This window comes from Liquorilactobacillus satsumensis (assembly GCF_964065465.1).
Taxonomy (GTDB): Bacteria; Bacillota; Bacilli; order Lactobacillales; family Lactobacillaceae; genus Liquorilactobacillus; species Liquorilactobacillus satsumensis.
In genome coordinates this window covers 1,211,102-2,133,847 of the sequence record NZ_OZ061606.1, presented here as the reverse complement: position 1 = coordinate 2,133,847, position 922,746 = coordinate 1,211,102, and the positions used below count along the sequence as shown (strand labels likewise).

The window sequence follows — 922,746 nt, the reverse complement described above, 5'->3', positions numbered from 1 at the left end:
TCAGTTCCTGCGCTTCAACTTCGTTTGGTACTATTAAATCGGTTAGCTGCAGCAGCTTGGCAGATGCTTTTTTGGCTGGTGCAGGATTAAGAATCGTAGCGACACCTGCTTTTTTTGCAATCCTAAAAAATTCTTCAATTCTTTGTAGTGGAACTTCAAACTGAGAAACTGCAAAAGTTGCATGTTGAAACTGCTCACTTGCAGCAACAATGTCTTGTGGTTGCAAGCACTGATTTGCGCCACCATTAATAATAATCGAATTTTGTCCTGAATCTTGCAGTAAAATAAAAGCCTGACCCGTAATTGCAGCCTGGTCCACTTTTACGTTACTGCAATCCACTCCGTTATCTTGTAGTAACTTGAGCATCGTTTCACCATAATTGTCCGCACCCACTCGTCCAATGAATGAAGTTGCTGCTTCGCTACGTGCCGCGGCAACAGCTTGATTAGCCCCCTTGCCTCCACCGGCTGTTTTTAAATCTTTCATCGCCATCGTCTCCCCTGGTTTAGGCAAACGTGCAACCTGTAGGATGATGTCCATATTAATACTTCCTAGGAAAAAAACCGTTTTTTTATTTTTCACCTGATGGGCCCCCTGTGATTACTTTTTCTTTATTATAGCAACATTTTCTATTTGGTAAAAGAAAGTCCAAACACCACCGCATCATTTGCTTTTTGCTGTTGAAATTATTATTCAAAAATTGCTTGCACAGAGGAATTCGGGCAATCAAAAATTAAAAAGAGAGTGTGACATAAGTCGGGAAAATTTGAGTACTAACTCGAAATTACGAACATAGCGAGTACTTTGTTATGAGTAATTTGAAGTTAGACGGAGAATTTTGACTTATGGAACACGTTTATCCAGAATAAAAAGAGAGTGTGACATAAGTCGGGAAAATTTGAGTACTAACTCGAAATTACGAACATAGCGAGTACTTTGCTATGAGTAATTCGAAGTTAGACGGAGAATTTTGACTTATGGAACACGTTTATCCAGAATAAAAAGAGAGTGTGACATAAGTCGGGAAAATTTGAGTACTAACTCGAAATTACGAACATAGCGAGTACTTTGCTATGAGTAATTCGAAGTTAGACGGAGAATTTTGACTTATGGAACACGTTTATCCGAATAAAGAGGGGCTGTGACAAAATTTAACTTTTGTCACAGCCCCTCTTAGCTCGTTTAACTTTGGTGCTTCCTGATAGCCAATCTCAACAAAGATGATACTTACTTCGTGGATTTCAACTAGTCAGGTAATTCACCTGAATGGTAAACTTCTGAAACATCATCTTCATCTTCGAGTCTATCGATTAAACGCTCGAACTGCTCAACTTTATCTTCCGGAATCGGCACATAATTCTGAGGAATCATCGTTAACTCAGCTGTATCAAGTTCATACTTCTTTTGCAACTCATCTCTGACAGTTGCAAAATCCTTAGGATCTGTATAAATCTCAAAAACATCATCGGAAGTCTGGAGATCTTCTCCCCCAGCATTAATAACATCCTCAAACATCTGATCTTCATCAACATCCAGTCCCTCACGTGCGATCGCAATATATCCCTTTCGATCAAACATAAAACTCACAGAACCGGTCTCACCAAGGTTACCGCCGTTGCGTGTAAAATCAGCACGCACAGCAGAAGCAGTTCTGTTCCGGTTGTCAGTTAACGCTTCAACCATCACAGCAACACCACCTGGGCCATATCCTTCATAAGTTATTTCCTCATAGTTGGCACCATCACTGCCGGTAGACTTATCAAGTGCTCGCTTGATATTGTCTTTGGGCATGTTGGCTGCACGGGCTTTATCGATCATCAATCGAAGTTGCGGATTAGCATCGGGATCAGGACCGCCACTCTTTGCCGCCATGTAGATTTCTCGCGATAGTCTCTGAAAAATTTTTCCACGCTTTGCATCTTGGGCATTTTTACGGCCTTGGATGTTATTCCATTTAGAATGTCCTGACATATCTAATACCTCTTTCCGAAATTTTAATCAGACCGACAATTCAGTCACATTAAATATTAGCAAAAAAACGTCATTAAAGCAATAACAGAAAAATCATTTTTGCCGCTGCGCCCAATAAATTCCAAGCACCAGAATTCCCACCAAAGCACCACAGCCATCTAAGGCAACATCTTGAAAAAGCGGCGTTCTTCCTCCTGTCAACATTTGATGAAATTCATCGAATGCTGCGTAGCCAATTGCTGTTAAAGCACTTATAAAAATGCTCAAAGCCAAGGAGTTTAATCTTGGCTTTAAACCTATATATAGAAAAGTGCCTAAAAACAGATAACTAGTGAAGTGGGCGGCCTTTCTGATAAAGAATTCAACAAACTTAAAATAACCAAGTTTTGCAATGCTGACTTGCTCAGTCGCATACGTAAAAGAAAAGCCGTTCAAAAAGTGATTGAAGGGCTTTCCGGCCAAATATTTTTCTAAAAATGGAACAGTTGTCTGCTGCTGATAAGTCATTGCAGAGCTGATGAACAAAACTAACATTATCAAAAATGCCAACAAAAGGAAGGTATCTGCATTAATCTTTAAATATTTCCGCAAAACTACACCTCTTGTTTATTTTGTAGAAGCCCGCTTGATCAAACCATAAGGAAGCTCAACTTCTTTTTCAATAACTTCTTCTTTGTTCATTAACTTGGTTAAGAAACGCATTGAAACAGCACCAATATCATACAGCGGTTGTGTAATTGAAGATAACTTTGGCCGCACAATTTCGGTAATTTTTGAGTTGTTGCTAGTGATAACCTCAAACTTTTGTGGAACTGCCACGCCCGCATCCTGTGCACCATTTACCACACCGGCTGCCAGTTCATCATCACCAACATAAGCAGCTGTTGCTCCTGCAGAAACAATTGCAGGCCACAGAATCTCTCCTGCACGATAGCTGTAGTCGGTTTCAAAGACAAGTTCAGGATCATATTCAATTTTCTTTTTAGCTAACGCATTCTTATAGCCCTTTAACCGGTAATCGCTATTGATGGCCTCATTCATCGGTCCTGAAATGAATGCAACTTTTTGGTTGCCATGGTTAATCAAATCAACAACCGCTTCCTCCACCGCTGCCACATAGTCAATATGCACGCTGCCAAGTTCTTCTTTAGGATCAACGGAACCAGCCAAAATTACAGGTGTTTTACTATGATCTAACTGTGAGCGTAATTCATCGCTGATCTTGTTTCCCATATAAATAATTCCATCGACTTGTTTTGCAAGTAAAGTGTTAAGCACTTGAAGTTCTTTTTGGCTATTGCTATCTGAGTTGGCCAAAATAATGTTGTATTTGTACATAGTCGCGACATCATCAATTCCACGTGCAAGCGACGAAAAATAAATATTCGTAACATCTGGGATGATCACACCTACAGTTGTCGTTTTCTTACTTGCAAGCCCACGCGCCACTGCATTCGGGCGGTAGTCAAGACGTTCAATGACTTCCAAAACCTTCTTACGGGTCGCAGGTTTAACATTGGGATTACCATTGACAACCCGCGAGACGGTTGCCATTGAAACTGCTGCCTCACGTGCAACGTCATAAATTGTGATTGTTTTCTTTTCCATAGTTTTTCCTTCCGTATTTTCATTTAATTTTCACTAACAACCTTTAATTTAGCAAAACATTGCTCTTTTTGCAAGCGTTTCATGCTGTATGGCTGCTCTTTTCATTAACTTTTCAACAAAAATTGAGAGCGTCACCACTGAACAAGCTATGCTATAATTAGTTTATTAAAATTAAGGAAGCGATTAGATGACACATTTTGAAAAAGTTCAACAGTGGCTGGCCGAACATCACTATCAAGTCGGTTATCTCAGTAATTTTAAAAACATTCAATACTTTACCGGCTTTGCAAGTGATCCAATTGAACGAGTACTTGCCTTGTTTATTTTTCCCGATCAAGATCCCTTTATCTTTGCACCCGCGCTCGAAGTCGAAGCAGTCAAAGAAACAGGCTGGCAATATCCTGTTTACGGTTATTTAGACCACGAGGACCCTTTTGCAATTATCAAGGATCAGATTTTGGCAAGAGTAAAAAATCCGACACGTTGGGCGATTGAAAAAGGGAATCTCAACGTGAGCCGTTTTGAAGAATTACAGCAAAAATTCCCAACAGCAACATTTACCGGTGATCTGACACCACTTATTCAGCAAGAACAGCTCTTAAAGACACCTGCTGAAATTGAAAAACTTAAAATTGCCGGCAAATGGGCCGATTATGCTTTTGAAGTTGGGTTCAAAGCACTTAGTACTAAACGAACTGAACAGGATGTTGCAGCTGAGATTGAATATGCATTAAAGAAAAAAGGGATCACACACACCAGCTTCGATACAATTATTCAAAGCGGTGCCAATGCTGCAGATCCACATGGAGTACCCAAAAAAGAATTTATCAAGCCCAACGAACTTGTGTTGTTCGATTTAGGAGTGGTTTTCGATGGCTATATCTCAGATGCCAGCCGCACAGTCGGTTTTGGCAAACAGCTAAGTGAAAAATCACAGGAAATTTATCGAGTTTGCCTTGAAGCCCAGCTCACTGCACAAGCCGCTGTTAAACCTGGAATGCGCGCGGAAGAGCTTGACAAAATTGCACGTGATATTATTACCAAGGCCGGCTATGGTGAATATTTCATTCATCGTCTTGGTCATGGAATGGGTCAAAGTGAGCATGAATTTCCATCCATAATGGAAGGAAACTCAATGGAATTACAGCCAGGGATGTGTTTTTCAATTGAACCTGGCATTTATATTCCTGGTGTCGCAGGTGTACGAATTGAAGATTGCGTTTACGTTACAGAAAATGGCGCAGAAGCCTTTACACACACACCTAAGGAACTGCAACTGTTGCCACTTGCATAAACTAATTGAATATAAAAAAAGCCGGACATTGTCTGGTTTTTTTATGCTTACTTAATTTAATTATAATTAGCTGAATCTGTGTTTTAATATTAATTATTTTTCCCGTGGATAAAAAGTCTCAGTTGGATGCTCTTTTTCAAACTCTGCAGCTTCTTTTGCTTCACCAAAAGCAGAACGCCCATCAATTACGATCTCGTCTTCTTGCTCATCGGCTCCTTCAAAAAAATCCGTAGTCGTCTCTGAAAGATCTTCTTTTTCTTGTTTAAATTGTTTTTTTAGCTCTGCCGTTGCCTCTTTAAGCGACGATAATGCTTGGTCGAAATTTTCGCCTTTCTTTAAATCATTCGCTTTATCAACAACTTTTTGTTTCAAATCCTCAAAGGTGCCTTGCAACCCCTCTTCATCTCCGAAATAGTCGCGTGCATATTGGTAGTACCTAAGAGCAGCTTCACGACTATCATTTGTTGCTTCATTAACTTTCTCGCGAATCTCGTCTTGATGCTTGTCAAAAACTTTCTTTGTGACAAAATAAGCAGCGGCACCGACAGCGACTGCTGCAAAAAGTGACGTTTTCTTAACCATCTTGCAAACCCCCCTGAATTAACTAGTTATTCTTTTTTCTTCTTACGCAAACTATATAGTTTTCTGAGTAATCCGAAAGCCATTGCTGTCTTGCCAGCATTTTGTGTTGAAGTGGTAACTTTCTCAGCTAGACCTCGACTTGCGCTGTTTAGATCCGAAACACTCTCGCTCAGATCGGCTACCGTCTGGAAAAGCGGATCAATTGTTTTGGATTTGTGATTCACATCATCCAATAAAGTGTTCGATTTAGCTAGAATTGCTTCAACTTCTTTCGCAATCCCATCAGCATCGGTCTTAAGTACTTTGACACTTTCGTTGACTTCATTCATTGTTTTCACAACTTTTGCTAAAACTGCACACAGGAAAACAACCAGCAACAAGAACGCCAAAGCAGCGATCAAACCAGCTAACTGTCCAAAAGTTAGTGTTGTCATAGTTACGCCTCCTCGTTTTCGCTTTATTTTAGAATATCATTGACGCTGATAAACTGCAATTAAAAGAAAACCATTATAGTATTTTTATAACTAAAAAATAAAATCAAATTTAATTTTAACTGGAGTCTGTGTGCTTTTTTGCTATTATAGAAGATAGTAAAGGAGATCAAGACCATGCAACCATCTTATTTAATTATCACCGCATCACAAGACATTGCAACTCAAGTTACGCGTCAAACGAATCTTGTGACAACTTACCTCGCCAAAATTAATTGGGAGGATATCTTTGGAAAAATTCTAACAACATTCCTATCGCTTGTATTATTATCTTTGTTTTTCTTTCTCATCAATTGGTTAGGCAAGATCATTATCCGTCGTGGTTTCAAAAAGACTCGCCGTAGTGATCACCTTAGTTCAAACAGACTGAACACAATTTTTACACTTTCATTGAATATTTTTCATTATTGTGTCCTTTTCTTTTACTTCTATGCAATCTTGTCAGCCATTGGCATCCCGGTTGGAACCCTTTTAGCAGGTGCCGGCATTGCAAGTGTTGCCTTAGGTTTAGGTGCCCAAGGATTTGTCACTGATGTGGTGACAGGCTTTTTTATCCTTTTGGAACAGCAATTTGATGTCGGAGATGAGGTTAAAATTGGCAAAATCAGTGGTACTATTCGTGCAATCGGTCTACGGACCACTCAGATCACTGATTATGATGGGACACTGCACTATGTACCTAATCGTAATATTACAATTGTCAGCAACCTCTCACGCAATGATATGCGTGCCTTAGTTGACATCTACTTTGATCCCAGCTCTGATATCCAAAAGATGTCAGCTATTATTAGAGAGGTTAATCATGACCTAGCTCCAAAATTCACTGAGATCACTCAAGGGCCTACTCTGCTGGGCACGATCGAAAGTCCAAATGGGTCCCTGTGTCTGAGAGTTGTTATTTACACAAAAAATGGTGCGCAGTTCAACATTCAGCGGACATTTCTTGCGGCTTATCTTAAAGAACTTAACCAAGCCGGTTTTAAACTCAAGAACTCTCCACTGAATCTCACTACAACACCATAAACTCATTCTAAGCTGCTTTTTTCGTTATTTTACAAACATTTTTTGCCGCTCACTCAGGTAACCAATCATTGCTGACACTCCTTTGATAATCGCACCTTCTTGAGGTGCAAAATGTTCGGAATGCAGTGAGTATGGACTGTCAACCCCTAGCCAAAACATTGTTCCCGGAATTTTAGATAACAAGAAGCCGAAATCTTCACCCGTCATAGCTGGCAATGTCTCGATAAAATCGACATTTGCCGCTTTTTTCATATAATCTATAAAAGCTGCAGTTGTCTGCTGATTGTTCTCTACCGGGTAATACCCTCCTTGATGCAGATCAAGCTTAAGCTCACAGTCAAAGGACTCTGCAACTCCGGCAGCAATTTTTCTTACTCTTTTTTGAATTAGTTCATTATTTCCCTGTGTCAGGGCTCTGATCGTCCCGTCAATCTGAGCTTTCCCAGAGATCACGTTACCAGTTGTTCCAGCTGCAAAATGTCCCAGAGTTACTACACCCGCTTGAATTGGATCAACATTACGGCTAACAATTGTCTGAATCTGATTTACGAACTGTGCTCCGGCGACCACCATATCATTGGCTTGATGAGGAAAGGCTGCATGCCCACTCTTCCCCAAAAATGTCGCATGAATTTCACAAGTTCCAGCAAAAAGTGTCCCTTGTCTGCATCCAATTGCTCCAGTCGGCAATCCTGGATTATCGTGAAATGCATAAATTTCATCTGGCATCCATTCGTCCAAGCTTCCACTTTCATATAGCTGCTTGCCCCCACTGGCATTCTCTTCTGCTGGTTGGAAAATAAAAGTTAAATTAACTTTCGGTTGTTCTTCAGCAAAATAACTCAAAATTCCAAGCGCAACGGTCATATGAATATCATGCCCACAAGCATGCATTCGGCCTGCATGTCTGGATGCATATGAAAGCCCTGTTTGTTCGGTCACCGGAAGACCATCAATGTCAGTGCGGTAGCCAATTGTATAAGTTGGGTTTGCACCGCGAACATGCACTAAAATTGCTGTTTTCCATTTTTTTATTTCAAGATATGTCTGCGGCAGCCGCTCAATAATCTCCAGTAGCTTAGCTTGTGTTTCAAATTCCAGCATGCCAATTTCAGGAATTTGATGCAATGTTCTTCTAATCGCAATCAATTCTTTTTCTGTCAAACTCATCTGTCTCATCCCACTTTACAGCTAATTTTTATTCTCTTTAATCATAACCCATTGCATGCTTAAATTCACTTACAGCTTAAAAAAAGGCGTAGGATCCAAGCGAATTCAGTGCCTGCACACTCCGGCAACAATCTTTGCTTGGATTCTACAACCCATATCAGAAATTAAAACTAAGTTTTCAAAAAACTTTATATTTTACGCAAATCAGCCACTAATTCAGTTTTATCGTCTGCTACATCTGCCACATCTTTAATCTTTTTGGCTGGAATCCCGACAACGACCGTCTTAGGCGCAACATCTTGAGTAACAACTGCGCCTGCACCAACAACGGCACCTGCACCAACACGTACCCCTTCAAGAACAACGGCATTAGCTCCAATTAAAACATTGTCTTCAATAACAACTGGTTTAGCAGAAGGCGGCTCAACTACACCTGCCAGCACAGTGCCTGCACCAATATGACAATTTTTGCCCACAAGTGCACGTCCACCTAAAATAGCGCCCATATCAATCATGGAATTTTCACCGACTTCGGCTCCAATATTAATTACGGCTCCCATCATTACCACCGCATTGTCTCCAATGACTACCTGATCACGAATAATTGCACCTGGTTCAATTCGTGCATTAAATTTCTTTGTATCAAGTAATGGCACTCCAGTATTACGACCATCGTTTTCGACACGATATCCTGTAATTTCCGCGCCTTTGTGCTGAGCAAGAAATGGTTTAAGTTCCTTCCAATCTCCAAACAAAACCCCTGCTTTTTTGCCCACGTAAGCTTCAATTTTCTTTGGAAATTCAAGCTTTTTGAAGTCCCCTTTCACATATACCTTTACCGGGGTCTTCTTCTTTGATTCAGCAATTGTTCGAATAATTTCTTTTGCATCTAACTTAGCCATCTATTTTCCTCCTTTATTTTGAATCTTTTCACTGCAAAATTTAATTTTGCAACTTAAGATCTTCCTTTGCAGTAATAGCGTAATATTTGTCAAAATCATGCGCAACAAAATTAACTGCTTTCATAATTTCTCTGCGCGTGACAATTCCTGTAAACAATCCTTCATCACTGACGACTACCAAGAAAGGCTGATCCACCAAAAGATGGAGAATTTCTTCGATATCATACGGCAGCTTGATCGTAGTAACATCCGTTTGCATCACTTCAGCAACCTTTTTTCTACCCAGTCTGGTTGGGTCAATGCCATTCATCCCTAACATTGTTTCAGTCAGCATTGGCAACGATAATAATCCCTTAAAATGCTGTTTTTTATCCAAAACAGGAATTGTTGCATATTTAACCTTAGTCAACACCAGAAAAGCATGATCCAAATTGTTATCTTCCTGCACATTTGCGACCATTTCGGCAGGAATCAGAAAATGATCCTGTCTGTGTACAAACATCTGCTCGATCGGCTTTATCATCACAATTATGAGCCCCCTTCGATCACTAGCTTTTATTTTAAGATACTTCACCCTAAAAGCCAACTAATATTCTAAAATTAAAACGTTTTCTAATATTTACATATTACCTTTTTATGATAAGCTTATAAGGTATTTGCATAAGAGGAGGTCAACATGGATTATTCATTAACAACGCGGCTCGCGGCTGAATTTTTCGGAACTGCCATCATGGTTATTCTAGGCAACGGTTCTGTAGCAACAGTCGATCTTGAGCGGACAAAAGGTAGTAATAGTGGGTGGATCGTGATTGCAGTCGGTTATGGGTTTGCAGTCATGATTCCAGCATTAATGTTCGGCAGTATTTCAGGTAATCAAATCAACCCTGCGGTAACAGTCGGGCTCGCATTTTCAGGTCTTTTTCCTTGGAAAGAAGTACTTCCATACATATTGGTTCAGCTGGTTGGTGCAATTATTGGACAACTTATTTTATTCGCATGTTTCAAACCGCATTATGATCTTACAACAGACACAAACCGAGTGCTTGGTACATTTGCAACTACAGATGCTACTAAAAGTAAGGTAAACGGCTTTATCAATGAATTTTTCGGCACTTTTGTTCTGATTTTTGGTGCGTTAGGGATCTCAAATGCACCCACATTTGCCAAAGGTAACCAAATGTCTGGCTTTATCGGAATTGGTTTATTAGTGATGGTCATCGTCGCTTCATTTGGCGGACCAACTGGACCTGCACTTAATCCAGCACGCGACTTGGGTCCTCGTTTAGTACATCAATTCTTACCACTTAAACATAAGGGATCTTCGCAATGGGAATATAGTTGGGTCCCAGTAGCAGCACCCTTACTGGGCGGAATTTGTGCTGCAGCTCTTTTTAAAGCTGTTTTCCTATAATAAAACATTAACTAGCTGGTTTGTGCTAGATTCAGTAAAGTGTTTATTCGCATAAACAATAATAAATGGGGCTGTGACAAAAGTTAATTTTTGTCACAGCCCCTCTTTTATTCCGGATAAACGTGTTCCATAAGTCAAAATTCTCCGTCTAGCTTCGAATTACTCATAGCCAAGTACTCACGATGTTCGTAATTTCGAGTTAGCACTCAAATTTTCCCGACTTATGTCACACTCTCAGTCTTCTCTTTAAACAAACTTAGCACATTTTGAACATCAGCTTTTTTCGTTAGCTAGCTGTTTGCTGCTAAGCTGCATCCCGAACTTAATTCAAAGGATCACGATACCATTTTTGATAAAGCGACTCAATAATTGTCAATGTCTGAATTGTCAACTCAGGGGTTACAATTGGACTTGTTAATTTATTTTCCTGTAAGCAATGATTGATGTGCGCGATTTCATAGACAAGATCATTCTCCTGTTCATCTATTACGAAACGTTTTGTTCCTTGCTGGTTTTCTAAAAGCGCAGTTTCAGAAAACCAGTAGTTAGGGATTTTGATTTTACCTTCTGTACCATAGAGAACCAACTTAGTTTCAATTTCAAAATCAGTTGTTAGTAGCACATTGACTAACACATCTCCATTTTTCAAAGCGAGATTGCACCTCGTATCTGCCTCACCGACTTGATTGTATTCAAATCCACTCCAATCACTAAACTGGCGTCCACATAAGTACTGAATAATTCCCAAGAAGTTAGTTCCACCATTAAAAAGTGCTCCTCCACCGGCGGAAAGCTTCTTGATCCAACTTGCTTGTGCTGTAACATCGTATTTATCTTTCACTTCAATAAATCGCAGGTCTCCAATTGCTCCTTTTAAAAGCAAATCGCTAACCTTTTGCATAATTGGTAAGAAAAGTGCACTTTGTGCTTCCATTATAAAGAGCCCCTTCTTAGAGGCTAACTGAAATAACTCGCTGGCACCTACTTTGTGCCGTGTGAATGGTTTTTCCAGTAAAACATTTTTCCCGTTGTTAAGAGCTTCCTTTGCGCTTTCATAATGATCTTCATTTTTTACAGCCAGATAGACCACATCAACTTCTTTATCTTCAAACAATTCCGTGGCGCTTGTATAGAGCTTAGGAACACCAAACTGAGTTACAAGTTTTTTACCTTCTGCTTGATCTTCCGACCCATCTACCACTCCGACAATCCTACTATCAGCACTCAGCTTAAGCGCAGCTAAAAATTTTTGTCCCTGCGGACTAGTGCCTACAATTCCATAACGAATTTTAGTCATCCCGTTCACCCCATCTATTTGGTTTAAGATCCTTCTACACCATTGTATCAGAGAAACGAGAAAATTCGCAGCCCGTTCGTTAACTTCAGCTTCTTTTTTGGGCCTTAATTAATTCCCTGATTTTTTCTCCATCAGCTGCAGTTCCAATTGTCAATCGAAGCCAATCCTTTGCTAAACCGCGCCGCAACTGATAACCATTTTTTAGCAACATATCGGCAAGTCCTGGTGCATCAGGATATTTGAAAAAGATAAAGTTTGCCTGGCTGTGAAAATGTTTAATATTCGCAGCAGTCAAAAATTTTTCCCATGCTTTTCTTTCCCTCTCTGTTTTTTGGACTGAATCGGCCACAAATTTCTGATCATTCAAAGCTGCAAGTGCAGCTGTTTGAGAAAGTGCATTTAAATTATACGGTAATCGAACAGCTTGCATATAGGCAGCTAATTTTGCCGCCATCACAGCGTATCCAACCCGATAGTTAGCTAGCCCGTAAGCTTTCGAAAAAGTCCGCATCAAAACTGCATTAGGATACTTGTCCAAGAACGGAAGAAAGCTGGGAGCTTTAGTATCAGTCACATAGTGAATATAGGCTTCATCAATTACTACCAACACATCAGCGGGAACTTGTGCAACAAAATCTGCAATTGCTGCTGGTTTTTCATAAACACCCGTTGGATTATTAGGATTACACAACCAGATTATTTTTGTTTTGGCAGTAATTTTGGCTAACATGCCAGCAAAACTATGTCCACCGGTTTCTGTGTTACAGGGCACTTCTACCACCTTGCAGCCTTCAATTTCAGCATGAAGTGCATACTCTGAAAAAGTTGGTTTCGTGAGCAGAACTTCGTCACCTTTTTCAAGGAAAATATGTGAAAGCAGCATGATGATTTCATCAAGACCGACCCCAAAAACAAGATTTTCAGGTTGGACATCGAGTTTTGTTGCAATTGCTTGTCTAAGTTGTGCAGCATTTCCATCCGGATAACGATTTCCTTCGCTGAAATTCCAATTCAAAAGTGCGTTTTTAACTTCATTGGAGGTCCCAAACGGATTTTCATTTGCTGAGAGTCGCACCAACTTCTTCAGTCCCAATCGTTTTTTAACCTGTGTCAGCGGTTCTTCAGGAACATAGCTTTCAATCCCTTTAACCTGTTCTTTCATGCTGTCATCTCCCTTGTTAAAGATCTTTAATTTCAGGACGGTCTTTGGTTTTGCTTAAAAGACCTTCTCTTTTTGCCAACTCAGCTTTGATTTCAGAATACGAAACACCTTGTTCAGCCAAAAGTACCATCAAGTGATAGAGCAAATCGGCTGTTTCGTAAATTAATTCTGAGCGTTCAGGGTTCTTGGAAGCCACAATTACCTCAGTCGATTCCTCTCCCACCTTTTTCAGAATCTTATCTAACCCTTTGGTAAACAGGTAATCTGTATAAGAACCCTTTTTAGGGTTGGCTTTCCTCTCTAAAACTGCTTGGTATAATTCGTCAAGATCCTGTTCTGTCGCTTTTGTCATTTTTATTTCCCCTTTCGCAATTCGAGCTCTTCAAAGAAGCAACTTCTTTTTCCTGTATGACACGCCGGTCCTGCTGGTTTAACACGTAACAACAATGTATCCTGATCGCAATCAAGCCACATTCTTTTGACTTCCTGCGTGTTTCCACTGGTCTCACCTTTATGCCAAAGTTCTTGGCGTGACCGCGACCAAAACCAAGTTTGTCCGGTTGCAAGCGTTTTTTGATAACTTTCGCGATTCATCCAGGCTACCATCAAAACATCGCCGGTTTGATCATCAACTACTACACTAGTCAAAAGGCCTTTGCTAAAGTCCGGTGTTTTCATCTAACGTTCACCCCCGCTGTGTGTAAGGTCTGCTTGACTGCAGGAATACTTAATTCCCCATAATGAAAAACCGAGGCGGCTAGGGCAGCATCAACTTTTCCAGCGGTAAAGACGGTGGTAAAATCCGCTAGACTGCCCGCTCCGCCCGAAGCAATGATCGGAACATCAATGCGTTCGTTAAGTTTACGGTATAGGTCAGTATCAAATCCAGATTTGGTGCCATCCTTATCCATACTCGTCACTAACAGTTCACCTGCACCTAAGGCTACAGCCTGCTCTGCCCACTTAAGTGCATCTAAGCCCGTGTTATGTTTCCCGCCGGCTGTGAAAACTTGATACTGCTTAGTCGTTGGATCCATTTTAACGTCAATTGCCACAACAATACACTGTCTCCCAAATTTTTCAGCACCTTGTGTAATCAACTTTGGATTAACAACCGCAGCCGTGTTCAACGAAATCTTGTCCGCACCTGCCTTTAAAAGCTCTTGCATCTGTGCAACCGATGTGATTCCGCCTCCTACTGTAAGCGGCATAAAAACCTGCCGTGAGACTCTTTCAACCACAGCTTTCATTGTCTCACGCTTCTGATTAGTTGCTGTGATATCTAAGAAAACCAGTTCATCTGCTCCCTGACGCTCATATTCAGCGGCAATCACTGCAGGATCACCAACGTCAACTAAATTAACAAAATTGACCCCTTTTTTAACCCGTCCGTCATCCACGTCTAGGCACGGAATAATTCTCTTAGCCAGCATCTTCGTTCACCTCCGCAACTTCTGCAAGCGTCAAGCTGCCTTCAAAAAGTGCCTTACCAACTATCATGTCCTGCAGCCCTGCCTGCTTTAATTCTCTGACATCCGCAACATTTCGAATTCCGCCGGATGCAATTATATTACACTTAGGGAAAGTAGTCTGGAGCGCCTGGAGCAACTTAATATTTGGTCCGCTGAGTGTCCCATCACGTGCCACATCCGTGACAATAAAGTGCTGTGCTCCAGCCACATGCATTTTCTGGATTAAAGTGCTCATCTTCGTCTTCGAATTTTCAAGCCAACCGTTCACTGCAACATAGCCTGCGGTTCCATCAACTCCAATCACAACTTTTTGCGGTCCAAACTGCTGTAACGCTTTCTTAACAAATTGGGGATCAAGTAACGCTGCAGAACCGATAATCACCCGATCTATCCCTAACTCCAAATAATGTGAAAGTCGGTCCAAGTCGCGCACACCACCGCCAATTTCAAGAATTCCATTAAAAGCCGCCCTAATTTTAGCAATGGTTGTCTGATTTTGCGGAACTCCTTTTTTAGCTCCGTCAAGATCCACCAGGTGCAAGCACTTAACCCCTGCGGCTTCCAACTCGCGGGCCTGTGCTGCTGGATCATCATTGATTAAGGTTTGCTTATTAAAATCCCCTTGGTAAAGGCGAACACTTTTGCCCGCTTGCAAATCAATTGCAGGAATGATCATGCCTCAACTACCTCCTCTACAAATGTCCGTAAAAGTTTAATTCCAACCTGTCCGCTTTTTTCAGGATGAAACTGAAAACCATAGACGTTTTTGTTACGTACGATGGCCGGGACCGGTGCGGAATATTCGACCTGAGAAACAAGATATTCATTAGGACACTGTGCGTAAAATGAATGTACAAAATACGTATATTCTTGTGCGACATAGGCAAACACTGAATCTGACTGCCGTAACTCGTGTTGATTCCACCCCATCTGTGGAATTTTAAACCCCTTCTTTGCGGGTAAAGCAATTACCTTACCTGGAATCAGTGCCAGCCCTGCATGCTGCCCGTATTCACTTGAGCTCTCGAACAGCAGTTGCATCCCCAAACAAATTCCCAAAAGTGGAGTTCCTTTTGCAACTGCTTGCTTAATTACGCTATCCAAGCCACGCGCTTGCAAGGTTTGCATTGCTGGTGCAAATGCGCCGACGCCTGGTAAAATTAAGCCGTGACTTGCCAATATTTTTTCTGGATCTGCGGTTAATTCAGTTTTTACGCCTAGAAAATCAAAAGCTTTTTGGACATTATAAGTATTGCCAGCATCATAATCAATTATCGTCAGCATCTAAATCACACCCTTAGTTGAATTGACTCCTTCAATTTCAGAATTAATTGTAACTGCCTGCCTCATCGCGCGCCCAGAAGCCTTGAATAAACTCTCAATCTTATGATGCGTATTTCTGCCATACAGAATTTCTGCATGCAAATTCATTTCAGCACTAAAAGCAAACGCTTGGAAAAAATCTTCCACAATCTCAGTTTCAAAGCTCCCCAAGCGTGGATTAGTCAGTTCGGCATTAAAAATAAGGTAAGAACGCCCGCTCAGGTCAACACAGACTCGGCCTAAAGTTTCATCCATCGGCACAAAAGCAGTCCCAAAGCGTTCGATCTGTTTCTTGTCACCCAGCGCTTTTTTAAAGCATTCACCTAGAACAATTCCCGTGTCTTCTACAGTATGATGTGGATCAACTTCCAAATCACCCTTTGCAACAACTTCCAACCCGAACCGACCGTGCTTAGCAAACAAGGTCAGCATGTGATCAAAAAAACCCACACCTGTCTTAATATTAATTCCAGTCTGCTGGTCTAAATTCAATTGGATCTTGATTTGTGTCTCGGCTGTTTTTCTTGTAATTTCTGCTGTTCTCATCTAATTGCCCCCTATAATCTTAGTTCTTGAAGCGTGATTCAACCGCACGTGCATGTGCCTCTAATCCTTCAGCACGTGCCAACGTGGTAATTGCAGCTAAGTCCTGTGCCAGGGCATCCTGTGAAAATTGAATAAATGAGGTTTTCTTCACAAAATCATAAACTCCTAAAGGTGAAGAAAACTTAGCTGTCCCACCAGTCGGCAATATGTGATTTGGCCCGGCAACGTAATCTCCCAATGGTTCAGAAGCATACTTACCCAAAAAGACTGAACCTGCATTCTGAATTAAACTGAGATACTGCATTGGATCCTTGAGCTGCACCTCCAAATGTTCTGGCGCTACACTGTTCATCAATGCAAACATCTCAGGAATCGAATCCATAACTGCAATAAAACTGCGTTCTGCAATTGAAGCGGCTGCGATCTCTCGTCGTGGAAGCAGCTTAACTTGCTTTTCTACTTCTTGGTCAACTTTTTGAGCAAAATCAAGCTCATCCGTAATCAAAATTGCACGTGCCCGCTTATCGTGTTCAGCTTGAGAAAGTAAATCAGCCGCGATTTGTGCCGGTTGTGCACTATTGTCAGCTAGAATTCCAATCTCAGACGGACCTGCGACCATGTCGATTGCGACTTGGCCAAAGACTTGCTTTTTAGCCGTCGCAACGTAAATATTTCCAGGACCCACAATCTTATTAACTGCTTGAATGCTTTGTGTTCCATATGCTAAGGCCGCAATTGCCTGTGCGCCTCCCACCTGATAAATCGTGTCAACACCTGCAAGCTGTGCCGCGGCTAAAACAGGTGCAGCAATTCCTTCTTTTTGAGGAGGGGTCACCATGACGATCTGAGAAACACCTGCAATCTTGGCTGGTAAAGCACTCATTAAAATTGTAGATGGATAGGCTGCCGTGCCACCCGGAACATAGAGTCCCACACGCTGCAAAGGTGTCACCTTCTGTCCACGCGTAATTCCAGGAACGTCTGTATCAATAAAACCATATTCTAATTCTCTTTTGTGGTAGCTAATGATATTTTTCTTTGCTAGAAGTAAAGCCTGTTTTAACTCAGGTGAGATTTCAGCTAGCGCTTTGACCATTTTTTCTTTTGGAACTGCAAACTCGGCTAGCTTAACGTGATCAAACTTTTCTTCATAAGTTTTAAGTGCTTCATCCCCATTTTCTCGTACCTTAGCTATGATCTCTGCCACGCGTTGCTCAATTTCAAAATCCGTTGTTTGAGCTGTATAATCATTGACAATTTCTTGCATCTTGGTAAAACTTTCCTGATAAATTCTCATTTACTCTCCTCCATTTGCTTTTGGACATTTTTCTTGGTCATAATTGCCTGTTGCAAGCTGTCGGTAAATTCAAAGATTGCGGCTGTATGTTGTTTCAATGACATCCGATTTGCCACTAAGCGAGTTGAAACCTGATCCAAGTAGTCATAAATCACCAGATTATTTTCCCGCAAAGTAGTTCCCGTCTCAGTGATATCAACAATGGCATCTGCTAACCCAATTAAGGGGGCAAGTTCAACCGAACCTTCAATTTTTACAATTTCAACATCCTGACCTAATGATTCAAAATAGCGCTGTGTAATCAAGGGGTATTTCGTGCCGATCACTTTGCGCCCTGGACGGTTAAAATCAAAATCGGCAGTCGAGGCCAGCACGAACTGACACTTACCACTTTGAAGATCCAACAGCTCACATTGCTCATTATTATGCTCAGTTAAGATATCACTTCCCACGATGCCAATATCAACTGTGCCAGTATTCAGATAAGTGGTCACATCCGGCCCCTTTGCAAGAATAAAACAATACTCTCCATCTGCTGAATTAATAATGAGTTTGCGTTGTTTGTTTTTCAGCATAGTACAGTCTATGCCCGCGCATTCCAATAAGCCGATGACTTGTTTTTCAATTCTACCTTTTGTCAAAGCAATTTTAAGTGGCATCGCTAATCTTCCCTTCCTTGTCTATTCGAAATAATTTAACATGTTTAGTGGCTGCTGTTTGCTGTGCACTTTGCAAGTCACGCTCTAAGCAAAGCGTCAAATTTGGATGCTGCTGACAAATCTGGACGACTTCGCTTAACTGTTCAGGTTCAAAAAACAGCAAATCAGCTTTAGGCTTAGGGATGTCGAAATCAGCAACTTTTGTTAATAATTCGAGGTCAATCCCCATTCCAACAGCCGGCTCCGCTTTTTTCTGAAAACTTTCCAGCAAATGGTCATACCTTCCACCACTAAAAAGATAATCTGAAATATCATCACTGAAGCCCTTGAAAGTAATCCCAGTATAGTATGTCTGTGGAGGAGCAGCACTCAAATCCAATGAAACGGGTTGTTCCGGTAATTGCTTCAGCCAGTGTGCGACGCGTTCAAGCTTGTTTATAATCTGTTGTGCCGCTGCTGGAAGTGCGAATTGAGAAACCTGCTGCAAAACTGTCGCTTCATCACCAAAAAGACGTGGCCATTTTTGTAAAAACTGCCCTTGTTTTCCCGTAACAAACGGAGCAATCATCTTTTGGTATTGCGGGATATTTTTTTGATAAAGCTGCTTTTTAATTGCTGCTTTTAAAGCTGCATCTTTTGTCAAACTATCCAATACAGCATCTGCAAAACAGGCATCCCCCAATTCAATCCGAACCCGCCCCTGCAAAAATTTCCGACTCAAACAATTTATTAGGAAAAAACATTCCAGTTCTGCTTTAAGCGAAGTATAACCGACAATTTCAATCCCTGCTTGAGTCATTTGATTATACTTACCGGAAAGCGACTTGGCAATCTTGAAACGCTCACCAACATAGTAGAATTTGCGGGGCAAATCAAAATTATTTGTCGCCAGAAAACGCGCAATGGGGAGTGTCAAATCGGGGCGCAAAACAACTGCCTCATTATTATCGACCAAGTGATACGCCCTTCTTTGCTTTAAATCAAAATCGGCAAAAACTTCCTGATATTCGAGTAGCGGCGTATCAATTCTCATAAAATCATGTTGTTGCAGTAACTGTTCCAGCATTTTTTCGAGCTGGTGTTTTTTATATGCCTGCATTCCAAATTCGTCACGCATTCCAAGTGGTAAACTAACCTTGTGCATCTTCTCAAGCTCCCTTCAAGCCAAATAAAAAAAGTCCTCTTAGCACAATTGCTAAGAGGACGAATTATCGCGGTTCCACCTCACTTCGCTTGTTCCTCACGAAACAAACCTCAAGTTGAAAAATTTCAACAGCGATAACGAACTGTTCGTTTTAGCCTACACAATTCTAGTAAGAATCTTCAGCCTTTTGATTCATAGATGTGGTTCACGGTTAACTTCGATCCCTTTCTCAGCTACAGGGACTCTCTAAACGAGCGGTCAACAGCTACTCTTCTAATCATAATCTTTATTTTTTATTATTTACTTGTTATTTATTAATTTTAAGTTAGAATACTCTTTAATTTACTGCTTGTCAAGTCCCACAAGTGCGTTCTTAAGATGATAGCCCCGTCCTACTTCGGAAACCGCATGTGCGTCGGAACCATAGATTAACGGAATTTCTTGTTCTCGGGCGAGTCGGCAAATCTGGGCACCGGGATAAAACTCATTGCAATCAGGCTTATACAAACCGGCCGTATTTAAATCCAACTGTCTTTCTTGCCTTTTTATACTTGTCAGAATTTGGCGCACAATTCGCAGCGTTTTCTCATCAAAATCTTCAGGAAAGCCAAAATAATCTTGGTATTTTTTGATGAGGCTCATGTGTCCTATTCTTTGCGGCCGATATTTTCCCAAATCAGCTTCAACAGATTCCCTAACTTCAGTAAAGTATCGCCGATAAAGTTCCTGAGGCTGAGACAACCAGGCATCAAAACCTTGTTCAAATTCACTTGCAGCCAGATCTAAGCACCAAAAATCATTATCCTTCCCTCGCATAAAATGGACCGACAGAATATTTTGCTGTGTGCGTGGTCCGTACTCATCCAAAAAAGCCCGAATCTGTTTCTCAAATCCAGGAATGTAGTCTACTTCAAAACCTACTGAAATCTCCAGCACATCTCCATATTTTTGCTGTAAATATTCACCTAATTTGAAATATTCATCTAATTGATTCCAAGCGAGTGAAGCTTCATCAATCCCAGCTGCACTTCCTTGATACACTTGTTTGAAGCCCACGGGTAGTGGAGCGTGTTCTGTAATACAATATTTCTCAAAACCAAGTGCAATTGCTCTTTGAATCATTTCTTCCGTTTTTTCCTGACTCCCATGCGGACAAAGTTCTGTATGTGTATGTCCTTCAATCTTCATTGCTTTCCACCCCATTTTTTGGATTCTCATAGTAATATCTCTCTAAAAATTTGTTAAGATGTCGCTGATAACTTTCTGGATCTTTCCAGAAACTTTCTGCATGGGTTGCATCTTTAACAATCCACAGTTCTTTTGGGGCTGACGTTGCATAATAGTTTTCATATGCCATTTTAACTGGAACGTAAGCATCTTTTTCACCATGAATAAAAAAAATCGGCTTTGTGTTCTTCTTTAATTGTGCCGTTGTAGACACAGAATGTAAATAATACCCTAAGCGGTGATGATTAATTGTACTAACTAGCGGATAGAATGGATAACGTGGTAGATGAAACTGTTGTTTAAGTAGGTAAGTTAATTCTTCATCAATGCTGGAATAACCGCAATCTGCAATTGTACATTTGACCTGTGGAGGCAAGCTTTCACCTGTTAGCATTGCAACAGTTGCGGCCCCCATGCTAACGCCAAACAGCAAAATTTGCGCGTTTACTCCAATCCTAGCGTTTATTTTCTGAATCCACTTTAAATAATCTAAACGATCAAGCCAACCAAAGCTGATGTACTTTCCTGCACTTTCTCCATGACCACGATCATCTGGCAACAATACATTAAAGCCCATCTGAGAAAACATTCTAGCATAGTTTGCCATCGTCTCACCATTTCCCTTGTATCCATGAGAAATGATGACTACCTGCTGCGACTCTGTTGTAGCGGGTAGATAATAAGCTGACATCTGTTCTGTTTCTCCTGGAATTCCAAAGGTCCAATGCTCCTTTGGCCTTTTTTTGAACCAATCAACGCACTCCCAGTACTTTGTTGCATATTTTTGCTTCGCGTCCGATGTCTCAGGCACATAATCGACGCGTGCAAATGCCTTTTTGAAAAGATACTCACTTGCCAATCCAGTCGCGGCAGCTGCAACTGCCAGGGATTCGACGATAATATTTTTATTTTTCATTCTCTGCCTCCGCCAAAATAAAGGATGCTTTCTTTCCCTTATCTAAACAAAGAATAGCACAGAATTCAACTGCCCCCCAAAAATCAAACGTTTTACTTTTCGTTTTAAATGCATTTTCTGTTTGAAACCTAATTGATCAAACTTGTAAAATTTTTAAATGTATTAAAAAAGATTCAGCAAGAAAATGAAAAAACATTTTCTTGCTGAATCAGAAATAAACCTTATCTCTTTAATAGTGCCTAATCTAAATACTAATCACCCAGACGGGCATTTAATTCTTTACTTAGCTCCTCAAAGCCAGGGCGATTTAAAAGTGCAAACATGTTATGCTTGTAAGCTTCAACTCCTGGTTGGTTGAATGGATTAATTCCATTTAAGTAACCTGAAATAGCAACTGCAATCTCAAAGAAGTAGATTGTATATCCTAAAGTATAAGCAGTGCGGTCTGGGATATTAACAATCATATTCGGCACATTTCCATCTGTATGCGCTAAAACTACACCTTGAAATGCCTTAGTATTAACAAAATCCATTGACTTGCCTTCAAGATAGGCTAAACCGTCAAGATTTTCCTCTTCTTTAGGAATTGTAACATCATGATTGGGTTTACCCACCTTAACAACAGTTTCCATCAAGTTACGACGGCCTTCTTGAATATACTGCCCCAATGAGTGCAGATCAGTCGAAAAGTTAGCAGAAGATGGATAAATTCCTTTTTGATCCTTACCTTCAGATTCGCCCATCAATTGCTTCCACCATTCAGAGAAGTACTGTAGTGATGGTTCATAATTCTCCAGAATTTCAGTAGTGTAGCCCTTGCGATACAAAATATTACGCAAAGCTGCATACTGATATGCTTCGTTTTTGGTCAAATCAGCATCTGTGTAATCTGTTCGTGCATCTGCTGCGCCTTTCATCAAAGCATCAACATCTGCACCAGAAGCTGCGATTGGCAATAAACCAACAGGAGATAACACTGAGAAGCGGCCGCCCACATCATCAGGGATGACAAAAGATTCATATCCTTCTGCATCGGCCTCGGTCTTCAATGCTCCACGCGCACGATCTGTAGTTGCATAGATTCTTTCCTTGGCACCCTCTTTGCCATACTTAGCAAGCAGTTTTTCCTTAAAAATCCGAAAAGCAATCGAAGGTTCAGTAGTTGTCCCTGATTTCGAAATTACATTTACAGAAAAGTCACGATCGCCAATCAATTCTAACAGATCAGCTACATAAGAGGAACTAATTGAATTTCCCGCAAAGAAAATCTGAGGTGCATTCCGTTTTTCGGTTGGAAGCAAATTGAAAAAGGTATGATGCAAAAATTCAATTGCTGCACGTGCCCCCAAGTATGATCCGCCAATTCCGATTACAACTAGGACATCAGAATCGGACTGAATCTTCTTTGCAGCTTTCTTAATTCGCGCAAATTCTTCCTTATCATAGTCAACCGGCAAATTCAAGAACCCACGGAAATCATTTCCCGCTCCTGTACCTTTGCGTAATTCTTCATCAACAGCCGTTACAAGCGCTTGCATTTCTCCTAATTCATTTTTCTGAACAAACTTGGTTAGGTTGGAACTGTCAAAAGAAATATGTGCCATCACTTTACTCTCCTTTTTATTCTTTTTATATAACCGCTCTCATTATACAATAAAACTCGCAGTTTGTGCGCTTTTTTCACGATATTTTATGATTTATCCTTAAAAACACTTAAAGATAGCTTATAAAGCCTTATTACTCTGTGCTGCACCTGCAACTTACTGCCAAACAAAAAACCTGTACGCAGCTTAAGGCACGGTTCCTCAGCACTTTCCCAAGTAAAAATCAGAAAATGAGACAAAAAGCGTTTCAGCATTAGCTGTTTGGAAACAAAGGACACAAAAAAGGGACTGCGACAAAAGTTAAATTTTGGCACAGCCCCGCTTTTATTCTGGATAAACGTGTTCCATAAGTCAAAATTCTCCGTCTAACTTCGAATTACTCATAGCAAAGTACTCGCTATGTTCGTAATTTCGAGTTAGTACTCAAATTTTCACGACTTATGTCACACTCTCTCTTTTATTCCGGATAAACGTGTTCCATAAGTCAAAATTCTCCGTCTAACTTCGAATTACTCATAGCAAAGTACTCGCTATGTTCGTAATTTCGAGTTAGCACTCAAATTTTCACGACTTATGTCACACTCTCAAAAAAAGAGTTCGCGACTTTTGTCCCAAACTCTTGATGACTTCTCAACCAAACATGCAAGCTTCTTTAAACATTGATCTCCTAAATATTTGAAAGTAAAATTCCGCCGCCGATAATCAGAAACGAACCAATTGTAATATAGATCATTTCTCGTTTTGTTTTCTGCTCCCCAAGAAATAAGATACTGCCAAAAGTAGAAATAATAATTCCCATCTGGGAAAAGGAATAGCTGATTGCTAGCCCAACTAGCGGAATTGCTAGGAACATAAAAATGTTTCCTGTACCCCATAAAAACCCGGTCGCAATGTTTTTAAAAGATTCCTTCTTAAAAGCATCTTTCCCAAAAGCAAAGAAACTGGCTCCAATCACCATTCCAAATGCTTGTGGTAAGACCATTGCTTTAGTATCGACATTTGCTAAATTTACAACAACCGCATACCCTACATACCCTAAAGTTGAAAGTGCCAATGCCCGAGTTCCTATTTTCCAATCTTCCTGCAAGCCAGCCGTAGCAGTCTGTGCACGTCTATCTCTCAGTGAAGTCAATGTGGCGCCCGCAATCAAGATCACTAAAGCCGTAGTGCCAATTGAAATCTGATGAATCGTTTTCCACTCGTGAAAAACAACGACTCCGGCCAATGCATTAAAAAACAGCTGCAAGCCTGTCGAAAGCGGAACTGTTTTAGATATTCCAATTGCTTTCATTGAATGAAATTGCTGATTTTGTCCCAAACTCCAGAAAAGACCAGAAATGATTCCTACAAAAATAACTTTTAAACTACTGTGTGCAACCACATTGTTCCAAAAAATAATTGTTGTCACCAAACTAAATAATAGTGCGCCCCAAGTCATTCCCAGCGTCTGCTGGTTAGCACTTCCACCCAGCTTTCCACTGACAAGCCCAACACTACCCCATGCGATTGCAGGGATCAAGGCAATTAACATAACTTCAAACCTCATTTCTCATTTTTCTCTCTGCAAGACCGTATTATAACAGTTTGTCTCTGCCTAAGACAAGCTGTGATTAACTAGAATAATTCGATCCTTAACCAACAGTCACAACAATGCTTTTAAAAGCAGAACCCACATGTTCTTTCTTATTTAGGACAAAGTCTTCCGGTGCAGTAAAGATATCGCCCAGTTCAAAAGAACACCCAGTTTTCCTGAATACATCCGTTAGCAGTACTTTAAATTGCTTCAGTGTTAAGGTAGGTGTATTTGCCGTCAGTACTAAACTCCCACCCTTTTTAACAGTTTTGAGTGCCGCAACAATTAATGCAGGGTAATCCTTCGTCAGCGAAAAAGTCCCACGTTTAGAGCGGACGAAAACAGGTGGATCAATAATAACCATGTCATATTTAATATGATGCTTTTGTGCATAATCCAAATAGCTAGTAACATCCAAAGCACGTAGCTCTTGTTTTTCTGGAGTAATTCCATTCAAAGTAAAATTCTCAGCAGCTTGCTTCATTGCTTTAGCAGTCAGATCAACATTAACAGTTTTAAACGCTCCGCCGCGCATCGCGGCTATACTAAGCGCTCCATCATCGCTAAAAAGATTTAAAACAATTTTGGCTGCAGCTCTCCCATCTAAAAGTGCATTCATCAAGACACGTTTGTCTAACGAAGCCTCCAGCATGCCTGCATTTAAAGCGACTTGCAGCCGAAGTCCTTCTTGCAGGATCTCAAGTTTTTCCGGCGCTGTCTGTCCACTGACATGCTGCGTTTTTAATGCATCTTTTTGGACATTGAATTGTAGTTTTTCATAAACTCCGTTAGCATCTGGAACAGCTTCGGCAAATGCGCGATAGAGTTCTGCACGCTGATAATAAATTCCCTTATTGTCAAAGGTAAAAACATAATAACCTGCGTAATAATCAATCGTAATTCCACCTAAGCCATCTCCAGCACCGTTAAAAAAGCGAAAAGCATTTGTTTCGGCTTGATAATAAAATGCCTTTCTCCTGATTTGCGCCATCGTAAACAACTTGCGGAAAAACTCCTGATTAGGTACAGCTTGTTCCTTGGTTGCTAAAATCCAACCATCATTATTACGCTGTTTTGCCAAATAAGCATAAGCAACAAATGACTTTTCGCAGACGAGACGGATAAATTCGCCATCCGCTCCAGCATAGCGCTCAACAAAATCACGGACGTTCAACCGTGGATAGCCGTCACTATATTTACGTGCTGCTTGTTTTGTTATTTCAATTGTCTTCAAATTTTGTATCTCCATTATTCTTATTTTGTAATCATGCTTGAATCAACGCTTCAAAAAGATCCTTTTTAATTGTAACATTACTTCGCTGATTTTTGGTTTTAACCTCATAAACTTCCTAAATCTTTCATAATATCGTCTCTGTAAATTGACGTTAATTTGACAAATGGTTTAGAATAAGTCGTTAGTTCAAATTTTCAGAAGGGACGATCAAATACCGTGTACCTATTAAAACTAAAAAATATTTTGAGTACACGCTGGGGCTTTTTTACTTTTCTGGTTTTACTTTTCTGGTTAAAGACGATTTTGGTTTATCTGATCGACTTTCATCTGGGTGTCACAGGCTTTTATCAATATATGGTGCTTTTGCTTAATCCAATTGCAACAACTTTACTTTTATTTGGTAGTGCTTTGTACATCAAACGCTCAGTCCCAGCCTACACGGTTTTGCTACTAGTCTACATAGCCAATTCCGTCTTGCTCTTATTTAATGTTATCTATTATCGTGAGTTTACTGATTTCATGACAATTAACGTGATCTTTGGCTACTCTTCTGTCTCCGACGGCTTGAGTACCAGTTCTTTTGCACTTCTTAAACCGCAAGATATTATTATCATTGCTGATTTGTTCTTACTGATAATTGGTTTTACCACCAAGCTTATTCGGATCGACAGACATGCCATTCCGACACGTCAAGCAGTTGCATTAACTTCTTTTTCCCTCTTTTTTTTGCTGTTTAATTTAACGCTTGGGGAAATTGATCGTCCACAACTGCTGAGTCGTACTTTTGATCGCAATTATTTGGTCAAATATTTGGGGATTGATGCCTTTACCTTTTATGATGGTATCAAAACTGCTAAAAACAATCAGGTTCGCAGTGAAGCTAACAGTGCTGACTTGAATAAAATTCTAGCTTTTACGCAGAAACACTATGCGGCACCAAATGTTAAAACGTACGGCCTAGCCAAGGGCCGCAATGTAATTGTAATCCATCTGGAAAGCTTCCAGCAATTTCTGATTAATTATCGACTAGATGGCAAAGAGGTTACTCCTTTCTTAAACAGCCTCTACAATAGTAACTCCACTTATAGTTTTGATAATTTCTTCAATCAGGTTGGTCAAGGTAAAACCTCAGATGCGGAAAATATGCTTGAAACCAGCATCTATGGTCTGCAACAAGGTTCACTTTTCTCTGCTCTTGGGACTGACAATACCTTTGAAGGTGCACCTGCAATCCTAAAACAACAGGCCGGTTATTCAAGCGCTGTTTTCCATGGGAATAAGGGTTCATTTTGGAATCGCGATAATGTCTATAAAAATCTTGGTTATCAGTATTTCTTTGATGCCAGTTACTTTAATACCAATGCTAATAATCTGACTGAGTATGGCTTAAAGGATAAATTGCTTTTTCATGATTCTGTTAAGTATTTAGAAAGACTCCAACAGCCTTTCTATGCTAAATTTATTACTGTTTCGAATCATTTTCCATATACTCTCGACAAGCAAAATACCAGCTTTAAAGCGGCAAACACTGGTGACGACTCTGTTGACAATTATTTTGTAACTGCACACTACCTAGATCAGTCAGTCAAAGAATTTTTTGACTATCTGAAAAAAAGCGGGTTATATAATAACTCAATGATTGTAATCTATGGTGATCATTATGGGATTTCAAACTCCCGGAATTTGAAACTTGCTCCATTATTAGGTAAATCTGCTTCAACTTGGAATGACTTCGACAATGTCCAAATGCAACGGGTGCCATTCATGATTCATATTCCTGGGGTCACAAATGCAGGTGTCCAGCATCAATATGGTGGCGAAATTGATGTTCTTCCCACAATTTTGCACTTGTTAGGGATTAACTCTAAGTCTTATATTCAATTTGGCACAGATCTTCTGTCTTCCAGTCACGATCAAGTCGTGGCCTTTCGCAATGAAAACTTCGTGACACCTGACTACACGGTTGTGAGTGGCAATATCTATGACAACAAAACCGGTCAGCAGATTACCCATCCTTCTGCTGCAGTTGCGGCAAAGATAGCGGCAGCAGGTGATCAGGTCAGTCAAGAACTTTCACTTTCTGATGCACTCAACAATAAGAACTTGTTGCGTTTCTATGTTCCAAAGGGATTTACTCCCGTCAATCCTAAAACATACAACTATAAAAATAGTTTTGGCGAAATCACTAAGATCCAGCAAATCTTGGGTAATAAATCAACCAGCCTTTGGACTCAAAATGGGAACAAATCGACCATTACAGATTATACATCTGATGCACCTGAATTAAATACAACTGATTCAAACCAACAAAATGAGGAAAGTGCTTCTTCTTCATTGAAAAGTGCCACAAGCTCTTCGAACAAGGCCTCCCAAAAAAGCAGTAGTAAATAATGAGAATTACTGACTAAAAGTGGTCTAACAAACGCAACACATTTAATTTTAGTTTGGAAAAGAGTGTGACATAAGTCGGGAAAATTTGAGTACTAACTCGAAATTATGAACATAGCGAGTACTTTGCTATGAGTAATTCGAAGTTAGACGGAGAATTTTGACTTATGGAACACGTTTACCCGGATAAAAGAGAGAGTGTGACATAAGTCGGGAAAATTTGAGTGCTAACTCGAAATTACGAACATAGCGAGTACTTTGCTATGAGTAATTCGAAGTTAGACGGAGAATTTTGACTTATGGAACACGTTTACCCGGGGTAAAAGAGAGAGTGTGACATAAGTCGGGAAAATTTGAGTACTAACTCGAAATTATGAACATAGCGAGTACTTTGCTATGAGTAATTCGAAGTTAGACGGAGAATTTTGACTTATGAAACACGTTTACCCGAAATAAAAGAGGGGCTGTGACAAAAGTTAACTTTTGTCACAGCCCCTTCCAAACATCTAGTGCTAAAACATGGATCAAAAAGCCCCCAAAGTCTGTCACATCTACTTTGGAGGCTTTCCTTTTAGCTTTTTATAAGTCATCTAAAAGTTCTAAATTTTACTTGGCGCTTTTGTTATTTTCCCTTTTCATCCGGAAAAATCAGTGTAAAGGTTGAACCTTTATTCGGTTTACTGATCACCTCAACCTTACCACCATGTTGCTCCATCAACTGTTGTACAATTGCAAGTCCTAACCCAGACTCGCCATACTTGGTATTTCTACGTGAAGCGTCTGCCTTGTAGTAACGTTCCCAAATATTTTTTAATTGTTCATCATCCATGCCAATTCCATTATCTGCAATTCTTAAGATGGAACTCTTATATCCACGTTCTGCAGAAATTCTAATGACACCATTTGTAGTAAATTGGACCGCATTTTGAGTGATATTAAACATAATCTGAACAAAGCGATCATAGTCTGCAAAGACTGGCAACTTTGTGGGTCCTGCAACTTCGATTGTATCGCCTGCACTTTGAGCCTTTTTCTTAAGCTGTGCAGCTACGTTATGGATAACATTCATCGCATCAAAAGTTGTACGTCTGAGTTCAATCTGGCCACTCCGAATTTTTTCATAGTCAAGATTCTCATTGACTAATCTGATTAACCGCCGCGTCTCATTACGCATTAGTTCAATGCTTTTTTCCTTGCTCTCCTCAGGAATTGCATCATATGCTAAGCCTTCCAACAAACCGTTGATGGTTGTCAGTGGTGTCCGCATCTCGTGAGCTGCATCGGCCATAAACTGGCGTCTCTTTTGCTCTTGCCTGCTGATCTCCTCATTCGACTGTTTTAATGAACTTGTCATCTGATTGAAGTCATTAGCCAAGTCATCAAGCTCATCTCTTTTATGATCTACAAGTGTAACATCAAAATCGCCATTAGCAACTGCGCGGGTAGCGTTACGTAATTTACTAATCCGTTTAGTAATATAGTGTGCCAATAAATAACTAATCGCAACCCCTAACAGTGCGGAAAATAACAGCACATAAAACAGATTTCGCTGAATCTTAGTAAAACTCTCCTGCAAACTTGAGACTTTGGCACCTACAGAGATCACGGCTACCAACTGACCTGATTGATCAAAACACGGCGCCAGAATATCAGTCATTCTTTGCTGATTTTGGACCTTTGCTTTATCCGGTCCGCGCCAGCCAAGATCACTTTTTCTTCTTATAATCTGCCCAGACTCCAATTTTTTCCAGTCACTGGTCGAAATCGTCGATTGATATCCTTGATCTGGATACATGACCTTATTACGTGTCGTATAAATCGTAAAGTGCACTTGTTGGTTACGCAACAACAGCTCACTTGTCTGCAATTTACCAATATCTAACGTAAAAGTCTGCTTGCCGTTAGCTCCTCGCTCAATTGTCATTGATTGCGTCTTTAAGCTGTATGCATAGCCTTCAAGCTGATTCCATGTGTTTTCATAGATTAATGTTTTGGTTACATGGAAAAAAGAAAAGCCCAGAATTGCCAAAAGAGCTGTGATGACAACAAAAAAGGCGATCATCTGCTGATATATCAGCTTCATCGTGCATTTGCCTCAGAATCATCAAATTTATAGCCAACACCCCATACTGTTTGAATTACCTGAGGGCCAACTTTTTCAATTTTTTGGCGTAACTTTTTAATATGCGCATCAACAGTCCGTTCATCACCATAGAATTCATAGTGCCAAACCAGCTGAAGTAATTGATCACGTGAAAAAACCTGTCGTGGTTTCTGCGACAAAGTCTTCAAGAGATCGAACTCCTTAGGGGTCAAATCCTCAATTGGTTTATTCAATAAATAAGCCTCCCTTGTCTTCGTGTTCAGCTTAAAATGTTCAGTTACAACATCAAAAGAAGATTCGGTTTCTTCCTCTTTTTCAGCGCTGCCTCCCAGACCAGCACGGCGATGCAAAGCTTTGATACGTGCAATCAGCGTAATTGGACTGAAGGGTTTAACAACATAATCATCGGCCCCCATCTCAAGTCCCAGCACTTGATCACTTTCTGAATCGCGGGCCGTCAAAATAATGATCGGCACGGTGGTAGAAATTGACCGAATTTCATTATTTACTTGAATTCCATCCATTCCTGGTAAATTAAGATCAAGTGTAATCATATCCCAAGATTGAGGACTTTCCTTAAACTTCTCAAGTGCCTCAAGACCATCATATGCATAATGGACTTCCCAATTTTCCTTCTTAAAAAACATTGACATCATTTCCGATACAGACTTGTTATCTTCAATCATCAATAACTTCATCAGGTCACACATCCCTTTTCGTAGAACTTTTTATCTTCTCACATAATACCATACATTTAAAATATTATTTTTATTTGAATTTTATGAAAAAAAGAAGTGATCTTTTTCAAAAAACTAGAAAATTTTTTACCACGTAAGTTGCTGAACATTGCTGCGTAACATAACTTACCCACATCTCGTCAAAATTAAACTTTTGCTCTAGCTCCGTGCTGGGCAAGTATCAGAAAGAGGGGCTGTGACAAAATTTAACTTTTGTCACAGCCCCTCTTTTATTCCGAATAAACGTGTTCCATAAGTCAAAATTCTCCGTCTAGCTTCGAATTACTCATAGCCAAGTACTCACGATGTTCGTAATTTCGAGTTAGCACTCAAATTTTACCAACTTATGTCACACTCTCTTTTTTATGGAGATGGCGGGGATCGAACCCGCGTCCAAGCATATCGCCACTTAAATCTCTACATCCATAGTCATACTACTTGGATTTTCATTGTCTGCTGCGCCATATGACAGGGCTAACGCTGACAACTAACCTGATTAATCTCTTCCCTTAGCTTCAGGTGGGAACTAGCAGGCGTAAGTCCACTAAATTTGAGACCCGTGACCAACACATGGACGATGTTAGGCGGATCTACACTCAGCTACTTAGGCAGCTAAAGCGTAAGAATTGTTATTATTTTTTGCAGTTATATTTTAACTGAGCGTCTTTACGTCGCGCAACTACGAGATGCAATTCAAGCTCGACCTATACCTGTCGAATCCAGAACATCCCCATAGCCATATTGTAACATAGAACTTCATTAGACCCAAGTTCTTTGCAAATACTAGTAAACGACTACTGGTTCACCTTGCGAAAGATTATTATAGACACTTTCCATGTGATCACTTGGTGTATTCACACAGCCTCCTGACCCATTTTTCAAATACGCCGTGCTAGACCAATCAGTTCTCCAACTCGCATCATGGAAACCGCACCCGCTATTAGTAAACTGCGCCCAGTAGTTCACCTTAACAGAATAGTTGGAATTCCCAGCCTCGCTTCCCTTGAGCGTTGAAGGTGACTGCTTATACATCACATACCAGAGTCCTGTTGGTGTATCTTCATTTGTACTGTGTTTACCTGTAACTATCTCAGTCGAATAAACTTCTTTGCCATCTTTATAGAACCAGGCATGTTGATCGGAAATAGAAACCTCAGCATAGGTTGTTCCAAGACCATTGTTTGCCGTATTAGAGTAACCCGTTCCATATGTCAAATACCCTACTCCATAAATATCTGAACTAGCATCAATTTGCTTTGTATCCTTGACAAAGGCCGTGGTAATACTCTTAACCGCGTCACTTGCTTTGAGTGCCCAACCGTAAGTGCCTCCTGCAACCGTAACCTGTTTACCAGCATGCGTTTTAAAACTGATGCTTTTCTTCAGTGTCGCTTGTTTCTGGTTAATTTGATCAACTTCTTTCAGGATTCCCGCCTGTTCAATTTGATATTTGCCATTTGAATAGGTTACCTTACTCAAGACATCCTTTGCTGCCAGATTGTAGGTTGTCTGCTGCACCTTGTATGCTACTGACCGCTGAGCAAGACTGTTTAGCTTGGTCTTTTCTTCAGTCACTTTTTTACTCTGTGCAGTTAAGGGCTGTTTGATGGTTCCCGTCAGCTTAATTGAAGCTAATTCCTGCTTTTTGTCAAACTCACGCATAATCGCGTTCACATCGTATTGTTTTCCACTTTTGGGAGCTGAAACACTGATCTTGCCATATTCAAGCGTTGCTGCTGCATCAACTGCCTGCTGGCGCGTTAAATTTTTTTGCGTCAGCAACTCTTTTACCTTTTGCCGCACGACCTTTTGTCTGTAATTACTCATCTTAGAAGGCACAATCTGGTAGCTGACTGTTTTCTTAGAAGGAAACCACGTCCATTGTTTTTGAACAAGTTTTTTAATTTTCGCCGTATCTGCAGCCGTGAAACCAGAGGCTGTCTTTTTACCGTGGAAAAATAATTTGTTGTTCAAATAAACATTATTGCTAACACTGCGTTTTTTTAAATGATTGACTGCGTTGTCTGCACTCATTGCACCAACATTAATCCCGTTGATTTCCACATGCTTGTTGAAATGGGTCATGCGGTAATAGGTATATCCACCGGCGCAAGCTGCCAGAATAAAGACAGCACAGACCATAATAATTATTTTGTGTTTGATTTTAACCACCCCGTCATCTGCATCGAATCTCATCCAGATAAAAAACGTATAACGTATACGATAGCACACTTTCTTTTAAAGGTTAACTAAATTATCCTCTTTCTTCAAGTCAGCATGCTTTTACACTACTAAAAAACCAGCTTAAGGTTATTGAACAAGAGTTCTAATGGTACCCTAGCGCAATTCTTAATTTTTAATAAAATTGCTTCTTTTAACCGTCAATTCCATTTTTCACGGCTAAAGTTTACATCATAAATCACTATAATAACAAAATTACGCACTAGGCTCAAAGATCACTTTTTTTGCCTGAGTGCGTAACTTTACTTTTAAAATCAGTCCCGGAAGATTAGACAGCAATCATTCCAATTCAGCTAAAATTTATTTAATCTCGGTCATTTGACCTATTCAATTAATGCCAAAACCACAAAATTAATTACAAATAACAATGTGCAGACAATCATCATCGGATGAACTTCCTTAAACTTGTTTTTGGCAAGCTTGACTGCCATGTAAAAAATAAAACCGGCCGCAATTCCGTACGAAATGCTGTAACACATTGCCATAAATACCGAAGCAAAAAACGCTGGGACTGCATCTTCAAGATTGCTCCAATCAATGTTCCTAAATGCACCCATCATCATAATTCCAACAACAATCAAGGCTGGTGCAGTTGCAGCATCGGGAATAATTGCAATTACAGGTGCTAACAAACTGCTGACTGCAAACATTGCCGCAGCCGTCAAACTGGTTAACCCCGTCCGCCCGCCAACACTGATTCCAGATGCACTCTCAACAAAGGTCGTTACATTTGAAGTTCCGAAAATTGCAGAAATAACTGAACCAATTGCATCTGAAAAAAGCGAACGATCCATTTTAGATTTGAACCCATGACCATTAAAGAATTCTTTTTCATCTTCTTTTGAAAAAATGCCTGTTCTTTTACCTGTGCCGATGAAAGTTCCAATTGTGTCAAAAATATCAGTTAAACTAAAAGCAAAGATTGTCATAACCCCTAACAAGATTCTGCCAGGTTCATTAAATAAAGAGCCCATTCCTTTAGGTCCAAAAGCCGCACCAACAGTTGTTTTTAATTCTACAAAGGAGGCTCCCAGCGAATTACCACTCGCCATTTCGAGATGAGTTACTCCAAATGGAATTCCAATCAGCGTCGTCAACACAATTCCAATCAAAATTGCGGCCCTGTAATTTCTTACCACCATAAAAATCATCAAGATCAATCCCACAAGTGCAACTAAGGGAGCTGCCTGATTAAAATTAATCAATGCAGGAGTCACACTGCTGTTAGAAACAATCGCAGAAATTCCGCCTTTAAAATGAGTGGTCGCTGCATTATACGCAGTTCCATTAATTGATAAAATCCCACTTTTATCCGTAATGAATTTTAAAAATCCCGCATTTTTAATTCCGATATAAGCCACGAAGATTCCAATTCCGCCTCCGATAGCATGCTGTAATACTTCCGGAATCGATTTAATAATCAATCTTCTAATTTTAGTTACAGTGACAACTACATTAATAATTCCACAAAGAAAAACCAATGCTAATGCCTGCTGCCACGAAAAACCAAGTTGCAAAACCACCGTATAGGCAAAAAAAGTTGCTAAACCTAATCCAGGAGCCTGAACATAAGGAACATTTGCGAATAATGCCATAATCAAAGTGCTCACTACAGATGAAATAATTGTAGCCAAAAAAATTGCCTGTGTTGGCATGCCCGTAGAGCCTAAAATATTTGGTGCTACGAATAAAATATAGGACATGGCAAAAAAAGTCGTTAAACCAGCCAGAACTTCCGTTGTCACGTTAGTCCCATTTTCTTCAAGCTTGAAGAAACGTTTCATGATTAAAAAACTTCCTCTCAAATTCAGAATATCTTCATTATAGCAAAAAAATTCGCTTTTAGGCAGATAAATAATAATACTTTAATTTCAAAGTCATTATTTACGCCAAAAAGCGAATTATACCGCTTGTTAATCCTAAAATAGTTTCCACCGTAAAATTTCATTTACGAATAACAAGAACTGAACATGGTGCATTTTGTGCCATGTAACTTGCTTGCGAACCAATAAAAATTCTTTGACGACTATTTACTGGTTTACTCTTAGATCCACAAATCAGAATATCAGGCTTAAACTCTGGTATAACTTCCCCAATAATCGCTGCTCCGGGTCTCCCTTCTGCAGTTAATTGTACAATTTCAGCGACACCATGTTTCTGCGCTTGTCTAGCATAGACATTTACATCGTTCGCTAAGTTTTGTCTTAATTTATTAATTTTCTCAGGACTGAGTGTCTCGAAAACATTGAGATCTTGTAATTCAAGAACAGACACGATTCCCAAGACGGCTTGATTGCGTTTAGCCATCGTCACCGCAAACTGAAACGCACGGATTGAAGAATCTGAGTCATCTTCATCCACAGCAACTAATATTCTTTTGAACGGTTTTTCGCTGATTTCAAAATCAAGTGCTTTTTCATCAATTGCCATCTTCATTCCTCCTACCAATTTTTAGGACTCCATAAGCGCCCATCTAATTCACCTTTAGCTTGTTCCAACCGCTTTTTTTGCTCTGCAGCACACTCACTCATACACATAAAAAAGGCACGTGTTTCATATCTTTTACTCTGGGTGGCTAACAAATCCAGTTGGTTGATCAGCCAATCATCTTTTTCCCTAATCTTCATCCTCCTCCTTCATCAGCGCCAGCTCTGCCTTAAGCTCGGCAAGTTCTTCAGCACGTTCTTGAAAAAGTTTTACAAGTTCCTTTTGCGGCAAAGTCACTTCCGTGTCGCCTTGTTCTTGGAGCATTTTTCGAAAGCGTTTCACAAACCATTCTTCTTGCTGTGCAAAAGTTGCTGGCTGTTCCAATTCAAGATATTGTAAGTACTTAATCAGCAAACACTGTTTTTGCACAGCACTTAAATAGTAAAATTGGGTGATCTCAAAAAATGGTAACAACTTGAGCTGCAATTGATGCGCAATCGCACTAAAGGGGCTCAACAGCTCTGAAAGTGAAACTCCGACTGACCCTCCCTGACGATAAACGCTTAACGGACGCCCTAAGCTGACCACAAGTCCAAGTTCCTTGCCTGCTAGCCATTCTCCATCGGTTGTCTGTAACACCTTTTCTAGCCAAAAATGCAACAGTGCAGGTGCTTGATGCCAATACAAAGGAAATTGAAAGATAATCCGCGTATAAGAATGGAGCATGCGTCTTTCCTGCACAATTGTGCTAGCATCTTGCATGAGTGCCCAAGAAAGTGGATGCCATTTTACCTCTTGCGCAGACTGCAAAGCTTCTTTGAGAAATTGCTGCGTTCCAGAGGAATTCACTGTGGGATGCGCTACGATGACAATTGTTTTCAACCCAAATCCCCCTTTTTATAGTTGATCCATCTCTTTATTGAGTAATTCGTCAACAAAAACATTGCCCTGATTATCCCGATGTCCTTTGGTCCACTCAAAATATAGCTGTGAAAAGTCCGGCAATACCTGCGCCAATTCCTCCCAAAGTGCTTGATTGGCAACTTGAGTTCCACTTGCAGTTTTCCAGCCCCGCCTTTGCCAAGCAGCCAACCACCCTTTTTGAATAGCGTCAAGTACATACCGTGAATCAAGCGTTGCACAGATTTTAGCATTATTTTTACCTAACTGCTTAACTTTTTTCAAAGCCTGCAACAGCGCCATAACTTCCATCCGATTATTCGTAGCACCATATTCACCACCAGCTGCCGAAAAACGCTGTGTTCCACTAATTATTAGGTAAGCCCAGGCTGCCTTGTCATCGGGCTTTACATGTTGTCCTTTTTGATTACCGTGATTACGCGAACCGCCATCTGTCCACAAATACACCGCAAAATTAGTACCATTATCTTTAACACGCTTTTGTTTTGCACTAGATTTTTGCTGCGTTTTAGCCAAAGTTGGATGCGCCAGCCACTCCTGTGCCCTCTTAAGTTCGTTAAATCCCTTAAAAAGGGGGTTCCTGAAACCATTCACCTCACGCTGACATTCAGCCCATGAATGATAAATTCCTGGTTTTTTGCCTTTAGCGACAACATAATATCGATAAGCGATCACCAATCCCTCCAATTACTTGATGTGTTAATTATAATACATAAAGTAACACGAAACTATTATTCAGATAGTATCTTTCTACAAATAAAGGTAGATTGAAAAAAACATAAACGCAGCACCAAAAATCACTAAAACATGCCAATAAACATGTGTGTATTTTAGACCTTTGATACTATACACCAAAGCTCCCAACGTAAACATTAATCCGCCTAAAACCAACAGCAAAAAGCCCTTGATTCCAAGTGATGTCAGTAACTCCTTAGCCCCTAAGAGGCATAACCACCCCATAAAGACATATGCAGTGGTTTCGATCCATTGCAATTTTTTATGGACCAACAGATGAAAAAGAATTCCTGAGATTGTTAAGAACCAAATTAACAGCAGAATCACCAGCCCGGTCTTTCCTCTAATTCCCAGTAAGCAATATGGAGTGTAGGTCCCTGCAATTAAGATAAAGATACTGCAATGATCAAGCGCTTGAAAAACTTTTTTGGCTCTGGTGAAGTACAGGCAGTGAAAGAGAGTTGACGAAGTAAACAGCATTAACAGTGAGGCCCCATAAATTAAAGAACCGCTAATAACGAGTATGCTGCCACTGTTAAAAGCTTTGATAAGCAAAAAAACAAATGCCACAATACTGAGAAGTAACCCAATTCCATGCGTAATACCGCTCCAAATTTCATTAAGCAAAATTTCTTTTTTATTCATGCTGATCCTCCTATGACATAACCTTACTGTTAATATAACATAGAATGCCATCCTAGGTAACAAGTTTTAATAATTTACAATAACTAAATAGAATTTTAAAAATTAGTTTGTATGTTATACTTGATTTATGTTTCATGTTTACATTATATTTTTTTCCGAGTGAGGTTTAAGTATGAATATGGATAATGAAGAATTTAAAGCATGGCTTAATGATTTCAGTGCCGTCCGGTTGCCTCTTTGGAATGAATTTCCCGATTTTGAGCTCTATATGGATCAACTTGTAAATTTGGGAAATCGTTACCTTGAAAAACTACTTGAAAGCGAAATCACACCTTCAATGATCAATAGCTACGTTAAAAAGGGACTGATGCAGCGGCCTGCCAAAAAGAAGTATGCCCCTGCAAACGTTGCGGAACTAGTTGTAATTAGCCTCTTGAAGTCAATCTATCCTTTAGAAACAATTAAAAGCGGTTTGCAACAAGCACTTAAAACCGACTCAGTTGCGGAATCATATAATTATTTTGCAGAACTTTTTAACCATACTATCAGTTTAGTTGATGAAGACAAAGCCATGCTCAATTTCTCTTATGAGGATAATTTGATGAAGCTTACAGAACAATTTGCAATCCATTCACTGATTTACAAATTGATTGGTCAAAAATTGGTTGAAATTCAGCTTACTTCAAAAAAATAAGCTGAAACTTGCCCCAATCTGCGTCTTAATCGCTTTTTTAGTTTTTTACAATTGGTGCATTAAGTGCCGTTAAACTGCAAATATGCTTGCGGCTTAATTGACATAATCACCAACTTTGAATGCTGAACTAAAAGAGAGTGTGACATAAGTCGGGAAAATTTGAGTACTAACTCGAAATTACTCATAGCAAATACTTTGCTATGAGTAATTCGCAGTTAGACGGAAAATTTTGACTTATGGAACACGTTTATCCGGAATAAAAGAGGGGCTGTGACAAAATTTAACTTTTGTCACAGCCCCTTTAGTTATAGCCAACTATTAATAATTATTAACTGTCTTATTTAACAGAAGGTGTGCCGAACCAATCGATACGTTCCTTAACAACATCTGTAATTGCTTGTGCACCGGGTGCGAGCAATTTACGTGGGTCGTATCCTTTACCTTCTTGATCTTTACCAGCTTCAATGTACTTACGTGTTGCAGCAGCAAATGCCAACTGACATTCAGTATTAACATTAACCTTTGAAACACCCATTGAGATAGCCTTTTGGATCTGTTCCTTAGGAATACCTGAACCACCATGTAATACAAGTGGAGTAGCAATCACGTCTGCAAGTTCTTGCAAACGGTCAAAGTGAAGTCCCTTCCAGTTTGCTGGATATTTGCCATGAATGTTACCAATTCCACATGCCAAGTAATCAACACCTGTAGCAGCGATCTTCTTTGCTTCTTCAACGTCAGCTAATTCACCTTCGCCGATGATCCCGTCTTCTTCGCCACCGATAGAACCAACTTCAGCTTCGACAGAAATGTTCTTAGCATGTGCCAATGAAACAATTTCCTTTGTCTTTTCCAAGTTTTCTTCGAAAGGAAGATCATGACCATCAAACATAACAGATGTGTAACCAACCTTGATACATTCCTTAGCAGCTTCGTAGTTCCCATGATCAAGATGCATCACAACTGGAACTGTGATTCCCATTGCCTTGATTTCTTGTTGAACCAAGTTAAGGCAAAGTTCATAACCGCCCATGTACTTAGCAGCGCCCATTGAAGTTTGCACCAAAATTGGTGTGTTTGTTTCTTGTGCAGCAGCTAAAATAGCACGAGTCCATTCCAAGTTATTGATATTAAATGCCCCAACTGCATAATGACCTTTGCGTGCAGCAGCAAAGATTTCGTTACCGTTTACGATTGACATAAAACAGCCTCCTAAATTATATTACTCTTTTGAGTACGTCTATATTCTAACACAAAACAGAGGCAATTCTTATCTTTATTTGAAAGTTTTTTCACTAGTTCCTTGAAAAGACTTTTATCTTTCCGTCATTAATTCAATTATTTTTTGCGTAATTTAGTGGGATCTACTAAAGGACAGCCAACATCATCACAATTATGGCAGCCTTGTGCCCCGCCATGCTTGAAAAACCGTGTATAAACAACATAACCGACACCTGAAAAAATAATAACTGCAAGTACAATCGTTGCAATCACAATAAATCACTCCCTTCTGTAACTTCTTTAATTTCATAAAGCTCGTTGCTTTTATCCCGCTTGAAGAATAAACCATACGCAAACAATGCTAAGATCAAAACAATCCATGCCACACCTACACCTGTGACTTTATGTTGCACTAATTCCGAAGTTTGGTAAATTAATGTAGCAATTAAATAGGCTAACCCGGTTTGATAAACTAATGCACGCAGTGTCCAACCCAAATCACCGTACTCTTTATGCATTGTGCCAATTGCTGCAAAACAAGGTGCACACAACAAGTTAAATGCTAGAAAAGCATAACCAGCCATCGGTGTGTAAGCCTGCTGCAAGATGTGCGCAAAAGAAGTCGCGCTGCCACCGCCAAAGGTAATCCGTAAAGTTCCGACACAATTCTCCTTAGCTATTAATCCTGCAATGACTGCCACAGTTGCGTGCCAATCACCAAAGCCTAATGGACTAAAGACCGGTGCCAGCGCCGAACCCAGATAACGCAGCATACTTTGATTTTCAGCGACCATCTGCATTCTGAAATTGAAACTGGAGAGGAACCAGATAATTACGCACGAAGCAAAGATAATGGTTCCAGCTTTACGTACAAAGCTTCGGGCGCGGTTTGAAACTTGTTTCATCACGTTGCTGAATTTAGGAAAATGATAAGCTGGCAGCTCCATAACAAAAGGTACTGGTGGACCGGCAAAAAGTGCTGTTTTTTTCAGGAAAATACCTGACCCAATCACCGCCAGCATTCCCAAAAAGTATGCTGAAGGTGCAACCCAACTTTGCTGCGGAAAGAAAGTCCCTGAAATCAGTGCAATTACCGTTAATTTTGCTGAACATGGCATAAAAGTTGTCAACATAATCGTCATTTTACGATCACGATCATTCTCAATCGTTCTTGTCGACATGATTCCTGGAACTCCACAACCAGTAGAAATTAACATTGGGATAAAAGATTTTCCAGAAAGGTTGAACCGATGGAAGATGCGGTCCATCACAAAGGCAATTCTAGCCATGTACCCGCAATCCTCCAGAATTCCTAAGCACAAGAACAGCATCATAATTTGCGGTACAAAACCCAAGACTGAGCCTAAGCCCCCAATAATCCCATCGATGATCAATCCTTTCATCCAAGCAGCAACATGCCATGAATTCAAAAGCGTTGTTGCTGCATCTGGGATCCATTTTCCAAATAAGACATCATTCACCCAATCAGAACCCATTGTTCCAATCGTTTGAATCGAGAGGTAATAGACCAGCCACATCACAAAGATAAAAATTGGAAATGCCAACCAACGATTAGTAACCACCCGGTCGACTTTATCGCTTAGGCTCATGGTAAAATCATCTTTTTCAATTACACACATCCCGGCCACTCTAGCAATATATTCATACCGTGCATTCACAATAATACTATCGCTACTGTCCGCAAAAAGCTTTTCCGCCGTGCTGATAATATTTTCAATATCTTCTCTTCTGGTTGCATCAAGTACAGTGTTTTCCCAGACCTCTTCGTCTCTTTCAAAAAATTTAATTGCGTACCAGCGCAGATCTTCTGGTGAAACAACCCCCGTTAAGTCCTTGGCAATCATCGCCAAGGCACTCTCTAAGCGTTCGTCGTACTCTGGCACTGCATATGGAGTTGTTTGAGGATCAACATTTTCTGCAATTTTGCCCTTTAATTTGGCAATATTTGTATTTTTCAATGCACTAATTCCAATTACCGGAATACCAAGTAAGTAAGCTAACTTGTTAATGTTAATTCTTCTGCCTGAATTTTTAACTACATCAATCATATTGAGTGCCACAATCAGCGGTAATCCTGTTTCCATCAATTGCAAAGTTAAATAAAGATTTCGTTCAAGATTTGTCGCATCGACAACATCAACCACTAGATCAGGCTCTGCTTCAATTAAAAACTTACGTGTAATCAACTCCTCGCTAGTATACGGCGAAAGAGAATATGTACCTGGGAGATCTTGAATAATAACACTATTTTCTCCCCTTAAATAACCACTTTTGCTCTCAACAGTAACCCCAGGCCAATTGCCCACTGTTTGATGTGCGCCTGTCAAGCGATTAAAAAGAGTTGTTTTCCCCCCATTGGGATTTCCAGCTAAGGCAACAACTGTCATTGCTCCACCTCCGTTACCAGTACATAATCTGCTTCCTGCTTACGTAAACTCAACTTATACCCGCGTAATAGCAATTCCAGCGGATCACCTAGCGGAGCTGTTTGATTAATTTTCACCACAGTATTTTTTGTAAGTCCCATATCCAATAGGCGTTTTCTAATTCTTTTATCACCAACTACTTTGGCAACAATTGCTTCAGCACCCACTGCTACTGCAGAAAGTGCCTTATAATCTTGAGTGCCTGCCTCATCCAACTGTCGGACTACAATTAAAGCCGCCACTGAATGATTCAAGGCTAGTCTTTGACCGCGCAAGTAGATTACCATCCCGCTCTCACCTTGAGAAGTTGAAATCACAGTCAGATTAACACCTACTACCATTCCAATTTCATTAAGACGCCTTACAAAACGGGGATTGCCTAAAATATCTGTTACAATATATTTTCCTTTTTGGTTTACTCGTGCTAAGCTTTCCATGTTATTCACTTCCAAATAAATGAGAATATTTTCATTTACTTAAAATTAGCACACTTTTGATGCTTGTTCAATCTTTAATTTGTTAAACAGTTACGAGTTTGTAGTTCCAAGCATTTTTGTGGAAAAATTTTAAAGCTGCAGCAGACCTTAACGCCGCTAGATTTTTTTATACTATTATTCCGAATAAACCACAAAAGGGGCTGTGACAAAAGTTAAATTTTGTCACAGCCCCTCTTTCATTCCGGATAAACGTGTTCCATAAGTCAAAATTCTCCGTCTAACTTCGAATTACTCATAGCAAAGTACTCGCTATGTTCGTAATTTCGAGTTAGTACTCAAATTTTACCGATTTCTGCGCATTTCCTAAATTTATTGTACTGCAAAGATTATCCTACCTTTAGCCTTAAATTATTCCTTTTTGTAAGAAGAAATCGGACCTAATTCAACAATTCGACCTGTGTTTGTGTATACAATCCATTCTGCGACATTAGTGACGTAGTCACCAATCCGCTCAAGATGTGTCCCTACCACTAAGTATTCAGATCCAACAGTTACAAATTCTGGATCGCTTTGCATTTCCTCGACTGCTAATCTTCTAACATCACGTAAATATTCATCACTTTCGGAGTCCAATTTAGCAACCTGGCGTGCATCTTCTTCATTATTATCAACATAAGCTTTGATAATCGCCACCAGCATCTGATGAACATGTTTGCTAAGCCCCACAAGTGTATCCTCAATCTCCTTGTTTCTTCTTTGATCACCAATTCGCATCGCCGCGTGAGCAACACTAACTGCATGATCCCCGATTCTTTCAAGGTCTGAGCTTGCCTTTAAAATTGTAATTAGTACACGTAAATCACTCGCAACTGGTTGTTGTAGTGCAATGACCTGAGCTGTTTTTCTTTCAAGATAAATTTCACTTTCATTGATGCGATTATCATTCTCACCAACTTTGTTTGCAAGTTCTTTATCATGACTCTGAAAAACTTTAGTTGCATTTTCAATTGCTTGTGCAACTTCTCTGCCCATCTGTGCAAAATCTTCATGTAGATCACTAAGTTGTTCCTCTAAAATTTTTCGCATTTCTTTTCTCCTCCCGCTTAACCAAACCGTCCACTGATATAGTCGTCCGTTTCCTGACGCTCTGGATTCAAGAATAAGTTTTTCGTCTTACCTGCTTCAATCAGCTCACCGTTAAGAAAGAATGCGGTTTTATCAGAGATACGAGATGCCTGCTGCAGGTTATGCGTCACAATTACAATTGTATATTTATCACGGATCGTTAACAGCATATCTTCAATCAGTCCACTTGAAACAGGATCTAGGGCACTGGTCGGTTCGTCAAGTAAAACAACATCCGGTTGAACAGCTAAAACACGCGCGATACAAACACGTTGCTGTTGTCCACCTGAAAGTGAAAGCGCACTTTTGCGCAAATCATCTTTGACTTCATCCCAGACAGCTGCTTGTTTCAAACTTTGTTCAACTCGTTCATCAAGAATCTGCTTGTCTTTGACGCCCGCAATCCGCAGCCCATAAGTGACATTTTCATAAATTGAAAACGGAAATGGATTTGGTTGTTGAAAAACCATCCCAACTTTTTTCCGTAAATCAACTGTATCTGTCTTAGGACTATAAATATCCTGCCCATTGATCATAATGCTTCCAGTGATCTTAACTCCAGGGATCAGATCATTCATCCGGTTTAAAGTCCGCAGATAGGTTGACTTCCCGCAACCTGAAGGACCAATTAATGCATTGATCCCTTTATTTGGAAAAGAAAGAGTAATTCCCTTTAGAGCTTCCTTTTCACCATAGTAAAGATGTACATCCTTTGTTGTAATAAAATCGTCCATGCCTGCTCCTCCTAGCCGAAATTCCCGGAAATATAATCATTAGTCGCCGTAACCTTTGGCATTGTGAAAATATGCTTTGTTTTATCATATTCGAGAATATGTCCAAGATGGAAAAATGCTGTAAAGTCACTTATTCTAGAAGCTTGTTGCATATTATGGGTCACAATGATGATTGTATATCGCTTCTTCAGTTCCACAAGCGTCTCTTCAATCTTACTTGTTGAAATCGGATCCAAGGCACTTGCTGGCTCGTCAAGCAATAAAATATCGGGTTTCATTGCAATCGTCCGTGCAATACACAGCCGTTGTTGCTGTCCACCTGAGAGTGACCAAGCACTTTTATCAAGATCATCCTTAACTTCATCCCAAAGCGCAGCATCACGAAGGCTTTGTTCAACAATTTGATTAAGCTTATTTTTATTTTTTAACCCCTGCTCCTTCAAAGCAAAAGTAATATTTTCGCGAATCGACTTTGAGAAAGGATTTGGTCGTTGGAAAACCATTCCAATATGTTTACGCATTTCATAGACATTAATCTTTGAGGTATTAACATCTAAACCGCGATACATAATCTGCCCGTCAACTCTAGCTACATTATCGTTCATTCTATTAAGTGAACGCAAGTATGTTGATTTGCCAGAACCGGAAGCACCAATTAACGATGTGATTTTGTAACGTTCAAACTGCAAGTTTCCATCAAAAAGGGCATGGTTATTACCATAATAAACTTGCAAATTTTTAGTTTCAATCGCAATTTCGTGTTCTTGTGGCTCAAACTTAAGGATACTTTTTTCGTTAAAATCATACTTACCAATACTCATAATTAATCCTCCTACTTAGTAGCCGTCAACTTGCGGTAAAGACTATTTCCAAGGACACGTGCCAACAAGTTGAAAATTAAAACGGCAATTATCAAAACTGCGGAGGAGCCTGCTGAAACAGCAGCTGCATCGGGCATAACTCCTTCAGAGTTAATTTTCCAAATGTGAACTGCAAGTGTTTCTGCAGGGCGTAACAAATTAAGGGGACTAGCTGAATTAAATGGGTTCCAATTCCCAAAGTCAATGTTAGTCGCACTTTGACCAGCCGTATAAATCAGTGCAGCAGCTTCTCCAAAGACACGTCCGGCACCTAAAACCACACCCGTGATAATTCCAGGAAGTGCTTCCGGTAAAATAATTTTAGTAACAGTTCTCCATTTTGAAAGTCCTAAGGCCATCCCAGCCTCGCGTTGTAAATTTGGAACTGCTCGCAAAGACTCTTCAATATTTCTTGTCAGCAACGGTAGGTTGAAGAAAGTCAATGCAACCGCTCCAGAAAGAATTGAAAAGCCCATCTGAAATTGGACCACAAACAGCAAGAAGCCAAACAAACCAACTACAACTGAAGGTAAAGAACTTAAAACCTCAATTGACATTCTCACAACAGCTGTAAAAAAGTTTTTAGGCGCATACTCTGATAAAAAGATTCCAGCTCCTAACGAAATTGGAAATGAGATAATTAGTGTCAGCACTAAAAGATAAATTGAGTTAAATAATTGGACCCCAATTCCACCGCCACTTTCAAACGACTGCGAAGGAGCCGTCAAAAAATGCCACGAAATATGTGGAACACCAGCAATCAAAATTTTACCCAGCAACAATACTAGGATCAAAACCACCAGTGCTGCGATCACGCGAATAATTGTGATAGCAATATTATTTTGTAATTTTGTTCCCATATTAATCCATTCTCCCTTTACGTCCGATAAGGCGAACAACGATATTGAAAATCAGCGACATCAACAAGAGGATCAAGGCTAGTGACCAAAGAGCATTGTTTCCAACTGTCCCCATAACTGTATTGCCAATTCCCATTGTCAATACACTCGTTAAAGTCGATGCTGAAGACAGGAGGCCTTTTGGCATGATAGCAGCATTCCCAATCACCATTTGAACAGCCAAGGCTTCACCGAATGCACGTGCCATTCCAAAAATAATTGCAGTCAAAATTCCTGAAGTTGCCGACCGTAAGAGTACTTTGTAAATCGTCTGCCATCTCGTCGCCCCGAGCGCTAAAGAAGCTTCTTTGTAATAACGTGGTACCGCGCGCAGACTGTCAACTGTCATTGATGTTACTGTGGGAAGAACCATGACAAATAAGACAAATGAACCAGAAAGAATTCCGTAGCCAGAACCACCAAAATGGGTTCTGACAAAAGGCACGATAACTGATAAACCAATAAATCCATAAACAACTGAGGGAATTCCCACCAGAAGTTCAATTACACTTTGCAGAATCTTCTCACCTTTTTTGGAAGAAACTTCTGTCATATACAAAGCTGTCCCGATTGCAAATGGAGTTGCAAAAATTACCGCCAAAATCGTAACTCCGAAGGAACCCGTAATCATTGGCAGTGCCCCTAATTGTGGTTTACCACTTGCGTCTGTGACAGTTGGATTCCAGTTTTTACCAGTCAAAAATTCCCATAAACTTGCTTTATTAACAGTGAAGGTTGCAATCCCTTTTGAAGCTACGAAAATAAAAATAGAGAGGACAATAGCTACGATTAAACCGATACATAAGTAAGTCAAACAGCGCCCCAGAATATCCTGTCTGGTCTCTTTCGAGGTGCTTTGAATTTTACTTTTGATAGGATCTTCCATTTGAAAAACACCTTTCTACCAAAATTTGGGAGTAAACAAGACTCATTTTGATCAGCCTGTTTGCCCCCATAAGTTATAATCTAACAATCAAGTTCATAATTGCTAGCTGAAATTCGTTTGTTGCTGGAGCCTCAAAGGTCCCAAACAAGTTTTTAAAAGTATATTTACAAAAATGAGACACCCTGATTTGAGTAAGGAAAACTTCGCTGAGCTTTTTCACTAAAGGATACCCCACTTAAGCCAATTACTTATCAGTAACTTTACCGTTTGCGTCCTTTTGAACCTTCATATTGCTAATAGAAATGTATCCAAGATCCTTAACCAAACTCTTTTGAACCTTTGATGAAGTCATATAGTTCAAGAAAGCCTTAGTAGTTGTATCTGGTTTGCCTTTTGTATACATATGTTCGTATGACCAGATTTTCCACTTGTTTGTTGTTACATTATCATCTGTTGGTGCAACTCCATCAATTGAAAGTGCTTGAACATCAGATTTAACATATGAAAATGCTAAGTAACTAATTGAACCTGGAGTTTGTGCAATCATCTTTTGAACAGTCCCATTAGAATCCTGCTCCTGAGATTTTGCAGCTGTTTCCCCATTCATAACTGCACCTTCAAAAGTGGCACGTGTACCACTGCCTGAAGGACGGTTGATCAAAACAATTTTTTCATTCTTGCCGCCAACCTGGTTCCAGTTTGTGATCTTACCAGTAAAGATTTCACGTAATTGACTCATTTTGAGGTTCTTTACGCCAGCATCTTTGTTGACAACAGGGGTCATTCCAACAACAGCAACTTGATGATCTACAAGGTTTTCAGCTTTAATTCCACTTTGCTTTTCAGCAAAAATATCAGAGTTACCGATTGTTACGGCACCAGATTGAACTTGGCTCAAACCTGTACCGGAACCACCACCTTGAACGGTGATATTAACTTTAGAATTGTCCGCCTGGAAATTTTCAGCAGCTTTTTCAACTAATGGTTGTAAAGCTGTTGATCCTACGATTGTAATTTTTCCTGAAACTGCCTTGCTTGAAGTGGATGAGGACGATGAAGAACTGGAGTTTGAATTTCCACATCCTACAAGTAAAGCTGTACTTGCAATGATGACTGTAGCAATCTTGGTGAGATTTTTCATTTTTTAACTTCTTCCTTTCCTTGTTACAAGCTGTATTTTATATTGTTAATGTAAAGAATGAATACACCTTTTTGTAACGTTTGTGTAAAGAAAGAAAAAATTCTTATTTTCTTAAGAAAATAAGAATTTAATATCCATATTTGCTTGCCACTTCTTTGAATTTCTTTCATTATTACTTCACAAGTTCAAGCGATATGATTTTCTCTTAAAATTTGCGCGACTACTTTTTGAATCTGGGGTGTCTTATCCCATTCCGTAAAGTGTGTGAAATTTTCAGCTGGCATTTCAAAATGTTCATTAACATAATTTTCGTATTCGATAACACTTCCAGACCGCGGAATGTTCAACTGCAATATTCTAACCTCTTTAATCAATCCGCGTTGTGCTGCTAATTCTGCACGTCCATTTTGGGTGATATTTGAAATTTCAAAGTATTTGGTCCCGTCATTGCGTGTAATTTCCTCAATTAAAGTTAGTGTTTCATGACTCTTCATCTCTTCACCTTCCTTTTAGCCATTATAGAAAACATTCATTCATAGTGTCAATTAACCGCTTAAAGCAGGCAGATACCCTCGCTTTTTCAATTAATTGTCCAAAACTGCTTAGCTCGAAGGCCTGGCTGCATACTTTATGCAAAAGCAAAACCACCGCACGAATGCGGTGGTTGGCATAAGAGAGAAAGAGAATTGATTAGAAGGTAACTTTTGATTACCTTACTTCTAGATAATAGCGCTTTCTGGAAACGCTGTCAAGAATATTGTGGAATTTACTTTTTATTTTTCTTCTTTTCAACTTTCGTCTATACTAGATCTATTGATAAAATGTGAGGTTATTATTATGATTAATTCAAAACAGTTTACGCTTAGCATGTTACTTGGCTTCATTACACTTTTATTAAAGTGCCTTTTTTCACTATTCACTCATTATTCTGACGCAGTGGAGCTGCTAAATACAACTTTTACACTGTTGCAGACCTCATATTGGTTCCTTCCTCCACTGATATTACTGCTGACTTACTTTTTTATTAGCTTGTGTTACTACATCCTTTTTAGAATTGTAAATTTTTTTGTTCAACTCATGCGGTAGTCTTTCAAGTCTCTTGCTGAAGGCTAAGAGTATAGAACTCATTTAACCACAATAAAAAGCAAGGGGCTGTGACAAAAGTTAATTTTTGTCACAGCCCCTTTTTATTTCGGATAAACGTGTTCCATAAGTCAAAATTCTCCGTCTAACTCCGAATTACTCATAGCAAAGTACTCGCTATGTTCGTAATTTCGAGTTAGTACTCAAATTTTCCCGACTTATGTCACACTCTCTTGCTTTTCACTTGCTAAGCTACAACTTAGCCTGTATTTTCGCCCTTATTCGGCTTCGTTAATCCCCAATTCTTTTTGGACAACAGCCGCAATTTTAGTCACATATTCGTGAACCTGTTCCTTTGTTTTAGCCTCTGCCATTACTCGCAGCAGCTCCTCTGTTCCACTAGGTCTAACTAATACACGTCCATCTGTCCCCATCTCATCTTCGACCTTTTGAATAACTGCTTGAACGGCTTCGTTTCCTAATGCGGCCTTTTTATCTTGCACTTTAACATTCACAAGTTCTTGTGGGTAGGTAGTAACCTCTGCAGCCAGTTCTGATAATTTTTTACCTGTTTGTTTAACAACATTCATCAGCTGTAAAGCTGTCAGCATTCCGTCTCCAGTTGTATTGAAATCCAAAAAGACAACATGCCCAGACTGTTCTCCTCCAAGGTTATAACCGTTTTTACGCATTTCCTCAACCACATAACGATCCCCAACCTGCGTTTTAACAGAATTAAGACCATGTGCCTCCATTGCTTTGTACAGCCCAATATTGCTCATTACAGTAGTTACAATCGTATCCTTCTTTAACCGCCCACGTTCACTGAGATATTTTCCACAGATGTACATAATCTTATCGCCATCAATAATATTACCTAACTCATCAACTGCAATACACCGATCACCATCACCATCAAATGCAACCCCTAGTTGTGCCCCTTGCTCAACAACAAAACGTGCTAAAGCTTCCGGATGAGTTGAACCGACATTTTTGTTGATATTTAGGCCATCTGGTTCTGTTGCAATGGTGGTAAAATCAATCCCAAGATCCGCAAAAAGTCTTGAAACTGCACCGCTGGTCGCTCCGTTAGCTCCATCAACTGCAACTTTTAACCCCTCCAAATCATCTGGAAGTGTTTGTTCTAAAAATTGCGTATATTTTAGGATTCCTTCACGATATTCACTGAGTGTTCCTAAACCCTTAGCTGCTGGTCGTGGTAAATCATCCTTTGAGCTTTCTAATAAAGCTTCAATTTCCTCTTCTTTTTCATCAGACAACTTAAAGCCATCGCCACCAAAAAATTTTATTCCATTATCTTCCACCGGATTATGCGATGCTGAGATCATCACTCCGGCATCTGCATCTTGAACCCGCACTAAATAAGCAACACCTGGGGTCGTAATAACCCCCAGCGAAAATACCTCAATTCCAACTGACAACAATCCCGCGATCAAAGCATGCTCCAGCATTTGACCAGAAATTCGGGTATCACGTGCGACCAAGACCCTCGCTGGTTTACCTTGATCTTCTGCATGCTTAGTTAAAACAAAGCCACCGCAGCGTCCCAGCTTAAAAGCCAGTTCTGGGCTAAGACTTTCATTTGCAATTCCTCTAACTCCATCAGTTCCAAAATATTTCATTAGTTTTAATCCTCGTTTCCACAACAAATTTAATTAATCACTTTCACTACTCGAAGTTGAAGTTGACGTTGTAGCCGAACTCGAAGTTGAGGTCGACGATGTCGTCGTTGATGATGTTTCACTGCTGCTACTTTCTACAGAACTAGACGTCGTAGTACTACTCGCACTGCTGGCAGACGTCTCCTCGGTCTCGCTAGTCGATTCTCCAGTCGAAGAAGTTGCAGAGCTTGACGATTGACTGGATGTCACATCAACTTTTACTTTAATACTTTGGGGTTGAATCGCAGAAATTCCACTCACCGGTGCTTGTAAACTAATTGTCTGTGTTTCCGAACTACTGACCCCAGAAACAGGGACCGGCACAGTTATTTTACTAACCTTATCCAGTGCACTTTTAGTTCCACTTAACGTGACCTCTTTAGTACTACTTGAAAAGCGGTAACTTTTTCCGCTAACCCCACTTCCACTCGCTGAAAAATCCAAACTTACTTTTTTGGTTGTTGTCGCACTATATACAGGTATTCGAATTCTTGCAGTTTGTGGCGTAATGACTACGTTCAAAATTTTACCCCTATTGTTCACAGCTTGCAACAGTACAGAACGACTAACGGTTGCTTTGGTATTGTTAGACAAATCTACTTCTGCAAGAACTTCCGCAATATCATTAACATCTTTTCGGGCCCCTGTCACACTGACGACTTGAGGGTCCGCGCTGACACGTCCGATCCCATAATTATCAGCAATTTTATCTTTATCATATTTAAACTGAACTGGGAAAGTCGCAGTTTTTCTCGAACTGATTGTTACCTTAATTGTTTTAGGGTTGATCGTATAATCTAATTCTTTATTCAACCCTGACTGCTTAAGTTTGACTTCGTGTGTTCCCGGTTTTAAATTACTAAGATCCGCATAGATTCTAAAATTGCGTGTATTTGCTGTGGTCGTGACTAACGCACTTGGACCCGTGATTTTAACCTTCACTTTCGATGGATAGCCTGTCACAAAGTACTTATCATTGTTAACATCCAGTTGCAGTGAGACACTCATCGTTTCAGTATTGTTTGAAAGAATCGCAGACTCATCACTGTTACTTGAGTTATTTCTAGTCGTACTCAATTTGTCTGAATTGGCATACCCAAACAAAAACAGCGCCAAGACCAGCGCTACTATCTGATAAAAAAGGCGGCTTTCAATGAATTTATTGAAATTAAACTTCAATGCTTTCGCCCTCCCTTAAATAGTTCGGTAAAGAAACTGCTGACTGCACTCGCATTTTTGTTTGTCGCGGGTGCGATCAATTCCTTTTTCAGAAGCTTCAAATAATCTTCACGTGTCAAATCGCGCAACAACTCATTATTTTCCGTAACTGTGACTCCGCCAGTCTCCTCTGAAACCACAATTGTTAATGCATCTGTCACTTCACTAATTCCAACAGCTGCACGATGCCGTGTTCCCAATGCCTTCGGAATCAAATTACTTTCCGAAAGCGGTAAATAGGCAGCTGCGACTGCTATTTTGTTATTTTTAATAATAACTGCCCCGTCATGCAACGGTGTATTAGGAATAAAAATATTGATTAAAAGAGCGCCCGTAATTTCAGCATCTATCCCAATTCCGGTCTCAATATAGTCTTCAAGTCCGGTTTCCCTTTGAATAGTAATCAAAGCGCCAATTCTTCTTTTTGACATATACTGAATCGCTTGATCAAGTGCTTTGATCATTCGCAGCTCGTCTTCGTTTTGCTTTTTATTGTGCACAAAAAGTGATCCTCTGCCGAGATGCTCCAGACCACGCCTGATTTCAGGCTGAAAAATAATGATGATCGCGATAAATCCCCAATTGATAATCTGGTTCGTAATCCAAGAAACAGTCTGAAGGTCAAAAAACCAACTAACAAACTTGATTAAAACAATAATGATGACGCCCCTAAAAAGCTGAACCGCTTTTGTTCCGCGTAACAACATCATCAGTTTGTAAATCACGTACCACACAACTAAGATGTCTACTAAATTGACTAAGTGTTGCCACGAAAATAGGCTTTCCCAAGCAATGCCCATTCCTTTACCTCCTAATATATTTAAATTAATTATATCACGGATGATTTTAATTTACCGATGTCCTCTATAAAAGATTAAAAACTTCTCAAGCCTTTGATATTTTGTCTATTTCACCCAAAATTTTGTTACAATATATAGTAATAGAAATTGGGTGATATTCATGTCTTCAAAAAATCGGTGGCTTGTTCGAATCTCTTTTGCACTTTTCTTGGGCTATGTTTACTTTACAATCAGCTCTCGTGATGGAATTTATAGTTTCTTGTTTTTGAATACTATCTTGGGATACATTCCGCTCGAATTTGCATTGCAGATCAAACCCCGCCAAAACAATTTTGTTCTGTTCATACTAACCTTTTTGTGGATGCTTTTTTATCCAAATGCACCCTATGTTTTGACTGATCTCTTTCACTTAGCTATGCTCGATCCATATAATAGCGCAACTGGGCTGATGGAGTTCAATTTGCATCTGTGGTTAAATTTCACAAATTTAGTTGCCAGTGCTTTAGCTTGTTCACTCATGGGGCTTTGGAGTTTGGAACATGTTGCAAACTCTTTGCTGGCACACTTCAACATTTGGAACAGGGTTAATAAAAACATTTTAACGATTGCTTTGATTTTAATTTCCTCTGTTGGAATTTATATTGGTCGCTTTTTGCGTCTGCACACCGCTTATTTATTTTTAAATCCCCAGTGGGTTGTCCAGCAACTCTTGGAAATGTGGAATACGCGCATGTTGATCTTTGTAATTTTTATGACGATTATTCAAGTAATTATGTGGGTCACAGTCACAATCACGCGTGCTTCTCTTGATAGTAGCGAAGAAGCGATTAAAAAAGCTGCGCAACCCAAGGAATAATTCCAATCTTTTTGTCATACTCACACAAAACTTGCTAAACATTCAAACTAATACTTCAAGGAGAGTGTGACATAAGTCGGAAAAATTTGAGTGCTAACTCGAAATTACGAACATCGCGAGTACTTTGCGATGAGTAATTCGAAGTTAGACGGAGAATTTTGACTTATGGAACACGTTTATCCGGAATAAAAAAGAGAGTGTGACATAAGTCGGGAAAATTTGAGTACTAACTCGAAATTACGAACATCGCGAGTACTTTGCGATGAGTAATTCGAAGTTAGATGGAGAATTTTGACTTATGGAACACGTTTATCCGGAATAAAAGGGGCTGTGACAGAAGTTAACTTTTGTCACAGCCCCCTTTCTAATAATTGCAGCTAAATGTATGTCATAGGTCAAAATCGCTCGTATTTCTTCAGCGCTTTAATCAGCAACAACACTTGCTCGCAGGTTCAAACTTTCTTCGTGATTAATGTACTGCTGCAAGTTGATCGCAGACTGGTGGGTTACATAACCCTGTTCAACCAGATACTGCAAAGCCAGTCTTTGCGCTGCAATTGATTTGAACCGCAACTTTCTGACCTGTTCTTGGTATTCTTGTTTTCCTAGTGAATCTAGACTCTTTTGTTTTTCAATTACACTGCGATACGTAATAATTAGATGGTAAAGTACTTCCCGGTTTAATTCTTTTTCATTGACTTCAGGATTTTTCAAATAAGCTGACAAAGAACTAATTGCAGCTTTGGCAAGCATTCTTTCTGCGTATCGAAATTCCGTTCCGTAATTTTCATCCCTTTTGATCCCCACCCAAAGGGAGAAAATTCGCCAGAAACGTCTAACAGACTCACTAACTGTGGGGAAAGGCCACTCTTGACGCAGCTTAGCTTTATGTTTAGCATTCCGTAATTGATTTTGTAAAGAACGATTGAACTTGAAATAGACTTTCTCACGAATCTGATTAGTATTATGCAAGCGTTCTAGCTCTGCCAGTTGCCCCTTCAAGGCGACTCTTTGCAATTTAATCTGATCAGCTGTCGCCGCATCACTTGCACTTTGTCCTTGTTCAACAGCTTCGAGCCGTTTAATCATGAATTGATATTCTAAAATTAGATGATAGACGGCTAATTGATTAGCTTGTCTACGCTGTTCTTCCAGACTACGAACAGCACTTTTTAAAATATACAATTTGGCACGTGTATTACTGATCTGCGCCATTTCAGGGGCATCACCGGCTTCATCATCGTCTTCATTAAACGGCTCCAACACCCCACGTGTTTTTAATTCAGTTGGGTCATGTACAATAAATGGCAACACAACGACAGCCACAACCATACTAAGAATAATAACACCCGCAGCAACAAATAATACAAGCGATCTCTCAGGAAATGGATCCCCTGTTGCAGTTTCCGTTGGAATAGTTAAAACTGCGGCCATCGTAATTGCACCTCTGACACCAGAGATTCCAGATAAAAAAGCAATTTTTAATCTTTTTTTAGCAGATATCCGCTGGTAATCACGCGTAAATAACTGATAACAATATGTCCAAACTACCCGAATCAAGAGGAGAATTCCCCACATCACAAAGACGAACAAAATTGCACTTAATGTATCAACATTCTCACTCTCAATAGTTCCACGCATCGCCACAGGCAATTCGACTCCTAGGATAGTGAACATGATCCCATTTAGTAAATAAATTAGAAGATCCCAAGTTCTTTCGCTAACTAAATTAATTTCAGGTTGAATACGGATAAATGAATATCTTTTTGAAGCAAAAATAACGCCCGCCACAACAACCGCAATAACACCTGATGCATGAAAAGTTTCTTCAGTCACGATGTAAATGATAAAGGGAACACAAAGTTGCAAGACAGTGTTGAAAACGACATCGTTAAAACCTTTAGTAATCAACCATTCAATCATGAAAATGACTAGACTAATTAACACGAATCCTAAAACAAGACCAAACATTCCAAAATAAAGCAGGTCGCCCACAGCAGTTGTTAAGGAAAAATATCCTGTGATTGCAACAGCCAACGCATATTTAAAACCAATTAGTCCACTTGCGTCGTTAATTAAACTTTCACCACTTACTAAGTGCAGAATTTTCGGGGGTAATTTAACCTGTTTTGAAATTGAATGCACTGCGACAGGATCAGTTGGGGCCAAAATTGCAGCCAGTGAAACCCCTACCGCAAGTGGCATGTTTGGGATCACTAAATGAATCAAATAGCCTCCAAGCAACATAGTGATAAAAACCAGAATAATTGCATTATTAAAGATTGCACCCTTTAACTTCCATAACTCCTCTTTGGGAAATTTACGGCCGTCATTATAAAGTAAAGGCGCAATAAACAATAATAAAAACCAGCTGGAATCTAAGTCAATTTTCAACTTAAATAACAGTGCACAACAGGTCCCCAGAAAGATCTGAATAAGGCTTACTGGAATAAATTTAAAATAATGATTGATCAAATTAGATAGTAAAACAAGTAAGACTAAGCCAATAACAGTCTCAATAATTGTCATCCAGCAGACACCTCCATGATTAATTATTACAAAAAAAGCTAAAAAAAAAAAGAACTTCGCTTAATCTCAAACCAAGTTCTTTGCCTAAATTACTTTTTTTCACCAATTATACGTACTTCTGTTTCCAACTCGACATCAAACAGGCGTTTAATGACCGCTTGCACATGTTTAATCACTGCCAAGTAATCACTAGCTGTTGCATTTCCACGATTAACAATAAAGCCCGCATGTTTCAAGGAAATTTGCGCACCGCCAACCTGATAACCTTGTAATCCTGCATCATGAATAAGTTTTCCCGTATAATGTCCCACAGGTCGTTTGAAAACACTTCCACAAGAAGGATACTCGAGCGGTTGTTTCGAAGCACGCAAAAAATTGAATTCATCCATTTTAGCACGAATTACTTTTTTTGACCCTGGTTCTAATTTAAAACGTGCCGCCAAAACGATCTCACCGCTTTGCTGAATACGACTGTGGCGATAACCAAAGTCCATCGCCTCATTAGAATATGTCTTAAATTCACCAGTACGTGTTAGAACGTCAACCGACTCTACACACTCGCAAACTTCCCCTCCATACGCGCCCGCATTCATGAAAATCGCACCGCCAACGCTTCCGGGGATTCCAGCTGCAAACTCAAGCCCAGCTAATCCAGCTTGATATGCGGATTCAGTCGTGTCAATCATTGCAGCCCCTGCGGCAGCTGTGAGCTCATTAGCTTCAACTTTAAGTGTTTTCATCTTATTTAAAATCAGAACTAATCCGCGAATGCCGCCATCTCTTACAATCAAATTACTTGCATTTCCAATCACTGTCAGTGGCAGCCCGATTTTATTGGCGGTTAAGACCATTGCTTTTATCTCAGCATAACTTCTCGGAAATGCGACTAGCTCAGCCGGTCCCCCAGTTTTGGTATTAGTATATTTCGCTAACGGTTCATTCACTAATACTTGGCTTTCAGAGAAAAATTCCGCAAAAGTTTCTTGTGCTTGTAACATCATATTCATCCTCGCATTCACTCATTCTGACTTAATTCTAACACTTTCAGCAGTCTTTGTTGGTAGTTTTTTTTAAAGACACCTGTTAAAATGAGTTACAGATAATTCATTAGGAACAAAGACATAAATTTTCGGTTAAGCAGACCCGCCATCCGTTAGTTTATTAACCAATTTACGCTATAGTTAGATATTAAAAAGGAGAATCAATTATGAACTTTGTTTCAATTGACTTTGAAACTGCAAATGCAAAAAGAAATAGCGCCTGTTCACTTGCATTAACAGTTGTTCGCAATGACCAGATTGTTGATGAGCTATACTCATTAATCAATCCCCAAGCCCCTTTTCATTGGCGAAACACGCAAATCCATGGCTTAAGAACGCAAGATGTCGCTGAGGCCCCAACTTTTTCTGAACTGTGGCCCCATATCCTTCCCTTTTTTTCACCTGACAAATTAGTAGTTGCGCATAATGCACGTTTTGATTGCAGTGTTTTAAAACACAGTCTTGCACTTTATAACATCCCACAACCAAATTTTTTAGTACTTGATACCCTAGCAACTAGTCGCTCCTACTTCAAGGGCCTTCAAAATTACAAATTAAATACAATTTGCCAAAATCTTAATATCAAGCTTGAACACCATCATAATGCTTTGGATGATAGTCGGGCTTGTGCCGATATCCTTTTATATCAGCTTTCACATTTTGGTAATAATAATTTGAACTCCTTTATCAAATCGTTTTAACTTTGGAAACCTAAACAGCGACTATTGCAGTATGTCAATGTAACAATAACAAATCAAAAGGACCTAGAGCGAAACATTTACTTTACTCTAGGTCCTTATTTTTATACAAATTCGTATTTCAATAGCTAGGTATCTTCTTTTGTTCACGCCCTTTGCACAGTCAACAAAGCTTGTCATAGTCTCGCTGGCAAATTATTTTGTAGCTACTGAATTTAACGTCTAACGGCATTGAACTCTTTTTAAGATTTAGGATTGTTTAAATGTGCCAACTGACCCTGAAATTCTTCACCATATTTTTCGATATCTGTTAATTTAGGCGCAACTGTATAATCAGCAAACTCACCATGTTCTCCCTGGTCAAGTCCCACCAGTTCTTCTTTTTCATCAACCCGAATTTTAACAAACAGTTTCATGGCGACCACAATGATACATACAACGACCGTTACAAACACGATTGTAAAAAGTGTTCCAACTAACTGGACAAGCAATTGATGCCACCCACCGCCATAGAACAAACCATTTTGTGTTAAAGAAGAGTTTGCAGCTTTAGTTGCAAAAGCCCCAGTTAAGATAGAACCAACTATTCCTGAAACCCCATGGCATCCAAATGCATCGAGTGGATCATCATATTTCAATTTAGGCTTAATGTAAGTTATGAAACAGAAACTAACGAGGGTACTGCAAGCTCCAATCCAGAAAGCCCCTGCAGCGGTCACAAAACCTGCTGCTGGAGTAATTCCAACCAGTCCGCAAATTGTTCCGGTACAAACCCCTTCTAAAGTTGGCTTACCCACAATCAGCATGTCTAAAACCATCCAGATAACTAAAGCCGCAGCAGTTGCAACAGTTGTTGTCAGAAATGCTTGAACCGCGACTTCGTTCATTCCAAGAGCTGAACCGGCATTAAACCCATACCAACCGATCCACAGAATTGTTGTCCCCAACAATACCCAGGGCATATTGTAATGTTCTCTTTTTTTGTTAAAATCAATTCTTTTCCCAAGAAAAACTGAAAGTACAAGTGCAGTGATTCCTGCATTAATATGAACAACTGTCCCTCCAGCAAAATCCAAGACTCCATATGAAGCCAGCATCCCTTTGGCACTCCAGACAATATGTACCATTGGGTAATAAACAAGAATTGACCAAAAAACGATGAACAACAGTAAAAAGTTAAAGCGCATTCTCCCAACAATTGCACCCACAAATAATGCAGGAGTGATAATTGCAAACATCATTTGAAAAATAAGATAGGTTCCTACATTGATTCCAAGTTCCTTAGATTGAAGTGCAGCTAAATCAACACCGCTCAAAAAGAAATGCTTGACTTGCCCTATTATTCCGCCGATATCTCCATTAAAAGACAACTCATAACCAACTGCGGCGTACAAGACAACCGCTATTCCACAAATAAAAAAAACTGAAAGCATTGTATTGACAACATTTTTCTTTGAAACTAAGCCACCATAGAAAAAAGCCAACCCAGGTGTCATAAAGAAAACTAAAACGCTTGAAATAATCAAAAAAGTTGAATTTGCAGCGTTCATAAGATCCCTCCCTATTTAATGTCACAAATTGTAACATTCAAACTCTATACTTGTCTATAGTTTCCTTTACTTTAATTTAAGATCTTAATTATCAACGGAAAAATAGGACTAAAAGTAATAATATCTAACATAACATTTGTATTTACTTTAATTTGTTACTTTTTCTAGCGTATATAAACAAAAAAGAGAGTGTGACATAAGTGAAGTGCCTTACAAAACTTGGCTGCATAATTCAAAGTTAGACGAAGAATTTTGACTTATGGAACACGTTTATCCGTAATATAAACAAAAAAGGACAGAAGCTAATTGCTTCTGTCCTTCTCCTTATTACTTATAATACCGGTGATCGGGGTCGAACCGATACGCCCTCAACGGGCACTGGATTTTGAGTCCAGCGCGTCTGCCAATTCCGCCACACCGGCATAACAAACATTACTAATAAATTTTACTACAGTTAGCGCCTAAAAGCAACTAAAGGCGGTAACCGGATTTGAACCGGTGATGAAGGTTTTGCAGACCTCTGCCTTACCACTTGGCTATACCGCCAGTTAAAAGAACAAATCCCTAACTGGGTTAGCTGGATTCGAACCAGCGCATGAGGGAGTCAAAGTCCCTTGCCTTACCGCTTGGCTATAACCCAATTACAAAGGCGATAGGTGGGAATCGAACCCACGCGTGCCGGAGCCACAATCCGGTGCGTTAACCACTTCGCCACTATCGCCATAAATGGCAGGGGTAGTAGGACTTGAACCCACACTGACGGTTTTGGAGACCGTAGTTCTACCGTTAAACTATACCCCTATAATAAAAATGGAAGGGAGTGGATTCGAACCACCGAACCCGAAGGAGCGGATTTACAGTCCGCCGCGTTTAGCCAGACTTCGCTACCCTTCCATGGTGGCGCGGGACAGAATCGAACTGCCGACACATGGAGCTTCAATCCATTGCTCTACCGACTGAGCTACCGAGCCATCATAAATATTAAAATATAAAACGGTCCTAGACGGATTTGAACCGACGATCTCCTGCGTGACAGGCAGGCGTGTTAGACCCCTACACCATAGGACCGTGATACTATGGAGGATACAGGGCTCGAACCTGTGACCCTCTGCTTGTAAGGCAGACGCTCTCCCAACTGAGCTAATCCTCCAATATATGACCCGTACGGGATTTGAACCCATGTTACCGCCGTGAAAGGGCGGTGTCTTAACCACTTGACCAACGGGTCATCTTGCTACGGAGAGTAAGGGATTCGAACCCTTGAAACAGGTCATTACCCGTTTACATGATTTCCAATCATGCTCCTTCGGCCAACTCGGACAACTCTCCAGCAATGATGCAAAACTCCGGCAGGCGGGCTCGAACCGTCGACAACCTGATTAACAGTCAGGTGCTCTACCAACTGAGCTATGCCGGAATTAGATGCACGGCAACGACCTACCCTCGCAGGGGGCGATCCCCCAACTACTCTTGGCGCTAAGAAGCTTAACTTCTGTGTTCGAAATGGAAACAGGTGTATCCTTCCTGCCATCATCACCGCACTCTTTTGAGAAAAACTTGTTCCCTCAAAACTAGCTAATATTTCTTCTGCTTTGCGTTAACTTCCAAAAACTCCGTTTTTTTCTTTTGGTTAAGTCCTCGACCGATTAGTTTTGGTCCGCTCCATACATCACTGTACTTCCACTTCCAACCTATCTACCTGATCTTCTCTCAGGGGTCTTACTTTCCGAAGAAATGGGAAATCTTATCTCGAGGTGAGTTTCGCACTTAGATGCTTTCAGCGTTTATCTCATCCACACGTAGCTACCCAGCGATGCTCCTGGCGGAACAACTGGTACACCAGCGGTGTGTCCATCCCGGTCCTCTCGTACTAAGGACAGATCCTCTCAAATTTCCTACGCCCGCGACGGATAGGGACCGAACTGTCTCACGACGTTCTGAACCCAGCTCGCGTACCGCTTTAATGGGCGAACAGCCCAACCCTTGGGACCGACTACAGCCCCAGGATGCGATGAGCCGACATCGAGGTGCCAAACCTCCCCGTCGATGTGGACTCTTGGGGGAGATAAGCCTGTTATCCCCAGGGTAGCTTTTATCCGTTGAGCGATGGCCCTTCCATGCGGAACCACCGGATCACTAAGCCCGACTTTCGTCCCTGCTCGACTTGTCTGTCTCGCAGTCAAGCTCCCTTGTGCCTTTACACTCTGCGAATGATTTCCAACCATTCTGAGGGAACCTTTGGGCGCCTCCGTTACCTTTTAGGAGGCGACCGCCCCAGTCAAACTGCCCACCTGACACTGTCTCCCGCCACGCTTAGTGGCGCGGGTTAGAGTGTTCATACAACGAGGGTAGTATCCCACCAATGCCTCTGTCGAAACTAGCGTCCCGACTTCTATGGCTCCTACCTATCCTGTACAAGTTGTACAAACACCCAATATCAAGCTACAGTAAAGCTCCATGGGGTCTTTCCGTCCTGTCGCGGGTAACCCGCATCTTCACGGGTATTATAATTTCACCGAGTCTCTCGTTGAGACAGTGCCCAGATCGTTACGCCTTTCGTGCGGGTCGGAACTTACCCGACAAGGAATTTCGCTACCTTAGGACCGTTATAGTTACGGCCGCCGTTTACTGGGGCTTCAATTCTGAGCTTCGCCGAAGCTAACCCATCCTCTTAACCTTCCAGCACCGGGCAGGCGTCAGCCCCTATACGTCATCTTACGATTTTGCAGAAACCTGTGTTTTTGATAAACAGTCGCCTGGGCCTATTCACTGCGGCTGAGCTTACGCTCAGCACCCCTTCTCCCGAAGTTACGGGGTCATTTTGCCGAGTTCCTTAACGAGAGTTCTCTCGCTCACCTGAGGATTCTCTCCTCGACTACCTGTGTCGGTTTGCGGTACGGGTAGTTATACTCTTACTAGAAGCTTTTCTCGGCAGTGTGACATCAGAATCTTCGCTACTATAATTTCGCTCCCCGTCACAGCTTGTCCTCAGTTACAAGCATTTAACTCGTAACCAAACTTGCTGCTTGGGCACACATTTCCATCAGTGTGCATTCCTAGCCTCCTGCGTCCCTCCATCGTTCAAACAAATATAACTAGTACAGGAATCTCAACCTGTTATCCATCGCCTACGCCTTGCGGCCTCAGCTTAGGTCCCGACTAACCCTGGGAGGACGAGCCTTCCCCAGGAAACCTTAGTCATTCGGTGGACAGGATTCTCACCTGTCTTGCGCTACTCATACCGGCATTCTCACTTCTAAGCGCTCCACCAGTCCTTCCGGTCTGGCTTCTTCGCCCTTAGAACGCTCTCCTACCACGCAACCTCACGGTTGCATCCACAATTTCGGTAATATGTTTAGCCCCGGTACATTTTCGGCGCAGGGTCACTCGACTAGTGAGCTATTACGCACTCTTTAAATGGTGGCTGCTTCTGAGCCAACATCCTAGTTGTCTGTGCAACTCCACATCCTTTTCCACTTAACATATATTTAGGGACCTTAATTGGTGGTCTGGGCTGTTTCCCTTTCGACTACGGATCTTATCACTCGCAGTCTGACTCCCGGATAAAGATCAGTGGCATTCGGAGTTTATCTGAATTCAGTAACCCAAGACGGGCCCCTAGTTCAAACAGTGCTCTACCTCCACGATCCTAATTTCCGAGGCTAGCCCTAAAGCTATTTCGGAGAGAACCAGCTATCTCCAAGTTCGTTTGGAATTTCTCCGCTACCCACACCTCATCTCAGCATTTTTCAACATACATGAGTTCGGTCCTCCAGTGCGTTTTACCGCACCTTCAACCTGGACATGGGTAGGTCACCTGGTTTCGGGTCTATGTCTGCCTACTCAAACGCCCTCTTCAGACTCGCTTTCGCTACGGCTCCACCCTTGACGGCTTAACCTTGCAGACAAACATAACTCGCCGGTTCATTCTACAAAAGGCACGCTATCACCCGTTAACGGGCTCTAACTACTTGTAGGCACATGGTTTCAGGAACTGTTTCACTCCCCTTCCGGGGTGCTTTTCACCTTTCCCTCACGGTACTGGTTCACTATCGGTCACTAGGGAGTATTTAGCCTTGGGAGATGGTCCTCCCGGATTCCGACGGAATTTCACGTGTTCCGCCGTACTCAGGATCCTGAACTGAGAGTGGCCGCTTTTACCTACAGGGCTTTCACCTTCTCTGGCTGACCTTCCCAGGTCATGCGGTTAACGTCCACTTTGGTAACTCAAATGTTCAGTCCTACAACCCCAGAAAGCAAGCTTTCTGGTTTGGGCTGTTCCCCGTTCGCTCGCCGCTACTGAGGGAATCGATTTTTCTTTCTCTTCCTGCAGGTACTTAGATGTTTCAGTTCCCTGCGTGTTCCTCTGACTGATCTATGAATTCGATCAGCAGTAATAGTTGATTAAAACTATTGGGTTGCCCCATTCGGAAATCTCCGGCTCATAGCTTACTTACAGCTCCCCGAAGCATATCGGCGTTAGTCCCGTCCTTCATCGGCTCCTAGTACCAAGGCATCCACCATGCGCCCTTAATAACTTAACCTAACTTTACCTACGGTAAAGCGGCTATGAGTTTTACGTTAAAGAACTAAATCTTGTTTCAAAACTCGTTTAAAACGCGGTGTTCTCGGTTTGTTAATTTAAATCAGAAAAAATATTATCTAGTTTTCAAAGAACAAGTTATAGCAACCATATAGTTGCTAATGGAGCCTAACGGGATCGAACCGTTGACCTCCTGCGTGCAAAGCAGGCGCTCTCCCAGCTGAGCTAAGGCCCCGAAATCATAAAAAGGATGGGCCTAAATGGACTTGAACCATCGACCTCACGCTTATCAGGCGTGCGCTCTAAACCAGCTGAGCTATAGGCCCATAACATCCTTAAATGAGAGTAAACCTCTCAAAACTAAACAAAGTTTCGACGAATGTGCAGTTTCCGTAATTATCCTTAGAAAGGAGGTGATCCAGCCGCAGGTTCTCCTACGGCTACCTTGTTACGACTTCACCCCAATCATCTGTCCCACCTTAGACGGCTGGCTCCTAAAAGGTTACCGCACCGGCTTTGGGTGTTACAAACTCTCATGGTGTGACGGGCGGTGTGTACAAGGCCCGGGAACGTATTCACCGCGGCATGCTGATCCGCGATTACTAGCGATTCCGACTTCATGTAGGCGAGTTGCAGCCTACAATCCGAACTGAGAACGGTTTTAAGAGATTAGCTAAACCTCGCGGTCTTGCGACTCGTTGTACCGTCCATTGTAGCACGTGTGTAGCCCAGGTCATAAGGGGCATGATGATTTGACGTCATCCCCACCTTCCTCCGGTTTGTCACCGGCAGTCTCACTAGAGTGCCCAACTAAATGCTGGCAACTAGTAATAAGGGTTGCGCTCGTTGCGGGACTTAACCCAACATCTCACGACACGAGCTGACGACAACCATGCACCACCTGTCATTTTGTCCCCGAAGGGAACACCTGATCTCTCAGGTTAGCAAAAGATGTCAAGACCTGGTAAGGTTCTTCGCGTTGCTTCGAATTAAACCACATGCTCCACCGCTTGTGCGGGCCCCCGTCAATTCCTTTGAGTTTCAACCTTGCGGTCGTACTCCCCAGGCGGAATGCTTAATGCGTTAGCTGCAGCACTGAAGGGCGGAAACCCTCCAACACTTAGCATTCATCGTTTACAGCGTGGACTACCAGGGTATCTAATCCTGTTTGCTACCCACGCTTTCGAACCTCAGCGTCAGTTACAGACCAGAGAGCCGCTTTCGCCACTGGTGTTCTTCCATATATCTACGCATTTCACCGCTACACATGGAGTTCCACTCTCCTCTTCTGCACTCAAGTCTCCCAGTTTCCAATGCACGACTTCGGTTAAGCCGAAGGCTTTCACATCAGACTTAAAAGACCGCCTGCGTTCCCTTTACGCCCAATAAATCCGGACAACGCTTGCCACCTACGTATTACCGCGGCTGCTGGCACGTAGTTAGCCGTGGCTTTCTGGTTAGATACCGTCACTGCATGAACAGTTACTCTCACACACGTTCTTCTCTAACAACAGAGTTTTACGATCCGAAAACCTTCTTCACTCACGCGGCGTTGCTCCATCAGACTTGCGTCCATTGTGGAAGATTCCCTACTGCTGCCTCCCGTAGGAGTTTGGGCCGTGTCTCAGTCCCAATGTGGCCGATCAACCTCTCAGTTCGGCTACGTATCACTGCCTTGGTAAGCCATTACCTTACCAACTAGCTAATACGCCGCGGGTCCATCCAAAAGTGATAGCCGAAACCATCTTTTAAACAAAAACCAGGCGGTTTTTGTTGTTATGCGGTATTAGCACCTGTTTCCAAGTGTTATCCCCCTCTTTTGGGCAGGTTACCCACGTGTTACTCACCCGTTCGCCACTCAGTTTCTTCGGTGAGTGCAAGCACTCGGTGAAGAAACTGCGTACGACTTGCATGTATTAGGCACGCCGCCAGCGTTCGTCCTGAGCCAGGATCAAACTCTCATTTTAAAAGTTTGTGACTCATTAATTTAATACTAGCGAAATTGACTTCGCAAATGTTTGCTCTTGCACTGCAAGAGCCCTACACATTTGATTTGTCGAAACTTTGTTCAGTTTTCAAAGGTCTACTTAATTGCTTAACGCAACTATTTAATAATAACATCAATTTCCAACACTGTCAACAACTTTTTTTGAATAAATATTCGAAAAGTTTGTATTTATACAGCTTGTAAAAATTGCAATTGCCGCATCAGCTAAGTAGCAAAGTGCTTGCTGCTTAACTCAACGACAATGAATATAATACCAAGTAATTAATACCACGTCAAGCTTTTTATGCAGTTTTTTTTTATGCATATATTCAATGAAACTCATTACTAAATATTCGTCTTTTCTTACTTTTAACTTGAAGATTCACCATTTAATTTCGTAGTTTTTGCAAAACCATAACTGCCGCTTTACCACCTAATCTTAACTACCACAGTCAAAATAGTTTCCATGCTTAATAAATTCCGCGACCCAGCGTTAATTTTATTTGCCGTTTTATAAAAAAGCTGTCTCATTTGCTAACACATACTTTTGAATCATTCGATCCAGAGGTTAGTAGCAATTAGTCCAACCCCTGCTTAACAATTATTCTCAAGAAGTTTTCATTCATATACTATATAGTAGTCCACTTCTGCCTAATTTCAATTCGTAGTTAACCGCCAAAAATACTGAAGATGATCATACCATATAGCAACTGTACAACTTAATAGCATCAGATTATCCTTGTTACTGTTGTAATTGACTCTAACTACCAAAATCCGCCTAGAAGCATGCACTATTGCGTGACTAAGCATTTAAGAGACTACCACCTGTAAAATAAAATGGAATTGCCTATAATATAACCTGAACCATAGAAAGTTGCTAACGAATCATCCTAATTCATAAGATATAGAAGATAAAAATAAAGGAGCTGTGTCAAACTTTACGTTTAAACACAACTCCTCACAAATATTAGAAAGTTATTTTAGCTTATTAAAGATTATTCCAAAGATCATTTCAATTCAGGTGCATCCGTTGTAAATAAATCAGTCGTAGAATGACCACCTTTTTGTTGAATTAAACTGCTCTTGGAGGTCTGCTGTTGTTTCTTCAAGAGCTTAATCCCGTCAGAATACTTATAACTGTACTGCCGCTTATCAACTTTTTTAAATCCTGACGGAGTATAGAAGCGTAGCAAGTCACCCGTCACAATTTTGTCTGACAAGGAAAGCACCTTATTAGTTCTAGCTTGCATCCCATCAACACTCTTCTTTTGCTCAGTTGTTAGATTAGATGCAACCTGTCCATTACTATCATAAACCTTGCTGCCAATTTTAGAATAGGTAGGAGAGACAAAATCCCCATTTCTAAATGCCACTGTTTGATTTCTATTTTCTGAGAGTAAATCATTTCCCAATTGAATGGTATCGGTATTTTTCAACCCCAATAAGTCCATTAAGGTTGGCATAACATCGATCTCTCCGCCATAGGTATGGTTAACCCCGCCCTTTAAGCCATTCGAATGAATCATGAACGGAACCTTTTGGAACATCGCCAAGTCATAGCTTGAAATAGAACTCTTGCCCAACAATTGCGCAATTGCTTTTTTGTGATTATTCGAGATTCCATAGTGATCACCATAAACCACAATCATTGAATTATCATATAATCCAGACTTTTTCAGATAACTAATGAATTCACCAAAAGCCTGATCCAGATAATGCGCAGTCTGTACGTACCCATCAACGGTTGAATCACCGGTAGTCGTTTTCTGAATGCTTTGATTTTCTTTATCCAATTCATACGGATAATGGTTTGTCACCGTAATCAGCTTCGCATAAAACGGCTGCGGTAGTTGTTCAAGATACTGTGTTGCTTGTTTAAGAAAGATTTTATCCTTGAGCCCATAACCGACACTATAATTTGTTTTTTGCTTGTAGTAATCATCATTGAAGAAATATTGATATCCCCAAGACTTGTAAGTATTATTTCTATTCCAAAAACTACCAACGTCCCCGTGAAAAGCAGCCGTTGAATATCCCTTTTGGTCGAGCATAGCGGGAAGTGCTTGGAAGGTATTAGAAGTCCCATAAGAGGTCATCACCGACCCTGACGGTAAACCAAACAACGAATTTTCAAGCATCGTTTCAGCATCAGAAGTTTTCCCCTGGCCTACTTGATTAAAGAAGTTATCAAAAGAAAGTGTATTGCTGTCGCTATAGAACTTGTTTACATTAGGCGTAACCTCTTGCCCATTAACTTTATAATTAATCAAGAATTGCTGAAAACTTTCAAGATGGAAAATAAAGACGTTTTTCCCTTTGGCTTTGCCGTAGTAAGAAACATTAGCAGCGGCACGATTAGTTTTCAGGTAATTTAAAACTTCATTCAAATCGCTACTGCTTGCATTAGCCCTAGTTGAACTTTCTTTATAAGTCTGATAAGCATTGTAACCTGCATAAAAGTTAATTCCCAAGTACTTTACAATATAGTTATTATCAAACGTCCGGGTTAATAATTGTGGTCTATTTTTCTCAGAAGCAGACAAATTAACTCCGAAAAGCACAACTGCTAAAGTAGAAACCAAAACTGCACTTCTAATCCGAATCCTGCGTCTATCAACCTTGATTACCTTAAAGACCAGCAATAAGCCTAAGATTATAACATCCAAAAAAACTAAGAAATCAGTCGGATGAATAATTTCAACAATACTCAAACCAAGATTGTTCGAAACTGAACCCGAAGATTTGATAATACCTAATGAAAGAAAATCAGAGAATTCCCGATAATACAAAATATTAGCAAACAACCACATTGATTCAAGTAGACTAACAATCATCATAATCCAATATGACTTGCGTCCCCTGAAATAAAGTGCAATCCCAAAGAGCAAGATCCCAATTGGTAGAGGATTCAGCATCAATAAAATCTGCTGCACACTACCACTTACTCCTAGGTTAAACTTTGTTTGGTATGTGAGGTAGGTCTTTAGCCAAAAGCAAAAGAGCACCAACACAAAAAAACCGCTTTTTGTATTCAGGACATTCCTAATTTTTTTTAAGACTGACCCCATTTAACTGCCTCCATTTTAAAATCCCTTTTAATAAAACATTATAGCCTTTCCCCAAAAATTTTGAAAACTAAAAAACCCGATCTTCACACTTATTTAATAACTTTAGTCATTTAATAATTCATAGATCTCAATTGCTGCCAGATCAACATTGTCAAACTCAAACCTTTGTTTATCAGGTAATTCTTCAAGAATAAACGTTGCACTTTCTTTATCATACGTTACTACACCACGCTCTTGTCCATTCTTTTCAAAACGCCGCTGCTGCTCTTGAGCTGGGTTGTCCTCAGCGACCATTGCTTCTAACCTTGAAATAATTCCTGCTAATTGTGATTTTTCCATAATTCAATTTTCCTTCTTTACAGTTTTATATCCTCTATTATATTGCGCATTACTCTGATAAAAAAACAATATACACGAAATTTAACTTTTTTGCCATCGTTATTTAGTAAAAACTAAAAAAAGAGAACCCAATCATGACAATCCTGTGCTAAAAATTACTTGAATCTCATGTTTGCTTATAAATAATCCAGATTTAGCTGCGCTTATTTTGGGCCTGGCAGCACCCATTGCTGGATGGAACTCGTTAATTCACAGGTTGTAAAATAAAATTAAAAAGAGAGTGTGACATCAGTCGGTAAAATTTGAGTGCTAATTCGAAATTACGAACAGAGCGAGTACTTTGCTATGAGTAATTCGAAGTTAGACGGAGAATTTTGACTTATGGAACACGTTTATCCGGAATAAAAGAGGGGTTGTGACAAAAGTTAACTTTTGTCACAACCCCCCCTTTATTACCGATAAAAATATATCACATAACTTCAGCTTAATCACAGCAAAATACATCTATGTTTGTAAAATAGACTTTTACCAACTAACGGCGCAGCTCTTTTTTATTTATCAATTTTCTTCATTTTTTGCGGGGGAATTACCAGCGCAATCATCCCTAAAAACATTCCAAAATAATAAGTAATAATCCGCCACAAAATCATTGCAAGAATTAATTTACTTGAATTCGTAATAAAGCTCGAAAAAATGGTTGAAAAGCTGTATTCAGCTCCACCTGAGCCTCCAGGAATTGGAAATAAAGAGATTACCATGACGATTAAAATATGCATAGTAGTAATCATCCAGAAATTTACGCCTGAAACTCCTAATCCTAATAAAATGAAATAAGGAATAATATAATAAAAGAAGAGTTGCACAAGCGTCAAACAACTGATTTTAAAAAGCAACCAGCCATCTCTTTTCAAGCGCAAACTTTCTTCATAGAAATTATCGATTTTTACATCAACTTTTTCTTCCAGTTTTTCATACCGATTTGATTTTGAAAGCCATCTAAGTGGTTTAAAGAAAGCTTTGACAAGCCTTTTAGTGAAACTGTACCAATACATAATCATTAATAATGCCATAATCACGCAAAGATGAACCACAAAGCCCAAAACAAATAGCAATGAAAGCACCTGCATTTTATCTGCCACAAAATGAAAACCGGTTAATAAAGCAAAAATAAAATTGACGACGATCATTGACTGATAAACAACAAATTTCATTAACAACACTGAAGTTGCGCGCCCTGCATCAGCCCCAGACTGAAGCATGGCAAACAACTGTGCTGGTTGCCCGCCAGAAGAAAACGGCGTAATCCCGTTAAAAAGTTGTTCAATGAGGGGAATTCTGAGCGCATCACGCCAGCGCAGTGTCATCGTCTCTTTATGTAACAACGCCTTGACCACTATCGCTTCCAGAAAAAAAGAAAAAAACATACTGCAAAAGGCAACGATTAGCCATCCCCAGTGAAGGTGCTGAATGTCAACTACTAATGCTGAAAATGAAACATTTCTGACGGAAAACAAAAAAATTGCAATTCCCAAAACCAACATCAGTAAGAAAACGAGCTTATTTTTTTTTGTCATATCACACCGTCTCAGTCTGCTCACGGTAAAAATCATACCAAATAGCTGCCAAATTGTCCTCAGAATAATATTTGGCTTCTTCCAGTGATTTTTCATGGAGCTGTTTTAATAATTGCGGCTGGTCTGCCAACTTTTTTAAGCACATTTCGAATTCCGCAACATTTTTGCCAGCCAAATAATGACCTGCAATAATTGCGCGGTACAATTCAAGATCTCTTAAAACAACTGGCACTCCACAACTGAAAGCTTCCAAAACACTCATTGGGAACAGCTCATTAAATGAGGGCAGTAAGAAAACATCAGCTAAATTATAAAAGGCGTTCATCTGTTCACGCTCAACGATGCCAGGAAAAAGCAAATTTGTGGGCGGGTCTGCAACCACTTTTTTCAGTTGTGTATACCCGTCAGTCATCTTCCCAAATGAGAAGCCTCCGACCCACACAAATTGAAATTGCGGTAATCTTCGTGCCAACTCAATAAAATCAGGCACCCCCTTACGTTCTTGTACCTGACCGGTTCCAATGATTGTAAAGCGTCCTTGTGCAATCCCATACTTTTGACGTAACGCTTTCTTTCTTGCAGGAGTCAACTCATGGAATTCAGTTTTGGAAACAAAATTTGGAATATACGTAATATTTTCCCGTGCAATCCCATATCTTTCTAGGTCTTTGATAAAACATGGATTAACAACCACTAAATGGTCCATCCGCTTATAGAAAGTAATTAAATACCAAAAAAAGATCTGTTTAAAAGGTTGCGGAATCTTTAAACTACCCTCCAAAGTCTCCGGCAGGAAATGAACATAGCCAATCTTTCGACCTCTTCCAGGTAGGAAAGTGCTTAAAAAGAATTTAAAATCTATTGTGTGATAATGGCTGATATCAGCAACACCTAACTTATTAATGGAGACCTGTATTTTATCTGCAAAATGCTTTTGCAGCAATTTGATTAATTCAGTATAAGCACTTCCTACACCTTGACCCTTAATCTTTGTTGCAGAAGAAAACATGTGGATCCTCAACATATAAAAACTCCTCTAAAATATCAGCTAATCAGCTGATTTCTCCAGAATGACTAGTTGCTCTTTGCTTATTATAAAGTTCCTGACAAACCTTGTAGAATCCAAGAATCCGTTCCCCAAAGTTATCCGCAGAAACGCTTTCTCGTTTTGCCGCCAACTTGTCGGGTGCAATCTTGACTCCTCTAAGTTTTAAATAATGACAGATAACGGTCACTAACTCAGCTTGATTGCTAAAAGTGCAGCCAAAATCAGTGTCTTCGAGCAGTTCATCAGTATAAGGACTATGAGTAGCGACAACACGTACTCCTGAAGCCAACGCCTCGATGTAGGTCAGTCCTTGTGACTCAGAAACAGAAGTTGAAACAAATAGATCCGCCATCTGATAGTAGGCAGCTACCTGATCATTGTCAATTTCACCAGCAAAAATAACTGCATTTTCTAATCCAAGTTCCTTTGTCTGTTGTCTTAGACTGTCCATCGCAGGTCCATCGCCCACAACCAGCAATTTTGTCTGCGGACTTTTTTGCAGGATCAAAGGCATCACGCTGATTAATTTATCAATATTCTTTTCATAAGCAAGCCGGCTCAATGTTAACAGTAATGGTGCATCCTCTGAGATACCATATTGAGCACGTAAATCATCCTTAGTATGGTATTCAAATTTAGCAACATCGACTCCTGTTGGAATAATCGAGATTGGGCTCTTAATTCCATACCGTTTAAGCGTGTTTAAGACGCGTTCACTCGGAGCTACCACACCATTCATATGATAACAAAAGGTCCGCGACATCTGTTTAACATGATAAGGCTTAAGCAGCTTTCCCTTTGCAACATAATGCAAATAATCTTCATACATCGTATGGTAAGTATGAATACAAGGAATTTTAAGATTCTTTGCAACAAACTTGCCAATCCAGCCCATCGAAAACTCGGTCTGAGTGTGAACAATATCCAATTCGAGTTCTTTGGCAACCTGATATGCTCTAAACAAACCTCTGACTGCTATTCGCCTATCAGTGAAAGAAATAAAAGGTATACTGGTAAAACGATAAATATTTCTTTCATACTGACTTGGCTCAACATTAGGATCTGTCGTCGTAAAAATATAAACATTATGACCACGACTTTCAAGCTGTTCACGCAGTGTTTTAATAGAGGTAGCCACGCCACTAACCTGTGGATAGTACGTATCTGTAAAAATACCGATATTCACGAGCATCCCCCTTAACATTAATTAGTCATTGTTAATTATATTGTTTCAAGCGTTCTATTGCAATGATTCATAGAATGTTACCTCTTAATCATTACAAATCTTAACAAAAATATTAATCTGCTGCCACACTCTCTTCTTCGAAAAAAGGCTCAAGCTCACGTTGGAACTGGAATTTTGCCAATCTGCTGATCCTTTAAAAATACGACAAATTCATCCTAATCTTTTTTTAATTTAGCTTATAACATTAGCTTAGGTTTTTAATGAATCTTCACTAAAAAAAGAGGTTACGCCCAAACTCATGTCTTGGTCGCAACCTCTTAATTATCTTAGAATTTATATTTTATTGTATGCTTATTTGGTGTATTCCTTAACAAGTGCGACCACTTCTTCAGTTGTTTCGCATTCTGTTACAGCTTTTTGAGCCAATTCACTCATTTTAGTTGTGTCAAGCTTCTTCATCAAACTCCGTGTTTTCAGAATAGACGTTGCACTCATAGAGAATTCATCAAGTCCAAGACCGGTTAAAATCGGCACTGCAACTTGATCTCCAGCCATTTCACCGCACATTCCTGTCCATTTGCCTTCAGCATGAGAAGCATCAATGATGTTCTTAATCAAGCGTAGGATTGACGGATTGTAAGGTTGATAGAGGTAAGAAACATGTTCATTACCACGATCAGCTGCCATTGAATATTGGATCAAGTCATTGGTTCCGATACTGAAGAAATCGGAATATTTAGCCAACTTATCCGCAATCATTGCTGCAGCAGGAATTTCCATCATCATCCCAACTTCGATATGATCTGCAACTGGTGTCCCAGCAGCAATTAATTTGGCTCTTTCTTCCTCATAAATTGCTTTTGCAGCCTTAAATTCTTTAACAGTCGCAATCATTGGGAACATAATCGCCAACTGACCATAGTGTGAAGCCCGTAGCAAGGCACGTAATTGCGTTCTGAAAATATCTTGTTTATCAAGACTAATTCGAATCGCACGGTAACCCAAGAATGGATTCATTTCTTCTGGCAATGGCAGATATGGTAATTCTTTGTCCCCACCGATATCCATTGTCCGAACTACAACCTGCCTGCCGCTTAGGCCTTCGACAGCTTGTTTGTAAGCTTTAAATTGGTCTTCTTCACTTGGAAGTTCACTAGAATCCATATACAGAAATTCAGAACGGAAAAGTCCAACAGCTTCTGCCCCGTTGTCATTTGCGCCCTCAACATCTTTAGGAGTTCCAATATTAGCACCTAAAATAAATTGCTTTCCATCTGCCGTAACAGACTTAGCATCTTTTAGTTGCTTCCATTCAGCTTTTTGTTTTGCAAAAGCAGTTGCTTTTTGCTGATATTCTTTAAGTTCGCTAGCTGATGGATCTACAAGTGCAATCCCGGCAGTTCCATCAACAATTACCTCTTGGCCTTCTTTAATACTTGCTGTTGCATTGCCGGAACCAACAATCGCAGGAATTTCAAGTGTGCGTGACATAATTGCAGAATGAGAAGTTCTGCCGCCAATATCAGTAATAAAGCCCTTGACAAATTTGCGATCCAACTGTGCTGTATCTGAAGGAGTTAAATCGTGCGCAATAATCACAACTTCATCATTAATCAAAGCTGGATTAGGCAAAGTAACACCCAACAAATGACTGAGAACCCGCTTTGTAACATCGCGAATATCACCAGCACGTTCCTGCATGTATGCATTGTCTGTCATGCCTTCAAACATGGCAATAAAAGTATCAGTAACATCTTTTAACGCTTTTTCAGCATTTACCTTGTCTTCTTTGATCTTTTTCTCAATGTTTCCAATGAGTTCTGGATCAGACAAAATGGTCAGATGCGCTTCGAAAACCTCAGCTTCTTCAGCTCCAAGATTTGCTGTTGCTTTTTCCTTGATGATCTTTAATTCAGCTTTTGCTTCGTCAACCGCTTTACCTAACCGTTTAATTTCAGCTTCAGGGTCATCAACCGCTGTTTCGGAAAATGATAAGTCGGGTTGTACAAGCATATATGCTTTTGCAGCAGCAATTCCATCACTGGCTGCAATCCCCTTTAACTTTTCCGTCATTATTCAGCAAGTCCTTCCTTTTTCATTGTGTCTGCAATTGCAGCAACTGCGTCAGCTTCATCTGCACCGTCAGCAGCAATTGTAACGTCAGCATTTTGGCCTACGCCTAATGACATCACACCCATAATTGATTTCAAGTTAACTGATTTGCCATTATAAGACAAAGTTACATCTGCGTTAAATTTGCTAGCAGCTTGCACCAAAAGTGTTGCTGGACGAGCATGAATACCTGTTTCTGCGATGATGTGAAATTCTTTCTTTTCCATAGTTGAATCGAGCTCCTTTGCATTCTATAAGTATTTTTAAGGACTGTAACGCATTTGACTAATGAAAATATTTTAAGAACACGTTTTCATTAATAAATAGCGCGACTCTCCCCACCAGAGTAAATGGTAGCATGAATCAAATTCCAAGACAACCCCCTTTCTACTTATATCTAATTAAGTTGTGCCCGCTTAATTTTCATAGTGATAGGTGATTACACCATTTCGTTGAGCAATGCCGACAATTCTTTTACGCTGTTGAAAATTCATCAAAACTGGTTGAAATTTCATAAAATCGGCTGCAGTAACTTCTAATTTATCGAGCTTGCCAGCAACCAAATCTTCTAAAGAACGCTGATATTCTTCTTCCATGCCATTCACCCTCTTTTCCTTGCGCTTAATGATATCCGAATATTAAAAAAAACACAAATATCCGAGCATTAGGCTTGCACTTGTCGCACAAACTGAGTATACTTTCCCGTGAAAGGTCAAAGAAAGTCAAACTATCTTTGATTACTAAAAAAGGAAGGTCGTGAAACGACGATGATATGTCAAAATTGCCATCAAAATCCTGCTACTATTCATCTTTCCACTAGTATTAATGGCAGACAAACATCAATCGATCTTTGTCAAAGCTGTTATCGCGCAATGAAAGAAAGAGCCCAAGGAAATAACTTGCAAGATTCAACCCAAGATCCCTTCGGATTCGGAAGCTTGAACGACATTTTCCGTTCGATGGGTAACGAGGCACCAAATAATCCACAGTACCAAAACAGAGCGGAAAATCAACAGCAATTTGCTGGCAATGGTGGCCGCGGCAATCGTGGTGGCGGAATATTGGCACAATATGGCCTGGACCTCACTGCTGAAGCAAAGAACAATAAAATTGATCCAGTGATCGGCCGTGATAAAGAGATCGCACGTGTCACTGAGATCCTTAATAGACGAACAAAGAATAATCCAGTGCTAATTGGTGAAGCTGGTGTGGGTAAGACAGCTGTTGTTGAAGGACTAGCACAAAAAATTGTAAATGGTGATGTTCCGCAAAAGTTACTCAATAAACGAGTAATCCGCTTAGATGTGGTTTCATTAGTTCAGGGAACCGGTATTCGTGGACAATTCGAGCAGCGAATGCAGCAATTAATGACTGAATTAAAGCAAAATCAGGACATCATTCTCTTTATTGATGAAATTCACGAAATTGTTGGTGCAGGCAATGCGGAAGGCGGGATGGATGCTGGAAACGTTTTGAAGCCCGCCCTAGCACGTGGAGAACTTCAATTAGTCGGGGCTACTACGATGAACGAATACCGTGCAATCGAAAAAGATGCAGCACTTGCACGTAGACTCCAACCTGTTCAGGTCAACGAACCAACTACTGCTGAAACAATCGCGATCTTGAAGGGGATTCAGAAAAAATACGAGGCTTACCATCATGTTCGTTACACTCCTCAAGCAATTAAGGCAGCTGTTGAATTATCCAATCGCTACATTCAAGACCGCTTCTTGCCAGATAAAGCAATTGATTTATTGGATGAATCTGGTTCACGTAAGAATTTGACGATTCAAGCTGTTGATCCTCAAGTTATCGAAGAAAAAATCAAAAAAGCTGAGGAACAAAAAAAGGATGCTTTACAAAAGGAAGACTACGAAAAAGCTGCCTACTATCGCGATCAGGAAAATAAATTCTCTCAATTAAAGAATTCAAAAATTGAAACGGAAGATACTCCTGAAATTACCGAAAAAGACATGGAAAAAATTATCGAAGAAAAAACTAATATCCCTGTTGGTGAATTACAACAAAAAGAACAGCAACAGCTTAAAGATTTAGCTTCTTCACTTGAAAAACATGTGATTGGTCAAAATGAGGCCGTTGACAAGGTGGCACGCGCAATTCGGCGTAATCGCATCGGCTTTAATAAATCAGGGCGTCCAATCGGTTCATTTCTATTCGTTGGTCCGACTGGTGTAGGAAAGACCGAGACCGCACGCCAACTTGCAAAAGAACTTTTTGGCACAGAAGATTCAATGATCCGCTTTGATATGAGTGAATATATGGAAAAACACTCGGTTTCAAAATTAATTGGTTCACCTCCTGGTTATGTTGGCTATGAAGAGGCAGGACAATTAACTGAACAAGTTCGTCGCCATCCTTACAGTCTTGTACTTTTAGACGAAATCGAAAAAGCACATCCAGATGTAATGCACATGTTCCTGCAAATTCTTGATGATGGCCGGTTAACCGATTCCCAAGGAAGGACAGTCAGTTTTAAAGATACTATCATTATCATGACCTCGAATGCTGGTAGCGGTGATTCCGTTGCAAACGTTGGCTTTGGCGCAGCAGCGTCAGGTCAGACACATTCCGTACTTGACACACTTTCAAAATACTTCAAACCTGAATTCTTGAACCGTTTTGATGACATTGTTGAGTTTAATCCATTAAGCAAGAAAGATCTGCTTTCAATTGTTTCATTAATGCTTCATGATGTACGCGCAATGCTTGCACACCAAAATCTGACATTGAGTATTACGGATGCAGCCAAAGAAAAGCTGGTAGACTTAGGTTATGATCCTAAGATGGGAGCACGTCCTTTACGCAGAGTTATCCAGGAACAAATTGAAGATAACATTGCAGATTACTATCTCGAACATCCTGAGATTAAAAATTTCGAAGCACAATTAGATGATGGACAAATTAAAATTACAACAGCTGCAGTAATCAATTCTGCTAATAACAACCTTAAGTAACAGCTTTAAGCTGAAGGTTACTAAGCTGAATAAAAAAGGGCTGTGACAATACTGGAGTAAATTTCAGCGTTGCCGCAGCTCTTTTTTCAAAATCAAGTCTGCTTGAATCTAACTGGCAATATTTTCTCGATGTTTTTTTGTAAATTATTAACAAACTAACTTTTTTCTACGTTTCAAGGAAGATTTTATATTATAATGAAGGTAGCAGAAAAGAAGAGGGGGATTTAATTATGCATTTAATTGACGTCAGTAATAGTTATTCAAGAAGGATTCAACGCGAACTAACCCATTCTGATACCCACTTTATCAAAATTTATACTCTTGGCAATACTCGGGTGGTTTTTAAGAAAAAAGCCAATCATGAAGAAATCGTGCTTTCCAATAAAACACGACGCGTCACAGACGAAGAAATTGATTTCGTCCTCCAAAAATTGACTAATGAAACACGCTCCTCCAGCGAAATTACGCGGACCCAAAATACTGTTGATATCCAGCTTGGTTAGATATTAACTTGTACTGTTGACCAAAAATATTCTAGTTCTAATTCCTAAGGTGGTGTTAGCTTGTCATTTTCGAGTTTTCTAAAAAAAATAATTTTGCGCAGTATCGTTCCTAAACACTCAAAAAGCAATGCTAGACCGCCGCGAACTGTTCCTGCGTATATTACAAAAAAAAAAGCGGCAGCTTCCACCGCTGTCGCTGATAAAGAAACTGTCACAAACAAGGATGCCCAACTGCAACCTCAGCCCAAAAGTGTCAAAGAACGCCAAACTGCATTATTGCTGATTATGTATCGTGATTTGACCGGAAAAGAACTGGCAGCACCAGAAATAGTCAGCGGAAAGCTCGGCGAACAAGTCAATTTCAGATTGAAGGCCTTTGAAAATTATGATCTCGTTGACATTAAAGGCTTTACAAGTTACTTTGCCGCTCCCTACGCACTATTAACACTAACATATCTGAGAAAAGAAGCTGGGTCTATTTGGATTATCAGTCGCGATTTTGATCAACAAACGCTGCTGGGTGAACCGCAGCTACTTCGCGGAAAGATTGGAGATACATTTCAAGTCTATTCGCCTTCATTTCACGGGTATCATCTTATGAGTGTTGCGGGTCAAATCAAGGGTGAGTTTTCCTTGGCCGCGCAGCAGTTGCTTCTTTATTATCGGAAAGACTCATGGCTGAGCGTGATTCCTCAGAAAGTCTTTCTCAAAATCTTAAAGACGCCAGTCTGTTTTGACGCACCAAATGGCAACAAACTTACACTCCAACTCCCAATTAACTCTGTTTGGCGAACCTTTACTAAAGTCAAAACACATCTTGACCAGACTTGGTACTGCCTTGGAGGCGCACTTTGGCTTAGATTTAATGACTTAGAAGTCAAATTCGTTACTGCAGAGTCATCTTTTCTAGGCGATACAAAAACAGTTTCAAAAAAAAGCTATCCCACAGAGCCGCTGAAGCAGCCAGCAAGCATCTCATTTGTACCACAAAAAGCGGTCAGTCTGTTTGACAATCCTAATGGTAGAATTTGTACTTCTGTTGAACACGGAAAACAAGTACTAGCAATTGCCAAAAGCACTGTGGATGGTGTGATATGGTACCAACTCGCAAATTACGGTTGGGTTCAGCAACCTTACCTTGCCTTTAACAAAACTAAGCTTTAAGCGTCTGAGTTAACCGTGTTCCATGGTTGAAGCACTTAATTTCGACTTGTACCCGAAAATAAAGGAGAGTGTGACATAAATCGGGAAAATTTGAGTGCTAACTCGAAATTACGAACCTAGCGAGTCCTTTGCTATGAGTACTTCGAAGTTAGACGGAAAATTTTGACTTATGGAACACATTTATCCGGAATAAAAGAGGGGCTGTGACAAAATTTAACTTTTGTCACAGCCCCCTTTATTTGGGTTAACTTACAATTTAGCTGTTAATTTAACCTGTGGATATTTATCTTTAAACCAACGTTCAGAAAATGCATTTTCAAAAAGGAACAGTGGATTTCCTTGACGATCTTTAACTAATAAATTACGCGATGACGACATCTTTTCATCTAACTGTTCTGGTTCAATCCACCGGGCAATTTTCTTACCCATCGGAGTCATTATAACCTCAGAATGATATTCATTTAACATTCTGAATTGGAAAACCTCAAATTGCAATTGTCCCACAGCTCCTAGAATATACTCCCCGGTACTATAGCTTTGATACAGTTGCACTGCTCCTTCTTGGACAAGTTGTGCAATTCCTTTATGAAATGATTTTTGTTTCATGACATTCTTTGCGGTTACCTTTACAAAAATTTCAGGCGTAAACTGTGGTAATTTTGCAAATTGTATTTTATTTTTACCTGAAAAAATAGTATCACCAATTTGAAAGTTACCCGTATCATACAAACCGATAATATCGCCAGCAACTGCTGTTTCAAGTGTTTCACGTGTTTCCGCCATAAATTGAGTAGAGTTCGACAAGCGTAATTTTTTCAGGTTGCGCGTTAATGTCACATCCATTCCACGCTTAAACTCACCCGAACAAATTCTGACAAAAGCAATCCGATCCCGATGATTAGGATTCATGTTAGCCTGTATTTTAAAAATAAAGCCCGAAAAGTCAGTTGCGACAGGTTCAATTTTTTGCCCGTCAGCTAATGTATGCGCTGCAGGTGCAGGTGCAAATTGCAAGAAAGCATCGAGAAAAGTTTTGACCCCAAAGTTTGTTAATGCTGATCCAAAAAAAACAGGTGTTAGTTTGCCTTGTGCGATCTTAGCTGCATCAAACTGATTGCCGGCATCATGCAGTAAGCGAACTTCGTCTAAAACTTGCTGATAAATACTCTCTTCAGCTAAAGGTTCGGCATCCGAAATCTCACCTTGATCATTAAGTGCAATCAAGCTCTCAGCTTGATCCTCTCGCCGGTAAAGCTCAACGCGGTGATTAAAAAGATCATAGATTCCCTTGAGCCCCTTACCCATTCCAATTGGCCAATTCATAGGATACGCAGCGATCCCTAAAACTTCTTCCAGCTCAGTAACAAGATCAAGTGGTTCACGCCCATCACGATCCAACTTATTAATAAATGTAAAAATTGGAATTCCACGCATTTTACATACTTGGAATAACTTTTTAGTCTGTGGTTCAATTCCCTTAGCAGAATCAATCACCATCACAGCAGCATCGACAGCCATCAACGTCCTGTATGTATCCTCAGAAAAATCCTCATGCCCGGGAGTATCAAGAATATTTACTCGTTTACCAGCATAATCAAACTGCATTACAGAGCTAGTAACAGAAATCCCGCGCTTTTTTTCAATCTCCATCCAGTCAGACTTCGCAAAACTTCCTGATTTCTTTGCTTTGACAGTTCCCGCTTTACGCACGACACCGCCAAATAATAAGAGTTGCTCCGTAATTGTTGTTTTTCCGGCATCTGGATGAGAAATAATCGCAAAGGTCCGTCTTTTGTTGACGGCCTCAGCCAAACTTTCACTTTTCATAATTAACCTCTTTCATCTATTCTAATAAAAAACATTTTTTGCTCTAACTCAAGCTTACCCTTTATTTGCTTGGCTTTTTTCACGCCGGACATGTGCAATAGTCAAAGCAGGTGGCAGTGTAATCCTAAGCGCCATGATTCTAGAATCATCAACCTGCTCTGTAACCAAAACAACATGCTCTGGAGTCTCAAACTCCACCTTGCTGCCGTCTTCAGGAATAAAGCCCAGCTTAGCAATCATATAGCCCGCAATTGTGTCTACCTCATTCATTTCCAAAGCAGTCCCAAACTCATCATTAAAATCATCGAGTGCTAGTTTTCCTTGCACAATAAACTCATTATCAGAAATCTTTTGATAACCGCGATCAGGGTGATCCGATTCATCCTCAATCTCGCCAACAATTTCTTCTAGTAGATCTTCAAGCGTTACTAACCCGACAACTCCGCCATATTCATCAAAGAGAATTGCAATTTGATTCTTGGTTTTTTGCATTTCAAACATTACTTCATCAATTGGCATTGTCTCTGGAATAAAGAGTGCTGGTTGCATAACTCTCCTGATTGTTACATGATCAAAACCATCCTTACGGGCGGTGCGTAAGATATTTTTAATATGCACAATTCCAACAATATTATCTTTGTTTTCATTAAAGACAGGCACACGTGAATAAGGCATTTGTAAGATGGCGTCTATATTGCGATCGTTGTCATTTTGAATATCTACCATAAAGGCATCAGTTCGTGCAACCATCACTTCGCGAGCCATTTTTTCATGCATCGAGATAACCCCTTCGATCATTTCAAAGGCTTCAGGATTCAGCCGACCTTCATTACGTTGTTCCGTTATCAATGCCACAATGGGATTTGCAGGTACTTTACCATCCTCAATGGCACTATTGGCTGTCCTGCTGCGATTTATAACATTAAGCAAAAATTCCATTGGGATAAATAGTACACCACAAAAACTAGCGAAGCGACAAACTCCTCTTAAAAGAGTTCCCGTATTGCTTTTACGAATAGCTTTCTGTAAAGACTCGGCCAAAATTGCACTAATCGTCAAAATAATTACAAAAATTACCACGAGTAAGACTAAATTTTGAACGGAAAAAAGAGTTCCATTAGCCAGAAAAAGTTCAGCAGCACACACAATACTGAACAAGCAGCCAAAAAACTGTGCAAAATTAACCGCTCGTTCATGCTTTTGAAGTGTTTCAAACACAGCACTTTTAGCTTCATGATATGAATGATATGCCAGTAACGCACTTCTAATCACACTAGCACTTCCTAAGGCAACTAGACATAATCCTATAAGTAATATTTCAGCAAGTCCGGGGTCTGAGTTCATCTTTTTATTCTCTCCAATTGTTAAAAACTTGAGATTAGTTCTTGACTATACAATACCAAAATAAACTGAGTAATTCCACTCAACTTACTGTGGGACATGGATAACATCGCCGGCCTTTAAATCACTATCAGAGCTCAATTTATTGATTGCTTTAAGCTTATCGACCGTTGTTGCATATTTTTCTGCTAAAGCTTCCAAAGTATCACCGGATTGAACATTAATTGTTTGAGTATTTTTCAGCAAAGCTTGTTGACTTTCACTGGCTGCCTTTGCACTTGAAGCACTAGCAGACTGCGCTTTAGCACTTGATTCACTAGCTGCTTTCGCAGAAGATGCCTGTGCTTTTGAAGATGCTTGAGCTGCACTTGTTTTAGCTGCCGCGCTTGCATTTTTTTGACTTTGTGCCAACGAATTCTTTTTACTTGAACTGCTTGTTTGTGCTTGTTTTTTACCAAATGTACTTTGCACGCTCTCCCATGTTCGTGCAACCGCAGCTTTATGACTGAGTGCCGCCCACAAGAATATTAAAACTAATACAAGCACTCCGCTAACAATGAACGTTTTTAATTTTCTGCGCTGCTTTTTTTTGGTTTTATGCGCAGTTGGCGCAGCCTTTTTTGTCTCTTCAGTAACTGCCAGATTAACCGGATCAGCCCCCCGATCCTTGTAAAAGGCCTTACGCATCCGTGGTTCATCTTTGCGTGTAAAACCATGCTTAAATTGTTCTACCTTGAACTCCTCATAAACAGTCCCAACATCAAAAGTTTGCCGTTCGTGTTCTTTTTGTGCAAGATATTCATTCTTTTCTGGAAGTGCTAGTGCTTGGTACCAGCTGGAAAAATATTCAAACTGAACCATTACATCTCGTGTAGCTCCAAAATCTTGGGCTTGTCCGAATTGTAACCACAATGTCCGTTCGCAAAAACGTTCGATATTGATCACATTGGTATCCGCAATGACAAACGAAACCCCTCGGTCCTTCAGGTTATCAATTCTTTGCGCGACTTTTTTAAAAAACGACAAATTAATGGCTCCCAAAAGACTGTCAATCAATACCAGTTGCGGCTCTACATAAAGTGCAAGTGAAAGTGCTAAACGCGCTGTTACTCCTAGTGAGTATGTCTTCACTGGTCGATATAACCATTCGCCTAACTCACTAAAATTAATAATCGCATTAATCAAGTGGTTAGCTTTAAACTCATCAAGTTTGGCCGCAAACACTGCCTGTTTAATATTCTCAAGTCCGGTCAGATTAACATCAGAAATAGAATGAATACTGGCTAAGTTTACTTTAGCTTCCATCGTGATAAAACCTGTCGTTTGTTTTTCATGCCCGGCAAGAATATTAATTAACGCAGACTTACCAGATCCATTAGTTCCTAGCAGTCCAATTCCTTCACCTTGGTTGATCGCTAAAGAAATACCTCGCAATTCCCAAAAATTTTTAGTCTCTGCAACCGGAAGCTTAGCCTTGACCAAGTCTTTCTTCTCCGGTAACAATGGTGCACATTTCGTAATATATTTTATTTCCATTTTTTTCATGAATTTCACCTATTATGCTTTGCAATTTACTACCAACAATATTACAAGATAGATTATTTTCAGTCAATTAGCTGACTTACTTCAATTAGCGCGGATAGCTCTACTTAACGAACTCCGCGCATCCGCTTTTTTATCAGCAATTCACTGCCCGTTTTTCTCATTATTTAACAGGTATATATCGTGGAAATACTTCACAATCACCTTTAAGACTGCATAGGTTGGAATACCAAGAATCATTCCCATTAAACCAGCCAGGTTACCTGCAACTAACAGTAGCATAATAATAGTCAGCGGATGAATATCGAGTGATTTACCAATTACATTTGGATACACTAAGTTTCCGTCAACTTGCTGCACAACCGTGCAAACAATAATTACCAAAATAACCATTTTAGTTGAAACGGAAAAAGCCAAAATCAGTGCGGGCAAGACTCCAATATAAGGTCCAAGATAAGGGATGATGTTTGTCGTTCCTGCTAAAACACCCAGCAAAAGCGCATAAGGCATCCCAATTGCCCAATATCCCAAGGAAATGAAAGTCGCAATGAAAGTACATTCAATTACTTGCCCTGCAATATATTTTGAGATTGTATCTCCCATTTTAGTCAAAAGTTCTTCTACTTGTTCAGCCCTTTTGCTAGGCATCATCTTTTGAATGTTGGGAATCAAGCGATGCCCATCTTTCAGCATGTAAAATAACATAAAAGGGACTGTGATGATTGTCACTGTAATGCTGGTAATCATCCCGATTACTGTTCCTAAACTTTTCGTTAACGAACCCAAGAAAACCTCAACTGAACCCATCACATTTTTCTCAAGCTTACTAATATAGCTTTGAACATCTAATTGGCGCATCCATTGATGATCACTGAGATCATTGTAGAAATGGTTAGTCACTTTTTGAACAGCACTGATATAATCAGGCGTTTTAACCACCAATTGTCCAACTTGTGAAATCAACAGCGGAATCATAAAGGTCAGCGCTAAAGTAATAATTCCTAACAACATTAAAAAAACCAAAGACACTGCTAAGGTCCGGTTAATTCTAAAACGACCGAGATGTATTTTCATGAGAAAAGAAACTACCGGTCTGAAAAGATAGTACAGAAAACCAGAAATAATAACCGGGACAAAAAGTGTTGAAATGAATGTCCCTACCGGATTAAAGATAAAGCTGATCTGAGTACAGACCCAAACCAGCGTTGCAACTAGCAAAGCCTCTACCGTAATATACATCAACTTTGAATTTTTTAATTTATCAAACATTCTCAGGTCAGTCCTCACTTATTTCTGATTAAATAATACCACACCTGTAATTGATGTTAAAAAGTAACCAAAATGGTCAGCTACTCGTGAAATGAATAAACACGTCCTCTAGGCGTAAAGCCGGTTTTAAGACAACTGCTCGCTTCCAGCATAAGATAGTATTAGGGGGCCGTACCGAAACAGCCCCCTAATACTTCTACAAACACATCATTTACAAACGTCGTGACAATTCTAAATACCGATTGTACCAAATATCGACATATTCCTTCGAGAAAGGCCCCTTCTTGTGTTCAATCCAATCGACAAGTGTAAGCACATTATGTTTCAGGATTTTGTCCGTTTCCTGGGAGTAATTCCATTTTGCAGCATGCTCCTCATACTCATCGACATCCAACAAGCGTTTTTCACCATTTGGAAAAACCTTAACATCCAGATCATAATCGATATACTTTAGCGCTTCTCTGTCCAAGACCGCTGGTGACGCAAGGTTACAATAATACGAAACTCCATTATCACGGATCATTGTGACAATGTTGAACCAGTAATGCTTATGAAAATAAATCAAAGCCGGTTCTCTGGTAACCCAACGACGCCCATCTGCTTCTGTAACCAAAGTATGGTCATTGCAGCCTATCAGGGCATTTTCGCTTGTCTTTAGTACCATCGTATCTCGCCACGTTCGATGTAAACTGCCATCGTGTTTATAACTTTTGATGGTGATGAAGTCACCTTCCCTTGGTTCTTTTGACTGCCGCATGGAAAAACCTGCCTTCTATAAACACAGGTGTAATTTTACACCGATATCATAACTATTATAGCAAACTTGTGCCAGAAATCCCAAAAATTATTTGGTTTAAGCTTATTTTTTGAAGGTCTGCAAGAGTGCATGGTAAAGATCCGCGTCAAGCACCAAATTAAAGGGTTTATGCAAATTTGCGACATTCGTCTGTAAAATCACAGCATCTTTTCCATTAGCGGACAAGTCGCCAACCGTCTCATAACCATATTCATAGCCATGTACATGATACCCTGATGTGATCCCTAGTTTTTTAAATTCTGGCAGTTGCGCCAAATGATACAACCCCGCACTATAATTATTTCGTGGGGGGAAGGTGGTATATAAAAGCCGCGTCTCAGTTTGCGTTAAAAACTTTCCGTCTAAGAATGAACTAAGCATCTTGTAAAGGTCCGGTGTGCTCATATACAAGTTTCCAGTCCCTAATTCATTAGAATATTGAAAAGCCTGCTCTTTTATCCTCCGCAACTGCTTACCTTTAACTTGTGTATATGCAAGCGCTTTTTGACTTTGAGCCTGTTCTTCATTAAAAAAATAAGTGTTCTTGAGCTTTAATGGTTTACGTATCATTGTGTTAAAGGAGTCTTCATAGCTGTGTTGTGTAATCTTTTGCAAGATTCCGGCCAAAAGCACATAATTAGCGGGCTGGTAGCTTTGATGTCCAATCTGTTTAACGTTAATCTGAATTTTATGACTGACATAATTGACTAACGCGGTCGCTGTTAAGACATTCCGCGGCATGGTCGCTAAATTAGTTCCAGACGTCATGTTTAGCATTTGTCTGAGTGTCACTAAGTTGCCATTTTTGATATTTGGATAATACTTTGCCAAATGATCATTTAAGGAAAGCTTGCCTTTATTAGCTAACAGCATAATCATCATTGCAGTAGCTGATTTTTGCAACGAAGCAATTTGATACGTTGTTTTACTGCCGTTTGGTACCTGATTATCTACATCTGCATATCCATAACCTTGCTGATAAACCACCTTGCCATCCTTAATCAACAACGCTTCACCTGTAAAACCGGATTTTTGCAGACGATGCTCCGTATACTCGCTGATGGCCTTAACTTTTTTCAAGTATTTACGTTCTTTAACACTCAGCTTTTTATGACTTTTTTGTTCAATTTTTTGTCGTGTATGCTGTGTTTCTTGAGATAAGGTGAGGCTTCCAACTAGCAGGCAACCTACCAACAAAAAGAAACACAAGCCTCCCAAAAATTTTTTCTTATTCATAAATAACCTCTTAAACAACAGTCTTCAACACCACCTACCGCAGAGTTAACTTCACAATTGCTTCACTTCTTGCTGTCTGCGGAAACATATCAATTGGCTGGATATACTCGACCTGATAAACCTTAACCAATTCTTTCAAATCACGAGCCAATGTTGCCGGATTGCAAGAAACATAGACAAATTTGCGTGGGCGAACCGTAATAATCGTTTTAAGCAATTCTGAGTCCAATCCAGTTCTAGGAGGATCAACTACCAGCGCATCCGCTACAAAACCCTCTTTTATCCATTGCGGGATAACTTCTTCAGCTTTTCCACATTCATACCGAGTGTTTGTGCGTTTGTTTAACTGTGCATTTGCACGTGCATCCGTAATTGCGGCAGGTGTAATATCCATCCCTCTGACTTCACTTGCATTTTGACCCACAAAAAGACCGATTGTCCCCACTCCACAGTAAGCATCAATCAAGGTTTCTCCTTTTTCTAAGGCAAGTGCCTCTTCTACTTTACGATACATTACTTCAGTCTGAGAAGGATTTAACTGGAAGAAGGCACGTGCAGAAAGCTTGAACTTAACTGTACCCAGTTGATCGACAATAAAGTCTTGTCCTGCAAGCAAATTAGTTTCTGCTCCCCAAATAAGCGCGTCCTGGTTCATATTAATATTCTGCATGACCGAGCTTAACTGTGGAACAGCCTGCTGCAACTCAGCTAACAGCGGTTTTTTATGTGGAAATTTAGGTGAATTTGTAACAAAAACAAGCTGTGCCTGACCCGTTGCAACTGACTCTCTAACCACCAATGTCTTGACAATTCCGGAGTTTTGCTGCTCATTGTAAATGGGAACTTCATACTTTTGTAAGAGACTGCAAACTATCCGCATGATTTTCATTGTCAGTGGACGCTGGGTACTGAAAGTTGGCAGTGCAACTAGCTCATGTGTGCCTCTTTTATATAATCCCGCTACAACTTCTCCACGTTCATTTTGACGCACTTGAAACTGAGCCTTATTTCGATATTCATAAGGGACTTTCATCCCGAGGGTCTGCTTCAAAATAAAATGCCGGTATCCGCGCGGCTTAAACTTTTCAAGTGACTGCATAATAATATCACGTTTAAACTCTAGTTGTTTTTCATAAGCGAGCTGTTCAAGTTCAATCCCGCCGACATCGTAGTCATCCCTTTTTGCAACCCGGTGCGGACTTTTTTCGCGGATCTTATGCACCTTAGCCGTTGCATAATGCGGATTATCACGGACCACTTCAGCAACGATCACTTCTGCCGGTAAAGCATTTGGCACAAACACAACCTTGTGTTTAAAGTAACCAATTCCTTCACCGTTAATTCCTAACCTTTTGATTGTTAAAGGAAAACGCTGCCCACTAGTCAGTGCAACTCCTTTTACGCTCCTGTTTTTCTCGTATTGCATGCAGTAAACTCCTTAGTTTTTGTGATAGTTAATTATAACACTGCAATTCTCTTTTTTTGCCGGCAGTTAGTCATGTATAATAAAAAATGAAAATACTGCTGGAGGTTCGCTTATGCCACAAAAAATAACTATGATTAAAACCCAAAGAAAAAAAGGACGCTATAATATTTATCTTGATGGACATTATAGCTTTTCTGTCAGTGAAAGCGTGCTGATTAAACACCAACTTTACAAGGGACAGGAAATCACTGCACAACTAAAGCAAATTTTAAGTACTGAAGACAGTTTTTCACAGTTTTACGAAAAAGCCCTAAATTACCTTAGCTATCAATTACGGAGCGAAAAAGAGATCTATACTTATTTACGTAAATATGAAGCTGACCCGGAAGTGATTGCTAAAGTGCAGCAAAAACTGCGCTTAGAAGGCTTAGTGGATGATCAGAAATTTGCTGAAAGTTACATTAGAACAATGTTGAAAACCTCTGATAAAGGATTCAAAGTGATTCAACAGCAATTAAGACAAAAAGGGATTCCAGCAGAAACAATTACAGCAGCTGCCAGTGAGTACGATGAAGCAACAGCAACTGCTAATCTCCAAAAGCTCTGTCTCAAACTTGCAAAACAATATCACAATCAATCCAGCAAGCTTCGTTTGCAAAAAATAAAGCAGCGGCTGCTCTCCAAAGGATTTTCATTTGATGAGATTACCACTGCACTTGCAACGCTTGATTTAACAAACGATCTCCAATCTGAGAAAGAAGCGCTCACCTTGCAATTCGAAAAAGCTGCCAAAAAGTATCATTTGTTAACTTCTCAAGAAAAAAAGTTTAAAATCAAACAAACACTCTATCGCAAGGGATTCGCTCTGACGGACATCGAACAACTTTTAGACAAAGAAATTCAGTCATAGTTAAAAGTCCGGTCGGCATTTTAAGGCAAATAAAAAGGTTCGGTTAGAAAAACTGAATTTAATCAGTCTTCAAACCCAACCTAATTTTTAAACTAGTTTACCTGGCAATATGCTGGTACGTTCAAGGGGCTGTGACAAAAGTTAAATTTTGGCACAGTCCCTCTTTTATTCCGGATAAACGTGTTCCATAAGTCAAAATTCTCCGTCTAACTTCGAATTACTCATCGCAAATTACTCGCTATGTTCGTAATTTCGAGTTAGCACTCAAATTTTCCCGACTTATGTCACCCGCTCCCTTTTTAATCTTTATTTTCATGATCCGGACGATATTTTTCAATGTAATGCCGAATTTTACCTGATTTTGGTTCAATTTTATGATACTTTTTTTCTTCTAAAGTTGCATTAAGCACAGCTCCTAGCATAATCGCCCAACCTGCATAGTTCAACCAAAACAACAACACGATAAAAGTTCCAATTGTCCCATAGCTTAAAACAGAACGTGCAAAATAACGCACATAGATCGAAAAACCTTGTGCAAGTAAAACCCAACCTGCCGTTGCCAAAAAAGCTCCTGGAAAAATCAAGTGCAAGTGAATGTGGGCATTTGGTAAAAAATAGTACATTAAACTAATAATAAAGAACAAAGCCACAACCGTTACCGGCCACTTGAATGTTCCAAAAAGACTGATTAAATCCGTTGGAAGATGCAGCAGCGGCGTTAAGTAATCTAAAACCAGCTGTCCAAAACTAAACAATGTAATGATGATCACCATTAAAACTACAAATACGAGCGTTAAAAAAAATGAAGCCAGCCGCACGACAATCGCACTTTGTGAATTTTTGACCCCATAAGCATTATTCATAGCCAGCTTGAGTGCATTAACTCCCCTGCTAGCCGCCCATAAAGCCACAAGTGCGCTGATTGAAATTACGCCCCCATTTCCCTTTTGTAAAAACGAAGTTACTAAAGGGCGCAAGGTATTATAGATTGTCCCAGGAACTGCAGTCTGCAGGTAATTCAAGATTGTTGCTGCATTCAAATTCAAAAGCGGCATCAAGTTTCCCAGTAAAATAATCGTTGGAAAAATTGCCAATAAAGAATAATATGCAATTACAATTGCAGTGTTGTTAAGATTGACGCCTGCACTTCGTTGCAGCATTGCTGAACCTACATCTTTGATCGTAGCAAAGTTAACGCTCCCCTTTTTAATCTCTGCCACCTCCTAATCTGTTCAGCATAAATTATACCATGACACCTTAAATTCTACAGCTAATTACTACTGGATTGCTCACCTGTGGCAGCTGTTGTACTAGTCGTTGGAACCTTCAGAGTGGTCCCGCTAGAAATCGTCCCATCTTCGAGACTATTAAGCTGCATTAATTCTGAAGTAGTTGTTTGATATTTCGTTGCAATTGCCGATAAGGTGTCTCCTGCGTGCACTACATAGTATTGGTACTGGCTCTTTTGCGTGGATGCTTGTTTAGCACTACTACTTGAAGCAGTTGTAACTGTCTTTGCCTTACTTGCTTGCTTATTTTGCGCAGAACTGCTGGTGCTAGCTGAAGTTGCTATTTGTTGCGTTCCATATTTTTTCCGTGCGAGACTTTGTTGTTTTTTATATTCAGACTTTTGATGCTGTGCCGTGTCCCCAAAAGAATTTTGCAGATGCGCACGGACCACATTGCTGCGTAACCCTAGAAAAGCCACTGCAACTACAACAACTGCTAATACCACTCCCCATAACCATTTTAGATTCTTCTTTTGACTTCTTTTACGTGTCATTTTTGTCTCCCCTTATTTTAATTCATAAAATTAAAACTCTTCCCTAGTAATTATCAGATATAACTTAAATAATTTCAATAAAAACTATTAAGTCTTCCCCCAAAAATATTCAAGCGCATGACTCATTTGCACAAAAGGCAAGCACTGGCACTTTCTTCCAAAACAAAACTAAGACAGCATGGATCGCTTCCAACGAATTTGTGTCTTTATTTAAACCTGCAACGCAGATCGCTTCGTGTAATTCAAAGTTAGCCGCAAATCTTTAACTTAATGAAATACATTTAAGCGAAATAAATAACGTGACGAGAGTGTGACATAAGTCGGGAAAATTTGAGTACTAACTCGAAATTACGAACATAGCGGGTACTTTGCGATGAGTAATTCGAAGTTAGGCGGAGAATTTTGACTTATGGAACACGTTTATCCGGAATAAAAGAGGGGCTGTGACAAAATTTAACTTTTGCCACAGCCCCATCTCGTTATTTTTTTAGATTTGCCAATTAACGTGTCCGATTCCAAAAACACAATTGGAATTTAATTAACCTTAAATTAGGCAAACCACATTACTCACTGCTTATTTCAAATTTTTGGACAATTCCTTGATATATGCTCTCAAGTCATCTTTGACTTCTGGATGTTCCAAACCAAATTGAATAGAAGTCTTCAAATAGCCAAATTTATAGCCAACATCAAAGCGCTCACCTTTAAATTCATGTGCAAAAACACGTTGAATTTTATTTAAGCGATCAATTGCATCGGTTAACTGAACCTCATTGCCTGCACCTGGTTTTTGTGTCTCTAACATACCAAAAATCTCAGGTGTCAATAAGTATCTACCGATAATTGCTAAATCGCTAGGTGCCTTATCAACTGCAGGCTTTTCAACAAACTTTTTGACATCATAAAGCCCTGCACTTGTTTCAGAACCTGGATCAATGACACCATATTTGTAAACTTCTTTATGCGGAACCTTCATTACCGCTAAAGTTGAAGCGTGGGTTTGGTCGTAACGATCAATTAACTGCTTAGTCAGCGGAACCTTATCTCTCATCAAGTCATCGCCAAGCATTACAACAAAAGGCTCGTTGCCTACAAAGTCCTTTGCCATCAAGACGGCATCACCAAGTCCTCGAGGATGCGACTGCCGAATGAAGTATAAGTTAATATCGGTTGTCTGTTCAACTAGTTTGAGCAGATCCGTCTTTCCCTTTTCTTTTAAATTCTGTTCCAATTCCGGAACTGAATCGAAATGATCTTCAATTGGGCGCTTGCCTTTACCAGTAACCACCAAGATATCTTCAATACCTGATTTTTTTGCTTCTTCCACAATGTACTGAATCGTTGGTTTATCAATAATTGGCAGCATCTCTTTTGCCAGGGCCTTAGTTGCTGGCAGGAAACGTGTTCCTAAACCTGCGGCCGGAATCACAGCTTTTCTAACTTTCATCATGCGAGCTCCTTTATCTGTTAGCGTTGTCAAAATACATCCCTCATTATAGCACCAGTCTTCTAGATGATAAACAGCTAAAGCTGCATTCTAGCAGCATGGGCATACTTTTGGTGAAAAATTAAAAAAATATCTTAACACCAGTTACATTTTATGAATAAAGTCGGCTTTAATCAAGTAAATATTTTTTATCCTGCTCTGGATCCTGCGATGTCAAAATTTTAGGCCCCGCAGTCGTAATCACGAGAGTATGTTCATACTGGCACGAAAAGCCGCCATCTGCAGTCCTGGCCGTCCAACCATTAGGATCATCCATAACTGCTTTCCAAGTCCCTGTATTAATCATCGGTTCGATTGTAATCGTCATTCCGGGACGCAAACGCAGACCTTTTCCGGCTTGACCATAGTGAGGCACATTAGGGCTTTCATGCATCGTCGGTCCAATTCCATGCCCAATAAACTCGCGAACATCACCATAATCGTTAACTTCTTCGGTGTAATGCTGAATTGCAGCTCCAATATCGCCAATTCGATTGCCCACCTGAGCCTGATCAATGCCCAAATAGAGCGCTTCTTTTGTGACTTTCATTAAGCGGTCAATTTCTGGGGTTACCTTTCCGACTGCATAGCTCCAGCACGAGTCACTCATCGCACCATGATAATTCACAACTGTATCAACTTTAACTAAGTCCCCATCCTTCAAAATCAAGTCTTTGCGGGGAAAACCATGACAAATTTCATCATTCACACTGACACAGGTTGCGTATTTATAACCTTCAAATCCAATTTGTTCCGGAATTGCATCGTGTTCTTTAAAAAACTTACGCGCAAATTTTTCAATTTCCCAACTTGAAATTCCTGGTTTAATAATCTTTCTCAAGCCCAAGTGCATTCCTGCAAGAATTGCCCCTGACCTTTCCATCTCACGAATTTCTCGCGGTGACTTTAATGTAATCATTATCGATAGCTGCCTCCAATTTAATTTACTCTTTTATTATAACCTAAAAATTCGTTATTGGCAGCGACACATTTAGTGTTACACAAACGAGCCTTTAAATGTTGTTTTCAGTATTTACCGATTATCTGCTATAATGAGGCACAGCAGATAGTTGAAAGAAGGTAGTTTACTTAATGACAAAAGCTAAAGTTGTATTTGCTTCGATCACCGGAAATAATGAAGATGTTGCCGATATTGTCTCAGAGGCCCTCGAAAATAAGGGCGTTGAGGTCGATACGGAAGAAATTTCCCAGTGCGATGCTTCTGATTTTGAAGATGTCGATATCTGTATTGTGACTCCTTATACTTACGATGAGGGCGCTCTTCCAGATGAAGGAATGGACTTTTTTGAAGATCTTCAAGAACTTGACCTAACTGGCAAAGTCTTTGGAGTTGCTGGGTCAGGTGACACTTTTTACGGTGAATACTATTGTGTTGCCGTTGATCAATTTGAAGAAGCATTCAAACAGACTGGCGCTACAAAAGGTGCTGCAAGCGTAAAGATCAATCTTGCCCCGGACACTGCTGAGGATCTTGCCAGCTTAGAAAAATTCGTTGACGCCTTAATCGCATCAGCCGCAAAGAAGAAGCAGTAACAGCTGCCTTATTCGTCAAATACTTTCATAGATGGAGTGACTTAAAAATGAGCAGCAAATTGTCAATCATTGTCCCTTGTTACAACGAGGAAGAATCGATTCCACTTTTTTATCCTGAAGTTGAAAAAACAAAAGAGAAAATGCCGGATGTTGAATTTGAATACTGGTTTATCAATGATGGTTCCTCAGATAATACCTTACAGGAATTGCGTAATTTGCACGCACAGGATCCACAACACGTCCATTTCGTCTCCTTTTCACGTAATTTTGGTAAAGAAGCTGGACTTTTTTGCGGGTTACAACGTGCAACTGGCGATTATGTCGTAGTAATGGACGTTGATTTACAAGATCCACCTGAACTTTTACCCAAGATGCATCAACTTTTGAGTGAAGGCGAATACGATTGTATCGGCACACGCCGCGCAGATCGCGCGGGTGAACCCCCGATTCGTTCCTTTTTTGCACATCTCTTTTACAAATTGATCAATCGCATCTCAGACACTACTATCGTGGATGGAGCACGTGATTTTCGGATGATGACTCGGCAGATGATCGACGCAATTCTAGCAGTTAAGGAATACAACCGTTTTTCAAAGGGCGTGTTCAGCTGGGTCGGTTTCAAAACAAAATATCTTGAGTATCCGAATAAAGAACGAACTGCTGGTACGACCAGCTGGAGTTTTTGGAATTTGTTGCAATATTCGATTGATGGCATTGTAGCCTTCTCAGATGTGCCCCTGAATATCGCGGCTTTCACCGGACTTTTTTCCTTTATTGGCGCCGGCATCGCAATTATTTGGATTATCATTCGTGCCATTCTCTTCGGTGACCCCACTAGCGGCTGGCCTTCACTAGTTTGCATCATTTTGTTTGTTAGTGGTATCCAGCTCTTTTGCCTTGGTATCGTAGGCAAATATATTGGAAAAATTTTTCTGGAAGTCAAGCACCGTCCGCTTTACATTGTTAAAGAAGAAAAATAACAACTTCTTAAAATTTGTCCCCTGCCTTCGCAACTTTCAAGGAATTAATGTACAATACTTGAGAGTAGGCAGGAGGCTTTTTTTGTGCAATTTTCTTTTGATAAAAAAAATAATTTTAACCTTTATCTGCAGTATACTGCAGTTTTTTTCGTGGTAGCACTCTTTGTTTATGGTACATATCTGGCTACCGGACATTCATTAATCTGGCGTTTGGATGGGGCACAACAGCATTTGCCGCTCCTAAGCGAATTTCGAAAAACACTTCTTTCCATGCTTAATCATCCGACCACTTCACTTCCGCAATGGTCTTGGAAATTAGGTCTAGGGGGAGATCTTTTTCAAATTAATTCTTATTACATCATTGGTGATCTCTTCAACTATTTAATCCTATTATTTCCGGCCACAAAAGTTGTTCTGGGTTACCAAATTCTGATTGTTTTGCGGCTTTATTGTGCCGGACTTTCATTTTGCTACTTTGCAGCTCACTTTAAATTTCATAACCAAGTCATCATCAGTGGTAGTCTTGTTTATCTTTTTAATGCTTTTTTGCTCTACTCAAATATTGCCCAACCCTTTTTCACACTCCCTTTCATCTTGTTTCCACTATTAATTCTGTGTGTCGAACGTGTCTTACAGGGCTACTCAAACCTACCACTAACTTTGATGTTCAGTTGGATGCTGTTTAACAACTTTTACTTTGCTTATATCTTAGGCATTGGAACCTTTATCTTTTTAATTTTACGTTACTTCTTTTACTATCGCCATCAGGGCATCTTTAAAAAAACAGTTTTAAAGTTGGGCAGCAGTACGCTTTTGGGCCTCCTGTTAACCGCTGTTTTATTACTCCCTGAAATTTATGCCGTCTTTAACTCCACGCGCAGTTCAGGTTCTTTTGCAAATGGTTTAAAATTATACCCACTCTATTATTATCTTGCGCTTCCTTCCCAGTTAATTAACGGTGGTAATCGTGATTTTTACTTCTGGAGTGCACTCGGTTTTGCAAGTCTGAGTTTCTTTGCATTGCTTTATATCATTGCAAAACATCGCAATTATCCAATTTTGAGCACAAGTTTTATCCTAGGGGGAATTATGCTGTTATTTCCTGCCTGTGGTGCTTTTTTTAACGGAATGACCTCGCCTTCCAATCGCTGGACACTGTTACTGGTGCTGCCACTTGCGCTTGCAACCTGTGTGCTGATTAATCATATCAAGCTAATCTCACCTCGAATGCTGCGGGCATTTACATTTTGCCTTCTAGGCTACAGTTTGTTGCTCTTAATCAATTATTTCTTTCAGAATAACGAAAAATTATTTATCCCGGTGATCTTCCTTTTTATTAGCTATGGCCTGATTGTCTTTTATCGAACTTCGAAAAACCGTCACTGGCAATTAATATTTATGCTCCTGCTAATCTCAAATACCGCACTTAATGCCGTTTACTTTGCAGCACCTTACAACGGAGGTTACTCAAACGAGATGCTGCCGCAAAAAGCCTTCGAAAAATGGACCGCTTTACGCTATGCCGGCTTAGATCGTCAATTAAAACCACACAATCAATACCGAGTTTCAACTATTAGTCAAAATTACAGTCTGGGTGCAGGAATTCACATGTACAATACCCAACCTAGCAAGCTTAATTCAATCAGCTCCTATTACTCATTGCAAAATAAAAATATTGGGAACTTTGCAAGCAGTATGCATAATTCTCAATTTGAAGCTAATATTCCGCTTGGGCAAATGGACGACCGTACTATTTTAAACAACTTCTTAGGAGTCCGGTATCTCTTCGTTCAAGCTAACCAGCCTAACGATACTAAAATCCCTGCCGGTTATACTTTAGACAAAGCTGCAACCAGAAATCTTGATGCTAATCAACATTCAACAAACGATCAACAAACACTGCGTTATCGTACCAAGTATGCTTTTCCATTACTTTATTGGCAAAATACCGTCATCAGCGCGCATACCTATCGTCACCTTTCAGCCTCTGAAAAGGAGCGGGCACTTGCTAGCGGTGTTTATCTTGGCAACCACAGCAGTAAAGGATACCAGCATGCAACCTTAGCCAAGAATGTTGTAACTGTTCCTTACACTATTATTTCGAGCCGTGGCAATCTAATCTCTACGCAAAAAATTACCCGTGAAGATCGTGCTGAAACTTACACCATTATCTTGAAAAATCCTGAAAAATACCGCAATAGCGAATTGCATTTAGATTTTGAGAACTTGGACTACACTCCATTTTCACTTAAAAAGCAGTTACAATTGGATGTTTCGCACGAAACAACTTCAAATTCAGGTTTACTCTCACTCAATCAACGGTTGAGCTATTATAGCTATTTGCGTGCACACGTGCTTAAGGGAACACCTGACAAGAGCTATTCTTTGAGTGTTTCTTCCAGTAAAGGAACTGAGAAAATCACACAGCCTAACCAAGATGAACTTTCTTTTTATAAAACTGTCAATTATGGTTTAATGAATCTCGGCTTCTTTTCACAGCTGCCTGCTTCTTTGACAATTTCTCCGTCAAAATTGGGGACATATCGTTTTAAGTTGAAGATCACAGCAACCCAAATCGATAACCAGTATTTTAAAGAAGTTAAGCAACTGCAAAAACAGCGTCTCAAGCAGCTTAAATTCACAGCTAATCATCTAAGCGGGACAATTACGACGAAAACAAAGGGAATTCTAACTTCGTCGATTCCTTACTCAAAAGGCTGGAGTGCGCGTGTCGATGGCCGCACAGTTAAACCCTATCAGACCAATACCGGCTTCTTAGGAATTCCCTTAAAAGCTGGCAGCCATCAAGTCGAGTTTTCCTATCGGACCCCAGGCTTGCGATTAGGTGCAAAAATTAGTCTTTTCGGCTTGTTCTGTTTCCTAGCAGCAATTGGTTGGCAACTTTTAGTCAGACGATGGCAACTTAACAACTGATTAAGGGGAACACTGCCTAGTGTATAAAAATAAAGGGGCTGTGACAAAATTTAACTTTTGTCACGGTCCCTCTTTATTCCGGATAAACGTGTTCCATAAGTCAAAATTCTCCGTCTAACTTCGAATTACTCATAGCAAAGTACTCGCTATGTTCGTAATTTCGAGTTAGTACTCAAATTTTCCCGACTTATGTCACACTCTCCTTTATTTTGTACGTAATCAAGTCCGGGTTACCTTGTAACTCAGACCTTAGTCCACGGAGACTAAACGCTGTTTGTCGGCACTTCTTTCTTAACATGCTCCACCCAGCAATCTCCTGTGACTAAGTCTGCCTTACGCGTAACCAAGTCCGGGTTACCTTGTAACTCAGACCTTAGTCCACGGAGACTAAACGCTGTTTGTCGGCACTTCTTTCTTAATGTGCTCGAACTCTAAGCCTTAAAACCTAACACCTTTTTGCACACTTTTATTCAAATACCATCTGGTTAGTGTAAAGATTATAATAAAAGCCCTTTTGTGTTAACAACTGTTCATGCTTACCTTGTTCAATGACTTGACCATCTTTTAAAACAATAATTTGATCGGCCCCAACAATCGTTTTTAAACGATGTGCAATTACAAAACTTGTTCGTCCAGCAATCACATTATCCATTGCCAGCTTGATTTTTTCTTCTGTAACCATATCAACATTTGAAGTCGCCTCATCAAGAATTAAAAAGGCTGGGTCGGTTAATAATGTGCGTGCAATGCTCAGTAACTGTTTTTGACCAACCGATAAAACAGAATTTTCATCATCGACCTTTGTCTGATAACCATCTGGCAAACTTTCAATATAATCATGAATATGAGCCTGTTTTGCCGCCGCAATCATTTGTTGATCAGTGGCATTTGGCTTTCCAAATTTGATATTGTCGGCTATTGTACCAGTAAATAAAATTGAGTCCTGTAAAACAATCCCAATATTTTGCCGTAAAGAAAATAATGAGAACTCACGTGTATCCTGACCATCAAAGAGAACTTTTCCAGAAGTCACATCATAGAAACGGTTCAATAAGTTCATAACTGTTGTCTTTCCCGAGCCGGTAGGGCCAACCAGCGCAATCATCTTACCCTTTTCAACCTTGATATTGATTCCATGCAAAATTTCTTTGTCAGGATCATATCCGAAATGTACGTCTTGAAGCTCAACGCCTTCCCTAATCTCCTTAAGCTCACTGCCATTTGCATTCCGTTCTTCTTCAGGTTGCTTAAGCACATGTGCCAACCGCTTAGCACCTGTCAATGCAAGCTGAATCATTGAGTACATCGATGTGATCTGTGTAATTGGTTGAAAATATTGTTGTGAATATTGTACAAAAGTAACTATTAAACCGATGCCAACAGCTTTTCCAAGATCGCCACTGACCACCATCCAAGAACCATACGCAATTACAATTGCAAGGTTTAACAATGAGAGACCTTGCATCACTGGAAAGAGTAATCCTGAATATAGTTGTCCTTTGAAAGTTGCATGGCGCACACGTTCATTCAAGACATTAAATTCCGCAACAGACTTTTTTTGAAGTCCATTTGTAATAATAATTTTTTGTCCGTTAATTTGTTCATTGATATAGCCATTGAGGCCACTGATTTCATCTTGTTGCTTATCAATATAGAAACGTGCCTTTCTAATGATAATATAGGCAATCAAGATGACAAACGGCGTGGAAGCCACAGTTGCAAACGCCAATTTAACGTTCAACGAGAACATAATCCACAAGACACCGATATACAAAATTATTTGTGAAATCAATTCGAAAACAGCCTGGTTCATTGCATTGAAAATATTATCCAAATCAGACGTAAAAAGTGACAGGATTTTCCCGTCCTGATGACTATCAAAATACCGCACCGTCATTTTTTGTAGCTTCTTGAAAAGCCCACGTTGCATATTATTCGTTGAATAACCATTAATATAAGAAATCCACAGACTTGAAATCAACATCGTAACTACCGTTAAAATGAAGAAAATCAAAATTAACCAGATCGCATTATGAAAACTTGAAAGTGACGCATGCGGACGTGTGAGTGGATTGCTATACGCAATTAAATAACGGCTTAAAGCTGTAATTGCTTTTCCTAAATAAATCGGTGCTTCAATCTGTGCCCAGGTTGACAGCACTGTTAGTCCGACAACAAACACCAAACCTTTCCAGTATGGCTGTAAATAATGTTTAAAATACCCCAATGAATCTTTTAACCCTTTCATTTGGCATGCTCACCCCTTTTTTGTTTTAGATAATTGCGCCGCATAAATTTCGCGATATATTTGTGAATCTTGGAGCAGTTGACTATGTGTTCCACTCCCAACTAACTTGCCTTGATCTAGAACTAAGATCTGATCAGCTTTGATAACTGAAGAAATTTTTTCGGCAATCATGAACACCGTTGTTTGTGCAAGTTCATGTGCTAAAGCCTCTTGCACCAATTTTTCTGACTTGGCATCCAATGCAGATGTTGAATCATCCAAGATTAGAATATTGGGACGACCCACAACTCCTCGTGCAATTGACAAACGCTGCTTCTGCCCACCTGAATAATTGGAAGAGCGTTCCTCAACATGATGTGCAAATCCTTCAGTGTACTTTTCGACAAATTCAGTTGCCTGGGCTATATGTGCCGCCCAACTAAGCTCTTTTTCGGTTGCATCAGCTTTGCCCTGCTTTAAATTATCAGCAATTGAGCCTGAAAAAAGGATCGCTTTTTGTAAAACAAAGCTGACTGCTTTGCGCAATGATTTTTCATTGACCTTGCGCAAATTCTGCCCCCCAATTTCAACCTCTCCAGCTGAAGGGTCATATAAACGCGCCATTAATTGTGCTAAAGTTGATTTCCCAGAACCTGTCGAACCGACTATTCCTACGAAATTCCCAGCTTTGACCTTAAAACTGACAGCGCGTAATGCAGGTGTTTTGGCTCCAGGATAAGAAAATGTGACTTGCTTGAATTCCACACTTCCAGCCAGATCTTGAACAGGAGCCTTTGGATCAAACTGAACATCGGGTTTCGTTTTTAGGACTTCTTTTATTCTCCTTAAGGAAATCATCCCGCGTGAAGACATCGTCATTGTCATTGCCCCAATAATAATCGCAAGCATTAGTTGCATCAAATAGGAAATATATGAAGCAATCGCTGCTAATTCACCCGGGTGAGCCGTAATGCCTGTTCCGACCAAATAAACTGCCAGTAAAATCATCAAATTGGAAATTAGCATAAAACAAGGAATTAAGAGTGCAAAAAGATAACCAATCGTTAAGTTGAGTCCGCGTAGTTCACCAGCTGCTCCTGCAAACTTTTTAATTTCACTTTGTTCCTGATTAAAAGATTTAATCACTCTGATTCCCTGCATTGATTCTTTTGCAACCGAGTTCAAATTGTCCACCCATTTCTGGAAACGCATGAAAAGGTTACTCATGCGCGAAAAAACCAGACTGGTAAGTCCCAGAACCAAGACAACCATTAAAAGTTCGATCCACCACAAACGTGGAATTGTCAAAATTCCTAAAATAAACGCTCCTAAAAATAAAATTGGTAAACGTAATAATTGTGTTAGAAGCATCATTACCAAGTTCAAAACCTGATTAATATCGTTAATCAGACGTACTACTAGGCTGCCTGCAGAAAAACGCTCAATGTTTCCAAATGAGAAGGTCTGAATCTTCTGATAAGTCTGTGCCCGTAAATCAGTAGCAACTGCCTGTGCAACTTTAGCCGCAAAAAAGGTACTTGCAATCCCCGCTGCAATTCCGATTAGCGCTAAAACAATTAGTTGTATGCCATAAACAAGCACACGTTCTTTTCGATCAGCAATAATTGCATTCATAATATCCTGCAAAAGCCGCGGCTGCCATAACGAACTTGCTGCTAAAATAACGACTGCGACCACCGCGCCGATAATCATGCCAACATTTTGCTTAAAATGCGGTTTTAAAATATCCATCTCTACTCTTCTCCTAAACTTATTTTTCTAAATACTCCCTTTTTCAATTCTCTTAGAATACTCTTAATCTTTCACTAAATTTTTCAAAAAATATAGTTAATTTCAAGCCCCGAAAGATTCAAGTCGCCCTTAAGATACACGCGTGGTCGTGCAGTTTCTGCAACAGTCACACCGCCACCTTTTTCTTCAATTCCACTTAAAACAGGTTCAACTTGCACTATAATATCCCAAGTTTTAGGTACATAAAGTTCAATTCCACTAAGTGACCCATGAATATTAATGACTGCAGAATCACCTTTAATCAGCGTATCATCGAAATAAACTTTCAAACTGGCCATTGAAGCCGTGATCGCTGCTTCTTTAAAATCCTCAGATCTAACATAGCGAATTGTAGACACCATTTTAGCATCAATTTTTACTTGTGCTGAACTCGCTTTACCTGAGGAAGGAGTGGTCAAACGCAAGTGATTAAGATGAATGAAGCGAGCATGAAAAAGAAGTGACAACCCGACTGAAATAAAAACTGCTGCACCTAAAATTGTCCATGGCACTAGCTGTGTAATTCCAAGTTGTTTGGCATAGACAATTAGTAAAAAGGCCACCGAAAACACAATCACCGGGATGTTGAAATGAACCAGTCCTTCAACTAAACCTGCAATAAAGAACACGGTAAAAATAATACTCCAAAATCCAAGACTTCCTCCTAGCCATCCAACTTTGCTTGCAATTAAAAGTAATCCGCACAACAGGAAAAAAACTCCCCAAAACCATCTTTGCCGTTTCATCATACTTACTCCCTTTCTTCAAGTCGCTGCTTGAGTTCTTTATAATATTTCCGCGATACATAAACTTGTTTATATGAATTTTGAAAACACACCAAGTAACTCGAGATTGAATGTGTTAATGAAAAAATTTTCTCCGTATTCAAAATCGTGGATTTAGAAACACGCATAAACATCTGGGGTAAAAGTTCTTCCAATTCATATAAACGATAATGCGTTGTATAACTTTGTTCGGCAGTATGGGCACTGATTTGACGACCATCAGTCTCAAAAAAGAGAATTTCAGTAACACTCAGATAATATTCAGTTGTCGCCGCATAAAGTTTTAACGTTTGCAGCTTGGTCTTTTTTTGCAGTAGCTGATAGATTTCATGAGCTTTATTATCTGACGGAGCATGGATAATAACCTCTGTATCATCAAGGCTGCGATTAATTTCAACTCTGATTTTCATAATTATTCCTTCCGTACTTTTAGTAGAACATAGCTTTGTTTTATAGTAAACCAAAATTGCGCAAGTGGCCGAATTTCGTGCCTATCAGGTACAAGCTAAATTTTATGGTTCCGGTGCAAAAATAATAAAGAAACCTGTTTACCACATTTTGACAGTCATTACTATACTAGTTTGCTACTAATTCGGTTAACGATTGTAATGCCGAAAAACCAAAGATATTAGGCTCTCTTTGGCTTGTTTTATGTAGCTGATGCATGACTTCAATCCCACTTAGGGTTTTTAAAGCCGTTCGTAGCGATTGAAAGTCACTTGATTTTACCAAGACATGTTTAATTAGCCGATGATCTTGTTCAATCAACTTATTACGATATTTAGAGCACTTGTGATTCTCCGTTGGCAATAATCCATCCTTAATCACTTGTTTAATGGCTTTTAACGTTCCGCCATAATAATTTGAATAGTGGCCCGTAATGGTGAACCCAGCGCATAATGGTTGTATGATGAATGGTAATCCCACGGTCACGTAATATTTCAACAATATCACGATAGCTCAATGAAAATCTGAAATAGCAGCCAACGGCTACCAAAATAATGTCTTTTCTGGAAATGCCGCTCTTTAAAATAATTTTTCATCATAACTACCTCGCTTTTTAGGCTAGTTATACTCGAAATAGAGTTGTCTGAAAATTTTTGCACCAGAACCAATTTTATTTCCCTAATTTTTTAAAAGTGTGAAATAATGAACTTTAAGTTTTTTTAAGGAAGATAGTTTCAGATAACCTGCTTTTTTCTTGAATAATCTTGATTTAAAAGTATTTTAAGCCATTAATAAATTTAATTTAAAAGAAAGATTGAAATTAAAACCAACTTTCTTTACAATGGTTGTTGTGCGATTTATTAATTTTTTCACAATTAATTGGAGGTTATTATGGATTCATCACTTGTTATTTCCTGGTGGGCTGCTCTATGCGGTCTAGCAGTCGCTATTATCTTAATTTTAAAGAAACTAAACCCGGTTTACTCACTGCTATTGGGTGCAATTTGCGGTTCCTTGCTGGGGGGCGCCAATCTTGTTCAAACACTCGATATTTTAATTAAAGGTTCTCAAAGTGTTATGGGCACCGTTTTACGTGTCTTGGCTGCTGGAATGCTGGCAGGTGTCATGATGGAATCCGGCGCAGCTGATACCCTTGCCCGCACAATCGTAAATAAGTTGGGGGACCATTTTGCAATTTTGGCACTGGCACTGGCAACCATGGTTATTACAGCAGTCGGTGTTTTCATTCCAGTTGCAGTTCTAATTGTGGCACCAATTGCGCTTGAAGTTGGACAAAGAATGAAAATTTCAAAATTAGCTTTACTTGTTGCCCTTTCAGGCGGTGGTAAAGCCGGTAATATCATTTCGCCCAATCCCAACACGATTGCCGCTGCAAAGGGATTTAATGTTGAACTCAGTCAAGTAATGATCGCTGATTTCATTCCGGCTCTCTTTGCCTTAGCTGTCACAATCTTAATTGCTAATTTGATCAAGCAAAAAGGTAGTCAAGTTCGTGAAGATGATCTTTTAAATCTTACTGCCGCTGGCAAAGATAAGGATTTGCCTTCTTTAGGATCAGCACTAGTCACACCCGTTGTGGCAATTGTTCTTTTATTGCTCAACCCGCTTGGATCAATTTTTCATCTGACCTTTTTAACGAGTTTCAACCTTGACGCGCTTTACGTCCTTCCTTTTGCAGCAGTCGTGGGTGCCCTTGCAATGAAACAGGGACACCAGCTGCGTAATTATGCCAAAGCCGGTGTCAGCAGAATGACTGACGTCGTCTTAATTTTGATAGGCGCAGGTGCAATTGGTGCAACCATCACTTCATCAAATTTACCTGCTGAGATCATTTCATTAATTCAGCTTTCACATATTTCCGGTGTCTTACTTGCTCCGTTATCCGGCCTGCTCATGGCTGCTGCTTCGGCTTCAACTTCAACTGGAGTAATCCTTGCAACCGGATCTTTTTCAAAAGCAATTCTTGGGTTTGGAGTCACTCCATTAGCAGCCGCTGCGATGGTCCACACTGGCGGAATCGTTTTGGATCAGCTTCCACATGGTAACTATTTTCACGTCACAGCCAATGCCATGCATATGGATCTAAAAGAACGTTCACGCGGAATCTTTTATGAATTTTTAGTAGGTGGAACTGCAATGGTGGTGGCCACAGTAATGTATGGTTTCTTACACCTTTAAAATACTTTTAATGGAGGATTAGTAAATGAAATTCGTTATCGCCCCAGATTCTTTCAAAGGAAGCCTAACAGCAAAAGAAGTCGCTGATGCAATTCAAAACGGCATTCAAAAAGTCTTCCCTACCGCTAATTTTGTTAAAGTTCCAATGGCAGATGGTGGTGAAGGAACCGTTCAATCATTAGTGGATGCCAGTCAAGGAACTTTGATCACCAAAAAAGTGACTGGTCCGCTGGGCAAGCAGGTCAATGCAACTTATGGTTTACTAGGAGATGGAAATACCGCCGTAATTGAAATGGCTGAAGCCAGTGGGATTGGATATGTCACCGAACAAACTCGTGACCCGCTCCGTGCGACTACTTTTGGCACGGGAGAACTTATCCTTGATGCACTAGATCATCAAGTTTCGAAAATCATCTTAGGGATCGGCGGCAGTGCTACAAATGATGGTGGTGCCGGAATGGCCCAAGCATTAGGGATTAAATTACTTGATGTCAATGGCCAGCCGCTTCAATTTGGTGGAGGTGCACTCCAAAAACTCCACACAATTGATCTTAGTCAACGTGACCCACGTATTGCGGCAACCAATATTTTGATTGCTTCAGACGTAGTAAACCCACTTGTAGGGCCTCAAGGTGCCTCTGCTGTCTTTGGTCCCCAAAAAGGAGCAACACCAGCCATGGTAGCACAATTAGATCACAATCTGGCACATTATGCTCGCATCGTACAAGAAGCAACCGGTAAAGACCTAGCCGCATTCCCTGGGGCTGGCGCAGCTGGTGGATTAGGTGCTGGCTTGTTAGCATTTACAAACGCCAAGCTAAAAAAGGGAATCGAAATTGTCGTGGACTACACGCATTTAAAGGAAAAAGCAGTTGATGCGGATTTCGTTTTTACTGGTGAAGGTGGTATTGACTTTCAGACACAATATGGTAAAACGCCCTTCGGAGTCGCACTTGCAACTCGAACCGTGGCCCCGAATGCTCCAGTCATTGCCTTAGCAGGTAATGTTGGTGAAAAAGTCGATGTCCTTTATCAAAAAGGAATTTTCACCGCAATTTTTGCAACTGTTTCTGGCGCCAAAAGTCTTTCCGCTGCATTTGCCGATGGGCGCGCAGACATCGCACAGACTGCGGAAAATATTGCACGCTTGATTAAAGCAACTCATTAATAAAAATAAAAACTGACAACATTTTTACTCTCAAAGGTCGTGAAAATGTTGTCAGTTTTTTAGTCTAATAATTAGAACAAAACGGTCTGGTTTGTTAAACTTAATTGTATGAGCCACGTCGAAAGGAGTTCATTATGAAAAGAAGGTTAACAAAAAATCCACTGTATCAATTAGGAATCTTACTACTTGCATTAGAAATTATTACTCTTTCAATTAACTTCTTCTACTCACCTATTAACATCGCAGCTGGAGGATCAACCGGAATTGCGATCTTATTGCATGCCTCCTTTAAAATTCCACCTGCTTTTTCAGTCCTGATTATCAATGCCCTAATGGTTATTCTTGCGGCTGTCTTTCTTGACAGACAAGTGGTCCAAAAAATCGCTTTAGGCAGTTTCTTACTTCCCCTCTTGCTTTACCTCACTCCGAGTTTCAAGATTGTCGCAGATCCTTTATTAGCTGTTATTGCAGGCGGGGCGATTTTTGCAGTTGGAATTGCAATGTTATACAGAATCAGTGCCTCAAGTGGTGGAACTACTGTCGCACCTTTGATTTTAAAAAAATATTTCCACATCAATACGGCAATCTCGTTACTTGCAATTGATTTTGTTGTCACTTTTTTCAATATTTTCGTTTCAGGTCTAAATGCCTTTTTTATGGCTGTTTTTTCACTTGTAATTACTTCTTTAGTGATGCGCTACATTGAGGCCGGCCTTGATCATAAATATCAGATCCAAATTATGAGCCAAACTAAAACTGCAGAACTTCAAGAAATGCTGCTCGCTGCAGATCAGAGTCTGACTGTTTACGATGTGCACGGGGGATACAGTGCTAATCAAAAGGAGCTCCTCTTATTAGTCGTCGATAATCAAAGCTATGGGCCTTTGTTGAGTGCCATCCACGATATTGATCCTGATGCTTTTATTATTACATCCCATGTGGTCAAGGTGCACGGTGGACGTCTTGGCATTTAGTAATTTAGTAATTGGCTTTCACTTAAACAACAAAACCTTCTACTAAATTTTGTTTTAGTTTTGCTGCAATTTTCTGTAATTCTGCGACATGCTTGGTAAATTCTTGCATCGTTGCTAAGACCTCTTCAGCATTAGTCGAAACTTCCTGTGTCCCCGCCGCATTTTCTTCAGTTGCAGCCGAAATATCAGCAAGATTAGCTGAAACCTGCTTTTGAATGTCAATGATTTTTTGGGTTAGCGTTGCAGTCGCTGCAATTCCCGCCAAAAGCTGTTCAATTGTCGTAACCACTTTGTTCGAAGAAGTGATCGCTTGTCCGATTAAATCAGTTTGTACCTCCCCACCTGCGAGCGCTTTGGCCGTACCAGCGACAACCTGTTTTGAACGTGCTTGAATACTTTCAACATTAGTTGCAATCTCTTTGGTCGATGCTTTACTTTGCTCTGCTAACTTTCTGATCTCAGTTGCTACCACAGCAAAGCCGCGCCCTGCATCTCCTGCGCTGGCTGCTTCAATTGAAGCGTTCAATGCTAGTAGATTGGTCTTGGCAGTGATTCGGTTAATTACTCCGATAATCTTATTAATATCTTGAATACTTGCATCCATCTTGTTAATGTCATGCACCTGAGTTTCAAGACTGGCTATTTGTTGCTCCCAATTTTGCTCTACTCGCGTCATTACATTGACATTTTCTTGATTAACATGCGTGGTTAATGCTGACTGGTGCTTCATCGTCGCCATCTTCCCTTCCAGTGCATTTACGACTTGAGAAAGCTGTTGGATCTGTTCTCCGCTGCGCTGCGTTTTCTTAGCCTGTTCACTGGTTGTTTGTGCAACCGCAGTAATTGTCTTGGTAACTTCTTCAGTTGCAGCGTTTGTCTGTTGTGATAATGCTACTAACGCAGCTGTTCTTTGTGAGACATTAGCTCCTTCTTTTTGAATACCTAAGATCAAAGCTCCAATTGTCATAATCATTTTGTTGTAATGAAAAATAACTTGCTGTAATTCGTTACCAGCAGCATCGCTTTTTATCAGGTGTGCAGTCAATTTTCCAACTCTTTTCTTACGTGGAACTTTATGCTCTTCTATTTTTACCAAGTGCCCGTTGCCAGCTTCTGCCAAAAAATGCACAAAGATCGCAGCGGTTATCTTTAACAAGCGCGTTACCGCCGTTGCAATTCCAATCCCGATCAGCAACACGACTAAGGCTGCAATCAAAGACTCACTTATTAAAGACATTATTTCAGGCGTTAATTCGTCCCTTTGTACCTGAGCCAACGTCCACATTTGAGCTCCATTTCCTTTAGTATAATAAATGGTTTCAACTCGTGAACCTCCTTTGGGAAGGACATTTCCCGCATTTGCTTTATTGTGTGCTATTGCCTTAAAGACTGCCATTGAGCTGATATTTTTGCCTACCAGCTTGTGATCAGTTGCTGCTAGCACAATCCCTTTTTTTGAGATCAAGGTTGCAGTGCCAGTGCGTCCAATCTGCATCTGATCCAAGTTCGCCTGAATGTCATTATAGGAAATGTTAAACGATAATACCCCGAGTTTGCCAGTTGCATCTCTGACAGCTTCGGAAACACTGGTTACATATTGTTGGCTAGTCGGATCCTTATAAGGACTACTCCAACTCAAAACCCCCTCTTTTTTCACAGCCTCTTGATACCACGTTTGCTTTGTCGGCGCATAATGCACGTCCAATTTATCGTTATTAGTCACATATTTACCGTCTGCAGTTGTAAAGATGGCATTTTTTATTACCCCGTTCTCATTCTCCGCCGCACGTATTAATGCATAAATTGCATCCAGCTTGAACTCCTCTTTAAATTCCGGTTGTTGCAGCATGCCTACAAGTGCTTTTTGTGCAGTATCATGAATTGACTGTTGTTCAGTATTGATTACCTCAACCGCTGATTTTTTGCTAGCGTTGTTACGTGAAATTAGAATATTCGTCGTATTTAAATATGAACTGAGTAACATTCCTAGAATAGAAATAAAAGCTACTGCAATAATTAACAGTGCAACATAGGTCCCGATGCTTTTCCCGCTAATCTTAAAGCGGACTTTTGAAAAAAAGTTCAGTTTGTGCTTCTTCCTTCTGAATCTTTGCCAACAACTATTCTTGAGCTTTTCTAATTTTACCCACATAAAATTGATTCTCCTTATACCAGCATAGATTTCACACTTCCACTAGCTAATATCGGTTCTTCATTAAGTGCCTTTCACTACTATCATGCCAATTTTATGTAATTTTTATGTAAATATTTCCAAACAAAAAAAGTCGGGTTACGTAACCCAACTTTTTAAGTTAATTATGTTCATTACACTTGCCTAAATTGCGGCAGATTTCATTCTTTTTCAATCATAATTTTTGAATTGACTGCAAGCACAGGATACTCATTTTTCTCAACATACAGTGTCCCCGGTAGCTTCGCCTGCTTTTCGCCTGTAAAACTAATCGCAATATGCCCTAAATTTGCAAGATTAGATTGTACTTCTTGCCCTACAGCGGTAATCCTGTACTTATTAGTATCAATCTTTAAAAACATGTCAGGTTCAATCTTTCCCTGAACAGGTTCAACGTTGATTAAATAACAAGAAGGGCGTAAGGCGTCAGGTGCTTGGTCTCCAAACAAAATCAGCATCTTAATTTCCTTGAATTCGCGTGCTTCCTCCCCAATTTCAACAACATTCGTTTCAAAAATTTTTTTCTCACTCATTAGAATTCACCCCGAGAATAGCTTATTTTCCTGAATATAATCCAAAACTTGCAAGCCATGCAATAAATACACGCGGAACACCATTAATAAAGCGACTATACAGCACAGAAGGCACTCCAACTTCAACTGTTTTAGCATCTGCTTCTGCTAAGCCTAGTCCAACTGGAATAAAATCACAGCCATTTTGGGTATTAATTGCAAATAAAGCCGGAAGAGCGTATTGCGGTGGAATATTTCCCTTGCTAATCTCAACTCCGATCAAAGTTCCGATAACTTGACCAATCACTGCTCCCGGACCCAATAATGGGGACAAAAAAGGCAAAGAGCAGATAAAACCAAGAATCATTAACCCCCAAATATTTCCCGCTAAAGGCTCCATAACACTTGCAAATAGCTTACCAATTCCGGAACCGTTAATAATGCCAATTAATAATGCAACGAAAGCCATGAACGGTATAATCGTATTAATAACCGTCTGCACGGCATCTTTAGCAGCCTGATTGAACGTTGCAACTACTCGTCCAGCTCCAATGCCAATTTTAGTAAGTAGTCCTGGATTTTGTGTCTGTTGTGTCAACGTCTGAGTACTGTCAAATTTTGTACTTTCCTGTTTTATTGGAATACTGTCTCCGTCCTCACTAGTTACAGTCGCTGCATGGTCAACTTCAGCCTCATCAGCTAACATAACTTGTGCAACAGTAACATTAGATACATAGTTACTTTCTGTCATAAATTGCGCTAATGGTCCGCTTTTCCCAGTCGGTAACACGTTAATCGTTGGAATCCCCTTTTTAGGATAAATTCCACAACGTAGCGTACCGCCACAATCGACAATCGCTAGTGCAGTTTCCTCATCTGGAATGGAGGTTTTAAAACCATTGACCGCTTCCATCCCCGTTAATTTAGCGATTTTGTCCACGATCGGTGGTTTGTTACCACCAGTTACATAAATAAATTTGTGTTTCTGTGCTGTTGGTGTGATCGTCAAGGGCCCACCCCAGCCGCCAGCTCCTTTAACAACTTTAATACTCCGATACTTTTTTGCCATTTCAATCACCCCGTCCTTTATTTTACTTAATTAATGTCGACTTGCTTAGAAAGTGTAATTCCCTGTTGCTTGCACACATAAGCCGTCGTAAAATCTGTGATCCAGCCACCAATAAAGTTCATTATTAAGCCAACGAGCAAGTAACGAATGGCTAAATCCATCGTATTCAAGCCCAACTTCTGAATTCCCTGTGCAATTCCTAGCCAAATGAAGTATTCCGAAGGGTTAATGTGTGGGAAAACTCCGTTACTTGTATGACAAAATTGTGCAATTGAAGCATACCAGCTTGGTTTATAATACTCCGGTAAAAAACGTCCCATTGAGTGCGCCATTGGGTTTCCCAGCATAAAAGCTGAAACGAATGGCAAAATCAAGTAACGCGTAATTGGATTCTTAGAAGAAGCCCGCGCTAGCTTGGCCATTTTTTTATCTCCCACAAAGGCAATAATTGCGTTCATTAGAACCAGCAATAACAAAACAACTGGAATGATAGATGACATCCATCCAATAAAAGTTTTTCCACCTGTCTGAAATAGTTTCATAAAACCGGATGCAAAATTCGTTAGATACTCCATAGTCTTCAACTCCTTTAATTTAACTGCCTAACTTCAACAAAACCTTGTTTTTAATTTCATTTAAGCGTGCCAACAGGGGCAACGAAAAGAGGTTAACAGAAGTGTTAAATGCCCCAGCTTCCATTTTTCCAGTTTGAAAATTAATATAATTCCGATAAGCATCTAGTATACATCTGCGTGTTAATCGGTCAAATCCAGCTAGATAATCATAATCCGCAGCAACTTCTTGCAGCTGTTTTTCGTGCAATCGACCAATTTTTTTGAACTTGGCAAAAACAGTAACTCCTTTCATAATACGTGCTTCCTTGATTTTGCCTGTGCCATCAAGTGCCATTAATATCAAACTGCCTGCCCTGAACTTCTTAGGATTACGCCCAATCAAGACTTTTCCTTGTTTACGTAACTCGTGATAATTTCTGGTAAAATTTTTAATTTGGAAAAAGCCGAACAAGCCTTGTAAAATAAATGCACCCGCCAGCAAAAGTCCCATAATAATCAGCATCTAAATCCCCTCCGCAATCTGTGAAAATGGCTGTGTCTGCTTGTAATTCAATAAATTGTTATACAGACCACTATGACGTGAAATTGAAAAAATGAGATCATACACCTCCGAAAGCGTCTTGCTCAAAACCGGTTCTAACTTCTTGGGAATTCCAATCAAAAAAACAAGTCTAACCTTCCTATTTTGATAGAAAGTGTCTTCATTAAAAATACCAATCGTTAATAAAATCCGCTTATGTCCTGAATCATTACGATATGTGGAATCGAAATTCCATTTTCAAAAACATTACTTGCCTGTCTTTCTCTTTGAATCCAAGCTTTGCGGAAACTTGGATTCAACTGTCCAATGGTAATCTCTTGTTGAATCATTCTTTGCGTTTCCTGCAAATACCCTTTGCTTGCATCTAACCTCGTCACACGCAAAATACATTTTTTTTCGAGAATTGCATCTTCAACAAAAGAAATTCTGATCTTGCTGGTTAATTCTTCAGTCCTAAAAACACTATTTAAACGTACAACTGGTACTCGTTGATTCTCATAGCCTACTGGGTAACTCGAAAAAATGATCAGGTATTTCTCGTTTGACCTTTTGAGTTCTTCGATTGTATCGAAAGAATCAACCTCAACATAATCTAGAATTATTTCATTTAACTGTTGAACAATTAATTTTTTAATACTGCGACTCACTGCACCAATGATTGCTGCTTTGAAGACGACCTGCTTTCCACGACCTTCTTCGAGCTCCATTTGATAATAGATTGTTAAATAGTTAACTTCACTTTTGGAAATCCTAAAAAAAGTGTAATTTTCAAAAAATGCCACTGTCGCTAGTGAAAGCTCAAGTGCTACCGGATATTTTTCAATCGCTTCATCACTTAACAAATTCTCAGCTTCTGTTTTAAAGACGACCCGATTCAACATAAAAAGCAAATGATACCTGGTTTGCAGAAAGAAATGCTGGAAATCAAGCTCAACATCGACTTTAGCTTTAATTGTTTCTTCTGCTTTGTGATAAACATCCTCAATTTGGTCTAAGTTTGCTGAAAGTAACTGTGGATCCATTTTTGCGTTGAATTTAATATTGAATGGATAACAGATAAACTGCAATTCGGTTGACGTAAATGGTTTTTGCCGAGATATCTGCTTCAAGTAAGTCCATAAGTCAGCCATTGTATCAGTGGCAAAAAGATTTTGATAGCAAGGAATTTTATCTGTCATCCGATGCCCATGGCTAATCAAGTTCAATACAATCGCTAGATTTCTTTTTACCAGAACTTGTGTTTTTTCACTTGGATCAATTTTTCCAATCAATGCGGTTAATTTTGTTTGCTCTGTCTGAACGCTTGCTTCCGGCAGCGGGTAATAATCACAGACTAAACCTGCCAGTAACAACCCATACACGTAATCCTTTTTCACAACCAATTTAATTCCCTTATTCGTTGCAGACAAGATCTCTGCTCTATATTCCGCTAAACTCGCTTTAAGGTTGCTAAGATCCTTAACTAAAGTTCCTTTGCTAATTGCAAGCTGATCTGCAAGCTCTTCAAGCACAATGTATCCATCTGCTTTGATTAGTTGATAAGTAATATATGCACACCGCTTAACTGGGTCATTCAGGTCCAATGATAATTTCAGAAAAGAGGTCTGTAAGGAAGTTAGTCGCTGGTAATCTTTGACTTTCAGATAATAGCGTCCTTGATTATTCCTGACCTCGGCTATTTCCTGCAAATTGTCATTTAAGCTGGCAATATACTTCAGCATCGTCCGCTTTGACACATGAAATTGTGCAATCAACTCTGAAAAAGATACAGAATCATTAACGATAAAATACTTCAATAACAGATATTCTCTTCCGTTCATCTCATCAATCCCTTAACCTCTTGACTTTCCTCCTGCAACATTAGTCGTTACACCTGTAATATAACTCGCTCTTTTAGACAGATAATAAGCTACCAAATCCGCAACTTCATAAAGATGTCCACTTCTGCCTAAAGGTGTTGTTGTCGTACTGCGGTAGCCTGCTCTTATTTGGGCTACTGTTTTATGGCGAGTATAAGCCAACGCTTCTTCGTATGCCAGTGTCCGTAACCCTGTAGCTTCCATTATTCCAGGCGCAACACCTACTACCCGGACATTGAACTCACCCAACTCTTTAGCCCAAGAACGGGTTAATCCATTAATTGCTCCTTTAGTCGCGGAATAAATGCTCTGACCTTGTGATCCTTCAAGTCCTGCTTCAGAAGATAGATTGACAATCACGCCTTCTTTTTGTTTTACAAGTTGACGTGCAACTGCTTGAGCTACTAAAAAAACACTTTTAACATTTACACTAAACATCTTGTTAAAATCGGCAGTCGTAAATTCAAATTTGCTGTGAGGTTGCTGGGCATCTACTAATAGCCGTGGCAAATTTATTCCTGCATTGTTTACCAAGCCATCAATTCTTCCTTGTGTTGCAATCACTTTAGCTACCAAATCATTAACTTCCTCGGCGTCAGTTACATCTGTTTGTACAAAGAAAAGAGCGTCATCTTTTTTTTCATTATTTTTCAAATCAGCATTGTAGACAATTGCACCTAAACTCAAAAGTTTATCCACAATTGCTGCTCCAATTCCGGAAGAACCCCCTGTAACAATAAATACTTTCTTAGATAATCCTAACCACGTTTCTGTCATCCTAAACACCCTCCATATCATTTATTTACAACTCCAGAATAATGTAATCGTTATCATTTATTAAGTCATCTTTTTTCAGGCTGACTTGAAAAAAGATACTTCAATCGAAATTATGCCGCAACCAGCAAATTTGCACTATTGTTAGTCCTAATTTCTTTAGGCACTAAAATAAACTACTACTGGCATGGTCAAGCTACCATAAACCATTTTTGTATTTGAAAAATTATTTTTGACTTGCAAAATAACTGCGTCCCGTTACTAATAGCTACCAAGAATCATATAATTGCCTTAATTATTGCAAAAATCGGCAAATAAAAAAGAACCAGATCAGGGTCTAAACCCTTGATCCGATTCCCTTAAGATTAGCGTTCTAGTTGCGTGTACCCCAAGTTCCAAGCAGTGAGAACGCCGCTTGCTTATTCTGTTTTCTTGAAAATATACCATTTACTAAAGAAATAGTTTGCAACAATTACAATCACATTATCTAAAACTTTAACGAGAAGTGTGTCCCACTTCAACAAAGAAATTCCAATTCCTGTAATGATCACATCTAGTACTAATGTCAATAAACGAAAGAAGAAAAAAGATGACATTTCACTGAGCAAACTCCGGATATTGCGAAAAGGTGTTGTAAAGACCCAGATCTTATTCGAAATATAGGCGACTAGGACAGAAAAAAACCATGCCACCACGTTTCCCAGCTGATAATTAAGTCCCATAGAAACCCAGCTTTCAAAGATTCCGATGTTAACAACAGTTGTAACTCCGCCCCAGAAAAGATAGGCAATCACAGCTTTATACTTCTCATACAAGTTCATTATTTTAATCATTAGCGCCTCCGTGTTTTCCACACATTTCTGACTCTCTTTCGTTAATTTGTGAATTCTTTCATTCATGCCCCACTTTGACCACACCTGAGTATTTTAATATAAAAAATGCCAAAAAGATAGGCATTCCCGGCTTACAAAGAGACTGCGTGCCCCATAATCAACTAGCTGAACATTGCTCAGTTTTTTTATTTCTAAAAAAGTAAAAGAAGCTACTTTGACTTTACAATAATTATTTTGCTTTGGGTTCATTAAGCTTATTTATTTAAACAAATTTAATGCTTACTTTAAATTCCTATTTTTACTTAAAGCTCGCTTTAAAATGCTCCGCCACCGGAACCGCCGCCAAAACCACCGGAAGACCCACCGCTAAAACCGCCAGTTCCACCAGTCGCAGAGGAGTAATTCCCAACAGCACTCGTAAAGTTAGTATTAAAAGCACTCCCAAAGTTAGTATTTCCTGCAATAATTATCGGGTAATAGATTCCAAATCCAGTTTCCAATTCAGCGGTATTGAAGTTTGTTTTCAAGGCTGCAATCACTTTGTCCGCAAGCCCAAAAGCAACCGCATAAGGTAAAATTTGTTCCCACAGAATCAATTCGCCAACTTCTTTTAAATTAAACCGGCCAATATCTTTAAGCATCTTTTGAAAACATAACAATTGATAATACGCACGCCAACCAGTTTGTGAATAAGGTGGTCGCCGCTTGACATAGAAAAAGCTCAGCACATAAGCTGCTGCCAGTGAGAGCAAAATTCCGCCAATTGCCCATGTTCCCCATGTTAAAAAGCCTGCTAGGACGGCAACAAGTGAAAGTCCAATCATCCAAGCCCACATGTAATTGCGCACTTTAATATTCTCCAAATCCTTAAAACCAAACTCTTCAGCTTGAGAGCTGACTTTTGTTTGCCAAGCAGAAAAAGCTGCTTGTAATTTTTGTCCTGCTAATTGCCCCTTACCGAATTTTTTCAACTTACTTAAAAGAAACTGCTGCCCGTCGCCGACATCATTAAAAAGAAGCTGAAGTAAGTCATAACGGTCTAAAAGAGTTTTATCCAGCAACTCAACTGCATAGTCCTCTTTCTTAGTCTTAATTGGTTTAATTGCAATTTTCTTTGCAGCTGCAAGCTCCAGTAAGTAGGCACTAAATGCAGCCGAATCCGGAGCTTTCTTTTTTAAAATTGTTTGCGCTACTTCTGCAGAAAATAGTGGGACCGCATAGGAATGTACAATTGGTGCCAGTTTAGCACGTAAATTCCCGCGGCGCCTTGCCAACCAAACTAGCCAGCCTACAAACAAGCAAGCATACACTAACAGCACAATATTTCGAACTAAGGCCGTTTGCCGTTTAGTGGCTGCACGCTTTTTATTTGCAGCTTGTGCCAGTTGGGCTTCTTGCTTTTGAATTCTTGTTTTAGCATTTTGATCAACTACATTTGTATTTTGTGACGTCACAGCAGTTGGAAACAGTAAATGGCTTTCAATGTACTGTCCCGCGGGATTTTGTGCAAGTTTTATCAAAACTCTGCCCTTGTCTTTTTGCACGGTTGTTGTCCCAGCAAGATTACCATGTGTCCACGCCTGCAGTTGTTCCACATTAGTTGCGGGTAATTGAATCAAAAGTTGCACGTCATTTAATTCCGTGTCCCACTTTGAACCGACTATCTTCCAGTTCAGCTCTGCCGTGTCACGATAATTAGTAATCACTTGATGCAAGCGATAGCGGTAAATGAAGGTAACTTCCTGATTTTTAACCGTATGGTAAATTTTTAATTTCAATTCATTTTTCGAACTTGTCGCTTGATACGTGTTATTTTCGCCATTTTCAGCTTGCTGTAAAACTTGCTGCTGCGTTCCAGCTTGGATCGCAACCCTTAAATCTGAAACAGCGGCATTGCCCTTAAGTTCTTGATTATAATATACTCCATGAAAACTACCGCTAAAATTGTACGTGACCCGCTGAGTTAACACCGCATCTCCGTTTTTTTGAATATCCACTTGCGCATGATAATGACTGATTTTATAGCTGTCTGCTTGCACTGACAACGCAGGAAAAACAAAAATTCCAATTGCAAATGCAAACATCATTAAAAACCAATTTCTTTTTTGCACAAAAATAACCTCCCCAGACCCTTTTCTTTTACTAATTATCTCAAAAAAAAGATAAAATTAAAACTGTTTACTGGAAAGACTATTCTAATACCTGAATATTTCGAGCCTGGCTGACGCTTAGGCAGTGAAAACTACTTAATTTGTTGCTGATATTCTTGCAACATTTCTGCACATAACTTGTAACTCAACAGAATATTCTTTTGGCGTAAATTAGTAGAAGTCTCACTTTTAACTGCATTGACAAACAGCCGCACCATCTGCTCATAACCTCTTTTTTTAAGCGGAGAATCCCAATCGCCAAAGCCTAAAAGCTCCTCATTTTCTGCATGCAGCAGGCGTAAGGAAGTCAATTCATTTAAAATAGAGATTCCATTTTCGCTAGTCACCTCATAGATTTCTGAAGCAACTTTACTTTGAAAATTCATGGTCAGAATTGCCGTTGTAGCAGCCGTTTCAAGAATTAAAGTTGCAGATTCCAATTTTCCTGCGCGTTGCTTAATTACGGGAATTGTTCGCTTAAGCTCACTATCCAAGAGATAGATCGCAGCATCCAGCACCGGCAAAAAATCATTATAAAATAATTCTTCGACATTTCGGCTCTTCACGGTAATATTTTTTTGCAAAAAAAGGCTTTGTTTAGCTGGAGTTTCCTTTAATCTCTCAACAAGTGGAGCAAATCTGCGATTAAACCCAATCATAAATATTTTAGAATGTGCCAATGCTAATTCTTGAAGCTGCTTGACTTCTGTCGGTTGTTTTCTAAGCGGTCCGTCCACAAAAACATGAATGTCTTTTTCAAGACACCGCCGAGTCAATTCGCAACGCAATGGCGCAGGAACATGAATAAAGCACGCTTCTATGCCAGCAGCAAACAATTCATCCAAGCTGCTGACCATCTTTAAAAGATGATACTTAGACATTAATTCACTGCGGACCTGCGCATTATCACTGGCAAAAATAAATTCAGCAGTATTATACATCTTGACAAATGTCGGCAAGTACGCCTTTTGGACATTGTCCCCCAACCCGATTACTCCGATTTTCATCTGTATCAGTCACCTTTCTGGACACTTTTTTAATCACCATCATATTCTTCTTTTTAGCTTCAGTCTTTTTGAGCGCGCTTAACAAAATCAGTAAACAATCTGAATTCAACTGGATCGTTTTGCCACAGATTCTCGGGATGCCACTGAACTGCAAGGACCTCTTGTCCTTTTGACTCCAATGCTTCGATCACTCCATCAGTTGCAAACGCTGTGGCACTAAGTCCAGGTGCCAGTGTGCGGATTGCCTGATGGTGGCGCGAGTTGACTACCAATTTAGTTCCTAACAATTTGCCTAGATAACTCTGAGGTACCACAGAGACATGATGTGTTGGCAAATGGCCCAGTGCTGCTTGACGATGTTGGACAGCATACCCCGAGTATTGCGTTTTTAAATCCTGATAAAGTGTACCACCCAAAGTAGCATTCAGGATTTGAATGCCACGGCAGATTCCCAAGATCGGCTTATGGGCAGCCAGCATTTCTTTGATTAGCGCACCCTCAAACCAATCTTTGGCAGCCAATGTCATCCCTAACGCTGGAAGTGGTTCTTCATCAAAAAAGAGCGGATCAACGTCGGGGCCCCCAGCTAAAAGTAGTCCATCCAGCAACGTACTCAATTCTTTAGCAGTTTCAGCCGCCACTTCTCGCTTATCTGGAAACGGAAGAATCAGCGGAAGCCCACCAGCGGCAAAAACTGCTTCTTTGATATCATGCGGTGCATACACCGGATAATTTCCAGGTATTTTTGGTTGATTCTCAACGAGTTGATCACTCGGTACCCCAATAACTGCTTTCATAGCTGTTCATCCCTTCTAGAATGAGAAATCCATTTAGTTCATCTTAATAATAATTTCCTAAGATTACAACTTTCAGTCTGAAAATTTTCTTTTGAAATTGTATAAAAAATCACAATCCAATAAATTATTGCTCTTATTTTTTTCCGACCTATTACTTTTATTAGTCTTAAAAAAATCTAAAAGTTTGCAAAGCGCTAAAACAACAGCCTTAAAGCCACAAATATAGTTCTATTTTTAACCTCATATTATAAAGTAGAATGCAACCATTTGTATTCCGATCTTGCTTGGAACTATAATAAGTGTTGAATGGGGGCACGTATAATATGTCTTTTGGTAAAAAGACTGCTTGCACAACAGCTTAAATCTGTTTTGTTGTAGCTTATTAAAGCGTTATTTTTTTATTATCAAAATAACATAATTCTTATTCATAGCAATAACGGTCCTTGTAGCTATCTCAGTCTGCAAGGTGAGCAGTAAGCGCGAAAACGCTATGCTTCAATTTGCAATTATTATCACAGAATAACACTTCAGTATCTTAGATTAATGTTGGTTTCATAAAACGAAAGGATGAATTACCGTGAAAATAACATTAATAACACAGTACCTCGAAGGCCATGGGGGAACTGAAAGGGTGATTTCACATCTTGTAAACGAAGATCTCGAAAATAATTATCAAGTCTTGATTCCCGAAAGTGGCAACCCTGAATGGCTGCAATGGATCACACGTGATTCTGGTTATGAACTCAAAATCTGTCATTCAAAAAATCGCCAGATACAAAGAGACTTTGTCACAACCAATTTACTTGCCAGTAACCCAGACATTGTCCTCGGCCTTGAAGGGAAAGCATGCGAATTAGCGTATGAGCTCAAGCAAAAATATAGTTTGACTTATAAAATAGTCTCGTGGGGACACACGTCAATCTCAGAGTCAAATATTTTTGCACGCAGAGAACTCGCTTTTTCTGAATACCATTTAGCGATCAGCACCGGGATCCAAAAACAACTGCTGGCACTGGGAGTTCCAGCACATAAAATCTTCTTAATCTATAATCCAATCCGAACGGTCAATAAAAAAACTATTCAAACTCCTGCTGCTCAGAAGCCCTTTCATGCAGTCTTTATCGGTAGAATATTGTTAGACGACCAAAAAAATGTTCGCATGCTCCTTGAGACAATGGCTCACTTAGATATCCCATGGAAGCTCGATATTTTTGGAAAAGGTCAAGATCTACCAGCAGCTAAAGCACTCGCAAAACAACTTCAGATTGCACCTCACATTAATTGGCGCGGTTGGGTCCCTAACCCATGGGATTTCATCACTGAAGCTGATTGCCTCTTACTCTGTTCAAAGTACGAAGGGTTCCCGATGGTCATAATTGAGGCTGCCTCATACGGTTTACCAATTATTTCAACCGATTGTCCCACTGGACCGGCTGATATTATCAACAAAGATAACGGGATCTTAACTCCCATGAATGACCAACAGGCCTTTGGTACAGCCTGCAAACAGCTCTATTATCTGCGCGGACGTTATGCCCACAGCACCGTTAAAAAGACGGTCTTAAAATTTGATATTTCGCGTTACATTAAAAGAATTCAACATATTTATACGTTCATCGCCGCTGATAATCAACGGGCTCATGATGTCCCACTTTCTTCGCTCTAGTCGAAAGTTCAGCAAAAACTGCAGTGCTCCGACACAGTTTTTGCTTTTTTATTAACCGTGCACGCTCTTTTCAAAGAAATTTACAATAAAACTATTTCGCTAATATATTCTCAGTAAATTCGTATCTTTAGGCGCACTTCTCTTTTTATGCTAACCTTAAAATAATTAATGAAGTTTGAATAGCTAAATACCTGCAGCTGAATTGCAAGTTCGATTCATACAAAATTCAAGGTTGGAAGCCACTACCATACTCTGGTTTCAACCTTATTCAAGGAGGATCAAGATGGCAAAAGAAGAACCGCTCCTCATCTTAAAAGACGTTAGTAAAATTTATAAAGGTGGCAATGCTGCGATTAGCAACATCAACCTGACTATTAATAAGGGCGACTTTATCTGTCTAATCGGAACTTCAGGATCAGGTAAGACTACTACGATGCGAACTCTGAACCGCATGATTGAGCCGACCAGCGGAGAAATTATTTATAAAGGACAGAATATTCACAAAATCGATCCCGTTAAACTCCGTAAAAAAATTGGTTATGTTATTCAAAATATCGGGTTGATTCCACATATGAACATTTATGAAAACGTTACTATTGTACCTAAACTGCTAAAATGGCCGGAAAATAAAAAGCAAGCTAAAGCACGTGAGCTGATTAAGCTCGTGGAATTACCTGAAAATTTCTTAGAACGTTATCCTGCTGAACTTTCCGGTGGACAGCAGCAGCGAATCGGTGTTATTCGTGCACTAGCAGCTGATCAAGACTTAATCTTAATGGATGAACCTTTTGGTGCCTTAGATCCGATCACACGTGAAGGCCTGCAGGAACTTGTCAAGAGTCTGCAAGAAGATCTAAAAAAAACAATCGTTTTTGTAACTCATGACATGGACGAAGCACTCAAACTTGCCACTAACATTGTTGTCATGGACGAAGGAAAGATTGTCCAAGCAGCTTCTCCACAAGAATTACTGCGTCATCCAGCAAATGAATTTGTCAGAAAACTGATTGGTGAAGAAAGAATGCTGCAAGCACGTGCAGACGTCACTACTGCGGCTCAAATTATGCTGAAAGATCCAGTTTCAATCACCTTAGGCCGCTCGTTAAGGAGTGCCATTCAGCTAATGCGCGAACGTCGCGTTGATACGCTCTTAGTTACAGATGATGAAGACCACTTAAAAGGCTATATCGATCTCGAATCACTCGCTCTTGATTCAAGCAATCGTCGCGCAACTAGTGTATCTGATATTCTAAATACTAAAATTTTTCGAATTACTACAACTACTTTGATTCGTAATAGCGCTGATCGGATTTTAAAACAAGGACTTAAATACGTTCCAGTCGTTGATCAAAATAACAAATTATGTGGAATTGTGACCCGCTCAGCTCTGGTTGACATGGTCTATGACATTATCTGGGGTGAAAAAAATGACACTGCAGCTCCCACGAGTCCTGCATTAAAACAGGGAGGTGCTCAGGATGCTTGATTTTTTGAATGAATACGGCAGTCAGCTTATTTTTAAGACCTGGGAACAATTCTATACCTCGGCACTCGCTCTTTTCTTTGGAATAGCTGTTGCAGTGCCCTTAGGTGTCTTACTTACGCGAGCTCCGCGAACAGCCAAAATAGTCATTGGAATTGCCGGTATGCTTCAGACAGTCCCTTCTCTAGCCTTGCTGGCACTAATGATTCCTCTTTTTGGAATTGGCAAACTACCGGCCATCGTTGCTCTTTTCATTTATTCACTCTTACCGATTCTTAGAAATACTTACATTGGAATGGAAAAAGTTGATCCCCAGCTTAAAGACAGTGTCAAAGGAATGGGGATGACTAATTTGCAGTCAATCAGACATGTCGAAATTCCGATTGCGATGCCAGTTATTATGGCGGGGATTCGTTTGTCAGCAGTTTATGTGATTTCATGGGCAACGTTGGCTTCTTACATTGGTGGCGGCGGTTTAGGTGACTTGATTTTTAATGGCTTGAACCTCTTTCAACCTGATTTGATTATTGGTGGGACCATTCCAGTTGCGATCATGGCAATCGTCGTTGATTTTTCACTCGGTAAATTGGAGAAGACCTTAACTCCAATTAATCAAAGGACCTAAGGAGGGTGAGAAGATGTCCAAATATTTAAAAAAAATCATGTTAGTCTTCTTTCTCGCCATTTGTCCAATGTTGTTAACTAGCTGTGGTCTTCCCGGCGTAAGTGGTTCTGATAAAAATACAATTAAAATTGCTTCTCAAAGTTCCACCGAATCACAGATCATTGCCAATATCGTAGGTCAGTTGATTAATCATGAACTGGGCTATAAAATTTCGTTAGTCAACAATCTGGGTTCTTCAACGGTTGCACATCAAGCAATGCTGCGCCATGATGCCGATATTTCAGCAACCCGCTATACTGGTACCGATTTGACCGGGGTTTTACAGCTTTCAAACATTAAAGATCCTGCTAAAGCCTCAAGGCTTGTAAAACGAGAATTCAAGCAGCGCTACCATCAAACTTGGTTCCCTTCATACGGATTTGCGGATACTTATGCTTTTATGACCACACAAGCCTTTGCGCAAAAACACCAATTAAACAATATTTCTGATCTGCAAAAAATTTCCAGCAGTTTGAATGCCGGTGTCGATACTTCTTGGATGAATCGTAAGGGTGATGGCTATCAGGACTTCACCAAATACTATGGTTTTAGCTTTGGCCGCGTATATCCGATGCAAATCGGGCTAGTCTATGATGCTGTTGAAGCGGGTAAAATGGAAACCGTACTTGGCTACTCCACCGATGGCAGAATTAAAAGCTATCATCTGAAAATTCTGAAAGATGATAAACGTTTCTTTCCACCCTATAATTGCTCAATGGTCGTCAATGACTCTTTACTCAAGAAATATCCTAAACTTGCGCCAGTATTGCACCGTTTAGATGGAAAAATAAATTTAAAGACAATGCAAACCTTAAATTATGAGGTTGATAATAACTTGTTGGAGCCTTCAGTAGTTGCCCAACAATTTCTTGAAAAACACAATTACTTTAAAGGAGATGACAATTAATGACAGGCCTGAGTACATGGGATCAATTTTGGTATTACTTTGCTCATAACGGCTTTTTCGTTTTACAACAGTTCACCCGTCATTTCTTAATTTCAGTTTATGGTGTGCTCTTTGCAGCGATTGTAGGTATTCCTCTTGGTATTTTGATTGCACGCAGAAAAAAACTCAGTGATACTGTGATTGGAATTGCCAATGTAATCCAGACAATTCCATCACTCGCAATGCTCTCAATCATCATGTTAGGTTTAGGACTTGGGGTAAATACCGTCATTGCCACCGTCTTTCTCTACTCCTTACTTCCGATCATCAAAAATACCTATGCCGGCATGCAAGGCGTTGATGCAAATGTCCTTGATTCTGGTAGGGGAATGGGGATGACAAAATTTCAGATTCTTTACTTGATTGAACTTCCACTGTCTTTTTCAGTAATTATGGGTGGCATTCGAAATGCGTTGGTAATTGCAATCGGAATTACAGCAATTGGGGCATTCGTGGGTGCAGGAGGTTTAGGCGATATCATTATCCGCGGAACCAATGCTACAAATGGTGGTGCCATTATTCTTGCTGGTGCGCTACCAACCGCTTTAATGACCATTATTTCAGACTTGCTGCTTGGCTTTATTCAACGCAAACTCAGTCCACAAACAAGTGATTAGACTCTCGGTTAAATTTTCAGTCTATAAAATAAGATTGGAGTATCACAGTGCTTACGGGTTCTCCCCAGCAATGTGTTACTCCAATTTTTTAACTAATCAGTTTACCTTAATCTTGGTTACCGCATTGAACCCGTCACACCGCTATTAAAATACTTTGTGCGGAAATAAGTTCATCAGCCAAATGTTTTATCACCGCTGGATTAATTCCAGACTCATTTGTGCGTGCTTCGTTGAGAAAGGCTAATTCAAAGTTTAAAACTTTAAGCAACTCAGTATTCTCTTGGACTGGGGCTTCAAATTGCTGCTGTAATGCAGTTGCTTCATGTCCTACCAGCTGCTTAAGTGCAATCAGCAGCTGTTGATCTGTCCCAGCTTGTTCCTTTGCAGCAATAAAATTGTTATCTACCGGTGCTAAAATCTGCTGCAGTTGCTGTAAGTTACTGCGCCACTGTTCAGTTCTATTACGATCTGTATATTTCTTATAAAAAGCTATCTTTTTAGCATACTTCTCAATCTTTAATTGCAGTTTGTGTTTTCTTCGTACACTAGTTGTTCTATTCACCTGGTGTTCAAGTCGTGCTAGCTTTGCCTGCAAGCGTGGATAGTCTTTTTCAAAATTCAGCGTCCAGCGCAAAAAAATTCTAACAAGCCATCTTTTGTTCCTAATTAAAAAACGTTTCAAAAATCCTTTTTCGATACGTTCTTTTCCTTGCAGCGCAAGATTGAATTGCTTTAGCTTATTCCATAAAACAAGTCCGTCTTCGTTTAAGCTTCCAGCATCAACTGCCTGTTGTACAGCCGTGTCCCGCTGCCGTTGTAGCTCACCTAACATCTGCTGCCACTGCCGCTGTTCTGGGAATTTTTGCGCATCGTAGCCTAATTGCGTTTTTACCCGCCAGCGTAAACGTTCTTTAGTTGCCCCAGTAGTCTCCAACTCATTGATATACGAAAAGGCGGCGTTCACAATTTCTGTACGGGCTTGAGCAAGTTCCGCCTCAGTGTACGCCTGTGCCTCTTTCTTCAGTAAGAAACGCAGAAAAATAAGGGGGACGAATAAGCTTATTAGGATTACTAAAGCTGCAAGCGTGACTAGATTGTCATACCAAGTGGTGCTTTTGCTTGTTTTTAACATTAATGGCACGGTCAATGCCATTGCTAATGTAACTGTCCCATGAACTCCTCCAAGCGCAAAAATCAAAGAATTTTTAATTCTGGCAGCCTTTTTTTTCGAAAGTGTGCATAATTCAAAAACAAAACGAATAAATGTCATTAACAGGTATAAACCCATACTCAATCCAAGAAAAAGCAGCCACTGCCGTTGTACAAGGTTCCTGCTAAAGATTGGGACAAGACTAACACCCAAAATTACAAAAACAATTCCATTGAGCAGCTCCGTTAATAAACTCCAAAGTTGTTGTAGCAAGTTGTTCATCTGCGCTGCTACCAACAAAGTTCTTTCTTGTTCTTCATGATGGAAAATACCTGCCATGACAACAGCAATCACACCTGATAAGTGCAAGTTTTCAGCAGCTACATAAATCACTAATGGTGTAAAAAGTTGTAGTAAAACATGACTGGTAATATCATCATAACGCCTCTTTAATAACCCCTTTCGCATTTGAATCAACAAAAAGGTCACGCCGATTCCAAAAATTCCGCCGCCGATAGAAACCATTAGAAAATTGCCCACGCTCATCAACGGTGATAAATGACCCGTTAAGACCACCACGCTTGCCAACTGCAGGCCCACTAATCCGGTTGCATCATTAAACATTGACTCTAGTGTCAATCGATGTTCCACTTTCAAGGGCATTTCAAAGCCATTCTTAACAGATCCAAGAGCAGTCGCATCCGTTGGGGTAATAATTGCAGCTAGCGCAAGGGCAGCGCCCCAACTCCAAGCAAGTGTAAGCTTCATTGTTAAGGTCAGTAGTGTCATTACTAATACTGCTAAAACTCCAGCTAAACTCAGAATCGTTCTAAAATTTTTAGAAAAGACCCGTCCATTAGTCTGTTGCCCCTCGCAAAAAAGAAGTGGTGCAACTATGAGTGCCATGAACCATTCTGGGTCTAGTTTCACTTCTAAACCGGAAAAAGCAGGAACCAGTGCAATTAAAACCCCAGCTAAGATTTGCCAGATAGCACGTGGAAAAAAGTTCCAGCGCTGTGCTAGGAAGTTAGCGATAATCACTCCAAAAATCAGTAATAAAATTGTGTAAATAACCTCCATAAATCTTTTCCCCTTTTTCAAATATCCGTGTTATTTATTAATTTATTTTGTAATGTCCCAAATTATCAACGTGATATTGTATATTTTCCCAAATGTGGTATCATTGTACATTGTTTGGGTCATTAGCTCAGTTGGGAGAGCGCCTGCTTCGCATGTAGGAGGTCGCCGGTTCAAGTCCGGCATGATCCATTTAAATTTTCTCCGCAGTGTAACTTTGATTACGTGCGGATTTTTTTGTGCGCTAAAATCAAACTGCATTTTTGCTTACTCCCAGCAGCTTGCGCAAATTTTCAGTTGTCTAAAAGACGCTTTAAACATAGCGCTTCTTTTTAATAATAGCATATCAATTGCAAGTTAATGCTTAATCGGATTTAATTAGAAAGTGAACAGTACCCATTTAAAATTCTTCTCAAGGAGGTTGCATATGCTCTACCAACAATCATACCACTCTCCCCTAGGTGAGCTCACACTTGTCAGCAACGAAACTGCTTTAGTTGGCTTATGGTTTAAAGGACAAAAATATTATCAGGCAACGATTACTGGACAACCAGTTCAGCTTCAAGAAACTTCCGTCTTAAAGCAAGTTACCCGCTGGCTTGATGCGTATTTTTTATCTAAAAATCCAAGTCCAGCTGAAATTCCACTCTTCCCCCAAGTAACTGCTTTTCGAAGGGCTGTTCTTGCTGTCTTACAAGAAGTTCCATATGGTCAGACACGAACTTATGGTCAAATTGCACAAACGTTAGCTACGCGGCTACACCGTCGTTCGCTCTCTGCCCAAGCAGTCGGCGGTGCGGTGGGACACAATCCGATTGCACTTTTAATTCCTTGTCACCGGATTATTGGCAGCACCGGAAAACTTACCGGCTATGCTGCCGGACTCGCCAAAAAAGCCCAGTTGCTGGAGCTTGAATTGGGCATGCCACTCGCTGAAAAGTTAAAATAGCAAGCCTTAAGTCTGGTACTGGTGGTCGTTTGAATTTTGTTTGAAATGTACACGTCTGCTTAAAAAGTGAGGTTATTAAAATGAAAGAAAGCAAAGAGGCATTACGCAAACGTCTTTCACCTGAAGAATTTGCAGTAACCCAAGAAGCAGCAACTGAACAGCCATTCTCCGGTAAATATGATGATTTTTACGAAGAGGGAATTTATGTTGACATCGTCAGCGGTGAACCGCTCTTTAGCTCAAAAGACAAGTATGATGCTGGCTGTGGCTGGCCATCCTTCACAAAACCGCTAGCAGGCAACGCAATTAAAGAAGGTGCCGACTGGTCACTTGGAATGCAGCGCACCGAAGTTCGCAGTCAAGATGCCAATTCTCATTTAGGGCATGTTTTCACGGATGGTCCGCAAGACAAAGGCGGGTTGCGGTATTGCATTAACTCAGCTGCGTTACGTTTCATCCCGGTTTCTCAACTACAAGCAGCGGGTTATGGCACTTTTAAAAAATTATTCACCTAAAAATTACGCAACTAGAGCACAGTATCTTCTACTAACCAGAAATCGCCTGTATTAATCTCCAAAATAAAACCTGGATACGCCGCGTATTTTTAAAAGCAAATAAACAGGACAATAGCAGTCAGCTTAATTTGAGCTTATTAAGCAGTTCAAATTAACGCTTACGCTGCATGCTATTGTCCTGTTTTTTGGTTGCCTGATGGGTAGTTTAGTGCAGCAGTGAAGATTTTTAACTTAACATCTACTTGGTAATGACATGAAGATTATGTGGTGTCACTGCTATGTATTTAGGATGCCGTTGTAAATAAGCAATCAGCAGTTGTGCAACTTCATGCTCATCACTAGCGATAATTTTATTAGCCGCAAACATCGGATAGTCTCCCCCACCGACACCTCGATACTGATTCAAGGTGACTTTCAACCGAGTTTCTTTGTTGACTTTTTTTCCATGGAACACTAAATTTTTAACTCTTTTACCAACCGGTTGGGTTAAATCAAAAGTATAGTCAATGCCACTGTAATAATCATAGTTAAATAACTGCTGTTTGGGCTCCAAGAAATTAGCCGCAATGCCTACACTCCCATCATTGCGAAGTTCAAAAAAAGCAGCACAACGTTCAAGTGCTTGAGTCAACTCTTCACCTGAAACCTCTTCTACTACTAAAGTGTTGGGAAAAATATAGCTATTGAGCACATCACGGATTGTAACTAGGTTATTGAAACCTTGGACTTCATCTGAAAAAAGAGCAGTCGCTGCGATCTTCGTCCCAGTAGCCTCCATTTGGACTTGATTAACAAATTCAAGATAAGGATGGCCAGCTAACCGAGCCTGCAAATGATCCTTAAGCCGCATATTGCCCTCGATCTTCGCAAGCGGCTGATCTAGCCAGTCTTGTGTCGCGTAATACCAAGACCTCAGTGCAGTGGTGGTTTCAGCATCCAAGGCGGCTGTTGCCGTACTTAGCAATTGCGCTTGACTGTGTGCAATCCGTCCGCCCTCATCCAAGTCTAGTGTAATACAGCCCACACGCTCGCCACGATAACCCGGTTGGGTAACTGGAACACCCAGAATATGAGTTGCAAGCTGTCGATGTTGATGTCCTGTCACTAGCGCATCTATTCCGGGAACTTCAGCTAGCAACCGATACCCTTCATTCTCGCCAGTTTGTGGTTCAGTTGCAGCCCCCGTAACTGGATCACATTCTATCCCACCATGATATGCCACTACAACAAGATCGGCTTGTGTCTGTAAAAACGGGACCCATTTTTTAGCAGCTGTAACGGCCGCTTCAAAGTGCCATCCTTTAATATTTTTCGGCTGTTCCCAGTGTGGGATATATTGCGTTGTCAATCCCAAAAAAGCGACACTAACTCCCTTTTTAGTGATTATTTGATAAGGTGCATCAAGAATTTGATTGCCCTCTTTATCCAAATTTGCTCCCAAAATCGGATAATTTCTGTCAGCGAGCACTTTTGTAAGATAGTCTTCCCCGTAGTTAAATTCATGATTTCCTAAAACTCCACAATCCACCTGAAATTTATTCAGCAGCTCGCCAAATTCTTTAAAGTAGGCGTGGTGTTGCATAGTTTGATGCGCAAACGCCGCCATCGGAGAACCTTCCAAAAAATCTCCATTTTCAATATAAAAAGTCACGTCTGCTGCTGCACGTTGCTCTTTGATCACCTGTGCAGCTTTTAGATACCCCCAAGGATGGTAATCATTTCGAGTACTAAAGTTAGTTGGAAAAATAAATCCATGCACATCGCTTGTTGATAAGATTTGAATTTTCATTTACACCAACTTCTTTCTGAGTGTTCCTGAAAGCCAATCAATGGCTGTCACCATAATGATTATTCCTAATAGAATTATTCCCACTCTTGACCATGAACGGGTTTGGATTGCAAATAATAGTGGGGTTCCGATCCCTCCTGCCCCAACCATTCCTAAAATGGAGGCGGAACGAACTGCGATTTCAAACCGATAAAGCGTAAATGACAGAAACTCAGGCATTACTGTCGGCAGTGTCGCTAAACAAAGCACATCAACTCGACCTCCCCCTGCAGCCGTTAAAGCTTCATCCACACCCCGATCCATATTCTCAACAGCCTCGCTAAACAGCTTGCCCAGCATTCCAATCGAATGAATTGACACTGCTAGTACACCAGCAAAGGACCCCGGTCCAACCGCTTTAATAAACATAATAGCGAGTACTAATTCCGGAAAGGTTCGAATAAACACCAACATGAATTTTCCACTGGTTGAACGCCAATGCATTTTATTTTTCAGACGCTCTCTTGCTGCCCAAAATGCAAATGGAACGCTTAAGATCGCAGATACGAAGGTTCCTAAAAAAGCAATCGCCAAAGTCTGCAGAATTAAAGAAAGTAAATCTTCACCCGAACCATCATAAACATATGCCCAGTCTGGATGAAATAAGCCATTAATAATCGAACGTGTCACCTCTCCAGCAGAAGCCTGGATTCCAGAAAAAGAAAGACCTGTAATTGTCCACAGATAGATAAACAAGAGCATTAATGCCCAGAAAAGCCAGCCATATTTTCCCCCAAGAGTTCTCCTTTGACTTTTTCCCATCATAATAACTTCTCCCTTAAAATATTACTCAAACCATCAATAACAACGACAACTAACAAAATAGCGATAATAATAACTGCCGTTTGATCATATCTAAAAGAAGATAAAGATCTTTGCAAAAAGACACCAATTCCCCCAGCGCCTAGGTACCCTAGGACAGTTGAGGCCCGTACATTAATCTCAAATGTGTAGAGAAAATAGCTGACAAAATTGTTCACTACTTGTGGCACTACTGCAAAAGCAATAATTTGTACCCGGTTTGCACCAGCCGCTTGCAAAGCCTCAATCGGACCTGAATCAATTGTTTCAACTGTTTCGTAAAAAAGCTTTGAAATCATTCCAAAGGAAAAAACTGCAAGCGTCCAGACTCCAGCAGTTGGTCCAATCCCAACAATTGCAACAAATAAAGCAGCCAGCAGCAGGTCAGGCAAGGTCCGAACTAAATTAAGGAAAAAGCGAATTCCACCGCGTACCAGCGGACTCTTAACCAAATTACGTGCCGCTAAAAAAGCGAAGGGAACTGCTACTAGTGTTCCAAGTGTAGTTCCTAAAAGTGCCATTTGAATTGTCTCAATAATGGGTTGCACAACAATATTGGTATATTGCCAATCAGGATTGGCCATTCTTCCTAACAAAGCAAAGAATTGTCCCAGGTTACTAAAAAATTCCCCCCAATTGACTTCCGTCATAACTGAAGAAAGAAACAGCAAGAGAATAAAGATAATTGTCCAACCGATCCCTTTGAGATGATACTTTTGCATAAATGTTCGTTCAGGTACCTGATTCATCTCACTTCTCCTCTTCCTGATAAATAGCAGCAAAATCTTGGGTGGCAACTTGATCGATCGGTTTATTATAGACCAGCCTGCCTGCACGCAAACCAATAATCCGGTCGGCATACTTTAATGCTAGCGGAACCGAATGCAAATTTACAATTGTCGTAATTTTAAATTCCTGGTTCAGATTTTTAAGATCATCCATCACAGCGGTGGTTGTCAATGGATCTAATGATGCCACCGGTTCATCCGCAAGAATAATGCGTGGTTGCTGCATAAAAGCACGTGCTACGGCTACACGCTGTTGCTGCCCGCCTGAAAGTTCGTCCGCACGTGCATATATTTTTTCAGCTAAATTAACACGCTGCAAAGCTGCAACCGCTCTTTTTTTATCTGCTGAATTAAAAAGTCCCAGAACACTTTTCCAAGTTGGATAGTAACCCACGCGACCGCTTAGAACATTTCGTTGGACACTAACACGTTTAACAAGATTAAAATTCTGAAAAATCATGCCAATCTCGCGTCTAAGTGCACGTAGCTTTTTTCCTCTTAATGGTGCGAGTGAGACTCCGTTTACGAGCAGCTCTCCGCTGGAAATCTCATGCATTTTGTTAATTGTGCGCAGTAATGTGCTTTTACCTGCTCCTGAAAGACCCACAATCACCACAAACTCTCCGGCTTGAATGTCCAATTCAATATCCTTCAAACCGACAGTTCCATTCTGGTAGATTTTAGAAACCTTTCTAAAAGAAATTACCGGTTGTTCGCTGACCATCAAAAAATTCCACCCTTCTATCAAAAAAGGCCATCAAGAGATGACCCTCATTTCACTCACAATTGAAATTATAATTACTTATTTAATTTTTCCGCGATCTTATCATATTCGCGAATGATATCAAAGTTACTGTCCTTAGAATCGGCGTAACCTTGGTGCGAATAGACGCTTGCAATGATTTCATGACCCTCTTTTGATTTTGCAATATTTTTAAATGCTTGCTTGAGTTTCTTTTGCCATTTTTCACTCAGATCTTTACGAACGGTGATAGTATCATTAGGAATCTTAGCGGTGGTATACAAAGGTACCACTTTATCCATCACATCTGGTGCATCCTTGGTGACAATCTTACGTGCTCCTTGGAAAACAAAAGCAGCATCAGCATTCCCGTTATACACGGCTAAAACCCCTTGGTCATGTCCTTTGACTTGGACCGTTTTGATGTTGTCTTTGTTAATATTAATCCCTTGCTTGTAAAGCGAGACAATTGGGAAAATCCACCCAGCGGTTGAAGTTGTGTCCTGCACTGCAATTTTTTTGCCCTTCAGATCTGATAATTTGGTAATCCCACTGTTTTTACGCACCAAAATCTGTGAACGATAAAAGTTAACCATCTCGCTAGTTGCTTGATCATTGGGTTCTTTTACACCAAAACGTTCGGCTTGTAGTAATACCTTGGATCCATATTGCTTATGTGCAAGCACATAGGCATCTGGCGGTAAAAAGCCGACATCAACTTTTTTAGAACCCATGGCTTCAACAATTGTATTGTAATCAGTTGAAACACTGACCTTAACTGGAATTCCTAGTTCTTTTTTCAATAACCCTTCAAGCGGTTTAGCCTTTGCTTCAATAGTCGTTGCATTTGACGAAGGGACAAATTGAATCTTTAATTCCTTCGGTTCATACGTACTTCCATTTGCGGAAGATTTGCCACAAGCAGCCAGTATAAAAGCACAAAATAACATTGAAATTACAGCAAAGGATCTTCTCCAAAATTTCATTTTGCTACTCCCCCTAAATAATTGCATATTTTATCGTGCAAAATAATGCCCTGATAAAAACCCTATTCATCAGCCAATTGCTAACAGAATACTTCCCCCCGAAAGTTGAAAATCCCAAAAAAAGCTGCCACATTTGACCTGAAATCTTCAAGCAACTCCTTACTTAAAGCAGGTTTTTATCTGAAAAGCAGTCCTAAGACTGCCAGACAAACGATCACTATTTCGCACGACTACCCCAGTATAGTAGGTCAATGTAAGGAATCGCACATTTTTTTGTAAGTCTTATGTAAAATAGTTTTTAACCTTATCCTGCAGCAATTTCCAGCAACTTCACTAAAAAGAGGGATAGTTATAATTTGCTAAAACTTGAGTATGAACGCAAAAATATGAATACCATGTGTCCTTTGCGCTTAATAATTCGAAGTTAATCGCAGAATTTTGATTTATGAATCACCTTTATCCAGCATAACTAAAAAGGCCACGTCAAAATTTAACTTTTGACCCAGCCCTAAACTGATTATCTAACTACAGCTAATTATAAATTTCAAGGAGTACTTAAATTAAGGAAGCTTTTGTCTAATCGACTTTCTCTCAGGCCAATCGGCTTTCGTGTTACATTTTTAACGTGACCGCACTGAGTTCATTTTTAACACTGAAAAAATGCGCCTGCTTAAAAGTGAGCATTTCTGAAGTCAACTGCAGCCGTACAAGCCCTAAACGTGCAGCAGGTTCAAAGTAATATTGGAGTGACTCTAAACAATAAGCTGCCCGATAAACTGAGTAGGTCTTTTGATAGGCACTACTCTTAGGAACACTTACGCTATTTAGTAATTGAAAACTGCTGCTCACATTCTCCCGCTCGTTTTGTGGCTGATCAGCTCTTTCTTTGTAATACGCAGCACGAATGAAACGCCCACTCGGTGTATACGAACTCGAAGGTACCTTTTTACCTGCAAAACTTCCAGTACTTACCTTGGCAACATTTTTAAGTTGTTTCCCAGCACTAAATTCTGGAGTAAAATTCAGATAATCTTTTAATTTAGATAATTGCTTTTGAAAGTCATATGCATTTGTCACTACTCCAAGCGGATTGTCAATGATTTGTAGCGGTTGTGTTGTCGGTTCAATAATTACCACTCTACCGCTACGGTCAGCCACAACATAGTGCAATTCAGGGTAACCATAATTTTCCCGTGCATTTTCCCCACTTAACAAGCGGATCTCAGGCAAGTGGTCTTCAATTTCAGCCACTGAGCGATAGTTAGCTAACAAATAACATGGCAGTTCGAAAGGAGCTAGACAAGTATAGGCATTAGAAGCCTCGGAAAGCAAATGTGTCCCGTGCTTAAATGTCAACTTCTGAACGCTGAGGCCACACTCATTAACTCCGTCAGAAATATCAATCTCCGCGGTCCGTTGCCGCCCTGTTCCAATGATTGCAAACCGATTCACATAGGATGCCCCGTCGAATGACGAATGCCAGCGAAACCCACGTGGCACAAAAACAGGACCGGCAACCAACGCGTGCCAATCCATTGTTCGTGATAACACATGGCTACCATCTATACTGATTTGGAAAATACTCGTACACATCTGCGCTACCTCCTAGTTAAACTGGTTGCTTTTTTTCTAACAATCAGTGTTACTGCTTTGAAAGTTTGCCGTCTATTATCTGATAGACTTGATCTGCCACTGCTTCTAAGCGCAGATCATGGGTAACCACAATAATCGTTTTCTGATTCTCATGTGCCAATTTTTTTAATAGTTTAATGATTTGCAATGTACGTTCCGTATCCAGTGCTGCTGTTGGCTCATCTGCCAGCACATATTCAGGATCGGCAAATAAGGCCCGAGCAAGCGCAACTCGTTGTTGCTGTCCTCCCGACAACTCGCTGGGATATTTGCGCAGTAATTGCTTTAAACCCAAATCATTCAGTAATTTATTAAACCTTGCAGGTGCAAGGTTGTGTCCTTTAACCTTCGTCACCAGCTCGAATTGCTCTTCAACTGTTAAAAAAGGCACCAAATTATAGGATTGCAGCACAAATCCAATTGTCGTTAGTCGTAATTTTGTGCGTTCCTTTGCAGTTAATGTGGCAGTATCCCGACCATTAATCATTACCTTGCCTTTACTGGGAGTTTGAAGTCCCCCCGCAATTGTCAAAAAAGTCGTTTTACCAGAACCTGAAGGTCCCACAACAAGCACTAACTCTCCTTTGCCAACTTCAAAATTCGCTTGTTCCAGCGCGATCGTTTTACCAGTGCCTGTACCATAGAACTTGCTCACCGCACTTAATTTTAATCCCTGCATCCGTGCATCAACCTCCAATCATCTGTATCGGATCAACCTTGATTATTTGCCGAATTGGGATTAGCGCCCCTGCCAAAGACATTACAATGATACCCATGCCCGCAATTCCAATTTCATTCCAGTCTAATTTAATGGGCACTTGTGTCGGTAGTATCAGCGCGGTCACGAACGCTAATCCAAGTGCAACTGCAACCCCCAAGATGGACATTAGCAATGTTTGAACAAGTGTATTCCGAATCAAAAAGCCGGTAGGAATTCCTTGTGCCTTCATCACACCAAAATTTGGCAGCTTTTGAAGCGTTAAAATATATAAAAAAATTGAAATTACAATTAAAATAATCACAAACAAAAAACCAATCATAAAATTAAAGGTTAACTGTTGTGCACTATATCCGGGCAATTGCTCTATAAACTGCGCAATTGAGTATCTTCGACTGTCCTTCAATTTTAACTGCTTATCTCCGGAATGTTGAAAGACCACACCGTTAATACTCCTAGTTTTGGTGACTTCTTTCAGCGTTTCAAATGAGGTGTACATCACTGGAGCAACATTCAACGAAGATGCCGTGATGAAACCGACAATCTTCAAGTGCACTTTGGAATTTGGAATTGTTAAAGAATCTCCCAATTTGAAACCGTCTTGCTTGAATTTAGCAGAAACAACCACAGTTCGAGCAGCACCAAATTTTTTTCCTTCCTGCAAAGGCAGTTTTTTGTAAATAAATTCTTGCCGTTTAATTGCCAATAATTGTGCATTTTCCTTATAATTATGACTTTTAACAAGCGTTGAAAATTGCGCAAGCTGTGCACCTTTTTTGCCAATCTGGCGCAGATCGTGCGCACTAAGATACGATTGCGGCAACCTTCCTTGAGCGTCTTTATCAAGAACAATTTCTGCGGCATTCCACTGCTCAATGGCAGACTTGTTCAGATCAGAAAGTCCAGTAGCCAGGCCAGGCAAAATAAATACTAAGTAGCTCACCAAAAAAATCAAGCTAATAACCAACCCATAACGAACTTTATCATGTTTCATCTCTCTAATGGCCAAGAACATTGAAACCCCTCCACACACTCTGATTTCCGCACAAATGAAAACCAGAATTTTATAGATCTCAAAACTGCAACAAGCTCAGTTTTTTATCACAGATAAAAGAAGCGGTAATTCAGTTTGTTCAGGCTTCTTAAATAGTAATTAACTTTATTTTTTTCAAGCAGATATCGATTTTTTTTCCAATGCGGAAACCATTTTTGGGTCCATTCCCAAATTTGATCTAATAACTGCTTTTTTAATTCTTTATTCTTAATCTTTCGTACCTTGCGGATCAGCACATTCCCAAATAAATTACGACAGAAACGATATTCGAGTTCTTGTGCATACTCAGGATAACAACCTCGTGTATGATAAAAATTCAAAATGTCCTGATAAATCCAAAAAATGTCCGCAACTTTAGTATTTTGAGCATATGAAATTGAGGAAGCTCGCTGGACATAATGGACCTCACAGTTTCGATCAACTGCAATTTCTGTCACATTATTCAAAAATGCAGCAGTCTTAAAGAAAAATGCTTGGTCTTCATACAGCTTACCAACTGGGAAAGTAACTCCAATCTCAGTCAACCAATCTCTGCGATACAGCTTATTCCAGGCAACCACTCGTCCCTTAACCAGATAAGTTGCAATCGAATCGTAGACAACCGCCTGATCCGGTTTGCGCTGAGCACCATTTTCCCAAACAAAGTTGCATTCAACGATTTTTTTTGTCCCCTGAGCGCTCTGCTGATACATGTTTGCCAGCATCTGCGGTTCTACATAATCGTCAGAATCAATGAACAGTAAGTATTGTCCTGTTGCAAACTGCATTCCGTAATTGCGGGCATCAGATAACCCGCCATTTTTCTTTTTATAGTACTTAATTAACTGTGGATACTTTTGTGAGTAGCTTTGACAAATACTGCCAGACGAATCCGTACTTCCGTCATCAACTAGAATAATTTCAAAAGCAGTCATTGTTTGTTTACGTAAACTCTCAATGCAACGCTGTAAATATTCAGCCACATTATAGACTGGAACAACTACACTAATTTTTGTCATCATTATTATCTCTCTTTTTCTTTCGTACCTAGTCTGTTCAATTCGGTATTAGCGCTCAAAAATGGTCAAGACTGGTGAGAAATCAATGCTCGTAAGCGGCGCCAGATTCCCCAACCTGCTCGTAAAAACCAATTAACCTTCATCCCCCATTTTTTTCCTAAACGTTGGTTCACCTTCCGGATAATTTGCGTATGACGCCGACTTCTTTCATCCTGCCATAATGCGCTGTAATGGTGAATACTATACGTATTTGCCGTCAACTTAACTTCTCCCGTCAAAAAATCAAGCGGAGCAAAATAATCAGTCGGATAAATTGTTGCCCCCGCCACGTTTTGCAGTCTATCAGTTTTTTGAAATCCGCGTTGTGCCAGATATTGAGTTGCATAGACCGGAATTGCAACAATATTAAGTTCACCATTATCCTTGATAAAACTAAGTCCCTCATACATATCCCTTAGACCACCAATGATCGGATTGCCTTTTTCGGCGCCAAATCCCAATCCCGGCGCAACTGCGATTCCTTCTTCGTTCGACTCCATCCCAAAAAAAGCCTGCTGGTCTAGCAACTCATCCAGATTTTTAACTAACTCAACATCGGTATCAAGATAAATACCGCCATACTCGTACACTACATCAAAACCGGCATAATCAGAAACAAAGCTCCATTTTTGCTGCTGAGATGCTTGTGCCATATATTTATTTTTATTAACGTCATAGTTTTTTTCGTTCCAACAAATAATTTCATAGTCGGGGCAAAGTCGCTGCCACCCCGCAAGATACTCTTGGTATTGTTCAGGCAATTGCCCGCCACCAAACCAGCAATAATGGATTTTTTTGGGTATCATTTTTTATTCTCCTGTTCTTTGCTCATCAGTTCATGCCAAGCTTGTCGGATGAATTGACCCGTACGTAATTTTTGTGCAATCTTACGCACATTTGCACACAATCTTTGATACTCATCTTGGGAAACAGCCTCCAAGCTCGCATCCAATTCATGCAGATTTGAAATCACAAGTCCAAGGCCGTGCCGGCGCACAAACTCAGCTAAGGCAGCTTCTTTCCAAATAATAACAGGTAACCCTGAGCTAAGATACAAAGAAGCTTTGTGCGGATCATTATACCTTAGATATTCTCCGAACACGCCATCACATTTTTCCAGACTGGAACCATCCCAAATCAAACCAAAATTTTGCGTTAACTTCTGCGGTAGTACTTCAGGTGAATACGAACCACAGTAATGAATATTTTGCTGGTAGCTAGCCTGCTGATTTGGACCGAATAATTCCAAACTATGATTAAGCTGTAATTTATTCAAAAAACTCGCTTTCCCTAAATTACCAGCAAAGCACATACTTCTGTCAAAAGGGCGTCCTTCAAGCAACGGTTGCGGGTTATCATAATCAAAAAGCTGAAGGCTGACCATTGGTTTGACTACTCCATTTTCTTTTAACCATCCCAGCATCTTATCATTATGTACAATTAATCCGTCACTTTGATTAAAAAAATTAATTTCTTTTTGCAAAAATAGCTTATCATTTCTACGCAACCGTAATGCTTCAACGTCATGCAGCAAATAAAATAATTTGCTATTCGCTTGTTTTCTAACCTGCGTCACAATTTTCTTATTTGTACGTTCATTAAAAGCTGGATATTGAAATAAGACAACCTCTAGTGGAAGTGGACGCAAACGGTGTGGAATATCCCATAACGTCTGAATAATACTCATTAATTCTGCCTTACGTCTTCCATTAAAATAGAATTCAATTCCGGTAAAGCCATCATTTTGCAAGAAGCGAACTACATCAACTTTTGCTTTAGGTCCTGCCTCATTTTGACCCTTATCGTACATAGAAATAACATATTTATTCATTAGTTACCTTAACCGTTCCTTTCACAACTGGGACTGCGTCAAAACATATTTTTTGGCCAGCTGCTTATTTTAGTCTACTGTAATGTATTTTAACTCTTTTCAACAATCACTTGGAATGTGGCTATTCACGCGCTGTCACTCAAGCTTGCTTCATTAATGTAGCTCCTATTTTGTAATACTACCATAAAAGCCCCTTTCGATGATAACTGCATTAGGTTAAAGCCCGTTAGCCGCCGTTTTACCCGCATTAATCGTTAGTTTATTTTTATACTGTGGCTTTCTAACCGTACGCCTTGCTTATTTCAAAAAGGAACTAAAAAATTAAATATTTTAGTCGATAATAACAAGTGAAGCTAAAAACAAACACGTATCCTCGGGAGGTAAAGATGGAAACAGACCAAATCATCAAACGCGCTGTTAATACTGCTTTTTCGCGAGAAATGGCAATCGTGATCTTTGACACCAATAAAAAAATTATCTATGCGACACCTTTATTCGCACAGACACTTAAATATTCACTTGCTGAACTCAAAAATCTCTACCATTATGATCTTTGTTTTTCAGATTTTGTAAAAAGTGAAAATTATCAAAAATTTTGGAATCTGCTTTTACAAGGACACAGTTATCAAGATCGAGTTATTCGAAAAGACAAAAACGCACAACAAGTTTTTTTTGAAGCCAATTACTTCCCTGTGCAAGATGAAAAAGGGGCAGTCATTGCTGTTATGAAAGTCTGCTTTGATATTACTGAGAGAACTAAACAGTTAGAAGCTTCACTCAAGGTAGTTCTTGATATTTCAGAAAAAATGAACAAAATTTCAGAAAATGGACAAAAAAACCTTGGTTCTTTGCGCAATAACATTGCACAAATTGAAACTTCTTCAACTGCCAACAAAAAAAGCAGCAAATTTTTATCAAATCGTTCTGAACAAACAAACGACATCGTCAAAACTATTCATGGAATCTCTAAACAGACTAATATGTTGGCTGTTAATGCTTCTATTGAAGCAGCACGTGCAGGTGAACTTGGGCGCGGTTTTGCGATCGTAGCTAAAGAGATTCGGAAGCTTTCAACCCAGGTTCGGGCGGAGGCTTCAGGAATCCAAGATCATATTGGTAATATTACAGAACAAGTTGATGCAATCTTGAATAGCTCGGAAGCGATTCTGCAGGTAACCACTTCTACGCAGACGGCGATGAAAACTAGTGCGGATTCCTACAATACACTTAGAAATACGGCGACACAGCTTCAGGCAGCGATGAATGCTCTCAATGAATTATTTATGGTAAAGAATGATTAGAAGAAGTGCCGACACCCTGCGTTCAGCCGCCGTAGACTAAGTCCAGTATTACAAAGTAACCCGAACTTGGTTACACGTAATGCTGGCTTAGGCACAGGAGGTTGCTGGGTGGAGCACGTTATGACCGAAGTGTCGACAAGCACCGTCAGACTTTGAGCACTAACGCCAAATTACAAAATAGTCGGCCTATGACTATGCACAATTTGCGGTTAGGCGCAAAAGGCTGGTGATTGGAGCACGTTATGACCGAAGTGCGTAAAAAGACGCTAGGTTTTGAGGCTTAGAGTTGAATCACAGTGGTAACTGCACTTGTTACCGATGTGATTCACTCTAAACACAGAAACCTGTCTTTTGAAGCACGTTTATTATAGAAGTGCCGACACCCTGCGTCCAACCGCCGTGGACTAAGTCTGGCATTACAAAGTAACCCGGGTTTGGTTACGCGTAATGCTGGCTTAGGCACAGGAGGTTGCTGGGTGGAGCACGTTATGACCGAAGTGCGTAAAAAGACGCTAGGTTTTGAGGCTTAGAGTTGAATCACAGTGGTAACTGCACTTGTTACCGATGTGATTCACTCTAAACACAGAAACCTGTCTTTTGGAACACGTTTAATAGAAGTGCCGACACCCCGCCGTGGACTAAGTCCAGTATTACAAATACTAAAATAAGCTCAGGAATGCGGCCAAAACTATCTGTTTTTGGCTTAACTTCCCGGGCTTATTTAGTAATTTATTCATTAACCTGCCGTTGAACTGAACTTTTTATTCTAAAGCCCAGCTACTTATTTATCAAAATATCTGCAGAATTTACCTCAGAACTAAAGTATGGTTTCAAATCTGAATTATATGCTTTTTCAAAGAAACCATTTTGACGCAATTTCTTTATATCCTTATTAGTCCAATTCAACAATGAACTATTCCCCTTCTTAACTGCCGGAGCAATAGCCGAACTAGGCCCTAAAGTCTTGATTCCAACTGAATAATCTGGATGATTCTTAACCCAAGCATACAGATAAGAATTATCATCCGCTAAAGCAACCCCACGCTTGTTCTTCAATGCATTGAACTGCTGTGTTTTGGAATCAAACTTCAGAAGGTTAACATCTTTTTGTTTTTCTGTAAAATATGTCTCAGCAGTTGTTCCTTTGCTAACAATCACTGTCTTCCCCTTTAACTGAGCCACATCACTAATCCGTGATTCTTTTGGCGAGACTACCCCGACTGAAACTTTCATATATGGTTCCGCAAAATCAACGACTTTTTTACGGTCACTAGTCACAGTAAAGTTAGCCAAAACAAGATCAACTTTATTGGAGTTCAAAGCATCTACCCGGTTGTTAGCATTCACCTGCGTAAATTTAACCTTAACATTCAAGTCTTTGGCAAGCTGTCGCGCTAAAGTGACGTCATACCCGACGCGTTTGCCATCTTGATTAACCCAACCATAAGGCTTAAGGTCACCAAAAACTGCTACCCGCAAAACACCACGCTTTTTAATGGCACTTACAGAACTCTGATTATTGGAACTGCTGGAACTATTGCCACATCCAGCCAGTAAAAATATCAGCCCCAAAGATGCCACCACTCCTAAAAATAATTTTCTAAAAAAAACTTTTTTTCGCATAAAAATCCTCCCCTTATCCAGTTACTACTATATTTTAATGCGTTGATAACCTTAAAAAAAACAGCAGACATAATTTACCTATTAAAATGTCATACTTTCCAGAAATTCCCGTGCTCTTTGTGTTTTTGCGTGTTGGAAAAATTCTTTTCCAGGGGTTTGTTCCAAAATCCGTCCTTCTTCCAGAAAAAGAATTCGATCTGCAATTTGTGCTGCAAAATTCATTTCATGCGTAACAATAATCATTGTCATGTTGTCACGCTCTGATAGCTCTCGAATAATCTCCAAAATCCCACGAACCATTTCGGGATCTAACGAAGCTGTCACTTCGTCAAATAGCATTAGTTCAGGATGCAAGGCAAGAGCGCGAACAATTGCAACTCTTTGTTTCTGACCGCCCGAAAGCTGCCGCGGATACACCTCAGCATATTTCTCTAATCCTACACGCTGCAACAATTTTAAGGCTTCAGCAGTTGCTTCAGCACGTTGTCGTTTTTGCACTTTTAACGGTCCCAAAAGAATATTATCAAGGACGCTTAGATTGGGGAAAAGATCATAACTTTGAAAGACCATTCCAATTTTTTGCCGTAGCTGCGGCCAATTCTTTTCTTGTGGTGTAATTTGTTTACCACCGAAAAATAAAAAACCCGACTGAAATTGTTCCAATCCATTTAGACAACGAATTAAGGTGCTCTTTCCTGAACCGGAAGGACCTAACAGCGCTACTACCTCACCTTTTTGAATCTCAAAACTAATATCGTATAGTACCTGATGCTGCCCATAATATTTATTCAACTTATCAATCTTCAAAATTTGTTCTGGCATCTCTGTTTCCTCCATAATTAATGCTGTTTTGCAGCTAAACGGCGAGCCCACAAAGAAAGTGGATAATCGACGATAAAATAAAACAAAAAGATGATTCCATATATCCAGAAGATTCCATTTGGATATGTCTGTCGATTTGCCTCAATGATCTGCTGTCCAATATTAATGACATCCATCACACTGATAAGCATTAAAAGCGAAGTGGTCTTAACAACACGTGTTGCAAGATTAATTGTGGCAGGCAGTTCCAAAACAAGTGCTTGCGGTAATAACACATACCTAAACAACTGCCAGCCATTTAGGCCAAGTGCCAGCCCCGATTCTTTTTGGTGCTGCGGTACAGAAATCAAGGCTCCCCGAACGATATCACTGAATTCAGCCGCTACCCATAAGGCAAAAGCCAGTACTGCCATTTGCTCAGCCGGCAAATTAAGATTCAGCTGACGGGGCAAAATATAATAAAATAAGAAAAGCAGCACAACCGTGGGTACTATTCGAAAAAACTCAAGATAAAGCCGTAACAAAATTCTCACTGGCCGATTCTTAGAAGTTCGTAAAATACCCAATCCAGTCCCAAGAATTAGCCCAATAATAAGCGCACAGATTGCAATCCAAACTGTCGTCCAGAGCCCTTCAAGTAACCGGACAAAATTATTTCCGGCAAACAAAATATTAGTTCCCAAATGAACCATACCTCACTTTCCGCTCTAGGATTGTTAAAATAATTGATAACGGAATCAAAATGATTGCATAAGCAAGTACTAGCATGAAAAGATACTCATTACTGCGATAATACAACCCAACCAAATCAAGTGCGGTATTTGTCAATTCTGGAATTGCAATTACTGAAAAAATTGAGGTCTCCTTGATTAAAAAAATAACATTGGCTGCCAGGGCCGGAACACTGAGCGTAAAACCCTGTGGAAAAACAACGTAACGGGCAAGTTGAAACTTATTCAGTCCAATTGCTTTACCTGCATCCAATTGGCTCTGTGAAACCCCGTTGAAACCGCCTGTAAAACCTTCTGCCATATAACTTCCACCCAGAAAAGCCAAACCAATAATTCCACAAACCTGCGCAGGCAATTTAATGCCAATTACAGGAAAGGCATAGTATAAAAAGAATAATTGGATTAATAGCGGAGTATTGCGGAAAAGCTCCACGTATACAGAAGCAACTTTACCTAAAAATGGCACTTTAAAATACTGCAAGAGACTGCAACAAACTCCAACTAGCAAAGCCCCTAATATGCCAACAAAGGAAAGCCAAAGCGTCAGTTCAAAGGCCTTAACAAATTGCGGAATTGCTTGTTGCATAATACTTAAATCCATCTTGTCTTCCTTCCATCTCTATTCTTTTTAAATTAATCACTAACTTATTCAGTTGATCCAAAATCTAATTGATTGTCGGTCGCTAGCTGAAAAAATCTTAAACAGGTTATTTTGAGCAGCATTAGCTTTACCCTTAATTGTTTATTCATTTTTTAATTATAAACAATACCGTTTCTAATTTTATCACCTATATCTCATAATTATGACAGTTCTAAGATTACTTCAGCCTAAGCTCAAAGTCAACTTTTCCAAGCCTAAAATCCTTGTTTGGCGGCGATTGTAAAGGAAATCAATTTATTAAATAAACAACATTTAGTTCGCAGTGTGCTTCCACTTTAATGTTAGTTATCACATAGACCACTGCTTTACAAAAATTTTTTTTTAAAAATGATGCAAAATTTAAACTGAGGCTGCCGTTTTCTTTCTTGCAACTGCCAGAGCGGCTCTAATATCGGCAATAAGGTCCTCGCAATCTTCAATCCCGATTGCACATCTAATTAATTGTGGAGTAATTCCTGCTTGAATTCTTTCTTGCGGCGGTAGCTCTGCATGGCTCATCTCGTACGGAAGTTCTACCAGACTTTCGACCGCCCCTAGACTAACCGCCAGTTTCAATAAGTGTAAGTTATTTACAAAAGTAGTTGCATCCGTGTTGGCATCAAGTACGAAAGAGAAAACTCCTCCGTACCCCCGACATTCACGTGCGGCAATTGCATGATCCTTTGTCCCTGCAATGCCCGGATAATTAAGCTGCACAACTTCTGGGCGCTGCTGTAAAAACTCAATCAAAGCAGCCACATTTTGTTGTTCACGTTCCATCCTCACCCCGAGTGTTTGAATTCCACGTCTTACCAAATTAGCACTTTCTGGTGAGAGCACACCTCCAAGTGCATTCTGTACAAAATAAATTTTTTGTCCCAATGCAGCCGTCTTAGCAACTACTAAACCAGCAATTACATCAGAATGACCGCTCAAGTACTTAGTTGCAGAATGTACTACTAGGTCAGCCCCGAGTTCCAATGGACGTTGCAGATAAGGTGTCAAAAAAGTATTATCAACAATTGTTAACAAGTTATGCCTTTTGGCAATGGTTGCAATCTCCCTAACACTTGTGACTTGCAGCAATGGATTAGTAACAGGCTCAAAATAAATCGCCTTGGTATTGTTTTGAATCGCTGCTTCAACCTTCTCTAAATTCCGCGTATCAACCGTCGTAAATGCAATCCCTTGCAGCTTAAAGTACTGATTAAGCAAACGATACGTACCACCATATAGTTGGTCGCCTATCAAAATATGATCTCCAGGCCTAAAAATTGCAAAGGCAGCATGAATGGCAGCCATTCCAGATGCAAAAGCAAACCCACAAGCTCCATGCTCAAGTTGCGCAATTTGCTTTTCTAAAAATTCACGTGTGGGATTGCCTGAACGTGCATAGTCCCACCTAACATTTTCACCAACTTTAGGATACTGATAAGTAGAAGAATTGTAGACTGGGATATTGACTGCCCCTGTGTTATTATCCTTAATTTCTTTGCCATGCACCAACTGCGTATTAAAACCTGCCATTATAAATTACCCCTTCCCATAAAAAAAAGCATTCCCATCCAAGTTCTTACGAACAAGGACGGAAATGCTTTCCGTGCTACCACCTTAGTTTGAGTAATTCTCACAAATCACTCCTCAAGAAGTACGCCATTACAAATTGTAAATTGATACTTCGACCCTTTAACGGGAGTTCCCGTTACTGTCTCATTGTAAAAACAACTTAACAGTAAAGCTCCATCCAAGACCATCTTCAGCGTTTCACCAGCCCATCGCTTTTCACCAACCAACGACTCTCTGACAGCAGCTCCACACGTACTCATCTTGCAGCTTATTTCATTTATATAGTGTTCACATTATTGTTCATTTACTGATAAATGTCAACCATATTTCACAAAAAAATGTGCTGTTGTTTTTTTCTGCAACTTTCGCTAAAAAATTAAATTTTATTTTTAAAAAAGAAAAGTGTTTTGTTTGACTGTAATTTAGAATTATTCTAAAATGCACAGTGGACGGATAACTAGTTCCTAGCAGTTATTCAATAACCAACATTACAGGAGGTTGTTTTAATGGCTAAAACAAAGGTAGTAATCGTCGGAGCATCACACGGCGGACATCAATCAATTCTTGAATTGTTACAACGTTATACAGATGTCGAGATCACAATGTTTGAGGCAGGAGATTTCGTTTCATTTATGTCCTGTGGGATGCAGTTATATCTTGAAAATAGCGTTACTGATGTAACTGATGTGCGCAACTTTGAACCACAGCAATTCACTAAGCAGGGCGTGCATATTCTAAACAACCATGAAGTAACGAAGATTAACGCAGACGACAAGACTGTCACTGTTAAAGATACACGCACCGCCAAGACAGAAGAAGTCGCATATGATAAATTGATCTTAAGCTCAGGGGTAGTTCCAAAAGAGCTCCCCGTCCCTGGTAAAGATCTCGAAAATGTTTACTTAATGCGCGGTTATGACTGGGCTACCAACATTAAACAAAAATTGGAAGATCCTGCTGTCAAAAACATAACAGTAATCGGTGCTGGATACATCGGAATCGAAGCTGCCGAAGCAAGTCGCAAAGCTGGCAAAAACGTAACTTTGTTAGACGTAATCCCGCGTCCTTTGGGAACCTATCTTGATCCAGAAATGACTTCAATTCTTGAAAAAGAGCTCAAAACTCAAGGTGTCAATGTTGTCATGAATGCCAAGATTACCGCATTTACGGGTACGAATAAAGTCGCAGCGGTCAAAACGGAAAATGGTGAATATCCTAGTGATCTTGTGATTCAGGCCGCGGGTATTAAACCAAACACAGCCTGGTTAAAAGGAACTGTTGCCTTAGATGATCATGGATTCATTAAAACAGATGAATATTTGCGTACTAATTTGTCCGATGTATATGCTCTAGGCGATGCGACACTTGCACATTCTGTGGCAGCCAATGCGCAAATTCCAATTGCATTAGCAACCGTAGCTCGTCGTGAAGCACGCTATCTTGTGCAGCATCTTTTCGATAAAAAGCCAGCACGTCCTTTTAAGGGTGTCGTGGGTTCATCTGCATTGAGTGTTTTTGATTATCATTTTGCAACCGCTGGTTTAAATCAAACTACTGCCAAACGTGTCGGTTTAGATATTAAAACTTCCTTCTATCGTGACAATCTGCGCCCACAATATGTCCCGACAAATAAAGGAAACGTGCCAGTTTTCGTTAAATTAGCTTTTGAGCCCTTGTCTCATCGGATTGTTGGCGGAGCTGTTCTTTCTAAGTACGATATTACTGCACAAGGTAATGTCATCGCTTTAGCAATTCAACAGCACCTTCGTCTTGAAGAGCTTGCAGAAGCAGATTTCTTCTTCCAACCTGGATTTGACCGTCAATGGAGCTTATTAAACCTGGCAGCACAACATGCTTTAGGCGAAAATCCCTTCTAAATCTAAGCAAGGCTTAACTGCCACTAGCAATTACTGAAATAATAAAAGAGCGACTTCATCCGTTTGGAAAAAAGTCGCTCTTTTATTATTAATCAATTCCTGATTTTTTTACCAGACCTTGTCAGCCACTCTTTTAACCAAGTCAATCTTGGCCCATTGCTGTTCTTCAGTTAACACATTGCCTTCTTCCGTCGAAGCAAATCCGCACTGGGTTGAAAGTGCTAGATTCGTAAGCGGAACATATTCAGCTGCTTCTTTGAGTCGTGCAATCAAACTCTGTTCATCTTCAAGCGTTCCATCTTTAGAAGTAACAAGTCCTAAAACAATTCTTTTTTCTTTTCGTCCATTAAAGATCGTCTTAAGCGGGGCAAAATCACCGGAACGTTCATTATCATATTCTAAGAAGAAACCGTCGTAATTCAATTGTGCTAAATACTTAGCAACGACATCATAGCCACCTGCAAACAAGAAGGTCGATTTAAAATTACCGCGACAAATATGTGTGGTGACTGTCAGATCTGCTGGCAGACCGGTCAAAAGCTCATTAATTACAGCAACGGACTCTTGGGCAAGTGTGACGTACTTAGCATATTCTTGGGGTTGATGCTTAGATTCATTCAATTTACTGATCAAAAAAGCCCACGTTGTATCATCAATTTGAAGATAACGCGCACCTAATTCGTAGAAATGCAAAATAGTTTGTCGGTAAGCTGTCGCCAAGTCATGTAAATAAGCGCTGCGTTGTTCGTAGAAATGCGGCCAATTGTCCGAGCGATTGTCTCTAAAAAGCATTGTGGGTGAGGGGATTGTCTGTTTAGGCACTACCCCTGCAGGCACAGCTGCTTGCAGTGTTTTAAACGCATCAAAAAAGGGATGCTTTGGATTATAAGCTACCTTGCCTGCAAGTTCAGCATTATCTGTTCGTGTCTTTGCTCCTTTAAATTGATAACTTTTTTGATAGTCGTATTTTGCGACTCCTTTCAGGCCCCATAGGAAATCTAGATGCCACCAACTCCGACTGAATTCTCCATCTGTTACTGCTTTCAATCCATGTGCAGCTTCTTTTTCAACTAACTTTTTAATCTGTTCCTGCCGAATCGTCAAAAAAGCGTCCTCAGTTAAACTGCCTGTCCTTCTTTTGGCCAAAGCATCCTTAAGCGCAGGTGTGCGCAAAAAACTCCCCACAATATCATAACGAAATGGCCCGACCTTTGTTTCATTCTGTGTTGTCATCGCTGTTCCTCCTAAAATTGTAATCAAAAAATAAAAAACGTCCTCCTTTTGCTTTATTGCAAAAATAAGGACGTTCTTGACGTGTTGCCACCTTAGTTTAAGAACAGTTCACACTGTTCCCCTCTTAGGGTCTTTACCTACCCTTACGCGCTAATGGGCGCACCCATGAACACTTAACTATTCGGTGTTCTCACTTCCAGACCATCTTCAAGCGAGGTTCATTACTTCTTTTCAGCACCCAGAAGTTCTCTTGAATGGAACACTCGTTTTACTCATCTGTTCATTGTTTTTATTAATTTAATTGAGGTTATGCTAAGCCAATTCTTGTAAAAAGTCAACTTAGATTACTTTCTAAAAGAAATGTTGCTATCCTTTTTCTTTTAAATTAATTCCCTTAGCTGCCAAATTATCTAGACATTCTTTTAAATAAGCTGCATTATGCTCAGGGTAGATGGGAGAAGTCAGCGCGACAGCTTGCAACTGGCTGTAAGCTGGGCAACTGGTTCCCCGATATTCTGCAGTAAACCATGTCTGATTTGGATGATAACCGCGGCGCAACATCTCATTTAGTACTATTAAATGGAACTGATATAATTTATAAGGTGAATACTGGAACACATAATTAACAGTTGCATGTGGTCGTCCCCACCCGTTTCCGCGAAGTGCAGCTACTTCTCGATGCTGACCTAAAAGTTGTTGGCGTGGCAAACTTGAAATCAAACTTTGATGCCATAAGCGCATCTATTTCACCTCTTTAAATTGCAGGATTAAGCGCGCTTTTTCAAGATATGCCACATGATACTTGAAAGTTAGCTTTGTCAAAAATGGTCCAAGTTGATCATTTTCAGGAGTCAGCACATTTAGATAGTCAAGGTATTTTTTCTTTTCAGTGCTGTCTGCACATTTTTTAAAATATCCCCAGACATGCTGATACGCAGTTGTGAGAGTTGCTGTTGTCGGTTTTAGCGCCTCTGCTTGTTGCAACAACTCTTGATACTTTTTTTCCTTAGTTTCTGTCCAATCATTATTAGCTGCCATCATTCTGATTTCATTATAGAATTGCTGCGAGCGCGACATGACCCAATACTTATGTTCTGCCCAAGATTCTTGCCAAGCTAACATTGTCTACTCCCCTTTAACTTGAATACTTTATTATAACTTGGATACTTTATTATAACTTGGGGCTGTGACAAAAGTTAAACTTTGTCACAGCCCCTCTTTTATTCCGGATAAACGTGTTCCATAAGTCAAAATTCTCCGTCTAACTTCGAATTACTCATAGCAAAGTACTCACGATGTTCGTAATCTCGAGTTAGCACTCAAAATTTCCCGACTTATGTCACACTCTCAGTCTAAAAGCTATTCAACTTTTTCTAAAGGCAAAACTTGCTGTAATTGTGACAGCGTGGGCTTTTTCTTAAGTAAGTGCCGTAGATGATTCAGACTAACTTTAGAATTCCAAGAAAGAATCCCTTGAATAAGCCCATGTTCATCAAAGTAATAAACAACACTCTTGTTACCCGGTAGTTTTTCCGCATACATCTGCATTTGCGAACTAATATGACCAAGTGCATCCCAAGAAATATCGAAGACCCAGCTGTAAAAAGATGGTGTGTAATCATATGTTACTGCTGCTCCTGCCATTGACTTACCAGCAATCATCCCGGACTTAACCGCATGATTAACATGTGCTGAGCTTTGCCGTCCAAGAATCTTGTCCGGATATGAGATAATATCTCCAGCAGCCCAAATGTCTGGTGCCGAAGTTTTTAACTGTTCATCAACTATAATCCCATCGTGATCAGTCGCCAAACCTGCAGCTTTCCCCAACTTAAAATTAGAGCGGCCACCGATACCAAGAACAAGGCCATCACCTACAAGTGTCTTACCACTTGCTAAATGGAGTTCAACCTTTCCATCTTTCACTTCGTAGTTCTTAGCATATGCTGTTGTCAAAATTTTTATGCCAGCATCAAGGTATTTTTGTTGGTACGCCTCACTTAAATAGCCTGGAAAACGATCTTCATAAATTCGCTTACCGCTGATTACCATTGTGACTTGTGTATCGTTTTGAATAAGCCCAGCTGCAATTTCACTCCCAACATACCCGCTGCCGACAACCAACACTTGTTTGTGTTGCCCGCTGAACGCACGGATCTTGCGATAATCTGCTTTTGAGCGTAAAGCAATTGCCAAATCACTCGCAGGACCTGGAATCTGCAATGCTTGGCTTCCAGTGGCCAGTAGCAATTTATCATAGCTAAAATGTGTCCCATCAGCTGTTGTTACAGTATGTGCTTGGGGATCAATTGCCGTAACTGTGGTATTCAAAAAGATTTCAGTTTTATACTCAGCTGCTGTTTTAAAATCAGTGTCTGTTTCTTTAAAATCTGGATCTACCCATAGCTTTTTGCTGAGTGCTGGTCGTGCATAAGGAGCGTCAGAATCTGCAGAGATGATACCTAAAGTGCCAGTTTGATCCACAGTACGAATTCCTGCTGCAGCTTTGTCAGCTGCCATACCGCCACCAATCAAAAGATACTTAAAATGTTTACTGTCCTGCGCCATGCTAATTCCCTCTTTCTGACAAAGTTTCACTTAAAATATTTAGTTAGCTCTATAATACGGGCATCACACGTTTCATTATAAAATATTCGTAGAAAAATCATTAGCAAATTGCTCATAAACTAGGCTTTATCAACAAAAATCAAGATTTTAAAAAATAAAGTGCGAACTTTTTGACGTAACTCTAAATGGTACCTGGATTTTAAAAAAAATAGATTTGTTGTATTTTTAAGCCTAAAACTAGTTGCAACTATTGATTGTGCATTTTAAAAATAAGTAATACTATATATAGTGGGAATGCAATGATAGAAGTGCCGACAAGCACCGTTAGCCTTTGAGCATTAACAACAAATTACAAAATAGACGGGCTGTCTATGCGTAATTTGCGGTTAGGCGCAGGAGGCTGGTGCTGGGAGCACGTTAAGAAAGAAGTGCCGACACCCTGCGCTCAGCATCCGTAGACTAGGTCTGCATTACAAAGTAACCTGGGTTTGGTTACACGTAATGCTGGCTTAGGCACAGGAGGCTGCGGGGTGGAGCACGTTATGTAGAAGTGCCGACAAGCACCGTTAGCCTTCGAGCACTAACATCAAATTGCAAAATAGACGGGCTGTGTCTATGCGTAATTTGCGGTTAGGCGCAGGAGGCTGGTGCTGGGAGCACGTTATGTAGAAGTGCCGCTACTTAGCCTGAACGGACACATTGAATTAAAAAGTAACTCGTTTCCTTCTTTTCCCAACAAACCAGCTCTTTTATGAAAGGTGTTAATATGACAAACGAAAAATCAGCTCAACCAACACTCCACATTGTATATATCAGTATCGAAGGAAATACACGCGCATTTGTACAGAAAATGCAAAAATATGCACAGGAAATGCATGCGCAGAATGCACGCAACCGTCTAGTGACCCTCGATGAGGTCTCCGAAGCTAGCGCACCCTTAGAGATTCAGGGCCCCTTTGCAGTCTTTGTGCCAACTTATTTAGGCGGTGGGAATGGTATTAATAATGGAAATAATGAAATTTTGACAACGGAGTTATATGATACACTAACAGATTTTGATAACTATAAAAATTGTTACGGTGTTGTTGGCAGCGGTAATCGTAACTTTAATGCCCAATTTGGTTTAACGGCTAAACAGTATGCGGCTCACTTTGGTTTCCCACTCCTTGATTTATTCGAGCTGCGTGGAACTCCTAAAGATGTCCAAAAAGTCTATGCTCATCTAAACACGCGTCAAACTGAATTTGAGCAGGCCCTCAAAACTGATTAAAAACCACTGACCTTCTCCAAGTATTAGCGTTTCAAGGACTATTTAACTTTGAGCATTAATACTATGCACAAATGAATCTTAATAAAGATAAAAAGCTGTAAAATTCAGCCTTTTAATTCTTAAAAAATGTTACACTTAAGGTAATTTGGAATGGAGGAATTGCTATGAAAACAGTTATGATCACTGGTGCAGCTTCTGGAATGGGACTAAGCGCCACCAAACTATTTTTATCGAAAAATTGGAATGTTATGATGGCCGATTTTAATCAAGAAGCAGGCGAAAAAGTTGCCGCACAACTTGCACAAAAATACTCTGCAAATCAGGTTGTCTTTCAAAAAACCAATGTAGCTTCTGCTGCATCTGTTAAAGCACTAAAGGAAGCTACTACAAAGGCTTTTGGCCGCGTTGACAGTCTCGTAAACAATGCCGGAATCTTTACTAAAGGTGCATTGCATGAAGTTGCCGAAGACGCTTGGGATCGTATTATGGCAGTTGATGTCAAATCAATTTTTTTAACAGCTAAATATTTTGTCCCGGACATGATTGCACAAAAGTCGGGTACCATCGTCAACACTGCCTCAATTTCCGGATTGACCGGTGATTACAATATGGCTGCTTATAATGCTGCTAAGGGTGCAGTGGTTAATCTTGTCCGCGCAATGGCGCTGGATTATGGTAAATACAATATTCGTGTAAATAACGTTGCTCCAGGTCCTACGAATACACCGATGTTCCAAGCTAATCCGCCGGAAGTTATCAAACAATTTGAAGCAGCCAGTCCACTTGGGCGGCTAGCAGAACCTGAAGAAATCGCCAAAGTAATCTATTTTCTAGCTTCCGAAGATTCCAATGCAATTACAGGTCAAAACATTCCAGTTTCAACTGGTTTCGAGATCTACAGTGGACAACCCGTCCAAAAATAAGAAATAAGCAATCTAGATTAAAAGTATTCAACGTAAAATTAAGCGGGGCCTGTCAAAAATTAATTTTTGACATAGCCCCGCTTTTATTCCGATAAACGTGTTCCATAAGTCAAAATTCTCCGTCTAACTTCGAATTACTCATAGCAAAGTACTCGCTATGTTCGTAATTTCGAGTTAGCACTCAAATTTTCCCGACTTATGTCACACTCTTCCTATGAATATAAATACTTTAAATCACTAGCAGCGCTCGGATAAACCGGCATCCAATTTGCTAAGGCTGTGGCAGGGAGCTGTTGCGTAATTAATGCCGTCAAATAATTAATTAATTCTTCCGCATTTGCAGCATAGACAACCGCTCCAACTAAGTGATTTGCTTTTTTAGTCACAATCGTAGTTACCTGTGCATCATTATCCCGCAGACGTTGATAAGTATACCAGCTCCCAACTGCTTGCGTATTAATACTGTAATCTGCAGGATGTTTTTGTGCCCAAGCAAGAGAAACTCCCACTTGTGACAATTCTGGACCTGCAAAAACCGTGTGCGCTATGACGGGATAATTGATGGGCGCAGTAGCTCCTAAAATTGTCTCTGCGACATAGTTTCCTTCAAATCCAGAAACTGGTGTTAATTTAGGTAGTGACTTAGAAACTGCATCCCCGATTGCGTAAACATTCGCCTTGGTCGTTTGGAGATGGTCATTCACTTTGACCCCCCGCTGATCACTTTCAATTCCAACATGGGCTAGCTGTAAATCGTCGAGTGCTGCTGGTCGTCCTGTTGCTGCAAAAACATTATCGACTACAATTTGTTCTCCGTGAGTCCCTTTAATGGATAAATGATGTTGTTCTTTAGTAACTTTCGCAACTTCACAATTCCAATGGAAGGTAACCTTTTTAGCTGTTAACGCTGCAATTATTTTTTCGCCATACTCTGCAGGAAAGCCACGTAATATTCGTTTGTTATGCTGAATAAGATGCACCTTCGCGCCGGCTTGAGCAGCGATATTTGCTAATTCCACCGCCACATACCCCGCTCCAATAAAAGCAATCTCGGCTGGCAGATGTTCCAGTGAAAGAAAGTCAGTGCTAGTCTGCAAGTACTCTTTGCCTGGAATCTCAGGAATAAAAGGTTGGGCCCCCGTTGCAATCACAATGTTTCTTGCCTGATAGCTAGTGTGGTCGACTTCAATCGTATTCAGATCAAGGAAATGTGCTGTTCCGTGAAGGTGTGCAATTCCAGCATGAGCCAATCCCTGCTCTGTCCCTGCAGGAATCGAATCTGTGTAACTTTTTTTAAAAGCCATTAGTGCGGACCAATCGATTGCCAGACTTCCCTCTAACCCAGTCTGGGCAAAAAGCTGTGCCTGCCGTTTAGTCTCGACTACACCATACAACATCTTTTTCGGGTCACAGCCGCAATTAGGACAAGTTCCGCCCCAAAGGCCCTTCTCGATCACTAATACACGCTGCTTTTGTGCAAGCTTATAAGCCGCTGCCAAGCCCCCTGGACCGGCACCAATTATAATTGTGTCAAACCTTTTCTTTTCTGACATCTATCTGATCCTTCCTTTCCTCCAGCGTCAAAAACTGCAAGACAGTTGCAGCCGTAATCTCCCAGTAATTACCATGTTCGTCTTGAGTATAAATAACCTTTCCCATAGAAAGCTGCCCGCTGACATCTAAAATAGTTGCCTGTGCAGCAACCGGTTTTGCTGGCGTAGCTTCAATTTTCTGAGCAGCTTGAGTTGTAATTATTTCAGCTAATGTTGCTCCTAAAAGATCTCTTTTTTGAGTATCTGCAAAAAAGCGAGCAACGTACTCAGTTGCAGGATGCAGTTGAACTTCTCGCGGAGTGCCCACCTGTTGAATCTTTCCATGATGAACAACAGCAATTGCATCCCCCATCTTCAAAGCTTCATTCATATCGTGAGTAACAAAGACCACTGTTTTATGCAGTTGAGCCTGTAACCTTAACACCAATTTTTGCAATTGCGTGCGTGAAAGTGGATCCAACGCGCTGAAAGGTTCATCCATTAAAATCAGCGGTGGATCAGCTGCCAGTGCACGCACAATCCCAACTCGCTGAGCCTCACCCCCTGAAAGTTCACGTGGATAACGCTCAGCATATTTAGCAGCCGGCAGATCTACCTGCGCTAACAAGGTTTCTATGCGCTCTTTGATTTTTTTCTTAGGCATTTTTTTCATTTCAGGAATCACTGCAATATTTTGGGCAACTGTCATATTAGGAAATAAGGCAATTTGTTGCAGCACATATCCCATCTGCCAGCGCAGATCTTGTACCCGATACTCTGTGATTTTCTTGCCATTAATGGTAATCTTACCGCCATTGGGTTGAATAAGAGCATTAATCATTTTTAAAATAGTTGTTTTCCCGCTTCCAGAAGGACCGACCAGCACGAAGATCTGATTTGCAGGAACAGCAAGATTCAAATCCTTAATAACTGCCTTGCCGCTAAACTTCTTTTGTACATGGGTGAATTCAATGGCTATTTCCCCCTGTTTTGTCATCTTAATTCCCCCTTTTTAGCAAGTTGTGTTTAACAAGATACGCATGTGCAACTGTAGCAGGGTCCTTTTTTTCAACATTGACCGCATAGTTCATTTTTTGCATCTGAGTAGCTGAAATTTTTCCAGCTAATTTATTTAGACTCTTTACAATCCCAGGATGTTCTTTTGCAAATTTTTGGGTCATTAAAGGTGCTCCCCGATATGAAGGGAAAAGATGTTTGTCATCTTGTAAGACCTTAAGATGGTACTGAACTAGCTCTGAATCGGTCGAAAAAGCATCCACCAGATTAACACGACCGTCGTGAATTGCAGCATAGCGTAACGATGGTTCAAAAGAACGTGTTTTAAAACTCAAATCATAGGCCTTTTTAATCCCGCGGTAACCATCCGGGCGATCTAAAAATTCAAGTGTAAAACCCGCATTTATTTTAGCTTGTATCTTAGTTAAATCAGAGATTTTTGTAAGTTGATTTTCCTTAGCCAGTGTTTCTGGCACGGCAAGCGCGTATGTATTCTCATACTGCATCGGCTTCAAGTATGCCAACTGATCCTGCTGTAAAAGCAGCCGCTTAGCTGTACTGTAAGTCTGTTGTGGTGTTCGCTTTTCGTTTTGTTGTTTTTTAGGTACTTTAACAAGTGTTTCAAGCACCGTTCCTGTGAATTCAGGATAGATATCAATATCTTTAGCTTTTAAAGCATTAAACAAAAAGGTAGTTTTCCCAAAATTCGATTTCAATTGTACCTGAATCTTAGGATTATCTTGCTCAATTAGCTCCTTGTACATATTGATCAAAATATCAGGTTCACTGCCTAATTTACCAGCAATGGTAACTGTTTCTGTACGTTGTGTCATTGCAAACAGTTGATTAGCGCCAAATCCGACAATTAAAAGTGCAGCTAGACCAGCAGTCCACTGCCAACGATGCCGTGCCAGCCAAGCCACCAAGCTGCTAAGTATAATGGCTAAGAGTGCGGCTGAAAGTGCACCAATTAAAATCAAGTTGACATTATTACGGTCAATTCCTAATAAAATAAAGGAGCCTAAACCGCCTGCACCGATCAAAGCTGCCAGTGTCGCTGTGCCGATTATTAACACCAAGGCTGTGCGAATTCCACCAAGAATAGCTGGGGCAGCAAGTGGCAGCTGAACCTTAACTAATTTTTTGCTGCGTGTCATTCCAAAAGCATCTGCGGCTTCAATTAATGAAGGATCAATATTTGTAAGTCCTATGTACGTGTTTTGATAGATTGGCAAAAGTGCATAGATTACTAATGCAATTATTGTAGGCACCGTGCCAATTCCTACTAACGGAATCAATAATCCTAAGAGTGCTAGCGAAGGAATCGTTTGCAAGACCCCAGCAACCTGCAGCAGCACGGAGGCTGTTCTCTGATGATCTGCTGTCCAATAGGCAAGTGGCATTGCAATTATGGCAGCTAACAATAATGCTAACAGCGAGATATTTAGATGCTGAAAAGTCGCATTAAGTAGCTGTGCGTGCCGTTCTACGAGTGTATTTACTAAAGTTGACAAATTTTCTCCACCCTTCTTTATATTTATATGCTATGACACTGTATACTAAATTAAAAGAGATTTGCCCATTTACGACAAAAGTGTAACTGTAACCAAAAACAATGGGGGAAACTAATATGACAGTCAGCGATTTACTAAAAGATCCAAGCGCGCAAACAATTCAAAGTGTGTTGCCGCAAGGAGTAACACTGATGGCTTGCAATCTAGCTGCAGCTAGTGCGAGTTCTTATTGGCTGTTAAAACAACAGGAAAAAAATAATGTGACCTGGGCAACGCTCCGAATTGCACCCCACCTAACTTGGCTGTTGCACGCAGTTCAAATCACCATTTTTTGGCAAAAAGACACTGGTTTGACAAGATTAGCTGAACTACTGAACCACGAATTCTCTGGTAATTTTAGGAACAAATTTTTTAAACTTTCTAAATAAGGGACTGAAGGGCACTTCGGCTAATTTTTGAATTACTTGGGTGCCCTTAGCGCTTGTTAAACCGTTAAACAAATTTTTTGTATCTTCTAAATTTGAGGATTGAATACAAATACTTTGTCCATTTCCTGAGGTATATTCTTTGTTATCTAATGGTTCTTCGTTAATCATCAAAATTCCACCAGTTTTTAATTGTAAGACAGAGTGAGAAATAAGATGATCTTGATAGGTCTCTTTAAAAACACAGGTAGCACCCAAATATTTTTCATAAAAACTGATTGCCTCATTTCCAGCTCCGTTCATTGACAAAAAACTTACCAACTCTGTACTCATAAGTAATGCTCCTTTTTATCAGTAGAACTTATTTTTATCTTCTTCTACTGTATTTATAGGGTACTAGATAAAGGTTTCAAAGTATGATACCTTTATTGCAGAAAGGAATTGTATTATGAACAAATCAGAACGTCTTAATGCTATGCTGATATATCTGAATAATAAGAGCTATTTTAACTTAAGTGATTTAATGGAAAAGTACAATATTTCTAAAAGCACTGCGCTTAGAGATATCCAGTCATTGGAAATGATTGGGATGCCTATCTTTGCTGAGCACGGGAGATACGGAAGATATGGTATTTTGGGGAATCGATTATTATCCCCGATTATCTTTTCCATTGACGAAATGTATGCTATGTATTTCTCAATGCTTACATTAAAAGGATTTCAAGCTACTCCGTTTGATTTGGATTTGCAAAAATTAAATCAAAAATTTGAAGCTTGTATTTCTAAAAAGCATAAATCAAATTTAGCCAGAATGGAAACAGTGCTCAATTTTTTTTCCGCAAAACAAGTGAATGAATGCCCGCTTTTGAAAGATATCTTATATTCTGCAATAAGTAATACTGTAAATGATATTAACTATAAACGTGCAAATATCAATTATTTATACACTGTTCAATTCTTAAAGGTATCTAGTGTCAGCAACGGTTGTAAAATGTTGGAAAATACCGATTAGAAAATGTCGGTTTTCCAACATTTTTTTACGGTAAAATAAACGCATCTCAAATTTGGAGGAACTGAAATGCGTTTAGATGTTGAGCAGTGTGTCCAGCAATATATTATGAACAAAATAAAGCCCAACTTCGCTGAAATTGGTCGGCGATACGGTGTTGATCCACGAACGGTAAAAAGATACTACAATTTAGGGCTTACGCCCCCAGATGAGCAGCCACAACCCTTACGGCGGCCGAGTAAACTTGACGATTATCGAAAAACGATTGAAGAAAAGGTTCTAGAAGGCTGTTCGGCAACGGCAATTTATTACTTTATCAAAGAACGTGGCTATCAAGGAAAGCAAAGTATTCTCAGAGACTATTGTCGAACCATCAGAAAAGCCGCAACGAAAAAAGCCACTATCCGGATTGAAACCTCGCCAGGGATTTCAGCCCAGGTTGATTGGAAAGAAGATTTAACGTTGGTTTCTCGGCATGGAGAGATTGTCAAAGGCAACATCTTCTTATATGTTTTAGGGTACTCGCGAATGAAATACATGCAATTTACCTTCAGTCGCAGCCAAATTACCTTTTTTGATTGCTTAACTAATGCCTTTTGGGCAACCGGGGGTGTGCCGAAAGAAATCTGGTTTGACAACCAAAAGGTTGTCGTCGATCATCATAAAAGTAATTTTGGTAAGCCGGTATTTAATGAAACCTTCGTTGAATACGCTAAGGACGCTGGTTTCAAGCCAATTGCTTGTCGACCGTTTCGGCCACAAACCAAAGGAAAGGTTGAGGCGCTGGCCAGAACTACTCAGCGAATCAAAGTTTACAACCATGAGTTTGAAGAGCCGCTAGACTTAGCCGAGATCGTCCATTTGACGTGTGATCAGCTGAATCATGAGAAGTCTCAGGCGACTCAAATTCCGCCTTATTTATTGCTTGATAAAGAAAAAGAGTATCTCCAGGATTTTGATCACGACTTACTCGATGCCTATGCCAGCCAAACCATCGCAAGGAAAGTTAGCAAGGAATCAATGATTGTCTTTCAAAATCGGAAATACTCCGTCCCCATAAGATATATTGACGAAACCGTACAAATTAAACACGATGACAATACTCTATACATTTATTATAACGGAGAATTAATTCGTTCTCACCCTATTTCACTGAAAAGATTTACTTACCTTCGCGATGACATGGAAGAGATTGTCCGATCAGACCTTTATAAGAATCGTGATGACCGAGTCATTGATGATTACGTCGACCGAAACCTGAAGATGTTTGATGAAATGGAGTGAGAAAATGGCCAATTACCAAGCTTTATACACCAACCTTAGACAATTAAAGTTAGATCGTTTCGCCGAACATTTAGGCTACCTATTGGATCATCAAGATGAAGCACCCAAGTCCTTGAGTGATGCCTTATTCGAATTGACAACGGCTGAGCTTAAATACCGGGAACAAAAAAAGATTAATTTGAGAATTAAACTAGCCCGCTTTCCATATGAAAAAACGTTAGCTGACTTTGACTTTAGTTATCAACCGGGAATTAACCAAGGGATAATTGAGGACTTGGGATCACTAAGATTCACCCAAGAGAATCAAAACGTTTTGTTTATCGGCACCTCCGGTGTCGGTAAAACTCACCTAGCCACCGCCATTGGAATTGAAGGGTGTAAACAAGGAATTTCAACGCAGTTTATTCGATGTAGCGACCTCATCAACAAGCTTCAAACAGCACAAGTTCAAGGCCGGAGCGAAGAAGTGCTACGCCGGTATGCCCGTTTTCAAATTCTAATCATTGATGAGATTGGTTATCTTCCAATTGAGTCAGTGGGCGCTAAGCTGTTTTTTCAGTTAATTGAAAGACGATACGAACGGAAATCAACCATTATCACCACTAATATTCCGCTTTCTAAGTGGGGAAACACCTTTTCAGATAAGATGTTAGCTAACGCCATTTTAGATCGCTTGGTTCATCACGCTAAAGTTATCCGAATCACTGGTCGATCATATCGAATGAAAGATCATTTAATTGAAAAGAAGGATAATTCCGGACCTGATTTATCAGGTTTCAACGCACAAAATAAAGAAAGGAGCAGTGAGACACTGTAAACTTTATCGGTAAAAAACAGCATTTTTTAATCGGCAAAAAACTACATTTTCACATCGGCGTTGACATCTAGTTCTTTTGGACAATGGTATGTAACGGCATATAATCATAAGAGTGAAAAACTTCAAGTATTTAGGTGTGATAAAATCTTTTCGTTGTCTGTCAATGAAAAGATACGTCCTATTAAGACTGAAAAAGCAAAAAAAATTCTTAAGAAGAAATTCAAAAATGATAATGCGACTGATTTTGAGGTAGCAATAACCGATAAGGGAGTTGATATCTTTATCAAAGAAAACTATCCATCAATGACATTGATTTATACTAAAAAAACTCCGATTATTAAAGGTTACTATAACAAGGATGAAGAGAATTTTATTTCAAATTACTTTTTATCTTATGGAAAAGAAATTACAGCAATCAAACCGACTAGATTAAAGAAATTAATTATAAAAAAATTAGCAGATAATCTTTCATACCTCAATCATATATAGCTTCACGAGACACGTTAAGATTAGTTGGAAATTCTTTACCCAAATTCAGTGATCAGCGGGATGAAGTTTTTGAGCTTCCAAATTTTAGAGTGCACAGTCCACCAGCTTAACTTAGAAAGAGCGGTAAGGGTTATTAATGGTGGCAAGGTAAAAAATTTAAACTAGTGATTGAATTAAATAAAAGTACAAGCTATGCCAACTAAAACAAAGTAGAATATTTTGAATGTTGAAGGAAAGAGTACCCAAATTGACTAGCTATAAAGCGACTGTTGACGGTGAAAGAACAGCATTGAAGATTTGGGGAAGATAAATTTAAGGTTTTGTCATGGGTGCAAGCTGATGGCACGTTTTGACTCGATATCGTCAATAACATAGCTATTAGCTGTGTTTTGAGGCTGCGAATTACTAAATCCGTAGTGAATTTTGGATGGTACCACGCTTTTTCGTCCCTGCATTAAGTTGCTGGGGCTTTTTTATTTGGAGTTTTAGAGGTCTCAATTAAGGGGGAGTAAAGTTAAGAACTGCGAATTAACGTTTTGCTTTGTTAAGGATCAAAATAAAAGCTGTCTGGAGAGGACCTTTCATTATTAAAACTATTACTTCACCTGGAATACTCACGTTTAGTTGGGGTGATCAAAATGCCATCTGATTGCTGGCGGTCACAAGAAAATTCCATTTGACCTTAAAAATGAATTTCTTTCATTCAAAATGCTACTGGGGGACCGGAACAACGTTAACCTCTTGCTGCATCAGATTGAACAGTCTGCATTCCAAACTAGACTTGCAGCTTACTTTGGAGCTAACCTTTTTTTGGTCAATTTACAAAACAACAACTGCTGAAACTTATGCCTACTAATCAATGGTTGCAACCTATTCTAGCTGCCGAGTCGCCCCCTGTAAATTGGTTGAAAAATGTTAAAAATCACTATGGTCCTGCTTTTGTGCGCCAGTGTATGACTGTAATTAATGCACAGAAAAAGCGGTCCCTTGAATGATCACAAAGGTTGCTTAAAATATTATATAATTCTTTTGAATCTTAATTAATAAAGCGTAAAATACTATATAGTCTAAACTAATTAGGGAAGTGAAACATTGACATTCTTTGGCATTAACTTCATAGAAAACCAATTACATTTAAGTAATTTCATTAAATATTTTGTAACGGGATTGCTAGTGCTTGCTTTAATAATTGCAATCACTCTTTATCTGCGACATCGGATTCAAGTTAAGTATCGCGACTTGAGTATTATTGTTTTTTTACTGTTGCTTTTTATGCTTGGATTACAATATTCAGATTACACACAGGCCAAAAATCAGCATGCCCAATCTTTCCAGATGGTCACCTTCATTACCCAAATTGCACAGGAAAAACATGTTCGTAAAAAGACAATATTCGTTAATTCAACGCAGCTTAGCGATGGGATCGTAGTTAAGCTCAAAAATGCTTACTACCGGGTAAATCTAAATGCAAATCAAACTGATTATACACTGACCAGAACGCACCTGATTGACAGTCAAATTAATATTAAAAAATAGGAGATCACAATGGACTTATATAACCCAATTATTATCAAGTTGGATGTAAGCTGATTCCTGAGACAACTTTTAAGAGAGGGTATAATAAGTCAATCGTCTCTTAAAAGAAAGGAATTTTTACATGCCAACTCGTTACGACAAAGAATTCAAACAAAACATCATCAACCTATATAAACAAGGCGAATCAGCCGCCCAACTGGCCAGAGAATATGGCATTGGCTATTCAACCGTTCATAAGTGGATCCAGGGCCAAGCCAAAACTCAATCCGGTAAATCGCCAGACGAAATTAAAGCGATGGAAAAGCGGCTGGCTTCCCTGTCTGAGGAGAACGAAATCCTAAAAAAAGCCCTGGGCTTCCTTGCGCAGAAGTAACCAATATTTTTGATTACATTCACCAAGAAAGCCATAACCACCAGGTAACTAAGATGTGCCGAATCCTCGGTGTTTCCAGAGCTCAGTATTATCGTTATCGATCCCCAAAGCCTTCAAAACGCCGGACCGAAGATGAGGACTTAAAACAACGGATTCTGCGGATCTTTGCGGAATTCAAGCAGCGATACGGCGTTATGAAGATCCACCATGAATTGAATCTGGAACTTCAACCACTGCAGCGTCGGTGCAGCCCAAGACGGATTTCCCGGCTCATGAAGGAACTGGATATCCACTCCGTTACCGTCAATAAATGGAAAGCGGCTTCGGCTTCCAAAACCAAGGTTGAACAGCGTCCCAACTTGCTTAAGCAGGATTTCTCGACCACTGGTTTAAATCAAAAATGGACCGCTGATATGACCTATATTCAAACGAAGCGTAATGGCTGGTGTTACTTATCAACCATCATGGATCTGCACTCAAGACGAATTATCGGCTATTCATTCTCAAAAAAGATAGATACTGATTTAGTCTTAAAGACCCTGGAAAGCGCGGTTAAAAATCGAACCATTACTGGGGACCTGATTATCCACACAGACTTAGGATCACAGTACACCAGCGATGATTACAAACAACGGTTAACAGAACTACATATCCGCCACTCTTACAGCCGTAAGGGGTGTCCATACGATAATGCACCAATGGAATCTTTTCATGCTTCCCTCAAAAAGGAGTGTGTTTATCCAGTGCCGGTCTTTAAGAATTATGAAACTGCCGCTGCTGTCCTTTTTGAATATGTGCATGCTTTCTACAATAGGAAGAGAATTCATAGTTCACTGGGCTACCAGACCCCCTTACAAGTTGAAATCGCAACACTTACGAGCCAAATGGCCGCCTGATTTAATGCTTTCCATGGTTCAAATAAGTTATTAATCACGATTAATGATTTATTTGAGCTGTGGAAGGTAAACGCAGTTCTGAATGTCTCTTAAAACCTGTCTCAAATATTGACTTCAATCCAAGTTATCTTTAGGAATTTTGTGCTTAATTTTACAAATCAATCTACTTGGAAAAGGTAATTTAGCCCCTACCACCGCTTTAGATCAAGTTCAAAATTATGTTCTGGGAGGCATTATTGGTGGCGTCATCTATAATAACGAGATTACTACTTTGCAATTTGTAATGGTTTTGCTTATTTGGACATTGCTCGTTTTAATCACGAAGTTTCTAAAAGAACATAATCGTTATCTTAAAAATATTATTGACGGTAAACCGCATGTGCTAATTAGAGATGGTCGCGTTAATGTATCAGAGTGCCTGCGTCGTGGAATTTCCGCAAATGAATTGATGTTTCGTTTGCGTGCACATGGCGTCTATGAACTAAGCAAAGTTAAGAGCGGCATTTTAGAACAAAACGGTCAACTCGTTGTCATCGAGTATGGCGCAGAAAATATTCGCTATCCTTTGATTGTAGACGGACAAGTCAATCCAGATGTCCTTGAACTTTTAAACAAAGACACTCACTGGCTGGAACACGAAATTCATAGACAGGGTTATCAAGAACTCAGTGATGTTTATTTAGGTGAATATAAAGCACAGCAACTCCATTTGGTACCCTATGCCAAAAAATAGTTCAACCTGTCCATAATTAGCATTTCAACTAATTTCTTACCACATTTAGTGCAGCTATTCCCAACCGTTTTTCAAAGCTTTTCATCCGAAATCAAATTCTCATGTTGTTTGATATTCTCCAACCGTTTCTTATTCTTTGCTAGGAGCAGTAAGAAAAGTGCTTCAACCGCAGTCATTGCAGCTACACGCGAAAAATAATACTCAGATTGCAATACTCGTTGGCGCACTGCAGTTGTTAAGTGTAAATCTGCCGCAAGCCCCAATGGTGAATCCGCACGGTTAGTCAGCGCAATCACTTTCAACCCGCCCTGATGAGCAACTTTAACTTGCTTAAGCAGCGCACGCGATTCCCCTGAATTCGAGATCACCAGCAAAACATCATTGGCTTGTAAGTTAAGCGTTTGTGCAATTGCTGTTTGCCAAGACTCTGCGCTAATTGTTAGAATACCCAGCTGGTTAAAACGATAAGCGGCATCGGCTGCAACCGGAAAGGTATTGCCTTCTGCTGCGACCTGTAATATTCGTGCGTTTTCAATTAATTTCAGGATCTTTTCGACATTTTTTGTAGGTATCTTTGTTAAAGTGTTCTTGATCTCAGCGACCTTATTGTCCTTGATACTCGCCAAGGCTGCTTGCAAATCATCGTAATCCACATTTTTGTAATAACTAGTGTCATCACTTACTACCTTAGCTAAATCAATCTTTAATTGATGAAATCCTGATAACGACAAATTCTTGCAAAACCTAGAAACCGATGCTTCACTAACCTGTGCTTGCGTTGCAAGTTCTGAAATAGTGTAATTAACAACTGCTGCAGGATTTTGCAAAATAACCTGCGTAATTTTTTTGTCAGACTGTGTCATCTTATTGACACTACTGTATAAAACATCAACTATGTTTTTATTATCCTCCATGGTTTTTCTCCTTTGTTTTGAGTACGCCAATGATCGTGTCTAACCACATTACAATTATTTTCAATTCACAGCGTGACTCAAAAATTAACCTGCCATCTGTCACTTTACCTTAGCAGATCTTTATTTACCAGTCCTTTCCACTGATTGTGCCTCCTCTTTGACTACTCATCCCACAAAATTCTTATGAGTTGACAAAGAGACCCGTGCGCTGTATCCTTTTCTTGTAAATTAATTTCATTAATTTATTTTTTAAGAAAATAAATTACAAGAAGGTGAGAATTATTACTGCAATTACTGAGAGAGCCTTAGAATTCATCAAGCCCGGAATGACGATTAGCTTAGGCGGAGGCAGCAATGTGCACGACTTGGCCGTTGCTTTGGCGACAAAACCACAACTAAAGCTTACACTTTGCACCCCTTCTGAATTAACTTACCAGGCTTGCTTGAAACTTGGGCTTAAAATGACCACATTGACGCAAATCAAAGACCTCGATTTAGCATTCGATGGCTGTGACAGTCTTGATTACCAGCTGCGTGCGCTTAAAAGCAACGGTGGCATCCACACACTAGAAAAAATTTGTGCCCAAAAAGCACAAGTTTATATTATTTTAACAAAGAGTGAGCGTTTGACACTACAATTAAATCCAGCTATTCCGCTAACCCTTGAAGTCATCAGTCCTGCTGTTTCAACAGTCAGCTCCCTGCTAAGTGCTCCTGGTATTCAAATTCAGCAACGCTTAGCAAGTACGGTTGCCAGCTTTGCTCGTACTCCAAGCGGCAATTGTCTTTTGGATTGCTACGCACAAAACTGGCATGAAATTACCACTTTTGCGCATAAAGCGGCTAGTTTAAATGGTGTTATTGGAACTTCTTTTTTTGAAGATTATGTCACTAATGTTCTAGCACTTGAAGCAGATAATTCCGTCAAAGAAATCAGAAAGGATGAGTTCAAATGAGAAAATATAATTGGGGCATGATTGGTACAGGTTGGATTGCACATGAGATGGCAGATGCTTTGAACACCGTTAATGGCGAAATCTATGCAGTTGCCGATATTAATCAAGAAAAATTGGCAGAATTCGCGTCCTCAAAACATATCCAAAAACAGTATACGGACGCGACAGCGCTGATCAATGATCCTCAGGTGGACATCATTTATATTGCTACGCCCCATACCTATCATTACGAGTACATTAAAAAAGCCTTGAACGCTGGAAAACATGTTTTTTGTGAGAAGGCCATCACTGTAAACGCACGCCAATTTGATGAAGTTCAACAACTTGCTGCGGAAAAAGGACTCATTTTAACAGAGGGTTTTACGCTTTATCACATGCCACTTTTCACCAAAATCAAAAAACTAATTAAAGCTGGAAAGATTGGTGAAACAAAACTCGTCCAAGTCAATTTTGGAAGCCTTAAAGATTATGATCCCAGCAACCGTTTCTTCAACAAAGACCTGGCAGGTGGAGCTTTACTAGATATTGGTGGTTATGCAACTGCTTTTGCCCGTACATTTCTGTCCTCACAACCCAATGTTTCACTGACAACTGTCAAATTTTTCGAAACAGGAGTTGATGAACAGTCCGGAATCATTCTGAAGAATTCGCAAGAACAACTTGTAGTAATGGCCCTTTCAATGCGTGCAAAGCAGCCTAAACGGGGAGTTATCTCAGGTACAAAAGGTTACATCGAAATTGAAAATTATCCGCGTGCAACTGCTGCCAAAATCACATACACCGCAGATGCGCACTCCCAGCACTCCGAAGTCCTAACGGCCGGAAATGCAGATGAAGCCCTCTGCTACGAGGTAGAAGATATGCAACGGTATATCGAAAGCGGTCACGATGATGGTCAGTTGTCCTTATCCCACGACGTAACCCACATTCTGGATAATGTCCGTACACAGTGGGGCATGCGTTATCCTTTTGACTAACAAACAACTACAAATGTATCCTACTTCAAGTCATGGGGCTGTGACAAAAGTTAACTTTTGTCACAGCCACTCTTTTATTCCGCATAAACGTGTTCCATAAGTCAAAATTCTCCGTCTAACTTCGAATTACTCATAGCAAAGCACTCGCTATGTTCGTAATTTCGAGTTAGTACTCAAATTTTCCCGACTTATGTCACACTCTCTTTCTAGTTATTCTGGATAAACGTGTTCCATAAGTCAAAATTCTCCGTCTAACTTCGAATTACTCATCGCAAATTACTCGCTATCTTCGTAATTTCGAGTTAGCACTCAAATTTTCCCGACTTATGTCACACTCTCTAATCTCATCTTTGATCTGCTCTTGTAGCCAAATTAATTAGTTAATAGCAGCTTGGCAAAACAATCCTTTTATTATAATTTAACTAAGATGCTATAATGTTGAAAAGGAGCGGATTTTACAGATGATTACGATTGGACTAACGACATGGAGCGAACATCAAGCACTTATCAAAGAGCAAAATCGCTCTGTAACGCTTAGAGAATACGCGGCTCATTTTCCCGTTGTTGAAGTAGATACATCCTTTTATGGTATCCCGCAAAAAGCGACAATTTTGAGGTGGCAGCAGCAAGTGCCACCTTCTTTTCAATTTATTATTAAAGCAAATCGTCTCCTAACAGGCCATACTGAGACAGCCCCTACTTTAATGCAGTTAAAAGATCACTTCAAACAATTTACCGCAGCTATCGAGCCCCTAGTTGAGACCCACCAATTAAAGAGTGTCCTGTGTCAGTTTCCGCCCTTTTTCACGGCGAACAAAAAAAATGTTGCTTACCTCCGCTTTTTACGGCAACAACTTGAACAATTGCCATTAGCCTTGGAATTCCGCAACCAGAGCTGGTACACAGCCCAGACCCGAAACTCATTAATATCTTTTTGCCAGCAACAAGCTTACACGCTCGTTGCGGCTGATGAACCAACACAAGAAATCGGTTCAGTCCCGTTTATGCCGGAAGTAACCACTCCCTCTCTTTTGATTCTACGCTTACATGGCAGAAATCAAAAAGGCTGGTTTAATCCGGGAAAAGAGTGGCGCAAACAACGAACGCTTTATCGCTATAATTCAGCAGAATTAACCTTCTTTAAACACCATATTGAAGCTTTGGCTGGAAGAGTCACGGAAGTCTGTGTTATCTTCAATAACAATTCTGGTCAAGATGCCGCTCCAAATGCACTTGAACTTAAAAGACAACTCGGCATCGAATTTCAAGGACTTGGTCCGCTTCCACCTGAACAAACTGAACTTTTCTAGACAGCACAAAAGCTTGAAGCTGTCATAATTTTTGCCCGCGGTCACAAAAGAGGCGCTTAAACTAAAAAAAAAGACACACAAAAACAGCCCAGCAAGATAAATTTCTTTCACTAACAAGCTACTTAAACTCTATCTTTTTTGATCTAACCAATCTAACCATCGACTTTTTTGTTTCCGCTAAAATCGACAACTCTATCAATTATCTCACTGGACTGCTGAAGAATAAGGGATTGCCAAACTCTAACCTCTTTTCTAACTGCCTTGCGACAGCTCTTTTTGTTCGACCAATCTGCAAGCAGATCGCCGAACCTTCGATTATAGCGTTTGCTATAACCCCTTACACTCTGTATTATACACATATTTTAAAATAATGCAAGCGCTTACTAAAATTAATTATTTTCTTCACGCTCAACTAGCCACTTCATTTTTCCAACTTGGCAACCTCATTTAAAGTATTTATCCATGCCTTCAGATATGTTATCTTATGAAATAGAGTGTTGAGAGTAGGACAAAAGGAGTTTAGTGGGCGAACATTAACAGCGTAAGTCAGCTTATTTTGGGGTGGAATTGTCTGCCTTACGAGGTTAAGTGCAGCCAACTGCCTTTTAGTCCACGTTTCAGCACTAGCTGTTTGGAAACCAAAAAAGTTCGCGACTTTTGTCCCAAACTCGCCTTTGGAATGTGAAGAAGAAAGGAAGAGAAAGCATGGCTTCAAATAATGAACTAGAAAATCGTTTAGATCAGGGAATTTACGGAACTCCCCAACTAAAACCAGATGAACAACGCCACTATCTCGGTACCTTCCGTGAACGTGTTGCACTAACTCTTGATTTCGAAGAAGTTAAAAATTCTGATTACTTAGAAAGAGTGCGCAAAGAACTTGTGCAACACCCCGAATATCAGCTACTAATCAATGGGGATGTTCCTGCCAGTTCCTTTTCCGCATTAATTCGGATTTCGAGGCAAACTAATACCAAATTCGAAACAGTTGCCAACAGCACCAGTTCCGCTCAAACAGAACTTGCTGCCGTAATTGCCAGCCCAGATACTGCCTTGAATATCGAAGATGTTGATGTTGCACACAAATGAACCTTTAGGCCTCAGCACAAACACCCCCTAAAATTTCAATAGAACAAAATTTTGAGTACCCACCGCTAATTATTCTTTCCTGCCCAAAGGCATGTTCATAATTAGCGGCAGGTACTCAGTTTTGTTATGCTCCTGCAGTTAAATACCAAGAAAAACTCCCAACTACAGCTCTCAAACTTTGATTATTAGTTAAATAAACTGTATCTTCTTCTTTCGCTTAGCCACAAATAAAGTCGCACAGAAAAAGAAAATAACAAATACTGCCAAAATCGCTAAGTTCATTAAAATAAGCTGGGGTTCCTTTAATTTTTGGACACTTGAGATCGTTTCGACAACCCAATACTGTGGCATAAATTTTGCAAGCTGCTGCATAAAAGTTGGCATCACTGACAATGGAATAACCGTGCCAGATAATAACGAAGTCAATGTATATAATAATGTCTGTAACGCGTCTCCAGTTCCTTTTCGATTAACCGCCAGCCCAATCAACAGCGAGACAATAACGGCCATTAAAGCAAAAAGTTCTAAAATCCCGAAAAGCTTTAAATATGAAATTCCTGCATTGATCATAAAAAAATACTTCATTAACATCATCGTTAATCCAGTTTCAAATGTTCCAATGAAAAATGCTGTTACAGCAGTCCCCCAAAGATATTCATTTTGTGTTAGCGGAGTAGTTAATAGACGGTCATAGACATGATTTATACGTTCATCTTGAATTACGTCGCCAGCAAAACTTGTAATGCTATAGAGCATCATCATCATTAAAAAACCAATAATTTGAGTCGTTAACATATTTTTATTGGCTTGACTGTTAGTGTCACGCTGATCTATCGTTATCCGCTTGGTATACAATGTGCGCATATTTCTTTGAAACACCCTGTCTTTAAGGCTCGCGCGTTGCAATCTGACTACATTCGCGATCGCTGTAGCAACTAATGTTTTACTTTGTTTCTCCAGCAATTTTCCCTGCAGACTTCTAATTGAAATATTAGTTGGTCGCAATTTTCGTAGTCCTTCATTACTTCCCTTTTTTAGATAAACAACCGTACTAACATCATTATTTATTAAACCATCAGTGGCAGCTCTGCTTGAAGAATAGCTTTTTAATTTTACATTTCCGCTCAAAAAAAACTCAAGTGCTTTGGTGTAAGTTCCTCGATCGTGATTGACTACCCCAAATGAAACATTGTCCGTATAAGCAGCAGAATCTTGGTAGCTGGAAAAATAAATAAAAATTGAGATAAATGGAATAGCTACCACAAAAAATAGTCTAATAGGATGTTTTTCCCATAACAACATTCTTAATCTGAGTACCCACAGAAAATTTTTCATGCGACGCCCCCTCTTCTACGACTGAATGCTACACATACTATTACCAACAGGCTTGAAAGTAACAGTAGTATTCCAGGAACCCAAGCAATAGTTGTTACTTGTTTAGCGTACACTGCCTCACGCACAGCAATTAGGACCCATCCTGCAGGTGAAAACATTGCCTGATTATGTGACACAGGAAAGTATGCCCCCCCAAAGAAAAGAAAAAGCTGCATTACTATACTCGTAATTGTGGTAACTCCGCGTGCACCCTTAGCCAAAATATCGATTGCAATTCCCAGTAACATAGCAAACATGATTAAGCTCAAAAAAGTCACAAAAATCAAAATCACATTTGAACCCCAATTCACTGCAAAAAATTTGCTGACCACAAACATTAATAAAAGTAATGAACAGGCACGCAGTATAAATGAACCTAAAAAATTACTAATTATAATCTGAAATTTAGGCACAGGCGCAATATACATTCGGGCTAACGTTCTTCTTTGACGCTCCATGGAAAATAAACGAGCACCAATGATCATCGTGATCAAACAGCTCATTGTGATCATTGAAATTGCATAGTACTGAAAAGCACTTGGCTGTTTAACTCCATTATTTTTTTCAACTTTGACCTGTTTGGTGTAGTCTGGAACTTTATCATTTAATTGTGCGGTAGCAGTCCCGCTTTGTGCCAGAGTCGCACTAATAGCATATTCTTTTGCAAACCCTTGGAAATGTGCAGCAAGGATACTGCTCTGCAACACATCTGGGTTATGCGTATAAACAATGATTCGCCCGTTATCAATAATCGCTGCCGCCGTCTTAGAACCACGTTGAACTTTCTTTAATGCGACTTCTTTATTCGAAATTTGTTTAAATGTAATATAACGTGAGCCCGCATTCTGAGCAAAGTTGGCAAAAGCAGCTGCAAGCGGCTGTTGTTTTTCAGGTAGCTGATAGATCACCGTAACCTTTTCAGTCTTTAGCACAGTTTTATTGAAGACATTAGTCAAAACATTTCCTAAAACCATGATCATTGCCAACGGAAAAAGGATTAACCAAATATAAGTTCCAAAAGTGCGCAACTCAACGAGCAACTGCTTTTTTATAATCCCCCAATTCATCACATCACCTACTTTGCATCCCTAAGCTTACGTCCGGTCAACATTAAAAAAACAGTTTCTAAGTTGATTTTATCCTGGTCAACTGCCTTAACAGCAACTTCAGCAGCAATCAGTATTTTCAAAACATCATCTAAAGGATTTTTTTCAGCATTAGCGATAATATGTAATATCTGCCCCTCTAACTGGACCTGTTGGACTCCGTTAAGCGCTCGAAGTTTTTGCAGCTCTACTTTTTCTGGATAAAGAACCTCAATACTGAAATTTTGAGTATTCGTAACTAAGTTGATTAGCTCCGCTTCACTCCCGCATGCAATCAGCTTACCATGATCAATAATCGCGATTTTGTTGCTGATACGTTCGACCTCTTCCATGTAATGGGTTGAATAAATAATTGTGATTCCTTTCTTATTCAGTGTTTCTATAACCCCCAAAATAAAATTGCGTGATTGCGGATCAATTCCGACGGTTGGTTCATCCATAATAATTAGCTCCGGTTCATGCACAAGCGCACAAGCAATGTTCAGTCTGCGTTTCATTCCACCCGAAAAATTCTCCGCCTTCTCCTTTGCATTTTTTTCAAGTGCCACATAACGCAATGCCCGCAAACTTGCCGCTTTTAACATTTTTCCCCTTAAACCGTACAATCCCCCAAAAAAAGCAACGTTTTCGAAAGCTGTTAAGTCCTCATAAATTGCGATCTCTTGCGGAATCATGCCAATCTTACTGCGAATTCGATTACTTTTATGCCGTGCACTTTCCCCAAAAAGTGTGATCGTGCCGCTTGTAATCCCGATTAAGTCCATCATCATGTTGATTGTAGTTGACTTGCCTGCTCCATTCGGACCTAAAAAGCCGATAATATCACCCTTTTCAACTGTCAACGATAAATTATCAACTGCAATTTTACCATCCGGAAATTTTTTAGTTAGTTCCTTAAGCTCAACAATTTTTGTCATCCTTCCTCCTCTTTTCTTTACACAATCCCTAGATCCGCTATCAAAGGCGTACACCAGTGCAATTTGCTAATGAATATTTATGAGTATTCCCACACTCTTAGCCTATTTGGCATAAATTCTGCTGCAATATCTATTGTAGGTTGCCCATTTACTTGCTCCCAAAACTCCTTTAAACTGCACTTAGCAAAATCGCTTTTCCAGCTTTGCAGTCAAAGTGGGTGTTATAAAAGGTTTTACATTTGCGACCTGTAATTGCTGGTCAGAAAAAACTGGGATACCTTGTTGTTGTAAAGATTGTGCGAAAACTCCCATCCCATCTTTTTTCTTTCCATCAAAATTTCCAGTGTATACTTTATCCACACCACATGTCGGACTTCCATCTTTCAAAAAAGCCACTTGAATATCATTTTCAGCTACAATCTTCATCCCTAGCTCCACCCCATGTACAAATTGTGACGTAACATCCCTGCCATTTTCTTCAAGTACTCGCACTTTTTCTACTTGGTTTAAGATATCTGCGGCTGTGCCACCATTTATTTCTGCTGATGCCCTTGGAATACTAAAACCTGCCAGAATTTCAGGACACATTGTAATTGCTTGCCCGTTGAGCAGCAGCCATTTTGCCAGATCATTTTGAGCATTGGTTCCATTATAGCGAACATTAAAACCTGCAAGACAGGCACTTAATAAAATCATTTTTTCTCCTCGTTTGTTTCCCCATTAGTTTATATTCTCTTATTAGCATAATAACGTAAAAAAAAGCTGAATGCGATAGTAATCAAAGCTCTTTAAGACAGTAAAGCCATCAAAGACTACCCACAATTAACATTTAGCATCATTTGGCCTACGCCAACTAAAAAAGATAAAGCAATCAAACTTGCTTACTAACGCTAAATTATGAAGTCATCCGTACTTTGCGCTGACTAATTTGCAGTTCAGTTAGCCGGAGCCTTTTGACTTATGAAACTCGTTATCTGGAATAAATAAAGCGGCCGCGTCAAAATTTAACTTTTGACCCAGCCGCTCGCTAATACTATTTTTCAATCTGAATTAGTCGCCGACAAAACAAACAACTCTTTCTATAAATGTATACGCCCTTTTAAGCTTACTATTTTAAATTTGTTCAGTAATTATATTATCATTATTGCTTAGCGGATTTTTTCCTCATTCAACGTCATTGCATTAAGTGCAACAATAATAGTACTAAGTGACATTACAATCGCACCTACCATTGGATCTAAGACGATTCCCCAATGTGCCAAGATTCCGGCTGCCAGCGGAAGAGCAACAATATTATAACCACTCGCCCACCACAAATTTTGTGTCATTTTCCGGATTGTTAAGCGGGCAATTTGCAGAAGTTTAACAATGTCATTTGGGTTAGATTCAACTAACACAACATCTGCAGAGTCAACCGCGACATCTGTCCCCGAACCAATTGCAACTCCGATGTCAGCCCGTGCCAAGCTGGGAGCATCATTAACACCGTCGCCAACAAACAATACCTTACCTTTTTCTTGATAAAGTTGCACTTGCTTTTCTTTATCTTCAGGTAGTAATTGTGCTTTAAAAGCTCTAATCCCCAGTTGGTTAGCGACCTTTTCGGCTGTAGCCTGATTATCACCTGTTAACATAACAGGCGTCAATCCCTGATCCAAAAGCTGCTGCACCATCTTTTTTGCCTGTGGTTTGATGCGATCCCCTTGAGCAACCATCCCAATCAAATGCTCACCTTGCAATAAGAAACTAATAGTATTTCCAGCTGCTGCTAGTTTTTCTGTAACCGCACGTGGAAATTTAAGCTGTTGTTTTTCTACATATCCTAAAGAAACAATTGCATAGTCAGTACCTGCAATTTTCCCACTCAAACCAACACCTGTCTGCTGCTGAATTGCAGTTGACTTTTCAAAAGTAAGTTTTTTGTCCTTAGCCGCTTTTAATATCCCTGTAGCTAGTGGATGCGTTGACTGGCTTTCTAAACTAGCAAAAAGCTGTAAGATTTGTTTTTCATCATAATCAGCTACCAATGTTTTGATTGCATTAACTTTAAAAATCCCTTCAGTCAGCGTCCCCGTCTTATCCATCAAAACATAGCGTACCCTTTTCACTTGTTCTAAAGCACTGCGATTTCTAATCAGTAAACCATTTGCAGCAGCAATTGATGTACTGCGTGCAGCCACCAGTGGAATTGCCAAGCCTAGTGCGTGTGGACAGGCAATAATAAACACCGTCACCGCAGTTGAAAGTGCAAATGCCAGGCTATCCAGGCTGAGCCAGGCAATAAAGGAAATGATTCCAATACTTAACGCTGCATAAAAGAGATATCCTGCAACCTTATCAGCCATAGTCTCAGTTTGTGACTTGTTTTGCTGTGCAGCTTGAACCAGTTTTACCACCTTGGCGAGATAACCTGTTTCACCAGTCCCTGTAACTCTCAAATTAAAAGTTCCATTACCATTGAGTGTCCCGCCAATTACCTGATCTCCTTGCTTTTTAGCAACCGCACTGGCTTCTCCCGTTACTAACGACTCATTTAAACTGCTTTGACCACTAATGATTATTCCATCAGCCGGAACTTGTTCACCAGCACGAACTTGTAATTCTTGTTCTTTTTTAAGTTCTGTTACCGGCACGTCTACCACTGCGCCAGTCTGCTTAACTAAGTGAGCTGAATTTGGTAGTAACTTCGCCAACTGATCAACTGCCGAGCCAGCATTCATCACCGCATTCATTTCAATCCAGTGTCCTAGCAACATAATGACAATTAAAGTCGCCAGTTCCCAGAAAAAGTCCATTACATGCGGCATCGCACCCAAAATATTATTCGCAATTACTGCATAAACACTGTAAATATAAGCCACTGAAATTCCAAGTGTAATCAAGGTCATCATCGCAGGTTTCTTCTCTGCCAATTCACCCTTAGCACCGTTAAAGAATGGTTTTCCACCATAAAAGAAAAGGATTGTGCCTAACAACGCCACGATCCAATCCGACCCAGCAAATGTAATTTGAAAGGGTAATTTAACCCCCATCATAGGTGACATTATAATGACTGGAATTGTGAGTATCAACGAAACCCAGAATTTTTGTTTTAAATTCCCCATATGCATCATATGCCCACCATGCATCATCTGATCATGATTCATGTGTGCATGATCCATCTGTCCATGATTCATATGTCCGTGATCCATCTGTCCATGATTCATATGTCCGTGATCCATCTGTCCGTGATCCATCTGTCCATGATTCATGTGTTCGTGATTCATCTGTCCATGATCCATGTGTTCATGATCCATGTGTCCATGATCCATCTGTTCATGATTCATCTGTCCATGATCCATGTGTCCATGATCCTTTTGTCCGTGATTCATGTGCAGCTTGCAGTCGTGTTCAGTCTGCAGTGAGCCATGACAACATTCCTTTTCAGATGCTTTTTTGGCAGCATGCGCTTCACACATCATACACTGTTGTCTTTCAGTATCTTCATTTTTTTTATAAGCCATTTTTATTGCTCCCCTTCACAGCAGTGCTCACGTGGTAAACAATTACACGCAATTTCACTTGGTGCTGTTTTTCTTTTTGCTTGCAACATTTGCATAAGATCATCGATGTCATTTTTGCTCAAAGTTAATTCCTTGATATCTGCAAGCAAAGCTTTACCCACCTTCATCGCACACATATCTTGAAAAAGTGCTAGGGAAGTTTGACTCATTGCAAACATCTCCGTTACTAACGGTTGATAGACAAACTGGCGCCCATCTTTACGTGTAGCCAGCATTTTTTTGGCTACCAACCGGCTTAACAAAGTCTTGACAGTGGAGACTGACCACTGCCTTTTTTGCTGCATAATCTCGACTAACTGATGACTTGTTACATTTTTCAATGTCCAAATGACACGCATAACTTCCCACTCGGAACCTGAAATTGCTGATACTTTTCCACTTTCCATTTTATCCTCCATTAAATCTACAGTTGTAGATTATATGCTGTAAATAAAACCATTTATCTGCAACTTTACTCAAGTTAATCTACAGTAACAAATAAATGGTATTTCAAACTATAACCACTTTTAACTTATAAGTTCATTATAGCCTGATCGTCGACAACTGTAAACACAAAAAACTTACTTTTATCTATCTTGTCCGATTTTGCCCCCCGCCTCGCGGAAAGTTTTCTCTTAATATATATTGTCCAATCAATGACACAATTTGCTTATTTTGCGGCAAATCCGAATGGGCTGTATTAGCACCTGTAACGGTTATCTCAGTAAAGCTTTTAATTTCACCTTGGAAAATATACTTTGCAAAATTTACGCTGTTGTAAGGTACCGTTCCATCGCTCGTATAATTTTCAGTCCCCGCAACAGAATACATCGTTAACGATTCGGGTAACCCTTCACGATAATCGTAGAGTTCCTTAAAAATTGCAGTTTTATAACTTGTACTTGTTGAGGTCCCATTGTAAGGAGTTGCGATTGTCATGAATTTATCAACTCTGACTGAAGGTGTTTGTTGTAGATAACGCTCAAAAAATAGCGATAAAATTAGTCCTCCATTGGAATGGCCTAAAGCAGAAAAATGATTAAAATGGTACGTGCTGACAAGTTGTTTGAAGGCCAGATTCAGCCACAACGCTTGCTTGTCGATATTTTCTTTGCCATCTTTGTTATTCTCAAAACTGACAACAATGAACGGCTGATTATCGTTGTGCCGCACCACTCCACTGGTAGTTATTTTTCCATCCGTCTTAACCACGACCTTCAAAACACTATGATGATCAGGTGCTTCTTGTCCTAGTTCCGCAATTAAGCTATCAAATCTATTTTGAGTCGCACTTGAGCCGGGAACCATTATTATAGGTGCCATTTGTGTTTTTCCGGCATTTCGCAACCGTGTAATATTACTACGATTCCATTTATAGGCCGGTATGCAGACCGCCAGCAATAAAATACTAACTAGCAACCAGCGCAGCAGTTTACTTTTCATGTGCTGCACTCCTTTCTCTTAGTTCCTGAATGCGATTATTTAACAAAATAAAGGGAAGGTAAATCAACGTCCCAACCGCAACGTTAAGCACACTAACTAACAAAGCCTGCCATGTTCCTCCTGTACCAAGCCATCCGACCATAAAACCTGGTGCAGTGCTGCTGACAGGATACACAGTCGGTGGCATAAAATTAAATTTGAGTGCAATCCAAGTAATTAAGATGCTTGCCACAGGTGACAGCAAAAAGGGAATGACTAGCAACGGATTATAAAGAACCGGTAACCCAATCAGCAGTGACTGGCTAACATTAAAGATACTTGGGACTAGGCTGGTCTTGGCTGCTAACTGAAAGTTTGGATTGCGTGAACGCCACAGAATCGCTATTAGCAAAGATAATGCCATTCCAGGACCACCAATGTTAGCAAAGCTATCAAAAAGGGTATGAATTGTAATTGGATTAGGCGCCCCCCATGGTGAACCATGTTGGATAGCATACTCTAAATTTTGAACTGTGCTCCCTGAATTACTACCGCTAAAGTCAAATGAACCGATAATCCCCAAAAACCAAAAACCATTATTTAAAATCGCGGCTAAAATTGCAGCCAGTAAAATCCATTCGTAATTGCTAAATGAAAGCTGATAAAGACTTGATACCAAGCCATTAACCCCAGTTCTGCTGAAAAAACTGACGAGATAACTGAAAAGTCCAAAAAATAAGAGCGTTACGGCAATCGGCAAAACATTATAACGTGCCCACACCGTTAATTGCGTATTTAAATTTGGATCACGCTCTTTCATATGTTTCCCCAACCGATTAAAAAACCAACCAGTCACAAGACCAACAATCAGTGCTAAAAAACAGCCGCTATAACTCAGATTGTTTTCTAAGAATTTGCCAACCTGCTGCCGTCCTGTATGTGCTAAAAAGCTGCCATTAAAATTCATGATCATAAAAGCAAAGACAGCCGTCAGACTTGCTGCCAGATTATAGCGCGTTGACGTGCGCGTCGCAAGATTTGCAGCTAAGAAGACAACCGCAATTGCAACTACTCCATTAATACTTAGATCTAAAAGAGTCAAATATTTGGCAACAATTTTAAATCCTGGCAGCCAATGGCTAATATGATAAATACTATTGAGAAAACCATTCTTTTGAAAAATAGCTTGGCTCAAAAAATCCACGTACGTCCCTACTAATACGAATGGAAATAATAACGTAAGGGTTTCTCGGATTACGCGGAGATAGACTTGATGTTCCGCAAAATCATTAATCTTGATTAAATACCTTGTTAAACGTTCTGTCATTGCAAACCTTCCTTAATGTTTGTAGCAATCAAGATTGCTTCGTGCTTGTTTTCTAAAATAAAAAAGGACTCTCATAGCCCATTTTAGCTGTATTACGTTGTAAACGAGCAACTATCAATCCAGTTTTATTTTAACATCTTATTGCACAAAAAGGGGAATTAGATCCAGTATTCGACTATCCTGATTAACCCTTAAAAAACAAGTCCCCAAAATAGTAAAATTTGCACTTTAAAAATAATGAGTGCTCTCTTGGTACAAGTTGACCTGCTCCAGTAACCTACTTTTGCAGTAACTAAATTAACGCATTTCTAGGCAAAATTAAAGAGGCCCGCCAAGACCAAATTCATTGCCTTGGCTGCAGCCTCTTCAAGCTTTTTTCTGCCGGCTATGTTCCATTCACCTAGATCTACTAGACCTTCTTGCAACCAGCCTGGGTAACATGCTTAATTCGTTGCCTCTTTCTCGGATTCTGGATACTTAAAGCAACGCAGCAGCTGGTTATTTCCTCTTTACACTACATACACAACTTATTTATGTTAACCTTTCTATGGATATAATGCTTTAAGGTGCTGCACATCAGTCTCTTGAATTCCATACTCTGACCCTTGTGACTGCATTACAGAAGTTTCTGCGTCATCATGTGAAAGCCCCATTGCATGTCCCAATTCATGTTCCGCAGTATTTACCTTGCGCTGCATTGAATAATTGTCAAGGTAATACATATTTAACTTTGCGGTAGCATGGATCAGCGTTTGACTGCCATTTAGACCACTAAAGAGTGTTTTAGTTTCAGTTACCCCTGCCATGGAGGTATTACTCTGGTTTTCAACAGTTAAAACAATCTCTGCCTTATTTTTATCTGTCGTTGTGACTAACTTGAAGACCTTGTACTTATTCCAATTAGTGATAGCCGCTTGCCAAGCTTCACGGTATTGGGCGGATACATTATTTGGAATCTCCAAGTACACAGTCGCTGTTTTTTTCGACCAGACCGCCTGCGCTGTCTTTTGTGCGCTCTTAGTTGCAGCAGAGGTTGTCGCTGAAGAGGTCTCAGCAGACGACGCTGAACTGCTTTGGGATGTGTCATTCCACCTCGTTGACTCCGAACTCGAATCAGCGGTCGTTGTGCTTTGTGTCGCTGGTTGTTGAGTGGCAGTCTGCACCGAACTTTGCAGCAAAGTTGAAACCTGTTTGATCTTTGCAAAAGTCCACTCCTTACCCAGTGCCACATATTCAGGATTCTTGACCAGCATGACAACGGCAATTCCTAACAGTAACAGTTTTGTGAATCTAAAAAACTTCATCTTTCCACCTCTACTTTTGACCCAGGCTGTGATTAAATTGTACCCGATTTTAACTCTCAAAAAGTAAAAATTGTCTTAAGAATGCGGCTAATTTTAAATATCAATGGGGCTGTGACAAAAGTTAACTTTTGTCACAGCCCCAAGTTTATTCCGGATAAACGTGTTCCATAAGTCAAAATTCTCCGTCTAACTTCGAATTACTCATAGCAAAGTACTCGCTATGTTCGTAATTTCGAGTTAGCACTCAAATTTTCCCGACTTATGTCACACTCTCTCTTCTATACTATTTTTTCCAACCATAATCGGTGAGCTGCATTTCCCTTTTTCTCAAATTAGACACATATGGATTTCCTGCAACATAAAAGCGTAAGGGAGCAAAAGTCGCTGTCCCTCGTTGACTAACACCAATCCTTGGTCCAGCTATTATTTGCTGAGGTTGTCTGCGCTGCCTTAATGTCAGCGACAATGGTCCTGTACCGATAAGCGTCCCATTAAGTTTTTTATCTCTAATCCCCCAGGCTTCCATAAATTTAGCTGGTCCATTAGTCAATTCAAAACCACTTTTAGGCCGGTGCCGCTCCATCAAGTCTCTCCCACAGCAGGGTTCAACCGCACGAATCAAAATTCCTTGTGGCACATCTTTTTCTTGCGCCACAAGATTAAATAAATACAAGCCGCGCAAAGTATAGATATAAATTGTTCCAGGTGGTCCATAAAGTGCCTCATTAAAAGAACTTCTGCGTCCCTTAAAAGCATGTGCCGTTGAATCTTCTTCACCAAGATAAGCCTCTGTTTCAACAATATAACCACCCACGATTCCTTCACTACTCGCATAAGTCAATTTCCGTCCTAGCAGATCTTGTGCAATCACTGCTGTAGAACGCTGACTAAAAAAAGAGATGCTTGTCATCACCGTTTTCACTTCCTTAAATTCCGCTAGTCTGCACCTGATTCTAATAACTTCGTGGGTTATTTTTAAAAATTAGCCTTGGCTCAAAAAATAAGCTTTCAAAAACAAAGCTGTTCCCGCAAAATAATTAAGTAACTAGCACTTAATCATCATATAACTTAATTTTCACAGTTTCATCCTAAAAGAAGTTGCTAGCTATTGAAAGCGCTTCTATTATGTGTATAATACAGAGTGTAAGGGATTATAGCAAACGCTATAATCGAAGGTTCGGCGATCTGCTTGCAGATTGGTCGAACAAAAAGAGCTGTCGCAAGGCAGTTAGAAAAGAGGTTAGAGTTTGGCAATCCCTTATTCTTCAGCAGTCCAGTGAGATAATTGATAGAGTTGTCGATTTTAGCGGAAACAAAAAAGTCGATGGTTAGATTGGTTAGATCAAAAAAGATAGAGTTTAAGTAGCTTGTTAGTGAAAGAAATTTATCTTGCTGGGCTGTTTTTGTGTGCCCTTTTTTAGTTTACCCTTCTTTGGTGACTGCATTTTAGAGTTATCTTAGTCTTTCAAATTCTAATTTCCAAAAAAATTGACTTAACTGAGCGACTTTTACACTATTTTTTATTTTTATTGGATAATAATAAAAGCTAGATAATAATTTTTTAAGTTTAGAGCCTTATCCTTATTAAAATCCCCCTTGAATGAACTAGAATAGAAGAGAGGAATACACAAATGGTATACCAGCGCATTAGAGGGGGATAATTAAATAATGCAACTTACAACAGCACATCTCAGCGAAAGCAAGCGCAAGTGGTTTATTGCTACACTTTTACTGGGAACTTTTACAATGTCAATTAGTCAATCTTCACTGTCAACCGCCTATCCGACCTTTATGAAATATTTCAATCTGCCAGCAAGCACAATCTCATGGCTTACAACCGGCTTTATGCTGATTATGTCAGTGGTTATGCCCTTATCGCCCTGGTTGATGAATAATTTTAGATTCAGGCCGCTCTATCTAACTCTACTTACGCTTTTTGTTGGTGGCACAATCATTATTATTTTGGCCCCCAACTTTCCGATTATGATGTTTGGGAGGTTGTTAGAAGGCGTTAGTGTCGGAATTCTTTTCCCATCTTATCAATCCATTATCTTGGAAATTACAGCTCACACACAACGTGGTGGGATTATGGGAACAGTCGGTTTAGTAATGGGCTCTGCACTTGCCGTTGGCCCCATCATTTCAGGAATTGTCCTTCAATTTCTTGATTGGCAGGCAATTTTCTTTTTATTTCTCATAATACTTGTCGGCGTCTTCATAGTTGCGCTTAAAACCGTGCCTAGCCCACTTAAAAAAAAGAAGACTCCTTTTGATTTTATCTCAGTCTTCATGTCCCTTGGAATAATCGGACTGTTATATTTTATCAACGAGCTCGCTCATATGTCGGCAAACAACTACGTCAATTGGCTAATCCTAGTAGTCTCAGTTATCTTACTTGTGTTGTTTGTAAAAAGACAATTGCAGCTGCCAGAACCTCTATTAAGACTGGATATTTTGAAAATTCCTAATTTTGATCTTGGAGTTGCACTCACCTTTCTCTCTTATATGTCGTTGATTACTGTCACTATTATTATGCCATTATACTATCAGCAAGTTTTAAAAATGTCGCCCCTGTGGTCTGGCCTTGCACTCGTTCCCGCAGCCGCTTTGCTTTCATGGCTAAACCGACGCAGCGGATTATTAGCGGATCGCATCGGCTTCAAACCTGTCATCATGAGCGGCTTTGTACTCTTTATCGTTGGCTGGGGAATGCTTCTCCTCTGGGCCTCATTTGCAAATGTCTGGATGACGATTATCTGTTCAATGTTAATTGAAGCTGGAAATGCTTTTGCAATGATGCCTGCAACTACACTAGGAGCAAATTCCTTGAACGATGACTTGATCCCGCATGGCTCTTCAATCATTGCAACTTTCCGCCAGGTCATGGGTTCAGCTGCAATCGTACTTGCTACCGTAATTTTAGGCACGCGTAATTTCACTGGCGTTTTCTTCACATTTTTAATACTGGAAACCATTGCACTAGTCCTTGTCTTTTTTATCAAAGACACCCAAGCTATTTCTCAGCATGTAAAACTTTAATTCGAAAATAATAGAAGAACTGGGGCTGTGACAAAAGTTAACTTTTGTCACAGCCCCGCTTTTATTCTGGATAAACGTGTTCCATAAGTCAAAATTCTCCGTCTACCTTCGAATTACTCATAGTAAAGTACTCATTATGTTCGTAATTTCGAGTTAGCACTCAAATTTTTCCGACTTATGTCACACTCTCAGTCCCTTTTAGTTTAATACTTAAAAAACAGTAATTAACATCTTTGAAAAAATTATTTTTCTGTGTCTAGCGTATATCACAACGTTAATACTCTATGAGCCCAGCACAAAACCTCTCAGTGCTTAATCCAGCAGCTTAACTGTTCTTCTTGTGATCTGCTGGTAATAATTTACGAATCCCGCCAGCTGGATTGGGATCATCCCCAAGATAACGTGGAATCAAGTGAAAATGACAATGCATCACTGTTTGTCCACCAGCCTCTCCAACATTAACACCGATGTTAAAACCCGCTGGATTGAATTTTTTAGTTAGCATTCTTCTACCAGCATGCAATAATTGTTTCATTGCCAGGATTTCGACATCACTGAGTTCAAAAAAAGTTTCTCGGTGCACCTTTGGAATAAACAGCAAATGCCCCTGACTAACTGGATTAAGATCCCAAAATGCCGCAACCAGTTCATTTTCTAAAATATATTCATTTTGATCTTTCTTACAAAAAATACAATCCTTTTCCTCCAAATTGGATGCTCCTTTCACAAGCCGCAAATAAAAACGCTAATGCACAAAAATAGTTCATTGCCAAGGACCTGCAGTGAACTGTTAAATTCCTTCAAACCTTTTTGTTTCAACTCAATTAAATTACTATCTAACCGACTCAGGTGCATATACCGGATGAGCTTGAGTTAATTTACCAACTTCTGCTTTAACTTTTTCTAAGCATGCAGGTTCTCCAGCACACCCCAGCACCTCTAAGATTAGTTGCGCTACTTTGCGCGCATCGGCTGCATCAAAACCACGGCTTGTAATCGCTGGCGTTCCAATCCGAATACCACTCGTCTTAAATGGACTAAGTGTCTCGAAAGGAATTGCATTTTTATTGACTGTAATATTGACACTATCAAGCAACTTTTCAGCTTGCTTGCCATTGATGCCAAAGCCACGAACGTCAACCAAAAGAAGATGATTCTCTGTTCCACCTGCCACCAATCGAGCCTTATCACTTTGTGAAAAGACCTGTGCCATTGCCTGGGCATTCGTAATCACTTGTTGACAATACACTTTAAAGTCTGGGCTAAGTGCTTCTTTGAGCGCAACCGCCTTCCCAGCAATTACGTGCTCTAGCGGTCCACCCTGAGTTCCCGGGAAAAGCGCACTATTAATTTTTTTAGCCAATTGCTCGTCGTTGGTCAAGACCATCCCACCGCGTGGTCCGCGCAGTGTTTTATGTGTCGTTGTTGTGGTGATATCTGCATAGGGAACAGGGCTCGGATGAAGCCCAGCTGCCACCAGCCCGGCGATATGCGCCATATCAACCATTAATTTTGCACCGACTTCATCGGCAATTTCTCTGAATTTAGCAAAATCGATTTGATGTGAATAGGCACTCGCCCCTGCCACAATTAACTTAGGCTGCTGCTGACGTGCTAATTCAAGAATCGCCTGATAATCAAGTTGCTCGCTTTTTTGATCAACCCCGTAACCAATAAAATGATAAGTTTTACCACTAAAGTTAACCGCTGCACCATGTGTCAAATGACCACCTGCAGCTAAATCCATCCCTAAAACAGTATCACCTGGTTTTATCAAAGCCAGATAAGCAACCTGGTTTGCCTGAGAGCCAGAATGCGGTTGTACATTTGCATATTTGGCACCAAAAAGACGCTTTGCTCTTTCAAGCGCCAGGTTTTCAACAACATCGACAAATTCGCACCCACCATAATAACGTTTACCAGGGTAGCCTTCTGCGTACTTGTTCGTCAAAACACTGCCTTGCGCAGCTAAAACACCCTTCGAAACAATATTTTCAGATGCAATTAATTCTAAATTATTTTGTTGCCGTTCTGCTTCATTTTCAATCGCCGTCCATAGTTCGGGATCATAATCTTTGTAATCCATCTGCTCACCCCTTTTGTCTGCTTTGTTTGAATTGTATCATATGTTAGGTTCGTACCCCATCGACTTTTTAAAAAATTAGACTTTTAACCCTGTTGTTGAACTTTACGATTGTCTTAAAAAATCGATCACTCCAAAACCATCCTGACACTGAAACGTTTGCGCAAGCTTTTTCTTTGCAGCACTTATCAAAATTACTGGAATTCCAGCTGCAAGTGCAGCTTGACAGCCCAACGTGGTATCTTCAAGTGCAAGTGCAGTTTTTTCATTAAACAAGGGTGATTTTAAAGCATTTAGATAAATATCCGGCGCTGGCTTGGGGTGTTTGACAGTTTCAACTGTAACCAATTCAGCAAAATAATCTCTAACGCCGTTACTTTTAAGAATATGTTCTGCCCGTTTTTTGCTGGACATTGTTGCAACTCCCAAATTATAGCCATCAGTTCGTAAAAAAGTGAGTAGTTCCTGCATTCCTTTTTTTAAATGAATCCGTCCAGTATCAATGGCCTCATTCACCAGTTGCTCGCGCTCTTTACGCAATGCTTGAACCGGTGCTTTATTTTGAATAATTTCTGCAATCAGCTGATTATTAGTCTGCGCATCTCGCCCTTTCATCTTTGCCAGCGCGTCTACTTCAACTTGAAAGCCATGTTTTGCCAATACTTCAACCCAAAGCTGTAGATAGATACTTTCAGATTCCACCAGCGTTCCATCCATATCAAATAAAACACAGTCATATTTCTTCACTGCCGTTAACCTCTTTTCAGCATTTAAAAAATCTATATAGTAACAATACCACAGTCAAAGACTGCAATCAGTTAAAATAGACATGGCTGTCAACTCTAGACACTTCAAAACAACAATCCAGTTCAAGTAAGCGAATTTTGAAATGCGGTAATCACCGACAGCTGCTGCAATTCGGTAGCCCAGAAAATAAAGAAAATAAACTGTGTTATTTTTAGTAATTTACAAATTTTTGCCCGCAACGCTTGCATTTTCAAACTTTAAATTCTAATTGCCTGCAGCTTTTGCTTGTATTCCGGCAACTTTTATTTGTCCTCGATTAACCAAGGAATTGACAAAATTAGCAATGCGTCCGTTTCCTTGAGTTGAAAGTAGTTCCTTGGCAACACCTTGGTCAACGATTTCACCATCTTCGACAAAAATTGCTTGATCCGCAATTTGTCGTGCAAATTCAATCTCATGAGTAACTATGACCATCGTAATATCTTGTTCAGCTAGCTTGGCAATTGCATTTAAAACGCCTGCAACCAGTTCAGGATCTAATGCAGAGGTGGGCTCATCAAATAACACGACTTTCGGTTTAGCCACAATCGCACGGGCAATTGAAACTCGTTGCTGCTGCCCGCCTGAAAGTGTAACCGGATATTGTGCAGCAATTTTTTCCAACCCAAAATCCTTTAGCACAGCTAGAGCCGTTTTACGCGCCTCATTTAGCTTCGTTTTTTTATTATAAACTAATGGTGACATTACATTTTCAAGCGCCGTTAAATTTTTAAAAAGATTGAACTGCTGAAAAACCATGGTTGACTTTGTTCTGATTTGTTTAATCTTTGCACGTTCAATGTGTTGTGCATCTATTTGGGCATCATCAATCGCAATGCTCCCATCGCTTGGTAACTGCAATAAATTTAAAGTTCTTAATAACGTTGTTTTTCCTGATCCACTCGGTCCAACAATCGCAGTAACTGACCCTTCTGGGATCTCTAAATTAATGTTGTTTAAGACCTTCTTCTTTCCAAACTGCACTGCGAGGTTCTTCACTTTTATCAATGGCATTTTCAACCCTCCTATAAGGTGCTTCTAAAATATTCTCAACACTGCGCTGCGCCCATGAATAGAGCACAATCAAAAACCAGTAAATTAATCCCACCGCAACATAGACCTCAAAAAAACGTAGCGATGCACTTGCAAGCAGCTTGCCATCAGCAAAAATTTCGGTGACTCCCAGCGTAAATGCCAATGAAGTTTCCTTTAACAATGAAACGAAAGTGTTCCCAGTTGCAGGCAGTGCATTCAATGCAGCTTGTGGCAACACAATGTTGCAAAAGATTTTAGCATAACTGAAGTTTAATGATTCACCTGCTTCAATCTGTCCTTGATCGACAGAAGTAATCCCTGCTCTAAAGATCTCAATCAAATAAGCTGATTCCTTGACCCCTAGACCTGCAATCGCAGCTGCCGTCGCAGGAACTCCTTTAAAAACGGGAAAGATTTCCGGCAATCCGTAATAAATAATAAACAAAAGAACCAGTGTTGGAACTCCTCTAAAAAAGGAAACATACAGTTTTACTAATCCCTGAAACGGTTTGAGTGCGTACAGATAAACAAGGGTCAACGCAGCCCCTAGAACAACTGCCAGCACCATTGCTGCAATTGCCATCAAAATGGTCAGCGGAATATATGGAATCAGTTGCGGAAACAAGTTTAGAAAATAACTCCAATCAAATTTCATTTATTGTCCTCCTGACTTTGAAATTACATTAGTAATTGCATACCCAAAGTATTTAGTGGAAATCTTGTCTAATTGTCCATTGCTTTTTATCTTTTTCAGACCCCGATTAAAAATTTCCTGTGTCTTCTTTCCTTCCTGACTGTTTTTAAATGGAAAAGCCACTAATGCTGAGGCTGCATCCCCCTTAACTACTCTCCAATCAAGGTGCTGGTACTTGGCAATTGCACTAAGCGTGCCGCGAGAATAAAGCAGTCCTTCAACTCTTCCAGTCTTTAAAGCTTGAATAGCTTGGTCCCGGGTTTCAAATACTTTGATATTAATCTTAGGGTCATATTTTTGCAAAGAAGTAATGAAATTATTCCCAGCACCACTTGTAGCAACTGTCTTGCCTTCCAAATCCTTCAATTGTTGATAACTTGCATTCTTTCTAACCGCAATGTTAGTTGTTTCATTATTATACGGTGTTGAAAAAAGATATTTTTCTTTGCGTTGCGCGGTTGCTCCAATATCATTAGCAATCGTATCAACTCTTCCCGCATCAAGCTGTCCGAAAATACCGTCAAAATCGGTGGTTACATATTTAACGGTGTAGCCCTGCGTTTTAGCTGCTGCATTAGCAACCTCAACATCATATCCCGTCAGTTTATTGTTTTGCTTGTATGCATTCGGAAAAATCGTTCCAGCCGTTGCAATCTTAATTGTTTTCGTAGTAGCTGCACTTTGCGCTGCCTGACCTTTAGTTAAGAAAAACCCTCCCCCAATAATCAAAAGTAAAACTACCACACCAATGATCCATAACCCATAATGATGCTTTTTCATTGCTAACTCCTCCTTTTAAGTTGTCCCATCCAATTCACAGATCCAAATCTAAATACTTAATGTCAGCTCTTTCTTTGAAACCCTGATGTACCCAAAATTCCTGTCCTGCTTGATTATCAGCGACCACAAAAAGTCCCAACTTGTTAATCTTTCTGTGTTTCAAACGTGCAGTAATGGTGTGAACCAGTGTTTTAGCAAGTCCTTGACCACGTTGTTTCTTTGCCACCGCGACGTGATACAGATAACCTTTTCTACCATCAGTTGCACCTAAGGCAGTCGCAACAACTTCACCCTGCGCAACTGCAACCAGACACAATGTTGGGTTTGCCGCGATTACACGGGCAATTCCTGCAAAGCTATTATCCAGTGAGCTAAGATGCATTCCAGGGACGCTTTCCCACAGAGCATATGCTTGCTGATAATCTTGCGTTGTCATTTCACGTATTTCTACCATTTTTGCTCGCTGCCACCTTTTTAAAATTAATTTCATGTGCACTAGTGTGTCCCATAATAATTGTCAATGCATCATCAAGTGCTTGTTTGACCATATTTTCAACCGCAATATCTGTAAAGAATCCGATATGCGGGGTTAACAAAACATTAGGTAACTTTTTTAACTCGTTGTAATTAGCCACTGGTGTTTCTTGCGCAAACTTCAAGTTGAAGATCTGGGTTTCACCTTCGACTACATCCAGCGCGCACGCTGCAATTTGTTCATTTTTTAAAGCTCTCAGCAAATCCTCGGTATCAACAACTGGTCCACGTGAATCATTTATAAAATATGCTGAATTTTTCATTAAAGCGAATTGTTCTTCAGAAATTAAATGCTGGTTCTGCGAATTATAATAAACATGCACTGTCACTATGTCTGCTTGCCGTAACAGTTCTTCTTTTGTGGTGTAGCGCAAAATTCCTTCAAGCTCAGCTCGGGGTTGGGCGATATCATTTCCCAAAACGGTTGCTCCTAGAGCATGAAAAATCTTCGCCACGGTTCCGCCAATTCTGCCAACCCCAATAATTCCAATCGTCAATTCTGATAATTCACGCGCTCGCAGGCCGTTAACGCAATAATTATTCTCATTTATCCTGCTTTCAAATTGCGGCAGCTGTCTTACTAATTGCAGTGTTTGAGCTAAAACCAGTTCCGCAACGGCTGTGGGAGAATATGACGGAACATTTGTCACGGTAATTCCATTTTGTTGTGCCCATTCCAAGTTAACCGAATCAATCCCTGCAGAGCGACATGCCAATTGTTTGATCCCCAAAGCACGTAATTGTTCATAAAACTGCACATCTTTACTCAAAACACTGCGTTGTTTGTAAACCACCCCGTCATAGCCCTTTGCCCATGAAACCGTGTCTGCATGCAATTCATCAGGAACACTGTCAACCTGAATTGCATGCTCTTTTGACCACTCATCAATCAAAGGCTGTTCATCATCACGGACATGATACACTAATATCTTAGTCATTTACGGACCTCCTGAATGTGACTCTTGTCAGCAGCTGTGTTGTGTACAAAGACTGTCAATCTTTGTACTGCTAGCTGTAACTTTTCCATACTGACAGCGTAACTAATTCTAAAATAACGCGACCCAGCAGCCTCAAATGCTGAACCTGGAATAACTGCAATTAAAGCTTCATGTGCTAATTTATCTGCATAAACTGCAGCATCTTTTTCAAATGTCGTCGGAATACGTACATAGACATAAAAAGTTCCTTGTGGTGGAACAAACTCTAGGCCGATCTTTTGCAGTTCTTTACAGAGATATTTTCTTTTTTGCAGATAAACTTTCTTCATTTCATTAATAGCAAGATCGCCATGCTGCAAAGCTGCAGTTGCAGCGTCCATGTTAGGTGTTCCCACCGTAGCAACATTAGCTTGGTGAACTTTGGCCAGTTCTTTAATAATCGCTGCACTGCCGCAAAGGTACCCAATTCTCCAACCAGTCATTGCATAAGCTTTAGACACGCTATTTACTAGTAAAACCTGCTCAGGCAGATAGCGTGCCAAGGAAACATGTTGCTGAAAATACGTCAATTCGCTATAAACCTCGTCACTCAAAACCGCTACCTGATATTCACGCAAAACCGCTGCCAAAGCTTCAAGTTCTGCAGCAGTATAAGTAACTCCAGTCGGATTATTAGGATAATTAAGTACCACGAGCTTGGTCCGCTTGCCGTAATGCTCCAAGGATTGTTTTAGGACACTTGGCGTCAGCTTAAAGTGCTCATGCGCTGCATTGAGCGTAATCGGAATACCATTGTTAGCCAATGTCAAAGTACGATATAAGCTAAAAGCCGGTTCCACTAGCAATACAATATCTCCCGGTTCAATAAGTCCATTAATTACTGTGCTAATTGCTTCACTTGCTCCATTAGTCGTAATGATTTGCGTCTGCGGATCATACTGTAACTCAAAATGTTTTAGTAAATAGTCACTAATCGCTTGCAGCAGCTGCGGTGTTCCTTTATTAGGCGCATAATGTGTATGATCGGCTAAAATACTTTTAATCGCAGCCAACTTGACATCCGTAGGCGTTGCAAAATCAGGTTCACCAATTGTTAGATTTATTATTCCTGGAATTTTACTGTATTTCTCACTTAAAGTCCGAATCAAAGAGGGCGTCAATTGCTGCAAACTTCGCTTAAGTAATGGGGTAAGTTTAATTTCTGACATGCTGCTCACCTTGCTTTGTCTCAAAATACTCTAAAAGACTGTGCGCACTCTCAATAAAGTAGTCAATCCCGGCAGCAATCGTACCATCTTTTCCTACGTAACCAGGCTCATGCCAATCTGCTGCTCCAACAGCTCCGTTTGATCCGATAAATGCAAATACTCCCGGAATCTCATTTTCAAAGGTGGCAAAATCTTCTCCTGCCATCGTCAGCTCTGGAACTGCTACCTGTGTTCTTAATCCATGAATCACAGCAGCCGTTAATTCCGGATCATTATGAATGGGATAAGCTCCAACACTCCAATCAATGTCAACAGTCTGTTCAAACGCAGCCGCCACCCTTTTCACAATTTCATAGAACCTTTTTTTAACTAAGGCGGTGCTTTCAGTGGTAAAGGTACGGACCGTTCCTTCAAAAGTCGCTGTTGCCGGTAAAACATTCCATGTTTGCCCAGCTTGAACCTTAGTCACACTGACAACGACTGCATCCAGCGGCCGAATACTGCGGCTAACAATTGTCTGCAGCTGCGTAATAATTGCAGCCTGTGCGACAATTGGATCCTTTCCCTTCTCTGGACGGGCTCCATGTGAACCGGAACCATGAATCGTCACCTCAAATTTATAACACCCTGCCATCAAGGGACCAGCTTGGACTGCAACCTGTCCAACTGGCAAATTAGGATTATTATGAAACCCGACAATTCCTTGTACTCCATCTAAAACATGTTTTTCTAATACCTGATCTCCACCGTGCCCAGCTTCTTCTGCCGGTTGAAATAACAAGCGGACAGTCCCTTTTAAATGCTCTTTTTCTGCATGCAAGAGATACGCTGCACCCAGCAGACTAGAAAAATGAAGATCATGACCACAAGCATGCATAATTCCTTTGTGCTGTGACTTAAAAGGCAGGTCCGTTTGTTCAGCCACTGGTAAAGCATCAAGATCTGCGCGAAGTGCAATAACAGCTCCTGGTTTTCCTCCTTGGATTTCGGCTAACAGCCCCGTCTTCAAAGTCGTGGGAATAATTGAAATTCCCCATTCCGTAAGAATCTGTTTGATTTTTTCGGTAGTTGCAAATTCCTGATTAGAAAGTTCTGGATGTTGATGAAACTGATGTCGCAAGGTTATCATTTCTGCTAGAACTTCATCCTTGGTTTTTGTCATCGGTCTCCTCCTCAAAAGCTTGTGCAATAGCTGACTTTAAATCCGAAATCAGATCTTCACTATCCTCCAACCCAATTGACAAACGCAGCAATTGGTCAGTTAAGTGTCCAGCGGCCTGATATTCCACCGGGACTTCCCGGTGCGTAATCTTATTTGGATTAACAATCAAGGAACGACTATCACCGACATTTGGTAAATATAGAAATAATTTGACTGCATCAACCACCTTTTTGGTTTGTGCGGCGGTCCCTGCAATTTCAAAAGAAAGAATTGTCCCAATTCCCTTTGGAAAATATTTTTTGCGTAATTCAGCTTGCGGCGCATCTTCTAAACCTGTGTAATAGACGTTTTTAACATGTGGCTCTTGCTTTAAGTAGTGTGCGATTTTAAGACTAGTTGCAACTTCTTTATCAAGTCGCTCAGAGATAGTCTCTAATCCAAGCAGCTCCAGGTAAGCTTCAAAAGGTCCTAAAACAGCTCCCATTAAACGCAAATACTTCATTTTGATCCGTTTGATAAAGGCAGCATTCCCGAAAACACCTGCATAACTGTAATCTTCTTTAGCTGCAACCTCTTTTAAAATAAATTCTTTTTCTTGAAACTGCGGAAACTTTCCATTATTCCAATTAAATTTGCCGCCATCAACAATTAAGCCGGAAACCGCATTTCCATGTCCGTTAATTCCTTTTGTAGATGAATATAAGACAATATCTGCTCCATATTTAAGCGGCTGAAATAGATACGGCGTTGGGAAGGTATTGTCAACAATCAACGGAACTCCAGCTTGATGTGCCACAGCTGCTAAACCAGCAACATCTGAAATCTTGGTAGTTGGATTTGAAATGCTTTCTGTATAGATGGCTTTTGTCTCTGGTTTAATGAGGCGCTTAATTGCTGCTAAATCATTGATATCCGCAACAAGATCAAATTCGATCCCGTATTTTGGAAACAACGTTTTAAATTCATCAAGTGCAGCACCATAAAGATCAAAGGGGGCGATAATTCTCCCACCACCTTCTGCAACATTCAAAATACTGTAAGTAATTGCAGCCATCCCTGAACTAACTGCAACTGCCTCGATACCACCATCCAAGATGGCAATTCTTTTTTCCAAAACAGCGACTGTCGGATTGCCAACCCGTGAATATGTGTAAGCATTTGGAACATTTCCACGTGCAATTTTTTCGGCATGTTCAGCATCGCCTAAAGTAAATGCCACATTTTGATAAATTGGAACTTCCGCTGCGTTCTGATGCTCTTCAGGTATATAGCCACCATGAATCCGAGCCGTATTAAATTTATAGTTTGTCATTTAAGCCATCCTCTTCCCTTTTTTCAGTAATTGCTAAGCTTGGAAGTCCCAACTTAGCAGCTATTTTATTAATTTCAGCATATGTCGTATCGTCAATTACAATTCCTGCCGTAAGATTCTTCAAATAATTCTGATTTTCCTTATCACCCGGAACTAATCCAGGGGCAGCTTCATTCTGCTGCAGCGCTCTAATTCGTGCCAACATCGATTCCAAGTTTTTTTCAAGGAGCGTAAGTTCTCCAAATAAGGCAGGATCAAAAACTAGAAAAAAATGACTGATATCGTAATTTCCATTGCCAAGATCAGCTGAAAACGAACCCTGGGCTAACAATGCGGTTAAACATTCTATTACTAAGGCATTCCCGAAGCCCTTATAATTCCCATTTGCTTCATCCTTCCCACCTAGTGGTAAAATACCCCCACTGCGTTTTTCTTGGGATAATTCTGCCAAGATTGCTTGTGGATCTTTTTCAATTTTTCCATGTGCGTCTATTGCCCATTCTCCTGGAACTTTCTTTTTATTCTTGAGCAAAACCTCGATCTTTCCGAGTGAAACAGTTGAAGTCGCTGCATCAAAAACAAACGGTTCCGTTGTTGTTGGAAAAGCAAATGCAAATGGGTTGCTGCCCAAAAAAGGCACCCTTGCATGCGGAGGAACCAGTAGTGGATTAGTATTGGTCGCTGAAATTCCGACTAATCCAGCGTTAGCAGCCATTCTTGCATAATATCCTGCTGCTCCAAAATGAGTAGCGTTTCTGACAACACCAATTGCAATTCCATTTTTATGTGCCTTTTGAATTAATTGCTGCAGCGTAAATACCGCTACTAGTTGTCCCGACGTCCGTTGCGCGTCTATCAGTACACTTGTCTTTGTCTCTTGCAAAATGTGCCAGTGACTCCCAGGGACAACTTTTCCAGCTGCTATTTTTTGTGTATACATTTCCAGCCGTTGTACCCCATGAGAACTAATTCCTCGCAAATCAGCATCAATTAGTGTTGCCGCAATCACGCTGCTTTCGGCCTGCGAGAAACCTTCTCGTTTAAAAATATTTGCGATGAAACTCTGCATATAATTTGCTGCGATCCTCACTGTTATTCACCTCACAATTTTAAAAATTCAGCGTTTTTATTTTCTAACCCAAACAAAAAACGCCCTCATTCATCAGGACGTTAAGTAACGTGGTACCACCTTCTTTTAAATATTTTTCACAAAATATTTCTCATTAAGAAAATCTTTCTTCACCGTGTAACGGCGGTTGCCGACAATATCTAATTATTCGATATTCTTCATGCTCCCAGACCATCTTCACTAAGTCTTACTCGCTCTTTTTCACCAAGCAGAGCTCTCTGTTGGAGTAACAACTTACCTACTCATCTGTTCAATGCACCTTTATTATTAAAATTTCCAAATTGTTTTTTCAGATTTCATGTATTTTTTGACCTATTCCCCAAGCGCTTGGGCTAAATCTGCAATCAAGTCCCGCGGGTCTTCAATTCCCACTGCCAATCTGACCAATTGAGGTGTAATCCCCACTGCCAGTTGCTCTTTGGGAGAAAGTTCAGCATGCGTCATCTTAGCGGGCAACTCAATTAAACTCTCAACTGCGCCGAGGCTAACCGCTAATTTGATCAGTTTTAGTTTCTCGACAAAGCGCTGTGCATCAAGATCCTGACGCAGTTCAAAGGAAAGAACACCGCCGTATCCCTTTGCCTCTGCCGTTGCAATCTCATAATCCCGTGTACCCGGAATCCCGGGATAATAAACATGCGTAACTTGTGCTTGTTTTTGCAAAAAAGAGACCACTTTGGCGGCATTACTAGTATGTTTTTCCATTCTTAACGCTAACGTTTGAATCCCTCTGCGAATCAAATTTGCATTTTCAGGAGATAACACTGCACCAATTCCATTTTGATTAAAATAAATTTGCTGCGCGAGTGTTGCACTTTTTGCCACTGCAATTCCAGCAACTGTGTCTGAATGCCCTCCCAAATACTTTGTAGCTGAATGAATCACGATATCGGCCCCCAAAGCAAGTGGTTGTTGCAGATAAGGTGTTAGAAATGTATTATCCACGATCGTCAACAAATTATGCTTGCGCGCAAGCTGTGCAATCTGTTTGACACTTGTCACTTTTAGTAGCGGATTAGTAAAGGTTTCAAAGTAAATTGCTTTAGTATTTTCTTGTACTGCAGCTTCTACTTGTCGTGGGTCCTGCGTATCAACTGCTGTAAATTCCAGCTGCCAGCGTTTAAAAAATTGATTAATCAGCCTAAAAGTCCCCCCGTAAATCGTATTACCGATTACTAAATGGTCACCCGGTGAAAAAATTGATAGCACTGCGTGAATTGCAGCTAATCCCGAAGAAAAAGCAAACCCTTGAGCGCCGCCTTCAAGAGCAGCAAGCTGATCCTCCAAATAATTTCGCGTTGGATTCCCTGAACGGGCGTAATCCCACCTAATCTTTGCTGCTACTTTTGGAAAGATGTATGTTGATGAATTATAGACAGGTACATTAACAGCACCTGTTTGATTATCATTTTGCGGTATTCCGTGCACTAATTTGGTTTCAAATTCAGTCATGCTTACTTTTCCTCGCTTTCTAAAATAAAAAAAGCCCCTGCGCAGAAAAATCCTGCACAGGGACGATTTTAATCGTGTTACCACCCTTTTTTGTATAGCCGTTGCCAAAAACTATACCTCAAAGACACAAACATGTCCGGAAACTATAACGTGTCCCCACGTATTGCTAGGCTTGCACCTGCAACATTGCTCTGAGTTCATCTTCAGGAAGCCTTCTAGGTCTATCTTTTCACCAATTCAGATAGTCTCTTTAATCCAATTGACTCACTTACTCTTCTCTTCATCACATTATTATTAAATTTCAATTAAACTACTGTAATGAACAATAACTAAATAATTTGCAGATGTCAATACAATTTTTTGAAATTTTGGGATTATAGCTTTTTTACTGCTTTAAAATACCGCTAAAACAGCATTTTTAAAAAACAATAATAAAAAAATAATTTATTTATCTTAAATTATTTGTAGATCTCATCAAACTGCGCTCTAATTCAAACTTAACTTTTTTAATACCTCAATTGCTGAACTATGCCTAATATTTGACTAATATTTTTAATATTCTTTAAAATACAATTAAGGAGGTTATCAAATGAAAAAGGAAGCAGCCGCTTTAACCCAGCTTTCCCCTTCAGAGGTCACACAGCTTTGTGAAACTTCTGGGACACACGGCTTAACATTGTCTACAGTAAAAATGCGCCAGCATAAGTACGGCGCTAACGCATTGGTTGAAGCCAAAAAGCCCAACTTAATCATGCAGATTCTGCATCACCTCAGCGATATCACTTCACTCATTCTATTATTTGCAGTTGCGCTTTCAATATATCTAGCACTTACTACTGCTAGCGACTGGACAAAGGCTAGCGTAATTGGGGGCATTGTCATTTTAAATGTTGGTATTGCCCTCTTTCAGGAACACAGCGCTGAAAGAGCACTTTCTGCTCTCAAATCAATGACTGAACAGACTGTTACCGTTATTCGCTCTGGAAAAAAACAAATTACCCCTGCAAGTAACCTAGTTCCTGGTGATTTACTTAGTCTAAAAGCTGGAGACGTGGTACCAGCTGATTCACGTCTGATCAAGGCCGTTTCACTCTCAGCCGATGAAGCTATTCTAACAGGAGAAAGTTTATCTGTTGTAAAAACGGCAGCTGCCATGCCTCACATTCCAGAAAGTCTTGGAGATTCACAAAATATGCTTTTTTCTGGAACAGCACTTACCCAAGGAAGCTGTACTGCAATCGTCACTGCAATCGGTATGAAAACTGAACTTGGAAAAATTGCAACATTGCTCAATACGACAGAAAAACAGCAAACCCCTTTATCTCGTCGTTTGAATTCTTTAACAAAAAGACTCTCGCTTGTAGCCATCTTAGGGGGCGTCACAACAATTTTAATTTCAACGCTTTTCCACCATGAAACCTTTACTGAAAGCCTAATGGTCGGTGTAAGTCTTGCAATTGCTGCTGTTCCAGAAACGCTTCCTGTAATTGTCACACTTAGCATGGCTTATGGGATCCAAAAGATGGCTAAAAAGAAGGCAATTATTCGTCAAGTCACTGCCGTTGAAACTATTGGTAACGTCAATGTAATTGCTTCTGACAAAACGGGTACATTAACCCAAAATAAAATGACAATCACTAAGTACTGGCCTGGAACCGGGGAACCACGAGTTGTCAGTAATTTAACTAAAGAACAGCTACCCGTTCAAGATACTCGCTTTCTAACTTATTTAGGGCTAGCAACCAATGCAGAACTCACAGCTAAAGGGCTAGCTGATATCGGAGACCCTACTGAACTGGCAATTGTTAGCTTGCTTGCACATTTTGGCATGACGCGTTCAAAAAGTGAAAAAAAATATCCGCGAATTGCCGAAAACCCGTTTGACTCAGACAAAAAGACAATGACAACGTGGCATCGAACCCCTTCTGGTAAGTGGATTGCAATTATTAAGGGCGCTATTGATCGGCTCCCCTTTGCTACCAATGTAGATCACACAGAATTAGACTATTTCCATGATCAATTTGCTGCTGAGGCACTTCGCGTCCTAGCTGCTGGCTTCCAAGTTTTTGAAACTGAACCACTAAAAAAGGATGAGACAGCTTTAACAAATCTTCAACCTTTAGGCTTAATTGGTATTATCGACCCTCCGCGCCCAGAGGTTATTCCTGCAATTACCGCCGCTAAAAAAGGCGGAATTACAACAGTTATGATTACAGGAGATCATCTGGAAACAGCCAAAGCGATTGCACACGAGATTGGAATTTTACAACCTGGACAAGTTGCACTTACAGGAAAACAGTTAAATGACATGAGTGCGTCGGAACTCGCCGCTAAAATTGATACTATTCGCGTGTATGCTCGAACGACTCCTTCAGATAAAATTCGTATTGTAAAAGCTTGGCAGCAAAAAGGGGCAATCGTTGCTATGACAGGTGACGGTGTCAATGATGCACCAGCATTGAAAGCTGCTAATGTTGGAATTGCAATGGGCGTTACTGGCACGGAAGTTTCAAAAAATGCCGCCGACATGATTTTAGCCGACGACAACTTCGCAACAATCATTGCAGCTGTTAAACAGGGACGCACAGTTTACGAAAATATTTTAAAAGCAGTTGAATTTTTGATTTCTGTCAACTTCGCCCAGATTTTCACCATGATTATTGCCATCACATTAGGTTGGGGAGCTCCAATGACCCCAGAGCAATTATTGATTGTCAACGTCTTAGCAGATGGAATCCCTGGCTTCTTTCTCAGCCGTGAAGTCGCGGAACCAGGTATTATGCGGCAGCCCCCACTCACAAGGGCTGCTAGCATCTGGGCACGAGGCTTAGGTAAACGGGTGGTTGTACGGACAATCACCTATATGATCATAATTTTGGGAATTTATGCTCTTGGACGTTTTGGACTAAACAATGATACTCCAGGAGTTGGTATGACAATGTTATTTCTGGTTCTTGCACTTGGTTCAATGCTAGATATCTACCCAATCAAAACTCGTCAAGCTCTTTCAAAACATGCTTATCTCAATAACCCCGCTCTAAATAGCAGCCTTGTGCTCACTTTTTTAAGTATCATTGTCATTGTACTTTTTGAACCTTTAGCAAAAGTTTTTCAGCTCTCCTCGCTGAATCTACTTGAATGGCTAATTGTTATTTTCGTACTTTTCATTCCGACAATCGTAATCGAAGCCGCTAAAAAAATCGAAAAACAGACACGTACTAGGTAGCACTAACTACCTGCTTTTTTCATCTTGTCTTTTATAACTCGCAGTAGCCTTAACACTGGAAAAAAATGGTGCAAAAACATGGTAGCCAAGCCCCAATATTGTCCCGAGTAAAGCTGGCACTACCCAATCCATCCCTAACGCTGCAAAAGGCAAAAAGCTATGTTGCAAGGCTGCAGCAGCTTTACCAAATGCGCTTTGACTCACGACTGGTGGAAATGCAGCTATCATATCTAAGAAAGCCGGCAGAACGGTAAAAGCAACTACGAAGGCATAGACATGCGGATCGCGTTTAAACAACGGTGAACAAACCGACAATAAAATCAAAACCATTGCAAAAGGATAGAGGAACATCAACATTGGTGTCGACCATGCGATAATAGTATCCAAGCCAAAATTTGCGGTGATAAAAGAAGCCAAACACATCAAGCCTAACCAAACACGGTAACTAATTTTAGCAAAATGTTTGTGAAAATCTTGTGCAAAGGCTGCCACTAACCCAACAGCAGTTGCCAGACAGGTAACAGTCAATAACGTTGCTAAAAGTGCATGTCCAAATCCGCCAAGATAATATGTTACTAATTGATTAAATGCAACTCCACCATTATCTGATAATTTGTAAACTGTTAATGAGGTTGCGCCTATCCAGATCAGCACGATATAAATTAGTCCAATTGCACTTGTCGCCAATAGCCCGGCACGCGCAGTTACCTTTGCATTGCTGCTTGGAGTGGTTTTACCCAGTTGCCTGACCGCACTCACAACTGTTACTCCAAAAGCCAAACCGGCCAGTGCATCCATTGTATTGTATCCTTGTAAAAATCCATTAAAAAAAGAATCATGTTGATAGGCAACACTGACTGTTGCACTTGCTGCTTTGCCTAATGGGCTGGAAAAAGCAAGCAAAAAGATTCCAAATAATAGCAATAAAAATAGTGGATTCAAAATCTTACCAATGCTGGCCATAATATTCGATTCGCGATAAGAAATGAAAAAGGCAAATCCAAAGAATAATGCCGTGAAGATCAACAAACCAGCAGATCCCCATGAAGCAGGTAACAGTGGCTGGACTCCGACAGTAAATGGCACAGTCGCGGTCCTAGGAGTTCCAAAAAGAGGACCGATGGTAGCATGGATCAAAACCATAAAGGTTAATGCAAAAACTGAACCCAGCGGTTTACCAATGTCGTAAACCCCTTCTGCTCTAGTCACACTAATCGCTAATACTGACAGCAAGGGCAAAAGGACAGCTGTTAAAAGAAAACCAACTGTTGCCCATCCCCAATGTGAACCTGCCAACTGTCCTAGATGAATTGGAAAAATCAAGTTGCCTGCCCCAAAAAATAGTCCGAATAATAACGAACTAACAACTAAATAATCTTTTTTTGATAATGGTTTATCATTTAAATCACGCATCTTTTGCATATTAACTACACTCCCACTTTTTTTAAGGTTCACTTAGTATTGATACTACTGCTTTTATTTCTAATCTGGGGTTCCATGTACCCACCTCCTTTAAAATAAAAAGCACCCTCTGATTCAAATGAATCAGAGGGTGCTTTTTGCACGGTACCACCTCGTATTTGCAACAATTACCTGCATTTCAAAAACTGTTGCCACTTCACGTACAGTCAAAGACGATACGCTAACACTATAATGGGTGTCACCAATGTACTTTACTAAAATTCAGAACATCGCTCAAAAGGGATTTTCCTAATGCAAAAGTTATGCTTTCTCTCACCAAACAAAGCTCGCTTAATACTTTTTGCATCGTACTCAACTTTTTCACAGCGCTTTTAAATTATATTTTTAATAATTGTAAAAAAAAACTTTTAAGTTGTCAATGCTAATTTATTGCTTAAAATCCAGCATTTATTTTTTAAAATTAGTCATTGCTTTTTTTAGATAACCCGCTATAATTGAGTCATTCGTTAAAAAAGCTGCTTTGCGGCAAAAAATAAAGGGAGGTTAGATAACGATGCCATGTTTACATATTCGAAAAGCCATTAATTTATTAGCAATTTTAATTATTAGCCTAGTCATTATTAGCACGCATGGTGTGTTATCTAATGTCTCGGCTTTTTAGAGAATTCAAATTAGAGCTCACCATGCGTAAATGTTTTTCCTAGCTGGTGAGTTAATGGTTATTTTATTTCTTTAACTAACCCACCTGCTAGTCCATAGCAGGCGGGTATTTTTGTTTTCTTCTGAAAAGTTGAGCGTGCTTCCAAGGGGGAATTTTTTATGAATTGGAAAAAATTTTTATCGGCATCACTAGTAGTCACAGCTAGTGGTCTACTGCTCGCCAGTTGTGGGAGCGCAAAAAGCTCAGCACAAACTGCTAGCAAACAGGTCTTACGTTGGTCGGAGCCATCCGAAATGCAAACTTTAGATCCTTCTAAAGTCGTTGATACTGTAAGTTCCGATATGATCAGCAACAGTAATGAAGGTCTTTATCGTCTTGGGAAAAACAGTAAAGTTCAACCAGGAATTGCTACTAAAGTCAAAGTCTCAGATAACGGTCTTAAATACACCTTCACACTGCGTAAAAATAGTAAGTGGTCTAATGGGGATCCAGTCACTGCCGCAGATTTCGTCTATTCTTGGCGTAGAACCGTGGCTCCTAAAACTGCATCGGAATATGCTTATATTTTCGAAGGCATCAAGAATGCGGCTGCAATCACAGCAGGACAAAAACCCGTCTCAGATCTTGGTGTACAAGCTGTCGGAAAATATCAACTTGTTGTGACCCTAGAGCGTAACATTCCCTACTTCAAGCTGTTGATGGGGTTCACCCCCTTCTTCCCACAGAATCAAAGAGCAGTTGAAAAGTATGGTTCAAAATATGGCACAGCTGCAAAATATATGGTCTACAATGGTCCGTATAAAATGACTGGTTGGTCCGGCTCAAATCTGAAATGGAACTTGGTCAAAAACAATCAGTATTGGGATAAAAAGCATGTTAAACTTACCGACATTTCGTTCCAGGTAACCAAGAGTCCTACAACCTCGTACAATCTTTATCAAGATAACAAATTGGATGAAACATATTTAAATGCTGAACAAGCAAAACAATTAAACACCAATAAAGAATATGTATCCTTAAAGCAAGCACGAACAACATACTTAGAATTTAATCAAACCAAAAAGGAGTTCCAAAACAAAAAAATTCGTGAGGCACTCTCTTATGCTGTTAATCGACAGCAACTGGTCAATAAAGTCCTTGGCAATGGTTCACTTCCTGCTAAAAGCATCGTTTCAAAGGACCTGGCCCTTCACAATGGCAAAGACTTTGCAGACACAGCTGCCACTACAGCTGGTGTCACCTACAATAAGGAAAAGGCACAAAAGTTATGGAAAGAAGGTCTTCAAGAATTAGGCGTTAAATCATTAAGTTTTTCATTACTGGGTGATGATGACGATGTTAGCAAATCCGTTTCTACTTATCTTCAAAGTCAATTAGAAACAAATTTACCTGGCGCCCAAGTTTCCGTGTTGAATCTTCCTAAAAAAACAAGAATCACACGCTCAACTACTGGTCAATTCGATGTTGTAATCTCCGGCTGGGCAGCTGATTTTTCAGATCCAATCAGCTTCTTAGATCTCTTTACTAAAGACAATTCGTATAACTTTGGTAAATGGAGTAATGCACAATATGACAAGTTGGTCACAGCTTCAAAAACTACTGACGTTAATCACGATACTCAACGCTGGAATGATTTGGTCCAAGCCGCTAAATTGCTGAGTACGGAACAAGGAGTTGCACCACTTTATCAAGTTGCACAGGCGCAGATGTTAAAATCCAAGGTTAAAGGTGTGGTTTATAATACGGCTGGAGTTGCTTTTAACTTTAAGAATGCGTATGTAACACAATAAAGAAGTGTGCAAAAAGGCGCTAGGTTTTGAGGCTTAGCGTCGGATCGCAGTGGTAACTGAACTTGTTACCGGTGTGATCTATGCTAAACACAAAAGCCTGCCTTTAATAGAAGTGTCGACAACCAGCGCTTAGCCGCCGTAGACTAAGGCTTAAATTACAAATAAGAGGTGCTGTGACAAAAGTTAACTTTTGTCACAGCACCTCTTTTATTCCGGATAGACGTGTTCCATAAGTCAATCTTTCCCATTTAATCAAACAGTAATAATTGCAAAGCCCGCATGACCAACATGCGCCATGATCACCGGACTAGTTAGTGCACAAAAAATTTTAAGTTCAGGCCGCGCCTGTTCAAGTTGCCTTTTAATGTCAAGAACCGTTGTTTCTTCGTCAACGTACGAAAGACCCACTTGAGAAATACTGCGATCGGCAATAATCTGCTTAACAATCTCATTAATTTTCAAATTAAATCTCTTTTGTCCATGTGATTTTCCGATAACTTTAAACTTGCCTTCTTCCAAGGTCACCAAAAGCTTTAGCTTTATCGCAGATGCAATAAAACCGGTTGCCCGACTAGCACGTCCGTTCTTGACAAGATAATCAAGGTTGTTAATAAAACAGTCAAGTCTAATTTTCTTTGCATATTGATGAATTTCTTTAACAAGCAGATTCACATCAGTTGTCTTTCGTCCAAGTTCGGCTGCTTTAATGACAATCAGGCCTAACGCGCGGTCAGTGAAATTACTGTCCAGGACTGTCACTGCAGCCTTAGTTTGGGCAGCAGCAATTCGGGCCGTTTTCACCGTACCACTCAAAGTTTCAGTTAAATGAATGGATAAAAGCGGTGCTGCTTGTTGTCCCAAACTATCATAGACCTGTAAAAATTGTCCTAGTGCCGGTTGGCTAGTCTGAGGCACATCATCACTAACAGCTAGTGCTTTCGAAAAGGATTGCCGTGAAATGTCTTGACCATCTAACCCTGACTTTCCTGCAAGCGAAACTTGAAGTGGAATGACGGTTATTTGATACTTTTCAACTTCTTGTTCTGATAATTGGGCTGTTGAATCGGTGATAATATGTATCATTTCTATCTCCTCCATAAACAAACGTGACCGCACTTTACTAGTAAATATCATCTTAGCTAGTAATTAGAAATTACCCACCCTTCAGCAAAAACACTCCCGCACCCTAAAAGTCATCATGTGCTTGTACAATCTCACTAGTGATTGTTGCAAAAAAAGTATTGGTTCCGCCCTTAGATAACCTCCGCTCAGCGCTGTTTAAATAATCTTTTTCTCTCCACCAACTTTGCAAAAGCTCAGCTGTAAAAGGTTGCGGCTTTTCATTGTTATGCTGGAGTGTCACCTCAAAAGGAACATCAAGATAATACATACAAACATTCCCCGCAAAAATTCGGCAAACCCGCTGTAGCATCTTTCCATAAACGTCGCGCCGCAAAATCCCCTCTAAAATTGTAATCTGGTAGTGGGACTCGCCAAAATGTATTAGAGTTTCAAGCAGATCAACTGCAGGAGTCCCTAGATGATCATTGGTATGCAAGAAATCACGGCGTAAGACATCCTGTTGTAACAATAAACACTTTTGACTGCCAAAATATGTTTGTAGTTTTTGTGCTAGCGTGGTTTTACCGCTTCCTGAATTTCCACGAATTATAATCAAGTATTTATTCATTAAAACACCTCTATTTGATTTACAATTAAACACAATAAAACAGGATTCCAAACTAAAGATGCACCCGTTTGAAATCCTGCAGTTGATTTAGCTATTTCTTTTTAAGAGTAACTTTTAGAATAACACCGTCACTGCAAGGCTGCTCCCCGGCTTTATGTTGTTGTCCCGGTGCATTATGGAATGCCAAAGGAACTGGACGCGGGGCAGCTGTCTGAGCCGGCTTAGCAGCACTGCTGCTCGCACCAGCGCTAACTTTTTGAGCCTTTTTTGTAACTGTTTTAACAGTCTGAATATTTTTAAGCTGCGCTCCACTGTATTTTCGCGGTTGGCTGAAATTCGTAAAAAGGAGCGAACCTGAAAAAATTACGCACACAGCAACAACACACAAAACAAAAGGCTTCCAAGAAGTTTTGGTGGATAATGCTGTATAGAGAAATATGATTGCTGCCAAAAATACTACAACAGAAATTGAAGCAAATAAGAAAAGCATTTCTACCTCCTGATTTTATCGGTACATTTGTTTAACACTAAATTCAAAATAAATTCGAATTGTGGTGTTATCCTTATCTTGTTTAAAAGTACATATCGACTTTTAAACTATCCTATATTCCTGTGAGGGAGACTCTGTTGTAAAACAATTACAGCAGGGTCTCTTTATACAAAAAGAACTACAGGAATTAAAAAGTCCCCCGACTTTATAGTCACCCCGAATTACCTATCTTCACTTGATTAAGTTCTATCAGTTAATGTTATGCAGCTAAATACCAACTGCACCACACTTTTTCGAATTCAACTACTACGTTAAGTATAACATTATACAGCATACTACAAAATCTATTTCTGTTCACTGTTATTATACCCAAAAATCTTCTAAGATAAAACAAATTTTAATTTAAACTCCACTCAAAAAAACGTGTTATATATTAACCTTTTCACCATTTTTCAAAGCTGTCATACTCCAAAACAATCCGCCACATCCATAGCTCATATTAGCAAAATCATAGACTGTACTCTTGGCATGTAGCAATTTAATAACGTACGCCGGTGCTAAAACATTAAATAACAGTGTCTGTCGCAATTGATAAAATTGAAATCACACCTAACCTCAGCAACACTTTATGTTGCCAAAGATATTGAAAACCAGCCAGCTAAAAAGCAGCAAAATTAGTTTTAGTCTTCGTTAAACACGGTCCACCTATGCTGCGGTGCCCACATGATCTGTTTTTCTCCCTTGAGTCGTGCTTGTTGATAGTACTTTAATTTTTCCGCTAACAGCTCATGTTGTCTGTGACTTTCTGCGAGCTTCGCAGCTGATTTATCAACTTCCGCTTTCATAATCTGATAGCGTTGTTCAACTGTCGCTTCACCTTGTTCGCACAAATCAATATACTTTTTAATGTCTCTTAAGGACATGCCAGTCGTACGTAGCGCCTTGACAATTTCAACATATTCCAAATCTTTGTTTGAAAACAAACGTACATTGTGTTGGTCACGTGTAATTCTCGGAAAGAGTCCTTTTTTAGCGTAAAATCTGACTGTGTGAGGTGATAGCTGTACAATTTCTGCTACTTTTTGAATTGTATACATTGTGCTCCTCCTCTTGACTGAGAGTTACTCTCAGGATTTATAGTAACTATTATTCAATAAGAGGAGGAAATAAACAATGAAAAAGAAAGTATGGTTTGTGACTGGAACTTCAACCGGTCTTGGCAAAGAGCTTGTTAAATACCTTGTACAGCAAAAATGCAATGTCGTTGCGACTGCCAGAAATATTGCTACCATTAAAGAGTATTTGCCAAATTGGCAAGCGCTTGATAATCTGTTGCTACTAACATTGGACATCACAGATCCACATCAAATAAAAAATGCGGTTCAAAAGTCCCTTGAAAAATGGCACACAATTGACGTACTTGTAAACAATGCCGGTTATGCCTATTTCTCACCGGTGGAAGGAGCTGCTGAAAATGAAATTGCCGCAATGTTTAAAGTTAACTTGTGGGGTGTAAAAAAAATGCTGGATGCTATACTACCAATCATGCGCCAACATAAAAGCGGACATATCCTGAATGTTTCCTCACTCGGTGGATTACGAGCCTTTGCGGGTTTTGGCTACTATCATGCCTCTAAATTCGCACTCGAAGGTCTTTCTGAAAGTTTATCTCTAGAAGTTGCCCCTTTAGGAATTCAAGTGACCTTGGTGGAACCTGGCGATTTCAAAACTGATTTTGCAAGCCGTTCGGCAAAAGAAAATCCCAAACCACTTGCTGATTATGCCGCAACTGCTGGACAAAACATTGCAAATCTTAAAAAGTTGTCTGGTAATCAACCTGGAAATCCCGCAAAGGCAGCGAAAATCATTTATGCGTTGACTGAAGAATCCTCCAAAGCCCCTTTGCACTTATTATTAGGTCAAGACGCGTATATTCGTGCACTGGAGAAGCTTCAGGCTATGCAGGACTCTTTCAATGAGAATTATGCACTAACGATTCAAACGGATGATTAAGCAGCAAGTGCGACAACCACTGGGAGCCTTTGAGCACTAACAACAAATTACAAAATAGACGGGCTGTGTCTATGCGTAATTTGTTGTTAGGCGCAGAAGGCTGGTGATTGGAGCACGTTAATAGAAGTACCAATGCAACGCTTTCCTCGACAGCTATGGCGTGCAGTCTTTAAAAATTTAGAGTTCTTCACCTGAACTTAAAACAACAGTTTTCTAATATAATCTACTGGCATTTTTGCACCCGTCCATAAATTAAATGCTGCTGCCCCTTGTTCAAGCATCATCTCCAAGCCATTAAAAACATGCTTGACTCCCGCTGCGTGCGCGACAGTCATCAATTTTGTTACGCGCGGAGCATAGACAGTGTCGTAAACAATCATATCTTTGCGAAACCAAGCTGGATCACTAACTAATGTTTTATCTTCTAGTGGTTTCATCCCTACACCTGTAGCATCACAGTAGATCATTGAAGAAGCAATCTCTTGTTTAAAAGCATTCTGCTCAGTAATCTCAAATAAAACAGCATGACAGTCGGTTTTTTGATTGATAGTGGCAGTCATTCGTTGTGCATTCTTCCAAGTTTGATCATGACGATTGAAAATCGAAATTTCTTTTACACCATCTAAGGCAGCTTGAATTCCAATCGCCGTTCCCGCACCCCCGGCACCTGCCAACGTCATTTTTTCGCCACGAATATCTAGTCCTGCATTGGCCAAGGATTGCATAAAGCCAATTCCGTCCGTTGTATATCCGGTCAATACGCCATGATCATTCACAATTGTATTAACTGCACCGATTAATTCCGCTGCCGGATCTAATTTATCTAACAGCGGAAGCACCTTTTGCTTATTTGGCATCGATACATTTGAGCCGCGCATCTCAAGTGTCCGGATAGCGTCAACTGCGCCGGTAAGTTTTTCATTGTCAATTTCAAAAACTAAGTATGCATAGTTCAAACCTAGTTTTGCAAAGGCACTATTATGCATTGTTGGCGACAGCGAATGCCGAATTGGATCCGCCATTAAACCGATTAAAAGCGTATGTCCATCAAGTCGATCTTTCATTAAAAAAAACTCCTTTTGAATTTATAATTAATATTAAAACAAATATTTTAGTTTGATTTAAGCAATGGTGGACTAGCAAAACCCCATTGCTTTTTGCTTCAGCCTGTTGTTACACTAAATAAAATACAACAGAAAGAGGATGTCCTATAATGCTCAAAAAACTCCAAGTCAAACAAACACTTTTCAAATCCGGTGAAACCAAAATTGCCGTTCCTTTGACAGCACCAACCCCCAAAAAACTGCTTGAAGAAGCAAGGAAAGCTGTTGCTGCAAAGCCAGATGTAATCGAGTGGCGAATCGATTTTTATAAAAATGTATTGGATCAGCAAGAATACCGCAACACACAACAGCAGTTAATCCACATCTTAGGGAAAATCCCCTTGCTAACAACCTTCAGAACGCAACATGAAGGTGGAGTTGCACCGCTCAGCGATGAACAGTATTTTAAACTGATGCAATGGATCAGCTTAAATCAACTGACCGACCTCCTTGACCTAGAGCTTAACCGTGATGCATCACAAACCATTCCAATTATTTCTGCTGCCCATCGTGCCGGCTTGAAAATTATTATCAGCAACCATGAATTTCAGCAAACTCCGTCTGAAGAAGAAATTATCACACGTTTGCAGCAGATGGCCACAATGCATGCAGATATTGCTAAAATTGCGGTTATGCCCAAAAACGCAGCTGATGTACTAACATTGTTAAACGCCACCTATCACGCAGATCAGCAAATTAGTATTCCACTTATCACGATGGCAATGGGGCAATTAGGTAAACTTTCCCGCATTTCGGGTTCACTCTTTGGTTCTGTTCTTTCATTTGCCAGTGTTGGAGAAGCTTCTGCCCCCGGGCAACTAACTGCTGCTACGTTACGCAAAGCACTAGAAATGCTTTCGGCTAAATAGAAGTGCGATCTTTATTTAATATTTGTAGGCAAGCGCCTATTGACTGTCTGACGTAAGAAGCTGGCAACCTTTGAAGTCTCCAGTAAAAGTGCAGTCACAATCACCAAGACCGCCCCAAGCGCACCTACCAAGACATCAAAGTTCATTACTGCATATAAATTAATCTTAGACAACATCCCTGTTACTAGTGGAATTGTAAATGCCGCAACACTGCCAAACATAAAATATAACCCTGTGATAACGCCCTTATGTTTTGGAAACATCTGCAACAACAAGTTCAATGCAACTTGGAGTACTCCACCTGCAGCCGAAAAGCCAAAAATAAACGCCGCAAGCGATGTGACCCACACAACAGATGCATGGATAACTACTAACAATGCCAGTAAAGAAAGCACATTCATTGCAACCAGAATCTTGTTTTTGGAAACGTTGAATTTTAATAACGTGAAGATTACCAAGACCCCAGTAATTGAACCTGTACTGTAAAGCGACAGCAATGCATGTGCAGCTAGACCTGAATAGCCCAGCTCTTTTGTAGCAAAAAGACTGATCCATTGAGTGAACAGAATCATCAATGCCATCGTAGTATAACCATAAATCGACAATGCAATTGTAGCCGCAATACGCCGTGCTTTTGAAACTGGCTGCTGCTCTTCAAGTTCTGCAGGCTGTTCACTATTTTGGGCTGGAAATTTGGTCCCAGCTAATAAAAAGAAATTGAACAACAGTATCACCGCAACAATCATAAATGACCAACCGTACCATAATGCGTGTATATCTAGGAAAACAATGAACAACGGTAGAATAAACTCACCAACGGCAACGAAAGCTTTAATAAAGACACTTGAAGCATCTGAATTACCGCCCATCTCCACAAATGTCGGATAAGTTCCCGAATCTAATGCTGAATTCGCGACCCCTGCCAAAATTGTCAACAAGTATGCAACTTGAATACTATGTGTAAACGGAATTCCAATAAAGAAAATCATGTAGCTTAAAATTCCCAAGGAAATTAATTGTTTACGTCCAAAGCGATCTGAAAGGTAGCCAAACAAAAAATATGAAAGCAAGCGCCCAATGCCAATTCCAGAAACTACATATGAAACGGTCGCAAGTGGTACATTCCAAAATTTTTCTAAAGACTGCATGTTTTGTGTTAAAATAATTAACCCAATTCCGTGAACTAAGTAATTCAAGTATAAGCTTAAAGCTAATCTGCGCTGATTGCTGCGTGTCGTTGCCATCAAATAAATTCCTCCTAAATGTAAAGTACAAAAAAAGCCAACTGGACTAAGAATCCAGTTGGCAATTCTTTACTACATACGTAAAAGAATTAACTTATCCAACTAGACTCAGACGTCTAGCTGGCAACAACCAAAGGTAACGGTTAGCTCCTGTTAGACGCGAACGCGTGGGCGCCCGCATCTCAGCAGGCGCTACCTAAACCAGGCATAACCGTAATAATACGCATTAAGTTGTTGGACAAATTTTGTCATAATTAAATTCCTTTCATTTACTCAATGGCTAAATTAAAACATAATAATAAATGTTCGTCAACCATAATTTTATTTTTTTAAGCTGCAAGCAATTTCCCCAGTTGTTCTAAAGTATAATTCCTGCTAAACCATGACTTGTCACTTTTCTTTTACCTAATTAGTCATACAGTTTGATCGGGTAGCTAACAGTTGGCTTTCAATTTAAATTTTTATTAAATTAAATAGTTCTCATTTTAAAGCAAAAAGCTAGAACAAGAATTTGCTGGCAAGCACGACTGCGACCATCAGGACACAAGAAGATAGAAAAGCTGCTAAGAATGCTTTACCACCCCGCTGAACAATCACTTTAAAATTAACACTCATTCCTAAAGCAGCCATTGCCATTCCGAGTAAAATGTAGGCTAATTGAACTAATCCAGCCAGCATAGCTGCAGAAAACGGCAAAAAAGTGCCTAAGATACTTGTCAAGATAAAGCCTACCATAAACCAAGGAATTGGTAGTTTAGCCTTCTCACCAGTTTGTGCAGAAGTACCTTTAGTTGTTCTTTGATACCAAATACCAACTAAAAGTGCAACCGGAGCCAGCAAGAGAACACGTGAAAGTTTAGTAATAATTGCGGTATCCAAAGCAACTGGACCAGCTGCACTTCCAGCAGCAACTGCATGCGCTATCTCATGCAATGAACCCCCAGTTAACACTCCGAATTGTGTAGGTGTCATATGTATTAATGGTTTTAATCCAATTTCAATTAATGTAAAAACAGTTCCCAAAATACAAACGATTGCAACTGCTAAAACTTCATTTTCCGCTTGTCTTTCTCTTTTTTCTGCTGGCACTTTGATCTGTGGGGAAACACCCATAATTGCAGCAGCACCGCAAATACTTGAACCTGTCGCAGCAAGAATTGCAAGCTCTTTTTCTACCCCGAATTTGCGTGAAACCCAATAAGTCAAGGTAATCATTCCAGCAACAATACAGATAGCTAATAAAATTGACTTAACTCCTGCTTGAGCCAGTTGAATCAGATTTAACTTAAATCCCAACAGAATAATTCCAAGACGTAAAAATTTATTCGAGATAAATCCGGTCCCATCCTGCGCTCCACTCAATAAAACTGGACTAGTGTGCAGTAACATTCCTAACAGCAATGCAAGAACTAACGCACCTACTAGCGATAAATACGGTAGCTGAGCTAAAAAAGAACCAGCGAATGCACAGACGAGTGTCAACCCAAATGAAAGCCAAAACCCGCTTTTTTTAAAGATACTAATTATTGTCATGATACTTCCTCCCTTAAGCAATACTTAAAGTATACCCGCCATCTTGCATAACTTAAAATAATAGTTTATTATTGCATAATAATTTACACTTATATAAAGGAATTGATTAAATGCTTACTCAACCCTACATTACATTTTTATCACTGACACAAACTCTTTCATATACTCAAACGGCGCAACATTTATTCATCACTCAACCCGCAGTTTCTCAGCAAATTCAACGTTTAGAAAGCGAGTTGAAGCTAAAGTTAGTTGAGTATCATCGTCCGCATTTACTGATTACTCCTGCAGGGCTGCAACTGGCTGATTTTCTCCAAAGAACCAATGTTCAAGCTGAGCAACTCTTACAGCAGCTGCAAACACCTAAAAAAGCGCAAAAAATCACCTTTAGTGCCACACTTTCTTTAAGTGAATTCTTGGTTCCTGAAATCATCAAGAAAATGTCAGCACAAGGTGATTTTACCAAAATAAACTGTCGCGTCGGAAATACACAACAATCTCTGGCTGCAATTAAGAAAGGACAAAGTCAATTCGCCCTGATTGAAGGTAATTTTGACAAAAGCGAGTTTGACTACCAGGTTATTCGTTCAGAACCTTTCAGTGCAGTCGTGTCTAAACTCCATCCCTTAGCCAAAAGAAAGTCCTTGTCTTGGTCGGAGTTGCTGCATGTTCCGTTAATTGTCAGAGAAACGGGCTCCGGTTCTCGCGAGATTCTAGCCAGCTTAGCTTACGCAGAAAACATTAGTCTACATGATTTCACTCAAATTATCACGGTCTCTGAGCCTGTCTTGATTCGTCAATTACTGCTGCAAAATGTTGGCGTCAGTTTCTTGTATCATTCTCTAATTGGAAGGCAGCTTGCCCAAGGAGAACTCGTTGAATTACCGCTGGCAAATGGGCGCACGACGCATGATCTTTACTTAGTCTATCCTAAGGGAAGCTATTTTAAGCAAGATTATGAACGTTGGTTAAAATAAGAAGTGCGCAAAAAGTGAAGTGCCGACACTCAGCGTTCAACCGCCGTGGACTAAGCAATGAATTACAAAGTAACTCGGGTTTGGTTACGCGTAATTTAGGCTTAGGCATCGGGGGGTGCTGGGTGGAGCACGTTAAATAAGAAGTGCCGACAACCGCCGGGAGACTTTGAGCACTAACACCAAATTACAAAATAGACGGGCTGTGTCTATGCGTAATTTGAGGTTAGGCGCAAAAGGCTGGTGATTGGAGCACGTTAAATAGAAGTGCCGACAACCGCCGGGAGACTTTGAGCACTAACAACAAATTACAAAATAGACGGGCTGTGTCTATGCGTAATTTGGACTTAAACAGTTTTATGCCAATTTATTGCTCTACCTTTGTTCTGAGCGCCGTACAAATTTCCTGAGTGTACTTCTCAAGAGCCTGCGGAGCATTTGTTTTTTCCTTTGCCACAATATCTACAATTGCGCTCCCGATGATGACACCATCGGCAATCTTTGCCATTTCAGCCGCTTGTTGTGCCGTATGGATTCCAAAACCAATTGCTGTCGGTACATCTGTATATTCCTTAATTTCAGCAACTAAATTGCTTAAGCCGGCAAAGAAGCTGTCGCGTTCTCCTGTGATTCCTACTGAAGAAACTACATAGATAAAACCTGAAGCTGCTTTTGCTATTCTTTGAATTCTTTGTCCAGAAGTCGGCGTTATGAGAGGAATAATGTCCACATCATATTTAGCTGCTAGCGGAACAATTTCATCTCGATTCTCATACGGTAGATCAGGAATCACCAGTCCGGAAACTCCTAATTGCTGACATTTTTTCAAAAAACGTGCATAACCGTACTTAAACACAATATTCAAATAAGTCAAAAAGACAAGCGGTACATCTGTTTCCTTGCGTGCAGCCGCAACAATCTCAAAAACAGTTTGGGTAGTAACTCCAGCTTCAAAGGCCCGCAAATCAGCTTGTTGAATGACAGCCCCATCTGCAACTGGATCCGAAAATGGAATTCCTAATTCAACAATATCTGCCCCGCCTTTAGCTAAAGCTGTGATATTTTTAACTGTCGTCTCAAAATCTGGATCGTCTGCAACAATAAAAGGGATAAATACTTTTTGGTTTTTAAAAATTTGGGCTAAATTACTCATCAATCTGCACTCCTTTATATTTGGCAATACTGGCAACATCTTTATCTCCACGCCCTGAAAGTGTACAAATAATGATTTGGTCCTTTGCCATTGTCGGTGCAATCTTTTGCACGTAGGCCACTGCATGACAGCTTTCAATCGCAGCAACGATGCCTTCTTCTTTTGCAATATAATCAAAAGCAGCAACTGCCTCATCATCTGTAATCCCGACATATTGTGCGCGATTGCATTCTGCCAGCGCCGCATGCTCCGGTCCAACACCTGGATAGTCAAGCCCCGCCGAAATCGAATAGACTGGATTAATTTGTCCATCTTCATTTTGCATAAACATGGATTTCATTCCATGAAAAATCCCAACGGTTCCACGCTCGATGGTTGCAGCCGTCTTGTCAGTCTGAACTCCTTTACCTGCAGCTTCGACTCCAACCAGCTTGACAGTTGGATCCTGAATGTAAGCTGCAAAGCTGCCAATCGCGTTGCTCCCACCGCCAACACATGCCACAACCATGTCAGGTAAACGACCTGCTTGTTCTTGGAGTTGCTTTTTTGATTCTTTTGAGATCACACTTTGAAAATGTTTAACCATTTCTGGGAACGGAGCTGGTCCCACCGCCGAGCCCATTACATAAAAGGTATCTTCACTGCGGCTGGCCCAATCCTGCAAAGCTGCGTTAACCGCATCTTTTAAGACACGCGAACCTGTCGTAACAGCCTTCACTTTGGCTCCCAATAAATTCATCCGGTAGACATTCAGCCGCTGACGTTTTGTATCTTCTTCACCCATGAAGACTTCACATTCCATCCCCATCAGCGTCGCAATTGTTGCAGTGGCAACTCCATGCTGACCCGCACCCGTCTCACAAATCAATCTTTTTTTCCCAAGATGCTTAGCTAGTAATACTTGTCCAATAACATTGTTAATTTTATGCGCACCAGTATGATTTAAATCTTCACGTTTCAGATAGATTTTTGCGCCACCAAGATCTTCTGTCATATTTTTAGCATAATACAGCAATGAGGGTCTATTCGCATAGTTATTCAATAATTCATGCAATTCAGCTTTAAAAGCAGCATCATCTTTGAGTTCATTGAATACCTTGTTAACTTTTTCAAGCTCAGTCATCAATGTTTCAGGTACATATTGTCCACCAAAATTTTTCCCATAACGTCCAGCTTTTACTTTTTGTTCCTGCTCGTTCTTTAATTTCATAATTTTTGCACTTCCCTTACATTTTTTACAAACTGTTGAATCTTTTCAGCATCTTTTTGTCCATGAATTTCAACACCACTTGAAACATCCACTACTGCCGGTTGAACCTGATCGATCGCAACCCGTACGTTCTGTGGTGTTAGGCCTCCCGCCAAGACTAAGGGACGCTCAGTCTGGGGAATCTTCCGCAAGTCCACTAACTTTCCTTTACCGTGACTTGCATCAAGCATCAAATAATCTGCAGTAAAATATGGGTCAAAATGCTGATAATCAAAAACTCTGATTGTTTCAAGTCCTGCACTTGCTAAAATTGCACTTGCGGTCTCAGAATAAGTGCCATGCAATTGTGCCACTGTAATTGCACCTGCATGATAGATTTGTAAAATGTTTGCTACCGGTTCATTCACAAAAACACCAACTCTTTTGATATGCCTGTCGAGCCGTTTGCCCAACGCAAGGGCCTGTACCAGTTTTATTTGATGTCTGCCACTAGCAAACACAAAGCCTGCAAAATCAGGCTGCGCATCGTTGACTGCCTGAATGTCAGCCATATTCATTAATCCGCAGATCTTTACTTTTACCATTTTAAAACTCCTTAAATGCCCGAATCATTTCCCGCTTATTGGTGGCTTTCATCAAGGCTTCACCTACTAGGACACCTTTGAAATCCGCTTGTGCAAGTCGCTTAACATCAGCTGGACCACTGATTCCACTTTCGGCTATTACTGGAATTTTCGCTGGAACCAGTGACCGCATTTTAAAGCTATGTCCAAAATCAACTGCAAAATTCTTTAAGTTTCGGTTATTAATGCCGATGATTTTCGCGCCAGAACGAACCGCTCTGGTAACTTCAGTCTCAGTATAAGCTTCAACAATTGCTTGCATGCCAAGACTTTCAGCTAATTTTCGCAGATTACACAGCTGTTCATCAGTCAAAATTGCAACAATCAGCAAAATGATTGCTGCTCCATTCAATTTAGCCTCGTAAACCATGTATGGATCAATTGTAAAATCTTTGCGCAAGGTCGGAATTGAAGTTGCTGCACTAATTTCATTCAAATAGCGCAATTTTCCCTTAAAATAGTCGGGCTCAGTCAGCACTGAGATTGCGTCTGCCCCCGCTTGCTCGTATGTCCGCGCCACCTGCAGGTAAGGAAAATCGGTTACAATTGTCCCCTTGGAGGGCGAAGCTTTTTTAACCTCCGCAATCACATGGATTCCTGGCCGTTGTAACACCGCTAAAAAATCAGGTTTAGCAGTTGCATTCAATTTAGCAACCTCTTGCTTCAATTTAGGCAGCGAAACTTTTTCTCGCTGTCGTTCCAACCGATTATGCGTTGCCGTCACTAATTCATCGAGAATCATGCAATCACATCCTGTGAGCTTTGATTTTGCCGTGAAAACTCAATTAATTTATTTAATTCAGCTAAAGCTGCACCGCTATCAATTGTTTTAGCCGCAAGTTCAATGCCTGCTTGAATTGAAAGCGCTGGATGTGCTAAATGCAATGCTGCGCCAGTATTTAAAAGCACAACATCTCGTTTAGGTCCTTTTTGCCCCTGTAATACTGCACGGGTAATTTGAGCATTTTCGTTTGGATCGCCTCCCAGCAAATCAGCAGCGCTGCATTGCTTAAGTCCAAACTGCGCAGGGGTTATCGTATATTTCGTTAACTTGTGCTCCTTTAACTCAACTACTGCAGTTTCCGCGGCAGTTGTCAGCTCGTCTAAGCCGTCACGTCCATGAACTACCATAGCAGTCGCAACCCCCATTTTCTTCAATACATTAGCCAACGGTTCGAGCAATTGTTCATCATAGACCCCCAGTAATTGGTAAGCTGGTCGGGCTGGATTGACAAGCGGACCTAGAAGGTTAAATAACGTGCGAAATCCTAACTGCTTTCTTACCGGAGCCACATACTTCATTGACTTGTGGTATTCCTGAGCAAATAAAAATGCCAAGTTATTTGCCTGCAAACTCTGGTAACTCACTGCCGGTTGTTCTTGAATATCCAAGCCTAAAGCTTCAAGCACATCAGCTGCACCGCTTTTAGACGAAGCAGCCCGATTACCATGTTTAACTACTTTTGTTCCTGTCGCCGCAGCTACAAGCGCACTTGTCGTTGAAATATTGAAAGTCCCGGCTTTGTCGCCGCCAGTACCTACGATTTCAAGGACATTTTCTACTTTTGGAAATGCTAGTGCATGTTCGCGCATTGCAGTTGCAGCACCTGCAATCTCGTTAATCGTCGGTTCTTTAAATGCTAATGCAGTTAATAGGCTGGCTGTTTCCGCATCTGAGGTCTTGCCACTCATAATCTCATTTAGGATGCTTTTACTTTCTTCAAAGGTCAGGTCATGGTGGGCAACAATTTTATTAACAGCTTCTTTTATCATTTTGAATCCTCCATTTTTTACGTTAAACCAAAGTTACGCTCATTTAATCAAATCCCGAGCTGCCATCGCTTAACTCCCGTATAATGGATTTGAATACGTCTTTTTAATCTTAACCACAAACAATTTTGCTCCATTACACTTCTTCCCTTCCGCTGCAAATAATTTTACGACAAAAAATCCGCCCTCAACTAGTAACTAGTTAAGGACGGACTGCTCCGTGGTGCCACCTTAGTTCAATTAATTAGACTACTCCAAAAAAAGACTTCTTTTTTACATCTTTTTTGCTAATCAATCACTCTCTATAGAAGACCAACATCTTCCTGACAACTGACGTATGTCTTGACGTTTCCCCATACTATAATTCAGGGGAACCCTCAGTGGTCCATTTAATCATCTGCGTCCGATTGCACTCACAGCAGCGGCAACTCTCTTGGCGTGCACGATGATTTTGATCTCCACTTCAACGGTTTCATGAATGAGTATTAAATTAACAATAGATTAAACCCTACTTTCAAAATTGTCAACTAATTTTTAAATTAAGCCACACAACTTTTTACAAAGAATGGCAGCACAATTGCATCCTTATTCGCGAACTGCAATCAAATTTCTTTGATTGTCCAATACAAATTGTTGAAAATGCTTAAAACACTCGTCTAAAAAACTCAGTGTTGCTTGATCTGTCAATTGACCTTCACTATCGAATTTTTCTTTTGCAAGTCCAAGTAAAAACTCGTATCCAGGGAGTACAAATGCATTGATTCCTGGAGAATTAAGAATCTGTCGCAAATTATCTTGGGCTCTGGAAGTTCCCTGGACCCCAAGTGAAGTTCCCACAATCATAACCGGCTTAGTTGTGAGCGCATTTCCATAACAGGATAACCATTCTAACGTACTCTTGAGGCTGGCTGGAATGGCATGATCATATTCGGGAGTTGCAATAATAAGTCCATCTGCCTGCTTAATATCTGCAGCTAATTGTTTTACAACTTCTGGGACCGTTTCTAAAAGTTGTTCACTAAACAATGGAATTTCTGTGATCTCTTGGACTGTCAGTCGGACATTAATATTTTGATAACGTTCTTTCATGTAGCGCAGCAATAAGCGATTGTAAGAAAAAGGTGCATTATTACCAACTAGGCCAATCAGTTTAATTGTCATGCTTCACAACTCCTTTAGTTAAATTATGTGGATGATTTTTGGTGTCGATTAGCGTATAGACTGCATCGACAAAAGTCAAGACTACAAACCCAATGCCGCACATTATCAAAACGGCCTGCGGACGATCATTACCCAACATTTTGGCAATTGCATTAACAATTGTGGGCGATAAAAATGCACCCAGGTTAATTCCCATCAAAATAACAGATGTTGATAAATTTTCAGAATTCGCAGGCGCAATTTGTGCCATTCGGAAAAAAGCCTGCGGAAAGACCCAACCAAAGAAAAGACCTGCAATGACTACTCCCATCGTTACCGAAACAACTGACGTGGAGTACGCAATAATGAAAAAACCGACAGCGATTCCAATAAACGCTAAGGGCATGACATAATTCCCGATTGCACGACTAAGTCTGCCAAACACGATACTGGAAAACATTGAAGTGGCTCCCATAACTGCCAAAATAACCGAGGCTACTGCCGGTGTTGTAATATTTTGAATAGTTACAAAGCTTGCCAACTTGATTGTAATCATCATAAACATGCCAAACACTAACAATAACAGCAAAGCCAGCAGAAATACTTGCCCATTTACATGTTGCTTTACTGTTTTTTCTCCTGTTCGTTGTGCGTGTTCTTTTGGTATTTTAACAAACATGCCAAACAAAATAAGCGGAATCAAGGCTATTAAGTATCCACTAAAGGCTGCTTTCCAACCAAACAACACTAAAATCCCAAGTAAAAGTCCAAAACCGGCGTTGCCTAAGTTCTGCGCGGTATTTTGATATCCAAGCATATCCGCCAATTCTTGTTTTTGATAAAACAGATACATTAAACTCACCGAAAAAGGATTGAATAACCCAATTCCGCATCCCATTAAGAAGCGAAAAACGACAATTGCTACATAATTCGGAATAAGGATAGGCACTAATCCGCCCACTAAATAAAGGCTTAATCCTAACATAATAGTCCTTTTAACTCCCAATTTTTTAGCAATCACCGTTGAAAACATAATCATCAAGAGCACACCTAAATTGGGTAGAGTTGCTATCATCTCAATTTTTGCAGTAGATTCTTGCGCAAATGTTTTTTCTAATAATGGATTAGCTACCGCAATTGAGGGAGCTGTCATTGCTAATATTGAGATTGAAAGCAGTGACAACTTAAAAAGCCAACTATGTGTTTTCGTTAAAGTTTTCATAAACTGTCCCCCTATTTATAAACGTTTTTAGCTGGCTGGCTTGGCAAAGTCTGCTTGTTTTTAACGTACTTTGCTGCACTTAGACCGGCAATTCGGCCTGATGTCCAAGCAAACCCCGAGGCTAACCCTTCATATGCCGGATAACTGTGACCCTCATAGTAGCCGCCTGCATTCGCACCTCCAGTATAAAGTCCTGGGATTGGCCGCATTTCAGCATCCAGTACGCGCAAGTGTTCATCCACGCGCACTCCACCAATTGTTCCTAGGTGTGCTACTTGAGTTGTAAAAGCGTAGAAAGGGGCCTTTTTAATTGCATAAACTAAGGACTTTTTCGACTTTCCAAACTGTTGATCGACACGCAACTGCACACTGTCGTTATATTTTTTAACAGCTTCATAAAATTGTGCCGTCTCAAAATGAGCATTTTGTGCTAGTTCAGCAAGTGTATTGCCTTTATAAGCCGTCCCATCTTTTACTGCTGCTTCTGCAAGTTCTACAAAATTACCGGTTGTTGTATCCGCGCCAGGTCCAGCCTGTGAGACTTCCAATTTTCCACCATGCTCCGTGAAATCATTTAAAGTTGCAGTATCCACAACAAAATAATATTGGCCTCCAACTGACCAGCCTGCATTTGCCCACTCGACTGTGTCATAAACTACATCCTCATTCGTAAAACGCTCCCCATTCATATTTACCCAAAAAAGTGGAGTTAGTAATAATTGTGTCAATGGATTTTTCGCAAATCCAGCTAAGTGCTGCTTCGAAGTTTTGCGCGTAATTTTCGATTTTGCTAATTGGGCTGCATGAATTAATGCCGTTGCATCAATATTTTTTCCTCCCGCTTTGACCATTGCATCCAAGCCTTCACCCATGTTTGGCACACCAATCGTACGTAAATAGGGCGTCTGCATAACCGTCGCAACTCTTTTTTTGTCTCCTCCAAAACCACCTGTGGCAACAACCACTGCTTGAGCATGAACTTCAAACCGCTCCCCCGCTTCATTCACTGCACTAATTCCTGTAATCTGGCCTTCACTGCTTAACAGTTCCTGCATCGTGATTCCAAACTTGAATTCCACTCCTGCACGCTCTAAAGTCTGTTGAATTTTCTGATATCCTTGCGCTTTATCTTGGTACATGTGATAAGATCCACCCTTGTAATCATCTTCACGATGAGCAAATTGAGTTGTCGCAGCTGTTGGATTCAATTTAATCTTCATGCCCATCTGCTCTAATGTTTCCAAAGCTTCTGCAGCGCTATTTACAATTTTGTGAATCAATGGTCCATTAGCCAAAAAATGATTATAATTCAGCAAACGTTGCACAGCGGTTGCTTTTGAAAGCTGCAAACCAGCCGCTTTTTGTTCTCTAGAATTAATTGCAAAAAAGCCGCTCGAAATACGAGTATTGCCTCCAATTTGCTGCAATTTTTCTAAAACAATTACTTTTAGGCCCGCCTTAGCTGCAGCATATGCAGCTGCCAACCCTGTACCCCCTGAACCAGCGACAACAAGCTCGGTCATTATTACCTTTTTTTCCATAATATTTGCTCCTTTGCTAATTTTATGCTGTCTTTAATTTCTTTTCTTTGACAGTTCTAGTATAATGTTATCTATTGAACAAGCATATGTTCTAAATAACCTATTTTAATTGTCAAATCTATCTTTTTAAGATTGGAGGGTTAATTAAATGTTCCTTACAATCACATCTAAACCGCTTAATAATAGTAAGATAATCCCTTATAAAGCACTTTTAACACACCAAAGTACGATGATGTCTAAAAATAGCTCAAAGTTTCACATTTTTTTATTGAGAGCACTTACAACGTGCTTGCTGAAAATCGATGGTCAAAAATTACTTCTAAAACCAAATGAAGTCATTTTAATCAAAAAAATCAATTCTTTAACGTTACAGTCACTTTCCAAAAAATCTGCGCTGCAAATCCTACTTGAAAGCTATTCCGCATCTTATCCCTTCGACTTTGTCACAATGGGTGGTTCACCACTAATTCACGATATGATGCATAACACCAACCCGACTAAAAGTGTCTATATTGTTTTTCGCCATTTACCCGCTCAAATTATTCGTTCCTACTACAACCTTTTAGCCAACTTGGAGAACCAAAACACGGTCGCGGATCCTACAATTACATTTGAAAAAACCACCTTAATCGGTTTGCTTTTAGCTGAACTAATTCGCAATTATCAAAAAACTGTCTCACTCACAGACTCACAATTTCCAGATCAGAATATCCACCATGCTTCTGCCGAAACACAAGCCGGGATTATTTTTCAATATATCGTCGATCATATTCAAAATATCTCTGTCAAAGAGGCGGCTCACCATTTTGGATATTCGCATAATTACTTTTCACGTCTCTGTAAGAAAGTTTTTAAAGCGAATTTTTCTGAAAAAGTAACCGAAATTAGACTTGAGCTTGCTTGCAGAATGCTCTCATTAACCAGAAAAAGTGTCACTGAAATCAGTACAGAAATTGGATACGCTGATCCTACTAGTTTCTATAAAATTTTTAAAACTGCTACAGGAACCACCCCTAGTTCATTTCGCAATCGTTTCAATGCTGCTCATGCATTTCACAAATAACAACTAAAAAAGAGAGAGTGTGACATAAGTCGGGAGAATTTGAGTACTAACTCGAAATTACGAACATAGCGAGTACTATGCTATGAGTAATTCGAAGTTAGACGGAGAATTTTGACTTATGGAACCCGTTTATCCGGAATAAAAGAGGGGCTGTGACAAAATTTAACTTTTGTCACAGCCCCGTTTCAACATTAGATATTTGGAAACAAAGGGTATAAAAAAGTTCGCGACTTTTGTCCCAAATTCCCACTATTTATTCCGGATAAACATATTTTATTAACTCAACCCGCGTATTTCAACTGCATGCACGGGTTCTTTATTACTTTGCCTAAATCATACGCTGCTTACCAAATTCCCACTGTTGGTCCCACCATATAAACTCCAAAGGCCATCACAAGGAGACAAAGAAACGTTACGATCCACTTATAGCAGCCGTGCATGCGATACTCTTTTGGCAATACTTTAGCCTCCAATGCAAGTAAGAATCCCAGAACAATTGGCAACAAAAGTGCGTTCATAACTTCAACTGCAATTGCAATATTGACTAAATCAAAATTGGCTAACACCAAAATTGCACCAATTACATGCGCCAAAGTATACATAGCATAAAACCCGCTATTTTTACGACTTAAGGGCTCATTTAAACTATGCTTCCAATTTAAAACCTCAGTGATTCCCCAAGTACCAGCTAATGCCACTACCAAAGCAGCCACTAGCGCCCCACCTAAAATACTGGCACCAATCAGCAAATTAGCAGCTGTTCCTCCAATAAAAGGAGTCAATGCACCTGCCAGATCCCCAACCGTATTTAAAGACTTCGGATTTGTTGTATTTCCAACCGTGGCCGCAAAAGCGATCACAAAAATTAACATAATTCCCTGTGTAATAAAAGTTCCAACCAACGTGTCACGCCGTTCCTGTGGGATTGCATTCGTACTTAATTTTTTATCAACTACCGCCCCTTGCTGATAAAAAATCATCCAGGGCATAATAACAGCACCAACATTGGCAGCTACTAAGTATATGTAAGAAGAATGTCTCCATGGAATTGTCACTAATCCTTGTGCCATTTGAGCGATATTCGGTCGAATCATTATCACAGCGATGATAAACGCTAGTTCAGCTAATCCGAGCGCAACCCCGATTCGTTCAACCCGTCGGTAACTTCCGCTAAAAGCAATCCCCACTAACAGGAATGTTGCTAAAGGTACTGTAATCCATTTAGAAATTCCAAAAAGTTCACCGACTCCTGCAACCCCCACAAACTCAGTCAACAAAGCTCCAATCGCAGAAACTGCCAACGTTCCTGCTGAAAGCCACGCCCAACCAGTTCCAAAATTTTCGCGGATTAATTCACCATGTCCTTTGCGGGTCACAATGCCCAAACGAACTGTCATTTCTTGAGCCATATAGAGAATTGGAATTAACAATAATTGGGGCAAGAGCATTGTATACCCCCACTGCGTTCCTGACTGTGCTGCTGTAATCAGGCAACCTGCGTCAGTATCTGCTAACATAACGATCAATCCCGGACCCCAAATTTTCAACCAGCGATATTTGGCGTGTTTTTTCTCTGCTGACGGTAATACCTGTGCGGACTTCTTGATTCCATGAGTGACATTTGACTGCATTTTGACCAACTCCATTAACTGACTTATTTAATTGAATATCTTAGCAGGAATTGGGGCAGGTTTAAAGTTCAATCACAATATATAGTAAATAAAATGATATCGTGTACAACATATGGTTGACGAACGCCGCAAAATAATTAGAATAGAAGTTGAAATCATATTGGAGTGATAACTATGAACGAGATCAAAACAGCGCCCACAGCCCGTCTTAACCGCACACTTTCGACTACACTGGCGGTCATTAAAGCCGATGGTGAACACAGCAAATTTTATGCTTATAAAATCAGTTTGGTTCTCCAGGCCTTAACGCCTGATATTCATTTAAGGGCTCAATTAGAAGCGCAAATTTTCAATGAGATCACTAATTATACACACGAAATCAAAACCAGCAAAATTCGGGAAATTATTGTCACAGCCTTATTAGATACTGGACACTCCGAACTTGCCACAGCTTATAACGACTATCGTCAAAAAGATTTAGAACGCTGGGAAACTGCCACAAATCCGCAAGTCAAATTAGCGCAGCTTTTTGGCAGCAAAGATAAAATTGTGCATGAGAATGCTAACAAGGACAGTGAACTTTTTAGCACACAACGGGATTTGACTGCTGGAATGGTTGGCAAATCATTAGGCTTGAAAATGATGCCCGAAACAGTTGCCAAAGCACATTTACGTGGTGAAATTCATTACCATGATCTGGATTACTCACCCTTGACCGAGATGACAAATTGCTGCCTGATTGACTTTAAAGGGATGCTTAGAGATGGCTTTAAAATTGGCAATGCAAGCGTGGAATCACCCAAATCGATTCAAACTGCCACTGCGCAGATGTCGCAAATTATTGCAAACGTTGCTTCTAGTCAATATGGCGGCTGTTCTTCTGATCGCACTGATGAATTACTTGCACCATATGCGCTGCTTAATTATCGGAAACATTTGCGCGCTGCTGAAAAGTGGTGCCTTCCTGAAAAAAGATTAAGCTATGCTCAAGAAAAAACTAAAAAAGATATCTATGATGCCATGCAGGCCTTAGAATACGAAATTAATACCTTATTTTCTTCAAATGGTCAGACGCCCTTTACTACAGTAGGCTTTGGGCTGGGAACTTCTTGGATTGAGCGTGAAATTCAAAAAGCAATTTTAAAAATCAGAATTAAAGGTCTCGGTCAACAACATCGAACAGCTATTTTTCCTAAACTCGTGTTCACACTCAAACGCGGATTGAATTTAAAGCCGGGTGATCCTAATTATGACGTTAAACAATTAGCCGTGGAATGTGCTACTAAACGGATGTATCCAGATATCCTAATGTACGATAAGATTAAAGAACTCACTGGTAGTTTCAAGGTACCAATGGGCTGCCGCAGCTTTTTGCAGGGCTGGAAAGACGAACATGGTCAGGAAGTTAACTCTGGACGCATGAATCTCGGAGTTGTCACGCTTAACTTACCCCGCATCGCGCTCCAGGCTCAAGGTAACCAACAACTCTTCTGGGAGATTCTCAATGAGCGTTTGGAAGTTGCCAAAAAAGGATTATTGAATAAAATTGCCCGCTGTAAACAGGCCCAGCCGCAAAATGCGCCAATCTTATATGAATATGGTGCATTTGGAAAACGGCTGAAAGAAAACGAGGATGTCGATCAGTTATTCAAACACCGCCGAGCAACTGTTTCCCTAGGTTATATTGGTCTCTATGAAGTCGGGACAGTTTTCTATGGCCCCCGCTGGGAACATAACAAAAAGGCACATGACTTCACCGTTGCGATTGTAAAGTGTTTGCATGATCACTGTGTTACCTGGGAAAAACAATATGACTACCACTTTAGTGTCTACTCAACCCCAGCAGAGTCTTTAACCGACACCTTTTGTGCCTTAGATACCGCAAAATTTGGCAAAATCAAGGACATTACGGCTAAGGAATACTACACAAACAGTTTTCATTATGATGTTCGCAAACATCCAACTCCTTTTGAAAAACTTACTTTTGAAGAAGATTATCCTAAATACGCCTCTGGTGGTTTCATTCATTACTGTGAATATCCTAATCTAAAACAAAACCCTAAAGCTTTGGAAGATGTTTGGGATTGGGCTTATGATCACGTGGGCTACCTCGGAACCAACACTCCGATTGATCATTGCTACCAATGTGGCTTCAGCGGTGATTTCAAACCCACGGCTCGCGGCTTCGAATGTCCAACCTGTGGCAACCGTGATCCGAAAACCTGTGATGTTGTCAAAAGAACCTGTGGTTATCTAGGAAATCCACAACAGCGTCCAATGGTGCATGGCAGACATAAAGAAATTACTGCGCGTGTTAAAAATATGCGGCCTGGTCAAATCAGGGCTGAATCAAAGCATGAATAGCTCCTGATGCTTGAAGCCGCTCTCAAAAAGTTACACAAGTAATGGTCAAATTATTAGAAAAACGCTCCCTAGTAATCACTCCAATGTATGAATCTGCGTTCTACTTCACTAAATATCATAAAAAAGAGGCTATTATACAAGCCTCTTTTATTGATATTATTTTAATTAGTTCACCCTGAATTTTTCAAAAAAGTTACTGTTAAAACATACTGATTCAAACTAAAAATAGCCTACATTAATCAAAAATCAGCTTTGTCTTACTTCTCCAAATTATTTTTTTGCGCAACCAACTGATTGAGTTCAAAAATTGCATTTTTAGCGGCTAACATAAAGACACACCACATTATAAGATAGACACCGCTAAAGATTAATGTGTAACCGCCTAACCACGCTGCATTTAACGGAAACCATCCCGCCAAAATTGCAAGGGGGGTAAATCCAACGTAACTGACACAAAAATGAATAGTGGTCTGCCGTGTAACACTCCAGCGTTCTTTTTCAAAAATTAAACTCGAAACACTAAATACAATTCCCATTCCGGCCCATAGCAAGGCTGAAGCGGCCGTTGCCATCGTATTAGATGAAAAGTAACTCACAAAAGTTGGCGCCGAAGGAACAAAATTATTAGTCCGATAAATAAACGAAAAGATGAGCGCTATCATGAACCCGATAAAAACTCCAGTAGGAATTCCTACCAAGGTGTACTTAATTATTTTTTTCATTTTAACAAAGCCCTCCTAATTTTTTTAGTGTATCTTCTTGAAGTATACGTCTGTCTCCCGTTGATTAAGTTAACTTGATAAATCCCAGTTTTGCTCAACGAAAAATCTTTGATTTGAGCAATACTCACAATTTCCGCGCTTGACACTTGAATGAATAATTCCGCCGGTAATAATTCGATTAGTTCATAAATCCTTTCCTTCAACCGATAAACACCCGTTTCCGTTTCACAAACTATCTTCTTTCCAGCAGTATGCACACTTACAATTTGATAGAACGGAATTGCTTTACGACGACCATTTTGATAACCCACCACGGTTTTGTCGTTCACTAAGCGATCAAGCACCCCAGCCAATGTAATTAATTCATCTGTCTTTTGTTTGGCGTTAATTGCAATAAAGGGAGCTACACATTCTTTTAATAGATTAAACCGTATCAGCATTTTCTTCCCTCCTTTCAAATTTAGCTTAAACAAATTTCTTAATCAGAACTATCTTTCATGCCTAATTGGTCATTTTTCAGTCATAATCGGTTAATGCCACTTCTAAAATTTATTCCAAGTCACATTTTAAGTGCAGATTTAAAAAAAGCATGCGCTTACTTGGATTTATTGATTTTAAAGTGCTTTTCGTTGGTTTATAATAAAAATAATTGGTATGTTAGATTCTGGCTTCAACTACGAAAACAACACACGCACTGAAGCAGATTTCCAAAAAGTAGGATATTCAGTCTTGAATCAGGGGGGTTCTTTTCAATGTTGGAAAAAACAGTGTATCGCCAGTTACTAAGTAAAGCCTTTGATATTCCCATCAAAGTTACTTATTGGGACGGCAAAACAGAGTCATATGGAACTGGTACACCTGAGGTTAAAATTAACCTCAAACAAGAAATTCCTTTAAAAGCCATGACATCACAACCAACACTTGTTCTTGGTGAAGCATACATGAACGGTGTTATTGATGTGATCGGAAACTTACAGGAATTAATCGCGTCTGCTTATCGCCAAGCAGGAAGTTTCTTAACTAATAATCCATTTTTAAAACACTTGCCTAAGATCTCTCATTCAGAAAAAGAGAGTAAACAAGATGTCCAACATCATTATGATATTGGTAATGACTTCTATCAGCTTTGGTTAGGTAAAACAATGACTTATTCTTGCGCCTATTTTGAGCATCCGGATGATTCGCTAGATCAAGCTCAGCTGAATAAGGTCAGACATATTCTAAACAAATTGAAACCTGAACCCGGCAAAAAACTGCTAGACATTGGCAGTGGTTGGGGAACACTTCTCTTTGTAGCTGCAGAGGAATTCGGTTTAGAGGCAACTGGTGTCACCTTAAGTAAGGAACAATATCAGTATACGCAGCAAAAGATTAAAGAAAAAGGGCTTGCTGGTAAAGTTACAGTTTTGTTGACGGACTACCGCGAAATCAAAAAAACTTATGATTATGTAACTTCTGTAGGAATGTTCGAACACGTCGGTCAGGAAAACCTGGCGCTGTATTTCAAAAAAGTGCAGGAAGTGCTTGTACCTAACGGACGTGCCTTGATTCATGGGATCACTGGTCAGCATCAAGGTGCTGGGGTTGATCCCTTCATCAATCAGTACATCTTTCCGGGAGGTTATATCCCAAATGTAGCTGAAAACCTGACACATATTATGAATGCCAACCTGCAACTGGCTGACTTGGAACCGTTACGCAGACATTATCAAAAGACGCTTGAAATCTGGTACACCAACTACACGGCAGTCATTGATCAGGTTCAAGAAAAATATGGCGAACCCTTTGCAAGAATGTGGTCCTTGTATTTGCAAGCCTGTGCTGCTTCTTTTGAGGCTGGCAATATTGATGTCATGCAGTATCTGCTTACTAAAGCACCCAGTGGAACAGGACTGCCATTGACTCGTAAATATATGTATCAACTTGAAGATTAGTCAAGCTGCTAAAGTTGCTTACTAGTATTCCATTGTTTTTAATTCGAAAATCATAAAGAGAGTGTGACATAAGTCGGGAAAATTTGAGTGCTAACTCGAAATTACGAACATAGCGAGTACTTTGCTATGAGTAATTCGAAGTTAGACGGAGAATTTTGACTTATGGAACACGTTTATCCGAATAAAGAGGGGCTGTGACAAAAGTTAACTTTTGTCACAGCCCCTTCGTTTTTTTAACCAGCAGATCAAGGTGTTTCAAACAATATCCTCAGGCTAAATTTGAATTACTTATCTTCCAGCACTTAGTTCTAGTGGTTAAACACTAGTTCTCAGTTCATTTGCTTAATCTGCTCATGCCCTACTCTGACGCAGATGCTCACCTAAAAGTGCGACAACCGTGCGGCTAGTCAACAACATAGCTTCAGTTGTCACGAATTCAAACGGTCCATGAAAGTTTTCACCACCATTAAAGAGATTGGGAGTTGGAATGCCTTTTTCTGTCAGCGCATTTCCATCCGTTCCTCCCCGAAAAGGGTGAACGATTGGCTTCAAGCCGAGTTGCCGATAGGTTTCCAGCACCAACTGTGTGATATAAGGATGTTGCTTAATAACCTCTTTGATATTATAATATTGGTCTTTGATGTCCAATTTAATTCGTGGTTCAGTAAATTCTTGGTTAAGTTGTGTAACAATTTCTCGCAACAGTTTCTTTTTAGCTAAAAACTGCTGGTGCTCAAAATCCCTAATAATAATATTTATTTGTGCTGCCGCAATTGTCGCCTTAACTTCAGTGACTAGCAAAAAGCCTCCTCGTTCTTTGCTCAATTCAGGGACTTCATCTGATGGTAAGTGTGAAAGCAAGCGATTTGCAAGAGTAGCTGCATTTACCAGCAAACCATAACCGTCGCCAGGATGAACTGCTGTTCCTCTAATTGTTATTTTAGCTTGTGCTGCATTAAAGGTTTCATCTTCTAACTGACCCGGAAGACCATTATCCAGCGTATAGGCAAATTTCACATTAAACTTACTAATATCGAACCGCTTCGCTCCTAAACCGATTTCCTCATCTGGTCCAAAAGCTACACTGACAGGCCCATGCTTAATTTCGGGATGCTCCAACAGATATTTGAGTGCAGTCACAATTGCGGCAATTCCCGCCTTGTCATCTACTCCCAACAAAGTAGTCCCATCACTAGTAATTAATCTTTGCCCACGATACTTGCGCAGATTAGGGAATTCACTTACACGCATCATAATCCCCTTTGCCTGATTGAGGACTACATCTTGTCCATCATAATTAGCATGTACCTGCGGTTGAATATTTTCAGCAGCAAAATCGGCAGTATCTAAGTGAGCAATGAAGCCGATCGGGTCAACCGATTCATCCGTATTTCCTTGCAGTGCAGCTACAACGTAACCATCTTGCTCGTCGTAAATGACATTTTCTAGGCCCAAAGCTTTTAAATCGGCTACGATTAATTTAGCTAACCTAACTTGCCCTGTAGTTGTAGGCACACGCTCGCTGTTTTCATCTGATCTAGTATTAATCTGTGCATATTTAATAAAAGTTTGTTCAATAAATTTCAGGTACTTTTTATCATTCATGCTTCAACTTCCTCACCTAATTTGCAAGATACGTCGTTTTCCAATCATAAGGAACTCCCGCCGGATTATAGACCACGTTTTTAACGTTTGAACGCAAGAGCTGTGATTTTGCAACTTGATACAACGGGATCGTTCCTTGTTGGTCCATTAACAATTTTTCGGCCTCAATTAATTTTTCCCACCGTTTTTCAGGTTGATTACCATAAGTATTCTCAGCCTCATTGATCAACTGATCAAAGCTGCTATTCTTCCAGCCGGCTGTGTTATAAGATGAGTCGCTTTCGTAAACATCTAGGAAATTAATTGGGTCAGCAAAAACTGACTGCCAGGTTTTCACAGATGCATCATAGTTGCCCGTACGCTGTTTTGCAATCAACTGCACAAAAGGAATTGTTGACACATCGACTGTCACTCCCGGCAATTTTGCCAAAGCACTTTGCAAGTACTCTACCGCTTGCTTACTGCTATCAGTATCTGCTGTTAAGATTGTAAATTTCAATTCGTGAGTTCCAGTTTCTTGGTAACCTTGTTTTAAAAGTTTTTTAGCTTCCGTTAAATTATAAGCAGTTGCCGCTTTTACGTATGATTCCTCATCAAAAGCTTTTTTAGTTTTGGGATTATTCCCCATTCCTGCGGGGACAAAACCTTTAAGAGCTACAGAACCATCTTGCAATACATTTTGTGTCAATGCTTTCCGATTAGTTGCTAAAGAAATTGCTTTGCGAATCTTAAGATTCTTGAAAGCCGCAACTTTATTTTGATTCAGATCCAAGCGAGTTGTGGCCGTTGGGAGTCTTTTGACAAAATCCTTGTTGTTAGTGTTATTTTTAACCTGTTGTCCACTTAATAAAGTTTCATCAACTTTTTTACCAGAATAAAGTTCATAACTCGTTGTCGTACTTTCCGTGACCAATTCATTGATTTCTTTTAAATGTACATTTCTTCTGTCCCAGTAAGTCTTATTCTTAACGAGTGTCCATTTTTTATTTGTCCCGGTCCATTTCGTTAGTTTATACGGCCCGTTCGAAACTGTATAGCGCGCTTGTGTCCCATACTTAGATCCAAACTTATCAACTGCTGTTTTGTTGACTGGGAAAAAGAGCGGCCATGCCAGTAGTTTTTTGAAGTAACTGACTGGTTTGGTTAGCTGCACTTGTAATTTATACTTGCCAAGTGCCTTTATTCCCAGGCTATCTACCCCTTTTTTACCATTACTGATCTCCGCAGCATTTTTGACTTGATCAAGATAAAAAGCATCTTGTGAGGTGGTCTTAGGATCAACTGTTCGTTGCCAAGAATAAACAAAGTCCTTGGCAGTAACTTCTTCTCCGTTAGACCACTTAACATTCTTCCGTAAATCAAAGGTATATGTTTTTCCGTCATTCGAAATAACAGTTTTCGTAGCCAATGCATTCTGTGGAACTCCATTTTTATCTAAACGGTAAAGCCCTTCTTGTGTATTCAAGAGTGTATTAAAACTTAATGTATCGGTAGCTTTCGCTAAATCGGCAGTCGCTAACATTGAACTTTCTGTCCAGTTCAATGTCTGCTTTGCTGCATATTTTCCGTTCTTACCGCTTTGACTGCTACTTGAATTCCCACAAGCAGTCAGAAAAATGCCTGCTGCTAACGCAACAGTCCCCAATTTAAATAACTTGTTCACTAAAAAACTCCCCTTCTTAAACAAGAATTTAATTCTAATAAAGACAAAAAACCCTCTCAAGCTTAAAAAGCTTAAGAGGGACGAAATAATAGTTATTTTCGTGGTACCACCCAATTTTAACAGTACTTCACAGTTCTATCCTTACAGGTACAAACATACCTAGTTGCTGTAATGGGCGCGCCCATGAACAGTTCATTAAAAACTCGCTGTCCAACCACTCCAAGACCATCTTCACAATGACATCCTATCCCCGTTCTCAGCATCCCCGGTTTTTCTGTAAATAGTCTCTCATCGTTACTCATCTTATCAAAGTTAAAATTCTTATTATGTTGCAGTAATTTTACACTAGAAAGTAAAACATTGTCAACCTAACTGCAAAAACAATTGACCTAACCCTAAGCGCTCAATTTGCATCTACCATGCCGGCAGTGTACTTCCTTTATAGAGCTTCTTAATTGCTTTTTTAGTTGCAGTAGTTTGATACGCTTTAACAATTTTCTTGTAGGTTGTATTTGCTTTATTCTTTTTAAGCACAGAAATCAAGTTGATATACTGACCACCGTTTTTAAGGTGTTCTCTGTACAATGCCTGACTTAAAGGAATATTAGCTGCAGATGCATAATTTCCATTTATGACAGCTGCAGCAACACTTGTTAAAGCCCGCGGTGTTTGTGCAGCATCAACCGTCACAATTTTCAGTTTTAAGCGATTCTTCACAATATTTTTAGCAGTTGCCAAACCAGATGTATTAAGCTTGATAAGTCCTGCACTTTGGAGCAGATTCAAGCTGCGAGTTTCATTGGGTGCATCATTTGGAATTGCAATGCTGTCATTGACTTTTAAAGCGGATAATTTACTAATCTTCTTAGAATAGATCCCCAGCGGTTGAAAATAAGTTCTGCCTAAAGCAACAATCGCTGTCTGATGTTCCTTATTCCAATTATCTTGAAAATTGTAGCTTTGAAAAGCATTCAAATCAATATCATGACTTGCCAAGGCTCGATTAGGCTGATTATAATCAGTAAATGTAGTTATTTTCAATGTTATGTTATCTTTTTGCTTAACGCTTGTAGCAACTTCTTTCCAAATGCTCTCGTCTTGGGTTCCCACTACTCCGATTCGCACAATTTTAGTACTTTGCTGACCACATCCGGTCAAAAAAATAATAAGTCCCAAAAAGACAGTAACCAGACTAAATACTTTTAGCTTGCTCTTCAAAAAAACACTCCCCATCTTGAACTCTAAGTGTCAAATAATCCCACTTTACCGTATTTTTTAGTAGATCTGCTTTTGCATCATCTCCCTAACTGTTAATTTGAGCAAATAAAAAGAGCATGGGTCATTTTGACCTAGCCCCGAAACTTTCCTCTGAAGTAGTTGCAGCCGGATTCCATTCCATGCCTAAACCTAGCTTAGACGTAATCTCCTAACTCAAACACTGCTTTTGTCTTAACTTCTTCGAAACGTTATCGTGTTTCACGCGTACTTTAAGCTTGCACTTGCAGTTACTGCTCAGAGTTCATCTTCAAGAAAATATGAGCCCCATCTTCTCAGCAATAATGGTCTCTGTTCAACTCAATCTTTTCTTTACTCTTCTCTTCATTGCATAAAAATTAAATTCAATTAAATTATTACTGAAAATACTAATTCTTTTAGCAATCAATGTCAATTAAATAAATTAAAAATTCCAAGCTGCTTTTGCGATTTTTTATTTTGGGCCTTTTCTTCTTTCAATCAGCTTAACGGAGTTTTTAACAACTTGCTCATAACGACTGACTGTCAAGGCTGCAAACAAAACATCCACCATATAGTTTACTGCCGCGACGGCATTAACCGCCTCCATATTTAAAGTTTGATCAGTCGTTGGAATCACGAAATATTCATTTGTAAGCTGACTAAGTGCCAAGTCGGCCAGACCGCCAATGCCAATCAAATAGATGTCCATCTTTTTCAAGTAACTAGCCGTTTCAACCATCATTGGATTCCCACCAGTAAAAGAAAGGAGAATTGCTGCGCGTTGCTGTTCCTTTCTAGTTGCTGCAAGATAGTGCTCATTAATATTTGTTTGAACCGCACTTTGAATTCCTAAAGTCCGTAATTTAAATGCAGCTGCAGCCGCACAGCTTTCAGTAATTCCTGTACTATAAACATCAATCATTGTAGTGTTTTTCAAACGCTTGACAACACGCTGCAAAATATGCGGGTTTACTTCAAGACAGCTTCGGGTAAGGATCTTATCATACATTGCCTTAACATTATTCGCCACTTGATCAAACTGTGTATCTTGATTAATGGGACGCTGTTTTGAAGCTTCTAGCAGCTGCTTTTTGGCAGCAGCTTCAATTACTAACTTTTTTTGAACCTCTGTAAAACCCGCAAAACCAATTTTTTGGCACAAGCGCAGAACAGTCGTTTTACTTGTAAAAGTTCTTTTACCAATCTGGGCTGCAGTCATATGCAAAGCCGCTTCTGGGTTTGCTAACAAAAAGCGTGCTACTTTTTGCTCCGCCGTAGTCATTTTCTCTGTTTTCTCAAGTTCATCCAATAACATTACTTGGCCCTCATTTCAAAATACAAATTTTCAAGGAATACTAGGTTCGGTAATCTTCTATCCTAAATAGCCGATTGGCCTTTTAAAACCAAAATGAAAATCATTTTTCAAAATAAGTATGCGACACTTTATCATTGGTAGCAAGCCAAGCTTATTCAATTTCAGCTTGATCTTAATTTGCTGATTGATCTTCTGCAAATAAAGCGCTGCCGTTGCTTTCGATTACATCCCGATACCAGTAAAAACTTTTTTTCTTATAACGCTTCAAAGTACCTGTCCCGTCATTATTACGATCAACATAAATAAAGCCATACCTTTTCTTCATTTCCGCTACCCCATTGCTAACGATGTCCAGCGGTGTCCAGGCAGTATAGCCGCGCAAGTCGACACCATCTTGAATTGCTTCCCAGGCCTGTTGCAGATGTGCTTTATGATACGCAATTCGATAATCATCTTGCACCGTTTTTTGACCAGCGACTTCAATCAGATCATCATTAGCACCAATTCCGTTTTCAACAATAAACAGTGGTTTTTGATAGCGATCGTACAAAGTATTCAATGCAATCCTCAGACCCACAGGATCAATCTGCCAGCCCCAATCAGATTTTTTAAGATAGGGATTGGCGACTGCAGAGATCACATTACCTCTGATTTTTTCAAGGCCTTCTTTATTAGCACTCGCGCAGTAACTCATATAATAACTAAATGAAATAAAATCAACTGTATTTTCTTGTAACAACTGCTGTTCTGCTTTAGTAATTTTAAGATTAATTCCATTGTCCTTAAAATAGCGCTGCATATACGCCGGATACGTTCCGCGAGCTTGGACATCTGTAAAAAAGAAAGTTTTACGATTCTCTTGGATTGCTTCTAACACATCTTCTGGTTTCGGTGTAAGCGGATAATAAGGGCTATATGCTACCATGTTTCCGATCATAAAATTCGAATCAATTTCATGTCCAGCCTTGACAGCCAAGGCACTTGCAACCAATTGATGATGAATCGCCTGATACATTTCAGTCTGATCAATCTGGTCTAGTGAACGATTAATGCCCACGCCATTGAAAGGAGCTTCTAAGGTCACATTAATTTCATTAAAAGTCAACCAGTACTTAACTTTGCCTTGATAGCGTTTAAATAAAAGTTTGACAAAACGCATGTATAAATCAATCAATTTAGGGTTTTTCCAACCACCATAGTGCGTCACTAAGTGCAGTGGGAATTCAAAATGCTCTAGTGTGACCATTACTTCAATTCCTTTGCGCCTCAACGTTTCAATTAAATCATCATAAAATGCAAGCCCTTTTTCATTTGGTGTTTCATCATCGCCGTTAGGAAAAATTCGAGCCCATGAAATTGAAATCCGTAACATCTTTAATTTCATTTCTGCAAACAAAGAAAGATCTTCAGGATACCGGTGATAGAAGTCCACCGCAATTTTCTTCAAATAATCGCCTTGCGGTGGAATCTCCACTTTTCCAAAAACTCCATGTGGCAGTGCATCTGCAGTCGTTAATCCCTTTCCATCTGCAGTAGCCGCACCTTCAACTTGACTAGCCGCCAACGCCCCACCCCAGAAGAAATTCTTTGGAAATTGTTTTTGCAGTCTTTGTTTCATTGCTGTTCCCTCCTAAATATAATTTGTTACTCTTACCTGCAAAATAACACGACTTGCATCCAATGAAAACCCTTTAATCACTTTTAGGACCATTAGTCCAGCAAGTAAGCCATTCTCTAGCGCCTTTTGGTCCGACTACAGCATATTTTGAACCAGCTACGCTAGAGAACAACATTTCAGGCGGTAAAATTTTGCTTTATGGAACACGTTTATCCGGGATAAGTAAAGGAGCTAGACTAAAATTTCACTTTTGGCCCAGCTCCCTCGTGACTATGTTTAACTTTTATTTGCTTTTTCTTTTTCTAATTCCAAAAAAGACCCCCACACTGCCAAGAATACTGGCGCATAATCCCCACAGGATTAATATTTTAGATTGCCTTTCACTTGTCTGCGGCAATTGTTTTTGTTTGTTCAGCAGCTGTCTATTCTGCCGCGTTGCTTGAATTGCACGCTTACCTTGCTCGGATCTAAACATTTTGAAAGCCAGCTTGTCAGTTTTGCGTTGGCTTTGGCTGTGCGGGTTCCAATTAGTGCTGCCGTTTATTTTTGGCGCTGCTTGCGCACTGTTTGTCCCAGATTGTTTACCATAATCAACTGCAGCTTGTGCTCTTACCGTGACATAGACAATTTTTGTAATTACATTACCCTGTGCATCTGTGTAGCTATACTTGATTTTGTATTTACCAGGTTTAGTAGGATCGACATTGCCACTAACAGTCACAGCTTGCAACGAAATCTTTTGTCCCATACTCCCACTAGCTGCGTTAAAATTATCAGCAGGTGTCCACTTAGTCTGTGAACCTGCATTCAATGTCCCATCTTGGGCGTCAATTGCCGCCAAGCTAGGTCTCACTGTCACTATGGCTACCTGATTGACTGTCTTCTTCTGGCTGTCTGTATAACTGTAAGTTACTTTGTAACTGCCAACCTTAGTTGGATCAACACTGCCACTGACACTCACCGCGCTTAATGGCACTGCATTTCCTTTGATATCAGTTGCTTCAATGAAGTTATCAGCTGCTGTCCAAGTTGTCCATGGTCCCGCAATTAATGTGGTATTTTTGACAGTAATTGCAGTCTGAACCTTTTGATACAGATAGTTAATTACCTGATCCTTAGCAGTATAAAGATTACTGGTATTTTTATTTTGCGTCTCACTCCCAATTAAATAGTAACCCGCTATCTGAGCAGCTTTTGCTTGATAACTTTCCCCGATCTTGCCACTGAACTGCTCAGCAACAGCGAGCGGTTTCCCAGCAGTATCCAAATAGTTGACCGTTAATTTTGCACGATTATTCCAGATACTCTCAATTGGATTTACCGCCAGTTCCGTCACATTGACTGTCCCGCCTTGCGCAAAGACTACCAGACCAGTTGTACTTTGAGACCCAAGATACTCAGGACGCATAAAGAAATTTTGTGTAATCGACTTTTCACCATCGTTTGCAAAAGCCTCAATGCTTGTCTCATCAACATAGACTGTCAATGTAATTGTGCCATTGTTCGTCTCAACACTTGCATTCATCTGATCGCGCGGACTCCCCATTTCCGGTTCCCCACTTTTTAAGCGTTGTACGAAAAAGAGTTTTGTTTTCAGATCATAACCGACAGTCATATAATATTGCCCATCAGCGGACATCCGGACTTTGAATCCAACAGTTTTTGGAGGGTTTTTAACATCCCAAGAAAATTTCGCCGCAACTTTATAAGTTTCTCCTGTATATGCAATCTTGTGTTCGCTATTTTTAACCACAGTAGTCATCTCAGTAGGGGAGATTACATTATCTTTCTCATTATTTTCAATTTCAGAGACAACTTTATTTTTCAACAGGTACCCGTCAACTGCGGTGGAACTTTTAACCAATGTCAGTTCTCGTGGAAGTGTCATATTACCATACCAAGGGGTTGTTTTAGCTTCAGTCGTGTATGACCAGTTTGACTCCCATCCCAGCATTACCGTCCGCTCAGCGGCTAAATTTGCAAAAGTTATACCTGCATAAAAATCCTCACCATAATCTAGCGTCTGTGGCTGAGATAACGTGGTCGAACTTTCTGGTGTCCATTTACCATTTGCATCCATTGAACCCACAAAGTATTCCATCCCTGAACCAGTGGCATGCGCACCTTGCTGCACACTGACACTAAAGACCCACTTAATTTCATTAGTTCCGGAAACTTGCATTGGAATCAGTGCCGGGCACTCCCAAGCACCTTTTCCAACATTACTTTGCCTTTGAATACTCGAAGCATATTCCCATTGCAATAAATTCTTTGATTTATAGATAAGTGCTTCTTGCCCTGAGACCACCGTCATTAAAAATTGCTTATGCTGTGCATCATAGACTACATTCGGATCTCGAAAATTAGCAGAATCACCTCCACGCGAGGCTGTAACCGGAATCAATGGCTGTGGATTAGCAGAGTTGCCATCTGCTGAATATTGGACAAAAGTTTTACCGCCGTCTAAGCTATACGCAAGATGTTGTTCTTGAATCTCAGATAAGCCAATCCAAGTTCCCCAGCCACCGTCTTGACCATCATTTATCCGGGTAGCAATTTGATAATCAGCCGTATAAAAAGCCAAGATTGCTCCCTTTCCTAATCCACTGACATTATTTGTATCAACAAAAATACTCCCACTAAAGATATCTTTTTTACCATTGGCGTCTCCCCAGTTAGTAGTCGGAACCCCAACATAACGGACTTCTCCATCTTTTGCTAAATTCCCGGTTGTATTGGTGTACGTGAAGTCTTCCCAAGATTGATTCGTCAATGTTGAAATTGCAACTTTCTCTTGCGTCCAATTAATCAAATCTTTACTGACCGCATGTCCCCAAGACATGTTTCCCCAAACATTGCCTTCAGGATTATATTGATAGTACAAATTATAAAGTCCTGTTTCTTTATCGTAAAATAATCCATTTGGGTCATTCATCCAATTCTTGGCAGGCGAATAATGAAATTGATTTCGATATTCCTCATCATATTGTGGCGCCTCAACCTTTGTCGAATTATTGAGGACCGGATTACTATTTGAAGTTGCAACGGACGTTGTATTCTTTTTCAAGATAGCGCTTTCATTATTTTCGGTAACATCTGTAGTCGTCGCACCTGTTCGCTTTTCATCAGTGGTGCTGCTTGTTTCACTAGTAGTTGTACTGCTCCTACTAATTGATGTCGCATCAGCACTGCTTTCCCCAAAGGCTGCATTTGGCGTACTTGAACTTGTACTAGTGGTACTGCTTACTTGCTCTGCAGTTGAAGTCTGCGACTCGGTGTGATCTACTTGGGACACACTTGTAGCTGTACTCGAGGTATGCGTGGTTTCAGCGCTGCTCTTTTGCTCGGTCATACTGACAGTACTTGAGTCAGCGCTGCTCGAACTTCCAGTGCTACTTGTGTTTGCTGCATTAACGGCTGTTGCGCTAGTTGACTGTCCAGTTGAATTTGCTTGACTACTGCTATCCACTGCCACAACAGTTGAAGTTTCCTGCGCCTTGACGCTATTTTCTTGAGAATCAGTTAAAAGAAATCCACCTCCAATAAAAATAATTGCAAATGCCCATTTTTTCCCTTTTTTATACATTTTATAATGCTCTTTTTGACTGTATTTTGTGCTCATCTAACTATCCCCCAATTTTTTTGCTGCAATTTCCCCACGACGTCCAGCAAAATTTTTGCAACAAAAGGGAGCTAAGACAAACCATCCAACTGTCCTAGCTCCGAATAACCTTACTTGACGTCATAATCCTTGGTGCTTAACCCCGCTTCATGAAGATTATCACGAAAATTTGCAATTAAGCGCTCAACATTTTGTCTGCCCTTATACAAAATATACCCCAATAACAAAATTAAGCAGATACTGATAACTAAGGCTACATAAGCAGCAATTACCAATCCAAGACTCAAAGCTTTGGCATAATAAATAACTACTACAGAGGAGCCAGCAATCAAAAAGAATAGGGTAAGCCATAATTGCAGATTAAACATCATCTTGCGTTGATACTGTACTTCCTTTCGATACGCTGCGGATATTTCTTGAAACGATATTTTCCGTTCTGCTGTCATTAGTTTTACCTCGCTTTTCATCAGTCACCAACCTGCCTCAAAAACGGTAACCTGATCGTGCTGAATATTCTCTAATGTTTACACACTTTATTTGACTAGTAAGAAAGACCAGGATTGAAGAAACCAACCAAAACACCTATAAAGGCAATGATTACCAACAAAATCATCGTTTTCCCGGCTGAAACATTCTTTTTAGCCATCAACCACCAACACATCAGGATGAAACCGGCTGTCAAAAGGCCAGGATAAACAGAGTCTAATTTATCTTGCAGATTCAAGAAAACTTTTCCTGAAGAATTTCTTAACTTAAATGCAGTTGTAACTGAAACCCAAGTTGCAGCAACACTTCCGACCACAGTTCCGCCAATAATAGAAATTGCTTTACGAATTGCTTTGCCTTGAGCACCCACAAGAAACTCAACCGCTTTATCTCCCATTTCATAACCTTTGAAATAGGCAAACCGCATTCCAAAATAGGCCAGCAAGTTCCAAACAATAATGTAGAAAATGGCGCCAACCGGTGAACCACCAGTCGATAACCCTAAGGAAATTCCCAAAATTACTGGAATTAAGGTTCCAACAACCATTGAATCTCCAATTCCGGCTAGAGGACCCATCAAACCAGCACGCAAGCCATTAATTGTTTCACCGTCGACATCTTTGCCATTTGCACGTGCTTCTTCAAGTCCGGCTGTAATCCCAATTACAACAGAGCCAAGTTGCGGTTCGGTGTTAAAAAATGCTGTATAGGTTTTCAGTGCTTCCTTTTGATCTTCCTTATTCGGATATAATTCTTCAACGATCGGCAACATTGAGGTCAGATACCCAAATGTCTGCATATGTTCTTGTGAGAAACATGTCAAATGGCCGTAGAACCAATGATGAAAAGACTTAGTTAATGTTCTTTTAGAAATTCTTTTATTTACCGTTTCTTGCATTTTAAATATCCTCCTCATCATCGTCGTCGTTTGCTCCATCAGTGACCGGAGCCTCACTCCGCTTATTCAATACCAATTCCAGTTCATAGAAGATTAAGGCAAATATCAAGGAAATGACCGCACATGAAACTAAGTTGAGTTTTAGTGAAGCTGCAAGAGTAAAACCAACGAAAAATGGAATAAAATCAGTTGGTTTTTCAACGATTTGTTTAAGCAAAATTGCAATCCCGACACATGGAAGCATTGCACCTACAGTAAACAAAGTCTTCATTGCGATTCCGTCCATCGGTAATGCTGATTTTAATGCAGTTACCGCACTTGCCCCTAATTTACACATAATCAAGGTTGGCAAGAACGAAAAGACCAAATGCGATATCCATGGCAAGCCCCAATCAACAAAATAAAGACTCTTAAAATTACCCTTGTCAATTTGTTTCCAACCATAATGTTGCCATAACAAGTTCATGGTTGCGGTTCCATAAAAAAGTACAGTTCCAACTGTCCCAACCAAAGTCCCCATTGATTTTGCTAAGTTAGCTGCAGTTCCTGAAGTTGCAACTAATCCTTGAGAATGAATTGCAACCATAGCAAGTGGAATTCCGATGTAGGAGACAGCACGCACATCAGCGGAAACAGTTCCCCCTGGTGTAACCAAAGCGATATAAACAAGCTGCATTGCCACCCCACAGGCAATTCCTGTCTTGATATCTCCTAAAACAAGTCCACAAACAAGTCCTCCAACTAAAGGACGTCCTAAAGTATAATTACCAATTGATGAACCGGCCATACCAGGCATGGATGACAAACACGCAAAGATCCCAAGTATAGCAGCTTGAAGCCAACTAATTGTCATATTTATGACCACCTTTTTTTATTTTAAAAGCCAAACTTACCTTTGAAACTATCCCAATATCCAATCGAAACATCTGGCAGCAATTGAAATTTAACCTTGTAACCGGCTTTTTCGATATCTTCAATTGCTTGCGCTTCTTCTTGTGTAATTGACTGATTGTTTCCTAGCTTGGTAGCACCTGGACGATCATTTGCAGGTCCGACAATGATAGTCTTAATATCATCTGGAATAAAGCCCATATCGACTAATATTTTTTTCATATCAATTGGGTTTTTGGTAATAAGAAAATAATTGCGTTTTGATTCTAAGACTTGCTGTGCCTTTTCCTGAAAATGGTCCAAAGTCCAAACAAAAGTTTTTTTATCAGAAGCCCCCTTGTAGGCACTTTTTAGCACCGGATTATTAGCGACCTGATCGTTAACAGCGATCAGCCCATCACATTTTTTCTCAGTTGCCCACCGTGTTACAGTCTGTCCGTGGATCATCCGATCATCAATTCTAACAAAACTTACTGCCATCTTGACTACCCCCTAATCTAAATCTCTTCATCTTCGTCATCATCATCTGAAGCCGTCAATTCCATTCGTTTGAGTGCATTCCTCCCTTCAGTGATCGCAATTTCAGCCAACTTAGCTGCCGGCAGGTCATCCATTTGCAAAACAACATTGATCGCCAACGGTAAGTTCATTCCACCCAGTATCAGCGAGTCAGCTCTGCCACTTTCTGCAAGTAGTTTACAGACCGTAGTTAACGGGCTTCCCCCAATAATGTCGCCTAAAACTACAAAAGTATCATCAGTAGAGAACTTGCTAAGGCTTTCTTTAAAGCGCTTACCAAAATTGGTACTAGACTCACCATCCTTCAAACCAATGGCTAGGACACGCTCACTTTTTTCGCCCACAAACATGGCGAGTGAAGTTTTTAACCCTTCTGCAAATCCTCCATGACTCACAAGTAATAAATATTTCATAGAAAATAATTAACCTCCTTTCCTTAAGAACAGTTTAAGTATAACACCATTTCCAAAATGCGTAAACGCTTACTGTGAAAAAGATAACACATTTGTGTGCTTTTCAACTTTATTATCTAAACCGCTTTTTATTTTTACTTTTTTGAGATAAAAAGCCTTTTATAAAGCTGTTAATTTGTAAAAAATTTCCAAATTTAAAAAAGGCATTATTTTTAAAAGAAATTATGGGACAAAATATTGATAAAAGTAATCGCTTACAATAAGCGTGCTGTTTTGAAATTGTGAAAAAAATAACTATCATGAAATAAAATTAAAATTTAATCTTTAAGTGCTTTTTTTTACCAAATTCCTCCAATCGTGAGTTTTTAAAGCTGTTTCTTTGCCCCCATCCGTGATCTTCAAAAACATGCTTACCATTTTTTACCCACAAAAAGAGCCTATAACAAAACTTGAACAAACTTCTCGTTTTGTCATAGCTCTTTTTTTGAAATACTTCGTCCTTTTTATTAGCTAACTGGCAGTTCTATAATCTCCAACTAGCTTTTTAGAACTGATCAATCAATAACTGCCGAATTTCAACCAAACTTGGCTGCCGTGGGTTAGCAGGTGTGCATTGATCGTTATAAACCAAGTCCACCAACTTATCGAGTGCTTCTTCAAAATGTTCCTTAGTCACTCCATTGGCAGATAACTTAGGCGTAACTCCCACAGCCTTCATCAATTGGTCAATTTTTTGGCAAAGCTGTTCAATCAGCTCAGTATCATCCTTACCCTGCAAGCCGATAAAGCGGGCAATCTGAGCATAATCCTTTTGACCACGGTATACTTCATAACGTGGGAATGGGGTCCGTTTTACCTTACCTGCAACTCCGTTAAACCGAATAACATGTTGCATTGCAATTGAAATTGCCAATCCGTGTGGTAACCCAAATTCTCCACCAGTTTTATGTGCCAATGAATGATTAATTCCTAAGAAGGCGTTCGCAAAAGCCATCCCGGCCAAAGTTGCGGCATAATGCATCTTTTCACGCGCTTTTTCACCTTTCAGAGTTGGATGTTTCGGATCAAACTTGTAAGATTCTTCCAAATTCTCAAATACTAATTTAATTGCCTGCAATGACCATGGACGGGTAAAATCAGAAGCCATCACTGAGACAAAGGATTCAAGCGCATGAGAAAGCGAGTCTAACCCAGACCATGCAACCGTTCTTTTGGGAACCGTCATCACAAACTCAGGATCAACAATTGCTACTTGTGGAGTTAACTCATAATCAGTCAGTGGATACTTGACATGCGTATGATCGTCTGTGATAACAGCATATGGTGTCACTTCGGAACCTGTCCCTGAGGTCGTCGGGATAGTCACAAGTTGTGTCTCGAGTTGATGATGAAATTTAACAATTCTCTTCCGAATATCAATGAATTTTTGTTGCAGACGGGTAAAGAGTTCACTCACTTTTGCATAACTATCAAGGAATCCGGATTCTTGTTCCAATGAGTATTCGTAAATAAAACGAGCAATCTTGGCTGCATCCAATGCAGATCCCCCACCAATTGCAATCACAGTATCTGGCTTGAATTGTGCCATCTGTTTTGCAATTTCAATTGTTTGCCCTAATGTCGGATCAGGTTGAACCGTGCCGTAAATTGATGTTTTTACAGGATCCTCACGTAAAGCGAGTTGATCATAGATCTTCTCTACAAAACCAAATTGAACCATTCCTGGGTCGGCAACAATAAATGCACGGTCAATATTTTCCACTGCATCTTGTAGATAAGAAATTGCATTTTTTTCATAGTAAATCTTCTCTGGCAATCGTACCCACTGTGGACGGTTACGCCGTTTAGCTACTGTTTTAACATTCAACAAATCTTGTGTGGATAAGTTATGTGACAATGAATTCTTCCCCCATGATCCTGTTCCTAATGTCATACTTGGGCGCAATGCATCAGTATAAATGTCACCAATTCCTCCGATTGAATCCGGTTGATTGACAAGAATGCGGGCAGCTTTGGTCTGATCAGCATATTCATCAATAAATGGATCTGACTGTGAACCGATTTGAATAGCTGCATTATGACCAGCGCCTTGATAATCAAGTAAAGCGGCCACAATCTTAATTCCGTCTTGACGATCTTTTGCCTTATAAACAGACAGCAGTGGTGACAACTTTTCAGAAGATAATTTTTCTCCGATATTCTTAGGATTCAATTCAAAAAGCATTACATCTTTATCTGCTGGAAGTTTAAGACCTGCTTTGCTGGCAATCCAAGCAGCCGGTTTCCCCGCAACCGGTCCATTTACTCCGTGACGATCATTAAACACAAAGTCCTCAATTTTACCATAATCACTCTTGGGAACAAGATATGCACCTTTGGATAGCATTTTCTCCATCCAAGCAGCATAGACAGGCTCTTCAACCACTACTGAATTTTCAGTCGCACAAATCATGCCATTATCAAAACGTTTTGACAATAGTAAGTCTTCAACTGCACGATCCAAGTCAGCCGTATGATCTACAAAGACTGCACCATTGCCTGCGCCTACCCCCATCGAAGGGTTCCCGGACTTCAATGCCGCATTTACCATCCCAGGTCCACCAGTTGCTAAAATCGAAGCAATCTTGGGGTTACGAATCAAAGCCGTTGTTTTATCCAAACTTGGCTTTTCTACCCATTGCACAATATCTTTTGGTGCACCTGCTGCTACTGCTGCATCATATAGTATTTTAGCTGCATGTACTGAACAGTTCTGAGCTTGGGGATGGAAAGCAAAAACGATTGCATTCCGCGTCTTAAGCGCTAACAAAGTTTTAAACATTGCTGTTGAAGTTGGGTTTGTAGTTGGCACAATTCCAGCTAGAACCCCTAAAGGAGCAGCAATTTCGACTTTGCCAGCTACTTTATCTTCACCAATAATTCCGACAGTTTTATCGTTTTTAATTAAATTGTATACGTTTTCAGTTGCGAACCGATTTTTAGTATCTTTATCCTCAACCACTCCGCGTTGTGTTTCATCAACTGCCTCATGTGCCAATGTCAGTGCAGCTTCTGAACCTGCCAAAGCCGCTGCTGCAACAATCTTGTCAACAGCTTCCTGACTAAAGGTTGCATATCTTTGCTCTGCCGCAAGCGCTTTTTGAACCAATCCATTGGTATAAGCTTCGGCTTTCTCATATTGCTTTGCTTTTTCCTCAGGTGAAAGAGTCTTCTTCACTGTTTTAGTAATAGTAGTCATGTAAACTTCCTCCCTTTGTATCTGTTTAAAAGTTTGTGAAATAATTAACTTGTGTTTCTATAGGTAATCATATCCTTATTTATTATGAATTGCAACACTTATTTCATTAAATTTAAAAATAATGATCGTAGCGCTTTCTTTGTTGAATAATTAGCATCTATGTTTTGAATTTTGATAATATATAATAATGATATTCCATCTATAATTAATGTGACGTCATTCACATTAATTATAGAAGTGCGACACTCAGCGTTCTGCCGCCGTAGACTAAGTCCGGCATTACAAAGTAACCCGAGTTTGGTTACGCGGAATGCTGGCTTAGGCGCAGGGGGCTGGTGATTGGAGCACGTTATGTAGAAGTGCGTAAAAAGGCGCTAGGTTTTGAGGCTTAGTGTCGGATCACACGGGTAACTGCACTTGTTACCGGTGTGATCCATGCTAAACACAAAAACCTGCCTTTTGGAGCACGTTAAATAGAAGTGCCGACTTCCAGCGTTCAGCCGCCGTGGACTAAAGTCAGAATTATAAAGTAACCTGGGTTTGGTTACGCATAATTCTGGCTTAGGCACAGGAGGTTGCTGGTTGGAGCACGTTAAAGAGATGCCGACACCCTGCGTTCATTAACAGCACTAAATTCAGTTGGTGCTACCGGCTTAAAAGTTGCATCTAAAGCTTGACTGCTCATAAATAAAGGGCTGTGACAAAAGTTAACTTTTGTCACAGCCCCGCTTTTATTCCGGATAAACGTGTTCCATAAGTCAAAATTCTCCGTCTAACTTCGAATTACTCATAGCAAAGTACTCGCTATGTTCGTAATTTCAAGTTAGTACTCAAATTTTCCCGACTTATGTCACACTCTCACTCTATTCATTACAATTAAACACAGCATTCTTGCCCTTTGGCGAAATTTGTAATTTCAAAGAGCTTCAATCCATAGCCTTTTTCTGCTTATGCCAAGAATTCTTTGATTGCATTGAACCCTAATTCGCGGTGACCAGCTTGACAGTGCTGCTCTCCTCCAGTTTCCTTTGTAAAAATTACCGTTTTGACTTTACCTGCATTGATAAGGCCTTCCTCGATTTCAGGCAAGCGTGTACTTGGTACATATTGATCGTCTTCCCCAACTAACAGCAAGACATCTTGATTAATAAACGGTAAAATCGACTTCACATTATATTTTTGAAATTCTTTTAAGAGCGTAAAAGGATCACGGACCCCTGTATTTTCAATTCCCTTATTAATTTTCCAATTTAAATCCAAGTTCACTGACATCATTTTCTGAAATAGTGCATTTAACTTCTCACGTTCATTTTTTTTGAGCATCTGTTCAATTTTAGTCATTGTCTGATAAGGTAATCGTAGCCGCAACGCATCCATAAAACTATAAAAAATATCAAAAGCTGCAATTTTGGTAATTCGTTTATCAAAAGCTGCGGCTCTCATGACTAAGTAGCCCCCTAATGACATTCCAATTACACTAACATTTTTCATCTCAAAATAATTAATTATAGTCGAAATCGGTTTTTCCCAATTATGAATCAACTTGAGTCCGTTTCTAAGCGCCGTTCCTTGGCCAGGGCCATCTAAAACATAAATATTATAATCAATTCCTTTTAGATATTTGGACATTTTGACCATTTCTTCCATATAGGAATCATAACCGGCAAAAAGCAGCAGATCTTTTTTGGCCCCCGGATTAATTAACTTAGTCACTGGAAGATAACTCTGTTCGTATGGCACTTTGAATTGTTCATACTTAAAATCATGATAACCTTTATAAAAAGTCTCACGATACTTGTCATAGATAGTTTTAGATCGTGGATCATCCAATCCCAGATAAAATTCGGCAGCTTGATAATAAGTGGATGCAATCTCCCAGTCACCTTTTTCCTCGCGTTCCTGGGCCTTTTCAAGCCAAGCCTGATACCAGGTTTCAGTATCTTTCAGTTGACCGACAATCTCTGCCACATCGTCTTGAACACTCTGTTCATCTTCATATTCATCATTAATGAAACGATTGATCTGCAAATTAAATTGTTCATTATCACTATAATGTTTAAACATTTAGCTCATCCTCCTTCATCTAACTACATTTAATTTTAATGAAGAAAACAAACGTTACAATAAACAATCTGCAGCAAAGTAAAGGATATGCTACCCTTTAAAGTAAAGTGTCCGTTAAGCTACCTTAAGGAGGAATTCAAATGCCCGAAGATAAACGTATTCTCAAAACCCGTAAAGTGATTATCAGTGCTTTTTTTACCCTACTGCAGAAAAAGGACTTTAGTAAAATCACAATCAAAGAAATTAGCACAGTTGCACTAATTAGTAAGTCAACTTTTTACGATCATTACCTCGATAAATATGACTTAGTTGAAAAAATAGTTGCGAGATACTCAGAAAATTTTACCCGCTTAATTGAGCAGCGCTTTGCATCAATTGCAACACACACTACTCCAAAAATCATGGAGCAAATTATTGCAACTATCAGTCATGATCAAGACAGAATTAATGCACTTTTTAAGGTCCACCTTTCCAATGCAGACTTGGCAGCAAATTATTCTGCAATTTTATATCAGGCAGCGCTGAACTATTTTAAGACCTCACCTAAAAAGTATCGTTTTACTAACGAATTCATGGCACAACTATATGCAGAGTTCGCATTAGCATCTATGCGTTTTTCTCTGCACAGCCCAGATTCATCGCGCGCCCAGCAAGTCGAAATAATTTCCCTATTGCAAAAGCAATTATTACAAGTACTGTAATCAGATGCTATAACCCGGCAATGGCAGTTAGCGTCACTATCGTCGCCTGATAATAATTAGTAGGATCAACTTTTGCGTAAAGATTAAGACTAATATCCTAATTCGCTCTATTAAATCACTTGTTATTTGAATTCTCCTTGCCAAACAAAGTTATATTTTCTTTACCTTTATCAACCCATTCTTAGTAACACGGTATATTCCAGCTACAATACTTTGATGGTAAACTTTCTTAGCCATAATTGAAAATGTGAAATGGTATTCTGGAATAACCACATAACTATATCTTTCAATCAATTTTTTAAAATGCATTGAAGACATATGAAAAGCTTCCCTTACAGCAATTTGATCGGAAAAATAATAATAGCGCCCAACGTAGTATGCATAATTGTCAGAAACGTCACTCTTTATAGGATCCACTAATAATATTTTTTTATGATTATACTGAAAATTTTGCGGTGAAAATTTCTCCAACTGAACTGGAAGAGCTTTTTTATTTATATCTGAAGTGTTATACGCTATCCCATTTGTCTCAGAAAGCATAAGTATAGTCGAAAAAACTATAATAATGAATGTCGACATCTGATATATGCTTTTCATTGGAAATGAACTAAAAGAATATATACTTCTATTTATAATTTGTTGCTCCTGAAAAGAATAATCTAGTACAATTACAAAGGCCATGCTACCAAGAAGAATATTTAAGTTTACAATGCTCGACATATATCGTTCAAAGCCATTCAAAACTGAAGTTTCAGCATATGTCATTGATAATGTATACGTTCCAAATAAGCTTACATAATAAGTGTCAGCAACGGTTGTAAAATGTTGGAAAATACCGATTAGAAAATGTCGGTTTTCCAACATTTTTTTACGGTAAAATAAACGCATCTCAAATTTGGAGGAACTGAAATGCGTTTAGATGTTGAGCAGTGTGTCCAGCAATATATTATGAACAAAATAAAGCCCAACTTCGCTGAAATTGGTCGGCGATACGGTGTTGATCCACGAACGGTAAAAAGATACTACAATTTAGGGCTTACGCCCCCAGATGAGCAGCCACAACCCTTACGGCGGCCGAGTAAACTTGACGATTATCGAAAAACGATTGAAGAAAAGGTTCTAGAAGGCTGTTCGGCAACGGCAATTTATTACTTTATCAAAGAACGTGGCTATCAAGGAAAGTAAAGTATTCTCAGAGACTATTGTCGAACCATCAGAAAAGCCGCAACGAAAAAAGCCACTATCCGGATTGAAACCTCGCCAGGGATTTCAGCCCAGGTTGATTGGAAAGAAGATTTAACGTTGGTTTCTCGGCATGGAGAGATTGTCAAAGGCAACATCTTCTTATATGTTTTAGGGTACTCGCGAATGAAATACATGCAATTTACCTTCAGTCGCAGCCAAATTACCTTTTTTGATTGCTTAACTAATGCCTTTTGGGCAACCGGGGGTGTGCCGAAAGAAATCTGGTTTGACAACCAAAAGGTTGTCGTCGATCATCATAAAAGTAATTTTGGTAAGCCGGTATTTAATGAAACCTTCGTTGAATACGCTAAGGACGCTGGTTTCAAGCCAATTGCTTGTCGACCGTTTCGGCCACAAACCAAAGGAAAGGTTGAGGCGCTGGCCAGAACTACTCAGCGAATCAAAGTTTACAACCATGAGTTTGAAGAGCCGCTAGACTTAGCCGAGATCGTCCATTTGACGTGTGATCAGCTGAATCATGAGAAGTCTCAGGCGACTCAAATTCCGCCTTATTTATTGCTTGATAAAGAAAAAGAGTATCTCCAGGATTTTGATCACGACTTACTCGATGCCTATGCCAGCCAAACCATCGCAAGGAAAGTTAGCAAGGAATCAATGATTGTCTTTCAAAATCGGAAATACTCCGTCCCCATAAGATATATTGACGAAACCGTACAAATTAAACACGATGACAATACTCTATACATTTATTATAACGGAGAATTAATTCGTTCTCACCCTATTTCACTGAAAAGATTTACTTACCTTCGCGATGACATGGAAGAGATTGTCCGATCAGACCTTTATAAGAATCGTGATGACCGAGTCATTGATGATTACGTCGACCGAAACCTGAAGATGTTTGATGAAATGGAGTGAGAAAATGGCCAATTACCAAGCTTTATACACCAACCTTAGACAATTAAAGTTAGATCGTTTCGCCGAACATTTAGGCTACCTATTGGATCATCAAGATGAAGCACCCAAGTCCTTGAGTGATGCCTTATTCGAATTGACAACGGCTGAGCTTAAATACCGGGAACAAAAAAAGATTAATTTGAGAATTAAACTAGCCCGCTTTCCATATGAAAAAACGTTAGCTGACTTTGACTTTAGTTATCAACCGGGAATTAACCAAGGGATAATTGAGGACTTGGGATCACTAAGATTCACCCAAGAGAATCAAAACGTTTTGTTTATCGGCACCTCCGGTGTCGGTAAAACTCACCTAGCCACCGCCATTGGAATTGAAGGGTGTAAACAAGGAATTTCAACGCAGTTTATTCGATGTAGCGACCTCATCAACAAGCTTCAAACAGCACAAGTTCAAGGCCGGAGCGAAGAAGTGCTACGCCGGTATGCCCGTTTTCAAATTCTAATCATTGATGAGATTGGTTATCTTCCAATTGAGTCAGTGGGCGCTAAGCTGTTTTTTCAGTTAATTGAAAGACGATACGAACGGAAATCAACCATTATCACCACTAATATTCCGCTTTCTAAGTGGGGAAACACCTTTTCAGATAAGATGTTAGCTAACGCCATTTTAGATCGCTTGGTTCATCACGCTAAAGTTATCCGAATCACTGGTCGATCATATCGAATGAAAGATCATTTAATTGAAAAGAAGGATAATTCCGGACCTGATTTATCAGGTTTCAACGCACAAAATAAAGAAAGGAGCAGTGAGACACTGTAAACTTTATCGGTAAAAAACAGCATTTTTTAATCGGCAAAAAACTACATTTTCACATCGGCGTTGACACTTCGGCAATTTCTACCATTTCTTCCGCATCCATATTAATAACTTTTTGATAATAATAATCAAATAAGTTATCCAATTTACCAGCATCTAATCTGCTACAGAAATAGCCAAAAATATGGTCTGTGAAGAAGTATGGTTTATCCTTCACCATAACAACATTTTTCATTACCCACTGACAACTAGAGTAACTATTAACATATAATCTTACTTGATACTGTGGTGTACCAATTGCATAATAGCAATTAGTTAATCCCCATTCTACAAGTTCAGAAACAAAGATCATCAAATCCCTTCGCATATCAATGTTAGTCTTACTTTTACTTTGTGGTTTAAAAATTTTTAACGTATGCTCATTAATTAATGAATAAAATGTATTTTGATCACTTATTCTATACTTGAGATTTGTTACTTCTTGTCTGTCAAATACATCATTTTTCAATACGTATATTGCTGTTCGAGGAATGGTATCATCCAACTTAAGCTTATTCATCAAATCTCGTACATAAACAGAATCTGCACTTTTTTTAATCACTAGTTCATTTACCAGTTGATCCTCCAATGATAATTTTTCTAGGGAATTTTCCTGTTCCAATTCATGTGCAATACGTGTTCGTAACGAGTCATAAAAAAGCTTACTTACCATTCCGATTACATTATCTTGCTCATGTATATGAATCCAAAGGTAGCCTTCAAGTTGATTATTAATTTTAATTTCAAACTGCCGATTCCTTGCCGGATCCATATCTTGTGAAATTATTTCTCCGCAAACATTTTCATCACTAGCCTCGGTTACACAGTGATTCGTATCTAGTAGAGCAACCAGATAGTTAGGATTTTCTCGAGCAATATGAACGAATTTTTTAAATATTTCTTTCAACTGCAATATTTTCACCTCAATTTCTTTGCTTCTACAGTATTCTCCACTATTTTATAATACACTGTTTCGGCTAAAGGCTAAGATGTCCTCCATTTTTATTAACGTAAACCCCTAAAGAATAAAGTTCTATTCACTCGATTAAATATTAATATCATTTCCTTCTTTGTTTGTTAGCATGATTGATCTTCTATAAATTTGCAGATATCCTTCTGTTAATTTATTGATGTCAAATACTTCATTATTAGATAATTTTAAATACAGATCTATAAACATTGGAAGATTAACACCAGCAATAATTTTTTGACTACGCTTACGTGATAGAAAAGTCATTACATTTGACGGAGTACCACCAAATAGATCTACTAAAGTTAAAATAGGGCCACTTAAACTGTCCAATAACTTTTGTGCAATACTCGTAAAATTTTCAAAAGACATCCCTGGTTCCAGAGATACATTGTAAACATTATCTGTTTTACCAATTATCATCTCAGCTGAATTCAGAAGTTCGATTCCAAAATTACCGTGCGTAGCAATTACGATATTTATTTCTGCCATAAAATTCCTCACTTTCAAATAATCCTAAGGTGTTTCAAAACCGCATTCGTAGAAATAACACAAGTTCTTTGATCAGCTTCGACTGTACGTGCAGCAGTATGTGATGTTAACAAAAAATTACTAAGCTTTAACAGTGGTTCATTCTGAGCAGGTGGCTCGACTGAAAACACATCAAAACAAGCCGCTTGAATCTCATGATTTTTTAAGGCTACATAAAGTGCCTTCTCATCAACTATTCCTCCACGCGCAGCATTTACAAGAACAGCTGATTTTTTCATTTCTTTTAACTGTTGAGTAGATATCATATTCTTAGTAGTATCCAACAAAGGTAAGTGCAGACTTATATAATCAGCATTTCTATATATATCATTTTTCGAGACCTCCTTTACATGATATTTATTAACAATTTCAATTGGAATTTTGCATACATCGTTAACCAAAACATTCATACCTATACCGTCAGCTTGCCGTGCAAGCTGTTTTCCAATTTCTCCGAAACCCAATATTCCTAAAGTTTTTCCTCTTATTTCTGTACCTGTTAATTTAGTCCAGCTGCTTTTCTTAACACTATTTATTGTTGTATAAAGATTTTTTGACCAACAATATATTAATGCCATCACATGCTCAGCAACAGCGTTGGAATTTGAACCTATAGTTTTACAAACAATTATCTTTTTCCTTTTTGCATAATCCATGTCAATATTATCGGTACCAACACCAAATTTACAAATGACTTTCAAATTTGGACAACTATCTATTATATTCTTGTCAATTTTATCGACACCAACAATAATTGCATCAGAATTTCTAGCTTTGTTTAAAAATGTTTGTGAACTATATTGCAAACCTGTATCATTGTAATCAACTGATAATCCTTTGTCTTCCATCCTTCTAATCTGATCCAATCCATTATTTGCAAATCCTCGTGGAGTAATTAAAACTTTCAACTTGAACACCTCTAAGTTTAATAAATTATTAACGCTATCTCTAATTAGTATTTTTACACTTGAATTACAAAATAGATATGGTTCTAATACACAAAAAAAAGGGATCTTTTTTGTCATTAATGTAAGGGTTTTCTTTAAGGCGAATTAATTTAAGTTTGTCTACAAAATAAACAATTTTTACTATTATGTTTTTATTCTGATCAGCTAATGCAGCTTTTTTTTATGGTAAGATTGAAGAAAAATGAGCTTAAGGATTTAACCTACTATTAAAATAGGGATATACTACAGCGAAACTGAGTTCTTAAAGTTTAGCTGTACTGTCTTAAAATCCTTAGAGATCTTTTGAGGAGGAATTACTATCGCTATTAAAATGATTGCAATTGACATTGATGACACCTTGGTTAATTCAGAAAAGAAGTTGACTCCCGCAGTTAAGCAAGCCATCGCCCAAGCTAAAAAGAGCGGAATTAAGGTTGTGATCTGTACCGGGCGTCCTTTGTCAGGAGTTGTGTCTTTATTACACCAGCTAGGATTGGAAGAACAAGATGATCAATATGTTGTGGGCTTTGGAGGTGCTTTGGTTCAAACTACAAGTGGCAAAGTTCTTTCTGCTGCTCCGCTAAGCTATTCTGATTATGTTGACCTGGAATACTTAGCACGCAAAAAAGGACTGCATTTTCATGCAATCAGCAAAGATCGAATCTATACAGCTGATCGCGATCTGGGCAAATATACTGTTTATGAGTCAAGGCTAGTATCACTTGGAATCTCATACCGAACACCTGCGGAAATGCAGCATATCAAACTGATTAAGGCAATGTTCATTGACGAACCCGCAGTCCTCGATGCTGCCCTCAAAAACTATAGTGACTTTGCACAATTGACCGACCGTGTAACTTTCACCCGGAGCACCCCATTTTATTATGAAGCCAACGCTAAAGGTGTCACCAAAGGAAGTGCCCTCAAGAAACTCTGCACCTTGCTCGATATGACTGCTGCGAACCTAATGGCAATTGGAGACGGGGGAAATGATTTAAGTATGCTAGAATTTGCTGGTTTGGGTGTGGCCATGGGCAATGCCATTCCAGAATTAAAAGAGGTCGCACAAGCGATCACGACAGACTGCGATCACGACGGTGTGGCTGTTGCAATTAAAAAGTATGCCTTGCATGCTTAAACACCACGCACAAGTACGCAAAACAAGCGACAACTCTGCTTACAAAGCAGTGCATTCCAGGGACCCTTTTTAATTATTTAAATTCAGACGACTACACGTGCCCTTGATGTTCACCTTCCAACTTGTGGAGACATGAAAAAGGGGCTGTGACAAAAGTTAAATTTTGTCACAGCCCCGCTTTTATTCCGTATAAACGTGTTCCATAAGTCAAAATTCTCCGTCTAACTTCGAATTACTCCTAGCAAATTACTCGCTATGTTCGTAATTTCGCGTTAGTACTCAAATTTTCCCGACTTATGTCACACTCTCCACTTTTTTGTACGCGGATGTGCATTTTACTATAACTACGCCGTTAATATTTGAAGGGTGTCTGACACTAGTTGCTACACTTTATGTCATAATGCGAAATTATGAATATCACGCGTGCTTTACTAAGTTAGATGGAAAACTTTGACCTCAGAATACATCCGTGTCAGGCCCTATTTCACAGTGGAATGTAGCAAACCTGCGACCGTTTGGCCTTTTCCAAAGAGGCTTTCCCAATCAGCAGTAAAATTCGTCACTGCTTGGTGAATTGCAGGATGATCCAACCCCGCTGCAATGATCTCTGGTCCCAGTGTAACGGCCTGGGCTCCATGTGCCAATGCAGTTACAACTTGGTCTACATTATGAAAACTGGCTGCTAGAATCTTTGTATCAGCATGTTCTTTTTCAATTGCTTGTGCTAACTCAGTGATTACCTGGGCTGCAGCAAGATCCATATTCTGCATCCGATTATAATAAGGGGCAATATAATCCGCTCCAGCAGCAATAGCCAATAATCCTTGAAATTTAGTATAGATCGCAGTCGCAGTTACATTATGCCCCGCGGCCTTTAACTGTTTGATCACCTTCAAGCCAGTCAATGTCGTCGGCACTTTGACATAAGTCTCAGGTCCGACTTGTTCAAAAATAGCGGCCGCATCAGCCAACATAGTCTCGACAGTTTGTCCAACTAGCTGAATATGCAAGGTGGCATCTTCATCCAATAATTTTTTGACCTTTTTCATATGTGCAAAAAAATCAATCTTCCCTTGTTTCTTAACAATTGTTGGATTTGAAGTTACTCCTGTAATTGGTAGCGCTGCAGTGTATTTCTTGATAGCAGCTAAATCAATTGTATCTAATAGAAATTCCATTTTTTTACCCTGCTTTCTTGCATTAAAGATTTTGTTCAGTCCGTGCAATAATATCATCCTGTGTTTCTTTAGAAAGTCCTACAAAAAAGGCTGAATACCCCGCCACGCGTACAATTAAATCGCGATGCTTTTCAGGGTACTTTTGTGCATCAATCAAAGTTGCACGTGAAACAATGTTGTATTGGACATGATATCCATGCAGGCGGTTAAAAAACGCGCGTAGTAAAGCCACCAGTTTCATGCAATTTTCTTCGCTGCGCAGAATTTGAGGAGACATTTTTTGATTTAATAACACTCCTCCTGTAATTTCCTTAGTATGCAGTTTAGCTACGCTCTTAAAGACTGCTGTTGGTCCATTAATATCAAGTGCATGTTCAGGTGAACATCCCTCTGCCAGTGGCGTACGCGCATGCCGTCCGTCTGGAGTTGCAAGCGTACTATGACCTTGACCCACGTTAGCTGAGATTGATGAGGTTCCTGCATAGCGTCCTCCTCCAATTGGCCCACGCCCATAACGTGTATTGTGATATTTAGAAATCTCATCAATATAGGGCTGATATGCTTGAACTAACAATTGGTCAACGCGGTCATCATCGTTTCCATACTTGGGTGCCTCATTAATCAATAATTGACGAATCTGCTCTCCTTTTTCACCTGCAAAATCATTTTGCAAAGCAGTCCAGAGCTGTTTAGGTGTCAATTGATGTTTCTCAAAAACTAACAGTTTAATAGCTGCAAGCGAATCAGCCAAGTTTGCAATTCCAACCTGCAAACCGCTAATAAAATCATAGATTGCACCACCTTCCTTGATAGTCTTCCCACGTCCGAGACAATCAGCGGTCAGTGTCGAACACAAAATGTCTGGATAGCCTTGCTCCAACACCATGTCACATGTATTTTCAATGATTACGCTTTGACGTGTAATTTCACGCAAAGATTTATCCCAAGCAGTCAATAATTGTTCATATGATGTCATCTGAACAAAGTGTCCATAGTCTGGTAATAATTTTTTACCTGATTCAGGATCAATGCCCCCATTCATAACAATCAACAACGTCCTTGGAAAGTTGACAAAACTCATACCAGTGCAACGATACCCCCACTTTCCAGGAACCGCAGTTTCTACACACCCAATTGCACTATAATTATATGCATCTTCCTTTTTTACACCGCGAGCAATAAAAGAAGGAATAATAACTTCATCGTTGTTAAAGGCTGGCATTCCGATTCCTTGTTTGACAACCTCCACGCATTCTCGCATGAATTGGTCACTCAAGCCATGAAAATAGCGCACTGTCAAATTCGGTTGTGGTAAATGTGCTTGCACAATTGCACGTAGAATCAGATATGAGACTTTGTTTGTTGCATCTTTCCCCGCAGCATTTTGCCCACCAATAGTAATGTTTTGATACAAAGGACTTCCTGCCGAAAATTCCGTATGTGCCCAAGAACGAATTTTATTAATTGTGAGAGTCTTCAAACATAAATTTGTAAGCAGCTCTGTTGCTTGCTCTGGTGTAATTTTTTCTGCTTTCAAGTCTTTTTCGTAGTAAGGGTCCAGATATTGATCCATCCGACCATAGGACACGGAATGTCCATTTGATTCAATCTGAAGAATATTATGGATAAACCAAACAGATTGAACAGCCTCTCTAAAATTACGTGCAGGTGCATAAGGAACTCGTTCTAATGCAGCAGCAATCTGTTCTAATTCTTTCTTTCGCATCTTGTTAGTCATCTGATGTGCTTCTTGTCTTGCAAGTTTTACGTAACGTTGCGCAAATTCTTTTACAGCATCAAGCGTGATCAGACTTGCTTCGTAAAAATATGACTTCTTTTGCTGTTCATAATCTGTCAGATCAAGTTTTTCCAGTTCGGTTTGAGCACGTTCTTCATACCACTCTAAACCATGTTGCAATATTGCTTGATAATCAACGGCAATATGCCCATCCCCAGAAGTAATGTTGCCATCTGCTCCAATAATACCCAAGTCATAAAAGACCCGGCTTTTAGAAGGAAAAGCCGCTAATCCTCGATCCTCAAGCGTATTATTTTTCCAAAAAGGAGCAATTTCTCGTAACTCCTTTTTTGTCTGTTCCGTAATATAAAAAACATCACCTGGTCTCTTTTCAAAAGTCTCCAGTTCATCAATTACCCAGTTCATTGAATACTCAGGAAAAACTGGAGCCCAACGATTTGCCCGCGCCTGATTTCCTGCCAAAAAAGTGTCAGGTTCAATATAAATAGTCATATGCTCAAGAATGTGTTTCAAAACATTGGCACGTAAAATATCAAGTTGTTCATGCCGATGTGCCTTGTAGGCTTCAGTTGCAAGGACTGCTCGTTGTGCATCAACATAAGGTTTTGCATCCAAAATAGCGTTACGATATCGCTTCATTTTTGCTGTTAACTTACCAAAATGTTCCTCAGTGTGCGTTCCGGTTTTTGCTTGTAACCCCGTCATCGTTTTCGCCTGCATCCACGTCCTCTTCTTTCATTTGAAATTAAAAATAGTTCCTTACGAAATCATAATAACAATTTCACAATAAAATGCAAGGGTTTTCATTCAAAAATTCTTAAAGCACATCTATCTTTAAATTGATCATTTTAGTTTAAACTTCAGATACTTGAATCTTATGACTACTCAGGCTGTCTTTTGCCAGTTGAGTAATCCCTTTATCCGTCACTACAAGGTCAACTTCATCTAACGAAAATTGCTGCACTAAACTCGCTTTAATAAATTTACTGGCATCTGTTAAAATCACTAGTTGTTGTGCCCTTTGAGCCATTGCTTTAACCGTCTCTGTGCGCATAATGTCATTACCAAAGAAGCCTTGATGAGCGTCAAAACCGTCCGTGCCAGCAAACAACCGTTGAACTCGTAATCCTTGAAGCGTTTGTTTGACAAGCGGACCAACAACTACTTGCGAGTCAGGTTGATAATTTCCGCCCAACATAATGACATGTAAATTGTTATATTGAGAAATATAATTTGCAATAAAGTATGAAATTGTGATAATTGTAACGTTTTTCCCTTGCTTACCCAATTGTTCAGCTAAGAGTGCACACGTTGACCCCGACTCGATCATGATGGTTTCTTGTTCTGATACAAGTTCTGCAGCAGCTTTTGCAATGCGTAGTTTGATCTCATATCGCTGTGCCAATCTATAGCTGAGATCATCACTATTGTTGATAATGGCGTATCCATGTTGCCTTCGTAACAAACCTCTCCTTTCCAATTCACTTAGATCCTTACGCATTGTTACCTTAGAAACGCCTAGTAGCCCTGCGAGTTTACTAACCTCTATTTTTTTTTGCTCATTCACAATTTTTAATAAGTAATCCATTCGCGATTGATTCATAGTTTCCCTCCAAAACAATTTTCTCACTTTGTATTCTACCCTTTTTTCAGCACCAATTCCATTTCCTAAAGAAACCATAATAAGTTGCGTTAGAAATAAAAGGTGCTATAATCAACTAGTGAAAAAATAAACAAAAAGAAATGGGGGAACATTTATCATGGCTAAAACTGTCCAAACACTACATCTTGATCAAAAGAAAGCGCTTCATAAAGGACTAATCTTTAATATCCAAAAATTCAGTTTAAATGATGGTCCAGGAATTAGAACCGTTATTTTTTTCAAAGGTTGTCCCTTACGTTGCAAGTGGTGTTCAAATCCAGAATCACAAGCACGACATCCAGAATCTATGTATGATGAAAGTAAGCAGCAAAATATTACTGTCGGTAAATACTGGACAGTGGATGACCTCATGAAGATCATTTTGCAGGATAAAGCATTTTATGCAGAATCTCACGGTGGTGTAACTCTTTCAGGAGGAGAAGTCCTTTTTCAAGCACCATTTGCGATTGAACTTTCAAAAGCTATTAAGGCTGCACATTTGCACCTTGCCTGTGAAACAACTGGTGATGCACGTCCGCAAATATTTAAAGAGTTTATGCAGTACATCGACTTTATGTATTACGATTGTAAGCAATGGGATCCTACAAAACACCGTGCTGGAACCGGTGGTACAAACAAAGTAATTTTAAATAATTTGGCAACCGCCGTCGCTGCCGGAATAAATGTCCATGTCCGCATCCCTGTTATTCCTGGCTTCAATTACACCTTAAAGGATGCTGCCCAATTTGGCAGATTATTCAATAAGATTGGCGTTAATGCCGTTGAACTTTTACCCTTCCATCAATTTGGATTAAAAAAATATGCAGATCTTCACCGTCAGTATGCACTGAAAAAGCAACCTCAGCTTCAGGCTAGTGACCTAACAGATTATAAGACTGTTTTGGAAGATGCTGGCATCCAAACCACGATTAACAGCTGGTAAAAATGCGAACATCCATGTCCAACTTCTAAGGACTAAACAATAGCTTTACGCGAAAAACCTGATTTAAGTTGAACACAATTTTGTAACCAAAAAGCGTGCCTCGGGCTGACTCATCCCCCGCTGCACGCGCATCGCATTACTCGTTAAAATATAACTAATTAGTGTGTCTTAATTTGTGTGTGTTCTGCTTTTTTGGCTTTGTCAATTGCTTGTTTGACCGCAGCTTTTAACGCACTGCTTGACAAGGAAGCCCCTGAAAGGCTGTCGACTGCATAGGAATTTTCCCTAATCATTGTTCGCGGTAATTCTTGGAGTGCTTTTGCTCCGACATCACCACTTTCACTTTGCTTAAGGATCTCGATTTCTTCGATTTTTCCAGCATCATAAGTGACTCGCACAACTACTTCATTTCCCATTCCGGCGTCACTTTTACCAAGATATTGGTGTGCCCCCACAACATAATGTTCCTCCTGTTGCGTCACATCAGACACGTCTTCCAAGCTTGAAACAGACGAATTTGTCAGTGAAACCTCATCCTCCTTGGTTGCTGGAGTAGACCTACTTATTTCTTTAGGACGTGCGGCATTTTCACCTGCAATCTTGCCAAAGATTAAACACTCTGCCAGATTGTTCCCCCCTTGATACTGATTAGTATTAATGCCACCAAGTTCACCCGCAGCATACAGATGCGGCACAGGTTTCCCCCAGGGATCAAGGACTTCACATCTAGAGTTGTGCCGCGGTCCGCCTTGCGTATTTAACATAGTTTGCGTAAGCGGCAATGCATAGTATGGACCTTCTCCAAAAGGTTGCATTGTTTTAATTTCGCGGTGATTAGCAAAATCATACCCAATTGTTACTAAGTGATCAAAGTCTGCACGTGTCTGTTTCAATTTAGCCGCATCAACTTTTATTAACTTAGCTAACTCTGCCAATGAATCACCCTTAATAATCATTTCATAAAAATTAGCAACTGGCAGCTTTTTCATTTTTTTGAAGATCTCCAGCTGTGATTGATCAAAGATTGCATAAGGATGCGCATTGGCTGCAGGTACTCGCCAAGTCCCATGATCATAAATATGCCCGTGGCGATTAGCCTCTGCCTCATTGAAATAACGCGTGCCATCGTCACCAATTACAAAAATACTTCCGGTAAAAAGCTCCTTCCAAGGGGCTAGTAAAAGCTGACCTCGTTCGCCTTTGGGAACACTAACGCACATTCCATGATAGATTCCTAAGGACTCATAGTTGTGCATGTGCCATAAATCAGCGCCTGCCTCTAAGCCCATTTTGATGCCGTCACCCTTGTTATACATTGAGCCTAATGGTGTTAACCGCGGTGCTCCTAGATAATCCTGAACCATCTGCTGATTATTTTCAAATCCGCCGACAGCCATGACTACTCCATTTTTAGCCTGAATATTTACTAAAACATGGTCACGTTCAATTTGGACGCCTAGAACAGTTTTAGTTTTCTCAGCTTGAATCAGATGTTTGCCTGGTGAACTGAACCAAACTGTAATCCTATCTGCGCGCGCAATAACTTGTTGGCGCAAGTTTTTCCATAATGCACTATCAAGCATCCCATCATGCACCAACAACATGTCATAAGCTTGATTTCCAGGATATTCTGGGAATTCATGAACCATTTCCGACAGATCAAGTTTATTATGATCCCAATCATGAGCAACACTGAAGGGTTCCACCCCTAAATACTTTCTAAAATACGCTCGCATGTTAACCATACCTTCAACATAAGTGTTGACCAGTTCTTCATCCAAAGCAAATTGCGCCGTTAAATTCTGGTAGTAACGCTTTAAAGCATCAAAATCATCGCCAGCGCCTACTAATTGGCCAGCATACCGTGTATTTCCACCTTCATGACCCTCAGGCGCCGAATCGACCAACAAAACATTTGCCCCTGCATCTGCAGCAAAACGGGCCGCAGTCGCTCCCGCTCCACCAAAGCCCAGCACAATCACATCGTAAGTGGCATCCCACCTAATATTTTTGGCAACAGGCATTGTCTTAGCCTCCTCTTTAGTACTGTTAACTAACTGCACGTATTTGACAAAGTTGTGAAAACATTTTTCTAAAAATTCAATCGTCTTTTGTTCCTTGAGATTCTGGTTACTATCAAAAGCGGTTTTACAATTAGGCAGCATAAACTCATTTCCGGGAAGGACATATGCATCAACTCCAGGAGAATCTAGTACATGTCGCAAATCCATCTGCGCACGCACAGTACCTTGTGCCCCATAAGATGCGCCCACAATCATTACCGGTTTTCCTCTCAAAGTATGATAACTAGCTGAAAGCCATTCAAGCACACTTTTTAATGCAGCTGTCATCGAGTGATCATATTCCGGAGTTGCAATAATTAACCCATCCGCAGTTTCAACTTTAGTGATTAATTTTTTGATATCTTGAGGAAAAGCTTGCAGTAAATCCTCATTAAACAACGGCAAATCTCTAATTTCCTGCAATTCAAAATCCGCTTGATCCGCAAAGTGACGTTGCAGATACTTCAATAAGAGTCGGTTATACGAAACACTAGCATTGCTACCAACAATTGTCAGCAATTTCATCAACTATTCCTCCATTCTAAACACACCGCAGCAACCGCTTACATGCTCATAATATCACATATATTGAAATACTCAACTCAAAGACAGGTATTCATTTTATAAAAATTCAGTAATTAAATGCGCGGTAGCTTTCTTTCAATCCGCTTGTCAGCGTAACTTCTCCGTTTTGCTGTATAAAAACACCTTCTAACTCAGGTTGATCCTCAATTAAACGTCTACCGCGTGTAGCACCTTGACAAAATGCTAAGGTAGTCCATAAGTCTCCATCTACCGAATGTGGACTAACAAGGGTTACACTTGAAAGACCATTTGTGACCGGATATCCTGTTTGGGCGTTAAAAATATGATGATATTCTTTCCCGTGTGCTTTTAAAACACGTTCGTATATTCCAGCGGTAACCACCGCTCCCGCATGTACTGTAAGTCTTCCTATTGGGATATTCCTTTTTCTGAGCGGATCTTGAATTCCAATGTGCCAGCGACCTAGATGCGGTCCCTCACCAACCAATAAAAGATTTCCACCCAGATCGATGATCCCCTGTTGAACGCCGCGAAGCCGCCATAAGATCCCAACAGCATCCGCAATATAGCCCTTCGCAATTCCCCCAAGATCAAGCTGCATCTGGGGTTCCAACAAGAAAACGCTCTGGGTCGCATCATCCAACTTGATCTTAGTCGGCGACAAGACATGCAGGAGCTTTTTAATATCCGCCGCTTCAGGAAGCTGGGCGTCATTAAAACCAATTCCCCATAATTTAACAAGTGGTCCAAGCGCAACATTGAACCCCATTTGCAATTGGCTAGCATGCACAGCTAGCTTGATTAATTCATAGGTACTTTTAGAGACCATCACGGCATGTTTCCCGGCCGCATTATTAATCGCGACCACTTCTGAGTACTCACGATTTACTGTCAACTTTTTTTCAAATTTTCTAATCAGCTCATATCCCGCTTCAATATCAGTTTCATTTGCAGGTGCCGCAACACTTAAGTTAATTACAGTCCCCAATCCATAATAGGTATGTGTTAACATCCAAACTCCCCCCAGCTACTCCTAGTCCCTCATTAAAGCCCTTACAATAATTAATATAATCCAGGATTCAAAAATAAGCTCTTAAAATGATCGCCTCTTCTGACACCTTAGCTTTTTAAAAGTCACTCAGGGATCTCCATTGCATACTTAGCTATGCATAATTTAAAGTTAGCTGAAAATTTTGACTTATGGAACACGTTTATCCAGAATAAAAGAGGGGCTGGATCAAAAGTTAATTTTTGACCCAGCCCTATCATTATTTCATGCCTTATTCAGACGTCTAAATTAAAATTATTTTAACTCAAAGTAAATTAGTGAGTCGCATGCATGCTTGATTCCTTAGTTGCGAACTGTTACAGAAACCAATTGATCCCCCTGCGTGACTTCCTGCGTTTTAATTCTTTCGACACTTGCATAATCATTAGTGTTAGTAACAACTATCATGACAGTTGGATCAAACCCAGCCTGCTTAATCCCTTCAAGATCAAAACTCCCTAGTTTTTGATTCTTAGTCACTTTTTGCCCTTGAGTTACTTCTGTTTCGAAGAACTTTCCTTTAAGTTCAACAGTATCAATTCCAATATGCAACAAGACTTCTGCACCATTATCAGATTTAATTCCATAGGCGTGCTTAGTTTCATAGGCAACAGTAATCGTACCAGCGACAGGCGCAAAGATCTCACCGCTTGCAGGCACAATTGCTGCGCCACTTCCCATTAGTTTTGCTGAAAAGACCTTGTCATTAACCTCTGTCAGAGATTCTGCCTTCCCAGTAAGCGGAGCGCCAATTACTTCATCATTTAGTTTTAATTCCTTGGTTGCTAGCGTAGCTGCTTTTTGCTCCACCTTCGTTTGATCAGAAGCACTTGCTACAGGAACCGGATCAACTAAGTGTGCATTTTTCTTTCCGTAAAGATACGTTAAAACAAATGCCACGACAAAACTAAGTAATTCTGCCACGATATACATTGGAATCGACTTCACATCGACCGATAAGAAACCAATAAAACCAGCCGATCCTAAAGAACGTGCCAATACTTGGAAGAAGCCCGCAAAAGCTGAGGCAACTCCCGCTGCGATAATTGCACAAAAGAATGGGAATTTTAGTTTAAGGTTAACCCCGAACATCGCTGGTTCCGTAATCCCCAGTAATGCTGAAGCACTAGCTGAAGAGGCTAACCCCCGCATTTTCTGATTTTTTGACAATCGATAAACAGCCAGACAAGCGGCACCTTGAGCAACATTTGCCATTGAAGCAATTACAAAAATAAAATCTCCACCTGTTTTTCCAATATTCGAAATCAGCTGTGTTTCAATTGCTGGAAAACTTTGATGCAGTCCTGTTAGTACAATTGGCGAATAGAGCAATCCAAAAATACCAGTTCCAACAAAACCGCCAATATTATAAAGCCATACAATTCCATTAGTAATCCCATCACTCACACTACGCATCACGGGTCCAACAAGGATAAAAGTCAACAAACCGGCAATAATAATTGCAAGTAATGGTGTGAAAGTAAAGTCCAATGCACTTGGTAGTTTTTTATGGAAGAATTTTTCTAAATTAGCTAAAAGATAAACAGCTGCCAAAGTCGGAATCACAGAATTTTGGTACCCGATTTGAGCAATATTCAACCCAAAGATATGCCAATATGCCATCTTCCCAGCTGCCATTGTCGCAGCTGCATCACCGGAAGTAATTAGCGATGGTGCACACATAATCATTCCCATTGCCGCACCCAGATACTGATTTCCACCGAAACGTTTGGCAGCAGAAACCCCTACCAAAATTGGCATAAAGGTAAAGGGAGCTCCTGACATCATATTGATAATATCTGCCAAGCCTTTAAATTGCGGATACATCTGAATCACAGATTTTGCACCAAAAAGTCCTTGCGCAGTCAGAATATTATTTAAAGCCATTAATAAACCACCAGCCACTAACGCTGGAATAATCGGCACAAAAATATCAGATAAGAGTTTAATAAAAGCCATTACAGGATTAAAGCGTTTCCCGTTTTCTGCGACCTTCTTCAAATCCTCCGTTGAAACTTCACTTAATCCAGTCAACTTAATTAATTCATCATAAACAAAGTTAACGTCGCCAGGTCCAATAATTACTTGATACTGCCCGTTAGTCTTGAAGGTTCCTTTGACTCCCGGGTTATTATCCAAAGCCGCCTGGTCAATCTTAGTATCATCTTTTAAGACCAACCGTAGACGGGTAGCACAATGGGCTGCAGCAATGATATTATCTTGATCAATTGCTTTAATAATGTCGATTGCTACTTTTTTGTAATCCATAGTTAACAGCTCCTTTTGAAAACGTTTTATATAATTACTGTTTATATCATACCTAATATTTCACACATGTCAATCGTTTATCACATATTTTTATCTCAGCAAAAAATAATTCAACAGTAAAAGATTATTTGATGATATTCGTTTGACACAAAAAAACAGGCAGAGTACAATTATAAAAGAAAAAAAGACAACGTTTTCAATTTAGGGAGTTGTTATTATGGAATGGACACGCAGTAAACGTTATTTGCCGTATAACAAGTGGGACGCCGAGTATCTGCTGAAATTGCAGGCTCAAACTGCCGCTTCGGCATATCGTCCGAGTTATCACATTGCCCCAACTTCTGGCCTTTTAAATGATCCCAACGGTTTTTCATTTTTTAACGGTCAATGGCACCTCTTTTACCAATCTTTTCCTTTTGGACCGGTCCATGGGCTTAAATCATGGGTTCATCTGGTCTCCACTGACTTAGTTCATTGGCAAAATTTGGGAACCGCACTGAAACCGAGTACGCAATTCGATAGTCACGGGGTCTACTCTGGTTCAGCAAGCGTGATTGGTGACAAGTTATTCTTAATGTACACTGGAAACGTGCGCGATTCTGACTGGATTCGCTCACCATATCAAAACGGAGCTTGGCTCAATCAGAATAATCAACTGACCAAATTAGAAAAGCCCTTAATTACCCAGCCTCAACATACAACTGATCATTTCCGGGATCCGCAATTACTCCAAAAGGATGACAAATATTATGCACTGATTGGAGCTCAAGATGCGGCAACTCAGAGTGGTCAGATTGCAGTTTTTTCTTCAACCAATTTACACGATTGGAAAGATCTTGGTTATCTCAACTTCGCGCAAAAAAGTTTAGGCTATATGATTGAATGTCCTAACCTTGTATTTGTTGCACAACAGCCTGTCTTGATCTTTTGTCCGCAAGGTCTGGATCCAGAAATTGCGGCTTACCAAAATATTTATCCTAACATGTATTTGATCGGCAGCAACTGTAATCTTGAAAAAGGTGAATTTACACCCGCAGCGCCGTTATCTCAGCTAGATTATGGTTTTGACGTTTATGCCAGCCAAGCATTTACAGCTCCTGATGGACAAAGTTACTTGATCAGTTGGCTTGGATTGCCTGAAATTGAATATCCAACTGATTCTGAAAACTGGGCACATTGCTTAACACAGGTTAAACAGCTTTCTTTGGAAAATGGGCAACTTTATCAACAACCTGTTCCTGCAATTCGAGCTTTACGCCAACAACCGCAGCCATTAACGGGACGCACGGCTGCGTCTGAAACAATTCTTACCAGTGCACCAGGAAAACACTATGAATTAGAACTCACATTTTCAGCTGATCAAACAGGTACTTTATACCTCTTTAGAGATATACAGAAAAAGCATGGCTTAAAAATTGATTTTTCAAGCGGTGAAAATGCTTCTTTAACAGTTGATCGCAGTCAAGCAGGTCTTGCCTTCGCGCAAAAATATGGTACAACTCGGCGCGTGCCACTTGAAGCGCACCAAAAGCTTGTACTGGATGTTTTTGTAGATTATTCAGTCTGTGAGATTTTTATCAACAATGGTCAAAGGGTCTTGAGCATGCGGGTCTTTCCCACCAAAGATGAGACCGCAATCACTCTGGCAGGACAAGCGCAAATCACCTATAATGGTTCTTGGTGGAACTTAACCAAAACTAACAGCTAAAGGAGACTTGCAAGTGCGTCCAAAACTGAATGATGTTGCTGCAAAAGCAGGTGTTTCAGTGACGACAGTTTCCCGCGTGATCAATAATTACGGGTACTTAAGCCAAGGAACTAAGGATAAGGTCTTTCGTGCAATGAAAGAGCTGAATTACCAGCCCAATTCGCTGGCGCGGTCCTTGCATGGAAAGAAAACTCATTTGATCGGAGTGATTTTTCCTTCAATCGTTAATCCTTTTTTTGCAGAATTAGTAGAACAAATTGAAAATCGCTTATTTAATTCAGGATATAAGATCATCTTATGTAATAGTGCTGATAATCGGGAAAAAGAACGCGACTATTTGCGCATGCTAATTGCTAATCAAGTTGACGGCATTATTGCAGGTGCGCATAACCTTGGAATTGATGAGTATAACCGTGTAGGTTTGCCAATTGTCTCATTCGATCGTTTGTTTTCAGATAAAATTCCCATCGTTAGCAGCGACAACTTTCGGGGAGCAGCTCTCGCCACCAAAGAACTTTATCAAGCAGGCGCACGCCATATTTATTTTCTCGGTGATCCGCATCAAACTGGTAATCCGACAGATTTGCGCCTGCAAGGTTATCAAAAAACCATCGCTAAGCTTCAGTTAACAGCACACGTGCATACCATCAATTTTACAGAATCTCCAACACTTAAATCACTCTCGATCAAAAAATTGTTGGCCAAACGTTATGCCGATGGAATCGTCTGTACGGATGATTTAACTGCCATCTTAGTCTTAAGAGCAGCTCAAGAACTCAAAATCTCTGTTCCACAAGAACTAAAAGTAATCGGCTTTGATGGGACTTCGTTTGTTCAAGAATATAATCCAGAGTTGTCGACGATTGTTCAACCGATTCACGACATTGCATCATTACTGGTCAGCATTTTAGTGCAACGGATTGATCAACCCGATAAACCCCTTGAACAAATGCGCTATGTCCTACCAGTCAAGCTATTGCGTAACCGCTCAACTTTCCCTTTTGAAGAGTAGGTTATCAAAAAATATTTGCCTTCAAGCAATCTTTAACTTTAAATAAAATAATTCCAAAATATGGAGGACTTACAGATGTTACTAGGAAGCGTAGAAGCCGGAGGTACAAAATTTGTTTGTGCTGTAGGCAATGAAGATTTCAAGGTGCAAGAATCAGTCACCTTCCCTACCACTACCCCAGAAGAAACATTGCGTAAAACGCTCGCTTTCTTCAAAAAATTTGCGGATCTAAAGGCTATCGGAGTTTCATCTTTTGGACCAATTGAGATCCGCAAAAGTTCACCCAAATATGGCTACATTACAAATACGCCTAAACCTGGCTGGAAAGATACTGATTTTGTCAATAAACTCCAAGCTTCCTTTCCAGTTCCAATTGCCTGGACTACCGATGTTAACGGCTCGGCATATGGTGAATATATTGCTTATAAAAAAGCAGGACTTCAGCTTTCATCCCTCGCCTACTATACAGTTGGCACAGGAATCGGTGCTGGAATAGTCACTGATGGCAAACTTGTTGGAAGCGAAGGTCACCCAGAGCTTGGACATGTCTATCTAAAGCGGCATTCTGCTGATCTTAATTTTAAGGGAATCTGTCCTTATCATGGTGATTGTCTTGAAGGCTTAGCTTCCGGTCCGACCTTTAAAGCGCGTTTAGGCATTGCTGGTCAAGATGTTCCACTAACTGATCCTACTTGGGATATCATTGCTTATTATGTGGCTCAAGGAGTCATGCAGGCTACCCTCGCTTTACGTCCTAGCAAGATTGTAATCGGCGGTGGCGTCTCCAGTGAAGCCTTCTTAAAAAAGGTGCGGCTCCATTTCAAAAAACTCTTAAACGACTATGTAGCAGTGGGCGATCTTGAGCAATATATTGTAACTCCGAAAGTTCCCCATAACGGTTCTGCAATCATGGGATCCTTGGCGCTAGCATTGGCTGAATATCAGAAAAGTGCTCAGCCTAAAGCTACAAATGCTTAATCAACATCCGTTTTTGTAAACTGAAGTTTGCTTCATTAGACGATCCACTTCAAAGTATTCTAAATTAAAGTCGCTCCAAACCACTATTTGGATATTCCTTTGAAGGATCATAAAAAATTAACTATTTTATCATAATGCAACCTAAAATTGGGCTGTGACAAAATTTAACTTTTGTCACAGCCCCTCTTTTATTCCGTATAAACGTGTTCCATAAATTAAATACCATCATTTTTAACTTTTAAAACCAAGCTTGTTTAGCTAATTCAGCAAAGCTTAAAACTGCATCAATTCTTGCTTTATCTTTGGTTGTCATGACGTAAAATTTACGTTTAATAGGAAACGATGACACATCTAACGGTTTTAAAGAACTACTCTCCGCATTAAAAAAAGTATCTGGCAGAATTGAGATTCCAATTTCTTCAGAAATTCCCTTTTTAATATTGTCATATTGCTGCATTCGAATAAAATTCCCCGTATCAATTTTATTTTGACGCAGCCAATTCATTAAAATCCTCCCAGTATCTGAACCTTTTTCTCGTATAATAAACTTCTCTTTTTTCAAGCTATCTAACGGGATTTCTCTCATTTTTGTTAATGGATTATTTTCATTAGCCACTAAATACAGTCTTTCAATTCCAACCTCATCTACTACAACAAAACGTCCGTCTTCTTTATGCTGCTCAGGCAACGGCACCAAAATAATATCTACTAACCCAGATTCCAACCCTTTAAAAGCATCTTCAGTATTAGTTATTGAAAAAAAGGAGTGGATATTAGGGTACCTGAAACGAAAATCTCGTGCAATCGTTGCCAACATGTAGGTATCGATTGAAGTTGTCCCAATTCGAATTGATTTTTTTAAAACCTCGTTTTTTGGTTTGAGAGCATCAGAGCATTTTTCATATAAATTCAGCATATTTTCGGCATAACTCAATAAAATATACCCTGAGTCAGTCGGAACATACCCGTTATGAGCCTTAGTAACTAGTCTAACTTTAAACTCCTCTTCTAAATTTTGGATGTGTGCCGTAACAGTCGGTTGACTAACATGTAATTTTCTTGCCGTAGTTGAGTAACTTTTATATTTGGCTAACGCCGTAAAAGTTTTAAGCTGTTTGAAATCCATAAAACCACCTCACAGTTATTAATAATTATAATAATAATATTCAATAAAACAATAGCCTTTACACAAATAAAACACTAATCTATGTAGTGTTTTTACAAAGGACAGTCATAATATCAATTGTTACCTGCTATATTAGGTATCACAAAAAATTATAATAAATGGAGGCCTATATGATGCATCGATTCAAAAAGTTATTTCTCTTTTCAACTATGTTCCTACTTTTTTTCACCTTATTAGCCGGATGTAAAAATTCTGCAGCAGACAATTCAAAAACACTATCCGTTGTTTTTATTCCCAACGATTCTGTAAAGGAAGTTGAACCGGCCCGAAAAGCACTTTCCCAAAAAATCAGTAAAGCAACTGGTAAAAAAGTCAAAATTCAAACAACTACCGATTATAATATTGCAATTCAAGCAATTTCTTCTGGTAAAGCACAAATCGCATTGCTAGGAGCAGATGGTTATATTCAAGCACACAAGCAAAACAACAAAGTAGTTCCAATCCTAACGTATTCGGGCAAATCCGGTACTTTAAAAGATGCTTACTATCATAGCTACATCATGGTTAAAAAAAATAAAGAACAGAATTATCTGACTAATGGAAAATATGATTTAAATAAAGTCAAGGGTAAGAGAATGTCTTTTGTTGCGAATACTTCCACATCAGGATTTGCAATTCCAGCAGGAGCTTTAAAAACAAAATTTAATTTGAAAAGTACCGATCAATTATCTCAAAGTGGTCAATTTTTCTCCAAAGTAGTTTTTGGAGGCTCACACCAAGGCTCTGCTCTGAATCTAATGAAAGATGACGTTGATGTAGCTGCTTTCGATGATCACGATTTGACACCGTATGGTTCTTTCTCAAGTACCGATACAAAACCAGGAATTACCTTCACCGTTAAACAAAATGCTCCGGCACCTTTCAACACTGTTCCAAATCAAGTCAGTGTCGCACTTGCTGCATACAAAGTACAGAGTGAACCAATTGTAGTTAATCGTGCTAAGGTTAGCCAAACAGATGTCAAAAAAATTCAAAAAGCACTTACAGCCAATAGTGTTAGCCAAGATACTCATTTTTTTGCACCCTCAAATGCCAAGACTCGTGGACTATTTACAAAAGATGGGAAGACTCGTTTCATTGCAGTGGATGACAGTTGGTACAAGCCAACTCACAAAATTTTAGGTGAATAACAAAATATATTCACTCGTGTTTAAGGAGGTACGACCGTGCTAGTTATTAAAAATCTTACCAAATCCTATTCTGGACAAAAACGTTCCTTGGAGAATGTCTCTTTTGCAGCTAGACCAGGTGAAGTTTCTGTCATTATTGGACCTTCTGGTGCTGGTAAAACAACCATTTTGCGTAGTATCAACCAGTTAATTAGTGATGACGACGGTCAAATCAAATTGGACGATCTCGATATTCGACAACTAAACCGCAAGACATTAAAAAAAGTTCGTCATAAGATTGGAATGATTTTCCAAAACTACAATTTAATTGACCCTTTGACAGCTATTGAAAATGTGTTACATGGCCGACTGGGCGCGAAGTCAACTTTTGCGGGCATGTTTTCGCTTTACACCGCTGCCGAAAAAAAAGAGGCTTTAACATTACTTGAACAAATGGGACTTAAGGACTTTGCTTTTAAACGCTGCAGTGATTTAAGCGGAGGCCAGAAGCAACGTGTCGGAATTGCGCGTGCACTGATGCAGCATCCAAAAATAATTCTCTGTGATGAACCAATTGCATCGCTTGATCCTAAATCAACAACTTTGGTTATGAATATTTTACGCAAGTTAGCAATTGAAAAAAAAATAATCGTGTTGATCAATCTCCATCAAGTAGAGATTGCAAAAGTTTATGCAGATCACATTATTGGCTTAAACAAAGGCAAAGTTGTTTTTGATGATCGGTCTGAAAAATTGAATACCGCAGCTATTAACTTAATCTACAGTTGAATTTCAAGCTAACAAGCCAGTAAGTTAGGATGAAGCAAAATGAAAACAAAAAAGCAATCAATATCTCAATTTTTTAAGAACAAACATCTAAAAAAAGTGACAATTGTTGGGATCCTTGCACTTTTTTACTTGATGGCCGCTTTTTTTCTGGACTATGATCTTTCTTCTTTAAGCACTTTAAGTGATGGCTGGACCTGGTTATTTAAATATTTCATTCCTGACCACCAGTCAACTGCTATACTTGCAACAATTATATCTCAGATTTTTAAAACATTTTTAATAGCTGTTGCAGCAACATCATGTGCCGCATTTCTTGCTTTAATTCTAGCAATTTTAGGAGTAAAGTCTGCAGGTTTGCCTGTAATTTTCGGCATCCTTATTAAAGGATTCGCATCAATCTTAAGAAATATTCCATTGACAGCTTGGGCTTTGATCCTAGTATTTTCCTTTAAACAAAATAATTTTACCGGTTTTTTAACTCTCTTATTTATGGCACTAGGTTTTCTAACTCGTGCATTTATTGAAACGATTGAAGATTATGGCAGTGAGAAGATTACTGCCCTGCAGGTTACCGGTGCAAGTTATCCTCAAATCGTCTTTCAAGCTATGCTTCCTGAACTAACGACTCCTCTTCTAGAATGGGTTCTTTATATGCTCGAAAACAATATTCGGGACGCAGTTTTGGTCGGATTACTAACGGGCTCAGGTGTAGGGTTTTTATTTGATCTTTACTTTAAAAGTCTTCGCTACCACGCTGCAGGTTTAGTTATTCTAGGAATTATTGTCCTCGTAATCACATGGGAACTTTTGTCAATTCAAATAAAGAGGTGGATAGAAAAATAATGTCTAGGAAAAAAGTATCTACTCAAGGGATATCTTCTGATTACACAAGCATGAAGAACATCTCACTTGTAAAAATCAAACTACATGATCGTCAAAGACTTGGTGTTTACTTGCTGGTACTATGTTTAGCGCTCATCACTTTTTTATCAATGCCAACAATAGTACCAGCTAATTTCAAATTTTCTCCCGCTTTCAGCAGCTTTTTTGCTAATTTACAAACTATGTTTCTTCAACCCCACTTAGGAAATGATTCTTTAAAAGCTGTGTTTTACGCACTGCTCCAAAGTATTGCTTTGGCAATTCTGACAACTATTCTTGGGGCACTGATTGCCTTTTTTCTTTCGCTGCTAGCCGCACGCAATTTATCGCCTGTATGGCTTTCGTTAGGCGTCCAGAGTCTGATGGCTTTTATTCGGGCAATTCCTACAATTATCTGGGTACTAATCTACAGTATTTCACTTGGCCTAGGTTCAAATGCTGCTGTGCTGGGACTGTTGTTCCACAGTGTAGCTTACCTTACCAAGGTCTATGCTGATAGCTTTGAAGACATTGCTCCTGAAGTAATTGATTCTTTGAGAGCAATGGGTATTAATCTCGGCACAATTATCATGCAAGTCATCATCCCAACTAGTTATCGTCGGATGCTCAGTTGGACCTTCATCCGTTTCGAGATCAACTTTGGTGATGCCATTGCTGTGGGCGCAGCAGCAGGAGCTGGCGGCATTGGTTACCAACTGTTTATGTCCAGTACCATGTACTTTGATTTCCATGAAGTTGGTTTTTTAGTCTATTTTGTTTTAGCCTTTGCTGTTATCTTAGAATTTTTATCATATCAGCTTAGAACGCGATTCAATAAATAATTATTAAGAAAAGAAGAGTGAATACTATGACAATTGCAGCAGTTGTTTTTGATTGGGCTGGAACCACAGTTGACTATGGCAGCAAGGCTCCAATCGTAGCTTTTTCAAGTGCTTTTAAAACATACGGAATTTCAATTTCTGAAGAACAAATAAGAAAAGATATCGGTCTTAGCAAGCTTGAACATATAAAAAAAATTTTTCAGGATTCAGCTGCTCAAAACGCTTGGAAGAAAGAATTTAATCAGCCGTTTGACCTGAACTTCGCAACAGAGACGGTCTACACAAAATTTAACGACCTAATTTCTGCTCAACTAAAGGCAACTTCCTATCTTAAACCTGGACTCTACAAATTAATGGTGTATTTTAAAGAACATAATATCAAAATGGCTACAACATCCGGCTACTATAAGTCAATGCTTAACCAGATTATCCCGTTAGCCGCCGACCAAGGATACCATCCGGAGATAAATATTACTGCAGAAGATACAGCAGGTATCGGCAGACCAGCTCCTGCAATGCTCCAAATGGCTATTACAAAATTAGGACTCACCTCAGCAGCACAAGTCATTAAAGTCGGTGATACTTTGAACGATATTTTGGAAGGAAAAAATGCTCATTGCATTTCTGTAGGGGTTGTTGAAGGTAGCAATCTAATGGGTTTAAGTGTTACTGAATTTCTCTCACTAACCAACCAAGAACGTGCTAAGCGTAAGCACGACGTCAGAATTCAATTTGAAAAGGCCGGCGCAGATTATGTAATAGACAATCTAGACGATCTCATCGCAATTATTGAAAAACTCAATCACTCAAACCAAGACTAGGAGACTTTTTATGACAGTAAAAGCAGTTGTTTTTGATTGGGCCGGAACTACCATTGATTATGGTAGCAGAGCACCTATTCTTGCATACCAAGAAGTTTTTTCTTACTTTAATATTCCAATCACTGTTTCACTTATTAGAAAGTATATCGGTCGTGAAAAGTATGAACAGACCAAATTAATTTTAGACGATCCTGATGAAAAAAAAATCTGGAAAGAAATATATCCACATCTTTCTGACCAAGACATGCTTGACAAAATTTATACAAAGTTAGAAGAACTCATCCCAAATATCCTAACAGTTACCTCAACGCTGAAGCCTGGTATGTCCCAGTTGATAGCCTATCTGGAAGAAAATGGAATTCGGAGTGCGACAACAAGTGGCTACAGTCAAAAAATGCTTACTACGCTTATTCCGTTAGCTAAAAAACAAGGATTCAATCCTCTATTTAACATTACTGCAGATCAAACATTGCATATTGGAAGACCTTATCCCGATATGTTAAATCTCGCAATAAATAAGCTTCAAATCCATGATCACAGTCAGGTTATAAAAGTTGGAGATACAGTAAATGATATTTTAGAGGCTCGAAATGCTGGCACAATTTCTGTGGCTTTGATTGAAGGTGGGAATTTAAGCGGTCTTACAGAAGATGAGTACTATTCTTTATCTCCTGAAGAACGCCAGAAAGATAAAGATAACATCTTTGCCCAGCTGAAAGAGGCGAATCCAGATTACATTATTAACAATCTCAGTGAACTGAGTGATATTATTGAGAATCTGAATAAACGGACTCTCCTGTTAACACCAGGACCAGCAACTCTCAGTAATACTGTCAAACAGGCCATGACCATTGATCACGGTACCTGGGACAGTGAGTATAAGGACGTAACTCAAAAAATTAGAACTGCACTCTTAAAAATCGGGCATGCCGCGGAAGATAAATATACTAGTATTCTTTTGCAAGGGAGTGGTACTTATGGCGTGGAAGCAACTCTATCGACTGCAATTTCAAGAGGAACAGATACAGTTTTAATTGCCGCAAATGGGGCATATGGCAGACGAATGAGCGAAATTGCAGATTACGCCGGAATTAGTCATTTAGACATTTGTTTCAAAGACACTGAACCTATCGATGAAAAGATAGTACTTGAAATGATCAAAAAGCACTCGGAGATCACACACTTTGCACTCGTTCATAATGAAACTACAACTGGAATTGTAAACCCGCTCTCAAATCTGCTGCCTAAACTGCACTCTTTGGGAATTATTACCATAGTAGATGCTATGTCAAGCTTTGGTGGCATTCCACTCGATCTTAATGAATTAAAGCCTGACTATCTCATTAGTAGTTCAAACAAGTGTGTTCAAGGTGCTCCGGGCTTTGCCTTCATTATCGCTAACAAGAAGGTGCTCGCAAATACAGCTGGAAATTCAGCTTCCTTGTCTCTTGATCTTTATCAACAGTATCTTTGCTTTGAAAACAATGCTGGCAAATGGCGTTTTACTTCACCGACACATGTAGTCTTTGCTTTTTATGAAGCACTCTTAGAACTGCAGGACGAAGGTGGGGTAAAAGCACGCTATCTGCGTTATTCACAGTTAGAGCAACAATTGCGAAATGGTTTAAAAACACTTGGCTTTGAACCTTTAATTGCTGCAAAATACCAGTCGCCAGTTATTACTTCTTTCAAATATCCTTCTTCAAGCTTTAATTTTGATAACTTCTATCTTTACTTAAAAAATCACGGCTTTATTATTTATCCCGGTAAAATTACAGAAGTAGCTAGTTTCAGAATTGGCAACATTGGTGCAGTATATTCGAAAGATATTGCTCGCTTATTGCGCACTATAAAAGACTATCTGCTTAGAAATCAACCCAAAACTAGCAACCAGTAACTATCAATTGGAGTGAACTCTTTATGAATAAACAACTTAAAACTTGGTCCAATGAAGCAGTTCCATTACGTGAAATCACTGAAATTCTCACCCATGCAAACGCTCATCGACCTTTAGTAGTTTGTGATGAATTTTTATTAAGCAGTGAATTTTTTAAAACGTTAATCGCTAAATTAGATTTTAAGATCACGAGTTTTCATGAATACGAACCGAATCCTACTTTCACTGCTGTGATTAAAGGCATTCAGGTCTTTAAGGAAAATCACTGCGACTTCATTATCTCGATTGGTGGTGGCAGCTCAATCGATGTTGGTAAAAGCATTAAGGCAGTTTTAAATGCTCCAACCGCAGAACTTTATTTTGAAGAAAAAATTAACCCAAGTAATATTCCACAACTCGCAATTCCTACAACGGCTGGAACTGGCAGTGAATCAACCCATTTTGCCGTTGTTTATTATCAAAATAAAAAGCAATCTATTTCGCATGAGCAATTGCTTCCAAACTATGTCTTATTTACGCCTGCATTACTGGTTTCCCTGCCTCTTTATCAGCGTAAAGCAGGGATGCTCGATGCACTGTGCCAAGCAATTGAATCCTATTGGTCTTTACAGGCCAACGCTGCAAGCCGAACCTGTTCACGCCAGGCAATTACCATTATCTTAAATAATTATCCTGCTTTTCTCCAAAATACTTCTGCAGGTAATTGCCAATTAATGAAAGCTGCTAATCTCGCTGGTCAAGCGATCAATATTACCACAACAACCGCAGCACATGCGATGAGCTATAAGTTAACTTCAATGTACCAGATTGCACACGGGCACGCAGTTGGCATTTGCCTACCTCATGTTTGGCAATACATGCTTAATCATCTGGAATTGACGCAACCCAGCCTAACCCCGACTGCTGTAAGTGAATCTTTTCAAGAATTGGCTGAATTACTAGAATGTAACACTCCTCAAGAAGCCATTACAACTCTGATTAACCTAATGCATTCTATCCAGATTGAACCACCTACCTTGCATAATAATAATGAACTTAAAATTTTAGCACATTCAGTTAATATTCAGCGTTTAAATAACAATCCATTGCGCTTAGGATATTCAGAACTATTGGAAATATATAAAAGTATCTTGCTGAATAAAATAACGGTATCCTAACAAGCAATTGCTGGTTCAGACAAAATTTTTGACAAACGATTGGAGTTAAAAACATGCCACTTAAGAAAAAAATTTTAATAGCAGTCATTGATGGCTGTGCCACCGCATATTTAAGTCCACAGTCTACCCCACATCTTTTCAAACTAATTCAAGATGGTAGTGGACAACTTCAAACAGCACTGGCAACTGTCCCGACTGTCACAAATGTAAATCATGCAAGAATACTAACTGGCTCTTGGCCGGAAGAAAATGGCATTAATGGCAATACCTTTTACGATAGAGCAACTGCTACTAGTAAATTCATTCAATCTTCAACATATTTAAAAAAAGCAACTCTTTTCAAAGAATATGAAAAATTAGGATTAACCAGTGCGCTGTTGACGGTCAAGGGCAAAGTTATGGAAGTCTTCGGCGATGATGCAACTTGGAAGATTAATGCTGAAACTCCTACTGCCAAAGCACTAGCAGCTATTAACCAAACCCCACCTCCGCACATAAATGATCCGGCAAGTGGTGCTTGGATTTTCAACTCAGCTCTCAAAATGATATCACGGTATTCTCCAGATCTGGTTTATTGCACTACAAATGACTATGTGATGCATCATTTTGCTCCTAATTCTGTTGCAGCCAATGAATACTTACAGGCCATTGATGCTGAAATTGCTAAAATTCACGCATTAGAACCAGATCGGATTATTTTCGTGACTGCCGATCACGGAATGAATGCCAAAAACCATTTAATAAATCTCCAACCTACCTTAGATACAGCGGGCTATCAGGCAACCTGTGTGTTACCGATGGCTGATCGTTATCTCGCAAATCATCCATATCAAGAAGGCGGAATTGCCTATTTATTTTGTCAAAAATCAGCTGAAATAGCAGAGATTGCAAAAACTATCTGCCATATTTCAGGAGTTGAAGCGGTATTAACCAATAAAGAAGCGGCAGACGTCTATCACTTATCTACCCACACAATTGGTGATCTCGTTGTTTTAGGTGATAAATTTACGGTCTTTGGTAATCAACCACAAGCAGAATTATTTGTTAAAGATATCCGGACACATGGTTCTGTATATGAACAAGCGGTTCCTTTATTCACGACTTTAAGGGGACATAAGATCTCATCAACCAGTATGCTTTTTAAACTCGCTCTTCAACAAGTAGCGGTATTCTAAATACTAAGATTCTTGCCTAAAACATATTCTAGGTTTGGATAAGATAAATTATCTCTAGGTTGTTCGAAGCCGATTTTTGAGTGCTGCGGACTGCCTAGCTTTTTGGTTTCTAATCAATATTGCCTATTGCACCTTCTGCAATATAGTTAAAGTACAATTACTTATTTCCAATATAATCAAAAAGATTCAGTGCAAAAGACTGAATTTAATCAGTACTTTGAACTGAATCTAATCTTAAAACGCTATCTTTAATTTTTATAATATTCCCCGTAAATACTCATGAATGTGTTCACGTAAAAAGTCGGTGCGTTTAGGTTCTGACACCTTAGAATTATGCGCGTTATGCTGTGTTAGAAAATAGCCAAAATTAAGCCAGTTAAAGTTATCAGCCTGTATTTTAGGATTTATTTTCTTAGTAATTTCTCCTGTCTGAATTCTCTGGATAAGGATAGTCTCAACAACTTTTTTGAAGTGAACTGCCAATTTATTAGTTGCTTCTTTAACTTCCTCCAACTGCAGTGATTCTTTCAGTCCCACCATGACCAAAGCCTCATGTGTCCGCATAAAAGTCTGGTACTGCTGGGCAACTTGAAACAAGCATTCACTAAGCTCCAATTGCTCTAGCTGTTCATTTTGTAAATTATCAATGTCGTGTACACATTGCGTAATCAGTGCAAGCAGTAGTCCCTTTTTATTCCCGAATAGTCGGAACAGCGAACTTTCATTAACTCCCGCAAGTTGCGCAATTTTGATTGTTGTAGCAGCCTGATAACCGTTCTCAACTACGAGTTCAGTGAAAGCCTGCAATAATTTTAACTTAGTGTCTTGTTTGCCCATCGTACCCTCTCCAGTAATTCAACATTTTTTATTTTGCGCGATTAATTTGATAATAGTTTCCTAAAATCGAATCAGCTTTTTGAATGCTGACAAAGGACTTAGGATCACATAACTTAATCATTTTCTTTAACGAAGACAGCTGACTGTTCTTAGTCATCAGCACTATCAAATCTGTCTCGCTTTGACTATAAATTCCTCTTCCTTTAAAGATAGTAGCGCCATAGCCGAGCTTCCGCAAACTTTCTTCCAAAATAACAGGTTCTTTTGTGAAAATCAAAAGCATCGTACTTTTTTGTTGAATATAAACATAATCCATGGCTAGGCTCGTCACAACCATACTAATAAAACTGTAAATTGCTCCAGAAAAGCCAAAGAAAAGCGCTGCAGTAATCAAAATACACCCATTGATATAATTGTTGATACTCCCAATTTTGAGTTTAAATCTTTTTTGCAAATAAGTCACAATTACATCCGTACCGCCAGTTGAAAAATCACTCCGAAAACACAGACCGATCCCAATTCCGATTATTAATCCTCCAATAACCGAATTAGTCAACGGTTCTTTTAAAATAACCACATTTGGCACCATTTTTAAAAAAACAACATTTGCAGCGACCGCCAAGAGCGAATAGGTCGTATATTCCCGTCCAAAAAGTTTCCACGCAATCACGAATAACGGAATATTTAGTAAAATCACTAAATCACTAATGCTAAGATCAATTGCACCCAACTTTAGAATTGCGTGTAACAACTGTGCAATTCCAGGAATCCCAATTGAATAAGAATTTGCCGGCAGCAAAAATATGTTGATTCCCACAGCAGACAACAGACCATATAAAATAGCTACTGTTATTTTTAAAAGCTTTTTCTTTGCCTTACCCATCTTCCATACCTCAATTTATACACAATGTGTACTCGTAATTGTTAATAAAGCCCAAAAATTATTTTAATATTAAATCTTTCAATTCAGTAGGAGCCTGCGTATAAAACTCATATCCATCTTTTGTAATTCTAACCGTATCTGAATGACGATAACCGCCTTGACCATCAAAGTAGATTCCCGGTTCAACAGAAACAACCATATTCTCTTTTAGTTCGGTCTCATTGCCCAAAGATAAGGTTGGTTCTTCATGATTATTCAAACCAATTCCGTGTCCTGGTCGATGCAAGACACGTTCAGCTACACCATCTGCTTTCAATGAATTCAGCACCGCTTCTTCGATTGCAGCCGCCTTGACACCTGGTCGTAACATTTGCAGCATTACTTTTCTGGCTGCCATCATCTGTTCAAAATGCTCTTTTTCTTGTGCACTAGGTTCTTCAGTAAAGAATGTCCGTTCACATTCTGCTGCGTAACCTGCTAATTTGAAGATTGAAATATCAATATTCGGACCGGCCTTAATCACTGAATCCATAGCAGGAATACTATGTGGCATAAAGCTGTAGTCTGCATTCCATACACAGTTCGTGATTCGATTAGTAATACTGAAATTTTGCTTAATTACAGCGCCCTTTAACTGATATGGCAACATGTAGACTTCCGCAATCGTCGTTCCCGTTTTAGCGATCTGAAGCGTTTTGTTAAGCACATCACTGCATAACTGAGCCGTAACCTTAATCTTTTCAAGCTCATATTCGCTTTTAATTTCACGCGTCTGTTTTACAAAGCTCTTTGCGCTCCACTTGGGCGCGGCCACTTGTTGCGTAATAAAAAGTTGGGCGTTATCTTCAATTCCAACTTGTTTTTCGTTAGCAAGTCTCTTAGCTAGAACTTCAAACCAGTTCTCACCTGCGCGCGCAGTCACATCAAAATATGGTTCAATCTCATATTCAAAATATGGAACTTCAACATGTGCTTCCTCCAACTTAGGCACAATAAACAAAGGCTTTCTATTTTGAAATAAAATAAAAAAGAACGGACGCTGTTCAGGACTATAGTTAATATTAGTCAAATACCAGATATCTTCTGCATCGGTGATTACATACGCATCTAGCGCTGACGCTGCCATTTTTTGCTGCACATTATTAATTCGTCTAAGAATTTCACTCTCTAAAACTGTCATCTAAAAACCTCCACGTTAATAAAATTTGATTTCACTGTGTATCATAAACTATTCTCTAAAAAAAGCAAGTACTTACTTGCATTTTTTTATAAGCACTTGTGAAACTCAAAAAAGTGACTCCATAACTTCCCAACACCCTCAAACAGCTTAATACCTAAATTAAAAAGCACCCTGAAAGACTAGTCAAAATGTAATTTTTGATCAAGTCTTTCAGGATGCCTTTAAAATAGCCAGATTTACCAATTTATTTACGAGCTGTATAAAGCAGACCTACAAGTTATCTTTTCCCCACTCATTCAAGGCTGCCATAATTGGTAACAAACTCTTCGCACTTGCAGTCAGATAATACTCTGTCCGCGGCGGCGTAACCTTTAGTTCTTTACGAATAATCAAATTTTCCGCAACTAGGGTTTTAATTGCTCTTGTCAACATAATGTTGGTAATTCCCTCAACTTCTCGTTTAAGTTGATTAAAACCAAGCCCTTCATGCTGTGAGATTCTCCAGAGAATATTCAATTTCCACTTGCCACCAAAAATATCCATCACACTAGCAACTCCGCAACTCCAATTTGAGGTTGATTGCACCATGACACCACCTTCCTATCAAGTTACAAAAATGTGCGTACTAGTATTTAGAGATCTAATTCATTATAGTGAAAACATCATTGAAAGAAAAGAGGAATCCCATGAACTTTTTAGATTACCTAGACGGTCGAAAAGCAGTCCGTCATTTTGACCAAGCAACTTCTTCCATTAGTGATGCTGAAATCACTGAAATTCTTGCGCATGCGGCTAAAGCTCCTTCCAACAATAATTTTCAACCCTGGCGTGTGATCGTTATCAAAAATAAAAAAATTCAGCAGAAACTGCAAACCCTGGCAGCTGGTCAACAGCAAGTTGCCTCTGCAGCAGCGGTCTTCTTACTTTTAGGTACTCAGGAAGGTTATAATATCGAAAAAATACTGCAATTCAATCTTAAACATCATATACTTAAAGCTTCTCAAGTTGCAGAAAAACGTAAACGTATTGAGCTTTATTTCGCGCTCCATCCTGAGGATCGCCAAGAAGAAGGACTCCGCTTAGATGTCGGTTTATTTGCGATGAACCTAATGCATGTTTTACGTGCTTATGGTTACGATTCAGTTCCAATGCGTGGGGTAGATTTCGACAAAGTAATGCAATTCCTGCAGCTTCCCTCAGAATGGTCCCCAATACTGCTGCTCCCTGCTGGAAAAGCGCTTAAAGAGGGGCATCAGCAATTTAGGAATCCTGTTGCAAGTTTTTCACAGATTATTAACTAATTCCAAACTACGCATTTTAAAATAAGCTTAAAAATGAATATTCTTTTTTTGGCAAATTGTTTGCTTAGGTTATGCTGAGGTTGGATCATCCATCTTTTGATCCAGCCTCTTATTGTTTTATGCTGTCCATGCAGACGCTCTTTTGTTTATCCGCAAAGCAGTCTGATCTTCCAATTACACACAACATTTCATTCATGACCGTAACTTTTTTGAACTACTCGCTAAGAGCTGCAATCTTATCTTTATCTAAGTTTTTCATCTTCATACGGTATGCAACCATCGCTAAGGCTGCAAATAGGGCTGCAATCAGCAATAATACGAAAATATCCGGTACAGCCGTTCCACCAACCGAAATAGCTTCACGCAATCCATGAATTGAATAAGTGATTGGTAAAAATGGATGAATTGTCTCAAAAAAGCCATTTGATAATTGGATCGGGTAGGTTCCACCAGAACCCGCCAACTGAAAGACCATTGCCAACAAGCCTAAGAAAGAACCAAGCGGACCAAAGGCAACCACAAAAAAGGTCATTATGCTGCAAAAGGCAAATGAAGCTGTGATTGCAACCAGCAAACCTGCTCCCAAATGTAATGGTGACAGTCCCAAAAAGACGATCAGTGCAAAGTAAGCACACAAAGCCTGTAAAATCGCAAAGGTCCCCACAACTGACATCTTTCCAAGCCACCATTGGGTCCCGCTTCTCGGATATTTTCGCGGTGTCACTAAATCAAACATCATACTTAATGATAATGTTCCAACGAAAAGGTAGACAGATAACATATAGGGGGTCATCCCAGTTCCGTTATTAGGTGTTCTATCCGTATCTGTGTGCTGAGTGGTGACGGGTTTAGCAACCTGTGCATATGTCAATTTCGAAACATTCAACTGACCAACTTTGTTTCCCGCAGACTGTAGCTTGTTACCAAGCACTTGATTGCCCTGCTGAACTTTAGTCAAGGCAGTGCCGACTTGACCTGATCCAGTTGCTAATTTACCAGCACCAGTGCTGATCTTCTCGGCCCCAGTCCTGAGTTGGGCAGTGCCGCTGAGCAACTTGCCACTATTAGCCGCCAACTTACTCAAACCTCCAGTAACCGTTTGACTGCCAGTTGCCAGCTTAGATACTCCAGTTGTCAGAGTTGGTAATTTAGTGTCTAAGTTCCCTAAACCACTGCTCAATTGGGTTGCACCTGTCGTTAATTGCGAACCACTTGCTGCCAATTGATTCGTTCCAGTTGAAAGTTGCTGACTACCACTTGCAAGGGTTGCAATTCCTGTAGTTAGCTGTGGTACTTGCGTGGCTAGTGTACCTAAGCCGCTTTGCAATTGAGTTGCTCCTTGTACCAAAGTGCTTGCTTGACCATTCAATGTTGATAGTCCGTTCGTCAAACTTTTGGTTCCGATATTCAACTGTGAAATACTCGTCCCAGCATTTGTGAGTGCCGCCGTTAAACCGTTTAAGCCGCCATAGAGCGTATTAGCAGTAGTGCTGTCTGCACTTGTGCCATAACTATTCTGCAATTGTGTAATGCCATTTTTGAGGTTTGTTGCGGCTGTCGCACTTTTTGAGAGTGTCGTCAACTGTGTCTGCAAACTTTGCAAATTTGTAGTTGCTGCACTCAGTGCTGTTTTAACCGTTTCATCTGGAGTTAAAGCCGCTTCAATGGCAGCAGTCTGTTCACTAGTTAATTTCTGTTCTACGGCAACTTGCTCAACTTTGGTGTTGATACTGGTTTCATAATTTGTCATAACTGTTAGCTCACTAGCCAAACTTTTCATTTCTGTCGTTAGTGTATCAACTGTCTCTGTGTTTGATGAACTACTATCAACTGCGGTTTTTAATTGATTCAAACCAGCTTCGAATTTGCTGAGTCCCGTTTTCAGTTGCTGCACTTTATCTTTTGCGGAATTGCTGTTCAAAGCCGTATCAAGTTGATTTAAACCAGCAGCAATTTTTTGACTGCCAGTATACGCTGTACTTGTTCCCGCGGTATAACTTTGCACGCCAGTCTTAAGTTTGGAAGAACCCTGCGCTAGCTGATTGACACCTTTATTTAGCTGACTACCAGCTGCATTTAACTTTTGTGCACCGCTATTCAAAGAAACTGCTCCGGTATTAACCTTACTAACACCACTTGCATACTTACTCATTCCCGTTGCAAGACTATTGGAGCCAGTGGTCAACTTATTCACCCCATTAGCAAGCTTAGGCAATTGATTGCTGACCTGATTTAAGCCGGTCGTCAGCTTGGCACTTCCGGTCTCTAATTGTGAAACCCCGTTAATGTAAGTACTGAGCCCCTTATTTAAAGTTGCAGCGCCACTTGAAAAAGTCAGTGAACTAGCTGCAAGTGTATTCAAATTACTGGTAATTTGTGCATTAGCTTTATTAAGCTGACTGCCACCCTTTGCCAACTGACTATTTCCTGCCCCAGCTTGGCGCATTCCCTTTCCAAGTTCCTTAATATTATTAAACATAATTCTGGAATACAGCTGTGTGACCTGCGCAGAGACTGACTGTGCCAACGCTTTAACGGCGCCTTGAGATAATTTGCTAGCCGTAAAACCTAAGCCTGAAGTTGTCCGATAATGCACCACCATTTTTTGTGGCTTTTTTTTCAATAAGCTAACTGCATTCTTCGAGAACTTCTCTGGAAAAGTTACTACCATGTAGTATTTACCTTTTTTTAATCCTTGATCTGCTTTCTTTTTGGTTTTCACAATTTTAAAATCTAAAGCCTTCGAGGTCTTTAACTTGTCAGTCAATTGTTTACCAATTGCTATCTTTTTTTGATTGTATTGAACTGCTTGATCTTGATTGACAACTGCTACCGGTAATTTGTCCATCTTGCTATATGGATCCCACAGCGAAGACAAAAAGGTCACTGCATAAATTGTTGGAATCAGCATAATCACTGATAAGACTGCCAGTACTAGTTTGTGTTTGCGTAAATAGTTCCACTCTGCTTTTATCATCGTTTTCTCCTCTTTAGAAAATGCACATCGTGTTGATAATTAATTCTGCAGACTTTATAATATGGAAAACTAGGACAGTTTACAATCATCAATTTTGAACAATCTGTTCACTAACTACTAGAGGAGGCTGGTGCATCAATGAACAAAGACATTCGTAACATTCGCACCGAATTTCAGCTCAAACAAGCACTAATTACATTAATTAACAGCAAGGGGTTCAATAATCTGACTGTCTCAGATATTTCGCGGACAGCAGGTATTAACCGGGGCACCTTTTATATTCATTATCTTGATAAATATGATTTGCTAAAAAAGGTCGAGCTTAATATTCTTGCCAATCTGCGCGTCGTCTTAAAAAAAGATTATGCTAACATTTCTTCCACTATTCCACAGCAAAAAGCTCAAGCCGAGCGCCTTTTTTCAACTACTTTTGCCTATCTTGCAAGGGAACGAGCGACTTTTAAGGCGCTAGCATCTGAAAAGGGGGACCCCAGTTTTCTTCAAAATGGACGAATGGCAGTTAAAAATGAATTTCACTCTCGGCTTAAATTAAACAATGGTTATCTGACAAATTTAATTCCAGCAGACTATGCCGAGGCGTTAATCTGTAATAGCTTATTTGATATCTTCATGATCTGGATCAATAAAAAAGACCCCGAGTCACCAACAGAAATTGCCAGAATTATTAATACCAGCCGTTCGCTGGCACCCAATCAACTAGCTAACTTTGATTAACTTCAAAACTGATTCAAATTTTAAATTCAAAAACTCTAGTCCGAGTCTCGCTTAGTCGCGGTTCTCAAACTAGAGTTTTTTACGTACATTTTAATTAAAATATTGGCAAATATCTTTGAAAAATCATTTTAACTATTTCTTAATAATTAATCGTAAAGTTTATTAACTCGCACAAAAAAGCTCTTACATTCCCCCCCTAAAACCAGATGCCTTTCTTGCCTAATCTTCCTTTGTGCTATCATCAATTTATAAAAATACTTAAAAACTATCAGATTTCATTTTAGCGCTGTACATCTGATTTATTAAATACAAATATTACATAATTTATTAATTTGATTTCAAAAAAAGGAGTTTTGTCGTGCTTAAAAATAAGGGGGCCCCTTTTGTTGCATTAATTATTTTGTCTTTCATTATACTAGGTTGTGGAGTTTTATATATGCATGAAAATCCAGCTGTGCCAAAAGTTCATTCACTCTTCGAACAGTGGCATTCAAAATATATCAAAGCAACTGCAAATGGGAATTACGTGAATGGTGCATTGCCCCAAAAGAAAGCAACCGCTTTGTCAGAATCTCAAGGATACGGAATGCTTGTAACAATCCAAGCAGCTCAAAAAGGATGGGCCACTCAGCACGATTTCAATCGACTTGTTACATACTATCTAAACCATCAAATCAATGCACAAAATCATCTAATGGCGTGGAAACAAACTAAAGAAGGAAATTCAATGGTTACAGCTGCCAAAAATAATGTTAGTGCAACCGATGGTGATTTAGATATTGCCTATTCTTTACTTCAGGCTGATTCATTTTTGGGAAGCACTGGTAAAGTTAATTATCAGCAACTTGCACATAAAATACTGAATTCCCTTTTGCGTTATACATATCAACGTGAAACTAATTTGCTGACTGTAGGAGATTGGGCTTTAAATTCACCTCAATATTCCAAGCTCATTCGGACATCAGATTTGATTCCTGCCTACTATCAATATTTTTATCGTAAAACAAAAAATCAGTCCTGGAAATTAATTGCAAAAAAATCTGTAGCTGTTCTGAATACTCTAAGCGCACAGAATAAAACTGGTTTGCTGCCTGATTTTGCGTACAGTCATCTTAACACGGTTTCCAGTGCTACACCCTATTCTTTGGAGGGTGCAAATGATGATAACTATGCTTGGAATGCTACACGCATACCTTGGAGATTAGCTTTGAACAATTCACAAGTCCTTCAGAAAATAAATAAAAAGCTGCTCTCTTTTTTTGCCAAACAATCAACTATTCATGCTGGCTACACGTTGAGCGGCAAGCCATTGGTACCCTATTCTTCAATGGCTTTTACTGCACCGATTGCTGTTGCAGCAATGCAGAACTCAAAACAATTTGCTGCGCTGTCAGCGGCAACTAAAAAATCTGTTTTAAATGATAAACTAACCGGAAATTATTATGCAGACACATTACAGGTTTTGTCTGCCTTTAGTTTGGAAAACATGGGGGAAGATAATGAATAAAGTATTATATTTTGATCTGATAGTCAGTATTCTTTTGCTGATTACCTTTTACTTGGCTAAAAAAAGAATTTTTTTTAAAAAGGTCCTTATCATTACTTATATCCTGCTGACGTTAATTTATTTGGGATGGCGTATTCTCTATACAATTCCGTTTCACGGCATCCTTAATTTGGTTTTTAGTATCTTACTTTTAGCAGCTGAAATCGGCGGCTTCGCTCTCGCATTAATCTTCTATCTGCTTTTTTTGCAAAAAAATACACGCCCCAAGCACAGTCTTGCTAATTTAAAGGGTCAGTATCCTTCAGTTGATATCTATATTGCTACATATAATGAAGATGAGACCATTTTGCGTCGTGCAATCGTAGCAGCGCAAAATTTGTGTTATCCCGAAAAATCAAAGTTGGCAGTCTATGTGCTTGATGACGGAAGCCGAAAAAATATTCAAAAGCTGACTGCAAATCTCGGTGCTCATTATTTGAAAAGAGAAACTCATGAACATGCTAAAGCTGGCAACTTAAATAATGCACTTGCACAAACAACTGGAGATTTGATTGTCACACTAGATGCAGATATGGTCGTCAGAACCAATTTTTTAGAACAAACTATCGGATACTTTGCAGATCCTAAATTTGGTTTTATTCAGTCGCCACAAACTTTCTTCAATCATGATCCCTATCAATTCAATCTTTTTTCTCCTGATAATCTAGGTAATGACCAAGATTTCTTCATGCGCAATATTGAAGAACAAAAAGATCGTTTCAATGCAACAATGTATATTGGGTCCAATGCAGTTTTTAGACGAACCGCTTTGGAAGAGATTGGCGGTTTTTCCACAGGGGTCATCACAGAAGACATGGCAACAGGAATGCTCATTCAGGCCAAAGGATGGCGTTCACGTTTTGTAAACGAAAACCTTGCAAGTGGACTTGCACCTGAAACTTTTGCTGATCTAATTAAACAACGTGACCGTTGGGCAAGGGGCAATATCCAAGTTGCCCGCAAATGGAATCCACTCCGAGTAAAGGGCTTAAAGATAATTCAGAAAATCATTTATTTAGATGGTATCCACTATTGGATATCAAGTATCTACAAAATGATCTACCTACTTGCACCGCTTTTCTTTCTTTTGTTTGGTATTTATAGTCTAAACGCATCGCTTCAAGGAATCTTATTTTTCTGGTTCCCAGCGTTTTTGGCTTCACAACTAACATTCAATACCGTCAGTGGTGGCAAACAAAATGTTTTACTGACAAATATTTATGAAACTGTGATGGCTCCTTACATGTCAGCAGCAGTGCTCAGTGAACTGCTTTTAAAAACCCAAAAAAAATTTGCAGTCACCCGTAAAGGATTCAATTCTAAAAAAACATATTACAATCTTAAATTAGCTGCCCCAATTCTTGTTTTGTTAATTTTGTCACTGGCATCTTTTATAAAATCATTACTGATTTTAGGTTCCTTCATTCCTTTTGCCCAACCACTAAATTCACTTTACATCAATCTCTTTTGGATCAGTTACAATTTGTTTGCACTTCTGATTGCTTCTTTTATTCCTTTCGAACGTCCTCGGCTGCGCAAAGCAGAACGTTTTTTAGCAAATAAACCCGCAAAAATTTCATTCCCGTCAGCTACAAAATTAACCATCCCAGGGTTAATAACTGATTGGAACGAACTCGGCGCAAACTTTGTTATTGATCACCCACTTAATAATCCCGTGAATGCTAGCATTACTTTAAGTGTCGCAGGGCATTCAATCCAGGGCAAAGTTTTACGTTATTTTTCACGTGCTGATAAAAAATTTGACTTAGGAATTGAATTTCAAAAATTATCTAGCAAAAACTACACATACTTAATATTGCAAACTTATGCGCTCTCTTCAAATGTCAACGCCGATGTGAAAATGTAGTTTTTTGCCGATTAAAAAATGCTGTTTTTTACCGATAAAGTTTACAGTGTCTCACTGCTCCTTTCTTTATTTTGTGCGTTGAAACCTGATAAATCAGGTCCGGAATTATCCTTCTTTTCAATTAAATGATCTTTCATTCGATATGATCGACCAGTGATTCGGATAACTTTAGCGTGATGAACCAAGCGATCTAAAATGGCGTTAGCTAACATCTTATCTGAAAAGGTGTTTCCCCACTTAGAAAGCGGAATATTAGTGGTGATAATGGTTGATTTCCGTTCGTATCGTCTTTCAATTAACTGAAAAAACAGCTTAGCGCCCACTGACTCAATTGGAAGATAACCAATCTCATCAATGATTAGAATTTGAAAACGGGCATACCGGCGTAGCACTTCTTCGCTCCGGCCTTGAACTTGTGCTGTTTGAAGCTTGTTGATGAGGTCGCTACATCGAATAAACTGCGTTGAAATTCCTTGTTTACACCCTTCAATTCCAATGGCGGTGGCTAGGTGAGTTTTACCGACACCGGAGGTGCCGATAAACAAAACGTTTTGATTCTCTTGGGTGAATCTTAGTGATCCCAAGTCCTCAATTATCCCTTGGTTAATTCCCGGTTGATAACTAAAGTCAAAGTCAGCTAACGTTTTTTCATATGGAAAGCGGGCTAGTTTAATTCTCAAATTAATCTTTTTTTGTTCCCGGTATTTAAGCTCAGCCGTTGTCAATTCGAATAAGGCATCACTCAAGGACTTGGGTGCTTCATCTTGATGATCCAATAGGTAGCCTAAATGTTCGGCGAAACGATCTAACTTTAATTGTCTAAGGTTGGTGTATAAAGCTTGGTAATTGGCCATTTTCTCACTCCATTTCATCAAACATCTTCAGGTTTCGGTCGACGTAATCATCAATGACTCGGTCATCACGATTCTTATAAAGGTCTGATCGGACAATCTCTTCCATGTCATCGCGAAGGTAAGTAAATCTTTTCAGTGAAATAGGGTGAGAACGAATTAATTCTCCGTTATAATAAATGTATAGAGTATTGTCATCGTGTTTAATTTGTACGGTTTCGTCAATATATCTTATGGGGACGGAGTATTTCCGATTTTGAAAGACAATCATTGATTCCTTGCTAACTTTCCTTGCGATGGTTTGGCTGGCATAGGCATCGAGTAAGTCGTGATCAAAATCCTGGAGATACTCTTTTTCTTTATCAAGCAATAAATAAGGCGGAATTTGAGTCGCCTGAGACTTCTCATGATTCAGCTGATCACACGTCAAATGGACGATCTCGGCTAAGTCTAGCGGCTCTTCAAACTCATGGTTGTAAACTTTGATTCGCTGAGTAGTTCTGGCCAGCGCCTCAACCTTTCCTTTGGTTTGTGGCCGAAACGGTCGACAAGCAATTGGCTTGAAACCAGCGTCCTTAGCGTATTCAACGAAGGTTTCATTAAATACCGGCTTACCAAAATTACTTTTATGATGATCGACGACAACCTTTTGGTTGTCAAACCAGATTTCTTTCGGCACACCCCGGTTGCCCAAAAGGCATTAGTTAAGCAATCAAAAAAGGTAATTTGGCTGCGACTGAAGGTAAATTGCATGTATTTCATTCGCGAGTACCCTAAAACATATAAGAAGATGTTGCCTTTGACAATCTCTCCATGCCGAGAAACCAACGTTAAATCTTCTTTCCAATCAACCTGGGCTGAAATCCCTGGCGAGGTTTCAATCCGGATAGTGGCTTTTTTCGTTGCGGCTTTTCTGATGGTTCGACAATAGTCTCTGAGAATACTTTGCTTTCCTTGATAGCCACGTTCTTTGATAAAGTAATAAATTGCCGTTGCCGAACAGCCTTCTAGAACCTTTTCTTCAATCGTTTTTCGATAATCGTCAAGTTTACTCGGCCGCCGTAAGGGTTGTGGCTGCTCATCTGGGGGCGTAAGCCCTAAATTGTAGTATCTTTTTACCGTTCGTGGATCAACACCGTATCGCCGACCAATTTCAGCGAAGTTGGGCTTTATTTTGTTCATAATATATTGCTGGACACACTGCTCAACATCTAAACGCATTTCAGTTCCTCCAAATTTGAGATGCGTTTATTTTACCGTAAAAAAATGTTGGAAAACCGACATTTTCTAATCGGTATTTTCCAACATTTTACAACCGTTGCTGACATTCAAATGAGTATATAGAGGTAACCCACAAAAATAACGTCTGGAAAATAATTACTGCACTCGCTAAACGCCACTATCTATATATTCGCAAAGTAAATGATGATTAACAATTTAGTTTCATCTTTTCTACTAGTTCTAAAAAACTCTAGTCTGAGCCTCGCTTAATCGCGGTTCTCAAACTAGAGTTTTTAGTATTAATGATCAGCATTCAAGCTGAACAAAGTTGGCAAGTTCTTCTTACTGCCGAGTTAATAATCGTTAAATTCAGCATTACTATGTTTAGCAGTATTTTTTAACTTAGTCTTGTTTTAAATACTCTGCAATTTCGCCTAGAAAGCTTTCTTTTTGCTGCGCAGTCAACCAAGATGTCGTAAAAGAATTCTTGGCAATCTGAACAAGCTCGTCCTTAGTAAAATTATATTTCTGTGCTAAAGCTAAGTAATTGTCAGCAATATATCCATTAAAATATGCCGGATCATCCGAATTAACACTAATTTTAACACCTGCATGCAGCAATTCCTTCATCACTGGAGCTTTCATATCTGGGCAGACAAACCCATTTGAAAGCGGACAAACTGTTAGACCGATTTGTTTAGCTTTTACCATTGCCACCAAATCCGGATCTTCAATAATATTAGTTCCATGGTCCAAGCGTTCAACTTCAATGACCTCTAGCGCTTGTTTAATGTGCGCCACTGAATCAATCTGATCAATATCACAGTGCATCGTTGTGTGGTAGCCTTGTGCAACTGCTTCTTCAAAATGTGTCATAAATTTTAAAGGTGGATTATGATGTTCATCTGAATCTAACCCTACACCTAGAATCTGAGCGCTAAAAGGCCGCGCCGCCAGCAATGTCTGTCGGGCTGACTCTTTAGAAAAATCACGTAAAAAGCACATTACTAAATCGGCTTGAATTTCAGCTTTGGCTTCCGCAATCGCACGCAGCAACCCTTTAATGACCGTCTCAAAACTAATTCCACGACTTGTATGTGCCTGCGGGTCAAAGAAAATCTCAGCGTAGCGGACTCCCTGTGCACTTGCTCTTTGAAGGTACTCCTTAGCTAATTCATAAAAGTCTTCTTCTTTTTGCAAGACGCTCATACCGGAATAATAGACAGCTAAGAAAGAAGCTAGGTCGTTGAATTGATAGCTTGCTTTAATCTGTGCAATGGTTTTTTGCGGTAATTCAACCCCATTTCTTTGTGCCAGCTTAATCTTTAATTCAGGTTCCAAGGTTCCTTCAATATGAACATGCAGTTCTGCTTTGGGCAGCTCTTTGATAAAAGCTAGTGTGCTCTGATCTGACAATGTGATTCCTCCTCGAAAGTGGTTTGAGTAATCCTTCTTTTATTTAACCATATTATTAGTGGCCCCGCTATGTCTTTCAGAATCTTGTCAGCCCTCCATTAAGTTATGCTGCTTAACAGTCTCTAGCAAATTTCCAAGCTGAACTACTTGCTTTTTAATTCTTGTAAATATTTATAAATACTGACTTCCGACATATTAAACAACTTTGATAACTCTGGAATTGCTAGTTTGAATAAAAAGAATCCCTGTTCAAGCAAGTCCGCAACGATCTGCATCTTTACTGATTTGTCCAAGCTAATCTCAGACAAATCCTCATGCTGTGTATATTTATAGATTACTTTCTTAGCAGCTTCTTCTACCGTCGTGTGTAAGCTTTCAACCAACTTATTTTCCTCGGCATTATTTGACTTTTCAGCCACATGTAGCACTTTTTTTACTTGAAACAGACTTTTTTCTAGTGTTTGTTCCAACTCTAAGTACATTGATTTATCTGAATTAATACACAACATTCCACTTAATGCCCCAGTTTCATCCTTAATAAAGAAGCTGGATGAGTATAAGACAGTACCTTCATCTGTTTGGCTGCGGTAATTCGTAATATAATCTTTTTGTTGATAAATTTTTCCGCGCAAAACTTCTAAAAGAAAATCAGTTGCAGGAGAACCAACCTTTCTACCCGAAATTCCATTTCTAATATAGATAACTGAAGATCCGAGGCCTTGCGAAATATCCTGCAATACAATTTCCGTATGCGGTCCCAAAACCGCTGCTAAAAAATCAACCAGTGGTATATACGAGGAGACTAATTTCATTTTTTGCTCAATTCCTCCAAAGATAACATGTTAAACTTCTTTAACTACTGCTCATTTTAAAGCAATGCTTGTTTAAAGTCGGCCAGTAAATCAGCGGTATCTTCAATTCCACAAGACAGCCGTAAGAGCTCGTCTGTGACTCCTTGCTTTCTCCGTTCTTCAGGTGTCAAACAGGCATGTGACATTGTCGCTGGATGTGAAAGAATCGATTCCACACCACCAAGACTAACTGCCAAAATTGGCAAATTTATTTTTTGTGTTAACTTCAATAATGTTGCTTTATCGTATACTTCAAATGAAAGTACAGCGCCACCACTTTTAGCCTGCTGTCGCTGTACATCTGCTAGCGGATGATTTTTCAAACCTGGATAATAAACATGCTTAATTTTAGGATTATTCTGTAAAAATTCAGCAAGTACTTGTGCATTTTGAACTGATTTTTCCATTCTTAACCCCATTGTCTTCATACCACGTAACACTAACCAGGCTTCTTCAATTCCTAAAATTGCTCCAAAGTTCTTTTGCAACAGTCGTAGTTGCGAGGCCAATTCCGGCTGATTAGTTGCCACCAAACCAGCAACCACATCACTATGTCCGTTAATGAATTTAGTAACACTCTCCAACACAAGATCAACTCCTAAAGCTAAGGGTTGTTGCTCTAAAGCTGTCATGAAAGTGTTATCAGCCACTGTTAAAATTTGCTTATTTCTGGTCAAATCAACTATCTTTGCAATATCGCAGACCTTCAATAAAGGATTGGATGGAGTTTCAAGGTAAAGTAGTCGAGTATTCGGTTTGATTGCAGCTTCTACCTTAGCTAGATCAGCCATATCTACAAACGAAGTTTCTATCTGATATTTAGGTAGAATCTCTGATGCAAACTGACAAGTTCCACCATACACTTCAAGTGGCAAAATCACGTGATCTCCTGCATTCAATAACATTAGAACATTTGAAATTGCAGCCATTCCAGAAGAATAGGCAAGCGCATATTTTGAATCTTCAATTGTACAAAAACCCTCTTCTAGAGCTGCAACTGTAGGATTACCGAATCTAGTATAAGAGTATTTCTGAGTCTCTCCATATAATTCATTTTGTTTAAATGTCGAAGTCTGATACTTAGGAACAGACGAAGCTCCTGTATAGGAATCGACAACTGTATAGCCGTGTAATAACTTTGTATTGGTTCTCATTAATTAAGATCTCTTCTTTCAATTTTAGATTTTTATAATTATTTATAATCAAGTATAATTTATTATAAGTCATAAGTAAATCTTTTTTCAACGATCCTTTTTGCTGCTTTTTATTAAAATCTGCTCATTTTAAAACATCACAACTTCGGATAGTTAAACAATCTTAAACCCAAACCCTAACAACCTTAAGTTTGGTGCCCGCAATTCTTTGCTAACAGATATTCTTTTTCAACCCTCTATCTTAAAATTGGTATATGTGATAAATTATTGCACATAGAAAAATATTTCAATAAAGAGGGCAATTAAAACAATGCGTATTGAAAAAGACTCAATTGGTACAGTAGAAATTCCAGATAAAGCATATTTTGGAATCCACTCCAAAAGAGCACAACTGAATTTTCCTATTACTGATGAAAAAGTTCACCCATTACTGTTAAAAAACTTACTTTTAGTTAAAATTGCTTGTGCTCAGGCTAATTACCAAGCACACAATCTGTCTTATAAAAAATACCATGCGATTACAACCGCAGGGGCCCAGATCTATACTACTTTTCCAGACTATCAGGCTGAATTTATCACTCCAGCGATTCAAGGAGGCGCAGGTACTAGCACTAATATGAATGTCAACGAAGTCATTGCTAACCGCGCTTTAGAGTTGTTGGGACATTCCAAAGGAGACTACGCCGCACTCCATCCAAATGATGATGTTAACCGTGGTCAGTCTACGAATGATGTTTATCCAACCGGAGCTCACCTTGCGTTATTGCAACTTAATCAAATGTTAGCCATAGAACTAGAAAAAGTGATTGTAGTCCTCAAACAGCTCTCAGATAAATATCAAAACACACTTAAACTAGGTCGGACTCAACTTGAAGATGCCGTTCCAACTACCTATGGTACAAGCTTCAATGCCTATGCACACCTCTTTACCCGCGCTCTCCAACGTATCAAGCAGGTCCATAATTCTTTGTTAGTACTTCCTTTAGGCGGAACAGCAATTGGAACAGGGATCACGGCTAATCCTGAATATCTTAAAAATGTTGTTCCGCTGCTATCCAAAATTGTAGGGTTGCCACTTAAACAAGCAGACAATTTGAGTGATGCTATTCAAAATACTGACTGTTTTTTGATGGCAGCTGATGCCTTCAAAAACTTGGCAGTTGCGCTTTCAAAAATGTGTAATGACTTACGTCTTTTAGGAAGTGGTCCGCGCGCAGGCTTAGGTGAGTTAGCTTTACCTAAAGTACAGGCAGGTTCTTCCATTATGCCTGGGAAAGTCAACCCTGTAATCCCCGAGGCAATTAACCAAATTGCTTTTCAAGTCTGTGGTTATAATGCCACAATTACAATGTGCAGCGAGGCAGGACAATTGGAGTTAAATGCTTTTGAACCAGTAATGTTCCGCGATCTTTTTAGTGCTGCTGAACTCCTGCAAAAGGGACTTAAAATGCTTAAAGATGGCTGCCTTACACACCTTAAAGTCAATCAAGCACACTGTGCACATCAGATTGAAGAATCAGCAGAAATTGCAACTGTCCTGGCACCAAAAATTGGTTATGTGCAGGCAACTCTGTTGGTCAAAACCGCACTCCAACAAAAGGTGTCAATTAGGAAAGTCTTAAAAGAACACCTTAAACTTTCGGCAACTGAAATTGAGAACTTATTGGCACCAGAGTCCTTGTTAGGCTGTTTGCATACCAATTCCATCAGTCAACCTGCTAAAACCGCACTTTAAAGCCACAAGTAGTCAGCTTGCGTTTCAACTTTAATTTTGCCAAAGTAAATAGAAGGCATGTGGGACAAAAGGCGTTGTAGTACTAGCTGTTTGGAAACAAGGAACACACAAGAAGGGGCTGTGACAAAAGTTAACTTTTGTCACAGCCCCGCTTTTATTCCGGATAAACGTGTTCCATAAGTCAAAATCCTCCGTCTAACTTCGAATTACTCATCGCAAAGTACTCGCTATCTTCGTAATTTCGAGTTAGCATTCAAATTTTCCCGACTTATGTCACACTCTCTTCTGTGTTTTATTTTGCAAGATTGACATTAATCTATTTTAAATGTTCTTTATTTCTCGATATAAGATAACGGTTTAGCTACATTGACCTTAGTTCCATAATACTTATCTTTAATATATTTTTGAATCGATTTTTCATGATACAAGGTTACTAGTTTTTTGTAATTTTCATTATTTTTATTTTTCTTTGCAGTTGCCAAGATGTTAATATTTGCTTTAGTTGATTGATCAACAGCTTCATGATAGATAGAATCGCTGAGCACGTGAAGGTGGCCTTCCAGCGCAACCGTGTTTGAAATCAACACTGCATCAACGGTATGCAGGACACGCGGCCCAGTAGTGTCATCAATTTGTTTAAATTTCAACTTTTTGGGATTGCTGGCGATATCGTTGATTGAACCTAACGCAACATCAAAATTCTTTTTCAGTTTAATCAACCCAGCTTTTTGTAAAAGAACTAGCCCACGTGCTTGCTGCGAAGGATTATCTGCAACCGCGATCGTAGCGCCGTCTGGAATATCTTTGACCTTTTGATATTTTTTAGAATAAATTCCCATTGGCTCCATATAGGTTGTTCCTAAAGCTGCCAACTTGCTGGATTTGCTCTGTTTATTAAATGCAACGTAGTAAGTCCATGATTGAAAAGCATTGACATCAATACTGCCCTCTGCTGTTGCTTTATTTAACTGCACTCCATCGGTGACCTGCTTGACCTTAATTTTTAGCCCGAGTTTCTTGGCTTCAGCACTCTTAGCAATGTGTTGCCAAATGGCATAATCCGAGCCCATTGACCCCACCGTGATAGTAGCCGACTTGGTCTGCTGGCTGTTAACCTGATGCAACCCCAATGCGCCTAAGACAATTACAAGCACTATTCCCAACAACCATAAATAACTTTTTTTCATTTTTTTCTCCTCAATTATCCACTAATGTTCAAAAACTTTTGCCAGCCGATCACCAATTAATTGAAACGTAAATACAAAAATTAAAATAATAATCATGGCTGCAAAAGTGACATCATTTTCAAAACGTGCATAGCCAATTGAAATTGCAACATCACCCAATCCACCTGCGCCAATTGCACCTGCCATCGTTGTTAACCCGATCAAACTAATAATCGTCAAAGTTGAGACTCTGATAATATCTGGCAATCCTTCACGCAGATATACCCGGAAAATAATCTCGGTTGGACTTGACCCCATTGCCTGAGCTGCTTCAATCACACCCTGATCAACGTCTAGCAGTGCATTTTGCACCTGACGTGCATAAAAAGGGAAAATTCCAATTACTAAAGGGACTAAAGAAGCTGTCGTTCCAACCGTCGTTCCAACTAAAAAAAGTGTGAGTGGTGAAATCACGGCTAACAAAATAATAAAGGGAATTGATCTTAACAAATTAGTAACCTTATCAAAAAGTGAATATAGTAATCGATCCTCTAAGATTCCACCTGCTTGTGTAACTACAAGTGCCACGCCCAGAAGAAGTCCAAGAATTGCCGCCACAATTGCCGCAGCAAATGTCATATAAAGTGTCTCCCAGATGGCTTGTACAAATTCTGCTTTCATCTGTAATACATTTGGAATTAGGTTTGCCATTAAAGTTGCACCTGCCCTTCAGCATTATCAAGAATTTTGACAGCAATCCCGGCAGCTTTCAACTTTTCAGTCACCGTGAGAATTACTGACCGTGCTCCAATGAAATCCGCAATCAAATACCCAATGTTCACCCCATCGATTTGGTCAATATTGGCAAACAAAATATTAATATCCAAGTTGAAATCACGCGAAATACTGGAAATAATACTTTCTTGCGCGGTGTTCCCAATAAATTTCAAGTAGATGAGTAGTTTGCGTTCTGAAACGCTGTTTTGCTTTAAAATACGCGTTAATGCTTCCTTGACATTCGTAGCCGTTTCTACAAAGTCCGCAGTTAATTTCTGTTGCGGCCTTGCAAAAATTTTCGTAACGGGACCACGCTCAATAATTTTACCCGCGTCCATCACGGCGACGTTATGACAAATGCTAGAAATAACTTGCATCTCGTGCGTTATCAACACAATCGTGATTCCCAATTTCTGATTGACTTGCCTCAACAATGCCAAAATCGATTTGGTTGTCTTAGGATCTAGCGCAGAAGTGGCTTCATCTGAAATTAGGACTTCCGGATCATTTGCCAACGCACGTGCAATCGCAACACGCTGCTTTTGTCCACCAGACAGTTGCTTAGGGTAGGCGGCAGCATATTCTTTTAAGCCCACCAATTCGAGGAGCTTTAATGCTTTTTGTTGACGTGCTTCTTTCGTTATTTTCAACCCTAGTAACGGATACTCGACATTGCCCAAGACAGTTCTTGACTTCATCAAATTAAAATGCTGAAAAATCATGCCAATCTTCCGCCGGGCTTTCCGCAATCCGGCTGCATCTAATTGACCTAGATCCTGAGTCCCAAAAATAACCTTCCCGGAACTAGGCTTTTGCAATAAGTTTATGACACGTACCAACGTACTTTTGCCCGCCCCAGAGTACCCGATTATTCCATAAATATCGCCTTTAGCAATCGTCAAATCCACATGTTGGACTGCTTGGATGCTCTCGTTGCGCTGCTTGAATTGAACTGAGATGTCTTGTAAAGCAATCATATTCTTGCCCGTCATGCCCAATATCTTCCTTCCTTAAGGATCATCGTTTGCACCTAACTTTATTGATAACGCATCCCGCCATCTACCAGCAATGATTGTCCTGTAATATATGCAGCTTCAGGTGAAACAAACCAAGCTACTACATTTGCAACATCTGTAGGCGTAGCCTCGCGTCCGTTGGCAATCTCAGTTAAGACATTGGCTTGTTGCTGTGCAAGCGAGACATTCTTAAGTTGCGCCGTTCGCTTATCAATCCCATCACGCAAAGGCGTCCTCACAACACCCGGATTGTAAGCGTTGACTGTGATATGATCCTGTGCAAGCTCTTTGGCTGCACTCTGAGTTAAGCCGCGAATTCCAAACTTAGATGCCGAATAAGCACTCTGCAACGCTGAAGCCTCGACTCCAGCCAGTGAAGCTGCATTAACAATACGTCCGCCATGACCTTGCTTGATAAATTGCTGTGCAGCGGCTTGAATTCCCCAATATGTCCCTTTGAGATTGACATCAAGCAGGCGCTCAACCTTCACAGAGTCTGAATCCACAAACTTGTCAATGAATGCAATTCCGGCATTATTGACAAAAACCGCCAATTCACCTAATTCGTGCACTGCTTGTTCCACTAAAGCAAAGACTTCTGAACGCTTGGCAACATCAACATAATACGCTTTAGCGGTGTAACCAGCGGAACTCAATTTTTGCGCTACTTTTTCTGCCGTTTCAAGGTTAATATCTGCAACTGCAAGCGCGTACCCATCATGTGCTAACCGCACGGCGATCGCTTCGCCAATTCCCTGTCCCGCGCCTGTTACGATTGCTAATTTTGTCATTTATCCGACTCCTTCAATTTGTTTGCTTGTCTTTTAGACAACTTTCTATAACGATTAAGCGCTGCTGCACTAGTCACTTATCTTAACTGCTCTAACATGTTATCCGTGCAATCGCGGTTAATCGCTCCTGCAGTAATTAATTTCTAGCACTAGTGGTGCTGCGTTTCTTGTCTTAAATTTGCTGTTTCGCCGAAAATAACAGGCGCAAGTTCTAACAAATATTTTTTATCAACCTCATCAAAAGTTCCATATGCTGGGCTATCCAAATCTAAGACTCCCCAGAACTTTGTATCCTTAAAAACAGGGACAACAATTTCTGATTTTGAAGCCGCATCACATGCAATGTGGCCTGCAAATTCATGTACGTTTGCCACAATTTCAGTTTTTTGAGTCTGAGCAACGGTCCCGCAGACCCCACGTCCCACTTGAATATGCATGCAGGCTGGTTTCCCTTGAAAAGGTCCAAGAATTAATTCGCCTTCTTTAAACCGATAATAGGCCACTCCATTTAAATTGGGCAGACCATGAAAAAGAAGTGCAACCAGATTGCTCATATTGGCAATCAAGTCCGTCTCACCTGCGAGCAGGCTGTGTGCCTGTTGAATAAGCAGGGCATAATTTTTCGCTTTTGCAGTCATCAACTCAACCTTTCTGAAAGAACAAAAAAGCACTTTCGTCCTCTATCTATCATTAGATAAAGGACGAAAGTGCTTTTCCGCGGTACCACCTTAATTCAAGCAACCCTCACGAGTCGCAACTCTTTAGGTACTCAAATAATCAGCAAAATAAAGTACTACTACTTTCATACCCTAACCCTGTAACGGGAGTACCCGTAACTGCCTAACACACGCTCGGCAGTAAGAACCCTAATTAAAGACCATCTTCGGTTAATCGCTGTTACCGTCTTACACCTAACGACGACTCTCTAAAAACAGCATCCTAACTTACTCATCTTCACGTTCATTTATTATTATCGGAATTATAATTCTTCCAACTGCAATTGTCAATCTTTTTTTGGTTGCATGCTTGCAACTTCACGTACACTTTGCAAAAGATTCAGGTCTTTCTTCATTGTGTACCAACGTTCTCCTGCATGCTGCGAAGCAGAAACACCCGCGTTATAATAGCCGTTGCGCTTATAAAAAGAAATTCGTGACGCTAAGCATGTCAAGATTATCTGCTGCCGCTCTTTTTGTCGTGCCACTTCTTCCAAAGCAAGCAGCAACTGACTACCGACATGCCTTTTTTGCCACTGAGGCGCAACCGCAATTGTTAAAATCATCTGATTTCCACCAACTGGCAAGTTCTTGGGAGCACGTTCATACATCCAATCTGCCAGCTCATTTTCCGCGACTGCTGGACCGCAAATAAATCCAATTACCTTTTCACCAGCACGTGCCACCAAAAAGGTATCCGTAAACTGTGCAATTCGCTCCAAATACTGTGTCCGCGTGCCGGCTTCTGCGGCAGAAAAGCCCGCCAGTTCAATTGCCATAACTTGCTCAATTTCTGTAAGTCGGACTGCTGTGATCTCCATCGCGCTTTGATCTTCCTTTCGCCTTGCTTAATTTTTAAAAGGACACCGTTAGCTTGCTAAAGTTCTCACCTTAGTTACGCAACTATGCCCGCAGGTGCTCTACAAAGTTATCAAAGATTTTCTGCATCTTAGAGTCAGTAACAACCTGTATTTCTGGATGCCACTGCACAGCAAGCACTTGATCATTAACCTGACTCTCCAAGCCTTCGATTACACCATCTTGAGCGCGTGCTGTGATTTTTAACCCCGCGGCAACTTGACGCACCGCTTGATGATGGTGGCTATTGACCAGCCAACGAGAACCAAATAAATTGTGCAGTCGCGTCTTGTCTTCAATCTGCACATAATGAGTGGGTTCCGTCGTTGGAGCAGCCTGAAAATGCCTGATCAACGGGTGCGTCGTCTTTTCATACTCACTCTCTAAGTCTTGATACAAAGTCCCACCCAAGGCAACGTTTAAAACCTGCAAACCGCGGCAAATTCCCAATGTTTTTTTACCAGCAGCCAATGCCTTTTTTGCCAAACTCAACTCTAAGCGATCACGCTGAATGTCGCTGAAACCCATTTTCACATGTGGCTCTTCTCCATAAAAAGAAGGCAACACATCTGGTCCGCCAGTAAAGAAAAAACCGTCGCAACTCTCTACATAATAATCCACAAAATCCCGCGCCTGGCTAGGGATCATCACTGGAATTCCGCCAGCTTTAATAATTCCCTTGACATCAGCTTCATTAATGTAATAACGGGCCGTTCCCTTAACGTTTACTACTCCGGCAGGAATACCTACTACAACTTGATTGCTCATAAAAACTCATCCATTCTTTCTAAAAAATCACCGTCTATGCAAAACTAAACCTTAAGCATTAATCAGCACCGCACTTAAAGTCCTCTTGCACCGTTATTTTTACCTGCTAATGCACCGTAAAACTCTAATTTTCATCGTACTTAGTACTATAGCAATCTTCTGTGTGAGATACAAGCTACCCCCGCTTAATTAATAACTTGTATCCCGCTAATAGTTTTAAGGACAGTCGGTTAATGATTGACAGATTGTAAGCAAACAATTATTCTAAAGATATTATCAACAAATCTGGAAGGGGCTTGCGCTAATGAACTGTAAACACGATTTCTTAACTGCTAGTTGTTGTCCATGTTGTGGAATGCATAACATGTTATTTGAATTGCAGTTCGTGAAGCGAAACGCCGTTATTTACTAGAAAAATTTTTTATTTTTCGCCGTAATAAAGCCTTCAGTCACGGACAGACTGAGGGCTTTTTAGTTTACTTGATAATCAGAGGTTCAATCAGAGGGGGAGTATCATGAAAAAAGGGCTATTAATATTAGCGAGTATTGTAATCACGAGTGTCGCACTTTTATCGGCTTGTGGAAAGAGCAATTCAACTAACGGAACGCAACAGGTCTTGAACGTCGCGACAAGTGCCGAAATGGCAACACTTAATACCGTCAAATACAGTGACACCACCAGTTTGGAGGCTTTACAGAACTCATTTGAAGGTCTCTATCGGTTCAATTCAAAAAACAAACCAGTCCTAGCTGGTGCGTCCAGCGTTACTGTCAGCAAGGATCAAAAAACTTATACTTTTAACCTGCGGAAAAATGCCAAATGGTCAAACGGTGACCCTGTCACGGCAGCAGATTATGTCTATGCTTGGCGTAAGATGGTTGATCCTGCCTCAGCCTCACCTAATTCTCAGCGCTTTGAACCGATTAAAAACGGAACCCAAATTGCTGCCGGTAAACTTACACCTGACAAACTCGGAATTCAGGCGCTGGGAAAATATAAACTGCAGATTACTTTGGAATCTCCCATCAGTTATTTTTCTGAGTTAATGACCGGAGCCCCCTTCTATCCGCAAGATGAAAAAGTTGCTAAAAAATACGGCAGTAGTTATGGAACTACGTCAGCTAAAGCAGTCTATAATGGTCCTTTCGTCGTAACTAACTGGACCGGCACCAACTTAAAATGGAACTATGTGCGCAATCAAAACTACTGGGACAAAAAAGCTATCAAATTAAAAAAGGTTAATGTGCAAGTGGTTAAAGATGCTGCAACCGGTGGGAATCTCTATCGCACCAACAAGCTCGATTATGTAATGCTGACGACTGATTACATCAAGCAATATCAGCGTACCTCCGGCTACCATTCGAAGCCGATTCCGTTGATTGGCTATTTGTCATTCAACACGCATCGCAGTGCAACTGCAAACGTGCATTTTCGCAAAGCAATTGCCATGAGCTTTAACAAAAAGACATTGGCCAACAACATTTTGCAGGTTGGCTCACCGTTAAATGGAATTGTTCCCAAGAACTTTGTCTACAACTCTAAAACTGGTGATGATTATCGACAAAATGCTGGAAATCTGCTGAGCTATAATTTAAAAGCCGCACGCGCGCAATGGGCACAAGCCAAGCAGGAACTTGGCAAAGATAAGTTTACAATTCAATTGCTGACTTCCGATACTGCTGATTCTAAACAGATCGGTGAGTACTTACAAAGTCAATTAGAGACAAATTTACCTGGTTTAACCGTTGAAGTTCGTTCAATTCCGCTGAAATCCCGCTTAGCTGCTACTTCAGCTTATAACTTTGACATTGTTTACGGCACATGGCAGCCTGATTATGCAGATCCAGTCAACTTTATCAGTGATGGTGGTCAGTATCATTTAAATGATGACTATCAAAACAGCAACTTCCGCAAGTTGTTAAATCAAGCTGCTACGACCTACGCCACCGATCCAGCCAAACGTTGGAACACCTTGATCCAAGCAGAAAAGCAACTGCTGCAAACAGATGCATTCACTGCTCCGGTCTATCAAGGCGGAATGTCGTATCTCCTGAAGAACAAAGTTAAAGGCTTGCAGATTTCACCTTATGGAACGGTACTGTTTTATAGAAATGTCGAGCTTAAATAACAGTTAGTTGAACTTTTTGCAGCAACTGCCGCACTCTTTATCTGCAACAGCTATAAAGCTGTGTAATTCAAAGCTAACCGAAACTTTTAACTTATGCAGCCTGTTTGTTTAACATAAAAAAGAGAGTGTGACATAAGTCGGGAAAATTTGAGTGCTAACTCGAAATTACGAACATAGCGAGTACTTTGCGATGAGTAATTTGAAGTTAGACGGAGAATTTTGACTTATGGAACACGTTTATCCGAATAAAAGCGGGGCTGTGACAAAAGTTAACTTTTGTCACAGCCCCTTTTTTGATTTACTCGGTTTCCCTGAAACGTGGACCAAAAGGCAATTAGCTACACTTAATCCCGTACGTCAGCTTTTCCATCCCGAAATTATCCGTCTGACGCTGTTAATGCTCGCTAACTAAATACCCTTTGTCTCACTCTCTTTTTTAAGTTTGTCTGTTCCAACAGCTTCAATTTTTTTAACTCAAATGAATGCTTTTAATTTTATATCAGTTTTAAAAATCAGAAATATTTAATTATCAACTGCTTAGTCGCCTGCTGAACTTTTTAACCTGCTACTTTTTATGTTTCCATATAAACAAACCCACAAGACACACAAGCAGCATTCCGATGAGCAGCACAAGGGGCCAAGTCCACACACCCAAGTCTAATTTGGCGGTCATAATATTTTTTGTCGCAGGAATTCGATACAACATTGCTAATAACAGTTGAAGCATCAGATAGATCGTTATAAAAATAAACGGTAATTTGGGACGCTGAATGCTAATCCAGATCAGACCGCCGATAAGCAAACTGCCAGCAACTAGCAGCACCACATGGTCCGCTGGTCTCACAATTAGCGATGTATGTACTAAATTTAACAGCATGACAATTCCAAGTGCCAGCATAATCCCACCATAGATGATCCCATTGAATACAGCTTCGAGCTTTCCGGTAGCTTTTAATGCAGCACTTCCAACACACCACAGAATCATAAACGGAAAAGGAACCATAACAGCTGCTTGCAACAACAAGCGCCCGACATCTAGGCTGCTCCCAGGCAAAACAAGGTCATTTAGGGTAAACATGCCAATCAGTTCAAACAATAAGCCAAATACAAATACAATAAAACCTTTGATATCATTGGGCATTGCTGCTAGCAATTCTTGGGCCTGAGCTTGTGGCGTTTTACCATAATACTCACGCGCGCTGATCCCATTTCTTTGAGCTTGTATTAAATCATTTAAAATCTCAAGTAGACTTGACTCAAGCACCATATCATTTTTTAAGGTACCGTGTCCGCGCATAAAAAGGGTTAAATTCTCATAATAGGCTTTATTTCCCGTTGATAGCTTGGCACGTTGTTGCTTATTGTCAGCAATTATTTTGTCAGCTTTCATTATTTTCCTCCTGAATTAGCCGTTCCACACTTTGAGAGAGAACATGCCATTGATTTGCAAAAGTTTGTTTTGCCACCACTCCAGCTGCAGTCAAAGAATAATATTTTCGGTTAGGACCATCTGGTGACGATTTCATCCGACTATTAAGCAATCCTTTCTTTTCCATTGTCATGAGCAGTGGATAAATCGTGCCTTTGGGGATCTCATCAAATCCATATTTGGAAAGAGCTTCTCCAATTGCGTAACCGTACAGTTCATTTTCAGCAAGCAAAAACAGCATGCAGCCTTGAAGAATTCCTTTTAACATTTGTGTATCGTTATCTTTAGCCACTATCTCACCTCACTAACATGTTTTACAAACTAGATAATACTCGTATTCAGCTAGTTTGTAAAGCATATTAGTTGAATAAGATTTTAGGTTTCTTTCCGCGATCGCTATTTTCAGCGCTAAATTTCTATTAATAAAGATCTTAATACGCAAAAATCCATCAAAGCAGCTTAATAGTCCGCTTTAATGAATTTCATTAATTCTCCCTGTTTGACCACCTTTTTAATCCGACCTCCTCCGAATTTTTAAATTGCTGCTGCCACTTAATCTCTGTGATCGTCCCCTGGTATTTTTTTTAAATGGTAACTGCGTCCAAAAATTACGAATGTAGTATACATATTTATACAGTTTTATCATAAAAAAAGCCTTCATCCTATAATTTATCAATCAATCTAAGGACAAAAGCTTTTTAAATTCCATCTTAAAAATATTTATTTCTCAGCAGAGTATTGATCCCCTTCACTACGCAACTTTCGCCGCTCTAACCGTGCCCACAGCGGCATAATTAAGCCTGCTCCAAACAGCACAAATACTGAAAAAAGATTCATCAGTAATTGTTGGTCGTATGCTGCCGTGGCGAATTTGACATCCTGAGGAATGAAGCTCAGCAGGGCACAGACCAGTGAGAACACAAAGCACCAACTGCCCACAGCTACTGCGACTGTTTTATTTTTAATGAATACAAACGCCGCATCAAATTTATCAGCCTGCAATCTTACCGCAATAAAAGCTAAAAAGACCCAGCAATTTTTAAAAGGAAACACAATTCCGTTCAAATTGAGCAGCCAGTTGAAGATTGAATTGATATCAGGCAAGGTTCCACTCATCAATAACAGGAAAAGACACAACCCGCTAGTTAAAACATAACTATTGATTGGGCGTCCGTTTTTATTGCGTTTACTCATCCAGCGAGGCATGAAGTCTGCCGCAGTATCACCAGCAATTACCCAGCTGGCCGCATCAAGCAGTACAGCTAATTGTGCCATCATATAAATCGCCTGCACAATCGCGAAAATAGCTAATAAAAAGTTCCCCAGCCCTAAACGTTGACCCAGTAATTGAAAAGCATAATATGAACCATTCATTTTAAGGTCGTGTGGCAAGTTGTTGGCGTTGAAGAAAATTGCAAGCGAGAGTGTTCCAAAAACCGTCAAAAAGGCGGTCATAATTGCAACTAACCACATTGCTTTGGGAAAGTCTCCTTTAGGGTTGCGCATGCGAATCAAATAGGGGGCAACAAGCTCCGCCCCACACACTGCAAACATTAAAAGACCGGTTGTAGAGAAATACTGCATACTAAAGTGGGGGATAAAAGAGCCTAGATTAAAAGGTTGCGTCGCAATTTTACCGCCATGCAACAAAGAATAACCAGTCATGACCACAAAAAGAACTGTCATCAAAAACATGGCACCTCCGCCAATTGTCGCCATGACTTCCATCGAATGTTTAAAAAAATTCTGTAACAAAATAAAAATCAGGATAATGATAAAAGTCAACAAGCCAAACGTAAAATTCGACATCTGTTTTCCTAAAGAATTGTCACCTGTTATCATCCATCCAAAGGAAACAACCACTGAATTTGCAACATCCACAATATAAGGCAGGCTAGCTGCCCAATACATCCAAGCTGTCCAGTATCCCAAAGTATCTGTAGTACTATGACGTACCCAAGAAGAAAGCCCACCATCTTCTTGTTCAGTAAAGGTTGCACCTAATTGACTAACGGACATCTCATAGGGAATCACGAACGTCAAGACCATAAATACCCATGTAAAAACAACTGATAAGCCTTGATTTTGCAACGGATAAAGCAGATCATCAAACCCGATAATCGTCACGAAATCCAAAAAAGCAATCACAGGCCAACTTATATAATGGCTCTTAGTAGCTAAAAAATTCATATTGTCTTATTACTCCTCCTGAAAGATTAAAGTTTGTAGGCACACTTAAACTTCAGGTTAGGCGGTTTGGCATGAAATAAGGTCCACAGTGCTTTCATTTGCTAAATTTCTCTTTTCAATTTATGCTAGTGTTTATTGTATAGGTAAAAAGTTGATTTGCAAAGCACCTTAAAAGTAATCCGGAATAAGTAAAGGAGCTAGACTAAAATTTCACTTTTAGCCCAGCTCCTCGCTATTTTATGCTGAACAAGCAAGTTTCATAAGTCAAAAACCCTTGTTTGAGACTACCCTTGAATTACACATTCATTCCAAAGGACGCCCGCTGTTCGCAATTTCGCGTTAATTTCAAACTTGATTAACTGATGACACATTCTCCGCCAAAGCAGGAATAACCTAAGATGCACAATAAAAAAGAGTTTCTGGGGTCAATTCCGCCTACTTAATTCTATCCATTATCTATAAGATTCGTCCTAATTACTATAATAATCATTAAGTGCCAACACATATGAACCCGAACCAAAGCCACCCATCGGGACTGAACCGGCATAATCTTGCGTGTTATAATCCAGCAGTTCCGGGATCAGTTCATAATTGGCCTGAGCCTGACTGGTCATCCAATCAAGCAGCACCTTGGCTTGTGACTTTTGACCCATTTTAGCCAGTGCACCAGCAATCCTTAAGTCAATAAAACCCCATTCTCTTGAATCGTACAAATCTCCATCTTGATCTCGCATATAACCTGGGGTACTCCCTGTTTTAATTCGCAGGTTAGCATTAAAAGCGGTGATCATCCCTTGGGCTAACGTCGAATTTGGTGCTACCATTCCAGTATTGATTGCCTCGACAGTTGATCCATCATTTTGATGAGCACTATCTCCCTTTCTTTCAAGTGATGAAGCAATTATTTGCTTTCCATTCTCTGTAACCACCAAGTTCTTCGTGACTGCTGTCTTGAGACTATCAGCTGCTGCAGTATACTTATGATAGTAATCTGTCAGTCCCAATCCCTTGGCCATTTCAGCTGCGGAATTCAATCCCGCCCATGTGGTAATGTTCGTAAAGGCAAATTGCTGCCGGGCTGGCGCATTCTTTAATACCGTAAAGGGCGTCCAGTGTTCCTCCCAAATTGACGAATCCGGTTGAATTAATCCAGTCTTTTTATCAACTAATTCTGTTAACAAGTCCGCGTCTTGGGCAGTAATCTTACCCCAATTTGTATTTTTGATACCTGCTTGAATAATCGGCTCTTGCTTGTTTTTCTCCTTAGTCAATTCGGCTTTTTTCGCAGCTAGCCACGTTGCTGCATTCGTCTTATTCTGAACTGCGGTGGCCAGCTCAGTCTGAGCCTGCTTGATTTGCTGCTTGGCTGCCTCAATTTGCTGTTTAGCAGTTGCAATAACCTGATTTTGTTTATTTAATTCCTGTGTAAGTTCATTTTTCTTGGCCTGTAACCAAGCCCGTGCCTTTTCTTTGTCTACCTGTGTCTGAGCCTGCTTTAATTTTACTTTAGCAGTCTTAACAATCTCTTTTTTCCGCTCAATCCAGCCCTGTGCCGCTTTGAGCTTGGCTTTTTCACTTGTAATAAGTGCCGTTTGTTTATCTTTTTGCTGAGTATCGGCTGTCTTTTTGGCATCTACTTGATTTTGTGCCTGCTCTAATTTACTTTGAGCATCGTTCACAATTTGCTGTTTGCGATCAATCCACTTTTGCGCACTTAAAACTTGCGGATTATTCAGCAAAAAGCTGTAATCTCCGGTCTTTTTGACATAATCATTCAGGACCCACAAGACCAGTCCCCAGCCATCAAATTCTATATTCGGTCCTTGATCATTGTAGTCTGAGTCCTCTGACCCATCTCCGAAATAACGGCACACCGATAACAAATAATTTGCACTTAACTTTGTATTCAACCCATAGGTCGGCGCAGCTTGATTCGAATTCTCAAGATAGTTCTTCTGGTAATAATTATCACCGCTTGAATCTTTACGCATCGCCGCATTCAAGAAGAAATTCAAAGCTGCTTTTGCCTCTTGATAATGTCCTGAATCAATCAGTGCTTTAATTGAATACGAACCATCACGTACCCAGGCGGTACTCCACTCCCCAGGAATCAAACTCGCCAAGACTTGCCCATTTCCTGTCCCTTTTTCTCTAACCTGAGACATTTTCAAAACAGCAGTTGATTGGCGATAAGTAGCCTGTTCTTGAGCAGTCATCCCGGCTGGCATCTGTTCATGCGCATGCCAATTCTGCCACCAAGTCTCTTCTTGCTTCAGTAAGGCTTCTGGTCCTTGTTGTAAAGCGGTTTGTGCATTGGCATCCACCGTCTGAGCTAGGGCAGCTTCATTGCCGTCTTCTCTTAGTCCAATCACAACACCAAACCATTTGCTTTGCCCAGTCGCTAAGGTCACATCTTTGTTCTCAAAACCTGCAACTAGGTCATCTCCGGTCTGCTGGGCAGTGTTGTTCAAATCCGCATTGTTATCTAAAAATGTCCGCGGTACATTTGTGCCGTTGCCAGCTTGATACGCTTGATTTTGCGCAACCAAATTCTTATAAATCGCAAAGCTGCCGGTTGTATTATTAAACTCTTTAAGATAATTATTTGAAGTATTATAGGAAGTTTCTTCATTTTTTGTGCCGTAATCACTGCCCATATGCATATTTTGCTGCGAGAAGACTCCAAGTTTGCTCGTTGGACCGTTATTTGTAACCTTTAACAGCAGATAGACTAATGATGAGCTGCCATCATCTGTGCCGGAAAAGGGCGTAAAATAATAACTGTCAAAGGAGAAATTACCGCTACTTTGTGCCGCGTGAATAATATTCGTTCCGTTTACGTATTCGGCTTTATTTACAGCAACTTGATCGAGCCAAGTCGGTTTATTGTTATCAGTTTTAAAGCCAAAATAGGCATCATACAGATAATTAGGAGTCGTACTGCCTTCTTTTTCGTGTGAAAAAATATGATGCTGAAATCTAGTCATTTTTCTTTGTGACTGCGAATATATCCCTGCACTGATTCCATTTGAGGTTGTCAGTTGATCCCATGAATTATGCCCGGTATAATCAGCAGCCTTAGCTGTCTTAGATAAACACATAAAAGTTGCTAAAATTGTCATCCCCCAAACAAACAAAAATTTATAATACTTTTTAGTTCTAAGCATTACACATTCCCCCAATAATGTTTACGATTTCAAACCCGTTCCCTTCTTTTGCCCTTCAGTTACTTCACAATTCTAAGTTTAATTTTCCTCCTCATAAGATAAATTTTCATTCAAGCGCTGCTTTTAACTCAAGACTGTATCACTTGAATGCTTAATTATGAAATAACAGATACACTACTATAGATGTAAGCAAATTTGGCGCCAAATATAAAGGAGTGTGAGCTGCAGCGTCTAGTCTCCGTAGACTAAGGTCAGAATTATGCGGTAACCTGGGATTGGTTACAAGTAATTCTAACTTAGTCTTAGGAGGCTGCTGCAGGGAACACGTTCAAAAAAGTGCGAGCTGCAGCGTCTAACATCCGTGAACTAAGGTCGGAATTATGCGGTAACCTGGCTAATTTAATAAGTGTGCTAGTTATCCTGTTCAGTGTATTATTTTAAAGATAGTGTATCGTAAAAAAAGCCTTTTTTTGAATATCTGTATCATCACACTACAAAACTAAAATTAATGAAGGAAGGTAGCTGATGGAAACCATTTCCCCCATAATAAAACGGGGCTGTGACAAAATTTAACTTTTGTCACAGTCCCTCTTTTATTCCGTATAAACGTGTTCCATAACCCAAAATTCTCCGTCTAACCTCGAATTACTCATAGCAAAGTACTCGCTATCTTCGTAATTTCGAGTTAGTACTCAAATTTTCCCGACTTATGTCACACTCTCTTTTAATTTTATTTTATAATCTACACCGTCATATGCTGTCTAATCCCCTGGTTCACGCAACCAAGGCTGCGCGCTGGTTTCATTTTCAGTTAAAATTCGGTGCATTGTCTTTTGCGCTTGGGGTACAAACATTTTGGGTTCAGGATTCACCGGCACAAACTGCAGATCAAGTGTTTCTGTCCCATCTTTGCGCAATACTCCACCAACTTTTCTAACTTCAAAACCAACCCCAATCGTTTCTTGTGCATCGCCCCAAGAATTCTTTTGGGTGATATTGGTCGAGATGCCCAAAACACGTGTGACCTCAACATCCAGATTAGTTTCTTCTTTAAATTCGCGAATTACTGCTTGGGTAGGAGAATCACCATACTCTAAATATCCACCTGGAAACCCCCAACCAACTTCAGAATCCCAACGTTTCTCCAGTAAAATTGCATCATGTGCTTCATTCCACAAAACACCGTAAGCCGAAACAAAGATCATTCCTTCATGACCCACTTTTTCACGCATTCTTGCTATGTAATTTTTATCCATTGTCGTCTTCCTTCTATGTCAAATAACTTTTAACTTCAGTAACGCAGCTCCATGTATTCATTTTAGCTTACTTTAAATGTGCTTTTCAACATCTTCACTTCTTTAAACTTGCTTCTTTGAATTTTCCCCCTTAATCAACTTCCGCTGCATTTACCTGCACCTGCTTTGCTGCCCAAAATGGGGCTCGCACCACCCCAATTACCTTCTTTTCTGGAACAAAACCGTAATAACGACTGTCATTAGAAATATTTCGATTATCGCCTAAGACAAAATAGCTATTTTTAGGAACTGTAAATTCCTTATTTTCAAAAATTTTAACTCCGGCAGCTTCCGGATAGCTCGCCTGGCAGCCCAATTACCCGCTTAACATAGATCGTTTTTGCAGTAGTAGCTTGATTTTTTTCAATTCCCTGTGCATAAAAAGAAATCACTGTATTATGCCTGACTTTTGCTTTATTCAGGCGATAGACAACTTCATCGTTTCTCAATGTAGGACTCATTGAACTTCCAGCGATTACCTGCATCCCAAAGAATTGGTTAATGATCAATGCCATCACCAGTCCAACTAAAATGGGAATCACCCAGTCTCCGATCTGTTTAATCCGCCTCAATTTATTCTCCCTACTCCTTCTTTGCAAACTGCCAACTGCTCTTTCTAGTCTGTTTAGTTTGCTTTTCCAACTCTTTCAAGTATATCTTGCAACTGATAGAATTTCAATTTGCTCAGCATTTCACCAACCTATGCGGATAAAATTCAAAATTATTTATTTAAATAAGCGTAAAGAAACATGCTTTTTTTTAAATAAAATGATCTGTATCCATCAAAAGTAAGGATTAGTTCTAGGATAAGCGTAAAAGGTCTATTTTGGGGGCAGAAAATTGCAGCAAAGAAAAAAAGAATTACAGCGCACACACCAGTTCCTGCACAAGCATGCAGCACTGTGGTGTGGTTTATTAGTAACTTTATTACTCATGGTGGCGGCTGGTATGCTGGTGTGGCACCAATTAAATCCTAAAACCCATTTCAATAATCTAAAAACGGTCGCGCACAATCACACTCAGGTCCATCAGGCCAAAGGGACCTTTAATATCTTGGTAATTGGATCTGATGAACGGAAAAATCAAGTTAGCGGCCATACCGATTCCATGTTGTTAGTCCATGCTGATCTAACTAAAAAGCACTACACCATTATGAGTATTCCACGTGACTCACGCATCTACTTAAATAACTTTGGGTATACAAAATTAACTAGCGTACAAGCTGTCTATCAAGCAAAGTATGGTGCTAAACAAGGTGCTTTTCGGGCTGTCCAAGCAATTTCAAGTTATCTAGATGTTCCTGTGAATTATTATTTAGAAACTAATTATACGGGTTTTCGTTCTATGGTTCACGCAGTTGGGGGAATTACCATGAATGTGCCTTTCAATGTCACTCTCACGCATCCATGGTATGCTGAAGATTATAATAAGTTGATTACTGCTGGAAATCACAAATTAACTGCTAAGATGGTCACCGAAATTGTTCATGAACGCGATTCGGTACCTGGAACAGATTTTGGACGTCAACGCCTTCAAGAAGCTGCCCTGCTTGGGATTGGAAATAAGATCAGCGATCCGCTTAACGCTTTCAAAGTCCCAGCACTCGTCAGTTCAATTTCACAATTTCTTGTTGCCACTAATATGAGTAAAACCGATATGATTAGTATTGGGTTGGCTATGAAAAGTAATTTTAATGCTAAAAAACAAGTCCGTTATTTACAGCTTCAAGGAAAAGACACGGTTCTTTATGATGATGTATTGCAAAATTACAATGATGAAATCGTCCTTGAACGTTCGCAGTTGCACAAAATCATCACACAAGATTTTTAAAGGAATCCCGTCTTTAACATAAAAAGCTGCATGTGCACTTTGGTTTGTACCAAAGATTGCACATGCAGTTTTTTTACTCAAATTCGCCTTAATTACTTTTATGCCAAAGACTTAAATAACAAGACTCCGGCACCCATCACAATACAATATAGCGAAAAAGGCCCCATCGTATTGATTTCTTTGCGGTTGAACCAATGCATCAGAAAGTAAACACTTAAAAATGCAAAAAAGCCTGCGACAACGCCACCCGTCACCGAAAGTCCTAATAGTCCCGCCGGATGATGTTGAATTAGTTTAGGAATCTCTAACACTGCTGCCCCGGCAATCACTGGTGTTGCCAGTAACATTGAAAATCTAGCAGATTCTTCATTTGAAAGCCCCAGCCAAAATCCGGCTGTCATGCTAGAACCCGAGCGTGAAAATCCTGGAATCAATGCAAAAGATTGAAAGATGCCCACGATAACTGCTTGCCACCAGGTCAACTCTTCCAGCTTCTTGGTTCCTTTTTGTCGAAAACGTTCTCCCAAAAATAACAGGACCCCATTCACTATTAAGAAACTCGCTGCAAGTCCAACATTACTAAAGGCTTCGGTAATCCTCTTTTCAAACAATGCACCTAAAATAACCGCCGGAATTGTTCCCACAACGATTAACATCAGTGTCTTTTTTGAATCCCGTGTAAAAAGTGAACGAATAATCTGATACCAGTCTTTTCGAAAATACAATAATAATGCAAGCGTAGTCCCCACATGCATCATTACGACAAACTCCAAGAAGTTATTCTTCAAAAACTCTTCACTAAGATTCCAACCAAATATGTACGGTACGATCACTGAATGTGCGACACTGCTGATTGGAAAAAGTTCTGAAATTCCCTGCACGATCGCTAAAATAATTGTTTGTAAAAAATTCATTGTTTCTTCCCCCTTATGCAGTCTCATTGTAACCTAATGACCGCCACAATCAGGTAATTACTAAGGTTTCTTAAACAGATTTGCATTATTTTATAAATCTTTAAGCTATTATGCAAACATACCCGCCGTTGCCACTTTCCAAGTTATCAAAGTTGATTTTAAATAAGTCTAACAATTCAGAAAAAAAGCCTTATCGTGGTTCTTCAGTATATTTCAGCGTATATTAACTGTGTACAACCATTACGCCATCAGGCGGCTGAAAAGTACTGGTTTTAAAATCAAGCAAGAGAGAGGATTCGGTAATGATGGATACGCGATCACTAATTAAAAAATACCCACAAGTACGTGCTCTAATGAATAAAAATCCGCTTTTTTGGCGTAACCCTGATTACGGACAGCAAGCTGCTTTGCCATTCTCTCAAGCAGATCTTTTTGATGCAGTTGCACGCTGGGAACGCTTTGCTCCTTATCTAGAAAGAACTTTTCCAGAAACAATTGCAACACATGGAATCATTGAGTCACCCTTAATTCGACTTGAGCACCTGCAGGAAAGCTGGACCGAGCTCAATTCCTTGGGACTAAACGGAAAACTTTTTCTCAAGGCTGACAATCAGCTACCGATTTCTGGGTCAATCAAATCTCGTGGTGGAATCTATGAGATTTTAAAATTTGCTGAACAGATTGCTATGGTTGAAGCAGATCTCGTCTATCAGGACAATTATCAAATCTTAGCTTCTGCTAAATATCGCAAACTTTTCGCAAACTACGGCGTAATTGTCACTTCAACTGGAAACCTTGCACTAGGCGTCGGTATCGTAGCAGCTGCTTTTGGCTTCAAAACTACTGTTTATATGTCACATGATGCTCGCCAATGGAAAAAGGACAAATTACGCGCAAATGGAGTCACAGTCAAGGAATTCACAACAGATTTTTCCCACGTCATTACCCAAGCCAGAGCAGATGCCAGCCGTGATCCGCGAATTCACTTCGTCGATGATGAAGGTTCAGCTGACCTTTTCTTAGGATACGCCGTTGCAGCTGTTCATTTGCAAAAGCAGCTCCAGCAACACCATATTAAAGTTGACTCAACTCACCCAGTTGTCGTCTATCTGCCCGCTGGTGTCGGCGGTAGTCCGAGTGGAGTCACCTTTGGTTTAAAAACCATCATTGGGCCCAATATTCATGCGGTCTTTTGTGAACCAACCCACGTTCCTTCTGTCACTTTAGGAATGATGACTAAGCTGAATGATCAAATCTGCGTGCAAGATATTGGTCTGGATGGCTTAACTGCTGCTGACGGTTTAGCCGTTAGCCGACCTTCACGCTTAGCTGGCAACATCATGCGAACCCTGCTTTTCGGCAGCGTCACATTTGCAGAGCCTGATATCTTTCGTTACGTCGCACAGTTGATGGATACGCAGCAAATCGCGGTTGAACCTTCAGCTGCTGCGGGTTTCACCGCAATTCCTACGATTACCAAAAATGTCTCTGCATTCAATACCCCAGATACAACTCATATTGTCTGGGCCACAGGTGGCAATCTGCTTCCTGAAAACGAAAAAATTGCTAATTACATTCAAGGAAAAGCTTTACTATGAAAGTAGTAAACAGCGTTAATTCTCGTGCTGCAATTAAAAAGTAAAAATTTCAAAAATAAAGCTGTAGGCGTCCAAATAAGAAAATATACTAAAAAAGACCGCGCCTTTAGAAATAACACAACGCTCTGTTATTCCCAAATTCACGAATCCTTTTGTTCAATTATTCAGTAATTACTCAAAAAACAATTGTGCCTCTCCTAATTTAATTGACTGCCCTTTTAACTTACCCTGCGCACCTGTAAAATGAAGTGTACTCAAATGATTAGCTGTTCCCGCAACAAATTCAAAAGTTCTTTCTTGGACTGGAACTTCAAAGCCCGCTGAACCTTTGACAACAGAACTTGCCAACAATGTGGCCCATTTTTGTGCAACTTCTTGCGGCCGCGTAACTGTAAAGGTCGCCGCCACCACTTTCAAGTCGCCTGCTGGATGACTTTGGATTAATTTTTGCTCCCTTAACTGTGCAATCCTTGCGGTGTCTGGACTTTGCCAATCAATAAAAAATGGATAAGGCATTCCTTCAATTTGACCATCAATAAAGAAAATTTTCCACCTAATTAATCGCTGCTGCTCATCCAAACGTTCGCCTTGTTCAATAGGACTGACTGGAATTCCAGCAGCTTTTAGCCGGTGCCACGTAGCTTGCAAATCAGTGCTGCGAATCGCAACCGTATTCAACCGTTGTCGCTGCTGCTTGAAGTCTTGCACTGCATCATAAACGGCAGCCGCTTCACTGCGGGTGAAAGAATCAGCCTGCTCTTGGTCAAAAACACTGATCAGTTCAATATAATTAATCCCAAAATACCCTAATGCGTTAGCAGTGCCCCATGCTTGATGCTTCCCTCCGCGCTGAAAGATAATTCCGTGCTTAGCAAAAAGTTGGACTGCTTCGTCCAGCGACTGTACATTAATCATTGAATGATCCCAGTTCAAGTGCTCCATTATTAATGTTTCCCTCCTAAGTCTGTTGTCCGTTGAATCGCCGCTAAAACTGCATTTTGAACTCCAGCTGCAAAGTCACTTGCATCCAATTCATGCTGCGCCGCGATCCCAACCCCACCAGCAGAGTTGTTAATATCTAACAGTTCATAAGGATGTTTGCCACTGATTTCAAGCATCCGGGCCGCTCCTTTGAGATTCTCTAATGCGACTGCATTGGCCTGTTTTCGCGATAATCCGCCTAGAACACCTGCATTGGTCAATGCAATAAAAAAGTTATAAACGTAATTCGGTCCTGCAACTCCATACCCTGTATAAATATCGAGCTGTTCTTCCGGAATGTAATCGACTTTGCCAAAGCTCGTTAAAAATGGTTCGATTATTTTTTGATTTGCGCGTGCAGAGCGGGTGACCCCGCTGTATCCAAAACCTGTTTCTGTCAATGTATTAGGAATAATCCGCGTCAAGGCTAACTGAACCTTAGTTGCCGCTGCAAGTTGCTGTAAAGTGACTCCGGCAATAATTGAAATCACTTGAGCTCTAGGATTTTCTTTGACAATTGTTTTTAAAATTGCATTCCAGTCATCTTGTGGACGAACTCCCAGTAAAATGATTTCTGCTTGCTGCAAAGCTTGGGTTGTCGTCACCGCCGCTGTGATATTGTATTTTTGCTGTAAGTAAGTCACCCGTTGTTCATTTATATCAGTTACAAAAGTTGTTTCAGGTGCAAGTGCCTTGTTCTTTAAGGCAGCACGGATAATCGCTTCAACCATTTGTCCGCCGCCAAAAGCATAGAGTGAAATCGTCATGCATCAGACCTCCCAATTCATTTTAATCTTCTAGATTGTAAAGAACTTCAAAAACATCAACCATAACCTTCTTCTAGTACCCAGCAAAGAATCTTTGGGTGTACCACTTGTTATTACAACCACCTCCTTGAATTTCGCGATATCTGTTTTACTAAAGCACTTTTTTGCTTATGCACCCACTGGCATTCTTTCAAAATAAAAAGCTTCCGGCCTTGACTGCTGAATTGCTAGTCAAGGGACGAAAGCTTTCGTGTTACCACCCTAGAATCATAACCCACTCACATGAATTACCTCAACGACACCTTTGATGCCAGGGATGATAACGGATCCTTCCGTGATCACTGCGTTAACACTAACCAATTCGTTCAGAGTTCATCTTCACAACACCGTTCCTAACTGTCTTTCACCGCACAACAGCTCTCTTTAAAAGAACAAGTCCTGCTACTCTTCTCTGCATAACTCAACTATTAAGATTATCATTGATAATATCACTAAAATTCAGATTTGCAAGCGTCACTTTCTAAAATAATCATTTAGCTTTTGCTGGAAATATCCAGTTAGCAATTATTTTACGTTGCACAAGCAGCACCACACTCACTAAAAATAGCGCTAAAAGCCCACATGCCGGAAATCCCCAACTACCAGCAGCTAAGTCCATTACTGCGCCAACATACAAACTTCCAAGTGGGGTTGTTCCTTGATTCAATAAGACATAAACACTCATAATCCGCCCACGAAGTTCATGCGGAATTCCAACTTGAAATGAAGCATTGGATTGATTTAAGAAAATCATATTACAAAAACCGACTAAGATCATTATCACGCTTGCCAGCCAAAAGCTCCGGACAAACAGCATCAAGGATTGCAAAAGCATTGTTCCAAACGAAACAACTAGGTAGAGGCGGCGATTAAGTCCATACCGCGCTAAATAACTCATAATAAAAGCGGCCGCAAGTGAACCGATTCCAGTCGCAGAAAGCAAGTTGGCATAGGTTTGTGACCCAGCGTGCAGCACTTCTTCAGCATAGATTGGAATGATTACGTTGTTGTTGAAATTCAACGTGCTGATAATCAACATCATAGTCGCAACTAATTTGAGCTCCGAATGCGAAAGGACATAGTGAATTCCTGCCAAAATATCACGTAGCATTTGAGGCCTTTTATGTGTCTGAATAACTGCAGGAATATTCTCGATGCGCGCTAACCCAAAAATAACAGCTAGATAACTCACGGTATTAATAAAAAAACACCACGTGATTCCAAACTGCACCATCAAAATTCCAGCAAGAGCTGGACCGGCAATTTTTGCCAAATTAAAAATCGACGAATTCAGCGAAATTCCATTTAACAAATCTTTTTTGCCCACTAATTCAACTACGAATGACTGCCTCGTTGGTGTGTCAAAGCTTTGTAAAATTCCCATCCCAAATGCAATTGCCAGAATTTGCCAGTACTGTACTACTTTAAAATAGACGATCAAAGTCATTAAAGCTCCTAAAACTAAAAAGCCACACTGAGTTATCAGCAAAAGCGTCCGTTTGGGAAAACGATCAATCAGCGTCCCCGCTATTAAAGTTAATCCAAGCAGCGGTAAAAATTGACAAGCTGCCAGCAAACCCACTAAAAATGCAGATTTGGTCATTTGATAAACCAACCAAGTCTGAGAAGTTCGTTGAATCCAAGTGCCCATAACTGAAATACACTGTCCAGTCCAAAAATAGCGAAAATTTCGCGATCTAAGTGCCGCAAAGGTATTTGCAAAAAAATGAGTCTGCATTATTCACACCCCACTAATTCTGTTCTTTACTTTTACTATCTTAACCCTAACTAGCGCTATGGGGCATTTTAAGAACTTTTTTAAGAGACTTAGCTAAGTTTCACTTTTAAAATGGCTGTGCACCTTTTTTAGCTTTACTTTATCTAACAAGCTTAGTGACTTATTAAGCCTAGTATCGTGATACAATGCCATTTAACGTCAAAAAACAGTCAGACTGAAAATTGCGTTTGCATCTTCAATCTGACTGTCTCTCTAATTCCTAAAATGGACATTTAAACTAGGTAAATTCAGCTAGCAATTAAATCCAAACATCATTTTCCGCGGTCAAAGATCCGGTTGTATCTCCAGTGTTCAATACGCCCTCTGGTTCAATCAACAAAATTTGGGCTTCTTCTTTTGCATATGGCTTATGCTCTTTTCCTTTTGGAATAACGAACATTTCGCCTGCCGCTAAGTTAACGTTGCCATCCCGAAAATCGATTCTAACATTACCTGTGAGAATAATAAAAACTTCATCGGTTGTATCGTGTTTGTGCCACACAAAATCATTTTGAATTTTAACAACTTTAAACTGATAATTGTTCATCTGAGCAATAACTTTAGGTGACCATTGCTCAGAAAATTTGTTTAGCTTTTCGTTAAAATTAAGCGCTTGATAATTCATCTTGTGACCTCCGCAATATTTAGTAATTGTTTTGACATCATCTGTGCCTAAAGACGCTCGCCTACTAGTGCACTTTTTGAATTATACAGGAAACAAGCTCGGTCTACCTAATTTTTACTCTTCCTTAGCTGTTTCAACGTAAGTAACTGCACCACTTCTTCTCAAATAAAGCATTGACACCCAGAGTAATCCCAATGCCGTAATCATAAAGAGCAGCATCATTCCGATTGAAACACCCACCTGACTAGTCCCTAAACCAGACGTTAAGGCTTCTCTAAATCCATATATCGAATATGTCATTGGTAAAAATGGATTGATTGCTTGGAAAAATCCATTCATTCCCTTGGTAATCTCAATTGGAAATGATCCTCCAGAAGCTCCCAACTGAATCACCAGCAGGATCATCGCAGCAAACCGTCCCGGATTTGAACCTGCGACTGATAGGAACATTATCAGATACATTGCCGTTAAAGAAAATACCAACGCATTCAGCACCAGTTGGAGCGGGTGATCCGGTGTCAAGCCAGCAGCCATCATTAAGAGCGTCTCGACTAGTGCGTTTCCAGTTGCAACTAATCCTCCAATTGTAACTTTGCTGAAGAACCAATCCGTCCCAGTCCCACTCGGTGATGCTAGTCTTCTGACTGGATATACCAGGTTGAAGACAAGGGCTCCTACATACAAAGCAACTGACAACATATATGGCGCAAGTGCATAACCATAATTGGGAACCTTGCTGTAATTTTTGTGTACTAAGTTGGAAGGTGCTGCAAACATGTCTGCTGTCTGCGCAGAGGTCTTTACTCCATTTACCTGTCGGGCACCTTGAGCAAGTGCTTTAGCCAATGCTTTATTTCCGGCTGCAAGCTGGGTTGCACCTGTTTGTAACTTCGGTGAATTATTCTTCAACTGGGAAGTTCCACTTGCCAGTTGAGAAACACCGGTAGTCAAAGTGGGAACCTTGCTGTTTAATTGACCCAGACCGGTTGCCAATTGTGTGGCTCCAGTATTCAGGCTTTGGCTGTTATCATTTAATTGTTTTGTCCCACTAGCTAATTGCGCAATTCCAGCAGTTAAAGCCGGGACATTGCTGTTCAATGTTCCTAGACCAGTCGTCAACTGGACCGCTCCTTGATTAAGAGTGCCACTCTTAGCAGCTAATTTGCCAGTCCCATTTGCTAGTTGTGTAATCCCAGAAGTCAGGGCTGGGACATTGTTATTTAGTGTTCCCAGGCCAGTTGCAAGCTGGTTGGTGCCGCTGACTAAAGCTGACGAATTTGCATTGAGCTTTCCTGCACCAGCAGAAAGTTGATTTGCTCCAGCTGTATAGCTATTAATTCCTGCTGCTAATGCTTTAACCGCAGCGGTGGTCTTAGAATTTTGCGATAATTCGTTAACTTTAGCGCTCAACTGGGCTTCAGTCTGCAGCTGGTTGGCATCCAAAGTAGGCGCACTTCCATTCACCCCTGTATACAATTGTGTTGCCGCCGCTGCTGCTTTACTAGTTAATTGCTGAAATTCTGTGGCTTTGTTTGTGAGTGTCAACAGGTTATCCAGTTGGGCTTGTGCACTGTCATTAGTCATTCCTTGACTTGTCGCTAATAAGTTTTTCGAATCAGTCATCAAGCTTGTCAACTTATCCGTAGCACTCGTTAACTGCTGGATTTTGGAAGAACTCAAGTTAGCTTTGACATTGTTAAATGTTGTACTGAATGCACTCAAATTAACACTTTGTTTAAATTCTTGTGCAGCCGTTCCCAATGCCGCAGCTTCTTTAGCATTGCTGTTATCATTGCCTGTTGATAATGCAATGATTTGTTGCATTTTTTCTTTTTCATCCGTATTAGTACTGCTATTAGCAACTTCTCCCGCCAATTTGCTAATTGCTGTCGAATTACTGCCGATCTGCGACAAACTTGTTGCCAACTTATTTGTAAAAGTTGTCTGTGCAGTTTGCGCTTGACTTAATTGACTATCTAACTGCGAGATAGTGGGTGCAATCGCATTTAAACTCTTGCTTAAGGATTGCAGTAATGCCAAATCATCAGATAAAGCGTCCATTTCACTTTGCACTTTGGTAGTTTGTGTTGAAACATTTTTCATCTGTGTTTTCATTTGAGTAAGCTTTTCTTGATTGCTTGTAATTTGGCTAACAATTTTTTGGGTGTTCTGTTCAATGACAGAGTTCAGCACATATAGTCCCGCCGTTGCCTGGGGCAATTGACTGGTTGCTTGAACAAGCTGACTTGCTCCCGCATTCAAAGTCTGTGATTTGCCTGCAAGTTTGTTTAAATTCTGGGTAACGCTGCTTACCCCTGCCGTATATTGGGTCACACCGCCGGTCAAAGTGCTTGATCCGGTTGCAAGCTGCTGCACTCCGCTCGCCAATGTGCCGGTCTTAGCATTCAGAGTTTGCACACCACTATTAGCCTGATTAACTCCACCAGTATACTGATTAATTCCTGCCGTTAAACTCTTTGACCCCGTCGCAAGCTGTTGCACCCCAGTTGCCAGTGTGCCTGTACTATTGTTCAACTGCTGAGTACCTGCATTCACTTGGGCAACTCCTGTCGTATATTGAGCAACTCCTTTTTTCAATGCAGTTGCGCCAGTCGTCAACTTAATTACACCCTGTCCCAAGGGAACAACCCCTGTCTGGAGCTGAATAACACCATCATTTAGCTTTGAAACACCTGCTGTATAAGTATTAATTCCATTGGATAAGGTAGTTGTGCCTTGCTTTAATTTTCCCGCTCCGCTTGCCGCTTTGGAAAATCCACCACCGATTTTTTTTAGCGTTGCAAACATTGCACTTGCGTACGCCTTTGTAACCGATTTCCGTACTTGATTATTAAGCTGCTTCACGCCTTCTTCGCTGATCACTTTTCCAATATAATTCAGCGAATCATTTGTTTCGTACTTCAACTTCATTTTGCGCGGTTCTTTGTCAAGAACAGTCGTTGCATTTTTGGAAAATTGCTTAGGAATTGTAATGACCGTATAGTACTTCTTGTGAGCTAACCCATAAGCTGCTTGCTTTTTCGAAACAAAGTGCCATTCCAAATCATCATTTTTCCGCAGTTGCTTGACCAAATCATGCCCAACTTGCAGTTTCTTTCCTTGATACTTAACTGCTCGATCTTGATTAACAAGTGCCACCGGTAACGAACCTGTATTGCCATAAGGATCCCAGACTGACTTTAAAAAAAAGACAGAATATAAAAAAGGGACAATCATGACAGCAAAAATCGTTGCAACTAAGATTTTGTGCCTACCAATATTTTTAAATTCTTCCTTAATCATGTTCACTGTTCCCACTCCCATACCATTTTGATTACTTCTAATTTCCTTAAAACGATGGAATTAACCAATTAGCTTAAACTCGTTCAATTCCTTCCCAATTATTCTGGCAAGTCGTGCTACAATTTCAGCCACAGGTTTCTCGTAATTTTGCTGATTCCACAAGATTAGCACAGCAAATACTGCACCTGAATAGTAGGAAACCGCATAAGGAGAAGGCTGCTGGCCGCACTTTAAAAAATATTCAAAACAAGCACTCAAATCCTCCGTCTGTGCTTTTAAAACTAATCCTTCAACTCCAGCATTAGTAATTGCTGCTACAACTTGCGGATTCTTTCTAAAATAGTTGAAATACCCCTGCAGCAATTGCGATAAACAAGTTAAGTTATTAGCTGTCATCTCTAACTTGAACTGCCCCGATAACCGTTGAAAGATCACCTTCAAGATGTCCTCTTTGCTTTTATAATTGCGATACAAACTCATCCGTGAGACTTCAGCTCGTTTTGCAATCTGCGTGAGCGAGATACTATCAAATTTTTCAACTTGCATTAATTGAAAAAGAGCAGTCTCAATCTGCTTTTGCGTATCAACACTTCTCTTATTCATAAATTAATCCCCCTTTCTAGGAAAGTTTCAGCTAAAGAATACCCAAAAGGTATTATACTTCGTTTCGTTACAAATGTAACTATTTTTTCAAAACTTAATCTCGTTTATTTTATCCGCGCAACCATATCCGGTTTAAGCTTAGTTGGCTTGCTGTTATCAGGAACTGCTAAAGCGACGCAGCTATCCATAAATGTAATCGTTTTCCTAGCAATTAACTTCCTCCTTATGGTAGTTTAGGAGTGTATATAGTTACTTTGTTGTTGTCTTTAACTTCTTCAATCTTGAAAAGAGGCAAGTTTATGATGTCAATCCTAACTATTTTGCAGCGTCAATTTGATTTGATTGAGACAGAGCTGATTCGTTACCGTAATAATCCCTTTGATGTTGAACGGACACATGATCTGCGAGTTGCAATTCGTACCCTTAGAGGACTCTTCAAATTTCTAAAACGTGAAATTCCACAAGCTGCTTTTGCAGTTGTGGATAAGAATCTTAGTGAAGCTGCTAAAATTTTTGGAACTTTACGTGAATTGGATGTTTTAATTGCCAAATCCAGTGAATTTGCTTACACACATCCAGAAGAACACACCAATTACCGCCATTTCTTTCAGGATTTTCATCACCGGCGCCAGCAGGAAATGGAAAGAATTATGGCACCAAAAGTTCAACAAGAATTGACCGACTACCTTGCGGGTGTGCGAGATCAATTAGGAATTTTGCGTTTTGACAAAAAAACTGATTGGTCTAAGCAGGTCGCTCAGGAACTTAAGCGACGCAAAAACAGTCTGGATAAGGCTTTCAATCAGTTGGATTTCAAAGACTATACCCGCGTTCACCAGATTCGCAAGCGCGCTAAAACTTTGCGCTATTCTGCAACCTACTTTGCCAAACTGGCTCCTCAAAAAGCCGTTAAAGTTCAAAAACAGGCTAAAAAAATCCAAGCAATTTGCGGCGAGATTACTGATGCACATGTTAACTACGATTTCTTACTCCAATTTGCTGAGCAGACTGATAATTCGGCTGATAAAAAACTGTTATTACGAATTGCTCAAGCGCAGCATGAGCTCTATGCTCCAGCTAAGAAGGATAGCTAAAAATGGTAATTAATTATTAAAGGGGGCTGTGACAAAAGTTAAGTTATGTCACAGCCCCGCTTTTATTCCGGATAAACGTGTTACATAAGTCAAAATTCTCCATCTAACTTCGAATTACTCATAGCAAAGATTCTCTACAAATAACTGATGCTAAAACCAGTAACTACAAAGCTAACTGCTCAAAAGCTTATTGAAATTAATCCCCATCTAATAAAAAAACGTTTGTACTCACAGATTCTGGCAGAAAACTGGTCCAGATGCATGATTTATTGCACCAAAAGGCACTAACTCAGTATGCTGAACTCTTGTCTAACTTTTCAGCAGCAGAGCTAGTCGTCATCAGCAAATTTATCAGTGTCTTAATTGCTCAGCTAACTAAGTATGACTGACTAACCTCCAGCGATCCTTTTAAACTCCGAAATTCTCAAATACACTTTTCAAAAGAAGCCCCACGGTTTAAGATGAAAATATCATCTAAACTTCGTGGAGGCTCAGCAATGAAAACTATTTTGGCAATTCATACCGGTGGAACGATCTCAATGTCTCAAAATGAAAACGGCGAGGTGGTCCCCAACGATGAAAATCCGCTTGCTAAAGAACAGGTAATTCTAAAGGGCCAGATAAATCTTATTACAGATAATCTCTTTAACCTTCCTTCTCCGCATATTACTCCGCAAATAATGCTGGCACTTAAGCAGCGTATTCTGCAGGCGATTGAAAAAGGAGTTGATGGGGTTGTCATTACCCATGGAACAGATACTCTAGAAGAGACCGCTTATTTCTTGGATCTGACTTTGCCCAACACAATTCCAGTTGTTTTAACTGGTGCAATGCGTTCCTCAAATGAAATTGGTTCCGATGGCCTGTATAATTTTCAAAATGCAATTTCAGTCGCTGCTACTCCTGAATCTTACGGTAAAGGTGTCTTGGTGGCAATGAACGACGAGATCCATACTGCCCGTTTTGTTACTAAGACACATACTACTAATGTCGATACCTTCCGCACTCCGACTTTTGGACCAATTGGGATTGTCACACAGCATAAAGCTAAGTATTTTCAAGAACTAATTCGCACGGATGTTTGCGAAATTGATCATGTTATTTCAGGAGTCTACTTGTTAAAAGCGTATGCTGGAATGGATGGTGACCTTTTCTCAGCTTTAGACAACAAAAAGACACATGGGATTGTTATTGAAGGACTTGGGGCAGGAAACTTGCCACCGCAAACCATTCCTGCTATTCAACAATTATTGCGGCATCAGATTCCAATTGTGCTCGTGTCACGCTGTTATAACGGAGTTGCACAAAAGATTTATGATTATGCTGGTGGTGGAATTCAACTTGAAAAAATGGGCTTAATTCTCTGTCAGGGATTGAATGGCCAAAAGGCACGGATCAAGCTGCTGGTGGCGCTTAGCAGTCAAAAAAAGGGAACGGATTTACGGCATTTTGTTAGTAATGCGGTTTCGTAAAACGAAAGCAGTGCCATCTTCAGCGATTAGCCGCTAGGGACTAGGTCCAAATTATGCAGTAGTCTGGGTAAACTAAGGAGAGTGTGACATAAGCCGGGAAAATTTTCCCGACTTATGTCACACTCTCTTAGTTTGTTGCGAATAAACATTCCGTTCCAGCCGTCAATCGCGATTGTTTTTTTTATTTTCTACTTCAGTTACCTCACGCCCACTAAAAAAGATTTCTAACTGTTCTTTTTCTTCTTCACTAAGCGTGGAACTTGTTAATGCACGCAATAATTCCGCTTGCAACGAAAGTTTAACTTCCCAAAAACCAGCTATCTTTTTAAAAAACTTACGTTCATAATGAGAAAATACAGGATAGATTTCCAAAAACTGGGAAAAAGTCAGATCTTGTTCTTCTTCGATCTTCGTTACCCAGCCTTTACTTAAAGCCTCTTTAGTTGGCATTCCTAAAGTATTAATAATTTTTTTATCTATTAAAAAAAGATAAGTTTCGGCCTTTGTCAATTCAGAATTACTTTTACTAAAATAACTAAAGGCTTGTTCAACTAGTGGAGGATAAATAATATTCATCTACGCGCCTCTTTTATAATTAATCATTGCAGCTAACAACATTCAAAGCTCTTTAAAATCAAGATCCTTCAATCAAACAGTAACGATTACTATTTAAAGATAACAATGATTTCTTTTCTTGTCAACTGCAGCTCCTTTCAAGCTTAAATTACAAAAGAATTTGAGACTTTTAAACAAACATTGTGTCCTTCTTTGATACTGAAATTAAACTTCAAAATAAGGCATAGGACCCACTCTTTCACTTTAATTAACTAATACACTCCTGAAGAAATTACCAGTTTTCAGCTTCAACTTACTTATTCTGTAGCTTTGAATGCCGCAATCCGTATCCAAAATAGACCACTAAGCCTAATACTAACCATAGGCCCACCGAAATCTTGGTAATATTCGGCAACATAATAATGAAATAAACGCTTAAGCTCCCCGCAATACATGGTAGAACCGGATACAACGGCATTTTAAAGCCCTTATTTTGAATATCGTGCCGCTTACGCAATGGAATAACTCCAAAAGAAATAAACGCAAACGCCAAAAGTGTGCCCGCATTGATTAATGAAGCAAGTTCTGTTAATGGTACCAAACCAGCAAAAAAGGCCTGTACAATCGTTGCGACAAGAATGGCGTTTTTAGGAACAACATGTTTTGTGCTGACAACTCCCATTTTAGCAGGTAATAAACCATCCCGTCCCAGTGCATAGACCAGCCGTGAGCCTCCAAAAAACATTGTAATCAATGATGTAAAAATTCCGATTAATGCCCCAATTGTAATTAGCTTATTCCACGTATTTAGATGAATAACTTGGAGCGCATAAGCTGCAGGATCGTCTACATTTAATTTAGAATAATGTACTATTCCGGTAAGCACAAATGAAAATGCAACATATAATACAACTGACACACCCACAGTACCTAGAATCCCCTTTACGACATTTTTTTCTGGGTTAATTGTTTCTGCAGAATTAGCGGCCAAGGCATCGAACCCGATAAAAGCAAAAAAGACCGTTGCAGCAGCAGTTGAAATTCCACCCAGACCCAAAGGTGATGTCTGGAACTGTTGCGGATAAAATGGCACATAATTGCTTGTTTTGATATAAAAAGCGCCAACGGCAATGAAAATAATAATAATTGCAACTTTGATGACGACCGCCACATTTTCTACTTTTTTAGAAAGGCTGGCACCATGTAAAATAATAAGTGCGACTACTAACACAATTAGCACAGCTGAAAGATTAATCACACCACCTTCTAATGGACCTGCCTGTAAAGCTTTGGGCAAATTCAAGCCAAATGATTCCAAGATATTATTATTGAAATAGGCAGCAAAACCTGTTGCCTCAGCTGATACTGCAAGAAAATATTCCAAAATTAATGACCAACCTAAAATCCAACCGATAATTTCCCCGTACACTACGGAACCGAATGAGTATGCTGAACCAGCCACCGGCATCGCCGATGAAAATTCGGCGTACGCCATCCCAACAATTCCAGAAACAATTGCTGCTAGCAAAAAAGCAATTGCTACTGCTGGACCGGCATGCAGTGCAGCTTCATGCCCCGGTAAAATAAAAATTCCAGTCCCAATCACTGCTCCAATTCCAAGCGCTAAGAGATCGCGTGCACGCAGACTCTTGGTCAGGCGTGCATCGGCCTTCAAGTATGTACTGACTGTTTCTTTTTTAAATACGTTCTTCATGAATCCTCCTAAAAATATTATTAATTTATCCAAAAAAAAAGCGTCTTCCTCTTATTCAAATGCTCGATTTAACAAGCTGAATAATTGATTTCGCTTAAAGGATAGCCGGTTAATTGTAACATAGGATGTCACCTAAAATCATATCAATAATTTGTTGAAATTAGCTGATTAACTTAATCTTTCATTAGATTAGGCTGTGCCTGCAGTTGCTTTAAAATATTTGCTTTAAGCTGCACCCCCAGCCCATTGCCCTCCGGAAGACTCAGCTTCCCATTTTCAAGTTCAAAGCTTTTTGTGAGTGTATCATTAGTATACAACTGTGTCGCAGGCGCAAGATCGCCAGGAAAAGTCAATGGTGCAAGACTCGCAAGTGCTAAATTGGCAGTTCTTCCGAGTCCGCTTTCAAGCATTCCTCCACACCATACGTTAAGCTGATGCTCAAGACAAAACCGAATAAGCGCTAAAGCAGGCGTAAAGCCACCTACACGTGCCAGTTTTAGATTAATTGCCCGACAGCTTTTTAACTGATAGGCAGTTTTAACATCATCAATTGAAAAAATATTTTCATCTAAACAAAGTGGCACGGTGAGTTGGCTCTGTAAACGAGCATGTTCTGTAAAATCATTAACGCCTAAAGGTTGTTCTAACATTGTTAATGTTGTTCCTGTGAAATTCTTAAAAATAACTGCTGCTTGTTCGTAAGTAAAGGCAGAGTTGGCATCCAGCATAAAATGCACTTGCGGAAATTGCTGAAAGATTGGAAGGCAGTTAGCTGCCTCAGTCCTTGTGGTAATTTTAATCTTGATGCGCTGATAACCGGCCGCAACCGCTGTTTTCACGTTTTGGAAAAGTATTTCCCCACTTTTTTGTGCGCCTAGGCTGATTCCGACAGCAAATTGTTTCCGTACCTCTAATCCACTTTTTTGCCCTAAAAGACCAGCCAATGAAGTTTGACGTTGTTTGGCAAATAAATCCCAAACAGCCGTTTCTAAGGCAGCTTTTGCCATCTGATTTCCCTGAAATTTGCTAAACAACATTGTCATTTCTTCTGGCTGCTCAAAGGTCCTTCCTTTTAAGCTGGGAATTAAAAAGCGTTGCAGAAAAAGCCGCGCCCCAGCTTGAAACTCCGGTGTATAGTTAGGTCGTTCAAAAGCTTCAAGTTCCCCATAGCCCCATTGCCCCTCAGCAGCACGTAACGCTACAATCGTAATCTGCCGCTGTGTAACTGTCTCATGTGCAGAACGAAAAGGATACTTAAGTCTCAAAGTATATGGCAATAGCCTAACATCAATTATTTTCATGTGCTTCAATCCTTCCAAGCGCCTGCAAAACTGCTTGAGGCTGCTCAAGATGTACGTTATGTCCAGCTTTGGGGATTACTTCCCTAAAGGCATTTGGAATTTCATGCTGCAGTTTTGCAGTTAAGTACTGGTACTTACTGTCATATTCACCACAAAGCAGCAAAACTGGTACTTTGATTTTGCTTAGCTCTGGCCATAAGTCAGGCATTTGCCCCGTTCCCATGCCTCGCAGACTAGCAGCTAGACAATTTGCGTGCTGCCCCATTCGCTGTTTATGCACAAAAGCCTGCTTAGCAAAAGGTAATTTTTGTTGTGAAGCAAATAACGGCAACTTTTCCCATGCCGCGACAAAGTTCGCTAACGGTTCACGCTGAAGCTTAAGTGCCAGTTGTGCATCATGTTGTTGGCGTAACCGTCGTGCTGCCGGCGCAGTAATTCCAGCTGTTGCACTTTCCAGTACTAAGAATTTCACCAAATGTGGGTAGGTCAATGTAAGTTGCAGTGCTAACCGACCGCCCATTGAGTAACCCCAGACGTTCACTGGCGGTACCAGTTTACGCGTAATCAAAGCCGCCATATCAGCAACCTGCCGTTCAATCGAAAAGCGGCTGGCAGGTGCTGCTGTCAGTGAATGCCCATGTCCCAATAAATCTGGAATAATACAACTTCCTGCCAGTGCAGGTGCAATCTGTTGAAAATCGGCCGCACTTCCCATAAATCCGTGTAACAGGATCCATTGCTCAGCACCCTGCCGTTTTTGTTCCATCGTTTGAAAATAATATTCCTCATCATTAAGCTTGATTTTCATTAATTAACATCCTTAAAATTCCATCTTTAACAGCTTGTTGCAGCTGCTGATGCTGTGCAACATTTTCGGAGCGCTTAGTCACAACCTCAATTATTTCTAAAGAATGGACTGGAGTCGCTAAAACCTGCTGCAAAGCGGTAAATGATTCAATTTTTTGATAAGTTGCATGATACAGTGCGGCTACTTTGGCTATTTCCAGATTTTGAGCAGTTCCAAATAATTCTTCAAAATCGGCTACCTGTGCTTGCGGCAGAAAAGAAAAAATCCCGCCCCCATTGTTATTCACAACAATAATTCGCAATTGTAATTGATAGCGCACCGCCATCATCAAACCATTCATATCATGGAAAAAAGCAAGATCCCCGATCAGCAAAAAATTAGCAGTTTGCTTGTCTTGTACTTGAGCACTCATCCCTAATGCACTTGAGATAATTCCATCAATTCCGTTTGCTCCTCGATTACAAGCAATTTTAATCTTTTCCCTGGCCGTTAAAAAGAAACGTTCAATGTCTCTGATTGGCATTGAATTACTAACAAACAAATTGGCGCGTGCGGGAAGCTGCTGCGCAAGTGCCACCGCAATTGCCGGTTCGCAGAATTTCTGCGTAAAATCATACGCAGTTAAACTTTTAAGTGTCTTATTCTGCACTCCAGTCCATTTATGCAACCAGTCTGCAGGTGTCGTGACTGGTCTTAAAGCTGCAAAAAAATTTGCTTCTTCCACTGGTAAAACATGTGTAGCAGTTTTGGTATGATCATTAACTTCTTGATCAGGATCAAGATAGTAAAGCGGAATCTGTAACTCTTTTAACCAGGCAGCCAGTTGCGCTGACACCAAAGTGCCACCGCTTCTAATGATCACCTCCGGCTTGAGTTTTTCACGCACCTCAGGAATTCCCATAAACAGTTCATAACCTGTGATTACATTTTCACTCGCATTTCCTCGCAGTTGACTTAATGAATCTGCTAAAATCGGCCAGGCCGAAGCACGTGCCCATTTTAGGAGTGCCGCATGCTGAGGAGGTTGCATCTCAGGTCCTGCAATTATCAACCCTCGTTTATTAGCGAAGGTTTGTTGCAGCTGTTTAAGATCGAATGCGGCTAACTTTAAAGCCGCTGTTTCAAATTCAATTTTGGGATAAATAGCCTTAGCCGGACTCAGTTGGGGTAGCAATGGCTTGCGTAATGGCAAATTAAAATGAACCGGGCCACACGGTCGTGTTTTAGCTGCAACGACCATTCGCTGTACATTAAAATTAAGATATTCAAGCTCAGCTGAACTAGCTGAGGCTAATGGCAATTCACAGAAATGTTTCACCTGTTGCCCGTAAAAATGAATTTGATCCAAAGCTTGCGGCGCTCCAATATTGGTCAGTTCTGGAGGACGATCAGTTGTCAAAATTACCAATGGCAGGTGTGCGCTTTTAGCTTCACACACTGCAGGATAAAAATTAGCGGCGGCCGTTCCTGAGGTACAGACCAACAGGACTGGACGCTTAGTCTGCTTAACAATTCCAAGCGCAAAAAAGCCCGCTGAACGTTCATCAACATCTACATATAGGTCAAGTCTTCCTTGGTGTTCTAGTTGTGCCAGCAATAATGCAACTGGCGTGGAGCGCGAACCAGGTGCTAGAACTGCTGTTGTGATTCCCTGGTATCGCAGTGCTTCCAAAATAGTGTTTACTTGTTGGGTAATTGCTTGATTACTACTCATCATTTCCTCCTAAAGCTTGCAATAACGGCTGAAACTTCAAGTGCGTTTCATGAACCTCTTTGTCAGGAGAAGATTCCGCTACAATTCCTGCACCGGCAAATAAGTAAGCCTGATTCTCTTTTAAAACAGCCGCCCGAATTCCAACCACTAGCTCCCCACGGCAATTAAAGTCAAGATAACCAAGCGGTGCGCCGAAAAGCCCCCGTGACCGCTGTTCGACTTTTTCAATTTGCTGCAGCGCAGCCTGCTTAGGAAGTCCACCCAATGCAGGTGTTGGGTGCAGTTGCGCAAGTAATTCAAATAGCTGATAAGGTCCAGTCCCTTTAATTGGAGTATACAAATGCTGAACTTGCTTATTCTTCAGCAACTGTGGGGACGCGGGAATCGTTAACTTTAGCCGTTGCTGTGCTAATAAAGCAGCAATTCTTTTGACCACAAACCGATGTTCCTGCCGATTCTTGTGATCATTGAGCAATAATTGCCCTAAGCGTTGATCTGCTAGCGTATCTTGTCCACGTGCAGTTGTTCCCGCCAGTGCGGCTGTTTGAAATTCATGTTGCTTGAATTTAGCAAACCGCTCCGGAGTTGCACTTACAAATGCAGTCCCTGACTTTTTCAATAATAAGTGGTATGTTTCGGGCTGTGTTTTTAACAAGCGCTGCAAAGTAACATAAGTATCAAGCTGCGTTTGCGCCTCAACGATTAAATAACGTGCCAGCACTACCTTGCTCAAGTGCTGCTGTTTAATCTGAGCAACGACATGGGCAACATTTCTTTTCCAAACTGCAACATCTGTGGCACTTACCTTCAAATGCCCCATAGAAGGAAGCTTACAGTCGCTTAATGCTGCGGCCTGCAGCTCTTTTCTAACAGCAGTTGTAATTGGCTTCAATTCAATTGGGCGAAAACTGCAAGCAACCACATATGCGCCAGCCTTGCCTTGTACAATTAATGTCTGCGGTAAGAAGTAATATCCATTTCTTAGCTTTCCCCAGATCTGGTCAGCAGACTGCTTTGAATTAGTAAACCCGAGTCCGCCAACAATTTCCGGTTGAATTTCTTGTCTTTTTTCACCAGCAGGCACACAAACTAGTCTTGCAGCCAGTTGTTCATACCATTCTTTGAGTTGTAAGAAAAGATTCTGGTCTTTTTCAAAAGTACATTCTGCCAGTGCGCCATATGCAAGTCGAACCTGCTGCGTGTCTGGATTATGGAAAAAGAAGACTGGATCATGGTTTTGTGCACATTTTAATAAAGTCGGCAACGCTAAATGCGGTACTTTAGTCACAGTGTAATAGATTTTCACAATCATTTTTCCTTCACATAGTTAACTTTTTTATAATCGCTTTAAGCTAGTTCGATTTTAGCATAACTTCAATTTTGAAGCAGATGATATGCAAAAGAATGTCAAAATACTGAACCAGTTTTTCTAAGACTTCAGGCATCCACAAAAAACAATATGGCATAAGTCGATAAAACTTAAATACCAACGCAAAATTATGAATAGCACGCGTACTTTACTATGAGTAGAAGTTACCCAGAGAATTTGGCATCTATTCAATATTATCTAGAGAATAAAATAAATTGTTGTTTCCGTTGGTCTCAACATTGATTTTTGTTGAACTGTCAGTTGAATATTTTAACAGCGAGTAGGTCTTATTTTGGCCTTCAAAATAAAATTCAAGGCTGCTTTGATCTTCAATGAGATGCAGTTTTAAATCATGTGGAGAAATCACCCCGCTTGCTTCAACATACGCTTTTTCATAATTACTCTTAGCCGTTGTATCTTTTAAACGTTCACTAGCTCTGGAAACCATATAAGCGCCATTATCTGCGTTATAGTCAATTCTTACCCAAGCGTCAGCCTGCTTTAAATTTATCCTAATATGCTTGTTAACACTTTTTGTAATATCATTGTTGCTAAATTGCAGATAAATATTTTGCCGTGACCACCGCTTTAAATCTAAAAGTTGTGCATAACCCTCATTTTTTTCCACATCATTCACTTTACGGTTGCCACTGACCGTATTGCTAAACAATGCAGTCGGTTCAATTATTTTGTTTGCCACAGTATAATCTCCGCTTGTCCCACTCAAAGTCAGCTGATGAGCACAACTTAAGGAGCCGAGCTTATTACATTCCCCATACTCATCACAGATACAGGCTGCAGAATACCCCCAGTTCCCCAACCATGACACCGAAATAATGCTGTCAGCATCAACTTGCATATAATTGGCCCCATAGTAATCAGAACCATCATCCACGCGTTTGGGCTGCTGCTCAGCAATAAAGATCCCATTTTCTTCCAAGTGTCCTACCATGTAATAAGAACCGGTTGTTTGTCCGTAACGATAGCCATTTGCGCCAAAAAACAAAACCGCTTTTAACTCCTTAGTATCAGGATCATAGATCTGTTTTAAATTCGGACATTCAATCGTTCCCAGATCTTTTCCTAATAATGCAGCTTGATTTAGACTCGTAGCCCCAATGTATTTAAAATCCACTCCGTTATCACTCTCGTACACACCAACTTTATCGCCTTCTGCAAGATACATATTCAATTTACTTGTCTTGCTGTTATAACGCATATATGGATCTCTTGCATCGCTAGTCGTACTTTTTGCGCTCATAATTGGTGTTTTTTTATACGGGGTAAAGCTTTGCCCTTCATCCGTTGAATAAGCTACAAATTGTTGCTGCACTCCATCGATATAACTGGTAAAATATGCAATCAACGCCGAACTAGGCAGATCTTTAAAAAAATGATTTGTATTATGAATGACTGATCCCGTAGCCATGGAGTACCACACTCCATTAAATTTAGGAATCGAGATCCCGACATTCTCATAATGAATGAAGTCTCGAGTTTTAACATGATACCAGACAGTTCCATCACCTGTATGCTTATATTGAGGATTGTACAAATACAATAAGTGATAGTATCCATCTTGACCCTTCCAAATTGTTTGCACATCGTTCATAAAGCCACGCGGTACGTTGTAATGATAGCCTTGTTCAAATTGACTTGCTGTTAAATTATCTGCTTTGACAGCTAAAACTATCGAAAAAAAAGAGACCAAAAAAACAGCTATACTAAGTACTTTTTTCAAAAAATGCATTATTTTCCCCCACGCCAAGTAGCGGTCCAAGTCATCCCTGTACCGCAATATTTTTTTTAAGTTGAAAACTGTTTAGTTATCTTTTACATATTTTTTAGCTTAATGATTGGTGTCCGGATAATTTTCCAATTCTTTACTCATTATCTTGCTAGTCTGTGCCACCAGCTCTGTTAACGGTTTTTGATAATTTTCTTGATTCCACAAAATGAGGACTGAAAAAACCGCTCCAGAATAATAAGAAACATCATAAAGCGAAATTACCTGCTTTTCACCAAATCGCTTTTCAAAAAAATCCCTAAAAAAGGCTGTCTGCATCCTCAAAGCCAGCCCCTCAACTCCTGCATTTGTAATTGCTCTGATAATTTGCGGATTTTCCTGGAAATAAGAAAAGTAAATATCTAGTAATTGCGTAACCTGTGTTAATTTTTGCGCCGCAACATCAAAGAGAAACTTATCATATAAACGAGCCAAAAATTTGTTTAAAATATCCTCCTTGCTAGTATAGTTACGGTAAAAGCTCATTCGTGAAACCTTAGCTTTTTCAGAAATCGTTGTAATTGAAATATTATCAAACTTTTCCGCTTGCATAAGTTGGAACAAGGCTTGTTCTACTTGATGCTGTGTATTGGCACTTTTTTTATTCATTGTCGCTCCACCTGATCTCAGCAATTTTTCTATAAATCCTAAACTAAAATATATTATAATTTAGTTTTGTTACAAATGTAACTGATTTTAACTTTTTTTAATTTGATCGTCAAGTTCACACGAAGCTTCAAACAAAAATAGCGACCCTTCCATCCCGGAATTGGGTCGCGCTTGCTGCTAATCTAAACAAAGTTCTACGTTTTTGAGCTTCCTGAAATAATCTGCAAAAGACGCTTAACCTATCTTTGTTGCAGACTTTTAGTTCCCGCACTTTTTAACTCGCTAGCAGTCTTCATATCGGCTGCATGAACTTTACTTTGGCTGTTCAAATTTCTTCAGATACTGCGAAAGCAATGTCAATCCTTGCACCAAAATGTGTTTTTCACAACAATAGCCTAAACGAGCGTATTGTGGCATTCCAAAAGCACTTCCAGGTACCAAGAGCACACCCGTTGCTTGCAACAAAGAGACACAAAATGGATAATCACCTTCTGGAATATCTAGTCTGATAAATGATGTTGAAACATAATTAGGCAAAACTAAGCTGACACGTGGCTCTGATTTAACCCACTTTTTCAAAATAGCTAAGTTCTCACTAACAATTTTACGATTACGTGCCAAAATATCTTTTTGATGTCGTAATGCAAGAATAGCTAATTCATCTCCCAGTACTCCACTGCTGATTAACGTATAATCTCGATATTTGCGCAAAAGTTCAATTATTTTATCACTTGGTGCAGCAACCCAGCCAATTCTAAGTCCCGGAAGTGAATAAGTTTTTGACAAAGAATTAGTAGCAATCCCTTTTTCATAGATGTCGGCAATCGAGGTAAACTGCTGTTCTGCACGCAAGGGGGCGTAAACTTCGTCAACTAAAACATAGGCCCCTACCTCACGTGCAAGTCCAGCGATCTGCGTCAATTCTCGTTTAGTCAACAGTGTTCCTGTCGGATTATTAGCATTATTCAGACAGATCATTTTGGTAGCCGGCGTAATGGCAGCTGCCAGTTGCTCCATCTCAAGTTTCCAGTTGTGCTCTGCTGTCAGCGTTACAAAATCTACTTTTGCACCAAGAGAACGGGGAATATCATAAAGTTGTTGGTAAGTTGGAAACATGGTCACAACATGATCTCCTGGCTCCAGCAAAGCATACATCACTAATAAATTCGCCCCAGTTGCTCCATTAGTCTGTAAAATATGTTCCGGGTCAACATGCTGATATAACTCACTAACTAATTTTTTGAATGTTGGTGAACCCTCAATCCAACCATAATCCAATTCCTGTTCCGCGATGCTTTGCATAAAAGCTGCTGGACTTTTTCCAGCTAAGGCTGTCAATTCTGAGAATTTCAAGGCTGCAATTGAACTTTGGGCAATATCAAAATCAGCTTTCTTTTCCCAAGTATTCAGCCATTCTTCAACACCGAATTTTGCTATTTCGATTTTCATCTCTCCATTTTTCAAATTCCCAGCTCAGGGTCTAAACACAAACTTGAACGTAATACTGTCAAAATCGTCTTTACTGTTCTTTAACCTTGACGCGTAATAATTGCTTGAGCTCAGTTATAAGGCGTTGATTTTCAGCAGCTTTGCCAATTGTAATTCTAAGATACTGTGGATATCCCCACGCACCACATTCACGCACAATTACTCCTTGTGCCATCAACTGCGCTGCAATTTGTCCAGCAGCAATCTTTCCCGGCAATTTAACAAAAATAAAATTAGCTTGCGATGGCACTGCTTCAACCTCAAGTTGTGCTAATTCATTAACCACTCGCTGTTTTTGCTGCAATATTTTTTCCTTGATTTCACTGGCCTCTGTCTGATCAAGCAATAAGGATGCACGTGCAGCAAAGAGTCCAGGACGGTTAACACAAAATGGTTCAGTAATTGTGTCATATGCTGAAATTACTTTTTGTCGGGCCAAGATATATCCGACCCGCGCGCCTGCAAGCCCATAGTACTTAGAAAAGGTGCGAATGATTACTAATTTTTTCTGCTCAAGTTTGTCCGTCAATTGGGCACGCTGTCCGGCTTGAATAAAGTCTGCATAAGCTTCATCCAAAACTATCCAAACATGATCGCCGACTTCATCGATAAAACGTGTAAGTTCCTGTGGGTCATTGACCACCCCAGTAGGATTATTAGGATTGCACAACCAAATCAGCTTTGTCTTTGGCGTAATGGCAGCTTTAAAAGCTTCAAAATCGGCTGTAAAATCAGACCTGACCGGGACTTCTTTGACACTTGCCCCCATCAGCAACGAGACTTCACGATAGAGCCGATAAGTTGGTGTAGCAATTAAGACTTCATCACCTGCATCTAAAAACAAACGGGAAGTCGTTTCAATCACATTTCCAGCTCCACCCCCCAAAGCAACATTTTGACTTGTGAGTCCATTCTTGGCCGCAATCGTTGCAATCAAATCAACATAGTCATCTTCCGGATACCGGTTAAGATATTGTAAGCTTTCTTGCAGTGCTGCACGTGCGTTAGTGTATGGGCCATAAGGATTCTCGTTTGATCCTAATTTAACCACCGATTCTAAGTGATACTTTTTCAGTACTGCAGCCTCAGTCTCGCCTGCAATATAAGGTTGGCAATCGTCTACTTGTCTGCGAAAATTCAACTCTGACATCCAGTCACCTCGTCTTTTAATTAATAAAAATATTCACTGTTCTTTAAAAGCATAACCTCTCTGGTTCTAGCCAGCTTTGCCTTATCATGCGGCTACTTAAAGACAATAATCTTTTGATTAGTAAACTCATATAATCCTAGATCACTCATTTCTCTTCCATAACCAGAATGCTTGATACCTCCAAACGGTAATTCAGGATGCGCACCTGAAGGTCTGTTAATAAAGACCTGCCCTGTTTCAAGCTGTGAGGCTACTCGATGAGCGCGTACTTCATCTTTTCCATAGACCGCACCTGCTAATCCATAGTGCGAATCATTTGCTAAAGCCACAACTGCTGCATCGTTTTCCGCAATAAAAACTTGTGCCACTGGGCCGAAAAATTCCTGATAATAGGCTGGGTTGGCAGGTGTAATATCCGTCAAAACAACCGGTTTAAAAAAGTTCCCCTGACCAGCGACAATCCCACCTGCCACCAAAACTTTAGCTCCATGTGCAATTGCAATCTCAACTTGTTTTTGCAGCTCAACTGCCGCGTTATGCGAGGAAAGTGGTGCTAATTCAGTTGTTTCATCAAGTGGATCCCCCATTTTTTGAGCACTAAAAGTCTTTTGGATTCCAGCAATAAATGCTGCAGCAACTTCTTTTTCAACAATATAGCGTTTGGCCGAAGTACAAACCTGCCCACTGTTACGCAAACGTGCAGCGGTTGCGTCTGCAATTGCTAATTGCACATCTGCATCATTTAGAATCACAAAAACATCACTGCCCCCTAATTCCATCGTTGATTTAACCAGATTTTTCCCCGCTGCACCTGCAATTGTGCTGCCAACTTCTTCCGAACCCGTCAATGCAACTCCCTGCACCCGTTGATCAGCAATTATTTGAGCTACTTGTGCATGAGATACAAACAGGTTTTTAAATGCTCCTGCTTCCCAACCGGCTGCTTGCACCATTTTTTCTAGCAAGTCCGCACATCCTGCAACAATTCCTGCGTGTTTTAACACTACTGGATTACCAATTAAGTAGTTAGGTGCGAGGACCCGTACAACCTGTGAATATGGGAAATTCCATGGCTCAATACTCATAATAATTCCAAGCGAGTGGTATTCCAAAAGTGCCTTTTTACCTGTTCCGTACGTATATGGCTTCGCATCTAGTAAATCGAGATGTGCTGCATAGTATTCTGCAAGTTGGGCGCATAATTCAACTTCTCCTCGACCTTCAATCAGCCGTTTTCCCATATTCAAGGCAGCCTCATGTGCTAACTCCTCTTTATGCTCCTGCAAAATTTTGGCAAAGCGCTGTAGCTTCTTTGCCCTAGAAGCTACCGAAATTGATTTTTGCTGCTGATAAAATTGTGCGGCTTGTGTTAAAGCCTCTTCCACTGCTGCATCGTCTGCAGTAGTAAACTGTTTCAATGTTTCTCCTGTATACGGATTAGTCACAGTATAGCCCATTAATTTTCACCCACCTCTTTCAAGCTCACAGCAAGACTTTTAGCAAAAATTTCAACCGCTTTGTCAACTTCTTTCTTGCCGATTATCAAAGGGGGAATAAACCTAATGACATTGTGGAAAACGCCGCAGTTCAAGAGAATCAAATGTTGATTTAAAGCCTCTTTGCGAATTGCCGCTACTAATTCAGTAGCTGGTTTTCCAGTCTCATTCCTAAACTCAACTCCGATCATTAGCCCTAGTCCACGGACACTGCTGATCACAGAGTATTTTTCCTGTAATTGGCGCAACTTAGCCGTAAAATAAGCACCAGTTGCTTGTACATGCTGCAAAAATTCCTCATCCATGATGTCCAGCACTGCTGAGCCTGCCGCACAAGCAAGTGGATTGCCGCCAAATGTTCCCCCATGTGCTCCTGGTTCCCAGCGATCCATATACTTTCGCTTACCCAGCACAGCACTTAGCGGTATTCCATTTGCGATTCCTTTGGCGGAGGTTAATACATCCGGCTCAACGCCATAATAGTCTTTTGCAAATAAGTGTCCGGTACGTCCATAACCACTTTGAACTTCGTCAAAAATCAAAAGAATCCCAAAACGGTCACAAATTGCCCGTAATTCAACTAAAAATTTCTGTGGAGCTGGCACATATCCACCTTCACCTTGGACGGGCTCTACCACAATACAGGCAACCTGTGAAGGCGCTAAAACATTATGAAAAAGCTGCTCTAATTGCTCTAGACAGCGAGTGATCTCTTGATCTGGCGTTAAACTCGTATTGTAAATATCTGGGAAATCAACATGATATACGGGCGGTAAAACTCCGGCATAATTTTTACGATATTGTGCATTTGAAGCCGTCATTGAGGCCGTCAGCAAAGTGCGCCCGTGAAAAGAATGGGTAAAAGCAATGATCCCGCTTCGTTGAGTAACACTCAGTGCCAGTTTGACTGCACCTTCGTTAGCCTCAGCCCCACTGTTGGAAAAGTAGACCTTATAGTCCGGACCAACACGCTTGACGAGTTTTTCTGCCAACTCAATATAAGAAGGGTAATAAACAACATTGTGACCACCATGAACCAAGGCATGTAGCTGTTTTTCAACCGCCGCAACTACTATTGGATTATTATGACCACAGTTAACAACTCCAACCCCAGCTGCAAAATCAAGGTACTCTTCACCTTTTTCATCAGTCAAATAGGCTCCGTGACCTGCAACGACTCCAAGTTGTGTCGCACGCTTAGCTACCGGTGGCAACACAGCAAGCGAACGCTCATATAATGACTTCACTGTACTTCACTCCTTGCAGACAGTTACATTACTTTAGATAGAAATGCACGTGTCCGTGTATTATTAGTCTTTTTAAAAATATACTCAGCGGTGCCGCTATCTGCGATCATCCCGTCGTTCATAAATAAAACCTTGTCCGCAATATTTTGGGCAAACGACATCTCATGTGTCACGATAATCATCGTCATACCATCTTTGGCCAGCCCCTCCATCACATCTAAAACATCCCCCACCATTTCTGGATCAAGTGCCGAGGTCGGTTCATCAAAGAGCATGACTTCTGGTCTCATTGCCAAAGCGCGTGCAATTGCGACTCGCTGTTGCTGTCCACCTGATAAGGATTGCGGATAAGCTGCGGCTTTTTCTGATAATCCGACTTGTTTGAGCAGCTCATGGGCATGAGCAACTGCAATTTTAGGTGCTTCTAATTTCAACTTAATTGGAGAGAAGGTGATGTTTTCTAAGACTGTTTTATGTGGAAAAAGATTAAACTGCTGAAAAACCATTCCCATTTTCTGTCTTAATACACGCAACTTCTCCTTGCTTGCACCATTAACGTTTTCACCCTCAAAGAGGACCTTTCCTTCATAATCATCTTCTAGTCGGTTTAAACAACGCAGCAACGTACTTTTTCCGCCGCCAGAAGGACCAATCAAGACAACTTTTTCAGATTTTTTAACATTGAACGAGATATCTTTTAAAACTATATTTTCACCGAACGACTTTTTTAGATTGTCAACTTCAATAATCTTCTCTTCAGCACTCATCTTCTCAGCCTCCTTTAGTTACTCTGCAAGTACTTGCGGCCCATCTTCTTTTCCAAAAGCTGCATTAGCTGTGACAGAATAAAGGTCAAGACAAAGTAGATTAATGCTGCAACTATTAATGGTGGTACAAAATCGTACAATGTTCCACCAACACCTAACGCCTGAGCGGTAACTTCTTGAACACCGATGTAAAATAGCACTGAAGATTCCTTAACTAGTGAGATAAATTCATTCCCAAGTGCTGGTAAAATATTGCGGACAGCTTGCGGTAACACAATTGAAAACATAGTAGTTCTGTCACTCAAACCTAATGAAAGCCCAGCTTCTGTCTGGCCTTTAGGAATCGAAATAATTCCAGAGCGGAAAATTTCAGCAGTATATGCTCCCGAATTAATCCCCAAAGCAATTGATCCTGGAATTACACGATCAAGACCAGATCCGAGAAATTGAATCTGAGGTACCTCTAAAACTTTAGATAGCGTATAATAAATCAGCATAACTTGAATCATTGCTGGTGTTCCCCTAACAATTGCAATATAAACACGTGCAATGTAGGAGAGAACCTTTATTTTAGATAGCCGCATCATTACAAAGATCAATCCCAGCAAAATTCCAATTAAGATCCCAATAATAGAAATAATAATGGTTTGTGCAGTTCCTTCAACAAAAACGGGATAGTACTGTTTTAAAAAATCGAACATTTACTTCACCCTTTACTTGATTTGCCTATTTTCCACTCTTCAACTGTAATTCTTGTGCCTGCTTGAACATCTTGTCTAACTGTCCATTCTTCTCTAACTTGGTTAATTGTTGATTAACACGTTTTAGTAATGCTTTGTCTGATTTACGGACAGCAATATTAATTGACCGCTGATCCTTTGGTGTGGTCAACTTAACTTTGGCGATCGCGTACTTGTCCGGGTAACGTTTAATATAATTATTTGCAATTTCATTTTCGACAACAACCCCACTCAACTTACCTTGCGATAATTCAGTTGTTAAGCTCGTTAGCACACCTTCCGTAACAACATTACTGCCTTTCAACTGCGACTTAGCAATTGATTCCTGAGTTGTAGTCTGCTGTGCGCCGATTTGTTTATCTTTGACATCAGCTACACTATTGAATTTATCTGCATCTTTCTTTTGCACCAACAACACATTTTGAACTGTATAGTATGATTTTGAAAAGGCAACAACTTTCTTACGTTGACTGGTTGAAACCATCCCTGCCATAATCAAGTCAACCTTGTTATTCTTCAGTTCAGAAATCAGTGAGGGGAACTCTGTGTTTTCAATTTTAAGTTTGACTCCTAAATCATCTGCAATTTTTTGTGCAATCATCATGTCATATCCGACAATTTTTTTACTGCCATTTTGCATAATTGGAAATTCAAAAGGTGCATAATCTGCTGATGTCCCAACGACTAATGTCTTCTTGTCCTGAATCTTTTTAACACTATTATCCTGACTTTGACTGCTGCATCCTGCAAGCACCAAGCTAAGTGCTAGTGCTGCTCCAAAAATCCCCAAAGCTTTTTTGAAAGTCTTTTTCATAATTATTCCTCCATTTTTTTGTTAGCCCCGCGCTAGTGGAAAGGTCATGCAGTGCGGACCGCCCCCAGCTTTCAACGTTTCTGTAATATCTAATTCAATTACTTCCATTCCATGTTCGCGCAGTTGTGTATTAACTGTTTGATTTTGTTTAAGCGATAAAACTCGCTTTTCTCCTAGGCTTTCAAGATTACACCCATGTTTGAAAATGGCCTCTTCCGGAACTGGAATGATTTCAATTTCAAGCTTCTTCAGTAATTCCAAGAAAGCGGCTGGCAGCCCTTCACGGTAAGCAACTGCCAAATGATCAGCTACAAGATTAAAACACATGTCGAGATGCAGATACCGTGGATCAGCTGGTACCGGATAAACTCGATATCCAAGTGGTGTCAAAGCAGCCCTGAGTTCTTCAAACCCCCTCTGATTGGTGCGATCAATAATTCCTACCGCAATCTCTTTTTCCGTTAAAAAGGCAAAATCTCCACCTTCAAAATAACCTTCTTTAACTTCAGCAATCTTAGGAATTCCCAATTCCCGCAACTTATCTGCATATGCCTTTCTTTCAGGAAAGCGCAGCTCCTTTTTGAATCTGCCTAAAATGTAACCTTCTTTGACACACCCTCCAAAATCACGTGCAAAAACCGCATTTGTCATCTCCGGTGTGGGCGTCTGCAATTCAACTTCAATTCCCGCTGACTGATAAGCTGACACGATTTGTTCGAATTCAGTAGTTAATTTTTCTTTATTCAACGGTTGACCTGCATATTTTTTAGAAATTTCATTAATTGGAGCTGCCTCATTCAAATACGTCGGTGGACAAAGCAGGACTTTCTTTAATTTTGAAGTGCCATTACGTACAAACATTATTTTTTCTCCTTATTCCTTCCAGACTTTGGTTGTAAAATCACGGATTATTTTTGGTAAAATTTCAAATGAATAGGGCTTATAAACGCGCTCTTTCCAAGTATGTGCTCCCTTGCCAAAAACCCCAATATCAACAGCTGGAATGTTTAGCGCGCGCATCTTGGCATAAGGTAAGGGATAAATCTGCTCAGCCAGTGGAAAGTTCTCAGCCAGTTTACCGATTTCTTCTTCATTTTCATCAATTGCCAAATAGCTGCTATCCGATAAATACGGGAAAAATTGTTTCATTTTAAAGTTCTCGGTTTGCCCATAAGCGGTTAATGTTGCCTGCAGTTTTTGATAAACTGCTGAGTCTTTTGCAACACTATTATGTGGGCAAAAAGGAGGTGCTAAGAACAAAACAACTTTTGCTGTACTATCATTAACTTGCTTATCTAAATAATCAATTAGGGCAAAACCAACTTCACGTTTATCCATATCTGCATGTGCTTCCCAAAAGTCATGCATCAATTGTTCAACTTGAACGCCGGCTTGCCGCAAGGACTGCAAATATTCAGTAAAAGTAAAAACCTTAAGTTGACGTTTGTCTTCAGTTGCCGGGAATGACAGCTTATTCAGATAGGCAGCTTGTTTTTTTATCAACTCTGCAACCAGTTCTGCGCAGTCACTTTGAACGGCTTCTTTTAACTGTTGCAAAATCTGATACACTGGGCGTTGATACGTAAACGTGTTGAAATACAGATGTGTGACTTTAGCTGTTTGAACATTGTAAAAGTCCTTTTGGTCCCGCAATAACAAACACGAGGAGGGCAAGATTTCTTCTCCTGGAATTTCTTCAACAAATTCTGGATTATTGTTAATTAGAGTATTGATCCGACTGGCAACTAAAGTTGAATCAATCCCCGCATAAGTATTTCCCACATGCGTCTCAATTCCTTTAATATAAAAACACGTTAAAGCTTTGCCTGCAGCTCCATAATAGATATATTTCTGCTGATCACCGGCATATTTTGGACTGATAAAATCCGTATTAACGGCAACTTCGTAACTTAAATGCTGCTGTTTTTTTAACTTTTCCAGCTCAGCTAATGCAGCGATCGCACCACTGTGATCATTTTCTTCAACGCAATTGCCCATAAAAAGCAGATTACCGCTCATTTCTTCAGGGTGCTCACTGTAGTACAACAAGTTAACCAGATTAACGGCATCCCCGCTTTTCATATCCAAGGCCCCACGCCCAAAAAGCCAGTCTCCGGAAAGAGCATCTTTTTGAATATCTGAGTCTGCACTGTAATTTTTAAAATACGCGGTCAACTCGTCAGAATTTAGTGCAGCTTGCTTTATTGCACCGAAGTCATCAATTCCAACCGTGTCCAGATGAGAATGATAAATAACTGTTCTAGTGGCATTTTCCTTATTTATGAAAGCAAAAACATTTTTTCGCTGCAACGAATCACCTGGAAGTTTTTGAGTCCAGACCCACTCAGGATGCATTTGAAAAATAGGAAAACTACGTAAAATTTCTTCTACTGTCTCAACAATTGAAACTTCCCCACCAGTCCCATTAACACTCTTGACGCTAACCAGTTTACGTGTAATGGCCTCAATTCTTTGTGCATCTGACATTTTTACCAGTTTCTGATACAAACTCACCACTCCCAACATTAAAAGCAAATTAAAGCTTAATAAGACCATAATTCATTTATACATGTAATGTCAATAAATATAACATTGTATATCTCTGGAAATTTGTTGTTTTCAAAAGCTGGTTACCACTTCTACAGTCACAATAATGTATAAAAACAAAATGTTACTGGTTACATGTTAATAGATATTCTTTATTGGTCATGTAATATTCAGCATTATTTTTTGACATTTATTATCGCAAGTAATTCAGCGGCTTCTGCTCACTTAAGGTATCTTTTTGTTGATATGTTTTGTGACATTAAGTTAGCAGTGCGATACACAGCGTTTAACCGCCGTAGTCTAAGTCCTGAATTACAGCGTTTTTCATCTTGTAGCACAAAAAAGAGCAGTTTGATCAAAAACTAACTTTTGATCAAATTGCTCTTTTTATTTCTGATAAAGTGTTCCATAATTCAAAATTCTCCGTTTAAATCGGATTACTCATCGCAAAATATGTGCTGTATTCGTAATTCGTATTAGTACTCAAATTATATCGCCTTATGTCACACCCATCTTATTTCTTATTGCAGCTACACACGTGCGCTAATTGCTATCCTAAAAATTTATGCAAATGGACGCCTTTTTTTTAAAAATGCATTCTCAATATTTTCAAATTTTAATTTAGGATAATAACCTTGAGCTGCAGGTGATGCTAAAAGAAGCAGTGCTACATCAGGGCCGATTTGAGTATGGACTCGCTCAACTAGATTTTTCCCAATTCCCTGCTTTTGATATTTTTTAGCAACTGCTAAATCTGATAAGTAGCACGCATAACTAAAATCTGTCAACGCACGCGCAATCCCTACTAATTTTCCGGCATCCCAAGCAGTCCAAATAATATCTGCATTATCCAGCATCAACTTCAAGCGCGGTAAATCCTTGATAGGTCTATGAATACCAGCCGCTTCAAAAAGCTGTGCCAAATCAGTTGCTGCTATTTTTTCTTTATTAGTATAAGTAATCATCAACAAGCTACTCCTTTAAGTTTTATTGCTCGTCATCAAAGCGTTCTTTAAGCTTGGCTTCACTGGCTGCTAGCAAGGAACGGGCATCAATTTCATATTTGCTACTAATAATTACTACCTGATCCAAAACATCCGCAAGTTCTTCTTCTAAGTTGCTTCTTAGTGCCGTCACTGAAGCCTTATCTTCACCGGGATGATCACGTCCGATTTCAATTGCTCTAATCGCGCGCGCTAATTCGCCGGTTTCTTCGTTCAAAAAATTGGCATGCACAAACGGTGAATATTCATACCAGCCACGCCGTTCATAAAATCGTTTTAGCCATTGTTGATGTTTTTCAAGTGTCATTTGCTCTTCCCCCTGCCACCAAAATCTCTTAATTTATTGCTATTCTTATTCCAAAAGAGAGTGTGACATAAGTCGGGAAAATTTGAGTGCTAACTCGAAATTATGAACATAGCGAGTACCTTGCTATGAATAATTCGAAGTTAGACGGAGAATTTTGACTTATGGCACACGTTTATCCAGAATAAAAGCGAGGCTGTGCCAAAATTTAACTTTTGTCACAGCCCCTAGCTTATCATTGAAAAAGTGATTAAACAACGCCCTAATTATTGCTAGCCGTGCAACTTTCTCAAGCAGCGCCAATTCCAGTGATGAGAACCTTAGTAACAATCTATAAATATGGTCCTCGCTGGCTGAACTTTTCTTTTATTTCAAGGGACACAAAGCTTAGGACAACACTCCAAAATAGCCATCCTATTATAAACTGATGGAATAAAGCGGTCCTCAAAGCAAGTTTTTTACTTAGCAGAGTTTTCAACGCTATAAGGGATAGCGCACTTTTTAAATGTACCGCAACCGCTTGTTCATCTTTTCCACCAGCAAATCCTTTTTCCATAAAATCACTCTCCATCTAATGACACTCTGTCTTTTTAAAGCTGCATTCGAACTTTTCGGGATTCGACTATTTTTAACCTATTCAACACGCTAAAAAGATCCAGTTCGCAATACCGCAATTAATGCGTACTTTGAACTGAATCTCAATTCAAATCGTTCTATTTTACCTCTGTGAATTAAGGAGTCGGAAAAAGTTGGTGTGCTGTGATCACAATTTCCTTGCGCTAAACTTGCATTTATTTTTGCTCAGCAGCCTGTTCCTTTTTCAACAACTCGCGGTCGTATTGTCTAATGAATGGATACCAGACTACAAAGGCGACCAAGGCACAAATGATTGCCAACACTGCACCTTCCCAACTAGTCGTTGCGATCGCACCGCCTAAACCAACCGGTGTCGGCCAAGGCTGCTGTACAATTATTTTGTGTACGAAATGCGAAGTGACTGCAAAATAACCCACAATTCCTGAAGCAAGTGGCGCACATACGAATGGAATGAAAAGCCTGACATTATACACAATTGGCAATCCAAATATGATTGGCTCATTAATATTAAAAATTGCTGGCACAAGTTCGGCTTTGCCAATTTCTTTTAATTGAACTGATTTAGCTTTTGAGGCCAACCAGATTGCCATCCCGAGTGTTGCCCCAGAACCGCCGATAATAACAAACGCATTCATCGGATCACCCGCAAAGAAATTATTTGCTCCTTTGACATTTGCAGCCATATTTGCGAGAACTATCGGAGTATAAAATGAGCTCATTATTGTGGCTCCGTGAATACCAAACCACCATAAGAAATGAATTAAGAAAATAATTACTAGGAAGCCCCACCAGGTGTCAGCGATGCTGCTTACAAAAGAGAATGGAATATAAAGAATCTTAAAGATATCGGTGCCTCCGATCACAAGCAGTAAGTTGAGTAATGAAACCACCGTTGCGACACAAAAGCCAGGAATCAAAGCACTGAACGAATTGGCAACACCTGCTGGTACCGCATCGGGCATTCTAATTGACCAATTGTGTTTTATAGTAAAGCGATAGATTTGAACCGTAAGCCAACCAACCACTAAGCCGGTAAAGATCCCGACCGCCGCTATTCTTGTTATTCCAGAAACTGAAACTGAATACCCGCCACCAATAATATTGTCCTTGTTTAGTGACTGCACAAACTGCACTGAACCATTTTTCCACACTAATTGTGGTACTGTAATAAACATCGCCATTAAAAACATCAACAAACTATTGAGCGGGTTTAAATTCAGATGTTCCTCATCACGATATATTTTAGTGTAGCTGTAGGTAAACGTTCCTGCAAATATCAGCGCAAGCAGTCCCATTGTTGAGTTATATGCAACTTGAAACAAATTGGCAAAGCGTCCCAGCGTATTTGCATAAAGACTTGCAAAACCAGGAATTTGAAAAGCTTGTGGTAAAACTTGCAGAATTAGGAAAACCGCACCAATAATTGAAAATGCAATTACACTATACCCAGCTTCCATGATTGCCCTAACAAATCTTGATCCCGCAAATTTTCCTACCCAAGAAGTCATTTTTTCTTTAAAAGTATCTGAATTGTTCATCAGAATAACACTCCTTCCAAACTAGCCTTGACGCTGCTCAATTTGACTTAATCTGTGATAAACACTAATCAGTTCTGTCGCAAGATCAATAAAAGTAATCGCGGTCATCAAATGATCTTGTGAATGGACTGTCAATAAAGTCAATTTGGCATGCTCTCCATTAGCCTCTTTCGTTAACATCTTCGTTTGTGTGTTATGCGCTTGAATTAAAGATTCGTTAGCTTCTTTCAATTTAGCTTGCGCCTGTGAAAAATCATTACTCTTTGCAGCATGAACAGCTTCAATCGCTAAAGATTTAGCGTTACCTGCGTTACTAATCAGTCCCATAGCCTGCATTAAAGCTTGTTCATCTTCAACTTTATCATTCATGTTCCTTCTGCCTCCTTTGAAAATTCACTTGATCAGCTTAAGCCCTTGTTGCAGTACGCGATCACCTTTTACCATTCCATAGTCCTGCATATTAATGACATCCACTGGAATGTTTTGCGCAGCAACTTTTTCTTTAAAGGACCCCAGCATATAACGCACTTGCGGACCTAGTAAGATACAATCAATCTTTTCTTGTGCAAGTTTTTCATTAGCTTCAGCCGCTGGAACTGCAAATATTTTGGCATTAACACCTTCATCTTTAGCTGCTGCCTGCATGTTTTTGACCAAAATACTCGTGCTCATCCCTGCTGCACAACACAACATAATTGTTACTTTTTGCTCATCTGTACTCATGACTTTCCCCTCCAATTTTTAGTTATCATTCCAAAATGTAAAAACCGCTAACTGTTTATCAGCATCAATGTAACCGCTTACTAAAATTCAGAATAGCTGTTTTCTTTCTTACGCCTTCATAATACAAGAAACCATTGGTGGTTACTAGATAGTTACTATAAACGGTTACATATTTCAAAAAAAGAAACATTGGCTAATTTTGGAATTTGGTAGCGTTTCATTATATAATCTAACTAGCGATTGCAGTAGAGAGAAAGCGGAGGACAAACTTATGGTTGATTTAAAAAATTTTACACCGACAGAAATTTTAGTTTATAACTATTTAATTTCTCATTCTGATGAAGTCATGCATTTGAGCATCCGCCAATTAGCCGTTACTATTCATGTTTCATCGGCTTCAATTATGAGATGTATTAAGAAAATGAATTATGATAGCTTCTATGAATTTAAATTTAGCCTTAAGCAAAAAAAGCTAGCCCTGCAAGACAAGGAGCTCGCTGGAACTTTTAATACAGAAATTTTTGATTTAGGTACAGAATATTTCGACCGTCCGCTGTTACAACAGTATTCACACGAACTCAATGCCTTTAAAAAGCTTGTCAAAGATACTAATAAGATTCTCTTCTTTGGAATCGGGACTTCCGGCACTTTGGCACAATATGGTGCCCGGCAATTTTCGAATTTCAGGATCAATGCTTTTTATAATGTAGATCCATTTTACCCACTTCCCTATGATCTCGACCGCGATTCGAATCAAATTGCAATTTTACTGTCAGTCAGTGGCGAAACTGCCGAGGTTATTAAGGAAGCAGTCAAGTTAAAAGAACAAAAGTTCCACATTGTGAGCATCACTAACAATAGCTACTGCACTCTGGCCAGATTATCCGACGTTAATTTTTCATATAATGTCAAACCAGAAGTTATCAATGAGACTTTAAACATTACTACTCAAATTCCAGTAATTTTTATTCTAGAATCATTAGCTCGTAATATTGGTAAAAATCCCACCAAAGTAGAAAAATTCCATCAGAGTCGCCCGCATTGAGTCAGTGTACAAAAAAATGTAAACTAAGTTGTTAAAATTTGCATACTACCGTGAAATTACAAATACAGTGTGACCGTTGTTACAAGTAACTCAGAATTTGACAGCACATTTTGACTTAGGGAACACATTTGTCCACAAATAAATAAGGGACAGGGCAAAATTTAGCGTTTAACCCAATCCCTTAACTTGATCTTATGACCCATCACATAATAACTAAAAGAACCCACAATCGCGCTTCTTACTTATGACAGGTCTTGTCCATTACTTTTAATTACCTTTTGATACCAATAAAACGAATCCTTTTTCATCCGCGCAAGACTCCCATTACCTTGATCATCGCGATCAACATAAATAAAGCCATAACGTTTAGACATCTGCCCCGTCCCAGCTGAGACTAAATCAATACAGCCCCATGGTGTGTATCCAATTACTTCGACACCATCTTTTTCAATCGCAGTTTTCATCGCCTGAATGTGCGCTCTCAGATATGCTATCCGATAATCATCGTGAATTTGACCATCAGCTGCAATCTCATCGCGCGCACCCAACCCATTTTCAACAATCATCAGCGGTTTATGGTAATGATCTGCAAGCCAATTTAATGAATAGCGCAAGCCCAAAGGATCGATCGGCCAACCCCAGTCACTGGTTGCTAGATAAGAATTAGCAACTGCCGCTTCTGGTCCGACAAAATGATACTCCGGATTGTCACTTTGAGCCGCAACGGTTAAGGAATTGTAGTAGCTAAACCCCAGATAATCAACTGTCCCTTCTTCCAATACAATACGATCTTCTAACGTAATATCGGTTCGCAGCCCATTTGCTTTGAAAAAGGCTTCCATATGCCGCGGATATTTTCCAAGCGTCTGCACATCGGCAAACCAATACCGGCGCTGCATCGCTTTTAACGCTTGAAAAGCATCCGCTGGTTTGCAAGTTGCAGGATATAACGGTGACACGTTAAGCATACATCCAAGCTTAAAGTCTGGGTTAATTTGCCGCCCAACCTTCACTGCCAGTGCACTAGCAACTAATTCATAGTGCGCCGCTTGATACATTAAAGCTTCACTTTGCGGATCGTCAGCGTCAAGTACCAGTCCTGAGTCCGTTGCCAGTAAAAACTGTTCCTTGTAATTTGTTTGATTGTTGATTTCATTAAAGGTCATCCAGTATTTAACTTGTTTCCGGTAGCGTTTAAAAACAACAGTTGCAAAATGCACGAAGAAGTCAATTAACCGGCGATCACGCCACCCTCCATACTTTCTTATCAAATGATTAGGAATCTCAAAATGTGAAAGCGTGATCACAGGCTCAATGCCATACTTATGACACTCAGCAAACAAATCATCATAAAAGCGTAATCCCGCTTCATTAGGTTCTTGCTCGTCTCCCAACGGAAAAATCCGTGTCCAAGCAATCGAAGTACGAAAACATTTGAATCCCATCTCAGCAAATAACTTAAGATCGGCTTTATAATGATGGTAAAAATCAATTGCTTCATGGTTGGGATAGAATTTATCAGGTTCAACTTCCGCCGTAATTTGTCGCGGAATTCCATTAGCCCCCGCTGTCATCACATCTGCAAGACTGACACCCTTGCCGCCTGCTTGCCAGGCTCCTTCTAACTGATGAGCTGCAACCGCTCCGCCCCAAAGAAAATCTTTAGGTATTGAAAAAGTCATAAAGATCCTTCCCTTCTTTATTAAAATTCACTTTTATTATACCCAAATGTGAATGCGCTATCATTAATTACAATAAAATAGTCACACTCGCTGTATTAAAGTCAAGTGTGACATTTTTGGAACGCAGCCTGCTCACCTGTGAAAAGACACCCATTTTTTAAGATCAGCCAAAAGATGCAGTGCCTTTGTGTTTAACTTGGGGCACTGCATCTTTTGACAAATTTTTACGCTTTTAAATATAGATTGCCTCAGATCTGTTCATTTGAAACGGCATTTTCATGAAAGTACATTGCTCCTCCAAAGATCAGCGTCCAAGCAATTGCGCCAACAGCACCGATAATATCTTCTGGAATAAAGAACAAACTCATGAAAATGATTAGGAAAAATGCAATTGTTAATGGACTGGTGATTTTGTACGCCGGCATTTTGAACCCGTCTGGCAAAAAGTCATTTGATTCACGGTACTTACGATGAGCAAGCATCGCCAAGATATAAACAATAATATACATATCACTTGATGCCCCAGTCACAATTGTAAAGACAGATGTCGTTGCATTAGTCAAACTCATAATTGGTGTAATTAGAACTAATCCTGCGGAAAGTAGAATTGCGGGTGCAGGTACCCCACTCTTAGAAATTCGCGCAAATTTTCGAGCCATAAAGCTTTCCTTAGGCACCTCCGTGGCCAATTGATAGAAATGGCGCCCAGCTGAAAAAATACAACTATTGAGTGCCGATGCTGCTGACGTTAAAACCACGAAATTAATGATCGCCGCAGCCGCTGGAAAGCCGGCTAATTTAAAGACTTGCACAAACGGGCTACTGTCAGCAGATAAAGAGGTCCACGGAATAATTCCCATAATGACAACTAAAGCCCCAATGTAAAACAAAAGAATTCTTACTAAAGTTTCATTAACTGCTTTTTTAATAATCAGATGGGGTGCTTTAGCCTCGCCGATCGTAATACTAACGAATTCGATTCCCTGAAAAGCGAAGAAGACCATTGGAAAAGCAGCGATAAAATTAAAAGTGCCATGTGGAAATAACGTGTAATCATGGAAAATGTTTCCCACAGAAGCGTGTCCCAAAGGAGTTGCAGAATGACTAAACACCATAAAAATTCCTGTCACAATCAAAGCAATAATGGCAATAATTTTAATCATTGCAAACCAGAATTCAGCTTCGCCGAATAAACGGGCTGCAATCAGGTTCACACAAGCCAAAACCCCTAAGAAGACTAACTCAACTATCCATGATGGTATCGCTGGAAACCAGAATTTAACATATGCTGCAACCGCAGTTAGTTCGGCCATACATACAAAGACTAAACCAATCCAATAAGTCCACCCGGTAAAATGACCAACTGCTGCTCCAAGATAACGTGAAATAAATGAAACAAAGGTATGCTGTGAAGGATCCGAGTAAAACATCTCCCCAATTGCTCTCATCATGAAAAAGAAAAACAATCCGAGCACCAAATAAACTAACATAACTGAAGGACCTGTCTTTGAAATTGTGCTGCCTGCTCCTAAAAACAGACCAGTTCCAATCGTTCCACCAATTGCAATCATCTGCACATGGCGGTTGCTTAAAGCACGTTTTGTACCGTCTTGGTTGGTTGTCTCCCGCTCTTTCATAAAAGCCCCTCCTTAAAATGAAAATCTCCAAAGCTGTTATTAATCTTTTTATCATAACTTGGGCTTAGTATACCACCCTTCAAATTCTTATGTTACTTTTTATCACACACAAGCGATAAAATCTAGTATTCAAAAATAAAGCTGCACTTAAGCTTATTTTTTGGTATTTACAATTTGTTTTCGCCTTGAAAAGAATAGTTTGCTCATTGAAAAGCATGATCCTGAATTTAGAAAAGCGCTGCTGCTTGTTTCTGAATTGCTTGAACAACAATCTGAATTGCACGGACTCTTGCCTGCGGTTTGCGCACGGCTAAAAAAATCTGTCGCAAAGTAGCCGGCTGTAAGTTAAGCAGCTTAACATTCGCTGTCTGCGTCACTGCTAACGTCGGCAGCACACCAATCGCCCAATTATGACTAACTGCGGCCTGCAACGTAGTATAACTTTGGCAGATTCCGCTGACATTTGGACTAAAACCTGCTTGCTGGCAAAGGCGCCGCACAGCTTTAGTCAAATATGCAGTATCCGGCTCTAACATCCAAGCCTGTTCTTTTAGTAAATCGATTGAAATACTCTCATTTTTGGCCAAAGGACTGGCTTGATTAACGAGCACTTGAAGTTGATCAGCCCCAAGGTTAATTAATTGGTACTCTGGATCTGTCAAAGCGTTCCCAGTTCCCAACTGAGCAATTAACGCGATATCAAATTGGTGCGCTTGAAGTCCCGGCAGACTTTGATCAGGCTCCATTTCGCTTAAAATAATCTTGATTTGCGGATAAAAATCATTTACCTGTGCGACTGCGGGAAGCACTAGTGCACGCAAAGCGCTTGAAAAAGCAGCAATTCTGACTGTTCCTTGAACCTCTTGGGCAGAATCTTGCAATTCATTGGTTACACTTTCCAACTGATTCAAAATGGGACTGACTTCTTTAACCAACCTCTGTCCTGCCGCTGTTAACTTAACGTTACGTCCTATTTTTTCTAAAAGCACGGTACTTGTTTCTGTTTCAAGTATTTTTAACTGCATTGAAACTGTGGCAGGACTGATCAGCATCGCCTCGGCCACAAGTCGCATTGTCCCCAACTTACTGAGTTGTACCAGCAATTGAAGACGCCAAGTATTTAACATCTGCACCATCCTTTAGTTTTTTTGAACAAACCGTTTATATTTTATTGATTGTTTTTACTTAATACTTTAATCATAATAAACATTAAGCTACAGCAGAGCAATTAACAATTCAAGTATGGGGTGAATTCTATGAAAACTGCCTTTGAAAAACGTACTGATCCTTGGAAAGATGTTGAACAACATGTCGGACGCTACGGTGCACCATTTTTTATTCCTGAAATAATCGATCATGCCAGCGGTAGCTATATTTATACAGAAAGCGGCCGTAAGATCTTAGACTTTACTTCTGGACAAATGAGTTCAACGCTGGGCCATTCGAATCCGGAAGTTGTCCAAACAATTCAACAAGCTAGCGGTCGCCTAGACCATTTATTCAGTGGAATGCTGTCCCGACCTAGTATTAATCTATGTACCAAGATTGCTCACAGTACTGCTGATTTACTCCCTAAGGTTATCCCTTTGACCACCGGCTCAGAGGTTAATGAAGCCGCTCTAAGACTTGCAAAAGCGGTTACCGGAAAATTTGAAGTTGTCTCTTTTAATCGTTCCTGGCATGGAGTTACGGAAGCCAGTGCTGGGGCAACTTATTCTGCAGCGCGCAAGCTCGGAGTTCCCGGCTCTCCCGGTCAGCTATCTATCCCTACACCATACTCTTATCGACCTGACTTTGTTAATGCTGCTGGCAGCTTAGACTGGCAGAAACAATTGGATTATGGTTTTTCAATGGTTGATGCTCAGTCTGTGGGCAGCTTAGCGGCCTGTATTGTTGAACCAATCGTTTCTGGCGGTGGCATCTTAGTTCCGCCTCCAGGATACCTTGCAGCTTTAAAACGCAAATGTCATGAGCGTGGAATGCTGCTAATCTTTGACGAAGCGCAAACCGGCTTTGCTCGGACTGGCGATTGGTATGCCTTCCAACATGAAGAAGTCACTCCTGATATTTTGACGCTTTCTAAAACTTTGGGAGCAGGTCTTCCGCTTGCTGCCTTGGTGACGACGGCTCAACTTGAACAAGCAGCTTACGCTAATGGTTTTATTTTCTATACTTCGCATGTTAACGATCCTTTGGTAGCCGCGGTTGGCTGTACCGTGATGGACATTATTGACCGTGACCAGTTGGCAGCGCAAGCCCTTGAAAAGGGACAGTTTTTACACAAAGGACTCCAGCAGCTGGTAGCGACACACGAAATTGTCGGTGATGCCCGCGGTCGCGGTTTGCTGCAAGGAATTGAGATTATTAAAGATTCTACTACTAAGGAACGGGCTGCAGAATTAGGTAACTCAATCACAACACGCTGTTTTCAGTTAGGGCTGCACATGAATATTGTTTGTCTTCCAGGAATGGGCGGAGTTTTCAGAATTGCGCCTCCATTAACAGTTAGTTACGCAGAGTTAACAGTCGGACTGCAGATTTTAGATCAAGCCATTACAGAAGTTGAAGCACAATTATAGCTTAGGAGCTGAGTCCAATGGAATTCAAAACTTACCTTAAACACAAATGCTCTTTTAAAAAAATCCGCTTGCTTAGAGAAGAAGTTAAAATGATTCGCGCTTACGACCCTGCTGTAACCTCCACTGCGGAAGTTCTTTTGACCTATTCCGGGCTACATGCGGTGTGGCTATACCGTTTATCGCATCATCTATGGTGCCGTCATCATTGCTTAAGTGCACAGCTGGTAACTCAAATTTCACGCTTATTTACAGGGGTTGAGATTCATCCGGGTGCTAAGATCGGCAAACGCCTCTTAATTGATCATGGTACAGGAATTGTAATTGGAGAAACTGCAAAAATTGGTAATGATGTCGTGCTCTACCATGGTGTAACTCTAGGAAGTATTGCCAATCACGGTTCCAGCCGACACCCTAAAATCGGTAATCGTGTGTTCATTGGGGCTGGGGCAACTATTTTAGGCGCAGTTACAATCAATGACGACGTTAAAGTCGGTGCTGCCGCCGTTGTCTTGCATGATGTACCAGCAGGAAAAACAATTGTTGGTAATCCTGGACACATTTGCTAGCACAATTTAAACACAACAATCTAAAAATAGGCAATTAGTAGCACTAAAATGGACTGTGGGCGTCTTCCCTAGGCTTTGCCTTCGAAAGCTAAACACACATTGTGCTGCTTTTTTTGTATCAAAATTATGTCGCGCAATGCTCGTGATGCACATTTGAACAATCAAGCTGTTAAAACTGCCTAAAATAGCTTTTTGAACATAGATGAATAAAATTCACTCTTTAATGAAAAAGTTGAATTTTATTTATTCAAAAAAACAGGATATACTAAAACCAACGTAAAAAGAGAAACAGAAAATAAAGTTTAAGGAGAAAAGTATACATGAATGATATCTTTGCAGATCGTGTTATGCTGGGTTCGGAAGACCGCTTAGCTGAAATGTTTGGCGGCAGTTTAGGTGAGGATGGTATCAAATTCTCTGCGGGGAACCCTAATCCTGACCTTTTCCCAATCACACAAATGAAACGGGCTTTCAACCAAGCAATTGATAAAGCAGGCAACCAAATTTTTGAATATAATACTGTTAATGGTTTTGAAAAATTACGCGAACGTCTAGCACACCGAGCTGGTCAAACAGCAGGTATTAAAGCTGACCGTGAAAATATTTTAATCACCCAAGGCGGTCAACAAGCGCTAGACTTGATCGGCAAGTTATTGTTGAATGCTGGAGATGGAGTTGTTGTTGAAGCACCTACTTATGTTGGCGCCTTGTCAGCCTTTGATCAATATGATCCTTGTTATTACGACGTGGCACTTGAAGAAGACGGTTTAAATCTCGAGCAGCTTGAGCTGGTATTGCAAACGCATCCGAATATCAAATTGTTATATACCGTTCCTGATTTTCATAATCCTACAGGTGTAACACTTTCATTGAGTAAACGCCAAAAATTGGTTGAATTGGCTGAAAAATATGACTTTTTCATTCTTGAAGATACACCTTATCGCGACTTACGTTATAAGGGCGCAAAGCTTCCTGCGCTTAAATCGTTTGATCGCCATGGACATGTTATATTCGTCAGCAGCTTTTCCAAAATTCTAATGCCAGGATTGAGAGTCGGCTGGATCGTGGCAGATCAAGCAACCATTTGCCATCTGCGTAAATTAAAAACCAGCAGCGACTTAGAAACGCCCAGTATTGTTTTAGCAGCACTCAATCAGTACTTGGAAAACAATAATTTAGAGCAACATATCACAGGGATGCTGGCAACTTATCAAAGCCGTTTAGATACGATGCTTACCGTTCTTAGTGAAACAATGCCGGCAGATGTTCATTACACCCAACCAGAAGGCGGCTTCTTCATTTGGCTAACCTTGCCGGAAGTCCTTGATACTCAAAAGTTACTAAGTGAGACCTGTATTCCCACTGACCGGATTAGCTTTGTCCCTGGAAAAGTTTTCTATGCACATAAAAATAAGAAAAACGGAATGCGTTTAAATTTTTCAGGTGTAACCGAAAAACAAATTGAACTTGGAATTCCCAAGCTGGCTAAAAGTATTCAAAATGCAATTACTGCAAGCGAAGTCCAAGCATTTCGTTAAATTTAAAAGAGCGCCTTTATTCCTACTATGAGGGATGAAGTCGTTCTTTTGAATTATAGTAATCAGGTTAATTCGAGGTTACGCTTGAAACCTCCCGGTGATTGTCAGCACTTCTTATTAACGTGTTCCGCTCACCAGTCTTTTGTGCCTCAGTTGCAGGCAGCAAGCGCGGACGCACCCGAAATTCTTCTTTAAAATGATGATTATCCAACCGTGCATTGCCACTCAACACAAGCACTGTCGGCTGTTCGTTAACATTTAGAACTAAGGATTTAGCAATTGCATCTGGATCAACCTGCAATACTTTGGCTGCTTCTCCAACCGTTGCCCCAGTCGCAGGCAAAACAAGATAACGATCTTCCAGTTTATGGTAAATTAGTTCATTTTTTAGATCACTTAAACTCATTTAAAAACCCCCTATTAAGAACCTTGAGCATCAACTCGCTTCAATTTCTTCTGGCGATAAAGCAATAGTAAGTTAAAGCCAAGTGCCCAAGCCAGTGCACCGAGTGCTGGAAAAATTGATGCTTGATTAAATAACAAACTAACAAAAATTGCAAAAAAGAAAATAACTGTGAGCGGATTAGCCCAGCGATATTGCGGCATTTTAAATCCATCAACCTTAAAATCTACTGAATGCCGATACCTATAATGGGCGCTCATTGTTAAAATACAGACCAAAATATAGATATCACTTGAGACAGACGCAATGAACGAAAATGCCGTTCCTAATGAATTAAATGCACTAATAATAGGTGCTAAAACCATGATCAACGCTGAAAAAAGCACACTAGCAACTGGAATTCCATTTTTAGAAACCTGTGTGAAAAAGGACATGCTCTTTGACGATGATTCCTCTGCCAATTGGTATAGATGGCGCCCGGTTGAAAAAATCGCACTGTTCAAGGTTGAACAAGCTGCTACAATCACGACCAAGTTAATCACCTGTGCAGCTGCTGGTAGTCCAGCTAATTTAAAAATTTGAACAAAAGGGCTCTCATTCGGATTAAGGGTCTTCCACGGTGTAATCGCCATGATTACTAACAACGACCCAATATAAAAGAGGAGAATCCGGCTGATAATCTGATTAACCGCATGTGGTAGTACTTTTCGTGGATTTTTGGTCTCGGCAGTTGTAATCCCGACGAATTCCATCCCTTGGAAAGCAAAGAAAACCATTGGAAAAGCGTTAATAAATTGGTGAAAACCATGCGGGAAAAGTTCAAAATGTGCAAAAACGTTTCCCCAAGAAGCTTGGGTACCGGCTGGATTATGATGATTCGTTGTTACTAAAAAAACACCAATTATAATTAAAACCAAAATCGTCAAAATCTTTATCCCAGATAAAAGAATTTCAGATTTTCCAAAAGAGCTGACCATTGCCAAATTAACAGCTGTCAATATTAACAAAAAGACTATTTGAACCATCCAAGAAGAAGTCCCCGGAAACCAATATTTAACATAGGTTGAAAGTGCAGTAAGCTCTGCCATCCCTGCTAAAACGAGCTCTAACCAATAACTCCAAGCTGCAAAATATCCCAACTGCGGGCTGACATATTTTCCGATAAAGGAAACAAAAGTGTGCTGTTGAGGATCAGCATACATCATCTCACCAATCGCACGCATCATCAAAAAGAAAAAAATTCCGATCATTAAATAAACAAATAAAATTGCTGGCCCAGTACGATGAATGGTACTCCCTGCCCCCAAAAACAAGCCGGTTCCAATTGATCCTCCCAAAGCAATCATTTGGACTGCTAAGTTCGAAAGCCCCCGGACAGTGCCATCTTGATTAACTTCAACTTCACTTTTAGCCATGGTTGTCTTCATTCCCATCCTTTTTACTCATAACAAGCAGAACTGCTTATCAGCTTTACTAAAAAATACTCTTAGCGCGGTAACTTACTTTTAAACTTTGTCCTTAGTGTTCGCCTAAATTATTTGAGAGCCCTACAATGAACAGTGCATAAATCCAATTTCGTTTCACTTCAATTGGTTTGAAGTTATTACCGACTCTTAAAACAACCTTTCTAGTCATCTTGATCACTCCTTATATTAAAATCGACCTTTTCCACAAATTTCATTAAAAAAAAAACACCCCGCAGTCATTGCTGACTACGAGGCGTGTTATCGCTTTACCACTCGTTATTCGATAATCAAATCACTTCAATTATCCTCATTAGGTCATGAATGCATTTCAAAACCCTGATGCTGTAACAGGCATCCCTGTCTGACGCTAACTAAATTCACGTCAGATTCCAACAAAAGACCATCTTCATTTGTACTCTCATCGGCTATTCTCATCCAGTTAGCCTTCTCTGTAAATAATTGTGTCAAACTACTCATCTTTTTATACTTTATTAATTTTTGCATGTTTTTAAAAGCTAACAAGCACTTTACTTAGATACATCATATTGTCGCCGCTACCAGTCACAAAATCCATAAAAAAAGCCCTTTATTCACTAAAATTCTAGTAAATAAAGGGACGAATAAATCGCGGTACCACCCTAATTTGCATTGTTAAAAATGCCTCAGCGATACTTACTACGCATAAATATCCGGGAAATTAACGGTTCCTACCGAATAGTTGGCTTTCACCAAATACTTCTATTTCCAAGTTCATCTTCACCGACTCAATTAAGACCTATTTTCAGCTAAATTAGGTTCTCTGTGCTCAATCAATGTCCGTTACTCTTCTTTTCAAAAGATCAATTGATTAAAATTTGATTAATAACTTATCTTGCATTCTAATCTCTCACACAAACTCTGTCAAGCATATTTTTACAATTTCTGACAACTATAAATAACCTGTTTCCTTTATTTGTTAAAGCGGTTCAAATAAGTTGTCGTAGAAAGAACTTGCGCAAAACTCTGTAATGCTGCTAAAAAGGCATACTGAACATCCTTAGCCGCGACCTTATTAGTACCAAAGCTAAGTGCTTTAGTTGCAGTTGCATCCGCCAATAAAATCGGGTTGTAACCTAACTCGCGGCTGGCACGCGTAGTTGAGTCAACACACATCTGTGTCATCATTCCAGTAATTACCACTTGCTCAACCTGCAGCGACTTTAAGGTCTCCTCCAGCTTGGTTTTAACAAATGAATTTGGAAATTGTTTTTCGATGACAATCGCTGAACTATCGACTTCTAAATCCGTATGCAACTGTGCGCCCTTTGTGCCACGTCCAAAGAAATCAGCCGTGGTACCTTCCTTTATATGCTGAATATAAATAATTGGCAATTCAGCAGTCTTAAAAAAAGTTAGCACGCGTTTGATCTGTTGCAATGCTTCTTGCGGTGCCTCCAACTCCATCTTGCCATTTTCAAAATAATCATTTTGCACGTCGATCACTATTAATGCTTGTCTCACAAAATCACCTTTTCTCTTTAAGATTTGCTATAGTTAAGTATACAGAAGAGATCTGTCAGCAATAAACAACTTGCTGAAAGAAAAAACACACTAAAACTTTGATGCTGAAAAAGGAGATTCTATGGACAAGATTGACAGACAGATTTTGACAATTCTCAGTCAAAACAGCAAACTTACCAATAAAGAAATTGGTGCACTCATTCACCTGACAGGGCAAGCTGTAGGTAACAGGATCGCCCATTTACAACAAAACGGGACCATTCAACGCTTTAAGATTGAAATCAAGTACTCTCAAACACAATTTATTAGAGTTTTTATGGATTCAAATAAATACAAAGACTTTGAACACTTTGCTAATGCCTATCAGGAAGTCGCCGCTGTCTATAAAGTCTCTGGTCAAGCCTGCTATCTGCTTGTAAGCCATTTTGCCGGGAATACACTCGCAGAATTTATTGAAGCTCTCTCAAAATGGGCCCGATACAGCGTAGAAACTGTAATTGCTGATAAAACGGTACCTGTCAAAATCGATGACTCTTTCACCAACTAATTCAAAGTGGTGTTACAGTAACTTCGGCTTTGGTCCAAACCCATTATTAATAAAAAACTGATTGCAGCCGTTCATTGAATCTAGATTAGTTCATTTTTAATTGCAACTGCGATTGCCTGTGCCCTGTTTGAGACCTGTAAAAGAGTATAAATCTTAGTCAGATAAGCTTTTACAGTGCGTTCCGTGATAAACAGCTCTTGGCTAATTTCACGATTAGTTTGACCACTGGAAATCATTTGCATTATTCTAACTTGCGTCTCGGTTAAATTTAGTTGCCTTTTTGATTTGTTCTTCTTAATTTCAGCAAGCACTTCATTACTCAAAGCCACATAGTCATCATTTTCAAGAACTTTTTCAATAAATCGCAGAATATTATTTGGAGCTTCATCTTTTAAGATATACCCATTGATCTCCAAGTTTAACATGTTCATCACCGTATAGCGGTCTATTTCGGTAGATAAAATCACAATCTTAGATACCGTCTTGGCGGTCTTAATAAATTCGATCCCGTTCATTTTTGGCATTAAAATATCCAGCAAAATCAAATCTGGTGGGTTTTTCTTAGTATCTTTAACTAATTTTAAGGCCTCAGCACCATTAGCGGCACACGCAACTACCTTCATGTTTTGCTTAGTTTCAATAACATTCACTAATCCATTACGCACAATCGGATGATCGTCAACAACCATAATTTTGTACATTTTATCCCCCCTACTGAGTTAGTGCAACTTCAATCAAAACAATCGTTCCTTCTTCAGGAGTACTCCATATTTTAAGATCACCGCCATGTGCTTTAGCTCTTTCTCTCATCCCGATCAATCCATAATGATCATGTCGTTGCTGATACTTCTCTGGGAAAGGGATTCCGTTATTCATAATTTTTATAACTAGCTTTTTTTCATGCACTATCTGTGCTGTCACAGTCGCCTTACTAATATTTGCATGCTTGATCACATTTACTAGCGCTTCATTGATCATTCGAAGCACATCCGTTAAAAGTTCGCCGGGCAATTCAAGCTCGGCTGCAATATGCACACTAGTATCTAACCCATAGCGCGCTTTTAAAAGTTGAACCTTCTCCACAACTTTATCTCTTAAAATAATTTTGACGTTTTTGGCTTGCATTTGCCTGTACTCTGTAATAGTCTTACGTGAAGTTGTGATTGCTTCTTGGGTCAATTTCTGGGTGTTCTCAAGCCTGCGAATTGCGTCAGCAAAATTTTTATTTTTTAAATAGTTATCAATTGTAGCCAGTTGCAAATTAATTCCGATTAGATCCTGAACCAAAGTATCATGTAAGTCCCTAGCAATCTTTTGTTTAACTGCTTGCGTTGTTAATCTTGTAACTTCCTTATAAGCATCACTTAATTCAGTATTCAAGCGCTGTAATTCAGCATTTTTTTTATGATTATTATAAATTAGCGAATAATAATATTTTGAAACAAAGATAAGCGCTACGATTGCTTGAAACATGAAAAATTCTGTTGCTAAACTTTTAGTCAAGCTCCCTGTACCCAATGTGACAACGCTGTACCCCAATGCAAAAGGCGTTACTATTTTTTTATCATTACCAAAGGTTATCTCTTCAATTACTATGACTGGGATAAACCCAACTAAAAATGAAAATGCCGAGGTCTCGTTTTTTAACATTAACAAGCCCATACTGAAAGTTAAAACAATCTGGAACGTCAGGATAACCTTAATTGCCCAATCCCCCCAAAGTTGTAGCAACTGGCGCGCTTTCAAAACAGTTATCAGGTGCAAAAAAACTATGAAACCTGCCATATAAGTTGCTTCTGCAATTTTAGGATATGAAAGGTATAAAGAAAAAATATAGTTAAAGCAAATCCACAATAAGATTAACCACTTTCCCCTCACAAAAAAATTATCCTTGATTTTCAATCTATTTATTTGCGCTTTCACCGAATCCCTCCTCTGCTAAAAAAGAGGGGATTCTCCCCTCAAATAACTACTCAACATCCACATGCGGCAAGATTTTATTTAACCACTTTGGCAAGTACCAATTTGCCTTACCAAAAAGTGCAATCATTGCAGGCACCAGAACCATACGTACAATGAAGGCATCAAACAAGATTCCAAGGGTCAACACAATTCCAATTGATTTAACGGTGGCATCTCCTGCAAAAACAAAGCCCATGAAAACTGCAGTCATAATCAAAGCAGCTGCAAAAACCGCTTTCCCACTTCCTTTAAGTCCTTCCAAAAGTGCTGTCTTATTATCTTGAGTTTCTTCGTAAACCTCACGAATTCGACTAACAAGAAAGACTTCATAGTCCATCGCAAGTCCGAACAAAATTCCAATAACCAACACTGGTGCAAAATTCAAAATTGCACTTTTTCCAGTCAATCCGATCAAGTCCTGCATGTGCCCATCCTGCACAATAAACACCAGTGTTCCTAATGTTGCCAACAACGATAACACAAATCCGCCGACAGCAACAAGCGGAATCAACAATGACCTAAAGATCAACAGTAATAATCCAAAAGCAAAGATTACAATGATCGCAGCAAATTTTGGTAAGGCGTTCATCAATGCTGTTGACATATCAATGTTAATGGCAGTAGAACCGGTTACTAACAACTTGGGTAACCCAGCTTTTTCTGATTGTGAGCGAATCTTGTTTACCAATTTCTTAGTTGCAACTGCATTTCCGTTTGTTTTAGGTGTTACAGTCATCATGAAGTAATTTCCTGATTTACCATTCCCAGGCATCGGTGGCATTGCTGTAGCAACGTTTTTGTCAACCTTAATTTTATTGAAGGCCGTAACTGCTTTTGCCTGATCTTTAGTATGCACCAATACGACCAAGGTTGCATCGTTTCCTGCACCATAGCCTTCCTTCATTAAGTCATAAGCTCTACGCTCAGTCAATTCTGTACTTTTATTACCATCATTCGGTAAGCCCAAATTAATATGCTTAAATGGAACCGCCGCTACAAGCAAAAGCACAATAGCTGTAAGTCCCAGCAAAATCTTATATTTCTGTACAAATCTTCCCCAACCATAATCTTGCTTAGCTTTAGCAAATAAGCTAAGTACACTATTGGGTTTTTCACCTGTAGCAAAGCTACCAAGTAACACAATGACTGCTGGAATAAATGTCAATGAAGTAAAGAGTGCTGTTACTACAGAAATCGCACCTGCAATCCCCATGATAGACAAGAAGTCAATTCCCAAAACACTCATCGCAAGCAGGGCTACAATAACTGTGACACCCGCAAAAATCACTGATTTACCCGCCGTCGTCATCGCTTTAGACAAAGCTGCTTTTCTAGCTAGTCCTTGCTTGATCTCTTGCTGATACCTAGAAATGATAAATAAGCCATAATCAATGCCAACTGCCAAACCAATCATTCCGCTTAACGATAAATCAGCAGAAACAAACGTAATATAATGTGATAAGATCATTACGCTCATCACACTCATAGCCAGACCAAGAATTGCTGAAATAATTGGCATTCCAGCCATTGCCAGTGAGGCAAAAGTAACTGCCAAAATGATAACCGCTGCAATTAACCCGTAAACTTCAGATCTTTCTCCCGTATCCATTTGATTAACTGTTAAATCGCCAGTTAATTCAGTTTGAATACCTGCTGCTTTAGTAATTTTAGTTGACTTCACTAAATGATCAACCGAGGATTGTTTGATATCCGCTTTTTTTTGTTTGTACACGATGGTTGCATACCCAATTGTGTCTTTTTTGACCATGTTTCTTTGTTGTGCAGGTGTTACCACCATTTTAACATGCTTATCTGCTGCAGCGCTTTTCACAAACTGCTCGATGACCTGTGCTTTTTTTGCGTCAGATAATTTCCCGTCTTTTACTTTAAATACAACCTTCTCAGTCGCCTTGTCGCTCGACACGGAACTAAAATCTTTCTTTACGATATTCAAAGCGGTTTGCGCTTCGGTCCCATGCATCTCTAAACCCGCTTCACTAAAGTCAGCGCCTTTACTGATCGCAATTCCTCCAAGAATAGCTATGACAGCAATTACCAGTAACAATGTTAACTTTGCGTGCTTAAAAATCAAGTCGCTCAATCTCCCCAATGCTTTACCCATTACTCGTTCCTCCATTCAAATTAGTAAACATATGGTCTCACAAATAAAGAAATTACATAATGTACAAAAGGGAAGACTTTCAATTTATTTGACGCTCTAAAAAATATTAAAATTACAGTTATTTTTCATAATCTCGCAAGCTCAAAATAATTCCGACGAATATTTCACAAAAGGCTTCCGCACTCAAGAATTTATTCTTCCTATATTAGTTTGAGTTCATCGAGACCACTAGAAGATGCTAACCGAAAAATTAAACAAATTAAACGTACCGCACATGGATACAAAAACTGGTCACATTTTTACACTCGAATTAGAATTGAATTTACGATTCAAATAAAAAAGAAAACCAATTCGAAAATGAATTGATTTTCTCATAAAAATTTCTCATCAAAAGCGGCTGACAAAGAGTCCTTTTAAATACCTGTCAATTAACAACCATCCAAAATAGAGAGTGTGACATAAGTCGGGAAAATTTGAGTGCTAACTCGAAATTACGAACATAGCGAGTACTTTGCTATGAGTAATTCGAAGTTAGACGAAGAATTTTGACTTATGGAACACGTTTATACGGAATAAAAGAGAGGCTGTGACAAAAGTTAAATTTTGTCACAGCCCCATTCATCTTCACTTTATTTAAGCTTAAAGCTTTTCTTTCTTAACAACGTTCAACTTGTCATCCAAGTCATAAACAACTGGCTGACCAGTTGCCATTTCAACACCCATGATATCTTCGTCTGAGATACCTTCGATGTATTTTGTGAGGGCACGAAGTGAGTTACCATGTGCTGCGATGATAACGTTTTTGCCATCTAATAATTTAGGTGCAATTGGTCTTCCCAGAATGGGTCCTAAAAGAGCTAACAAAACCTATAACACCGCTATTTTTCATTAAATATTAAGTTGACAACTTGGACCAGATTTCGTCAAAATAAAGGTACAAAACGTTATGAAAAGGCACTTTAGCTCACTAAAATTAATTATGTCTTCATTTCAAAAATTTGGAAGGAAAGACTAAATTACACATCAGAGATGAATTGAAAAGTATACCCTATTTGCCCTAAGAACCCTAAATCAGTTTACACAGATTCTTTTGGTATAATTAAAAATTACCATGCATAAGCTTTAGGGGCTTCTCCACCAGGCCCTGGCCAAATCTCATCAAGTCGCTTTAAAACATCTTCAGAAAGGCTTACATCAAGAGCATTCAAACTCTTATCCAATTGTTCAACAGTACGAGGACCAGTAATAGGTGCAGTAACGACTGGATTATGCAACAACCAGGCTAACGCAACCACTGATGGTTCTTCACCAATTTCTTTGCAGAAATCTTGATATTTTTCCAGCTGCTTTCTGTGCTGTTGGATTCTGTTTTCCAAATCAGCTGTGTGACGGCGTCCCTTAGAAAATTCATCGAAATCGCCAGCTAGTAAGCCCATACCGATCGGGCTCCAAACAATCAAACCGACATTATAATACCTGAGTGCCGGAATAACTTCTAATTCCAAAGCACGATTGCTCAAATTATACAAACTTTGTTCGGAAGCTAATCCAAACATATGCCGCTCTTCAGCTTCTTTTTGAGCAGTTGCGATATTCCAGCCGGCAAAATTACTACTGCCGACATAAGTTATCTTGCCTTCACGGATCAATTGCCCCATTGCCTGCCAAACCTCAGCCCAAGGAGTATTAGAATCAATATGATGCATCTGATAAAGATCGATATGATCAGTTTGCAAGCGCTTCAAACTAGCTTCGGCAGCTCTTCTGATATGGTAAGCAGATAATCCACGATCGTTTGGTCCGGTTCCCATTGGCTGATAAACTTTCGTGGCCAAAACGATCTTGTCTCGATTTCCAGTCTTGGCAAGCCAGCGACCGACTATTTCTTCAGACTTTCCATAGCCCTTTTCCATGTCCGGACTTTGTGGTCCGCCATAAACATCGGCTGTGTCAAAAGTATTGATCCCTGCTTCTAAAGCCCGATCCATTATCTTAAAAGCAGTTTTTTCGTCGGTCAGCTCACCAAAATTCATCGTTCCCAATACCAGTCTGCTGACTTTTAGGCCGGTACGTCCAAGATTTTTGTATTGCATAATAACCTCCTATTTTTTTAAAACAACCTATAGCTAAATAATAATCATTTATCAAGATCGAAGAAGCCTTTAGAAAATCCGCCTCGGACCCATCCTTCAGTCCAAGGTGCTGATTGCTTGATAAAAGCTTCCACTTTTGAGAAAAGCCATTGATCGCTTTTTTTAACAAATTCGTCATTGAACACGCCGGACAGAATATAGGCACCATCTTCACCATTCTTATTTCTGATCGTCAAAAGAGCGATAATATAAAAATTTTCTCTAGCATGATCACCATCTGCATCTATATGAATATCATAAGGTGTTATATTATGAAAAGACCATGGCTGTGACTTTATCAACTTACGGCATTGTTCTTTGACAGCATCTTTACCGGTTATTTCTTTGTTTTCTATGATCCACTTGCCGTCTTCTGCAAATAGTCCAGCGATACCATCAGATTATAGCCGTTATCAAGAAACTGTGCATATTTTGATTTGAGATTTGAGATCTTTGATTTTTTGGATATCTTCAAGCCTTGTCAATCTTTTTTGTATATCATCATGAATTTCGACATTTTAAAACTCCAAAGTTAATTACTTACAATTCAACAGAAGGTCGGATCTTCACCTCATTGATCGAAACATAATTTGGAAGACCGATCGCATAAACGACCAGATCAGCAATATCTTCAGCCCTTAATGCATGGTTTGCTTTGTGCCAAGTATCTACTAAATTTTTAGCCGTCTTCGGATCACTAATAGATTTATAAAGCTCTGTTTCGACCATTCCTGGTGCGATCAATGTTGTTCTGATCTTATTTTTAATCTCTTCTTGACGAACACCCTCTAAGATAGCGCGAACAGCAAACTTAGTCCCGCAATATACAGCCAAATTAGGATAAACCTTATATCCAGCTAGAGAATCAGTCGCTAGAATATGACCATACCCCTGTTTATGCATGATTGGCAAAATCGCTGAAATACCATTAAGTACACCCATGACATTTATATTCAGCATTTGTTGCCATTCGTCACGTCTATCCTCGGACAAAGCTGCCATCGGCATGATACCGGCATTATTGAACAAAGCATCAACTTTGCTGAAACGGTCGACCGCCAGCTGAACAAGACTTTTTACTTGCTGATAATCAGTAACATCGGTTTTTTGAAAGGCGATCTGATCAGGATCAAAACGACTAGCCACTTCTTCGAGTTTTTCTTGACGGCGGGCACCAAAAACGACTTTGGCACCGCCTTTAACTAAAAGCTTAACGGTCGAAGCACCGATCCCGCTAGAAGCACCTGTAACAACTATAACTTTATTTTCAACAGTCATAAGCATCCTCTTTTTATTTTTTATTGAATCCTATATCCACTATCAACTGCTATTGATTGACCAGTAACCATAGCCTGCACCCATTAATGTAAAGCCAAGAACAGCTGAACCCACTTCTTCTGGGTAGCCAACTCTGCCGATTGGTTCGATAATGTCTGTGATCGCACCAGATTCCTTCATTCTATCAACCATCGGGGTTGCGATCGTTGCTGGACAAACGGCGTTGGAATGTGTCTAGTAGCTGAGCTTTTGGTCAGACCGTTCACAGCATGCTTAGAAGCATGATAAGCAGACCTTCGGCATACCAATCAAGTCACCAGTTGACGAGCGCACGTTCTATATTCTCACCTTGCTTGAGCATTTCTTTCAACTCGTTTTTCATAGAGGTGAAGACACTTCACAAATCGACATTGATGACCTGATCAAATTCTGACAACTACACATCTGCGGTTTCAACATTGTCAAGCATGATCCTGGTTATTGAAGTCAAAATCTAATTTTCAATAATTATGGTCGTTTTGATCGATCATTTTTTTGACTTGTTTTTCATCTGTCACGTCGCAAACAAAATAAGATGCTTTGTGACCAGATTTTTTTATGTCATCAGTTATTTTTCAAGAAATTCTTCTCAACAGACTCGACAAACATTTTTGTAGTCACCTCACCGCTACCAATGCTTGCACCTGTAACCAAAACGACCTTATCATCAAATTTTATATCCATTTCAAGCTCCTTTTGATTTATAAATAAATCTTCCTAAGCTTCTTTTTTTCTGAACAAAATAAAGACTAGACCCAAAATTATGAAGATGAAAGTACCAATTAATGAATAACGCGTTCCAATTGAATCAATAAACAAACCACAAATGTAAGTACCAACGGTGGTACCTAAATTAGCAGCCGTCAAATACATACCATTTGAAAAGACGATTGCTTCTTTGCCGGCTTGGGTAACGATGTATTGGTTCATGTTGGAATTTATACCAGCAAAAAAGCCAATAAACGTAACCCAAACAAACGATAACAAGTTGAACGATCCGAAAAAGAACAATAACAAATATGAAATCATCAAGGCAAAGGGCAATATCTTAACAGTCGCTCTGTCATTCTTCGCCAAAGCTCTTCCGGCAGCAAAGTTACCAATGATATTGGCGATTCCGTAAATAAGTAGAGAGGTACTAACAGAAAGTGGCGCTAAACCTGTGATTTTTTCCAAAAAATCAGATAAAAAACTGTAAAATCCAAAAATGGAACCGTTCAGGAAAATAACGATAAATAGTGCTTGAATCATTTCTGGCTTTTTCAAAACTCCGACCTGTTGGCCGCTTGAAATAGCATTCTCGACTGGTATAGATGGTACGAAGATTAGGGTAGCAATGAATGAAAAAGCATTAACGACCATAAAGAAGAACATAGCAGCAGAAAAGGAAATCGAATGGGCGATCAGATTGGTTATCGGAACTCCCAGAACCATTCCAGCAGAGACACCTATAAAAATCTTAGAAGAAGCCCGCGCTTCTTGCCCTGGTTCTGCTAACTCTGCTGCAACAGAAAAGGCCATCGAAATATATAAGGCATGGAATATAGCTGGGATAATGCGCGCTGCCAATAGCACACTAAAATTACTAGTCAAAGCAGATATTAAATTAGCAATAACAAAGATTCCTAAGGCCATCAACATGATTGTTTTCCTATTTACCTTTGAAAAAACAAGTGGCATGGTTGGTCCGGAAAAAACAACTACTAATGCAAAACCACTGACCAAAAATCCAGCAGTCGGAACACTGACATTAAAAGCTCTCGCAATCAACGGTATAATACCAACGATTCCCATTTCAGTGTTCAATATTCCAAAAACACCGATCGTTAGTATTGAAACTATTAGGTTATTTCTATTTTTCAAAAGATACTCCATTCAAAATTTAATCGATTTCATTAAGTTAATTCAAAATGCACTTCAGTACCAACTGGATAATTAATCCAGTTAGCTCCATTTTTTTCGATGTGACCCAAATTTACCAGTCCTTGACTATATGGAATAGGCCTAATAAATACAGCTAAATTTCCCCAAGGTGCATACATATCAACATCACCAACTTTTGCATCTGTTCCAGCTGGTGAATCACTTATATCTAATTTTCCAGGCAGCTCTGAAATTTTTTCATTTTTTCCAAAATTATTGAGTTTCAAAGTCATAGGCATAAAAGAAGTAAAATCTTGGGCTGCTTTAGTTCCAACTAATTGGATAATATAATTATCACTACCAATAGTAACTTTCACTTTTTGCTCATTCATTACTCTTCCTCCACTTTTCTATACTACGTTCGAGAATTTTGCATATCAAGCTACATGATTTTGAACAGTTTCAGCAAAATATGAGACAGTGCTCAGTAATAATTAGACTTACCTTACAGGTATCTTCGTTGTTACCACTATCACCATAGACTACAGTGCCAATCACAATAACCGTACCGTACTTTTATTTCTTTAATCAAGACCATCCAGCTTTATCACAGCCAAGCAGGTTTATCGCCATCAGTTCCAGCTTTATCCAAACCAACACTTTCATTTTGATACTTACTTGAGTCTTTGATCAATTTAACGACAAAATCTGCAACACTTTTTCTAGAAACTTCAGTTCCTTTAAACTGTTCATTAGTTCCAGTCGTTTCATAGTTGATCTCCTCTTTGTCAGTCAACCAAGCAGGACGGATCTGTGTCGTGATCACATCTTTTTCCTTATCTATAAGTTCAGCTGATTCACGAAAACCAGGTAGATAATCAGCAATCGCTTTTTCATTCCACTGACCAAACTTGCCAGGAACTTCATGATTGGCCCCTAAAGCACTATAGAAGATAAGGCGCTTGGTGCCAGTTTCCTTCATAGCTTGTAAAATAACCTTCGCCGAATCAGCTAAATCAACACCGCCGATATTTGAATAAACAATATCAATGCCCTTCATTGAAGATTTCAAAAGATCTGAATCTTGAACATTCCCATCTATCAAAGTTACACGATCATTGTTCAAATACGCCTTTAAACGATCAGAATTTCGAAGATATAAAGACAATTTATCATCGGTTTCTTTGAGCAATCGATTGATAACAATGCGAGCAGTGGCTCCATTAGCTCCTAAAATCAATACTTTTTGCATAAATGTATTCCTCCCATTTTTTTATCTCAATCGTTTATTACATCAAACTTGATATCAAATATTTATTGAATTCGTATTTGCAATATTATTCTTTTCAGACCTATTGACAAACCAATGTCTAATCACATTCTTTTTAATTACAAAGAATTACGGCTATTTCATAAATAATCGGTTAATCCCAGCAGACTAAACACCTGCTATCTATTTGTATTTTCAAAGAATACATGTACTAGGTGGTTGAATTAATAAGTATCAACAATTGTTGATTATCTAATCAATTGTTTGACATATCAGTATAAAAAAACAAATCAACATCCTAATAAGACCACTATTTATTTTTCCAAAGGAAATTACCAATATAATAATCTACTTGTGGATTTTCATGTAGTTGACTATGTTGGCCTCCTTTTCCTTTAATCTCAATCTCTTGATAACTCGTATATTTATCACGCAAAAGGTATTTGAGCGACCGAGCTGAAATATTTGTCACATCGCCATCAGAATTTGATCCATTTTCTAAATTACCAAAAATATTAAGAATTTTGACTCCACTAGGATAACCGTTCCTATGATTAAGAAGATACTTATAGTAGCTGTTTATATAACGTGGCTTACCATCTTGAAGAAAATAGTTACGGTTGACTTTATCATCAATGCCAATAATGCCATCAAAATGGCCTGCAAGATTGACTTGTTTATTTAATTTAGGAAGCTTGGTGTTATGTCCGTATTTGACTTGGTAAAACATAGTTGTTATATTTCCCATTGAATGTGATACGGTATTATAGCGACGAATATGATAGCGACGCTGAAGTAAAATAATCAAATTATAAAACCACTTACTGGTCACATGATAGTTATAATAGGTATTGTCCATTTGAAGAACCTGTATTAAAGGATGTCGTGTACCCTTAGGCCAGTTGCCACTTAAGGTCACATGCCCGGCAGAATCTATCCTAGCTGTCAATACCTTTGTGGCTCCTTGATGATTTGAAGCATAAGCTATCATGCCATTGCTTGAACGAGCACCCGCACCATATCCATGCATATAAAGAGTCGGAATACTTTCGGAACGATCGTTGACTTGATTAGTCGGCTGCCCCCAAGCCAAAAATTTGATTAAAAAACAAATCAATATAATAAAAATTGTAACTATTCCAATGAAAGTCCAAGATATATGATGTTTTTTTAAAAAGGTCATTTATTCAACTCATCTCCTCAAGCAGTGGATTAATATCTATCCCCATGCTAAATGCTGCTTTTATCTACTCAAGTGTCGACATGTCAATGACAAAACGATAATGAACATCACTATCTAGTATTCGTTTATAAGCATTTGGTACTTCGTCAATTCCAACCATTTCAATCTTTGGCTTAACATTATTAGCAGCTGCAAAGTCCAACATTTCTTGCGTCATGGCAATGCCTCCAACATTAGATACAGTAATAGTTTCTTGTTTAAGGAACATACCTAGAATGTGAAATTCTTGTTTATCTGTTGATAAGCCAACATAGCAAAATATACCGTTAACCGTTAAAAGTTTGAGGTAATTGTCAATATTTAGCTTCACTGCAGTAGTGTTTAAGATGAAATCAAATTGATTACTTAATCGATCAAAATCTTCGGTTGCTCGTAAAATTTCATAACTGGCTGCTCCAAATTGTTCTGCTTCGTGTTGCTTACTTTCTGAATGCCCCAATACTGTTACATCAGCACCGAGTTTAGATGCAAATTGAACTGCAATATGTCCTAGACCGCCCAGACCAATTATGGCAATCTTGGAGCCATGACCAATACCATAACGTTTGAGCGGATTATAGGTTGTAATTCCTGCACACAATAACGGACTGGCTTCTGCTAAACCTAGATTATCTGGAATACTTAAAACAAACCGATCTTTAACAACAATTGATTGAGAATAGCCCCCTTGTCGCTGACTGCCATCATAATCCTTACCAACAAAGACTGAGACAACTCCCCTTTCGCAAAATTGTTCCTGACCAGATCTACAATATTGACATTCACCACAGGAATCAACAAAGCATCCAACTCCAACCCGATCACCCACTTTAAATTTTGTTACGGATTTCCCTACTGACTTAACAATTCCCGTAATTTCATGTCCAGGAACTAGTGGTTGACGAGTTTGATTAATCATTTCCACTTGCGAGATATCTGAATGACAGATACCACAGTACTTGATGTCAATCTCAACATCATCTGGACGCAATCGTCGCCTTTGAATAACAGTGTGGCGAAAGGTACTAAAATCTGATTCCGTCGCTTCTAAGGCTTTTACCTTTTCCATTTGCTCAAGTCCTCCATTTCTATATAGCTTTTCTAAATTAACTTAATCAACAACTACATAAGACTTAATAGCTTCTCGCTTATCCATTGCTTGATATGCAGCATTGATATCATCAAGTTTAAAGGTCTTGGTAAAAACTTTGCCTGGATGAATTTCTCCCTTAAGCACAGCCTCTAATAATATCTTTTTATCGTAAGTCGTGACTGATGCTGGTCCACCAGCAATTATTGTATTACGAAAGAATACGGGTGTCAGATCCATTTCTGGGTTGTGTGGTACCCCTACGCGACCAACTGTAGCACCTGGTCTTCCTGATTTAATCGCAGTATCCACCGATTGCTCTGTGCCAACACATTCAAGAACCGCATCAGCACCTTCACCATTGGTTAATGCCATAACTTTTTCTACACCAGCATTGCCACGTTCAGCAACAATGTCTGTGGCACCGAAATCGGTAGCTAGTTTTTGTCGATCTTCATGTCGACTCATTGCAATAATTCGCTTAGCACCGCGCATTTTTGCAGATATAATTCCGCATAGGCCAACTGCACCATCACCAACAACCACAACTGTATCACCAGGTTTAACATTCGCAACTCTGGCAGCATGATAACCAGTTGCCATAACATCAGCTAACGTAAGCAAAGACTTTAACATTTCTTCACTATAGTTTTCTGGTTTTCCAGGAATTTTGATTAGTGACCATTCACCGTGTTGATAACGCATATACTGGGCTTGAGAACCAGTACTAAAGTTATCTTCATGGTTTAAGCAACCACCTTCAAATCCAGCTCGACAGGCAGCACAGTGACCACAGCCATGGGTAAATGGTGCAATTACGAAATCACCCGGTATCAGTGTAGTAATAGCCTCACCAACTTGCTCGACAATGCCAATCGCTTCATGTCCTGTATTTTGAGAATGGGGAGCCATTTGATCTTGACCACGATATCCCCATAAATCAGAACCACAAACGCAGGCACGAACAACACGTATGATAACATCATCTGATGCTTGAATTTTAGGCATATCAACGTCTTCAATAACTACTTGGCCGGGCTTCAAAAAAATTGTATCTTTCATTATATATATTCCTCCTTGAATCTTTATTAATTTCAACAACAATGTATCATCATGAGTTCTATTGTTTATTACTGGTTTTTAAACTCAACCAGTTTATTTACTCTAAGCTAAGAATAGTTCAAAGGAAGCATTTCTGTCTAATGCTTATAATGAATGCTATACTATAGAAAATTATTATGGGAGGAATTTCAATGGAACTACGTGTCCTTCGTTATTTTATAACAGTTGTTAATGAACGAAATATTTCTAGGGCTGCAAACAAATTGCATGTTTCTCAACCGACTATTTCCCGCCAAATCAAGGATCTTGAAAATGAATTAGGTGTAATTTTACTTGAACGTGGTAGCCGCTCAATCGAGCTAACACCAGCTGGTAGCTATTTTGCAAATCAAGCACGCCAAATCATTACACTCGCGGATAAGACAATAGTCAACATTCAACAGACTGCGGAAGTCAGTGGTAGTATTATGATTGGTAGCGCCGAAGCCCCTATGATGACGACAATCGCAAAGGCAGTTAAAACCTTGACGACTATTGCACCAAAAGTAACCGCAAATATTTATAGTACTGATGCTGATGATGTTCACCAAAGACTGAACAACGGGATTTTTGATTTTGGTGTCGTCATGGACCAGACTGATAAAGCCGATTATCATTTTCTAAATCTACCTGGAACCACTACTTGGGGTGTGCTCATTAAAAAAGATTCCCCATTAGCGCAACAACCAGCAATCACGGCTGAAGACTTACGTAATCAGACCTTGATTATGCCTCAACAACAAGGAACCCAAAATGTTTTTGCAAATTGGTTGGGCAGTAGCGATATAACCCTTGTGCCTATCTCCACTTACAATTTGCTTTATAACGCGTCAGTTATGGCTTCAATTGGTGTAGGAACCGTTATTTGTTTATCAGGTATTATCAATACTGCCAATACTGATTTAATATTTTTACCCTTAGCACCACGTCTTGAGGCACACGCAAGTTTGATCTGGTCAAAGCTAAATCCACTGTCTGCAGCTGCTAATGCTTTCTTAGAAACACTCACAAAATTATTACCAAATGATAATCAATAATTATTGTTCAAGGGTAATATGATGTAATCAATATGCCTTGTCACAATCTGATACTTAGTCATCAACTCACGCAAAGAGTTGCGCTAATAAAATAGATGAAGTTCAATTTGATTAATTGCAGGAATAACATTGAATGGCCCTAATAGGTCAACCAATTGATCTGGTAGAAAGTTGCACACTTCAATTGCGTGAATTTTATCCATCCGATATAATTCTTCCATAGCGCGCCGGCTACCATAATAATTCCCGTAAGGCATATGAATCAAATACAAATCCAAATAATCGATCTGTTGCTTAATAACTATATTTATTTTGGAGGTCCTAGTAAAAAACGGCACAACTGTCTGTTCAACATAATAAGACAGCCACTAATCGTAGCATTGTACTAATGAGTGTAACAACAAAAGGGGCTGGGTCAAAAGTCCTCTAAAATAAAAGAGATTGTCGAAAATCGTTCTGGGATTTTCGACAATCTCTTCTTTGGTTTTAAAAAACAAGTATAATTGGTGACTCTTGCCACCAATTTCCTGATATTCATCGCTACCAAGGCAATTCCTACTTCCTTTTTTACTTTTTTGAGGCATCTAACCATAAATCTTTTGAAGCCTAAACAAGCCTTCAATCCGCCAAAAACTGATTCGACATCAATTTTACGTTGTCCATAAATGGAACCAGTTTGAGGATTTGAAAACAATGCTCGTTCTTTAGCTTTGAAATATTCCCAAGTTTCATTAATCTTTATTTTACGAAGCTTTCCACCGCTGGTGAAAGCCTGTTGGTCAACTTGAAAAGTATCATTGTATTTATTCGCTATATATTCCTTAAATTCACGTTCAAAACCATACTTATCTTTGCGTTTGCGATAAGCATGAAAACTAAATCTAACTCCTTGTGGGTCGATAAAATAGTCATCTTTAGGATGGTATTTCCAATTCATAACCTTGCGGTCATCACTCTGCCATTTTCGACTATTTTCTTTAAGCATTGTCCCATATGGGATCAGTACCGTGTGTTCCGGCAGCTCATCTTCAAGATACTGGTAGTTTGGTTCTGAACCATATCCTGCATCAGCTACAACGTATCTACCTAAAGTTCCAGCTTGTTTTTGTTGCTGCAAAAAGGGAATTAGCGTTTTGGTATCTCCTGGATTTTGAAAAATACTGAAGGCAGTCACAAACTGTCCACTCGTGGCGATTTGAAGATTATAAGCAGGTTTTAGCTGCCCATTAAGCATCGGATCTTCCTTAACACGCATAAAAGTTGCATCATGATCTGTCTTCGAATAACTATTACGTTTACCGTAAATTCCAAGTTGGTTTTTATGTTCTAGTAACTTTGCTTGACGTAACTTAAGTTTTCGCTTTACTGATTTCAATTTTCGCCGTCTGGCCTTATCAGGATTTGGGGAAATATGGTCTTTTTCAATTTATTTATCCAGATCTTCTAAGCTATTCTCTAAGCGCAGAATAACTTCATCTAACATTTCTAGACTAAGTTCAGTTCCTGCTGGAATTTGGCAATTAAATTTCGCCACTTTTAATTCCTGCAAAAGAGACACAATCGCGGCGCGATTGAGTTTATCAAACCGTACCGTATTTTTACGCCAAACAAAACTATACTTATTGGCATCTGCTAGAATTTTGGTTCCATCAATAAAGGTTACTTCGGTAATCAAATTGTGTTGACGTAAAAACTTAGTTAGCTTCTGAAGACATTGATTTAACAAAACTTCAACCTCAGTTGAAACACGGAAACGACAAATTGTACGGTAAGCCGGCACTTGTTCCTGCGTTAACCAACGAGCTGCGAGATTCTCCTCTGCCAGAGTAGTAATCTGACGACTACTAAAAATTCCTTTGGTATACGCGAATATAATTAATTTTAAAAGAACACGCAAGTCATATTTACGTGGACGTCCAAAAAGGTAGTGATCATTGAGTTCGAGTGACTCAACGATTTTGTTAATCATCCGGGCAGGATGATTTTCTTTTGGCTCCCAAGCAGTTGAAATACTCAGTACGGTCTGATTTATGTTATAATTACTGTGCATTTTGATTATCCTTTCGTAAGGGTATTGTTTTTAAAAGTGTTGGGTGCGACCAATGCTTTTTTATTTTCTATTATATCAGAAGAGCTTCGCCAGAAAAATTACTACTTTTTCTGGCGAAGCTCTTTATTTTGGGACTTTTGACCCAGCCCCTTATTTTATTATATTCGATATGTTGACTTTAAAGTTTTTCTTTCTTAATAACCTGTAACTTGTCATCCAAGTCATAAACAACTGGCTGACCAGTTGCCATTTCAACACCCATGATATCTTCGTCTGAGATACCTTCGATGTATTTTGTGAGAGCACGTAATGAGTTACCATGTGCTGCGATGATAACGTTTTTGCCATCTAACAATTTAGGTGCAATTTGGTCTTCCCAGAATGGGATTACACGTTCCAAAGTAACTTTCAGGTTTTCGCCACCTGGAATTGCACGTGGATCCAAGTCTGCGTAACGGCGATCCTTTGCTGCAGAACCTTCGTCATCAGCACTCAATAATGGAGGCAAAACATCGTAAGAACGACGCCAGATGTGAACCTGTTCGTCACCGTATTTTTCAGCAGCCTTTGCTTTGTTTTTGGCCTGCAATGCACCATAATGACGTTCGTTCAAACGCCAGGTCTTAACTTCAGGAACCCAAAGTTGATCTGATTCTTCCAAAGCATAGTGCAAAGTCTTGATTGCACGTGTCAAAACTGATGTATAAGCTTGGTCAAATTCAAGACCTGCTTCTTTAATCTTACGTCCTGCTTCTTTGGCTTCTTCTACACCTTTTTCACTTAAGTCAACATCTACCCAACCAGTGAAAAGGTTTTTCAAGTTCCATTCACTTTGTCCGTGACGAATAAAAACTAATTTTGTCATAGTTAGCGAAAACCTCTTTCATATTTGATTTGTTTACACATCACATTTTACACTGAAACGCTGAAAATTCATAGTACAACTAGTACCAAATTATGAAAAGCCCTAGTCAAGGCTGTTTCACGCTTGGATAGCCGCACATAAGGCTGCTACAGCCTTTTCGATATTAGCTGGCGGAGTCGCTAAGTTAATTCGAATAAACCCCTTACCCACAGGCCCAAATTCTTCGCCAAAATCGACAGCCAGCCGCGCCTGATGCTTAATAACCCACTCCAGCTTGTCAACAGGCACTACTTGGGACAAATCGACCCAGGCTAGATAAGTTCCTTCAAGCTCATAAACTGTCAGTTGTGGAAATGCGGTTGTCAAAGTTTTTTTGAGATACTCATAATTATGCTTCACGACTGCGAGCATTCCGGCAAGCCATGTTGCACCTGTGCGATAGGCCGCTTCGTCTGCAACTTGACCAAGTAAGCTGCCGCTTGGCGCATGTAACCGTGCAACGCAGTGATCATAACGTTCACGCAACTGCGGGTTAGGAATCACGACATGGCTATTTTGCAGCGCCGCCAGGTTAAACGTTTTAGAAGCAGAATCGAGCATTACTAGATTGTCTCTGTAGTAACCTTCCTTAATAGAAAGTGCTGAAATAAACGGACGCTTGCCGACGATCAAATCATGATGAATCTCATCTGAAACCAGCAAGACTTTTTCCTGACGACAAATTTCTAGCAGCTCTGCTAATTCTGTGCTGCTCCAGACACGCCCCACTGGATTATGCGGTGAACACAGCAATAAAAGCTTGACTTCTTTGGCTTGAAGCTTAGCCTGGATATCCGCCAAATCCATTTCATAGTGCGTCCCATTGCGTTTTAGGTTTGAGATAACAGGAATGCGCTGATTGTCTGTAATCACACTTAAAAAGGGCGCATACACCGGCTGGAGAATCATCACCGCGTCACCCGGTTCTGTTAGACAAGTTACCAAGGTACTGAGAGATTGAACAACCCCAGTCCCGAAACGCAGCCAATCATGTTCTAACTCGGTTCCATAACGTGTTTGCTGCCACTTAAAATAAGCTTCGTAATAACTTTCTGGTGTCAGTGAATAACCGTATGCACCATGCGCAATTCTGTTTTGCAGTGCTTCCGTAACTGCTTCAGGTACTTTAAACTCGGTGTCTGCTACCCACAGCGGCAACAAATCATTTGTCCCGTACTTTTCTTGCATCCCGTCCCACTTCACTGAGGAAGTATGGCGACGTTCAACTGCATACTTTGCCACAAATTCAGTTAGTTCCATTTAAAGATTCTCCTTACTCTGACTTCAATTTTTTCCTGATATCCTTAAGTCGATTTTTACGCGTTTTAATAGGTTTGACCCCTAAGATATCTAATAGGAAGGTGAAGATTGGAATTCCAACAATCAGCCCCCACACCCCGAACAATTCCTCTGAAATAAAGAGCACCACAAAGGTATAGAAAATTGGTAGCTCAGTTTTATTTGACATTAACTTAGGATTCAAGACATAGGCTTCAATCGAATGAATTACAAATAACATTGCGACAATGTAGACTACATAGCGCAAACCGCCTACCGAATAGCCAATAATGGCCATTGGAATTGCCGAAATGATTACACCCGCTACCGGAATAAGACTCATAATAAAAATCAGCAATGATAAGCTGAACAGTTGCGGCATTTGTAAAATTGCCAAACAGATCGTCGTGAGCGTTGTATTCACAATTGCGATCATAAACTGCGTCTCAAGGACAATTCCAAAGGTATTCACGAACTTGTCTGCAAAAAAATAAATATCTTGGAAGAACCATGCATTCGGTCCGCTCAAAAAGCTTTTGGAAAAGCTGTACATTCTACTTTTTTCGATCGTAAAGAAAAAGCTGAGGATCAAAGATAGCACAAAGGTTACACCCATTGTTCCAACACTCGTGACGTATTTCAGTAACAATGTCACGCCATTTTTCATCTGTGCGGCAATGGTTGAGTCGCTAATCATACTACTAACGTATTTCAAAATCGCATTGCCATCAACTGAAGGACGTTGATAAAAGCTGATTAAATAGCGCACCATTGCTTCTGTCTGGGCAAAAAGCTTCGGTAAATAAAAGGTAATGGCTAAGTACAGCATCCCGACGATCAACAGATAGACCACCGTGACAATTACCGGCGCCGGAATCTTAATATGTCTTCTAATAAATGCAGTTAAGCTGACCACTAAAAAGGTAAAGATAAACGTCAATAAAATTAAGTTCATCATCACACGCATTTCATAGAGCACAAAGATGACTACCAATAATACAACTGTCCGCCTAAGTTTAATGTTTGCCAAAAACTTTTCCCATACTCCCAAAAAAAACACTCCCCGTTTCCATTGATACTCTTATTGTAACTGAAAATAACATAAAAAGCCGCTCGACTTCAGTTAAAAGCCAAACTTTATAAAAACTAAATTTTTTATTAAATTCAAAAAAGCTATGCCTACATTGGACTTTTCCTCCAACTTGCCATAGCTGCTCCGCACAAAATTTGTGGTTCCAATCTGAATATCACGACTGCTTTCAAGCTTTTTAGGCAGCGCTGTTTACTTATCATATTCACCTAACAATTCACGTAACAATTGCAGATTTTCTTTAATTTGTTTACCAATATCCGTATCTGCAACCGTTTGACGTTTGATTTCCTGGTTAACCACTCGTTTTGTAGAGATAATGTCACGCCCATTTTTGATTGCATCTTCTCTTGTTGTGAAGGGATGATGGGTAACTAGTTGCAAGCCATAAGAGTTATACAACAACGTATACCCCCCGATTCCAGTCGTTGGTTGATAAGCTTTAGAGTAGCCCCCGTCAATCACAATCATTTTTTTGTTAGCCAAAATCGGTTGCTGTCCTTTTTTGACAGGAGTATGTCCATTAATCACATAACCAGTTTCGGGATCCAATGAAAATTCACTCATGAGTTTGCGGCAAAACCATTCTTCCTTGCGTAGCGCGAAATAAGCATTCTTACGTTCAGTATGTGTCTCAGGTGCAGCCACAAAATAGCGTGCAAAGGTGGTCATCGCATGCTTCCCAAATAACGGCGACAATGGTCCTTGCCACAGATACCAAGTCATATCAGTCGCAAAATCATCTGTAACTTCGGGATGCGCATACGCTGTCCGCAGTTCCTTTTCACAAAAATCCAATAAGGTGCGGCCAGCATATTTTTTACCCTGATAGGCAAAACTTTGAAATTCCCCATCTTTTTCAACCGGGATACATCCGTGAAATAAGAGGTTGCCGTTATAGCATTTATACATGCTGCCCTTATCCATCATAAAATCAAGATGCTTACGTAATTTAGTCGCATGCATGAAAGAATAAAGCAATGAACGCGTAATTTCTAATTCCTCTGCGTTTAATTCATAAGGATTTTTCGGATCAACCGTCCCAAAACAAGTATTTATAAGGGAGTATTTTTTCCCCTCAATCGTAACTTCTTTTTTTACCCAGTCGATTTTGTCAAGTAACGGCAATTTTTGAAGCTCAAGTTCAGGTCTGCGCTGACAAAGCTGCCCTTCAAGCTTAAACTGGATAACTGTCACTGCCTGATGAATTTGTGTAATTTGCTTTTTCTCATCTGGCAAGATAAACGAGGCATCCTCAACCGTCTTCGGTCGAAAAGCCGGAATATCATGGTAATTTTTTTCGGCAAACATTGAAAGGTGTCGCAAATTAATTCCATAAGCATCTTCAATAATAGACAAATTATTGTAACGTGCACAAATCCGCAACAGGTTCATCAAACATAAAGCAGACCCTGAGGCCGCTCCCAGCCAGAGAACATCGTGATTCCCCCATTGAATATCCAGTGAATGATAAGCCATCAGCGTCTCCATAATCTTGTCCGGTAGCGGTCCACGATCGTAAATATCACCAATTACATGCAAATGATCGACTACCAGTCGCTGAATTGTATAGCAAGTTGCAATAATGAACTTATCAGCTTGCTGCAGCTCAACTAAGTTACGTAGGATCTTATTATAATAATTCCGCTTGTCAGGTTCTTGCTGATCGTTATACAGCAATTCTTCAGTAATATAAACGAAGTTAGGATCCATGGCTTTTCTAACCTTGGAACGCGTATACTTTGTCGCCGTGATTTTCAACAATTCAATCAAGCGTGCAATTGTATTGAGGTACCATTGCTCAAGGTCATCTTGATCCTTGGTATTTTCCTTTTGAAAGGTAATCTTGTCTTCTGGATAATAGATCAGCGTGGCAAATTCTTGAATGTTTTTGGGAGTCAATCTACCACCTAAGTTTTCAACAATTTTTTGCTTGATGTTGCCTGATCCATTCCTCAGAATATGATCAAAAGCATTATATTCGCCGTGAAGATCACTGACAAAGTGTTCGGTAGCTTTTGGCAAATTCAAAATTGCCTCTAAGTTTGTGATCTCAGTAATCACATCCTGTTTTGAGGGGAATTTTTCCCGCAATAGCTCTTGTGTATACGACATACTTGAAATCTCCCTTGGCATATATTAACATTAAGTTGTTAGCGGTACCGTCAAAATTGGTACACGTTAAATATACACCATCGAAGGACAAATACCAATATTATTAAGATAAGCATTAGCACTTAATAAAGCTTACTACAGCTTAAAGATCTGCAACATTAATTAATTATACCAATTTTTAATTATTTGCGGTATTTTGATTGTAAAGCGTTTTATTAAGTGCTAATGTATACCTGTTAATTCAAGTGGACATACAAAGGAGGTCTCTTCATGGATAACACAGTGATCGAAAAAACAGAAGCACGCGCAGAGAAAAATACTGAGTGGCGTCTCTCAAATTCAGAAAATGGACATTTTCTCAACGTAGTTTTTGGTAAGGATGTCGAAGAAGCAATGAAACGTCAGCGTAACTTCTCATTCAACCGCTTTGAATCAGAACAACTTAATAATCTGCGGGCTTTAGTGCAAGAATTAGATCACGACTATGAATTAGTCTTAGATGAAAATGCCATCGGATCCGATTACATGCCGCTTGCAGCTGATGATGCTAAACAACTGCTAAAAGTAATTGTGGACTGATTAAGGATAAGTATGTTCAAAAAAGAACTTTATAATCTGGTTAAAGCTAAGTAAAAGTTCTGACAACATGGATCATCTTTAAATAAACTCAAAAGACTGAATCAAGACTCGCATTTTGATTCAGTCTTTTGAGTTTATTTTGTGATTTACAGATTAACGTACTCCCACCAGCACTTCCACAAATTATTTGTAATCAATTCTGAATTACTTAATTCAAGCCCTGCTTGCCGCTGGCGACTGTACTTCCTGCATTCTAATCAAGTTTTAGCAGATATTTGGCAGTTGTCATACTTCTACTTTAACGTGCTGCTATTTTGCAAGCAGCTGCTTGAAGGCTTATAGTAAGCGTTTACTTTGGAAAACTGTTATTATCTATAGTAACCATCAGTTGTGCTTCACTTTCCAGCTAGCTTGCTCTAATAAGGAGTGAAAATCATGAATATTTTAATCTGTACAGAGAACTTAATTATGGATGGTGTTAAACGCGTAGCAACTGTGATCGGGAATGAACTCTCCCGAAAAAATACTGTATATTACTACTCACTTTCTAGTGACCCGTCTTTTTTCTCACTCGCCGCCCCTTTACTGCATGCTGTCCATCCAGTAAACACCGGGAAAAGTTTTCGAGAAGATCGACCTTTGCAGCGTTTTACACAACAAATTACCGACTTACTGACCGTCATCAAAAAATACAAAATCACAGTTGTAATCTTGAACGCTGGGCTTTTTACCAGTTTTGCCCCTGTGCTTAAGCAGCGGCTTCCAACTGTTAAGTTGATCGCATGGTTGCACAACAACTATGAAACCTACTTGGAAAAATATTATCGTCAAATGGCACCTGAATTCATCGCCGGTTTAAATGCAGTTGACACTGTGATCGCTTTAACTGAACATGATTTAAAAAAATTCAAACAACACAATCAGCATACCCTAAAAATTTATAACCCGGTGACTTTAAAAGCACATGGCCATGCAAAACTCGTCAACCCAACCATCGCAGCCGTTTGTCGCTTAGATATTCAGCATAAGGGTTTAGATCTTTTATTAAATTTAGCTGCGCTGTTACCGACACCATGGCAAATCAAGGTTGCCGGCGATGGGCCTGAAAAAGAAGCTCTTCAAACCGCTATTACCAACCAAAAACTCTCACAAAAGATCAAGCTGACAGGTGCCTTAAATGACCTGCAGCTCCGAAAACATTACCAAAGCGCCTCGCTTTTCGTCATGACCTCACGTTGGGAAGGACTGCCGCTTGTCATTGGAGAAGCAATGGATTTTGGCCTTCCAATCGCCAGCATGTGGAATACCGGTGCCCAAGAGTATCTGCAAAATGGACAATATGGTATTTTAAGTGCCGATCATGACGTAGACAGCTTTATGCATGACCTTTCTCCGCTCCTACAAGATCTCAACTTGCGAAAACATTGGAGTAAGCTTGCCTTAACGCGTGCACAAGCCTTTCAACTCCCAACAATCGTTGCTCAATGGGAGGAGCTTTTACACAAAATGACTCCTAGCAAGTCCAGCAGCTTTTAGTCAAACTGTACCGTGGTATTTTGTGCTTTTGAAAAAACAGTTGTAGTCTAATTTAGTTTAACTTGGCTTCGCTGGTTAGCTTTGAAAAAGTTCAGCGTCCCGTTACTACTTTTGTGTATCCACTAAAGGGGCTGTGACAAAAGTTAAATTTTGTCACAGCCCCTCTTTTATTCCGGATAAACGTGTTCCATAAGTCAAAATTCTCCGTCTAACTTCGAATTACTCATAGCAAGGTACTCGCTATCTTCGTAATTTCGAGTTAGTACTCAAATTTTTTCGACTTATGTCACACTCTCCATTTAGTTTGCAATTTCGTCCATTTTCTCCATTTTAGTAAGAGGTCTTTGCTTTTCAGCCGATAGATCAATGAACGTAACATTACTAGCAATTATCCCTGTGTAATTCCCCGCAAGCAACAATGCACCGAATTTATCAACATCTAATCTGCTCTTTTCATCCAAAAATTCTTTTGAGTATCCTTTTATTAAAAACGGACCAACGTTTGTCTCAAGTGTGGTATCAAAGTCAGTTAAATCAGCAGTTCGGTTGACGACAATTAACTCGAAGTTGATTTCAAGACTACAAGTCGCCTGCACTTTAGAGTAAAGACCAACCCCATCATCAAAGCTCAGTAAAAAATGCAGGTTGTTTTGTGAAAGATATTTTTTCAATTTCTTTTTAGCAGCAGGTGTAACCGTCAAAAACATAAATTATTCCTTCTTTTGTAGTTGAATTTAGTAACACAGCACTGTACTATGTATATACATAGTATTTCTATAAATCATGCTTGTCAACTTTTTAGGAGGAGGGTTATTATGCTAATTGCACTAAAAAAATTAACTACTCTGCTTGAACAAGCCCAGCGGACAATCCTAGTTACTGGGGCAGGGATCTCAACTACCTGCGGATATCCAGGACTAGCAGCGATGAATAAAATCGCCCTAACTGATTCTGAGTTTCATGCACCAATTTTAAAGTTATTAACTAATCGATATGCGCAATCCCACCCGCAGGAGTTTTATCGCATGTATCGCAAAACCCATTTTCGGCCGCAAGCTTTGCCAAGTAGCAGCCACTTAGCCCTTGCTCACTTGGAAAAAGCAGGTCTCATAACCGGAATCATCACATTTAATCTGGACTACCTACACACACTGGCAGGTTCAAAAAAAGTTCTCGAATATTGGGGCAGTATTAATGAAAATTTTTGTGTCGCACATCATCATTCTTTTGGGTTAGAATACCTAGTAGAGCATCCTATTCCGCATTGTCCATTTGACGGTTCGCTAATCCTGCCTGTTTTCGTGTTACGTAATATGGTTGCGTTCAAAAAACGTGTAGCGGCAGGCAGAGCCCTCCTCAAAAATGCTGATTTAGTAATTATTTGCGGAACTCAACTTCATCACAATTTTCCTGAGACCGCTGCTAACATTGTAGTCATCAATGATCAGCCTCTCCGGCTGCAGCAAGAACCCGCTTTATTTATTCAAGGAAAGTTAGATTCTGTTTTTGATGCTCTTTTAACCACATTACCCTCAACCTGATGAAAGGAGCCATGTCGATGACTTTAGCAATCGAAAACTGCTTATATTTTGCCAGTAATCGCCTCGCACGAGAAACTGAAAGACTAGCAATTGCAGCTTATAAGCCCACCGGCCTCAGTCCCAGCTATAACTATATCTTAATGACACTAGCTGAAATTGGTCCACTCACATTGCATGAACTTGCTGCTAAAATGGGAATTGCCCCCTCCACGATGTCACGTTTTATTAAAAAAATGGCCGCTGACGGCTTAATCACCAAAAAAAATGGTTGGCGTAAAATTGACCTTGCTCTTTCTGAAAAGGGCAAGCAACTACTGCCGCTCACCTATGCCTGCTTCCAGCAATTAGGAAAAACTGTCACAAGACTTTCCGGGGGACTTGGGCAAAAGGAAAAGACCGTCGCTCAGCTTAACCAACAAGCGGCATTACTTAACAGAAAGAAGGAAAAACAATGACAACGCTCTTCATTAGACAGGCACGCTTACAAGACGTGGATAGCATCACTGCTTTGATTAACTCAGGTAAAAAGCTGCTAGCTGCTGATGGTATTCCACAATGGCAGGGAAACTATCCTGCAAGTGAGACTATCACAACTGATATTAGCAATCAAAGCACGTATCTACTGCTTGCCGCTGGAAAAATCTCAGGAACGGCCACCTTGCTTCAGACTGCTGAACCGAATTATCATAAAATATACGCGGGCAAATGGCAGACTGCACCTACTAATCCAACCGGTAAATATGCCACAATTCACCGGATCACTGTTGCACCTCAATATCGTGGTCAACATCTCAGTGATTTTTTCTTCAGTAATCTGTTTAGTGAAGCATTTCGTCTAGGATTTCGTGAATTGCGCATTGACACCCATGCTGAGAATACAAGAATGCAGCACATTATTGAAAAAGCCGGTTTTACTTACGCGGGAATTGTCTATCTAAATGATGATCCCCACGATCAACGCAGAGTTTACCAAATTTTTCTGGAATAAAAATCCCCTAATTCTTGAAGTCCCGCCAAGCTTAGACAGGTTGTCAAAGTTTAGGCGGGATTTTTTGCTGTATCCTTATTCCTGACAGTTCAAACTGAAAAATAGCTTTAACTGTCAGCCTCATTTCAAACAGCAGCGTGGTTTTATCAACTTATGCTTATTGCTTACAGATTACTACCTTACCCATCATATGGTTGGACTCAACTAATTCATGTGCCCTTTTTAAATTGGCAACATTAAAGGGTGAAAGCTCTTGTGTCACTGTACTTTTAATGATTCCCTGATCTAAAAGTGCAGCCATTTTTTCAAGGATCACATGCTGACTAAGCATGTCAGGTGTTTGATAATATGACTTTGTGTACATCCACTCCCACGCAAATTTCGCACGTTTTTTAGTTAATTTTTTTAGATCAAGTGGTCGTTTATTTTCAGTGATTGCTGCAATTCTGCCGCTGGGTTTAATCAATGCTGCAATTTCAGCCCAATGACCATCAAGATCGCTAAGTCCCAAAATATAATCAACATATTGATAACCTAGATTTCTAACTTCTGTGACTAAATTCTTGCGATGATTAACAGTTTGTTGCGCGCCATGCTGTTTAACCCAACGGATAGTCTCACGCCGAGAAGCACTGGCAATTACTTTTAGGCCTGCCCAATCAGCTAACTGAGTTGCAATGGAACCTACTCCACCAGCCCCATTAATAATCAAAATTGTTTTTGTCCGTTCTTTCGCTGGTCCTTGTGCAATCTCCAACTGTTCAAATAACGCTTCCCACGCTGTTAAAGAAGTAAGTGGAACTGCTGCAGCTTGAGCATCAGTCAACTTCTCAGGTGCATGTCCCACGATACGTTCATCAACCACTTGATACTCACTGTTACTTCCAGGACGTTTAAACGAGCCAGCATAAAAAACACGTTCTCCCGGTTTGAAAAGCGTGACGGCACTACCAATCTCCTTAACAATTCCGACGGCATCCCAGCCAAGTACTTTTGGTTTTTGCAAAACACCATGTCCAGTGCGGCGGACCCCAACATCGACGGGATTAACTGACACTGCGGCAACCTCCACTAATAAATCATGTTCTTGAACCTGTGGCCGCGGTACTTCAAATTCTTGGAGACTGTTTGCTGCAGTTAATGGCAAATGTTCCTTGAAACCGATGACCTTCATTGTCTTCTTCATTCAAATTCCTCCCTGTTAATCTATACAGTTATAGTAGCCCTTCTTAATAATCCTGCAATCGTGAAAAAAATGTTACTAGCAGAGTTTTATTGCTATCACGTTTTTAATTAGAGGTATAATCTATAGTTGAATTACTTTTAGAGGAGAAGATCATAATGAAGAAAAGACAGGTCTATGGTTGCCAGGCAGGTTGTCCTGTGGAGAGTACCTTGCAAATTATTTCTGGCAAGTGGAAAAGTGTGATTCTGTATCACCTCTTCAAGCAAAAGCTTTGCCATTTTGGTGAGTTGCATTCAGCGATCGCAGATTGTTCACGTAGAATGCTTGCCTTACAGTTACGGGAGCTAGAAGATGATGGAATCATCAAGAAAACTATTTTTTCGGAAATACCGCTCAGGACTGATTATACTTTAACGGAATTTGGACAAACTTTACGTCCTGTGGTTGCTTCTTTAGAGCAGTGGGGGATTCAGTATAATCGAAAAAGAAATAGAAGTGCTGACACCCAGTGTTCAACCTTCGTAGACTAAGACCTAAATTACAAAGTAACCCGCTTTTGGTTACGCGTAAGGCAGGCTTAGGCATTAGAGGTTGCTGGGGGAGCACGTTATGAAGAAGTGCGACAAGCGCCGGGAGACTTCGAGCACTAGCGCTAAATTGCAAAATAGTCGGTCTTTGACTATGCGCAATTTTTAGCTAGGCACAGAAGGCTGGTGGTTGGAGCACGTTAATAAGAAGTGCGCAAAAAGGCGGGAGGCCTTGAAGATTAGCGACAGGTAACGAGGGTAACTGCGCTTGTTACCGTTGTTACCTAAGCTAAGCATAAAGGGCTGCCTTTTGGAGCACGTTAATAAAAAGTGCCGACAAACCACCGGGAGGCCTTGAGCACTAGCACTAAATTGCAAAATAGGCGGACTGTGACTATGCGCAATTTTTAGCTAAACGTAAACAGAGCGGGGCTGTGACAGAAGTTAAATTTTGTCACAGTCCCTCTTTTGTTCCGGATAAACGTGTTCCATAAGTCAAAATTCTCCGTTTAACTTCGAATTACTCATAGCAAAGTACTCGCTATGTTCGTAATTTCGAGTTAGTACTCAAATTTTCCCGACTTATGTCGCACTCTCCTCTTTTATTCCGGATAAACATGTTCCATAAGCCAAAATTCTCCGTCTAACTTCGAATTACTCATAGCAAAGTACTCACGATGTTCGTAATTTCGGGTTAGCACTCAAATTTTCCCGCCTTATGTCACACTCTCAAGCTCTTTAATTTTATTTTGCACTCTCTAAATTAACGCTTCTAGCAAGCAAATACTGTCCAGCGCAATCAGTTTTGCCCTTAGTTTTTGAAAAATCTCACCAACTGGCAGCATTTTTTCATTTCTACCTCTAGGCTTCAGGCGATACCAAAATTTTCACCTGATCTTTTTCAGTCGCTAACGCCTTAATTCCCTTTTCTACGACTGCCGCTAATGGAATTTTTTTGGTAACAATTTTGCTAAAAAGTTCACGATGATTATTAAGAATCCCTAGTACTTCAGGATACGAATTGTTGTAGCATAATGTAGTCACGATATCGACTCCTTGCATAATAACATCGTTCGTCATGTCAACTTTAAGCGGTTTGCCAAAGAGCGCAACAATCTGCAGCGTGCCAGTCCGCTTTGTCAGCTTCAATGCATTTTCAAAGGTTGCTTGAACTCCGGCTGCCTCAAACGAAACATCGACCCCATTGGGACATTCTTTCCGAACTTCCTTTGAAACATCAACCTGATTAGGATTCAAAATTCGTTTCAGCCCCAATTCTTTGGCCTTATTCAAACGCACTTCTGAAACATCAATCACAAAAACATGGTTAGCACCTGCCAATTTCGCTAACACCGCCGTCAATAAACCAATTGGGCCGGCACCTTCTACCACAACGTCCTCACCTGCACGCAAGCTGCTTTTCTTGATTGCTTCAAACACTACAGCAGTGGGCTCAGCAAGTGCTCCTAATTCATAAGCTAAACCTTGTGGCATTTTATGGGCAAAAAATTCATCTACGTTAGCATACTCGGCAAACCCGCCATCATCTGAAAAGCCAAGGAAATTGCCGGCACCATCTTTTGCCCTTGCATTATTGCAAAAATTATAAAACCCCTTGCGGCAATTCTCGCATTTTCCACATGCAATCAGTGGCTCCACCGCAACTGCATCGCCTACCTTAAGATCCTTCACTCGATCACCGACCTTAACCACTGTGCCAGCAAATTCATGACCAAGTGTAATCGGTACTGTCTTGCCGGTTAATGGATGCGGAATAGTTGGTAACCCCCATCCCTCTAAATAAGCGTGTAGATCACTGCCACAAATTCCACAATACTTAACCTTAATTTGTACTTGATCATCCTGCGGTTCGGAAAGTGCTACATTCTCAATCCGAACATCTTCTTTTCCGTAAATTCTTGCAGCCTTCACAACAAACATCTCCCTATGTTCAATCTACAATAAATCTATGACACCTAAATGAGTGCGTTTTATGTAATCGTTTACTCGAACTGAGTATAGTTCTCCCCATCTGACTTTTCAAACAATTGAATCAGTTATTTTTCGGTTAGTTTGTGAACGTATTCCTACTAAGCATTAAGCATGCAACAAAAAAACAGAAACCAGCGCAAAAAGCTTTGCTGATTTCTGTTTTTACAGTGTACCTTATTTCGAACACCTTTTTTTATTATTTTTCGTCAAAACCATTGGGATGTGTTTCGTGCCATTTCCAAGCAGTTTCAATGATCTTATGGATATCATCAAATTGCGGTTTCCAGCCTAAGATCTGGCGTGCTTTATCAGAAGCTGCAATCAAAGTATCTGGATCGCCGCCTCGGCGTGGAGCAATCACTGCTGGAATCTCTTTTCCAGTGACCTCACGTGCCGCTTTTAAGATCTCCATATTAGAAAAGCCAGTGGATGACCCTAAGTTAAAGGCTGTACTTTCATGACCTTCGCGCAGATAATTAACAGCTAAAATATGTGCATCTGCGAGATCAAAGGGATGAACATAATCGCGTACATTGGTTCCATCCGGTGTATTGTAGTCATCGCCGAAAATCTGCAATTTCTCACGCTGGCCTGTGGCAACTTGCAAAACAATCGGTAATAAATGTGTCTCAGGGTTATGATCCTCGCCAATACTGCCATCCGGCTTTGCACCAGCAACGTTAAAGTAGCGTAAAGCAACAAATTTAATGCCATTAGCAAGATCTGTCCAATGCATAATTTTTTCCATTGCAAGCTTGCTTTCACCATAAGGATTAATTGGCTTTTGCGGATCAGTTTCTTTAATCGGCATTGTTTCTGGAATACCATAAGTAGCTGCGGTAGAAGAAAAGACAATGCGTTTAACTCCAACTTCACTCATGACTTCCAACAACTTGATCATACCACCAGTATTGTTATCAAAATACTTCAAAGGTTTCTTCATAGATTCGGCTACCAATGAAAATGCCGCAAAATGAATCACAGCGTCAATCGCTGGATTTTCAGCAAAAACCTTCCGCATAAAATCTTGATCGGCAATGTCTCCTTGATAAAACTTTGCATTTTTATTAACAGCTGCGCGGTGACCTGTTACCAAGCTGTCGACTACGACAACCTCTGTTCCTTTTTCAACCAAACGATCAACTGTATGAGAGCCTATGTATCCAGCTCCTCCAAGAACTAAAATTGACATTCTCATTCCTCCTGAGATGTGAACTTGTATTTGAAAAACAATCTCCAAACACCGTTTCATTAGCTTTGTGCTGCAGCATCTGGATTAACAGATTCCAACTATCAAGTTTTTGCACTAAAATCAATAATACAAAAATCTGCTGCATCAACCACCATATTTTAACAGTTATTGCGCTCTTTTTGTCAAATAATTGTTAATTGTAATAGATTATATAGAATTTAAAGCTAATTCAAAGACTCACCGCAGGCTGTTCCCTTATTTTATTGTGTATTTTTTAAAATTGTGCTTAACTAGAATTTAGAAATTAATGAGGGGTATGCGTATGTCAGAGCTAGTATATAAACAGATTATTTCCGATTTGAAACATAAAATCTTCGCTGGGAGTTACCCAGATCTTCGGCTACCAGATGAACGTTCACTCAGCGAAAGCTACAAAGTCAGTCGCAGTTCTGTTAAAAGAGCGCTGAATCGCATGGCTAATGATGGCATGATCTTCAGAAAGCGTGGTGCAGGAACCTTTATTAATCCGCTTTATTTAAAGAATGAATCTGTTTTTAATTATGAAGAAAGCTCCAATTTAGGTGTGACCGATAATTTCAAAATGAACGGCAAACGGCCCAAAACAAAAGTCCTGACCTTTGAAGTGATTAAACCAACAGCTGAATTACGCCGAGATCTCTTTTTACTGCCAGATGACTTTGTCTATCAAATCGTTCGGTTGCGTCTCTTTGAAAAGAAACCCTTCATGATTGAAACCGGCTTTATTCCGATCAAGATTGTTCCAGAATTGACGCGTTCCATTATCAAAAAATCAATCTTCAATTATCTGCAAGAAGTCCATCACCAAGCAGTCACCAAATCGTTCCTTTCAGTTTTTGCAGAACCCTCTACCAAAAAAGATCAGGAACTTTTAAAGCTCGAGCCTAACGAACCCACCGGTGTGATGGAGGGTATCTTTTTCTTAGATGATGGGACTCCATTTGAATTTTCACACATGCGATTCCATTATAAATATTTAAAATTCAATTCCTTCGTCAGTGTGAATTAAATCCGCCACCGAGGCTGCATAAACTTGCCCATTGTATAATAAAAAGGATCCTGTTTTTTTCTTTAAAAATTGGTCCGGTCCAGAAAATAAAAAAGTTGATTTTTAGTAGATAATCCTTATTATTAATAGTGTAGACTATGTCGTTCAATTACAGGTAAACCCAATTAAAGGAGCTTAATATTATGGCTACAAATACAGTAGATTACAATTCACCCGCATACCTTGAAAAGCTTGATGCCTTCTGGCGTGCAGCCAACTATGTTTCTGTTGGTCAATTGTATCTAAAAGACAATCCCCTATTGACTCGTCCTTTAAAATCCAGTGATGTTAAAGTTAAACCAATCGGTCATTGGGGCACAATTGCTGGTCAAAATTTCATCTATGCCCACTTGAATCGTGTTATCAATAAGTACAACTTAAATATGCTGTACGTTGAAGGTCCAGGACACGGTGGTCAAGTAATGGTTTCGAATTCTTATCTTGATGGTAGTTATACTGAAATTTACCCCGAGATTACACAAGATGCCGCAGGAATGAAAAAACTATTTAAGCGTTTTTCTTTCCCAGGTGGGGTGGCTTCCCATGCTGCTCCTGAGACCCCTGGTTCGATTCACGAAGGTGGCGAACTTGGTTATTCTCTTTCGCATGGTGTTGGCGCTATTTTCGACAATCCTGATCTCATTTCAGCGGTCGTTGTTGGCGATGGAGAAGCAGAAACCGGCCCGCTTGCAACTTCTTGGCAATCCAATAAATTTATTAATCCAATTAATGATGGCGCTGCTTTGCCAATTTTAAATCTTAACGGTTTTAAAATTTCTAATCCGACACTCTTGTCACGTCAAAGTGATGCAGAATTGCAGAAATATTTTGAAGGTATGGGCTGGCACCCGCTGTTTGTTGCAGGAGACGACCCGGCAAAGCTGCATCCACAGATGGCTGCAGCCATGGATCAAGCAATTGAGGAAATCAAGGCTATTCAGACCCATGCACGTCAAAATAACGACCCTACGCTACCACAGTGGCCGTTAATCATTTTCCGAGCTCCTAAAGGCTGGACCGGTCCTAAAGAATGGGATCACGAACCCATTGAAAATTCATTCCGCGCTCACCAGATTCCAATTCCAGTGGATCAAAATGACATGCAACACGCTACTGCATTAGTCGCGTGGCTGAAGAGTTACCATCCAGAAGAACTTTTCACTGCAGCGGGTGCTTTAAAACCTGAAATTGCTGCAATCGCCCCGACTGGTGAACAGCGTATGGCTGCAAATCCGCATACTAACCCCGGCAAGCTGATTAAAGATCTAATCCTGCCTGATTATCGTAAATATGCAGTCGATGTAGCTCAACGCGGAAAAGTCTTTGCACAGGATATGACTGTCTTGGGCAAGTACCTTAAAGATGTGATCGAGCTAAACGAGTCGAATAAGAACTTCCGTTTATTCGGACCAGATGAGACAATGTCAAATCGACTTGCACCGATTTTTGAGGCGACAAAACGCCAATGGCTTGAGCAGATCAAAGAACCGAATGATGAATTCCTTGCAAGTGCAGGAAGAGTGATTGATTCTCAGCTTTCTGAACATCAAGATGAAGGCTGGCTTGAAGGCTATGTCTTAACCGGCAGACATGGTATCTTTGCCAGTTACGAAGCTTTCTTGCGCGTGGTTGATTCAATGCTGACACAACATTTCAAGTGGTTGCGTAAAGCAACTGACCAGCCTTGGCGCAGCGACATTCCTTCTTTGAACTTAATTGCTTCTTCAACTGTTTTCCAGCAAGATCATAACGGTTATACTCACCAAGATCCTGGTATTTTGGGACACTTAGCCGACAAAAAACCGGCGTTCATCCGCGAATATTTACCTGCTGATGCTAACACGCTGCTTGCAGTTGCTGACAAAGTGCTTAATGACCGCCAAAAGATCAACTTGATTGTGAGTTCAAAACACCCACGGCAACAATTCTATTCAGCTGCAGAAGCAAAAGAATTAGTTGATAATGGTCTAAAAATCATTGACTGGGCTTCAAGTGACCAACATGAAGAGCCTGATGTTGTCTTAGCGGCCGCAGGAACAGAACCCAACTTAGAGAGCTTAGCCGCAATTCAATTATTACACCAGGCTGCGCCAGAGTTGAAAATCCGCTTTATTAATGTCGTTGATCTGTTGAAACTCCGCAGCCAAAAATATGATCCACGTGGTTTGAGTGATCCAGAATTCGACGCTTTCTTTACTAAAGACAAACCTGTGATCTTTGCTTTTCATGGATATGAAGGTTTGATTCGCGACCTCTTCTTTGACCGCCATAATCATAACCTACACGTTCACGGCTACCGTGAAAATGGTGATATTACTACACCATTTGACATGCGTGTCTTAAATCAAATGGATCGCTTTGACCTTGTTAAGTCAATCATTCTTAGCTTACCTGCTGCCGAGAAATATGGTCAGCTCATCGCAAAAATGGATGCTGTGATTGCTAAACATCACCAATATATTCGCGATGAAGGCACTGATTTGCCTGAAGTTGAAGCATGGAAATGGGAAGGCCTTCACTAACCCTAAAAATTGACCCAGCCAAACTAGTTAGCAACGCACTCGCCTGCTTCTTTCACAAAGTTGGCTGAAGGTGTCAAACTGCGCCAATTCAAAAATATTTGCTGATTACCTTGAAATGCCCATAATTTTCATTTATGATGGGAGAATAAACAAAGAGAAAGACACGTGTTTGAAGTTATTTTTTAAGAGAGGCTGGGGTTGGTGTAAACCGGCTATAAATTATTCAAGCATACTACTTTCAAGTGCAATTTGAGTAGTTTAACAAAACGAAATGGTTGTCGGTGAGAATCGTTATTAATTTAAAGTGTAATCGAGTATGTTGATTAAAAATGGGTGGTACCACGCTACAAGCGCCCCTGAATTTAAAAATTCAGGGACGCTTTTTTATTTCTTTAATTGCTACTTGTCTGATTTCGAAGGGAGAAAGTGAAGTTGAAACAAAAAAGAAAATTAAACCGCGGGCTATCGTCGCGACACATGCAGATGATTGCCCTTGGTGGAACTATTGGTGTCGGACTTTTCATGGGGTCAACTGCCACAATTAAGTGGACAGGCCCATCTGTCCTACTTGCATATGCTCTTGCCGGCCTGATTTTGTATCTGGTAATGCGCGCCCTAGGGGAAATGCTCTATGTTGATCCCAGCACCGCTTCGTTTGCTAAATTTGCTACAGAATATATCCATCCGCTTGCAGGTTATCTGACGGCCTGGAGTAATATTTTTCAGTATCTAGTTGTGGGAATCAGTGAAGTTATCGCAGTCGGTCAATATCTAAATTATTGGTGGCCTGGAATTCCTGGGTGGATTTCCGGAACAGTTATTGTCGTGACCCTCTGTATTGCTAATCTTGTCTCTGTCAGGGCTTATGGAGAACTTGAATCTTGGTTTTCATTGATCAAAGTTGTTACCATTATTTTTATGCTGATCCTTGGGGCCTTAGTAATTCTTTTAGGGATTGGAAATCATGGTCATCCACTAGGTTTTGCAAATCTTTGGTCTCACGGCGGTTTCTTTACTGGTGGTTTTAAGGGATTTGTCTTTTCACTTTCAATTGTGATCGCATCCTATCAAGGGATAGAAGTTATTGGGATCACTGCGGGTGAAGCTCGGGACCCTCAAACTACCATTGTTAAATCTATTAAATCAATTGTTGCACGGATTTTAATCTTCTATATCGGAGCAATTTTTGTGATTGTTACAATTTATCCTTGGAATCAATTAGCGCAAGTTGGTTCGCCCTTTGTTGAAACCTTTGCGCGTGTTGGAATTACAGCCGCTGCCAGCATCATTAATTTTGTCCTGGTAACTGCGGCAATGTCTGGTTGCAATTCTGGAATTTTCAGTTCTAGTCGCATGCTCTACAGTCTCGGACTCAAAAAAGAAATCTCGGATAAATTCGTCAAATTATCACGTCATGGAGTCCCGATTTTGCCGGTTTTGACAATTTCGATTGGTATCTTTTGCGGGATGCTCCTCAACGAGATTCTACCGCTTTTTATTAAAAGTAGCTCTAACATTTTTGTTTTCGTCTATAGTTCCAGCGTTCTTCCCGGAATGGTTCCTTGGTTCGTTATTTTGCTAAGTCAACTGAAGTTCAGAAAGTTGCATCAAGCTGAATTGCAAGACCATCCCTTTAAACTGCCCTTGTATCCTTACAGCAACTATTTTGCCTTACTTGCTTTACTAGTTACATTAGTCTTTATGTTTCTTAATCCTGAAACTCGTATTTCGGTATTGATTGGTTTTGTTTTCTTAATTGTTATGACCCTGATTTACTGGATAACACGAAAAAAACAAACAGTCTAAAGCATCTTGAAAAAGATCTTATAATTTACACTTTGCGATAACAACTTCGCTGCTTACGATCTTTAGTCGCCAATAATCGCAGCGTTGGATAATGTCCAGCGAGAACTTCTCTGCGAAAAAGGTTACCTGCTTGTACACGTGTGCCGATATAGAGTTGCTGCCAGTCCGCTTCACCATATAATTCTGGTAAAGAAAACTGGCTCTCACTAGGTTGCTTTTTCAGTTGTTCTTCAATCCTTGTAAAAATTGCTTTCATTTCTTGCATCTTGTTCCCCTCCTAAAAGTGATTATTTACCAGCTAATTTATTATTTATTTTTAGGATACACCTGCTGTGAAAAAAAGGATTTGCTTTTGCTCTAAGGATTGCTTATCCTAAAAACAACAGAAATTTTACTGGAGGTCCATCATGACAACTCTCTATATTATCCGTCACGGTCAAAGCGAAGCAAACGCTGCTGGAATCTTGCAAGGTAGTCAAATCGACACGCCGTTGACTGCTAAAGGCCGCCAACAGGCTTTGACAGTCCGTCAAAAATTGGCAGCCACTACCGCAATTCACTTTGATCTGGTCTTCGCTAGTCCGCTTTTACGTGCGGCTCAAACAGCTCAACTCATTGCGCCGCATGCAACAACCATCTTCGATTCCCGCTTGCGTGAATTTGACTATGGTGACTGGGATGGGCAACTTGAAGCCGATATCCATCGAAAATACTCAGAATTTTTCGATGATCAATTCAACCTGCTTCCTGGTTCCGAAAAACTTTCGCATGGTGAAGATTTTCAAACTGTAACTGCACGGCTTGACAGCTTCTTCACTGAACTTGCACAAACATATCCACAACAGACACTCCTAGTTGCGAGCCATGGGTTCACTATCAAGTTAATGTTGAATGCTGTCCTAGGCATCAATCATCTGACCAGTCTCAATGAACCTTTAAATGCTGGATTAACTAAGATTAGCCTTTCTCCAACTAGCCGCACGCTTTTGTTCTTCAACCAAACTCTTTAAAAATCGTACAATCAGAGAGTGTGACATAAGTCGGTAAAATTTGAGTACTTCGAGGTTAGACGAAAAATTTTGACTTATGGACCACGTTTATCCGGAATAATTAAAAGAGCTAGACTAAAACTTCACTTTTGGTCCAGCCCTTTTTTATTTTACATTTTAACGATTACTGCTCTCAGCACTCTCTGAATGCCTAAGCCAGCATTACGTGTAACCAAACCCAGGTTACTTTGTAATGCTGGACTTAGTCTACGGAAGCTAAACGCAGGGTGTCGGCACTTCTTTAATTAACAGTTAAGTTATTTGCCCGTTCACAGCGCATTATGCTATCATGCACTTAAGTAACTGTCATAATCCTAGTACGTGGAATTTCACGTGTAAAATTTTATGTAATGACCCTTAATATTGTTTTTTCAGTCTTTTCTATCCCCTCCAGTTGATTTCAAAATTGCCAAGCAACTGTTTTGGAATCCCTCAAAATGATCTTACTTAAACGCCAAATAACATAACTTAAAGTCCAGTGTTCAGTAAAATGCACGTAAGAAGGGAAGTTAATTTGATGCCGTTGTTCCGCAAGAAATCACTCAGACATAGAGGAGTTGAACGTCCTTCAATTTTGTTTGCAACTGCTTTTTCTCTCTTGCTAGCTACTGCTTACTTAGGAGCTCACGCTGATAATTCCGACCTTGTCAGCGACTCAACTACAAGTTCTAACAGCAGCCTTTCAAGTTCTACAAACAGTAGCTCTGCAACAGATATCAGCAGCAGTTCACACTCAAATTCCCAAACAACTAGCACTGCGACTTCAGAAACCAGTAGTTCTGCAACTTCAAAAAATTCTGCCGAACAAGCAAAACAAACAACTAGTACGACTGCTAGTACTGTCAGTTCTAATTCAGCTACTTCGGCCAAAAGTGATGCTGCTAAAACCTCAAGTGCAGATACAACTTATGCTTCAAGTACAAGTTCAAGTGCAAACTCCAGCAGTTCGAATACTAGTAGTACCAAGGAGAAGACAACTAAAGACACAACCAGTTCAGCTACAAACTCGTCATCTATCACGAGCACAAGTTCCAGCACAGTGATCCCTCAAAGTACAGCAGTTGCCAGCAGCCCTCTTTCTTCAGCAAAAACAAGCTCCGAAAATACTGTTAGCCAATCTGTTAAAAAGGTTTCTTCTGCTTCTGCCGTCTCTGCGATCTCGCCTGATACAGCTGCTTCTACAAGCTCTACACATGAAGCTACAACAAATTCAATCCCTGCAACAAGCTTTTGGAATTTGCTGAATAATACAGCCGAACCTGAAAAAAAGCCGTCACAACAACAGACCGAAACCGTCGCCGAAAATTTGGTAACTGTCATTGAAAATAAAGTTGTGACTAAAAATACCCAAGTAGATTATCTTAATCAAATGCGCGCTAAGGGTGTGCTTAAGTCCGATCATTCCTGGACCATCCATGACAGTTCTCAAAAAATCAACGCAGCACTGCAGCAAGCACAGTCTACCATTGAACTTTTTTTCAGATTTACTGTCAACAACAACTGGTTCCATGGGATTACAACCAGAATTATCAAAGAAGAAGCTGTTCCTGAGGAAAATGCTGAAAGCTTGAATAGTAACGAAGAAGAATACGCCCAAAACACATCTGGTTATCAAATTCAAAAGCCTAAGCGGTCTGCCTTAACTATTCCAGGAAAGATTGAAAGTTTTATTACCACGATTAGCGGTCAAGTTCCCGCATACGCCGTTCAAGCTAAAATTGCTAATCAGACTTACCGACTGAATGGCCTTACCGGGCAAAAACAAAGTGGCTGGCAAACAACCCAAGGTGCAACTCAGTATTATAACTCACAAGGGCAACAACTGACTGGATTGCAAAAAATTGGCAATTCCACCTATTACTTTTCACAAGCTGGTTCCTTACAAAGGGGGATGAGAAAGTTGCGTAATGATTGGTATTTCTTCGACAAGAAGAGCGGCATAATGCAAACTGGTTTTCATTCTCTTACCCCTGAGCAGGTTGTCTACCTTGATGAAAATGGAAAGTTGCAGTATGGTCTCAAAAAAATTGGTGGCCACTTGTATCTTTTTGATAAGCACAGTGGCGTTATGCAAACCGGATTTCAGTACCTTAAACTTCAAAGAAAGACTGTCTACTTTAACAAACAGGGACAAATGCAGTTCGGATCACACCAGATTGATGGTCAGTGGTACCTCTTTGATAACACAACGGGAGCCCTAAAAACCGGTCTGCGTTATCTCCCTGATACCCAAAAAGTTGCTTATTTTAATGCAGCGGGACAGATGCAGTATGGGTGTCAGAAGATTAACGGCAAATGGTATTATTTCGACAAGCAAACAGGTGCAATGAAAACCGGTTTTCAATATTCGCCTGCAACAAAATTACTTGTATACTATAACAGAGCTGGTCAAAGAACTCATACATTGCAAAAACAAGCAGGAAAATGGCTGGTAGCGCACTCACAGGCTTAGATACAGCAGGCGCAATCGCAATGCCGACAACCAGTGTCCAACTAACTGCCTTGGACTGAATAATTTTTCTGTAATCAAACAAAGAGAGTATGCCATAAGTCGGTAAAATTTGAGTAATTCGAGGTTAGACGAAAAATTTTGACTTATGGAACACGGTTATCCGAAATAAGTAAAGGAGCTAGACTAAAATTTCACTTTTGGTCCAGCCCCTTATTTTTTAGATTATCCAAACTAAATTTGTTTTCTTTTTTTAAACACTGCTTCAGCATCCAATTAACGATGCATCCACCAATACCTATTTGAATTCGCGGGCGATTTCACGCACACTGACATTTTGCTCCCGTGCTCTAGTAATGACCTCGCGCACATCCCGATCAGTAAATGCTTTAGAATCAACACCTTCATGGTCCAAATCCCGACGTGCTTGCTGTAACTGTTTTTTAGTGATTTTACCAACAGCCGAGGTGACTCCGCTACTTGTTGTCCCCTGACTTCTTGGTAAAAGTGTATTTTCGTCAGTGTCTGAGCTTGAACTGTCAGCTCCTGTGACATGATATCCCAGTGCTGCTAAGACTCGATCGTTACTGCTTTGCAGCTTCTTTGCCTTTTTTCGAATCTCATCATAATAATGCTGATCAATATTACCGTAGCCCAAGATAACCGCTAATTTAGTATTAGAAGCCGTATACTCATAATTAGTCGCTAAAATCTTAGCTCGTTGATAATTTTTTTCAAAAATGTCAAGTTCATGCAGAACTTCCTTTAGCTCAGTTTCGTTAGAGGCCGCCCTTCTCACCAGTGTTTGTGAGCCATTCTCAACTTGAGTGACCTCATGAAACAGCTGCCGTGCACGTGTGTAACTTCCCTTTTTAACCCATTTCAAGCCGGCACGATATTTAACGACCTGGGTCAGGTGTGCATTAGCTGCTTTATCGTTGGGCTTTTTTTTCAAAGCATCACGAAAATGATTCTCTGCTTGCATGTACTTAGAGCTTTCAATTGCTTTTTCACCCGCATTAAAAGCCCCACGATAATACTGCGCAGTTTCAACATGTTTTGTATAACCGTAGCCAATGAAAATGACTGCAATAATCAAAGTAACAATCAGCCATGCTTTCCTGCCCATTTACCGATCCCCCGCTTTCGTGTCTATCAGATGATATTATACCATTTTTTAGTAATTAAAAAGTTAATTTCTCAACTGGAGCAGATAGTTTTTCCATTATATTTGACCCTTCCATCTCCAGTTGGGTACAATTAGCAAAACGAATCTTTAGGAGGACAAGATGAATACAGCGACATTAACCGACCTCATCAATCAATATGGCTATTTTGGAATTGCCGCTTTAATTGCACTTGAAAATATTTTTCCCCCGATTCCTTCAGAAGTAATTCTCACATTTTCAGGTTTTATTACGCTTTCAAGCCGGCTAAGTGTCACCGGAACAATCATTGCTGCAACGATTGGTGCCGTAATCGGTGCACTTGTTCTCTATGCCCTTGGGCGTCTACTCTCTGCCAAACGCCTTGAAAGACTCCTCGCAGGTAGAACCGGTAAATTGCTACATTTAAAACCCAGTGACGTAGCGCGTGCAGCCGCTTTTTTCAAACGTCATGGTGGGCAAGCTGTCTTTTTTGGCCGCTTCATTCCCCTGATTCGCAGCTTAATTTCTCTTCCTGCCGGGATGTCTGGCTATCCTCTTGGAAGGTTTCTGCTCTTTTCAACTTTAGGGACCCTCATCTGGAACACTGTGTTGATTCTAGTTGGCCGCCTTGCAGGACATGCCTGGCCGCATATTGTTACAACAATCGAAGGCTATGGCAAATTACTACTATTAATAGTTTTGCTCGTGGCAGTTCTGGCGTTTTGGTGGTATCACCGCCAGAAACGTAAGAAAGTATAACTCAACGCAGCAAAAGAAAACAATAAGTTATATCGGTAAAATTTGCAGCTTAATTCGCACTTGCAACCAAACTTTGGTCTTGACGATGCGTCATGCGGAATTATTCGCAAAATTTTGACTTATGGAATACGTTTATGCAGAATAACTAGAAAAAGAGTGTGACATAAGTCGGGAAAATTTGAGTACTAACTCGAAATTACGAACATAGCGGGTACTTTGCTATGAGTAATTCGAAGTTAGACGGAGAATTTTGACTTATGGAACACGTTTATCCGGAATAAAAGAGGGACTTTGACAAAATTTAACTTTTGTCAAAGCCCCCAATCTCTTAGTCTTATTTTTTAAGCTCCACATTAAGCGTTTAATTACCCAGTCTTGAGCTATTGGTCGCTACTTGCCTGCTTAAGGCTTTTTGTTTTACTTAGTATAAATATAATCACGCGTTTTAGGCAGATTTTTGCCGCTTGGTCCTTTAGAGATTAAATACTGAATTACGTCAATATTCCCGGCTTCAAAAGAAGCTGCACATGCTTGCAAATACAGATCCCACATGCGAATAAATTTACGATCTTTGCTCTCTGAAATTTTAGCAATGTTTTGCTTAAAATTTCGCTCCCAAATCTCTAGTGTGCGTTGATAATGACGCCGCAAAGTCTCTAAATCAAAGACCTGCATTCCGGCAGCTACAATGTGTTCCAAATTCTCAGTCATTCCTGGAATGTATCCACCTGGGAAAATGTATTGATTGATCCAACCATTATAGGCTCCACCTTGTTGTCTTGTAATGCCATGAATCAGCGCTACTCCATCGTCGCTGAGATAATCAGCTACCGTTTGGAAATAAGTTTCCAGATTATCTTCACCAACATGTTCAAACATTCCGACACTCGTAATGTAGTCAAAAGGTCCGTGCTTTAACTCACGATAATCTTCAAGATATACGTGTGCATGAGCTTCGAGTCCCTCATCCTTAATTCGTTGTTGTACGAATTTGTACTGTTCCTCACTTAAGGTAATTCCTGAGACATCTAATCCATATTCTTTTGCAGCAGTCAGCATCAATGTCCCCCAGCCACAGCCAATGTCTAACAACGTCTTGCCGGGTTGCGGATGGAGTTTTTTAATAATATGATGTACCTTATTCAGCTGAGCTTGCTCAAGCGTGTCGTTTTCACTTTCAAAATAGGCACAAGAATAGGTCATCGTGGGATCAAGCCACAACCGATAAAATTCATTTCCTAAATCATAATGGCTTTGCACATCATCTTTGCTGTGACGCTCTGAATGAGATTGTTTAGGCAAAAAATGTTTTAATTTACTGTTGTAGAAGAAACTGTCATGCGCTTCATACGCTGATTTAACCAGTCTTTGAATTGAGCCTTCAATCTGGATTCTACCATCCATATAAGCTTCCCCCAAAGCAATTGAAGCATTCCGTAAGAGATCTTTTATGGGGACTGCCTCTTTGAATGTAATTGTTACCTCAGGTTCACCCTGTCCGTATTCCTCGCTTGTTCCATCCCAGTAATTAATTCTGACGGGAATATTAAATGATTTACTTAACATCTTCTTGTAAAAAATCTTATCAAGCATTGCAAAACGTCATCTGCCTTTCACTCTCTTAATTAACGAATATTAACATTTTAACACTTTTTAACTTTTGCTGTTTTCTTAAAGCACTTCTCTAAAGTTAACATTATCCGATAATAACCTGTTCTACCGGATACATATAATTAGCTTCCTGCTCCTTTTTAGAAATAAACAACATTAACATATACAACATTCCAACACGCCCAATAAACATCAATACAATAATTACAATCTTTCCCACTACACTAAGTGATCCGGTAATTCCCAAAGACAGTCCCGTTGTTCCAAAAGCCGACGCAACTTCAAAAATCAAGGCTATCAAAGATTGCTTTTCTGTTGCAGCAAGGAGCAACACTGCAAGGCCACACAAAAGCAAGGAAAGATTAACCACAACAACTGCTTTTTGAATATCGTCATGCCCAATCCGCCGCCCAAAAATGTTGACATCCTTTCTTCCCCGAATAAAAGAATATAGATACAATAAAAGAATCCCAATTGTCGTTGTCCGTACTCCGCCGCCAACTGAGCTGGGACTTGCCCCAATGAACATCAGCAGTGAAAAAAGCAACAATGTTACGGGACGAAAATCAGTCAAAGCATCCAACTGCAACCCGGCATTACGTGTCGAGGCACTATAGAATAAAGCCGTCATAACTTTTTCACTCAGTGGTTGGCTTGCAAATTTTCCCTGCAGTTCTGCTAGAAAGATGAGCACCGCACCTAAGACAAAAAAGAGTGCCGCAAAAAAAACTGCGAGTTTAACAAACAGGGAAAACTGAAATCTTCCACTTTTTTTGGTATTAAACCTAAATAAAAACCATTCACGCAATTCTGCTAAAACTGGGAAGCCAATCCCACCCACAATAATCAATACAATGACAAAAAATAAAAACAGGTAATCATGGCGATATGGATGCAGCGAACTACCAGTTATGTCAAACCCGGCATTGGTCACTGCAGTAATAGATGTATAGAAGCCCTCAAAAAGTGCTTCTTTAAAATTTAAAAAATCACTTTTTAGGTAGAAATATCCTGCAAAAATAATTCCAAAAAATAGTTGCAAAGCCATCATTAATCCAAAAACAGAATAGACCAAGCGGACAGTTCCACTTAGCCTAGGCTGATTCATATCTACCTGAATTAACTGTCGTTGGTGCAATGATATCCGCCGTCTGGTGAAGATCATCCCCACCGTTGCCAACATCGTGACACCTAAACCACCGACCTGAAATAAAATTTCCAATAAAACAACGCCATAATTATTATAGACTTCATTAATTGGGACAGTTGTAAGCCCCGTTACACTAACCGTTGAAACCGCCATAAAAAATGTATCCAAAGGGGAAGAAACTCCCGCAGGATTGCGAAAAAAGGGAAGACTTAACAATGCAAAAGTAATGATAATCAACCCAAAATACGCACACACAATTAATTGAATTGGGGTTGTATTTTCACGAACCTTTAGCCAAGCTCGGCTGATACTCTTCATTGCTATAATCTTCCTTTAATCTATTATTTAACTAACTTTAGCTTCGAATAACTGATCACAACTTTTTGTTTCAATTCTTGCGCAGTACTCGATTGACTATACTCTTTGTCAAAATCAATGATTGCAGAGTTTTTGAGCTGTTTTTTAATAATTCCCTTAAAGTGATGCCTGTTAAAGACAAAAGCAACGTGCCTACTCTTTTTGAATGGTTCTCCAAGGATGCTGACCTCGATCACTTGCTTGTCCCTAGCTCCTCTGCTCTTTGGTGCCTCACTCATAAGCTCTCCTCCTTAAAAATACCCCCGATACAACCTTCACTGCAGTCTTGATCCAAAAAGCGCCGACAGACCTCTAATCTCTGCCGGCAGACTACATTAGTATTATACCGCTAATTATCATTTAATACTAATCAAAAAGAAGGCCCATCACCTTTGGCTATCAAACTTGTATCATGCTGATAGCTTTAAGCTCAGTGACAACTAATTCTACAAGTTCAAGCGTTCAACCTATTAACTTAACCACCGCTTGGATTACTTTTAACAGCAGACCTTTTCCAAATAATGATAACGGTTTACTTTTCCGCCTATCTTTGCTAGACTTAAATCGTTATTAATAAGATATTCAAGCTGGGGTGCCTTTTGGCTGAGAATTACCCATCGACCTGATCTGGACAATGCCAGCGGAGGGAGCTTAACATGATTAATAGTACCTTTTTGATCAAACGTAAGCTGCCATCATTCTCATTGAGTATGGTGGCTTTTTTATACCAAACCGACCCTTTTTGTTTATCAAAAAAGGAGAGCTTTAACATGCAAACTATTGGAAAAAAGAATAAATGGTCATTACGCGATGTTATTTTTCTTGCTATCATTGCCATTTTCTTTGGAATTATTTATCAAGTTTGGAGCTACGCGTATTATGCGTTAGCGGCCACACCATTGAAGCCTTATGCAAATGACCTGACCTTGGGAGTTTGGATTATGGCCGGTCCACTAGCAGGCATTTTGCTTAAAAAAATTGGGGCTACTGTAATCGGCGAACTGCTTGCAGCAGCCGTTGAAATGCTTCTTTTTTCAAGCTGGGGTGCCGCAACTTTGATCTCTGGATTTATTCAAGGAATTGGTAATGAGTTAGGTTTTGCTGCCACTGGCTATAAAAATTGGGATAAGACCGGATTGCTCTTTTCAACAATCGGAGCAACAATTGTGACCTTTATCTGGGATTGGTTTCAGAGTGGTTACAGTGCATACCATGTTAGTCTCTTGCTGACACTCCTTGTCATTCGTTTTATCTCAATCGGTTTCTTTGCGGGAGTACTAGTTTACTGGATTAAACAATTAGTTGAAAAAACTGGACTGATGAGCTAAATGACACAATTAACGATCGCTGCTTTGAGTTTTTCATATTCGCAGCAGCAACCTGCACTTTTTAACAATTTAGATTTCAAGCTTGAACCTGGCAGTTTTAATTTGCTTGTTGGGCCTTCTGGAAGCGGTAAATCGACGCTCTTCAAATTAATGGCGGGTCTGTATCCCCAATACGGTGGCTATAAAACAAACGGGGCAGTCTTACTAAACGGCCAAGATGTCAGCACAGTTGTTCCTTTTGCACGTGCACGTAAAATTGCGCTGCTTTTTCAAAACCCAAGTAGGCAATTTGCCATGCGCACTGTGGAGGAACAGCTTGTTTTTGTGTTAGAAAATCTGCAATTTTCACAACAACAGATTACCACACGCATTAATGCGGTCCTAGAGGAATTAGACTTGACTCCCTTCAAAAAAAGAGAGCTGTTGACACTCTCTGGCGGCGAGCAGCAACGTGTGGCACTAGCAGCCGTGCTAGCAATGGACAGTGAAATTATTCTGCTAGATGAACCCTTTGCCAATGTCGATGCTCATGGAAGAGCAACGTTATTACAGGAGCTGCTTAAATTACAACAAAATCAGCATAAAACAATCATGCTTTCTGACCATGAGTTAACCGGGTATGCTGGAATTGCTGAGCATGTATATCAATTAAAAACGCCGACCTCTAGACTTGAAAAATTGCCTTTGAGTATCTTGCAGACGCTACCCACCGAAAAAAAGGTAACTACCGACCCGCAGATTTTTAATCAAGGACAGCTTTCGTGGGAAAAGCTTTCGCTTGCAACCAGAGAACGCTTACTCTTAAAAGATAGTACTTGCAGGCTGCCACAAGGACGGCTGGGCCTTCTTTCTGGTGATAACGGAGTCGGAAAATCTACTTTTTTTGCAGCTCTAGGTCAGCAAAAAAAGTATACTGGTACCATCTATTATCACGGAAAAAATGCTGCACGCGTGCGTAGGCGCAAGTGGGCCAAAACGGTTGCAAATATTTTTCAAAATAGCACCGATCAATTTATTAAGCTGCATGTTAATGAAGAACTTGAACTCTCACGTAAAAACACATTGTGGCCACAATATTGGACCGTTACTAGAATTAATGCTGCACTCACAGCTTTGCAACTTGCTCATTTAAAAGACCACGTCTGCTACCAGCTTTCGGGCGGCCAGCAAAAAAAACTGCAAGTCCTTTCAATGTTAATCATGGGCCAGCCTGTCTTGCTTTTCGACGAACCTTTCGCGGGTCTTGATGCACAATCATTGCACACACTGCTGACTTTAATCAAAGACACAGTCACTACACTTGGACTAAGTGGCTTGATAATTTCACATCAACGTCTTGGAGTGACTGAGTTCATGGATTATGAACTTCATTTTGCGAATCAAACGCTCCAGCTTGCAGGTGACTCTGATGAAAAATAAAAAAAGACTGAATGCTACTATTCTCGCTCTTATTATGCTAGGAATCGGATTACAGCTCACCTTTTCACAGAGTGTAATCTTGAATATCGTCGTCTGCATCTGTGGGCTGAGTTATCTCATATATTGCCGCGTTTCTTTCAGACTTTTAAGCCTTACATTCCTGATTGCATTTCCATTGGCTCTAGGAAGTTGGTGGTCATTTCTCGTGTTTGGCACCGGAGATCGCTGGCACAATGCCTGGATCTATGGAACTCGTGTCTACGCGTACTTAACCTTAGGAACAGCAGTTACCCTCACTGTTTCAGTTAAAGAACTGCTATTAAGCCTCTCACTGCACCTCAAGCTTTCTGCGACATTCGTGTACGGCCTATTAGCCTCCTTTAACCTTTTAGAGCGGATTCGGCTGCAATTCAAACGGATTCAATATTCGGCCCGCATGCGTGGTAAAAATTACTACCCATGGCAACCATCGCTTTACCTGCGTGTAATCATTGTGGCACTTAATTGGTCTGGCGATTTAGCTGAAGCAATGACTTCCCAAGGCTTTTCAGAAGGCTATCCTCGCAGCACTACCTTTACTGACCGCTTGCCACGCTGGCAATGGGGCTTGTGCTTTTTTCTCATCATCAGCTTTTTTGGAGCTGCTTTTATTTTACGTCCATGGTAAAAAAGCAGGTAGCTTAGTAAATTATCACTCAGAGCTTAATAGTTAAAAGTGCGCTGCAGCAGTATAAATAAAGTGAGTGTGACATAAGTCGGGAAAATTTGAGTACTAACTCGAAATTGCGAACATAGCGAGTACTTTGCGATGAGTAATTCGAAGTTAGACGGAGAATTTTGACTTATGGAACACGTTTATCCGGAATAAAATAGGAGCTGTGACAAAAGTTAAATTTTGTCACAGCCCCTATTTATTTATTGTGAATCACCGTGCCCCTAGTCAGGCTTGGAAGATTCTAAGCTTTGGAATTGCAGCTAAACCCTTACTTGCTCATGTAATCTTAAAAAAGATTAGTAAAGAAGTTTTTAATAGCCCGCCCCATAATCACAAAAATATTTGCCTTTTCAATCTTTTGCGTATTTGTCGCAGTCAATTTAAGGCTGGTAGCTCCATTCAGGTACGTTAACGGCTGCTGCTTGACTTGCAAGGAGATTGTCCCGATATTCTTATTCTTAGCTAATGGAGCCTCAAGACCACCATTTTTATATAACTTCTTATTGCCCTTCAAGCTTGCTTGCAGGGAAGCTGTTGAGAGCCCGTTTTTCAACCAAACGGCGGTTGCATTTTTAGTTACAGCTTTAGTTTTTAATTCTTTACCGTGATAAACAGGCAGTTGTTGGGCACCCTTGAAACTTTGATTTGCCTTAATCGTCGTGTAAGTAAAATTGTTGTAGACATATGACATCAGCTTTTGTGTTTGGGTGAAACGTGAAACATCAGTATCGCTTGTATGAGGCGCTCCCAGAACAACTGTGATGATCCGATGTCCATCTTTATTGACCGTCCCTGTAAAATCAGCTCCTGCACTATCAGATGTTCCTGTCTTAAGTCCATCGACTGGCAGTTCGCTGTATGCTTTTGCCAGTCCTTTAAGCATCCAGTTCCAGTTTTCCATCTCAGTCTCACTAGTCCCATTATTGAACTTCATTCTTGCAATACTAGTGGTCTTCAAGACCTCTGGATAGTCAGTTAATAATTTCTGTGAGACTAATGCCATCTCTTTTGCAGATAACTTATTTTCAGCATTAGTGGGTGCGCCAGGATACTTGGCGTTCCCAATTTCATTATTTCCGAGACCTGAAGCCGTATAGATCTCAGCATCGTTAATTCCCCAGCTCTTGAGCAATGTCCGCATCTTATCAACGAAGGCCTTTTGAGAACCAGAAACCGCATTAGCTAATGTCATGACCGCTCCATTTGCAGAATAGATCAGACTAGCTTGATATAACTGGCGAACAGTATATGTATTGCCCTTCTTTAAAGGAACGTTTGATAATGAGGTGTTTTGGCTGACTTGGTAAGAAGCATCATCTACGGAAACTTTTTGATCCCATGAAAGCTTGCCTTCTTTGATAGCCTGCAAGACTAAATAAATAGAAACCAACTTCGTCATTGACGCAACTGGCAGCAACTGACTTTCATTTTTCCCATAAATAATTTGACCAGTTTTAGCGTCGACAGCGATTGCTGCTTTGGCATCAAGCTGCAACTCCTGTGCATTTGTAGTATCCGCACTAACGGTTGTTGCACCAAAGGCCCCTGTCAGTGTAGCTGAAACTGTGGCTGCAGCCACTAAGCTCAAAAGAACTTTCTTTATTTTTTTCAATAACATTTTTTTCTTTCCTTTCAAAATTCCAAGTCTCTTCTAGAATAGCGAAAAAAGACTAGTCTGACAATGACTAATCTGCACTTTTTATCTTTTTAGGCCGCGTTAACTTAACTTCTTGGTTCACAGGCAAATGCATAATGAAACTAGTCATTTTTTTGTTAGATTCCACATAAAGATACCCGTGATGCAGTTCAACTATGCTGAGTGCAATTGCTAATCCTAAGCCACTGCCACCAGTCTCCTTAGAACGGGAACTTTCGACACGATAAAAACGGTCAAAAAGCTGTGAAAGCGCCTTTTTAGGAATCTCCGGGCCATCATTTGCAACTTCCACTACCAGTTCGCTTTCATTGACATGACCAGCCTTAAGAAAAATATGTTTGCCACCTACTCCATACTTAAGCGCATTTGTAACCAAGTTATTAAAAACTCGAACCAATTTTTCTCCATCAGCTTCCATCATAATTTTATCTTCGCTAATTTCCGTTTTAATCTCCATTTTTTTCTTATGTGCTTCAAGTTCAAAGGAGACAGCCAATTGTTCTAACAATTGTTTTAGATCAATCTTTGTTAATGAAAGCGGTGTTGCAGGTTGCCGTACCTTGGTGTATTCAAACAGATCTTCTACTAACAGTTTCATTTGCTTAGCCTTAAGAAAAGCGGTGTGCGTGTATTTAAGCAACTCTTCTTCTGAATGATACTGCTTATCCTCAATCAGCCCTAAATATCCAATGATTGAAGTTAACGGCGTCCTGATATCATGACTGACATTTGTCACAAGTTCATCCTTAGAGCGTTCAATCCGTCGTTCATCTTCCATTGCGCGCAGCGTGCTGTCCACCAGTGCATTGATGCTCGTAATTACTCGTTGCATATTTCCCTGAAGCTGAAAAGGAATCCGATGTCCCAGATGCCCATCTGCAATATAATGCAGCTCATAAATAACATGTTGCAACTGCATCTGCCGATATCTGCGAATTAATCTCCAGTACACAATGAAGATATCCGCAACCAGCATGACACACAAAAATACCCAACCCCAACTCCAAAATTGAATATGATTCGGTCCAAACGCAAGCGACATCTTGATTTGAAAAATTCCATTTGCAAGCGCCGGATTGGACTCAATCATCTGATCCAATAATACATAAATGGATAGATTCAATAATAAGAGTAGAATAACGGTCACAACACCTTCGCCGAACAGCTCACTTTTTTCACGTGCTGTGAGTTTCACTTCATTATCTCCATTTCTAATCTACTTAGTGAGATTCAACTTTATACCCTACGCCCCAGACAGTTTGAATAACCTTCTCCCCATCAGTTGCTTCTTCAATCTTGTCACGCAAATGACTGACATGTACCATCACAGTCTTAGCAGAAACAACTGACTCCTGCTGCCAAACGCGTTCAAAGATATCATCTGCAGAAAACACACGGTTAGGATGACTTGCTAAAAGATAGAGAATCCCAAATTCAAGCGCAGTCAACTGAATGGACTTGCCATCGACTGTCTCGACTTCATGTGAATCTTTCTTAATAATTAGCGGACCAATTTCGAGTATATCAGGAACATCATTCTTAACATCGTGCTGTGCACGGCGTAGCAAAGATTTGACCCGGGCCATCACTTCCAGCGGATTAAATGGTTTAGTTACATAATCATCAGCGCCTTGAATTAACCCTTGAATCTTGTCCATGTCACTTGTCTTAGCCGAAAGCATCAAAACCGGTAATTGTGAATCCTTTCTAATCTCTTTAATCACTTCAATACCATCAACTTGCGGCATCATAATGTCTAAGATCATTAGCGCAATATCTGGGTTAGTGTTAATTTTCGTGAGTGCTTCTTTACCATTGTATGCCTTTTCAACCTCGTATCCTTCATTTTTAATGTAAATACTCAGCAATTCTACAATATCTTTATCGTCATCTACAACCAAAATTTTCATAATAATTGCTCCTTAAAAGTTTCTATTTCCTCCATGCCACGGTTACCAATTTCACGCAGCACCCTGTCGCAGTCTTTCCTGCCACATTTCATATTATTAATTGTAACAAACTACATGCTTATCGTATCTAAAGAATTATTTAAAATCAAGGCGTATCCCTTAATAGCAAAAGGTTTTACCAACTTTTTCATACAAAAATCACAAACAGATAACTTTTGTCTTTTATACCTTAAAATTCACTAACTATGTTATTATCTTTTATGGTAGCAGTTGTCTGAACTTTTCTTGCTCGTTTAGACAAAATTTTTAGGAGGCAGAATAAACAATGAAAAAAACAAATGTTCTTTACCAACATGGGACGCTTGCATTACTAGTCCCTGGCCTGCTTGCAGGAACACTAAAAATGGAAGATTTATTGAAACATGGTGATACAGGAATTGGTACTGGTGAAGGACTTGATGGCGAATTGATTATCTTAGACGGAATTGCATATCAAGTTGATAGTGCCGGAAAAGTAAACTTGGTATCCCCAGAATTCACAATGCCCTTTGCCAACTCTCATTACGCTGACTATCAAAAAGTAACCACAATTGCGAATGCTTCACCTGTAGATTTTGAAAAGGCTGCACTCCAAGGCAGACCTAATTCCAACACCTTCTTTTCTGTCCTTGTAAAAGGAACGTTCAGTTACATGAAGACGCGTGCAGTCGTTAAGTCTGAACGTCCTTTTTCAACTTTAGCCGAAACTGCACAAAAACAAAGCATCTTTGAAGCCAAGGATGTTACTGGTACCTTTTTAAGTTACTATTCACCTGCCCTTTTCAATGGAGCAGCTGTTGCTGGCTACCACAATCATTTCTTAGCTTCAGATCATTCAATCGGCGGACATGTTCTCGATTTTAAGATTGCAGAAGGCACTCTGTTTGTTCAAACCTTCGATACGCTTGAGCAGCACTTGCCGGTCGACAATTCAGAGTTTAGTGCACATGATTTTTCAAAAGATGACATTGCTGGAATAATTTCACAAGTCGAATAAAAAAAGGGCTGTGACAAAAGTTAAATTTTGTCACAGCTCCTCTTTTATTCCGGCTAAACGTGTTCCATAAGTCAAAATTCTCCGTCTAACTTCGAATTACTCATAGCAAAGTACTCGCTATGTTCGTAATTTCGAGTTAGCACTCAAGTTTTGTAAGGCACTTCACTTATGTCACACTCTCTATTTATTTTGCAATCTGCGTATTAATGAGTTTTAGTAGCTGGACGCTGTATCTTTAATTGCAAATTTCCAGCTTAATAATTATGAAATCGCGGTGTACTTGGCGGTGAAGGAACCTTCATTTGTTTATCAATTCGTGAACGCCCTGTTGCGTAATCAAAGGTCACACCTGGCTGAACGTTAAAAATAAAGACATTAAAATTTAAACTGCCATCATCTGAAATGGCCTGCAATTGAACTCCCCGGGCCATTAGTTCATTCCCTCGAAAAATTGCATGCGCGGCAAAAATCACTTTATGCCCTCGCCTAAGTGCATCTCTAATTCGGCTTTCGTAAATTGTTTGGATTTTTTGATTTGAAAAAGCTGTTTGTGTAAATAAATTTTTGGGATTATTCTGATCTCCACTTTCTAAACTGGTATCATATTGCCCATTGCTTGCAATTCCCTTTGAGAGCGAATACGCAATTAAATGACCACGGTTAATAATCGGAGTTTTATTTACATACTTCTGATGCCAACCAGTTGGTTGAACATATTGCCGTTCGCGCAAAAGATCATTTGCAAGATTGCGCGCTTCTAAATATGCCGTATTAACATTTGCAGTTCTATTTAAATTATCTAAATTACTATAATTAACCTGATTAGTGTGCCAATCAGCAAAATTTAAAGTACTGCGATCGTTATTAACATTAATAACCGCACTTTTGCCAGCAACGTAATCCAGATTGACCAAACTGGATTCTGTCGTGTTATTAATTGTATCTTCATTGCTATTTGCGCTCGAAGCAGTCTTTGCTGTTGTCCCCGCGATAGTAAAAGATGCATCTAGTCTTTTTTCAAGCTTTTGCCAATTTTGCGTGAGGCCAAAGACCATCAAGACAATCAGCATACTGATTAGACTTACTTTTCTTTTTCCCCTACCCCTTTTTGCCATTAAACCCCAACACTCACTTTCTTGTAATTCTGCAACTACCTTCTTTTATTTTTAATACTAGCAGTTAAATCACGTTTGATATTATAGACTGTCTGTCTTGTCACACCCGCTTTACGTGCAATTTCGCTGATAGAAATCCTTTCTCCGCGTGCCTTTTTGGCTAACAGCCTTTGAATCAGTTCAAAAACAAGTCTCTTTTGCTGATTGTGTACATTTGCAGCATATTCCACCTGTTTTCCCTTGTAAATTCCGTGTTTTTTGGCAAGTTCGATCCCTGCTTGCCGTTTAGTTTCAAGCATTTTTTGTTCTTGGGCTACAAGATATTCTTGCATTTCTAAAACTAACTTCGTGAAAACCCTCTTTTGCGCTGAACCTTTGGCCTGCTTAAATGCTGGCAGGTCAAGAATATCCAAAGTTGCGCCCTTTTCATAAATACCCTGAATAATTTTAACCAGTTCCCGCGGAGTCTGTCCTAAGTGCTCAAGACTGGCAATCACAAGTTCGTCGCCTTCTTTAATCTCCAACAACAGTTGCTGTAAATACTTTTTTTCAAACTTCCCCACAATTGCTGCTTCTAAGTAAAATTGCTTGGCTCCTATTTTTTTTAATAATTTGTTTTGCTGTATTCCTTTTTCCACAGCAGCATCTGTGCGTAAATACCCGATCCTCACTTTTTATTCCTTTCTTGTTAGATACGTATATTAGACACTTTTTACAAAATAAAAGTAACTTGAACATTGATCGTTTAATAATGTCGCTTATCTTCTACAAGTATTTTACAAAATACACTTTAGTAATTAACTGTTCTGAGCTGAGGAGAAACTTCCGCCTAACTTCGAATTACTCATAGCACACGTGAGCTCGCGTTAACATTCAAATTACCCTTGCACTGTTTCTCTAATAAGTTAGTTTACTATATAACTGCTGAAAATAAATACTTTTTATTCAAAAGAATGCGCTCATCGAATTGTCCTCCCAGTCAAGAAGTTTGGCATACCAACTGTAAATTACAAATCCAATTTAGCCCTAATATATGAACGCCTCGCACTTAAATGCAAAAAGGCTGGCTACCAAACCTGTTTAATTAGCCCATTTCCAGCTAAATCAAACTATAAATTCTATCGCAGCCAGCGCATTCCCTTTGCAGCCAGATTCAAATGCTTCAAGCCTGCTTGATAGTTCACTATTTTGCTGCATCTAAGGTGTGATCAAGCACCACAATCGTTCTACCATAATGATGTCCCAGTTTCAGTTTCTCAAGCACAGTTGGAACCTCAGCCAAGTCAATCTCGTTATAGAGCAATTGGTTTGCAACATTCCATTTATTGGCTAACAACTGCCAAACTTCTCTTCGTTGAACCTGAGGATAATTAACAGAATCAATCCCTACTAGCCGAACTGCACGCAAAATAAATGGTAATACATTCGTCGCTAATGCCACTCCACCTGCATTCCCACAAAGAGTCATTGCCCCTTTGTAGCTAATCTTTGGGAGTAAAGCGGCCGCCACTTCCCCGCCGACAGTCTCCAAGACATAGTCAAACCTTTGACGTTCAAGTAAACCGTGCTTCAAAATTTCAGTAGCCTTAATGACTTGCTGTGCTCCCAAAGATGTTGCAAGTTCAACCTGGTAATCTTTTCGGACAAGTGCATGCAGCTTAGTGAATCCCAAATGTGCTAAAATGCGGGTTGCAACACTGCCGACACCGCCTGTCGCTCCTGTGATTAAAAGATTACTATCCTGTTGCAGACCTGCATGCAAGAGTTCTTTAATTGATAATGCGGCCGTCAAGCCAGCAGTTCCAAAAAGCATGGCTTGTTTTAATGACAAGCCATCAGGCAATTTAAGCAGCCAAGCAGCCGGAAGACGAGCGATTTCCGCAAAGCCCCCGGTATGGTTGACTCCTAGTCCATACCCGGTTGCCAGAACATGATCTCCCGGTTTAAAACTGGAATCAACAGAAGCCAGGACAACACCACTTAGATCAATTCCAGGGATCAGCGGATAATTTTTAATTACCCCACCGTCTTTTTGAAAAGCAAGCATGTCTTTATAGTTCAGTGAAGAATATGCGACTTTAACCAATACTTCTCCGGCTGATAGAGCTTGCAGTTTAACGGTTCTTAAACTACAAGTAACTTGATCTTCTTGCGCATTTAAAACAAGTGCTTTAAATTTGTCCATCTATATGTTCCTTTCGTCTGATTGAAAGCTGTTTTCTCAAAATTGCAAACCAACTGACTTTAGTTTGAAACAAGCAACTTACCTGCATTCTTAAAAAAAGACCAACAAGTTTAATTACATTAAATTTTATTGTCGCAGTACACGGAAATACTTAAAAAATAAGGATTAGATCGCAAACTAAAATTCGACCTAATCCTTAGAAATTGTCCATTGCTGCCATATCACTATTTAGGTGTCACTAATGCATCTAATAACGTAAACAGCAGTTGCTGGTTTTTAACAGGCGGAACTTGCAAAGCAATTTGGGTAGCATCCTGATTTAAGACAGACCCCTGGACAAACGCCGCATCGTTGGCAACGACTCCTTGTAAGGTCTCCTTTGTCGTTTCCAAATGAAATTGCAATCCTAGTGCACGCTTTAAGCAAAAGCCCTGATTTTTCCAGAATTGGCTCGCAAAAAGGCGCTGGCCATTTTTCGGTAAAGTAAATCCTTCACCATGCCAATGTAAAACCTCATATTGTGGTGCAATTTGTAGTCTTTCTTGTCCCAAAGTCGTCGTCTGAATCTTACCCCAGCCGACTTCTTTGGGAGTTGAAACAATTTGTGCATGAAAAGCCTTGGCTAACTGTTGTGCTCCAAGACAGATCCCAAACATTGGTTTATTATCCGCTACTACTGCTTTAATTAAGGCTCTTTCCTGCACAAGCCATTCCTCAGGATCGTTGGCGCTCATCGGCCCACCTAAGACTACCAAAAAATCAACTGCTGCAGCTGGTGGTAACGGTTGCTCTGCAAAAATTCTGATCACTTCAAGTGGATAATTATGCAGTTGCGCCCATTTTGTAATTGCTCCTGGTGCCTCGAAAGCTACGTGCTGTATCACCGTTATTTTCAATTGTTATCACCTAGTTATTAAATTCCTTGACGACCTGCCTTTGATTAACGGCTGTCTTGTTACTATAATTCACCATTCAAAAATTGAGTCTGACCATTGCCAAAGCTCCAGTCATCATCATTGTTTGAAACCAGACTGAACATAACGTCTTCTTTCCGTAAACCGAGTTCTGCATGCAGACGTTCAACTAAGCGGCGATAAAAATTACGCTTATCTTTAGTTGAGCGTGGACGTGAAGTCAGATTAATCACAACCACATCTTTAGTACGTTCGATTCCCAAACCCGTGTCTAAAATCTGCATTTCAAACGGTTCATGCTGTGTCAGAATCTGATAACGGTCTCCTTCTGGGGTATGCAGTGTCTCTCCTTGTACTTCATAAGCAATCTTAAGCAATTGCTTTAAATAAGCTTCATCGTGCCCCTTGAGCACATCAACTCGCATTAATGGCATTTAATTCATCTTCCTTTCTTTGTTCCTTTATATTATATCAGAGTACTATTCAATGTTTTGTAAATATTCCGCTAAAACAGCTGCTTGATTATGTTCAAGGTCTTTGGCACCAAAAAGCAAAATCACATCTTGTTTTTTTGTTTGTTCTTTCACAATTTTTAAAAATTCATTTTTATGTGGATTTTCAGCTATTTCGTTTAAATAACGCTGCTTAAATTCTGCAAACTTCTCTGGTTCATGCCCGTACCACTTGCGTAGTTCATTAGAAGGTGCGATTTCTTTAAACCACAAATCCAGATGAGCATTAACTTTAGAAATTCCGCGGGGCCACAGCCGGTCAACCAAAATACGATAACCGGTTAAATCAACTGGTTTAGTATATATTCGTTCTTTTTTGATTTGCATTTTTTCTTCCTCCAACATCTAAAGCTCAGAAAACTCCTCTTTTAAAATAACGCATCCACCGAATTTTAACCAGCAACTAACTATCATACTCACACCTAAATAAAAAACTTTTCACACTAGTTTCAGCCGACCGCCGAAAATTAGTGTAAAAAGCCTCTTACTCTTATAAGTGAAAATCTATTTTTGCAAATATCCATTAAAGCAGCTGCATCAATACCTTGAATTAATAACCTACTCGCGCTGCTTATAAGATTTATTCAAGCTACTCCTGCATTTGCTTATTTCACTAAAACTACCTAAACAGTCATTCTTATTATTTCCGGCTCATGTATCAAATAATCATTCACATGTGCCAAAAACTTTTGAAAATGGGGCGTCGCATTATGTTCCTCCACAGCCGCTGCATCCTTCCAGTGTTCAATGATTTCATATTCGGCAGTACAATTTAACTTCTTAAAGTGCCCATAAGAAAGATTCCCTGGCTCTTTGGCAGAATTAACTACCAGCTCGTTAATAAAAGCTTCATAGTCAGCTTGTTTAGCTGGGTCCACCTGTAACGCAACATTAATAATCTTCATTTAAAAAATCCTCCATCTATCTAATTAAAGCATTCATAAAAACTAATAAAAAAAGCTTCTTTTCAATTATAGTAGCAATTATCACAAGATGCCATTTTATTTTTAATTTGCAGTTAAAGGATACTATATTACTCTTTTTTCTGCAGGCGATTTTGCATTTTTTCCCATTCTGCCTGCAATAACACATACTGGTTTTCGTCATGAAAACCATCGAGCAGTTTTTCATTTTGAACTAAGCGTGCCTCCAACCTGAATCCTGTCCTTTTGGCAACTGCATTGCTCGGTTGGTTATCAACAGCTGCGCGAATAATTATCCGGTTAAGGTCATACTCTAAAAATCCCAGTTCGCAAATTCCTTGCACAGCAGCTGTAATAATTCCCTTTCCACGAGATGGTTTGCCCAACCAGTAACCAATATCAGCACTCTGATTAGTCTGATTAAACTGGTTAAAACTAATCATTCCTGCAATTGTTTGTCGTTCCCAAATAACCAAATTTAGAGATTTTTCTTTTGCATAATTAAGCTTAACGTGTTTTAAAAAATTCTCTTCGTCTTGTGCATTCTTTAGCGCATCAACCCAAGGCAAAAAGCGCCGCAAGTTTGCACGATCAGCATCCACCAGTGCAAACAATCCCGGTGCATCTTTAATTGGACGCGGTAAAGCCAGCCGCAGATTTTTGCTTACCTCATAGGAAAACATTACTTTCACCTCTCAAAAATATAATTTTATTTTTTTACGAAAATGAATTTCACTAGTCACAATGCCGTATTATCCGCGAAATTTGTCTGAGTGCATCTCCTGCTTCTGGAATAGGAAACAATGGAAATACATGCAGCATCTGCGGATATGTAAAAGTTTTAATTCGTAAATTCTGGGCAGTTGCAAGGCCTTGGAGGCGCAATGCATCCGCATGCAAAATATCATGGGTTCCGGTAAAAACATAAATTGGCGGCAAATTTTCCAAATTACCATAAAGCGGGCTGACAAGCGGATCTGTGGTTGCCAAATTTCCTGCATATTTTCTTCCGCGCAGCTTTAAATCATGAGCACACAGCAGTGGATCATTTGGCTGAAGTGCCTTGATTTCCGGAAAATCGGTATTAATATCTAGCCATGGTGAAATCAGGAATGCGGCTTGTGGTAAAGATAACCCCTGCTTATACAGTTCTTGCATAAACGATAATAGAAAGCCCCCACCAGCTGAGTCGCCCATAAAAATAATTTGTTCTGGTGCAAGTTGGTCCTGCTCAAGTAATATGCGATAGACTCCCAGAATCATTTGGTGAACCTCAAGCGCATTATGTGCTGGTGCTTTAGGGTAGATCGGCATGACGACTCTGGCATTTAGCTCCTTTGCCAACTTATAAAGCATCTCAAAATGGAAAAAAGCTGGTTGTCCCCAATATGCTCCTCCATGAACGTAAAAAATAACTCTGCCGCCTGCATTGCTAAAGCGGGAAAGTTCAAGCACATCGTCCATTCCAGCTAATGGATGAAAACCAAAAAGGGTCTTAATTTTATGCGGAAGTTCATATTTCTGACGGCTGCGCAGGTCTTCTTTATGATACTCACGTTCATTATTAATTTCTGGAAAAGGTTTAGTGGCCCAAAAGACTTTTTCCAGCAGCCAGCTGCGTTGACTCTGCCCTTTCTTTAGTGCTTGATACTTGCTATAAAGTCCTCCAGCTGCTAATGCTGTTACCAAAACCCCTGTTTTTTTTCGTTGCAAAATCCGTCCTTCTTTCAAATAAAGCATATTATATTACACAATTAGTGTCCTCGCCTTTTTAATCTACGTTTTTGCTGTTTTTTAATAAACAGCGCGTGCGCAAATTCCTGTGTGCGTTTGCGCTGACACTTTTTATGCACACTTTTTTGCTGCTCTCGTTGTTTTTGCAAGGCAACTTGAGCTTTTGTCCCGATCCCCTTTTTTGAAGACTTGCGGACCAGCCGTTGCAGTCGTTTGGGATTTATCTTTTTCTGCGGGTGAGTCTCAACCGTACTTTGCTGAAAGAAATCAATTGAATCCCAGCGTTCATTTATTAACTGAGCAAGTCCAGTTATTTTTGGTTCTGTTGGTCCTAAATTTACCTGTCCGATCTCATAAAGACCTGCAGAATATCTTTCAAAGACTGCCTTGTAAAAGGGTGGATCAAAACTGATTGTTAACTGGCTACGTACAACATTATTATTCATAGCAAGTTTCCTCCTTTAGTTTTACTAAAGAAAGTTGGACAACCAAGGAGGCAGGTTACTGATAGCACTGAGCTATGTCCGGACTACCGACCGAACCGTGTTTTTACTTTCAAGTCATGTTAATTGTAACACGTTAAAGAAGTGTCGACAGTCAGCGTTCAACCGCCGTTTACTTGCGTCTTACAGTCACAGACTAAACTTTGAAAATTGATGCTTGACAACCACCAAATAACAATATATACTTGCCGCATTAATTGTTAACTCATCGTTTTATAATTTTATCAGGAGGATTTCATAATGAACTTACGAAAAGCACACACAAACATTAATCGATTTTATTATTACTGGTTTATCGAGTAATGTCCGGGTCACATTTGATGCGGGCATTACGTCCCGCATCGAATGTGACCAGTAATTTTTCGTACGTTGAATTATGCAGGCCACATAGATGCTAACAGCATTGTGTGGCTTTTTCTCAGTCCAAAATTCGGCAGATTTCTGCTGCTGAAATAGAGAAAAGGACTCATGCAGTGCTGACTGCATGAGTCCTTTTGTTTTGGCAACAACTACTTTGACGAATGGAGGAATTGACAATGAATAATCATGATACACGGCTTGACCAGTTAGCAATCAATAATTTAAGAATGCTTAGCGTAGAGATGATCGAGAAAGCTGGCTCTGGGCATCCAGGACTGCCGCTTGGAGCAGCACCAATGATGTGGTGTTTGTGGAGTCGCCATTTACGAATTGATAACAGTAATCCACGCTGGTTCAATCGCGACCGCTTTATTTTATCTGCTGGACATGGTTCTGCTTTACTCTACAGTATGCTGCATCTCAGCGGTTTTGACCTCACCACTGCTGACTTGCAGCACTTTCGCAAATACGGCAGTCGAACACCCGGTCATCCGGAACATGGGATCGTTCCCGGTGTAGAGGCTACAACTGGTCCCTTAGGTCAAGGCTTAGGGATGGCTGTTGGAATGGCACTTGCAGAACGTTACTTAGGTGCCAAATACAACAAGCACGCTAAGTTAGTCGATCATTATACCTACGCGTTAGTTGGAGACGGTGATCTGATGGAAGGAGTTTCTCATGAAGCCGCCAGTTTTGCTGGAAAGCAGGAGCTCAGTAAATTGATCGTTTTGTACGATTCTAATGGTATCTCACTTGATGGTCCTACAAGTCGCTCATTCAAAACTGACGTTTGTGCCCGTTTTGCTAGTTATGGGTGGGATACCCACCTAGTTGAGGACGGAAATGATCTAGATGCCATTGATCATGCTCTCCAAAAAGCGAAGGAAACTGCCACCCCAAGTCTAATTGAAATCCGTACGACGATTGGTTACGGTGCACCGCATGCTGGAACTAACCAAGTGCACGGAACACCTCTTGGGGAAGCGGGCTTAAAAAGCTTACGTCAGCATCTCCACTGGACGGCTGCTCCGTTTGCTGTCTTGCCTGAAGTCGCCCAAATTGCCCGGCAACGCGTGAGTCAACGCGGCCAAAGCGCAGCCCAAGAATGGCATCAGCAAATCTCCAAATTAGGCCAAACTCATCCTGAAGATCTTGAAAATTTCAAAAAACTGATCTGCAACCCAGTCTCTGACTTACGGGTCACCCTAGAACATTATGACAGCGGTGCGGAATCTGGACGTGATACGAGTAGCAAAGCAATCCAAAACCTGGCACAGCAAAATACCAATCTCGTTGGTGGTTCTGCTGACTTAGCTTCGTCTAACCGAACAACGATTGCAAAGAGCCCCTTAATGACGCCTCAGCACCCAACGGGCAGAAATATTGCCTTTGGTGTCCGTGAATTTGCGGAAGGGACAATTTTAAACGGAATGGCTTTACATGGAGGCTTACAAGTTTTCGGTTCGACTTTTCTCGTTTTTTCTGACTACTTGCGTCCTGCAATTAGATTAGCGGCGTTACAGCACCTCCCAGTTACCTACGTCTTCACGCATGATTCCTTGGCAGTCGGTGAAGACGGACCAACCCATCAGCCAATCGAACAGTTAATGAGCTTGCGTCAAATTCCAAACGTTGAAGTTTTTCGTCCTGCCGATCCAAATGAAGTCATGGCAGCTTGGAATCAAGCAGCCAATTCAATGGACCATCCAACTGTTTTAGTCTTATCTAGACAGCAATTAGCTGTATTACCGACGACCGCGAATTCTGCTGAGCAAGGCGTTGATCATGGTGGCTATATCTTGTCCCCGCAACATGGGCTCACTCCAGATGGAATTTTGCTGGCCACTGGTTCAGAAGTTGCGCTGGCTTTACGTGTCCAACATAGCTTGTTACAACTTGGACAGGATGTCAGTGTTGTTTCCATGCCTTCAATGGAGCGCTTTGTCCGCCAAACGCGACAATACCAAGAAATGGTGCTGCCATCTCAGGTCAGGCGGCGCGTTGCACTCGAACTCGGTACGACCCAAGGCTGGGAACGGTTTGTCGGTCTTGATGGCGCAGTCGTCGGACTTGATACTTTTGGTGCCAGCGGATCCATGGAAGAGTTATTGCAGGCAACTGGTTTCACGCTTGAAAGGATCATTCAGATCTACCAAAAAACACACACTGATAGCAATATTCGGTTATCAGTCATTGGATAATTATAAATGGAGATTAGTCATGGAATTTAACGGCAATACTGAACTTTACGGTTTTATCGCACATCCTGCACATCATAGTTTGTCACCGCTAATGCACAACTTAAGCTTTCAAAAAAGAAAGATAAACGCGTGCTATCTAGCATTTGATATTCAGCCACCTAATTTTGCAACAATTGCAGCTAGTTTCCGCGCTTGGGGGCTTAGTGGTGCTAATGTTTCGATGCCCTATAAGCAACAGTTCATCCCTTACTTAGATGAACTAACTCCCCGAGCTCAGCGCATTAATGCTGTCAATACAATCAAAAATACTCAAGGCCGTCTAACTGGCGACAGCACTGATGGAGCAGGTCTTTTTGCAGATTTAAAAGCTCGTGGCTTCAAAACCCATGGCAAAACTGCAATGATTTTAGGTGCTGGTGGTGCAGGCCGTGCAATTATTGCAGCGGCAGCAGACTATAATCTGCAAAAAGTGTTTGTCTGCAAACGGCCGAATCAGACCTTTGCACAGACAGCCGCTTGGCTAGAAACGCTTAAGCACCAAACAGAAACAGACTTTGAATTACTGAATTATCAAGACTCAGAAAAAATCGCAACCTGCCTGCAAGAAAGTGAGTTACTGGTGAATGCAACAAATGTCGGTATGGATCAGCAGCACTTACCGCTTGCAGCAACAATTCTATCCAGTCTTTCGCAGAAACAGTTTGTCTATGACATTATCTATCAGCCATTAGAAACTCCTTTGCTGAAATTAGCGGCTGCTCATGGCTGTCAATGCAGCAATGGTATTGGAATGCTTTTATGGCAAGGCGCACTTGCATTTGAATTCTGGACAGGGCAAACAATGCCTGTCACCTCGGTCAAACAAGCTCTATTAGCAGAAATTAGGAGGAGAACAATATGATTATCGTTTTAAAAGAAAAGGTCACAGAAAATATCGCACGCTTGCAACAACTCTTTGCAGACAGGAAACAGGTTTTTGTTCATAAAAATCGGGTGGCTTTGCTTGCAGTTGAACCGTCAGAGATACCAGCAGACATTCGGGCTGCAGCCAGTGAAATCATTCCAAAGACTCCCGCTGCTGTTCAAGCTAGCCGCCTCTTTCATCCTGAAGATACTGTAATTAAAACTGCACATTCAGTAATCGGAGCTGGGGGTCTCACTCTGATGGCAGGTCCGTGTTCTGTCGAGAGTCGTGCACATATTTTAAAGATGGCCGCTGTTGCGAAAAAAGGCGGGGCAACCGTTCTACGTGGAGGAGCCTTCAAGCCCCGGACCTCGCCCTACTCTTTCCAAGGGTTAGAAGAAGAAGGACTGCAATATCTGCGTGAAGCAGCCGATCAAAATGGCATGGATGTTATCACAGAAGTTATGGATGATGAGCATGTTGAACTGGTCGCCAAGTATACTGATATTTTCCAAATCGGTGCCCGTAACATGCAGAATTTCTCTTTACTGAAAGCCGTCGGAAAGACCCAGATTCCGGTTGCATTGAAACGTGGAATGTCTGCAACCCTTGATGATCTGCTGAATGCTTCTGAGTACATTGCAGCTGGTGGTAATCAGCAAATTATGCTGGTTGAACGAGGAATTCGAACGTTTGCTAATAAATATACACGTAATACTTTTGATGCCGCGGCCATTCCTGTTTTACAACAACTAACTCATTACCCAGTAATTGCTGATCCCAGCCATGCAGTTGGTCACTGGGATCTGGTCACACCATTAGCTGTTACTGGAGTTGCCGCAGGTGCTGCCGGACTACTCGTTGAAATTCACGATGATCCAGAACATGCTTTATCTGACGGTCCGCAAGCACTTAAACCGGGAAAATACCTGACAATGGCACAACATGCCAAAGAAGTTCATCAAGTTCTTGCTGCTTGGAAGTAGGTGGTACCTGTGACACAAACAATTAAAGTTGAGACCCGCTCCCATCCATATACTGTAAAAATTATCTTTCAAGGATTAAGGCACCTAGAAACTCATATTAGTCGGGTCTGGTCAAAGCGCCAAATCGTGATCATCACCGACGAGCATGTTGGTCCATTGTATGCACAACAGGCTTGTGCACACTTGAGCGCTGCCGGTTATCCCACAAAAGTTTTAACCATTCCAGCCGGTGAACAGAGCAAATCATGGTCTCAACTAGAAAAAGTTGTTAACCAATTAGCAGCCTGGCACTTGAGCCGTACAGACGGGATTATCGCTTTGGGCGGTGGAGTTGTCGGTGATCTCGCCGGTTTTGCAGCTTCAATCTACTTGCGTGGAATTGCTGTTATCCAAGTTCCAACTTCGTTACTAGCACAAGTTGACAGTTCGGTAGGCGGAAAAACCGCAATTGATCTGCCTGCTGGTAAAAATTTAGTAGGAACTTTCTATCAACCTGACTTTGTTTTAATCGATCCAGCTGTGTTACAGACTTTACCGCAGCGTTTGTTAGCTGAAGGTTATGGCGAAATTCTAAAATGTGCCATCATGGCTGGCAGCGACTTTTGGAACCTCACAGCACATATTCAAAGTTGCACTGCGCTGTTGCAAGCGGCACCGCAGCTCATCAGTGCAAGTGTTAGTTTCAAGACCGCTGTGGTTACTGCAGATGAAACAGAAACACAACAACGTCAATTGCTTAATCTAGGACATACGGTAGGACATGCAGTCGAGATAGCGGCAGCAGGACGCCTCTTTCATGGAGAAGCAGTTGCAATCGGTTTGTATCAACTTACTCGCTTATTTGAAAAAAAGCAACTTACTCCAAACGGCACTTCTACCTTGCTGGCCCAACGTTTGCAAGCCCTTGGACTGCCTCTTGCTGATCCCGCATTGGAAACACCTGCTTTTTATCAAGCCTTGCAGCATGACAAAAAACTCAAACAGCAGCAACTCACCTTAATCTATCTAAAAAAGATTGGTCATCCTGCTTTTTATGAACTTCCGCTTGCCGAGGCAATGACATGGTTTAAACACGAATTGCCACAACGGTCCCATTAGCAGGTTTGCTAACGAGCAGTCTTTTTCAATCGGAAAATTTTTTCATTAAAAACGTTAATATGTATAGCTTTATCCTCATAGTTTCTTATCTTTTCAGTTTTTTCATAGTTACCGTAATCTTACTATTTTTCAACTCAGCTCTTGACAAATATTTTTTCTGAGTATAAACTGTTGAAACAATGATAAGAAAATAATAATTTTTTAATGCGATGAAAAGATAAGTAGTTATCAAATTTGTGCTCAGAGAATCCATATTTTGATGAAAGTGGATGACAATGTGATGATGAAAATGGTCTTGGAGCAATTCATGTTCGAGCTTTAAGTAAGAACCTGTTGTTTGGTATACATTACCATACCAGAGTATAGCTCACGCTGTACTTTCAGAGTTGTCTAATGTGAATTAGGCAAAAAATAAGGTGGTACCGCGACCAGTCGTCCTTGGAATTTATCAATTCCAGGGATTTTTTTTGCACAAAATTTAAGGAGGAAAGCTATGACAGTCAACAATCAAGTAAAGCTGCCAGCAAGGTACGACATCGTAGGCAGTTATCTGCGCCCTGAAAGTTTAAAGCAAGCTCGTGCTGCTTTACAAGAAAACAAAATCACTCGTGCAGAACTTACTCAAATCGAGAATGAGGAAATTAAACATTTGGTCGATACACAAGTAGCATTAGGCTTGAAAGCAGTCACTGATGGTGAATTTCGCCGTAGTTGGTGGCATTTAGATTTTTTTGATGGCTTGAATGGTGCTCACTTTTTCGAACCAGCGCATGGTTTTATCTTTAACGGTCAAGAAACTCGCAAAGGCGGTATTAGGCTCACCGACAAGCTTTCTTACAATCCAAAACATCCCTTTTTTACTGGTTTTGAATACCTTAGCAAACTAGTTCCTGATGGTGTCCTTGCAAAACAGACTATTCCTAGTCCTTCTGTTCTTTTCCCTAATGAAGATGCAGAAATTTTTGATGAACATTATGCACATGACTTTGAATCCTTTTTGCAAGACGAAATTATTACTTACCAAAAAACAATTCAGCATTTCTATGATCTTGGTTGTCGCTATCTCCAAATTGACGATACTTCGTGGGGAATGTGGGCTAGTTTTTCCAAAGAAACTATTAATCCAGCTTTGAAACCTCTCTGTGAAGCTGCAGTGCGTGCTATTAATGCAATTGCAGACAACAAACCGGATGATTTAATTTTGACAATGCATATTTGCCGAGGAAACTATGCTTCAAATTGGGCTGGTGCTGGTGCTTATAATCCAGTTGCTGATTACCTTGCACAACTGCATATTGACGGTTTTTTTCTTGAATACGATGATGAGCGTTCCGGTGGTTTTGAACCTTTAGAAAAAATTGCTGCTAATAACCGGAATCAGGCAATTGTCCTCGGCTTGGTTACCACCAAGTTACCTGAACTTGAAGAAAAAATATTACTAGAAAAGCGTATCAAATTAGCTAGTGAATATGCTGACTTGGATAATCTATACTTATCCCCTCAATGTGGGTTCGCTTCGACCGAAGAAGGAAACCATTTAAGCACAGAAGACCAATGGAAAAAAATAGAATTGGTCATTAAAACCGCACAGACTGTATGGCAAAAATAGTACTTTTAACACTACTTTAAGAAATGAGGCCTGTTTTATGGAAGCAAACATTGATTCAAAATTGAAAGTCAGTCTAACTACCAAAGATTTATTAATATATGGGATCACTTTTATGATCCCTGTTGCCCCGCTAGCTTTTTATGGTTCATTCTTACAACCTGCTAATGGCATGGTTTCATTAGCCTATTTTATTGGAATGGTCGCAATGCTTTTTACAGGGTTTAGCTATGCAACTATGTCGTCTACATTCCCTTATTCTGGTTCTGTTTATACCTATGTTCAACAAGGAACTAATGCTGGATTAGGTTTTATTGGTGGCTGGGGGATTACCCTCGATTACTTTCTGATTCCGGCAATCACATATCTAATAAGCCAATCTTTTGGGGAGTCATTGCTCCCTTGGGTTCCTGGATGGGTCTGGATTATCGTATTAGTAATATTCAATACTTGGATTAACATTCTTGGATCCAACATTGTTACCAAGATCAGTTGGATTTTATTTGGACTTCAGGCAATCGTCTTAGGTGCTTTTATATTGGGAACACTTCGCTTGTTAATTACTGGGGCTATCCAGCCACACGTAATTTCATGGTATAATCCAACCCATTTCAATATTTCAGGCGTACTTCAAGCAACAGGAATCGTAATTGTAAGTTACCTAGGCTTTGATGCTATCAGCACTCTTTCAGAGGAAGCTGAAAATCCCAGACATTCGGTGGGACGTGCAATTATTTTCTCAATTATCGCTATTGGTCTATTATTTGTAATTGTCACAACACTAGCCGGTTTTGTCGCTCCTGCTTACCAAAATCTTAATCCTGATACTGCCTTTTTGAGAATTCTACAACAAGTTGGAGGCACATGGTTGGTAAAGCTAGCTGATATTACAATTATTCTCTCTTTTGGTTTTGCTAGTGGACAAGAGGGTCAGACTGCAATTTCTCGTATTTTGTACGCAATGGGTCGGGATGGAATTCTCCCTAATTCTCTGGCTAAATTGCATAAAAATTACAAAACACCAACTAATGCCATAGTACTTGTCGGAATCATTTCCTTAATAATCTCATTGACTTTGTCACAGACAACTGTTTCCAATCTAGTAAGCTTTGGTGCATTATTTGGTTTTATCTTGTTAAATTTATCTGTTATCTGGAAATTCTACATTAAAGGGGACCATAGCTCTTTACTTTCATTTATCAAATATGCCATTTCTCCTTTTATTGGTTTTGCAGTAAGTACTTGGATTTTTTTAAGTTTGTCAATTGATGCTAAAATTTTAGGCGCCATTTGGATCTTTTTAGGACTTGGAATATTAATTACCAAAACTCGTTTTTTTAAGACAAAAACACCCAGCCTTGATTTTTCAAACAAAAATTAGTTTTTAGGAGGAATTTTAAATGACAATTACAAACACAAAAATTATAAAAACAGCGAGAGAGGATAACTCCTCTCGCAACTTGAGCAAGGTTGTCTCTGAATTAAAAACGTTTAACTGGATTGATTTAACTCATTCATTTGGTCCTGAAAGTCCCCGATTCCCGGCGTTCGCTAAACCTAACTTCAAAACTATCTTTACCCATGCAGACGGTTTTTTCGTAAAAGAATATACATTTGCAGGCCAAATTGGAACTCATATTGATCCTCCAATTCATTTTGATGCCCACCAAAATAAATATATTGAAGATCTTTCTCTAAAAGACCTTGTTCTTCCGCTAGTAGTAATTGATAAATCACAAGACGTAAAAAACAATCCTGATTCTTCTTTAACGGTTGCTGACATCCAAAAATGGGAACGGAAATACGGAAAAATTCCAGAAAATTCATTTGTTGCACTTAGAACTGATTGGGGAAAAAGGTGGCCTAGTCAAGAAAAATTTGAAAACAAGGACAATGCTGGACAAGACCATTACCCCGCATGGGACTTAGATGCACTTAAATATGTTTACGAGCAACGTGGTATTACTGCCAATGGTCACGAAACATTTGACACTGATACCGCTGTTAAACAAGAAAATGGTTTAGTTGGTGAGTTCTATGTCCTTTCTCACGGACACTATCAAGTAGAACTATTAAACAATTTAGATCTTGTTCCAGCTACCGGAGCATATATTTTCATTTCAGTTCCTAAAGCAGAAAAAGCTCCAGGATTTCCAGTACGAGCTTTTGCGGTAGTACCTGACTAATTAGTCTGTAGCTGTTTTTTCTCCACAGAAAAAACTAGCACAAATATTTAAAGTCTATGAGCATAATTGAAGGTTGCTGACTATTTGAAGCACATCTATCCGCACCTTTTAAACTAGAAGGGGCTGTGACAAAAGTTAAATTTTGTCACAGCCCCTCTTTCATTCCGGATAAACGTGTTCCATAAGTCAAAATTCTCCGTCTAACTTCGAATTACTCATAGCAAAGTACTCGCTATGTTCGTAATTTCGAGTTAGCACTCAAATTTTCCCGACTTATGTCACATTCTCTTGTATATCTAAGTTATTTAACTATTAATTACAGTGTTATTCAAAGTACTAAAAAAATTCTAAACTCAAAGCTCTGCACTTTATGTTTCCTCAATCCATTTTCAGCAAAGTCCAGATTTCCCACTTTTTCACGCTGCTTCCCGGCCTTTTCGGCGGAACTTAAAAATTGGTAATAATAACAAAGCGCCAAATGGAAGCCACAGCATACTGCCATAAACATGCAAAAATGCCTGATCTAGTTGTGTTCTAAGGTGTTGCTTAAGCCGCTTTACCAATTTTGCCAGTTGTGTGTTTATCTGAGTTTCTTTTTGGTGTACTTTTTGTCGAACTGCACGTGAAACAAGTGTCTTAATTTTCACTTTAACTGCTACTGGCAATAGGGCTGCTTGAATTCCCTTTTGCTGCGCAATTTTTGTGAGTTGTTCTTGATATTCTTTTTGAGCTAGAGCCGCTGAAACTGAATTTGCAATTTTGAGCTGGGGTAGTTTAACAGTTTTAGTCGTTTGACTAACGCTGTCACTATTCGGATTAAGTCGTTGTTGGATTTTTGCCTGCACTCTTGTTCTTGCTGCTGCAGAGACCGCCAGCGTTTGTGTCTGTCTGACTGCAAAATGCAGCGTATTATCTTTTGCCAACCGCAGATTACTAGTCAAAATAGAGGTAAAAATTGCGATTGCTAAAATCATCCCAACTTGACGCAAAACATTTGCGACACTTTGTGAAGCGGTCAAAAGTCCACCATGAAAATCTGCAACCGCAAGGATATTTGCCGTTGCCGCAACTAACCCATACCCTATTCCCAAAATAATATCAGCCAGAATTAATTCATTATAATTTGGACTGACATCTAAATTTGCAAGCAAATAATAGCTGACACCAATTAAAATAAACCCTCCGCCAATTAATAGCTTATTATTTACCTTTTTTACTGCTAGTGAAGTTAAAATCACCGAGAACATTACCGCGATTGAATAGGGTGTAATCAATAACGCCGCCTTCAATTCACTCTCACCATAGACACGTGTTAAAAAGGTTGGTATCAAAACTGCCATTCCGCCAAGAAAATAATTACATAGAATTAACGCAATTCCGGCACCATTGAAGTTACGACTCTTAAAAAGGCTCAGCTCAATCATTGGATGCTGCTGACGATACTCTAAAATCATAAAAAGTATGAAAAATATTACAGCTGCAACCAGTAAACCAATTATTGAAAACGACTGCCAGCCCCAATGATTCCCTTCGATCAGTCCCAACGACAACGAAAACAGCATGGCCATGCTCACAAGTGCCCCTAACCAATCAATCGCTGCTTTACTTGTAGCTTCGTTGCGCAGTGGCAGGACAAAGGTAAATAAGACTAAGGTTAACATGACTAACGGCACGTTTATTAAGAAAACCCAGCGCCAGCCAAAATACTGCGAAACAATCCCACCAATAGTAGGTCCCAAAGCCACTGCGAGTCCTTGAACTCCTGCTAATGCAGCCACAACTTTATTGCGTGTGCTTTGATCACTTTTTTCCAAACCAATCACCATGCTCGTAGGAACAATACTAGCTGCACCAATACTTTGGACTGCTCGTGCAACAAGCATAAACGGTAAGTTAGTTGCCAGACCGGATAAAAGAGAGCCCAATCCAAAAACTAATAATCCACTAAAGACAAACTTATTACGGCCAAGCCTTTCAGCCAAACGACCAAATGGAATTATTAAAGTTGCAAAAACAATCGTATAAACATTCAACGTCCATGATAAATTAGTCAGACTTTCATTAAATGCAGTCTGAATTTCGGGCAAGATAATCGTCATAATTGAAACATCCATCATACATAGCAAATTTGCCAGTAATAAAACCGGCAGAAAATACCTTGTTTTATTCATTATATAAAACCCTCCAGAATAAATTCTTTTGGGTTAGCATGCTAAACCATTTTGACACACCTGAGTCACATGTGCGCACATGTGACACCTAGGCTAATTTCTATTATAATAGTCATAGAATCATAAAACTAGACTTAGGCCTAAAGTGCTACAATCACTATCCCTTTGTGACAACAGGAGAAATTAAGAATGAATGGACAAGCACGCTTAGCAGCACAGTCAAGAAAATGGCTATTAGAAGCTTTATTCGAATTATTAAAACAGCGAGACTACTCCGCCATCACCGTCAAGGACATTGCAGAAACCGCCCAGCTCTCACGGCGTACTTTTTATCGTGCTTTCAAAAATAAAGACGAGTTGCTCAAATATTATGGCGAACATGTCATGCAGCGGTACTTAGCCGCACTGCAGCAGCATGAAGACATTAATCTGACTTTTGAACAAGTTCTCAGGGTGTTCTTTAATTTCTGGTGGCAAGAACGTCAACAAATCAAGCTGCTCATCCAACAGAATCTTTTCATTAGTCTGTTGCCGACAATCGTCCCACAGTCTTTTCACTTGTATGAACTCTTTGATGCCCCATGGCATATTCAAGGAACACCGCAAGAAATTAACTATATTATGAGTTTTTCAGTCGCTGGTTTTTGGAATATTTTAAACACTTGGCTGGCAAAAGAGGACCCCGAAGAGCCCGCAGAGATGGTGAAAATACTCTTAAAGGCTATTCATAAATTAAAATCTTAAAACCCATCGATTCGTTTCTGAAAATAAACTTAAGCCGTTTACCTTCTTTTTTTAACTTCAAAACAGGCATTCTCAATGATATCATTACGCGAAAAGTGCTCTTAATTAACATGATGTGAGAAGGAAAATTAATGAAAAAAATAGCTGTTTATTGTGGTGCCTCAACCGGAAATGACCCTGTATATCAAAAAGCTACGCTCAAGCTAGGAAGTTACCTAGCAAATCATGATCTTGAATTAGTATATGGTGGCGGCGGGGTCGGTCTAATGGGATTGCTTGCAAATGAAGTCCTTAATGCTGGCGGTAAAGTTCATGGTGTGATGCCCAAAGAACTTGTCGCTCGTGGAGCAGCCTTTAGCAAGCTCACGGATCTCAAAGTAGTTGAGAACATGGCGCTTAGAAAACAAACCATGTTGTCACTCGCAGATGCTTGTTTGGCCTTACCTGGTGGTCCAGGAACTCTTGAAGAAATTATTGAGGCATTTTCTTGGGCACGTTTGGGAGACAATCCTAATCCTTGTGTTTTTTACAATGTGCAGGGTTATTATGATCCTTTGAAGGCGATGTTTGATGAAATGACGGCTAAAGACTTTTTAACAGTAACGGATCGAAAAAAGCTGCTGTTTTCTGATTCTTTAACTGAGATTTTTGATTTTATGGCTGCTTATGTTCCACCTGAGATCAGAACGTATTCAAAGGCGGGTAGATAGAAGTGCCGACAAGCACCGTTAGACTTTGAGCACTAACATCAAATTGCAAAACTCTGTCCTCCATCGCGCAATTTTTAGCTAGGCGTCAAAAACTGGTGGATGGAACTACAACAGCAAGCCTTAAACATTAACTCCAACCTAAAACTAAGGGGCTGTGACAAAAGTTAACTTTTGTCACAGCCCCTCTTTTATTCCGGATAAACGTGTTCCATAAGTCAAAATTCTCCGTCTAACTTCGAATTACTCATAGCAAAGTACTCACGATGTTCGTAATTTCGAGTTAGTACTCAAATTTTCTCGACTTTGTACTGCCTTAAAAAAGAAATCTAGTTTAAATTACGCTGTATAAATCCGCACCTTAAGCTTAAAGCTTTTCGTATCTAATATACATTAATTAACTAATATAGTCATATTTATTCATAAAAATAGCTTTTTTACGTTTTTTTATTAAAAAAGTATTGAAATCACATTTTGAATCAGTTATAGTAAACAACAACAAATTGAATTTTTATTCAAAAAAAATGAATCTGGAAGGTGAGTAAATGCGTGTTGGTATTTTAGGTGCTACCGGTTATAGCGGGGCCGTCCTTTTTTCGCTATTGAAGCAGCATCCTCAAGTTACAGAAATTGATCTTTACGGTCATGAAGGACAAAGTACAGCCCGACGCTTGCTCGCAGATGAAATCCCAGCATTTTCAAACGCCGCACTTCCAATCGTTCCTTTTGTGCCACAAGATATTATGGCAACAACTGACTGCCTCTTTTGTGCAACTCCGGCAGGGATCACTAAAAATTTGATGGAACCGTTCATTGCACAAAACTTTCCTGTGATCGATTTATCAGGAGATTATCGTTTGAAAGATCCGACACAATATGAAAAATGGTATCACAAAAAAGCTGCCCCATCGCATCTACTGAAAGAAGCTGAGTACGGGCTAAGTGAGTTCCTCACTCATCCAGGTCATTACATTGCCAATCCCGGCTGTTATGCAACTGCAACTTTGCTAGGACTTGCACCACTTGCATTAAAGAAATTAATTGAACCAACTTCAATTATTGTTGATGCAAAATCTGGAATTTCAGGTGCTGGTAAAAAACTAAGCGCTACTAGTCACTATACTTTTATAAATGAAAATGCATGCTTATACAAAATCAACGAGCATCAACATATTCCAGAAATTATGCAGCAGTTGCAGCAATGGAATGCAGCAATTCCAGCCATTCAATTTACGACCACGCTGATTCCGATCACGCGCGGTATCATGGTCACTATTTACGCAAAAGCGGCAGCCGGTTTAACCGCGACACAAATCCAAGCGGCTTATGCACAAGTTTTTGCTCAAAGTCCTTTTGTTCGCCTGCGTAACCATGGCTTTCCAACTATTCAAGATGTCAAAGGTTCGAACTATTGCGATATTGGCTACAATTACAATCCAAAGACCAACACCATCACAGTTGTTGCAACCATCGATAACCTTTTAAAAGGTGCTGCTGGTCAAGCTGTTCAAAATTTCAATAAACTATCCGGTTTCACAGAAACTGCAGGTTTACCAGAATTGCCAAGTTTTCCCTAGAAAGAGATGAGCATATGCAAAAAATAAAGACTTTTACTGAACAAGAATTTTCCTGGCCGCACGACTTTTACAGCGATGGCACTAATTGCGGATTGCGGACTGGACGCCCAGATTTGGGTTGGATCTATTCGAAGACTCCCGCACATGCCGCCGGGGTCTATACAACAAATCGTTTTTGTGCAGCCCCTACCAAACTTACAAAGCAGCTCATCACGCAAAACCAGCTGCTTCAATGTGTCTTAATGAACAGTGTAATCGCAAATTCCTTCACTGGTGCTCAAGGAGTGGCCGCTGTCCAGGCGGAACAACAAGCTGTCGCAACTAAACTTGGAATTGCTCCCGAATTAGTTGGAGTAGCTTCTACAGGATTAATTGGAGCTTACTTGCCGCTCCACAAAATTACTCAAGGAATCACGCAGCTTGAGTTAACCAAGAAAACGACTGTGACACGTGCAGTCTTAACAACTGATACGCACCCCAAAACTTGTTGCGTCACGATAAAGATTGCAGGCCAGCCGTGCACAATTACTGGTTTTGCCAAAGGCTCTGGTATGATTCATCCTAAGATGGCGACCATGCTCGCCTTTATAACAACGGATGCTGCAATTGAAGCTGCAACACTGCAGTCATTACTGAGCGAATTAACGACTTCAACTTTCAACCAGATCACTGTTGATGGTGATACCTCAACAAACGATATGGTAGTCACTTTAGCCAATGGAGCTAGCAAAACTCCTCTCCTTACACCAACATCCCCTGATTTTGCTAACTTTAAAGCCGCTTATCACCATGTCTTAAAAAGCCTGGCCCAGCAAATCGCAGCAGATGGCGAAGGCGCAACTAAATTAGTTGAAGCAAATGTAGCCTCTGCTAAAACTGCTGCCGAAGCGCAAGCGGTAGCAAAAGCAGTGGTAGGTTCAAATCTTGTTAAGGCTGCGCTTTTTGGTGCAGATCCCAACTGGGGCAGAATTATCAGTACTTTAGGGGCAACTTCCGCGTCCTTTTCACCCGACAAGATTGACTTGTCATTAAATGGACATCTTTTAATCCAACAAAGCCAGCCGCTTTCTTTTGACAAAGAACTTGTCAGCCAGAGTCTGCAAAAAGACAAAGTCTACATTAACCTTGAACTGCATGCAGGCCAAGCCAGCGGTCAGGCCTGGGGTTGTGATCTAACCTATGATTACGTTAAAATCAATGCCTCTTACAGCAGCTAAACACTATCTTAAATATTATCTAGAAAGGAGCAGAAAATGGAAAATTTAATTGTGATTAAAATCGGCGGAAATACGCTTTCGCAGTTGCAGCCGAGTTTTTTTCAGCAGCTTCAATGCTGGCGGAAACAAAATAAAAAAATCCTCCTATTGCATGGTGGCGGTACAAAAATCACCGAATTATCGCATCAGTTGAATCTGCCTGTTCGTAAAATCAATGGAATTCGCGTCACAGATGAACAGGTACTTGAGGTTACGCGTCTTGTCCTCTTGGGAAGAACACAGCCACTTTTGCTCCAGCAATTAGCTGTAAATTCATTACCTGCATTAGGTCTAAACGCCGCCGACCAGTTTCTGCTTCGCGGTTCTTTCTTAGATAAGCAACGTTATGGCTTCGTCGGTAAAATCGTTCAAGTTAATTCAAGTTTGCTGGAACATCTCTTAGCAGAACAAATTGGTGTTTTAGCTCCGCTGGCACTTTCAACGGCTGGCCAATGGCTAAATGTCAACGGTGACAGTGCGGCGGCTGCAATTGCCAGCCTACTGGGCGCAAAACAACTCTATCTAATGACTGATGTTCCAGGCGTCCTCAAAGCTGGCCAAGTTTTGCCGACACTGAATCGTAAAACTGCACAGTACTTGCAAGCAGCACATGTCATTACAACGGGAATGCAACCTAAGATTCAAGCCGCCTTTCATGCAGTCGATACTGGTGTAAACCAAGTTCAAATCACCGATCACTTTTATCACTCTGGAACAAAGATCACACAGGAGGGAGTAAACAATGATGAATTCACTTTTTCAAACCTATAAACGTTTTCCTTTTGAAATTGTCAAAGGACAAGAAACCACACTAACTGACAATTCTGGCAAAGAATATCTCGACCTGACAAGCGGAATTGGTGTCTGCAATCTAGGCTACAGTGCAACTGCAGTCAAACAAGCTGTCAGTTCCCAATTAGACAAGATTTGGCATACTTCCAATCTGTATGAAAGTAGCCTGCAAGAAAAGGTTGCCGAATTACTTACAGTTGGAACCAACAAGAAAGTCTTTTTCTGCAACTCAGGCACCGAAGCTAATGAAGCCGCATTAAAATTAGCACGCAAGGCCACCGGTAAAAAAAAGGTGCTCGCTTTTGACCACTCATTTCATGGACGGACATATGGCTCCCTTTCGCTAACCGGCAATGAAACAATTAAAACCGGTTTCGGTCCATTAGTGCCAGATATCGCCTTTGCCACTTATAATGATTTTGCTGCACTAGCTCAAATCACCTCAGATCTAGCTGCTGTAATTTTAGAAGTTATCCAAGGAGAAGGCGGAATTGTTAACGGTAATCCAAAATGGCTGCACGCCATTGCACAAAAATGCCATGACTTGGGTGTATTGCTGATTATCGATGAAGTCCAAAGTGGGATGGGCAGAACCGGTAAGCTTTTCGCCTATCAGCATTATGAGCTTGATCCCGATATCGTTACTGTTGCTAAAGGTCTGGCAAATGGCCTACCGGTGGGTGCCATGATCGGCAAAGAAAACTTAGCATCTGCTTTTGGTCCAGGAAGCCACGGAACAACTTTTGGGGGAAATCCGCTGGCAATGGCCGCAGCTGCAGCTGTTTTGGAAACTTTAGACGCCGCTTTTCTTGAGGCAGTACAACAAAAAGCGAGCTTCTTTTGGTACTATCTTGAAAAAGATCTTGCCCCACTTGCCGAAGTTACTGCTCTTTCTGGTAAAGGACTCATGGTAGGAATTCACCTGAAAAAGGAATTACCCGTCGAAAATGTAATTACCGCTCTGCAACATGCAGGATTATTAACACTTTCTTCCCGTGATAATACGCTTCGCTTATTGCCTCCACTTGTCATCACTGGCTCTGAGTTGCTTAAAAGTCTTGAAATAATCAAGAATGTTTTACAAAATATGACCGTGAGTCAGTAAGGAGAAAAAATATGAATCATTTTTTTGGAAGTTCATTTCTCAAAGAAACCGATTTTTCAGCAGCAGAACTAAATTATCTAATTGATTTTGCAATCCATTTAAAACATTTGAAACAACAAAATATCTCTCATCACTATTTAGCAGGGCGCAATATCGCTCTTTTATTCGAAAAGCCTTCGACAAGGACACGTTCCGCTTTTACAGTTGCAGCCTGTGACCTAGGTGCACATCCTGAATTCTTAGGTAAAGATGACATTCAACTAGGGAGTAAGGAATCTGTCGCTGATACTGCAGCTGTTTTAGGAAGCATGTTCGATGGAATTGAATTTCGCGGTTTCAAACAGCAGACCGTTGAACAACTTGCCGCTAAAAGCGGCGTTCCCGTTTGGAATGGCTTGACAGACACGTGGCACCCTACCCAAATGATCGCCGATTTTATGACACTGAAAGAACATTTTGGACGACTTCAAGGATTAACTTTGACCTATGTCGGTGATGGTCGCAACAATGTTGCCAACAGCCTTTTAGTAACAGGAGCACTTTTGGGAGTGAACGTTCACATCGCTGCTCCCGCGACACTGCAACCCACAGCAGCTGTGCAGGCCTTGGCAAACCAAGCGGCTGCTAAAAGCGGAGCCCAATTACTGCTGAGTACTGATCCAGCTGCTGCCGTTAAAGGTGCAGATGCACTTTATACCGATGTCTGGATCTCAATGGGCGAAAAAGTCGATGTCGCCAAAAGAATTGAACAACTACTCCCATATCAAATAAACAAGCAGCTTCTCCAGCAAACCGGTCAAGAATCAACAATTGTCATGCACTGCCTACCTGCCTTTCATGACGATCAAACGCTTGTCGGTAAAAAACTGGCAGCTCAATTCAAGCTGTCTGCTTTAGAAATTACAGACCAGGTCTTCAGCAGTTCTCAATCCGTGGTTTTCGCAGAAGCAGAAAACCGGATGCACGCTATTAAAGCGATTATGGCCGCAACTCTTGGAAATCTTTTCATTCCGACAAATTTTTTTGAATAATTCCATCCATATAAAAACAGCTTGCATCACTAAAGACTCAAGGAGTCCGAATTTTGCAAGCTGCTTTTATTCTTTTAAATTTTTCACAAAAATTCTCAGACCTTACGTCCGGGATTCAGAATATTATTAGGATCAAACGTATGCTTTACCTTTTTTTGTAATGTCACTAACTGTTGTCCTAATTGTGGCAAAACCCATTCATCTTTCAGGTCACCAATTCCATGTTCGGCAGAAATCGTTCCTCCAATTGACTGAACATAGGCAAAAATTTTCTTAATAGCCGCCTTAACATCTGCAGGAATGGCATTTAACTCACGTGGAATAGCAATATTAGGATGAAAATTTCCGTCTCCTGCATGTCCGCCGAGGAAAGCCTTGACTGGTGTCTGGAATGTCAATTGATCAACAAATTCAGCTAATGCCGGTAATTTTGAGAGCGGAACTGCCACATCTTCAACTATTAAACGACCATACGCTGCCTCTGCTTGATAATAGTCTTGGCGAATTTTGATAATCTTCTGGGCGTAGTCCTTTTCTGTGGTAACCGATACGTGCAGTGCATTGTTTTCATGGAGTATCTTTTTGAGCGCCTCAACCGCACCTTGGGGAGTTACATCAAGTTGAAAAATTAATAACGCTGCTGCGTTCCCTTTTCCTAAATCTGTTTGTTCCAGTCGATCCAAGGCTTCAATGGAAGTACTATTCAGTGCCTCCATCAAAGAAGGTGCCAAGCCGCTTGCAGAAATTTTTTCAACTGCAACACTAAGTTCCTTCATACTGGCAAAAGTAGCTAAACCCGTAGTCGGTGTGCCAAAAGGCAATGGTAAGATCCTGACAGTGGCTTCCACAATAATCCCTAATGTTCCTTCAGAACCCACAAAAAGGTCGGTTAAATCATAACCAACATTGTCTTTGAAGCAGCGGCTCCCCATTTCAACAAGTGAACCGTCTGCAAGTACTACTTTGAGTCCAATGACAGATTGTTTGGTAGTCCCATACTTTAAAGAACTCATGCCGCCTGCGTCAGTAGCGATGTTCCCACCAACTGAACTGATTGGCTTCGATCCCGGATCAGGTGCAAAAAAGTAGCCTTGCTGCCGCACTTGGGCATCGAGTACACCATTCAAGACCCCCGCTTGTACGATTGCATATTGATCTGGAATATTGATCTCAATAATTTCATTCAAACCTGAAAGATCAAGGACAATTCCTTCATTTTGACCTGCTGAACCATTAACAATTGAGGTCCCTGCTCCAAAAGCTGTAACAGCAATTCTTCGTTCATTGGCATAGCGCAAAACCGCCTGCACATCCGCGATGCTTTTTACACGAACTACGGCAGCCGGCGTATTGCCATCAATAATCTCTTGGGTATATTTATTCTGTCCATATTCTTTTCTAATTGTTAACTCAGTTTCAAGTTTTCCATCTGGTAAAACGAGTTTTTCAATCTCAGTTGCCATTTTTTTCGCTTCTTTCTGATGATTAGTTGTGACAGCTAGCGTTTGCCGCCGTAGACTAAGGTTCAAATTACAAAGTAACCCGGGCTTGGTTACACGTAATTTAGCCTTAGACATAGGCGGGGGCTGGCTGGAACACGATTACAATTAGTTGTGACAGTCAGCGTTTGCCGCCGTAAACTAAGGTTCAAATTACAAAGTAACCCGGGCTTGGTTACACGTAATTTAGCCTTAGACATAGGCGGGGGCTGGCTGGAACACGATTACAATTAGTTGTGACAGTCAGCGTTTGCCGCCGTAGACTAAGGTTCAAATTACAAAGGCACAAATTACGAACGCTTCCTGTTGAGGTTACGTTCGTAGCTTAATTTCTTTGAGTGTTATTTGCTACCTACTACTAAAAACACGACTGCCTAAACGATAGTAAACCGGCAATGCTACAAATGCGCCCGCAAACCCTTGGACGATGTTTAAAGGAACTCCCACAATCCCAGTAGCAAAAGTATACATCAAACTATCACTAAGCAGATAACCGCCAACCATTACAACTATGCCGACAAATAAACCAATCCATGCTGAATATTTGGTCGCACGTTCTCCAATTCTTCCAGCTAAATACCCTTCGAGTCCATGAACTACAAGCGAAAAGAGCATATATTGCGGGAAGCCCGAGATTAAGTCTAATAATAGTCCGCTAAGTCCGCCTACAAGCGCACCGGCAGAACGCCCCAATAATAATGCAGCAATGAAAATTCCAGCATCACATAAGTTAATATTACCATGTGTCATGGGTAATGGTATCAAAAAAATTCGCGCAATACCCACATTGACTGCAATTAAAATTGCTAACAAGATTACTCTTTTTAATCCATTTTGTTTCATTTTTGGCCCCCCTAGTCACAAAACACAACTCTCATCTTAGACTAATCATTTTGTAATTTTAACTGTTATTGTAGCATTAATTAACATAATGTAAACTGCTTATTTCTGCTTTTTAGTAAGTAGTTCCCTTATCAGCGGTGCTATTTTCAACCCATATTGCCTTGGCCTTTTTGCATGTACAACTTGTTGTAAAGCATTATAGGTTACTTGAGTCGCAGTGCAAACGGCTTGCGTGAGTGAAGCTCCATTCCAAAGCTGGCCAGTTAGAACAGCTGCAAAGGCATCCCCACTCCCATAAAAATGACCTTTCATCTGAGGTAAAAAGAAATGTTTTACTTCACCATTTTCAAGCCACGCACATCCAATCCGATCATCCGTGCGAATGCCCGTGATGACTGCACGTCCAGTTGGTTTCATTAACAATTGGATTTTTTGCAATAATTGCTTTTGCTGTATCACAGTTGGCTTTTCCAGATACCTTTCTCCAGTTAAAAAACATGCTTCCGTTACATTCGGAGTGCTAAAATCTGCATGTCTGAGTAATTTAATGGTGCGGTGCACTTGATTAGCTGTTAATTCTGGATAAAAAAGCCCTTCATCAGCCAGCACCGGATCGATTATAACTAACTTCAAGGGAACCTTTGTCAAAAACGCATGTAAAATTTTACTAACTTCTTCACTGTCAATATAGCCTAATAAAGCTCCATGCAATGGCACGTGCTGGTCTTGCCAGTGTTTCAAGGTGGCAGCAATCCAAGAAGCGGTTGCAAGCTTTACAGGCACTCCAAAGCCTTCACTTTGTGTTGACATAATTCCAGTTGGGAGGAGCGCAACTGGCACATCTTGTGCAGCTAATATGGGGTATGCGGCAGTCGTTGATAATCCACCAAGCGCGGATAGATCTTCTGCCACCACCAGATACCCCTTCTCAGTTTCTCCCATCTTCTTTAACCCTCCTGTCAAAAAACATATACCCTTCTTCAAGCTTACTTTTATCTTTAAAGTATACATAATTAAAATAAAAATAAAAGTGGAAGTGCAACTGCGACTAGCAAACTTTGAGGACCAACAATTATGTACCATAACCGGATTTTGAAGAACGGTAATTTGAGGTTTACGCAAGGGCTATGACAAACAAAAAGGCTGTGACAAAAGTTAAATTTTGTCGCAGCCCCTCTTTTATTCCGGATAAACGTGTTCCATAAGTCAAAATTCTCCGTCTAACTGCGAATTACTCATAGCAAAGTACTCGCTCTGTTCGTAATTTCGAGTTAGTACTCAAATTTTCCCGACTTATGTCACATTCTCTTTTTTTAAATTCTAATTATTTTTATGAAGAAGATCTTGCAACTTATCACCAAAACTGTCGATCTTCTTAGAAGCAAACACAGTCACACCGATCAAAACGCCCCCCACGATCAATGTACTTGCTACCATAAATTTAAAAATTGCCTTCAAAGCTTCCACAATAATTCCCCCTTTTTCCTTAGTAACCGCAATTTTTTAGTGACCTTTACGTTTGCGCCTTTCGCCTAACTCCTTGCTAATTGCTAGCAAAAGTTGTCCGAGAGAAAGAAGCAAAGACAGTTTCGTCCAAAAACTAATTCGATTACTTGTTCTTTTCACAACTGCGCCTCCATTCTTTCCCCTAAGTTCTATTCTAATTATAGGTGAAAGCGATCTCTAATAGCTAGTAATATGAATTGGAAACACTGCGTATCCTGCTTAATCAGAATTTTTGTTTATTTGTTAACAACGTCCGTACACCAATTGCAAGTCCGCCAACAATTGCTAAGATAAAAAAAAGTTTCTTTCCGTCTTGTTGATCAGTTTGCTTTGGAGCCTGCCGCTGCTGGGTACTAGTTGAAACTACTTGACTACTGGTTCCCGTCGAACTTGCTGCAGCCTTCGCTAGCGTACTGGCACTTGTGACTGCAAATGTCTGCGGCGCTTCTTTTTGCGTGCTTTCAGCTTGGGCAACAACCGCATCTTCCTGCTTGTCAAATACTTTTGCAGCCATCGCAGAACCTAATGTCGCTTTAAAAGTGCTACTACCTGTTGTAGCAGAAACTGTGCTAGTCAACTGACTGCTTTTTGTACTCTCACTCTCCAGCACAGCTGAAGCTTGACTGCTTTGCATCGTTGAGTCGCTGGTTGGGGCAGTCGTAGTCCTGCTATCAGGGATAATTGCAGCCGCGGATGATGCCGCAGCAGCCGGTTGTGGCAATTCAGTGGTATCGAAAATCATTAAAAAATGTACGCTTTTTACTTGTCCTGCAACGCTTGTCTGTAGTTGACCTTCAAGCGGAGCACTGAAATCTTGGACCAAAAAGGAAACCTGCGGCGTGTGTCCCGCTTCCGTCTTCGCTGGTAATTGCAGTTGTTGCCCATTAATAGTCAGGCTTGAAAGCACATCTTCTTTGTTTAAATCTAAGGTCACAATATAACGATCCTGGGTAACAACAATTTTTGCATTCCCCGTGAAAAAGTTGCTTGCATCTGAGTGTTGTTTATTGTCAAAATCTTCAATTTGGTAGCTCACTTGCAGTGCTGTTGTTTGGCTTTCAGCTGCTTTGACAAGTGAACCTCCTGATAAAAATATAACCATTGTCAGCAGCATTACTGCTATTTTCTTGTTCATTTCCCTATCCTTGCTTTAAAGCTCTTTTATTTTTTGTAAAAAACTAACTTTCAAAAGTATATCATTAACTAACCGCTGGCACCCTACTAATTTTCAATTTTTCAAAACACATGCAAATAGGCCGCCCGCTTTTTTCAACCTGCGCTAATATCGCAAAGGTGAAAAAAGCGAACGACCCACTCGAATTTTAAAATTACTGCTTAAAAATTAAATTCTAAATTAAAACAGCTTCCAATCCTGCTGCCAAAATTCCTCCCACAAGCGGTCCGAGAAAAGGTACCCAGGCATACGACCAGTTAGGATCGGTTTTATTTGGTACAGGCAAAACTGTATAGGCAAACCGTGGTGCCCAGTCACGTGCAGGATTAAGCGCAAAACCGGTTGTGCCCCCCAGCGCTTGTCCAACCACTGTAATTAATAATCCCACAATCACAGGTTTTAGCCCCTGCGTAAAATCACCTAGGTTCAATAAGGTGAAGATAAATGCACAAGTTGCGATCACTTCACTCAGAAAATTAAAAGTTGGATTTTTAATTGCAGGAGCGGTTGCAAAAATTCCAACCATATTGCCATCTGCAGCAGTTTTCGTGGCTTTAAAATGCGGGTAATACTGAATAATAACGATTACCGCTCCAATAAAAGCACCTAAAAACTGACCCAGCAGGTATGGAAAAACTTCATTCCAAGGGAAAAAGCCAAAGACTGCAAAGCCAATTGTGACTGCAGGATTTAAGTGCCCTTGCGAACCAAAGTGACCAGCAACGTAAACACCAAAAGTAACTGCCATACCCCAAGCCAGTGAGATAAACATCCAATTCTGTGCATGCGCATATGTCTTCTTCAAGTTAACTCCAGCGCCACAACCAACACCAAAAATTATTAAAACTGCTGTCCCCAGCAATTCTCCCCAAAAACCTTCCATATCGCCATCCTCCTTATTTGATCTTCAAAGGTGCCAACTGCTTTTCAATCTCTGTCAACGGTACATCCGCCTGCAAGAGAGTGGCAGCTGTATACGCCCCTTCAAGCAGCGCCGTATCATAAAGGTGAACCTTTTTATCAGACATTTCGATTGCAAGTTCGAGGTTCATCTTCGCACTACCAAGGTCATAGAATGCCAGTAACTCAGCTGCCTCATTTTGCTCGAAAGCAGTCACAATCTTCGTGGCACTTGTTCCAACTTCTCCTGCGTCAGTACCGCCTGCAAACGTAAGCGCTACGTCCGCGGCAACTTGTTCCAGCAAGCGTGGAATCCCAGCCGCTATTTCTGGTACATGAGAAACAATTACGATTCCGATCTTTTTGGTCATTTTACACCTCCTGCTGCGATAAAGGTCTCAAACAGATACCCGCTCGACATCGCCCCTGGATCAAGATGACCCACCGAACGTTCTCCCAAATATGATGCTCTTCCTTTACGCGCAATCATTTCTTTTGTACTTGCAACTGCCTGCTTAATTTGTTCAGTTCCAAAACTCCCGTCAGTAAGTGCCTTTACAGTTGGGGCCCAGACGTCAACCATTGTCTTGTCGCCTTCTTTGGCCCCGCCGCGTTTCTTAATTCCCTCTAACGCAGCTGCAAACAAGATAGCCGGTTCTTGTGATTCGTCACATTTTTTCGCCATTTCTAAAAAAGCCGTTCCATATAAAGGCCCAGAAGCTCCACCCACTTTGCTAATCAATGCCATTGCAATCGTTCTTAGTGTTTCTTTTAGCGTTGGATCCTTGAGTTTAGCCAAACTGTCTTTAACGCCATCGACGCCGCGTTTCATATTGTTACCATGGTCGCCGTCACCGATCGGAGTATCTAACTCACTTAAGTACGCTTTTTCCTGATCAATTTGAGCATAAAAAAGTTCCATCCATTTTTTCGTTAATTCAACTGTCAGCATTCCTGCTTCCTCCTTTGCCTACTACGTTTACCAAGCAACAGTTGCAACTGGATAATTCAGATATTCAAGCCACTTTTGCTCTGATAATTCAAAAATAGTCAGCGAAATCCCTGCCATATCAATTGACGTCATGTAATTTCCAACCTTGGTAAAGACCGGCGTAATGTTTTTTTCAGCTAATTTATTTAAAACATCATGGCTGAAAATATATTGTTCCATCAAAGGTGTTGCGCCCATCCCATTTATCAAAAGTGCGTACTGATGGGTTGCATCCAAATGCTGAACTTCATCGATTTTAGAAAGCAGTTCAGCCACCAACTCCTTGGAAGGCTTGATCTTTTCACGTCGATATCCAGGTTCACTATGAATTCCAACCCCATATTCAATCTCATCGTCTGCTAACTCAAAACCAGGCTTCCCCACTTCCGGAACAGTTGCCGCAGATAATGCAACCGCAATTGTACTAATATGGGGCAAAGCTTTTTTAGCCAGCGTCTCAAGTTCGTCCAGGCTTGCACCTTGATCTGCTGCAGCTCCTAGCAGCTTATGCATAAGTACAGTGCCAGCAACTCCTCTTTTTCCTTGTGTATATAAGCTGTTTTCAACGGCAATATCATCATCAACAATGATCTCTTTGACCGCAATTCCATCCATTTCGGCCATATCACGTGCCATTTCAAAATTCATAACATCCCCAGAGTAATTCTTGATTACCAGAAAAACTCCTTTACCCTGATTAACCGCTTTAATTGCTGCATAAATCTGATCTGGAGTTGGTGAGGTAAAGACCTGCCCACAAACTGCCGCACTCAACATGCCTTTGCCTACAAAACCTGCATGTGTCGGTTCATGTCCGCTGCCACCGCCACTAACGAGTCCAACTTTTCCCTTCATTGATGCTTGGTCACTGCGAACCACTGCTTCTGTTTCCGGAATCTGCTTCAAATACTCTGGATACGAGCGTACAAGCCCATCGACCATCTCAGGAACAACGTCTTGTGGACTGTTGATAATTTTTTTCATTTCCTTCACTACTCCTTCTAAATAAACTTGAGCCCGTAAAAGTATACGCTTACAAAGAATGCTATCTAAAACATCCTTCCATCTAAATTTTTACCATAAACAGCCCCAATAAAACAGTAAAATGACTCACTATCATGTCAATTTTTTACCTTTAATGCACCTTATATCCAATGTGTAAAGCGCCTGCGCCTAAATTAAAAAGTTCGTATTCAACATTCTGTGCCCCAGCAGCAATAAACATTGCTTTCAACTGCTGCGGCGTTGCAAAACCGATTGCTGTTTTGTGCAAATAGTTATAATCACTGTAATTATTTCCTTTAAGTCTGGCAATCAGTGGAACCAGCTGCAGATACCCCTTCCAACCAAGCGTCACAATTGGATTAGTCGGATGTGATGTCTCTAGACAAGCAATCATCGCCCCAGGTTTCGCAACTCTGACCATTTCACGCAGAACCTGATTAGCATCCGGCACATTGCGTAACCCAAAACCAATTGTTACTACGTCAAAGTAATTATCCGGATAATTTAATTTCATGACGTTTCCCTGTACTAAAGTTACTTGTTTTTCCAACTGTGCCGCTCGTATCTTTTTTTTTGCAATTTTAAGCATTTCAGCACTAAAATCAATGCCGGTCACATGACCTTCTTTATCCGCAGCTTGCGCTAACAACGTAGTCCACGCACCCGTCCCGCAACACAAGTCCAGTGCCTGTGCTCCAGCTTTGATTGCCATCTTTTTCATTGTTTTTTCGCGCCATCTTTTTTGGGTCCCTAAACTGATCCAATCGTTCATCAGATCATACTGGGGCGCTACTCGATCAAACAGTGAATTTACTTGTTTTTCGGGTGTTTTATTTGTCAAAACCAATTGCAAAACCAACCTTTCTGTACGCTCATTGTGCTACTTTCCTGATGATAAGTGACGTTCAACAAAGTCCGCTTGCTTTATTGTACACCGAAGCAAGTCAATACCAAGACAAAGACTGGCAATAGACCTTTACATGCTTGTCTAAGCAGACTAAAATAAACTGAATGTTTTTAATGCTTAGATGCCTTCATGTCTTAATTTACTCAAATAAAAATCAGTCTAAATTATTATTTGAGTAACACAAGTTTTCTAAGAAAAGCGATCTTGAAATTAAAAATAAAAATTAAAAAACAGGTGTAATTTAGTGAACAAAAAAATTTTGTCAGGTTCCTTTTGGCTTTCATTTGGAAGTACTTTTTCCAAAGCATTAGGAGTCATTTATTTAATTCCGTGGTTATCCATGATGGGATCGGAACATAATATTAATGCAGCGCAAGCACTTTTTAACTCTACTTATAATATCTATGCAATTTTTTTATCGCTAGGAATGGCTGGTTTTCCTTCAGCTATTGCACGGCGAGTTGCCATGTACAATGGTAATCAAGAATTTGAAAATAGCAAAAAAATATTCAGGCTTGGACTCATTTTGATGGGTTTTTCAGGCTTTATTTTTGCAATCAGCTTGTACGCCAGTGCCCCTTTCTTTGCAAGAAATAGCCCCGTTGTTTCCCAACAAGCTTCAATTACCGCCATCAGAAGTATGACACCGGCCATCGCTATTTTGCCGTCAATGAGTGTCTTGCGCGGATGGTTTCAGGGCAATCAAGATCTGAAACCTTTTGGAATTTCACAGTTATGGGAACAACTCTTGCGCGTAATTTTCATTTTATCGTCTACTTATATTTTAATTTATAAGTTTCAAGTCGGTTACGTTGTAGCAGTCTATTTTAGTGTTTTCGCTGCGTTTATCGGCGCGCTTGCCAGTTACACATACTTGATTTGGCATTTCCACAAAATGCTGCCTAATTACCGTGAATTACAGAGAAATAGTAAAAAAGCTAATCTGCATAATCTGAAAAAAATTTTATTGCTGATCGCTTATGAGTCAATTCCTTTTGTGGTTGTGGGCGCCGGAATCAATCTTTGCCAAACAATCGATCAGCTTTTCTTCAAACAAATTTTACAAAATTTATTAAATTTTTCCGCCGAGTATACACAAAATATGTATACAGCTTTTTCTGCCAATCCGGCAAAAATCACCGCACTGGTGATCGCATTAGCGACCGCTGTAGCCGAAAGCAGCTTACCTTTACTAGCTGCTAAAAACTCAATAAACGATAAAAAAGGGGTGCAAAAACTTTTATCTGAAAATCTCAATTATTTATTTTTTATTCTTTTACCGATCACAATTGTTCTAAGCACGCTGTCACCAGAAATTAATGGTTTGTTTTACTTTTTCAGTAATCAAGGAGCTGCTTTCCTATTTTTTAATATCTGGCAAAGCGTTTTTATGGCGATTGCAATTAATGGCTTAACACTCCTACAGGCCCTGCATTATAGTAAAAAGGCAATGACATATCTACTAAGCGGTTTATTAGTGAAAATAATTTTGCAATTTCCGTTAGTTTACTGGCTGCAAGGGATGGGAGCAATTATTGCTACTGCAGTTGCTTTTTTGATGATTTGCCTGCTTACTTACCACAAACTTGGAAAACAATTTATTATTCATTTTTCTGCTTTATTTTCAATTTGCTTGTTTAACTTGGCATTCTTCTTCGGAGTCGTTTTTATTAAGTTGGGAAGTATGCATTTTTACATTCCTGACACCAAGTTAACCGCTTTTCTTTATGCTTGTAGCTTTAGCTGTCTTACGCTTCTAGCATACCTATTCTTCTCTAAAAAAATAGGCCTTACGGAAAAGGTTTTTAAGACCAACAAAACTGCGAACTAATTCAGCATTTATTTTTGAAACCAGCTTAAGTAGCCCTTTAAAAGTATTGCTTATCGATGACGGTGCTAAAATTTTCCTAACAGATAATTTAAAAATAAATTACACCCATAAATTCCGTGTTTTAAGTGTTACTGGCTGATTCACTTCTTTTAACATAGACCAACTTAACGCAATTCACCATTTTTACCACTCTTTTAGCATGACTACTAAAAAGGAAGCTTCTAGTATATTTCGCTAGCAGCTTCCTTACTTAACGATCATTCAATATTTTCCCAAATTTAGCTTAAAACCTAAATTGTCTAAACACTAACACCCTTCAAAAACTCTGTACTTCTTATAAAACTGTATTGTAAAAATCGAACCTCATTATTTCGCATTTTATATTTTTTAAATTTTATAGCTTAATCTTGTCAAATAAAGGTGTTGCGTTACTTTTTAAAACTTCATTTAATTCTTCTATATTCTGCTTTCCTTCACTTTGCAACCATTGCTTTCCAGCATTCTCACCGCCTTGTGCGAATGCTTCAATTGCCCCCTTCCAAGTTGCCCTTCCACATAAGACACCGTTAAAATTCGAACCAGCATTAGCCGCAAATTTCAAAGTCTTTTGAAATAATTGTGCACTGACACCCGCACTTAGAAAAATAAATGGGACTTTTCCAGCTGCTACTGCTTGTTTTTTAAAATAGGAAGCAGCGACTTCAGCAGTATAAACAGGAGTATTGGTATCATTATAACCAGCTACAAACTCCATGTTTACCGGAACTTCAACTTTTAGCACATCTACTTGATAACGGCTGTTAGCAAACTCCTTAACCATTTCAATTACTTTATGCGGTTTAATTCGTGCATATTCACTACTCTTAGTATCACTGATATTTGCATCATATGACATCAGTTCTAAGAAAAAGGGTAATCCGGCATTAGCAGTTTCAGCCCCAATTCGTTCAACAAAGGCACGTTTTTTACGATTAATTTTTTCTTCCTCATCCACATCATAGTACAGCATAAATTTAATTGCATCGGCTCCTACCTCCTTCAAACGCAAAGCTGACCACTCAGCTAACAAATCTGGCATCCTACCAGGTGTCGTTGTATCATACCCTGTTTTTTCATAGGCTATAAGCAATCCAGCATTAGCGGCACGCACTTTTGAAGCTGGTAATCCGTATTCTGGATCAAGCAAAATTGCCGAAGCATACGGAGTTAATTCACTTGAAATTAATTTCTTGAATTCAGTAATATCCAGCTTTCTATTTTCTTTGCTTGCTGCATCAGCCAGCATCTTTTTTAAAGAACCTCGTTGGTCGATTGCTACAGCAGCGATTATCCCATCATCATTAACTATTTTCTTTAAACATTCTTTTTTAGTTTCATTCATTTTTATTTTCCCCTCTTCTTATACTGAAAATTTCTTAAACAGTTCCACAATTTCATCGCTATGTTTGCTAGATCTTAGCTTAGCAACAAAATCTTGATGCATTAACAGCTTGGCAGTACTTGATAAATAACGCAGATGTGCCCCATTATCTTGAACAGGAATTAAAAATGAAATAATTAAATCTACTGGTTTTCCATCAAACGTATTCCAACTAACTGGATTTTTTAATTTAAGAATCATCATACTTGAACTTTTAATGGCAGCATCCTGAGCATGCGGAATTGCGATTCCATTTTCCATTCCTGTTGATCCCTCCTCTTCACGTTTAACGTACTTCTGAAATACACTTTCTGTAGAACTACTCAACCCACTCTTAACTGCCTTTTCTGCTAAATAACGCAAAGCTTCTTGCTGGTTTTTGACAGAAACATTGAAAAAAATATTCTCCGGTTTTAAAATCTCGCTTAAATCATTGTCAAACTCCTGATTCTGGTCTTCTTTAGCTGATTGTAAAGTTGATTCAGACCTATTCTCTTCAACTTCACCAGTGATTATTCCCATTCCTCCACCTGCAACAACTCCACCGTGTTTTTTAGCTTGACGGCCGGCAATAATTGCTAGTAAAACCGCCGAAACAGCTGCTCCTATAACAATGTAGATGACCCAGAGAAAAGGATGATTTACCAGCGGCAGTACAATAAAGCCACCATGTGGGGCAGGAACTTGAATTTTTGACATATATGATAAAACCGCCGCAATAGAAGCTCCAACCATGAATGCTGGAATATTCAATAACGGATTCTTAGCAGCAAAGGGAATCGCACCCTCAGTAATATGTGTCGAACCCAATAAAAAGTTGACATATCCTGCACTGCGCTCATCTTTTGAATATGCTTTGGGATTCATTAAAACTGCAAAACCGGTTGCAAGTGGCGGAGCGATACATGCAGCTGAAACACCAGCCATAAAATAATAGTTGCCTTGAGCTAATAAAGCAGTTCCGGTTAAATAAGCAGCCTTGTTAATTGGCCCGCCAAAATCTGAAGCAGCCATACATCCAACAATAATTCCTAAAATTAAAGGATCGGAATTTTGCATACCCTTCAAAAAGTCCATCATTCCAACATTAATTGTCTTCATTGGTGTTGAAATAAACCACATAATTAGTCCCGAAATGAAAACACCTAATACTGGATAAAGAAAAATCGCTTTAAGACCACGAAATTCTTTATCAGGTAGCGGTTTCAAAATTTTTTGCAAAAATATAATCGTATATCCGGCCAAATAACCTCCAACAATTGCTCCAAGGAAACCGGTTCCGTTATTGAAAGCAATCATCCCTGTAGCAAATCCCACAATTAATCCAGAACGTTTACTGATGGCTTCAGCAATATACGCACAAAAGACTGGAACCATTAAATTCATTGTTGTACTTCCAATCGTGTTCAGCATATATGCAAATTGATTATATTGAGATGACTTGGGATCCGCCGAATAGATTCCCCAAAAAAACGATACAGCTATCAAAACACCTCCAGCTACAACTAAGGGCAGCATGTGTGAGACACCATTCATCAACGATGTATATATTTTTGTAACAGCGCTTCCATTTGCCTGCTGTAAATTATTAGCCTTTGATTCTTTTTTAGTTGCTTGAGTGGCTTTATAAATCGGTGTGTCTGAAGACAGTGCGCGCTCAATCAATTTGCTTGGCTCGTGAATTCCGCGTGCAACGGGCACAAGTACCAATTTTTTCCCAGCAAAACGATCCGCATCAACATCAATATCGGCAGCTACTACTACAGCGTCAGCCGCTGCAATATCAGCAGCTGTTAATTGATTTTCAACCCCAGTCTGCCCATGAGTCTCCACCTTAATTGTGAGACCTTTTTCGGCAGCAGCCTGTTCCAATGCTTCTTGTGCCATATAGGTATGAGCAATTCCAGTCGCACAGCCAGTTGCTGCAACAATGTTATACTTTGGCATATTTACTCCTCCGTTCATTTTTTTAATTCGACATAAATTTATGCGTGTTAAATTTTTTTAAAGAGTCATATCCTCAATCTGAATTTCATTCTCCAGTTCTTCTGCTGTAGTAAAATCTGTAATCCATTCTTGTCTTGCTGCATCACTTCCAGCTGCAATTGCCCGCTTTAATGCTGTTATCGTATCAATATGCTTACTTAAATTACCGATAAAAGTGCCTAGCATTGAATCTCCAGCTCCAGCGGTGTTTAAAACTTTTATTTTAGGAGCATTCCCGTAAAACACTTTGTCTCTTGAAACTAGGATTGCACCATCGCCTCCAAGTGAAATCAAAACTAACTGTGCTCCTTGATCAATTAATCTTTGCCCTAGTTTCGCTAATTGTTTAAGGTTTAAAGTTTCTGTGATCTTAAACCAGCTTTTAATCTCATCTACATTCGGTTTAATAATCCAAGGATGATACTTAAGCACATCCATTACCTCTTGGTAACTTGTGTCAATAACAAGTTTAGCGTTTTTAGTAACTGCGATTTCAGCAAATTTAATAAGAATTTTTGGGTCAATTCCTTGCGAAAAGCTGCCAGAAATACAAATCACATCATTTTTTCCCAGTTTAGCTTTTAAATACTGCAACAATTTTTTCTGTTCCCCAAGTTCAACTGCTGGTCCTGGGTTCACTAACTTATATTCCTTATCTCCTTTTTTTACTCGTGTAAAGACATTGATCCTAGTAATACCTCGGCTTTCTACAAAATAATGTGCTATCTGACTGCGTTGGAGCTCATCTTGAATATATTTAACTGTAAATCCGTTTCCCACCCCTACTGCAGTACTCGCCACATTAAGTTCTTTTAAAATAAACGAGACATTGATTCCCTTGCCATTGGCCTGAATATCATATTTTTTTGTACGGTTAACTATATTTGGTTCCATTTTTTCTGTATCAATAAAAAGATCTATCGCTGGATTTAGCGTGATTGTATAAATCAATTTCCATCTCCTCCTCTTTTATTAATTATTTCTTTATACTTCTTAGTTTAAATATCTTTTTTTGAAAATGTTTTCAAGAACAGATTATGGTAGGCTATATTATGAAAAACGTTTACACTTTTTTAAAGGAGGAAATAATGGAAAAAAAATTAAGCAGCGCCGAGCACTATTTGTGGGGGTTGATTCAGAACCATATTGATCAAATTGGTGACATGTCAATTGTTAAATTAAGCGAATATGCCAATGTTTCAACCGCTACAATCGTACGAACTATGAAAAAAAAAGGATATTCAGGATATACTGATTTTCGTCATGAATTATTAAGTAAAGAAAAAAATGGTCCAAAATATAACATTTTAAGACAGGCCGACAGTGTGATCCGCTCCGTTATTATGAAAAACGAAACTGAACTCAACAATACTCTCAAAAATTTAGAAATTGATGTCATTGAAGATGCTATCCATCAAATTCAGAACGCAAAGATGGTCTATATTTTTGCGCGTGGTTTATCCGAATCGATCGGCCATGAATTGCAAATGAAATTGCAGTTAGTTGACAAATATACAGAATTACAAACCGATCCCAACATCATTAAGACAGTCGCTAAAAAAATACCGACAAATTGTGTCGCAATTTTCATTTCGTTAAACGGAAAAACACCGGAACTTGTTGAAGCTGCAAAAACTTTGGAGAAAAAAGAAGTCACCAAAATTGTTTTCACAACCAATTTGAGTTCATCAATTGCGACTCTTGCTGACCTCCTTTTCTGTGGTTTTAAATCAGAAACTACTTACTTTCCTGATTACGAAGTTCGTTCTCGACTACCCCTGCAAATCATGACTCGAATCTTAATGGATTCGTATGTTGTTCGAACAAAAAAATAATTGTTGCTCGCTAATTCAAAGTAAAAAAAGAACATTAGCTTAATTGCTAACATTCTTTTAAATTCTAATACGCAGCGCTTTTTAAAATATTTTTTGCTTGGATTATACAAAAAGGCTAACTTCGTTGCATTAAATTGGCTAATTTAATGCAATTTGATAACTGAGTGTTTTTTCCCCATTAACTCCCAAAATTGTATTTCCTTCCTTTTGGAAAATATCATGTTCGTTACCATATATATCAGGCAACCCTGCAAAGGGTTCGATACATAAAAACGGGGCTTTTTCTTTTTCCAGACTCCATAATGCGACGTAAGGAAAATCTCTCAAAGTAATTTTAATCAAATGTGTGGTTTTAGAACTTGAAAGAATAACATTTTTGATTCCTTGGTTAGCCAAAATTATCAAGCCCTTGTCAAATAAGTGGTGACTCAAGGGAATTGTATTATCCTGGCTTTCGTTTAGGGGTATTACCTCACCATTGCGGAATGGGATTGGGGCAATTCCAAACTTTTTTAACTTTTCCTGTACTGGATCAAAACTGATTCGATAGTCACTATAATTTCCTTCGTTGTTGAAAGGAACATTAAATCCTGGATGTGCTCCTAGTGCAAAAGGGAGCGGCTTGTCTCCAAGATTAAGCACTGTAAAGGTCACCCTTACCACGGCCGCTTTTAGTTCATATGCTACAATCAATTTAAAATCAAAAGGATACAATTCTTCTGTCTTTTCATTATTCTCAAGTTCAAATACAACCTTTTTATGACTTTGGTTTGTAACCATAAATCTTTGATCACGGCCAAAACCATGTTGCGGCATTTCATAAATATCATTATTTAATAAGTATGCATTATTGTAAGAACGACCAATCGCTGGAAAAAGAATTGGTGCATGTCTTTTCCAAAAACCCAACCCATTATCATTCCAAATGTAATCAAAATTTTCTTCTAAACTATAAATACTTTGAATTTCAGCGCCTAATTCACTTATTCCAACTCGATACTTTGTATTTTCTAATTGAATCATGTATTTCTCCTCTTAGAAACTTTAGAAAGGCTTCAGCATTTAGATAACTGGACTGCGAAATCATTAAAAATTAACGACTTCTAACTTAGTTACAGAAATCTTTCCAAAATATTTCGAAAATAATTTCTTGTTTACACAACCAGTTTGTTTCTCCATAGTATTCAGCATCCCTAGGGTCATTGCAGTTTTGAGTGTTTCCTCATCATCTTTTCCTTCTGAAATAGCAATCGCTAACCCAGCAAGTGTTGCATCTCCAGAACCAACTGGATTTTCAACGTGAATCTTGGGAATCTTAACACGATAGAAACTATTATTGTGCTTGGCAATTGCGCCTGCTGCACCTAGTGAAACTACGATCCAAGCAACATCTTGAAAAATTTTATTCGACATGTACTTAATTAATATTTCTGAATTTTCTTTGCCATTAAGCTTAATATTTAAAAGCTCGCTAATCTCTTCTTGATTTGGCTTAATGAGATAAGGTTTGTCTTTATTTAATAAGGTCTGCTTCAAAGATTCTCCTGAACTATCAAGCATTACTTTGATTTTTTTTTGCTTAGCCAGTGAAGACAGCTTAGCGTAAAAGTCACTTTCTATTCCTTGTGGAAGACTTCCGGATATAGTAACCACATCTGCTTCGCTCAAAAGCTCTTTATAATTTTCCAAAAAGCGAAAAACATCTTGTGCCGTAAGAACTGGTCCAGCTTCCAATATCTCTGTTTGTTTTCCGCCATCATGCAAAATAGCAATTGAGTTTCTTGTCTCCTGCTTAATATGAATAAAAGCATGATTAATTTTTTCTTTATCCAACTGCTCTTCAATAAAAGCCCCAAAGTTTCCTCCTAGAGCACCCGTTGCAACTATGCGACGCCCCATCATTTTTATAACTCTAGAAACATTAAGTCCTTTACCACCCGCAGTTTTTCTAACTTCACTAACCCGATTAACTGTATTTTCTTTTAAATCTTCAATTGAATAAGCCATATCAATTGAAGGATTCATAGTAACTGTCAGGATCATAACAAAACCCCACTTTCCATTAGCTGATCAAAAAGTTCTGTTCATTATCTTTGTCAATAACTGGTTAGCACCTAATTTATATCAAGCGCTTTCAATTTAATTAATTTACCGCTAACACCCTGTACTACCCCTGAAGCAAGCTTGTCTTTACGAACAAAATGAGCAGCTTGAAATTTATTTTTCTTCACTATCCAAGGATTGTTACTCTTAAAACTTTTTTCAAGCGGCTGATTGGTTCCTTTTAACACCATCACCACTACTTTAAAGCCAGGGCTTCTAACCATTATTGGACTATAGTGCAAAGTATCACTAAAAATTTCTATCACACTACCTGCAGGTACGAAAAACAGCTGTGCATCTTTTTCTGCATTAAAAGTACCATTTTTTATTTCTGATCTTTTTCCAAAAACCATCACCACGTCCGTCAGCATTATATTGACTTCGCTTCCTTGATGAAACTCCACGGCAGAAAAGGAAGTCGTTCTTCCGACACATTCTCCTACATTCACTGCCATTCCAGCAAAAACATCTCGTTCTATCTGCTGAATGGTCCCCATCTTTTCTAAATCTGAGTTGGAAGGATTATACTCATTTCCTTGTGCAGGAAGTTTTGCTTTCTTTTGAAAATACTGCTTAATCTCTGCAAGGGCATAGCAGGTATAACACATCCCATATCTTTTAAAACTGGCATCTTCAATATTTTGAATTTTATACTGCGGATTTTTAATTTTCAATTCATTAAGTGTTTCCATTTATCTCTAACACCTCTATTTTTCATAATTATTAATAAAATTAGTGGGGACGTGACAATAGGCTAGATCCCGAGTGTTGCAAATATTGGTTGGAGAGACTAAGAGACTGGAACAAAATATGCGTTTTGACCCAGCCTCCTTAATTTTGTCCTGTAGTATGCATACAAACATAGAGCACTAATTTAATTAGTTATTTAACCATGCATTGTTTATAGCTAGGACCAGGATATATTCACAATTTTCAGTTGCTTTTCTAGCATTAATGCCAATTATCAGCTTTATTTTGCCTTAGTAAATAATGAAGTTGCACTCTCCTTGAGTGCTTTATTGAGTGCTTCAATATTATTTTTCCCAACAGTGTTTAACCATTCACGCCCAGCTTCTTCTCCGTCCTTAGCAAAAGGTGTAATTCCACCACGCCATGTTGCACGGCCACATAGAACTCCATTAAAACTTGAACCACTTTTTGCTGCAAATAACAGTGTTTTTTGAAACAGTTCCGCACTTACACCTGCACTCAAAAAGATAAAAGGAACACCATTTGTTAATGCGTTCTGTTCTTTGTAAAAGTCAGCAGCTTCTTGCTGACTATAAACAGGTTCATGTTCGGTGGAAAAACCTTCAACATAAGCCATATTAACCGGAACTTCAACCTTCAAAACATCGACTCTATAACGTGGCTTAGCAAACTCAGCAACCATTTTATTCACTTTGTGTGGTTTTACCTTGGCATATTCTCTGCTATTTGTGTCAACAATCTGAGCGTCATATGACATAAGTTCCAAGAAAAATGGCAGACCAATAGTCTCGCATTCTTCTCCAATACGTTCAACAAAGACTTGTTTCTTTTTATTAATCTCGTTGTTCTCATCTACATCATAATAAAGCATGAACTTAACTGCATCAGCTCCTGCCTCCTTTAATCTTGTTGCTGACCAATCGGGAAGCAAATCAGGCATTCTGCCAGGTTCAGTTGTATCGTACCCAGTTTTTTCATAAGCTACTAATAAACCTGTATTTTGAGCACGTTTTTTTGCAGCCGGCAGACCATATTCAGGATCAAGCAGAATTGCTGAGGCGTACGGCGTCAATTCAGAAGAAATTAGCTTTTTAAACTCCACTATGTCCTCCTCATTTGCTTTTTTGTTTGCCGCCTTTGCTAACATCTTTTTGAGGGAACCACGTTGATCAATCGCCAATGCTGCAATAATACCTTCATCATTTGCAAGTTTTTCTAAAGCTGCCCATTTAATTGTCATTATCCTTATTCCTCCTTTTTCAGATCCTTAGTCATGGTAGTAACCTTCATCCCACAGCTTTAATTCATGATCGAAGAAATGCTTATTATCATGTTGTTCAGGATTATCTTCTTCAATAGCGTTGATTTTTTTTATGAGTTTTTCGTTTTCTTCGCTTTCTTTATATTCAGCTTTAATAAAGGCCGCTACGATATCTTCTGCAAGGTGTTCACCAACAACTGCACCGCCAAATGCAATCACATTTGCATTAAGCTCTTCCTTTGCATAACGTGCAGTTGCTACATCGCCCACCAATGCAGCTCTGATTCCCACATTTTTATCAGCAGCTGTTGAAATACCCACACCTGTTCCACATAAAACAACACCTAAATCTGCTTTACCATCTCGAACTAAGTCGGCTACTTGAAGCCCGTAAAGAGGATAGTGTGTTCTAGTATTATCATAAGTTCCCACATCAATTATTTTGTGTCCCTTTGATTTTAAGAAATCTGAAATCTGCATTTTAACACTAGTTACAATATGGTCGTTTCCAAGTGCAATAATCATTTAAATTCCTCCAATTTTTCAAAATATTCAATTAGCACATTTTTTCGAGCATATCCAATCTGATTTGATGCCGTCCACCAGCATAATTAACATTCAAATATGCAGTAACAATACTTTCAGCTAGTTTAAAGCCAACTATTCCAGCGCCTAAAGCGATTGCCTTTGCTCCATTATGTTGTGTCGTCATATGAGCGGTATTTTCCTCCGTCACATTTGCAGTTACCATTCCATGAATCTTGTTACTTGCCATGGCGGAACCGGTTCCATATTCATCAAACATAATTCCCCTGTCGGCCTTTAAACTCAGGACAGTTTTTGCGAGTGCAACAGACGAATCAACAAAATCGTCTGCCGGTTGTTTAGTAAGATCAATGATTTCGTAACCCTTATTTTCCAAAAATTCCTTGATATGTTCTTTTAAATAGAATCCTGCTTTATCCGTAGCCAATGCAACTTTCATTTTAATCTCTCCTTTAAAATTAACAGCTCACTATTGAAACCGCTTAAACTAAAATTTAACCAAAAGTAGCAATATTAAAATAAACATAAAAACAAACTCAATCTTTTTCATCCGCACACACAATTTAGCACTTAAAAGAACAATAGTCAACAATATATGTTCTATAATGTTCATAACGCGCATTTTTTAGTACACTTTTGTGTCTATTTTGCATATTCCTTTATATTCACAAGCTTAGACTTTTTTATTTTATTTAAAAAAATTTCATTATAATATAATTTATGTTCTCTGGCCTTTAAAGGTTTTGTTAAAATTGTATTTTCACGAAATCTTTGTACCTCGTTTTCCTTATTGTTTTCCAGAATACTTTTAATATTAGAAAACTCTGTGACCAAAGTTTTTTCAGTTGTTATTTGAACAATATTCTTGCTAAATGTATAACTTCCCTCTTCAACAACAAATTTAATTTTCTCAGTATTTTTACTATTTAAAGTTGCATTCAACAAATATGTGCCTTTGCGATTAAGCCGAACTATAAAGCTACAATTATCGACTTTAAAATAAAAATTACCGACATAGTAAAAAAAATACCAATTTATAACCCACGTCAAAATAACTAAAAGAATAGTTATTCCAATTGAGAAAACGTAAATGTTATTGCCCATATTGAAATTCCTTTCTAAAATAAAATCTATTGTACCTATGCAGTAGTATTGAAACTAACATTACATATATACAATAGATTCTAACTTAAATAATTTATTTTCACTTTTTTATTTTTTAAATTCCACCACTTGTGTTACTTTTGCTAGAAGTAGCAGTATTATATAATGCATTAAAACTTAGTTTCTTAGTTCCTTTTTTGGAAATTTCAACCAATGCTTCTCCAAATTCATTAGCTGTCGAAAAATTACTGTAGATTGCTTCAAGTAACGATCCTAAGTTACACCCTGCAACAACAGTAATTTTCTTTTTTCCATATGCTATTGTTGCAGCAACTTTATACGGTGTCCCCCCTACAAGGTCGGCAAAAAACAAACATTCAGAATTGCTATTATTTTTAATAATATCTTCAAAAATTGTTTTTAAATCGCTATCTGACATTCCTTCTTTAAAATCACAAAAATGCCATGTTTTTGGTATCTTTGTTAGCAACTTCAAAGCTCCTTGTACCCCGGAAGCAAACTTTCCATGACCACTTATGATAACTTCTATTTTATTCAATGTTCTTTCACATCCTCAATCTTCTACATCCAACCTATCAACGACATAACAATTGCAAAGGCAAATGTTAAAACAATTAGCCATATAGGGTTAACGTTTTTTTTGAGCAACCAATAAAGTAAAAAAACAAACGCAAAGGGTAAAATGTTTGGAAAAATTTTATCTAATAATTGTTTTTGAAGACTAATAGTCGTATTTCCTGCTCCAATTTTTAACTTAAGTTCCATTTTAACGTAAGAAGCTATCAAGCCCCCAATAACTGTCAAACCTAAAATTGACGCTACATGAGAAATTACTTTTGAATTTTCTTGAATTACGTCTATTGCGCGAGTTCCTAAATTATATCCTAAATGTGCTAACGGCATACGTGACCAAAAAAGAAACAAATACACTAGGAAAAATAGCAGTGGTCCAAAAACGTTCCCGTTTTTTGCAATTGATGCAGAAATCCCACCAACAATTGGCATTATTGTAAACCAGAAAATAGCATCACCAATCCCTGCCATCGGACCAAACAATGCATTTTTGAGTCCTTTAATCGTAGTAGGCTCAACATGATCTTCTTCCATCGTTAACAAAAGCCCCATTAATATTGGATACAGTGGAGGTGAACTATTAATAAACTCCATGTTATCCGCCATTACTCTTTTCAGCCCCTTAGGATCGTTACGATAAATTTTTTCCCAATAAGGTAATTGTGCCCAAGTCCAACCTGGAGCATGCATTCTTTCATAACTAAAAGAAGCTTGCACGAGATTTGAGCGAATCCCCAACATTGATATATCGTGTTTACTGAAAAGACTTTTCCTCTTTCCATCTTTACTTTCAGATGCCATCTTGATCACCACCAGTATTATTTTTTAATTTCTTAAGTTCAGACTCCAACTTATTTGTTTCTCGACTTCTAAAGTATTCAATCATAGCAAGAACTCCACCCACTAAAGCAATTGGAAGAACATTTGAGAATGGTATCATACTTGCTATCACAAAACCAAGCAACAAATACGGAAAATAATTTAACTTCAACATTACTTTAAGTAACATTGCAAAACCAACTGCAGGTAAAATCCCACCCGCAAGTTCAAACCCATGTGTCAACCACTGTGGCATGGAACTTACCAATGTATGCATTGGTCCTTGAGCAGCATAAGCACTTAAAAAAGCTACTATTCCAAACGAAAGAGTCACAATAGATAGTGGAATAAAATTAAGGCGTTTAAAACTCCGCGTGTCCCCTGCAGCTGCATATTTATCAAATCGTGACATAAATAATGAAAATGAAGAATAGAAAAATAAAAGTATATATTGCATCAACATTGCAAATGGCAAGGAAAGTCCGATTGCAGTGGCAGGTGCAGTATTGTTTGTAGCAGCAATTACAACTGTCATAATTCCGCAGATAACTGTATTAGGTGGCTGTGTACCACCTGCAGGAGTTAATCCTGCAAAAGCCAATTCGGTTAATCCACCTGCAATTACTCCTAACTGCAGATCACCTAAAATCAAACCTGTTATTGTACAAACAATAATCGGTCTAAAAATAAAGAACGCCTGTAACCAACAATCCAACCCAACAATCATTGCCCATATAGCTATCAATAAACCTTGAATAAATGTAACATCCATCTTCTGCCCTCCTAAATTAATTCATTATAAATGTTATGAATAAACTATTTTAAAAGCTTTTCTGTTATTGGATATTTTTTTTCACCCGGATAATCCTTTATATATATATCAATGTCTTGGGAGGATAAATATTGTCAGCAACGGTTGTAAAATGTTGGAAAATACCGATTAGAAAATGTCGGTTTTCCAACATTTTTTTACGGTAAAATAAACGCATCTCAAATTTGGAGGAACTGAAATGCGTTTAGATGTTGAGCAGTGTGTCCAGCAATATATTATGAACAAAATAAAGCCCAACTTCGCTGAAATTGGTCGGCGATACGGTGTTGATCCACGAACGGTAAAAAGATACTACAATTTAGGGCTTACGCCCCCAGATGAGCAGCCACAACCCTTACGGCGGCCGAGTAAACTTGACGATTATCGAAAAACGATTGAAGAAAAGGTTCTAGAAGGCTGTTCGGCAACGGCAATTTATTACTTTATCAAAGAACGTGGCTATCAAGGAAAGCAAAGTATTCTCAGAGACTATTGTCGAACCATCAGAAAAGCCGCAACGAAAAAAGCCACTATCCGGATTGAAACCTCGCCAGGGATTTCAGCCCAGGTTGATTGGAAAGAAGATTTAACGTTGGTTTCTCGGCATGGAGAGATTGTCAAAGGCAACATCTTCTTATATGTTTTAGGGTACTCGCGAATGAAATACATGCAATTTACCTTCAGTCGCAGCCAAATTACCTTTTTTGATTGCTTAACTAATGCCTTTTGGGCAACCGGGGTGTGCCGAAAGAAATCTGGTTTGACAACCAAAAGGTTGTCGTCGATCATCATAAAAGTAATTTTGGTAAGCCGGTATTTAATGAAACCTTCGTTGAATACGCTAAGGACGCTGGTTTCAAGCCAATTGCTTGTCGACCGTTTCGGCCACAAACCAAAGGAAAGGTTGAGGCGCTGGCCAGAACTACTCAGCGAATCAAAGTTTACAACCATGAGTTTGAAGAGCCGCTAGACTTAGCCGAGATCGTCCATTTGACGTGTGATCAGCTGAATCATGAGAAGTCTCAGGCGACTCAAATTCCGCCTTATTTATTGCTTGATAAAGAAAAAGAGTATCTCCAGGATTTTGATCACGACTTACTCGATGCCTATGCCAGCCAAACCATCGCAAGGAAAGTTAGCAAGGAATCAATGATTGTCTTTCAAAATCGGAAATACTCCGTCCCCATAAGATATATTGACGAAACCGTACAAATTAAACACGATGACAATACTCTATACATTTATTATAACGGAGAATTAATTCGTTCTCACCCTATTTCACTGAAAAGATTTACTTACCTTCGCGATGACATGGAAGAGATTGTCCGATCAGACCTTTATAAGAATCGTGATGACCGAGTCATTGATGATTACGTCGACCGAAACCTGAAGATGTTTGATGAAATGGAGTGAGAAAATGGCCAATTACCAAGCTTTATACACCAACCTTAGACAATTAAAGTTAGATCGTTTCGCCGAACATTTAGGCTACCTATTGGATCATCAAGATGAAGCACCCAAGTCCTTGAGTGATGCCTTATTCGAATTGACAACGGCTGAGCTTAAATACCGGGAACAAAAAAAGATTAATTTGAGAATTAAACTAGCCCGCTTTCCATATGAAAAAACGTTAGCTGACTTTGACTTTAGTTATCAACCGGGAATTAACCAAGGGATAATTGAGGACTTGGGATCACTAAGATTCACCCAAGAGAATCAAAACGTTTTGTTTATCGGCACCTCCGGTGTCGGTAAAACTCACCTAGCCACCGCCATTGGAATTGAAGGGTGTAAACAAGGAATTTCAACGCAGTTTATTCGATGTAGCGACCTCATCAACAAGCTTCAAACAGCACAAGTTCAAGGCCGGAGCGAAGAAGTGCTACGCCGGTATGCCCGTTTTCAAATTCTAATCATTGATGAGATTGGTTATCTTCCAATTGAGTCAGTGGGCGCTAAGCTGTTTTTTCAGTTAATTGAAAGACGATACGAACGGAAATCAACCATTATCACCACTAATATTCCGCTTTCTAAGTGGGGAAACACCTTTTCAGATAAGATGTTAGCTAACGCCATTTTAGATCGCTTGGTTCATCACGCTAAAGTTATCCGAATCACTGGTCGATCATATCGAATGAAAGATCATTTAATTGAAAAGAAGGATAATTCCGGACCTGATTTATCAGGTTTCAACGCACAAAATAAAGAAAGGAGCAGTGAGACACTGTAAACTTTATCGGTAAAAAACAGCATTTTTTAATCGGCAAAAAACTACATTTTCACATCGGCGTTGACATAAATATAAAAGATCCTCCTTGTCCTGCTCGTTAACATACACTTTTTTCGTGATTTCTTTCTTTCCTTGAGAAAAATGCATATTTCCAACATTAACTTCTTTAATCGGAACTCCCCCTTCAACTAGTTTCCGTGCATCTTGAGGAGTTTTTACAACTATAAATATTTTTTGGCGATCAGCAGCCTTGTTAATAATAGCAATCGTTTTTTCAAGTGAGAAAAAACGAATTTCAGCACCAGATGATTCTGCCGTTGTCGCCATTAATTTTTGTTGCAATGTATCTTTTGAAGCTTGATCATTTGCAACAAGAATTAAGTTTGCCCCCAGAGCTCTTGTCCATGTGACTCCCACCTGGCCATGTACCAGTCGATTATCGATTCTAGTCAATAAAATATTAGCAGCCATTTTATTAATACCTCCTTAATTTCAACATTGCGGACAAAAAAGAACATTAATTTGTTTGTTTATGTTCGATTAAAGTATAGAGTAAGCGCTTTTATATGTCAAGGCCGTTTTAAAATTTTTTATTAATACTGTTTTTTACATTTTTTATCAAAAAATGATATAGTGATACATAAGTAATATTGGCCTTTAATAGTTACATAACTTTTTTATAAAATGTAAATTACTATACTTGATCTAAAATGTTTTTTTAATATTAACGTTCAATAACGAACAACACATTAATTATGCTTTTAATATTATGATTCAAAAGGAGTTGCAGTTAAATGTTAAAAAAAGAAAGACTAATGGGAATACTTAACATTGTTAATTTAAAAGGTGTTGTCACTGTAAATTATTTAGTTGATAAATTAAATGTTTCTAACATGACAATTCGTCGAGATTTAGATGAACTTTCTCAAAGCGGGAAGGTGTTGCGAATTCACGGGGGAGCACAAAGTGTCAATAAAGAACGATCTTTTGAACTTTCACGTACTGAAAAAAGGGAAATACATATTACTGAAAAAATAAAGATCGCCACCAAGGCTGCAACTCTAATTCAAGAAAATGACACACTTTATATCGGTCCAGGAACAACACTTGAGTTGGTAGCAAAATATCTCAATAATGCAAAAAACTTAAGAGTTGTTACTAATAGTTTACCAATATTTCAAATTCTAGAACGTTCAAAAAACGTTGATGTCATATTCATTGGTGGTTCTTATCGGGAACGTTCAAATACTTTCGTAGGCAGTTTAACTAACTCAATGCTTAAGCAGTTAAGGTTCAATAAAACTCTAGTAGGAGTCAATGGAATTCATAATGAGAATCTGATGACAGCTAATCCTGAAGAAGGCCAGGCTCAAAGAATTGCTTTAAATAACGCACAAGAAAAAATTATAGTTGCGGATCATTTTAAATTAAATAAAAATGATTTTTACAATTTTTACAGTCTATATGATATTGACTACTTGATTACTAATAAAGATATAGATAAGAACACAAAAAAATATTATGAACAATTTACAAAAATTATCTTAAGCGATGATTAATTTTTCACCTCTAGACAGATCAAAAACAGTTCAAAAACCTAACCCTCAATAATACTTTATACAGGTTAAACTATTTTATTATCCAAGCTAACTTCTTCAAGCAAAAAGATCTAATCTTATTCATAATAAGAAAAGGAGTACTTTATCAGAAAATAGTAATTTTCTTGATAAAGTACTCCTTTTTGAGCTCAAGCTAACCATAATATTTTTAAAATTAAACTAAAGTTCTTGCTGTGTTGGCCTAATCAAGATCTCATTTACTCCGACTTCTTCGGGTTGATTAATTGCATAATAAATAGCTTCAGCAATATTCTTTGGATCAATTCCAACCGATTTTTCTATTTGATTGATTGCATCTTTTTGTTCCTGATCAGTTATGTGAGTTGATAATTCGGTCAAGATTGAACCTGGTGAAATAATTGTTGTACGAATGTGACTAGCAGGAGATTCTTCCATCCGAAGCCCTTCACTAATTGCTCTAACTGCTGCTTTAGTTGCACAATAAACAGCACTGCCAGGGAAAACAATGTGCCCTGCGATACTTGATAAATTGATAATGTGCCCCTGTTTTTGTTTACGCATATATGGCAATACAGCGTTAATGCCATATAACACACCTTTGATATTTACATCCACCATTAAATTCCACTCATCTACTTTTCGCTTTCGCAATTTTGACAAAGGCATTACACCCGCATTATTTATAAGTACATCGACTTTGCCAAATTTCTCCACAGCAAACCGTGCTAAAGACTCCATTTGGGCAACATTGGTGACGTCCGTTACCTGATAAACAGCTTGACCACCTGACACAGCAATTTTTTCCACTATTTGTTGTAAGCTTTTTCACGGCGTGCAGCTAATACAACATTCGCACCATTAGTGGCTAATTTAATTGCGGTTGCTTTCCCAATTCCGCTTGAAGCTCCTGTTATAATGACTGTTTTATGCGCTATATTCGACATTGTTAATTCCTCCTTTTATAATATAGGACAAGCTTATCAGCTAAAGTATACTTCAACACAAGTAATTAGCCTTTTACCGTTATATAGCCTTAATAGGCTAAAATAAAGTTAATTTTATGACCGCTAAGTTAAAGCAACTTTAAAAAAGGAGAACAAAGATGAATATAGCAGAAATCACTAAACTAAGGAATTTAAAGAAATCTACTTTAAGATATTATGAAAGCGAGGGTATTATTCCCAGCGTACCTAGAGATGAAAGTGGTCACAGAGTCTATACAGAAGAAAGTATTGCATGGATTGATTTTATTATCAGTTTAAAAGAAACTGGAATGCCTTTGAGCAACATTAAACTATATACTAACTTGTACAAAGACGGTGCTAAGACTTTAGCCGCTAGGAAAAGCATGATGGTTCAACATCAAAAAAAAGTAAAAGATAATATCAGTCAAACAATTGCACATTTAGAAAAAATCAATTACAAAATTGCTTTATACGATGTCCAACTAAATAATGTGCGAAAAATGCCATAACCCTTTAAAAAATACGTTCAAAAGAGCGTTTGACATAAGTTGTTAAGCTTTGAATAATTTTGAACTAAAACAGAAAACTTTGACTTATGGAACACGTTTATCCGCAATAAAAAGGAACTGAATCAAAAGTTAACTTTTGACTCAGTTCCTTTTTCATTTAAACACGAATTGCTTATAATCAAGCCCTGGCTAAGTTTACACGCTACACTTAATCCTACAGCAGCTTAGCAATTGAAACCACTTTTCATTATTTACTATAGTTAGGTGCTTCTTTTGTAATTTGAACGTCATGCGGATGTGATTCGCGCAAACCAGCATTAGAGATTTGCACAAACTGTGCATCGTCTTGCAATTCTTTAACATGTCCTGCACCGACGTAACCCATTCCAGCACGCAGACCACCAACCATTTGATAAACCAGATCTGCAATGCTTCCCTTGTAAGCCACACGTCCTTCAATCCCTTCTGGGACCAGCTTGTTAGCTTCGTTCACACTTCCTTGGAAATAGCGGTCAGATGAACCATGTTTGCTGTCCATTGCTCCCAGACTACCCATTCCGCGATAGGTCTTAAAGCGGCGTCCTTGGTAAATCTCAGTCTCGCCTGGTGCTTCATCTGTACCAGCAAGCATACTGCCTAGCATTACCGCGTTACCACCAGCTGCCAGTGCCTTGACGATATCACCAGAGTATTTAATCCCACCATCTGCAATAATTGTTTTTCCATATTCACGTGCGACGCTCGCTGCGTCATAAATTGCAGTTAATTGCGGTACGCCAACTCCAGCAACAATTCTCGTTGTACAAATCGAACCAGGACCAATCCCCACTTTAACAACATCAACCCCGACATCGTAAAGTGCTTTAGTTGCAGCAGCTGTCGCAACATTTCCAGCAATCAGTGTTACCTCTGGGAATTTTTCTCTAATTTCTTTGATCTTGCGAATTACACCGGCAGAATGTCCATGGGCAGTATCAATTACAATTGCATCTGTCCCTGCTTTAAGCAGCGCTTCGGCACGTTCAAAAGTATCGCTTGTTACACCCACAGCAGCTGCAACCAATAACCGGCCATGGATGTCCTTAGCAGCATGTGGAAATTCAACAACCTTTTCGATATCTTTAATCGTAATTAATCCTGAAAGCCGGCCTTCACTATCAACAACTGGCAATTTTTCAATCTTATGTTTTTGTAAGATCGCTTCTGCCTTTTTCAAAGAAGTCCCAACCGGTGCAGTTACAAGATGATCTTTGGTCATAACGGCAGAAATTGCCACAGAATTGTCATTTACAAAACGCAGGTCACGATTTGTAATGATCCCAACAAATTTGCGATTCTGCAATGTTTCTACAATTGGAACCCCGCTGATTCGATACTTACGCATCAGATTTTCTGCTTCCGCTACGCTATTTTCAGGTGCCAAAAAGAATGGATCAATGATTACGCCGCTTTCAGACCGTTTAACTTTTCTAACCTCATCGGCCTGTCTTGCAATCGTCATGTTCTTATGAATCACACCTAAACCACCTTGGCGTGCCATCGCGATCGCTGTTGCAGCTTCAGTGACAGTATCCATACCTGCACTGATAATCGGGATATTTAATCGGATATTCTTCGCAAGTTGTACGCTTAAATCGACATCATTCGGTAAAACGTGACTCTCAGCTGGTATTAATAGAACATCGTCAAACGTGAATCCTTTTTTTGCAAATTTTGTATCCCAATTGGACATTACAAATGCGCTCCTTTAAAATTATTTTTGTTTTTCAAGTTACCCAATTTTGGCTTGAAATGCAAGCATTCTCATCTATTTTTCAGAAAATTATCTTGAGTTGCACCTTTAGAGCTCTCTTTTATAGAATTTAACCGTTTTATTCTGCACTATTCATTTTATGAGATGTTAACTCCAAATTAACTGTTGACTTTACTTATTAATGATGTTTTAATAATTCTAAATTATCAATTTCAGAAGGGATTAATAACTTTGGATAATATACAGGTTTCTCAAACAACTTTATATTATTATGGCTATGCTTACTTTATTTAGACGTCCGTACTAAGATGCGGGCGTTTATCAACGTTCGTGTCTAAAGTATGCAGGGCCTATTTCCCTTGCCAGTTAGACACTCAGTAAAAGTCTAGCTGGTCTTAATACGATTTTTATCCTTTAAGAGCTTAAAACCAGTTGGATTTTAAAAGTCCGACTGGCTTTTTTATTTCCACAAATCAAGGAGGAATCTTAATGGATACAAATATGAAAAAACGCCTTTCTTTGAGCCTCTACCTGAATTACTTTGTTCACGGGATCGGCCTCATTATTTTGGCGCAAAACATGCAGACCCTCGGTCACCTTTGGCAATCGCCGTTGGCCACTGTCTCGTATGTCATTTCTGGAGTCGGCATCGGACGATTGCTGGCATACTTGCTCTTGGGTTCGCTCGCTGATCGTTACGGACGGAAAAGCTTTGTCTTTCTGGGAATGGGCAGCTATTTGCTTTTCTTTGTTGGAATACTGCTTGCCCCTAATATCCAAGTTGCTTATCTCCTAGCTATCCTAGCAGGTGTGGCCAATTCAGCCCTTGATTCCGGCACATACCCTACTTTTGCAGAACTAGGAGATCGAAGCAGCCCCGCCAATGTTTTGCTTAAAGCCTTCATCTCTTTGGGTGAATTTGTTTTACCGCTCTGCGTTGCACTCTTAGAGAATCAAAACTGGTGGTTCGGTTGGTCATTTATTTTGGCAGCACTTGTCTTAAGCTTCAACTTTTTCCTGCTGTTACCGCTTGAATTTCCGCCGATGAATCGCCCTCAAAAAAGTGTGCTGTCTAAGAAAACAGCAAATTCTTTCCGCAAAAAGCTGGCATTTGTTGCACTGACTCTTTACGGTTATACCTCAATGGCTTTAATGATTCTATACACTCAGTGGATTACACTTTATGCCACCCAAGAGCTACAGATGAACAACGTTGCGGCACATTTTTTACTATCGCTATACAGTATTGGCTCTATTACTGGCGTTTTGCTGATCTTTTGGTTACTTCGCAGTGGTTTTTCAGAATTGACACTGTTATTGGGACTAAATTGTGGTTCTTTAGTTGCACTGCTGCTACTTTGTTTTATTCATGTTTCGTGGCTAGCAGAAATTGCTTCTTTACTATTTGGCCTAACCGCAGCAAGTGGCGTCATGCAGATCGGCTTAAATATTTTCTTGCGGCTCGCCCCTGAAAGAAAAGGGTTAACCACCGGTATTTTCTTCACACTCGGAAGCTTAGCCTCTTTCAGCATCCCTGTGATTACAGGATGGCTGTCGCAGCAAGGGGTTGCCGCAGCATTGGAATTCAACTTAATTATCAGTTTATGTGGCCTTTTGCTGGCTTTAAGCATTCGTTTAGCTTTAGGTAAGCCTCATTCATTGACCACCGTTCGTAGCAAAATTTCCTTGCTTGATCGCTTAATTGTACGCTTGCTAGCCCAGCGTTTTAAAGCAGTCGATCAGGTTGCTGCCTTTAAACGTACTCATGAACTTCCCGTGCTGGACAGCAATCGCGAAAATATAGTCCTGGAAAACATCGCGCGCCATTGTCCTGATCAACAATTAGAACCGTATCTTCAAGATATTTACAGTAATATCATGGCCAATTCACGCAAATATCAGGAAAAGAAAAATAAAAAAGAAAATTAATTAACTGGAGGAATTATGATGTACTTTTTAACAGCCGGAGAATCGCATGGTCCACAATTGACTGGAATAATTGAAGGTGTCCCTGCTGGAATGCAGCTTGATATCGCCAAAATTAACGCGGCACTTGCAGCTCGCCAAGGCGGGTACGGCCGCGGAAATCGTCAAAAAATCGAACATGATACTGTTGAAATTACTGGAGGTTTGCGTCATGGCAAAACACTGGGTTCACCGTTAGCACTAACAATTCAAAATAGAGACCATGCTCACTGGTCAAAAATTATGAATCCTACCAGCCCCGAAACAGCGGAAAACACTCTACGCAAGGTTGAACGCCCACGTCCTGGTCATGCAGATCTTGTAGGGGGAATGAAGTACCGACATACCGATCTCAGAAACGTTTTAGAGCGTTCCTCGGCACGTGAGACTGCAATGCGCGTTGCTGTCGGCTCAATTTGTAAACAACTACTTGAACAGTTGGACATTAAACTGGTTGGTTACGTCCAACAGATCGGCAAGCTTGCTGGTGCTAAGAGCTTACCCACTGATGTTTCTCAGATTGAACAACAAATTCATGCAAATGATCTGCGCATCCTTGATATGGCCCAGGTCACCCCAATTCATAAACTAATTGACGACACTAAAAGAGCAGGCGACACTTTGGGCGGAATTATTCGAGTAGTTGCTGAAAATGTTCCCGCCGGTTTAGGCAGCTATATTAGCTGGGACACAAAATTAGATGCTAAGCTTGCTGCAGCTGTGATGGGCGTTAATGCAATGAAAGGGGTCGCAATCGGTGATGGTTTTACTGCTGCTACCAACCTTGGAAGTGATGTCATGGACCCAATTACTTGGGACCAAGAAAGCGGTTGGAGCAGATCCTCAGATCATTTGGGCGGCTTTGAAGGCGGAATGACCAATGGTATGCCGTTAATCATCCAAGCTGCTATGAAACCTATCCCAACACTTTATAAAGCATTAAAGAGTGTTAACCTCAAGACTCGTGAAGTTCAAAAAGCAAACGTTGAACGCTCCGACACAACCGCAATTGTACCCGCTTCGCTTGTAATCGAAAGCGTCGTGGCGATCGAACTTGCCAAAGAAATCACTGCTACTTTTGACGGCAGTAACCTAGCACGCCTCAAAGAACAATTACAGGCTTACCGTCAGGAACTCAAAGAATATTAATATTGATAAGGTGATTGCATGCTCATCCACACACTTGGTCCGGCAGAGACTGATAGTTATGCCGCGGCCCAACACTACTGCCAAACACATCCGAAAGAACACGCGCACGTTTTTTTACATGCGAGTTTCGAAGAAGTTCTTACGCAGTTAACAGCTTATCGCGGGGCATACCTGTTATTGCCAGCAGCTTTCAAATCAAAGATGCTTAAACTTTCGTGGGGGGAATTACACTATGATCTCCTTGACCAATTACAGCTGATCGATTGTTTTATCTATCAGTTAGCCCCACTGGTTATTATCGAAAATCAAACACGCTTAACGGGTATTGCTTATTCTCATGCTGCAACTGCCAAATTGCTCGCAAAAACAGTCACTCCTCAAAAAATCAAGTGTTGTGCCAGCAAATATCTAGCTTACCAACAATTCTTACAAGATGGACAGTATGTTTTAACCAATCAAAAAAACGTAGAATTGCATTCAGATGACCGCATCATTGCACACTTTAAACCAGATATGGTGTGGTGCTTATATCAAATTAAGGAGTAATTGATTATGGAACAAAAAAAACTAACTACCCATCTGCAGCATGGTTTGAACGGTGCTTTAGCTGTTCCAGGAGATAAGAGTATCTCTCACAGAGCACTGATGCTCGGCGCCATTGCTCAAGGAACAACGACTATCAAACATTTTTTAAGTTCTGCTGATTGTCTCAGCACCCTCAGAGCCATGCAAGACCTTGGAATTAAAATAACTCGTGATGGGGACAACGTTAGCGTAGAAGGCAAGGGGTTAACGGGCTTGAAAAAACCGGAACATCCTTTAAACATGGGTAATTCGGGCACAACTACCCGTTTGCTAATGGGACTGCTTGCGGGCCAATCCTTTGAAACTGAACTTTTCGGCGATACTTCTTTGCAAAAAAGACCGATGCGCAGAGTCAGCGAACCACTCGCCGAAATGGGGGCCTCAATTCTCACAACCAGTACTGGTACGCTCCCCGCCAAAGTTATTGGCAAGCCGCTACACGGTGCACAAGTTAAACTTAAAGTTGCCAGTGCACAAGTTAAAAGTGCTTTGATTTTAGCCGCTTTACAGGCTAAGACACCTTCAACAATTATCGAAAAGCTCCCCACGCGCGATCATACAGAAAGGATGCTGCAAGAATTCGGTGCACAAATCGAAACTGCCGCAGATCACCTAACAATTACAGTTCAGCCACAACCACGGCTACTTGGTCAGACAGTTATAGTTCCTGGAGATATCTCATCTGCCGCATTTTTCATAGTTGCAGCTACAATCAGCAAACATTCTGAAATCGTTTTGAAGAATGTTAATATCAATGAAACCCGCACTGGAATACTAAGTGTCTTGCAAAAAATGGGTGGTAATCTTCAACTTGAAAATAAGTCAACTGGAACCGAACCTGCCGCCGATCTTCGTGTCAAGTACGCTATGCTTTCGCCGATCCAGCTTGACGAAAAAGAGATCCCCGCAGTCATCGACGAACTCCCGCTGGTTGCTTTGTTGGCTGCATGTGCGCACGGTCGCAGCATTTTAAGAGGTGCGCAGGAATTACGTGTCAAAGAGACTGATCGCATTGCTACTGTTGCACAGGAACTCCGCAAACTCGGGGTGTTGGTTCAAGAACTTCCTGATGGCTTAATCATTGATGGCCGCCCGGCATGGGACATCAATGATCCAATACTGGATAGTCATGGAGATCATCGCATTGGAATGATGATGGCCATTGCTGCGCTGCGTTCACCAGAAGCACTCGCGTTAAAGAAGCCGGAAGCAATCGCGGTTTCTTATCCAACATTCTTTTCAGACTTGGAATCATTAATTACCTTAGGTGAGGAGGAATCCAAATGACCACTGTTTTCGTAAAAGGACTTGGTTTAATTGGCAGTTCCCTAATCAGGGCAATTCGACTCAGTGCACCAACAACTGTCATCATTGGATGTGATTCCGACAAAAAAGCTTGTGACTACGCAGTGCAGCATCATCTGATTGACCGAATTGGAACAGATTTAACTGCCGCTGAAACTGCTGATTTCATTATCTTAGCTGCACCAGTTACGACCATCGTGCAGGATCTTCAAGAGCTCGCTCACTTGCCCTTGAAGAAAAATGTAATTGTCACAGATGTTGGCAGTACCAAGCAAATTGTCTTACAAGCAGCTGCCGCCTTAACACAGCAGGGGATCACCTTTATCGGCGGTCATCCGATGGCTGGTTCACATAAGTCGGGTGTCACAGCTGGACGCGCTGATCTTTTCGAAAATGCCTTTTATTTCTTGATACCTGCCGTTCCTAACGAGCATGCATGCGCTAGCATTCAAACGTTATTGCGTGCAACCCACGTAAAGTGGCTTACACTTACAGCTGCTAAACACGACAAAATTGTCGGGCAAATCAGTCACTTGCCTCATATTATTGCTGCAGCGCTTGTTAATCAGACACAACAGGCTTTTGCAGACTTTCCGCTGGGAATGCGGTTAGCAGCCGGTGGGTTTAAATCGATCACTCGGATTGCTTCTTCTGATCCACTGATGTGGAGTGCAATTTTAAATTCTAATGCTGCCATTATTATGCAACAGCTTGAGCAATACACTGCACACCTTGAAGCTCTCAAAACAGAGATTGCACAAGCACAGCAACACAAGATCTATGCATTCTTCCAAAACGCGAAAACCAGTCGCGATCAGCTTGGTGCTGACAAAGTTGGTGAGCTTCCTGGATTCTACGATCTATTTATCAATATTCCTGATCAAGTTGGTACGCTCGCGGCAGTTACTCAATTGCTTGCACAAAATAACATTAATATTGTTAATATTCATATCTTAGAAATCCGCGAGGACATTGATGGCGTTTTACAGTTAACATTTATGCGTGCACGTGACCGCTCACTTGCTGAAGATTTGCTGCAACAAAAAGGTTATCTTGTTTTACGGAAGGAGCATTAACATGGAAGCAATTTTAATTGGTTTTATGGGCAGCGGAAAAACTACCATTGGAAAATTAGTAGCGCAACACTTGAATGTCCCCCATGTTGATCTTGATGATCAAATTACTGCGGCCGCTGGAATCCCAATTAAAGATATCTTTGCCAAACACGGTGAAGCTTATTTTCGGCAGCTTGAACATAAGCTGTTGTTACAACAAATGGCTGAACATGGCATTCTGTCAACCGGTGGCGGTACGTCTGCACAACCGGAAAATATGCGTGTTCTCAAACAAACAACTGTCCCCGTAATTTTTCTTGAGGCAACTGCTGCGACAATTCTCAAGCGCGTTTGCAACGATCAAGGACGCCCCTTGGTCAATCAGCTTGATCAAACTGCTTTGATCGCACTCAAACAAAGCCGGCAGCAGGCTTACCAAGCATGCGCCGACTTAACGATTGCAACTGATCAAACAGCACCGGATCAAATTGCACAGCAAATTCTTAATTACCTGCGTCAGGCTGTTGATTAACAATTTACAAACTTTGATAGCGACATTTAAAGATGGTTATCTTTTATTAGCTTTTTAAGCTTAAACTGCTCCTGTGATTGATCTTATTTCCAATCAATACAGGAGCATTTCTTATTAAGTTGCAAAAAGCTTTGGCTAAGAAATTCAGATCAAAATCTCATTCCCATTGTTATAAACCTTGTCTCTGCTGTTTAGATGTCTTTAAAACTGTTATTTTTTCGGTGCTGGATAAACGTGTTCCATAAGTCAAAATTCTCCGTCTAACTTCGAATTACTCATAGCAAAGTACTCGCGATGTTCGTAATTTCGCGTTAGCACTCAAATTTTCCCGACTTATGTCACACTCTCAAAATTATAAAACCAATCATTATGTACAAGATTGCGACACTAACCGCACCTCCAAATGAAGCATTATTGGTATTTTGCATCCCCCCAAAAGCAGTTACCACAAAGTCAATCCCAAAATGACATATTATTGGAAACAGCAGATTTTTTGTTCTAATGAACAGGCTAGCAAATAAAAAACCCATCGCCATTGTCTGACAAACCTGGATCGTTGTTAAAGAAAAATTTTGGGAGTATAAATTAAGAAAATGTTCTAAACCAAATAAGACACTTGAGATTATCGCCGGAAATAAAATACGGGTACTCTGTTTTGTTGAGCGCCAAAACAAGCGTAGTAAGGTAACCAAAATTATGCCGCGAAAAAGATACTCTTCAGTTGTACTTGCAATTAATCCGATTGTAAACGCAGCTAAAAAATTTTTTTCATTCATAACACCAATTATAATTAGCGCTGTTATAAGGGTAAGAACCAGGTTTCGTTGTTCCTTGTTGAGCTTCAAAGAAAAAGGAATCTTTTGTCGTGTTAATTTAGCATTTAAAATAATTAGTAAAATTAAAAATAGACATTTATCAAAAAATAAAAAGAACAAATTATTGGATTCATTGATTCCTTTTAGAATGTTGATTCCAAGAAATTCAAATAGAACTTCAAAAAAGAGCACCCCCAAAAGCCGCTGTGCCATCTTCGTACTATTCATTATGTTTCAGCCTCAAATACAAAATTTTGTAACGCACAATTTAGCACATCCCCCAAAAAATATTCATACTCTACATACTCTATCGTAGGTTCCTCTTCCAATTTACAAAGTTTCCTAACTGCAGATTAAATTATTTCAACATTAACCTTGCAGACCTTATTTAACCTCAAATCCGTAACCTCTAATATGCGCCTTCAACATCTTCAGGTAAAGCTGAGCTGCCCTACTCAGATCCATTTTTCTGTGACGTAAATAACCTAAAGTGATCACGTCATCTACATCTAAAGGAATCGCTACAATTTTTTCATCGTTTAGTTCGCTACTGATAATTCCAGAACTGATCGTGTATCCATTCAAACCGACCATCAGGTTAAAGATTGTCGCCCGATCACTGATTAGAATCTGTTTTCGATGAGGCAGTGTACTTTGAATTTCTTCAGAAAAATAAAATGAGTTCGTATCCCCCTGTTCATACGACAAATAGGGATAGTCCTCTAGATCAGCTAAGGTGACATGCGTCTTTTTGGTCAAGGGATTATCTCGTCCCACAAAGACGTGTGGCTGCACCTCAAACAGCGGTGTAAAGGTTAGATTTTTGTCTGAAATTAGTCGCATCATAACCGTTTTATTAAATGCATTGATGTAAATGACTCCCAGCTCACTTTTTAGCGTTTGAATATCGTCCAACACGTTTTCGGTCTGTGTCTCGCGTAAAGTAAACTGGTAAGCGTCGCCTCCGACTTCCTTTACAAATTCAACAAAGGCGTGCACCACAAAAGCATAGTGCTGTGCGGAAACACTGAAAACCCGTTTTCGGACAATTTCCTGACCAAAATGCTGATCTAATAAGTTAACTTGATCGAGCACCCCACGCGCATAATTCATAAATTCACGGCCAGCGTCCGTCAATGTAATCCCTGACTTACTGCGGTAAAGTAATTGAATCTGATATTCCTTTTCAAGTTCTTTCATGGCCTGCGACAGGGATGGCTGACTAATAAATAGTTGTTTGGCAGCTTCGTTAATTGATCCTGTAGCCGCAATTTTTTCCAAGTACCTTAATTGTTGAATACGCATCACTATAACCTCATCTTTCTTGCCTATTTTTAACTAATAGCATCATTATAGGTAATACCTATAATGATGTAAAGATATTAAGCATTATCTATTTTAACCATTTGTTGTTAAACTAATCTCAATCAAAGATTAACGGAGGCCTTGCTAAATGACACAAACACGATTCCAAATTGTTGGTTCACTTTTACGTCCAACTAACCTACTAGCATATAAAAATGAAATTGAAAAACGTGATAATATTCAATACCCCTTCTATAATGACTTTCCTGGCTATCAGGCGGTCGAGGCAGCAGCTGTGAAGAACGTAATTGAACAGGAAAAGGCTCACGGTCTAGACGTTCTAACTGACGGAGAGTACACAAAATCAATGTGGCATCTAGACTTTATTTGGGGATTTGCCGGAGTTGAACGCTACATTGCTGATCATGGATATACCTTTGAGGACCATGATGGCGGCGACTTTGAAACGCGCAAGGATATTGGTGTTCGTATTACCGCACCGTTATCAGGAAAAAATCATCACTTCCTTGACATCTATCAGGCCCTCAAAGCTGCTGCCGGTGATCAGCAAGTAAAATTAACCGTTTGGGGTGCCGCTCATGCCTTTACCGAATTAGCTTTGATTGATCATTTATATGGTCCAAACGAAGTTTACAAAACCGCAAGTGAGCTTAAACAAGGCTTGATTAATGCCTATAAAGAATTTTTAACAGAATATAAAGCTGTTGGTGGACAAATCATTCAGTTTGACGACTGTCTGTGGGAACTCTTTGCTGATGATAATCAACAAAGCTTCTTCTCCGAGGAAAATAGTAATCTGACTGATCTCGCTGATGACTTTATTAACATCAATAACACGATCGCTGACTTCGGGCATCAACTCGGATTAAAGGTCTGGACACACAATTGCCGCGGAAATTATGAAAGTCGACACGCAGCTAGTGGTAGCTATGCTGCAATTGCGCAAAAATTCTTGCACGATCAGCACTACGATCGCTTCTTCTTAGAATGGGACGATGAACGTGCAGGTGACATTACAGCCTTAAAAGCATTGCAAGACCGTCCAAATGTTGAGGTTGTACTCGGTTTGCTCTCAAGTAAAACCAACACCTTAGACGATGAGGATCGGGTTTATCGCCTGTTAGATCAAGCTAGCGCAATTTTGGGTAAAGATCGTCTTTTCCTCTCACACCAGTGTGGCTTTGCTTCATGTGATTCTGGAAATGAGCTCACTAGTGCCCAAGAATGGGCCAAGATTGATCAAGGTCAAAAAATTGCGGCTAAGTTCTGGGCTTAAATATGCACACTTTGAATCTGAATGGCAGGTTTAAAGCCGGATATTGTACCTAGTGTTTCTTAAAAAGATTTTTAAATTGCTGTTCGTGGAGATCATAAGGGGGCTGTGACAAAAGTTAAATTTTGTCACAGCCCCTCTTTTATTTCGGATAAACGTGTTCCATAAGCCAAAATCCTCCGTCTAACTTCGAATTACTCATAGCAAAGTACTCGCTATGTTCGTGATTTCGAGTTAGCACTCAAATTTTCCCGACTTATGTCACACTCCCAAAATGACCCGTCTGATGCTGTTAATTCTCGCCAACTAAATGCCTTTTGCCCCACGCTCTGCTGCTTAGTCTTTAACTTAAGATTTCTTATAACACCAGCGTATACGGATCCTCTAAGAATGCCACAATCTTCGCCAAAAAATCAGCGGCAGGCGAACCATCAATCACCTGATGATCAAAGGTTAGGCTCAGTGGTAATTTAACAGCTTGTACCAACTTCCCAGTTTCATCCAATTGAAGCTCTTGTAAAAGTGTGCCTACTCCTAAAATTCCTGTTTCTGGAGTATTAATAATCGGAGTAAAGTACTCCACACCGCTTTTGCCTAAATTACTGATTGTAAATGTGCCTCCAGTATAAAGGTCTCCAGCCAGGGTTCCCTGCCGTGTTCCGGTTATCACTCTAGCAAGATTTTCACCTAATTCGGTCAGGGTCATTGTTTGCGCCCTTTTGACTACTGGTACCATCAAGCCGGCACTAACTGCAACTGCCATTCCGATGTTAACATCCTCATTGTGTGTAAACTGTCCGTTTTGATACCACGCATTCATATCTGGCGTGTCTTTCAAAGCCAAAATTGCGGCACGCGTAACCAGCGTAGTCAGACTCAGTTGTCCGCTTGTCAGCGGATGTGCCACTTTTTGCTTCAGTTCTTTCCTAAATGCCATCAAAGAAGTGATATCCGCTTTAGCATGGAGTGTAACTTGGGCTGTAGTCTGCAGACTGCCCATCATTCGTTGTGCAATCACTTTGCGCATCCCTGCTAAACCTTGGCCAACCTCCACCCCAGCCGTTTGTGTTTGCCCAGGTGCTGCAACTGTTGGCTGGCTTGCAACGTAACTTTCAACATCACGCCGCGTTATCCTGCCATTGCCGCCACTGCCTGCAATTTTGCTGTAATCAATTCCTTGCTCTGCAGCAATTTTACGTGCAAGTGGTGTAATGAAAATCCTAGCACCTGCTGCAGGTGATTTTCTTTTCTGTTCAACATTCTCTTCTGCTGGAGAAGTTGGGGCAGATCCAGCAACAGGCGCTGCTGCCGTTGCTTCTTGTGTCGTTTCAGCAGGTTGTTTAGTGTCTGCTGCTTGTTCTCCTTTTTCGCCAAGATAAGCAATTGGCGCCTTGCACTTGGCATCTTCGCCTTCTTGAACAACAATCTTAAGCAAAACACCATCCGCAGGCGCATCGACATCGGCAGTCAGCTTTTCCGAATTAATAGTTGCAACTGTCTCACCTTTTTTCACCTCGTCGCCTTCGTGTTTGAGCCATTCAAAAACCGTTCCCTCGGTCATTGTCAGACCAAGCTTTGGCATGATTATTTCTGTTGCCATGCTTACACCTCCCTACTTCTTCAAGTCATCAATCAGTTCTGCAGCAGTTTCAAGTACCCGCTTAGGATTCGGTAGGTACAACTGCTCCAGGTTGGTTGCAAATGGTACTGGTGTATTAGGTGCACAGACTGTCTTAATCGGGCCATCAAGATAATCAAATGCTTTGTCACCTACCACGGCTGCAATATCCTTTGCAGTATTGTTATGCGGGTTGGCTTCATCAATTACGACTAACCGGCCTGTCTTTTGAACTGATTTGATAATTGTTTCTTGATCCCAAGGTGCAACTGTCACAAGATCAATTACCTCTGCTTCAATTCCTTCTTTTTCGAGTTGTTCAGCCACATCAAGTGCCACATACAGCATCTTCCCAATTGTGACAATTGTCAGATCAGTTCCTTCGCGTTTAACCTTTGCCTTACCAATCTCCACTTTATAATAATCTGCGGGAACTTCATCCTTTAATCCGTATAATGTTTTATCTTCTGAAAAAACGACAAGATTGTCATCTTCAATCGCAGCCAATAATAAGCCCTTCGCATCGTACGGATTGGAAGGGACCACGACTTTGACTCCAGGAATTGCGCCAAATAAACCGTAGTAAGATCCAGAGTGCTGAGCTGCTGCACTTGCACCGGCTCCATGTGTAGTCCGTACAGTCATCGGAATCCGTGCTTTACCACCGAACATATAGCGCATTTTAGAACCTTGTGCCAAGATTGTATCCAAACTGAAGCCAATAAAGTCATTAAACATCAGCTCCGGTACCGGACGTAAGCCAGTTGCAGCTGCACCGACTGCCGCCCCCATATACCCCATCTCAGAAATTGGGGTATCAATGACGCGTGTCCGCCCGTATTTAGGCATCAAACCCTTAGTAACACCGAAAACACCGCCCCAGGCATCTTGATTCTCCGCTTCGAGGTGCTTAACTTTTGCACCTCCGGCAATATCTTCTCCCATTAAGATAACACGTTCATCCTTTGCCATTGCCTGATCAAGTGCCTCATTGATCGCTTTCATAAAAGTTATTCTTCTTGCCATGACATCTTCAGCTCCTTTCTGTTTTTTTAGTCTGCAAAGACATCTTGATACAGTGTTTCTGGTTTGGGAATATCGCTTTCTTCAGCAAATTTAACTGCATGTTTGATATCTGCTGCTGAGTTTTCTTCGATTTCAGTAGCACTTTCTTCAGAAAGGAGCCCCTGTGCAAGTGCATATTCACGAAATTCTTTGATACAATCACGTTTCGCAAATTCACTTTCCTTTCCGGTCGTTGCCTTATACTTTTGTTCATCACCTTCAAAATGACCATAGTTACGGTACGTGCGACATTCAACCAAGGTTGGCCCTTCACCTTTGCGTGCACGTTCAATCGCTTTACCCGCTGCTTCATAGACTGCCATGAGATCTTTACCGTCAACAGTTTCACTTGGAATTCCGTAAGCTGACCCGCGATCGGCAATCTTTTTAGAACCTGAAGAGTACCACTGTGGTGTAGCCTCTCCGAAGGAATTATTCTCATTTACAAATACCACCGGTAGCTTCCAGATAGAAGCCATGTTAATACTCTCATGAAAAGTTCCTTCATTAGCAGCTCCGTCACCAAAGAAACAAACCACAACATCTTTAGTTTTCAAGTATTGATTCCGCAAAGCTGCCCCGATTGCAATTGGGAAACCACCGCCAACCATTCCGTTTGCTCCAAGCATCCCTTTATCAATATCGGCAATATGCATCGAACCGCCCTTACCTTTGCACAATCCGGTTTCTTTGCCATAAATCTCGGCCATCATATGATCCAGGCTGCAATCTTTGGCAATACAGTGACCATGTCCGCGATGTGTACTAGTGATATAGTCATCATCTGTCAAATGTGCACAAACCCCAACCGCAACTGCTTCTTCACCCGCATATAAATGGACAAAACCAGGAATCGATCCAGTTGCAAAGATCTGATGAACCTGATCCTCAAAGTTGCGAATATCGTTCATCTTTTTATAGATCCAAGTAGCACGTTCTTCATTTAACTTTGCCATGATTTTTTCCTCCTTTTTGATCATGTTTCACATTCTGACTGTTAAACTAATTATGAATTGCTCTTCCAACCAAAGCATTTGCCGTTTCTCCGATCGTCTCCGTCAAAGTTGGATGTGCAAAGACAGTCTTGGCTAGTTCATCGACTGTTCCTTCAGCAGCACTCACTGCTAATAAAGTGTGAATCATTTCAGTCGCACCGCTACCAACGACAACCGCTCCTAAAATTTCATGATATTTTTGCTCACTGATAATTTTTACGTATCCTTCTGTCTCAAGGCTTGCAAGCGCTCGTCCATTACCTCCAAACGGGACTGTTTTGACTTTGACCTGATAACCATTTGCTTGTGCTGTCTGCTCATTCATCCCAAAACTTGCAACTTCCGGTTCAGTATAGACACAGCGTGGAATCAATGTTTGCTTCAACACATCCGGCTTTTCACCACAAATCACAGCGGCAGCATGAATGCCTTCTGCACTGGCTGCATGCGCAAGCTGATAACCGCCGCACAAATCTCCAATTGCAAAAACATGCGGGACATTAGTCCGATAATCCTGATCAACTTTGACAAATTTCTGCCGTTCATCAAGTTCAACCCCCAGTTGTGTCGCCAACTCCAGATTTGCTTTTCTCCCTGCTGCCACAAGTAGTTGGTCAAATGGGACTGTGCCATGTTCCAATTTGATTGCTGCAGAAGTAACTGCAGCAATTTTTACCTTAGTCTGCACTACAATCCCCAAGGATTTGAGTTTTTCTTTAATAATGGACCGTGCTTGCGCGTCTTCTGTCAATAAAATATCATCTGCAACTTCCAAAAGTGTGACTGCGACCCCCAGCGGCTGCATCGCAAATGCCAATTCAACTGCAATGACACCTCCACCAATTATCGCCAACTGCTGTGGTAATTCTTCTAGATCAAAAAACGTGTCAGTTGTTAAAAAAGGCACTTCGTTTAGACCCTTGATTGGTGGGACAAAAGGATGTCCCCCCGTTGCCAGAATAAAATCTTTAGCCATAATAGTCTGAGTACCTACTTGTAGCTTGCCCTGTGTTTCAAACTTAGCGGTCCCTTCAAGATAAGTAATCTGATTACTCTTGAAAAGGTGGCGAATACCACCTTGGAGGGTTGCCACCACTTGATTTTTACGCTTAACTAAGCGCGGATAATCAATTTTTCCAAATTCAATTGCAACTCCATTAGCAGCGGCTTCATGTGCTTCTAACAACCAGTGACTGTGCTTTAAGTAACTTTTAGATGGTATACAGCCAACGTTCAGACAAGTTCCTCCAATAAACCTTTTTTCTACTACGGCAACCTTTTTACCTTTTTGTGCTGCCCTAATGGCGGCAACATACCCGCCCGGGCCGGCACCAATTACGACAACATCGTATTTTTCCATATAAGATTCCCCTCCTTTTTTAAATCATTTTTCTCTCATACCTCCTCACTTTATCTTTAGCAAGTAACATGCCAAGGCAATTTAAAAAGACTGCTCAGCGCCCCTGCAAGTTACACGAATAAAAAAGAAAAATGTGATTAAAACGCTTCCTTTTTTATGCTTTGAAGGCTTTTTTAGTCAAAAAAATTCGCCTTTCATGCATAAGAAAAAACTAATTTTTAATGAGCTTTAATTTAGTTTAATTTTGGTTAGGCGAAAAAGTGTAACCTGTTACGTTAACAGGTTACACTTTTTTGCACCTTCTTTTCACAACAGCCTACACTAATCCAAATACTACAGCCCATATTTCTTAATTTTACGATATAAGGTTGTCCGTGAAATTCCTAGGTCTGCTGCTGTTTTACTGATTTGATAATGATTATGCTGTAGTCTGCTTCGAATCTGTTCCACCGCAAGTTCACTTGCAGAATTTTGCGCTGGTTGCCTTTTTATCACACTGCCTGCTTGAACAAGCTCATGCAATTGTTCACTTGTCGGTTCATTAGTGGGATAAAAAAGATACACCCGCTCTAAAAAATTCCTGAACTCGCGAATATTTCCGTACCACGGATACTGGACAGCGACGGTATAGATTTTCTCGCCCCAGTCTATCTGCCAATTTTTTTCTTCACAACAGGCTTTGAGCAACTGTTTCATATCTGATTTCCGCGCTCGCAATGGCGGAATCTGCAATTGACAAACATATATCCGATAAAACAGATCTGCCCTAAAATGTCCTGTCGCGACCAATTTTCGTAAATCACGATTACTTGCCGTAATTAACTGGAAAGAAACCTTTTGCGGTTTTCCATTGAGGGGGGTTACGCTTTGTTCCTCTAAAACCCGGAGCAATGCTGTTTGCATTTTAAACGGCATGCTGTCAACCTCATCCAAAAAAAGCGTCCCCTTATTTGCCTGCAAAATCTTCCCTGGACTTCCTTTAACTGCCGCACCGGTAAAGGCACCCGGAGCATACCCAAAAAGCTCACTTTCTAACAGATTCTCACTGATCGCACCACAGTTGACCGTCACCAGTGGTCCAGCGCTCGCTTGACTGTTATAGTGCAAAGTCTTCGCAATAATTTCCTTGCCGCTGCCAGATTCACCATAAATATGCACTGGGAGATTGCTGTGTGCAACTTGCAAGGTTTTATGCAAAAAATCTTGATAATTTTCATCAAGACTGGGAACTCCCGGATAATAAAAGGTCTGCTGTACTGGTGTCGTTTCATTGAACAACTCAACTTGATAGCCTACAACATGCCCTTCATAACAGATTTTGCTGGTCTTATAAATGGTCGCAGGTTGCAAAAATTTTCTAAAGTCTTCACCTTGCTTTAAAAAGTCAGCATATTTGGTTGGCAGACTGATAATTTTAAAATCAAGGTCACATACCAGCAGCGTGTGGTTCGGATTCGCAAGTAGATAACGAAAAAGATCTTGCTTTCTCTCTAAATTCTTTTGCGTCATCACATTAGCGACTTGCTGTGCAACAATATTCAACAATAATTGGGCATCCTTGACAGAATCATTGCGAAAAGTTGAAATATCCAAAACTCCTAATAGTTGACCATCGGCGGAATTAATTGGAGCCGCGGCACAGCTCCATTGCCGTGAAGTTGCAGCATAATGTTCGTTTAGCTCAACATATTCATTGCTTTTGGTGCGCAATGCAAGCCCAATTGCATTGGTCCCGACATTTCTTTCCGACCAGTTAGTTCCTTCTCTAAAATACATCTCATTTGCTCGGTCGCGGGTGTCATCGCATCCACTGCGCCAGAGAATGTCCCCGGTTGCGTCAGTTAAAATAAAAAGATAGTCTTGCAAAGCAAATCTGTCCTGAAAACTTTTAACTTGCTGCTCGACCGTTTGAATCAATTCTTTTTTTTGCTTCTGTTTAGTCTGCAAAGCTGCAATTGTCAGTATTTTTTGCGGTCGCGTCGAAAAGGGATTGACCGCTTCCTTATAACAAAGCTCCCAAGATTGGGCAATTTTTTGGGGCAGTTTGCTCAAACCAACTTTTTCACCCGCAATAAAATGTTTCCATAATTGTTGTTCTGTCATCAGCCCATCTCCTTATCGTAAGCGGTTCCAATATTTCTAATTAAAGTATACTATATAATTGTATTTGTAATGCAGAAATCGCATGCCGAAGTGCGACACTCCGCGTTCAGCCTCCGTTGACTAAGTCCTGAATTACAAAGTAACCTGGGCTTGGTTACGCGTAATTTAGGCTTAGGCACAGGAGGTTGCGGGGTGGAGCACGTTAATAGAAGTGCGTAAAAAGGCGCTAGGTTTTGAGGCTTAGCGTCGGATCACAATGGTAACTGCACTTGTTACCGGTGTGATCCATGCTAAACACAAAAACCTGCCTTTTGAAGCACGTTATGAAGAAGTGCCGACAACCTGCGTTCAGCCTCCGTTGATTAAGTCCTGAATTACAAAGTAACCTGGCTTGGTTACGCGTAATTTAGGCTTAGGCACAGGAGGTTGCGGGGTGGAGCACGTTAATAGAAGTGCGTAAAAAGGCGCTAGGTTTTGAGGCTTAGCGTCGGATCACAATGGTAACTGCACTTGTTACCGGTGTGATCCATGCTAAACACAAAAACCTGCCTTTTGAAGCACGTTATGAAGAAGTGCCGACAACCTGCGTTCAGCCTCCGTTGATTAAGTCCTGAATTACAAAGTAACCTGGCTTGGTTACGCGTAATTTAGGCTTAGGCACAGGAGGTTGCGGGGTGGAGCACGTTATGGAAGAAGTGCCGACACTCACCGAAAGCCTTTGAGCACTAACAATAAATTACACAATAGACGGGCTGTGTCTATGCGTAATTTGAAGTTAGGCACAGAAGGCTGGTGGGTGGAGCACGTTAATAGAAGTGCGTAAAAAGGCGCTAGGTTTTGAGGCTTAGTGTCGGATCACAATGGTAACTGCACTTGTTACCGGTGTGATCCATGATAAACACAAAAACCTGCCTTTTGAAGCACGTTATGAAAGAAGTGCCGACAACCTGCGTTCAGCCTCCGTTGACTAAGTCCTGAATTACAAAGTAACCTGGGCTTGGTTACGCGTAATTTAGGCTTAGGCACAGGAGGTTGCGGGGTGGAGCACGTTAAATAGAAGTGCGTAAAAAGGCGCTAGGTTTTGAGGCTTAGTGTTGGATCACAGTGGTAACTGCACTTGTTACCGGTGTGATCCATGCTAAACACAAAAACCTGCCTTTTGAAGCACGTTATGAAGAAGTGCCGACAACCTGCGTTCAGCCTTTGAGCAGTAACCGTTAAATTGCAAAAGAGATTGTTCGTGATTGCAGACACCAAAGGGCTGTGACAAAAGTTAAATTTTGTCACAGCCCCTCTTTTATTCCGGATAAACGTGTTCCATAAGTCCTCCGTCTAACTTCGAACTACTCATCGCAAAGTACCCGCTATGTTCGTAATTTCAAGTTAGCACTCAAATTTTCTCGACTTATGGCACACTCTCTTGAAGTTAAGCAGCGCACATTAACAGTAGTTTCAAAACTAAGCTATTTAGCTGTAATGTAGCCTTGGCTTTTTAATAATTCTGCACATAAAATCGCGCCCCCGGCAGCTCCACGTGCCGTATTATGTGATAAACCAACGAATTTCCAATCAAAAATTTTATCTGGGCGCAAACGACCGATTGAAATTCCCATTCCATGCTCAAAGTTAACGTCATAGCGTACCTGTGGTCGATCATCGGCTGTTAAATATTGAATAAATTGTTGCGGTGCACTAGGTAATTGCAACTCTTGGGGCACCCCACGAAAGCTCTCCAGTGCAGAAATCAATTCTTCTTTGGTTACCTTTTGTTTAAAGTTAACAAAAGCTGCCGCGGTATGCCCATACAAGACCGGCACACGTAAACATTGGCTGGTAATCACGGGTGTCGTTGCCGGAATAATCACCCCGTCGGTTGGATCGACTCGACCCCAAATCTTTAAAGGTTCTTTTTCAGATTTCTCTTCTTCACCGCCAATAAAGGGAATCACATTATTTAAAATCTCAGGTGCATCCTCAAAATTTTTGCCTGCTCCAGAAATTGCCTGATAAGTAGTCGCAATTACCTGAGTAGGTTCAAATTGTTGCCACGCCGACAAAGCAGGGGCATAACTTTGAATTGAGCAATTAGGTTTGACTGCAATGAAACCGCGACTTGTCCCTAACCGCTGCCGCTGATATTTAATAACCTCAGTATGCTCCGGATTAATTTCAGGAACAATCATTGGAACATCAGGGGTCCAACGGTGGGCACTATTATTAGACACAACTGGTGTTTCTGTTTTAGCATACTCTTCTTCAATTTTTCGAATCTGATCCTTTGCCATGTTAACCGCTGAAAAAACAAAATCGACTTGTTCTGCAATCAAGTTAACCTGGTTAACATCCAAAACGGACAGCTCTTTTACTTTCGCAGGAATCGGAACTGTCATCTTCCAGCGACCAGCAACTGCCTCTGCGTATGTTTTACCTGCACTGTGCGGGCTGGCCGCCACCAAAACGACCTCAAACCACGGATGATCGGCTAACAATGTTACATATCGTTGACCAACCATCCCGGTGGCCCCCAAAATTCCAACTTTTAATTTTTTACTCATTTTCAGTCCTCGCTCACTTTAAGAATCTGCGAGTAAAGTAGAGAAATTCCACTTTCATCCCTGCCAACTCGTCATTACAATTACATTACAGCATTTTAATCTTTTTTTAAAGTGACTTATTAATTATTTTCTTGTTCCATCATCTTTTGGATCACCGGAACTTGACCTAAAGTCGTCATCTCGTCTTTTGAAAGTACAACTAAATTAGTATTAGACTGGGCTAATTCGACAAAAGCATGAATACTTTGATCTCTAAAGTAGTTCGGATCCACGTTTGCAAGACTTTTACGAATTTTTTCAATTCGATAACTTTCTGCATCTGCCCTCTTCTTAGTTGCTTCTGCCTGAGCCTGTGCGGTCTCAATCAAAGCGCGGTTGCGAGCATCGGTAGTTAACTTAATATTCTGTGCTTCACCTTGTGCCTTAGCAATTGTCGCAATTCGTTCACGATCTGCTGTCAACTGCTTGTCCATTGCTCCTTGGATAGCAGTCGAAGGAGTCAACTCATCAATATTCACGCGATCAACGTTTATTCCATAAACGTTCGTCAAATCGCCGATTGCTGCGGCAAGGTCTGCATTGATCTTTGAAGTTGATCCCAGTGCATCGGTTAAATCAAGCCTTCCGATAATATCACGCAAATGACCACGAACCAATTGTGCCATTGACTCAACAGAATCAGTGTTCTCATATACATACTTCTGAGCATCGGTGACATGATAATTCAGGGTCACACTTGCTTGAATATCAGCATTATCTTTAGTAATGACAGAATACTGTGATAGTTGTAAGGGACGCATTGCTAAGTTGACAGTGCGAATTTTTTGCAGCAACGGCACATAAAACTGCAACCCCGCGTTAACCGTTCGCCGATATTTTCCCAGCGTTTCCACAAGCCCCTGACAATTTTGTTGCACAATTTTGAATCCAAACATTTTTTTGCCTCCTATTTTCAGTGTCCCAGCGGTCTAAGCGTTAAAATGTTCCCGTTAGCCTCCAGCACTATATAGTCTTTCTGCGCATCGAACTCCTGATTACTTTCGATCAGATAACGGTAAAAAATTCCTTTAACCTGCACGAGTCCATTTTCAGAATCAACTTGCGCACCGTGAACAACTTGTCCAATAAATTGCCGATTTTCCAAAGAAATTACGGGTGTTCCCTGCTGTTTTGCAAGTTCACTTTCAATCATTGTCTGGAGCAAACCATTTACACTTTGGTTTTGTTGTGCCGCTCTTTCCTCAAGCCTTTTTTTCAACTTGCGTGGTAAGCGCAACAAAAAGGTCGTCATCTGTTCCATCAGTTTCACCCCTTTAAACACACTCGATCGATATCATAATGATATCATATAAATATCAAGATGCACGTTATTTTTTTCCTGTTAATAATAAAAATCTGCGATACTGCAACGGTGTCTGTAGCCGCAACAACATCGAAACAACTGCCCGCGGCTTTTTATGCGGCAGCTGCATCAGCTCTTCTTTAACCGAACCAGGCTCGATCTTACATTCACCACAATAAAAGAAATTCTTTCCTTCAGCATCGCTTTTCTTCATAAAAAGGTGCAGTTTAACGACTCTTTTACCTTGTTCATCAACTTGCAACAATTGCTGCACTTCATCCGAATAAAGATGCCGCGGACTGCGTGTATACCACCGAATCAATGAAGTATTGATAAACTCATTTTCATAATTCGCACTCCTTTTTTGGGCAGATTCTTCTGCTGTATAGGTTACAAAAAGTGGGCAGGCTGTTTTGCCAACACGATAGCCGTATAACGGAGCACTAACATCCTTTTCCCAGTTTAAAAGGCGACAAACATCTTTGCGTGTATATTTTTGTAATAACGTAAACGGTTGCTCTGACTGATACTTCCGTGCTTTTAACAGACCAGTCTGCAAAACGTCTTTATAAAGGCGTGCAAATAAGCCATGCTGGCGTAAAGAAGCTCGAATTGTGGAATTTAAGTGGTAGCCGGCAGCATTCAAGCTAACAATTGGTTTACCACCATAGTTGTCAGCTTTAAGCCGCTTGCCAGCCTTCACTTTAAAGAAGCTTAGATTCAAGATCTGCAGCACCGACCGCAAAGTTGCTTGGTCACAATAACAATGATGTTCTTTTAACAAGTGCTTAAATTCAGCAAGTGACACGTTTTCGTGTTCAAGCAAAACCTTTAATAAAAGCAACTCATGTTGGCGCATTCCATTCAGCAACTCTTTAGTAACAAAGCTCAGCACCTGATCCTCAAATTTGCTTAAAACTACATCTTCTTTCATCTTTAACAGAAAATGATAGTAATTCGCAAGCAAGTGATTATCTGCAAACACTGCAGCATCTGTTCCCCCAAACTTTTGGAAATCAAGCAATAATGGAATTCTGCCTAGTTTTTCCTTTAGCTGCTGGTAATCTTTGCGCAAAAAAGCGAGTGCATCCAGCTTAACTGCTTGAATTGTCTCGTATATTCGTGCGCGCGCAACTTCAGTAAAATTGATGGTTGAAAGTCCAATAGTCGGCTGCAATTCGAGCTCTTCGCGTGCATTGTCCTTACTCCGTGTTTTATCTCCCGTCAACGCCAGCGGAATTAGATAATTGTTTTTATAATTGCCAATAAAATCGATCACTGTGACAAATTCCTTGCCTGGCGCTTTACGCAACCCGCGTCCGAGCTGTTGAATAAATACAATACTCGATTGTGTACTGCGCATCATCACTACCTGGTTAATGCATGGAATATCAATACCTTCATTAAAAATATCCACGGTTACTAAGTACTCAAGTGCCCCCTGCTCCAAATGGTTGACCGCCGCTTGCCGCTGTGCAATCGTATCTGTTCCACTTAAAGCTGTGGCAGGATGCCCCTTTGCACTCAATAGGCGTGCAACTTCTTTGGCCTCATCTTTGCGACTGCAAAAGATCAATCCATGAACCGCTTGACCGCTGTATCCGTAATAGTCTAGCTGCTGCAACACATAATCAATTCGTTCATTAGAGGCTAAGCGCCGCAAAGGGGTCTGCTCATCAATCACTTTCCCCTGATATTCATAGTCCTGAATTCCGACATAATGAAATGGACACAGCAAATTCTCCTCCAGTGCATCTTGTAAACGATTCTCATACGCAAGATTATAATCAAATAACTCATAGATACTAAAATCATCAGTTCGTTCAGGAGTGGCTGTCATTCCCATACAAAAAAGAGGCTGAAAATATTTTAAAACCCGCCGATAACTTTGAGCCCCTGCGCGATGAGCTTCATCAAGCAGGAGATAGTCAAATTCCGTCCGGCTAAATTGTGCTAAAACTGCTTGTTTAGAGAGCGTTTGAATGGTAGCAAACAGATATTTTGCATTGCTTTCAAAATGATTGCCTGAAAGAATTCCATACTCGTTCTTTTTTCCGCCTAACACCTTATAAAAACTTTGCATTGCTCTTTTTAGAATCTGTTCACGATGCACAATAAACAGCATTCTGCGCGGTCTGAACTGTTGCACGTCAAACGCTCCTAGGTACGTCTTCCCGGTTCCAGTTGCCGAAATAACCAGCCCTTTTTCCCCACCGTCATTTCGTAATTGCTGTAATTCTGCCAAAGCTTCCTGCTGCATTCTATTAGGGATAATTGTTTCTGCTGCCCTTTCAGTCTGCAAAAAGCGCCCAGCTTGCCCAGCGTCAGGCAAGGGTGCTTGATAATTCAATGTATAATCAGCCAGCCATTCCGAAGTCAGCGGTAGTGCTGTCTGCCAGGCTTCACTGATTTTTTGACGAATTTGCTGCGTCAGTTCACCATCTTGATGAGACGTCAAACGCAGATTCCATTCATAATTTGCTAATAAAGCTGTACGCGTCAGATTAGAACTGCCAATTATCAGCGAATCATAGCTGCCCTGATGTTCAAATAAATATCCCTTAACATGGAAGCCTTGTTGTGTTGAAATTCGAACTGTAACATTGGGAATCTTTAACAATTCAGCAAAAACCTCCGGACGATTAAATGAAAGATAAACTGAGGTAAGAATTTTGCCTTTGATTCCACGTTTAGCCAAATCAGCCAGCACTACTTTGAGCGGAACCAACATGTCCGGTGTGATAAAAGCCACGGCAAAGATAAACTGCGAACAAGCTTGCAACTCGGATCTGAGATGATCCCAGACAGTGTCATCCTTTTGATTCAGCAACAGCCGCGGTGAAAACTCCTCTGTTGCATGTTCTGTTTTTCTATCGATAAAGCCACTTACTACAGAGGAAAGCAGCTCAGAAGTAATGTCATTAGTCATTTGTTTTCCCTCTCATTTTAAAATACAATTATGGCGCTGAACGCTTGGTTACTCCATTAGCAATCTTTTGCATCCTAGCTTACTCTATCAAGTTGGCTATTTTCTTTTAGTATAGCATGCTATACTTTGATAAAATAACGGCTTAACGTCGGTAAAAGGAGAGTAAGTCATGCAAGATACACAAAAAATAGCAATTCTTAAAAAACTGATTACGTTTGCTTCTGTCAATGACAATGAAGCAGCAGTCGCCGCCTACATAAAATCACTTTTTGCAGGTCTACCGCATGTTACCTGTGAAACCGTTACCTACGCTCCTCGCAGAGATAACCTTGTGATAACCATTGGAAATACAGGACCACTGCTGGGTTTTAGCGGTCACATGGATGTTGTTGCACCAGGTAAGGAAAGTGACTGGTCAACCCCACCGTTTCAGCCTGTGATCAAAACTGGTCGTCTTTATGGCCGCGGCGCTGCTGATATGAAAAGCGGCTTGGCTGCTCTGGTAGTTGCCTTACTTGAGCTGGCTGAAGACTCAACGCAGCTAAACGGCAGAATCCGGCTATTAGCAACTGTTGGCGAAGAGACTGGCGAATACGGTGCAGCACAGCTTACAGCTGCTGGCTATGCTGATCATTTGGCAGGCCTGTTAATCGCGGAACCGACTGATAACATGCAGGAGATAGTCTACACTGCCCGTGGAGTTATTGATTATCGGGTAACTTCAAATGGCAAGGCTGCCCATAGTGCGCGTCCGGAAGATGGAATTAATGCCATTGACAACCTATTAACCTTTTATCGCTTGGCAAAGCAAAAACTGGCAGCGTTTGATCAAACCGACCCCATTTTAGGAAAAAATACACACAGTATTACTAAGATTACTGGCGGTGAACAAGTTAACAGCGTCCCTTCCTATGCAGAGTTAATGGGCAACATCCGAACAATTCCGCAATATCCCAACCAAGTCTTCTTTGCTGCGTTGGAACAAATCGTTGCAGCCCTCAATCAGCAACCTGGTTATGACCTGACGCTCAGTTATAGTTTTCCAGAAGAAGCTATTCCAGGAGATCCGCATTCTAATCTGGTTCAATTAGCACAGCAAGTCTATCAAAAACATTGGGGTCATCCGGCAAAGATCGCAGGCGAGTTAGGTGCAAATGATGGTGCGGAATTCTTGCAAGCGCGTGGAGACTTTGACAGCATTGTAATCGGTCCAGGAGCTAATGTTTCACACCAAAGCAACGAGTATGTTGTTCTGGAAACTTACCTCAAAGCCTGCGCTTTCTACAAAGATTTTGCCACTACTTTTTTCAGCACTCAGCAGTAATTAATTACAGGCATTTCTTTTGTTTCGTTTTCTCCCCTGCGCTATTGTAGTCTTATAATCAACTATTCTGCAAAAGGGGGCCTTTGGATGTCAACAAAAGAGTTCGATTACGATGTCTTGTACTTAGGCAGCGGTCATGGAACCTTTGACGGTGCCATTCCGCTAGCTGCAACTGGTAAACGGGTTGCGGTTGTTGAAAGCGGCTTAATTGGAGGAACTTGTCCTAATCGTGGATGCAATGCCAAAATCACTTTAGATGCTCCGGTTGCCCTGCAACAAACTGCAACTGCTTTGCAAGGACTCGTCTCCCCACAACTGGAACTCAACTGGAATGCTACGGTTGCTCACAAACACGAGGTTATTAAGGATCTGCCTGGTTTTATCGCTGGTTTGTTAAAAGATGCAGGTGTCACTTTGTTTAAAGGACGCGGACACTTTATCGATCCGCACACGATCGCTGTGGGAACCCAACAGCTTTCTGCGGAAAAAATTGTGATTGCAACCGGTCTGCATCCGCATCGACTAGACATCCCTGGCAGACAGCTTGCTCATGATAGTCGTGAATTTATGAATCTGCAGGAATTGCCACATCGGATCGTAATTATCGGGGCTGGCTATATTAGTCTAGAATTTGCAACCATTGCCAACGCGTTTGGCGCTCAGGTCACGGTCTTGTTGCGCGGAGATAAGGCCTTGCGTAAATTCCATCAGCCTTTCGTGCAAAAGCTTTTGGCACTTTTGGAAAAACGTGGTGTGACTTTTATTAAAAACACAACGGTAACTTCATTTTCGGAGGAATACGGGGTCAAACAGGTGCACTATAATCAAACTGAGACAGTTGCGGCTGATTGGATTCTTGATGCAACTGGTAGAAACCCCAATACTGAGGGATTGGGTTTAACTGAACTTGGTGTTGCTTATGATGAGGCTGGAATTATTGTAAATGATCACTTACAAACCACAGTGCCTAATATCTACGCTAGTGGTGATGTAATCAAGAAAAAGCAGCCGCGTTTGACACCTACCGCAATTTTTGAATCAAAATACCTGCAACAACTCTTTGCCGGAACAACAACTGCTCCAATTGACTACCCTGCAATTCCTTCCGTGGTCTTTTCTTCACCTCGAATCGCACGGCTTGGTCTTTCACCGGTACAAGCGGCACAAGACGCAGCTATTTCGCAGGTGCACCATAATGTTTTGGATAATTGGTATCGCCATGTTGAGCGTGAACAGTATGGTGAGAATATCTTGCTGTTTGATAAAGAACATCATTTGGTTGGTGCAACTGAAATCAGCGAACATGCTGAAGATGTGATTAATGCTCTCTTGCCGGCACTTGAACTCAAATTAGATCCTGCACAGGTTGGCAGGTTGATTCACCTGTTCCCGACGATTTCATCGGCTGCGTGGGAGGGGCTTTAAAGAAGAAGTGCGTAAAAAGGCGGGAGGCCTTGAAGATTAGCGCTAGGTAACGAGGGTAACTGCGCTTGTTACCGTTGTTACCTAAGCTAAGCATAAAGGTCTGCCTTTTGGAGCACGTTAATAGAAGTGCGTAAAAAGGCGCTAGGTTTTGAGGCTTAGCGTCGGATCACAATGGTAACTGCACTTGTTACCGGTGTGATCCATGCTAAACACAAAAACCTGCCTTGGGGAGCACGTTAATAGAAGTGCATAAAAAGGCGCTAGGTTTTGAGGCTTAGCGTCGGATCACAATGGTAACTGCACTTGTTACCGGTGTGATCCATGCTAAACACAAAAACCTGCCTTTGGGAGCACGTTAACAGAAGAAGTGCCGACAACCTGCGTCCAACCGCCGCAGACTAAGTCCTGAATTACAAAGTAACCCGGGTTTGGTTACGCGTAATTTTGGCTTAGGCTCAGGAGGTTGCGGGGTGGAGCACGTTATGAAAGAAGTGCCGACACCCAACTTCCAGCCTTTGAGCAGTAACCGTTAAATTGCAAAATAGACGGGCTGTGTCTATGCGTAATTTGCGGTTAGGCGCAAACAATCCACATCTAAAAAGCGGTTAAAGGGGGCTGTGACAAAAGTTAAATTTTGTCACAGCTCCTCTTTTATTCCGGATAAACGTGTTCCATAAGTCAAAATTCTCCGTCTAACTTCGAATTACTCATAGCAAAGTACTCGCTATGTTCGTAATTTCGAGTTAGTACTCAAATTTTCCCGACTTATGTCACACTCTCGTTTGACCGTTTTTTTGTCACAATAAATTATAAAATTGCAGCAATTTTTAAGCGGATTGAAGGTTTCTTTCTACGTGTGCCGTTTGACATTAAAATAATCATCCCTTATACTAAATATGATTGCAAAGTAACTTGGTTTCCAGGAAAGGCAGGTGGGTTAGTATGTCAGATAATCATATATGTTCTTCAAACGACGATGGTCCCGCGCATTTGCAAAGCTTAACAGCTGGGGAAGATAACCCACTTGCGAGCTTTGCTGTACGCGCATTTTAAGTAATTGAGGTGTTTTATCTCATGGAACAAAAGCGTACAGTTTTTTGTCTAGTAGATCATAAAAACTATGATTTAATAGATGGCGTTTTCCTGGAAGATTTGGATGGTTCTATTAAAGCGTTGATTCGCCGGGACTTTCCAAAGGCAGCAAACCAAGACTTTATTTGTAGTGAGCATCTGGTTCATTATCGTTTGCAGAAAATGGATCAGATGATTGCAAAGGACTACCGGCAAAACCGCCGGATTAATCAAAAACTAACGAGGGTCATGGAAAAAGACGCTTACGAGGTAGTTGATGTCCAGAAGCAATTGGAAAACTCGTTGACATTTGGTCAGAGGGTAGCGGACGCTGTTGCCCAATTCGGGGGTAGTTGGCCCTTTATTATTTCTTTTGTTTCACTAATGATTTTATGGATTTTAATAAATACGTTCCATTGGTTTGGCATAAATTTTGATGCCTTCCCTTTCATTTTACTTAATCTTTTTTTAAGTATGGTAGCTGCGGTTCAAGCTCCATTTATTATGATGAGTCAAAATCGAGCTGCGAAGTATGATCGGATGGAATCACGTAACGATTATCATGTCAATTTAAAGTCTGAAGAAGAGATTCGAGTCTTGCATTCAAAGATTGATCACCTGATTCAGCAAGATCAGCCCAATATTTTACAGATTCAAAAAATTCAAACAGAGATGTTGGGTTCTATTGAGTCGCAAGTTAATGAACTGCGACGTCTCCAAAATTATTTTGAAGAAAACCAAGCTGATAAACAACAAGCTAGCAATCAAAAAAATGATTAGTAATGTTATTTCTAAATAAAGTTGAGCAGTGCGGGCAAAACACATGTTTTGTCTGAGCTGCTCAACTTTATTTTATCCTTGCTTATTTGAATTGTTATCTCGACTCCCACGCGCTTACATCAGGTCCAACCGGCAAGACATTAGAAAAGCCTGCAACTACTTGTGTCCCTTGATAAAAATGCTGTTTAATTGCGAGAAAATCTGTATTTTGTTTAAAAGCTTGCAGGTGATATAATCTCCTAGCGTAATGCCACAAATTCGGCAAAGCAGATAGAGGCTGCTTATTCAATTTATTTTTATAATAATAGACTACATCAAACCGCACTAATTGGACAAACAAAAGAAGATCACTTAAAGTAAGCTGACGCCCTAAAAGATACGGTTGCGCTTCAAGCTGCTTTTCAAAAACAGCCAATTGATCAAAGTATTGATCCACTAAACGTTCATATTCCTCCTGTGTGGCACTTTCTTCGATTTGGCCGCTAACCTGCGCTAAGTTAGTGATAATTTGCTGATTAGTCTGTAAAATCTGTGTCTCTAGCCTAACTGGAAAAAGCTCTGGTGCATCTTTTGGAATAAACTTTTTCCACTGTCTGGATAACTCGCTTAGTAATTGAGCCGAAGAGTGATTAACTACTTTTCCAGTCTTAAGATCTACCAAAGCCGGAACACTTGCACGCCCAGTAAAAGCTGGCTCTGTTTTTTGATAACTTTTTGACAATCGGTTAATCTGCAACAGTGGATCTAATTCACTGTCCTGTTCCCCAAAAAACCAATCATTATCAACCCCTGTATGCCTTAATGCGTACACTGGACTTTTGCCAATCACCTGATCTAAGTGTAATAAGTCCAGTAAAATTGCCACGGGAGTCGCCCATGGACAAAAGGCACCCCAAACTAATGTATAGCGTCCCTTTTCAAGCGGCAATTCACCTGTCGCAAAACTTTTGTCACGTACCTGTTCAGCTGTTTCAAGTTGAGGCTGCCATGCGCATGCATTCTTACTCATCTGATCATCCCTTCCTGTTTTTTTATGATTATTCATGTGACACATCGACACCAGAAAAATACTTTTTCGAAAGCCTTGCTAGCGTGCCGTCTTTTTGTAACTCGCCAAGTGCCTGATTGAATTTCTTTTGTAACTTTTTGCCTTGGCTATTCTTATTAAAGGTCAACGCAATTCTTTCAGGTGCAAAATCACCCTTTAGAATTTTTAGCGGCAACTTCTTTTGTTTAATTAATGCCGCCAAGATCGCCCGTGCATTAGAATAGCCAACTGTTTGCTGATTAATAACGGCATTCAAAGCCCCTTCACGATCATCATAGGTTTTGACATTTGTTGGAAATGACAGCTTTTTTAATTGTTGAATTTGAATCGAGCCTACTGTCGCCGCGATCGTTTTATTCTTCAATTGCTGCAAAGCTGTCAATGAAGATTGCTTGCTGACTACTACTGCTGATTTAAAATAGCCATATGGTTTTGAAAAATAAAATTGCTGCTGGCGTTCCGGCGTAATCGTAATATTACTTGCAACTGCATCTACTTTATTGCTTTGCAGTTGCCCAAACAATCCGTCAAAACTAGTTGTTTTAAATTCAACCTGATAGCCAATTTTCTTAGCCGCTGCCTTGGCAACGTCCACGTCAAAACCTTGTAGTTGATTATCTTTTTTGTAAGAGCCTGGAAAACTGACTCCGGTCGTCACAATTCTGATCGTCTTCTTTTGGCTACCAGCTGCCTTTGAACATCCTGCCAGCACAAAAATTAAAGCCAACAGCAACACTAAATAACTAAGTCCATTTTTTTGCTTCATTCTAGCTCTGCCTCCTTGTGCTGTGTAATTGCAGCTGCCTTTTTTAAAACCGCTGTGATCTTTTCTTCTAGACTTCCCAGTTGTGCCGTAGCGTCCAGCCAGCTAAGCAGCTCAGCTTTAGAAAAGTTAGTTCTTACTTTATCTTCGGCATATAAGACGTCGATGAAACTAAGATGCTGTTCAATTGCTTTCATTGCACTTTGATAAACTAATTGATGTGCGGTTTGTTTTCCCACAGCATTCCCGAGCTGGAACATAATCCGTTCAGCAAATGGCAACCCATTTTGTAATTCAAGGTTCCTGCGCATTTGCTCTGCGTTAACCTGCAGGCCAGAGAGAATCGCGGTAGCATTTACTAACTGTGCATCCAAGTAGTTGGTAATTTCAGGTAAAACTACCCATTCATTCCGCCAGTGAATGGCGTCCCGTTCACCATCAATCAGCATTGACTCCAGCATCAGCCCAACATCTTTAAAGACTGGTTGCGTTAAGCTTGCTAAGCCTTCAAGCAAAGCCGGATTACGTTTTTGCGGCATCGTCGATGAACCAATCTCACCTTTTTTAAATGGTTCCCAGACTTCATTAACTTCAGTTTTCATCAAATTAAATAATTCATGCCCAATTTTGCCTAACGTACCTGAATAGATCCCTAAAACAGCAGCAAATTCTGAGAAACGGTCACGCGCAGGTTGCCAGGAAATCAGCGGAACGTCTAGTCCCAGTTCCTGTAATACTCTGCGTTCAATTTCTGGTCCTTGAGGTCCAAAAGCGGCGTACGTACCCACAGCACCATTGAGATTCCCTACAAATCGCTGATTCGTTGCTAGCGCGTCTAGGCGTTGCTGATCTCGCAGCAGCTCATCTAACCAAATCGCTAATTTAAAGCCGAAGGTGATTGGAATTGCTTGAATCCCATGTGTCCGCCCAATCATCAAAGTGTGGCGGTAACGTTTTGTCTGCTGAGAAAGAACTGTCAGAAGTTGAACACTATGTTTTTGCAGCAATTCATATGCCTGTTTGACCTGTAGCATAGTCCCAGTATCAACAATATCCTGGGTCGTTGCGCCATAATGCACATATTCCCCAGCTGTGGTTCCTGCTAAAACCTGCAAGTGATCAATTAAGGCAATTAATGAATGCCGCTTTTCAGCACTTTGTTTTGCAAGTTCTTCGATCCTAAAATTCTCAATTTTAGCACTTTGCACAATTTTTTTTGCGGCAGTTTGCGGAATCACTCCTAGCTGACCTTCAATCTTTGAAAGAGCAGCCTCAACTTTTAACTGCTGCGTTATTTTATTTTGATCGCTCCAAATTATTCTCATCGCTGCGGTACTAAAGTTATTTTGTAAGAGCTGTGAATCCAAAACATCAGTCAAATTGTCCACTCCCTTCGTGATAATCTTTTACAAATTCAACAATTCGTTTGCACCCTGTAAGCAAAACTGCCGTTGAAGTCACTAAACTTATTCGAAAATACCCTTGCCCGTTTTTGCCAAAGGCACTCCCGGGAACAACCGCCACCTGTTTTTGTTTAAGCAGTTCGGCTGCAAATTGACGCTCATCTTTGATCGTTGCTGGCAGTCTTACCCAGCTAAAAAAAGTTCCAGCTGAATGTGCTACAGCAAAACCATTTTCTTCCAATACTCGCATGACACTTCGCCTTTTTGAATAAAGTGCACGCAGCTTTTGCCGCTGTTTCTTTTGTGAAAGCAATGCAAAGCTCCCAGCATTTTGAACAACATTGAAGGTTCCACCGACAGAATTTTGAATATAGGTTTTCAATAACTTAATAATTGAAGCATTCCCCACTGCAAAGGCACAGCGCCAACCCGCCATGTTAAACGTCTTAGATAGCGTGTAAATCTCAATTCCAGTTTCTTTTGCCCGCCGACTTTGCAAGAAACTAGGTGCCGGTTTTGCAAATGAAAGATCAGCATAGGCAAAGTCATGTACAATGGCGATCTTATGCTGCAACCCAAAAGCTGCGACCCGCTCGAAAAATTCTGATGTAGCACCCGCTCCAGTCGGGTTATGCGGATAATTCAAAAACATTAACTTAGCCTTTTGTGCAATTTCTGGCGGAATCAAACTCAAATCCGGCAGGTAATTATTCTCTGCCAGTAGCGGCATGCGCCATTCTGTGGCTCCGCTCATGGTGATTCCAATATGATATCCGAAAAAAGCCGGATCAGGCGTCAAAATGACATCGCCACTGTTAGCCAAAGCCATCGGTAGCGCCGTCAAGGCTGCTGTGGACCCGCTAAAAACAGTCACTTCATCAGCTGCAAGGGTTACTTGATACTCAGCCGCATAAAATTTTCGGATAGCTGCCTTCAGATTTTCATTACCGCCATAAGGTGGATACCCGTAATTTTGCGGCTGTTCCAGTTCGCTTTTGGCCTTCGCAACAATTTGCGGAAAAGTGGGCTGATCTGGGTTTCCACGCCCCAAATTGATGACTTTCATTCCTTGTTTTTCCAAAGAACGGATTTGTTTTTGCTGAATAGCTAAGTATTTCTGCCCTACTTGTGCAATGCGTTGAGATGCTTTAAATTGCATTTTCACGTGCACCTCCCAACGAATTGATGGCTGCAAAGACTTTTGCCTCGGATAAGTTAGGATAGACGGTCTGAATTCTAAGATTTGTGGGAGCAACCATCTCTGTCGCAATTGCGTGAATCACAGCGGTTTTGGGTTGCAACTTCAGTTCTGCAAGCTGCGTTGGCAAACCAATGCGCTGATAAAACTCCAATAATTCTGCTAACTCAGTGTACTCTGCTTCAATTGCTAACTGTACCAATACTCCAAAGGCCACAATCTCGCCATGCGTTTTAACTGGATGAGCAACAGCTTTTAAGTAACTGTTATGAAAGCTGTGTGCTGCTACACTACGCCCGCGTGCTGCAGCGAACCCATCTACAGAAGCAGCTACCAAAAAAATTGTATCTAACAGCGCTGAAAAAGTCTGTTCATCAAGTTTATCTAAGTCGCTAATCGCCAAAGTCCGTTCTCGTGTAATTTCGATTGCCTTTCTAGCAATCTCTAAAATTGCTCCTTGAGCTGCAGGAACATTCAAACGCCGGCGAATCTCATACCATTTTGCTAAAGTATCTCCAATGCCGGACAATAGATACTGCTTTGGTGCATGCCTTAACAACAGTGGATCTACTAGGACCAAGTTAACCGGTTCTGCATGTCGCTTACGCCCGCACAATTCATGGGCTTTTTCTGTATAAATCATGCTTTTAGTGGTAATTGCAGCACAATTTGAGGGAACAGTGGGAATATTAATTAGCGCTGTCTTGGTCTGAGCGGCGACAATTTTTGCAGTATCTAGCAGTTGCCCTCCACCTAAAGCAATTATCACGTCTTCATCTTTAACAGACTGCGTAATCCGCTGTGCTTCTGCATCAGTACAGCTTCCTGCAAAAAGAAGCACACGTTCCTGCTCATAGAAACCCGCAGGCAGATACTTTCGCGTAGCCTGGATAACCCTTTGATCTGTTAGCACCAATGGTTTTTGATACCCCTTTGCACTTAAAATCTGTCTGAGTTGTCTTAAAATTCCTGCCTCATTCACATATTCTGCCGGACTCAATCGAACTGGATTCCATTTCATCACAATACCTCCTCTTTTCAAGCAAACGCTTTGCTCATCAAATCGTCCTTCAAAATAAGCTTTTAAGTCCGCCCCCTGTTTCTGACCATTGTTTAGCGATCATCATTTTTTACGGATTATTGACTGGTTTGGCAAGGACGGTTTGAAAATAAGAATCATTAAGTTTGAGTGCCTGTTCTTTATTCAAAATTTTTACAAGATATGCAGTTTGATGATCTGGAAACTTGCGCACTGTTGCAACATGTATAAAACCTAACGACTGATAAACCTGCCGCAGCCAAGGATGTTCAAGCGCCGTTCCCAAACTAACTGCTGGAGCATTTAACGTCTCCTTGATGTATTGCTCAATTACCAGCGTAATTATTTGCTTTGCATATCCATGGTGCTGATATTCCGGATTAGTCGCGATCCATCCCAAATGCGGAAGCTTGAACGGCCCGGGGTCATTTCCCCAAGGTAAGCGGACTGAAACCGTTGCAATCAAATTTTGCTGTTCATCTGTTAGCACAAAGGTCGGTGTATTGACAATATGTTGTGCAACGGCTTCAGCCCTAACCTTTGCGGCTCCAAAATGAATTTGTAATGCTTCATCTGCAGCGTAAGCAGCATGCAATAGTGCGGTTAATTGTGCTGCCTGTCCTGTTGCACCGGACAATCTTGTAAATTCCATTAAGCTTTAACTCCTTTATTTTTGTACTTTAATCTCTGCCTCAAAAATTCAGTTTGCTGTTTCACCTCCGGACCTTGTTATAATTTATGCATTCATGCGTACCTATTTTGCTGCTTGTTTTAACCGCAAACAAAAAAGGTTTTCGCTCCTATACAAAAAAATGTACAGGGACGAAAACCTTCGTGGTACCACCCGTTATTTATACAAACATCACTGTTTATACCTTGCCAGCACCTGCTGATGCCTGGGACTGTATCGTGTCCGCACGGGTATGCAGCTTGCACTGGTAACCGTTCAACTCCGAGTTCATCTTCAACTATTTTTTGATTCCGCCCTTTCACTAACGGCGTTCGCTTTAAATCTACTCGATAGCCTACTCTTCTCATCAACGCATAATTATATTAAATTAATTGCTTCATTTGATCATTTTGATAAAAAGTTTCAAACTGAAATAGTCCGCTAGTATTTATCCAGCACACAAACTAGCACGCCAATCAAATACTGTTAATGAGATTTCAATTTGAATTTGATGATAACTATAATCGTGAGTCAGTAACTTGTCAACGTTTTTTTAATTATTTCTTAATAAAATATTCCTTTAAGCTATAGCAACTGATGCATCTGCAATCCACGCGCACTTCGAACATGTTCCACGACAATTAAGGCATTTGCATCCACCTTTTCAACAATCGGAACAACTTTTGCAATTTGAGCCGGTGTACAAACGAGATACAGCAAGGTGCGTTCGCGGCCACTATAGAAACCCTCGCCTTTTAGAACCGTGATGCCCTGTTGCAGTCTCTCAGAAAGCTCCGCCGCAATCGCTGCATGCGCATCTGAGACAATAAAAATTGCTTTTTTTGCCCCTACACGTGCAATAAACTGGTTCAATAACATGTCTGAAAGATAGAGTTCAAAAACCGTGAGTAACATATTTTGGAACCCGATAATAAAAACCATCGGCAAAGCAACACTCAAATCAAGAATCAAAGTTGCAGTTCCCGTTTGAATCCCCAGATAGCGATTGGCAATCTTCGCCAGAATTGTACTACCTGCAATCGTTCCACCACAACGCATAATAATTCCCAAAGCAATTCCCGTCAAAACACCGCTCGCAACCGTTGGAATGATTGTCTGGCTGGTATGGTACACGGCGACTACCGGTAATTTTAAAAAGACCGACAACCAAAAAATTGCCCACAATGATAAAAACGTTGTCCGTTTATCTAAAAAACGATATCCCGCAATCAGTAGCACGCCATTCAAGACAAAGTTCGTCAGATAAGGAGCAATTCCCAGTGTATAGTACGCAATTGTTGTTAACCCGACAACTCCACCTTCTCCTAAACGTGTTGGCAGCAAAAAATAATTAATCGAAACAGCATAGAGCAGTGTGCCTAAAACAATACCGGCAGCTTGTAAGCATAATTTGCGGTTCTTTGGGATCCCTTGTCTCATCTCTTCTTGCTCTCCTTATATCACAGCAGCCTGCTGGCAAAAAAACTGCTGCACTTTTATTTTCTTTAATGCTTATATGAAGGGATGCCCGTGTGCCAGTATCAACCCAATTATCCCAACCAACACACACATTCCAAAGGTTAACCAACGCATTGTGCCTGAAAGCGTGCCACGCAACTTCCGTGCAAACGCGACCTCAATTAATCCAAGTAGGCCAAACGCTGCAAGCACTTTGATAATTGTCAAAAACAAAGCACGCTGCCATGTAAATTCTAATAAAAAAATACCACTGATAATTGCAACCAGATAACAGACACGTGCAATCATTATACAACGCACTGCTCTGGTGGCAGATCCTGTTAAGCCACCAAATGTCACTCCCAGTAAAATCCCCCATGTTATTAAATGTAACCATAACCATATCATTTAAAAGACCTCTTTTTTTAATTAACGTGCTAAAAGATCTGCAACCACAAATTTTTGAAATTATTAAGCAGCTTAACCTTCAATTTCATTCTAACCTTTGCCAAAATAAAGCGCTAGTTATAATTAAACTTGCACCCACTCCTGTGCGTTTCACAACAGTCCTTTTGTAGGCTATTAACTTGTTAAAATCAGCACTTCTCAGATAAAATAAGGCTAACAAAAGGGGGAAAAGCGATCTACAAAGGGGGAGCTCACAATGAAAAGGTTTCAGGTTACACGGCTCATCTTGTTAGTCGTACTTTTGACAGGATTATTGGCCGGCTGTAGTTTTTTCCAAGAAAAACAGGTTACTTATCAACGCTTCGGCAGTGGCATTGATCTGCGTTTAACGTATTACGCTCGCAAAGATCGGGTCACACGTCAAACCACCAACAGTACAATTCTTTATTCCGCACTCGGAGTTACCAACAAAGCAGGGGCTAAACGTATATTGAACCCGCTCGCACAAAAGTATCAGGGAATTAAAGGGCTGCACGAAAAAATCACGTATCACAAGTACTATGCACGTGAAGAATTGAGTATTGATTACACCAAGGTCAATTTACAGAAGATAAAAAGCCTTCCAGGAATGTATTATTCAGGTTCTAAGAATAAACAAATCAGTTTAGAAAAAAGTGAAGCCCTGCTGCAGAAAAATAAATTTGTGAAGGTTGAAAATAAAAACTATAAAAAATTCACTAAAAAGCAGTTGACCCAAAAACCTTTCTCGATTACCGACTTCAACAGTATCAAACTTGCCGGTTCAAGCCTTGAGACTGCAGGAACTACAGTCGCTGCACTGACTAAAGAACTGGGACGTCCTGACAGCTCGCAAAAAACAAAAACAACTGGTGAAGAACGTGCCCGCTATCTGTGGTACCTCTCGCCTCTCAAAAATGCCTATCTTGCGGTTTATACTACTGGTGAGCGCATCACAACTAAGATGCTCAGCCGTGCAATCACTGCAGGCACTCAAATCTCAAGTACCCAATTTGATGCACTACAAACTGGAATTTCTTACGCCGATGTCATCAAGATGTTGGGCGAACCGCGCAGAGCATACGAACTTCGCAGTAGTTCAACCTCCTATTCAGTGCTGACTTATCAAGACAAGGCCACTACAACAAAAAGTTACAATTTCTACTTTAGCAACGGTAAACTGATCTCAAAACGCGAATCATAGTTGACTTCAAACAACATCCTCACCGCAAGTTCTCTTTACTGCCAGTTTGTTTTCGTAACTTTAAATCCGCTTTAACATACTTTTCAGCGTTATTTCCAGTTTTATTCCGTTCATTTCTGATTTTAACCATTCCAAAAGCCAATTTGTGGTAAGCTGTTTTTAATCATATTTTAATAAAGAGGATGTTGCTCATGTCATTTACGTTAGTTGTTGCGATTGCACCGATTATTTTTACACTTGCACTGGGTTATCTGGCAGGACTGCTAAAACAGTTTGATAAAAATGCTAGCCAACTTTTCATTGATCTTGTAATGTCTTACGCGCTCCCACTGAGTCTTTTCGGTGGACTGTTAGCAACTCAACGGGAAGTCATTATTCATGACTTGCCGTTATTTCTTTGGCTAGGCGTCGGGATGTTGCTGGTTTTTGTGATTTTAATTATCCTCTATAACTATTTATGCAGCAATTTAGGGCTAGCAGTCTTACGTGCGCTTTCTGTTGCGTGCCCCTCTGTGCCGTTCATGGGAACTTCTGTATTAGCAATTATTTTTGGAGGCACAGATAGTGTTATTTTGGTTGCAATTTGCGGTCTGTATCTCAATCTAGTTCAAGTTCCACTGAGTGTTTTGTTGTTATCAGTTGCAAAGGCACAAAAAAAGGATACTTTTGGCAGCGCAGCATCTGCTAAACAACGTCTGTTGAGTGCTTTAAAAAAGCCGCTGGTCTGGGCTCCTATCCTCGGTTTTACATTAAATTTAACAGGCTTTCATCTTGCAACTAGGTTTCAGCCGCTCTTTAGTGAGTTAGGTCAAGCTGCTGGGGGCGTGGCGCTCTTTTCCATTGGCATTATGCTTTATACTCAAAAATTTCATCTGACGATTCCTGTCTTGGTTAACGTTTTGCTTAAAAACATTGGTCTACCCTTAGTTGTATGGGGAATCATGCTACTTTTTCATGAGAGCTTTCACTTTCAGCAGATGGTAATTGCCACCCTGGCGATTCCTACAGCTGCAATGCCCAGTATGTTAGGCATTCAAAATCATCTGCATGAAGACGAGATGGCTTCAACACAACTCGTCAGTACACTTTTAGCCGTGATTACAATGAGCGTTTTCCTAGTGTTGTTACGCGTAGGTTAAGCAATAAATGAGCGTTTTAATGGAAAAAGTTGTCCACTTCAGTTACGCTTCAAGTAAACAAGTTGCTTTTCTCGGAAAATGAAAGGGGTTTTAAAAATGACCTTTACAGTTCCTGCTTTACCCTACGAGTACGATGCACTTGAACCGTATATCGATCAAAAGACGATGCAACTGCATCATGACAAACATCATCAGACATATGTGGACAAGCTAAATAAGGCATTAGAAGGACATCCCGAACTTGCTGACTATTCACTGACCGAACTCCTGCAAACCTTGGAAAAGCTGCCAGCTGACATAAAAACAGCAGTCAGAAACAATGGCGGGGGACACGCTAACCATACATTATTTTGGGAAAGTCTAACACCTTCTTTTGACACCGCTCCCACGGGTGCTCTTTTAGCGAAGCTTGAAACTGCTTTTGGCAGTGTCACTGAATTTAAAAAAGAATTTACCGCAGCTGCTGTAGGAGTTTTTGGTTCTGGCTGGGCATGGCTGGTCGCAGATGCAGAAGGTAATTTAAGCATTCTAGGGCTGCCTAATCAGGATTCTCCAATAACTTCCGGGAAAAAACCGCTTCTTGGTTTGGATGTGTGGGAACATGCATATTATTTGAAGTACCAAAATCGACGCCCTGAATATATTGCAGCCTTTTGGCACATTGTTAACTGGGAAAAAGTGGCACAGCGCCTAACGGACCATTAAGCTTAATCTGCAATTAGAACGTGACTAAATAAAAAGGGGTTGTGACAAAAGTAAAATTTTGTCACAGCCCCTCTTTTATTCCGGATAAACGTGTTCCATAAGTCAAAATTCTCCGTCTAACTTCGAATTACTCATAGCAAAGTACTCGCTGTGTTCGTAATTTCGAGTTAGCACTCAAATTTTCCCGACTTATGTCACACACTCTCTTTTTATTACTTTTAGCAGTGCTGCTGCATTAAATACTATCAACTCACATTTCTATTATTTTTTCTCAAAAATTTAGATATCCGTTATGATCTTTAGCTAACAAGGTTACTGACTGACCTTCAGCTTGTAGATTTGCTACTCTTTTTTCACCCCAAATAGACATTGCTACAAGTATTTCTCTCAAAGTTTTGCCTTCATCGGTTAAAGAATATTCAACTTTTGGGGGAACCTGTTTGTAAATTTTACGTGTTATTATTCTATCTTCTTCCAACTCCCGCAATTGTTGGGTCAACATCTTTTGAGTAATATTCGGAATGTAGCGTTTTAACGTACCGGTCCTAATAGGCCCATTGCCTAGATGACATAATATAATTGGTTTCCATTTACCACCAATCACATCTAATGTGGCTTCTACCCCAATATGATAAATTTTTTCCATCATTAACCTTCCTTTGTTACACAATAGGAACTTTTTAGTACCTATAATACTTTTTTGTGTGTACTTGTTTATATAATTGTAAAAAGTATACTATCACATGTAATAAATAAAATCTAATGAAAACTAAAGGAGTTAGCTAGATGACAACACAGACATTTTTATCACAATTTAAATTTAGTAATGGGCTAGAACTAAAAAATCATATAGTAATGTCACCTATGACAACAATGACAAGCTTTTACAATGGGATGGTTACCACCGATGAAATTAAATACTATGCAACTCGAGCAGGAGGACCAGGAATGATATTGACTGGTGTAGCAAATGTGAGTGATGATGGAAGGGGTTTTGAAGGTGAACTATCGGTCGCTCACGATGAGATGATACCGGGATTAACACAATTAGCAAAAGCTATTCATAAAGATGGGACTAAAGGAATTTTACAGATATTTCATGCAGGTCGTAAAGCTAATAGTTCGATTCTCAGGGGCACACAACCAGTTAGTGCTAGTGCAATTGCAGCCAGTTATCCAACAAATTCTGAAGTACCAAGATCTCTCACTGCTGCTGAAATTCAGCAAATTATCTCTGATTTTGGTGCCGCTACTAAACGAGCTATTCAAGCTGGATTCGACGGCGTAGAACTTCATGGAGCTAATACGTATTTATTACAACAATTTTATTCAGAAAACTCTAATCAAAGAACAGATGAATGGGGTGGATCAAGGAAAAAGCGTTTGAAATTTCCACTAGAAGTCATAAATAAGGTAAAAGAAATTGCTAAAAAATATAGCAAGAGACCATTTGTAGTAGGATACAGAATTTCTCCAGAAGAGATTGAGACACCAGGTATTCGATTAGAAGACTCCCTGTTTTTTGTTGACCAAATTAAAGACAGTGTTGACTATATTCACCTCTCAATAGGTAGCTATAAACGGACATCATTGAATAATCCAAACAATAAAAATTCACTAATTTCTCAGTTTGCAAAACATACTCAAGGTGTTTTACCTCTTATTGGAGTTGGATCAGTTGAAACACCTAGAGATGCTGAAGCTGTAATGGCTGAAGGTGCTGATTTAGTCGCTGTTGGTCGTGAACTTATTAGAGAACCACAATTGGGTACAGAAAGTTGCTAAAAATGACTTAGCTAGTATTCGAACAGAAATTAGTCCCCTAGACATGGATGAATTAAATATTCCGCCTGTTATGCAGAGTTATTTGAGAAAAAGTTTTTATTCTGTTATGCATTTTACAGACGATCCAGCGGTTTATAAAGACTATAAAAATACGTTTGCGCCAATGGAAGGATTTGAAAAAAAGCTTTAAGATACAGCACTGTAAAATCGATTTTAGCTGTTACGTGATACAATACAAACTTAGAAAGTTATTTTTTAATGACATAGATCTTTTATTTTGAAAAAATATGAAAGAAAATGTCCAAAATAAAAAAATTTAAATTATACTAGTAGCCCCCAATATCTATAATTAAGATGTTTGAGGGCTACTATTTCAATATTTTTAAAGAGAGATTTGTATGCCATAGAGCCCTACTTCATCCTTAAACTAAGCTTTTAATGAACTCTAGAATTTGTGCAGCTAAGTCAGCCGGCTTCTCTTCTGGAATATAATGTCCAGATTCCTTAATCGTTCTTCCGTTAACTGATTTTCCTAAGGTTTTTAGTTTTTCAAAAAGATCCCGTGATGAACCGAATTCACCATTAATTGTAAGAAGCGGAATGACTATTTTTTTGGTGCATAAAGGTTCATTAATCTTAAAATCATCCAAAACGGCACGATAATACCCAAGCATTCCCCGCATAACTCCTAATTGACGATATTCTTGTACATATTCAGCAATATCTTCTTTTGTAAAAGCAGTGCGCCAATTACGTGCCTTATTAGAAAAGAACCATTCAAGTAAAACCCGTTCTTTACCCTTTAATAACTCTTCAGGTAAATCAGGAATAACATTAAATAGAAAATGCCAACTTCGCCAACTTTCTGCGTCTAGTGGGATTTGTTTTTGTAATGTTACTCCAGGAATATTTGCATCAATCAGCGTAATACCTAAAAGATCGTCTGGAAATAGGTGTGCGTAGGTAAAACCAACCCAACTTCCGACATCATGACCAACATATAAAATTTTTTTTAGCCCTAATTGAATAACTAATTCATGTATTCTGTGCGCGGTTGTTTTCGTATCATATCCTGATCGTGGAACACTTGAATATCCTTGACCAGGCAAGTCGATTGCTAAAACATGATATTGTTTGGCTAAAAGCGGCCAGACTTTACGCCACGCATAAGCACTTTGTGGAAAACCTGCAATCAGAAAAATTGTGGGCGCTGTTTCTTTTCCATCCTCATAAATGTGCCAAGTAATATTATCTTTAGCAGCAATAAAGCGTTCCTGCATTTTTATCCCTCCACTTTTGAAATAACTTAATTTGAAAAAATACGTTGCTAGGACAATAATCTATAGGTCCCACTACTCATCCCTCATTTTACCTTAAATTGTGGGCTTGTTTGCAAGATAAGCTTGGGTCTTCCTTCTTCTTCACATTCTCTTTGTCCTAAATTCACCCGCCCCTGCTTTCAATAGTTTCATTACCATCTTGTATGTAAAAAAAAGCACGTAATTTATTAACTCACTTGCAGGTCTCTAATGGGAGAAAACAATATTTTATTTAAAAAAAAGCCCGAGGGTAAGCGCTTGTCATATATAAATGCATATAGTTCTAAGCTTTTTATGTGTTCTGTTATACTGTAAATGTAAAGGTGGTGATAATGTGCGACTTATATTTAAGATCCTAATAGTAGTAGGTATCATTCTCGCGGCCCCCTTATCAATTGCACTGATCTGGCAGAATTGGGCAGCTGCGGTTGGAACTACTCCTATATCGTTTCACTTTGACTGGTTGACTCAGTACGAACCACTATATCTCTTCTGGAGTGGGGTTATTCTGGCGACATTTTTAGTGTTTCTCTTATTTATCACTCTCTTTTGGCCACGCGCGCGCTCACTGTATCTCCATCAAAAAGCTGATGGGCAGGTCACAGTTAGTAAAAAGGCCATTGAAAACTTTACTCTTTCGGCGCTGCAACAAGAGCCTTTTATCGGAAATCCCAGGGTGTCTGCCAAGTTGTCACAAAATAAAATTAAGCTCAAAATCTCAGGCGACCTGCTAAATTCGATAAATGCAAAACAACATACGGCGGCTTTCTTGAATCAACTTAAGGAGGACTTACGCACCTGTCTTGGCATTTCAAAGCAAAAAGCGATCACGATTCGGCTCGTAAATTTTAATGCTTCTGAGTCTAATATGAAACAGTCTCGCGTTATTTAGGAGGTGATAATGTGACCGAACTCATCAAGGCCTATCGTTGGCCCATCATTGGCGGACTCGTAGGCCTACTCCTTGCGGTTCTTATCATCACCATTGGCTTCCTTAAAACCTTGGTGATTCTAATTTTCGTTGCACTCGGCATCGCAGTTGGTTACTACATTGAGAAAACTGGTGTCTTATCAAAGCTATTCAAGTAACTATTTAAATTAAGGGAGGAAAAAATTATGCAAAATGGAACATCTAATTCAAAAACAATTCCCGACAAAAAGCCAGGCATTAAAGGTGAGTTAACTTTTGAAGATAAGGTTATCCAAAAGATCATTGGGATCGCACTTTCTGAAGTGAAGGGCTTGCTAACCGTAGATGGGGGATTCTTCTCTAATATTGCTGAAAAATTAGTCAATACTAACGATGTTACAGCGGGCATCGATGTCGAAGTTGGTAAAAAACAAGTGGCTGTCGATCTCGACATTGTCGCTGAATATGGCATTGACATTTCAAAAATATACGATCAAATCAAGGACGTCATTGTCCGTGAGGTGAAGCGGATGACCGACTTAGAAGTGATTGAGGTCAATGTGAATGTTGTCGATGTCAAGACAAGGGAACAGCATGAAAAAGACTCAGTTTCTCTGCAAGACCGTGTTAGTGATGCTACCGATAAAACGAAGGAAGCAGTTAGCAAGGGTGCAAAGAAATCGAAGGAAACATTAAATGAAGGCGTGGATAAAGTAACGCCTGACAATGAACCTAGTCGTGTTAACTAAAGGAGAAGATATCTTATGGGATTAATTTGGTCATTAATTGTTGGCGCTATCATTGGCGCTATTGCTGGTGCAATCACTAATCGTGGAGCAGCCATGGGTTGGATTGCAAATATCGTTGCTGGCTTAGTCGGCGCGTGGATTGGTCAAGGACTATTAGGCACTTGGGGGCCATCGTTAGCCGGAATGGCGCTGATCCCATCCATCATTGGGGCAGTTATTTTGGTCCTAATCGTTTCCTTTTTCTTTGGTCGAACCAGTAAGCGATAAGAAATGCTGACCTAGCTGTTTTAAAAAGCCATCTTAAAATTTATAATAATTGCTGCCACTTTCATCAGAAATGCTATAAGTAGTGTGGTGGTGGGCGGTAAGCTTAGCCGCTCAGTGGATGATTTAGATGGTAAGTTACATCGGTGTGTGTCAAAAGTTAACTTTTGACACACACCCTTTTATTCCGTATAAACGTGTTCCATAAGTCAAAATTTTTCGTCTAACTTCACATTACTTATGACAAGGGCTGCACGTTGATCGTAGTTCCACGTTAGTACGCAAATCTTCTGGTTTTAATTTTGTCAACGCTTTAAAAGCAAAAAGCTTTACAAGTCGTAGAGTCTTCTGTGTTGAGCAATCTTTAATCTAGGAAACAATCAACACGCAAATTACATTTCAAAAGCGAAACTTATTTGCTATACTGTTTTAAAATAATAAACGAGGTGTTTACATTGTCCCTAAGTCAACTATTTTTTACTATTTTGAGCTTCATGATTATATGTGCTGTTCTTTTTTTTATACTTTTACTTCAAATGTTTAAAATGCGAAAAAGCTTAAGAAAAAATATGTTAATTTTCAAGCAAGCGTTAAACCAGTTCAAAAATGAACATCGTATCTCTGATTCAAAAAGCATTAACTTTATTACAGCTGCTAACTATCAGCCTGCGAAGTCCCTGCAAAAAATAATCGGCTTAAACATGATTCCAACATTCATTTTATTAGGCACATTCTTTTTGGAAGTCCCTTTTTATATAAGTATAGCGTTGCTTATAATTTTTATTGGAGCCGCATTGTTGCTACCAGTGTATTATTTATATTTAAAAAAACATGACACAGAGTTTTTTCTAAAAAACAAGCTTAGCTCTAGTAATGATGAAAAAAATAAATTAATCCTGCAATTTGATCAAAAAATTGCAGGATTAAACAGAAAGATAACCTTCAATTCATTACAAGCATTTGAACTTTTAAATATTGTTATGATTTGCGGTGCGCTTCTGCAAATTATCAGAGCTCAGTTTACCTTATCCTTTTAGTATCACTGTAAGCATCACAATTCCAGTAGTAACAGCTTCTGAAGCCACACCAGCACCTTTAATGAGATATAGTCCTTCTTGTCCCAATTTTATAGAAAATTTCAGCAATAATAATTGCATACTCATGTTTGATTGCTTGTCCACTCGCAAATGGAGTTGAAAGACACAGCTTAAACACACAAATTAATGATGCAGTTAATCCTTATTTGATATACTAAGTTAAAATAACAAATGGGGTGTGTGATGTCATTAGTTCAACTATTTTTTACTATTTTGGACTTCATGATTATATGTGCTGTTCTTTTTTCATACTTTTATTTCAAATGTTTAAAATGCGAAAAAACTTAAGCAAGAACATCCTGAGCTTTAAACACAAGTCAAACCAGTATAAAAAATTACATAAGAATAGCACCAACAATACGCAAGCTATTTCGACCAACACCTATCACCCTGCGAAATTTTTGCGAAAAATACCGGTCTTAAACACAATTCCAATAATTATTTTTTTAGCTGCAATCACTTTTAAAGCTTCTTTTTACATAGTATTAGTATTGCTGGTACTTTTTAGCATTGTTGCACTGGTGCTACCAATTTATTATTTATATTTAAAAAAACATGCTGCTGACTTTTTCTAAAAAACAGTTTTAAGGCCTGGGATTCCCTGATAGACAGCGGAAGAACTAAATTAATTTTAGCGTTTGATCGGGAAGTTGCATGCTTAAATAAAAAGATCACTTATTACACTAGGCATCTTTGAAGTTTTAAACTTTGCGATGATTTGTGGTACATTAGCGCAACTTATTTTAATGAACAATCCGTCCTCTTTTTTTATTAGCCTCGTTGAAAGCTACTACAGAAAAACTCAATGCTCCTTTTAAAACGCTCAATGACAATGAATCTAAAATTTCACTTTAACTTTTGGTGTATCACGCTTTATGCGCTAGAGACCTTTCTTAATTTCAACGAAAATATTTAATCACTTTATTCAGCTGGTAAGGTTTTCATAAGTTTAAAGAAGAACTTGGTATTACCTGTACTAAAATAGGCATACCAAAAATCTAATGTATCTTTCTTAAATACCTCTAAGCTTTCCATAATTTGCTTCGTCCACATCAAAGCCCCAGCTGAACCTGCAGTTATAAGATTATTGTTGCTCACAGAACATTGGTCTCTATAGTATTTTTCACCTCTATAATTAACTGAAACCATCTCAAGAAATTCCAAACCATTGCTAGTGTGTAACCAATTGTCTAATAGTCCAAAATCTGCCAGTGCCACTGTAGCCCCACAAATAGCTCCTACTATACCTCCTGCAGCGAGTAATGCTTTCGCTTTTTCAATCACAGCTGCATTTTGAAGCTTACTCCACGTATCAGCACCTGGTAACAAAAGTACATTACCATCATTTATTTCAACATCTTCAACTAAACAATCAGGAACAATTTTCATTCCTCCCATAGTTTTAATTGCTTTTTTCGAATAACCGACTGTTTTAATCATAAGTAAGGGGGCATCTTTTTTAAAAAAGCGTCTAGAATTTAACTCTGCGGTCACATATCCTAATTCCCAATCTGCTAGCGTGTCTAATACATAAATATAAATTGTCTTCATAAGTTTCCTCCTGTTATTGGTTCTGTTATTATCATACTAGGTGATTGTTGACAGCATTATGGCAACAAGGGCAAATATTTTTAGAATGGACATTAAATGAAAGTTAATAGACTTGTTAGTATTATTATGACGCTTATTGATAAAGAGCGAATAAGTGCAAAAGGATTAGCGGAGATGTTTGAAGTCTCAAAACGTACAATTTATCGAGATATAGAAGCAATTAACATGGCGGGTATCCCTATACGTTCTACCTCTGGTGTTGGTGGCGGTTTTGAAATTATGGAAGCCTATAAAATTGATAAGAAGGTTTTTTCCGAATCAGATATAACTACTCTTTTAATAGGAATTTCCACTATTCCAAACATAATAAAGAATAAGGATTATGCAAACACACTTGCAAAACTTCAAAGTTTTATCCCTGTGGAAAAGCTAGAAACTACTAATTTACAAACAGAACAAATATCTATCGATTTTAGTCATTGGATTGAAAATAGAAACCTAGAGCCTTATTTAAATATCATAAAAATTGCTCTACAGGAAAATAAATTACTTTCATTTGAATACATTAATCATAAAGGAAACAGGACTAAGCGCCAGGTGGAGCCTTACAGCCTTGTGTTAAAAAGCAGTCAGTGGTATCTCCAAAGCTATTGTTTAAAACGAAAAGACTTTCGCTTATTTAAATTAACTCGTTTATCAAATCTAGAAATGGAAGAAATTAACTTTGTTCCCCAAAAATATAAACAACCTTTTTTAAACACACCAAAAACGCTGTCAAAACTTCAGACAACCACTAAGCTCCGTATTCATGAATCAATTATGGAACGACTTCTTGATTACTGCGCTTGGGATAAATTTTTACCAGCTGGTGACAATTACTATATCGTTAACTTCCCCTTCATAGAAAACGAGTATTACTATGGTATTCTTCTAAGTTTCGGGGAACGTTGTGAATGCTTAGAGCCCTTACATGTTCGTCTAGAATTAAAAAGAAGAATAGGTAGATTAGCAAAGTTGTATAATAATAACATTTAGCAATGAGCTGGATCAGAAACTAAATTTCAACTTGTCCTTCTATTTATTCTGGATAAACGGATTTCATAAATCAAAGCTCTCCATCTGAGATACAATTCAATCTGTCTAACAATCATGGGGCACTTCACGTTGTGGTAGCTTCGTTCTACAGGACTTAGGCTATGAATTTATTTTTTTATTTTTTACTCGTTGCACTTCAATTGCAAATCCGTCATACAAAAAAGCAACCTCATTTCGGCAGAATAACAAAATAAAGTTGTTTAAAAAATAAACATCAAATTATATTATTGCAAACAGTGTATAGTCTGCAAGTATAAAAATTAGCCGTACTAACTATAAGTTCTAACTAACTATGTACTACAGTATCGTTTTACAAAAATTCGCGGTATCTTTCCACAAATCATGGTGTACGCTGTCTCCCGTAACAAATTAATCAATAGCTTTCAATGATTTCTCACTCAAAATTGATGGATTTCCACCAAATAACAGCATTTCAGACCTAATTGCACACATTCTGCTCAAAATTAATCTAATGTTTTCTCAAATCTCTTTTGACTTTTATTATTAACGTATCCCAACTTTTTATAAAATTCATGAGCACCCAAGCGAGATTCTCCTGAATTTAACCTTATACTACTTACTCCACAATTTTTAGCTATTTTTTCAACTTTAAGCATTAACTGTTTACCAATCCCTTTATTTTGAGAGGTAGCATCAACTGCCAAAGCTAAGATGTTAAACATCGGATCAAAGTAAGTTTCTTCATACAGTTCTGCATGTATGTCAGCAACGGTTGTAAAATGTTGGAAAATACCGATTAGAAAATGTCGGTTTTCCAACATTTTTTTACGGTAAAATAAACGCATCTCAAATTTGGAGGAACTGAAATGCGTTTAGATGTTGAGCAGTGTGTCCAGCAATATATTATGAACAAAATAAAGCCCAACTTCGCTGAAATTGGTCGGCGATACGGTGTTGATCCACGAACGGTAAAAAGATACTACAATTTAGGGCTTACGCCCCCAGATGAGCAGCCACAACCCTTACGGCGGCCGAGTAAACTTGACGATTATCGAAAAACGATTGAAGAAAAGGTTCTAGAAGGCTGTTCGGCAACGGCAATTTATTACTTTATCAAAGAACGTGGCTATCAAGGAAAGCAAAGTATTCTCAGAGACTATTGTCGAACCATCAGAAAAGCCGCAACGAAAAAAGCCACTATCCGGATTGAAACCTCGCCAGGGATTTCAGCCCAGGTTGATTGGAAAGAAGATTTAACGTTGGTTTCTCGGCATGGAGAGATTGTCAAAGGCAACATCTTCTTATATGTTTTAGGGTACTCGCGAATGAAATACATGCAATTTACCTTCAGTCGCAGCCAAATTACCTTTTTTGATTGCTTAACTAATGCCTTTTGGGCAACCGGGGGTGTGCCGAAAGAAATCTGGTTTGACAACCAAAAGGTTGTCGTCGATCATCATAAAAGTAATTTTGGTAAGCCGGTATTTAATGAAACCTTCGTTGAATACGCTAAGGACGCTGGTTTCAAGCCAATTGCTTGTCGACCGTTTCGGCCACAAACCAAAGGAAAGGTTGAGGCGCTGGCCAGAACTACTCAGCGAATCAAAGTTTACAACCATGAGTTTGAAGAGCCGCTAGACTTAGCCGAGATCGTCCATTTGACGTGTGATCAGCTGAATCATGAGAAGTCTCAGGCGACTCAAATTCCGCCTTATTTATTGCTTGATAAAGAAAAAGAGTATCTCCAGGATTTTGATCACGACTTACTCGATGCCTATGCCAGCCAAACCATCGCAAGGAAAGTTAGCAAGGAATCAATGATTGTCTTTCAAAATCGGAAATACTCCGTCCCCATAAGATATATTGACGAAACCGTACAAATTAAACACGATGACAATACTCTATACATTTATTATAACGGAGAATTAATTCGTTCTCACCCTATTTCACTGAAAAGATTTACTTACCTTCGCGATGACATGGAAGAGATTGTCCGATCAGACCTTTATAAGAATCGTGATGACCGAGTCATTGATGATTACGTCGACCGAAACCTGAAGATGTTTGATGAAATGGAGTGAGAAAATGGCCAATTACCAAGCTTTATACACCAACCTTAGACAATTAAAGTTAGATCGTTTCGCCGAACATTTAGGCTACCTATTGGATCATCAAGATGAAGCACCCAAGTCCTTGAGTGATGCCTTATTCGAATTGACAACGGCTGAGCTTAAATACCGGGAACAAAAAAAGATTAATTTGAGAATTAAACTAGCCCGCTTTCCATATGAAAAAACGTTAGCTGACTTTGACTTTAGTTATCAACCGGGAATTAACCAAGGGATAATTGAGGACTTGGGATCACTAAGATTCACCCAAGAGAATCAAAACGTTTTGTTTATCGGCACCTCCGGTGTCGGTAAAACTCACCTAGCCACCGCCATTGGAATTGAAGGGTGTAAACAAGGAATTTCAACGCAGTTTATTCGATGTAGCGACCTCATCAACAAGCTTCAAACAGCACAAGTTCAAGGCCGGAGCGAAGAAGTGCTACGCCGGTATGCCCGTTTTCAAATTCTAATCATTGATGAGATTGGTTATCTTCCAATTGAGTCAGTGGGCGCTAAGCTGTTTTTTCAGTTAATTGAAAGACGATACGAACGGAAATCAACCATTATCACCACTAATATTCCGCTTTCTAAGTGGGGAAACACCTTTTCAGATAAGATGTTAGCTAACGCCATTTTAGATCGCTTGGTTCATCACGCTAAAGTTATCCGAATCACTGGTCGATCATATCGAATGAAAGATCATTTAATTGAAAAGAAGGATAATTCCGGACCTGATTTATCAGGTTTCAACGCACAAAATAAAGAAAGGAGCAGTGAGACACTGTAAACTTTATCGGTAAAAAACAGCATTTTTTAATCGGCAAAAAACTACATTTTCACATCGGCGTTGACACATGTACGTAGCCATTAACTTTTTTAGTATTATCATCTTCAAAAACCAACATATAGTGATGTCGACTGTCATTCAATAATCTTTTTAGATTTTTGTTTGTTTTATTAAGAGGATAATCATAACCCAATTGATCTTTATTAAGCCTTTGAATCGCTATTCCATCAATTTCCTTAACATTTCTAATCAAAAAATCACTCCTTATATCTAACTATTGCTTATAGCTTAACCTTGATAAGACTGGTTGTAAATTCGTTTTCCGGTGTAGCTGGATCAAGTCCAAGCGGAGGATGTGCAGGGTTTAATCCTAACGAAAAGCGTAGCCTAAGTGCCCACGTCAAATACTTAACAACTAATGCTGGCTTGCGGTACCTTTATCGTGACCTTAATTGTTGAGCTGATTAAAATTAAAAACAGCGACCTCTTCCAAAACGGAATAAGGTCGCTAACATTGCTTTGTATGAACAAAACACTTCACTGTTTGAATTGTAGATATTGAAACTATTTTAGTAATGTGTTTAAGAAAACATTCCCCATATAGTCGTTGAAAGTGCTCCAATGTATTGGTTATATCTTTTGACAAATAATTAATTTATCTCAACAAATAATTCATCCAATTTTTCCATCTATAAAAGCCATAAATCAGATTATCAATCCAATCATCTTCTGCATGTAAAAATTCCTTGAGGATCTGTTTTCAACTGCAACTTTTTTAACCTAATAAGAGTTGTAGGGGACCAAATCTTCTCGTTTTCTTCTGAACTAATGTCACTTGAATAGCCGCCATAAACTCCATCTAGCTTATTTAATAATGGGTTAACTAATTTGTTTATTTTTTTATCATTATCTACACTACCCCAAATTGCAATAAACCATTTTACATTTCTATGAGACCAAGCATTAAATGAATTTGATTTTTGATTTAACTTACCTCCGATTGACCGAATTTCAATAGACATAATTTCCGAACTATTCAAAAGGTGCACAATGCTTGAAATTATATCTTCTGACAAATTCTGAACTAAACCATTTTTTATATACATTTTGTCTTGTCCGGTGTGAGGAATATGAGGGGCTTTAACCAGCTTTGCATAACTTAACTCCTGCGTTTTTTCTTCTTCAATAGGGCCGAGCAACTTTGACTTATCTAGTATATCTGTTGCTTCACGGGATTTTTGCTCACACCAAAGATTGTGCGCGTTAACACGGCAATATTTATCTGAATTTTTGTTAATCATTAAATTACTTGTCAACTTAACAGTTGAGTTATTAACCCAATCTTGCCATTTTTTGATAAAACAACAAATATCCTTTACTTTATACATAATCTCTTGAGAAACAACGGGCGTTTGTAGTCCCCTGCTATTAGTTGGAATTTTGAATGCCTCAAACAAAAATTCTGTGACAATTCCTATTTGTCCTCCTCCCCGAATTCCCCAAAAAATATCAGAATAATGTTCTTTATCGACCCAAAGAGCGCTACCAGTTCCAGTTATTAACCGGGCTCCAATAATATGATCAATTGTGAGGCCCTGCTTTCTAACCATCAATCCAATCCCACCAAAGATTGAAAGCCCTCCAACACCAGTGTCACCAAAGTCCCCACTTGAAATAGCTAATTGATAAGGACTTAATACCTGTGCCACATCACCCCAGACAGCGCCTGCCTGAATACGTACAGTTCCCTTGTCAGAATCTTCTATAGTAACATGATTATATTGTGAAATATCCAAGATAATTCCACCGTTATTAACAGAAGTCATCATCATCCCATGACCACCGCTTCGAACGGAAAAAGGGATCTTTCTATTTTCAATCTTATTCAGGTATGCCACAAACTTGACTGTCTCTTTGATTTGTAATTCATTTGTTGCAGTAAGAACTAATGCTGGGCTCCCAACTCTAAAGCAATTTGATCTAACTGAATTGTACTTTTTATCTAAAGGAACCACCGCAATTTTCTTTAGTGTATCTGGTAGTAATTGTAATATATTCATTCTTTTATACTCCCCTTTTAAATCAATTGCGTACCTCTATAATTTTTGAAAATTTCTTTCTTAATTTGTACATAAAAGTATATTTTCAATTTGTTGTTTCTTTTTTATTTGAGAATAGAAATAAGATATAAGCAAATAAGGCAAAGAGCGCAAAAATTATGAAAGGAAGTTTTATATTAATTTGATATACAAACGAGCCCAGCAATGGTGATACTATCCCCGCAATTCCTTGTGTCATTGCAACTGCCCCTGCCGCTGAACCTTGATTGTCCTGCGAGACTACCAGAGAAGCCCCTGCGGATAACGAACTCATTCCTAACCCAGCACCTGCTCCAATGACAATATAGCTAATAAGCAGGAGTATAAAGTCCCTTGTCAATACAATTAGTAGCAAGCCTAAAATAATTAGAAGAATCGAGCGAGTCATCATTTGCTTAGCGGTCCAGTTAAAAAATTTAATTTGAGCAATTTGGATAATCATTAATGAAACACCTAAAATGACAAAAAGTAAAGAAGCCGTTTTAGCGCTTTGAACAATTGATTGGCCGATGGCATCGTGCAAATATAGTGAGGTTAGTAATTGTAGTCCCACAACAACAAACATTACTGAACATCCAGCTACTAACCATCCAAACAGTTGAAATGAAAGAAACTTTTTAGAAGTTGTTGACTTAGATGCTGATTCCAAAGTAGCAACATTATTTTTTGTATTTGGCAACAAAAAGATCATGAGAATTCCAAACAATATTAATAAAACAATTGATACGTAAAATGGTAATGCCAGGGTTCCTATTGATGATAAGCAGCCGCCAATAATTGGTCCTATAACCATTGATAGACCAGTAGCAAATCCTAATGAAGACATGTCTTTAGCTCGCTCTTCCGGGCTGGAAATATCCGCCATATATGCATTAGCTGCTGTGGGAGCTGTTGTCATAAAAATACCCAACAGAAATCTTGCACCTATAAGGCAAACCACTAAAGCCGCAACAGTTTTAGAGGTCGCTATTGATAATTTAAAAAGCTCGATATATAAGATAAATAATAATCCCATTCCAATTAGTCCAATTACTATAACTGGTTTTCGCCCAATTTTATCACTTAATCTCCCCCATACTGGAGCAAATAAAAGCATCGCAATTGCTCCTAATGAGATCATTATGCCAATCTGTCCTGGTGCTAAATGTGCTTGCGTTGAAATAGCAGATAAAACCGGCATCGTTATATATATTCCTAAATATGAGATGAGGGTCGCTACAAATAATTTATTTTTCATGAATAAAGGGTTCCTCCCTGTTAAAAAGTAATGAATACACTTTAACATGAAGAAACCCTTATTAGGCTCCAAATGGTTCATAATGTCCCAAACAGTCTAAGAATTTAGCCTAATCTTTTTCCTAAAATCTCGTGGTGTCAAAAAATATTTTGTTTTAAAAGCCGAAGAGAACTTGCTTGAACTTATATAGCCAACTTCATTAGCTATTTGAAAAATTTTCATATCACTTTTTACCAGTAGCTTTGCGGCATAATCCATTTTTTGCGCGGTGCAGTAATCATGGAATGTTTTGCCGTACTTTTCCTTAAATAATGTTTTAAGTTTGGTTTGGCTAACGTTAAACTTTATAGATAGAAAATGTAGGCTAACCTGTTTGTTTAAATTGTTATTTAAGTATTCAGCAATATTTCTAATAATTATATTGTCTGTTGCTGATAACTTCTCTGGTCTTATTGAATCTTTAAGAGCTTGCGATGACTTTAAATACAAAATTAATTCAGCTACTTTTAATTTAAGGAAAAGCAGTGAGTCTTTGATACTTTTAGATTTCAAATCATTAAATAGATTTTCTATAAAACTACTTTTTAAAAAGAAATAGTTTTCAGAGTGATTGAAATCAGTCCACCCTTGAAAGTTTCCAACGAGTTGACTCAGCTCACTATCTAACTCACCTTCCTTAATCAAAATGGTAATTCCTTCAAAGCTACCATCTACAAAGTGATAATTTTCCGAATCTAAAGAACGTTTGTCAACCTTTAATACAAAGGGTGCTAAATATAAATTTCGCTTATCGCCTTCAAAATTTACAGTTCCCTTATAAGCATAGTCAATTCTAATAGACTTAGGTGTTATTCTGAGCGGTGTTTTAAACTGTTCAATATCACTATAATTGTGAAAATACAACTCAATAGTCTTGAATACTTTTATTTTATTGATTTTTAATTGATTGATACTAATAGTATTTTTTTCTGGATACTGGTCTCTTATACTCCATGATAAATTTGACTTTATAATTCTCTCTCCTTAAAAATTAGATTTGCAGCCTAAACTAGATAATCAGTCTTAATCACTTTTGATAATACAATAACTTAGAAAATATGACATCCACTTAATCACAATAAACCTGTATTCGATTCAGACATAAGTTGCCATTATTGACTATTTTCCTAATGTACATCATGTAACTGTTGCTTTAGTTGGATCTTTTTAACTTGGCTATCTAGCGAAGTTCATTAATGCTATCATACCAATCTGACCTTTGGGAAGTTATTGTTTATTAAATCTTTTTGATAGTTTATCTTGGCTGTGTTTAAGTAATATTTCAGGATCAATGTCAAATTTGTCAGTCATTATTAAAACTTGATCTAATACGTCTGCAAGTTCTTCAACTAAGTTATCTTTTAAATCTTTTTACGCTTGCTTAGCTTCTCTAAGGTAGTCACGACAAATTTCAATAGCTCGAATGGCTCTTGATAATTCCCCAACCTCCTCCGTTATAAGAAATTAAGGCTGATAAAAGGCGAATATTGATATCAATTTCTTCGTTTATAAAGATCTACTAACCAACTTTGATGAGTTTTAAAATTCAATTTAGTTGCCTCTGATATTAAAATTAAAAAATATATTATCAATATTATAGAAAAAAATCACAAATATTGCATACAAAAAAGCGGAGAACTAAGTTTTAACTAGTTTCTCTGCCTGTTTACACAATTTTCCTTGCCGATTGTCCTTTTTTTCCTTATCATTTAATTATTGAAATCATACACTTTAGGTGTAGTGGAAGGTAGATTTTGTCATGTGAAAAACAAATTTGTCTTATTAACAAACATGTTAGTCAATATGGGAATTGGTCTCATCATGCCAATTACCACTTTATATATCCATAACACTTTGCATAAAAGTTTAGTTGTTGCCGGCTATGCCCTTCTAGGCTTTTCTGGTGCAATGGCCTTAGGAAATTTAATTGGTGGTCGTTTATTTGATAAATGGAAAACCAAGCCGTTAATGTACCTCGGTGGCATTGACATGGTTCTTTCCTTACTTTTACTAGCTATTTATCCCGAATGGCCCTTATATCCCATCTTGTTGATTCTTTACGGGCTTGGTTTAGGTGTTTTAAACGCATCAATCAATAGTTATCTAGCTTTTTTGCAAAAATTCGATAGTAATATCTTTAATAATGGATATTGGGTTGCAAATATAGGTATGGGAATTGCAACTTTTCTTTCCGGAATCCTTTTCAGTATCAATATTCGAGTTGTTTTTGGTAGTTCAGTGATCTTATTTTTACTGGCTTTGTTTATTATCAAAACTAAGTTTGTATCAATTGACACTTTGCGTAACCCGCTTGAAAAAAATACTAAAAACGCACTTCCTAACAACCGTACCTTTGGCTATATTTTATTACTCAGCTTAACCATGATTGTTGTCTGGGCTTGTTATGAACAATGGAACAGCAATGTTTCTGTTTTAATGACTAATAATGGGATCTCTGTTCAAAAATACAGCGTTCTATTTACAATTAGTACGGTAGAAATTATTGTTTTACAGCCTTTTATCATTCGCTTATTCCCTAACACATTCAAGGCTGATAAGTTACGTGTCATTTTAGGCGTGTTACTTTTTGCTTTTTCATACTTAATAATTATTAATACTGGAAATTATTGGCGCTTTATCGCAGGAATCACGCTTGTTTCTTTAGGCGAGATGCTTGCTTTAACTGCTATTCCAATCTTATTGAATCGTTATGCTAACGATCGTAATCGTGGCACGGTCCAAGCCGTTGGTAGTCTATCTGGTGCAATTGGTCGTGCTCTAGGACCATTATTTGGTGGATACTTGATCACTAGTTTGGACTACAATAAGTCATTTGTTATTTTTTTCTGTGCCCACCTGATAATTGCCTTCATTCTAATTCTTTTACATGAGAGCAAAAACTTAGAACAGAATTTCTAAATTTTAATTTCAATGTAATACCATCAAAGTAAGCTATTTTTCTATTTAGTCAGGCTTCATATCGACTAAAATTTTAGCTTGCTTTTTATCATGTGCTAAAGCTTCAATGCCCTCTGAAACTAATCCATTTAATTTTATTTTTTTAGTAATAACTTGCTTAAACAGCTCACGATGATTATCAATAATATTAATTACACGCTCAAACTTATTCGCATATCCATAAGATGTTAACAAGCTGCCACCCTTTTTAAGTAAAGTTCTAATATCTACAACAGGTGGTTCACCAAATAATGCGATTACTGTCACCTTGCCACCTACTTTTAAGGCTTCAATTGCACCAGCAAGTGTGGGTTGAACTCCAGCACAATCAAATGCAATATCAACACCGCGTCCATTAGTCTTAGCATAAACTAATTCATGAAGCTCTCTGGGGCTTGCTGCATGCAGTGTGTCTAAAATACCTAATTTTTTAGCTAAATCTAAACGTTCTTTAGACATATCATTTATTATGATGTTGTGAACTCCGGCTATTTTTACCATTAAAGCTGTAAATAATCCAATTGGCCCCGCTCCTTGAATTAAAACATCATCACCGGTAGATACGTGACTTTCCAATACTGCCTGTGCAGCAACTGACACAGGTTCAACTAATGCACCTAGATCAAGCGGAAAATCACTTGGTAATCGGTGAGCAAAAATGGCTTTTACATTACACTTTTCAGCTAACCCACCATTAGCAGAAAAGCCTAAAAAACCAGCCGCATTATCAGTTCCAATAGAATGTTCACATAAATTATAATGTCCAGAAAGACATTCTGGACATTTTCCACAAGCAATTATTGGCTCAACCGCAACTCTATCTCCAATTTTTAGCTGAGATACCTGTTTGCCAACCTGAGAAATTGTTCCAGAAAATTCGTGACCTGGAATTAATGGTGCCTTCATATGAGTTAAAGGGTGGGAGACCGTTGCCAAATCCATACCCTCTAAATACTCATGAATATCACTTCCACAAATACCGTTAAATGAAACGTCAACTTGTACTTCATCATCTCCGGGATCAGGAATGTCCCTTTTTTCAACCCGGATATTCTTTGGACCGTATATCACAGCTGCTTTTACTAACGCCATTTTAATACACTTCCTTCATGCTCAATATAGCACAAAGCTGAGCAGAAAACCAAGCAAGCTAGTCTTTATTTAATCTAATCTCGGATACCAATACAACCTTAATCCATTAATTTGACAACAAGAGTTCCTCTGTCAGCTCCTAAGCTAAGGATTCGTGTGCTCAAATAATTTATCTGACAATGTGTTATCAAATTCTCTTACGATTTTAGTGATGTTCCAATAATACTGGCTGCTAATTTATTTAATTCTGAATAAAGAACTTGTTGGTTTTGACAATTTGCTTTTTTAAGTTGTTCTTGCCACCAGCTTGTCACCAGTTGGCTAATCTCATCGCAAGCATTTTGTCCTTTGACAGTTAAAACAATCCAAGTATTCCTACGATCATTTAAATTAATACTCTTTTTAATGTATCCATTATTAGTTAAAATCGTAAATTCTCGACTAACTAAGCCTTTATTAATAGCCAGTTGAGTTGCCACCATTTTAGCAGTTACTTTTTGATGTTCATTTACAAAAAGTAACAGATTAGCATTTGAGGCAGTTAACCCAGGTAAATTTAACCGATGATTCAAAGCTGTCATGGATGCCCTTTGAATAATACCTACGTATCGTCCAAGCTGATTTATTTTTATATTGTTCAAGTAAAAGACCTCTATTTCTAAATGTTATTATAAACAAATTCAGTTGACAAATAAACTAAACAGGTTATGCTAATATTAGTTGATTTGTCAACCATTGGAGGAGAAGAATCTATGAATCGAAAACAACGTTTATTTTTTACGGCCGAAATGTGTTTGGGCATGGGCACTATTATGGGCTTAACGGGTAACCTTATGGCAACCGGATTTACTTCAAACGCACTTACTAGCTTTTGGATTTGGTGGGGACCAACAGTTTTATTTGCATTTATCTATAATGTATGTATCGCTTCTAAAATTACTAATTTTTTGATTACTCATGCTACAAAGTCGATGATTTCTCAAGTTAAAATCGAACGACGAAGTGCCAGAATTCGGAGTTGTTCCATGATTATTGTGATGTGTTTGAGTATGAGCAGTTTTGGGATGCTGATTGGAGGAGGAATTTCTCATATTTCAATGGGTTCATTACTTACAGTTTGGGCTCGCTCATTATTCTTAGCTTATATTATTCGCGGAATTGTTGTTAAACCGCTTGCCGAAAAGGGGTTGCAGTTACTAAAAGTTTAACGCTGCTGTTTGATAAGTGGTTTTTAATTATGCTTAACCACCTAAGGGTTCGGGACAAAAGTCGCGAACTCTCTTTTTGTGTATTGTACGTCAGTAATCGTGATCCTTGTTCAATAAGACCAATAACATAATAATCATGAAAATGATTAGGAAGCTTTTGCACACTACAAAAAAGTATTCGAAGTATAAATAAACCAATTGTATTAGCTAAAAAACCTCGCCAAGTAGTAATGAGCATACTAGTAAATCAATAACTATAAGATCGCGCTAAATTGGCTCTATCTCTCGCGTAACTTCATTTTTCTCTAAAAACTCACGCAGACCTGTCACTTTCTTTAGTAAAGTACCTAGTGAAATGTGGCAATAATCACTTAATTTAATTAAGTTGACAATGTCAGACTAATTTTTTTCGTTTTCCCAACTGGAAATTGTTTGTCTAGTAATAAAAAACATTATTCACTTGTTCTTGAATTAAATTCATTTCTATTCTTGTATTTTTAAGACGATCACCAAATTTTTTAACCAATTATCGAACTTAACATAAGTCTCAAGTATCCAGCAAATCCGGTTCCAAAGCATTTGTTTTTGACCTACCATTTTTTGAGTGTTATCGTCAAAACAAGTCGCAAGGTAACTGGATGACCATTGTCTTTTTTAGTGATACTATACTATCACTATTCATAATCTATGGTATACGTTTCGTTTCTTTAGGCGACATTTAGCCCCTCTTTTATTCCGGATAAACGTGTTCCATAATTCAAAATTCTCCGTCTAACTTTGAATTACTCATAGCAAAGTACTCGCTATATTCGTAATTTCGAGTTAGCACTCAAATTTTACCGACTTATGTCACACTCTCTTTGGTGTAAAAATATTTATTTTTATGAGATTTTTGTAACATGAAACAAAAATGAGGTGCAAAGAAGTAAAGTGAAATATTTTTTTATTTTGAAATTTCTTTCTCATAGGCTTTATAACCCTCAACAAAATTGGCAACCTCTAAAGCTTTGTTTTTTGAAATTAGGTTAACTAAGTTTATTAAATTTTCTGGAAAATGTTTAAATGTATGCTGCTCTTGATAGTCCTTTTTAGCTTGGTTATAGCCTCTGGTATAATCGTCACTTTCGTCTACATCATCATGGTATGAATAGTCATTTGTATCTTTCCAATTTTTATAAGCTTGCTCAGCTTCTTGATAATCGCCATTGTTGTAATGCTTTTTAATATAGTCGTGCAGTTCTTTAATGTTTTTCATTATAACTATTCCCCCAATATTATTTTGCTATTATAGCATAGGTAAATGGTATAGATTGTGCAATTTTGAAAAATTTGCCGTATGTATGTCAGCAACGGTTGTAAAATGTTGGAAAATACCGATTAGAAAATGTCGGTTTTCCAACATTTTTTTACGGTAAAATAAACGCATCTCAAATTTGGAGGAACTGAAATGCGTTTAGATGTTGAGCAGTGTGTCCAGCAATATATTATGAACAAAATAAAGCCCAACTTCGCTGAAATTGGTCGGCGATACGGTGTTGATCCACGAACGGTAAAAAGATACTACAATTTAGGGCTTACGCCCCCAGATGAGCAGCCACAACCCTTACGGCGGCCGAGTAAACTTGACGATTATCGAAAAACGATTGAAGAAAAGGTTCTAGAAGGCTGTTCGGCAACGGCAATTTATTACTTTATCAAAGAACGTGGCTATCAAGGAAAGCAAAGTATTCTCAGAGACTATTGTCGAACCATCAGAAAAGCCGCAACGAAAAAAGCCACTATCCGGATTGAAACCTCGCCAGGGATTTCAGCCCAGGTTGATTGGAAAGAAGATTTAACGTTGGTTTCTCGGCATGGAGAGATTGTCAAAGGCAACATCTTCTTATATGTTTTAGGGTACTCGCGAATGAAATACATGCAATTTACCTTCAGTCGCAGCCAAATTACCTTTTTTGATTGCTTAACTAATGCCTTTTGGGCAACCGGGGTGTGCCGAAAGAAATCTGGTTTGACAACCAAAAGGTTGTCGTCGATCATCATAAAAGTAATTTTGGTAAGCCGGTATTTAATGAAACCTTCGTTGAATACGCTAAGGACGCTGGTTTCAAGCCAATTGCTTGTCGACCGTTTCGGCCACAAACCAAAGGAAAGGTTGAGGCGCTGGCCAGAACTACTCAGCGAATCAAAGTTTACAACCATGAGTTTGAAGAGCCGCTAGACTTAGCCGAGATCGTCCATTTGACGTGTGATCAGCTGAATCATGAGAAGTCTCAGGCGACTCAAATTCCGCCTTATTTATTGCTTGATAAAGAAAAAGAGTATCTCCAGGATTTTGATCACGACTTACTCGATGCCTATGCCAGCCAAACCATCGCAAGGAAAGTTAGCAAGGAATCAATGATTGTCTTTCAAAATCGGAAATACTCCGTCCCCATAAGATATATTGACGAAACCGTACAAATTAAACACGATGACAATACTCTATACATTTATTATAACGGAGAATTAATTCGTTCTCACCCTATTTCACTGAAAAGATTTACTTACCTTCGCGATGACATGGAAGAGATTGTCCGATCAGACCTTTATAAGAATCGTGATGACCGAGTCATTGATGATTACGTCGACCGAAACCTGAAGATGTTTGATGAAATGGAGTGAGAAAATGGCCAATTACCAAGCTTTATACACCAACCTTAGACAATTAAAGTTAGATCGTTTCGCCGAACATTTAGGCTACCTATTGGATCATCAAGATGAAGCACCCAAGTCCTTGAGTGATGCCTTATTCGAATTGACAACGGCTGAGCTTAAATACCGGGAACAAAAAAAGATTAATTTGAGAATTAAACTAGCCCGCTTTCCATATGAAAAAACGTTAGCTGACTTTGACTTTAGTTATCAACCGGGAATTAACCAAGGGATAATTGAGGACTTGGGATCACTAAGATTCACCCAAGAGAATCAAAACGTTTTGTTTATCGGCACCTCCGGTGTCGGTAAAACTCACCTAGCCACCGCCATTGGAATTGAAGGGTGTAAACAAGGAATTTCAACGCAGTTTATTCGATGTAGCGACCTCATCAACAAGCTTCAAACAGCACAAGTTCAAGGCCGGAGCGAAGAAGTGCTACGCCGGTATGCCCGTTTTCAAATTCTAATCATTGATGAGATTGGTTATCTTCCAATTGAGTCAGTGGGCGCTAAGCTGTTTTTTCAGTTAATTGAAAGACGATACGAACGGAAATCAACCATTATCACCACTAATATTCCGCTTTCTAAGTGGGGAAACACCTTTTCAGATAAGATGTTAGCTAACGCCATTTTAGATCGCTTGGTTCATCACGCTAAAGTTATCCGAATCACTGGTCGATCATATCGAATGAAAGATCATTTAATTGAAAAGAAGGATAATTCCGGACCTGATTTATCAGGTTTCAACGCACAAAATAAAGAAAGGAGCAGTGAGACACTGTAAACTTTATCGGTAAAAAACAGCATTTTTTAATCGGCAAAAAACTACATTTTCACATCGGCGTTGACATATGTAAACGGAAGTAAGTTTGTGATTGGGGTCAAGTGTCTATAAGATAGGTTATGCAAACCCGGAATGTTATATATGTATTCTTTAAATTTGCAAAATGCTATAGTTTTGCGTAGGGCTGAAAAGAAGAATATAGATAGATTTAACAATATCAATTTAGCTAATAAGTAAAAGATCACACCTGCCAATACTAGGTGTGATCTTTTACTTATTGATGCATTCCACCGAATGTCAAGCCAATTCCTGCACCTGTACTGCTAGTACGATATTTTTCAGCAACGATTTTTAGATAGATTATCTTAACATCTGAGGATAAAGCCGATTTTATTGCTAAGGGCGTCAAAGCAGCACGTAAGTCATCAGTAATCCTTGGTAAATACCTTTTCTTTTTTAATGCCTGTGCAGCTTCTTGTAAGATTGGAATTTCTTCACTAGTCGGTGACCCAGCTAATGCTTTTTGTACATCAATGAATAGTTCATCCGCTGTAGTTGTTTTCTTTGATTTGTTCTTTTTTGAAAAAATGCCCATACTCTCAACACCACCTTAATTTTTATTTCCAGCTATCATCTAGTGTAACATTTTCCCTGTTCTGCACCATCTATGTTAACTATTAAAAAGTTTTTGGCGCTCATCGTGAAACTACCCTTGCGAAAAAACATTTGCACTTTTTTTAACAGCTAAAAAAGATACATTATTGCTGGTTATCCCTTCCCTTGCTCTGCCTTACTCCAGACGATAAGTTTTCATTTTGATGGTTAAAATAGTTAATAATTAAACTACAATAAGTATTGTTAAAAGCTGATGTTATCTCTTCTGCCGAATCCAAGATAAAGGCGGGACAATTCCTTGAAAAAAGCCACAGTTTCCTTACTAAGCGGTTTTTTAAACGACAGAAAAGATAACTTACTTTTTAAATGTGCTGCCACAGTCTGATCGATTGTTCCTTTGTCTAACTCTTCGCGTGCTTTTACAAAAAGTACTCGTTCCGATTCAGGTATGTTGCTATTTTCGATTAATTTGTTCATCTTTTCCCAGAGTAAATCCTGTTTTTTCATAAAAATTCCCCTTATTACTGTATGGTAAAAACTCTATTATATTAATAGTACCATTACTAAAGCTCTCTTAAGAGCATCCCAAAATATTTCTATGGGGCTGTGACAAAAGTAAAATTTTGTCACAGCCCCTCTTTTATTCCGGATAAACGTGTTCCATAAGTCAAAATTTTCTGTCTAACTTCGAATTACTCATAGCAAAGTACTCGCTATGTTCGTAATTTCGAGTTAGTACTCAAATTTTCCCGACTTATGTCACACTCTCTTACTTTAGGATGTTTGACAAAGAGCCAAAATTTTTTAGGCCTATTCTTAATTAATTAGGTAAACTTATTTTTTTGTAAACAAATAGGCCCTCAGAGAGTTAAGTCTGAGAGTCCATGAGTGTGTGGAGTGATTAAGTCCACTTTATAAGGTGTTTAACCCTTGATATTACTTTATAAGCCTATTTGCATAATACCATGCTCCATTAACACTGTCCAGTACCTGATATACTGGTTAATGGCTACAGTACAAGGCTGATTACCTTTAAATAAACTGTACGCTAAGGGGTGAAACTCTTGGTATTTACTCTAAGCCTAACTACTGAATTAGTAATCAAGCCAGTTATTATTTATCTAGTCTTGAGAACTAACAAAAAGTAGAATTACTAAGCACTGGGATTTAATTATCCTGGTGTTTTTTAGTCCCTTTTTAACTTATAGCAATCTTTAACATTTTTGTTCCAACTATTCAACTTACCCAACATTTTATTTTGTTGCTTCTCTAAATAATCTTTTTTCTGACCACCTGAGCCTATATTTGTAAAATCATAGCCTTTACCAATGTTTTCCACTTCTACTAACTGACTTACTGTAAAGTCAGCAATTCTAGCAATTTTAAAAGAATATGAAGTATTTAATCGACTTAACTCATTTTCTAATGAATACTTTTTTCTCTTAACATAACAAAAAAATTTACTTAAATACATTCTGTAGATAATCACCAAACAGATTAATAATGTGAAAAACACCAAAAAATAACGAAGAGAATATAGCTGCTTTTGTTATCTTGTATCTGAAATGATTATACATTTCAAGATCTAAAAAATCTGATAAAAGTAATCCACAGCAAATTGATGTTTCGAAAACCGTGGCTAGTGGCGTTTCGATTATTGCTATAAAACAATTTTTGAAGAAATTATTTTTAAAATATTTGGAACAATTTTAGCTGAAATCAGCTTAAAAATGGCTGCCGTTGAACCTCCAACCGTACCGTGGTAGAGGTAAGCCGGTATAAAGTTCGAGGTAGCGAATGATTCACCATTAATTTCATAGGCTTTCTGAATGTTACTTACCTCTTTATTATGTATTTTTTTTGAGCGATAGTTCACTAGGATTAAATAAGCTATTGGGAAAAAAATGAGAGCATTTAAGCAAAAGTATGTATTTATCCAACTAATTTCTGGTGGCGCAGTCTGTCCTACACCGCGTTCATTAATTATTAATAATATGATACTTAGATTTAGACCTGAAAGCATATACCCACCAAAAACTCGCCAAAAAAATCAAATTGATTGCGCATATATTTTGACATGGAAATCGCTTTTTCACTATCTGCTTTTTTCTCAAAACCGTTTTTTAAAATATTATATTTTTCCTCCATAAAAATTATTCGTCTGCCTTTCAATGAATATTTTTGATATAAATTGTGATGACATTTTTAATTACAGCAATCTTATTTTGATCTAGCTTGCTTAAATGACCAATAATCTATTGAATTAGCAGAATTTAGGTTAACTAGCACAAAAGGTATGTTAAGTACTTATTTTTTTCTAAAAATTCTAAGGCTATACTGTTAAAATCTTTGGCTTCAAGGTAAGCTGCATGCCCCAAATTCGGATATTCAAAGTATTTTGCATTCGAAATTATCTTCGCTAATTGACGTGCCTCATCAACACCAAGAACTTGATCATTAGCAGCCCCGATAATTAGCGCGGAACAAGTGATCTATTTTGGGCTTTGTACATAATTTTTAATTTTCCCTTCAATTAAGCACTTGATTTTACGGACTATTTCTTGCTTGAACAGTTTTAAATCTATCTTAGCATAAATATGTGTTAAACGGCTAGAATTGTTTGAAAACGATTTCAAAAATCCCAAAACTATTATTACAAACTGCTGGTATTGGCATCTTTCTTTTGTATCATGTTCATGATCCGTGTTAAGTCATGATTGTTTCTGCTTAAGCAATCCAATTCAGTGACTATACCAACATCGCCCTCACAAATATAACTCAGCATTTTTTGTATCTCTGGTCGATCCGTATTTGCTCCGCTTAACTTGTCGGTGAACGGTTATCAATACTCTTTAAACCATTTAACTGCCGATTTAGGTGCTGAGCTTTGGAGCTGCCCGAGCATAACAAATTTTTTCCATTTTTCCACTCGGCCTTAAAATTTTATTCTTTACCGCTGTTTAACTTATTTAAGAAAATTTTTTATTAATTCAGCATTTTCAATGACTAATTTTCTTGTATAAACTTTAGGTTGATCTGAATCTTTAATTATTTTCCAAATAATTGCTGCTGCTTTCATCGGTTTGTCGTACTTTTTGGAAATTGAATCATTTCTGAAAGCACGTACAAAACTATTCCATTGGTATGTTTTTTCCTCATCGTTGTCAAAAGAGATCAATTGAGGATATTTTAAAGCCTTAACTAGGTCGGCTACAGTAGCATTTATATCACTATCTTTTTCAACTTCTCTCATCTTTATTCCCATGACTTTGCGAAAGGCAAAGTGTTCAACCTCAAAATAATTAGCAAAAAATGTTCTTGCTTCTTGATTAAGCGAAAAACCAGAACCAAGTAACTTAGTGTTTAATGTAATTTTATCGGCTGTCAACTTTGAAGCTACTTTCCTTCTCGATTTTCTGATAGGCTTTATTTCTGTGGCCGTTTCACCATTTAAGAAAGCAATAATATATTTAGTTAGTTCCGCTTTAGTACCATATGTTGGTAAGCCATATTTGCTACAAATATTTTGCAGCTCCTCTTTATACCAATAAAAATTAGAAAACGTCTTGCTACTAATATTTCTACTAAATTTTGGACGCACTGTCATATTCATTCCTTCTTTCTTTTAAATATTGGTAAAACAATATCTGATGCCTTTATTTGGACAGTTCTAATGAACATCTATAAGCACAAATATAATACGAAATTAAAAAAGACCATTTGGATTGAAGTCAATATTTGAGACAGGTTTTAAGAGACATTCAGAACTGCGTTTACCTTCCACAGCTCAAATAAATCATTAATCGTGATTAATAACTTATTTGAACCATGGAAAGCATTAAATCAGGCGGCCATTTGGCTCGTAAGTGTTGCGATTTCAACTTGTAAGGGGGTCTGGTAGCCCAGTGAACTATGAATTCTCTTCCTATTGTAGAAAGCATGCACATATTCAAAAAGGACAGCAGCGGCAGTTTCATAATTCTTAAAGACCGGCACTGGATAAACACACTCCTTTTTGAGGGAAGCATGAAAAGATTCCATTGGTGCATTATCGTATGGACACCCCTTACGGCTGTAAGAGTGGCGGATATGTAGTTCTGTTAACCGTTGTTTGTAATCATCGCTGGTGTACTGTGATCCTAAGTCTGTGTGGATAATCAGGTCCCCAGTAATGGTTCGATTTTTAACCGCGCTTTCCAGGGTCTTTAAGACTAAATCAGTATCTATCTTTTTTGAGAATGAATAGCCGATAATTCGTCTTGAGTGCAGATCCATGATGGTTGATAAGTAACACCAGCCATTACGCTTCGTTTGAATATAGGTCATATCAGCGGTCCATTTTTGATTTAAACCAGTGGTCGAGAAATCCTGCTTAAGCAAGTTGGGACGCTGTTCAACCTTGGTTTTGGAAGCCGAAGCCGCTTTCCATTTATTGACGGTAACGGAGTGGATATCCAGTTCCTTCATGAGCCGGGAAATCCGTCTTGGGCTGCACCGACGCTGCAGTGGTTGAAGTTCCAGATTCAATTCATGGTGGATCTTCATAACGCCGTATCGCTGCTTGAATTCCGCAAAGATCCGCAGAATCCGTTGTTTTAAGTCCTCATCTTCGGTCCGGCGTTTTGAAGGCTTTGGGGATCGATAACGATAATACTGAGCTCTGGAAACACCGAGGATTCGGCACATCTTAGTTACCTGGTGGTTATGGCTTTCTTGGTGAATGTAATCAAAAATATTGGTTACTTCTGCGCAAGGAAGCCCAGGGCTTTTTTTAGGATTTCGTTCTCCTCAGACAGGGAAGCCAGCCGCTTTTCCATCGCTTTAATTTCGTCTGGCGATTTACCGGATTGAGTTTTGGCTTGGCCCTGGATCCACTTATGAACGGTTGAATAGCCAATGCCATATTCTCTGGCCAGTTGGGCGGCTGATTCGCCTTGTTTATATAGGTTGATGATGTTTTGTTTGAATTCTTTGTCGTAACGAGTTGGCATGTAAAAATTCCTTTCTTTTAAGAGACGATTGACTTATTATACCCTCTCTTAAAAGTTGTCTCAGGAATCAGCTTACATCCAATTAGAGTACGCTTAAAAGGTCCAAGTCCTCTATTCCGTTATAAACAATTACCACACTTCATAGAATGCAACTTACATTGTATAGATGACAGCTGAAATCATTTAACCAATTACACCCACGATAAAAGCCAAAATACCAATAATCAAGACTAATATTCCTGCACGCTTAAATACATAGCTATACTGGATAAGCAAATCATCTGGATAGATAAAAAATTTCAGAGGATTATCTGGGTACTTAGCAATATACTTTTTCCTAATTGCTTGTCCTTTTGTTACTGATTTCTGTGCAAAAAGAGCATATAAAATAACTACTAGCGCTAGTAGGCTTATCAAAATAAATGTCTGATTTCCTGGTTCTTCAAAAAGATTATGAAGACTGTACCCAAGAAGCACTAAAAAAATAATGATACAAACAATCAATATATTTAGAGACGATACAATAAAATTACTCATATGAATCTTAAGATATGCTTGTTGCTTTTTTATTTGATCCTCAGTTAACTTAGCCCTTTCTTTTATACGAAAAATACGAATCTTTCGATTTATTTTATTAAGTTTAAGTAATGGTATTATACTGAACGCTGCAAAAATAATCGTTATACTCTCAATTAACAAACTAATAAATATCAATTTTTTAACTTTCCTTTCACAAAAAGACTGTAGCGTAATTCTAACCTCTACAGTCTGATGTTGTCACTAACTTAAATTTAAATTTTCTGTGTTTATACTAACCAGTAACTATAGTTTTAAAAACTGCTGCAACTGCAGCTACAACTGTGCTTACAATATCTTCTGGTAATGTTCCTACAACTAGAACTGTAAGAACAACAGCTATGGCAGCAAATGAGGCAATTTTACCAATCTTCTCCAAAGCTTCGGCAAACATCCCCCAACTTGGAAAATCAGGTAAATTAATCTTGATTTCCAATGCAATAGTCAGCGCTTCATCAAGAACACCTTCATTAGTTTTAAATGCCATCCATGCAACTTCAAATGTGTATGAACCATCCGAGCCCGTTGTAGATTTAACAGTAAGTTGTCCATTTTTAATTTCACTGGTGAAATTGAGTGTATTAAATTTATCGATAATAATATCATTAATGCTATTGTTCGAAGCACCTAGTGAATTTAGGAAACTAGTGTACTATGTGCAACTCACTAATTTAATATACCTATACTAAACGATAAAATACCGATGATTATCATTAAACAACTTGTACGTTTACTCATATCCTTATATTGCATAATTAATTCATCTGGATAAATAAATAATTTCAAAGAATTTTCTGGATTCTCATTAAGATACTGTTTCTTAACTTTTTGACTTTCAATCATTATTTTTTGTGTGAAATATGCGTAAATGACTGCTAATAATAATAGCATACCTAATATAAGAAACAGTGGACCCCCATATACTTTTTCAACTATCAGTGCTCGAAAAACATATCCCGACATCACTAGTAAAATAACTATGCTAAAAATCACTATGTTCAATCCAAGTGAGTAGATACTACTCATATGTTTCTTAATATAAACATTCTGTTTTTTTATTTGACTCTGTGTTAATTCTATTTTTGATTTTGTTCTAAAGGCACGAATTTTTTTAGTTATTTTACCAACTTTAAAGCATTGTAATATAACCATTACTATAAAAAAAAGCATGCTAGCTATAAGCACTAGTTGGACATATTCCAAAATTAACCCCCTCTTCCCTCAAAAAAAGACTGCAAGGTAATTCTACCTTTACAGTCAAAATTTGTCACTACAATAAAATCAGACTAATATTTTTCTATGTGAAATCCTTAGCCAATGAAACAAACAATGCAACTACTGCGGTTGCGGCTGCAACGCCAAAATCCGCTGGTGAAGATACGGCAAGAAATACGATAATAACAACGATAATTGCTGCAAAAGCAACAACTTCAGCTACTTCCTTTAGAGTCTCAGCTACTGTTCCCCAACTCGGAAAATCAGGTAAATTAATCTTGATTTCCAATGCAATAGTCAACGCTTCATTAAGCACACCTTCATCAGTTTCAAATGCCGTCCATGCAACTTTAAATGTGTATGAACCATCGGAGCCCGTTGTAGATTTAACAGAAAGTTGTCCATTTTTAATTTCACTAGTGAAACTGAGTGTATTAAATTTATCAATAATAAGATCATTGACTACATTGTTTGAGGCACCCAGTGAATTTAGGAAACCATTCATACTAGCTTCATCAACTTTACCGTTTTTAATGGTAATAACGGTGCTACCATCCGCTTTTTTGAATGAAGTAGTAACTTTACCAGTGCACTTCATCCAACCAATATCAAACATTGTAAATTCGACTTCTTGGTCATATTCACAATTCGGCCACAATGACTTCAAAGCAGCTCTTACTGACACATCTGTAACTTTGTCAAATTTGGATACACCTTTATCTTTCCCAGAAGCAGCATCTTGATCAATATCAATCCCAGTTGAACCTGCTGTATATTCTGTAAACTGATCAAAGCTCCAGTTTGAAGGCATCTTGAAACCTAGGTTACCACTCCAGCCATAAGACATATTAGCGACAAAACTGTACTTAACCCCCAGCTCTTTTGCATGTAAACAAACATTACGCGTTCCATAAACCCCAACTTCGTAACCAGAATCTGCGACTGCAGCAAGAACACTCTTCAAGTACGGTGTAACCGTTCCATCAATATCTCCATCTTGGATGTCAACATCAACCGCAAAGTAAATAGTAGTTCCTTCAGGGAAACCTAACTTACGTGCTGCAGCAGTTGCAATGCCACCATCTATTGTTCCTTGACTGTTTGTAAAATATTTTTCTTCATAACCGCCATCTTCATAAATTGGAAAAATGCTCAGACCAGCTGACGTAATCGCCGTAATTTCATCGGCTGTTAAATTCTTAGGACGTTCATTGCTGCCTGTCCCAACTGTTCCAGTAAGATAGCGACCGACAATTTCAAAACCTGCATTTTTAAATTTGGTTATTGCCGCCGATGTTAATTGTGTGGCTGTATCAAAGGCGGTCGAATCACGATCCGTATTTCCATTACTGGTCAATAATCCTTTAATAACTGTTAAATCTGCTGTGCTAGTGTAGGGTTCTAAGTGCATAAATTCTCTGAAAGCGATAATTGCATCACTAACAGCTGCATTAAACTCACCGTTAAAAGTTCCTGTATAAAAATCATTGACATACAATCCATACTGAATAATTTGAACAATTTCACCAGTTGTTCCTTCAGAAACAGTCGGTGTCCTGGCAATTGTTTCTGCCCCATAGTTTCCATTAGCTGTAGTTGCATCGATCCCCTCAACTCGCTGCAACGCATAAATCAACGCTGTATTGGTTCCCCGTTGATAAACACCATCGCACGGCAGAATCCCTAAATCATTACTATATTTCTGATTCAATGCCTGTTGCATTTCACGAATCCGTGCGTCACCATTCTCTAGCAAGGTAAAAGCACTCATGTCAAATAAGGCAGCCATTAGATTAACCGTTAAAACACCATCAGGATCCAACCCTGCATCACTCTGTAGCGTTTTAATTGCTGCTGCTAGATCTTCATCATAACTTTCCGTAAAACTATTCGGACTAATCCCTTTGCACCAAAAAGCCCCTTTAATCAGTTTAACGATCTTACTTGAAGAATCTTCCTTAATAGTATTAATTACTTTTGCTAGAGCATCTTTAGTTTGATCGCCAAATCCTTCCCCTAGCTCAGTCAGTTTCAGTTCAGACTGCAAAGCTTCACGCAAACTATAGATTGTCGCCCAACCTGTTTGCCCATTTTCTGGAGCTTTTTGAAACCCACTAACATCTCCATATGTTTTGTTTAACCACTGTTGTGTTCCTAACACCATTTGATCCATTCAAAAAACTTCCTTTCATTTAAGAATGAATTCAGTATAAAACCAGTTTTCAAAATCATCAAACATATGTTCGATATTTGTTTGCTTAAAATTAGCTATTTGCTGCACAATTCCACAAATGGTTAGATTAAAGAAAAGAGTCATACATTGAAGAATTTAAAAAGTAAGTTTATAGAACCAAATGGCTCACTAAATGGAAATGGGAAAATTATTATTAGTGTAGCTTCATTGTTAATTGTTTTAATCCAACAACTCTTAGCAGCTTTTCAGATTAAGTTTAGCGGTAATTGGATAGCTATTGTCGCAGTTGTAAATACTGAACGGCAGTAGAAAATAATACAAAAGAAGCTGCTGGGACAGCGAGTGTAAATAGTAATGGTGACGCAATTGTTAAAGGAACGGATAGCAAATAAATAAACTAAGAGAGCTTAATTGCTCTCTTTTACACAGTTATAGCCGGTCTGTTGTTACGTGCTTACCAAAATGTTACTAGAATTATCAAAGAGATAAAAACTAATTGGTAACAAATTACCAGAAAGGCCATTGAACCTCTTTTTTATTTACCCTAATTACAGCACAAAAAGCGACGCAACTGTTGAGTTATGGCCTGCTTCGCTATATCTGAATATTTCAATTAGTACACAGTCAAATTGCTTTTGAAACACGATTAAATATTAAGATTAGCAATGATTTGACTGTAAATTTTCTGGTATTGGTGGTCACGCCAATGCCAGTTTTTTAGTGTCTTACTTTACCATAAAAGTATGTCCTCACGTGGTACGATTAAATCACCACAACATAATCGAAAGTGAGGAAAACATAGTGTCCCTAGATAATAATTCTATCCTAAAACTGGTCAAATTAACAGATACTAATCTACATGTCGTTGATATCTATTCATCAAATAACCGATGTCCCGTCGAAAGCTGAATCACACGATACCTAGATTGTTCATCTTCTGTGAATCCTGAAGAATCCAGTTTTTCTTTTAGAACAGCTACAATATATTGTAGGTGGCTTGCATTAGCAATCTTTACAGTGTTTTTTACATTACTTCCTTCAACAGTCTCAATTAAATCGTGAACTACAAATTTGGGGATTGCCTTCTCTTCATCTGCAGCAAAATATTGATATGCTAAATCAAAAGCAGCAATTAACGACTTCCGTGTTCCAGTACTGGTTCCGCTTAAATCAGTTATGCTTAAAGGAAACTTATTGACGTCAGGAACATACGTCAACATTGGACGTTCTTCATTAATTTGAAATGCAAAATCAGTAAAATATCGATTAAATTTAGCCATCTTACTACTATAAATTTCGGTAGTATCACTTGCAGTATTATCCTTTAAGGAGGCTATTTGTTCCTCAAGGTTATCTTTTTCATCTCTATATTTGTTCAACTGATCCAATAATTGTTTTTGCCTAGAAATATCAGAATTACGACTTGCAAGATTCTTGCTCAACCTATTATATTCATCTAATTTATTACTTGAAACTAAAGTCAATAACACGTCATTATCTTGTGTAATTGCACTACGTTGATGTTGAATAATTTTTTTCTCAGCAAAAATGTTCTGGCGAATAGTCTTTAAATATGACAACTTATTTGAATACAACTGCTGATTGAATTTGACTAAGTCAGCATAACTTTTATCAATGCTTGGAAGCAGTTTTTGAACCTCGGCAAAAAATTTGGCTGTCAGATCATGATCCACGTCATTATGTGCGTCTGACCTAACCTGATTTTGCATAGCTTGGTTACGTTCAAGTTGGTAGTCAAGATCGCTTAGTTCTTTAGTAAGCTCCTGATATTGCACTCTTGCTTTCATCCACTGTTCCCGATGAGCTTCGAATTCCTTGAGACTCACAATATCGTTAAGCGCTTTCTGGATGCGATCTCGCTCATTTGTGAGCGTTGAAATGATTTGAGTAACCTGGTTAACATCTTCTATATTTTGCAAGTGTTTAAATTGCTTTTCTCCTTCATTCAAACTACGTAACTCTTTAGCTAAATCTCCACGTTGCTGATCAATATCTGGATCAGATATATCAAACAAAAAATTATATACTGCTCTAAACGTCGCTGTTCCTGAACGTGGTAGATTATGCAAGAAGGCATCTGTATCGCCTGTCATAGAGATACGCACGAATGATTTAATAAGCTCTCTAAAGGTTGGATTTTTGCCTTCCAAATTAAATATAATTTTTTTTAATTGATGCCGATATGCAACTTGACTAACCCTCTTTCCATCAATTTTATAACGTCCACCCTTATATAACTCAATTTGTAGTTTATGTTTTATGGATGGTTTTTTAAATTTATCAAGTAATATTACACATAAGGTAGTACGATTAGTTTTAATATACTGTTCCAAGTACGTATTTGTACTATTCGTACCTGCATCTACATAGATACCATTGCGATCCTTTGCGCCCATTGCAATATCTATTAACTTTAAAAATGTTGTCTTACCAACCTTATTATGATGTGAGGAAGTTTCAGCATCCACTACAAAGTTTACACCTTCATGAAAATCAACATTTGTTAGGACAACACCATCTTCATTGATCAACTTAAGCTGACTTAGAAACATGCAAGCCACCTCTCTCATCCAGTTGTAATTTATCTATCAAGAACAAAAAATTTAGTGCAAGGCTTAAGAACGTCGGATTGATTTTGTGACTCACTACTTTTTCTACCTGCTTGAGCAAGGCAGCGAAATCAAGTCCGTCTTGTCTTAAAAGTAACCCAGAGACGGTTGCGGCCAAATAAAGCACCGTATTCTGGGGCTGCTTATTCTGATCTAAAAGTAACATCTAATCACCAACCTCATTAGGGTTTAATAAAATTTTGCAAATCAGTATGCCATAGCTAACTAGACCTATCACGAATTGGTCGACAACCTCAATAGAAATACCAAGTTTCCAAAATTCTGAATCATTCAAGATTGAATCGTTCAGTTTTTGTTCAACAATTTTTAACTGTGAATCACCGTTTCCTGGGACAATTTTTCCATCCTTGATCAACAAAACATCTGCAAACAATTTTGCCAACCTCATAATTAATGGTTGACTATCAACCATATCTTGAACTGATTCTTCAATGATATTCATCTGCTCAGAATTTGTGGCTCCCATATAAATTGACTTATATCGAATAACTTTGTTAAAGTCTAACTTATCCTGAAAATCTGCAGGCAATGCCTTAGAATAGTGTAAGCTACCCTTTTCTAGCTTTTGGGTTAGTTTTAAAAGTTTTGTAGCATCACTTGGAGTCAACCGGTCTTGACTCATATCAAAGGTGATAGATGAATTATTAAAATTATTATTTCCCGTTTGTTGTACATTTTCATTTCCCCTAATTGCTTGTTTTTCACCTGCCACTTTTACTCTCCTTATTATTCTGATTTCTAATGCCAGCTTGCTGAACATTTTCATTACCATGTTTTATATTTTGCGTGTTTTCTGAGCCTATACCAAAATAATTATGCATTTTGACCAAATCCTTATGATTAAAAAATCCAACAATTGTCGCTACAATACCTAAAATTGAAGCAACAATACTTAACCACATTTCAATATTATCCATTTTTTTCTTCTTCTCTCTTTACTCTTTATTGTTTACTAAATCAGTATCGACTTTAGACCCAATATTTATCAACATTCTCTACTAACCTGTATAGAAAAAAATTGATGATTTGATGTTATTAGTAACAGTATTATCTCAAAATAATTTGAGGTGTTTGCTAGTAATAAGCAAATTTTCTTTGCATTTATTATACCGTAATTAAGATCGTTTAAAATACTCCATTTTGGATAAATCTAGTAGATATCTATAATATCTAGATTACCATGAAGGTGAATAATGTCCACTAGGGTATACACTAATGGACATTTTTGAACTCCAAGTAATGCTTATTTGCTTAATTTATCATCTATATATCTGATTAAATTTATCTGTTTGATCATATGCGGTAAATTGAATTTTTTCACATCTTCTTTTGCGAATGTACTTACCAAACGTCCTCTTAAATTTTTTATTTCTTCATCTGTTTCAGTAAAGTCAGTTTCTGAACTTTCTATTTCCAATTCTGTAAGTTTCCTTTGCTCATCGTTTCTATATAGCACCATAGAACTAAGATATTGATCAACAGTACCTTGATCTGTAATAGGTTTCTTTTGATTGTTAACGAGTTTACCAATTTTTTCTTTAATGCTGTTCATGAAATAGTAATAATAATAAACTCCATTTATTTGAGACGATTCAGGATAAACTGCAAATCCCCTGCCACCATCTAAAGACATTCCTGTTAAAGGGTCCATTACATCTTGTTGGTTATATTTCAATGAAACAGAAGACAAGTATATTTGGGGATTGGGTAAATCTGCGCTAAAGCTTTCAACTTGTCTATAAGTTTTTGGGGTTTCCTTTTCTTCTATTTCAATGCAAAAATTTGGATCTATATCATAAACAAACTTTTCTGGTTCACCATCATGCCATGACCAATTACAAATGTCATCTAAAATGAAATAAAATCGCTCTCCAGCAGTGAGATCAAGATGAAAGTGCTTTTTCCATAAACCTTCTACAATTGCATAAGTTGGAGCTTTCTGCTTTCCAAAGTCTGAATCCTTATCTCTAAATAATATTTCGCCGTGTCGTATCGAGGGACCATGGTTTGTGTAGTCACTCCGTAGGTAGAAGGGCACACGATCACTATCTTTTATAGTAAGAATGTCGACTTCTTTACCATCGTCTGTTAGTGTGTTTATGTTCACTTCTGGAAATGAAACATTAGCAAAATCAAGAGATTCTAAAAAATCACTGATTTGTTGCTGATTTTTTCGATGTTTATCTGTATTGGCTACTCCAACTACTTTTTTGTTATCATTAACGCCATATATCAAATAACAGTCATTATGATGAGCAGTGTTTGCAAAGCTTAGAATATCTTTCAGCAGTTCACTATTTGTGTTTTCCCATTGTTCTTTAAAATCGTAAGTTTCAGTTTCGTGTTGATCTGATTCCAAGATTTCTGATAGTTCAGATTCGTTCATGGTTTATCTCCTTAAAATTTTTCATGACTGGTGGATTTTTAATTTCTCTGTATAATAAGATTAAGCAAGAAGTTTTAAGGGCGGTGGCTGTCTTTTCCCTTACGAGGTGAGGCCCATGGGAACATGGAATAATCTTCAAGAAGGTTTCACAGCCAATGAGCGTCTTCCAGACACTCTCATTGATGTAGCTGTTTGGCACGTTTTTAATCGCACTACTCAGCTACATCGACAAGAACCACAAATAAAAAAGCCGCCCTGCGTAACTTTGGTCGGTTACAGGGCGACAATGTAGTTTTGTAATCTAGGCCACCGCCTTTAAAGCGGCTTGTATGGGAAGTCCTGTTATCAGCGGGACTTCCTTTTTCTTACTCATATTATAGCATGTCCTTTAAGAACTGGCTAACGTTTCAGTAAAGAGTCCAAAAGATGGTAACCCTTATTCAGATAAAAATAATTGAGTCTATCCTTAGTTGAGGTAGGCTCTTTTTTGTGCAATTAAAAAGACCCTCAGAGAGTTAAGTCTGAGAGTCCATGAGTGTGTGGAGTGATTAAGTCCACAAAGATGGTTCAATCTAAGCACCTTAACACTTTACCTATCTATAGGTTACCACGCTCTAGTTACCAAGTCTAGTATCTGGTGTACTGGTTAATGGCTACAGTACAAGGCTGATTACCTTTAATTAAACTGTATGCTAGGTGGTGTCAATCTTTGCACCTAACACTTTATCTATCTACTGACTTAGTAATCAAGCTAGCTATTATCTATCTAGCCTTGAGAGCTAACAAAGAGTAGATTAAAGCACTGGGATTTAATTATCCTGGTGTTTTTTACTTTTTGAACTAATTTCTTTTGTATAAGCCTCCAACTTAAAACCAACATCATGTATTTCACCATCTAAATCATTAACTTTCATTTCACACTGGAAAAGCATATCAAAGCCCTTTAAAATACCCAAAGAAATTAAAATAGTAAATAGTGGACTAAGAATATCTTTCTTTGCTTCAGAAACCCCAAAATAATAAAATTGCACTAACAGTAAAATAATGATGAACATAACAAATAATATACCTAATCCATACCTTTTAAAACGTTTTTTATATTCTTTCTTTTGCTCTTTTAAATAAGCTTGTCTAGACTTTAAATATTTTTCTTCTCTTTTATCCAAATTATTAGCCTTCTTTATACATTAATATGCATATTTATTAATTTTATTCTTTTCTGTTTACATAATGTTCATAATATAGCTTCGAACTGTACCCTTTTTTATTACTTATATAGTCGTACCCTCCGTGTTCTACATTAGTCCTCATCTGGGTCATTGAGCCAATCGACAACTGCTTTAGCATCTTAAACCTTAGTTACCGGTATATCCTCGGTAGCTTTTTCTGCTTCATTTAAAGCGATTTTTAAAGCGATTTTAAAGGGTAACGCCTCGTTGACCACAATACGTTTGTAAAACATGTTAATTACTGTCGTCGGGTTTAAACCCAGTTTCTTTAAAACTGCCTCGGTATTGTCTGCCAAGTCCTTATCAATCTGAACCTGGACTCATTTCTTTTCCTTAACTGCCATGATTGTCTCGCTTCACTTTCATTTACTACTTAATTTTATACTACTATATTGAGTAGTTAGTAAATTAGTGAAATTCTTCAATTTAAAAATTAACTACATGCTCGATAACATATAAACTTACGTGCAAAGAAGGCAAATAATATAATAAAGCAGTTTCCTATCCAATCTGCAATGGTTGGATAGTGTAAGTATTGTTTCCATTTTAATCATACAGTCCGGATTAAAATGATCAGTCTGTTTTAAGCACATGACGTCACTGACTCTTAGTAGCTTTATCAACTTGAAAAATGGTGCAGTTGCGCTGACCAGCTTGGAAATCATTGAGCAAAGTAGCGTAGACTTTTCAAATATTAAGAATGTTTATTCAGCGATGATTTATAAATAATTCTTAATAAATAAACTAAATCTATAAAAATCGCGAAAATGAAAACTACATAATATAAAAGAAAAATAGCTGCCGTTGAACCTCCGACCGTACCGTGGTAGAGGTAAGCCGGTATAAAGTTCGAGGTAGCGAATGATTCACCATTAATTTCATAGGCTTTCTGAATGTTACTTACCTCTTTATTATGTATTTTTTTTGAGCGATAGTTCACTAGGATTAAATAAGCTATTGGGAAAAAAATGAGAGCATTTAAGCAAAAGTATGTATTTATCCAATTAATTTCTGGTGGCGCAGTCTGTCCTACACCGCGTTCATTAATTATTAATAATGTGATACTTAGATTTAGACCTGAAAGCATATACCCACCAAAAACTCGCCAAAAAAATTTCACCTATACTCCCCCATTATTACTAAGAATCAATTCATTTTGTAGCTTAGGCCAAAAACAATTATATGTCAAATTTGTTTTTATATATGTCTATTAAAATTAAAATTTATTTAAAAACAGTTTTTATAGGAAATGTAGTTTCATCGAACTGAAAGTTTTCTTTGTTTGTATTCAAATATATTCTAAAAATACTTAATTTTCGTTTTATTTTGCTCAACCTATAATTTGAGACATTTTCGCCTCTTAATTTCCTCAATATATTAACGTTTAGACATGTGTGCATACTAAAATAACTAGGACAGGAATTTTTATTATGAAACGATATACCGCCGACTTTAAAGCAAACATTATTAAAATACACCCGAGGAGAAGCACCCAGTTCGTTCTCTTTCAGAAGAATATGCAGTGTCTCTTGCATCAATTCATATCTGGATTAAAATTGCAAATCCTGTTGAACTTGATGATGGAACTGAAGTTACTTCTAAAGAATTTAAAGCATTACAAAATGATATCTAAAGACTTATTCTTTACAGGTAAATCAGCTTCATGAGCTTCAAGGAGAGCATGCAACTTTATTCCTTGCTTGACCAGCGTTTGTTTTAAAAGATCGATATTAGGTGCCCATGCTTCGGTTACTTGAGTTCTGTTATTTGGGTGATGAAAGGCTTTTAACAGCTCACCACCGCCTGTTCCCATGTCTAATAGTTGCATATCTGATTTTAAATAACTTAAAACAAGATTCCGATAATTCCAAGGAAGAACTTCATTTTGCCAGCGACCATCAAGATGTGAAAAATTCCAGCCTGTAATTCCTTGTTCTTCTTCCTGATACCATGAATTTAATTTGTTCATTTTAACTGCCTTTCAATGACGAGCAAGTCGCGATCAAAGTACAGCTTTGTCTGTCAGATTATGCTCAGTACAGGACAGACTTCTCTTAAAACTGTACTGAGCAGTTACCGTATTTAATTGCCATAGGCACACCAGCTTTCTAATTAATTAAAATCTAACATAAGTTTGCCTATATTTAATGCTATTAAGATCATTTTTAATAATATAAACTTAACCAAAATCAATTTGATTGAACATCGCTTCTTGACTGATTTGATCCAAGCCTAAATAAGTTAGCATCACGTCTTCGCTGGAATGATTTAACAAGTGCATGACCTAACTAGATTGCGTGTAAACTCGATAGGCATTTGTTTTGTGCATCGTATGGGTGCCTAGGTAATTAATAGCTAACAAATCACCGACTTTACTCATGATTTTTTAAAACTGTTTTTCTGTGATATGTCGTTCTGGGTGTTGAATGGAGATTATAGCCCCTTTATTAAATTCCCAAATTGATAAGGGAAAAATAAAAATTTCAGGAACAGTGCATAAATTAGTCCATGTAAAGGACTTTTGACGGTTATATTTCTTAAAACATGCTACTTTATAGACAACAAGGAGATGAAGGCATGCATTTTGGAAAACAACTAATACTTATAAGAAAGCAACACGCACTATCTCAGGAAAAGTTAGCCAAACAGCTTTACGTTTCACGGCAAACGATTTCTAGCTGGGAAAATGATAAAACATACCCAGATTTAAAATCTTTACTCATTTTGTCAAAAATGGTTAATAAGTCAGTGGATAATCTAGTTAAAGGTGATATAGACCAAGTTAGGTATCAGATGATGCGGCGAAAGATATGTTGGCTTTATATTACTAATATTCTTTGTCTAGTACTGATTTATTTAGCTTTTATTAGCTTACATTGGCTACCACTATCAATTAGTATAGTGATCATGGTTACGTTCACTATTCTAGGAATCGAAAATACGCTTTATTTAATCAAATTCAGCAATAAAAATAATTTGCATAATGTTCACCAGATATTGAATTATTTGAATGGTAAGCACACTCAGGAAAATAAGATAAGCAAACGAAAATTATGGATTCAATATATTTTGGGTGGCCTTTTGGGAGTACTTATCAGTTTGTTTTTTTTGTTCTTAATCAGCAAATATATTTTAGACATGCATTTTTAAAACGATCACAAAATTTCATAAACGCCTTCCTGATTTCAAAATAATTGTGCCTATAAAATACGAAAATAGCAAGCAATGATTCTTTGCTTGCTATTTTTATGCGTTATTTGGTAATTATAGTCCCTTAAATAACTAAATTTTGAGTTTTTGACGATTTAAAGTCAGTTCTAGCTATACTAGTAAAGGATTGCTAGCCCATTTTTACTGAATTAGTAACATATCGGGTGGTGAATGTTGCGCCAATAATTATAGTAAACCTAAGAAAAAAAACGATTGTGAGCGAATGCCAATAAAACTAAATTTAATTTTGAAACAGGAGCGTCAGAAATTTCATCTTACTCAGGAACAACTTGCCAAAAAATAATTTATCTCTCCTAAAACAATTTCCAATTGGGAAACCGGTAAAACTTTCCCTGATATTGAAAGCTTAATAAAGTTGGCTCAACTCTATCATCTTTCTTTAGATAAATTATTGGTAGAAGGATCTGTTATCGTTAAAGACATTGAGAAAAAAACTAGATTAACTAGTTTAAAAAAGTATATGTGGGGGCCTAACATTCTTAATCTTATTTTGATTGTCATGGCCTCACAACAACAATTTCTAGGCAAACTTTCTTTATTAAGTACAGTTTCACTGTTAATCAGCATTGCATTAAATGGGATAACATTAATTTTCTTTTCCAAAGAAATCCGATATGAAGAAAGTCAGCAAAAAGTGCATAACCCTTTCAACAAACTAACTGCTCGACTTTTGATTTTCACTATTATTTTTGTTGTAGCAATTATCATAAGCTATCTTATCCATTAGGGTGAAAGGACTTTTTGTTAAAATAGAAATCATGAAGTTACTGTTCGAAAAAGGCTATCAAATCAGAATTGCTTCTAATTAGATATCCTTTTTTATGTATATTATATAAGGCGAAGTGTTTGTCAGTTATAGCCCTTGTGGTTTATGAATGATATTATTGATGTTTTGTTTTCGTAAAAATAAAAAATACAAATGAAGCTCCTGTTATTATGAAGATTCCACCAATATACTGTTCTTTTAATAAAAGGAAAATAACTCCTGAAATGATAAATAATGTCGGTATAATAAGTGAATATTTAAGCCCTTTTTCTCCAGATAAATATTTTTGCCAAGCGTATTTTAACCCAAGAGAACTAGAATTATCGAAAGCTCTTAACTTGTTTAATGCAGCTACACTGCACAATACTAAAAGAAATATTGGAAGTATAAATATGCCTAGATGTATTAGATTAAAAAAATCACCAAGTAGTAATGAACAGGCTAATAGATCAATAACTATAAGATTGCGATAAATTGGCTTTATTTTTCTCGTAACTTCTTCCCTTTTCAAAAATTCACGCATGCCTGTATCCTCCTTTAACAAAATATCTAGTGAAACATGGTAATAGTTGCTCAATTTAATTAGGCTAGAAATGTCAGGATAAGTTTTCTCATTTTCCCAACTAGAAATAGTTTGTCTAGTAATAAAGAAATCGTTAGCAACTTGTTCCTGAGTAAGATTCAATTCTGTCCTTGCATTTTTAAGACGCTCGCCAAATTTCATAAATGCCCTCCTAGTTTCAAAATAATTGTGCCTATAAAATACGAAAAAGGCAAGCAGAGAATCATTGCTTGCTCTTGTTAGACGTTATTTGAAGATTATAGACCCTAAATATTTCTTAACTAAAAATAACGATGGCCATTTTAGTGATTAAATAAATAATTGCAATTACCATCATTCAACCAGTACTGCGCATAAATTTCCAGACATTATTTTGTGCCCTGCGTTTTTGGTAATAACTATGCTTTTTTAGTGAATCATCGCCCTTGATCAAACTATCTAAGGTAATGTCGAGTAAATTGCTGATTTGTACTAAACGATCAATATCGGGACAAGAACAGCCGACTTCCCACTTATAAATTGCTTGACGAGAAACATTAAGAGTTTCTGCAAGATAATTCTGTGTCCATTTTCTTTTTCTCGTTCTTCTTTTATCCGTTGTCTTAAAGTCATAAGCGTAACCTTACTACCATATTAAAGCGATAAAAAGATACTCTAGTCATTAGCAAATTAAGAGCAGCCACTTGTTGCGGAAAATGGAATACTAAAGCGTATAAGTTAATTTGACGGAATCAAAAGGATCTCTAATTCAATGTTTTTTTGCTCCAAGTCTTTTTTTAAGACATATATAGATATTAAAGACATGATTGGAAAGAGAGATAAATCAATATTATTTGTGTCATGGATTTTATTACTAACAATCCCTAAAATTATATTTATTTTTTTTGAGGTTAAATCTACTTTTTTAGCGCATTTACTGTTTATGAAATCTCTAATTTCAGTGTTAGTTAAATCTGATAAATACATTGCAGAATTTCTGGCTTGTGCAATAAGATGACTAAAAGACTGACCAGAAGTTCCGGGTTTCAAACAAATAAAATTTAACCGATCATCTTTAATTTCAAAAATATCACATATCTCAATACTGCCGTGGTTGTTTTGTAAATTAATCGAAGGTATAAATTTGGCTTTATCCAGACTTGTTAAGTCAGGATTGGCGGCGCATATTTTTTTGGTATAAGCGTTCTCTGTTGGGCGATGAGACTTATCGTCAAGATCTGTTTTTTTATCTCTAGGGCGAAACTTATCATTTTTATAAATGGTAATGGATTCAACATAAGTAGTAATCTTTTTAGTTAAATCAGTGGGGATGCAATACCATTTTCCAGAATACAGGAAAAAGAAATTTCCTGCTTTTTTATAACTGAAGTACAAGAAGTTAAACAAACTTTTTTCTGAGACTTTATCGTTATTTTCATTGTATTCCACAAGCTTTAACTTAGAAAGAGAATCTAAGAGGGATAGACCATCGTTTTTATTTTTGAGAGTAGAAATGACACGTTGCCAATGTTCAAGATCATTTAGATTATAAAAATTTTTTTTGTTATCAATACGTACATTGCGGATTGTAAATGTAGATTCCAAACCTGTATTATTAGGATATTCCAAAAAACAAATATTTTTTAGGGATTTTATTTTCAACTCTCCATTACTTTCTAAAATGTCTATCAGGTTTTTCAATTTATTGTTTAGTTTTGTGTTACATTTTTTAGTTTCCTTCAATTGAGAAATTTCACTTGTCCACGTTAACGCATCTTTTCCTTTAGAGTCAATAACATTTTTTAAAGCTTTCAAGACAGTCAAAAGGTCATTTTTAATTAATGTGGCACCTTCAAGGTGTAGTGAAGTATTACCGATAATTTTAGTGTTAAGCTGTAATATTTCACCATTACTATTGTGAACTTCTATAAAACTATTACCAGATATCTTATTTACTATAATGAAGTCATTATTTATGGACTGCTTGTATAAAGGAATTGGAGAATTTTTAGGTGAATATACTGTATAATTAAGAGGCGGATTATTCCACGCATGAAATGTGGTTATATTATTTAGTTGATCTTTAGATAATAGTAATTTTGATATATCCATTCCAAATGAAGTATCAATAGTTTCACTCTTAAGAATTAAGTCACCACGATTATATGATAATGCGTAATATTCATTTTCAAACAAAAAAATAATTACTGCTCTAAATTTTTTCTCGGGCATACTTATTTTTTTTTGGAAAATAGGTTAATTTGATCTTCCCAACCCGGATAGGAATTAAGTTCTAAAACAAAAATTAGTCCCTTGAAAGGAAAATTATGTTTTTCAGTTTGAAAAACCTGTAATGAGTTCCTTTTTTGCGAAAAAGATTGCGAATTTTGGGCTTTCATCTGCATATAATTTTCGTCAACAAAATCTCTTAGAGAAGTGATTTTTGTTTTTTTTAGATGAAATAGATTGAGCACTTTTTTTAGCCTCTGTTTTCATATGAATTTTTGCGAGAATAGTAATTTTAGCCATTTTTGCAACTCTTTTTGGACAGTTCTAATGAACATCTATAAGCACAAATATAACACGAAATAAAAAAAACCATTAGAATACACTTAAAAGGTCCAAGTCCTCTACTCCGTTATAAACAATTACCACACTTATAAAATGCAACTCACACTGTATAATATAAACTGGAGATCATTTAACTAATTAAGCCCATGATAAAAGCTAAAATACTGGTAATCAGTAATAATATACCCGCACGCTTAAATACGTATCTGTACTGTATGAGTAACTCATCTGGGTAGATAAAAAATTTCAGAGGGTTATCTGGATACTTGGCAATATACTTTTTCTTAATTGCTTGTCCTCTTGTTACTGACTTTTGCACAAAACTAGCATATAAAATAACTGTTAACATTAATAGGCTTATCAAAAAAAATACCAGGCTTCCTGATTTATCAAAAAGATTCCGAAGACTATACCCAAAAAGTACCAATAAAATAATAGTAACAATAATAGCTGTATTTATGACAAATACAATAAATTTACTCATATGAATTTTAAGGTAGACTTGTTGCTTTTTTATTTGATTCTCAGTTAACTTGGTCCTTTCTTTTATACGAAAAACACGAATTTTTTTATTTGTTTTATTAAGTTTTATCGCCTGCACTATCCCAAGTACTCCAAAAATAAACATTGCTATTTCAGCTAACAGAATAATCAACATAAAAAATTAAATTTCCTCTCTAAAAAAGACTGTAAGTTAATATTAACCCTGACAGTCTAATATTGTAACTAAGACAATTGTACAATTTTACGCTAAATCTGCGACTATTGTTGTAAAAAGAGTTGCTGCAGTTTTACCAATCTTCCCCGAAAATTTTTCGGCAAGATTTTTTTGCACGCCAGCTTTTTTGAGTGTAGTTAGTTTCCGAGTCTAAGTTATGTTCAGGCTATCTGTGCATAGACAACTTTTTCTCTCGAGTCCTCCTTGATACTTTTAAATGTTATTTTGCTTAGTAAAACATAACTAAAGAAGTTCACTACATGGATAAATTCTAAAAATGCATTTTGAACACTACAATTAATTGTGACTTGCTAAAAATCAATTTGTTGGTTGATAGTAAAAGGCTGTTTTCAGATCTACTTGTAAAACATGAACATCCTTCAAAACTGTATTTTTAAAAATCCAAACAGAACTTTTACCCGGGTGCATATTTCGTGTGTATATAAAATATGCTTTCTTATTAACACGTTCATAGAATATCCCGCGTCTTTTGTATAAATTGAAAAAATATGTTCTGGAAAAACCAAAACTGTTATTTTGAGTAGTAAGTACGTAATTTCTACCATGTATTTTAATCTTAAAACTTTTTGAATTAAACATTTGAATAGCGTAAACTTCGTGTGTAGAATAGCGATTTTCATGTGTATAAATAAAAACAGACCACAAACTAAGCAAAATCATTAAACACATTAATTTTGAAACTATTTTTGAGCCCTTGCTTGGATAATTATCAAGATAAGTTGACAATCTGCACAAAATAACAAAAACTGCAATTGCAATCCATGCTGCTGGTGTCTGCAACATTACCTTGTTTGCGAAGAAAAGTATCACAATAAATAGGCCTATGCAGAAATAAATTCTTTTATTCAAGCTAATTTTGAACATCATTTTTACCTCAATCTATATTAAATGATTACTCACTACATATATCGCTATCCTTTGCCTGTTATCTAAAAGTTATTCAAAGTGGATTCCTCTCTTCACGAGAAAAAGTTAATACCGTAATCATCAATTAATGGTATTATTTTATTCCAAAATATTTTGCTTATTCAAGTTTACCACTTTAATATACAACGATATGACAAGTTTGGTAGCCGATTTCATTTCATTAAGTGGCGCAGATATCTCGGAAACAGCCACAATCAGCATTTTGCCCATAATTCCATCTTTCAACGTATTTAGCCAGTGATTCTAACGTTTAAGTTCATTTTTCAACCTGGCTTTATAAGCTTGTGCAAGTGATTTAGGCCACAGTTCGACATGGCAGCCAGGACCGAGAAATAAAATCCAGTTAATTAGCAGCTCTTTGTCACCTTCTGGAGCTACATGTTCGCTAATTTGTGCCCTTGCCTGAAACGGGTCAACATAAGTTAGCTTATATGGTAGCGGATGAAACTTTTTGTACTGCGCAATAGCCCTAGCATCTAATCGCAAAATCAAATTAGGGTTAAGCGCCGTTTTTGAAAATAGTGCAGCTAATGTTGTAGTCTTAACTTGTTCACTGGGCTGCAGCGGAACTGCTGCCTTAATTGCAGCAACAGCTATTATTAAGCGTTGCGGCTGTTTTAGGTCAAGGCAATCCAGATACCATTTTCCATTAGCACGTTCTAAATGTTTTAAGTAAATTTGATACTTTTTCCCGTTAGCTCTAATTTTCAATTGTCGTGTGGATAAGCTGACTGTTAAGAGCTTTTCTAATTGCGGTTGCGGTTGATCAGTAAGTTCCAATAAAGCTGGTTTCAGTGGATTGGTCCCCTCAAAGACTAAAAGATTATCAAGCAGCAACAACTGTTCTTGCTGAACTGGGGAGATCAAGCCTAGCAATTTTTCTACAATATCTTGGCGATTTTTTAGATAGGGTAATTGCTGATTGCGCGAAGCCATAAAAGCAATAAATAAAGCCTTTACCTGATTGTGGGTGAAGCGAATAGTAGGCAACAAAGTGTTGGGCATGACAGCATATCCACCTCCACGACCGACAGTTGCTTCTAATGGTAGCCCCATTGCCTCGATATCAGCTACATCCCGCAAAGCAGTTGCTCGTGAAATATGGAATTCTTGCTGAAGTTCATTAAGTTTGAAAAAGCCACGATTGTTAATATAACGCATCATCAGATTTAAACGTTCATTTTTTTTCATAATATCCCCTTAAAAGGTATCAAATTTCGATACCATTATACCTTATAATGACAGTATTCAAATATTAAAAGGAGGCCATAATTATGGCACACTATACGATTGAGACAAAACCAGCATTCAGCATCCTTGCAATTGGAACACAACTCAAAGCCGGTTTTCAAGACTACGCTGCAATTGAGGCTGCCAAAAATGTATTTTGGCAGGCGGTTAATCAAGATGGTCGGCTCGCAAAGTTGCGTGCGATCGCTAGTGACTCAGACTTATTCATCGTTAATGAAGCAGTTGACGGAAAAATGATGTACTATATTGCTGTTCGCAGCAAGCAAACTTTACCAGAAGCAACTCGGCGAATTGAATTTCCAGCAGGCGAATATGTTGTCGTACCTGGAACTGCTAATTCAGAAAAAGCGCTCGCAGATACCGTAACTAACACCGCATTTACGCAGGTCTTAGGGCAAATCCCTAACTATGCATATGTTGGCGGACCAAATGCTGCAGTGATCAGCAAGACTGCTGCCCAAACAGCAACTGGAGCGATGTTAATTCCAGTAGTTAAAAAGTAATTAAAGTTTTGCGCCCTAAAGCGGCTCTGATTTTGACTATCTGCAATTTACACTTAGCCAACAGAACTGATTTTTAGAGCTAATCCGTGAACTTATTTAACTCTTTGTTAAGTCCCATCTTTTCACAGTCAACCTTCAATTCATCATTTAATATAATTGCTAAAAATGACTAACTTAAGCGGAGCATTTTAAGTACGCCGTAAAAATCTCTGTGCTACAATGGCGGTGGTTAGTAAAAGTCAAACCTAATTGGGAGGTTAAACCATATGACTGTTAAGATTGGTATTAACGGATTTGGACGTATTGGTCGTTTAGCTTTTCGTCGTATTCTTGAGTTATCAGACAAAGCATCCGATATCGAAGTTGTCGCTATTAATGACTTGACAAGCCCTGATATGTTGGCATATATGTTGAAATATGACTCAATTCACGGTACTTTGAATGCCACTGTTTCATCTGATCAAGATGGTATTATCGTTAACGGTAAACACTACACTGTCTACTCAGAACGTAACGCTGCTAATTTGAATTGGGTCGCAAATGATGGGGTTGATTACGTCTTGGAGGCTACTGGGTTCTATACTTCGGCTGAAAAATCACAAGCGCATTTGAATGCTGGTGCTAAGAAAGTATTGATCTCAGCTCCAGCTGGTGCAATTCCTACTGTTGTTTATGGTGTTAATCAAGATATTTTAACTGCAGATGACAAAATTGTTTCCGCTGGTTCATGTACAACACAGTCACTGGGAATGATTGCAAATGTTTTGGAGAAAGAATTTGGTGTTAAAACTGGACTAATGTTAACAGTCCACGCTTACACGGCTTCACAAAGCTTGCAAGATAGTCCCAAATCTGCCAACTTTGCAAAACGTCAAGCAAATCGTGATGCAGCTTCAAATTCGTTGCCACATTCATCTGGTGCTGCAAAAGCAATCGGCTTAGTTGTACCTTCATTGGATGGTAAATTGACTGGCTCAGCTATTCGTGTTCCTGTTAATGATGGTTCAATTACCGAATTAACTGCAGTTTTGAAAAAGGATGTCACAGTTGAAGAAGTTAACGCAGCTATGAAAAAGTACGAATCTGATTCATTTGGCTACAATGGTGATGGCTTGGTGTCTACCGATATTATCAATGACACCCATGGTACAGTCTTCGACCCAACTCAAACAGAAATTATTGCGGGTGAAGGTCAACAATTAATTAAGGTTGCTGCCTGGTATGATAACGAATACGGGTTCACCTCAAATATGATTCGGACACTGCTTTACTTTGCAACACTATAAGACACTGAAAGCTAAATTTTAAAATCAGCAGAAAATAAAACAAGCAAGAGTGTGACATAAGTCGGGAAAATTTGAGTGCTAATTCGAAGTTAGACGGAGAATTTTCCCGACTTATGTCACACTCTCCTTTTTTGGTTAAATCTATGCCCCTCCCTGTCAATTTTATAAAAATTCAACTTGCTAGTTTGACTCATAACGTTATTAAACGCCTTTTCTATTTTTAAGCAGGTACACTTTTCATTTTCCTAGCGGCTAGCTTTGCTTTTTTCCTCACGACGGTCTTTTAAAAACGATAATGTCTTGTAAAAAGCACATTAATTTAATAGCTTATAAATTGCTACATACACAAAACGCGAGACCAAGTCAAAAGTTAACTTTTGAATCGATCTCGCTCTAATTATTATGGGTAAACGTGTTGCTTAAATCAAAATTACTATCTAGGCTGTGAACCCGAGTTTCCAAAGCTTAACTTGGGATTGCAGCACTCAATTACTTAGTAATATCCGCACTGAAATATTTTTTAGACAGTTGCTTTAAGGTCCCATCATTGCGCAATTGCTTAAGCGCTGTATTAGTCTTTTTCCGCAACTTAGTCGATTGTTTATTAAACAATGCTACAATTTTAGCCGGATCTTTTTCATCTGAAACATCCTTGTACTTCAAACCTGCTGTGGAATTGCTCTTTTGATACGCTAAGAAAGCTTCCTTAGAGTTGATCGTTCCGGCAACCCTTCCCTGTTTAATCAGCGAGACTGTCGTTGCAAAATCACCGGAAGGCACAGTTTCTGCCCCATACTTTTTAGCAGTTTGTTCGTTATCTGTTCCGGTCCCCTCTGCAAACTTCTTTCCTTTAATGTCACTTAGCTTATTAATCCCGGTCTCGTCCTTGCGTGTAATCAGGACTGAACGTGAATAAATATAAGGATCCGAGAAAAGATAGCTTTTTGCCCGCGCAGGTGTCTCAGTGATGTTATTTAAAACTACATCATACTTGTTGCTTCCAAGCCCGGCAATTAAACTGTCCCACTTAGTTGGAACAAACTTAGCCTTAACACCCATTTTCTTTGCGAGCGCCTTACCAAGCTCAACTTCAAACCCCGTCAGTTTACCATCTTTTCTGTATGAATAAGGCGAGTAGGTACCCTCCAAACCAATCGTTAAGGTCCCTTTTTGGTTTAGCTCCGACTGAAAATCATTATTGCTCGCTTTTTTAGTAGACGAGCAAGCTGTAACTGCAACTCCCAAAAGTGCAATTCCAGCCACTAACAGTGTCCGTTTAAGCTTAAATTTCATTTTTTATCCATCCCTTTTTTAAATATTTTCAAATGTCATTGCGGAAATAAAATCAACAATTCGTTGTTTCTTCGTGTTAAAGAATTCTGCTTTTGGACCGTCAAATAAAATCTGACCATTTTCAATGAATAAAACTCTGGCAGCCACTTCCCGTGCAAAAGCCATGTTATGTGTCACAATGATCAACGTCTGCTTTTCCTGCGCCAACTGTCGTAAAACTTTCAAGACCTCCAGCTCCAGTTCTGGATCAAGCGCACTCGTTGGTTCATCAAGTAAAATATACTTGGGCTGCATAGCAAGTGCTCTTGCAATTGCCACACGTTGAGCTTGCCCACCGGATAACTGACTGGGATAAGCATCTGCTTTGTCTCCCAACCCAACTTTAACCAGTAGCTCTTGGGCACGTTTTTGAGCTGTATCTTTTGCCTCATGCAGGACTTGAGTTGGACCCTCAATAATATTTTTCAAAACTGTCAGGTGCGGGAAAAGATTATATTCTTGAAAAACCATTTCCGTACGCTTACGAATACTGAGAATTTCTTTATTGGAAAGCCCCTTCCCAAAATCAAAGAGCTCATCATCGAAATGATAGCGACCAGCTTCAGGTCTTTCAAGCAGGTTAAGTGAGCGCAACAATGTTGATTTGCCTGAGCCAGAGGGTCCTAGAACAACTGTCGTCTCATGCTCAGGAAAGACCGTCGAAATTCCATCCAAGACACGATGTTCGCCAAAAGTCTTGCTTAAATTCTCAAGTTTTAGCACTTATTCGTCCTTCTTTCCTAATTAATATTCGAAACATAACGCGACGTAATCTTCTCGAGGTAGCCTTGCAACCAAGAAAGAAGTGTACATGCCACCGCATAAAGTGCTGCTACCAAACAATACATTACTAAGGGCTGAAAGTTTTGCGCCGCAATTTGTTGACTGACTTCAAACATTTCGACAATTGTAATTGAAGCTGCCAGTGAAGTATCTTTCACTAAACTGATAAAGCTATTTGCAAGCGGCGGTAAAGAGACTCGCAGCGCTTGCGGCAAAATAATCCGCCGCAATGCAAGTGTTCTCGTCATTCCAATTGAATAAGCTGCTTCCCATTGTCCTTTAGGAATTGACAAGATTGCTGCACGCATCGTCTCTGAACAATAAGCACCCGTATTAAGAGAAAATGTTAATATTCCAGCCACCAGCGGCGTCAATTTGATTCCATCAGGTGCAATCCCGCTAATTTTAAGATAAGGTAAACCAAAATATACAATGAATAACTGGACTAATAAGGGCGTACTTCGAAAAAGCCAGACATAAAAACGGAAGAAGGCTTTAAGTACCATAAAAAAGATACTCTTTTTGCGTGAAATTCTGACTAAAGCAGTCAATAAAGCAAGTCCTAGACCAAATATAAAGGAAATAATTGCAATTGGAATCGTGTATTGCAGCCCCGCGACGATCAACTGGGGCAGCGCATCCGTAACAATCTTCCACATTCCTGCTTCACAACCTTTCTGACTAAATTTTTTTCTAAGAGAGCCAGTCGGAAAATGCAAAGAACCCGCACTTCTAGTAAATAGAAGTACGGGTTCTTTCTGCATTATCTGGAGATATTCTGAAATAAAACAAAAATGTGCTTTTATGTCCTACTTGAGATGTCCGTGCGAAAGAAACAATACTTCTGTTCATTACACTGACACATACAAGCCATCGCCATAAAAGTCATTCTGCTTTCCTCCAAATAAGTTATCTTCGTCGTTCGTTCAGGCGGTAAAGCTACCAACCCTCAAAGTATGTTACTCATTCTAACGATTTACTTTCAGAATGTCAAACAAAATAAATTCAAAAAATTTAGAAAGGTCTCGCAGGAATATCTAACTTTTTCTTCAGCAAGTACCGCAATCCAAATGCTAAAACAGCTAAGACTGCATAGGCAAAGACCGATAACCCTTGATTTAAGAATGGAACTTGGGCAATTAAGGTATAGATTGCAACCCACAACAGCATGAATGCAAGTGATACCAAGATTACACGCCAAAACGGCATTTTTTTGCCACCACTACGACGCTGACCAGTTACGCGGTAGAAGTAAGCCATCCCAGTACCCGCAAAAGCGGAAGTGACAAGCAGCGTCAAAATTCCATTATTAGTCTGACCGCCTTTAACAGAAAATTGATTTAAAACGGCATACATGGCACAAAAGAGTGTAAAAATCATTAAACCGTTATCAAGGGCAATTTTCCAAAATGCAGGCGGTGTATAAACTTTTTTAGGTCCCGCAATAATCTCCTGTGCACGTTCGGTAACCGTCCCGTAATACTTAGCAGCAATGACGCCTTGGCGTTGCTTTTCCAGCAACTCCGTTGTCATTTCCTGGATCGCTGCTGTTCTTTTTTCAGCCGGGAAATCCCGTTCCTCCAGCACCCGATTAAGTCTGAACATATAATCCTCATTGCGCTTCGTCAAGCCTGCAAATTGATTTTGGACTGCTACTTTTTTTTCAGTTGCTTTTTCTTGCAATGCTTCTGTTTGCTTTTGGGCAACTTCTTCATTGCGCTTTTTATTTTCGTTTTCACTGTTGCCTTGTCCCACTACTGCTCCCACCTTTTTTCATTTTTTCGTTAAACATTAAAGCGAAATTCAATAATATCCCCATCTTGAACAACATACTCTTTGCCTTCCAGCCGTAGTCGACCTGCTTCGCGTACCGCTGCCAAGCTGCCATACTTATCCAAGTCTGTGAAAGAAATCGTCTCAGCACGAATAAAACCACGTTCAAAATCCGAATGAATAATTCCTGCAACTTGAGGAGCCTTCATGCCTTGCTTGAAGGTCCATGCACGTGTTTCTTTGCCGCCAGCTGTGAAGAAGGTGGCTAGTCCCAAAAGCTTGTAAGCAGCTTTAATCAAACGATCCAGCCCAGATTCCTCAACACCCTCAGCTTCTAAGAAATCCAGCTTATCGCCTTCATCAAGTTGGGCAATCTCTTCTTCAGTCTTAGCGCTGACCGCTAATGTCTCTGAGCCTTCCTGCTGTGCATACTGCTGAATTTGTTGCACATATTCGCATTCTTGCGGTTGCGCCATATCATCTTCTGCAATATTGGCCACATAAAGCACTGGTTTTGAGGTTAATAAGAATAACCCTTTCACGATCTTTTGTTCATCTTCATCAAATTCGAGCGAACGGACAGACTTGCCCGCTTCCAACACTGGTTTGATTTTTTTCAAAACATTGAATTCCGCAACTGCTTCTTTATCCTTTGTGCGAGCAACCTTTTCAACCCGCTCATAACGTTTGTTAATACTTTCAAGATCCGCTAGAATCAGCTCTAAATTGATTGTTTCGATATCATCTAAAGGGTCGACCTTGTTGCTGACATGTGTCACATTGGGATCGTCAAAAGCACGGACAACATGCACAATTGCATCTACCTGACGAATATTTTCCAAGAACTTATTCCCCAAGCCTTCACCTTTACTAGCACCTTTGACAATTCCCGCAATATCGGTAAATTCAAAGGTTGTATGCACAAGTTTTTTAGCTGGGATTAATTCGTCAATCCGTGTCAGTCTTTGATCGGGCACTTCGACCATTCCGACATTCGGGTCAATTGTTGCGAACGGATAATTCGCCATTTCTGCACCCGCTTTTGTAATCGCGTTAAACAAAGTTGATTTACCAACATTGGGCAAACCCACAATTCCTGCTGTTAATGACATTTTTTACTTCACTCTTTCCTACTCATGATCTTTTGAATTAGCTTGTTCTAAAATCTTTTTTAACTTTCTGTTGAAATCGCGCCGCGGCATCATCACTAGGTGTCCACATCCGGTACATTTGATTTTGATATCCATCCCGACCCGAATGATCTCCCACCGATTAGTTCCACAAGGATGCTGCTTTTTCATCTCAACGATATCATGCAATTCGTATTCTGTCTGCATCTGTTTCCCTCCGTTCAAATCAGTCGATTGTGATACCTAAAATATCTAAAATCCGGTTAAAATCATTGGTCGTCAAATAATCGATCTCAATTTTACCTTTTCCACTTTTGGAGTTGCCCTTAATCGCAACTTTTGTTCCGAATTTATCACGTAAAGCAGACTCGCTGCGCTGGTAATAAAGGGTCGCAATATCTTTTTTGACCTCTTTTTTCTTTTGGGGAGCTGTTCCATTCATCTTAGTAATCAATTGTTCCAACTGCCGCACCGTCAATTTTTCTGCCAGCGTCTTTTTAGCCAACTGAATCAACTGCCGTTTATCCTTAAGCGCCAACAAAGTTCGTGCTTGTCCCATGGAAAGCTGCTGAGTCTGCAGCATTTTCTTAACTTCTGCCGGTAAGCCTAAAAGGCGCAGATAATTCGCAATATACGGGCGGCTTTTACCCAAGCGTTCTGAGACTTGCGTTTGCGTCAAGCTCAACTTCTCCATTAAGGTATTATATGCTTCAGCTTCTTCAAGCGGAGTCAGATCTTCACGCTGCAGATTTTCCAGCACTGCAATCTCCATCATACTCGGCTCATCAAGCTGCCGCACAATGGCTGGAATTTTTTCCTTGTCTGCCAGCTTAGAGGCCCGAAAACGCCGTTCACCTGCAATAATCTCATAGCCTTTAACGCTTGATTTACGCACAATTATTGGTTGAAAAACTCCCGACTTCTTAATCGAAGCACTCAGTTCCGCAAGTGCTTCTTCATTAAATGATTTACGCGGCTGATATGGGTTAGGCCTAATTTCATTCAAAGCAATTTCTGTAACGACTTCTTCATTTCCTTCTGGCTGTTCAAACTCTTGGAACAGAGCTTCAATGCCGCGGCCTAAGCCCTTGTTATTCTTATTCGCCATGATTAGCCAGTACCTCCTTTGCCAGTGCCCTGTATTCCTTTGCTCCGCGTGAAGCAGGATCATAATCGACAATTGCCATGCCATAGCTTGGTGCCTCGGAAAGGCGAACATTACGTGGAATGATCGTCTGATAAACCTTATTCTTAAAAAACTTCTGTACTTCAGCAACAACCTGTGTGCCCAGATTAGTCCGCACATCCAGCATTGTCATTAAGACACCCTCAAGTGCCAAACTAGGATTGAAGTGCTTTTGTACTAATTTGATTGTGTTCATTAGTTGACTGAGTCCTTCAAGCGCATAATATTCGCTTTGAACCGGAATCAAAATTGAGTCACTCGCACAAAATGCATTAATCGTGAGCAGCCCTAAAGATGGTGGGCAATCAATCAAGATATAGTCGTACTGTTCTTTGATTGGTTTGAGCGCATCCAGCAAACGCGATTCGCGTGCCATCTGCGAGGTCAGCTCGATCTCAGCTCCAGAAAGCTGAATCGTTGCCGGTACCAGATCCAGTCCTTCATGCGTCGTCGCAATAATCGTTTTTTTCAGCGGATATTCATTGACCAGTACATCGTAAACGTCTTTTTCAATCTCATTCTTATGTACACCGACACCACTCGTTGCATTACCCTGTGCATCAGAGTCAATCAACAAAACCTTTTTGCCCAGATCCGCGAGGCAAGCCCCCAGATTAACACTGGTTGTGGTTTTGCCAACGCCGCCTTTTTGATTTGCCAACGCAATTACAGTTCCCATGAAATTCTTTCCCCCCAAACTTGCTTATTCTTTTTCCTGCGGTTGTTCTTCAACTGGGATTTCAATAATAATCCGGTGAAATCCTGGGACATCTTCTTCATGTGTCTTAAGCTTCATTCCATTATCGCTAATCATTTTGACAGATTTCTTAATAGTATTAACTGCAATGCGAGTATCATGCAGCGCACCTTTAGCAATCCGTTTGCTCTTTGCCTTTTTAGGAACAGGCTCCTTTTGTGTCTGCAGTTGCTTAATTAACGCCTCTGTCTCCTTGACTGTCAAACGCCGCGCAATCACTTCTTTGATAACAGCAATCTGCTCGGGTTCATCCAAGCCCAGCACACTGCGCCCATGACGTTCAAGGACTTTGCGCTCTAATAGGGCCTGTTGTACATAATTTGACAGTTTTAGCAAACGCAGCTTATTCGCCACAAAAGACTGACTTTTGCCGATGGCTTGCGCTAGCTCATTTTGCGTAAGCTTATTCAACTGCATCAGCTCCTGGTATGCTTTAGCTTCTTCAATGACTGTCAAGCCCTCACGCTGCAAGTTCTCAACTACTGCCAAAGAAGCTGCTTCATTATCCGAAAGCTGCTTGACAAGTGCAGGAATTTTTTCCCAGCCTAATAGTCCAGCCGCTCGGAAGCGCCGCTCGCCAGCAATAATCTCATAGTGTTCCGGTTCGTATTCCCGAACAATAATCGGTTGCAACAAACCATGTTCCTTGAGTGTTTCAGCTAACTCAGCCAATTTTTCACTATTAAAAACCTGCCGTGGCTGAAACCGATTGGGGACAATCTGGGTCAACAAAATTTCTGTAACTTGTTGTTTGTCCGACTCATTTTTCTTATTTTTATTCCAAAATGAAAATGCCACAATCTCTACCCCCTTGAAGCTGAACTTTTTAGTGGTTTCTTAGCCGGCATTCCCGGCTTGCGCGGATACTTATTCGGTGTTGCTTTAACTTTGTCAAAGATAATCAGATGTCGTTCGTCACCGGTCTCCGGAAGTGTAAGTTCATGATCACTGCGCAGGCTGCCGCCCAACAACTTGACCGCAAATTGTGCCTCAGTAAGTTCGCGCTGCGCCTTTTGGGCTTTAAGTGCAATAAAGCTGCCGCCTTCTTTAACTAATGGTAAACACAGTTCAGCAAGAATATTCAAACGTGCAACCGCCCGTGCTGTGACAATCTCAAAACTTTCACGAAATTGACTTTTAACACTGCCAAATTCTTCCGCACGTGCATGATAAAAAGAAACACCTTCAAGTTCAAGTTCATCTGCTAATTTTTCTAAGAACGCGATTCGCTTATTCAAAGAATCAACAATTGTAATCTGCAACTGTGGAAAAACGATCTTTAAAGGCAACGAAGGGAAACCGGCTCCTGCACCAACATCACAAAGCTGCAATGCTTGTGTCCGCAGCCGTTCATCTACAAAAGCCGGCAGTAGTGAGTCCAAAAAATGCTTCAGGTAAACTTCCTTTTCAGCGGTAATTGCTGTCAGATTAACGTGCTGATTAGCCGCTACCAGCAGCTTGTAGTATTTGGAAAACTGTTGCTGTTGTTTTTCTGTGAGTTCGATCCCCTTTTGGGCCAACACTCGTTTAAATTCTTCTGGTGTCATTTTCGTCCTCTTTTTTCACTTGCTCGATTTTGTGAAACAAAAAATGTTTCACATACTACCTTTAGTTTAAGGTATTTGGATAGCAAATACAAGGGTGCACCAGTTGAGAAAATAACCTAAGAATCATTGAATCTCTTTCCGCTCGACACCTTATTTTTTAAAAGCGCAATTGGCTTTAAAATCAGAATAATTAAGTACAAACACCTTTTTATTTTAATTTCTAAGAAACACTGTGTATTAGGTGCTTCACATTTGTTCGGGCTTAAATAAAGCGCTATCATTTAATTAGTGAAGGAGGTCATTACTATGAACAAAAACTTACGTGTGAGCATTGCATTGTTGATCATCGCGTCCTTTTTATCCATACGCTATGTTGCAGATCTCTCCTACTTGAACGGTTATTTTGATTTTATCACTGTTTTGTTAGCTTTAGTGGTGATGCCGCGGCCTAAGTTTGCGTTGTGGCCAAGAAAAAATTGAGTGCGACACTCAGCGTTCAGCCGCCGTAGACTAAGTCCTGAATTACAAAGTAACCCGGGCTTGGTTACGCGTAATTTAGGCTTAGGAACAGGAGGTTGCTGGGTGGAGCACGTTAAAAAGAAGTGTGCAAAAAGGCGCTAGGTTTTGAGGCTTAGCGTCGGATCACAATGGTAACTGACCTTGTTACCGGTGTGATCCATGCTAAACACAAAAACCTGCCTTTTGGAGCACGTTACCAGAAGTGCCGACATTCGTCGGGAGACTTTGAGCACTAACAACAAATTACAAAATAGACGGGCTGTGTCTATGCGTAATTTGAAGTTAGGCACAGAAGGCTGGTGATTGGAGCACGTTAATAGAAGTGCGTAAAAAGGCGCTAGGTTTTGAGGCTTAGCTTCGGATCACAATGGTAACTGCACTTGTTGCCGGTGTGATCCATGCTAAACACAAAAACCTGCCTTTTGAAGCACGTTATGAAAAAAGTGCCGACAACCTGCGTTCAGCCGCCATGGACTAGTAATAAGTTGCTACATGTATCCCTCAAAAACAACCTTTTAAAATGTTCACGCAATAATTCACAAATTATAAGTCACCTAACCTTAGATTTAGCTCAAAGAACTGCGTAACCTCAGCTCTTTGAACTAAATCTTTTTTGTTTAACCCAGAACCAAATTGTAAAGTTTTCTCAGTCTGAATCAAACTAACTTTCAATCCTTTCTAAATCGCAAAAAATCCCCATAAGCGTCACTCATTAAATGAGGAAACCTACAGGGCCTAAATAGTTTTAACTTACATGATCAATCACAGTTTCAAGTTCAATGGTTAAGCTTGTGCTTCAATTGCTTGGCACAGTGCTTGTAACTGCTGCACATTTTCGTCTTGGGGCAAAAGTTCCTGCAGCTCAGCAAGTAAGGGTCGTGCTTGTGCCGTCTGCCTGTTTTTCAACAGCTCCAGAATCTGGGCTTTAACCTGATTGCCCAAACGTAAAAGTTCCGCATTCACCTGCTGTTGTTCAACTTGCTGTCCTTCATACTCTTTTAGCAGCCGTTCAACTAACTTTTTGGCTGTTTCGTAGCAATCCAGTCCCCAGCGCAGATTCGCAAAATAAAGATCCAGATTGCCTGCATCCCGTTCAGCCAAGGCACGTTCTAGATAAACTCCAAAGCGCACTTCACCTGGTAACAAGCGTGAAGGTTCTCCGGCAAACAACTCTGGCAAGTAGAGCGCTTGCGCGTAATGCAAAATATTTTGCGCGTACGGCCGTAACTGCGGCAGCAATTCACTCAAAAGTGTATCTTCGCGATAAATGTAACTGCGCCGCAAACTTGCAAGTAGCAATTCTTTTCGGGAAGTGTCCTGCCAAACATTTTCAATTTGTGTAATCACTGCGGGTAATTCGTCCTTTTGTGTAGCATATTTTCCTACAAGACTTGCAACCGTCAGCACCCACACATCCTGATTAAGCGGTGCAACCGCAAAATCCGGGTCAATTCCATTAGCGCACAATAACCAGAAGAATTCCTCATACGGCACTTCACAGGTTACTTTTTGCTTCCGCAGATCTTTGAGACGCTGCGTAAATGCTAAAGAACCTTGAGCGGCAAGTGCACGCTGCACCAAAATGTATGGATCCTTGCTTTCAGTTCGGGCTAACAGTTGCGTCAACTTAGTGTCTTCGATATCATCTTGCTGCTTTAATTCAGAAACAGTTTTCCCAAAAATAACTGGCAACTTGCCCGCCGCATTTTGGAGCAGCCCCAGCAGTTGCTGCAAAGCATGTGAATTTTCCTCAAAATAAAGCGCACGCAGTACAAATGGTAACAATTGCTGCTTTACCCCAGCATCTTCAGCCCACGGAATCAGCTCAAGATAGTGTAAGATTCGCTGATAATTCTGATCCTTGAGTGCTTCTGCAAACAATGCTCGCAGCATTCCAACCTCGTTCGTCACTGATACTAAAGTCTTGAAGTAAAATGACTGCTGCATGCTGTATTCTTGCTGGTGGGCTTGTAGCCAAGCATATTTCAGCAAATAATCGTCTAAACAAGTTTGGGCCTTGTTAGGCTGTTTCAACTTTTGGTGTGCTTGAAACAGCATCGCATCCAAAATGCACGCTTCGTACTGTGTAAGTGTGAACTTTGGTAAAAATTCAGCCTGCAACTGCAAAATTTCTGTCCACTTTTCATCCAACAGCGCCGTACTCATAAGATAACCTACCAAGGTAAAAGCATTTCGATAGTCATCATATCGCGGAGTGTCCGTGGCTAAAAAGTTGTTCAACCCAGCGCGTGCTTTTTGTTTGACCATTTTTCGGTCTGTCGCCGTTGACCGTCCAATTCCAGCCACCAATTGCGCCCAAAGATGAAAGTCTTGCGGATCAGTCTTTAAACCTGCTTCTAATAATTGTTCATTACGTGCCACTTTCTTTTTTCCACGTCCGCCAACATACCCATAATGATGTACAAAGGCCTTGGTTTCCTTCAATGGCAAATGCAGTGGTTCCAGCCCTTCATGCACTCGGCTGTGAAAGCTGGTTTGAGGAGTTAATCTGACACAACGCATTTGGGCGTTTTCTTGGAAATGCCTGCCTGCAAGGTCCAGATAATCGCGTTTCAAATATGAAAGTGTTCGATACTTTTGGCGGGCTTGCGAATCATTGAAAAAGGTCACTAATTCGCTGACATCGTCGAACCACTCATCATCATCCAAAAATAGAAACCATTCGCCCCGGGCGGCTTTTAAGCCCGTGTTGCGTGCTGCGGCAAAGTCATTGCACCAGTCAAAATGAATAATTTCATCCGTGTATTCTCGCGCAACTGCAAGTGAACCGTCGCTTTGCGCAGATCCTATCGTATCAACAGCCACCAATTGGCTTGGTACCTGCTGTAACAGCGGTTTGATTGACTCAAGGCACTTGCGGATAGTCTTAAGATTGTTGGACACAAGTAATGAGATTGTCAGCACACAATTTTGTGCGCGGTATCTATCCTGAACTGCCATTTATACTGCTCCTTTTTCATTCATGATTTTAATTAATCGTTGACTTTAATTTGCCGCCAAGCATCCAGCAGCTCTTCTAGCATCTTGATTACCGGTGCGATCAAGTCCTTGTCCTTGTTCACATTAGCACGGACCAATTGCCGCTCCATAAAATCATAGAGTTGTCCTAATTCTTGCGGTAATTTGCTGTCTATTTTTTCATTGAGCGCACTTCTCAATTCACTAATAATATCCTGTGCCTTGACCAACTGTTGATGTGCCTGCAATGCATTTTGGTTCGTCAGGGACAGTTCTGCTCTTTTCAAATTCTTAATCGCCCCTTCATATAACAAGACAATCAATTTATGCGGTGAAGCACTCATTACCTGATTTTTCAAATAACTATTGCTAACTTCTTGATAACCCATCTTTAAATCTCCTTTAAAAATCAACATCGATTAGTGCGGCGCTTTTATCCTGCTGCAGATAAGCGCTCACTGTGCTGGCTGGTCGTTCCATTTTTTGAATTTGCTGCATCACAGCTTTTTTTTGCTGCTGCAACTGGGTAGTCAATTTACCATATGCAGCAACGATTTGTTGTGTAACCTGCTGCACTTTGGTATCATTTTCTGCCACCGAAACACCGGTGTTCAAAGCAATTAGTTCTTTGGCTTGTTGCAAAATTTCTTCTGCCTGCTTAAGACTCTTGCCATCCCATGACTGCAAAAGCAGTAGTAAATTCTGCAGTGTTGTAAACTGGTCTGCTTCTTGTTCCATTAGCTTAGCTTCCTTTCCCTAGCTCACTGGAATTCTAGCTGGAAGATGATGTCGAGCTTGCACTTGTGAAGTAGCTCAGCTGTGACTGTGATTCCATGATTGCTTGATCCAAACGGGTGAACATGTCGACATAATAGGCCTTCTTAGCGGTCAGCATTGTATTGAAATCATCAATCTGACTGTTAAGATCTTTAATGCTTGCATCAAAACCCGCAGTCTTGCTGGCAATCACACCTTTATTAGTAGACGTATCTGTCAGATATTTATTAGCCAAGCTATCAAGTCCAGCTGCATACCCCGTTGCAGAGGTCACCGTACCGGTCACACTCTTGGTAGCATTATAGAAAAAATTCTTAACAGCATCTGGATCAGCTGCAAGTGCAGATTCTAACTTATCTTGATCTAAACCAAGTGTTCCATCCCGATCAACAGAAGAAATCCCGACAGAAGCTGGATTCAAGGTTGTGCCGCTGACGGTTGGAGTGGTAATCAAGCTGCGCAGTGAAGACTGCAGACGCATCAACTCACCATCCCCTACCAATTTACCGGTCACGTTATCTGAGCTGCTGGGATCGCCCACATCCAGATCATCACTGATCAAGCTCATCATGCTGTTATACTGACTGACCAAGTCATTGACTGCTGAGACCGCTTTTGATGTGTTATTCTGTAGTGACAGTGTCACATGGGTATCGCTGACTTGTCCAAGAGTGAATGTCACACCATCAATTGCATCACTAACAGAATTGCTATTGCGTTCAATTTGCAAGCCGTCGAGTTCAAAGAGGGCACTCTTTCCTGTAGTTGTCGTAGCACTTGAACCAAGACCTAACGCATCTGCTGCAGTTCCGCTGACACTGATACTCTTTGCACCCATGTCAGTATTAGTTAGTACCAGTCTGTTGTCCACGATACTGGCTTTGATATGCGAATTAGTCGTCTGCTTGTTAACCTTATCTACAACATTGGTTAGTGTATCTGTGCTCTCAATCGTAAGGTCAAAGGTCTTATTGCTGCCATCATCATTTGTCTGTGCACTGTTTAAGGTTACTGTACCCGTAATTCCCAGCGCCGTTTTTGTACCCTTAGTGTTTTGCGCACCTACAATTTTGGTTGCGCTCGCAAGCTGATCAACCTTTAGATCATAAGTACCCTCTGCAGCTGCCGTTGTCCCGGTGATGCTTGCAATCTGGCTATTAGATGAGGTTGCATTTTTAGTTTTAAAGGTGTCATCTGACTCTAATGCTTGGACCTTAGTTAAAAAATTCGTTAAACGTGTCTTAACGTCACTCCAAGCAGTCTTTTGACTTGTCAATGTCGTAATCTGTGTTTGTGCTTTGGTCTTCCCTGCAGAATCAGCTTCAAGCAGTTGTTCAATATCAGAAGCGGTAATTCCAGAGTATTGCCCTAAAGTTGAGCTCATACCGTCAGTTGTAATACTTGCCATTTCTGTTCACTATCCCTTCCTGTCAATTGCAATCCCCATCTGATCCCAGATCTTACCAATGACATCTAGCATCTTGGAAGAAGGAATCTCTTGGAGCACTTTTTCTGTCCGCATGTCAACCAGTTCCACATAGGTTCGCCCCGTACGCTTGTGAATTTTAAAAGCCAGCTTAGTGTCGCGTCTGAGCAGCCGCGTGTTCATCTTGGAAACTGCCGTTTGTAAATCTTTTTCACTCAATTCAACATTTTCTGCTTTTGTCTGTTTGCTAGTTGCTTTAACTGCTTTATTTTGAGTTGGCTGTTCTTTTCCTTGATCTGCCAGCAAATCTTTTGCTAGACTGGCAAAGTCAAAGTCTCCGATATCTGCCTGTAATTGCGCATCCAGCGGCTGTATCTTCTGAATACTGTCGACTGGTGGAATGTTATTAAGCTCCATTTCAACCCTTCTTCCATTGAATTAAATTATGTATGGTGCAAAAGCCGACTGTCCCCAGTGGGCAATCGACTTTCGCAAAAAATTGATAAATAAGTTATGTGAGTAATTAACCTTGCAATAAGCTCAAAACTGAGTTAGGCATTGAGTTAGCTTGTGCCAGCATTGAAGTGGCAGCCTGAGTCAAGATGTTAGACTTGGTGAAGTTCGTCATTTCTTGTGCCATATCAACGTCACGAATTCGTGAGTTAGCTTCGGAAAGATTCTCTTCTGTGGTCCCCAAGTTGTTTACGGTATGGGTCAAACGATTTTGCGCAGCACCTAATTGGGCACGCTGGTCAGAAACTTTTTTGATGGCAGAATCAATGTTAACCACCGCTTTATCTGCATTAAATTTGCTAATAGATGCTGAATCAGTAGTACTGATAGCTGCTGCATCTTTAGCTAAAGCATTTAGCGAACTCGTATCTCCAACATCACTCCATTTAGAAGCTGTAGAAAGACTAGAAGTATCAATGCCAAGAGCCCCCAAGTTTGTAATATCACCATCTGTTAATGCAGTTGATGAAGTAAAAGTCGAAGATCCTAAAACAGCTGTTAATGCAGCTCCTGCAGAAGTCAAAGCTGATGCAGCTGTTGCATCGATCGAAGCTGTCAATGAAACTGCACTTGTACCAACACCTAAAGCATCTGCCCCCATGTTACCAATTGTGACACTCATAGTTTGGCCTGCATTGGCACCAATTTGGAAGGTGAATGTTGAACTACCAGTTGTAGTACCATTCCCCGTTAAAAGACTCTTTGTATTGAATTGAGTATCTGTACTAATCCGGGTAACTTCTGTCTGTAAAGCAGAAAATTCCTTTTGGATTGCACCACGATCATCATCTGAAAGAGTGCCGTTAGCACTTTGAACAGAAAGGTCACGCATCCGGTTAAGAATGCTGTGAGTTTCGTTCAAAGCACCTTCAGCTGTTTGAATCAAGGAAACCCCGTCTTGAGCGTTACGGGTTGCTTGACCTAAACCACTGATCTGGTTCTTCATTTTTTCTGAAATTGCAAGTCCGGCAGCATCGTCGCCGGCCTTGTTGATCCGTGAACCGGATGATAACTTAGCTAAAGAATCGCTCTTAGCGTTAGTTGCTGTTGTTAAACTGCGCAGAGTGTTCATTGCAGAAACGTTTGTATTAATTCGCATGTTGAATTCCTCCATTTAGATTTCTTATTTTTTACTTCTGGGGGGTTATCCCCTATGTTATCTTTATCGGTCGCGGACTTAGATGTTTAATAGTTTCTTGAAAAAGAATTAAAATAAAAATTGAGTGTGTCAACAGACAATCAGCTTGGGAGGCGGATACGAAATTGCAAACAACGCACATCTGCCCTGCATAAGCAATTTGAGTTCAGCGCAAAATCTTGACTGCGCTCTCTAATTCTAGAAAAATGAAGTCAACAAAGTAGGTCACTGTGGCACCCACATTTTCTAAAAGCAGGGCACCTGAAAGTTAAAGTGTTTAATTGCAATCAAAGTAGAAAAGAGGTACTATATTTTTATGAATATCGAAATAAGCAAAGAAGAAAAAATGGCCGCTTTATTTAATGCACTGAGCGAGCCTAACCGTATCAGGATCATTAAAATCTTGAGAGACAGTTCCCGTGAACTCACCTGCAGTGAGGTTAGTCGTCTGCTGCAAATTGCACCGTCAACAGTTTCTTATCATTTTAAAGCACTGCGGCAAGCTGGACTGACCCAAACCCGGCAGCAGGCCCAGACCAAGTACCTGTCCTTGAATACTGAAACCTTTCGGAATTATCTTCCAGGACTGCTGGATTCATTATGAATCCTTTTTCTTTGTTTTGCTATTTCGATAAATACAGAAATAAAGAGGAGCTTTACGATGAAATTATTTTATGCTGCAGGCGCCAGCTCACTGGCAGCGCACATCTTGCTTGAAGAAAGTGGTCTGCCCTATTCGCTAGAAAAGGTTAATCTTGATACTAAAACTTGGAGCCATGGAGACTATGCGCTCATCAATGCTAAATCCTACGTCCCAGCGCTGCAAACCGAAAACGGTATGCTGCTGACTGAGTGTGCTGTCATACTTGAATATATTGCAAATACAGCAGACACTCAAGGGTTGCTAGCACCTTATGCCAGCTCGGCTTACTGGGACCAGCGGATGTGGTTAAATTATATCGCTACTGAACTACACAAGAATTTCATTTCACCAGTTAGACCCGGAAATTGGTTGCCGAATACTCAAGCTTCACAGCAGCTTGTCTATCAGCGGGTGCTCCCACGCCTTAAGTTTGTTGAGCATGCGCTTGAGCAGCAGAATTATTTAAGCAATCAGCATTTCACTGCTCCAGATGCATACCTATTTGTAATGACCAACTGGTTTAAAAGATTAGGCTATCCCTTTGGTGAGCTTAAAAATCTCCAAGCCTTTGATGCGCATCTGCGTGAACGTCCTGCCATTCAGCGGGTTTTAAAACAAGAAGGCCGGCCGCACTCATTACAAGCAAAATCCTGACCAACTTTAATAAGAGAGTGTGACATAAGTCGGGAAAATTTGAGTGCTAACTCGAAATTACGAACATAGCGAGTACTTTGCTATGAGTAATTCGGAGTTAGCACTCAAATTTTGACTTATGGAACACATTTATCCGGAATAAAAGAGGGGTAATCACGCCGTAATTTATTAATTATTTTGACTTTTAAGTTTATTTCTTGTTTCGAATTGCGGCATCCAATTTTTTTAGATAAACATTCTCAATTTTAGTATAGGAAAGTTCCTGTTCTAAATGTTTGATTTGTTTTTGTTGCCGCTTAATTAGCTGTTGTTCAGTATTTCTCTTGGATGTTTCTTTCTTTTTCTTAACCATCTTGGGTCGTCCTATCTTAGATAAAATTATGGCTTTAATTCCAAATTGTCGCATTAATTTAAGCCAATTATAAACGACTGTGTGGCTGATATCAAAGTGGATGGCTGTTTTTTGAATACTGGTAGCGTGGTTCAAGTAGTAGGTAATAACCGCTAACTTGAAATCATTAGAATAGCGACGACATTTAAACTGTTTAAGTCCGGTGGGGCCAAAAGCTTTATAACGCGACACCCAAATTACTAACAGTGTATCACTCGGCACCTTATACTTCAAACACAGTGTGTGCAATGAATTTTCACCATTTAAATATTCTTTAACGACTTTCAGCTTAAAGCTGTAGGTATAATTACGTGTCAAAAAAGCACCTCCAAAACTTGATTTACATGTCCAAGTTTTGTAAGGCACTTCACTTATGTCACACTCTCTTAGTTGCAATTCGAAAGATTCAGTTAGACATTTAGTAATCAATAACCTCCAAGTATGTATCAATCAGTACTTGGTTTGGAGGGCTTAAATTCAGTTGTAACCATGGTTCTTGGAAGTTTAAGTGCCGCTTTCTTTTTTATGTAAAAGCTCATAGTAACCTTTGAATTCAGCTGTCGCCTGCTCTTTTCCCAATAGATAAACCGGCAGCTCTGCAATTGGTGGCTGCGGTTGCTTGGAAGCTAGAAAAAGGCGATACCGCACATCAACATGAAAATGACTGACCTCATGTTTTACAGGATTGCTAGGAATATAAATCAAGTTAAGATCAAGCAGTTCAGCAGGTGTACTTGCTGTCGCCTGTGCTCTGCGACCGGTTTCTTCGTGAAATTCCCGCAAAGCGCACTCCAGCGTACTTTCACCGCTTTCAACATGTCCCGCGGGTAACAAGATTTGCTGCAGATATGGATGCTTGATGAAAAAACATTTATCATGGTTAAAAACAACTGCGCTGGCAGATAAATGTAGCGCACTTTTGCGGTCCGTTAAGGTTGCACTTGGAACTGCTGTAACTTTTTGTTCAATTTGTGATAATTTTTCTGCATTTAACCAAGGTCTATTTTGTTGTCGCAACCGTAAAATTGCGTCCAAAACTTCTTTTTTGGAATCCACTTCGCATCTCCTCCTTACTTGACTTCCAGTGTTTGGCGGCAGAGCTGATAAACCTTAATCATCTGCTGAGTTTCTTTAACATCATGCACCCGCAGAATTCGCCCACCTTGTTGCAGCATCTCATTTTCAAACAATAAAGTCGACAACAAACGCTCTGCCGGTTCCACCGCGAGTAGCTTACTGATAAAACTCTTACGTGAAACAGCAATCATGATTGGTGTATTCAATTCCGCTAATAAATTAACTGATCTAATTTTCAACAGGTCAAACTCTAATACCTTTGTATTGGAAAAGCCAACGCCGGGATCAATGACAATATTTGCCGCACTGAGCCCGTGGGCTTGCAACTTCTTAATGGAGTTACTGAAATAGTCTTTTAGATCAGTCGAAAAAGTCGGCTTTTGTTCCGCCTGATTGCGTCCGTTGAACATTGTAACTACTGCTGGAGTGTATTCACGTACCAATTCCAACTTCTTTTTTGATTGAAAACCGTCAATGTCATTTATAATCTGCACGCCAGCAGCTAAAGCACGTGCAACTACACTATCAGTATTGGAATCGACCGCCAAGATAATTCCTGGAAAGTTCTTCTTGAGTTCTTTAATGTAGGGAGCAATACGTGCCCATTCTTCTGCCGCGCTGATTTCAGTAAAGTTCGGCTTGGAGGACTTACCGCCAAGTTCAAAAATCGCAGCTCCTGCACTGATTTCCTGCTCTACCCGCTGCAAAACCGTCTTAAGATCCGCGTTAACCCCTCCATCATAAAAGGAATCCGGTGTAATATTCAAAATCGAGTAGATTAAAGGATCCGTGGTTACATCAAATGAAAAATCGCGTCCTTTAAAAAATACCCGGCTGTCCTGCAATATTTTTTCAAGGTCTTCACTTGGCGTACCAAAGACTGTTTTCCAGCATGCAAGCAGTCTTTTCAAGCTCGCAGTTGCCAATTCTGCGGTAACTTTTTTACCTGCCCTCGAAAAACACACATTTTGCTGCTTTAACAAACCCAACAGCTTTGTAATCTCAGCCTGTGAACCGCTAAATTCCACTGTCAACTGGTCAAAAAAGCGACTTTTACATTTGCAGCTGGCTGCTTGAATAATCAATATTACCCCTCCTTATTTTTGGGCACAATTAACTTGCGCACTGCTTTTAACAAGTAAAATGAACCAACTACCAGTATAAGTCCGTCTTCCTCCTTAGCTGCTGCCACCGCTTGGTTAAATGCCTGGCGTGCGGCAGTAAAGGCTGGAGCATGCATTCGACTGATTTTATCAAAAACCTGCTGCAGCTCAACTGCTGCAAGCTTGCGCGTGGGGTGCTCTGGTTCAGTCAGATAAAAGCTGGCGTTTTTGATTTCAAGCAACTTGGCAACACAATGTCCATAATCTTTATCTTTCAAGAAGCCAACAACGATTTTTTTGGGTTTTTCTGGATATAACGTATTCACGGTCGCTGTGAAAGCTTTGATTCCATCAAGATTGTGCGCTGCATCCAAGATAATTAATGGTGCTGTCTTAATTTTCTCGAATCTGCCTGGAATTGAGAGGGATGGCATTGTTTTAGCAATTAGCTGCTCCAACTTAAAGTTACGTTTTTCTTTGGCTAAAAAGACTTGCAGCCACCGCAGGACTGTCGCCAAGTTCTCTTGTTGATAGGTTCCCAGCAAGGAATATTCAAAAGTACATTCCGCATGCGCCGTTTTCAGCTGCATGACGGTTTTGGTTTGCGCTGTTGCAACCACCCGCAGTTCAACTGTGGCAGCCAGATGAACCTGTGCAGCCATGCGCCGAGCTTGTTGTGCTAAGATTGTATAAACTTGCGGCGGCTGTTTAGGTGCAATAATCACTTCTGCATGCGCACGTATAATTTTAGACTTGGTTACTGCAATTTCCGCAATTGTCGTCCCTAAAATTCGCGTGTGATCCAATCCAATTTTAGTAAATATGGAATAAGCAGTCGTTTTGACTGCATTTGTCGCGTCTAGTTCACCACCCAGACCGCACTCCAAGACTACATAGGCAACCCGGTGCTCTGCAAAATAAAGCATTGCCACCACAAAAGTCATCTCGAAAGCAGAAAGCGCAGCCGGATCAAGTTCCATTTTCACCAATACGGCTGTAATCACTTTCACGTAACCCGCAAAACTGGCTGCAGAAATCATGGTGTCATCTATGCGAATACTCTCAGTCACCTCATCAATGAATGGACTGGTAAACAAACCGGTGCGCTCGCCCATCTTTTGCAGTAATGCTGCAATCATGGTACTAGTTGAACCTTTGCCGTTCGTTCCGCAAACATGAATGATCTTAAACTTTTCATCAGGGTGTCCCAATTGGTGCAGCACCCGTTTTAGTAATGCAATCCGATCGCCTTGTCCATAGAGAAAACTAGGCAATTTTTTGGTCGTATCATTCGCCATCCTTTAGATCTCTTCCTAACATTTTTTAATTCAAAACACGCAAGAATTCCGCACGTAATTGATTGTCTGTATCAAAATTACCGGTAAAATAGGTAGTCCGTGTCGTCGAATTACTTTTTTTGACGCCCCGCATCTCAATGCACATGTGCCGGGCATCTACCACCACCGCAACTCCCAGCGGATCTAAAATGTCCGTTAAAGTCTCCGCCACATCACTCGTAATCTTTTCCTGCAGGCTTAACTTGTGGGCTACAAAATCCACCAACCGCGGAATTTTACTCAATCCGATAATCTTCCCATTTCTTGGGATATACGCAACGTGAGCTTGCCCAAAAAAGGGCAACATATGATGTTCACACATTGAATAAAAAGGGATATTTTTGACAAGGACCATTTGGGAGTTGTCTTTTTTAGGAGTCGCAAAAATTTTGTAATCTTGAAATTCACTTTGCTTTTGCGAAGAGAAAATCTCTTGGTACATTTTAGCGACACGTTGGGGAGTCTCCTTAATCCCTGCCCTTTGCGGATCATCTCCGATTGCCTGCAACAACTCCGTGACGGCCTGTTCAATTACTGCCATACTATCCTTTTTTTGAGGTACTTTGGTAACCTTTTGCTGCGGTTCTGCTTGTTCTAAAGCCGCAATGCTCTCTGTGATCTGCTTAAAGTAAGGTTCAGTTTGCGGATAAATATCCAGCAATGGCCGCAATACAAACAAACGTTTGAAAGCTTCTTTGTGCGGAACAATCAAGTCTTGACTGTTAAGCCGTTCAGTTCCCCAAAAAATAATGTCAATATCTAATGTCCGCGGTCCCCAATGAACCTTCCGTACTCGTTGTAGCGCAGCCTCAATCTGATGAATAATTTGTAAAAGTTTTGCAGGCTGATAAGTGGTATAAATTTTAGCAGCCACATTTAAAAACATTCCTTGTTCAACTCCCCCAACTGGAGAAGTTTCATAATAATCAGAAACTTGATCGATTATTATCTGGTGATCATTGCCCAAATATGTGAGGGCCTTTTCGATATTTTCCTGTCGTGCACCCAGATTGCTGCCCAAACTTAAATATATACTTTCCATCTTACTGCTCCATCTCTATTTCAACATTATCTAAAATTCCATCAATTGGAACACCCAGCTTCTTTACGCTAACTTTGACTGTTGCAATTTTTGTACGTTCAATTTTCTTAATTTCTTTGATAATTGTCAAAGCTAACGTTTCGATTAAATCAACTCGACTGTCTTTAACAATTTGTGCAATCGTAGCATAAAAATCAGCATAATTAACAGTCTTTGCCACTTGATCATCAAGAGTTGCTGGATCGATGTTTAATTTCACCTCAAGATTGATCTCAATTTTTTGGCCCAATTTTTTTTCTGCTTGATAAACACCAATGTGACTGTGAAACTTCATGCGGTTGATTCTAATTGTATACATGTTCTTCCCCCTTCTTGATTCATGATCTCGTTACAGCAAAAAGGGCACTTCAGCATAAAAGCAGAAGTGCCCAGGCGGTCGACGTGATAGAGTTATACTCCGTGTGGTTTACCCACTTCCGCCAGTAATACAACTCTCGCTGTCTTTCAAATTAGCATTGTTCAATTTAATTGTCAATATTTTATCTGAAGTGTACAAAGCCCTATAGATTAGCGTCAGGTAACGTGGGTAACTGAACTTGTTATTATTCACATTCAATCGCTGTGGACGATGCACTGAATCACCTAGTCCTTGACATCAAACCGATTCGCATCTTTTTTCAAGACGCCAGCCACGTTCTTCAGATCCGCAACATGATTTGTAAACTCTTCACTTGTTGCAAGTACTTCTTCGGAATTTGCCGAAACTTCTTCAGCACCTGCTGCATTTTCCTCAGTGGAAGCCGAGATATTTTCTATATTTTTCAAAATTTTGCCTTGGACATCCTCAATCTTCTTACTTGCACCGTGAATGACTTGAATCCCTTCCGTAATCTGCTTGGTGCTATCTGTGACTTCACGTGTTGATTCACTTGCACGTGCCAAGATATCCGTTAAGCGTTGACTATCTTTGAGTGAAGCGTTTGTTTGGGTGACCATCTGGGTAGACTGTTTGCGAATCTGCAACACAATTTCTTCAATCTCTTTAGTCGATGACTTGCTCTGATCCGACAATTTACGGATCTCGGTTGCAACAACTGCAAACCCTTTGCCAGCATCCCCCGCTGAAGCTGCTTCAATTGAGGCATTCAACGCCAGCAAGTTAGTTCGCTGTGAGATCTCATTGATCACACTGATAATCTTGGTAATATTTTGAATCTTGTGGTCCATCGTCTGGACTTGTTCGAGCGTGCCTTTCATCTTTTCCAGCTCTTCACTCCAGCCATCACCAACGCTGCCCGCAATTCCTATATTTTCATTATTCAATTCATCCGCTTTTTCAGCCTGTTTGTTTAATTGTTCAATTCGCGTATGCATGTCTGCAATGATCTGTGATAATTCTTGCAATTGACTGACACTTTCACCAGTTTCCTGAGCCTGTGAACTAGTAACCTCCGCAATCCCCGTAATTGTTTGTGCGACTTCTTCCATTGCCTTGGCTGTCTGTTTAGACAAATCCAATAAAGTATCAGAGCCATTGGCGACTTTGTCACTTTCCTTTTGGACTTTTTGAACCAGCACACCAACTGCTGCAATCATATTGTTATACTTGAAAGCTAGACGCTGCGTCTCGTTTCCATGCGCTAAAGGCCAAATGAACTGATTGATCTTTTTAGTAAACCAATTCTTATTCTTCAACTGCTGCGGGTTAATCTTTAATAAGTTGCCCTGCTCAGCTTTTCCAAAGTAGTCAATCAAAGTCCCGATCATCCGCTTAACGCCCTGAGTAACAACGACTGCTACTGCAATCACTATTACTAACACAACTGCAGAAATTATCAGCGAAGAAATTACCAACGATTGTAGCTCGGGAGTCAGTTCATTTGCTTTAAGCTGGGCAACAGCAAAAATTCCATTGTTGACGTCTGCATCTCCATTATCATAGGTAGCTGTCTCAACCGCAGATTTACCCTTCAATAAGATATTGCCCGCTTTTTGCTTATTCTGTTTAATCTGCTTGAATAACTCTGACTGGCTAATATTTGTATTTACTAAGGATTGATTTTTGGCGGCTAATACAACCCCATTACTGCCAACCAGCATTGCATTCCCTGTTTGTCCAATTGCCATTTTTTGCAGTTGCGCTTGGACATCATCATACAACACATTAAAGGCCAAGACTCCGGTTTGCCCCTTCGAATTACTGAACGCTTCAGCAATAAAGACGACATAACTGTTAGTCTTAGAATCGAAAAACGGTTTGGTCCAATAGACGCTCCCCTTGTGTGCGAGAGCTCCTTTATACCAAGCTTGTGTTGTAGGATCTTTAGCGACCAATGAACCTTTATCATTTGTCACAGATTGTCCGTTTGGCATTACAAAAACCGTATCAGCCATAATATCGTTCTCGATTTCTGCTGAAGAGATCGTCTGCTTGATCTCTTCTTTGTTAAAATCATTCTTAAAAGCGGCTTGTTGAACCAGGCCCGTCAATGCTTTTGTAGCGGAGACATTCAACGAATCGCGGCTTTTGAGAACCATTTCAACAGCTGCTTTGCGGCTTTGTGCCGTCCGCTTCAGTAATAATTGTTCTGTACTGTGATAAGAACTAGCCAGCATGATCAAAATTGGAATTAACCCCATTGCGATCAAGCCAGTTATAATCACTTTCGCGATACTTTTATCTTTATTTTTCATAATATGGTAAACAATCCTTTCATCCCGTTATTTCCTTGATAGAAACGTACATTATTATTAAATCGGAACAAACTCTCATTTTTTTAATGGCAGCTGCTTTTTTTCTCTAAAAAAACTAATTCTTATTATTTATTTTTTGTTATCCTTAACCTCTAAAATTATTATTTATAGTTAACCTTAAAGCTAATTTGATGGCATAGCCGTCTGAACCTAAACTGCGCCGAAATAAAAAATTTTGGCGCTGAAATCCACTTAATTCGTAGCATGTAAAAACCTAAGTTATATTCACACTTTGCCTTAGAGCACACGTTTACGTGCCTTGAATAAAGGAATAAGAGTGGAACAAAATATGTTTAGTTGGCAAGCATTAACAGCGTTGACCAAATAATTTTGGGATAGGATTATCTGACGAGGTTAAGTGCAGCTAACTGACTTTTGGGGCACGTTTTAGCACTAGCTGTTTGGAAATAAGGGACAAAAAAAGAGTTCGCGACTTTTGTCCCAAACTCTCCTTCTTACTTTTTATGTGCTTCAATTTTCAGCTAGGGTGTCCGTCCTAGCTCATGTAGTTCAATACCGATGTCTGCATGATCTTGGTGCCCATCGCCAAAGTTGCTTGATAGGCAGTCATTTGATTCTGATATTCCATATACTTTTGGGCAACATCCACATCCTGCTTATTTGAAAGTTCTTCTGTCAGATTTGTTTTTTCAGTTGTGTTACGAGACTGCGCAGCCGTTAAACGATTCTCTAGCGCGCCAACTCGGGAACGCACTGTTACAAAGTTCTCGCTGTAATTATCGATTCCCTGCAAAAGATTTCCTGAAAGCGCGGTTTTATCATTAGAATTCAGGGCAGTAATCAGACTGTTGAAATACGTTCCGAGATTTTGCGGCTGAGTACTCGTGCCAGTTTCGTTCATTAAAGTATTTCCGTTTGCTAAAAGATCAACTGAAACTCCATTCGAGATTTCTCGTGAAAGATTCTGCGATGTTCCATTGTACTTCAAGCCCGTAATGTCACCTGCACTGTTTTTTTGCACCTCGAAAGGAACCGTCGTGGTATTTTCGCCACCAAAAATGTAGCGCCCATCAAAGTTAGTATTCAAAGTATCAACTAGCTCTGAAATACTCTGTTGAATCTCATCTTTATTAGCGGCGACTTCATCAGTTCCCGAAGTTGCCGTGGCAGATGACTGCACTAACGTCCGAATACGCGAAAGCGAGTTGCTGACACTGCTCAGTGCTGAATCTTGGACTTGAGACCAAGAAAGTGCGTCCGAGATAGTAGTTGAGTACATCGAATTTTGTGCAACTGAGTTATTTAAATCCATGATTTTCGAAGCAAGCAACGGGTTATCAGAAGATTTACTGATCTCCTTGAAACTTGATAACTGATCCATTGACTTTTGGACCTTGCTGGAATTGGAACTTAGATTCTGCAAAAAATCGCTGTATGTAATATTATTAGAGATTCTCATCTTTTTCTAAACCCCCGTTCTGTTGATTAAGGTATCCAACATCTCAGAAACAACCGAAAGTAACCGTGCATTAGCTTGAAAACCCTGTTGAAAGCGAATTACATCCGACATTTCTTCGTTTAAAGAAACCCCAGAAGTCGATTCATTTTTATACTCAAGTTGATTAAGCACTGAAAGCTGTGCAGCAGAAGTATTATCAGCTTGCTGCTTGGAAATCCCATTTTTGGTAACCATATTATTGAAAGCCGATGCAAAAGTTTTACCACTGGTTTCTTGCGTAAACTGCATTGTTGTCTGATCGTAGCTTGCAAGCTCAGTCGTCGACACTGGATAACCGAATTTAGTAGTCGCAAGCTTAGAAATTGCCAGTGCGCGACTGCCATCTCCTGTTGCAGCAGTCTGTCCCGCAGAAATTGTGGTGGGATCACTAACCAGCGCCTCATTGACTTTAAAATTCTCAGCATAATTGGCGGAATCATTTCCAATTTCAAAAAAGCCGCTGTTGCTTTGCTTACCATCAGTAAAAACTGTATTGGTGGTCTTAGCAACCGTTTCTGCAAAATCATTCAATTCTTGCAAGCGATCTTGGATCTCATTGGCTGAATTCTGCAATCCACCTAACGTTCCTGTTGAAATCGTCAATGGGCTGTAGGTCGACTGGTCAGCAGTCGTTCCTGCTTTTGTTAATAAAATTGTTCCTGCCGGATAAGCGGTTGTAATCGTAGTCTCGCCGTTAACGGTATTCCCATCTTTGGCAACTGTACTCTGCCCTGTCTGGCTTCCCACGACTACGCTTAACGTTGCCTGAGTGTCCACAGTCAAAATATCCTGCCCATCACTTTGGACAAAAGCGCGTCCGTATTTATCTGTAGTGGTGGTGATATTTGCGAGTCCCGAAAGATCTTTCAATACTGAATCACGCGAATCCAAAAGATCATTCGGTGTTTCACCTTGACTTGTCAGCTTGTAGATTTGTTCGTTCAAGTCCTTCAGTTGCGTGACTTTTTCGTTAAAGTCTAATGCATTTTTGGCAACATCTTGAATTGTATCAGATTTCAATTGATTAATATTCGTTGCCATTCCACGCAGCGTATCTGCAAATGTACTGGCATTTTGAATTACCAGCGTCTTGGCCGTACCCAGTTCCGGATTATTAGCAAGTTGCGTCCAACTGCTAGTCAATGTCGATAATTGAGTCATCAAACCATTATCCGAAGGTTCATTAAACATATCTTCCAACTGTCCGAGCGTATCTGACTTCTGCTTGGAAAACTGATATTGTGAATTGCTGTCGCGAATTTGTCCCCGGACAAAATCATCAACGATTCGCTCTACTCCGCCAGACTGAACTCCCGTCCCAAGAGTCCCAACTCCTGGCAGACTATAAGGCGTGCTCGTCTGCAACAGCACTCTTTGCCGAGAGTAACCATCTGTATTCGTATTGGCAATATTGTGGCTGCTCGTCTGCAGTGCAACCTGATTAGCGGACATTCCGCTCGTCGCAGTGCCCAATGTTCCAAATAGTCCTACCATTCAACAAAATCCTCCCTTACGCTAGACTTCACGATCAATCATTGCTGTTCGCTGTGTATCAAAGACTTCTGCGTTCTTAGAATAAGTTCCCGCAGGATTCTTAAGATTAGCTTTGACGGCTGCCATCAACATCTTTTGATATCCGATCGCCTGTTGTGTTAATAACGTATTTTCTACTTGTTGTACTTTGATTTGACGCAACAGTTGCCGTGTGTCAGCGGAAATTTCCCCTTCATAATTCTGCAGCAGTGGTACAAACTGCTCCTTTTGTGCGACTAATGCTAACAATTCCTCAGCTTGATCTTTAATTAGGAACTGCTTTTCCCGCTTAAGAATACGACTGAACTTTTTCAGTTGCACTTGAAATTCAGTTTCTTGCATCCTCTAATCTTCCTTTTGTTCAGCATTCAAACCCAACATCTGATCGGCAATTTCTGCAGCTGATACTTGGTAAGTGCCATTTTTAATCGCATTTTTTAACTGGTTGACTTTTTCCACGTCAACACCTGTTTCAGCACTTGCTGCTTTCCTAATTTTTTGTGCATTCTCTGATAAGGTCACTTGTTCAGCAGTAGCCGACTTAGCAGCTTTATCGGTCTTCTTGCTGTTCAATTGCTGCCCTTGTTCAATTTGTTGATAATTATTATTTTCTTGATAGCGTTCAATTTTCATCGCGTCCACTCCCTTCAAAAAAGTCTCACATTTTACATATCGGCAGAATTAAAAAAAGTTAAACCGGTAGGAATAACTTTTTTTGACTTTCATTTTAATTTTACAATTTTACGTGGCTAATCCTCAAGGTAATTGACGCGTTGCTTATTTAAGCCGGTGAATTCGTTGACTCGGTGATAGAATATTAGTGATACGAATTCCAAAGTTCTCATTAATCACTACAACTTCACCTGTTGCAATTGGCTTACCATTCAACAGAATCTCCAAGGGCTCATCAGTCAACCGATCAAGTTCAATCACTGAACCCGAATTAAAGGAAAGAATGTCACGAATCGTTTTTTCACTGCGTCCCAAAACCACGCTAAGATTAAGCGGCACGTCCAGCAATAGATCCAGATTGTCACCTTCTGCGGCCTTATTTTCTTCTAATTGTTGAAATTCAGGTTTGCTGACTTCAACCACCCGCTTAGACTGTCCTGTTACGCTCGCTTTTTTAGGTGCCTCGGCTGCGACATCTTTAGGAACCGGTTTCTTTTCCGGTTGCTGAGTCTTTGCTGCAGTATCGTCACGTTCAATCACAGTTGCTTTATCAGAGAGCAATGCATTTGAGATATCTTTGACCATATCTTCAGTAAAGATTTGCATGATTTCACTTTCAATTAGACCTTCAACAGAAAGTGAAAATGAAATGCGATAGATTTCCTCTGCTTTGACAATCCCTTTATACTCGATATTTGAAGCATCTTCCCAGAGCTTCACAGAAGGAGGCAGAATGTCAACTTTCTTGTTGATCATTGTTGCCATCGAAGTTGAAGCAGAACCAATCATCTGGTTCATGGCCTCTGCGACTGCACTTAACTGCAGTTCGCCAAACTCATCTGATGTTGGATTTCCATCTCCACCCATCATCAAATCAGCAATCACTACGGCGTCTTTAACCTCCAGCAAAAACAGATTTGAGCCTGCAAGGCCTTCTTTGAATTCAACAATTGTTGCAACTTTAGGCGCATTAACGCCCGCTAAAACCTCTTCAAACTTCAATTTTGAAACTCGCGGAGTTGTAATGCTGACTCTGCGGTTTAAAATCGAGGAAAGCGTTGTTGCTGCCTGCGACATTGAGATATTACCGACTTCACCGATAATATCCTGCTTGGCTTTTTCATCAATCCCGGTGTCTTGGTGTTCGTCTTTAGCGGACGCGTTTCCAGCCATCAGTGCATCGACCTCTGCTTGTGATAAAGTGTCACTCATTGTCTTGTTCTCCCTCCAACTTATCGATAAGTTCGACCGCTAGTTGTTGATTTTTCTTCCCCAGCTTAACCCTGTAAAAAGGGCTGCCTTCAATATATGAATTCAACGGTTCCGTTATCTTGCGGTCCAATTTGATAACATCGCCCACTTCTAGGTGTAATAGGTTCGCCAATTCGAGCTGCGCATTTCCCAGCAAGACTTCCAACTGCAGCTTAACGTCATTCATCCCTTTTTGCAGCTTCTTTTCTTCACTTGCATCAAATTCGTGACTGGTATCAAACCAGCTGCGAAAACTCAGCTTATCAGTGATCTCATCGAAGAAAACGTACGGGATGCACAGATTAACAAACGTTGCAACTCCGGCAATATTAGCAGTAAAAGTTACCATAATCACCGGCTCATTAGGGGACATATTCTGCAATAATTGCGGATTGCTACTCAGTCCCTCAACTTTTGTCTCCAGCTTGACAATTTCACTCCACACATTTTGAAAGATCTTGCCAAATTCTTGCACAACTTCCTCAAGCACAGCTAGCTCAATGTCGGTGAACTCTTTTTTTTCATCGATCTTATCCAGAGCACCAATATTTTTCTTACCATCAGGTCCACCACACAGCAACTCAACCAGTAACATGCACAATTGTGGATTCATCTCCAACAGCTGCACACCCTTAAGCGGTTCGGAATGAAATTGCCCGATGAGAGTCACCCGCGGTATCGAATGGACGAATTCATCATAACTGACCTGTTCAATCGAAGCGAGCTGAAAGTTAGCATTGGTGCGCAGCAAAGTTGAAAAGGTATTACTGCTCACTTTTGAAAAGTCTTCGAAGATCATGTGCAGCGTATTGACGTATTCCTTCGAAAGCTTCGTTGGCCTTCTGAAATCATAGCTCTTGACCTTTACAGCGTCATTTTCTTCTTCAATTTCTTCTTGGCTGATCTCACCGTTGTCCATTGCTTTCAACAGCGAGTCAATTTCTTGTTGCGTCAATACTTGGTCCACAGAGATCCCTCACTTATCAAAAAATCAATTGTTTCACATCAACAATATTTGCCACATCATCTTTAACAGCCACCATGCCAGCGTAATACTTCCCTTTTGAAGCATCTCCCAATTGAATATCTTCAGGTGTCACATCGACGACCTTGATTACTTCCTCAATTAAAAGCCCTTTGCGTTCTTCTTGATTCTTCATAATCAGGATATTCATATTTTCTGCTGGTGCTTCAATCTCCAACAACTCCGCAAGACCCGTAACAGTTAGGACAGAGCCTCTAAGGTTAATCAGCCCTTTAATCCAATGCGGAGCTAGCGGTACCTTCGTAATTCTGACAGTGTCAATTACTTCTTCTACAGTATCAGCAGCGATTAAATAAAACTGCTGCTTCATTTTAAAGAGAATCATCTGCATCATATCATCTCCTGACTTTTAGGAAAGCGCCTTGTCAAGCGCCTTAATAACGCGTTCCGTATCAAAGGGCTTAACAATAAAGTCAACTGCTCCGGCTTTAATGGCTTCCATCACCATTTCTTGCTGCCCCATCGCACTGCACATCACGACCTTAGCGCCGCCATCAAACGCCTTGATGCCTTTAAGAGCCTCAATTCCGTCTACATCGGGCATTGTAATATCCATCGTTACCAAATCCGGTTTAGTTGCCTGATACTTATCGATAGCTTCTTGCCCGTTTTGCGCCTCATCGGCCACTTCATACCCGTTCTTTTCCAAAATATCCTTTAATTTCATGCGCATAAAAACAGTATCGTCAACAATCAAAACTTTTTTTCCCAATTCAATTATCCCCTCTCAGATTCCTAAAGATTTAACGATCCGGTCAATAACTCCTGTTTCAGGAATTAAAAATAACGATGCATCCAGCCGTTCTTTTGCATACGTAAATTCGTTTCGGATGACCATGATTTGATCGTCATATTGATCCAAAGCTACATAAGCACTGCTGATAACTGCTCCAAAATAATCATCTTGAATCACCGGCAAGGATGACTGTAACTGCACCTCTAATAATTTGCCGATCGCACCCAAGAAAGAATTTGAAATAATATTTGTCAACTCACTGACCGCCGACATTTTCACTGCTTTGTCGCTGCTGGAACTTCCTAGCATGAGCTCTGCTAACTTAGCGACAGCATCATCTGCCACCACGAACAAAACAATTCCACCATATTCGCCAACAATCCCACTGATAACCGCATGAACCTCAACATTATCAGCCAAGATATCTTGGTACAATTCATGATAACTTAAAATCTTGACCGCCGGAACATCCATCTCAATTTTTCTTGCTACAAGCTTAGAAATACTTGTAGCTGCATGTCCGCCCCCAATATTAATGACTTCTTTCAAGGCGTCTAACTGCAGGCTGGTATATTTCATTTTTGACTTTCCTTCTTACCCTGGCAGATTGAGTTTATGTCCAAGATAAGCGCCACCGCACCATTTCCAATGATCGTTGCTCCCTGATACTTCTGCAGCTTCTGCAAGGCAGCATCCAATTTCTTAATTACAATTTCTTGTTGTCCAATCAGTTCGCTAACTAAAACAGCATGATAGCTATGATCGCTTTTAACAATAATTGCAAATTTTTTAGTAGAAGCTGTATCTGGAATTTGCAGCAGGTGTGCAGTCCGAATCACTGGAATCAGTTCTTCTTGGAAACGATAGACCTCTTGATCAGAAGTCTTGATCAAATCTTTTTCATCATTAATCATGACAACGCGCTCAACCACATCCAGCGGAACGGCAAAAACTTCGGCACCAATTTTAACCATTAAGGCCTGAATGATTGACAAGGTCAATGGTAGTTTAATGATGAATTTGGTCCCCACATGCAATTCTGTCTTCATCTCAAGCGAACCGCCTAGTTCTCCAATCTTAGCCATTACTGCATCCAGTCCGACTCCACGGCCTGAAATATTTGTGACCTTTTTAGCAGTCGAAAAGCCCGGATGGAAGATCAAGTGGATCAATTCATCATCGGACATGCCAGTAGTGTCAATGCCTTTACTCTCGGCACTTTCTTTCATAACCTGCGGATCAAGCCCTTTGCCATCATCTTCTAAGGTAATGTTGACTCGATTTCCTTCTTGATATGCAGATAACTTGATTGTTCCTTTGCGCGGTTTGCCCATCTGCTCACGTACGTCAGGCTGTTCAATCCCATGATCAGCAGAGTTGCGCAGCAGGTGAATCAAGGGTTCGCTCAGTTCTGAAACAACTGTTTTATCAAGTTCAGTTTCTTCGCCTTCAATTACTAATTCCATTTCTTTGCCTAGGTCACGTGCCAGATCACGTACCATCCGTGGAAAGCGCGTGAAGACTACACTAACTTGCTGCATTCGAATCTTTAAAACCAGCTCTTGCAATTCAGAAGTCAGCCGTGAAACCTGTTCAAGCGAATCCTTAACTTCTTCTTCGCTATTACGCTTGCTAGCATCATCAAGCTGATTACGGTAAACAACTAATTCAGAAACAAGATTCAAGAAGCGATCGAGCCTAGTCAAATCAACTCTGATTGATTGGTTACGTGCGTTATTATGTGCTGGTTTTTCCCCTTTTTTGCGCGGTTTTTGCACCGGTTTAGGCTGCGCTTTTGCAACTGGCTTAGCAGCAGGCTGAGTTTGCGGTTGCGGTTTCGCCGCTTGTAATTGCGACTTTACAGCAGCTCCGTAATGTTTTTGTTCTGCGAATTCTTCAGCGCAAAATGCTGCCAATTCACTGTTGCCTTCAATATTTTGTTTGACCTCATCCAAGTTGTCCTTGGTTAAAAAGACCAATTTGAAGTCTGTCTCAAAGTCGCCATTTTCAAGCAGATCCACACTCGGTTCAGTGTGAATAACATCGCCTTCTTGTTCCAGCTTTTCCATGATTAAAAAGACACGGGGCCCTTTTAATAACGTTCCTGCATCCAGCCTGATGGCGATACTGTAAGCATGGTATCCTTCGGCGGCAGCTTTTTGAATCACATCCAGATCAGCCTCCTCAAGTTGCTCTTGAACACTTGTGAGCGGGCTTTGTGCTGTGCTTGTCTGGGACGCTGCAGTCGTTTTCTTACCAGTTACACTGCTTTCAACTTTCTCCAGTTCAGCCAGTAAATCTTCAATCTGCTGATTGCTAAGTTCTTTTTCATCGCGTAAATCTTCAATCAGTTGCGACAGACGATCTAAACATTTAAAAATCAATGAGATATAATCGCTATTGACTTTCAATTTGCCTGATTTGAAAAAATCAAACATATTTTCCATTTTATGCGTCAACTTGGTCATTACATCATAACCCATAGTTGCCGCCATTCCTTTTAGCGTATGCGCTGAGCGAAAGATCTCATTAACGAGATCCATGTTGTCCGGTTCGCTTTCTAGCTCCAAGACATTATCATTTAGCTGTTGCAGATGATCATCGCTTTCTTCGAAAAAAAGGTCACGATATACACTATTGTCATCCATTAAGCTCACTCCTTTCCCTTTTACACCTTTTGATAAATAAATGAATCCAGTTTTTTAAGACCTAATTGACTGGCTGCATTAATTGTTTCCGTCGCACCGGTAAAAAGAATTCCCCCCGGAACAAGCGCAGCAACCAATTTGCGGTAAACTTCATCCCGTGCTTGCGCTTTAAAGTAGATTGTAACGTTGCGACAGACGACTGCATGACAACTTTGTTCATACGGATCTTGCAATAGATCCTGACGCTTAAAGGTCACCTTACGTTTAAGCTCATTTTTGGCTTCGAAACTGCCATCTGGTAATCTTGTAAAAAAACGCTGCAGCTCAGTTTTAGAAAGTTCATTCACCTCATATTCGCGATAACGCCCCGCACGTGCCTTGTGTAAGATTGCCTCGTCAATATCCGTTGCGATGATCCGGGCATTGGGGCAATTCATCTTGGCAGCAATCATCGCCAATGTATAAGGCTCTGCACCTGTTGAGCAAGCCGCACTCCAGATCTTAGGCGCCTCAAAGCGTGCAAAGATTTCTGTTTTTAACTGCTGGGCAAATGTCTCAAAAATCTCTTTGTTCCGGTAAAAATTGGTCACATTAATTGTTAAATGCTCAATAAAGGCCGTGCGTTCAAGCGCGTCTTTTTCAAGCAATCTAGCGTACTCTTCCAACGTCTGAACCTGCGCCTTGTGCATTATATTGACAATTCGCCGTTGCATCTGCCGTTCTTTATACGCGGAAAGTTCGATTCCCAACTGTTTTTGTACCCAATTGTTAAAGAAAGTAAAATTTAGTTCCATTTTTTCACCCAACAATTCGCCTTAATTTTCTTCCAATCATTTCCAAAGATAGCACTTCATCCACGACCTCATTTTCAATTGCACTGCGCGGCATTCCAAAAACTACACTTGAAGCTTCATCCTGTGCAATTGTATAACCACCGGCCTGCTTGATGGTTTTCATCCCAGCAGTTCCGTCTTTACCCATGCCTGTCAAAATAATTGCCGTTAATGCTGGCCCATAAGCCGCGGCGGCAGAATTAAAAAGATAATCTACTGCTGGCCGCGTCCCATGCAACTTCGGTCGTTGGTCAAGCTTGATGCAACCGGCCGCAAGTGTCATATGCTGATTTCCTGGGCACAGGTACACTTGCGCTTCTATTTTTTCTCCATCGCGAGCTTCTACAACCGTCACTTGAGTTTCTTGATTCAGCCGTGCAGCAAACGATGCAGTAAACTCCTTAGGCATATGCTGTACGATAAAAAGTGGCATTTTTAACTCATCTGGTAGCATCGCAATTAAACTCAAAAGTGCACCGGGTCCACCAGTAGAAGCTCCAATCACAACTGCTTTGGTTTTTTTCTGCAAATTAGGTAACTGCGACGCTGTCACCACAGCTGCAGGCGTTTTACGCTGGATGTGCGACTGTTCATGATGTGTACTGACTGCTCTAATTCGAGCACAAAAATTATTAATCCATTCTTCTTTGACAGTCATCAAACTGGTTGGTTTTTCAATAAAATCTACTGCCCCAAGCGCTAAAGCTTCTACGACCGTTTTTTGATTAGTTTCTCCTGTCAGCATAATTACGGGAGCAGCAGTCCGCTTTTTTAACTCACCCAAGGTCTCTAACCCACCTAAAACGGGCATCACAACATCTAATAAGATCAAATCAAACTTTGCTTGCGCAACCAACTCCAGCGCTTGCTTGCCATTTCTAGCAGTTGCCGTCAACCTAAAATCTGCTTGAGTTGCTAGAATATCCGTTACGATCTTACGCATAAATATTGAATCATCAACCACCAAGACATCCATCATCTAAGAAACTCCTCATATATATACTATCTGGCTATGAACAAGCCTAACCATCGTCTTGAAATCTTTTAAATCAACGATCATTGTCCTGCCAGTCTTGCCACCGACATGCTCTGCCAGCAATGGAATCTGCAGTGCCTGCAGCATCTCTTTTACAGCTTGAATATTGCGCTGCCCTACATTACCATTTGCAGAAAGCGAGTTGAAGTTAAACATATTAGCTCCCCCCACAATTTTGGCCTTCAAATTGCTGCTTGGAGCACCTTTTTTCAGTTCAGCTACCATCGCAGGTAAGGCTAGGTCTGCAAATTTAGCAGGATTAATTGTTCCCTTTCCCACAAAGGGTTTGCTATCTGGCAACATAATGTGGCTTAACCCTCCGATTCCTACCCGTTCATCATAAATGAAAGTTCCCACGCAAGAACCCAAACCAACTGTGAGCATCTTATCCGGTGAGCTTGCAAGCTTGTAGTCAGCAATACTGACCTTAATTTCTTTTTGTGTCGGTTCCATCGCTGTTTTCGCCTTTTTTAACGGTTGACTTATCCCCATCTGCAGTATTATCCATGTCGTCAACGGTCTGCAACAGCGATTTTTCTTGCCGATTATCAAACAAATACTCAAGATCAAGTGAAACTACCACATTGTCATCCATCTTCAAAAACTTACTCATGTATCCGCGTTTCAAATTTGCTTGTGCCAGCTCATCTTCATAATTTGTCTCAGTTAATGCCGTAATACCCACAATATTTTCAACCAGTAATCCTAGTGACTGTTCTTTCCAATTACACAAGATTACCTTAGTATCATTATCAACGGCAGTTGCCTGTTTAAAAAGTTTGGCCCGCAGATCAATGACAGGAACCATATGCTTTTGGAATTCGTAGGCTCCTAGCACAAAAGCAGGTACTTCCGGTAAAGTAATAAAATTATCTTCTTCAACGACTCTTTTAACGATTTTAACTGGAAGTGCAAAGAGTTGTTCATGACTTTTAAAGATCACATACTGTTCCATGACAGGCGGCTCCTTTCTTGAATTTTTTAAAGCTTGAAACTATCAACTTGGAATTTCAATACATTGGTAATATCTTCAATTTCTTTGACATCTTTTTCAAATTCCTTAATTCTTGCGAAAAATTCTTCAAGATTGGCAGTAACTTCTTCCGTCCCAGCAGAAGTTTCTGAGATAGCAGAAGAAATGTTGCTAACTGACTGGCTGACCATGTCTTTTTCTTCAACGACTCCCTTGACATTTTTTTCAATCTTTTTAATACTGTCGACAAATTTTTCAACAATTTCAGAAACATTCTTGGTAGACGTGATTGCCTTTTTCAGATCTTCAGTCTGACGTTCACCGCTCTCATATGAAGAATTGATGGAAGAAACCATATGCTGCGACTTCTTTTTAACTGCTTCGATAATTTCACGAATATTTTTGGTGGATTCTCCGCTTTGTTCTGCCAAGCTGCGAACCTCTTCAGCCACGATCGCAAATCCGCGTCCTGCTTCTCCTGCACGGGCAGCTTCGATGGAAGCATTTAATGCCAACAAATTAGTCTGCTCTGACAAATCGGTAATTAATTCAACAATATTACCAATATTTTGCACATCTTTATTCATCTTATCCATCTCGTCAACGAGCTGTGCTTGATTGCCGCGCTCTTTTTCCCAGTTGGATGAAACATGCACCATCATTTCGGAGTTAGTCGCATTGGACTTTTGCGATTCTTCAACATAGCCATTCATCAGTTCAATCTCACGATGAATCTTCTCGATATTTTTTGCTAAAACCTGCATATCACTTGCAGTTTGTTCTGCTTCTGCCGCCTGAGAACTAGAAGCTTCTGCGATACTGTTCATCGTATCTCTAACATTTTCAATCGAATCATTAGATTTTCTTGAGGTTTGCGCTAACGCTGCAGTCATCGTGCTCATCCGATCGCTTTCACTCTTGATGCCGACAATAATCGCAATAAAGGCGTTGGCTAATCCCTTGACGCCATCCTTAATTTTAAAAATCACCTTTTGATCTGACTTTTGCGGAGTCAGTTCATCAAGGTGTGATAAATCTCCCGCAACAACCTGTGCGATATTCTTTTGAACCTTCTCAAGTGCACCTTGGTAAGATGCTCCTCGACTCATCCCCAGTGTTTCACAGGCAATTATGTGCAGCACTAACACGATCCCTGCAAAGATCCAAAACTTCTGTGTCGCAACTGCATTGCCGCTCCCATTGATAATAAGCAAGTATGTCCCTAATAAAACTAAAAATGTGATTCCGACTGGTGCAAGAACGTGGACACGTGGTCCTTGGAACACTTTCAAAAATTTTTTGGACATTGTTGATACCCCTTCCGCTATAAGAAACCATTAGATTTTTTAAGAACCCCTTCTTCGAATAGCTGTTTTGTCAAAAATAGCTTTGATAACGCTATATTGAGCTATTCGCTAGTGATCCTCCTTCTTTCATATCGGTAATTATGTAAGAATTTTTAATACGAAAACTACCAGATATAAACATCTTTTGGATCAGCAAAACGCGTAAAGCCACCACGCACTTCATCTCGGACTAGCTTTCCTGCACGCAACTCAAGAACACGTTTGCGCACAGTGTTGACCATTGTACTGTCATGCGTAACCATGATCACCGTCGTTCCCGACTGATTTATTCTAAAAAAAAGTTTCATGATCTCTAATGAAGACTTGGCATCCAAATTCGCCGTCGGTTCATCTGCTAAAACTACTGGCGGCTGATTAACAAGTGCTCTGGCAATTGCAATCTTTTTTTGCTGTCCTAGTGAAAGTTCATTTAAGAAACGATCCTGATAGGCCTCCATCCCAACCTGCTCTAAAACAGCTTGTGCCCGCTCCTTGATTGCAGCTTTCTTTACACCAACTGCTTCCAAACAATAACGAATGTTTTCAAAAACTGAGTAATAGGGAATAAACAAATCGGTTTGCAAGACAATGCCTAATTGACGCCGCAACTTATATAGTGCATGCGCCGGGATCTTTTCTAAGTGCGCATTCCCCATTACAATGGACCCCGCACTCAATTGTTCTTCACGCCAGAGGAGTTTAAGCAGGGTTGATTTACCTGCACCGCTTGGTCCAACAACATAAACAAACTCTCCTTGTGCAACGTCAAAGGAAATCTTTGCTAACGCTGTAATTCCATTCTCAAATTCCTTGCTGACATTCTTGAGCCTAATCATTCGTCACCCATCCTTGTTTATTCAGAAAAGCGGTTGACGGTTCCCAACATGTCATCCGTTGATTGCAATACTTTAGCATTCAGGGCATACGCACGCTGAGTTGTAATCATATCAGCCATTGAGCCTGCAAGTTCGACTGTTGAATTTTCCAAAGCATACTGATTAATCGTCCCGAGATTATCTCCGTTGGTGGTTGCTAACAGCGTTCCCCCGTTTACAACCCGATAACGATTATTACCGGCCGTTTGAAGGTCTTCCATATTTTGCGGTTGATATAATGGAATCTTGCCGACTGTGGTTGCATTGGCACCTTGCTGGATACTAATCGTTCCATCTGCAGCAATCTTAACGTCGCCTTGAGGCCACTGTGCCTGTGGGACAGTAGTTGTAATCGCTAACCGGTCCCCAGCTTGATTGACCAGTTCCCCTGCTGCATTCCGTTGGAAATTACCAGCCCTTGTCAGATAAAACTGTCCGCTTTGATCGTATACTCCAAAATAACCTTGACCTGTAATCGCCAAGTCATACGGCGACGAAGTTTTTTTCAGCGCACCTTGTGCTTGGTTAATTGTTTCCTGGTCAACTTCCAAGCCGCGATCCAACCCAATCTGCCCTGCATTTTGGCTTAACCCAACTTCATTTTGATTTACTTGATTATTCAGTAGTTCTCGAAAACTAGTATCACGACTTTTGTAGCCCACAGTATCGACATTGGCAATGTTATTGGCAATATTATCAAGACTTTTTTGCATTCCGTTTAACCCGGATCTGCTGGTTGTTAAAATTCCCCCAAGATTCATTTCAGCGCACCTCCTAAATTTTCCCCAACTCGTTAACTGCTTTATTAAGCGTTTCATTGTTCGTGCTCAGTGCCTTCTGATTGGCTTCAAACTCGCGCCCTGTCTGAATTAATGAAACCATTTCATCAGCAGTTGCTACATTTGACTGTTCCAAATACCCATTTAAGACTTGTGCTGTTTGGACGTTATGGGGTGTTTGCGTGGTTGTATAATATGTATTTCCCTGACTTTCCAATTGTTGCGGGTTATCAAAAGCCACAATGCCAAAGGCTGGATTTTGTCCTGCCGCCACCGCAGTTCCTGCAGCGCTCAACACCTGATAACCTTCCTGAGTTACGTATTCATTTTGAGCATTCACTTTAAAATTTCCATTACGTGTATAAGCAGTGGTGCCATTTGGCATTTTGACAGTGAAGTACCCATCATTTTGAATTGCAAAATCAGTCGAACGTCCTGTTTGTTTAAATGCACCCTTTTCAGGATTCAATGCAGCTCCATCAAGCTGGTTTCCAAAGGTAAAATCTCCAATTTCTGTGCGCTGATTGACATTTGGACCGCCTTGATAATTCTGAAAACGGACTTGTTTAAGCGTTGATTGAAAAAGCTTTTTAGCCTGATAACCAGTTGTGTTAACGTTAGCGATATTACTGCTGGCATTTTCCTGCCTTTTTAACAAAACATCGATATTTTGTCTGAGTGTGTCCAATCCGCGTATCATTTCAATTCCTCCTTAATGAGTCCTTTGAGCTTGGAAATCACCTTGCCATGAATCTGTGAAACCCGTGCGATCGAAATGTCTAAGATCTGTGCAATCTCTTTTAAAGTTGCCTCGTCTTTGTAATACAGGCTCAAAATCAATTGCTCACGTTCCGGCAAACGCTTGATACTTGCAATCAAGGCTTGTCTGCGTTCATTACGCAGTAATTTTTCTTCTCCGCTAACAATGTGATTGTCAGGCAGAATGTCCGTGAGTGCCATCCCACCGTCTTCATGGGAAAATAGTGTATCTTCCAGTGAAACGCTGGCCAAAAAATGAATGTTTTCATAGACCTCTGATAATTGCCGCGCCGTAATCTTCATTTTGGCACAGAGTTCTTTTTCAGTTGCTTCTCGCTTTAATTCTTGTTCTAATTCCTGCTTTGCATGGTAAAAACGATTAATAGCCGTCATCTTATACCGCGAAATCTTAGCGTGTTTCCTGATCTCGTCGATAATTGCGCCTTTAATCCGAATGCTCGCATAACTTTCAAACGGTACTTTTTTAGTAGCATCGAATTTGCGTAATGCATCCATTAAGCCAATCACACCAATGTTGTAGAGATCACCATACTCGTACTCAGTATTCTTAATAGAAATTCGATTTGCTACTCGCTCTACTAATGGCAAATATTTTAAAACCTCGTCTTCCAGATTCAATTCGTACACAAAAACGCCTCCTTTGCATGCTTTCTCCTAAACGCCCTCTTTACAGACTGACGTTTCCGACTGTTTCGATTGCAAGCTCATTTGGAATTTCATTTAACGAAAGCACTGCCATGTTAGGAAAGTTAAACGAAATTAATTTGCGAAAAGCAAGCCTGATCTTCGGCGATGTTAAGATAACAAATGAAATATTTTTCATCATTAATTCTTGTTGAATTTTATCAACTGCTTCTAAAATACGGTTAACCGCATCCGGTTTGAGCACCGGATACGACCCGGTTGCTGTCTTTTGAATGCTTTGCATGATCAATTCTTCAACCTTAGGATGGATCGTCACAACATTCAAAGAACGATCATCCGCAGCATACTTGGCTGCAATTGTCCGTCGCAATGCCTGTCTGACATACTCTGTCAATTGCTCAGTATCCTTGGTAACTGTTCCATAATCCGCTAAGGTCTCTAGGATCGTCGCCAAGTCATTAATCGGAATTTTTTCCTCAAGTAAGTTTTGCAATACCTTTTCAACTTCACCCAGCCGCAGAATGTCGGGAATCAGTTCATCAATTACGACATTATTTTGTTCCTTAATTCCTTCCAATAACTTTTTAACCTCTTGTCGACCCAAGAGCTCAGGGGCATGCGCAAAGATAATTTCCTTCAAGTGTGTTGCAATCACCGTCAAAGGTTCAATAATTGTAAAGCCTTGCAAATCAGCAGCTTCTTTATCTTTTTCTTCTATCCACATCGCATCAATCTTAAAGGCTGGTTCCTTTGTCGGAATTCCCTTAAATGGGAATTTTTCATCGTTTGGGCTGATAATCATAAATTTATCAGGGTAGATTTCGCCTTTGCCAACCTCATTTCCCCTAATCTTGATTGAATAATCATTAGACTCAAGATAAAGATTGTCTCTAATTCTGACAGGGTGTACAAGGATTCCTAATTCACGCGCAGTTTGCTTGCGAATTGCAATTATTCGGTTCATCAGACTGTTGTCTACAGAACTGTCTACCAACGGAATCAACCCATAGCCGATCTCAATTGCAATCGGCTCAACTTGAAAGGATGAAACAGATTCGTCCTCTTCTTGTTCCTTTTTCTTACGTTGCAAGGCCAGTGTCTGTTCTTCTTTTTTCTGTCTAATATTTACCTTCTGCTCATTTTGTGTCACAAGGGTACTTGCCCCAAACATCAACACCCCGATAATGATGAATGGCAGAAACGGAAAACCAGGAACAACTGCCAAGACCAGCAAGATAACTCCCACAATTCTGAAAAGCTGTGGATAGCGCACAACATCTTTAGCGATATCCAAGCCAAAAGAACTGTTGTTATCAGAGCGTGTCACAATAATCCCGGATGCAATCGACACAAGTAATGAAGGAATTGAACTTACCAGCCCATCACCAATTGAAAGCTTTCCAAATTGCGAAAGCGCATCCGTGATTGCTAAATCACCTTTTAATGAAAAGATAATTGTCCCTGCAATCAAATTCACTAGCGTAATCACAATTCCGGCGATGGCATCACCTTTTACAAATTTACTGGCACCATCCATGGATCCATAAAAATCGGCCTCTCTTTGCAGATCTTTACGGCGTTTACGGGCATCTTGTTCAGTAATCAACCCCGAATTAAGATCTGAGTCAATTGCCATCTGCTTTCCCGGCATTGCATCTAAGGTGAACCGAGCTGACACCTCAGAAACTCGTCCTGCCCCATTGGTAACAACGACCAATTGGACAATCATGATAATGACAAACAAAATAATTCCCACAATGTAGTTGCTTCCCGCTACCACATTGGCAAAAGCCGCAATCACGTTTCCACCATTGCCTTCTGTCAGTATCAACCGCGTCGATGCCATATTGAGTCCCAACTTAAACATTGTTGTCAGCAATAAAAGCGTGGGAAATGTCGTAAACTCTAAAACAGAGTGTGTGAACAAGGTAATCAGCAAAATATTGATTGCGACCGTCAAGTTGATCACGATTAAGACATCCAAGATAACTGCCGGTAAGGGGACAATGATCAGGCCAATGATGCTGACAACCAGAAATGAAACGATCACATCCGCATAATTCAGCTTTCTTTTACTTCTTTTCCTTGCAACCGCCTTGCTCATACGTGCAGTTCCTCCCAATAATTCATCTAAATTTTGTTCTTTTCCTTTTCGTCTAACTGATATACAAGTGCAATGATTTCCGCAACTGATTCATAAAGCTCTGGTGGTACAAATTCACCTGGTTCTACTTGGGCGTAGATTGCATGGGCAACAGGCCGATTTTCGATCAGCGGCACATGTTCCTTGCGTGCTTCAGCCTTCATTCTTTGTGCCAAGTCGTCTTTTCCTTTTGCCAAAAGAACAGGAATTCCTTCTTTTTGAGGATCATACTTGATCGCTAAAGCAAAATGAGTCGGATTGGTGATCAAGACTGTTGCATCTTTAACCTTAGCAATTGCATTTCGAACCATTGCCTGATAACGGGCTTTACGCTGTGATTTAACCTTGGGATCCCCTTCTTGTTGTTTGAATTCTTCCTTAATTTCCTCTTTGGACATTCGCAGATTTTTACGAAAGCTATAGCGCTGATAAAAATAATCTATCAATGCTAAGACAAGTAACAGCAGGGCTACTTTAAAAGTCAAGGCTTGGGCGAAATTCAAAACAAAAAGTAAGACCTTGGGTGTTCCAACGCTACTGAGATTCAACATAATTGGAATATTATCCATAAATTCGCGATAGCAAAAGTAAACAATGATTCCAAACTTAGCTAAGGTCTTCCCCATGTTAAAAACCGAGCGCAAGCCCAGCATTTGTTTGAAACCATTCACAGGATTTAACCTTTTAAAATCAGGTTTTAATGGTTTGGTCGAAAACAAGAATCCTGTCTGCGCAAAATTCGCAAGAAAGGCCACCAGCACGCTCAAGATCATGAAGGGCGCCGCCAGGAAAAAAATCATCAGGACTGCTTGAACAGCAATCTTAGGCAGATCCCGATACTGGACCTTAAAAGCTGCGACTTGTTCCAAAAATTGTGTCAGGTAAGGCAAGTAATGTTCAATCACAAATTCCCATGAGGGCAACAGAACCAGCGAAAAAACAAACAGAGCTGCAGCCGCACTTACTTCTTGGCTTTTAGGAACCTCGCCACGTTTGCGGGCATCCCGTAGCCGCTTAGGTGTGGGACGTTCAGTTTTGCCATCTTTACCTGCCATCTTTTTTCAACCCCATTTATCTAGATGCCTTTACAAAGTCCAAAATATTCGCAATTCCGCCTGCAATATTATTTGCCAAAAAATCAAGCAAATTAGGCAGTACCAGCAAAAAAAGCAAGATTGCAACTGCCGTTTTGATGGAGAGACTTAGCATTAAAATATTAATCTGCGGAATTGAACGTGAAATCACACCCAGCACAATATCAATTATCAAAACTGCAATCACCAATGGTGCAGCTAAACTCAACGCCATCACCACCGTTTTTTCGAATAACTCTACGACTCCTTCGACGGTTGTCCCTTTAAGAACCGCAGTCCCAAGTGGTACGATTTTGAACGACTCCATCAATCCCAAGATCAATTGATGATGCAAGTTCAACATGAAAAAAACAGCAAGTGTTAGCCAGTAGTACAGCTTGCCAAATTGCGAAGCAGCGACCTCCATCGTTGTGTCATAGGCTTGCGCCATTGAAAATCCGACTTGAAAGTCGATCATCTCACCTGCCATCATGACTCCACTGAAAACCAGTTGGCTGAGATAACCCATTGCCAATCCAAAAAGAATCTCTTTAAGTGCAATCACTCCAAAAAGCAGCAGCGAGCTAATCTCTTTAAAATCACCAACTGCCGGATACGCTGCAATTACCAGACTGCCACCCACCACTATCTTGGCTAAATTAGGAAAACCACGCTGCGAAAAAACTGGGCTAATTGCAAGAAAAGATGCTATGCGGCAAAGCAACAAGGCACCCAATTCAACTGCAACCATCTTCTAACACCTCACATTTTCGCAATCATTTTAAAAATTGACTTAGTAAATTCCAGCAAGATGGTCAGCATAAAATTTCCTGCCAGCACCAACGTAATAAAGATTGCAATTAACTTAGGCACAAAGCTGAGGGTCTGTTCCTGAATCTGGGTGGTTGCCTGAAAAATACTAATAATCAATCCCACTACCATTGCAACTCCCACGGCAGGTCCCGCAATGATCATGATCCGAATGAAGGCATCCCGAATAACCTGCAAAACAACTTCAACTGACATGCCTTTTCCCTCAACTTTCTTGTTAGTAAAAACTTTTGATTAGTGACTCAACCAACAGATACCAGCCGTCTACCATTACAAACAATAAAATCTTAAACGGTAAAGAAATCATCACCGGCGATAACATAACCATCCCCATTGACATCAAGATACTGGAAACTACCATGTCAATAATCAGGAACGGGATGAACAATAAGAACCCGATACTGAAGGCCGTCCGCAATTCACTGATGATAAAGGCAGGCGTGATGACCGTCAACGGAATTTTCTTGTAGGACTTGTAATTGTGCTTATCTTTTGAAACATCTAAGAAAAGCTGAATGTCTTTTTTACGTGTTTGCTGATACATAAACTGCTTAAGCCGGTCTTCCGAACGTGTAAATGCCTGTTGTTGGCTAATTTCTTGCTTGCTGTATGGCTGAATTGCATCTTGATATATATCTGTATAAACAGGACGCATTGTAAAGAAAGTTAAGAAAAGCGCCAATCCTAATAAGACTTGATTGGGTGGATTCTGTTGGGTTCCCAAGGCACTTCGAACAAATGAAAGGACCATGATAATGCGCGTAAAAGAAGTCGTCATTACCAACAAAATCGGTGCAACTGACAGCACAGTCAACAACAAAAAAGTATTGATTGTACTATCCGAACCCGAACCGTTGCTCAATAAATTATTGACCGTTGACGTGACATCGTTGGTAGTAACCGCAAAGGCTGCCCCGGGCAAAAAGAACATTTTCCAAAACACAAGATTAATCCCGGCAAATACCAGCGCAATTCTTTTCTTCATGCTCATTTCCTCTTCCTGTCCGCCTGCAATTTAGTCACCATTTCTTTTAGAACCACTGCAAAATCCGTTTTTTTAGTTGGAGACACGGCGATTGAGCGTAAGAAACGGGCTGACTCCTCTGCTGTTAGCTCTTTGATAATCTGATTCTGCTGCTCAGAAAAGCTCATCACATAATACTTATCAATAATCTGTACAATTCCAAGTGCAGAAGTTTTGCTAACTGAGATTTTTTGTAAAATCCGAAAAGTGGCATTCCGTTGATTAGAGTAGCGATTGAGCAATTTAAGTGTGATATTGATCAGATAAATGATTACGACCAAAAAAATGATCGTTTTAAAAACTGAAAAATAAATATCCATTCTTTGATCCTCTTTGCTTACTGAACGACAAGGTCTGTGATATATACCTGCTGTACAATTTTTTCACCATAAGCACGATTAATGGTATCCTTCAACTCATTTTTAAGTCGCGGAATACTATCTGCCGCCCCCAGAATGTCGCTGGCCTTCTTTTGACGCAAGACGTTAATCACACTGTCACGTACAAGTGCAACATTTTTATTCACAGCAGTACTATCATCCTCATTTGCCACCAATAAAGAGATCGTTAATTGCGCATATTGTTGTTCATTTGAATTGCTGCTTGCAAGATTTATCAGAAATTTTTTAACGCCTACAATCTTTTGTTTCTCGGAAACCGTTGCAGCACTTTTAGTTGCTGCTTCAGAAGTGTTGTTGTTAAAGAACTTGGCTGCAACATAGGCACCCCCGACACTCCCGCCAATTGCAAAAATCAATATAATCGGGAGCACCACCAACCAATTGACTCCCCTTTTTTTCATCTCTTCATCTTTTTCTTTTGCCATAATTATCCAACTCTATTCCTTTTCTGCTTGTTCACAGTCCAACCCCCAATTATGCTGATAGATCTTCCTGCGGTATGCGATGATCAATTCAACGACTGCACTTGCGGTTTCCCTGACAATCAATGTTTTTCCATCTGTCAGTGTAATTACAGTATCCGGAGTTGCTTCAATCCGATAGATCAGATCCGGATTTAAAAAGAAACTTCTGCCATCCAGTGCAAGTAGCTTAATCATGTAAACATCTCCCCGGTTACTATCAAAATCAAACCCCAACTGTCAAAACTTTTAAGAGCGTTTCAGGTTGACCAGTTCCTGTAACATCTCATCTGAAGTCGTAATCGTACGTGCATTCGCTTGATAAGCACGATTTGCGATAATCATTTCTGTAAATTCATTTGAAAGATCTACATTTGACATCTCTAATTCCCCAGATTGCAACGCACCGGTCCCAGCATCACCAGGTGCGGAAATAATGGCTGCACCTGAGTTGCCTGAAACTTCATAGTTGTTGCCCCCCACTTTTTGAAGTCCTTCTGGGTTATTGAAAGTTGCTAGCGAAACTTGACCCATTACAAAATTTTGACTGCCATACTTTGCAGTAATCAGCCCATTTTTATCAACTGACATTGAATCATACTTCAAAGTATTCCCACCAACCGTAATTTGACTTGGAATGTTAATTTCTTTCAAGCTTCCCTGTGCTGAAAGAACTGAATTCGTATCCAGACCGTCAGTATATTCTGTCGGGGTTGTAGCTGCCCTACCCATCACAGGCATTCCTGCACTATTTGTTAATGTTCCGTTACTATCGCGCAAAAACGCACCGTCGCGTGTATAATAGTCGCCGCCGTTGCTATTTTGAACAATGAAGTAGCCGCCACCATTGATATAAAAGTCAAGTGCACGTCCGGTTGATTGAGGTGCACCCGCCGTTGTCAGCGTATCAACTGCACCAGTCTGGACTCCGAGACCGATCTGCTTAGCATTCACACCACCGCTCCCATTTCCGGGAGCAGAAGCTGATCCTGTGGTTTGACTGATCAGATCTTCAAAAACAACACGTCCGGATTTGAAGCCCATCGTATTAACATTTGCAATATTATTTGAAACAACATCCATTTTGGTTTGCAGGTTTTTCATTCCACTAACGCCTGAATATAGTGATCTTAACATTGTGATTTCCTCCCTATTGTGTGGCTCTTCTTCAGTCATTCGAAAGAGCCGCGGCTTCCATTAAGGTCCAGCCGCTATTTAATGAACTTTGTACTATCAATATTAGTAACTGTGTTGATCTCTTTGACATCCATCGCAGTAATAATCGTACGCTTGTGTACGTTCGCAATTAATCCCATATTCTTGTATAGCAGCAAAGATTCTCGACTGCCCTTTTCGTTGAGTTCGTTCATCGCCTTAGAAATCTGAGCAAAATCGCTGTCTTGCAGTTCTAAATGACGATCACCTAGCCTTTTTTGAGCATGTTGTGAGAGCTTCACCTGGTCCTTCTTAGCTGCCAAAATTTGCGAAAATTCTTGCTGTTGGAGACTTGTTGTCTTTGAAGGCGTCTGCACAGCAGGAGTCATAACTCCAGTAACTCGAGTTAACATTTAATTTATCCCACTTCCGCTAAGGCGCTCATTTTATATTCACTGCCGTTAACTACCAATGTTGCAAAACCATTGGCAAATCTCACCTTGTCAACTTTTCCCGTTACCGACTGACCGTTATTATTTAACGTCACTTGTTTACCAAACAGCGAATAGGCTTGTTGTTGTTGTAGTGCCATCACTGAAGTTGTCAATTCCTTGCCCATATTATTCAACTGATCAAGGGTCGTAAACTGCGCTAGTTGTGAGACATAATCTGTGCTGCTACTGCCGCCACTGGATGAATCGCTGCTCATCGAAGGATTTTGCATTGACGCTGAAAGAATCTTCAAAAAATCATCCATTGAAACTGATGAGGAATTTTTCGTCGTATCATATGCAGTTGACGTTGCAATTCCTGGAAAAGCATCTGAAATTCCGTAATCCATTTGTTTCCTCCTTAATTAAGCCAAAATGCTGATAATATTTTTGGGCTGTTCCTTTGTATCAGGCTGTGCTGCTACCTCCCCAACCTGCTGTGAAGTTGAATGATAAGATGCAAGCGAGCGTTGCCGCATAAACTTTCGCTGTTGGTTTTGCGTAAAAGATCCCTGACCCATGAGCGTTGAATCCGTCGGCTCAGTCCCAGTGGTCAATGGCGCTTGAGTATTGCCGGTTCCCGCTAAATCCTGCGTCTTCAAAATCTGTTCAAATTTGGGTGTCAGTCCAGCCAACATTTGTTTGGCGTGGACTGTCTCTACTTTGAACTCTAATTGAACCTGCTGCGGTGAGACTTTAAACGCAATTTTAACTTTGCCAAGGTTCTCCGGTTGCAACTGCAAAATGACCTGCTGAGTTCCACTTTGAGCTGCAGTTTTCAATGCCGTCGTTAGTGAAACTGCCTTGGAACCCATTGCTGGTAATTCAGCTGGACCTGCAGACATATTAACTGTCGTTGATTGCCCCCCTTGAACTTGCTGCACTTCAAGGTTTCCTTGGGATGGTTGGGCAATTGCAGCAACTACTGTAATGCTGCTTTCGATTAAAGACTGCTGTTGCCCTAAATTTTGCGCAAAATCAACTCTGGCTGGGTTTATTTTCCCAGATTCAGTTTTGTCAGCAGTTCGTGGTGCATTTTGTGGGGCCGACACTTCACTTTGGACCTGTTGCAAAATATTTTGTGAAACATTTTGTACCTTAGAACTGTCTTTTTCAGCCTGAATCGCTGTCGGTGGGATCGCTTCAGCCTGTTTGGAAATCTGCGTAGCAGCGGCTATCGCAACTTGTTCGACAGGCTTTTGCGGGTTGCTTTTTGGTGGAGTTTCTTTTTCTGGTTCACTCGAAACCGGTAGCTTCATTTCTTGGAGCGTAACTTGTTTGGGGACCGCCAGAACCTTTTTTGAAAGCTCGTCTTCAGCAGCTTTTTCCTGCTTTTTATCACCTTCCTGCTCTTTACTGACTTCCAGCTTTTTACCAACTACCGTCTTTGGGGCCGGCGTCATTACAGAAGTTGGCGCAGTTTGAACTGCCACCGCAGCTTGACTTGCAGTCTGCTCCCCATTAGAATCGTCAAGACTATTCTCAATTAACACCGGAATTGTTTGCCCCGGATTAATTTCTTTTGCGTTTTGCGAATTCTCCAGTTTAGTAGTAGTGGAAGCAGCGTCTGTTTGTTGAGTTGCAAGAATTTTCTGGCCCGCTTGCTTTGGCTGCGGCTCAGAAAAAACAGGTGGGTCGCCTTGCTGCTTGGGTGTTTCATCAGCACTGAGCAAAGCTTGCTTTGTCACCTTTTTGGGTGCAGCTTTAGTTTTTTTCGAGTCAACCGCTGTCCTTTCATCCAACTGACCAGTGTTTTCCTGTTCCTCCTTTGAGCCATCAGTAACCGCTGTTGAGTCATCATCCGCGGATGCTCGAACTTGTTCTGCGGTATCCTCGTTTTTTAAAGCAGTCCCTTTGTCTTTTAATGATTGTGCAAAAGAGCGTTTGTTGGCGGCCAATTTCTGGGTAGATGTTGTAACTGACTCCCGGATAGAAGACGTCGAATCCCCACTTGCGTCAGTGATTCTTTCCATTTTCTTTCACCCCCTTTCAGATAACCCTTAGATAGCTTTCCTGTTTCGATTCGCCATCTCATCAAGCTGAGCTTGTTCTTGTCGTTTAACAAGCAAGCGATATTCCCCTGCTTGTTTTTCTTCCAGCTTTTCTAAAACTTTACGTTCTTGCTGCGCTTTGATCAGCTCTTTTAACTTAATTTCGCTGGCACTTTTAAGTTCCAATTCTGCATTTTTAAGTAGCGTTACTTCCTGATCAATTCCCAACAAGTACCTTCTTTGAACCTGCATTCTGCCAACTGTGTGCTCAGTGACCTCCATTAGATCCTTTTTTTCATCCAATAAGCGTCGAATCCCCACTTCTTTGCCTTGAACTTCCGCACGTAAACGCAAGTATTGCTGCTTTAGCTCCTGCTCACTTTGCTTGCGATATTCTAAGATATTCGCTAATGCAAATTTGAACCTTCTCATTTGTCAACCCCCCATTGGTCTCCTAAGTCCGCTGCACATTTACTGCTGCATTTTCACTGAAAAGCTGGTGCAACTGCTCACGCGTCTGTGCAAAATCAGAATACTCATCAACCCTTTGTTGCAAAAAATCAGTGATTGGATGGTGCAAGGAAACAGCGTAGTCAATCACTGCGTTAGTTCCTGCCTTGTAAGCACCAATCTCAATTAAATCTTTGGCATCGTTGTAAACTGACATACTCTCCCGCAGTTCACTTGCATCGTGTGCATGCTGTTCGCTAACTAGAGATTTCATCAAACGGCTTAAGCTATCGGCAATTGAAATTGCAGGGTAGTGATTATGCGCCGCAATCTTACGTGAAAGTACAATATGACCATCAAGAATCCCTCTCACTGCATCGGCAATTGGTTCGTTCATATCATCACCCTCAACTAAAACCGTATAAAAAGCTGTAATCGAGCCTTTAGCCGACATCCCACTCCGCTCAAGCAATTTCGGCAATTCAGCAAAGACTGAAGGGGTGTATCCTTTGGTGGTCGGCGGTTCTCCGGTTGAAAGTCCAATTTCGCGCTGTGCCATTGCAAAACGTGTGACTGAATCCATCATTAAGACAACTTTTTTACCCTGATCACGGTAGTACTCCGCAATTGCGGTTGCCACATGGGCTCCTTTTAAACGCACAAGTGGCGGCATGTCTGAAGTTGCACAGACCACGACTGCTTTCTTGTAACCTTCCTCACCCAAGTCCTTTTCGATGAATTCTCGAACTTCACGCCCACGTTCACCAATCAAACCAATCACAATCACGTCTGCTTGACAGAACTTCGCAATCATCCCAAGCAGCGTACTCTTGCCCACACCACTTCCAGCAAAAACCCCAATTCGCTGCCCTTCACCAACTGTTAGCAACCCATCTAACGCACGAATTCCAGTACTCATAACATGTTCAATCTTTTTGCGCTGAAACGGATCTGGTGAATCTTGCATGACGGGATAAGCAGACAGCTCTTTAGTCGCCACCATTCCATCAAGCGGCCGTCCTAAGCCATCCAGTGTGTGCCCCAAAAGCTGATCACCCACGCTAACAGTCAGGGCATGTCCCGTGGCTTTAACCAGTGAACCTGGCCCGATCCCTTTCATCTCATCGAGCGGCATTAATAAGACAGTCTGTTTGACAAAACCCACTACCTCAGCTAGTGCAGTCCGTGCCCCCTTTTTAATTTGAACCTCACAGATTTCCCCGATGAAAACATCAAGACCCTCCACCTGGATAGTTAAGCCAACAATTTCACTGACCTTGCCATATGAAGTAAAAAAAGAATGTTTTCTGACCTTTTCAAGGTGCTGCTCCCATGGAATGGTAAAATTCATAGCTACTCCTTTTCTCCAAGACGCACAAGAAACTTATGTAATTCCTCCTGTAAAACAAGCGTTTCAAAGGATTCATTGGATTCCACTGTTACTTCATATGGTGACATTTGCTTGTCATTCAAAATGATGTACCGCAGATTGAGAAATTCTTTCTTTTTTTCCTCCATTTTCGCTGCTAAGAGCTCATGGTACTTCTCATGTGCCCGAATTGTAATAATTTGATCTGGTTTCTCTAATTTGAAAAGAATCGGTTCAAGTAATGAAAGAATTTCTGCCGGTTTTTCATCAAGCCGATGCTGAACAATTGCTTCTGCCATCTCAACTGCAAAAGCCACAATTTCATTTTTCTTGGCGCTGATATACTTTTTGGCAGTCAAAATCGAATTAGCAAGATTTTGCTGCGCTTCTTGTTCAAGTTTGGTCGCTAACAACTCTCCTTGCAGCTTGCCGTCTTGGTATCCCTTCGCATAGCCTTCCTGTTCTCCAGCTTGATAAGCTTTTTCCTTAATTTTTGCGGCTTCTGCTTGTGCAGTCGCGATTACTTTTTGCCGCAGCGTTTCAAAATCCTTTTGCCGCAATTTGTACGCCGGATTGTCAGGTGAAAGTTCATCAACTGCAATTGGTGAACTGTGAACATGACTAACCGCTTTAGTCACCACTATTTTTCGCTTCTCACCTGCTGTAGTCGTCGTTTGTTTCACAAGGCTGTTATTCGATAACTGCATCTTGATCCCCTCTTTCGATATAAATCTCTCCACTTTCATCAAGCTTCCTGATTACACCAACAATGCGTTGTTGTGCCTCTTCAACTGCTGACAAACGGGTTGGTCCCATAAATTCGAGCTCTTCTTTCAGATTATCAACTGCACGGGTTGAAAGATTATCAAAGATAAAGTCTCTAATTGAATCCGTTGTTCCTTTAAGTGCCAAGACAAGATCATCATTTTGAACATCACGCAAGACTTTTTGAACATCCAGTTTTTCAAGTGTCGTGATATCTTCAAACGTGAAGAGGCCTGCCTTAACCTCACTTGAAAGTTCAGGCTGTCTTTTCTCAAGATCTGCCAAGATATTTTTCTCTGTACTGCGACTCGCAGAGTTCAAGATTTTAACCAATGAATGAACTCCGCCAATATTTTCAGAATCATTGTCAACAAAGTTTGAAAATTTATTTTCAATTACTTTTTCGATTTTCTCGATTACTAATGGTGAAACACTTGTAATTGTCCCAATTCTTTCAGCAACCTCGACTTGGAAATCACTTGGAAATTGCGAAAGAATATCGGCCGCTTTTTCCGGCTGAATGTAACACATAATCATCGCAACCGTCTGTGGATGTTCATCCGCAAGTACATTTGCCAGTTGAAGTGTATCTGCCTTGCGTGCAATATTGAACGGCCGTTCACGAAATTGCAGCTGATTCAGCAGTTCAATAATTTCTTTGGCCTTTTTCGGACCAAGCGCCTGACGCAACAAATCTCTAGCATAGTCAATCCCACCATCTAAAACATATTGCTTGGCCTTAGCAGTATTCACAAATTCTTCTAAGACGCTGTCCCTTTGTTCAGGACTAACTGCATCTGTATTGGCAATTTCATAACTAACCTTTTGAATAAAACTATCCGGCAGCAACTTCATGATTTTCGAAGAAGTTTCTGCTCCAAGCGAAATCAATAAAATCGCTGCTTTTTTTACACCGTCGATTGAATTCATTTTGCTCTACCCCTACTTTTTCTCTTTCATCCACGCCTTCAACAAATCGGCAACCATTTCGGGATGCTCCTGTGCAAAATCTTTTGCCTTTTCATTCGCGGTATCAATTTTTTCTTCTTTTTTTGCGGGTTCTTTTTTTGGTGCAGGACTGACCACTGGTTCTTCTGCGACTGGAGTTGTTGGAGCATCCTGTGTAACATCTAAGTCATAGTCCTCGTCGTCATCATCGCGGCGACGCAGCTTCAAAAATGTAAAGATTAATCCCGCCAACAAAATTACTGCCCCGACTGCAGCTAGAATGTATAACCACAAATTGCTTCCCTTTTTCTTAGTAGTTTTCGTCGTCCCACTAGAAGAAGAATTTCGCGCAAAATCAATTCCTTGAATTGTCAAACTATCACCACGGCCTTGATTAAAGCCCACTGCAGTTTGAACTAGGTTGCGAATCTGATCCTGGTTTTCTTGCGATAAGTTCCCATTAATAAGTACTGAACTGGTCATTCGTTTAATTGAACCGGGGGCGCTGATTATTTTAGTAGTTTCAGTATCAAGTTCGTTGTTAACTGTCCGACTTGTCGAACCAGTATTCGAACTGCTGCTGCCAGCAGTAGTGTTTGAGGCATTGTTATTGGTTTCACCCGTTTGAGTCCCTGTATTACCTGTGGTCTGCTCATTTTCGCTTCTAATTTTAGGGTTATTGTAAGTCGTCATTTTACGTTCAATCGAATCAAAGTTGAGATCTAAGTTAACTGAAACTTGAATTTTACTTGATCCATAAAGCGGCTGTAGCAATTTTTTCACCTTATCAGCCAACATTTTTTCATAAGCTTTTTGAATTCCCATATACTTGGTGCTATAGCTATTGGCCTGACTGTCGTCACTGCCCGATCCTGAAAGAACATTACCGTCGCTATCAACTACCTTGACATTTTGCTGACTAAGATTCTCCACTGAGCCTGCTGCTAGCGCGGTAATCCCTTGAACTGCCTGTGTGGAAATTCCACTGCCCTTTAGAGTCAGCACAATTGAAGCCTTGGCCTGTTTACTGCTGCTGCTATCGTCAAAGACACTTTGCTTTGGCATTACCAGCATGACCTTTGCTTTTTGGACCTCATTAAGTGAAGCAATTGCCCGCTCTAGTTCACCAGTGACTGCCCGTTGATACATTACTTTGCGATCTTCATCTGTGGTCATTACACTTGTATTATCAAATAACTCAAACCCGGTGGAACTGTTTGGTAATTTGTTATTCACTGCCAAGTTAATTCGTGTTTGATCGACTTTATCCTGTGCGACCATGACAGTCTTGCCATCATCCGTTAATTTATAAGGCACATTTTCGCTTTTAAGCTCTTTTGTAACAGTTCCTGCGTCAGCATCACTTAATCCTGAAAATAAAACTCCATACTGTACCCTAGTATTCATGTAGACCACTATGCCTATCACGACTAGTAAACTGACTAATGCTAATGACCACGAAACTCTGCTGATCCTGCTTTGCGCCTGCCATTTGTCCTTAACACTTGCAAGCCGGTCTCTCATTTTTTCTAACACTTACCTTTTCCCCCAACCCAATGCCAGCCTAAAACTGCATATTCTTAATGTCGTTATAGGCATCCAGACATTTATTACGCACTTGAACTGCAGTCTGCAAAGAAAGCTGGGCTTCGGTCATTTTAATCATGACATTTCCTAAGCTATTTTCTTTTCCACTGACCATATCTGCTGTACTTTGATTCATTGCGTTCACATTTTGATTCAACCCCGAAACAGCATCGTTCAGGTAAGAACTAAACGATTTTTGCGTACTGCTTGTCTGAGCATCTTGCAAACCGGTAACTTTTTGCAACGTTCCTTGATAATTTTGAATCCCGGAAACATCTGTTAATCCATCCATTTTGTGACCCCCAAATTAGTTTTTAGAAATTTCCAAGGCTTTTTTCAAAATTGTCTTGTTCATTTCAGCCGCTGAAGTATCGGCTTCATACGTCCGCATTGTTTGTATCATATTGACCATTTCGTCCGCCATATTGACATTTGAAGTCTGCACATAACCATTTTGATCAGCATCAGGGTTGGTGGGATCATAACTGGTTTTTTCTGTGTTATCACTCTGAATCCCAGTGACTTTAACACCGTAGCTTTCCTGACCACCAATTGTCGGTGTTTGTGAGTCTGTACTGTTTGCCTGAACATTTTTCAAACTTTCACTAAATTGAACTGTCTTCCGCTTATAAGGACCACCTTCAGCTGTCCTCGTTGTATTTACGTTTGCAATATTAGTTGAAGTTGTATCCAACTTTAATCTTTCCAACGCTAACCCACTCGCATTAATCTCTAATCCGTTGAAAATCCCCATCACGCTTACCCCCTTTTTACTAGTGTTCAAGTACATAATTCATCATTTGATACCGTCCATTAAGCTGCGAAACAAGCGCACTGTAATACAGACCATTTGTGGCCTGATTAACCATTTCAACGTCTAAGTCAACGTTATTACCGTTTTGTTTAACTGCTGTTGAATCAGTTGTCACCTTTGTCGCGTCAGTTGTTGCAGCATTCAAATGTTCTTTATTTGTAGTTGTCATTTTCAAAGCCGTATTGAGCTGATCTGTAAAGGCGATCCTTTTGGCTTTATAGTTTGCGGTATTCACATTTGCAATGTTGCTTGAAATTAAATCTGAACGTTGCGCAGAAACATCCAGCGCATCTTTGAGCATATTATAGGTTTCCACAGCCGTCACCCCATTTAAAATATATATGTATAAAAATTAATTAGATAAAAACGTAAAATTCACTTTAATCTGTTAAATATATCCTGCTTTCAGCATTATACTTGAAATAAATTTCACTTTCAACGTCAAAAGATGCAATAAATCGGTAATTATCAAAAAATGACACAAAATTTACATTTTAAAAAAGCTTGCGATTTTTAGTGTAAAAACTGCGGATCAGCATATTATATTGACTATTTTAAAAAATAAATCCTCATAACTATTAATACTACCATAACTATATTATTATATTACACATAAAAGCGGATGCATTTAACGTGCAACACATTTTCTTTTATTTTTTTCTCTTTTTATCATCAAAAAACGTTTTAAGCTCAAAACTCGGAACATTTAATTAATTTAGAGTAGTTACCGATATAAAGTAATGTGCGGACTTATAAAGCATTGTCCAATTCTTTAGGAGGAATCGAAATGGATCTTATTTTATTTTTGGGTATCCTGCTTGGAATCATTTCTATTACTGTTGGAATGGTCCTCAAGGGAGCCAGTATTGCAGTCTTAATTAATCCCGAAGCGATGCTCGTAATTTTCGTCGGCATCATTGCCGCAGTAATCAACAGCTATCCTGTAAAAGAGTTGAAACGAGTGCCCAAGATTTTACGTGTTTTGGTGAGAAAAGAAAGTTACGATTACGAAGAGGCTATTCAAAAGATCGTTGAAATGTCTAATATTGCACGCCGTGATGGCCTATTGGCACTTGAGGAACATGTCAAAGACTTAGAGAACCCTTTTTTACAAGAAGGACTTGAAATGGTGATTGATGGGATTGATGCTGAGCAAATCCGTGAAATTATGGAAAATGAAATTGACGGGATTGATCAAAGACATCGAAGTGCCGCCGGAATTTTTAAAACTGCCGGCACGACCTCTCCGACACTTGGGGTTCTAGGTGCCGTGATCGGTTTGATTGGTGCTTTAGGTAATTTGAATAACATTACTGCCCTAGGAACATCAATCTCGTCAGCTTTTGTAGCAACGCTTTTTGGCATCTTTTTTGGGTATGTCCTCTTAATTCCTTTCAGCTCGCGCCTGCTTTCAAAATCCGAACAGGAAATTCAGTTGTTCAATCTGGTGCTCGAAGGGGTTCTGTCAATCCAGGCCGGCAATCCTTCCAACACGATTGAAAAAAAGCTTTACAGCCTGATTGATCTCAAACCAGCCAATAAAGAGGCTGACAATCATGGGGAGGAATAACAATGGCCAAAAGGAAACGGACTGAAGACCACACTGACGAAGGCTGGCTGCTGCCTTATTCAGATATGCTAACTTTGCTGCTGGCACTCTTCATCGTTTTATTTGCCATGAGCAAGGTCAACGATAAAAAATTCCAAGAATTCAAATCTGAATTTGGAACGATTCTGTCAGTACGTTCAAGTGCCGGTGGAAAAACCGTCATTTCAACCCAACAAGCAACCGCTCAAAGTACTATTAAGCCCCAAAGTCTGACTTCTGCTCAACAAAGCGCAAAAGAAGCTCAAGCACAACAAAAACTCGAAAATGAACGCCTGCAGCAAGTAAAGAGTCAGTTGCAGTCAAATCTAAAAGCGGCTGGTCTGAGTAATAATGTCAATATTGCGCTTCAAAGCGATGGTCTTCTCATTACGATGGATAGCAGCATTCTTTTTGACTCTGGAAGCGCCGCTTTAAGTTCGCAGGTGGAAAGCAACCTTAATTCTTTGTCTGACCCTTTACGTGCAGTTACAGGAACACCCGTGACGATTGCCGGCTACACAGATAACGTTCCTATCCGAAAAAATTCTACTTATAATTCAAATTGGGAGCTCAGTTCAGCACGAGCCATTGCTGTCATGAACTACTTTGTTGCCAACAATGTTTTCAGACAACAAGATGTCGCTATTCAAGCTTATGCAGAAAATCATCCAAAAGATAATAACTCAACTGCCGCTGGACGAGCCAAAAACCGTCGCGTTGAAATCCTAATTCAGCGTATAGCGACCACCTCCGAAAAATAACAAAGGGGCATAAAGCACTAAAGTTTGAGTGCTATCACAAAAATTACTCAGACCGCGTAATTTGCACTGTATAACTCGAAATTAGCCGGAAAATTTTGACTTATGGAACACGTCTATCCGGAATAAGTAAAGAAGCTAGACTAAAATTTCACTTTTGGCCCAGCCCTCTCTTAAAAACTTTTCACTCTAGGGTACACTTATTGTTTTTCGCAATCACAATAAATGACCCTCTTTTTTTGTCGCAGCTTTAGCTTTTTGCACCTAGTCGTTCTTTAATCTCACTCTCCTAGCGGTGATAATTAGTAGAGTAAAGTAACTTTTTAATTATAAGTCTGCAGCTAATTTTCCCACCAGCCTCCATCTTATTTGACGCTTGCTTACTTATAAAAAGATTCAACATCACTGTTATTCCTCATCAAATAAGCTCTAAATCTAGTACTGGCTTATATCTTCCAAAATAAACATACCATCAGCAGTCGTAACTTTGAGCATTAGCTTCGCATTGCTCAGCGCACGTGGTTCTGCGCTGAGTTGAGTAACTTGAAGTTAGCCGGAAATTTCTGATCTATGCGCTCCATTTATCCAAAGTTAACAACCACGCCGCAGTAAAGGTTAACTTTTGGCCTGAGCTACTCGACTAATTTTAAACAACTAGGTTATGATCTGCTTAAAACAACTTGCATTCCAAAAAAATAGGCGTCACATCATCGTAAAAACTCGACTCTGTGCCACCTAAAAAATAAGCATGCTTTATTTTAAGTAATCTGTTACCTTAACAAACTAACTTTCAAAGACCAAACCTAGACCGCTTTTTACTTAGCATTTTAGTTTTTGACTTTAAATTTATTCGTTTGTTCTTGCAGGTTTTTAGCTGCATTTCTCAAATCAGCAACATGGTTAGTAAACTCATCCATTGTTGCCAACACTTCCTCTGAATTAGCTGAAACTTCTTCTGTTCCAGCTGCATTTTCCTCTGTTGAGGCGGACACGTTCTCGAGGTTGCCGACAATACTGGCTTGTAATTTTTCAATCTTAATACTGGCTTTTTCAACTTTTTGAATTCCAGCAATCATCAAGTCACTCTTGTCAAAAACCTGCTGTAAAGCTGTCACGGTATGGCGCAACAACGCCGCCTGCTTTTCACCGCCAGCTAATGACTCCCCTGTTTGCTGCACCATCTGCGTAGAACTGGTAGTGATTTCTTGAATAAGTTTCTCAATTTCTTTGGTAGAGGCTTTAGTCTGTTCCGAAAGTTTTCTAATCTCGGTTGCAACCACTGCAAATCCCTTGCCGGCTTCACCAGCACTTGCTGCTTCAATTGACGCATTTAGTGCCAACAAATTAGTTTTATGAGAAATACCGTCAATCACATTTAAGATTTTATGTACTCCTTGGACATTCTCATTTAGCATTGCCATGCCTTGATTCAACTCGCCCATCTTGGATAATTCATTCTTCCAATTTGAACGAGCCGCATCTGTCAATTTAATACTTTCTTGATTAAGCTGCTTAGTTTCATCCGATTGCGCCGCCATTTTTCCTGATCCAGCTCGCAGATGCTTAATGATCTGCAACAGATCTTGCAATTGATTGACACTCTTTTCAGTCTCCTGCGCCTGTGAGCCTGTGACTTCCGCAATTCCGGTGATTGTTTGGGCAACTTCTTCAGTGGCTTTATTTGTCTGTTTTCCTAATTCTAATAATGAATCTGATTTGGTGGCCACTAATGCAGCCTCTTTTTTAACTTTGCCGACTGCCTCACTAATTGTCATAATCATCTGGTTATATTGAGCAACAATCTGATTAATTTCATTTCCATTAGGATTAGGTGCGAGCAATTTTGCAGCGACTCCATGAATGCTGAATCTCTTATTATCGCCCTCTACTCGAATTGGAGTTAGTTCGCCTTGACTTGAAAGCTTGAAAGAAGCGCTCATGTGGGTCATTAAAATTCGGATCATTTTTGCAATCAAGAAAATCAAAACAGCACCTAATGCCAGTGTTACAAGAACTACCAGCAGCGTTGTTTCTAAAAGCGAACCCAGCTCTTGATCTAAATCACTTTTTTCAACTTTTGCAAAGGCCCAAGTCTGGCTGTCGGCACCCCCCTTATTAAAATAAACCTTATCGATATCATTGGAGTTTTTCAGTGTAAGTGTTCCAGAATTACTTTTTGCCTTTTTAATTGCTTTAAAGAGTGCGGTTGATGCAATGTCTTTCCCGACTTGATAACCGCCTGAGCGTGTCTCACCATTCGTTGCAACGATCTGTCCAGAACTCGAAACCAAAGAGGCACTGCCGGTACGGCCTACACTCAAAGCCATTGCAGTGTTTTGCACATTAGTATACGAAACGTCAATACACAAGACACCTGATTCTCCTTGATTATTATGGATCGAAAGGGCTGCAGTGGTCACATAGGAACCGCTCGTCACATCTTTATACGGTTCAGTCCAATAGATACTTCCGCTTTCTGCTACAGCTCCTTGATACCAAGGCCGCGTTCGCGGATCAAACCCTGCCGGCAATTTTTGAAATGTCGTGATTTTTCCCTTCGAAGTTGCAAAGGCAATTTGCTTGATGGATGAGTTTCCCTGCTTGACAGTTGCCAAAGTATTTTTGATATCCTCTTCCTTAAAAGTATTTTCAAAAACCGACAGTTGTGCCAATTTTTTTAATTGTTGCTCAGTCGAAGATGAAAGTCCTTGTTTCGATGCCAGTAAGACATTAACTGCACTTTGTTTATTAATGTCATTACGCCCGACAAGTAGCCTTCTAGTACTAAAATAAGAATTCGTGACAATTATCAAAACTGGAATCAGAATCACCGCTACAAGGGTGATCGCCACAGCTTTAACAATACTGCTTTTGCTTTTCATAAAAAAAGTCCTCCTCGACTACGACCAAGATTATATGAATTAAGAAGAAAGTTTAAATTTTTCTTATGTTCTTATAATCATTTTAATCGGCATAACCTAGGAGGATTTAAGCTTTTTGATTAAAGTTGTTGCATTAAGAAGCGCACTCCGAAGCGCAAAGCCTGCGCGCACTGACGTTAAAGAGCAAAATAGTCAGACTGCGACTAGTCATAACTTTGACTTAAGCAATTCACTTGGCTTGTTTAAAGTTCTTTTACAGCCTCTGCAAGCGGTGTAAGTGCATGCCCCAAAACTGTCGGAAGATCGTTTGTTTCTTCTGTCAATTCACCATCTCGAATTAAAGTCTGAATCATGATAATAACATCTGCAGCAGCGCCTAAGCCTTCTGCCTCAAGTGTTTTACGATATTCTGCATCTGAAAGGCTTTCAACCTCAAATTCTTTTTCACTAAATTGTTTAAGTTCACTGGCTAATTCACCAAATGAGCGTGAAGGCCCTGCAAATTCATAAATTTTTTTAGGTGCAACGCTCGTTAAAACCTTGACAGCCGCTTCAGCATATTCACGCTCAAGTGCCCAGCCAACTCTTCCATCTCCTGCGCTGAAACGAAATGGCTTGCCAGCAAGAGCTTCTTTAATCAACCCAGCTTGGTTTTCAAGATACCAATTATTGCGCAAAAATGCATATTTAAGGCCGCTTTCTTCTAAGTAGTGTTCAGTTTTCTGATGATCGGCAGCTAAAGGACTATTTGCGGTCTCAGCATGCGGAAAACTAGTGTAGGCAATAAAGTCAATCTTCGCGGCCGTTGCGGCCTTGACAACATTCAAATGTTGCTTGTCGCGTGGATACTCATTTCCCGGAACAGAAGAAATAAACAAAAGACGCTCAATGCCTGCAAATGCAGTCCGCAAGCCTGCTGCATCCGTATAATCCGCCTGACGGACTTCGATTCCAGCCGGTAAAACCTTTTTGGCTTTTTCCAAGTTCCGTGCAAATGCAACCACTTGATCTTTGCCCACTATCTTTATCAAACCAGTTAGCGCTGTACGCCCAAACTTACCTGTTGCAGCTGTTACCCCATATTTCATTTTCTGAAACCTCCCTAGTTAATAGTCAATTCATGTTATATTTAAAGTAACATTCAAGGTTAAAGAAGTCAAACGTTAACCCTTAGGACTAACTGTGCTAAAAAAAGCACCTTCAAATCTCAGATTAGCAATCCAAGAGCTGTAAGGTACTCAAATTATTATTGCACTCATTTTACCGAACGTGTCCTGCTTTGAATTGTCTCTTCACTATAAAAGCTCAGTACAATCATCATTAAGAGGTACAAGCCTAATGGAATCCACACGTAATTAAGATTAATCATCTGTAAGGTTTGAGTATTCTGTGCCTGGTTGGGCAAATATCCCGAAAGATGGAATAAGCCCCCCGTGATCAATCCGCCAATTCCCAGACCCAGATTGACGCCAAAGTCATCCGTTGCAGCCAGAATACCTTCTGCCTGGATTCCCAATGACATCCCATAGCGAATTGTATCGGCAATCATGATTGAAACAAGGCCCACGATAATTCCATGACCGAGCGAATTAACGAAAATTCCACCGAATAGGACTGGTAAGAGCTTACTATAGACACCTAGCGCCAAGATGATTTGACCACCTAGAGCAATCAGCATCCCCACAAACATTGTTTGTTTTTTATGCCAAAAAGTTGTCAACCGCATAATTAAAAGGACCCCGAACAATGAGGAAAACATAAACGCATTTGCTAATGGTACCAAGTCCTTGGCGTTCAGTGTGTATTTGAAGTAGTAGATGGTTGTCTGATTCTTAATAGCTGTCACTAACCAGAACAAAAAAATTACGATTGAAATCACGATCCAGGGATGATTGCGCTTTAACATTTGCGTTACTTCACGAATTGGTTGATGCGCAATCTCAGGCATCGTAAATCTTTCTCTAATATGAAAAAAAGTGTTTAAAATCAGTATAAATGAAATGATCCCAAACAAAATAATCGTGAATAAAAAGCCCTGCTGCTTGTTACCATGACCGAAAAAGGCAACTAACGGCAAAGTAAACACTCCCACAATAATCTGAACCGAGCTGCCGCAAAATTGCCGAATCACACCCAACAGTGTCAATTCACGTTCGTTTTGTGTCATTGTGGGGAGGACCGACGTAATCGGCGAATTAACAGCTGTATAAAAAAAGCCTAGCCCCAAATAAGTAATGTATGCCCAAATTAACTTCCCTTGTTCCGAAAAAGCAGGTGTCACAAACGTTAAAATTGCAAAAACGACATAGGGCAATGCGAACCACAAGAAGAACGGACGACTCTTACCAAAGCGAGAATGTGTATGATCAATCATAAAGCCAATTAAAATACTTTCAAGCACATCAGCAACTCGCGCCACTATGAACAAGACTGCAACGTCTCCTGCGCTCAACCCATAAACATCTGTGTAAAAATAGAGCAGGTAGGTCGTCATTACCTGAAAAACCAGGTTATCTGCGGCATCGCTCATTCCATAGCTAAGTCGTTCGGTCCACTTCGTTTGCCATTCTTTATTTTCCACCGCAGCAACCTTCTTTATGATTATTTTTGACTTTCTTCGTTCTTTAATTCCTCAATTACAACATGGTTGACCCACATCCAAGCCATATGTCCCAAAGCCTCTGAAACATGCTCTTCGAGAGGTTGTTCTTTGGCAGCAGGTACTGTCCCCATTTTAGGCATTAGTGCAACGTGTGTAGCAGCCCAAACACCTGCGCCAAACAACGTTCCATGCCCGGTTTTAATAATCGGTAAATAGTGTCCGGCTACACTGTAAAACATCCCAAAAGTAGCAGAAAAACCGAAGTGAATTATAAAACTAGCCCATGGCATCTCATGTCCGGAATAGGTATAAGTTGCATGTGTTACTTTGTGCGGAATACCCAATTGCTGCATAAATTTTTGCGGTGGGTTGGTCAGCTCTCTTTCAGGAGTACGCGGAGGTAACAGTACCTCCCACCCTAATTTAACAAAGCCTGAAACAATTCCGGCTACTCCACCGATCACAAGTGCATCTTTGACATTAAAACGTTCTTTTTTCATGACTTTCTCCTTTCCCTGATAACGCAATTAGTCTAGCCTAATTATTCCAAAAGCGCCAGTAAATAGTTTTCATTTTGTAAGTTAATCTTTTTCATTTAAAATCTGCCGAACTCTTTTTTTCAAGATCGGCACTACCTTTTCTTCAAACCATGGATTGCGCTTTAGCCAGCCCCCATTCAAGGGAGAAGGATGAACTAGCGGAAAATACTTAGGCAAATAGTTTTGATAGTTATGCACTACCTCGGTCAAGGCAACCGTTTTTGGCAATTCAAGATACTCATGCTGCGCATAACTGCCAATCAGTAAGCTCAGTTGAATGTTAGGCATCAATTTTAAAAGTTGCGGGTGCCATTTAGCTGCAAAACCTCTGCGCGGGGGCAAATCGCCGTGCTTGCCTTTCCCTGGATAATAAAAATCTGCCGGAAGAATTGCAATGCTTGTACTGTCATAAAATTCTGCAGTTGTAACTCCCATCCACTTACGCAGCCTCACCCCACTTTGATCATTCCAACACCGTTTTGTAGCTTGTGCTTTTTTACCTGGTGCCTGCCCAATCAGCAGAATTTTGGCCGTTGCTGCTGCAGCATAAAGCGGCTCAATTTTCTGTGCAGTATAAACTGCATTTGCAGGATCATTTTTAATAGCATTAAAGATTTGACTTAGCTTTTGCTCTAATATGCTTTGCTCTGTCATCATTGCTCAGCTTCCCTCATTCAACGAATTATCTCTATATTCCTAGCAGCCTCTTAAAATTTTCGCAGACTTGAAAGTAATAAATTTACAAAAGCCGCGCGCTTAACTTTTGTCAATACACCAACATTTTGTGGTTTATGTAACAGGTCCCAACGATCAACAACTGTTTGGCCGCGGGTAAACTCTCCTTTGGTCTCCACCTCAACATGGTATTGCTTTTTTTCAAAATATTCTGGGTGCAGCAGCCATGCAATTGTGCACGGATCGTGCAGCGGGATTCCCTTAAACCCCCACTTTTCTTGTGCATAAAAAGTGCCATAAAAAGCAAGCTGTCCGGCCACACTCCGAGCAACAGCATTCTTAATTTTGCTGATTTCAGCAATTTCTTCTGGATAAATTTGTGCTTGATAAGTAACGTCTAAGCCAGCCATTATCAGTGGAATTCCCGCTTCAAAAACAATTTTGGCTGCTTCAGGATCGACAGCAATATTAAACTCTGTTGTCGGAGTAAAATTGCCATAATCCATTGCTCCTCCCATGCAGACAAGCTGCTTGATTTTTCCTTTTAAATACGGATAAATTTGTAAAAATAGCGCAATATTTGTCATCGGGCCCGTTACCACCAAAGTAACGGGCTCTGGTTGGCGTTCCAGTATCTGTGCCATCAACTCCACCGCCGGCATCTGTTGCGGCGCAAAGTTAGGTTCAGGCAAAATGGCTCCATCCAACCCGGTTTTCCCATGAACTTGCGGAGCAATCATCAATTCTTGCAAAAGCGGTTTTTGATTGCCAGAAGCAACTGGAACATCGCTTTTATGCAACAAGGTCAAAACTCGCATGGCATTATTCAAAGTTTTATCTGGAGTCTGATTTCCTGCTGAAGTCGTAACTGCGAGTAATTCCAGTTCAGGTGCTGCCGCTGCCATTATTAACGCAATTGTATCGTCTTGTCCTGGATCACAATCCATTATTATTTTTTCCAACACTTTTTCCCCCTTAAGCATAACTTGCGAATTTTATTTTAACATATACGGCTAAAAAGAAGTGCTGACAGGTGCTGGGAGGCTGTGAGCTCTAACACCAAATTACAAAATAGCCGGGGTTTGGCTATGCGTAGTTTGTGGTTAGGCGCAACAGACTGGTACCTGAGGCACGTTAAAAGAAGTGCTGACAAGCAGCGTCCAGCCTTCAGAAGCTAAGTATTGAATTACAAAGTAACCGGAGTTTGGTTACGCGTAATTCAAGCTTAGATTTGGAAGGTTGCTGCTAGAAGCACGTTAAAAAGAAGTGCTGACAGTTGCTGGGAGGCTGTGAAATACCCCCAAAAATTAAAGAGAGTGTGACATAAGTCGGGAAAATTTGAGTGCTAACTCGAAATTACGAACATAGCGAGTACTCTGCTATGAGTAATTCGAAGTTAGACGGAGAATTTTGACTTATGGAACACGTTTATTCGGAATAAAAGAGGGACTGCCACAAAACCTTAGTTTTGTCGCAGCCCTACCCATTATTATCTGTATCCATTTTTAAATAATTCCCGTCTTTTCTACCTGGTTTTTAACTTTAGTCAATGCCCGTACTCTTTAAACTAATTCTTCTTTGGTTTCTCTTTTCGTTTCCATAATCACCGGAAGCCACCGTGAGACAACTGCCTCAGGGGCAAAGTGTTTAACACGCTCCAAAGAACGCGCAGAATAGTAGCGACGCAGGAAACGACTAGCCGTCATTCTATCCAACACCCGTACAAAATCTGCAACATCTTGTGGCTTAGTCATAATTCCGTAACGATCTTCCTGCAAGTACTCTGCTGATCCTGTATTAGCCATTGCGACTACGGGCAGTCCAAAGCCCATTGCTTCTCCCATGACAAGCGGCATTCCTTCCCAACGTGAGGTTGAGACAAAAATCGAAGCACTCTCATAGTGATCTTGCAAGGCTTTATCCTTTAGCGCTCCACGATAAATAATTTTATCTGCGACACCAAAACGTGCTACCAATGCCTTAAAAGTCGCCATATCCTCCGGTGTACCACTACCGGCAATTGCAATTTTCCAGTCATCTTTAAGTGATTTCGCAGCTTCCAACAAAAGGTCGATTCCCTTATGCTGAATTGCAATTCGTCCGGTAAAAGCAATTAAATGACTATTCAGATCTGCTCTTTTCTCTGGAATGAGTGTTAGCGGATTATAGATTTTAACCGTGTTTTGATTGAACTCACGGTATCTTTCATAATCAAACGCTGTGAGGACAACTACTGTATCCGCAGCAGCTAGTCCGCGCTCAAACTCTGCAAGCATCCCTGCGTAATACTTAGTTGTATAAGTTTCATAATTGTTGTGCATCCACGCAATTACATTCACATTAGGTGCTTTTTCTTTAATAAAAGGAGCAAAACTTGTCAAGAGCCCTGCCGGTAAAATTACGCAGCCATACTCATTTTCAACAACATAGTCACAAAGGTCGCTGATCTGATCTGCATAGCGTTCATAAGGAGAATCCCCGAAGTAATTTAAAATATCGCTCGAAACCGGCCTTTTAGCAATGATTAAAGGTGCCTCTAATGTGTAATACGGCACTGTTTCGCTCAAAGAATAATATGCCACATCCAGCTGTTTACTCAGCTCATTTCCTAACACCGTGGCCGCGCGTTTGACACCATCCATCACTACATTTTCTAACGCAATTAAGACTTTCATAAGTTTCGCTGGTTTTCATTTGAAAAACAGCTGCCCCCTTTCTTCTTCTCCTACAGATGCTCCACACCTTTCTAGGAAGCATTCCACAAATTAAAATCGGCTCACTCAAACAGCCTACACTTCCTTGAGAAAAAGTTTAGCATAAAAAGCAAGATTTCAGAAACAAAATGCATTGTAATTCATAATTAGAAAATGATTAAATTATTTTTAGCTTAAGTAATTGTGTTAAACTAGGCCATCAGTTTTAGCAATCAAGATTTTTACGTCATCATCAAGAATAAAAAATCAAAATGATCGTATATATATACACTAAACTCATTTGCTTTTTTCTGTTATACTTTTAGAGTACTACCTATTAAGTAGGAGGTCTTTCAAACGGAAAAAGATATTCGTCTCATGGCAGTCCGAAACTTTGCCAAAGAACAACTCGGTGAAGACCGAACTGGCCACGGCTTCGACCACATTGAACGTGTAGTCAATTTAACCAAGAAAATCTTAAAAGACGAAACTGCAGATCGGCTGATTACAATAACTGCAGCTTATTTGCATGATATTTCTGATGACAAACTTTTTGCTGATCCTGCAGCCCAAAACGAACTGCTAAATAAGTTTCTAGCGGACCAAAATTTTTCGTCGTCAGCACGAACACAAATTAACAGTATTATTAATAATCTTTCTTTCAGCAAAACGTTAACCTCCAACCAGTACCCGCTTTCTCCAGCTGGAAAGATCGTCCAAGATGCGGATCGCCTAGATGCCATCGGAGCCATCGGAATTACTAGAGCGATTTATTACGGCGGCAGTCATGCTGAAACCATCTATGATCCGCAGCTTGCTCCTCGGAAAAAACTGACAAAAGCTGAGTACCGTGACTTAACTAATGAAACAATCATTAATCATTTTTATGAAAAATTACTGAATTTAAAAGAGCTGTTAAATACCGCAACCGCTAAAAAAATTGCAGCAGGGCGTCAACAAGTAATGCTGTCATTTCTAGCTGAGTTTAAAGCAGAATGGAATGCAGAAAAATAGAAAAAAAGTAAAGTGTAATTCAAATCTAAAATTGATTGTCAGAATGCCATTTTCGTTTCATGTAAATAGTAAAGATTACTTTTTAAACGCTAAATGCGCTTGACACCGGGGTTTAACTTGATTAATATCCTAAATTGTAATCATTACTACTTTTATCAAAACGGAGGGCGTTATGAAAAAGATCAGTTATTTTCTATCATTTCTTATTTTGGGGTTATTTTTAACAGGGTGCAGTCTTGGTTCCAAAAGCAGCACGCAAAAAAGTGGAATCAAAGTTGTCGCCACCACGGATTTTTACGGCGAAGTTGCTAAAGCTGTTTTAGGCAATCACGGGCAGGTCAGTTCAATTATCAACAGTCCTAACGTTGATCCTCACGACTACGAACCAACCACTAAAGTTGCCAAGCTAGTTGCCAAAAGTGACCTGCTTTTGTATAACGGAATTGGTTATGATGGCTGGGCAAAGAAGTTGAGCGGTTCTAAAAAAATTGCAGTCGGTGAAGATATTATGAAAAAAAAGGATGGCGATAATGAACATCTTTGGTATAATAGCAAGACAATGCCGCGCATTGCAAACTACCTGGCTGACTACTATAGCAAGCTTGACCCAACACATAAAAAAGAATATCAAAAAAATGCACAAAAATACATTTCCAGTTTAACCGAGCTTTCAAAATTAACAGCCCAAATCAAACAAAATAGTAAGCATAAGCTTGTTGATGTGAGCGAACCAGTTTTCGATTATGCTCTGGACGATATGGGTTATCAGGTCAACAACACCCACTTCTCGGATGCCGTTGAAAAAGGAACAGATCCTTCACCTAGTGATATCAAAGGCATGCAAGACGATATCAAGCAACGTAAAATTGCATTTTTCGTAAGAAATACACAAGCAAGTGACAAAACGGTCGACAACTTGGTTAAATTATGCAAACAGTATCAGGTTCCTGTCGTCAATGTGACCGAAACCTTACCGGCACATAAAAATTACTTTAACTGGATGAAAGCACAGTATCAACAAGTTTTAAATATTCAAAAGGATGAGAAATAAACTACATGAAGACAATAATCGAAGTTAAGGATCTGAATCTGAGCGTCCCAGAAAAACAATTATTCAAACAGCTTAGTTTCAGTGTTCCCGCCAACAAACTAACTTGTATGACAGGTGAAAACGGGGTCGGTAAAACCACCCTTGCAAAGTATCTCCTGCGGTCATTTACCAAAGATGACCACCATATTAAATTCGCTGTAAAAAGGACACAGGTTCAATATGTTCCACAACTTCGTAATATTGATGATGAATTTCCGCTGAGCATTCATGATTTTGTAGCCTTGGGGTTGCACCGTTCACATTTTTTGTGGCACAGTCGCAATGAACGTCAGCTTTTAAAAAAAGTATTAGCAGAAACCCAGCTTGCTAATATTCAAAAAGAAGCGCTTGGAGCAGCGTCCGGTGGCGAAAAACAAAGGGCCTTTCTTGCACAGGCCCTTTGTGCTGAACCTAAATTATTAATTCTTGATGAAGCAACAGCTAGTTTAGATAAAGATGCTAAACACAAATTGCTCCAGTTGATCAGCAAACAGGTCGCAGAAAAAGATATCACAGTGCTCTTCATTACGCACGACAATGAGCTGATTGCAAGATATGCAGACTATGAATTAATTCTTTCTGCACAGCAAGGAAAACTAATTGAACGGGAGCGTGCAACTGATGCTGCAATTTGATTTTATGCGTTATGCTTTTTTATCAGGAATTTTCATCTCTTTAATTTGTGGTTTGATGGGAACTTTTGTAGTTGCACGCCAAACCTCTTTCTTTACCCATACACTCTCAGAGATCGGCTTCTCAGGAGCTGCCTTTGGAATCTTTGCCGGTATCAGTCCACTGCTTGGTATGATCATTTTTACAATGGCAAGCGGCTTATTTATCGGCATTTCAGGCGATCGCTTAAGTCGACGTGAAGCTTCGATTAGTCTTTTTTCCGGAATCTTTATCGGTCTTGGAATTCTCTTTCTCTCACTTTCTAATAAACAATCAAATTATGCGACCAACATCCTTTTTGGCAGTATTGTCGGTATTACCCTCAGTAATGTCTACTCATTAATTTTACTCAGCCTGCTGATCATCGCTGTGGTTGCTGTCTTATTTAGACAACTGGCTTACAATTCGTTTGATGTCATTGGCTCACAATACAATCAGCGCAATAATCTGCTAATCTCAATTGCCTTCTTATGTCTGTTAGCCCTGACAATCAGTATTACAGCACAAATTATCGGCTCATTGTTGATCTTTGTCCTATTGACTATCCCAGCTTCTGCGGCAAAATATCTTACCACCTCATTATGGAAAATGATTGGTTTGACCACCGGTTTCTCGTTGCTTGGGATCTGGCTGGGGCTTTACCTTGCGTACACGACGGACTGGCCTGTCAGCTTCTTTATTACTTTAATCGAAGCGGTCATTTACGGTATCGCACTTTCCATTCATTACCTGCAAGGGAAGAATCAAGCTCACACGCGCTCAACGCAGCTGTAATCATTGTAAGAATTCCGTGGGTAATTCATACGCACAACTTACAAAGTAAATACAATGTGGTACTTACAATTCCATCTTGTGTGTGCTAAGCTATTATCGTCTTTAGACAAGGCAAAAACTCCCTTTCAATTGCAGTTTTGGTTGGTAGCCGAAACTAATTATATCGAAAGGGAGTTTTTCACGCTAAAGCTTTTTTCACCCCCACAAGTAAAACTTGTGGTTTATTCGCAGATATTAATAAAAAGGGGCTGTGACAAAAGTTAAATTTTGTCACAGTCCCTCTTTTATTCCAGATAAACGTGTTCTATCAGCCAAAATTTTCCCATCTAACTCCACATTATTCATAGCAATGTATATTCGCTCGTAATTTCAAGTTAGTCCTCAAACTTTAACACCATAGATCACACTTTGTTACTATGCCCCTGCCAAGGAACCTCATTCTACTCATATTTTGCTATTTTTGCAAGGCACGTACACGAATTACTTCAGGGATCGCTAACAATGCAGCTTGCAGATTCTTGAGCTTTTCTGCTGGAATTGCCGCAACATCAATCATTGTATATGCAATCTGATCACGACTGCGGTTAATCATATTATCGATATTGACCTCTTCTTGTGCCAGAATCGTTGTGATCCGGCCAACCATATTAGGTACATTCCGATGAATAAGTGTCAAACGCAGTGCCGATGCAAATTCCATTTCAACTGTCGGAAAGTTCACTGAATTAACAATATTGCCTGTTTCAAGGTACTTACGCAATGTTTGAGCTGCCATTTTGGCACCGCAGACCTCTGCTTCAATCGTCGTCCCCCCAATATGTGGAGTTACAATTACATCATCACGCTTAATAAACTTACTTGAACTGAAATCAGTTACGTATTGTTTTATTTGTCCATTATCCAAAGCAGCTACTACTGCATCTTCATTCACAATTCCCCAACGCGAATAGTTCAACAAAATTGCACCTTTTTTAATTTGTTGTAACTCTTTTGCTGTAATTAAATCCTTGTTTTTTTCCGTATAAGGAATGTGAATCGTAACATAATCACTACTACGTAAAACTTCTGCTAATTCTCCTGCACGCGGAATATCGTTAGACAGACGCCATGCATGCTCAACACTAATATAAGGGTCATAACCGATCACATGCATCCCCATATCCGCAGCCGCACGGGCAACACGTGAACCAACAGCTCCAAGTCCAATCACACCGATCGTCTTGCCCTTTAGCTCTGTGCCTGCAAAATGATTCTTACCCTTTTCCGTTTGTAGACTAACATCCGCACCATTGAGCTTTCTAGCCCAAGTAATCGATGAAAAAATGGGACGTGTCGCAATCACAAGCATCGCAACAATCAATTCTTTAACCGCATTTGCATTTGATCCAGGGGTATTGAAGACTACTGTTCCATTTGAAGAAGCTTCTACTAATGGAATATTATTGACACCTGCACCTGCACGTGCAATTGCTAAAACACTGGTTCCAAAATGAGTTTTATGCATATCTTGACTTCTAATCAGTAGTGCATCTGGTTTATCAGTTTGATTTATTCGGTACATCGCTGGCGGAAAAACAGCCAGTCCCTCTGGGGCAATCATATTATACGTTTTAATATCCATCGTCATTATCTGGTTCTCCTAACTGTCTCTTCAAATGTTTGCATAAATTCAACCAATTTCTCTACGCCTGTGCGGGGAAACGCATTGTAGAGACTCGCGCGCATGCCGCCAACTAAACGATGGCCCTTAAGATTAACTAACCCGTTGGATTGAGCTTGGGCAATAAAACGTTGGTCGAGTTCCTGATTTCCAGTAATAAATGGAACATTCGTGGTCGAGCGCCATTGTTTTTTAACAGGTGATTTAAAGAGTTGCGATGCATCCAGATAATCATATAGTAATTGCGCTTTTGCTTCATTTCGTTGCTGCATCTGCGCTACACCACCTTGTTGCACTAACCACTTAAACACTAAGCCGGCAACGTAAATTGCAAACACTGGAGGTGTGTTTAGTGCAGAATGTTTTGCTGCCTGTTTTGCATAACTCAACATTGCTGGCAGTTGTGGGGCATCTTTAAAGAAGGAGTGCTTAACCACTACCACCGTCAGACCTGCTGGACCAATATTCTTTTGCGCGCCCGCATAAATCATGCCAAAGTCAGTGATATTATATTCCTGACCTAAAATATTCGACGAAAGATCCCCCACTAAGGGTACTTTACCTGTGTACGGCAATTCTTTGTACATCGTGCCTTCAATCGTGTTATTCAACGTTAGATGTAAATAATCATAATTTTCTGTGAGTTCAACTGCTTGCGGCAGTTCAGTATAATTCGAAGCTTCGCCTGAAGCAACCACTTCAGCCTTGATCCCTGTAACAAGTTTGGCCTCTTCTTCAGCCCTTTGAGACCAGTGCCCTGTGTCCACAAAGCCAATTCGCCGCGTGCGATTTGCTAAATTAAGAGGCGCCATTGCAAATTGCAGTGTTGCACCCCCTTGCAGAAAAAGCACGTCGTAATCTTCAGGAATGCTCATCAATTTTCTTAAATCAGCTTCTGCCTCTGCTTCCATCTCTGTGTAAAGTGAGGAGCGATGACTGATCTCCATTACGCTCATGCCGCTGTTTTTATAAGAAATCAATTCACTTTGAACCTGGCGCAAAACCTCAGCTGGTAAAACAGCTGGTCCGGCCGCAAAGTTATACACTTGTGTCACGCTACCCACTTCTTTCTTCAGAATTTTTTAATGGAGCAAAGGTGCTTGTAAAAAGTAAGCACACCACGTTGATGCGTGCTCCCGCCACTTTACCCAATGTTCCGAATGTAGCGCAATCCCATGGTGATGTCAAGACTCTATCAGAAAAACACCATTTCTGTTAAAAATTATTTTAGTGTTTTTTACCACGTCAACTATTCCCTCAAAAGGGGTTTTAGCTGGTATTTTTATTAAAAAATAATGAAGTTTATAAATTTAATATTACTGTAATATTATGCTCGGAAATTCGTGTATTTTTCAAACTGTTTTTAAGATAAAACCACAATTAAAGCAGGATTTTCATTAAATTTGGATTCCTTAAAGTATTTGTAACACTAATGTAATATTCTTAAGGAATTCAAAGCACTTACATTCCTTTTTCTTGCCCTGATAATCCCTTATATGTCAACGTTTTAAATTCTCTGAAGGAACACAAAAATAAACTCAAAAAAATTTTTTTTTGAAAAAACGCCTTTATTAAAGGCTTCACATAACTTATGTTACAGATAGTCCCAAATTGTAATTTAATTTGTACCCTCTTGCAACATTGATAGCCTACAATCAAAGCATTGGTAAGAAAATAATAATTTAAAAAGTAGGAGTGACTTAATTTGAAACGTACAGCAAAAACATTATTGGTAGGCACTGTTGGTGCGGCGGGTTTATTCTTAGCTTCTACAACAACTGCGAATGCTTCAACCACTGTTAAAGTTAATAAGAATGATACTGTTTGGGCACTTTCACAAAAATATGGTGTTTCAATTCAAGCAATCGAAACTTTGAACCATGTTAATCAGAATTCACATTTAATCCTTCAAAATCAATCATTGCAAATTCCTGACAAAGCTGCTAAGAATACTGCTAACACAAGTAAGACAACAGCAACTTCTTCAGTTTCTGTCAAGGCCGGAGATAGCTTATGGGCAATTGCTAAAGAATACAATATTTCTGTTGATACTCTCCGTTCGCTTAACGGAATCGCTACAGATGAAACATTGATCCAACCAGGTCAAACTCTTAAGGTTACAGGAACACCTAAGACAACGACGACAACAAGCAATACAACGACCCAAGCTGCTAACACAAACAGTACTGCAGCAACGCAAAGTTCAACTACAACTGCTTCAAAAGTAACTGTTTCAACTAACCATGTTACATACACAGTTAAATCGGGCGATACACTTTACACAATCGCTCAAGCTTATGGTGTAACTGTTGCTTCACTTAGAGCTGCTAATACTTTAGGAAGCACACTTGTTTTGGGACAGACATTAACAATTAATGATCCAACCAAGACACCTGCAACAACAAGTTCAGCTGCTTCAAGTTCTTCAACAGCTTCAAGCACTGCTACTACAGCCGCTTCATCTTCAAGCACAACTGCAGCAACAAGTTCAACTATAGCAGCATCTAGCAGCACTCCTGCAAGTTCAGCTGCTTCAAGTACTTCGACAGTTGCTTCATCATCAAGTACTGCAAGTACAACAACAGGTACCAGTTCTACAAATAACACAACATCCAGCTCTGCTGTAAGTAGTTCTTCACAAGCTACGCAATCAAGTACTGCAGCTACTTCATCAAGTTCTGCAGCTACTTCATCAAGTACTTCGACTACAACAAGTTCAGTTTCAGCTTCTTCAATTGTTAGTTATGCAGAACAGTTAGCAACCATGGGCATTCCTTACGTATCAGGTGGTACAAGTCTTAGCGGTTTTGACTGCTCCGGGTTCACACAGTATGTTTATGCTCACTTTGGAATCTCAATTCCACGTACTTCTGAAGCACAATCTGCAATTGGAACTTACGAATCAGTTAGTGCTGCACAACCTGGTGACTTATTATTCTGGGGTGGCCGCGGTTCTGCATGGCATGTTGGAATCTACGTTGGTGGCACTAGTTATGTTGCCGCTCCAACAACTGGTGAAACAGTTAGCCTTAAGAGCTTCCAGTACTTCCAACCATCATTTGCAGTTCACGTAAACTAGAGTTAGTTAAAAAGCATCCTGCATGGATGCTTTTTTTGTAGGCTTTATATTCAGCATACTTAATAAACCAGCTGCTTGGCATTCTAGGCACGTAGACCCATCAAGCTAAGAAAAGACCCGTTCTCCTTAAAAACTCGCTTAGAAGTGCAATTAAAGCGTTAATAACTAAGTTTAAAGGGGCTGTGACAAAAGTTAACTTTTGTCACAGCCCCGCTTTTATTCTGGATAAACGTGTTCCATAAGTCAAAATTCTCCGTCTAACTTCGAATTACTCATAGCAAAATACTCACGATGTTCGTAATCTCGAGTTAGCACTCAAATTTTCCCGACTTATGTCACACTCTCTTTTTTGATATATCGAAGCACTTAGACTGCAAACTCAGGTAAAAAACTTCGGCCCCTCCCATAACTTCTAGCCGCAACAATATTCTAGTTTTGAAAATCTTTGAGAATTGTACGCGTCACTTTGCTTTTTACTATAAATTAAAAATAACGACTTTTTCCAACTGGAAGCAAGTCGTTATCGTTTGATTGTCTTGAGAAATTATTTTTTCATGCTTAGTAGCGCACAATAAAGGAACCTTCATTATTATCAGTAGCTGCTTTATCCCCATCAGTAGCGGAATTTCCAAAATGACCCTGTGCAATATCTTTATAGAAAGCAACATATGTCGCCGTCTGATAGGGTGTTAACCAGATAAAGCCGATCCCAAAGGTTAGAACTGCCAAAATATCCCAGCCAATAAAACTCAATTTCAATAAGAAAAAGTCCATTTTGTGTCCATCCATTAACTGACGGCTTTTAGTAATATAGTCTAAATAACTAAGATCGTCAGTGTCCTTTTGGCTCTCAGCTAGATCCTTGTAAATCAAGTAAGTTTGTGAATAAGAAAAAGCTTTAATTATTCCTGGAATAATAAATAGCAATGTCCATAAAAAGGTAAAGAGTGAAATTAGTAGATACAATACCAAAACACTTATAAAATGACGTTTAGTGAAGACACTGAAAACTCCTCTGAGAACTTTAAAATCACTTTTTTTGGTGCGCAGCCAATCAAGGAAGGTGAAGTTAATTCCAACTAAAATCATTGTTGCTAAAAAGCCGGAGAAATAACTTCCGAAAGGATTTCCCCCATTACTAAAAGTCGACTCGTTACTCGTTCCTGAATAATCCAACGCTGCCCCATTCTTAGTCAGAAACCATACAAGTCCAAGACTGCCAATTGCAACTGCAAAACTTGCAAGAATTTGAAAAATAACTGGTATCAACGTTAACTTGATAGCTTGTCCCCAATGACCTCGAAAAGTGGCTTTAACCTCGTCCTTAAGTTCTTTTCTTGTCTTCATTTCTTTCTTCCCTTCCTTTTCTTTACGCATATTATACTAAAAAATTTCACCTCTTCACACAAATATGATTTTTTGTGTGAATTTTCATTTATGTACACTTCCTTAATGTATATAAAAAAAGGGCTGGGTCAAAAGTGAAATTTTAGTCTAGCTCCTTTATTTATTCCGGATAAACGTGTTCCATAATTTTACCGACTTATGTCACACTCTTGTATATAGAAAAAGAGTTGAGTCAAAAACTGTGTTTTGACTCAACTCTCTTAGTTTGCACGGCAACGACCTACCCTCGCAGGGGGCGATCCCCCAACTACTCTTGGCGCTAAGAAGCTTAACTTCTGTGTTCGAAATGGAAACAGGTGTATCCTTCCTGCCATCATCACCGCACTCTTTTGAGAAAAACTTGTTCCCTCAAAACTAGCTAATATTTCTTCTGCTTTGCGTTAACTTCCAAAAACTCCGTTTTTTCTTTTGGTTAAGTCCTCGACCGATTAGTTTTGGTCCGCTCCATACATCACTGTACTTCCACTTCCAACCTATCTACCTGATCTTCTCTCAGGGGTCTTACTTTCCGAAGAAATGGGAAATCTTATCTCGAGGTGAGTTTCGCACTTAGATGCTTTCAGCGTTTATCTCATCCACACGTAGCTACCCAGCGATGCTCCTGGCGGAACAACTGGTACACCAGCGGTGTGTCCATCCCGGTCCTCTCGTACTAAGGACAGATCCTCTCAAATTTCCTACGCCCGCGACGGATAGGGACCGAACTGTCTCACGACGTTCTGAACCCAGCTCGCGTACCGCTTTAATGGGCGAACAGCCCAACCCTTGGGACCGACTACAGCCCCAGGATGCGATGAGCCGACATCGAGGTGCCAAACCTCCCCGTCGATGTGGACTCTTGGGGGAGATAAGCCTGTTATCCCCAGGGTAGCTTTTATCCGTTGAGCGATGGCCCTTCCATGCGGAACCACCGGATCACTAAGCCCGACTTTCGTCCCTGCTCGACTTGTCTGTCTCGCAGTCAAGCTCCCTTGTGCCTTTACACTCTGCGAATGATTTCCAACCATTCTGAGGGAACCTTTGGGCGCCTCCGTTACCTTTTAGGAGGCGACCGCCCCAGTCAAACTGCCCACCTGACACTGTCTCCCGCCACGCTTAGTGGCGCGGGTTAGAGTGTTCATACAACGAGGGTAGTATCCCACCAATGCCTCTGTCGAAACTAGCGTCCCGACTTCTATGGCTCCTACCTATCCTGTACAAGTTGTACAAACACCCAATATCAAGCTACAGTAAAGCTCCATGGGGTCTTTCCGTCCTGTCGCGGGTAACCCGCATCTTCACGGGTATTATAATTTCACCGAGTCTCTCGTTGAGACAGTGCCCAGATCGTTACGCCTTTCGTGCGGGTCGGAACTTACCCGACAAGGAATTTCGCTACCTTAGGACCGTTATAGTTACGGCCGCCGTTTACTGGGGCTTCAATTCTGAGCTTCGCCGAAGCTAACCCATCCTCTTAACCTTCCAGCACCGGGCAGGCGTCAGCCCCTATACGTCATCTTACGATTTTGCAGAAACCTGTGTTTTTGATAAACAGTCGCCTGGGCCTATTCACTGCGGCTGAGCTTACGCTCAGCACCCCTTCTCCCGAAGTTACGGGGTCATTTTGCCGAGTTCCTTAACGAGAGTTCTCTCGCTCACCTGAGGATACTCTCCTCGACTACCTGTGTCGGTTTGCGGTACGGGTAGTTATACTCTTACTAGAAGCTTTTCTCGGCAGTGTGACATCAGAATCTTCGCTACTATAATTTCGCTCCCCGTCACAGCTTGTCCTCAGTTACAAGCATTTAACTCGTAACCAAACTTGCTGCTTGGGCACACATTTCCATCAGTGTGCATTCCTAGCCTCCTGCGTCCCTCCATCGTTCAAACAAATATAACTAGTACAGGAATCTCAACCTGTTATCCATCGCCTACGCCTTGCGGCCTCAGCTTAGGTCCCGACTAACCCTGGGAGGACGAGCCTTCCCCAGGAAACCTTAGTCATTCGGTGGACAGGATTCTCACCTATCTTGCGCTACTCATACCGGCATTCTCACTTCTAAGCGCTCCACCAGTCCTTCCGGTCTGGCTTCTTCGCCCTTAGAACGCTCTCCTACCACGCAACCTCACGGTTGCATCCACAATTTCGGTAATATGTTTAGCCCCGGTACATTTTCGGCGCAGGGTCACTCGACTAGTGAGCTATTACGCACTCTTTAAATGGTGGCTGCTTCTGAGCCAACATCCTAGTTGTCTGTGCAACTCCACATCCTTTTCCACTTAACATATATTTAGGGACCTTAATTGGTGGTCTGGGCTGTTTCCCTTTCGACTACGGATCTTATCACTCGCAGTCTGACTCCCGGATAAAGATCAGTGGCATTCGGAGTTTATCTGAATTCAGTAACCCAAGACGGGCCCCTAGTTCAAACAGTGCTCTACCTCCACGATCCTAATTTCCGAGGCTAGCCCTAAAGCTATTTCGGAGAGAACCAGCTATCTCCAAGTTCGTTTGGAATTTCTCCGCTACCCACACCTCATCTCAGCATTTTTCAACATACATGAGTTCGGTCCTCCAGTGCGTTTTACCGCACCTTCAACCTGGACATGGGTAGGTCACCTGGTTTCGGGTCTATGTCTGCCTACTCAAACGCCCTCTTCAGACTCGCTTTCGCTACGGCTCCACCCTTGACGGCTTAACCTTGCAGACAAACATAACTCGCCGGTTCATTCTACAAAAGGCACGCTATCACCCATTAACGGGCTCTAACTACTTGTAGGCACATGGTTTCAGGAACTGTTTCACTCCCCTTCCGGGGTGCTTTTCACCTTTCCCTCACGGTACTGGTTCACTATCGGTCACTAGGGAGTATTTAGCCTTGGGAGATGGTCCTCCCGGATTCCGACGGAATTTCACGTGTTCCGCCGTACTCAGGATCCTGAACTGAGAGTGGCCGCTTTTACCTACAGGGCTTTCACCTTCTCTGGCTGACCTTCCCAGGTCATACGGTTAACGTCCACTTTGGTAACTCAAATGTTCAGTCCTACAACCCCAGAAAGCAAGCTTTCTGGTTTGGGCTGTTCCCCGTTCGCTCGCCGCTACTGAGGGAATCGATTTTTCTTTCTCTTCCTGCAGGTACTTAGATGTTTCAGTTCCCTGCGTGTTCCTCTGACTGATCTATGAATTCGATCAGCAGTAATAGTTGATTAAAACTATTGGGTTGCCCCATTCGGAAATCTCCGGCTCATAGCTTACTTACAGCTCCCCGGAGCATATCGGCGTTAGTCCCGTCCTTCATCGGCTCCTAGTACCAAGGCATCCACCATGCGCCCTTAATAACTTAACCTAACTTTACCTGCGGTAAAGCGGCTATGAGTTTTACGTTAAAGAACTAAATCTTGTTTCAAAACTCGTTTAAAACGCGGTGTTCTCGGTTTGTTAATTTAAATCAGAAAAAATATTATCTAGTTTTCAAAGAACAAGTTTGAGAGTAAACCTCTCAAAACTAAACAAAGTTTCGACGAATGTGCAGTTTCCGTAATTATCCTTAGAAAGGAGGTGATCCAGCCGCAGGTTCTCCTACGGCTACCTTGTTACGACTTCACCCCAATCATCTGTCCCACCTTAGACGGCTGGCTCCTAAAAGGTTACCGCACCGGCTTTGGGTGTTACAAACTCTCATGGTGTGACGGGCGGTGTGTACAAGGCCCGGGAACGTATTCACCGCGGCATGCTGATCCGCGATTACTAGCGATTCCGACTTCATGTAGGCGAGTTGCAGCCTACAATCCGAACTGAGAACGGTTTTAAGAGATTAGCTAAACCTCGCGGTCTTGCGACTCGTTGTACCGTCCATTGTAGCACGTGTGTAGCCCAGGTCATAAGGGGCATGATGATTTGACGTCATCCCCACCTTCCTCCGGTTTGTCACCGGCAGTCTCACTAGAGTGCCCAACTAAATGCTGGCAACTAGTAATAAGGGTTGCGCTCGTTGCGGGACTTAACCCAACATCTCACGACACGAGCTGACGACAACCATGCACCACCTGTCATTTTGTCCCCGAAGGGAACGCCTGATCTCTCAGGTTAGCAAAAGATGTCAAGACCTGGTAAGGTTCTTCGCGTTGCTTCGAATTAAACCACATGCTCCACCGCTTGTGCGGGCCCCCGTCAATTCCTTTGAGTTTCAACCTTGCGGTCGTACTCCCCAGGCGGAATGCTTAATGCGTTAGCTGCAGCACTGAAGGGCGGAAACCCTCCAACACTTAGCATTCATCGTTTACAGCGTGGACTACCAGGGTATCTAATCCTGTTTGCTACCCACGCTTTCGAACCTCAGCGTCAGTTACAGACCAGAGAGCCGCTTTCGCCACTGGTGTTCTTCCATATATCTACGCATTTCACCGCTACACATGGAGTTCCACTCTCCTCTTCTGCACTCAAGTCTCCCAGTTTCCAATGCACGACTTCGGTTAAGCCGAAGGCTTTCACATCAGACTTAAAAGACCGCCTGCGTTCCCTTTACGCCCAATAAATCCGGACAACGCTTGCCACCTACGTATTACCGCGGCTGCTGGCACGTAGTTAGCCGTGGCTTTCTGGTTAGATACCGTCACTGCATGAACAGTTACTCTCACACACGTTCTTCTCTAACAACAGAGTTTTACGATCCGAAAACCTTCTTCACTCACGCGGCGTTGCTCCATCAGACTTGCGTCCATTGTGGAAGATTCCCTACTGCTGCCTCCCGTAGGAGTTTGGGCCGTGTCTCAGTCCCAATGTGGCCGATCAACCTCTCAGTTCGGCTACGTATCACTGCCTTGGTAAGCCATTACCTTACCAACTAGCTAATACGCCGCGGGTCCATCCAAAAGTGATAGCCGAAACCATCTTTTAAACAAAAACCAGGCGGTTTTTGTTGTTATGCGGTATTAGCACCTGTTTCCAAGTGTTATCCCCCTCTTTTGGGCAGGTTACCCACGTGTTACTCACCCGTTCGCCACTCAGTTTCTTCGGTGAGTGCAAGCACTCGGTGAAGAAACTGCGTACGACTTGCATGTATTAGGCACGCCGCCAGCGTTCGTCCTGAGCCAGGATCAAACTCTCATTTTAAAAGTTTGTGACTCATTAATTTAATACTAGCGAAATTGACTTCGCAAATGTTTGCTCTTGCACTGCAAGAGCCCTACACATTTGATTTGTCGAAACTTTGTTCAGTTTTCAAAGGTCTACTTAATTGCTTAACGCAACTTTTATAATATATCATTTTAAAAGCTACATGTCAACAAAAACTTTCAAAAAATAAAATTCGAAGTGAAAAGCACTTCTCCAAAAACTCCTAAATGCCTTTGCTACTCAAACAAGCAACGAAGATAACTATACACTCCTCTAAAAATGAAGTCAAGGGAAATTTCTAAAAAATAAATTACCGCAGCATAATTCTTAACAAGCACTAAAAGATGCCACAGTAATGAGTATCCGATTCCACGCTAAAAGCTAAGGGGACTGGGTCAAAATCCAACTTTGACCCAACCCCTTAACCTTTAATCTATAAACCACGTATGGCATACTTCAGCCACTTTCTTTGCTTAAACCTTAACGCTTTTTGCTGAAGCGTCCCTTTAATCCTCGTTTTATAACCTGAAAAAAAGTCAACGAGTGTACCATGTGCTCTGAACTAACATACTTGTTAATCGCTCGTAGGACTTCTTTAGGATCTTTGGAAGCAAATGTATACATCCCATTTTTCTTAGTTTTTATCCCATATCTTGGAATCCAGCGACCTTTAAACATAACAGAGGCTGCAACATAATCAATCTCTTCCCACGGAATTTGAATATACTTACGCACATCACGCTTATCAAAGAATTCAAACCCCTTATTTCCAATCATTATTTTCCCATAATTAGCAATTCCCATGAAAGAAGTTCCATCCTTCACTAAATCAACTTTTGAATTTATCGATTGTACCATTGTTCTCCCCCCTATCGCGGCAAATTCTATCACTAACTATATTTTACCAAAAAAAGATATCGATGCTACTTTATTAAAAGTAATCGCTTAAGAGCCTAATTTAAACAGCTTGGATTCTTAAAATAAAACTACGGGATTAAGACAAATTCTAATTGCCCTAGCCCCGTAGTAAACCTGAATTTTTAAATTACAAAATACCAATTACATGGCCTAATACACCAACCACGAAAATTCCTAAAATGATAACAATTGGTGAAACTTTTTTCTTTAATAACCACATGCATAAGAAGGTCAGTAACAATGCTGCCAATCCTGGAATTAATGAATTAAGGTTATCCTGCAGCGTCGTTACTTTGTTGGCCGTCAAGGATAAACCATCTTTTTGCTGAAGCAAGGCTTCTTTGATCCCAGCAGCTCCACTTGGCAACTTGTCCCACTCAATATAGGCACCTTTTGAGAGTTTAACCGAGGAAACTGTTGGTGTAAATTTAATCGTTACCCAACGTTCGATTAACGACCCTAACACGAACATCCCCATGATAGAAGCGAGACTCGTTACATATTGTAACAATCCACCAGAAAGATCATCGGTGATCTTGGAACCAGCACGATAGCCAAACTCCTGTGTGTACCACATGAATCCCCAACGAATTAAGTTCCATGCGATAAAGAAAATGATTGGTCCTAAAACATTTCCAGACATCGCTAATGATGCTCCTAGGGCTCCTAAAATTGGTCGTACGGTAAACCAGAACACTGGATCACCAACACCAGCCAGTGGCCCCATCATCCCAACTTTAACACCTTGAACTGCGGTATCATCAATTGGCGCTCCGTTTGCACGTTCCTCTTCCAATGCTAACGTAACCCCTAGTACGGGAGATGCTAGATATGGATGGGTATTGAAAAACTCCATATGGCGTTTCAAAGCCGCTGAACGGGCTTCTTTTGTCTTATATAATTTTTTAATTGCTGGAATTAAAGCGTAACACCAGCCGCCGTTTTGCATACGTTCATAGTTCCAAGAACCTTGAAGGAAAGTAGAACGCCAAGCAACGGCTAAACGATCTCTTTTAGTTAAATGAATCTTTTCTTCTGCCATCTGATTATTCCTCCTTCATCCTTAATAGTCGTTTAGAACATCATCGAGCGGGTCACCGGTATTGCTGTTGCCGCCGTTGCCACCGTTGTTGCTTCCACCTTTTTTAAGCTCAAGGTAAATGAGACCAAATGAAATTCCTAAAGCACCTAAAGCAATCAAAGTAAGGTCAGTTACCGCTGCAATTACAAAACCAATTGCGAAGAACGGCCAAACTTCACGGCTAGCCATCATGTTGATAACCATTGCATACCCAACGGCAACAACCATGCCACCACCGATGGTCATGCCTTCTGTCAACCAAGCAGGCATTGACTCCAAAACTCCTCTTACGACTCCACTCGGAATAAAGAGTAACGCTGCAGCAGGAATTGTAATTCGCAGACCCTGCATACAAATCGCAATAACTTGCCAAATTTCAATTTTTCTGAAGCTTCCTTCTTCTGCAGCCTTATCCATAATATGCACAATCGGCACAGCTAACGTACGTGCAATCATCGTTAAGAACAAACCAGCAACGGCCAAAGGAATCGCAACAGCAATCGCAGTTCCTACGCCTTTTACACCTTGTCCACCTTGAACTAAAATAATAGCTGATGCGACTGAAGCTAAGGCAGCATCGGGAGCCACAGCAGCCCCGATATTCGCCCAGCCTAAGGCAATAAATTGCAACTGTCCACCTAAAATAACACACGGAATCAAGTTACCAGTTACAAGCCCAATTAAAGTACATGCTACTAAAGGTTGATGGAACTGAAATTCATCTAGGATACCTTCCATCCCCGCAAAAAACGCGACGATGACTACTAAAATCATCGATATAATAGACATGATAATCCTCCTTTTTTATATCAGAATAAAATTTTTATTTATTGTTTTACAGCAGCCAACTCGGCCTTTGCTTTTCTTATAAGTTCGTCAATGTTCCCACCAGAATCATTTGGAACCTTCCGCACATCAATCTTAATTCCATGCTTTTTGAGTTTTTCAAAGGCTTCGACATCAGCTTCATTCATTGAAAGGACTTTATTAACAACTACTTTGCCAACCGAATGTGCCATCGATCCAAGGTTAACATCTTTAATCTCAACCCCTGCTTCTACTACACGCAAAACATCTTCTGGATTTTCAAATAATAGCAATGCTTTTGTCTTGCCAAAACGTGGATCCTTAGTAACTTCGATTAATTTTTTGATTGGAATAACATTTGCCTTTACACCAGGAGGAGCTGCCTGCACAATCAAATTCTTACGCAGTTCATCTTTAGAAACAGCATCCGAAACCACAATAATTCGATTAGGCTGGGTCGATTTTGTCCACGAGGTTGCAACTTGTCCATGCAACAGACGCGAATCTACTCTGACAAGCGCAAACTTGATCTTTCCGTCACCAACTACTGTACCCGGAGGCAAAGTTCCTTTCGGTTGCCCATCTCGTTTTGGAGCAGCAGCACTTGCTGTTTTAGGCTGCAAAGATTCAGGTTTAACCTTGACTCCATCTTTTGCGGTTGCAATAATATGCGCAGCAATTTTTTGTGCCGAGTTCATCGACAAACGCGAAGCATATGCTTCAATGACCATTGGCAAATTCATGCCAGCAACAATTGCCCACTTGTCTTTGTGAGCTTCAAGCAATCCATTGGCCTGATTGAAGGGTGTTCCGCCCCACAGGTCAATTAAGAACAATACCTCATCTTGGTCGTCAAATGATGCAATTGCTTTTTCCATCTTTGCTTTGACATCATCAGGGCCTTCATTTGGCATTAAGGTAACTGCCTTAACATTTTCCTGTTCACCAAAGATCATTGATCCTGATTGGAAAATGCCTTCAGCAAAACCACCGTGGCTTGCTAAGATAATTCCTACCATGTTTAATACCTCCTAAAAATTATTTCCCATAGTTGCTTGGGAGTTATAAAGCACTACATACCGTTTTGCCAAAGCGTCTGGCTCAGGTAGCAAATCGCTATCTGCGTCCCCCACCACCTTTCAAGTTGAAGCACCCGTCAAACTAGCTTCTTGTCCTTCAGGAATTTCCAGAGATTTTTTGAATTATCACCTGAAACCTTACGCACATCTAATTGGACTCCATGTGCATATAACCAAGAAAATGCTGCAAGATCATCTTGTCCAACCGCAATCGTATCAGTTACCATCACTTTGGTGCTATCAAAGCTCATCGCTCCAATATTCACCTGCTCAATTCGGATTCCCCCAGCAATTAAACGTTGTGCATCCCTAGGGTTTTCGACTAACAACAATGCGCGAAAGGAAAGGATTCGCGGATCATGGTAAAGCTCAACCATTTTCGCGACGGGTAATACATTAACCCTAATTCCCGGAGGAGCAGCTTGGACAAGCAGCGTTTTACGAATGCGGTTACAAGCAACCGTATCAGAAACCACTAAGATGCGATCAACTTTCGTTACCTTTGCCCAATTCGTAGCAACCTGACCATGCAACAAGCGACTATCAATTCTTAATAAACGTACGTCTATTGTCAATTAGATCACCAAAATTTCCTTGAAGATTAGTTCCAAAGCATTTAAAGTAGTGAGAATGTCAACAGTCGCCAATCTTTTAATAGCACTGTTGCAACCAGCACACCTCACTTTAGGATAAGCAAGTAGCGTGCCAACTTCTGTGTATCGCTTTCAAACACTATTAAATCAAGCTTTAGAAAAAATTAAGAAGCGATACACTTAACTAAAAGTAAGTGTATCGCTTCTGTATCATCAGCCCTTGATGATCTGTATTAAGCAGCACGCATCTCCAGTGCATAGAATTCTAAAACACAGTTTGCCGTTAGACCGCACCCCAACTCTAGTCTGCAATCTTTTGCTGCTCTGTTTTAAACAGCTCCAGAATATAGTAAATTTCATCTTCCGGTAATGTAATATTTAACTTTTTTTGCACAAGTTTATTTGCTTCTTCAAGCAAAGGATATAATTTCTCGCGTTTCATCTGTGATAACAGTTCTGGTCTGACCTTCATTGAAGAACGGGTTAAGAAACGCTCCAGTGCACCACCCAAATGCAAGATTAGGTTAATCCGAAAAGCGTTTGACATTATATTGTTGGTTTTGTCATTAATAAAATCACAGTACTTCCACAAAACTTGAATTATTTTTCCCGGATTTAAGAAAGTAAAATACTCAGCAAGGTACTTCTGTCCGGTTTCTTCCGTCAACGCCTTTGAATGCTTCAAGAAGGTATTATTGGTTTCTTGTCCTTCATCTAGCTGTTCAATCAGGTTCACAAAGTTTTCCGCCCCACCTTGGAATAAAGTTTTTAATGAAACAAAAGGGGCCGCTACTTTAGGCTTAACAACCCCTGTTGTAGCTACAATCAGATATTTCTCCTGAATTTTTTTAATTTGTTCATCCATTTTGACTAAAGAAATCGGAATCACGGTAATATCGTTAATTAAATTATCTAACAGGATTTTATCAAGCAGTTCCTTAATCTTACGCGCAGTTCCTTCACCTGTTGCACAAATCGCCACAATTGCTTTCTTTTGTTTAGTAGCTGATTTTGTAATAAGCGTTTGCTTTTCTTTCAGCTTTTCACCAGAATGTGAATAACCGACAAATTCGCGTAAATCCCGGTAAACAGTTGCCAGATTACTATCAATCAAGGTCGTTTTGCGTGCCGCCTCCAAGACCATTGCAGTCGTGACCATATCAATCGTTTTAACCTTAACACCAGTTTTTTCAGTGAGTTTTGCGCTGAAAGTACTCAAAGAACCCATATCAACCAGCAGCAATACCCCATTGCCACGATCAATCTTCTTTACCCTAGTAGCGATTCCATCAAGTGCAACTTTAGGATTCATCTCGAGTGGCATGTCGTAGTAAGTAATATTATCAACTGAAAGTAACTGCGAAACTACCTGTGCCATTGAAGAAGCCGTGCTGTTACCATGCGCCGCCACCACAATCCCCACTCTGCCGTTTTTGGGATCAGAATGTACTGAAACCAACAGAATCGCCATATAATAGCTTTCTGAATCAGGAATTGGAAAACGATAATGAGCAGCAATCATTTCTTTAACTCTCTTGGCAAGTGCTAATTCAGTTGGAAAATCATGTGCCATTGAAACCAAGTCTGTCGAGATTTTTCTTGATGGTTTGCCTGATTGAACTCTTTTTATAAATGAACTAATATGCAGACTCATTGCATAGATAAAGTTGTCCCGCACTAGAAAGCCTTCTTGCTCCTGTAGAAAATGGCGAATTTTTTTGGTTAGATCAATCACTTCGCGATCCACTATTTCATTCAACCGGTTCTCAGTCTTGCCCAGCTTACCTCTTTGATAGAACGACTTCATATGCAAATTAATGTCTGTCATTATGAAATTGTTAATTGAAGTCTGGTCCAAACCCTCATCCTTCAACAGGGCTGCTTTGTCGCCAATAATGTCATACAGGTTGTATGGTAATTCATAACTGTCAACTTCTGGTAGTCCACGTTTAGCATCCGGTTTGATAATCATTGTCGTTTCTAGTAGCCTGGTCAGCTTTCCTAGTTCATGCCGGTCGCTGGCTAAATGTGACAATCCATCCTTAATGTTTGGCGGCAACTGCTCAAAACTCAAAGTGATTTCGTCTTCATTTTGCATACTGTTCAAAAAACCCTGGGCACAAACCAGTTGAATGTTAGACTTCAGCTGACCCACATTGCCATAAGTCACACTCCCTAAAAGCGCTTGCACAACATCTTCATTTAATTTAATATTTTTATGAATTCGGTTTGCTTCAAGTGTCAGTAATCTTTCTAAGAGCTGTAGCTTCTCCCGCACCGTCCGTTGTTCAAAAGGCGGCAATTGGATAACAATCGGAATTCGACGAACAAAAGTCTGCAGCAATGAACTTTCTGGATTTTCAGTTGTTGCACAGATTAAACGCACATCCCCATGATGCATTTTGGCAGTTTCTCCTAAGCGGCTATACATCCCATGATCCATAAAATAGAAAATCATTTCCTGCCCTTCAGGCGGCAAGCGATGAACTTCATCAAGAAAAAGCATGCCTCCTTCAGCTTGCTGAATCAGGCCTTCATGATCTTCGTTAGCCCCTGTAAATGCACCTTTGACATAGCCGAATAAATGCGAAAGCAGCAACTGCGGATTATGCGCATAATCAGCACAGTTGAACGTGATTAATTCTTTTTTAGTAATAATGTTCTTATGTGCCGCAAAACGGTGCATTGTATTAGCGAAAAATGTCTTCCCTGAACCTGTTGGTCCAATAATTAAAGTGTTCAGTCCATGCGGCGGATACAAAAGTGCCGCCTTTGCCTGTTCGACTTGATTCTTAAGGCTGTCATGGCTTCCCACTAGATTCTCAAAAGCATTTTCCGTATGCGGCACTGTTAATTTTTGCGCTTTTTCACCTAGACTTGTGTGTGCCGCAAAGCCAATTTTTGTGTCTTCAATTTTCTGCTTTTCAAACGGGTCAAGCAAAACACGCGGTTCGTCCCCCAACCAGTAACGGACTGGCCGACCTGCTCGTTTGCTAACAATACCCGCACGTACAAGCTGATTAAGTTCTTTACTAACATTTGAGCGATAGATATTGAGGGCGCTTGCAATTTCATTTGTCGTAAGCGCTGTCGATTGTTGCACTGCCTTACACTCAGTTAAATATGCAATTATCTTTTCACGGCGTGTCATCTTGAAACGCTCCTTTTTATTTTGTGTATCATTAGTGTATCACTCACAATAATATGTTTCAATTTTTTCTACTTTTTGGGAACACCTAAAAAATATCCAGTCAATGACCAACTGCCACGCAGCGACCGCAAGCTGCAAATGTTGCCCAGCTAGGTTAAGCGTTCACATTTATCCGCAATAAATAAACATAGCAAAGGAAAGTCGGACAAAAGGCGTTTAGTTGGGTGCACGTTTCAGCACTAGCTGTTTGGAAACCAGAAAAGAGAGTGTGCCGTAAGGCGGTAAAATTTGAGTACTAATAAGAAATTGGGAGTGTGACATAAGTCGGGAAAATTTGAGTGCTAACTCGAAATTACGAACATAGCGAGTATTTTGCTATGAGTAATTCGAAGTTAGATGGAGAATTTTGACTTATGGAACACGTTTATACGGAATAAAAGAGGGGCTGTGACAAAATTTAACTTTTGTCACAGCCCCAATTCGAGGTTAGACGAAAAATTTTGACTTATGGAACCATTTATCCGGAATAAGTAAAGGAGCTAGACTAAAATTTCACTTTCAGCCCAGCCCCTCTACTATTTTATTCCAGATAAACGTGTTTCAAATGCCTGCCGCTTTGCACTTAAGGCTTTACTCATTCTTCAAGACTCAGACGCATCACATTATTTTGAGACATAGGCATTCTTAAAGTTGTAATTAACTCCTGCAGAGTTATAGATGACACCCTTGACCTTGGATTTAACCAATGTTGCCTGTGACTGTTGATACAGTGGTGCAACTCCTTGATCTTGCAAGAGGAGTTTTGAAGCAGCACTCATATCTTTCCAACGTTTGCTGGTCGAACCTGCATCTGCTGCTTTGGAAGCCGCAATTAATTTGTCATACTGCGCATTTTTCCATTTTCCGTTATTGTATGAATTATCAGAAGTGAAAAGGTCCAAGAAACTGATTGGATCGGAAAAATCAGCGCCCCAGCCAGAGAGTACAACTTCAAAATCTCCATTTTCAGACTTGCTCAATCGTGTTTTGAAAGGAACATTTGAAACAGAAACTTGCGCATTAGGTAATGTTTCTTCAAGCTGGCTTTGAATGTATTCAGAAACATTCTTCGCAGCATCCGTATCATCTGCAAGCAGCGTAAAACTTAACTTGTTGACGCCCAGTTCTTTAAGTCCTTCTTGCCACAGCTTTTTCGCTTCTGTCTTATTGGCTGTAATTCCAGCAGAAGTGGCAGCGGCCTTAGTGAAATCTTCTCCATTGTAAGAAGCTAACCCTTTAGAAACAATTCCCGGAGCCGCAAATGAACCATCTGCCAGAATCTTTTTAACCAACTGTGTGCGATTAATTGCAAGTGAAATTGCCTGTCTTATTTTCTTATTCTGAAAATTCTTTTGGGTCTGATTAAATTCTAGATAATTGATTCGCGCTTCGCTCCGTGGTGTGAATTCCTTTGAACTTGACAGTTGCTTAGCCTGTTCAGACCCCAAGAGTGTTTCATCCAATTTCCCACTTTGATACAAATTGTAGCTAGTCGTAGTACTCTTATTAACTTGAAAATTCAGCTGTGACAGTTTGACATTTTTCTTATCCCAATAATCATTATTTTTCTTTAAAGTCCAGCTCAAGTTTGAGCCTGTCCATTTTGTCATCGTAAATGGTCCACTATACACCATATATTTTGAAGCTGTGCCATACTTGCTGCCATATTTTTCAACCGCTCCTTGATTTTGCGGGAAGAAAGAAGGAAAGCCCATCAGCAACTTGAAGTATGGGATCTTCTTATCAAGTGTGACCACTAATTTGTAATCACCTTCAGCCTTAATCCCTAAACTAGAAGCTGGCTTTTTCCCAGCAGTAATGTCATCTGCGTTTTGAATCCCACTAAATAAGTATGCATATTGTGAGCCAGTTGCAGGCTTGACTGTCCGTTGCCAAGAATAAACAAAATCCTTCGCAGTCAACTTGTCACCATTACTCCACTTGGCATTTTTGCGGAGCGTAAAGGTATATGTCATTCCGCCATTTGAAACTTTTGTAGCTTTAGCAATTCCAGGCTCGATTTTACTATCCTTCCCTAACCGATAAAGACCTTCCCCAGTGTTATTCAGCATATCAAAGCTGATAGTATCAGTTGCAGTTGAAGGATCCATTGTCGGCAACTCAGAGTTTTCGTTCCAATTAATAACTTGCTTAGCTGCCAAAGTACCACTTGTTCCGGTTGAACTCTTGCCACATGCTACCAATGCCAACGAACAAAAAGCGACCGCAAGCCCGATCCCTATTTTTTTCTTAAACTTCAATAAAAAGCATCCCCTTTTTTCACAACAAAAATCAAAAATAATATCGAGATTAATTTTAAATTAGAAAAAAATTAAAAGCAACCGTTTTCTTTATTTGTTGTGAAAGCAAAGAAAATTTCAAAAAAGACTTACTTTAACTTAGTTAAACATTAAATTAATTAATAATTGTACGTTTTTCAAATTTCGATACAAGTAATCTACCCCTAACTATCTTGTTTATTTCAACTGCAAAAATAGTTTTTGAAAACAAAAATGGCGCCTGCCTTCCGTCGCAGACGCCTCACCGTATAATAGAATCTTAAGCTTAGCATGTTGTTTCAGATTTGTCAATATTATCCAAGGGAACGTGAGTTTGTTTTTCTTGCATTTTAACAAGAGCGCGCTATCATAGAGTTGTAGGAAATAAAAGAAAGGAAGTCTTTGAATATGGCTAATGAATTATCAAACCGGTTCAACAATTGGATGAAACCAGATGACTTTTTCAACAATCTTGGGCGTTCACTTTTTGACTCAGACAGTTTCTTTAATCGTGACCTGAAGACCGACGTCAAGGAAACTGATAAGGAATTTGTAGTTAAGGTTGATATTCCAGGTGTTACTAAGAAAGACATCTCCCTCGCTTATACTGATGGAAAGCTTACTGTAAGTGCAAAACGGGATTCCTTTAAAGACGAAAGTGATAAGGAAGGAAACGTGATCACTAGTGAGCGCAGTTATGGTCGTTTCACACGTCAATATAGCCTGCCAAACGTTGATCAAACTGGAATTACAGCTAAGTATACTGCTGGTGTATTGGAAGTTACTTTGCCTAAATTAAAGAATGTCTCTTCGTCCAAAAATCAAATTGAAATCGAATAAAAAGCGCACATTCGTGTGAACGCTTTTGAATAAAATAGGTGGCTACCCCAAAACATAAATTTAGGGTAGCCACCTATTTTGCAATTTGTTGTTAGTACTCAAAGCCTCCCAGGGAGACTGTCGGCACTTCTTTTTTAACGTGCTCCCACCAGCTCTCCCCCAAGACCTAAGCTCAAATTACGTGTAACCGAGTTCGGGTTACTTTGTAATTTAAGACTTAGGTTCTGGGGGTTAAACGCTGATGGTCGGCACTTCTTTCTTAACGTGCTCCAATCCCCAGCCTTTTGCGTCTAACCTCAAATTGCGCATAGTCACAAACCGCCTATTTTGCAATTTGTTGTTAGTACTCAAAGCCTCCCAGGGACTGTCGGCACTTCTATTTAAAAAAATCAAGTGCAAGCTGCTTATAAGTCTCTATTGTGGCGTTGAAACTTGATAACGTCGTATGTTCATCAACCTGATGCGCACTTTGCCAATTATCCGGTCCTAAAACAATGACCGCCATCGCTTGATTGCTACGGACAAACACGCTTGCATCAGTTGCGCCGTTAATGGTACTCAAGCACGCCGCCCCTGCCGCATAGTTTCTCTGTGCAAGCTGCAGTGCATGCTTGACAAACGGATTCTCCGGCGAAGTTTCCACTGGATAAAAATTATGAAGCAAGCGAAACTCCAACTGTGTATCACCTTTTTTGTTCAACTCGTCAACTTTATTTTTAATTAAAGCAAGTACTTTTGCATTACTGAACTCTGCAGTTGGGCGCACATTTCCAAAAAGAGAGGCATAATCAGGAATAATATTTACCTGTTCCCCGCCCTTGATCAGCGTCACACTATGTTTAACGCTGCCTAAAAAGGGGTCAACTGGTGTCTTATCAAATAAATGTGCTTCTGCATTAATGTATTCTACGAGTCCGTTAATCGCATTGTGTCCAGCTTCTGGAGTGGAACTATGTGCAGCTTTGCCATAACATTTAATCTCATAGTTCAAACTGCCAGAATGGGCATAAACTACTTGTCCGCCGGTAGGTTCTCCCACAACCATTGCTGTAATGTCCTTGGTGATTCCTTGCTCATCAAGTCGATATGCGCCAGGTGTTCCGTATTCCTCACCAGCCGTGGCAACGAATTTGACAGTTCCGCGCGGCTGTTTGCCCTCAGCCACCAATTCAATCAACGTAATGACTTCAGCTGCGAGCCCACTCTTCATATCAGCAGCGCCTCGTCCAAAAAGCTGATCACCACTGATTTGTGCTTCAAAAGGAGGATGTTCCCATTTTTGTGCATTTGAAACCGCAACAGTATCTTGATGCCCAGTAAAACATAACACCCGTTCATCCTTGCCTTGTCCAATCTGCGCCACAAGATTTGCACGGCCGTCACCAAACTGGTCCAGCTGGCTTTCAATGCCATACGCAGCCAATAAGTCTGCAAGGTACTGTGCAACTGCTACCTCATTACCGTTAACCGAATTAATGGTAATCAACTTTTTCAAAATATCTAAGCGTTCTTCTTTATTCATAATTTCATCTTCCCTGCATTTAAAGAAAGTTGGCGCCCATGCACACTAAAATTTATTTTTTCCGATGATTCAAGATTCGTGCTAGGAAATCGCCTGTCACTTGGACAAGCAACACAAAGATCAAAACTAACAAAGTTGCAACCATTGTGGTATCAGTAGCGAAGCGATTATAGCCATACGCAATCGCCATATTACCTAGGCCACCGGCGCCGATTGCACCCGCCATTGCAGTCAGCCCGATTAAACTGATCAAAGTCACAGTTGTTACTCGAACTAATTCTGACCGAGATTCCTTCAGATACACTTCAAAAATAATATCTGTATAGGTAGCTCCTAGTGACTGTGCTGCTTCAACGATCCCACGATCGACACTTTCCAAGGCAACCTGAACCTGACGAGCATAGAACGGAAAAACTCCCAGAGAAAGCGGCACAAGTGCTGCAGTTGTCCCAATCTGTGTTCCTACGATCTTCTGCGTGACAGGTGCAATGAAAGCCAGCAGAATAATGAATGGAATCGCCCTAAAAAACGAAACAATTTTGTCAAAAAAGTTAAAAGCTGTCCGATTGCTAAGAATCCCATTCGAGTCGGTTAAGACTAAGCCGATTCCAAAAATCAAGCCTAGAATTCCACCAAAGAGTGCGGACCAAAAAGTCATATAGATTGTTTCGCCAATTGCTGGCAACCAACCGCCATCACCAGTCCATCCCTGATAAACTACATTAGGAAAATACTTTGCAAAGAACTCAATCATTTGAAAGCTCCTCCTCTCCAATCTGATGCACGACGATTCCCTTTTCTTTAAGGAACGCTATTGCAGCTTGACGATCTTTTTCAATTCCTTTGATAATCACGAATAACGTGCCGACGGGTGTAGCTCCTAAAACTTCAATATTACTGTAGATAATGTTAGCTTCAACATTGAAATCTCGATACAACTTAATCGTGATCGGCTCACTAATTGTGGCACCCGTAAAAATCAGTTGCATAATTTTTTCATTTTCCTGCAATTTAGCTAGATGATAGGTTTTAAGTGTTGCAATTGCTTCTAGCGACCCGCCAACAAATTCCTTAGTCAACTGTTGTTTAGGCTGCGTGAAAATCTCATGCAATGTTCCTTTTTCAATAATCTGTCCTTGCTCCATGACTGCTACACGATTAGCAACTCGCTTGACCGCATCCATCTCATGAGTGATCAAGATGATTGTCACTCCTAATCTCGCATTTAGATTTTTTAAGAGATCAAGAATCTGAATCGTGTTCTTGGGATCCAGTGCGGATGTTGCTTCATCGGAAATCAAAATCTCAGGATCATTAGCTAGGGCACGTGCAATTGCCACACGCTGCTGTTCGCCCCCTGATAATTGGGCCGGATACGACTTGGCCCGCTCACTTAGACCTACTAGTTCAAGCAGCTTCAAGGCTTTTTCAGTGATTTCTTTTTCTTTTAAATTACTGTGTTTTAAGGCAAATTCAACATTTTCCACCGCAGTTTGTTCATTCAGCAGATTAAAGCGCTGAAAGATCATCCCGATTTTCCGTCGTTTTTCCCTTAATTTTTTACTATCAATCACAGTTTCCTTGCCATTTAAATTCTCATAGAAAACATCACCATTAACCTTGACTCTCCCTGCACTTGGCTTTTGTAAAAGGTTAACTACGCGTACGAGCGTTGATTTCCCTGCGCCTGAATAGCCAACAACTCCATAAATATCACCTTTTTCAACGTGCAATGAGACGTCTTTAACAGCTTCAATTTTGCGTTTTTTTTGTTGAAACGTAACATCGATGTTATCCAATTCAATAATGTTTTCTGCCATTTCACACCTCACGACTTTTTAAAGTAAAATACCTAGACACTGCTAATGCGGTTTGTGAACATACTTAATGTTTCTACTTAAGTTTAATATCCCAAGCCGGTAATTCAGATGTCCCATAAGCTTTTTGAATTGCTTTCTTAGTTGCTGCTGTTTGATAGGCTTTAACTACTTCTTTGTAGGCCTTCTTATCTTTGTTCTTCTTGTTAGCAGCAATAATGTTAATCCATTGTTCAGAATCCTTGTTGACCGGTTCAACGTAGATTGCAGATTTATAATTAATTCCAGCCGTTTGCGCATAATTTCCATTAATCACAGCTGCAGAGACATCTGATAACGAACGTGCTGTCTGACTAGCATCAAGTTCTTTGATTTGTAAATTTTTGGGATTCTTTTCAATTGATTTGACAGTCGCCAATTTAGTATTAGGTTTCAAGGTAATCAAGCCCGCATTTTTCAAAACAAACAATGCACGTGATTCGTTAGTTGCGTCATTTGGAACTGCAATTGTATCTCCATTTGCTAACTGATTAATATTCTTGATCTTTTTAGAATAAACACGGATTGGGGTAATAATTGTCTTGCCAATTGACACAATGTTTGTTTTGTTTGCTTTGTTCCAAGCATCTAAAAATGCGTAATGTTGAAATGCGTTCAGATCAACGTTGCCACTGGTTAAAGCTTTATTAGGCTGTGAATAGTCGGTAAATTTTTTGAATTTCAAAGTAATGTTGTACTTATCTTTTGCAGTTTTAGCAACTGTCTTCCAGATTGCGTCATCTTGCTTTGAGCCTGACATAATCCCAACTGTCACCGTCTGCCCCTGACTAGATTTGCCGCCCCCAAAACTAAAATACCCAGCGATAATAACCACTACAATAACAACTAACCAAATAATAAGATTGCGTTTTTTCTTCATGATAACTTCTCCTTTATAATAGCTGACTCCCATTTTTTTACTACTGCTTGTCTGACCTGTTTGTTCTTTTTCTTCTTCTCCTCCTCCAAAAACATTAAACACCATGTTGAATTGCCTACTCTGAGCACAAAAAAAGCACCCATCCCAAAGGACGAATGCGATTCGTGTTACCACCTTAATTTGCAGCACTTTCACAAGGACTGCCTCAACAGGTCACAAAAAAATTGTAAACCCTGCCGCAGTAACGTGCGCAAATCGTCGCCGGCTAAAAAATCACCGGTGCCATTCAGAGCCCATCTTCAGAACACCTGCTTCGCTCCCTCGCACCCACCGGAAGTTCTCTGAGAAGTAGAAATTCGTCTCTGCTCTTCAACATGTTTATCGTTAATTAAAAGTCTATGGCAATCATTGTAATCTAAATAGAATGTTTGTCAAGTAATTTTTATGAACCAGCTTTGTTTTAATGCTTGCTTGTTTGCCACCAAAGCCACTTTTTCTTATTTTTTGCGCCATGCGAAAAAATTGAACAGAACTCACTTCACATCAAAGGGGGCTGTGACAAAAGTTAAATTTTGTCACAGCCCCTCTTTTATTCCGGATAAACGTGTTCCATAAGTCAAAATTTTCCGTCTAACTTCGAATTACTCATAGCAAGGTACTCGCTATGTTCGTAATTTCGAGTTAGTACTCAAATTTTCCCGACTTATGTCACACTCTTTTTCTAGTTATTCTGCATAAACGTGTTCCATAAGTCAAAATTCTCCGTCTAACTTCGAATTACTCATAGCAAGGTACTCGCTATGTTCGTAATTTCGAGTTAGTACTCAAATTTTCCCGACTTATGTCACACTCTCTATCAATTTCACCTGAGCTTGTTAGCTTACAATGTGGGAGGTGTGGTTTGTAGATTTTTAACCTTGCATGTATAGTTAACTGTGCCATCTGGCAAATTTGAGTTTAAATCAAGCCACCCGTTCAGCTATACTTTGCATTTTGAAAATTCAGGTGCTTTTTTATAAATTTTCTAACAAAGGAAGTGCATTATGTTTTTATTTGCTTTAGCAACCGTCATTGGAATTTTTCTTCCGCTCCAAACAGCGATCAACTCACGTTTGCGTAGTGTAGTGCGGTCATCTTTTGCTGCCTCAGCGATCTCCTTTACAACTGGGACTCTTTGTCTGGCTGTCGTGGTTACTTTAAGTCAAGGGTCACTAATCCCGGCACCTGCCTTATTTAGTTCTCAACCTGTTTGGTTGTGGGTCGGCGGCCTTTTAGGTGTAATTTTTCTAACTGGTAACATTTTACTTTTCCCACATTTAGGCGGCGTCCAAACTGTAATCATGCCGATTCTGGGACAAATTATTGCTAGCCTCACAATTGACAACTTCGGTTTGTTCTATTCACAACATCATCCGTTGACACTGACCCGGATCTTGGGAGCCTTAATCGTTGTCTTAGGTGTATTCTTTGCCATTGCCCTACCTGAAATACTGCATAAAAATAAATTAAGTAGTCTTCACCACGAAAATCAGATCTGGCTGTGGCGTTTTTTTGGGATCTTAACCGGTGCACTCAGCGCAACACAAACAGCTATCAATGGGCACTTAGGATCTGTCTTACACTCAGCGCTCAATGCTGCTTTTATTTCATTTTTCGTCGGTTCTCTTTGCCTTTGGTGCATCGTGTTGGGCAGTAGCAGCAAAAAGACGCTGCCGCGCTTGTTCAACGTTCGTTTTCCTTGGTGGGCTTGGTCTGGTGGCTTATTGGGTGCCGCGTTTGTAGCTGGAAATTCATACTTGGTGCCTTTGCTTGGAACCGGAGTAGTTACCCTGATCGTTTTACTAGGAATGATTATTGGAAGCCTAGTAGTTGATCATTTTGGTCTGTTTGAATCACCACGCAGGCCGCTTGAATTTACACAGATCTTCGGAATCGTTATTATGATCATTGGAGTTAGCTTAATCAAGCTGCTTCAGTAATTCTTAGAAGGGGAGTTTAAATATGAAAATCGGTTTTATCGGAACTGGAGTTATGGGAGCCGCAATTGCCGGCCATTTTCTTGCTGCTGGACACTCACTAACTGTTTTCAATCGTACAAAAAGCAAGACTGATAGTCTAGTGGCGCAGGGAGCAACTTGGGCTCCCACCCCCAAAGATGTCGCACAAAAAAGTGAAATTGTTTTTACAATGGTCGGGTTTCCTCAAGATGTAGCGGAAGTTTATTTTGGTGACAATGGTATTTTCAAAGGGTTGGCTCCCGCTGGAATTACTGTCGATATGACAACTAGTCGACCGCGACTTGCGGCTAAAATTGCTGAATATGCGTCTGCTCACAAATTCCATGCACTGGATGCCCCCGTTTCAGGCGGCGATGTCGGCGCACAAAATGCTCAACTGACTATCATGGTAGGCGGGGAAGAAAGTATTTATCAAAAGGTGGCCCCCTTGTTTGATTTAGTCGCCAAAAAAACAAATTATTTTGGCACCGCTGGTAAAGGACAGCATGCTAAAATGGTCAACCAGATTATGATTGCCGGGACTATGACGGGACTGACCGAAATGCTTCTCTATGCGCGCCAAGCCGGTCTCGATGAACAAAAAGTACTGGCAACACTGTCCGCTGGTGGTGCAGATAACTGGAGTATGGAGAATTATGTGCCGCGAATCTTGAAAGATGACTTTACACCTGGTTTCTTTGCCCGTCACTTTCTTAAAGATTTACGGATTGCATTAGAAGAAGCTGACAGCATGGGACTTGATTTAAGAGCAACTGCAACCGCCAAACGTTTATATGAAGTTATGGTAGATGTTAAACATCTGGGAAATCAGGGAACTCAAGGACTAATTAATATTTATAAGTAAATCTTTAGTAGCTTTTTCTAGGCGACTTTTTGTCGATCTTTAATCGATAAGATGTCGCCTAGTTTTATTTGAACTCCTGTTATCGTCGCTTCATTTTTGTGCATGTGTCTTTTTAAAAAAACAGCAGCACAAATTAAATTGTGCACAATATTAAACTGAAAATTTAAGTTTTTTATTTCCTGATTTTTATATATTTATAGAAGCTTTTTAAATTTTAACAGTTTGAATTTCTCTTTTGGGATTGACATTTTGCTCACTATTAAGCAAAATAGTAATATGGTTTTTATGTACATTGCAGTACAGTGCAGTATTCAAAAAATTGCCAAATTAAAAAGCCGCCACAAAATATTAAATTTGCCGCAGCTTTTGATAATTATTTTAAATCTTAATACTAATGGTAAAGATCAAAGCGTCCTTTGGCAAAGACTTCCTTAAAACCACCAGTTTCAAATAATGATTTATCCATGATCGCTTTCTTGAGGAATGAAGCCGGGAAACCTTTGACCGCAGAATGTCCTACCGTGCCAAAGGCATGCGTATTGCCGATTGAGGCAACTGTGCCCAGTGACTTGAAAGTAAAGTCAGCCATTTCACCACCGCCATTTATCTTTGTTAAAATATTCTTAGCAGCATATTCGCCCATTTTAAGTGCAATCTGAGCAGTAGTTGGATATGGACGATTGTTCTCTTTGTTCATTACCGCAGAAACGTCACCCAAAATGGAGACATTTGAGTATTCTGGATCTGTTAGATCCGCAGCAACCATTACACGCCCACGTCTTTGTGAAAAACCAGAAGCATCCATTACGCGACTGCCGCTAACGCCGGTTGTCCAGATAATCGTATTGGCCGCTAATTCTTTAGTGGCACCAGTTTCTTTATCATCTTGATAAACTACAACACCGGGTTTGATTTCCTTGATTGGTTTACCTGTCAGGAATTTAACTCCCCAGTTTTTAAGACTAGTAATCCCGTAATCTGCAAGTTTCTCATCAAACATTGGCAAGAGACGTGTGACTGCTTCTACACAGAAAATTTCAATTTTTTCTTTAGCGACACCTGCAAATTGAGCAAAATCTGCACGTTTGTCAGAAAGTGCCCCCAGCAATTCAACTCCAGTGAACCCTGCACCACAAACAATAATTTTAAGGTCCTCAGCCTTTTTCGTCTGGGCATAGTCTTTCATCTGGGCAATAATATGCTGATAAACTTTCTCAGCAGTTGGCACATCAACCATTTCAAGCGCATTTTCTTCTACGCCTGGAATTCCAAATGATTCTGAACGAAAACCAAGTGAAACAATCAGGTAATCGTAAGATAACTTGTTACCATCTTCAAGTAAAACTTGTTGTTGTTCGCGATCGATCTTCGTAACAGTTGCTTGTACAAAAGTTGTAACCTTTTCTTTAATCACATCTCTAATTGGATATGTAATCTTTTCCTTAGGTTGTGTGCCAGCAGCGACTTCATGCAAATCTGTTGCTTCATAGTGATAATCATTACGATCAATCAACGTAATATGATAATCGCCGTGACCTGCTTGCAAATAGTGTAACGCTCTTAAACCAGCATATCCTGCACCTAAAATAACAATCTCCTTCAATTCTTACATCTCCTCAAAATATTTTTAAATTAACTAAACGGCATATACATTAAAAATGTCACTGCCTGGCTTGCCGCTCCAACCGCAAGAATCTTAACCGCGCAAATAAAAGTTTCCTTCTTAACCTGTTTTTCCAAAAAGAGCTTATTTTGCTTGATGATCAAAGGAAGAACCAGTAAAGAAAATAGGATTGTCCAAGGGGCAATTCCAACCCCCACTGCACAGACGAGAGCGATCACTGCCACCACATTCATTATAACAAATAATCTTACAGAACGCCCCTTTCCGAGATAGTGTACTAGGGTATAACGTTCATTTTTTTCATCTTCTTCCAGATCACAAATATTGTTTGCCAGCATCAGATTTGAAATCCAGAGTGTATTAGGCAGCGAAATTAGTAAAACTCCGCCTAACGACATTAAATTCCACGTAAAAACTTGATAAGTATTAACATACACACAGATTAATGTAATCAAAAAGCCCATTGTCGGACCAGAAAAAACCTCTCCTAACGGTAAACTTGATAACGGATGCCGTCCAGATGAATAAAAGATCCCCACTAAATAACAAATTACACCCATTACTAGTAAAGGCCACCCTGTATAATACACTAAGACTAACCCCATGACAGCAGACACTGCAATCATTGCGCTCAACAACCAAAAAATACCTTTCACGGATAAATTCTCGCGTCCAATAATATTAGTTTTTCGCTTATAATCGTGTCCTGCTTTAGCATGGTGGTAATCATTATAATTATCAAGAATATCAACTGCCATATTGAAAATAAACATCGCAATAAAAAAGACAATGAGCGCAAGCAGATTCAATGTATGGTAATTGTACCAACTGTAACAAGCACCAAGAATAAAGGGGAGCACACTGGCGGTCTTGGCCTTTATTTCAACCAGCTCTAAGAAAACTGGAATTGTCAATTTAAGCACCTCGTTTCTTTATTTATAGCTAAACAGGAATTTATGGTTTAATATAGTGTAGAACATATTATGCTCAATGGTTACCAGAAAGGAATTTAGTATGCTAGAGATATGGAAACATTATCCAACGATCGTCCCCAAACTTCAAGCAGTAACTCATTTAATTGACGCCCGCCTGCATAGCGATAATGACAATCTACAAGCTTTATTAGCCGCATGCGCTAGCGACCAAGGAAAAATGCTACGTCCAGGCTTATTCTTTCTATTTGCCGGCTTAGGGGACATCCAGCACCAAGATGAAGCTCATCTTATCAAAGTAGCAGCGACGCTTGAATTATTACATAAAGCAACTTTAATTCACGATGACATTATTGATGATTCCCCCTTGCGACACGGTGAAATCACAATCCAGTCAAAATATGGCAAAGATGTTGCCGTCTATGCTGGCGACCTGCTTTTTACCGTCTTTTTTGAGCTCTTGATTGAAACTATGAACGGTTCCACTCTAATGCAGCGTAACGCCGCAGCAATGAAAAAACTACTGCTAGGTGAACTTGGACAAATGAATACACGTTACTCGCGCACCCAAACAATCACAGACTACCTGAAGAATATTAATGGCAAAACTGCAGAACTTTTCAGCCTAGCTTGCCTTGAAGGTGCCCACTTTGGAAAGGCCGCTCCAAAAGTACAACAACTAGCGGCACAAATCGGTGAAAATATCGGAATTGCTTTTCAAATTTTTGATGACATTCTTGATTACACCTCAACGGCAGGTACTCTCAAAAAACCGGTCCTTGAAGATCTCGCAGAAGGCGTCTATACTTCACCGCTGCTTTTTGCTTACGCCGAACATCCTGATAGTTTTGAACCACTACTCCAAAAAGAAGAAAAGATTACGACTTCTGAGGTCAAACAGGTTGGACAACTCGTGCGTAAATACGGCGGTACTAAATCAGCCGTGAAATTAGCACGTACTTATACTGAAAGAGCCAGCGCTTTAATTGCTGAACTTCCTGTTTCACCCGCCCGCACACAAATCGAAAAAATCACCTCCGCTTTGCTTAAACGTAAATTTTAGAGAGTGTAAATTAGAAGCTGAACTGCGCAGCATAATTATTTCTGCTAAAAAGTTACGGCTTTTTTAATGCAATACTCCGTGGTCAACTGCTAACAGTTTTTGATAATGCTGATTTGTACGTGCCAGTTCTTGCGGGGTACCGCTCATTTCCAAACAACCGTCCTCGATAAAGACAACTTTATCCATTAGTGAAAGGCCCTGTAAGTGGTGCGTAATCCAAATAATCGTCTTCCCTTTTAACTGTTTCATAAACGTCTCAATTAAACCTTGTTCTGTCACAGGATCAAGACTGACTGTCGGCTCATCTAAAATAATTAGAGGTACATCTTGTAACAATATTCTAGCAAGCGCAAGCCGATGCCGCTCACCTCCAGAAAAGCGCAACCCAGCCTCATCCACAATTGTTTCGAGTCCTTGTGGCAGCTGAGCAACTAATTTTTTTAGTCCCACTCGTTCAAGCACTGTCCACATCTCTGCTTCCGTAGCATCTTCGTCTCCCATCCGCAAATTATTACTGATTGTGGTATTGAACAGATAAGGCGCTTGATGAAGCACACCCACATACCGGCAAATTTTGTCGCCAAAATCTGCTGTCGCAACTCCATTTAAAGTTACACGCCCGTTAGTAGGTCTCAGATCTCCCCGCAAAAGCCTTGCCAATGTACTTTTCCCTGAACCGCTGCGGCCAAGAATCGCGATATGTTCACCATTTTGAATGGTCAGATCAAGCTCATTTAGTACCAGATTTTGCGAATCTTCGTAATGAAAAGCCACATGGGTGATTTTAAGCTGAAAAGGTGCACTTAAAGCTGGCACCGCAGGCTTTTCGACAAGCTTTTCAGTTGGTAAGGAATTCAAGCGCACCAATGAGTCTTGATAAACATTCGTCTCCTGTGCAGCAGCTCCTAAAGGCGCAAAGGCATCAATTAACGGAAAGACTGATAATACAAAAGCAGCAATCCAATTAGCAGCTCCGCCATGATTGCCCGGAAAGGCTGCACTGGTCCAACAAACCAAAACCACCGTTAAAACCCCAAATAACAATTGCACCAAAAAGTCGCGTTTATGATCATTATTCCTGATTGCTTGCTTAACTTGCTGCAACTCATTTTGTGCAGGTGCATGCAATTGATTATATGCTGATCCTCTTTGACTAAAGATCCAATCTGAAACTCCTAGCACATTATCAGTTAATTCAGCATAGAGTTTGTTGCGTAAAAATTTTTGTCTTTCTTGTCTGGCACCATTAGCAACAACAGCTGTCAGTGGAAAAACAAAAACCAAAATTCCCAACAATAAAAGCATGACTAACGCGAACCAAACAGAAAAATAGCCTAATCCTAGAATAATAAAGAAGTACAGGCTCCATGCAATTACAGTCGGAAAAACAGTTTGGAGATACAAATTTTGCAGATGCGCAATGTCTTCTGAAAGTAAGCCTAAGATATCCCCTGTTTGGTACTTGCTTTTGAAGAACACAGCATCCTTTTCGATTACTTGATAGAGCTTTAGTCTTAATTCAGAGGTCAACTTTAAGACCCAATTATGGCTTGTCAACCGCTCCAAGTAGCGAAAAACAGGCCTACCAATACCAAAAGCCCGTGTCAGTACAATTGGGACGTAAACCAACAAAATATTTTCAGGATGCGATGCCGACCGACTGATTAGATAACCAGAATTAAACATCAGCGCTCCACCGCAAAAAAAGGTAAAAAAGCCAAGAACTAAAGCCAAAACTAATGATTTGCGATATTTACCCAAAAAAGGCCTAACCCATGTATCTTCTTTGAAAAGTTTAAATATCTTCATCTCAAATCCTCCTCAAAGAACGACTCAAACGTACAAACGCACCATTTTTTCGTTGCAAATCAGCTAAAGTTCCCATCTCAGCTACTTTGCCATCTTCCATTACAATTATTTGGTCCATTTGCTGCATCCAGTGCAATCGATGCGTTGCAAAAAAGACAAGGTGATCCTCCATCAACGGCAACATTCTTTCCTTCAGTTCAATCTCTGTTTCAATATCCAAGTGGGCTGTGGGTTCATCAAATAACAGTACTTTGCGTGTCTGATCAAGGAAAATACGTGCCAATGCTATTCGCTGGCTTTGACCACCGCTCAGTTCTCTAGCACCTTCGCCAATAACAGTCTCTAACCCTTCAGGCAATTGTGCAACCAGTTGTGAAAGTCCAACAACCTTAAGTGCCTGTCCAATTTGTGTTGGGGTTGCTTCAGGATTGTAAAATGCGATATTTTCCCGCAGCGTTGCTTTAAAAATGTAAGGATTCTGCGGTAAATAAAGCAACTGCTTTTGCCACTCCCGTTGAGCAAAGGAATTTGTCTGATGTCCTCCAAAAGAAACCTGTCCCTTTTGCGGTTGCAAAAAGCCACTCAGCACATTAATCAATGTTGATTTTCCGGAACCACTCAACCCGATAATGCCAACTTTTTGATAGCCAACTGTGTCTAGCGAAATTGCTGCCAAAGCCGGCTGCCCCTTTTCATAAGCAAAATTTGCTTCTTTGAGTTCCAAGCGGCTGGTCGGTTGCCACTGCTCAATACTGATTTGCTTAATTTGCGGCTCTGTAATTGTCAGAATTTTTTGGAGTGCACTCAAAGCATTTTTCCCGTCCAAAGTGGCATGATAGTCCCCAGAAAAGTCCCGGATTGGCAAAAAATATTCCGGACTGAGAATTAGTACGGTCAAAGCTGGAAAAAGTGAAATTTGACCATTTAAAAGTCTGAGTCCCAACAAAACTGCAACGACCGCAATTGAAAGTGTCGTAAAAAAATCCAAAGCAAAGGTCGATAAAATTGCAATTTTAAGTGTATTAATGGTTGCTTTGCGAAAACGTTCACTAGTTTTAAAAATACTGCGCGCATAGCGTTTGCTAAGCCCAAAAAATTTCAAAGTATCAATCCCACGCAAAGAGTCTACAAAATGATTAGCAAGCATCTGATATGTTTTGTACTGCCGATCAGCTTTGGCTTGTGCTGCATATCCTAGCACAACCATAAAAACAATAATCAAGGGGAAAATTGCTAACAAAAAAGCACCTGATTTCCAGTCAAAATACCAAACTGCAAGCAGAATCAACCATGGAACAACCATTAGACCGATTACCTTTGCCAAAATCAAGTGGAAATAGTTTTCTACCTGATCCATGCCTTCAAGTGCCATAGTAGTCACATTGCCTGTCCCGTTGGTTTGAACGATCTGTGGACCGACGCGAAAAATTTTGCCTAATAATCTTTTACGCAACCATGCAGCCTGTTTAGCAGCAAAAGCATCGAGTAATTTATCCCGGCCGTAAACCATGAAGTGGCGTAAGCCGAAACACAGCAAAAACAGGATGATCCATCCTGTCTGTGTGCCCAACTTCCCGCCATTCCATAATCCAACAATCGTTTTTGCTAAAAAATACGCCTGTCCAACAATTGCAAGCCCTTGTACAAAAGCCAGGCCTGTCAAAATTCCAAGTATTTTTTTGATCCCGGGCAAAGAAAGTAATTGCTTATCAATCAATACTTGTTCTCCAGTGCTGAAGTGTGTTTGATCCGCTTCCTAAAGATGTAATATGTCCAAGCGATATATGCAAGTACAAACGGTAAAAATGAAAGCGCGATGTAAGTCATAATCTTAAGTGTATATGGACTTGAGGAAGCAGTTGTAATCAATAGATCGTATTTAGCACTTACAGAACTGATCATTACCCGGGGAAAGAGACCAGTAAATAAAAGTGCCACTAATGCAATGAAAGTCCCACCGCTAGCAAGAAATGCGCCTAGCTCGTGACCTTTGAATACCGCAATATTAGCACATAATGTCAAAACAACAATTAGTAATACAAAAATTACTGAAGTCGTTAGGTGCCGTGCAAAAAAGTCTGTTTTGAAGTAAAGCAATGCTGCAAATGCCAGCAAGCCAACATAAAAAATTCCATATAAAAACTTCGCATAATTCTTAGCTCTTTGCCGCACGGGTCCAGTTGTTTTTAAAGCAATGTAGTTCAGTCCATGCAGGTAACTCATTAGGGTTAAGGCAACTCCTCCAACCAAAGAGAAAAGATTAAAGTAATCGCCAAACCTAGCCCGCATATCCCCACTAGCATCTATGGGCATCCCTTGAATCAAACTGATGAACATGATTCCAAAAAAGAAAGGTACCAGCAGACTGCCAAGCGAAAGTGCCCAGTTCCACAATTGTTTCTGCCCTTCAGGCACCTTGCTTCTAAATTCAAAAGAGACCCCCCGTATAATCAGGCCAGCCAATATAATGAATAAAATGAGATAGTATCCACTAAAAAGAGTTGAGTACCAGAATGGATAGGAGGCAAACATCGCACCTCCTGCAGTGATCAACCAGACTTCGTTTCCATCCCATACTGGCCCAATCGTCGCAACTAACTGATCCTTTTCTTTTTCATTGTGTGCAAGAGTCTGGATAGACATTCCAACTCCAAAGTCAAAACCCTCCAGAAAGAAAAAACCTGAAAAAAGTACTCCGATTAAAACAAACCATAGAACTTGCAAAGTACTCATTATTCAAACGCCCCCTTATCAAAAGGATCAACCTGCTGATCCTTTTTTTCCTGTTCACTGAGTGATTCATCGTGATCAGGTCCCTTACGCATTTCTCGTACGATTAACGAAACCATTGTAATCGCAAGTCCCGTAAAGAGCAGGAAGTAAATAATGTTTGACGTCAGCAAAGAGGCAACTGAAACATTCGGCGAAACACTCTGTTTAATTGTGAATAAGCCATAGACTGTCCATGGATAGCGGCCTAACTCTGTTACCAACCAACCCGCAGTATTCGCCAAAAAAGGGGCAAACGTACACAATCCTAGCACCCACAACATCCAGCGTTGTTTATACAATAGTTGTTTCTTCTTTCGTGCAAGGATTAGTCCTAGCAAGGAGACTAACAACATCAAGGTGCCAAAACCAGCCATGATTCTAAAGCTCCAAAAAACAGCATTGACCGGCGGATAATAATTACGTGCACCATACTTCTTCACTAACTGTTTGTTAACGCTATTTAAGCCTTGGACGGCACCAGATGGCTTGTCGTATGCCAGAATACTCAGTACATAAGGAAGATCAACTCCCCAGATACGTTTGTGCTGATTTTCATTAGCCCAAGCGATCAATGTCCACGCTGCTGGATCACCAGTATCCTTATAAAGACCTTCAGTAGCTGCAAATTTCATCGGCTGTTCACGGACAAGTGCCTTCATCTGCAGATCACCAGCTGTCAAAACTGCGATAGAACCGAAGAGTGTCACCACCAATCCGATTTTCAATGACTTTTTGTAAAAGGCTGGACTCTCAACTTTTTTCTTCAACAATCTAAAAGCCGCCAAGCCGGCGACAACTGCTCCGCCCGTGACAATTGCTCCGGCAATCACATGGCTAAATTCATACCATAGTTGCGGATTCGTCAACAAGGCTTTAAAATCTGTCATCACAGCATGCCCATTTTTAATGGAATATCCCACTGGATGCTGCATAAAACTATTAGCCGCTAAAATCCACAATGCCGAAATCATTGATGCAAATGTCACTAGCCAAATGAAAACAGCATGCAATTTTGGATTAACCATGTCCCAAGTAAAGATCCACAGACCTAAGAAAGTTGATTCCATAAAAAAAGCTAATAAAGCTTCCAAAGCAAGCGGGGCACCAAAAATATCCCCCACAAACCTTGAGTAATCCGACCAGTTCATCCCAAATTGGAATTCTTGAATAATACCAGTTACAACTCCGACTGCAAAGCTCAGCAAAAAGATATTTCCCCAAAACTTGGTCATTTTGAGGTATTCTTTTTTCTTAGTCACAATGTATGCTGTCTCCATAATTGCAACGACGAGTGCCAATCCGATGGAGAATGGGACAAAGAAAAAGTGGTAAATCGTTGTCATTGCAAATTGAAAGCGAGCTAATGAAACGATACTCATGTAAAACTCCCCCTTAGTTATTTAAAGTTACTTTTCAACTCGCATTCAAGCAAGAAAATTTAAAACGTATTCAATTCAAATATACTACTATAGCGCTTAAAATCAATTAACCCGACTGCAAAACATTGTAGAAAACCTAATTTCTAGTCTTTTTTTTACCTGATTTTAATAAAAATCATCCCAGAACATTACTGAGTAACAGCACATCTTTGTTAGCGCTAACAAAAAATAAAAATAGCTGTTCTTTCGCCATGCAACCATGCACTGTCAGGCAGAAAAAATCGGCTATTTAGAACTTATTTATAAAAATCCAACACGTTGCTTATTTAAATTTCGGGACTGTTATTTCCAATTCTTGTGCAATTTCTTTTATCTCAGCAGCACTTTTTTCGTCAAGTAAAACTCCTTGTTGAAGATTTTCATGGTAGTTTTTGTATTCACGATCCCCTGGAATCATAATTTGCGTTCCAGGAGTATGCTCTAGTCCGCGAATGCGGGTAAACATTGCAGTCGCATTCGTGGCAAACGTTTCTAAATCACCAAAAACAGCTGGATCAAGTGTCAAGAAAAACTGGCTAAAATCGTGTTCACCCGTGTTGGTATCAGCCGAGATTGAACCTTGAGCAAGAATTCCAGTCAGAAGTTCAATTATCAGTGAGTTGCCAAAACCTTTGTAATTGGAATTCTTTTCAGAGTTGCCTCCAAGCGTCAGCACGCCGCCACCTGTTTGATGTTCCGTAAAGGCTACTTTGGCTAAAATATCTTCGGCAGCTTGTGCATCATGAATCACATTACGTTCACCATCAATCGCCCAATCCCCCGGAAGTGGTTTATTATTTTTGGCAAGTACCTGAATTTTACCGCCAGAAACTACTGAAGTTGCCCCATCAAAGACAAAAGGATGTGGACTTGCAGGGAAAGTAAAAGCAAAAGCATTTGACCCTAAAAATGCTTGGGTTGCATTAGTGGGGGCTACTAACGGACGTGTATTAGTGGTTGCAATCCCAATCAGGCCCTCTGCAACAGCCATCCGTGAATAATATCCTGCAGTTCCAAAATGATTAGAATTCCGAATAACTGCCATTGAAAGACCAACCTGTTTTGTCTTTTTAATTAAGTTTTTCATTGCAAACGCCGACGCAATTTGACCCATATTCTTGTTAGCATCGACGAGCAAACTAGTCGGTGTCTCCTTGAGCACCTTAACCTTATTTTGTGGTTGAATTGTTCCTTCTTTGATCATCCTGATATACCAGGCTAAACGTTGAATACCATGGGAAGCAATCCCTCTTAAATCAGCATCAACTAGTGTATCTGCCAATAAGGCACTGTCCTCATTGGAAAATGAATACGCGGTAAAAACTCCTTCTAAAAATTCTCTTTCTTCTGCTGAACTAATTCTCATCTTAGTTCTCCTTTCTATCAATTACTCCTTCAATTGTTAAGTTGACTTGCTCGTGAAGGGTTGCACGTACTATAAGCCCCGCTTTCCTGCCTTGTCAATCTCTTATTTCTTAGGTCTAAAAAAACGAGAGTGTGACATAAGTCGGGAAAATTTGAGTACTAACTCGAAATTACGAACATCGCGAGTACTTTGCGATGAGTAATTCGAAGTTAGACGGAGAATTTTGACTTATGGAACACGTTTATCCGGAATCAAAAAGGGACTGTGCCAAAAGTTAACTTTTGTCACAGCCCCGTTTCGAAGCATGTTCTTAAATAAATAATTTCTAATTTAGAAGTTCTGAATCAATACCATAATAACTGGCAAAACAATTGCAAAAAGGACGGTGGACGTTGTAACGACGTTAGTTGCATATTCAACATCGCCGTGACCTTCATTAGCTAAAATTGGCAAAACTGCTAAGCCTGGTGCCGAAGCCTGCACAATCAAAGTTTGAGCTTCTAAGCTGGGAATGTTGAAACCGCGGTGCATCCCCACAAGAATCAGCATTGCAATCAAAGCTGGTGCGATCACAAAGCGACCAATCAGTGCAAAAATTGTATCTTTGTCGAAGCGAATCGAGGATAGCCCTGCATTGCAAAGTACAATCCCGATGTAAATCAAGGAAAGTGGTGTAACCAAACTGCCTACATAGGTCAAAGCATTAATCAAAAAAGCCAACCAACTGACCTGCATTACATGGAAAGGCAGGAATAAGAAGACCAGTGCTACTAAGAAACCAACTAATGGTGGCGGCAAAAGTTTCTTCCAATTAAAGGTACTCTTACCACTTTGAGCCCCAGTCTTAGTGGGATCATCCCATGACATCAGGAATGCTCCGAGTGTCCAAGTTGAAACTGTATTAACAACATAATACATCAGAAAATATGCCATGGCCTTATCACCAAACAAAGCCAAGTTTAACGGCAGTCCAATAAAGATGGTATTTGCGTTCACAAACATATTGATGAATGTGCCCCGGCGTCCAGGACGAACTTTCAGCAATTTGACAAGGATGAAAGCCACAATATAGCCTAAGCAGACTCCGCCAAAACCAAACACTAACCCAGAAGACAGTCCTAATAGTTTGCTCAATGTAAGCCGCTTTAAAACACTCGTGAAAATCGATGCTGGTAAAGCAACCTTCATCAGCAATTTAGAAATAGTTCCACCAAAGTTGTCATCAAACCAACCTTGTTTACGCAAAATATAGCCTAAAGCGATAATCAAAACAATTGTTAAAATACTCTGAACCGAAGTAAATAATGCTGCCATGCTGTTATTCGCCCCTCTTTACAACTTTTACATCATCCGCCAGCGGGCTATATTCTGGTTCCCACTTAACTGCGTCGATTGCTTTTTTAACATCTTTAATTTCTGTTCGATTAAGTTTCTCAGCCACAGCTTCTTTAGCAGTCGCGAATGCAACTGTCTGGCTAAATTCACTCAACTTAGAAACTGGTGGTAAGACTGCTGCACCTGGTTGTGCAGGATCTACAATTCCACCTAAACTGTGAGCAGCTGCTGAAATCATTCCATCTGTCAGCAACCGCGCAGTCGCTGCAATTGTACCTAACCCTAATCCAGGGTAAACTAAGGCATTATTAGCCTGCCCAATCTCGTAGGAAACACCTTTATATTCAACTGGTTCTGCTGGAATCCCAGTAGCTACCAGTGCTTGACCATCTGTCCACCGAATCAAATCTTCAGCCTTAGCCTCTGCTAATTTCGTAGGATTTGACAATGGGAAAATAATTGGACGTGCAGTTGCAGAAGCCATTTCTTTTACAATGCTTTCAGTAAAGGTTCCTGGAACTGTGGATGTTCCTACTAAAATTGTAGGATGAACAGCCTTAACTGCAGCTTCAAGGCTGGTTAACTCATCAGCATTAGCAAACTCACTGCGTTTACGTGCGAAAGGCTTTTGTTCTGGTGTCAGGTCGTCCATGTCATCGAATAAAAGACCTTGTTTGTCGACAAGATAGAAGTGTTTTTTAGCTTCTTCTGGTGACATCCCCTGCTGCACAAATTCCTCACAAATGCGGCTTGCAATTCCAGCGCCGGCAGTTCCAGCACCAAAACTCATATAAACCTGATCAGCAATTTTTTCATGCGAGATGTTCAATGCACCTAAGATTCCGGCAAGCACAATAATCCCAGTTCCTTGGATATCATCATTAAAGACCGTAACTTTTTCCTTATAACGGTTCAAAATAGTAGCAGCATTACTGCGTCCGAAGTCTTCAAAATGCAGATAAAGATCTGGGAATAATTTTTCGGCAGTGTCAACAAATTGATCTACAAAATGATGATATTGTTCGCCATAAATGCGTTCATGACGCACACCAAGATAAAGATCATCTTTTAATAATTCTTGATTGTTTGTCCCTGCATCTAAAACAACCGGCAATACTTGGCTGGGGTCAATTCCAGCGGCTGCGGTATAAACCATTAATTTACCGACAGCAATATCCACGCCTTGCGTTCCCCAATCGCCAATTCCTAAAATGCCTTCTCCGTCTGTCACAACGATCAAACGAATATCGCGACCATCAGCACTTTGTTTTAGGGCCTCTTCAATATGTTCAGGTTCATCGATTGACAAATAGGTGGCATTTTGTGGATTAGTGAATAATGCACTGTAATTTTCAATTGTATCTGCAATCGTAGGATCATAAACAATCGGCATAAATTCATAAACATGCTGTGAAAACAGTTTGTAAAAAAGCACGTGATTCTCATTGAAAATTTCCATTAAGAAAATGCGTTTTTCTAAAGCTGTTGCTTTACGTTGGTACTGTGCGTAAGCTTGTTTAGCCTGTTGCTCCAATGTTTGTACAGCAGGTGGCAAAATCCCGTTCAGACCATACTGATCTCTTTCTGCATGCGTGAAAGCAGTCCCCTTATTCAAGAATGGGTTATGCAATAATTGTTCCGGTGTATATTCCATCATTATCTCTCCTCCTAGTTTATGTTTACTCCGCTACTTTATGCCAAGAGGGATTTTATAGTCAAACCGGTAAATTGTAATAAACAAAACTTATAAATAGTGCTTAGGCCTTGATAAAATGGTAATTTTAGATTTCAATATTTTAAAGTTAGCAAATAAAAGGACTTAAAATTCAGCAAATATCCCTATTTATATGCTTATAAATGCTGTTTTTCTCAAAAATAACTAACAATCTCGTGGTTTTGAGTGTAGCATCTCTAAAAAAAATTATTGTAGGTTTATAGCAGCCACTTATTCTGGTAAAACAACCTCTTCATCAAAGAAAATGTTAGGGTCATTCAGACTATAATACTTTTCGCATGCTTATGACTTGTTTCTAATCTCCTCGTTAATTAACCTAGCTATAAAATTTTTTAATTTCAACGTGACATTCAATTACCAATTCTGCAATCTTTAAGTTGTCATTTTAACTCCCTTATGCCCTTGCCTTCTCCAAGTCCACTTAATTCTCATATATGGTATTTTTACACCCCAGAAAATTTTGAAAATCTGCTAGTTATCGTAGTCTTTTTAACCTTAGAAGGCGTTCTTGTAATTGATCCTTTGCTCTTTGACTTTTAACAATCAGTACTACACTGTGTTTTTGGCGCTTTTCTTGCACCAACTGCTCTGTTTGGTGCTCATCATAGGAATATACAAAACGCAAAAAATCCCAATACTCGCGGTTGAAATGTTCGCTAAACTGACTTGGCATCTCTGTTCTACTCTTTTTATCATAGTGAAATTTTAAAGACCGTTTAATAACCCGCCATAAAGCAGTCAGGCGCCCCACTTTCAACCAAATAATAAAATCTGCTTCCGCCAGCCGCAAGGGGAGCGTGTCATAATAGTTACCCTCAATAATCCAATTTTTTTGTTGCATAAAGCGTCGTTGCTGCTCACTAAACCAGCCCTTAGCAGCTGCAGAATAATCAGTGCTATGCCATAGGCTATCGAGATGCAAAAGCGGATAGTTCATCTTTTGGTTTATCTTTTTAGCAAGTGTCGACTTCCCACTGCCACAATTACCAATAATAATAATGTGCATCTTGCTCACCTCTTACTTAAATCATGTCCAGTATAACTTTCAGCAGATATAATTCATTTTTAATGTAAATAAAAAGAGCAGATTTCTCCGCTCAAAAAACAAATTTTTCGTTTTTACACCTGCAGCATAACCTACCCAAATTAAATGCTTGAACTATACTGACTGATGCATCTAACATATTTTATTCTACCGTAACACTCTTTGCCAAATTACGTGGCTTATCTACATCGTAACCGCGCTGCAGACTTGTATAGTATGCCAACAACTGGCACGGTACAATCGCAAGTAGCGGTGTCAACAATGGATGAACATCCGGCAATACAATCTGATCGCCTTCTTCTGCTAAAGCACGGCTTACGATATAAATGACGTTTGCTCCACGGGCCAGAACTTCCTGTGCGTTGCTCCGTGTATGTTTAGCAGTCTTCGCATCTGTGATGATTGCCACAACTGGCGTATCTTTTTCAATCAAAGCAATCGTCCCGTGTTTTAACTCACCTGAAGCGAATCCTTCTGTTTGAACATACGAAACTTCCTTAAGCTTAAGTGCCGCTTCTTGTGCGATATCATAATCAATTGCACGTCCAATATAAAATGCATTGCGCGTCGTTGCCAAAGCAGCAGTCGCAATTTTCTCAATCTGTGCCTTTTCATCAACCAGTTCCTGCATGCCGTTAGCAACTTTTGTCAGTTCCTGCGCAACTTCAAAATTAGCAGCGGTTGTCAGACCCTTTTGTGCACCCATTGCTTTTGCCAACAAAGCTTCCAATGCAATTTGTCCGGTATAAGCTTTAGTTGAAGCAACTGCAATTTCTGGTCCTGCATATAATAGCAAGGTATGTGTAGCTTCACGCGAAAGCGTCGAGTTCTCAACGTTAGTGATTGTTAAACTCTGATAGCCCCATTGATTAACTAATGAAAGTACTTGGCGACTATCGGCGGTCTCACCACTTTGAGTCAAGAAAATAAAGAACGGTTTTTGAGAAAGTAACGGTGGATTATAGGCAAATTCTGAAGCAACATGCACCTCAGTAGGAATTTTGGTCAATCCTTCAAAAATTTCCCGACCCACAAGTCCAGCATGGTAACTTGTACCAGCAGCAACAATATACAAGCGATCTGCATTATTCAATTTCGTAAGTAATTCCGGAGCAATTTTAATGCTTCCATCTTCTGCCACATAATGTTTAATTAATGAACGCATGACACCTGGCTGCTCATCAATTTCTTTCAACATATAGTAAGGATAAGCTCCTTTATCAGCTTCTGAAGCATCTGTGCTGACGTGGAATGGTTTGCGTTCCATCACTTTGCCTTGTGGATCTTCAATCGTCACACTGTTTGGCTTAACGACTACAATTTCGCCGTCCACCAGTTCAATAAAGTCATGTGTCTGGTCAAGCATTGCCAGTGCATCACTGCAGACAACATTAAAGCCTTGCCCTACACCAATCAATAAGGGGCTCTTATTCTTCGCAACGTAAAGTGTATCTGGTTCATTATGATCAACCAGTAAGAAAGAATACGAAGAACTTTCATCAATTAAACTCAACACCTTTTTAAAGGCTGCCTTAGTTTCCAATCCTTGTTGCGCAAATTTAGCAATCAGCTGTACAACAACTTCCGTATCAGTGTCACTTTTGAAGGTCACATCTTGTAAGTATTCTTCCTTCAATTGTGCAAAGTTGCCGATCACACCATTATGTACTAAGTAATAGCGGCCGTCAGCAGATACATGCGGATGTGCATTCGCCTTGCTAGGTGCTCCATGAGTTGCCCAACGTGTATGTCCAATTCCAGTTGAACCATGAACGTCGCCTGAAACCTCTTTGCGTAATTCTGAGATCCGACCCTTTTCCTTAACAAGATACTCCTTGCCATCTTGGTCATTTACGTAGATTCCAGCAGAATCATAACCACGATATTCGAGGCGTTCCAACCCCTTTAGGAGAATCTCAACGGCATTTTGTTTGCCCGTAACACCAACTATACCACACATAAAGATAACCAGCCTTCCGCATTTATTATTAATTTATTGTTTGTTTTTATTTAATTGGTCTATATCAAAAATAAAAATTAATACCTTAACCAACAACAAATATACGCCACCACAAAGGACATGTCAATTGAATATCCTATAAATGGTATACATATTATAAAAAACTTGGAATTGAAATAAAAATACTAGTCCACTGGTTAAAATTTAGGTCTAATTAAGCGCTAAACTACTCAATAGAAAAGCAACTTGTGCTCTCGTTTTAAGGCTGCGATTCGTTGTCTGGTGCAACCGTCCGAGCACCCTTAGTCATTCGTAATAACAGGATGCCACAGAAAAAGCCTAAAATCATGAACGGTAAAAAATCTAATCCAACTGCATATAAAGGAATATGAGCTGACGCCCAGATGTCAATTGTGTGCAGGAACTGCAATTTTAAAAAAGGAGCTGGCAAGTTATGAATTAAGTCTAAAATTGCAGGAATCAACGTCAACAAAATTGTTGCTTTATAAATCAGCTTTTCTTTTCCAATGTAGGGCTGCAAAAGGCCTAAGATAATCAATGCAATTGCCAAGGGATAAAGGAAGCTTAAAATAGGCGAAGAATACAGAATAATCTGTGTTAGCCCAAAATTCGAAATCATAAATGATCCAAGTGTCGCACCGCTCAAGAAGAAGTGATAACCAAGCTTAGGAAAACGATGACCCCAATCCTGCGACAAAGAGGTAATCAGCCCAATTGCAGTCGTTAAGCAAGCTAACAATGTAAGAGCTGCTAACAAAGCAGCACCTGCCATACCGGTATAGTGCTTCATAATCTCAGAAAACGCAGTCCCACCTTCGCTGCTCAGCTTGGTATATGATAAACTAGCGGCACCTAAAGCAATCAAAAAAATGTAAATGATTGCCTCAAATCCCATCGTGATCACACCTACCTTAGCTACCGCACGCGCACGTGCCTTGCTCTCTTTTACACCGAACAACTTAAGCGCTGAAATGATCGTAACCCCGAAACCTAAACCTGCCAGTGCATCCATCGTATTATATCCTTGCAAAAATCCATTAATTAATTCAGGTGCCTTATTTGTTGTCCCTAAAGCTATCCCTTGCAAATCTCCCTTAATTAAAAAAGCAATCAAGAAAATAAATGCAAGCAGCACTACAAACAATGGATTCAGTAATTTACCAACATACTTGGTAATCTGACTTTGTTTGTAGGCCAATAAAAAAACAGCTCCAAAAAACAAGAACGAAAAAATTAACAAACCCATTTTCTCCCATGATTGGGGTAAGAAAGGTTGAACGCCTAGCGAAAATGTTACAGTGGCAGTTCGTGGAGCTGCAATCAAGAGCCCTAGAGAAAGATGTGTTAAAATCAGAAAAAATAATGAAAAAAACTTGCCTGCTGGCAGCGCTAGATCATACATACTATTACTTTTAGTTAAACTGATTGCTAACAGCGAAAGCAGCGGCATTAAAATTGCTGAAAGCAAAAACCCAATTGCGGCAAAAAACCACGCCTTACCTGCTAATTGCCCTAGATGAATTGGAAATATCAAGTTGCCTGCTCCGAAAAAAAGTCCAAACAACAATGATGCCAAAATCAGATACTGCTTTTTTGATAATTCTTTGTTACCCATAAAACCCCTCCTCTAAATTAACGCAGCGCTGAAAAATAAAAAAACGTCCTTTACTTGAAAAATTCAAGTAAAGGACGTTTTGAAACGCGTTACCACCTTAATTTCAGCTATCTTTGCATAGCTGACGCTCATAAAGTACGGCTATCTCGTTGATAACGATACTTCATTGCTATAATGGGCGCATTCCCAGCAGTCACTTCATTTTCTGTCGCAACTGCAGCTTATGGATTACCTTCACACTCAATGATTTCACCGCTTCCCACTTAACACGGCTCCCTGTAAAAAATCAGCTAAATGTTACTCTTCCAATCATCGCTTTGTATTTAGTGGTTATTAAACCAAAATAACAGCTATTTGTCAACTCCACTTTGTCTTAGTTGCCAATTCCTATGCATTTTGCTTGGTTGCTGCAGCTTCTTTATACGATGCAGCAATCGCCTGTAACAACTCTTCATCTTTTAAACCGGTCGTCTCACGAATTACTTCTTCCAACGATTCTTCTTTGAGCATCTGTTGCAATTTTTGACTCTCTTCATCCTGCGGTTCATTAAATGTATAAATTTTACCTACAGTTTCTAAGAGTGCTGCGTACCCCAATCCACGTTCTTTAGCCTCACGAATTGGTCGAATAAAACGTTCGTCATAACCTAACTTACGAATTGGAGTTCTGCCAACACGCGCAATTTCGTCAGAAAGATATTTATTTTCAAACCGTCCAATAATTTTTTCTTGATAAGCTTCATGCTCTTTGCGATCAAAATCCCATTTAGCGATTAAAAGATCCCCAGTTTCTTTCAAAACCCGTTTCAATTGGCGCAAGACATCTGGGTCAGCAATTGCATCTCCAATGTTGTCATATCCTTTGTGCTTTCCAGTATAAGCAACAGTTGCATGTCCCGTATTAACTGAAAAGAGCTTTCTTTCGATGAATGGTTCCAAGTCTGGTGCATAATGAACCCTTTTCAACTTCAATTCAGGCGCAGCCATCTGACTTTCATCAACAACCCATTCTTTAAAAGGTTCAACTGAGACAAAAAGTGGGTCTTCATGTTTTTGCAGCGGTACAATCCGATCAACTGCAGCATTGGGGAAGCCGATAACTTGATCAGCAAACTCTTGATCTGCAGGTTCAAGATGAGCATAAACCTCTTTTTTCAACGCTTGACTGCCGCCAATCATGTTCTCACAGGCGATCACATCAACTTTCTTTTCATTATGATGCTGCTTGCGGGATTGAATTCCTGCAGCAATCAGCGGCGCAATGAACTTCAAAATTTTCGGTCCAATTGCGGTTGTTACAATATCAGCATCTTCCAATGCCGCAACAACCTTGTCAGGATCCTTGCCGTTATTAATTCCACTGACATGTGCGACCTGAATCTTTTTTTGCGACTCATCTGCCAGTTGAATCGTGTATCCGTGTCTTGCGTTCAAAGCGTCAATAATCGTTTCATTAACATCTACAAATTTGATTTCAAATCCATTCTCAGCTAAAGTTTCCCCAATAAATCCACGACCGATATTACCTGCTCCAAAATGTACAGCTTTCATTATTTACCAACCTCTTTCAATAAATTAATGATCTCATCCTTGGACTGTGCGTCTGCTAACTTAACCACGTTATTGACATCACTGCAAAACAGTGCAATTTGCGACAAAATATTTAAATGCTCACCATTAAGTCCGGCAATTCCAAAAACAACCGTCACAATATTTTCAGTACCTGCTTCTTCGGAAAAGTCAACTCCCATTGGAACCTGCACAATCGAGATTCCGGTTTTCTTGATGAACTTTTTACCTGCTTCTGTACCATGTGGGATCGCAATAAAGTTTCCCATATACGTTGAAACATCATTGTTACGTGCAAGCATCGAGTCAATATATGCATCTTCAACATACCCATTTTCAACCAGTAGCTTTCCGGCTAATCTAATTGCTTCTTCCTTAGTTGCTACATGTTGACCGAGCAGAATCATATCTTTTTGCAGTTCCATTACACATCATCTCTTTCTCTTAAAATCAATTTGATCCATAAACTGAGTTGCTATTAAGTCTTTAATCTGTTCTTCAGTACCTTCTTCAAAAACGTGAGTATTGTTACTGTTCATTACAATTGCACTACTGATTAGACCCATCAAAATATTTTGAAAATCGCTCATTGGGGCGGGTCCAACCATCAGCATCACCCGGACAACCTCTAGTGGTGTCTGGTCCATTGCCAGCATTTCAAGTGGTCGCGCTAATTGGTAAACCGAGAAGAAAGGGCGTTTAACACTTTCATCTGTAGTATGCACCAGTGCAATTCCTGTATCTGGGATTCCAACAGGAGCAAGTTCAGCGCGTGCAATCATCTCATGCCTGACTTTGACCCGATCAGTAATGATCTGAGTTGGAATTTTTTCCAGAATCAATTCCAAAACTGTTTCTAACTCTGGTGCAGCAGCAACCTGCGTAACTTTAATTCGACTCAATAATTCCTTGCTTGCTTTCAATCTAGCGAACATCTCATCTAAGCGCTGCTGTCCTTGTGCAAAACCTGTATTTTGCTTTTGAACGTTCAATTGGTGTTGCCGGCCTACCGTATATTTTGAAATCAGTGCCTTAATTCGTTCAAGTTCATCATCTAGTAACAACGGGCTGACAATGTAATATTTCCAGTCAAAACCAGGAAGATCAAGTGTTGAAAGAATCAAATCATATTCAGCAGGATCAAGCTCATTTAACTGTGAAACTTTTGCAATCCGAATCGCTGCAATCGCCGGAATTTCCTTGTGGAGTCTTCCCTTTAGGATACTTGCTGTTCCGATTCCGTTTGGACAAACAATCAGCGCCCGCAACTGTCGTCTGGTCTGACCACTAGAATAACTATTGGCAAAATACAATAAGATCAGTTGTGCCTCTGTTTCCGAAAACGAATACTTAGAAAAAATTTCGTGTAACCCTTTCTTGACCGCGTTGTACAACTCCGGATACTGCTGCCCGACACTATTCAAAATCTCAATACGCGCGTTGGGAAGCCGTGCCGAATCACTATGCAACAAAAGGGTCATATGCCTAACCAACCGTGAAAATAAATCTTGATCCAATCCGAAGTTCCAGTGAATCTCAGCTGAAATCAGCTGAATGAGTTGTTTGACATTGTAGGAAACTTGCAAGTCGTAGTTATCAGCCCATCCACTGACACCCAGATGATAGTCTAACCCTTGCAGTTGAACTGCGATGAAATCAACTTCGCCGGTTGTAATTTTTTCCTTGATCTGTGCGCTGAATTTTGTGAATATCTCCAGTGCACGTTGTCGATACTGAAAAATTTTTTCCTGATCTACAGCGGCATATTTCTTGATAACCACCTTCTTCATTCTGATAAGCGAGATTGCGATCATTAAAACCAACTGGACTTCTTGCATGTCAGATCTTGCCCGCGAAGCAATCTGTGCCTCCTCTAATGCCACCACACAACGTTGCAGCACATCTTTGGGGAGCAGCCTTAAGAAAAAGCTTTGTGTTTGCTTATGATTATTGGCGTCTAAATATTCGAAGAATTCATATTCGTTAATCTCATTTGTTAGTGTTCCGCATAAAATTAGTCTTCTTTGAGCTTCTTCACCAACGACCTGAATACCCACTGCCTTTTTAGCATCTAATTTAATTTGATAACTGGCTAATGCCTTAGAGACTCTTTTCAGATCGCGTTGAATCGTTCCTTCACTGACACCGAGAGAAACCGCTAAGGAAAAGATTTTAACCGGTTCGTGATTGAGTAGCAGCAAACAGACAATCGCTGCCTGTCGTTGCTTAGTCGTTAAAGCTGTATCTCCCTTTTGCGTATTCAACTCAGCAGCAAGCTTTGTTTTAGCAGCCGCCGTTCCTTCCAAAAAATACAAGGCTGCATTATTTTCAATCTTCAAACCATGCTCACTCAGATAAAGCTTTAACTCTGAAAATTCACGATAAACCGTGCGGCGGCTGATCTTCAATGCATCTTCAAGTGTATTCATCTGAATGCCATCTGGATTATTCCACAGCTCACGTAAGATCTTTTTTTGACGGTCCGATAACAAGATCAACTAAATCATCCTCTTTACGCTAAACGTTCTACAATATAACTGTATTCATCAGCTTCAAGCAGATTTTTAACAGTTACTACCTGGACCTCAGTATAACGTAATTTCAGATTTTTCTCCGCTTCAGGGGTCACAATTACTAAATGTTGTTTGCTATCTTCAAGTTCATTGATCCCAAGATTTTTGACTGGTACTTGCTTACCGACTTTCTTCAGCCGATCTTTGAACAAAGATGCTGCCATTGTTGCGGATCCTTCTCGTTGATCATGATGGATAAAGTCGACTTCCGTAACCGCTGCATAATCAATTTCAGCTAACCGTTGATTTTTAGTTGGTTTTTCTTCATTCTTTTTTTGAATTTGTTTTTCCGGATTAAGTTGTGTTAATGCTTTAAGATTCAAAACAACTTGATCGTACTTTGGACTGCTCAAGAAATTATCCACAGCAATATGCATTGCGTTTGGTGTCTTTTGCAACGCACGATCCGCCAATTCTTCCTGAGTAATTACCAGCAAGCCATCTTCGTCTTTCAGGCGGCTAATAGCGGTGTTCGTAACTGGGATATCTGTGATACCTGCTTTTTTAACTTTGTCTCGCAGTAAAGATGCACCCATTGCAGAAGAACCCATGCCGGCATCACAGGCAAAAATAATTCTTTTGACATCTGCATATTCCTGTACTGCTTTTTCAGCACTTTGACCTGCTACTGGAGCAGCACCTTTAGATTCAGCTTTCATTTGGCTCATTTGTGCTTGCTTTTCAGCTAATTCATCTTCAGCTTTGCCGTCAGACTTATCGGCTTTCAAAATAAGCGCAGCAACGATAAATGAAACAATTGCGGCAACCAAAACTCCAGCTAAGATCTTAAGATAGTTGCCTTTTGGTGTCATTAAAAGGATTGCAATGATTGATCCTGGAGAAGCTGCTGCTTTAACACCTGTGTCCAACAGGGAGAAGGTAAATGTCCCACTAACACCACCAGCAATTGCAGCAAAAATCAAAGCTGGTTTCATCAAGACATACGGGAAATAAATTTCATGAATTCCACCAAAGAATTCAATCAAGGCAGCACCTGGTGCAGAAGCCTTAGCAGCGCCTTTACCAAAGAGCATAAATGCCAACAAGATTCCCAGTCCAGGACCAGGGTTTGATTCAAGCAAGAAGAGCACTGATTTGCCTGACTGTGCAGCCTGTTGAATTCCTAGCGGAACTAGAATCCCATTTCCAATGGCATTATTTAAGAATAAGACCTTAGCCGGTTCAATCAGGATATTAGCCAAAGGCAACATGTGAACTGAAATAATCCAATCAACGCCCTTGCTCATTATCGTACTGCCAGCTGTTACCAATGGGTTAATTACAAAAACACCAAAGATTGCTAAAATCATTCCTAGGATTCCACTTGAGAAGTTGTTGTAAATCATCTCAAAACCAGACTTGATTTTATCTTGGAACATCTGATCAAACTTTTTGATGCACCAGCCACCCAGCGGGCCCATGATCATTGCGCCTAAGAACATTGGTACCTTAGCACCCACAATTACACCCATTACGGCAATTGCACCTACCACTGCTCCACGTTCTTCATAGACCATTCGACCACCGACATAGGCAATTAAAAGGGGAATCATATAATTAAGCATCGGGGTGATCAAAGTTGCAATTTGTTTATTCGGGAACCACCCAGCTGCCATAAAAATAGCTGTAACCAAGCCCCAAGCAATAATTGCGGCAATATTCGGCATGATCATTCCACTTAGGCTCGTTCCTAACTTCTGAATCTGAGTTTTAAGTGTTTTCTTCTTAGAGACTTTTGCTTCCATTGGAGTACCTCCTTTTTTTCTACACTCTTATTATAAAATCTAAATGTAAGCATTTACAATACACACTAACTGACACTGCGGCACACCTGTAAGTGACAAAGTTAATGAAACAATTCACAATTTTGAGAGCCATTATCGGCTAAAAGGTACAGATTCTTGCGTCTCCACTGTAACGCGCTTTGCGGGATAAGTTAAGTAGAAGTGCGACACCCTGCGCTTACCATCCGTAGACTAAGTTCGGCATTACAAAGTAACCCTTGGGCTTTGAAATTTTTACTTTCTTAAATCAAAAAATGAGCAGCATCAAAGCACCCAAAAGTCGCTTCAATGCTGCTCAGAAAAAGCCAGCTTTGTTTGGTTTGCAGGATTTAACTCAATTTAAGGCGGCCTGCAACCAGTCTAACTTGTTCCACATGAAACATTTTAATACTTTATTATCCTAAGCCTTTACAGTACCTTTCTTAGCAGGATTTTCCTTTTTTTCTACCTTTTCACTCATGACCATCTTGTCATTATAGCCCCAGAACCAAGTTACTAAAAAGCTGACGACAATCGCGGCCACGCTTGAAAGTAAGAAGGCGTAAAAACTGGTCAGTTGTGTTAGATTCTTAGGATCAAAGAAGGACGAAAATCCAATCAAAGAACCCGTAAATCCAAACATGTTACCATGCATTAAACCTGTAATAAAACCGGAAGCTGCTGAACCGATCAACCCAGAAATGAAAACTTTTCGATACCGTAAATTAACACCATAAATTGCGGGCTCTGTTACCCCACAGAAAGCTGAAATTGCTGCAGCAAAACCCAAGCCCTTCAGGTCTTCCTTTCTAGACTTAATTGCCACAGCCAAAACAGCTGCACCTTGGGAAACCATGGTACCCGAAATAATTGCGTTCAGTGCACTTTCGCCGCTCCCAGAAATTTGTTGTGCCACCAAAGGAACTACACCCCAATGAAGTCCAAAAATTACTAAAATTTGATAGAAACCACCGATTACCAGTCCGCCAAGCCAGCCAGAAGAATGAACTAACCAGTTAATAAAATCAGCAATCCCATTAGCTGCGCCTTGAATGATTGGTCCCGTGATAACAAGTGTTAATGCACTGACAACAAGGACTGTGATTAATGGTGTAAAAATCATCTGAAGATAACTAGGCAAATTTTTCTTAAGCCAACCACCAATCTCTTTGGCAAACCAAGCTGCCAAAATCATTGGAAAAATTGAATATGTGTAGTTTAAAAATTGAAAATCAAAGCCCCCGATGGAAAACATTGTTTTGAATTTAGTTCCCCATGTAATAATTTGCGGATAAGTTAAAACCCCTCCAATCACCGCCGTAATTACAGGGTCCCCTTTCATGTAGCGCGCAGCGGAAAAACCGACTAAAATCGGCAGAAAGAAAAATGCTGAATCAGCCATGGCGCTGATTGTTAAATAAAGAGTGCTTTTTACGTCAAGCAACGCCCCTAACTGCGGTAACGTTAATAATGCCAATATTCCTTTAATAATTCCGGCTGCCGCAATTACACCAATTACCGGAGTCATGGAACCTGTAATAACGCCAATCAACCTATTAATCCAACTCAACGGTCCTTGCTCCGCTTGCTGGCTTGTAGCAGCCTCACCTGTCGAATCTTTTCCGCCGTCAAGCTTAGCTGCAAAGGCTGGCCCAAGTTCCTGCACAACTGCATCATAAACATTCTCCACCTCGTTTCCAATCACAACTTGGTATTGTCCCGAAGCTTTAATAACATCAATGACACCTGCAGTCGCTTTTAGATCTTGGTCTTTAGCAGCGCTTTCATCTTTTAGGTAAAAACGCAACCGTGTAATACAATGGATTAAGTTATCAATATTTTGCGGCCCACCAACATCGCTAATAATTGTTTTAGCCAGCCCTGTATAATCTTTCTTTGCCATAAGCTTACCCTTCTTTCTTTAATCTGATCGTTCCTACAACCTCACCTGCCGTACCGCTGTGTCCTTCATCAACCTCAAAATCGGCAACTGTGTCAGCTGAATTAGTAACCACAACGATAATAGTTGTTTTAAACCCCGCTTGGTTAATTTGTGCAAGGTCCATTTTGGCAACTGCTTGCCCTGCTCTAACTTTTTGTCCACGTGCCACATTCATCTCAAACGGCTTACCTTTTAATTCGACAGTGTCAATTCCTAGATGTACCAAAACCTCCAGTCCATTTGCGGTTTCAATTCCAAATGCGTGTTTCGTTTCAGCAACCATTGTGATTTTGCCTGCAACTGGTGCAATAATCTCGCCTTCAGTTGGCTCAAGTCCGAATCCTTCACCCATACTTCCGCCTGAAAAAACAGCATCAGCAACTTCCGTTAACGCAACAACTTCTCCAGTTGCAGGTGAAAGGACCTGCGTCGTGACTGCTTTTTTCTTTCCAAATCCAAACATTAAAACCCCTCCTATAAATCCAGTTCAAATTAAATCGCTTTCATTAATAATTCACGTTTATCATAAAACTTGTATATACAGATGTCAACAATTAGCAACCTCGACAATTTTACAATTAAGCTTTGACTATCTAATAACCTGCAGATACGAAAAACAAGCAAATTATTGCCAAAAAATACAGCAGAAAACAGCCTATAAACGTGGTGGCAAATCATTACTTGCCTGTATATACAGCTATGTTATAATATCTTCAAGAAAACGATTTCTAAAGGACGTGTTAGCCATGAGTCTCATTAATAAGCAAAATATGATTGCCCAAGATATTGCAATTAAAATTAAGCACAAGATATACGCTCCACAAACTTTTTTACCTAGTGAACATAAACTTTGCGAATTATATGGTACTTCGCGGGAAACAATTCGAAAATCACTAGAACAACTTAATGAATTGGGCTTGATTCAAAAAATCAAGGGTAGAGGTTCTTTAGTATTAAATCTTCAGCGTTTTACTTTCCCAATTTCAGGAATTACCAGCTTCAAAGAACTGAACCAAGCTCTTGGGATGCATGCAAAAACTGTTGTCTTGCAGCTTGAAAAAACAATGGTGCCCACGTCATTGGCTGTTGGCTTGTCCAACGAACAGCCTGCTTTTTTTCTTGAAAGATTACGTCTAATCGATGGTGAACCAGATGTACTTGATCGCGATTATCTCCTTTCACCACCAGTTGAAAAGCTACCCTACCAGGCCGCCGAAGACTCTATCTATGCCTACCTTGAAGAAGAATTAGGCTTTAAAATCTCCTATGCTACCAAAGAGATCACCGTTGAAAGTGCACCTGCAGCTGTAAGAGAAAAACTGAATTTGAGCGGTGAGGGCTTAGTGGTACTCGTTAGGAGCCTCACCTATTTGGCTGACACCTCTCTTTTTCAAATCACCGCCTCTTACCATCGGCCTGATAAATTCAAATTCACTGATTTTGCCCGTAGAAAAAGAATTTTAACTCACACTAAAGAAAGGAAGCCGCAATTATGAGCATCACAGCACAAGAACAAAATTTAGGTCGCAAAGTGATCTATCAAATCTATCCGAAGTCTTTTTATGATAGCAATGGCGATGGCATTGGCGATCTGCAGGGAATTATTGCCAAAATTCCTTATCTCAAAAAGTTGAATATTGATATGATCTGGTTCAATCCATTCTTTGTCTCCCCTCAAAATGATAATGGTTATGATATTGCGGACTACTATCAAGTTGACCCTCTTTTCGGAACAATGGCAGATTTTGAAGAATTGGCACAAAAGCTGAGTGCACTTAACATTTCAATTATGCTTGATATGGTTTTCAATCACTGCTCCACTTCTCATCCGTGGTTCCAAAAGGCGCTGGCGGGCGATCCAAAATATCGTGCCTACTTTTACATCAGACCACCTAAACAAGACGGTACCGCTCCTACAAATTGGCAATCTAAATTTGGCGGATCTGCATGGGGAAAATTTGGAACAAGTTCCGACTATTACCTGCATCTTTACGACCCTACTCAGGCAGATCTAGATTGGCATAACCCGGATGTGCGCCAAGAGGCTGCTAAGATTGTTAATTTTTGGCGCAAGAAAGGAGTTAAAGGTTTCCGTTTTGACGTAATCAACGTCACCGGCAAGCAGACTATCTTGCGCGACTCCACCGATCCTTTGCAGGAAAAAAAGCTCTATACCGACACACCTGTTGTCCATACTTATTTAAAAGAACTTAACCAGGCAAGCTTTGGCCAAGACCCTGAGATTGTTACGGTTGGAGAAATGTCTTCCACAACTGTCGCCAATTCAATTGCATACACTCAGCCCCAGAACCATGAATTGTCGATGGTTTTTACCTTTCATCACTTAAAAGTCGATTATCAAAATGGCAATAAATGGCAAACTGTTCCATTTGATTTTATGAAATTAAAAAAGTTACTCTTTGAATGGCAGCATGAGCTTGACTTGCATGGCGGCTGGAACGCACTTTTTTGGAACAACCATGATCAACCGCGGGCGCTAAATCGGTTCGGTGATGTCCATAAATATCGTGAAAAATCAGCTGAGATGCTGGCGTTAGCACTTCATCTGCTGCGTGGAACCCCTTTTATTTATCAAGGAGAAGAACTCGGGATGACCGACCCAACATACTCGAAGATTTCCTCTTATCATGACATTGAGACCCGCAACGCTTATCATGAGCTTTTGCAAGCAGGTTATCCTGCGCAAAAAGCTTTCAAAGCTGTCTCATTAAAATCACGCGATAACAGCCGTACTCCAATGCAGTGGACTGCCGCTAAATACGCGGGATTTTCACAAGTTAAGCCCTGGTTGCTTCCTTCAAATCAAGCAACCATAAATGTCGCCCACGAATTGGCAGACGGAGAAATTTTTGCGTTTTACCAAAAGTTAATCAAACTGCGTAAGACAGAAGATATCATTGCCGGTGGGCACTTTGAAGCCCTCTTTGCCACTCATCCCCAAGTTTTTGCTTATCGGCGTTTCTTAGAGGAAGAACAACTAATTGTGCTCGCTAATTTTTATGGAAAAGAAACCGTTGTTAAGCTACCTCCAGCGTTACGCGGTACGTTCAAGCTGCTACTTGCAAATTATCCAATACCAAGTTATTCAGCAGTTCCTGCGCAGATTAAACTGCGCCCATATGAGGCTCTTGCTTTCAAGCTCATTTTGTAGCCAAACATTATATTTTCATCCTATCTCGATTACTCTTATAATTAGACCTGTATCAGAAAGGAGTAGTTTGAATGTCATATAAAGCAATCAATCCTTACAATGGGGAACTAATCCGTGAGTTTGCTGCAACCTCTGATCAGGAAGTTGAAGCTGCTTTAAAAAATGCGGAACTTTTCTACCAAACGGCTAAAAAGGAACCTATCTCCAAAAGAGCCGCGTTACTTGCACGTCTTGCAACTGAATTTACAGACCATCTTGAAAAATATGCACGTTACCTTACCACAAATATGGGAAAACGAATTGATGAGGCACGCAGCGAAGTTAAAAAAAATGCGGCCTTTGCAAATTATTATGTTCATGCTGGTGAGAAGGCCTTAAAAAATCAGACCTATTCAAACGCTGCTGGAAAAACCGCACAACTTGAGTTTAGCTCAATTGGTGCCATTCTTTCTGTTGAACCTTGGAACTTCCCGTATACTCAAATCATGCGTGTCTTTGCCCCTAACTTCATTCTTGGTAATCCAGTTTTGCTCAAACACGCCAGCATTGTGCCGGAATGTGCGCAGGCTTTCGAAGATGCTTGCCATGCAGCCGGATTGCCTGCCGGAGCTTTTAAAAACCTCTTCGTCGACTATGATCAGGTCAATAAAATTATTGCAGACCCACGTGTTCAAGGGGTTGCCCTGACAGGTTCTGAAAAAGCCGGAGCAACACTTGCCGCTGAGGCGGGTAAAAACCTTAAAAAATCAACTATGGAGCTGGGCGGTACGGATGTCTGCATTGTCTTAAATGATGCCGAGCTTGAGACTGCAATTGCCGGGGCAGTTTCTGCACGGCTTAATAATGCAGGCCAAGTCTGCACTGCCGCCAAACGTTATCTTGTTCAAAGTAAAATTTACGATAAGTTTCTCGCAGGTATCATTGCAGAGTTTAAGCAAAAAAAATTAGGCGATCCTTTGGATGAGCAGACAACACTTGCTCCCCTTTCTTCAAAAAAGGCACAACAGAATCTGCAAAAGCAAGTTGCAAATGTCCTTGCAGGCGGCTCTAAAGTCCTCTGGGGAGATCCAAGACCCGTCGAAGGTCCAGGAGCGTTCTTCAATCCTTTGATCATCACTGGCATGACTTTTGATAATCCAATGTATGACACTGAACTTTTTGGTCCAGTTGCCCAAATCTACAAAGTCGACACTGAAGCAGAGATGCTTAAGATTGCCAACCACTCAAATTATGGGCTGGGTGGCGCAATCTATTCACAAGATGCTCAACATGCACAACAGCTTGCCTCACAAGTTGAGACTGGGCAAATTGCAATTAATCAACCACTTTCGTCACATCCGGAATTTCCGTTTGGAGGCGTTAAAAAGTCCGGTTATGGTCGTGAGTTGAGTGATCTGGGGATTCGTGAATTCGCCAACATTAAAACTATCTTAAAATAATGAGTAAAAATTAAATTTTTTTGCTGAAAAATCATAAAAGGCCCTTGACTATCCTAAATATTCGCGTTAGCATACTGATAACAAATTAAATTCAAATGAGTTGCGTCGAGTAGGACAGTACTTTATGCTTGTGGAAAAGAGACTTACCGCTGCTGGGAAGGTAAGCGAACAAACGTAAAAGAAAATCACCTATGAGCTGCAAAGCGAAATCCGAAAGAGATTAGCCTTTGCTGGGTACTCCCATTATTGAGTACACAAATTCTTTAAGAGTTTGTAAGAGGCATGCTTTTTATTTTAAAAAAGAATGCAAATAAAAGGTGGTACAGCGTCCTTAACGCCCTTTGCTTAGTTCAAACTATGCAAAGGGCGTTTTTTATTTGAATTTATTAATAGAAAGGAAGTGAGGAATCATGCACGATGATGAAAGTGGTATTCAAAGAGACGATGATGGTAATATTCAGATTTCGAAGCTGAAGTACAATTGCGGCGGTTCCTCACTAGTGTGGGCAAACATTTAGGAACCGCTCTCAAAAAATGGAGGGGTTAATTATGAACCAAACACAAACTAAAGCAGCTACATCTTTGACAACTAAGCAAGCAAAATTTGCACAAGAACTTTTTACAGCTTATTCAACACGCACTCCGCTCAATATGGCAGACTGGGAAGGCACAGTTCAAGACGAAGCAACCGCCTATCTCGTCCAAGAGCGGCTAACTCAACTCAAAGAAGAAAAAGTTGCGGCTTATAAAGTCTCACTGACAAGCGCAGAGACACAAAAAATGTTTGCTTCGACTTCACCGCTTTATGGCGCACAGGTTGCAAGTCGGCTACGCCAATCACCAACAGAAGTTAGTCTTTCAGAATTAATGGAACCCTTAGTTGAAGTCGAACTTGAGTTTAGAGCCGTTCAGGAACTCAAGAGTACAGATTCGCTGACTGAGTTGATGGAAAAAACAACTGTTGCAGCAGGTCTTGAAGTTCCTGATTCCCGTTTTAAGGACTGGTTCCCGACCCTCTCAAAATATCTGGTAATGTCTGATGCTGCAGTCGGCGGACTCGTCCTTTATGGAACAGAAAAACCAACTACAGATGTCTTTAAGACCCCAGAAGAGCTAGCACAAGTGCATTGTGAGTTGCGCTGCAATGATCGTAAACTTAAAGAAGGCGTTTCTGCTGAAGTACTAGATAATCCTTTGAACTCACTTCATTGGCTTGTTACTAAGTTAGAGCAACAAGGACACCCGCTCACAGTCGGGCAACTTGTTTCGACTGGAACGTTTGTGTTGCCGCCTAAATTAACGGCTGGTAGGTGGAGTGCTAAATTTGATCACGGTTTAGGAAATGTTGATGTCACGGTGACAAAATAAAAAATGTGACAACTTTCGGGAGCTCTCGAGCACTAAGGTTAAATTGCTTGATAGTCGGACTGTGACTAGCTGCAATTTAGCGTTAGGCGCAGTGGGCTGATAGTTGGAGCATGTTAAAATAGAAATGCGACAACTTTCGAGAGCCCTCGAGCACTAAGGTTAAATTGCTTGATAGTCGGACTGTGACTAGCTGCAATTTAGCGTTAGGCGCAGTGGGCTGATAGTTGGAGCATGTTAAAATAGAAATGTGACAACTTTCGGGAGCCCTCGAGCACTAAGGTTAAATTGCTTGATAGTTGGGCTATGACTAGCTGCATTAAATAAGGGGCTGTGACAAAAGTTAACTTTTGTCACAGCCCTACCTTTTATTCCGGATAAACGTGTTCCATAAACTCATTTTTATAAAGGTTTTTAATAATTAATGGAAAAATGCAAAGTAACCGATAACGACCACCCCTAAAACAATTCGGTACCAGCCGAAAGCTTTAAAGTCATTTTTCTTCACGTAGTTCAACAAGAAACGGATTGAAAGATATGCGATCACAAATGAAACCAGCACACCAACTGCCAAGACAACGCCTTGTAACCCTGCTAAAGAGCCGCCATGGTTGAAGTACTTATAAAGCTTTAAGAGTGAAGCTCCAAACATTGTCGGAATCGCCAAGAAAAATGAAAACTCTGTCGCAACAAATCTGGAAGTCCCAATCATAATTCCACCTAAGATTGTAGACCCTGAACGCGAGGTTCCAGGAATTAGCGCCAGAACTTGGAAAAGTCCAATTGCAATTGCTGTCTTATATGTAAGTGTATCTAAATTATCATATTTAGGAGCAATATTTTTATTACGATTTTCAATCACGATGAAGAGAACCCCATAAATGATCAAAGCCATCGAAACAACAAACCAGTTCATCAGATGCTCATCCATCCAGTCGTTCAGGGGAAAACCAACAATGACCGAAGGAATAATCGCAATAATCACTTTTTTCCATAACGTCCATGTTTTCTTGCGTTCAATTACAGACTTGCGCGGAGACAATGGATTTAATTTGTGGAAATAGATCACAACAACAGCCATGATTGCTCCTAATTGAATAACCACATTGAACATGTCAACAAACTGTTTGGACTGTTGCAACTTAATGAATTCGTCAACAAGTACCAGATGCCCGGTTGAACTAATCGGCAGGAATTCAGTCACACCTTCGACGATTCCCAAGATAATCGCTTTAATAATGTCAAGCATAAAAATTTTCTCCTTCATCAACAATTAATGTTTTACTGTTTCATAATACTGCATTTGTGAACAATAGACAATTTGCGTCATGATCTTTAAGGGGAATATTAATAAACAGGAACAAAAATGGAGTTTTTTCAACACAAAGCTTAGGGGCTGTGACAAAATTTAACTTTTGTCACAGCCCCTCTTTTATTCCGGATAAACGTGTTCCATAAGTCAAAATTCTCCGTCTAACTTCGAATTACTCATAGCAAAGTACTCGCTATATTCGTAATTTCGAGTTAGTACTCAAATTTTCCCGACTTATGTCACACTCTCATTAATATTCAGAACTTTTTAGTAACAGCGACATTGTAAATAGTCCTAACGCTTATCCACTAATTATTACTTACCTTTTATATAATTCTGTCCATCGGCTGCTGGGGCAACTGCCTTACCCAAGAAAAAGACTAGTACGATTACAGTAATCGCATAAGGAGCAATCTGGAACCAAACTGAATTCACGTGCGAAAGTACTGGAATATAGCCCCCAATAATCGGCAGACTTTGAGCTAGCCCAAAGAAGATTGCCGCACCGGTTGCACCTAATGGATTCCATTTTCCAAAAATCATCGCGGCCAATGACATAAAGCCTTGACCAGAGATTGTGCTTGCAGAAAAGTTCAGTGTAATTGATTGTGCCATTACAGCTCCACCAATCCCGCCTAAGAAGCCTGACAGCAGAACTCCTAAATAACGATAGGTCCCGACATTAATTCCGAGTGTATCCGCTGCAGTCGGATTTTCACCAACTGAGCGCAATCTTAACCCTATGTTTGTCCGATAAAGGAAATACCAGCTGGCAATCCCCACAAGAACTGCTAAAAAAGCCACTAATGATGTCCGGGTGAAAAGGACTTTTCCTATAAAAGGAATCTGCGACAGCACTGGAAAAGTAAAGGTTCCCATGCTTTGATCAAGCACTGGCGTCTGGCCCTTTCCACTGTAAAAAATACGGGTTAAAAAGACGCAAAGTGCGGGTGCCATTAAGTTCAAAACAGTCCCACTAATAATATGATCCGCTCTAAAGTTAATAGTTGCGACCGCATGCAAAATCGAAAAGAGCAGTCCGAAAACAGCACCTACCAACAGTGAAATCCAGGGAGTTGCACTTCCAAGTACATTTGCAAATGCAAGATTGAAAACTGTACTGCTAAAAGCACCTACAATCATCATTCCTTCTAACCCAACGTTCACTACTCCACTGCGTTCAGAAAAGGTTCCACCAAGCGCTGTAAAAATCAAGGGTGCTGCGTATATTAAAGTTGTCGAAAAAACCGTCATTAAAATTGTTGTTAAACTCATTTATCCGCACCCTCTTTCTTAGCCTGTTGTTTCCTGGTAAGCCAACTCTTTTTTAAAAAGCGCTCAAAAACATACTTAATTGCAACAAAGAAGATGATTGCAGCAATCACGATTTCAACAATTTCACTAGGAGTATTTGAGTAAACGGAAATGCTCAAACCGCCAATTTGCAATGCTGAAAAAAGCAGCGCTGCAAAAACAATTCCAATTGGATTTTCAGCCGCCAACAATGCAACCGCCATTCCATTAAACCCGACGTTAGGCAGGTTATTAGAAACTGAGATATTCTGGAAATTGCCCAAACCGTCAATTGCGCCACCTAAGCCGGCAAGCACACCTGAAAGCAGCATCGCAATCACGATTGTTCTTTTGACATTCACACCAGCATATTTTGAGGCCGCTTCGTTAATTCCGACAGCTTTGATCTCAAAACCAGAACGTGTCTTGTTAAAGTAGATCCAGACAAGTCCCACAATTACTAATGCAATGAAAAAGCCCCAATTAAAAGTTGAATTGTGTGTCAATTCCTGCAAAAAATGCGTATTCAAACTTGCTTTACGTGCAATATTCGGGGAAGAATCGCTCCCCTTGGCAGCTAGCCAATTTTTAACTGCAAAGTTGACAAAATACAGTGCAATATAGTTCAACATAATCGTCGTAATAACTTCGCTTGTCCCAAAATATGCCCGCAAGACTCCGGCAATCAACGACCAGATTCCTCCAGCCAATGCGCCACAAAGCAAAGCTCCTATAATCAAAATAATTCCTGGTAGCTGTGAAAAATGAAGTGCAAAAGCAATTGTACCGAACCAACCCATTAGATATTGCCCTGGCCCACCAATATTAAAGAAACCTGCCTTGCTAGCAACTGCAAAACCCAGCCCTGTCAGAATCAACGGAATCATGTTTCGGAGTGTCTCACCAATGGAATAAATATCTCCTAGTGAGCCAACCAACAAGTTTTGATAATTCTGTAGTGGATCGTAACCAAACACCAACATCGCAATCGCGCCGACTATAAAACCCGCGATAATCGAGATCAATGCCGTGGATAATCCTTTAAATGATTTATTAAACACGCCTCATTACCTCTCTATCTGTTTTGCGAAACTGGTGTCTTACCAGCCATCATTAATCCTAATTCTTCGCTAGATGTGTGCTGCGGATCAATCTCTCCGACAATCTGTCCTTCATGCATAACGACAATTCGATCAGACAATTTCAAGATTTCATCTAGTTCAAAACTGACCAATAACACAGCCCGCCCGGCATTACGCTGCTCAATGATCTTTTCATGAATATATTCAATCGCACCAATATCGACTCCACGTGTTGGGTTCGCTGCAATCAACAATGCAGGATTTTTAGCGATTTCACGTGCGACAATTACTTTTTGCTGATTCCCACCCGAAAGATCGCCTACAAATTCGGTTTCACTCTGAGAACGAATATCAAAATCCTTAATCAGCTGCTTGCCAGTCTGATTAATCAGCTTATAATTCAAAAAACCGTGTTTACTAGCCGGTGCATGATAATAGTCTTTGAGTGCCAGGTTTTCCGCAATTGTCAATGGTAAGATCAAGCCAACATTTTGGCGATCTTCTGGAATACAGCCCACGCCTTCTTCTGAAATTTTTCTTGCTGAGGCATTTTGCAGTTGTTTGCCGTTAACCTTGATACTGCCTTTTTTTACCCTGCGCAGACCAGTCAGAGCTTCAATTAATTCACTTTGACCATTACCATCTACACCTGCAACCCCCACAATTTCACCTTCATGGACTGTCAAATCCACACCTGCAACTTTAAGCTGTTTGTGCGCTTCAACGTTAAGTCCCTTAACTTCAAGAACTGGTTTTTCCTGAGCCATTTTTTGTTTATCAAGCGCAAAGTTAAGCTTTCGCCCAACCATCATTTCTGCAAGTGCCTCTTCCTTGGTCGCGCTAACCTCAACAGTCGCAATGACTTTCCCCATTCGAATAACCACGCAACGATCAGCAACCTCTTTGATCTCCTTTAGCTTATGGGTAATAAAAATTACTGCTTTTCCTTCAGCCGCTAAAGCCCGCAGAATTTTGATTAACTGATCGATCTCTTGCGGCGTTAACGCGGCAGTTGGTTCATCGAAAATAAAAACATTTGCCTGACGGTAAAGGGCCTTCATGATCTCAACACGCTGCTGCATTCCGACTGTAATATCGCGTACTTTAGCCTTTAAATCGATATCAAGCTGATATTTTTGCGCCAATGCTTGAATAGTGGCGGCAGCCTTTTGATAGTTGATAAAAGACCCTTTAGTCGGTTCATCACCTAAAATAATATTCTCAAGGACTGAAAATGCAGGAATCAGCATAAAATGCTGATGAACCATGCCAATCCCCAATTTTTTCGCATCTCGCGGATTGCTCATGACCGCTTTTTTCCCATTAATCAAGATTTCCCCAGCCGTCGGGGTCAATAATCCTGAAAGCATCCCCATTAATGTCGATTTTCCAGCTCCATTTTCTCCTAATAGGGCAAGGATCTCACCCTTCTTCAGCTGCAACGAGATATCGTCGTTGGCCTTGTAGTCCCCAAACTTTTTGGTGATATGCTTTATTTCAACAACGTAGTCTTCCATGCGGTCCTCCTTTTGTCAATAGTTAAGCAACATGCAGTAAAATGGTGAAGTATTGGTCGTAATCTCCAACGCTTCACCATTTGTAACTGCGCAACAATCATAATACCTAATATTCTTTATTTAGCTGCGACCTTAATTGTCCCATCTTTAATCTTTTGCTGATAACTCTGAACAACTTTCCAAGCACTCGCAGACATATTATCGTTCACAATCCCAACACCGTTATCTTCAAGGTCATATGTGACTACCTTGCCGCCAGGGAATTTGTTCTTCATTGCCTGATTTGAAAGATCTTTAACAGCTGTGCCAACCTTCTTAACAGCAGATGCTAAGGTAACATTGCCACCTTTATAAGCACCATCAGCCTTTTGGTCTTGGTCAACACCAATTACCCAAACCTTCTTGCCATTCTTGGCAGAGTTTTTAGCAGCCGTAAAGACTCCTGCACCAGTTCCACCTGCTGCATGGAAAATAACATCTTCATTATTATTGAACATTGCAGTTGCTAAAGACTGACCTACGTCAGCTTTAGTAAATGAACCAGCGTATTTCACATCAACCTGAATGTTAGGGTTAACGGCTTTGACACCTTGTTTAAAACCGGCTTCGAAGGTCTTAATAACATCACTTTGAATCCCACCAACAAAACCAACTTTATTTGTTTTAGTTGTCTCAGCTGCCGCAACACCAGCTAAAAATGATGATTGCTCCGTCTTGAAGGTTACAGAAGCAACATTCTTGTGTCCGGTCACGACTGAATCAATAATTGCAAAATTAGTGTTTGGGTTTGCTTTTGCGGCTGAACTGATCGCATTATCTAATTTGTAGCCAATTCCGAAAATAGTAGCGTATTTAGCCTTTATCAACTTGTTGATGTTTGGCAGAAAATCAGAGTCATCGCTCGACTGTGCATAATTATAACCGTTAAGACCCTTTTGTAAATTGTGGCTTTTACCCCAGCTTTGTAGGCCTTCCCATGCAGATTGATTGAAAGACTTGTCATCGATTCCACCACCATCTGTCACTAAAGCAGCTGAGTGTTTTGTTCCTTTATTAGTTGCCGCGTTATTGCCACAACCAACAAGGATAGTCCCGACCATCATTGTTGCTGCCAAAAATGCCATTACTTTTTTCTTCACTGAAATACAGCCCCCAAATTCTTAATTAAACTTTAACTATGAAAAAGTATACAGTAGTCATACTCTAAAATCAATATGTTTTGCAAATTATTTTTTTAATCGTTCGCCTTTTTAAAAAGATAGGTTCCTAAAAAAGTAAATATCCTAAAGTTAGCCATGTTTTGACGAACACTAACATATTCGGTATAATCTAAATAATTATTGCTATTACTTCTATAATTAAGGAGTTACTTGACTATGACAGAAAAAGTGTACTTTAACCACGATGGCGGCGTTGACGATTTAATTTCTCTTTTCCTCTTGCTTCAAATGGAAGATGTCGAACTTGTTGGTGTCGGAGCAGTCGACGCAGACAGTTACGTCGGTCCAGCAGCTGAAGCCAGCCGAAAAATTATTGATCGGTTTGGTCACGCGCAAAAACTGGCGGTCGCAATTTCCGATTCACGTGCAGTTCATTCTTTCCCTAAAGAATGGCGTTTGGCTGCGTATTCAGAAAATGCACTCCCAATTTTGAATGAAGCAGGTACCATCATGACTCCGATAAGCCCAGAGCCTGCCCATCTTGACTTGCTCCATAAACTGCAGCAGACAACTACCCCACTTTCCTTGGTTTTCACAGGACCTTTAACCGATCTGGCACGTGCCTTGCAAATTGATCCTACAATTGAAAAGAAGATTAAGCGGCTTGTGTGGATGGGCGGGACCTTCCTTGAGCGCGGAAACGTCGCCGAACCTGATTCCGATGGAACACAAGAATGGAATGCTTTTTGGGACCCGGCAGCAGTAAAAACCGTTTTTGACACTCAAATTCCATTAGAACTGGTCAGCCTTGAAAGCACCAATAATGTCCCGCTCACACAAGAAATCCGCCAACATTGGGCAGCCCAGCGGCGCTTCACCGGACTAGATTTCATTGGAAACAGTTACGCACTTGTCCCTGAATTAAGATTGTTTGAAACAAATTCAACCTATTATTTATGGGACGTGCTGACAACCTGTTACTTCTTTGCTGCTGATATTGTAAAGACCAAAGAAATTACGTGTGCTGTTAATACTTCCAGTCCCAGCGATGGCAGAACTTACCTAGACCCTAACGGACGGCCTGCTAAATTAATCTATGACGTTTCTCACGAAAAGTTTTTTGCACTAATTGACCGCTTAGCGCGTAAAGTCGATTAAAGAATCGCTATAATGCCTTGAGTTTCATATTTTGGAGTACACCTCTTTTTAAACACTGCTACTTTAGGTATAATGAGAAAAGAACATTCCAAACCCGAGCATTTTACCTTCTTGCATCTTCACAAAAATGACACTGGGTAAGACAAATGCGGTCACGGAACCTTTTTCTTGAACTTGAGCTTATCCAAAGGTGGCAGTCATGACAAAAGCAAACGAGCATGAATTACCAAGCAATTTTGAATTAGAAAAAAGTGTACAGCTTTTCAAAGCTTTCGGGGATCAGACACGCTACAAGATTCTTTTCCTGCTGGCTGACAAATCGCTGTCAGTTAATGAAATTGCCGAAGAAATCGGCATTTCACAATCTGCAACTTCGCATCAGCTCAAACTGTTGCGGCAAACTGAACTGGTCCGCGGTATCCGTGCTGGTCAAAAAATAAATTATCAGCTGTCTGATCAACATATTATCACGATCTTTGAACAGGTCAGAGAACATGTCAGAGAAAGAGATCCTTATCATCGCAGTTAACAAAAAATCTCCACGATTAAAGCTTTCGCTTTAATTTTGGAGATTTTTTATTGTTTAAGAACAATTAGTATCTTAATTGAGTACCTGTTATAATAACAATAAAATACGCTAATAAGCTTTTAGTACCTTATCTTTAAAGGAGATTATTTCTATGACACAAAAACGTCGGCGCGGCGAAGAACTTGAACAGGCAATCTACCAAGCAGCCTTGGAGCTTTTAAAAACCAAGGGTGTCGCCAATTTGTCCTTCTCAGAGGTAGCAGCTTTAGCTCAAACCAGCAAATCAGTAATCTACCGCAGATGGGATTCTCCATTTTCCTTAGCCATTTCAGCTATTCAAGCTAAGATCATCGCAGAAAACAGCGGGCGCACCGACGAATTAATTCTAACAGGAAAATCATTACGCGCAGATTTATTACAATTATTGCAGCGTTTTATTGTCAGTATGCAGACTTTTAAAGATTCTAACATTGTTGAGTTATTAGGTGCTGCAAACCAGAAACAAAATAGCACTGTAAAAAAACTGATCAATGAAGGAAATGCAATTGATGTTAAAGCAATTGACCATGTCTTGGAACGCGCGAAAAAACGTGGTGAGGTAACTACCGTAGCATTTCCAGTTGAGGTTAAATTGTTGCCGTTTAATTGGCTACGCTACCATTTATTTATAAACGAACATTTTACAGCACGCCAGCTCACGATCCTGATTGATAATATTTTACTGCCAGTTTATCAAGCCGTTGTTTAAAAAAATAAATTATCTCAGTTTGATTGCTACTGTGCTAAATCTCATGCAGCAGTTTAGAAACTGACCTACAAAAGACGTAAAATCTGCGCTAGAACTCGTTTAACTTCTGAATTAACACCAGCATACAAAGATTAACACCGTTTTAACACCAACTTTTGTATTATAGCTATGGTTAAAATTAACGCTGTACAAAAGAGGTGTTGGACATGGTAATTAAATATTACTATCACAACGATTCAAAGCTTTATACTCAAGCAGAAATCGTTTCATTACTTAAAGATGACTTTGTAAAAGAAAAAGCTGGCTGTATCCAAAGTGTTTCCGGTGATTTTTTTCTTTCAGATATTACTTTTTATTATTGCTTTGACCGTCAACATAAATTTCAAGTTGATTATGCTTTTTCTGATGCTGTCCCACTTAGTACACGAATATTTTGGGAAAAATTAATGCACACATTGACAGCTTAAAAGAAAGTGCGCGACTTTTGTCCCAAACCCTTATACCATACTTTTTGCATAATTACGTTTAAACTCAGGAAAAAAAACGAGAAAACCTGCCTAGAGCTTTCAAGTTTGATTAAGCTAAGTGGCTATTGCCAAGTTTCACTAGATATTTTATTAAAAGCTGCTGAAATTTCAGTGACGATCAACATTTAACTCTAAAAAAGTGTGATCCCTCTGCATTTGCTTTGAGCAATTTCCAGTTAATCTTTAAAAGTTGCCAACTTATGTCACACTTTTTTTAATACTGATGCCGAAAACAAGTTACCACGTGATCATTGATTAACCCTGCTGCCTGTAAAAAAGAATAGGTAATCACCGGTCCGGCAAATTGAAAACCATCACGTTTCATTTGCTGACTAATCTTTTTAGCCAAACCATTAGTACTAGGAACTTCAGTGTGGGTTTGATATTGATGCACAATTGGCTGATAATCAACAAATTGCCACATGTAATCATTAAAGCATGTTCCAGCAGCAGCTAGTTTAACAACAACTTGTGCATTATTAATGATTGCCAGCAATTTACGCTGATTGCGGATAATAGCTTTATTAACCATTAATTGTGGTAACTTGGCTTGAAAATTTTGAACTTGTTTAACATCAAAATCAGCAAAAGCAGTTTTAAATGCTGCACGTTTATTTAAAACAGTTTGCCAACTAAGACCCGCTTGCATGATCTCAAGCGACAGGAGTTCAAATAACTTGCGCTCATCATGACAGGGCATCCCCCACTCTTGATCATGATATTCCTTTAGAAGTTCATTACCTGTATTGGCCCAAGAACAACGTTCCATTAATAAATAACCTCCCTAAAAAATCATTAGCTTGATGATTTTCTTTATATCTCATAATGTCCATTGTAGCTCAACAAGGACCACTTTTTTAAATTTTAGACTACTTTCCACAAAAAACAGCTAATACAAAAATACTCAGAAACAAAAAGGGGGGTGCATTAAGCATAAACAGCACTAGACACCACATTCCATCTTGAAAAAAGACCAGCGTAATCCAATTACACCTCAAATTTTAGCTTAATACCGCTAGGATCCGTCAAAGCTACACTCGTAGAATCAATTGTTTTAAAGGCCGTATTATTTTCCTCCAAATGGGCACCCAGCCGCTCAAGTTCTGCTAGATTCTCTACGGTAAAACTAACATAGTCCAAACCCACATCCCCTGCGTCCATTGCAGGCAAGTTACGCCCATTCCAAATATTAGCCCCCACGTGATGGTGATAATCGCCAGTGGCAAAAAACTTCGCCTGCCGCCCAAAATTATTTTTAAGCGACATCCCAAGGATCGTTGTATAAAAAAATTCTGTTTTGTCCAAATCTGCAACTTTAAGATGTACATGACCAAGCTGGGTTGCATTCGGAAAACCTACCCATTTCTGATCAGCGGCTGCAATAACTCCAGTAGCATCCAGCTCACCGGTGGTTCCTCGAATTTCTCCATCAGGAAGAATATCCCATTCACTACGCGGTTTATCACGATAAACTTCAATGCCATTTCCTTCAGGATCAGTTAAATAAAGTGCCTCGCTATATCCATGATCACTTGCACCAATCAAAGGAGCTTTGTGCTGCAAATAAAACAATAAAGCATTGCCTAAAGCTTTACGCTGCGGCAAAAGAAATGCAACATGATATAATCCTGTTTTTCGACTGACCGTTAAAGATGCGTTGATCTGTTTTAAAATCAACAATGGTTGCGAATTCCCCGGTACCCCCAAGAAGCTTTGTGTTACGCCACGTGTCAATAACCTTAATCCGATTACTTGCTGATAAAAGTCGGTTACTTTGGCAAGATTTGAGACTTTCAAGACCACGGTTCTAGGGTGAGTAGCAGCTGATAGTTGAAAATCCGGAATAATAACTGTCATTTTTTTCTCCTATTTTCTGATAATAGATTTGATATTAGCTATTATATATACTTACTATAGATAAGCGAAGTCTTTAGGCTTGGCTACTCCAATTCACACAGCGGTTAAAAGTTTCCCCCGGAAAATGCCACTCTATTTGCAAGTTTTTTGTTAGCATAAAAGTGCGGATGTTTCGAAGAAGACTGGCTTAACCAAACTTAATAATTGAATAAACCACCCTCAACTTAGTATAATTAACTTATTTAAAGTGTGTAAATTCAAAAGACAGGAGCGTTACCCTATGAAAGCCGCAATTATCCAGCAATACGGTACTGCAGATCAATTAGAAGTGGTTGCTAATATTCCAACTCCCACCATTCAAGCAGATGAGGTACTCGTCGAAAATTATGCCATCAGCATTAATCCAATTGACTATAAGGCGCGTCAAGGTTTAATGCAGCATCTGTTTAAATGGCAATTTCCAGTTATCTTAGGCTGGGATCTGGCAGGAAAAGTAGTTGCCATTGGCAGCGCCGTTACGAATTTCAAAGTGGGGGATGCAGTTTTTGCACGTCCCGATATCGACCCCCGTGGTAAAAATGGTAGTTATGCTGAATATACAGCAGTCAAAGCCGATAAATTAGCTTTGAAGCCCCAAAATATTAGCTATGCAGCTGCATCCGCCGTCCCTTTAGCTGGTCAAACAGCATTGCAAATGTTGCGCAAACTTGAAATCAAATCCGGTCAAAAAGTCTTAATTCAAGCAGGGGCCGGCGGGGTCGGCATGTACGCTATTCAATTAGCCAAACAAGCTGGGGCCCACGTTGTCACGACCGCCAGCCAAGCTAACCATGACTTCGTTATCAGTCTAGGTGCTGATCAAGTGATTGACTATCACAAAAATAACATCCAAGATGTTTTAACTGACTTTGATGCTGTTTTAGACACCGTCGGCGATGTAGCTGGTGGAATTTCAATTTTAAAAAAGGGCGGACGCTTTTTAACGATTGCCGCCTCACTTTCAAAAGAGCAGCAGCATAGTCCTGGTAAAGTTGTTATGAGCGGCTGGGTAGCCCCAAATAGTCAAGACTTAACAACGTTGGCAAACTATATCGCCAACCGAAAAATTAAAATTGTGCTAGATTCAACATTCCCATTCACAACTGCAGGCATGCGCGCGGCACACGTACGCAGCGAAACTCATCACGCACGCGGAAAAATTGTGGTTCAAATAAAAAACTAAAATCAGCAAAAACGGCATTAAGGATACTGATACACAATTAGGATGGTACGGTGCTCCAATTTGCTAATCCGGCTTAACAGCTTCACTCTTCGATAAATTTATTTCTAATTTTAAATCTGCTTTATACTAAAAAAACTGAGAGTGCGACATAAGTCGGGAAAATTTGAGTGCTAACTCGAAATTGCGAACATCGTGAGTCCTTTGCTATGAGTAATTCGAAGTTAGACGGAGAATTTTGACTTATGGAACACGTTTATCCAGAATAAAAGAGGGGCTGTGACAAAAGTTAAATTTTGTCACAGCCCCTGTTCACTTTGATTCATCTATGATGGCGTAGCAAAAATGGTCACTATTTTAAACTTCCGCTACTTTTGCCTACAGTTGGTCTCAATCAGTAATTTTACTGAATTTTTTGTAAATTATTAATTCCTTGCTCAATCTTGGCAATCGCCGCATCAACATCTTGCTGGGTCGGATTAGCAGCTTTAATGACCCCGTTACCGCGATAAACGGCATTTCTCAAATTATCAAGTGATTGTTCAGTATATATGCCATTAGTATAAAGGTATTCATTAGCTACTTTTAATTTAGCCTCCAAAGCTGACTTATCCGTTTGATTGGTCGTTGGTGCCACAGATTGTTGCGGCAGCATAATAGTTTTACCAGCGAATTTAAGCGAATTCCCAGTGTAAATTAAATTCTCATTCGGAATATGATTGAGCGCCGCCAATTGAGCTACACTAATGCTTGTGCCTTTGGTCTTGAGTGCTGTCGAAATTCCCCATAAGGTATCACCTGCACGGATCGTATACATTTGTTGTGTGTTGGTAATTTGATTTGCAATTTGTTGCGGTGAATTAGCAGTCCAATTTGTGTCAGCATTAACCACCCCCGAGAAAGCAAGAAGTGTCCCCGACACAAGTCCAGCGCTTACGGCCGCTTTTAATTTAGTAAATCGGATAGTTGTTTGTTTTTTATACTTTATTTTTTCCCTCATCAAGATTGACCCCCATCTATGCATTTCAGCTTTCTACTTCCTTGTAGCCTTGATTTGATTGCGGTAAGCTTCATCTCAGAGTAAGACCACCCCGACTGTAATCTCTTTCATTACCAGTAGTGTAACGCGCCACAATTATAAGTCAAACCATAAGCAATCAATAATAAAAAACTAATCATAAATTAAGGATGGGTTTTGAAATAAAGAATAAATATCCTAAAAAAATAAATTTTTTGTCCAAATTAAATTAGATATGTCACGACTGTCTTTAATCTGTGTTTTAATTTATTTTGCTGCTTTTATATAAATTGGCAGCAAGATCTCATCGACTAAAGAATCAATTTTACTTTGAGCCAATCTCCCAGAAATCAAGATTTGATTCACAACCAGTAATGCAGGTAAGGTTAGTTGATCGACCGTAACACTGCTACGAACGTGTTCATGCCGCTTCCTAGCATTTTCAATAATTTTTTTAACTTGAAGGGTAATAAAATTGTCTTCATTAATCGCCTTAACCAGTCCATTAAGGTAATTACCGTCTGCGGAAAACGTTGATAGCGCTTCTGGTAACAACTGTTTCCACGTTTCTTGGGGAACAGTTTCTAAAACAGGTGTCAAAAAGCCTAGCAGTTGCTTTAAATCTCCCTCCAGACTGCCTGTATTAGGAGTTGCCAACGTTAGCTTGGGCGCATGCTGTTGAATAGCTGCAAAAACTAATTCCACCTTATTCTCCCAGCGTCGGTAAATCGTATTTTTATTAGTCTGTGCCTGCTTTGCAACCGCACTGATCGTCAGTTTTTGATACCCCTGCTGCTGCAATTCTACCCAAACTGCAGCGAGAATTGCATTTTCTAGGGTTTTCCCCCTTCTGCGCTCTCCCATTCAACATTCCTCCACCTCAAAGCTGTTCTTTTAGCTTTTAATTGTTTTCTATTCAGCTTAACTTTTTTAAACTCAGCTGTAAAATGGTTCAGTTTCTTTATTGCTGAAATTTGCGCTATTTTCGTTACCTGCAGCTAAAATTTAGCTTCTATGTGGGTGTTTCCATAAAAAGATGGTCCCATAAATCCCGACAAATCCGATTGCACAAATAATTATTTTACTTGCGGCTAAATTCAAATCAGCATGTGCCAAGTAAAAACCCGGGATAGCCCACGGGATATACTGACCAATCTGTTGTGGGGCAAACATTACATCGATAATCAAACTAATAAAAGCTAAAGACATCGGCAATAATGCACTTCTAAAGAGTGATGCCAGCAATGGCCATAAAAAAGCTAGCAAAACATCATAGATAAATGCCACTTCAGTCTTTGCCAATGCTGCTATCAGTAAACTGCCACGCGGTGCCACACCAAATATAAGATATCCGCTTATCAAAATTAGTAGCAACGAAACAGCCACAATCATTAACTCTGTTATTTCAATGGCGATTAATTTTCCTAAAACGATATTTGCCCGTGAAACTGGCAGTGCTAGCAGATCTTTAAATGTGCCATCTGTATATTCCCTAGCAAACACCCAACTAGCTAAAATTCCAAACCCAACTGATCCGACTACGACTAATAAAAACAGCAACGAATTATTAATGTAATTTTCCCAATCAGTTCCCCTGCGCACCAATACCAAAAACAACAAGCCCATGATAATCATCTCAACCAAATGACTTTTAATAATTTTTTTAAGCTCTAACCAGATAATCACTTTTAAGCTAACAAGCTGTTGAAATCTCATTTTTTACCTGCCTTTCTTAACACTGACAAAAAGTACTCTTCCATATTTTCAACTTCTTCATGCCATTCAGTCGGAAGAATTCCATTACTTATTAAAAGCTGTTGCTTAGCTGCTAAATCTTCAAGCGCTGTTAAGCGCAGTTGATAAACCGTCTCACCTGCGCTCCAATCAATATGCTTTTGTGCATAGATGTTTTTAGCTTTAGTTGCTTCTTCTACTGAAGAAAATGTAATCAATAATCGGTGGTGTGCATTTTTCAGATACTCTGCCCTACTCTCCTGTCGCAGCAGCTGTCCGTGGTGCAGTATACCAATCGCAGTAAACATTTTTTCCATCTCATTCAAAATATGGCTTGAAATTAGAATTGTGACACCCTCATCTTTTGCTAAGTGGATCAGCAATTGTCTGACATGCGTTAGACCTTCCGGATCAAGCCCGTTAGTTGGCTCATCTAGCAACAAAATTTTTGGTCGATGAATCAAAGCCTTTATTAACCCGATTTTCTGGTTATTTCCAAGCGACAACTCTTTGACTAAGCGATTTTTATAAGGAGTTAGTGCTAGTTGATCCATTAAATCCTTAATTCGTTGTGCACGTACTGAACTTGGAATTAACCGCAATCTTGCGTATAAGTCTAGGTTCTCTGCAACAGTTAAGTTGGGATAACTATGTGGTGTTTCAATCAAATAACCCACGTTGTTCCAAAATAATGGTGACACTTGCCTGACTTCCTGACCTAAAATCAAGGCATGCCCCTCACTGGGCTCAATCATATTAAGCAGCATGCGCATCATTGTAGTCTTTCCTGCCCCATTAAGTCCGATAAAGCCGTATATTTCACCTGGTTTAACTGCTAAGTTCACATTCTTGAGCGCTTGAAAACCTTTATAATTCTTTGAAATCGAGTGAGTTAAAATCGAATACATCGGCATTCTCCTTATATTTAATTTAAGGTACTATAGTACCCAATTGCAATTAAGAATTATGCACTAACTTTATTTTCTTGTCAATAGTCCAGTATCAATATTCTATATTTTTAGAGCGTAATTCCCCGTTTTATGAACTATGGAATTGAGCTATCCATTTAAAAATAAATAGCGCGAGAATGTGACATAAGTCGGGAAAATTTGAGTGCTAATTCGAAGTTAGACGGAGAATTTTGACTTATGGAACCCGTTTATCCGGAATAAAAGAGGGTCTGAGTCAAAAGTTGAATTTTGACTCAGACCTATCTCTTTGTTTTGTTTTATAATCTCGAACTTGCGGCCCCCACGTACCCTAAATAATTACTTAGCCAATTTTTTTTGTATTTTTTCCATATAATTTTTAATGTTATTTACTTCATCATCCGTCAAATTATTAAACATTTTAATAATCTGCTTATCTGCGGCTTGATTAATTGCATCTAATACCTGTTTGCCATGCTCCGTAAGATAAAGAAAAATTTTTCGGTGATCATTTAAAGATTTTTGTTTTGTTATTAATTTTTCTTTTTGAAACTTTCGTAAAATCCGACTCAGATAACTTCTATCGATATTCAGCTCTGTAGCAAGATCGTTTGCATAGCACGCTCTATTTTTTGCTGCGATTTCAAATAGTATCCGGCTCTCGGTCAACGTATACTTTGTGTTTGTAAGTCTGCTATTCAGTAATCCAAGGATTTTAGAGTAGAATCGATTAAACTGTCTAATCTCCTTAATAACTTGTTTGTCCATAATTTCTCCTTTAGTTGACTAAGTCCAATATAAATGCTAGGATAATTTTACGTCAATTAAGTGGACTTAGTCAACTTTATTTCAATCCGCTTGCAGGAAGGATTATTAATTATGCTAAAAATTCGAGAAATAACACACGCCGATAATGCAGACGTGAAAAAAATCATTCAAGATTCTCTAAAAACGCTGGGACTGGCAATTAAAGGAACCGCATATTTCGACCCCCAGTTAGGGCAGTTGTATGAGTTCTACCGCGACTTGGAAAATGCGCAATATTGGGTAGTAGAGTTAGCTGGCAAAATTGTAGGCGGAATTGGCATTGCACCCTTCAATCAGGAACTTGGAATTTGTGAGTTGCAAAAATTATATTTAGTTCCGGCTGTGCAGGGGCTTGGGATTTCCAAAAAATTAATGGAGACCGCGCTAACTTTTGCCCGCTCTCGCTATACCAGCTGCTATCTAGAGACTACACATAACTTAAAAGCTGCTTGTAATTTATATGAAAAATTCGGGTTTAAATTATTGACTGCTCCAATTGCAGGTTCAGCTCATTGCGCGATGGACGCGTGGTATTTAAAATCACTGAGGTCACCATCCGATTCGAACTTTTAACAATTTATACACACTCTCTCGCAAACAGAGCATAAAGATGGTTGACATTTGCAAATAATCAATTATAATTCACTCTAAATTACAAATAAATGTTAAAACGATGAAAAGATAAGTAGTAAGGCAGCCTTTTCTCCAGAGAATTCACCCTTGCTGAAAGTGAATGTTGAGGACCTTACGAAAATGGTCTTGGAGTATCTGACATTAAGTACATGTACGAGATGCCAGTGGTAACACCCATTACAGTGTTTGAGTCTGACAGCAGCAATGTTGTTGGACTTGCAGAGTTATTCGGTGTGAATCGAATATAAATTTAAGGTGGCAGCACGTATCTCAAGACGTCCTTGGAAGTTTTTCCAAGAACGCCTTTTTTATTTTACAAAATAAATTAAAAGGGGCATTTAGATGACACATACCTTTGTAACCGATAAACTTGAAAAACAATTAATTAGTTATCGTCACTGGTTTCATGAATATCCTGAACTGGCAACGCAGGAGTTTAAAACTACCAAAAAGATTAAAGAAATTTTGCAAAGCTGGAACATCAGACTCTTACCAACAGCTCTGCCCACTGGGGTCTTTGCTGAAATCGGCACTGGTTCAGGACCCATTGTCGCTTTACGTGCAGATCTGGATGGCTTACCCCTTCAAGAAGCAACGGGCCTTACTTTTTCATCGAAGCACCCTCATGTAATGCATGCTTGTGGACATGATACCCACATTGCGGCTTTGTTGGGAGGAGCGTTTTTACTGAAACAACAGGAATCAAAACTTCCAGGAAGAGTCCGCTTAATTTTTCAACCTGCCGAAGAAGACAAAGAAGGTGCTTTACAAGTAATCGCTGATGGACAAATCAACGGCGTCAGTTCCATTATCGGTTTTCACAATAATCCCAACTATTCAACTACAGAGTTTGGCATTAGAGCAGGAGTCGTGAGTGGCGCAATTGACAAATTTAAGGTCCTTTTACATGGTGTAGGTACACATGCTTCTGCCCCCCAAAACGGGAGCGATCCCATCGTTGCTTTGGGCGCGCAAATTAATGCTTTGCAAACTATCAGCAGCCGTAATACAGATCCCTTTGCAGCCGTCGTCTTAAGTATTACACACGTCGCTGCTGGTAATACTTGGAATATTTTACCAGCAGAAAGCTTTTTCGAAGGCACTGTACGGACCGCTGATCCCGTAGTCCGTACTCAAGTAAAGAAACGTTTTTTTGAAATTGTTAAGTATACGGCCAAGGCATACGGCGTTACGGCGGAAATTGATTGGTATGCAGGCGATCCTTCAGTTAATAACGATCCGCACCTTGTATCAGTTCTAGCAAAAGCGTTAAACAACAGCGCCACGATCTATCCACAGGAAAAAAGACTTGGAAGCGACGATTTTGCATGCTACCAAGCTAAAATACCAGGAGTTTATATTAATATTGGCAATAACGAAAAAATTAGTGCACATAACTCACAGTTCTTAGCAGATGATAAAATTGTGCTGCAAGGAGCCATTTTTTTCGAAAAAGCAGCGCTTAGTGTTTTGGCAGACTCACAGCAAAGCTAACTTAGCTAAGCTAAAGATTACCAAACACCATTTGCTTAAATCTCATGGTATCCGCATCGGCTTTGCCAAAATAACGCAACCAGAAAATTTATGGCGTTTTATGGTTGCGTTATTTTAGTGTAGTTCAAAATTAAAAAGAGAGTGTGACATACGTCGGGAAAATTTGAGTGCTAATTCGAGGTTAGACGGAGAATTTTGACTTATGGAACACGTTTATCCGGAATAAAAGAGGGGCTGTGACAAAAGTTAAATTTTGTCACAGCCCCTCTTTTATTCCGGATAAACGTGTTCCATAAGTCAAAATTTCGCGACCGACTTCGAATTGCTCAACGCAAAGAACGCATGCTATTCGTAATTATGCATTAGTTTTCAAACTTTGGCCGTTCGTTAGTCTAATTTTCGCTTTTGGCTAAAAAATTGCTGTAACAGATAGTGCTGCACCTTCCCACTAGCTGTCCGTGGCAGCTGAGCAAGTCGAATAAAATACCGCGGCACTTTGTAATGGGCCAGTTTTTGTCTCCCATAACTGCGCAGCTGCTCTTGTTTAATTTGCGTGTCAGCTACGTAAAAAGCACATGGTACTGCTCCCCAGCGTTGATCGGCTACTCCAATGACTGCAATCTCCTGAATCGCTGGAAACTGGGCATAAACAGCTTCAATCTCATTTGGATAAATGTTCTCCCCACCTGAAATAAACATCTCATCAATTCGACCCTTTATAAATAAAAAACCGGCTGCATCCAAGACCCCAAGGTCGCCTGTACGAAACCAGCCATCGCGCGTCAGCTTCTTTTTAAAATCGTCTGGAGCGTTTAGATATCCTTTAACAACATTAGGCGCTTTGACTTGAACTTCTCCAGTACCCTTTCCAGTAATCCGAAGTTGCACGGGAAATAAGGGCTTGCCGACCGACCCAATTTTATCAGGTGCATCTGCAAAATTTAAAGCAACAATTTGCGAACAGGTTTCTGTCATTCCGTATGATTGGACTACCGGCAGCTTCCGTTCTTGACAAAGCGCTAAGGTCGCGTGTGAAATTGGAGCTCCACCAAGTAAAAAGCCGCGAAAATCCTGCTGATATCCTTCAACTGGAAAGACTGCCAGCAGCTGTACCAACATTTGCGGCACAACTGACATTAAAGTCACCGGTGCAGTACACAATAGTTTAGTGATTTGCACAGGTTCAAAATGCCGTACAAGCAGCACTCCCATCCCATAAATCAGACTGCGCATCACAATTGACAGCCCGCTAATATGAAAAAGCGGAACGGCGCACAGCCAAAGATCATGTGCTTGCAATCCTAAGTTAAAAGCAGAACCGACCGCCGAATAAAAATGATTGCGATAACTTTGCATCACACCATGTGGTGCTCCCGTTGTACCCGAAGTATACATAATTGATGCTGTAGCTTCTTCCGCAAACTCTTTAACTAAAGTTGGCGTCACCGGACTTAGCTTTGCAAGCTGCTGTAAGGAGCTGACTGTCCACCTTGACTGCAATTCAGCAATCCCGCTGATGCGCGGCGACAGTTTTGGATCAACTAAAATAACATGGATATCTGCAGTCGCAAGCTGACTCTTAAGTTCCTGCAAACTTAACCGAAAGTTCAGCAAAACCGGTTCAATCCCCAACTGCTGCAATGCCAGAAGCGCAAAATAGCTTTCCGCAGTGTTTGCCGCAATCAGAGCTATTCTACGTTCGTTTTGAAACCCCGCCGTAGTTAAACAACCAGCAAATTTTACTACTGCCGTTCTGAGCTGCTTGAAGGTCCAGCTCTTCCCTTCAAAAAGCAGTGCAATTTTTTGCGGTTCTAGCTGAGCCTGTTTTGTTAACCAATTTTCCACCTTTACCGCTCCTTATGCCCTTATGGAAATTTAGGAAATTTATCAAAATCCGGCTGCCGTTTTTCATTAAAGGCATCGCGGCCTTCTTTTCCTTCGTCTGTAGTATAAAAAAGCATTGTGGCATCGCCGCCAAGCTGCTGTAGCCCAGCGATGCCATCTGTATCAGCATTCATCGCTGCTTTAAGGAAACGCAATGCGGTTGGCGACTTGGTCAATAACTCATCGCACCATTTTAATGTTTCAGCCTCAACCTGAGCTAAAGGAACTACCTTATTGATCCAATTCATTGCAAGTGCTTCTTGAGCAGTATACCAGTGATTCATAAACCACACTTCTTTAGCCCGTTTATGTCCAATCACACGTGCCAAGTATGCGGACCCATAACCCGCATCAAAACTTCCGACTTTGGGACCAGTTTGACCAAATTTAGCATTATCAGCTGCAATTGTCAGATCACAAACCAACTGTAATACATTGCCGCCACCAACTGACCAGCCTTTAACTAATGCAATCACAGGTTTCGGAATAACCCTGATCAACCGCTGCAGATCAAGTACATTCAGCCGTGCAATTTTATCAGGACCAACATAGCCCCCATTACCACGGACTCCCTGATCGCCGCCGGAACTAAAGGCTTCATCCCCAGCACCGGTTAAAATAATCACTCCGATTGAACTGTCATCCCGACAATTTGTAAATGCTTCGAGTAATTCAGTAATTGTTACAGGTGTAAATGCGTTTCGCCTTTTAGGCCGATTAATTGTCAATTTAGCAATCTTGCCACTACGTTCAAAAATAATTTCTTGATATTCCTTAACTTTTTGCCATTTCCTTGTTGCCATCTATTTCATGTCCTTTCTGTTAAAATGGAACTAAACGTTACTAACTGAGGAGATGTGTCTGTGAATTTACTTGAAACTTTAGACATTGAAACTGAATCTGTTTCTGCTGCACAAGCTGTTATTACAGTAACTGTCAGAGAAAAGTTAAAACAACCTTATGGGCTTGTCCATGGCGGCATTAATGCCATTTTAGCGGAAACCGCCGCAAGCCTAGCTGCCAACGCAGGAGCCCCTGCCGGCCAAATCGCAGTGGGAGTCAGCCTCAATACAAACCACCTGTTGCCCGTTTCCACAGGAAGCTTACGGGCAGTTGCGTCCCCACTTCATCTTGGGAAAAAGACCCAAGTCTGGCAAGTCAAGATCACTCAATTACCCAGTAACCAAGTTACAAGCTTTAGTATAGTCACGCTGATTCTTCAACAAATACCTGAATAAACCGCACACCTGCATTACTTTTAACCGGGTTAAAAGCTAAAACTTAATTGCACCTCTTCTTTGTCAGATAAGTGTGTGACATAAATCAAAATTCTCTGTCTACCTTTGAATTACTCGGTACAAAAGACTGCGATGTTCATAACTTCGCGTCAATACTCGAATTTTACCGGCTTATGGCACACCCATAATTTTAGCACATGAAAAGACCGAAAGCCTGAATAGAGCTCTGGTGCTCTTAAGCTTTCGGTCTTATTTAATAAAAATTTTCTGAGCCTCTTTTAACCCTTAACTTCTTTCAACTTAGCTGTCTGTGACATCTGTTCAATGCTTTTGCGTACAATCGTCATTATATCTGCTTCAAGCTCGCCTGTTTCCGGATTCATCCCTTGCGAGACCCACAAACTAATTGTACCAATAACTCCATTTGTAATAAATGCATAGAAATATTCGAACTGTTCATCTGTCATCCACTTAATCTGGCTAATTATATAAGGTCGTGCTGTCTCACGACAACTTGCAAAAATTTTTTCCAGGAAATCACCGCCATATCTTCTATCCAAAGAAGCCTTTACCACTTCCGCATCTTCTTTTTTTAGAACTTCAAAAATGGCGGGAAGAATCGTATGTTCCCCTTCATTAAATCGATATTTAATGAAAGCTAGGGTTTCTTTAAAGAGCTGCTCACGCTGTTGCTGCAATAAATCAAAAGGATTACGATAATAACGATAAAATGTCCCCCGATTTATCTGTGCTGTCCGGCAAATGTCAGTCACAGTGATCGCTTCGATATCTTTTATGCGCAAAAGTTTAAAAAAACTGTCACGGATCATCTTTTTAGTATAACGGCTGCGTTGGTTGTCCTTCGTTCCGGTCAAAAAATCACCCCAATGATCTTAAGCAGATTTATAATAATAAAGCAGCACTCCCAAATTTGCGTTTCCTCTCCTCTGTTTTTTTATTCGTGAATTTCAAGCGGTAAGCCATCAGGATCAAAGAAAAAGGTCATCTTTTCACCTGTAAAAGTGTCTTTTCTAATCGGTTCTGTCTCAATGCCCAATTTTTTTAACTCCATGGCAGTTTGAACAACATCTTCGACTTTAAAAGCAAGGTGACGCAACCCCGTCGCCTCTCCAACGGGAAAAGTCAGTCGCTGAGGCGCAGCTGGCTTAATGAAAATTTCCAAGTGGATGCTCCCCTTTGCAAGATCTAATTTGATGTCTCCTTTATCCGCACGCTGATGCTGTGCCATGACTTCAAACCCTAACTTGTCCACATAAAAAGCGCGTGTCCGCTCAAGTTCGTGTCCTATCAAAGCAATATGGTGAATCAATCCTAGTCTCACATCAATTAACCTACCATTTCATTATTTTTTCGTTTGAACCTCAATGTAGCTTCGCCCTTCAGCAACAATTCCGACTACTTTTCTTTTCTGGTCTTCATCAAGGTAGCCCATCATGATTTTGCCTAAAACCTTCTCCGGATCTTCAATCACCACATCTGTGAAGACTGCATTCACAAATTTTTTACAAATTTCAACTTTCTGTCGTTGCTGTTCAGCTTGTTCAGCTGCTTTTGCAAGCGTTAAGCCTTCATCCAAAAGCAGCTTGATGGCCCGAACTTTATAGAACATTTCAAATTTATACTTGCGTGCCGAACTCTTTCCATCTGTGACTGATTCGATATACTTTTTTTCTTCCCAATACCGCAGTTGTCTAGCCGAAACGCCTGTTAAGTTACTGAGATCACCGATTCCAATTATCAAATCTGCTTTTAACGAAAATTTATCCCCTAACATCTGCTCCATCCTTTTTGGACTATTTTTATAACTAAATTTTAACTTTCTTGGATTCCTTGTCAACTTATTTTACAATATCATCTGTCTTTATATTGTCATCTTATATTTTAACAAAAAAAAACTATAAAATCTGTGTTTTCTATCACAAGATAATTTTATCTGCTTTGAATTATAACTAATTACGTCGGCCCTGACCTTTAAATTTCTGTGCTGATGCCCCTTTAGGTTATTAAAATGAAAATGGTTTCTAAATAAATAAAGTGCTACCATTATATGTAAATTGAGCAGCATAAAACTCGGAAAGGAGCTGACAAAGTGTTCTCACTCTTCATTCTTTTATTGCAACGCCTTGGGATTATCTTAGTACTGGCTTTTTTACTCGTAAATGTTTCTTTTTTCCGTAAATTAATCGCACAGAAAAGCTTAAAAGCAGGCATTGCACTAATTGCAATCTTCACAATCTTCACCATTATCTCCAATCTAACGGGTGTTGAAATCACACGTAACAATTCACTTGTGCAGGCTCCCTTTTTAACTGGCCTGCCGCAATCTGACTCGATCGCCAATACCCGTACTTTGGTAATTACTGTTGCCGGAATTATTGGCGGTCCGCTAGTCGGAAGTGTCGTTGGTTTTCTAGGAGGATTGCACCGTGTTATTCAAGGGAACTTTTCTGATTACTTTTACATTGTCAGTTCAACCTTAGTTGGTCTTGTGAGTGGACTCTTGGCTAAAAAATTAAAACATAATACTTCTTATCCGAGTCCGGGAATGAGTGCTGCACTTGGCTTGCTTGCTGAGTCATTGCAAATGATATTTATCGGTATTTTCAGCGGCCTTGCGCTTGTTAAGCTGATTATCATCCCGATGATTCTGTTAAACAGTATTGGAGTCTCAGTTTTCATCTCCATCTTAAATGCGTATCTTTCAAATGAACAACAGCTTAAGGCTGTGCAGACACATGATGTCTTGAATCTGACCAATCGAACACTGCCATACTTTCGCCAAGGGCTAAATATTAACTCGGCACAACAGGCATGCCGCATTATCAGACAGTATACTAATTTTGATGCGGTTGGGATCACTGATCGCGTAAATGTTCTGGCACATGTTGGGGCGGGGGAAGATCATCATCTTGCTGGTCAAGCGGTTTTGACAGATCTTTCAAAACATGTCATTGCAAGCGGCACAGCCCGTTTTGCATATCATCAAGCTGAAATCGGTTGCCCGCATGCCGGCTGCCCGCTTGCCTCAGCGATTGTTTTGCCATTAATCGTTAATGATAAGACAATCGGTGCTTTGAAGATGTACTTTACAAAAGCAGAACGTCTAACTAGCGTCGAAGAGAACCTTGCGCAAGGACTTGCCTCAATCTTTTCTAGTCAGCTCGCATTAGGAATGGCGGAAGAACAATCCAAATTAGCGAGTGATGCGGAAATTAAGTCACTTCAAGCACAGATTAATCCTCATTTTTTCTTTAATGCGATCAATACGGTCAGCGCGCTTATGAGAACAAATGTGGATCAAGCACGGACTGCCCTTCTTCAACTCAGTACCTTCTTTCGTTCCAGTCTACAGGGAGTGACGGAAACACAGATTCCATTAAAACAAGAAAAAGAGCATGTTAATTCTTATATGTCATTGGAACAGACCCGTTTTCCAGACAAATACACTGTGATTTACGCAATTGACGCTGCTCCCGAAGTCCAAGTCCCGCCTTTTTGCTTGCAGGTCCTCGTTGAAAATTCTGTACGGCATGCATTTCCTAACCGGCGCAAAGGCAACATCATCAAGATCACTGTTAAACAACACCCCACAGCGTTAAATATTATTGTGGCTGACAATGGGATTGGCATAAAAAAAGAATTGCTTGCTCGTCTAGGACAAGAAACAATTACTTCTTCTACGGGCACCGGCACCGCCTTGGCAAATTTAAATCGCCGTTTAATTGGTTTGTATGGTAACGAAAGCCATCTGCAAATTAAGAGTTCTGCAGCGGGCACTACAATAAAAATAGTAATTCCTAATTTATAAATATGATATTTCATGGTTGAATTTTAAATTAGGCATCCGGTTAGCTGCACTAAACATCAAAAGTGTGCCATAAGTCAATTAAATTTGAATATCAATGGAGAATTAAAAGCCAACGGGGCTGTGACAAAAGTTAAATTTTGCCACAGCCCCTCTTTTATTCCGGATAAATGTGTTCCATAAGTCAAAATTCTCCGTCTAACTTCGAATTACTCATAGCAAAGTACTCACGATGTTCGTAATTTCGAGTTAGCACTCAAATTTTCCCGACTTATGTCGCACTCTCGTTTTGTTCCATTTTGTTTTGTAGTAGCTGCGTTTCCGTGTTCCATTAAATAATCTTCGAAATTTAAGTTGAACCCAAAGGATAACAGTGTTACCCTTTGGAGAGGAGGAAGATCCATGAATCAAAATAATACACGGACAAAAATTATTGCTCTTACCATTCAAAAAATTCAGCAGGGTCAACTGCAGCAGCTTTCACTGCGTAACCTTTCACAACAATTGAACCTCACCACTGGTGCCTTTTATAAACACTTTAAAAACAAAGACGACTTGTTCTATGTCGTCTCTGAAAAACTCTCGCACCGTCTTTATGCTGAAATTTCTCCGGCAGTAGTTGCCTCCTTGCCACAAGATCCTGTCAAGGCACTTCTTATCCTCGGAGATCAGTTATTGGACTATTTCATTAACGAACCCCAAGTTATCGACTTTCTATTCTTCAATCCAAGCGTGCGCACTAGCTATCCAGCCGCTAGTCCTACAAGTGACAAGTTTCAATTTCTAAAGTTAACAAAAACTGTTGTAGCTGCGGTAACTCGTACAGAACATACTACTGTTCCAGAACACGTGCTATTTATTCAAATCTGGTCATTCATTCAAGGTTATGGCATCTTGTTAAAAAATAAGATTGTAACCAAAGATTATCATTTACTCGAACAAACTCTAAATAAGCTATTAAAAGGAGGCTCCTATGAATAAAGTACTCATTGTTTACTGCCATCCCTACAATCAAAGCTTTAACCATGCTGTTTTAACAGCTGTTAAAAGTAATTTAGAAAAACAAAATTGTGCGTATGCGGTGATTGATCTCTACCGTGATAATTTCAAACCTTTTTATGATGCCGAGGAACTCCGCCTTTTCCATTCAGGTAAAACACATGATCCGTTAGTCACTAAGTACCTCACCCAACTAAAGAATGCTTCTGGGATCATCTTCATTACTCCAATTTGGTGGAACAGCATTCCTGGAATGTTAAAAGGATTCATTGATAAAGTCATGAAAGAAGGCGAGGGACTCTCGCACATCGTTACCAGAACTGGGATCCGCGGCTGCTTGACTAATTTAAAGCATGCCTATGTACTGACAACCTCAACCTCACCAACCTTCTATTTCAAATGCTTTATGGGCAATGGCATTCAGAAAATCTTTATCAACAAAACTTTAAAACAAATCGGTGTCAAACATGGAACATGGCTTAATTGTGGTGGAATCACCAACTCCACCCTAGCCAAACGGCAACGTTATTTGCAGCGCATTGAATCTCTACCATTTAAATTCTAAACCGAGTGTGTTCTTTGTTTTTTTGCTTTTAAATCTTTCTAACCAATCTTTCGTTGATTGGTCTCGGTTCCTAACGTCCAAACAACTACCCCGGCAAACAATGCAATTGCACTGATAGTCCAAAAAATCATCTCGACGGATGTGACCTGCAGCATCCATGCAACAACAAGGGGCATTGCAACCGTAAATAACTTAGCAATCCCATTGGAGATTCCTGCACCCCGGAAGCGAAAAGCCGTCGTGAACAATTCTGCAACGTAAACAGCCACCACACTAGCCATCAAAACATAAAAACAAGTTGTCAACAAGAACCCTACGATAACTACGCCACTTGTACTTGCCTGTTGCGCATACAGCATTCCAAAAACTGCTGTCAGTAAAAAGGCGGGTACAATTGTTTTTTTACGGCCGATTCGATCAACCAAATATGCTCCAAGTGCGCAGCCGACAGGTGCCCCAAGCATCATTAACGTTGACAGTCCCAACGAACTTGAAATGTTAATTCCACGCTTAACCAACAATGTTGGTGTCCATGAGGTAAATGTATACTGACAAATGTTAACCGCCGAAACTGCAACAATCGCGACGAACAGACTAATTCCCAAAGAGTGTTGCACCGGTGTCGCTTTTTTTGATTGCATTGCTGTTCGGCTGCCATTAACTTCCAGTTGTTTAATGACCGTTTCTGCCTGTTCATTTTTCCCATGTACCATTAACCATCGCGGAGATTCAGGAATATCGCGCCGTAAATACCATAAAATTGCTGCAGCAATTCCAATCCCTGCAAACATGACCCGCCAACCAAAACGTGGAATAATTAAGGTACAAAGAAGCAAGGTCAACGGTGCCCCACAGTTTGCAATTAACGAAACACCTGCACACCACTTACCACGATTATGAATTGGTGCAAATTCATTAACCATTGAATATCCAGTCACAATTTCTGATCCCAGACCAATACTTGCGCACAAACGGCAAATAATCAAAACCCACATATTAGGTGCAAATGCAGCTAGGAAGGTAAATCCGCCAAATAATAAAAGGTTAACCTGATAGGCAACACGGCGCCCTTTAAGATCTCCGATAAAACCTGCAATTAAAGAGCCAATAAATAATCCTAAAAATCCACCTGAAAGAAAATACGAATTCTGTGCTAGTGTTGACCAGCCGCTTTTAAAAACTGAGCTAACCACTGCACTGGCCATGTAGACATCAGCAGCATCTAAAAACATCCCACCTGCCACTAGTGCAAAGATCTTATAAAATAATGGCGATTCATGTGTCCGATCAATTCTCTTTTGTAATTCTGCAACATTTTGCATTTCCATAAAAGTACCTCTCAGTTATAGTTTGGGATATTTGCTTCATAAGCCGCAATTTGATCTTCGTATCCCATTGTGATCGCAATATCGTCCAATCCCTTAATGAACTTATTTTTCCACAATGGATCAATGTCAAAATCAAAACTGAAGTGTTGATAACGTACCTGTTGTTGCGGCAAATCAACGGTAATCTTAGCGTCTGTCGGAATTTGTGCTAAAATACGACGCTGTTCTTCTGGAAGAATAATTGCCAATACTCCATTTTTAGTACTATTCATGTAAAAAATATCGCTATAGCCACCGGCAATAATTACTTTAAATCCGAAATCTTTCAAAGCCCAGACCGCATGCTCACGTGAAGAGCCGCATCCAAAATTATCACCGGTCACTAAAATTTGTGCCCCTTGGCGTTCTGGTTGGTTCAAAATAAATTCTGGATTAGGCGTCCGATCTGCTAAATAACGCCAATCATAGAACAAGTTTTTGCCGTAACCTACTTTTAGAATGTTCTTTAAAAATTGCTTAGGAATAATTTGATCAGTATCAATATTTTCCTTCATTAGCGGAATTGTCGTACTAGTAATCGTCGTAATTGGTTCCATTAGACTTCTTCCTTTCTGATATCAACAAAATGTCCATTAATTGCAGCGTACGCAACCATTGCGGGGCTTGCCAAATGTGTCCGTGATCCTGCGCCTTGGCGTCCTTCAAAATTCCGATTAGAAGTCGAAGCGCAGTGCAACCCTGCTGGCACTTGGTCCGGGTTCATACCTAAACAAGCAGAACAACCGGGTTCGCGCCACTCACAACCAGCATTCTTAAAGATCTGATCAATCCCCATTTTTTCAGCGGCTTCTTTTACGGCCCGTGACCCGGGAACAACTAAAGCGGTGACCCCGGCTGCAATGTGGTGGCCCTTCAAAACATTTGCGGCAATTTTTAAGTCTGATAAGCGCCCATTAGTACAAGACCCAAAGAATGCATATTGAATCGGAATATCCAAAACAGGTTGTCCAGGACGCAAGCCAACATAATCAAAAGCTTTTTGATCGTCAGCGTTCTTGATTTCTGGCAATTTTTCATCAACAGGCACTGACATCCCAGGATTTGTTCCCCAAGAAACAAACGGAGCAAGTTTGTGTACATCGAAATCAATGACCTTGTCAAATGCCTCAGGACTATCAGTATAGTATTGTTTCCAGTCTGCAATCGCCCGCTTCATATTTTTAGGTGCGTATTTACGGCCAGCAACATAGTCAAAAGTCGTTTGATCCGGTTTAACATTGCACATTTTTGCCCCTCCTTCAATTCCCATATTACAGAGGGTCATTCTCTCTTCCATGCTCATGTTCTCAATCGTATCTCCATATAACTCAACGGCATAACCGGTACCAAAGGCCACTCCTTCACGTGCAATGATTCCCATAATGATATCCTTGGCATAGACACCATGTGGTAATCGTCCATGCACATGAATTCCCATCGTCTTGGGTTTGGTTTGCCAAATTGTCTGCGTGGCAAGTACATGTTCAACTTCACTAGTTCCAATTCCAAAAGCAATTGAACCAAAGGCTCCATGGGTAGCAGTATGTGAATCACCGCATACCACTACCATCCCTGGCTGTGTCAGTCCAAGTTGTGGTCCAATCACATGAATAATTCCCTGATCTGCGTGTCCCATTCCAGCTAATCGAATTCCGAATTCTTTGGCGTTTCGCGCTAGTGTTTCGATTTGTTTGCGTGAAATTGCATCTTTCACGTTAAAAATATCAGTCGTAGGAACATTATGATCCATCGTTGCAAATGTTTTGTCAGTTCTTCTTACCTGACGACCATTTTCACGTAATCCTTCGAAGGCCTGCGGAGAGGTGACTTCATGCACTAGGTGAAGATCAACATAAATTAGTTGCGGGCCTCCTGGTTCACCAGAAATTACGTGTCTATCCCAAAGTTTGTCAAACATTGTCTGTTTCATTTGCTGTTCCTACTTTCTTTGATTGTAGTGATAATCGCATCAGTAACTTCTGTGGTGCTGGCGTTGCCGCCAAGATCAGGTGTGACAATTTGTTTACTAATGACAGCGTTGATAGCTGTCGTAATTTGTGCCGCAAGGTCCGCACGGTCAAACGAATTAGCAAGCATCATTGCAACAGATCTAATCATTGAAATCGGATCCGCAATTCCTTTACCAGCAATATCCGGTGCAGACCCATGAATCGGTTCATAGAGCGCAGGGCCGCTGCTGCCCAAGCTCATTGAAGGAATAGTTCCAAGCGAACCTGTAATCTCGGCCGCTTCATCACTGAGAATATCGCCAAATAAATTCTCGGTCAAAATAACGTCAAATTGCTGTGGTGCAGAGATTATTTTCATCGAGGCAGCATCAACATAACAAGCATCATAAGCTACATCAGGATACGTAAGGGCAATTTCGGCAACAATTCTGCGCCAAAATTTACTAGTTGCTAGAACATTGGCCTTATCTACCAACGTGACATGCTTTTTTCGTTTGCGTGCGAGTTCAAAAGCACTGCGTGTAATTCGTTGAACTTCTTCTTTGGTATATCGCATTGTATCAAGCGCATAATTTTCATCCAGTTGGCGTGGAGTGCCAAAGTAAATTCCACTAGTAAGTTCACGCACAATCACAAAATTAACCGGTTTTCCATTTTTTAAAGGTGAATATTGCTGCATTGCTTCTTCAATCACAGTTGGACGAATATTTGCGAACAGATTTAACTTTTTGCGAATTTCTAGTAACCCCGCCTCTGGTCGTTTAACAGCGTGGTCCCACTTAGGCCCACCAATGGCCGCCAGTAGTACTGCGTCGCTTTGCTGACAAGCACTGAGTGTCTCTTGCGGTAGCGGTTCACCCGTCTGATCAATTGCAGCTCCACCGAAGGGAACTTCATGTAGTTCGTAATCAAAGCGCCCATTTTCTCCAACCACTTCTAGGACCTTAAGCCCGGCTGCCATAATCTCCGGCCCAATATAATCCCCTGCTAAAGCCGTGATTTGTACCTTTTTCTTCCCCTGCATTATGAAACCACCTTTTCAAATTTTTCCATTATTTCACGCAAATCAGCTTCTGAGACAATCGCAGTATGATCTGCTTTATTCTTGAAGATTGGAAAGATCTGCTGCATGCCTTCACGTTCAACGCTGTATCCCATCTGTCTAAGCTTCGTCATCACCGCATGTGATCCTGAAAGCTTACCTAAAGGCAACGTGGTTTTGGCAGCTCCGACTGACTCAGGGGTTAAAATCTCATATGTCTGTGGACTTTTTAACATCCCATCCTGATGGATTCCAGATTCATGTGCGAAAGCATTCGCTCCGACAACCGCTTTGTTATGTGGCACAGGCATTTTTGTATAACGACTAATCAGCTCGCTGATCGCTTTTGTTTTTTTCAAATCAATCCGATCTACTGCATCGTAATAATCCTTTCTTACGTATAAACCTGCAGCAACCTCTTCAAGTGCCGCGTTGCCTGCCCGTTCGCCAATTCCATTAACGGTGCCTTCAATCCGAGTTGCTCCATTTTTAATTGCAGCCATACTGTTTGCAACCGCCATGCCTAAGTCATCGTGGCAATGTACAGAAAAGGTCACCTCAGCAAATGACGGGATCTTTTTTTGCATATACTGGAACAGTTCTGCAAATTCTGCAGGATTTGTATATCCCACAGTATCAGGAATATTAATGACTGAAGCCCCTGCATCAATTGCTGTTTGAATTGCTTTACATAAGTAATCATACTCAGTCCGCGTGGCATCCTCGGGTGAAAATTCCACAATTTCAAAGAATTGATGCGCATATGAAACAGAATCTTTGATTGCTTTAAGGACCTGTTCCTTGGACATATGCAATTTAGATTCACGATGGACCGGACTAGTAGCAATGAAAACATGGATCTGTTTATGTGCAGCTTTTGCTGTCGCTGCAACACAAGCATCAATATCTCCTTTACGTGCTCGTGCAAGTCCGGTGACGCAAGTCTTTTTCACTGCTTGTGCAACCGCACTGACCGCCTCAAAATCACCTTTAGAAGCAATCGGAAACCCGGCTTCAATACAATCAACTCCCCATGCTTCAAGCTGTTTTGCCAATTCTACCTTCTGCTCAATACTGAAGTTAACTCCAATCGTTTGTTCACCGTCACGCAATGTTGTATCAAAAAATTGAATTTGTTTCGTCATCACAAACCACCCTTTCGAATTTTTGTCCTTTGATTACTGATTTTCCAACAAAAAAAGCACCCCATCAGAAATGGGGTGCCGGCCAAGCCCCATTTCATAACGCAAATAGGACTCGACATAAATTGTCAGAGTCCTGCGTTATAGTAATAGGGCTTGAAGTTGTGAGGCTACAGGTAAAATCGCATCTTTAACGTTAATTTCGATCATTGCTTTTTTCATGTCTGTAGCCTCCTTCGAATTTGATATTATCAATGTATCATCACTTGTGAAGAAAATCAATAGCAATTTTTAATTTTTATCACTTAATTCTAATTTTTATTTTCATTGCTTGCTAAACTGATAAATTTCAAAACTTTTATTTACCATCTGACTAATTTAAACTAGCTAACGACCGTTTTTCAACCACTTGGTTAGTAAAATAGATGCCCTTGCTTATTTTTGGTCATCAAAAAACAGCCCAGCAAGATAAAGTTCCGGTTTTAATCCGTTTGCTTTTTTCTTTCGTCTAGCTAACTCTGCCTTTAACAATCTTGAATTTCTTCAATATCATCATCGACTTGATTAACTATCTCACTGGACTGCTGTTAAATAAGGGATTTTCAAACTCTAACCTCTTTTCTAACTGTCTTGCGACAGCTCTTTTTATCCAGTCAACATGCAAGCATGCCACTGAACCTTCGATTATAGCGTTTGCTATAATCCCTTACACTTCGTATTATAGCGTAATTCAGTTTTAATGCAAGCGTTTACACTTGGGCATAAAAGAATCTGAACCAAAACTCATTTTTGGATTCAGTTCTGTAGTTTGATAACATCCTAGTCTACTGCTTAGTTCACCACAATCGGGTCCTATGCCACAACTTCTAGTGGTAGGCCTGAATAAAAAGACTAATTGCTAAGATAAGTGCTCCTACTCCTACACATAACTTTGATGGTTTTTCAGGAATCAGTCGCACAATCTTAGGTCCAAGATAACCACCCAAGAAAAGCCCTGCCCCCAAGGGAATCACCAATAACCAGTAGATATGCGACTCAAAAGCATAGATGAGCGTTGCGACTAAATTCGAAAGTCCCAAAGAAACATTCTTCAGTGCATTGTAGACCGTAAACTTAGTGGTACTTCCAATTGAAAAAATTGCCAGCATAATTACTCCTCCAGCTGCACCAAAATAACCGGCATAAGCGCCTACCAAAAAAATTGCAGTATAATAAATTGTCTTTTTCAAACCACTCTCAAAGCGGGAAGCAGACTTTTTAAGCGCCTGTCTTTGCGTAAAAATGGGTCGGATTGGGAGTAACAGTAGCAAACCTGCAAATAAAATAAAAAAAGGTACGATGTGGGTAAAGGATGCTGCTGGTTGAACTAGCAACAAGATAGATCCGAAAATGCTGCCAAAAATCGTGAGTGGCAGAATTTTTAGCAATTCTCCCCGATGATCCTTCAATTCCCTTTGAGAAGAAATACTAGATCCAAAACCGGTTAAAACCAATGCAGCAGTATTGGTAACATCCGCAAAGACCGGTGGAACTCCCACTGCGAGTAAAGTCGGATATGATACTAACGATGCCAAACCTGTAACTGTACTCAAAATTCCAGCTACAATACCAGCAGGGAAAAGCAGAAACCATGAACTTAAACTTTCCATCAACTTATTTCTCAACTTTCTAAAAATTAAAGAGTAGACTGACAAATTCCGCCTAGTATACTAGATTCACTTACTTATTATAAACAATTGCATATAATTTAACACAAATAATTATTCAACCCAGAGCTGCAAAATTATTAAACAATATCATCTTGCCCATTTGGACTAGCTCGTGGTTAGTTTTTAAATGTTAAAGCCCACCAAAAATCTCATTTTTTTGCACTTGACATCGTCAGGTTGCGGGTGTAAGCTTCTGTCAAACATTAGATTTGGATAAGAAAATTATAAAAACTTGAAAAGCACAGAAGAGAAGTGTCTTTTACATTTTCCGTTCAGAGAGTTGCTGGGAGCTGAAAAGCAATCCGGAAAAATAATTGACAATCAGCTCCGAGCCATGCAGCTAAAATCAAGAGTAAGTTGCACTGCATACACACATTATCGTGTATTTGTTTCATATGAAACAATTGAGGTAGTCTGCTTAAGATTACAAATAAAGGTGGTACCACGCAAAAGCGTCCTTTAGCCGTTCTAACTGAACAGCTAAAGGACGCTTTTTTGCAATCTTGCCTAGCGGGTTATGAGTTTTCGCATTCAAATTCTAGGAGGTGTTACAACTTACGCAGAATACTTTCTGTAAAACTAATTTAAATTTCACATTGCGGGATACACGTAGCTAGTTCGAAAATCAAAAAGGAGCGTTTTTGAAATGACAAAAGAAAGTAAAAAGCAAAATGTAGCGGACCTCGATTGGTCTAATTTAGGATTCTCATACCGGGATTTGCCCTACAGCTACCATGAAGACTTTAAAGATGGTAACTGGCAAAATGGTGGACTAACCACTGCTTCCACCTTAACTTTATCAGAAGCTGCCGAAGATCTTCACTATGGGCAAGAAGTTTTTGAAGGTATGAAGGCATATCGCCGTAAAGATGGCGGAATCAACCTTTTTCGCCCCGACATGAACGCTAAGCGATTTGTAAACTCTGCTAAAAGATTACTCATGGAACCCTATCCTGAGGAAAAGTTTGTTGCAGCTGTTAAAGCTGTCGTCAAAGCTAATCAAGAATTTGTCCCACCCTATGGAACAGGCGGTGCACTTTACATTCGACCTTTTATGATCGGAACCCAACCGCTTGTCGGTGTTGCACCTTCGGAAGAATATCAGTTCCATATCTATGCCACTCCAGTTGGCGCTTATGTTAAAGGATTAGTTCCAATGCCATATGTAGTTAGCAAATATGACCGTGCCGCTTACGCTGGAACTGGTCAAGCCAAAACTGCCGGAAACTACGCCGGGAGTTTGTTTCCTTCAATCTTGGCAAAGAAGGCCGGATTTGCAGATTGTCTTTACTTAGATCCACGCGAACATAAATATATTGATGAATTTGGCGGTGCGAACTTCTATGGCATCACCAAAGATGGCCAATTCTTAACCCCTAAATCAAATTCAATCTTGCCGTCTATCACTAAAAAATCCATCTTGGAAATTGCTAAGGAATTAGGTCTGCATCCTGAAGAGACTCAACTTAAAGTTAGTGAATTAGCTAAATTTTCAGAAGCTGGGGCGATGGGAACTGCAGCTGTCATTTCTCCGGTTGGTTCCCTTACCTATCAAGATAAGAAGCATGTCTTTTATAGCGAAACTGAACCCGGCCCTGTAACCAAAAAACTTTATGACGCTTTAGTCGGGATCCAGTTGGGAGATCGCCCTGCACCCCAAGGTTGGGTACAAGAAGTGGTGGCAGCTAAGGTCCGCTAGTTAGTCTGAACATGCCTCTTGCTGGCAGGTTTCAAGTTTTAAACTAACTTACAAAATAAAATTGAGGTAGAGTGTGGCACACGTCGGTAAATATTGAATGTTATCTTGAAATTACAAACATCGTGCGTATTTTAAGGTGAGTAATTCGGAGTTGACCGGAAAATTTTGACTTATGAAACACCTCATCCATCAGCATGAATAGTAAGAGTTTGGGACAAAAGTCGCGAACTCTTTTGTTGTGTCCTTTGTTTCCAAGCAGCTAGTGCTGAAACAGCCTTTTCCTTAAGAAATTTCACTAGTTTAGCGCTATGATAGTCATAATAGAAAGTCAATTCAAAAAAGATTTCTCATATAAGGAGCAATTTAACATGAATCTATTTAACCCGACACTTGCACTCCGTTCACTTCCCACGATTCTCAGCGGGTTGCCATTATCCCTAACTCTTTTGGTTGCTTGTTTTATTACTTCAAATGTCGTCGGGATTCTTATAATGCTACTGCGCATAAACCCGCACCGTGCGCTCAGCCTCTTAGCACGCTTTTATATCTCTTTTTTTAGGGGTGTCCCAACATTGGTAGTTTTGTTTTTAACTTATTTTGGGGCAAATCTGGATGCCATTTCAGCCACGATTCTCTCAATCACTCTAGTTTCAAGTGCTTTTATTGCCGAATATTACCGCTCAGCCCTCCTTGGAATCAATCAAACCCAATATGATGCCGCTCGCGCACTTGGATTTTCAAGCCTTCAAACAATGCAGTATGTAATTCTTCCGCAGGCCTTTCGCATTGTCCTGCCTTCCTTGGGAAATGTCCTCTTAGACATGTTCAAAGGAACCTCACTTGCTGCAATGATTACCGTGTCAGAAATGTTCATGAAAGCCAAAATAGTTGCGGGGGCCAGTCAAGACTACATGACAATTTATATCGTAATTGCAGTCATCTACTGGTTAGTCTGCTGCGTCCTCAGCTTGCTTGAACAGTGGACAGAACATCGTTTTCAATATTAAAGGGTTAACTTCTAATTAGGACAGCCTTGTTATTTGTGGAATCGCTTTCTGAAGGCTATGATAGAAGCAAGAGTGATCTTTCAATCCAAGGGGGAACTACAAATGTCACGTAAAAAATGGTTGATTTCTTTAGGACTAGCAGTTATCTGTATTCTGGGCTTCATTATTTTTGGCACCAAAAGTCTCAGTCATAAAAACACACTGACAGTCGCAACTTCAGGAACACTTTATCCAACTTCGTATCATGATTCAAACACAAAAAAATTAACTGGCTATGATATTGAAGTTATCCGAGCAGTTGCTAAGAAACTCCATAAAAAAATAGTATTCAAAGAGTATAATGTTGACGGGATGTTAACTGCGGTGAAGTCTGGTAAAACAGAAGTTGCAATCAATGATTTTGCAATCTCTCCTGCCCGTAAAAAGAGCTACTTGATGTCGACATCCATTAAACACTCATTTAACAGCCTCGTAGTTCGTGCAAGCGATAATTCAGGTATTCACAGTTGGGCTGACCTCAAGGGGAAACGCTCCGCAGGCGAATCTGGAACAAACTATCAACGCCTAGCTGAACAATTAGGTGCAAAAGCTGTCAACTACGATAATGTGACTAACGATGTCTATCTGCGTGATGTAAAAAATGGTAAGACCGATTTCATTATGAATGACTATTACCTCCAGAAATTAGCACTCAAGGCGGTTCCTAACAGCGGACTTAAGATTATTCCTAACATGTACTTTACTACTAATGAAGATGGCACAGGTGAAGGAATTGTCATTAACAAAAATAACAAGCAACTTCAAAAACAGATTAATACTGCACTTGCCGCCTTGAAAAAAGATGGGACTCTTTCAAAATTCGCCAAAAAATATTATGGTGCTGACGTGACGCAAAAACCTACTGTGCATATTTCTAAAAATTTTACACTTAAAAATAGTTATGTTGGCCAGTAGCAACATTCAGTAAAATCTGCTTTCACGACTGCTTAATTACCGTTTTTCAAGGAAAAGAGAGTGTGACATAAGTCGGTAAAATTTGGGTAGTTCGAGGTTAGCCGAAAAATTTTGACTTATGGAACACGTCTATCCAGAATAAGTAAAGGAGCTAGACTAAAATTTCACTTTTGGCCCAGCCCCCTTATTTTTTGTGGATAAGCATGTCCGATACTCAAAATTTCCTGATCAACTCAAAATTATTCATAGCATTCATGTTAGTCCTCCAATCTTAAAACCTTCTATCATACTCTCTTATCTTAGGAAGGCGCGCTAAATATTTGAAAGCAAAGTCCACTTATTCCAAGAATAACGTGTATGTGCAGCCGCAATAATACTGATTTCCAATTGCTTCGCTTCATTAATATAACCAACAAAATTCAGTTTAGTCTGCTAAATTTTAGAATATTTAGTTACAAAAAAACGCTCTCTTTAATTATTTTTACTGCGCAACAATTAAAAAGAGCATTTTATTAACACGACAATGTCATTTATTGATACATATAATTTAGACTTAGAAATTGTTTTTACCAGATAACCGAAACAATATTTTTTAAAATTTTCGGCTATGGATTATAGTGACCCTTATGGTAAAATTAGAGGCGAACGTATAATTAAGATTAACATTGGGTTAATGGTATGGTAATTCCGATGCAAAAACAGTGCCCGTATTATTTGAGTTACTGTGTGAATTTGCCTGTTCGGTCCGAACACCATTAGTTGCAACTTTTGCAATATTAGTAGTCTGAACAGCGTCAACAATGAGCCCGCTCGAAAGCGCCGATAAAGCTATCAATCCAATTAACTTTTTCTTCAATTTATACTCATCTCCCTTTTTAACTAATAGTAACATATAATTTTAAAAAAAATAAGGTGGAATTAAAATGATAGACGGAAATGTTATAAAGACCCAGCGCAAAAAGCTTCATATCTCCCAAAAAGATCTTGCCGATAATATCACTACACAAGGGACCATCAGTGCGTTGGAGCGCAATTCCACTACTCCTAGTAGTGAGATTCTCGCCAAAATTCTCGATCGACTTTCTTTGTCGTTAGACGATGTTTTAGTGGCAAATACCAAGATTCAAAATCAACGTTTCTTAAATACTGCTGATAAGCAATTCATGAATTATCAATTTGAAGACACATTAGCAACACTTAAAAAAATTAAAAAGACAACTGTTCCTGAACAACAAGCACATTTTAACTTTTTAAAAACTACAGCTGCGATGTGGATTAAAAAAGATTACGATGATGCCGTTTTTGGCTACAATCAAATCTTGCAGGAATCAACAGATAAAGCCAATATCTATACGATCCTTGCTATTTGTGAGCTAGGTGTTACCTATGAAATGAAAAAGGAGCTCGATAAAAGTTCCTTCTACTTCAAACAACTTCCCGCCCTACTGACAAAAATCAACACCGATAAGAATGTTTTTTGGTATCTCATGCTGTTAGATAATCTCAGTAAATATTACTCAAACACGGAAAACTATAGTTCCTGCTTAGAAAGTTTGACCACCGCCATTAAATTCGCCAGAAAGCATAATACCCCTATGTTTATGGACTCCTTCTATTTCCTCTATGCTACCACGCTGCGTGATCAGCATGATAGTTGGACACAAGAAGCTCTCGCGTACATGATCAAAGCGTGGTCCTTTGCAGACTTTCTCGGTGACAAGCTTGTCCTTCAAAAAGCCCAGGAACATTTGGAACAACAAAATATTCTTTAAAGTGTTCCCGTTTGCTGTATGGCAGCCTAACAATTAATCAGATACTTTTGCGAATTTTATATAAGAAAAATGTTTTTTTAAGACCAAATATCAATTATAATTGTAGTTCAATTTAAGTAAAAGGGGTTGAATCCCCCTGTTCTTCATGTTATATTAATTGAGAACCAGGAACTATTATTCTTAATTGGATTAATAATAGTCTCTTATTCGCACAACACTTCTGTGGCCTCATCTCTTAATTGAGTGAGGCTTATTTTTTTGCATTTTAGTATCACCTGAGACCTATTTTTCAGCACATGCTTATTTAATCAATTATTTTCTCAAAAAAGTGTGTCTTCTCCACAAAAATAACTCCCGGTGAATTTAGTGCGGCGTTAATCATAATCTAAAATAGCACACCCACTAACGCTCTAATCTGATTGTCAGAGCTACAGGTTGGAAACGAATGTCCTGTTAAATACATCATTATCCCAGCAAAAATATACTGTGGTAACCCTCTAAACAATTCCTGATACTCCAAGGCTTTACGCACACCCACTAATTGATACCAATCAACTGTGAGGAAAGAACCCGCGAACTATCGGGAATTGTGATGAGAGATACCATAGATAATTAGTACATTATAACTAAGATGGTATACCTAGTTCATAAAATTCTTTGTTTTTTCACATCAACTCTCAAATATAACATTAACTTTTTAGCACTTTAAAAATTAACATTATGTCAGCTACTGTACCCGTAAGTTTTTCAACTATCTGCTTCTAATTTTTCCCTGCCATCTGTGATCTTTTCAGCCTAAATAAAAAAGACTTGCTACTAGTACCGTAGTTAAACGCTCACTAGGCCCAAATCTAATTTTACTTATTTTGCAAAATTTCCCGCGAAATATTGAGAGTGAAAAAAGGCATTTAGTTGGCTTTTGGTTCATGTCTCAGCACTAGCTGTTTGGAAAGCAAAAAAGAGTTCGCGACTTTTGTCCCAAACTCAAAATTACACTATGCTTTTTTCTTTTTTAAATACTGCCATATCTCCTTAAAACTAAGATGATGCTCTTGTCCGCTTCGCTGCAGTAACGCTTCTCTTGCTCTTTCAACTGCCTTAGTTAAATAGCGAAAGACAGAGTCAGCGGCAAAAAATAAAATTATTAACAACAGAATTGAAATCGGAGAAATTGCCGTGAGCGAAAACAGATTGTTAAACAATAGTGCAGCTACAACAGTGCACACAAAACTCGCTGCAATCACACCTACTCTGAACTTGTTCAAGGGTTGACTAATTTTGAACAATACCATAAACCCAACTGCGATCAAGAGCATTGTTGCTGCGGTTGATACATCGGCTTTGTGTAAATCGAGGATTATTCCGCAAATAACGAGCGCGCCTACTACTAACAAATCCGTTATTCCACCCGGAATCGAACGACTAAGAATATTTATAATGAAGTTGCCCCTGATACGTTTTCGATTATCTTCCAATGCTAGTAAAAATGAAGGCAATCCGATTGTAAAAGCACTAATCAACGTTATTTGCGTTGGCTGCAAGGGGTAAGAGACGGTTAAAAGCATCGCCAAGACTGCCATCAACAACGAAAAAATATTTTTCACTAGGAATAAACCGGCAGAACGTTCAATATTATTGACTACCCGTCTTCCCTCAAAAACTACTTCTGGCATCTTTGAAAAGTCTGAATCTAGCAGCACCACTTGAGAAGCCTGCATTGCAGCACTATTTCCGGAGGCCATCGCAATACTGCAGTCAGCTTCCTTCATCGCAAGAATGTCATTTACCCCATCACCCGTCATTGCAACCGTACTCCCCTGTTTTTTCAGCAGCTGAATAAACTGTTTCTTTTGTTCAGGTCTGACACGTCCAAAAATTGTATAATTTTTAACGGCAGCAGGATATTGCTCCGGGGTTAACCTTGAGGCATCAATATATCTATCTGCAGCTGCAATTCCGGCCTCTGTTGCAACATGCGAAACTGTGAGCGGATTATCTCCAGAAATTACTTTGAGGGCAACGCCTTGTTTTTCAAAATATGCAAATGTTTTGCGAGCTTCCTTACGCACCGGATTAGCAATCAAAATGTAACCTAAAGGTCTTACTTCTGCTGTTAAGACAGGCTTAAGTAGCTCCTTGGGATACTCTCCAAAAACAAGAACACGATAGCCCTTTTGCGTATAATTAATAAATTCTGGCTGATAACTGTCAAATTTGGCACGTAAAACCATTTCAGGCGCTCCCAATACATAAGTTTGGTCAGCAAAACTAACACCGCTAAACTTTTGTACTGAGGAGAAAGGAACTTTACTTTGAGCTTGCCGGCCGCTTGTTTTAGTAAAATAATGCTTAATTGCCTTCATTGTTGCGTTGTCACCTGGCATGGCAGCTGCAAAATCTCCAATCAACGTTTCTATGGGAACAACCTGTCCTTTTTCTTGGTAACCAGCGGCTGGAATTACTTTCTGGACTGCCATTTCATTTTCAGTAATCGTGCCCGTTTTGTCTAAGCATAGGACATTAACCCTTGCTAAGGTCTCAACGCTCTTCATGTCGTGCAGCATCACCTGCCTCCGCGCTAACCGAGTTGCACTCAGAGCTAGCGCAATGGTTGTCAGCAGATACAAGCCTTCTGGAATCATCCCAATTAATGCAGCTTCCATTGAAATAACACTATTTTCTAAAGATTCATGATTAAGAAGTATATTTTGGAAAAACAAAATAAGTCCTACAGGAATAATAATAATTCCGACCCATTTGATTAACTTATTCAAGGACTTAATCATCTTGGACTGTTCATCATGTCCCATGGCCTTTGCCTTTAACGTTAACTTCGAAATATAGGCGTCGTTACCTACCTTATCTAACCGCGCATAGCATTTTCCTGCAACGATAAAACTGCCGGAAAGTAAATCATCGTTTTCTTTCTTGGTAATCTCATCAGACTCTCCGGTTAACAAGGATTCGTTGACCTGAACCTGTCCTTTTACCACCACCGCATCCGCAGGAATCTGATCATCCGTCTTAAGAATTACAATATCGTCAAGAACCAATTCCTCAAACGGTGTCGTTTTCTCTTCTCCGTTTCTAATGGTTGTCACTGTAGCCGCGTTCATCACACTCAGATTATTCAAAACTTTCTTAGCATGGATTTCTTGTACAATTCCGATCACCGTATTGGCAATCACTACCGGAAGAAAAGTCAAGTTCTTGAATGAATCGACTACTACTAAAAGAACTGCTAAAACCAAAAAAATCAGGTTAAAGTAAGTAAAGGTGTTATCTATAATAATCTGTCGGTTCGTTTTAAAGTCACTATCAACAGTCTGATTAACTGCCCCTTCAGCAAAACGCGACTCCACCATGGCGTGACTTAATCCTGTTTGATAATCAGGGTGATAGCGTGCTGTTTTAACTGTCTGTTCGTTTTGCTGTCTTTTACTCTTATCCATCCATCTTACCCCTCAAAAGTGCCTGCTCCTTTATTAAAGTGCATGCAGATTTTTTCTGATTCCCGCTTGCCAGCTTCCAACCCTTTTCGGTAGAAACCCAAAGGTCAACATGTATCCATCTAAAAGCTGATTAACTAACTTATTTTAATATTATTATATTATCTAAACCTCAGGAACAGTTTCACTCTATGTTAAGAATTATTTACGTTTTTTTTAACTATATTATAAAGATTTGCTGCTTATTTGCCTTTTAACCCCATATTTTTTGCCTGCCTAACAGCGACACCCAAGAATCACTGCACAGCAAAAAACCTTTTTGTGCAAATAAGTTTAGCTCAGGACCTGCTCAATTTACGCAAAAAAGTTTCTAAACACCGCGATTGCTATCATACTTATGAGAATTCATAGATTATGCTGCCACATCGATTATCCTAAAACTACAGCCTGATATGGTCTTAAGTTGATTGTATCGGCTGTTTTGTCGAGCGTGGTTTGATTGTTTATGAGTACCCTTCCTGCTGAAATTGTAACGTGTTGTTCATTTGGAGACAGATTAACTAACACTAAAATTGCCCGCTGCTGCCAGACTCTTTGATAGCCAAGGACATCGGCTGGAATATCTTTCAGTTCTTCCAATGAACCCTCAATAAAAATGGCATGATACTGCGGATCCTGCCGAACTTTAGCCAATTGGCGATAATAATTCAACGTTGAGGTCGGATCGACTTCTTCTGCCGCCACATTAATGCCTTGGATATCGGTGCCCATTTTCAGCCATGGCTGTGTTTGTGAAAATCCCCCATATTGGCTGCTATCCCACTGCATTGGTGTCCGTGCATTATCCCGTGAACGTTCATTAACTAACGCCAAGGCTGTTTTTGTATCCTGGCCGGCTGCAAGTGCAACTTGATAGTTATTGAGTGATGAAACGTCATTAAACTCTTTAATGCTCTGACGCTCAAAATTCTTCATTCCAATTTCTTGCCCTTGATAAATAAATGGAACTCCTGGCAAAAAATAATACATTGTCGCCAGTGCTTTAGCTGCTGTGGGCGTCTGGTAGCGTTTATCCTTGATCAATTTTGACAGTACCCGCGGTTGATCATGGTTCTCGAGCACATTGGCTGTCCAGCCAGCGACCGCTTGAATGGCAGCATGATATTCAAAAATAATCTGCTTTAAATCAGTTACTGACCAATTTGCATGTCCGCGATCCCACTCATCAACATCAGCAACATCGATGTTAATGTAACTAAAATCAAAAATCATTGAAAAGTAGCCTGCTGGACCGATAAATTTTGCCAAATCCTTTTTAGGAACACCATAAGCTTCACCGATCGTGACAGCGTGATATTTGTCAAATGTTTCTTTTTTCAATTCATCCAAAAATAGCTCTAATCCTGGGCGATTCTGACCTTTTTTAGTGACCGTAACTAGCCCGTCCGCTCCATCTGCGGGCAAACTAGCCCAGTCAAGATCCTTTTTCAAATGCGTAATTGCATCAATTCTGAATCCTGCAATTCCTTTATCCAGCCACCAGTTTATCATCTGATAAATTTTTTGCCGCAATTGTGGATTTTCCCAGTTAAGATCCGGTTGCTGCGGAGCAAAAGTATGAAAGTAAAAGGTCCCTGGTTCATGCGGGACTTCCGTCCACGTTGAACCTCCAAAAATGCTGCGCCAATTATTGGGAGCTTTCCCATTAGCTGTAGTTTTGAAAATATAGTAATTTCTGTACGGACTATCTGGTGTAGCAAGCGCTTGTTTGAACCATGCATGTTGATCTGAAGTGTGATTAATTACCAAATCCATAATTAGCTTGATTTTCATTTTTTGAGCCTTTTCAAGCAATTCATCAAAATCGGCCATTGTTCCAAATTGTGGATCAATTGCCTCGTAATCCGAGATATCGTAACCCATATCAACCATCGGTGATTGATAGACTGGCGAAATCCAAAGCATCGTCACCCCCAATGATTTAAAATAAGCTAAATGTTGAATAACGCCCCTTAAATCACCTATTCCGTCGTTATTAGTATCCTGAAAAGAACGCGGATAGACTTGATAGACTAATTCGTTTTTCCACCAACGGGTATTTTTCATTTGGGACTCCTCCTATTTTTGTATTAAATTAAAGAAAAATTACCAGCAAGCATTTGGATCCTCAGTTCATGGGCCCATTAAATTGATTAGAGCTAAGTAAAAAGATGGCTTGCCACACGCTAATACAACTCTATGGTACATCTGAATCACCTTTATTATTCGGCAAACACCTTAAAAAACGCGGGATTTGTGTAAATCTTGGTAAACACACGCTCAGCTCGTAAACTAAAGTGTGCTATTGGTAATCTTACTGAAGCAAGTATTCCACAATTAAGACCCAAAAATAAAATTACTCTTACTAAATGAGACTCATTCGCATTATAATGGATTTAAATATAAGGAGGCCTTCTTGCATAATCAACTTGGAATTTCATTAAAAAAAAGACGTAACCAGCTGAATTTTTCACAAAAAGAAACTGCTAAAGGGATCTGTGCTCAGTCAATGTTGTCGGCAATAGAAAACGGCAAGTATCTGCCAAGTGCAAAATTATTAATCAACTTGTGCCAGCGCCTATCAATCAGCTTGACAGAAATCAGTTTGCTAAAAGATTTTGAGATTAGCACTCAGCAAAATTTCAATCAGAAATTGACTGAATTATGCAACAAGCACGACTATGCAGCTTTGAAAAATTTCTTGCTCGCTACTGAAACAATTGCTCATGTACAAACAGCTGAACAGACCCAAGCATATTATTATTATTTGGGGGTGGCTAAGCTTCACCTCGACGCCAATCTAAGTGAAGCAGCACAAAATTTAAGACTCGCGATTAGCGCTGAGGAAAGTCGAACTGCTTCACCCTTAAAACGTTTAAGTCTTATTTCTCTAGGCCTTATCAAAGTTAAACAAGGGCATCTTCAAGCTGCTTTCAACCTTTTGAAAAAGGCCACAAGTTCAATCAAAGATGCTAATTACGTCGAAAATTTAAATATTGTTTTTTATCTGGCGGCATTAATTAATTACGAGGCTGATCACATAAATAGTGCGCTTAAGTGGTTGGAAGATGCGATTACTTATATCACCGCTCATAACTCACATTATATGCTGGCTAACTGTTATCAGCTACGCGCGCAAATCGCTAAAGAAAGTGGTCAGGCTGACCAACAATTAGAAGCACACCGCCGCAGTCTTTTTCTAAAAGATCTTTTTGGCGAAAAAACAAATGAGGAGCTTTAAATATCAGTATTCTGATTATCTCTTATTTCTGAAATTTAGTATATTAAGACCATCAAATCGAGGAGGTCTTGATTATGCAATATAAATTATTTTCTAACATTGTTTCAGTTAATGCAGAGCTTGAAAGGGTTAAAGAAGTTCTAGTCCATCCCCAATACTTACTTGAATGGGTTCCAGAAATTACCACAGTAAACCAAGAGGGTGCTAAGTTCATTATCAAGCGCGCAGAAGCTGCACTTAATCAGCATGAAACAATCACACTAAGCACAGCCGGCAACCATATTAGATACCAAAGTACAGGTGGCAAATTAGCATATCAAATTGTTTTTACAATAACTGAAACAGCTGCTGGTGTTAGTGTTTTGCAAGAAGAGCTTTACATCCCGGAAAAAACAAATCTCCAACTCCCCTTAAAATTACTGGCACCAATTGCGAAACATACTTTTAATGTTAATTTGAATAACTTGGCTTCACTTATTGAAAAACTCCCCCGTTTGGAGAACTAAGTGTTAACCTGCATATACCTAATAAAAATCTAAATCTTGTATTTACTTTATAAAAAAGGGCTGTGACAAAAGTTAAATTTTGTCACAGTCCCTCTTTTATTCCGGATAAACGTGTTCCATAAGTCAAAATTCTCCGTCTAACTCGAATTTTCCCGACCTATGTCACACTCTCTTTAAGTTTTTGAAAAATTTTGACGATAAAACTAGAAAATACTCTGATAAATAACTGCAGCTACAATCGCACCTGCTGTAGGTGCAACAATCGGAACCCAGCTATAACTGAATTGCGAACTGCCTTTGAATTCAAAAGGCCATAAAGCATGCAGCAACCTGGGCCCAATATCACGTGCGGGGTTCAAAGCTGGACCAGTTGGGCCTCCAAATGAAACCACCAAGCACATTACCAAAAAGCCTAATCCAATAAAATCAGCCCGAGAATCAACCTTATCAGCTGTGATGCTTAAAGCACCCATTACTAATAAGAAAGTCCCAATAAACTCGTTAATAAAACCATTCAGCCAACTATTAGCTGCATCAATTGTCGAGAAGGTTCCTAGAATAGCCTCTGGATTAGTTGTTTCGGCATAATAAGGTCGATATGCCAGCACAATTAATAATTGACCAAAGATGGCCCCTAATAACTGCGCTACAACATATGGCACGACTTCCTTCCAAGGAAAGCCGCCTGTCACAGCAAGTGCAATCGTCATTGCCGGGTTAATTTGTGCTCCTGAAACAGTTGCAAACATCAGTGCAGGAATCATTACTCCAATTCCATAACCAAAGCCGATCAACACCCAGCCACCGTGAAACCCTTTAGTTCCTTTTAACTCAACATTAGCAACTGACCCATTGCCTAATGCAACCATCACGGCTGTTCCAATAAATTCTGCAATACAACGAACTAATAAAGAATAATGCATGTCAACTCTACCCCACTAATACTTTCTTCTTTTCTGTAGCTGAGAGTGTTTTGTTCATCCGCCCGCTCTCAAAGTTTTGTAAATCAACAGTTACATACTCGTAACCCAACTGCTGTAATTTTTGAGCAATTTGTGCTTTTTCTGCAATAAGTGCTGCTAAATCAGTTGCAGGTACTTCAATGCGTGCAATTTGCTCATGCACACGAACTCTGACAGTTGCAAAGCCTTGCGCTCTTAAATATCCTTCGGCTGCGATTACACGTTGGACTTTTGTACTTGTCAATTCCGTGTAATATGGGAAACGAGAAGAAACAGAGCAAGACGCAACCTTGTTCCAGTTCTCAAGTCCTAACTCGTGTGCAAGTTCACGGACTTCCTTCTTATACATTCCAGCTACTTGCAAAACAGAAACCGCACCTTCTTCATCGCGCGCACGCAACCCTGGACGAAAATCTGCATTGTCATCCATAATCATCCCGTCTAATGCGGCAGTTGCTGAAAACTGCGCAGCAACTTTATTTAGTGACTGGTAAAAAATCTTCTTCATGTAATACCATGATTCTGGTGTATTATGCTTAACATGTTCTTCTGCTAAGTAGTCAAGTTGTATTCCTTGAACTTGTGCTCCGAGCTCATTTGCCAATTTAACAGCTTTTTGATACTCTTCATCTGCAAAAAGTTCCGAGTTGGCAACAACTGCTAGCACATTCTGTGTGCCCAAAGTATTGAGTGCTTCCTTTAAGACAACGGTTGAATCAATTCCACCTGAAAAACCTACTACAACTCGGTCGTAACCTGCAATTACACTTTGTAACTTGTTTTCTTTTTCTGTTAATGTCTTCATTTTGATTTCCTTCCTCAATTAACTTTTTCTTGAAGCTCTGCTAAAATTTGCTGTTCTACCTCAAACACTGGTCTGTGCCACTTAGCTGCCAGCCTTAAAAGCTCATCATGCTCCAGCGAAAATTTGCTGATTCCTTGGTAGCTCAGTTGTTTAATTTTGATTTCTCCCAAAGACGTCTTAGCTGTTTTTAACTGGCGTTGCATAATTTCGCGCTGGAGCAGTTGGGACCGCACACCGATCGCAGAAGTTTGTGCAAATAAATACTCAAGTAACTGTTGCTTTTGCTGTGGCGCAAGCAACACACATAATTTGTATGCCGGACGTCCCTTTTTCATCATGATTGGCACGCTCCACGCATCTTTAGCGCCAAGTTCCATTAAGCCCTGGATAGCATCGCCGAGTTGTTCACCGGTAATATCATCCAAATTAGTTTCCAGCAACATTACCTGGTCTTGAGTTTGTGCAACTTCCTGAGCGCTCAGTTTAGAATTGAACAGACTTGCACGTAAAGCATTTAAACTGCCAGTTGCGCGCTTGCCAAAGCCATAACCAGTTTTTTCTAAAACTCCCGGTGTTGTTGTAACATTAAAAGACTGTGCCAGGCATTTAACAATTGCCATTCCTGTAGGTGTCACTAGTTCCGTATGTACGTCGAAACGTTGTTGCACCGGGATATTCGTTCCTAAACGCATCTGCATTACGGCTGGAACTGGTACAGGAACAACGCCATGAGCAATCTTGATTGTCCCTGTCCCGTCTGCCAAGTTATTTACCACAATCTGATCAATCCCTAACAGCTCGACAGCAATTGCCGCCCCTACAAGATCTACAATTGAATCCAAGGCACCTACTTCATGAAAGTGAACTTCATTTAAGTCTTTGTGATGCACCTGACTTTCTGCCAGTGCAATCTCTTTGAACATCATCAATGCCCGTTGCTTAACCTTTTCTTTCAAGGTACTTTTTTGCAACAATGTTTGAATCATCTGAAAATTTCTGCCATGATGATGTCCGTGCTCAGTAACGCCGTTATCCTTGTGCTGGTGGTCAGCCAGTACAACATCAAAATCGACCCCTGAAATGCTTGAGCGTTCAGTCTGCTTAACCGTTAAATGGAATCCTGAAACATGTAATTTGGCTAGTTCATTCTCCAAATCAGTCTGAGACAATCCTAAGGAAAAGAGTGCTCCTAAAAACATATCTCCGCTAATTCCTGAAAAAGCATCTAAAACTAATGTCTTCATTCGTCCTTTCCCCCCTGTGCTAAATGATTGATCATGCTGGCATTGTAGGCCGCGCCAAACCCATTGTCGATATTGACTACGCTGATTCCGGCTGCACAACTATTCAACATTGAAAGCAAAGGAGTCAGACCGTTCAGGTGGCTGCCATAACCCACACTAGTAGGCACCGCAATTACGGGAACATCAACCAAACCGCCCACTACGCTAGTCAAGGCACCTTCCATTCCTGCAATCACAATCACAACATTTGCCCGCCGAATCAGGTCCAACTTGGAGAAAAGCCGTTGAATCCCTGCGACTCCAACATCATAAATTCGTGTAACCCGGTTACCGAAAAATTCAGCGGTCACGGCAGCCTCCTCAGCAACATTGATGTCCGACGTTCCAGCCGTCACGACTGCAATTTCACCGTTTTGCTCAATTTGGGCTGCTGGCAGTCGCAGCGTTTGTGCAATCTGATCATATTGCAGTTGTGGTTCCTGCGCTAAAACAGCAGCAGCCTTTTTCGCGGTTACCCTAGTAGCCAGGATTGGTTGTTTTTGCTGTTTCATTGCCTGTACAATCCCGACAATTTGGGCAGCTGTCTTGCCTGCTCCATAGATAACTTCTGGATACCCCGTGCGCGCGGTCCGCTCAGTATCAATTTTGGCATATTCTAATTCGGTAAATCCTGTATTCTTGAGCTTTACCAATGCCTCTTCAGGAGAGACCTTTTGTTGGGCAACTTGTTGCAAGAACTGCAACATCTCACTTTGTTCCATCAATTAATCCTTTACAATGACGCCCAGGCCATCTGGAATAACAGTAACTTTTGCTGCCTGTCCTTCGCGTTCATATGCCTTTTCCAGAGCTTCATCAAGTGTTTTAGCCAATTCCATGTGCATTTTAGTAATCAAAGCCGGATCAACAAGGTCAGAGACAAAGATTACATGATGGTTAACCAAAATCCGCGCTAAAATTTGAGACGTCCACTGGTCTGGAACAGTTTCCAAGCGGGGGGTATTAATAGCTGCATCCAAGAATTCTTGGGGATCCGCTACATCGGCAATATTATGATAAAAACCTTCTCCACCATGACCATCACGACAACCGGCAACCATAATAATCGTGCCATTTTGTTTATTTGTTGCTTCTGCAGCTGTCATCCCCTTAACCGCTTGGTAAATGTTCTGATCCAAGGGATATCCGCCATTGGTAGAGATCGTAATTTCGCTTTTAACCGCTTTGACTCCGGCTAAATCAGCTACGAAATCCGTTCCTTTTTTATGTGCTGCTTCGAGATCTCCTGCAAAGGAACCAATAATCTTCTTATCTTCGTCTAACACAACATTCAAAATGAATCGTAGACCAGCTTTTTTAGCTGCATAGACCATGTCATGATGAATTAGATTGTGTTGCAAGTTTCCTGTACGTGAATGCTTGTCATCAATAAATTCACCTGAATGATTTGCCATGATTGTCTTATAAGACGCGATTCCTGGTAAAACAGATTTACGTCCACCAGAAAAGCCCGCAAAAAAGTGCGATTCAATGAATCCTTCTGAGATTAAGAGGTCCGCTTCAGCTGCAACTTTATTAATAATCAAGTCACCGCCTGAAGGTAATTTACCGATTTTAACCATGTCCTCATCATTTTGAGACATATGCATCACAATTTCTTCGTTTGCCACAATTTGTTCACCATATTTAGCAACCAACTCCGCATGCGTCGATGGTCGATGGAAACCAGTAGCAACTAAAATTCTAATCCGTGCCTCGGGTGCTGCGGTACGCAAACGACGCAGCAGAATTGGTGTAATAATATGTGACGGTACTGGTCGTGTGTGGTCAGAACTAATAATGACAATGTTTTTCTTTCCTGCCGCCAGGCTCTCTAATGAGGGACTCCCAATCGGATTATCCAGGGAACGTTCAACTAATTCATTTTCTGAAAATGCGGCTTTATAGGTCGCTGCTTTTGAGACCAAAGTCCCTGCCAGTTTTTCTTGTGGAATCTTAGCAGTAATAACTCCTCGATCGTATGGAAGATTTATTTCTACCATCTTAAATATTCATCCTCTTTCTTTTTTGCTTACATTGAAAAATGATATACTGTTGAAAAATCCTTTCATTGACAATCAGTACTATTAAAGTTAGTCAGCCAAGAATGATATCATTAAACATTGACAAATGTTAATACAAGGATATGCTATTTATGACTAAGATATTATAAAAGAAAAAGAGTAGAAGAGAGGAAAATAGTTGCCTAACAAAGATATTGATTACCTAGTTCATTTTTTAAAAAGCAAACACATCCCAACAATCACCAAAAAATGTCACACCTACCTAACATTTCATGGTTTAAAAGCAGCGAGTGTTTTCATCCTCAAAGAAGGAATTATTAAAACCTCGGTTATCTTACAAGACGGGCGTGAATTCAACATCTCATACATCAATCAGCCCGATGTAATTTCACTGCTGCATGACGAGGCTCTTCAGTACGACGAGCAACCGTTCAATGTGCGGATTGAATCTGAAACCGCCGCATTTTATCAGATCAATCGCGTTAAATTTTGGCAGTATGTTAACTCGAATCCAGAATTACAAAACTACGTTAAACAATACTATCGTCACCGTTTATCTGAAAATTTCTCCCGCTTACAACGCCTAACAATGAATGGAAAGCTTGGAGCACTTGCAAACTTTTTGCGCGATATGTCATTGAAGTTCGGTAAACCCTTACCTGATAGCTCACAAATTCTAATCGATTTTTATGTTACTAATGAAGACATTGCAGGTTTTTGCGGCATTGCCAACCATACAAGTGTCAGCCGCATGATGCGGAGATTAAAAGACGAAGGAATTATTGAATTCGGCAACAGTTCCGATAACAAACGCAGGATTATTATCACCAATGCACAAAAATTGGATGATTATATTGCTTACTAGCCCTGTATTTGCACTTCTAAACGTTTTTCAACCTAACCATTAGCAGTTGTAGCGCATACGCAAAAAACAGGTGCTGACAAAAAAGGAAAAACTTCCACTTTTATCAGCACCTGTTTTGAGTACCGCTAGTTATAAATTAAGCTATGTATATTTTTATCAGTTCGACTTACTCGAAAACACAGTTAAAAATGTGAAAATGTGATTGTCATCTCAACTGCATTAATTCGAACCGCTGCACCCAGCGGAGTGGTAATCATGGGAATCGTGTGGCAACTGTCATACGCAGCAATCACTGGCACAGGTTCATTAATAACTTCTCGCAAAATATCAAACGGCTGTCGCTGTGTTCCTTGGTCGTCAAACAAAGCATGTTTTCCGAGCAGCACACCTTTGATCCGCTCAAAAATTCCCGCATTTTTCAACATCGCAAAATTTTTTTCAACAGTTGCGGCATCTTTTTCTGCGTCTTCAATCAATAGGATTGTATCGGTCTTCAATTGCGGAAAATAGGGTGAAGCCAAAATCCCGTAAATTGTGTTCAAGTTTCCGCCTAACAGCGTACCCGTTAAACAGGGGGTATTGTACTCCCAAGTGTTCACCCTTTTTGCCTTCTGATGTTCGAAGCTTTCCCAGTTCGCACGTTCATCCGTCCAAAACTGTGGAGCCTTGATTGTGACAGCTCCCCCTTTGGGAGTATTCATAACCTGAACAAAGTAGTTCCAAGTCTGTTCAACATCCGGCGGCCATTCGCCAAATGAAGCGACCAGTGCCGGACCATATAGCACACGACAACTTGGTGCCTTAGTCTTAATCGCCAATAAGATCGCAGTGGCGTCAGAATACCCCACGAAAGTTTTTGGATGTTCTTCCAAATACTCATAATCAATGTATGGCAGAAGTGAATTGCTATTAGTCCCTCCGATTGTTGCCATAATAACATCCAGTTCATCATTATGGATTAACTGATTGAGTTCAGCTGCTCGTTGTGCAATAGAACCCGAACGGTAAAAATCACCCTTTCCGGTTAAACTCCCTGCCACAAGACTGACTCCCTTAGCTGTTAAAAACCTTTTAGCCCGTTGGAACCTAAGCGGCGCTAATTTGGTAATTGGAGTAGATGGTGAATAAAAACCGATTTTCAAAAAAATTCTCCTTTTTTAAGCTGCATTTAAAAGTGCTAAGATGTGCCCATTCAAAAGCCCCAAAGAAAGATTACTATCTTTGACATTTGAAAAGAGCACAATAAAGTTCTTCTTATCATGGGAAAAGCCATTCGAAATACTGAATCCAGAAAGATACCCGCGATTAATAATTAATCCAGGATCATTGTAAAATCCCATTCCATATTTAGAACTACTTCCTGGGGTCCACATTGTCTGCAAATCTTCTTTTGAAATCAGCTTTCCGCTAGTAAGTGCTTGGTCAAATCGATACATGTCGCCTGGATCCATGTAAATGTCGCCGACCCCATAAAGCTGAGAAAATGCTGGCAATCTTTCTGTTTGTGTATCAGTCAAGTAATGTTGCTTCAAATATCCGTTGGCTGCATCTGAGCGTTTGAAAAAGTTCTCATCGGCAAAACCAGTATGCTGCAGACCGCTGGGCCGAAAAATGTGCCGTTGCAGGTACTCTCTCAAAGACTGCCCTGAAAGCTTTTCAACCAAATTAGCAAGCACTACGTAGTTATCATCCATGTAGTGCCACTGCCCTGGTTGTGTATTAATCCCATTATTGCTGATTTCTTGCAGCAGTTCTGCTGGTGTCTTTTCAGCAAAAGTTTCAGCACGCCCTCTCAACCCCGAGGTATGTGTTAACAGATTGCGTAGCTTAATTTTTTGACCATTTGGAAAATTTGCATAATACTTACCAATCGGATCATCAAGATTAAGCTTTCCTTGTTCTTTAAGCTGGAGAATAGACGTCGCCACTAACGCTTTCTCCGTTGAACCGATTAAAAATACTGAACTAGGTGTATTACTGCGTTTTTGGGCTGCATTCGCATACCCATAACCTTTTTCCAAGACAATCTGATTATTTTTGACGATTAAAACACTTCCAATGAAACCATTTTTGGTAAAATAGTTGTCTAAGGCCGCGCTTTTAACAATTGTTGGTTCGGTTTTCACCATGGGAGTCTTTTTAGAGGACTCCTGCTGCGCTGCAGAACTTGCCTGAGCTGCAGCCCTTTGCCTTTCTATTCGCTGCCGCGTCGCAGTTTGCTGTTGCTTAACTGTTCTCCAAATTAACCCTCCGGCGACAAGTATTACTATAAATAATAGTGCTACTAAAGACAGTCCCTTTTTTTGCTTGAACTTAAAAAAATTCATCATCATATTCCCTTTAATTTATTAGAATTGTGTCAAAACTCAGGTCTTAATTTAACTTGAAACCAGCACGTCGGGAATTCTCCCCAAAAGAACCCAATTTTTCCGCCAACCTCCGCAACATGTCGTGTTCCGTGAACATGTTTACCACGTTTGGTTAACTTTAGACTTGCAGTTTCACTTTCGAGTATAGGAGAAAACTGACATACAGGCAACAAGAGATTGTTTAATTTACAATAATTTGTGAAAATTTACGCTTGTTACTAAACGCTTATCCGCTCCTCGTCTCAGCTGCTTAACAGCTTATACTAAAAAAGGCCGTGGTAAAAAACTTTTGCCGCAGCCTTCTTAATCTCAACACACAGCTATTCTTGAATCTTTTATCCCGCGCTGCCTGGTTCTTCGATCCTCACTAATCGTTTAATCTGCCTGATTGCTGTCGGGAACCACAGTAATAGGGTGCATAATCCGCCGCCCCACGCTAATGGTTCAGCCAGGCAGATTCCCAGATAACCCCAATAATTGACAAAAAGCAAGGCAGCGATCATGCGCATGATTAATTCGACGACACCCGCAATCATGGGCAGCAAATTATAGTTAAGTCCCTGCAGTGTAAACCGTAAAATAAAAAGTACTGATAACAAAAGATACCATGGCGTTACGACTCTAAAGTACAAACGATTCAGCTGCAACAAGCCCGCTGATGGTCTCGGAACAAACAGGTATGTCAACAAATCACTGAAACCAATAATCGTAACTGCTAAAAATAAGCCAATTCCTAATGATATCCAGCTTGTTTGCTTAATACCTATTAAAATCCGCTTATACTGCAAACTGCCATAGTTTTGAGCGATATATGTCCCTAAGGCTGCTCCCAGAGCAGACAGCGGCAACATTGCAACCTGGTCTACCTTTGCAGCAACGGAAGAAGAAGCAATTGCGGTCGTGCCCAATCCATTCAGTGCACGTTGTACAAGTAAAGCACCAATTGCGATGATTGAAAACTGCATCCCCATTGGAATCCCAACAGTTAACTGCGCTGCTAGTTCCTTAAATTTAAGCTTAGTTGGCATTTTAAAGCGAAACATCATCTCATTTTTCAACATGTGAATTCCACACAATACTGCAGCTGCAAATTGCGAGATTACAGTTGCTAACGCCGAACCCATTGTTCCCATTCCAAACGCTAAGATAAAGACAAAGTTCAAGACAATGTTAATCACCACTGCAATCGCTAGGAAAACTAACGGTGTCCGACTATTTCCTACCGCACGCAGCATATTAGCGCACAGATTAAAGGCCATTGAAATTGGAATGCCTGCAAAAATCATTAAAATGTAGTCGCGGGCATCATTAAAAATTGCCAGCGGAGTCCCCAAAAGCAGCAGTACCTGCTTGACATAAACCAGACTTAAAACCATTAATATCATGGCGATGACTCCACAGATCAGACAACTAATACTAAACTGGCGTTTGACATCTTTAAAAGCGCGTGCACCAAACAGCCGCGCAATGATCAGCCCCATTCCAGTTGTAATTCCTTGTGAAAAGCCCAAAACAAAGCCTACTAGACTGCTTGTGCTGCCAATTGCCGCAACTGATTGCGCCCCTAATAGTTGCCCTACAATCATCAAATCAGCCAGATTATAAAGTTGTTGCAAAAGCCCACTCAGTAAAATCGGCCATGCAAAATTGAGAATAACTTTCCAAGGCGTTCCTTTCGTTAAAATATGACCACCTCATACTCTAGTTGCCGCAGCTCAAAATAACAGTTGTACGCTGTCAAACTAATATCCTACTAGTTGAATTTAGCAGTATGTGCCTGCAATAAACGGTCCAGATCTTTAAAGTTTGCCCGCAACTCAAAGTCGTGAACTGGTGCTTTTTTAAGATCATCAATTTGAGTGGTAATTCTTCCCAAATCTGTTTCATCAGTATACTGGATCCATTTGACATTTTCCAGCCAGTCGTAATAAGCATGCTTTCCTTTGCCATAACTATTGCCAAATAAAAGACATGGGGTTTGCGTCAGCACCGAAAAAACCATTGCATGAAAACGATCAGAAACAATAACTTCTTGACTAGCAATTTTTTCAAGAATTTCTTCAAAAAGTCGTTCCCGTGTGACTGGTGTTATTTTAGCTGGATTTTCTAAAACTGTATCGGTCCGCTCTACCGGTCCTTCCTTTGCCAACACGTCCTTTAACGTCGTAATAAAGGATTCAGTCAGCACTTTTTCACCATCATGGCGGAGCACAAAGAGCGCTCCTTGCCGTTTGAGCTTAAGAATTCGTGGTTCAAGAAAAAGGACCATGTCAGGGGTGAAGCGGACATGATTGTCAAATGCCTTTTGCATTCGGCGAAAACTCTGCGCATCACGGGCAAATAACACTAGGTTAGGATTACTTGCATAAGCTGCTTGACTAAGTTTTAACTCTTTTTCTCCGTAGTCATTTTTTTCAAAATGAATTGACTGGGGAAAAGAAATTGTCAGATTATGTGTAAATGTCTTAAAGACTTCCCGACGACCTTCCTCAATGTCAGTGTACAAACTGCCCAGATTGCCGCCACCAGTGTAACCCACAATATCACGGGCGTTAATAATTTCTTTAACCGCTTTAATTCCAGCGTGGGTGTCGTAGTCCATGATTTCAATAAATTGATACTGCGGAAATTCAAGTTCAAAATATTTTCTAATCGCTAACGAAACGGCTTGGTCCCCCATATTTGTGTAGCTCGGTGTCCCAAACAGAAACATTTTAGGACGATCATTTTGCGGTAATTCACTCACTGGTGCACTCGTTTTAACAAAAAAATCTGCCATCATCAACACTCCTTAGGGTTATTTAATCGGTGCGTGCTTTGCAGCTTGAATCTTGGCTGGCTTTATTAAGAACAGCGTTAGAAAAATACTGAAAACATTGGTCAATGAAAAGATCATAAAGGTCAGCGCTGAACCGAACATTGCAATTAACGTAGGATAGATCAAGCTAATCACAAAATTTGTCAACCACGTAGTTGCTGTGGCGAACGCCATGAAACGTGCCTTAACGGGCAACGGAAAGATTTCCGACATCATCAGCCAAGTTGCCGGACTGACAATTCCTTGGTGACTTGCCAAAAATAAAGTTAAAAAGATTAGTACAGCAACATTCAACCATGCTGTTGGTAGCAAATGCAACTGTAAAATCAAAGACAGTATCCCTAGAAAAACAACATTCCCAAAAATTCCAACTAATAAGATATTCCGATGATTATGTGTTGCAATTAAGCGTGTGCCTACGATACTTGCTAAAAAAGAAACACTCCCAATCAAGATGTTTCCATAAAGCGAAGAACCTCTTGATAAGCCAACATCTTCCAAAACAACCGTCCCGTAATACATCACGGTATTTACCCCGGAGATTTGTTGAATCAGCGCGATGCTGATCCCAGCGATAAAAACAAACAGCAACGGTTTATTGCGCAGAATTCGTCGCAAAGGGACATTTTTTTTAACCTTGTTCTCCTGTAATCCCTTTTGAACTACCGCCACATTTTCTTGCATTAAATCCGATGAGAAACCCAGTTTTTCGAAACTAGTCTTTGCACCCGTTTCTTTACCGTGCAGCAGCTGCCATTTAGGACTGTCTGGAATTTGATATGAGCCCACCCACATTAGAATCGCAGGCAATGCTGCCATTAACATCATGACACGCCAAATCGCATGCCAGTCGCCCCAGATATTTCCTAGAAACGCATTTACAGTGAATGCCACTAGCTGTCCAAGAACAATTGCAATTGCGTTTCGATTAACGTTCCGATCAATTTTTTCAGGGGTTGAGATTTCGGAAAGATACATGGGCGATAATCCTGAAACAGCCCCGACTGCTATCCCAAGGACAAAACGCCCGCAAATCAGGATCCCAATCCCAGGTGCCCACGCACAAACGATTGTCGCAGCAGTAAATAAGATGGCAATCCAGCGCAATAAAGCTCTGCGCCCGATTCGATCCGCTATTCGTCCGCTACTAATTGCTCCTAGGACACCCCCAAGAACCAACGCACTGGACACAATCCCTTGAGTCCCAGCATTCAAATTCAATTGGTCTTTAAGACTCATAAATGCCAAAGCCCCATTAATAACACCGGTATCATATCCAAATAAAAATCCGCCTAAAGCAATTATATAAGTAAAGAGTTTCATCATTAGGCGGCTGTTATGTGTATTTTTATTCATATTTTTCATACAGCTCCATTACTCTGATTTTAAAAAAAAGCATACTGCTTGTCACAGAAATTGCTTTTTTCACCTCTTCTAATCTGCTCAATCCTGTTAAAATACTAGCTTAATTATTCAAAATCTCAGCGTTGACATTTTTATCAGCTTTTTTAAGCAGTCTACGACTTTTATGTTACTCCTCAAAAAATTATTAGACCAACATAAGCACTTGTTACCGTGCAGCAGCATTTTAAATCTTCACGTTGGAATATATGGTGATCTGGTACATTTCTCACTATGAGAATGCAAGCAAAAAAGCTAGGAAACTGTGTCAAAATGTACATCTATCTTGACCAATTTTCTAGCTTTAAGTAACTTCAAATTTTTTGCTGTATTTTTCTTACCGAGCAGTAAATCAATGCTTATTTTTTAACTTCTGCAATCAGCTTCGCCAACGCCTGTTGTTGAAACTGCGCCTGTGCTTGGGCGGCAACCTTTTTAGTCAACGCTTGTTGCTGTGCTTGCGACATTGTTGGATTTTTCGTTAAAGCCGCTGTGAGTGCCAGCTTGACCTGTGCTGTAACAAACGTTTTACCGGCTTCTTTCATCTTGCTTTGGTTCTGCTTAACAAGTTGTGCCAGCTTCTTGGCTTGCGTTGTACTTAGTACAAGCCACGCGTTATTAATCCTAAAGGTCTTATAATGTCGCACCAGCTGATGCCCATTTCCTGAGATTCCAAACCAGAAACTATAAAAACTATTCTTGTATTCCCAACGCGTTGTCTTTGTGACCACTTCCGCTGTGCCGGAAACTTTAACTACTTTGCTATGAGTATTGCGCGGATCCGGATTAGTCGTCGTAACCTTCTTTTGTGCCGCACTGGTTTTATAAATATAGACTTTTTCTTTACCGGATGTACCGACTTGTTGATAAAGCAACATCTTAAGCTGTGACGACGAGGCTGCAGAATATAGTTTGCTTGTTTTTACTGTAGAAACCTGATGCATCCCAAAATGCTCACGGTCGTTCTTAACCATGAAAAACATTGACACGAGAATCACCGCGACGCAAATAAAGCTCAGGATTGTGCGTAACCCCACTTTATCAATCGTTATCATGACCGTAAAAAGCAAAATTGCTGCTATCAATAAACAAATAATAATCATGCTTGTTCACCTCCGACATTCTCCGTGCTTTTTTGCATCATTTCACCAGGAGTCCGTCCACTAACAAAGAAGGCGACAATTAAACCGACCAAACTAAAACCAATTGCTACCCAAAAGGCGGCATGATACCCACCGAGTGTCGCTTGAAAAGCTGCATTCTTATATGCCAAAGGATCGGAGTGCAACATGGCCTTACCAGGCATATCATTTTTAGTAACATTTGTTAAAATGCTGACCAAGACTGCCGTTCCAACCGATGCCGCTACCTGTCGAATTGTATTATTAACGGCCGTTCCATTACTCATCATCTTAAGCGGCAAGGAGTTCATCCCTGAAGTCGTCACGGTCATCATCGACATTGCAATTCCAGCCATTCTAAGAGCATACAACGTAACTAGATAAACAAATGGTGTCTCTCTAGTAATGAACGCAAACGGAATCGTTCCAGCAGTTAATAAAAATAAACCGGTAATTGCGATTCGTCTTGCTCCAATCCTGTCAAAAACACGTCCTGCAATCGGGCTGATTACACCCATCATTAAAGCCCCTGGTAAAAGAGTGAGACCTGAATGAAATGCACTTTCTCCGCGAACAGTCTGCAAATAAAGCGGCAGCACCATCTCAACACCGATCATTGCCATCATTAGCACCGAACTTAAAAGTGCTGCTACTGAAAATTCTGGATTTTTAAGAACCCGCAGGTCCAAAAATGGTTTTTCTAAACGCAACTGTCGGATACCGAACAGGACAACAAAAATTACACCCGCAATAATTGAGAGGATTACAATGCTGCTACCCCAACCTTTTTCACCAACTTCAGAAAAACCGTATAACAGGCTTCCAAAACCGATTGTCGAAAGTAACGCTGAAAGCCAATCAAGTTTAACCTTTTGCGTGGGTAAGACGTCCTTCATTAACCAAAAGCCCGCAATTACCACCAAAGCAGCAAACGGAATCAACATCCCGAATAGAGTCCGCCAATGGTAATTGTCAATTACCCAACCTGAAAGTGTGGGTCCAATTGCAGGTGCAACCCCAATTACAAGGCCTGCCATTCCCATAGCAGCTCCGCGTTTATTTGCCGGAAAAATCGTTAACATCATTGTCTGTAGCAACGGCATGGTAACCCCTACCCCAAGTGCCTGAATTAAACGACCCGTCAATAAGACAGAAAAACTAGGTGCGATGTAGCACGTGATTGTTCCCAGTAAAAAGACGACCATTGCGCCTTCATATAATGCCTTAGAGTTCACACGTACTGTCAGCCAGGCACTGATCGGGATCATTACGCCACTTACCATCATAAATCCCGATGTGAGCCACTGGACAGTTGAGGTATTAATATCAAAACTTTTCATCAAAGTTGGAAATGCTGTTGTTAAAATTGTCTGATTTAAAACGGTACAAAATGAACCTATTAGTAAAAGTGCGACCAATAGCGTTCTGTTGTACGCTTTACCATTCTCATCAATTGCTTTTCCCAAGTTGTCTTCTCTCCCTAACATTCTAAAATAAGTATGTGAACTAATAGTTCAACGTGACAAATAATATACTCATCTTTTTTAATTGTCAAATAATTTGACAAAGATGTTATAAAGGTTACAATTAACGTTATGATAATTGACAAAGGAGAACGTTCAATGGGAGACAAAAACAATGCTGCGTATGTTACCCGTTTCAAGGATATAATAAAAAACGAACATTTCCTCTTCGGAATTGGTGATATTTCAAAAGCCACTGGTGTTTCGCAAAGAAAGTTGCGTTACTGGGAAGAACGCGGCTATATTCACCCTGAAAATAGCTCTGACGAAGGTCAGCACCGAAAATATAGTCACTTTATGTTTCTCAAAATCGCAATGATTCAGTCCTTTTTAAAAGAAGGTTACACACTAAGTGCTGCAGTTCAAAAAACAAATGAACATCACAAACTTGGAAAAGCGGTTTTCGGTTTCGTCAAAGAAAGACTGCAGAATTTTACTTTTGTTCCTGGCGGCTATGAAATCGACTTAGGTGAAGTTAATGATACCCAAGGAAAACATATCTACGCATTAATTCGCAGTAATAAGAAAACAGAACTATTTTTAAAGTAAACGCGACGCTATTTAAACAAAGTTCAAGTGCCATTCACACTGCTTAGTAATTTAGTAAGTAGCAGCTGTTCCAATTTCATTTCCAAATTTCAAATTAATTAGCAAGTAGACTATAATTACAGTGAAAAATATTTTTTTATTGAAAACTGGAGGAAGCTGTATGAATGTCCTGCTCGTTGATGACGAACCGCTGGCACGTGATGAACTTGCTTATCTGCTGCAACAAAATATTACCGTAAATACAGTTTTTAAAGCTGAAGGCGTTAAAGAGGCCTTGGCACTTCTTTTTGCGCACCACATTGATCTCGTGTTCCTCGATATTTCTTTAAATGAAGAAAACGGTTTTACACTTGCAAAAGAACTGCATCAATTAAACACACCGCCACTAGTAATCTTTGCGACTGCCTACGACAAATATGCCGTTCAGGCTTTTGATATTAATGCTATCGACTATGTCTTAAAACCTTTCGATCAGGAACGCATCAATCAAGCACTCCAAAAAGCAAAGCTGGCGCTCTCGACTCGGTTACCCCAGGGCCCTCCGTCCTCACCTGCACCGCAAAAAGATAACCAATTTATTACACTGACAAATGACGAGCGGACAGTTGTTATCAAAACCCGTGAAATCCTAGCAGCAACCGTTGAAAATGGCGAATTGACAATTTTTACATTGGATGGCAAAAAATACGTTTCACATGAAACATTAGTTTGGCTCCGTTCACATCTTGCTGCTCAACATTTTATTCAAGTGCATCGCAGTGCAATCGTGAACATTGACAATATCCGTGAACTGCAGCCCTGGTTCAACCACACCTTCATCTTAATCATGACTAATAATCAAAGAATTCCGGTTGGTCGTTCCTATCTTAAAGTTCTCAAGACACGACTTAATATGTAATTTGATTTTTGACCCGCTGATTTTAAACATTCACCCCCCGTTTTTTGCAATTAACCGCAAAAGACGGCTTTTTTCATTTTGATTGTACTATTCTTAATTCATCAAGAACAAAGTCTAAGAAAGAAGGTCAACAAAATGAACAAAACACACGTGGAACAAAAGAAAGGTGCAGCCGCAGCTCCTTTGCTCGTTCAGATGGGCATTTACACCACTATCCTGTTTGTCTCAAACTTAATTTCCGGCTTGTTTCCCAAATCTTTTCCGGTTCCAGCGCCTGTAATTGGGATGATTTTATTGTACGTACTCTTATCAGCTCACCTGCTTAAACTTGAATGGGTAGACTCGCTAGGAGCCTTCTTAATCAGTATTATCGGCTTTCTCTTTGTTCCCTCTGGAATTTCCTTAACCGCGAGCCTTGATGTAATGCGTACAGCAGGCCTCCAATTAATTTTAGTTATTATTTTCTCAACCATTATTCTATTGGTTGTAACCGCATACACAACACGTACCTTTATCTGGTTAAGGAAAGCACATCTTGAAAAACACAAATTCGTCCACCAACCGCTTGCAATTAAACATCACATCCACGTGAAAGGAGAGGAGTAGCATGTCATTATTAACAACTCCATTTTTTGGCATCTGCCTATCCCTACTGGTCTATCTTTGCGGTCAGTGGCTCTTCAAAAAATCGCATGGTCTTTTTATCTTCCAACCGCTGTTCGTAGCAATGGTTTTAGGAATCACACTACTCGTTTTACTAGCAAAATTCTTTCAGCAAAACGTCACTCAATTTTACACACAGGCGTATAAACCCGGCGGTGATCTCATTTTTTGGTTCTTAAATCCTGCCACCATTGCCTTCGCTATTCCACTATATAAAAGAAACGATGTTATTAAAAAATACTGGAAAGAGATTTTAGCCGGCCTCCTGGTAGGCACCACGCTCTCATTATTTGCAATCGTCTTGATCTCCAAGCTGCTGGGTCTCAGCCAAACTGGAATTGCTTCAATGTTACCTCAAGCTGCCACCACTGCAATCGCCTTACCAATTTCAAGTGCAATTGGGGGGAATTCAGCAATCACCGCAATGGCCTGCATTCTAAACGCAGTTATTATCTATGCCTTAGGTGACTGGTTAGTTCGGTTCTTCCATTTAAACTCTGATCCAATCGGAACTGGTCTAGGGTTGGGAACTTCCGGTCATACCATCGGTTCTGCCTTTGCGCTAAAACTCGGTTCTGTCCAGGGCTCAATGGCTGCAATTGCGGTGGTTGTAATCGGTGTTGTTGTGGATGCAGTCGTTCCTCTAGTATCACGTCTTTTGTTTTAAAAAAGTAAATTGCACCTCTTGCTGTTCAACCACATCCACTAAAAAAGAGTCAAAAACTATGGGGCTGTGACAAAAGTTAACTTTTGTTACAGCCCCTCTTTTATTCCGAATAAATGTGTTCCATAAGTCAAAATTCTCCGTCTAACTTCGAATTACTCATCGCAAAGTACTCGCTATGTTCGTAATTTCGAGTTAGCACTCAAATTTTTTCGACTTATGTCACACTCTCATAGTTTTATTTTATAAGTATCCGAATTACCATGGAACAAATCCCCAAACCAGTCTTCAAACCTGGTTAATCATCTTCAACGCCAATTCTTTTGCCAATGCTTTTAATTAAGGCCACATCTTTTTTGTATTCTTCAGGCGTCATATCAACTGCCGCGAAACAAGATGTTAATTTATCTTTGATCTCATATTTCTTGCTTTTTGCCTTATGTGTTAAACAGATATACACACGTCGGGCATCTTCTTCCCCATGTTTCCGTTCAATCCAGCCATCTTTTTCCATTCTCTTTAACAAGGGTGTCAAGGTCCCGTTATCCAAGTTCAGCCGCGCTCCAATTTGTTTGATCATCATGGGTTCTTCATTCTCCCATAGGGTCAACAACGTAATATACTGCGGATAAGTTAGTTTGTATTCCTTTAATGCCATCGCATAAAATTTGTTATATATTTTTTGTGAAGTATAAATCGCAAAACACAGCTCATCTTCTAATTTATCAGGCCGATGTTCTAATCCCATGATACACTCCTACTTTCCTAAAATTTTCTTTGTTTATTTTCTGCATCAACCACAACATACCGCTGTGGCTCTTTACCTCTTGAATACGTAACAATTTTTTCATTATGTGCCAACTTAGTGTGCACTATTTTTCTTTCAAAAGCCGGCATCGCATCCAATGCAATTTTTTTATGCTCAACAATGGCTTCAAGCGCTACATTTTCGGCAAGCCGTTCGAGTGTCTGCCGCCGTCTTTTTCTGTAGTTGCCAACGTCTAAAACAACACTCACTCGCGCTGCACCTTTTTTTTCTAAATAATTCTGCACTAAAACCTGTAAAGCATTTAGCGTGCGGCCGCGTTTACCGATCAACCGACCTTCTTGCGTAGTAATTAACACATATTTCGCTTCTTTGTTAGTATAATCGACTTGGACCGTTACTGCTACTCCCATTTTCTCTATGATATCAATTAAATAATATTGTGCTGCAATCACTGCATCCCGCACCTGCTGTTTTTTAGCCTGTTTTAGCATAACTTGAGGTGGATCTTGTTTAAGCTGTGGGGTTTCTTTTGACAGCTTGACTCGGTCTTTAGCCGGTTTCTTTTTTTGTTCAAGCAATTGTGGGTTCACTGTCAAGTCTACGATCGCAAGTTTACGTCCAATTCCTAAAAAGCCTCGTTTATGTTTTTGAATCACCGCTATTTGGACATTTTCTCGCGATACTCCAAGGGTTTCAAGGCCTGTGGCAATTGCTGCAGCAATCGTTTTATCACTGAACCTTGTCATTTTCATTCCCCCTTTGAATTTGCCCAAAAAATGTTTCCTTTGTATTATAGCATTTAATTTATATTCAGAGTATAGTGATTATCCCTTATTCAAGCCATTTTGCCGGTTTTTGAAAGCATTTGCGAAAAAAGCTCAGCAACGCTATTTTGAACATTGCACCGCTGAAATTAACAATTCTCAGTTCAGTGTAGTAAAATGAATCTGAGAATCATAAACTACTTGAAGCGAGGTTTTTGGATGAACAGTTTAATTGATACTTACACCTTGAATAACGGCGTAAAAATCCCTGTTGTTGGTTTTGGAACATGGCAAACGCCCGCTGGTGCAGTTGCAAAAGTAGCTGTTAAATCAGCTCTTTCATCTGGCTACCGTCATATTGATACCGCCGAAATGTACGGCAATGAGCAAAGTGTTGGTGCAGCAGTCAAGGAAAGCGGCATTTCCCGCCACTCACTCTTTATTACAAGTAAACTTAATAATGGTGCACACGACTATCAGGCTGCAACCGCTGCAATTGAGCAATCACTCAAAGATCTCCAATTATCAACACTTGATCTTTTCCTGATTCATTGGCCGAATCCTAAACCTTTCCGCACGGATAATTGGGAGAAACGTTTACAGGAAACTTGGCGTGCGCTTGAAGATGCTTATCGTGCTGGAAAAATAAGGGCAATCGGTGTCTCAAATTTTCGTAAGCGACATTTTGAAATTCTAAAAGAGACTCAAACAGTCGTTCCAATGGTTAATCAGATTAGAATTTGCCCGGGTGATTTGGACACAGAAACAATCTCATATTGTCAACAAAACCAAATCCTGCTTGAAGCTTATAGTCCATTAGGCACTGGTGAAATATTCTCAGATAAGACCCTCCAAGCACTCGCAAAAAAGAACAAGCGGACTGTTGCTCAAATCTGTCTGCGATGGTCTTTGCAGCATCATTTTCTTCCGCTTCCGAAATCAATTCATGAAGAACGCATTGAGGAAAATACTAAGCTGTTTGATTTTACCCTCTCAGAACAGGATATGACTACCATTGATCAACTTGATGGGATTGTTGGCTACGCGGCTGATCCGGATACGGTCAATTTTTAGGCTACAATTTAAATCTGGGTCCACGACAAAGGCTTTGCACATTAACACCGAGTTATAACACAGCCGTGCTTTGACTATCGCTAACTCGGACTGATGTTCAAAGCCTTTCGACTATTGTGTCCCCTTTATTTTTACTGATGTTACCTTAGTCCAGTCTTATAAGCTACATCAATTTTTTTTTAGAGTATCATCCTGTTTTACTTTGAACTACAATACTAATTATATCAGCACAGGAAGAGAGGCTTCAGTATGACTGAAACAATTAATCAGAAACTCATTAAAGATGACTTGTACCAAGCAGTCAATGGTACTTGGCTCAAAACTGCTCAGATTCCAGCAGACAAATCCTCAACAGGCGGTTTTGCGGACCTTGCAGAAAATATTGAAAAGCTTTTAATGAAAGACTTTGATCGCTTAGCACAAAACCCGCAAGAAATCACGGATCCCTATCTCCTAGAATTCATCAAATTCTATCGCCTTGCTCATGATTTCGCTAAAAGAGATGCAGTTGGTTTTAAAGCTGCACGCCACTACCTTGAAACAGTTGCGCAAATAAAAGATCTGACTGATTGGGAACAAAAACTGGCTGCGCTAACCTTAAGCGGCTATCCTAGCCCTATTCCTTTATATGTCGAACCTGATATGAAAAATACTTCGCGGTATGCACTTACAGCCGGTGTTCCTAACTTGATTTTGCCGGATAAAACATACTATACGGACGATAACCCTGCAGCACAAGCATTATTGCAAGTTTATACCAAGATGTTAGAAAAACTCTTCAAACTTGCTGGATATTCTGCGGAGTTTACTCAAAAAACAATCGCCCAAACACTTGCATTTGATAAGACCCTTGTCCCACATGTCAAAGACAGCACCGAATTAGCTGATTATGTAAAATCTTACAATAAATACAGCTTTGCTGATTTCGTTAAATCAAGTGATCATTTTGATATTCAGCATTTTGTGACTGAACTTCTCGATGCACAACCTGATCAGGTGATCGTGACTCAGCCAAAATACTATGCCGCTTTGAATTCTTTGGTAACTCCCGAAACGTTTGCTAACATGCGTGGTTGGATGCTTGCAAAGTCACTGCTGGCTGTCAGCCCTTACCTCTCAGATCAAGCTCGGATCATCTCGGGTGAATATTCACGTGCAATCTCAGGCAGCAAAGAACCCATGAATCCCCAAAAGAGTGCCTACTACTTAGCAATCAACCAATTTGATCAAATTGTGGGTCTTTACTACGCACACAAATACTTCGGCGAACAAGCCAAAAATGATGTTACTCAGATGGTGCACAAGATGGTCACCGTTTATAAAAAGCGACTGCAACAAAATAAATGGTTAAGCCAACCGACACGAGAAAAAGCAGTTGTCAAACTTGAAAAGCTTGGAATCCAAGTTGGCTATCCTGATAAGCTTGAAGAAATTTATAAAAAATTCAAAGTAACATCAGATTCACTCTTCAACAATAGTGTGAACTTTGACAAAATCTACCTCAAAGATCATTACAGCCGTTGGAACAAGGAAGTTGATCGAGAAAAATGGGAAATGAGTGCTGATACGGTCAACGCCTACTATAACCCTTCCTATAATATTATCGTTTTTCCGGCAGCAATTTTGCAGGCTCCTTTCTACAGCCTAAAGCAGTCTTCAAGTGAAAATTACGGCGGAATTGGGGCCGTAATTGCTCACGAAATCTCACATGCTTTTGATAACAATGGGGCCCACTTTGATGAATTGGGAAATCTCAATAATTGGTGGACAAAAGAAGATCGCGCTCACTTTGAAAAACTCGCTCAAAAAATGATTGCAGAATTCGATGGACTTCAAACTGCTGCGGGCAAGGTAAACGGCAAATTAGTAGTCTCAGAAAACATTGCCGATGCCGGTGGCCTAAGTTGTGCACTGGAAGCCGCAAAAGGTGAAAAGAATGTTTCTCTTAAAGCATTCTTTATTAATTGGGCACGTGTCTGGTGTCTTAAATCCTCGCTGGAACGCCAAAAATTATTGTTAAATATTGACGTGCATGCCCCCCATGAATTACGTGCCAATCTTCAGCCGCAAAACTTAACTGATTTTTACACCACCTTTAATATTCAGCAAGGTGATAAAATGTATCTCCCGCCTGACAAACGTGTTAATATCTGGTAAAACAAAAAGAGAGTGTGACATAAGTCGGGAAAATTTGAGTGCTAACTCGAAATTACGAACATAGCAAGTACTTTGCTATGAGTAATTCGAAGTTAGACGGAGAATTTTGACTTATGGAACACGTTTATCCGAATAAAAGAGAGAGTGTGACATAAGTCGGGAAAATTTGAGTGCTAACTCGAAATTACGAACATAGCGAGTACTTTGCTATGAGTAATTCGAAGTTAGACGGAGAATTTTGACTTATGGAACACGTTTATCCGGAATAAAAAGAGAGTGTGACATAAGTCGGGAAAATTTGAGTACTAACTCGAAATTACGAACATAGCGGGTACTTTGCGATGAGTAATTCGAAGTTAGACGGAGAATTTTGACTTATGGAACACGTTTATCCGGAATAAAAGAGGGGCTGTGACAAAATTTAACTTTTGTCACAGCCCCCTTTTTGATTGCAAATCTGTGTTAAAAAACAAGCTGAGCACCTTAATCTAATATTTTAAAGTCAAAAAAAGGAGCTGATCTTAATCAACTCCGCGATTCCAACGACATAATCTACTTATTGCCACCAGACTTAATTCCTCAACTAGGAATATTTTCTATTTTCTTTTACCCTTATAGGCCCTGCGCTTCGCTTTTTCAAGAGCTTTCTTGCGCGAACGTTGCGCCTGTTCTTTTTCTTCACGTTCCTTATTTATTTTAAAAGGATTGTTCAGTAAAAGCGTTTGAAGAACTGAAAAGGCATTTCCAACGACCCAGTACAGCGACAATGCTGATGGTAAAGAAATCGCTGTAAACAGAATGAAAATCGGCATCCCATAGGTCATTGCTGCCGTCATGCCATTTTGTTCCGGCTGCGACATGACACTCAACTTAGAGGTAGCGAAAGTAAAGATAGCAGCTAAAATTGGTAAAACAAAGAGAGCATCGCGTTCACCAAGCTGCATCCATAAGAACGAACCCGTCTTCAGCGCTTGCGACCGTAAAATCGCTTGATACAGCGCAATCAAAATTGGCATCTGTACAACCAACGGTAGGCACCCAGCAACAGGATTTACACCCGCCTGTGCATAGAGCTTCTGTTGTTCTTCACGCAATTTAGCCTGTGTTTCTGCATCTTTGGTTGAATACTTCTTTTGTAAAGCCTTCAACTTAGGCTGCAATTCAGCCGTTTTGCGCATACTCTTTGTTTGGTAGAACATCAATGGTAATAAAATAACGCGGATGATGATCGTAAAAATAATGATCCCCCAGCCGTAGCTATTCCCAAATAGTCTACTCAAAAATTGAATCGCTTGAATGAAGTTCCAAATAATGTAATGATCCCAGATTCCAGAACTGTTCTCTGTGACAGTTGAAGTACTGCAACCGGATAAGATAAATACTAGTCCCATCACACTGAGCAGCGTGAGGATTCTTTTCCCTTTTTTCACTGCATTTCCCTCACTTTAAAAAGCCGAATTTATAACATGTGAGCTAACCGCAAAACATGCATTAAATTTTTTTTAGTCTCGGCCATAGACGCACCCGAAATTGCAGGACGAGCGATTACAATGAAATCAACTTCCTGCCGCAATTTGGGCTTGAGTTCTGTCAGGCTTTGCCGAATTCGACGTTTAACCCAATTACGCGCCACAGCATTTCCTATTTTTTTTCCTACTGATATTCCCACTCGAAAATGAAGCTGATCAGATTTTCTTAACACGTAAACAACAAATTGTCGATTTGCATACGACTTGCCTTGGGTGAAGACCTTCTGAAATTCAGCTTCTTTTTTGACACGGTATGATTTTCGCATAATACATCTCCCAGTGTCCTGCAAAACTCCTGTATTAAAAAGAAAAGACCACTGACGGTCAGTGGCCTATGCAGACAATACTTTTCTACCTTTTTGACGTCTACGTGCTAAAACAGCGCGACCGTTGCTGGTACTCATACGTTTACGGAAACCGTGCACTCTTTGGCGATGACGTTTCTTAGGTTGATATGTTCTCTTCATTAGATTCTACACCTCCTTGATCGAGTAATAGGACTCGACAATCATAACTAACATTTTATTAAAATAAAGATCTCTTGTCAAGTTGAGTTTTACTCAGTTATGTTATCACAAAAAAAACTGTATTAAAAGCTGTTTTCAAAAATCAGGCCGCAAAAACCACCGAAAACTTATCCACAGATATAATTAGAAATCGCTTTCTCCTGTGGATTTCTCAAACTACACTTTTCCCTGTGCACAAAACGTTCGACAGAACTTTACACAGATTCACACCCTGTCAACAACTTATACACAGCTCTACATTCAACTGTGCATAAGTCTTTGGAATCCTTTTATATTAGGCTTAACAGTTGACATGGTGCTTGTGGAAAAACTACGCAGAATTTCATAGTTTTTAGTTCTTCACATCCTGTGCAAAAACGATTAACAGTCCTGTGCAAACTGTTTTTATGTTTTACACGTACCTGTGGAAAACTTTTTTTAAAAATGCTAGAATATGTAAAGCGACATTTTATAGAAAGGAGGTCTCTTTGTGCCTGATCTTGAAACTTTATGGCAATATATCTGCGATGAATTTAAAAATAAGCTTTCAACTATTAGCTACAACACTTGGCTTAAAGCCGTAAAACCCGTTGCTTTTTCTGGGAATACATTGGTAATTGAGGTTCCGACCGCATTACATAAAGACTACTGGAAAGCAAACTTAAGCAATCAGGCTGCGACGATGATTGAAACCTCGATTGGTCAAAAAATCACTATTATTGCAAAATTACCGGAAGAGCCTAATCCGTTGCAAAAGCCGCGTTATGCCACTTCTCAACCTACAGGTCAAAACGCGGTTGATTCACGGCCAACATTTATGCGGGAAACAAAGTTAAATGACAAATATACCTTTGAAACATTTGTGATTGGTAAAGGCAACCAAATGGCACATGCGGCAGCTTTAGTTGTGGCGGAAGAACCTGGTGCACTCTATAACCCGTTGTTCTTCTTCGGTGGCGTTGGTCTTGGTAAAACGCATTTGATGCATGCCATTGGTCATCAAATGTTAACAAATCGGCCTGATGCAAAGGTCAAATATGTAACCAGCGAAGCTTTTGCAAATGATTTTATCAACTCGATTCAGACAAAAAGACAAGAAGAATTCCGTAAAGAATACCGGAGTGTCGACCTTTTGTTAGTCGATGATATTCAATTTTTTGCCGATAAGGAAGGTACGCAAGAAGAATTTTTCCACACTTTTAACGCGCTTTATGATGACAAAAAACAAATTGTACTTTCATCTGATCGTTTGCCTAATGAAATTCCTAAGCTTCAAAAACGGCTTGTTTCACGTTTCAAATGGGGGTTATCAGTTGATATTACTCCCCCTGATTTAGAAACACGGATTGCGATCTTACGCAATAAAGCTAATGCTGATCATTCAGCAATCCCTGACGATACGCTAAGCTACATTGCGGGCCAAATCGACTCTAACATTCGTGAACTGGAAGGTGCTTTAGTGCGGGTTCAAGCCTATTCATCCATGACCCATATGCCCATTACAACCAGTCTGGCAGCGGATGCTTTGAAAAATTTGAAATTAAATGGCAAGTCCAACGAAATTTCAATTTCAGTAATCCAAGACAAAGTTGCAAAGTATTATCATATTTCAATCAGTGATCTTAAAGGGAAAAAGCGGGTTAAAAGCATTGTGCTTCCACGCCAAGTTGCAATGTACCTTGCACGTGAACTGACTGACGCATCTTTACCAAAAATCGGACATGAATTCGGCGGTAAAGACCATACAACTGTAATTCACGCGCATGAAAAAATTTCAGCAGAACTTGACAATAATAGTGAGCTACAACGTGAAGTCGGTGACTTGAAAGGAAAGTTGAAAAAATAAAGCCTGTGGAAAGCTGTGCGTAAAAAGCGTAGTTATACACAGGATATCCACATGTGGATATTTATTATTTTTGGGTTTATTTTTAGTTTTCCACAGTATCAACAGGACCTACTACTATTACTTTACTTAATTATTCTTAATTATATATACCAGGAGGCAACTTATGAAATTTACGGTGAACCGGACAGCATTCCTAAAAAGTTTATCAGATGTTCAAAGGGCGATTTCGACTAAAACAACTATTCCAATTTTGACAGGATTAAAACTCAAGTTAGAAGCACGCGGCTTAACCTTAACTGGTAGTGATGCCGACATTTCAATCGAAACTTTTATTGCAGCAGATGATGATAATGCAGAATTACAAATCGAACAACCAGGACAAATTGTCTTAGCTGCACGTATTTTTAGTGAAATTGTTAAAAAACTTCCAGAAAAAACGATGACTTTTGAAGTTACAGAAAATTACCAAACAGAAATCACTTCTGGTTCAGCTTCTTTCACGATTAAGGGATTAGATGCTGATAATTATCCACGGCTTCCTGAAATTGATGCGGAAGAAAAATTAGAATTCAAAGGTGATCTGTTAAAACAATTGATTGGGCAAACAGTAATTGCAGTTTCTACACAAGAAAGTCGCCCGATCTTAACTGGAATCCATCTGGTAATTAAAGAAGGTGAATTATTAGCGGTCGCTACAGATAGTCATCGCCTGAGTCAAAGAAAAATTGCTCTGCCAGCTGCACAAAATGCAAATTATGACATCATCATTCCTGGCAGATCTTTAAACGAGTTAGCCAAAATGATTCCAGAAGAGGCTGACAAGATCAGTCTACGCATTTCAGAAAATCAGGTCTTATTTGATTTAGGTAAAACAACTTTTTATTCACGACTTTTGGAAGGCAATTATCCTGATACGGAACGCTTGATCCCTAAAACTGCAGAGACTTCAATCGAATTTAACGCTGCGGACTTTTTAGCTGCGATCGAGCGTGCCTCTTTGCTGTCGCATGAAGGACAAAATAATGTTGTTAAATTAGTGCTGGAAACAGCAGTTCAAAAAGCTACGATTTATGGGAATTCACCGGAAGTCGGCAATGTGGAAGAAGAACTGCATTTTCAGAATTTAACAGGAAATGATATCGAAATATCCTTTAATCCGGATTATATGAAAGATGCATTACGTTCATTTGGCCAAACCACTGTAACGGTGGCATTTACGCTGCCACTGCGTCCATTTACATTGGTTCCAAGTGAAGACCACGAACATTTCGTGCAGTTAATCACACCTGTACGGACATTCTAGTGTTTTATTTCTTAAAAAATTAAGCATTAGCTTAACGGAAAAATGTTGGGTAAAAACTGCTAGTAAAGTATATTTATGTACAGACTACAAAATAAACCAAAGGGACTGAGTAAAAATTTAAGTTTTGCTCTGTTTCCTTTGGTTTATTTTGCTTAAACAGCCTAGAAAGCCTGCTAAGCTGAGTAGAGTTATCAAGGGATGTCTTTTGATACTCAAAATGTTTTGTTTTTAGAATTCGTTCAAAGCAGCTTGTACAAATTAACTCGCATTAAACCTTGTATTGTTCAAAATGAGCGTTTTTGCCTAGTAGATAGTCTAATTCCATTAAGGGATATTAAAAACGCTTATATAAGCTCTGAGGGCTATCTACGATTGTCATTTGAATTTAAAAAGGGTATAATTAAAGTATAATTAAGAAAGTGGGCGGTGCCTGTTGAGTAAAGAAATTTTGCTAAAAACACCATATATAACTCTCGGACAGTTGCTGAAAATTGCAGATGTAATCTCTTCTGGGGGACAAGCAAAATGGTTTTTGCAAGAAAACAAGGTTCTAGTTAATGAGCAACTTGACGAACGACGCGGTCGCAAGCTCTATTCTGGTGACAAAGTTGAGATTCCCACAGTGGGAACCTTTGTAATGCGCGCACAAAAGGCAAGGTAAATGTATTTAGAAGATCTAGAACTTAAGCAGTTTCGCAATTATACAGCGACAAAATTAAAATTTTCACCGCAGATCAACATCTTGATTGGTGAAAATGCACAAGGTAAGACTAATTTACTAGAAGCAATTTATGTCTTAGCAACGACGCGGAGTCATCGGACAGGTAACGAACGCGAATTAGTCAAATTTAAAGAAGACACAGCTGCTTTACGTGGAACATTAGTAAAGCAACCCGGAAAAATTCATTTGGAATTGATCCTTAGCCGCAAAGGTAAAAAAGCCAAGCTTAATTTTTTGGAACAGGCCAAGTTATCGCAATATATCGGACAAATGAACGTTATTTTATTTGCTCCGGAAGATCTTGCACTTGTTAAGGGCGCCCCTGCTGTCAGAAGACGTTTTATTGATATGGAATTCGGGCAGATTGATGCACGTTATCTTTATAATTTGACGCAGTATCGTACAGTTTTGAAGCAGCGTAATCAATATTTAAAACAATTGCAACTGCATCAAACTAAGGATCTTGTTTTGCTAGGGGTCTTTTCTGATCAACTGGCAGCTTTTGGGGCTGAGATTATCGCTAAAAGAATTACTTTCTTAAAAGAGTTGGAGAAATATGCCCAGCAATTGCAGGACCAAATTACGCAAACTAAAGAACAATTACGCTTTGAATATGAAACTAGTGTAGCGCAGACAACAGCAAAAAGTGTAGAGAGTTTGTATACAGCATTAAAGCAATTGTATGAAAATAATCGTGAAAAAGAAATCATGCAGGGAACAACGCTCTATGGTCCGCATCGTGATGATGTGCGTTTTTTAATAAATCAAAAAAATGTACATGTTTATGGTTCCCAAGGACAGCAGCGTACAACCGCACTGGCGCTTAAGTTGGCTGAAATTGATTTGATGAAGAAAGAAACGGGCGAGTATCCAATCCTACTGCTCGATGATGTTCTTTCTGAGTTGGATGGGAAACGGCAGACGCATTTATTGCGGACCATTCAAGATCGGGTGCAGACGTTCTTGACGACTCCCAGTATTAGTGAGATAACGCGTAAATTAATTAGAGATCCAAAGGTATTTAGAATCGCACAAGGAGAAGTTTTTGCGGATCACAGTGAAACAACTGCAGCAGCTAAACAATCAGGAGGGAAACAGGTTGACAGATAAAGAAATGCAGGAAGCTAAAGAAGCACGTGCTAAAGAATATGATGCCAGTCAGATTCAAGTCCTTGAAGGCCTCGAAGCCGTTAGAAAAAGGCCTGGGATGTATATTGGATCAACAAGCTCTCAGGGACTACACCATCTTGTATGGGAAATCATTGATAATGGGATTGATGAGGCACTTGCAGGCTTTGCTGATGAAATTAATGTGGTTGTTGAAAAAGACAACAGCATTACTGTCAAAGATAATGGTCGCGGTATTCCGGTCGGAATTCAGCCTAAAACTGGCAGACCCGCACTTGAGACTGTCTTTACAATCCTGCATGCCGGTGGCAAATTTGGCGGTGGCGGCTACAAAGTCTCTGGTGGACTTCATGGTGTTGGGGCCTCTGTTGTTAATGCTCTTTCTACAAGCTTAAGTGTCCAGGTTAAACATAATGGCAAGCTCTACGCAATGGATTTTAAGCGTGGCAAAGTTGAGCATGAGATGCATATCAGCGGTAATTGTGGTGAACATGAACATGGCACGCGCGTACATTTTGTTCCAGATCCTGACATTTTTACTGAAACAACAGTTTATGATATTAAAATTTTGACTACGCGAATTCGCGAACTTGCCTTTTTAAATAAAGGTTTGAAAATTACGATTAAGGATGAGCGTCCAGCGGAACCAACTTATAAAGAATTTCATTATGTTGGTGGCATTAGGCATTACGTGGAATTTTTGAATAAAGGCAAAGAAGTCCTTTTTGATGAACCTATTTATCTTGAGGGAGAGCAAAAAGGAATTATTGTTGAAGTGGCCTTGCAATATACGAATGATTTTCATTCCAACCTGCTGACCTTTACGAACAATATTCACACTTATGAAGGCGGGACCCATGAAGCTGGTTTTAAAACAGCTTTGACGCGTGTCATCAATGATTATGCGCATAAGAGCAACATGATAAAGGAAAATGAAGATAATTTGTCTGGAGAAGATGTACGCGAAGGGATGACTGCAGTTGTAAGTATTAAACATCCTAATCCACAGTTCGAGGGTCAGACAAAAACTAAATTAGGAAATTCGGATGCAAGAACAGTTACTGATCGCTTATTTGCGGAACATTTTAATAAATTTATGCTTGAGAACCCGACGGTGGCGCGTAAAATTGTTGAAAAAGGGATGCTGGCTTCTAAAGCACGAGTCGCTGCTAAGCGTGCGCGTGAAGTTACGCGTAAGAAAAACGGTTTAGAGATTAGTAATCTTCCAGGAAAATTAGCAGATAATACCAGCAAAGATCCGGCAATTTCGGAATTATTTATTGTCGAAGGAGATTCTGCTGGTGGTTCAGCTAAGCAAGGAAGATCAAGATTAACACAGGCAATTTTGCCAATTCGTGGGAAAATCCTGAATGTTGAAAAAGCGTCTCTTGATCGTGTGCTGGCCAATGAGGAAATTCGCTCCCTGTTCACGGCACTTGGAACGGGATTCGGGCAGGAATTTGATGTGACTAAGGCAAATTATCATAAATTGATCATAATGACAGATGCCGATGTTGATGGCGCCCATATTAGGACACTGTTGCTAACACTGTTCTATCGCTTTATGCGTCCAATGATTGACGCAGGGTATGTTTATATTGCACAACCGCCCTTGTACCAGGTAAGGCAAGGTAAAATGATTAAGTATATTGATACTGAAAGTGAGTTAGAGCAGACATTAGGTCAACTGCCACCAAGTCCTAAGCCAGTTGTTCAACGTTATAAAGGGTTAGGTGAGATGGATGCTGAGCAGTTGTGGGAAACGACAATGAATCCTGAAAATCGTCGCTTGTTGCAAGTGGAACTTTCTGATGCTGAAGAAGCAAATAATGTTTTTGAGATGTTAATGGGCGATAAGGTTGAGCCACGGCGCGAATTTATCGAAGAAAATGCAACTTACGTTGAGAACTTGGACGTTTAAGCTATTTCCCGGGAAATAATACATGATTGCAAGAATTTAGGAGGCAGAGACATTGGTAGAGCTACCGAATCGAGTTAAGCAGACTGATTTGTCGGGAGTAATGCGCACATCTTTTATGGAGTACGCGATGAGCGTAATTGTGGCGCGTGCACTTCCAGATGTTCGTGATGGATTAAAACCAGTTCATCGGCGTATTTTATACGGTATGAATGAATTAGGCGTCACTCCTGACAAGCCGTATAAAAAATCAGCAAGAATTGTGGGAGACGTTATGGGGAAATATCACCCCCATGGTGACTCAGCAATTTATGAGTCAATGGTCCGGATGGCACAGAATTTCAGTTATCGGTACATGCTGGTTGATGGTCATGGAAACTTTGGCTCAGTTGATGGTGATGGAGCTGCTGCGATGCGTTACACGGAAGCGAGAATGAGTAAAATTGCAACCGAGATGCTTCGTGATATTAATAAAGATACGATTGACTTTAAAGAAAATTACGATGGTTCAGAAAGAGAGCCAGTTGTCTTGCCTTCGCGGTTTCCCAATCTCCTTGTCAATGGAGCAACTGGAATAGCTGTCGGAATGACTACTAATATCCCGCCGCACAACTTGGCAGAAGTGATTTCAGGATTGCATATTTTGATGGATAATCCGGATGCCACGACAGCCGATTTGATGGAGGCGATTAAAGGTCCAGATTTCCCAACTGGCGGAATTGTGCTCGGCAAGTCTGGAATTCGCAAAGCTTATGAAACCGGCAGAGGGACCGTGACAATTAGGGCTAAAGTGGAAATCGAACAACAAGCAAATGGCCGAGAACAAATTATTATTCATGAACTCCCTTATATGGTGAATAAGGCTAAATTGATAGAAAGAATTGCCGAGCTTGCCCGTGAGAAAAAAATCGAAGGAATTACTGATATTCGAGATGAATCTGATCGTGAAGGAATGCGAGTTTCAATCGATGTCAGACGCGATATGAGCGCTTCAGTTATTTTAAATAATTTATACAAATTAACTTTAATGCAAACAACCTTTGGGTTCAATATGCTTGCAATTGTAAAGGGAACCCCCAAAATTTTGAGTCTTAAAGACATTTTGACATATTATTTGGAGCACCAAGAAAGCGTGATTCGCCGCAGAACAGAATTTGAATTAAAAAAGGCACAGGCACGAGCTCACATCTTAGAAGGTTTGCGGATCGCGCTTGACCATATTGATGCAATTATTAATATTATTCGTAGTTCTAAAAGTGGCGAGATTGCAAAGAAACGCTTAATTGAGGGCTACCAACTGTCCGATCGACAAGCCCAAGCAATTTTGGATATGCGCCTTGTTCGTTTAACTGGTTTGGAACGTGAAAAAATTGAAGACGAGTACCAAAAATTGGTTGCAGCAATTGCTGATTATCGCGATATTTTGGCACATTCTGAGCGGATTGACAAGATTATTTATGAAGAATTGCTGGAAATCCAAGAAAAATATGGAGACGAACGTAGAACTGAATTAATGGTTGGTGAAGTTCTTAGTATTGAGGATGAAGATCTGATTGAGGAAGAAGAAGTTGCTGTGACACTTACGCATAATGGGTATATTAAGCGTCTGCCGACAAGCGATTTTAAAACTCAAAGACGTGGAGGCCGTGGTATTCAAGGAATGGGCGTTCATGCCGATGACTTTATTGAACACTTAGTGACAACTTCGACGCATGATGAACTGCTGTTTTTCACTAATATGGGGAAAGTATACCGCATGAAGGGGTATGAAATTCCGGAATATGGTCGGACCGCTAAAGGAATTCCAGTGATCAACTTGCTGGGGATTGCTTCTGGTGAAAAAATCCAAGCAGTCATCAATATTTCGCGGGAAATGAAGGAACAGGAGTACTATCTCTTCTTCACTACTAAAAAGGGAATTACTAAGAGAACGGCTGTTGCAGAATTTGCCAATATTCGTAGCAATGGACTCAAGGCGGTTTCGCTCAAAGATAATGATGAATTAATCAATGTGCTCATTACGGATGGCACGCAAAATATTATTATAGGGACTCATCTCGGTTATGCTGTGAGTTTCAAGGAAACAGACGTCCGTTCAATGGGAAGGGCTGCTACGGGTGTGCGTGGAATCAGGTTGCGTCCAGCTGACTATGTCATTGGCGTAGATGTGCTTTACCCAGACAGTCATGTGTTTGTAGTTAGTGAAAATGGTTACGGCAAACAAACACCTGCAAAAGATTATCCAATTAAGGGCCGTGGTGGCAAGGGAATCAAGACCTCAAACGTTACGACTAAGAATGGACCGCTGACAGGGTTAACTACAGTCAAGGGTGACGAAGATATTATGCTGATTACAAATAAGGGTGTAATGATTCGTTTCAATATTCAGACAGTCTCAGTTACGGGGCGTGCAACTTTAGGTGTTCATTTGATTAGAGTTGATGATGAAGCACTAGTTTCAACAATGGCTAAGGTTGTGCCGGATGAAACAAGCAGTGAGGAAACAGACGAAGAACAAACAGAAGAATAATTTTCGGCTAATTTGAGCAAAATCACGTAATTAAAAGCAGAGGGCTTTTCGGGATTGCCTTGCATTACAGTGCCATAAATGATATAATTCTTCTTCGTTAGTATCTAACTCGAAATAGATTTAGATTACTTTCCTTGCTCTTAACAAGGTTAAGAGCCAATAGTCCATAAGGAGGTGTAAACAGTCATGACTTACGAAGTTACTTATATTATCAGCCCAGCAATTGATGAAGCCGCAAAAAATTCTTTGGTAGAACGCTTTGATGGTATTTTGAAAGACAACGGTGCTGAAGTCGTAGATTCAAAAGACTGGTCTAAACGTCGTTTTGCATACGAAATCGGTGGTTTTACAGAAGGTACTTACCATATTGTAAATATTAAAGCTGATGACGCAAAAGCAATCGATGAATTTGACCGTCTTGCTAAAATTAATGATGGAATTTTACGTCATATGATCGTTAAGCGCGAAGCTTAATCACATGAAGGAGGAACTGAACATTGATCAATAGAGCTATTCTTGTAGGTCGATTAACACGTGATCCCGATTTGCGTTATACCTCCAGTGGTGTTGCAGTTGCGACATTTACTGTCGCTGTCAACCGTCAGTTTACCAATCAGCAAGGTGAACGTGAAGCTGATTTTATCAATTGTGTAATTTGGCGCAAGTCTGCAGAAAATTTTGCAAACTTCACGCATAAAGGTTCACTAGTTGGAGTGGATGGGCGTATCCAGACACGTTCTTATGAAAACCAACAGGGCAATAGGGTCTATGTGACAGAAGTCATTGTTGACAATTTTTCGTTGCTTGAGTCACGTTCGCAATCTGAGCGTTATCAACAACAACATGGCAATGACACGCAAGGTTCAGATTCTTCTCGGAATCCAGCAACTAATAATTCAGAAAACAATCCGTTTGGAAATTCAGTGAATAAAAATTCTACTGAAAACAATGCACCTAAATCTGGTAATAATAATAACGATCCATTCGCGGATAATGGAAAACAGATTGATATCTCTGATGACGATCTGCCATTCTAGATTTTTAGGTAACAGAAGGAGGGAACATCAACATGGCACAACAGCGTAGAGGTGGTCGTCGTCGTCGTAAAGTAGACTTTATTGCGGCTAACCACATTGAATATATCGATTATAAAGATACAGATCTGTTGAAACGCTTTATCTCTGAACGAGGAAAGGTTTTACCTCGTCGAGTAACAGGAACAAGCGCTAAGAATCAGCGTCGTTTGACAATTGCAGTTAAACGTGCACGCATTATGGGACTTCTTCCATTTGTTACAGAAGAGTAGTCTTAAAAAAAAGACCATCACGGTCTTTTTTTTTGTGCATTTTCAGTTAAATGTAACGTTTATGCATTTATCTTACAACACTCTATATACTATATATAGTATTGAATTTAGCGATCTAATACTACATATATTGCTGCAAGTCAAGACTACTATTTAAGTTTTAAGCGCATATAATCAAAAGAGAAGGAAGCGTCAGCTTGTCGCGTAATTTTGAAAACTAAGTTTTTATTAGGTAACGTGATTACTGATAAGCGATGTTAATTCGGATAATGCAAGATAGTATTAAGGAGATGTCTGGATGTTTGATCGTTATGTGGATGTTTTGACAAATTTGCCAAAATATTCAAAAAATGTTTTTAGAAAGAATTATTTTAGTTGGTTGTTTAACCAGTGCCGTGGTTGGGGGAGATTCAGTTATGGTTTGCTGATCTTTAACTTTGTTCTTCAGGTAATTTCATTAGTACAATCATTTAATGCGGCACCATTGCAATCAGGACTGTCCTTTATTGGTGGGAATCTTTCAGTTGCTTGTGTGATTGGAATTTCAAACCGCTCAGGAATACAGGGATGGGCTGGAGCATTCAGCGCAATTTGTATTGCATCCGTAGGTTTTATGGCTGGAAATTTCGCGACTGCATGGGAACAGATCGGATATTTACTTTTTCTGGATTTCTTTTGCATCTTAGATCCTAAGTGGAATGATAATATTCAAGCAGAAAAATTTGAAAATTTACGTGAATGGCTTTATTACATAATTTTCTTTGTGCTTGCTTGGGGAGTTATTTATTACATTTTTAGTTTAACAAGTGATCCACGTGTTTTTCTTGATAGTTTGAATCTTGCGATGGCAATTACAGGCTCGTTGCTTGAACTTAATCGTAAACGAGAACAGTATTTTGTTTGGACAATCAGTTCAGTCTTTACCATTGCATTATGGATTCAGACCATGTTGCAAGGTGATGGTAATTTTGCATTGATTTTCAGCTATAGCGTGTTTTTCTTGAATGATATGTATGCATTTTTCAGCACTCGCGGATGGTTTAGAACCAGTCACCAGATTTAAAATTGTCATGATGTCTTGGCTGTAAAATGATTTCAAAACAAAAAAGATGGTAATAACGAAGTGCCTTTCAAACTCTGGTTTTATTAGCTAGGGTTTGGGGGGTATTTTTGTGTCTAACCTCAAATTGCGCATAATCATAACCCGCCTATTTTGCAATTTGGTGTTAGTGCTCGAAGGCTTGCTGAGCTGGCTGGCACTTTTTTTAACGTGCTCCACCCTGCAACCACCTGTGCCTAAGCCTAAATTACGCGTAACCAAACCCAGGTGACTTTGTAATTCAGGACTTAGCTCACGGCGGCTGAACGCTGGGTGTCGCACTTTTGCAAAAATACGATTTTAGCGATCAGTCTTATCAAATGTGTATCAATGAATTGTTTGTGTTAAAATAGTATGCAAACAAGATTTCACTAAAGTACATATGAAAAATTTTGGTTATAGGTGGGGGCACCTTTTTCTGAAGGAGAAGATCCTGAGAGCGATCTTTGCAAGAATGTGAGGAGAAAGACAGTGAAACAGTTATTTTCGAAAGATTTATGGCATTTACCAGCCTTTATGAAGAATAGTAAAATCAGGTTGATCGCTTTTTTCTTGCTGGCAATGTCACTAGTGTGCGCTGTTATGGCTTTTTTAGTTAATCCGATTCTTGGATTAATTATTCTCGTAATGGTGGTGCTAACAGTTGTAGTCGCTTCCTTTACACTTAAGGCGATTACAGAAGATACTAACGAGTATATTTCGGATTTATCGTATCGGATCAAACGCGGCGAACAAGAGGCGTTGATCAAGATGCCGATTGGAATTCTTTTTCTGAATGAGCGTAATGAAGTCGAATGGGTAAATCCATATTTGCAGCAGTATTTTGGTAATAATGAGGTCTTAGGGAAACCTCTTGCTGAAATTGATGCGGAACTGGCCAAGCTTGTTGCAGAAAATCGAGAGAATAAAAAGCCGATTGAGGTTTCATGGGGACAATATAAATTACAATTGCTGATTCAAAAGGATATTCATGCTATTTACTTAATGGACATTACCCATTATGCCGAAATTCAACAACATGATTTAGATACAAACGTTGTAATTGGTCAAGTCTTTTTAGATAACTATGATGAAATCACGCAGTCGTTAAACGATAAGGCTGTTTCCAATTTGAGTAATTATGTGACGAACGAGCTTTCAAATTGGGCTAAAAAATATCAAATGTACCTTAAGCGAATTGATGATGATCATTTCTTTATTTTGGCATATTCAAGTGTTTTAAAACGCCTGGAAGATAATAAATTTAAGATCTTGGATCGAATTCGTGAACGAACTTCTAAACAGAATTTGCCATTAACATTAAGTATCGGAATTTCCTATGGTGATGATGATCTTGCCCTGCTAGCCAAGATTGCACAAAGTAACTTAGATCTGGCATTGGGGCGTGGAGGCGATCAGGTCGTCGTTAAGACCCCTGATGGTGAAGCACGCTTTTATGGCGGAAAGACTAACCCAATGGAAAAACGGACACGGGTTCGTGCCCGAATGATCTCACAGGCCTTACAGGAGTTGATGAATCAAACTGATCAGATTTTTGTGATGGGTCATAAACAACCTGATATGGATTCTGTGGGCGCATGCCTTGGGATTCGCAGAATTGCTGCAATGAATCAAAAAAAATGCTGGATTGTTTTGGATCAGGAAAAGCTGCATTCAGATGTTGCTCGTTTAATGGATGAGTTAGGGCAATATCCTGAAATAAAAGGGACGGTTTTAACTCCGGAAGAAGCCGAAGAAAAGGCAACTGAACAAAGTCTGCTGATTATGGTTGATCATTCAAAACCGTCAATTTCAGCCAGTGAAGAGCTTTACCAGCAGCTTTCAAATCGTGTAATGGTAATTGATCATCATCGTCGGGGTGAAGAATTCCCTGAAAATCCAATTTTAGTGTATATTGAACCATATGCATCTTCAACTTGTGAATTAATTACTGAGATGTTTGAGTATCAATCACGTGAGAGCGAACCGATTAATAAAATCGAAGCAACTGCAATGTTAACAGGGATTATTATTGACACTAAATCATTTACACTACGGACAGGGACGCGTACGTTTGATGCTGCTAGTTATTTGCGCTCTGTCGGGGCTGACTCTGTGCTGGTGCAGCATTTCATGAAGGAAAATGTAAATAACTTCTTGCAGCGCAATCATTTAATTGATCGTGTTGAATTTGTCGGCAATCGCGTCGCACTTTGTGTGGGTGAAAAAGACAAAGTCTACGATCCAGTGACTGCTGCTCAGGCAGCTGATTCACTGTTGAATGTCAGTGGAGTGGATGCTTCGTTTGTTGTTACCAGAAGAGCCGATGGTAGAATTGGAATCTCGGCTAGAAGTAACGGCGAAGCAAATGTTCAGGTTGTAATGGAGCAATTAGGCGGCGGTGGACATTTATCAAATGCTGCAACCCAACTTTCGGAGGTAACGATTGAGGAAGCACGCGCACAACTTTTAGATGTAATCCAACAGCATGAAGAATAGTAATATTGAGGAGGCAGTAATAAAATGAAAGTTATTTTTTTACAAGATGTAAGAGGCAAGGGCAGACGTGGTGAAGTTAAAGAAATTGCAGATGGCTATGCTAACTTTTTAATAAAGGCTAATAAGGCTAAGGCAGCAACTGCACAGGCTATCAGTCAGCTCAAGGGCCAGCAACTGGCAGAAAAGAAGAAGGATGCTGAAGAATTGGCAGCTGCTAAGGAGCTGAAAGAAAAGCTAGAATCTGGCAAAATGGTCGTTGAGATCAAAGCAAAAGCAGGTGCGGATAGCAGGTTATTTGGGTCTATTACCAGCAAGCAGGTGGCCCAAGCTTTCGAAAAACAATATGGCTTAAAAATTGATAAAAGAAAGATGGAACTCACAGTTCCGATCAAGTCGTTAGGCTATACTAATATTCCTGTTAAATTGCATAATCAAGTGACTGCAAAAATTAGAGTTCATGTTGCTGAAAAATAAATTTGCCGAAATTGGCAAGCTGTTTCAAGTTAGCTGAAAGGTGAAGTAATTATGAGTAATGATGTTTTGACTGATCGTTTGCCACCGCAAAACATTGAAGCTGAACAGGCTGTCCTTGGGGCCATTTTTTTACGTTCAGATGCTTTAGTGGAAGCAATGGTCTACTTGCAGCCGGATGATTTTTACCGCCGTGCACACCAAATTATTTTTCAGGCCATGATCGAATTGAATAATCAAGATGAAATTATCGATGTTGTGACTGTCAATAATTACTTAAAGGCTAACCAACAAGTAGATGATGTTGGCGGGGTTGGCTACATCGCTGAGTTGGCTGCAGCAGTTCCAACGGCCGCTAACGTGGTTTACTATGCCAAAATTGTTGAAGAAAAAGCACTTATGCGCCGTCTGATTGCGACAGCCACCAATATTGTTACACAGACGTATACTCAAGATGACGATGTAACCACACTTTTAGATGACGCTGAACGTCAGATTATGGACGTCTCAGAGCGGCGAAATCGGAGCGGCTTTAAACCGATTAAGGATGTTTTGAATAGTGCCATTGAAGATATTGATAGGTTGTATCAGCAAAATGAGGATATTACCGGGCTTGCAACCGGATATCATGAGCTGGATAAAATGACAGCTGGCTTGCAACCGGATAACTTAATTATTCTAGCTGCACGGCCGGCTGTTGGGAAAACAGCCTTTGCCTTGAATATCGCACAAAATGTGGGTACCAAAACTGACAAAACAGTGGCAATCTTTTCACTTGAGATGAGTGCCGAGTCGTTAGTTAATAGAATGCTCTGTGCTGAAGGAAGCATAAATGCTAATCATCTGCGCACAGGGCAGCTGAATGATGAGGAATGGAAGAACTTAATTGTTGCTATGGGTTCACTTTCTCAAGCAGCGGTCTTCATTGATGATACACCAGGAATAAAGATGGCTGAAATTCGCGCAAAATGTCGTCGTTTAGCTAAAGAGCAAGGAAACCTTGGCCTAGTCGTGGTGGATTATTTGCAGTTGATTGAAGGTTCTAATAAGGAAAGCCGCCAACAGGAAGTTTCCGAAATCTCGCGACAGCTCAAAAAACTTGCAAAAGAACTGTCCGTCCCGATTATTGCACTTTCACAGCTTTCACGTGGAGTTGAGCAAAGACAAGACAAGCGACCTGTGCTCTCTGATATTCGTGAATCCGGTTCAATTGAACAGGATGCTGATATTGTAGCTTTTCTTTATCGTGACGATTATTATGAACGCTCCGAGGGTGATCAGGATGATGAGAATACCCAGCAAGATGATGAGACACAGGATGTCGGAGAAGTCGAAGTAATTATTGAAAAGAACCGTTCTGGACCACGTGGAACCGTAAAGTTATTATTTGTTAAATCATATAATAAGTTTTCTTCAGTCGCCTATGTTCCAGAAAGTCAAAAAAAATAGTAATAAGGTTTAGATTCGATGCAAAAGCTGACCAATTTCAGTTTTAACAGCGAATCTTTTTGTTTGTAGGCTAAGCCTGTCTTGCGTATAACCAAGCTTAGGTTATTTTGTAATTCAGCTCCAATTCTCCAAACCAAGCACTTTTTACACAGTTCTTGAAGTTGTTCACCTTAATAAAAAGAAATCCCTTTTTAAAAAATTAAAGTTCGTTATTTTTTTGATAAAATATTATTTTCATGATAAATATTCGGGATTTACTTGAAAGATGGGTGGGCGACTGATACAATTATCGAGGTTAGTGAAATTACAATTTTTATCCAAATTTTTTTTATGAGGTGAGTGTTCATGTCATCAGTAGTAGTAGTTGGGAGTCAATGGGGCGACGAAGGAAAGGGAAAAATAACAGATTTTCTTAGTCGAAATGCCGAAGTAATTGCACGTTATCAAGGCGGTGATAATGCTGGGCATACAATCGTGTTTAACGGAGAAACTTTCAAGTTGCGTTTGATACCTTCGGGGATTTTTTACCAAGACAAAGTTAGCGTAATCGGTAACGGTGTCGTCTTGAATCCTAAGTCGCTGGTGGAAGAATTAAAGTACTTAAACGGTCGTGGAGTTTCGACTGATAACTTGCGCGTTTCAGATCGTGCACATGTGATTTTGCCGTATCATATCTTGTTAGATGGCTTGCAGGAAAAGTCTAAAAAGGATCAGAAAATCGGGACGACTAACAAAGGAATCGGACCGGCTTACATGGATAAGGCAGCGCGTGTCGGAATCAGAGTTGCAGATTTGCTTGATAAAGAGATTTTTGAGGAGAAGCTGCGCCGCAATCTTGAGGAAAAAAATCGTGAATTCACACGTTTTTATGAACATGAACCACTTAAATTCGAGGATATTTTTGAAGCCTATTACGAATATGGCCAGCAATTTAAAGACTATGTAACTGATACCTCTGTTGTACTTAATGATGCTCTTGATAGTGGTAAACGTGTTCTATTCGAAGGTGCTCAGGGAGTAATGCTTGATATTGATCAGGGGACTTATCCATTTGTAACATCGTCTAATCCAGTTGCAGGCGGGGTCACCATCGGTAGCGGGGTTGGACCTTCAAAGATTGATAAAGTTGTTGGAGTTTGCAAAGCTTACACTTCACGTGTTGGTGACGGACCTTTCCCAACAGAATTAAAGGATGAAACAGGGTCATTTATTCGTGAGGCAGGACATGAGTACGGAACAGTTACTAAGCGACCACGGCGGATCGGATGGTTCGATAGTGTCGTAATGCGGCATGCAAAACGGGTGTCGGGCCTAACAAATCTTAGTTTAAATTGCGTTGATGTCTTAACCGGATTGGATGAAGTTAAAATTTGTACAGCTTATGAGCTTGACGGCGAATTGATTTATCATTATCCTGCAAGTTTAAAGCAGCTTAGCAAGTGTAAACCAGTGTATGAGACATTTCCAGGGTGGACAGAAGACATTACACATTGTAAACGGCTTGAAGATTTACCGTTGAATGTCCGTAACTATATTCACCGAATCCAAGAATTAGTGGGCGTTAAGATTTCGACTTTTTCTGTTGGACCGGATCGTGAACAAACAAATGTGTTAGATAATATTTGGGCGCGCATTTAATCTTTTTTAAATTTAGTTGAGCACTAAAATAACAGCTTGTAGGGGAGTGTGACATAAGTCGGGAAAATTTGAGTGCTAACTCGAAATTACGAACATAGCGAGTATTTTGCTATGAGTAATTCGAAGTTAGATGGAGAATTTTGACTTATGGAACACGTTTATACGGAATAAAAGAGGGGCTGTGACAAAATTTAACTTTTGTCACAGCCCCTTATTTACTATTATGGATAAATGTGTTCCAGCTCAGCTTTTTCCTGTAGCTAAATCTAAATTACGTGAACCGGTTTTTAAACAGACAATGCTCAAAATTTAAAATATAATAAATTTAAATAAAAAACAAAAACATAATTGCTGAGGAGCGTCTTCGCGAACACACGCATGAACATAGTGCGTTTGAATCTAAGTTGTAAAAATACGCTTGGATAACTGTGGTTAAGCGGAATATGCTCGAAAAGGCGCGTTAAGACGCCGTAACAGGCTGCAGAATAAATTATACAAAGTTGATCTTGGCACTTTTTAGACAGACTGCAGATCGCAAAATGTGACCAGATATCGAGATTAAATGACAGCAGTTTTTAGAAAGATGGGCTAAAAAAATTTACAGTCAGAAACTTTAAGTATAAAAGGATTCGTGCATTTGCAAAAAAAAAGAGGGGGTTAATCCTCGTTTTTTTATTAAGAACGGTATAGAATAGGATAGTACATTAATAGGAACGGGTGCTGTAAACAAGAATGAAAAGGGAAGTGTTGACGATGGCCGATTCAAACGAGACCGAGATAGCAGTTAAGGCGGTCATGAAGCAAAGATCATGTTCGTACGAGGAGGCAATCGCCTTCTTAATCGAAATTGTTAAGAAGCAGGAAATTCATTAATTTTCTTAATGAAGCCTGCTTTTTTAATTTAACCAACGTGGCTGCAGTTCAAGCTGCTGATTGAAGCTTTTGGCTTGCTGTAGCTGCTGTTTGCGTAATGCTTGTCTGACAGAATAAGCTTGGCAAACACTTATTTCCTCAGGTGTTTGTGGCACAAGCGGTGGTAATTTAATCTCCTTTTTTAGAACAACAAAGGTTAGAAAAGCTGTTGCACCTAAAAAACGTTGCCCGGTTGTTAAATGTTCACCAATGATTTTTGCAAAGACTTCAAGGGAACGTTTGCCGCTGCCGCTAACAAAAGATTCAATACAAAATGAATCATTGAGTTTGAAAGGTGCGATAAACTTAAATTGATCTACGGCCGCTGTCACTGTTTGCGTCTTACAAAAACGTGAAGCAGAGATTGAAGCCGTGCCATCTAACATTTCAAGCAATTTTCCGCCGTAAACGGTCTCATGCTCATTAAGATCATTCGTGATTACTCGATGGCTAGTAACTGCAAGGGTTTGTGCACAATTCATATTGTTTAAGAGGGCGCTTGTTCAGCGCTCCTCGTGAGGCCTCCTTTTAATTGTGGACTACCTATATCATAATATTTTTATTTAGTTTTGGCGACTTATAAATAATATAAGACCATGTTTCACGTGGAACAAGGCTAAACAAACTATCAGCGGATACCGGATTTTTTTATGGTAAGATAAGTGAGGGAAATTTAAGCAGAGTAAGAACATTTGTGGAAGAAGAGCGTTTATGATTTTTAAGATGAAAAACCTGACTTTTTGGTATATAGTGGGATAAAACCTTTGATTGAGGGAAAATATATGCACATAAAAATATTGGTGACAAGCGACATTCATGGTCACGTCTTTCCAACCCTTTATTGTACAAAACATGATCAAAAGAGTCTCGGACTTGCTAAGGCTGCTTCTTTGATTAAGCGCATTCACAAGCAGGCGACTAAAGATACAATCGTGATCACGATTGAAAATGGTGATCTTCTCCAGGGTTCTCCCTTAACATCCTACTTGGAAAAATGCGAAAAAAGCGTTGCACCGCTGATTGAAGCAGTTAATTTATTGCATTATGACGCGGGTGTCTTGGGGAATCATGAATTCGACTATGGCCGTTTTTCCTTAGAAAAGGCATTACAGGTGAGAAAGTATCCGTTGTTATGTGCCAATATTCTTGATGAAGAGGGGCAACCATATTTTGGCAGAGCCTATACGATTGTAGAGAAAAAGGGGGTTAAAATTGCTATTTTAGGATTAACGACTCAATTTGTTCCACATTGGGAACCGGCTCAAAATATTACTGGTTTACACTTTGAATCAGCAGTTGCAACAGCTAAAAAATATGTACCATTTTTGCAAAAGCAAGCGGATTTAGTACTAGTTTCCTATCATGGAGGATACGGTGAATTAGTGACAGAAGTTGCAGGGGAACCAATAGATGGAGCTGACGAGGCATTTGCGTTAAGCAAAATTCCAGGAGTAGCTGCTCTGATTACTGGGCATCAGCACCGTAGAATTGCGACACATGTTAATGGAGTACCAACGATTCAACCCGGGCAAAATGGTGAGTACGTAGGTATGATTGAGTTAGAAGTAGCGTGCAAATCCAAAACGATTCAGCAAAGTCACGCTACACTGCTGCCGGTTGCACATGAGCAGCCTGATAAGGAGATCAGTGCTCTTTTAGAGTGTTTCGAACAAAGGACACAAAAATGGTTAGTGCAGCCGCTCGCTCGATTGGGAGCTGGTTTTCAGCTTAAGAATCCGGCACAGGCACGGTTAGAGGGGCATCCTTTTGTAGACTTGCTTAATCAAGTTCAGTTAGAGGCTACTGGGGCTGAGATTTCAGCAGTTGCACTTTACAGTGATGCAGTTACAGGATTTTCAGAGCAGGTCACCATTAGAGATGTGAAACGCAATTATCCCTTTGAAAATAAATTAGCCGTTTTACAGATTACGGGAGCACAGTTACGAGCTGCCTTAGAACAAAATGCAGCTTATTGGGATATTCAAGCAGGAAAAATTGGAGTGCGCCAAGGAGCGTATGGGCCACTAATTCCGCATTATAATTACGATCTTTATGCTGGAATTGACTACGTGATTGATGTTGCGCAGCCTGTCGGGGAGCGGTTAATAAAATTAAAGTATCAGGGAAAGCCGGTTCAAGCAACACAACAATTTCGACTGGTAGTCAGCCAATATCGCGCCTTGGGAGGTGCATTTCGGATGTATACTCCCAAACAGATAGTGTTTGTGTGCACACGCTCCATGCCGGAAATGATTACAGACTATCTGCAAAAGAATGAAGGATTGTTGACTCCTAGAAAAATAAAGCATAATATTTATCAAGTCATCATGACTGGTAGGTAGGGGACTGATGCTCTGCTAGTCAGCAGAACTAGCTAGCAGGTGCAGTACCACCTTTAAACTGAGTCAGTTAGCGCGAAAAGAACTGACTGAATAGTGATTAACTTTAAAAAGGTTCTGTTTCACGTGAAACAGAACCTTTTTTTACAGCTATAAATTTATTAAAGGAGTATCAACTGGACAAAACTGAAGATACACTTGATGAAAAATAGATTATAAAAAAATAGAGGACTAAGTCAAAACGAATGTTTTGCTTAATCCTCTGAATTACTGCTCAGGTAGGATTCGAACCTACGACCTCTTGATTAACAGTCAATTATTCTACCACTGAACTACTGAGCAATTACACTACAATGTTTTTCAAGACAAATATAGTTATATCATATATAATCATCCTTGTAAACATTTTTTTGTGAAAAATGCAAAAATTCAATGGTGGAAAAATGAGCATAAATCAAAGGTAACTTAGGTGGTTATTTAAAGCTAAAAAATATAAATATTTATATTAATCAAATTCTTCGTATTCATTTGGATCTTGGTCGTCAACTCTGCCATCTGCGCGATTCAAGGTATTAATCTGTGCAATTTCAGCTGCTGTTAAAGTGAAGTCAAAAAGAGCGAGATTTTCTCTTTGATGGATAAGCTTGCTTGATTTTGGAAGTGGAACAATGCCACGTTGTGTATGCCAGCGTAAAATAATTTGACCAACACCTTTGTGATACTTTTGGGCCAATTCTTTAAGTAGGGGCTCTTGGAGTGCTGCACTTCCTCGTCCAAGTGGACTCCATGCTTCTGTGAGAATTCCACGTTTCTTATCCTCAGCCAGCCTTTCTTCTTGAACCCAGTACGGATGAACCTCGATCTGGTTTACAGCTGGGGTTACACCTGTTTCTGAAATTAATTTATCAAGGTGTGCAGGCTCAAAATTAGAAACGCCAATTGAGCGGCACAGTCCAAGCTTTTGGGCCGTAATTAGTGCTTTCCAAGCTTCAACATACAGACCACGTTTAGGAAGGGGCCAATGAATTAAATAAAGATCAAAATAGGAAAGCCCCATGCGACAAAGAGACTCTTGCAGCATCATGAGCGCATCATCGTAATGGTGGTACTTACCGGGGAGTTTGCTAGTTACAAAGAATTCAGCACGCGGAATCCCAGATCTTCTGATAGCTTCACCAACAATGCCTTCACTATCATAATTGGTAGATGTATCTAGCAGACGGTAGCCATCTTGAATTGCAGCAAGAACTTGATCAATACCAGCACCGCCACGAATTTGATAGGTACCTAGCCCAACAGTTGGAATATAATGACCGTCATTCAGAGTTTTAACAGGAACGTTCATTAAATCAATCCTCCTCAAAATAATTAGTTACAGGCTCACCTTATTACTTTGGTTAATAAATGTGAAGTGAATTGCTTATTTGGTCAATGTACTAAGGGTAGTAGACCACTAATGCATGTTTTTTCTAGAGCTCATTTTAGCTCAGTGATAGGCAAAGAGCTATAATAAAAATAGGAGGAAAGCCGTAAGCGGTGCTGATTATCCGGTGTTCCAACGACATAAAAGTTAATGGGGTTACAGGTAGGCAGATTTAGGCAACGAAGATTGGGTCATCTAATTGTCATTACAAAATAAAATGAAAAGGGACGGTGAGGATGATGGAAATGATTAATGATCGGCGCGTACTGGCTATTTTTAGAAAAATTAAACTGGAGTATGCCAAACAAGCCGAACTCGTTGCTGGAGGCGCTGAGGTGTTGGGGCAAACACTGTACAGTGAACTTTTTTTTAAGAAAGCAACGCAGCAATATATTTTGCGAACAACGGTAAAGAAGGACTGGTTGTACTTGGATAAGGAACTGATCCTTGCGACTGCCAAGCAACGTGCAGAAATTTTTAACGGGAGGATTAAAGCACTCACTCCGCTAGTCTTGGTAGAAGATTCGCAGGCAGCGGTTAAAGTAATAATGGATTCCAGAGTCTTGAGCAGTGGACTTGTGGTGCTCAAACTACAGCAGGCAAATGAGAGCGTGGTATTATCGCCAACTAACTTGATGCTTTTTCTCAAATATATTAAACATCCAGTTACACTAACGGAGGTGTGAAGATTAAAAGATTAGCTGACTTGGTTAGCCGAAATAAGTGAGACTTTAAGATAATTTGATTGGAGCAGAAGTACGATGAGATGGTTTTCAAAACTTTATGAGCGCTCGTTCTACTGTTTTATAGTAATTTATGTTTTGGAGTTTTTCTTAGCATGTGTTATATACTTTTACTTGCCTGATGTGATTCCGCTGCACATTGGGTTAAATTCTGTGGATCTTTGGGGAAAGGGGAAGTTTGCAATTTTTTTCTTGCCCGTATTATTAATAGGTGTTAGCTATATCAGTAAATCAAACTATGTAGATAGAAAATATCTGCCAGGTACATCCACCACTCTTTTTATTAAAATATTTTTATTTGCGGTGCAATTATTGTGCATGTTGGGTTCAATTAACTATTTCTATATTTTATTGATGTTGATTTTTAAGGGGAGTGCTTTTTTTAACTAAAAAAAACTGCTACTCGATTGAGTAACAGCCACTGCCCCGCGCAAGTTCTTTTTTGGCTAACTTTTTTGATTATTACTGACATTCTATACAATGCAAATTTTTTTAAATACAAAAAAACCAATAATCACGGCATTTTGATACCTAATGATTACTGGTTTAGTAAACCTCTGATGGGTGGCCAGGGGATCGAACCCTGGACCCACGGATTAAGAGTCCGTTGCTCTGCCAGCTGAGCTAGCCACCCAAATAACTCATCAACAAGAAATATATTACCATGACTAATACTATTATGCAATAGAAAATTTAAAAAGTATTTTTGGCTGGCAGGAATCGGCGTCAACGCGATCCGTGGGTTGTAGCTGAAATTACAGTTCTGAAAGTGAAATACAGTAACGGGACACAAATCGCGGTTGAGATTGAATTAATCACAGTAGCCGGCAGACTTAGGAAAGATGCGACAATCGCTGTTTTAAAAGATGTTCCAACCATCAGGGCTTCAATAATTGCGGTACAGTATGAGGTCAAAATTTTAGTCGCACCGGCTGTAATTCCTAGTAAAATAATATTTCTTTTGGTGTCTTGATAACCAAATGCTTTAAAAACAGCGTTAAGCACAATTCCAACGATAATGACCTCTAAAATTGTCAACCAAGAGGTTAAAGCGTAGCCATTAAGAATATCAAAGCCCCCAAGACCAATTGCTCCAGCTAAAACCCCATTGCGCAATCCGAGAAAAAGGACAGCTAAAGCGGCGAGTGTATTTCCAAAATGAATAAATGGTCTGCCAACGAGGGCTGGAATCGGAATTCGTAAAATAAAAATTCCAAGATAAATGATAGCTGCAAAGAGACCGGTTAAAACAATCATTTTGAGTGAATTTTGTTCTTTTCGCATAATGTTCTCCCTCCTTTAAGTAAGTTGTTTTAATAATACAGACAATTGTTGAGAATAATCAAGACCAAAGCGCGAATCACGGTTTTTTTCTGTCTGTGCGTTTTCAATGCAAGCGCTAACGAAGTCCATTGCACTGGTTGCAGCTGTTTTAAGCTTTTTTTTCTTAAGCAGCGTCGCCAAAAGAATACTTGCAAAAAGATCCCCGGTGCCAAAATAACTGCCAGGGAGTTTTTTGCGTTGGAGTTCCCATATTTCCCGGGAAATAGCGTCAGAGCCAAAAACTCCGATTTGACCATTGTTTAATTGGACACCCGTAAGCAAAATTGCTGAGGCAGTGAATTTTTGCTTAAGCGCACCCACGATGCTATGTGCCTGCGCATTGGAAATAGTTCCTGAGGTGCATGTTTGACCTAGCAAAAGCTGGGCTTCAGTTACATTTGGCGTCAAAAGAGATGCATGTGCAGCTAGTTTGCGCATTTTTGTAACGTAAGCGGCGGTGAAGCCACGGTAGAGCCGACCGTGATCGCCCATCACGGGATCAATTAGCCACAGGCTTTTCGCTGTACCAATGCGGAGACGTTCTTTTAGCAAAACATCTACAGCTTTGTTTCCCAAGTATCCTAAATAGATGGCAGAAAAAGAAAGGGGTAATGTTTCCCAATGGGCAATGATTTTAGTCATTTCTGAACTAAGATCAAGGTAAGTATTTGCGCCTAAGCCGCCTGTATGTGTTGAAAGCAGTGCAGTGGGAAGGATGGTCGGCCTGAACCCCAGTGCACCCAGAAGCGGAAGCGCGACGGTCATTGAGACTTGACCGGCGCAGGAGAGATCCTGAGAAATCAAGATAGATGCTGTCATGGCCTAAACTCCTTTATATAATTTTAATGTGAACATATTATAGCACGAACCACGAGTGGCATGAGTGGTTATAAAACCTGGTTTGGCAACCAGAATGGGATAGGTTATAATAGAAGAGGTTTACTGTGTTGATTTTTTCAATAAGAGACTGATAGATCTTAAAAATCCAGGAAACACTAATAATTCTAAAGCTAACAGATATGCGTCAGTGTGTGCTTTAGGAAAGGAGTTTCATAATGAAGAAGATTTTAGTAGTTGATGATGAAAAACCAATTTCGGATATTGTTAAATTCAATTTAACTAAAGAAGGCTTTGACGTTTACACGGCCTATGATGGTCAAGAAGCTTTGGATCAAGTTGAAGAGGTTGTGCCGGACCTGATCCTGCTTGATATTATGCTGCCTAAGATTGATGGCTTGGAAGTTGCCCGTGAAGTGCGTAAAAAGTATGATATGCCGATTATCATGGTGACAGCTAAGGATGCGGAAATTGACAAAGTTCTTGGACTGGAATTAGGTGCCGATGACTATGTAACAAAGCCGTTTTCAAACCGTGAGTTGGTGGCCCGTGTCAAAGCAAATTTACGGCGACAAACGAGCGCAGCAGCGGCAGTTCAATCAGAGGAGGAAAAAAATAGTGAAATCACAATTGGTGATCTTACAATCCATCCTGAAGCGTATATGGTATCTAAGCGCGACGAAAAGATTGAGTTGACACACCGTGAGTTTGAATTGCTGTACTATTTGGCAAAACATATCGGGCAGGTAATGACACGTGAACATCTTTTGCAAACTGTCTGGGGTTATGATTACTTTGGTGATGTGCGGACGGTGGATGTGACGGTGCGTCGCCTGCGTGAAAAAGTCGAAGATAATCCTAGCCGTCCGATTTGGCTGATTACACGACGCGGTGTGGGTTACTATCTGCGTAATCCAGAAGCAGAATAGAAATTTAGAAAGTCTTAGTTCTTTTTGGAGTAATAATGAATAAAAAACTGCATTTTTTTCAATCAATTCATTTTAAGATTGCACTTGTGTTTGCTTTGTTATTGTTAATAACATTTCAAATCGTAGGGGCCTATTTTGTGCAACAATTAAAAAAAGATAACGTCAAGACTTTCAAACAGCAGGTGGAACTCTCAAGTTATATTGATAATTCATTAATTGACAATCTTGCGCGTAGCAACACCAAGAAGGCAAATTCAAATATTCGTGATATTTTGGAAGATATTGACAGCTCGAATGTGACTGAAGTCCAAGTGGTTGATACCAAAGGGACAATTCGCGGAGATAGTGATGTTAACAACCAAGGAATTGTCGGGCAAAAAACAACTAACAGTGATATCAAACAGGTCTTGTACAATGAGCGCTCATATGCCAAGTCAACGTATGACCGTTCAGATAACAAGCCCTATTATGTTTCTATTACACCGCTTTTTAGTGCCAGTGGAAATACCAATACGCTAGTGGGTGCAGTTTATTTGCGTGCTAGCTTGGAATCGGTCTATGACTCGATTCATAAGGTTACGGTGATTTTTGTCACGGCGGCTTTGATTGCAACTGTCTTTGGACTAATGCTGGCAATCTTAATCTCAAGAGCAATTACTCGTCCAATTGATGATATGAAAAAACAAACTAGTCGAATTGCTCAAGGTGACTATTCTGGTCAAGTTAAAGTCTACGGGACAGATGAATTGGGACAATTAGCACAGGCGGTTAACAACCTTTCAGTCCGAGTCGAAGAAGCCCAAGAATCCTCAGAGGCTGAACAAAGACGTTTGGATAGTGTTCTTTCACATATGTCAGACGGCGTGATTGCGACTGATCGCCGTGGAAACGTAATTATTATGAATGAAACAGCTTCTGAAGATTTGAATATTGATCCGGATGTCGCAGATGGACAATCTGTACTGGATATTCTTAACATTCGTGGAAGATATACACTGCGAGATTTGCTTGAAAATCAGGATGAAATCGTGATTGATCTTTCTGATGATGAGCATGAACAGATTTTAAATGCTTATTTTTCATTAATTCAAAGAGAATCTGGTTTCATCAGTGGGTTGGTATGTGTGCTGCATGATGTAACTGAACAGCAGCGGATAGATCGTGAACGGCGTGAATTTGTGTCGAATGTCTCACATGAATTGCGGACACCTTTGACAAGTATGCGCAGTTATATTGAAGCGCTCAGTGATGGCGCATGGAAAGATGCTAAAGTGGCACCGCATTTTATCAAAGTGACACAAGATGAGACTGAACGGATGATCAGAATGATTAATGATCTCTTAAGTTTGTCACGCATGGATTCTGGGACGTCTAAGCTTGAACTTGAGCTGGTTAACTTGAACGAACTTTACAACTATATTCTTGATCGTTTTGATATGATGCTGAAAACAGATGATGACGATGCGCGTAATGCCAAGCACTATACTATTAAACGTGATTTTACCCGGCGTGAACTCTGGGTGGAGATTGACACAGACAAGTTTATGCAGGTCGTGGATAATATCATGAATAACGCGATTAAATATTCTCCAGATGGCGGGGTTATAACCTGCCGCTTACTTGAGACACACAATCACGTAATCCTAAGTATCTCTGATCAAGGTCTGGGAATTCCTAAAAAAGATGTTGCACATATTTTTGACCGTTTCTTCCGAGTAGATAAGGCACGTTCGCGAGCTCAGGGCGGAACAGGTCTAGGCTTAGCCATTTCTAAAGAGGTTATTGAGATGCACGGTGGTAAGATCTGGGTTGATAGTGTCGAAGGAAAGGGCTCAACGTTCTATATTTCGTTACCTTACGAAGAATATGAGGGGGATTTGTGGGATGAAAATTAGAAATTTTCTGTTACATTCTGGCTTGATTATCACAATTCTAATCAGTGTTCTTCTTTCGGCATTAATTTGGATTAATCCTGCGGTTTTTCAACGTGACTCTAAAACAACGACCAGTACCGGAGAAAGTTCAGAAAATGTTAATAAAAAGAAGCTCAGTGATGTATTTTTACCGCTGCAGACAACTTTAAATCAAAATGGACAGAGTTATGTTTTATTTAGCGATAAGAATGATGTTACAGGGGATCTTTCGAAGCAATTAGGCAAATTGAGTCTAAAAGACGGCTCCCTTAAGACCTACAAGACTGATACTGAATATCAAGAGTTTTTACAGCAAAATGATTCGGTGCTCTTAAGTTACACCAGTTCGATTACAACGGCATTGTTTAATCAGGTTTTTTCACAAAAGCTTAAGGGGCTGCAGGAATACAAATTCAATCGGATTTTGATCCCACTTCAAGGAGGGGCAGTTTACCTTGTCAGTGATCAGAATCGCCAAGCTTATAAGCTGACGGTTAAGAAAGATTCCTATACCAAGATTAAGCAGATTTTAAATACGAATGGGGTTCAAAAGCTGAGCATCAGTTACTTTTCACTTGAAAGTGATAATCTGACAACCTTCTACACCAGTTCTTTTAGCCTGCCGCGGTATAGCTATTTAGTGAATAAATCCAACATCAGTCCATTCCTTAGTCAATTGCTGAACTCAAATGGACAATCATCGATTACTACCAAAGTTCAAAAGAATAAAACAATCTACTCTGATGGAACAGATAATCGCATGGAGGTCAATGATCAGACAGGAGAAGTTGTCTATGAGAATTATGCTGATGTCAATTACAATGGGAACGAGAAGGTGCGTGAGCAACAACTCGGATTCTATGATCTTTTGAAGCAGAGTTTTACACAACTCAATGCCCTAGGAGTGCAGTTAGATGATGTGCGTTACGCTGAATATAGTGAAAGTGACAACACAGTTACCTATCGCAGCTACATTGCAGGTTTTCCAATTATTAATGAAGACAGTTACGCCACATATAAGATTCAACCGTTAAATTCAGGTGGAAAGAAGTATGTGTTCTCGTTGAACGGTTTGCAAGTCCCAGTTCCATCTGGCGGTGCTAAAGAGACTTTACCTGCAACCGAAACTGTCTATCAAGAACTTGAGAATGCCGGTTATTCCAGCAATCAAATCAAGAGTATCAAAGTAGCTTATCAATGGGAGCAAAACACGTCTTCCAAACTGGTAGTAGACCTTGTTCCGACGTATTTTGTTAATTATAATGGCCATTGGCAAAGTTATACAGAATTGTTAAAGAAGACTGCTAGCGGAAATTAAGAAAGAGTGGTGTAAGTATGAACTTTAAAAGGATCGAATTAATTTTTTTCCTCGCGTTTATCGCGCTTGATATCTTTTTATTTGTTTCATATATGCAAAAAGATGACATTGTTGTTTCAACAACGAATTCAACAACTGAAGATTCCACGACCTCTGTGCTCAAAAGCATCCGCAATGATCAGATTTCATATGGCAGTCTTTCAGATAAAAAGAGTGAAGGCTTTTATATTTCCAGTCCGCAAAAGGACACGCTCAAAGAAAAGACATCAACTTTGCAAGGACAGTCATGGTCCTACGATGATCATAAATTAACCGCTGCTTTTGAAAATAGTATAAAATTAAAAGATGATAGCAAACCGCAAGAAACGCTGAACGCTGTTGTTAAAGATAGTACTAAGATAATTGCAGGGCAGCAATATGTGTATGACCGTGGTTTGTCAACCAAAAACATGGTTGTTTATACGCAGGTTGTAAAGGGGTATCCAGTCTACACGGCCGATGGTCAAATTAGATTTACAACAAGAAACGGCTATGTTACAGGATATACGCAAGGTTTGCTCGAAAACGTTGAGACCTTGCATGAGAAGCGACCGATTATTAGTCAAAAACGGGCGTTGATCTGGTTATATCAATATAATAAATTAGTAAGTAACAGTAGTGTTCAATGGGTCCGTTTGGGATATACACGCTTGCTTTCTGTGAATAACAGCCATGTTTACATTCCAACGTGGATGATTGCTGTTAAGAGCAATTCAACCGGCAATATTCAATATCGGCGCATAAATGCCTTTACTGGAGCTACCATGGATGATTAAAACAGATATTTATGAATTTTAGGTGATAGAAGGGTGAGCAATGGAGAGTTCTGAAAAACAGACAGATACGATGAAAGTCAGTGTTCTCGCAAGTAGTAGCAGCGGGAATGTTACATACATTGAGACGCCCGAACGTAAGGTGTTGGTTGATGCAGGATTGAGCGGAAAAAAAATCGCAGGGTTGATGAGTTCAATTGGTCGCGATCTTAGTGATGTGGACAGTCTTTTAGTTACACATGAACACAGCGATCATTGCAAGGGAGTTGGCGTGCTGGCACGCAAATACCACTTGGATGTGTACGCTAATGAAGGTACTTGGAATGCAATGGCACATAAAATTGGTAAGATTCCATTAGCCCAAAAGCATCTCTTTGAAATGGGGAAAACAAAGTCGTTTGGCGATCTTGATATTGAAAGCTTTGGCGTATCGCATGATGCTGCTGAGCCGCAATTTTATGAGCTTCATCATCACGGGCATTCCTTTGTGATCTTAACCGATACAGGCTATGTTTCTAGTAGATTAGAAGGGATCATTAAAGGTGCTAATGGTTATCTGATTGAATGCAATCATGATACTGAAATGTTGCGGATGGGGGCGTATCCGTGGTCACTAAAACAGCGAATTCTTAGTGATCAAGGGCATCTCTCAAACGATGATGGGGCGGCAACGTTAATTGATGTTTTGGGTAATCAGACAAAGAAAATCTATCTTGGTCACCTTAGTCAAGACAATAATATGAAGGAACTTGCGCATGTGACCGTTTCTTCAACACTGGAACAGCATGATCTAGGCGTTGGGCATGATTTTGCGGTTTTAGATACAGATCCTGCACGGGCAACTCCGCTAGCTGTAATTTAAGGAGCAGTGAAGAGCGAAGTTCAAAAAAAAAGACTTTTTTAACAAATGTAGGATTTAATTCATGCTTTTTTCAAATATTGTCGTTAGAATGTAACCATGGAAGAGCTATGAAAAAATCTCTGGGAGGGGGGTCAGCGTTATTTTTTGAATAGCGCATAACTCATGGATAATAACGAAGGAAATAACGAAGGACAAAAAACTTTTGAAGGGGAATTTAAAGAGCCTAATTCTCCAAAAAATAATGACAATCAACACCCTAAAATGGGTAAAATTTTTGTAGTAGCACTCGTTGGGGGCCTACTAGGAGGCGGAATTGCCTTTGGCGGCTATGGCGTGTACCAGCATTATCAAGAAAATGCGGTGAGCACCGCAAATTCACGCGGGACAACGAGTGTTAGTAATATAAAAGTAAACGTAAGTACACAATCTACCAAAGCATTCAATAAGATTCAAAATGCGGTGGTTTCAGTTGAAGCGTACTCTTCAAGTAGTTCTTCTAACTCACTGAGTGGTCTTTTTGGCTCAGGTTCAGATTCAAGTAGCTCGTCTTCTGAAAGCGAAGGCTCAGGTGTGATTTATAAAAAGGATGGTAATACGGCCTTTGTAGTTACAAATAATCATGTTATTTCAGGAGCAAATAAGGTCGAAGTCCTCTTGAACAGTGGGAAGAAATTGACTGCTAAAGTTGTTGGACATGATTCTGTAACTGATTTAGCAGTTTTGAAAATTAATGCAGCAAATGTTACACAGGTAGCATCATTTGGTAACTCAAATAATATTCAAGTTGGGCAGACAGCCCTTGCAATTGGTTCACCGCTAGGATCAACTTATGCAACCTCATTGACGCAAGGAATTATTTCAGCTAAAAAACGGACAATTGAAACAACCGATAGCTCAGGTGCAAGTACGGGACAGACTACCGTTATTCAGACTGATGCTGCCATTAATCCTGGTAATTCAGGCGGCCCGTTGATCAATCTTGATGGTCAAGTGATCGGGATTAACTCGATGAAGCTTGCATCTACCAGTTCAAGTTCGACTAGTTCGTCATCGTCGACAAGTGTTGAAGGGATGGGCTTTGCAATCCCAAGTAATGAAGTGGTAAACATCATCAATCAGCTTGTTAAAAATGGCAAAATTAAGCGTCCTGCGCTTGGAATTTCGTTAGTTGATTTAAGCTATGTTTCTACAAGTGACAGAAAATCAGTGCTGAAGTTACCAACTAGTGTTGATAATGGCGTTGTAGTCCTTAAGGTTTCGTCGAATTCACCAGCTAAACAGGCGGGGTTGCAGAAATATGATGTGATCACGTCCCTAGGTGGTAAGACGGTCAAAGGGCTCTCATCACTGCGCGAGGCGCTTTATGAGCATAAGGTCGGTGATACTGTGGAAATCAAGTATTACCATGATGGTGAACTTAAGACAGCAAGTATTAAACTGTCATTGGAAGCAGATGATGCAAATACGACCACCTCATCGAATTCTGGAAACTAGAATTTTAAGCATAATTTATAATTTGGTTACAGAGGTATTTGTCCGTGAATTGCGGTTGTCAAATACCTCTTTTTATGTGCACAATAATTATAAGGCACAGTTTTGAAGAGCTTTGTGGATAAAAAAGTGAATAGCAATCTTGGTGGGTGTTGAAAAGAGGGAGTGTTGTTGATAAATGGCTTTTTCCATCTTCTCAAAGTTATCCACAGATTGTGTTTTTGCCTGTGACTAACTTTATTTTGCACTTGAAATCTAGCGTATAAATGCTGTTGCATCAACGTTCTTTACCTAAAATTAAGGAGTGTAAAGACTGTGTAAAACTGTGGATAACTGATTAACTATTGACAAATTTGCAATTAATAAATGTTGTGACGAAAATATGTTCGCGCCAAGATATAGAGATGCTAGCTGTGGATAAGTGGATAACTTTGTGGATAACTTGTGAAAAGGCGGGTAGTTATGAACAGTAAAATTATTGTTGTTGGTAAACTTAAGGAGAAATACTTAAAACAGGGAATTGCAGAATACGCAAAACGCTTAAGCAAATTTTGTAATTTTGAAATTGTAGAAGTTCCCGATGAAAAGGCACCTGAGAAGTTGAGTACAGCACAAATGCAACAGGTTAAACAAATCGAAGGCGAACGCATTCTGGCTAAGATTAAGGAAAGAGAATACGTTTTTGCACTGGCAATTAAAGGTAAAGAGCTCAGCTCAGAAGAATTTGCAGCGGAATTTGAAAAATTAACAACTTATGGTCATAGTGCACTCACATTTGTCATTGGTGGCTCATTGGGATTGAGTCCCGCTGTATTAAAAAGAGCTGATGCGCAGTTGTCATTCGGACGATTCACCTTACCGCATCAATTAATGCGGTTGGTGTTGACGGAGCAGATCTATCGCGCTTTTATGATTAATGCCGGGAGTCCGTATCACAAATGATGCCTAGCATTGTTGTTTATCTATATTTGCTTCCAACAGTCCATTAATTCGAATATTAAAAAAGGGGGCTGTGACAAAATTTAACTTTTGTCACAGCCCCCTCTTTTATTCCGGATAAACGTGTTCCATAAGTCAAAATTCTCCGTCTAACTTCGAATTACTCATAGCCAAGTACTCACGATGTTCGTAATTTCGAGTTAGCACTCAAATTTTCCCAACTTATGTCACACTCTCTTTTTGAGGTTACTGAAACGAGCAAGCTGCGAGGGTTTTGAACCCTAACTGAGCGAGGTACTGGTTTTAATTAAGAATTTAAAAGCTGACTTTACTGCTATTTTGTAACTTTGGCTGGTTCGCTGACAAAACGATCAACTTTGGTGTGATTACCAGCAAAGAAGTTAACAATATTTTGGCATGAAATTCGTTGCAGTTCAGTAATTGAATTAACTGAGTAAAAAGCAGCATGCGGGGTCACGCTGACGTTTGTGCGCTTTAAGAGCGGATGTTTTTTCAACACAGGGTTTTCGACGGCTAAAACGTCAAGACCAGCACCTTTGATCCATTTTTTTTCAAGCGCAGTCAACAAGGCTTGCTCGTCAACACTTTCACCACGGGCCACATTGATAAAAAGCGGGTGTTTTCCTTGCCCCATTTGTTTAAACGCCGTGGTATTAAAAAAGTGCCGGTTGGCTGCAGTTAAACGCATGTGATTAGTGATGATATCTGCTGCAGCGTAAATTTGTGATGCCGTTACTAGCGGAATCTCAAGTTTTTCCGCCACTGCAGGAGGCAAAAAAGGATCATATGCAATTACTTTCATCCCGAATGCTTTAGCAAGATAGGCAACTTTTTGCCCAATTTTACCTAAACCGCAGATTCCTAAAGTCTGTTCAGCTAGGCGTTTTTGTGGTGGCAAGGCATTATATTTCCATAAATGTTCAACTGTCAGTAAATGATCGTAAGCTTTCAACTGCTTGGTCAAGCTCAATAATAATGAAAAGGTAAACTCGGCTACATCTGTACTGCAGTAATCAGAGATTGCGCAGACGCTAACTTGATGGGCGGCAGTGGCTTTGAGATCAATATTATTGAAGCCCATTGCATTTATTGAAATCAATTTTAGGTTAGGAGCGTTAGCCAGCAAGGTTTCATCTACAGGAATAAAGGCTGTTAGCAGTGCATCTGCATCCAACATTTCAGTGTAAAAGGCAGTTAATTTTTCAGGATTATATACCATAGTTTTTACGATCCAGTCAGGATGAGTCTGCGTTAGGAGTTTAAGTTCATAAGTATGATCTTCCATCATAGCTGCTGCGTAATCAGCAATCATAATTTTCATGTGGGCTACCTTCTTACTATACTTATTTTTTGCGATTTGAGGCTATCCCAGCAGGAAAAGCACAAATCAGATACTTGATGTTAGAAAATATATCATCTAAAGTACTTTTTAACCAGTTAGACACTTGAGAATCACTTGAGATTATAAAGTTCAAAAAATAATGATGAATATTATCTCGTTAAAAAAGAATATCTATTAACATGTAACCCATAACATTTAGATTTTATGCATTAAAGGGTTCACTAAAAGTCTGAGGAACTTTTTAAAACAACTTTTTTTTGCATATATACATTGTTATATTCATTGCACAACTGATTAATTCACTTGAATTTATAACAAGAACACACAGTGAGGTTCCAAGGTAACTTTTCCATAAGCCACTTTCATAGCGCTTACACGGCGATGTTTGCTATACTTACCGTAGACATGTTGAAGTATTCAGACTAGGAGGAGTGTTTACGATGGCAATTAAAACAACGATTTCCGAGTTAGCTGCATTACCGATACCTGAGACTGCTGCGCAAGTGATTACGCTGAACCTGAACCTGAGTAAACTAGCTTATGATGAAGCTGAACAGTTACGGGTCAAGAATCTTCTTAAAGAGATTAGGCGCAAGTTAGGGACCGAAGCGGATTCTTTTGTCACTGAGGTAAATGACTTGGTGAGACAGCAATTACCATATGCTGGGATCACCGTGGTTTTTGAAAGCAGTGCGGCCGCAGTTTATTATGTTGACCGTACTAGCATTGAGGAGTCGACGGTGCACGTTGGAGAGACAATCGACTTTTTAATGTTGTTAAGCGAAGCACCTAATAGCGATTATACTTTGATTGAATTGAATCGTGACAGCAGTCAGCTGTTTCGCTTGCAAAATAAGAAGGTGCAAGTATTAAAAATTCCAGATTATCCTACGAGCTTGCAGGATGCACTTGGAAGCGAGCTTAGTAAGAGTGAATTGAACTTTCATGCAAGAGGTGGAGAAGCCTTTTATCATGGACATAGCGAGATCAGTCAGGAAAAGCAGATTGATCAAGAACGCTATTATCGTTATCTGATTGAGTTTTTGGGTAAAGCGTCTTCCTTAAGCAAAAGCACGTTCATTCTGATGGGATTGCCACAAAACATCAACCTATTTGAAAAACTGAATGAGAATTTAACAATTGCAGCTGTCCGGGTCGAGCAGTCAGTTCAGAAACTTTCAACGGCCGAAATTGCGGAGCGTGTAAATGACAGAATTGATAATGATAATAAAAAGACCTCGGTAGCAGCAGTCACCAAGGACTTCAAGGATAACTTGTATACGGATCTTGGTAATATTCAAAACATGCTGAATGCACATGATATTCGTTATCTTTTTGTTGCACCAGAGGCTGAAATTGCTAAGAAAGGACCCGAGCTTTATCCGCAGATTAACCGGTTACTTAAACAAGCGCTAATTCAGCAGACTGCAATTTCTGTGGTGACGCAACAGCCGCAGATGCCGTTGGTCAGTGCAGCCGCATATGCAAAATAACGGCATAAAGTGACTGATTTAAGATAGAATAGTGGAACTGTACTAAAAGCCAAGGAAAAAGCTGATTAAGCAAATTCCTTGGCTTTTAATTTATATTTTCCGGTGATTTAGCAAAACGACAGTTCCTCCTAGTAAAAATAAAGAGGCTGCAATCGCGACTAACATGCCCGGCAGGAGCTGAGATAAGGGCTTTGTGCCCTGAAGAATTGCTAAATTATCTCCAATCAAAGAAAGTGGGTTATAGTTGTGGAGTTGTTTAACTAGATTGATTAGATAAAGGATTACGGTAATAAAGAGGGGAATCAGCAAACCGCCATAGTTATTTTGGCCTAAAGTTGAACCAAATAGAATTAATGCCAATAAGAAGATACCAAAGAGCAGCAGTGGGAGGAATCCTGCTAAAACAGCAGCGGGAGTTATTTTAGCAGGAAAATAATAGGCAGTATATCCCCAAGTTACAAACAAACTGAGGCTGAGTGCAACGGTCCATTGTAACAGCAGACTAAAATATTTGCTCAGGACAATTGTCCAACGTGGGAGTCCTTTAGTTACAAGATTAACTAAAGTATTTTTACTCAGTTCCTGACTCATTGTTCCGGCAAAAAGGATGGCAGTGACCAAGATTCCAAGCTGAGTTATCCCTTTATAAAATTGTTTCCAAGAATCAAACGCAGTTGGTTGCGGGAGCTGTAAATTGAGCGTATCATTCAAGCTTAACTTGATAATCGTCGGTGTAAGTTTTGCTACGAGTGGACTCATCAATGCTAAGATTAAAAAAAATGTTATCAGAGTCAAAAAACGATAAGTGCGCCAAGTTTCGACAAGTTCTTTTTCAAACATGATTGTCAGAATGCGCATTACCAGTCACCTCCAAAAATATTTGTTCAAGTGTGGGGCGCTTGTGTTGCAGAGCTATCGGGGTTACTGATGCTGTCAGCGTTTGTAATACTTGGTGTGCAGCATTAGTGTAGCTTCCCTGATAGTCAACCATTACGGTATTTTTAACTGCATAGGCAGGAAAATGAGCGAGGACCTGCATACAGCGCTTCGCGGTTGGTGTATCTGGAAAAGTTAACATGATTCGTGATCGACCATATTGGTTGCGCAGATCACTTAAGGGAGCACATTTTTGCATGCGTCCTGCATGAAGGATGCCCACGTAGTCACAAATCCTTTCTACGTCGCTAAGAATATGGGTTGAGAAAAGGACAGTTACTTTGCCGCGCAGAGTTGCCAAAAGTTCTAGAAACTCGTTGCGTCCTAGGGGATCGAGTGCACTGGTCGGTTCATCGCAGATTAAGAGCTGGGGTTCGTTTAGTAAAGCTTGTGCTATCCCGAGACGCTGCTTCATACCACGTGAAAAACCATGAATTCGCTGTTTCTTGGTTTTTAGACCAACGAGATTCAACATTTCTGCAATTCGCTGTTCGCGGTTAGCAACATGTGTAAGCCGTGCGCACATTGTCAGATACTCTGTAGCAGTCATGTAGTCATAAAAAGCCGGGACGTCTGGTAAGTACCCTGTGATTGAATTCGTCCGATTTCCACCAAAGGTAACTTCTTGACCCGCGAGGAGGATCGAGCCATGCTCACTTTTCTCCAAACCTAGTAGTAGACGCATGGTGGTTGTTTTGCCAGCCCCATTTTCACCTACGAAACCAAAGATTGAACCAGTTGGAATACTAAAGCTCAAATCTTGCAGGACATGGTGTGTGCCAAAAGATTTTTGCACATGTGCGAGTGTTACAAGAGCAGTCATTAGTTTTCACCTCTGCCAAATACAAAATAAGTAAGGGGACCAACGATTTGAATAAACAGAATTACAACAATCCAGAAAACTCGATTTCCAAAGCGATAATGTGAATGGCGTAAAGCATGAATAAGTGCTGCGAGCATCAAGCCGACCTCTAACAAAACAAGCGGGATGAATAAAGGTAAGTTAGTCATTAAAAGCTGCCAGTGATTATTCATAATTTTTTTGCTCCTTTAATTGTTGGCAAAGTGCAATCATCCGTGGGTCATCTTTGTAAGGTGCAAAGACGGTTCCTTGAAGTACGAAATTTTTTAGACTGGATTGAACCTGCGCTGGATCGCGTGGGAGCTGTGAACCGATGTCTAAGTGTTCCAACCAATCATCAATCAGATCAAAGTAGCGATCCCCATGCAATTTAACTGGAAATTTAGTTGCGGTGAAGATAGACACAAATTCAGTCAGAACTTCGAATAGCGCGGTTGTTTCGCGCTGCTGAGCAAATCCGGCTGCAGCGGACAGCTGTAAATTCATCATAGCTACGGGATGAAGTGTCTCGAAGTGAAAGCTGTGGGTGATATCTTGTGCATGCTGATAGGTTTGTGCAAAACGTTTCGGCTCGTTAAGCAGTACTTGCAGATAGTTGCAAAATTGACCTACCATGATTGTTAAATATTGAAAGAGTGAGCTTTGATAGATTGCTTGAGCAGCTTCTAGGTTGTTTTGGCGTTGAAAAGCTGCTGCAATCAGGTTCTCTACGGGAAGACAGGCTGGGGTACGTCTACCTAATAAAGCGAAGACTTCTTCATTATTTCCTAACATCAGCTGCGCATAACCCGCAAAGTCGTTAGCTTGCTTGATTAGTGTCAGCTCCTTAGCATTTTTAAACACATGAATAAAAAGGTCCTTTGCTTCGGAAACATAATGCTGCAACTTTTCCGGTTCATCTTTTCCGGGAAGTAAATCGTAGTGATTAAGTAGCAGCAATCCCATTTGTTGGATAAAAGGGTAACAGGCATAGTAACGCCGAACAAAGCTGTGAATTTTGCGCAGCACTTCCTCAGCTGTTTCGGTTTCAAAGGAAGTTTTGAGTGCGGCATAAATTGTTTGAATTTCTTTCGCGGATAACTGTGGTTGATAATTCAACAAGTCGTCAATGCGCAAATCGAAATATGCGGCTAGTGCAGGAAGTAATGTGATGTCTGGGTAGGTTTGTCCAGTCTCCCATTTAGAAACAGCCGCTTTGGAGACACCGATAAAATCAGCTAATTGTTGTTGTGTAATTCCTTTTTGCTTACGTTGAGCTGTTAGAACTGGTCCAATATAAAGTTGCATGTTACAGGGCTCCTTTCTGTATATTAATAATTTTACGGCCTAAAAAGAGGAAAGTATATGGAGCCTTAGGCAACTAATCGAACTAAAAGTCAACTATTAGGAAACTGTGTTTGCAGGAGTGATGACAGGGCTTATCTTTAATACATAAAGAATGGAATAGCGGATCAAAGTCGTGGGCAAGCGGATTTGCAATCAATAAAAGAAAGTGCGCTAACAGGCGGTTAGTTGACGCACGTTTCAGCACTCGCTGTTTGGAAATTAAGGGCACTAAAATAACAAGAATAGGGCATTGGTTCGGGGACGAAAAAGCTTGTTTCCGAACCAATACCCGCTATTCTTTAGCATAAATTGTTTATTTAATAATATTTTTATTGACAAGACGTAGAAAAAAGGGGCTGTGACAAAAGTTAAATTTTGTCACAGCCCCTATTTTATTCCGGATAAACGTGTTCCATAAGTCAAAATTCTCCGTCTAACTTCGAATTACTCATAGCAAGGTACTCGCTATGTTCGTAATTTCGAGTTAGTACTCAAATTTTCCCGACTTATGTCACACTTTCTTTTAAGTTACCGGTACACCCCGTAGCCTGTAAAACCAAGTGCTAGAGTTTAAAGCTCGCTGTCTACTAGCTTTGTACTTAAAGCAAAATTGCGTCGAATTAGAAATGAAACCACTAATGCAAGTAAATCAATAACGATGAAAGCGATGAGAGTCAAGGTGTAGTTATGGAACAGTTGATGGGTGAGGGAAAGGAGCACGGGACCAACAATTCCAGCTGCAGCCCAAGCAGTTAGAACGTAACCATGGACGGCACCGAGTTCCTTAGTTCCAAAGACATCACCAAGATAAGCTGGGATGACAGAAAAACCAGCACCATAGCAAGACAGCAACAAGCAAAGTGCGCTTACAAAAATAATTTGTGATTGGAAGGAAAGTAACAGTGTCAGCATGGCCACATTGATTATAAAAATGGCGCTGAAAGTTGCAGGCCTGCCAATGTAATCGGAAAGGGTGGCCCAGACTAGGCGGCCAAAGCCATTAAAGAGCCCGATAATACCGACCATGACTGCAGCTGTTTGAACTGACATTCCAGTCATACTTTGTGCCATGGGGGAAGCTGCCGAAACTAAGCCGATTCCGCATGTAATGTTAATAAAGAACATTATCCAGAGAAAGACAAATGACTTTGTTTTCAAGGCCTGATTGGCGGTTAATTCAGGTCCAGTGGTCAAACGCGTACCGCTTTTGAGCTTGTGTCCGGCAGGATTTGCGATTGTAGTTCGTGGACGAACGATAAATTGTGCGGCGACTAACATCACAATGAAATCCGCTGCACCCAGCAAATAAAATGTTTGTTCAAGTCCGACTGTGACCATGAGCTGTTGTGCAATCGGGCCGGTTAACAGAGCTGCAAAACCAAACCCCATGATTGCCAACCCAGTTGATAAGCCACGTTTGTCAGGGAACCATTTAATAATAGTTGAAACAGGTGTGACATAACCTGAACCCAGACCTAGACCACCGATTACACCATAAGCAATGTAGAGCAGCCACAAAGATTTTTGATGAATAGCGAGCCCGGTCATAATAGTTCCAGTACCATAAAGGAAACTAGCAAGGGTACCGGTTAAACGCGGACCAAACTTTTCGACAGCTCGTCCCATAAAGGCCGCTGACAGTCCTAAGAAAAAAATGGCAATACTAAAAGCAAATGCGACTGACGACTCTGCCCATCCGGTTTGTTTTGCAATTGGATTAGTGAAAACACTCCAAGCATAAACTGAACCAATCATTAAATGGAATATGATGCCTGCAGCTGCTACTAGATAACGATTTGTTTTCAAATTTTCTTCCCCCGTTTATTAGCAAATTGGCAATTCAGTTTGAACAATCACGTACAAGTTGTACACAACTAATTTATATTGTTAGCATATTTAGATTGTAGCATACGATAAAACATTAAAAAAGAGTTTTTTTATTGTTAAAAACGAACTTTATCTCAAAATTAGCTCTGCTTGTTAGCTAGAATTTAAAAAGTTGTCAGAACTAAAAAACTAATGTAGGAGTAAAAGAAGTTAAAATTCTTTGAAGGGGGAGGAATGTGAACTGAATAGGAGCGTTTCACGTGGAACGTTAAATTGTTGAGGTGTGACAAAGGGGATTAAGTGAATTGCGCAAAGATGACTTTTTGATGAATCGAATGTAACAACTTCTTGAACATTCTGGGCAGTCACGTTATTGAAGAGTCTTTTGTGCTAAGATGAAGATGCTGCTTGAAGTTTTGAGCAAGAATTAACGAAATCGGGGTTGTTCATGGTGAAGGGAAGTTTAAAGGGCTCAATCAAGAGCTATCTAGGCGAACTTGGTCCACAGATAAAAAATAATTGGTTGACTGCGGGACTATTGTATGTTGTTGTCACAGTAACGATGTGTGTGTTAGTGCTATTTGATGGCATTTTGTTGAAGTTTGGTTTATCCACTTTAGCATCGGCAGTTACACTTTTACTTTATGGTGCAAACTATGGTTCATTGTTAATCGGGGTTGCTGCATTTATTTTAGGCTTATTTTTCTTAGTAGTATTAGAAATTTTCAGTTTTTATATCGCAGTTGCAATTCAATTTAGCATCCAAGATGTTAATCGCGGAGTGCAGACCAGAGTAAGCTTTCAAGATACATGGCGCAGAATTAAACAGATGAATAAGAACCAACTTTTACGCTTGTTCTGTTATAATTCGCTGTTTATTTTCTTATGGTTGTTGCCAGTGCTGATTTTGAAGTCTTTATTTGGTGGAATTCAAATTGTAGCTTATCTGTTACAACTCGTGGCTTTTGGAGTGCTTGTATGGAAGAGACTGGAATATTCGCAAAGTCTCTTTTTATACCGAGAAAAGCAACCGCAATTTCTGGGACAGTCGCAAAGGCATGCATTAACAGCTAGTCGCCGTTTTATGAAGAAGGCTAAATTGCGTTTGTTAGGGCAATTATTGTTAGCTGCGCTTCCTTTGGTAGTGTGGATTGCAATCTGGGGAGTTGTAATGTACTTTGGCTTTTATATCTGGGAACCAATTATGATCTATGGCGGCCCGTTGCTCAGTGTCCTAGGGGTATGTTTCTATCTGCCGCTTTTCCAACTGATTTTAGCAAGGTTTTATGAACAAAACAAAAATGCGCAGTTGCTTGAAACTGCTTTTCATAAAACTTTCAAGCCTGTCGAGCAGTTGACTGGTGAAGCATACCGTAAAAATGTAAATTAGCAAACGCATCGGTTGTGGTGGGCGCCTTACGCTGAGCCACGAAACAACTTACATGTTATAAACCAAAAAGAGTTCGGGACCAAAAAGTCGCGCACTCTTTTTTTGCGTCCTTGTTTCCAAACAACTAGTGCTGAAACGTGTACCAAAAGACAGTTGGTTACACTTACCCCCGTAAGTCAGACAAGCCAATCGCGGAATTATTATGCGCCTTATGCTGTTAATTTTCGCCAACTAAACGCCTGTTATCGCACTTTCTTTTTTTGTGTTAGCACATTTTCTGATTTTGGGAAGCTTTTTTTAAAATTACTCAAAGCCGTCGCATTTTAACGGCAACGTGACTTGTATCTTAAAGTTTTATAGTCTAAAATAATAACTTAGGGATACCATAAAAACAAGGGGCCATATTATGAGAACAGCTATAGATAATTACCTTAAAGCAATTTTTGAATGCAGCTTGTCAACTAAAAGGACTACCAATAAGCAGGTGGCTTGTTATTTAAAAATTGCACCAGCATCGGTCAATGGAATAGTTAAAAAAATGGAGCAGCATGGTTTGGCATATCAGAGACCGTATGGCCCGATTATGCTGAGTACTAAGGGGATGCAGCGGGCGTTAGTGCTGATGCAACGCTATCGGCTTTGCGAGGCGTGGTTAGTGCATGACTTTGAGCTGCCATTAACAACGATTCCGCACCAAGCATGGGAAATTGCAGATTTTGATGATGCGCAGCTGGTCCAACAGTTGAATCAGTATCTGGATTATCCAAAGGCGAGTCCTTTTGGTGGGGCTATCCAAAATGTCGATCAGATAGTTAATGATGGAAGTCAGCCGTTAATTAATTTTGAAGCAGGACAAACGGTCAGACTTTGCAGCTACCTTGAATCCGAAAATACTATTAACTATTTTCAAAATATAGGATTAAGTCTCCAACAGACGTTAACGGTTGGTGAGTATAATCCGCAAAAACAAACGATCGCAGTAACTGATCGGAATGCAAGAACGCTGAAAATTAGTGAAAAAATTGGAGAGTACATCTATGTCTCTCTTGTAAAAAATACAATTGTTGTTGATTAGATGTGAAAGGAGGTGGCAAAATGACAACCGCGGAAAAAGAACTTATTTGCACACGGATCGACGATGTTAAAGTTGTTGTTGGTGAGAAGGCAACCTTATCGCCAGCAACTTTTGTTAATATTTTAAATGCGTTAAAACAGGATATCAGTACTATTTAAACGCAGCAAAGTGGATAAATTAATATTAAGATGTACGCAGTCGTGCAAAGAAACATTAATTTATCGATTTTGAAATTTTCGTTAAGCTTGTTAAGTACAGCAGCGTAAAGTTAAGGGGTTGTGACAAAAGTTAAATTTTGTCACAACCCCTTTTTTATTCCGAATAAACGTGTTCCATAAGTCAAAATTTTCCGTCTAACTTCGAATTACTCATAGCAAAGTACTCACGATGTTCGTAATTTCGAGTTAGTACTCAAATTTTCCCGACTTATGTCACACACTCTTTTTTGTATTAATGTGTTCCCATCAAGCAGTTTTCTATGGCTAAACCTGCATTGATGCTTGAACCGAGTGTCAGCACTTCTTGATAATGTACTTTTCTCAGTAACTTAACGTACAACTAAAACCGAAGTGGGGGAATACTTTGCCATATAGGCAGCTTGGCTTCCAAAATGACGTCGAATTCCCTTCTTTGATTCCGAACCAATGATTAGCAAGTCTGGATCGACTTGGGGAATAATTTCTTTTACGATTGTTTCACCAGCATCACCTTCACCAACAATGGTCCGGACGTTTGTGACTCCGGCAGCTAAGGCCCTTTGGCGATAATCAAGAATATGTTCTTCAAGATCTTCACGTTTACCATGAATATAATCTTTGTCCATTGCTTGATAAACGCTTAGTTCATCACTTTCTAAGACTGAAGTAATGATGAGTTCGGCCCCTTCGTCTTTAGCACGTTTAATGGCATAATCAAAGGCCAGCAACGCGTCAGCAGAGTCATCCACGCCAACTAAAAATTTCTGTATTTTTCCTTTGTTCATTTTTGCTCTCCTCTAAAAAATTAACTTTTAAGCTTCTGCTTCTAAATGGACTTTTCTAAGACGCTGATCACCACGATATAGGTCAACGACTGTCCAGATAAGAAGGATTAAGATGCAGACAATTAAGACATACGCGATGTTATCGGCAAGTGCAATTTGGGCCTTAGTTGCATTATCACCGAAGAAACCTTCAATTGAGCCAGGGAGGCCCTTCATGTTCAAATAGGTTAGCCCAATTACGGAAATCCAACCTAATACTTTAACCCAAAGAGTGTTCTTAAAACGGGCGCTCATTTCAACATCGCTATTGGTGAGCATTAATAACGGCAGCATTGAAAAAGGTAGCGCAAATGCTAAGAAGACTTGGGAGTTATTCATTAACGTATTAATTGCTTCATGTTGTTTGATGGCACTTTCGTTGCTGGTTAAAGAAACACAAATTAAAACAGGAATTACAGAAATTAGGCGGGTTACTAGGCGGCGTGCCCACAGCGGCATTTTCATATGTACAAAGCCTTCCATAATGACCTGACCAGTTAGTGTTCCAGTAATGGTCGAGTTTTGACCGGATGCCAACAACGCAACCGCAAATAAGATCGATAGGATACCTGACTTGGCGACAGTAATTAGGAGGCCGTTACTCAGAGCCGAAGTATCTGATAATGCTTGGAATAATCCGAAGAATGAAGGATCTTTAACTGCGCCTGATTTAAAGACTGCCACACCCATGATTAACAGTAAGGAGTTAACTACAAAGGCCAATGTCAATTGAATGTTTGAGTCCCAAGTTGAAAATCTAACTGTGCGTGCCACGTCTTCTTCATCATTATGATCAATTTTTCTCGTTTGAGAAATAGCTGAATGCAGGTAGAGATTATGCGGCATTACGGTTGCGCCGATAATCCCCAAGGCTCCATTAATAGGCGTCATTCCACCGACGGTTGGAGAACTGGCAAAAGTTTCACCTGTAGGAATGAAACCTTTAAACATTGCAGCCCAATTAGGGTTGGAGAGTGCCACTTGGTAGACAAAAACTACTAAAATCACCAAGATTAAGCAGACTACAATGGCTTCGATTTTTCGAAAACCGATTTTAGTTAATAAAAGTAATAATAAAACATCAAAAACTGTTAAGAACACAGAAATCACAAGAGGAATGTGAAATAAAAGATAAAGTGCGATCGCAGCTCCGATTACCTCTGCAATATCGGTCGCCATAATGGCTAATTCAGTTAAAATCCAGAGGATAATTCCTAAGGCTTTGCCGGTTCTTGCACGAATCGCCTGTGCTAAATCCATCTGACTTACAATGCCCAGTTTAGCAGCCATATATTGTAATAACATGGCAATTAAACTTGACATTAAAATGACAGAAATTAAAAGAAATTGAAAGTTTTGACCACCAGTAATTGAAGTTGACCAGTTACCAGGATCCATATAGCCCACAGCTACTAGGGCACCTGGGCCGGAGTACATAAATAAAGTCTTTAGGAAACCTTTTCCTTTTGGAACCTCTACTGTGCCGTTAATCTCTTCTAGTGAAGGACCATTAGCGTATTCTATTAAATGATGTTTGCGCGGACTATCCGCCTTTTTACCCATAGGTAATACCACCTTTCTTAATTTGGACCATTCACATTGTACAACAGTTTCAGCTTATTTCAAATAAAAATTAGGGATGCTTAAAAAAACAAAAAGGGTAAGTGAACTAAAAAGATCGTTTATTTGAAACGTGGGAGCTCTTCCATATAATTTAAAATAATCGCTTTTAAAGAATCAGGTTGAGCGAAAAATGCTAAGCTGTCTAGTTGTCTGGTTATTGCCGTTATAGAGCTTCTCATCGAAACCCGGACGCGTTAGAATAATAGTTGAATTAGAATTGATCTAAATGGACAGTGGCAAAAGCTCAATTGTTTTGAAGAAAGAGACTTTTACCTGAACTAATAGTTGAATAATCAACATTTAGGGTAATGAACTGTTCTGAATAATCGGTAGTTTACTTTATCAAGGATAATTGGAGCGATTTTTATGGAAAAATTATTTAAAATCAAACACGTGGCTAGGTTACTGAATATGTCTTCAGATTCGATCCGATTTTACGAGAAAAAAAGGATTGTGACTCCTTTACGAGACACACAGAATGCTTATCGGGGTTTTCGGCAAGAAGATATCTGGAGACTGTATGATTGTAAAATTCTGCAATCAATGGGTTTTTCAATCGCTGAAGTTACAACGATTATGAACAACGTCTGTCGAACAGATTATAATGACATGCTTGAACATAAAGAGACTGAACTAGAGCACCAAATTAGGGTTTATCAGGAAATGTTACAGGAGATCAGGCGAGTTCAAGCGGTTGCTCCAGCGATAGCACAGTCTCAAAATGTCTGTTATATTCAAGACAGTCCGCATCTTTATGCTCTGTGTTACACAAGAAATGGGGAGCTTGATTCCAAGTCGATTGAAAATAAATTCTTTAAAACTGCACTACAGCACTACTCGGCTTTTTTACCAATTGCAATTATTCCCTTCAAGCGTGCATGTTGTGAAAGATCTCTTTGGGAAAACAGCTATGGTTTTTGCATAGATGCTAAAATAGCGGATGAGTATGGGATTGCTACGCAACAACAAGTAATAGAATATCTGCCTAGACGCAGCGTTTACGTACTCGTAGAAGCAAAGCCGGGGCTTAATGTACAGACTTTGAAGTTTGCCTACACTTGGATGGCTGAGCATAATTTGAAGCTCACTGGGGATATAATTGGCAGAATGCTCCGGTTTGATTATGGGCGCTCAGGTGCGACCCGCATCTATGAAGTTTGGCTGCCAATCGATTAGCTGAGTAGCCGCTGAAAACTTGCTGCACCTAAGCCAAGATTCAGAATACAGTGAAATCCTCGTCAATTAAATAGTGCTGAGGATTCTTTTTAAAAAAGTATTGACCTTAGAATAGTTCTATACTTCACAATATGATAAAAGATGTTGTTGCTATAATTGCTCATAGATTAACAATATCTTTTACGCACAGCAGATTGATGAAGTAGCAAGTGCGACTCAACTGCACAGCACGTTTAGTGCAACGTTTATTTAGTATTACGGAGTTATAGGAGACTACTGTATTTTTTTGTTATAGGAACTGTTTATTAAAACAGGACGGGTTTTTTTAACCGAGTAAATGAAACCTCTTTCACATAAAAGGTTTTATGTAGTCAAAGCCCGTGCAGAGTTTAGTTAAGCAGGTCTTAGAGACTGATTAAAGAAAAGGAGCGAAGAAGCTAATGAGATATGAAAACTTAGTAAAGCCAGGCAGAATCGGGACTATGCGGCTGAGAAATCGCATGATTATGCCACCCATGGAGACTTGGATGGCTACCAGAGACGGAATGGTAACCGATAAAGTTGTTAATTATTATGGTCGCAGGGCTGAAGGTGGAGTGGCTTTGGTTACTACCGAAATGATCAATACCACCCCAGGAACAATGGCATTTCCGGGAGAACTGACCTTGGCTGAAGATTCTTATATGCCGGGGATGAGCAGACTCGCGCGGACGATTCATGCGGGAGGTGCACGTGCATCTTTGCAATTGTGTCATGCGGGAGTCTTTGCTCACAACATCACTTCTGATTTGCCGGCATTTACACCTTCAGGGATTGGCACGTTTCAATTACCTGGAGCTAAGTTGAAAGTGATGACTAAAGCAGAAATTGCACAAGTAGTTGAGGATTATGGGCTGGCCGCTGCACGTGCAAAAACGTGCGGTTTTGATGCAGTTGAGATTCATGGGGCACATGGGTATTTGGTGAATGAATTTTTGTCAGGCTACTACAACAAGCGTACTGATGAATATGGCGGAAGTTTGGAGAATCGGGCGCGGTTTGCACTTGAAATTATTGCCTCGATTCAGAAACACTGTGGCCGCAAGTTTCCAATTATTTTCAGACTGCCCGGAGAGGAATATCTTGCGACTGGGATTACACTAGAGGTTGCTAAGCAATACAGCCAGCTCTTTGAAAAAGCAGGAGTAGCAGCAGTTCATGTAACGATCGGGACTTTGGAATCCAAATATGATGATTACATGGATGTGATGCGAGATAAGAAGAAACCGGAAGGCAACTTTCTTTCCAAAGGAGTCAGTTCATCTGTTTGGATTCCACCGTGCTACAGCCCCAGAGGAAGCGCATTGCCAATGGCTGCTGCAATCAAAAAAGTGGTTAAGATTCCAGTCATTGCTGTAAATAGTATTAGTCCTGAAATGGGAGAAAAGACACTTGCAGCCGGGAATGCAGACTTTGTTGCTTTAGGACGACAAAGTATCGCAGATCCTGATTATCCTAAAAAGGTAATGGAAGGCAGAGGAGAAGATATCCGACGTTGTTTGAGATGCAATGAATGTCAAGGTTCGGGGATGGAATGGCAGAGTATTCAATGTTCTGTAAACCCTGAGGTCAGTATGGAATATTCCAACTTTGCGGATGTCAAACCAGCAGAAACAAAACGTCGGATTGCAGTGATCGGGTCTGGGCCTGCCGGAATGGAGGCTGCACTCACAGCCAGCAAGCGTGGACATGAGGTAGTTTTATTCGAAAAATCTAATCGATTGGGTGGATTACTGCATTTTGTCGGCAAACCGGATTTTAAAGCAGATTATAGAGCGTACACCCAGTACATGATTCATATGGTTGAAAAATCAAGAATTGACGTGCGGTTAAACACGGAATTTAACATGGAAATGCTCCAAGATCAGCATTTTGACAAGTATATTGTGGCAACAGGTTCCGAACATTTTGTACCTAATATTCCAGGCGCACACGAGAGCCATATTCTTAATCCAATGGATGTACTAGATGATGAATATCCGCAAGACGCGCATAGCTTTGTAGTTGCCGGCGCAGGTTTGGTTGGCTGTGAAGTTTCAATGTATTTGGCTGAAAAGGGTTACCAAGTCACGATGACTGATATCTTGCCTGAAGCCGGCATGGCTGTAATGTACTATGCAAGGTGGGCACTTGATGCCAAAATGAAAGAAGACGGAATTAAGATTGAACTGAGAAATAAGATTCTTTCAATGGACGATGACAAAATTACTTGTTTGGCTGATAAAAATCGAAAACCGTATGCGGCGCTCTCTGAAAAATTACCACCTGATCCGACTGCTGATTTTGATGGTAAGCAGGTTGAATATAAAGCCGATGCAGTTATCTGTGCATTAGGAATGCGTTCCAATGATCCGTTGTCGGAGCAATTGATCAATGCTGGGGTAGCGGTCGAAGTAATTGGAGATGCGGTTAAACCAAGGAAGATCATGAATGCTGTGCAAGAAGGTTTTCAAGCAGGAAGACGGGCCTAGTCAAATTTGATGCTTTCCAATTTGACTGCTAGCATTATACATTTCTTAGAAATTTAAGCTATAAAAAGAACCGCTGCTTTGTGGACATGAAAACATGACGCAAAGTAGCGGTTTTTTTAATGTTTTTAAATAAGATACTGACACAGTTGAATGTCTTCGTTACTTATCAAGCTGAACAGCTTGCTTTCTTAATTCCCACTTACGAAGCAACGGAAGCAGGAGACCAACGCCGAACAGGATAAAGACAGTAATAAAGTTTAATAGCAATTGGTGATCGAAAGCCTTGGTTCCAAACGCGGCTTCTTGTGGAATAAAGCCAAGCGTGGCACACACAAAGGTAAAGATGAGACACCAACCACCAACCAAAAGAGCGCTGGTACGATTTTTGATAAAGATATAATCTGAGTGAAATTCTTTTTGACGCCAACGAATAGCAACAAAGGAGAAAAAGACCCAACATGTTTTATACGGTGAGACGATCCCATTGATATTCAATAACCAGTTATAAATCGTATTAATATTAGGCAAGGTCCCAGTCAGAAGCAACAAAAAGAGACTTAGTCCGGTAGTCATCAGGTAAGAATTAATCGGGCGTCCCTGTTTATTTTTCTTAGTCAACCAATGTGGCATGAACTTATCCGCCACATCACCGGCAAAGACGCGACTGGATGCATCCAACAAGACGGCCAACTGTGCCATCATGAAGATTGCCTGGACAACGGCAAAGAGATACATCAATATTTTACCTAAGCCCAGTTCTTGCCCAAGTAAAGAGAATGCGTAATAAGGACCATTCATTTTGAAATCATGTGGAATGTGGTTGGCGTTAAAGAAGACTGCAAGTGAAAGTGTGCCAAAGATTGTCAGAAAAGCTGTCATAATAGCCAACAGCCACATTGCCTTAGGAAATTCATGCTTAGGATCACGCATCTGTACAATATATGGCGCAGCTAATTCTGCTCCAGACATGGCAAAGATTAACAATCCAGTAGTTGAAAAATATTTTAAACTAAAATGCGGTAAAAAGGCATGGAGATTAAATGGCTGGGTCGCAATCTGTGTCCCATGAGTCAGTGCATAGCCTGCTAATAGCACAAACAAACAGGACATAATAAACATTGCACCGCCACCAATTAGAGACAAAATCTCTAACGAATTTTTGATTAGATTCTCCAGTAAAATGAAGAGCAAAATAATAATGAAAGTCAGCAAGCCAAATTCAAAAGTCGACATGCGCTGCCCCAGTGTATTATTGCCAAGAATGATCCAACTAAAGGAGACAATCACAGAGTTTGAAACATCAACAATATAAGGGACACTTTGAATCCAATACATCCACGAAGTCCAGTAACCCAGCGTGTCATTACTGCTGCGTCTGACCCATGAAGCAAGGCCACCGCTTTGGTTGTTGAAAGTCAGACTTAATTGACTGACGATTAGTTCATAAGGAATAACATAGGCAAATAATAGAAAGATCCAAGAAATTACGACTGAAAGGCCCTGATTTTGAAAGGGATAGAAAATATTTTCAAAGCTGATGATTGTTACAAAATCTAGTAAAGCAATCACGCCCCAGCTCATGTAATGCTTTTGTGGTTCCAAGGTGTTGTTAGACATAATTAACTCCTCAAAAATAGTTTTATTGTGTTGCTTTTTCAATAAAACTATTTTTGTTTGGCGGCTTATGGGTAGTTGTTTCGAGTGCTAAGTTCACTTGGTGCCATCCTCACGCGTATTATAATTAGACAATGTCAATACAGTAATTGATTGTAAAACAAAAGCGCAAAATAATACAGTGAATTTTGAAAACTGTTTGAAAGGATTAGGTGTTGCAGGGGTAAGTGTCCAGATGGTTAAGCCACTTGCGCTGAAGCTAATTAAATTTTACGTTCATTGTAACTTTAAGTACTACCCGAAAACGTACCTGGTGCCTATAAAAAGTGCCCTTGAAGTGACAGCATGGCCAATTTGTGAAGTCTGGATAATAGGAAAAGTGGCACCGGCTGGCAAGGATGTAAGCAGCAGTTCAGCGACAGGAATTTGAGGGACGGTCTGTTCATATTTTGTAAAAGTTCCTAGCATAATGCCTGCAAGACTATTGAAATGGGGCAATTGACTAAGCTGACTGAATTGAGAAAGCAAGAGAGCTTGCTGTCCGCTGTAGCTTTCAATAAAAAGCAGCTTGTTTTTGAGTTCAGGAAAGAAGGGGGTACCAGCAAGCTTTAAAAAGCAGCGCAAGTTACCGCCGCAGATTTCAGCATTTAGCTGGGATCCGCGTAAAAAAGAATAATCGAATTGAAAAAGATTGGCTTTATTTTTGAAAAAAGTTTCATAAAAGAGCTGCTGTTGTTTTCCAGTGGCCTCTTGGACAAGTGTTTTTATTTGAAAAAGGCAAACTGGAAGCTGTGTGCGTGTCTGTAAGGCATTTAAGATGGTACTTAAGTCGCTGTATCCGCAAAATAATTTAGGATTTTGCCGAATAAGTGCATAGTCTAAAAACGGTAGGATTGTATTTGCAAGATTTCCACCTGAGAGATCGAAAATGGCTTTCACTGAATGATCTGCAAAATACTGATTCATCAGGCGGGCTTTGGCAACCGCGAGATTAGGAGAAGATGAAAAAAGCAGCGGACTGGTTTTGACCTGAAGCTGCCAGCTGTTCAGTAAGGCGGTTAAGTTTGCTACGAGTGGTTTTTCAGTTGCGGCTAGCGGATCAGAGTTTGCAACCAGTGCGACAGTATCGCCAGCGATTAATGTTGAGTTCATCTAAAATTCCTCCTTAAAGAATCAGCTTAGCATATTTAATCTGTAAAAAGAGTGTAGCGTCAAAAACAAGCGGTAGCAAACATTTACATATCTGATACGGAAACTTTACGAAGGATTGACTCTAATAACCAGCAATTAAGGTATACTAACTCTCCTAGGCAAGTTTAACAAACCTTTTCAGGCCAAAAAAGGTTCAGATATTTATGAAGTATTTATTAGAGCTTAAAACAATGCTTGAGTGGCTGGGTTTACAGTTTATATCCCGCTTTCCACAGCAGCAGTTAAAGCAAAAGAATGTCAGCATTCCACAAAGCACATTCTGAGGACCCGGCTGCGGGGGACTTCAGTGCCTAAGTCATTTTCACAACAGGGTTTTGTGGGTTTCAATCAATATTATGCTGGAGCTACAGACGCCTTTGATAGCAGGCTGAGTAAAAAAGGCGGCTAAATCGATTTTAACGAAATTGCAAGCGCAAGCTAAGCAGATGTTTTCTGATAACTAGAGCAGTTATCATGATCAGAAAGAAAAAGGACTTTGTTGGAAAGAGGCGTTTTTATGACTACTACTGTTAAGTTTTTAAACGGTTTACGCACTATTGGCGGCAATATTGTTGAAATCTGTACAGAAAATGCACGAGTTATTACGGATTTCGGATTAGTTGCGAATACCAGCATTGCTGACCCAGATGAAATGCTTGCTAAGCATATTTTACCGGATATACCAGAGCTGTTTGGCAAGAAGGCGCACAGAAAGTACCAAGCTGAAGCAATCTTTATCACGCATCTTCACCTAGATCATACTGCTGCATTGGCGTATTTGCGCAGCGATATTCCGGTGTATGTTTCACGTCAGACTTATCATCTTTATCGCAGTTTGGCAGCCCAAGGGATGGCACTTGCATTGAACATTAATTTTCAAGTTTTTGATTATGAAGAGCCAGTCCGGGTGGGTGATCTGACGGTGACTGGTTATCAGAGTGATCATGATGTTTATGGGGCCGCCGCGCTTTTGATCAGTGATGGTCGACATTTTTTCGGTAATTCTGGAGATGTGCGGCTCAACGGACCGCATCGCAGTCATGTCGATCACTGGATGCATATTTTCCGTCAGTTGAAATTGGATTTGTTTATGCTTGAAGGAACAAGCTTCACTACGAATCCCGTAGAACAAGGGGTAACAAACACTGGTGAGCAGTGCTGTTTGGAGAAGTTTAAAACGGCATTGCGAAACTCTTCGGAATTAATCGTGATTAGTCCATATTTGCGCAACGTTGAACGCCTTTTTGAACTCAATCAGGCGGCGTTAGTGATGCAACGACCAATTGTCTGGGAGGCTGCGTACGCCGAAGTATTACGCGATTTTTATTCAGATATTCCAATTTATGTATTGGCAGATAAGAAAGGGGGCGGAAGAATAGCGGAAGGACTAATTCCAGTTACACCAACAGTAGTAAATCATAATAAACGTTATTTTTGTGTGCAAAACAGTTTTGAAAGATTACAATTTCTAGCACGTTTTTCAAATTTTACATACCTGCATTGTAATAGCGATCCTTTGGGAAGCTATGATCCGCATTATCACACACTGACTGCTTTTTTGACACACCACCAGGCTGCACTGCTTGATATTGGAGTTTCGGGCCATGCAACTCAACAGGAAATCTGCAAAATTGCTCAGGTGGTGCATGCTAAACAAACCGCTATGTGGCATTCTTTTCACCCCGAGCGGGCAGTCGAAGCACTTAAGCAGACTGAACTTAATCCGCTTTTGCCAGAGTACAGTAAGGAATATCGGTTCGAATAAGCACGATTGGTTTTATTTTTGAACATCTGTTTTTGTTTCACGTGGAACTTGTCAAGTTGAGAGGCTTTTTTAAGTGGTGATTCTTTTCCGGGTACCTAAAACCAGCAAAACAGCTGCTAGAACTATTAAAAGCAAAAGCAAAGAAAAAGAGTATTGTGCACCTAGAGCTGTTCGCGCAGCATAACTTGCTGGAAAATTTGCATTTTGTGAAAGCTGCATAATTGCTGAAACCAGTGCGGTTCCGACCGCACCGGCAAATTGCTGTAAGGTGTTAAAGAGTGCATTTCCATCTGGTTTTTGTGCGGCTGGAATCGCAGTCAGTCCGTTAGTCATGGTGTTGCCCATTACCAAGCTAAGACCACACATAAATAATAAGTAAAAAAATCCGATCAGTAAATTGCTTAAGGAACGAGCAAATAAAACGAAGAGTAAAAGTGCAAGTAATTCCACAACGATACCAGCCAAAATTGGTTGACGGGCCCCGAATTTATCAAACAAACTGCCGCTCAGTGGAGCGAAAAGCGCTCCAAGAGCTGCCCCGGGTAAAACAATTAAACCTGCCAAAAGTGCCGTTTGATGGTTAACCAGCTGAATATAGTTGGGCAGTATGAAAGAAATTCCCAAAACAGCCAATTGCAGCAAGAAAAACGCGATGAGGTGTTGCGTGAATTTGCGATTATTTAAAATGCGCAGACTCAGCAAAGGATGTGCAACGCGTAATGAGTGTCGGCCGGATAGCAAAAGTCCGACACTTCCAATTACCAACGGAATAATAAAGGAAAGTGGCGCTTTTGTCAGTTTGGAAAGATTGCCACAGGCACTTATTAAACCGATAAATGTAAGCGCAATAAAAAATAAACCGGTTTTATCCAACGGGGAAGGTTTTAAAGGTGTACCCTGACGAATTGCCCAAGCTCCGAGTAAAAGTGCCATAATGACCAGTGGGAGGATAAAGACAAAGATATTTCTCCAGCCTAAGGTATTAACGACTAACCCGCCAAATGTTGGTCCTAAAGCCGGCGCGATCGCAGTAATCAGCATGCCAATGCCCATCAGCAAGCCGATTTTTTCAACAGGTGCCTGTTCCAAAATAATGTTGAACATTAGTGGCAAAGCAATTCCAGTCCCAATTCCCTGACAGATACGACCTAGAACAAGCAGTAAAAAATTAGGGGCATAGATATCGATTAGTAGTCCAAGAATAAAGAGACTTGCGGCTGTGATAAAAAGATGTTTTGAAGGGAAATTGTTTTTGAAAAAAGCTGAAAGTGGCATCACAATCGCAGCAACTAATAAATAGCCGGTGGTCATCCATTGAACCATTGCGGTACTGACATGGAAGGTACTCATTAGTACAGGGAACGTAACATTAGTTGCAGTTTCGATCACGACCCCGCTAAATGACATCAGACCAGTTGCAATAATGGCAAAAATTAATTTCGAATCAAGCTTTCTAATCACAGAATCTCCCTTTCTTGAACTGTTAGGCTTCAAACAATCTATCTTAAGTTGTATCATAAACTATAATATTATTCTAGCGGTTAAAAGAACTTGGCGTTTGTTAGAAGACGGCCAATTTTAAAGGAGCACGCAAATGGAGAGATCATTAGGAATAAGTATTAAGAAAGCTTCAAATGCAATTGCAAGAAATGCTGATAGTTTTGCACACAGCTTGGGCTTGACTGGTGTTCAGATTGGAATTATTGATTACATTTTTCAAAACGAAAAGGAAAGAGCAATTTTTCAAAAAGACATCGAAAAAGAATTTAATATCCGACGTTCTACTGCCACAAGTGCTTTGAAGTTGATGGAGGCTAGGGAATTACTGGTCCGTGTCCCGCTACTGAAAGATGCACGCATGAAGCAGATTCTTTTAACGCACAATTCAAAAATATTAGAGGGAAAAATTCATTGTTTCTTTCAAGCTACTGAAGAAGAAATGGAGTCAGCGCTGGGAAGCGCAGAGGCTAAGCTATTGCAGCAACAGTTGTTAACACTTACAAAAAGTTTAGTGCACTAGGTTTTTAAGTGGCACATAGTTTCAAAGAGTTATTAAAGATAATGAAAAGTAGCAGCTTTGTTAGACCTGCAGTACATTAATACAGGTTTTTAACTTATAATTGAAGGTAGTTCAAAACGTGGGGGAGACTGAGAAATGCCGAGAACAAAAGTATTTGTTTGGCAAATGGTCAGTGTTATTTTTGCTGCTATTTGTGTATTTGTTTTATATAATGCGATTTTATTACCGGGGAAATATCAAAATGCGAAGTTGTACCTGCTCGATCCACTTACCAATCTGGCACTAATGTTAGTTGCAATTCTAACCTTGCTGGTATGTTATCACGGGTTACGGAAACTAACGATCAGGAGAATTTTGCTAACGAGCATACTTATACTGGCATTTTTATGGCAATTATATTTGATTATCAGTTTCAAGGGTAGTCAAGGAATTGACGATTTTGATGTCAGGCTGCAGGCGGCTGCACTGGCAGGCGGGGCACGAACTTGGCCGACCTATTTTTCTTTTGCACCAAATAATGTGGGCGTAACTTTGTTGTATGCATTAGTGTATCGCTTTTCGCTGCTTTGTGGCTGGGGATATAGTACAGTTGTTCTCAATGCTTTCACTTTTATTCTATTAGATATTGGAATTTTATGCAGTTGGTTAATCGTGCGGCGGCATGCAAATCCGCGCGTTAGTTCACTTTTCTTATTATTGACATTTTTCTTTGTGCCTTTATATACGACTTGTCTGGTGACTTATACTGATCCGATTGCTTTATCCTTTTTGATGATGGGGTTTGCAGCATTTGATTTTTTTATGTCAGGACAAACGCATTGGATCAGAGGATTAGCATTGGTACTGTCTGTGATGATGTTCGCAGCCGCCGTGTACTGTAAGACAAATGCGATTATTGCGCTGATTGCATTGGGAATTTTTATTATTTTTAATAAATATCCAGTTAAGCAGACAGTGATCCTGTTACTGACAATGCTGGTACTATTATGTGGGGCGGTGCAGCTAAAAACTGCTGGTGAACATGGAACAAATTTTAAAATTGAACGGGCACATAATTTTCCTTTTGTCTACTGGATTAGTGCAGGGCTGAATCCTAAATTCAATGGGACAATTGGAGATGCTTGGGCGGATACGGCGAGATTTAAAACATATGAGGGTAGAAAAGAACACGCACAGGAGTTAATCAAAACCCGCTTGCAGAAAATGGGGCCATCAGGGCTGTTCCAATTATATGGAAGAAAAATCAATGTTCAGTGGTCGTTAGGAACGGTGGGAACAGAGAATCGTGGGTATGGGATCACTAACGACACTAAGGATGCTTACGCTTACATTTTTGGGGAACAACGCATGCCGCTGTTCGCATTTGAACAAGTAGTGTATATTACTCTGTGGTTCTTTGCATTCTGCGTGGGAATTGACAGTTTCAAAAAGGCGCGACACGGAAAATTTTCAATTCACTATCTTTTACTGCTTTATATTGTCGGAATCTTCTTTTTTCATACGCTGATGTGGGAAGTCGCTGTCCGTTATTCCTTCATTACAATGCTGCCTTTACTTATTTTGGCAAGTCAAGGAATAGAAGTCCTTGCCCAAAGTAACCTTTTAAGGAAAGCAGGCAGATTTAAATATCCGACGGTGGTATTAACCTTGGTTGGTATTTTTCTGAGCGGAAGCTGTGTGTATAATTATTCGTTAACACAAAAAAGAGTTTCAGAGCAACGACCAATTGTAAGTCAGCAATTCTTTAGACTGACTTGGTTACAACTTAAACCAGGCCAAAGTGTCAGTGAGCGAGTTGTGGCTGCGCGCTCCTTCAATACACTCCAAACTAATTTTTTACCAACTGTCCAATCAGGCTTAGTGGTGAGTCTTAAGGGAAATGGCAGTTTAAAAGTTTTCCAAAATTCTAAAAATGAGAGTGTTCCGGTCACAGGTTTAAAGGGAAAATATCGCTTAACCTTAAAAAACAGTACTAACCAACCGCTTAATATTCAATACCTGCGGTCAAGGAAATTAGATATTCTTCAGCCGCCGATTGACGGTTATCAAAATCGTTTTTTGCTGTTTAGTTTGATTAGACAGCAAAGCAAGTTACTTTACCCAGTTCCGCTTTATTTGCTGATTTATGTGGGTGCTATTCTAATTCTAGGGATGGATATTTGGTATTTGCGCGACAGAGGATTTGCAAGACATTAGCCTAGTTTTTTGGTTGAGGCGAATGCAAGCAGATCAGGGCTAAAAGAAGGTGGTATTTATAAAGCAGCGAAAAAATAACGAAGCAAAGATTGCAGCGAAGTTGCAGCAAAATGGCTGGGATAAAGCCGCTTTGCAGGTTTATGACAAGGCATATGCTAAGCGAATAGCTAAGGGTAAACCGATGGAAGCATGGACGGAAACAAGTAGATTAATTGGCTCTGAACTCTACACGAAGATGTTTAAAGCTGCTAGGTTGTCTCCCCAACAGAAGCTCACTTTGGTATTGCAACAACTGCAGGCTCAAGTCGACCGCAATGGATTTTTACAAGTAGGGACTATATATAGCTTAGATCCCCAGATGGCGCCACACGCAGCTTTTTTGCAGTACTTCAGAAAACTTGTGCAACAAGTTTTCCGGAAACGGAGTCTTAGAGAATATGCCAATGGCGCTGATGTACTTGCAGAGCTTGCTCAAAAATTACATCTTTTCAGAAGCTATCTTGATAGGAATAATATTAGGTTTGTCCGAACCAACTTTGTGGGCCAGAATGATTTTGAAAAATTATTGCAGTATGCCCAATACTATCAATTTAAGCTAGATTATGGTACAGATGCTAACTATCACAATCGCCATTTAAAAAGTTCTGCTTTTCTTTACCCACAGAACATGAAGATTCAGGTTACAAAAAGTAGTAGAATGTCTGAGTTTATTGTTGCCTTAAGGACTGGTCAGTTTGTGACAGAATGGCAAGTGTATAAATATACTGCTGCTGGTCAGATTGATTCGAACCCGGGACACTATGCTGCGCATCAAGCTGAGGCAATTGCAAATACTGAGTCATTCAATTATGGAATTCCTAAGGGGAGAAGCTTTAATCCACTTCTTTGCATAAACCATAGTCATCAATTATTAGATGTTAGACATCCAGCTGACCCCAAATTGCGGCGAGTGTTAACGACGGCTGGACAAGATAATTATTGGTTGGCGGAGAAAGATTATTATGTTAAAAATGCCCAAGGAGAATATGTAGGTCAGTATGCAGATCTAGTTAAAAAAGGTCAGGAAGATGTTGTGGCTTGGAGACAAGTACCAGACGCTAAAAAAGCGCAAGTTTACACAGATTTTCTTAAATATTGTCGGCAGCGTTGGCCTTTGCGTAATCCAGGATTTGCTAAATATTTTCGAAGTAAAATGAGAAAATGATTGGAATGAGCTAATGTTTGCAGTATTACCCGGGAAATATTTTGAATTTTTCGGGGGAGACTATGTGCTAAAATGGGTCTAATTACTTGCTAAGACTTGCTTTTTAGAGGGATTTTAAATTTTAGTTAGCAAACTGTTGACAAAAGTAAAAATTGTAATTATGATAATTCTATGAAAAACATTTTTATTTTCACAGAACTGCGAGGAGAAGAGTAGCTGACTTCAGAGGTGGAAGAGAATCCGGATGGTGTGAAAGGATACCTTGATAGTCAGTGAAGATGAGCTCTGATTAGTTGCATTCAGGTCAACGCTTGGATGTCGGGGGATGACCGTTATAACATCGGGTATTTAGAGAGATACTTTCAGAGATATTATCCGTGAGGGTAGTATAAATTTGGGTGGTAACACGAGATTAAATTCGTCCCTTGCTTGGCAATTATGCTGAGCGAGGGACTTTTTTTGTAGCGAAAAGGGGTTATTCGCGCGCGTTACTTCTCAAAAACTTGGCTTCTTTCAAGGTTCGCACGCAACATTTAATTTATTACTAGGACAAAATTTTAGGAGGATATACATGACAACAACTATTATCGGGTTTCCCAGAATTGGACAACAACGTGAATTAAAATTTGCAACTGAAAAATATTGGCGGAAGCAACTTACTCAAAATGAACTACTGCAGGTGGCAGCACAGCTCAGAAAAAATCATTGGAAGGTTCAGCAAGAAGCGGGACTTGATTTGATTCCTGTGGGTGACTTTTCTTTTTTTGATAACCTTCTAGATACTGCGAATTTGCTGAACATTGTACCCAAGCGCTACAAACGGCTGGGGCTTTCGCCTCTTGCTGAATATTTTGCCCAGGCGCGTGGATATCAGCAAGGGGAGGTAGCTGTAAAAGCACTGCCGATGAAGAAGTGGTTTAACACCAACTATCATTACATCGTTCCTGAATTTACAACAGATACCGACATAAAGCTAGTCGGTGACAAGCTGTTTGCGGAACTTGATGAAGCCTTGAAACAAGGAATTAATGCTAAAGCTGTTGTGATTGGACCATATACGTTGCTAAAGCTTAGCCGTTTTCTTGAGGATACAACTGCTAAGAATTTTGTACCGGCACTGAGCGCTGCTTATGCTGAGATTATTGCGCGCTTAGATCAAAAGAAAATTGACTGGCTCCAAATTGATGAACCAGCACTTTGTTTGGATGTAACAGCTACCGAAAAAGAATTGTTTAAAGAACTTTATACTGGAATCCTTACCCCGAAACATACTACCAAAGTATTATTGCAAACCTATTTTGGTGATTTACGTGATGTTTATCAAGAGGCTCTAACTTTACCCTTTGATGGAATTGGACTCGATTTTCTGGAAGGAAGCTATAATGCTGAGTTAGTTGAAAAAAATGGTTTTCCGGCTACTAAAACTTTGTTCGCAGGTGTGGTCAATGGCAAGAATGTCTGGCGAAATCACTATGTAACCACGCTTAAACTGCTCAAAGAGCTGACGCAGACAATCGCTGCACCAATTGTAATTAATAGTTCAACTTCGCTCTTGCATGTTCCATATAGTGCGGCCACTGAAGAGCAATTGCCCGCAGATGTAAGGCAGCATCTGGCTTTTGCTACAGAGAAGTTAGTTGAACTGAAAGAGTTGGATGCACTTAAGCATGATAAAATTGGAAATCAGCAATTTTTGGAGAAAAACGATGCGTTATTTGCTAACGTGAAACATCCATACAATGCAGCTGTGCATGCTCAAAGTGATCATTTGCAACCAAACGATTATGAGCGCACTCCTGAACGCAAAGAACGGCAGCAGCTGCAAAAAGAAGAATTTAAATTACCACTGTTACCGACTACAACTATCGGATCATTTCCGCAAACAAGAGATGTGCGTCAAAATCGTGCTAAGTTCCGCAAAGGTGAGATCACGCGTGCACAGTATGATAAATTTAATGAAGAAAAAATTGCGAGAATTGTTAAAATTCAAGAAGAAATTGGCCTTGATGTACTGGTTCATGGTGAGTATGAAAGAAATGATATGGTTGAGTACTTCGGTGAGAAACTAGACGGGTTTATTTTCACAAAAAACGGCTGGGTCCAATCTTATGGTACGCGTGGAGTTAAACCGCCAATTATTTGGGGGGATATCAGCCGAACTGCCCCAATTACGGTTGCTGCTTCAGTCTTTGCTAAGAATCTGACTGCTAAGCCAGTTAAAGGGATGCTGACTGGACCAGTTACGATTTTTAACTGGTCATTTCCACGAGAAGACATTGCTCCAAAAGAAACAGTAACCCAAATTGCACTAGCTCTTCAAGGAGAAGTGTTAGACTTAGAGTCAAATGGAATCAAAATTATTCAAATTGATGAGCCGGCTCTTCGTGAAAATTTGCCTTTACGTAAGTCAAATTGGAATCAGGAATATTTGGACTGGGCGGTTCCAGCCTTTAGACTTGTTCACAGCAAGGTTGCGCCTACTACGCAGATTCATACACATATGTGCTATAGTGAATTCGGTGATATTATCGATGCAATTGATCAGCTGGATGCAGATGTGATTTCGTTTGAGGCCTCACGTGCTGATTTTACGTTGATCGACCAACTTGCGGCTGCAGACTTCCAGACAGAGGTAGGTCCCGGCGTGTATGACATCCATTCACCTCGGATTCCGGCAGAAGAAGAGGTTGAAGCCTTGATTGAGCAAATCATCAAGAAACTGCCGCTTGATAGGATCTGGATAAATCCGGATTGCGGATTAAAAACGCGCTCGGAAGAAGAATCATTTGCAAGTTTGAGAAATATTGTTGAAGCCACGCGGAAGGTTAGGAGCAGTGTTAATGAAACTAACGGAGCTTTTTAACAGTAAAACAGTATTTTCACTTGAAGTTTTTCCGCCTAGAAATGAGCTTTCGTCTCAGCGTATCATTCCGACACTTGAGGGTCTGCAAGAAATTGCACCGGATTTTATTTCTGTGACACTTGGAGCTGGCGGAACCGGTCATGACCAAGGAACTTTTGAGATTGCTGATTTTATTCAGAATACATTAAACATTCCTGCGGTTGTGCATGTTCCGTGTTTATATCTTTCACAAGAGCAGGTACTTACATTACTTGATCAGCTAAAAGAAATTAATGTAACTAATATTTTGGCACTGCGGGGGGATTTCATTCCTGGCAGGAAACCGGTCGGTGATTTTTCACATGCAAATGAACTGATAGAGTTTGTAAAAAAGGAACGTCCACTTTTTAGCATTGCGAGTGCGTGCTATCCCGATAAGCACCGGGAAGCGGTCAGTTTTGTTGAAGATATTGCTTGTTTGAGGAAAAAAATTGATGCTGGTAGCGATCATCTCATTACACAGCTGTTTTTCAATAACGAAAGTTTTTATACGTTTAAAGAAAAGGCTGAAATTGCGGGAATAAACGTGCCGATTGAAGCAGGGATTATGCCCTGTACTAACAAAAAGCAAATTGAGCGAATTGCGAAAGTTTCGGGGGTTCCAATTCCGCATAAATACAGCCAGATGCTAGACAAGTACCAAAACAATAAGGAAGCTTTGGAAGACGCGGGGGTAGCCTATGCGGTCGAGCAGATTATTGATTTAGTAGCACATGGAGTTGACGGCATCCATCTTTATACAATGAATCATGCAACAGTTGCACAAAAGATTTGGCGTGAGACAAGGTCTATCTTTAAAGCAACAAGTAAAAATTCTTAAAAAAACAAAATTTTATGGAAGTGCTGAAGGTCCCTTGGACTGGTGGCACTTTTTTAACGTGCTTCAAAAGGCAGCCCTTTATGCTTAGCTGAGGTAACACCGGTAACAAGCCCAATTACCTGTGTTACCTATCGCTAATCTTCAAGGCCTCCCGCCTTTTTGCGCACTTCTATCATAACGTGCTCCACCCCGCAACCACCTGCACCTAAGCCTAAATTACGCGTAACCAAGTTCAGGTTACTTTGTAATTCAGGACTTAGTCAACGGCGGCTGAACGCCGGGTGTCGACACTTCTAATCCAAAGCTTAGTCGGCAGAAGCTGGACACTGGTTCTTGGTGCTCGAAATTTTTCCGAGCCATGTGCGATAAAAGTTAATGGCACTTTTTCTCCAGGTGTTTTGGGCGCATAAGTTTTCATCAAAATAGTTATAAGGAATCTGAGTGGTTGGGTCAAGGCGGAGATCACGCTGGTATTCCTTTGCTAAAGTTTCAGTCGAATATTCAAGGTGACCGGTGACGTATAATGAAGCGGTGATGGGATCATGAATCACAACGGCGCCTAATTCATTATTTCCAGCTATTACGCGGGCTCGTTTGTTAACATTTTGGGATGGAATAGTGAAATAGCGTGAATGTGGCATTGTAATTCCGTTAACAGTATAAACTCCGTTGAGCTTATGTTTGAGTTGCAGTCCCGTAAAAAGATGCTCAATATTCCCAGCTGCATACGCTCCCCAGCAGACAAAGAGACTGGTTTTAACATGAGTATGCCGCCATGTTAGGATTTCTTTTAACTCTTCCCAGTAGTCAATTACCTGAAATGGTAGCTGGTCAATTGCGGCTCCGGTGACGATCAGAGCATCATAGTGATTGTGTTGAATTTGTGCGAATGTTACGTATTTCTCAAATAAATTTTTTTCTGGATGTCGAAATTGGTGAGTTTCTGGAACGCAAAAAGTTACGGTACTATTTTGTGGAATCTGTGCAAGTAGTTGAGTAAATTGTTTTTCAGTGGCTTGGCGTGTAGGCATTAGGTTCAAGATGAGAATTTTTAAAGAACCAGGGACCACCGGGACATCATTTTTAGTTAGACCAGACAAAATACTGACACAAGACATATTGAAACCTCCTTAAGGTTAATACAAGTACAAAAAACCCCGCAATCCTATCAAAGGATTGCGGGGCGAAAAGTCGCGGTACCACCCGTTTACTAGTCATTAACAATGACTACTCTTTACGTGTACGGCATTTAAAATGCGATACACTGCTGCGTTAACGGGCGCACCCGAATTATACTTGCTTTATAGATTAAAGTTCGTACAATTTTCACTCAGGGACCATTTTCACATATGGATGATAACTGGTTCGCACCATGCCCAGTTCTCTGAATATCATCGCAAATATATTACTCATCCCATCAACGTAATATTATTATAAGTAGATTATGACTTTTTAACCAAAACGTCAAGTCTGTACTCAATTTTTTTAAAAATAAGTCGTGAAGATTAATAAAAAAAGGTATTGACAGTTGGCATGAACGAATGTTAGGATACTTGCAATAAGATATGTGATTTTGATGAGAAGAGTAGGCTTAATTTTAATCTGATAGAGAGTACGAGTTGGTGAAAACGTACGGTTAAATGAGGCTGAAGATGAGCTCGGAGTCATAATCGGCGGTGCAAGCCAATGATTCGTAAGGATACGATATAATCCCAAGCATTATCTGTGCTATGAGATCAGTTATTCTGGAACTGATGAAGATGGGTGGTACCACGTTGAAAACGTCCCTGCAAATATTTTTGCAGGGACGTTTTTGTGTATCTTATAAAAAATTGTCGCACAGCGTATATTCTAAAGGAGGAATTTTCATGAGTGAAAAAAATTTGAGTTTTGAAACTTTACAGGTCCACGCAGGACAGACAGTCGATGAAACAGGTGCTAGGGCAGTTCCAATTTATCAAACAACTTCGTACGTCTTTAAGGATGCTAAGCAGGCAGCTGATCGCTTTGCGCTGCGTGACCCCGGTAATATTTATAATCGGCTTACAAATCCAACGACAGCGGTAGTTGATGAACGCGTGGCGGCACTTGAGGCAGGAACCAGTGGAGTTACGCTAGCAAGTGGGGCTGCTGCTGTTACAGCCGCAATTACCAATATTGCTGGACAAGGTGATGAGGTAATTGCAGCCAGTACACTTTATGGTGGCACCTATAATTTGCTGAATGTGACATTGCCTAAGTTAGGTATTACTACGCATTTTGTTGATCCTGATGCGCCGGAAAATTATGAAAAATATATCAATGAGCACACAAAAGCAATCTATTTGGAAACGATTGGGAACCCTGATATCAATTTACTCGACATTGATGCAATCGCAGCAACAGCGCATAAATACGGAATTTTAGTGCTCGTTGATAATACCTTTGCTTCACCTTATCTTTACCGGCCGTTGGAACACGGTGCCGATATTGTAATCGAATCCGCGACAAAATTCATTGGGGGGCATGGAACCTCAATGGGTGGGGTGATCGTTGAGAATGGGAAATTTGATTATCATGCAAGTACGCGCTATCCGGAATTTACGACGCCGAATGCTCAGTACAATGGATTGGTTTTTGCTGATTTACAAGGCGGTGCTTTTACCACAAAAGTCCGTGCTGAAATTTTGCGTGACACTGGGGCGGCAATCAGCCCATTTAATTCATTTCTGCTGCTGCAAGGACTGGAAACACTATCTTTACGAATTGAACGACATGTTTCAAATACAAGAAAAATTATTGCTTTTCTAAATGATCACCCTAAAGTGGCTTGGATCAAATATCCAGAACTTGAGTCCAGCAAGTATCATACATTAGCAGTGCGCGATTTTCCTAACGGTGTAGGCTCGATTTTCACTTTAGGATTAACTGGGGGAGAACAGGCCGGCAAGGATTTAATTGAGAACCTGAAGCTTTTCTCACTGTTGGCCAATGTGGGAGATGCCAAATCCTTAATCATTCATCCGGCTTCAACGACACATGCGCAATTGAATGCAGAAGAATTAAAGGAAACAGGAATTACACCTGATTTAATTAGAATTTCGGTTGGGATTGAAAATGTGAATGATTTAATTGCGGATTTAAAACAAGCTTTAGATAAGCTTTAATTTAGATAAAAAATTACTTTGTTTGCAAACCATACGCTAGCGCAGGCTTTTCTGTTTTGAAAAATAGAGTAATCAAAGGGAGTGGGAAGTCGTTGTTTAAAAGTTCGCGCTTTAAATTAAGTGTTACGCTTTTGGTGGTTTTACTAATTGCGGTACTTGCATTTTTCACTTTGCATGGTCAAAAGAGCAGTTCAAATAATCAAAAAACAATTTTGCTAGGCAGTTCTCCAGGGCCTTACAGTGAGCTTTTTCTCAAGGGAATTAAACCAATTCTTGAAAAAGAAGGCTATCATGTGACAAATAAATCCTTCAATAATTTGTTGAACGCAGATGTTGCACTTAGCGAGGGTCAAGTGGATTTGAGTGTTGATCAGCATACGGCCTACATGAAGAATTTTAATACTGAAAAGAAGGCAAATTTGGTTGCACTGACGCCAATTCCAACCGTACCTACTGGTATTTATCCAGCGCAAAAAATAACATTAAAAAATGTTGCTTTCGGTGACCGGATTGCAATTCCAAATGATCCTGCCAATACTGCACGTGCGTATAATTTGCTGGTCAAAGCTGGCTGGATTACCTTGAAGAAAGGGACAGATCTGATTAAGGCAACCAAGAAAGATATCGCTACTAATAAGTACAATTTAAAAATTACTGAAATGGACTCTGCTACCATTCCACGGTCTAAGCAAGATTTTGAATATGTTGTTTTACCTGGTTCGGTTGCTTATAGTGCAAAAATCTCTACCAAAAAAATATTACTAGCAGAGACTTTACGTTCTGAGTATCGTTTAGTAGCTGTAACCACTAAGAAAAATGCAAAGACTGCTTGGGCAAAGGCAGTAAAAAAAGCCTATCAATCAACGGAATTTAAGAATTATGTCAAGCAGCATAATAACGATAATTATTGGGTGTTGCCTAATAATTAACGTGGCAGCAGGCGAAAGTTTAAAAGTGGTATGGTAAAAGATAATAAAATAAAGCAGGACTGTGATAAAGTTGGAGAATCTTCCAATCTTTGTGGCAGTCTTGCTTTTTAGTTGAAGCCGATTTTAAAAATAATGGGAGGCGCGTACGGTCGGTGCAAGACAATACGAATAAGGAAAAGAATTATTTCACACTGGCTGCCATTTTTATTGCAGTTGAAGGATCATGTGTCTCCAGTTCATAAATAATGTTGCCCTTTTGCCACCGCACGAGTTGCTCCCGACTTCCGTAACTTAAGCCGACATTGAAGCGGATTTCACCATAAGATTGTGGTGCAGGCAAAAGATAGCTCTCAAGTTCTGCAACTGTTTGTTTGGCTAACTGTGTAGGATCCTCATTTTTTACGGCAGCAGCATGCACACTCAGTGACCAGTTGCCTTCGTTCCAAGATAAGTACCGTTGTCCCGCTCCTGAATCAAGATATCCTTTAATATTATGTCCCAAATCGACTGTTGGTAAGCCCTGAGAATCACTTGCAGTTCGGTGGGTAACTTGTTGGGCAGCCTCGGTGGCAGACGAATAGGTTTTCTTTGTAAATTCAGCATAAGGAATTTCCTGTGCGACGCTAGAATCATTAAAATCTTTGGCACGTGTCCCAACACTATAGCTAACGGTATAATTAGCAGCATTTCCATGATAACGCGCATTGAGTTTATCGCTACCACTAGTGAGACCATCATTTTGTGGTAACAAAACAGTGCCCAGATGTGTAATGAGCTCATGATTCAGTTGAGCAAGGCGGGATGCTTGTTGCTCGGATTGAGAAGATGCAGCTGCAGAGCTAGTAGTGGACTCTTCTTGGCTAGCACTTGCTTTTTGGCTGTTTGTTTGGGTACTTTTGGCAGCTGACTGTACTTTCTTTTCGGTTCGGGTTGCTGATTGTTTTTCAGTTCCTGGTTTCTTTTGCGAGCTGCACCCCACGAGCAGCAAGCATAGTGGAATCAAAAATAGTTTATTTTTGTTTAACATCTTTTGTAACCTCCCCTTTGTCATAAGAATACTATATCTTTGAGGTGGGATACAGCGCAGTGTTTATCTCCTTAAAAATAATATCGAAGAAATATAGGGACACGAAAATTTTAATAGGTTGAATTTGCTCACAATTTCACTTATTATAAGGTAAAAGCCAAGCTAAAGGAGGCATTTTTATGAATACAAACGACGATAGTAAGGACTACAATACCACAGATATTAAGCTGATCAGCACTGAAGTTTTGATAATTGGTGCAGGTAATGCTGGATTAATGGCCGCTGCTGCTGCTGAAAAAGGGGTAAAGACGCTCGTAATTGAAAAAGAACACACTATTAATCTTTTACGGCTTAGCTTAGGTGGGGTTGATACTAATGCTCAGAAACGAGCAGGCATAAAAATAAACAAGTTTGAATTAGTGGAATATCTAGCTGCTTTTGCACAGCATAATGTTGATGAAGGCTTAATTTATCATTGGGTAAACAACAGCGCTGAAGCAGTCAATTGGGTGGAAGATAATGTGTTACAGCCGCATGGGGCACATCTTCGCGCTGAGCCAGATATTGGAGAAAAGAATCCGATTTATAAAGCATTTCCAACACAAAACGACGTAACAAAGGATGATAACACTTTTGCTTCTTATGGAAAATGGTTCCAAGAAAAAGTCGAAGAAATGGGTGTTGAACTGCTCTTTGACACTTCATTAGTAAAGTTGGAAGTAGACAATGGAACTGTCACGGGGATTGTTGCTAAGAATCTTATCGATGATAAATACTTTAAAATTAGGGCAACTAAAGGCGTGATTCTGTGTACAGGAGGTTACTCAGCGAATAAGGAGTTATTATCAAAATGGAATCCATTAGCCTTAAAAAAGAATGTCTATAATGACAGTCCACGTAATGATGGGGCTGGAATTATGGCTGCAATGAATGTGGGAGCAATTAAAGATGAAGCGCCTGCAGGATGTACTTTTGATAGGGGATTAGTACCAATTGGGACTCGAACTGAAGATATGTACGTTCAAACCGAAACTTATCAAGACTGGTTGTGGTTGGCAAGTCATCCATTACTGAAAGTCAATGTTCGTGGTGAACGGTTTGCAAATGAATCAACCCCATATGAGTTTATTGTGAATGCAGCAAGTAAACAAAAAGGGTACTTGTATGCGATGATCTGGGACAGTAATTTTGGGAAATACGCAGCTCAATTTCATACTTTAGGATGTGCACGAATTGGTTTTCCTGGATATATGGCAAATGTTGAGAAATTGAAAGCAGATACGGAACAGTATGTCGACAAAGGACTGATCGTTAAAGCAAAAACGCTTGAAGAGCTTGCTGAAAAACTTCATTTACCGGTTGAAAACTTATTAAAGACAGTAGCTCGAGTTAATGAGTTATCCGCACAAGGTGTTGATCAAGACTTTGGGAAAGAGGCATACAGGCTGACTCCGGTTGCTCAAGCACCATACTATGGCTGTATGTTAGGCGGACGCTTACTATGTACCTTTGATGGGTTGCGCGTCAATAAAAAGATGGAAGTTCTGGATGAGGATTATGCGCCAATCAATCATCTATACGCAGCTGGAAATGACAGTGGCGGCTTTTTCTTTGGGAGTTACCCAGATCGTGTTCCGGGTACAGCGGCTAGTCATGCACAAACTTTTGGGCGACTAGCTGGTAAACAAGCAGCTCAAAATTAATGAGTGGAGATCTTATGGATTTCAAAATAAAAACTAGGCCGCTAATATGCGATGGCCTAGTTTTTATTTTGAAATTTGCTGAATCATCACTTAAAAGACCTCACGGTGTGCCGGTTTTGATTTTAGAACATCAAAATTATAAGTTGCAAGTTCCTTTAGGCCATCACCGCTGGCATCAAAATAAGCCGTCAAACTTTGTGCAATCATTAGGTTAAGTTTCTTTTGCGGATCAAATTGTACGATAACAATAGGGGTTTTGTTTTCAAAGGCAGCCCCAATTTCAAAAATAGTGCCAGAGTCGCTCTCATTTTCTCCGCCTTCCAGTTTATAATCGATAATTGCCACAAGCAGATCAGCACGGTGAACTTGACGCATGTCTGAAGCAAAAACGTATTGCTGCCAAGCACGGCTGCCGAATTCTTCTTCTTCAAATTGATGTTCTTGAGGTAAAAAGATATTTCCGCTATCAATGGTTTTGTTTTGCTGCAATGCTTTTTTAACTGCTTGAATTCGCTGATTTTGGGGTTCGCTGAAAAATGGTGCTGCAAGATAAACTTTATTCACTTATATGACCTCACTTTTACTTTTCCTACAAGATACAGTGGTTGCATTTAATTTTAATACATTCACTTGTGTAAAAGCAATCCTTTATTTTTATTTAGAGACCGAGTATGATGGTAATTGGTACTTGTTGAGTCGATGGACTGAGTGACTGTTACTGGCAGGTATACTAAATGTAACAGAGTATTTATGCGTTTAATCTTCAAGGCTTTTTGTTTCCGTCACAGGGTTTTTGAAGATCAAAGCTAACGGCACTATGAATAGAAGAATTAGAAAGGGTGTAACGATCATTTTGATTACATTATCTGGGATTATTGGATCCGGCAAGTCCAGTTTAACAGGCATTTTGGCTAAGGAATTGGGAACCAAAGCCTTTTTCGAACCAGTGGAGGATAACCCGGTGTTACCGCTATTTTACAAGGGAAACGAGATCGCTGCTCAAAAAAGAGCTGCTGGGGATGAAGAAGCTACTAATCCATATGCTTATTTATTGCAGACATTTTTTCTAAACAGGCGTTTTAAAATGATTAAAGAGGCAATGCAAGGTGACAATAACATTCTGGATCGGTCAATTTATGAAGATGAACTGTTCATGAAGATGAATACAGAGATGGGTAATGCGACTGATGTCGAATATCAGATATATAAAAGTTTGTTGAATAATATGATGGAAGAGCTGCCTTATGCTGCCAAGAAGAAAGCACCTGATTTAATGATCACTATCAGAGTCTCTTACGAAACAATGATCAAGCAGATTACAAAACGCGGTCGCAAATATGAACTTATTGAAAATGATCCTTCACTTGTCGGATATTACAAGAAGCTGTTACAATATTACGATGATTGGATGCATAATTACAACGTCTCACCGTTGTTGATTCTTGATGGAGATCAGTACGACTTTGTAGGGAATCTAGGTGATAGAATCAAGGTTCTTGAGTTGATTGAGGATAAATTGCAAGAACTTAAGAAAGTTTCTAGTTCACAGATAGAAACGCTTAAAAAAAAGCATCAGATTTTGCTCAAATAAAATGTTTTAAAAAATAGCGGAGTTGTGACAAACTGAGTTTTGTTATGGCTCTTTTCTTTTACCTAAGGATATATTTACAAGCATAAAGAGAAAACAGTATACTTGTGTAAACAAACTAAGTTTTGGACCCAGCTAAAGAAGGCTTTGAGAGGGAGTGGCAGCTATTAATAACTCTGCAAAGAAAAAGTTTCAAAAAAAACTTGGGAAAACATTATTGGTGACAGCGATCTATTTTGTGGTTTTTCAAGTTGTCGCATTAATCGCCTCTGTTTTTTTGTTAATTGGTAATAATTCGGCAGTCAAAAATATGTTGCCAAGTGCAATTGAGCAAAGTGGAGTACCTTACTTTTGGGCGATCGGTGTCGGCTTATTAGTTATTGTAGCTGTGTCGCCACCTCGTTTGCGCAGGCAATATTGGATAGCGGGAAAAGAACAGATTTCATGGAAAAAGTTTTTCAGTCTAACGGCGATCCTGATGACGCTGCAGATTGTGGCAGGTATTTATGGTGCGCTATTTGAAAAATTGGTCAACTTGATTGGCTTTAGCGCCACGCAACAGTTGGAGGCCGCGACACATTCCAGTCAAAGCTTTTCAATGTTGTTATATGCAGCTTTGTTAGGACCTTTGACAGAAGAAATTGTTTTTCGTGGATATTTACTGCGAAGTTTAGCAAAATATGGAAATGAGATGGCAATTATCATCTCAGCGTATATGTTTGGGTTATATCATGCTAATTTTGTGCAAACCCCCTTTGCATTTATGGTTGGACTCGTCTTTGGCTATGTTGCACTGAACTATGGGATTAAATGGTCGATTGGTTTGCATATCTTTAATAACTTTGTCTTGGGAGACTTTTTGACGTTCGTGTTGCGTCGGCTAGCACCTGCTCGAGCAGATCAGCTTAGTGGGATCATTATTCTAGGTGGCGGCATAATTGGTGCTTACATATTAGCCCGTAACTGGAGCAAACTACGCATGTGGTGGGCCGCTAATCGAGAGGGACGCCATTATTTGCGGACAGCTTTTGGCAGCAAGTATCTGCTGATAATAACGCTTATTGTGGTAGGGTTGGCATGTTTGGGACTGACAAGAGTTTAAACACCAGGACGTGCACTATTACGTAAATTGCTTGAAGTTTTGCAGCAGCAGCGCTATGATAGCACTATAGAAAGCAGTTCTAACGTTAAAGGCGGGTGGATGAAATGGCTCATAAATATGCACATATTTTGGTAGCAGTTGATGGTTCTGACGGGGCTGAGGTTGCCCTGAATAAGGCAATTGAATCTGTGAAACATAGTCAAGGAGCTACGCTGGATATTTTGAGAGTTCTAGATTTAAACTCTTTGGAATATGGTGGTGCAGGAATAGCGCTTGATGGAGAACGGATCTATAAAATTGAGCAGGCCAATGAAGATTACATGCTGAAGCTCAAGGAGCGCTTACTTAAGGATAATGAAATCGAGCATGATGCTCTGCGTGTCCATCTTCGTTTTGGAAATCCCAAAATTGTTATTCTTGATTTCCAGAAAGAATATCAAAATGATTTAATTATCGTCGGATCAACAGGTAAGAATTTCATTGAACGACTGGTGGTTGGTTCAGTAGCATCTTATATAATTAGAAATGCAAACTGCGATGTATTAATGGCACGGACAGCAGTTAACAAAAGCAAATAAGATTGAAGCCAGCTCTAAAAATACATTGAATATTAAAGACTATATTAAAAAAGTATCCCGCAGCTCAAGTACAAGCCTGCAGGATACTTTTTTATTTTACTGCACTAATACGGAAACTAATCATAAACGTAATCTTGGAATAATATAGTTTTTATTGTTCACACATAATCACAACAAATTGATGAGGATGTTGTGAAACACTTTGAAACTGTGGCGATTGAACGTGGAGAAGTACCTAGTTACATTGTTTCAAATTTTTCTTTAATAGTTGCTGCAGACTTTGCAAGTTTTGCTTCCTCTTCAGGAGGCAATGGGATCGTGACAACTTCTTCAACACCGTTTTTACCGATGATTCCAGGTTGGCCCACATAGGAATCGTATTTAGCATTGTAAGTCGAGCATGGGCACATTAAGTGTGCATCATCAAAAACTGCCCGGCTGAGTTTAACTGCACAAGTAGCGATTGCAAAGCTAGTGTAGCCTTTGCCAGAGTGAACTGCCCACCCACCAGAACGTGCTTGCGCTTCTAATTTGTCAAGGTCTAATTGTTTTTTTGCTGCCAAAGGTTTTACAGCCAGACCATTTACCTTGACTGTCGACCAAGCCACAAACTGGGATTCACCATGTTCGCCATAAACAAAGCCGGTTACGTTTTTAGGATCAACAGCGAAATTTTCTGCAACCACACGTTGCATTCTTGCTGTATCAAGGAAGGTGCCAGTTCCAAGAACTTGTGAACCAGGTAATCCAATTTCTTTTTGCAGATATTGAGAAATTGCATCGCAAGGATTCATTGTATCTATCAGGACGCCATGGAAGCCACTTTTCTTGATCTTGGGTGCAATGTCTTTGACTATTTCCCGGGTATATTCGAATTCTGCCCAGCGATTACCGCTTGCGTGATCAAGTGCATGGATATTTCCTGCTGTCACAAATAGAATATCGGTATCAGCCAGTTCGCTGTAGTCTTGAATCTTAATCTTGGGCCGTGTCTCCAAACGTGCGGTTGCATCTTGGAGATCCAACTGTTCAGCGCGAGCTTTCTTTTCATTTTTATCAATCAAAATTAGTTCATCCGCATCACCCTTAGTAACTAGAGCAAAGGCGATTGTTGCACCAACATGACCAACACCGATAATTGCGTACTTTCTTCCCATTACATCTATTTCCTTTCCGTTCCATCAAGTAATTAAATTAGTTATTGTTCAGCTTAAACGATCTCCAAGTGTAATTGGTTATCTTTGATTAACCCAACCTTTTTCATCATGCTGTATGCTACCAATGAAATAACTGCTGGCAAGAACATTCCCGTAAATACATAGACTGCAAAGGATTCCCAGCCTTGACCCATGTAAGCAATTGGCGCAATAAATGAATTGAGGCCTAAACCTGCAAGCTTATATGTTGAACGGAAACCAAACATGATAGTTGCGATTGGGGCACAGACAACTGCCGAGAGGATTGATGGGACTAAAAGATACGGGTTAATTAACAGATTAGGGAACTGAACCTTGGGTGTCATCACTCCCTGCGCGATGTTTGCACCTGCGTTATTTTGTCTGAACGACATTGCAGTGAAGGCTACAAACTGCGAAGTTGTACCAATCAAAGCAGCAGCTGATGAAATTGGATCGAGTGTTAAAGCGATCGCAAGAGCAGCAGAGGAAGCGGGTGTCATTAAGAAAAGTGCCCAGATGGCAGAGATACAAATTGAGCCGACCAGCGGATTAACCTGCATCGTTTGTGCGATAAATGCACTGACATTTAATAAAAACGGTGTAGTTACGGCTGCTAATCCTAAACCTGCAATTCCACCGGTTAAGGTAGCCGCGAAAGGAACAAGCATCATATCAAGTGGTGTTTTACCTGTAAGATATTTACCGACAAGTGCAGCCACTAAGCCTGCTAAAACAGCACTGACAGGTTGACCGGTTGCAAATGTTGCACTTCCGGCAGCCTGCATCAAACTGGACCCAGTTGCGGTAGTGCCGTTAACAGCGCCAGTGGTAAAATGAACTGCATTTGCCCCGACAGTTGATGAAATCATGGCACTGAACATTACAAGTGAGTTTGTTCCAAGCTGTGAAGCAATTGCGACCCCTAATGCAGGGGCAAGCAAGTCATTTGCAATCACACCCACTTGATAAAGTGCATTCCAGTGAACAAAGGAAGCGATTGTCTGCAATAATAATCCAATTCCTAAAGTAACTAAGATTGCGTTGGCAACTGCGGCACTGATGCGGTATGCATATTCTTTTACAGTTGGGGCGGTCGTGTTTGTATTCTCCATTTTAATAACAGCTCCTCTTTCTCTTGAAAATCGCGACTATACTTTTTCGATCCAGCCTGTTGGCGCTTTGCGATCGCCAAACTGAATACCGGTCAATTCATCGTAAAGTTTATGTGTTACAGGCCCAACTTCAGTTTCACTATAGAAGACATGGAAGTGATCACCATATTTGAAGCCGCCAATTGGTGAGATTACGGCTGCTGTTCCGCAGGCACCGGCTTCAGCGAAATGATCCAATTGATCAATGTAGATATCCCCTTGCTCGGTTTCCATGCCAAAACGTTTCTCAGCCAGATACAAAAGTGAATATTTTGTAACACTTGGTAAGATTGAAGGAGATTTTGGTGTGACAAACTTACCATCTTTAGTGATTCCAAAGAAGTTTGCGGAACCGACTTCTTCAATCTTTTTGTGTTCGATAGGATCAAGGTAGATACAGTCTGAGAAACCTGCATCATGTGCAAGTTGTCCAGGGAAGAGACTAGCAGCATAGTTACCACCGACTTTGCTTGCCCCAGTCCCTTTATGTGCGGCGCGATCATATTCTGAAGCAACGAAATTCGTAGGGGTTAAACCACCCTTGAAGTAGCTGCCAACCGGCATGGCGAAGATTGAAAAAATGTATTCTTGTGCTGGATGAACACCGATATTACCGCCAACACCGATTAGATATGGACGAAGATAAAGAGTTGCTCCAGTCCCATATGGAGGAACATAATCTTCATTAGCTTTAACAACTTGTTTAAGGGCACTGATAAACATGTCAACTGGGACCTGAGGCATCATGAGACGTTCGCAACTTTTTTGCAGTCTCTTAGCATTTTGGTCAGGACGGAAAAGGTTGATACTGCCATCCTTGCATCGATAAGCTTTCAGTCCTTCAAAGACTTCTTGTCCATAGTGAAGGCTGGTTGAGCCCTCGCTGATGGTGACATTTGCATCTTCTGTTAGGCCTGCATCGCGCCATTCGCCGTCACGCCAATATGCACGGTATCTGTATGGAAGGTTCATGTAGTTGAAGCCAAGATTGTTCCAATCTAATTCTTGTGGGTTCTTTGCTTTAGGATCTGATGTAAGTGTCATAGTGATTCCTCCTTAAAGTTGAATTGCGAGGCGACTGCGAAATTAAAAAGAAATTAAAAAGGTACCCACCGCATGATATTCTGGCGGTGGGTACCTAAAAAAAATCCATCGCCTAAGTTCTCCTTAGCGCGATGGTTTTAATGTCTTTACACTCTAATCAGCCAAGACATTGGGAAACACATCGCGCGTGTTAATAATGACTAGGCTCACTAGGTATTGGATTGTTGTATTAGAATTATTACAGCTATTCATAGTGGTCATTGTGCATGACATGTTACCCAACTCCTCTCAGTTTTTTTAAAGTTACCTCGTAATTGATATTTTTTATTATAACTGCTCACATTAAAAATGCAAGCATTTTTTTAATAATAATGTAATTATATTATCTGTTGTACTAACTGTAGTTAATAAAATAGCGTTTTGAAGCCACAAAGAACTTGTTAGGGACCGTTGAATTATTAGAAGGAAATTTGTTGGCAGCCGATGATTGACTTTTTTTTGAATAGAAAGTATATTATAGACAATCATTCTTATCTTAATTGATGAAGTAGTCAAAGTGCTTTATCCACGTATTACGCGTGGAGTGGCGCTTTTTTTATTGTCTAAAAGGGAGGTTTTGAAGGCGTGAAAACAGCCACAGAATTTGATACAATTGCCGCAATCTCTACTCCCCCGGGTGAAGGAGCAATTTCAATTGTTCGTCTAAGCGGGGAAGAAGCAGTTCAATGCGCACAGAAAATCTTTGCTGGTCAGAATTTACAACTTGTTTCAAGTCACACAATCAATTATGGACATATTGTCGATCCTGAATCAAGGCAAGAAGTCGATGAAGTAATGGTTTCGGTGATGCGCGCTCCCAAGACGTTCACGCGTGAAGATGTTGTTGAAATTAATTGTCATGGAGGAATAGTTGCGACTAACCGCATTTTGCAGTTGGTATTAAGTAATGGCGCACGGCTTGCCGAACCAGGGGAATTTACAAAACGGGCTTTCTTGCATGGCAGAATCGATCTTTCACAAGCTGAAGCTGTCATGGATCTCATTAGGGCCAAGACTGACCGTTCAATGAAGGTGGCCTTAAACCAGCTTGATGGGAACTTGTCACATCTGATCAAGAATTTACGACAGGACATTTTAGGAGTTTTGGCGCAGGTTGAAGTTAATATTGATTATCCAGAATATGACGACGTTGAAGAAATGACAACCCGATTATTGAAAGAAAAGGCGTTGGAAGTCAGACAAAGAATTAAACAATTGCTGTCAACTGCTAAACAGGGTAAGGTTTTGCGCGAAGGGCTGGCAACGGCAATTGTTGGCCGCCCAAATGTGGGCAAATCAAGCTTACTGAACCACCTTTTGCATGAAGATAAGGCAATTGTAACAGATGTTGCGGGCACGACCCGTGATGTAATCGAAGAATATGTTAACGTCCGCGGAGTGCCACTTAAACTGGTTGACACGGCCGGAATTCGCGAAACTGTTGACAAAGTTGAAAAAATTGGGGTCGCGCGTTCAAAGCATGCGATTGAACAAGCGGACTTAGTAATGTTAGTTTTAAATGGCAGTGAACCGTTAACAAATGAAGATCGGCAGTTATTGAAACTGACGGCTACCAAAAAAAGAATTGTTCTTTTGAATAAGATGGATTTAACTCGTGGAATTGAGGTTGCGCAGCTTAAGGAGCTGTTGCAACCTGATGAAGAAATACTGACAACCTCAGTTTTGAAGAACCAAGGACTTGAGCAATTGGAAGCCAGGATTGCGGAGCTTTTTTTCGGCGGAATTGAAAATAGTCAAACGACTGTGATGGTTACAAATGCTCGGCATATTGCGCTTTTAAACCAAGCTGAAAAAGCATTAACTTCAGTTTTACAAGGAATTAGTGCGAAGATGCCAGTGGATTTAATTCAGATTGATATGACCAACTGCTGGGATCTTTTAGGAGAAATTACCGGTGATAGTTATCAAGATGAACTTTTAAATCAATTGTTTAGCCAATTTTGTTTAGGAAAGTAATAATAGGAGATTGAGATGGAAGTAAAGCAATATATTAGTAAAAATTATGATGTGATTGTCGTGGGAGCTGGTCATGCGGGGTGTGAAGCTGCATTGGCAGCTGCCCGGATGGGTAATGAAACACTTTTAATGACAATCAATCTCGAAATGGTAGCTTTTATGCCCTGCAATCCGTCAATTGGCGGCCCAGCTAAGGGGATCGTTGTGCGTGAAGTCGATGCCTTGGGTGGTGAGATGGGACGTAATATTGATAAGACCTACGTCCAGATGCGGATGCTGAATACCGGCAAAGGCCCAGCCGTCCGCGCTTTGCGGGCGCAGGCTGACAAGCGACTTTATTCAATTGAGATGAAGCATACACTTGAAAAACAACCGCATCTAACGCTACGTCAAGGGATTGTGGACGACTTAATAGTTGAAAATAACACAATTAAGGGCGTGATTACTAATACTGGGGCACGTTATGGTGCCAAAACAGTGGTGTTAACGACTGGGACTGCGGCGCGCGGTAAGATTATCATCGGAGAATTAATGTATTCTTCGGGTCCGAACAATACGCAACCTGCAAAGAAGCTTTCTGGTAACTTGGAAAGGCTTGGATTTGAGCTGCGGCGGTTTAAAACGGGGACACCACCGCGTGTTGATGGTAATACGATTGACTATGAGGCTACGCAGGAGCAACCAGGTGATGCACGACCTAATCATTTTAGCTTCGAGTCTGCTGACGCTGACTATCTCAGTGTGAAGGAGCAGCTTTCCTGCTGGTTAACATATACAAATGAAACTACGCATAAATTAATCAGAGAAAACTTGGATCGGGCACCGATGTTTTCCGGTGTAATTGAAGGTGTTGGGCCACGGTACTGTCCTTCAATTGAAGATAAAATCGTCCGGTTTGCAGATAAGCCGCGCCATCAGCTCTTCATTGAACCGGAAGGACGAGAAACTGACGAATTCTATTTGCAAGGCCTATCAACTTCAATGCCTGAAGAAATTCAGCAAAAGATGGTGCATTCTATTCAGGGTCTTGAACATGCTCAAATGATGCGACCAGGGTATGCAATCGAATATGATATTGTTTCGCCGTATCAATTACGACCAACACTGGAGACGAAGTTGATTGCGGGTTTATTTACTGCTGGACAGACAAATGGGACTTCAGGATACGAAGAAGCTGCCGGTCAAGGGATGCTGGCAGGGATCAATGCGGGACTTAAGGCTTTGGGTAAAGACCAAGTGACACTGAAAAGAAGTGATGCTTACATCGGGGTTATGGTTGACGATCTTGTGACAAAAGGAACTAATGAGCCTTATCGCTTATTGACATCGCGTGCTGAATACCGCTTAATTTTGCGGCACGATAATGCTGATTTACGCTTAACAGCACTCGGACATGAACTTGGTTTAATTTCAGAAGAAAGATTTGCCGCTTTTAAGTGCAAAAAGGAAGCAATTCAAGCTGAAATGCAGCGTTTGAGCGAAATTAGAATTAAGCCAACTGAACAGGTCAATGCTTTTTTGGCAGAAAAGGGAGCTGCTGCGCTGAAAGATGGTGTGCTTGCCAGCGAATTTTTAAAACGACCAGAAGTTAGTTATGCTGATGTGCTAAAATTTATTCCCGAACCCGACCAAGCTCTTAAACCGCGCGAGATAGAGCAGGTTGAGATTCAATTCAAATATGATGGATATATTAAAAAAGCATATAAAAAAGTAGAAAAGCTTAAAAAAATGGAAGCTAAAAAGATCCCAACGCGGATTGACTACGCTGCAATTGAGGGTTTGGCTACAGAGGCCCGGCAAAAATTGGAAAAAATTCAACCGGCAACGCTAGCACAGGCAAGCCGTATTAGTGGTGTGAATCCGGCTGATCTTTCTATTCTTGCAATTTATATTGAACAGGGCAAGATTGCTAAGGTCTAAGAAAAAAGAAAGCAACGTCTTGTCAGACTGCTGCTTGGTAAAGGCCGCGGTTGCGAATTAGAGGCTTTCTTTAATGTCGGAAAGCAATTAAGTGTGTTTGTAGTTTATAAAAGCAGTTAAAGTAATCAAAAAGATTGGTAGAGTAATTGGTAATAGAACGTAGTGCAGACATTTGAAGTCCAAAAGATGGATTTCAAGCTGTCCATGCTGCGGGTTACCGGTGCCCTGCCAATTTTTATTTGAATAAAATTTGGGACAAAAGGCGCGAACACTTGGCTTGATGTCCTTATTTCCAAACAGCCTCGCTTTTATTCCGGATAAACGTGTTCCATAAGTCAAAATTCTCCGTCTAACTTCGAATTACTCATAGCAAAGTACTCGCGATGTTCGTAATTTCGAGTTAGCACTCAAATTTTCCCGACTTATGTCACACTCTCTTAACCTGTAAAGTCAGCCAAGTCAACCCCGGAATGATCCGCCTGCTGCTGTTAATTATCAGCAACTAAACGCTTTTTATTCCACTTTTTTGCGCATATTCATAATCCGTCTGTTTTGTAATTCAGCGTTAGTACGTAAAAACTAGCGGCTGCACAGCGGGTTGCACTTATTTTTCATCATCCTCAGTTGCCTCTTTTTCTGCCTCGCGTCGCTGTTTGCGCTTAAATAATACGAATGCCAGCAACGTTGATTCTAGATTAAGATAAATAAAATCAAACAGCACCAAACTAATAATCCAGAAAAGATTTTGTGCCATAAAGGCCCAGATAGTTAAGAACAGTAATGGTAATAAGAAGATGCTGCAAACAATGAGAAAAGGTGAAGCATGAATCCATAATTTTGTTTTTGTGATCATATGGGAGCCTCCAAGTAAGGTATGCATGTTTAAAGCATAGCGGAGACACATGGAGAAATAAAGGGTTTAGCGGAATTTTAAAATTGCAGCAATAAAAAATGATGTTAAAAACGCGGTCAGCCCAGGATGATCATTAGTTCACAATCAAGTTTTTAAAGATGAAATTTTGGCAGAGAGATTTTTTTTACCTGACGAAAGTTACTGACACAAGTTGTTCTATGATGGTTAAGACCGAATTGTAGGTTGAAAGAAAGGAGTTATGTTCGGATCTTAACTTGTCAGACAAAGTGAAAGCTTAAAGGATGGTTTTTTTAATATGTTGAGCTGAAAGTAATTAAAAAAAATGACAAGTTAAAAAAGTAACAATGTTTAATTTTTGATGGAAAGGCGTTAAAATTATATTGTAAGCGTTTTATAAAGCTATATCATTAGTAAGAGAGGCGAATTTATGGCATATTGAGTGTTGGGAAGGCATTTGTTTAGAGACGAAGAGCTAATTTAATGAGGAGGCCCATGAAATGTCCAAAAAAATTATCGATTTTGAACAGTTGAAAAAAAATGGTGATGAATTCAAAACAGTTAAACTCCTATCAGAAGAAGGAAAGATCCTTGAGAAGGGTTGGCAACCTGATTTAAGCGATGACGAATTGTTTACATTGTTTAAGCAGATGGTTTGGTCGCGTATTCTTGATGGACGTTCTACCAAATTAAACCGTCAGGGGCGGCTAGGGTTTTATGCACCAACAGCGGGTGAAGAGGCAAGTCAGATTGCTTCCAATTTTGTGATGGACAAACAGGACTTTATTTTACCTGCTTATCGTGATGTTCCGCAGCTTGTTTTGCATGGCCTGCCACTGTATCAGGCTTTCTTATGGTCTCGTGGACATGTTGATGGTAATAAGTATCCAGCAGACTTCCCAGCATTGCCGCCGCAAATTATTATTGGAGCACAGTTCGTGCAGGCTGCTGGAGTTGCACTTGGGTTTAAGCTCAAGGGGCAAAAAAATGTGGCATACACCTACACGGGTGATGGTGGAACTTCCCAAGGGGATTTCTATGAAGGAATTAACTTTGCGGGCGCATTCGAGGCACCAGCAATCTTTATTGTACAAAACAATGGATACGCTATCTCAGTGCCACGCAGCAAGCAGACAGCCGCCAAAACTTTGGCACAAAAAGCAGTAGCTGCTGGTATTCCTGGTATTCAAGTCGATGGTATGGATGCCTTGGCGGTCTATGAGGTTACAAAAGAGGCACGTGACTATGCACTCGCAGGAAATGGTCCTGTTCTGATTGAAACATTGACGTATCGCTATGGACCGCATACTTTGTCAGGCGATGATCCAAAACGTTACCGGACAAAGGAGATCGATGATGCATGGCTCAAAAAAGATCCTTTGGTGCGGATGCGGCATTACTTGGCGGATAAGGGAATCTGGACACAGGAAAAAGAAGACCAGTACGCTGAGGAAGTTCAAGAACAGATAAAAGAAGCAATTGATAAAGTTGAAAATATGCCAAAACAAAAAATCAGTGAGTATCTGAAAAACACATTCGCAGCTACACCGGCAGGCATACAACAAGAGATTGAGCGTTTTGAAGCGAAGGAGGCCAAATAGTCATGACGAAAAAGACAATGATCAAAGCCATCACAGATGCAATGGATGAAGAACTTGCCCGTGATGAAAAAGTGTTGGTTTTTGGTGAAGATGTAGGTAAAAATGGCGGTGTTTTCCGTGCGACAGAAGGGCTTCAGGAAAAACATGGGACGGATCGTGTTTTTGATACACCATTAGCAGAATCCGGGATCATTGGGTTGTCGACTGGTCTTGCGCTTCAGGGATTTCGCCCTGTGCCGGAGATTCAATTCTTTGGTTTTGTGTTTGAAACAATGGACCAAATCGCAGGACAGATGGCTCGAATCAGATTCAGATTGGGAAGTACGCGTAAAATGCCAATTACAATTCGGGCACCTTTTGGCGGAGGTGTGCATACCCCAGAATTACATGCAGACAGTCTAGAAGGTTTGATGGCACAGATCCCGGGATTACGGGTCGTAATCCCCAGCAACCCGTACGATGCAAAGGGGTTGTTGATCTCAGCGATTCGTGCGGATGACCCCGTCGTTTTCTTAGAGCACATGAAGCTTTATCGTTCGATTAAAGCCGATGTGCCTGATGAGGCCTACACGGTTCCTTTAGATAAGGCGAATGTCGTTAAAGAGGGTCAAGACATTACGTTGATTTCTTATGGCGCAATGCTGCAAGAAAGCCTCAAGGCCAGTGAAGAATTGGCAAAACAAAATATTGCTGCAGAAGTTGTAGATTTACGAACAGTTTCGCCACTTGATGAAGAGACAATTATGAATTCAGTTAAGAAAACCGGGCGCGTGGTAATCGTGCAAGAGGCACAGAAACAAGCGGGTGTCGGAGCACAAGTTGCAGCGCTGATTGCTGAAGACGGAATTCTTTATTTAAAGGCACCAATCGGACGGGTTACTGCTCCGAATACCCCTTATCCATTTAGTGAAGCCGAAAGTGACTGGCTGCCTAATCAGGGGGATATTGTAGCAAAAGCAAATGAAATCTTGGAATATTAGGAGGCACACAGCATGGGTAAGTATCAATTCAAATTACCAGACATTGGTGAAGGGATTTCTGAAGGTACAGTTGCGCAGTGGTATGTCAAACCAGGTGATGAATTAAAAGAAGACGACGATCTGCTGGAGATTGAAAACGATAAATCAGTTGAAGAGATTCCATCTCCTGTAGCTGGAAAAGTTAAACAGATCCTTGTTAATGAAGGTGAAACCGCTGAAGTAGGTCAAGTTTTAGTTGAATTTGAAGTTGCAGGTGCTGGAAATGCTGAAGAATCAGCAGTACCTGCTGCAACCGAAAAGACAGAAGAAACGCCAAAAGAGCGGGAAAAAGCACCAGTTGAATCAGAAGAAAATGTGCAAGATCCAGCACATCCAGCAGCATTAGCAGATCAAAAAAGAGCAGTTCAAAAGGATGAAACAACAAAGACAAGCGTTCCAGCCACGCCTGATCGCAGTTTACCAGTGTTAGCGATGCCTGCGGTGCGTGTTTATGCGCGTGAACAAGGTGTAGACTTAGCACAAGTTAAAGGAACTGGTAGTCACGGCCATGTCACAAAAGCTGACGTTGAAGCCTTTATTAAGGGAGGCGGACAAGCTGCACAGGCGGAACAGACAGAGGAAAAAGCCGGGGAGCAGACGCAGACACAACCAGCTACTGCAACAGCTCAATGGCCTGAAACCAGCGAAAAGATGTCGGGAATTCGTAAAGCGACTGCCAAAGCAATGGTTCGCAGCAAGAGTGAGATTCCACATGTGACGGTCTTTGATGATGTGATCGTTGACAAATTATGGGATCATCGCAAAAAATACAAGACCCTTGCAGCTGAGCGGGAAATCAAATTGACTTTCCTGGCATATGTAGTCAAAGCTTTAGCCTGTGTAATGCGTGAGTTCCCAGTCTTAAATTCCAAAGTGGATATGGAGCAACACGAAATTGTTTACCGCAACTATATTAATGTGGGGGTAGCGACAGATACCGAGCGCGGTTTATTTGTTCCTAATATTAAACATGCTGATCAAAAGAGCCTTTTTGCGATTGCACGCTTGATTAGTGAGAATACACAAAAGGCAAAAGACGGCAAGTTAAGCGGGGCAGACATGCAGCATACAGGAATGTCCATTACTAACATTGGTTCAATTGGCGGCGGTTTCTTTACTCCGGTAATCAACTGGCCAGAAGTTGCGATTTTGGGGTTAGGTCGAATCACTCAAGAAGCAGTTGTTGAAGATGGTCAGGTTAAGAGTGCACGTGTTTTGAAGCTTTCGTTATCATTCGACCATCGTGTAATTGATGGAGCAACAGCACAAAGGGCACTTAACCGCTTGAATGAACTTTTGAGTGATCCAGAACTCTTACTAATGGAAGGATGAGCATAATATGGTAGTTGGAGATTTTGCAATTGACTTAGACACAGTTGTTATTGGAGCAGGGCCTGGTGGATATGTCGCTGCCATCAGAGCGGCAGAAAAGGGACAAAAAGTTACGGTGATTGAAAGGGAGTTCATCGGTGGTGTTTGTTTAAACGTGGGCTGCATTCCTTCGAAAGCCTTGATTGAAGTTGCGCATCGCTATCGGCGCGCAAAAGAGTCTGCTGACATGGGTCTGAGAATCACAGGAGCTAAGCTTGACTTTAAACAGACTCAAAAGTGGAAAAAAGAAAATGTTGTGGATAAGCTAACTGGCGGGGTGGCTGGGCTCTTCAAGAAACATCATATTGATGTTATTTGGGGCAGTGCTTTCTTAAAGGACGATCATAGTTTGCGGGTGATCAATGAAGATCATGCTCAAACGTATACTTTTAATAATCTAATTATTGCAACTGGTAGTCATCCGATTGAAATCCCTAACTTTAAGTTCAAGGGACGTGTTTTGGATTCAACCGGTGCACTGGCACTGGAAGAGATTCCTAAAGAATTGGTAGTGGTCGGTGGGGGCTACATTGGCTGTGAGCTTGCCTCGGCGTATGCAAATTTAGGAGCACACGTCTCAATTCTCGAAGGTGCGGATCGGATTCTTGCAAACTACGAACCTGATTTAGTTTCCGTAATCGAAAATCATTTTAGCGGCCAAAAAGTTGACATTTATACAAAAGCAATGGCTAAAAAAGCGGAACAAACTGCAGATGGAACCACGATTACCTTTGAAGCTGATGGTAAACAAAAACAACTCAAGGCGGATTATTGTATTGTTTGTGTCGGTCGTCGTGCTAATACTGCTGAGATGGGACTAGAGCATTTGGGGATAAAAATTGACAAACGCGGACTGATTGACGTAGATGCTCAAGGACGGACTGCAGTTTCAAATATTTTTGCGATTGGCGATGTAGTTGCCGGACCTGCCCTTGCCCATAAGGCTAGTTATGAAGGCAAAATTGCAGCAGAAGCAATTTCTGGTTCAAAAGCTGTGATCGATTATCGTGCGATGCCAGCTGTTTGTTACACAGATAGTGAAATTGCTACGACTGGATTGACTGTGAGTGAAGCCAAGGAACAGGGGTTAACTGTTAAGAAAGCCCAATTTCCATTTGCAGCAAATGGGCGTGCGATCTCGTTGAGCAGCACTAACGGTTTTGTGCGACTTGTCTTTGAAAAAGGAAGTCATATCTTAGTGGGAGCGCAGATTGTGGGTCCCAATGCCAGTGATTTGATTACAGAGCTAACTTTGGCTATTGAAACAGGTTCTACAATTGAAGATATTTCTTTGACAATTCACCCGCATCCAAGTGTCAGTGAAGCAGTCATGGATGCTGCCGATCTTGCATTAGGTTTACCCGTCAATATTTAAGCTGAAAGGAAGTGTGATCATTGCAATATGTGGCAATGCGTACATTTGATATCAGAAGAAATTTAGCAACCGAGCAGTATTTAATGAATAATGATGAATTACAGTTACCCTTAATGCTGTTTTATATCGAAAAGTCATGTGTGATTGTTGGGCGCAATCAAAATACGATCGAAGAAATTGATCAGAAGTACTGCCGTGAACACAGCGTTACAGTAACCCGACGCTTGTCAGGTGGTGGCGCCATGTATCAAGATCTAGGGAACCTGTGCTTTAGTTTTATTGTGGACGCAAATCAAAATAAATTTGGCGACTTTAAAACGATGGTTGCGCCAATTGTAAATGCTTTGCATGAGATCGGTGTTAAAGGAGCAGAGGTAACCGGGCGCAATGATATCGTGGTTGATGGTAAGAAATTCTCAGGCAATGCAATGTATACTCGGGGAGGGAAAACATTCTCACATGGGACATTAATGCTAGATGTTGACACAGACGAGGTTACTAGAGCACTCAATGTACCTTTAGACAAAATCAAATCCAAGGGAATTAAATCCGTCAAGAGTCGGGTTACTAATCTGAGACCATATTTGGCACCAGAATATAAAAATATCACGACTGAGCAGTTTCGTGATCTGCTGATCATGAGGGTTTTGGGTGTTAAAAGTATGGAAGAAGCACGGCAGCATGAATATCAACTGACTGCTGCAGATGAAGAAAAGATCGATCAGATTGAGGAAAAATACTACAGTAACTGGGACTGGGTTTATGGGCATTCACCTAACTTTACGGTCAAGCGGCGCCAACATTTCACAAGTGGCACGATTGATGCACGAATTTTGGTTGAAAAAGGAAAGATTGAGAATATTAAATTCTACGGCGACTTTTTTGGAACCGACAACGTTCAAAAATTAGAAAAAGTGCTTAAGGGCTGTACCTTTGATGAGCCTCAGATCGCTGCGGCTTTGCACGATGTTGACTTGAATAAGTATTTTCAGGGAATTCCACGAAAAGAAGTTCTGCGGTTGCTGGCTGATTAAGTTAAATAAGTGAGACTGTTGGCAGGGCACATTAAAAATGTATTTTCAAGCAACGTCAATTATCGATAATTTTTGAGTGAACACCTTTTTTAATAAATACAACAAAGCGGCAAAGTACTGGCAATGGAATGTAGCGCAAATGCTCAAGGTCAAAAAGTGATCATTGAGTTTCGATTATTCTAGGCTTCTTAATAAAGTGGGCTTTCAAGAATAATTTTGCTACTGAAGTCCTGAACTTTGGCCGCTTTGTGAGTTTTAAGCAAGAAGTACAGCAGTTAAATCTTTATAGACTAAAAGGATTGAATGGCACAGTTAAGCGGGATGGATGAACTATTGTGCAATTTGAGGTAAATGTGAGTTTGGTAGCGTAGCAATAAAAGGGGGCGAATTACTTGAAATGGGTTCCAATTTGGCAACATAATTGCAATGATTTTTCTACACTTCCTTTCCGGATGGAGGAACTGACACAGATTGTCCAAGTGACTACAAATGTTAGCGGAATTGCTTTACGCTTGCACTTAACTAATCTTCACGGCAAAAGTGAACTGGTCTTTCAAAAATTGGAGTTTTCATTTGATGAAACGTTTCATGTGAAACACGAAATAACCTTGCACGGGACTGCAACCATCAAAATTCCAGCTGGCAGCAGGGTGATCACTGATCCGCTTAAAGTGGCCGTGCACACAGGGCAAAGATTGTTTTTTAGGTTGAGTAGCAGTGAACCGCAAAATTATCTAGATTTTGCAAATACTTATGATACCACGCTGACTAACGCTGGAATGATTCGCAAAGCCGACAAGCTCCCCCGCTTGCGAAAATCATTTACGGCCCGTCGTGGCTGGTTTTGCCTTGAGCAAATCGAATTTTGGACGGCAGCCCAACCTAAGACGATTTTATTTACTGGAGATTCGCTGATTGAAATGGGATTAATAACAGACAGCTTAACCGCCTTATTAAATCGCGCCTTTCCAGAGAAAGTAGTGACACTCAACAGCGGAATTTCAGGTAATCGGCTCTTGCATGATGCACCTACTGATGAACTGCTTTATCAAACTTTTGGTCAAGGATTGCTGCACAGGTTGCCAGATCTGCTTGAAATCCAGCCAGAATTAGTGTTTGTTCTAGCTGGCGGAAATGATCTTATTTTGCCGCTGCTCAGTTTACAAGCAGGGAAACAGAAAGTAACCGCACCGGAATTGCTGGCAGGGGTCACGGAGTTGCAGCAATTGGTTTCAAAAAGCAACGGAACATTGCTTTTGGGCGATCTTCTTCCGTTTAGACTAGGACACAGCAATCAGGTAAAGCTGCAGACTGCCGATTACGAGGATGCACAACAAACTCGGCGAGAATTTAATCGTTTATTAACTGCAAAGAACTATGTTTTCCATAATTATTTTGTTGCAGATGCACAAGGACAACTGAGCAGTACTTACGATCTTGGGGATCATATGCATGTCAGTAAAGCAGGCGGCATAAAAATTGCAGCGAAATTATATGAAAAGGTTGTACGCAAGCTTGAATTAGCTTGAAGGATTGTTGCAGATCCTTTTAAGGTATATACTGATTTAGGAGTATTTTCAGTGACGTGATTGATCTAGAAGGGGCAACACAATTTATGGGGAGGAGAAAATCCGGTGATTGATCTGCATGAATTTTTAGATAAACTGAATCCTAATCAAAAAATTAATTATGATAAAATTTTACAGAAAATGATCAAAAATTGGCAGTTGACAACGACTAGACCTAAAATTTTATTGCACAGCTGTTGTGCGCCGTGTAGCACATACACGCTTGAATATTTGACTAAGTATGCGGATGTGACTGTCTATTATGCAAATTCTAATATCCATCCGCGTGCGGAATATCAACGTCGTGAGTATGTACAGCAAAAGTTCATTCGTGATTTCAATGAAAAAACCGGGAACAATGTCCGCTTTTTAGCTGCTCCGTATGCTCCACAGCAGTATTTTGAAGCAGTCAGAGGACTTGAAAAGGAACCTGAAGGAGGAGACCGCTGCCGCGCCTGCTTCGGATATCGCTTGGATCTTGTTGCTGCAAAAGCCGTGGAACTCGATTTTGATTATTTTGGTAGCGCATTGACTATTAGTCCGCATAAGAATTCACAAGTAGTTAATAGTGTAGGGATTGAAGTTCAGAACTTTTATACTACTAAGTATTTGCCCAGTGACTTTAAAAAAAATGGTGGGTATCAGCGTTCTTTGGAGATGTGCCGCGAATACGATGTTTACCGGCAGTGTTATTGTGGATGTCTTTTTGCGGCTAAACAACAGGGAATCGATTTAGCGCAAATCAGACGTGAGGCGCTTGCTTTTATGCAGGATAAGGATGGATCCACTGAGTTCCCTGAAATCAAATTTGTTTATCATGACGAGCGTGAGCAAGTTGAATAGGAGCTGCACTTGCACAGATTTAAGAAATGCACATGTAACTAGAATTATAGGGATGTTAATCTGTAGATTGAGAGTGTGACATAAGTCGGGAAAATTTGAGTGCTAACTCGAAATTACGAACATCGTGAGTACTTTGCTATGAGTAATTCGAAGTTAGACGGAGAATTTTTACTTATTGAACCCGTTTATCCGGAATAAAAGAGGGGCTGTGATAAAAGTTAACTTTTGTCACAGCCCCTCGGTTTTTGTTTTAGGGTGTTGGGCGGCACTTTTCCCATAATGTGCTCAAAGACTTCCGGTGGTTGTCGGCACTTCTATTAACGTGCTCCCCCCACCAGCCTTTTGCGCCTAACCACAAATTACGCATAGTCACAGCCCGACTATTTTGTAATTTGGTGTTAGTGCTCAAAGACTTCCGGTGGTTGTCGGCACTTCTACATAACGTGCTCCACCAGCAACCTCCTGTGTCTAAGCTTAAATTACGCGTAACCAAGATCAGGTTACTTTGTAATTCAAGACTTAGCCTGCGGTGGTTAAACGCTGAGTGTCGGCACTTCTTTTAACAGGCTCCCCCCACCAGCCTTTTGCGCCTAACCACAAATTACGCATAGTCACAGCCCGACTATTTTGTAATTTGGTGTTAGTGCTCAAAGACTTCCGGTGGTTGTCGGCACTTCTACATAACGTGCTCCCCCAGCAACCTCCTGTGCCTAAGCCAGCATTACGTGTAACCAAACCCGGGTTACTTTGTAATGCCGGACTTAGTCTACGGTGGCTGAACGCTGGTTGTCGGCACTTCTATTTTTGCGTAGAAGCTGCATAACGCAAAAATAGAAATTCGGTAAGCAACAATAAGATAACCGTAAAACTAATCGCCAGATGTGAACCTGCCACAAGCGAGCGCGGTAGATCAGCCAAAACAATCATCAAAGTTGTTGAAACAGCAGCAGCGACCTGTCTGAGTGAATTGTTAAGTGCAGAAGCGTGACTCACATAAAGTGGCGGAACATCTTTGAAAGCTTCGGACATCGCCGGAGAAAAGACCAGCGAATTGCCAATCATCCGCACTAAGTAAGCAAAAGTGATTATCCAAACTGGAGTATGTGCATTCATTAGCAAAAAAGGCACAGTTGCGATCAGCATTAACGCAACCCCCACAGTTAGCAATAGTTTAGGTCCGTGCAGATCATAGTAACGGCCTGCCAAAGCAGCAAAGAGAGCATTCAAGATTGCCCCCGGAAGAAGAATCAAACCAGATTGTAAACTACTAAGACCTAGAACATTTTCAGCAAAGATGGGAACAAGTTGTTCGGTCCCAATTAAGACCATAAAGGCAAGCATGCCAATCAAGGTCAATAGGCAAAATGAACGCAACTTGAATAATTGCACACGGAGCATGGGTTTCTTTAAATGCAGCTGACGGCGTGTAAAGATGAACAACAAGAATAATCCCCCTAAGAGGAGAATGATTCCCAGCAAGATGTTCTGTTGCAGAACAGTCAGACTTGCGAGTGCCATACCAGAGCCGAACAGTGAGAGAAAGACTGAAAGTAAATCAATCTTGATCTTCTGCGGTTGTGAGAAATTAGGGAAGGTCAAGCAACTGACTACCAAAATTAATAACATGAACGGCAAAACTAGAATAAACAGATATTGCCATGTGAAAAAATGCAAAATAATTCCGGAGATGGTCGGCCCAATCGCTGGGCCAAAGGCGATTACTAATCCAGACATTCCTAAAACCGTTCCTCGTTTTTCAGGCGGATAGATGGTAATCATAGCTGTCATCTGAAATGACATCAAGATTCCGCCAGCACAAGCCTGCAATAAACGTGCAAGGAGTAAAATACTGAAGCTGGAGGCAAAAGCGCCTAACAAACTACCGATGATGAAAAGGCTGATTGTAGACAAAAAAACTTGTCTATTACTGAATTTTTCGTAGAGATTTGAAGAAAGCGGCATTACAACTCCAACAATTAGAATGTACCCAGTGGTCAACCACTGCACACTAGTTAATGGGATATTTAAAGAATGTTCAATAGCAGTCAAAGCGGTGATCATCATTGTTTGACTCGCAAGTGAGATAAAGGTTGAGAATAAAAGTAGTATCGTCACAACCATCCGTTTTTTTGAACTTAAAGGTGTTGGCATGAGAAGTTCCTTCCTATGTAGTTAAAACTTAAGCGACATTCTAATGTTAATTGGAATATGGTAGAAATTCAAGCAAGAAAAACTTGGTAAAAATTACTAATTGCACAACGGTGGTTTAAAAGCTATACTTGAGCATAAGTTAAGTCAAAATGAATGGGGTGTCTATATTGAAGGCTATTTTAACCACAATTGGTAAGGACCAGGTTGGAATCATCGCTGGGGTTAGTACTTTTTTGTCTGAGAAGAAGATCAATATTTTAGATGTTTCACAGACCATCATGGATGATAATTTTACCATGATGATGATGGTTGAGCTCAAAGATGAAAGTGTTGATTTCACGGCGCTTGCACACGAGCTCGATGATTTAGGCAAGCAGTTGGGAGTCGAGATTAAAATTAGACGTGAGGAAATCTACCACGCCATGCACCAATTATAGGAGGGCCACGAGTTAGATGGAAACAGAAAAGATCAAAGAAACGATTCACATGATCTCCGATGAAAAATTGGATGTCCGGACGATCACGATGGGCATCTCCTTATTAGATTGTATCGACAGCGACAGTGATCGAGCATGCGAACGCATCTACCGGAAGATCATGACAAAGGCAAAGAACCTTGTTAAAGTCGGACAACAACTTGAGGCAGAATATGGAATTCCGATCATTAACAAGCGGATCTCTGTCACACCGATTTCAATTATTGCTGCGGCATCTGCAGATCAAGACTATTTTAAGTATGCACAAACCCTTGACCGCGCGGCTAAAGAACTCGGAGTTAATTTCATTGGGGGATTTTCAGCGCTTGTACAAAAAGGATACCAAAGCGGGGATCTGCGTTTGATTAACTCATTGCCGCAGGTATTGTCTGAAACAGACCTTGTATGTGCTTCCGTAAATGTTGGCTCGACAAGAAGTGGTATCAATATGGACGCAGTTGCACAAATGGGGAAGGTCATCAAAGATGCTGCTGAGCGTTCTTTTATGGCAAATACCAAAATGGTCGTTTTCTGCAATGCCGTTGAGGATAATCCATTTATGGCAGGAGCCTTCCATGGTGTAGGTGAAAGAGATGTCGTCATTAATGTCGGTGTCAGCGGCCCAGGTGTTGTTAAACACGCACTCGAAAAGGTTAAAGGCCAACCGCTGGATGCAGTTGCTGAGACAATCAAAAAAACCGCGTTTAAGGTAACCAGAATGGGACAACTGATTGGAACACTTGCATCAGAACGACTGCATGTTCCCTTTGGAATTGTTGACTTGTCACTGGCACCAACACCAGCTGCGGGGGATTCGGTAGCTCAGATTCTAGAAGAAATTGGGCTAGAGAGTGTGGGGACGCATGGAACAACAGCGGCGCTTGCATTGTTGAACGATGCGGTTAAAAAAGGTGGTATCATGGCCTGTAATCATGTCGGAGGTCTGTCAGGAGCATTTATTCCAGTTTCGGAAGATGCAGGGATGATTGCTGCTGCAACAGCAGGCACCTTAAATATTGAAAAGCTAGAAGCGATGACTGCAGTGTGCTCGGTTGGGCTTGATATGATTGCAATTCCAGGTGATACCCCGGCGGAGACGATCTCTGCAATGATTGCTGATGAAGCGGCCATCGGAATGATCAATAACAAAACGACAGCCGTACGTGTATTGCCAATTAAAGGTAAAAAAGTTGGAGAGATGGCCGAGTTTGGTGGCTTGTTAGGCTATGCCCCAGTAATGGCTGTTAATGCGGCCTCTTCGGCAGCCATGATTGCTCGTGGTGGTTTAATTCCTGCACCCATTCATAGTTTTAAGAACTAGAAAAATCTGGGTTGCAGCAGCTGATTTTTGAGTAGGAATACTGATAATAATTAAAAAATAAAGGAACTAACTTGCGTAAAAAGCCCAAGTTAGTTCCTTTATTTTTTTAAGTGTAAATTCAAGATGTTATTTAATGTAACATTGAACATGTCGCAAAACAGATTAGGGGATAAGCAGAGTCTAAATTCGGTTGTTTTAAAGTTACATTATTTTGAAAAGTCAACCGTTTTAGTCTCTTTAATTGTTAACAGAGAAACTAAGCACGCAATAGCCATGACCGCTAAGTATAGTCCTACAGAGCGGATTCCCCAATTTTCTGCCAGCCAAGTTGCAATGGTCGGGGTAAAAGCTGCACCAACAATTGCTGCAAGATTATAAGCAATTCCTGAACCGGAATAGCGGACTTTTGTAGAGAAGAGTTCAGGTAAGAGGGCACCCACTGGACCAAAGGCGATCCCCATGAGGACAAAGCCGATTACAAGGAAAAGTGTAACACTGCCAAAGTTGCGCTGGCCTTGCAATAAGTACGGGAAAAGAAATGCAAAAACAATTAAAGCAGAAGCTGAAGTCATTAACGTACGTTTACGTCCCCATTTGTCTGCAAATGTCGATGAGACAACGATTAGTAATGCAAAGATGATAATTGAACCCATCAGCATGAAAAGATATTCTTGGTTAGAGAAGCCTAATTTGGTGGTTGCATATGTCAAAGACCAAGTTGCTAAAGTATAAAAGAGGGTGTAAGTCACAGAAACAATCAAGGTTCCTTGAATTAATTGCCGCCAGCTAGTCTTAAAGACAACTTTGAGTGGTGACTTGGTAACTTCATTTTTCTCCTGCGCCAACCGAAACAGTGGTGTTTCCTGCATCCGTTCGCGCACCCAGAAACCGACCAGAACCAAGATTGAAGAAGCTAAGAAGGGTACTCGCCAGCCGAAGCTAAGCATTTGTGCAGGGGTTAAGAAGGTCTCAAGCAGGAAAAACAAACCATTGCTCAAGAAGAATCCAAGCGGTGCACCTAATTCAGGGAAGGCGCCATACAAGGCTCGTTTGCTTGCAGGTGCATTTTCTGTGGCAACTAAAGCTGCACCAGACCATTCCCCGCCCAGCCCAATTCCTTGAACGAAGCGGCAGGCACATAACAAGACGACAGCTGTCAGACCAAGCGTAGCATAGCTTGGCAGCAGCCCAATCAGCACAGTTGAGATTCCCATTAGTAAAAGTGAGACCACAAGAGTACGTTTGCGGCCAATTTTATCTCCAAAATGACCAAAGACAAATGATCCGAGCGGGCGGGCAATAAATGCAACACCGAAAGTCAACAAACTCAGGATGGTTGCGATAGCCGGCGTAACTTCCGGAAAGAAAACTTTTGGGAAATAGGCTGCTGCAGCAGTACCATAGGCGTAAAAATCAAAAAATTCAATTGCTGTCCCGATCATCGATGCGAACATCACAGTTTTCACCGAATCGCGTTTAAAAGCTGATGTATCTTTATGCTTAAAAGTGGTGCTTAAATTATTTGTGTTATCCATGAGACTCCTCCTAAAAGTTAAAAAAATATGCTTGAAAACAACTGAACCTTTTTTACTGTCTAAGCAAGATCACACCTCCAAAGTGAAGCAAAGAAAAAAGCCAGAAGCTGAATGACAGCTTCTGGCTTAACCAACACTGTCCGCAATTGCGGACAACTAAAAATGCAGCCCGCATCAATTAATAATCGCGCTGATAATAATAATTTGAATGTTTGTGTTGGTTAGTAACATTTCGTTCGCCTCTTAGTGTTTTCTAATATGTTTGTAACTATACTGCGTGCAGAACTTCATTGTCAACCGTAAATTAAAAAAATAATCATCAAAACATTAATCTTAATTGAGCGTTTTTTATTTCTTTACATTATATGCGCTTGAAAAAACAGCCCTAAAAAAGGTTATTTAGAATAAATCCAAAAGAATAAAAAAAGTAAAAACGTTTTGTGCGACCTAAAATCTAGGCGTTTTTTATTAAAAAAAGATGTTGACATCATTAAAACGAGAGTGTAGTATGACACACATGAAAGATATTCATGCTTTGATGAAAAGGAAACTTGTCAGCCGTTTTTCCAGATTGCAAATGGAATAACAGCTATCATAGCATTCTATAACATGTCAGTATTATCTGTGATTGGATAATGGTTCGGAGGGATGTTTATGAAGTTAGCGTATGATATAGTTACTTGTCAGAGCTGTGGAAAGAAAGTTGCTTCTGGGAAGTATTGTTCCAGTTGCGGCGCAAGATTTATTTCTAGCTCTGAGAAGGAAGACGTAGAAGTTAGTGTCTGCGTCAACTGCGGAGCACTCACTCCTAGTAAGGAGTACTGTTCAGCTTGTGGGTTTCATGATAAGCGCAAGTATTATTTCTAAAAATAAAATGGTGATAGTCATTAAAAAGAAAGGGGTTAGATCACATGTGTGCAAGTAAGTGGCAATTAGATACAAACTTATTCCAAAATGTTATCGTACTAGTCGTCCTAGTCATTATTATCATGCGCGTGTGTGATTTAATGCCTGGGCTATTTTGAGTTAGTAACCTGGAATTAATCACACCGCGCTAAGAGATTAGAGCGGTGGATTTTTTTAGCATCCATCGTGCAGATGGGTGCTTTTTATTTTGGAAATGAAGGAGTGTGCGCAGCTGATTTTTGATTTTAAAGGAGGTGAGGCCATGGATCAAGGAAGCGAAGGGAGATGGTATCAAGGTGTGAGGCAAATGTTGGGATTTTTGGAGCGAGAATTTTAAGAGGAGGTGAAAATCATGTTGATAAAACGAGAAACTGAAAAAACTGAGACGAAAAGAACACTTGCTAGCGGGGCCGATTTGTTGTTGGAAGCCTTAAAGGCACAAGGGGTTGAGCTCGTATTTGGTTATCCTGGAGGTGCAGTTTTGCCCCTGTATGATGCCATATATCGACAAGCGTTTAATAATATTCTTGTTCGGCACGAGCAGGCGGCAGTTCATGCGGCTGAAGGATATGCAAAAGCCACTGGGAAAACAGGTGTTGTTTTTGTAACTTCCGGTCCTGGAGCTACTAATACCGTGACAGGAATTGCAGATGCAATGCTTGATTCGATTCCATTGGTTGTTTTTACAGGACAAGTTGGGTGTGCAGCGATTGGAACAGATGCTTTTCAGGAAGTTGATATTCTAAGTATTACGGCGGCGATCACAAAGCAAAGTTACCAGGTTCACGATAGCGGCAGTTTGGCAGAGGTTGTAAAAGAAGCATTTGCGGTTGCTAGCAGTGGCAGACCTGGACCGGTCGTAGTTGATTTGCCAAAAGATGTTGCCGCGATGGCCGTGGATGAGCAACAGCGTAGTCAAACCGCTGGTGGATTCACAGCGAAAACACCGGTTTATCCGCAAAGAAAACTAGCAGTTACTAAGATGCAACAATTACGGGATGCACTTTTACGAGCCCAAAAGCCGTTATTGCTTGTTGGTGGCGGAGTGATCGCCGCTGGGGCTGTTCCAGAATTCAGACGTTTCGTGCACCGCTACAAGCTACCGGTAGTTTCAACGTTGTTGAGTTTAGGTGCGTTACCAGTTTCTGATCCGTTTTCGCTGGGAATGGGCGGGATGCATGGAAGTTATCAAGCTAACCTAGCGTTTTCTGAATGTGACTTTCTCTTAAATATTGGTTCACGTTTCGATGATCGTTTAGCAACTAATACTTCACAATTTGCTCCCAAGGCCCAAGTGGCACAGATAGATATTGATGATTCCGAGTTTGGGAAAATGATTTTGCCGGATTTTGCGGTTGCAGCAGATGCGAAAGAGGCACTGAACTGGTTATTAGCTCATCCAGCGAAAACGCAAGTAAGGGATCACCAAGCATGGCTTCAGCAACTGAGCGCATGGCAGCATGAACATCCTCAGCATTACGTTGAAGAAAAAGGCAAAATCAAGCCCCAAGCCGTGATTGCAGAAGTTGGTCGACTAACTGCTGGAGATGCAACAATCGTGACAGATGTTGGACAACATCAGATGTGGACAGCACAGTATTATCCTTTTACCCGCGCGCATCAGTTAATTACGAGCGGCGGTTTGGGAACGATGGGATTTGGACTTCCGGCCGCAATCGGCGCAAAGTTAGCAGTTCCGGAAAAAGAAGTCGTGCTGTTTGTAGGGGATGGCGGCTTACAGATGACAAGCGAGGAACTTGATGTCATTAGGGATTACAGACTAAATATCAAGATTATCTTACTTAATAATCAAACGTTGGGAATGGTCAGACAATGGCAGGATCTGTTCTACAAAAAAAGACGTTCTCAAACTGTTTTCAACGGTCAACCAGACTTCATCAAGCTTGCACACGCGTATGGTCTCAAAGGGCTTAGGCTTGCTTCACAGAATTGGCGCGAAACATTGGCAGATGTTTTCGCAACCCAAGAAAGTGTTCTGGTAGAAGCAAGGATTCCTGCTCTAGAACAGGTTTACCCCATGGTCGCCCCCGGACAGCCTAATCAGAAGATGCTAGGGGTCGATTAAATGCACGAAATAGTTGTTTGCAAAATGAAAAATAGGGTGGGCGTTTTAAATCGCTTCACCGGATTGTTAACACGACGAAACATTAATATTGAGAACGCAGTAATTATTTCAACTTCCAAACACCAAGTAGAAGCTAAAGTCGAGCTGCGGACTGAAAAAGCACAGAACCTGACACACCTAAAACGGGTCCTTGCAAAGCAAATCGACATTTTAAGCGTTAGCTGGTACAGTTGTGAATCAGCTGCAGAAACGACGGCTTTATTGGTTGCTGGAATTGAAAAGAATAATTAACTACATTGTACACACTTTTAAAACGATGTTGAAGTGTTTTTACTACTAAATTAAACAAAAAAATGGAGGCTCTATTATGTCAGTTGAAATGTTATACGAAAAAGATGTTACTACGAATTATTTAAAAGGAAAGAAAGTTGCTTTTATCGGTTATGGTGCGCAAGGACATGCCCAGGCAAACAACCTGCGAGATTCAGGTGTGGATGTCATCGTTGGTGTTCGTCCCGGAAAATCATTCGATAAAGCTAAAAAGGACGGTTTTGAAGTTTATCCAGTTGCAGAAGCTGCTAAGAAGGCTGACTGGGTTCAGATGCTAACTCCTGATGAAGTAATGTCAGATGTTTATAAAAATGAAGTTGCAGCTAATTTGGAAGCTGGCAATGTACTTGGTTTTTCACATGGTTTCAATGTTTACTACAAAGAAATCGTTGCACCGGAAAATGTTGATGTAGTAATGATGGCTCCTAAAGGACCAGGTAACCTGTGCCGGCGTACATACATGGAAGGTTCTGGTGTACCAGCACTTTATGCTACTTATCAAGATGCTTCCGGACACGCAGAAGACCTTGCTAAGGAATTTGCAAAGGCAAATGGGGCAGCACGTGTCGGACTTTTGAAAACGACCTTTAAAGAAGAAACCGATGAAGATTTGTTTGGTGAACAAAATGTCTTAATGGGTGGAATTACTGCTCTGATCGAAACTGGTTTTGAAGTCTTGACTGAAGCAGGTTATTCACCACAATTAGCATTCTTTGAAGTTGATCATGAAATGAAGCTGATCTGTGACCTGATCTACGAAGGTGGTTTTGCGAAGATGTACAATGATTGCTCAAATACATCTGAATATGGTTCTTATACAAGAGGACCGCGTGTCATCAACGCTGAATCAAAAGAAGCAATGAAACGTAATTTGAAGGAAATTCAAGATGGAACCTTCGCCAAAGAATTTATGGATGAATATCGTGGCGGCTTCAAGAAGCTTTACAAGTACCGTAGCGAAATGGAAAAATCTGAACTGCAAAAAGTGGGCGACGAATTACGGACTAAGATGCCATTTGTTGCAAAAGCTGACAAATACAGCGACTAATTTAAAAAGTAAGCAGTAAGAAATAGCGGGAAACTGAGCTCCAACTAAGGTATGACTTGGTGAGCAGCTCTTCCGCTTTTCACTGTACATAATGAAAAAAACTTGAAGGGGTGATTCGGCTAATGGATGTAATGACAGCAAAAGACTTATTAACAAAAGAAGAAATCGAGAAAGCTTATGAGGTGTTGCGTCCGATTATTAAGCGAACGCCTCTCCAACATGACACATATTTGTCCCAAAAATACCATTGCAATGTTTACTTAAAAAGAGAAGATCTGCAAGCCGTGCGTTCTTTCAAGATTCGAGGTGCGTACTATGCAATTTCGCAGACTCCAGCAGCGGTACGTCAGCGCGGCGTGGTGTGTGCAAGTGCAGGTAATCATGCGCAAGGTGTAGCCTGGACTTGCCACAAATTGAAAATTCCGGCGGTGATTTTTATGCCCGTGACAACTCCTCGCCAAAAAGTTGATCAAGTCAAGTTTTTTGGTGGAAGCGCGGTGACGATTAAATTGACAGGTGATACATTCGATGCAGCCGCACAAGCAGCGGCGAATTACTGTGAGGAAAAACAACTGACTTTCATCGCGCCTTTTGATGACAAACATACAATGGCAGGCCAAGGGACGATTGCTTGCGAGATTTTTGAGGATACAGCTGCACATGACGTTACAGTTGATTATTTATTTGCTGCGATCGGCGGCGGCGGTCTAATCAGTGGTCTTGCAGCGTATACCAAAAATGTTAGTTCTGCAACTAAGGTGATCGGAGTTGAGCCAACGGGGGCAGCTTCGATGGCAGCAGCCTTTAAATGTGGGCATCCAGTAACCCTAGAACACATTGATAAGTTTGTAGATGGAGCAGCGGTCAAAACTGCTGGGCAACTGACTTATAATAATGCTAAAAAATATGTGGACCAGCTGGTTAACGTTGCAGAAGGGCATGTTTGTACAACGTTGCTTGAACTTTACAGTAAGGAAGCAATTGTTGCTGAACCAGCGGGTGCGTTGAGTGTGGCGGCGCTTGAAGAACATCAGGCTGAGATTAGTGGTAAAACTGTAGTCTGTGTAATTAGCGGCGGTAATAATGATATTGAAAGAATGCAAGAGATTAAGGAACGTTCTTTAGTCTACGAAGGTTATCAATGCTACTTTATTGTGAATTTCCCGCAGCGTCCTGGAGCATTACGTGAGATGGTCAGCGAGATCCTAGATAAGGACGATGACATTACCAAGTTCGAATATACCAAAAAGGTCAATCGCGGCAAGGGCCCAGTGTTAATTGGGATTCGGTTAGGAAAGAGGCAAAATATTAGGCCACTTCAAGAAAGACTGCGTCAATTTGATCCATATTACATTGACCTGAAGGAAAATCAAATGCTGTATGAAATGATGGTTTAAGCAGGAAAGAAATGTTTCTTAGGGTGAGCGCGCTTAATGAAAGGAGCTCAGCGCATGAATATTTTGTCTTTTGAAAATGTTTCTTTGATAAAAGGTGAGCGCCAGATCTTGAATAAGATTAGCTGGACAATCAAGGAAAAGGAAAATTGGGCGGTTTTAGGATTAAATGGTGCTGGTAAAACAACTTTGTTGAAGATGATACATGGGGATGTGTGGCCAACAGAAGGAACACTTGAAGTTTTAGGTGGGGTTTTTGGGCATACTAACATCCCTGCCCTAAAGCGTAGGATTGGCTGGGTGAGCACTGCACTGCAAGATTGGCTCCACCCAGGGGATTTGGTGGAAGAGATTGTCCTTTCTGGCAAATTTGCAAGTATTGGTTTATATGAGAGCTATGCTCCTGTCGAAATGGAAGAAGCTAAAGCACGTTTGACAAAATTGGGTGGAGCTAAGCTGATTGGCAAACCTTATCGAGTACTATCACAAGGTGAGCGCCAATTAGTTCTAATAGCCAGAGCACTGATGGCTAGACCAGAACTATTGATTTTAGATGAACCGTGTAATGGTTTGGATCTGTTCGCCAGAGAAGCGCTGCTTGCGAAGATTTCCGAAATTGCAGCAGCTCCAACCAGCCCAGCATTGCTACTAGTGTCCCATTACACCGAAGAATTGCTGCCGTGTTTTGATAATGTGTTGCTCTTGAAAAAAGGAAGGATTTACGCCAGCGGTAAACGTCAGGAATTGTTGAATCAGGAAACGTTGACTCATTTTTATGGAGCTCCACTTGAAGTGCGCACAGATGACAAAAAAAGAGTTTTAGTTTATCCGCGATCGGAAGCAAACACAAACTAGGAGGATGTTTGAATGAAAAAAACAGTTGTAACTCAGGGCGCACCGCAGGCATTAGGCCCTTACTCACAAGGACTCAGAGTCAGTGCAGCGGAAACACTGTACTGCTCGGGTCAAGTTGGAATCAATCCTCAAACGGGGGATTTTGCTGGAGAACAAGTTGAGGTACAGGCCAAACAAGCATTGGAAAATATAAAAGCAATTGTGACTGCTGCCGGCTTTGAGGTCGCCGAGATTGTTAAAATGACAGTTTTTATGACTGAAATTACTGACTTCAAAAAGGTGAATGAAGTATATGCCGACTTTTTCAAAGAAGTGACGCAACTGCCGGCACGCTCGGCTGTAGGAGTTCAGGCACTTCCAGCAGATGCAAAGGTCGAAATTGAAGCTTTTGCAGTTCATCAGCATCAATAAAGATTTCAAGCAGGAAACCAGAAAAAAGACACAAGCGGAAATGAGGAGTTATAAAAAATGAGTGATACATTAAATTTTTCAATCAGCGGGGATGAACTTAGGAAAAGAAGCGACACAATTACTGAAGGAACCGATCGGGCCCCTGGAAGAAGTTTGTTATATGCGACTGGCCAGGTCAAAAATCCAGCAGATATGAAGAAACCATTCATTGCGATCGCTAATTCGTATATTGAAATTGTGCCAGGACATGTTCATTTGCGCAAGCTGGCCGAAATTGCTAAAGACGAAATTCGCAAAGCTGGTGGAATTCCTTTTGAATTCAATACAATTGGAGTTGATGACGGCATTGCCATGGGACATATTGGGATGCGCTATTCTTTGCCCAGCCGTGAGATTATCGCTGATGCAGCCGAGACAGTTATCAATGCACACTGGTTTGATGGGGTATTATTCATGCCTAACTGTGACAAGATCACGCCAGGTATGTTGATGGCCGCCGCACGGACAAATGTTCCTGCAGCTTTTGTCTCGGGAGGGCCAATGAAAGCAGGTCTTGATCCTAATGGAAAAGCTGCTACCCTTTCTACTGTGTTTGAGGCTGTCGGAGCTTTTAAAGACGGCAAGATGAGCAAAAATGATTTTCTTGAATTGGAACGCAATGCTTGTCCAGGATGTGGTTCGTGTGCCGGGATGTATACGGCTAATTCGATGAATTCGCTAATGGAGGCTATGGGAATGGCTCTGCCATATAATGGCACTGCACTAGCTGTTTCTGATGAAAGAAAAGAATTGGTCCGACAAGCAGCACGTCAAGTTATGTACAATGTTGAGCACAATGTTAAACCGCGTGACATTATGACCAAAGAAGCATTTGATGATAGCTTTGCGCTTGATATGGCAATGGGTGGTTCAACAAATACCGTTTTACATGGGTTGGCGATCGCACATGAAGCGGGAATTGATTACAGTGAAAGAGAAATTAATGAAATTGCTAAGAGAACTCCACATTTGGCGAAGATTGTGCCTTCATCTTCTTGGACAATGGAGGACGTGCACAATGCAGGTGGGATTCCCGCAATTATGAATGAATTGATCGAAAAGGGTGGAATTCTTCATCCAGATCGTCCGACAATTACCGGAAAGACGATTCGCGAAAATGTTGCCGGAGCACATACACTCAATCCGGAAGTGATCAGAACACTTGATAATCCTTATTCACAACAGGGTGGATTATCAATTCTGTATGGCAATATTGCACGTGATGGTTCTGTCATCAAAGTAGCTGGAGTTGATCCCGATATTAAGAAGTTTGTTGGCAAAGCGATCTGCTTTGATTCACATGATGAGGCTGTAGCCGGAATTGATGATGGAACTGTCAAAGCCGGAGATGTCGTCGTGATTCGCTACGAAGGACCTAAAGGTGGGCCTGGGATGCCTGAGATGCTTAATCCAACCTCTGATATTATTGGACGTGGTCTAGGCAGGACAGTTGCTTTGATCACAGATGGTCGTTTTTCAGGAGCAACACATGGTATTTGTGTAGGTCATGTTTCGCCAGAAGCTGCTGCCGGTGGTGAAATTGCTTTGATTAAAGACGGCGACCAGATCACGATTGATCTTGAGCAACGAACTCTTGATGTTGCGGTCGATAAAGCGGAACTTGAACGTCGGAAAAAAGGGCTTAAACCATTTCAGCCTAAGGTGCGCAGGGGGTACTTAGCACGTTATCAATATTTGGTAACTTCTGCTAACACAGGCGGTATTATGTTAGGTGCAGATGAGCTTTTCGGTACGGCACCTGCCCAAGATGAAGAACAAGAAACAAAGCAGCACACATGCGGTGCTAATTGCAAGTGTCATACGCAGAAAAATTAAGCAGTTTTGTTAAATGAAGGGGAAGAGAAAATGAGTAAAATAGAGAAATTAGGGAAAGTTATTGGGCGCTGGTTTACGCTCCTAGTGGTATTGTGGGCAGCCTTTAATTATGTTCTACCACAGACGAGTTTGTGGCTGGTACCGAATGTTTCATATTTATTAGGAATTATTTTATTTGGAATGGGATTGACGTTAAAATTAGAGGACTTCGAAAGAATTGCGAAAAAGCCGCTTCCAGTTCTTGCGGGAACCGTAGCTCATTATGTGATTATGCCAACACTGGCATGGTTGTTGTGCCTTATTTTTCAGTTAAAAGGAGCAACAGCAGCGGGTGTAATTCTGGTTGGGTCTTGTCCAAGCGGAACTTCTTCCAGTGTAATGGCTTACTTAGCAGGTGGTGATGTTGCTTTGGATGTTTCAATTGAGACACTGTCTACATTACTTGCGCCAGTCGCACTCCCGGGATTACTGTTGTTATTTGCCGGCGAGTATGTTGATATTCCTACGACTTCATTATTTTTGAGTACAGTTAAGATTGTGCTCTTCCCGATTATTTTAGGAGTGATCCTACATTCAGTTTTTGGCAGAAAAATAGAGAAAATTACCCATGTCTTGCCGTTAGTTTCGCAGGTTGCAATTTTGATGATTATCGGTGCGGTGATTGCTGCCAATCATGCTAACTTGTTCACAGCAGCAACGGCACTTGTAATTCCGGTCGTAATGCTGCACAATCTTTCTGGATATGGTCTGGGATACCTTTTTTCCAAGCTGATCCGGTTGCGTGATCCGCAGAGAAAAGCAATTACATTTGAAGTTGGCATGCAGGATTCAAGTTTGGGAGCGACTTTAGCGATTAAGTACTTTGTTCCCGCGGCTGCGATTCCGTCGACAATTTTTAGCATCTGGCATAATATTTCTGGTTCAGTATTGGCTTCATATTGGCGAGATAAGGCTACTGAGCAATCTCAGCCGGTTAAACCTTTGGGAAATATCTATAGCACAGACAAATGAGGTTAGCTTTTGAAGATAGATGATGAGCTGCCATTATCTATAGAAGAAAAATGAATTAATAAGTTTTTAGAATTTAAACGCAGTATAAAGAACAGGGGAAATTAGTGCCTGGAGCGGCTTATTTCAGGCAGTATCAGCTAAAACTAAGAGTTTGGGTCAAGATTCATGTTTTGACCCGGGCGCTTAGTTTTTTTAGGTTATTGACGGTTGTCGGCACTTCTATTAACGTGCTCCACCCCGCAACCTCCTGTGCCTAAGCCTAAATTACGCGTAACCAAGCCCAGGTTACTTTGTAATTTAGGACTTAGTCAACGGAGGCTGAACGCAGGTTGTCGGCACTTCTTCATAACGTGCTCCACCCACCAGCCTCCTGCACCTAACCTCAAATTACGCATAGACACAGCCCGTCTATTTTGTAATTTGTTGTTAATGCTCAAAGGCTAACGGTGGCCGTCGGCACTTCTATCTTAACGTGCTCCAAAAGGCAGCCCTTTATGCTTAGCTTAGGTAACAACGGTAACAAGTTCAGTTACCTCGTTACCTGTCGCTAATCTTCAAGGTCTCCCGCCTTTTTGCGCACTTCTACATAACATAGCTGACAGCTTAAGTTTATTTTGGGGCATAATGGTAGCGCTTAATTGAAATATTTGCGTGCAATCGGTCAAAAGCAGTCACAAATACTTAATTTCGTGGCTGATTATGAGTTTTTTTGCATTTTTTTGATTGCTTTTTAGTGATTAGGGTGTTAATATATTTTTTGGAGGTAGTGTAAGTGCTTGCAGAAGAACGACAACAGATGATATTAGCGATGCTTGAAGAAAAAGGAATTGTAAGACTGCAGGATATTTGTGAATCTGTTGAGTGCTCAGAATCATCGGCACGACGCGATTTACAGGTCTTAGAAGAGAAGGGGCTGCTCTTGCGTTTTCATGGCGGGGCCAAGCTTAAACATTCTCTACAGCAGGAACTTGATATGAGCGGCAAATTTTCCAAAAATACGCAACAAAAAAGTGGAATTGCGAAACTTGCCGCAAGTCTAGTCCAAGATGGTGATGTTATCTATCTTGACGCTGGGACTTCAACACTTGCAATGATCAGTTTTCTGCATGCTGGCAAAAATCTAGTTGTTGTCACTAATGGCGTGATGCACGCATCAGCTCTTGCGGATCAAAATATTCGCACGATTCTGGTTGGTGGAGAGTTAAAGAATACAACCAAGGCGATTATTGGGGTCGAAACTGTAAAAAAACTGCAGCAGTATCGTTTTGACAAAGTCTTTTTGGGAATGAATGGAGTACATCTGCAGTATGGGTATACCACACCCGATCCTGATGAGGCCGCGGTGAAACAAACAGCGATTGCACAAGGTGAGAGGGCTTATGTGCTGGTAGATGAGTCCAAGTTTGACCAGATTTCCTTCGTCAAAGTTGCAGAGATTGCCGACGCGGCGATTATTACGAACAAATTACCACGGCAGGTTCTCGATCAATACAGTAACCAAACAAACATTCAGGAGGTTTCAATATGATTTACACGGTAACAGTCAATCCTTCCATTGATTACATTGTTCAATTGCAAGAACTTACTCTAGGTGAGGTCAATCGAATGGATTATGACACTAAATTACCCGGAGGCAAAGGCATCAACGTTTCACGTATCTTGCGCGAACTTGGTCATGAAAATATTGCACTTGGCTTTTTAGGTGGGTTTACGGGCCGTTTTGTTGAAGAATCACTGAAGGCAAAGAAGCTAAAGACAAGTTTTACCCAAATTGCTGATGATACAAGAATCAACGTTAAGGTTAAGGCTCAAAATGAAACTGAGATTAACGGCAAGGGCCCACAAATCAGTGAGAATGAAGTTCAAGCGTTTGAAAAAGAATTTGACAAGCTTGCCAAAGGAGACGTTGTTATCCTATCAGGAAGTCTTGCTCCAAGTTTGAATGAGAATTTTTACTTTGACCTGATCAAGATCATCCGTGCAAAGGGTGCTGAGTTCGTAATCGATACCACTGGCGAAAGCCTGATGAAAGCGCTCAAGGAACATCCTTTGGTTGTAAAACCTAATCACCACGAGCTGGCTGAGCTTTTCGGTGTTAAGTTCAATGGAATGGACGACATTGTGACTTATGGTAAAAAGTTATTAGACTTGGGAGCACAGCATGTTCTAATCTCGATGGCAGGTGATGGCGGCCTGTTAATCACGCCGAATGAGGTGTACTACAGTGCGGCTCCTAAAGGAACAGTAATTAACTCTGTAGGTGCTGGCGATTCCATGATCGGGGGATTTGTTGGGACATTTGCAGCCACGAAGGATCCGCTTGAAAGTTTCCATTATGGGTTAGCGTGTGGGAGCGCAACGGCCTTCTCAGAAGATTTAGCTGATCGTAAAAAGATTGACGAAATTCTTCCAGAAATCAAGGTAGAAAGTTATAAAAATTAAAAATAATTAAAAAGGGAAGTGTTCTCAGTGGATATTCGTGAATTGTTATTGAAAGATGCAATGATCATGGATCTCAAGGCTTCAACGAAAGAAGAAGCAATTAGTGAGATGGTACATCAGTATTTTGTAACAGGTGTTATCAACGACGAAGATCTTTACAAAAAGGATATCGTTGCGCGTGAAAAACAATCAACTACCGGAATTGGTGATGGCATTGCAATGCCGCATGCTAAAGATAAGGCAGTTCAACGAGCAACAGTCTTGTTTGCTAAAAGTGAAAAGGGTGTTGATTATGATGCCTTAGACGGTAATCCTGTTCATTTATTCTTTATGATTGCTGCTCCAGAAGGTGCTAACAATACTCACTTGCAAGCTTTGGCAACTTTATCCGGTCTTTTAATTGACCCAACTTTAGTTGCTAAGTTGAAACAGGCTCAGACACCAGATGAAGTTCATCAACTTTTTGCAGATGCACAGGCGCAAAAAGAGGAAAAAGATCAGGCTGAAGAAAAGAAAGAACAACAACAAGCAGCAGCGCCTGCTTCATCTGATCGGCCGTATGTAGTTGCCGTTACAGCTTGCCCAACCGGAATTGCACATACTTACATGGCTGAAGAGGCTTTGAAAAAACAAGCTGAAGCAATGGGAGTTGACATTAAGGTTGAAACCAATGGATCTGAAGGGGTCAAGCATTTATTAACTGCTGACGAAATTCAACGTGCGGCTGGTGTTATTATCGCTGCTGATAAGAAAGTCGAAATGACACGTTTTAATGGCAAACACTTAATTAACCGTCCAGTGGTTGATGGAATCAAAAAGCCTGAAGAATTAATCACTAAGGCAGTTAATGCAGATGCACCTGTTTATCATGCAGATGCAGCTGCAGCAGAAGAAGAGGATGATGCAACTGGCTCAATTGGTAGTAAGATCTATAAAGATCTGATGAACGGGATTTCTCATATGCTGCCTTTTGTTGTTGGTGGTGGGATCTTAATGGCACTTTCGTTCGTGATCGAACAATATCTTGGCGGACCAAAGTCAACTGGTTTTATCTTCCTAAACAATGCTGGTAGTTTGGCCTTTGCTTTCATGATTCCAGTGCTAGCTGGATATATTGCTGAATCAATCGGTGATCGTCCCGCATTGATGCCTGGTTTTGTCGGCGGCTTCATGGCAACTGTCTATAGCGGTTCTTTTGGTGGTGCATATACAGCGAATGTGATGACAAATGCTAAAAGTGCAGCAGGTTTCTTAGGCGGAATTGCAGCAGGTTTCATTGCAGGTTATTTGACAATCTTTTTGAAGAAGGTATTCACTAAACTGCCTAAGTCACTTGAAGGTATGAAGCCAATGTTGCTTTACCCAATTTTTGGCTTGCTGTTAGTCGCTTTGATTATGTTCTTTATCGTCAACCCAATCTTTGCAATTATTAATACTTGGGTAACAGCATTCTTGAATCATATGGGAACTGGTAATGCAGTTCTCTTAGGAATTGTACTTGGTGGAATGATGTCAATCGATATGGGCGGTCCTTTCAACAAAGCTGCTTATGTCTTCGCGGTTGCAGCCTTCACTTCAACTAACAATGGTAATTTGATGGCAGCTGTAATGGCTGGTGGAATGATCCCACCATTTGCGACAGCGATTGCCACAGCATTTTGGCCAAAGAAGTTTACAGATGACGAGCGTAAAGCAGGAATTACCAACTGGGTTCTAGGTTTCTCCTTCATTACCGAAGGTGCAATTCCGTTTGCCACAGCTGATCCATTACGAGTTATTGGATCATGTATCGTAGGATCTGCGATTGCTGGTGGATTGACACAGTTCTGGCATGTCAGTGTCCCAGCTCCTCATGGTGGTTTATGGGTAACGCCACTTGCTACAAATGCGTTTGGATACATCTTTGCAGTCGTAATCGGTGCAATTGTTTCCGGAATAATCTTAGGAATGTGGAAACAAGTAAAAGAAGCAAAATAAGTTCAAATAAATAGTCTTAAAAAGATTTGGGGCTGTGACAAAAGTTAACTTTTGTCACAGCCCCTCTTTTATTTCGGATAAACGTGTTCCATAAGTCAAAATTCTCCGTCTAACTTCGAATTACTCATAGCAAAGTACTCGCTATGTTCGCAATTTCGAGTTAGTACTCAAATTTTCCCGACTTATGTCACACTCTTTTTATTTACTGAGCATGCAGCTGACAGTTTAAATTGATGATGTGTTATAGCTAAACTTGAATTATACATAATTTTATTATTTAATCCACGGCAGGTAAGCACTGCCTGTTGGCACCTTTGCTGTCCAGCTTCAAATTAAAAATAATTTTTCCCGGGATTGAGTTCAAGCGGTCGTGGATCAACGCTGGTAGAAAAGACAATTTGTGTTTTCGTTTCACCGAAGCGTTGAATATCATTAATAAAATTATCCAAAGACTTAGTTGACTTAAAGTAACAAGTAATAATTTGCGAGTAGCTTCCCGTTACACAGTCGCAAGAAATTACATTACCAACTGACTTGATATAAGGATAAAAAGCTTCTTTATCTGTTGGCGACAAGCGTAAGCTAACATATGCTTTAATAGGAAAACCAAGGACCTTGTAATCAATTGCGGTCTGATAGTTATTGATAATTCCGCGTTCTTCAAGGTGCGATAAACGGGTTGAAACTGCAGGGGCAGAAATAAAACAAATATCAGCCAATTTTTTTAAGGAAATCCGTGCGTCTTTTTGCAAAGTAGATACTATTTTTAAATCAATCTCATCCATGTGAATCCCTCCAAGCTGCTCTACGTAATATAATATAACATAATACTGTTTTTGACACATTTTTCAACCTGTCAGGGGAAGGAAAGTCCTATTTAATGGAAAGAATCTCCTTAACAGCGGCTTCCATTTCCTGAGGTTCCACAATCTTTTTGGTACGGACAGGTGCCTTAAAAAGACGTGCAATCGTTGGCGGCAAGGGAACCCCAATTCTTTTTTGAAGTGCTTCAACGGCTTCTAAGCCTGGAATGAAAGCATTAGGGTCATGCAAACCAACGAGAACAGCTTGGGCAAACTTGTAAGGACTTGCGGTGGAGACCACCACTGTAAAATGCTGATCCTGTGTAGTCTCCTGGAATACTTTGGCAACACGCGAAGCAACAGCTGTATGTGGATCGAGGGCAACCTGATCACTAGCAAAGAGCCGTGCAATCTCGGCAGCAGTTTTATCTTCACTGGCAAAGTTAGCATAGAAGGAGTCTAAGTGTGTACGCATTTGTGTGGTAATGGTGTAGCTTCCCTTTTCTTCAAGCTCTTTCATAAAAGCGGCTGTTTTGGTAGAGTCGGATCCAGTTAGATAAAAAAGCAGCCGTTCTAAATTGCTCGAGATGAGGATATCCATTGAAGGAGAAGAAGTTACATAAAAAGGACGATTTTTGTCATAAAGTCCAGTATTGAAAAATTTGGTTAAAACATTATTTTTGTTAGAAGCACATAATAGCTTATTAAGCGGTAATCCAAGTTGTTTGGCGTAAAAACCAGCTAAGATGTTACCAAAATTTCCAGTTGGAACGCTGAAGTTTATTTTTTCACCGGGCTGGATCTTGCCAGCGTGCAACAATTGACCATATGCATAAAAGTAATAAACAACTTGAGGGAACAGCCGACCAATATTGATGGAATTGGCAGAAGAGAATTGATAGCCATTTTCTGCTAATTCGTGAGTTAACTGAGAATCGTTAAAAAGTTTTTTGACGTTTGTCTGCGCAGCATCAAAATTACCGTTCACCCCGAAAACAAAGGTGTTTTTTCCTTGCTGCGTTAGCATTTGCTGTTCTTGAATATAACTAACACCATGTTTAGGGTAGAAAACGATAATTTTAGTATGCGGCACATCTGCAAAACCAGCCATTGCTGCTTTACCGGTATCTCCGGACGTAGCCGTCAAAATAACGATTTCCTTGCTCCCAGTGTGTTTAGCTGCAGCCGTGGTCATTAAGTGTGGTAAAAGTTGGAGCGCAATGTCTTTAAAAGCAATTGTAGGGCCATGGAAAAGTTCTAGATAACCCTTTCCGTCATAATAAGAAAGCGGGGCGATTTTTGGAGTGTCAAAATTTTTGCCATAAGCAGCTGTAATGCAAGAGCGCAGTTCACTTTCAGTAAAATCATTAAAAAATAGTTTCAAAATGCGATAGGCTAGTTCCTGGTAGCCCAATTGTGGCAGCTCATCCAAGGAAAAATCAACTTTAGGAAGCGCAGTTGGAACGTACAATCCACCATCGGGACTCAGGCCTTGTAAAATTGCCTGCGATGCAGATACCGCTTCTGTGTCTTTGCCGCGGGTGCTACGATAAAGTATTTTCATATGTGATACTCTCTCCTCCTTGACTATTAGCTAACTCTCACTTACAAGAAGAATACCATAAATCAAAAAAACACAACAGTCCTTAAAAAAAAGTCGCTGAAGTTGCTGAAATTAACACAAAGATTAGAAAGTCATGCCTTTTTTGCAGTTAATGACCGAAAAATTAGAATTCTATGATAGAATGGTTTCAATAAATAAACTGGAGGAGCTTATATGCAGGCCATAAATATCGGGATTTTAGGGTTGGGAACAGTTGGAAGCGGCGTGTTGCGGTTATTAAGAGATCATCAAAAGAAGATTTCAAGTATTACTGGCCGCCAGCTGGTTGTTAAAAAAGTTGTTGTGCATGATATTGAAAAAAAGAGAAACCTAGATCTTTCTGGGATCACTGTCACTGATGATGTAAACGAGTTGATTAATGATCAGGATATTCAGATCGTAGTTGAAGTAATGGGAACTGTAAAGCTTGCAAAAGATTATATCGAGCGTCTTTTGCGAGCAGGAAAGCATATTATTACTGCAAATAAAGATTTGATTGCGACGCATGGTTCTGAATTGGCAGAACTGGCAGGCGAAAATCACTGTGATCTTTTCTACGAAGCGAGTGTTGCAGGCGGAATTCCCATTTTAAGAACAATCGTAAGTTCCTTTGCAGCTGATCGAATCATTGAAGTCAAAGGGATCGTTAATGGAACCACAAATTACATTCTCACACAAATGAATCAAAATAATTTGCCATTCGAGGCGGCGTTGAAATCTGCACAGCAACTAGGGTTTGCAGAAGCGGATCCTACGAATGATGTAGAGGGAATCGATGCAGCATATAAGATGATTATCCTGACACAATTTGCGTTTGGAATGAATGTAACTCTTGATGATATCAAGATTACGGGAATTCGCGGAATCGACCTTAAAGATATCAAGCAGGCGGCTGAATTGGGTTATAAGATTAAGCTGGTCGGGATTGCAAAGCTAATTGATAAACGGATCAGTGTTTCTGTCGGACCGGTACTGATTCCTGCAGATCAGCCGCTAGCTGCAGTCCAAAACGAAAATAATGCAGTTTTAGTTACCGGCGCAGCCGTTGGTGAGACGATGTTTTATGGACCCGGAGCAGGAGAACTGCCGACTGCTAATAGTGTGCTCAGTGATATTATTGCGGTTACTAAAGATATTGTAATGAAGACTACAGGCAGCAGGTTTAATGAATTTTCGCAAGAAGGCCAATCAGCGCGTGAGCAGGACATTTATTATCCGTACTACATTTCATTAAAGGTTAAGGATCGTCCAGGCCAGATGCTAAAAATTACTAAAATAATGTCTGAAGTAAATGCGAGTTTTCATTTGATTATTCAGAGTGAATTGGATGAAGAAAATGCACGTGTAGTAATGACAACGCATCAGATTTCAGAGCTGCAGCTGCGTGCAATTCTTGCGGGAATTGCCGACTTAGAAGAAATCAGTGTGTTAGCAGCCTATAAAATTTTAGAAAACTAATTAAGAGAGTAGGAAGAACGCGGATGGCTTTGAAGATCAAGGTTCCCGCAACGAGTGCAAACCTTGGACCAGGGTTTGATTCACTTGGAATAGCGGTGGATCGTTATTTGACACTTATAGTAGAAGAAAAAACTTCAAAATGGGAACTAGTTCACCACATGGGCAAAATTTATCATGATGAAAGAAATCTGATTGTCCAGACTGCTTTAAAGTTGGTGCCGACACTGCATCCGTACCGAATTAAAGTCCTTTCAGATATTCCACTGGCACGTGGGCTGGGCAGTAGTTCCTCAGCCATTGTAGCAGGGATTGAATTGGCGGATCAGCTGGCGGGACTGCAGTTAACGACAGCAGAAAAGGTACAGTTTGCTGCGCAAATTGAAGGGCACCCTGATAATGTTGCACCAGCAGTCATGGGCGGCTTGGTTATTTCAACTTATATTGCAGAACAGGCGCTCAGCATTAAAGCTGATTTTCCAGATGTAAGCTTAGTAGCCTATGTGCCAGCTGATCCGCTTTTAACCGTTGAAAGCAGGAAAGTGTTGCCACGCAGGCTGCCGTTTAAAAAAGCTGTTGCTGCCAGTAGCGTTGCTAATGCTTTGACAGCAGCGTTGCTGGCAAAGCAACTGGATAAGGTGAAGGTGCTCTTGGAAAGTGATCAGTTTCATGAAACGTATCGGCGAAAATTAGTACCGCAACTCGCACAGGTGCGCGCGCTAGCACATGAATATCAAACGTATGGAACATACTTGAGTGGTGCGGGTCCAACGGTCATGACACTTGTGGCACATCCAGCTGCCGCTGAATTTGCGCAAGCTTTGAAAGCACATTTTGAAACCGGCGAGGTATTGGCGTTGAAATGTATTTCTCAAGGACCTCAGGTTACAACGCTCCGAACACAGAGTAGGCCGGAAGTATAGGTGGATCTTACAAAATAAAATAAGGAGAGTGTGACATAAGTCGGGAAAATTTGAGTGCTAACTCGAAGTTAGACGGAGAATTTTGACTTATGGAACACATTTATCCGGAATAAAAGAGGGGCTGTGACAAAAGTTAACTTTTGTCACAGCCCCTGCTGTATTTTTAAGGACAATGTTAGTTTAAAGCTTGTTGCGAGTGCTTAGATGAGTACGCAAGTATGTAATTGCATCTTCATTTTTAGATAAGTCAAACTTTCGAGCAAATAGAAAGGGTGAGGCAACATAGTCTTGTGCTTCCTTTAAGGTTACATAGCTGGGATTGTGGTTTTCCCAGCGATAAATACGTAAATTGGCTTGATAGATTCCCTGGGCAGGATAGATGTTTTTTGAGAATTTTGAATTATATAACCAAGTTGCAAGAAAGACTTCATCAGCACAATATGTAAATTTTAAGAAGTGCATGATCGGTTCGAACTGTGTCATTAAATATTGTGCAAAATCATTTGAAATGCTGAACCAATTAGCACCGGACTTAAAGGTCATCTTGGATTTTTTGGTACGGTTGATGCCAAGTGCTTTTTGAAGAAAGCACGAACCAAAGTCAAGATATTTCAGGAGGTTCTTTTTCTTTCCAATGAATTGTTGCAGCAGGTGATACTGCTGAAAACGTAAATAGTAGCGGGTTTTATCATGGTCACGCTGATAATCACTGCATTCAACGAATTCTTGACCTGCATTTTTGGCGAAAAAGGCATGCAGGTAATCTTGATCTTTCAAAGGCAGGTCAAGGCCTGACAAGAGATGATAATAACTGTATTGCCGCGGTGTCGCGGCTTTGAGAAGTTTCATTTCCATCATTGCTTGAGAACTAGCTCCCCAAGTAATTTTTTCTCGGGGTTGAAAATAAAGGGTTGCAAAACTGCAGCACGCGGCGAGTTCTTTTTCAACGAAACCAGTGGCTTTAAGATCCAAATGAAGATAGAGATCATTTCTGGGATCATCTAGTACAGACAGCAGAATTTTAAGTTGCGGAATATTCCCGCTTGCCATAATGAGGTAGGCGTGTTTAGAATTAAGCAAACAATCATCTCCAATTTGAAGTTTTACAGGATTAAGCGGGTTGTGTGAGGCTCCTGGTCTAGTTTAGCAAATTAATGCAGATAATGGAATGCTATTTTTAGGCTGTAAATTGCTAAAATCACGCATTCGTATTATAATACGTCATATGTACAATTTTGTTGGAGGGCTTTTTGAGCGCTCAAAAAAAGTAAATCTTTAATTTAGTAATTGTATTTATATGATAGAGGAGAATAAAATGGCTCATGAAGCTAATAAGCTGGGGGGAAAAAGCGTTTATTTATTCAGTAAGAGAGTACTGGATATTATAATCTCATCGCTTGCTCTGTTGCTAATGCTTCCCTTATTCATAGTGATGCTTATTGTCTATCGCTTTGGCAAAAATAAGGGTCCGTTATTCTACAAGCAAGAGCGCGTGGGAAAGAACGGGAAAAAGTTTTACATTTACAAATTTCGTTCCATGATCGTAGGCGCTGATGAAAAGCTTAAGTGTGATAAGCAGCTATATAAACTCTATGTTGAAAACAGCTATAAATTACCAGCGGAGATGGATCCAAGAATTACCAGGTTAGGAAGACTTTTGCGTAAGTCATCAATTGATGAGTTACCGCAGTTTATTAATATTTTCAAAGGTGAGATGACGCTAATCGGACCGCGCCCAATTATTACAGAAGAATTGAAGGAATATGGGGATCAAGTCAAAAAATTTCTTTCAGTGACGCCGGGTGCGATGGGTTACTGGCAAGCTTCTGGGAGAAGTAACATTGAATATCCTGAAAGGTGCAAGTACGAGTTGTATTATGTGGATCACGCCTCATTTTTGTTTGATATTAAAATCTTGTTCAAGAACATCGTCGCGATTTTTAAGGGCGACGGGGCTTATTGAAAAGGTCGGCTGAAAATAAGTATTATACCAAGAAAGTGGGATCCGATTGAAAGCAGAAGTATATGTTGTTAGTCATAAGAAGGTCAAGTTGCCAGATGAAAAGATCTATATTCCGGTGCAAGTAGGTACTAACCCGGAAAATTTTGCAGGATTTGAACGTGACAATACAGGTGACAATATTGCACAAAAAAATGCAAATTACTGTGAACTGACTGCCCAATATTGGGCTTGGAAGAATCGTCGCGCAGACGTTAAGGGTCTGGTGCACTATCGCCGCTACTTTTCGAATGGCAAAAGGCATTTTTTCAGTTCAACGACGCAAAAGCTTAATGATGTGTTGACAGCTGAAAGACTTGAACAGATCCTAAAGAGCTATGATGCGGTTTTGCCGACAAAGAGGAACTATTATATTGAAAGCTCTTGGTCGCATTATAAGCATGCACACCATATCGAGGGCTTGGCGGCTGCTAGAGATGTGATCAGCGAAAAATTTCCGGATTACCTTCCTGTCTTTGACAAGGTTTTGCATCGGAATAAGGTACATATGTTCAATATGCTGATTACACGTGCAGCTATCTTTGACGACTATACTAAGTGGTTGTTAGCAGTTTTGGCTGAGGTGGAAAACCGGGTCGATATTTCAGAGTATTCTGAATATGAAAAACGGATTTATGGTTTTGTCAGTGAAGTGTTGCTGGATGTCTGGTTTGAGAAAAATCAAATCAGTTTCAAAGAAATGCCGGTAATGTTTATTGGCAGGCAGCATTGGTTCCGAAAAATCACTAAGTTTTTGTTGAGAAAATTTGGTTTGAGTGATAAAGCTTAATAAATGAAGCTTCTGTTTGAGACGTCGTGTCTAGAAACAGGGGCTTTTTAGTTGAATGAATTTGTTAATTATGTAATTTTTACTGTAACATTTTTTTTACAGTATCTGCTCTAAATATTCACATTTGAGTAGTAACTTATTAGATGGCAGGTTCTAGGGAGTACGGAAAGGAGAAGTTGCATGAAAGGCATTATTTTAGCTGGCGGGAGCGGTACACGTCTTTATCCAATTACCAGAGGGATTTCTAAGCAGCTGGTTCCGGTCTATGATAAACCAATGATCTATTATCCACTTTCAACCTTAATGTTGGCAGGAATTCGTGATATTTTGTTAATCACGACTGCACGAGATTGTGCCAGTTTTCAGGCACTTTTAGGGGATGGTTCAGATTTTGGGGTTAATTTAACTTATCTGGTACAACCGAAACCAAACGGATTGGCCGAGGCTTTTATTCTGGGTGAAGACTTTATTGGCGCAGACTCAGTGTGTTTAATTTTGGGAGACAATATTTATTACGGCAGCGGTTTGACACAGCTTTTGGTACAAGCGGCAAACAAACATGACGGCGCAACGATTTTTGGGTATCATGTAAATGACCCGGAGCGATTCGGGGTAGTGACTTTTGACGATAAAATGAAGGCACTTTCTATAGAAGAAAAGCCTACTCATCCCAGAAGCAATTACGCTGTTACCGGACTGTATTTTTATGATAACGATGTGATTGAGATCGCCAAGGGATTGCAACCTTCTGCACGTGGCGAATTAGAAATCACGGACATCAACAACACGTACTTGAAAGAAGGCAAACTTGATGTTCAACTGATGGGGAGAGGGTATGCTTGGCTGGACACGGGAACACACGATGCGCTCTTGCAGGCGGCAAGCTTTATCGCAACGATTCAAAAAAGGCAGAACTTAAAGATTGCTTGTCTTGAGGAATTAGCTTTTCGTAAGGGCTATATTTCGCGGGAAAAGCTGGAAAGCTTGGGCCTAGCTATGCGCAAAAATGATTATGGTCAATATCTGTTACGGTTGGCAAAGAAGGGGACGGAATAAAGATGAAAGTCATTGAAACAAAATTGCAAGATGTAAAATTGGTAGAAACAGCAGTTTTTGGAGATCATCGCGGTTTTTTTACTGAAACGTATACTGAAAATAAATTCAAAGAAGCTGGCATTGACTACAACTTCATCCAAGATAATCAGTCGTTGTCTGCTGAACCAGGAGTCTTGCGTGGTATGCATTATCAAAAAGCACCTTATGCTCAGACAAAATTGTTACGTGTGCTGACTGGTGTGATCTATGATGTCTTGGTTGATTTGCGCAAGGGCTCACCGACTTATGCTCAATGGGAGGGCTACTTGCTTAGTCAATTTAATCAGCGTCAACTATTGGTACCTCAGGGATTTGCGCATGGTTTTGTAACCCTGACCCCAAATGTCAATGTTGCTTACAAGGTTGATGGATATTATGCACCGCAAGCAGATGCAGGAATTGCCTTTGATGATCCAGACTTAGGAATTGCTTGGCCAATGCCTAAAGAACGACTGATTCTGTCTGATAAAGATAAAAAGCATCCATACTTACGGGATGTAGATCTGAATTTTAATTATCGGGAGGCTAAGTAGGATGAACATTCTTGTAACCGGTGGTGCCGGATTTATTGGAAGCAATTTCATTCACTATTTTTTAGGCAAGTATCAGGATTGTCGGGTAGTTAATCTGGATCTTTTGACTTACGCGGGAAATATTCACAATCTTTCAGATATCGCGGCCGATCAACGTTATACATTTGTCAAAGGCAATATTAACAATCGTGAACTGGTGACACACTTGGTAGAAGAATATCAACTTGATACAATTGTTAATTTTGCTGCTGAAAGCCACGTTGACCGTTCTATCTTGCATCCAAATGTGTTCGTTGAAACAAATGTACAAGGGACATTGAACTTATTGGATGTTGCCAAGCAAAAAGGATTAAAAAAATTTTTACAAGTTTCAACAGATGAAGTCTACGGGTCCTTAGGCGCAACCGGTTATTTTACAGAAAAGACTGCTTTAGCGCCAAATTCGCCCTATTCTGCAAGTAAAGCTGCGGCTGATCTGCTGGTCAGATCCTACTACGAAACATATGGACTCAACGTAAATATTACACGCTGTTCCAATAATTACGGACCGTTTCAATTTCCAGAAAAACTGATTCCATTAATGATTGCGCACGCGTTAGCGGGAAAGAAATTGCCAATCTATGGAGATGGAAAAAATGTGCGCGATTGGTTATATGTAGCGGATCATTGCAGTGCAATCGATCTTGTACTCCAACAGGGCCGCAGTGGTGAAGTATATAATGTCGGTGGGCATAATGAACATTCAAATAACGAGATCGTACATTTGATTATTGACCAGTTAGGTAAGGATGAAAGCCTAATTGAATATGTGCCTGATCGCTTAGGACATGATAGGCGGTACGCCATTGACCCAACAAAGATCGAAACCGAGTTGGGATGGAAACCAGAATACACCTTTGCTCAGGGAATTAGACAAACAATCGACTGGTATCTAAAAGAACAAGACTGGTGGAAACCGCTCGAAAAAAGGGCGGCATTGCATTAGTGGTGATTGGTAATCGGCGGCATCGCTAAAAGTTGAAATGAGCTGAGTAGATAGAATTCTAAGTGTAAGCTCGAACCTCAGGATGTTACCGATTATTATGAATATTCATTTTTAATGACTTGTTATGTTATAGACTGTCTTCAACTACTGTTTAATTAAGGATCGTGATTTTTAAATCCAGTGTAATCCTTTGAAAAATTAGTGGTTGCAGGGTCTGACTGGTGCTAGGAGGAATTCTTTTGACAAAAGTTGCCATTTTACTATCAACCTATAATGGTGAGAAATACTTAGGCGAACAAATTGATTCAATCAAAAAACAAACTTTTTCTGATTGGAAGCTATTTATTAGAGATGATGGTTCTAATGATGGGACAGTTGCACTCATAAAAAAATATGCAGCTGAAGATGCGAGAATTAGGTTTATTAATGAAGAACAGGTAGAAAATGTGGGGGTAACGCGTTCTTTCTTTAGTTTGTTGGAGAATGCACAGGCGGATTACTATATGTTCTGTGATCAAGATGACTTTTGGCTTCCCCAGAAAATTGCTGCCACGCTTGAAAAAATGGAAGAGATGCATGCACGGACTCCACAAAAGCCGCATCTGGTACACACTAACTATAAGGCTGTGGATCGCAAACTTAACCTATTAGGCGAGCTCAATTATGATGAGCAAAAACATGATCTCGCTACGATTGTCTTCTTTAACAATGTGACTGGATGTACAACAATGATTGATGATAACTTGAAAAAGCTTGCGTGTCAGGCAGACTTGAATAAGGTGATGATTCATGATCAGTGGGTTGCATTAATTGCGTCAGCATTAGGTGAAATGTATTATTTTACTGAACCTTTAATGCTTTATCGGCAGCATGAAAATAATCAGATTGGCGGGGTAGACTTCTTTATTGCTTTAAAAAAGGGAATTTTTTCCAAAAACAAATCTGCTGAAAGCAAGCAAGCCCTTAAGAAGGCAGTTAAAATCAAATTGTATGATAAAAGTTGGAAACGTGACTCCCTAGCTGTTACACAAGTAAACCATTTACGCACACTTTTTTACTCACAGATGGATCCTGCTAACAAAAAAGTAATTGATATCATAGCTGATGGTTTGAATGGTAGGATGGCTGCACGCTGGCGGTTAATCAGAAAAGCACTGCCTAAGAAAGAAAAGTTTTTACGCAGGTCTTTAGCGGATCTTTTATTGCTCTTAGGTTAGTTTACACTTTTCAAAAATGGAGGAATGAAATTTTGATGAAGATAGCAGTTGCAGGAACTGGATATGTGGGGCTCTCATTGGCCACGCTGCTCGCCCAGCACAACGAAGTCCGCGCATTAGATATAATTCCAGAAAAAGTAGCGGCGATTAATGAAAGACGTTCACCAATTGTGGACGAATATATTACCAAGTTTTTCACGGAAAAAAAGTTGAATTTAAAGGCCACACTTTCTCCCACAGAAGCGTTTACACAGGCGGACTATGTGATCGTTGCGACGCCTACGAATTATGATGAGGAAAAGAACCATTTTGATACTTCAAAAGTTGAGCAGGTAATTGATGAGGTTGTGACAATTGCTCCACAAGCAACGATTGTAGTGAAATCAACTGTTCCAGTCGGATTTACTGAGAAGATTAAACAGCAGCAAAAAATTAATCAGATTTTCTTTGCGCCTGAATTTTTACGTGAAGGGAAGGCTTTATATGATAATCTTTATCCTTCGCGTATAATTGTGGGCAGCGACAGTCCACAAGCCGTAAAGTTTGCAGAACTTTTGCAACAAGGAGCGGTTAAAAAGGTGATTCCCACACTGTTTGTAAATAATTCTGAAGCTGAATCTGTCAAACTTTTTTCTAACACGTACCTTGCGATGCGCGTTGCATATTTCAATGAGCTTGATACTTATGCGGAAGTCCATGGCTTGCAAACGCAGCAAATTATTGACGGTGTTAGTCTGGATCCTCGAATCGGTGATTACTATAATAATCCTTCCTTTGGATATGGCGGGTACTGTCTTCCAAAGGATACAAAGCAGTTGTTGGCGAACTTCAAAGATGTTCCTTCCACGATTATTAAGGCGATCGTAGAGGCTAATGATACACGGAAAAAGTATATTGCAGACCATATTGCCAGCTACAAACCGCAGTTGGTGGGTGTCTACCGGCTGACAATGAAGGCAGATTCTGATAATTACCGCCAGTCGTCGATTCAAGATATTATCACAATATTGAGGCAAAAGGGTTTTAAGATTTTAATTTTTGAACCGACTTATAAAGAAGAAAAGTTTGCCGGGTTGCCAGTTACAAGTAATTTGCAGGATTTCAAGGAAAAGTGTGATTTAATTGTAGCAAATCGAATGGAACCTCAGATCAAGGATGTTGCGGCGAAGGTCTATACCAGAGATCTATACTATAAAGACTGAGTTCTTAAAAAAGGAGTGGTTGGATGGGCAAACAGACGGTCAGTATCATCATGCCCACCTATAATAGGCAAAAAACAATTATTGCTTCTCTTAAAAGTATTATGGAGCAGACGTATACGGACTGGGAGTTGTTGATTATTGATGATGGCTCAAAAGATCAGACAGAAGCAGTTGTCCAAAGGTTTATTACGGAGCAGGCAATTGCCCAAAAGGTTAGTTATCATAAACTGCTCCAAAATAGCGGTGCTAACCATGCGAGAAATGTTGGAGTTAAGTTGGCGACTGGCAAGTACCTCGCTTTTCAAGACAGCGATGACAAGTGGCTGCCGGACAAGCTTGCAAAACAGGTGGCGATCCTTGAAGAGGAACCGACTGCAGCGATTTGTTTATGTCAAATGGCGACATATGAAGATGACAAGTTAATTGCCAAGACTCCAGTAGATGAATTTTCAGCGGCGGATGTGACGCTCAGCAATTTGCTCCAGATTAATTTTGCAAGTACTCAAACGATTGTGGGTACAAGCAGCTGCTTTAAAAACAATTTATTTGATGAAAGTCTGCCGCGGTTGCAAGATTGGGATTTAATGTTGCGTCTGATCCAAAAATATCCGATTGTGTATTGCCCAGAAGTCTTAATTGAACAGTTCATTTCGGCAGATAGTATTACCAAAAATGTGTCACAAGGTATTCGTGCTTTTTCGCTGATTCTCGATAAATACAGTGAGCTGTATGCCAAGAATAAGTTTGCAAAGTACAACGTTAAGGTTGTACGCGCAGAGTTCAAATTACAACAGGGAAGATCGCTTTTAAAGCTAGCGGAGTTCTACTATAACCGCCTGCTGCGCAAGTTCTATAAGCTGACTTCTCAGTAGAATACGAATAATCACAAGTAAATTAAGCGAGCATCTTATTTTTCAGTTAAGTTATATGAAAAAGGGGGTGCTCTTTTTTAATTATATTTTACTTTTGCAGTTATACTGGTAAAATGTTACTCAGTGGTGGTATGGGAGTTTTAGGATTCTCTGACTTGCCATGTAAACAGGTTTGTTGACTCAAACCGCTACTTATGCAGTTGCTGTATTTATGAGGTGAATGTTAACCTATGAAGATTAATTTTCTATGCTTTGCACTGTCCGGTACAGGCGGAACTGAGACAGTTTTGATAAAAGTACTTAACTTTCTTTGTCAAAAGAATGAAGTTGTTTTATATTTGCCGAATGAACCGCATGAAAAAGCTTGGATGGCTGCACTTGATCGGCGCGTAGTTGTTAAGACATTGGCACGCAGCGGACGGGTTTCCAAGTTACTGTTTTTTCTAAAAGCACTAACGCAGATACACGACAATGATAAGTGTGTGGTATTAGGTGCAAATACGATAAAGCTGGCTTACTGGCTACGCAGAGCCTTGCGGCGGCATTTTGAGATAATTTCATGGATTCATTTTTCACTGCTTAATCAAAAGATGTTTGATCCGCATAATCTATTGTATGCAGATACTCATTGGGCAATCAGCACAGTAATCAAGAATCAACTGCTTGAATTGGGGGTTGCTCCAGAGAAAATCAAGCTGGTCTATAATCCAATCGAACATCAGCAAGTCATTACACAGGATGTTCAAGCAAAGGATACAAGTTTGAATCTGGTCTATGTGGGGCGGATCATTTTTGAAGGGCAAAAAAATATTCGGGAATTATTGACAGCAGTTGCAGAGTATCAAAAGAATAATAAGGTTCGCTTGGATCTTTATGGTACCGGTGCGGATCTCGCTGCGTGTCAAGCTTATGCAGCGCAGTTGGGAATTAGCGCTGCGTTGAAATGGCATGGTTGGGTCAAAGCTCCCTGGAATAATTTAGCAGTTGTTCCGGCGGCAGTTGTTTTGACTTCGAAGTATGAAGGGCTGCCGATGGTTTTATTGGAAGCGGCGGCTAGGGGGATTCCAGCTGTGACTTCACGTTTTGATGGATATGACGATGTTTTGGTAGAAGGTGTCAACGGTTATAGTTATGAGACTGGTAATCTGACAGAGCTGGTGGCTGCTTTTAAGCAATTGAGCCGCAATCAGCTGGAGCCACAGACAGTTGTTTCCAGCATTAACAAATTTTACAGTGAGAATTATTTTGAAAATTTAGAAAGCATTATTGGTGATGGGAGAAAGATTACAAATGAGTAAACTGATAGTGTCTGTCCAAGACAAGGGACATAATACTGCGGGGAGTAAGGCGAAGGATGACATTGTCTACTTTTTGGGGGAGCAGAATTTTGAATCTGTGATACTGGATATTCCAAAGAAAAAAATGGACCGGATCGGCTATTCCTTGACAACCGTTCCTAGAACTTTCAAGCATTTGGAAGCTGAAATAATTGTGTTGCAGTATCCACTCTACTCAAAGTTCTTAACCAAAAAGATCATTGCTTGTATTAGAAAATACACAAATGCACGCTTATTGTTTGTGATTCACGATGTGGAATCATTGCGCTTTTATTGTGATAATCAGGAGTCTGAAAAAAAAGAGTTAAATTTTTTCAACTTAGCGGATGGCTTAATCGTACATAACCATTACATGCGCGCGTGGCTCAAGGAACATGGCGTGACTACTGCGATGGTTGATCTTGAAATCTTTGATTACGATAATCCGCAACAGTTTCAGCCAGCGGTTCCGTATGTTAAATCAGTTTGTTTTGCGGGTAACCTTTATAAGTCAAAATTTTTGGCTAAGTTAACCGGCAAGACCAAGTTTTATGTCTTTGGGCCAAATCCACTACCAGATTTTGCACGAAACGTCGCATACTGTGGGCAGTATGCTCCAGATGAGCTGACACAGCATTTGGAACAAAACTTCGGCTTGGTATGGGATGGCTCACAGATTGACAGTTGCGATGGGGTGTTCGGGGAGTATATGAAATACAATAATCCGCACAAGACATCGTTATATTTGAGTTCAGGTATTCCAGTAATCGTGTGGCAACAAGCGGCAGTTGCTGAGTTTGTGGTCAAGCATCGAGTCGGACTAGCAGTTAATAGCTTGGCAGAGCTTGATGAGCTGTTAGATCAGGTGTCACCGAAGCAGTATCTAGAAATGAAGAAGAATGCAGTTTTGATTGGTAAAAAAATGCGTGCCGGCGAGTATATTAAACATGCATTTGCGCAACTTGAGGAAAAAGTTGCAAACCGTGAACAACACTCAAAAATGGAGGTTTAGCAGAATGTCAAAATACTTAGTAGTTGGAGCAGGCCTTTTTGGAGCCACTTTTGCGTATGAAGCAGCTAAAAGAGGTCATCAGGTTGACGTGATTGAAAGACGTAATCACATTGCGGGAAATATCTATACAAAAGAAATTGATGGAATTCAAGTTCATCAGTATGGCGCACATATTTTCCATACCTCCAATCAAAAAATTTGGGATTATGTAAATCATTTTGCAACTTTCAATCGCTATACAAACAGCCCAGTTGCAAATTATCATGGTGAAATTTATAATTTACCGTTCAATATGAATACTTTCAATAAACTCTGGGGTGTCGTTACGCCGCAAGAGGCGCAGGCAAAGATTGAGGAGCAGCGGTCGCTTTTAAATGGCAAGCGGCCTGAAAATCTTGAAGAACAGGCAATTTCGCTAGTTGGAACTGATATTTATGAAAAGTTGATTAAGGGTTATACAGAAAAGCAATGGGGTCATTCAACTAAGGATCTGCCGGCTTTTATTATCCGGCGGCTGCCAGTTAGGTTAACCTATGATAACAATTACTTTAATGACAACTATCAAGGAATTCCAATTGGAGGATATACTCAAATTGTTGAAAAGATGTTGGCGAGTGATGCTATTTCCGTGCAAGTCGGAGTAGACTTCTTTGCCGCAAAGGATGATTATCTTAAAAAATATGATCATATTATCTTTACTGGGATGATTGACGAATATTTTGCGTATTCATTAGGTGAACTTGAGTATCGGAGCTTGAAATTCGAATCAGAAGAACTTGATGTTGATAACTATCAAGGTAATGCAGTTGTTAACTATACTGATGCACAGACACCTTATACACGGATTATCGAACATAAGCACTTCGAATTTGGCAAGGGTGACAAAGGCAAGACGATCATCACACGAGAATATCCTAAAAACTGGCATCGTGGGGATGAACCTTATTATCCAGTTAATAACAAAGAGAACAATGCACTTTACAAACAATATAAGGAATTAGCCGATAAGACAGCTGGAAATGTGATTTTTGGCGGCCGCTTAGGTCAGTATCGCTATTATGATATGGACCAAGTTATTAGTGCGGCTTTAAATGTTGTTAAATCTGAATTTGGTGATTAAATGAAAGTTTTTCGTAATTATTTTTATAATGCCGGTTATCAAGTGCTGGCAATGGTGTTACCGCTGATTACTAGTCCATATATTACACGTGTTCTAGGTAAAAGCGGGGTCGGGATCAACTCGTTTACCAATTCTTTGATTCAGTATTTTGTGTTAATTGGAAGTATTGGAATCGGTCTTTATGGTAACCGCGAGGTAGCTTTTGTGCGCGATGATCGGAAGAAGCTTTCGCAAACCTTTTGGGAAGTAGCAATTCTGAAGATCGTGACGGTTGTACTCGCCTATGGCGCCTTTTTACTTTTCTTACTTTTCTATCATAAGTATCGCAGTTACATGTTGCTGCAGTCGGTTTATATTATTGCTGCGGGGGTCGATATCTCATGGCTCTTTATGGGACTTGAAGATTTTAAAAAAACTGTAATTCGGAATACGTTTGTGAAGGTTTTATCGGTCATTCTGATTTTTACTTTTGTTAAGAGTGCAAGCGATACTGGAACGTATATTTTGATTCTGGGCGGTTCAATCTTATTTGGAAACCTAACCTTATGGCCTTATCTGAGAAAGACTTTGGTGGCAATTGACTGGAGCGAATTGAATATCCTCAGGCATCTAAGACCGGCTGTTATTCTTTTTGTGCCACAGATTGCGATTCAAGTGTATCTAGTACTTAATAAGACAATGCTTGGATTGATGATTGGATCGGATTATTCAGGATTCTTTGATCGTTCTGATAACATTGTTAAACTGATTCTTTCCTTGGCAACGGCCACTGGAACTGTAATGCTGCCACATGTTGCCAATGCTTTTTCTAAGGGTGATAACAAGCGTGTCAAATATTACTTAAGCGAGTCCTTTGACTTTGTGTCTTGTCTGACTGTTCCATTAACGTTTGGGTTGGCGGCCTTAGCGATTAAGTTTGCTCCTTGGTTTTACGGGGCTGAGTTTAAGCCTGTTGGCTATGCAATGATGTTAGAGTCTGCGGTAATTCTACTAATTGGTTGGAGCAATGTTATCGGGCAACAGTATATGCTGCCGACTAATCAGATCAAGAGTTACTCAACCTCAGTTATTATGGGAGCAATTGTTAATATGATCGCCAATGTACCGTTGATCTATCTTCTGGGACTACAAGGGGCAGTTTTAGCGACTGTCTTATCTGAGTTAGCAGTTACATTTTATCAGTTATGGAAGATTCGTAATCAGGTCAATTATCGAGAACTGTTTATAAATCTTCCTAAATATCTGATTGCTGGGGTTGTAATGTTTCTAGTTGTATTTAAGATCAATAGTATCCAGAGATTTTCTGTGGGAACAATGTTGTTGCAGGCGGTGATTGGGGCTGTAATCTATACAGTTGCACTTTTGCTGTTGCGTCCGACAATTCTAAAAAAGATTCGTGTGATTCTTAAAGATTTCAGAGCACGTAAATAAGGTGGGAAATATGTCTAATATAATAAAAAGAAAACTGGATGCCCAAGTAAATGGATTATCTGCACTGCAGCAAAGTTCTTTTTCCGAGCAACTATATCTCTTTTCTTTTGTGGTTTATCTTTTAGCTAGTTTTGTTACCAGTACAATGTTTGGTCAGTTGAGTACTCTTGTGGGACCAATTGCATATTACATTATTGAATTTTCTGCTGTACTGGTGATTGCTAAAGTAGCTGTTTTTGATGGTTGGGAAAGAGAGAAACTGATTATTTTTGCCTTAGTTGGAATTATTTTTTGGCAAATCTGTAAAAATTCGGGAGAGCTTTTCTACTTCTACTACTATTTGTTTATTCTTGGCGCAAAGGATGTTCGCTTTGAACGGATCATCAAGACATTTTTAGTAACGATTGGTAGTTTTTTACTGGTAACAATTGCTGCCTCATTACTTGGGGTTATTGATAATTTAACGTACGGTCGTTATATGGAAGCCACAATTAGATATGCGCTTGGGACAATCTACCCAACTGATCTGGCAGCGCGTGCTTTTTATCTGCTGCTGGCCTATGCGATGCTGAGAAGGTTCCATTTCAAACTTGTTGAATATGTTTCTTGTTTAGCAATTACAATTTTTATCTACGCAGTTACAGATACACGGCTTGATTTTTATCTAATGTTGCTAATTCTCCTAATTGCTCTTTTTTATAAATATGTAGTGCGGCTGTTAGAGTACCTTGGAAGTAAATTAACAGCTGTTATCTTAGCACTCTTTGTCTTTATTAATATTTTCTTAGCGTATACTTTTATCCCAAATAATCGTTTCTTTGAAATTGCCAATAAGGTCCTTTCAGGACGTCTGACATACGGGCATCTTGCTTTTCAGAACTATAATATTCCCTTTTTCGGGCAATATGTTTATCAAATGGGAAATGGCGGGGTGCATAAAACACCGTTCCAATACTTCTACATAGATTCCTCTTTTATTCGGGTATTAATGATGGAAGGTTTGTTGACGTTCCTTGCATTAGTTGGTTTGTTATTGTTAATCAATCACCGTTTCTTTAAAGCACATGCTTATTCATTGGTGATTGGAATGACTTTGATGATTCTAAGTTCCGTAATCGATCAGCACTTATTGGAACTCGCTTTCAATGTTGTATTTCTAGGTGCATTGGCCGATCTTAGCTACTGGAAGCAACCATTTGGCTTGAAGACTAAGAGTCAGCTGCAGGCATAGGCGGCTTATAATTATCAGTAAATGGAGCGGCTACGCCAATTCTGAATTTAAAAAAACAATTGTGTTTTATTTTGAAAGCAAGTTTGGGACTGTTGGGGGAACCGCATGTTTTCAGAGAGCTAAAGGGCCGAGCAAAGCGGATGTTTTGACTTGGACCACAACAGTAGACGTTTTGGGGAGTGTCTAAATGTCAGTTGAAGTTAGTATTATTATGCCGACCTATAATTCTGCAGCTTACGTTGAAAAGAGTATAGCTGCAGTTCAGTCTCAAAATACATCTTTTGAGACAGAGCTAATCATCGTCGACGATGGATCTGTTGATCAAACGGTTACGCTGGTTAAAAAAAGGCAAAAACAAAATGCCCACTTATTGTTGTTGCAGCAGAGTAATCAAAAACAAGCAGCAGCACGCAATCATGGCTTGGAACATGCAAGTGGCAAGTACATTATGTTCGTTGACAGTGATGATCTTCTCTTACCAGGTGCAGTCGAAAAATTGCATCAAGCGCTGCAGTTACAAGGAAAAAAGTTTGCAGTTGGGGGGATTATCAAACGCTTTAAAGATCATGATGAAGTTGAAGACAAATCAATTCTAGAAGGGGCTCATGATCAAAAACAGATGCTTGCCTGTTATCTGGCCCAGAATCAGGAAATGGATGTCGGTCTTTGGGGTAAAATGTTTATCCGAGATGTACTAGGTGCGCAGAAATTAGAGAACGGCAACTTTTTTGAAGATAGTTTATTTGTTTTTGACTATCTACTGAAGCTGAAACCTAATGAAATTGCATATGTTCAACAGCCATTATATGTGCTTTTCAAGCACGACAATACAACCACAACAAGTTACGATAGCACAATTGATCAGCGTGCTTTGGATTATCTCAACAAAGTTAAGCTGCGGCTACAGCAGTATGGCACGTTAGATCAGCGAATGTTTGCGGCCTTTGTCAGTCGGACGATCTTACATGTTGTACATCATCATATTAAGTACGATGCGGACTGGAACAGTAAGCAGCAGCGGTCTTTATTGAATTCTAAGTTTTCTGCTGAAATTCGTTGTACTAATCGTTGGCTCAGCCGAAAATACCGGATGGCCCTTTTCTTAGCAAAGTATTTTCCAAAATTCTACATTCGTATGTATCGGGGAGAAAAACTGAGGAGGAACTAACGAGCATGAGAGAGAAGATTTTATTTTTAGTGCCATATCTTTCCGGTCATGGGGGAACAGAGACAGTTTTGACCAAGGTACTGACTTCAGAGAAAATCGCACAGTCCTATGACTGTCAGGCTTTTTTTACTGCTGGTACGGATAATTCCGAATGGTTTAGTGCTTTTTCTGAAAAGATTACGGGCAGTCAACGGTGCGGTAAAATTGCGGCGCTATTGCGAACTTTGCAGGTATTACGCCGTTTTCAAGGAACGAAAATTATCTGTTTGAGTAGCAAACCACTTTATCTTGCATGGTTGGCACGGAGACTCTTTAGCAAAACATATAAAATTTATTCTTGGATTCATTTTTCACTGTTTGATGAAGAAACGGTCAAGCCCAAGCTTTTAAAGTATGCAGATTATCACTTGGCGATCAGTACAGGGATTAAGCAGCAGCTTGAACGTCTCGGAGTTCCGGCAGAGCACATCTTTGTGATCTATAATCCCATCGAACGCCATCAGGAAGTGGTCGAACGTGATCCGCAGCGGTTGCATTTAGGCTATATTGGGCGGATTGAACTGGAAAAACAAAAAAATCTTGCAGGGATGTTGGCAGCCTTAAAACTGTTACAGCAACCTTTTACGATGGATTTCTATGGTGCTGGGGTCGATTTTGAACGCCTGCAAGCCTATTTAAAACAGCACCAAGGCGATTTTAGGGGCACTTTTAACTTGAAGGGCTGGGTTACCAATCCGTGGCAACAGCTCAAGGAAATGGATGCGCTGTTGCTTTCTTCCAATTATGAAGGATTTCCGATGGTTATTTTAGAGGCAATTTCACGTGGAGTACCTAGTATTTCATATGATTGTCCTACTGGTCCAGCAGATATTATCATTGATGGGGTTAACGGGTATTTGACCGCTATGACGCCTGCAGCTTTAGCAGAAAAGATTACCTTACTTGCACAACACAAAGACAATTTCACTCCTGCAACTTTGAAGGACTCACTTGCGAAATTTTATGTGGATAATTATGAGCGTCGCTTCGTTGCGGCTCTCCAAGAAAACGAGTCATAGTAGACGAAAAGTGGCTTTAGAATCAGTTTTAGTGGCAATGAGAGGGTTAAGCTAATGAGTACCAAGATTGAACATAATGAAGCGGTCAAGCGGATTGCACCAATACACACATTGACACAGGAGCAACAAGCGCTAGTAACTCAAATCTTGTATTTTTGTGAACAGTCTGCAAGTACAGCAGAAAAACGGATTTTTATAATTGAGGGCAATGCGGGCACTGGTAAGAGTCTCGTCATGAGCTCTCTTTTTACTCAGATTCAGGAGCGTGCTAAGCATCTCCAAGATTCTCAGCTTTTTGGAACAGAGAACTATTTATTGGTAAATCATCCTGAGATGCTCAAACTCTATAAAAATATGGCGGCGAACACTGCAGTTCTTTTGCAAAAGAATTTTACCCGACCGACGACCTTTATTAATCAAATGCGAAAAAAAGAGCATCTGGCAGATATTACTTTGGTAGATGAAGCACATCTGCTTTTAACCAAAAAGGATCGTTATAATCATTTTGAACAGGACAACCAGCTTGAGGAGATCATCAAAGCTAGTCGAATAGTGATCTTAGTCTTTGATCCTAAGCAAGTCCTAAAAGGGAAGAGTTACTGGACACCAGAAAAGCTTGCACAGTTAACCGGACAAGCTACAGTAAAGACTTTCAAGCTGACTACACAGTTCAGGGTTCAAGCGGCGGCTGATGTTCAAGGATGGCTTGCCGCTTTTGTACAAAGGCGAATTATGGTGATGCCACATAAACAGAGATTTGACTTCCGTATCATGGATGATGCACGCAAGATGTATCAGCTGATCCAAAAACATGAGCGCACGGAAGGTCTCAGCCGCTTGCTTGCCACCTATGATTACCCATACCGTTTAGATGGCAAAGATTATTTTATTACGGCAGGGAATCTAAAAATTCGTTGGGATCGAAGTAAACCAAACACCAAGCTGCCATGGGCAGAAAGAAGAGAAACACTGGCAGAAGTTGGCTCTGTTTACACAATTCAAGGGTTTGATCTCAATTATGCCGGGATAATCCTAGGGCCAAGCGTCCGTTATAATCAGTCCAAAGATTGCATCGCTCTGGATCCAGCACGCTATGAAGATCAGGCTGCTTTTAATGGACTCAAACAGTTGGCAGCTTCTAGTGAACAGTTGCGGCAGTTGAAAGAGCAGCTGATGCTGAATGCCTTGAATGTTTTATTGACCAGGGCACGGAAAGGGCTATATCTGTTTGCAGCGGACGAAAAATTACGCGCACGTTTGTTGGAACTTTCTCATGCCTGAGTAAGTTGCGTATTTTTTGCGATGTGCTATGCTAAGCGAGTAGATTTTACTTTTACATATTGGTTAGCTGAACTTTGGAGGAGAGAATTGGAAACAGGGGAGTTGGGTGAGAAGCATTCAAAGTATTTTATTAGTTGGCCTGTACTGGCGCTAATGAGCTTTGTGACAGTGATTGGCTTTGATGACCTGATTTATAATTTTAAGAATCAGGGAATGGGTGTGATCACTTCTTGGGTCTTGATGCTATTTTTATATGTGATTCCGTATTCTTTAATGGTTGGGCAATTGGGTTCAATCTTTAGCAAAGAAGGCGGTGGGCTTAGTTCTTGGATCAGAGGAACGAATGGCGAATTTCTTGGGTATTTTACGGCTTGGACTTATTGGGCAGCTTCGATTCCGTATGTTGTCGATACCGCTAATTCAGTCGTTGTCGGTCTTGGATGGGCTTTGAATGGAAATAATAAATTTCAGGAGACGATGTCGAACAGCCATTTTGCTTTCTGGACGTTACTTGTCTTTGTGTTTTTTGTGGTAATCCAATCACGCTTTAAGCATTCCTTGGAACTACTGAGTTCGCTTGGTGGAATTGCAATGTTTGGCATGACAGTGCTTTTTGTTATGATGGCGCTCGGTTCTCTTGCTGTAGGTGGAAAGATTGCAACGCAACCATTTAATCTAGGGGCAATTATTCCTAAGTTTGATTTAAAGTATCTGACCACACTGGGACTTTTAATTTATGCAGTTAATGGATGCGAACTGATCGCACCATTTGTGACAAAAATGAAGCACCCACAACGTGAATTTCCTAAATCCATGATTATGCTGGTTGTGATGACAGCTTTTTTAACTATTTTCGGTTCTTTTTCACTGGGAATCTTTTTTAATGCCCATCATTTGCCGTACGATCTTAAAATGAACGGCTCTTATTATGCTTTTCAGGCATTAGGGAGACAGTATCATGTTGGAAATCTTTTCATGTACCTTTTTGCCTGGACTGAAGTAATTTATTTAGCAGCCTTATTAGCAGTTTTATTGGATGCAATGACCCGGATGCTGATCTCAGACACTGGGGAAAAATTTATGCCACGTTTTTTACGGAAAACAAATCATGCCGGTTTGCCAATTAATGGCTATCTTTTAACTTGCCTGTTGTCAGGGTTCATACTTTTTTTAGGTGTTTTCTTACCAAATATGAATGATATTTTTAATTGGCTACTGAACTTGAATGGAATTATTTCTCCAGGAGTGACCTGTTGGATCTTCTATGCTTTTATGCGGGTCCGCAAAAACAGTGCAGTCTATCCAGCAGCATATGTTTTTATTAAAAATGACCGCTTGGCATGGTGGATCGGTCTTTGGGCCTTGACAGTTACAGCGGTTGCGACGGTGTTTGGAATTGCCCCACAGGATGTACCTGCTTTTAGTAAGTTATGGTGGCATGAACTGCTGATTAATTTGATTGCCATTGGTGTTCTAATTGGATTAGGAATGCTGTTGCCTTTAATTACTAAAAGGGAGAAACGTGATGGCGAAGCCTTTTCACGCAGCCAGTGGATTGGCATGACCGTGATTGTACTGACGACCCTTATTGCGATGCTTTATATTGGAGGAAGCCAGTTTTCAGGAAAGGGATTCTTGCTTACCGGAGTTGCGGCAGTTTCATTGAGCTTGCTTTTTAGATGTACGAGAAAGAAGACTAAAAAAAGTAGAAATTAATTTGTTATAAGTGAGGGTGTGCAGTAGTGAAGATGAAGCGTAAATACTTGTTGGGACCATTGATTACACTGGGAATTGTTTATGGGGACATTGGAACATCTCCTCTTTATGTAATGAATGCACTTGTGGGCGATGCAGGTGGATTGAAGAAAGTTACAGCAGACTATGTTTTGGGGAGCCTTTCGTTGATTTTTTGGACCCTAATGCTGATTACAACGGTTAAGTATGTGGGAATTGCTTTACGCGCATCAAATCGTGGTGAAGGTGGTATTTTTGCATTGTATGCATTAGTGCGTCAAAAGGGCGTCTGGTTAATTTTACCAGCTTTGGTAGGTGGGGCAGCTTTGTTGGCTGACGGGACACTTACACCCGCTGTGACGGTCACAAGTGCGATTGAAGGTCTCAAAGGAGTTAAAATTGGGTCCGAAGTGCTGCTATCTGATCAAAGCGAAGTCATTTTGTGGACGTTGGTGATTTTACTGGTCCTATTTTTGATTCAAAAGTTTGGAACAAATTTCATTGGTAAAGCTTTTGGACCAGTCATGGTAATTTGGTTTGGCTTTTTAACAGTTTTTGGTGTTGCAAATCTGATGAATGATTGGAGTGTCTTACGGGCACTGTCACCAACATACGGGATTGCGCTACTTTTTTCCCACGATAATCCGGTGGGAATCTTCATTCTTGGCAGTGTTTTTCTAGCGACAACTGGTGCAGAAGCGCTGTATTCTGATATGGGACATGTGGGTAGACGTAATATTTACTTAACCTGGCCATTTGTTTTTGGCAGTTTGATTTTAAATTACTTTGGGCAAGGTGCCTGGATGCTAAAGCAGATCAGTGGGCATGTGACAGTTAGCAATGTTAATCCCTTTTTTGATATGCTGCCGCAAAGCTACCGTGTTGCTGGAGTAGTGCTTGCAACTTTAGCTGCAATTATTGCTTCTCAGGCATTAATCACCGGTTCTTTTACTTTAGTTGAAGAGGCGATTGGGCTAAAGATTTTGCCGCGTTTTGATGTTATGCATCCCAATCTTTCGCGTGGTCAAATCTATATTCCGATTGTCAATTGGTTACTATGTGTTACCACTACATTAATTGTCTTGTACTTTGGTAGCTCAGAACATATGGAAGCCGCTTATGGACTGGCGATTACACTAACAATGTTAATGACCACAATCCTCTTGACCTTCTATATCAAGGACCGTATCCCACATAGTGTGACGATTATGTTTGCCGCTGGTTTCCTAGCAATCGAAATGGTTTTCTTTATTTCAAGTGTCGTGAAATTTATGCATGGTGGCTTTATTACTGTTATTTTGACCTGCATAATCCTAGCTGTCATGGTCGTTTGGTACTTCGGTAATCGTGTTCGTGCAGATGTGACCGATGAATCAGAAACGGTTTCGCTGCTGGACTATCGTAAGCAGCTGATTAAACTTTCACAAGATGAGAGCATTCCAATGTTTATGAGCAACCTAGTAATGCTGGCAAAGGTTAAGGGCGATTACTCAATCAAGCGGGAGATTCTATATTCAATTCTTGATAAGCAGCCTAAACGGGCGCAAGTCTACTGGTTTGTTTCGGTGAATACCACAGACGAACCATACACGAGTTACTACACTGTAGATATGATGGGCACGCGTAACATTGTCAATTTACAGCTTTTCTTAGGTTTTAAAGTTGATCATACGGTCAATCTTTATCTGCGGCAAGTCGTACAAGAGCTGATGTCTGAAGGAATTATTGATGAACAGCCACAAGAGTATACAACACTTAAGCATCGAATCGTTGGTGATTTTTGCTTTATCCTTATTCAAGAAATGCTGTCACCTAATACCCAGATTGAACCTTGGCGGCATTTCCTAATTTCTGGACGCATTTTTTTGCAAAATCATAGTACGACGCCGATGGAATGGTTTGGTTTGGAATTCAGTGATGTCCGGATTGAGAAAGTGCCACTCTTTCTTAGGAAGCGCAGGATGTCCGTTATTAGACAGAATGCGATTTTGAATCCGAAGCAAGATAAATAAAGATGCTAACCAGTTTAAGAAAATTTGGACTATAGAACAAATAACCAGTAAATAATGATTATTTAAAAAACTTATACTAGTAGAGCATTTAGACTGCTAGTTTGGTTCATAACACTGTGATCGATATTAAGTAGATAAAACTTCCGAGTATCTTCATAAATTGGGGATATTATCTCTGTATTATTGAAAAGGTAGTTTTATATTTTATTAATATTGGAGGCAGTGTTATGAACTTTTTTTATAGGGCTTTTTTAAATGTTAAGGGTAAAAAAGGCCGAACAATTCTTTTGATACTGGTGCTTTCAGCAATTCTACTTTTTGTACTTGCTGGAATAATTATTCAAAATGCGGCAACAACAGCGGTGAATAATGCTAAAAAGAGTTCGGGTGCCACAGTTACATTATCAGCAAATAGGAGCAATGCATTTAAGAAACTCCGGCAGCAAAAAAGTAAAAATCCAACACTGAGTCTTGCTAGTGTGAGTGTTAAAACGGCTAAAAAGATCGGTAATTCTGATTATGTGAAAGCATACAACATCACTAATTCTACAAGTGTAAATGCAAAGTCATTTGACGCTATTAAAACCTCAAGCAGCAGCCAATCAAATCAGATGAGCGGCCCGGGAGGAAAATCAAGCAGCAGCAGTAGCAGCAGTCAGGGCGATATTTCTCTTTCAGGTGTTACTTCCACGAGCCAGGTTAGTTCGTTTACCTCTGGTACAAGTAAAATCAAAAGTGGTCGTGGAATAAATGCTTCAGATGCAGGCACAAACAATGTTGTAATTGAGACAGAATTAGCTAAGCAAAATAGCATTTCAGTCGGAGACACAATCACAGTTAAAGATACAGATAAAAACATTCATAAATTTAAAGTTGTCGGGATTTACAAGTCAAGTTCGACAAGTAGTCAAACAGGCGGCATGGGACAGACGGATCCTTCAAATACAATCTACAGTTCCTATGCATTGGTAAATTCTATTAAAGGGACAACGTCTGCAGAATCAGTTACTTATACAATCAGCAATCCATCAAAAGCTGCAGCATTCATAACTGCTGCCAAGAAGTCAATCAACACTTCAAAACTTTCTTTGACAAAAGATGACAGCACATACCGCTCATTACTTACACCGCTTAATAATGTTAAATCTTTTGCTCAGAAGATTGTGATCCTTGTTAGTGTAGCAGGCACAATTATCTTAACTCTGATCGTAGTTTTAATGATTCGCGAACGACGCTACGAAATTGGTGTGCTGCTTTCATTAGGTGAAAAACGTTGGAAAGTAATTGCGCAGTTTTTTGCTGAAATGGTAATGATTATGGTAGTCTCAATTGCAGTTGCCGGAGCAGGTGGCAAATTTGTGGGTGATGCCGTGGGCAAGCAGTTGGTTAATCAAACGACAACGACTACAAGTACAACAACAAATACCACAACAGGCAACAGTCAAAATGGGCAACCTGGCGGCGGCGGTGCCCAGATGGCAAATAATGGCGGTGGAGGACAACAGCAATCCACTCAGGCATCATCGCAGCAACTTCAGAAACTCTCAACCAGTATCAGTGTTGTTTCGTTAGTACAGCTAGGAGCATTTGGATTAGCAATCATCCTCCTGGCAATTTTAATCGGGTCAATCGGGATATTGAGACTGCAGCCAAAGAAAATCTTGATTTCTTAATCTTGTTTGGAGGAAGTGGAAAAAATGCTAAAAACAAAAAATGTTGCATATTGGTATGATAAAAAAGAGCATAAATTATTTGACAATGTTAATTTAGAATTTAAAGAAGGAAAACTGTACGCGATTATTGGTAGCAGTGGCTCTGGCAAAACAACTTTTCTTTCATTGTTAGGTGGACTAGATAAACCGCGTGCAGGTACAATTGAATTTCAGGGGGTTCCACTATCCAAAATTGGATTAACAAACTATCGTAATCATGATGTTTCAATGGTTTTCCAATCTTACAACCTATTTCCCTATATGTCCGCACTTGAGAATATTTTGACGGCCATGGCGATTACTAAAGCAGAACATGTACATGATAAAGATTATGTGTTTGAGGTGCTTGAAAAGATCGGAATTAACAAAGAAATGGCTAAGAAAAAAGTCGGACGGCTGTCTGGTGGTCAGCAGCAAAGGGTCGCTATTGCGCGAACAATGTGTTGTGATGCTAAATTAGTAGTTGCAGATGAACCAACTGGTAATTTGGATGAACAAAATACCTTTGAGGTGTTGGATTTGTTTAAAGCAGTGGCACATGAGCAAAATAAATGTGTTATCATAGTTACGCATGAATCAATGGTTGCACAACGGTGTGATCAGCAGATTGAATTGAAAAATAATGAATTTTTGATTAAGTAAAATAGCGTTACCTAAATTGAAATAAATTCGAATTAGTTTCAGTTCAGAGTACTGATTAGGTTCAGCTCTGAACTGAATTTTTGTTTTATCCAAGAATACTTAGCCTGCCTCTTTAAGTACTATCAGGGTGTTTTTCCAAATAAATCGGCAATTTTGTGGCGCTGCTGCCGAACATTACACGCCAAACTAAAAGAGGAGCTGTGCCAAAAGTTAAATTTTGGCACAGCCCCTCTTTTATTCCGAATAAATGTGTTCCATAAGTCAAAATCCTCCGTCTAACTTCGAATTACTCATAGCAAAGTACTCGCTATGTTCGTAATTTCGAGTTAGTACTCAAATTTTCCCGACTTATGTCACACTCTCCTCTTTTATTCCGGATAAACGTGTGACATAAGTCAAAATTGTCCATCTAACTTCGAATTACTCATAGCAAAGTACTCGCTATGTTCGTAATTTCGAGTTAGCACTCAAATTTTCCTGACTTATGTCACACTCTCTACTGTGATCGACAAATAGGGATGAACATAAATGAAAATTTTTATATTATTTTGATTAAACAGTTCGTTGTTTCTTGTTTTTTTTACTTTCTTTAATAAGAGCAAGTGCACGTTTGCGGGTTTTAATGTTAGGACTTTTTAACTGGCGATAGGCACTGCTAACGTTAGGTTTAGTTGTCAATTTACACACCACCTACCAACTTGCCTTGCGCACACCTGGGAGCAGTCCCTGATGTGCTAGTTCTCGAAACCTGATACGTGACATTCCAAATTGACGCAGATAGGCATGTGGTCTGCCATCAAGCAAGTCGCGGCGATGGATTCTGGTAGGCGAAGCGTTGCGTGGAAGCTTGCTAAGAGCTTGATAGTCATGATTTTTGCGTAGTTCTTGCCGGCGTTGCGCGTATTTTTGTACCATTGCTTCGATTTTTTGTTCCTTAGCGATTTTTGATTTTTTTGCCATATTTTTTCTCCTTATAGAACTTTTTTGCCGTTGTAATAACCCTGCTGCGAAACATGATGATTGCGGACATACTCTCCAGTGGTCTTATCTAGGTGGATGCTTGGAAGT

Annotated in this window: 806 protein-coding genes, 17 tRNA genes, 6 rRNA genes, 1 other RNA gene, 17 pseudogenes, 2 riboswitches and 15 other annotated features (2 of these 864 only partly in view); of the genes and pseudogenes, 282 read left to right on the top strand and 565 right to left on the bottom strand. The window is 40.1% G+C overall.

All coding sequences use genetic code 11. The features are described from left to right. The 4 genes from rbsK to ccpA form a co-directional block, all read right to left on the bottom strand. Nucleotides 1-583, bottom strand: partial view of a ribokinase gene (rbsK, locus tag AB3Y88_RS09865; RefSeq protein ID WP_056959420.1) — the 5' portion only. It extends 335 nt beyond the left edge of the window; the window shows 583 of its 918 coding nt (coding positions 1-583); its start codon is at nt 581-583; the stop codon falls past the left edge of the window. Nucleotides 584-1,246: 663 nt separating this feature from the next. Then, nucleotides 1,247-1,972: a YebC/PmpR family DNA-binding transcriptional regulator gene (locus AB3Y88_RS09860; protein WP_056959422.1), complete on the bottom strand. Its 726-nt coding sequence runs from the start codon at nt 1,970-1,972 to the stop codon at nt 1,247-1,249. Between the two features lie 93 nt (nt 1,973-2,065). Further along, the gene (locus AB3Y88_RS09855; RefSeq protein WP_054757773.1) at nt 2,066-2,563 is read right to left on the bottom strand and encodes a VanZ family protein; all 498 of its coding nucleotides are present in this window, start codon (nt 2,561-2,563) and stop codon (nt 2,066-2,068) included. Nucleotides 2,564-2,578: 15 nt separating this feature from the next. Further along, nucleotides 2,579-3,580 carry a catabolite control protein A gene (gene ccpA, locus AB3Y88_RS09850; protein WP_056959423.1) on the bottom strand — a complete coding sequence of 334 codons (1,002 nt, stop codon included), beginning with the start codon at nt 3,578-3,580 and terminating at the stop codon, nt 2,579-2,581. A gap of 187 nt (nt 3,581-3,767) precedes the next feature. Here ccpA and AB3Y88_RS09845 point away from each other — a divergent pair, with 187 nt between their 5' ends. After that, a complete protein-coding gene (locus AB3Y88_RS09845) occupies nt 3,768-4,874 on the top strand; it encodes a Xaa-Pro peptidase family protein (RefSeq protein WP_056959427.1) in 1,107 nt (368 codons plus the stop codon). A gap of 93 nt (nt 4,875-4,967) precedes the next feature. Here the strand turns inward: AB3Y88_RS09845 and AB3Y88_RS09840 are convergent, their stop codons facing one another. Next, the gene (locus AB3Y88_RS09840; RefSeq protein ID WP_056959429.1) at nt 4,968-5,456 is read right to left on the bottom strand and encodes a hypothetical protein; all 489 of its coding nucleotides are present in this window, start codon (nt 5,454-5,456) and stop codon (nt 4,968-4,970) included. Between the two features lie 26 nt (nt 5,457-5,482). Continuing rightward, entirely contained in the window at nt 5,483-5,890 is a 408-nt protein-coding gene (locus AB3Y88_RS09835) for a DUF948 domain-containing protein (RefSeq protein WP_054757774.1), read from the bottom strand. Nucleotides 5,891-6,064: 174 nt separating this feature from the next. Here AB3Y88_RS09835 and AB3Y88_RS09830 point away from each other — a divergent pair, with 174 nt between their 5' ends. Then, nucleotides 6,065-6,970, top strand: a complete 906-nt coding sequence (locus AB3Y88_RS09830; RefSeq protein ID WP_228889419.1) for a mechanosensitive ion channel family protein — start codon at nt 6,065-6,067, stop codon at nt 6,968-6,970. A 24-nt stretch (nt 6,971-6,994) separates the two neighbouring features. Here AB3Y88_RS09830 and AB3Y88_RS09825 read toward each other — a convergent pair whose 3' ends face one another. The 3 genes from AB3Y88_RS09825 to cbpB form a co-directional block, all read right to left on the bottom strand. Then, nucleotides 6,995-8,140: an N-acetyldiaminopimelate deacetylase gene (locus tag AB3Y88_RS09825; RefSeq protein WP_228889417.1), complete on the bottom strand. Its 1,146-nt coding sequence runs from the start codon at nt 8,138-8,140 to the stop codon at nt 6,995-6,997. Nucleotides 8,141-8,328: 188 nt separating this feature from the next. After that, entirely contained in the window at nt 8,329-9,042 is a 714-nt protein-coding gene (gene dapD, locus AB3Y88_RS09820) for a 2,3,4,5-tetrahydropyridine-2,6-dicarboxylate N-acetyltransferase (RefSeq protein ID WP_056959433.1), read from the bottom strand. 40 nt (nt 9,043-9,082) lie between these two features. Continuing rightward, entirely contained in the window at nt 9,083-9,568 is a 486-nt protein-coding gene (gene cbpB, locus AB3Y88_RS09815) for a cyclic-di-AMP-binding protein CbpB (RefSeq protein ID WP_054757776.1), read from the bottom strand. Nucleotides 9,569-9,718: 150 nt separating this feature from the next. Here cbpB and AB3Y88_RS09810 point away from each other — a divergent pair, with 150 nt between their 5' ends. After that, on the top strand, nt 9,719-10,453 hold the full coding sequence (locus AB3Y88_RS09810) for an MIP/aquaporin family protein (RefSeq protein WP_056959435.1): 735 nt from the start codon (nt 9,719-9,721) through the stop codon (nt 10,451-10,453). A 322-nt stretch (nt 10,454-10,775) separates the two neighbouring features. On the opposite strand, the gene AB3Y88_RS09805 is transcribed toward AB3Y88_RS09810, so the two are convergent. The 16 genes from AB3Y88_RS09805 to AB3Y88_RS09730 form a co-directional block, all read right to left on the bottom strand. Beyond that, nucleotides 10,776-11,750, bottom strand: a complete 975-nt coding sequence (locus tag AB3Y88_RS09805; RefSeq protein WP_228889415.1) for a Gfo/Idh/MocA family protein — start codon at nt 11,748-11,750, stop codon at nt 10,776-10,778. A gap of 85 nt (nt 11,751-11,835) precedes the next feature. Next, nucleotides 11,836-12,912 carry a histidinol-phosphate transaminase gene (hisC, locus tag AB3Y88_RS09800; RefSeq protein ID WP_228889413.1) on the bottom strand — a complete coding sequence of 359 codons (1,077 nt, stop codon included), beginning with the start codon at nt 12,910-12,912 and terminating at the stop codon, nt 11,836-11,838. Nucleotides 12,913-12,928: 16 nt separating this feature from the next. Then, complete coding sequence (gene hisE, locus AB3Y88_RS09795; RefSeq protein ID WP_054757778.1) at nt 12,929-13,264, bottom strand: phosphoribosyl-ATP diphosphatase; 336 nt, start codon at nt 13,262-13,264, stop codon at nt 12,929-12,931. 2 nt (nt 13,265-13,266) lie between these two features. Next, nucleotides 13,267-13,590 (bottom strand): phosphoribosyl-AMP cyclohydrolase, encoded by a 324-nt coding sequence (gene hisI / locus AB3Y88_RS09790; RefSeq protein ID WP_228889410.1) that lies wholly within the window; start codon nt 13,588-13,590, stop codon nt 13,267-13,269. Beyond that, entirely contained in the window at nt 13,587-14,345 is a 759-nt protein-coding gene (hisF, locus tag AB3Y88_RS09785) for an imidazole glycerol phosphate synthase subunit HisF (protein ID WP_056959441.1), read from the bottom strand. The genes hisI and hisF overlap by 4 nt, the downstream gene beginning before the upstream one ends. Continuing rightward, nucleotides 14,335-15,060 carry a 1-(5-phosphoribosyl)-5-[(5-phosphoribosylamino)methylideneamino]imidazole-4-carboxamide isomerase gene (gene hisA, locus AB3Y88_RS09780; RefSeq protein WP_228889407.1) on the bottom strand — a complete coding sequence of 242 codons (726 nt, stop codon included), beginning with the start codon at nt 15,058-15,060 and terminating at the stop codon, nt 14,335-14,337. The genes hisF and hisA overlap by 11 nt, the downstream gene beginning before the upstream one ends. Next, complete coding sequence (hisH, locus tag AB3Y88_RS09775) at nt 15,057-15,668, bottom strand: imidazole glycerol phosphate synthase subunit HisH (protein WP_056959446.1); 612 nt, start codon at nt 15,666-15,668, stop codon at nt 15,057-15,059. Before hisH ends, hisA begins: the two co-directional genes overlap by 4 nt. Next, complete coding sequence (hisB, locus tag AB3Y88_RS09770; protein WP_056959448.1) at nt 15,669-16,253, bottom strand: imidazoleglycerol-phosphate dehydratase HisB; 585 nt, start codon at nt 16,251-16,253, stop codon at nt 15,669-15,671. A 19-nt stretch (nt 16,254-16,272) separates the two neighbouring features. After that, nucleotides 16,273-17,550, bottom strand: a complete 1,278-nt coding sequence (gene hisD / locus AB3Y88_RS09765; protein ID WP_056959449.1) for a histidinol dehydrogenase — start codon at nt 17,548-17,550, stop codon at nt 16,273-16,275. Beyond that, complete coding sequence (gene hisG, locus AB3Y88_RS09760) at nt 17,547-18,209, bottom strand: ATP phosphoribosyltransferase (protein WP_228889404.1); 663 nt, start codon at nt 18,207-18,209, stop codon at nt 17,547-17,549. Before hisG ends, hisD begins: the two co-directional genes overlap by 4 nt. Further along, a complete protein-coding gene (locus tag AB3Y88_RS09755; protein ID WP_228889401.1) occupies nt 18,199-19,353 on the bottom strand; it encodes an ATP phosphoribosyltransferase regulatory subunit in 1,155 nt (384 codons plus the stop codon). The genes hisG and AB3Y88_RS09755 overlap by 11 nt, the downstream gene beginning before the upstream one ends. Before the next feature lie 52 nt (nt 19,354-19,405). Next, nucleotides 19,406-19,643 (bottom strand) — a binding site (T-box leader). Nucleotides 19,644-19,695: 52 nt separating this feature from the next. Then, nucleotides 19,696-20,541: a histidinol-phosphatase HisJ gene (hisJ, locus tag AB3Y88_RS09750; RefSeq protein WP_228889398.1), complete on the bottom strand. Its 846-nt coding sequence runs from the start codon at nt 20,539-20,541 to the stop codon at nt 19,696-19,698. Further along, nucleotides 20,531-21,496 (bottom strand): alpha/beta hydrolase, encoded by a 966-nt coding sequence (locus tag AB3Y88_RS09745; protein ID WP_228889395.1) that lies wholly within the window; start codon nt 21,494-21,496, stop codon nt 20,531-20,533. Before AB3Y88_RS09745 ends, hisJ begins: the two co-directional genes overlap by 11 nt. Before the next feature lie 251 nt (nt 21,497-21,747). Beyond that, a complete protein-coding gene (locus tag AB3Y88_RS09740; RefSeq protein WP_056959459.1) occupies nt 21,748-23,100 on the bottom strand; it encodes a glucose-6-phosphate isomerase in 1,353 nt (450 codons plus the stop codon). 667 nt (nt 23,101-23,767) lie between these two features. Beyond that, nucleotides 23,768-24,631: a GRP family sugar transporter gene (locus AB3Y88_RS09735; protein ID WP_228889434.1), complete on the bottom strand. Its 864-nt coding sequence runs from the start codon at nt 24,629-24,631 to the stop codon at nt 23,768-23,770. 100 nt (nt 24,632-24,731) lie between these two features. Further along, entirely contained in the window at nt 24,732-25,907 is a 1,176-nt protein-coding gene (locus tag AB3Y88_RS09730; protein WP_054758142.1) for a class I SAM-dependent rRNA methyltransferase, read from the bottom strand. A gap of 216 nt (nt 25,908-26,123) precedes the next feature. Between AB3Y88_RS09730 and AB3Y88_RS09725 the strand changes: the two genes are divergently transcribed. Beyond that, a complete protein-coding gene (locus AB3Y88_RS09725; protein WP_056959466.1) occupies nt 26,124-28,298 on the top strand; it encodes an LTA synthase family protein in 2,175 nt (724 codons plus the stop codon). Between the two features lie 619 nt (nt 28,299-28,917). Here the strand turns inward: AB3Y88_RS09725 and AB3Y88_RS09720 are convergent. The 10 genes from AB3Y88_RS09720 to AB3Y88_RS09675 all read right to left on the bottom strand — a co-directional run bounded on the left by AB3Y88_RS09720 (nt 28,918) and on the right by AB3Y88_RS09675 (nt 38,105). Beyond that, complete coding sequence (locus tag AB3Y88_RS09720) at nt 28,918-30,378, bottom strand: HAMP domain-containing sensor histidine kinase (protein WP_056960925.1); 1,461 nt, start codon at nt 30,376-30,378, stop codon at nt 28,918-28,920. Continuing rightward, entirely contained in the window at nt 30,375-31,097 is a 723-nt protein-coding gene (locus tag AB3Y88_RS09715; RefSeq protein WP_056960924.1) for a response regulator transcription factor, read from the bottom strand. The genes AB3Y88_RS09720 and AB3Y88_RS09715 overlap by 4 nt, the downstream gene beginning before the upstream one ends. 402 nt (nt 31,098-31,499) lie before the next feature. Continuing rightward, nucleotides 31,500-31,868: a transfer-messenger RNA gene (gene ssrA, locus AB3Y88_RS09710) on the bottom strand. Nucleotides 31,869-31,919: 51 nt separating this feature from the next. Further along, nucleotides 31,920-33,308: a L,D-transpeptidase gene (locus AB3Y88_RS09705; protein ID WP_228889388.1), complete on the bottom strand. Its 1,389-nt coding sequence runs from the start codon at nt 33,306-33,308 to the stop codon at nt 31,920-31,922. A gap of 392 nt (nt 33,309-33,700) precedes the next feature. Then, the gene (locus tag AB3Y88_RS09700) at nt 33,701-35,161 is read right to left on the bottom strand and encodes an NCS2 family permease (protein ID WP_056960923.1); all 1,461 of its coding nucleotides are present in this window, start codon (nt 35,159-35,161) and stop codon (nt 33,701-33,703) included. Nucleotides 35,162-35,321: 160 nt separating this feature from the next. Then, nucleotides 35,322-35,807: a universal stress protein gene (locus AB3Y88_RS09695; RefSeq protein WP_054757683.1), complete on the bottom strand. Its 486-nt coding sequence runs from the start codon at nt 35,805-35,807 to the stop codon at nt 35,322-35,324. An 11-nt stretch (nt 35,808-35,818) separates the two neighbouring features. Next, nucleotides 35,819-36,004 (bottom strand): hypothetical protein, encoded by a 186-nt coding sequence (locus tag AB3Y88_RS09690; protein WP_054757682.1) that lies wholly within the window; start codon nt 36,002-36,004, stop codon nt 35,819-35,821. Continuing rightward, nucleotides 35,994-36,686, bottom strand: coding sequence for an NAD(P)H-dependent oxidoreductase (locus AB3Y88_RS09685; RefSeq protein ID WP_228889385.1), 693 nt, complete (start codon nt 36,684-36,686; stop codon nt 35,994-35,996). The genes AB3Y88_RS09690 and AB3Y88_RS09685 overlap by 11 nt, the downstream gene beginning before the upstream one ends. A 15-nt stretch (nt 36,687-36,701) precedes the next feature. After that, nucleotides 36,702-37,397, bottom strand: coding sequence for a ribonuclease H family protein (locus tag AB3Y88_RS09680; RefSeq protein WP_228889432.1), 696 nt, complete (start codon nt 37,395-37,397; stop codon nt 36,702-36,704). Between the two features lie 78 nt (nt 37,398-37,475). After that, complete coding sequence (locus tag AB3Y88_RS09675; RefSeq protein ID WP_228889382.1) at nt 37,476-38,105, bottom strand: hemolysin III family protein; 630 nt, start codon at nt 38,103-38,105, stop codon at nt 37,476-37,478. A gap of 172 nt (nt 38,106-38,277) precedes the next feature. On the opposite strand from AB3Y88_RS09675, the gene AB3Y88_RS09670 reads away from it, so the two are divergent. Continuing rightward, complete coding sequence (locus AB3Y88_RS09670) at nt 38,278-38,799, top strand: DUF1836 domain-containing protein (protein WP_228889379.1); 522 nt, start codon at nt 38,278-38,280, stop codon at nt 38,797-38,799. Nucleotides 38,800-39,136: 337 nt separating this feature from the next. Here AB3Y88_RS09670 and AB3Y88_RS09665 read toward each other — a convergent pair whose 3' ends face one another. The 14 genes from AB3Y88_RS09665 to cdaA all read right to left on the bottom strand — a co-directional run bounded on the left by AB3Y88_RS09665 (nt 39,137) and on the right by cdaA (nt 53,332). Beyond that, nucleotides 39,137-40,000 (bottom strand): class II fructose-bisphosphate aldolase, encoded by an 864-nt coding sequence (locus AB3Y88_RS09665; RefSeq protein ID WP_056960919.1) that lies wholly within the window; start codon nt 39,998-40,000, stop codon nt 39,137-39,139. 137 nt (nt 40,001-40,137) lie between these two features. Then, nucleotides 40,138-40,293, bottom strand: coding sequence for a FeoB-associated Cys-rich membrane protein (locus AB3Y88_RS09660; protein ID WP_156653512.1), 156 nt, complete (start codon nt 40,291-40,293; stop codon nt 40,138-40,140). Next, nucleotides 40,290-42,428 carry a ferrous iron transport protein B gene (feoB, locus tag AB3Y88_RS09655; RefSeq protein WP_228889375.1) on the bottom strand — a complete coding sequence of 713 codons (2,139 nt, stop codon included), beginning with the start codon at nt 42,426-42,428 and terminating at the stop codon, nt 40,290-40,292. Before feoB ends, AB3Y88_RS09660 begins: the two co-directional genes overlap by 4 nt. After that, on the bottom strand, nt 42,425-42,904 hold the full coding sequence (locus AB3Y88_RS09650) for a ferrous iron transport protein A (protein WP_056960917.1): 480 nt from the start codon (nt 42,902-42,904) through the stop codon (nt 42,425-42,427). Before AB3Y88_RS09650 ends, feoB begins: the two co-directional genes overlap by 4 nt. A gap of 408 nt (nt 42,905-43,312) precedes the next feature. Continuing rightward, nucleotides 43,313-43,990 carry a phosphate signaling complex protein PhoU gene (phoU, locus tag AB3Y88_RS09645; RefSeq protein WP_056960916.1) on the bottom strand — a complete coding sequence of 226 codons (678 nt, stop codon included), beginning with the start codon at nt 43,988-43,990 and terminating at the stop codon, nt 43,313-43,315. A gap of 17 nt (nt 43,991-44,007) precedes the next feature. After that, entirely contained in the window at nt 44,008-44,763 is a 756-nt protein-coding gene (gene pstB, locus AB3Y88_RS09640; RefSeq protein ID WP_054757679.1) for a phosphate ABC transporter ATP-binding protein PstB, read from the bottom strand. An 11-nt stretch (nt 44,764-44,774) separates the two neighbouring features. Further along, nucleotides 44,775-45,584: a phosphate ABC transporter ATP-binding protein PstB gene (gene pstB, locus AB3Y88_RS09635; RefSeq protein ID WP_056960915.1), complete on the bottom strand. Its 810-nt coding sequence runs from the start codon at nt 45,582-45,584 to the stop codon at nt 44,775-44,777. A gap of 11 nt (nt 45,585-45,595) precedes the next feature. Then, entirely contained in the window at nt 45,596-46,483 is an 888-nt protein-coding gene (gene pstA / locus AB3Y88_RS09630) for a phosphate ABC transporter permease PstA (RefSeq protein ID WP_056960914.1), read from the bottom strand. A gap of 1 nt (nt 46,484) precedes the next feature. After that, nucleotides 46,485-47,408 carry a phosphate ABC transporter permease subunit PstC gene (gene pstC, locus AB3Y88_RS09625; protein ID WP_056960913.1) on the bottom strand — a complete coding sequence of 308 codons (924 nt, stop codon included), beginning with the start codon at nt 47,406-47,408 and terminating at the stop codon, nt 46,485-46,487. A 244-nt stretch (nt 47,409-47,652) separates the two neighbouring features. Then, on the bottom strand, nt 47,653-48,549 hold the full coding sequence (locus AB3Y88_RS09620) for a phosphate ABC transporter substrate-binding protein (RefSeq protein WP_056960912.1): 897 nt from the start codon (nt 48,547-48,549) through the stop codon (nt 47,653-47,655). A 185-nt stretch (nt 48,550-48,734) separates the two neighbouring features. Further along, complete coding sequence (locus AB3Y88_RS09615) at nt 48,735-49,043, bottom strand: hypothetical protein (RefSeq protein ID WP_054757675.1); 309 nt, start codon at nt 49,041-49,043, stop codon at nt 48,735-48,737. Nucleotides 49,044-49,910: 867 nt separating this feature from the next. Further along, a complete protein-coding gene (gene glmM, locus AB3Y88_RS09610; RefSeq protein ID WP_228889370.1) occupies nt 49,911-51,275 on the bottom strand; it encodes a phosphoglucosamine mutase in 1,365 nt (454 codons plus the stop codon). A gap of 33 nt (nt 51,276-51,308) precedes the next feature. Continuing rightward, complete coding sequence (locus AB3Y88_RS09605; protein ID WP_228889367.1) at nt 51,309-52,493, bottom strand: YbbR-like domain-containing protein; 1,185 nt, start codon at nt 52,491-52,493, stop codon at nt 51,309-51,311. After that, nucleotides 52,490-53,332, bottom strand: a complete 843-nt coding sequence (gene cdaA, locus AB3Y88_RS09600; protein WP_267476133.1) for a diadenylate cyclase CdaA — start codon at nt 53,330-53,332, stop codon at nt 52,490-52,492. Before cdaA ends, AB3Y88_RS09605 begins: the two co-directional genes overlap by 4 nt. A 160-nt stretch (nt 53,333-53,492) precedes the next feature. Between cdaA and AB3Y88_RS09595 the strand changes: the two genes are divergently transcribed. Next, complete coding sequence (locus AB3Y88_RS09595) at nt 53,493-54,188, top strand: DUF1361 domain-containing protein (protein WP_367293431.1); 696 nt, start codon at nt 53,493-53,495, stop codon at nt 54,186-54,188. 423 nt (nt 54,189-54,611) lie between these two features. Here AB3Y88_RS09595 and AB3Y88_RS09590 read toward each other — a convergent pair whose 3' ends face one another. Next, the gene (locus AB3Y88_RS09590) at nt 54,612-56,717 is read right to left on the bottom strand and encodes a sodium:proton antiporter (protein ID WP_056960907.1); all 2,106 of its coding nucleotides are present in this window, start codon (nt 56,715-56,717) and stop codon (nt 54,612-54,614) included. 89 nt (nt 56,718-56,806) lie between these two features. Next, nucleotides 56,807-57,715, bottom strand: coding sequence for a UDP-N-acetylmuramate dehydrogenase (gene murB, locus AB3Y88_RS09585; protein ID WP_056960906.1), 909 nt, complete (start codon nt 57,713-57,715; stop codon nt 56,807-56,809). A gap of 209 nt (nt 57,716-57,924) precedes the next feature. Between murB and AB3Y88_RS09580 the strand changes: the two genes are divergently transcribed. After that, nucleotides 57,925-58,458 carry a 3'-5' exonuclease gene (locus AB3Y88_RS09580; protein ID WP_228889360.1) on the top strand — a complete coding sequence of 178 codons (534 nt, stop codon included), beginning with the start codon at nt 57,925-57,927 and terminating at the stop codon, nt 58,456-58,458. 239 nt (nt 58,459-58,697) lie between these two features. Here the strand turns inward: AB3Y88_RS09580 and AB3Y88_RS09575 are convergent, their stop codons facing one another. From AB3Y88_RS09575 to AB3Y88_RS09450, 26 genes are all read right to left on the bottom strand, one after another. After that, on the bottom strand, nt 58,698-60,005 hold the full coding sequence (locus AB3Y88_RS09575; protein WP_228889357.1) for an ammonium transporter: 1,308 nt from the start codon (nt 60,003-60,005) through the stop codon (nt 58,698-58,700). 337 nt (nt 60,006-60,342) lie between these two features. Continuing rightward, nucleotides 60,343-60,427, bottom strand: a tRNA-Leu gene (locus tag AB3Y88_RS09570). 53 nt (nt 60,428-60,480) lie between these two features. Beyond that, nucleotides 60,481-60,551 (bottom strand) — tRNA-Cys (locus AB3Y88_RS09565). Between the two features lie 22 nt (nt 60,552-60,573). Then, nucleotides 60,574-60,645 (bottom strand) — tRNA-Gln (locus AB3Y88_RS09560). 8 nt (nt 60,646-60,653) lie between these two features. Then, nucleotides 60,654-60,726, bottom strand: a tRNA-His gene (locus AB3Y88_RS09555). Nucleotides 60,727-60,732: 6 nt separating this feature from the next. Beyond that, a tRNA-Trp gene (locus tag AB3Y88_RS09550) sits at nt 60,733-60,806 on the bottom strand. A gap of 10 nt (nt 60,807-60,816) precedes the next feature. Next, nucleotides 60,817-60,899 (bottom strand) — tRNA-Tyr (locus AB3Y88_RS09545). A gap of 1 nt (nt 60,900) precedes the next feature. Next, nucleotides 60,901-60,976: transfer RNA gene (locus AB3Y88_RS09540), tRNA-Phe, on the bottom strand. A gap of 23 nt (nt 60,977-60,999) precedes the next feature. After that, a tRNA-Asp gene (locus AB3Y88_RS09535) sits at nt 61,000-61,073 on the bottom strand. A gap of 9 nt (nt 61,074-61,082) precedes the next feature. Then, a tRNA-Val gene (locus tag AB3Y88_RS09530) sits at nt 61,083-61,155 on the bottom strand. Between the two features lie 6 nt (nt 61,156-61,161). Then, nucleotides 61,162-61,233, bottom strand: a tRNA-Glu gene (locus tag AB3Y88_RS09525). 9 nt (nt 61,234-61,242) lie between these two features. Further along, a tRNA-Ser gene (locus AB3Y88_RS09520) sits at nt 61,243-61,334 on the bottom strand. 15 nt (nt 61,335-61,349) lie between these two features. Continuing rightward, nucleotides 61,350-61,422: transfer RNA gene (locus AB3Y88_RS09515), tRNA-Asn, on the bottom strand. 7 nt (nt 61,423-61,429) lie between these two features. After that, a 5S ribosomal RNA gene (gene rrf / locus AB3Y88_RS09510) occupies nt 61,430-61,546 on the bottom strand. A gap of 85 nt (nt 61,547-61,631) precedes the next feature. Continuing rightward, nucleotides 61,632-64,549: ribosomal RNA gene (locus tag AB3Y88_RS09505) — 23S ribosomal RNA — on the bottom strand. 161 nt (nt 64,550-64,710) lie between these two features. Then, nucleotides 64,711-64,783, bottom strand: a tRNA-Ala gene (locus tag AB3Y88_RS09500). A gap of 16 nt (nt 64,784-64,799) precedes the next feature. Beyond that, a tRNA-Ile gene (locus AB3Y88_RS09495) sits at nt 64,800-64,874 on the bottom strand. Nucleotides 64,875-64,954: 80 nt separating this feature from the next. After that, nucleotides 64,955-66,515: ribosomal RNA gene (locus AB3Y88_RS09490) — 16S ribosomal RNA — on the bottom strand. The 16S, 23S and 5S rRNA genes sit together here with 14 tRNA genes alongside, the layout of an rRNA operon. Nucleotides 66,516-67,542: 1,027 nt before the next feature. Then, entirely contained in the window at nt 67,543-69,603 is a 2,061-nt protein-coding gene (locus AB3Y88_RS09485; protein ID WP_056961161.1) for an LTA synthase family protein, read from the bottom strand. Nucleotides 69,604-69,705: 102 nt separating this feature from the next. Continuing rightward, entirely contained in the window at nt 69,706-69,942 is a 237-nt protein-coding gene (locus AB3Y88_RS09480; protein WP_054758157.1) for a YkuJ family protein, read from the bottom strand. Nucleotides 69,943-70,493: 551 nt separating this feature from the next. After that, entirely contained in the window at nt 70,494-71,516 is a 1,023-nt protein-coding gene (locus AB3Y88_RS09475) for a lysylphosphatidylglycerol synthase transmembrane domain-containing protein (RefSeq protein WP_056961160.1), read from the bottom strand. Nucleotide 71,517: 1 nt separating this feature from the next. Further along, the gene (locus AB3Y88_RS09470; RefSeq protein WP_228888212.1) at nt 71,518-72,540 is read right to left on the bottom strand and encodes a glycosyltransferase family 4 protein; all 1,023 of its coding nucleotides are present in this window, start codon (nt 72,538-72,540) and stop codon (nt 71,518-71,520) included. 28 nt (nt 72,541-72,568) lie between these two features. Next, complete coding sequence (locus AB3Y88_RS09465) at nt 72,569-73,750, bottom strand: glycosyltransferase family 4 protein (RefSeq protein ID WP_054758036.1); 1,182 nt, start codon at nt 73,748-73,750, stop codon at nt 72,569-72,571. Between the two features lie 351 nt (nt 73,751-74,101). After that, nucleotides 74,102-75,823, bottom strand: coding sequence for a phosphoenolpyruvate--protein phosphotransferase (gene ptsP, locus AB3Y88_RS09460; RefSeq protein ID WP_056961158.1), 1,722 nt, complete (start codon nt 75,821-75,823; stop codon nt 74,102-74,104). Continuing rightward, nucleotides 75,823-76,089 (bottom strand): phosphocarrier protein HPr, encoded by a 267-nt coding sequence (locus AB3Y88_RS09455; RefSeq protein ID WP_054758038.1) that lies wholly within the window; start codon nt 76,087-76,089, stop codon nt 75,823-75,825. The genes ptsP and AB3Y88_RS09455 overlap by 1 nt, the downstream gene beginning before the upstream one ends. A 189-nt stretch (nt 76,090-76,278) precedes the next feature. Continuing rightward, complete coding sequence (locus tag AB3Y88_RS09450) at nt 76,279-76,458, bottom strand: hypothetical protein (protein ID WP_054758039.1); 180 nt, start codon at nt 76,456-76,458, stop codon at nt 76,279-76,281. Between the two features lie 171 nt (nt 76,459-76,629). Between AB3Y88_RS09450 and AB3Y88_RS09445 the strand changes: the two genes are divergently transcribed. The 3 genes from AB3Y88_RS09445 to AB3Y88_RS09435 all read left to right on the top strand — a co-directional run bounded on the left by AB3Y88_RS09445 (nt 76,630) and on the right by AB3Y88_RS09435 (nt 80,504). Continuing rightward, a complete protein-coding gene (locus AB3Y88_RS09445; RefSeq protein ID WP_228888219.1) occupies nt 76,630-78,837 on the top strand; it encodes an ATP-dependent Clp protease ATP-binding subunit in 2,208 nt (735 codons plus the stop codon). 230 nt (nt 78,838-79,067) lie between these two features. Beyond that, nucleotides 79,068-79,340 (top strand): DUF1827 family protein, encoded by a 273-nt coding sequence (locus tag AB3Y88_RS09440; protein ID WP_228888221.1) that lies wholly within the window; start codon nt 79,068-79,070, stop codon nt 79,338-79,340. 60 nt (nt 79,341-79,400) lie between these two features. Next, a complete protein-coding gene (locus AB3Y88_RS09435) occupies nt 79,401-80,504 on the top strand; it encodes a MucBP domain-containing protein (protein WP_228888223.1) in 1,104 nt (367 codons plus the stop codon). 249 nt (nt 80,505-80,753) lie between these two features. Here AB3Y88_RS09435 and AB3Y88_RS09430 read toward each other — a convergent pair whose 3' ends face one another. The 7 genes from AB3Y88_RS09430 to rlmD form a co-directional block, all read right to left on the bottom strand. Beyond that, nucleotides 80,754-82,331, bottom strand: coding sequence for a peptide chain release factor 3 (locus tag AB3Y88_RS09430; protein WP_056961155.1), 1,578 nt, complete (start codon nt 82,329-82,331; stop codon nt 80,754-80,756). Nucleotides 82,332-82,385: 54 nt separating this feature from the next. Then, entirely contained in the window at nt 82,386-83,675 is a 1,290-nt protein-coding gene (locus tag AB3Y88_RS09425) for a hemolysin family protein (RefSeq protein WP_056961154.1), read from the bottom strand. Between the two features lie 84 nt (nt 83,676-83,759). After that, entirely contained in the window at nt 83,760-85,217 is a 1,458-nt protein-coding gene (locus AB3Y88_RS09420; RefSeq protein ID WP_228888226.1) for an ATP-binding cassette domain-containing protein, read from the bottom strand. A gap of 141 nt (nt 85,218-85,358) precedes the next feature. Further along, nucleotides 85,359-86,483: an AI-2E family transporter gene (locus tag AB3Y88_RS09415; RefSeq protein ID WP_056961152.1), complete on the bottom strand. Its 1,125-nt coding sequence runs from the start codon at nt 86,481-86,483 to the stop codon at nt 85,359-85,361. Between the two features lie 211 nt (nt 86,484-86,694). After that, complete coding sequence (locus tag AB3Y88_RS09410; RefSeq protein ID WP_056961151.1) at nt 86,695-87,240, bottom strand: DUF402 domain-containing protein; 546 nt, start codon at nt 87,238-87,240, stop codon at nt 86,695-86,697. 102 nt (nt 87,241-87,342) lie between these two features. Next, the gene (locus AB3Y88_RS09405) at nt 87,343-88,515 is read right to left on the bottom strand and encodes a serine hydrolase (RefSeq protein ID WP_228888229.1); all 1,173 of its coding nucleotides are present in this window, start codon (nt 88,513-88,515) and stop codon (nt 87,343-87,345) included. A 34-nt stretch (nt 88,516-88,549) separates the two neighbouring features. Further along, complete coding sequence (rlmD, locus tag AB3Y88_RS09400) at nt 88,550-89,941, bottom strand: 23S rRNA (uracil(1939)-C(5))-methyltransferase RlmD (RefSeq protein WP_228888231.1); 1,392 nt, start codon at nt 89,939-89,941, stop codon at nt 88,550-88,552. A 112-nt stretch (nt 89,942-90,053) separates the two neighbouring features. On the opposite strand from rlmD, the gene recX reads away from it, so the two are divergent. After that, a complete protein-coding gene (recX, locus tag AB3Y88_RS09395) occupies nt 90,054-90,851 on the top strand; it encodes a recombination regulator RecX (RefSeq protein WP_228888233.1) in 798 nt (265 codons plus the stop codon). Nucleotides 90,852-91,150: 299 nt separating this feature from the next. Here the strand turns inward: recX and AB3Y88_RS09390 are convergent, their stop codons facing one another. From AB3Y88_RS09390 to map, 4 genes are all read right to left on the bottom strand, one after another. Continuing rightward, entirely contained in the window at nt 91,151-92,071 is a 921-nt protein-coding gene (locus AB3Y88_RS09390) for a YihY/virulence factor BrkB family protein (protein ID WP_228888236.1), read from the bottom strand. Nucleotides 92,072-92,121: 50 nt separating this feature from the next. Further along, entirely contained in the window at nt 92,122-92,634 is a 513-nt protein-coding gene (locus tag AB3Y88_RS09385) for a LysM peptidoglycan-binding domain-containing protein (RefSeq protein WP_228888238.1), read from the bottom strand. 574 nt (nt 92,635-93,208) lie between these two features. After that, a complete protein-coding gene (gene galU, locus AB3Y88_RS09380; protein WP_056961147.1) occupies nt 93,209-94,081 on the bottom strand; it encodes a UTP--glucose-1-phosphate uridylyltransferase GalU in 873 nt (290 codons plus the stop codon). Nucleotides 94,082-94,250: 169 nt separating this feature from the next. Beyond that, complete coding sequence (gene map, locus AB3Y88_RS09375; protein ID WP_228888241.1) at nt 94,251-95,039, bottom strand: type I methionyl aminopeptidase; 789 nt, start codon at nt 95,037-95,039, stop codon at nt 94,251-94,253. A gap of 173 nt (nt 95,040-95,212) precedes the next feature. On the opposite strand from map, the gene AB3Y88_RS09370 reads away from it, so the two are divergent. The 3 genes from AB3Y88_RS09370 (at nt 95,213) to AB3Y88_RS09360 (ending at nt 99,588) form a co-directional block, all read left to right on the top strand. After that, entirely contained in the window at nt 95,213-95,674 is a 462-nt protein-coding gene (locus AB3Y88_RS09370; RefSeq protein ID WP_054758109.1) for a flavodoxin, read from the top strand. 47 nt (nt 95,675-95,721) lie between these two features. Further along, nucleotides 95,722-96,654, top strand: a complete 933-nt coding sequence (locus AB3Y88_RS09365; RefSeq protein WP_056961145.1) for a glycosyltransferase family 2 protein — start codon at nt 95,722-95,724, stop codon at nt 96,652-96,654. Nucleotides 96,655-96,738: 84 nt separating this feature from the next. Then, the gene (locus AB3Y88_RS09360; RefSeq protein WP_261909502.1) at nt 96,739-99,588 is read left to right on the top strand and encodes a YfhO family protein; all 2,850 of its coding nucleotides are present in this window, start codon (nt 96,739-96,741) and stop codon (nt 99,586-99,588) included. 466 nt (nt 99,589-100,054) lie between these two features. Here AB3Y88_RS09360 and AB3Y88_RS09355 read toward each other — a convergent pair whose 3' ends face one another. From AB3Y88_RS09355 to AB3Y88_RS09335, 5 genes and pseudogenes are all read right to left on the bottom strand, one after another. Continuing rightward, complete coding sequence (locus AB3Y88_RS09355; RefSeq protein ID WP_056961143.1) at nt 100,055-101,836, bottom strand: ABC transporter ATP-binding protein; 1,782 nt, start codon at nt 101,834-101,836, stop codon at nt 100,055-100,057. A gap of 9 nt (nt 101,837-101,845) precedes the next feature. Then, the gene (locus tag AB3Y88_RS09350; RefSeq protein WP_228888246.1) at nt 101,846-103,567 is read right to left on the bottom strand and encodes an ABC transporter ATP-binding protein; all 1,722 of its coding nucleotides are present in this window, start codon (nt 103,565-103,567) and stop codon (nt 101,846-101,848) included. Between the two features lie 83 nt (nt 103,568-103,650). Beyond that, nucleotides 103,651-104,352, bottom strand: coding sequence for a LiaF transmembrane domain-containing protein (locus tag AB3Y88_RS09345; RefSeq protein WP_054756304.1), 702 nt, complete (start codon nt 104,350-104,352; stop codon nt 103,651-103,653). 5 nt (nt 104,353-104,357) lie between these two features. Beyond that, nucleotides 104,358-104,801 (bottom strand): LytTR family DNA-binding domain-containing protein, encoded by a 444-nt coding sequence (locus tag AB3Y88_RS09340; protein WP_056961141.1) that lies wholly within the window; start codon nt 104,799-104,801, stop codon nt 104,358-104,360. A gap of 166 nt (nt 104,802-104,967) precedes the next feature. Continuing rightward, nucleotides 104,968-105,434, bottom strand: a pseudogene (locus AB3Y88_RS09335) (DDE-type integrase/transposase/recombinase). A gap of 295 nt (nt 105,435-105,729) precedes the next feature. Here AB3Y88_RS09335 and AB3Y88_RS09330 point away from each other — a divergent pair. From AB3Y88_RS09330 to AB3Y88_RS09320, 3 genes are all read left to right on the top strand, one after another. Further along, complete coding sequence (locus tag AB3Y88_RS09330; protein ID WP_056961138.1) at nt 105,730-107,037, top strand: GntP family permease; 1,308 nt, start codon at nt 105,730-105,732, stop codon at nt 107,035-107,037. A 25-nt stretch (nt 107,038-107,062) separates the two neighbouring features. After that, complete coding sequence (locus AB3Y88_RS09325; protein ID WP_056961137.1) at nt 107,063-108,205, top strand: glycerate kinase; 1,143 nt, start codon at nt 107,063-107,065, stop codon at nt 108,203-108,205. A 134-nt stretch (nt 108,206-108,339) separates the two neighbouring features. Then, nucleotides 108,340-109,179 carry a YitT family protein gene (locus AB3Y88_RS09320; protein ID WP_056961136.1) on the top strand — a complete coding sequence of 280 codons (840 nt, stop codon included), beginning with the start codon at nt 108,340-108,342 and terminating at the stop codon, nt 109,177-109,179. 22 nt (nt 109,180-109,201) lie between these two features. On the opposite strand, the gene AB3Y88_RS09315 is transcribed toward AB3Y88_RS09320, so the two are convergent. The 11 genes from AB3Y88_RS09315 to AB3Y88_RS09265 form a co-directional block, all read right to left on the bottom strand. Beyond that, entirely contained in the window at nt 109,202-111,331 is a 2,130-nt protein-coding gene (locus AB3Y88_RS09315; protein ID WP_056961135.1) for a methyl-accepting chemotaxis protein, read from the bottom strand. 200 nt (nt 111,332-111,531) lie between these two features. Then, complete coding sequence (locus AB3Y88_RS09310) at nt 111,532-111,909, bottom strand: PTS glucitol/sorbitol transporter subunit IIA (protein ID WP_054756287.1); 378 nt, start codon at nt 111,907-111,909, stop codon at nt 111,532-111,534. A gap of 16 nt (nt 111,910-111,925) precedes the next feature. Further along, nucleotides 111,926-112,951 (bottom strand): PTS glucitol/sorbitol transporter subunit IIB, encoded by a 1,026-nt coding sequence (locus AB3Y88_RS09305; protein WP_056961134.1) that lies wholly within the window; start codon nt 112,949-112,951, stop codon nt 111,926-111,928. Between the two features lie 26 nt (nt 112,952-112,977). After that, a complete protein-coding gene (locus AB3Y88_RS09300; protein ID WP_054756285.1) occupies nt 112,978-113,526 on the bottom strand; it encodes a PTS glucitol/sorbitol transporter subunit IIC in 549 nt (182 codons plus the stop codon). A gap of 19 nt (nt 113,527-113,545) precedes the next feature. Further along, nucleotides 113,546-114,028, bottom strand: coding sequence for a transcriptional regulator GutM (locus AB3Y88_RS09295; RefSeq protein WP_056961133.1), 483 nt, complete (start codon nt 114,026-114,028; stop codon nt 113,546-113,548). Between the two features lie 218 nt (nt 114,029-114,246). Next, nucleotides 114,247-115,887, bottom strand: a complete 1,641-nt coding sequence (locus AB3Y88_RS09290; RefSeq protein ID WP_367293430.1) for a transcription antiterminator — start codon at nt 115,885-115,887, stop codon at nt 114,247-114,249. A 12-nt stretch (nt 115,888-115,899) separates the two neighbouring features. Continuing rightward, complete coding sequence (locus tag AB3Y88_RS09285) at nt 115,900-116,703, bottom strand: SDR family oxidoreductase (RefSeq protein WP_228888255.1); 804 nt, start codon at nt 116,701-116,703, stop codon at nt 115,900-115,902. 416 nt (nt 116,704-117,119) lie between these two features. Next, nucleotides 117,120-117,533, bottom strand: a complete 414-nt coding sequence (locus AB3Y88_RS09280; protein WP_056961130.1) for a GtrA family protein — start codon at nt 117,531-117,533, stop codon at nt 117,120-117,122. A 314-nt stretch (nt 117,534-117,847) separates the two neighbouring features. Next, entirely contained in the window at nt 117,848-119,644 is a 1,797-nt protein-coding gene (locus tag AB3Y88_RS09275; RefSeq protein ID WP_056961129.1) for a DUF2207 domain-containing protein, read from the bottom strand. 131 nt (nt 119,645-119,775) lie between these two features. After that, nucleotides 119,776-120,690 carry a Gfo/Idh/MocA family protein gene (locus AB3Y88_RS09270; RefSeq protein WP_056961128.1) on the bottom strand — a complete coding sequence of 305 codons (915 nt, stop codon included), beginning with the start codon at nt 120,688-120,690 and terminating at the stop codon, nt 119,776-119,778. A gap of 59 nt (nt 120,691-120,749) precedes the next feature. Then, the gene (locus AB3Y88_RS09265) at nt 120,750-121,487 is read right to left on the bottom strand and encodes a gamma-glutamyl-gamma-aminobutyrate hydrolase family protein (RefSeq protein WP_056961127.1); all 738 of its coding nucleotides are present in this window, start codon (nt 121,485-121,487) and stop codon (nt 120,750-120,752) included. A gap of 577 nt (nt 121,488-122,064) precedes the next feature. Between AB3Y88_RS09265 and AB3Y88_RS09260 the strand changes: the two genes are divergently transcribed. The 5 genes from AB3Y88_RS09260 (at nt 122,065) to AB3Y88_RS09240 (ending at nt 126,863) form a co-directional block, all read left to right on the top strand. After that, entirely contained in the window at nt 122,065-123,153 is a 1,089-nt protein-coding gene (locus AB3Y88_RS09260) for a glycosyltransferase (RefSeq protein WP_054756265.1), read from the top strand. 283 nt (nt 123,154-123,436) lie between these two features. Then, nucleotides 123,437-124,639: a betaine/proline/choline family ABC transporter ATP-binding protein gene (locus AB3Y88_RS09255; RefSeq protein ID WP_056961126.1), complete on the top strand. Its 1,203-nt coding sequence runs from the start codon at nt 123,437-123,439 to the stop codon at nt 124,637-124,639. Beyond that, nucleotides 124,632-125,261: an ABC transporter permease gene (locus AB3Y88_RS09250; RefSeq protein ID WP_056961125.1), complete on the top strand. Its 630-nt coding sequence runs from the start codon at nt 124,632-124,634 to the stop codon at nt 125,259-125,261. The genes AB3Y88_RS09255 and AB3Y88_RS09250 overlap by 8 nt, the downstream gene beginning before the upstream one ends. 67 nt (nt 125,262-125,328) lie before the next feature. Beyond that, on the top strand, nt 125,329-126,207 hold the full coding sequence (locus tag AB3Y88_RS09245; protein ID WP_228888287.1) for an osmoprotectant ABC transporter substrate-binding protein: 879 nt from the start codon (nt 125,329-125,331) through the stop codon (nt 126,205-126,207). Next, on the top strand, nt 126,207-126,863 hold the full coding sequence (locus AB3Y88_RS09240; RefSeq protein ID WP_056961123.1) for an ABC transporter permease: 657 nt from the start codon (nt 126,207-126,209) through the stop codon (nt 126,861-126,863). Before AB3Y88_RS09245 ends, AB3Y88_RS09240 begins: the two co-directional genes overlap by 1 nt. 133 nt (nt 126,864-126,996) lie before the next feature. On the opposite strand, the gene AB3Y88_RS09235 is transcribed toward AB3Y88_RS09240, so the two are convergent. Next, nucleotides 126,997-129,093 carry a sodium:proton antiporter gene (locus AB3Y88_RS09235; RefSeq protein ID WP_056961122.1) on the bottom strand — a complete coding sequence of 699 codons (2,097 nt, stop codon included), beginning with the start codon at nt 129,091-129,093 and terminating at the stop codon, nt 126,997-126,999. A gap of 116 nt (nt 129,094-129,209) precedes the next feature. On the opposite strand from AB3Y88_RS09235, the gene AB3Y88_RS09230 reads away from it, so the two are divergent. From AB3Y88_RS09230 to msrB, 3 genes are all read left to right on the top strand, one after another. After that, nucleotides 129,210-129,282 (top strand) — tRNA-Ala (locus tag AB3Y88_RS09230). A gap of 235 nt (nt 129,283-129,517) precedes the next feature. Continuing rightward, entirely contained in the window at nt 129,518-130,039 is a 522-nt protein-coding gene (locus AB3Y88_RS09225) for a methylated-DNA--[protein]-cysteine S-methyltransferase (protein WP_056961121.1), read from the top strand. Between the two features lie 80 nt (nt 130,040-130,119). After that, entirely contained in the window at nt 130,120-130,554 is a 435-nt protein-coding gene (msrB, locus tag AB3Y88_RS09220) for a peptide-methionine (R)-S-oxide reductase MsrB (RefSeq protein ID WP_054756250.1), read from the top strand. A 238-nt stretch (nt 130,555-130,792) separates the two neighbouring features. Here msrB and AB3Y88_RS09215 read toward each other — a convergent pair whose 3' ends face one another. From AB3Y88_RS09215 to AB3Y88_RS09165, 11 genes are all read right to left on the bottom strand, one after another. Next, nucleotides 130,793-132,343, bottom strand: a complete 1,551-nt coding sequence (locus AB3Y88_RS09215; RefSeq protein WP_228888258.1) for a bifunctional UDP-sugar hydrolase/5'-nucleotidase — start codon at nt 132,341-132,343, stop codon at nt 130,793-130,795. Continuing rightward, on the bottom strand, nt 132,344-133,144 hold the full coding sequence (gene phnE / locus AB3Y88_RS09210) for a phosphonate ABC transporter, permease protein PhnE (RefSeq protein WP_228888290.1): 801 nt from the start codon (nt 133,142-133,144) through the stop codon (nt 132,344-132,346). Then, nucleotides 133,144-133,932: a phosphonate ABC transporter, permease protein PhnE gene (gene phnE, locus AB3Y88_RS09205; RefSeq protein ID WP_056961118.1), complete on the bottom strand. Its 789-nt coding sequence runs from the start codon at nt 133,930-133,932 to the stop codon at nt 133,144-133,146. Before phnE (AB3Y88_RS09205) ends, phnE (AB3Y88_RS09210) begins: the two co-directional genes overlap by 1 nt. 1 nt (nt 133,933) lies before the next feature. After that, nucleotides 133,934-134,695 carry a phosphonate ABC transporter ATP-binding protein gene (gene phnC / locus AB3Y88_RS09200; protein ID WP_228888291.1) on the bottom strand — a complete coding sequence of 254 codons (762 nt, stop codon included), beginning with the start codon at nt 134,693-134,695 and terminating at the stop codon, nt 133,934-133,936. 74 nt (nt 134,696-134,769) lie between these two features. Continuing rightward, nucleotides 134,770-135,699, bottom strand: a complete 930-nt coding sequence (locus AB3Y88_RS09195; protein WP_228888259.1) for a phosphate/phosphite/phosphonate ABC transporter substrate-binding protein — start codon at nt 135,697-135,699, stop codon at nt 134,770-134,772. Between the two features lie 612 nt (nt 135,700-136,311). Continuing rightward, nucleotides 136,312-137,292 (bottom strand): choloylglycine hydrolase family protein, encoded by a 981-nt coding sequence (locus AB3Y88_RS09190; RefSeq protein ID WP_228888262.1) that lies wholly within the window; start codon nt 137,290-137,292, stop codon nt 136,312-136,314. Nucleotides 137,293-137,341: 49 nt separating this feature from the next. Next, a complete protein-coding gene (locus AB3Y88_RS09185; protein WP_056961115.1) occupies nt 137,342-138,010 on the bottom strand; it encodes an ABC transporter ATP-binding protein in 669 nt (222 codons plus the stop codon). 7 nt (nt 138,011-138,017) lie between these two features. After that, a complete protein-coding gene (locus tag AB3Y88_RS09180; RefSeq protein WP_367293429.1) occupies nt 138,018-139,064 on the bottom strand; it encodes an ABC transporter permease in 1,047 nt (348 codons plus the stop codon). 86 nt (nt 139,065-139,150) lie between these two features. Beyond that, on the bottom strand, nt 139,151-140,104 hold the full coding sequence (locus tag AB3Y88_RS09175; RefSeq protein WP_228888266.1) for a glycosyltransferase family A protein: 954 nt from the start codon (nt 140,102-140,104) through the stop codon (nt 139,151-139,153). Nucleotides 140,105-140,166: 62 nt separating this feature from the next. Continuing rightward, complete coding sequence (locus AB3Y88_RS09170) at nt 140,167-140,946, bottom strand: glycosyltransferase family 32 protein (protein WP_056961113.1); 780 nt, start codon at nt 140,944-140,946, stop codon at nt 140,167-140,169. Then, entirely contained in the window at nt 140,943-141,971 is a 1,029-nt protein-coding gene (locus AB3Y88_RS09165) for a sugar transferase (protein ID WP_054756246.1), read from the bottom strand. The genes AB3Y88_RS09170 and AB3Y88_RS09165 overlap by 4 nt, the downstream gene beginning before the upstream one ends. Nucleotides 141,972-142,357: 386 nt before the next feature. On the opposite strand from AB3Y88_RS09165, the gene AB3Y88_RS09160 reads away from it, so the two are divergent. Continuing rightward, entirely contained in the window at nt 142,358-143,272 is a 915-nt protein-coding gene (locus AB3Y88_RS09160; RefSeq protein ID WP_054756244.1) for a methyl-accepting chemotaxis protein, read from the top strand. 777 nt (nt 143,273-144,049) lie between these two features. Here AB3Y88_RS09160 and AB3Y88_RS09155 read toward each other — a convergent pair. The 5 genes from AB3Y88_RS09155 to AB3Y88_RS09135 form a co-directional block, all read right to left on the bottom strand. Beyond that, nucleotides 144,050-144,895 (bottom strand): transporter substrate-binding domain-containing protein, encoded by an 846-nt coding sequence (locus AB3Y88_RS09155; RefSeq protein WP_056961112.1) that lies wholly within the window; start codon nt 144,893-144,895, stop codon nt 144,050-144,052. A gap of 81 nt (nt 144,896-144,976) precedes the next feature. Further along, nucleotides 144,977-145,717: an amino acid ABC transporter ATP-binding protein gene (locus AB3Y88_RS09150; RefSeq protein WP_056961111.1), complete on the bottom strand. Its 741-nt coding sequence runs from the start codon at nt 145,715-145,717 to the stop codon at nt 144,977-144,979. A gap of 17 nt (nt 145,718-145,734) precedes the next feature. Then, the gene (locus AB3Y88_RS09145) at nt 145,735-146,409 is read right to left on the bottom strand and encodes an amino acid ABC transporter permease (RefSeq protein WP_228888269.1); all 675 of its coding nucleotides are present in this window, start codon (nt 146,407-146,409) and stop codon (nt 145,735-145,737) included. Further along, nucleotides 146,390-147,049 carry an amino acid ABC transporter permease gene (locus AB3Y88_RS09140; RefSeq protein WP_056961109.1) on the bottom strand — a complete coding sequence of 220 codons (660 nt, stop codon included), beginning with the start codon at nt 147,047-147,049 and terminating at the stop codon, nt 146,390-146,392. Before AB3Y88_RS09140 ends, AB3Y88_RS09145 begins: the two co-directional genes overlap by 20 nt. 399 nt (nt 147,050-147,448) lie before the next feature. Continuing rightward, nucleotides 147,449-148,615 (bottom strand): PLP-dependent aspartate aminotransferase family protein, encoded by a 1,167-nt coding sequence (locus AB3Y88_RS09135; protein WP_056961108.1) that lies wholly within the window; start codon nt 148,613-148,615, stop codon nt 147,449-147,451. A 51-nt stretch (nt 148,616-148,666) separates the two neighbouring features. Further along, nucleotides 148,667-148,931, bottom strand: a binding site (T-box leader). A 229-nt stretch (nt 148,932-149,160) separates the two neighbouring features. Here AB3Y88_RS09135 and AB3Y88_RS09130 point away from each other — a divergent pair. Then, nucleotides 149,161-150,531 carry an FAD-dependent oxidoreductase gene (locus AB3Y88_RS09130; protein ID WP_056961106.1) on the top strand — a complete coding sequence of 457 codons (1,371 nt, stop codon included), beginning with the start codon at nt 149,161-149,163 and terminating at the stop codon, nt 150,529-150,531. A gap of 108 nt (nt 150,532-150,639) precedes the next feature. On the opposite strand, the gene AB3Y88_RS09125 is transcribed toward AB3Y88_RS09130, so the two are convergent. From AB3Y88_RS09125 to AB3Y88_RS09110, 4 genes are all read right to left on the bottom strand, one after another. Next, nucleotides 150,640-151,764, bottom strand: a complete 1,125-nt coding sequence (locus tag AB3Y88_RS09125; RefSeq protein WP_056961105.1) for a vitamin B12 independent methionine synthase — start codon at nt 151,762-151,764, stop codon at nt 150,640-150,642. A gap of 63 nt (nt 151,765-151,827) precedes the next feature. Further along, nucleotides 151,828-152,057: a binding site (T-box leader), on the bottom strand. A 73-nt stretch (nt 152,058-152,130) separates the two neighbouring features. After that, nucleotides 152,131-152,505 carry a TIGR02328 family protein gene (locus AB3Y88_RS09120; protein ID WP_228888271.1) on the bottom strand — a complete coding sequence of 125 codons (375 nt, stop codon included), beginning with the start codon at nt 152,503-152,505 and terminating at the stop codon, nt 152,131-152,133. Further along, nucleotides 152,506-152,886 carry a DUF1722 domain-containing protein gene (locus tag AB3Y88_RS09115; RefSeq protein WP_056961097.1) on the bottom strand — a complete coding sequence of 127 codons (381 nt, stop codon included), beginning with the start codon at nt 152,884-152,886 and terminating at the stop codon, nt 152,506-152,508. Between the two features lie 237 nt (nt 152,887-153,123). Then, nucleotides 153,124-154,332, bottom strand: a complete 1,209-nt coding sequence (locus AB3Y88_RS09110; protein WP_228888274.1) for an NAD(P)/FAD-dependent oxidoreductase — start codon at nt 154,330-154,332, stop codon at nt 153,124-153,126. Between the two features lie 766 nt (nt 154,333-155,098). Between AB3Y88_RS09110 and nrdI the strand changes: the two genes are divergently transcribed. Then, nucleotides 155,099-155,602 (top strand): class Ib ribonucleoside-diphosphate reductase assembly flavoprotein NrdI, encoded by a 504-nt coding sequence (gene nrdI, locus AB3Y88_RS09105; protein WP_054757970.1) that lies wholly within the window; start codon nt 155,099-155,101, stop codon nt 155,600-155,602. A 164-nt stretch (nt 155,603-155,766) separates the two neighbouring features. After that, nucleotides 155,767-156,525: an SDR family NAD(P)-dependent oxidoreductase gene (locus AB3Y88_RS09100; RefSeq protein WP_054757971.1), complete on the top strand. Its 759-nt coding sequence runs from the start codon at nt 155,767-155,769 to the stop codon at nt 156,523-156,525. Between the two features lie 212 nt (nt 156,526-156,737). Here AB3Y88_RS09100 and AB3Y88_RS09095 read toward each other — a convergent pair whose 3' ends face one another. Genes AB3Y88_RS09095 through AB3Y88_RS09085 form a run of 3 tightly spaced genes read right to left on the bottom strand, consistent with a single transcriptional unit; the run spans nt 156,738 to nt 160,588 of the window. Continuing rightward, nucleotides 156,738-158,078, bottom strand: coding sequence for an NAD(P)/FAD-dependent oxidoreductase (locus AB3Y88_RS09095; protein WP_056961372.1), 1,341 nt, complete (start codon nt 158,076-158,078; stop codon nt 156,738-156,740). Beyond that, on the bottom strand, nt 158,056-159,054 hold the full coding sequence (locus AB3Y88_RS09090; RefSeq protein ID WP_228888277.1) for an ABC transporter ATP-binding protein: 999 nt from the start codon (nt 159,052-159,054) through the stop codon (nt 158,056-158,058). The genes AB3Y88_RS09095 and AB3Y88_RS09090 overlap by 23 nt, the downstream gene beginning before the upstream one ends. A gap of 1 nt (nt 159,055) precedes the next feature. Continuing rightward, on the bottom strand, nt 159,056-160,588 hold the full coding sequence (locus AB3Y88_RS09085) for an ABC transporter permease/substrate-binding protein (protein ID WP_228888280.1): 1,533 nt from the start codon (nt 160,586-160,588) through the stop codon (nt 159,056-159,058). Nucleotides 160,589-160,704: 116 nt separating this feature from the next. Between AB3Y88_RS09085 and AB3Y88_RS09080 the strand changes: the two genes are divergently transcribed. After that, nucleotides 160,705-161,016, top strand: a complete 312-nt coding sequence (locus AB3Y88_RS09080; protein ID WP_056961378.1) for a hypothetical protein — start codon at nt 160,705-160,707, stop codon at nt 161,014-161,016. Here the strand turns inward: AB3Y88_RS09080 and AB3Y88_RS09075 are convergent. Beyond that, complete coding sequence (locus AB3Y88_RS09075) at nt 160,957-161,346, bottom strand: VOC family protein (protein ID WP_228888282.1); 390 nt, start codon at nt 161,344-161,346, stop codon at nt 160,957-160,959. The two genes, AB3Y88_RS09080 and AB3Y88_RS09075, sit on opposite strands and share 60 nt — an antisense overlap. Nucleotides 161,347-161,461: 115 nt before the next feature. On the opposite strand from AB3Y88_RS09075, the gene AB3Y88_RS09070 reads away from it, so the two are divergent. The 8 genes from AB3Y88_RS09070 to AB3Y88_RS09035 all read left to right on the top strand — a co-directional run bounded on the left by AB3Y88_RS09070 (nt 161,462) and on the right by AB3Y88_RS09035 (nt 168,150). Beyond that, nucleotides 161,462-162,025, top strand: a complete 564-nt coding sequence (locus AB3Y88_RS09070) for a helix-turn-helix transcriptional regulator (RefSeq protein ID WP_367293428.1) — start codon at nt 161,462-161,464, stop codon at nt 162,023-162,025. A gap of 66 nt (nt 162,026-162,091) precedes the next feature. Continuing rightward, entirely contained in the window at nt 162,092-163,306 is a 1,215-nt protein-coding gene (istA, locus tag AB3Y88_RS09065; protein WP_228890254.1) for an IS21 family transposase, read from the top strand. Then, the gene (istB, locus tag AB3Y88_RS09060; RefSeq protein WP_313819558.1) at nt 163,293-164,123 is read left to right on the top strand and encodes an IS21-like element helper ATPase IstB; all 831 of its coding nucleotides are present in this window, start codon (nt 163,293-163,295) and stop codon (nt 164,121-164,123) included. The genes istA (AB3Y88_RS09065) and istB (AB3Y88_RS09060) overlap by 14 nt, the downstream gene beginning before the upstream one ends. A 60-nt stretch (nt 164,124-164,183) precedes the next feature. Continuing rightward, nucleotides 164,184-164,612, top strand: a complete 429-nt coding sequence (locus AB3Y88_RS09055) for a WYL domain-containing protein (protein WP_367293427.1) — start codon at nt 164,184-164,186, stop codon at nt 164,610-164,612. Between the two features lie 1,092 nt (nt 164,613-165,704). Further along, nucleotides 165,705-166,148, top strand: a complete 444-nt coding sequence (locus AB3Y88_RS09050; RefSeq protein WP_056961382.1) for a DUF3290 domain-containing protein — start codon at nt 165,705-165,707, stop codon at nt 166,146-166,148. A gap of 121 nt (nt 166,149-166,269) precedes the next feature. Further along, nucleotides 166,270-166,521 (top strand): IS3 family transposase, encoded by a 252-nt coding sequence (locus AB3Y88_RS09045; protein WP_002816285.1) that lies wholly within the window; start codon nt 166,270-166,272, stop codon nt 166,519-166,521. A gap of 5 nt (nt 166,522-166,526) precedes the next feature. Continuing rightward, on the top strand, nt 166,527-167,417 hold the full coding sequence (locus tag AB3Y88_RS09040; protein ID WP_367293443.1) for an IS3 family transposase: 891 nt from the start codon (nt 166,527-166,529) through the stop codon (nt 167,415-167,417). A 136-nt stretch (nt 167,418-167,553) separates the two neighbouring features. Continuing rightward, nucleotides 167,554-168,150 (top strand): DUF421 domain-containing protein, encoded by a 597-nt coding sequence (locus AB3Y88_RS09035; protein ID WP_367293442.1) that lies wholly within the window; start codon nt 167,554-167,556, stop codon nt 168,148-168,150. A gap of 71 nt (nt 168,151-168,221) precedes the next feature. Here AB3Y88_RS09035 and AB3Y88_RS09030 read toward each other — a convergent pair whose 3' ends face one another. Further along, nucleotides 168,222-169,064, bottom strand: coding sequence for a MurR/RpiR family transcriptional regulator (locus tag AB3Y88_RS09030; RefSeq protein ID WP_228888626.1), 843 nt, complete (start codon nt 169,062-169,064; stop codon nt 168,222-168,224). 272 nt (nt 169,065-169,336) lie between these two features. Here AB3Y88_RS09030 and AB3Y88_RS09025 point away from each other — a divergent pair, with 272 nt between their 5' ends. The 4 genes from AB3Y88_RS09025 to AB3Y88_RS09010 all read left to right on the top strand — a co-directional run bounded on the left by AB3Y88_RS09025 (nt 169,337) and on the right by AB3Y88_RS09010 (nt 173,396). After that, on the top strand, nt 169,337-170,020 hold the full coding sequence (locus AB3Y88_RS09025) for a ribose-5-phosphate isomerase A (RefSeq protein WP_228888625.1): 684 nt from the start codon (nt 169,337-169,339) through the stop codon (nt 170,018-170,020). Next, nucleotides 170,017-170,997: a Gfo/Idh/MocA family protein gene (locus AB3Y88_RS09020; RefSeq protein WP_056961387.1), complete on the top strand. Its 981-nt coding sequence runs from the start codon at nt 170,017-170,019 to the stop codon at nt 170,995-170,997. The genes AB3Y88_RS09025 and AB3Y88_RS09020 overlap by 4 nt, the downstream gene beginning before the upstream one ends. A 461-nt stretch (nt 170,998-171,458) precedes the next feature. Further along, a complete protein-coding gene (locus tag AB3Y88_RS09015) occupies nt 171,459-172,307 on the top strand; it encodes a DUF72 domain-containing protein (RefSeq protein WP_228888622.1) in 849 nt (282 codons plus the stop codon). 705 nt (nt 172,308-173,012) lie between these two features. Beyond that, nucleotides 173,013-173,396: a YueI family protein gene (locus AB3Y88_RS09010; protein WP_228888620.1), complete on the top strand. Its 384-nt coding sequence runs from the start codon at nt 173,013-173,015 to the stop codon at nt 173,394-173,396. A 189-nt stretch (nt 173,397-173,585) separates the two neighbouring features. Here AB3Y88_RS09010 and AB3Y88_RS09005 read toward each other — a convergent pair whose 3' ends face one another. The 10 genes from AB3Y88_RS09005 to AB3Y88_RS08960 all read right to left on the bottom strand — a co-directional run bounded on the left by AB3Y88_RS09005 (nt 173,586) and on the right by AB3Y88_RS08960 (nt 185,298). Continuing rightward, nucleotides 173,586-174,731: an ABC transporter permease gene (locus tag AB3Y88_RS09005; RefSeq protein WP_367293426.1), complete on the bottom strand. Its 1,146-nt coding sequence runs from the start codon at nt 174,729-174,731 to the stop codon at nt 173,586-173,588. Continuing rightward, complete coding sequence (locus AB3Y88_RS09000) at nt 174,728-175,837, bottom strand: ABC transporter permease (RefSeq protein ID WP_056961395.1); 1,110 nt, start codon at nt 175,835-175,837, stop codon at nt 174,728-174,730. Before AB3Y88_RS09000 ends, AB3Y88_RS09005 begins: the two co-directional genes overlap by 4 nt. Nucleotides 175,838-175,845: 8 nt before the next feature. Further along, nucleotides 175,846-176,793 (bottom strand): ABC transporter ATP-binding protein, encoded by a 948-nt coding sequence (locus tag AB3Y88_RS08995; RefSeq protein WP_228888618.1) that lies wholly within the window; start codon nt 176,791-176,793, stop codon nt 175,846-175,848. 180 nt (nt 176,794-176,973) lie between these two features. Then, complete coding sequence (locus AB3Y88_RS08990) at nt 176,974-177,489, bottom strand: DUF523 domain-containing protein (protein WP_228888615.1); 516 nt, start codon at nt 177,487-177,489, stop codon at nt 176,974-176,976. A 452-nt stretch (nt 177,490-177,941) separates the two neighbouring features. After that, the gene (locus AB3Y88_RS08985) at nt 177,942-180,251 is read right to left on the bottom strand and encodes a heavy metal translocating P-type ATPase (RefSeq protein ID WP_228888635.1); all 2,310 of its coding nucleotides are present in this window, start codon (nt 180,249-180,251) and stop codon (nt 177,942-177,944) included. 47 nt (nt 180,252-180,298) lie between these two features. After that, nucleotides 180,299-180,742, bottom strand: coding sequence for a CopY/TcrY family copper transport repressor (locus tag AB3Y88_RS08980; RefSeq protein ID WP_054758002.1), 444 nt, complete (start codon nt 180,740-180,742; stop codon nt 180,299-180,301). 184 nt (nt 180,743-180,926) lie between these two features. After that, complete coding sequence (locus AB3Y88_RS08975; RefSeq protein WP_056961399.1) at nt 180,927-181,778, bottom strand: alpha/beta hydrolase; 852 nt, start codon at nt 181,776-181,778, stop codon at nt 180,927-180,929. Beyond that, nucleotides 181,768-183,084, bottom strand: coding sequence for a PTS transporter subunit EIIC (locus AB3Y88_RS08970; RefSeq protein ID WP_056961402.1), 1,317 nt, complete (start codon nt 183,082-183,084; stop codon nt 181,768-181,770). Before AB3Y88_RS08970 ends, AB3Y88_RS08975 begins: the two co-directional genes overlap by 11 nt. Before the next feature lie 545 nt (nt 183,085-183,629). After that, the gene (locus tag AB3Y88_RS08965) at nt 183,630-184,388 is read right to left on the bottom strand and encodes a M57 family metalloprotease (protein ID WP_228888612.1); all 759 of its coding nucleotides are present in this window, start codon (nt 184,386-184,388) and stop codon (nt 183,630-183,632) included. Nucleotides 184,389-184,671: 283 nt separating this feature from the next. Continuing rightward, the gene (locus AB3Y88_RS08960) at nt 184,672-185,298 is read right to left on the bottom strand and encodes a DNA-3-methyladenine glycosylase (protein ID WP_056961404.1); all 627 of its coding nucleotides are present in this window, start codon (nt 185,296-185,298) and stop codon (nt 184,672-184,674) included. Between the two features lie 758 nt (nt 185,299-186,056). Here AB3Y88_RS08960 and AB3Y88_RS08955 point away from each other — a divergent pair. After that, on the top strand, nt 186,057-187,427 hold the full coding sequence (locus tag AB3Y88_RS08955) for an MFS transporter (protein ID WP_228888611.1): 1,371 nt from the start codon (nt 186,057-186,059) through the stop codon (nt 187,425-187,427). Between the two features lie 325 nt (nt 187,428-187,752). Here AB3Y88_RS08955 and AB3Y88_RS08950 read toward each other — a convergent pair whose 3' ends face one another. From AB3Y88_RS08950 to AB3Y88_RS08890, 13 genes are all read right to left on the bottom strand, one after another. Next, on the bottom strand, nt 187,753-188,136 hold the full coding sequence (locus AB3Y88_RS08950) for an HIT family protein (protein ID WP_228888608.1): 384 nt from the start codon (nt 188,134-188,136) through the stop codon (nt 187,753-187,755). A 123-nt stretch (nt 188,137-188,259) separates the two neighbouring features. Further along, nucleotides 188,260-189,513 (bottom strand): serine hydroxymethyltransferase, encoded by a 1,254-nt coding sequence (gene glyA, locus AB3Y88_RS08945; protein ID WP_228888605.1) that lies wholly within the window; start codon nt 189,511-189,513, stop codon nt 188,260-188,262. 102 nt (nt 189,514-189,615) lie between these two features. Continuing rightward, on the bottom strand, nt 189,616-190,257 hold the full coding sequence (locus AB3Y88_RS08940; RefSeq protein WP_056961414.1) for an HAD family phosphatase: 642 nt from the start codon (nt 190,255-190,257) through the stop codon (nt 189,616-189,618). A 264-nt stretch (nt 190,258-190,521) separates the two neighbouring features. Beyond that, nucleotides 190,522-191,310, bottom strand: coding sequence for an ATP-binding cassette domain-containing protein (locus AB3Y88_RS08935; RefSeq protein WP_315972248.1), 789 nt, complete (start codon nt 191,308-191,310; stop codon nt 190,522-190,524). Further along, nucleotides 191,243-191,986, bottom strand: coding sequence for an amino acid ABC transporter permease (locus AB3Y88_RS08930; protein WP_056961416.1), 744 nt, complete (start codon nt 191,984-191,986; stop codon nt 191,243-191,245). Before AB3Y88_RS08930 ends, AB3Y88_RS08935 begins: the two co-directional genes overlap by 68 nt. Next, nucleotides 191,987-192,805 (bottom strand): transporter substrate-binding domain-containing protein, encoded by an 819-nt coding sequence (locus AB3Y88_RS08925; protein WP_056961418.1) that lies wholly within the window; start codon nt 192,803-192,805, stop codon nt 191,987-191,989. It abuts the gene before it with no gap. Nucleotides 192,806-192,839: 34 nt separating this feature from the next. Then, on the bottom strand, nt 192,840-193,259 hold the full coding sequence (locus AB3Y88_RS08920) for a GNAT family N-acetyltransferase (RefSeq protein ID WP_054757019.1): 420 nt from the start codon (nt 193,257-193,259) through the stop codon (nt 192,840-192,842). Next, nucleotides 193,243-194,277, bottom strand: a complete 1,035-nt coding sequence (locus AB3Y88_RS08915) for a D-2-hydroxyacid dehydrogenase (RefSeq protein WP_056961421.1) — start codon at nt 194,275-194,277, stop codon at nt 193,243-193,245. Before AB3Y88_RS08915 ends, AB3Y88_RS08920 begins: the two co-directional genes overlap by 17 nt. After that, on the bottom strand, nt 194,274-195,485 hold the full coding sequence (locus AB3Y88_RS08910) for a pyridoxal phosphate-dependent aminotransferase (protein WP_228888598.1): 1,212 nt from the start codon (nt 195,483-195,485) through the stop codon (nt 194,274-194,276). Before AB3Y88_RS08910 ends, AB3Y88_RS08915 begins: the two co-directional genes overlap by 4 nt. Continuing rightward, nucleotides 195,472-196,647: an amidohydrolase gene (locus AB3Y88_RS08905; protein ID WP_261907401.1), complete on the bottom strand. Its 1,176-nt coding sequence runs from the start codon at nt 196,645-196,647 to the stop codon at nt 195,472-195,474. Before AB3Y88_RS08905 ends, AB3Y88_RS08910 begins: the two co-directional genes overlap by 14 nt. After that, a complete protein-coding gene (locus AB3Y88_RS08900) occupies nt 196,628-197,959 on the bottom strand; it encodes an O-acetylhomoserine aminocarboxypropyltransferase/cysteine synthase family protein (protein WP_056961424.1) in 1,332 nt (443 codons plus the stop codon). Before AB3Y88_RS08900 ends, AB3Y88_RS08905 begins: the two co-directional genes overlap by 20 nt. Beyond that, nucleotides 197,946-199,049: an Ldh family oxidoreductase gene (locus tag AB3Y88_RS08895; RefSeq protein WP_228888593.1), complete on the bottom strand. Its 1,104-nt coding sequence runs from the start codon at nt 199,047-199,049 to the stop codon at nt 197,946-197,948. Before AB3Y88_RS08895 ends, AB3Y88_RS08900 begins: the two co-directional genes overlap by 14 nt. Before the next feature lie 70 nt (nt 199,050-199,119). After that, nucleotides 199,120-199,351: a binding site (T-box leader), on the bottom strand. Nucleotides 199,352-199,400: 49 nt separating this feature from the next. After that, on the bottom strand, nt 199,401-200,540 hold the full coding sequence (locus AB3Y88_RS08890) for a PLP-dependent aspartate aminotransferase family protein (protein WP_056961425.1): 1,140 nt from the start codon (nt 200,538-200,540) through the stop codon (nt 199,401-199,403). A 55-nt stretch (nt 200,541-200,595) separates the two neighbouring features. Next, nucleotides 200,596-200,833 (bottom strand) — a binding site (T-box leader). A 296-nt stretch (nt 200,834-201,129) separates the two neighbouring features. Here AB3Y88_RS08890 and AB3Y88_RS08885 point away from each other — a divergent pair. Further along, nucleotides 201,130-203,766, top strand: a complete 2,637-nt coding sequence (locus tag AB3Y88_RS08885) for a cation-translocating P-type ATPase (RefSeq protein ID WP_261907400.1) — start codon at nt 201,130-201,132, stop codon at nt 203,764-203,766. A gap of 6 nt (nt 203,767-203,772) precedes the next feature. On the opposite strand, the gene brnQ (AB3Y88_RS08880) is transcribed toward AB3Y88_RS08885, so the two are convergent. Continuing rightward, nucleotides 203,773-205,188: a branched-chain amino acid transport system II carrier protein gene (gene brnQ, locus AB3Y88_RS08880; RefSeq protein ID WP_082610514.1), complete on the bottom strand. Its 1,416-nt coding sequence runs from the start codon at nt 205,186-205,188 to the stop codon at nt 203,773-203,775. 123 nt (nt 205,189-205,311) lie between these two features. Continuing rightward, nucleotides 205,312-205,561: a binding site (T-box leader), on the bottom strand. A gap of 446 nt (nt 205,562-206,007) precedes the next feature. On the opposite strand from brnQ (AB3Y88_RS08880), the gene AB3Y88_RS08875 reads away from it, so the two are divergent. Further along, complete coding sequence (locus AB3Y88_RS08875; RefSeq protein WP_056961429.1) at nt 206,008-207,639, top strand: peptide ABC transporter substrate-binding protein; 1,632 nt, start codon at nt 206,008-206,010, stop codon at nt 207,637-207,639. Nucleotides 207,640-207,891: 252 nt separating this feature from the next. On the opposite strand, the gene AB3Y88_RS08870 is transcribed toward AB3Y88_RS08875, so the two are convergent. The 4 genes from AB3Y88_RS08870 to AB3Y88_RS08855 form a co-directional block, all read right to left on the bottom strand. Then, nucleotides 207,892-208,722, bottom strand: coding sequence for a DegV family protein (locus tag AB3Y88_RS08870; protein ID WP_054757007.1), 831 nt, complete (start codon nt 208,720-208,722; stop codon nt 207,892-207,894). Nucleotides 208,723-208,825: 103 nt separating this feature from the next. After that, entirely contained in the window at nt 208,826-209,329 is a 504-nt protein-coding gene (locus AB3Y88_RS08865) for a zeta toxin family protein (RefSeq protein ID WP_228888590.1), read from the bottom strand. Between the two features lie 91 nt (nt 209,330-209,420). After that, complete coding sequence (locus tag AB3Y88_RS08860; protein WP_228888589.1) at nt 209,421-209,819, bottom strand: hypothetical protein; 399 nt, start codon at nt 209,817-209,819, stop codon at nt 209,421-209,423. Nucleotides 209,820-210,499: 680 nt separating this feature from the next. Next, nucleotides 210,500-210,916 (bottom strand): MerR family transcriptional regulator, encoded by a 417-nt coding sequence (locus AB3Y88_RS08855; protein WP_054757003.1) that lies wholly within the window; start codon nt 210,914-210,916, stop codon nt 210,500-210,502. A gap of 76 nt (nt 210,917-210,992) precedes the next feature. Here AB3Y88_RS08855 and AB3Y88_RS08850 point away from each other — a divergent pair, with 76 nt between their 5' ends. Then, nucleotides 210,993-211,832, top strand: a complete 840-nt coding sequence (locus AB3Y88_RS08850) for an oxidoreductase (RefSeq protein ID WP_056961434.1) — start codon at nt 210,993-210,995, stop codon at nt 211,830-211,832. Between the two features lie 197 nt (nt 211,833-212,029). Here AB3Y88_RS08850 and AB3Y88_RS08845 read toward each other — a convergent pair whose 3' ends face one another. Next, a complete protein-coding gene (locus tag AB3Y88_RS08845; protein ID WP_056961436.1) occupies nt 212,030-212,896 on the bottom strand; it encodes a shikimate dehydrogenase in 867 nt (288 codons plus the stop codon). 149 nt (nt 212,897-213,045) lie between these two features. Between AB3Y88_RS08845 and aroD the strand changes: the two genes are divergently transcribed. Beyond that, nucleotides 213,046-213,804 (top strand): type I 3-dehydroquinate dehydratase, encoded by a 759-nt coding sequence (aroD, locus tag AB3Y88_RS08840; protein WP_056961438.1) that lies wholly within the window; start codon nt 213,046-213,048, stop codon nt 213,802-213,804. A gap of 11 nt (nt 213,805-213,815) precedes the next feature. Here aroD and AB3Y88_RS08835 read toward each other — a convergent pair whose 3' ends face one another. Next, the gene (locus tag AB3Y88_RS08835; protein WP_228888586.1) at nt 213,816-215,048 is read right to left on the bottom strand and encodes an MFS transporter; all 1,233 of its coding nucleotides are present in this window, start codon (nt 215,046-215,048) and stop codon (nt 213,816-213,818) included. 498 nt (nt 215,049-215,546) lie between these two features. Continuing rightward, the gene (locus AB3Y88_RS08830; RefSeq protein ID WP_056961442.1) at nt 215,547-216,581 is read right to left on the bottom strand and encodes a YeiH family protein; all 1,035 of its coding nucleotides are present in this window, start codon (nt 216,579-216,581) and stop codon (nt 215,547-215,549) included. A gap of 110 nt (nt 216,582-216,691) precedes the next feature. Between AB3Y88_RS08830 and AB3Y88_RS08825 the strand changes: the two genes are divergently transcribed. Beyond that, the gene (locus tag AB3Y88_RS08825) at nt 216,692-217,558 is read left to right on the top strand and encodes a LysR family transcriptional regulator (protein WP_054756995.1); all 867 of its coding nucleotides are present in this window, start codon (nt 216,692-216,694) and stop codon (nt 217,556-217,558) included. Nucleotides 217,559-217,922: 364 nt separating this feature from the next. Here AB3Y88_RS08825 and trpA read toward each other — a convergent pair whose 3' ends face one another. The 8 genes from trpA to AB3Y88_RS08785 all read right to left on the bottom strand — a co-directional run bounded on the left by trpA (nt 217,923) and on the right by AB3Y88_RS08785 (nt 226,214). Then, nucleotides 217,923-218,708: a tryptophan synthase subunit alpha gene (trpA, locus tag AB3Y88_RS08820; protein WP_228888574.1), complete on the bottom strand. Its 786-nt coding sequence runs from the start codon at nt 218,706-218,708 to the stop codon at nt 217,923-217,925. Then, nucleotides 218,701-219,918, bottom strand: coding sequence for a tryptophan synthase subunit beta (gene trpB / locus AB3Y88_RS08815; RefSeq protein ID WP_056961444.1), 1,218 nt, complete (start codon nt 219,916-219,918; stop codon nt 218,701-218,703). The genes trpA and trpB overlap by 8 nt, the downstream gene beginning before the upstream one ends. Next, nucleotides 219,915-220,502, bottom strand: coding sequence for a phosphoribosylanthranilate isomerase (locus AB3Y88_RS08810; protein WP_228888571.1), 588 nt, complete (start codon nt 220,500-220,502; stop codon nt 219,915-219,917). The genes trpB and AB3Y88_RS08810 overlap by 4 nt, the downstream gene beginning before the upstream one ends. Before the next feature lies 1 nt (nt 220,503). Then, the gene (gene trpC, locus AB3Y88_RS08805) at nt 220,504-221,283 is read right to left on the bottom strand and encodes an indole-3-glycerol phosphate synthase TrpC (protein WP_228888568.1); all 780 of its coding nucleotides are present in this window, start codon (nt 221,281-221,283) and stop codon (nt 220,504-220,506) included. Beyond that, complete coding sequence (gene trpD, locus AB3Y88_RS08800; protein WP_056961447.1) at nt 221,280-222,314, bottom strand: anthranilate phosphoribosyltransferase; 1,035 nt, start codon at nt 222,312-222,314, stop codon at nt 221,280-221,282. The genes trpC and trpD overlap by 4 nt, the downstream gene beginning before the upstream one ends. Nucleotides 222,315-222,896: 582 nt before the next feature. Next, the gene (locus AB3Y88_RS08795; RefSeq protein WP_228888567.1) at nt 222,897-223,472 is read right to left on the bottom strand and encodes an NADPH-dependent FMN reductase; all 576 of its coding nucleotides are present in this window, start codon (nt 223,470-223,472) and stop codon (nt 222,897-222,899) included. Beyond that, complete coding sequence (locus AB3Y88_RS08790) at nt 223,462-224,673, bottom strand: MFS transporter (RefSeq protein ID WP_056961450.1); 1,212 nt, start codon at nt 224,671-224,673, stop codon at nt 223,462-223,464. The genes AB3Y88_RS08795 and AB3Y88_RS08790 overlap by 11 nt, the downstream gene beginning before the upstream one ends. A gap of 11 nt (nt 224,674-224,684) precedes the next feature. Then, on the bottom strand, nt 224,685-226,214 hold the full coding sequence (locus AB3Y88_RS08785) for an FAD-dependent oxidoreductase (protein ID WP_228888565.1): 1,530 nt from the start codon (nt 226,212-226,214) through the stop codon (nt 224,685-224,687). 148 nt (nt 226,215-226,362) lie between these two features. Between AB3Y88_RS08785 and AB3Y88_RS08780 the strand changes: the two genes are divergently transcribed. Then, nucleotides 226,363-227,277, top strand: a complete 915-nt coding sequence (locus tag AB3Y88_RS08780; RefSeq protein WP_261909580.1) for an AraC family transcriptional regulator — start codon at nt 226,363-226,365, stop codon at nt 227,275-227,277. Between the two features lie 344 nt (nt 227,278-227,621). Here the strand turns inward: AB3Y88_RS08780 and AB3Y88_RS08775 are convergent, their stop codons facing one another. Beyond that, on the bottom strand, nt 227,622-228,908 hold the full coding sequence (locus AB3Y88_RS08775) for an NRAMP family divalent metal transporter (RefSeq protein ID WP_082610516.1): 1,287 nt from the start codon (nt 228,906-228,908) through the stop codon (nt 227,622-227,624). 174 nt (nt 228,909-229,082) lie between these two features. Between AB3Y88_RS08775 and nrdD the strand changes: the two genes are divergently transcribed. Continuing rightward, nucleotides 229,083-231,272, top strand: a complete 2,190-nt coding sequence (gene nrdD, locus AB3Y88_RS08770) for an anaerobic ribonucleoside-triphosphate reductase (protein WP_228888562.1) — start codon at nt 229,083-229,085, stop codon at nt 231,270-231,272. A gap of 257 nt (nt 231,273-231,529) precedes the next feature. On the opposite strand, the gene AB3Y88_RS08765 is transcribed toward nrdD, so the two are convergent. Further along, complete coding sequence (locus tag AB3Y88_RS08765; protein WP_056961456.1) at nt 231,530-231,994, bottom strand: DUF3021 domain-containing protein; 465 nt, start codon at nt 231,992-231,994, stop codon at nt 231,530-231,532. Then, entirely contained in the window at nt 231,991-232,434 is a 444-nt protein-coding gene (locus AB3Y88_RS08760) for a LytTR family DNA-binding domain-containing protein (RefSeq protein ID WP_228888561.1), read from the bottom strand. Before AB3Y88_RS08760 ends, AB3Y88_RS08765 begins: the two co-directional genes overlap by 4 nt. A gap of 312 nt (nt 232,435-232,746) precedes the next feature. Between AB3Y88_RS08760 and AB3Y88_RS08755 the strand changes: the two genes are divergently transcribed. Then, nucleotides 232,747-233,928, top strand: a complete 1,182-nt coding sequence (locus AB3Y88_RS08755) for a cyclopropane-fatty-acyl-phospholipid synthase family protein (protein WP_228888559.1) — start codon at nt 232,747-232,749, stop codon at nt 233,926-233,928. Between the two features lie 351 nt (nt 233,929-234,279). Here AB3Y88_RS08755 and pepT read toward each other — a convergent pair whose 3' ends face one another. The 13 genes from pepT to AB3Y88_RS08690 form a co-directional block, all read right to left on the bottom strand. Further along, entirely contained in the window at nt 234,280-235,533 is a 1,254-nt protein-coding gene (pepT, locus tag AB3Y88_RS08750) for a peptidase T (RefSeq protein ID WP_228888557.1), read from the bottom strand. 16 nt (nt 235,534-235,549) lie between these two features. Continuing rightward, nucleotides 235,550-237,196, bottom strand: coding sequence for a peptide ABC transporter substrate-binding protein (locus tag AB3Y88_RS08745; protein WP_228888554.1), 1,647 nt, complete (start codon nt 237,194-237,196; stop codon nt 235,550-235,552). A gap of 73 nt (nt 237,197-237,269) precedes the next feature. Then, nucleotides 237,270-237,515: a binding site (T-box leader), on the bottom strand. Between the two features lie 95 nt (nt 237,516-237,610). Next, nucleotides 237,611-238,414, bottom strand: coding sequence for a MetQ/NlpA family ABC transporter substrate-binding protein (locus AB3Y88_RS08740; protein ID WP_228888552.1), 804 nt, complete (start codon nt 238,412-238,414; stop codon nt 237,611-237,613). Nucleotides 238,415-238,904: 490 nt separating this feature from the next. Beyond that, nucleotides 238,905-239,747 (bottom strand): MurR/RpiR family transcriptional regulator, encoded by an 843-nt coding sequence (locus AB3Y88_RS08735; protein WP_228888550.1) that lies wholly within the window; start codon nt 239,745-239,747, stop codon nt 238,905-238,907. A 172-nt stretch (nt 239,748-239,919) separates the two neighbouring features. After that, the gene (locus AB3Y88_RS08730; RefSeq protein ID WP_228888547.1) at nt 239,920-241,365 is read right to left on the bottom strand and encodes a glycoside hydrolase family 1 protein; all 1,446 of its coding nucleotides are present in this window, start codon (nt 241,363-241,365) and stop codon (nt 239,920-239,922) included. 283 nt (nt 241,366-241,648) lie between these two features. Next, on the bottom strand, nt 241,649-244,987 hold the full coding sequence (locus AB3Y88_RS08725) for a GH32 C-terminal domain-containing protein (RefSeq protein ID WP_228888545.1): 3,339 nt from the start codon (nt 244,985-244,987) through the stop codon (nt 241,649-241,651). 110 nt (nt 244,988-245,097) lie between these two features. Then, complete coding sequence (locus AB3Y88_RS08720) at nt 245,098-245,433, bottom strand: DUF202 domain-containing protein (protein WP_367293425.1); 336 nt, start codon at nt 245,431-245,433, stop codon at nt 245,098-245,100. A 95-nt stretch (nt 245,434-245,528) separates the two neighbouring features. Next, nucleotides 245,529-246,392: a PTS system mannose/fructose/sorbose family transporter subunit IID gene (locus tag AB3Y88_RS08715; protein WP_156653537.1), complete on the bottom strand. Its 864-nt coding sequence runs from the start codon at nt 246,390-246,392 to the stop codon at nt 245,529-245,531. Next, the gene (locus AB3Y88_RS08710) at nt 246,373-247,224 is read right to left on the bottom strand and encodes a PTS sugar transporter subunit IIC (protein ID WP_056961469.1); all 852 of its coding nucleotides are present in this window, start codon (nt 247,222-247,224) and stop codon (nt 246,373-246,375) included. Before AB3Y88_RS08710 ends, AB3Y88_RS08715 begins: the two co-directional genes overlap by 20 nt. Nucleotides 247,225-247,247: 23 nt before the next feature. Then, nucleotides 247,248-247,742, bottom strand: coding sequence for a PTS sugar transporter subunit IIB (locus AB3Y88_RS08705; protein WP_056961471.1), 495 nt, complete (start codon nt 247,740-247,742; stop codon nt 247,248-247,250). 17 nt (nt 247,743-247,759) lie between these two features. Continuing rightward, entirely contained in the window at nt 247,760-248,194 is a 435-nt protein-coding gene (locus AB3Y88_RS08700; RefSeq protein ID WP_228888542.1) for a PTS sugar transporter subunit IIA, read from the bottom strand. 544 nt (nt 248,195-248,738) lie between these two features. After that, nucleotides 248,739-251,432 (bottom strand): bifunctional acetaldehyde-CoA/alcohol dehydrogenase, encoded by a 2,694-nt coding sequence (gene adhE, locus AB3Y88_RS08695; protein WP_228888541.1) that lies wholly within the window; start codon nt 251,430-251,432, stop codon nt 248,739-248,741. Nucleotides 251,433-252,380: 948 nt separating this feature from the next. Beyond that, nucleotides 252,381-253,496, bottom strand: coding sequence for an alpha/beta fold hydrolase (locus tag AB3Y88_RS08690; RefSeq protein WP_228888538.1), 1,116 nt, complete (start codon nt 253,494-253,496; stop codon nt 252,381-252,383). A gap of 140 nt (nt 253,497-253,636) precedes the next feature. Between AB3Y88_RS08690 and AB3Y88_RS08685 the strand changes: the two genes are divergently transcribed. Continuing rightward, on the top strand, nt 253,637-254,197 hold the full coding sequence (locus AB3Y88_RS08685; protein ID WP_228888536.1) for a TetR/AcrR family transcriptional regulator: 561 nt from the start codon (nt 253,637-253,639) through the stop codon (nt 254,195-254,197). Nucleotides 254,198-254,347: 150 nt separating this feature from the next. Here AB3Y88_RS08685 and AB3Y88_RS08680 read toward each other — a convergent pair whose 3' ends face one another. After that, a complete protein-coding gene (locus AB3Y88_RS08680; RefSeq protein ID WP_228888533.1) occupies nt 254,348-254,962 on the bottom strand; it encodes a hypothetical protein in 615 nt (204 codons plus the stop codon). A gap of 144 nt (nt 254,963-255,106) precedes the next feature. On the opposite strand from AB3Y88_RS08680, the pseudogene istA (AB3Y88_RS08675) reads away from it, so the two are divergent. Further along, nucleotides 255,107-256,321, top strand: a pseudogene (gene istA, locus AB3Y88_RS08675) (IS21 family transposase). Continuing rightward, entirely contained in the window at nt 256,308-257,138 is an 831-nt protein-coding gene (gene istB, locus AB3Y88_RS08670) for an IS21-like element helper ATPase IstB (RefSeq protein ID WP_313819558.1), read from the top strand. The pseudogene istA (AB3Y88_RS08675) and the gene istB (AB3Y88_RS08670) overlap by 14 nt, the downstream one beginning before the upstream one ends. Before the next feature lie 49 nt (nt 257,139-257,187). Here the strand turns inward: istB (AB3Y88_RS08670) and AB3Y88_RS08665 are convergent, their stop codons facing one another. The 3 genes from AB3Y88_RS08665 to AB3Y88_RS08655 all read right to left on the bottom strand — a co-directional run bounded on the left by AB3Y88_RS08665 (nt 257,188) and on the right by AB3Y88_RS08655 (nt 259,583). Next, a complete protein-coding gene (locus AB3Y88_RS08665; protein WP_367293424.1) occupies nt 257,188-258,087 on the bottom strand; it encodes a hypothetical protein in 900 nt (299 codons plus the stop codon). 132 nt (nt 258,088-258,219) lie between these two features. Next, nucleotides 258,220-258,636 carry a PTS sugar transporter subunit IIA gene (locus tag AB3Y88_RS08660; protein WP_228890014.1) on the bottom strand — a complete coding sequence of 139 codons (417 nt, stop codon included), beginning with the start codon at nt 258,634-258,636 and terminating at the stop codon, nt 258,220-258,222. A gap of 14 nt (nt 258,637-258,650) precedes the next feature. Beyond that, on the bottom strand, nt 258,651-259,583 hold the full coding sequence (locus AB3Y88_RS08655; protein ID WP_367293423.1) for a phosphoglycerate dehydrogenase: 933 nt from the start codon (nt 259,581-259,583) through the stop codon (nt 258,651-258,653). Between the two features lie 370 nt (nt 259,584-259,953). Here AB3Y88_RS08655 and yidA point away from each other — a divergent pair, with 370 nt between their 5' ends. Beyond that, the gene (gene yidA, locus AB3Y88_RS08650) at nt 259,954-260,760 is read left to right on the top strand and encodes a sugar-phosphatase (RefSeq protein ID WP_056961511.1); all 807 of its coding nucleotides are present in this window, start codon (nt 259,954-259,956) and stop codon (nt 260,758-260,760) included. A gap of 479 nt (nt 260,761-261,239) precedes the next feature. On the opposite strand, the gene AB3Y88_RS08645 is transcribed toward yidA, so the two are convergent. From AB3Y88_RS08645 to AB3Y88_RS08635, 3 genes are all read right to left on the bottom strand, one after another. After that, a complete protein-coding gene (locus tag AB3Y88_RS08645) occupies nt 261,240-261,938 on the bottom strand; it encodes a fructose-6-phosphate aldolase (protein WP_056961678.1) in 699 nt (232 codons plus the stop codon). A gap of 22 nt (nt 261,939-261,960) precedes the next feature. Beyond that, nucleotides 261,961-264,417, bottom strand: coding sequence for a glycyl radical protein (locus AB3Y88_RS08640; RefSeq protein ID WP_082610520.1), 2,457 nt, complete (start codon nt 264,415-264,417; stop codon nt 261,961-261,963). A 133-nt stretch (nt 264,418-264,550) separates the two neighbouring features. Next, complete coding sequence (locus tag AB3Y88_RS08635; RefSeq protein WP_228889953.1) at nt 264,551-265,300, bottom strand: DeoR/GlpR family DNA-binding transcription regulator; 750 nt, start codon at nt 265,298-265,300, stop codon at nt 264,551-264,553. 157 nt (nt 265,301-265,457) lie between these two features. Here AB3Y88_RS08635 and AB3Y88_RS08630 point away from each other — a divergent pair, with 157 nt between their 5' ends. Next, nucleotides 265,458-266,282 (top strand): glycyl-radical enzyme activating protein, encoded by an 825-nt coding sequence (locus AB3Y88_RS08630; RefSeq protein WP_054757597.1) that lies wholly within the window; start codon nt 265,458-265,460, stop codon nt 266,280-266,282. A gap of 158 nt (nt 266,283-266,440) precedes the next feature. On the opposite strand, the gene AB3Y88_RS08625 is transcribed toward AB3Y88_RS08630, so the two are convergent. The 3 genes from AB3Y88_RS08625 to AB3Y88_RS08615 form a co-directional block, all read right to left on the bottom strand. Next, nucleotides 266,441-268,870 (bottom strand): NAD(P)H-dependent oxidoreductase, encoded by a 2,430-nt coding sequence (locus AB3Y88_RS08625; RefSeq protein ID WP_228889950.1) that lies wholly within the window; start codon nt 268,868-268,870, stop codon nt 266,441-266,443. Nucleotides 268,871-268,976: 106 nt separating this feature from the next. Then, on the bottom strand, nt 268,977-269,903 hold the full coding sequence (locus AB3Y88_RS08620) for an FAD:protein FMN transferase (RefSeq protein WP_056961517.1): 927 nt from the start codon (nt 269,901-269,903) through the stop codon (nt 268,977-268,979). Between the two features lie 339 nt (nt 269,904-270,242). After that, a complete protein-coding gene (locus AB3Y88_RS08615; RefSeq protein ID WP_056961519.1) occupies nt 270,243-272,207 on the bottom strand; it encodes a sucrose-specific PTS transporter subunit IIBC in 1,965 nt (654 codons plus the stop codon). Between the two features lie 217 nt (nt 272,208-272,424). Here AB3Y88_RS08615 and AB3Y88_RS08610 point away from each other — a divergent pair, with 217 nt between their 5' ends. The 3 genes from AB3Y88_RS08610 (at nt 272,425) to AB3Y88_RS08600 (ending at nt 275,905) form a co-directional block, all read left to right on the top strand. Then, nucleotides 272,425-273,915, top strand: a complete 1,491-nt coding sequence (locus tag AB3Y88_RS08610; RefSeq protein ID WP_056961521.1) for a sucrose-6-phosphate hydrolase — start codon at nt 272,425-272,427, stop codon at nt 273,913-273,915. 13 nt (nt 273,916-273,928) lie between these two features. After that, nucleotides 273,929-274,927 carry a LacI family DNA-binding transcriptional regulator gene (locus tag AB3Y88_RS08605; protein WP_228889948.1) on the top strand — a complete coding sequence of 333 codons (999 nt, stop codon included), beginning with the start codon at nt 273,929-273,931 and terminating at the stop codon, nt 274,925-274,927. A gap of 75 nt (nt 274,928-275,002) precedes the next feature. Then, complete coding sequence (locus AB3Y88_RS08600) at nt 275,003-275,905, top strand: ROK family protein (protein ID WP_228889945.1); 903 nt, start codon at nt 275,003-275,005, stop codon at nt 275,903-275,905. 238 nt (nt 275,906-276,143) lie between these two features. Here AB3Y88_RS08600 and AB3Y88_RS08595 read toward each other — a convergent pair whose 3' ends face one another. Then, complete coding sequence (locus tag AB3Y88_RS08595) at nt 276,144-277,031, bottom strand: LysR family transcriptional regulator (RefSeq protein WP_228889942.1); 888 nt, start codon at nt 277,029-277,031, stop codon at nt 276,144-276,146. 173 nt (nt 277,032-277,204) lie between these two features. On the opposite strand from AB3Y88_RS08595, the gene AB3Y88_RS08590 reads away from it, so the two are divergent. The 9 genes and pseudogenes from AB3Y88_RS08590 to AB3Y88_RS08550 all read left to right on the top strand — a co-directional run bounded on the left by AB3Y88_RS08590 (nt 277,205) and on the right by AB3Y88_RS08550 (nt 285,742). Beyond that, a complete protein-coding gene (locus AB3Y88_RS08590) occupies nt 277,205-278,221 on the top strand; it encodes a phosphate/phosphite/phosphonate ABC transporter substrate-binding protein (RefSeq protein WP_228889940.1) in 1,017 nt (338 codons plus the stop codon). Between the two features lie 36 nt (nt 278,222-278,257). Next, nucleotides 278,258-278,989, top strand: coding sequence for a phosphonate ABC transporter ATP-binding protein (gene phnC, locus AB3Y88_RS08585; protein WP_228889937.1), 732 nt, complete (start codon nt 278,258-278,260; stop codon nt 278,987-278,989). Nucleotides 278,990-279,028: 39 nt separating this feature from the next. Beyond that, entirely contained in the window at nt 279,029-279,832 is an 804-nt protein-coding gene (locus AB3Y88_RS08580) for an ABC transporter permease subunit (protein WP_228889935.1), read from the top strand. Next, on the top strand, nt 279,832-280,692 hold the full coding sequence (locus AB3Y88_RS08575; RefSeq protein ID WP_228889932.1) for an ABC transporter permease: 861 nt from the start codon (nt 279,832-279,834) through the stop codon (nt 280,690-280,692). Before AB3Y88_RS08580 ends, AB3Y88_RS08575 begins: the two co-directional genes overlap by 1 nt. A gap of 26 nt (nt 280,693-280,718) precedes the next feature. Next, nucleotides 280,719-281,513: a phosphonoacetaldehyde hydrolase gene (gene phnX, locus AB3Y88_RS08570; protein ID WP_228889929.1), complete on the top strand. Its 795-nt coding sequence runs from the start codon at nt 280,719-280,721 to the stop codon at nt 281,511-281,513. Between the two features lie 10 nt (nt 281,514-281,523). After that, nucleotides 281,524-282,273: pseudogene (gene phnX, locus AB3Y88_RS08565) on the top strand (phosphonoacetaldehyde hydrolase); the annotation flags it as partial. 18 nt (nt 282,274-282,291) lie between these two features. Next, a complete protein-coding gene (gene phnW / locus AB3Y88_RS08560; RefSeq protein ID WP_324250765.1) occupies nt 282,292-283,410 on the top strand; it encodes a 2-aminoethylphosphonate--pyruvate transaminase in 1,119 nt (372 codons plus the stop codon). 23 nt (nt 283,411-283,433) lie between these two features. Then, nucleotides 283,434-284,567, top strand: coding sequence for a phosphonoacetaldehyde reductase (locus AB3Y88_RS08555; protein WP_228889924.1), 1,134 nt, complete (start codon nt 283,434-283,436; stop codon nt 284,565-284,567). Between the two features lie 53 nt (nt 284,568-284,620). Beyond that, nucleotides 284,621-285,742, top strand: a complete 1,122-nt coding sequence (locus AB3Y88_RS08550; protein WP_228889922.1) for an alkaline phosphatase family protein — start codon at nt 284,621-284,623, stop codon at nt 285,740-285,742. Nucleotides 285,743-285,997: 255 nt separating this feature from the next. On the opposite strand, the gene AB3Y88_RS08545 is transcribed toward AB3Y88_RS08550, so the two are convergent. The 4 genes from AB3Y88_RS08545 to AB3Y88_RS08530 form a co-directional block, all read right to left on the bottom strand. Further along, nucleotides 285,998-286,579: a TetR/AcrR family transcriptional regulator gene (locus AB3Y88_RS08545; RefSeq protein WP_228889919.1), complete on the bottom strand. Its 582-nt coding sequence runs from the start codon at nt 286,577-286,579 to the stop codon at nt 285,998-286,000. A 28-nt stretch (nt 286,580-286,607) separates the two neighbouring features. Further along, a complete protein-coding gene (locus AB3Y88_RS08540; protein WP_054757629.1) occupies nt 286,608-287,462 on the bottom strand; it encodes a YitT family protein in 855 nt (284 codons plus the stop codon). 58 nt (nt 287,463-287,520) lie between these two features. After that, nucleotides 287,521-288,642 carry a Xaa-Pro peptidase family protein gene (locus tag AB3Y88_RS08535; protein WP_228889916.1) on the bottom strand — a complete coding sequence of 374 codons (1,122 nt, stop codon included), beginning with the start codon at nt 288,640-288,642 and terminating at the stop codon, nt 287,521-287,523. A 270-nt stretch (nt 288,643-288,912) separates the two neighbouring features. Further along, the gene (locus tag AB3Y88_RS08530; RefSeq protein ID WP_054757636.1) at nt 288,913-289,227 is read right to left on the bottom strand and encodes a helix-turn-helix domain-containing protein; all 315 of its coding nucleotides are present in this window, start codon (nt 289,225-289,227) and stop codon (nt 288,913-288,915) included. Between the two features lie 101 nt (nt 289,228-289,328). On the opposite strand from AB3Y88_RS08530, the gene AB3Y88_RS08525 reads away from it, so the two are divergent. After that, entirely contained in the window at nt 289,329-289,943 is a 615-nt protein-coding gene (locus AB3Y88_RS08525) for a nitroreductase family protein (RefSeq protein ID WP_056961531.1), read from the top strand. Between the two features lie 214 nt (nt 289,944-290,157). Here the strand turns inward: AB3Y88_RS08525 and AB3Y88_RS08520 are convergent, their stop codons facing one another. Next, complete coding sequence (locus AB3Y88_RS08520; protein ID WP_228889913.1) at nt 290,158-292,920, bottom strand: YhgE/Pip domain-containing protein; 2,763 nt, start codon at nt 292,918-292,920, stop codon at nt 290,158-290,160. 138 nt (nt 292,921-293,058) lie between these two features. On the opposite strand from AB3Y88_RS08520, the gene AB3Y88_RS08515 reads away from it, so the two are divergent. The 3 genes from AB3Y88_RS08515 to AB3Y88_RS08505 all read left to right on the top strand — a co-directional run bounded on the left by AB3Y88_RS08515 (nt 293,059) and on the right by AB3Y88_RS08505 (nt 297,068). Beyond that, nucleotides 293,059-293,655 carry a TetR/AcrR family transcriptional regulator gene (locus AB3Y88_RS08515; protein WP_056961535.1) on the top strand — a complete coding sequence of 199 codons (597 nt, stop codon included), beginning with the start codon at nt 293,059-293,061 and terminating at the stop codon, nt 293,653-293,655. A gap of 436 nt (nt 293,656-294,091) precedes the next feature. Beyond that, on the top strand, nt 294,092-295,162 hold the full coding sequence (locus tag AB3Y88_RS08510; protein WP_261909446.1) for a glycosyl hydrolase family 8: 1,071 nt from the start codon (nt 294,092-294,094) through the stop codon (nt 295,160-295,162). Continuing rightward, entirely contained in the window at nt 295,155-297,068 is a 1,914-nt protein-coding gene (locus AB3Y88_RS08505; protein WP_367293422.1) for a glycosyltransferase family 2 protein, read from the top strand. Before AB3Y88_RS08510 ends, AB3Y88_RS08505 begins: the two co-directional genes overlap by 8 nt. Nucleotides 297,069-297,109: 41 nt before the next feature. Here AB3Y88_RS08505 and istB (AB3Y88_RS08500) read toward each other — a convergent pair whose 3' ends face one another. The 5 genes and pseudogenes from istB (AB3Y88_RS08500) to AB3Y88_RS08480 all read right to left on the bottom strand — a co-directional run bounded on the left by istB (AB3Y88_RS08500) (nt 297,110) and on the right by AB3Y88_RS08480 (nt 302,561). Next, a complete protein-coding gene (istB, locus tag AB3Y88_RS08500) occupies nt 297,110-297,940 on the bottom strand; it encodes an IS21-like element helper ATPase IstB (protein ID WP_313819558.1) in 831 nt (276 codons plus the stop codon). Then, a pseudogene (gene istA / locus AB3Y88_RS08495) lies at nt 297,927-299,140 on the bottom strand (IS21 family transposase). The gene istB (AB3Y88_RS08500) and the pseudogene istA (AB3Y88_RS08495) overlap by 14 nt, the downstream one beginning before the upstream one ends. A 402-nt stretch (nt 299,141-299,542) precedes the next feature. Next, nucleotides 299,543-300,562 (bottom strand): adenosine deaminase, encoded by a 1,020-nt coding sequence (gene add / locus AB3Y88_RS08490; protein ID WP_228888726.1) that lies wholly within the window; start codon nt 300,560-300,562, stop codon nt 299,543-299,545. Between the two features lie 137 nt (nt 300,563-300,699). Continuing rightward, nucleotides 300,700-301,368 carry a transcriptional regulator gene (locus tag AB3Y88_RS08485; protein WP_056961540.1) on the bottom strand — a complete coding sequence of 223 codons (669 nt, stop codon included), beginning with the start codon at nt 301,366-301,368 and terminating at the stop codon, nt 300,700-300,702. Nucleotides 301,369-301,424: 56 nt separating this feature from the next. After that, on the bottom strand, nt 301,425-302,561 hold the full coding sequence (locus tag AB3Y88_RS08480; RefSeq protein ID WP_056961542.1) for a PLP-dependent aspartate aminotransferase family protein: 1,137 nt from the start codon (nt 302,559-302,561) through the stop codon (nt 301,425-301,427). A gap of 310 nt (nt 302,562-302,871) precedes the next feature. On the opposite strand from AB3Y88_RS08480, the gene AB3Y88_RS08475 reads away from it, so the two are divergent. Beyond that, the gene (locus tag AB3Y88_RS08475; protein WP_056961544.1) at nt 302,872-304,296 is read left to right on the top strand and encodes an aspartate ammonia-lyase; all 1,425 of its coding nucleotides are present in this window, start codon (nt 302,872-302,874) and stop codon (nt 304,294-304,296) included. Between the two features lie 332 nt (nt 304,297-304,628). Here the strand turns inward: AB3Y88_RS08475 and AB3Y88_RS08470 are convergent, their stop codons facing one another. The 7 genes from AB3Y88_RS08470 to AB3Y88_RS08440 all read right to left on the bottom strand — a co-directional run bounded on the left by AB3Y88_RS08470 (nt 304,629) and on the right by AB3Y88_RS08440 (nt 310,388). After that, the gene (locus AB3Y88_RS08470; RefSeq protein ID WP_056961546.1) at nt 304,629-305,483 is read right to left on the bottom strand and encodes a MetQ/NlpA family ABC transporter substrate-binding protein; all 855 of its coding nucleotides are present in this window, start codon (nt 305,481-305,483) and stop codon (nt 304,629-304,631) included. 21 nt (nt 305,484-305,504) lie between these two features. Then, entirely contained in the window at nt 305,505-306,173 is a 669-nt protein-coding gene (locus AB3Y88_RS08465) for a methionine ABC transporter permease (RefSeq protein WP_056961548.1), read from the bottom strand. After that, the gene (locus tag AB3Y88_RS08460; protein ID WP_054757635.1) at nt 306,173-307,231 is read right to left on the bottom strand and encodes a methionine ABC transporter ATP-binding protein; all 1,059 of its coding nucleotides are present in this window, start codon (nt 307,229-307,231) and stop codon (nt 306,173-306,175) included. Before AB3Y88_RS08460 ends, AB3Y88_RS08465 begins: the two co-directional genes overlap by 1 nt. A 44-nt stretch (nt 307,232-307,275) precedes the next feature. Continuing rightward, a complete protein-coding gene (locus AB3Y88_RS08455; RefSeq protein WP_228888641.1) occupies nt 307,276-308,046 on the bottom strand; it encodes an acetoin reductase in 771 nt (256 codons plus the stop codon). 149 nt (nt 308,047-308,195) lie between these two features. Beyond that, nucleotides 308,196-308,684, bottom strand: coding sequence for a GAF domain-containing protein (locus tag AB3Y88_RS08450; protein WP_228888644.1), 489 nt, complete (start codon nt 308,682-308,684; stop codon nt 308,196-308,198). A 56-nt stretch (nt 308,685-308,740) separates the two neighbouring features. Continuing rightward, nucleotides 308,741-309,014, bottom strand: a binding site (T-box leader). Between the two features lie 35 nt (nt 309,015-309,049). Continuing rightward, entirely contained in the window at nt 309,050-309,583 is a 534-nt protein-coding gene (locus AB3Y88_RS08445; protein WP_054757617.1) for a GNAT family N-acetyltransferase, read from the bottom strand. An 82-nt stretch (nt 309,584-309,665) separates the two neighbouring features. Continuing rightward, complete coding sequence (locus tag AB3Y88_RS08440; protein ID WP_261907361.1) at nt 309,666-310,388, bottom strand: gamma-glutamyl-gamma-aminobutyrate hydrolase family protein; 723 nt, start codon at nt 310,386-310,388, stop codon at nt 309,666-309,668. Nucleotides 310,389-310,903: 515 nt separating this feature from the next. Between AB3Y88_RS08440 and AB3Y88_RS08435 the strand changes: the two genes are divergently transcribed. After that, the gene (locus AB3Y88_RS08435) at nt 310,904-312,517 is read left to right on the top strand and encodes a peptide ABC transporter substrate-binding protein (protein WP_228888650.1); all 1,614 of its coding nucleotides are present in this window, start codon (nt 310,904-310,906) and stop codon (nt 312,515-312,517) included. A 565-nt stretch (nt 312,518-313,082) separates the two neighbouring features. Here AB3Y88_RS08435 and AB3Y88_RS08430 read toward each other — a convergent pair. The 7 genes from AB3Y88_RS08430 to AB3Y88_RS08400 all read right to left on the bottom strand — a co-directional run bounded on the left by AB3Y88_RS08430 (nt 313,083) and on the right by AB3Y88_RS08400 (nt 321,170). Continuing rightward, nucleotides 313,083-313,907, bottom strand: coding sequence for a hypothetical protein (locus tag AB3Y88_RS08430; protein ID WP_056961554.1), 825 nt, complete (start codon nt 313,905-313,907; stop codon nt 313,083-313,085). After that, nucleotides 313,897-314,238, bottom strand: coding sequence for a PadR family transcriptional regulator (locus tag AB3Y88_RS08425; RefSeq protein WP_054755888.1), 342 nt, complete (start codon nt 314,236-314,238; stop codon nt 313,897-313,899). Before AB3Y88_RS08425 ends, AB3Y88_RS08430 begins: the two co-directional genes overlap by 11 nt. Before the next feature lie 428 nt (nt 314,239-314,666). Beyond that, nucleotides 314,667-316,136, bottom strand: a complete 1,470-nt coding sequence (locus tag AB3Y88_RS08420; RefSeq protein ID WP_056961556.1) for an APC family permease — start codon at nt 316,134-316,136, stop codon at nt 314,667-314,669. A 470-nt stretch (nt 316,137-316,606) separates the two neighbouring features. After that, entirely contained in the window at nt 316,607-319,303 is a 2,697-nt protein-coding gene (locus tag AB3Y88_RS08415) for a family 15 glucoamylase (RefSeq protein WP_228888652.1), read from the bottom strand. A gap of 761 nt (nt 319,304-320,064) precedes the next feature. After that, on the bottom strand, nt 320,065-320,559 hold the full coding sequence (locus tag AB3Y88_RS08410) for an NUDIX domain-containing protein (RefSeq protein ID WP_056961558.1): 495 nt from the start codon (nt 320,557-320,559) through the stop codon (nt 320,065-320,067). Between the two features lie 130 nt (nt 320,560-320,689). Then, on the bottom strand, nt 320,690-320,914 hold the full coding sequence (lepB, locus tag AB3Y88_RS08405) for a signal peptidase I (RefSeq protein ID WP_056961560.1): 225 nt from the start codon (nt 320,912-320,914) through the stop codon (nt 320,690-320,692). Then, on the bottom strand, nt 320,874-321,170 hold the full coding sequence (locus AB3Y88_RS08400; protein ID WP_054755885.1) for a S26 family signal peptidase: 297 nt from the start codon (nt 321,168-321,170) through the stop codon (nt 320,874-320,876). The genes lepB and AB3Y88_RS08400 overlap by 41 nt, the downstream gene beginning before the upstream one ends. A 268-nt stretch (nt 321,171-321,438) precedes the next feature. Here AB3Y88_RS08400 and AB3Y88_RS08395 point away from each other — a divergent pair, with 268 nt between their 5' ends. Next, on the top strand, nt 321,439-322,428 hold the full coding sequence (locus AB3Y88_RS08395) for an LCP family protein (protein WP_054755883.1): 990 nt from the start codon (nt 321,439-321,441) through the stop codon (nt 322,426-322,428). A gap of 98 nt (nt 322,429-322,526) precedes the next feature. On the opposite strand, the gene AB3Y88_RS08390 is transcribed toward AB3Y88_RS08395, so the two are convergent. Beyond that, a complete protein-coding gene (locus AB3Y88_RS08390) occupies nt 322,527-323,342 on the bottom strand; it encodes an undecaprenyl-diphosphate phosphatase (protein WP_056961562.1) in 816 nt (271 codons plus the stop codon). Between the two features lie 305 nt (nt 323,343-323,647). Between AB3Y88_RS08390 and AB3Y88_RS08385 the strand changes: the two genes are divergently transcribed. After that, complete coding sequence (locus AB3Y88_RS08385) at nt 323,648-324,940, top strand: D-serine ammonia-lyase (RefSeq protein ID WP_056961688.1); 1,293 nt, start codon at nt 323,648-323,650, stop codon at nt 324,938-324,940. Nucleotides 324,941-325,111: 171 nt separating this feature from the next. Here AB3Y88_RS08385 and AB3Y88_RS08380 read toward each other — a convergent pair whose 3' ends face one another. From AB3Y88_RS08380 to AB3Y88_RS08355, 6 genes are all read right to left on the bottom strand, one after another. Next, a complete protein-coding gene (locus tag AB3Y88_RS08380; protein WP_056961564.1) occupies nt 325,112-325,882 on the bottom strand; it encodes a VOC family protein in 771 nt (256 codons plus the stop codon). Between the two features lie 2 nt (nt 325,883-325,884). Next, nucleotides 325,885-326,688, bottom strand: coding sequence for a pyrroline-5-carboxylate reductase (locus AB3Y88_RS08375; protein ID WP_056961566.1), 804 nt, complete (start codon nt 326,686-326,688; stop codon nt 325,885-325,887). Between the two features lie 529 nt (nt 326,689-327,217). Continuing rightward, on the bottom strand, nt 327,218-328,465 hold the full coding sequence (locus AB3Y88_RS08370; protein WP_228888655.1) for an MFS transporter: 1,248 nt from the start codon (nt 328,463-328,465) through the stop codon (nt 327,218-327,220). Between the two features lie 298 nt (nt 328,466-328,763). Then, nucleotides 328,764-329,129: a cupin domain-containing protein gene (locus tag AB3Y88_RS08365; protein WP_056961570.1), complete on the bottom strand. Its 366-nt coding sequence runs from the start codon at nt 329,127-329,129 to the stop codon at nt 328,764-328,766. A gap of 114 nt (nt 329,130-329,243) precedes the next feature. Continuing rightward, entirely contained in the window at nt 329,244-332,432 is a 3,189-nt protein-coding gene (locus AB3Y88_RS08360; protein ID WP_261909451.1) for a YhgE/Pip domain-containing protein, read from the bottom strand. Between the two features lie 60 nt (nt 332,433-332,492). Continuing rightward, nucleotides 332,493-333,035: a TetR/AcrR family transcriptional regulator gene (locus tag AB3Y88_RS08355; protein WP_228888657.1), complete on the bottom strand. Its 543-nt coding sequence runs from the start codon at nt 333,033-333,035 to the stop codon at nt 332,493-332,495. Nucleotides 333,036-333,334: 299 nt separating this feature from the next. Between AB3Y88_RS08355 and AB3Y88_RS08350 the strand changes: the two genes are divergently transcribed. Both AB3Y88_RS08350 and AB3Y88_RS08345 read left to right on the top strand, forming a co-directional pair. Then, nucleotides 333,335-334,129, top strand: coding sequence for a CHAD domain-containing protein (locus AB3Y88_RS08350; RefSeq protein WP_261907984.1), 795 nt, complete (start codon nt 333,335-333,337; stop codon nt 334,127-334,129). A 497-nt stretch (nt 334,130-334,626) separates the two neighbouring features. Continuing rightward, nucleotides 334,627-335,601, top strand: coding sequence for an asparaginase (locus AB3Y88_RS08345; protein ID WP_056961571.1), 975 nt, complete (start codon nt 334,627-334,629; stop codon nt 335,599-335,601). Nucleotides 335,602-335,763: 162 nt separating this feature from the next. On the opposite strand, the gene AB3Y88_RS08340 is transcribed toward AB3Y88_RS08345, so the two are convergent. From AB3Y88_RS08340 to AB3Y88_RS08230, 23 genes are all read right to left on the bottom strand, one after another. Next, nucleotides 335,764-336,177 carry a hypothetical protein gene (locus AB3Y88_RS08340; protein ID WP_056961573.1) on the bottom strand — a complete coding sequence of 138 codons (414 nt, stop codon included), beginning with the start codon at nt 336,175-336,177 and terminating at the stop codon, nt 335,764-335,766. 292 nt (nt 336,178-336,469) lie between these two features. Continuing rightward, the gene (locus AB3Y88_RS08335) at nt 336,470-337,870 is read right to left on the bottom strand and encodes an APC family permease (protein WP_228888660.1); all 1,401 of its coding nucleotides are present in this window, start codon (nt 337,868-337,870) and stop codon (nt 336,470-336,472) included. A 173-nt stretch (nt 337,871-338,043) separates the two neighbouring features. After that, entirely contained in the window at nt 338,044-339,171 is a 1,128-nt protein-coding gene (gene menC, locus AB3Y88_RS08330) for an o-succinylbenzoate synthase (RefSeq protein ID WP_228888662.1), read from the bottom strand. Continuing rightward, nucleotides 339,158-339,979, bottom strand: coding sequence for a 2-succinyl-6-hydroxy-2,4-cyclohexadiene-1-carboxylate synthase (gene menH / locus AB3Y88_RS08325; protein ID WP_228888665.1), 822 nt, complete (start codon nt 339,977-339,979; stop codon nt 339,158-339,160). The genes menC and menH overlap by 14 nt, the downstream gene beginning before the upstream one ends. After that, a complete protein-coding gene (menD, locus tag AB3Y88_RS08320) occupies nt 339,963-341,693 on the bottom strand; it encodes a 2-succinyl-5-enolpyruvyl-6-hydroxy-3-cyclohexene-1-carboxylic-acid synthase (protein ID WP_228888668.1) in 1,731 nt (576 codons plus the stop codon). The genes menH and menD overlap by 17 nt, the downstream gene beginning before the upstream one ends. Beyond that, entirely contained in the window at nt 341,686-342,999 is a 1,314-nt protein-coding gene (locus AB3Y88_RS08315) for an isochorismate synthase MenF (RefSeq protein ID WP_228888670.1), read from the bottom strand. Before AB3Y88_RS08315 ends, menD begins: the two co-directional genes overlap by 8 nt. A 247-nt stretch (nt 343,000-343,246) precedes the next feature. Next, complete coding sequence (locus AB3Y88_RS08310; RefSeq protein WP_228888673.1) at nt 343,247-344,812, bottom strand: glycoside hydrolase family 32 protein; 1,566 nt, start codon at nt 344,810-344,812, stop codon at nt 343,247-343,249. Between the two features lie 99 nt (nt 344,813-344,911). Next, a complete protein-coding gene (locus AB3Y88_RS08305) occupies nt 344,912-345,457 on the bottom strand; it encodes a TetR/AcrR family transcriptional regulator (RefSeq protein ID WP_056961586.1) in 546 nt (181 codons plus the stop codon). Nucleotides 345,458-345,769: 312 nt separating this feature from the next. Continuing rightward, nucleotides 345,770-346,900: an aminotransferase gene (locus tag AB3Y88_RS08300; protein WP_228888729.1), complete on the bottom strand. Its 1,131-nt coding sequence runs from the start codon at nt 346,898-346,900 to the stop codon at nt 345,770-345,772. Between the two features lie 76 nt (nt 346,901-346,976). Beyond that, nucleotides 346,977-348,095: a histidinol-phosphate transaminase gene (gene hisC, locus AB3Y88_RS08295; RefSeq protein WP_367293421.1), complete on the bottom strand. Its 1,119-nt coding sequence runs from the start codon at nt 348,093-348,095 to the stop codon at nt 346,977-346,979. A 92-nt stretch (nt 348,096-348,187) separates the two neighbouring features. Then, complete coding sequence (locus tag AB3Y88_RS08290) at nt 348,188-349,552, bottom strand: aldehyde dehydrogenase family protein (protein WP_228888677.1); 1,365 nt, start codon at nt 349,550-349,552, stop codon at nt 348,188-348,190. Further along, nucleotides 349,552-350,838, bottom strand: coding sequence for an aspartate aminotransferase family protein (locus tag AB3Y88_RS08285; RefSeq protein ID WP_056961592.1), 1,287 nt, complete (start codon nt 350,836-350,838; stop codon nt 349,552-349,554). Before AB3Y88_RS08285 ends, AB3Y88_RS08290 begins: the two co-directional genes overlap by 1 nt. A 23-nt stretch (nt 350,839-350,861) precedes the next feature. Continuing rightward, a complete protein-coding gene (locus AB3Y88_RS08280) occupies nt 350,862-351,605 on the bottom strand; it encodes an amino acid ABC transporter ATP-binding protein (protein WP_056961593.1) in 744 nt (247 codons plus the stop codon). Between the two features lie 14 nt (nt 351,606-351,619). After that, a complete protein-coding gene (locus AB3Y88_RS08275; RefSeq protein ID WP_056961596.1) occupies nt 351,620-352,306 on the bottom strand; it encodes an amino acid ABC transporter permease in 687 nt (228 codons plus the stop codon). Nucleotides 352,307-352,331: 25 nt separating this feature from the next. Next, nucleotides 352,332-353,159 (bottom strand): transporter substrate-binding domain-containing protein, encoded by an 828-nt coding sequence (locus AB3Y88_RS08270; RefSeq protein ID WP_056961598.1) that lies wholly within the window; start codon nt 353,157-353,159, stop codon nt 352,332-352,334. 21 nt (nt 353,160-353,180) lie between these two features. Next, a complete protein-coding gene (locus AB3Y88_RS08265) occupies nt 353,181-354,020 on the bottom strand; it encodes a dimethylarginine dimethylaminohydrolase family protein (RefSeq protein WP_228888680.1) in 840 nt (279 codons plus the stop codon). A gap of 12 nt (nt 354,021-354,032) precedes the next feature. Next, nucleotides 354,033-355,685 (bottom strand): M20/M25/M40 family metallo-hydrolase, encoded by a 1,653-nt coding sequence (locus AB3Y88_RS08260; protein ID WP_228888730.1) that lies wholly within the window; start codon nt 355,683-355,685, stop codon nt 354,033-354,035. Nucleotides 355,686-356,269: 584 nt separating this feature from the next. After that, complete coding sequence (locus AB3Y88_RS08255; protein ID WP_056961604.1) at nt 356,270-356,671, bottom strand: GNAT family N-acetyltransferase; 402 nt, start codon at nt 356,669-356,671, stop codon at nt 356,270-356,272. Nucleotides 356,672-356,693: 22 nt separating this feature from the next. Then, nucleotides 356,694-357,017, bottom strand: a complete 324-nt coding sequence (locus AB3Y88_RS08250) for a MazG nucleotide pyrophosphohydrolase domain-containing protein (protein WP_054755848.1) — start codon at nt 357,015-357,017, stop codon at nt 356,694-356,696. A 328-nt stretch (nt 357,018-357,345) separates the two neighbouring features. Further along, nucleotides 357,346-357,570 carry a hypothetical protein gene (locus AB3Y88_RS08245; RefSeq protein ID WP_228888683.1) on the bottom strand — a complete coding sequence of 75 codons (225 nt, stop codon included), beginning with the start codon at nt 357,568-357,570 and terminating at the stop codon, nt 357,346-357,348. 235 nt (nt 357,571-357,805) lie between these two features. Continuing rightward, the gene (celB, locus tag AB3Y88_RS08240; protein WP_056961606.1) at nt 357,806-359,149 is read right to left on the bottom strand and encodes a PTS cellobiose transporter subunit IIC; all 1,344 of its coding nucleotides are present in this window, start codon (nt 359,147-359,149) and stop codon (nt 357,806-357,808) included. A gap of 21 nt (nt 359,150-359,170) precedes the next feature. Beyond that, nucleotides 359,171-359,518: a PTS lactose/cellobiose transporter subunit IIA gene (locus AB3Y88_RS08235; protein ID WP_054755843.1), complete on the bottom strand. Its 348-nt coding sequence runs from the start codon at nt 359,516-359,518 to the stop codon at nt 359,171-359,173. A 24-nt stretch (nt 359,519-359,542) separates the two neighbouring features. Further along, entirely contained in the window at nt 359,543-359,872 is a 330-nt protein-coding gene (locus AB3Y88_RS08230) for a PTS sugar transporter subunit IIB (RefSeq protein ID WP_056961608.1), read from the bottom strand. 271 nt (nt 359,873-360,143) lie between these two features. On the opposite strand from AB3Y88_RS08230, the gene AB3Y88_RS08225 reads away from it, so the two are divergent. Continuing rightward, entirely contained in the window at nt 360,144-360,917 is a 774-nt protein-coding gene (locus AB3Y88_RS08225; RefSeq protein WP_082610523.1) for a MurR/RpiR family transcriptional regulator, read from the top strand. Nucleotides 360,918-361,159: 242 nt separating this feature from the next. Here AB3Y88_RS08225 and AB3Y88_RS08220 read toward each other — a convergent pair whose 3' ends face one another. The 3 genes from AB3Y88_RS08220 to AB3Y88_RS08210 all read right to left on the bottom strand — a co-directional run bounded on the left by AB3Y88_RS08220 (nt 361,160) and on the right by AB3Y88_RS08210 (nt 365,363). Next, nucleotides 361,160-362,599, bottom strand: a complete 1,440-nt coding sequence (locus tag AB3Y88_RS08220) for a 6-phospho-beta-glucosidase (protein ID WP_228888686.1) — start codon at nt 362,597-362,599, stop codon at nt 361,160-361,162. A gap of 248 nt (nt 362,600-362,847) precedes the next feature. Beyond that, nucleotides 362,848-364,236 carry an amino acid permease gene (locus tag AB3Y88_RS08215; protein WP_228888689.1) on the bottom strand — a complete coding sequence of 463 codons (1,389 nt, stop codon included), beginning with the start codon at nt 364,234-364,236 and terminating at the stop codon, nt 362,848-362,850. A gap of 227 nt (nt 364,237-364,463) precedes the next feature. Beyond that, nucleotides 364,464-365,363 (bottom strand): LysR family transcriptional regulator, encoded by a 900-nt coding sequence (locus tag AB3Y88_RS08210; RefSeq protein ID WP_228888691.1) that lies wholly within the window; start codon nt 365,361-365,363, stop codon nt 364,464-364,466. A 129-nt stretch (nt 365,364-365,492) separates the two neighbouring features. Here AB3Y88_RS08210 and AB3Y88_RS08205 point away from each other — a divergent pair, with 129 nt between their 5' ends. The 3 genes from AB3Y88_RS08205 (at nt 365,493) to AB3Y88_RS08195 (ending at nt 368,919) form a co-directional block, all read left to right on the top strand. Further along, nucleotides 365,493-366,815, top strand: a complete 1,323-nt coding sequence (locus AB3Y88_RS08205) for an aspartate aminotransferase family protein (RefSeq protein WP_228888694.1) — start codon at nt 365,493-365,495, stop codon at nt 366,813-366,815. A 17-nt stretch (nt 366,816-366,832) separates the two neighbouring features. Further along, nucleotides 366,833-367,381, top strand: a complete 549-nt coding sequence (cysE, locus tag AB3Y88_RS08200; RefSeq protein WP_228888697.1) for a serine O-acetyltransferase — start codon at nt 366,833-366,835, stop codon at nt 367,379-367,381. 320 nt (nt 367,382-367,701) lie between these two features. Then, nucleotides 367,702-368,919, top strand: a complete 1,218-nt coding sequence (locus tag AB3Y88_RS08195; RefSeq protein ID WP_056961618.1) for a PLP-dependent aminotransferase family protein — start codon at nt 367,702-367,704, stop codon at nt 368,917-368,919. A gap of 67 nt (nt 368,920-368,986) precedes the next feature. On the opposite strand, the gene AB3Y88_RS08190 is transcribed toward AB3Y88_RS08195, so the two are convergent. The 3 genes from AB3Y88_RS08190 to AB3Y88_RS08180 form a co-directional block, all read right to left on the bottom strand. Further along, nucleotides 368,987-369,325, bottom strand: coding sequence for a YbaK/EbsC family protein (locus AB3Y88_RS08190; protein ID WP_228888700.1), 339 nt, complete (start codon nt 369,323-369,325; stop codon nt 368,987-368,989). Between the two features lie 14 nt (nt 369,326-369,339). Continuing rightward, nucleotides 369,340-370,755 (bottom strand): amino acid permease, encoded by a 1,416-nt coding sequence (locus AB3Y88_RS08185; protein ID WP_228888702.1) that lies wholly within the window; start codon nt 370,753-370,755, stop codon nt 369,340-369,342. Between the two features lie 642 nt (nt 370,756-371,397). Continuing rightward, nucleotides 371,398-371,632 (bottom strand) — a binding site (T-box leader). A gap of 104 nt (nt 371,633-371,736) precedes the next feature. Further along, nucleotides 371,737-372,288: a cysteine hydrolase family protein gene (locus tag AB3Y88_RS08180; protein ID WP_228888704.1), complete on the bottom strand. Its 552-nt coding sequence runs from the start codon at nt 372,286-372,288 to the stop codon at nt 371,737-371,739. A 121-nt stretch (nt 372,289-372,409) separates the two neighbouring features. Here AB3Y88_RS08180 and AB3Y88_RS08175 point away from each other — a divergent pair, with 121 nt between their 5' ends. After that, nucleotides 372,410-372,835 carry an Lrp/AsnC family transcriptional regulator gene (locus AB3Y88_RS08175; RefSeq protein ID WP_228888707.1) on the top strand — a complete coding sequence of 142 codons (426 nt, stop codon included), beginning with the start codon at nt 372,410-372,412 and terminating at the stop codon, nt 372,833-372,835. 80 nt (nt 372,836-372,915) lie between these two features. On the opposite strand, the gene AB3Y88_RS08170 is transcribed toward AB3Y88_RS08175, so the two are convergent. Genes AB3Y88_RS08170 through AB3Y88_RS08160 form a run of 3 tightly spaced genes read right to left on the bottom strand, consistent with a single transcriptional unit; the run spans nt 372,916 to nt 376,919 of the window. Then, nucleotides 372,916-373,536 carry a response regulator transcription factor gene (locus tag AB3Y88_RS08170; RefSeq protein ID WP_228888709.1) on the bottom strand — a complete coding sequence of 207 codons (621 nt, stop codon included), beginning with the start codon at nt 373,534-373,536 and terminating at the stop codon, nt 372,916-372,918. Between the two features lie 10 nt (nt 373,537-373,546). Continuing rightward, entirely contained in the window at nt 373,547-374,758 is a 1,212-nt protein-coding gene (locus AB3Y88_RS08165; protein ID WP_228888712.1) for a sensor histidine kinase, read from the bottom strand. A gap of 46 nt (nt 374,759-374,804) precedes the next feature. Then, the gene (locus tag AB3Y88_RS08160; RefSeq protein WP_228888715.1) at nt 374,805-376,919 is read right to left on the bottom strand and encodes an MMPL family transporter; all 2,115 of its coding nucleotides are present in this window, start codon (nt 376,917-376,919) and stop codon (nt 374,805-374,807) included. 159 nt (nt 376,920-377,078) lie between these two features. On the opposite strand from AB3Y88_RS08160, the gene AB3Y88_RS08155 reads away from it, so the two are divergent. Further along, on the top strand, nt 377,079-377,285 hold the full coding sequence (locus AB3Y88_RS08155) for a transposase (protein WP_261907574.1): 207 nt from the start codon (nt 377,079-377,081) through the stop codon (nt 377,283-377,285). Nucleotides 377,286-377,558: 273 nt separating this feature from the next. Here AB3Y88_RS08155 and gpmA read toward each other — a convergent pair. The 11 genes and pseudogenes from gpmA to AB3Y88_RS08100 all read right to left on the bottom strand — a co-directional run. Further along, a pseudogene (gpmA, locus tag AB3Y88_RS08150) lies at nt 377,559-377,747 on the bottom strand (2,3-diphosphoglycerate-dependent phosphoglycerate mutase); the annotation flags it as partial. A 278-nt stretch (nt 377,748-378,025) separates the two neighbouring features. Continuing rightward, entirely contained in the window at nt 378,026-379,012 is a 987-nt protein-coding gene (locus AB3Y88_RS08145) for an aldo/keto reductase (protein WP_261909448.1), read from the bottom strand. A gap of 44 nt (nt 379,013-379,056) precedes the next feature. After that, nucleotides 379,057-379,443 (bottom strand): nuclear transport factor 2 family protein, encoded by a 387-nt coding sequence (locus AB3Y88_RS08140; RefSeq protein ID WP_261909452.1) that lies wholly within the window; start codon nt 379,441-379,443, stop codon nt 379,057-379,059. A 148-nt stretch (nt 379,444-379,591) separates the two neighbouring features. Then, complete coding sequence (locus AB3Y88_RS08135) at nt 379,592-380,329, bottom strand: SDR family oxidoreductase (RefSeq protein ID WP_228888736.1); 738 nt, start codon at nt 380,327-380,329, stop codon at nt 379,592-379,594. Nucleotides 380,330-380,371: 42 nt separating this feature from the next. After that, complete coding sequence (locus AB3Y88_RS08130; RefSeq protein WP_228888719.1) at nt 380,372-380,521, bottom strand: hypothetical protein; 150 nt, start codon at nt 380,519-380,521, stop codon at nt 380,372-380,374. 564 nt (nt 380,522-381,085) lie between these two features. Beyond that, the gene (locus AB3Y88_RS08125) at nt 381,086-382,231 is read right to left on the bottom strand and encodes an MFS transporter (protein WP_228888721.1); all 1,146 of its coding nucleotides are present in this window, start codon (nt 382,229-382,231) and stop codon (nt 381,086-381,088) included. A 32-nt stretch (nt 382,232-382,263) separates the two neighbouring features. After that, complete coding sequence (locus AB3Y88_RS08120; RefSeq protein ID WP_261909449.1) at nt 382,264-382,623, bottom strand: cyclophilin-like fold protein; 360 nt, start codon at nt 382,621-382,623, stop codon at nt 382,264-382,266. 215 nt (nt 382,624-382,838) lie between these two features. Then, nucleotides 382,839-383,483, bottom strand: a complete 645-nt coding sequence (locus AB3Y88_RS08115; RefSeq protein WP_228890197.1) for an NAD(P)H-binding protein — start codon at nt 383,481-383,483, stop codon at nt 382,839-382,841. Nucleotides 383,484-383,811: 328 nt separating this feature from the next. After that, complete coding sequence (locus AB3Y88_RS08110; RefSeq protein WP_228890200.1) at nt 383,812-384,684, bottom strand: alpha/beta hydrolase; 873 nt, start codon at nt 384,682-384,684, stop codon at nt 383,812-383,814. A 64-nt stretch (nt 384,685-384,748) separates the two neighbouring features. Beyond that, nucleotides 384,749-385,792, bottom strand: a complete 1,044-nt coding sequence (locus tag AB3Y88_RS08105) for an NAD(P)-dependent alcohol dehydrogenase (RefSeq protein ID WP_228890202.1) — start codon at nt 385,790-385,792, stop codon at nt 384,749-384,751. Nucleotides 385,793-385,834: 42 nt separating this feature from the next. Beyond that, complete coding sequence (locus AB3Y88_RS08100) at nt 385,835-386,875, bottom strand: zinc-binding dehydrogenase (RefSeq protein ID WP_228890206.1); 1,041 nt, start codon at nt 386,873-386,875, stop codon at nt 385,835-385,837. Nucleotides 386,876-387,066: 191 nt separating this feature from the next. On the opposite strand from AB3Y88_RS08100, the gene AB3Y88_RS08095 reads away from it, so the two are divergent. Further along, entirely contained in the window at nt 387,067-387,951 is an 885-nt protein-coding gene (locus AB3Y88_RS08095; RefSeq protein WP_228890209.1) for a LysR family transcriptional regulator, read from the top strand. Between the two features lie 83 nt (nt 387,952-388,034). Here AB3Y88_RS08095 and AB3Y88_RS08090 read toward each other — a convergent pair whose 3' ends face one another. From AB3Y88_RS08090 to AB3Y88_RS08065, 6 genes and pseudogenes are all read right to left on the bottom strand, one after another. Then, a complete protein-coding gene (locus AB3Y88_RS08090) occupies nt 388,035-388,172 on the bottom strand; it encodes a hypothetical protein (RefSeq protein WP_228890212.1) in 138 nt (45 codons plus the stop codon). 194 nt (nt 388,173-388,366) lie between these two features. Next, a pseudogene (locus tag AB3Y88_RS08085) lies at nt 388,367-390,001 on the bottom strand (IS1182 family transposase). A gap of 178 nt (nt 390,002-390,179) precedes the next feature. Further along, the gene (locus tag AB3Y88_RS08080) at nt 390,180-390,866 is read right to left on the bottom strand and encodes a 2,3-diphosphoglycerate-dependent phosphoglycerate mutase (protein ID WP_228890171.1); all 687 of its coding nucleotides are present in this window, start codon (nt 390,864-390,866) and stop codon (nt 390,180-390,182) included. A 117-nt stretch (nt 390,867-390,983) separates the two neighbouring features. Then, nucleotides 390,984-392,165, bottom strand: a complete 1,182-nt coding sequence (locus AB3Y88_RS08075; RefSeq protein WP_228890173.1) for a MalY/PatB family protein — start codon at nt 392,163-392,165, stop codon at nt 390,984-390,986. A gap of 13 nt (nt 392,166-392,178) precedes the next feature. Further along, nucleotides 392,179-393,234: an AI-2E family transporter gene (locus tag AB3Y88_RS08070; RefSeq protein ID WP_056961636.1), complete on the bottom strand. Its 1,056-nt coding sequence runs from the start codon at nt 393,232-393,234 to the stop codon at nt 392,179-392,181. A gap of 231 nt (nt 393,235-393,465) precedes the next feature. Next, a complete protein-coding gene (locus AB3Y88_RS08065; protein ID WP_056961638.1) occupies nt 393,466-395,388 on the bottom strand; it encodes a fructose-bisphosphatase class III in 1,923 nt (640 codons plus the stop codon). Nucleotides 395,389-395,658: 270 nt separating this feature from the next. Between AB3Y88_RS08065 and AB3Y88_RS08060 the strand changes: the two genes are divergently transcribed. Next, the gene (locus tag AB3Y88_RS08060) at nt 395,659-395,967 is read left to right on the top strand and encodes a hypothetical protein (protein WP_054755807.1); all 309 of its coding nucleotides are present in this window, start codon (nt 395,659-395,661) and stop codon (nt 395,965-395,967) included. 435 nt (nt 395,968-396,402) lie between these two features. Further along, nucleotides 396,403-397,503 carry a glycosyltransferase gene (locus AB3Y88_RS08055; RefSeq protein ID WP_228890176.1) on the top strand — a complete coding sequence of 367 codons (1,101 nt, stop codon included), beginning with the start codon at nt 396,403-396,405 and terminating at the stop codon, nt 397,501-397,503. Between the two features lie 299 nt (nt 397,504-397,802). Here the strand turns inward: AB3Y88_RS08055 and AB3Y88_RS08050 are convergent, their stop codons facing one another. Beyond that, nucleotides 397,803-398,210: an iron-sulfur cluster biosynthesis family protein gene (locus AB3Y88_RS08050; RefSeq protein WP_056961641.1), complete on the bottom strand. Its 408-nt coding sequence runs from the start codon at nt 398,208-398,210 to the stop codon at nt 397,803-397,805. Between the two features lie 108 nt (nt 398,211-398,318). On the opposite strand from AB3Y88_RS08050, the gene AB3Y88_RS08045 reads away from it, so the two are divergent. Genes AB3Y88_RS08045 through AB3Y88_RS08035 form a run of 3 tightly spaced genes read left to right on the top strand, consistent with a single transcriptional unit; the run spans nt 398,319 to nt 400,032 of the window. Beyond that, nucleotides 398,319-399,044 carry a Sir2 family NAD-dependent protein deacetylase gene (locus AB3Y88_RS08045; RefSeq protein ID WP_056961643.1) on the top strand — a complete coding sequence of 242 codons (726 nt, stop codon included), beginning with the start codon at nt 398,319-398,321 and terminating at the stop codon, nt 399,042-399,044. Between the two features lie 17 nt (nt 399,045-399,061). Further along, nucleotides 399,062-399,499 carry a MarR family winged helix-turn-helix transcriptional regulator gene (locus AB3Y88_RS08040; RefSeq protein ID WP_056961645.1) on the top strand — a complete coding sequence of 146 codons (438 nt, stop codon included), beginning with the start codon at nt 399,062-399,064 and terminating at the stop codon, nt 399,497-399,499. Continuing rightward, nucleotides 399,496-400,032: a GNAT family N-acetyltransferase gene (locus tag AB3Y88_RS08035; protein ID WP_228888838.1), complete on the top strand. Its 537-nt coding sequence runs from the start codon at nt 399,496-399,498 to the stop codon at nt 400,030-400,032. Before AB3Y88_RS08040 ends, AB3Y88_RS08035 begins: the two co-directional genes overlap by 4 nt. Before the next feature lie 157 nt (nt 400,033-400,189). Here the strand turns inward: AB3Y88_RS08035 and AB3Y88_RS08030 are convergent, their stop codons facing one another. Further along, nucleotides 400,190-401,206, bottom strand: a complete 1,017-nt coding sequence (locus tag AB3Y88_RS08030; protein ID WP_056961694.1) for a zinc-binding alcohol dehydrogenase family protein — start codon at nt 401,204-401,206, stop codon at nt 400,190-400,192. 167 nt (nt 401,207-401,373) lie between these two features. On the opposite strand from AB3Y88_RS08030, the gene AB3Y88_RS08025 reads away from it, so the two are divergent. After that, nucleotides 401,374-401,748 carry a helix-turn-helix domain-containing protein gene (locus AB3Y88_RS08025; protein WP_228888835.1) on the top strand — a complete coding sequence of 125 codons (375 nt, stop codon included), beginning with the start codon at nt 401,374-401,376 and terminating at the stop codon, nt 401,746-401,748. A gap of 858 nt (nt 401,749-402,606) precedes the next feature. On the opposite strand, the gene AB3Y88_RS08020 is transcribed toward AB3Y88_RS08025, so the two are convergent. Both AB3Y88_RS08020 and galE read right to left on the bottom strand, forming a co-directional pair. Then, entirely contained in the window at nt 402,607-403,677 is a 1,071-nt protein-coding gene (locus tag AB3Y88_RS08020; RefSeq protein WP_228888833.1) for a 2,3-butanediol dehydrogenase, read from the bottom strand. Nucleotides 403,678-403,933: 256 nt separating this feature from the next. Further along, the gene (gene galE / locus AB3Y88_RS08015; protein WP_054757731.1) at nt 403,934-404,929 is read right to left on the bottom strand and encodes a UDP-glucose 4-epimerase GalE; all 996 of its coding nucleotides are present in this window, start codon (nt 404,927-404,929) and stop codon (nt 403,934-403,936) included. A gap of 322 nt (nt 404,930-405,251) precedes the next feature. Between galE and AB3Y88_RS08010 the strand changes: the two genes are divergently transcribed. From AB3Y88_RS08010 to AB3Y88_RS08000, 3 genes are all read left to right on the top strand, one after another. Continuing rightward, the gene (locus AB3Y88_RS08010) at nt 405,252-405,977 is read left to right on the top strand and encodes a GntR family transcriptional regulator (RefSeq protein ID WP_054757730.1); all 726 of its coding nucleotides are present in this window, start codon (nt 405,252-405,254) and stop codon (nt 405,975-405,977) included. A gap of 182 nt (nt 405,978-406,159) precedes the next feature. Continuing rightward, entirely contained in the window at nt 406,160-408,538 is a 2,379-nt protein-coding gene (locus tag AB3Y88_RS08005) for a phosphoketolase (RefSeq protein WP_228888830.1), read from the top strand. A gap of 477 nt (nt 408,539-409,015) precedes the next feature. Continuing rightward, entirely contained in the window at nt 409,016-410,344 is a 1,329-nt protein-coding gene (locus AB3Y88_RS08000; protein WP_228888843.1) for an amino acid permease, read from the top strand. 25 nt (nt 410,345-410,369) lie between these two features. Here AB3Y88_RS08000 and AB3Y88_RS07995 read toward each other — a convergent pair whose 3' ends face one another. Continuing rightward, the gene (locus AB3Y88_RS07995) at nt 410,370-410,609 is read right to left on the bottom strand and encodes a DUF1413 domain-containing protein (protein WP_054757729.1); all 240 of its coding nucleotides are present in this window, start codon (nt 410,607-410,609) and stop codon (nt 410,370-410,372) included. Nucleotides 410,610-410,751: 142 nt separating this feature from the next. Between AB3Y88_RS07995 and AB3Y88_RS07990 the strand changes: the two genes are divergently transcribed. Together AB3Y88_RS07990 and AB3Y88_RS07985 are read left to right on the top strand one after the other, a co-directional pair. Beyond that, a complete protein-coding gene (locus tag AB3Y88_RS07990) occupies nt 410,752-411,354 on the top strand; it encodes a histidine phosphatase family protein (RefSeq protein WP_054757728.1) in 603 nt (200 codons plus the stop codon). 556 nt (nt 411,355-411,910) lie between these two features. Beyond that, the gene (locus AB3Y88_RS07985) at nt 411,911-413,845 is read left to right on the top strand and encodes an N-acetylmuramoyl-L-alanine amidase family protein (protein ID WP_228888827.1); all 1,935 of its coding nucleotides are present in this window, start codon (nt 411,911-411,913) and stop codon (nt 413,843-413,845) included. Between the two features lie 295 nt (nt 413,846-414,140). Here the strand turns inward: AB3Y88_RS07985 and AB3Y88_RS07980 are convergent, their stop codons facing one another. Next, nucleotides 414,141-414,971, bottom strand: coding sequence for a hypothetical protein (locus tag AB3Y88_RS07980; protein WP_056961657.1), 831 nt, complete (start codon nt 414,969-414,971; stop codon nt 414,141-414,143). A 160-nt stretch (nt 414,972-415,131) separates the two neighbouring features. Between AB3Y88_RS07980 and AB3Y88_RS07975 the strand changes: the two genes are divergently transcribed. Beyond that, nucleotides 415,132-415,749 (top strand): DedA family protein, encoded by a 618-nt coding sequence (locus AB3Y88_RS07975; RefSeq protein WP_228888825.1) that lies wholly within the window; start codon nt 415,132-415,134, stop codon nt 415,747-415,749. Nucleotides 415,750-416,166: 417 nt separating this feature from the next. Here the strand turns inward: AB3Y88_RS07975 and AB3Y88_RS07970 are convergent, their stop codons facing one another. The 3 genes from AB3Y88_RS07970 to AB3Y88_RS07960 form a co-directional block, all read right to left on the bottom strand. Next, nucleotides 416,167-417,342: a cyclopropane-fatty-acyl-phospholipid synthase family protein gene (locus AB3Y88_RS07970; protein ID WP_056961660.1), complete on the bottom strand. Its 1,176-nt coding sequence runs from the start codon at nt 417,340-417,342 to the stop codon at nt 416,167-416,169. A 103-nt stretch (nt 417,343-417,445) separates the two neighbouring features. Continuing rightward, nucleotides 417,446-418,828, bottom strand: a complete 1,383-nt coding sequence (locus AB3Y88_RS07965; RefSeq protein ID WP_228888822.1) for a TrkH family potassium uptake protein — start codon at nt 418,826-418,828, stop codon at nt 417,446-417,448. Between the two features lie 23 nt (nt 418,829-418,851). After that, nucleotides 418,852-419,106, bottom strand: a complete 255-nt coding sequence (locus tag AB3Y88_RS07960) for a hypothetical protein (protein WP_054757724.1) — start codon at nt 419,104-419,106, stop codon at nt 418,852-418,854. A 339-nt stretch (nt 419,107-419,445) separates the two neighbouring features. Further along, nucleotides 419,446-419,533: riboswitch (TPP riboswitch) on the top strand. 104 nt (nt 419,534-419,637) lie between these two features. Between AB3Y88_RS07960 and AB3Y88_RS07955 the strand changes: the two genes are divergently transcribed. The 3 genes from AB3Y88_RS07955 (at nt 419,638) to AB3Y88_RS07945 (ending at nt 422,281) form a co-directional block, all read left to right on the top strand. Then, nucleotides 419,638-420,195: an ECF transporter S component gene (locus AB3Y88_RS07955; protein ID WP_056961664.1), complete on the top strand. Its 558-nt coding sequence runs from the start codon at nt 419,638-419,640 to the stop codon at nt 420,193-420,195. Continuing rightward, nucleotides 420,196-421,614, top strand: coding sequence for an ATP-binding cassette domain-containing protein (locus AB3Y88_RS07950; protein WP_228888820.1), 1,419 nt, complete (start codon nt 420,196-420,198; stop codon nt 421,612-421,614). It begins immediately after the preceding gene. A gap of 205 nt (nt 421,615-421,819) precedes the next feature. Beyond that, nucleotides 421,820-422,281 carry a hypothetical protein gene (locus AB3Y88_RS07945; protein WP_324250763.1) on the top strand — a complete coding sequence of 154 codons (462 nt, stop codon included), beginning with the start codon at nt 421,820-421,822 and terminating at the stop codon, nt 422,279-422,281. 334 nt (nt 422,282-422,615) lie between these two features. Here AB3Y88_RS07945 and AB3Y88_RS07940 read toward each other — a convergent pair whose 3' ends face one another. Genes AB3Y88_RS07940 through AB3Y88_RS07930 form a run of 3 tightly spaced genes read right to left on the bottom strand, consistent with a single transcriptional unit; the run spans nt 422,616 to nt 425,896 of the window. Further along, nucleotides 422,616-423,965: a serine hydrolase gene (locus AB3Y88_RS07940; RefSeq protein WP_228888816.1), complete on the bottom strand. Its 1,350-nt coding sequence runs from the start codon at nt 423,963-423,965 to the stop codon at nt 422,616-422,618. 49 nt (nt 423,966-424,014) lie between these two features. After that, entirely contained in the window at nt 424,015-425,181 is a 1,167-nt protein-coding gene (locus AB3Y88_RS07935) for a cell wall metabolism sensor histidine kinase WalK (protein WP_056960400.1), read from the bottom strand. Between the two features lie 25 nt (nt 425,182-425,206). Further along, the gene (locus AB3Y88_RS07930) at nt 425,207-425,896 is read right to left on the bottom strand and encodes a response regulator transcription factor (RefSeq protein ID WP_056960402.1); all 690 of its coding nucleotides are present in this window, start codon (nt 425,894-425,896) and stop codon (nt 425,207-425,209) included. 325 nt (nt 425,897-426,221) lie between these two features. Here AB3Y88_RS07930 and budA point away from each other — a divergent pair, with 325 nt between their 5' ends. Next, a complete protein-coding gene (gene budA, locus AB3Y88_RS07925) occupies nt 426,222-426,932 on the top strand; it encodes an acetolactate decarboxylase (protein WP_056960404.1) in 711 nt (236 codons plus the stop codon). Nucleotides 426,933-427,186: 254 nt separating this feature from the next. Here the strand turns inward: budA and AB3Y88_RS07920 are convergent, their stop codons facing one another. The 10 genes from AB3Y88_RS07920 to AB3Y88_RS07875 all read right to left on the bottom strand — a co-directional run bounded on the left by AB3Y88_RS07920 (nt 427,187) and on the right by AB3Y88_RS07875 (nt 434,761). Then, complete coding sequence (locus AB3Y88_RS07920) at nt 427,187-428,047, bottom strand: DNA/RNA non-specific endonuclease (protein WP_056960406.1); 861 nt, start codon at nt 428,045-428,047, stop codon at nt 427,187-427,189. A gap of 35 nt (nt 428,048-428,082) precedes the next feature. Continuing rightward, nucleotides 428,083-428,718 carry a recombinase family protein gene (locus tag AB3Y88_RS07915; protein WP_228888814.1) on the bottom strand — a complete coding sequence of 212 codons (636 nt, stop codon included), beginning with the start codon at nt 428,716-428,718 and terminating at the stop codon, nt 428,083-428,085. A gap of 512 nt (nt 428,719-429,230) precedes the next feature. Next, nucleotides 429,231-430,232, bottom strand: coding sequence for a YhdH/YhfP family quinone oxidoreductase (locus AB3Y88_RS07910; RefSeq protein WP_228888812.1), 1,002 nt, complete (start codon nt 430,230-430,232; stop codon nt 429,231-429,233). A gap of 224 nt (nt 430,233-430,456) precedes the next feature. Further along, the gene (locus AB3Y88_RS07905; protein WP_228888810.1) at nt 430,457-431,128 is read right to left on the bottom strand and encodes a type 1 glutamine amidotransferase; all 672 of its coding nucleotides are present in this window, start codon (nt 431,126-431,128) and stop codon (nt 430,457-430,459) included. Between the two features lie 62 nt (nt 431,129-431,190). After that, entirely contained in the window at nt 431,191-431,580 is a 390-nt protein-coding gene (locus AB3Y88_RS07900; RefSeq protein WP_054757896.1) for a tautomerase family protein, read from the bottom strand. A 45-nt stretch (nt 431,581-431,625) separates the two neighbouring features. Further along, the gene (locus AB3Y88_RS07895; RefSeq protein WP_261909465.1) at nt 431,626-431,985 is read right to left on the bottom strand and encodes a DUF488 domain-containing protein; all 360 of its coding nucleotides are present in this window, start codon (nt 431,983-431,985) and stop codon (nt 431,626-431,628) included. 296 nt (nt 431,986-432,281) lie between these two features. Next, nucleotides 432,282-432,563 (bottom strand): putative quinol monooxygenase, encoded by a 282-nt coding sequence (locus AB3Y88_RS07890; RefSeq protein ID WP_054757894.1) that lies wholly within the window; start codon nt 432,561-432,563, stop codon nt 432,282-432,284. Nucleotides 432,564-432,691: 128 nt separating this feature from the next. After that, nucleotides 432,692-433,264 (bottom strand): GNAT family N-acetyltransferase, encoded by a 573-nt coding sequence (locus AB3Y88_RS07885; protein ID WP_054757893.1) that lies wholly within the window; start codon nt 433,262-433,264, stop codon nt 432,692-432,694. Nucleotides 433,265-433,316: 52 nt separating this feature from the next. Then, entirely contained in the window at nt 433,317-434,294 is a 978-nt protein-coding gene (locus tag AB3Y88_RS07880; protein ID WP_162256068.1) for an alpha/beta hydrolase fold domain-containing protein, read from the bottom strand. A gap of 41 nt (nt 434,295-434,335) precedes the next feature. Beyond that, nucleotides 434,336-434,761: a YjdF family protein gene (locus AB3Y88_RS07875; protein WP_054757890.1), complete on the bottom strand. Its 426-nt coding sequence runs from the start codon at nt 434,759-434,761 to the stop codon at nt 434,336-434,338. A 593-nt stretch (nt 434,762-435,354) separates the two neighbouring features. Between AB3Y88_RS07875 and tkt the strand changes: the two genes are divergently transcribed. The 7 genes from tkt (at nt 435,355) to AB3Y88_RS07840 (ending at nt 444,159) form a co-directional block, all read left to right on the top strand. After that, nucleotides 435,355-437,379, top strand: a complete 2,025-nt coding sequence (gene tkt / locus AB3Y88_RS07870; protein ID WP_228888806.1) for a transketolase — start codon at nt 435,355-435,357, stop codon at nt 437,377-437,379. Nucleotides 437,380-437,398: 19 nt separating this feature from the next. After that, nucleotides 437,399-438,280, top strand: a complete 882-nt coding sequence (gene aroE, locus AB3Y88_RS07865; RefSeq protein ID WP_228888804.1) for a shikimate dehydrogenase — start codon at nt 437,399-437,401, stop codon at nt 438,278-438,280. Further along, nucleotides 438,277-439,269 (top strand): 3-deoxy-7-phosphoheptulonate synthase, encoded by a 993-nt coding sequence (gene aroF, locus AB3Y88_RS07860; protein WP_228888801.1) that lies wholly within the window; start codon nt 438,277-438,279, stop codon nt 439,267-439,269. The genes aroE and aroF overlap by 4 nt, the downstream gene beginning before the upstream one ends. A gap of 9 nt (nt 439,270-439,278) precedes the next feature. Continuing rightward, nucleotides 439,279-440,367 carry a 3-dehydroquinate synthase gene (gene aroB, locus AB3Y88_RS07855; RefSeq protein WP_228888798.1) on the top strand — a complete coding sequence of 363 codons (1,089 nt, stop codon included), beginning with the start codon at nt 439,279-439,281 and terminating at the stop codon, nt 440,365-440,367. 200 nt (nt 440,368-440,567) lie between these two features. Continuing rightward, nucleotides 440,568-440,810: a binding site (T-box leader), on the top strand. Nucleotides 440,811-440,860: 50 nt separating this feature from the next. Beyond that, nucleotides 440,861-441,976 carry a 5-methyltetrahydropteroyltriglutamate--homocysteine S-methyltransferase gene (locus tag AB3Y88_RS07850; RefSeq protein ID WP_228888797.1) on the top strand — a complete coding sequence of 372 codons (1,116 nt, stop codon included), beginning with the start codon at nt 440,861-440,863 and terminating at the stop codon, nt 441,974-441,976. A gap of 37 nt (nt 441,977-442,013) precedes the next feature. Continuing rightward, nucleotides 442,014-443,354, top strand: coding sequence for an APC family permease (locus AB3Y88_RS07845; RefSeq protein WP_228888794.1), 1,341 nt, complete (start codon nt 442,014-442,016; stop codon nt 443,352-443,354). A 19-nt stretch (nt 443,355-443,373) separates the two neighbouring features. After that, nucleotides 443,374-444,159 (top strand): cyclase family protein, encoded by a 786-nt coding sequence (locus tag AB3Y88_RS07840; protein ID WP_228888791.1) that lies wholly within the window; start codon nt 443,374-443,376, stop codon nt 444,157-444,159. A 416-nt stretch (nt 444,160-444,575) separates the two neighbouring features. On the opposite strand, the gene AB3Y88_RS07835 is transcribed toward AB3Y88_RS07840, so the two are convergent. After that, nucleotides 444,576-446,330 (bottom strand): MFS transporter, encoded by a 1,755-nt coding sequence (locus AB3Y88_RS07835; protein WP_228888789.1) that lies wholly within the window; start codon nt 446,328-446,330, stop codon nt 444,576-444,578. Nucleotides 446,331-446,519: 189 nt separating this feature from the next. Between AB3Y88_RS07835 and AB3Y88_RS07830 the strand changes: the two genes are divergently transcribed. From AB3Y88_RS07830 to argF, 7 genes are all read left to right on the top strand, one after another. Further along, a complete protein-coding gene (locus AB3Y88_RS07830; RefSeq protein WP_228888786.1) occupies nt 446,520-447,074 on the top strand; it encodes a TetR/AcrR family transcriptional regulator in 555 nt (184 codons plus the stop codon). A gap of 131 nt (nt 447,075-447,205) precedes the next feature. Further along, nucleotides 447,206-447,784 carry a TIGR00730 family Rossman fold protein gene (locus AB3Y88_RS07825; protein ID WP_228888781.1) on the top strand — a complete coding sequence of 193 codons (579 nt, stop codon included), beginning with the start codon at nt 447,206-447,208 and terminating at the stop codon, nt 447,782-447,784. A gap of 542 nt (nt 447,785-448,326) precedes the next feature. Continuing rightward, the gene (argC, locus tag AB3Y88_RS07820; protein WP_228888778.1) at nt 448,327-449,358 is read left to right on the top strand and encodes an N-acetyl-gamma-glutamyl-phosphate reductase; all 1,032 of its coding nucleotides are present in this window, start codon (nt 448,327-448,329) and stop codon (nt 449,356-449,358) included. A gap of 14 nt (nt 449,359-449,372) precedes the next feature. Continuing rightward, complete coding sequence (gene argJ, locus AB3Y88_RS07815; RefSeq protein WP_056960432.1) at nt 449,373-450,575, top strand: bifunctional glutamate N-acetyltransferase/amino-acid acetyltransferase ArgJ; 1,203 nt, start codon at nt 449,373-449,375, stop codon at nt 450,573-450,575. Nucleotides 450,576-450,611: 36 nt separating this feature from the next. After that, nucleotides 450,612-451,385: an acetylglutamate kinase gene (argB, locus tag AB3Y88_RS07810; RefSeq protein ID WP_056960433.1), complete on the top strand. Its 774-nt coding sequence runs from the start codon at nt 450,612-450,614 to the stop codon at nt 451,383-451,385. After that, nucleotides 451,360-452,511 (top strand): acetylornithine transaminase, encoded by a 1,152-nt coding sequence (locus tag AB3Y88_RS07805; RefSeq protein ID WP_056960625.1) that lies wholly within the window; start codon nt 451,360-451,362, stop codon nt 452,509-452,511. Before argB ends, AB3Y88_RS07805 begins: the two co-directional genes overlap by 26 nt. Before the next feature lie 11 nt (nt 452,512-452,522). After that, a complete protein-coding gene (argF, locus tag AB3Y88_RS07800) occupies nt 452,523-453,542 on the top strand; it encodes an ornithine carbamoyltransferase (protein ID WP_054757206.1) in 1,020 nt (339 codons plus the stop codon). A 95-nt stretch (nt 453,543-453,637) separates the two neighbouring features. On the opposite strand, the gene AB3Y88_RS07795 is transcribed toward argF, so the two are convergent. From AB3Y88_RS07795 to AB3Y88_RS07745, 11 genes are all read right to left on the bottom strand, one after another. Beyond that, nucleotides 453,638-455,005: an FAD-binding oxidoreductase gene (locus tag AB3Y88_RS07795; protein ID WP_228888775.1), complete on the bottom strand. Its 1,368-nt coding sequence runs from the start codon at nt 455,003-455,005 to the stop codon at nt 453,638-453,640. Nucleotides 455,006-455,389: 384 nt separating this feature from the next. Further along, the gene (locus AB3Y88_RS07790; RefSeq protein WP_056960438.1) at nt 455,390-455,884 is read right to left on the bottom strand and encodes an ECF transporter S component; all 495 of its coding nucleotides are present in this window, start codon (nt 455,882-455,884) and stop codon (nt 455,390-455,392) included. A gap of 99 nt (nt 455,885-455,983) precedes the next feature. Beyond that, nucleotides 455,984-456,826 (bottom strand): PfkB family carbohydrate kinase, encoded by an 843-nt coding sequence (locus tag AB3Y88_RS07785; RefSeq protein WP_261909464.1) that lies wholly within the window; start codon nt 456,824-456,826, stop codon nt 455,984-455,986. 378 nt (nt 456,827-457,204) lie between these two features. After that, nucleotides 457,205-457,351, bottom strand: coding sequence for a hypothetical protein (locus tag AB3Y88_RS07780; protein WP_156653485.1), 147 nt, complete (start codon nt 457,349-457,351; stop codon nt 457,205-457,207). A 36-nt stretch (nt 457,352-457,387) separates the two neighbouring features. Beyond that, complete coding sequence (locus AB3Y88_RS07775) at nt 457,388-457,510, bottom strand: hypothetical protein (protein ID WP_261907551.1); 123 nt, start codon at nt 457,508-457,510, stop codon at nt 457,388-457,390. A 103-nt stretch (nt 457,511-457,613) separates the two neighbouring features. After that, complete coding sequence (locus AB3Y88_RS07770; protein WP_228888762.1) at nt 457,614-458,525, bottom strand: hypothetical protein; 912 nt, start codon at nt 458,523-458,525, stop codon at nt 457,614-457,616. Nucleotides 458,526-458,739: 214 nt separating this feature from the next. Beyond that, complete coding sequence (locus tag AB3Y88_RS07765) at nt 458,740-459,447, bottom strand: MIP/aquaporin family protein (protein ID WP_228888760.1); 708 nt, start codon at nt 459,445-459,447, stop codon at nt 458,740-458,742. 13 nt (nt 459,448-459,460) lie between these two features. Then, nucleotides 459,461-459,835, bottom strand: a complete 375-nt coding sequence (gene dhaM, locus AB3Y88_RS07760) for a dihydroxyacetone kinase phosphoryl donor subunit DhaM (protein WP_056960444.1) — start codon at nt 459,833-459,835, stop codon at nt 459,461-459,463. Further along, nucleotides 459,832-460,416 (bottom strand): dihydroxyacetone kinase subunit DhaL, encoded by a 585-nt coding sequence (dhaL, locus tag AB3Y88_RS07755; protein WP_056960446.1) that lies wholly within the window; start codon nt 460,414-460,416, stop codon nt 459,832-459,834. The genes dhaM and dhaL overlap by 4 nt, the downstream gene beginning before the upstream one ends. Before the next feature lie 27 nt (nt 460,417-460,443). Then, a complete protein-coding gene (gene dhaK / locus AB3Y88_RS07750; protein WP_228888758.1) occupies nt 460,444-461,439 on the bottom strand; it encodes a dihydroxyacetone kinase subunit DhaK in 996 nt (331 codons plus the stop codon). Between the two features lie 151 nt (nt 461,440-461,590). Then, a complete protein-coding gene (locus AB3Y88_RS07745) occupies nt 461,591-462,307 on the bottom strand; it encodes a demethylmenaquinone methyltransferase (RefSeq protein ID WP_228888841.1) in 717 nt (238 codons plus the stop codon). Between the two features lie 304 nt (nt 462,308-462,611). Here AB3Y88_RS07745 and AB3Y88_RS07740 point away from each other — a divergent pair, with 304 nt between their 5' ends. Next, nucleotides 462,612-464,198 carry a polysaccharide biosynthesis protein gene (locus tag AB3Y88_RS07740; protein ID WP_228888756.1) on the top strand — a complete coding sequence of 529 codons (1,587 nt, stop codon included), beginning with the start codon at nt 462,612-462,614 and terminating at the stop codon, nt 464,196-464,198. Between the two features lie 394 nt (nt 464,199-464,592). On the opposite strand, the gene AB3Y88_RS07735 is transcribed toward AB3Y88_RS07740, so the two are convergent. From AB3Y88_RS07735 to pfkB (AB3Y88_RS07725), 3 genes are read right to left on the bottom strand one after another with little or no spacing between them, the layout of a single operon-like run. Then, nucleotides 464,593-465,579 (bottom strand): tagatose 1,6-diphosphate aldolase, encoded by a 987-nt coding sequence (locus AB3Y88_RS07735; protein WP_228888753.1) that lies wholly within the window; start codon nt 465,577-465,579, stop codon nt 464,593-464,595. A gap of 18 nt (nt 465,580-465,597) precedes the next feature. After that, entirely contained in the window at nt 465,598-467,565 is a 1,968-nt protein-coding gene (locus tag AB3Y88_RS07730) for a fructose-specific PTS transporter subunit EIIC (protein ID WP_056960455.1), read from the bottom strand. Between the two features lie 57 nt (nt 467,566-467,622). Then, entirely contained in the window at nt 467,623-468,555 is a 933-nt protein-coding gene (gene pfkB / locus AB3Y88_RS07725) for a 1-phosphofructokinase (protein ID WP_228888751.1), read from the bottom strand. A gap of 137 nt (nt 468,556-468,692) precedes the next feature. On the opposite strand from pfkB (AB3Y88_RS07725), the gene AB3Y88_RS07720 reads away from it, so the two are divergent. After that, complete coding sequence (locus tag AB3Y88_RS07720) at nt 468,693-469,439, top strand: MurR/RpiR family transcriptional regulator (RefSeq protein ID WP_056960459.1); 747 nt, start codon at nt 468,693-468,695, stop codon at nt 469,437-469,439. Between the two features lie 138 nt (nt 469,440-469,577). On the opposite strand, the gene AB3Y88_RS07715 is transcribed toward AB3Y88_RS07720, so the two are convergent. From AB3Y88_RS07715 to agaC, 10 genes are all read right to left on the bottom strand, one after another. Beyond that, nucleotides 469,578-470,462: an aldose 1-epimerase family protein gene (locus AB3Y88_RS07715; RefSeq protein WP_056960461.1), complete on the bottom strand. Its 885-nt coding sequence runs from the start codon at nt 470,460-470,462 to the stop codon at nt 469,578-469,580. 63 nt (nt 470,463-470,525) lie between these two features. Continuing rightward, a complete protein-coding gene (locus AB3Y88_RS07710; RefSeq protein ID WP_054757189.1) occupies nt 470,526-471,482 on the bottom strand; it encodes a hexose kinase in 957 nt (318 codons plus the stop codon). 71 nt (nt 471,483-471,553) lie between these two features. Further along, nucleotides 471,554-472,234 (bottom strand): DUF4867 family protein, encoded by a 681-nt coding sequence (locus tag AB3Y88_RS07705; protein WP_056960463.1) that lies wholly within the window; start codon nt 472,232-472,234, stop codon nt 471,554-471,556. A 278-nt stretch (nt 472,235-472,512) separates the two neighbouring features. After that, nucleotides 472,513-473,493, bottom strand: a complete 981-nt coding sequence (lacD, locus tag AB3Y88_RS07700) for a tagatose-bisphosphate aldolase (RefSeq protein ID WP_054757185.1) — start codon at nt 473,491-473,493, stop codon at nt 472,513-472,515. A gap of 27 nt (nt 473,494-473,520) precedes the next feature. Next, nucleotides 473,521-474,039 carry a galactose-6-phosphate isomerase subunit LacB gene (lacB, locus tag AB3Y88_RS07695; protein WP_228888746.1) on the bottom strand — a complete coding sequence of 173 codons (519 nt, stop codon included), beginning with the start codon at nt 474,037-474,039 and terminating at the stop codon, nt 473,521-473,523. 31 nt (nt 474,040-474,070) lie between these two features. Continuing rightward, on the bottom strand, nt 474,071-474,499 hold the full coding sequence (lacA, locus tag AB3Y88_RS07690; RefSeq protein ID WP_228888742.1) for a galactose-6-phosphate isomerase subunit LacA: 429 nt from the start codon (nt 474,497-474,499) through the stop codon (nt 474,071-474,073). Nucleotides 474,500-474,702: 203 nt separating this feature from the next. Then, complete coding sequence (locus AB3Y88_RS07685) at nt 474,703-475,164, bottom strand: hypothetical protein (protein WP_228888740.1); 462 nt, start codon at nt 475,162-475,164, stop codon at nt 474,703-474,705. A 115-nt stretch (nt 475,165-475,279) separates the two neighbouring features. Further along, nucleotides 475,280-475,723: a PTS sugar transporter subunit IIA gene (locus AB3Y88_RS07680; protein WP_367293420.1), complete on the bottom strand. Its 444-nt coding sequence runs from the start codon at nt 475,721-475,723 to the stop codon at nt 475,280-475,282. A 23-nt stretch (nt 475,724-475,746) separates the two neighbouring features. Further along, nucleotides 475,747-476,559 (bottom strand): PTS galactosamine transporter subunit IID, encoded by an 813-nt coding sequence (gene agaD / locus AB3Y88_RS07675; RefSeq protein ID WP_056960469.1) that lies wholly within the window; start codon nt 476,557-476,559, stop codon nt 475,747-475,749. Next, entirely contained in the window at nt 476,549-477,349 is an 801-nt protein-coding gene (gene agaC, locus AB3Y88_RS07670) for a PTS galactosamine transporter subunit IIC (RefSeq protein ID WP_054757176.1), read from the bottom strand. Before agaC ends, agaD begins: the two co-directional genes overlap by 11 nt. Before the next feature lie 238 nt (nt 477,350-477,587). Here agaC and istA (AB3Y88_RS07665) point away from each other — a divergent pair. Both istA (AB3Y88_RS07665) and istB (AB3Y88_RS07660) read left to right on the top strand, forming a co-directional pair. Further along, nucleotides 477,588-478,801 (top strand): annotated as a pseudogene (istA, locus tag AB3Y88_RS07665) (IS21 family transposase). Next, nucleotides 478,788-479,618, top strand: a complete 831-nt coding sequence (gene istB / locus AB3Y88_RS07660) for an IS21-like element helper ATPase IstB (protein WP_313819558.1) — start codon at nt 478,788-478,790, stop codon at nt 479,616-479,618. The pseudogene istA (AB3Y88_RS07665) and the gene istB (AB3Y88_RS07660) overlap by 14 nt, the downstream one beginning before the upstream one ends. 3 nt (nt 479,619-479,621) lie before the next feature. On the opposite strand, the gene agaB is transcribed toward istB (AB3Y88_RS07660), so the two are convergent. Next, a complete protein-coding gene (gene agaB, locus AB3Y88_RS07655; protein ID WP_367293419.1) occupies nt 479,622-480,089 on the bottom strand; it encodes a PTS galactosamine transporter subunit IIB in 468 nt (155 codons plus the stop codon). 323 nt (nt 480,090-480,412) lie between these two features. Here agaB and AB3Y88_RS07650 point away from each other — a divergent pair, with 323 nt between their 5' ends. Continuing rightward, the gene (locus AB3Y88_RS07650; RefSeq protein ID WP_054757171.1) at nt 480,413-481,177 is read left to right on the top strand and encodes a DeoR/GlpR family DNA-binding transcription regulator; all 765 of its coding nucleotides are present in this window, start codon (nt 480,413-480,415) and stop codon (nt 481,175-481,177) included. 219 nt (nt 481,178-481,396) lie between these two features. Here AB3Y88_RS07650 and AB3Y88_RS07645 read toward each other — a convergent pair. Further along, nucleotides 481,397-482,142, bottom strand: a pseudogene (locus AB3Y88_RS07645) (SDR family oxidoreductase). Between the two features lie 158 nt (nt 482,143-482,300). Here AB3Y88_RS07645 and AB3Y88_RS07640 point away from each other — a divergent pair. Further along, nucleotides 482,301-482,672, top strand: a complete 372-nt coding sequence (locus AB3Y88_RS07640; RefSeq protein ID WP_054757167.1) for a MerR family transcriptional regulator — start codon at nt 482,301-482,303, stop codon at nt 482,670-482,672. A 247-nt stretch (nt 482,673-482,919) separates the two neighbouring features. Here the strand turns inward: AB3Y88_RS07640 and guaB are convergent, their stop codons facing one another. Beyond that, a complete protein-coding gene (guaB, locus tag AB3Y88_RS07635; protein WP_056960475.1) occupies nt 482,920-484,404 on the bottom strand; it encodes an IMP dehydrogenase in 1,485 nt (494 codons plus the stop codon). A 510-nt stretch (nt 484,405-484,914) separates the two neighbouring features. Here guaB and AB3Y88_RS07630 point away from each other — a divergent pair. From AB3Y88_RS07630 to AB3Y88_RS07605, 6 genes are read left to right on the top strand one after another with little or no spacing between them, the layout of a single operon-like run. After that, nucleotides 484,915-486,354, top strand: coding sequence for an MFS transporter (locus AB3Y88_RS07630; protein ID WP_228889781.1), 1,440 nt, complete (start codon nt 484,915-484,917; stop codon nt 486,352-486,354). Nucleotides 486,355-486,369: 15 nt separating this feature from the next. Continuing rightward, nucleotides 486,370-487,539 (top strand): chorismate synthase, encoded by a 1,170-nt coding sequence (aroC, locus tag AB3Y88_RS07625; protein WP_056960480.1) that lies wholly within the window; start codon nt 486,370-486,372, stop codon nt 487,537-487,539. An 18-nt stretch (nt 487,540-487,557) separates the two neighbouring features. Next, on the top strand, nt 487,558-488,085 hold the full coding sequence (locus tag AB3Y88_RS07620) for a hypothetical protein (protein WP_056960482.1): 528 nt from the start codon (nt 487,558-487,560) through the stop codon (nt 488,083-488,085). 6 nt (nt 488,086-488,091) lie between these two features. Beyond that, the gene (aroA, locus tag AB3Y88_RS07615) at nt 488,092-489,411 is read left to right on the top strand and encodes a 3-phosphoshikimate 1-carboxyvinyltransferase (protein ID WP_228889784.1); all 1,320 of its coding nucleotides are present in this window, start codon (nt 488,092-488,094) and stop codon (nt 489,409-489,411) included. After that, nucleotides 489,408-490,505 carry a prephenate dehydrogenase gene (locus AB3Y88_RS07610; RefSeq protein ID WP_367293418.1) on the top strand — a complete coding sequence of 366 codons (1,098 nt, stop codon included), beginning with the start codon at nt 489,408-489,410 and terminating at the stop codon, nt 490,503-490,505. Before aroA ends, AB3Y88_RS07610 begins: the two co-directional genes overlap by 4 nt. 1 nt (nt 490,506) lies before the next feature. Next, nucleotides 490,507-491,016, top strand: coding sequence for a shikimate kinase (locus AB3Y88_RS07605; protein WP_228889790.1), 510 nt, complete (start codon nt 490,507-490,509; stop codon nt 491,014-491,016). Between the two features lie 338 nt (nt 491,017-491,354). Here the strand turns inward: AB3Y88_RS07605 and AB3Y88_RS07600 are convergent, their stop codons facing one another. Beyond that, nucleotides 491,355-492,059 (bottom strand): CPBP family intramembrane glutamic endopeptidase, encoded by a 705-nt coding sequence (locus AB3Y88_RS07600; RefSeq protein WP_228889793.1) that lies wholly within the window; start codon nt 492,057-492,059, stop codon nt 491,355-491,357. Between the two features lie 156 nt (nt 492,060-492,215). Beyond that, a complete protein-coding gene (locus tag AB3Y88_RS07595; RefSeq protein ID WP_228889795.1) occupies nt 492,216-493,136 on the bottom strand; it encodes a LysR family transcriptional regulator in 921 nt (306 codons plus the stop codon). 148 nt (nt 493,137-493,284) lie between these two features. Between AB3Y88_RS07595 and AB3Y88_RS07590 the strand changes: the two genes are divergently transcribed. After that, on the top strand, nt 493,285-494,433 hold the full coding sequence (locus tag AB3Y88_RS07590; RefSeq protein WP_228889799.1) for a cobalamin-independent methionine synthase II family protein: 1,149 nt from the start codon (nt 493,285-493,287) through the stop codon (nt 494,431-494,433). A 355-nt stretch (nt 494,434-494,788) separates the two neighbouring features. Here the strand turns inward: AB3Y88_RS07590 and AB3Y88_RS07585 are convergent, their stop codons facing one another. The 9 genes from AB3Y88_RS07585 to AB3Y88_RS07545 all read right to left on the bottom strand — a co-directional run bounded on the left by AB3Y88_RS07585 (nt 494,789) and on the right by AB3Y88_RS07545 (nt 508,397). After that, on the bottom strand, nt 494,789-496,030 hold the full coding sequence (locus AB3Y88_RS07585) for a dihydrolipoamide acetyltransferase family protein (RefSeq protein WP_228889801.1): 1,242 nt from the start codon (nt 496,028-496,030) through the stop codon (nt 494,789-494,791). Nucleotides 496,031-496,042: 12 nt separating this feature from the next. After that, the gene (locus tag AB3Y88_RS07580) at nt 496,043-497,074 is read right to left on the bottom strand and encodes an alpha-ketoacid dehydrogenase subunit beta (protein WP_056960492.1); all 1,032 of its coding nucleotides are present in this window, start codon (nt 497,072-497,074) and stop codon (nt 496,043-496,045) included. A 26-nt stretch (nt 497,075-497,100) separates the two neighbouring features. Continuing rightward, the gene (locus AB3Y88_RS07575; protein ID WP_228889804.1) at nt 497,101-498,069 is read right to left on the bottom strand and encodes a thiamine pyrophosphate-dependent dehydrogenase E1 component subunit alpha; all 969 of its coding nucleotides are present in this window, start codon (nt 498,067-498,069) and stop codon (nt 497,101-497,103) included. A 46-nt stretch (nt 498,070-498,115) separates the two neighbouring features. Beyond that, nucleotides 498,116-499,468: a dihydrolipoyl dehydrogenase gene (gene lpdA, locus AB3Y88_RS07570; protein WP_228889806.1), complete on the bottom strand. Its 1,353-nt coding sequence runs from the start codon at nt 499,466-499,468 to the stop codon at nt 498,116-498,118. A 333-nt stretch (nt 499,469-499,801) separates the two neighbouring features. Further along, on the bottom strand, nt 499,802-501,571 hold the full coding sequence (locus AB3Y88_RS07565; RefSeq protein WP_228889811.1) for a sigma-54-dependent Fis family transcriptional regulator: 1,770 nt from the start codon (nt 501,569-501,571) through the stop codon (nt 499,802-499,804). A gap of 1,463 nt (nt 501,572-503,034) precedes the next feature. Next, a complete protein-coding gene (asd, locus tag AB3Y88_RS07560; RefSeq protein ID WP_261909461.1) occupies nt 503,035-504,126 on the bottom strand; it encodes an aspartate-semialdehyde dehydrogenase in 1,092 nt (363 codons plus the stop codon). 119 nt (nt 504,127-504,245) lie between these two features. Further along, entirely contained in the window at nt 504,246-505,061 is an 816-nt protein-coding gene (locus AB3Y88_RS07555) for an SPFH domain-containing protein (RefSeq protein ID WP_228889815.1), read from the bottom strand. 17 nt (nt 505,062-505,078) lie between these two features. Continuing rightward, a complete protein-coding gene (locus AB3Y88_RS07550; RefSeq protein ID WP_054758048.1) occupies nt 505,079-505,426 on the bottom strand; it encodes a hypothetical protein in 348 nt (115 codons plus the stop codon). Nucleotides 505,427-505,493: 67 nt separating this feature from the next. Next, nucleotides 505,494-508,397: a DUF3427 domain-containing protein gene (locus AB3Y88_RS07545; RefSeq protein ID WP_228889818.1), complete on the bottom strand. Its 2,904-nt coding sequence runs from the start codon at nt 508,395-508,397 to the stop codon at nt 505,494-505,496. A gap of 169 nt (nt 508,398-508,566) precedes the next feature. Between AB3Y88_RS07545 and AB3Y88_RS07540 the strand changes: the two genes are divergently transcribed. The 3 genes from AB3Y88_RS07540 to AB3Y88_RS07530 all read left to right on the top strand — a co-directional run bounded on the left by AB3Y88_RS07540 (nt 508,567) and on the right by AB3Y88_RS07530 (nt 512,997). After that, nucleotides 508,567-509,721: an ArgE/DapE family deacylase gene (locus tag AB3Y88_RS07540; protein ID WP_228889821.1), complete on the top strand. Its 1,155-nt coding sequence runs from the start codon at nt 508,567-508,569 to the stop codon at nt 509,719-509,721. 87 nt (nt 509,722-509,808) lie between these two features. Then, nucleotides 509,809-511,146: an NAD(P)/FAD-dependent oxidoreductase gene (locus AB3Y88_RS07535; protein WP_228889824.1), complete on the top strand. Its 1,338-nt coding sequence runs from the start codon at nt 509,809-509,811 to the stop codon at nt 511,144-511,146. Nucleotides 511,147-512,220: 1,074 nt separating this feature from the next. Further along, nucleotides 512,221-512,997, top strand: coding sequence for a DUF1003 domain-containing protein (locus AB3Y88_RS07530; protein ID WP_054757940.1), 777 nt, complete (start codon nt 512,221-512,223; stop codon nt 512,995-512,997). A gap of 94 nt (nt 512,998-513,091) precedes the next feature. Here the strand turns inward: AB3Y88_RS07530 and AB3Y88_RS07525 are convergent, their stop codons facing one another. The 8 genes from AB3Y88_RS07525 to AB3Y88_RS07490 form a co-directional block, all read right to left on the bottom strand. Then, on the bottom strand, nt 513,092-514,006 hold the full coding sequence (locus tag AB3Y88_RS07525; RefSeq protein WP_228889827.1) for a glutathione S-transferase C-terminal domain-containing protein: 915 nt from the start codon (nt 514,004-514,006) through the stop codon (nt 513,092-513,094). Nucleotides 514,007-514,034: 28 nt separating this feature from the next. After that, a complete protein-coding gene (locus tag AB3Y88_RS07520; protein ID WP_054757938.1) occupies nt 514,035-514,811 on the bottom strand; it encodes a transporter substrate-binding domain-containing protein in 777 nt (258 codons plus the stop codon). Beyond that, nucleotides 514,808-516,187, bottom strand: a complete 1,380-nt coding sequence (locus AB3Y88_RS07515; RefSeq protein WP_228889830.1) for an adenylosuccinate lyase family protein — start codon at nt 516,185-516,187, stop codon at nt 514,808-514,810. Before AB3Y88_RS07515 ends, AB3Y88_RS07520 begins: the two co-directional genes overlap by 4 nt. Beyond that, nucleotides 516,180-517,370 (bottom strand): aminotransferase class I/II-fold pyridoxal phosphate-dependent enzyme, encoded by a 1,191-nt coding sequence (locus AB3Y88_RS07510; protein ID WP_056960509.1) that lies wholly within the window; start codon nt 517,368-517,370, stop codon nt 516,180-516,182. Before AB3Y88_RS07510 ends, AB3Y88_RS07515 begins: the two co-directional genes overlap by 8 nt. Then, nucleotides 517,360-518,430, bottom strand: coding sequence for an iron-containing alcohol dehydrogenase family protein (locus tag AB3Y88_RS07505; protein ID WP_056960511.1), 1,071 nt, complete (start codon nt 518,428-518,430; stop codon nt 517,360-517,362). The genes AB3Y88_RS07510 and AB3Y88_RS07505 overlap by 11 nt, the downstream gene beginning before the upstream one ends. Nucleotides 518,431-518,539: 109 nt before the next feature. Beyond that, nucleotides 518,540-519,100: a GNAT family N-acetyltransferase gene (locus AB3Y88_RS07500; RefSeq protein WP_228889833.1), complete on the bottom strand. Its 561-nt coding sequence runs from the start codon at nt 519,098-519,100 to the stop codon at nt 518,540-518,542. 603 nt (nt 519,101-519,703) lie between these two features. Next, entirely contained in the window at nt 519,704-520,558 is an 855-nt protein-coding gene (locus AB3Y88_RS07495) for a YitT family protein (protein ID WP_056960514.1), read from the bottom strand. Nucleotides 520,559-520,630: 72 nt separating this feature from the next. Further along, nucleotides 520,631-520,984: a DUF1516 family protein gene (locus tag AB3Y88_RS07490; RefSeq protein WP_056960517.1), complete on the bottom strand. Its 354-nt coding sequence runs from the start codon at nt 520,982-520,984 to the stop codon at nt 520,631-520,633. A 256-nt stretch (nt 520,985-521,240) separates the two neighbouring features. Between AB3Y88_RS07490 and AB3Y88_RS07485 the strand changes: the two genes are divergently transcribed. From AB3Y88_RS07485 to AB3Y88_RS07475, 3 genes are all read left to right on the top strand, one after another. Beyond that, entirely contained in the window at nt 521,241-522,206 is a 966-nt protein-coding gene (locus tag AB3Y88_RS07485; protein WP_228889836.1) for a DUF1307 domain-containing protein, read from the top strand. 191 nt (nt 522,207-522,397) lie between these two features. Next, entirely contained in the window at nt 522,398-523,345 is a 948-nt protein-coding gene (locus AB3Y88_RS07480; protein ID WP_056960520.1) for an AEC family transporter, read from the top strand. Nucleotides 523,346-523,441: 96 nt separating this feature from the next. Continuing rightward, a complete protein-coding gene (locus tag AB3Y88_RS07475) occupies nt 523,442-524,050 on the top strand; it encodes a superoxide dismutase (RefSeq protein ID WP_228889839.1) in 609 nt (202 codons plus the stop codon). Between the two features lie 271 nt (nt 524,051-524,321). Here the strand turns inward: AB3Y88_RS07475 and AB3Y88_RS07470 are convergent, their stop codons facing one another. Then, the gene (locus AB3Y88_RS07470) at nt 524,322-524,696 is read right to left on the bottom strand and encodes a helix-turn-helix domain-containing protein (protein WP_228889841.1); all 375 of its coding nucleotides are present in this window, start codon (nt 524,694-524,696) and stop codon (nt 524,322-524,324) included. Nucleotides 524,697-524,836: 140 nt separating this feature from the next. On the opposite strand from AB3Y88_RS07470, the pseudogene AB3Y88_RS07465 reads away from it, so the two are divergent. Then, nucleotides 524,837-526,025, top strand: a pseudogene (locus tag AB3Y88_RS07465) (NADH-dependent flavin oxidoreductase). Nucleotides 526,026-526,257: 232 nt separating this feature from the next. On the opposite strand, the gene AB3Y88_RS07460 reads toward AB3Y88_RS07465, so the two are convergent. Next, nucleotides 526,258-527,115 (bottom strand): alpha/beta fold hydrolase, encoded by an 858-nt coding sequence (locus AB3Y88_RS07460; RefSeq protein WP_228889847.1) that lies wholly within the window; start codon nt 527,113-527,115, stop codon nt 526,258-526,260. Nucleotides 527,116-527,488: 373 nt separating this feature from the next. On the opposite strand from AB3Y88_RS07460, the gene amaP reads away from it, so the two are divergent. From amaP to AB3Y88_RS07435, 5 genes are all read left to right on the top strand, one after another. Further along, nucleotides 527,489-528,046 (top strand): alkaline shock response membrane anchor protein AmaP, encoded by a 558-nt coding sequence (amaP, locus tag AB3Y88_RS07455; protein WP_228889849.1) that lies wholly within the window; start codon nt 527,489-527,491, stop codon nt 528,044-528,046. An 11-nt stretch (nt 528,047-528,057) separates the two neighbouring features. Beyond that, nucleotides 528,058-528,243 (top strand): DUF2273 domain-containing protein, encoded by a 186-nt coding sequence (locus tag AB3Y88_RS07450; protein ID WP_054757929.1) that lies wholly within the window; start codon nt 528,058-528,060, stop codon nt 528,241-528,243. Between the two features lie 27 nt (nt 528,244-528,270). Then, the gene (locus tag AB3Y88_RS07445; protein ID WP_228889853.1) at nt 528,271-528,813 is read left to right on the top strand and encodes an Asp23/Gls24 family envelope stress response protein; all 543 of its coding nucleotides are present in this window, start codon (nt 528,271-528,273) and stop codon (nt 528,811-528,813) included. Between the two features lie 15 nt (nt 528,814-528,828). After that, complete coding sequence (locus tag AB3Y88_RS07440) at nt 528,829-529,080, top strand: GlsB/YeaQ/YmgE family stress response membrane protein (protein ID WP_056960528.1); 252 nt, start codon at nt 528,829-528,831, stop codon at nt 529,078-529,080. Nucleotides 529,081-529,532: 452 nt separating this feature from the next. Then, complete coding sequence (locus AB3Y88_RS07435) at nt 529,533-530,114, top strand: hypothetical protein (RefSeq protein WP_228889859.1); 582 nt, start codon at nt 529,533-529,535, stop codon at nt 530,112-530,114. A 981-nt stretch (nt 530,115-531,095) separates the two neighbouring features. Here AB3Y88_RS07435 and AB3Y88_RS07430 read toward each other — a convergent pair. Further along, a complete protein-coding gene (locus AB3Y88_RS07430) occupies nt 531,096-531,725 on the bottom strand; it encodes a DJ-1/PfpI family protein (RefSeq protein ID WP_228889861.1) in 630 nt (209 codons plus the stop codon). 96 nt (nt 531,726-531,821) lie between these two features. Between AB3Y88_RS07430 and AB3Y88_RS07425 the strand changes: the two genes are divergently transcribed. Next, nucleotides 531,822-532,760, top strand: coding sequence for a YafY family protein (locus AB3Y88_RS07425; protein WP_228889864.1), 939 nt, complete (start codon nt 531,822-531,824; stop codon nt 532,758-532,760). Nucleotides 532,761-533,284: 524 nt separating this feature from the next. Here the strand turns inward: AB3Y88_RS07425 and AB3Y88_RS07420 are convergent. Then, entirely contained in the window at nt 533,285-533,626 is a 342-nt protein-coding gene (locus AB3Y88_RS07420) for an N-acetyltransferase (RefSeq protein WP_228889867.1), read from the bottom strand. Between the two features lie 21 nt (nt 533,627-533,647). Here AB3Y88_RS07420 and istA (AB3Y88_RS07415) point away from each other — a divergent pair, with 21 nt between their 5' ends. Together istA (AB3Y88_RS07415) and istB (AB3Y88_RS07410) are read left to right on the top strand one after the other, a co-directional pair. Beyond that, nucleotides 533,648-534,862 (top strand): IS21 family transposase, encoded by a 1,215-nt coding sequence (istA, locus tag AB3Y88_RS07415; RefSeq protein WP_228890254.1) that lies wholly within the window; start codon nt 533,648-533,650, stop codon nt 534,860-534,862. Next, complete coding sequence (gene istB, locus AB3Y88_RS07410; RefSeq protein ID WP_313819558.1) at nt 534,849-535,679, top strand: IS21-like element helper ATPase IstB; 831 nt, start codon at nt 534,849-534,851, stop codon at nt 535,677-535,679. Before istA (AB3Y88_RS07415) ends, istB (AB3Y88_RS07410) begins: the two co-directional genes overlap by 14 nt. A gap of 49 nt (nt 535,680-535,728) precedes the next feature. Here the strand turns inward: istB (AB3Y88_RS07410) and AB3Y88_RS07405 are convergent, their stop codons facing one another. The 5 genes and pseudogenes from AB3Y88_RS07405 to AB3Y88_RS07385 form a co-directional block, all read right to left on the bottom strand. Further along, nucleotides 535,729-535,932, bottom strand: coding sequence for a hypothetical protein (locus tag AB3Y88_RS07405; protein WP_228888431.1), 204 nt, complete (start codon nt 535,930-535,932; stop codon nt 535,729-535,731). A 469-nt stretch (nt 535,933-536,401) separates the two neighbouring features. Further along, the gene (locus AB3Y88_RS07400) at nt 536,402-537,739 is read right to left on the bottom strand and encodes an FAD-dependent oxidoreductase (protein ID WP_056960550.1); all 1,338 of its coding nucleotides are present in this window, start codon (nt 537,737-537,739) and stop codon (nt 536,402-536,404) included. Nucleotides 537,740-537,824: 85 nt separating this feature from the next. Further along, a complete protein-coding gene (locus AB3Y88_RS07395) occupies nt 537,825-539,015 on the bottom strand; it encodes an MFS transporter (protein ID WP_228888429.1) in 1,191 nt (396 codons plus the stop codon). A 96-nt stretch (nt 539,016-539,111) separates the two neighbouring features. Further along, nucleotides 539,112-539,918 carry an AraC family transcriptional regulator gene (locus AB3Y88_RS07390; RefSeq protein ID WP_228888428.1) on the bottom strand — a complete coding sequence of 269 codons (807 nt, stop codon included), beginning with the start codon at nt 539,916-539,918 and terminating at the stop codon, nt 539,112-539,114. A 363-nt stretch (nt 539,919-540,281) separates the two neighbouring features. Then, nucleotides 540,282-540,604: pseudogene (locus AB3Y88_RS07385) on the bottom strand (MazG nucleotide pyrophosphohydrolase domain-containing protein). Between the two features lie 211 nt (nt 540,605-540,815). Between AB3Y88_RS07385 and AB3Y88_RS07380 the strand changes: the two are divergent. Continuing rightward, nucleotides 540,816-541,973 carry an MFS transporter gene (locus tag AB3Y88_RS07380; protein ID WP_228888425.1) on the top strand — a complete coding sequence of 386 codons (1,158 nt, stop codon included), beginning with the start codon at nt 540,816-540,818 and terminating at the stop codon, nt 541,971-541,973. A gap of 45 nt (nt 541,974-542,018) precedes the next feature. On the opposite strand, the gene AB3Y88_RS07375 is transcribed toward AB3Y88_RS07380, so the two are convergent. Further along, entirely contained in the window at nt 542,019-543,104 is a 1,086-nt protein-coding gene (locus tag AB3Y88_RS07375) for an alcohol dehydrogenase catalytic domain-containing protein (RefSeq protein ID WP_228888423.1), read from the bottom strand. Between the two features lie 197 nt (nt 543,105-543,301). Next, nucleotides 543,302-543,745, bottom strand: coding sequence for a MarR family winged helix-turn-helix transcriptional regulator (locus AB3Y88_RS07370; RefSeq protein WP_156653489.1), 444 nt, complete (start codon nt 543,743-543,745; stop codon nt 543,302-543,304). A 111-nt stretch (nt 543,746-543,856) separates the two neighbouring features. Between AB3Y88_RS07370 and AB3Y88_RS07365 the strand changes: the two genes are divergently transcribed. Then, entirely contained in the window at nt 543,857-544,312 is a 456-nt protein-coding gene (locus AB3Y88_RS07365) for a hypothetical protein (RefSeq protein ID WP_228888421.1), read from the top strand. A 943-nt stretch (nt 544,313-545,255) separates the two neighbouring features. Here AB3Y88_RS07365 and AB3Y88_RS07360 read toward each other — a convergent pair. Then, complete coding sequence (locus AB3Y88_RS07360) at nt 545,256-545,567, bottom strand: hypothetical protein (RefSeq protein ID WP_228888418.1); 312 nt, start codon at nt 545,565-545,567, stop codon at nt 545,256-545,258. Between the two features lie 192 nt (nt 545,568-545,759). Here AB3Y88_RS07360 and istA (AB3Y88_RS07355) point away from each other — a divergent pair. Together istA (AB3Y88_RS07355) and istB (AB3Y88_RS07350) are read left to right on the top strand one after the other, a co-directional pair. Then, nucleotides 545,760-546,973 (top strand): annotated as a pseudogene (gene istA / locus AB3Y88_RS07355) (IS21 family transposase). Beyond that, on the top strand, nt 546,960-547,790 hold the full coding sequence (gene istB, locus AB3Y88_RS07350) for an IS21-like element helper ATPase IstB (protein WP_313819558.1): 831 nt from the start codon (nt 546,960-546,962) through the stop codon (nt 547,788-547,790). Before istA (AB3Y88_RS07355) ends, istB (AB3Y88_RS07350) begins: the two are co-directional and overlap by 14 nt. Nucleotides 547,791-548,064: 274 nt before the next feature. Here istB (AB3Y88_RS07350) and AB3Y88_RS07345 read toward each other — a convergent pair whose 3' ends face one another. From AB3Y88_RS07345 to AB3Y88_RS07285, 13 genes and pseudogenes are all read right to left on the bottom strand, one after another. Then, nucleotides 548,065-548,385 carry a lactococcin immunity protein gene (locus AB3Y88_RS07345; protein WP_228888416.1) on the bottom strand — a complete coding sequence of 107 codons (321 nt, stop codon included), beginning with the start codon at nt 548,383-548,385 and terminating at the stop codon, nt 548,065-548,067. Nucleotides 548,386-548,648: 263 nt separating this feature from the next. Then, the gene (locus AB3Y88_RS07340; RefSeq protein ID WP_228888413.1) at nt 548,649-548,912 is read right to left on the bottom strand and encodes a bacteriocin immunity protein; all 264 of its coding nucleotides are present in this window, start codon (nt 548,910-548,912) and stop codon (nt 548,649-548,651) included. A gap of 679 nt (nt 548,913-549,591) precedes the next feature. Further along, nucleotides 549,592-549,879 (bottom strand): hypothetical protein, encoded by a 288-nt coding sequence (locus AB3Y88_RS07335; RefSeq protein WP_054757807.1) that lies wholly within the window; start codon nt 549,877-549,879, stop codon nt 549,592-549,594. Between the two features lie 186 nt (nt 549,880-550,065). Then, the gene (locus AB3Y88_RS07330; protein WP_228888410.1) at nt 550,066-550,428 is read right to left on the bottom strand and encodes a hypothetical protein; all 363 of its coding nucleotides are present in this window, start codon (nt 550,426-550,428) and stop codon (nt 550,066-550,068) included. Beyond that, nucleotides 550,413-550,553, bottom strand: coding sequence for a hypothetical protein (locus AB3Y88_RS07325; RefSeq protein WP_162256070.1), 141 nt, complete (start codon nt 550,551-550,553; stop codon nt 550,413-550,415). The genes AB3Y88_RS07330 and AB3Y88_RS07325 overlap by 16 nt, the downstream gene beginning before the upstream one ends. A 535-nt stretch (nt 550,554-551,088) precedes the next feature. Next, nucleotides 551,089-551,326, bottom strand: a pseudogene (locus tag AB3Y88_RS07320) (recombinase family protein); the annotation flags it as partial. A 44-nt stretch (nt 551,327-551,370) separates the two neighbouring features. Continuing rightward, nucleotides 551,371-552,012: an SAP domain-containing protein gene (locus AB3Y88_RS07315; RefSeq protein WP_054757808.1), complete on the bottom strand. Its 642-nt coding sequence runs from the start codon at nt 552,010-552,012 to the stop codon at nt 551,371-551,373. 236 nt (nt 552,013-552,248) lie between these two features. Next, nucleotides 552,249-553,127 (bottom strand): IS3 family transposase, encoded by an 879-nt coding sequence (locus AB3Y88_RS07310; protein WP_367293437.1) that lies wholly within the window; start codon nt 553,125-553,127, stop codon nt 552,249-552,251. A 17-nt stretch (nt 553,128-553,144) separates the two neighbouring features. Then, nucleotides 553,145-553,396: an IS3 family transposase gene (locus AB3Y88_RS07305; RefSeq protein ID WP_002816285.1), complete on the bottom strand. Its 252-nt coding sequence runs from the start codon at nt 553,394-553,396 to the stop codon at nt 553,145-553,147. 183 nt (nt 553,397-553,579) lie between these two features. Next, on the bottom strand, nt 553,580-554,110 hold the full coding sequence (locus tag AB3Y88_RS07300; protein WP_367293417.1) for a hypothetical protein: 531 nt from the start codon (nt 554,108-554,110) through the stop codon (nt 553,580-553,582). A gap of 97 nt (nt 554,111-554,207) precedes the next feature. After that, nucleotides 554,208-554,459, bottom strand: a complete 252-nt coding sequence (locus tag AB3Y88_RS07295; RefSeq protein ID WP_367293416.1) for a hypothetical protein — start codon at nt 554,457-554,459, stop codon at nt 554,208-554,210. Between the two features lie 179 nt (nt 554,460-554,638). Then, on the bottom strand, nt 554,639-555,175 hold the full coding sequence (locus tag AB3Y88_RS07290; RefSeq protein WP_367293415.1) for a hypothetical protein: 537 nt from the start codon (nt 555,173-555,175) through the stop codon (nt 554,639-554,641). A 94-nt stretch (nt 555,176-555,269) separates the two neighbouring features. Beyond that, nucleotides 555,270-557,360: a glycoside hydrolase domain-containing protein gene (locus tag AB3Y88_RS07285; RefSeq protein WP_261909654.1), complete on the bottom strand. Its 2,091-nt coding sequence runs from the start codon at nt 557,358-557,360 to the stop codon at nt 555,270-555,272. 147 nt (nt 557,361-557,507) lie between these two features. Between AB3Y88_RS07285 and AB3Y88_RS07280 the strand changes: the two genes are divergently transcribed. Continuing rightward, nucleotides 557,508-557,690 carry a hypothetical protein gene (locus AB3Y88_RS07280; RefSeq protein ID WP_261909669.1) on the top strand — a complete coding sequence of 61 codons (183 nt, stop codon included), beginning with the start codon at nt 557,508-557,510 and terminating at the stop codon, nt 557,688-557,690. A 563-nt stretch (nt 557,691-558,253) separates the two neighbouring features. On the opposite strand, the gene AB3Y88_RS07275 is transcribed toward AB3Y88_RS07280, so the two are convergent. The 5 genes from AB3Y88_RS07275 to AB3Y88_RS07255 form a co-directional block, all read right to left on the bottom strand. Continuing rightward, entirely contained in the window at nt 558,254-559,954 is a 1,701-nt protein-coding gene (locus tag AB3Y88_RS07275) for a DUF2326 domain-containing protein (RefSeq protein WP_261909655.1), read from the bottom strand. Continuing rightward, nucleotides 559,935-560,177, bottom strand: coding sequence for an ABC-three component system middle component 6 (locus AB3Y88_RS07270; protein WP_261909656.1), 243 nt, complete (start codon nt 560,175-560,177; stop codon nt 559,935-559,937). Before AB3Y88_RS07270 ends, AB3Y88_RS07275 begins: the two co-directional genes overlap by 20 nt. Further along, entirely contained in the window at nt 560,178-560,744 is a 567-nt protein-coding gene (locus tag AB3Y88_RS07265) for a hypothetical protein (RefSeq protein WP_261909657.1), read from the bottom strand. It abuts the gene before it with no gap. Continuing rightward, nucleotides 560,734-560,949: a hypothetical protein gene (locus tag AB3Y88_RS07260; protein WP_261909658.1), complete on the bottom strand. Its 216-nt coding sequence runs from the start codon at nt 560,947-560,949 to the stop codon at nt 560,734-560,736. Before AB3Y88_RS07260 ends, AB3Y88_RS07265 begins: the two co-directional genes overlap by 11 nt. Before the next feature lie 326 nt (nt 560,950-561,275). Next, nucleotides 561,276-562,418, bottom strand: coding sequence for a helix-turn-helix domain-containing protein (locus AB3Y88_RS07255; RefSeq protein WP_261909659.1), 1,143 nt, complete (start codon nt 562,416-562,418; stop codon nt 561,276-561,278). A gap of 188 nt (nt 562,419-562,606) precedes the next feature. Between AB3Y88_RS07255 and AB3Y88_RS07250 the strand changes: the two genes are divergently transcribed. After that, the gene (locus AB3Y88_RS07250) at nt 562,607-562,663 is read left to right on the top strand and encodes a putative holin-like toxin (protein WP_367293441.1); all 57 of its coding nucleotides are present in this window, start codon (nt 562,607-562,609) and stop codon (nt 562,661-562,663) included. Nucleotides 562,664-563,227: 564 nt separating this feature from the next. Here AB3Y88_RS07250 and AB3Y88_RS07245 read toward each other — a convergent pair. The 4 genes and pseudogenes from AB3Y88_RS07245 to AB3Y88_RS07230 form a co-directional block, all read right to left on the bottom strand. Further along, complete coding sequence (locus tag AB3Y88_RS07245; protein ID WP_261909661.1) at nt 563,228-563,584, bottom strand: hypothetical protein; 357 nt, start codon at nt 563,582-563,584, stop codon at nt 563,228-563,230. A gap of 182 nt (nt 563,585-563,766) precedes the next feature. Beyond that, on the bottom strand, nt 563,767-563,955 hold the full coding sequence (locus AB3Y88_RS07240) for a type II toxin-antitoxin system RelB/DinJ family antitoxin (protein ID WP_261909667.1): 189 nt from the start codon (nt 563,953-563,955) through the stop codon (nt 563,767-563,769). A gap of 237 nt (nt 563,956-564,192) precedes the next feature. Continuing rightward, nucleotides 564,193-564,355: pseudogene (locus AB3Y88_RS07235) on the bottom strand (site-specific integrase); the annotation flags it as partial. Beyond that, a complete protein-coding gene (locus AB3Y88_RS07230) occupies nt 564,342-564,767 on the bottom strand; it encodes a hypothetical protein (RefSeq protein ID WP_261909662.1) in 426 nt (141 codons plus the stop codon). The pseudogene AB3Y88_RS07235 and the gene AB3Y88_RS07230, both read right to left, overlap by 14 nt. Before the next feature lie 310 nt (nt 564,768-565,077). Between AB3Y88_RS07230 and AB3Y88_RS07225 the strand changes: the two are divergent. Next, a pseudogene (locus AB3Y88_RS07225) lies at nt 565,078-565,277 on the top strand (IS3 family transposase); the annotation flags it as partial. Here AB3Y88_RS07225 and AB3Y88_RS07220 read toward each other — a convergent pair. Next, nucleotides 565,263-565,616, bottom strand: coding sequence for a class I SAM-dependent methyltransferase (locus AB3Y88_RS07220; RefSeq protein WP_261909663.1), 354 nt, complete (start codon nt 565,614-565,616; stop codon nt 565,263-565,265). The pseudogene AB3Y88_RS07225 and the gene AB3Y88_RS07220 sit on opposite strands and share 15 nt — an antisense overlap. Before the next feature lie 210 nt (nt 565,617-565,826). After that, nucleotides 565,827-566,078, bottom strand: a pseudogene (locus AB3Y88_RS07215) (hypothetical protein); the annotation flags it as partial. A 146-nt stretch (nt 566,079-566,224) separates the two neighbouring features. On the opposite strand from AB3Y88_RS07215, the gene AB3Y88_RS07210 reads away from it, so the two are divergent. Continuing rightward, nucleotides 566,225-566,797: a helix-turn-helix transcriptional regulator gene (locus AB3Y88_RS07210; protein WP_261909664.1), complete on the top strand. Its 573-nt coding sequence runs from the start codon at nt 566,225-566,227 to the stop codon at nt 566,795-566,797. Between the two features lie 367 nt (nt 566,798-567,164). Further along, nucleotides 567,165-567,605 (top strand): helix-turn-helix domain-containing protein, encoded by a 441-nt coding sequence (locus AB3Y88_RS07205; RefSeq protein WP_261909668.1) that lies wholly within the window; start codon nt 567,165-567,167, stop codon nt 567,603-567,605. Between the two features lie 154 nt (nt 567,606-567,759). Here AB3Y88_RS07205 and AB3Y88_RS07200 read toward each other — a convergent pair whose 3' ends face one another. From AB3Y88_RS07200 to AB3Y88_RS07175, 6 genes and pseudogenes are all read right to left on the bottom strand, one after another. Further along, a complete protein-coding gene (locus AB3Y88_RS07200; protein WP_261909665.1) occupies nt 567,760-568,368 on the bottom strand; it encodes a helix-turn-helix domain-containing protein in 609 nt (202 codons plus the stop codon). Nucleotides 568,369-568,543: 175 nt separating this feature from the next. After that, nucleotides 568,544-568,818: pseudogene (locus tag AB3Y88_RS07195) on the bottom strand (helix-turn-helix domain-containing protein). Nucleotides 568,819-568,923: 105 nt separating this feature from the next. Beyond that, nucleotides 568,924-570,417 (bottom strand): DUF6119 family protein, encoded by a 1,494-nt coding sequence (locus tag AB3Y88_RS07190; RefSeq protein ID WP_367293414.1) that lies wholly within the window; start codon nt 570,415-570,417, stop codon nt 568,924-568,926. Nucleotides 570,418-570,886: 469 nt separating this feature from the next. Beyond that, nucleotides 570,887-571,414 carry a hypothetical protein gene (locus AB3Y88_RS07185; RefSeq protein WP_228888408.1) on the bottom strand — a complete coding sequence of 176 codons (528 nt, stop codon included), beginning with the start codon at nt 571,412-571,414 and terminating at the stop codon, nt 570,887-570,889. Between the two features lie 378 nt (nt 571,415-571,792). Next, entirely contained in the window at nt 571,793-572,359 is a 567-nt protein-coding gene (locus AB3Y88_RS07180; protein ID WP_367293413.1) for a hypothetical protein, read from the bottom strand. Nucleotides 572,360-572,665: 306 nt separating this feature from the next. Further along, complete coding sequence (locus tag AB3Y88_RS07175) at nt 572,666-573,613, bottom strand: YafY family protein (protein WP_228888406.1); 948 nt, start codon at nt 573,611-573,613, stop codon at nt 572,666-572,668. A gap of 83 nt (nt 573,614-573,696) precedes the next feature. Between AB3Y88_RS07175 and AB3Y88_RS07170 the strand changes: the two genes are divergently transcribed. After that, nucleotides 573,697-574,176, top strand: a complete 480-nt coding sequence (locus AB3Y88_RS07170) for a GyrI-like domain-containing protein (RefSeq protein ID WP_054757818.1) — start codon at nt 573,697-573,699, stop codon at nt 574,174-574,176. A 266-nt stretch (nt 574,177-574,442) separates the two neighbouring features. Next, the gene (gene gap, locus AB3Y88_RS07165; protein WP_228888403.1) at nt 574,443-575,462 is read left to right on the top strand and encodes a type I glyceraldehyde-3-phosphate dehydrogenase; all 1,020 of its coding nucleotides are present in this window, start codon (nt 574,443-574,445) and stop codon (nt 575,460-575,462) included. A gap of 489 nt (nt 575,463-575,951) precedes the next feature. On the opposite strand, the gene AB3Y88_RS07160 is transcribed toward gap, so the two are convergent. The 10 genes from AB3Y88_RS07160 to rsmG form a co-directional block, all read right to left on the bottom strand. Continuing rightward, nucleotides 575,952-576,755, bottom strand: coding sequence for a transporter substrate-binding domain-containing protein (locus AB3Y88_RS07160; protein ID WP_228888401.1), 804 nt, complete (start codon nt 576,753-576,755; stop codon nt 575,952-575,954). 18 nt (nt 576,756-576,773) lie between these two features. Continuing rightward, entirely contained in the window at nt 576,774-577,517 is a 744-nt protein-coding gene (locus AB3Y88_RS07155; RefSeq protein WP_054757821.1) for an amino acid ABC transporter ATP-binding protein, read from the bottom strand. 17 nt (nt 577,518-577,534) lie between these two features. Next, nucleotides 577,535-578,236 carry an amino acid ABC transporter permease gene (locus AB3Y88_RS07150; RefSeq protein WP_056960629.1) on the bottom strand — a complete coding sequence of 234 codons (702 nt, stop codon included), beginning with the start codon at nt 578,234-578,236 and terminating at the stop codon, nt 577,535-577,537. A 355-nt stretch (nt 578,237-578,591) separates the two neighbouring features. Continuing rightward, nucleotides 578,592-579,332 (bottom strand): DUF1129 domain-containing protein, encoded by a 741-nt coding sequence (locus AB3Y88_RS07145; protein WP_054757822.1) that lies wholly within the window; start codon nt 579,330-579,332, stop codon nt 578,592-578,594. A 29-nt stretch (nt 579,333-579,361) separates the two neighbouring features. After that, nucleotides 579,362-580,462 (bottom strand): redox-regulated ATPase YchF, encoded by a 1,101-nt coding sequence (gene ychF, locus AB3Y88_RS07140; protein WP_056960571.1) that lies wholly within the window; start codon nt 580,460-580,462, stop codon nt 579,362-579,364. 18 nt (nt 580,463-580,480) lie between these two features. After that, the gene (locus AB3Y88_RS07135) at nt 580,481-580,687 is read right to left on the bottom strand and encodes a DUF951 domain-containing protein (RefSeq protein ID WP_054757823.1); all 207 of its coding nucleotides are present in this window, start codon (nt 580,685-580,687) and stop codon (nt 580,481-580,483) included. Nucleotides 580,688-580,706: 19 nt separating this feature from the next. Further along, complete coding sequence (locus AB3Y88_RS07130; protein WP_056960573.1) at nt 580,707-581,588, bottom strand: ParB/RepB/Spo0J family partition protein; 882 nt, start codon at nt 581,586-581,588, stop codon at nt 580,707-580,709. Further along, the gene (locus tag AB3Y88_RS07125) at nt 581,578-582,345 is read right to left on the bottom strand and encodes a ParA family protein (RefSeq protein ID WP_054757825.1); all 768 of its coding nucleotides are present in this window, start codon (nt 582,343-582,345) and stop codon (nt 581,578-581,580) included. The genes AB3Y88_RS07130 and AB3Y88_RS07125 overlap by 11 nt, the downstream gene beginning before the upstream one ends. A 24-nt stretch (nt 582,346-582,369) precedes the next feature. Beyond that, on the bottom strand, nt 582,370-583,221 hold the full coding sequence (gene noc, locus AB3Y88_RS07120) for a nucleoid occlusion protein (RefSeq protein WP_228888398.1): 852 nt from the start codon (nt 583,219-583,221) through the stop codon (nt 582,370-582,372). Between the two features lie 5 nt (nt 583,222-583,226). Continuing rightward, complete coding sequence (rsmG, locus tag AB3Y88_RS07115) at nt 583,227-583,970, bottom strand: 16S rRNA (guanine(527)-N(7))-methyltransferase RsmG (RefSeq protein WP_228888395.1); 744 nt, start codon at nt 583,968-583,970, stop codon at nt 583,227-583,229. A gap of 306 nt (nt 583,971-584,276) precedes the next feature. Between rsmG and AB3Y88_RS07110 the strand changes: the two genes are divergently transcribed. Continuing rightward, nucleotides 584,277-584,450, top strand: a complete 174-nt coding sequence (locus AB3Y88_RS07110) for a hypothetical protein (RefSeq protein WP_156653490.1) — start codon at nt 584,277-584,279, stop codon at nt 584,448-584,450. An 822-nt stretch (nt 584,451-585,272) separates the two neighbouring features. Here AB3Y88_RS07110 and AB3Y88_RS07105 read toward each other — a convergent pair. From AB3Y88_RS07105 to AB3Y88_RS07080, 6 genes are all read right to left on the bottom strand, one after another. Beyond that, nucleotides 585,273-587,450, bottom strand: a complete 2,178-nt coding sequence (locus AB3Y88_RS07105) for a glycosyltransferase (RefSeq protein ID WP_228888392.1) — start codon at nt 587,448-587,450, stop codon at nt 585,273-585,275. Nucleotides 587,451-587,482: 32 nt separating this feature from the next. After that, on the bottom strand, nt 587,483-587,857 hold the full coding sequence (gene fliS / locus AB3Y88_RS07100; RefSeq protein ID WP_056960584.1) for a flagellar export chaperone FliS: 375 nt from the start codon (nt 587,855-587,857) through the stop codon (nt 587,483-587,485). Between the two features lie 13 nt (nt 587,858-587,870). Beyond that, nucleotides 587,871-588,206: a hypothetical protein gene (locus tag AB3Y88_RS07095; RefSeq protein WP_228888390.1), complete on the bottom strand. Its 336-nt coding sequence runs from the start codon at nt 588,204-588,206 to the stop codon at nt 587,871-587,873. Between the two features lie 34 nt (nt 588,207-588,240). Beyond that, nucleotides 588,241-589,653 carry a flagellar filament capping protein FliD gene (gene fliD, locus AB3Y88_RS07090; RefSeq protein WP_228888388.1) on the bottom strand — a complete coding sequence of 471 codons (1,413 nt, stop codon included), beginning with the start codon at nt 589,651-589,653 and terminating at the stop codon, nt 588,241-588,243. Between the two features lie 9 nt (nt 589,654-589,662). Further along, on the bottom strand, nt 589,663-590,088 hold the full coding sequence (locus AB3Y88_RS07085; protein ID WP_228888385.1) for a flagellar protein FlaG: 426 nt from the start codon (nt 590,086-590,088) through the stop codon (nt 589,663-589,665). Between the two features lie 106 nt (nt 590,089-590,194). Further along, nucleotides 590,195-591,283, bottom strand: coding sequence for a flagellin (locus tag AB3Y88_RS07080; protein ID WP_056960587.1), 1,089 nt, complete (start codon nt 591,281-591,283; stop codon nt 590,195-590,197). Between the two features lie 355 nt (nt 591,284-591,638). Between AB3Y88_RS07080 and AB3Y88_RS07075 the strand changes: the two genes are divergently transcribed. Together AB3Y88_RS07075 and AB3Y88_RS07070 are read left to right on the top strand one after the other, a co-directional pair. After that, a complete protein-coding gene (locus AB3Y88_RS07075; RefSeq protein ID WP_054756428.1) occupies nt 591,639-591,926 on the top strand; it encodes a helix-turn-helix transcriptional regulator in 288 nt (95 codons plus the stop codon). A 57-nt stretch (nt 591,927-591,983) separates the two neighbouring features. Continuing rightward, the gene (locus tag AB3Y88_RS07070) at nt 591,984-592,619 is read left to right on the top strand and encodes a glutathione S-transferase N-terminal domain-containing protein (RefSeq protein WP_228888383.1); all 636 of its coding nucleotides are present in this window, start codon (nt 591,984-591,986) and stop codon (nt 592,617-592,619) included. Nucleotides 592,620-592,809: 190 nt separating this feature from the next. On the opposite strand, the gene AB3Y88_RS07065 is transcribed toward AB3Y88_RS07070, so the two are convergent. From AB3Y88_RS07065 to flgB, 46 genes are all read right to left on the bottom strand, one after another. Further along, complete coding sequence (locus AB3Y88_RS07065) at nt 592,810-593,328, bottom strand: helix-turn-helix domain-containing protein (RefSeq protein ID WP_054756427.1); 519 nt, start codon at nt 593,326-593,328, stop codon at nt 592,810-592,812. A 186-nt stretch (nt 593,329-593,514) separates the two neighbouring features. Beyond that, nucleotides 593,515-594,066 (bottom strand): NUDIX domain-containing protein, encoded by a 552-nt coding sequence (locus AB3Y88_RS07060; protein WP_054756426.1) that lies wholly within the window; start codon nt 594,064-594,066, stop codon nt 593,515-593,517. Nucleotides 594,067-594,080: 14 nt separating this feature from the next. Beyond that, on the bottom strand, nt 594,081-595,172 hold the full coding sequence (gene folP / locus AB3Y88_RS07055; protein ID WP_228888380.1) for a dihydropteroate synthase: 1,092 nt from the start codon (nt 595,170-595,172) through the stop codon (nt 594,081-594,083). Between the two features lie 2 nt (nt 595,173-595,174). After that, nucleotides 595,175-596,488 carry a folylpolyglutamate synthase/dihydrofolate synthase family protein gene (locus AB3Y88_RS07050; protein WP_228888379.1) on the bottom strand — a complete coding sequence of 438 codons (1,314 nt, stop codon included), beginning with the start codon at nt 596,486-596,488 and terminating at the stop codon, nt 595,175-595,177. A 25-nt stretch (nt 596,489-596,513) separates the two neighbouring features. After that, the gene (folE, locus tag AB3Y88_RS07045) at nt 596,514-597,569 is read right to left on the bottom strand and encodes a GTP cyclohydrolase I FolE (RefSeq protein WP_228888376.1); all 1,056 of its coding nucleotides are present in this window, start codon (nt 597,567-597,569) and stop codon (nt 596,514-596,516) included. Between the two features lies 1 nt (nt 597,570). After that, nucleotides 597,571-597,927 (bottom strand): dihydroneopterin aldolase, encoded by a 357-nt coding sequence (gene folB, locus AB3Y88_RS07040; protein WP_228888373.1) that lies wholly within the window; start codon nt 597,925-597,927, stop codon nt 597,571-597,573. A 61-nt stretch (nt 597,928-597,988) separates the two neighbouring features. Further along, a riboswitch (ZMP/ZTP riboswitch) is annotated at nt 597,989-598,066 on the bottom strand. Between the two features lie 145 nt (nt 598,067-598,211). After that, nucleotides 598,212-600,263 (bottom strand): methyl-accepting chemotaxis protein, encoded by a 2,052-nt coding sequence (locus tag AB3Y88_RS07035; protein ID WP_228888371.1) that lies wholly within the window; start codon nt 600,261-600,263, stop codon nt 598,212-598,214. A 556-nt stretch (nt 600,264-600,819) separates the two neighbouring features. Next, a complete protein-coding gene (gene flgL / locus AB3Y88_RS07030; protein ID WP_228888368.1) occupies nt 600,820-601,743 on the bottom strand; it encodes a flagellar hook-associated protein FlgL in 924 nt (307 codons plus the stop codon). A 6-nt stretch (nt 601,744-601,749) separates the two neighbouring features. After that, the gene (flgK, locus tag AB3Y88_RS07025) at nt 601,750-603,276 is read right to left on the bottom strand and encodes a flagellar hook-associated protein FlgK (protein ID WP_056960594.1); all 1,527 of its coding nucleotides are present in this window, start codon (nt 603,274-603,276) and stop codon (nt 601,750-601,752) included. Nucleotides 603,277-603,297: 21 nt separating this feature from the next. Then, nucleotides 603,298-603,657: a hypothetical protein gene (locus tag AB3Y88_RS07020; RefSeq protein WP_056960595.1), complete on the bottom strand. Its 360-nt coding sequence runs from the start codon at nt 603,655-603,657 to the stop codon at nt 603,298-603,300. A gap of 3 nt (nt 603,658-603,660) precedes the next feature. After that, nucleotides 603,661-603,948 (bottom strand): flagellar biosynthesis anti-sigma factor FlgM, encoded by a 288-nt coding sequence (gene flgM / locus AB3Y88_RS07015; RefSeq protein ID WP_054756416.1) that lies wholly within the window; start codon nt 603,946-603,948, stop codon nt 603,661-603,663. Nucleotides 603,949-604,092: 144 nt separating this feature from the next. Continuing rightward, on the bottom strand, nt 604,093-605,199 hold the full coding sequence (gene fliY / locus AB3Y88_RS07010) for a flagellar motor switch phosphatase FliY (RefSeq protein ID WP_228888366.1): 1,107 nt from the start codon (nt 605,197-605,199) through the stop codon (nt 604,093-604,095). Further along, nucleotides 605,192-606,205, bottom strand: a complete 1,014-nt coding sequence (fliM, locus tag AB3Y88_RS07005; protein ID WP_056960596.1) for a flagellar motor switch protein FliM — start codon at nt 606,203-606,205, stop codon at nt 605,192-605,194. Before fliM ends, fliY begins: the two co-directional genes overlap by 8 nt. A 16-nt stretch (nt 606,206-606,221) precedes the next feature. Beyond that, entirely contained in the window at nt 606,222-606,614 is a 393-nt protein-coding gene (locus AB3Y88_RS07000) for a chemotaxis protein CheW (protein WP_056960597.1), read from the bottom strand. Nucleotides 606,615-606,632: 18 nt separating this feature from the next. Then, entirely contained in the window at nt 606,633-606,995 is a 363-nt protein-coding gene (locus tag AB3Y88_RS06995) for a response regulator (RefSeq protein ID WP_367293412.1), read from the bottom strand. Between the two features lie 15 nt (nt 606,996-607,010). Then, nucleotides 607,011-607,598 (bottom strand): chemotaxis protein CheC, encoded by a 588-nt coding sequence (locus AB3Y88_RS06990; protein ID WP_056960598.1) that lies wholly within the window; start codon nt 607,596-607,598, stop codon nt 607,011-607,013. Continuing rightward, on the bottom strand, nt 607,595-609,667 hold the full coding sequence (locus AB3Y88_RS06985) for a chemotaxis protein CheA (protein WP_056960599.1): 2,073 nt from the start codon (nt 609,665-609,667) through the stop codon (nt 607,595-607,597). The genes AB3Y88_RS06990 and AB3Y88_RS06985 overlap by 4 nt, the downstream gene beginning before the upstream one ends. A gap of 20 nt (nt 609,668-609,687) precedes the next feature. Continuing rightward, nucleotides 609,688-610,461 carry a protein-glutamate O-methyltransferase CheR gene (locus AB3Y88_RS06980; protein ID WP_228888363.1) on the bottom strand — a complete coding sequence of 258 codons (774 nt, stop codon included), beginning with the start codon at nt 610,459-610,461 and terminating at the stop codon, nt 609,688-609,690. Nucleotides 610,462-610,465: 4 nt separating this feature from the next. Beyond that, entirely contained in the window at nt 610,466-611,479 is a 1,014-nt protein-coding gene (gene cheB, locus AB3Y88_RS06975; protein ID WP_228888360.1) for a chemotaxis-specific protein-glutamate methyltransferase CheB, read from the bottom strand. A 12-nt stretch (nt 611,480-611,491) separates the two neighbouring features. Continuing rightward, the gene (locus tag AB3Y88_RS06970; RefSeq protein ID WP_367293411.1) at nt 611,492-612,028 is read right to left on the bottom strand and encodes a chemotaxis protein CheD; all 537 of its coding nucleotides are present in this window, start codon (nt 612,026-612,028) and stop codon (nt 611,492-611,494) included. Next, nucleotides 611,964-612,491 (bottom strand): chemotaxis protein CheW, encoded by a 528-nt coding sequence (locus tag AB3Y88_RS06965; RefSeq protein ID WP_054756405.1) that lies wholly within the window; start codon nt 612,489-612,491, stop codon nt 611,964-611,966. The genes AB3Y88_RS06970 and AB3Y88_RS06965 overlap by 65 nt, the downstream gene beginning before the upstream one ends. Before the next feature lie 26 nt (nt 612,492-612,517). Further along, nucleotides 612,518-613,816 carry a methyl-accepting chemotaxis protein gene (locus AB3Y88_RS06960; protein ID WP_228888356.1) on the bottom strand — a complete coding sequence of 433 codons (1,299 nt, stop codon included), beginning with the start codon at nt 613,814-613,816 and terminating at the stop codon, nt 612,518-612,520. Between the two features lie 164 nt (nt 613,817-613,980). Next, entirely contained in the window at nt 613,981-614,691 is a 711-nt protein-coding gene (locus AB3Y88_RS06955; RefSeq protein WP_056960602.1) for a cell division ATP-binding protein FtsE, read from the bottom strand. Nucleotides 614,692-614,708: 17 nt separating this feature from the next. Then, nucleotides 614,709-615,491: a flagellar hook-basal body protein gene (locus AB3Y88_RS06950; RefSeq protein ID WP_228888353.1), complete on the bottom strand. Its 783-nt coding sequence runs from the start codon at nt 615,489-615,491 to the stop codon at nt 614,709-614,711. Between the two features lie 13 nt (nt 615,492-615,504). Continuing rightward, a complete protein-coding gene (locus AB3Y88_RS06945) occupies nt 615,505-616,209 on the bottom strand; it encodes a flagellar hook-basal body protein (protein WP_056960604.1) in 705 nt (234 codons plus the stop codon). Continuing rightward, a complete protein-coding gene (locus tag AB3Y88_RS06940) occupies nt 616,206-616,916 on the bottom strand; it encodes a sigma-70 family RNA polymerase sigma factor (protein WP_228888347.1) in 711 nt (236 codons plus the stop codon). Before AB3Y88_RS06940 ends, AB3Y88_RS06945 begins: the two co-directional genes overlap by 4 nt. Nucleotides 616,917-616,956: 40 nt before the next feature. After that, nucleotides 616,957-619,038: a flagellar biosynthesis protein FlhA gene (gene flhA, locus AB3Y88_RS06935; protein WP_056960605.1), complete on the bottom strand. Its 2,082-nt coding sequence runs from the start codon at nt 619,036-619,038 to the stop codon at nt 616,957-616,959. A gap of 26 nt (nt 619,039-619,064) precedes the next feature. After that, the gene (gene flhB / locus AB3Y88_RS06930) at nt 619,065-620,132 is read right to left on the bottom strand and encodes a flagellar biosynthesis protein FlhB (protein WP_056960606.1); all 1,068 of its coding nucleotides are present in this window, start codon (nt 620,130-620,132) and stop codon (nt 619,065-619,067) included. A 16-nt stretch (nt 620,133-620,148) separates the two neighbouring features. Beyond that, nucleotides 620,149-620,901 carry a flagellar biosynthetic protein FliR gene (gene fliR / locus AB3Y88_RS06925; protein WP_054756397.1) on the bottom strand — a complete coding sequence of 251 codons (753 nt, stop codon included), beginning with the start codon at nt 620,899-620,901 and terminating at the stop codon, nt 620,149-620,151. Between the two features lie 11 nt (nt 620,902-620,912). Beyond that, a complete protein-coding gene (gene fliQ, locus AB3Y88_RS06920; RefSeq protein ID WP_054756396.1) occupies nt 620,913-621,176 on the bottom strand; it encodes a flagellar biosynthesis protein FliQ in 264 nt (87 codons plus the stop codon). A gap of 22 nt (nt 621,177-621,198) precedes the next feature. Continuing rightward, nucleotides 621,199-621,912, bottom strand: a complete 714-nt coding sequence (fliP, locus tag AB3Y88_RS06915; protein ID WP_228888434.1) for a flagellar type III secretion system pore protein FliP — start codon at nt 621,910-621,912, stop codon at nt 621,199-621,201. Between the two features lie 56 nt (nt 621,913-621,968). Then, nucleotides 621,969-622,325: a flagellar biosynthetic protein FliO gene (locus tag AB3Y88_RS06910; protein ID WP_056960608.1), complete on the bottom strand. Its 357-nt coding sequence runs from the start codon at nt 622,323-622,325 to the stop codon at nt 621,969-621,971. 17 nt (nt 622,326-622,342) lie between these two features. After that, entirely contained in the window at nt 622,343-622,831 is a 489-nt protein-coding gene (gene fliL, locus AB3Y88_RS06905; RefSeq protein ID WP_056960609.1) for a flagellar basal body-associated protein FliL, read from the bottom strand. 12 nt (nt 622,832-622,843) lie between these two features. Continuing rightward, entirely contained in the window at nt 622,844-623,065 is a 222-nt protein-coding gene (locus AB3Y88_RS06900) for a flagellar FlbD family protein (RefSeq protein ID WP_056960610.1), read from the bottom strand. 51 nt (nt 623,066-623,116) lie between these two features. After that, nucleotides 623,117-624,004: a flagellar hook-basal body complex protein gene (locus tag AB3Y88_RS06895; RefSeq protein WP_056960611.1), complete on the bottom strand. Its 888-nt coding sequence runs from the start codon at nt 624,002-624,004 to the stop codon at nt 623,117-623,119. A 74-nt stretch (nt 624,005-624,078) separates the two neighbouring features. Further along, nucleotides 624,079-624,435 carry a flagellar protein gene (locus AB3Y88_RS06890; RefSeq protein WP_054756392.1) on the bottom strand — a complete coding sequence of 119 codons (357 nt, stop codon included), beginning with the start codon at nt 624,433-624,435 and terminating at the stop codon, nt 624,079-624,081. A gap of 5 nt (nt 624,436-624,440) precedes the next feature. Beyond that, entirely contained in the window at nt 624,441-624,863 is a 423-nt protein-coding gene (locus AB3Y88_RS06885) for a flagellar hook capping FlgD N-terminal domain-containing protein (protein ID WP_228888344.1), read from the bottom strand. Nucleotides 624,864-624,878: 15 nt separating this feature from the next. After that, entirely contained in the window at nt 624,879-626,486 is a 1,608-nt protein-coding gene (locus tag AB3Y88_RS06880; RefSeq protein ID WP_228888334.1) for a flagellar hook-length control protein FliK, read from the bottom strand. Between the two features lie 27 nt (nt 626,487-626,513). Beyond that, nucleotides 626,514-626,936, bottom strand: coding sequence for a flagellar export protein FliJ (fliJ, locus tag AB3Y88_RS06875; RefSeq protein ID WP_228888331.1), 423 nt, complete (start codon nt 626,934-626,936; stop codon nt 626,514-626,516). 22 nt (nt 626,937-626,958) lie between these two features. After that, nucleotides 626,959-628,305: a flagellar protein export ATPase FliI gene (fliI, locus tag AB3Y88_RS06870; RefSeq protein WP_056960615.1), complete on the bottom strand. Its 1,347-nt coding sequence runs from the start codon at nt 628,303-628,305 to the stop codon at nt 626,959-626,961. A gap of 2 nt (nt 628,306-628,307) precedes the next feature. Continuing rightward, a complete protein-coding gene (locus tag AB3Y88_RS06865; protein WP_054756384.1) occupies nt 628,308-629,030 on the bottom strand; it encodes a FliH/SctL family protein in 723 nt (240 codons plus the stop codon). Beyond that, nucleotides 629,014-630,018: a flagellar motor switch protein FliG gene (fliG, locus tag AB3Y88_RS06860; RefSeq protein WP_228888328.1), complete on the bottom strand. Its 1,005-nt coding sequence runs from the start codon at nt 630,016-630,018 to the stop codon at nt 629,014-629,016. The genes AB3Y88_RS06865 and fliG overlap by 17 nt, the downstream gene beginning before the upstream one ends. A 12-nt stretch (nt 630,019-630,030) precedes the next feature. Continuing rightward, complete coding sequence (gene fliF / locus AB3Y88_RS06855; protein WP_315972244.1) at nt 630,031-631,572, bottom strand: flagellar basal-body MS-ring/collar protein FliF; 1,542 nt, start codon at nt 631,570-631,572, stop codon at nt 630,031-630,033. Between the two features lie 28 nt (nt 631,573-631,600). Next, nucleotides 631,601-631,915, bottom strand: a complete 315-nt coding sequence (gene fliE, locus AB3Y88_RS06850) for a flagellar hook-basal body complex protein FliE (RefSeq protein ID WP_056960617.1) — start codon at nt 631,913-631,915, stop codon at nt 631,601-631,603. Nucleotides 631,916-631,930: 15 nt separating this feature from the next. Continuing rightward, the gene (gene flgC, locus AB3Y88_RS06845) at nt 631,931-632,377 is read right to left on the bottom strand and encodes a flagellar basal body rod protein FlgC (protein WP_054756382.1); all 447 of its coding nucleotides are present in this window, start codon (nt 632,375-632,377) and stop codon (nt 631,931-631,933) included. Between the two features lie 19 nt (nt 632,378-632,396). Then, the gene (gene flgB / locus AB3Y88_RS06840) at nt 632,397-632,753 is read right to left on the bottom strand and encodes a flagellar basal body rod protein FlgB (protein WP_228888325.1); all 357 of its coding nucleotides are present in this window, start codon (nt 632,751-632,753) and stop codon (nt 632,397-632,399) included. 471 nt (nt 632,754-633,224) lie between these two features. On the opposite strand from flgB, the gene AB3Y88_RS06835 reads away from it, so the two are divergent. Together AB3Y88_RS06835 and AB3Y88_RS06830 are read left to right on the top strand one after the other, a co-directional pair. Then, nucleotides 633,225-634,007: a MotA/TolQ/ExbB proton channel family protein gene (locus AB3Y88_RS06835; RefSeq protein WP_056960618.1), complete on the top strand. Its 783-nt coding sequence runs from the start codon at nt 633,225-633,227 to the stop codon at nt 634,005-634,007. Nucleotides 634,008-634,009: 2 nt separating this feature from the next. Continuing rightward, a complete protein-coding gene (locus AB3Y88_RS06830; protein ID WP_054756376.1) occupies nt 634,010-634,786 on the top strand; it encodes a flagellar motor protein MotB in 777 nt (258 codons plus the stop codon). Between the two features lie 824 nt (nt 634,787-635,610). On the opposite strand, the gene AB3Y88_RS06825 is transcribed toward AB3Y88_RS06830, so the two are convergent. The 7 genes from AB3Y88_RS06825 to AB3Y88_RS06795 all read right to left on the bottom strand — a co-directional run bounded on the left by AB3Y88_RS06825 (nt 635,611) and on the right by AB3Y88_RS06795 (nt 644,156). Next, entirely contained in the window at nt 635,611-637,665 is a 2,055-nt protein-coding gene (locus AB3Y88_RS06825; RefSeq protein WP_054756374.1) for a methyl-accepting chemotaxis protein, read from the bottom strand. A gap of 242 nt (nt 637,666-637,907) precedes the next feature. Next, the gene (locus AB3Y88_RS06820; RefSeq protein WP_228888318.1) at nt 637,908-638,753 is read right to left on the bottom strand and encodes an SDR family oxidoreductase; all 846 of its coding nucleotides are present in this window, start codon (nt 638,751-638,753) and stop codon (nt 637,908-637,910) included. 167 nt (nt 638,754-638,920) lie between these two features. Then, nucleotides 638,921-640,246, bottom strand: coding sequence for an MFS transporter (locus AB3Y88_RS06815; RefSeq protein ID WP_261907735.1), 1,326 nt, complete (start codon nt 640,244-640,246; stop codon nt 638,921-638,923). 20 nt (nt 640,247-640,266) lie between these two features. Next, nucleotides 640,267-640,767 carry a DUF1440 domain-containing protein gene (locus AB3Y88_RS06810; RefSeq protein WP_228888315.1) on the bottom strand — a complete coding sequence of 167 codons (501 nt, stop codon included), beginning with the start codon at nt 640,765-640,767 and terminating at the stop codon, nt 640,267-640,269. 81 nt (nt 640,768-640,848) lie between these two features. Further along, complete coding sequence (locus tag AB3Y88_RS06805; RefSeq protein ID WP_228888313.1) at nt 640,849-641,463, bottom strand: uracil-DNA glycosylase family protein; 615 nt, start codon at nt 641,461-641,463, stop codon at nt 640,849-640,851. Nucleotides 641,464-641,513: 50 nt separating this feature from the next. Then, nucleotides 641,514-642,446, bottom strand: a complete 933-nt coding sequence (gene rihA / locus AB3Y88_RS06800; RefSeq protein ID WP_228888310.1) for a pyrimidine-specific ribonucleoside hydrolase RihA — start codon at nt 642,444-642,446, stop codon at nt 641,514-641,516. Nucleotides 642,447-643,043: 597 nt separating this feature from the next. Beyond that, on the bottom strand, nt 643,044-644,156 hold the full coding sequence (locus tag AB3Y88_RS06795) for a glycosyltransferase (protein ID WP_056960620.1): 1,113 nt from the start codon (nt 644,154-644,156) through the stop codon (nt 643,044-643,046). A gap of 396 nt (nt 644,157-644,552) precedes the next feature. On the opposite strand from AB3Y88_RS06795, the gene AB3Y88_RS06790 reads away from it, so the two are divergent. The 4 genes from AB3Y88_RS06790 to AB3Y88_RS06775 all read left to right on the top strand — a co-directional run bounded on the left by AB3Y88_RS06790 (nt 644,553) and on the right by AB3Y88_RS06775 (nt 647,724). Continuing rightward, entirely contained in the window at nt 644,553-645,188 is a 636-nt protein-coding gene (locus AB3Y88_RS06790) for an HD domain-containing protein (RefSeq protein WP_054758021.1), read from the top strand. A gap of 172 nt (nt 645,189-645,360) precedes the next feature. Next, on the top strand, nt 645,361-646,239 hold the full coding sequence (locus AB3Y88_RS06785; protein WP_054758022.1) for a metal ABC transporter solute-binding protein: 879 nt from the start codon (nt 645,361-645,363) through the stop codon (nt 646,237-646,239). A gap of 5 nt (nt 646,240-646,244) precedes the next feature. Then, entirely contained in the window at nt 646,245-646,913 is a 669-nt protein-coding gene (locus AB3Y88_RS06780; RefSeq protein ID WP_228888308.1) for a metal ABC transporter ATP-binding protein, read from the top strand. Beyond that, nucleotides 646,900-647,724: a metal ABC transporter permease gene (locus tag AB3Y88_RS06775; protein WP_228888304.1), complete on the top strand. Its 825-nt coding sequence runs from the start codon at nt 646,900-646,902 to the stop codon at nt 647,722-647,724. The genes AB3Y88_RS06780 and AB3Y88_RS06775 overlap by 14 nt, the downstream gene beginning before the upstream one ends. 454 nt (nt 647,725-648,178) lie before the next feature. Here the strand turns inward: AB3Y88_RS06775 and AB3Y88_RS06770 are convergent, their stop codons facing one another. Continuing rightward, complete coding sequence (locus tag AB3Y88_RS06770; RefSeq protein ID WP_056960622.1) at nt 648,179-649,351, bottom strand: phosphoglycerate dehydrogenase; 1,173 nt, start codon at nt 649,349-649,351, stop codon at nt 648,179-648,181. Then, nucleotides 649,351-650,439, bottom strand: a complete 1,089-nt coding sequence (serC, locus tag AB3Y88_RS06765) for a 3-phosphoserine/phosphohydroxythreonine transaminase (protein ID WP_367293410.1) — start codon at nt 650,437-650,439, stop codon at nt 649,351-649,353. Before serC ends, AB3Y88_RS06770 begins: the two co-directional genes overlap by 1 nt. A gap of 650 nt (nt 650,440-651,089) precedes the next feature. Here serC and AB3Y88_RS06760 point away from each other — a divergent pair. After that, nucleotides 651,090-652,463 (top strand): C40 family peptidase, encoded by a 1,374-nt coding sequence (locus AB3Y88_RS06760; protein ID WP_228888301.1) that lies wholly within the window; start codon nt 651,090-651,092, stop codon nt 652,461-652,463. A gap of 558 nt (nt 652,464-653,021) precedes the next feature. Here AB3Y88_RS06760 and AB3Y88_RS06755 read toward each other — a convergent pair. The 11 genes from AB3Y88_RS06755 to AB3Y88_RS06705 all read right to left on the bottom strand — a co-directional run bounded on the left by AB3Y88_RS06755 (nt 653,022) and on the right by AB3Y88_RS06705 (nt 668,894). Next, complete coding sequence (locus AB3Y88_RS06755) at nt 653,022-653,810, bottom strand: DUF975 family protein (protein WP_261907739.1); 789 nt, start codon at nt 653,808-653,810, stop codon at nt 653,022-653,024. A gap of 267 nt (nt 653,811-654,077) precedes the next feature. Next, nucleotides 654,078-654,194: ribosomal RNA gene (gene rrf / locus AB3Y88_RS06750) — 5S ribosomal RNA — on the bottom strand. A gap of 84 nt (nt 654,195-654,278) precedes the next feature. Continuing rightward, nucleotides 654,279-657,196, bottom strand: a 23S ribosomal RNA gene (locus tag AB3Y88_RS06745). Between the two features lie 205 nt (nt 657,197-657,401). Then, a 16S ribosomal RNA gene (locus tag AB3Y88_RS06740) occupies nt 657,402-658,962 on the bottom strand. A gap of 483 nt (nt 658,963-659,445) precedes the next feature. Further along, complete coding sequence (locus AB3Y88_RS06735; protein WP_228889902.1) at nt 659,446-659,823, bottom strand: DUF956 family protein; 378 nt, start codon at nt 659,821-659,823, stop codon at nt 659,446-659,448. Between the two features lie 187 nt (nt 659,824-660,010). Further along, nucleotides 660,011-660,925 carry a PTS system mannose/fructose/sorbose family transporter subunit IID gene (locus tag AB3Y88_RS06730; RefSeq protein WP_056959583.1) on the bottom strand — a complete coding sequence of 305 codons (915 nt, stop codon included), beginning with the start codon at nt 660,923-660,925 and terminating at the stop codon, nt 660,011-660,013. A 21-nt stretch (nt 660,926-660,946) separates the two neighbouring features. Continuing rightward, nucleotides 660,947-661,753, bottom strand: a complete 807-nt coding sequence (locus tag AB3Y88_RS06725; protein WP_056959581.1) for a PTS mannose/fructose/sorbose transporter subunit IIC — start codon at nt 661,751-661,753, stop codon at nt 660,947-660,949. A gap of 38 nt (nt 661,754-661,791) precedes the next feature. After that, a complete protein-coding gene (locus AB3Y88_RS06720; RefSeq protein WP_056959578.1) occupies nt 661,792-662,790 on the bottom strand; it encodes a mannose/fructose/sorbose PTS transporter subunit IIA in 999 nt (332 codons plus the stop codon). A 137-nt stretch (nt 662,791-662,927) separates the two neighbouring features. Beyond that, nucleotides 662,928-663,425 (bottom strand): PTS sugar transporter subunit IIB, encoded by a 498-nt coding sequence (locus AB3Y88_RS06715; RefSeq protein ID WP_082610383.1) that lies wholly within the window; start codon nt 663,423-663,425, stop codon nt 662,928-662,930. 319 nt (nt 663,426-663,744) lie between these two features. Beyond that, complete coding sequence (locus tag AB3Y88_RS06710; RefSeq protein WP_228889900.1) at nt 663,745-666,594, bottom strand: sigma 54-interacting transcriptional regulator; 2,850 nt, start codon at nt 666,592-666,594, stop codon at nt 663,745-663,747. 662 nt (nt 666,595-667,256) lie between these two features. Further along, nucleotides 667,257-668,894 (bottom strand): peptide ABC transporter substrate-binding protein, encoded by a 1,638-nt coding sequence (locus AB3Y88_RS06705; RefSeq protein WP_228889897.1) that lies wholly within the window; start codon nt 668,892-668,894, stop codon nt 667,257-667,259. Between the two features lie 426 nt (nt 668,895-669,320). Between AB3Y88_RS06705 and AB3Y88_RS06700 the strand changes: the two genes are divergently transcribed. Further along, nucleotides 669,321-669,752, top strand: coding sequence for an Hsp20/alpha crystallin family protein (locus AB3Y88_RS06700; RefSeq protein WP_054757943.1), 432 nt, complete (start codon nt 669,321-669,323; stop codon nt 669,750-669,752). A gap of 376 nt (nt 669,753-670,128) precedes the next feature. On the opposite strand, the gene AB3Y88_RS06695 is transcribed toward AB3Y88_RS06700, so the two are convergent. From AB3Y88_RS06695 to AB3Y88_RS06680, 4 genes are all read right to left on the bottom strand, one after another. Continuing rightward, the gene (locus AB3Y88_RS06695; protein WP_228889894.1) at nt 670,129-671,274 is read right to left on the bottom strand and encodes an ArgE/DapE family deacylase; all 1,146 of its coding nucleotides are present in this window, start codon (nt 671,272-671,274) and stop codon (nt 670,129-670,131) included. Nucleotides 671,275-671,326: 52 nt separating this feature from the next. Continuing rightward, a complete protein-coding gene (locus tag AB3Y88_RS06690) occupies nt 671,327-672,028 on the bottom strand; it encodes a methionine ABC transporter permease (RefSeq protein ID WP_054757941.1) in 702 nt (233 codons plus the stop codon). Beyond that, on the bottom strand, nt 672,021-673,094 hold the full coding sequence (locus AB3Y88_RS06685; RefSeq protein WP_228889892.1) for a methionine ABC transporter ATP-binding protein: 1,074 nt from the start codon (nt 673,092-673,094) through the stop codon (nt 672,021-672,023). The genes AB3Y88_RS06690 and AB3Y88_RS06685 overlap by 8 nt, the downstream gene beginning before the upstream one ends. A 73-nt stretch (nt 673,095-673,167) precedes the next feature. Next, entirely contained in the window at nt 673,168-674,010 is an 843-nt protein-coding gene (locus tag AB3Y88_RS06680) for a MetQ/NlpA family ABC transporter substrate-binding protein (RefSeq protein ID WP_056959589.1), read from the bottom strand. A gap of 144 nt (nt 674,011-674,154) precedes the next feature. After that, nucleotides 674,155-674,392 (bottom strand) — a binding site (T-box leader). A gap of 661 nt (nt 674,393-675,053) precedes the next feature. Here AB3Y88_RS06680 and AB3Y88_RS06675 point away from each other — a divergent pair. Beyond that, entirely contained in the window at nt 675,054-675,989 is a 936-nt protein-coding gene (locus tag AB3Y88_RS06675; protein ID WP_054757414.1) for a DMT family transporter, read from the top strand. 22 nt (nt 675,990-676,011) lie between these two features. Continuing rightward, nucleotides 676,012-676,872, top strand: coding sequence for an NAD(P)-dependent oxidoreductase (locus AB3Y88_RS06670; RefSeq protein ID WP_056959566.1), 861 nt, complete (start codon nt 676,012-676,014; stop codon nt 676,870-676,872). A gap of 391 nt (nt 676,873-677,263) precedes the next feature. Here AB3Y88_RS06670 and AB3Y88_RS06665 read toward each other — a convergent pair whose 3' ends face one another. Together AB3Y88_RS06665 and AB3Y88_RS06660 are read right to left on the bottom strand one after the other, a co-directional pair. Next, nucleotides 677,264-678,475, bottom strand: coding sequence for an NAD(P)/FAD-dependent oxidoreductase (locus AB3Y88_RS06665; RefSeq protein ID WP_056959564.1), 1,212 nt, complete (start codon nt 678,473-678,475; stop codon nt 677,264-677,266). A 29-nt stretch (nt 678,476-678,504) separates the two neighbouring features. After that, nucleotides 678,505-679,410: a prenyltransferase gene (locus AB3Y88_RS06660; protein WP_056959562.1), complete on the bottom strand. Its 906-nt coding sequence runs from the start codon at nt 679,408-679,410 to the stop codon at nt 678,505-678,507. 100 nt (nt 679,411-679,510) lie between these two features. Here AB3Y88_RS06660 and AB3Y88_RS06655 point away from each other — a divergent pair, with 100 nt between their 5' ends. Continuing rightward, nucleotides 679,511-680,491 (top strand): polyprenyl synthetase family protein, encoded by a 981-nt coding sequence (locus tag AB3Y88_RS06655; RefSeq protein WP_228889890.1) that lies wholly within the window; start codon nt 679,511-679,513, stop codon nt 680,489-680,491. Nucleotides 680,492-680,554: 63 nt separating this feature from the next. Here the strand turns inward: AB3Y88_RS06655 and cydC are convergent, their stop codons facing one another. The 15 genes and pseudogenes from cydC to AB3Y88_RS06580 all read right to left on the bottom strand — a co-directional run bounded on the left by cydC (nt 680,555) and on the right by AB3Y88_RS06580 (nt 703,877). Then, nucleotides 680,555-682,300, bottom strand: a complete 1,746-nt coding sequence (gene cydC, locus AB3Y88_RS06650) for a thiol reductant ABC exporter subunit CydC (RefSeq protein ID WP_228889887.1) — start codon at nt 682,298-682,300, stop codon at nt 680,555-680,557. Nucleotide 682,301: 1 nt separating this feature from the next. Then, a complete protein-coding gene (gene cydD, locus AB3Y88_RS06645) occupies nt 682,302-684,017 on the bottom strand; it encodes a thiol reductant ABC exporter subunit CydD (protein WP_056959555.1) in 1,716 nt (571 codons plus the stop codon). After that, nucleotides 684,014-685,033, bottom strand: coding sequence for a cytochrome d ubiquinol oxidase subunit II (gene cydB / locus AB3Y88_RS06640; RefSeq protein WP_228889884.1), 1,020 nt, complete (start codon nt 685,031-685,033; stop codon nt 684,014-684,016). The genes cydD and cydB overlap by 4 nt, the downstream gene beginning before the upstream one ends. Then, nucleotides 685,033-686,451, bottom strand: coding sequence for a cytochrome ubiquinol oxidase subunit I (locus AB3Y88_RS06635; protein WP_056959551.1), 1,419 nt, complete (start codon nt 686,449-686,451; stop codon nt 685,033-685,035). The genes cydB and AB3Y88_RS06635 overlap by 1 nt, the downstream gene beginning before the upstream one ends. 322 nt (nt 686,452-686,773) lie before the next feature. Further along, nucleotides 686,774-687,856 carry an Ldh family oxidoreductase gene (locus AB3Y88_RS06630; RefSeq protein WP_056959549.1) on the bottom strand — a complete coding sequence of 361 codons (1,083 nt, stop codon included), beginning with the start codon at nt 687,854-687,856 and terminating at the stop codon, nt 686,774-686,776. 330 nt (nt 687,857-688,186) lie between these two features. Continuing rightward, nucleotides 688,187-689,170 carry an AEC family transporter gene (locus AB3Y88_RS06625; protein ID WP_056959547.1) on the bottom strand — a complete coding sequence of 328 codons (984 nt, stop codon included), beginning with the start codon at nt 689,168-689,170 and terminating at the stop codon, nt 688,187-688,189. Between the two features lie 4 nt (nt 689,171-689,174). Next, nucleotides 689,175-690,845, bottom strand: coding sequence for a malolactic enzyme (locus AB3Y88_RS06620; protein WP_056959587.1), 1,671 nt, complete (start codon nt 690,843-690,845; stop codon nt 689,175-689,177). 556 nt (nt 690,846-691,401) lie between these two features. Beyond that, nucleotides 691,402-691,932 carry a topology modulation protein gene (locus AB3Y88_RS06615; protein ID WP_228889881.1) on the bottom strand — a complete coding sequence of 177 codons (531 nt, stop codon included), beginning with the start codon at nt 691,930-691,932 and terminating at the stop codon, nt 691,402-691,404. A 181-nt stretch (nt 691,933-692,113) separates the two neighbouring features. Beyond that, nucleotides 692,114-693,931 carry a glutamine--fructose-6-phosphate transaminase (isomerizing) gene (gene glmS, locus AB3Y88_RS06610; RefSeq protein WP_228889879.1) on the bottom strand — a complete coding sequence of 606 codons (1,818 nt, stop codon included), beginning with the start codon at nt 693,929-693,931 and terminating at the stop codon, nt 692,114-692,116. Nucleotides 693,932-694,190: 259 nt separating this feature from the next. Continuing rightward, nucleotides 694,191-695,567: a branched-chain amino acid transport system II carrier protein gene (brnQ, locus tag AB3Y88_RS06605; RefSeq protein ID WP_056959543.1), complete on the bottom strand. Its 1,377-nt coding sequence runs from the start codon at nt 695,565-695,567 to the stop codon at nt 694,191-694,193. A 67-nt stretch (nt 695,568-695,634) separates the two neighbouring features. Then, nucleotides 695,635-695,889: a binding site (T-box leader), on the bottom strand. 65 nt (nt 695,890-695,954) lie between these two features. Continuing rightward, nucleotides 695,955-697,118, bottom strand: a complete 1,164-nt coding sequence (locus AB3Y88_RS06600) for a mannitol-1-phosphate 5-dehydrogenase (RefSeq protein ID WP_228889877.1) — start codon at nt 697,116-697,118, stop codon at nt 695,955-695,957. Further along, nucleotides 697,118-697,561: a PTS sugar transporter subunit IIA gene (locus AB3Y88_RS06595; protein WP_054757403.1), complete on the bottom strand. Its 444-nt coding sequence runs from the start codon at nt 697,559-697,561 to the stop codon at nt 697,118-697,120. Before AB3Y88_RS06595 ends, AB3Y88_RS06600 begins: the two co-directional genes overlap by 1 nt. A 6-nt stretch (nt 697,562-697,567) precedes the next feature. After that, complete coding sequence (locus tag AB3Y88_RS06590; protein ID WP_228889873.1) at nt 697,568-699,634, bottom strand: BglG family transcription antiterminator; 2,067 nt, start codon at nt 699,632-699,634, stop codon at nt 697,568-697,570. Nucleotides 699,635-699,648: 14 nt separating this feature from the next. Further along, entirely contained in the window at nt 699,649-701,454 is a 1,806-nt protein-coding gene (locus AB3Y88_RS06585; RefSeq protein WP_056959538.1) for a PTS mannitol transporter subunit IICBA, read from the bottom strand. A 439-nt stretch (nt 701,455-701,893) separates the two neighbouring features. After that, a pseudogene (locus tag AB3Y88_RS06580) lies at nt 701,894-703,877 on the bottom strand (glucose PTS transporter subunit IIA). 283 nt (nt 703,878-704,160) lie between these two features. On the opposite strand from AB3Y88_RS06580, the gene treR reads away from it, so the two are divergent. From treR to AB3Y88_RS06560, 4 genes are all read left to right on the top strand, one after another. Next, nucleotides 704,161-704,910: a trehalose operon repressor gene (gene treR / locus AB3Y88_RS06575; protein WP_228889871.1), complete on the top strand. Its 750-nt coding sequence runs from the start codon at nt 704,161-704,163 to the stop codon at nt 704,908-704,910. After that, on the top strand, nt 704,907-706,586 hold the full coding sequence (gene treC, locus AB3Y88_RS06570) for an alpha,alpha-phosphotrehalase (protein ID WP_056959536.1): 1,680 nt from the start codon (nt 704,907-704,909) through the stop codon (nt 706,584-706,586). The genes treR and treC overlap by 4 nt, the downstream gene beginning before the upstream one ends. 71 nt (nt 706,587-706,657) lie before the next feature. Continuing rightward, nucleotides 706,658-708,025 carry an NAD-dependent succinate-semialdehyde dehydrogenase gene (locus AB3Y88_RS06565; RefSeq protein WP_056959534.1) on the top strand — a complete coding sequence of 456 codons (1,368 nt, stop codon included), beginning with the start codon at nt 706,658-706,660 and terminating at the stop codon, nt 708,023-708,025. Nucleotides 708,026-708,574: 549 nt separating this feature from the next. Then, complete coding sequence (locus AB3Y88_RS06560; RefSeq protein ID WP_228888129.1) at nt 708,575-709,393, top strand: 2-keto-4-pentenoate hydratase; 819 nt, start codon at nt 708,575-708,577, stop codon at nt 709,391-709,393. A gap of 418 nt (nt 709,394-709,811) precedes the next feature. On the opposite strand, the gene AB3Y88_RS06555 is transcribed toward AB3Y88_RS06560, so the two are convergent. The 5 genes from AB3Y88_RS06555 to AB3Y88_RS06535 form a co-directional block, all read right to left on the bottom strand. Further along, on the bottom strand, nt 709,812-710,639 hold the full coding sequence (locus AB3Y88_RS06555) for an undecaprenyl-diphosphate phosphatase (RefSeq protein ID WP_056959530.1): 828 nt from the start codon (nt 710,637-710,639) through the stop codon (nt 709,812-709,814). Between the two features lie 378 nt (nt 710,640-711,017). Further along, nucleotides 711,018-711,977 carry an ABC transporter permease gene (locus AB3Y88_RS06550; protein ID WP_056959527.1) on the bottom strand — a complete coding sequence of 320 codons (960 nt, stop codon included), beginning with the start codon at nt 711,975-711,977 and terminating at the stop codon, nt 711,018-711,020. Continuing rightward, nucleotides 711,974-713,056, bottom strand: coding sequence for an ABC transporter permease (locus AB3Y88_RS06545; RefSeq protein WP_056959525.1), 1,083 nt, complete (start codon nt 713,054-713,056; stop codon nt 711,974-711,976). Before AB3Y88_RS06545 ends, AB3Y88_RS06550 begins: the two co-directional genes overlap by 4 nt. Nucleotides 713,057-713,070: 14 nt before the next feature. Continuing rightward, complete coding sequence (locus tag AB3Y88_RS06540; RefSeq protein ID WP_056959523.1) at nt 713,071-714,594, bottom strand: ABC transporter ATP-binding protein; 1,524 nt, start codon at nt 714,592-714,594, stop codon at nt 713,071-713,073. Between the two features lie 116 nt (nt 714,595-714,710). Next, nucleotides 714,711-715,733, bottom strand: a complete 1,023-nt coding sequence (locus AB3Y88_RS06535; protein WP_056959521.1) for a BMP family protein — start codon at nt 715,731-715,733, stop codon at nt 714,711-714,713. A 237-nt stretch (nt 715,734-715,970) separates the two neighbouring features. Here AB3Y88_RS06535 and AB3Y88_RS06530 point away from each other — a divergent pair, with 237 nt between their 5' ends. The 4 genes from AB3Y88_RS06530 to AB3Y88_RS06515 all read left to right on the top strand — a co-directional run bounded on the left by AB3Y88_RS06530 (nt 715,971) and on the right by AB3Y88_RS06515 (nt 718,656). Next, nucleotides 715,971-716,912 (top strand): nucleoside hydrolase, encoded by a 942-nt coding sequence (locus AB3Y88_RS06530; RefSeq protein WP_056959519.1) that lies wholly within the window; start codon nt 715,971-715,973, stop codon nt 716,910-716,912. Between the two features lie 199 nt (nt 716,913-717,111). Further along, nucleotides 717,112-717,441 (top strand): helix-turn-helix transcriptional regulator, encoded by a 330-nt coding sequence (locus tag AB3Y88_RS06525; RefSeq protein ID WP_054757850.1) that lies wholly within the window; start codon nt 717,112-717,114, stop codon nt 717,439-717,441. Nucleotides 717,442-717,592: 151 nt separating this feature from the next. Continuing rightward, nucleotides 717,593-718,189 (top strand): TetR/AcrR family transcriptional regulator, encoded by a 597-nt coding sequence (locus AB3Y88_RS06520; RefSeq protein ID WP_054757849.1) that lies wholly within the window; start codon nt 717,593-717,595, stop codon nt 718,187-718,189. Between the two features lie 206 nt (nt 718,190-718,395). Next, the gene (locus tag AB3Y88_RS06515; RefSeq protein WP_054757848.1) at nt 718,396-718,656 is read left to right on the top strand and encodes a hypothetical protein; all 261 of its coding nucleotides are present in this window, start codon (nt 718,396-718,398) and stop codon (nt 718,654-718,656) included. A gap of 274 nt (nt 718,657-718,930) precedes the next feature. Here the strand turns inward: AB3Y88_RS06515 and AB3Y88_RS06510 are convergent, their stop codons facing one another. Continuing rightward, nucleotides 718,931-719,485, bottom strand: coding sequence for a DNA-3-methyladenine glycosylase I (locus AB3Y88_RS06510; RefSeq protein ID WP_228888130.1), 555 nt, complete (start codon nt 719,483-719,485; stop codon nt 718,931-718,933). Nucleotides 719,486-719,703: 218 nt separating this feature from the next. Next, on the bottom strand, nt 719,704-720,573 hold the full coding sequence (locus AB3Y88_RS06505) for a VOC family protein (protein WP_228888131.1): 870 nt from the start codon (nt 720,571-720,573) through the stop codon (nt 719,704-719,706). A gap of 280 nt (nt 720,574-720,853) precedes the next feature. Here AB3Y88_RS06505 and AB3Y88_RS06500 point away from each other — a divergent pair, with 280 nt between their 5' ends. Further along, nucleotides 720,854-721,795: an NADP-dependent oxidoreductase gene (locus tag AB3Y88_RS06500; RefSeq protein ID WP_228888132.1), complete on the top strand. Its 942-nt coding sequence runs from the start codon at nt 720,854-720,856 to the stop codon at nt 721,793-721,795. 400 nt (nt 721,796-722,195) lie between these two features. On the opposite strand, the gene AB3Y88_RS06495 is transcribed toward AB3Y88_RS06500, so the two are convergent. From AB3Y88_RS06495 to AB3Y88_RS06475, 5 genes are all read right to left on the bottom strand, one after another. After that, nucleotides 722,196-722,792: a LysM domain-containing protein gene (locus AB3Y88_RS06495; protein WP_054757846.1), complete on the bottom strand. Its 597-nt coding sequence runs from the start codon at nt 722,790-722,792 to the stop codon at nt 722,196-722,198. 285 nt (nt 722,793-723,077) lie between these two features. Continuing rightward, nucleotides 723,078-723,674 carry a TetR/AcrR family transcriptional regulator gene (locus AB3Y88_RS06490; RefSeq protein ID WP_056962045.1) on the bottom strand — a complete coding sequence of 199 codons (597 nt, stop codon included), beginning with the start codon at nt 723,672-723,674 and terminating at the stop codon, nt 723,078-723,080. A gap of 141 nt (nt 723,675-723,815) precedes the next feature. Beyond that, nucleotides 723,816-724,526 carry an ABC transporter permease gene (locus tag AB3Y88_RS06485; protein ID WP_056962044.1) on the bottom strand — a complete coding sequence of 237 codons (711 nt, stop codon included), beginning with the start codon at nt 724,524-724,526 and terminating at the stop codon, nt 723,816-723,818. Continuing rightward, entirely contained in the window at nt 724,523-725,452 is a 930-nt protein-coding gene (locus AB3Y88_RS06480; RefSeq protein WP_228888133.1) for an ABC transporter ATP-binding protein, read from the bottom strand. Before AB3Y88_RS06480 ends, AB3Y88_RS06485 begins: the two co-directional genes overlap by 4 nt. A gap of 360 nt (nt 725,453-725,812) precedes the next feature. Next, on the bottom strand, nt 725,813-726,241 hold the full coding sequence (locus AB3Y88_RS06475; RefSeq protein ID WP_228888134.1) for a MarR family winged helix-turn-helix transcriptional regulator: 429 nt from the start codon (nt 726,239-726,241) through the stop codon (nt 725,813-725,815). A 111-nt stretch (nt 726,242-726,352) separates the two neighbouring features. Here AB3Y88_RS06475 and AB3Y88_RS06470 point away from each other — a divergent pair, with 111 nt between their 5' ends. Further along, nucleotides 726,353-726,853 (top strand): GNAT family N-acetyltransferase, encoded by a 501-nt coding sequence (locus AB3Y88_RS06470; protein ID WP_054757844.1) that lies wholly within the window; start codon nt 726,353-726,355, stop codon nt 726,851-726,853. A 91-nt stretch (nt 726,854-726,944) separates the two neighbouring features. After that, nucleotides 726,945-727,199 (top strand) — a binding site (T-box leader). 56 nt (nt 727,200-727,255) lie between these two features. Then, a complete protein-coding gene (locus AB3Y88_RS06465; protein ID WP_228888135.1) occupies nt 727,256-728,407 on the top strand; it encodes an amidohydrolase in 1,152 nt (383 codons plus the stop codon). A gap of 387 nt (nt 728,408-728,794) precedes the next feature. On the opposite strand, the gene AB3Y88_RS06460 is transcribed toward AB3Y88_RS06465, so the two are convergent. Together AB3Y88_RS06460 and menB are read right to left on the bottom strand one after the other, a co-directional pair. After that, nucleotides 728,795-730,252: an o-succinylbenzoate--CoA ligase gene (locus AB3Y88_RS06460; RefSeq protein ID WP_056962040.1), complete on the bottom strand. Its 1,458-nt coding sequence runs from the start codon at nt 730,250-730,252 to the stop codon at nt 728,795-728,797. Between the two features lie 20 nt (nt 730,253-730,272). Beyond that, nucleotides 730,273-731,094 carry a 1,4-dihydroxy-2-naphthoyl-CoA synthase gene (menB, locus tag AB3Y88_RS06455; protein WP_056962039.1) on the bottom strand — a complete coding sequence of 274 codons (822 nt, stop codon included), beginning with the start codon at nt 731,092-731,094 and terminating at the stop codon, nt 730,273-730,275. 60 nt (nt 731,095-731,154) lie between these two features. Here menB and AB3Y88_RS06450 point away from each other — a divergent pair, with 60 nt between their 5' ends. Next, nucleotides 731,155-731,529, top strand: coding sequence for a hotdog fold thioesterase (locus tag AB3Y88_RS06450; protein WP_228888138.1), 375 nt, complete (start codon nt 731,155-731,157; stop codon nt 731,527-731,529). Nucleotides 731,530-731,807: 278 nt separating this feature from the next. Here the strand turns inward: AB3Y88_RS06450 and AB3Y88_RS06445 are convergent, their stop codons facing one another. The 3 genes from AB3Y88_RS06445 to AB3Y88_RS06435 form a co-directional block, all read right to left on the bottom strand. Next, on the bottom strand, nt 731,808-732,404 hold the full coding sequence (locus AB3Y88_RS06445) for a TetR/AcrR family transcriptional regulator (protein ID WP_056962037.1): 597 nt from the start codon (nt 732,402-732,404) through the stop codon (nt 731,808-731,810). A gap of 80 nt (nt 732,405-732,484) precedes the next feature. After that, a complete protein-coding gene (locus tag AB3Y88_RS06440; protein WP_054758108.1) occupies nt 732,485-732,871 on the bottom strand; it encodes a VOC family protein in 387 nt (128 codons plus the stop codon). 21 nt (nt 732,872-732,892) lie between these two features. Further along, nucleotides 732,893-733,324 carry a MerR family transcriptional regulator gene (locus tag AB3Y88_RS06435; protein ID WP_054758106.1) on the bottom strand — a complete coding sequence of 144 codons (432 nt, stop codon included), beginning with the start codon at nt 733,322-733,324 and terminating at the stop codon, nt 732,893-732,895. A 315-nt stretch (nt 733,325-733,639) separates the two neighbouring features. Here AB3Y88_RS06435 and AB3Y88_RS06430 point away from each other — a divergent pair, with 315 nt between their 5' ends. The 3 genes from AB3Y88_RS06430 (at nt 733,640) to AB3Y88_RS06420 (ending at nt 736,919) form a co-directional block, all read left to right on the top strand. After that, complete coding sequence (locus tag AB3Y88_RS06430; RefSeq protein ID WP_228888140.1) at nt 733,640-735,358, top strand: sensor histidine kinase; 1,719 nt, start codon at nt 733,640-733,642, stop codon at nt 735,356-735,358. 399 nt (nt 735,359-735,757) lie between these two features. Beyond that, nucleotides 735,758-736,336 carry a TetR/AcrR family transcriptional regulator gene (locus AB3Y88_RS06425; RefSeq protein ID WP_228888142.1) on the top strand — a complete coding sequence of 193 codons (579 nt, stop codon included), beginning with the start codon at nt 735,758-735,760 and terminating at the stop codon, nt 736,334-736,336. Beyond that, nucleotides 736,329-736,919, top strand: a complete 591-nt coding sequence (locus AB3Y88_RS06420) for an NAD(P)H-dependent oxidoreductase (RefSeq protein WP_054757263.1) — start codon at nt 736,329-736,331, stop codon at nt 736,917-736,919. The genes AB3Y88_RS06425 and AB3Y88_RS06420 overlap by 8 nt, the downstream gene beginning before the upstream one ends. 38 nt (nt 736,920-736,957) lie before the next feature. Here AB3Y88_RS06420 and AB3Y88_RS06415 read toward each other — a convergent pair whose 3' ends face one another. From AB3Y88_RS06415 to AB3Y88_RS06390, 6 genes are all read right to left on the bottom strand, one after another. Next, the gene (locus AB3Y88_RS06415) at nt 736,958-738,247 is read right to left on the bottom strand and encodes an MFS transporter (RefSeq protein WP_056962034.1); all 1,290 of its coding nucleotides are present in this window, start codon (nt 738,245-738,247) and stop codon (nt 736,958-736,960) included. Nucleotides 738,248-738,258: 11 nt separating this feature from the next. Continuing rightward, on the bottom strand, nt 738,259-738,843 hold the full coding sequence (gene leuD, locus AB3Y88_RS06410; RefSeq protein WP_056962033.1) for a 3-isopropylmalate dehydratase small subunit: 585 nt from the start codon (nt 738,841-738,843) through the stop codon (nt 738,259-738,261). Then, nucleotides 738,843-740,216, bottom strand: coding sequence for a 3-isopropylmalate dehydratase large subunit (leuC, locus tag AB3Y88_RS06405; protein WP_056962032.1), 1,374 nt, complete (start codon nt 740,214-740,216; stop codon nt 738,843-738,845). Before leuC ends, leuD begins: the two co-directional genes overlap by 1 nt. Further along, the gene (leuB, locus tag AB3Y88_RS06400; protein WP_228888144.1) at nt 740,213-741,280 is read right to left on the bottom strand and encodes a 3-isopropylmalate dehydrogenase; all 1,068 of its coding nucleotides are present in this window, start codon (nt 741,278-741,280) and stop codon (nt 740,213-740,215) included. Before leuB ends, leuC begins: the two co-directional genes overlap by 4 nt. Further along, nucleotides 741,280-742,443: a 2-isopropylmalate synthase gene (locus tag AB3Y88_RS06395; RefSeq protein WP_228888146.1), complete on the bottom strand. Its 1,164-nt coding sequence runs from the start codon at nt 742,441-742,443 to the stop codon at nt 741,280-741,282. Before AB3Y88_RS06395 ends, leuB begins: the two co-directional genes overlap by 1 nt. Nucleotides 742,444-743,306: 863 nt before the next feature. After that, entirely contained in the window at nt 743,307-744,092 is a 786-nt protein-coding gene (locus AB3Y88_RS06390; protein WP_228888148.1) for a sulfite exporter TauE/SafE family protein, read from the bottom strand. Between the two features lie 290 nt (nt 744,093-744,382). Then, nucleotides 744,383-744,612: a binding site (T-box leader), on the top strand. A gap of 183 nt (nt 744,613-744,795) precedes the next feature. On the opposite strand from AB3Y88_RS06390, the gene AB3Y88_RS06385 reads away from it, so the two are divergent. The 3 genes from AB3Y88_RS06385 (at nt 744,796) to AB3Y88_RS06375 (ending at nt 747,809) form a co-directional block, all read left to right on the top strand. Further along, nucleotides 744,796-745,848, top strand: a complete 1,053-nt coding sequence (locus AB3Y88_RS06385) for a branched-chain amino acid aminotransferase (RefSeq protein WP_228888151.1) — start codon at nt 744,796-744,798, stop codon at nt 745,846-745,848. Between the two features lie 368 nt (nt 745,849-746,216). After that, nucleotides 746,217-746,855, top strand: a complete 639-nt coding sequence (locus AB3Y88_RS06380) for an amino acid ABC transporter permease (RefSeq protein ID WP_056962028.1) — start codon at nt 746,217-746,219, stop codon at nt 746,853-746,855. Nucleotides 746,856-746,957: 102 nt separating this feature from the next. Next, entirely contained in the window at nt 746,958-747,809 is an 852-nt protein-coding gene (locus AB3Y88_RS06375; RefSeq protein ID WP_228888153.1) for a transporter substrate-binding domain-containing protein, read from the top strand. 670 nt (nt 747,810-748,479) lie between these two features. On the opposite strand, the gene AB3Y88_RS06370 is transcribed toward AB3Y88_RS06375, so the two are convergent. Further along, the gene (locus AB3Y88_RS06370; protein ID WP_054757278.1) at nt 748,480-748,665 is read right to left on the bottom strand and encodes a hypothetical protein; all 186 of its coding nucleotides are present in this window, start codon (nt 748,663-748,665) and stop codon (nt 748,480-748,482) included. Between the two features lie 67 nt (nt 748,666-748,732). Here AB3Y88_RS06370 and AB3Y88_RS06365 point away from each other — a divergent pair, with 67 nt between their 5' ends. Beyond that, nucleotides 748,733-749,581, top strand: coding sequence for a helix-turn-helix domain-containing protein (locus AB3Y88_RS06365; protein WP_056962027.1), 849 nt, complete (start codon nt 748,733-748,735; stop codon nt 749,579-749,581). 995 nt (nt 749,582-750,576) lie between these two features. Here the strand turns inward: AB3Y88_RS06365 and AB3Y88_RS06360 are convergent. Together AB3Y88_RS06360 and AB3Y88_RS06355 are read right to left on the bottom strand one after the other, a co-directional pair. Continuing rightward, nucleotides 750,577-753,033: a cation-translocating P-type ATPase gene (locus tag AB3Y88_RS06360; protein ID WP_056962026.1), complete on the bottom strand. Its 2,457-nt coding sequence runs from the start codon at nt 753,031-753,033 to the stop codon at nt 750,577-750,579. Nucleotides 753,034-753,459: 426 nt separating this feature from the next. Continuing rightward, the gene (locus AB3Y88_RS06355; protein WP_056962025.1) at nt 753,460-755,136 is read right to left on the bottom strand and encodes an alpha-glucosidase; all 1,677 of its coding nucleotides are present in this window, start codon (nt 755,134-755,136) and stop codon (nt 753,460-753,462) included. 349 nt (nt 755,137-755,485) lie between these two features. Here AB3Y88_RS06355 and AB3Y88_RS06350 point away from each other — a divergent pair, with 349 nt between their 5' ends. Both AB3Y88_RS06350 and AB3Y88_RS06345 read left to right on the top strand, forming a co-directional pair. After that, the gene (locus AB3Y88_RS06350) at nt 755,486-756,310 is read left to right on the top strand and encodes a helix-turn-helix transcriptional regulator (RefSeq protein ID WP_228888156.1); all 825 of its coding nucleotides are present in this window, start codon (nt 755,486-755,488) and stop codon (nt 756,308-756,310) included. 74 nt (nt 756,311-756,384) lie between these two features. Continuing rightward, complete coding sequence (locus tag AB3Y88_RS06345; protein WP_056962023.1) at nt 756,385-756,816, top strand: SRPBCC family protein; 432 nt, start codon at nt 756,385-756,387, stop codon at nt 756,814-756,816. Nucleotides 756,817-757,019: 203 nt separating this feature from the next. On the opposite strand, the gene AB3Y88_RS06340 is transcribed toward AB3Y88_RS06345, so the two are convergent. Genes AB3Y88_RS06340 through larA form a run of 5 tightly spaced genes read right to left on the bottom strand, consistent with a single transcriptional unit; the run spans nt 757,020 to nt 761,869 of the window. Then, entirely contained in the window at nt 757,020-757,739 is a 720-nt protein-coding gene (locus AB3Y88_RS06340; RefSeq protein ID WP_056962022.1) for an MIP/aquaporin family protein, read from the bottom strand. 7 nt (nt 757,740-757,746) lie between these two features. Continuing rightward, complete coding sequence (larE, locus tag AB3Y88_RS06335; protein WP_228888158.1) at nt 757,747-758,583, bottom strand: ATP-dependent sacrificial sulfur transferase LarE; 837 nt, start codon at nt 758,581-758,583, stop codon at nt 757,747-757,749. Between the two features lie 14 nt (nt 758,584-758,597). Further along, a complete protein-coding gene (gene larC / locus AB3Y88_RS06330) occupies nt 758,598-759,827 on the bottom strand; it encodes a nickel pincer cofactor biosynthesis protein LarC (protein ID WP_056962020.1) in 1,230 nt (409 codons plus the stop codon). Next, entirely contained in the window at nt 759,824-760,588 is a 765-nt protein-coding gene (gene larB / locus AB3Y88_RS06325) for a nickel pincer cofactor biosynthesis protein LarB (RefSeq protein WP_228888160.1), read from the bottom strand. Before larB ends, larC begins: the two co-directional genes overlap by 4 nt. A gap of 3 nt (nt 760,589-760,591) precedes the next feature. After that, on the bottom strand, nt 760,592-761,869 hold the full coding sequence (gene larA / locus AB3Y88_RS06320) for a nickel-dependent lactate racemase (RefSeq protein ID WP_228888163.1): 1,278 nt from the start codon (nt 761,867-761,869) through the stop codon (nt 760,592-760,594). Between the two features lie 199 nt (nt 761,870-762,068). Between larA and AB3Y88_RS06315 the strand changes: the two genes are divergently transcribed. Next, complete coding sequence (locus AB3Y88_RS06315) at nt 762,069-762,755, top strand: Crp/Fnr family transcriptional regulator (protein ID WP_228888166.1); 687 nt, start codon at nt 762,069-762,071, stop codon at nt 762,753-762,755. A gap of 182 nt (nt 762,756-762,937) precedes the next feature. On the opposite strand, the gene AB3Y88_RS06310 is transcribed toward AB3Y88_RS06315, so the two are convergent. From AB3Y88_RS06310 to AB3Y88_RS06280, 7 genes are all read right to left on the bottom strand, one after another. Then, nucleotides 762,938-763,897: a S66 peptidase family protein gene (locus AB3Y88_RS06310; RefSeq protein WP_228888170.1), complete on the bottom strand. Its 960-nt coding sequence runs from the start codon at nt 763,895-763,897 to the stop codon at nt 762,938-762,940. Nucleotides 763,898-763,912: 15 nt separating this feature from the next. After that, a complete protein-coding gene (locus AB3Y88_RS06305; protein WP_228888172.1) occupies nt 763,913-765,082 on the bottom strand; it encodes a serine hydrolase in 1,170 nt (389 codons plus the stop codon). Nucleotides 765,083-765,459: 377 nt separating this feature from the next. Beyond that, the gene (locus tag AB3Y88_RS06300; protein WP_261907853.1) at nt 765,460-766,752 is read right to left on the bottom strand and encodes an MATE family efflux transporter; all 1,293 of its coding nucleotides are present in this window, start codon (nt 766,750-766,752) and stop codon (nt 765,460-765,462) included. A 125-nt stretch (nt 766,753-766,877) separates the two neighbouring features. Further along, nucleotides 766,878-767,903, bottom strand: coding sequence for a polysaccharide pyruvyl transferase family protein (locus AB3Y88_RS06295; protein WP_228888187.1), 1,026 nt, complete (start codon nt 767,901-767,903; stop codon nt 766,878-766,880). A gap of 18 nt (nt 767,904-767,921) precedes the next feature. Next, nucleotides 767,922-769,298 carry a sugar porter family MFS transporter gene (locus AB3Y88_RS06290; protein ID WP_228888189.1) on the bottom strand — a complete coding sequence of 459 codons (1,377 nt, stop codon included), beginning with the start codon at nt 769,296-769,298 and terminating at the stop codon, nt 767,922-767,924. 404 nt (nt 769,299-769,702) lie between these two features. Continuing rightward, entirely contained in the window at nt 769,703-770,446 is a 744-nt protein-coding gene (locus AB3Y88_RS06285; protein ID WP_228888192.1) for a DUF4811 domain-containing protein, read from the bottom strand. Beyond that, nucleotides 770,443-771,930 (bottom strand): MDR family MFS transporter, encoded by a 1,488-nt coding sequence (locus AB3Y88_RS06280; RefSeq protein ID WP_056962012.1) that lies wholly within the window; start codon nt 771,928-771,930, stop codon nt 770,443-770,445. Before AB3Y88_RS06280 ends, AB3Y88_RS06285 begins: the two co-directional genes overlap by 4 nt. A gap of 156 nt (nt 771,931-772,086) precedes the next feature. On the opposite strand from AB3Y88_RS06280, the gene AB3Y88_RS06275 reads away from it, so the two are divergent. From AB3Y88_RS06275 to lrgB, 4 genes are all read left to right on the top strand, one after another. Continuing rightward, nucleotides 772,087-772,536: a MerR family transcriptional regulator gene (locus tag AB3Y88_RS06275; RefSeq protein ID WP_054757296.1), complete on the top strand. Its 450-nt coding sequence runs from the start codon at nt 772,087-772,089 to the stop codon at nt 772,534-772,536. Nucleotides 772,537-772,696: 160 nt separating this feature from the next. After that, complete coding sequence (locus tag AB3Y88_RS06270; RefSeq protein WP_054757298.1) at nt 772,697-773,434, top strand: LytTR family DNA-binding domain-containing protein; 738 nt, start codon at nt 772,697-772,699, stop codon at nt 773,432-773,434. Between the two features lie 135 nt (nt 773,435-773,569). Next, a complete protein-coding gene (locus AB3Y88_RS06265; protein ID WP_228888194.1) occupies nt 773,570-774,040 on the top strand; it encodes a CidA/LrgA family protein in 471 nt (156 codons plus the stop codon). Between the two features lies 1 nt (nt 774,041). Continuing rightward, on the top strand, nt 774,042-774,764 hold the full coding sequence (lrgB, locus tag AB3Y88_RS06260; protein WP_228888197.1) for an antiholin-like protein LrgB: 723 nt from the start codon (nt 774,042-774,044) through the stop codon (nt 774,762-774,764). Nucleotides 774,765-775,059: 295 nt separating this feature from the next. On the opposite strand, the gene AB3Y88_RS06255 is transcribed toward lrgB, so the two are convergent. Together AB3Y88_RS06255 and jag are read right to left on the bottom strand one after the other, a co-directional pair. Beyond that, nucleotides 775,060-775,509, bottom strand: coding sequence for a MarR family winged helix-turn-helix transcriptional regulator (locus AB3Y88_RS06255; RefSeq protein WP_056962010.1), 450 nt, complete (start codon nt 775,507-775,509; stop codon nt 775,060-775,062). 17 nt (nt 775,510-775,526) lie between these two features. Continuing rightward, nucleotides 775,527-776,276 (bottom strand): RNA-binding cell elongation regulator Jag/EloR, encoded by a 750-nt coding sequence (gene jag / locus AB3Y88_RS06250; RefSeq protein WP_228888200.1) that lies wholly within the window; start codon nt 776,274-776,276, stop codon nt 775,527-775,529. A 237-nt stretch (nt 776,277-776,513) separates the two neighbouring features. Here jag and AB3Y88_RS06245 point away from each other — a divergent pair, with 237 nt between their 5' ends. Together AB3Y88_RS06245 and AB3Y88_RS06240 are read left to right on the top strand one after the other, a co-directional pair. Beyond that, complete coding sequence (locus tag AB3Y88_RS06245; RefSeq protein ID WP_228888202.1) at nt 776,514-777,368, top strand: aldo/keto reductase; 855 nt, start codon at nt 776,514-776,516, stop codon at nt 777,366-777,368. A gap of 249 nt (nt 777,369-777,617) precedes the next feature. Then, complete coding sequence (locus AB3Y88_RS06240; protein WP_056962008.1) at nt 777,618-779,525, top strand: M13 family metallopeptidase; 1,908 nt, start codon at nt 777,618-777,620, stop codon at nt 779,523-779,525. A gap of 596 nt (nt 779,526-780,121) precedes the next feature. On the opposite strand, the gene yidC is transcribed toward AB3Y88_RS06240, so the two are convergent. From yidC to rpmH, 3 genes are all read right to left on the bottom strand, one after another. Then, a complete protein-coding gene (gene yidC, locus AB3Y88_RS06235) occupies nt 780,122-780,955 on the bottom strand; it encodes a membrane protein insertase YidC (RefSeq protein WP_054757334.1) in 834 nt (277 codons plus the stop codon). A gap of 29 nt (nt 780,956-780,984) precedes the next feature. Continuing rightward, nucleotides 780,985-781,320: a ribonuclease P protein component gene (rnpA, locus tag AB3Y88_RS06230; RefSeq protein WP_054757335.1), complete on the bottom strand. Its 336-nt coding sequence runs from the start codon at nt 781,318-781,320 to the stop codon at nt 780,985-780,987. Nucleotides 781,321-781,386: 66 nt separating this feature from the next. Then, nucleotides 781,387-781,521, bottom strand: a complete 135-nt coding sequence (gene rpmH, locus AB3Y88_RS06225; RefSeq protein ID WP_057895598.1) for a 50S ribosomal protein L34 — start codon at nt 781,519-781,521, stop codon at nt 781,387-781,389. A 529-nt stretch (nt 781,522-782,050) separates the two neighbouring features. Between rpmH and dnaA the strand changes: the two genes are divergently transcribed. The 14 genes from dnaA (at nt 782,051) to AB3Y88_RS06155 (ending at nt 799,447) form a co-directional block, all read left to right on the top strand. After that, nucleotides 782,051-783,406, top strand: coding sequence for a chromosomal replication initiator protein DnaA (dnaA, locus tag AB3Y88_RS06220; protein ID WP_056962007.1), 1,356 nt, complete (start codon nt 782,051-782,053; stop codon nt 783,404-783,406). Between the two features lie 163 nt (nt 783,407-783,569). After that, entirely contained in the window at nt 783,570-784,709 is a 1,140-nt protein-coding gene (gene dnaN, locus AB3Y88_RS06215) for a DNA polymerase III subunit beta (RefSeq protein WP_054757336.1), read from the top strand. 433 nt (nt 784,710-785,142) lie between these two features. Continuing rightward, nucleotides 785,143-785,370, top strand: a complete 228-nt coding sequence (gene yaaA, locus AB3Y88_RS06210) for a S4 domain-containing protein YaaA (protein WP_056962006.1) — start codon at nt 785,143-785,145, stop codon at nt 785,368-785,370. After that, nucleotides 785,371-786,540: a DNA replication/repair protein RecF gene (gene recF / locus AB3Y88_RS06205; protein ID WP_056962005.1), complete on the top strand. Its 1,170-nt coding sequence runs from the start codon at nt 785,371-785,373 to the stop codon at nt 786,538-786,540. Continuing rightward, nucleotides 786,530-788,479, top strand: a complete 1,950-nt coding sequence (gene gyrB / locus AB3Y88_RS06200; protein WP_056962003.1) for a DNA topoisomerase (ATP-hydrolyzing) subunit B — start codon at nt 786,530-786,532, stop codon at nt 788,477-788,479. Before recF ends, gyrB begins: the two co-directional genes overlap by 11 nt. 52 nt (nt 788,480-788,531) lie before the next feature. After that, nucleotides 788,532-791,006 (top strand): DNA gyrase subunit A, encoded by a 2,475-nt coding sequence (gene gyrA, locus AB3Y88_RS06195; protein WP_056962002.1) that lies wholly within the window; start codon nt 788,532-788,534, stop codon nt 791,004-791,006. Between the two features lie 186 nt (nt 791,007-791,192). Then, nucleotides 791,193-791,480 carry a 30S ribosomal protein S6 gene (rpsF, locus tag AB3Y88_RS06190; RefSeq protein WP_054757337.1) on the top strand — a complete coding sequence of 96 codons (288 nt, stop codon included), beginning with the start codon at nt 791,193-791,195 and terminating at the stop codon, nt 791,478-791,480. Nucleotides 791,481-791,503: 23 nt separating this feature from the next. Next, nucleotides 791,504-792,043 (top strand): single-stranded DNA-binding protein, encoded by a 540-nt coding sequence (gene ssb / locus AB3Y88_RS06185; RefSeq protein ID WP_054757338.1) that lies wholly within the window; start codon nt 791,504-791,506, stop codon nt 792,041-792,043. Between the two features lie 32 nt (nt 792,044-792,075). Next, nucleotides 792,076-792,312, top strand: a complete 237-nt coding sequence (gene rpsR, locus AB3Y88_RS06180) for a 30S ribosomal protein S18 (protein WP_056962000.1) — start codon at nt 792,076-792,078, stop codon at nt 792,310-792,312. Between the two features lie 298 nt (nt 792,313-792,610). Next, a complete protein-coding gene (pnuC, locus tag AB3Y88_RS06175) occupies nt 792,611-793,375 on the top strand; it encodes a nicotinamide riboside transporter PnuC (RefSeq protein WP_056961999.1) in 765 nt (254 codons plus the stop codon). Nucleotides 793,376-793,882: 507 nt separating this feature from the next. Next, the gene (locus AB3Y88_RS06170) at nt 793,883-795,889 is read left to right on the top strand and encodes a DHH family phosphoesterase (RefSeq protein ID WP_056961997.1); all 2,007 of its coding nucleotides are present in this window, start codon (nt 793,883-793,885) and stop codon (nt 795,887-795,889) included. Nucleotides 795,890-795,913: 24 nt separating this feature from the next. After that, on the top strand, nt 795,914-796,363 hold the full coding sequence (rplI, locus tag AB3Y88_RS06165) for a 50S ribosomal protein L9 (protein ID WP_054757341.1): 450 nt from the start codon (nt 795,914-795,916) through the stop codon (nt 796,361-796,363). A 51-nt stretch (nt 796,364-796,414) separates the two neighbouring features. Further along, the gene (gene dnaB / locus AB3Y88_RS06160; RefSeq protein ID WP_228888207.1) at nt 796,415-797,809 is read left to right on the top strand and encodes a replicative DNA helicase; all 1,395 of its coding nucleotides are present in this window, start codon (nt 796,415-796,417) and stop codon (nt 797,807-797,809) included. A gap of 345 nt (nt 797,810-798,154) precedes the next feature. Beyond that, on the top strand, nt 798,155-799,447 hold the full coding sequence (locus AB3Y88_RS06155; RefSeq protein WP_056961993.1) for an adenylosuccinate synthase: 1,293 nt from the start codon (nt 798,155-798,157) through the stop codon (nt 799,445-799,447). Nucleotides 799,448-800,343: 896 nt separating this feature from the next. On the opposite strand, the gene AB3Y88_RS06150 is transcribed toward AB3Y88_RS06155, so the two are convergent. Beyond that, nucleotides 800,344-800,841 carry an acyl-CoA thioesterase gene (locus AB3Y88_RS06150; protein WP_228888208.1) on the bottom strand — a complete coding sequence of 166 codons (498 nt, stop codon included), beginning with the start codon at nt 800,839-800,841 and terminating at the stop codon, nt 800,344-800,346. Nucleotides 800,842-801,141: 300 nt separating this feature from the next. Between AB3Y88_RS06150 and AB3Y88_RS06145 the strand changes: the two genes are divergently transcribed. After that, nucleotides 801,142-802,701 (top strand): bifunctional UDP-sugar hydrolase/5'-nucleotidase, encoded by a 1,560-nt coding sequence (locus tag AB3Y88_RS06145; RefSeq protein WP_056961989.1) that lies wholly within the window; start codon nt 801,142-801,144, stop codon nt 802,699-802,701. A gap of 267 nt (nt 802,702-802,968) precedes the next feature. Here the strand turns inward: AB3Y88_RS06145 and AB3Y88_RS06140 are convergent. Together AB3Y88_RS06140 and AB3Y88_RS06135 are read right to left on the bottom strand one after the other, a co-directional pair. Beyond that, nucleotides 802,969-803,040: transfer RNA gene (locus AB3Y88_RS06140), tRNA-Asn, on the bottom strand. 163 nt (nt 803,041-803,203) lie between these two features. Further along, nucleotides 803,204-804,043, bottom strand: a complete 840-nt coding sequence (locus AB3Y88_RS06135) for an aldo/keto reductase (RefSeq protein WP_056961988.1) — start codon at nt 804,041-804,043, stop codon at nt 803,204-803,206. A gap of 314 nt (nt 804,044-804,357) precedes the next feature. Here AB3Y88_RS06135 and AB3Y88_RS06130 point away from each other — a divergent pair, with 314 nt between their 5' ends. Next, the gene (locus AB3Y88_RS06130; protein ID WP_056961986.1) at nt 804,358-804,807 is read left to right on the top strand and encodes a hypothetical protein; all 450 of its coding nucleotides are present in this window, start codon (nt 804,358-804,360) and stop codon (nt 804,805-804,807) included. Between the two features lie 618 nt (nt 804,808-805,425). Here AB3Y88_RS06130 and AB3Y88_RS06125 read toward each other — a convergent pair. From AB3Y88_RS06125 to AB3Y88_RS06115, 3 genes are all read right to left on the bottom strand, one after another. Continuing rightward, a tRNA-Lys gene (locus AB3Y88_RS06125) sits at nt 805,426-805,498 on the bottom strand. Between the two features lie 92 nt (nt 805,499-805,590). Further along, nucleotides 805,591-806,148, bottom strand: a complete 558-nt coding sequence (locus tag AB3Y88_RS06120; protein WP_056961982.1) for an ECF transporter S component — start codon at nt 806,146-806,148, stop codon at nt 805,591-805,593. A gap of 15 nt (nt 806,149-806,163) precedes the next feature. Further along, complete coding sequence (locus AB3Y88_RS06115) at nt 806,164-807,006, bottom strand: pyridoxamine kinase (RefSeq protein WP_056961979.1); 843 nt, start codon at nt 807,004-807,006, stop codon at nt 806,164-806,166. Between the two features lie 236 nt (nt 807,007-807,242). On the opposite strand from AB3Y88_RS06115, the gene yycF reads away from it, so the two are divergent. From yycF to rlmH, 7 genes are all read left to right on the top strand, one after another. Next, nucleotides 807,243-807,953 carry a response regulator YycF gene (gene yycF, locus AB3Y88_RS06110; RefSeq protein ID WP_056961978.1) on the top strand — a complete coding sequence of 237 codons (711 nt, stop codon included), beginning with the start codon at nt 807,243-807,245 and terminating at the stop codon, nt 807,951-807,953. A 35-nt stretch (nt 807,954-807,988) separates the two neighbouring features. Next, nucleotides 807,989-809,848: a cell wall metabolism sensor histidine kinase WalK gene (walK, locus tag AB3Y88_RS06105; protein WP_056961976.1), complete on the top strand. Its 1,860-nt coding sequence runs from the start codon at nt 807,989-807,991 to the stop codon at nt 809,846-809,848. Then, nucleotides 809,838-811,184 carry a YycH family regulatory protein gene (locus tag AB3Y88_RS06100; protein WP_056961974.1) on the top strand — a complete coding sequence of 449 codons (1,347 nt, stop codon included), beginning with the start codon at nt 809,838-809,840 and terminating at the stop codon, nt 811,182-811,184. Before walK ends, AB3Y88_RS06100 begins: the two co-directional genes overlap by 11 nt. A gap of 17 nt (nt 811,185-811,201) precedes the next feature. Beyond that, nucleotides 811,202-811,999, top strand: coding sequence for a two-component system regulatory protein YycI (locus AB3Y88_RS06095; protein ID WP_056961972.1), 798 nt, complete (start codon nt 811,202-811,204; stop codon nt 811,997-811,999). 40 nt (nt 812,000-812,039) lie between these two features. Next, nucleotides 812,040-812,858, top strand: a complete 819-nt coding sequence (locus AB3Y88_RS06090; RefSeq protein WP_056961970.1) for an MBL fold metallo-hydrolase — start codon at nt 812,040-812,042, stop codon at nt 812,856-812,858. A 162-nt stretch (nt 812,859-813,020) separates the two neighbouring features. Next, nucleotides 813,021-814,352, top strand: a complete 1,332-nt coding sequence (locus tag AB3Y88_RS06085; protein WP_054757350.1) for a S1C family serine protease — start codon at nt 813,021-813,023, stop codon at nt 814,350-814,352. 459 nt (nt 814,353-814,811) lie between these two features. Further along, nucleotides 814,812-815,291 (top strand): 23S rRNA (pseudouridine(1915)-N(3))-methyltransferase RlmH, encoded by a 480-nt coding sequence (gene rlmH / locus AB3Y88_RS06080; RefSeq protein WP_054757351.1) that lies wholly within the window; start codon nt 814,812-814,814, stop codon nt 815,289-815,291. A 331-nt stretch (nt 815,292-815,622) separates the two neighbouring features. Here rlmH and AB3Y88_RS06075 read toward each other — a convergent pair whose 3' ends face one another. Beyond that, entirely contained in the window at nt 815,623-816,630 is a 1,008-nt protein-coding gene (locus AB3Y88_RS06075) for an NAD(P)-dependent oxidoreductase (protein WP_228887970.1), read from the bottom strand. A gap of 461 nt (nt 816,631-817,091) precedes the next feature. On the opposite strand from AB3Y88_RS06075, the gene AB3Y88_RS06070 reads away from it, so the two are divergent. Next, nucleotides 817,092-818,144, top strand: a complete 1,053-nt coding sequence (locus tag AB3Y88_RS06070; RefSeq protein WP_056961966.1) for a hypothetical protein — start codon at nt 817,092-817,094, stop codon at nt 818,142-818,144. 90 nt (nt 818,145-818,234) lie between these two features. On the opposite strand, the gene AB3Y88_RS06065 is transcribed toward AB3Y88_RS06070, so the two are convergent. From AB3Y88_RS06065 to AB3Y88_RS06045, 5 genes are all read right to left on the bottom strand, one after another. Then, entirely contained in the window at nt 818,235-819,002 is a 768-nt protein-coding gene (locus AB3Y88_RS06065; RefSeq protein WP_228887969.1) for an ABC transporter permease, read from the bottom strand. Then, on the bottom strand, nt 818,977-819,903 hold the full coding sequence (locus tag AB3Y88_RS06060; protein ID WP_228887968.1) for an ABC transporter ATP-binding protein: 927 nt from the start codon (nt 819,901-819,903) through the stop codon (nt 818,977-818,979). Before AB3Y88_RS06060 ends, AB3Y88_RS06065 begins: the two co-directional genes overlap by 26 nt. Continuing rightward, nucleotides 819,903-820,115 (bottom strand): PLDc N-terminal domain-containing protein, encoded by a 213-nt coding sequence (locus tag AB3Y88_RS06055; protein WP_054757356.1) that lies wholly within the window; start codon nt 820,113-820,115, stop codon nt 819,903-819,905. Before AB3Y88_RS06055 ends, AB3Y88_RS06060 begins: the two co-directional genes overlap by 1 nt. Beyond that, nucleotides 820,108-821,229: a helix-turn-helix domain-containing protein gene (locus AB3Y88_RS06050; RefSeq protein WP_228887967.1), complete on the bottom strand. Its 1,122-nt coding sequence runs from the start codon at nt 821,227-821,229 to the stop codon at nt 820,108-820,110. The genes AB3Y88_RS06055 and AB3Y88_RS06050 overlap by 8 nt, the downstream gene beginning before the upstream one ends. 609 nt (nt 821,230-821,838) lie before the next feature. Further along, entirely contained in the window at nt 821,839-823,074 is a 1,236-nt protein-coding gene (locus AB3Y88_RS06045; protein WP_228887966.1) for an OFA family MFS transporter, read from the bottom strand. Nucleotides 823,075-823,543: 469 nt separating this feature from the next. Here AB3Y88_RS06045 and AB3Y88_RS06040 point away from each other — a divergent pair, with 469 nt between their 5' ends. The 3 genes from AB3Y88_RS06040 to AB3Y88_RS06030 all read left to right on the top strand — a co-directional run bounded on the left by AB3Y88_RS06040 (nt 823,544) and on the right by AB3Y88_RS06030 (nt 825,718). After that, a complete protein-coding gene (locus AB3Y88_RS06040) occupies nt 823,544-824,485 on the top strand; it encodes a hypothetical protein (RefSeq protein WP_056961957.1) in 942 nt (313 codons plus the stop codon). A 406-nt stretch (nt 824,486-824,891) separates the two neighbouring features. After that, entirely contained in the window at nt 824,892-825,560 is a 669-nt protein-coding gene (locus AB3Y88_RS06035; RefSeq protein WP_228887965.1) for a metal-dependent transcriptional regulator, read from the top strand. A 20-nt stretch (nt 825,561-825,580) separates the two neighbouring features. Continuing rightward, nucleotides 825,581-825,718 (top strand): hypothetical protein, encoded by a 138-nt coding sequence (locus AB3Y88_RS06030; RefSeq protein WP_156653551.1) that lies wholly within the window; start codon nt 825,581-825,583, stop codon nt 825,716-825,718. A 389-nt stretch (nt 825,719-826,107) separates the two neighbouring features. On the opposite strand, the gene AB3Y88_RS06025 is transcribed toward AB3Y88_RS06030, so the two are convergent. Continuing rightward, nucleotides 826,108-826,542, bottom strand: coding sequence for a universal stress protein (locus AB3Y88_RS06025; protein ID WP_056961953.1), 435 nt, complete (start codon nt 826,540-826,542; stop codon nt 826,108-826,110). A 27-nt stretch (nt 826,543-826,569) separates the two neighbouring features. Then, the gene (locus tag AB3Y88_RS06020; protein ID WP_056961950.1) at nt 826,570-828,144 is read right to left on the bottom strand and encodes an Nramp family divalent metal transporter; all 1,575 of its coding nucleotides are present in this window, start codon (nt 828,142-828,144) and stop codon (nt 826,570-826,572) included. 426 nt (nt 828,145-828,570) lie between these two features. On the opposite strand from AB3Y88_RS06020, the gene AB3Y88_RS06015 reads away from it, so the two are divergent. Then, nucleotides 828,571-829,380: a MerR family transcriptional regulator gene (locus AB3Y88_RS06015; RefSeq protein WP_056961948.1), complete on the top strand. Its 810-nt coding sequence runs from the start codon at nt 828,571-828,573 to the stop codon at nt 829,378-829,380. Between the two features lie 440 nt (nt 829,381-829,820). Then, nucleotides 829,821-831,890: an NAD(P)/FAD-dependent oxidoreductase gene (locus AB3Y88_RS06010; protein WP_056961946.1), complete on the top strand. Its 2,070-nt coding sequence runs from the start codon at nt 829,821-829,823 to the stop codon at nt 831,888-831,890. A 159-nt stretch (nt 831,891-832,049) separates the two neighbouring features. On the opposite strand, the gene AB3Y88_RS06005 is transcribed toward AB3Y88_RS06010, so the two are convergent. Both AB3Y88_RS06005 and AB3Y88_RS06000 read right to left on the bottom strand, forming a co-directional pair. Further along, the gene (locus AB3Y88_RS06005; RefSeq protein WP_228887964.1) at nt 832,050-833,507 is read right to left on the bottom strand and encodes an APC family permease; all 1,458 of its coding nucleotides are present in this window, start codon (nt 833,505-833,507) and stop codon (nt 832,050-832,052) included. A 291-nt stretch (nt 833,508-833,798) separates the two neighbouring features. Then, nucleotides 833,799-834,656 carry an LD-carboxypeptidase gene (locus AB3Y88_RS06000; protein WP_056961943.1) on the bottom strand — a complete coding sequence of 286 codons (858 nt, stop codon included), beginning with the start codon at nt 834,654-834,656 and terminating at the stop codon, nt 833,799-833,801. Between the two features lie 556 nt (nt 834,657-835,212). Here AB3Y88_RS06000 and AB3Y88_RS05995 point away from each other — a divergent pair. Then, nucleotides 835,213-836,460, top strand: coding sequence for an MBL fold metallo-hydrolase (locus AB3Y88_RS05995; protein WP_228887963.1), 1,248 nt, complete (start codon nt 835,213-835,215; stop codon nt 836,458-836,460). Nucleotides 836,461-836,529: 69 nt separating this feature from the next. Here the strand turns inward: AB3Y88_RS05995 and AB3Y88_RS05990 are convergent, their stop codons facing one another. After that, entirely contained in the window at nt 836,530-837,921 is a 1,392-nt protein-coding gene (locus tag AB3Y88_RS05990; protein WP_261909440.1) for an MFS transporter, read from the bottom strand. A 133-nt stretch (nt 837,922-838,054) separates the two neighbouring features. Between AB3Y88_RS05990 and AB3Y88_RS05985 the strand changes: the two genes are divergently transcribed. The 5 genes from AB3Y88_RS05985 (at nt 838,055) to metF (ending at nt 845,602) form a co-directional block, all read left to right on the top strand. Further along, a complete protein-coding gene (locus AB3Y88_RS05985) occupies nt 838,055-838,480 on the top strand; it encodes a MarR family winged helix-turn-helix transcriptional regulator (RefSeq protein ID WP_054755587.1) in 426 nt (141 codons plus the stop codon). 135 nt (nt 838,481-838,615) lie between these two features. Next, nucleotides 838,616-840,676 (top strand): hypothetical protein, encoded by a 2,061-nt coding sequence (locus AB3Y88_RS05980; protein WP_228887961.1) that lies wholly within the window; start codon nt 838,616-838,618, stop codon nt 840,674-840,676. Nucleotides 840,677-840,725: 49 nt separating this feature from the next. Further along, the gene (locus AB3Y88_RS05975) at nt 840,726-841,880 is read left to right on the top strand and encodes a DUF3114 domain-containing protein (protein ID WP_228887960.1); all 1,155 of its coding nucleotides are present in this window, start codon (nt 840,726-840,728) and stop codon (nt 841,878-841,880) included. A 571-nt stretch (nt 841,881-842,451) separates the two neighbouring features. Next, nucleotides 842,452-844,743: a 5-methyltetrahydropteroyltriglutamate--homocysteine S-methyltransferase gene (metE, locus tag AB3Y88_RS05970; protein ID WP_228887959.1), complete on the top strand. Its 2,292-nt coding sequence runs from the start codon at nt 842,452-842,454 to the stop codon at nt 844,741-844,743. Beyond that, entirely contained in the window at nt 844,721-845,602 is an 882-nt protein-coding gene (gene metF / locus AB3Y88_RS05965) for a methylenetetrahydrofolate reductase [NAD(P)H] (protein WP_228887958.1), read from the top strand. The genes metE and metF overlap by 23 nt, the downstream gene beginning before the upstream one ends. A gap of 305 nt (nt 845,603-845,907) precedes the next feature. On the opposite strand, the gene AB3Y88_RS05960 is transcribed toward metF, so the two are convergent. Further along, complete coding sequence (locus tag AB3Y88_RS05960) at nt 845,908-846,720, bottom strand: homoserine O-succinyltransferase (protein WP_228887957.1); 813 nt, start codon at nt 846,718-846,720, stop codon at nt 845,908-845,910. A 58-nt stretch (nt 846,721-846,778) separates the two neighbouring features. Continuing rightward, nucleotides 846,779-847,032: a binding site (T-box leader), on the bottom strand. Between the two features lie 438 nt (nt 847,033-847,470). On the opposite strand from AB3Y88_RS05960, the gene AB3Y88_RS05955 reads away from it, so the two are divergent. Both AB3Y88_RS05955 and AB3Y88_RS05950 read left to right on the top strand, forming a co-directional pair. Next, nucleotides 847,471-848,748 carry an O-acetylhomoserine aminocarboxypropyltransferase/cysteine synthase family protein gene (locus AB3Y88_RS05955; protein ID WP_056961926.1) on the top strand — a complete coding sequence of 426 codons (1,278 nt, stop codon included), beginning with the start codon at nt 847,471-847,473 and terminating at the stop codon, nt 848,746-848,748. Nucleotides 848,749-848,840: 92 nt separating this feature from the next. Beyond that, nucleotides 848,841-849,677: a MetQ/NlpA family ABC transporter substrate-binding protein gene (locus tag AB3Y88_RS05950; protein WP_054755598.1), complete on the top strand. Its 837-nt coding sequence runs from the start codon at nt 848,841-848,843 to the stop codon at nt 849,675-849,677. 181 nt (nt 849,678-849,858) lie between these two features. Here the strand turns inward: AB3Y88_RS05950 and AB3Y88_RS05945 are convergent, their stop codons facing one another. After that, nucleotides 849,859-850,704: a hypothetical protein gene (locus tag AB3Y88_RS05945; protein WP_228887956.1), complete on the bottom strand. Its 846-nt coding sequence runs from the start codon at nt 850,702-850,704 to the stop codon at nt 849,859-849,861. 179 nt (nt 850,705-850,883) lie between these two features. Between AB3Y88_RS05945 and AB3Y88_RS05940 the strand changes: the two genes are divergently transcribed. After that, nucleotides 850,884-852,407: an FAD-dependent oxidoreductase gene (locus tag AB3Y88_RS05940; protein ID WP_228887955.1), complete on the top strand. Its 1,524-nt coding sequence runs from the start codon at nt 850,884-850,886 to the stop codon at nt 852,405-852,407. A gap of 90 nt (nt 852,408-852,497) precedes the next feature. Here the strand turns inward: AB3Y88_RS05940 and AB3Y88_RS05935 are convergent, their stop codons facing one another. Further along, nucleotides 852,498-852,971 carry a nucleoside 2-deoxyribosyltransferase gene (locus AB3Y88_RS05935; RefSeq protein ID WP_228887954.1) on the bottom strand — a complete coding sequence of 158 codons (474 nt, stop codon included), beginning with the start codon at nt 852,969-852,971 and terminating at the stop codon, nt 852,498-852,500. A gap of 289 nt (nt 852,972-853,260) precedes the next feature. Between AB3Y88_RS05935 and AB3Y88_RS05930 the strand changes: the two genes are divergently transcribed. The 3 genes from AB3Y88_RS05930 to AB3Y88_RS05920 all read left to right on the top strand — a co-directional run bounded on the left by AB3Y88_RS05930 (nt 853,261) and on the right by AB3Y88_RS05920 (nt 855,675). Next, nucleotides 853,261-853,998 carry a deoxynucleoside kinase gene (locus AB3Y88_RS05930; RefSeq protein WP_228887972.1) on the top strand — a complete coding sequence of 246 codons (738 nt, stop codon included), beginning with the start codon at nt 853,261-853,263 and terminating at the stop codon, nt 853,996-853,998. Between the two features lie 154 nt (nt 853,999-854,152). Next, nucleotides 854,153-855,097 (top strand): CPBP family intramembrane glutamic endopeptidase, encoded by a 945-nt coding sequence (locus AB3Y88_RS05925; protein WP_228887953.1) that lies wholly within the window; start codon nt 854,153-854,155, stop codon nt 855,095-855,097. A gap of 104 nt (nt 855,098-855,201) precedes the next feature. Beyond that, nucleotides 855,202-855,675 (top strand): universal stress protein, encoded by a 474-nt coding sequence (locus AB3Y88_RS05920; protein WP_056961914.1) that lies wholly within the window; start codon nt 855,202-855,204, stop codon nt 855,673-855,675. Nucleotides 855,676-855,914: 239 nt separating this feature from the next. Here the strand turns inward: AB3Y88_RS05920 and AB3Y88_RS05915 are convergent, their stop codons facing one another. From AB3Y88_RS05915 to AB3Y88_RS05905, 3 genes are read right to left on the bottom strand one after another with little or no spacing between them, the layout of a single operon-like run. Next, on the bottom strand, nt 855,915-856,832 hold the full coding sequence (locus tag AB3Y88_RS05915) for an L-lactate dehydrogenase (RefSeq protein ID WP_228887952.1): 918 nt from the start codon (nt 856,830-856,832) through the stop codon (nt 855,915-855,917). Nucleotides 856,833-856,885: 53 nt separating this feature from the next. After that, a complete protein-coding gene (locus AB3Y88_RS05910) occupies nt 856,886-857,965 on the bottom strand; it encodes a PTS transporter subunit IIC (protein WP_056961912.1) in 1,080 nt (359 codons plus the stop codon). A gap of 36 nt (nt 857,966-858,001) precedes the next feature. Next, the gene (locus tag AB3Y88_RS05905; protein WP_228887951.1) at nt 858,002-859,048 is read right to left on the bottom strand and encodes a branched-chain amino acid aminotransferase; all 1,047 of its coding nucleotides are present in this window, start codon (nt 859,046-859,048) and stop codon (nt 858,002-858,004) included. Between the two features lie 624 nt (nt 859,049-859,672). Here AB3Y88_RS05905 and mnmE point away from each other — a divergent pair. Both mnmE and mnmG read left to right on the top strand, forming a co-directional pair. After that, nucleotides 859,673-861,064 (top strand): tRNA uridine-5-carboxymethylaminomethyl(34) synthesis GTPase MnmE, encoded by a 1,392-nt coding sequence (gene mnmE, locus AB3Y88_RS05900; RefSeq protein ID WP_056961908.1) that lies wholly within the window; start codon nt 859,673-859,675, stop codon nt 861,062-861,064. 15 nt (nt 861,065-861,079) lie between these two features. Then, complete coding sequence (gene mnmG, locus AB3Y88_RS05895) at nt 861,080-862,984, top strand: tRNA uridine-5-carboxymethylaminomethyl(34) synthesis enzyme MnmG (protein WP_056961907.1); 1,905 nt, start codon at nt 861,080-861,082, stop codon at nt 862,982-862,984. A gap of 604 nt (nt 862,985-863,588) precedes the next feature. On the opposite strand, the gene AB3Y88_RS05890 is transcribed toward mnmG, so the two are convergent. Beyond that, on the bottom strand, nt 863,589-863,837 hold the full coding sequence (locus tag AB3Y88_RS05890; RefSeq protein ID WP_056961905.1) for a hypothetical protein: 249 nt from the start codon (nt 863,835-863,837) through the stop codon (nt 863,589-863,591). 518 nt (nt 863,838-864,355) lie between these two features. Between AB3Y88_RS05890 and pdhA the strand changes: the two genes are divergently transcribed. The 7 genes from pdhA (at nt 864,356) to AB3Y88_RS05855 (ending at nt 872,666) form a co-directional block, all read left to right on the top strand. Continuing rightward, nucleotides 864,356-865,456 carry a pyruvate dehydrogenase (acetyl-transferring) E1 component subunit alpha gene (gene pdhA, locus AB3Y88_RS05885; protein WP_056961903.1) on the top strand — a complete coding sequence of 367 codons (1,101 nt, stop codon included), beginning with the start codon at nt 864,356-864,358 and terminating at the stop codon, nt 865,454-865,456. 2 nt (nt 865,457-865,458) lie between these two features. After that, nucleotides 865,459-866,436, top strand: a complete 978-nt coding sequence (locus tag AB3Y88_RS05880) for an alpha-ketoacid dehydrogenase subunit beta (RefSeq protein WP_056961901.1) — start codon at nt 865,459-865,461, stop codon at nt 866,434-866,436. Nucleotides 866,437-866,448: 12 nt separating this feature from the next. Then, nucleotides 866,449-867,807: a 2-oxo acid dehydrogenase subunit E2 gene (locus tag AB3Y88_RS05875; protein WP_228887950.1), complete on the top strand. Its 1,359-nt coding sequence runs from the start codon at nt 866,449-866,451 to the stop codon at nt 867,805-867,807. A 7-nt stretch (nt 867,808-867,814) separates the two neighbouring features. Then, complete coding sequence (lpdA, locus tag AB3Y88_RS05870) at nt 867,815-869,221, top strand: dihydrolipoyl dehydrogenase (RefSeq protein WP_228887949.1); 1,407 nt, start codon at nt 867,815-867,817, stop codon at nt 869,219-869,221. Nucleotides 869,222-869,241: 20 nt separating this feature from the next. Continuing rightward, a complete protein-coding gene (locus AB3Y88_RS05865; protein WP_054755614.1) occupies nt 869,242-870,255 on the top strand; it encodes a lipoate--protein ligase in 1,014 nt (337 codons plus the stop codon). Nucleotides 870,256-870,647: 392 nt separating this feature from the next. Then, nucleotides 870,648-871,784 (top strand): GDSL-type esterase/lipase family protein, encoded by a 1,137-nt coding sequence (locus AB3Y88_RS05860; RefSeq protein ID WP_228887948.1) that lies wholly within the window; start codon nt 870,648-870,650, stop codon nt 871,782-871,784. Nucleotides 871,785-871,889: 105 nt separating this feature from the next. Beyond that, complete coding sequence (locus AB3Y88_RS05855; RefSeq protein WP_054755694.1) at nt 871,890-872,666, top strand: epoxyqueuosine reductase QueH; 777 nt, start codon at nt 871,890-871,892, stop codon at nt 872,664-872,666. Nucleotides 872,667-873,464: 798 nt separating this feature from the next. Here AB3Y88_RS05855 and AB3Y88_RS05850 read toward each other — a convergent pair. Beyond that, on the bottom strand, nt 873,465-874,817 hold the full coding sequence (locus AB3Y88_RS05850) for a DHA2 family efflux MFS transporter permease subunit (RefSeq protein ID WP_228887947.1): 1,353 nt from the start codon (nt 874,815-874,817) through the stop codon (nt 873,465-873,467). A 167-nt stretch (nt 874,818-874,984) separates the two neighbouring features. Between AB3Y88_RS05850 and AB3Y88_RS05845 the strand changes: the two genes are divergently transcribed. Together AB3Y88_RS05845 and AB3Y88_RS05840 are read left to right on the top strand one after the other, a co-directional pair. Continuing rightward, nucleotides 874,985-875,254 (top strand): ACT domain-containing protein, encoded by a 270-nt coding sequence (locus AB3Y88_RS05845; RefSeq protein WP_056961892.1) that lies wholly within the window; start codon nt 874,985-874,987, stop codon nt 875,252-875,254. 16 nt (nt 875,255-875,270) lie between these two features. Further along, nucleotides 875,271-876,614 carry a PFL family protein gene (locus AB3Y88_RS05840; RefSeq protein WP_056961890.1) on the top strand — a complete coding sequence of 448 codons (1,344 nt, stop codon included), beginning with the start codon at nt 875,271-875,273 and terminating at the stop codon, nt 876,612-876,614. A gap of 206 nt (nt 876,615-876,820) precedes the next feature. Here the strand turns inward: AB3Y88_RS05840 and AB3Y88_RS05835 are convergent, their stop codons facing one another. Continuing rightward, on the bottom strand, nt 876,821-878,149 hold the full coding sequence (locus AB3Y88_RS05835) for an MFS transporter (RefSeq protein WP_056961888.1): 1,329 nt from the start codon (nt 878,147-878,149) through the stop codon (nt 876,821-876,823). Between the two features lie 1,114 nt (nt 878,150-879,263). Here AB3Y88_RS05835 and AB3Y88_RS05830 point away from each other — a divergent pair. From AB3Y88_RS05830 to AB3Y88_RS05775, 12 genes are all read left to right on the top strand, one after another. Beyond that, entirely contained in the window at nt 879,264-879,392 is a 129-nt protein-coding gene (locus tag AB3Y88_RS05830; RefSeq protein ID WP_261913793.1) for a hypothetical protein, read from the top strand. 15 nt (nt 879,393-879,407) lie between these two features. Beyond that, nucleotides 879,408-881,141 carry a biosynthetic-type acetolactate synthase large subunit gene (ilvB, locus tag AB3Y88_RS05825; RefSeq protein WP_228887946.1) on the top strand — a complete coding sequence of 578 codons (1,734 nt, stop codon included), beginning with the start codon at nt 879,408-879,410 and terminating at the stop codon, nt 881,139-881,141. Continuing rightward, nucleotides 881,142-881,432, top strand: coding sequence for an ACT domain-containing protein (locus AB3Y88_RS05820; RefSeq protein ID WP_054755624.1), 291 nt, complete (start codon nt 881,142-881,144; stop codon nt 881,430-881,432). 76 nt (nt 881,433-881,508) lie between these two features. After that, on the top strand, nt 881,509-882,519 hold the full coding sequence (gene ilvC / locus AB3Y88_RS05815; protein ID WP_056961884.1) for a ketol-acid reductoisomerase: 1,011 nt from the start codon (nt 881,509-881,511) through the stop codon (nt 882,517-882,519). Nucleotides 882,520-882,641: 122 nt separating this feature from the next. Further along, the gene (gene ilvA / locus AB3Y88_RS05810; protein WP_228887945.1) at nt 882,642-883,916 is read left to right on the top strand and encodes a threonine ammonia-lyase IlvA; all 1,275 of its coding nucleotides are present in this window, start codon (nt 882,642-882,644) and stop codon (nt 883,914-883,916) included. Between the two features lie 54 nt (nt 883,917-883,970). Next, a complete protein-coding gene (locus AB3Y88_RS05805) occupies nt 883,971-884,768 on the top strand; it encodes an ABC transporter ATP-binding protein (protein ID WP_228887944.1) in 798 nt (265 codons plus the stop codon). 12 nt (nt 884,769-884,780) lie between these two features. Continuing rightward, nucleotides 884,781-885,179 carry a Rid family detoxifying hydrolase gene (locus AB3Y88_RS05800; RefSeq protein WP_367293409.1) on the top strand — a complete coding sequence of 133 codons (399 nt, stop codon included), beginning with the start codon at nt 884,781-884,783 and terminating at the stop codon, nt 885,177-885,179. Nucleotides 885,180-885,236: 57 nt separating this feature from the next. Then, nucleotides 885,237-887,054 carry a dihydroxy-acid dehydratase gene (gene ilvD, locus AB3Y88_RS05795; protein WP_228887943.1) on the top strand — a complete coding sequence of 606 codons (1,818 nt, stop codon included), beginning with the start codon at nt 885,237-885,239 and terminating at the stop codon, nt 887,052-887,054. Between the two features lie 30 nt (nt 887,055-887,084). Then, nucleotides 887,085-888,065 (top strand): bile acid:sodium symporter family protein, encoded by a 981-nt coding sequence (locus AB3Y88_RS05790; protein WP_228887942.1) that lies wholly within the window; start codon nt 887,085-887,087, stop codon nt 888,063-888,065. A gap of 772 nt (nt 888,066-888,837) precedes the next feature. After that, on the top strand, nt 888,838-889,593 hold the full coding sequence (locus AB3Y88_RS05785) for a DeoR/GlpR family DNA-binding transcription regulator (protein ID WP_056960860.1): 756 nt from the start codon (nt 888,838-888,840) through the stop codon (nt 889,591-889,593). Further along, nucleotides 889,590-890,507, top strand: coding sequence for a 1-phosphofructokinase (gene pfkB, locus AB3Y88_RS05780; RefSeq protein ID WP_054755636.1), 918 nt, complete (start codon nt 889,590-889,592; stop codon nt 890,505-890,507). The genes AB3Y88_RS05785 and pfkB (AB3Y88_RS05780) overlap by 4 nt, the downstream gene beginning before the upstream one ends. A 27-nt stretch (nt 890,508-890,534) precedes the next feature. Next, complete coding sequence (locus AB3Y88_RS05775) at nt 890,535-892,484, top strand: fructose-specific PTS transporter subunit EIIC (protein ID WP_228887941.1); 1,950 nt, start codon at nt 890,535-890,537, stop codon at nt 892,482-892,484. Between the two features lie 332 nt (nt 892,485-892,816). On the opposite strand, the gene AB3Y88_RS05770 is transcribed toward AB3Y88_RS05775, so the two are convergent. Both AB3Y88_RS05770 and thrC read right to left on the bottom strand, forming a co-directional pair. Further along, a complete protein-coding gene (locus AB3Y88_RS05770) occupies nt 892,817-893,269 on the bottom strand; it encodes an Lrp/AsnC family transcriptional regulator (protein WP_056960862.1) in 453 nt (150 codons plus the stop codon). An 88-nt stretch (nt 893,270-893,357) separates the two neighbouring features. Further along, nucleotides 893,358-894,851 carry a threonine synthase gene (gene thrC, locus AB3Y88_RS05765; RefSeq protein ID WP_228887940.1) on the bottom strand — a complete coding sequence of 498 codons (1,494 nt, stop codon included), beginning with the start codon at nt 894,849-894,851 and terminating at the stop codon, nt 893,358-893,360. Between the two features lie 213 nt (nt 894,852-895,064). Here thrC and AB3Y88_RS05760 point away from each other — a divergent pair, with 213 nt between their 5' ends. Both AB3Y88_RS05760 and thrB read left to right on the top strand, forming a co-directional pair. Then, complete coding sequence (locus AB3Y88_RS05760; protein ID WP_056960864.1) at nt 895,065-896,348, top strand: homoserine dehydrogenase; 1,284 nt, start codon at nt 895,065-895,067, stop codon at nt 896,346-896,348. A gap of 23 nt (nt 896,349-896,371) precedes the next feature. After that, complete coding sequence (gene thrB, locus AB3Y88_RS05755) at nt 896,372-897,268, top strand: homoserine kinase (RefSeq protein ID WP_156653508.1); 897 nt, start codon at nt 896,372-896,374, stop codon at nt 897,266-897,268. Nucleotides 897,269-897,448: 180 nt separating this feature from the next. On the opposite strand, the gene AB3Y88_RS05750 is transcribed toward thrB, so the two are convergent. Continuing rightward, nucleotides 897,449-898,348, bottom strand: a complete 900-nt coding sequence (locus AB3Y88_RS05750) for a beta-1,6-N-acetylglucosaminyltransferase (protein ID WP_228887939.1) — start codon at nt 898,346-898,348, stop codon at nt 897,449-897,451. A 235-nt stretch (nt 898,349-898,583) separates the two neighbouring features. Here AB3Y88_RS05750 and AB3Y88_RS05745 point away from each other — a divergent pair, with 235 nt between their 5' ends. The 20 genes from AB3Y88_RS05745 (at nt 898,584) to AB3Y88_RS05650 (ending at nt 921,678) form a co-directional block, all read left to right on the top strand. Beyond that, the gene (locus AB3Y88_RS05745) at nt 898,584-899,231 is read left to right on the top strand and encodes a sugar transferase (RefSeq protein ID WP_156653509.1); all 648 of its coding nucleotides are present in this window, start codon (nt 898,584-898,586) and stop codon (nt 899,229-899,231) included. A gap of 46 nt (nt 899,232-899,277) precedes the next feature. Then, nucleotides 899,278-900,057, top strand: coding sequence for a DUF4422 domain-containing protein (locus AB3Y88_RS05740; RefSeq protein ID WP_228887938.1), 780 nt, complete (start codon nt 899,278-899,280; stop codon nt 900,055-900,057). Between the two features lie 180 nt (nt 900,058-900,237). Beyond that, on the top strand, nt 900,238-901,113 hold the full coding sequence (rfbA, locus tag AB3Y88_RS05735; RefSeq protein ID WP_056960866.1) for a glucose-1-phosphate thymidylyltransferase RfbA: 876 nt from the start codon (nt 900,238-900,240) through the stop codon (nt 901,111-901,113). Continuing rightward, on the top strand, nt 901,110-901,685 hold the full coding sequence (gene rfbC, locus AB3Y88_RS05730) for a dTDP-4-dehydrorhamnose 3,5-epimerase (RefSeq protein WP_187328405.1): 576 nt from the start codon (nt 901,110-901,112) through the stop codon (nt 901,683-901,685). Before rfbA ends, rfbC begins: the two co-directional genes overlap by 4 nt. Nucleotide 901,686: 1 nt before the next feature. Next, a complete protein-coding gene (rfbB, locus tag AB3Y88_RS05725; protein WP_228887937.1) occupies nt 901,687-902,670 on the top strand; it encodes a dTDP-glucose 4,6-dehydratase in 984 nt (327 codons plus the stop codon). 239 nt (nt 902,671-902,909) lie between these two features. Next, nucleotides 902,910-903,887: a glycosyltransferase family 2 protein gene (locus AB3Y88_RS05720; RefSeq protein ID WP_056960868.1), complete on the top strand. Its 978-nt coding sequence runs from the start codon at nt 902,910-902,912 to the stop codon at nt 903,885-903,887. 35 nt (nt 903,888-903,922) lie between these two features. After that, the gene (locus AB3Y88_RS05715; RefSeq protein ID WP_054755653.1) at nt 903,923-905,089 is read left to right on the top strand and encodes a nucleotide sugar dehydrogenase; all 1,167 of its coding nucleotides are present in this window, start codon (nt 903,923-903,925) and stop codon (nt 905,087-905,089) included. Nucleotides 905,090-905,112: 23 nt separating this feature from the next. Further along, nucleotides 905,113-905,961 carry a glycosyltransferase family 2 protein gene (locus tag AB3Y88_RS05710; RefSeq protein WP_228887936.1) on the top strand — a complete coding sequence of 283 codons (849 nt, stop codon included), beginning with the start codon at nt 905,113-905,115 and terminating at the stop codon, nt 905,959-905,961. Between the two features lie 230 nt (nt 905,962-906,191). Next, a complete protein-coding gene (locus tag AB3Y88_RS05705) occupies nt 906,192-907,259 on the top strand; it encodes a glycosyltransferase (protein ID WP_056960869.1) in 1,068 nt (355 codons plus the stop codon). Further along, nucleotides 907,252-908,289, top strand: a complete 1,038-nt coding sequence (locus AB3Y88_RS05700) for a sugar transferase (protein WP_056960870.1) — start codon at nt 907,252-907,254, stop codon at nt 908,287-908,289. The genes AB3Y88_RS05705 and AB3Y88_RS05700 overlap by 8 nt, the downstream gene beginning before the upstream one ends. 4 nt (nt 908,290-908,293) lie before the next feature. After that, the gene (gene glf / locus AB3Y88_RS05695) at nt 908,294-909,409 is read left to right on the top strand and encodes a UDP-galactopyranose mutase (RefSeq protein WP_056960871.1); all 1,116 of its coding nucleotides are present in this window, start codon (nt 908,294-908,296) and stop codon (nt 909,407-909,409) included. Then, nucleotides 909,410-910,840, top strand: a complete 1,431-nt coding sequence (locus AB3Y88_RS05690) for a polysaccharide biosynthesis C-terminal domain-containing protein (RefSeq protein WP_056960872.1) — start codon at nt 909,410-909,412, stop codon at nt 910,838-910,840. 10 nt (nt 910,841-910,850) lie between these two features. Next, nucleotides 910,851-912,071 (top strand): hypothetical protein, encoded by a 1,221-nt coding sequence (locus AB3Y88_RS05685; RefSeq protein ID WP_056960873.1) that lies wholly within the window; start codon nt 910,851-910,853, stop codon nt 912,069-912,071. Between the two features lie 187 nt (nt 912,072-912,258). Next, nucleotides 912,259-913,239, top strand: coding sequence for a glycosyltransferase family 2 protein (locus AB3Y88_RS05680; RefSeq protein ID WP_228887935.1), 981 nt, complete (start codon nt 912,259-912,261; stop codon nt 913,237-913,239). A gap of 5 nt (nt 913,240-913,244) precedes the next feature. Further along, nucleotides 913,245-914,297: a glycosyltransferase gene (locus tag AB3Y88_RS05675; protein ID WP_056960875.1), complete on the top strand. Its 1,053-nt coding sequence runs from the start codon at nt 913,245-913,247 to the stop codon at nt 914,295-914,297. Nucleotides 914,298-914,351: 54 nt separating this feature from the next. Continuing rightward, nucleotides 914,352-915,578 (top strand): DUF2075 domain-containing protein, encoded by a 1,227-nt coding sequence (locus AB3Y88_RS05670; RefSeq protein ID WP_056960876.1) that lies wholly within the window; start codon nt 914,352-914,354, stop codon nt 915,576-915,578. Nucleotides 915,579-915,680: 102 nt separating this feature from the next. Continuing rightward, on the top strand, nt 915,681-917,294 hold the full coding sequence (locus AB3Y88_RS05665) for an APC family permease (RefSeq protein ID WP_261909441.1): 1,614 nt from the start codon (nt 915,681-915,683) through the stop codon (nt 917,292-917,294). Nucleotides 917,295-917,320: 26 nt separating this feature from the next. Next, a complete protein-coding gene (locus tag AB3Y88_RS05660; protein WP_228887934.1) occupies nt 917,321-919,324 on the top strand; it encodes a KUP/HAK/KT family potassium transporter in 2,004 nt (667 codons plus the stop codon). A gap of 227 nt (nt 919,325-919,551) precedes the next feature. Next, on the top strand, nt 919,552-920,997 hold the full coding sequence (locus AB3Y88_RS05655; RefSeq protein ID WP_228887933.1) for an ABC transporter permease: 1,446 nt from the start codon (nt 919,552-919,554) through the stop codon (nt 920,995-920,997). Between the two features lie 24 nt (nt 920,998-921,021). Then, on the top strand, nt 921,022-921,678 hold the full coding sequence (locus tag AB3Y88_RS05650; RefSeq protein ID WP_056960878.1) for an ABC transporter ATP-binding protein: 657 nt from the start codon (nt 921,022-921,024) through the stop codon (nt 921,676-921,678). Between the two features lie 552 nt (nt 921,679-922,230). Here the strand turns inward: AB3Y88_RS05650 and AB3Y88_RS05645 are convergent. The 3 genes in view from AB3Y88_RS05645 to rpmF are tightly spaced (at most 12 nt apart) and all read right to left on the bottom strand, a layout consistent with a single transcriptional unit that may run on beyond the window. After that, a complete protein-coding gene (locus AB3Y88_RS05645; protein ID WP_162256076.1) occupies nt 922,231-922,356 on the bottom strand; it encodes a putative metal homeostasis protein in 126 nt (41 codons plus the stop codon). 12 nt (nt 922,357-922,368) lie between these two features. After that, the gene (gene rpsN / locus AB3Y88_RS05640; protein WP_054755673.1) at nt 922,369-922,638 is read right to left on the bottom strand and encodes a 30S ribosomal protein S14; all 270 of its coding nucleotides are present in this window, start codon (nt 922,636-922,638) and stop codon (nt 922,369-922,371) included. Between the two features lie 11 nt (nt 922,639-922,649). Further along, nucleotides 922,650-922,746: the 3' portion of a 50S ribosomal protein L32 gene (gene rpmF, locus AB3Y88_RS05635; RefSeq protein ID WP_054755675.1), read on the bottom strand. 68 nt of this gene lie beyond the right edge of the window; only the last 97 of its 165 coding nucleotides appear in the window; its start codon lies beyond the right edge, outside the window; it ends in the stop codon at nt 922,650-922,652.

Bases quoted from the DNA above. Each gene is read 5' to 3' on its own strand.
- AB3Y88_RS09860 (WP_056959422.1), bottom strand. From the start codon at position 1,972: ATGTCAGGACATTCTAAATGGAATAACATCCAAGGCCGTAAAAATGCC.
- ccpA (WP_056959423.1), bottom strand. From the start codon at position 3,580: ATGGAAAAGAAAACAATCACAATTTATGACGTTGCACGTGAGGCAGCA.
- AB3Y88_RS09845 (WP_056959427.1), top strand. From the start codon at position 3,768: ATGACACATTTTGAAAAAGTTCAACAGTGGCTGGCCGAACATCACTAT.
- AB3Y88_RS09840 (WP_056959429.1), bottom strand. From the start codon at position 5,456: ATGGTTAAGAAAACGTCACTTTTTGCAGCAGTCGCTGTCGGTGCCGCT.
- AB3Y88_RS09835 (WP_054757774.1), bottom strand. From the start codon at position 5,890: ATGACAACACTAACTTTTGGACAGTTAGCTGGTTTGATCGCTGCTTTG.
- AB3Y88_RS09830 (WP_228889419.1), top strand. From the start codon at position 6,065: ATGCAACCATCTTATTTAATTATCACCGCATCACAAGACATTGCAACT.
- AB3Y88_RS09825 (WP_228889417.1), bottom strand. From the start codon at position 8,140: ATGAGTTTGACAGAAAAAGAATTGATTGCGATTAGAAGAACATTGCAT.
- dapD (WP_056959433.1), bottom strand. From the start codon at position 9,042: ATGGCTAAGTTAGATGCAAAAGAAATTATTCGAACAATTGCTGAATCA.
- AB3Y88_RS09810 (WP_056959435.1), top strand. From the start codon at position 9,719: ATGGATTATTCATTAACAACGCGGCTCGCGGCTGAATTTTTCGGAACT.
- AB3Y88_RS09805 (WP_228889415.1), bottom strand. From the start codon at position 11,750: ATGACTAAAATTCGTTATGGAATTGTAGGCACTAGTCCGCAGGGACAA.
- hisC (WP_228889413.1), bottom strand. From the start codon at position 12,912: ATGAAAGAACAGGTTAAAGGGATTGAAAGCTATGTTCCTGAAGAACCG.
- hisE (WP_054757778.1), bottom strand. From the start codon at position 13,264: ATGACAAAAGCGACAGAACAGGATCTTGACGAATTATACCAAGCAGTT.
- hisI (WP_228889410.1), bottom strand. From the start codon at position 13,590: ATGAAAACACCGGACTTTAGCAAAGGCCTTTTGACTAGTGTAGTAGTT.
- hisF (WP_056959441.1), bottom strand. From the start codon at position 14,345: ATGCTGGCTAAGAGAATTATTCCGTGCCTAGACGTGGATGACGGACGG.
- hisA (WP_228889407.1), bottom strand. From the start codon at position 15,060: ATGATCATTCCTGCAATTGATTTGCAAGCGGGCAAAAGTGTTCGCCTT.
- hisH (WP_056959446.1), bottom strand. From the start codon at position 15,668: ATGCTGACGATAATTGATTATGATGCTGGCAATACTTATAATGTCCAA.
- hisB (WP_056959448.1), bottom strand. From the start codon at position 16,253: ATGAGAACAGCAGAAATTACAAGAAAAACAGCCGAGACACAAATCAAG.
- hisD (WP_056959449.1), bottom strand. From the start codon at position 17,550: ATGAGAATTTATCAGGAAAGTTTTACCAAGATGCAAGAAATTGTCAAT.
- hisG (WP_228889404.1), bottom strand. From the start codon at position 18,209: ATGCCACTTAAAATTGCTTTGACAAAAGGTAGAATTGAAAAACAAGTC.
- AB3Y88_RS09755 (WP_228889401.1), bottom strand. From the start codon at position 19,353: ATGCACAAGGTTAGTTTACCACTTGGAATGCGTGACGAATTTGGAATG.
- hisJ (WP_228889398.1), bottom strand. From the start codon at position 20,541: ATGAAGATTGAAGGACATACACATACAGAACTTTGTCCGCATGGGAGT.
- AB3Y88_RS09745 (WP_228889395.1), bottom strand. From the start codon at position 21,496: ATGAAAAATAAAAATATTATCGTCGAATCCCTGGCAGTTGCAGCTGCC.
- AB3Y88_RS09740 (WP_056959459.1), bottom strand. From the start codon at position 23,100: ATGGCACATATTTCTTTTGACAGTTCCAACCTAACCAAGTTTGTTCAG.
- AB3Y88_RS09735 (WP_228889434.1), bottom strand. From the start codon at position 24,631: ATGTTAATTGCCTTGATCCCTGCAATCGCATGGGGTAGTGTTGGGCTT.
- AB3Y88_RS09720 (WP_056960925.1), bottom strand. From the start codon at position 30,378: ATGAAGCTGATATATCAGCAGATGATCGCCTTTTTTGTTGTCATCACA.
- AB3Y88_RS09715 (WP_056960924.1), bottom strand. From the start codon at position 31,097: ATGAAGTTATTGATGATTGAAGATAACAAGTCTGTATCGGAAATGATG.
- AB3Y88_RS09700 (WP_056960923.1), bottom strand. From the start codon at position 35,161: ATGAAACGTTTCTTCAAGCTTGAAGAAAATGGGACTAACGTGACAACG.
- AB3Y88_RS09695 (WP_054757683.1), bottom strand. From the start codon at position 35,807: ATGGCAATTGATGAAAAAGCACTTGATTTTGAAATCAGCGAAAAACCG.
- AB3Y88_RS09690 (WP_054757682.1), bottom strand. From the start codon at position 36,004: ATGAAGATTAGGGAAAAAGATGATTGGCTGATCAACCAACTGGATTTG.
- AB3Y88_RS09675 (WP_228889382.1), bottom strand. From the start codon at position 38,105: ATGAATAAAAAAGAAATTTTGCTTAATGAAATTTGGAGCGGTATTACG.
- AB3Y88_RS09670 (WP_228889379.1), top strand. From the start codon at position 38,278: ATGAATATGGATAATGAAGAATTTAAAGCATGGCTTAATGATTTCAGT.
- AB3Y88_RS09665 (WP_056960919.1), bottom strand. From the start codon at position 40,000: ATGTCAATCGTAAACGGTAACGAAATCTTTGCTGCTGCACGCAAAGGT.
- feoB (WP_228889375.1), bottom strand. From the start codon at position 42,428: ATGACAGTTGTTGCCTTAGCTGGAAATCCCAATGGGGGGAAAACAACT.
- AB3Y88_RS09650 (WP_056960917.1), bottom strand. From the start codon at position 42,904: ATGGAAAGCTTAGCACGAGTAAACCAAAAAGGAAAATATATTGTAACA.
- phoU (WP_056960916.1), bottom strand. From the start codon at position 43,990: ATGCGAAAAATTTTAGAGGAACAACTTAGTGATCTACATGAAGATTTT.
- pstB (WP_054757679.1), bottom strand. From the start codon at position 44,763: ATGGACGATTTTATTACAACAAAGGATGTACATCTTTACTATGGTGAA.
- pstB (WP_056960915.1), bottom strand. From the start codon at position 45,584: ATGAGTATTGGTAAGTATGATTTTAACGAAAAAAGTATCCTTAAGTTT.
- pstA (WP_056960914.1), bottom strand. From the start codon at position 46,483: ATGGGAACAAAATTACAAAATAATATTGCTATCACAATTATTCGCGTG.
- pstC (WP_056960913.1), bottom strand. From the start codon at position 47,408: ATGGAAGATCCTATCAAAAGTAAAATTCAAAGCACCTCGAAAGAGACC.
- AB3Y88_RS09620 (WP_056960912.1), bottom strand. From the start codon at position 48,549: ATGAAAAATCTCACCAAGATTGCTACAGTCATCATTGCAAGTACAGCT.
- AB3Y88_RS09615 (WP_054757675.1), bottom strand. From the start codon at position 49,043: ATGAAGAGTCATGAAACACTAACTTTAATTGAGGAAATTACACGCAAT.
- glmM (WP_228889370.1), bottom strand. From the start codon at position 51,275: ATGAAATATTTTGGAACTGATGGAGTTAGAGGAATTGCAAATGAAAGT.
- cdaA (WP_267476133.1), bottom strand. From the start codon at position 53,332: ATGGGCATTGCTTGGGAAAGCCTATTTTCGTGGCAACACTTAGTCAAT.
- AB3Y88_RS09595 (WP_367293431.1), top strand. From the start codon at position 53,493: ATGTCTTCAAAAAATCGGTGGCTTGTTCGAATCTCTTTTGCACTTTTC.
- AB3Y88_RS09590 (WP_056960907.1), bottom strand. From the start codon at position 56,717: ATGACAATTATTGAGACTGTTATTGGCTTAGTCTTACTTGTTTTACTA.
- murB (WP_056960906.1), bottom strand. From the start codon at position 57,715: ATGTTACAAGCACAAGAAACTTTTGCGGAATTTTTCTCTGAAAGCCAA.
- AB3Y88_RS09580 (WP_228889360.1), top strand. From the start codon at position 57,925: ATGAACTTTGTTTCAATTGACTTTGAAACTGCAAATGCAAAAAGAAAT.
- AB3Y88_RS09575 (WP_228889357.1), bottom strand. From the start codon at position 60,005: ATGAACGCTGCAAATTCAACTTTTTTGATTATTTCAAGCGTTTTAGTT.
- AB3Y88_RS09485 (WP_056961161.1), bottom strand. From the start codon at position 69,603: ATGGGGTCAGTCTTAAAAAAAATTAGGAATGTCCTGAATACAAAAAGC.
- AB3Y88_RS09480 (WP_054758157.1), bottom strand. From the start codon at position 69,942: ATGGAAAAATCACAATTAGCAGGAATTATTTCAAGGTTAGAAGCAATG.
- AB3Y88_RS09475 (WP_056961160.1), bottom strand. From the start codon at position 71,516: ATGACAAAAAAAAATAAGCTCGTTTTCTTACTGATGTTGGTTTTGGGA.
- AB3Y88_RS09470 (WP_228888212.1), bottom strand. From the start codon at position 72,540: ATGTTGAGGATCCACATGTTTTCTTCTGCAACAAAGATTAAGGGTCAA.
- ptsP (WP_056961158.1), bottom strand. From the start codon at position 75,823: ATGACGGAAAAGTTAAAGGGGATTGCAGCCAGTGATGGAATTGCTGCT.
- AB3Y88_RS09455 (WP_054758038.1), bottom strand. From the start codon at position 76,089: ATGGAAAAGAAAGAATTTCACATCATCGCAGAAACAGGTATTCATGCT.
- AB3Y88_RS09450 (WP_054758039.1), bottom strand. From the start codon at position 76,458: ATGGAAGAAGAATATCAGCGTTCTTTAGAAGATTTGGTTGCTGGCAAG.
- AB3Y88_RS09445 (WP_228888219.1), top strand. From the start codon at position 76,630: ATGATATGTCAAAATTGCCATCAAAATCCTGCTACTATTCATCTTTCC.
- AB3Y88_RS09440 (WP_228888221.1), top strand. From the start codon at position 79,068: ATGCATTTAATTGACGTCAGTAATAGTTATTCAAGAAGGATTCAACGC.
- AB3Y88_RS09430 (WP_056961155.1), bottom strand. From the start codon at position 82,331: ATGAAAAGTGAAAGTTTGGCTGAGGCCGTCAACAAAAGACGGACCTTT.
- AB3Y88_RS09425 (WP_056961154.1), bottom strand. From the start codon at position 83,675: ATGAACTCAGACCCCGGACTTGCTGAAATATTACTTATAGGATTATGT.
- AB3Y88_RS09420 (WP_228888226.1), bottom strand. From the start codon at position 85,217: ATGAAAAAAATGGAAATAAAATATATTACGAAATGTGCACCATTGTTA.
- AB3Y88_RS09415 (WP_056961152.1), bottom strand. From the start codon at position 86,483: ATGTTTGATAAATTAAAAAATTCAAAGTTGATGTATATTACGGTAGAG.
- AB3Y88_RS09410 (WP_056961151.1), bottom strand. From the start codon at position 87,240: ATGCGGCAGTCAAAAGAACCAAGGGAAGGTGACTTCATCACCATCAAA.
- AB3Y88_RS09405 (WP_228888229.1), bottom strand. From the start codon at position 88,515: ATGAATAAGAAAAAATTTTTGGGAGGCTTGTGTTTCTTTTTGTTGGTA.
- rlmD (WP_228888231.1), bottom strand. From the start codon at position 89,941: ATGCAATACGAGAAAAACAGGAGCGTAAAAGGAGTTGCACTGACTAGT.
- recX (WP_228888233.1), top strand. From the start codon at position 90,054: ATGCCACAAAAAATAACTATGATTAAAACCCAAAGAAAAAAAGGACGC.
- AB3Y88_RS09385 (WP_228888238.1), bottom strand. From the start codon at position 92,634: ATGACACGTAAAAGAAGTCAAAAGAAGAATCTAAAATGGTTATGGGGA.
- galU (WP_056961147.1), bottom strand. From the start codon at position 94,081: ATGAAAGTTAGAAAAGCTGTGATTCCGGCCGCAGGTTTAGGAACACGT.
- map (WP_228888241.1), bottom strand. From the start codon at position 95,039: ATGATTACATTAAAGTCACCGCGAGAAATTCGTGAGATGGAAAGGTCA.
- AB3Y88_RS09370 (WP_054758109.1), top strand. From the start codon at position 95,213: ATGACAAAAGCTAAAGTTGTATTTGCTTCGATCACCGGAAATAATGAA.
- AB3Y88_RS09365 (WP_056961145.1), top strand. From the start codon at position 95,722: ATGAGCAGCAAATTGTCAATCATTGTCCCTTGTTACAACGAGGAAGAA.
- AB3Y88_RS09355 (WP_056961143.1), bottom strand. From the start codon at position 101,836: ATGAAAGGGTTAAAAGATTCATTGGGGTATTTTAAACATTATTTACAG.
- AB3Y88_RS09350 (WP_228888246.1), bottom strand. From the start codon at position 103,567: ATGGATATTTTAAAACCGCATTTTAAGCAAAATGTTGGCATGATTATC.
- AB3Y88_RS09345 (WP_054756304.1), bottom strand. From the start codon at position 104,352: ATGAAACGGCAAAGATGGTTTTGGGGAGTTTTTTTCCTGTTGTGCGGA.
- AB3Y88_RS09340 (WP_056961141.1), bottom strand. From the start codon at position 104,801: ATGAAAATCAGAGTTGAAATTAATCGCAGCCTTGATGATACAGAGGTT.
- AB3Y88_RS09330 (WP_056961138.1), top strand. From the start codon at position 105,730: ATGGATTCATCACTTGTTATTTCCTGGTGGGCTGCTCTATGCGGTCTA.
- AB3Y88_RS09325 (WP_056961137.1), top strand. From the start codon at position 107,063: ATGAAATTCGTTATCGCCCCAGATTCTTTCAAAGGAAGCCTAACAGCA.
- AB3Y88_RS09320 (WP_056961136.1), top strand. From the start codon at position 108,340: ATGAAAAGAAGGTTAACAAAAAATCCACTGTATCAATTAGGAATCTTA.
- AB3Y88_RS09315 (WP_056961135.1), bottom strand. From the start codon at position 111,331: ATGTGGGTAAAATTAGAAAAGCTCAAGAATAGTTGTTGGCAAAGATTC.
- AB3Y88_RS09305 (WP_056961134.1), bottom strand. From the start codon at position 112,951: ATGGCAAAAAAGTATCGGAGTATTAAAGTTGTTAAAGGAGCTGGCGGC.
- AB3Y88_RS09300 (WP_054756285.1), bottom strand. From the start codon at position 113,526: ATGGAGTATCTAACGAATTTTGCATCCGGTTTTATGAAACTATTTCAG.
- AB3Y88_RS09295 (WP_056961133.1), bottom strand. From the start codon at position 114,028: ATGCTGATTATTATGGGACTTTTGCTGGCGGGTGCATTTATTTTACAA.
- AB3Y88_RS09290 (WP_367293430.1), bottom strand. From the start codon at position 115,887: ATGAACGGAAGAGAATATCTGTTATTGAAGTATTTTATCGTTAATGAT.
- AB3Y88_RS09285 (WP_228888255.1), bottom strand. From the start codon at position 116,703: ATGACAGAAACGTGGTTAGGATTATCTAAGAAAGTATTTATTGTTACA.
- AB3Y88_RS09280 (WP_056961130.1), bottom strand. From the start codon at position 117,533: ATGATTAAAATAATGAACTTGTATGAGAAGTATAAAGCTGTGATTGCC.
- AB3Y88_RS09270 (WP_056961128.1), bottom strand. From the start codon at position 120,690: ATGAAAATCGGAGTAATCGGGTTGGGGGACAATGTCCAAAAGGCGTAC.
- AB3Y88_RS09265 (WP_056961127.1), bottom strand. From the start codon at position 121,487: ATGAAAGCAGTTATTGGGGTACCGAGTGATCAACTCGTTGAGAATCAA.
- AB3Y88_RS09255 (WP_056961126.1), top strand. From the start codon at position 123,437: ATGGCAAAAGAAGAACCGCTCCTCATCTTAAAAGACGTTAGTAAAATT.
- AB3Y88_RS09250 (WP_056961125.1), top strand. From the start codon at position 124,632: ATGCTTGATTTTTTGAATGAATACGGCAGTCAGCTTATTTTTAAGACC.
- AB3Y88_RS09245 (WP_228888287.1), top strand. From the start codon at position 125,329: ATGTTGTTAACTAGCTGTGGTCTTCCCGGCGTAAGTGGTTCTGATAAA.
- AB3Y88_RS09240 (WP_056961123.1), top strand. From the start codon at position 126,207: ATGACAGGCCTGAGTACATGGGATCAATTTTGGTATTACTTTGCTCAT.
- AB3Y88_RS09235 (WP_056961122.1), bottom strand. From the start codon at position 129,093: ATGGAGGTTATTTACACAATTTTATTACTGATTTTTGGAGTGATTATC.
- AB3Y88_RS09225 (WP_056961121.1), top strand. From the start codon at position 129,518: ATGCTCTACCAACAATCATACCACTCTCCCCTAGGTGAGCTCACACTT.
- msrB (WP_054756250.1), top strand. From the start codon at position 130,120: ATGAAAGAAAGCAAAGAGGCATTACGCAAACGTCTTTCACCTGAAGAA.
- AB3Y88_RS09215 (WP_228888258.1), bottom strand. From the start codon at position 132,343: ATGAAAATTCAAATCTTATCAACAAGCGATGTGCATGGATTTATTTTT.
- phnE (WP_228888290.1), bottom strand. From the start codon at position 133,144: ATGGGAAAAAGTCAAAGGAGAACTCTTGGGGGAAAATATGGCTGGCTT.
- phnE (WP_056961118.1), bottom strand. From the start codon at position 133,932: ATGAATCAGGTACCTGAACGAACATTTATGCAAAAGTATCATCTCAAA.
- phnC (WP_228888291.1), bottom strand. From the start codon at position 134,695: ATGGTCAGCGAACAACCGGTAATTTCTTTTAGAAAGGTTTCTAAAATC.
- AB3Y88_RS09195 (WP_228888259.1), bottom strand. From the start codon at position 135,699: ATGAAATTTTGGAGAAGATCCTTTGCTGTAATTTCAATGTTATTTTGT.
- AB3Y88_RS09190 (WP_228888262.1), bottom strand. From the start codon at position 137,292: ATGTGTACGAGTATTTTCCAAATCAGTATAGATGGTAGCCATGTGTTA.
- AB3Y88_RS09185 (WP_056961115.1), bottom strand. From the start codon at position 138,010: ATGCAGGGATTAAAATTAAGTGCGGTGAGCAAGTTCTATGGTACAGGC.
- AB3Y88_RS09180 (WP_367293429.1), bottom strand. From the start codon at position 139,064: ATGTTCTTGGCCATTAGAGAGATGAAACATGATAAAGTTCGTTATGGG.
- AB3Y88_RS09175 (WP_228888266.1), bottom strand. From the start codon at position 140,104: ATGATGACAAAAATTAGTGTAGTTGTTCCAGTCTATAATGTGGCTGAA.
- AB3Y88_RS09170 (WP_056961113.1), bottom strand. From the start codon at position 140,946: ATGATACCCAAAAAAATCCATTATTGCTGGTTTGGTGGCGGGCAATTG.
- AB3Y88_RS09165 (WP_054756246.1), bottom strand. From the start codon at position 141,971: ATGAATAAATATGTTATTTCTATGTACGATAAGGGTCAAAATGAGGCA.
- AB3Y88_RS09160 (WP_054756244.1), top strand. From the start codon at position 142,358: ATGGAAACAGACCAAATCATCAAACGCGCTGTTAATACTGCTTTTTCG.
- AB3Y88_RS09155 (WP_056961112.1), bottom strand. From the start codon at position 144,895: ATGCGAAAAAAAGTTTTTTTTAGAAAATTATTTTTAGGAGTGGTGGCA.
- AB3Y88_RS09150 (WP_056961111.1), bottom strand. From the start codon at position 145,717: ATGCCAGAACAAATTTTGAAGATTGATAAGTTGAATAAATATTATGGG.
- AB3Y88_RS09145 (WP_228888269.1), bottom strand. From the start codon at position 146,409: ATGGTTCATTTGGGAACTAATATTTTGTTTGCCGGAAATAATTTTGTC.
- AB3Y88_RS09140 (WP_056961109.1), bottom strand. From the start codon at position 147,049: ATGGATTTAAGTATTATGCAACAAGCAATTCCGCAATTTGTTAAGGCC.
- AB3Y88_RS09135 (WP_056961108.1), bottom strand. From the start codon at position 148,615: ATGGCAGGTTTTAATACGCAGTTGGTGCATGGCAAAGAAATTAAGGAT.
- AB3Y88_RS09130 (WP_056961106.1), top strand. From the start codon at position 149,161: ATGGCTAAAACAAAGGTAGTAATCGTCGGAGCATCACACGGCGGACAT.
- AB3Y88_RS09125 (WP_056961105.1), bottom strand. From the start codon at position 151,764: ATGACAACACAGAATGAAACAAAGGTCGGGCCATTTCGTTATGATATT.
- AB3Y88_RS09120 (WP_228888271.1), bottom strand. From the start codon at position 152,505: ATGCGCTTATGGCATCAAAGTTTGATTTCAAGTTTGCCACGCCAACAA.
- AB3Y88_RS09115 (WP_056961097.1), bottom strand. From the start codon at position 152,886: ATGTTAGCTTGGCAAGAATCTTGGGCAGAACATAAGTATTGGGTCATG.
- AB3Y88_RS09110 (WP_228888274.1), bottom strand. From the start codon at position 154,332: ATGGCGCAGGACAGTAAACATTTTAAGTATCTTTTGATTGGTGGCGGT.
- nrdI (WP_054757970.1), top strand. From the start codon at position 155,099: ATGACAAACGAAAAATCAGCTCAACCAACACTCCACATTGTATATATC.
- AB3Y88_RS09100 (WP_054757971.1), top strand. From the start codon at position 155,767: ATGAAAACAGTTATGATCACTGGTGCAGCTTCTGGAATGGGACTAAGC.
- AB3Y88_RS09095 (WP_056961372.1), bottom strand. From the start codon at position 158,078: ATGTCAGAAAAGAAAAGGTTTGACACAATTATAATTGGTGCCGGTCCA.
- AB3Y88_RS09090 (WP_228888277.1), bottom strand. From the start codon at position 159,054: ATGACAAAACAGGGGGAAATAGCCATTGAATTCACCCATGTACAAAAG.
- AB3Y88_RS09080 (WP_056961378.1), top strand. From the start codon at position 160,705: ATGACAGTCAGCGATTTACTAAAAGATCCAAGCGCGCAAACAATTCAA.
- AB3Y88_RS09075 (WP_228888282.1), bottom strand. From the start codon at position 161,346: ATGAGTACAGAGTTGGTAAGTTTTTTGTCAATGAACGGAGCTGGAAAT.
- AB3Y88_RS09070 (WP_367293428.1), top strand. From the start codon at position 161,462: ATGAACAAATCAGAACGTCTTAATGCTATGCTGATATATCTGAATAAT.
- istA (WP_228890254.1), top strand. From the start codon at position 162,092: ATGCGTTTAGATGTTGAGCAGTGTGTCCAGCAATATATTATGAACAAA.
- istB (WP_313819558.1), top strand. From the start codon at position 163,293: ATGAAATGGAGTGAGAAAATGGCCAATTACCAAGCTTTATACACCAAC.
- AB3Y88_RS09045 (WP_002816285.1), top strand. From the start codon at position 166,270: ATGCCAACTCGTTACGACAAAGAATTCAAACAAAACATCATCAACCTA.
- AB3Y88_RS09030 (WP_228888626.1), bottom strand. From the start codon at position 169,064: ATGGAGGATAATAAAAACATAGTTGATGTTTTATACAGTAGTGTCAAT.
- AB3Y88_RS09020 (WP_056961387.1), top strand. From the start codon at position 170,017: ATGAGAAAATATAATTGGGGCATGATTGGTACAGGTTGGATTGCACAT.
- AB3Y88_RS09015 (WP_228888622.1), top strand. From the start codon at position 171,459: ATGATTACGATTGGACTAACGACATGGAGCGAACATCAAGCACTTATC.
- AB3Y88_RS09010 (WP_228888620.1), top strand. From the start codon at position 173,013: ATGGCTTCAAATAATGAACTAGAAAATCGTTTAGATCAGGGAATTTAC.
- AB3Y88_RS09005 (WP_367293426.1), bottom strand. From the start codon at position 174,731: ATGAAAAATTTTCTGTGGGTACTCAGATTAAGAATGTTGTTATGGGAA.
- AB3Y88_RS09000 (WP_056961395.1), bottom strand. From the start codon at position 175,837: ATGAATTGGGGGATTATAAAAAAGCAGTTGCTCGTTGAGTTGCGCACT.
- AB3Y88_RS08995 (WP_228888618.1), bottom strand. From the start codon at position 176,793: ATGACAAAAATTGTTGAGCTTAAGGAACTAACTAAAAAATTTCCGGAT.
- AB3Y88_RS08990 (WP_228888615.1), bottom strand. From the start codon at position 177,489: ATGATTTTATTAAGTGCCTGTCTTGCAGGTTTTAATGTTCGCTATAAT.
- AB3Y88_RS08985 (WP_228888635.1), bottom strand. From the start codon at position 180,251: ATGTGTGAAGCGCATGCTGCCAAAAAAGCATCTGAAAAGGAATGTTGT.
- AB3Y88_RS08980 (WP_054758002.1), bottom strand. From the start codon at position 180,742: ATGGAAAGTGGAAAAGTATCAGCAATTTCAGGTTCCGAGTGGGAAGTT.
- AB3Y88_RS08975 (WP_056961399.1), bottom strand. From the start codon at position 181,778: ATGAAAAGTAAACTGCTGCGCTGGTTGCTAGTTAGTATTTTATTGCTG.
- AB3Y88_RS08970 (WP_056961402.1), bottom strand. From the start codon at position 183,084: ATGACAGAACGTTTAACAAGGTATTTAATCAAGATTAATGATTTTGCG.
- AB3Y88_RS08965 (WP_228888612.1), bottom strand. From the start codon at position 184,388: ATGAAGTTTTTTAGATTCACAAAACTGTTACTGTTAGGAATTGCCGTT.
- AB3Y88_RS08960 (WP_056961404.1), bottom strand. From the start codon at position 185,298: ATGACAAGCATCTCTTTTTTTAGTCAGCGTTCTACAGCAGTGATTGCA.
- AB3Y88_RS08955 (WP_228888611.1), top strand. From the start codon at position 186,057: ATGCAACTTACAACAGCACATCTCAGCGAAAGCAAGCGCAAGTGGTTT.
- glyA (WP_228888605.1), bottom strand. From the start codon at position 189,513: ATGGATTACAAAGATTATGATCCCGAACTATGGACGGCGATTGAAAAT.
- AB3Y88_RS08935 (WP_315972248.1), bottom strand. From the start codon at position 191,310: ATGCCATTGATAAAAGTGAAGAACCTCGCAGTGCAGTTTGGAAAGAAG.
- AB3Y88_RS08930 (WP_056961416.1), bottom strand. From the start codon at position 191,986: ATGAAATTTGATTGGAGTTATTTTCTAAACTTGTTTCCGCAACTGATT.
- AB3Y88_RS08925 (WP_056961418.1), bottom strand. From the start codon at position 192,805: ATGAAAAAGCATCATTATGGGTTATGGATCATTGGTGTGGTAGTTTTA.
- AB3Y88_RS08920 (WP_054757019.1), bottom strand. From the start codon at position 193,259: ATGGTAGAAATACGTGAAATGACAACGCAAGATTATCAGCAAGCATAT.
- AB3Y88_RS08915 (WP_056961421.1), bottom strand. From the start codon at position 194,277: ATGACTAAGATATTAGTGTATCATGTCCGTGATGATGAACAGCCTTTG.
- AB3Y88_RS08910 (WP_228888598.1), bottom strand. From the start codon at position 195,485: ATGTCAGAAATTAAACTTACCCCATTACTTAAGCGAAGTTTGCAGCAA.
- AB3Y88_RS08905 (WP_261907401.1), bottom strand. From the start codon at position 196,647: ATGACAAAAACCAAGGATGAAGTTCTAGCAGAAATGATAACCTTGCGA.
- AB3Y88_RS08900 (WP_056961424.1), bottom strand. From the start codon at position 197,959: ATGACAAACTATAAATTTAATACGGCTCGGATTCATGGTGGCTATATA.
- AB3Y88_RS08890 (WP_056961425.1), bottom strand. From the start codon at position 200,540: ATGACTGAATTTGAAACCAAATTAGTGCACGGAATACCGCAAAATGAT.
- AB3Y88_RS08885 (WP_261907400.1), top strand. From the start codon at position 201,130: ATGAAAAAGGAAGCAGCCGCTTTAACCCAGCTTTCCCCTTCAGAGGTC.
- brnQ (WP_082610514.1), bottom strand. From the start codon at position 205,188: ATGCAAAAGATGCGTGATTTAAATGATAAACCATTATCAAAAAAAGAT.
- AB3Y88_RS08875 (WP_056961429.1), top strand. From the start codon at position 206,008: ATGAATTGGAAAAAATTTTTATCGGCATCACTAGTAGTCACAGCTAGT.
- AB3Y88_RS08870 (WP_054757007.1), bottom strand. From the start codon at position 208,722: ATGATACATATTATCACCGATTCAACAGCCCAATTATCAGAACAAGAA.
- AB3Y88_RS08865 (WP_228888590.1), bottom strand. From the start codon at position 209,329: ATGAATAAATACTTGATTATAATTCGTGGAAATTCAGGAAGCGGTAAA.
- AB3Y88_RS08860 (WP_228888589.1), bottom strand. From the start codon at position 209,819: ATGCTTTTCTTATTTGCTTCAATTTCTGTTGTAGTATTTTTGGCAGCA.
- AB3Y88_RS08855 (WP_054757003.1), bottom strand. From the start codon at position 210,916: ATGTATACAATTCAAAAAGTAGCAGAAATTGTACAGCTATCACCTCAC.
- AB3Y88_RS08850 (WP_056961434.1), top strand. From the start codon at position 210,993: ATGAAAAAGAAAGTATGGTTTGTGACTGGAACTTCAACCGGTCTTGGC.
- AB3Y88_RS08845 (WP_056961436.1), bottom strand. From the start codon at position 212,896: ATGAAAGATCGACTTGATGGACATACGCTTTTAATCGGTTTAATGGCG.
- aroD (WP_056961438.1), top strand. From the start codon at position 213,046: ATGCTCAAAAAACTCCAAGTCAAACAAACACTTTTCAAATCCGGTGAA.
- AB3Y88_RS08835 (WP_228888586.1), bottom strand. From the start codon at position 215,048: ATGGCAACGACACGCAGCAATCAGCGCAGATTAGCTTTAAGCTTATAC.
- AB3Y88_RS08830 (WP_056961442.1), bottom strand. From the start codon at position 216,581: ATGACAATAATTAGTATCTTTAAAAAAAGCGGGTTTTGGCTTTCATTT.
- AB3Y88_RS08825 (WP_054756995.1), top strand. From the start codon at position 216,692: ATGCTTACTCAACCCTACATTACATTTTTATCACTGACACAAACTCTT.
- trpA (WP_228888574.1), bottom strand. From the start codon at position 218,708: ATGAGTAATTTAGCCCAAATTTTTAAAAACCAAAAAGTATTTATCCCT.
- trpB (WP_056961444.1), bottom strand. From the start codon at position 219,918: ATGAAATTAAAGAACGAGCAGGAACAAAAAGTAAAAGCTGGACGTTAT.
- AB3Y88_RS08810 (WP_228888571.1), bottom strand. From the start codon at position 220,502: ATGGTAAAAGTAAAGATCTGCGGATTAATGAATATGGCTGACATTCAG.
- trpC (WP_228888568.1), bottom strand. From the start codon at position 221,283: ATGATTCTCGATGAATTAGTGACGGCAACGCATAATCGGTTGGAACGA.
- trpD (WP_056961447.1), bottom strand. From the start codon at position 222,314: ATGATAAAAGAAGCTGTTAATAAAATTGTTGCCCACCATGACCTGACC.
- AB3Y88_RS08795 (WP_228888567.1), bottom strand. From the start codon at position 223,472: ATGACAATTAAACTGATTGGCCTAGTTGGTAATAATGCACCTTTTTCT.
- AB3Y88_RS08790 (WP_056961450.1), bottom strand. From the start codon at position 224,673: ATGAAAACTTTAACGAAAACACATAGTTGGCTTTTTAAGTTGTCACTG.
- AB3Y88_RS08785 (WP_228888565.1), bottom strand. From the start codon at position 226,214: ATGGAAAAAAAGGTAATAATGACCGAGCTTGTTGTCGCTGGTTCAGGG.
- AB3Y88_RS08780 (WP_261909580.1), top strand. From the start codon at position 226,363: ATGTTCCTTACAATCACATCTAAACCGCTTAATAATAGTAAGATAATC.
- AB3Y88_RS08775 (WP_082610516.1), bottom strand. From the start codon at position 228,908: ATGCAGTCAAATGTCACTCATGGAATCAAGAAGTCCGCACAGGTATTA.
- nrdD (WP_228888562.1), top strand. From the start codon at position 229,083: ATGAACGAGATCAAAACAGCGCCCACAGCCCGTCTTAACCGCACACTT.
- AB3Y88_RS08765 (WP_056961456.1), bottom strand. From the start codon at position 231,994: ATGAAAAAAATAATTAAGTACACCTTGGTAGGAATTCCTACTGGAGTT.
- AB3Y88_RS08760 (WP_228888561.1), bottom strand. From the start codon at position 232,434: ATGCTGATACGGTTTAATCTATTAAAAGAATGTGTAGCTCCCTTTATT.
- AB3Y88_RS08755 (WP_228888559.1), top strand. From the start codon at position 232,747: ATGTTGGAAAAAACAGTGTATCGCCAGTTACTAAGTAAAGCCTTTGAT.
- pepT (WP_228888557.1), bottom strand. From the start codon at position 235,533: ATGAATGATAAAAAGTACCTGAAATTTATTGAACAAACTTTTATTAAA.
- AB3Y88_RS08735 (WP_228888550.1), bottom strand. From the start codon at position 239,747: ATGTTATTGGATGAACTTGAGAAAACAGAGAAAATGACTACGGCGGAG.
- AB3Y88_RS08730 (WP_228888547.1), bottom strand. From the start codon at position 241,365: ATGAAACAAAGACTGCAAAAACAATTTCCAAAGAATTTCTTCTGGGGT.
- AB3Y88_RS08725 (WP_228888545.1), bottom strand. From the start codon at position 244,987: ATGAGCACAAAATACAGTCAAAAAGAGCATTATAAAATGTATAAAAAA.
- AB3Y88_RS08720 (WP_367293425.1), bottom strand. From the start codon at position 245,433: ATGACAGCAGAACGGAAAATATCGTTTCAAGAAATATCCGCAGCGTAT.
- AB3Y88_RS08715 (WP_156653537.1), bottom strand. From the start codon at position 246,392: ATGATGAGGAGGATATTTAAAATGCAAGAAACGGTAAATAAAAGAATT.
- AB3Y88_RS08710 (WP_056961469.1), bottom strand. From the start codon at position 247,224: ATGACAATTAGTTGGCTTCAAGCTGCTATACTTGGGATCTTTGCGTGT.
- AB3Y88_RS08705 (WP_056961471.1), bottom strand. From the start codon at position 247,742: ATGGCAGTAAGTTTTGTTAGAATTGATGATCGGATGATCCACGGACAG.
- AB3Y88_RS08700 (WP_228888542.1), bottom strand. From the start codon at position 248,194: ATGAAATATTTATTACTTGTGAGTCATGGAGGATTTGCAGAAGGGTTA.
- adhE (WP_228888541.1), bottom strand. From the start codon at position 251,432: ATGACTACTATTACTAAAACAGTGAAGAAGACTCTTTCACCTGAGGAA.
- AB3Y88_RS08690 (WP_228888538.1), bottom strand. From the start codon at position 253,496: ATGTTTAAACATTATAGTGATAATGAACAATTTAATTTGCAGATCAAT.
- AB3Y88_RS08685 (WP_228888536.1), top strand. From the start codon at position 253,637: ATGCCCGAAGATAAACGTATTCTCAAAACCCGTAAAGTGATTATCAGT.
- AB3Y88_RS08680 (WP_228888533.1), bottom strand. From the start codon at position 254,962: ATGACATATGCTGAAACTTCAGTTTTGAATGGCTTTGAACGATATATG.
- istB (WP_313819558.1), top strand. From the start codon at position 256,308: ATGAAATGGAGTGAGAAAATGGCCAATTACCAAGCTTTATACACCAAC.
- AB3Y88_RS08660 (WP_228890014.1), bottom strand. From the start codon at position 258,636: ATGGCAGAAATAAATATCGTAATTGCTACGCACGGTAATTTTGGAATC.
- yidA (WP_056961511.1), top strand. From the start codon at position 259,954: ATGATTGCAATTGACATTGATGACACCTTGGTTAATTCAGAAAAGAAG.
- AB3Y88_RS08645 (WP_056961678.1), bottom strand. From the start codon at position 261,938: ATGGAATTTCTATTAGATACAATTGATTTAGCTGCTATCAAGAAATAC.
- AB3Y88_RS08640 (WP_082610520.1), bottom strand. From the start codon at position 264,417: ATGCAGGCGAAAACGATGACGGGGTTACAAGCAAAAACCGGAACGCAC.
- AB3Y88_RS08635 (WP_228889953.1), bottom strand. From the start codon at position 265,300: ATGAATCAATCGCGAATGGATTACTTATTAAAAATTGTGAATGAGCAA.
- AB3Y88_RS08630 (WP_054757597.1), top strand. From the start codon at position 265,458: ATGGCTAAAACTGTCCAAACACTACATCTTGATCAAAAGAAAGCGCTT.
- AB3Y88_RS08625 (WP_228889950.1), bottom strand. From the start codon at position 268,870: ATGAAATTGCTGACAATTGTTGGTAGCAATGCTAGTGTTTCGTATAAC.
- AB3Y88_RS08620 (WP_056961517.1), bottom strand. From the start codon at position 269,903: ATGTTAACACATACCTATTATGGATTGGGGACTGTAATTAACTTAAGT.
- AB3Y88_RS08615 (WP_056961519.1), bottom strand. From the start codon at position 272,207: ATGGATTACAAAAAAGTAGCAATCGACATTATTAAAGCAATTGATCAA.
- AB3Y88_RS08610 (WP_056961521.1), top strand. From the start codon at position 272,425: ATGGAATGGACACGCAGTAAACGTTATTTGCCGTATAACAAGTGGGAC.
- AB3Y88_RS08600 (WP_228889945.1), top strand. From the start codon at position 275,003: ATGTTACTAGGAAGCGTAGAAGCCGGAGGTACAAAATTTGTTTGTGCT.
- AB3Y88_RS08595 (WP_228889942.1), bottom strand. From the start codon at position 277,031: ATGGATTTCAAACAGCTTAAAACTTTTACGGCGTTAGCCAAATATAAA.
- AB3Y88_RS08590 (WP_228889940.1), top strand. From the start codon at position 277,205: ATGCATCGATTCAAAAAGTTATTTCTCTTTTCAACTATGTTCCTACTT.
- AB3Y88_RS08580 (WP_228889935.1), top strand. From the start codon at position 279,029: ATGAAAACAAAAAAGCAATCAATATCTCAATTTTTTAAGAACAAACAT.
- AB3Y88_RS08575 (WP_228889932.1), top strand. From the start codon at position 279,832: ATGTCTAGGAAAAAAGTATCTACTCAAGGGATATCTTCTGATTACACA.
- phnX (WP_228889929.1), top strand. From the start codon at position 280,719: ATGACAATTGCAGCAGTTGTTTTTGATTGGGCTGGAACCACAGTTGAC.
- AB3Y88_RS08555 (WP_228889924.1), top strand. From the start codon at position 283,434: ATGAATAAACAACTTAAAACTTGGTCCAATGAAGCAGTTCCATTACGT.
- AB3Y88_RS08550 (WP_228889922.1), top strand. From the start codon at position 284,621: ATGCCACTTAAGAAAAAAATTTTAATAGCAGTCATTGATGGCTGTGCC.
- AB3Y88_RS08545 (WP_228889919.1), bottom strand. From the start codon at position 286,579: ATGGGCAAACAAGACACTAAGTTAAAATTATTGCAGGCTTTCACTGAA.
- AB3Y88_RS08540 (WP_054757629.1), bottom strand. From the start codon at position 287,462: ATGGGTAAGGCAAAGAAAAAGCTTTTAAAAATAACAGTAGCTATTTTA.
- AB3Y88_RS08535 (WP_228889916.1), bottom strand. From the start codon at position 288,642: ATGACAGTTTTAGAGAGTGAAATTCTTAGACGAATTAATAATGTGCAG.
- AB3Y88_RS08525 (WP_056961531.1), top strand. From the start codon at position 289,329: ATGAACTTTTTAGATTACCTAGACGGTCGAAAAGCAGTCCGTCATTTT.
- AB3Y88_RS08520 (WP_228889913.1), bottom strand. From the start codon at position 292,920: ATGATAAAAGCAGAGTGGAACTATTTACGCAAACACAAACTAGTACTG.
- AB3Y88_RS08515 (WP_056961535.1), top strand. From the start codon at position 293,059: ATGAACAAAGACATTCGTAACATTCGCACCGAATTTCAGCTCAAACAA.
- AB3Y88_RS08510 (WP_261909446.1), top strand. From the start codon at position 294,092: ATGCATGAAAATCCAGCTGTGCCAAAAGTTCATTCACTCTTCGAACAG.
- AB3Y88_RS08505 (WP_367293422.1), top strand. From the start codon at position 295,155: ATGAATAAAGTATTATATTTTGATCTGATAGTCAGTATTCTTTTGCTG.
- istB (WP_313819558.1), bottom strand. From the start codon at position 297,940: ATGAAATGGAGTGAGAAAATGGCCAATTACCAAGCTTTATACACCAAC.
- AB3Y88_RS08485 (WP_056961540.1), bottom strand. From the start codon at position 301,368: ATGAAATTAGTCTCCTCGTATATACCACTGGTTGATTTTTTAGCAGCG.
- AB3Y88_RS08480 (WP_056961542.1), bottom strand. From the start codon at position 302,561: ATGAGAACCAATACAAAGTTATTACACGGCTATACAGTTGTCGATTCC.
- AB3Y88_RS08475 (WP_056961544.1), top strand. From the start codon at position 302,872: ATGCGTATTGAAAAAGACTCAATTGGTACAGTAGAAATTCCAGATAAA.
- AB3Y88_RS08470 (WP_056961546.1), bottom strand. From the start codon at position 305,483: ATGAAAAAAAGTTATTTATGGTTGTTGGGAATAGTGCTTGTAATTGTC.
- AB3Y88_RS08465 (WP_056961548.1), bottom strand. From the start codon at position 306,173: ATGGCAAACCTAATTCCAAATGTATTACAGATGAAAGCAGAATTTGTA.
- AB3Y88_RS08460 (WP_054757635.1), bottom strand. From the start codon at position 307,231: ATGACGGGCAAGAATATGATTGCTTTACAAGACATCTCAGTTCAATTC.
- AB3Y88_RS08455 (WP_228888641.1), bottom strand. From the start codon at position 308,046: ATGACAAAATTAGCAATCGTAACAGGCGCGGGACAGGGAATTGGCGAA.
- AB3Y88_RS08450 (WP_228888644.1), bottom strand. From the start codon at position 308,684: ATGACTGCAAAAGCGAAAAATTATGCCCTGCTTATTCAACAGGCACAC.
- AB3Y88_RS08445 (WP_054757617.1), bottom strand. From the start codon at position 309,583: ATGGAGATCACAGCAGTCCGACTTACAGAAATTGAGCAAGTTATGGCA.
- AB3Y88_RS08440 (WP_261907361.1), bottom strand. From the start codon at position 310,388: ATGAGCAATCAAGTTGTAGTAGGTATTCCTGCCGGAGTAGTAAACGTT.
- AB3Y88_RS08435 (WP_228888650.1), top strand. From the start codon at position 310,904: ATGAAAAAAGGGCTATTAATATTAGCGAGTATTGTAATCACGAGTGTC.
- AB3Y88_RS08430 (WP_056961554.1), bottom strand. From the start codon at position 313,907: ATGAAAGCTGACAAAATAATTGCTGACAATAAGCAACAACGTGCCAAG.
- AB3Y88_RS08420 (WP_056961556.1), bottom strand. From the start codon at position 316,136: ATGAATTTTTTAGCTACTAAGAGCCATTATATAAGTTGGCCTGTGATT.
- AB3Y88_RS08415 (WP_228888652.1), bottom strand. From the start codon at position 319,303: ATGCTTAGAACTAAAAAGTATTATAAATTTTTGTTTGTTTGGGGGATG.
- AB3Y88_RS08410 (WP_056961558.1), bottom strand. From the start codon at position 320,559: ATGGATAAAAATTACATAGCAAGAATGCGTGAAAAAGTGGGTCATGAA.
- AB3Y88_RS08390 (WP_056961562.1), bottom strand. From the start codon at position 323,342: ATGAATTTTTTACAAACAATTATTTTAGCGATCGTGCAGGGAATTTCA.
- AB3Y88_RS08385 (WP_056961688.1), top strand. From the start codon at position 323,648: ATGGATACGCGATCACTAATTAAAAAATACCCACAAGTACGTGCTCTA.
- AB3Y88_RS08380 (WP_056961564.1), bottom strand. From the start codon at position 325,882: ATGGAGCACTTGAACTGGGATCATTCAATGATTAATGTACAGTCGCTG.
- AB3Y88_RS08375 (WP_056961566.1), bottom strand. From the start codon at position 326,688: ATGACGATTTCACTCTATGCTTTTGGCGGCGGACAAATGGTTGAAGCG.
- AB3Y88_RS08370 (WP_228888655.1), bottom strand. From the start codon at position 328,465: ATGCAGACTCATTTTTTTGCAAATACCTTTGCGGCACTTAGATCGCGA.
- AB3Y88_RS08365 (WP_056961570.1), bottom strand. From the start codon at position 329,129: ATGAATTATCAAGCGCTTAATTTTAACGAAAAGCTAAACAAATTTTCT.
- AB3Y88_RS08360 (WP_261909451.1), bottom strand. From the start codon at position 332,432: ATGATTAAGGAAGAATTTAAAAATATTGGTAGGCACAAAATCTTAGTT.
- AB3Y88_RS08355 (WP_228888657.1), bottom strand. From the start codon at position 333,035: ATGAATAAGAGAAGTGTTGATACGCAAAAGCAGATTGAGACTGCTCTT.
- AB3Y88_RS08350 (WP_261907984.1), top strand. From the start codon at position 333,335: ATGATGTCAATCCTAACTATTTTGCAGCGTCAATTTGATTTGATTGAG.
- AB3Y88_RS08345 (WP_056961571.1), top strand. From the start codon at position 334,627: ATGAAAACTATTTTGGCAATTCATACCGGTGGAACGATCTCAATGTCT.
- AB3Y88_RS08340 (WP_056961573.1), bottom strand. From the start codon at position 336,177: ATGAATATTATTTATCCTCCACTAGTTGAACAAGCCTTTAGTTATTTT.
- AB3Y88_RS08335 (WP_228888660.1), bottom strand. From the start codon at position 337,870: ATGAAGAACGTATTTAAAAAAGAAACAGTCAGTACATACTTGAAGGCC.
- menC (WP_228888662.1), bottom strand. From the start codon at position 339,171: ATGAAAATAATTGATGTTAGGCTATTGCCATATACTTTGAGACTTAAG.
- menH (WP_228888665.1), bottom strand. From the start codon at position 339,979: ATGAAAATCAAGCTTAATGATGAGGAATATTATTTTCAAACGATGGAA.
- menD (WP_228888668.1), bottom strand. From the start codon at position 341,693: ATGAGTAGTAATCAAGCAATTACCCAACAAGTAAACACTATTTTGGAA.
- AB3Y88_RS08310 (WP_228888673.1), bottom strand. From the start codon at position 344,812: ATGCATTTTTTGAAAAAAGTACTTAGTATAGCTGTTTTTTTGGTCTCT.
- AB3Y88_RS08305 (WP_056961586.1), bottom strand. From the start codon at position 345,457: ATGAATAAAAAAAGTGCCAATACACAGCATCAAGTAGAACAAGCCTTG.
- hisC (WP_367293421.1), bottom strand. From the start codon at position 348,095: ATGTCAGAGTTGAATTTTCGCAGACAAGTAGACGATTGCCAACCTTAT.
- AB3Y88_RS08290 (WP_228888677.1), bottom strand. From the start codon at position 349,552: ATGGGCTATACTGTGACTAATCCGTATACAGGAGAAACATTGAAACAG.
- AB3Y88_RS08280 (WP_056961593.1), bottom strand. From the start codon at position 351,605: ATGAGTGCTGAAGAGAAGATTATTGAAGTTGACAATCTAAAAAAGTCG.
- AB3Y88_RS08275 (WP_056961596.1), bottom strand. From the start codon at position 352,306: ATGTTCGATTTTTTAAAACAGTACTATCCCGTTTTTGTTGAAGGAACT.
- AB3Y88_RS08270 (WP_056961598.1), bottom strand. From the start codon at position 353,159: ATGAAAAAGACTTTCAAAAAAGCTTTGGGGATTTTTGGAGCAGCACTA.
- AB3Y88_RS08265 (WP_228888680.1), bottom strand. From the start codon at position 354,020: ATGTTTGTACGTAATGGCACTTCAAAATTAAAGAAAGTCCTGCTTTGT.
- AB3Y88_RS08260 (WP_228888730.1), bottom strand. From the start codon at position 355,685: ATGTTGGGAGTGGTGAGTTTGTATCAGAAACTGGTAAAAATGTCAGAT.
- AB3Y88_RS08255 (WP_056961604.1), bottom strand. From the start codon at position 356,671: ATGATTACTTATACTAATAAAGAAAAAATAGCAGCAACTGATTTGGCA.
- AB3Y88_RS08250 (WP_054755848.1), bottom strand. From the start codon at position 357,017: ATGACACTTGAAAAACATCAACAATGGCTAAAACGATTTTATGAACGG.
- AB3Y88_RS08245 (WP_228888683.1), bottom strand. From the start codon at position 357,570: ATGGAAAAAGGATTTGCTGGTGGAAAAGATGAACAAGCGGTTGCGGTA.
- celB (WP_056961606.1), bottom strand. From the start codon at position 359,149: ATGAACAATTCAGATACTTTTAAAGAAAAAATGACTTCTTGGGTAGGA.
- AB3Y88_RS08235 (WP_054755843.1), bottom strand. From the start codon at position 359,518: ATGAATGATAAAGTTGAAGATGAACAAGCTTTAATGCAGGCTATGGGA.
- AB3Y88_RS08230 (WP_056961608.1), bottom strand. From the start codon at position 359,872: ATGAGTACAGATGAGCAAAAAGTAACAATTATGTTGTGTTGTGCAGCA.
- AB3Y88_RS08225 (WP_082610523.1), top strand. From the start codon at position 360,144: ATGGTTGATTTAAAAAATTTTACACCGACAGAAATTTTAGTTTATAAC.
- AB3Y88_RS08220 (WP_228888686.1), bottom strand. From the start codon at position 362,599: ATGACTTTTTCAATACCTAAAGATTTTCTTTGGGGCGGAGCGGTTGCA.
- AB3Y88_RS08215 (WP_228888689.1), bottom strand. From the start codon at position 364,236: ATGAAAGAGCGGGAGACAACCAACCAAGACGGTACAAAACGTGCTTTA.
- AB3Y88_RS08210 (WP_228888691.1), bottom strand. From the start codon at position 365,363: ATGTTAAATACTTGGCGTCTTCAATTGCTGGTACAACTCAGTAAGTTG.
- AB3Y88_RS08205 (WP_228888694.1), top strand. From the start codon at position 365,493: ATGAAAACTGCCTTTGAAAAACGTACTGATCCTTGGAAAGATGTTGAA.
- cysE (WP_228888697.1), top strand. From the start codon at position 366,833: ATGGAATTCAAAACTTACCTTAAACACAAATGCTCTTTTAAAAAAATC.
- AB3Y88_RS08195 (WP_056961618.1), top strand. From the start codon at position 367,702: ATGAATGATATCTTTGCAGATCGTGTTATGCTGGGTTCGGAAGACCGC.
- AB3Y88_RS08190 (WP_228888700.1), bottom strand. From the start codon at position 369,325: ATGAGTTTAAGTGATCTAAAAAATGAACTAATTTACCATAAACTGGAA.
- AB3Y88_RS08185 (WP_228888702.1), bottom strand. From the start codon at position 370,755: ATGGGAATGAAGACAACCATGGCTAAAAGTGAAGTTGAAGTTAATCAA.
- AB3Y88_RS08175 (WP_228888707.1), top strand. From the start codon at position 372,410: ATGGACAAGATTGACAGACAGATTTTGACAATTCTCAGTCAAAACAGC.
- AB3Y88_RS08170 (WP_228888709.1), bottom strand. From the start codon at position 373,536: ATGTACAAAATTATGGTTGTTGACGATCATCCGATTGTGCGTAATGGA.
- AB3Y88_RS08160 (WP_228888715.1), bottom strand. From the start codon at position 376,919: ATGGGTAAAGCATTGGGGAGATTGAGCGACTTGATTTTTAAGCACGCA.
- AB3Y88_RS08145 (WP_261909448.1), bottom strand. From the start codon at position 379,012: ATGCAATACAAAAATCTTGGACGTACCGGCCTAAAAGTCAGCAGACTG.
- AB3Y88_RS08135 (WP_228888736.1), bottom strand. From the start codon at position 380,329: ATGACTGTTGAAAATAAAGTTATAGTTGTTACAGGTGCTTCTAGCGGG.
- AB3Y88_RS08130 (WP_228888719.1), bottom strand. From the start codon at position 380,521: ATGGTTGATAGAATGAAGGAATCTGGTGCGATCACAGACATTATCGAA.
- AB3Y88_RS08120 (WP_261909449.1), bottom strand. From the start codon at position 382,623: ATGAATGAGCAAAAAGTGAAAGTTACTATTGGTAGTGATAATTATATT.
- AB3Y88_RS08115 (WP_228890197.1), bottom strand. From the start codon at position 383,483: ATGCAAAAAGTATTGATTTTAGGAGCTAATGGAGCCACTGCTCGCATT.
- AB3Y88_RS08110 (WP_228890200.1), bottom strand. From the start codon at position 384,684: ATGACCTTTTTAAAAAAACATCATATATCTTGGACTTTCATTGGAATA.
- AB3Y88_RS08105 (WP_228890202.1), bottom strand. From the start codon at position 385,792: ATGGAAAAGGTAAAAGCCTTAGAAGCGACGGAATCAGATTTTAGTACC.
- AB3Y88_RS08100 (WP_228890206.1), bottom strand. From the start codon at position 386,875: ATGAAAGATACAATTTTTTTGAAGCCCGGCCAAGTAGTTATTGAAGAC.
- AB3Y88_RS08095 (WP_228890209.1), top strand. From the start codon at position 387,067: ATGGAACTACGTGTCCTTCGTTATTTTATAACAGTTGTTAATGAACGA.
- AB3Y88_RS08090 (WP_228890212.1), bottom strand. From the start codon at position 388,172: ATGGAAGAATTATATCGGATGGATAAAATTCACGCAATTGAAGTGTGC.
- AB3Y88_RS08080 (WP_228890171.1), bottom strand. From the start codon at position 390,866: ATGACAAAATTAGTTTTTATTCGTCACGGACAAAGTGAATGGAACTTG.
- AB3Y88_RS08075 (WP_228890173.1), bottom strand. From the start codon at position 392,165: ATGGAACTAACTGAATTTGTGGCAAAGTATGCAGTTGAACGTCGCCAT.
- AB3Y88_RS08065 (WP_056961638.1), bottom strand. From the start codon at position 395,388: ATGTCGTATACACAAGAGCTATTGCGGGAAAAATTCCCCTCAAAACAG.
- AB3Y88_RS08060 (WP_054755807.1), top strand. From the start codon at position 395,659: ATGGATAACACAGTGATCGAAAAAACAGAAGCACGCGCAGAGAAAAAT.
- AB3Y88_RS08055 (WP_228890176.1), top strand. From the start codon at position 396,403: ATGAATATTTTAATCTGTACAGAGAACTTAATTATGGATGGTGTTAAA.
- AB3Y88_RS08050 (WP_056961641.1), bottom strand. From the start codon at position 398,210: ATGTTTTTGACGGTTACACCTGCTGCTAAAAAGAAATTGAAAAAATAT.
- AB3Y88_RS08045 (WP_056961643.1), top strand. From the start codon at position 398,319: ATGCTAATTGCACTAAAAAAATTAACTACTCTGCTTGAACAAGCCCAG.
- AB3Y88_RS08040 (WP_056961645.1), top strand. From the start codon at position 399,062: ATGACTTTAGCAATCGAAAACTGCTTATATTTTGCCAGTAATCGCCTC.
- AB3Y88_RS08035 (WP_228888838.1), top strand. From the start codon at position 399,496: ATGACAACGCTCTTCATTAGACAGGCACGCTTACAAGACGTGGATAGC.
- AB3Y88_RS08030 (WP_056961694.1), bottom strand. From the start codon at position 401,206: ATGAAGGTCATCGGTTTCAAGGAACATTTGCCATTAACTGCAGCAAAC.
- AB3Y88_RS08025 (WP_228888835.1), top strand. From the start codon at position 401,374: ATGAAGAAAAGACAGGTCTATGGTTGCCAGGCAGGTTGTCCTGTGGAG.
- galE (WP_054757731.1), bottom strand. From the start codon at position 404,929: ATGTCAATTTTAGTTCTTGGAGGAGCTGGATACATAGGCTCTCATACA.
- AB3Y88_RS08010 (WP_054757730.1), top strand. From the start codon at position 405,252: ATGTCAGAGCTAGTATATAAACAGATTATTTCCGATTTGAAACATAAA.
- AB3Y88_RS08005 (WP_228888830.1), top strand. From the start codon at position 406,160: ATGGCTACAAATACAGTAGATTACAATTCACCCGCATACCTTGAAAAG.
- AB3Y88_RS08000 (WP_228888843.1), top strand. From the start codon at position 409,016: ATGCAGATGATTGCCCTTGGTGGAACTATTGGTGTCGGACTTTTCATG.
- AB3Y88_RS07995 (WP_054757729.1), bottom strand. From the start codon at position 410,609: ATGCAAGAAATGAAAGCAATTTTTACAAGGATTGAAGAACAACTGAAA.
- AB3Y88_RS07990 (WP_054757728.1), top strand. From the start codon at position 410,752: ATGACAACTCTCTATATTATCCGTCACGGTCAAAGCGAAGCAAACGCT.
- AB3Y88_RS07985 (WP_228888827.1), top strand. From the start codon at position 411,911: ATGCCGTTGTTCCGCAAGAAATCACTCAGACATAGAGGAGTTGAACGT.
- AB3Y88_RS07980 (WP_056961657.1), bottom strand. From the start codon at position 414,971: ATGGGCAGGAAAGCATGGCTGATTGTTACTTTGATTATTGCAGTCATT.
- AB3Y88_RS07975 (WP_228888825.1), top strand. From the start codon at position 415,132: ATGAATACAGCGACATTAACCGACCTCATCAATCAATATGGCTATTTT.
- AB3Y88_RS07970 (WP_056961660.1), bottom strand. From the start codon at position 417,342: ATGCTTGATAAGATTTTTTACAAGAAGATGTTAAGTAAATCATTTAAT.
- AB3Y88_RS07965 (WP_228888822.1), bottom strand. From the start codon at position 418,828: ATGAAGAGTATCAGCCGAGCTTGGCTAAAGGTTCGTGAAAATACAACC.
- AB3Y88_RS07960 (WP_054757724.1), bottom strand. From the start codon at position 419,106: ATGAGTGAGGCACCAAAGAGCAGAGGAGCTAGGGACAAGCAAGTGATC.
- AB3Y88_RS07955 (WP_056961664.1), top strand. From the start codon at position 419,638: ATGCAAACTATTGGAAAAAAGAATAAATGGTCATTACGCGATGTTATT.
- AB3Y88_RS07950 (WP_228888820.1), top strand. From the start codon at position 420,196: ATGACACAATTAACGATCGCTGCTTTGAGTTTTTCATATTCGCAGCAG.
- AB3Y88_RS07930 (WP_056960402.1), bottom strand. From the start codon at position 425,896: ATGAAAATTTTGGTTGTAGATGACGATAAAGATATTGTAGAATTGCTG.
- budA (WP_056960404.1), top strand. From the start codon at position 426,222: ATGAAAAAAACAAATGTTCTTTACCAACATGGGACGCTTGCATTACTA.
- AB3Y88_RS07920 (WP_056960406.1), bottom strand. From the start codon at position 428,047: ATGGCAAAAAGGGGTAGGGGAAAAAGAAAAGTAAGTCTAATCAGTATG.
- AB3Y88_RS07910 (WP_228888812.1), bottom strand. From the start codon at position 430,232: ATGGACAAATTTAAAGCACTTGTTTTAAATGCGCAAGAAGATCAAGTT.
- AB3Y88_RS07900 (WP_054757896.1), bottom strand. From the start codon at position 431,580: ATGCCATTAATGCGAGTTGATGTGCTCAAGGGGCACGATGAAGCTTAT.
- AB3Y88_RS07895 (WP_261909465.1), bottom strand. From the start codon at position 431,985: ATGCAAATCAAAAAAGAACGAATATATACTAAACCAGTTGATTTAACC.
- AB3Y88_RS07890 (WP_054757894.1), bottom strand. From the start codon at position 432,563: ATGAAGATTATTAATGTTGCGTTACAGGTGGACCCAGCTAAACAAGCT.
- AB3Y88_RS07885 (WP_054757893.1), bottom strand. From the start codon at position 433,264: ATGTTTTCCTATGAGGTAAGCAAAAATCTGCGGCTGGCTTTACCGCGT.
- AB3Y88_RS07875 (WP_054757890.1), bottom strand. From the start codon at position 434,761: ATGAATAATAATGTTGTACGTAGCCAGTTAACAATCAGTTTTGATCCA.
- tkt (WP_228888806.1), top strand. From the start codon at position 435,355: ATGAATAATCATGATACACGGCTTGACCAGTTAGCAATCAATAATTTA.
- aroE (WP_228888804.1), top strand. From the start codon at position 437,399: ATGGAATTTAACGGCAATACTGAACTTTACGGTTTTATCGCACATCCT.
- aroF (WP_228888801.1), top strand. From the start codon at position 438,277: ATGATTATCGTTTTAAAAGAAAAGGTCACAGAAAATATCGCACGCTTG.
- AB3Y88_RS07850 (WP_228888797.1), top strand. From the start codon at position 440,861: ATGACAGTCAACAATCAAGTAAAGCTGCCAGCAAGGTACGACATCGTA.
- AB3Y88_RS07845 (WP_228888794.1), top strand. From the start codon at position 442,014: ATGGAAGCAAACATTGATTCAAAATTGAAAGTCAGTCTAACTACCAAA.
- AB3Y88_RS07840 (WP_228888791.1), top strand. From the start codon at position 443,374: ATGACAATTACAAACACAAAAATTATAAAAACAGCGAGAGAGGATAAC.
- AB3Y88_RS07835 (WP_228888789.1), bottom strand. From the start codon at position 446,330: ATGAATAAAACAAGGTATTTTCTGCCGGTTTTATTACTGGCAAATTTG.
- AB3Y88_RS07830 (WP_228888786.1), top strand. From the start codon at position 446,520: ATGAATGGACAAGCACGCTTAGCAGCACAGTCAAGAAAATGGCTATTA.
- AB3Y88_RS07825 (WP_228888781.1), top strand. From the start codon at position 447,206: ATGAAAAAAATAGCTGTTTATTGTGGTGCCTCAACCGGAAATGACCCT.
- argC (WP_228888778.1), top strand. From the start codon at position 448,327: ATGCGTGTTGGTATTTTAGGTGCTACCGGTTATAGCGGGGCCGTCCTT.
- argJ (WP_056960432.1), top strand. From the start codon at position 449,373: ATGCAAAAAATAAAGACTTTTACTGAACAAGAATTTTCCTGGCCGCAC.
- argB (WP_056960433.1), top strand. From the start codon at position 450,612: ATGGAAAATTTAATTGTGATTAAAATCGGCGGAAATACGCTTTCGCAG.
- AB3Y88_RS07805 (WP_056960625.1), top strand. From the start codon at position 451,360: ATGAATTCACTTTTTCAAACCTATAAACGTTTTCCTTTTGAAATTGTC.
- argF (WP_054757206.1), top strand. From the start codon at position 452,523: ATGAATCATTTTTTTGGAAGTTCATTTCTCAAAGAAACCGATTTTTCA.
- AB3Y88_RS07795 (WP_228888775.1), bottom strand. From the start codon at position 455,005: ATGGCAACTGAGATTGAAAAACTCGTTTTACCAGATGGAAAACTTGAA.
- AB3Y88_RS07790 (WP_056960438.1), bottom strand. From the start codon at position 455,884: ATGAAACAAAATGGATTAAAAAGAGTAATCTTGTTAGCAATTTTAATT.
- AB3Y88_RS07785 (WP_261909464.1), bottom strand. From the start codon at position 456,826: ATGGGAGAAACTGAGAAGGGGTATCTGGTGGTGGCAGAAGATCTATCC.
- AB3Y88_RS07770 (WP_228888762.1), bottom strand. From the start codon at position 458,525: ATGAACAAGAAAATAGCAGTAATGCTGCTGACAATGGTTATATTTTTA.
- AB3Y88_RS07765 (WP_228888760.1), bottom strand. From the start codon at position 459,447: ATGGAAGGTTTTTGGGGAGAATTGCTGGGGACAGCAGTTTTAATAATT.
- dhaM (WP_056960444.1), bottom strand. From the start codon at position 459,835: ATGACCAAAAAGATCGGAATCGTAATTGTTTCTCATGTACCAGAAATA.
- dhaL (WP_056960446.1), bottom strand. From the start codon at position 460,416: ATGCTGACAGTTGAATTAACGAAAAAATGGATGGAACTTTTTTATGCT.
- dhaK (WP_228888758.1), bottom strand. From the start codon at position 461,439: ATGAAAAAAATTATCAACAGTCCACAAGACGTTGTTCCTGAGATGGTC.
- AB3Y88_RS07735 (WP_228888753.1), bottom strand. From the start codon at position 465,579: ATGAATGAAACTAAAAAAGAATGTTTAAAGAAAATAGTTAATGATGAT.
- AB3Y88_RS07730 (WP_056960455.1), bottom strand. From the start codon at position 467,565: ATGCCAAAGTATAACATTGTTGCAGCAACTGGCTGTGCGACTGGAATT.
- AB3Y88_RS07720 (WP_056960459.1), top strand. From the start codon at position 468,693: ATGGAAAAAAAATTAAGCAGCGCCGAGCACTATTTGTGGGGGTTGATT.
- AB3Y88_RS07715 (WP_056960461.1), bottom strand. From the start codon at position 470,462: ATGATTCAATTAGAAAATACAAAGTATCGAGTTGGAATAAGTGAATTA.
- AB3Y88_RS07710 (WP_054757189.1), bottom strand. From the start codon at position 471,482: ATGATCCTGACAGTTACTATGAATCCTTCAATTGATATGGCTTATTCA.
- AB3Y88_RS07705 (WP_056960463.1), bottom strand. From the start codon at position 472,234: ATGGAAACACTTAATGAATTGAAAATTAAAAATCCGCAGTATAAAATT.
- lacD (WP_054757185.1), bottom strand. From the start codon at position 473,493: ATGACAATTAAATGGGCAGCTTTAGAAAAACTTGCAAATGATGAAGGT.
- lacB (WP_228888746.1), bottom strand. From the start codon at position 474,039: ATGATTATTGCACTTGGAAACGACCATATTGTAACTAGTGTTAAAATG.
- lacA (WP_228888742.1), bottom strand. From the start codon at position 474,499: ATGAAAGTTGCATTGGCTACGGATAAAGCAGGATTCTATTTAAAAGAA.
- AB3Y88_RS07685 (WP_228888740.1), bottom strand. From the start codon at position 475,164: ATGGGCAATAACATTTACGTTTTCTCAATTGGAATAACTATTCTTTTA.
- agaD (WP_056960469.1), bottom strand. From the start codon at position 476,559: ATGGCATCTGAAAGTAAAGATGGAAAGAGGAAAAGTCTTTTCAGTAAA.
- agaC (WP_054757176.1), bottom strand. From the start codon at position 477,349: ATGGATGTTACATTTATTCAAGGTTTATTGATAGCTATATGGGCAATG.
- istB (WP_313819558.1), top strand. From the start codon at position 478,788: ATGAAATGGAGTGAGAAAATGGCCAATTACCAAGCTTTATACACCAAC.
- agaB (WP_367293419.1), bottom strand. From the start codon at position 480,089: ATGGCTGCTAATATTTTATTGACTAGAATCGATAATCGACTGGTACAT.
- AB3Y88_RS07650 (WP_054757171.1), top strand. From the start codon at position 480,413: ATGTTAAAAAAAGAAAGACTAATGGGAATACTTAACATTGTTAATTTA.
- AB3Y88_RS07640 (WP_054757167.1), top strand. From the start codon at position 482,301: ATGAATATAGCAGAAATCACTAAACTAAGGAATTTAAAGAAATCTACT.
- guaB (WP_056960475.1), bottom strand. From the start codon at position 484,404: ATGTCCAATTGGGATACAAAATTTGCAAAAAAAGGATTCACGTTTGAC.
- AB3Y88_RS07630 (WP_228889781.1), top strand. From the start codon at position 484,915: ATGGATACAAATATGAAAAAACGCCTTTCTTTGAGCCTCTACCTGAAT.
- aroC (WP_056960480.1), top strand. From the start codon at position 486,370: ATGATGTACTTTTTAACAGCCGGAGAATCGCATGGTCCACAATTGACT.
- AB3Y88_RS07620 (WP_056960482.1), top strand. From the start codon at position 487,558: ATGCTCATCCACACACTTGGTCCGGCAGAGACTGATAGTTATGCCGCG.
- aroA (WP_228889784.1), top strand. From the start codon at position 488,092: ATGGAACAAAAAAAACTAACTACCCATCTGCAGCATGGTTTGAACGGT.
- AB3Y88_RS07610 (WP_367293418.1), top strand. From the start codon at position 489,408: ATGACCACTGTTTTCGTAAAAGGACTTGGTTTAATTGGCAGTTCCCTA.
- AB3Y88_RS07605 (WP_228889790.1), top strand. From the start codon at position 490,507: ATGGAAGCAATTTTAATTGGTTTTATGGGCAGCGGAAAAACTACCATT.
- AB3Y88_RS07600 (WP_228889793.1), bottom strand. From the start codon at position 492,059: ATGAATAGTACGAAGATGGCACAGCGGCTTTTGGGGGTGCTCTTTTTT.
- AB3Y88_RS07595 (WP_228889795.1), bottom strand. From the start codon at position 493,136: ATGCGTATTCAACAATTAAGGTACTTGGAAAAAATTGCGGCTACAGGA.
- AB3Y88_RS07590 (WP_228889799.1), top strand. From the start codon at position 493,285: ATGACACAAACACGATTCCAAATTGTTGGTTCACTTTTACGTCCAACT.
- AB3Y88_RS07585 (WP_228889801.1), bottom strand. From the start codon at position 496,030: ATGGCAACAGAAATAATCATGCCAAAGCTTGGTCTGACAATGACCGAG.
- AB3Y88_RS07580 (WP_056960492.1), bottom strand. From the start codon at position 497,074: ATGGCAAGAAGAATAACTTTTATGAAAGCGATCAATGAGGCACTTGAT.
- AB3Y88_RS07575 (WP_228889804.1), bottom strand. From the start codon at position 498,069: ATGGCAAAGTTAAATGAAGAACGTGCTACTTGGATCTATAAAAAGATG.
- lpdA (WP_228889806.1), bottom strand. From the start codon at position 499,468: ATGGAAAAATACGATGTTGTCGTAATTGGTGCCGGCCCGGGCGGGTAT.
- AB3Y88_RS07565 (WP_228889811.1), bottom strand. From the start codon at position 501,571: ATGACAGAACAACAATTATGGAAACATTTTATTGCGGGTGAAAAAGTT.
- asd (WP_261909461.1), bottom strand. From the start codon at position 504,126: ATGAGTAAAAAATTAAAAGTTGGAATTTTGGGGGCCACCGGGATGGTT.
- AB3Y88_RS07555 (WP_228889815.1), bottom strand. From the start codon at position 505,061: ATGTTTGGATTCAAAATTGTGCAACAAAATTGTCAGGGGCTTGTGGAA.
- AB3Y88_RS07550 (WP_054758048.1), bottom strand. From the start codon at position 505,426: ATGGAACAGATGACGACCTTTTTGTTGCGCTTACCACGCAAGTTGAAA.
- AB3Y88_RS07545 (WP_228889818.1), bottom strand. From the start codon at position 508,397: ATGACTAATGACATTACTTCTGAGCTGCTTTCCTCTGTAGTAAGTGGC.
- AB3Y88_RS07540 (WP_228889821.1), top strand. From the start codon at position 508,567: ATGCAAGATACACAAAAAATAGCAATTCTTAAAAAACTGATTACGTTT.
- AB3Y88_RS07535 (WP_228889824.1), top strand. From the start codon at position 509,809: ATGTCAACAAAAGAGTTCGATTACGATGTCTTGTACTTAGGCAGCGGT.
- AB3Y88_RS07530 (WP_054757940.1), top strand. From the start codon at position 512,221: ATGGAACAAAAGCGTACAGTTTTTTGTCTAGTAGATCATAAAAACTAT.
- AB3Y88_RS07525 (WP_228889827.1), bottom strand. From the start codon at position 514,006: ATGAGTAAGAATGCATGCGCATGGCAGCCTCAACTTGAAACAGCTGAA.
- AB3Y88_RS07520 (WP_054757938.1), bottom strand. From the start codon at position 514,811: ATGAAGCAAAAAAATGGACTTAGTTATTTAGTGTTGCTGTTGGCTTTA.
- AB3Y88_RS07510 (WP_056960509.1), bottom strand. From the start codon at position 517,370: ATGCAATTTAAAGCATCTCAACGCATTGCACAAGTAGGGCAGAAATAC.
- AB3Y88_RS07505 (WP_056960511.1), bottom strand. From the start codon at position 518,430: ATGAAATGGAATCCAGTTCGATTGAGTCCGGCAGAATATGTGAATGAG.
- AB3Y88_RS07500 (WP_228889833.1), bottom strand. From the start codon at position 519,100: ATGGAATTTACAAGATTGTCCGGTGCAACAGGACAGGCAGCACAATTA.
- AB3Y88_RS07495 (WP_056960514.1), bottom strand. From the start codon at position 520,558: ATGAGACAAGGGATCCCAAAGAACCGCAAATTATGCTTACAAGCTGCC.
- AB3Y88_RS07490 (WP_056960517.1), bottom strand. From the start codon at position 520,984: ATGATATGGTTATGGTTACATTTAATAACATGGGGGATTTTACTGGGA.
- AB3Y88_RS07485 (WP_228889836.1), top strand. From the start codon at position 521,241: ATGAAAAGGTTTCAGGTTACACGGCTCATCTTGTTAGTCGTACTTTTG.
- AB3Y88_RS07480 (WP_056960520.1), top strand. From the start codon at position 522,398: ATGTCATTTACGTTAGTTGTTGCGATTGCACCGATTATTTTTACACTT.
- AB3Y88_RS07475 (WP_228889839.1), top strand. From the start codon at position 523,442: ATGACCTTTACAGTTCCTGCTTTACCCTACGAGTACGATGCACTTGAA.
- AB3Y88_RS07470 (WP_228889841.1), bottom strand. From the start codon at position 524,696: ATGGAAAAAATTTATCATATTGGGGTAGAAGCCACATTAGATGTGATT.
- AB3Y88_RS07460 (WP_228889847.1), bottom strand. From the start codon at position 527,115: ATGCAGGAACGCTTTATTGCTGCTAAAGATAATATTACTTGGCACATT.
- AB3Y88_RS07445 (WP_228889853.1), top strand. From the start codon at position 528,271: ATGCAAAATGGAACATCTAATTCAAAAACAATTCCCGACAAAAAGCCA.
- AB3Y88_RS07440 (WP_056960528.1), top strand. From the start codon at position 528,829: ATGGGATTAATTTGGTCATTAATTGTTGGCGCTATCATTGGCGCTATT.
- AB3Y88_RS07430 (WP_228889861.1), bottom strand. From the start codon at position 531,725: ATGAAGACAATTTATATTTATGTATTAGACACGCTAGCAGATTGGGAA.
- AB3Y88_RS07425 (WP_228889864.1), top strand. From the start codon at position 531,822: ATGAAAGTTAATAGACTTGTTAGTATTATTATGACGCTTATTGATAAA.
- AB3Y88_RS07420 (WP_228889867.1), bottom strand. From the start codon at position 533,626: ATGCGTTTATTTTACCGTAAAAAAATGTTGGAAAACCGACATTTTCTA.
- istA (WP_228890254.1), top strand. From the start codon at position 533,648: ATGCGTTTAGATGTTGAGCAGTGTGTCCAGCAATATATTATGAACAAA.
- istB (WP_313819558.1), top strand. From the start codon at position 534,849: ATGAAATGGAGTGAGAAAATGGCCAATTACCAAGCTTTATACACCAAC.
- AB3Y88_RS07400 (WP_056960550.1), bottom strand. From the start codon at position 537,739: ATGAATATATTACAATTACTACCAGATACACTAAAGAAAATTGCGGTG.
- AB3Y88_RS07395 (WP_228888429.1), bottom strand. From the start codon at position 539,015: ATGAAAAATAAATTATTTGTAGCGACCCTCATCTCATATTTAGGAATA.
- AB3Y88_RS07375 (WP_228888423.1), bottom strand. From the start codon at position 543,104: ATGGCGTTAGTAAAAGCAGCTGTGATATACGGTCCAAAGAATATCCGG.
- AB3Y88_RS07365 (WP_228888421.1), top strand. From the start codon at position 543,857: ATGAATCGAAAACAACGTTTATTTTTTACGGCCGAAATGTGTTTGGGC.
- AB3Y88_RS07360 (WP_228888418.1), bottom strand. From the start codon at position 545,567: ATGAAAAACATTAAAGAACTGCACGACTATATTAAAAAGCATTACAAC.
- istB (WP_313819558.1), top strand. From the start codon at position 546,960: ATGAAATGGAGTGAGAAAATGGCCAATTACCAAGCTTTATACACCAAC.
- AB3Y88_RS07345 (WP_228888416.1), bottom strand. From the start codon at position 548,385: ATGGGCATTTTTTCAAAAAAGAACAAATCAAAGAAAACAACTACAGCG.
- AB3Y88_RS07340 (WP_228888413.1), bottom strand. From the start codon at position 548,912: ATGAAAAAACAGGATTTACTCTGGGAAAAGATGAACAAATTAATCGAA.
- AB3Y88_RS07335 (WP_054757807.1), bottom strand. From the start codon at position 549,879: ATGTATTTAAGTAAATTTTTTTGTTATGTTAAGAGAAAAAAGTATTCA.
- AB3Y88_RS07330 (WP_228888410.1), bottom strand. From the start codon at position 550,428: ATGCTTTCAGGTCTAAATCTAAGTATCATATTATTAATAATTAATGAA.
- AB3Y88_RS07325 (WP_162256070.1), bottom strand. From the start codon at position 550,553: ATGGAGGAAAAATATAATATTTTAAAAAACGGTTTTGAGAAAAAAGCA.
- AB3Y88_RS07315 (WP_054757808.1), bottom strand. From the start codon at position 552,012: ATGACAGTGCGTCCAAAATTTAGTAGAAATATTAGTAGCAAGACGTTT.
- AB3Y88_RS07305 (WP_002816285.1), bottom strand. From the start codon at position 553,396: ATGCCAACTCGTTACGACAAAGAATTCAAACAAAACATCATCAACCTA.
- AB3Y88_RS07295 (WP_367293416.1), bottom strand. From the start codon at position 554,459: ATGGCATTTAAAACTAATGAAGGTGTTCTTGATGAAGCGCTGACTATT.
- AB3Y88_RS07285 (WP_261909654.1), bottom strand. From the start codon at position 557,360: ATGGATCAAATGGTGTTAGGAACACAACAGTGGTTAAACAAAACATAT.
- AB3Y88_RS07275 (WP_261909655.1), bottom strand. From the start codon at position 559,954: ATGTTTCTAAGTCAGCTTAAGTTGATCAATGAAGATGGTGTTGTCCTA.
- AB3Y88_RS07270 (WP_261909656.1), bottom strand. From the start codon at position 560,177: ATGTTACTTTTAGATCAGAATAAGCAGCCCCAGAATACGGTGCTTTAT.
- AB3Y88_RS07260 (WP_261909658.1), bottom strand. From the start codon at position 560,949: ATGGATAATATTGAAATGTGGTTAAGTATTGTTGCTTCAATTTTAGGT.
- AB3Y88_RS07255 (WP_261909659.1), bottom strand. From the start codon at position 562,418: ATGAACGAATCTGAACTATCAGAAATCTTGGAATCAGATCAACACGAA.
- AB3Y88_RS07220 (WP_261909663.1), bottom strand. From the start codon at position 565,616: ATGAACAAATTAAATTCATGGTATCAGGAAGAAGAACAAGGAATTACA.
- AB3Y88_RS07210 (WP_261909664.1), top strand. From the start codon at position 566,225: ATGCATTTTGGAAAACAACTAATACTTATAAGAAAGCAACACGCACTA.
- AB3Y88_RS07200 (WP_261909665.1), bottom strand. From the start codon at position 568,368: ATGAAATTTGGCGAGCGTCTTAAAAATGCAAGGACAGAATTGAATCTT.
- AB3Y88_RS07190 (WP_367293414.1), bottom strand. From the start codon at position 570,417: ATGCCCGAGAAAAAATTTAGAGCAGTAATTATTTTTTTGTTTGAAAAT.
- AB3Y88_RS07185 (WP_228888408.1), bottom strand. From the start codon at position 571,414: ATGTTGATTATTCTGTTAGCTGAAATAGCAATGTTTATTTTTGGAGTA.
- AB3Y88_RS07180 (WP_367293413.1), bottom strand. From the start codon at position 572,359: ATGTTCAAAATTAGCTTGAATAAAAGAATTTATTTCTGCATAGGCCTA.
- AB3Y88_RS07175 (WP_228888406.1), bottom strand. From the start codon at position 573,613: ATGAAAAAAAATGAACGTTTAAATCTGATGATGCGTTATATTAACAAT.
- AB3Y88_RS07170 (WP_054757818.1), top strand. From the start codon at position 573,697: ATGGCACACTATACGATTGAGACAAAACCAGCATTCAGCATCCTTGCA.
- gap (WP_228888403.1), top strand. From the start codon at position 574,443: ATGACTGTTAAGATTGGTATTAACGGATTTGGACGTATTGGTCGTTTA.
- AB3Y88_RS07160 (WP_228888401.1), bottom strand. From the start codon at position 576,755: ATGAAATTTAAGCTTAAACGGACACTGTTAGTGGCTGGAATTGCACTT.
- AB3Y88_RS07150 (WP_056960629.1), bottom strand. From the start codon at position 578,236: ATGTGGAAGATTGTTACGGATGCGCTGCCCCAGTTGATCGTCGCGGGG.
- ychF (WP_056960571.1), bottom strand. From the start codon at position 580,462: ATGTCATTAACAGCAGGAATTGTGGGTTTGCCCAATGTTGGTAAATCA.
- AB3Y88_RS07135 (WP_054757823.1), bottom strand. From the start codon at position 580,687: ATGCAGACAGAATACGAATTGCATGATATCGTTGAGATGAAAAAGCAG.
- AB3Y88_RS07130 (WP_056960573.1), bottom strand. From the start codon at position 581,588: ATGGCGAATAAGAATAACAAGGGCTTAGGCCGCGGCATTGAAGCTCTG.
- AB3Y88_RS07125 (WP_054757825.1), bottom strand. From the start codon at position 582,345: ATGGGAACTGTAATTGCGTTGGCAAATCAAAAAGGCGGCGTTGGCAAA.
- rsmG (WP_228888395.1), bottom strand. From the start codon at position 583,970: ATGACACCAGAAGAATTTAAACGAGTGTTGGCCCAAAAGGGGATCGAA.
- AB3Y88_RS07110 (WP_156653490.1), top strand. From the start codon at position 584,277: ATGAACAAAAACTTACGTGTGAGCATTGCATTGTTGATCATCGCGTCC.
- AB3Y88_RS07105 (WP_228888392.1), bottom strand. From the start codon at position 587,450: ATGGCAGTTCAGGATAGATACCGCGCACAAAATTGTGTGCTGACAATC.
- fliS (WP_056960584.1), bottom strand. From the start codon at position 587,857: ATGGGTTATCAAGAAGTTAGCAATAGTTATTTGAAAAATCAGGTAATG.
- AB3Y88_RS07095 (WP_228888390.1), bottom strand. From the start codon at position 588,206: ATGGAACAAGAAGCAGACCAGTTTACAACACTGCAGAATTTACTACTG.
- fliD (WP_228888388.1), bottom strand. From the start codon at position 589,653: ATGGCAAGTATTACAACTGACGGTATGAGCTCAACTTTAGGGCAATAC.
- AB3Y88_RS07085 (WP_228888385.1), bottom strand. From the start codon at position 590,088: ATGGAGCTTAATAACATTCCACCAGTCGACAGTATTCAGAAGATACAG.
- AB3Y88_RS07080 (WP_056960587.1), bottom strand. From the start codon at position 591,283: ATGCGAATTAATACAAACGTTTCTGCAATGAACACTCTGCGCAGTTTA.
- AB3Y88_RS07075 (WP_054756428.1), top strand. From the start codon at position 591,639: ATGAATATCGAAATAAGCAAAGAAGAAAAAATGGCCGCTTTATTTAAT.
- AB3Y88_RS07070 (WP_228888383.1), top strand. From the start codon at position 591,984: ATGAAATTATTTTATGCTGCAGGCGCCAGCTCACTGGCAGCGCACATC.
- AB3Y88_RS07050 (WP_228888379.1), bottom strand. From the start codon at position 596,488: ATGGCGAATGATACGACCAAAAAATTGCCTAGTTTTCTCTATGGACAA.
- folE (WP_228888376.1), bottom strand. From the start codon at position 597,569: ATGGAAAGTATATATTTAAGTTTGGGCAGCAATCTGGGTGCACGACAG.
- folB (WP_228888373.1), bottom strand. From the start codon at position 597,927: ATGTATACAATTAGAATCAACCGCATGAAGTTTCACAGTCACATTGGT.
- AB3Y88_RS07035 (WP_228888371.1), bottom strand. From the start codon at position 600,263: ATGAAAAATAAAGATAAAAGTATCGCGAAAGTGATTATAACTGGCTTG.
- flgL (WP_228888368.1), bottom strand. From the start codon at position 601,743: ATGAGAATCTCTAATAATATTACATACAGCGATTTTTTGCAGAATCTA.
- flgK (WP_056960594.1), bottom strand. From the start codon at position 603,276: ATGGTAGGACTATTTGGAACATTGGGCACTGCGACGAGCGGAATGTCC.
- AB3Y88_RS07020 (WP_056960595.1), bottom strand. From the start codon at position 603,657: ATGCAAGAAACTGAATTTCAAGTGCAACTGAAAAAGTTCAGTCGTATT.
- flgM (WP_054756416.1), bottom strand. From the start codon at position 603,948: ATGAAAATTGAACGCTATCAAGAAAATAATAATTATCAACAAATTGAA.
- fliY (WP_228888366.1), bottom strand. From the start codon at position 605,199: ATGAGTGACACTTTATCACAAGCAGAGGTCGATGCACTGATGGCTGGA.
- AB3Y88_RS07000 (WP_056960597.1), bottom strand. From the start codon at position 606,614: ATGCAGATGATTCTCTTTAAAATGAAGCAGCAGTTTTATTTAATCGCT.
- AB3Y88_RS06990 (WP_056960598.1), bottom strand. From the start codon at position 607,598: ATGAAATATACCAGCCTGCAGTTAGACGCCTTGAAAGAAGTCATTAAT.
- AB3Y88_RS06985 (WP_056960599.1), bottom strand. From the start codon at position 609,667: ATGGATGACAATAGTGTATATCGTGACCTTTTTTTCGAAGAAAGCGAT.
- AB3Y88_RS06980 (WP_228888363.1), bottom strand. From the start codon at position 610,461: ATGGAACTAAATTTTACTTTCTTTAACAATTGGGTACAAAAACAGTTG.
- cheB (WP_228888360.1), bottom strand. From the start codon at position 611,479: ATGATGGATGTCTTGGTGGTTGATGATTCAATATTTATGCGTAAGATC.
- AB3Y88_RS06970 (WP_367293411.1), bottom strand. From the start codon at position 612,028: ATGGGGATAAGTCAACCGTTAAAAAAGGCGAAAACAGCGATGGAACCG.
- AB3Y88_RS06965 (WP_054756405.1), bottom strand. From the start codon at position 612,491: ATGGAACAGTATGTGATCTTTAAAAGTCATGAACAACTCTTTGCACTT.
- AB3Y88_RS06960 (WP_228888356.1), bottom strand. From the start codon at position 613,816: ATGTCCAAAAAATTTTTGAAAGTGTTCCAAGGACCACGTGTCCACGTT.
- AB3Y88_RS06955 (WP_056960602.1), bottom strand. From the start codon at position 614,691: ATGATTAGGCTCAAGAATGTCAGCAAGGAATTTGAGAATGGAATTACA.
- AB3Y88_RS06950 (WP_228888353.1), bottom strand. From the start codon at position 615,491: ATGAATCTTGGGGGAATTTTAACAACCAGCAGATCCGGGTTAAACGGA.
- AB3Y88_RS06945 (WP_056960604.1), bottom strand. From the start codon at position 616,209: ATGATACGCGGATTGGACACACTCAGACAAAATATCGATGTTTTGTTA.
- flhA (WP_056960605.1), bottom strand. From the start codon at position 619,038: ATGAGCAAGGCGGTTGCAAGGAAAAGAAGTAAAAGAAAGCTGAATTAT.
- flhB (WP_056960606.1), bottom strand. From the start codon at position 620,132: ATGGCAGGTAAAGATGGCAAAACTGAACGTCCCACACCTAAGCGGCTA.
- fliR (WP_054756397.1), bottom strand. From the start codon at position 620,901: ATGGTTGCAGTTGAATTGGGTGCCTTGTTGCTTTGCCGCATAGCATCT.
- fliQ (WP_054756396.1), bottom strand. From the start codon at position 621,176: ATGTCAGTTGAAGTTGTTTTGCAGGTTATTCGGGATGCCTTCATTCGG.
- fliP (WP_228888434.1), bottom strand. From the start codon at position 621,912: ATGTTCTTTTTGCCCGGGGCAGCCTTTGCGGTTACTACCAACGATGTC.
- AB3Y88_RS06910 (WP_056960608.1), bottom strand. From the start codon at position 622,325: ATGGATATTTATTTTTCAGTTTTTAAAACGATCATTTTTTTGGTCGTA.
- fliL (WP_056960609.1), bottom strand. From the start codon at position 622,831: ATGGCAAAAGAAAAAGATGAAGAGATGAAAAAAAGGGGAGTCAATTGG.
- AB3Y88_RS06900 (WP_056960610.1), bottom strand. From the start codon at position 623,065: ATGATTAAGCTACTTGCACTGGATGGCAGAAGTTTCTTTTTAAATCCG.
- AB3Y88_RS06895 (WP_056960611.1), bottom strand. From the start codon at position 624,004: ATGTTAAGATCACTATATTCAGGCGTTAGTGGAATGAAAAACCTGCAA.
- AB3Y88_RS06890 (WP_054756392.1), bottom strand. From the start codon at position 624,435: ATGTTAACTCGAGTTACTGGAGTTATGACTCCTGCTGTGCAGACGCCT.
- AB3Y88_RS06885 (WP_228888344.1), bottom strand. From the start codon at position 624,863: ATGGATTACGGAATTTCAGATGCTTTTCCAGGAATTGCAACGTCAACT.
- AB3Y88_RS06880 (WP_228888334.1), bottom strand. From the start codon at position 626,486: ATGGAAAGAATCACTGACGCAAGTGGGGATTCGACGTCTTCTATCCGG.
- fliJ (WP_228888331.1), bottom strand. From the start codon at position 626,936: ATGAGAAGGTTCAAATTTGCATTAGCGAATATCTTAGAATATCGCAAG.
- fliI (WP_056960615.1), bottom strand. From the start codon at position 628,305: ATGAATTTTACCATTCCATGGGAGCAGCACCTTGAAAAGGTCAGAAAA.
- AB3Y88_RS06865 (WP_054756384.1), bottom strand. From the start codon at position 629,030: ATGCAGTTATCGAATAACAGCCTTGTGAAACAAACGACGACTACAGCA.
- fliG (WP_228888328.1), bottom strand. From the start codon at position 630,018: ATGAATTCAATCGACGGTGTAAAAAAAGCAGCGATTTTATTGATTTCG.
- fliE (WP_056960617.1), bottom strand. From the start codon at position 631,915: ATGGATGGATTAACAGATGTTTCCGGGATTCAAAATTATCAAGGAACG.
- flgC (WP_054756382.1), bottom strand. From the start codon at position 632,377: ATGGGGATTTTCAACGGATTAGAGATTAATGCGAGTGGGTTAGCGTTG.
- AB3Y88_RS06835 (WP_056960618.1), top strand. From the start codon at position 633,225: ATGGATCTTATTTTATTTTTGGGTATCCTGCTTGGAATCATTTCTATT.
- AB3Y88_RS06830 (WP_054756376.1), top strand. From the start codon at position 634,010: ATGGCCAAAAGGAAACGGACTGAAGACCACACTGACGAAGGCTGGCTG.
- AB3Y88_RS06825 (WP_054756374.1), bottom strand. From the start codon at position 637,665: ATGAAAAGCAAAAGCAGTATTGTTAAAGCTGTGGCGATCACCCTTGTA.
- AB3Y88_RS06820 (WP_228888318.1), bottom strand. From the start codon at position 638,753: ATGAAATATGGGGTAACAGCTGCAACAGGTAAGTTTGGGCGTACAGCG.
- AB3Y88_RS06810 (WP_228888315.1), bottom strand. From the start codon at position 640,767: ATGAAAAAAGAACGTTTTAATGTCAAAGATGCACTTGTGATCGGTGGA.
- AB3Y88_RS06805 (WP_228888313.1), bottom strand. From the start codon at position 641,463: ATGATGACAGAGCAAAGCATATTAGAGCAAAAGCTAAGTCAAATCTTT.
- AB3Y88_RS06795 (WP_056960620.1), bottom strand. From the start codon at position 644,156: ATGAAAGTCTTAATTGCGTTAGAAAATGTAGTGATGGATGGTGTCAAA.
- AB3Y88_RS06790 (WP_054758021.1), top strand. From the start codon at position 644,553: ATGGCAGTCCGAAACTTTGCCAAAGAACAACTCGGTGAAGACCGAACT.
- AB3Y88_RS06785 (WP_054758022.1), top strand. From the start codon at position 645,361: ATGAAAAAGATCAGTTATTTTCTATCATTTCTTATTTTGGGGTTATTT.
- AB3Y88_RS06780 (WP_228888308.1), top strand. From the start codon at position 646,245: ATGAAGACAATAATCGAAGTTAAGGATCTGAATCTGAGCGTCCCAGAA.
- AB3Y88_RS06775 (WP_228888304.1), top strand. From the start codon at position 646,900: ATGCTGCAATTTGATTTTATGCGTTATGCTTTTTTATCAGGAATTTTC.
- AB3Y88_RS06770 (WP_056960622.1), bottom strand. From the start codon at position 649,351: ATGACGATGGATATTAAAACGTATAATATGATTGCCCCAGAGGGACTG.
- AB3Y88_RS06755 (WP_261907739.1), bottom strand. From the start codon at position 653,810: ATGAAGACAAGAAAAGAACTTAAGGACGAGGTTAAAGCCACTTTTCGA.
- AB3Y88_RS06735 (WP_228889902.1), bottom strand. From the start codon at position 659,823: ATGGTACAATCGATAAATTCAAAAGTTGATTTAGTGAAGGATGGAACT.
- AB3Y88_RS06730 (WP_056959583.1), bottom strand. From the start codon at position 660,925: ATGGCAGAAGAAAAGATTCATTTAACTAAAAGAGATCGTTTAGCCGTT.
- AB3Y88_RS06725 (WP_056959581.1), bottom strand. From the start codon at position 661,753: ATGTCTATTATATCGATGATTTTAGTAGTCATCGTCGCGTTTTTTGCG.
- AB3Y88_RS06720 (WP_056959578.1), bottom strand. From the start codon at position 662,790: ATGGTAGGAATTATCTTAGCAAGCCACGGTGGTTTTGCTGAAGGCATT.
- AB3Y88_RS06710 (WP_228889900.1), bottom strand. From the start codon at position 666,594: ATGACACGCCGTGAAAAGATAATTGCATATTTAACTGAGTGTAAGGCA.
- AB3Y88_RS06700 (WP_054757943.1), top strand. From the start codon at position 669,321: ATGGCTAATGAATTATCAAACCGGTTCAACAATTGGATGAAACCAGAT.
- AB3Y88_RS06695 (WP_228889894.1), bottom strand. From the start codon at position 671,274: ATGAATAAAGAAGAACGCTTAGATATTTTGAAAAAGTTGATTACCATT.
- AB3Y88_RS06690 (WP_054757941.1), bottom strand. From the start codon at position 672,028: ATGATTGAGTTCTTTGCAAAGTATTTTCCTAATGTAGTTTATCAGGGA.
- AB3Y88_RS06685 (WP_228889892.1), bottom strand. From the start codon at position 673,094: ATGGCAGAAAACATTATTGAATTGGATAACATCGATGTTACGTTTCAA.
- AB3Y88_RS06680 (WP_056959589.1), bottom strand. From the start codon at position 674,010: ATGAAGAAAAAACGCAATCTTATTATTTGGTTAGTTGTTATTGTAGTG.
- AB3Y88_RS06675 (WP_054757414.1), top strand. From the start codon at position 675,054: ATGTTTTTATTTGCTTTAGCAACCGTCATTGGAATTTTTCTTCCGCTC.
- AB3Y88_RS06670 (WP_056959566.1), top strand. From the start codon at position 676,012: ATGAAAATCGGTTTTATCGGAACTGGAGTTATGGGAGCCGCAATTGCC.
- AB3Y88_RS06655 (WP_228889890.1), top strand. From the start codon at position 679,511: ATGCTAGAGATATGGAAACATTATCCAACGATCGTCCCCAAACTTCAA.
- cydC (WP_228889887.1), bottom strand. From the start codon at position 682,300: ATGAAGATATTTAAACTTTTCAAAGAAGATACATGGGTTAGGCCTTTT.
- cydB (WP_228889884.1), bottom strand. From the start codon at position 685,033: ATGAGTACTTTGCAAGTTCTATGGTTTGTTTTAATCGGAGTACTTTTT.
- AB3Y88_RS06635 (WP_056959551.1), bottom strand. From the start codon at position 686,451: ATGAGTATCGTTTCATTAGCTCGCTTTCAATTTGCAATGACAACGATT.
- AB3Y88_RS06630 (WP_056959549.1), bottom strand. From the start codon at position 687,856: ATGAGAATTAGTTCAGCAGAAGAAAGAGAATTTTTAGAAGGAGTTTTT.
- AB3Y88_RS06625 (WP_056959547.1), bottom strand. From the start codon at position 689,170: ATGGCAGCATTATTTACTTCGGTTCAGAGTATTTTAACAATTGTTTTG.
- AB3Y88_RS06620 (WP_056959587.1), bottom strand. From the start codon at position 690,845: ATGGAATATACACCGGAACAATTATTGCATAACCCATTCTTGAATAAG.
- AB3Y88_RS06615 (WP_228889881.1), bottom strand. From the start codon at position 691,932: ATGCACATTATTATTATTGGTAATTGTGGCAGTGGGAAGTCGACACTT.
- glmS (WP_228889879.1), bottom strand. From the start codon at position 693,931: ATGTGTGGTATAGTTGGTGTTACGGGCAAACAAAATGCCGTTGAGATT.
- brnQ (WP_056959543.1), bottom strand. From the start codon at position 695,567: ATGGGTAACAAAGAATTATCAAAAAAGCAGTATCTGATTTTGGCATCA.
- AB3Y88_RS06600 (WP_228889877.1), bottom strand. From the start codon at position 697,118: ATGAAAGCTGTACATTTTGGAGCAGGTAATATCGGTCGTGGATTTATT.
- AB3Y88_RS06595 (WP_054757403.1), bottom strand. From the start codon at position 697,561: ATGGAACTGCAAAAAGATATGATTCTGCTCGGTCAACATGTAGCAACT.
- AB3Y88_RS06585 (WP_056959538.1), bottom strand. From the start codon at position 701,454: ATGGAAGCAAAAGTCTCTAAGAAGAAAACACTTAAAACTCAGATTCAG.
- treR (WP_228889871.1), top strand. From the start codon at position 704,161: ATGAGTCTCATTAATAAGCAAAATATGATTGCCCAAGATATTGCAATT.
- treC (WP_056959536.1), top strand. From the start codon at position 704,907: ATGAGCATCACAGCACAAGAACAAAATTTAGGTCGCAAAGTGATCTAT.
- AB3Y88_RS06565 (WP_056959534.1), top strand. From the start codon at position 706,658: ATGTCATATAAAGCAATCAATCCTTACAATGGGGAACTAATCCGTGAG.
- AB3Y88_RS06560 (WP_228888129.1), top strand. From the start codon at position 708,575: ATGAACCAAACACAAACTAAAGCAGCTACATCTTTGACAACTAAGCAA.
- AB3Y88_RS06555 (WP_056959530.1), bottom strand. From the start codon at position 710,639: ATGCTTGACATTATTAAAGCGATTATCTTGGGAATCGTCGAAGGTGTG.
- AB3Y88_RS06550 (WP_056959527.1), bottom strand. From the start codon at position 711,977: ATGAGTTTAACAACAATTTTAATGACGGTTTTTTCGACAACTTTAATA.
- AB3Y88_RS06540 (WP_056959523.1), bottom strand. From the start codon at position 714,594: ATGGAAGACTACGTTGTTGAAATAAAGCATATCACCAAAAAGTTTGGG.
- AB3Y88_RS06530 (WP_056959519.1), top strand. From the start codon at position 715,971: ATGACAGAAAAAGTGTACTTTAACCACGATGGCGGCGTTGACGATTTA.
- AB3Y88_RS06525 (WP_054757850.1), top strand. From the start codon at position 717,112: ATGACAAAAGCAAACGAGCATGAATTACCAAGCAATTTTGAATTAGAA.
- AB3Y88_RS06520 (WP_054757849.1), top strand. From the start codon at position 717,593: ATGACACAAAAACGTCGGCGCGGCGAAGAACTTGAACAGGCAATCTAC.
- AB3Y88_RS06515 (WP_054757848.1), top strand. From the start codon at position 718,396: ATGGTAATTAAATATTACTATCACAACGATTCAAAGCTTTATACTCAA.
- AB3Y88_RS06510 (WP_228888130.1), bottom strand. From the start codon at position 719,485: ATGGAACGTTGTTCTTGGGCCAATACAGGTAATGAACTTCTAAAGGAA.
- AB3Y88_RS06505 (WP_228888131.1), bottom strand. From the start codon at position 720,573: ATGACAGTTATTATTCCGGATTTTCAACTATCAGCTGCTACTCACCCT.
- AB3Y88_RS06500 (WP_228888132.1), top strand. From the start codon at position 720,854: ATGAAAGCCGCAATTATCCAGCAATACGGTACTGCAGATCAATTAGAA.
- AB3Y88_RS06495 (WP_054757846.1), bottom strand. From the start codon at position 722,792: ATGAGGGAAAAAATAAAGTATAAAAAACAAACAACTATCCGATTTACT.
- AB3Y88_RS06490 (WP_056962045.1), bottom strand. From the start codon at position 723,674: ATGGGAGAGCGCAGAAGGGGGAAAACCCTAGAAAATGCAATTCTCGCT.
- AB3Y88_RS06485 (WP_056962044.1), bottom strand. From the start codon at position 724,526: ATGAGATTTCAACAGCTTGTTAGCTTAAAAGTGATTATCTGGTTAGAG.
- AB3Y88_RS06480 (WP_228888133.1), bottom strand. From the start codon at position 725,452: ATGTATTCGATTTTAACTCACTCGATTTCAAAGAATTATAAAGGTTTT.
- AB3Y88_RS06475 (WP_228888134.1), bottom strand. From the start codon at position 726,241: ATGGACAAACAAGTTATTAAGGAGATTAGACAGTTTAATCGATTCTAC.
- AB3Y88_RS06470 (WP_054757844.1), top strand. From the start codon at position 726,353: ATGCTAAAAATTCGAGAAATAACACACGCCGATAATGCAGACGTGAAA.
- AB3Y88_RS06465 (WP_228888135.1), top strand. From the start codon at position 727,256: ATGACACATACCTTTGTAACCGATAAACTTGAAAAACAATTAATTAGT.
- menB (WP_056962039.1), bottom strand. From the start codon at position 731,094: ATGGCAACAAGGAAATGGCAAAAAGTTAAGGAATATCAAGAAATTATT.
- AB3Y88_RS06435 (WP_054758106.1), bottom strand. From the start codon at position 733,324: ATGTTAGGGGATAAATTTTCGTTAAAAGCAGATTTGATAATTGGAATC.
- AB3Y88_RS06425 (WP_228888142.1), top strand. From the start codon at position 735,758: ATGAATCAAAATAATACACGGACAAAAATTATTGCTCTTACCATTCAA.
- AB3Y88_RS06420 (WP_054757263.1), top strand. From the start codon at position 736,329: ATGAATAAAGTACTCATTGTTTACTGCCATCCCTACAATCAAAGCTTT.
- AB3Y88_RS06415 (WP_056962034.1), bottom strand. From the start codon at position 738,247: ATGGAAATGCAAAATGTTGCAGAATTACAAAAGAGAATTGATCGGACA.
- leuD (WP_056962033.1), bottom strand. From the start codon at position 738,843: ATGGAACCAATTACGACGATTACTAGTACGACAATTCCGCTAATGAAG.
- leuC (WP_056962032.1), bottom strand. From the start codon at position 740,216: ATGAAACAGACAATGTTTGACAAACTTTGGGATAGACACGTAATTTCT.
- leuB (WP_228888144.1), bottom strand. From the start codon at position 741,280: ATGCAGGGGAAGAAAAAGGTACAAATCACGGCTTTAGCAGGGGATTAT.
- AB3Y88_RS06395 (WP_228888146.1), bottom strand. From the start codon at position 742,443: ATGACGAAACAAATTCAATTTTTTGATACAACATTGCGTGACGGTGAA.
- AB3Y88_RS06385 (WP_228888151.1), top strand. From the start codon at position 744,796: ATGACAAAAGAAAGTAAAAAGCAAAATGTAGCGGACCTCGATTGGTCT.
- AB3Y88_RS06380 (WP_056962028.1), top strand. From the start codon at position 746,217: ATGAATCTATTTAACCCGACACTTGCACTCCGTTCACTTCCCACGATT.
- AB3Y88_RS06375 (WP_228888153.1), top strand. From the start codon at position 746,958: ATGTCACGTAAAAAATGGTTGATTTCTTTAGGACTAGCAGTTATCTGT.
- AB3Y88_RS06365 (WP_056962027.1), top strand. From the start codon at position 748,733: ATGATAGACGGAAATGTTATAAAGACCCAGCGCAAAAAGCTTCATATC.
- AB3Y88_RS06360 (WP_056962026.1), bottom strand. From the start codon at position 753,033: ATGGATAAGAGTAAAAGACAGCAAAACGAACAGACAGTTAAAACAGCA.
- AB3Y88_RS06355 (WP_056962025.1), bottom strand. From the start codon at position 755,136: ATGAAAAATACCCGTTGGTGGAAAAACGAATTAGTCTATCAAGTCTAT.
- AB3Y88_RS06345 (WP_056962023.1), top strand. From the start codon at position 756,385: ATGCAATATAAATTATTTTCTAACATTGTTTCAGTTAATGCAGAGCTT.
- AB3Y88_RS06340 (WP_056962022.1), bottom strand. From the start codon at position 757,739: ATGCATTATTCTTTATTAGTTCGTTGTATTGCAGAATTTATTGGAACA.
- larE (WP_228888158.1), bottom strand. From the start codon at position 758,583: ATGAAGACATTAACAGAAAAAGAAAACAAGTTACAAAGTGTAATTGCA.
- larC (WP_056962020.1), bottom strand. From the start codon at position 759,827: ATGAAGACATTAGTTTTAGATGCTTTTTCAGGAATTAGCGGAGATATG.
- larB (WP_228888160.1), bottom strand. From the start codon at position 760,588: ATGGAACAAAGTGAGATGTTGCAGTTCTTGCAACAAGTTGCCCAACAA.
- larA (WP_228888163.1), bottom strand. From the start codon at position 761,869: ATGGTAGAAATAAATCTTCCATACGATCGAGGAGTTATTACTGCTAAG.
- AB3Y88_RS06305 (WP_228888172.1), bottom strand. From the start codon at position 765,082: ATGAATTTTTTTAAGTTCAAGCAAAAAAAGGGACTGTCTTTAGTAGCA.
- AB3Y88_RS06295 (WP_228888187.1), bottom strand. From the start codon at position 767,903: ATGGCAGATTTTTTTGTTAAAACGAGTGCACCAGTGAGTGAATTACCG.
- AB3Y88_RS06290 (WP_228888189.1), bottom strand. From the start codon at position 769,298: ATGAATAAAAATACACATAACAGCCGCCTAATGATGAAACTCTTTACT.
- AB3Y88_RS06285 (WP_228888192.1), bottom strand. From the start codon at position 770,446: ATGATTATTATTTGTTTATTGATAGCAGCAATTTTGCTTTTTACGGTC.
- AB3Y88_RS06275 (WP_054757296.1), top strand. From the start codon at position 772,087: ATGGGAGACAAAAACAATGCTGCGTATGTTACCCGTTTCAAGGATATA.
- AB3Y88_RS06270 (WP_054757298.1), top strand. From the start codon at position 772,697: ATGAATGTCCTGCTCGTTGATGACGAACCGCTGGCACGTGATGAACTT.
- AB3Y88_RS06265 (WP_228888194.1), top strand. From the start codon at position 773,570: ATGAACAAAACACACGTGGAACAAAAGAAAGGTGCAGCCGCAGCTCCT.
- lrgB (WP_228888197.1), top strand. From the start codon at position 774,042: ATGTCATTATTAACAACTCCATTTTTTGGCATCTGCCTATCCCTACTG.
- AB3Y88_RS06255 (WP_056962010.1), bottom strand. From the start codon at position 775,509: ATGGGATTAGAACATCGGCCTGATAAATTAGAAGATGAGCTGTGTTTT.
- jag (WP_228888200.1), bottom strand. From the start codon at position 776,276: ATGACAAGGTTCAGTGATAAAACGATTGCTGCAGCAATTGCCACAGGC.
- AB3Y88_RS06245 (WP_228888202.1), top strand. From the start codon at position 776,514: ATGAACAGTTTAATTGATACTTACACCTTGAATAACGGCGTAAAAATC.
- AB3Y88_RS06240 (WP_056962008.1), top strand. From the start codon at position 777,618: ATGACTGAAACAATTAATCAGAAACTCATTAAAGATGACTTGTACCAA.
- rnpA (WP_054757335.1), bottom strand. From the start codon at position 781,320: ATGCGAAAATCATACCGTGTCAAAAAAGAAGCTGAATTTCAGAAGGTC.
- rpmH (WP_057895598.1), bottom strand. From the start codon at position 781,521: ATGAAGAGAACATATCAACCTAAGAAACGTCATCGCCAAAGAGTGCAC.
- dnaN (WP_054757336.1), top strand. From the start codon at position 783,570: ATGAAATTTACGGTGAACCGGACAGCATTCCTAAAAAGTTTATCAGAT.
- recF (WP_056962005.1), top strand. From the start codon at position 785,371: ATGTATTTAGAAGATCTAGAACTTAAGCAGTTTCGCAATTATACAGCG.
- rpsF (WP_054757337.1), top strand. From the start codon at position 791,193: ATGACTTACGAAGTTACTTATATTATCAGCCCAGCAATTGATGAAGCC.
- rpsR (WP_056962000.1), top strand. From the start codon at position 792,076: ATGGCACAACAGCGTAGAGGTGGTCGTCGTCGTCGTAAAGTAGACTTT.
- pnuC (WP_056961999.1), top strand. From the start codon at position 792,611: ATGTTTGATCGTTATGTGGATGTTTTGACAAATTTGCCAAAATATTCA.
- rplI (WP_054757341.1), top strand. From the start codon at position 795,914: ATGAAAGTTATTTTTTTACAAGATGTAAGAGGCAAGGGCAGACGTGGT.
- dnaB (WP_228888207.1), top strand. From the start codon at position 796,415: ATGAGTAATGATGTTTTGACTGATCGTTTGCCACCGCAAAACATTGAA.
- AB3Y88_RS06155 (WP_056961993.1), top strand. From the start codon at position 798,155: ATGTCATCAGTAGTAGTAGTTGGGAGTCAATGGGGCGACGAAGGAAAG.
- AB3Y88_RS06150 (WP_228888208.1), bottom strand. From the start codon at position 800,841: ATGAATTGTGCACAAACCCTTGCAGTTACTAGCCATCGAGTAATCACG.
- AB3Y88_RS06145 (WP_056961989.1), top strand. From the start codon at position 801,142: ATGCACATAAAAATATTGGTGACAAGCGACATTCATGGTCACGTCTTT.
- AB3Y88_RS06135 (WP_056961988.1), bottom strand. From the start codon at position 804,043: ATGAACGTTCCTGTTAAAACTCTGAATGACGGTCATTATATTCCAACT.
- AB3Y88_RS06130 (WP_056961986.1), top strand. From the start codon at position 804,358: ATGATGGAAATGATTAATGATCGGCGCGTACTGGCTATTTTTAGAAAA.
- AB3Y88_RS06120 (WP_056961982.1), bottom strand. From the start codon at position 806,148: ATGCGAAAAGAACAAAATTCACTCAAAATGATTGTTTTAACCGGTCTC.
- AB3Y88_RS06115 (WP_056961979.1), bottom strand. From the start codon at position 807,006: ATGACAGCATCTATCTTGATTTCTCAGGATCTCTCCTGCGCCGGTCAA.
- yycF (WP_056961978.1), top strand. From the start codon at position 807,243: ATGAAGAAGATTTTAGTAGTTGATGATGAAAAACCAATTTCGGATATT.
- walK (WP_056961976.1), top strand. From the start codon at position 807,989: ATGAATAAAAAACTGCATTTTTTTCAATCAATTCATTTTAAGATTGCA.
- AB3Y88_RS06100 (WP_056961974.1), top strand. From the start codon at position 809,838: ATGAAAATTAGAAATTTTCTGTTACATTCTGGCTTGATTATCACAATT.
- AB3Y88_RS06095 (WP_056961972.1), top strand. From the start codon at position 811,202: ATGAACTTTAAAAGGATCGAATTAATTTTTTTCCTCGCGTTTATCGCG.
- AB3Y88_RS06090 (WP_056961970.1), top strand. From the start codon at position 812,040: ATGGAGAGTTCTGAAAAACAGACAGATACGATGAAAGTCAGTGTTCTC.
- AB3Y88_RS06085 (WP_054757350.1), top strand. From the start codon at position 813,021: ATGGATAATAACGAAGGAAATAACGAAGGACAAAAAACTTTTGAAGGG.
- rlmH (WP_054757351.1), top strand. From the start codon at position 814,812: ATGAACAGTAAAATTATTGTTGTTGGTAAACTTAAGGAGAAATACTTA.
- AB3Y88_RS06075 (WP_228887970.1), bottom strand. From the start codon at position 816,630: ATGAAAATTATGATTGCTGATTACGCAGCAGCTATGATGGAAGATCAT.
- AB3Y88_RS06070 (WP_056961966.1), top strand. From the start codon at position 817,092: ATGGCAATTAAAACAACGATTTCCGAGTTAGCTGCATTACCGATACCT.
- AB3Y88_RS06065 (WP_228887969.1), bottom strand. From the start codon at position 819,002: ATGCGCATTCTGACAATCATGTTTGAAAAAGAACTTGTCGAAACTTGG.
- AB3Y88_RS06060 (WP_228887968.1), bottom strand. From the start codon at position 819,903: ATGACTGCTCTTGTAACACTCGCACATGTGCAAAAATCTTTTGGCACA.
- AB3Y88_RS06055 (WP_054757356.1), bottom strand. From the start codon at position 820,115: ATGAATAATCACTGGCAGCTTTTAATGACTAACTTACCTTTATTCATC.
- AB3Y88_RS06050 (WP_228887967.1), bottom strand. From the start codon at position 821,229: ATGCAACTTTATATTGGACCAGTTCTAACAGCTCAACGTAAGCAAAAA.
- AB3Y88_RS06040 (WP_056961957.1), top strand. From the start codon at position 823,544: ATGGTGAAGGGAAGTTTAAAGGGCTCAATCAAGAGCTATCTAGGCGAA.
- AB3Y88_RS06035 (WP_228887965.1), top strand. From the start codon at position 824,892: ATGAGAACAGCTATAGATAATTACCTTAAAGCAATTTTTGAATGCAGC.
- AB3Y88_RS06030 (WP_156653551.1), top strand. From the start codon at position 825,581: ATGACAACCGCGGAAAAAGAACTTATTTGCACACGGATCGACGATGTT.
- AB3Y88_RS06025 (WP_056961953.1), bottom strand. From the start codon at position 826,542: ATGAACAAAGGAAAAATACAGAAATTTTTAGTTGGCGTGGATGACTCT.
- AB3Y88_RS06020 (WP_056961950.1), bottom strand. From the start codon at position 828,144: ATGGGTAAAAAGGCGGATAGTCCGCGCAAACATCATTTAATAGAATAC.
- AB3Y88_RS06015 (WP_056961948.1), top strand. From the start codon at position 828,571: ATGGAAAAATTATTTAAAATCAAACACGTGGCTAGGTTACTGAATATG.
- AB3Y88_RS06010 (WP_056961946.1), top strand. From the start codon at position 829,821: ATGAGATATGAAAACTTAGTAAAGCCAGGCAGAATCGGGACTATGCGG.
- AB3Y88_RS06005 (WP_228887964.1), bottom strand. From the start codon at position 833,507: ATGTCTAACAACACCTTGGAACCACAAAAGCATTACATGAGCTGGGGC.
- AB3Y88_RS06000 (WP_056961943.1), bottom strand. From the start codon at position 834,656: ATGAACTCAACATTAATCGCTGGCGATACTGTCGCACTGGTTGCAAAC.
- AB3Y88_RS05995 (WP_228887963.1), top strand. From the start codon at position 835,213: ATGACTACTACTGTTAAGTTTTTAAACGGTTTACGCACTATTGGCGGC.
- AB3Y88_RS05985 (WP_054755587.1), top strand. From the start codon at position 838,055: ATGGAGAGATCATTAGGAATAAGTATTAAGAAAGCTTCAAATGCAATT.
- AB3Y88_RS05980 (WP_228887961.1), top strand. From the start codon at position 838,616: ATGCCGAGAACAAAAGTATTTGTTTGGCAAATGGTCAGTGTTATTTTT.
- metE (WP_228887959.1), top strand. From the start codon at position 842,452: ATGACAACAACTATTATCGGGTTTCCCAGAATTGGACAACAACGTGAA.
- metF (WP_228887958.1), top strand. From the start codon at position 844,721: ATGAAACTAACGGAGCTTTTTAACAGTAAAACAGTATTTTCACTTGAA.
- AB3Y88_RS05960 (WP_228887957.1), bottom strand. From the start codon at position 846,720: ATGTCTTGTGTCAGTATTTTGTCTGGTCTAACTAAAAATGATGTCCCG.
- AB3Y88_RS05955 (WP_056961926.1), top strand. From the start codon at position 847,471: ATGAGTGAAAAAAATTTGAGTTTTGAAACTTTACAGGTCCACGCAGGA.
- AB3Y88_RS05945 (WP_228887956.1), bottom strand. From the start codon at position 850,704: ATGTTAAACAAAAATAAACTATTTTTGATTCCACTATGCTTGCTGCTC.
- AB3Y88_RS05940 (WP_228887955.1), top strand. From the start codon at position 850,884: ATGAATACAAACGACGATAGTAAGGACTACAATACCACAGATATTAAG.
- AB3Y88_RS05920 (WP_056961914.1), top strand. From the start codon at position 855,202: ATGGCTCATAAATATGCACATATTTTGGTAGCAGTTGATGGTTCTGAC.
- AB3Y88_RS05915 (WP_228887952.1), bottom strand. From the start codon at position 856,832: ATGGGAAGAAAGTACGCAATTATCGGTGTTGGTCATGTTGGTGCAACA.
- AB3Y88_RS05910 (WP_056961912.1), bottom strand. From the start codon at position 857,965: ATGGAGAATACAAACACGACCGCCCCAACTGTAAAAGAATATGCATAC.
- AB3Y88_RS05905 (WP_228887951.1), bottom strand. From the start codon at position 859,048: ATGACACTTACATCAGATCCTAAAGCAAAGAACCCACAAGAATTAGAT.
- mnmG (WP_056961907.1), top strand. From the start codon at position 861,080: ATGGAAGTAAAGCAATATATTAGTAAAAATTATGATGTGATTGTCGTG.
- AB3Y88_RS05890 (WP_056961905.1), bottom strand. From the start codon at position 863,837: ATGATCACAAAAACAAAATTATGGATTCATGCTTCACCTTTTCTCATT.
- pdhA (WP_056961903.1), top strand. From the start codon at position 864,356: ATGTCCAAAAAAATTATCGATTTTGAACAGTTGAAAAAAAATGGTGAT.
- AB3Y88_RS05880 (WP_056961901.1), top strand. From the start codon at position 865,459: ATGACGAAAAAGACAATGATCAAAGCCATCACAGATGCAATGGATGAA.
- AB3Y88_RS05875 (WP_228887950.1), top strand. From the start codon at position 866,449: ATGGGTAAGTATCAATTCAAATTACCAGACATTGGTGAAGGGATTTCT.
- lpdA (WP_228887949.1), top strand. From the start codon at position 867,815: ATGGTAGTTGGAGATTTTGCAATTGACTTAGACACAGTTGTTATTGGA.
- AB3Y88_RS05850 (WP_228887947.1), bottom strand. From the start codon at position 874,817: ATGCCAACACCTTTAAGTTCAAAAAAACGGATGGTTGTGACGATACTA.
- AB3Y88_RS05840 (WP_056961890.1), top strand. From the start codon at position 875,271: ATGGAAACAGAAAAGATCAAAGAAACGATTCACATGATCTCCGATGAA.
- AB3Y88_RS05835 (WP_056961888.1), bottom strand. From the start codon at position 878,149: ATGGATAACACAAATAATTTAAGCACCACTTTTAAGCATAAAGATACA.
- ilvB (WP_228887946.1), top strand. From the start codon at position 879,408: ATGTTGATAAAACGAGAAACTGAAAAAACTGAGACGAAAAGAACACTT.
- AB3Y88_RS05820 (WP_054755624.1), top strand. From the start codon at position 881,142: ATGCACGAAATAGTTGTTTGCAAAATGAAAAATAGGGTGGGCGTTTTA.
- ilvC (WP_056961884.1), top strand. From the start codon at position 881,509: ATGTCAGTTGAAATGTTATACGAAAAAGATGTTACTACGAATTATTTA.
- ilvA (WP_228887945.1), top strand. From the start codon at position 882,642: ATGGATGTAATGACAGCAAAAGACTTATTAACAAAAGAAGAAATCGAG.
- AB3Y88_RS05805 (WP_228887944.1), top strand. From the start codon at position 883,971: ATGAATATTTTGTCTTTTGAAAATGTTTCTTTGATAAAAGGTGAGCGC.
- AB3Y88_RS05800 (WP_367293409.1), top strand. From the start codon at position 884,781: ATGAAAAAAACAGTTGTAACTCAGGGCGCACCGCAGGCATTAGGCCCT.
- ilvD (WP_228887943.1), top strand. From the start codon at position 885,237: ATGAGTGATACATTAAATTTTTCAATCAGCGGGGATGAACTTAGGAAA.
- AB3Y88_RS05790 (WP_228887942.1), top strand. From the start codon at position 887,085: ATGAGTAAAATAGAGAAATTAGGGAAAGTTATTGGGCGCTGGTTTACG.
- pfkB (WP_054755636.1), top strand. From the start codon at position 889,590: ATGATTTACACGGTAACAGTCAATCCTTCCATTGATTACATTGTTCAA.
- AB3Y88_RS05770 (WP_056960862.1), bottom strand. From the start codon at position 893,269: ATGGATGAGATTGATTTAAAAATAGTATCTACTTTGCAAAAAGACGCA.
- thrC (WP_228887940.1), bottom strand. From the start codon at position 894,851: ATGAAAATACTTTATCGTAGCACCCGCGGCAAAGACACAGAAGCGGTA.
- AB3Y88_RS05760 (WP_056960864.1), top strand. From the start codon at position 895,065: ATGCAGGCCATAAATATCGGGATTTTAGGGTTGGGAACAGTTGGAAGC.
- thrB (WP_156653508.1), top strand. From the start codon at position 896,372: ATGGCTTTGAAGATCAAGGTTCCCGCAACGAGTGCAAACCTTGGACCA.
- AB3Y88_RS05745 (WP_156653509.1), top strand. From the start codon at position 898,584: ATGGCTCATGAAGCTAATAAGCTGGGGGGAAAAAGCGTTTATTTATTC.
- rfbA (WP_056960866.1), top strand. From the start codon at position 900,238: ATGAAAGGCATTATTTTAGCTGGCGGGAGCGGTACACGTCTTTATCCA.
- rfbB (WP_228887937.1), top strand. From the start codon at position 901,687: ATGAACATTCTTGTAACCGGTGGTGCCGGATTTATTGGAAGCAATTTC.
- AB3Y88_RS05715 (WP_054755653.1), top strand. From the start codon at position 903,923: ATGAAGATAGCAGTTGCAGGAACTGGATATGTGGGGCTCTCATTGGCC.
- AB3Y88_RS05710 (WP_228887936.1), top strand. From the start codon at position 905,113: ATGGGCAAACAGACGGTCAGTATCATCATGCCCACCTATAATAGGCAA.
- AB3Y88_RS05705 (WP_056960869.1), top strand. From the start codon at position 906,192: ATGAAGATTAATTTTCTATGCTTTGCACTGTCCGGTACAGGCGGAACT.
- AB3Y88_RS05700 (WP_056960870.1), top strand. From the start codon at position 907,252: ATGAGTAAACTGATAGTGTCTGTCCAAGACAAGGGACATAATACTGCG.
- glf (WP_056960871.1), top strand. From the start codon at position 908,294: ATGTCAAAATACTTAGTAGTTGGAGCAGGCCTTTTTGGAGCCACTTTT.
- AB3Y88_RS05690 (WP_056960872.1), top strand. From the start codon at position 909,410: ATGAAAGTTTTTCGTAATTATTTTTATAATGCCGGTTATCAAGTGCTG.
- AB3Y88_RS05685 (WP_056960873.1), top strand. From the start codon at position 910,851: ATGTCTAATATAATAAAAAGAAAACTGGATGCCCAAGTAAATGGATTA.
- AB3Y88_RS05680 (WP_228887935.1), top strand. From the start codon at position 912,259: ATGTCAGTTGAAGTTAGTATTATTATGCCGACCTATAATTCTGCAGCT.
- AB3Y88_RS05675 (WP_056960875.1), top strand. From the start codon at position 913,245: ATGAGAGAGAAGATTTTATTTTTAGTGCCATATCTTTCCGGTCATGGG.
- AB3Y88_RS05670 (WP_056960876.1), top strand. From the start codon at position 914,352: ATGAGTACCAAGATTGAACATAATGAAGCGGTCAAGCGGATTGCACCA.
- AB3Y88_RS05655 (WP_228887933.1), top strand. From the start codon at position 919,552: ATGAACTTTTTTTATAGGGCTTTTTTAAATGTTAAGGGTAAAAAAGGC.
- AB3Y88_RS05650 (WP_056960878.1), top strand. From the start codon at position 921,022: ATGCTAAAAACAAAAAATGTTGCATATTGGTATGATAAAAAAGAGCAT.
- rpsN (WP_054755673.1), bottom strand. From the start codon at position 922,638: ATGGCAAAAAAATCAAAAATCGCTAAGGAACAAAAAATCGAAGCAATG.